Below are 922746 nucleotides of genomic sequence, written 5' to 3'. Positions count from 1 at the left end.
GCATGGTATTCAATTGCTATAATCTGCATACCATACTTTACTGTTTGTTATTAAAAACCTGCTGTGTCAGACAAGCATGACACAGCAGGTTTTTTATTTCTTATTTTTAATTTTTCCATATGCATCACAAACATCAGCATAAATGCATGTATTGCTGCTATTATCTACACAAACATCCTCCATGCAGCCCTGATCTGCGAACCCAGCCTCTCAAACTGCCAGTGGGTATTGCTCTTTATGATACTGTTTGGATCATTTATAGTAAAGCCCTCATCATCATAGCCTGTGATCACCATAAAATGTCCCTTTTCTGTGAAATCTCCCGGACCGACATTTACGACTATCAGATTGCCCTCATCAAGCCTTTCTTTAAATGTATCCTCATCCACCTTTATAGTCTTTGCATTTACCCCGTAGTGCCTGCAGCCCTTGCTTATAAGATTCCATGCACTTCCGGAGCCATCCACACTGTAGCCGGCCTCCTTTGCATACTCTGCCACCGCAAGAGGGGATGCCTGTGCATCATGTGTCAGATATAATACAACCATCGAAAGTGCAGTCGGACCGCAGCCACTCGCCGCAAAATAATTGCCACTGTACTTTTCATAGCCCCATCTCTTATCCCACTGCTGCAAAAGAGGTACTGTATCCTGCGAAGCCTCTGCAGTCAGATCAATATCATGCTCTATCGAATGCTCCTTAGGATACTCATATATGAAGTCAATTGCCTCATCATTTTTCTTGGCAAGCTCCTTTAGCTGTCCCGGATACTTTGCACTGTGAAGTATCTCATCAAGCTTCGTTTCCTTGTCAGGCTCACTGTCTTGCTCCGCAGAGTTTACATCAGCCTCTGAGCTGTTTTGCTTTTTTTCTGAATCCATTTTAGATGCGGTAAGTGAATTATTATTCTTCTGCACATCAACATCTCTTGATTGCGTCTTATTATCAGCACCTACCACCGCGTCAGCTACGGGAACTAAAAGCTGCATGCCACACGCCAGAAATGTTGTTATGATTATCGCTGCACAAAGAACTATTGCGCCTATTTTCATGCGCCTGTCGCGGTGCCTTGCACGTTTTATGCTTCCCTGCCTTCTATGAGTTTTCTTATGTGTCTTTCCCATTGTTCTCCTCTTACTATTACAGCTTATCAACCTCATCCATCCAGATACGTCCACACGCATCAGAAGGCATCCTTAGGTCTCCTCTCGGTGAGACCGCCACTGTTCCTACCTTTGGTCCATCCGGCAGACATGAGCGCTTGAACTGCTGTGCGAAAAATCTGCGATAGAAGTTCTTAAGCCATTTGAGAATAAACTCATCATCATATTTTCCTTCAAATGCTATCCTTGCAAGGCGGTAAACCTTGGCAGGAGCATAGCCGCAGCGCAGCATATTGTAAAGGAAGAAGTCATGCAGCTCATAAGGGCCCACAAGATCCTCTGTCTTCTGTGAAATCTTACCGTTTTCAGGTGGTAAAAGCTCAGGAGAAACAGGTGTATCAAGCACATCAAGAAGTGTACTTTCCAGCAAATCGCTGCCGCAGGTATCTGCATAGTATTTTACCAGATGGCGCACCAGAGTCTTTGGAACCGATGCATTTACAGCATACATGGACATATGGTCTCCGTTGTAGGTAGCCCAGCCGAGTGCCAGCTCTGACAAATCTCCTGTACCTATGACCATTCCGTTTTCCTTGTTTGCGATATCCATAAGTATCTGTGTGCGCTCGCGTGCCTGTCCATTCTCGTAGGTGACATCATGCACAGACGGATCCTGTCCGATATCCCTGAAATGTATATTTACAGCATCCTTTATATCCACCTCGATAAATGTAGCACCAAGGCATTTTATTAGGTTTACCGCATTGTCATATGTGCGGTCTGTTGTTCCAAAGCCCGGCATAGTAACTGCCGCTATATCCTTGTGATCCTTTCCCAAAAGATCAAATGCCCTTACCGTGACAAGCAGTGCCAATGTGGAGTCAAGTCCTCCTGAAATACCGATAACTGCTGTCTTACAGTTGGTATGCTCTAATCGCTTTTTAAGTCCCATAGCCTGAATCATGAGAATCTCATCACAGCGTCTGTCCCTGTCTGTCTTGTCCGCCGGAACAAACGGAGCCGGATTCACATAGCGGCTAAGAGTGGTATCCTTTACCTCAAGGTCAAACTCAGCCCATCTGTGGTCATCCTCGACAACAAAGGTTGTCATCCTGCGCCTCTCAGTCTCTATTCTTTCCACATCAAACTCGCTGTATATAGTCTCATTTGTAAAGCGCCCTGACTCGGCAAGCACATTTCCGTTTTCACAGATGAGATTGTGTCCTGAGTAGACCACATCCTGTGTGGACTCACCGTCTCCCGCTGACGCATAAATATATCCACAGATTAATCTGGCAGACTGTCCGCTCACAAGCTCTCTCCTGTATATTGCCTTGCCTGTCACCTCATCTGATGCAGACAGATTTACAATCACAGTGGCACCAGACATCGCGTGTCTGATGCTCGGCGGGTTCGGAGTCCAAAGATCCTCACAAAGCTCCACCGCTATCTTAAGCTTTGGCAGCTGCTTGCAGCTAAAAATAAAATCAGTATCTACAGACACCTGCTGTCCATTTTTCAGTGTGACATATGTGCTTAAGTTTTCTCCCGATGCAAAATGCCTTGCCTCATAAAACTCATTATAGTTTGGCAGAAATGTCTTTGGCACCATGGCAAGCACCTCTCCGCGCGATACAACTGCCGCCATATTATAGAGCATGCCGTTTATCTCATATGGAAGCCCTATGAAAAATATGCCGTCAAGGCTCCTGCTGTAATCTGCTATCCCTATAAGCTCATCCTCTGCTGCAGCTATGAGCTTATCCTGCCAGAAAAGATCCTGACAGGTGTATCCGGTAATGCAAAGCTCCGGGAAAACAACCACCTTTGCCCCGTTGTCAGTGCACTCCTTCATAAGAGCTTTAATAAGCTGTCCGTTGTATACAGTATCAGCTACCTTTACCTTTGGTGTCGCTGCAGCGACCTTTATATATCCGTCCTTCAATTAGCGCATCTCCTTCAACTCATCCACCGTAAACTCATATGCCTTATTACAGAACTGGCACTTTACCTCAATGCTCTCGCCATCTGCGATAATGGAATCAAGATCCTTTTTGCTAAGTGTGGAAAGTGCTCTGCTCACACGCTCCTTTGAACAGTCACAGTGGAAGCGTGTCTCTGTCGTATCTGTGATTTCAAGCCCGAAATCCCCTAAAATTTCCTCAAGTATCTGCTCCGGAGTCAGCCCCCTGTCAAGCATCTGTGTCACAGAATCAATCTCTGTGATTTTCTTTTCAAGCCTGTCCACAACATCCTCCGGTGTAAACGGCATAAGCTGGATGATAAATCCACCGGACTGCTTCACGCTCTGGTCCTTATCCACCAGCACGCCAAGACCAACCGCCGACGGAATCTGCTCAGATGTGGCAAAATAATAAGTCAGATCCTCAGCTATCTCACCTGTTTTAAGCTCACACTGACCTGAATACGGCTCCTTTAAGCCCATATCCTTTATGACTGTAAGTATACCAAGATCAAGCGCTCCTCCCACATCGAGCTTGCCTGCCGCATTGAGTGGCAGCTCAACCTGTGGATTCATGGCAAAGCCCTTTACATTGCCGTGCGAATCTGCTGTGACGGTAAGTCCCTTTGCAGGTCCGCTGCACTGTATCTGAAGAGTTATGATATCCTTATCGCCCTTCATCATAGCTCCCATCATGGCTCCCGCAGAAAGGAGTCTGCCAAGTGCCGCCGTCATGACAGGTGTTGTCATGTGATCCTCTCTGGCGTTCTCCACCATCTCCTTTGATGTTACAGCAAATGCTCTGATATTGGCATCCGCCGCTGTTGCTCTTACTATATAATCTGACATAATTTACCTCTCATTATCTAATTCTATGCTTTATGTGCAATTAAAGTGACCTTCTCACTGTCACATTTCACCTGATTGTCTGTGTACGCATCATACACCGCATCAAACACAAGTCCCGACTGCTCAAGAAGCTCCTTAAGCTCTGAAATCTCATAGCATCTCTGGAAATGAGTTTCCTCAAACTTCTTGTAGATGTCATCCTCATCCTCTGACTGCTCCTTTATAAAAAGTGTCAGGTCATACTCGTTTATTTTCTCATCGGCATCATAATAATTGTCCCATATAAAGCTGCCCTCATCACGGTTTTCAGCTATGGTATTATCAGCCATGAGCACCTCATATTTGTATGGAGTATTGATATCAAATATAAAAATGCCACCCTCTTTGAGACTTTCGCTCACGCAGAAAAAAACTGCCTGCAGATCCTCAGGCTCAAGAATGTAATTGATGCTGTCACATGCGCTTACGACGGCACTCACCTTTTCTCCCGGTTCAAACTCTCTCATATCCTGCATCAGATAAAGGATTCTGTCATCCTCTCTCTCAAGCGCCATATCAAGCATGTCAAAAGAATTGTCAATGCCTATCATATCATAGCCTGCATCTGCAAGAAGCGTGGTAAGCTTTCCCGTACCACAGCCTAAGTCCACGACATATCCACTGTCTATGCCATTTGCACGCAGTTTTTCGACAATATATCTGCTCCACTTCTCATATGGCACATTGTCCATGAACATGTCATACACCCGGGCAAAACTCGTGTATGCTTCCATAATTACCTCATTTCGTGTTTCTATTTACAGTAACTATATAATAACAATTAAATGTCTCAAAATCAAGGTTGATATAAGGCACAAAAACCATTATACTAAGCATATGATTGATAATTACGAACACTACATAACAAAAAACATCAAAGCATTTTACAAAAGGCGTCTTTTCTCTCCGATTGTATACATCATTCTGCTTACCGTGCTATGGTTTGCATTTTCACTCGGAGATATTTTATCGCCCATACACATTGACGATTCTGTCAGCTTTGAAGCTGCATACAAGGATTCGGACAGATATGTAAAAACCACCCTTAAAAAGCTTTACTTTACCGGCTACACCATGAAGGACGGCAACGATATCAAGGGCTATTACTACTACTGCATGCGTGATAAGCACTGCTCTATTGTACTGCTTGCACCATCCACCTGTGAGGAGGGTCTGCCCTCTATCGACAAACTCACGGTGGTCGGTAAAATCGTAAAGGGAAAGGGCACCTACACACAGTTTGTAAATAAACTGTCTAAGGATCTGAGTTGGGATTCCAAGGGACTCTCCGATACCATAACAGGCTACTATCTTAATGAGCCTGAGTACCATTTGAAAACTACTATTTTTATGTTTGTTTTTTATTTTGGCACTCTCATCTATGCTGTTATCAGCCTGATATTCTACATCCTATGCATCAGGTTTCCTGTTTTGGCACCGGCATGTCAGAATCTTGTTGTATTTGGCAATCCGCACAAACTGCTTGCCGAGGCTGAGGAGGAGCTTGCGACACTGCCACAGCTTGCCACCGAGGACATGTTTATCACAGAGCACTATTTTATCATGACCTCGCCTTATGGCAATGCCATCGTGCCTATCAAAGAGATTTTATGGATTTACAAATACTCTACCCTGCACAAGATTCTGTGGTATCATTTCAGCATCTCATATACACTGCATATTTCCGCAAATAAGCATCTGTATATTCATTGTCCGAAGAACACGAAGTCTGATATCGATGGTATCATCGATTATCTGGCTGAGGCTAATCATGATATTCTGGTTGGTTTCAGTGAGGAAAACAGATTGAAGGTGCAGGCTGTTCAGGGGAAACCGCTGCATATTGAGAGGCTTCTTGCGTGGAAGAAGAAATAAAGCGTTTTAAGTTTATTGGATTAAATGACAAAGCCTCGCAGGAGCACTTGCTGCAAAATACGCTCATACTAAGCGGATTTTACAGCAGTGTTCCTGCGAGGCTCCTGTTTGTTGCAGTGTCCAGAGATTTTTGCTATTTTTTAAAATCCCAAATAGATGCCTGTCCGCACCGCATATCTGCCACTAAACGAATACTGAATATTTACCAATTTCATTACCTGCTGCATTAACATTCATGGATTGAACCATAACAAGACCTAATGATAAAATTACTGAAAATATCCTCTTGCACATTTTTTTACTCATATAACTGCCTCCTTTGGTCTATTTTTTGCCTATCCCACACAAAACAAAACTCCTTAATTAAAAAACCTTTTTTTACTTCTACATATCCCATCACCTCATCATTCAAATAAAGTATCCATCTTTCATCCTGTTTCTTAATTATCAACTCCTGTAATTGACACATCTCATATGCATATTCATGTTTTTGGACAACCTCAAATAAAAAGCTCTCATTGATTTCCTTTCGTGTATAATATGTAGAAATATATGCCTCATCATTCTCTTCACTTCCCAATTCAACACAATCCCTATTATCACTTCCTAAAATGAAATAATACACTAATTTATCCATTGTAGAATTTACTTTCATCGCTGAACCCATCATCAGACAACCAATCAAAAAAATAATTGTCCAAAACAAATATATTCCCCAATAAGCAGCTTTGCTTTTGACAATATTCTTATCACGATGTCTCCCAAAGCACATAAGATGTGTTAATTGTCTTGGATAGAAAATAATCAAAAAAGCTGAAACAACTATATAACATATTTTCATTTTATTATCTCTCTCTTAATCAAAATTCCTAAATTGGATGTTTCCTGAAAAACACTTTATTCAGAACGATTTATTGTATCATTTGTAAACTCAACAATAATGTTCTTATTGGTGCTCAGTGTGATTCGGTGGTTGTTATTCATGGTAAAAGACTCCAATCTATAGGTTTTGTTACGTCTATTTTACCATATATTTTCTTCACCTGGTGGGTGAATAATGATATGAACAACAAAGTATCGCAAAAGCTTGAAATTATAGGATTTAAGGAGTCTGTGAAGAAATATACTACCATTTATTTCTTTATTTATTTTCTCTATTACATTTATGTTCTACCGGTCTTTTCGGTTGATGAAATATCCCCAAACAAAACGGAGGATCACCACTGGCTCTCTTAATCTCATTTCTTATCACCCTCTCCACAACCTTCAATACCTTTTTGTTAATTTTCTTCATTTCTCTTTACCTCCTGTTTTAATATTTTAGCTATCAGCAACAGAACCGCACATAATATAACAGCAACTGCCATATGGCAAACATACATCATATCGGCTCCGAGCAAAGTAAAAGTGTAAATAACACACACTTCAACTGCACACAAAATTCTTGCCGCCCTCTTTGATTCTGACAGTTCTACCGCATCCATATGTATGTTGGGATGATTAACAGTCCCTATAACTTCAACTATGCAAATTGCAACTAATAATAATCCAAAAACCAGCTGCGGATAGTCAACCAGAACCATACATAAACCTAAGACAAGCATATAAGTAACCACTGTACCCAAATAACATTGAAAAAAGGTATTCATATGATATCCGCCTGTTCTTTTTCTTAATGACAAAAAGAATAACAAAAAGAATGCTGTTGGAACTAATTTCTCAATCAGTACACTTATTAGCAAAATAGTTCCAATGGTTATAAATTTTTCCATTAACGAAACAAGCGTATAGACATAATATTCTTCCGCTTCCTTGTCAATCATTTTTTCCTCAGCCATTTGGTCAACCAACCCCATTGCCATCTTCTCAATCATATCAACGCCTCCTTCTACTGTAAGTATAACAATACACAATTTCTTAACAAGGTCTATTGCAGAAAGTGTACTTATTTTGCAGAAAACGACAAAAAAGTGATTTGTTCTCAGAAATCACTTTTCACTAGAGGAATCATAATGGAAAAATAAAACTCTCGTTCATCGTTTTGAATCACATAAGAGCCCCCGTACTTCCTTATTGTTTCAGCTATATTTTTTATTCCTATTCCATGTTCATCTGTATCCAGAATCTTTGTAGTCTGTATCTCTCCATTTTCATAAATAACAGCATTCTCATAAGTATTTTTCACCGATATAATCGCATTATTGTCCTCTATAACAATTTTCAATTTTATTATTTTATCCCCTCTGCACTTTTCACATGCTTCAATCGCATTGTTTAATAAATTGGACATAATAACCACAACATCCTCATCGCTAATATTCAAAGATGATAAATCATTAATTTTAAATACAAAAACAATACCTTTATCCCTTATTTCCTGATATTTAGTATTCAATACCGCATCCACAATCACATTATTTGTACAAATAAAATCCAATTCTTTACTAATTTGACCACTGATTTTATTTACAAAGCTTTCCAATGAATCATATTTCTTCTTTTTTATCAAAGAATCAATGCACATAATCTGATTTTTATATTCATGTGTCATTTTCTTTTGTTTATCAAAATTTTCAGAAATAGAACGATACATACCTATTTGGTTTTTAACCTGTATCCTATAAATACGTTCCTCCTGCAATTTATTTTCTCGTTTTAAAATATCATATATTAAATAAAATACAACTATGTTCATTCCCGCCAATCCACACGCTATAACAAAAAATAAATTCTCCTGGGCTTTATTTTTTATATCTTCAGACATTTTTATCATAGCTGTAATAACACATATTGTGAAAATAGGGAAAAAAATAAACCGAAGCCATTCTGTATCTGCCAGCATAGCCAAAGATTTTTTCTCCATATGATTTCTAATAATTAATACAGCAAAAAGTAACAATGCCTTTCCTAAAACAACGACCAATGAACCCTGTATAACATGTGATTCCCATACTTCTTCCATGTTATGAAAAATATAAATATTCATAAGTAACGCGAAATAATCCATCACGAGCAAAAGACTCTCAAATAATGCTGATAAAATCATCGCCTTACCAAAACTCAGTTTAAGATAAAGCAACATAAAGAATGTTATGAGAATAATTGAAAATACCTGCTTTACAATAAAATAGTCTCGAAAAATCATTGCAATAAAATAGCAAAGCACTGTCAATCCGATAACTATACTATAATTTTTCCAACAATTATTTTCCTCTCTTTTTATTCCAAATGCTTCAAAAAAAATTTTGCAGCATAATATTTCCAACATCATAATCAAAAGACTCTGAATGTAAACAAACATTTATACTTCACCTCTATAAGCGATAAACTTTTCTTCTACATATTTATATCTCGCTCTAGCTATATCTAATAGAATTCCATTATTCAGCAATACTCTGTATCTGCTTATATTTTTAATGAATTTCATATTAACCAGAAAGCTCTGATGTATCCGCAGAAAATCATTTCCGGCAAACTTATCATCTATTTCATTTAGCGTCCCTTGTAATGTATATTTTTGCAGACAATCCTCCATTACATGAAACTCCAATTTATGTAATTTACTCTCAATATACAATATGCGATTCAATGAAACTTTCCTTGTACCTTCGCAGAAATCAAATTCAGCCCAAGTAATCTTATAATCCATTTTTTCATGAATTGCATCCATGCACTCATAAACACTGGCAACCAGATTTTTATTGTCCTTTAAAATATATCTTACTGCATCTACCTTATATCCTTCTATCGTATAGTTTACAAAGGCTGTAACAAAAACAATAAACATATCCTTGCTGTTTTCCCGGATCTTTTTTGCTGTCATAATTCCATCCAGTTCATCCATGTTGATATCCAGAAAAACAATCTTATATTTTACCATTTCAATTCCCAGTTCAACAAATTCTTTTCCTGAACTAAAAGTATCAATTTCAAGCATTATTCCTCTGTCAGTCATATAACGTATAAGTATTTCCTTTAGGTCATCTCTAAAAATCTTTTCATCATCGCATATAGCAATTCTAAACATACGTTTTTCCCCCCTCTCTAAATTTTGCATATTTCCTCGTTTGGTTGGTTGTGTTTTTTTAATTTTGTACATATTTTTATATTTTGGCACCTTCCAACAAAAACTTTATTTACTTCCATATAAACATAGCTTATTTTCCCTCGTTCAATTAGAATAATATAAAACCATTTTACAGTCATATATTACTATTTCTCACCCGAACAATCAAATAAAAGGCAGAAATCGACCTATATTTGTAGAAAATGACCAAAATCAACATTTTGAACAGCTTAATCTTTCTTCTATTACCAAATTTGCATTAACATATGCCGGCATTACTACTGTCTCCGAACTTAAAGAATATAATTATATCTCTTTAGCAAATGTTCTTCCTCTTTCTTTCCTTATACGCCGGATATTCTTACCAATAAATATCTCATCTTGCTTTATTTTCTGTTCCATCCCTTTTCACCATGCCTATGAACCCATTTTGGTTCTTTTTGCATTATTTTATGCAATATGCATGATGAAAAGGGACTTGTTCTAGTCCATCTTGTTTCTTCCCTATAATATTTTAAAAAAGAGATTCGAAAAAGGGGCTGTCATGCTAAATCGTTAAAGCGACAGTCCCTTTAAATAACAAATGTTATAACAGTAAACACCTATTATCATTAACACTTTCTGTTTTGGTCTTTTGACATATTCCTGTGCCTATTAAATTACATCACTGTTGCAAGAATACCCCATAGAAAAAATGCATAATTTTCTTTGATAGTCTGTTATATCAAACATTTACTTTTTTCCAATATTTTCAATATAGACATTTTACTGCTGTGAAAGTTTATCTTCAAGCATTGATTTAGACACCGAAAACTCGAATGTATCCATATTACTATATGTTGTTATTTTCTCTGGATTATCATTCTCAACAATAAATTCAGGTCTAATATAGCTATCTTTATTCAAAGTGTACCGTCCAAAGACTGAACAGTTAATTCGATAACTGTCACCCAGAATACTGCCTTCATTTGTTTTCAGAAATAGAATAACAGTATCTCCAACATTTGAATGTTCCGCACCCATAAAAGTATGGTTAATTAGCAAATTTTCCATTTCTTCTTCTGTGTATTGTGACAAATCGGCATGTGCTTCAATTTGTTCCTTTTCATCGCTCAGCCGAGTATATCCTCCATCCTCATACACAGTGATGGTTTCCTGCACCTCGCCTTTATATGCTCTCTCCACATCAACGGTAAGCACAGAATAAGAACATCCATCAATATACACATATTCTATTTCTATAATATTTCCTTTTACAATGACATCTGATGAGTCACTATCAATAAATTCATCAATATTATAGTAAAGATTTTTTAACGCAGCTTCACTATTTACATCTGTAAAAATTTCATAACTAGAAATATCACTATAAAATAGGGAATTTTTATTTGAATATTCATTATTATTTTCTGCCAAAGTGGTTTCACTTTCAACAATTGCATCTTTAGTATTGCTTAAATCCTGAACACTTGCACCTTCTATCCTTCCACAACCAACCATTGACAATAATGCCATACACCCTAATATTCTAATACCAATTTTTTTCATTTTACTTCCTCCTACTTATATAAATAATTTATTCCACCTAAATCATTAGTTTGTGCTCTCGAGGTACTACTTGAATTATAAGCAATATCTGCCCTCATCAAAACATTACTAAAGTCTGAATGTGCCAACCCCATAACATGCCCCATTTCATGAGCTATAACAGCCAATCTTTTATTTTCACTTAAATCCGAAAAATCCGCATCTAATTGTATTTTTCCCCAAGCCCAATTGCTACTGAATGGATCAACCTCTGTACTTCCATTATACATAGTTGTTAACCCCCACCATTCATTAACAGTACTTACTTGATATATATCCATTCTACTACTTGATTGTGTTGTGGTTTTTGTATAAGAAATAGGGGTTGTTACTCCCATGCTACTAGTTGTATTTACCCATTCGCTCATTGCCGTATTAATATAAGATGCATAGCCGCTTGCACTTGATGTAATAAAGTAATGTTGTGTATCTTTTCCATAATTTCCCACACCATATGTCAATTTGTGCTGATTATATGTATTATACGCATACACAGTTGACACACTACACATGAACATAAAAAAGCTAAAACATAATGCAACTATAAATTTTTTTGTTCTCATAAAACTTTCTCCGCTTAATTTTCTTAATACATACAATTATAAAGCAACAAAATACTACTAAAATTTTTTATCTCACCTCCGTATTTTTTGACAACTATAATTGACAACAATTCAAGGGTCAATTGGCTTTGTAAATGGTGCCTTTTTTTGTAAAACCCAAAACCTTTATCCTCTAAAAAAGTATCGTGTTTAACATGTTGCAAATGAACAAATCATTATTTACTTGCGAGAATGTCATCCTATTGATATTAAATCAGTAACTGTATGTGACTGTTATTGTTGCCGTTACCGTTGATGCAGGATATAGTTTATTGGGATCATAGGTTTTGCCTAAATTTTCAATTTGAAGATACCAATCTCCTTTGGGATTTTCACACACAAAATCGGTTACATAATATGTCCTTGACTTTGTAGAAGGTGTCAACCTTGCTACTGTTCCTTCTGGACTCTCAATATAAAGGTCAAACGGATCTGTACCACTTGCTACATTTAAGTATACTTTCACCTGAGTGATTTTAGGATTGGTTCCTAAAACACTTCCTGAAGAAACTTTTGCTATTTGAGATACCCCACCATCTATCGCATTTAACTTTACAGTGGTCTTCGAAAATGAATTTGAAGCTGCTAATACCGGCATTGAAAACATTAAACATGCCATAAAACATACTGCAATTGATGTTAAAGCTCTCTTCTTAATAGTATTCATAAAAAATCCTCCTTAAGTCAAAACATAAATATTATCAAACAGAATGCTCTCCCGCAAAATGGATACTTTTTATATCATTCGTTCAAATGACTTTCTAATCAGTTGACTACCAGATTTTACTAATAAAGCATCAATGGATTTACTTGTAATTCTATCTAAAACTCCCGGCATGATAGGTTTTCCAGCCTCCCATTTAGGGTCTGCTACTTTTACGGCATCTGTGAATGCCTGCCAATACTGTCGCTCATACTCCTCTAATGTATACCCTGCTGCTAATCTGTCGTTTTTCTCAGTTTGCTGATACAACTTTTGATATATCTCTGATCTGTTTGTTGTATCGCCGTTATGCACCCCATTTTCCATAAAAAATTCTTTTTTAGTGCTTTCAAACATCTCATCCATAATGCTTTCTGAAATTGAAACAATTCTATTTTTGCTAGCACAATTTTTATCTGTAACGAGTAACCCCGCCAATCCTGTGCGTGGATTAATCCAGTCTCCATCTTTATCATATCGGCTCATTCGTTTCTTAATGGCTGAGATTGTAGTATATCCACCGCCACCATCTCTGGACATCTCACTCATAACAGCTCGATATTGTTTACTATTTATATCTATTCCAGCCGCTTTAAGTCTTTCCTTTGTTTCGTTACTATTGATAGGCATTCCAGACATTTGCTGAAATCTATTGCTAAACTCTCTTACTATAAGCATAATTTTCTCTCCTTGATAAATTACTCTGAAATCCATTTTCTTCTTTAACAAACGATTATACTCTTGTCAAATTAAATATCACTTTCTTCTTTAAATATATCAAATAAATTGTATTGTTCAATTGTTCTTGCAGAAAGTGACTCCTAATTGCAGAAAATGACACTCCAAATATAAAATTCCCTTGAATCAAACCAAAGTTCAATTCAAGGAATATCTTCTTATCGTTTCTTTCCAACCATAACAGGCATAGATTTTGCTGTCATACTCTCATTCATTGCTTTTATAGTGTTATAGGTATCATCTCATATATTATAATGATTCAGCTATAATTTAATGGGGCTGTAAAATAAGTCCCTAATTAAGAAACGCCAACTCCGGCAAATGTCGGTTTTGTTGTTTCTTTGTATGAATTTTTCTATTTTTGAACAGGTCTGCATCTTTGGGTATAAAAAATGGTGAATTTAATAAAGCTCAGCTAATCACGCTTGAGTTTTATTCAGCTTTCGTCTGTCGTTGCTTTTTTGTACATGGGAAATTTCATGTGTTTTTCCATGCCGTGTTCTTCGCAATAAAGATAATTATTGTAAGAACCGTATCCGGCATCAGCAACCTGATATTTCGGATAATGACCATATGTGCGATTGAATTTTTCCATCAATGGTACAAAGCATTGGATCTATGTCAATACATTGGACACAAAAAGTATATACCGGATCAGAAATATCGATCAATTTTGCGATTTCTAATGGTAATTTCAGCTGACGCATAGTATAATTACCATTAGTATAGTCTGTTAGTAGCATAATTAATTATACCAAAAAATCGCTCAGACCTCACGGCCTGGGCGATTTTTTTCTAGGGGAGTTTTTTTACAGCCCCATTGCTGTATCTTGACATAATTCCAACAGCTGCTAAGCCGCTTCGTACAGCGAATTTTGTAGCAAGTTCTCCTGCGAGGCTCCTGTTTTATGCAGTGTCCAGAGATTTTTGCTATTTATCTCCTGTTGTTGACTTCCCTATCAAAACATGTTTCCCGCAAAACGCAAACGCATATTTATGAATCTTTTCCTCCGGAATTCCTCTTGCCTCCAACGTTGCAGCATACTTCTTATATTCAATCTGCTCCAGCCCGGCTTTCACTGTATCTTCCAGATCTTTCTCTGTTTCCGAATCCTGAACCTTGAACTCAATAATAAATGCATCATCGCACTTATCTCTTGGCTCCAACATCACATCGTATCTTCCGAATCCACTCTCCCGGTTCGAAGTCACAATATAACAATCCTCCAGTTCTACAATCAGCCCCAGAACAAATGGTACAGACGTCAGATTTACTACTATTTTCAATTTTTCTATCCTGCATCTCGTTTCAGAACTTTTTAGAACCAATCCAGAACCACGATACTATTATAGAACCAGAGTATATTTAGTCTTTCAATCTGCTTAACAGCATCTGATAATGCCGCTGTCCGATATGTCGTCCGGCACGTTGCAGACCATTCACGCATTCTCTGACTTCATCCGATGTCAGTTCGTGTTCCTCATAGGCTGCCATAAGAATCCCTATCGTCCCCATGATTCTAAGTCCCATCTGAGCTGATACATTTCTTCCCTTTGCTTCATCCATCAATAACAGATCTGCTTTTAATTCATCTGACAGGACAATCGCTTCACTCTCGCCCTGGTCAAGACCTGCCGCTCTTTTTAATATATATACTTGCTGATTCCGGATTATTGACAGGCTTCACTACGATAAATTTCTTCTGCCTGATCTCATCGGCTTCCAGCCGAAGCGGTGTTGTATCTGATACAACAATCATACCGCAGCCTCCTTCTTTTTGAGTTCTCTGAAAGTATTCAGTTCATCATCCAGATCATCCATCGTCATATCAAAATAGGAATATCCCAGCTTATCATACAGATCAATCAACTCGGATTTTCTGATTCCCAGAATTTCAGCCGCACGACCATGGGATATCGTCTGATTCAGTATATATGGATACAGCAACAGTGCATTTCGAGTAAGCTCTGTTTCCGGATTCATAGTTACCAGATATTTTGACATTCCTACCGGAACTTTAATAGTTACAGATTCTGTTGTTACCATAATATCACGTCCTTTCTGTTAGAAATCTATGTTCGTCTCTTTTCCTATATTATTATTATATCCATTATTTGGATTTTCTACAACTGATTTTTATCTGCTTTTATTCAAGTAATCTTCCTCGTCAAAATTGTGCGTATTGGAACTATTCTGGACGTGCTATGTTTTACAATGCACTACAAAAGAATGGGTTAATTTAGAACTGTACATATCCCATTTGTTGCAGTGTCCAGAGATTTTTGCTATTTTTATCTTGTTTTAATTATCAATTGCTTCGACAACCTCCTGTATATCATCAGCAGTGAGTTTTGTCAGCTTATCATATAAGTCAGCTTCAAGCTCATCATCCATATCACCATTTTGAACTTTAATAATATACTTTCTGACTTCAATTCCAACCTTTACAAATTCATAATCACCACAATTGTAAATAGAATCTAACCCATATATGATCCCACAATAATAAAACATCTGCGCAAAATTATCACTTTCCCTGCTTATTCCTTTAATATTATCCTGTAAAAATTTCTTTGCCTCCTGCAATTGTAAATTAATAGCTTCTTTGTCCAAAGAATTATTCTGCAGATTTTCTGCGTATTTTGATGCAAGACTATAGCCTTCTGTTTCGGACTTAAAAGTCTGATATTCTATTCTCTGTTGTTCAGTACTAACTTTCATATTATTATCTTCTCTTGTATTTCCCAGGAAAAGAACTCCAGCCATAAAGTACATAATTATTATGATTATAAGAATAATTCCAAGAAAATACTTATTTATTTTCATTTTCCTCAACAATTTTTCCCTCCGCAATTTTTAATATCACATCACACACTTCCTTTAAATCTTCTTTATGATGAGTGGCTACAATAATCGTTGCGCCTCTTGACTTCTCCTCTCTTATTATTTTATATATAAGCTGCACTGCATCTTCATCCAATGCATTTGTCGGTTCATCAAGCAATATAATTTTCTGATTTTCAAAAATTGCCTGTGCAATATTTAATCGTTGTTTCATTCCCAATGAAAATTTTTTCACTTTTTTATCAGAGTCGGGGTCCAGACCCACCCTTTCCAGAGAAAAGCTTATATCTTTTTCATCAGCTATATTTTTTATCTTTGCAAGCATCTGAAGATTTCTCTTTGCGGAACATTCCGGCAGCAATTCCATATTTTCTATAACAATACCGGTCTCAGGTGGAAACTCAATTTTATCATGCAGTTTTTCCCCATCAATGAAAATACTTCCACTATCCAGATTTATCAAACCACTTATAGCTCTTAGCAGCATAGTCTTTCCTGAACCATTTTGCCCATATAAACCATAAACAAAACCACTTTTAAACGTATACGATACATTATCCAATACCGTATTTTCCTTTATCCTCTTTGTTACATTTTGTAATTGTATCATACTATATCATCTCCTCAGTAAATGTCTGTTTTCTTATATTTTATTATTGAAATAATATTTAAAACTACTAATAATATAATCACATATATAATTGAAGTTTCATATCTCACATATATGTTTTTTTGATAAATTATCCCACTACGCGTTCCAAATAGCATATTGGGGAAAAGCATAACTCCAATCCGGCTTAAATCACGATTTATCAGTACGTTATTTCCAATTATCAGTGATACCACCAAAAAAATATTTACAAATATATTTGAAATACTGGCATCCATAAATAATTCAAGTAAAAATTGTAATTGTACCAATGCCCATACTCCAACAAAATATGTAACTATTACCTGTATTAATTTTATACTTGATAAATTATTCCATGTCCCATCACATAATAAAAAAATAATCGTCTGACCTATTACTATACAGGCTAATTTCGCTGCTGATAATATAGCATTTTTTAAGTATAACCTCTCTCTGCTATAAGATCTGATCAGCCAAAGCTTACCATATCCGGTTGTAATTTCTCTTGCATTACCCGAAAAGTAAAAAAGTACAAATGGTAATGGTATATATGCATATAAAATTTGCACTAAATTACTTGTTGGGTTGTCAAAAATAAAAAGTGTACTGGCAAATGGTAATTGATATACCTCATAGCCACTCATTTGTATTACAACTCTTTGCATAATAATCATGCATATGATCAATATTATGTTTAACCACTTATTTTTCATTTCTTAAAATATCCCTTTTTGCAAACGTTACTATTCCTGCTATGTACAGAACTATTGCCATTACTATATTTTTTGCAAGAATACCCAAACAGCTTACAAACGATTTATTTCCTTCCAAAAAATTATATGCTGCAGCAACATCTAAACCCGGTATCCAAAACTTAACGAGCCAAAATCTTATCAAAATGAATTGCACAAAATTAACTCCAAACGCTCCTATAAGAGCAATAAGTTCATTTTGTAAACAATCTCTAAGTATTTTGTAAAAAAGACCTGTTGCGACAAAGAAAATCCAAATAACAACAAATTCCATAAGAGAATACAGTACAAATGGATATTTCTTAATTGTTGCACCATTAAAACTATATACCGTAAAAATATAATCAACTATCTGACGAACTGCCGAAAATATTGCCGCCATTACAATAATTATCCTGACCTGGCTATTATTATATTTTTCCCGCGTTTTATATCTAAGTAATATATATGTTTTTTCTTTATCTAATGCATAGTATATTCCCAATAAGACAGGAATTGTATCTACAACCAATATTTCTTTAATTCCACAGAAATTACTGCCTGAATTGTGGATATTCAGGAAAATTACATCTTCCGTTATCCCCATCTGCCCTATTGAATTAAGCATAGGTACATTTGAAAAATAACAATCTATACCACACAATCCCACATATATTAAAGCACATACTAAATATTTATACTTCAACAATTTTTTTCTCCCATATAATAGCTGTTATAATCACTAAAATGTAAAGCACTATACACCATATCGCCATTGGAACAACAACATTAAAATCATATTCCATAAACGGTTGAAAAATATGCATTGATGAATTTTTAAACAAAATTGGTATGAACCAGATTGCAAAGGTCAACGCATATACCATCTTTCTTTCGTGTATAGATATTGCCAACGCAGCTCCCATCATTCCCAAAACACCGGCAAATATTGCCGTTATAAGAATGTAGACTATATTCGCTGTCAATGGATGTGTATAGCTTATTTCAAAAAGAAATGTTTCTGCCATGACAAAACTGTCATATTTCAATGGTTCTGCATCAAACGGTGTATTTGTTCCCCCATTAAATACTATTTGTGAAAGTATAAGATTTAATCCCAGTCCTACAAATACAATTGTAAATGAGACAATAAAGGCTGATTTCATTTTTTGTAAAATATATTTATTTTTTCCCATTTTACATATCAATATATTCTTATATCCTGTAATATAATCAACAATACTCTCTTCTCCCACTATTACCAGCAAATATAATGGTAAAAACCACAGATAAATCATTTGAAATATGTGCCCTTGTGAATAGCATGATAAAAATGTGACATATAACGGATAGGGTTTCCCTATTTCTCCATTACATATAATAATATCCTGATAATAAATCTGTACAATATCCAAAATTGGAATTACGAGCATAAAAATTATCATTCCTATACTTTTTTTATCACTTATAATTCTGTTTAATTGCTGTCTCATTTTTTCCTTTCCTTGTGTTTTTTACTACCGCATTGTTACCATAGACGTCTATGCTTATATAGTATCTCATATTTCTGAAAATTCGACTTAATTTATTATGAAAATTTCTGAATTTTTCATTGTCATGTACATCCAAGCTTCAGATTTCTTCAGAATTTTTCAGATTTTATTAAGCGCATATTGTGTTTTTATGTGCTATTATATTTATATCACTTTTGTTTTTACAATAAATCTTATTCATTTATATAAGGAGCAGCTTGTATGGATAAACTACTCATTATCGAGGATGACGAAACAATCAGAAATGCACTTAGAATTTTGCTTGAAAATCAAGGTTACTTCATCGAAGAAGCGCATGACGGTGAAGAAGGGCTCCAAAAATTTGACTCAACCTTTGATCTGCTGATTATTGACATAATGATGCCAAATATTTCCGGCATTGAGGTATGCCGCAGAATCAGGGAAAAATCATATGTTCCGATTCTCTTTTTGACAGCCAAATCTCTTGAAACCGATAAAATGGAAGCCCTTTCCGCCGGAGGGGACGATTATCTTGTAAAACCATTCTCCTACGTGGAGCTGATAGCGCGTATTCAGGCTCTTATCAGAAGATGTCGCGTCTACGACAATGCAGATGCATCAGACACCACCGCTTCATCCACTATTGAACGATGTGGCTTAACCTTATACACAAAATGCAACAATGTCAGTTACGATGGCAGACAGCTTGCTCTCACGGATAAAGAATATCAGATTCTTCTGCTGTTAATTTCTCATCCGACAAAGACATTTTCAACACAGAATATATTTGAAAGCGTCTGGAATGAACCGTATACACAGTTTTCCAATAACACCATTATGGTTCATATTAAAAATCTGCGCAATAAGCTTGAAGCCGGCTGTGGCTGTGCCCACCTGATTAAAACAGTGTGGGGAAAGGGATATAAATTTGAAGAATAAATTTAACGGATATAAGGAATACATAAGCAGCTTATTGATTTCATTTTTAATAGCTTTGTTGATTTCAATTGCTGTATTTACAGCTATATACCTTTGCGTGGAAAAAATAATAAATGAATATGTAAGCTCCGACAGCTATATTTACAATACACAGGCTCCATATATTACCAGCTTTCAAAAATATGTGTCTGACAATAAGGTTTCGTCAAACGATTTTAAAAGCATTGAAACATGGATTCAAAGAGAAAAGCCCGAATTTTTTCTCATATCCATTGATAATGAAACACATTACGTTTCAACAGAATTTTTATGTCTCAAAAAGCCCCAAAATCTATCATTATATAATCAGAAAATATCTGTTTACCTTAAAGCGTTAAACTTTAGTGACAGAACAGCTAAAATTTTTATATACAATAACTATCAGGAAAAATATCTCAAAGCTTTGCTTATTTGTGATGCTCTCTTCACTTTAATTACAGCAATAATGATTTTGTTTTTCATTTCCAGACATATTCTCATGCAAATACATGGCACTTTAAACGTTGTCGAGCAGTCTGAAACCGAATTGATCAATGAAAAAAATATGCTGATACGAAGCATGGCACACGATATCCGCACTCCTCTCGCAGGGCTGCAGTCATACGCTGAAATTATCAAAATGGAAAATAAAAAGGGTGCGATTCCCACTGAACACATAGATGTGATTTTCAATAAAATATGCGAAATAAAAGGCCTTACCGACCAGCTTTTTGACTATTCACTTGCCTGCAATGAAGAAGCTCTTGAGCTTGACGCTCCATGCAATATGGAAAGTGCAATAGGTGACTATCTTTCTGAGATGGCTTTTATCCTCCGTGAAAACAGCTTTTCACTTGATATAGAAAAGCTCATATGGAAGGATTTTAAAATCACTGTGAACTCAAACTTTCTCGGACGGATTTTTAACAATATTACAAACAATATATGCAAATATGCAGATAAGAAAGCTCCTGTCTGCATAAGCTGTATCTACCGGAATAAAGATGCAGGTATCGAGATAACAAACCATATCTCAGATAAAAGCTCTCTGTTTAATACCACCGGCATGGGTATCAGAAATATTACGATTATGATGAAGCAGATGAATGGACGGGCTATTGTTTCACATAATAATACCGAGTTTCGCATTACTCTTTGGTTTTCACGCGCATAAACAAATCATATTTTTGCAATATAAAAGGTCAAACCCGATAGTTAAAAATGACGGAGACTCGCAGGAGCGCATGCTGCAAAATACGCTCATACTACGCGGCCAAGAGGCTGTAAGAATTATGCTTAAAGGTTTTCTATGCTTGACGCAACCGGCTTTTACGCGCCGTCCATGGCGCGGTAACGCCTTGCCCCGACGTCGTGTCGGAGCATTGCTGTGTTTTGACATAATTCTAACAGACTCTAGGCCGCTTCGTACAGCGGATTTTGCAGCATGCGCTCCTGCGAGTCTCCTGTTTGTTGCATTATCCTTGACTAAATCCTCGACTAAACTCTTGACTATCCTCGACTAAAAAATATATTGTTTTAGTCCTTAGTCAAGAGATACCATTCTGAATTTATTGCAATACCACGCACATCAATAATTCCATTTTTCTTCATTTTTTGCAGAAGATTTGATAATTTTCTTGATTTTTGCTGATCAGTCAATACATCCGGTAAAACATCTTTAAGTACCGCCAATAGGTCTGATTTCTTGGCTGGTCCGAGTTTTAGTGTAGACAATATAAAATGCATACACACTTCCTCATCTAATCCTTTTTGTCTGACATAATTTGCCTTGTCTCCAACAACCTTTGCTACTTTATATGAAACAAAAATATTTGGATACCTTCCCTCGACTAAATTCCTTGACTTAAGTTGACTAAAATCTTCTTTAGAAATAGTCTTCTTTTTCTGTACCTGATCTAAAAGAAATACAGTTCTCAAATCCAAATCGTCGTTTGCATGCAACAATCTTGTATAATTAGGATCTAATACTTTTCCATACACCGTTACAACAACTCTGTTAGGAGTATCTAAATCAAATGTTGGCAATGGAAAGCATTTACCTTTCTGTATCTCATATATCATCGGAATTCCCATTGAATTTGTGTCTATCATATACATATTCACCATAGCATTACACAAAAATGCATTTCTATAATATGGAGGTTTATATCCCGGCTCCAATGCCTGTTCTACTGTCTCAGGAATAAATGCCCCTTCATTAATGAAAACAAGATGATCCTCATACTCTTCAAGATTTATTTTCCCACGCAATCTGTAATCAGAATGAGCTATACAATTGTTGATAATTTCCTTTACTAAATTAGGATTATATTGATCCACTTCTTCTGGAAACAATGTTGTCTGGTCTGCAATATATCTATATTTTTCATTTCTGATCTTGCCATATACTTTATCAACCGCCAGCAGTAAAGGCATATCAAAATGTTCATATGCTTTTACTGATTTATCAGCATTATATAATGTCCATGTAATTCTCGGAACAAAACCATCAAAGTAAAAGCTTGATTCTTTTTTACCAAGTAACATTAACGCTGTTCTTGTAATCTGTCCTTTAAATGTAAGTCCAGCTTTATTGAGTACTTCTATATCAGATAACCTCTCAATTATATCTGATGCGCCTGTTCTGTTTTCTTCTCGTCTTATGAACATCTTCCTAGCATATGCAATTGCCTCAGAATCCAAATCATCAATAGTTGCTTCTGGCACTATTTCCTTAGACCAGTCCCTTCCAACCTGACTTCGTATCAAATCAATCTTATTCATAGGTAGTGGAACTAAAGACTCATCTTCTCTTGCATAAGATGCTCCATGCCATGTAGTAACTATACCTGGAATTGCCGGTGGAATCTGAAATGCAATAACTCTCTTCCCTTCCATTTCAATGCAATATATATCATAAAAAGTGAGTTGAGTTTTTCATTCGTTCCGTTGGTTATTTCTTTTTTCAGGGATTGAAGATTTCCATCTTTTCTATAATTAGTCCCCTTAATCTGTTTATCATTTGTTATTCCAAAAATCAACCAAGCTTCGTTAAGACCCCTTATATTTGCCTCATTCCCCAAAGCAGAAAAATATCTTCCAATATCATTAAATGAATAATTGCTCGTTGCCTCCTTAAACTCTACAACTTCACTTTCAAACTCTTCAATCATTTTATATATTTTCTTTTTCAATTCACTTTCTGTATATATCAATACCCATACCTCCTATTTTAACCCTAAGTTTTAATTTAATCATCCAATCCGTCATATAAAGATTTAACTTTTAACACATAATCATTATTATTTTCTGCTATTACGGGCTCAATTTCTTTTAATTCAATATATCTACTTTTCTCTTCATCAAACCAGACTATATAGCTTCTATCTGTATCATGAGTAATATCATTTCCATAAAGCTCATAAGCCTTACTAGATGGACTACGATATACCCTAAACACCCAAAACATCCTGTAATCATTTTCTTTTAAAGAAGATTCCAGTATATGCGAATTGATTTGCAGACATTCCTGTTGATTATTCTCTCCTTTACTAACATCTGAATATTTGCATACCACTTCATTATTATCATTTATATACTCATATCCATCACCATATGTTATACCCGTTAATATTCTGGCAATTCTGCTTGGTAAATAAAATGTTTTTTCTATATTTTCAATATGTTCAGATAAACATGTAGCAACCAACTTATAAACTTGTATTACATTTTTTTCATTTCCTATATTGATACTCTCATTTGCTTCTTTAACAGATTGAACTGCACAAACTTCCTGCGGTGTATAAAAGCCACAAGTTTCAACATATGAATGAAATTCTGCCACATTCAATAACTCTGAACGTTCTTCTGAATATACATTCACTTCTGCAATCAATTTTTCAAAATCATTATTTTTTACAATCCCTGAAGAAATCCATATAGCCTCTTCTATGCCCAATACCTCATTAACAATATTCGTATATGCATACAATATTCTGGCATCTGTTTTTTCACCCAACCATACTGTAAAATCAGGAGTATCTTTCTTTTTCATCCATTTTTCAATATTCTCAGCAGAAAACTCTTTATACGGAGTTTTAACCATTTGATCTGTATGAATCCATTTATCCTCTATCTTAGTATATCTACTATTAACATAATCTTGATATGTGTTGGTAAAGTCATCAATTTCATAATAATCACTTATATACCTGACACCTTGTCCATAATAGTTATACTGCAGTTGACTTGCAAATACAGCTTCCATACGATGCTTCACACACCAAACATATTTTTCGGCTACAGTCATTACTTTAGACTTTGCACCATGAGTAGATCGCATATAAGTATTCCGTATACATATATCAATACCTAAATTATTTTTATCTTCACATTCCCAAAATATCTTTTCATCCCAACCTTGGTTTAGTAAATATTGAAATGCAATAGAGATAATCAATCCTTCCGGTTCAAGCATATCTACATCGTATTTCTTCTTATATTTTTCAATAAATTCTTCTGCTTCTCTTAGATACTCTCTAGTTTTATAGTTAATACAAAAGAATCTATCCAAATGATCACATAATACATATCGAGCTAAATCATAATATATTGGACCATATCCAGAAAGTCTTTTTGAATCAAAAGAGTCTTTATAAGCAGGCATAAATGAACTTTTTCTGATATATTTCTCTGATATTCTCTTTTCACATTCTGCGTCACATAGTCCTTTTGATATTGCAATCTTAACAATGCCTTTGCAATAATACCTAATTGCAGAATTTTCATACTTAAAAAGACCTTCTTCTGAATAAACATTCTCAACTATCCAAGATGATAATTTTTCAAGATATTCTTTCTGAACAAACTTCCCAAGCGCAATTCCATATGCTATTGCAAATATATCTTCTACAATCTGTTCATCATTGATATCTGCACAATATAACAATAAGTCCAAATACTCATATGGATTGTTGATTCCCCACTCTGTTAACTTAAGTCTGCAATCACGCCTAACATCATTATCTACCGACGACAACCTCCATACCAAAATTAATGGCTTGCCCATATAATTGTCTTTATCTGATAGTGCAATCATCGACAAATCCAGCTCTGAAAATGTTCGCCAACTAGCATTATAATTATTTCGTAAGTATGTTGGAATTGACCACCATATATCTCTTTGAGCTGGTTTATCAAAGCCTCTTAAAAATTCATCAAGCAGCTTTCCTCCCAAAGGATGGTTATTAATTTCACTTACAGGAATAATAACTCTATTAACTATTTCTCTAAACTCAGCCTCTGAATAATGCATTAATTTTTTTACATAATCACGATATTTAGACGCAATTTCAACAGATGTATTCGCTAATGTATAGCATATCAAATCAAATAAAACAGATTCTTCTAATTTAATATTTGAATATTCTGAAATTAGTTTTCCATCTTCCTCTATAACTATAAGTGAAAGCATCTGATAAATACCATTAGTATACTCAATTTGAATATTTTTTCCGTTCCTAATGGCATCATATAATTTTCTTCCTATCAGGTAATCGAATGCGGGCTGCATTCCCCATGAATATACAATCACTGGCTCGCTAAACTCATCTTCACAAATCTGATGCGAATATATGAACCCCTCTTTTTCAATAAAAAATAATAAATCCTCTAAATGACTTTTTATAGGTTCCCTACTCTCATTAAAGATATCCTCAAATGTCAATTCATTCTTATTAGTTAACAATGTAGCTATATTAACCAATATTGTTTTTATCATACTTTGTTGGTTTGTTTCTTTTTCTTGTTTTCTGTATGACTCTTCAACAGAATTAATTTTCTTCTGAAACAACTTAGTAATTACAAGCGAATTTTTATCTAAATTTCCTACACTACTATTGCCATATAAATCACAAAATAATTTGAGTGCCATAGGTGTACTCAATTTTTCTTTTATCCAATAATTACCACATAAATCAATCTTATAAAATGCTATATAATCATCAAATAATTCATTTACAGACACATCTCCACTACTTGGTAATGTATAAAAACATTCTCGGTAATCCAAATCATAATATCTAGGAAATACATATGGTCTTGATAAAAAAACAAATTTTACATTTGGAAAAATACCTTCATAGACTTGCGTTTCCTCTATTCGTTCCTTCCAAAAGCTCCATGAAGAAGCTTCATCTATTCCGTCTACACATATTAAGCATTTAGGTTGAACTACAATATCACAACTTTCATTCAAATATCTATTTCTCAACAAGGCTGCATTCTCTAAAGCTTGAAACAACTCTAATTCACTCCATGTCGTTGATAGCCCTATAGTTCTTGTCAAAATGGATAACCAACTATCACCTTTCCTATAATCCTTTGCTTGCACTAATACTGGAAGAAATGATTTATCCTGGAGCATAAGATCAATTTCACTAACAATTCCTGCCGTCTTTCCAGTTCCCTGATTACCGAGAAAAATAATCTTATTATGACTATCAGAAATCATACAACGCTTAAACTGCTCAAAATCATCTTCAATATTATCCAAAATACTTTCTACTTCATGAAAATGATTATAATAGCTAAAATGCAACGAACTATCTTTTAACTCCGAAGAATCACAATTAAGTTCAAATTTTTTTTCAAAATTGTCCCTTTCTATGTCAGAACCACTAGCAACTAATGAACCTATTTCTCTAATAATACATAACCACTCTCCGAGAACGGAAATATCTGATTTTACCTTTTCAAAAAGTGCCTTTTCGTTTTCTGGAAATTGCAATCTCAATATATCTTCATATGCTCTTTTCAGCTTCTGAACTATAGCATATATATTTTGAGTCATATCATATTTTTTCTTTGTAGCTTCAAAACTACCGGTAAAAGATGAAAGTTTGTCATGAATATAACCTGTCGAATACAAATCAGGTATGTACTTTGTTTTTGCCCAACTATTTATTGCCCTTTGATATGATATCAAAATCTCTGTTTCAAACACATCTGAGCATTCAAACCAATACCTATAACATCCCTGTGTTTCTGGCAGACATAATTTTTCTTGTATACTTGTCTCATCCCATAATTCAATTACGACATCCGGATATTCTTTATTAATGTTCTCACATAGATTTATCCACTTTGATTCTTCTGTATCCCTAGCGACTTGATTATTTTTCACCATTTTCTTTGATGTAAAATCTCTAGGGATACAAACAATATATCTTTTTAATTCAGGACGAACTTTAATTGCCGTATAAAATGAATTTTCAATTTGTTTAAATTGGGATGCTTCCATTTTCTGCGGAAACCACTTTGATTGAACACCAATAATATCACCTGATTTTAAAAGTCCATATGCTTCTACACCACCATCTCCACCACTTCCATTTACAAACGCAAAGTGAGAAATATTATCTTTATATTCCTTTTTCAACCAACATTTAAACAGAATATTGCACATTACTTCAAATGCATGATTAGGGGATTCTCCATGATTATTAAATTTTGTCCAATCCATATTTCATCCTCCTACCCTTTATTTTGATTATAATATTCTGCCATAAATTGCATCCCATTTCCTTCATTATTCTGAATATACTGTAATAGTTTCTTATCAAACCTGTCATTCATATATTCAACAATTATTGGACATACCCAATATTGACTTCCCTCCTGGGGCTTCATTTCCATTTCTAAAGCATCAAGATAATCTGATGAATGAAATTTAATACTATCTATAACTGACAACAAACTTAAAAATATATCCGTAATATTTTGAAGTGTCTCTATAAGTTCTTTATGTTTATCTTCCTTTTTGTTCTGATATACATAATTATCCATTACAAATCTAATGCCATTCGCATGGACATAATTATTTAACTTTCTGTCCTCTCTCAACCACTTATCTACAAGAAAATTTTCAAAAATATATTTGACTTTTTCATTATTACTTACCAAATATGATTTGTATTTTGATGTATCAAAAAATTTTTTTCTATCTTCTTTGTTTTCTGAGCTTTCCAATACATTATAAATCCATTTTTCCATAGCTAGTTCTGCGTCTGTTTTTCTTTCACCTGAAACCAATATAGACACATCTAACTCTATCATTTTCATCATAGATTCCGAGTTTATGGTGAATTTTTCTGCTTCTTCATCCGTTAAACCATGTTTGTTCTGTATAACATTCAATACAAATAAATACTGCATTAAATCATCCCTACACTTCCGTAATAAATTATACGCATCCGAGTAGGCATCTCTATAACAACAAAAATCAATAGTCTCTAGGGTTTTACATATTGACATCATTGTCTCTCCTGATAACATATATGGTCCTTTTTTTCCATAAGATACATATACAGACGAAAATGTTGAATCTGCTAAACAAAAGAATATATACCATATATTTTCAATATCTTGAGAATTAAACTTATAATTAGTGTCTTCTATATCATCCATATGTTCTCCTTTAATCAAGCTACTCTGTTAACCCCAGTTTTTTCTCTATTAGATTCACTTTTTGAATATTAGTATATCTCTTAGATTTAATTCTATCTGTACGTTTATTGACAAGTTCATCTATCCAATCGTGCATAATATACATATATTCCTGTATCATACCCTCATTTAGTTCTAAATTCAGCATCTCTTCCAAAACAAACAATCTTTCCGCAAAAAAAATTAAATCAATATAATATACCATATCTTTTCCTGATATCAATCTATTTTTCTTTTTACCAAGTAAATGAGAAAAATCATTTCTAGTATCTGAAATAGTTTTATAAAATTCCTTTTTAGTAGTTCCTAATTCTTCAAGTATCTGACAGTTATATTTTCGATGATAATAAAAAAATAATCTAAACACACGTTCAACATTTTCATAATATGTCGTATCACTACTTTTAGAATTTTGTAGTCTTTTCATATCAAGTAACTCTTTATAATAAATAGAATGCATAAATATACCGTCTATCGTGTGTGTAATCAATTCAATTCTATGATTGGTAACAACATGTTCATAATATTCTGATACAATATATGAAATTGAGGCAATTGATTGTTTATGTATATTGTCAATATTCATCAAACTTTTAGAATTGATATTTTCCACTGTAATGTCACAAAAAGCTGCTTCCTGTTCAATAAAGTGATTTGCTGTTGTATATCGTATTACCCACTTACTAGTATCTATCTCTTTTTCATTATAACTTAAACTGAGTCTAATTGGATATGCTCCTAGCATCAAAAAAAGTAAATCATACAATTTTAAAAACACTTTCAACAATCCATTTTCCTTTTTTCTCCCTATCAACTCAATCATCAAACATTCTTCTTTTTTATATACTCTTATAGTCGTGTTATTGTATTCAAAAGAAAATGGTTGTATAGATTGTATAATAAATGCGTTATGACTCAACTTTGCTTTTATAACATTCATACTTTTTTACCTATTTTGCTATAACTCCTTAACAATCCTCATAAACTCTTCATATGAATAAGCACCATTATATCCAGGATTCTTTGTTTCAAACACCATATAATACTTGTACATTCTTCCAGCCATTTCAGCCCATTTTGCCCCAGTTTCTGCTTTTTCTTTGGACTCTAAATTTTCAAGTTGGTCTCCTTTTGTTTCTATCAGAAGCAGTTTGCCACTTTCTGTTTTTACCATTAAATCTGGATATGCGTTTATTGCACCATTGATTGAAAATCCTTTTCTTGCTATATTTCTATGCCACCATCTTACATTGTTCAAAGAAGATAATTCCATAACAACTTTTCGTTCATATTCTGTATCAAAGTTTTCTTCTTCGCTATACAAAGATTTTGGAATCGATGCAATAGTATTTGTCGGTGATATCTCTCTAGGTAATTTATATGATGGCATACAAGAAATTTTGTCTTGTTCAACCCACTCATAAAACATTTTCTTTGCATATTCATTCAAAAGAGAATTAACTTTTTTATTAATTTTCAAAGCATAGATGCCCGGGGTCTGTTCCATATCTGTTAATTGATCCTCAGTCAGGTTCTGAATAATTCTGTCTACATATATATCCAAATCTCTATCATTTACCGCATTATTCTTTGATAATTTCTTTATTATCATATCCTTGCACAAACGTATTTTTCTATCTGATGGCTGTTCATCAAACCACTTTTTCACATTTTGATTGTCGAACCCCTGCAATTTCCATGCTTTAGGCATTGCATCAGAATCATCAATATCTATACGGGCTATTTCAGAATCCACACTATCAAAATCTATAACTGTATCTTTATCCAATAAAGAAAATCCTGCATATAAATTTTCCTTGGATAGAGGCTGTTGCACATGTTCAGAAAACAGAGAACGTCCTGTCTCAATCATAAATTGTGGTATTTCCATACTGCTAGCTTCATCTGCAAATAATTGATTCAATTTATAATGTTTCATTTTATCCCCTACTTCCGGTGGTACAGGTACATAATTTTCTTCTGTCTCCTGAAATTCTTGCCAATACAATTCATTCTGTGATTTTGCATGTTCAAGCATATCGTTAATCGCATTAGATGATACTGAACTATCTTCTTTTCCTGTTTCAGCAGATTCATTCTCCAATTTTTCCAACTGCATCTTCATTAATTCTACATTTAATCCATCAAGTTCGTCTATATCCTTATCATTATTACCAACTTGAATATTGTCAAGTAGCAGTTCTGTTTGACTATTAACTTCTTGTGTTGTCTGCCGTTCATCAACTACATCTTCACAGTCATCTACTCTATAATCTTTACTGGTAAATCCTGCTGCATTAAGTCCAACTACTACCTTATCAAGAGTTGCATAAAATGCATTTGATGATGTAATTACATATGAAAGATTTAAGACTTCGCTTTCATTCTTTTTTGTATTAGGTAATCTTAAAATTCTACCTAATATCTGCTCCACATCTATACTCGATGTTCTATTTGCAACTGTAGCTAGTATATATGCAAAAGGACAATCCCACCCTTCTTTCAATGCATTAATTGTTATAATATATCTAATATTGCAATCCAAACTACTCAAATCTATATTCTTTAGTTCATCCTTATTCGCTGTTTTTATTGCAATTTCAGACTCTGGTATTCCCATCTCCATTAAAGTATGCTTAATCTTCTCATATGTTGTACTGTCAGCATTGTTTTTAGGCTGTGCCTGAAACAATACAATAGGACGAATATATTTACCGCCGTTTTTTTGTCCCTGAACCGCCTCCAATTCCAGCTTTCTTCTTAATGATACAGCAGATATAAAAACATCTTCCTGTGATTTTCTGTTGTATACAATTACAGGTAACTTTACCATGTTTTCCGCTTTTAACTGTCTGGCATCTACAAATGAAATTATATTACTCCCCTTCTTCGGTGTTGCCGTTAGATCAAGTACAAATGACGGATTAAAATTCTGTAACATTTCCTTACTAAGTTTGCTCGTTGCATGGTGGCTCTCGTCAACAATAACAACAGGATTCAGTTTGCGAATAACCTGAATTAAAGCAGTTTCATCTGTATCTTCTAATAAATTACTGCTATCCTGTTTAAATCTTACAAATGGTAATAAACTACCATTTTCCTGATATGCTTTTCTTCCGTCTTTTTTACTTGTCCTAAATGAATCGTAACTTAATACAAAAATAGACAAATTGTCACTTACTGATGTTGGATTAAAATTCTGTCCATTCAGGAGCTGTTGCTTTGAGTAAACTTCTACTTTATTTCCAAAATCAACATCTATCTTCTTTCTATATGCATGATTCTTATCTGTTAATGTCTTATATGTCTGTGACAAGATAGCATCTGAAGGTACAAGCCATACTACTGCCTTAGGATGTATATGTGGCATAGAAGCAAATATCGGTTTGAGTGAATTTGCTGCCAGAAAAGTCTTTCCTCCTCCCGTTGGAACTTTAAAGCAAACCTGAGGAACACCTGCCAGTTCAGGATTATATGGTGGCATGCCGTCTATTCCAACATTAATTCCTTTTTCATTCCACAAAGCATTATAGGCTTTACTTATATTCTGCTTTTCTATCAGCAATTCTAAAAATCTGTCTAAATCCTTTATTACCTGTAACTGATATTTTTTTAATTCCATATCTCATTCCTTTCTAGATATGTTCAATATCTCTTGGTATTTTCTTAAATGTGATATTCCATTTTTGTAAATCACTATCTGACAATGCACAGGAATCCGCATATATAACATATGCCTGTTCTTTCTTATGTACACTTGTCAAAAATTCATAATCAAGTATTGTTACCCTATCTTTTTCATAATAAAAATAATAGGCTGTATCATTATATGAACCAAGAAAATACTTTTCCTGTATATCTTCTTTATACTCAATGCCATTTGTCTCTGTATACCAGACATACTTTCTGACTTCAGTTATATCTACCTCATCATTTATCGTTCCATCTTGCATAAATAATGGATTTCCTAATTCATAGTATGAAAAGTTTCCACCTGTTCCTTCTACTGCGTTCTTTCCTTCTCCATAACCATTTATTACTCGTTTCACACGCTCCGCAGTAATTGTATCTGCATAATCCCCCATTTCTACAAGAATAAATTTTCTATTGCCTCCGTCTGACTTGTTCATATTCAAAACAGCATGAGCTGTTGTACCAGAACCGGCAAAAGAATCTAAAACAATATCCTCTTTACCTACCGATGCTATTTTTAATATTCTATCTATCATTTCAATTGGTTTAGGATAATCAAATTTGCAATCAACCCCTAGAATACTCTTTACGTCTCTAGATGCTTTTTTATTACCTTCTATTTCAGTCCATAACGGAGATGGTCGTTTAGTCCTCCCCTCCGCATAATACTTAACATATGGCCACCAAACTTCCTCATTATTTCTTTTTGTTTTTTTCCAAAAAATCAAATCATCTTCTACTAATTTATTATAAGTTTTCTTCTCTACTCTCCATCGTGAGTCATACCCCGCCGTAGCAGTAGGATATAATTCTTCTCCATCTGGATTTATTATTGCATAATACATATTGGGACGATCTTCACGACGATCATTACTGCCTGTTTTCCTTAATTGATCATAAGCATAATTTCCCCTATCATCTTCATTTTTGAATCGTTTCAGATCGTGTTCTGTTAATGGTAAACCACCAAATATATAATCACACGACTTTGAATACACCAAAACATAGTCAAAAGAACTTCCCAATCCTGAGCTATCTTGACCTGTAGTTTGTCCCGTAGCCCTAACAATAGTACCCATATAATAATTTGCTCCAAAAATTTCGTTACATATAAGTTTTAAGTAATCTTTTTCATTATCATCAATACTGATGAAAATAGCCCCATCATCTGCCAATAATTTTTGTAGCAGCACAAGTCTTGGATACATCATACATAGCCATTTATCATGCCTTGATAAATCCTCCCCCTCTTTACCAACGACTTCTCCAAGCCACTTCTTTATCTTTGGATCATTTACATTATCATTATATATCCATCCTTCATTTCCGGTATTGTAAGGTGGATCTATGTATATACATTTGATTTTTCCTTCATACTGTGGAAGAAGCGACTTCAAGGCTTCAAGATTGTCACCATGAATTATCATGTTATTACTGTGAATATCCTCTTTGTGCATACCACTCTCATCAAAACTATACTTTCTTTCAAGTACTTTATACGGAACATCTTTATGATGATTAATTACTTTGTCTTTTCCTATCCAGTCTAATGTAGGCATATATTGCTCCTTCTCTGTAACTACTGTAATGTTTCTATTGTTTCAATTATGTTTTCTGCCTTATCCGTCAAAACATATTTGCCTCTTGTTTTTTGCTCTATATAATCTTGCTTTTGCAAAATACTAAACATACTGTTAATCTTCATCTTGCTACATTTTAAAGTTGTCGCTATCTCCTGCTGTGTTAATGGAATGACTTTTTCATCCAGAATCACTACTTCATTATCATGCATAAACTTTAAAAGATCATAATAATCATTCAGAAATAATTTGATACCCATGTTTTCTCCCTACATTTCAAATCATAATCTACTTGTAAATTATATCACATTTTTGTGATGTTATAAATATCATTTTTTTGTTATCTATTTATCTTTAACAGCTAAAAGCAGAGGATTTATCTCTCATCTTTATGATTTATCACCAACAAAAAATTACTATAACATATAAAAAACAATCCGCTACACCAAAATCTGGCATAGCGGATTGATTTATATACATCTATCTATTTTTATTTATCAAGCAAATCTGTGTAGAAATCAGCGTAATGTGTCTCGCCTGACTTGATGTAGTCAATGGCTGCTGATGGATGCTGATTTAAGCGTCCTGTGAGCAGGTATGGAATATCGTAGCCCCATACAGCACCGCTCTCCTTAAGCGGAAGCATATGCTCTTCAATAAATTTAAGTACAGGGAATACATTGTATTTTGGATTTTTTAGGAAGCTGAGTAAAAGCTCCATCGCACAGTTTCCTGCGCCTCGTCCCATGCCCATCATTGTTGCATCCAACAGGCTGACTCCCTGGGCTGCTGCCTCTATGGTGTTTGCAAATGCAAGCTGCTGATTATTGTGCGCATGCATTCCTACGAACTTTCCGTTTGCCTCAGCAATTTCTGTGTATTTCTCGGCAATGCGGCGAATCTGCTCAGGGTAGAGAGCTCCGTAGCTGTCTACGATGTATATGCCGTCTGCAGAGCTCTTGGCAACCATGTCAAGTGCCTGATCAAGGTCTGATTCCTGTGTATTTGAGATGGCCATGATGTTGCAGGTTACCTCGTAGCCCTTGGACTTGGCATCCTCAATCATCTCGATTGCTGCTGGCATCTGATGTACATATGTAGCCACACGCACCATGTCAATCACACTGTCCTCGCGAGGGAGAATATCCTTCTTGTAGTCACATCTGCCGACATCCGCCATGACAGAAATCTTCATATCAGAGTTGTTGTCTCCGACTATCTCACGGATAGCTGCCTCATCACAGAACTTCCATTTGCCGAATTTATTTACATCAAAAAGCTCCTTAGATGCTTTATAACCAAACTCCATATAGTCGATGCCTGCCTTTACGTTTGCACGATAAAGAGCATTGATAAAATCATCTGTAAACATAAAGTTGTTTACCAGTCCTCCATCCCTAATGGTAGCGTCAAGCACGCGGATATCAGGGCGTGCTGTCATTAAATCACCTTTCTGAGCCATTTTTGTTTCCTCCAAGTATAAATATTATTGTAACAAATATAAATATTACTGTAGCTTGATGTTACAATTTAAAGTTTTAATGCTTCATCGCTTTAAAGCATATAAGTATAATAACACAATTATTTAAAATTGCAAGTAAAACTTTACTTTTTTTTATCAGACTAATATAATGAATGAGGTTGTAATACAATATCAAAGGAGGACTATATGATTTCTTATTTGACTTCGGCAGATATGTCGATAATAGCTTTCATCGGAGTGATTTTTGCATTCGCACTCACATGTATTGCTATTGCAAAATTAAATAAATTTTTACCAAAGGACCTCGGCAGACAGTTTGCTGTGGACGGAAAGCTTTCAGCCGGGAAGCCGAGAGGCGCTGGTATTATCTTTATATTCACATTTGTGATATCGGCAGTGCTTTTCTCACAAATCAATGCGGAGATTGCCATTTATCTTGTGCTTATAGTTATTGAGATGCTCACAGGCTACTTTGACGATGCGGCAGAAAAGCCATGGGGCGAGTATTTAAAGGGCGCACTTGATTTTGCAGTTGCAATTGTTGTGGCAGTTGTGTATCTGCATTTCAACTCAAGCACAATCACCTTTGCCATATTTGGCGGCTCTGTAAATATTCCACCTGTTGTGTTTGGAATACTCACAGTCATCTTAGTCTGGGTATCAATCAATGTCACAAACTGTTCAGACGGTGTTGATGGTCTTTCGGGAACACTTACCATCATTACCATAATGACCTTCTTCGTGCTTGATTCAGTGCTCAAAATAGCTGACAGCTTCAACTATTGTATTTTATTATTTGCGGTATGTCTGCTCGGATATCTGTGGTACAATGCCACACCTAGCAAGCTTTTGATGGGTGATGCGGGCTCAAGAGCCATGGGTATATTCATAGCTATTTGTGCTCTTAAATCACAAAGCCCATTCATCTACATACTGGCAGGTCTCGTGCTTATCATCGATGGTGGACTTGGACTCGTAAAGGTTTCTCTTCTTAGATTTTTGAAGATACATATTTTAAAGAATACCACAACTCCTATCCATGACCACGTCAGAAAGAAGCTCGGCTGGTCAAATGCACAGGTCGTTTTCAGATTTGCAATTATCCAGATTGTTGTGTCACTCGCGACGGTTTATCTGGCGATGATTTAACAGTTTTAAAACTATATAAAGCAAAAGCCAGAGTCTGACAATTTGTCGGCTCCGGCTTTTACTTCTTTCGGCTCGTAACTGTGAATCTACCAAACAGTTACATACTTATATAATTTACTGTGTGGACTCCTTTAACACTACCTCATACGGCAGAAGTGTCCTGTTCTCAGTCTCTTCACCCTCTATCTGTCTGAGCAGATTCTTGCAGGCTCTTGCTCCAAGCTCCTTTGAATCAAATGAAAGTGATGTAATGGACGGCACATTATTTTCCAGCACTGAGCTGTTGTAAAATGAAGCCACCTTCACCTGCTGCGGCACCTTTATATGCCTTTCGCGGAGCCGTCTCATGGCCTGCGCACAGACTGCATCATCCATACACAGCAGACAGTCACAGCCTCTGTCAATTGCATCATCTACAGCCTTTTCGACATATGCTTTGCCTTCAAGGTTTAAAAATACAAGATTGTCATTTATTTTCTTTCCAAACTGCTCATGGGCATCCACTACGCCTGCGTATCTGGTCTGATTTACAACAATATCCTCGCTTCCTCCGAGAAGCGCCATATTTTTCATGCCACGCATGAGCATAATTGATGTCAGCTCCCTGCAGGCACTTCTATGGTCATGGTCAATCTGCTTTACATCCTTATATTTGCATGAGCCAGCTGTAACAAACGGTATCCTGCGCTCCTGCAGGAATGTCACCTGTGGATCATCTACCATCGTGCGAAGCAGCACCACTCCATCCACCTTATGATTCTGTATGATACGCCTAAGCCCCGCCATATCATTGCCTGAGCCTATACAAAGCAAAAGGTCGTATTCCATCATACCTGCTATCTCCTGAATTCCCATTATAGCTTCCTGGAAAAATGGCAGATCGACAAGTGCATAATCCCCCGGCATCACCACACATATATTAAATGTCTTTGACTGTGCAAGCCCTCTGGCTATTACATTAGGTTTATAATCATGCTCCTGTATATATTCAAGCACTCTTTTTCTTGTTGCAGCGCCTATCCTGCCCTTTCCCGATATAGCCCTGCTTACTGTTGTCTTTGAAACGCCAAGTGCCTCTGCTACATCTGATATAGTGATATTGTTACTCATTCTGCCGCCTCTTTCATCTAAATGTGATTAATCACTGAGCAACTTTTATTTGTTGCGCAACTCTATTGCTTTTCATTATAACCTATCTTCATACACTTGTCATCCTAGACATGCAATTTTTGCGCAACTGACTCATTCTTCCACGCATATTCGCTCAACATTTTGTTTTCTGATGATTTAATGTTTACACCATTCATTTACTAACGTATATTTATAGTGTAACTATTGGAGGTACATATAAATGAATTTTAACGAAATATTATATGGTGTGGCATATTACGACGAATATATGCCTTACGACCGCATAGAAACAGATTTTAAGATGATACGCGATGCCGGCATGAATGTTATCAGGATTGCCGAATCCACCTGGAGCACATGGGAGCCTAAGGAGGGAGTATTTGATTTTACACACCTGCACCGCATGCTTGACTGCGCAGCAAAATATGAGCTGAAGGTCATTGTCGGAACCCCTACATATGCTATTCCATCATGGCTTGCAAAAAAATATCCCGATATTCTCGCTGTAACACATAACGGCAAAGAGCTCTACGGCCACCGCCAGAACATGGATATCACAAACCCTGACTATCTGCACCATGCACAGATTATCATTGAAAAGCTCATGGAGCAGGTAAAGGACTACGACTGCGTGATCGGCTTCCAGCTCGACAATGAGACAAAGCCCTATGACACCTGTTCCAAATACGCACAGGCTAAATTTGTAGAATATCTGAAAAATGAATTTCCTGACATTGACGAGTTTAACAGGGAGTTTGGACTTGATTACTGGAGCAACCGTGTGGATGACTGGGATGCCTTTCCTGATATCCGCGGCACCATAAATATGAGTCTTGATGCGGAATACAAAAAATTCCAGAGAAAGCTCGTGACAGACTTTTTTGCATGGCAGGCCGATATCGTCAAAAAATACAAGAGAGATGACCAGTTCATCACTCACAATTTCGACTTTGAATGGCACGATTACTCTTACGGCATGCAGCCGGAGGTCAATCAGTACGAGGCTGCCAAGTGTATGGATATCGCAGGCTGCGATATATATCACCCTTCCCAGAGCAGTCTGAGCGGCCGCGAGATTACCGCCTGCGGCAATATTGCAAGGGGCATAAAAGGTGATAATTATCTGGTGCTTGAGACCGAGGCAGCCGGAAATCACCCATGGCTTCCTTATCCGGGACAGCTGAGGCTTCAGGCCATAAGCCACATCGCAAACGGTGCATGCATGGTTGAATACTGGCACTGGCATTCTATCCACAATGCCATAGAAAGCTACTGGAAGGGCGTGCTCTCCCACGACCTTAGACCGAACAGGCTTTATAAGGAATGCAGTGTCATCGGAAACGAACTAAAAAAATACGGACACAGGCTGGTAAATTTGAAAAAGACAAACAAGTTTGCGATTATTGCTGACAACTCTTCTCTTACAGGACTCAATGAATTTAAGCTGAACAACGAAAGTGACTCCAATTACAATACCGTTTTCAGATGGCTTTGCGATGCCCTGTATCTGATGAACATTGAGTACGACGTGATTCCTGCCGACCCGGCACTTTTTGCTTCATATGAGAATATACTTGTGCCTGCACTCTATAGCGCAACAGATGATGTGCTCAATGCCTTAAATGAATTTGTTGCAAACGGCGGCAATATGGTGGTGACCTTTAAATCTGCTTTTTCGGATGAACACCTTAAAATACGCCATGACGTACAGCCTTATATTATAAACAAGGCTCTCGGCATACAGTACGATGAGTTCACCCTGCCTGACAATGTCACCGTAAGTTGTGGCGGCAAATCATCAAAAGCGCGTGACTGGATGGAGATGGTTGACTGTACCACTGCCACACCTGTTGCTATGTATGAGCACAAGCACTGGGGAGTACACGCAGCTATCACAGAAAACTCTTATGGCAAAGGACGTGCCATGTATCTTGCCACACTTTTTGGTGAGGACACGCTGATAGAAGCCCTAAAGCTTTTCTTCGGCGAGCAAAAAAATGAATTTGATGCTTCTTATCCCGTTGTCATAAAGCGCGGCACCAATATGCAGGGAGAAAAAATCATTTATCTGCTTAACTACTCGGATGATGAGCAGACTGTTACCTGCCATGCAGACGGTCTCAAGAAGCTTTGCGATGACAGTACAGTATCAGCAGGCGATTGTATAGCTCTTGCACCATGGGATTTTAGCATTCTTTATGCAGATTAGCCCACAGGTTATATCCTATGCTTTTTGCTGCAGATAAATATTTCACAAAAAGCTCATTATATAAGGTCTTAATTATTAATTTTTTCATAAAATTTATTAAGTCTTTTGTTTTGGTGTTGTTTGAATTATTTTTCAGTGTTATAATTTCAAGCGGATTAAAAAGGTGGTTTTATGAAGAAAATACAGAATAAGCTTATAGAGCTTTTCAACCGCTACAAGCATGTGTGGATTTTATCATACTTTATCATATATCTGACCTGGTTTGGATATTTAGAGCGCACTGTTACCACACATTATCACTTGATTCATCTTCCAATAGATGATTATATACCATTTTGTGAATACTTTGTTATTCCTTATATCATGTGGTTTGGCTATGTGGCCTTTGGAATTGCTTTCACGGCATTACATGACAAAAAAGAATTTTACAGACTGTGTGCGTTTTTATACACCGGTATGACCGTATTTTTGGTTATATCAACTCTCTACCCGAATGGTCACAATTTAAGGCCTTATTATTTCACGCACCACAATATGTTTACAGCGCTTTGCGAGTGGCTTTACTCCACTGACACACCGACGAACCTGTTTCCGAGCATTCACGTATACAATTCGCTCGGCATTCATTTTGCGGTGATGCACAGCAGCTATTTCAAGGATAAAAAGCACGTTCAGCATGCATCATTAGTGCTTTGTGTTCTGATTATACTGTCTACCATGTTTATCAAACAGCACTCAGTATTTGACGTTTCTACAGCCTTTATGCTTGCTTTTGTAATGTACAATGTGGTCTACATCAAAAACTGGATGCATCTGCCGCAGAAGAGCGGAAGCTTCCAGGATACAGCAAACAGCAAGGTTCGTGTTTGATTTAATAATTGCAGCTTTCAACTCAAAAAGACATCATCCGGAATTTACACCGGTTGATGTCTTTTTATATTTCACTCATAAAAATGCATGACACTCACAGTCTGCATATCTGTCCTGTTATCTTACTCTCTCCCTGCTGTAGTCAAGCACCTTGTCCACAGTTGATTTTATTTCTACTGAATTTTTCCTCTGAGTCGAAATTTCTGCGTATGCATCCTCTATCTGCAGCTTATTGCGCTCCTCAAACTTGATAATCTCCTCCTGTGTATTGCGGATTGACACAATCTGCTGTCTGCACGCTTCTATCATGTCAACTGAAATCTCATCACACTGTGAAAACACATGATTGAGCTCCACTCCCTGCTTCATGAGCCTTGTCGTGGCAACATTGTTGTCCTTTAGAAGCCCTACAAGGTGGCTCACCTGCTCTTTAAGTGCACTAATCTCAGCTTTTGCCTCTGAAAGCTCCTGTTTCACAGCATCAATTGCACTGTCATATGAAACAGATGCCTCCCTTATACTCTCAGCAGCCTCCACGAACAGCTTTCCCTGCTCTCCAAGCATGCCCGCCTCTATAGCAGCATTGAGTGAGAGAACACTCATCTGCTTATTCTGCTCCTTCATCTGCGCAGCTATATCCGCACAGCTATCCACATGCTCCTCAAGCCTGTCCGATGTCTCCGGCAAACTCTTAGCCGGAGCGGTAAAATGCTTATTGTTTTCGACAAGCGCACATGTATCCTCATGCTGTGTGGCAATTGCCTTTGCCGCACTCTCAAGGCTTGTAAGATTGTCCGCAGCCGCCTTTACACACTCTGTAAAGCTGTCGTTTAAGGCCGATATGGCATCCATGCTGTCCTTTGAAAATTCCACCACATTATTTGCATTATCATTCAGCTGCTTAAGGGATGACTCCTCAAGCTGTCTTGATTTCTCCAGCTCATCAAAATCAGCCTCTATAAGCTTTGACTTTGCATTTACATTCTCGAAAAATCCCCTGTCATTATCCAATTGTTCCTTCATATACGCTAATTCCTCAGCGGATATTTTTGCTCTGTTCCCAAACACTGATCTATTCTCCTTTACCGGTTACCTTTTTAGAATATAATATCACTTATAATACTGTATTTCAAACTGCAGTGACTCATTTTCCCTGAATACATTTATCTTTGGTGAATATACTACGGACAGCACTATATTATTGAACCTTCCTCTTTGTGCAGCTTCAAGCGCGTCAGAACCAAACCTTTGCCTGATATAATCAAAAAAGCTTTCTATATCACCAAAATAAATTGCATTGATTGGCGTGCCATATGAGGATATCAAAGAAAGTCTAAGCACATTGTTGTTTTTACCCACTACCCACATGCGGCTCACACGTAGATTTTTATCCGCAAAAACAGGCTTTGGATTGTCCTTTCCAAACGGTGCCAGTACTGAAAACTCAGACACCAGTCTCATTGATACATAATCCACCGGCATCGGCACATCTATATGTATTTTAGGCACGAGGTCATCGTCAGTAAGCGATGCATACTCATTTATTTTCTGACGGAATGGCTCAACGTTTTCTTGTGGCAGTGAAAGTCCTGCAGCCATCGGATGGCCACCAAACTTCGTGAACAGCTCACTGCATTTGCACATTTCCTCATACATGGAGTACTCCTCTATCGAGCGGCCTGAGCCCTTTACTCCGTCCTCACTCTTTGTGAGTATAAAGGTTGGCTTATTGTATTTCTCCCTGATACGGCCTGCTATGATTCCTGCTATGCTCTCATGCACATCCGGCAGATATATGACAAGCACCCTGTCTTTTTCGTAATTGTCCCTCTCATATATCTCAACTGCGGTTTCCACACCCTTTGCAGTCATTTCCTTCCTGTCATCATTGAGCGCTACAAGCTCTGATGCGATGCGCATGGCCTCCTCCTGCCTGTCACATAAAAACAGCTCAAGTGCTCTTTTGGCTGTATCCAGACGGCCTGTCGCATTGACACAGGGTCCAAGAACAAATCCAAAATGATATGCATCTACATTTTCAGCCTCTATATTACAACATTCAAGCAGGGCTTTCATGCCGATATTTGTCGTATGATGAATACTCTTTAAACCGGCCTTTACAAGTATACGGTTTTCACCCGTCAGCGGCATGACATCACCGACTGTTGCAAATGCCACATTCTCTATAAAATCCATGGTCTCTTTCTCATCTATGCCGATTTTTCTATATAGTAATATGACAATTTTCCAGGCAACAGCTGCTCCGCAAAGCTCCTTGTACGGATAGCTGCACTCTATCTGATGCGGATTTACAACGGCATCTGCTTTGCTCTCCTTGTAAATCTTTATACCCTTTATATCTTCAAACGGCACTGCATGGTGGTCTGTTACGAGAACCGTCATTCCAAGCTCCTTTGCATGTGCGATTTCCTCAATCGCTGCAATTCCGTTGTCACAGGTGACCACAGTGTCTATCCCATCCTCATATGCCTTGTCAATCAGATGCACATTCAAACCATAGCCATCCTTCACTCTGTCGGGAATCATATAATCCACACATGCACCGGCTCTTTTAAGTGCCTTCACAAGAATATATGTAGACATCACTCCGTCTATGTCATAGTCGCCGATTATCCTGATTTTGACCTTGTCAGCTATCTTTTGGGCAAGAATGTCAACCAGCCTCTGACCATCCTTTAAAAGAGCCGGGTCTGCAATGTCTGAGAGTTTGCCGTTTAAAAATTCATTTACCGCGTCATCTCCTATAACACCTCTGTTTCTGATTATCCGCGCCGTCACCTGATCTATTCCAAACTTCGCTCCGATTGCCGCAAAATCAGCCCTCTTCGCACTAACATACCACTTTGCCATAATCTACCCTTTCCAGTCTCAGCCCACACGCCGGTGCTGTGTAGCCTGCCTGTGCCCTATCCTTTGAAGCTAAAATTTCCATCACAGCATCCGGATTTTTCCTTCCATCGCCCACCTCGATAAGCGTTCCTGTGATGATTCTTATCATATTCTGTAAAAATCCATCTCCGGTGTAGCTGATAACAATATCAGCGCCTGTTTTTTCTATATCAATAGAAAAAATCGTCCTGACCGTTGACTTTTTCATATGTCTATTGCCACAAAAGGCTTTAAAATCATGCTCTCCGAGAAGATACGCTGCTGCTTTTTTCATCCGGTCTGTGTCAAGCGGCTTATCATAGTCGTATACATATTTTCTCCTGAACACATCTGACACAATACCGGTGTGTATTGTATACACATATGTCTTTGAGACGGCATTGTACCTGGCATGAAATCTGTCAGGCACATTTGAAATATCTGTCACCGCAATATCTGCCGGCAGATGCTCATTCAGCCATATAAATATCTCATCCTTTGAAAAATGCTTCGGCATGTGAAAGCTTGCCACCTGCCCCACCGCATGCACTCCCGCATCCGTGCGCCCTGAGCCTATGACCTCAACCGGCTTTCCTGCCAGTGTGGAAAGCACATGCTGAAGCTTTCCCTGTATTGTATCATCTGTGGATTTCTGCACCTGCCAGCCTTTGTAGCGTGTGCCGTCGTATGCCACAATTATCTTGTAATTTTGGGTTTCTGTATTCATAAAATTGTCTTTCTTTATCTGAAAAATAGGGTTGTGAATAGTTACTTTTATTTTATATAATATCACATCATTTTTTCTCTTGCCAGCACTGTTTTGCTCCTTTAATCCAATTAAGCAAGCTCCGCAATACGTGTCACAGCGACATATATATTTGATATCTCATACCATGTATTGTAGTCCACCACACCTGAAACCGGAAGTCCGAATACAGCCTGAAATTTTTCCACGGCAGCCTTTGTCTTTGGTCCGTATATTCCATCCGGCACAATAGACGGAATGGCCGGATATGCCTTTGCGATGCGGGCGAGCTGTTTTTGTATCTGGTATACATTCTGCCCTGACGAGCCTATGCCTATATTGTAGCCGGGCCATGACGCCGGGATTCCTGATACAGCCTCCGCTGTATTGATATACATGTTGCTGCCGTAAAAGTATCTGAGTATCTCAATTGCACTGTATCCCTGATCACCGAGACTTTTAGAGCCCCACTGTGTCATCCAAATTGTATTTGCGTATATAGTAATAATTTCATATAATTCCGAGATAATAACTATTTAATTCGTTGAATCCGTTGGAAGCTCATTGGTATACTTTGATAGTGCCTTTTTGACCGTGTGCCATACCTTTTTGACCGGCAGGCCACATAATGACATATTCTTTAATATACTGACTACCTCATATGCAATATATAACAATGCGAAAAACTCCATCGTTCCGACTGTCTGTCCCGGAAGATATGTTCTTGCCCCTTCCGGGATAAATCCGATGAGGTTCAATCTTATGATTGAGTCGACCAGAGCCAGGAGCACAAGAGAAATCAACATACCGACCTTTCTGATTGCTCCATTGATTCCAAAATTTGAATTGAACTTTTTTTCCTTGATTGCTCGTAATACTCCGAAGATAGTGTCCATCACTATGCAAATAACTACTATCTCCATAATTTTGTTGCTTGCTGTTGTCATAAAAAATCTTGTAATATCATTCATCATTTTTTCCTTATCCTTTCAAAAGCCTGTATGTTGTGAGAAGTCCGACACGTGCATCCTGTGTCAGTCCTCTATTTTTTTGGAATACCATCACACATTTTGAGAGGTAGTCGCTCCATTCTTTATAGTCTGTATCTAGCTTAGTAAAGCTATATACATCATGTAGTGTTCTTCTCAGCCACTTGATTGCTGTCGGACAGTAATGTTTCTGGCCGTTCCACAGGTTGTGGCTCTTTGCGAACGCCTGCGAGTCTGCTCCAAATTTACCATCCTCTTTCAGCGCATCAGCTCCTTTGAGGTCGAAGCCTACATTCATAGCGTGCTGCCATTTTCTGACCTCTTCACTTTCCAGATAGTAATCAATGTCACCCTTCCAGCTCTCATTGTTTGGCTTGACTGGCGCAGATACGGGCTGACTTGCTGCTGTTGTGTCTTTTGTTCCAAGTTCCACATACAGGAGGTTGGCATCCGTGCTATTGTTGAGTCCGGAGCAGGTGAATGCACTGGTGTACTGCCATCCGTACAGGCTGTGTGCAATAGCAGGCTTCTTGGCATCGTTCGGATCGTCCCCGATAGTCATTCCCTTAGTTGATGGATACCGCGCGATCCAGAACGGACAGTTGATCTGATTAGCATACGGCAGGATGTAGGTATTATAGAAGCTGAGTCCGGTATACACTCCAAACTCAAGTCCTGCAGTCTTGATTTCTGACTGATATGTGTTGATGATGTCAATTAAGGTCTGTCCAAGTCCTTGCTGACATCTGTCCTCTACGTCAAGCCATACGAATGTCTTTCTTCCGGCAAGCACCTCAATCACTCTCTTTGCATCTGTTTTTGCCTTTTCTGTTGTAGTGGCATATGAATAGTTATACACTCCCTGAATCGGCATTCCGGCTTCTGTGCAGCCCTGCCAGTTCTGCTCGAAGGTCTTGTCCGGGTTTAGATCCTTTCTGATAATTTTCAAAATAGCAAACTGTACCCCGGCCCATTTAACTTTGCCCCAGGCTATTGTGCCCTGGTATGATGATACGTCAATTCCTTTCATGATGTCTCTCCTTTCGTTCTGTGCATTTAATTTTTCTCATTTTTGCTCCTTCCTATAATTTTATTCAAAAAGAACCGACACCATTTCTGGTATCGGCTCTCAGGCTCTAATGTATCTTTCTTCATCTGTTTTGTTATTTTTAATTATAACACAAATTTAATATAATTTCTCTACTATGTTATCATTTTTCTACATTAAACAATACATTTTCTGTGATTGTTTTTCACGTTTGCTCTTGATACCTCTGCATATATCATAGTTGTTGCAATGTTTACATGTCCTAAAATCTGTTGTACCTCTTCAACAGGCATTCCTCTATCTAGTCCATCAGTTGCCGTTGTGTGCCTGATCAGATGCGGATATAGGCGCCTTCCTATTCCAGATTTTTCACCTAGCACTCTGATACGCTTCTCTATAGCCGGTTTTTTCAACCTGCCATATGGTTTCCTGTCCGATACAAATAATGCCTCTTCGTTATCATTTCTCGAATCAAGATAGTTTCTGATGGCAATTTCAGCCTTAGCATTCAGGTATGATATTCTGTGCTTGTCTCCTTTTCCAAACAGTAAAACCTCTTTTGTCTGAAAATCTATATCAGATATATCAAGTCTCTCCATCTCTGTGACTCTGCATCCTGTGCTGTAGAATAGCTCCAAAAGTGCCTTGTCTTTCAAATTGTCACATGCATTTCTCACCTTTTCAAGTTCTATTCCTGTAAGTGGCTTTCTTTTAGGACGTTCATACTTTATTGGTTTGATGTTCCTGCACGGATTACTACCTATGTATCCCTCATTCGCAGCCCATTCAAAAAATGCATGTATGATAGTTCTTTTCGTGTCTAATGTGGAATTTGACAGATTTCTCTCCTGCTGGTTTTTATACAAGTAAACGCGAATATCATTTGTGGAAATTTTGCATATCTCTTTATTGAGCTTAAAGAAAAAATCTTTCAGGACCAAATTATATAGCTCTAATGACTTCATGCTCATTCCCTCAATTTTTCTTGTGACAAAATATGTCTCGTAGCATTCAGGTAGATATCCTGTATATGGTACCACCTCTGTATTACGCTCGCTTATCTCATAATTACTTACAAACAGAGTCAGACTTTGATACACGATGCTCAACGCATCTTCCGTTAATTTGTTTGATAATACGGCCATGAATTCATTTACAAAATGTTCACGCATAAAAAATCCTCCTTTTGTGGTACACAAAGGGAGGGAACTATGCTATAATATGCCCGAACCCTTTGTGGTGCAGGAGTCGAGCTTTTTGTTTGGTAGACGGGAGCTCGGCTCCGTTTTTTTCAATTGTCATGACATTATTATATCAAACATTCGTTCTTATGTCTCTATTTTATTTAATTTTCTGCGAAGTCAGATAATTTCAACATCCTTGTTATGTCTGTATCTCATTTTCTATTTCTTCCATCATTGCATCAAACATTTCTTCCGGAGTGTTGTAATCTAATATTGAAAACTGACTCCCATCTTCTGCTAAATGTCTGCTTTTTTCGTCTATATTTTCAGCATATTCAATCACAAGCGAATTATAGCCGCTCAAAAGTTCAACTATGTGAATGGCTTGATTGCCTCTTATACCTCATTCTTTCTTGATTTTTTGCATAAAATAAGACCTTACGTTCTTGCTCTAATTTCCATATATACCTCCATACAAATAAGAGCTGTAAATTCGCTCCTATTTGTTCTGATTTTCAAAATATTGTTTCATTTTTTCAATTCCATCCTTCAATGCTGTACTACCTTCGATAATTGCAATTCCAAGAGTTAACCCCGTAACAGATCGTTCTGTATTTCCCTTAGTGCACACGTTTACAAATACTGCAATCGCCAAGAAAAAATACAGTACTCCCTTTGCGACAAGCATATTCGCATTAGTTTTTTTGTTTTTACTAAAATTAATTCCATATGCAATTATTATAAAACATATTACGTAGGCTAATATATATCCTATATCCAATATCAGTCACTCTCCTTCCACCTCCATTATACGTCAAAAAGAGAACTACTACAAAAAATTATTTGCCGTCGACAATTGAAAACAATTCCAATATCTTTAAGAGTATAATAAACACCATGTAGTTCATACATGTCACATTATTCTGCTGAAATCCAATCATCTGCAAAAAGCTCTAGTACTACTCAAATAATTTTTCAATAATTCTATTTGCAATTTCTGTCATTCCTTTATTAGATGGATGAGATGCAACACCCTCGTTATCAATAAGTAATAGCTTAGTTAACTATAATAATGGGTAAACCATATTATTAATGATAAAATTTCTGATAATTGGCTCAATTATATATTCAACATACTCTTGTTTCCAATGAACACCATCATATGTGTACCCAACAGTATTTTGTGATAATCTTGATTTACTATATAAATCTAAAACGGGAATACCATAAAAAGTCCCCACATCAATAACGGCATCTCTATAATCCTTTAGTGTTAAGCCTAAGTTATTGGGTTTATCAGATATACTTGAATGTGTTGGAGTAATTAAAAATATGAATACCTTATAAGTTGTATAGTTACTTCCGTATTTACTAATTAACTGTGTAACAATAGATTTTAATGCACCATAAAAATTTGTATTATCAGTTGATGATATATCTCCTAATGGTACATTATTAGTTTTATCATTTGTACCACCTAATATAGAAATGATTTTTGCTCCGTTTTCCATATCTGTAATTCTATTACACATAGAATTTGCATTTGTATTTGCTATTGTAGTACCAGTAATACCATAATTATTACATTTTTTTAGGTTAAGATTTTTCTCTAAAAGGCTAGGATAAGGTTTTTCTAATCTACTGCTGCTATTTATATATCCATAAGTTAGACTATCTCCCATGCAATTCATAACCATATCCGAAAAATCTATTTTATTATTAAATAATAACATTAGCTCACTTTTAGTAATAAAATCTTCACCATATCTATTATAAAACATAAATGGTTCAAATTCTGTTTTATCTCCTTTTTCTAATTGTATATAACAGTCTGCTCCATAATTTTCATTTGCTTTGAAATATAGTTCAATAGAAACTTCTTTATTTTCAGTAATATTAAATGTAGTTTCTTTACCCCAGGTACTTAAATAAGATATTACTGTTCCACCACTTCCGAATATTCCTTGTTTAATTGAATTTTCAATAATATAAATTACCGGCTTATAAGTTCCGCTTAGTTGAGCTTCGCACGAAAGAGCATATTTTCCGTGTGTTAATGTTATTTTAGGGGTTAAAATAATTCTTCCAGTTGCATTTGCAGTTCCATAAATCTTTGTTGCTCCTGTTTTCTTATTGTAACTTATATCAATATTATAACCATTGACTGTTCTTCCTAAAATTAAATTTTTGCCATTTATTATTAAATCGTTGATAGCCCTCTTTAGTTAATCGTAATAGTTCCCGCTTTCGAAATATGTATCATTTTCTACCATTGCAATTCCAATACATTTTTCTAGTTCTGTCGCAAGCATAGCATAACCTACAGCTGTTGGATGTCCGTGTATCATGTTATCAGAATATGAAGCACTGTTGAAATATGAATATTTGTCTTGTCTTATTATCGGAATAGAATAATGATTTGCAATATTTATAATAGCATCATTAAATTTTTTAATTTGTGTTTTAGTAGCACTAGATTCAATATTTCTGATTGCTATTGTCGAAATCATTATTTTTGCATTTTGTGCTTTTTCTTTTACAGCGTTAATGATTTTTGCATAGTTGCCATAAAAAGTATCATTACCACTGTCAATATCTTCTTGTGTACCTAAATAAGATTCACCTAGACCATAATAGTCATTTATCCCAAGAGCTAAAATATATAAGTTGCATGCTTCGGAATTATTAAGTTTTTTTAAGCCATACTCTGATGTCAGCCATGTCCTTGTTGATAAACCTCCTTCAGAAAAATTATATCCTGTAAATCCATTTTTTCTTGCTAATTGCTGAATCCAAGATATTTTATATTTATCGCCAATTAGAGAGCCGTCTGTGGCATAAATTTCTCCCGATGCGTAACTATCACCAATTACACCGACATCTGTAAATAATGATAAGTTACATGATTCTTTATAATTATACTTTGTAAGTTTTTCCCAATTTTTCCAACCGGCACCATATACATTATATCTCATATAAATATCATTATCTATATCAAAAAATAATTGAACTATTGTGTTATCGGCATTTTTATTTTTTGCGAATGAAATTATTGTCCCTATCCCTGGTGCATTTATGCACTGTGTAGAAATTATGTAAATACGATTAGGAATACAATTATTAACATCGAATGAACTATCCATTATATTAATATTACTTGATTGAACCCCAAGCGTTTCAAAATCATTTAACGAATTAATTGTTTTTCTGTAGAATGTATCTAGATTTTCTACTTTTACATAACCAGTACCTTGACTCCATAATCTTATTTTGTCTGATGTTGATTTTGCTGTATAAGTAATGCTTTTATCTTTTGATAGATAATCTGTTACTGTGTCAATTACATTATTTTTATATAATAATTTAATAGCAATACCACCATTTGTTTTGTTTGTAATTTCAATCATATCACCACTAAACAAAGAATAATTGTAATCAGTATTTTGTTGTGCTGTTTTAACATTGAAATTTTTAATTTTAACTAACAGTTCTAAATCTTCCTTTAGTGAACTAACCTGTCCCCGGACTGCTGCCCCTGCTGAATTGTATATAGTGCCGTCAGCTCCCGCTCTTATATCTGTTAGTTCGGCATCACCTGTGGTTGAACCAGATGGAAGCTTTGCAAGATTGTCAATTCTCTTACGCTCAACATCCAGCTCTGTTTTAGATGCTTTTGTTAAGAGATCCTGCCTTGCCTGCAAATCCGTAGTGCCCGCCCTTCCCTCTTTATAGCAAGTTTCAATTCCAGCTGCTATGGATTCCCGCACATCTTTTCCATATCGTGCCTCTCTGATAGTGTTTAATTCATTCATAATATCTGACATACTCTAATCCTCCTTGCTTTCTTTCTGCCCTGTGATGCTGTCTTGTGTGTCAACAACCGATGTTGACTCTAACTCACTTTCTTTTGGTCTGCTGCAATATTCCATTCCCATCCCTGCCTTTTGGTATTTTTTTGTTTCGATTGACCAACTTTCAATAAGACCATTCTTTATATTTACAGTTGTTCTATCCACACTTGTAATGTTTCCGTCCTCCCAGGATAGGCCCGATATAAAAGATGTACTGCCATTTGCTGAGCATATACTCCAATTTTTAATCAGACCATTTTCAATGGTAATACCACCATTCGTGTTATCCGGAAATAATGTACCGTTTGCGCCATTGCGAATATATGGTGTTTCTTCTTTGCAAGTAGTCTCATCAATTCTTATAACCGGAATAATTTGTTTCGGATTATCCCGGTCCCGACATCCGAGTGTTACTTGGTCGCCCTGATCACACCATACTTCCAATCCTACACGTTCTGAAGATGTGTCTTTTACTGCTCCAATGCTGCCTACGTAGTTGCCGTTATCATTCCAGGCATAAAATTTCACCTGATTATTTTCTATATCCAAGGACTTGACACCGGAAGCTGTTGTTTGTGAAAATGTTCCGGTTATATGCATCTCACCTGTTTTCATGTTCCAAAAGGATTTATTCAATGCATCTTTTAATATACCTGCTGTTATCAAATCAGCAACAATAGCACCATCCATTGTCATTGCAAGTCCATATGGACCATTTAAACCTGTTGAAGAATATCCAAGACCATTGATATTCCACCGCCAAACCTTCTGTGCTGTTGCCGGATCATCAGTGTCCATGATATAAAGCTCTCTTTTAGTCTTATACACATATCCTCCCATAGCGCTTTTTATAAGAGCTGTTGTTTTATCCCTTGCTGCCTGGAGCATAGATTTTTCCTGTGGCAAGCTCTGTTCTAATGTCTTTACAGAGCTTGTAACCTGTTGTGTATATGTCTTCTTTAATGTATTACTCAAAACCACAGTATTTTTTTCCGGACTTTGCAAATATGTGGTTTTCTTCTGCAATGGAAATCTTGTATCCATTCCAAACGGATTTGCAAGAGTACGTACCACATCTCCAACCTCATATGTATCGATATCTGCATTTAGCATCGACATATCAACTGCGGTTATTTCAAGCGTCATGGTTTCATACTGATTACTCTTCAACCACTCCTCTGCTTTTTTCTTCAAATTATCCGGGTCAGTCACATCATCCCAGTGGATCACTTTCCGAATCCATCCAAAGTGATCCACTGCATTTTGGATAAATACATAATCTTTACCATCGTTTACAGATTCTATTGTGGTATATGCATCCAATCCATCTATTACACTTTGGTCTAGTCTTGCGCCTAATGGAATAACTGCAGTTGCTATATCTGTCCCAGATGTACCACATGTAAAATCTAATAAGTTGTAACCGAACTGAATAGGCTGTGCACATACTTTTCCATAATTCTCAAGTGTAACCAAATCCAAATATCTTATACCGTCTTTCTTGCGAATACGCAAATAGCCACTTAATTGATCGCATAATTTTTCCCGTAAATCTGTAAGTGTATCCTCTCTGTTAGTAAATCTGTATATACTGTCATTTGAATCTTTTACAGTCACTATTCCAACTTCAAATTGTTTTTCTTTCTCAACCTGGTTGTTGTGGATTGTAAGCAGATTAGTAAAAAACTGCAATGGGGACTGGTTCTGGTACTTCGCCTGCGGCTGGATTGAATCATATAAAAAGGCAAGCTCTCCTACACACTTCACTTCCTTTTCACCTTTTAATACTTCACTGCATTCCCTTACCTGTCCGTTAAAAATTTCATTACCGTCTTTTAAAACCTGTACCATACTTACACGATTTTCAATCTTACTGTACAGTGGGTTCGTACAAGGAACAGTAAACTCGAATGTGCCTGCATCATTTAATGCCTGTGTCAGCGTTGCATCACAAATAACAGCCTCTTTATCATTCGGAAAATATAGTGTTTTTCCATCAAGTAAAACTTCATATATCATAGGTATGCTCCTCTGTAATTTATGGTTACAATTCCAGTTCCTGTAAAACTAAGAGTTATATCATTTTCTGCTACAACTATGGCCGGGAAACGATATGTACCATCCTCCGGCATATCATAAGTTCTTCCTGCATATGTCAGTTTTAATTCATTTACATTTTTTACGGTAAAAACTGGCACCTGCGGCATAATTCCGCCTATTAATACAAGTTCTTTATTGTATTCATTTACAGTGATTTCATTATATTCACGCAGTACTCCCTCTTCAAAGTCAAACGTATCCCAAAGCCATTCTTCAGCCGTATTATAAATATCATATTTAAATGATTCGGCTGTTCCACTTAAGGTTATAGTTCCAACACTTCTTTTTGATTTGCTACGGTCAACAGACAGCCTACATACATAATAGTGACTAAGGTCATTGTCTACAATCACCTTGCATTTTTTCCCATGTATCATAGTGGCAATCCTAAACGTAACAACCTCCCATAAATCAAAATTTCCACGAAGAACAAACTCAAATGTTACATTGCTTCTATCCTCATATAATACCCTGCCAAACACCTCCGACAAATCAATATTGCCAGAGGCGCCTGGTACCGAAATATAATTGGTTTTTGGGTTCGGGAATGGAATCTTAAGTGCTGTCATTTTAAGTCCTAATTCACTTGTATGAAATGAATCAGTTTCTGTCATTATTTTAATTCCAAAGTTTCCCATATACTCTCCTTATGTTCTCACTGTTGCAAAATCGCCCAATGCAGCATCTACGTGAGGTGCTATAATCTTTCCTGCTCTCTTGCCATCAATATTTACACTCATGCCTTTTAGTGCCCTTGCTGTAGCCTGTGCCTGCGCATCATAGTCATATACCGCATTGTATGTGGCCGCGTATGAACCGCTTCCCACAAAGTTTGCTTTCATGGTAGATTCATTTGCCTTAATAGACTTATTAAGCGTATCGTAAGGATTGTAGTCTGCTATAGGTTCATCCATGCCGGCTACGCACATTTCTCCAACCCACTTAAATTTACGTGACGGAGAGTGGATGCCAAGCGCATCCTTGAATCCTTGTAACAGTTTTCCTGCGAGGTTGCTGACTTTCTTTGTCAGTCCACTCCATGCTCCTTTGATGCCTTTCCAAAGACCTGATACTATATTTTTTCCTGTACTCATAATTTTGTTCGGGAGATTTGCAAGTCCGTTGACTACCGAATCGAACAGTCCTTTTGCGGCTGCTTTTCCTTTTTCTCTCATGTTAGAGCCCCATTCTACAACCTTGCCAAGCGCAAAGCCTATCCAGTAAGCTATTTTATCCGGAAGTTCCGATATGAACCCAACTGCTGCAGTTATCATGTCTGATATAGCCGTTGTAACTGTTGTGTATACGTTCTGTCCCCACTCTAGGAGTTTTCCGGGAAGTTCATTAAACCAGTCAAATATCGACTGGATAAAGTTTGGTATGGTTTCTGTGAAGAAAGCAACTATGTTGTCCCAGCTTTCTCCCATTCCATCCTTCACAAAATTTATAACCTCGGCTCCCAGTCCAAGCCAATCGTAATTAACAAAAGCTTCAACTATCGCGGCTATTATCTGCGGTATTGCTGCCAGTATATCCGGTATGCATGATAAAATTCCCTCAATAAGTTGCAACAGAAGTTTAAGACCACACTCAATGAGTACTGGGCCATTATTTAACAGCCCCGCTACCATGGACTGGATAATTCCCGGCAGATTCTGCAGTAATACCGGCACGGCCTGTATGATTCCGTCTATCAAGTTGCTGAGTAGGTCGGTTCCCCATTTGATAAACTCCGGACCGTTCTCCGCCCAGAAAGAATTAATATTTGAAATCAGGTCTGTAATTGTCTGGACTATGTTTGGCAGATTTTCAGCAATTCCGTTTACAAGAAACTCTATGAGTTCTTTGCCGGCCTCTATAAGATCCGGTGCTGCATTTATCAGTGATGTAACTATTGTCTCGATAAGCTGTGAAGCAAACTCAACAATCTTTGGCAGTGCTGACACCAGCCCCTGTACAAGCTGTACCACAAGCTGTGTAGCATACGAAATCAGCTCCGGAAGATACTGCATCAGTCCCTGTCCCAGTGCCGATACCATCTGTATTCCCGCGTTTATCAGTCCCGGAAGAGTCTGCATTATAATCTCCGGTACCTTCTGTACTATGACTGGAAGCAGTTTCTCTATCAGTTGTCCCAGTCCTGTTAGTGCTATCTCTATACGAGGAAGCATGTTCTCAACAGCTGTGGATGCAGTATCAACGAAATTCTGTACAAGTGTATCAAAATCTGCATTATCGTCTGCCATTCCAACAACAAGGTTCTCCCACGCTGCTTTTGCACTGTTCAACGAACCCTCAATAGTGGTTGCAGCTTCTTTTGATGTGGTACCGGCAATACCTAAGCTCTCCTGCATTACAGAAATGGCATTTACGATATTTCCAAACGACAGACTGCTTTCATCTACAGTCACACCAAGTTTCTGCTGTACATCAGTCATCTGTGAAGCATCCTTGATGAGTCGCTTCATTTCTTCCTGTGTACCGCCATATCCAAGCTTTAAGTTGTCAAGCATGGTATAGTTCTGCTTTGCAAAGCCCTGGTATGCATTCTGGATATCATGCATGTTAGTACCCAGCTTGTTAGAGTTATCTGACATATCCGTGATAGCTCTGTCTGCATAATTTGCGGCTTTTTCAGTATCTCCTCCAAGTGACTGTATAAGGCTTGCACTGAAGCTTGTTACAGTCTCCATGTAATTATTGGCTGAAAGGCCTGCAGTCTTGTATGCGTTGTTGGCATTGTTGAGCATAGTGGTCTGTGCTGTCATCAGGGAGTTATACTTACTCTCTATCTCTCCCACTGTCTTGCCTGTGGACTGTGCATATTCTTCCATGCTCTGTCCGCCTGCTCCAAACAGTGTCTCAACTCCTCCGACCATCTGCTCAAAGGTTGCATATCCTTCCACTGACTTCTTTACCAGTGCAGCCGCCGCCGTGGTACCTGCTGTGACTGCAGTTCCGACTGCTGCCGCCCCTACCTTTGCAAAGGTTCCAACCTTGGCCGATGCACCGGATACCATGCTGTTCATGTCCGATAATCCGGACTTAAGCTGGCTGTTGTCCAGCAGTGTTTTAATTATTAATTTTGGGTCGCTCATTGCCAGCTCCTTTCTTAAGGCTCTGGCTCTAAGGCTCCGGCTCTATCTATCCTTCGAAGTATTTCTCAAACTCTTCATCTGCAGCTTTCTCTTCCTCTGTCTCCTCATATGGAGGCATCCAGGCATCTTTGAGTGCACGATACATCTGCGCCTCGTCTTTTATTTTCTCGCCTGTATATGCACGGTACCCCATGATAGCCGACAGCCTTGTGCTGTCAGGAAGTCCATTCATGAGTGCAATAAACTTGTGCCAGTGCATATCCGTAGAAATAAGGTCTATGTGATATGCCTGCATGAATGCAGCATAGATGTAATCTCCGTCTATGTCGTAAAACAATACATCTTCACCATTATCACGTTCGTAATGCGGCACTACATTCTGCGGAAAAGCAAATTCAAGGATTCCTGAATAATCATCAGTCTCTGAAAATGCCGGGATATCGTCTTCAAACAGATATTTAATATTCATGGCTCCCTTGTATCCCATTTTCTTCCACGCTTTAAAATCCTGTGTGAATCTGATCCATACCCTGTAATCTGTCTTTATTAAAAAAGCTCTGCCACCAACCACGATGGCATCCGGCAGAGCTTTACTTGTTATATTAATCATTTTCTTTGAGGGCTCCCTGAAGCTTGTCCATGCCCTCTGCGATGTTTAACATCTGCTGAATCATAGGGTTTCCGAGCACCTTAAGGTTTTCTTTCGCGACTGCTTCCCTGTCGGGCCTTGCAAATCCGTCAAGAACACCTCTGTATGCGGCATCTATCTCGCCCAAGTCCATCTCCGCGATATTTGAGATGTCGTTAGACTCGAAGATTTCCTTTGCGTTGTCTTCCCCCACCATTTCAGTAATGAAATTAAGCTTATTTTCATACTGTGTTCTGGTGGTGATTTTTGAATCCCTGCAGAGCTTCTTGATTTTTTCAATCTTCTCCTCTACTGCAAGAGTCTTTTTCGGAAGCTCGTACTCCCTGTTATGAATCTGTAATGTGTATTCCATGTTTTTTCACCCTTTCTTTATTTATCTGCTGTGAATGTCGGTGTGCCGTCCGTCATGGTGGCTGTTCCGTTTGTGATTCCACCGCCGAAGATGATCTTAAAATCAAGCTTCTTGTCAACTGCTGCCAAATCCTGCATTGAGATAGTGCTGTCTGTCTCCCAGGCTTTGTATCCTCCATCTGTTCCCGGTTCCTGCATGAAAACAATCATACACTTTGTGTGTGCAGCATCTCCGGTTCTGCGCTCGTAATAATACGGCCACATCATCTCATAGTCTTCAGAGCCTTTGTACATAACCAGGTTCTGGTCAATAGATGGCTTATAATCCTCCACCTCTGTAGTCGGTGACTCGTCAGCAATATAGTCATATTCTGTTTCAACCGGGTTCATCGACAGCGTGAGAGCGTCAGATTTCTTGATTCTGACGTACTTTGTGCCGTTATAAAGAAATAATGCAATTTTATGTTTTTTTACCAGCTCCAAGGCTGTCTTTGCTGCTTCTGGCATCGCTTTACCTCTCTTTCAAATATGTTAATTTTATTGTTACCTGATAAATAGCACTCGTATCCTCCTGTGATGTGATGGATGCCGAGTCTGATATGCCTATCTCGAGTGCCGTCATGCCCTCAGGCAGTTCGGGATAGTCCTCTTCAAGCTCTTTTTCCTCAATCCACTCTGAAAACTCATCCAGTGACGCGTTATTCTCTATTCTCACATCGTCTTCCTGTGTAGGTCTCCTTGCAAAGAGGTTATAGTACTCTGTTATCTGTCTGCTTCCGTCCTGGAACTCAGTCTCGCTTCGTTCCGGTGTCTTGTACAGGCTGTATGCGCTTATATCACCCTCAGGTGACTTTATGAAGTCCGTGAGGATATCTGAAAAATCCATGCCCTCATACCTTTTCAGGTACTCTGTGAGGCATTGACCTATCGTTTTAGTGGTCTCCCATCTGTTCGGCAATCTTCTGTGCTCCTTTCAGTATCTTCTCGCGTCCACCACCATTCATCATATGCTCAAACCAGTATGCTGTACGGCCTCCCTGATGGTGCATCGGTATATAGTACTGCTTTCTCGCATACGGCATATTGTAGACAATTTCACCGCTTCCAATAGTTGTATTAAGAACTCCGTTGTCTCTGAGTGCACCTGTATCAAACGGTACGAACGGATCCATTCTTCTCAAACACTCTGAATCAATATACTGCTGCACCGGTCCGTTTGTATCTATGCCATATTTTTCCACGGTCTTTAAGTGTGACGGCCAGTCTTTCATTGATAAAGCAAATTTAAATGTTCCACCCACTATCTGCACACCACCTTGTAATGCTTGAGCAAATCACCCTCTGTATTGTCTGAGAGTGATATTATCGTGCCTGATTTCTGATAATCTGCCTGAAGCTGTGATATCTTGTACTCCTGTGATATTTCTTTGAAGCACTCTCCGGCAACTATGATATCTTTGTTCCCTCTTGGGTTAAATGTGAAATAGCCCTCTATTTCGTCTACAGAGAGCTTTGAGTATTCCACTGCATCAATATATGCCTTTGTTCCAAAATCGGCTGTATCCGGCACAATAACCGTCAGAATCGGTGTGTAAATGACTGCCCCGCTCTGGCTTACCGTCCTGTCAGAAGAGTAATGGTACTCTACTCCATATATCACTGTTCTCTTCCAGATATCTTTTCCGTCACTGCCCTTATGTGCGTTGTAAACTGTTATGGTCTTGTCATTCACTAAAATGCACCTGCCAATCTGGTTCCTATGCCCTTGTAGATGATTTCATCTATGGACTGCTGCACCTGTTCGGGGTTTGTGATGGCATATGATTCAGAATATCCGTTATTATTCACGGATGTTACTGCTCTGCCTGCGACTGCAGGCTGATTTGTCCAAAGGAAATTGCACAGCTTAAATACTGTGTCCTGTGCCCGCTCCTTTGGAATCTGCATATACGGCTTTGCAATCCTGTTGTATTCTGCTTCTGCCTGTGCCTCGACAGCTTCAAACTGTCTCTGCGGTACCACTGTAGGAAAATGGGAGCTGTAATACTCCCAATTGATAATTGACATATTATAGCTCCCTTCTTTTTACGCTGCTTTCTTGTCGAGAATCTTGATACCTGATAACTTACCGGCCATCTTGCTGTTTTTGAGGACAGCTCCGGCAATAAGCTCTACCTCACCCTTCTTTACTGCTCCAGGAGCTGAAAGATCAGGAAGATATGTCTTAAGCATCTTTGAGCCATCCACTGAAATACCATGGAAAGCGTCAAGACCAAGCTTTGCGGCATAGATGCTTGTTGTTCCATATGCTGACTCTGTTGGAGCAGTTGTGTCTACAACATCCACTGTCTTTGCGCCGTCATAGTACTGTCCGGCATCTAAAAGAGCGATTCCGTTATATGTCTCTACATAGTTACCGAAATCATTCTTTGTTCTGTCGTAGTATCCGGCTCTTCGTGCTGCTGCCCTGATCTTTGTGAGCATCTTTGTGTTCATCATAAGGATATCAGGCTTTGCAGCGAGTAATGCGATAAAAGCATCAAGCTCATCAAGCAATGCGTTATAATTGCTGTTCATTGCTGCTGTTGTTGAAATATCTACATCTGTCGAAGCCTCTGTCGACTTTCCTGCAAGGATTTTCTTTAATCCGTCGAAAGTATTTGGAATATATCCTGTTCCTGACGCTGCAGATGTTCCGTTAATTACAAGATTGTGGAAATAGTTCGCTCCTGCGAGCGTTTTCTGCTTGATCTGGAAATCAAGCTCGTTAATCGCTCCTGATGTCTGAGCGATTACACGGTCGATTTCAAATGAACCGCCGAGAATAACAGGGCTTGCTGTCTGTTTGGTTCTCTTTGCCTCATTCGGTGTGTATTCCTGGTTGATCTGACGGATACCGGCTGTTGATGGTGTCTCAAGTCTCTGGTATCCATATACCAGATTACTTCCACCTGTCGGTGAAATGGTATCGTCAAATGTAAGCTTATCAAGTAATACCGAGTCTCTTCTAAACTCGTCAATTACCTGCTGGTCGATTTTATCGGCATAACCGACTTTTGCCTCTGCAAGTGTAAGTGCCATAGTCTTTCTCCTTTACTTTTTGTAATATTCTTTGAGGGCACTTGAGATACTATCTGTGGTATTCGGGTGACTGCCATCTCCAATATTTCCAATTGGATTTCCTCCTCCCTTAACCTGTGGTTCAGGCTCTCCAAACAGCATCTTACTGTCCTCTGCCTCTGTGAGCTTCTTAATAGCTGCGGCAATGTCCTCTTTCTGGTTCTTTGACTGCATAAGCGTATCAACATCCAGTAATGCGGTAATTGCCTTTGCATTCTTACCATGTGCGCCTGTGATGGCATCTTTTATCAGATCATCAAAGTCTCTCTGAGCTTCCTTGTCTTTATATTCCTTCTCAATGCGTACGTTTTCTGCTTTCAGGCCGTCAATCGTCTTATTGAGTTCTGTCACATCCACGTCTTTGAACGCATCCAGCTTGGTCTGCAGGTCTTTCATGGCATTATCATTGGCCTTGATGGTCTCATTGGCCTGGTTCAGGCTTTCAACCTGCCTATTGTAGTCATTAACTGTCTTGTAATTCTCAAGAACAGACTTCTCAAAGTCCTTTTTCTTGTCCTCCGGCATCTCTATGCCAAAGTCTTTCATGATCTTAAAAATGTTCTCCATGGTATCCTCCTAAAATAATTTATTAACCGCATTTTCTGCGGTAGGGAATCGGAAAGAGCAGGATTGCACTGCTGCCGGCTGAAAAAACGGATTGAAAAAAGTACCGACATGCCCTCAGGATGCACCTTTCCGCTAAAATATAAAAAGAGCCAAATAACTAAATCACTTGGATCTAATTATTTGGCTCTTGGCTCTATTGTGATAATTGATTCTTTTTTACATCTCTTGCAGTATCCCGGGAAATTCCTCAGCCTTGTATCATTTCGATACTTTATCATCTTCGGATATCCACATTTAGGACACCTGTACCAATATTCTTCTGTGGACATTTACTCACCCCTTAGTCTGAGTATATCACATTGTCCTGAATATTCAAACAACTTTATATGCCCGGAGTATTTTATTTTACTCCTTTGGCAGCTTTGTTAATCAAAATTTATCATCATTCCGCACTTATCGCACTTGAAATTATGTGTTGTTTTTGGATCATGTTCAGTTCTAAATATTCCGGTTTTGCACTTTGGACATATAACCTCTTTACCAGCTCTTAACTTCTCAAAATCTATCTCGGGTTTTTTCATTTCGGCTTCCTCCATTTATATTCCGGATATCTCTGTCTTACCGACTTAATAATATCTATTACAGAATTACATTTTCCAAATCAATATCAAGACCAAACTCTTTTAAGTCAGCATCTCTTGCTTTAAGCTCATTCTTAATGGTGTCTAATACCTCATAATAAGCCATTTTCCTGCCTTTGTAAAAATCATCTTCGGGATTTTCTTTTGCCTCTGATATTGCATCGTTTGCATTATCCAGCACTCTTGAAACTATGTATTTAAATTCATCACTCATCATAATCCCCCCTGTCTTTCAATTCTTTAATTCTATCATTTATAGATTGATTAAAATTTCTGATTTCTTTATTCCAGTGTTTAATCAGCCCTTTTTGTTCTCTCTCGTCTTTATTATCCCAGTCCGAAACATATGCTTGTGGATTTGATATTTTATCTTCATGTTCAGCTATACCGGTCTGATACTTTCTAATCACTCTTTTAAGAGAATTTGAGCTTTGATTTACTATATCTTTCTCTGCAAAATACTGCAGGTTCAATTTCATTGTACCATCATTTGCAGTATTTTCAAGCTTATTTTTAATAGCTGTTGTTTCTGTTTTTGTAGCATTATGTGCTTTTATTGTCTCCGTCCTGTTAAGGTCACTGCTGCCCTTTACCACCCTTAACCTGTTATCTTTCGGGCTTATTCCCATCTTGTGGGAAAACTTGTGGTATTCCTTCACCTGTTTCTTTATCTGTGACTGCAGGTCTCCTGTCTCTCCGCCTATGGACCTCATGGCTTCAACTTCTCTCTTGGTGGCTCTTATCCCTCTCTCCATAGCCCTCTGTTTCTGTGTGGCTGAGTAATAATCGTACATTTTGCCGTTATATTCTTTCGGTTCCGGTTCATCCGGCCATGTGTTTGGTTCGTTGATACCCTCGAAAAACGGATAGAATATATGACGGCAGTTTACTCCGCACAATCCGTCTGCTTCTCCGTAGTGGCACTCTGAGAATGGTGGATATTTCTTATTCTTTCCGGAGCGTGAGTATATCTTACCCTGCCAGACGGCATGTGACGGACGTGCCCCCCAGTGTTTTGACACTTCCACGAGGTCCGTGTTCATAATATCACAGTTTCTGTTGCTTATCCTGGCCGAAAGCTGGTGAGCTGATGTTCTTACACACATTCTTACTGCAGTATCAAGCTGGTAAGTGCGTCCGCTGGCATAGTCTACACTTCTCAAACCACTCTTTGCCATCTCCCGAACTGCCTGTTCTACTGCTGCATCATAGCTCATTCCACCTGATACCATATTCATCAGAGCTTTATCCAGTGTACGTATATATGCATTCTCAAGACTGGTAAAGTCATGAGGTCCTTTGAATCCCATTGTCCTTGTGAGGTTCTTTAGCGTGCCCTGTGTGGCTATGCTCATCTCCTCTATGAGCTTTACTATGCTTGAATCCTTTGTGAGTGTCTGTCCGGCCTGATGCCACGCATACAGGTCACGGTTAAAAGACATGTCTCCGGCTTCGGCTATTATCCGGTCTCCTGCCTCTTCCGCTTCCCTCTCCATCTGCCTGATGGCTATCATGACATTCCTTTTATACTGTTTGGTCTCATTCGCCACCATCTTTTTGTATTCCGGGTCTGCATTAAGTATTCTCATGACTTCAACACGGATTTTCTGTGTATCGTATCCGGCCCGCCTTAAAGCCATGACCTGAAGCTCTGCTGTCTCTGTGAATCGCCCTGTCTTCTTGATTCGCCTGGCAATATCCGCTATTATATCCTGCTCAGATGCCTGTATGAGTGCAGCACCTTTGTCTCCAAGCATTTCCAACTGGTTCTCTGTCAGCATTTAGTACCTCCTAGTCCTCCTCTTCCGGATCCGGCTCCTCCTGTGCGCTGTCCAATATCTTCTCTGCCTCGTCTCTTTCAATATTCAGGCTCATCATAAGGTATCTGATCATAAACTCAGGTATCTCAGAGAACGACATTGCATCAGCTCTCATGTTGCTCATCTGTGTGGTCTTATCCTCGACATATGAATCATCAAAATCTATGCAGACCTCTTTATCTATGTCGTATGATGTCTCAAGAAACGTATTGGAAAACCACAATACAGCCCTTATTATGCCGGTGATATAGTCTACTGCCTCTTTGCGCTGTTTATTCAGCTCCTGCATTGCATCCTGACGCTCTCCGATATACTCCGTTGCTGTCTTAATCTGTCCGTTCTCGAAGGTGTACTTTTTGGAGCCAAAACCAAATGTCATGGAAAAGAGGCTCAGGCACAGTTCAAATGACTTTGTAATCTCATCAACTCTTATCTGCGGATTATACTCCTGTATTATGCTATTTGCATTCGGGAGCTTTTCGCCCAGGAATACAAATAATTTCTTCAAAAGAGAGCTCTTTGGTCTCATTTTGCCTGTCTCAGGATCTATTCCTACAATTGCCTCATTCGTGAGCACAAGTTTTTCGCCCTTTTCAAGGTCTGTGGACAGTATCATGTTGCAGAGATCTATTTTCTTTAGTGTCGGTATTGCTCCGTACACCTTTGGATAGCCAAATCCATCCATGTACCGGATATTATTGACCTCTGCCACCCTCATTACTGCAAACGGCTTTACATCTCCCAGTATGATCCAGTAAGACGACAGTTCTTCTCCATTCTCATCGAACACAAATGTATCTGCACGGTAATTTCCGTCCTCTCCTCTGGTGAACATGACCATTGTTGTCCTCTTTTTATCTCCCTGATAGTCATTCGCTGAGAAACATGCCTCTATTACATCATCATTTTCCACCAACAAAGGTGTATAGCTCTCAGCGTAGCAGTATGTTATGCGGATTTTTCCGCCTGTTGCCTTGCCGTTATCAAGATATATGGCATCTTCCAAGCGTATGTATGCTGCCACTGTGCCTGTCGCACTCATATGCTCAAGCTGTTTACGGTACATCACGTTAAATCTGTTATCATCCAGCATCTTGTTGACTGCTGCCGTCTGCTCTTTCGTACCCATGTTTATATTTATGATTTCACACAGGTTTGCATCATCCGCACATCCTCTCTTGGCAAAGCCCATACGCTCTATCTCATACTGTTCTCCCTGTATAGTGGTCCTTTTATGGAAATCGTCTATTATCTCATTCCCGTACCACATATTCGCCACATTGATATAGCCGTACGGCTTTGTATTTATCCTGTATCCCATTTTCTTTATCTTTGCCTCAACACAGCTTTCCATCTATTTCCTCCTTATCTGTCTAAGTCTATATACTCTATAAAATCAAGCATCGTGTAACACAGTGCATCCCACCAGTCATTACAGTTTCCTATGTTCTTATCCTCCGGGATGTTGGGGTGCTTCTCATCCCACTTGAGTGTGCCTATTGCCTTTCTTAGGTTCACACACCTCTTATGCACTTTCATTCTGCCAGTATTGAGCAGGAGGTCTACAGTTCTCGGTCTCTCTGATATCTCATTCTTCCGGCATCCTGCTATATGATCATACCGAAGCCCATCTTTTTTTGCTGCGCTTCGCAGCGAATTTATCATTGTTGTGCTGGCAGAGTCCGGAAATGTCCAGTCTATACGCTCATACTTTGCTGCACATCTGCGATAAAACTCTATATACTTGTCACAGATGTTATTGGCATCTATATCCGGGGACAGCTCCAGATAGTCCTCTTCCACAGGATAAATAAAGTGATACCCTCTAAAATACAGTGAACACACCATTGTGGTCATGGATCCATTACCTCCGAAGTCCATGCCTATTATGACCTTACTCGGCCTTGGGAACAGCTCTCCGTCCTTGTTATATTTCAGTATTGAGTCATCACATAGATATGGGATATTGTTCTCTTTAAATTTACGGAATATAATGCCCTCTGCTACAGCTCTCTCGCCTTTTATATCCCGTTTGTACCACACAGTGCCTTTTTGGTATGTTTTAAGGACCGTCCTGATTTTCTCATCAGACATGCTCATGTTATCTACCAGGGTGAAATGTCCATAGTTATATCCGTAATTTTCATCATTCGCCTGCTGCTCCTCGTGGAATTTCAGTATTTCGGTATAATACCAGTGTTCCTCTTCCTTTGGGTTCAGATCATGGAATATCTTACGGTCTGTGCTGGAGAGTGTTCGGTCAAATACCTCTTTCAGAAATTTCTGATGACACTCGTTTGCCTCTGTGACATATGCCATTCCATATGTATTACCCTTTATAAGCTTCTCATCTCCGTCTTTTCCTCCTCCGGACACGAGCACTATCTTCTCTCCGGTCTTTGTCTGGACATATACGCAGTCCCTGTCCTTGTATTTGCCCTCTCTGCATCTGCCTTCGAAGTAATTGAGCAGTCCATAGCCATCACAGTCCAGTATATTCAGCTTGGCCGTGGCACTTGATACTCCTGCCACTAAATGAATTTTATTCTTGTGGGTTTCCAGCAGACTGCAGAATATCAGGGTCTGTAATACGTTTTTTCCGCCTCTTTTTCCACCTTCTGCTACGTTAAACCAGCTATTTATGCACCTCTGCATATATTCATATTGTCTTTCACTCAGTGGTGCCGGTCTGTTCACTCTCCTCATCCCCCTCCAAGTCCTCTATCTTCCTGTTTGGTACCGGATTTTTCAATACATCCGTTATTATCTGCATATTGGCCAGTATCTGCTCGGCAGAATCATCCTTTACCTCTGCCCGCTTCTTGTCAAACTCAGCTTTGTATTTATCATCCGGATGCATGAGAAAGTACTTCGTCAGCCAGTCTATTGCTTTCTGCTTATCATACAGGCTCAGGCTGATATCTCCTTTTACTGTTTTTGCCTCTCTCACGAGCTGGGTATCTGTCTGATCTGAGTCTTTCCAGACGATTTTATCCCCCTTTATTGCGTAATAATCTCCTGCATCCGCGAACGCTATCCTCATCTGCAGCTCCACAAAATCTGACTCTTTTGCAAGCAACTGCTGCCTCTTTAACTCTGTCAGATACTCTATTTCACTTTTTACCTCCACATTTTTCAACAGTTCATATCCATGTGCTCTTGCTGTATTCATGGAACATCCATATGCCTTCTGATAGCTCTGTGTGGCATTGAATGTCTGGCTGTATAAAAGACAAAATAATTTTTTTCTTTCATCTAATGCCGGATTTTCGGCATCATTGAACACCTGTTCTTTTTCTGTTTCATCAGAGACTGCTGCACCTTTGATTTTTTGTATGCACACTTTTTTATTTTTGTGTGCACACTCTTTTTTTGCATCTCTACTATTGCGCTTTTCTCTTACCCAGTTATATCTCTGCTTCCAGCTTTTCACGGTGTTGACGCTTGTCTCGTACTTTTCCGCTATCTCTTTGTACTTCATTCCGGCTATGTAATCCAGCTCTGCCTGCTCATATTTTTCCACGTCTTCACCTCGCTTTCTGTATGTCTATATCACTTTGGTTTTCCACTGCTTCCAAAATACCATGATGCAAAATTATCACGATTTTTCTTGTACCACCTGTCGTATGTTGATGTCCTTGACGATGTGTATTCATCATCTGCTTTCCTGACAGTTTTCTCCGCCTTTACTGGTGCCACCTCTTTGCGACGCTCGTTAAGTGCATTTCTTGCTTCCCTGGTTGCCTTGGCTTCGTTGTATAGCTTCGGATTCTTTCTCAGCTCATCTGCGTTTTTCAGTGAACGTATTTTATAATTAAGGGCGATGCTCTTATCCATGAGATAGTTGCCTGCCTTTTCAAGTTCTTCTCTCGTGGTGAATTGCTTGGCAAATTGTTCACCGGTTAGCTTTCCGGAGTCAATGTCATGCAACTTGCTTTCCATCTTTGAGTTTTTGATATATCCATCTTCTCCCCCGGTCTTTCGTTTGGCGCCATTGTACATAAAACGGGCTTGTTTTTCGCCAGGTGCTGTATTTGACCATCCTCCACCAATGCCACTGCTGCCGCCTCTGCCGCCAAAATATTGTAGGTTTATATCCATATGCTCTCCTTCCTAGAGATTTATGTACTTATACCCGTTTTTCTTGGCATATTTGACCGCTTCATCTCTTGTCTTAAAGCTCAATCTCACATCGTCTTGTGTTTTTATAGGTTTTTTATGATAATTTCCATCTTCATCCCAGTTCATCAGTACATTTCTTTTACCTGTCATGTAAAAACTCTCTCTGGTCGCCCTGCCGTGTTCGTCCGGTTCTTTCATCCTCGTTATCGCAACTGTCCCACCTAAACCGCCACTGCTGCCACGTCCTCCAAAATACTGCAAATTCATTACCATTGTGCTACCTCCGCTTTATGGAACTTCTCACTGAAGCTCTCTATGTGTACTATATTGCCTTTACATTCCTCCGGTACCCGGCCATAGAATATGATCTGCGCCGGATCCAGTCTTTTTATCATTTCCTCGTATCCCTCTAAGAATATTTTCTTTCTCTCTTTGCTGTTTTGTGTTCCCAGTGAGCTTATCGCTACAACGCTCTGTGTAGGCTCTCCATCAAAGCACCACTCAAATGACTCACTGCTGCTCCAGCATATTGTCGGAATTACCTTTATTCCGCTCTCCTGCCAGTAACGTGCAATCCAATGCTTACGATAATGGTTATATATCTGCATTGCCATTGGGAAATCTGTGTACAGGCTGAAATCAGGTGACAGCACGTACCTGAACCGTCTAAGCATTTCTATGTATCTGTCCGGATATGTCCACACCCGGTTAAATTGATAATCGTCCAGGAAGAAGTGTACTGCTTTATTCTCCGGATGCTTCTCGCTTTTGGCATAATTAAATCCTATAAAGTCAGCTTGTTCGAATTGTGTTTGGTTTATTGCCGGGATATCATATTTCCCCTCTCCCGGAAATCGCATTATCTGGATATTCTCGTAGTTTCTCGTCTCTCTATACATCTTTTCCCTCCGTAAAGAAAAAGAGCCATACACCAGCCGATTTCTCGGTTAGTATATGGCTCTTGGCTCTATCTATCGTCATTATATCATTTTGTCCTGCTTTTTGCTACTTCTTATGTACGCTGTGTATACATGTCTTGTAGTATTTACATGCCGGTGTGCAGGCCTTATCAGGTTCATATGCACATCTTATAGGTTCTATGGGTTTTACTCCGCTGTAAGTCCTGCTGTTCAACTGCTGCCTCCTAAGTTAATCTTCGAACCGGGCATTTATCGCAATGCTCTTCTCCCATTCTGTTATATGCCTCGTCATCCGTTGCCAGCGGATACTGCGATGGCCATTTGCAATATTCATCGCATATCCTGTCGTGGATATCTTCAAGAATCTGCGGAAGAGACATGTCTTCTGGTTTCTCGTAGTGTTTCATCCCTGTTATCTCCTTTCTCGTAGCCCATACACTTTACCGGTCTGCTTGGTCTACCGCATTTTTCGTAATATTTACAGTTTAAGCATTCATTTCTGTTCATTGTGTTTCGTCCTCTTTGGGTTTGTACTGCTGCATCGATATATATCTAATTTTATCCATTTTGGGGGATTCAGTTTTTCTGAATACCAATCAATCATATTGGGGTATTTTCTTCTGCTCCAGTTCTTGTACCATCTGTAAAGCGCGTACCATGCCATGCTACTTATCCTTTTCTTCCTGAAGCTTATCGTATTCCCTAATCAATAGCAGCCCTATTACAAACTCTGTTGTTCCGATCAGGGTGAACGTTAAGAGCATCCCATATACTATTAAATCTATTCCTGACATATTATTCTCCTATTCACTTATCTCATCCTCCTGAGGTAAAGGGAGCCCTTACCCAGCTCCCTTACGTGTTAAATGGCTTACAAATCAGTTTCCGTGATATAAATTAATTCGCATGCCCGGTTTCTTTTGCATTTCTGCAGGTGTTTCAACCCAATCTGTAGGCTTCTGACTCTTGCCAGAAAAAATCTACTCCGGAGAGAAGTCTTAGAACTTCAAGCTCCGGTTTATAGTCCGGATCTGTGAAGCATATTCCTATGGCCATATCGTCATTGTATGTTATCAGCCATGCATCATGCACCACAGGCGCGCATGGTGGTATCTCGTCCTCTGTGCACTTGCATGGAGCTATCATTGCAAGGCGCTTATCATTTATCAGCCGGGCGCCTTTTGGTGTCTTTGTGACCGAATACACATTATCATTCTGTATAATCTTGATAAGTGATATATAAGCCGGATCTGACTCTTCCACCATATCCCAGAGCATTGGTTCAAGCTCCATCTCATGCTGTGGACTGCTGCCCTTTTGATATTTGATAAACTCGCCCGGTTTCGGTGCCGGTCCTAATACCTTTATGGCAGTTCCAAGGAACTCCTTGTTGACGTATGAAGCATTCGCCTCTATTATCCAGCCTGTGCCATGGAGAATATACATCCCCTTTTTCGTGAGACCAAACTTGACGCCCCACGATTTATAATCTGCTTTCAAAACCTTTTCAAACTTACTGCAATCTATGAACATTCTGATTCTCCTATTCCCGCGATTAAAAACATGTCCTGATGCATGATACATGTATTAAGTCCGTGTCTTTTAACTACCGTGAAGTTTTTCATTACCTCAACTATTTCAAGCGTCTCTTGGCCTGTGGGCTCATCATCCTCGCGCCCACGCTGATCCACTCGCATTTTGCGATAATCTACACAGACGGTTCTCTTGCCCTGCAGATAATCTATAACCTGCTGCCTTATCTGTTTAAGCGACAAGCCTCCTATTGGCTCTCTGCTCATCCGGTTAAGCTCCTGTGAAAATATATTTACTTTACTCATCTTTTAGGAACCTCCATTTGTCATATTTTCTGTCCCGATCTGTGAAATCAGGATAAAACTCATCCAGATAGCTCTTAAACATCTCAAGCATCTCTTTGCGGTCTCCACTGCTGCCGTTGTCCATCATATGATGGTGGTACCTGCATCCGACTGCTCCATTCTGCCTGATGCCGAGTCCCATGGATGAGCGTGGTATGTAGTGCATGATATCTGTTATGTCCATCTCAAGGACTGCTGCCGGTGGCATCTTATAGCCTATCTGGCAGAATATGCATCTGTAATTGTCTCTTTCCTTGATTGCCACACGTTCTTTTGTGGAAAATTCAAGGTATTTTGTGTACTTTGCCATTTATCCCACCCTTTCTGTCTTCTGTTCTATCGGGAAGCGCCTTATAAGCTCCTTTGTGGCATTGTGATAGCACTGGGTTCTGTCCTCTTCGGTCACTTTTATTACTTCCTTGTCTCTTTTTCGGATTCTGATGGTGTGTTCTCTTCCGGTCTCTTTCAGTGACATTGTGAGACCATAAAACTTTTGACGTGGTGAGTATGTTTCATAAAACAAATCCATGATTGTCTTCATTGTGCCTCCTACAGTGCTTTACGCTGTTCTTCCAGTTCTTTTATCTTATCAAACAGTGGATGCGTGCCCTTGATCAGCTTAAATTCATCATCATCCGGCACAAATCCCATTTTCCTTACTTCTGTAATCAGCTTGATATACAACATGGCCTTTTCTTCGTCAAGTTCATGTTTCCACACAGAGTAAAATTGTTCCCATTCTAAGGCCTCATTTATGAGACATAACAGATATACTGTTGTCGGCAGTTCCTTAGCTGTCTTTTTGATGATTTTAATTCGTTCCTCCTCTTCTGCAACATCCTCAACATAGTCATCGTAATTTTCATCTATGATTCCATACAGATTCTCAATTTGAAAATCTTCAAATCCCAACTGTAATCCGATGAACATGAGGGTATGTATTGTCTCGATATTATCTTTGACCTCTATATCTCCATGCACCACCATATCTATAAACTCTTCAAAGTGTTCATAGAAATTTTCCTGATACTCGCCTAGCTTTTCAGAATAACCTTTAATCTGTTTTACTATTTTTTTAAGTTCGGTCTCGTCCTCTTCCTCGCTTTCCTCAACTGCTGCCGTATTCACTTTACGTTTTATATAAATAGCTTTTTTGTACGTGTAATATACATCCGTGGTATCTTTTATCTCTGGCGCCTTCACATCATCTTCATCTAGATTCCATGGATTTACGGTAGTAATGGTTTTATAATCAGAGTTATAATATGACAGATCATCTTCGCACTGCTGCACTCCCATCTCCTCGAGCTGGGCTATTATCTTACGTGCCTTTTTGTCCCGTTCTTCATCTCGAACACTTTGTTCGATACGGTACTTAAGGTTTTCACTGCTCGATGCCTGTGAAAGAATCTTGTTTCTTTCATCCACATCCTCCACTCTCTCCAACTCATACATATCCTTAAGCGTGAGCTGAAATGATTCATCGTTCTCTTTCTCCTTAAGCACTTTCTGATCAAGCTTTGCGATATTCAGACGGCGGTATATGGTGCTCTTTGAGAATCCTGTCTTGTCAGAAAGTGTTTCAACAGTCTCGCCCAGGTCAAGCATGAGCTGGAAGCTCTCGGCCTGTTCATATATCGTGAGGTCATTTCTCTGCATGTTTTCCTCAAGCATCATGGATATCTGTTCATTCTTGGTGAGTCCGTATACTATACGGCACGGTGCTTCACTGATACCGGCAAGCTTTGCCGCTGCTGTTCTGCGATGTCCTATCAGTGTGGTGTAGCCTTCTTCGCTCCACTTCGTCTCGATCAGCTCCTTGAGCTCATCGGTCGGGTCTTCGGTGTACGCTTCCACGACTGCTGCCATTTCATCCATTGTGAGCCAGTGTCCCGGCATTACTGTAAGGTTCTGCAGTATGCCTCTCTTTTTGATGGAGGCAGCCAGTTCAGTTACATCTCCCACGTCCTTTCGCGGATTGTCCGGGTGTGGGTATATTGCCGACACCGGTAACATAATCAGTTCTTCATTTTCCATTTTCTTCCGGTCCTTTCTTCTCGCACTGGTCTTTAAGCCAGTTGCTGTATTCATGGTGTTGATTCGTGTATATATAAAATCGTGTCCCATTGAGTAAAATCAACGTTTTCTGCCATTTGTCGGCATGCTTTACCGGCTCGCCCTTGGAATTTTTCCAGCCTGACTGCTGCCACTTGTGTATCCAGTCAAGATCCAGCGCTGATGTAAGGTAACTTGAGTCGGTGTATATGTCTATCTCAATGTCTTTTGTGTTGAGCCTTGAAAGTGCCTGGTTGAGGACTTCAAGCTCTGCCTCGTGACGCGTCACATCCTCAAGATAGACTATGTTGCTCAATGTTGCTTCGATGTCTTTTTTGGTCATGTATGACAGAACATAGCCTGCTGCTCCGTCTGTTTTTTTAATTGTTCTGATACCTGAATAGATGTATACGTTAACTTTTTTCATAATGTGTATAATCTGCCTCCCATTGGGGCTTTATGCGGTTTCCGGGGGATTTGCCGTCTGAGATAGTCCGCTGCATGTAGTAGAGGTATGAATAGCCTGTGCACTTGTTGACGCCCACCTTCACGGTGTTCGGCATCACGTAGTAGCCCTTATCCGGCTTGATGCCATCCTTGAAGAATCTTGCCATGGTCCAGTGTGCGTACTTTTTGCGCTTAGGCTCCGGTCTCACTAGGTTCCTTGAACTGCTCACCTTGCAGAACACCTTTTGCTCTTCCTCTCCGAAGAGATTGAGCTGTCCATCTATACCCTTCTTGTCAGGCTTGGCGGTCAGATATTCTGCCACTTCCTTTGCTCCGTCTGAATCATATGGAGCAATGTTTACGTAGTTCTTGCCCGGGACAATCAGATCAGCAATGGTCTTGTGCCATGTGTCCTTTATGAGTGTGTCGATGTTGTCCACGCGATTGCAGAGGAAATGTATATGTGGGCCTCCGAACCTGCCTATCTCCATGCGGTTCACCCACTTAAACGGAATGCCCAGCTTCTTGTATAGCTTTCTCATTTCCGTTGTGAATACTTTCCAGTCCCTTTTGATTCTCTCTGCATCCGGTCTTGTCCCTCTTGGATACTTGAGAGTCACCCATACATCACCTGTACGGAAGTTAGCAAGTATCAAGTATTTCTCTTTCTTTTCCCTCGTCCACTGATTCTGCCTTGCCATCTGCTCGGGAGTAGCTTTTATCTTCTTGGCTCTCCTCTCACCCTTGGCTCCATTCCTTCCTATAAACTTTATCTCAGTCGCTATATAATCTCCCAGGTAATAAGTATCCTGGATGTATGCCATAGTTTTTCCTAACTTTAATACTTTAGAATGTTTTAAATCAGCCTCTGTTCGAGGCCTTGAGCTTTGCTATTTCTGCCTGCAAAACGGCATCAAATGACTCTTCTCTCCTGCGCTTTTTCTTTGTCGCTGTCTCTGTTATGTATGCGGCCGCGCTCTGTCTTTCTAACTGGGAGCGTACTTTTTGTATCCTCTGCAGCAATCTTGCCCGCCCTCCTTATTTCCATTGTCCTTTGGATGCTCTCGCGCTGTCCTTTTTCGATCCATTCAAACCAGAATCCCAAAAGCGCCACGCACACTGATATGAGCATCCCTCCGATAACAAGCATCTGTCCCTGTGGCACCGGGCTGTCTATGCCCATGCTACACAGGAGAAAGAAGCTTATGCCTGTCGTTATTAAAATTTCACCTTTTTTCATGTCCTGTCCTTTCTGTTCGTTTCCAGGCTTGACGGAGCACCGATTTTATGTACAAAATAGGTTTACGTATGTATAGATGGAAGTTTTAGTTTAATTTACAGGAGTTAAATAGCATTTTCGGTGCTCCATCAAGCCCAGAAGTATATTATTTAATTTGTCATTTTTAAGCTTGTCCACTGAGACTGCAGATGCAGTCTATGCCTCCTCCGCAAGTCTCAATGGCACATTTTCTACTTGTTCTATTAGTTTTTGTTCTAATTTTTTCTTCTGTTCCTGTGTCAGATCGTCAAAACGATATATCTGATCATCTTCCAGAGTGTGAACGAATATCCTATATTTGAGTGCTATGGTTATCACCTCCGGTAAATACTATGCTTATACTGCATGTTCGCTTGCCTTTTTCTGTTTTCATCCCCGGGCTTGCCGGTTGTATTTTCTATTGAGCCAGCATGTTCTTCACTTCTGCCTTGAGCTCGACAAGACTCGCAAGGTACGCTGCTTCTGTGAGGGTTTTCTCTCTCTTAAGTATCTGATACTGTTCCTCGTTCCAGTCTTCCCTTGTGTTCATGCAGAATCTGTTATATTCTTCCTTCTTCCTGTAGTCTGCCTCTCCTGCTTTATCTATCTTGGTGAGGATCTTCTCAAGCGTGAGTGTTTCTTCCTTTGTCATGATCTTTCCTCCCTCTGTATTCTGTGTATTAAATCTTGCTTTTCTCTGCCTTTCAGTCGTATACTCTCCTTACAGGACGTTGCAGCGTCCGAGTAAATATATAAGTGAGGTATTTTTATGTCTTTAACACCTTCTGATGTCATTCAATTAATTGGTATACTGGCATCTCTCATTACAAGCATTATTGCTATAATCATTTCTGTATTAACACTCAAACAAAACTCTAAAATGATTGATGAAACATCACGTCCCTATGTAGCCATATACGCTAAAACCACAAATTTCCAATCGCCACAATATTACTTAGTCATAAAGAATTTTGGTCAAACCGGAGCAACTATATCTTCAATAAAATGTTCTCCTGATATCACTTCATTCTCTTTTCGAAGTGATCACATTCCATTTTCCAATTTTGCAGAAACATATATTGCTCCCGGCCAATCATTTATATGCAATGTTAAGGCAAGGGAATTCTGTTCACAGAAAGAAATATTTTATTTCGATATAACTTATATTGGAAATGGAAAGGAATACCATGATACATATCCTATAAATCCAAAAGCAGATGCTGATTTAATACTTGTAAGAGCAGCTACTGATGGCAAGGAACTTCGCAGCATCTCATACTCTCTGCAGGATTTAGTTGAAAAGCAGTTATAACTCGATCCGTTTTTCTTTCACTCTCTCTTTAATCCGATCTGTTATAAATTCAAGTGCTTCTACTGTTTGGGCTTCCTCTGGGAGTCCTTTTTTTATGGTTTCAATTACACTTTCTACAACTAGATTGACTTTATCCTCATCCAAACATGTTGTTTCTGAGATTTTAAAATCATTTTGAATTATGTTTAGCATTTCTCTCTCCTTTCCTCTGCATTCTGTGTATTAAATCTTGCCTTTTTCTGCTTTCCAGTCGTATACTCTCCTTACAGGACGTTGCAGCGTCCGAGTATGCAATAGGAGGTAATATATATGTCCACATATGAAGAGCTTGCTTTACTTTATGTAAAACAGAACTCAAAGCCTGGGGACTCGCCAGAGAAACTACTTTCCATGTATCGCAATGCGTATGAGAAAATAGCCAAATGCGATAAACAGCATGGCGGTAGAGCATTCTCTTTTGAATAGCTCCCTGCTGATCTGTGCCATAGCTTTTGAATTTTTACTCCGAGTATTCATTGCTGGGTACACATCTTTTGATTCCTCTGCTAATAGTTCTAGCTGTTGGCGGAGGATTTTACTTATAAGCATCACTCGTTTCTCACTCTCCTTTCTCCTGCATCCTGTCCAGCAACGTTTCTGCCTGCAGCACTGCAGTCTTCATTTCTGTTGCATCTACACCAAGCTCTCGCATCTTCTCTTCCAGTGGGACCGGCTCATGGTCTTTCTTGGGGTACTGCTGATATATGCTCTCTGCAGCATAGAGTCCGTACCGGTAATAGTATTTCACTGCCAGCTCCGGTGTGATGATTCCTTTTCCTTTTACAGTGCATTTACTCTTGTCTCTGTAAGTAAAAAATATTTTCCACATGATCTTTTCCTTTTTATTTCGTTATATCAAATTTAATTTGATTTAATCAGCAAAAAAAATATAATCTAATGGTATTTTATATATCGCCGCCAATTCTTTCGCTTGTGTAATAGAGGGTTTTGATGTTCCCTTTTCCCAATTAACCAAAGTATTTTTTGATACACTCATTGCCTTTGCTGCCTCTGTTTGCGTCATTTCAGCATTTACTCTAGCGGCGGCTAAACTTATCTGTAACTTACTCACTTACTTATTGCTCCTTTCCTTTTGTTGTCCTTATAGTATATCAAATTAAATTTGATGTCAATACCAAAATCCAATTTATTTTGTTTTTTTGTTGACTGTGATAAAATTTAATTGTATTATCAATATATAAGGAGGAAATAAAAATGGTTAAAGATAAGCAAAAAGCTATTTTTTCAGAAAACCTTAATTCTTATATCGCAAAAAGTGAAAAGACACAGCTTGAAATTGCCAAATCAATTGGCGTATCTCCTCAAACCTTTAATACATGGTGCAAAGGAATAGCCATTCCTCGAATGGGAAAAGTACAAGCTTTGGCTGATTACTTTAATATAAATAAGTCTGATTTAATAGAAGATAAGAAATTAAATATAGATACTGTGCCAATAGAATCCGGCTACACTATCCCAGTACTCGGTCGTGTGGCTGCCGGATATGGCAAAGAAGCTGTAGAGGAAGTGATTGGACAAATAGAGATTTCCCCCTCTATGGCTGCAAAAGGTGACTACTTCGGTCTGCTGATCAAAGGTGACAGCATGATACCTACACTATACGATGGTGATACAGTTATCGTAGAGCGGACAGATGATGCCGAATCAGGTGATCTTGTCATAGCTTTGGTTAATGGATCTGATGCAACTTGCAAACGATTGCAGAAATATGCAGAAGGGATTGCTCTCATACCACAGAATCCTGTATATGAGCCTATGCGATTTACTGAATCTGAAATAGACACTACACCTGTAAAGATACTTGGTAAAGTCGTTGAAATGAGAAGAAAATTTTAAGGAGGTTTTATATGTCTTTTTTATCTAAATTATTTTCACCAAAAAATAAGGTTAATTGGAATAATTATTCAGGCTACTTAGAACGCCCATTTGTTTCATTTGATATTTGTAATACACCTAAACCTAATCCATATATAAACAGTGAAATTCCAATTGTAAAAGATTCAATAAATATATTACATAGAACAGAATACACAAATACTCTAAATCCAGATAAGACCATACATCGCTATCGCAAAGATATACTTTATTATCCTATTTTGTTTGAAACACAAACCGAATATTTGCGTATACTAGAAAAATTGAACACTATCATTAAGCAACTAGAATTAGATTGTAAATATATAATTCCAATTAATAAAATATGTTTTACCCTTGATCAGCCAAAATCACTGCCTCCCTCACTCATTATTTTTGATGACGAAAAGAAGATATTTGATTTCTTTTATAGGGATAAATCAAATTTTTTATGTGTTGATATATATTTTGATTTACTCGGAAATATGACAAAGGCATGTGTGAAAAACTATTTAAATGAACATATAAAAGAAAATTTCAGACTGTATAAAACAGGTTTTGATCTATTTAAAATTACAGACAACGATAATGTTATATATCAAAGAGGAAAAATAGGCAGCCATAATATACATGATTATAATTAAATTCATTAGAATTGAATGAATCGTTGACGTGAGGCATATAATATCATATAATAACTAAGTAATAAATATCTTGCCTATAGGGCATTATAAAATATCTAAGTTATTATTGAAGACCTCACAGAAATGTGAGGTCTTTTACGTTATACAAAGCTTTATAATAAAAAATCGCCCTGGCGCTACCAACACCAAGGCGATGTAACCTGTATTCCGAAGAGTATAATATCCAGACAATTTTAAGTTGAAAGTTTGTTTTATTTTTAACATGAATACTTGACAAGACTAATTCATATGCTATAATGTAGCTAATTAGCGAATGACTGCTGTGCGGTCGCAAAATTGGTCTTGGTTTATTCCAAGGCTTTTTTTGCGTTTATGAGGATTATACAATGAATAAACAAATAACTTATACTGACGTATATAGTCAGCTTGAAAAATTAAAATCTCAAAATCTTATAATATCAGATGAGGCTTTTGCTGTTAGTGCTCTTTCGAGATATGGTTATTCTAACTTGATCAAAAGCTATAGAGAACCATACATAATCAGGTACAATGATTCTATATATTATAAGGATGGCGTTACTTTTGAGCAAATTTTATCTTTATTTATTTTAGATAAGAATCTGAGAAACTCTGTCATGGCTGCTATGCTGGATCTGGAAGAGTTCATTAAAGAAGCTGCTGCCGATGTAATTTCAAAATCATTCAGTACTGCCTCTGCAAAATATCTTAATTATAGGAATTATGCTAATAAGAAACGTAGAAAAAAGAGATTTACACTTTCTGAAACTTTAGAAAAGATAAAAAAGGCATTGTATTCAGATAAAGATCCAATACACCACTATATGTCAAAGTATGGTGATGTTCCACCTTGGATACTCTTTAAGGGGGTATATTTTACTACAATTGTTAATTTTGTCGGATTCTTTAAAACTCCTGAGCAAAATGAAATGATATCCCATTTATACCATGACCACTACGATTTTATTTACGATGATTCCATGAAAAAACTTATGATGGATACTCTTTTCATTTGTATTGATTACAGAAATATGTCCGCGCATGGCGGTCGTATTTATAACTATCACAGTCGCAATACCCTGCGAAAAGACGAGATTTTTCATGCGGATTATGGTTTAATGGCCTCTGGTTTTAGTGAATTGCTTTTTATATTAAGTTTGTTATCATACACAACACCTTTTGACCGACTTAATAACGCTCTTCAATATGAACTCAATCGTCACTGCTCCCTTTTTCCTGATGACAGTGAATATCTTTCTAAAGTATTAAATATTGATATTGTTAAAAAGGATTTTGTATATTATAAAGCATCTGGTTCAAAGTATCACACTATTCCATCATGTAGTGGTATGCAGGATGCTATTCAAATTGATATTGAAGAGGCAAAATCTCTTGGTTTGACACCATGTAAAAGATGCTGTAACTAAAAATTGCCCTGGCGCTACCAACACCAAGGCGATGTAACCTGTACTCCGAAGAGTATAATAGGTCCAGACAACCATATTATACCTTTCGGAACACCATCTGTCAAAGGATAGGTGTTATTTTTGTACCTTTTTGCATATATTTTTAGAAAGGATAGGTGTAATATGGAAAAACTACGCACTGGTGCTCTGTATATCAGAGTCTCAACAGACAAACAGGAAGAGCTATCTCCTGATGCTCAGCGCAGACTTCTTTTGGAATATGCTGCCAAAAATAATATCATACTGTCAAACGAATACATATTTGAGGAAGATGGCATAAGCGGACGTAAAGCAGATAAACGGCCAAACTTTCAACGTATGATAGGACTTGCCAAATCCAAGGAACATCCTTTTGATGCTATACTCGTGTGGAAGTTCTCTCGTTTTGCACGAAATCAGGAGGAATCAATTGTATATAAATCATTGCTTCGTAAAAATAATGTAGAGGTTATTAGTGTATCTGAGCCTCTTGTTGACGGTCCTTTTGGTACACTTATTGAAAGGATCATAGAATGGATGGATGAATATTACTCTATCCGTCTTTCCGGGGAAGTTACAAGAGGCATGACAGAAAATGCCATGCGTGGAAATTTTCAGGCAAGTCCACCACTCGGATATTCTATTACGGCACACAAAGCAACTCCTGTTATTGTGGAATCAGAGGCTAAAATAGTCCGTATGATTTTCAATCTATACACTGAGCAGGGTTATTCTATCATTGAGATCACACGTCAGCTCAATGCTCTTGGATATAAAACGCGGGCCGGTAAGTCTTTTGAAAACCGCGGAATCAAATACATATTGACCAATGAAGTATATACCGGTAAATCCGTTTGGAATAAAAGAGATTCTGCATCACGTCCAAAAGACAAGACCGAATGGATTATTGCCGACGGAGCACATGAACCAATTATATCTCCTGAACAGTTTCAAAGGGCAAAAGTCCGGCTTGAGTCAAATTATCGCCCGCGATATGCGAAACCAAGTGGCGTATGCTCTCACTGGTTGTCCGGTATTGTCAAATGTTCTGCCTGTGGCCGGTCGCTATCTATTTCTCTTGCAGGTGCCAATAAACAAGGCAAACGGTACATTTACCTGCAGTGCTATGGATATTTAAAAGGAAAATGTAATGTTTCACATGCTATATCAGAAAAGAAAATAGTTCCTATGGTTCTAGCAGCATTGAAAGATGCTATTAGCTCTGAAAATCTATCGTTCAAGGTTATTAATACAGATTCTCAAAGCAACTATCCTGCAGCTATTGATATTTATCAGAATCAATTGGATGAACTCACAAAGAAAGAAAAACGTATTAAAATGGCTTATATGGATGGAATCGATACTATCGAAGAGTATCGTAAGAATAAAGAACTGCTTCTGGAAGAGAGAAAAAGTATTGAAAGTCGCATAAATGCACTCCCAAAGCCTGCTGCAAAATCAGACACCACTGCTGCACTCCGCAGCAAAATCAAAACAGTATACGATAGTCTGCTCAATGAAGATCTCTCTATGCAGACACGCAATGATTTATTGAAATCCGTAGTGGAAAAAATCGTGTTTAATAAAAAAGAGGCCACTATTGATGTTTACTTTTATACCTCCAACCCCTTGTAAATACTGGGGTTGGAGAGAGTTTATACGCAAACGCAATCTGGTCATCCAGCTCGGACAGGAGACCTTCTGTCCGTCACAGTACTGCGTCAGAATCGGCTGCTTCACATTAGGTCTCGACAGATAGTTTTCAAACATTTCATTTACTATCAGCGAGATATTGTCATATATATTTCTGCCATAGATGAATTTGTGGTCATATGCCGTGGACGAAGTAATATTAAAATTATAGCCCTTTCCCCGATAGAACTCCGTGTATATCCTGTTTAACGTGAATGACATAATCGCAAGCACATTTGCCCTTATAGTGGCATCAGGCCAGGTCGCATATATCTCACTGGAAGCTACATTTTTGATGTAATCCTTATATCTGACATAATAATTTGCCGCTGTGGAATCCGATGGTGCCCCATCATGCACAATAACATATTCCGGAATCACAACACGATTAAGTACAATCTCACCGGTCTCAGCAACCGGCATAATCTCCGGCTCAGGTATCTTGGCAGGATAATCACCGTAGAGTGTATGTGCCGGAATAACAATATTGTCCACATCATTTCCCGGTGCATCAAGTACTTCCAGCTCAATATCCTGTATTGAAAGTCTGTCGGGCATCACCTCAACGCCCGAAACCGTGATATTTCTGTATCCGTTAGCTGAAACAGTTACCGTCACCTCCGAATACGGCTGTGACTCACTGGGCGACATAGAATACTCAAGTGGCGGAGTGGCAATCTCAACTGCCTCTATGCTTCCCGATTCGTTGGTATCAGTCTCCTCTATCTTTCCCTGCGGATCCCCGGAATAGCTGACTGACACCCTTGCATCCGCAACCGGCGTCCCCATGTTTTTCTGTCGTACTCTCACCTGAAGCCGCCCCTCATCAATTGACTCCTGTTGTAAAATGTGCAGATTTTTCATGAATATTATTACCTTAATATCTTTTTACAATAATATGCACAAAGTGTAGCGCATATGATATAATGAGCGTAGGCAACAGGCAGTCAGGAAAATCTCAGATTTTTCTGACTTGCACTGCATACAATACACTTACTAAGGTGGTTGGGGGACGTGCTCTCATCTGATCCGAGTCTTACGGAAAGGATGATTATTATGGTTTCTTGGAACGACTTATTTACTTTCGTTATCATGCTGGTAGCGATTCTGACATACATAGATACTCACAGAAAACATAAGAAATAGCCGTCCTGCCTCTGGTAAAGTCTGGGAACGGCTATCTCTTACGATAACTTATTAACTTAATTTGCCGGATCAGGTGAAGTGCACTCACCTACCGACTGCCTTACTAAGTGTATTATATGTCACTTAGCAGCATTTGTCAATTTTATTAATATTCAGGAGGAAAATTATGCATACATTTCAACCATATCCAATCGACATGCTCGATATCAATCCATTCACCAAGCTCAGTAAGGAGTGGGCTCTCGTGACAGCCGGCGACAAGGAAAAATCAAACACCATGACCGTTTCATGGGGTGGAACCGGTGTCCTCTGGGGCAAAAATGTCGTATTTATTTTTATCAGGGAATCAAGATATACTAAGGATTTCATAGACAATGGTGAGTTTTTCTCACTTTCTTTCCTTAGCGAGAAATACCGCGATGCCTTAAAATACTGTGGTGCTCACTCAGGACGCGGAGAAGACAAATGGTCAAAGGCCGGTCTGTCTCCTGCTACACGCCATGGCATACCATATCCGGATGAGGCAAATCTCGTATTCCTCTGTCGCAAGATGGCTGCTGTGCCTATTGAAGAGGCTTCATTTACAGACAAAGCCATTATGCGTCAATGGTACGGCGATCACGATATGCACACTATGTATGTTGGTGAAATTATTGAGGTTGCGGCTCGCTAATTTATTGCAATACTACGGGACGAGAAGAACCCTAATATGTATTTATGCGCTTAAAACTACGTGGCTAAGATAATTGTAAGAATTATGCTTTAAGATTTTCTATGCTTGACGAAACCGGCTTTTATGCGCCGTCCGTGGCGCATAACGCCTTGCCCTGCCGTCCATGGCAGGGCATTTCTGTGTTTCATGGCATAATTCTAACAATATCTAAGTCACTTCGTAATCGCTTATAAATACATATTAGGGTTCTTCTCGTCCCTTACTCTATGTTAATATTACACTAATTTTACCATTGTGCAACAACACATACAAATTGTCCCCTCATTACTGTCACAAGATTCTATATATAATCTAGCGGCAGCCGGTACTCATAGCTTCAATGGCCACGGCACCACCGCGCACAACCGAGATATGCTTGTACTGTGACTTGAGCAGGGCTATAAGATCATCATTGCGGTGCTCTGTGAGCTTGCTCTCTAAGATCACGCTGTCGGCATTCTTGTCCACCACATCAATATTAAAAACCTGCGCTGTCTGGAAGATATCAGTAATTTCCTCGCGGGTGAGCTTTGATACCCTGACATAGAGTATTTCCTTCATATGCAGAGGCACATCAGTCAGGTCAATAACCTTGATGACCTCGACCATTCTGTTGAGCTGCTTTTTTATCTGCTCAAAGGTAATATCATCGCTTGTAACGCAAATAGTCATTCTGGAAATAGTCTCATCCTCTGTTGTTCCAACCGTAAGAGACTGTAAATTGTAGGATTTTGCAGAGAAAAGTCCTGAAACCTTTGCTAAAACACCGACCTCATTCTCAACATAAAGTGCAATCCATCTGTTTTTCATTTCAATATTATTCATCTTCTGCACCTCCTACTTTAAAATCATTTCGCTCATAGGATTTCCGCTCTTGACCATTGGAAGAACAATCTCATCCGTAGCTATCATAAACTCAATAATTACAGGTACATCCTTATATTTCTTTGCCTCTGCAAAGGCTGCATCGATATCCTCTTCCTTTTCCACGCGGATTCCGTGTCCACCATAGCTTTCAACAAGCTTGAGAAAATCCGGTGTGTATGGCGGACATGCCTCGTTTGGTCCCTTGCACTCATCCGGGCAGCCCTTTCTTCTTCGAAGGCAAGTTGCAGAATAACGCTTGCCATAAAAAAGCTGCTGCATCTGGCGCACCATGCCCAGATAGTAGTTATTGAGCACGCATATGGTCACTCCTGCTCCCTGTACAACTGAGGTGGCAAGCTCCTGTATATTCATCTGAAGTCCACCGTCACCGCTTATGCATACAACATCCTTGTCAGGATTTGCAATCTTTGCACCTATTGCTGCCGGAAGACCAAAGCCCATGGTTCCAAGACCTCCCGATGTAAGAAGCTGGCTGTTGCTGTCAAGCTCTAAGTACTGTGTAGCCCACATCTGATGCTGACCTACATCTGTAACGTAGATTGCATCCTTATAGTTCTTATTGATATGCTCCATAATCATCTGAGGTGTCATACCCTTGTCTCTTCTCATGCCAAGAGGATTTTCCTCATCCCATGCCTTAATCTGCTTCTGCCACTCAGCAGTCTTTATCGGCTCAGCCCACTCGTTTAACTTGTCGAGCGCCACATTGGCATCTGCAACGATAGGCACATCAACCACTACATTTCGTGAAATAGATGCAGTATCCACATCAATATGTACAATCTTTGCCTTTGGAGCGAACTCATTTAAGTCACCGGTTATTCTGTCATTAAATCGTGTACCTATTGAAAAAAGTAAATCACACTCACTGACTGCCTTGTTTGCCGCATATTTGCCGTGCATACCACAGTTTCCCACATAAAGCGGATGGGTGGTAGGTATAGCTCCCTTACCCATTATTGTAGTGACAACAGGCACATTCTCTGCCTCCGCAAAACGGCGCAGGTTTTCATTTGCCCTGGCAACATTTATACCGCCTCCTGCAAGGATAAGCGGTTTTTTTGCACTCTTTAACATCTTGTAGGCGCGCTTAAGCTGTCCGACATGTACTGTATCATTTACACGATAGCCTCTGATTTCCACCTTGTCCGGATACTCTGCCGGACCGGATGCAGTCTGTATATCCTTTGGCAAATCAATCAGTACAGGGCCCGGCTTTCCGGTCCTTGCAATATGAAATGCCATCTTTATGATTTTTCCAAGGTCCTTTCTGTCACGGACTGTAACAGAATACTTTGTGATATTTCTGGTGATTCCGACTATATCCACTTCCTGAAAGGCATCATTTCCGATAAGTGGAAGCGGTACCTGCCCTGTAAAGCACACAAGTGGCACATTGTCATAATGCGCATCTGCAAGACCTGTAACTGTGTTGGTAGCACCGGGACCGCTTGTCACAAGGCAGACACCCACCTTGCCTGTAGACTTTGCATAGCCCTCAGCCTCATGAATCAGGCCCTGCTCATGTCTCGGCAGAACCAGATTGATTGAATTAGTCTTGTATAACTCATCGAATAAATCTGTAACTGTTCCTCCCGGATAGGCAAAAATAGTATCTACGCCTTCCTCCTCCAATGCTTTTACAAATAATTTTCTTCCTGTGATGTCCATACTGCTGTCATCCTCGTTTCTATTTAATAGTTTATTTTACTTTCTCATATCGAAGGAAATAAAACTCCAAATCAAAGTATGTCTGCTCTTCGCTGTCTCCCGTAATCTGCCACTCAGGCTTCTCGTCAAGATTTGGAAAATATGCATCCGCATCATACTCGAAGTCCACCTTTGTGATGTGGGCTACATCGCATTCATCCACGAGCTGCTCATAAATTTTCTGTCCACCAATGATATAAATATCCTCAGAATTGTATTTTTCAAGCTCCTTGTGAAGCTCATCAAGTGAGTGAACCACGACAGCACCCTCCACCTCATAGGATGGGTTATGTGTGAGCACTATGTTGGTTCTGTTCTTAAGAGGTCTGCTGTTTGGAAAGCTCTCAAGTGTCTTTCTGCCCATGACTACAACCTTTCCTGTAGTCATCTCGCGGAAAAACTTCTGGTCCATAGGTATCCGAACGAGCAACTGGTTATTTTTTCCAATTGCCCAGTTATTGTCAACTGCTGCTATTAAATTCATGATTTTCTCCCTGTTGTAATCGTTGCTGTTCACACAAAGTAGTGAACAATAACCTTCTTATAACTGCTTCATATCCACATTCTTTAAACCGCAATAGGTATATCCTTAATCTGCTCACCTGTCACATAGTCTGTTATCTTGATATCATCGGTCGTAAACTGATAGAAATCCTTTATGTCAGGATTGAGCCAGAACTTTGGAGCATCGTACTGTGGTCTCTCAATCAGCTCCTTCACAATTGGCACATGCCTGTCGTAAATGTGTGCATCTGCAATCACGTGCACCAGCTCTCCGACTCTCATATCACACACCTGCGCCAGCATATGCATAAGCACCGCATACTGGCATACATTCCAGTTGTTCGCCGCAAGCACATCCTGTGAGCGCTGGTTTAAGATACCATTTAATGTGAGCCTGTCATCACCCTTTTTCTGTGTCACGTTGAATGTCATGCTGTATGCGCACGGATACAGATTCATCTCATGCAGATCCTGATGCACATATATATTGGTAAGTATTCTTCTTGAAAAAGGTGTATGCTTCAAATCATAAATGACTCTGTCCACCTGATCCATCATGCCTTCCTTATATTGATGCTTTACACCAAGCTGATATCCGTAGGCCTTGCCGATTGAACCATCCTCATCTGCCCACTCATCCCACACATGGCTTTTTAAATCATGGATATTGTTGGATTTCTTCTGCCATATCCAAAGAAGCTCATCCGTTGCACTCTTGATATATGTCTTTCTTAAAGTGATAGCCGGAAATTCCTTTGACAAATCATATCTGTTGACGACACCAAACTTCTTTATTGTATAGGCGCTTGTGCCATCCTCCCAGTGGGGACGCACCAGCTCTCCCTCAGTGCTTGTGCCATTTTCCAGAATGTCCTGACACATCGCTACAAAAACTTTATCTGCATAACTCATATTATCTGCTCCCTAATCATAAGTATTCAACCGATACAATTACCCGTTTACTGTCTATTGTATCTAATTATCAATTTTTTTTCAATATATTCAATGTGCAAATTCAAATGATTTTTTTAGCTTTTTTCTTCATAAATTATTTAAGTTTTTTATTATTCTTTTCGATTAAGGACACAATTTGGACAAATTTATTTAGTATAGTAATACCTGTAAAGGAGATACACCTTTACAAATTCCCTTTTTTAAACATTTTTTCATAAACTAAACTCCTCGAAAAGAAGCCGCTTCCCTCGGCTTCTTTTCACGTTATGGGGGTTTACATTTCAGGCTTTTTCCCATATTATGATTAAAGGATCAAAAAGTAGAGTCAGATTACGCGAATGCGTAGCATGTAGTAATCTGATTAATCATAAATGAGGAGATTCACAATCACATGAAATTTTTTCTCGCACCGATGCAGGGGCTGACCGGATATACAGTAAGAAACGCATTCCACCACCATTTTGACTACATAGACAAATACTACACACCGTTCATCCCTGCCGCAAAGCGCATGAATGCCAAGATAAAAAGAGACATAGACCCGGTAAACAACGACGGAATCACTCTCATACCGCAGGCCATGTCTATAGTGGCAGACGAGGTCATAGACCTGCACAGGCAGCTTGTTCCTTACGGATATGATGAGATAAATGTAAATCTCGGCTGTCCGTCAGGCACCGTCGTATCCAAGAAACGAGGCTCCGGCATACTCGCATATCCTGATATGCTGGATAGCTTCCTCGATGAACTGTATACAAAAGCTGATTTTCCTGTTTCAATAAAAACACGCGTTGGCTTTAACGATGATGAGCTATGGCACAGGCTTATCGAAATATACAGTAAATATCCGATAAGTGAGCTTACCGTGCATCCGAGAGTCCAAAAGGATTTTTATAAAAATACGCCGCGCATGGATGACTTCGCCCTCGCCATGCAGAAAATAAATCCTGATAAAACAACACTCTGCTACAACGGAGATATCACTGATACTAATAGTTTTAATGCCCTAACCGACTGTTTCCCTGATATTGATGAAATCATGATAGGCCGCGGACTGTTTGCAAATCCTGCTCTTATCGCAGAGCTTAAGGGTATAAGCATGGATAAAGCCGAGCTTCGCGAGCGCTTAAAGAACTGGCATGATGAGATTTTATCCGGTTATCTGTCCATCTTTTCCGGTGAAAAGGATGCCATTTTCCGCATGAAGGAAATCTGGGCATATATGCATGGGCTGTTTTCTGACTCTGAAAAGCTCTGGAAGAAAATTAAAAAATGCCAGACGCTTAATGACTATAAGTCAATCGTTCGAATGGCATTTGATGCTTTTTAAAATATAAACACTTTACTTTCTTGCAATTCTGTGAAGCTGTGGCCTTATGGTGATATCTGTCATCACAAGGCCTTCTCTTTGCCCTAAAACATAAAGCACTGCGTCTGCAACCTCATTTGGCTGTATTCTTGCAGCTTCATTTTCATCCACTGTAAAATCAGCATTCCTGTACAGATTGGTATCGGTCATATCAGGCTCTAAATTTACCACACGCACACCGTACTTTCTCGCCTCCTCAAACAGGCTGTGGGAAAAGCTCGTAAGCCCTGCCTTTGTGGCACCATAGGCACAGCCGTGCGGATTCGTCTTTTCAGCAGTGATTGATGAGATATTTATTATTGTTCCTTTGTTTTTCTTTAAATCGCGAAGCAGCAAATTTGTGATAATCATCGGTGCCTCAAGATTTGTCCTCACCATCTGTGATATTTTTACAGGATTAAGTTCCTCATGAAGCGCGTAAAAGCCGACTCCTGCATTGTTTATGAGAAGTGATATATCATGATTTTTATTAATTTCTTTTATTGTCTTGATGAGCTTTGCGGTATCGGTAATATCGCATACTATACGCTCTATCCCTGCGATATCATCACTTTGATTGAAGCTTCTTCCTATTCCGTAAACCAGCCAGCCATTCGCTGCAAGCTGCCTGCATATAGCTTTTCCGATTCCGGAAGACGCCCCGGTTACAATTGCTTTGTTCATCTGATTGCTCCTTTATACTTTGACCCTTTAATCATACCATGTGATATATATATTGAAAATGTATTGCAATAATATCACTTCCACATAAATATCCTGTCCTTATCCACATATTCGGATACAGCCTGTACCATAAACTCTTCCATATCACTTCGTATATTTTCCGGATACTGGTAATACCCATTCACATTGTCGTATGGAAAATTCACCACAGCACTACGAGGCATGTCCTTTCGCATTTTCTTCAGATAATCCTGCGATATGCGGAAGCTTCCGATACTCACATCCCACAGCGTAAAACCGTCTATCTGTGAAAATACGTCATCAACCAGCCTGCTGTATTCACCTCTCCAGTCCTTGCAGTATATCATCGGATCAAAGCACAGTCGCACTGGAAATCCACCATCCATAGCACATTTTGCTGCCTGAATCCGCTCCATAGGTGCGGACGCAAAATGCTCATACTCTGCTGCAATCCTTTGAGGCGAAACTGTATAGGCAATAATTACCCTGTCACAGGCTTCGTAATTGCTCCACAAATCACACCTGCCACTCTTGGTGCGGATTTCAATTGTAAGATTCTCATGCTTTTTTGTAAAAGCAATCCATTCCCTCACAAAGCCGGTAAGCGACTCTATGGCCACGAGGTCTGCATCATATGACACGCAAAGATATATGCTTTTTTGCGCCAGAAGTGCTTCAAGCTCCGCAAAAATATCCTCCAAATTTACAAACACCACAAGATTACCAGACGGATACATGCCCTTTAAATAGCAGTATTCGCAGTCAAATATACAGTTCATCATGCATGAGCAATAGTAGAAATTCTCATTTCCAAAGCTCTGACACACCGGTGCACCTTCATATATGCAGCCGCTTGTATTCTCTGCCAGAATGAGCGCCTTGGCATTGCTTTGAGCAGAAATACTCTGCTTTTTGCGGCAGAAAACATCCTTGTAGTGGTCAATTTCTATGACTGTTGTATTATTCAGCTTTTCTAAAATCTGCTTTGTACGTGGATGCTCGGCCACGCCTTTTTCCACATATACATGTGAAAACATTTTATTGTATTGGCACATTTGACATTTCCTTCTTACAACAATCTCTGTTTCAATTCAAACAGACATTTCTTTCCTTCACGCTTGCTCTCACACGGCAGCAAGCCATTTGTATAGTACTCATCCAGAACAGCTTTATAATCTATACCACTTAATCTGCAATACTTTATAAGCTGTGCCAGCTGATCTCCCATTACCTTGGAACAGCGCATATCGCTGGTCAGCCTGTCAATATTCCAAGCGGATTTAGTATCATCTGTCGCATTGCAGTCTGCCATATTTTCGCCTCTAGTCTTATCATCTATTGAAGTTTTATTACCACCTACACTTAAAAGCCTATCAATATAGCCGCATATTTTGTCTTCCTGCAAAGCAAAAAGCTCTGTGATTTTCGACTGGTCAATTCTCTCACCGGCATCTGAAACAAGCTTTATAAAATGCATACGATGCGGTCCCACGAAAAACGCTGCTGCCTGATAAACGGCGGCTGCCTCCATATCATATACAACCGAATCGCTCCCTTCATTAAGCACCCTTGCGACCGTTACTATCTCACACTCCCTGAAATTTGCTTTCATCAGCATATCGGGGTAAAATGTACGCCCTGTCATCTGCTCAGTGAGCTTGTTTCCCAGAAATATACTGCCCAAACAGATATCACTGCTAAAACCAGCGCCACACCCCACATTCAAAATCTCATCATCCGGTGAAATCCCATACGCACCACCGATATTTGAAACCGCTGCCGCCGCATTGATTTCTCCTACGCCTGTTATCACAAGCCTGATACTCTCATTTGCAAACACATCAAATCTCACCATTTCAGGGCTTTTTTCCTTTTTTAAGCCATAGTGGTCTATTATATTTTTTGCCTCAGCATAAAAAGCGCTAAATATATAAATCATAGATAATTCCTTCAAATCTTCCCTGCATACATCAACAGGATTTATCTCTCAAGCTCCTTTAAAAGCCTTGTCCTGTTGCTTCCAACCATGAGCTTTTCATTGTAGATATCAAATTTTTCACATTCGTTCTCAGCTAAAAAGCTGCTGATTTCCGGTGTGATGGTCAGCTCTGTCACAAAGACAAGCATCTCCTGGTCGTCCGAGAATACATCCTCCACAAAATCAAATGCGTGGTTTAGCTTCTCTCCTGCAGCATCCTCCATCGTTGAAAGCTTCTCTGATTCTTCGGTAAAATCATCCATCACCGTATCAAAATCACCCTTGATATGCTTTAAGACATCCTGTCTGATGTAATATTCCTTTGGCAAAATAAGAGAGCTCTCCTTCAATATCTCCATATTCTTTGAAAACTGCTCCACAGCACTGTTGTACAGCGCATGCTGCTCTTCAGTGCTTCTTTGTGACTTTCTGTATTCCTTCAGAAACTCATACCATAGCTGCACCATTTTCCGCTCTCTGGCCACATCCGAAAAAACAACTGTCAGTCCGCTTAAAAGCAGATTCACCACAGTGATTCTCTCATCGAAATCAGCATCAAACACACGTTTATATACTGACTTTTTCACATTTCCGGACAATATATCGCTTATACCGTAATCCTCATTGTATTTTCTGTAGATTTCCAAATATGCGTACACATCCTCTGCTATATCAGGATGATGGATAAACTCACCTATTACCTCCTCCGTGACTGCAAGTTCTCCCGCCTCGTACACCTTAAGCAGACTGCTTAAATCCTCCCAGCCTCTTGCCGTGACGAAATTCATACCGTCCACGTCAGTTTCCACCCTGTAAAAATTGTTTGGGTGAAGCTCAAGATAGCTTAAAAGTGCATCATGGATATGCACATCTCTGGCATATTCCTTCCACACCTGATAGTCCGCTTCTATCGATATATATCTGACACGGTCGAGCGTAACCATATCAAAATCGCGCACTGATTTATTATACTCAGGCGGATTTCCTGCCGCAACAATCACCCAGCCCTTTGGAACAGCCTGATTACCAAATGTCTTGCACTGCAAAAACTGAAGCATCGTAGGCGCAAGTGTCTCGGACACGCAGTTTATCTCATCAATAAAAAGTATGCCCTCCTTAAGCCCTGTTGCTTCCATCTTTTCATAGACGCTGGCTATAATCTCGCTCATCGTGTATTCCGTGACTGAATAGCTCTTTCCGTCATACTCACGCTCCTTTATAAACGGCAGTCCTACCGCTGACTGGCGCGTGTGATGCGTGATGGTATATGCCACAAGACCTATTTTGCACTCTCTTGCAATCTGCTCCATAATCTGTGTCTTGCCTACGCCGGGCGGTCCGATTAAGAGCATCGGTCTCTGCCTGATCTGCGGTATCACGTACTCTCCATGTGCATCCTTTGACAGGTATGCTTTCACTGTATTTTTCACTTCGTTTTTTGCCTGTTTTATATTCATATTGTTTCCTCCAGCTCCACCTGCATCGCCCATGGCGGCACCTCATTACCCTCATATGCACCAACCGACACAAATGCGCACTTGTACGATGGACACTTTGCCGGGAAAATTCCCTTGCCATCAGTAAAATATATAAGTCCGCACATGTTCTTAAGCTCTCCCTTATCCAGAAGGTCTCTCACATACGAAAATGCCGGTCTGAAATCTGTGCCTCCGCCTCCTACGAGCGTAAACTTGTTTAAAAGCGGCTTAATCTGCTTTTCATCTGTAATTTCCTCGTCCGTCTTTACGCTGTCATCACACTGTATGATGCGTATTTTATTCCTGACAAAAAAGCTGTCCGACTCCGTGAGAATTGTAAAGGTCTCCTGTAAAAAGTGCTCCACCAGCTCCCCACTCACAGAATAGCTCGTATCAAGTACTATGACAAAATCCCTTATCTTGTATGTCTCCCTCGTTTCAAGAGGCTCAATGAGCGGCATATTGCCGTAAAGCGAAAGTCCATACGCGTAATACCCCATATCAAAGGAATCATAATCTGCGTGTACCTCCTCACGAAGCACTGCAAACCTGCGCAGAAACTCCTTGTAGCTTCGTCTGCTTCTTTTCGCGGACAGCTCCCTCATCATTACCTGCTCACCCTCGGATTCGCTGTCCTTTGAATGGCTTTTCTCCATACGTGTCTGTCTGGATATTTTCTGCCACTGCTTTTGGGCCTCGGATGAGCTTAGTGGCATAGCATTGTCGTTTTTCTCCTCCGGCCACAAAGAGTGGTCATCTGTGTAAAATTCCCGTGCCAAAAGTGCAAGCTCATTTTTATCCGTTGTGTTTGCAATATCATCTATATCCGTGATTTCTTCAGCCTTTATTTCTGCATACTGCTTGTATAGCCACGCGTATAAGGCTCCGGGAGCAATCACGATATGCTCTTTTTTAAGCCTCTCATACGTGGTTTTTCTTATATAGCTTAGGATACGCTTTGTGCTTTTCTTTTCCATTGTATCAATCGTGTACTCAACCATTATATCACATGCCATATTCCACAGAAATTCATCCCTCTCACCTTTAGTCCACAGGTGAAAAAACAGACAATGCAGCACACTGTGCAGATAAGCCCGGTTCAGATACATGCCATTTTTCTTAAATATATCAATCAGCCTGATTGGATTGTAATAAATATATGTGCCGTCAGTTGCCATGGAGTAAAGCTGCTCGTTCACCTTTGGGGAAAGAGCCGAGAGCGCCAGTTTCATAAAAGGCATGTCGAGATACAACTCGCACTGTATTTCATCTATTATTTTCTGTGACATTTCCTCCTGCCACTCTGAATCTGTCTGGACATGTTTTTTCATGAAGCTGCCTCCTTTCCCATATACTTCACAAACCCTATTATTCTGCTGCAATATTTTCAGAGTTTATTATACTATAGTAACCTTATTTTCTCAATAAAATGTGACTCACAAACAACATCTTAAAAAGTATATTTAAAAAGTAATCCCGGATAGTTCATGATACAATCATAAGCTATACGGGATTATAAGTTTATTACACTATACACATTCAATAATTATACTCTCACATTTGTCATACCCGAGCTTTGAGCTGTTCAGGCACAATGTATAATTAGCAGCTTTTCCCCATTTCTGATCCGTGTAAAAATTATAATTTGTCATACGCCTTTTATCTATGTCATTTATCATTTTTACTGCATCAGCTTCTGAAGTATTATGCAGCTTACAGATACGCTGTATTTTTTCCGGCATATCCCCATGGATATACACATTCAATACATCATCCCTGTCTTTCAAAATATAATCAGCATTTCTTCCAATAATCACACATGGCTCTTTTTCTGCCAAATCCAAAATCACTTTTCTCTGTGCCTCATATACCATATCTTCTACTGATTTTCCTGTAATATCACGACCGGTAAATGCATATGCAAAAATCCCTTTCTTTGGGGACAGCTCAGCATTTTCCTTAATATACTCCGGTGCCAGTCCTGACTCTTTTGCAATCTGTCCAATTATTTCCTTGTCATAATATTTAATTCCAAGTTTATTTGCGACTTCTTCTCCGATAAAACGTCCGCCACTTCCAAACTCTCGGCTTATCGTAATGATTCTTTTTGTCATGGCTTATGCCTCCTTAATTTAAGTTTTCCACTTTATTTTTATTGATTCTCTTTAAAAATAAATATCCTACAATACAAGCAGTCACCTCCGTGATTGGAAATGCCCACCAGATCAGCGAAACTCCAATATGTCCGCCTCTTACAAAAAATGAGAAGATGCATGCCAAAGGTAATATAATTATAAGCTGTCTGAGCAGTGAAATCACAAGCGATTCCATACCACCATCAAGCGCCTGGTAAATACCCTGATATGCCACATTTATTCCGGCAAAAATAAAGCTGATGGAAATAATTCTCATTGCCCCGATAAAATATTCTCTTGATGCTCCTGCATTGAACAAAGCAGCAAATTCTCCCGGGAAAATTTCTGTAATCGCTACTCCTATGACCATAAGCACAATCGTATAAAGCAATCCATACCTGATGCCATCCTTAATTCTCTTTTTGCTATGCATTCCATATGAAAAAGCTATAATTGGTGTAATTGCATCCCTTAGTCCGAATGCAAGGAACAATACAAACTGCTGCACCTTATAAAACAAACCATATGCAGTCTGCGCCGAAGGACTAAATTTCAAAATAAGATTCATCACATAAACCATAATTGACATCAGAGCCTGTGCAATAATAGCCGGAAGTCCAATTGCATAAATTTCCCTGATTATTCCTCCATCAGGCTTCATATACTTTGTATCATGCTCAAATTCCCTGTTCAGCTTCATATGAAACACAAACAGCAGTATTGCAGACACAACCTGACCGATAACAGTTGCATATGCGGCGCCCTTAACTCCCATTTCCGGAACCGGTCCAATACCATAAATCATAATAGGATCAAGAATAATATTTACCACTGCTCCAACTACCTGACCAATTGTAGAATAAAGAGAACGTCCTGTTGCCTGCAGCAGTTTTTCAAATAGTGAAAAGAAAATAATTCCAAATGAAATCACACAACATATTCTCAAGTAATTTGTTCCCATTGAAATAACTTGAGGATCAACGGTCTGTGATGAAATATAAGCTTTAACTCCAAAAATTCCAAACAACAGGCATACTATATAAATTATTGCACCAAGAAATAAACTGTTTCCTGCAACCTTTGCAGCTTTTTTACTATTTCCCTGACCAAGTGTTCTTGCAAGAAGTGCATTGGTTCCCACTCCTGTTCCAATTCCAACTGCTACCATAAGCATCTGAACCGGAAATACCAGTGTCAGTGCATTAAGTGCTGCCTCACTTCCTGACCTCATATTTCCCACAAAGGCGCTGTCTACAATATTGTAAACTGCCTGCAATGCCATAGATAAAATCATCGGTATTCCCATCTGTACCATGAGCTTATTTACCGGCATGTCCTTCATCTTGTTACTTTCTGCCATCTTAACTTATTCCTCCTTTTCTGCATAAAAAAAGTGCGCTCTTATCTCATAAGCTGGACTTACGCTGATAAGCTACACACTTTATAATGCACTATATATTTTAATGATGTGCGACAGCAGGTGCACAAAAAAAAGAGCAGCTAAACTGGATTTACGCTAGTCTGCTACTCGTTCATAGGCTATTATATTTTTATTTTTGAAAAAAGTCAAATATTTTTTAGTAATAACATAACCTTTGCATTTACACTTAAATTTAAAATTCAAACCGCCTCTTCCTGGATACCGACAGATTTTCCTTCTTAAATCTATGCAAAATCACACTGCCCTCACTCCATTCATCCTGTGCTGCAAGTGCAAGCATATCAGTAACAGCCAGGACATCTGCGATAAAATTCTCCTCACCATCTTTAAGCTCCAGAAAACTCTGCAGCAAACCCGAATCCCTTTTTCTTATGATAAGCTCAGACAGCCTTTTTTTATGATTGACAATATACTCCAAAAACTGCTGCCTAGCTTCTTTTGAAAGCTCATACGCATAAATAAGCCTATAAAAAGCCATATCTAAAAGGTCATCCTCACTCTCCTGCGCAATCGCCTCTGAAAATATTTCATCATACTGCTTCCACACAAACACGCGGTCCATAAAAGCCTGTCTGGCGCGAAAGCCTTCTCCGTTCATGTTCAGCTTAAAAATATGAGCAGGACCAATCTCATCATATGTCTGGTCGTACTCGAAAAAACATGCCTGCGCAATCGCATTTCCATCGCTGTCAGCCCATCTAACCCTCACAAGAGTGCTTATCTGTGAAAGAATCTGCTTAAGACACGACTTATCCTTCGGTGAGCCTCTCATCACAAGCATATAAAGTTTTGTGCAGTTCATGAAAGCGTCACCATCCACATCACATATGTCGGATGGCAGCTCAAGCATAGTCAGCCTTGAACAATTATAAAAGCACAGCCTGCCAATCTTTTTCATTCCGTCCGGCAATATGACCCTCTCAATATAATCATCACACAGCTCCGTCATATCAGGACGCAGAATATCATCAATCCCAAGCTCTGTTTTCAATTTTTCAGGCATACTCTTGAAAGAAAAGCAATACTCCGCAAGCTCCGTCACTCTCATGCCGTCAAGCATATCCGGCACCACACACACCGGATTTTTCCCATACATATGAAGAAGCCTAATGCAATCATCATTAAGCCTCTCATATACACATATATAATTATCGTTTATTTCAACCTCTATATTTGTCATCGCTATCTTTAATTCTATGTTTTTATTACTATATTGTGTTAATTTTGTGCATTAGATATATCTACGTAAAATTTATCCAACCTTCAATAATTCATCTATCGTATTCTTAAAATCATAAAACAAATCAATATATTTTTCAACAATTGTATTACAATGTGTCCTTACAACCTCACAATCATAGTCATGTGCAAGTTCATTTCTGACCTTAAGCATATCCATCCACGCATCATCAGAAATCAGCTTTGCCTTGAAGGATTCACGTAACACCTCTCGCGGTGAACCTGTAACAAACCCGGTTATCGAATAATATTGTACCAGAATATCTTTCATTACCTTCCACGATAAATCAAAAGTAATGCTAAATTTAGCACTTGTCCCACTCAAAACAAACGAATCGGAAAGGTCTCTCTGCCTTGCCTCAGCTAACGCATCTAGTGAATTACAAAAAGATTTAAAACGTCTCTCAAATTTTGCGTCCATACTGTCTGATATCCTCCAATAATAAATCATTCCTGCATGTATCCAAATTCAGTAAATCAACACTGTACAAGGTAGGTAAGTCCTCCACTTCATCAGAAAGCGTATCAAAATCCTTCACTCCCGATACCGCTATATCAATATCACTACGTTCCAATGCAGTACCTTTAGCTCTTGAACCATATAAAATTACCTTTTGGGCATCATGCTGTCTGCAAAGCTCTGCAACCCTGCTTATAACCTCTTCAACCTTCACTAATCTAACCTCATATAAAAATAATCTGCACTACATATGAGTTAGTTTATCACAATTCCTACATTATTTCCACCACAACGTAAGGGGCGCTGCCGCGGGCACCGCGGTGGCACACGTACTATCACGTGTGCGAATAGCGCAGTGAGTTAGATACTGTAGAAATTATGCCATGAAGCGCAGAAACGCCCCTGCAAGGACGCAGGGGCGAGGAGAACCGCGCCATGGACGGCGCGTTTCGACGGTTTCGTCAAGCATAGAAACCCTTCAAGCATAATTTCGTATAGTATCTTACCCACGAAGCGTAGCACGCGGGATAGTACGTGTGCCACCACGGTACCCGCGGCAGCGCCCCGTACTACATCAATAAACATTGACATCCAAAATCTACTCAAGCAGATTCTTCATACTGTTCACACTGATAAGAATTGTCGATCCATTGTGCAAAAGTGCTGTCGTAGTCGGCGGAAGCACACCTGCCACACCAAGAGCAATGAGCCCTGAGTTAAAACCAACAATCTTTCGATAGTTGCTCTTTATACGTTTCATAAGAGCATTACTTATATATTTAAGAGTTACAATCTGGTAGAGATCATCCGAGCCCACCGTAATATCAGCAATCTCGCGGGCAATTTCAGCGCCGTCACTGATTGCAATACCGACATTTGCCGCAGAAAGAGCCGGTGAATCATTTATGCCGTCACCAATCATAATGACCTTTCTGCCCTTATCCTTTTCTCTCTCCACAAAGGCAGCCTTGTCCTCAGGTAAAACCTCGGCGTAGTATTCATCTACACCTACTTTTTTCGCAATGACAGAAGCTGTACGCTCACTGTCTCCTGTCATCATGACAACCTTTGATATGCCTGCCTTCTTTAATGAAGTAACAACTGCTGCTGCCTCATCACGCAGAGGATCCTCTATACAGATAACTGCCGAAAGCTTACCCTCAATAGCCAGATACAGGTGAGAATAATACAGCGGAAGCGACTCAAACAGTGGCTCCTTTCCTGCAGGAACAACACATTTTTCATCCTCAAAGACAAAATGATAGCTTCCGATAACAGTACGCTTGCCATTGATGGAGGTTGCAATTCCATGAGCCACAATATACTCCACCTTTGTATGCATTTCCTCGTGGGAAAGCCCCTTCTTAGACGCAGCGTCTACCACTGCCTTTGCCATTGAATGAGGGAAATGCTCCTCCAGACAGGCTGCAACACGAAGCATGTCATCAGATGAATACTCATCATTGAAGTTCACCACATCAACCACAGTCGGATGTGCCTTTGTGAGTGTACCGGTCTTGTCAAAGACGATGGTATCAGCCTCCGCAACAGCCTCAAGGAACTTTCCTCCCTTTACTGTTACATTATAAAGGCTTGCCTCTCTGATAGCAGAAAGCACAGAGATTGGCATAGCAAGCTTGAGTGCACAGCAGAAATCCACCATGAGAATTGACATAGCCTTTGTCACATTTCTTGTCAGAAGATATGTAAGCCCTGTAGCTCCAAGCGTCCACGGCACAAGCTTGTCAGCATAGTGCTCAGCCTTTCCCTCCAGCTCAGATTTAAGCTTTTCGGACTCCTCTATCATAGTAACAATCTGGTCAAAACGGTTGTTTCCTTCAACCTCCTTGACCCTGATAGTAATCTCGCCCTCCTCGACAACAGTGCCTGCAAACACAGTATTGCCGACAGTTCTTTGAACCGGAACCGACTCACCTGTCAGGGAAGCCTGATTGACCATCGCATCGCCATCTAATACCTCTCCGTCGAACGGTATGACATTTCCCATGTGGACAACAACCTTGTCGCCCTTTTCAATCTTTGAGGACTCAACGAGTATCTCCTGATTCTCAGGTGTCCTAAGCCATACCTTGCTCACATTAAGCGACATGCTTCTGGCCAGGTCATCAACAGACTTCTTGTGTGTCCATTCCTCCAAAAGCTCACCTATTCCAAGCAGAAACATAATAGAGCTTGCGGTAGAAAAATCCTTTGTGACAAGCGAAACCGTGATGGCAGTAGCATCAAGCACCGGCACTTCAATTTTTCTCTGCAGCAGACACTTAAGCCCAATTCCAATATACTTTACAGATCGTCCAATAGTAAGCGCTATCCTGATTGGCAAAGGCAGCAGGAGCTTTTTACTGTAATGCCAGACAACACTTCCGATAAGTTTTTCCTGATATGAATTATTAAGCTCTCTTCCTGATGTCTTAATAACAGTCTGTGGCACATTGGCGCTCTCATAATGAAAGTGGCGAAGCAGCTCTATAATCTGCTCTCTGTCTCCTACATACTCAATCACAGCATCAGCCGTCCTGTCATAAACCTTTACAAAGGTAACATTCCTGTGATTGTGAATCACATAAAGCAGAGTGTCCGCCTGCTCATATGTCATGCGGTACTGCTCCATATGAACACGCATACGGCCTCTTGACTCATGCTTAATCGTAAATTTCATATGACCGCCTCTTATCTTCTATGCCTCAGCAGTCTCTGCTGTAACCTCAGCCTGCTCTGCTTCCTGCTCATCAGCCTTAGCACACTCGCATACATCCTCAGATGCATCCGAAACCTTAGCAGCCTCAGCCTTAGCCTCGCGCTCCTCGTTGATGCTCTTAGCCTCAGCAAGAATATCCTCTGCATTCTCCTGAACAGTATTAACAGTCTTCATAACACAATCCTTAGCACGAAGCGCTGCTGCTGTACACTGAGTATAAGCATGCTTAGCATCCTTGCTTGATAAAATCTTGATACCAGCTGTACCAAAAGCAACACCTGCTGCGAATAAACCTGAAGCCTTCCAATTAAATGACATAATGTTTTCCTCCTGTATATTTACAAAAAATATAGTTAAAGTTTACTTACAAGAAACATTATATTTCCCGGAAATACTGTTATTCAAGCCTAATCTCATACAGTTCTTGCTAATTCATGCCCTCAAACGCCCTTATTATGCGTCCTCCCGGACTTATTGATAAAGTTTATCACTTCAATTGATACATACACAAAAGCATAACAACATCGACTGCGATATTCTTGATTTCAAGTATTTCGTTACCTTCATCGGTGACAACACATTCAGCTTTTACATTACCATATTCAAGTACATACATATTACCTTTTTCAAGATAGTGATCAACCATGCTCTCCTGTTCATCAGCTAATAGCAATAATGATATAAACTACTTTTTATTTTCATTCACTTCTCTGATTTTCATATCCATTACTCCGTCAAACAAACAGGTGGATTTGATGGTCAAAAGGTATTCTCTCCAACTGAAGATATATTATGACCATCAAATATAATATTTATTAGTAATTCAAAAGATTACATTTTTGATACAAATTCTGCAATTTGACCATCAACATATAGGATGTGATTAACTAACCACTCTGTGAGATACTTTAAAATACCCATAATCTGTTCATCCTGATCTTTTATTTCATCATTGTGATGTTCAATAAATTCATCAAGTTTGTGTATAAATTCCTGATGCTGAATTTTTTGAGTAAATAATTTTTTATAATTAATAGACTCCATATACTGCTCTTCATCATTAAAATGTTTCGCTGTATAATCACGAAGGTCTTCAAGTATCATGTCAATTCTATCATATTTATCCGGTGTATTCTCGTCATGAAGCAGTTCATATGCATCATCTGCATATTTAAACAACTGCTTATGCTCTTCGTCTATCATATCTATGCCGATATAATATTCTGGTTTCATTTCATACATAAATTAATCCTACTTTCATTCTTATTCTTCTTTTGAAATCCACGTAATACAAGTATACAATGGAAAACACTATTATCTTATATATCATCGGTTTCTTCCAAAACATTCTCTAATTATCTTTGAAATATCCGAATCAATAAAATCTTTCTGTGCCATGTCATCAAGGATATCACATGTTTTTTCATGAGATAATCCTTTTTTATAAGGTCTATCTTCCGTAAGAGCCTGATAAATATCAACACATGCCATCATACGTTCCGGTTCATTTAATTCAGCAGCAGTTTTTCCAAAAGGATACCCCTTTCCATTTAATTTTTCATGATGGAAAGCTGCCCAGTCTCGTATTTCTTCAAAATCATTAACCTCTGATAATATTAGGTATGTATAACCAGCATGATTTTTCATTTTAGAAAATTCATCATCCGTAAGCTTATCCGGTTTTTCCAGAATTTCATTGCCTACCGCCATTTTTCCTATATCATGCAGAGCACCAGCTAAATACATTTTCTGTACAGTGATTGAATCATATCCCATATATTGGGCAAGCATGGATGCTTTTTCAGCTACTCCTATAGAATGTCTGCTTGTAAAAGAAGATTTATAATCTACAATCTTTGCAAAGAAATCTGCAACATCTTTACACATTTCCCAATCAAAAACCAGCTTTTCTCTTGGGATAGCTTCCCATAGCTTAGTTTCAAAAGAATCATCACTTAAACACATAAACGATTCTTTTGTGAATACATGAAGAAAAGCATTAACACATTCCGAATCAAATAGACTATCCTTATTTTGGGAAAGATATTGACACATAAAATCCCAGCTATTATCATCAGAATCAATACTATTTCTTATAATATCAATGATATCTGCAAGATGAATAATCCTTGCGAACAATGGAATTTCATTCCACTTTTTTTGAAAAGGGCCAGTTCCATCGGCATGTTCATGATGATACAAAATCACATTTGAAACATCTGTTTTAAAAGGAAGTTTAGTAATATTTTTTTCACCATATATACAATGGAGATTCGTTTTTTCCTCAGATAAATCTTTTTTTAGGTCAATAACAGAATCCTTTTTAAGCTCCTCAGAAATATATTGTGTCAGAGCATTGTCATGCAGTAAAGCACACATGGCTAAATCTTGTAACGCCTCACCTTGAATTGCCCAATATTCAGCCATGCATACGCTTATATAAGCCACTCTTTTTCCATGTTTGTTTGTGATATTTACCAACTCTGCTTCTATGCAGTCCAAAGCATAGGAACAGGCGCCTGTAAGTCCAACAATATCTATACTTAGCATTTCCATAATCCATGCAGATTGCAATATGCATATACTTCTTCTACCTGCTCACCATCGAAAAGACAAAAATCTGCTACCGGCACGCCCTTATCCTTTACCATTTCAATAATGCTTCCACAGTGATTGCATACATAATATTTTACTTCCATCTTTTTTCTCCTTCCATGTGTAAAAAATAAAATCTAAAATCTTCTCCATGTATTTTAAATGGTATTCTCTAAATAGCCATTTATTCTTATTAATTAGGATTAATTGACCATAATTATTATATAGTATTATAGTACTTCAGTCAATACAAAACAGTAATCATTCCTATTTTAAAATTTAAAATATTATCCTTTATTTTCAAAGAAACGCAAAAAATCAGGTTTAAAATTCATTAATTATCTAGTATTTATGTATCATAAAAAGTACAGCCTATTTATTGAGACTGCTTATTTTATCTGATACAATAAGGAAAATTGAAATTTTATTTTATAAGGAGGAATCAATAATGAGAGGTGTCGAAACCCGAATTCAGGAAATCAGACATAAAATCTTTACAGAGGTTGCGCGTATGGCATATCATACCGAATGGCCTGTAAAAGATCGTATGGAAGCTCTTCCATACAAGATTATTCCTGGCGAAAAAGGAAATTTCAGGAACGATGTATTTTTGGAGCGTGCTATAGTCGGAGAGAGACTTCGTCTGGCAATGGGTCTGCCTTACCGTAGTGCTGCAGAGCATTCACCTATATCAGATGGAATCGAGGCTGCCGACAAAGATGAAACCTACTATACACCGCCTCTTATCAATGTTATAAAATTTGCATGTAATGCATGCCCTGAAAAAAGAGTACATGTTACAGACGGCTGTCAGGGATGTCTGGCTCATCCATGCATGGAGGTATGTCCAAAAGATGCTGTATCGCTGGATCGCACAACCGGAAAATCTGTAATTGACCAGGAAAAATGCATAAAGTGTGGACGCTGTGCAAGCGTATGTTCATATAATGCAATTATTGTTCAGGAACGTCCATGTGCAAAGGCCTGTGGCATGGATGCCATTTCTTCTGACGAAAACGGCAAAGCAAATATCGATTATGACAAGTGTGTTTCGTGCGGACAATGCCTTGTAAACTGTCCTTTTGGTGCGATTGCTGATAAATCCCAGATTTTCCAGACTATCAGAGCTATACAGTCCGGTGAAAAGGTCTATGCTGCAGTTGCTCCTGCATTTGTTGGACAGTTTGGTCCAAAAGTTACTCCCGGAAAGCTACGTGCAGCCATGAAGGCTCTTGGTTTTGCAGATGTATTTGAAGTAGCTATAGGTGCAGACCTCTGTGCCAAGCAGGAGGCCGAGGACTTCCTAAAAGAGGTACCGGATGAACTTCCTTTCATGGCAACCTCATGTTGTCCGGCATGGTCAGTCATGGCTAAAAAACTCTTCCCTGAGCATGCAAAATGTATCTCAATGGCACTTACACCTATGACGCTCACTGCACGTCTTATAAAGCAGCATAATCCAGATGCGCGCGTGGTATTTATCGGACCATGTGCTGCCAAAAAACTTGAAGCTATGCGACGCAGTGTACGAAGTGAAGTGGACTTTGTACTCACCTTCGAAGAGATGACCGGTATTTTTTCCGCAAAGCATGTGGACCTTGAAAATATCGAGGAAGACCCTGCAGGTGTCAGCGATGCTTCAACAGACGGAAGAAACTTTGCAGTCGCAGGAGGTGTGGCACAGGCTGTTGTTAATGTTATAAAACGTGATCATCCGGATCAGGAGATAAAGGTAGCAAATGCAGAAGGTTTAAAGGAATGCCGTCAGCTCCTTAAACTTGCAACTCTAGGCAAGTATCCCGGATATCTACTTGAAGGTATGGCATGTCCCGGAGGTTGTGTTGCCGGTGCTGGAACCATGCAGGCAATTAAGAAATCACAGACTTCTGTCGGATTATATGCAAAACAGTCTACTCATAAAACCTCAAGCGAAACTGAGTATATCAAGGAGCTTGACAAGCTTGTAGATTAATATCAATAAAAAGAGGATATATGGATATGTATAAATCCATATGTCCTCTTTTTTATTACAGGTTATCTTATAATATAAAATTAGTAATAGTTATTATTTTCAAATCATATTCTCTTGATAACTTAAAATAATTATGCTATTTTGCGTTCAAAAACATATTTACTATCTGATGATAAATCAGACCTGAATATATAACCAAGCCTGTCAAACTTTTTTATATCATCAGGATTTTCAATATCATTTTCCGCCATGAATCGAACCATCTCACCACGAGCCATCTTAGCATAAGTACCTTTTGTTACCAGTTTATTTCCAGCTTGTTCGCAGAATGAAATTGTAATATATTTATCCTTCGGTGTAAGATACTTTTCTATACATTTAGAATATTCCTTTGATGCAAGATTAATTATAATTCTGCTTTCATCAATTACTGAACGATACAGCATATCATTCCAGTACTCATACAGATTTTTTGCATCTCCTATTTCGACCTTTGCCTGCATTTCCAAGCGATATGGCGTTACTCCGTCCATAGGTTTTAAAACACCGTAAAAAGCTGATAATATTCTCAAATGATTTTGTACATACTCAAACTGACTATTTTCAAACACGGATGGTGCCATATATTGAAAAGCAATTCCTTCATATGCTAAAACAGCCGGAGTAAGCCTGTTATAAAGATCCATATTTTCCAATCTGTTAAAGTTCTGCTCTGCAATCTTGTCATTACATTTCCAGATAGCTTTCAGTTCTTCTTTTGATTTGCTTTTTATCCAGTTTAATACTTCTGCTGTCTTATCAATATAGACAGGCAGTTCAACCGGTACTAAGTTATCGGTATCTACAATCATCTTTTTTGCAGGTGATAAAATAATCTTCATTATGCCAATTCCTTAAGCATATTTTCAGGATCATCTGCCGCCTTGACTTTATCATTTGCCTTTATAATGATTCCCTGCTCATCAATAAGATAAGTAGTTCTTACTACACCCATAGATACTTTTCCATAATTTTTCTTTTCTTTCCAGACATCATATGCTTCAATGACTTTACGCTCCGGATCTGCTAATAGCGTAAATGCCAGGCCGTATTTTTCTTCAAATCTCTTATGAGACGCTACAGAGTCCTTGCTTACTCCGAGAATAACAGCGCCCTTCTCAGTAAACTGTGGATAACGCTCAGAAAAGCCACATGCCTGCTTAGTGCATCCGGCTGTATTATCTTTTGGATAAAAATATAAAATTACTTTTTTACCTGCATAATCACTTAATTTATGCATTTCTCCGTTCTGATCCGGCAATTCAAAATCCGGTGCTTTTATTCCTAACTCTAACATTTACTATTCCTCCGCTTTTGTATTTTCCACCTGTTTTCTTGTTCTTTTATTACCTGAAATCATTTTATGACCAGAATAGACTGCCATAATCATGCATATCAGAGAGCCAAATGCAAAGTATTTGTGTGCTGCTTTTAACCCTTTATATCCTGTATAAAAAGTTCCAACCATTGTAACTATTGCTCCGATTGACCAATATTTATGTGCTTTCATTATTATACCTCCAAATTGATTAAGCTGTTTCCAAAATAAATATCTCTGAATCATTAACAATATTATACATTCCATCCATTACTTTCGACAAGTAGATTCTTCTTAATGACAGCTATGGCTTCCGCATCCATGCTCACCACACGTATGTCCTTCCCCATGGTTGTGCTCATGGTGAGAACACTTCACATCCGGATTATAATCAAGCGTATCATTGATAAAAGCTTCTACTGCTTTATCCGCATCTCCTGAAACTCCGCCAAAAAGCTTAATGCCCGCTGCCGCTAACGCAGTCTGAGCACCTCCTCCGATTCCGCCGCAGATCAAAACATCGGCATTTAATGCATTAAGAACTCCTGCCAATGCACCATGTCCGCTTCCATTCGTATCTACTACTTCTGAATGTAGCACTTTTCCTTCCTCTACATCGTAAATCTTAAATGTCTCTGTGTGTCCAAAGTGTTGGAAAATCTGTCCATTTTCATATGTTACTGCTATTCTCATGATACCTTCTCCTTTTTCTGCTGCATATTTTTGATAAATCTCACGTTTGTAACATCCTCCAAAGCTGCAGTCGCTGCTCTGACCGTCACAGATTATGAAATCCCCACCATCAATTTTAAGCGGATGTCCATCAATGAGAGCATCTGCTATTTTCTTTCTGGCAATCTCGTAAATCCGTTGGACCGTCGTTCTTGCGATCTGCATAGATTCTGCACACTGCTCCTGACTGTAACCTTTCTTGTCCAAAAGACGGATTGTCTCGTACTCATCTACCGTCAAAACAATGGGCATTTTTTTCTCAGTATCATCTGCCGGAAGAAATTCTAAAACATTTGGGAAATGGCAGACTTTTCTGCATTTTACTGGTCTCGGCATGAAATTGCTCCTTTCTCGCTTTCTTATATAATAGTCCTATAAAGGGCATATGTCAATTATTCGATTGACGCATATTAAAAAAGCAAGTATACTATGTTCATAAAGGAGATAACTATTATGAGCTTCGAAAATTATTTTCCACTATGGAATGACTTAAATACAGCACAGAAAAAACTAATTTCAGACAATTTGATCACACAGCATGTGAAAAAAGGAACAATCATTCACAACGGGAACATGGATTGTACTGGATTATTACTGGTTAAATCCGGGCAGCTTCGAACTTACATACTTTCAGATGAAGGACGAGAGATTACACTCTACCGTCTGTTCGATATGGATATGTGTCTCTTATCTGCCTCATGTATCATGCGATCCATTCAATTTGAAGTAACCATTGAAGCAGAAAAAGATACTGATCTTTGGATCATCCCTGCTGAAATCTATAAAGGCATCATGAAGGATTCTGCTCCTGTCGCAAACTATACCAATGAGTTAATGGCTACCCGTTTTTCTGATGTCATGTGGCTGATTGAACAGATTATGTGGAAGAGTTTGGATAAGCGTGTTGCTTCATTTCTTTTAGAAGAAACATCCATTGAAGGAACAAATGAACTGAAAATCACTCACGAAACTATCGCAAACCATCTTGGTTCCCACAGGGAAGTTATCACTCGAATGCTTCGATACTTTCAAGTCGAAGGACTCGTCAAACTCTCTCGCGGCAAAATCACAATCCTTGATTCAAAAAGACTGGAAACACTCCAAAGGTCATAAAACTGTTTTTCTGTAACATATAAAGAAGAATCCTCCATTTATCAGAATTATGAAAGTCATTCTAATAAATAGGGGATCTTTTTATGCTATAAGAAAATTATAAAAATATCGTGATTATTTTTTAATAATCCATACCACATGCATATGTCCTTTCAATCAGCGCACGGTCATTGACCACTGCATCATAGAAGCGAAATCCGCCAGAGAAATTATACGTTTCATAGCCGTTTCCTTCCAGAATACGGCTCGCAATATAACTGCGCAAACCACTCTGGCATATCAGATACACAGGCTTTCCTTTCTCAATTTCACTAATTCGTTCTCTCAGTTCATCTACAGGTATGTTTTTGAATCCATCAATATGCCCCCTGCTGAATTCACCTACAGTTCTCACATCTAGCAACACCACATCTTTATCTTTAGAAATCTTGTCCATATCTTCCAAATGCCATTGCTTTAATGTCCCTTTTGCAATATTGTCTATCATAAATCCAGCCATGTTTACCGGATCCTTGGCAGAAGAATAAGGTGGTGCATATGCCAGATCCAGATCTTTCAACTGGGTTGCATTCAGCCCCGCATGAATTGCTGTTGCCAGCACATCAATACGTTTATCAACTCCTTCATATCCAATAATCTGAGCGCCAAGCAAACGATAGCTCTCTTTTTCAAAAATCACCTTCATGGTCATCACTTTTCCACCAGGATAGTAACCGGCATGACTCATAGGAGAAAGAATTACTGTATCTACCTCTAATCCTGACTTTTGGGCATTGGTTTCATTGATACCTGTAGTGGCTGCTGTCATATCAAACACTTTTATAACGGAGCTTCCCTGACTACCCAAGTAACGACTATCACCGCCACAAATATTATCAGCGATGATTCTGCCCTGTTTATTGGCTGGTCCTGCCAAAGAAATCAGCGCATCATTACCCGTAACATAATGTTTTACCTGAACTGCATCACCTGCAGCATAAATATCCGGTACAGAGGTTTCCATTCTGTCATTCACTACAATACTTTCCTTGATGCCAAGTTCCAGACCTGCTTCTTTTGCTAATACTGTGTCTGGTGTGACTCCGATTGCCAGAACTACCATATCAGCCTGAAGGGATGGATTATCTTTCAACAGAACCTCTACTCCGTTGTCTTTTTCTTTAAATCCTTCTACTGTATAGCCCAGTACCAGTTTTATCCCATGCTTTCTCATTTCATTATGGATCATGGATGCCATATCCGGGTCAAAAGGGTTCATCAGCTGCTTAGGCCGCTGGACAATCGTAACATCCATGCCAAGCTCCCTCAAATTTTCTGCCAGTTCCAGACCAATAAAACCGCCACCTGCCAATACAGCCGATTTTGGATGATTCTTATTTATATATTCCTTTATCCGAAAAGTGTCTTCTACAGTACGAAGTGTAAAAAGTTTATCAATACCTACTCCGGGAAGTCTCGGCTGTGTAGGCTTTGCACCTGGAGAGAGGATTAGCTTATCATAGTTTTCTTCAAATATTTCACCGTTTTCTAAATTCTTAACTGAAACAGTTTTATATTCGGGATGTATTGAGATAACTTCATGATGAATTTTCATGTTAATACGGAAGCGTTTAAAAAAACTCTCTGGTGTCTGTAGTGTAAGTTCTTCCAGGTCTGTGATCACGTCTCCAATATAATATGGAAGTCCACAATTTGCATAGGATATGTATCCGGATCTTTCAAACACAGTAATTTCAGCATGCTCATTCAGTCTGCGTATTCTTGCTGCGGCTGTAGCTCCTCCGGCTACACCTCCTACAATTATTACCTTCATCTTATTTTTCCACCTTTCCTGAGTAAGCTGCAATGCCACCGATATTATTTACTTTAGAATATCCCATTCGTTGCAACATCCCAGTTGCCTGACGGCTCCGGGAACCGGAATAACAGTATACAAACAGAGGGATATCCTTATTCTTCGCTACAGAAACAATATTGTCTAGTTGCTGCAACGGCACATTTTTACTTTCTGGTATATGTCCTTCCTGATATTCCTGCGGAGTACGGACATCCAGCAGAACTGCACCAGCAGTCATTTTATATTCTTCTATGCCTTGATTAATATTCGACTGTTTAAAGAAATCAAAAAATCCCATTAGCACACCTCCCTAAAGCATTTCTAAAATCGCATTCTTAGGTCTCGCCCCTGAAACCTGCTGTACAATCTTCCCATTCTTCATAACCACTAAAGTCGGAATGCTCATAATACTGAACTTATTTGCCAGTTCAGGCTCTTCATCTACATTAATCTTTCCAACTTTAATATCCATACGCTCATCTGCAATCTCCTCTACAATAGGTACTACCCTACGGCAAGGCGCACACCAAGATGCCCAAAAATCTAAAAGAACGGTTTTATCGGAATTCAGTACTTCGTTCTCAAAATTATTTTTATTGATATTAATAGCTGACATTTTACAGTCCTCCTTATCTTTTTCTTTTTGTAGCTTTGTTATAGTCTTAAATTCATTTGTTTTCCGTGATTACATCACCATACCACATTAAATTAACTTCTTGCCATACCATCTACACTTAATATAACACCTGTAATGTAACTCGCCTCATCTGATGCAAGAAACACAAACGCATTGGCAATATCTTCTGGCTGTCCAAGACGACGCAATGGAATTCTTTCAATCATAGGTTCGATAACTTCCTTTGGCACAGCTTTCATCATATCAGTTTCTGTAATCCCAGGTGCAACAGCATTAACACGAATACCTTTAGGTCCTAGTTCTCTTGCTACCTCCTTACTTAATTTGTAGCTACATTATAAGCAAAAGGTAAATTATTTTCTGTGATATAATCACAAAATAATTGATTCATTCACTGCAAAATATAAGAACCACCTTTCTGCCTTGGTGGTTCTTTGTGTCATATATGAAATTTCTGAGAGTCTTAATAAAGAGAAACACAAGATTGATACTATTACGTACTAAAAAAGGACGCAGGATCTCTCCCACGTCCTCACATTTATCTGGCTTTATCTTCCCTTACCTTCGATACGTCCTTGTTTTATTTTAGTATCGGTCTGGATTCTCCCTCATAAAGATAAATTCTGCTACAGAGCGGTCATATGTTTTAATGTGTCCAAATAGCCAATCGATTACATTTTTCTGTACAAGTTCACTAAACTGTTCTGTTGGTCCTTCATAATCCTGAAGGTATTCTTGCAGTTCCTGAATTGTCTTTTTAAACTCTTCATGTTTTTCGTGATGTTTTTCATACTCTGGATAACCAGCATTTTCCTGAAGCTTTTCCTCTTCTTTGAAATGAAAGTTAGTATACTCATCCAGATAATCCAGCATTTTGATTGCTTTTAGCTTGCTGTCGCCATTTTGACATGCAGTTACAAAGTTCTGGATACGTTCAATCAATTCTTTATGCTGTGTATCAATTGTTTTATTTCCTGTTATTAAATTGTCATCAAAAGTAATATTTAAATCATAAGTCATAATCTGGTCTCCATTTCTTTTTTATTTTCTCTTGGATTCTTTTTGTGTCTGTCAGTTTCACATCTAAATTTTCTGCTTACTCTTCTAAAGGAACAAAAACATCTTTTCCAAATCCATAGATTGGGCATACCCAGTGCTCTGGAATATCCTCAAATGTAATTTTGGGAGCGATATCTATTTTTAGATTGCCTACTGCTGGTTCATAAATATAGCCACATTGTTCACATTCATATTTTTTCTTTTCAATGTTTTTTTCTTAGTTTTCTATGCTTGTATTATACATGATAATTTTTTTTTTTTCAATAACATTAATAGTCGTTATTTTTGGTCATTATAATTAACGCAAATATGCGGCAATTATAATGATACAGTTATGATATAATTATTTCATAATAAAAATGTAAAGGAGAGGGTCAACATGATTACAACAAGAGAATTTTTTGAACATGATGCTGAAGACATTATTAATAACATTGAAAGCATTTATTCAGTGCAAAGAAAAAAGCAAATAAATATCTTTTTGAGCCATTTCCAAGTAAAGATGAGCTTTTAGATAAATACGAAGCTGGTCTTGATTCTCCATACGAGGATTTATCTGATATCGACAATTTATCTGACGAGGAACAATCTACAATAATTACTGAGCAGAAAGCACGCATCTCAAACGTATATAATAAGATTCAGAAAGAGAGGGAAGCATTTATGAAAACAGTCGGCTAATGTAGTCTTGCACATTTTCTTTACTAATGTTATTATAAAAATGTGAGTGGGAACGAAATAGCACTCACTATCCCTTTTTTTTAAATATTTTATCAAAAACTAAACTTCCCAAAAGCCAGCCGTTTGCAAACGGCTGGCTTTTTACTGTATTCATTTAATAATCTGTACTACAGTTTACGTCCGCACATAGGACAATATTCAATCTCTATTCCGTTAATGAACACTGGCAAACTATTAATGCCTATGTTAATCTCCAGTGTATTATTATCTCTTCAGTTGGAGAGAATCTGTTTGGGGAAAAATTATGAAATTTTTTAAATTGTTGCAGATATACCATAAAACCCCGTACAGATTTTCTATTATAGACAATCTATACGGGGTTTATTCGTGAAACAATATTCTATTTCCAAACTTCTTCTGCAATTTCTTTTACAAGTGCAAGTTTTGCCCACTGCTGTTCCTCTGTGATCTTATTTCCAATCTCACAGGATGCAAATCCACACTGTGGACTTAAGCATAGACGCTCAAGCGGAATATACTTTTCTGCTTCGTGAATTCTTGCGATCACCTTATCCTTATCTTCCAGTTCCGGTTTCTTTGTTGTAATAAGTCCAAGTACAACTTTCTTGTCCGGAGACACTTTTGCAAGCGGTGCAAAACCACCGGATCTCGCATCATCATACTCCAAAAGTAATGCGTCCACATGCTCCTGGGCAAATACATAGTCAGCTACAGAATCATATGGTCCACTTGTAAAAAATGTAGAGTGATAATTTCCGCGACAAATGTGGGAAGTAATCACCATATCCTCCGGTCTTCCTTCCAGTGCCAGATTATTTACTTTCAAAAGCCGTGCCTTTACCTCTTCAATATCAACACCAAGTGACTGGTATCTCTGCTTTGCAGCATCTCCGACAATTGCACCCCAGGTACAGTCATCAAGCTGCAGATTACGGCATCCTGCTGAATAGAACTGTTTGATCACATCCTGATATGCCTTACCGATATCCTCGATCAATTCATCATCTGTCGCATAAAATTTTCTTGTCTGCTCAATGTTCTGCGGAACGATCATCTGCTGATACATCTGCGCCGGTGCCGGAATGGTATACTTTGCAACGGTCTGTTCATCTTCAAACTGCTTTAAGAATTTGAAATACTCTACAAACGGATGCACCTTTGCTTTTACCTTTCCCACCAGATAAGTAGCCTCAAGGTCTGCCATCTCTCCGTTAAACTGTACGCCGCCACCATCTTTTTCATGGGTAACTCCTTCAAATCCCCACATAAAATCCAGATGCCAGAATTTTCTTCTGAATTCCCCATCTGTAATCGCATGGTATCCTGCTACTTTCTGCTTTGCAACGATCTCTGTCACGCACTCATCCGTCACGCGGTCGAGTTCTTCCTGTGTGATTGTTCCTTCTTCAAACGCTTTTTTTGCTGCTTTAAGCTTTTCTGGTCTTAAAAAGCTTCCTACAAAATCATAGCGAAATGGTGTCTTTAATGTACTCATATATTGATAACCTCCTGTGTTTTTTTGTTCGTTTTCTAGGGTTATCCTACCATGTCACTATGACTTTGTATAATACATTTCTTTTGCGGTTAGTCATAGTTTGAAGCTATATCCAGTTATGACAAACATATTTAAATGTAGTACTCTTGTAATTTTGGAAATTTCCGAATTCAGGTACATCGCTACCTCATTTTCCAGGCGTGCCCCGGATGAGGCGATAAGCTCTATGATATTCTCCCGCACACTTTTTTGGGCATCAATCAGCCGGTTATAATACGAAATTCCGCCAAACACACTAAACAATCTTACCTTATCTTCTTCTGAAAATTCAGGATAAAACAATGCAGAGTCATAGTAGTCCATCGGTTTCAGGTTCAGCGTAAGGTCGATTCTGCCATACAACGGATTCTGTCTTTCCATTAGTGCTTTCATCGTATCGAGAGAATACCTTTTGACCATCAAATCAGATATCAGAATTATATTTCTATAAAAGTTTTATATTATATTATGGTTTTGAATTTTATAAACATACTTCTTCAATGTATTTCTGCTTATATTATACTTCCTCATTAAATCCACTTGTTTGATAGACCTATCAGACAAATATTTCAAAATATCCTCTCTGAGAGCATCAGACATCTTATCAAGCTGGCCTGGTTTTCTTCCACTCTTCTTATTGCTTGCAGCAATTCCATCTTTAATAGACTGGGATATATAAAGGCGCTGCTTCTCTCCCCGGTCCAGCTCCACTATGATCAGAAGCTTAATAATGCTTTCCATAGCAGTTTTGGTTACAATGTCCTGTTGCTCTGCCGTTGTCATCATTTGTCGAATGTAGTCGCTACTTACCGTTGGATTATCAAGAAATACCATGTTAATACCTCTGTCGAGCCATTCCATGTATTTCTTATAGCCATTTTCTGCTTCCCTGGTAAAACGATACAAATCCTTGAACACAACTGTGTCTCCGCCCTGCAGTAATACCAAAGGCATTGTCCAACTATGACAAACATCGTAGATTTTCCCTAACGCAATAGGCCCAATCGCAGCAAGCAAATACCCAACAAATTCTTTTGAAACGATTACAAGCAAAGAAAGATACCTCTTACACCCCATAACAACAGCTTGCGCGAGAAATAAAATCCAAATGGTAATGGCAGCACAGAAATCAAAAATATTATAATATAGGTTAAATATACATTACAGGTTCTTTATCACTTCAACTCTGGTTACCATGCCTTCGCGCATACTATCCACTCTAAGTGCACAATCCTTATAATACACGCAGGCACCTATTGCAACCGTCTTTCCCTCTTCACTCAGCTTGTCGCTTATGATATTGCGAAGAATTCTTGTCTTTTCCTCCGGAATTTTGGCTCCGGTTATGAGATTCGCGTGTGCTACTGTCTGGCTGCCCCGGCATATCATGTGATCAGCCTCATCAAAACTGCAGAACAGGAATTTTCTGATTGCAAACAATGCTGCTATCGCGCCAATTCCAACAAGAGTCTCATATACATTGAGGTGTTCGACTATCATCTGTCTGGCTGTTGCAAAAAGCAGAACCTCTATTATCGTGCCTGGCTGATGCGTACAGAGCATCTTTACAAACTCCACGCCTATAGCAATCGACATGGCATATTCCATGTAATACTCCAGCTCAAGCTTGTCATGCCATATATCAAAAAAACATTGACCTACAAGCTTTATAATAAGTATCGCTATCACAAATACGAGAAATGCAGACAATACCAGTTCCACGTAGGTCGCTATGTTTTTCATGGTTTTCCTAAAAAATTGTTTCATCATTCGGTCTTCCTCTCAGTTATTGTATTATTGAATGAATTGCTCCCGGGATGCTCATATCCACAAACAGAGCTATCATAAATGATAGCTCTGTTTGTTTTGTTAGTATCTGTTTTATTATGTACACAAACTTTCCATACTGATTTATTATTCGGTGTACTGGCAAATATTTGCGCTTCAGGACACTCAATTCTTAGAACAGGAATGCCACACTGCATATAGAAACAACTGCAATAAGTATTATAAGTAACGGTCCACCGATTTTTACGAAATCCGAAAACTTGTATCCTGCCGGAAGTATCTGCATATTTACAGCTGTTCCGAAAGATGTTGCTATTGCAAGGTTTGAGCAGGCACCGATTACGATTACCCATGGAATAGGACTGATTCCAAGCGATAATGCAATTGCTATACAGATTGGTGTAAGCATTGCTGCTGTTGCGTTGTTTGACATGATATTCGTGAGCACACTTGTAAGCACTGCGATAACTACTGTAAGAAGCACAACCGATGCGTTCTTTCCTCCGAAGAGGTTGAGTACAGCGTTTGCGATTAATGCTCCACCACCTGATACATCAAGTCCTGTTCCGATTCCTGATATTGTTCCGATACATACGAAAACATCCCAAGGAAGATCCGAATATGCTTTTTTAATCGAGATACAGCCTGTTCCAAGTACCATTGCAGCACCTATAAGACCGATTGTACCAATGTTAAAATAGCTCTTGAAAGGCTGGAAACCACTTAATACAAACAATACTATGCATAAAATCATGGTTCCGAGTGCCACATAGCCCTTCCATGCCGGAGCAGCTGACTCCTGTTCTTTCTCGAGCTTATGTATCTCTGCAACTGAATACATATTTCCCTTGTCGAAGTCAGGACTATCCGGTTTTAATACCTTGTCGAGGAGCTTGTAGCCGATTGTTCCCCAGAAAATAATCTGTACAACTGCTGCCGGAAACATGATCTTTGTCATGTCAAACATTCCCATACCTTCCTCATAACCGGCATATCCCTGTAATACTGAGTTTGCTGCAAGCTGTGAGGTTGAGCCGATTAGTGAACACGCACCTCCGATAATGGCTGCTGTTCCGGCTGGGAAAATAACCATTTTTGAACGGATTTTTCCACATGAGTTTGCTGCTACGATTGCGATGATAGGCATCCAGATAGCAACTGTTCCGTTGTTACTCATAAATGCTGACATCAATGAACACACAGCACTTACCGTTACTATAAACCGCCTCTCCGTCTTGGCAAGAAAAGAATTTCCGATTTTTTCTCCTATCTTTCTTGCTATTCCGGTTTCAAAAAGTGCGGCACTTACAACACACATTCCGACTACCATCGGCCAGCCTGTTGCGCTGAATCCGCTGTATACTGCGGATAAATCCATTTCTGGAATAAACATTGCCATTGCTACCGACCCAAGGATAGCAACCACGCTTATCGGCAGTCTATTCCAGACAAACAAGCCCATTGTAATTAATACAATTATAATTGAAATAATACTAGAATCCATATTATATCCCCCGATATATTTTTATTTTAAATCTCTGCCCAGTCAGCACCCTTCCATTTCTCGTGCTCATATACTGACTTGTCGGCTACATATGGCCACTTTTTACCCTCTACGACTGCCAGACAGCCCTTGATACACATCTGTGCCATCTTGATAACTGCCTCTCTTGTCTGGGCTGCTGAGTGCGGACTTACGATAAGATTTCTGCAGTTCAATAACGGATCATCTGTTTTTGGTGGCTCGCTGCAGAATACGTCTGTTCCCGCACCGGCGATAACTCCGTTATTTAATGCTTCTACGAGATCTGCTTCGTTGATGATTCCTCCACGGCTGCAGTTTATTATAAGTGCCGTCGGCTTCATAACAGAAAGCTCCTTCTTTGAGATCATGTTCCTGGTCTGATCTGTGAGCGGTACATGGATTGATACCACATCGCTGTCCTTTAACAGCTCCACATAATCTTCATAATATTTAGCACCATAGCCTTCTACCTGCTCTTTTGTCATAAAAGGATCATACGCTGCAATTCTCATTCCGCAGCCTTTGCAGATTTTGGCTGTTTCTCTTCCGATTGCTCCAAGCCCAAGGATTCCGACTGTCTTTCTCTCAAGCTCGAAAGCCTTCTTTGCTCCACGGATTTCCCAGTTTCCTTTGCACATCTCGTTCTGTGCCTCGATAAGATTCTTTGACAATGCAAAAATCATTGCTACCGCATGCTCAGCAACACTTCTGTTGTTGGCTCCCGGTGTGATGACCACCGGGATACCAAGCTCTGTTGCTTTTTTTACATCAACCGAATCATATCCTACGCCTGTACGTCCAATTACCTTGAGCTTCGGGCTGTTTTCTATAGCATTTGCATCACATTTTGCAATTCTTACAATAAGAGCAGCTGCATCCCTCATCTCGTCAAGATAATTGTTCGGATCCTGATTGTCAGCTACATATACATCAGCTATTCCATCTAAAAGCTGCATTCCTTCAGGGCATACAGCCTGTGTCATTACAAACTTCATATTAATTCATCCTCCCCAGAGTTAGTTCATTCCTTTGTCAGCATTCTCTTTTAATACCTTTGCAAGCGCTTCCACACCCTCATCGCACAGATAGTTGAATGGACGTCTGCAATCGCCAACAGGATATCCGAGCATAGCAACCGCTTTTTTAACAACTGTGTTAGGATTGCCGTATTTGAATACAGCTCTGAAGCTTGCAATAGAATCCTGTGCTGCCTCTGCCTCCTCAAGCTTGCCCTCTTTGAAAAGGTTGTAGATGGATGAAAGCACATGTGGATAAACATTTGAGCATCCTGCTATTCCTCCGACTCCGCCTTCTTTTAACGCAGGAAGAATGAGTGAATCATTTCCTGATAATACATAGAACTTCTTGTCAAGTTCACGTGTCTCTGTGATATATGCCTTTAAGTTATCCCAGTCACCGCTTGAATCCTTAGCACCGATGATAAGGTCAACATCCTTTGCAAGCTTCTTTACTGTCTCAGGAAGCAGCTTGTTTCCTGTACGGGCAGGAATATTGTAAAGAACAATTGGAGTATCTACATGTTTGGCAACCTCTACATAGTGATCGTATAACTCCTTCTGTGACGCAACCGCAAAGCTTGGAGTGATTATTGAAAGGACGTCAGCTCCGAGCTTTTCTGCCTCCTTGCTCATCCTGATAGTATCCTGTGTTGAAATGCAACCTGATCCAGCATATACAGGTACTCTTCCTTTTACCTGATCAATTGCAGCTTCAAGGACTTCGCATTTTTCTTTTTCATTTAAGATATATCCTTCACCGTTTGTTCCAAATGGGAAAATTCCGTGCACACCGCCATCGATAAGTCTGTCAATCTGTGTTCTGAGCTCGTCAGTGTTGATGCTCTCATCTGCGTTCATTGGTGTTAAAATTGGTGTAATAATTCCTTTTAATTCTGTCTGTTTCATGTTTTTCTTCTCCTTTTAAACTTGTTTAATTTTGTTTATTTTTGATTTAATATTTTGTCTGCAATCTTTACCAGTACATCTTTGGTTCCGAACCCACCTGATTTGGATATTATCTGCTGCACAAATCCGTGATTTTTCAGATTGGAAACAACCACACCCTGTTCTATCTCACATACCGGTGTAATCTGGGTACAGCCTATCAGCTTCATATACCCCATCAAAGTATCGCCGCCTGTCATAAGTATTGTCGTATCCTGCTTATTTGCTGCCAAATGGTCAGCTACGTGTCCATGTGCCGTTGGAATCAAGGTTCTTACATCATTCATAGTCAGCTTATTTGCTTCCATAAAGCCCTTTTTGTCTTCTTCCCGGTCTATGGAATCAATGATGAGACATCTGTCTTTTTCACATTCTTCCTGCATTTTGCGCAAAAACTCCAAGCCCGCCTGCGTGCTGTAATAATCCTTCTGCAATTTTTGTTCTACGGTCATATGGATTCTTGAAAATCCGTGTTTTTCGGCATAGTCAAGCTGATTTTGCGTAATCATATTCAAGCTGCCACATTCCACAAGAAAATTTTCACTCTTCCTATAGCTTTGCGGCTTCACTGCATCAAATCTGAGCTTGTCGGCAAGCGCTTCCGCAAGTGCGGCACATCCGGCAATAATACAAAGCTCATCTTTTTCCTGCAATTCATCAAGCCTTTCTTCTATGTCTTTGTGTTTTTCCACATCGCAGATTACGATACGTTCATCGCTTTTTATATCATTCAAAGCTTCATTCCGCTTAACACAGGCACATTTCAAAGATGTCTGCTGTGCGATAATATCAGGTATGTACGACATCTTTACCGGTTCAAACGGATCCTGCCCGAATACACTTTTTTCAAGAAGCTGTCCCTGTATGTAGTGAGTTCCGTTTACCGTACAGCGGTCTATCTTCGGATACCCCGGCAGAAAATAAACTTTGTCGTGTCTGCTTCCGTCCAAAACTGCCTGAAGCTCACTTCCGATATTCCCGCGGAGCGCAGAGTCCGTCTTTTTGAAAATAATAGGAATCTTAATTGCTTTTGCCCATCCTGTAATATTTTTCACAGCATCATATGCCTTAGCTGCAGGCATTGGTCTGGTCTCAGAATCTATAACCAGAACCTCTGTTGTCTCATCTATATCCCCGATAGCTTCCGGCATTTTTGTAAATACCTGGGTGGCAATTCCCTTATTCACAAACTGGATTCCGGTATCCAATGCACCGGTAAAGTCATCTGCTATGATCAACAGCTTTACCATCGCATTTCCTCCCGCTATTTTTTGTTTACTGCAAGCTTTGTCGCATAGTCAATTGAATTTACAAGGCTTAACTCATTCGATTCGCCTTTTCCTGCAAGGTCAAAGCCTGTACCATGGTCTACCGATACCCTTATTACAGGAATTCCGAGTGTTACATTTACACCTGCTACCGCATCCCATTTCTTTAATTCTTTGTTGTATACAAAACCTTTAACCTTCAGAGGAATATGTCCCTGATCATGGTACATTGCTACAACTATATCATACCAGCCTCCGATTGCCTTAGAGAATATGCTGTCAGGCGGTGTCGGTTTTTTCTCAGGAATATTGATTCCTTCTGCCATTGCCTCATCTATTGCCGGCTGGATTTCCTCAATTTCCTCTGTTCCAAACAGTCCGTTTTCTCCGCAGTGTGGGTTAAGACCTGCCACACCAATCTTTGGATTCTCAATGCCTATCGCCTTGCAGGCATCATTTGCAATTCTTATAACTTCAAGGACTCTGTCCTTCTTTACCTTGTCACATGCCTGCCTGAGAGAAACATGCGTCGATACGTGTACAACCCTCAAATCCTCGTGCGCAAGCATCATTGTGTACTTGTCTGTATGGGTGTACTCTGCATAAATCTCTGTATGTCCCGAATAATGATGTCCTGCCATATTTATTGCCTCTTTATTTAAGGCATTTGTGACAGTTGCGTCAATCTCGCCGCTCTGCGCAAGCTCTATTACCTTTACGACATACTGAAAAGCAGCCTCTCCACACATCTTTGATACTTTTCCGAATATGTGTCTGTCCATGTTCACAAGATTCATGTCGTACACATCAATCGTTCCGTACTCAAACTTTGCAGCTTTAATATCGTTAATCGCATGAATCTTTATTTGTCCTTCTTTTCCTGCGATTTTTACTGCCTCTTCCATGCATGCAGCATCACCGATAATCACCGGACGACACTGCTCATATATTTCCGATCTTGATAACGCTTTTACTGAAATCTCAGAACCGTTTCCTGCAGGATCTCCCATTGTAATTCCGATAATTGGCTTTTTCATAGGTCCTCCTTTATTTTAACACCTTAAGATATATGTTTCTGATATCGTCAAGACTTAATTCTTTCATATTGTTTACAAGAAGTCTCTGCTGTTTGCTTCCGGCATCAACAAGGAAATCCAGGTCCTCCGGCTTAACACCGAATTCCTTTAAATCTGTTGGAATGTTTGTAACCTTTACAATGTCAGCAATCTGATCGATCATGTACTGTGCTTTCTCATCCTCAGATTTTCCTGCAAGCTCAGGGTAAACAGCATCGCAAAGTATTGCAAGTCTCTTGCTGCATGCGTCCTTGTTAAATTCCATAACATGTGCAAAAAGTATGGCATTTGATACACCGTGAGCAATGTGATATTTGCCTCCCAGTGGATATGAAAGCGCATGAACTGCTGTTGTTCCGCTTCCTGTAATTGCGACTCCGCCATAGAAGGCTCCGGTCATCATATTGCTTTTTGCTTCCATATTGTCCGGATTGTTATAAGCTTCCCTGATATTATGGAAAATAAGCTTGGCTCCGGCTGCTGCATAGGTATCGGAAAACGGTGTTGCTTTCTTTGAGGTGAAGCACTCAACCACATGGGCCAATGCATCTACACCTGTTGCTGCCACAATTGATTTTGGAAGCTTTCTGATCATATTCGAATCCAATACCACATAGTCCGGAATCATACTGTCATTTACAATTCCTTTCTTTGACTGTTCCTCCGGAACCGCAACGATTGCATTGCAGGTTGCCTCAGATCCTGTTCCGCATGTTGTCGGAATCATAACCGTCTTAATCTGTTTCTTTGCAAGCATCGGATCATTGAGCAAATCTTTTATAGTATAGTCTGCATCTTTTAATACGCAGCAAAGCTTTGCTGCATCCATAACGCTTCCCCCACCGATTGCTATGATAAGATCACCTGATGTGTTCTCCACTTCCTTCATAACCTTTTCAACATCCTGATATGATGGTTCACAAGCAAGATCATCAAATACCTGATACTCTGTCTTGTTTTCCTCAAGAATGTCTGTCAGCAGATCTAAAAGTCCTGTTGAGCGAATGCCTTTATCAGTAAAAATTATTACTTTTTTTGCATTCTCTTTTTCTATTACCGCTTTCACATTCTCAATGCTTCCTGCTCCGCCAAAGATACATGACGGAATTTTAATCTGATAACTCATATATTACCTCTCCTTTGTTATATTGTTATTCTTGTGTTTTATTTTTGAACATCTCTTTGAACTAATCATATAATATCTGTTTTTTGAGCCACGTTCAACGCGTTGTTTTGTTATTTTTGTTCTATTTCGAAACATAAGCCGCATTTATTTGTTGCATTTTGAAACATTCTGTAATACAATATGGTTGAATAGTAACAAAGCATCACTATCGCTATCTTTACGTTTCATTTTTAAACATTAAAATAACCACTTAACATTTACAAATCCCATAAGGAGAAATATATGCAGAAAACCAAGATTCTTGCAGTCGCCCCTTACGAGGGCATGGCTGACATACTTACCGATATAGCACAGTCGCGCGATGACATTGCTCTTACGGTCCAGACCGGCGATCTGTTCACCGGCCGTGATATAGCAATGCAGCTTGCACATAAAAATTACGATGTTATCATTTCGCGAGGTGGCACTGCAGAGCTTATACAATCTGCTGTTGAGCTTCCCGTCATAGATATATCCATCTCTGTTTACGATATACTTCTGAGCATCAAGCTTGCCGAGAGCTACAACGGAAAATTTGTAATTGCCGGTTTTCCCGGAATCACTGCAAATGCACATCTGCTGTGCGACCTGCTTCAATATGATATTGACATAATCACTTTCAAGGACTCGGCAGATGCAGTCAATCACCTTAAAAAAGCAAAAGAAAACGGCTGCACACTTGTCCTATGTGACGTGACCGGTGCCAGAGCCGCAAAGGATATCGGATTAAATTATAATCTTGTAACCTCTGGCAGGGAAAGCATAGAAAACGCCGTTGCCGAGGCTGTAAAGCTTGTGCACTCTTCCAATTATGTCCACAAGCAGAAGGATCTGTTCCAGTCGCTTCTGACCGAGGATGACCGCGAATTCTTAATTTACTCGCCTGCAGGTACTCTGTGGTTTTCAAGCATCGCAATAGATGAAATGAATACATCGTTGATGAATTTTGTACAGACATACATTAAGTCATTTTTGAAAGTTCCGAACCAGACCGTTTCGCATCAGATACGCGATAACGTCTATACTCTGTACAACCGCCACCTGATTTACGAGGACCAGAAGTACACTGCAATTACTATATGTAAGAGTCCTGCATTAACCGCCGAGGACGACCCTGGATTTCAGATTTACAATATTGACAACACCTCCTCCAACGACTTTGCTGACGCTTACAACGGAACCGGTAAAGCAGGCAAAATAGCGCAGATAGTAGAAGAATACGCTAAAAGCCATCTGCCTGTGCTTATTCTCGGAGAAAACGGAACCGGCAAAGGCAAGGCTGCATCACTTATTTACAAGCAAAGCAACTATAAGCACGCTCCATTTTACAGTATCGACTGTTCTCTGATAAAAGAGCGTAAGTGGCACAGCCTGCTAAACAATGAGAATTCTCCTCTCAACGAAGTGGACAGCACAGTATTTTTTGAAAAAGCCGATGCTCTTAGTCTGGAACAGATTGGTGATTTGTTTCAATATATAGACCAGACGAAGCTTTGCACGAGAATGAGACTCATAGTCTCGCTTTCCACCAACAACTCCAATCAGCCTGCATTTGCCACAATACGCACCTTCATGGAGAACCATCTTTCCTGCCTTACCCTGAATCTCCCACCGCTTCGAGAGCGCATTGACGATTTCTCCGGTATAACCGCGCTCTATCTGCACCGGTTCAATGTCTCCCTCGGGAAACAGATAATAGGCTTTGATGTTGAAGCAATGGAAAAAATGCTCTCGTACAACTGGCCTAACAATCTCGACCAGCTGCAGCATGTCCTTAAAGAGCTTGTCACAATAACAAAGACACCGTATATCTCCTGTGACACTGTAGAAGCCATCCTGAAACAGGAGCCCGACTACGGACGCGTCTTTGATGATTCAGTAAAATTTGATGGAACTCTAGATGAGATAAATTATCAAATCATTCTTCAGGTGTTACACGAAGAACATGACAATAAAGAAAAAACCGCCAGGCGGCTCGGCATAAGCCGAAGCACACTCTGGCGGATCTTGAAGAACAATAATTAATGTTTAATCAATTTCTCCCTGTGGGATAAAAACCTGAACATCAGCATTCTCGTCAAGCTCTATAAATACTCTTGTATCTTTGCCGACCAGTCCCTTAAAATGTCCGGTGAATTTCTCTCCGGACTGGGTTGTTCCGGTAACATCCATTTTGTATACGCTTCCGGCATCTGATGAGAAATCAATTGAATCATGGCTGCCAAGTGTGTTGACAGTCTGCTCTTTGCCATCGTTCCAGGTTACCTTGATATTCTTAACATTAAAATAAGTCTGGTTTATAAGCCGGATAGTTGTTGTCTCTTTTCCGTCCTGCGCTGCATAAATACAATTAGTACCTATTAACACTCCTGCCATGATAGTAACTAATGCAAACGTAGCAAGAACTTGTTTTTTTATTATTTTATTCATTTCTGAATACCTACTTATAATGGCACTCCATTATCTTCGCGGATATTTTATCACAAGATATATTAATTAAACAATTGTCAATTAGTTCAAAACTTTTTTATTATTTTATGTTTTTTTGACACTTTTTTCAAAGTATTGGACATTTTGTTTAATCCTACAAGATCTCTAATGCTTTAAAACACTAAGTTTATCGCAGGTGAGCTTTTCCTCAGTCTTTCCCTTGTATTATAATTTCCCATAGTGTTTTATGAACTCTGTTAAGGAAAAAATGAGGGTAATTAAGAGCAATACCAATGTGCAAAATACACAAAAAAGTTCTTTTATATGAGCGTATTTAGATAAAAATGGACGAAGCATGGTATAAATGATATAATTAAAATGAATGATGGAATAATAAGAAATGGGAGAAACTGTTATGGGATTGTTATATGCAATATTTTCAATTTTTATCACGCTATTTTTCCCAAAGCAAATTACGGATGTGATTTGTTATGGAAGACATCGTGATAGAGAAAATATAAAGAGTAAAAAAATATATTGTCTTATATATGTTTTTTGGACATTCTTTTTTGGTTTGTTTTGTCTTATGATGGGTTCGGCATCAGGTGTAAATAATACATTTGATAGAGTTTTGGATTATTATGGATTGAATTTTGGCGAATATGATTATTTTGAGGCGGCGTCCATATATGACGAGCATGATTATAAACATGAAGGTGATTTCACTCTTGTATACTATATCAGAAAAAATGAAGATAATTTAGATGATTTAATTAAACAAATTGTTCAAGAAAATAATTCTATATACAAAAGATATCAGCTCAATGAAATTGACGTGGTATATGAAACGAACGGTATTTATTACATATGTGAAAAGGGGAGGTGATTGCAAAGGTAGTAGTAGAAAACGATGGATTGTTAAAAAAAATAAGTTATTAATGGAGTAGAGAAAAATTAGAACAAAATTCAATGGACATCTTGCGACTCCTTTACTCCAGCCATCGGAATTATTACGGTCAAAATATGCTTCCGCTCTCTTCAGATCAAATAGGATCTCTGTCTTCTTTCCCTGTGACATTCTTAAGTTCAGCTTAATCTTGTCTGCAGTTGATTTTTTCAGATTTATCCGCATTTCCGTTTCATAAACACAGCCACTCCGAAGTTCTTTTTTCTCGTCTTCTTTTATCAGAATATCCGCTTCTTCCTGCTAATTCTTCCGGAGATTCTGTAATTCTTTTACAGGAATAAACTTTAATGTATTATCTTCTGCTAATACTGCCTCTCTCGGAATGTTATAGAATCCGCACCAGCCTTCTTGATATGTCGGACCCCAGTCTTTCCAAAATGGCATCCAATCCCATGCATTCTCCCATCCTACCAGATAAACACTGGTACGCTCTTTTCCTCCCATCGGAGAGAACATCAACACATTATTATAACAGAACATTTACACAAGCTCTAGTTTCATTTTTCGCTTTGTTATATCTTTATGTATCTTTAAACGCCCAAATTAGAAATATTACTCTTCTTCACTCTTCTTCAACTTCGAATAATAACTATCCGCAGTATAAAGCGCCGCCACAGGATTATGCCCCAATACACGGTCTTTCGTCACTGCTGTCGTAGTCAGTGCCTCGGAATATTTGTAAAACAGACTGTCATGCCCCACACAAAGTCCGACCACAACATTCAGGTCCGTCTTCGCCTTGTTCAGAAGCTTTGCCTGCAGGATCGGATTACACATATTCACACCGACACCTTCGCAGCATTCCGGGATGCCGACCGATGTCTTCTTCTGTGTTCCGGCTTTACAGCCGACACCATACACCTCAAAGCCATGTCTGCGCAGGATATCTGCCAGGATACGGCTTTCTTTCAACAATCCGACACAGGTTGCGATCCCGATCTTTTTCGCATTAATCTTCTTTGCAAAATCCATGATTTCTTCGACACGGGTATGTTTGCAGTAATTCTCATACTCTACTTCAGCTGCAGCGATTGTTACTTTGCGGTTCTCGTCTTCATTGTAGCATTCCATAGCTTCATTTAGAACTTCTTCATCCATGTGTGTTGTCAGACAGAAATCCGGATAGGTTTTATCCATTTTGTTGCAGTTTTTTACTGCGCAGTCGATACAGGACATGTCTTCTTTTTTCGTTTTTTCATTCTCCTTTTGTATACCTTGGTATCTACAGAGGCCCGCCACTGGCAGATTCTATAGATTAAGCTTTACTTTGTAAAATATCCTCTATTTACTTCATAATAACAAATACTTATACTACAGACAATGGTTTTCCGTTTTTATTTTCTTATTTTTTGTAGTTCTTTTCTATGAGAAACGTTCCCCGATTCAGGGTTGATTTGTCATGAATTGTCGATTCTGATTTTTGAAAAATTATTGAAATTTATCTTTTTAAACTTGAAGATATATAACAGTCTCTCTGATAGACCATCATCTTTGGATTTATACTATCATGTATAGGTTATTTCGTCAATCAAAACATTTATCCACTTCCCTCATTTCAATCCCAGCTCTTTCAATACCTCAGCCGAATACCAGCTTTTTCACACCAAAAAGTTCGTATACAAAAAAGAATGCCGTAAATACACAAAAACCAGTTCGTAAAATCATACTTTTACGAACTGATTGTATTTTTGGTCAGTTTTGCAAACTGGAATTTATTACTCCAAAATAACCGGAAGCATAATCATAATAATTCCAAATAGGGCAAATAGAATACCACCTATTTTTGTTGTTTTCAAGTAAAACTCAGATGGTTCATCTGCACGATAAGATTTCCATTCTTCTGTTAATTTCCATATTAAGCCCGGCTTTAAGAAGATAAACATACCTAACGCAAAGATTATGATTCCACCACCAATAGACCACCACATATTTACCATCTCCTTTAGCAAATTCCGATTGAACAAAATCGCTGCGCGATGGCCTGCCAAGGCTGTGGCGCAGTTTTATTTTTATTAAAAAGCAGTGGAATTACTTTTCATAATCCGTTATTGTTAAGTTACCACACGAAACAACTGAACTAAGAAAGCTCCACTGCCTATGATAAGAATAACATTTTCCAGTCTCTTCCGCAATCGGAATTATGACGCTAATGCACCTCCGAATAGGTAGATGTAATTATTAACACTACTTATTCTGGAGGTTTTATTATGTATAAAGATATTTTTGAATCTATCCGCAATGAAGCGGAAAAACGTAACCTGCGTGAAAGAACTATTCAACTGTATTGCTCTGATGTCAGTTACTTCCTTCGTTGGATTGGAAAAAACGTTTCTGATCTTACGCTTGAAGATGCGGAAAGTTTTCTTACAGCCAAACGTCTGGAAGGAAGGTCTCCTGAAACTCACAATCACTATCGGTCTGCAATAAAGTTCTTATATAAAAAGGTGCTGAAGACTGTCTGGGATGATGACACTGTTCCAGCTATGAAAAGAGAGCGCAATCTTCCTGCTGTTCTGTCCCGCGATGAAATAAATGCAATCATTGATGCCACTCCGAATCTGAAACATAAAGCGATTATTGCAACTATGTATTCTTCTGGATTACGTGTATCGGAGGTCGTTCATCTCCATTATGATGACATTTCCCGTACCAACATGACAATTCATGTTCGTGAAACCAAAGGCAGAATTGACAGGTATACGATTCTGTCTCAAAAAAATTTAGACCTTCTCACTGAGTATTGGTACAAATGTGGTCGCCCTAAAGATATCCTTTTTCCAAGTTCCTGGACCGGTGGATATCTTGATATAACCGGTGTTAACCAGTTCTTTAAGAAAAGTGCTAAACTCGCCGGCATTACCCGTCATGTTTCCTCTCATGCGTGCCGTCATAGTTTTGCCAGCCACTTATTCGAAAGTGGCACAGATATAAAATATATCCAGTCACTTCTGGGACATGTTGATCCTCGCTCTACAGATGTTTACCTTCATGTGAGCAACAAGACACTTCTTGGTATCCGCAGCCCGTTCGACAACCCGGAAGGTGGTGAATCATGAGTAAGGATTGTACGATTCAGGATGTTTTTCATCGTTTTTATTCATCTTTTGAATCCACACATAGTATTTCTCCCGCTCAGCGAAAGGCCGCTTATCACATCATGAATTGCAAAACCGGCGCCTTTGGTGTGAATGTAAGCGTATGCGAGGACTGCGGCTGCATATCAGTCCACTATAACTCCTGCCGTGACAGATGCTGTCCTATGTGTCAGGAGTTTCCAAAAGAAAAATGGGTAGATGCACGGCGGGAGGATATCTTAGATGCTCCTTATTTCCATGTGGTTTTTACAGTTCCGGAAGAACTCAATCCCATTATCTACAGCAACCAGAAATTCTTATACGCTGCTCTTTATCATGCGGCTTCAGATACTCTCAGTGAACTTGCTGCTGACAGTAAATATCTTGGGACTGATATCGGCTATATTTGTATCCTCCATACATGGGGAAGTACCATGAACTTTCATCCTCATATCCATGCGATTGTTCTTGGTGGAGGGCTGGATGTGAAAAATCATTGGAAAGACAATGGGAAAGATTTTTTCCTTCCGATTAAGGTAATCTCAAAAACATTTCGTGGAAAATACATGGCTGAACTTAAGCAGCTCTGGGAAAATGACAGGCTTGAATTTCATGGATCGGCTGCACCTTACAAAAATCACTATACTTTCAAGGAATTGTTAAATACCTGCTATGCAAAGGAATGGATTCCTTATTGCAAGAAACCATTTGACGGTGCCGAATCTGTCATCAGATACCTTGGAAAATACACCCACCGGATTGCTATCAGCAACTACCGTATCAAAGACATGACAGAATCTACAGTTACATTTTCTGCTAAAGATTACAAAAACCAAGGGCTTTGGAAAGAGATCACCATATCCGGCGAGGAATTTATCCGTCGATTTTTAATGCATGTTCCTCCAAAACGTTTTGTACGTATCAGGCACTATGGTCTTCTTTCATCCAGAAATAAGAAGAAAAAGATTACCCTATGCAGAAACATCCTTGGTTGCAAAAAATATATTTCCAAGCTGAAAGATATGGATGCACCTGCCATTATCCGTCTTCTTTATAATAAAGATATATGCAAGTGCTCTTCCTGTGGTGGTAAGATTATTCCTCTGCCTACAGAACAACATTTTATAAAACCAAAACCACATATGCTCTGTTAACGTATCATAACTGTATATTTTTTTAGCTTCCTTAGGGAGGCTTATTTCTGGTGTCATAATACAGGACTGAATTATAAATTCTATGTGTTTCTATGTGTACATGCTATCCTATTATAAATAGAGTGTCAGAATTAAAAGTCCATATAGAGTTGACGCGCTTTGTTCAACCAGAAAAAATCGAAATTGATGCAAACGAAAGGGCAGTTAATGAAAAGTCTCAATACTGCTTTTTCGTTTGCACCACCTTCGATTCTTTTCTTAACGATTTGTTAGATTCATAAAACACTATTTTCCATAATTGTATCATAATCACATAATCCGGAAAAGTAATTATTTTTTCTTTGCCAATCCTTTTACTATCTTATCAAAATCAGATTCTATCGGCTGTGTCTTGTTAAAAATTCCACAAATCTAACAGTCTTTCATTATTAGGACCGTGACAGTCATATGCATTACCATAGGTACGAATATACTTATTCTTCATTCCCGGAAAGTATTTGTCCAAGGCATGATAAAAAAAACTCTCTATCGCCCTCACGCATGGTATCCCCATGCTAAAGCAGATGATGCCTTTTATGCCTGCATGGACACAATAATCGAGAATTCCCTTGATATTCTCCTCAGTATTTTGGTGCTTTCTTTATAGATTCCGTCCCTGATACTGTATTGTTACTACATAAACGATTTTACTTGGTTCATCAATGCGAAAAATAGCCATGTAGTTATCAATTATTAACTGTCGGTAGCCTTTTCAGGCATATCTGCCTTCGTTTCGCTCTTGGTGGAATTGAGGAAAGGTATCTAAGCTTAAAATGGCTTTTTTAATTCGGGCATCTTGTCCTTTGGCATTTTCAGGAGACAATTTATCCAAAATGTTTTTTCTCCAATTCTGCAAAAACTATTTCTGCATCAACGGCTTCTGCTCCGTTAGCGATTTCCTGCTCGGATTCGAAGATTGCTTGGTCGATGCGATTCATTCTTGCAAATTTATCATACAGTTCACTGCTCATTACAACCAAGTCGCTATATCCGTTTTTGGTGATAAAAATAGGCTCCTGTTCCTTATGTGCAATATTGGAAATCTCGGTTGTATTGCGTAAATCCTTAATAGGCATAATAAGTGGCATGATATTTCACTCCTTTCATTGACATAATTATAGCATAATTATGTCAATAAAAAGCAACCGCGAAATGCATATCTTCACAAAATAATATATGGCCAAAATTGAAAAACTTATTACAAAAAATTAAAAATAATGGTTGACAGATACACCACTATCGTGTATTATATAACACGTGCCAAGCATAAGAGGGCACACAACTTAATACATGCGATAGTGGCGTAGTTGGTAACGCGCGACCTTGCCAAGGTCGAGACCGCGGGTTCGAGCCCCGTCTATCGCTCTTATAACGAAAGAGATATCCTTCATGGATATCTTTTTTTCATTATAAGAGTGTAGCGGAGCCTCTCACCCACGGCGCAGAACAATTTATCAATACAACCGTTTTATCTGGTATCGTCAAACTTTTTTAAAAAAATTTAAAATTACTGTTGACAGATGCTCCACTATCGTGTATTATATAACACGTGCTCGACACAAGAGAGCTCACAAACATAACAAATGCGATAGTGGCGTAGTTGGTAACGCGCGACCTTGCCAAGGTCGAGACCGCGGGTTCGAGCCCCGTCTATCGCTCTTATAACGAAAGAGATATCCTTCATGGATATCTCTTTTTCGTTATAGGAGTGTAGCGGAGCCACTCACCCGCGGTGCGGCTTCTTGTCTCCGTTCCACTCCGGTCGGCGCAGAACAGACGTCCCCCGGACGTCTTGCGCCCGTCTATCGCTCTTGTAACGAAAAGGGGCTGTAAAATAAGCCCCTAATATAAGAAACGCCAATTCCGGCAAATGTCGGTTTTGGCGTTTCTTTGTATTAACTTTTCTATTTCTAAGCAAGTCTGCATCTTTGGGTATAAAAAAGTCCCCCTTCCTATGTCTCTTTATCTTTTCCAAAAAATAGCACAAGTATGTAAAGATGTCACTTATCTTTTTAAGGAACGGTACTATTTATAGAAATATCTTTTGTTTTACAAAACAACCAAAAGCTTTCCCTCACAAGAAGAAAGAATTATCTTTTTTTCCTGCAGCTGCGGAACCTCCACTGATGTCAGTGTCACACTGCCGGTGCCGGTATTTAAAAATACCAGGACTTTGTCGTCCCCAAAACTACGTAAAAATACATATACTCCCATCATATCATTGCAGTAAATTGTCCGGTAATTGCCCTTGCGTAATGCCACATGCTCTTTTCGGAGTGCAATCCAGCAGCTGAACTTCTCTGCCAGATTTCCCTGTAATCTGTTGTTTTCTGCCTGCTGCTCCATTACTGCCTGCCAGTCCATGGCTGCCCGATACTCCAGTTCTTTCATTCCATCGATATACACTTCATCCCCGTAGAATACCGATGGCACGCCCACTCCCATAAAGAGATAGAAAAATGCCAGCTCCATTCTCTTTCTATTTCCATTGCAATAGCTTAAAAATCTCGGAATATCATGGGAATCCAGAAAATTCATCTGTGCTAGGCTCACCTGCCATGGGTAGCGGTAAATCATCCGCTGCATCTGGGCATCAAATTCACTGACCGAAAGTTCTCCCTTTCCAAAAAAATCCCGGCACAGATAAGAAAAAGTATAATTCATCGTAGAATCAAACTGGTCTCCCTGAAGCCAGATGCCTGCTTCTTCCCAGATTTCGCCTATTAGAAATATATCCTCTTTTACCGCTCTCACCGCATGACGGAAGGCTCTCCAGAATTCATGATTGATTTCATTTGCCACATCCAAGCGCCAGCCGTCAATATCTGCTTCCCGAATCCAGTAAGTTCCAACATTGCAAAGGTACTCCACCACTTCAGGATTTCCGGTATTAAGCTTTGGCATTTCCTTTACATAGGCAAACGCCTCATAATCTGGCGGATCAGCGTACTGTATCGTTTCCGGCAGGTGATAAAACCAGTTATAATATCTTGATGCTTTTCCCTTCTGCCGCACATCCCGGAATGCAAAAAAATCTGCTCCACAATGATTAAATACTCCATCTAAAATAACCCGGATTCCTCTCTTGTGGCACTGCTGCACCAGTTCTTTTAAATCCGCTTTATTTCCAAGACAGGGGTCGATTTCAAAATAGTCAATGGTATCATATTTATGATAAGACGCTGCTTCAAAAATCGGATTCAGATAAATGCAGTTAATTCCAAGCTTTTCGATATAGTCAAGGTTTTCACAAATTCCTTTCAGTGTACCACCCAGATGATTCTTGCAAATCCGATCCGGTAAAATTTTTCCATTGCTGTCGCTTTTTCCATCCGGCAAAAGCATATGCCTTGTTGCTTTTTCCGTCAGTTTCCGTCTGTCATTTGCAAAACTGTCCGGGAAAATATGATACATAACAATGTCTTCTGCCCACTCCGGGATATCTAAAATATCCTCTCTTCTAATATATGGAAACTGGAAATATTCTGCCCTGCCACAGGACAGTTTCTCTGCAAATCCTCTTCCATAATAATAAAGGCTTTCTGTATCGTCCTCTAACCGGAAATAATAGCATACCCTGGTATACGGAGACGTAATCTTAACTTCATAATAATCATAAAGCATATCGGATGCCACATGTTCCATTTCACTTTGTTTCACCGGAAGTGGCTCTTCCATTGCCACCCGGTCTCCCCAAAGCAGCACGCACCGTTTTAAATCGCCCTTTTTACAACGGATTCTTATTACCAGCCGGTCTTCTTTTTCTGCAAAAGCAAATTGTGACAGTGGAATATGCAAAATTGCTTCTTTTTCCATTTTATTTCTATCCTTTCACACCACCTGCAGTAAGACCGGATACCATATACTTTTGTATACAGAAGAAAATAATCAGCACCGGAACAGATACCAGGATAGCGGCTGCGGAGAACATTCCCCAGCTTCTGGTGTAATCGTTGGACTGTAACTGATATAATCCACCTGCCAGTGTATAACTGTTTTCATTCAGTAGAAATGTTGTGGAAAACAGATATTCATTCCATACAAAAATAAGTACCATCACAGAAGTTACAATGATTGCCGGACGAGCCAGCGGCATTACTACCTTCCACAGCAGCTGGAAATCCGATGCACCGTCAATTTTCGATGCTTCTTCGATTTCTATCGGAATGGTATCAAAATACCCCTTCATATTCCAGATAGAGAAAATGCACATGCTTCCCGCATAAATAATCACCAGTCCCAGTTTCGTATCCAGCATATTCATCTGTTTTAAAAGACGGAATAATGCAAACATGGACAGAATCTGCGGGAATGCATTTAAGAGAAGCAGTAATTTTAAAATGCCATTTCTTCCCTTAAAACGGTATCTTGAAAATGCATAAGATGACACCATGGCAAATCCGATAGCAATGACCATTGTAAAGAAGCTTAATACGGCAGAGTTATAAAACCACCGCAAAAACGGCTTCTGCGTCAGTATATTTTTATAATTATCCAGTGTAAATTCCTTTGGAAACAAAGATAATCCGGAGGACAATGCTCCACCTCCCCTTTCAAAGGAAAGATTCAACGCATATAAAATCGGTACCAGTGCCAGCAGACACAGTATAATATAAAAAATATGTAATCCGCTAAGCTGTAAAATCTGTTTTCTCTTTTTCTTAGTCATAATTTTCCTCCTTTACCCCTCGATTGGTAAACAGCGAAAATACCATGATGAGGAAAAAGATAATAATGGATACCGCAGAGGACAGCCCATAGTTATTTGAAACAAACGCATTCTGCTGTGCATAAGTAATTATGGTCTGTAAGGTTGCCCCTGAATATGCTCCCTTCTGCATCGTAAGAAGATATACGATATCAAACTGCTTAAATGTGGTAAATGTCGTCATAATAACCGCCGGTGCAATAATTCCTTTCATTGCCGGAACGGTAATATGGATGTTCTTCGACCAGAAACCTGCTCCATCCAGTTCTGCGCTTTCATAATAGCTGCGGTCAATGCTGGACAGTGCACCGTCTATCATCATAATCATAAACGGCAATGCCATCCACAGGTTTAGAGTCATGCAGGAGAGAAATGCCGGCACATTGGTGGAAAGGAAATTTACCTTTCCAAAGCCAAGTGCCACCAGAATCTTATTCAGAAGACCAAACTCTGTGTTATAAATGCCTACCCTCCACAAAAGAATGGACACATATGCAGGCATTGCCCACGGGAACATCAAAAGAGTCTTGTATACACGTTTTCCCTTTAAATCTTCTCTTTGAAATCCCAATGCAATAAAATATGCCACAACTACCTGTATCACCATATTTAATGTGGTCCAAAGTAATGTTGTAAACAGTGCTCCAAGGAAACCGGAGTCTGCCTTTAATAATGCCCTGCTATAGTTGGATAGTCCGATAAATTCATAATTTGACCAGTGAAAAAGATTCATATTGGTCAGTGATATATAGCCCGTATAAATAATTGGGAATACGATAACCATTCCAATCAATATCAGTGCCGGCATACTGTAAAGCCATGGCGTTAATTTCCGTTTGTTCTTCATATACACACTTCTCTTCCTAATTTTCCTCTTTATATTGCTTCTAAATAAACTCCTTCTTACTGCATATCTGCAATAGCATCCAATGCCTCCTGCTGATAAGTTTCTGCTGCAGTATCAATATCCTCCCCGGATTTGTTGACTGCCGCCAAAAATGCTTCTGCCGGACCCCACATAACGCTCATCTGCGGAATGTTTGGCATAGGCTGTGCAGTTTCTGCAGTTGCTTTCATTGCCATAATCATCTCATTTGCAGCAACATCTGCGTCATCATATGCTTTGCTGTTTGCCGGTGCACAGTTTGATTTATTCGCCAGTGCAATACCTACTTCCGGACTTGCAATTGTCTCTAATACTTTTGCAATTGCTTCTTTCTTATTTTCTGCTGCATATTTTAAGACACCAATGCTCTGTACACCTGAATATGGTGCCAGTCCGTTTCCATTCGGAAGTTTAAAATCCGCTAAAGATTTAATACCAAGATCAATGCCCGCTGCCTTGATTCCGGATACCAGCCATGGTCCACCGATGATTGCTGCTGCCTGGCCTTCATTGAATAATGCAGTTACTGTGTTGTAATCTCCGTCTGCCTCCAATGCTGCAAATTTCTTATTGTATGCGATAGCATCCTTGGTTTCCTGTGTATTTAATCCAGGATTTGCATCTTTATCAATAATATATCCACCAAAACCATTGATCACCGGTGCCACATTGTATGCGGTAGAATGCTGATTTACCAGCGCATAAGTTCCTGCATTCACATCGGTATGCGCTACCATATAATCATACAGTTCATCTGTTGTTTCCGGCACATCACCTTCCCATTTTGCCTTATTATACATAAAGAGCAATGTCTCATAATAAACCGGCATCAGGTACTGGGTATCCTTATAATTACCTGCTTCTACGGTCATCGGTAATAAATCCGCCATTACATCCTCACTGATAACATCCGTAATCGGAGCTAAAATCCCCATTTCTGCAAATGTTCCCAATGAATCATGTGCATAAAGATACATATCCGGTCCGTTGGATTCATCATTTCCATATAACTGAAGCTGGTCGGTCAGACCGCTCTTCTTTTCAAAGGTAACCTTGATATTATCCTCTGCCAGTTTCTCATTCGCACAATCCGCAATGGTCTGCATGATATTCTCATCCCCATCATGCCAGATTTTTACCTCTGTCATTTCATCCTCTGCATCATTTCCAAGTGCTTCTGTAGCCTTTCCTTCGTCATTTCCTGCTTCTTTTCCACAACCGGATAATGTGCCGATTGTCATTGCGGTACAGAGCAACAAACTCAACACCCTTTTCTTCATAAAAATACCTCCGTTTTCCGGTTGGTAGTGTCAAAAACTACCCATTTTATTGTTCTAAAATTCTTTTAAAACCTTGATTTATTGAAGGTTTGCAAATAAAAAGAGCATTGACCTCCCAAAAGAAGTATAATGAGTTCACCACAAACACCATTATCAACAAGGAGACAATGCTCATGGACATTATACTTTATTTACTTCTATTTATTCAATACCAACATAAACAAATCTGCTGGCTTTTTAATTTTATCTGCAGATATATTCCCCTTAAGCAGTGGGTCTTCGATGACTCCCATTCTCCCAAATATCAAAAATTCAAGATTGATAAGCTCCCAAAAATAATCTATTACGAAAAATGGGATTACAAAGACTACATTCCTTACCTCGAATGGAAGTATGGCAAGAAAATCAAACCTGTCAGCCGCCGTTCTGAATGTGATATTGATGACAACTGTACCTGTCCACGTTGCAATGCTCCAAAGCCTTATCTCTACAAGAATAATGGTTCAAAAGGACAGATTCTGTGCAAAGTATGCTCCACCGCATTCTCTCCGGAAGAAAACCGTTTTTCAAAGTCCTACTCCCTCAAATGCCCGCACTGCAATCACTCGCTGGCTCATAAGAAAGACCGCAAACACTTTGTTGTCCACAAATGCGTAAATCCAAAATGTCCTTACTACCTCCACAATCTAAACAAGGTTGATAAAAAAGACCTTAAGGAGGACTATGGCAAGAACAAATATAAACTCCATTACATCTACCGGGAATTCCAGATAGATTTCTTTCGCATGGATTTAAACACTCTTCCCAAGAATGCTTCTTCCCTAAAATTCAGTAAACATGACCAGCATGTCATGTCTCTTTGTCTTACCTACAAAGTGAATCTTGGGTTATCGCTTCGTAAAACCGCTCAGGCATTGAAGGACATACACGGCATCAGCATCTCACACCAGCAAGTTGCCAACTATTGTAAAACCGCCTCTGCCTGCATAAAACCTTTCGTAGACAACTACGATTACAAAACTGGCAATGTATTTACTGCCGATGAAACATACATCAAAATCCGTGGTATCAAAACCTATATCTGGTTTATCATGGATTCTGCCAAACGCTCTGTTATCGGCTATCAGGTATCTGATAATCGTGGTGTTGGTCCATGCATTCTGGCAATGCGGATGGCCTTCCGGCATCTAAAAGAACTGCCTAAGAACTTTAAGTTCATTGCAGATGGCTACAGTGCATATCCCCTTGCCGCCCAGCAGTTCTTCCATGAATTCGGTGATAAGTTTAAGTTTGAAATCACACAAGTAATCGGACTCACCAATGACGATGAGGTTTCTAAAGAATTCAGACCTTACAAGCAGATGATTGAACGCTTAAACCGTACATACAAAGCTTCCTATCGTAAAACCAACGGCTTTGATAACATCGATGGAGCCAACTATGATCTCGCCCTCTGGGTTGCTTATTACAACTTCCTAAGACCACATAAACACAACAACTATAAAGTCTTAAATGAAGTCGAAATGCTGTCTCAGGCTGACACGATGCTGGGCAAATGGCAGCTTCTCATCTTCCTTGGTCAACAGACGATTCTGAACCTGCAACACGGCGAAGCCGCTAACTGTTCTTAGATTCAGAGCCAGAGGTAATTATCCCAGCCACCGCAAAGCGGCGTGCCCTTGATGGCACGAAAAAGAACTGCTACACTGCTGTAATCGACGGAAAAACTCTAACTGTTCTTGAGTTCTTCGCCGTCGGTGATTAACCTACAGCAGTTCTTTTTCGTACCGTCAAGAGTGGCGGTGGGCTACCACAACCTAAAAAATCTACAGTTTTCAAGGTTCATCTGAGCCTTTTTCTTTTGCTCAGTTTTTTCATAGGTCATTTGACACTATCTTCCGGTTTCTTTAGGAAACCGTTTTCTTTATTTTATTTTTTTCATGCAATTGGTTCCTCTTGCTAAGTCTATATTTATCACTTTTTTCCCTTATTTACAATGTTTATTTGTCAAAAATGATTGACTTTGTTAGGAAACCGCTATACTATATTTTTAAATTTATACATTTTTTCAGGAGGTATTTTATGTCTGTTACCATCAATGATGTTGCCAATGAAGCCGGTGTTTCCAAATCCACTGTTTCTAAAGTTTTAAATCACTGGACCACCATATCCCCAGCCACTGTGGAAAAGGTTCATGCAGCAATTGAAAAGCTTCACTATACCCCTAACTCCCGGGCTGTAAGCTTTGCAAAAGGTGCTACTTCCAATATTGTCTATCTTACCAATCTGGAGAAAGATACTGCTTATCGGAATCCGCATATGTTTGACATTATGTGCGGCGTACACCATACCTTGTCCGAAAACAACTATTCCCTGACGCTTGTCAACACTTCTGAAGAACACTATCCCGGAGAAAAAGTCAGTGAAGTTATCACAAGCGGTTCCTCCGATGGTCTTATCATCCACGGTTCTGCCATTAATAAAGAAATTGCAAATCTTATTCTGGATGCAGGCTTTCCACACATTATCATTGGGCATCCGAGTTTTGAAAGTCGCTTATGCTGGGTAGATACCAACCACGCCCTTGCCGGTGAATATGCCGCTGCCCACATGATAGCCTGTGGTTATACAGATGTCGCCTTTATCGGAGAGCGCAAAACCGATTATATTTCTGCCCAGCGTCAAAAAGGATTTATGGCAGGCATGTTAGACAGAGGCTTTCACATTCCGGCTGCCCGTATCGGAAATACCGATTCCAGCTACCAACATGCTTATTCTGTTACTTCTGATATGCTGACACAGCCTGTACCGCCTCGCGCTATTGTATGTGAAAATAACACCCTCGCATTAGGTGTCATCCAGGCCGTCAAAGACCGGCAGCTTTCCATCCCGGATGATATTGCCATACTTACCTTTGACGTCTACCCATATTCCAGCATCATCGACCCACAGCTTACCATTGTAGACATCAATGTCTATGATACCGGTGTGCAGGCAGGCTCCATGATGATCCGTAAGCTTCAGAACCCGGAACTTCTCATCCAAAGCTATACAACGCTTCCTGTTATCATCCAGGGAGAAAGCACCAGACCACTGACATAAAAAAGGGACTTATTTTACAGCCCCTTTTTCGTTATAGGCAGGAATATCTGTCATATTTTTGCGTCCCCACACATATTATATATAAAACAACCACAGGAGGCGCATATGAGTGCAAAAACAAAAATCGTCGTTGTAAAAATGAAGCATGTCATTCTCACCGGAGTGCTCCTTGGCATACTGCTTCTTCTGATAATTTTCGCTGCTACATATTTCTTTTCAGGTGATGAGCCAAAGCCTGCAGTCGAAGAAACCGGCATGTATACACCGGGTGTGTACAATACATCTGTAGCGCTGGGTGGGGCAGCTATCGATGTGTCTGTGGCGGTGGACAGTAATAACATTAACTCCATAAGCCTTGAAAACATGACTGATTCGGTGGAAACCATGTATCCGCTTGTTGAGCCTGCGATGAACGAGCTCGTATCGCAGATTGTGCAAAATCAGTCCACCGATAATATTTCCTACGCAAACACAAGTCAGTACACCTCCAAAGTGCTGCTCGACGCAATTGATAACACACTCTCCAAAGCAAAAAACTCTGACAGCTCAAATACCGAAGAAAATGCAAAGACTGTATCTGAATCACAAAAAGAGCCCGGGGATTCTTCAAAAACTGAAAATACCTCGCAGTAACCTGCGAGGTATTTTAACTTAATCATATAAATCGTAAAATATATGTTATGTATCAAAAATATAATCTACTGCTCACTGTCTGTAGATAATCCCTGTAGATAATCACTGACTGCACTGATATCTGCGTAATAGCAGTTCACCGGACGACTCTTCTCATAGTACTGATATCCGGAGTAACCGCCCCAGCCTACCAATGCGATTACAGCCGCAGCTGCAACAATTCGTGCTATAACACGCTTTACTTTATTTCTGGCATTTGTCTTTTTACGATTTGCCTTTTCATTCTTATATTTATCAACCTTTGCCTGACTCATTGCTTTTCTCCTTTAACTCAATGCAATAATTCTACTACATTTTGCGGGAGATATCAAGGCATTTCATCATAGCTTCAAAAACACTGCTTCTCATGCCCTTTTCCTCAAGCACACGCACAGCCTGGATAGTGGTTCCGGCAGGTGAGCACACCATATCCTTGAGCTCGCCCGGATGCTTTCCTGTCTCGAGAACCATTTTTGCGCTTCCAAGCACTGCCTGGGCTGCAAATGTATATGCCTGGCTCCTTGGCATGCCGCCTGCTACAGCTGCATCTGCCATAGCCTCGATAAACATAAACACATATGCCGGTGAGCTTCCGCTGACCGCTGTCACTACATCCATGAGCTTCTCGTCTATCATCTCAGCCTTTGAAAAGCCCGAGCACAAATCAAGCACTGTATCAAGCTCCTCCTGCGATACTCTTTCATTTGCACAGACTCCCATCATGCCCTCACCAACCATGGCAGGTGTATTTGGCATGGTACGTATAACCTTTAAGCTCCTTCCAAACATCTCGTCAAACCACGAAAGTGACTTGCCCGGTGCAATCGAAACAATAATTTCATCGTCACTAACAGTGTCCTTTATCTCTGCTATAACCTCCTCATAGTACTGTGGCTTTACTGCTAAAAACAGAATATCTGCAAACTCTGCTACGCTCTTATTGTCCGCTGTCAGCCTGATTCCAAGCTCTGCTGCATTCTTTTCTCTGGAGCTTTCGGTCTTTGCAGATGCAAGAATATCGCTTGCCTGTGCCTTGCCTGATGCAAGCACTCCGTGTATCATTGCCTTTCCCATGTTTCCACAACCTATGAAGCCTAATTTCTTACTCATATTATCCTCCTGCCGTAATCAATATATCTGACTATTCAAAGCATCCACAATCATGTTTAACAGTCAGTATTTTTGCAAACTATTTTAGCACACTTCATTCAATCATGCAAAATATCTTTTGACTCTCATATCATCTTATGCATCAAAACCTGAATGTACAGGCAGGCCTCTGTGCTCAACAGGAGTGGAAAAAACTATCTGTGTACTTGTCTTGCCGAATTTCTGCAGAGTGTTGATAAAGTCATCAAGCTCCTCCGTATTCAAAAACTCCACCTCTATGAGCATAGAATACTCTCCTGTCACACAATTGCACTCTATGACATTCTCCACACTCTCAATAAACGGATAAAACTCTTCCTTTTGTACAGGCTCCAGGTCCAGATTGACAAAAGCCTTTATCTTATAGCCCAGATTAACCGAATCAACAGCGGCATGATAGCCCTTTATGATTCCCTTGCTCTCCAATCTCTCTATTCTGGCTGTTACAGCCGGTGATGACAAAAACACCTGTGCCGCTATCTCCTTTATCGCTATACGTGCATTTTCCTGTAGCAGCTCTACTATTTTCTCATCAATCATATCCAATGCATTCTTAGTCAATGTACCGCCTCCTAACCTCTCTTTTGTAAATGTGATTTTTCCAACAAAAAAGAGGGCGCAGATAACCTAATATCTGAACGCCCTCGTTCGCTTTACTTTTTTAATTAATTACTCTAAAAAAATAATATCATTAATCAATATTACTTGTCAAGATTAAGATCTGTAATCTCCGTTAATTTTTACATAATCATATGTAAGATCACAGCCCCATGCCTTGGCTGACACATCTCCCTGGTGTAAATCTATGTCGATGTAAATCTCATCCTCATGCAGTATTTTTGCTGCCTCCTCCTCTGAGAAGTCAACTCCGGCACCGTTCTCGCACACCTTGATGCTTCCTGCTGTTGAGCGCAGGTGAAGCTCCACCTTGTCTATATCAAAATCAGCCTCCGCATAGCCTATAGCACAAAGTATTCGTCCCCAGTTGGCATCCTCGCCAAACATAGCACACTTTAAAAGTGGTGAACGGATAACGCTCTTTGCCACAATAATTGCTGTATCAAGATCAGGCGCACCTGCGCATGTGCACTCTAACAGCTTTGAAGCGCCCTCTCCATCCTTTGCAAGCATTCTTGTAAGATTTGAAAGCACCTCGTACAGTGCATCCTTAAAGATCTGATAATCATCATTCTCTGTAGTAATAGGTGTGTTTCCTGCAAGGCCGTTTGCCATGATGCTTACCATATCATTGGTAGAAGTATCGCCGTCAATGCTTAAGCAGTTGTAGGTAACCTTTACAATCTCGCTCAGGGCCTTCTGGATGAGCTCCGATGAGATGGCAACATCTGATGTGATAAAGTTTAAGGTAGTAGCCATGTTCGGATGAATCATGCCGCTTCCCTTTGCCATACCGCCTACTGTACACTCACTGTCTCCAAGCATGAACTTTACCGCATACTGCTTTGGAACGGTATCTGTAGTCATGATAGCGTTTACAGCCTTGTCATTGCCGTCTGCCGAAAGTCCCTTTGCAAGCTCCTTTATATGGCTCTCGATAGGCTCAATAGGAAGCACCTGGCCAATAACTCCTGTAGATGCCACGATAACCTCGTTTGGATCAATCGAAAGCTCTGCTGCTGCAAGCTCGCACATTCTCTGGGCCTTCTCTACTCCGTCAGCATTGCAGGTGTTGGCGTTTTTGCTGTTGGCAATAACAGCCTTTGCCGTATGTCCTGATGCCTCAAGGTGTGCCTTTGTCACCTGAATAGGCGCGCCCTTCACCTTGTTTGTTGTGTAAACAGCCGCTGCCTGACACTGTGTTTCTGAATAAACTAAAGCCAGGTCATTTTTATTTTTGTCACTGTTTAATCCACAATTTAATCCGTTTGCAACAAAGCCCTTTGCTGCACAGACGCCCTTTTTTACCTTTGTAAAACTCATTTGTATAATACCTCGATTCTTTTAATATGTCCAATCCCCAACATATCGTATTATTGATATATGAACGATAGACTGTAACATCCTCTCGTTACTCTATCTCTTTCATGACGCTCTTGTAAGCCGGACGGATAATCTTGTTCATGCCGACAATCTCCTCAAGCCTGTGGGCACTCCAGCCAACGATTCGCGCAATGGCAAAAAGAGGTGTGTAAAGCTCCATAGGAATACCAAGCATCTCATAAACAAAGCCGCTGTAGAAATCGACATTCGGAGAAACACCCTTAAAGATATGGCGCTTTTCAGCGATAATCTCAGGAGCCACCTTCTCTATTGTATTATAGAGGTTCATCTCATTATCTCTCTTCTTTGCAACTGAAAGCTTCTCCACATAGCCTCTGAATATACGCTCCCTCGGGTCAGAAAGTGAATACACCGCATGTCCCATTCCATAGATGAGTCCCTTGTGGTCAAACACCTCACCATCCATCATTTTTCTGAGGTATGCTCTCACCTCATCCTCATCATCCCAGTGCTTCACATGCGAACGGATGTCCCGCATCATCTCCATCACCTTGATATTGGCACCGCCGTGCTTTGGTCCCTTAAGGGATGACATGGCTGCCGCGATAGCAGAGTATGTATCTGTACCTGCCGATGTAACCACACGGGTGGTAAATGTAGAGTTGTTTCCACCGCCGTGCTCCATATGAAGAATAAGTGCCATATCAAGCACCCTTGCTTCAAGCTCTGTATATTGATTGTCAGCTCTGAGCATCCTAAGGAAGTTTTCAGCTGTCGAAAGCTTTGGATCCGGCCTGTGAATATACATGCTCTGATCATTTTCATAATGATTATACGCATGATAACCGTAAACTGCAAGCATCGGGAATATTGCAACAAGTGATAAGCACTGTCTGATATTGTTGTCGATGCCCGCCTTTGCTACAAGAGGATCATATGAAGCCAGTGTCAGTATACTTCTCGTCATGGAATTCATGATATCCTTTGACGGAGCCTTCATGATGACATCCCTCGTAAAATTGGTAGGAAGGGTTCTGCTTCTTCCTAAAACCTCTGTAAACTCAGCCAATTCACTCTCAGATGGCAGCTGCCCGAAAAGCAGCAGATAAGCAATTTTTTCAAAACCAAACTCACCGGGCCTTAAGTTGTTCGTAAGTGTCTTTACATTGTAGCCCCTGTACCACAATTGTCCGTCACATGGCACGCTGCTGCCATCCTCGCCCGTCTTAAATGAAACAATCTCCGAAATATTCGTAAGACCTGTCAGAACTCCCTTTCCGTTTACATCCCTAAGTCCTCTGTTGACACCATATTCCCTGAAAAGACTATCTGAAATTGTGTCATTTTTAATACAGATATCCTGTTTTTTTGCAGCGTAATCCGCTAATAAATTATTGCTTTTTGTCATCCATTCACCCTTCCTTTTTATCTTTTAGAATATATTATATCCGTTTTCTTAGAAATTGGCAAACCCATTCATGAATCCGTAGCCAAAAATTTTATTTGGGTAGTCAGTTTTTTCTTTTCTGCGGCAGTTTCTTACCATGACATTTTTTATATCCACTCCGTTTGCGAGCAAAACATTGCCTCTCACTATCATCCACTCCATGATGAGAGCCGCCACCGCTGCAGTGATTGCAGCAGCCGCCGATGTGCCACTTAGTGCTATATACATTCCTCTTAGATTTGCCCCTGTGATATCCACAGCCGGTGCTACGAGATCCGGCTTTATTCCACCGTCTGCGTCAAAGCCCCTTCCCGACTCTAAAAGTATTGCATCATTTAGGGAATTATAGCCTCCCGCCGTTATCACAAGCTTAGCATCCGAAGGCATGGTCAGCGTGGTATCAGGCTCCGAGACAATAAAGCTCACATCAGCATCAAGAAGTCCTGTCATCGGGAGCCACATATTAAAAACACCTCCAATAGTACTAAGTGGAAATACCCTGATGGTCCACACTCCCTTCACCACCTTTTCAAAGCGGATAAATATAAGCAAATCCCTCGTCTGTCTGCCGGTCTGCCTGTAGTCAATAGTCACCTGTGTTCCTTCAAGCAGAAATGAGTATTCACCGCTGTCTATTCGCATTGGTACCCCTGCCGGATTCGACTGACCACTCGGTGATATGACAGAAAGCGTAAATAGCTCAGGTGAAAGTGCCCAGCATTCCAGATAAAAGCCATCCATATCCTGCTCAACATTTATCTCAATATCATCGACTGTATCTGTTATGCGCCCTTTATAATGATGCCTGCTGTTCGCCTCATTGCCCGCTGCCGCAACCACAGCCCTGCCTCTTTTTGCCGTGATATAGTCCAGATACTCTGAAAGATCCTCAGCTCCCGTGTGGCTTCCGTTATTGCAGCCAAGCGCCATGCAAAAGACAGCCGGTGCTCCCTTTTGACCTGCAAACTCATCTGCAAAATGCACTGCTCTCATCACATCAACCTCCGAGTACACCATTTTACGATCCGGAATAAAGTAGAAATCATACAGCTTTTGAGGTGCCCTTTTCAGCTTCACGACAATAAGCTTAGCCTGTGGTGCCACCCCTGCAAAATCATCCTGCGGTCTGTCATTGCCACATATCACGCTCGCCACAAACGTACCATGCCCATCCTCATCACCCGGTATGCTCTCATATGGATTTTCCGATAAAATAGCAGCATTTATCTCATCCTCAGAATAAACCGTATCCGTATTCTGATCCCAGAGCACTGCAATCTTCGTCTTACCCTCAGGTGTCATAAAAGCCTCCTGCGCATAATTCACACCTGTGTCAATAACCACCACATACACACCATTTCCGTATAATCCCGGAACAAACTCCCTTTGAAGCCTGAACACACCGCTCTTTACAAGTCCCTGCGTGGATAAAGGAGCAAGACACTTTGGAATAGCCGAATACGAATAAACTCCCACCAGAAGTGGTGGGAGTCTTTCGTAATCCTCATATGTCCATATCTCGTAATCATCGCCCAATGTCTCTATGATATCAGGAGCTATTACCGGTGGAATGAACTCCTTTTTTGATACTATGAACTGCATATTTTACCTCATATGATATAATATTTAGATATGAGGGTCAAAAGATATTTTGACCCTCATATAATTATATTCTATAAATAAAAATATGCTACCATAATATAAAACAAAGCTTCGACCAAAATTTACTCGCGGCTTCCATGACATGTAAAATAAATCACCTGGTAATCCTGCGAAAGCACCGCAAGCAGCCTTCTGCCTCGAGCAAGCTTCTCATCATCCAGATTCACAAACGGATCGTCAAGTATGAGGAACGGCTTCTCGCCCGGATACATCGCATCCACAAGCGCAAAACGCATACATATGCCTATCAGGTCCTTGTAACCTGCCGACATGGTTCTCACATCGCGAAGCTGCCCCTGCTCCTTCATCCTTATTGAAATATTGGCATCCACCTGCCAGTCTCTGTCTGTATTTTCTGTCAGGATACCGAAGTACTTCTGGAATCCATTGGAAATAGGTGCCATGTATCTGGCAGTAAACTGCTCCCTTGCCCTGGTCAGATAGTCTGATGTAAGTCCAAGTATCTCATACTTATGCTTTTCCTCAGCCTGTATCTGCTTGCAGTTGCGATACTCCTGCTCCTTTTCATCCCTCATATCAAGCTGCTCCTGCAGATCATCCATCTGTCTGCCGTACTGCACTAAGGATGCCCTGATTTCATCGAGGCTGCCTTCCACCTTTGAAATCATCTCATTGAGCTCATCAAGTGTATACGGACACTCATTTGGTGCAAGAAGCTTGTCCATATCGTTGTCATTCTCAAACTGCGTTTTCTTCTGAAGAGCACTGTCCATATTTTCCTTTGCAAAGCCGGCCTCTGCGAGCTGCTTTTTCATCTGTGAAAGTGTCTGTGTATATTCTGCAGCACTGTCATATCCATAGAGACTTAAATACTCATCAAGCGAAGCCTTTGCCTTCTCATAGTCAGCCTTTGTCTTGGCGCGCTTTCCTATCTGCTCGTTGAAACGGCTGTAGTCATGAGCCTTTGTGCGAAGCTCATAAAGCTTCTCCTGATACTGCGATTCATCTGCTTCAATCGAAAAGCTGTCAAAAAACTGCGATACCTCATGCTCCATTGATGTAATGCCGCTTTGAATCTGCTCAAGCTGCTCCTTTAATTCCTGAATCGGTATCTCCTTTTGCTTTATATTTTCCTCACGCTCAGCCATAAGCCTGATGTATGCTCTCTGCTTTTTGTTGTTCAGACGGATTCCATAGACCATCATGACAACACCGCAAAGCGCCATAGCGACTCCAGCTATGCCTACCACAAGAAACATGATTTCCTTCACATTGTACTTCTCATTCAGACTGAATACCGTGGCAACAGCCGCTGCCAAAAGACCGATAACCATAAGCACAATACCCGCAGGTACAAGCTTAGTCTTCTCAGGTGTCTCCGGTTCCTCCTCATCATCTGCCATCTTTGCAAGTGAGGTCATCTGCGAGAGCTTGAGCTCCATGTGGCTGTACTCATTCTTGACGCTCTGGATGTTTGCAATCTTCTTTTGCATCTCATCAAGACCATCATCAGATGGCACACCATCCTTAAACATACCTGAAAGTGTATCTAAATACTGCTCCTCCTCAGGCGTAAAGCTCAGATTATCTTCTACAGCCTTTAAGCTTTCAAGCTCTCCGGCCTGCTTTGTCTTTTCCAAAAGCTCTGCCTCATCCGGTGCTTTGTCTCCAAAGACTGCCATTGCAGCATTGTAAATGCTCTCTTTCTCCTTTGCAACAGCACAAAGCTGCTCGTAGTTTTCACGAAGTGCCTGCTTTCTGCTGTCCTCAGATGCCACCTGAAGCGCCCTGCCGTACTCGGCTCTTATACCGGTAAGCTCCTTCTTCTGGGCAGTTTTCTCATCTATTTTCTGTGAAAGCTGTGCTGCCGCCTCATCCGCTGCCTGATACTTCTTAAGCTCCTGTTCCAAGGCTGTGAGTGTATTTACACGCTTTTTGATAGAACCTGTGATACGGTTTGGGGACATCTTGTTCATCATGTCCTTAATGTCCGCTGTCGCCGACTCGAAGTTGTTGATGTCATTTGTATTTTCCGCCATATTGCCAAGCTTTGCGCTGATGCTGTCTGATGACGAAAACATGCAGTCTGCCTGTGCTATGTATATCGTTCTCTTGAACGAGCTGCGGTCGAGGTCAAAAAGCTCCTCTCCAAGCAGTGGTGAAAAATCATCACACTCAACCATGGTTGCAAGCCTGTATAAGTGAAAATCATCCTGCTTTTCTGTGAGGCCAAAGGTCCTTACAAGTCTGTACTCCACTCCATCGGCCTCAAAATCAAGCTCTCCACCATAAGTGCCGCCCTGCCATGGCTTATAGAGCTTTCTTTCCCTCTCAAAGGCGCCCGGCTCCTTTTTCGTATCAAAGCCGTACAGCATAGCCTTCAAAAAAGCCGCAAGTGTACTCTTTCCCCAGCCGTTTGGCTGGTTTATGACATTGACTCCATCATTGAAATTGATATTAAGATCGGACAGCTTTCCGAAGTTGTTTATGTGACAAGCTATTAACTTCAATTTCTAAATCTCCTCCCCGCTAAGCGCCGATATACCACACCTGATGACCTCAGACTTCTGCTCCTCGGTCATATCTGAGCCAAGCACCATCCGTATGAACTCACCCTTAAGTGATGCATCCTTTTCGTATTCACTGTAATTGATGAGAAGTCTTGTCTCATCATACACCTTTTCATAGTAGAAATATTCCTCGAACATATCCTTGAGGAAATCTGTGTTTATCTCACAATCCACGTCCACCTCACCTACAAGCACGAACTTTACCATGCTTCTCGATGAATATTCACTGTCCGAAATGGCCTTTTCCATCTTCACAGCCACATCCTGTGTGGTCATAGCTCCTGTCACATCCACATACAGCGTGTAGAGGCTCCTGTACGCAAACGGTACAAAGCTAAAGCCTGCCGTGAGCTTCTCATCATCTATATCAAGCACCACAAAGCCTTTTTGTCCGCACTCATCAAAGCCTCTTCCCTCTAAGCAGCCGCTATAGCAGTACATGCCACGGTTGTCAAGCTGTCCGCTCTGATACTCATGCACATGACCGAGTGCGAGATAATCAATGCCCTTATTCTTAAGGTCGCCTGTGGAAATCTCATCACCGAGCTGTCCGTGGAGAGTGACAACGTTGTAATTGTCATTGTCGAGCACAAGAGAATTGTACATAACAGCCTGGTTAGACTTGTCTATCTCAAGACCTGTTATTGTGATATTCCCATAGCTGTATGAGGTCCACTGATTAGAAAAAAGCTTAAGATTTTCAGGGATTTCATCGAGCTTCGATATGAAATTGTCCGAGTCGTGATTACCCTTAAGATAATAGAAATCAATATCCGGATTTGACGTAATCGAATCCTTTACCAGATTTCTGGCAGTCGCTGACACATTTCTCGTATCAAATAAATCGCCTGCTATGATAATCGCCTTTACATCGTTATTTCTGGCGTACTCTATCATCCTTGAATATGTACGCAGTATTTCCATTTTTCTCTCTTTTGCCTGCTCCTTTGACAGATTCGAGGTCATCTTCGAATCCAGATGCAGGTCTGCACAGTGGATAATTTTCATTTTTCCAATTCCTCTTGATATATGAACGTTTATAAATCATTACAGACTACACATAGATTCATTACGCATAGCCTTGTTGCATCATTTACAGCCAATTCACAATTTCATAATCATTTAACTATTAAACGTGCTGACTGTCTGCAAGCTCAGGTGTACCTCTCATCTGAATGAGCGGGCCACCCTTCTTCTCCACATAGTCCTTAGTGATTGTAACCGTGCCGATATTGTCATCCTTTGGTATCTCATACATGATATCGAGCATGAAATCCTCTATAATCGCACGAAGAGCTCTGGCTCCGACCTTCTTTTCCTTTGCCATCTTGGCAATGGCATAAAGCGCATCATCGTCGAACTCAAGCCTTACCTCATCCATCTCAAGGAGCTTCTGATACTGCTTGATAATGGCATTCTTTGGCTCCTTCAATATCTTTACAAGCATATCCTCGGTGAGCGCCTCAAGTGAGAACATGATAGGAAGTCGTCCGATAAACTCAGGAATCATTCCGAATTTGCGGATATCATCAACAGTTGCCTGCATGAGCAGGTTTTCATCCCCATCATACTTGTCCTTCAAATCAGCCTTGAAGCCTATAGAAGCCTCCTTGTTCAGGCGCTCCTTTATGATATCCTCAAGTCCCGGGAAAGCACCTCCGCATATAAAGAGAATATTTCTCGTGTCAACTGTGGTCATCGGAACCATGGCATTCTTGCTGCTGGCACCAACCGGCACCTCAACCTCTGATCCCTCTAAAAGCTTAAGCATACCCTGCTGCACTGACTCTCCGCTCACATCACGCTGGTTGGCATTTCTCTTCTTTGCAAGCTTGTCTATCTCATCTATAAAAATGATACCGTGCTCAGCTCTCTCCACGTCATTATCTGCAGCCGCAAGAAGCTTACTTACCACACTTTCGATATCGTCACCGATATATCCGGCCTCAGTAAGTGATGTGGCATCTGTTATGGCAAGTGGCACATCTAAAAGCTTTGCAAGAGTCTTTACGAGATATGTCTTTCCTGAACCTGTAGGTCCGATCATGAGCATATTTGATTTCTCAATCTCCACACCATCATATTTATTTGAAGCCTGCTTTGCAGTGGTGTTCTCTTCCTGCGCCTTATGCTTATTGTCAGCCATGACACGCTTGTAGTGGTTATATACTGCAACCGACATGACCTTCTTTGCATGCTCCTGACCTACCACATAGTCATCAAGACTTGCCTTGATCCTATGCGGTGCAGGAATTGAGTGAATGTCAAGAATCGGCTCGACCTTTTTCTCTTCCTTTGGTTTTTTCTTCTTAAGCTTCTGGCTGTTTGGTATGCCTCCTGTCAGATCTGACAAATTTATCATGCTGATATTGGGCATATTGCCAAAATCCATATTGCTTATATTTCCCAGATTTCCGAGGTTGCCAAAATTACCGTTGCTCATGGAGTCAAAGGTCTTTTGCATACAATCGTTGCAGATGCACAGGTTCGGCTGGATATGTATCATCTTTCCTGCCACGCTCTCCGGTCTGCGGCAGATATAGCAGACATCCTCGTAGTCGTTTGACTTGTTATCGTTTGTATTATCTATGTTATTTGTAGTTTCTCCATTATTATCCTGAATATTGTCAGGTACTTCCTTGAAATCATCATTATTCATAGGTGAATTACCGCCTTTGTATCATTTAGCTGCTTTATCAGCCATTTAACTATTATACACTACTGAATAAATGCGTGCAAGCAAGCTGAGGCGCTTTTGAAAAAAAAGAACCGACAGATCAAAAGACCTGCCGGATCCATTTTCTTAATATCTATCCAATTATAACAACTCCATAAGAAGCTTATTGACAACAGCAGGATTTGCCTTGCCCTTTGTGGCCTTCATGGTCTGACCTACAAGTGCTCCGATGGCTTTCTTCTTGCCATTGTGATAATCCTCAACTGCCTGTGGATTTGCATCGATGACAGCCTGGATTGTAACTTTAAGCTCACCCTCATCATTCATGCTCTTAAGACCGTTCTCCTCGACATACTGCTCAGGATCAATATCCTCCCGGAATATTTTCTCAAATACTTCCTTGGCAACAGATGAGTTGATCGTGCCTGCATCCACCAGATCTACAAGCTTTGCAAGGTTTACAGGTGAGAATTTTATCGCATCTGCATCCATATCATTATCCTTTAACAATCGCATTGTCTCAACCATCAGCCAGTTTGAAACCTTCTTCGGCTTGCCGCAGAGCTTTGTGGCAGCCTCAAATATGTCTGCCATATGCTTTGACTCTGTGAGAATCTTTGCATCATACTCAGGGATGTCGTATTCCTTCTTGTAGCGTGCAAGCTTCTGTGGACGAAGCTCAGGTTGCTTTGCCTTTATCTGTGCAATCCATTCATCAGATACGACGATTGGCACGAGGTCAGGCTCAGGGAAATATCTGTAGTCCTGCGCATCCTCTTTTGAACGCATGGCATGTGATGATTCCTTGTTGTCATCCCATCTACGTGTCTCCTGTACTACCTTTCTGCCCATCTCAAGAAGCTCTATCTGACGCTCACGCTCACCCTCGATGGCATGTGCGATAGCCTTGAAGGAGTTAAGGTTTTTCATCTCCGTACGTGTACCAAACTTCTTTGCGCCCACCTCTCTGACTGAGATGTTGACATCGGCACGCATTGAGCCCTCATTCAATTTACAGTCAGATGCTCCGAGATACTGGATGGTCTGACGCAGAGTCTCAAGGTATGCGATAACCTCCTCAGCGGAGCGCATATCAGGCTCTGATACTATCTCTATAAGAGGTACTCCGGAACGGTTGTAATCTACGATAGATACGTCCTCCCACTCGTCATGTACGAGCTTTCCGGCATCCTCCTCCATGTGGATTTCATGGATTCTGACGTTTTTCTTTCCGTTTGCTGTCTCAATCTCCACTGAACCGTTGCGGCAGATTGGCAGATAAAGCTGTGATATCTGATAGTTCTGCGGGTTATCCGGATAAAAATAGTTCTTTCTGTCAAATTTGCTGTACTGTGTGATGGTACAGTTGGTGGCAAGTCCTACTGCCACTGCGTACTCTACAACCTGCTTGTTTAAAACAGGAAGTGAGCCCGGCTGTCCTGTGCAGACAGGACATGTATGTGTATTTGGTGCGCCTCCGAATGCTGTGGAGCAGGCGCAAAAGATCTTTGTTTTTGTAGCTAACTCTACATGGACCTCAAGTCCGATGACTGTCTCATAGTTTTTCATATCCTTTTTGCCTCCTTCCTACTGTGCACCGGCAGATTTATTGGTATCTGCTGTATTTTTGTTACTGTATTCCTCCGCAATAGTGCTGCGCTTAAGCTCTCTTGTTTTTTCAAAGCTGTAGGCTGCGCGGATGATATTCTTCTCCTTAAAGCAGTCTCCGATGAGCTGTAATCCGATTGGAAGTCCGTTTTTGTCCATGCCGCACGGAAGCGATATTCCCGGAAGACCTGCAAGGTTTACAGATATGGTGTAGATATCACCAAGGTACATCTGGATTGGATCACTTAAGCTCTCTCCAAGCTTTGGAGCTGTGGTTGGTGCTGCCGGTCCGAGTATCACATCATATTTGGCAAAGGCATCATCAAAGGCTTTTTTGATAAGTGCTTTTACCCTTAATGCCTTTAAGTAATATGCATCATAATATCCTGATGAGAGTACGAAGGAGCCGAGCATGATTCTTCTCTTTACCTCAGGTCCAAAGCCCTCAGAACGCGATTTCTTGTACATGTTGTGAAGGTCTGTGTACTCCTTTGTACGGTATCCGTATTTGACACCGTCGAATCTGGCAAGGTTTGAGCTTGCCTCAGCACAGGCGATTACATAGTACGCAGGAATGGCATACTCTACAAGTCCGAGGTCAAATTCCTCCACAACAGCACCTTTTTTCTTTAATTCATCTGCCGCTGCAAGGATTGCCGATTTTACCTCCGGGTCAAGTCCATCTCCGAGATAATCCTTTGGAATACCAATCTTCATACCCTTTACGTCATCGACAAGCGCCTCTGTAAACTTCAAATCGTCTCTGTTTACTGATGTCGAATCCTTCGTATCATATGAAGCGATTGCCTCAAGTATAATAGCACAGTCTGTGACATCCTTTGCGATAGGTCCAATCTGGTCAAGCGATGAGCCATAGGCAATGAGTCCATATCGTGAAACTGTGCCGTAGGTTGGCTTGATTCCTGTCACACCACAAAAGGAGCTTGGCTGTCTGATTGATCCGCCTGTATCTGAACCGAGTGCAAACGGTACCTCCTCTGCTGCAACTGCTGCACAGCTTCCACCTGATGAACCTCCCGGTACGTGCTCTGTATTCCATGGGTTTTTGGTTGCTCCAAATGCAGATGTCTCTGTGGTGCTTCCCATGGCAAACTCATCCATGTTGGTTTTTCCAACGATGACACAGCCTGCATCCTCAAGGCGCTTAACAGCCTCCGCTGTGTAGGTCGGGATGAAATTGTAGAGTATCTTTGATGAACATGTGGTGAGAAGCCCTTCTGTACACATGTTATCCTTTATGGCTACAGGCACACCCGCAAGCGCTCCTTTTAGCTCTCCCGCATCAATTTTTGCCTGAACCTCTGCTGCTTTTTTAAGTGCACCCTCTTCGTCTATTGTGACAAAGCTGTTTATCTTTTCTTCTTTTGCTTTTATAGAAGCAATGGCAGCCTTTACAGCCTCTTCCACTGTAACTTCCTTTGCCTGTATTTTCTTGCCGAGTTCCACGGCAGTTAAAGACATTAAATCCATTTTTCTCCTCCTTGCCGTTATTCGCCGATTGTCTTTGGTACCTTGAATCCGCCGTCCTTCTTGACCGGTGCATTGGCAAGTGTTGCTTCACTTCCGTCACCGTTTGTGACAACATCATCTCTGAATACATTGTTTACAGGGAATACGTGGCTCATAGGCTCAATTCCCGAAGTATCAAGCTCCTCAAGCTTGTCGATATAATCAAGCATATCTGCCATATCCTTCTTGGCAGCCTCTGCCTCCTCCGGTGAAAGCTCAAGCTTTGCAAGGATTCCAACATACTCCATAGTCTCATCAGAGATTACGTTTCTCATGACTCCGTCCTCGCCCATCACCTTTGTGGTAACAGCCTGCTGCTCAGGAGTCTCCTCCTCAGGTTCCTCGTCAAGTGCTGCACTTCTGACCTTTGCATATACCGCTTCATCGCATATACCCTGATTGTTGAAGCCTGCATGGCGTAAAGTACCCTCATAATCCATGCCTGCCGCAACCATCACCTTGCCGGAATTTGGATTTTCAGTATCATGTCTGGCCCATATGCGTCCTGCACCGACCTCATTGATAAAAAATCTGATGATAGCTGTGAGTGCCTCTGTCATATAACCGTTATTCCAGAAACGCTTTCCGATACAATAACCGATTTCAACCGACTCAACTCTCTCATCAGTTTTAATTGCACTTATAGTTCCGATAGGCTGCTCGAGATCATTAAGCTCAATAGCCCACTGATAAAAATCTTTTTCGTCATACTTAGATATCCATTCTTTTAAAATAGTCTCTGTAGTATCAACACTTTCATGCGCCGGCCATGTAAGATATTTTGTCACTTCCGGGTCATTCGCCCAGTTGTAAAACATGTTCTCGGCATCTTCTATTTCAAATCTTCGAAGAGTAAGCCGCTCTGTGGCGATTTCTCTTGTTCCTATATGATTCATACGATATCCTTTCTCTCTTTCCTGATATTTTATTTTTTGGGAAATGTACCAATATCTGCCCAGGGTGCGCTAAACACTCTGCAACGCATGGGTGTATATATATTGCGAAGACAAATTTTTAACAGTTCCGACGCTCACAGCCTGTAATACCACACAGCCTGCATGCGCACCCGCCACAACCCCAGAAGCTGTGACCTATGGCTCCAATCTGCTGAGATCACGAGGAAACAGTGTTGCCTCACGCACATTGTCCTCTCCGATAAGCTGCATAGTAAGTCTCTCAAGTCCTATTCCAAGACCTCCATGTGGCGGCATGCCGTACTTAAAGGCTGAAAGATAGCTCTCCATACCCTCTGTCTCCATGCCACGCTTTGCGATTTTTTCCATAAGCTTGTTGTAGTCGTGGATTCGCTGGCCGCCTGTTGTGATCTCAAGACCTCTGAAAAGCAGGTCAAAGCTTAAGGTGTATGTCTCGTCTGCCGGATCATCCATGGCATAGAACGGTCTCTTCTTTGAAGGATAATGTGTGACAAATACAAAATCACTGCCATACTCTTCCTTGAAGTACTGTCCGATAAGTACCTCCTCCTCCGGCTCTAAGTCGAATGGGTTTCTGAACTGTCTGTTATATTTTTCTGCAACACGCTGCTTTGCCTCGTCAAATCTGACTCTTGGTATGCTTGTCACGTCAGGCAGCTTAATCTTTAAAAGCTCAAGCTCCTTGGCGTATGAGGTCTTTAAAAGCTCCATGGTGTACTGCAAAAAACCGGTCTCCATCTCCATGATATCCTCGAAGCCGTCAATGTAGCCCATCTCGAAATCGAGTGATGTATACTCATTCAGATGTCTCTTTGTATTGTGCTTTTCTGCTCTGAAAACAGGTGCAGTCTCAAAGACCCTGTCAAAGACACCTACCATCATCTGCTTGTAAAACTGCGGGCTCTGCTGTAATATAGCCGGTCTGTGGAAATATTCAAGCTTGAAGAGGTTGGCGCCTCCCTCGGCTGACTTTGCACCAAGCTTTGGCGTATGAATCTCTGTAAATCCATTATTATAAAGGAAATCCCTAAAGCCCCTTGTGATGCCCTCCTGTATACGGAACGTAGCACGCTCTCTTGGATTTCTGAGTGCCACTGCCCTGTTATTGAGCTTTGCCTCAAGCGAAGTATTCAGTTTCCATTTGTTGATCTGAAGCGGCATAGGCTCCGCCGGCTCAGATAAAATTATGATAGTGTCAAGACGAAGCTCGAAGCCGTTTGGAGAACGGTCATCACTCTTGTATGTGCCGCATACCTCCACGGTATCTGCTTCCTTTAGATCATCGACGCTAAACTGGGATTTGCCCGGCTCGTATACACACTGTACGAGTCCGTCCCTGCGTCTTAAGACGATGAATGCAACCTCACCCATATCTCTTATGGTGTGAATCGCACCCTTTACTTTGATGTTTTTGCCCTCGTAGTCGCCTGCAAGAATTTCTGCGATACCGAGGTCTTCCTTTTGAACTGCTCCTGTTAAGAATTCCATATTTTTGTGCTCCTTTGATTTTTTAAGCGGGACGGAAAAAAAGCCCCGGAGCATATCAAATTAATGAAATGCTCCGGGGCGAAAATTCTAAAAATATTCCGCGGTACCACCCGCTTTGAGAAAAAGGACTGTTCCTGTTTCTCCACTCTTATCCGTAACGTGGATGAATCGTATCTGCCTACTTTTGATATATAAAAAGCTTAATTCACATACGATAAACCTATCTATGCAATAAACCATATCAATCGTTCAACAGATCTGCTCCGGTAGTGTTCCTGCAATCAGCTCTTCCAAACAGCGCTCTCAGTCGGTGACGCTGTATTCCTGTCGGTGTCTGGTGATCCAAGTCTCCTTCAACGCATTTATTGTTTTTTTGTTGTTTAACGTTATAACACAATAAACTTATTATTTCAACCCATCATAGTCAAAACTTAAGAAAATAAAGTATAGGAATATATTATAGTTTTTCTTAATTGTGGTTATAACAGAGCCTTCTTTTGCAACAATTATTAAATAAATTTAGGTCATTCCCTATTGCCTTTATTGAATTCGTATTGTAGAGTATATCTGGTATATGTAATTAATAATAATGAGGCAGGTAACACTTAATGAAAAAACTATTATTTTTTGATATAGACGGCACTCTCGTTGATTTCGGCAATAGCACCATGAGCCCATCAACCGCTGATGCTCTAATAAACGCAAAACAAAACGGTCACATGATTTTTCTTTGCACAGGACGTAGTTACAATCAGATTTATCCATCATTAAAAGCCTTTGATTTTGACGGCGTGGTGGCTGCTGCCGGCGGCTATGTCACTGTGGGTGATAAGGTAATTGCACATCATGTCTATGGGCAGAATCTGTTACAGAAGGTTCTTGACACTGTTGGTGACAACGACACAGGACTTATCTTCCAGACAAAGGATAAAAGCATCACCAACCACAAGTGGACCGACAAATTCATATCAGCATTCTCAAAGCAGTTTGACATGCATGTGATACAGGACAACCCGACATTTAAGGATATCGTGATTGATGATGAATTATCAAGCTTTTCTAATCGATACGCCGATGTTGAAAGCACCATCTACTGCAATTGCAACTACCACATTGATGATTTAAGAAAGCTCCTCGGCGATGAATTTGTAGTAACCCTGAGCAGCTTTAAAGAGCCTGAACCTTACAGCGGTGAGATTACATTGCGCGGTGTCAACAAGGCAACCGGCATACGTGATGTGGTAGAGTTTCTTCACATGAGTCAGGCTGATACAATAGGCTTTGGCGATGGCCAGAATGATTTTGATATGCTGCGCTACTGTGATATCGGTGTTGCCATGGGCAATTCCAGCGATGAAGTCAAGGCTGTAGCCGATATAGTGACAGACGATATCAAAGAGGATGGGCTTAAAAATGCCATGGTGCATCTTGGACTTGTCTAAAAATGCACCATGGCATACCCTATGCCTCAATATTCATAAATCTGTCCCACTCGCACTCGTCCTTTGATGCCGATACAATCAAGGTGTACGAGCGCTCATCTGTTCCGTCGAATACGAAGGTATAATTTTCATTCTCCTTCTCGATTAAATATGCGTATCCGTCAAGAAAATTGTTGAAGGTGTCGATATAATCTGTCTCCTCTATCTCCTCGTCAGCCGTGGTGTTCTTTAGGTTGCCATCGGCATCATATGTCTTAAAGCCCTCGCGTATGAATGAAATAATATTTGCATCTGAAAGCTTTAATATAAGGCCGTTTGTCCTCATATCACGGATATCTCTGTTTTTAGAATTATCTGCCTTTATAATTACGTTGTCAAGGCATATTTTGAAGGTGCCAAAGCTCATCATGATATCGCTCACATGCACATCCGAAAATTTGAAATGTGTAAACTCGTTTTCTGTCCTGAATTTCATCTGTTATCCTCCGTATATACTCATGCCGATATTTTATCAGATAATTTTGCTTTGGGCAACTTGCATTTTATAATGTGCCGTACAGCTCAAGTGTATGGCCTACACTGCCTGCACCTATAAAATAATAGTCGCTTTGAGTGTCACCGTCTGCAAAGATATACTGTCCGTACATCTTTATATTGCAAAAGAGTGCTGTGCGGCTTGATGCAGTAGCAATTCCATATCCCTTGTTTGACACGACAAGCGGCAGCCTCTGCTGTCTGCCTCCGAACGAAATATATCTGGCTTTGTTTGTCAAATCAGTAAGGTCTGTCGCAAGTATTCCCTTGGATTTGAGCTTTTCCGATTTATCCCAGTCAAAAAATGTGTAGCACTCTCCATTATTTAAAAGCCTTGGCTCTGTGGCATTTTCACTTACAAGGAGATTTCTGCCTGTATCAAAATACTGTATGGCTCCGTTTTTCTTTTCTATCCTTAGTATCAGCTTCTCCGTTTGAATCTCAATCAGTGATTTGGATTCCTTTGCCCCCCATTTGAAGTCTGTGTCGGCCTTTTGCTTCCAATAGGTTTTATGCGGCTTCACTCCGATTCCTTTTACAAAGATTACACGTACTATCTCCGGTGTGATTGGTATCACATAAAGTATGCCGTCCGCTGTGGCAATTTCAACATGTGATTTACCTTTTTTGAGCCATTTTACCGCAAACTTGCCCTTTGAATGTCCCTTTACATGAAGTATATCGTTGTCCGGGATTGAGCCGTATGCGTATGGGGAGGGATTGAGAGGGAGGCTGCTCTTTTTTGCAGCCTTACTTACTTCCCTAATCTTAATTTTATTTGCCATATCTGTAGCAGTACATTGTGTTTGATTTTCCCTGTCTTTTTTTACAAATGCAGATAAATCAAGCTTCTCATTTTCAGCCTTATTTGTCACCTGCTCAGGCTTTAATACAATGCGCGACGGACCAAAATACTCTCTTTCATCCATATCGCGTCTGCCATCAACACGCTTTTGCTCTTCTATCTCTTTTTCTGTCAGTTGCTGCTTTTCATATTCCTTTGCCTTGGTAAGCGGCTCTGCAGAAAACTCCTTCTGATGCCTGTTGGAAGGAGCAGGGTCTGCAATAAGCGTTGTCAGCCTGCCCCGGTGGAATACAGCAAGCTCATGAAGTGCACGGGTAGCCGCAACGTACAAAAGCTTCACATGACTATCATCAGCCGGATATTTTCTCTCTGATGGGTCAAACAGCAATACAGCATCAAACTCAAGTCCCTTTGTATACGCGACCGGAAGTACCATGACTCCTGCACCAAACTGTGCAGTTTCAATATCATCCTCTGCTATTTCTATATGTTTTTTAAGCTCAGCAGACACCTTGAGAGCCTCTGCCTCATCACGGCACACGACAGCTATCGTCTCATAGCCTTCACTCTGCCAGCCTTTTATCGTGTCAACCGATGCCGAAATCAGTGAGCGCACATTGGCATACTCCTCTATGCGCACTGCGTTTCCATGCCTGATAATAGGCTCCACCGGATAGATTGCAAAATCTCCATGGCGCAGTATCTCTGTTGCAAATTCTGAAATCTCAACAGTGTTTCTGTAGCTCTTTCGAAGCAGACCGAATGCGTCATATGTGCCTGTGAGTATCAGCTTTTTCAAGTCCTCCCAGTCATTTAAGCCATACTCAAAATGTATATTCTGCGAGGTATCGCCCATGATAGTGTATGTGCAGTTTCTGAGGCAGTAATGCAGACAGCAGTATGCCATCATGCCAAAATCCTGTGCCTCATCAATAACCACATGACTCGCCTCACGAACCGGATCTGTCTCCTTAATGCGCTTATAAATATACGCAAGTGCTGCCAGATCATACACATCAAATGAGTCCTTTGGAATATCTATATCATATTCCTTCTCCTTCTGACTAAGCAGAAAATCCCTGTAAAAATCATACACAGAGCCTTTCCAGTCATCCTTACCGAAATATGTTTTGTATTTTTTATCAAGCACCCTGCGCTCCTTTGCAGGGAACTTCACTTCCTTACCGAGAACCTCATTTTCATACTTCGAGTAAATTATCTCATTTAACATGAGGATTTTACTCTGCATGGAAAGAAGCGGATTATCATGCAGATAAGTGTCTATCAGCACCTTTCCCACAAGCAGATTGCCTGTTTTTTCCATGTAGACCTCATCTCTTGGAATACACTTTTCCTCGTAATCTAAACAGAATTTTTCAAGAGCTTCAAACCATTCTTTACTGCCCTTTATGCTGTTTCTACTGTCATTTTTGCTGACTTCATGTATGCTGTACTTTTTGTCATCCCAATCCTCGTACAAAAGCCTTGTAAAAAGCTGCTCCATAGTCATCTGTTTTATGCCGTACACATCAAGCTCCGGAAGCACGCTTGTAATATAGTTCAACAAAATGCGGTTACTGCCTATAATGTAGAAATCCTCCGGTCTGAAATCATCAGCATAATTATATAAAATGTACGATATCCTGTGCATTGCAACCGTTGTCTTTCCTGAGCCTGCAACTCCCTGCACAATGATATTCGTCTTTGGCGAACGGCGGATAATAAGGTTTTGCTCCTTTTGGATTGTCGCGATAATCTCTCCGAGCACTGCCTTTTTATTCTTAGCCAGATACTTTGTCAGAAGCTCATCATTTGCTACAACATCTGAATCAAAAAAGTCGATGAGCTTATCCTCCGCAATCTCATAGGTGCGCTTTCTGTTTAAATCAATCTCAAAAGTACCCTCTGAGCTCACCGTGTACTTACATGGTCCAAGACTGCTCTCATAATATACGGATGCAATCGGTGCTCTCCAGTCAATGACCACAGGCTCTGATGCATTCTTTGCAATACCGACTCTGCCTATATAGTAGGACTCCTGTGACTTCTGACGCGGATCCTTAAAATCTATTCTGCCAAAATACGGCTTTTTCCGCGCCTTTTCACATCTTACGATATTTCTCTCGTTCTCATGAAGCTGCGCTGTCGCATTGTTCCACAGGACAAGTCCCTCCTTGTCCTGCGCCTCGTAGACATCTCTTAAATCCTCTAAATCATCTGTCAGCTTTTTTACCGATTCCTTTGCACGGTCCAGATTATCCTGTGCAATCCCTATGATATTCTGAAGCTGTCTCTGCTCGTCTTTTAATGAAATTCCCGGTAAATCATTTTCTGTGCCCATCATGCCTCCACGACTTATATATGCTGTGATTATACTATACTTTTAATCTCATCTATCCTGTCAACACAGGCAAAAAGCATCTTTTTCAGCTCCTCATCAGGCTGTGTCAAATCCGGCACCATGACAACCTTACAGCCTGCAGAATATGCACTTTTGACACCATTTGGCGAATCCTCTACCGCCATACACTCCTCAGGTGCCAGCTTAAGCTCGCTGCATGCAAACTCATACACATCAGGTGCCGGCTTTCCATGCTCCACCATAGGTGCACAGATGATCTTGTCAAAATATCCGTAGAGCCCTATCTTTTTAAGATATTTCTCAGCTCTTTCTATATCATTCGCTGTGGAAATCGCTCTGTGAATGCCCTTTTCCTTCAAATATGTAAGTATCTCAATTGCACCGGGCTTAAGCTCAATACCCACCTTTTCCAGATGCTCCTCCATGATTTTTCTCCGATATGCCCTGATTTTATTATAATCCATATCCGGATCATGAAACATATCCTTAAGATGCTGCGGTGCATACGGCTGCCCGAGGCTTCGCATTGAAAGCGCCTGCTCATCTGTCATCTCGTAGCCGAATTGCTTAAGTGCCATCGGCCAGAAAATACGATAATATTTCTCCGTATCTATGAGTGTTCCGTCCATATCAAATAATACTGCTTTTACCATTGGTTCTCCTTACGTTCTGCCAGGCTTTACTATGCTTCACCTGTTAATTTTACCACTGTCATATCATGATGCATGGCCTTTATCACCGGGCCAAACATGTCCTTTGTCTTTATCCTGAGGCTGGAGGTATTTATGCATGGATGACATCCAACCCACTCACCTTTTAGCACATCCTCATCCACCAGAAGTCTGACCGCATTGTCATGGTCGTTCATCAGTCCCATCACACTGACTGAGCCCGGTGTGATATCCAGATATTTTTCCATATCCTGCGGACTTGCAAACGAAAGTCTCGCACTGCCTATCTGATGCGAGAGCTCTTTTGTCTTAAAGGTCTTGTCTCCCGGTATCATGAGCAGGTAAAAATCGGTTTTCTGGCGGTTGCACAGAAAAAGATTCTTGCAGATTGTTGCGCCGAGTGTCTTGTCAATCTCCTCACAAACCTCCATCGTAAATGCCGCCTCGTGGTCTATTCTCTGATATTCGATTCCCAGTTTGTCCAAAAAATCGTATGTACGAATTTCTTTATCCAGTCTGCCTGTGGTATCTGTCGGTCTTCCATTCTGTAATTGCATTTGTGCCTCCTGAAATTAATTATCGCAGCTGTGTTCAGCACCGTAACCGCTGCTATTATTCTCTTTTAATTGCTATAGCTATAGATTATACACCTCTTTTATGTATTCTAACAAGCCCCGGCATCCACTGATTACATCATCAAAGGTCGCATCAAAATCACCTGTATACCATGGATCTGCAACATCGCGCGCTGCTGTAAGCTTATGATTTGTCCCGTAATCAGCAAATGACAGCATCTTAAATATCTTCTGCTGACTGTCACTGCCACCTGCAATCCTTGTCATATTCCTGATATTTGCAGTGTCCATTCCAATCAGAAGGTCGTAGTACAAATAATCATCGCGTGTCATCTGTCTCGCGCGGTGTGGAATAAGAGGAATATGCTCCTCGTATAGTTTGTTTTTGGTGCCGTAGTGCGGCGGATTGCCTATTTCCTCACGGCTGGTCGCAGCTGAATCTATCTCGAAAACAGCATCGAGGTGCTGTCTGTGGACCAGATGGGTGAAGATGCTTTGGGCCATGGTGCTGCGGCAGATGTTGCCTAAGCAGATGAAAAGTACTTTTATCATAAAATTCTCCTGTTCTGAAATGCCCTATAATGCCGAGTTTTGCAAGGTTTTATCGACTTTTTCGAGCATCGTGTTTTTCTTATCTAAAACTACACTTTTTGCAAAATAACGCAAAACGGAGCAAATCAAGGCCTTGTGTAGTAGTCAAATCGTAGTCAGTTAAGGGGGTTCAGACTACGGATAGGGGTGTGCATTATTCAACAAAAGGGTGTGCAGAATAAGCCATTACTAATGTGCTACGTTTATTTCTTTGTTAGTATCCAAGTCAAACCCAATTTGCCAGAATCCCATATCAATCATTTTCATCTGTGGGTATGGTAAATCATACACTCTCATATTCTCTCTGACAGGTTCTAAACGAGATTCATTTCTTTCATAAAAATCTGCAAGCTGTAAAATAGACTTAATATTGTAACTTCCTGTAGCAACCTTTTGATTCTTGATGCCAGCAATAAAATACCTGTCATATGCCGGAACACATCCCATAGTTCCCATTAAAATTTTCGTAATCAGAGTATATGATAAGTTATTCTTCAAATCCTTCTCTTTTACATTCTTGCGAATAACATCATAATACTCACTCATAAATGCGTTCAATTCTATGAGTTTTTTCTGATTCACTTTGTTCTTCAGTTCTGAACAATTTATCCCCATCAATAAATCATATTTTTTATCCAATAGTTCTTCAATAACAGGTATATGTATCCTATAGTCTTTCTGCAAAAGAAACGAAGAACCTCTATACATTCCCCAACTCGCCAAGTAAAAAGCTAATTGTAAACTTAAGTAATCTACATCTGCATTATCTTTTTCTCTAGCATGATAAAAATTTGAATAGCAATGCTCCCATGAGCGATAACGTCCATTAGGATCCTTCTTCAAATTATTATAATAACTCATGGATGAAGATATCATCATATCTACTGTATCCATTGACATCACCTTCTTATAAGTACTTCTTAAATGCCTTCTTCATCTTCATGCAGACATCCATGATATAATCAAACTGCTGTGACCATGTGGCACGATTATCAAACGTCACTTCTTTTTCAATAATAATACGACTTGCCTTTCTTTCCGGCAGTTCTCTCCAATCAAGTACCAATCCCATCACTGATTCAATCTCATCTTTATGTAAAAGCAAATTTCTGAAAAGTTCCTTATCATCATTTATGTACAATTCAACATCAATCGCATTTCTTTTTTGGATTTGAGATACTGCGATATGACAAGCTGATGATCCAATACTAAAATCCATCCAATGATCTGTCGTTGGTTTTCTCTTATTAAATGCTTTGTTAAATTCTGCATTCTGAAAGGCATAATCATTGAACGCCTGCCAATATTCCAGTCTCTGCTGCTGTGTTGGATTTGTAGCAGTTGTCTTCTTAATCTCCTTCGTCCAATCATTTGGTCTTTCCACTACAGTAAATGATGGAGCAATATCAGAATCTCCTATCTGGAACAGCTTTATTTCACACAAGAAGAAACCTATCTTATCATCCGTATGGTTATTAAGCCACTCAACTGCTGCCTTGTGTTCCTCTCGTGCGTGTTTTACTACCCAGATAACCACATCTGCGTCTTTCCCGGATGCATAAGTAATCAGTTTGCCAAGATGGTCATGATCCGTGTCTTCTAATTGATTTTCAATGATAATCTTTCTATCGGTTCCTGTTTCAGATGCATAGATATCAACATTAAAGTCTCCAACAGATGATTCTGTCTCATCCACTGTAATATCAAGACCAACAGCATCTGCAAGCAGGTCAACATTCTCTGCTACCCAAGGGGTAAAGTTCAAAGCCTCATGTGGCCACACACTTCTTAAATCAGTTATTTCCTTTAATGTACCCAAGTTTATCATTATGCCTTATCCTCCAATCATAAAAGCATCCTACGATATCTCAGATGCCATTAACAGCCAACTATGTATAACAAAATATTTTTACTTTATTTTCAATTTACATTATATCAGCCAAGGCATATTTTTACCAGTCAAAAAGGCACACGAAATATACCCCGAAATATACCGCACAGTTTTTAATAAAAAAAGATGCCTTCCACTAGGAAAAACACCTCTCTTTATCCGACATAGATATTTACATCTATTTTAATAATTTCTGTTCTATACTAAGGACATCCGGAAAAATCAACTTAGCTCCCTTTCTCTGCAATGCTAAAACTTTTCCTGCTTTATCCTTTAACTCCTTTTCTAATCTACCATCAACACGAACTGGTATATTGGCAACAGAGTCCAGATATTCATTTTTCATATATTTTTCTGTAATCGGGCACATATTTTGAATCAAAAATGCCTTCTCATGACCAAGCACTTCTCCAAAAACAATTGTATCGCACCTATGATACTTTTGCATTTTCTTATTATAGATTCCTTTAAATTTAGAAACCTGTGATGAAAATGGTATCATCCAAAACAGCTGCGTATTACTATCCTGGAATGCATAAAAACATGGTCTATCATGTAACTGTCCATTTACCTTTTCCTTATTCTGCATCAAATAAGAATCTGGAAAATCCTTAAAGTATTGATCATCAATATAATAAAAATGTCCTATTTCCATTTCTTCTCCTATCGTCAAAAAGAGGCTCCGTCCTCTCGAACGGAACCTCAAAACATTTGAACTCGACCTTTTCTAAGACGCATATCGAGTAGCGACAAACATTTGAACTCGACCTTATTTGAGTTGCATATCGAGTAGCAACAAACATTTGCAGTAATCTCTTACTTTACTTAAAGTATACATTCAAATATGCCGCCTGTCAAGGTCAAATATAAGTTCAAATCACAGCTTGCGGCTGCATTAATATTATATTCCGTATCCAATAAGATATTCATTTTACACGATACTGCTAGACTATTCACCGATTGCTACTACCGTTAAAATGTGCACTTCTACATCGGCTCATTTGCATTCCCTCATTCGTAGTATTACTGTAGTCTGCCACTACTACACTTGCCATGATATGCCCACGTAATGCCCCCTAAAGCCTTGATTTTACTGACTACCCACAGTCCTGCCGTGGCAGATGAAAAGTATTTTAATCATGTAAAGTTCTCCTTCATAATTTAATAAATACCGCGTAGTTTTGCTAGGTTTTGCAAGGTCTACGGGGCACAATTTCCAAGTACATCCTCAAATACTCCCGTAATTTCAACCTTGCTCATACCTTATTCTCCTTACTTTACTTACCACACCTTTACTCTTTTATTATATCATTTTATACAGTCGATCAACCTCAGCTTCATATACCGCCTCAGTATGTGAATCAAACAGCCCCCATTCCACCAAATCAAAGTTGTCCGAATTATCCTGCAGAAATCTATTAACTGTATGAACTGCAACTTTCGCTGCCAGCTCTACAGGAAATGCATACACACCTGTCGATATAATGCGATTGTTCTGATTCCATTCTCTAATGCAAGCTTCATAGAATTGAAATAACAACTTGCCAAAAGTTCCTCTTCCTTATCCCTGCCTCCATACCATATCGGTCCAACTGTATGTATTACATAATCACAAGGCAGATTATATGCTTTTGTAATCTTTGCTTCACCAGTTTCACATCCATGAAGCGTCCTGCACTCCGCTAATAGCTCCGGTCCTGCAGCACGATGAATAGCTTCATCTACACCTCCACCAGAAGTGGATCCTGCAATATAGAAAAATGCGTCGTCATGACTTGTATTATTTTCTACTAATAGACAGCATTTTATATCACAATACCATTACAATGATCAATCTCATGCTGAATTATCTGTGCTGTCCAGCCTGAATATTTCCCATGCTGCTTTTTAAAGCTCTGATCAAGGTAATCCACCTCAATCTCCTGGTATCTGGTGCATGGTCGAACCCCCTCCAGCGACAGACATCCTTCTTCTGTCTGATATGCTCCGGACTTCTTTGTAATCACCGGATTAATCATTGCAAACTGAAATGGTCCTGCTGCCACAACAATAATATTCTTCTTAACACCTATCATGTTTGCAGCCATTCCAACACAATGATCAAGATTGGCTCGTAGTGTATCAAGCAGATCTGTTACCACCTGCTTATCTGGTTCTGTCGCATCCACAGATTTCTGTGCAAGAAACAGTGGATCTTTTACTATTTTCTTTACCATATCAGTATTCCTTCGCTATCTCTTCATTTATTCCATACATAGCCTTAAAACTTTCAAGATCTGCCGGACTTTTTATCAGCATAACCTCTTCTATCTTACCTGTATGTATATCCTTAAAGCCTGCTACCTGCTCGCCATTACAAATGCTTGCTTTGATTACAGACTTTTTATTTTCCTTGTCATAAGACAGTACAACACTTTTCTTCTTAAACAGTCCCATCTTGCTCACCTTCTCTCGCCTGTGCCATCAGCACAAGCTTCTCAAATGACTGTGCAAATGCTTATCAGCTTATAATCTACCGCATCTGCCCCTGAACCTACCACAATCACCTCGCTGTAATCGGAATACAATACATGGTTTGTATCACCCAGCAGAGTGACTGGGATATTATGTTTTTCAGCTATATCTTCTACGATGTCCACTACCGGACATGCATCCGCATCAACAAATATCTGCATATTATCAAATCCTAATCCAATTTGTGCAAACGGTCTGCACAATTTACCTTATTCTATCTATATAACCAAAAATCAAATATGTTCTTGTTGTTAATCAGTTTCCCTACGATAGTAATTATTTATCGGAGTCCGCACTTCTATCAGGTTTCCGCTTGGATCATAAAATCTCACAAGCTTCTGTCCACCATTAAGTTCGGTCAGCTCCGTAACATAATTCAAACAGAAATCATATGATTCAAGTTTACGAATGAACCCTTTCATATCAGTTTCTTCAAAGTATAACTCGGTCATATTGTTATGAGGTGTCGTGTGGATTTTTGTACTGTTATACCATACATTCGCATCCTGCAATACAAGTCCCTCAGACATTATAACATTACCTTCCTGTTGCAAAATGACCTGTAATCCGAATAAATCCTTATAGAATCTGACAGATTCTTCTATATCATCTACGATAATCAAAATGTTCTTTAATCTCATGCTTATCCATTTCTTTCTGTATCCATGTCATAATTTCGTCTACGAGATAATCCTGCTGCACCTGACTTAGTTCCCTTCCAGGATGCATCTTATGCCACTTTATGATACACTCCCGACAACAGGTTGCGGTTGCATGTTGTGCTATAAATACAGGATGGTCTACGCTCCGCTTCGGTCGGTGCAAAGCCGATGTCCACTGGACATCGTGCACCCTTTGGTTGGTGTCTGCTTTCCATCATTCAGGATAAACGCTGGTGCTTCGCGCTTTGCAATAAAATCATGTACGTGCTGCCTTATCACATCCAATCCCTTTTCATTGATGTAATCAATATCCTTTTGCTTCAAGCCATAGAAACACATATGTTTCTATGGCTATCGCGGCAGTCGCCAAATATCCATGCAAATAATATGTTTCTGCTTCTTTTAAAAACTTTTCTACTTGTTCCATGTTCTTGTCCTCCTGTCATATAAATCATAAGGTTTCTTTATCTATATTCATACCACAATAGCACAAGTTGCATATCATAATTGATATTTATTGTTTTATATTCTCTTCTTCTATGTTATTTCATCTCTTATATATGATATTAACCAATGTAAATGATTATTTAGAAGAGATGGCTAAGACCATCTACGACTATTGGTTTGTGCAGTTTGATTTTCCGAATGAAAATGGGGAACCATATAAATCTTCGGGTGGAGAAATGATGTATTCTCCTAAATTAGATATGGAAATTCCTGCATTCTAGGAAATTACAACCTTAAGAGGTCATCATAATATCGAACGTGGTATTTCATATACTTCCAAAGATATAAGCAGTGGAAAAGGTACACCAATGATTAATCTTGCCTGCATAGATATCAATCGTAACTATCGAGATGGCCAATTAAAATATTATGCCAATGATGTATCAGCTGATAAGCAACTCACGGGTAATGAATTATTAATTGCATGTACTGATCTTACAAGAAATGCTGATATTGTTGGTTCCCCGATATTAGTACCTAAAATTGCTCAACAGATGACATTTTCAATGGATATGGCAAAACTTGAAGTAGATAATTGTATATTTGATAAATACTACCTATATATGACATTGCGTACAAAGTACTATCATAATTTTATAAAAAAATATGCATCTGGTACAAATGTTTTGCATCTTAATTTGGATGGCTTAAATTGGTATACAATGTGGGTTCCGCCACTTCCATTGCAATCTCAGTTTGGTCATATAATTCACAAATTGCAAGTGCACATGAATGATATCCTGCATGAAAATCGACAACTTTATGATCTACGAGATTGGCTTCTTCCAATGCTCATGAATGGTCAAGCAACCATCGAGGATTGATACGCTAAATAATCATTTATCTTTTCGTTGTTCAAAATTTTATCATTTATATCACGCAATACTTTCGCAATCTTATTCTGATATTCTATGTCAGGCAGGTCTATTAGCATTTCTTCTGCTGATTTAACATTGAAATGTTTCTGAATAGCTCCTACTTTGTTATTTTCAACCTGTTTTTTTCCCCACATATTTATATATGCTGCTAAATAATGCGGATTCACTATATCAACATTAGGTTTTACCAGTACCACATCAGCACAGTTACAACCATCGTATTCTTTTGGCACCACACAACATGTCCCTGGTAATCCAGTTCTTACTATAATCAAATCATTCTCATGAAGAATTGATTTTCTTAATGATGCACAGAATTCTTTTGAGATGTACTTCATATCATCTTCAACAATGTGAAATGGCTTTATATTGAGTGAACGAAGGAATTTAACACCTTTATCTGTATACTGCTTCGCCATATATCGGGCTTATCCCGATGCCTTGTGCTTCAACCACCTCCTTTTACGGCACGAAAAAAGCACTCTAGTAGTATTTTAGCCAATGCTTAGTACGAATAAAAGACACCTGCCACGCCATCACGCTCACAGATGCCTTTCCAATATCTACTTATTTGTAGCTGCTTACATTATTACTATCCACTTTCTCAAATGGAACCCACACATACAGTCCATCATCAGCTGCACCCTCTATATCCTGTACAGACTGGCCACTTATAAGCTTACGTGCTGCATCAATCGCAGCCTTGCCCTGACCACTGCCTGACTGATATACGGTGAATGCCATATCGCCATTTTCAATTGCAGTACATCCGTCTGCTGTAGCATCTACACCCAATATAGGCAGACTGTTCAGGTCAATACCGGCATTCTTACACGCTTCTATTACTCCAAGTGCCATTCCGTCATTGTTACAAATCACGCAATCTGCTTTTGAGCCTGTTTTCAGGAAAAGTTCAAACATTTCTCCTGCTGTATCACCATCCCAGTTTGCATAATCTTCAAATACATAGTTGATTTTCTTGCCGCTTGCCTCCAAGGTTTTCTTCACACCTTTGGTTCTTCCTATTGTAGCAGAATGTCCCTTTGGTCCTTTGAAAATCACTACATTTATCTCATCCCTGTCAGCAAACTTATCCAACACATATTCAGCCTGATACTGACCTGCCACGCTCTCATCTGAACCAACATATATGTACTGTCCCTCAGATAACTGTTTTTCATTCGGACAGCTATTGAAAAATACAATTGGTATATCTCCCGCATTTGCCTTTAGTTCTACCGCAGTATCAGTCGATACCGGGCCACAGAGGATAGCGTCATAGCCCTCTGCTGCTGCTTTTTTAATATGCTCCACCTGATTTTCAATATTATCTTCCGCATCAAAAACATCAAGCTGTACTCCTCTTGCATCAGCCTCCTGCTGGGCTGTGTCTACCAGCGTCTGCCTGAAATCATCTATTGCATTTACGCTGAGGAGGATTTTTACATTACTGCTGCCTGCACCTGTGGTCTGACTGCCACAGCCTGTAGCCAGGAATACTCCACATAGCAATATACTTAACATGTATGCCAGCTTCCTTTTCATTCTAGTATCCCTCCTTTTCAACCTTAAATGCATCCACCTGATTTGCCAGCTCCTTAGCCGAAGTGGTAAGTTCCCTGGCATCGCTTGCTACTGTCTCACTGTTTCCTGTGATACTATTAGCATGCTCTACCATGTTATCAGACGTAGCCAGTATTTCCTCTGAGCTGGCTGCCTGTTCCTCTGAAATGGCGGCTACATTGTTTGCCACTTCATCTACCTTTTCTACTTTCTCAATCATCTGACGAACCAGGGTGCTTACCTCATCAATATTACCAAATATGACATCAAAAGTCTTTAAAGCGTCACCGACTAATTCGCCGCTGCTGTTGATATTTTCAACGCTGTCATCCGCCTGCAATACAGCATCCTTTACCAGTACATTTATCTCTGATATAAGTTTTTCGATATTTTGTACTGACTCTGCGCTGTTCTTTGCAAGCTGGCCTATCTCAGTAGCTACAACAGCAAAGCCCTTGCCGGCTTCCCCTGCTCTTGCTGCCTCTATAGAAGCATTTAATGAAAGTAAGTTAGTCTCCTCAGCAATTCCACTGATTACACCTGTGATATTTGTAATCTCCTCAGAAGCTTTTCCTACCTTGTCTATTGCCTGCTGCAGTTTAAGCACAGATTGATTGATATTCTGCATTGCATCGCCCACATTCTGCATGTCGGCCTTGCCCTTTCTTGACACTTCCACAGTGTCCTTCATCTTCAAATCAACCTGACTGCCCTCTTCTCTGGTGTCTGAAACTACCATTGCCAGAGTTGTGGCATTTTCTGCAATCTCATTAACTGAAAGTGAGAGCTGCTCTACTGTATTATTTAATTCCTGCATAGACTGGCTCTGGGTTCTGGATGCATCATACATCTGACCCGATATCAGGCTGCTGTTATCCGCCTGCTCATGCAGCTTGTCCGATACTCCATGGATAGACAAAATCATGCCCCTCATAGACTGGATAAAGTGCTGTACACACTGGCTCATCACACCGATTTCATCATCACTTTTTACATCCACGCTCACTGTGAAATCACCATCTGTCATGGCTGTAATTACGCTGGTCAGCTCTTTTACAGGCTTTATTACCACATGGACTGTACGCTCGATGATAACAGCTAATATTAGAAGAGAAATTATTCCGATAAGTGCCATTACCATTCTGACAGTGTTAATCCCCGAATAAACTGTGGCTGTTGGAACATAGGATACCAAAAGCCAGTCAGTTCCAGATACCTCTGCACAGGCAACCATCCTGTTATCAATCTCTTCCATAACATAATCACCGGATACTCTTTTTTCTTCAATTCTCTTGTAAAAGCTGTCATCAGACCCGCTTAACTTTGAGAAAATCAAACTGCTGTCACGGGCTGCAAGTATTGTGCCATCCTTGGTATCTACCAGAATCGCCTGCGCATCATCCATCTGTACAAAGCTGTTTACAATAATACTGATACGCTGTAATGACAAGTCTACTGATATAACCTTCATAGCCGCTGAGCCATCATTCAAAATACCAGACGCACTGATAACAGCCTCTTCATCCGCATTTGTATAAGCATCAGTAAAGGCCATGTTTAATCTGGTAAGACCATCCTTATACCACACGGAATCTGTCGGATTGCTCTCTGTCTTATCTGATCCGCCTGCTTTCATCAGTTTTCCATCAGCGTCTGCGATGTAAAGTCCATTTGGATAGTCGTCATCATAGCCATAATATCTATCCAATATATCCTGAAGCTGTGCATCATCTGCATCCAGCCCCTCAATCGTCTCCTTTGCCATCTGGAATGCTGCCAGATTTTCCCCCAGCCAGGATTCAATCTCATTTGCCTGATTTTCAATGGATGAATTCAGCAAATCTGTGGCATATTCTGTGATTATCTGCTTTGATACAAAATATGACACACCTACCAGTACAAGCCCAATCACAATGACAACTGGAAGAATCGTCCCCAGAAGCTTTGTCTTAATGGAAGTTGTTTTCTTTTGTCCTTTTTGTTTCATTACCTTCTCCCTTTCTCTCATGTTTTGTATAGTTTACATTATAAGCCCTTTGTCTATTTTTCACAAGCATTCATGATAAAAATACTATATTTTATAAATTTTTACTACTTCCCATGTATCTCTTTCCCACTAATATGCTCTGTCTGGATTTCATAAAGCCCCAACAGCCTCATCATACACATAATCTACTGACCAGCATAGTTCCAATAAAAGAAGCTCCCTTGCCGCATATATCATATAAGCCGAAATACTCTCCGGACTTTTCTGTCGGTATGATTTTGGCAAAATGTGAGCTAGACAAGGCCCTGCTCTTTTTTCACATAATTTACCTGCTTATAGTTCTTTAAAAGCGGAATAGTCAGCACTCCCCACCATACTGCCTATAAAATCTTTAATTTGAAAATATATATCTGCCCTTTCCGGCTTCCTTCGCCCTGTACAAAGCCCTGTCAGCCTTCTTGTACATCTCATAGTAACCCTCCTCACAGGCACTAGCAAGAAAGATTCCCATGCTTATGCTAATCTGACACCCGTCATATTGAGTAGAAATAGCTTTAAATATTCTGTCTACGATATCATAGATGTCATCCTCCTGCTTGTAGGTAATAAATATCACAAATTCGTCACCGCCATATCTTGAAGCCACATCCTGGTTCTCTCTGATACAGCCCTTTAGAATTTCTGCGACCTTTTGCAGGACGCAGTCTCCAAAATAATGACCTCTGGTATCATTAATCTTTTTAAAGAAATCGATATCAAAAATAATAAATGCCGCATCCATGTATTTTTCGTTATCAATCTTGCTCTTTATAAGCACTTCTCCGGTCACATGATTGTATAAGCCTGTGAGCAAATCAGTTGATGCCTGTTTTTCCAAGGCTTCTCTCATGAACTCCTGACGATAGCGGTCTGTGACATCACGAAGGCTTACTATGCCTATGACATCACCAGTCATCTTGTCCTGAGCCAGATAGATTGTCTTGTTAATCCACATCTCAACACCAAAGGAATCCAGTGTCCGGTAATCCTGACTTAAAAGAGTCCTGCCTGCTCTGTATTCCTCCACCAGACTGTCAGATGTTGCATATCTTCTGTATTCATCTATGGTATCTTTTGACACGCGGCTCTGCCAGCGGGTGCAGTATTCGTTGTAAGAATCCGACTTGTACATGTCCACGGTATTTAAGACTTTTATGACTCCATTACCATCCTTGTTCTTCTGAAATAAATCACTATCTAAGCTGTCCCTGCTAAAATTAACCTGATACAGAACAACCGACTCTGATAGAAGTGCATCCCTGTACTGCTCTGCTGTCTGCAAAAGTTTTCTAAGCTCAGAATTTTTCTTTTGTATGATTTCATCATACTCATAGCGGTGAGACACATCACGAAATGTCACTGTAATCTCATTACATACAATCTCCGGCATAAGTGTAACGCATATCCACTTAACCCCATCACGCTTCATAAATCGGTAATCTCTGCGCAGATTGTACGGCTTATCGCTTTCTTCCTGAGCTTTTATACACTGAAAAAGAGAATCTACCGCTAAAAATCTGCCCAGATTCTCTTTATCTTCGCAATAACAAAACTTATTCAACATATCCAACCAGCCATCAAGAGACAATACTTTTTCCTCACCAGCCTCATCCTTGACATCATAAACACAAGTAACAGCCATTTCATCAAGATTAATCTGATAAATACACTCAAACTGTCTGGATACCATTGTAAGTACTCTTTTTTCAAGCTCGTAATTCTTGTCCATTTCTTATCCCCATTCATCTGCATCTTGTATATACAATCTGCCATATCAAGGATATTATACCACTCTTTGCGAAGATGACAAAGTCTTTGTCGAAATTAATTAGTGTCTGCTGATTAAGCAGCTATCTGCAACTTCCAGCTCTTAGCAAATGCAAGATGCTCTTTTCTGGCACATTTACGGTATCTTCTTTTGCAGTATCATCATCACTGGTTTTTCCTCCGGATGGCGGAGTATGATCATCTTTGTCATTACATTTTTAGTGCCTGACACCCTTAAATTTTTATATCACTAAACGGGTATTTTGACACCCACAATCGTTAAGTGGCGCTAACACAAAAAATAAAGTTCCAGACTTATCATCTGAAACTTTATAATGAATCATCATCATTGCATTACTTCACGCAATAGAAATATACCATGGAACCATCAACATGGACATCGGTTTCTTTATATAGTTTTTGATGTTTTACTTTTTTTGCCATAATTAACCAACTCCGTTTTCTTCAAAAAATTTCTGGATTTTATCAAATGGGATTACATCCAGATTATCGTAAAGATCTGTATGAACAGCTCCCGGAATTGTCAGCAGCTCTTTATTGGATGTGTACTTGCTATCCTTAATCATATTTTCATAAGCATCTTTTCCAAAATAATAGCTGTGTGCTTTTTCTCCGTGAACAATGAGGACTGCACTTCTGATTTCATTACTGTACTTTAATATTGGCTGATTCATAAATGACATACATCCAATACTGTTCCAGCCATCATTGGAATTCAGGCTCCTTTTATGATAACATCTGCCTTTATAATACTCGCTGTAATCTTTTACGAAGAAAGGTGCATCTTCCGGAACCGGAAGTGGAACACAACCACCTCCTCTGGAATATTCGCCTTTGCGGTATTCTTCTGTCCTGAGGGTATTCAGCGACTGTTTCTTCGCATAACGTGCTTCTTCACTGTCCTCAGAATCAAAGTACCCATTCGCATTTACCCTTGTCATATCATACATGGTAGATGCAACGGTTGCTTTTATTCTTGTATCCAGTGCAGCTGCGTTAAGAGCCATTCCACCCCAGCCAATGATTCCTATTTTAGTTTTCTATATTCTTCATCACTTACCGGTTCAAGCCATTCATTGGAACTATTTTCACCTGGCACTTCTATTGCCAGATGTGAAAACCATTCATCCGGTGCGGCTCCATGCCAGTGCTTAACACCTGTAGGAATATTGATGCAGTCACCTGGCTTCATTTCTACAGCTTCTTTACCTTCTTCCTGATAATATCCTCTTCCGGCAACACATACCAGGATCTGCCCGCCTCCACTTTTTGCATGATGGATGTGCCAGTTATTTCTGCATCCAGGTTCAAATGTCACATTAAAAATTCCAACCTGAGAAGTAGAGATCGGTGCAAGAAAACTTCTGCCGGAAAAATACTGTGCAAAGCCATCGTTTGGTGCACCGATTGGAAATACCATCTCTTTTGCATGTGCACGCATTGCTTCCTCTTCGTATGGCAAATCTCCTTCACCTGCCTCCCACACTTCCTTTGCAAGATTGAAAACAGCCCATGCTTTTGGCCAACCTGCATAGAATGCGGCATGTGTGATTACTGCAGCAATCTCTTTTTGTGTCACACCATGATTTTTTGCATTTTGAAGATGATATTTTAAAGAAGAATCCGTAATTCCGGAAGCCATCAGCGCAACCACTGTGATAGTACTTCTTGTTTTTACATCGATATCCCGGTTATTCCAGTTTTCGCCAAAAAGTACATCATCGTTAAAATGTGCAAATTCCGGTGCGAATTCACCAAGTGTATTTCTTCCTGCTGTCTGTACTATTTTTTTCATATTCTGTATACCTCCATAACGCTGTTATTTATAAAGAGTTTACCCATTCACTGATTTCCTGTTTCGTTCCACAATTTAGCAATCTGCCTTGCCTAAATTGTATAGTTCTTCTTTTTGATTATACTCAATTGCAATTCAAAATGATTTCGATTTGTTTTTATAAAGCCCTCTTTTTGTAACTTTGATATCTCTGTAGACATTGCTGCACGATCAATACAAAGATAATCTGCCAGCTGCTGCCTATCAAAAGGAATATCAAAAGATAACGATGAATGTCTGATAGATTCTGCCGACAGATATGATAATAGTTTATCTCTCGTCGTTCGCTTCCCAACATGTGTGATCTTATCGTTCAGAATCAGTATCTTATTTGCCAGGACACTGACCAGATTACGGATCAGCTTCTGATGATGCTCACATGCAGTTGGACAGGTAATCAGAAGTCTTTTGACATTTAAGAGAATAATCTCACAATCCTCATCTGCTACCACACTGATATTTAAGACAGCTCTCTGGCTTGCTGCATACGGCTCACCAAAAAAATCTCCTGCGTGACATTTTGACAAAATATTCCGATGTCCCCAGATGTCTTCTTGAATAATAAGGACGCATCCGGACACCACAATCCCCATTACTTCGGTAATATCACCTGCTCTGAAAATATAAGAATCTCGCTTTTTAGAAATTGTTGTTGCGTTTACACAATGCAATATGGATAATATCTCGTTATCAGCTAGACCTTTAAAAAATGGACTGTTTCTTAGGATTGATAAATATTTTTGCAAAATAGTTCCTCCCTGTTGGAAATCAAACATACTAGTTGTATTTATAATACTATAATTCTAGCATAAACAAACGCTAAATACTATTGATGGAGGTTAAAAATGATAAGAAAGATTATAAAGATTGATAAAGAAAAATGTAATGGCTGTGGTGCCTGTGCATCTGCCTGCCACGAAGGCGCCATTGATATCATTGACGGAAAAGCAGAATTGGTGAGAGAACATTTCTGCGACGGACTGGGAGATTGTCTCCCTGAATGCCCTACCGGAGCCATCTCATTTGAGGAGAGAGACGCACCTGCATATGATGAAGAAGCCGTAAAAGAAGCACAGAAAAAAATAGCTGCCAAAAACCGGGCAATATCCTCTCACTCCGGCTGTCCTGGATCTAAAATCATGCAGATCAGACGAACTGAAACATCTGAGCCTGTAAAAGCAACTTCAACCGCAGATTCAGGATCAAAGCTTCAAAACTGGCCGGTACAGATTAAACTGGCTCCTGTTAACGCACCATATTTTAACGGCTCAAAGCTTTTAATCGCAGCTGATTGTACTGCTTACGCTTATGCCGCCTTTCATCAGGATTTTATTCGAAACAAGGTAACTTTAATTGGTTGTCCTAAATTAGATCAGGTGGATTATAGTGAAAAACTGACTGCTATTATTCAAAATAACAGCATTCAAAGTGTAACTATTGTCCGAATGGAAGTTCCTTGCTGTGGCGGCCTGGAGATTGCGGCCAAAAAAGCTCTTCAAGCTAGTGGAAAATTCATACCATGGCAAGTTGTAACAATAAGTATTGATGGGAAAATCATGGAGTAAAGTCAGCAACCACCAGTTCAACTGGTGGTTTGCTATAGCTCCTCTATTAAGCCTCCCTGCACTTCTCATATGCAAAAAGTGCTGCACCAAGCGCTCCGCAAAGCTGTGCCTCATCGCAAATATACAGCTTTGCGCCGAGCTTTTCTTCAAGTGCATTTGTGATGCCTTTGTTCTTTGCCACTCCGCCTGTCATCATATACTCACCCGGATTATCCTGCCCAAGCCTTGCTGCAAGTGCGCCTACCTTTGAAGCTACAGACATGTTTAGTCCGTGGATAATATCAGAAACAGCCTTGTTCTGTGCCACCAGCGATACTACCTCAGACTCTGCAAAAACTGTACACATGCTTGAAATCACAATGTTTTCCTTCCACTCAAGTCCCATGGTGCTCATCTCCTCGAGTGAAAGTCCGAGTGTCCTTGCCATCATCTCCAGAAAACGTCCGGTTCCTGCCGCACATTTATCGTTCATCAGGAAATTCTTCACAGCACCATTTTCATCTATACTGATTGCCTTTATATCCTGTCCACCTATGTCAATAACTGTGCGCACGTTGGAGTTCAGATAATGCGCGCCTTTTGCATGGCATGTAATCTCTGTGATGCTGTCATCGCCGCTGTTGATGTATGCACGTCCATATCCTGTTGTTACAATCCTTACAATATCATCCTTTGATATACCGGCCTTTTCGACAGCCTTCTCCAGACTCTTTTCGGCACTCATCATAGCTCCGCCACCTGTCGGAATAATCATTGTCGATTTAATTTTTCCATCCTGATCCAGTATCACCACATCTGTGCTTGTTGAGCCGCTGTCAATTCCTGCTACATAGTAGACTCCTGATTCCATCCTTCTTCTTGCCTCCTCGCTTATGCCTTTTGTAGGGTCCATGTCATCTGAGCCCTCTATTGTCTCTGCAAATGCCTGTATTCTTGTCAGAAGCTGCCCGGCACTCTGGCTTGTAAAATCCGTCTCAAGCTTTAAAAGAGGCACCTTAATATTATTCTTTATGCTTGCATACTCAAAGCCATAGTAATCGCAGAACTTTATCGTGTGATATATGATGCCCTTAAGGCTTGGGTCTAAAAAGAGCTGGTTTCTTCTTGTATTATTGTTCATTCTGGCACATGGCATCTGTCCGAGCAGACTCTCTGCATATGCTACAAAGAGAGTCTCATCATCCATATTTCTAAGATCCTTCTGTAAAATAATGAGATTTCTGCCGGATGTGCATGTCATATTTTCCACATCCATCTGCATATTTTCACGTATTGTCTTCTCAAGAATACTGCTCACATGCACACCCATAAGACCTATGTATGGCTTGCGCTCAGATTCAGGTTTTGCAAATGACTTTATAAAAAGCTCCCTGTCGAATGTCCTGTGCGAATATCTCTCATATGCTTTCTTCAAACGCAGAATTGACTGTGCAAATTTTATGTTCTCACACTCGTTATCCTCATGAGGCAGATCAAGCATATACAGGAATTTGCATTTCTTTGTATTCTCTATGATATCATAGACTCTGCGCATTGAATCACAGCAGTTCACGAGCACAAGCTCCTCTACCTTGCCTTCGAGCACAGCCTGTATGACTGATTTGCCGAATCCGCAGAGATTCGCATGAGCTATCTTATCTGATTTATCGAAATTCTCCGGCATCTCCTCAAGCACAGCACAGTCCTGTCCAAAGCCCTTAAACAGCTCTACCGGAGCATATTTACAAACATAATTTATCATCTGTTTTCCACTTTCTGAAATTGTTTTATAGTAAATATCCACACACCGCACACAATAACCGGTGTATTATTTCTAATTACGTTCCTGCTCTGTAAGCATCTCCACAAATGCCTGAAGCCTTGTGGAAATCTGTCCGTCACTGGCATTTGCCGGGTTGCAGCCGTCTCCGTCTAAAACCATAGTTGGAAGCCCTTCCCTCTCGAGTGAGCGCTTTATAAGGCTTGATGCACCGATTGTATTCTTACAGCCCCAGTGCGCAAAAAGTACAGCACCGTCTGCTCCAACTGTGTCGGCAAGCTCCTTTGCCTCATCTATTCTCTGGTTCACGCTGCCATTATAAATGCAGTAAACCATTTTTTCGGCAAGTGCCTCGTAAGGATCATCCGACTCCATGCTTCTGAAACCATCCGCTATAAAATCGCTTGCACTGATATGGATTGTATCACTGTAATTGAACACATCCTTCACTGCATCCTGCAAAAACGGCATGGTGTGCATCCAAAGTACATGAAATCCATCGCCTGCAGGTGCACGTCTCACATCATCTCTCAGAAGCTGTGTATATCTGACTGATTCATCAGTTCCTGCAAGCAGATGACACATGAAAAGCGCATACAGCTCATTTGTGAGAGTTGACGCAATATCATGTCCTTTTCTCAGGTGAAGCTGCCTGTAATAATTATTTGATGCAATTTTGCTCTTATCTACAGCCTTTTTCACAGACTCCTCTGTGATTTCTCTGCCGGTGACATCCTGTAAAAAACTCTTAAGCTCTCTAAGCTGCTTTGCTACATACATAACAGAGTCATAATTCTTCTCATATGGAACATCTATATAAAAGCTTGGTATTTCATATCTCTCCTTGAGATACGGAAATGTCATCATATTGCCATCGCATGCCAGGTTTGTATACACCATGCACTTTGGCTTTGGCACTATACCATTTAAGGCTGCGCCCAGAAAAACTCTGTGATAAGAGCACATAGTTTCCGGAAAGCCTTCCTTCTCAGTCTGCCTTAGAAAGGCCTGCTCACATTTAGTTCCTGCAATAAAGCACGATAATGCCTCAACCGAATATGGTGTGAGACCTGCCGCCGTCAAAAGCTCACCCGGTACAAAAATACTGACCATGGCGGCATTTTCAGGCTTTGCAAGTGCCTGTATGATATTATTCATGACAATCTTTGCCACATACTGCCCTGACATTGGAAGCTTTCTGTCCGGAAATAATGCTAATCTCTTTTCCTGTAATCTATATCCTGCAAGCAAAAGCTTCCTCGCCTTGACAGGATCGTTTTCTGCTATCTCGCCTACTTTTTCTCCAAATTTATCCACTATACTCATGTGATATTTCAGCTCTTTTCTATATTCAGATATATAAATATTCGGTTCACCATACTATTATAGCAATTGTGCACAAAAAGTAAACTCCCATTTTAGCTATATTTCACTATAACTATTGTCAGATATCCTTTTGCTTCAGTAAGCTCATCCAGCCCCCTGTACACACGCTCAGACTCCATGCCACAGTTTGTCACACCATACACTGTCATTTTCTTTTTTCTGATAGCATCTCCTGTGCGAAGCACCTCTATAAGCTCTGCAAGCTTCTTTCCGGATTTCATGTATACACAGGTTCCACCGTAGCCCACAGTATCCCTCACATCATACGAAGCCGGTATGATATGTATCTCATCCATCATCTCTCCAAGCGAAATGCCAAGCCGCGCTGCAGCTGCACAAAACGATGGCACACCGCTTATCATCACTGCCGTAAAACCTGCCTGCATGACACGCTTATGGATATACATATATGTCGAATACACGCTTGGATCGCCGATTGTAAGCATTGCCACATTTTTCCCATCTTCAAGCTCACTTACTATGTCACAGTATATCTTATTGTGTGATATAGTAAGCTTTTCCTTGTCCTTTATCATTGGAAACGGAGTGCACATAATCTGTTTTTTCTCTATCTCCGGTAAAACAGCCTGCACTATGCTGTACGCATAGCATTCCTCTTTTGAAACTGCAGGGATTGCAATTATATCACATGCTTTTATTGTATTAATAGCCTTTAAAGTCATAAGCTCGGGATCTCCCGGACCTACACCGATGCCATATAACACACCAATATTATTTTTATTGTCATCACCTGCTCTTTCTATCTGCTTGTCCATCTTTATAATTTCCTGCTTTCTATACCACATTTACAAGTAATGCATTCCTAACAAAATCATCACAAATCGATATCATATATTCTTCTTGTATCAATTATCGTCTCTGCACCATTATCATCCACAACTATCATCAGGTGCCCTATGCTATCAAGCTTTTTAAGATACCCTGTCACATGCTCATAGCTGCCACCCTCCTTGTGCTCATCCGGCATAAAATATGTCACCTCAAAATAATTCTCTGCCATGGTGTTTATGACATTTTCGTCATATAAACTGTCTGAATTGAAATTACGCTTTCTATAAAGCATCATGAGCTCATTCATTTTCTCATCAAGCTCTCTTTTTTTGTCCTCATCAGGCTCATGCCACTCGTTTGTTAGCCTCGCTGTCTCTGCAATAGCCTCCTCATGACCTGTAAGTGCCGCAAAAGGTGCAAACTGTGCTGAGCGGTCCCATATAGACATCTGCGGATGTACCTTTGACACATGATGTGGTAAATCTATAATATCATCATATTTTCCCATGCCATGCTCCTTATATACTTTTTCGTAACTATTTTAAACCACTAAAAAAAATCCGATTAAGAACCACAGCGGTTGCTGCTATGCCTTGTGTCCGCCAATCTGATTGTTCCTTGAAATAGTTGTGGCCCCCTCCTCAAGATTCATGCCCTTTAGCATGGCATTCTTTCCATATTTCTTCTTGACGGAAATCATAGCCTCCTGAAGCTTTCTCTCCTTGGAAAGTGCCTCATCCTCTTTCTTCTTTTCCTTAGCCCTCGCCTGATAATCCGTAAATAAATCAAGCTGCTCGAACTGCTCACTTTCCTGCACCTTGCTCTCATCACAGACCCTGTTTGCCACCACAGTAATCCTGCGTGTCAGAAGAGAAGGATCTATGATACGGTCATAAAGCTCCATCACCGCATCCATGATGATGCGCGTGGATGACGTATAACGCCCTAAATTTGCTGTACCATGTGCATGCTTTGGAACCTTTCTGCCGTATCGGTCTATGGTAATCTCACCTGTATAATCTCTGTGTGTACCTTTCTTACCGCCAATACTGTCTCTGCCTTTATTATTTACTGCATGGTCATAATTATTGCCCAAACAGCTATCAGCCTTATTAGACAGATTAGCGATATCATATCCAATAGTGAGTACTATCTGGTCTGTAACCAGCCTCTTATCTACCAGATCAAGCACAAGAAGGTCCGTCATCTCACGCACAATAAGCTTTGTCTTCTCATAATCATACGGCTCCTGAAGCACCTGCCCTGAGCTGATGCTGTTGGTCTGCGGTCTGTATGCCTTGATATCAGCTATTGTAACAGGCTCATACCCCCATGCATGGTCTATAAGAAGCTCTGCATTGATGCCAAACATCTTATACAGCTTTTCCTCATTGTAAAAATCATTTGAACCGCCTGTTGAGCACCTAGCCACATCTCCCATTGTATACATGCCGGCTGCCTCGAGCTTTTTGGCATAACCTGCTCCCACTCTCCAGAAATCGGTAATCGGCCTGTGGTCCCATAGCTTTCGCCTATAGCTATTCTCATTAAGCTCTGCTATACGCACTCCTCGTTCATCAGGCATGGCATGCTTTGCCATAATATCCATGGCTATCTTGCACAGATACAGATTGGTACCAATGCCGCAGGTTGCCGTGATACCGGTATCCTTAAGGACATCGTCTATCATCTTAGACGCAAGCTCCCTTGCCGTCATGTGATAAGTGCGAAGATAGTGTGTCACATCCATAAAAACCTCATCTATCGAGTAAACACTGATATCCTCAGGTGCGATATACTTAAGATAAATATTGTATATGCGTGTACTGTAATCCATATACAAAGCCATACGCGGCGGTGCAACAATGTATGTCAGCTCATACTCAGGATGTGCGTCAAGCAGATTCGCATTATATGATGCATAATCAAAGCCTGCCATTGTGCTTTCTGTTATATCATTTTCTGCTATATCAATTTCTGTTACATATTTTTTTCTTCTCTCCACTGTCCCGGCAGCATGTCCACTCGCCATAAGCTTCGACAGACGCAGCTTGTTTACCTCCTTCACACGCTGTACCACCTCAAAAAGGCGCGCCCTGCCCGGTATGCCATATGCCTTAAGAGCCGGCGATACTGCAAGACAGATAGTCTTCTCCGTGCGGGTTGGATCTGCCACGACCAGATTAGTGGTCAGAGCATCCTTTCCCCTCTCTCTGCACTCTACTGATGCGTAAAATGATTTTAAATCTATTGCCACATAAATGTGCTCTTCATTATGCTTGTCCATACTGCAATTCTACATTGATTACGCTCAATTGTCAAGAACATATGTTTGTGTATGTGGATTATTGTCACCACATAAGAAAATGCCGCTACAGCACAGTTTAATGTATCTGCAAGCCTTACGCAGTCACTTAGTGGCTGTTAGAATTATATCCGCACACAACAATGCCCCGCCAAGGATGGCGGGGCAAGGCGTTATATGTCACTAAGCTTTAAAACACTACACTACAAGGAAGAACTTCACAAGGAAAAGAAGCGAAATAGCATAAGTAAGGATAGAAACCTCCTTTGCTTTTCCTGTAAAGACCTTGAGTACAGTATATGTGATAAGTCCAAGACCTATACCATGTCCGATAGATCCGGAGATAGGCATTGCAATAAGCATGAGTGCTACCGGAGCAACCTGTGAGAGATCCTCGAAATCCACCTTCTTAAGACCGCCAAGCATCAGGATACCAACATAGATAAGTGCTGATGATGTTGCTGCGGCAGGAATGATTGCTGCAAGCGGTGCTATAAAGATGCATGCAAGGAACAGGATACCTGTTGTGAAAGCTGTAAGACCTGTTCGTCCACCGGCCTCTACACCTGATGCAGACTCAACAAAAGTTGTTACTGTAGATGTACCTGTTACGGCACCAACCACTGTGGCAACTGAATCGGAAACCAAAGCCTCCTTCATGTTTGGCATATTTCCCTCTTTATCAACCATTCCTGCTCGTGATGCAGTACCAACAAGTGTTCCGATGGTATCAAACATATCTATGATACAGAATGTGATGATGAGTGAAATTGCTGTAAACCATCCAATACTGATGAAATCCTTGAAATCGAACTTGAACAGTGTTGTATCTGCCATATCCTTAAACTGTGGCACAAATGAAGCTGTTGCAAGTGATGCAAAAGGATTTGTTCCAAAGAATATAGCCTCTCCTACCCAGTAAACTACGCAGGCTGCAAGCATACCAAAAAGTACTGCTCCGTTGACGCCCTTATGAGCTAAAATAATGATAACAAAAAGTCCGATGAACATAGTCACAACAGTGAGCACCATTGAAGAATATCCATCTGTCATATTTGTTTTGGCAAGTCCCGGTGTGAGTGCACCGAAGAAATCCTTCATCACATAAAATGGTCCGCCATCCTTTGAGTAAACACCGGCATTTGAGCCAAAGCCGATATTTAAAAGCATAAGACCGATAGCTGGTGAAATACCCATGCGGACACCATAAGGAATGGCATCTACTATCTTGTCACGGATATTAAATATTGAAAGTATAAAGAATAAAATACCCTCAATAAGGATGATACACAGTGCAGCCTGGAATGAATCAACATATGACAGGCCTGTGATGCTTACGATATTGGCAACTACTACAGCAAAGAAGCTGTTAAGTCCCATACCCGGAGCCAGTGCAAATGGCTTGTTGGCAAGAAATGCCATGACAAACATACCGACTGCCGAAGCAATACATGTTGCCAGGAACACTCCGTTCCATAGTGCTTTTGTTCCCTCAGCACCAAATCCGGTGAGGAGGTTTGGGTTAAGAGCAATGATGTATGCCATGGTCATGAATGTTGTCAGACCGGCAAGAATCTCTGTCTTGACCGTTGTGTTGTTTTGTTTGAGTTTGAAGATTTTTTCTAACATTTTTCTTCCTTTCCTTTTATTTTTTTTGCAGCTGTTATCCGCTTTCCTGCTACAGGCGCCTGTTAATAGCTGCATTGTATATAAAATTGTGAATCACAATTGATTCCTTGTTTTTTCCACGAACTCACTCGTGAAAACATCAAGTGTAACCGGCTTTGAATAGAAATAGCCCTGAATAATATTACAGCCAAACTGCTGTAATAGCCTTACCTGCTCCTCATTCTCTGCCCCCTCGGCAACACACTCTATGCCAAGCTCCATAATCATGGATATGAGGTGCTTTAACATGATCCTGCTCTTCTCATTGCTCTCGAGATTCTTGACCAGGGAACGGTCAATTTTAGCAATGCTGAACGGAAACTTAAAGAGCATCTCAAGATTTGAGTACTTCGTGCCAAAGTCATCCATCGAAAGACGAAAGCCCATTGAAATCAGTGACTGCGCGATATTATTTATCAATACAATATCCATATCACCAACCGACTCTGTTATCTCTATCTGAACAAGCCCCTCCGGGAGATCATACCTGTTCATTATCTCCTTCACATGATCCAGGAGGTCTGCATATTCCAGTGTATTTTTTGAAAAATTCACAGATACCGGAACCACTCTCCTGTCACTTATACAGCGAAGCTTCTGCGCCTTGCATACCTCATCAAGTACAAATAAATCAATAAGATGCGAGCATCTGTTTTCTTCTAAAATCTCGATAAAATGAATTGGCCCTACAACGCCATAAGCCTCATCAAAAAATCTGATAAGGGCCTCCGCCCCGACTGTGATGCCTGTTCTTGAATCAACCTTCGGCTGATAATACACCATGAAGCTTCCCTTTTCAATCTCAGAAACCACATCCTTAAATACCTTATTTCTCATTATACTGTCAAGACTCTTAAGCTTTGCGTCCTTTTCAATATCATACATTAAGCGAACCTCTGAGAGCTGCCTTGCTATGTCGGGCTTGTCCGTCCAACTAAAGCCTATCGATACTGAGACATCCAGATCATCAAGGCTTTCCCTTACTATCCTGACAAGTCCCATAAATGATTTTTTATCAATATCCTTGCAAAAAACAACTATCTCATCCTGCTCGTACCTGTATATATCATAGCCTGTAAAAACGCCCCTGATCACATCTGCAACCATCCTAAGACGCGCATTTCCTGCCATATACCCAAATTTTTCATTTATATCTGAAAGCCTTATGATATCTGATGCAAATACTCCCATAAAGCTGCAGTCATACTCCACATAGCTCTCTCCCAAATTATTAAAGGTCTCTCTCTTTCTTAAGCCTGTGACCTGGTCAAAATTGAGCCTGTACTCATACTCTGCCCTCGCCTTCTCATAAAACAGACTATTCGATATTGAAATACCAATCATTTCAATCAAATCCAGACTTCCTGAATTGGCTCTTGGATTCATAACCACGATGACACCAAAGCATTGTTCCCCCTTGTTTAGAAGAACAGCAGATGTAGACCATATTCTGACATCAGCCATACGCTTGAATAAATCCCTGTATTCACCCTCAATTGACTGAATATCACTTATAAACACACGGCCGGTGTCATTAAACAGAGCGAGAAAATCTGTAATTGCACCTCTTGAAACAGATTCATTAACCACCTTTGCCATAATCTTAGCACTTGGTATATGTATCTCCTCAATTGTGTCCCACGCACTCTCTCCATTATAAATGACAGCCACACAATCTGCATTATAAAACTCTCTAAGCAGCCGTAAATAGTTCCTATACCCCAAGCCTTCGGTGGTATCATTAACAGCATCAATGAAATTCTGCATAAACGCCCTGTAGCTGATTATCCGTCTCATAACAGCATTCAGCTTTGACTCATCACTCAAATCTATCATCTTAAGCAGTCTATAGCCATTATAATCCTTATGATTCAGCTTGATTATGAGCTTCTTTTCGCCTAAAAGCTTTGCAACTATATTGTCGGGATGATCCTTTCCTGAAAAAACCGATACTCTGTTTCCCTGCTCTTTTTTCCGTAAAAACAAATCAATAAACCCATCCTCAAACGGCTTTGAAATAAATTCATCAATCTGAGATGCTGTCATAACGCTTGAATTTCTGATAGCCTTATTGACAAATACTATTCTACGGCTCTCCTCATCTACTGCAAGTATATAGTCCGGCATTTCATCATACGAGAATATCTCCCTATCTGACATCCTGCAGGATACATCTGTAATGGAAGGAGCGCAGGAATTATGCGGAACGGTTATATCATTTTTCCTGATAGAATTGAAAAACGATATGCGATTCTTTCCCTGCCTCTTTGAGTAATACATAGCCTGATCCGCCTCATAGTACAGATCCTTAAAGGTCAGCTCTCTGTCATCGCCGGTAGTCATGCCGATTGATGCAGAATACTCCATATCAAAGATAATATTCTTCAGTCTTCCTGACAGCTTTACGCAGAACTCGTCCACAGCATCACTGTCCTCTAATCCAAATACGATCGCTGCAAACTCATCACCGCCAAGCCTGCCAACTATACCATTGGCTCCAACTGCTTCCTTAAGCACCTGTCCTGTCTGGCTTAATACCCTATCCCCTACATTGTGTCCCAAGGTGTCATTTACTATCTTGAAATCATCCACATCAAGCATCACAAATAAAAGCTTTGTTCCCTTTTGCCTGATAAGTGATGTACATTTATTCTCAAATGCAAGGTGATTGTATGTGCCTGTCAGCGAGTCCAAAAGTCCCTTTTCATCTCTGATATCAAACATTACTCCAACTACCATACATACCTTTTTATCCAAATCAGGTATGCTGACCATGTACATCTCAACCGGCCTGCTCTTGCCATCCTCTGATATAAAACTAAGCTGGAATGCAGTACGCATAGGCCGAAGCAGACATTTATCAAGCTGCTTTTTGAAGCATTCGATGCTGTCTGCCGGACACTCTGACATGTATGTGTCAATATTTTGTTTAAAAAACGGATATACTGTCTCCTGAGCCGGAGAAGAGTTGACTATTTTGAAAATATATGCCTCATCATCTTCCACATAGTACTCAAACATGCGCTCATGATTGTTTTCTGCAACAATCTTCATCAGCTCATAGTAAGCCTCTGTTATTCTATCTGTAATTCTTCTCCCTCTGTTACGCTTATCTTCCATGCGGAAACCCCATTATCTACAACATATTCATAAACTTTGCTTCAAACTAAATTCTTATCAGTGCTTTTCAATTTCCTCAAATACTCTGTCAGCCACCCGCGGCAGCTCAGAGAATTTGCGAATAGCAGGCACATCGTCATCTATTGTGCCGAACCCGTATGCTGCATGGATGAACTTAACTCCTGCCTTTTTGCTGGAATCGTAGTCTCCCTGTATGTCACCTACATACACTGCCTCATCTATATTATTGCGCTCTACAATAAGCTTTATATTTTCTGACTTCTCAAGCTCATTGTTGCCGTAGCACTCAGTATCCTTAAAATACCTGCCAAGTCCGTGGTACGCAAAAAAAGACTCTATATAACCACGCTGGCAATTGCTGACTATATAAAGGTCATATCTTTCTGACAGCTCATCAAGTGTCTTTTCAACATCAGGATAAAGCTCTCCCCCATGAACGGTCAGGTAATCGTTTTCTTCTCTATAGCATACATTAATTAACTCATCTCTGCAAGTACAATTAGGAAAGATAATGGATGCCAGTACATCCATTGTCTTTCCCATTACTGAATACATATCTTCTTTTGTGATAGGTGCCCTCTCATAGCCATAATCTGCTATGGCCTTATTCCATGATTTTGCCACATTCTCTGCTGAATCCCAGAGAGTGCCATCCATATCAAAAATAATACCCTTATGCTTCATCTATAGCCTTTCCGATATCATGTCTCATGTATTTATTATCAAACTGTACCCACTCTGTTGCCTCGTAAGCCTTGGCTCTGGCCTCCTTGAGTGTGGCGCCTGTTGCAGTGATACCAAGCACTCGTCCTCCGTTTGTGACGATATTGCCGTCAGCATCAAATTTGGTGCCGGCATGATAGCAGTAATAATCCTCTTTGCCGTCAAACTTCTCAAAGCCAGTTATCTTAAAGCCCTTCTCATACTTGACAGGATATCCGTCTGATGCCAGAACCACGCATACGCATGCATTGTCCTCAAACTGAAGATCTATTGTGTCAAGAGTTCCGTCTACACAGGCCTCCATTACATCAATGATATCATTCTTCATACGAGGAAGCACAACCTGTGCCTCAGGATCTCCGAATCTTGCATTGTACTCAAGCACCTTTGGTCCATCCTCTGTGAGCATGAGTCCGAAGAAGATAACTCCTGTAAAAGGTCTGCCCTCTTTAGCCATAGCATCTACAGTTGCCTGATAAATATACTTCTTGCAGAAATCATCGACCTCATTGGTATAGAACGGGCTAGGTGAGAAATTACCCATGCCGCCTGTATTAAGGCCTGTATCTCCATCGCCTGCACGCTTGTGGTCCTGCGCAGATGACATAATCTTGATAGTCTTTCCGTCTACAAATGAAAGCACTGAAACCTCACGGCCCGTCATGAACTCCTCAACTACCATGGTGTTTCCGGCTGTTCCGAACTTCTTGTCCTCCATGATGGTTCTGACACCCTCTTTTGCCTCCTCAAGAGTATTGCAGATAAGCACACCCTTTCCGAGAGCAAGTCCGTCTGCCTTTAACACGATAGGGAACTTTGCTGTCTCTAAATATTTAAGTGCCTCTTTGGCATCAGTAAAATTCTCATATGCCGCAGTAGGGATATTATACTTTTTCATGAGATCCTTTGAAAATGCCTTTGAGCCCTCAAGAATAGCTGCATTCTTCTTTGGTCCGAAACACTTGAGCCCTGCCTTTTCGAACTCGTCAACGATACCACCTACAAGCGGATCATCCATGCCGATGATTGTAAAATCAATGGCATTATCCTTTGCAAATGATACGAGCTTATCAAACTCCATCGCACCGATTGGCACACACTCTGCAAGTGCAGCGATACCTGCATTGCCCGGTGCACAGTATATCTTGTCAACGCGTGAGCTCTTTGCAACAGCCCTGCATATTGCATGTTCTCTTCCGCCGCTTCCTACTACTAATACCTTCATTTTTGCCTCCTATACCTAAGCTATACATAAGCTTTTCATTGTCCGGTAATCATAATCTACCTGTGTTTACATACTAATTACTTACAGCACTGTCATTACTTCTCATCTATAATAACATGTCCGTCTTCTACTGACACCCTGCCATTTGCTATCAGGTCGATAGCGTGTGGCATGATTTTCCACTCAGCCTGCTCCATAACCCTGCGCTGGAGCACCTCAGGTGTGTCGCCCTGCTTTACCTCGACTGCCTTCTGTAAAATAATAGGGCCTGTGTCTGTGCCTTCATCCACAAAGTGGCAGGTTGCACCTGTCACCTTCACACCGCGTGCAAGCACTCCCTCATGCACCTTAAGACCATAGTAGCCTGTGCCGCAGAAAGATGGTATGAGCGATGGATGGATATTTATGATTCTGTTTCTGTACTGCTTTATCATCTCAGGTGGAATCACTACCAGAAAACCTGCCAGTACGACTAAATCCACATGATATGAGTTAAGCTGCTTTAAGAAATCTTCATTGAAGGCAGCTCTGCTTTCATAGCTCTTTGGCGAGATGCATACTGCCTTTATTCCAGCCTTTTTAGCTCTCTCAAGCGCATATGCATCTGCGTTGTTGCTGATAACAACCTCTATCTGTGTGTTTGTAATTGTTCCGTTATCTATTGCATCTATGATGGCCTGAAGATTGGTGCCGCCACCCGATACACATACTGCAATTTTCATTCTTTTTCCTCGCAACGATGTATACGTTATTAACAATATATTGAATGTTATTATACGAGATCTACACCCTTCTCGCCGTCAATAATCTTTCCGACTACGTATGGTGTATCTCCGGCAGACTTCATAGCCTCCATAGTCTTGTCCACGTCTGCAGGGTCAACTGCGACAATCATTCCAAGTCCCATGTTGTAGGTATTGTACATCATCTGCTCCTCAACATTTCCCTCTCTAGCCATCATTTTAAAGATTGGTGGAACAGGGTAGCTGTTTTTCTCAACTACGGCACGTTTGCCATCGATGAGCATACGTGGGATATTCTCATAGAAGCCGCCACCTGTAATATGACTGCAGGCCTTTACTGTGACTCCTGCGTCCTTTACAGCCTTAAGAGCCTTTACATAGATTCTTGTAGGGGCAAGAAGTGCCTCTCCAAGTGTAGTGCCAAGCTCCTCATGATATGTATTTAATGTCTCCTTGTCCATCTTGAAAATCTTTCTGACAAGTGAAAATCCATTTGAGTGTACGCCTGTTGATGCCATTCCGATAAGTACATCACCATCCTTTAATCCCTCGCCTGTAATGATGTCCTTTCTGTCAACCACACCAACTGCAAAGCCTGCAAGGTCATACTCGTCCTCAGGCATAAGACCCGGATGCTCTGCTGTCTCACCACCAACGAGTGCACAGCCTGACTGCTTACAGCCCTCTGCCACACCGCTTACGATTGTAGCAATCTTCTCCGGATAGTTCTTTCCACATGCTATATAATCAAGGAAAAATAATGGCTCACCGCCTGCACATGCCACATCATTTACACACATGGCAACTGCATCGATTCCGATTGTATCATGCTTGTCCATGATGAAAGCAAGCTTTACCTTAGTTCCGCAGCCATCTGTTCCCGATAAAAGCACCGGATCCTCCATATCCTTGATGGAAGCAAGTGAGAACGCTCCTGAGAAGCCTCCGAGACCACCTAACACCTCCGGTCTCATAGTCTCCTTTACATGCTTTTTCATAAGCTCTACTGACTTGTAACCTGCCTCGATATCAACACCTGAATTCTTGTAATCCATTATTGTTCCTCCTAATAATCTGCAATTCGTTCAATACCTATAGTATACCTTCATAGTGCTAAATTTTCCAATTATATATTGTAATTATTCTTATTAGTTTTACTAATATAATACATCTTTTATAGAAATAATACTTATAATTTATTTCACGGATTATATTGACATCAGACATCCATCGTCCTACACTATCCATGCAAATAAATATTTAGATTTGAACGATTAATAATACAAAAGAAAGCTATGATACACAGCACTGCAATAAATACCTGACAAGCTGTCAAATCATAAAGGAGAACAACAAATGCTTAAACAGATAAAAAATTTTCTGATAATGACGCTCAGTATCACCATCATGGCAATCGGTGTATACTATTTCAAGTTCCCAAACAACTTCACCTTCGGTGGCGTAACCGGTGCCGCAGTTGTTTTTGCAAAGATAACACCTCTCTCAGCGAGTATGTTTTCTACTATTGTGAACATGCTTCTGCTTGTAGTGGGCTTTTTCTTCCTTGGCAAAGACTTTGCTATTAAGACCACCTATGCCACAATACTTTTGTCTGTTGAGCTCCTGGTACTTGAAAAGCTTGACCCGCTCACTCATCCTCTCTCAAACGAGCCAATGCTTGAGCTGATTTTTGCCATCGCTCTTCCTGCAATCGCATCTGCACTGCTTTTCTATGTAGGTGCTTCAAGTGGCGGAACCGATGTCATCGCCATGATTGTAAAAAAATATGCACATGTAGAAAATATTGGCATGGCTTTATTTCTCACCGACCTCGTCATGATTATCATCGCCTGCTTTGTATTTGACATAAAGACTGCTCTGTATTCATTTGTCGGACTTGTTGTGAAATCATTTATGATTGATGCAATCATCGAAAATATCATGCTCAGAAAATCCATAATGCTTATCTGCGATGACAAGGATGTGATATGCGATTATATTACTAACACGCTGGAGAAAAGTGCCACCTATGTGGAGGCACGAGGTGCTTACACCGGTGAGAGAAACTATATCGTTTTCAGCACTCTTACAAAGAAGCAGGCCATAGAGCTTAGAAGCTTCATACATCAGAATAAGCTGCACGCTTTTATGTCTGTGATGAGCACCAGTGAAGTATTTGGTAAGGGATTTTCTTCTCTGTAAATTCATTAGAAATCTTCCCTTACCTGTACTTCAGGCTGTATCCGTCCTTCTTCCATAAAATCATCAGAAAACATATCCAGACTACTAAGCAATCCAGCCCATTCATTATCCTTCGCTATAAGAAAAAACATAACAGAACACCTCCTATTTCATTTAGTCTATAATTTTGAATAAACTGCATCGTTTCTGGAAAGAAGATATACACAATACTGATTCATGCTGATGCCTTCCCTCTTAGAATGTTCTGCAAGGGAACGATGAAGACTTCGTGGAATTCTAAGTTTAAACTGTCCAGAATAATCCTCTAAGCTGTCCGGTTCATGGATTTCAATACCATCTTCCATAGCAGCTTCTAACCATGCTTTCTTGGCATCTAAAGCGTTTTCGACAGCGGATTCTACTGTTTCTCCGCAGGTAATACATCCCGGGAGCTCCGGAAATGAAACCACAAAACCACCCTCATCCTTATCCTCTACAATTTCCATACGATAATTCATTGTAAAATAATCATTCAGCGTTTTCATCATTCACCGCCTCACTTTCCACAATCTGCTTTACCATCTCTACATACACTTTTTTGATAGGTTCATGCTTCGGTATCGTAATCGGTTGACATCCGGCTTTTCTGAACGTGTAATGACTGCTTCCGCCCTTTGGGGCATTCATTACATATCCATAGCTTTCCAATACCTTACGCAATTCATCAAACCGGAGGTCTTTTGATAAAGCACATATTCTCGTTAATAGTTTATCCCATTTTGACATTCTGAATACCTCCTATCTATATTATACGTGGTATCACATTTGGTGTCAATGCCGTTTATCAAAAGAAATTTGCATGACCTTTTTTGTCAAAAGCCTTCTGTATTTGCTTATCATCTCTGACATAAATATTGATAAGGTCATTAACTACAAAACAGCCGTAACCACGATTTTCTTTTTCAATCGCAGCTACGGCTGTTATATTTACATGTATTAATTATTTACATGAACTAATTTATTTCAAAAACTAGTGCTTCGGAATAAGCTTCTCTGTACCACCCATGTATGGCTGAAGTGCCTTAGGGATATTTACAGAGCCATCTGCATTCAGGTTGTTCTCAAGGAATGCGATAAGCATACGTGGTGGAGCAACAACTGTGTTGTTAAGAGTATGTGCAAAGTATTTCTTGCCATCCTCGCCCTTTACACGAATCTTAAGACGTCTTGCCTGTGCATCGCCTAAGTTAGAGCAGCTTCCAACCTCGAAGTACTTCTTCTGTCTTGGTGACCATGCCTCTACGTCGCATGATTTAACCTTGAGATCTGCGAGGTCTCCTGAACAGCACTCAAGAGTACGGACAGGCACATCGAGACTTCTGAAAAGCTCTACTGTGTACTTCCACATCTTCTCATACCATTCCTTTGAATCCTGTGGCTTGCAGACAACAATCATCTCCTGCTTCTCAAACTGATGGATACGGTAAACACCTCTCTCCTCAATGCCGTGTGCACCCTTTTCCTTACGGAAGCAAGGTGAGTAGCTTGTGAGTGTGTATGGAAGCTTTGACTCATCGTTTATTGTATCGATGAACTTACCGATCATTGAGTGCTCAGATGTGCCGATAAGGTAGAGATCCTCTCCCTCAATCTTGTACATCATGGCATCCATCTCCTCAAAGCTCATAACGCCTGTTACGACATTTGAACGGATCATAAATGGTGGGATACAGTATGTAAAGCCCTTTCCAATCATGAAGTCACGCGCATATGCTGTCATGGCTGAGTGAAGACGTGCGATATCTCCCATCAGATAATAGAAACCGTTTCCTGCAACCTTTCCTGCTGCATCGAGGTCTATTCCGTCAAATCTCTCCATGATATCTGTATGATAAGGAATCTCGAAATCAGGAACAACAGGCTCACCAAACTTCTCGTTCTCCACGTTGAAGGTATCATCCTTTCCGATTGGAACTGATGGATCGATGATGTTTGGAATCTTCATCATATCCTCAAGCACCTTGTCCTGATACTCTTTCTCGAGCGGCTCAAGCTCTGTGAGGCGCTTTGAAATCTGTGCTACCTCAGCCTTTACAGCCTCAGCCTCTTCCTTCTTGCCCTGTGCCATAAGAGCACCAATCTGCTTAGAAACCTGATTCTTCTTTGCACGAAGATCATCAGCCTCCTGCTGTGCCTCTCTGGCCTTCTTGTCATACTCGATTACTTCATCAACGAGCGGAAGCTTGTGGTCCTGGAATTTCTTTTTAATATTTTCTTTTACGAGATCCGGATTCTCTCTTAAAAACTTTAAGTCTATCATAATTCCTCCAAAGTATTATGTTTTTATAACTTATAACATTTTACTCTGAAAACCCTTAAAATGCAAGAGGATACTTGTCAGTAAGTGTCTTGATGATAGCCTTTGCAGGCTCAACTGCGCTCTCGCCCTCTTTGATGATCATGGCGATTGCCTCTGCAACCTTGTCGAAATCATCCTCCTTTAAGCCTCTTGATGTAGCAGCAGGTGTTCCGAGACGGATACCGCTTGTGACAAATGGCTTCTGTGGGTCGTTAGGAATAGTATTCTTGTTGGCTGTGATATGAGCCGCATCGAGAAGCTTCTCGATAGATTTTCCTGTGAGACCAAACGGAGTTAAATCTACGAGCATGAGGTGGTTGTCTGTGCCGTCTGATACAATCTTGATGCCACGGCTCTGAAGACCCTTGCAAAGTGCCTGTGCGTTCTTTACAATCTGCTTCTGATACTCCTTGAACTCAGGCTGTAATGCCTCCTTGAAGCAGACTGCCTTTGCAGCGATAACGTGCATGAGAGGTCCACCCTGGATTCCCGGGAAAATAGCCTTGTTGAAATTGTACTTATCCTGCATCTCCTGGCTGCAGAGGATCATTCCTCCACGAGGTCCACGGAGAGTCTTGTGTGTAGTGGTTGTGGTGACATGTGCATATGGGATTGGGCTTGGATGAAGTCCTGCGGCTACAAGTCCTGCGATATGAGCCATATCAACCATGAGCACTGCGTCTACCTTGTCTGCAATCTCTCTGAAACGCTTGAAATCTATAGTTCTCGCATATGCAGATGCACCTGCGATAATCATCTTTGGCTTGCACTCAAGGGCGATCTCCTCTACCTTGTCGTAATCGATGAAGCCCTCGTCATTTACTCCATAAGGCACTACATGGAAATATGAGCCTGAGAAGTTGACCGGTGAACCATGTGTGAGGTGTCCGCCGTGGTCAAGATTCATTCCCATGATGGTATCGCCCGGCTTTAAGATGGCGAACTGTACTGCCATGTTGGCCTGAGCACCTGAGTGTGGCTGTACATTTACATACTCTGCGCCGAAAAGCTCCTTGGCTCTTTCTCTTGCAAGCTCCTCTACCTCGTCCACGCACTCACAGCCGCCATAGTATCTTCTTCCTGGATATCCCTCAGCGTACTTATTGGTGAGGATGCTTCCCATAGCTGACATAACAGCAGGGCTTACCCAGTTCTCAGAAGCAATAAGCTCGATGTGGCTGTTCTGGCGCTCAAACTCATCTGTGATGGCGCTCGCAATCTCAGGATCTTCTTTTTTGATGTCGTCAAGTGTATACATATATGTGTCTCCTTTTCTTTATTGCAAAATACTTGCATTATTTATCGCAATTATATGCTTTGCTGTGATTTATTACTTTGATGCGCTACCGCGCAAAAATAATCCTTGCTACAATTCTACTATTTAAAGCAGAAAGTAGCAAGGATTATTTGATATATCCTTCATATTTAATTCTAATAAGTAACTATACCCAAATCAAATAACTAAAATCACATATATGAATACATTTAAAAAATACGGTCATCCTATAAAAAAGGAGGTCTGAAAACATGACTACTGACCAAAAAGAAAAACGAAACGATGAATATAACAAATATGTAAAGCGCGTCACACCTACTCACTGCCTTTCTGCAAACATGCTAAAGGCATTTATACTCGGCGGCATCATATGCACTATCGGACAGCTCATAGTAAATACCTGCACACAATACTTTGGGTTAAGCAGCGACGAGGCTTCGGCCTGGTGCAGCATGATTTTGATTCTCATAAGCTGCGTACTGACAGCGCTAAACCTGTATGCACCACTCGCAAACTGGGGAGGCGCAGGCGCTCTCGTTCCTATAACAGGCTTTGCAAACGGAGTATGCTCGTCCTCATGTGAATTTCAGGTCGAAGGGCAGGTATTTGGCATAGGCTGTCAGATATTTAGGATTGCAGGTCCTGTGATACTGTACGGCATATTTTCAAGCTGGGTGCTTGGTGTGATATATCTTGTTGTAACGGGCTTGTGATTGATTAGTATTATGCATATACGTGTTACTTTGTCCATCCCTCAAATTATTTAGTAAGAGCCGATCTTGTGACCGGCTCCTATTCAAATCATTAATTTACTGTTCTGATGCTTCTTTTTTAGTTTTTCTTTTCTTTTTATAGATTACAAAACCTGTTGGTACGATTATTGCTGCTGCAACTACACCCAGCACACCATAAAACAGCGGCTTATTCTCAAAGAAAAGAATGAAAGCGTTTGATGAAACTGTTATACCCTTGTAAATAAAATCAGTTGTATTGGTTCCACCATCTGTTCCGATGGAGCAGTCTGCACAAAGTATTGCAACCTGCTGATTTACGCCCTCCGGTACCTTAAATTTAATCTTTCCATCATTTCCATTCAGGTACTTTGTAAGTTCATCGCCTGACATATCAGAAATGACTTTCTGTTCTTTTCCATCCTTGTCAAGTATTGTAACTTTGACATGTCCAAGCTTTCCTCCATCATCTGTAGGAACAAGAGTTACGTTCTGTGATGTTCCTCTGTAATTACCGTCTTCCTCAATTCCACTGATTGTGAAAGTTGGAGCTGTCTTATCAATTACAAAATCAGCTGAAACGTTTTTCAAATCACTATATGCCATTGATGTGGCTTTGTCCTCTGACTCAACGACGAGATTGTATTCACCTTCATCATCAAAAAGTGATTTATTTACAGCATACTCGTATCTGTACCAGCTTCCGTCTCCTCCTGACTCTGTTACCTTGTAGTCGTTACCTTCCTTAAGGGCATTGCCATTAAGCTTGATATTGTAGTTTAAGAGTTCATCAGCATTAGTCTCGTAGAATACGATATCCTCTGCAGTTTCCTGTACATAATAGTCATTAACTACATCCATTGAGTAATCATTTAATGCAAATGTTGAGCCATTTCTGTTGACAGAGAAATCAATGAGATTATCTCCATCCTGCAGGTTTACAGTTGAAGTTACTCCATCTTCATCAACAATATTTACAGTATCATAGGCATTTCCGGCCTTGTCTACAGCTGCACATCTGAGTGAGTACATTCCATCCTCCTCGAGGTTTCCATACTCAATCCTCTCTCCATTTCCAACGGATGAAGCGCTTCCTTCTATTTCTTTTGTTGCAAAAGAACCATTCTCATATACTACAGCTGTCAGTACCGGAGTAAATGTGCCAAAGTTGGTATCTGTGCATTCAATAGCAAAACCAATATTTCCATCAGTATTGTTTGCTGAATTAGGATTTATTCCACTTATTGTTATGGCAGGCTTTGTAAGATCAACGCAGAAGCTCTGATTCTCAAGGTCATTTGCCTTGTTTCCTGCCTTGTCTGTGTATGCAAGTGTCCATGTGTAAACAGCGTCTGATGCAAAACTAATTGTTGCCGTATGTGTATCACCGCTTCCTGACCAGCCACTTATTGTAGGCGCTGAAGCAGGATTTCCATTGTCTGTCGCATTCATTGTGAGGACAACTCTGCTTGTCTCAAAATTGTGCTCCTGAATTGTCACAGTAGCAGTTCTCTGCTCCTTATAAAAGCCAGCCTCTGCTGCATTATTATTATCATATGCTACTGAAATCACCGGAACAGTCTTATCTACAGTAAATTTTGTAGGTGCAAGTGAGTTACCATAATTGACATCACCGCTCTTGTTTCCTACGATATCCTCTGCTGAAATATTGAAGGTATAATCAGCATCGTTTCCATAGTATATTGTAGCAATATTAACTGTGTCATCTCCGTTTCCAGAGCCACCAACTGTAGTCCATCCTGATATAGAAGGAACACCTCCGGCACTGGCCTCTATTACAGGGATTACCTTTGCAGGGTCAAAGTTACGCTCAGTAACCTTAACTGTTGCTGTTCTTGACTCCTTAAAGTAAGTATCATCTCCAAATGTTGTATCTCCACTGTTATTATCATAGCTTACTTCAATCGTAGGCGCCGTGATATCAATCTTGATTACATTTGTTGTCTTATAAGTGTTTCCTGCATTATCAACAGCTGTCACTTCGATCTGTACATCATTACTGTTGTTTAATCCCGCATCAACTGTGAAATTTCTTGATACTGACTTAGTCAGATCATTCAGGCTTCCTGCTGTTGCAGTGTATGTATACAAATCTCCTGTCTGTGTCTGCTGACCCAGGCTTGTTACCTTGTATGATACACTTCTGATACCTGAAACAACACCTGTTGCTGCATTGTCCGATACTGACACGCCAACATTTACATTTGAAGCGTAGATGCCATTGATATCAGTCGGAAGTGTTACATTAATCTTCGGTGCCTGTGTATCAAGCACTGCTCCATTTGTGCTGACATATGATACATTTCCTGAATAATCTACAATCTTCAGATAGACAACATAGTTCATGTCATTTTCCGGTAAACTGATAGCATATGAGCCATCCTTACCAGTTGATTTCATCGGTGTCCATGATGTAACTCCTGACACATCCGCAAATACACCATCCTTGTTTGAAACGTTGTAGCTTACTTCTTTTACTCCGCTGAATTCATCTCTTACACTACCTGAAACATACATCTTTCCCTTAGAGAAACGCGAAATCTCGTATTTGCCACCATTTAAGATATTCTTCCAATCTGCAAATGACGTCCATGTAGTGTCAGTTCCCTGTGACAGATAATTATACTTCATGTTACCTGTTGGATTTTTCTTATCAATAATAAATGTATTAGATTTATTGATTTTGTATCCATCTGCTTTATTCTCAGCCAAATCCTGTGCTTCTACACGGACGGTATACTTATGATTATTGGTAAACGTAACAGTAAGTGTACTTACAGCATCTTTTCCGGCTCCAAGAGTCCAGTCACTATCCTTTACGATACCATTAGGAAGCTTATCACTATTATTGATATCAACTTCTTTTCCGCCATCCTCTGATACCCAGATATTTACAAGCTTCGGATTAAAGAATACACTGTTTTCCTTAACCGATACTTTAGCTGTACGCTCTGTATTGTAATACTCAGCACCATCAACTACACTGTATGCAGCCTTCTCAGTGGCATACTCTACATTAATCTCCGGCTTTGTTGTATCAATCCTGAATGTCTCATCTTTCTCATCATCCTTCAGGCTGACAACTGTCTCATTGTCTGCTGTGTCTATAACCTGAACATAGACATTGATTGCACCGAGATTATCTGCTGAATTAGCAAACTTATCCGATATTGTTATCGGAATATTCAGCTTGTCATTTGTTCCTGCCTGTTTTTCTGGGAGAATACTATTAACATTTTTATTTGTTGTATCAGCCCAGGTTTCCTCTGTCGGTACATCTCCGGCAGCAGTTACATAGTACTTGATTGATTTGATTCCTGATGTAGCATCATTTGCTGTTACATAAAGCTTCACATCTCTATTGTAGAAATGCTTTGCACCCTCAAAGCCACCCTTGTCACTAAGGCTGTTTTTCATTTCCTTGTCAAAGCTTATACCTGCTGTAGGATGTGTTGTATCAAACTTGATTGTCTGACTACATTCTGTCTTATTTCCTGCTTTGTCATACGTTTTAGTTTCAACATAAAGGTTCTTTGAATCATAATACGCATCTTTCGGAATTGTTATTGTTCCTGTCAGATCACCATTATCTGATTTCTGCAATGTATCAGAAGTTAATGTACCACTTGTCAGATTTTCATTTGAATCCTTGCTGGCTTTTACAATATATTCTACTTTATCAACACCTGATGTCGCATCTGATGCTTTTACACTAAATGTTGCACCGGAATTAAACCAGCCATCCTGGTTAGCACCAGCATTTACTGTCAAATCAGCAGTAGGGTTTGTTGTATCAAACTTAATTGTCTGACTACATTCTGTCTTATTTCCGGCAAAGTCATATGTATATGTTGTGATTGTCAAATTATCAGTATCATAATTAGCCGCATCAGGTATACTAATACTATCTGTATACTTTTTTACATCACTTTCAACACCGGTTATTAATTCTACCGGAGCATCAGCACTTTCTCCAACATAAGTTCCATCTGCTTTTTTGATTGTATAGCATACTTTTTCAATTCCTGAAGTATTGTCCTGCGCAGTAACAGTGAATGTAGCACCATTGGTAAACCACTTATCACCATCAACTCCATCTTGTAACTCCAATTTTGCAGTCGGAGCTGTAAAATCATACTTTGCTGTATCCGTTGTATCAGCTGATGACACAGACTTATTTCCAGCTACATCTATGGTATCTACATCAATCGTTAAATTATTAGAATCATAAGCTTTATCTTTTGAAATAGTTATATTTCCTACAACCTCTGTATAAGCTCCGGAAGCATCCAATTTCTTGTCTATAACATTTACCTTTCCGGTTTTCATTTTCTTGCCACCCAGGTAAATATAATAATTAATAACCGGATTTTCATTTTCTGCCTTAATACCACTTGTTACATCCTTTGCCACAACAGTATAAGTCAAGGTATCTTTATTCCAGCCTTTGCTATTATCTAACTTCAAGTTCTCATCATCTCGGGTGATGGTAACTGTTGGAGCCTGTTTATCAATATTGATTATTTTTTCAACTGTTGAAGAGTTATTAGCCCTGTCATAAACTGTTATTGTAGCCTTAAGAGCCTTTGTATCGGCTGCATAATAATCACTCTTTTTAAGATCAAATACTGTTGAATCATCATTCAAGGTTCCAAGCTTTGTGTCTTTCAACTTGACAGTACCAGTAGCTGTTCCATTGTCTTTCAGCCCTTCAAGCTTATACTCATATCTGTCAATACCGGAAAGATTATCAGTAGCCTTTACTTGTAAACAAACCTTTGATTGTTTCCACAAATCTGCATTTTCGTCTTCAAGCTTATTTTTATCACTATCTACTATATTGACTTCTGTGATTTCAGGTGCTTCGTTATCGATTATAGCACCTTCTGTACTTATATATTTTACATTTCCACTGTTATCTACAATCTTTATATATACTATATATTTATTATAGGACTTGTCTAACGACTCACAAAAGCTGTATCCATCATCTGATTTATTTATTTTAATTTTTTCCCAATTACCAGCAGATAAACCGTTTAACTGCTGCTCTGATAAAACTGTATCCGTATCCAGTTTATTTACATAATAGCTGACTGTCCATATGCCGGAATTTCCGTCAGTCACACTACCTACGATATCCAACTGATTTTGTTTAAAAATAGATATTGCAGGGAATGAGTTTAATAGAATTTTCCACCAGTTACCAATTGCATTTGTTTTATCTGTTGAGAACTGGACTTTTCCAGCTGGAGCATCCTCATCAATATAGAATTCCTTTGATTTGCTATCAGCTACAGTAGCTTCCTCCGTTTTATTTCCTGCTAAATCCTTTGACGAAGCTTCAATTTTGTAAAGATGATTACCTGTAAATTTAAGCTTTGCAGTATATGAACCATCTTTATTGTCAGTCCAGATTTCATTATCTGTTTTTACAATAGCAGCACCTTGTACTTCTGCCTTGTTATCTAATATATTTACTGCCTTTTTATTATCAACCGCTACTTTAATTTGAGTAGCATTTTTGTTAAAAGAGGCATCTGTTACAGTAATCTGTGCATATCTGTCATGGTTGTAGTATTCTACCCCATCCTTTAACTGTGAATAATTATCATTAGTTGTATTTTCATCAGCTGAAGAATATGCAATACCTACAGTTGGTGCAGTCTTATCAAAGTGGAATTTTTTATCATCAGAAAGTGATGTGATGTTTTCATTTCCTGCTTTATCCGTCACCTTGACATACACATTTCCTGCATTTGTGGTATCTGCAAATGGTATTGTTACACTCTTAGCATCAGCTCCAAGATTTTGAACATTTTCAGCATCCCAATTGAAATTCTTAATGTCCCATCCAGAAGCACTTGTCACATCATCTGTGAGATAAACTGCTTTTATATCAGCGATGCCTGAAAAATTATCAGTAGCACTGATATCTACAGATATTTTATCAGTAAAATAATATTCACCTTCATTACTATTCAATGACAGATCCGCCTTAGGCAGTTCTGTATCAAATTTGATTATCTTAGTCTGTGTATCAGATCTAAGACCTGCATTATCGTATGCTGTAACATTAACCTTGATTTCTTTATTGGCAAATTTACTTGCCTGTAATGTAATCAGATAGCTTCCATCAGCATTAGGATTAACTGTTGTTTCTTCAAGAAGCGGCTTATCTTTTTCATCTGTCACTGTATACTTAACAGCCGCAATCTGCGAACCAGCATCAGACGGTGAAGCTTTAATTTCCACATCTTTTTTGTTTATCCAGTCTGCATCATTATCCTTTGCTATGGAAAGTGTAGGTTTTACACTATCATAGTTGTATGCTCCACTTACTGTTCCCTCATTGATATAAGATACAGTTTCATTTTCTGAATTTTTCTTTTCCTGTCCAATAACAAGAGTAAATTGATTTTCGCCCTGTGTGATACCATTGGCATCTATAGCAATTTCTTCTACAAAGCTGCCATCAGAATCTTTGATTTTATAACCATCTTTTGCCTTGATTTTAGTCACTTCTGAATACCAGATTTTTCCATCTGAAGCAGTATTTGATGTTCCAACTACCTCACAATATTTTCTAAAATCATCGTAAGCATATGGCTTTATTGTTGTAGTATATGTATTCTCTGTGCTGTTATATTTATCATCCTCTGCAATAGCGGCCTTGATTGTAACTTTTACTCCATCGGCACTGTTATTATAGCTCTTTGCAGTCCATTTACCATTGTTTGCAAAATCAGCATCCTGTGTGATGTAATCTTCTCCTTTAACCACACTATAAGTGATTTTTCCTTTCGCATCATTAGCACTTGATTTTGCTATTGTTGAAATCTCATCGCCTACATAAACCTCTGCATTTTCATCAGTAAATGAAAGTGTCTGGTCTAATTTTGCAATTGTTACATCAGACTGTGTGATTGTCTTATAACTATCACCAACAGATAGTGTAGCCGTAAAAGAAACTTTTCCGGCTTTCTTTATAGTTACTTCACCAGTAGTTTCATCAACAGCTGCAGTTTCCTGATCTGAAGATGCATATTTAACAATATTATTACCCGCGCCATTCACAGCAAGTGTTTGAGTAGTACCTGGTTTCCAGTCATTAAAATTTGTGGAGAAAGCAAACTCTTTATATGTGTCCTTAACCATTGCAACCTCTGTATAAACTGGACTGTAAGAAGCCTCCACAGCAGTGCATTCCTTCTTCCAGAAAAGATATCCATCAGAAGATATATCCACAGAGTAATTACTGTCCTTGACAAGATCTGTCACATCAATTTTTATGCTATTGAGTGCTACAGGCTTAGCATCCTGCTGTTCATCTGCCTGTCCGACAGGCTCATTTGAATTGTCAGAGCCACTTTCTGAGCCTATATTTTCAGTATCCTTGCCAGCAGCATCATCCTTACCGGTATCAGTATTACCCGGATTGTTATTACCTAAATCGGTATTACCTGAATCGGTATTATCTGGATTTTTATTATCTGGATTTGTATTTCCAGAATCAGTTTGTGCCTCAACCACTTCGGTCTTCACAAACTTTTGGTCAACTTCCTTTCCGGTACTGTCAGTAACAGTTACCTTGATATCATCTTTCTTGGTCCATTCCGAAGCACCTGTCACCTTAAGGTAGATAGCACCATTTGTATCATTCGCTTCAACTATCGTGAAGTTTGCCGGCAAAATGGTGACAACCATAAGTAGGGCCATTAAAAAGGCCATCATGCGTTTTCTCATGCTACTCACTCCTTTGCTTTAAATTATTTCATCTGTATGTATAAAGGTAATATCCTCTAATACCATAAACTGATTGAGAACCGTAGTATCGCTTGGATTCTGTGGCATATTTGAGGAAAGTACCGTTGTTTCCCCAACATTCTGCTGACTGAGAACTGTTGTCTCATTTGAGTAATTCTGTTCAAGAACCATCGTCTCATTACTTTCATTATCTGTATCCATTCCAACAGATGCCTGCTGTTCTAGCTTCATAGTGCTGATTTTTTCTGTATGAACCCCAAAACCGCTTGTGATTCCACGTCTTTGCAAATTTCCTGACGGAGTCATTTTATCTGTCAGTCTGCCTCTTTCCAGATTAACTGCACTTGCCTTATAAGCTTTTCCACCGGAGGCTTCATTCTGCTTTCTAATATTTTCAATTGCCTTTTTTGCATTTCTGCCTGTTAAATCACCAATTACATTTGGAATTTTAAGTGTAATAAATAGTATCACTGAAACCACAAACATTACAGCACACGATATGGCACCCACGATAAAAATCAGCCTGTAAATATCATATGTCATTCTTTCTCAGCCTCCTTTACCGTGTTTATCTTCTGCTTTGTCGACTCGATGTTGTCCTGAAGCTTCTTCATATCATCTGCAATAACCGATTTGTCAACCTTAGTCGAACTGTCTGAAATATCATCCAAAAGTGCAATCACATCATCCTTGGATGTCACCTCCAAAAGCGGAGAAATATTGTTGTTTATAATATCATCTACTTCATTCCACACCTGAAGCTTTGAATCCACACTGTCAAACTGTTCCGATTCCTTTTCCAGCTCTGTAACCTTTTTCCAAAGATTTGCATACTCATCATACATCTTCTCTGTCTGCTTAACCTTTGCTCCACCATACTGACTTATGAGATCCAGACAATCGGAAATATCACAATATATCTGTGCAACAGGATATTTCTGCACAGCATCCTTGTACCACTTGGCGGCATTGGCATATCTGTCCTTTTCCACATTTATATCATAGTAGAAAAGAAAGCTCTCACCATACTGATAGCAGACCTCCTGATACCCGTCAGGATTTTTCTTTTTCAAATCCGAAAGCACATCATACGTCTGCGAATATCCGTCACTGTTTTTTCTATCCAGTCCGACCTGTATCTTTGCAAGTATGTTTGCCTCATCCTTGTCCAATACAAAATCACTTGTAAGCATATCATTCAGCTTCAGATATGCATCTGTCCTGGTAGGGTCTGTAATTATCGCATTGTAATAGTCCTCATAAGTACCTGCCGTTTTCAGAATGTTATCATAGTTTTCACTTTTTTTATTCTCGGCTGAAACATATCCCCATATAGAGGTTGCTCCCAAAATCACTGTAATTACCGATGTAGTGATAAAAGCTGCAAGCTTTCTTTTTTGTTTTTTTCTATATATATCATCTATCTCATCATAGTGCTCAAGAGCATACATCAGCTCTGCCGCATTCTGATATCTGTTAGCCGGATTAGGCTGTGTACACTTTAAAATGATTCTTTCAAGTCCACCTGACAAGCTTGGGTTTATCTCTCTGATTGGCCTGATTTCATAAGGTGGCTCACATGGGTTTTTCCCTGTAACCAGATGATATAGTGTAGCACCAAGACAATAAATATCTGTTCTGCCATCCGTCTGTCCCATTCCTCCAAACTGCTCCGGAGCTGCATATCCCATAGTTCCGAGACATGTCGTATCAGCCAGATTTTTTTCTTTAAACTCTCTTGCTGTTCCAAAATCAATAAGAGTGATATTGCCATCAGGTTTAAGCATAATATTGGCAGGCTTCATGTCACGATATATGATAGGTGGATTCTGTGAATGCAGATATCCAAGTACATCGCACAGCTGCTTAGCCCAATGAATCACATCATCCTGAGGCAATGCGCCATACTCTTCAATAGCCTTGCTAAGTGAATTTCCCTGTATGTAATCCATGACAATCAGGAATCTGTCGTCATCCTCTATGACGTCCACAATATCCGGCAGATAAGGATGATTAAGTTTTTTTAGCATGTCTGTCTCAGCCACAAGACTCTGCTTCACAACCTCAAAATCCTTTACACCGTCTTTTCGTACCTCTTTAATAGCCCACTGCTTATTTGCTTTTTCGTTCATAGCCAGGTAAACGATACTCATCCCACCATGGCCCACTTCATTCAGTATCTTGTATTTTCCATCAACAAGAGAACCAATCTCAAGCATAAACTTTCCTCCTACTGTACCTTAATCAGCGCTGCTGTGATATTGTCTCTCTCCCTACGCTGCATGTTGAGTTCTATCAAAGAACGAAGCTGCCTATTCATCACATCCCTGTTTGTCATAAATGATGGTCTGATTGCCTGATAAATCTCATCAGATGTAATCTCATGTCTGAAACCATCCGAACAAAGCAGAAACTCCGTACCACTTTGCACATCTCCAAAAAACATGTCAGGATTAACAATCTCAGAAGCACCCACACACTGTAAAAGCACATTTCTGCGCGGGTCTGTTTTAGCCTGCTCTATTGTCATATGACCCAGCTCTATCTCTCTACCTACAAATGTCTGATCCTTAGTAAGCTGTATGAGCTTATCATTTACAAGATATGCTCTTGAATCACCGACATTCATCAGATAGTATCTCCTGTCAGTAACAAGAAGCGCTACTACAGTGGTTCCAAGATTAACGCCCTGACCTGCTCCATACTGTTTGATTTTTTGATTCTGATTTGCTACTATACTCTCCCACTGTGCCCTGATTACAGAATCCTCAATATATCCGGGTCCATTCTGACAAATCATCTGCAGATCATCGTTGACCCACTTATCAAATGCTCTTATGACCGTAGCACTGGCAAGCTCACCCTTCGCAAGACCTCCCATACCATCACACAATACTGCAAAAACCATATTCCCAAGATTGGTAAAAATACGTTTCATCATTATGCTGTCCTGATTTGTTTTCTTGACTGTTCCCACATCTGTCTGGGCTGCAATTTCGTAATCCATGCCATTTCCTCAATATATGTAATATTTATCCTGTGATTTTTTTTATTAGTACATGAAAAATTCAAAATCCTCATTCGCCAGTCTGATTTTCGTTCCATGCTCGATTTTAGTCTCCACATTGCTCTGAATCATTGAACCATTCACATATGTATGGTTTGTTGAATTGGTATCAACAATATAAAACTCATTGTCCTTGTTAATGATATTTGCGTGGCTTCTGCTGACCGCTGTATTGTCACTCACAAAATAATCCACATAGCTTCTTTCTTTTCCTATTCTAAATACCGGCTTGTTGAGTTCTATTCTCTCATTATTCTTTATTCGAAGCAGATAAGGCTTAATAATCTGAGCCTGTGATGTTCCCAAAACAGTGGTCTCTCCAGCCTCTGAACCGACTCCAAGCACTGTAGTCTCTCCAAAATTACCGGCCTTTGTCATGTTCTCCAAAATCTGTGGTGGAACTGATGGATTTCCGGTCATGCCTGTATTTGCATTTTGATTCTGCACCGGCTGTGGCTGAACCTGTTGCGCCGGCTTTTGCTGTGCCTGTGGCATCGGTTGCGGCTGTGCAAACTGATGCTGTGGCTGATTTGACTGTGTGAACTGTCGCTGTGGCTGTACAAATTGTTGTTGAGGCTGCTGTGGCATTACATTTTGTGGCTGTGCCTGTGCAGGCTGTGGACGCTGCTGTGGTGGCTGGCCTGGGATGGCGAATGAAGTATTTGATGCCTTCACATTTTGACCAGGCATTGCTGCTCCGTTTTTTTCTGCTTCCTTTTGAGCCTTTCTTTGGGCTTTTTGTCTTTCGTAAATCTGCTTATTTTCTTTACTGTAATGTGTCAAAAGTCCAAACATGGACATCTGCTTCTCACTGGTTGTTTCCACATATGTACCTGAAATATTCGTCCCCATCTGCACATTATTATTAATTCTATTCTGGTTTTGTGGATTCATATTAGGTACTGCAAAATTCACCTGATTAGGCTGTACCACATTATTTGCAGATTGTGTTTCACGCTGTGATTGCATTTTCCCCTGAGATGGCATATTTGTCTGTACCTGTGTATTCTTTAGCTGATTCATAGCAGGCTGCATAGGTTTAGGCTGCTGACTCTGTGACTGGCTCTGTGGTTGAACCGGTTTTTGCTGACCAGCAACAGCCTTTGAAGCTGCAATATTTAAATTATCAGCATCTATGTCCATCAGGAGCTTTTCAAAAGCATCCACAGAAAATACAGGTGTACTATTCAGATAATTAATAATCTGTGCAACATAATCGCAATTCTCATTTTGGTCAAACTGTGTACTAAACATTATCTGCTTAAAAAACATAGGAATATTAACAGACTCATTCTGTCTGACCAAAGGAAGACATACCAGCATTGCATCACACTTTGACACATCAACATAGATATGTTCCAAATCAATCAACAGGCTTCTCGCATCAATCATATATTCCTCTGTTGATTTAATTGCCTTTAATACGCTGATAAACACACCTAGTAATCTCTTCTTATTTACAACTCCTGATAAAAACTCTTTTGCTGACACTTTTGCAGAAATATTATATTTAATAAATCTATCAGTATCTGACTGGGTGAACAGAGTCGGAACAATTCCATCTATCTTATTATTAGTAATCATTCCAAGGCTCATTGTATCCACATTATCCGAAGCTCCTATTTTATATACCAGATAAGTATTGTTTCCTTGATTTTCATATGTAAAACTCATGCCTTTGTCTCCTTTGTTCTATGATTCATGATTGTATAAATATAGTGTCAAAACCTGCCATTTATCATCCGTCTTAACAAATGTCTTGCCCTGTTCATTGAAATCGCACGCATCATCAAATCCTGTCTCAATGACCTTATTCCCCTTTTCATCCACATAGCCCCAGCCATTTGAAAATCTGACGGCCGCCAATCCGTTTGAAAAGCTATGAGCCTCATTAAATTGAGGCTTAATCACCTGTTTACCATCCTTATCAACAAATCCCCATTTGCCGTCCACACATACTGCGGCATATCCATCATCTGCAAATAGCCGTGCATCATCAAATTTAGTTTTTACAACCTTATTGCCTTTAGAATCAAATAAATAATAATATCCATTCTGCTTTGCAAATACCCTATCGTTTCTACATACTATTCCTTTACTGTCCATAACAACCGAATCATATTTATCTTTTGTCACTTTCTTTCCTTTGGTATCAATAAGGCTCCATTTATCATCAGACTTGACAGCTGCTACTCCATTTCCCATGGCTGAAACCTCATCATAGTCACCAGCTATCTTTTTCTTGCTGTCCAGACTGTACAGGCTCCATTTTTTGCCATCATTTACAGGAAAAATATTATCCATTGACATATATCCCAGCTTCTCAATATTGTCGACAAAATCAATGACTATCTTTCTGTTGCCCTCGTTGTCTATATAAAATGCCCTGCCTTTGTCATCTATAACAGGTGCAACCTCTTTAGCAAACGCTCCCGCCTCTTCAAATTCGGATTCTATTACACGATGCCCTTTGCTGTTCAGATAGCCCCACTTTTTTTCTTTCTTTACTGCTGCATAGCCATTACTGAACTCCTCTACCTGTGCATATTCACCTTCGAGATAATACTCATATTTGATATCTGAAATAATCTCTTCAATCTTCTTTGATGAAATTTTCAGTCCATCCGCTTCATCCTTTATCCTGAAACAAGAGGCATAGTCTTTCTGCTCCAAATACACCTGAATCAAAAACTCATATCCCACCTGTTCCTTGGGATATTCACTTATGAGAGACTCTCCCCATTTGGCAGCTGTTCTTAAATCCTCCGCTTCTATATACATCTCTCCCAGCTCTGCCCGAAGCTTCGCTGAATCTTTAAGCTTTAAGGCATCAAGATAGTCCTCCTCTGCATTCACATAAACCTCAAGCTTCCTATTCTGTCTGGCCTGAGTTATATCATTATCATATTGTTTATTAATTTTTTCTCTGTCACTGTATGTTTTATATACAGAGCCTCCTAACAATGCTACAAGCAATATAGGTACTAAAAATTTATAATTCTTCATTGTATATCCTCTACATTCCAGTCAAAAATATTGATAACCACGTTCCTATAGCAAGAGCCGGACCAAATGCCATTGCATCCTTTTTGCCTTTTCTTTTTGTAATAAGAAAATAAATTGCTGTGATAAATGATAAAACAAGAGAAAGAAATATAGCGCTCCATATTCCATCAAGCCCAAGCAATAGCCCCATAACCACAAACAGCTTTATATCCCCGGCACCAATCGACCCCCTGATACATATCTTGCAAAGCAAAGAAGCTATAAACAGGGCTGCCGCTGCAATAAGCGAAGAAATGATATTGGCAACAATAAACTGACTGCTACATATCAGCTCAACAAATATACTTAACACCCAGTATACAAGTCCTGTAATAATATATTCATTTGGAATCCTTAGCTCCGTGAAATCAACATATGCAACAGATGCCATAATTGAAAGAAGTGCTATCATCCTAAAATTCTTATAAATTGCATTATCGTGATAAAAGAACTGAAGCATACATGCATCTATCATGACAAGAAACATACCTATAATACAATAGACAATAAGCTTTTTACTCTTTTTTTCTTTATTTCTGATCAGTATATAGATACTCACTCCACATAGAATAATTGAAATGAGTATCATTAAAATATCATTTGTTTTCATAATTCCTAATCCACCTATTTTTTCGCACTAACTCCCTTGCCCCACACATCGGTTGATGCACTCTGACAAAATCTGATGGTGATATCTGTATTAAGCAGATTGACAACCTTCACATCATATGAGCAAGTCAACCTTAGGGCATTACTTGATTTGCCATCCGTTGATACCAAGAACTCCGTGCCAGCAAACGAAAGCCCATCCAGACCATCCTTTACATGATACTGTTTCAAAAAAGCGTTGACATCCCCACCATTTGAATCCTTAAGATTCTTCTTCATAAAAGCTCTTCCCATAGACTGTGCCAGATATGACTTGCCTGCAGACGAACCCTCATTCAATGCAAGCATACCCATACCCTTTACAAAACCCATAGGATCTTCTGCCAAAGCATCTCCATAGTCATTAATATTGGCAGCCAAATCTGATGCTCCACCCTTTGTCTCATCATAAGCGGTCATTAGACTTTCAAAATCAGAAGAGCCATTCTCTATATCCGACAAGCTGCTATCTATATCCGATATTCCTGTCATAATCTTATCCATACCATTTAATGTATGCTTTGCCAATGCCCTACTGCTTGAAGCCGCATTGCTTGCCGCATTGTCCACCGAATCAATACCAAACTTATAATACAGATAGGAGTACTGCGAGATATCTGTCGCCGCACTGTTTAACGCTATGCTCATCTTTGCCTGTATGTAGCATATATCAACTATCGAATAGATGATGTACAACAGGAAAATAAAGGCAGTAAACGAAATCGTTGCCTCAACAACAATAGCTCCTCTTTCATCCTTTATACGTTTTCTCATGATATTCTCCCTTTAAATATAGATTTTCATATATACTATTTTCCTACTTCAATTACTGTTTGTCAATAATTACTTTACTATTTGTTAATGTAATAATAATATTTACTAATTACAATTTAATAATTTTCAATTTTAACAAAAAAAAGCCACCACACTACTAATATAGCATGGCGACTTCCTATGATTCATAGTATTAATATTTAATTAATTAACATATTGTAAATTATTCTACTGTATATGTAAGATTATTACTTTCCGCATATTCTTTTGCATACTGTTCAGCATATGAACCTGCTTTTACAATAAGGTGAAAATCTCTTAAATGCATTTCAGTAACACTTTCTGGTATTTTTAAATCCATACCAATATTTTTAGATGGTGCATCAACCGTATTATTTATGTCATCTTCGCCAATCTTTTGAAGTCCATCATTAAGAGTAACTTCCTGTATATTCGTATTAAGAAACGGATTACATCCAATCGTTTTAACAGAATCACCTAAAACAACATATCTTAAATTTTCACAATTTCCAAATACTCCCTCACCTAAATCCTTTATATTATTTCCAATTTTGATAGCAACTATATTCTTATCGTTAGCCAAAGCATACGTTCCTAAACTAACAACTTTTTTTCCATTTATTTCATCTGGAATAACCATTATCGGATCTTTTCCAATATACTTCTGTATTACTATTTCATCTGAGTTGTCAATTAACTCAAAATCCTCTGCCGGAGTCTCATCATGGCTCATCAAATCGTCCATTGTGATTTCATCTGCTGATTTATACTTCGTATCTTTCTTATCATTATCGGACTTACTGTCACTTGATGTATCCTTCTGACTGTCATGAACTGTTGCTGTTTGTTTGTCTGTCCTACCTGCATTGTCTGATGACGACGAACTGCCACAACCTGCTGATGACACAGCCATTGTAAAAATCATTCCTAAAATCAATAGTCTCTTTTTCATTTCTTTCTCCTTTAATAACCTCTGATTGTTTTTATATTATATGTGCACCAGTCAGTACTGCTGCTATCATACAAATCTGTATAATCACTATATAGTGGCAGTGTAATTAGTAACGGATCTACTTTCAGTTTTGAATCAAGTTCAAAATAAGTTTTTGAGTTTTCCAGTTTGTAGCCACTATCCTTCGTTATTTTTCTCATGTTTGCTTGAATTACATCTGCACATCTAAGTGTCATTGATTCCCCAATGTCGGATTGCATACCACACACTATAAAAATACACAAATAATCGCTGTAACGCAATCCGTTATCACATGAATTAGCAAAATTACCAAATTTAGTTTCTACAATACTCAATATATCTGATATGCTTGTATTTCCAGATTGTGCATTTGTTCCATAATCTAAAGATATCTGCCACATTTCTGCTTTTGTTTTATAAAGTTCAACCGAAAAACCTGCTTCAAGTCTATTTAAATCATTTGAAGTCTCAAAAACCGTTAACAAAGCTATAAGAACAGCCTTAACTGCCATCTTGGGTATAACTCCCTGTGTAGCATACATTATAGCCTCGCCAACAGCATTAATTGCTTTTCCTGTTTCACTTCCTTTATTCCAGAAATGTTCAAAGGCTGATATAAGATTCAACACATATCTAATCTCATATATCTGTCCATATGCAGCATTTATATTCTCATTATTATTTTCGTGACCATACAAAATGTACTCTAATTCACAACCATATGCAGCATTATTTTCCTTACAAAGCCTCTTATTGGTAAGTGATTTATTAAAGTAATCCTTATATTCATCACTATTCCACTTATCATTTACAGAATTATATTTATCATCCATATTTTCTTTTGTCAATGTGGACACATCAAAACCCTGGTCTTTTAAAATGTCATACCTTCCCTCATTATCTATAGTAGAGTAAGACAACATTTCCATTATATAAGTAGACAAATATAAGTTATCTCGAATATTTTCAAAATTTCCACCTGTCAGATTTTTTAATAGACTCACAAAGCTATTGAAAAATGTTGTATTTCCAAATGTTTTATTTATTGTGTCAATCTCTCGCGCTATATTCTCTGCATCTTCATGTGGATTTTTTCTATTCTTAGCATTTTCTTTTGTTTTTTCCTGACTGCCTGTCGCTTTTCCTTTTTCATCATCATATTTCTTTATTTCATCTTCACTAGCTGAACCGAACTGTTCTTGCCAAAACTGATACACACCAGGTATTGCAACTGTCTTTGAGTTAGCGACATCAAGCAGTAAATTATGGTCATCATTGCTATTTATGCTCGCAAGACCCTCGGTTCCTGTTCCCTGTGGCGAGAACAATGATGAAAATGTAGAATCCGCATAGCTTGAAAGCTCTGAATTCGTAGTCCTTTTATTTATCTCGCTTTCAGTAATAACCATAGAGCCTGCATTTTTGAACTGATCATATGTAGATATATCCTTGACCTTCTGATTACCATATTTGAAGCTATCTATGGCTGCTATCATCGAATCAATCTGTGACTTTATATTCTTAAGTCTGTTTTCTAAATCTATAATTGACTGTTCAGTTATATTTCCGGCTGCTTCGCTAGCCTTAATACCTGCGATTTCATCTCTGTCACCTTCTGCAAGGTCTGAATCAGTGCCATCTGCCTGATTACTCCAATCATTGAGTTTTTGGGCATAATCAGCTGCATCATGCTTCAGTGTCTCAAGTGACTCTATATCCTTACTCGAATCTCCGTTTATCGCTATGTTTAATACATCTGAATAGTGCTGCAGAGTGTTTCTCTTTTCAATTAGATTCGTTGATATATCAGCAATTCTATTTACAATTATAGTACTTCTATCGCTTAATGTCAATGACGTTGCTTCTATATTATATATATTATTGCTTGATATACTCTCAAGCCTGTTTACTAATACGAGATAGCTGTCACTGCCATTTGTCCCCCCTGCTGTCAGATATTTTGTCTGTCTGTTCTCCACCTGTTTCTTATATGATTTGTATGTAGTATCATAGTCATCTGGTAAGTCATTTCCCGGAGTACACTGCATCATGGCATTGAGTGCACAGTAGCTCTTTATCATTTCATCTGCTTTCTTATTCAGATTAGTTCGATAATCATCACTGCCACTTACCGTGACACTGTAGGCATCTGCAGCATGCTTCCAATACTGTATGTCATTTGTAACACCGGATGAATACGATATGCTATTGTTCACAGCATTGGTGAAATCATTCTTTGCTTTGTCAAATGCCTTTATTTTCTTAGAGATATCGTCAAACTGTTTTGTCAGTTCGGTGCCATCTATGTAATATGTATCATCGTCTTTTCTTGAATGGCAGTTTACATAATATGTCTTGCCATCATACTTAGCTTTATAGCATTTTGTAGAGCTTTTTGTGTAATTATACTGATTCAGTGGCACCTGTGCCCTGTTAAAAACCACAAGACCCGATGTGTTATACAGATTGGTAATCATCAGCTTATTCAGCTCACGATACTGTTCTCTGGCTGTCTGCATGGCATCACGTGTACCTGTGAGCAATGAATTGCTTGGCTGTGGATTTCCATAAGAATAATTGTCAAACAGATACTTATATGTATTGTAGCTGTCACGCATCAGCTTCTCGTCAGCTTTACAATAATCCTGTTTTTTCTCCACCAGCGGTTTATTCTCATCACTTTTTAAGACATCATCTATACCGGGAATACTCTTATTCTTTATTTTATCGATGGCAGTCTGTGTGATAGCTATAGGTGCTCTGTATTTCATGAAGTCCACTATCTGCGATTTAAGCATAGTGGCATTAGCCAGATTGGCTCCATCTACGGCTTTTATAGTAGTTGAGTCATCGCCGTCATCCGTTACCCTGAGATAGTCACTGGCTTTTGAATCAGCACCTATCATAGCGCTGAACTCTCCTACCAATGTGTTCATCTCATCCTTAGACAAATTCTGTGATTTGAGTGCATTCTTGTAGCACTTTATTGAAGCATCATAGAATTCATCTATATTCTGGCAGGATGCTACCATACCATACCAGTCATTCAAATCAGCGTCATAATGTGTCATAAGTGAATTAAGTGCCATATCAGCTGCCGATTCAGCCATAGACTTGGACAGGTACACTCTGCCCACATCCACAAATATACTGGCCACCAGCATACACGGCACCAGAATGATTACGAGAAATACTGACACAGCACCTCGCTCTCTTTTACTAAATCCATACATATTCATAACTCCTATTTACTCGTCCACTCAGTTATCTTCTCTGCCAGTTTGCCTGCCGGCTCAGAGATATCATGATTTTTATATCTCTGCACAAGATCCTCTGCAAAATCTACAGTCCGGATAAACTCCGGCACATCAGATACCGGCACATCAGTATGTGTGGCATACGATATATTGGTAAACTCATCCTGTCCCAATAACCTGATTGGCATTTTTATCTTATAGGATACATCCACATTTACCTTTGAATATATCACTTTACTTTCAAATTTAAGTCTGTCAATGGAAATACTCGGCTTCATCCCTGTAAAGAATCCGGTGCCTATCTTTCCCACATTTTTATTTATTTCACTCTCTATGTCACCCTCAGTATCTCTGAGACTGCCTGTAAGGTATCTATATGGCTTCAGACTAACTGAATTAAAATCCGGTATGCTGCCAGACTCAATATCATCAAGCATAGGATCGGCACACTTTGCAGCACCTTCAAGCACTGCTGATACCACTATATCCTCCACCTTACATTTCTGCGTATATGCATTTCCTACAAACAGCATAAAAAATATAGCCAGAAACATTGTTGGAAACACAATAGAAGCCTCCACTATCAATGCTCCGCTTTCATCTAAAAGTCTTTTCATAATTTTCACTCACATTCGAATTATTTTGGGTATATATCAAAAGATATATACCCAAAAAGCTTTCTAATTGTCTGTTATTCTCCCTTTTCAACTGCTTTAGTAGCATTACCGCTTATTGTTTTGAACAACGAATCTAAAAGATCATGGATCTGATCCTTAAAGAATAGGGCAAGTAATACAGCTATTCCGATAAGGACAACTATAGAGACGATATTTACATCTCCCTCTTCATCGCACATGAACTTACTAAATGCAAGCCTTGCCTTAAGTCCTAAATCATTCATTAATAACCACATAAACGTTTCCTCCTTTCGTGAAATCTATAAACAATCAGATTACTCTGATTCTCTACCTAAGCTCCAATGTTTGTAAATATCGGGACAATAACCATAATCAGGATTCCCATAAACATAAGAAACATTGGGATGAGAAGCTTGCTTGATGCTTTCTCTCCCTCTCTTTTTACCAACTGTCTTTTTAGGTTCCAGGTCTCTGCACTCTGCTCCTGTAAAAGGGCCGTCAGCTCACTGTTTCCCTTTTCGATGCCCTGTATGATAGTAGATGCGAATTTTTTTATCTCAGGTATGATACATCTGTTTCCAAAATGATATATAGCTTCAGTCTCAGAGACTCCATTTTTCATCTCGTCAACTGATATCTGCATTTCTTTATATAATGTAGTATTGCCATTATAAGCTACATCTGCCCATGCATCCCTCATGATAAGACCTGCATTAGTCAGAAGGGCAAGCTTTGACACAACATTTGAGAAGTCGGACAGCAGTTCCTCTGAACGTTTCTTAATCTTGTCACTGGCTGATGTTCCATAATAGTAAAATGCCACAAAGGCGAACATTATAAATATCGCAACAGCTGCCATACTTCCTGCCAGCCCATACATGGCAAATGACATGGTAAATAATGTATACCCTAAAGTAACCTGCTGTGCTCTGGTGACTCTGATATAGTAATCAGCATACTTGTCATCCTTGAGCACCGATATCTCTTTCCTTAGCCTTCTGTCGTATTTGGTTCGATAATTGTACTTAATGAGTTCAAGCAGTTCATATCCCACAAAATAAATATCCTTTAAAGGATATTCTTTCTCATCCAACCCTTGAAAAAGTGTGGCATTTTTCTTTCCTTTAAAAAACAGGAATATCCAAAAAATTGTAAATATCAAGCCTAATATCCAGCATATATAATCTAATATTCCAAACATAACTAAATCTTTATCTCCAATACTTTTCTTCCTATAAAATATGCTGCCACAAATATGATTACCGCTACTGTTGTCGCCATGATACCTGATGGAGACACAAAATTCTCAGCAAAATCCGGACTCATCAGCTTCATCATTCCAATAAGACCTATCGGCATGATAAGCATCACATTCTGCTCTGTTTTGTTTGCTGTAACAACGGTTTCTATATCCTCTGCTATCTCCATTTTGTCATTCAAAATTTCATATGTAGACCTGACTGTATCCTTGATATTTCCGCCCTTCCTATAACATATCTGAAAAACCTTGGCGAAACTCTCTATATCCTCATTGCCGCTTCTTTCCCCAAAATCAAGAAGTAGGTCTTCAATATCAATATTATTATCCATACCTGACAATAAAAGCTCCAGTTCGCTAATAATATAAGCCCCATCCTCATACTGCATCTTCATATCGTCATACACACTTCTGAATGAATCTATAACATTTTTACCGGCTCCCAGAGATGTACTAAGTGCCTCTAACATATCTCTAAACTGTTTATTAAGCTGATTTTTCTGTTTCTTAATAATAGACTGTATCCTGACCGGAATATACAATTTAACAGCTATAACGCCAACTATTACCGGAATAATTACATTTAAACAATATGTAACTGTAGTTGCCTGCCCATATTCATCTTTTCCTATACCTCCATAGAATAAATATCCGATGCACGCTCCTATCACAAATGCAATAAGTACATTGATAATTTTCTCTGGAACAGACATATAATAGACCTTGTAATTATATGTACTTGTATTTATCCGTGATGTATAGTATTGTGGTTCCAGAACTTTTTTCTCTTTGTTTTTTTTCTTCATAAATTCACCTATATGGCTGTTTTTATACCTGACAGCTTAAGCTTGTAGTCGTTCTTCAATGGATTGCCGGTTCTGACCAGTCTTCCTGATACCTTATCCATTGTGCTGTTTTCATCCTCTTTAAACTCATACAGTGGGTTTAACTCTATCTCTCCATTTTTGATGCCAACTACTTCTGTTATAGCCATGGTCTTTCTGCTTTTATCCCTAAGTCTTGATAAATGAATTATAATATCAACTGCCGATGCAATCTGCTGCTTTATTGCCTCAATTGGAAGCCCGTCAGCCCCCTGCAGCACCATTGTCTCGAGTCGGCTGAGCATATCCTCAGTAGAGTTAGCATGTCCTGTAGACAACGAACCATCATGTCCTGTATTCATAGCCTGAAGCATATCAAGAGCTTCTCCTCCTCGACACTCACCTACTATTATCCTTTCAGGACGCATTCGAAGAGATGATTTAATTAAGTCTCTTATTGTAATCTGCCCGGCACCTGAAGCATTTGCATTTCTAGTCTCCAGACTAACCAGATTATCAATTCCTGCAATCTGAAGCTCTGCTGAATCCTCAATTGTAATAATTCTTTCATCCTTAGGAATAAAATTGGAAAGAGCATTAAGAAATGTTGTTTTTCCGGAGCCTGTACCACCACTAATAAAAATATTGTATTTGGCTTTCACCAAAAGCTCCAGCTTATCTGCTATTTCCTGTGTTATAGAGCCATATTCAATAAGCTTATTTATAGTCATCGGTTCTTTTGAAAACTTACGAATAGTAATCGTTGGACCACATAAAGCAATCGGAGGCAATACCACATTCACACGCGAGCCATCCGGAAGCCTGGTATCACATATGGGATTAGCCTGATTCACTTCTCGTCCTGCCAATCCTACAATTCTTTGTATGACATCCTCCAGCTTTCTCTGACTCTCAAACTTCTTATCAAGGCGTGTAAGTCGTCCTTTTTTCTCAATAAAAATCTTTTCAGGTCCATTAATCATAACCTCTGTAATTGAATCATCACTGATAATCGAATCTAATAAGCCAAATCCTCTTATAGAGCTATATACCTGCTGTGATATTGATACCTTTGTCTCAATAGGACAGTAAATATCCTTAAGCCTGTCTGTAACTATCTGATCTATTCTTTCCGCAAGTTCTTCATCTGATATTTTGCTCAAGGATACATTTTCACTTACAAAACGTTTTATGTCATCAACAAGCTCTTCTTCATTAATCTGCATATACATTCCCTCTATTGCAAGATTTCTTCAAAAAATTCCATCTTGGTCAATGCTTCTATTATCTGTCGGACTGTAGCATGTTCATATCGTGGTGCTCCGCCAATAGTCTTAATAGAAATATTTGATAGCATCTCTGAGTTCTTATTACTAAACTTGTTGTATATCATATTCATGTTTCGGATAATATTTATATCATCATTTTGTTCTAATAAAACAACCGACTCATATGCTCTCATAAATTTATAATTTGACAGCTGACTGCCATCATTTACAACTATAATTCTCCAAGCCTTTGAGAGGAGCTTTAATTTTTCTATTTCCAAAGAAAATGGTAAATCTACAATAATCTCATCATAATTGTCCATTCCCTGTATATTGCCTATCAAAGTATCAATATCTGCATATGAAATTTCCAATATATCGAGTGCAACCTTTGTAGACGAAAAGTACGACACCCCTTCCTGGCTTTGCTTTATACAGCTTTCAAGCTTCAATAACAGATTTGCCTTTCTGCTCTTAAGCGAATATATAACATCACTCATAGTGGCATTTCCTTCTGCCTGAAAGAAAACATCTGTTGTGCCACACTGTTCTATATTTAAATAAAATACCTTTTTCCCCATATTCGCATGTGCTATCGCACATGCTGCTGCAACAGTCGATGTTCCAACCCCACCACATGGTGATGTAAAAATAACCACACTGCTCTTATCATTTTCTCCGCTGATAGTAGCCACATTTGCAGCCATATCAGAATATACCCCAAGTATCTGCTTAAATATAACGTCAACACGCTGATACTTGCATATGGCAATTTCATCCTTTATTAACTCTATACCGGGTGTCCCTGTAAAATAGGCAAGTCCACAATTTCTCTTGAATTCAGATTTATCAATATTAAAATCTTCTTCAGCTATTAATACATCTATTCTGTACTCTTTTACCGATTCTATTGCGTTTTTTTCATCTGTAAATGAATAAACCTCTAATTTATCAGCATACTTTGTATTAAATACTCCTGTAAGCCTATCCAAGTACTCTTTATCTTTATCAAGCAATGCAACCTTAATCTTCATAGCACAACCACCTTCATCTTAAGTCCTCTTTTGCCTATATTTTGCCACTTTCATTACTATGTGTCAATACATCTTTTACCTATAGTTAATATTTTTATAATATTTTGACACAGATATTTTATATACTATCAATGTTCTTTTTATTCAATATTCACAATTTTCCATATGTTAATTTCTGATTTTCAGTGCGTAATTTAATTTTTCATAATTCAGCTACAATTAGTCATAATAATTTTTACTAATTGAAATTATAATATGGGAGGTTTATATGAACAATATTATTCTAAATCCAAAAGAACTTGGTGAGCGCATACGTAAACTACGTTTTAAAAGAAATAAAACACAATCTTATTTTGCTGATATGTTATACATCTCACCTTCATATCTGGCCCTTATAGAGTCCGGAAAGCGAGTTCCTAATCTTGACTTACTTATCCATATAGCAAAATTCACAGATGTCACTCTCGATTATCTTGTTTTCGGGGATGATCCTAATTGCGACCCTTTGCAAATGACATTTAACAGACTCTATGATAGCTATGATAAAAAACAGATGGAAAATGCTATGAAACTAGCTGAGTTTTACCTTGAAATGACAAAAGATGATGATAAAATCAAAGACAATATAAATAAAAAATAATTTTCCATTGCCAATCTCCTTCCTTATTTCTATAATATTCCCATACCATATTTTCAAATGCAGCATATAAAGAAAGGGGATTTTCAATGGACACTTTTTCAGAAGTTTTTAAGGCTATCGCAAGCTACCCGTGGCAGGTAAATGTGGGTGTGCTTTCACTAATACCACTGTACATCATAGATTTTAAGTTTTTCTGCAAATTAAATATTGGTTTACAGCGCAAGATAGCACTTGCAAAGGAGCGCGGACATGTGGCGAGAGGCATGATTGTGAAGGAGGATGCAAAGAGGCTCGTTGTCAATAATTCACAATCCGCTTACAGCTACTGGGCTGCCAGGTACACATATACTGTAGACGGAAAGGAGTACCGCAAGCGTTTTTCATGCGATAACAGACGGATGTGATACTTTTTGGCACAAAAAATCCGCTATACCAAATACAATGGTTAGCGGATTTTACTATTTACATTTTGATAAATTATTCCTGCCTGATGCTACACAGTCTCCGGCACCTTATAGCCTGCTTCTCTCATTAATTTTTCAAACTCACTGACACTGACACCGGCTTCCTCTGCTGCAGTATCAATATCGAGCTTGCCCTTTGTTACCAGAGTAAACAGCATCTTATTTGCACCTTTTTCTATACCTATTTCCATCCCTTCCTCGATAGCATCAGCTCTTTCAAGCTCAAGCTGCCTGTCAAATTCATAATTTAACTGCATACTCTTCGTCACCTCACTTCTGTAAGTCTTTAGAAACTCCTTCAGAATATCATTGTCAATACAATAGTCTATAGCCTTCTCAATATCTATAGCCAGATCATCAAATGCCCCGTCTGCATGATACTCTCTGACCTTATTTACAAATGTCATATAATCATTCAGCCAGCCACAGGACTCCATAATAGCCTTGTTCTTTCCGTCGTTTATATTGTACACCTTACATTTAAGCTCAAGATTCGGCTCGTCGGTCGGCTTCTCAAACGCATCGGACAGCTTAAGCTCCTGAACCTCCGGCTGTTCCTCCTCACCATTGTAAAATACCACAAAATGTGGTGTCGGTATCTTTACCAGTCTTCTGCCATAGATGTTCTTGCCACTTTTTGTTCCTTTTTTCTTGTCGCTGAGCATATCTGACAATATCACACTGAAATAAATAAGACTTCTCACCGGCATATTCGGACAAACTGTGGACTGATGCTCATATATGCTCAATCTCGCATCCACAATAAACGATGCATCATTTCTGACCGAAAGTGAAATGCCGCCATCGTGAATCACCATCTCAACATCCTCCGGATTGTCATAGCTAGACCCATTCATTGCGTTATACAGCTGTAAGGCTCTTTCCTTATCCTGCATCAGCATACTGAAAACATCACTTTTGTACTCTCTGTTACCACTCATATAAAATCCTCCTTCATTTGAAAACACTAAAGCAGGAAATATCTGTGTGGTAAAAGCCCTCTTATCCTGCTTTAAATAAAATAATGAAACATTTAAAAGCAAGAATTTCAGGGAATATGAAAAATAATTAAGGTATTGAAGACCCTGCACGCCCTTATCGCCGGACGACATCTTATTATGCCTCACATATTTACAGAGCATATAGTCATATCTGTAATTAATGTGCCAACGACCGCACAGGTTGCTATAGAAAAACTGCTTTGACTATATTTTAACATATGTGAAAGAAATAGCAAGCGGTTTGTATTTTATTATATTGTTTTTGTTGTATATGCAACATATTTTTGGACAAAATTATAGTAATATTGTATTATAAATAATGAAATCAACATTCAAGAAAGAAGGACAAGAAATCCTATGGACAAGGTTTTCAAAATAGAAGATTTACGCCCTATCCGCGACGAGATGACCGTCTCACGAAATTCAAGGCTTAGTGACAAAACACCCATAACCTATTTTTCTCTCGGAAAGGGCACGTCAATCTCTCAGGAATCCTACGATAATACCACTGTATACATCGGTGCAAAAGGATGCGCTGATTTTCTTATCGGAGCTTATGCTGCAAAGCATACCATATCAGAAGGTGATATGCTGGTAGTCCCTTCGAAAATACTCTGCGGAGTAACAACAGAAACCGGCTGTATTTACACCGAAATCATCATAAAAAAGGAGAACAACAATATGAACAAAATTATCAAATCAGGCGAGGTCATGAAGCTTAAGGATCTTATCTCATATGAGGATGGCAGTATCACGAACATTGATGTGGTAAGCAACGACACAATGAAATTCGTGCTTATGGCATTCGATGAGGGCACCGGTCTCACACCGCATCGCGCGCCTGGAAATGCAATAATTTTCGCACTCGAGGGCAAGGCTGTAATAGACTACGAGGGCAAAGATTACACAATCTCAGCAGGCGAAAATTTCCGTTTTGACAAAAACGGACTGCACAGCGTAACCGCTGACGGAAGGTTCAAGATGGGACTGCTTCTGGTGTTGGAGTAAAGCCTGCTTCACTCTTTTTTCAAATCCCATGCCCCTGCTTCCTAAGCACCGGCATTGTGTATATCTTCACCAAAAGCGGTATCACCATGATAAACCATACTATCGGCTCTGCCACTATCACTCCTGTATAGCCAAGCAGTGGCACAAGTGTGAATGCAATGACAATCTTTCCTACCATCTCAAGTGAGCTTGATACAAGCGGTGTTATCTGCTCTCCAAGCCCCTGCATTGCATTTCGCACTATACATATGACAGCGGTCACATAATAAAACAGAGTATCAAATTTGAGATAATTTGTGGCATTTTTTATGACAATAGGATTATTAGTGCCTGTTACAAGCTTCACCAGCCACGGGCCTATAGTGTAGCTTGCGATAATTGCCATCGTACACCATATGCAGGTATAGAATATTGCCAGTTTTATGCCCTTTTTCACTCTGGCTACTTCTCCCGCTCCTATATTCTGCCCACAGAAGGTCGCCATTGTCTGTCCGAACACGGTAAACATGACCATGAATATCTCCGATATCTTTCTGGCAGCCGTGTGAGCTACTATAATATCCTGTCCCAGTCGGTTTATGGCGGTCTGCAGAGTCAGCGAGCCTATATTTACAAGCGAGCTCATAAATGCCATGGAAAGACCGGCCTTAAGCATTGTCATTTTCATCATGGCTATTACTTCAGGAGTCATATTATTCTCGCTGTCTTTACATTCTGCGCCTTCGATATCACAATTTTCGTCGCTAGATTTCAGGTGTCTTCGCAGTAAATGACTGTCAAATAAATCACTGCGGGACAATCTCAAAAGCTCATATCTTTTTACCATATATACATAGCACACAATAAACGCAATAACCTGTGCAAGTACAGTGGCAATCGCAGCACCCGCCACTCCTGCCTTCAGTACGACCACAAAGAAAATATCACCTGCCATATTCAGACAGACCGAGACGGCTAATATGACAAGCGGCGTAACTGTATCGCCCAATGCTCTAAGTGCCGCCGCACATGCATCATACAAAAATGTCGCTATAAGCCCTGCTATTATAATAAAAATATATGACACAGCCATTCCCATCAAATCATTTGATACATTTAAAAATCCAAGAATCTGACGCAAAAATAACAGGCACAATACCGTTATAGCAAGCGCTATTATGCATCCCATTTTAATTGACAGAGCAAACGATTTCTTTACACCGGCGTAGTCCCTTGCTCCAAATTTCTGGGCTGTTATTATGGCAAATCCATTAGCTAAGCCCATCAAAAAGCCTATCATCAGATTGCTGAGTGTCGTGGTGGCTCCGACTGCTGCCAGTGAGTTTTCTCCCAGATATGATCCGACTATTCTCGTGTCAACTATACTGTATGTGAGCTGGAGTATATTTGCCATAAATATTGGAATGGCAAATGCCAGTATGAGTCTTGATGGTTTTCCTTTTGTAAGGTCTTTCATGTATGTATATCCTCGTATATTTCAAAATATTTTCATCAATATATTAGCAGATAAATTTTAAAATTCAATCTTTTTAATCGGTAATATAATCATTTCTGATCATACTAAAATATAAACAACAATATATAGTTTATATACGCAATAATTATACATATTAAATTTATATATATTATATTTACACGCATTGAATTTATACGTATCATATGTTATATTATATATATACTAAAGAAAGGTGGATAAAAATATGCCGATCAAACCAACTGAAATGGAACGTATAATACTTGCCGATGGGTGGATTTTCAAAAACCAAACCGGATCACATCGGCATTATATTCATCCTTCAAAGCCCGGAAAAGTAACTATTCCTTTTCATAAAGGCAAAGAACTGAACAAAATCACTGAAAATTCTATCCGTAAGCAAGCGGGAATCAAATAATCATAAGGAGGTATACTCATCATGTTATCAATATATCCGGCATGTTTTTTTAAGGAAGATAATGGATACTCTGTAATCTTTCCTGATTTAAATTATCTTGCAACACAAGGAGATACCCTTGAAGATGCTGTGGCCATGGCTGTTGATTGTCTTGCAGGATATCTGTATACGGCTAAGATGGATAATGAAAAATTTCCTAAAGCATCCAAATTATCTGATATCAATATTGACAGACTATCTGACGAATTAGACATAACAGGAACATATACCGATGCATTTACCAATATGGTTTCAGTAGATGTTAAGGCATATGCCAAAGAGCATTTCGATAAATCGGTCCGAAAAACCCTTACCATTCCGGCTTGGCTAAATACTGCTGCGCAGGAAGAGGGAATTAATTTTTCAAAAACACTGCAGGAAGCACTTATGTCAAAGCTTAAGGCTCATTAGATATCTGCATTATAATTTGGAGAAAAGATGAACAACGATATAAAATACAAGCTGGCCAATGCCATGAAGGAATGCATGTTTTCCTCTCCTGTCGAGAAAATTACGGTTAAGGAAATCTGCGACACATGTGGTGTGACCAGACAAACCTTTTACAGAAATTTTCAGGACAAATATGACCTGATAAACTGGTATTTTGATAAGATACTGATTGAATCCTTCCACCAGATGGGTGAGGGCAGTACCGTGTACGAAAGCCTTGTTAAAAAATTTGAATATATCCGGATGGAGCACCTTTTCTTTAAGGCTGCTTTTAAAAATGATGAGCAGAACAATCTAAAGGAGCATGATTTTGAGCTGATTCGTCAGTTTTATATTGACCAGATCGAAGGAAAAAGCCACCGGAAAATATCCGACAAGCTATTGTTCCAGCTTGAGATGTACTGTCAGGGCTCTGTCTTTATGACAACACAGTGGGTGCTTGGCAATAAAAACTTCACCCCTCAGGAGCTTGCCGGACTGCTCGCTGATGCTATGCCAAAGGAGCTTGCCGACGTGTTTCGCGAGGTAAACCTGATATAATTCAAGGTAATATTCAGAACCATTTAGAACAAGTATCGTGCGTTTTTACAAATTTGCACGTTGGTCAGAATAGTTATATCAGCGTTAAAAATCCGGGAATGCTGTCAATTGACAGTTCCCGGATTTTTACATCCCTGTAAGCTGTTGCAGAATTACATAATCTTACGGAAAAGAGCCTTCAAATCCTCAACACTTGCATCCTTTGGATTTCCAGGTGCACATGCATCCGCGTGAGCAGACTCTGCGAGGAAGTCTAAGTCATCCTCCTTAATAGCTTCAAGCTTTGTTGGGATTCCTACATCTACAGAGAGCTGCGCTACAGCATCGATTGCAGCCTTTCTGTACTCCTCTACAGACATATCATCTACGCCCTTTACTCCCATTGCGCGGGCGATTTCACGATATTTTTCGCCTGTGCAGTCTGCATTGTACTCCATTACAATTGGAAGCATCATAGCACATGCTACTCCGTGTGGTGTATCATAAACAGCTCCGAGTGTATGAGCCATTGAATGAGCGATTCCAAGTCCTACATTTGAGAATCCCATTCCGGCAATGTACTCTCCAAGTGCCATGCCCTCACGTCCCTCTTTTTCATTGGCAACTGCACTTCTTAAGGATCTTGCAATAATCTCTATTGCTTTGAGATGGAACATGTCTGTCATCTCCCAGGCAGCCTTTGTTGTATAGCCCTCGATAGCATGTGTGAGTGCGTCCATACCTGTTGATGCTGTAAGTCCCTTTGGCATTGATGACATCATGTCTGGGTCTACGATTGCGATGATTGGCATGTCATGTGGGTCCACACATACAAACTTTCTCTTTCTCTCTACATCTGTGATAACATAGTTGATTGTAACCTCTGCTGCTGTTCCTGCTGTTGTAGGTACTGCGATGATAGGAACACAAGGCTTCTTTGTAGATGCAACACCCTCTAAGCTTCTTACATCCTCAAACTCCGGGTTTGCGATGATGATACCGATTGCCTTTGATGTATCCATAGAAGAGCCGCCTCCGATTGCAATGAGGTAATCAGCTCCTGATTTCTTAAATGTCTCTACGCCATGCTTTACGTTGTCGATTGTTGGATTTGGCTTAATCTCCGAATAAATCTCATATTCCAATCCGTTCTTATCAAGGATATCTGTTACCTTTGCTGTAACTCCAAATTTGATTAAGTCAGGGTCAGAGCATACCAGTGCTTTTTTAAAGCCATGCGCTTTTGCCTCTGTTGCAATCTCCTGGATTGCACCTGATCCGTGATAAGATGTCTCGTTTAACATGATTCTGTTAGCCATAGTGTAAAATCTCCTTCCAATTTTAAAAAAATACTCCTAAAAAACTCTGCCGATAAATTCTTATAACTTATCTGCCTGACTATATTTTAACAAAGTATTAAACGAGATGTAAGTTACAAACCTGCCAATGTGTAACATACCTGTTGCAATATGTAACCTGCCGGTTACCTATGTATATCCCACCTACTGCCAATCACACCTTATGGCTGTCTGATATAACTTTCTTTAACTCTCTTGCCGCCGCACTAATCGGTTGATGTATATCATATACCATACATATATTTCTCTGCGGTATCTCCTCCTCCAGAGCTATCTCTACAATCTCGCGATTTGCTATCGCAGCCTCTGCCATAGGCTTTGGCATAAAGGCAAGACCAAGCTCACTTTTCACAAGTGGCAGTATCTGATCTGTCGTTGCGGTCTCTGTATCAGGCGCAAATTCAAGTCCGTGTGACATAAAAAGCCTGTTAAAAAACTGAAATGTCATGGTCTCCCGCCCCAGTCCGATAAGCGGATAATTATGCAGCTCCTTTAATGACAGAGTCTGGCTTCCGAGTGCAGTAAAGGTGGTTCCACCCACAAGAATCTCCTGAAACGAACCAAGCTTTATCATCTTAAGAGGGGCCTCCACCTCAGCCGGTGTCGATACCACTGCAAAATCAATCATGCCGTTTTTTACGGCATTTATAGCCTGTGGGGTGGAGTGATTATATATCTTAAGCCTGATACCCGGATATGCCATGTGAAAAGGTTTTAGCCTGTCAAGCAGATATATGTTTAGAGCTGTCTCACTGGCTCCTATTGATACGCTTCCGTGTGACAGTCCTATGCTGTCTGACAGCTCCTCCTCCGCAGCAAGTATCTGTGACATCGCTGCAGATACATGCGCGTACAGACGCTCTCCCTCCGGTGTGAGCTGCACACCTCTGTTATTTCTGATAAAAAGTATGCTGTTTATCTGCTGTTCTAAATTGTTCATGGCGCGGGTTACATTTGGCTGGCTGTTTCCGAGCGCCCTCGCAGCCTTTGTGAAATTGCAGTATTTTGCAACATAATAAAATATCTTGTAGTACTCAAAATTTATATCCATATTCAAAGCCTCCTTTTTATTATCGTTTTACCGGTCATTTTTCCGGTAATACACAGATACTAATGATATAATAATATGATATTTCAATTATATCAATTATACTTTTTACTTATTATAATCATAATTGTATAATCATAAATGCTCAAAAGAGAAATATTGATTATATATATAAGAAAAGGACGTGTTTCAAATGAGTGAAAAGACAATGTTTCCAAGAGAAGACCATACAGAAATGCTGTTTCAGAAGATACTAAACGATCCATGGGCGTGTGACAGGCTTATGGAAACCTTCAATGAAAATCTGGTTTACAATGATGAATTTGATGTATCACTTCCGGCAGAAAAATTTGCTAAAGCTCTCTTCAATGCATATACCAACCGCGATCTTTCCGCACTGCTTATGTGTCTGTGCAACAACACCGTATTTGATTTGCTGCGCAATTCATATATCATACCATACAGGTTCAATGCCGACGGACATCAAAATCCGATAATCATGACCGATGAACACGGAAATCCGCTGCCCGAGTATAAACACATATCTCACGACAAGAACTATATACATTTTCATGAGATATACAATGATATGCCAGATAAAAAGGATATCTACTACGCACAGGCTTACCGCTACAGCCACACATATGATTCCGAGCATATGACTCCCACGCAGCAGGTCATTGTAAAGCATGATGGAATACTCCTGATACGAGAGCTTCCTGATACCGTAAAACTCAAGGAGACTGAGGCTGAGGCTTACTCTGCCGTATGGGATCTGATGATACAGATTGAAAAGGAGCTTCCTATGGCATATGTTTTTTACGGTCAGGACTCTCTTGTGGAAAATGACAAGCGGTATGATGAAATTGGTATTTTCCTGCGAAGCTCTCATTTCCTAAAAAATCTTGAAAAACATGTACAAAAGGCCGAGGCGATAATTTATGGCAAATAACAGCTACACAGATATCATGGAAAAAAATCATATGGAAATCCCCTGGCATGATTATGCCAGACAGGATGGAAATATACTCATAGATAAGGCAGGACTGATTGAAAAAGCCTCTGTAATCGGACGTGTCGGACTCATCATGCTCTCCTGCGGCACCGGAGCCTGGCGTGTGAGAACCTCCATGAACCGGCTCTCAAAGGAGCTTGGTGTCACATGTACAGTGGATGTCGGACTTATGTCAATCGAGTTTAACTGCTTTGACGGAAATGACTGTATATCACAGTCACTCAGCATAGCAAACACAGGTGTAAACACATCAAAGCTCTATCGCATGGAGCAGTTTGTCGACAATTTTCCTAACGAGGAAGCTCATCTGACCGGCGAAGAAATTCACCGGCGACTTGATGAGATTGAACAGATTCATGCCATTTACTCCCCTGCAAGGCTTGGACTTGCAGCAGCTATAGCATGCTGTGCCTTCACATTTTTGCTCGGAGGGGGTCCTATTGAAATGATACTGGCATTTGTAGCAGCCGGCATCGGAAATCTCATACGTACAAAGCTTATAAAACATCATTTTACTTTGTTCCTAAATATAGCGGTATCAATTTCTGCCTCATGCTTCATATATGCGGCATTTTTAAAAATTGCAGAGATGGCTTTCAATGTATCAACCATTCATGAAGCCGGATACATCTGTTCCATGCTCTTTATCATTCCGGGATTTCCGTTTATTACAAGCGGAATCGACCTGGCAAAGCTGGATCTGCGCTCCGGTCTTGAACGCCTTGCCTATGCAATAATAATAGTCATGGTAGCCACGATGTTTGCATGGATTATGGCGCTGCTTCTGCAGCTTAAGCCTATGGACTTTGAAGATTTGGATCTGGGCCCCGTACTACATCTAATCCTGAGGCTTATAATGAGCTTCTTCGGTGTGTTTGGATTCTCAATCATGTTCAACAGCCCTGCTTCCATGGCTGCAACAGCTGCGCTTATCGGTGCCATAGCAAATTCACTGCGGCTTGAGCTGGTAGACCTGACAGGTATGCCGGCTCCTGCTGCCGCATTTGCCGGAGCTCTCACAGCAGGGCTTCTCGCATCATTTATCAAGGAAAACAACGGATATCCGAGAATATCCCTTACTGTTCCATCCATAGTCATAATGGTTCCGGGACTTTATCTGTATCGGGCTATATACAATTTCGGCATAATGGCACTTTCGGATGCTGTTTCATGGTTTGCATCAGCAATCATGATTATCATTGCACTGCCGCTCGGACTCATCTTTGCAAGAATACTAACTGATAAGACGTTTAGGTATTGCACGTAACAGAATCATACACATTATAAGCAGACTTGTTTTATACCATTCAAAATCCGGACAGTACAAGCTCTGCACCAACATACAAATATTAAACTCAAAAAACAAGGAGGCATTCATCATGCTTACAGCAGTTACAGGAATAAACTGGGGAGACGAGGGAAAGGGTCGTGTCATCGACCTTCTCGCAGAACATGCGGATATCGTAGTCCGCTATCAGGGTGGTAACAATGCCGGACACACAGTAGTTAATAAACAGGGAAAATTTGTCTTAAATCTGCTTCCATCCGGAATACTTCACCCAGATGTAGTATGTGTGCTCGGTGACGGAATGGTTATTGACCTAAACCATCTGTCCAATGAAATTGCACAGATCAGAACACAAGATGTATCTGTTTCACCAAAAAACCTGAAATTATCAACAAGAGCCACAATTTCAATGCCGTGGCATAAAATACAGGATGAGCTTGAGGAAGAGCGCCTTTCAAAGTCCGGAGCAGCCTTCGGCTCTACCAAACGCGGTATTGCCTATGCATACAGCGATAAATACCGTAAAAAAACAATCCGTCTCGGTGATTTACTCCACTTAGACGAAGAGAATGTACAGGCCAGACTTAAGACCATGCTTGAAGCTAAAAACCTTGAGCTTGCAGGCTGCTATCATCAGGAGCCTATGTCTCTGTCAGCTCTTTTGTCATGGTGCAGGCAGAAGGCTGCAAAATATGCACCTTATATCACAGATACCGGTGCATTCCTTGAGGATGCACTATCAAAGGGAAAGCGTGTTGTACTTGAAGCACAGCTTGGTGCAATGAGGGATATAGACTATGGTATTTTCCCATATACTTCAAGCTCCTCCACCATCTCAGCTTACGGTCCTATAGGTGCCGGTATCCCCGGTGCCTCATTAGATCATGTGGTCGGTGTACTAAAGGCATACTCTACCTGTGTTGGAGCCGGACCATTTGTCGCAGAAAAAGCTATGAACGGTGAATGGACTGAAATGGTCCGCAAGTATGGGGGCGAATATGGTGCTGCCACTGGAAGACCACGTCGTGTGGGTCCATTTGATGCCGTTGCAAGCCGCTATGGTCTAAAATGCCAGCATGCCGACAAAATCGCACTGACCAAGCTAGATGTCCTAAGCATCATGGATCAGATTCCTGTTATCACAGGATATCAGTATAAAAATGCCGTAACAAACGTCTTTGACCCTACCGAAAATCTCGAAAAATATACCCCGGTAGTCAAAATGCTGCCGGGGTGGAAAACCGATATATCAAATTGCAGGTCATATGATGAGCTGCCTGTAAATGCTAAGCGCTACATAAACTTCCTTGAGGACATGCTAAGACACGAAATACAATTTGTCTCAGTCGGAGCTGAGAGAAATCAATATCTTCTCAATGGTAAGTGGCTGTAGTTGCCTTTAACATGCTTTAACCGACCTCTATGCCATTGCCATATTATTTTTCTGATTTACTAAGATATTGTATACACGAATGTGCTGCCACATTTCCTTCTCCGACAGCCTTCGTATACTGGTATGGCCTGCCTGTGCAGTCTCCTGCCGCAAAACAGCCTGCCACATTTGTCTGTTGGGCTCTATCCACCAATATATGTCCGTTTTCTATTTCAAGCTGCGGCATAAGCTTTGATGGTGCGATGGCGTTCCTGAGGCAGAATACTCCGTCTACGCTCTCAGTCTTTCCGCTTCGAAGCGTAATTCCTTCCACAAATGAGTCTCCGATTAATGCTATAGGTACATCCTTTGATATCTTTACATTTGTAAGCTCTATTTCGCTGTCATTATAGGCTGGGAAATACAATACCTCTGCTGCAAGATCCGCAAGATATTTAACCTCATGCTCATACTTTTTGTCATTGCATATGACAGCTATCCTCTTATCCTTGTAAAACATGCCATCACAGGTGGCACAATAGCTGAGCCTTTTTCCAAGCAGCTCATCCTCCCTGTCCAGCTGCTTTGCAGACATCACACCCATGCAAAGTATGAGAGTCCTTGCCTCATACATCTCATTGTCTGCAAGCACCATAAAGCCGTTTCCTGCAGGCATGATATTGGTCACAGTCTTTTCTGTTATATCAATTCCCGCAGCTCTCCTATGAGCGTCAAAGCGTTCAAACAGCTCCTGTCCGCTTATCTGTGGAAATCCGGGATAGTTTGTGATTTTCTCTGCCTTTTGCACCTTTTCGCTTAGGTTCTTCGAACCAAACCAGATAAAATCCTTTTTATATGTTTTTAAATTCAGGGCTGCCGACAGTCCGGCAGGACCTGTTCCTATTATTATACTATCGTACATGCTATGCTCCTTGTACCAAATGTTTGTATATATTTAGACCTTATATATAGTGTGGGCACTAAGGTATACATCGAATTGCATGCAAGTATGCATCGATGATACGACCCTTTAATCATATTATATTATTGTAACGTCACATACAGTGAGCCTTCAATGCTTCGATATACTCCCTTGCATATCGCGAGAGTACCACACCCTTTCTGCTGATAATGCCTATCCTCATATACTCCTCCACATCAAGTGGCTTTGATATAATATTCCTTCCATTCAGCTCAGCGGAAATCACTCCTGAGCACACTGTGTAGCCATTTAAGCCAATTATCAGATTAAAAAGTGTAGCTCTGTCTCTTACTCTGATATTCTTTCTGCTGTCAAGAGTGCTGACAAACTCCTCCGAAAAGTACTGTGAATTGTACTCTCCCTGCTCATACGTCAGGTACGGATAGTCCTGCAGATCATCCATCGTGATGCTCTTTTTTGAAGCAAGCGGGTGACTGTCACATATGAATACATGCGGTGTGGCTGTAAAAAGCTCTGTGAACTCGAGTTCATTACGCTTTAGCATCTTTGAAAGCACCTCCGTATTCTTGGAGCTTAGATATATGACTCCCAGCTCACTCTTTAAATTCGTGACATCCTCAATAATTTCGTGAGTCTGCTCCTCCCTGATGGTAAAATCATACTGACATGCATCAAACTCTCTGATTACATCCACAAATGCATTCACCGCAAAGGAATAGTGCTGACACGATACTGCAAAGTGCGGCTTACTCACCACATCATCCTTGTAGATTCCCTCTATGAGATCCACCTGCTCGAGCACCTGTCTGGCATGACCGAGAAATCTCTCACCATCTTCTGATAGTATCACTCCCTTGTTTGTCCTGATGAAAATAACTATCTGCATCTCTTTTTCCAGGTCATGTATAGCGCTGGTCACAGTGGGCTGTGAGACAAAAAGCTGCTTTGCAGCCTCTGTTATATTGCCGCATTCTGCCACTGTCACCACGTATTTTAATTGTTGCAGAGTCATATTCGTTCTCCTTTTGTTACATATCAAAATATTATTTTACTGTATGCCGATAATCTTTCTCAGTATCTCACCAAGCAGCTTTCCGAGCATAAGCGGAATGACAACAAGCACCACATACCACAGCAGCTTGTCATACCACACCCTGCCATCATTTATCACACAGATAAAGTGCATGGCAACAACTGCCACTGAAAATACAGATGCAAGAAGCTGCAAAAAGCTCGCCACATGAAGCTTATTTGTTACCTTGCCAAGCGTAAATAAAAGCATCGCACCAAAGAACATCGCTATATCTGCCTCCCACGGTATCATTTTACTATACGAAAACAGCTTAAACATATCACGATACTCCATATGCAGCTCAAGAAACAAATCCACTGATGCTATCATGAGCAATACTGCTCCTATTGTCGAAAATACCGCTGCCAGATATACATAATTGTTTCCAATCCTGTGCTGTCTGAGCTTATATTTAAGCATACCCTTTTTCTGCACATACTGTGTACGCAGATAAGAATCTGTCGCAGAGGCAATAGCCCTGTCGCAGTACTCGGCTGCTGTCCTGTATACTTTGACTCCGGCATCGTTATTTTTAAGAGCAAACTCCACTAGGCTCTCTCCTGCTCTGTTGTTGCCACGCTCCGTCGCAGTAACCAGATACCCTGCACCAAGCTTCTGCTCCTTGCCATCAAAAAAGGTAGTGACCAGATACTGTCCGTAATCGGCAAGTGCATCCACATTTCCAAGCTCCACCGCTTTCTTCCACCAAAACACTGCTCGCCCGGGATCTCTGTGTGTGCCCTGACCTCTTTCAAACATATTTGCAGCCATATTCATGGCATCTGCATCGCCAGTCTCTGCCAGTGGCAGAAATTGACGGAATGCTCCCTCCATATCATTTTGTCTGTATGCCATCATAGCCATATCAAACGCTGTACTTTTCATATTGTTCTGCCACTCAAAATGTGTTTAAATATTCTCAAACACATCGAGAAATTAAAGTCCTTGCGGATACTTCTTACTGCTTCATTGTGTATGCTTTGGCGATTGTAAACAATACGCTACTCACAAGTTCTTGTACACTCCACAGTCGTAAATTCCTGCGATAGCCCGCAGTACATACTTACGTTTGCGTTGATTATGCAACCTCGTAAGTTAAAGCATCTTTTAGATTAAGAGCAGCGTTAAAATCCCTATCCTCGACATAGCCACAATCACAATGGTATATTCTGTCTGAAAGTTTCAAATCTTTCTTGATAGCACCACAGCAGTGACATATTTTAGATGACGGATACCATCTGTCTACGACTCTTAATTCAATACCATTTTCATCACATTTTGCTTTAAGCTTGGTTCTAAATTCATAGAACTTCTGTGACGCAACAGCTTTTGAAAGATGTCTGTTCTTCATCATTCCTGATACATTCAAATTTTCAATAGTTATATAAGATGGCTTGGTTTTCACTATCTCAGCTATTGATTTATTGATATAATCAGTACGGATATTATCTATTTTATGATGAAGTCTTTGTACTTTGAGCTTTTGCTTTTGTATATTCTTTTGAGTGGACTCTCCTTTCTTTAAATTCTCATATTTTCGTGAGAGACATCTTTGTTCTCTACGCAGTTTCTTTTCCAATTTTTTAATTCTTGTTGACTTATTGATATTTTTATAAGTTTTACCATTGGAAACAATCGCCAAGTCTTTTAAACCCAAGTCAATTCCTATACCACCATTGCTATTATTAGCAATCTTAACGTCGGGAATTTCTACAAGAACTGACACATAGTATCTGTCTGCTTTGACGGATACTGTACCGCTTTTGATTTTCCATCCGTCTTTAGTTGTTGGTATATAACCTTTTTCTTTAATGCGTACCCAACCTAAAGTGGGTATGTTCAACCTATGTCTCTCACATCTACAGTCTTTAGTATTGTTCTTTACGAAATACATTTTTACATCAGATTTACCTTTCTTTTTGAAATTAGGAAAAGCGCTTTGATGTTTAAAAAATCTTGTAAATGCAGTACATCCATCCTCAATAGACTTTTTTACAGCTTTTGAATATGCTTCTTTAATCCATATTTTATCAGGATTATTAGGAATATACTCATTATTAAGCCATACGCTGAAACTCTTGCCAGTCATAAACTTTTCACCGTTATCATATAAAGTTTTGTTATGATCGAGATAGAAGTTATAGACATACCTACAAGTGCCAATAGTCTTGTTAATCTTGATTTTTTGCTCAATCGTCGGACTTATTTCCGTCTTGAAGCTCTTTAGCAATTTCCTCATCCCTTTCTATTTGTTTTTTATACTTACGAAGTCCATACAACCTGCAAGAGAACACATGAAGTATAGAAACAATATCCTGTACGAGTTCTTCCTGTGGTGATAGTTCTTCGTTGTTCACTACCACAATGCTTGTATTAAACTTCATACAGAATTTTTCAAACCAATCGTAACCAAATCTGATAAATCTATCTTTATGAGTTACTATTATGGTTTTTATTTTCTGTTCCATTACTTCATTTAATAATTCATTCCACTTTTTACGATTATAATTAAGACCACTTCCATAATCCTCAATACACTGGTCTATAATAATACCTTTAGCATTACAAAACTGTCGCAAAAATGCAACTTGATTCTGTAAATCATCTTTTTGATTTCTTGTAGACACTCTGGCATAAATAACTACCTGACGTTTATCATTTTCAATATTTATGCCTTTGAATTGAAGGTACTGGTCATAGGTATAATAGCGCCTATCAGTTGGAGTTCGATTTGCCTTTAAAGTTCCTTCTCTGTCCCAGCGTTGCAATGTCTTAACAGACACACCTAACAGTTCAGCAAAATCTTTTGGCTTATAATTTGTGATATTTGATGTATTCATAATAATTTACTCCTTTGAGTATATTTAAACACATTTAATCACATTTGACAATATATTCAATTACTTATTTTTTCCTCCTTGACAGCCTTAGCTGTTTTCTTCTTATTATAATGTATTTAACATGATGATAGCAATACGACTTCTTTCCCAATTTATAGCAAAATGCCGCACCCGAAGGTGCGGCATCTAAGAGGTTTATAAAATGTTTAGTTTAAAAGCTGTTTTATTTGCAAGCTTTTTTCTTGCGATATGTAGCTGCTGTGATTGCAACCATTGCGAGTCCAAGTAAGCATACATATGTAGCTGCTTCATTGTCATCGCCACTCTTTGGAGCTGCTTTTTTGGTTTCAATAGCTGCCTTATCTGTTACGGAAATAACTCCATCTTTCTTTGCTGGTGCTGGTGTTGGATCTTTCTTTGCTGGTGCTGGTGTTGGATCTTTCTTGCCCGGGTCTGCCGGTGTTGGATCTACTGTTTTCTTCACCTCAGTAAGAATAACTGTTCCACCATCCTTTGCTGCTGGAATGCTTACTGTTACAGTCTTGTCTGCTGATACAGTATACTCGTTTCCATCATAAAGATTCTCCATCTTGCTTCCTGCCTCTGCGCTTACTGGAATAGTAACCTCAGTGGCTTTTTCATTGATATTCATTCCTACATATAATGTAGTATCACCATAGCTTCTTGCGATTACATCATAGCCACCTTCATCTGATGAAAGGACTGATGTCCTGCTTCCTCTTGCGAATACATCTGTATATGCGTTACGGATTGAAAGCATGGTCTTGTAATGATTGTAAATACTATTGCTGTCTGCCTTCTGTGCTTCTAACTCTTTCCAATCAAAGTCACGACGATTTGTCTGGTATGGCCAGTCATTAGCTCCTGCCTGACCAAGCTCATCTCCATAGTAAATAATCGGCTGTCCCTTGGCTGTAATCTGAAGAGTAGCTGCTACCTTCATCAGGTTATAAGCCTCTTCCTCTGAGAATCCACTCTTTTTTACAAGCAGCTCCTGAAGCGTATCATCATCATGGTTGTTTAAGAAATTACCCATTGTTGCTGTATTGTTTAATGCCGCATTACGCTTTAACAATGAATTTTCAACTGTAGAAATCTTTCCGCCTACAAAATCCTTTGCAAAATCGTTGAAATCGAAGTCAAGGAGTGCATCCATACTTCCTGTTCCAAGCTCTCCAGCTGTATTAGCATATCCGGCTCCAGAGTACTCTCCGATCATCTTGAAGTCTGGATTTACTATTGTAAGAGAGTTCTTAAAAGCTGACCATGTAGTAGAATCAACATGCTTTACAGTATCTACACGATAATAGTCAATTTTATATTTTTCCATCCAGTCTGTCTGCCACTTAATCAACTGATTTCTTACTTCTGCATCCTCAGTTACGAAGTCCGGAAGGTCTGAAAGTGCATCTTGCTTGTCATCTCCTGAAACAGTATTGCTGCTGTCACGAAGCATCTTGATTGTGTTTCCATCTTCATCTTTAAGAATGTTATTGAAGTAGTTCTCTGTGCCATAGCCTGCATGGTTTAATACCACATCAACCATAAGCTTCATTCCACGGCTGTGGGCAGCTTCAATAAGTGCTGCAAACTCTTCCTCTGTTCCAAGATGTTTATTGAGCTTTGTGAAATCACTAGCCCAGTAACCATGATATCCATACGTATGCATACCTGTCTCTGCGTCAGGCTGGTCATCTGTGATATTCTCTACTATTGGTGTAATCCAGATGGTATTTACACCTAAATCCTTCAGGTAATCCAGTTTCTCATTTAATCCGGCAAAGTCTCCACCATGATAGCTTGAACCACCCTTATCGCTTGTATCGTAGTCTCCTACTCCATAAGCATCATTGTTGCTTTTATCTCCATCGAAGAAACGGTCAGTTACGGCAAAGTAAATTACTGCCTCATCCCAGTCGAAATCTCCATCCTTCTTGTCTCTCTCTGTTACTGTAACATTTGTGCTTGTTCTATATACATTTCCGTATATATCCTTTACAGTTACTGGAAGGGTCTTATCTCCAGTAGTTGTAGTATCAAGACATGAAATTGTTGCTTCCATTAATTCTGGGTCAATTGCATAAGTACTACTTAAGCCAAGTGCGCTTAAATCTACCGTTGCTGTAGCTACTTCAAATCCAGACATATCTGCACCTTCAGCAGGATTTGTCTTTATTGTCAATACGTTATTGTCATTGTAATCCATAGAGGACTTAGATAATTCTGCTGTAATAGCTGCATCAAACTTCTTATAGAAACGATAGCTGCATGTCTTTCCATCATAATCTTTTGTCTCCGCATTATATGCGTCAAGCTTCTCTACTCCATCTACTGTATAATAGTAACAGTAGTCTCCTGTTGTGATGTTAGTTAAGTCATAGCTAAATCTCTCATTTGCAGCATCATAAGTCATTGCATGCTTTACGCCATTTATTGTAACGCTTACCTTATCTGCAATAGATTTCTGTGTATTATCAGCAGCAATCATCTCATCATCTCTATAATAGAAATGAATCTTTCCATTCTCACCATCCAACACACATCCAATATTTGATGGAAGAACCTCTGTGATTCCCTCACCCTGTACGAATTTTGCTTTTACAACATTCTGATTTGCCGGTACACTTACATAATGGTCTCCACCATCTTTATCAGCCCATTCATCATCTGCTGTGCTTCTTCTCATACAGAAAGATAACATCATATCTGCTGTAGTATCTTTTACTGGAATCTTGGCTACCATCTTACCATTCATTTTCTGGAAGTTAACAGTAACCTTTTCTCCAAATCCACTGTTCCATGTAAAGATATTCCAGCCTTCATAGTCACCAGCTGGTCTGTCATATTCTACCATTACATAACGCTCTCTTGGTTTTACAAGCTCTGGAATGGTTGTGTATGCTTCTTTGCTGTTTGATGTAATGTAAAAAGTTACATTTTCATCTTTTGCTGTGTTGTCATATGAAATTTCTTCACTCTTCCATGACCATGTATCACCATAGTTCTTTGGAATAATACGAATATTTTTATAATATGGAAGCTTTACTGTAGCTTTAAGCCATGTATTTTCATCGGATAACTGCTCTGTTCCAGAAAAATTATAAAGAACTCCATCAGCTCCGCCATCCTGCCAAATCCACAGGGAACTTGCATCTGCTGCCATATGACTTGCATTGAAATCATGATAGTAAATAGTATAAGTATAAACTTTATCTACTACCGGAATGGTAATATCTTTTTTCACTCCGTTATAAGCTGCACGGATAGTTACATCTGTTCCTTTATATGAGGTTGGAACCTTAAGAGTTGTGCCACTTACTGTAATACCTTCTGAAACAGCAGTATAAGTTACACCTACACCTTCAGTCTTGCTTCCCTTGGTATCACCCGCATAATAGGTTCCTTTTGCCGGAAGTGAAATGTCTACTCCTTTTTCTACCTGTGCCGGTGTTTTCACATCCAATGTTTTAATATAACTAATTGTTATATCTGTCTTTTTATCATTATCTGTCTTGTCCAACTTCATGGTAATATCTGCCGGTGCTTTCACTTCCAGCTGGACATTACTTTCGCCTGTCCATGCTTTACCCCAGCCATTTAATGCCGGATCTTCCAGAATCTTATATTCATAAGTTTGTGCCGGAACATTTTTAATAGAAATGCTGTATTCATTTTCATTTGTTTCAGACTTTGCAAAGTTTGGAGTTGCATTTTGATCCCAGCCTGTTCCAGGAAGTGTTCCTACCAAGAGGAAGGTTGTCTCTGTCTCTGGTAAATCAGGAACCGGTGTATTTCCTTCCGGATCAAGATAATATGCAAAATTGCTTCCGTCTTTTGCTACATAATATACATCAGTTGGTGTATCTTCTGTATACTGTGTTAACTTTGCATCATTAGCAGGATTTTTATAATTACTTGTGTTTTTATAATCTAAAAACTGAAATCCTGTAGTATCTGATTTCACTGTAAGATAATAATCCTTATCTCCATTTGTATTTGTTTCAGTTCCTTCCCTGAAAAAATAAGCAGACACTCCCCAGCCTGGAATCTCTTTTGATTCTCCACCATTCGCATCATTACTTACTTCAATAGAATTGTATCCCCAGAACTGTACCGCCGGTTCTGTCCAATTCCAATTACTTGGCTTCATAAAATGAATAGTTACATTCATCGGAGTTGAAGCTGCTTTTACCAAGTTTCCTCCGATTGACGGAATCATAGTCATAATCATCGCCAATACCAGTATCAAACTGAATACCTGACGGAATATGCCATGTTTCCTGTGAAAGCGTTCTTTTAACTTTCTCATATTTCTTCTCCTTTTCTTATTTTGTTTGTACGAAAATCCCCTTTCGCACGTTTTCGTACTTATATTATAATATTTTCGTTGGTTTTCGACTATTGGGATAAACAGAGAATTACTTTACAAAATTTTGGTAAATTTTACTATTTATTCATTTTTATGTAACATATGCGAATTTTTTTTAGTACTAAAGGTCCTAGATATAATAGATAATTTTTCATTTGAAATTTTGTGAATTATTTTTTTAGTCTATATGACATGATTTAAGGGTCAAAACCACCTTATAAAAAATGGTTGGTACCTTGAAAGTGTGAAGTTTTCAAGGTACCAATTTATGGTTTACAAGGGATTGATAGCATAGTAGGCAGACCTTGGGGAGCTGTAATCACTAAATCTTTTAAAACAGCTCCCAAAATTCAGCCCATAAGCCGGAAAATATGAGGCTTATGGCATAATGGTGGAAGCCTCTAGTTATTTCACAAAAAAGAGCCTGCACATTTCTGTGCAAGCTTCTTTTGAAAACTAAAATCTAAAAACCAAAAACTAAAAATCTAAAATCAAAAACTAAAAAATTATATTGTTATTTTATTATATATTTAATCTCTAAATCAACTATCCCCAGATAATTTCTTCCTTGGCGGCCTCCACATTTTCCTCGGAATGCTCCACTTCCTTGGAGAAGATCCTTGCCACCTCCATCTGGTCCTCTATGGTGAAGCTGCCACCGTTTTTGTAGAAGCGAGTGGCATTCATATCCCTGACTATCATGGTAAACATGACGCTTAAATATGCATAAACCATGATATTTGAGTCATAGATGGCATTCATGATATATCTGAAGGTAAAGTATACAAGAAGCTGCTCGATATCGTTTTCACGGTAATCGCCGCTAGCCATGTACTCCTTCATGCGTTTTTCATAATCATCCTCTGTGAGGACTGTCTGCATATCATCCTTGAAATCCTGCCATACCTGGCGCAAAAGCTCCATCTCATTGATGATACCGAAGCGGATATCAAAGTGCTCAAATGAAAAATCATTAAACGAAAGCCAGTCTATATGCTTTTCAACATCGTTTTGGCTCAGCTTATTCTGGTACTCGTTTGCCCTGTCAAGGTACTCATCCACGCGTACTCCGATTGGCTTTGTCCTGTCCTGGAGTATGGCAATCAGCTCGCGCTGCACCTCCTCAAAAAATGCTGCCTCTTCCTCTGTGACTCCCTGGTCATCATCGCTGTCGCCAAAAAGCTCCTGCTCTACAAACTTAACAGGCTTTGTTTTGCTGAAAAATATACGGCAGACCTCCTCGCACGCAAGGCTCAGGCACTTCTGCTCCACGTTTCTGTACTCTATGCCAAACCTTGGGAAATCGGTGCACACCTCACTAAGCGATGCCTCGCCAGCTGCTATGTATAAATCACACAGATTCTTGTCATTTAGCATAATGCAGCGCCCGCAATTATTTGTACGGATGCCGTGCCCGCCATCCTCCGTTTCATACATGCCCTTTCTCAGACGCTCTCCGACCTCTCCGGGCAATGTCTGATAATACTCATATGAATCCTCATCAATATCAATTTCCCAGCCCAGACAGCAGCTATCCTTGCAGTCTCCGGCTATGCAGCTAAACTCTGAAAAATAATCAGGTACACGGACTATCATACTTCTCTCTCCTTCAGTAAATCTTCGTTTGTTGTATCACTGTGCTTATTTCTGAAGCGCGCTTCTATAGCCGCCCAGTCAGGGTCCTCATTTCCCTTAAAAAAGTTGTAGCCTATGTATCCGATGCACCACACAAGCCCTGCAAATGTCGTAGAAAATGCTATCTTTATGATACTCTTAAGCAAGAGTGGAAGTGTCAGCATATCATTGCCAAATGCAATGATAATCACATGAATAGGCTTAATCAGCATAAGATAACCTCCCACATAAAGCGCCGCTAAAATTCCAAGCGCATAGCACAGTATTCCTAATAATCTGTCGCATTTTTTCTTCATTTCAAATCCTCTAATCATATTTTCGTAAATTCCAGTATAGACACTTCTCCTGTTGCTCTTGTCTTCTCCATGTCTATCACACGCTGGTTTGCAGAGCCTTTGAATTTGAGCGTGATATCCTTCTGTTCCTCTATAAACGGACCATCTACCAGAACATCTATCATAGATAAAAGCTCATCCGTATACTCTGTGTGCTTGCGTCCGTTTTCTAACAGTTCTTCGTACAGATAGCCTGTGTAAGCCCACACATCCTTATTGGAATAGCGCTCCTTAACTCTTCTCATAAACGGCACAAGTGCCTCCTGATTCTCCTCCTCAAAAGGATCACCGCCTAAAAGGGTAATTCCCTGCACATAGGCAGGCTTAAGCGAGTCGAGTATCTCGTTTTGTATCTGTTCATCAAACGGCTCTCCATAGTCAAATTCCCATGTCTGCGGCTGAAAACAGCCCTTACAGTGATTTCTGCAGCCTGATACAAAAAGCACCGTGCGGCAGCCCAGTCCGTTTGCTATGTCACAATATTTTATTCCTGCGTAGTTCATACTTTTTCCTCGTATCTGAGATTATAGTTCCATTTAAAAATTGCACTGCCAATTATTATAACATATCCTATCACACTTAGATAGTCCGGTATCTGTTGCAAAAAGACAAATCCCAGCAAGGCAGCAAAGATAACCTGCGAATAGTCGAACACCGATATCTCCTTTGCAGGTGCCTTGGTGTATGCCTTTGTGATTGAAAGCTGTCCCCCTGTAGCTGCAGCTCCTGCCAAAAGCAGCATGACAATCTGATATACACTCATAGGCTTTGCTCCGACAAGCAGAAACGGAGCCGTCACTATACATGAAAATACCGAAAAGCACATGACTATCACAGGTCCTCTCTCTCCCTGCTTACCGAGCTTTCGCACAAATGTATACGCTACACCTGCGCCAAAACCTCCTATTACACCAATCATGGCATTAAAAAACTGCACATTCATAGATGGTTTCACCACAAAAACAGCACCTATAAACGCCGTTACCACGCACAGCCACTCTGTCTTGTTTGCTTTCTCCTTAAGCACAAAATATGACATGATTATGGCAAAAAACGGTGACAATTTGTTTAGAATATTGGCATCTGCGATGGCCAGATGGTCAACTGCATAGAAATTGCATATAAGCCCTGTTGTTCCAAAGAAGCTTCGCAGAAAAAGGCCCTTCCAGCTATCCTTTTTTATTTTGAAGCCTTCATCACTTTTTGCCAGTAAGATAACAGCCGCTACTGCTGCTACCGCATTCCTGAAAAAAGCCTTCTGCATGGTCGGCAAATCTCCCGACATCCTCACAAAAAATGTCATCAGGGCAAAAAAGAATCCTGCCATTATGATATATATTATTCCTTGTTTCTTATCGTTCATACTTATAGTATAACGTATTCTGTCAAGAGGGCGGGAGAAAAAGCCTGCCATTTTGCTCGTAAAAAAGGACCGCCCGGGTGAGCGGTCCTTTTTAGATGAAGGGAAAAAATATAAAGAGAAAATTGTTTTAATCAATGGTCTGTATCAGCCCTTCACACTTCCCATGGCAACACCACCTACGATGTGCTTTGAAAGAATAAGGTAAACCACTATTACAGGAAGGATAGAGAATGTAATCATCATGTATACCTTTCCCATATCAAACTTCAAGAAGTCTGCACTTCTAAGCTGTGCTAACAGGATTGGAAGTGTCTTCTTATTGTTTTCGTGTAATATAAGTGCCGGAGTGAAGTAATTGTTCCAGCTGCTTACAAAGGAGAAAATTGCCTGTACTGCTATTGCCGGCTTCATCAGCGGAAGCACGATATGATTAAACGTCCTAAACTCTCCGGAGCCGTCAATTCTCGCTGCCTCAATCAGAGACAATGGAAGTGAGCTCTCCATATACTGCTTCATGTAAAAATATGTGACAGGTGAAGCAATTGTCGGAACTATAAGTGGAATAAACGAATCCATCAGTCCCATGCCTGTTACCAATTTAACAAATCCAAGAGCTGTAACCTGTGTAGGAATCATCATAACCATAAGTATAAAGGTGGAAATGAATTTCTTTGCCTTGAACTCATATGCATGTATGGCATATGCTGTCATTGTCGAAAAATATACACACAGTACTGCACTGCAGGCTGCTACAAAAAGGCTGTTAAACATACCTCTTATGACCGGAAGTGTGTCATGTAAGAGTGAATTCCAGTTGTCAAGCAGGTGCGTACTCGGAATTGCCGTAAATCCTGACTGAAGCTCTCCGTTTGATCTGGTTGCATTTATTATCATTACGTAGAACCAGAACAGACAGAAGAAAGAGATTATCACAAGCACGATATATGCTAATGCACGTCTGGCATGGATTCCCATACCTTTCTTTTTTTTGTTTACATTTGCTGCCATATCGACCTACTCCTTTCTCTTATCATCGTTGCCGCTTAGCTTGAATACCGCCACACTAAGTATTGCTGTGATGATAAACAGTATAACTGACAGTGCACCGGACATTCCATAATCCTTACTGTACAGACGTTTGTTTAAGTACATGATAAGTGTCATGCTCGATCTGACCGGATTACCGGTTCCGTTTGTCAAAATCTGTGGTACATCAAAGAGCTGTAAGCCACCGATAAGTGATGTAATGATTACATATATCAGTATCGGTCTAAGGAGCGGAAGTGTTATCTTAAAGAACACCTGTGTGGATGTTGCTCCGTCCACCTCTGCTGCCTCAAAAAGTGATGTATCGATTCCAAGCATACCTGCCATAAGCAGGATGGTTGTATTACCAAACCACATCAGACAGTTCATCAAAGCGATGAGTCCTCTTGTACTGCCAACATGCGACAGGAACTTGTACGGCTCTGAGATGAAGCCTATCTGTATAAGCAGATTGTTTATCGGTCCCCCATCAGCAAACAATGTAAAGAATAACAGTGAAAATGCTGAAGCCATAATCAGATTTGGCAGATATATAACTGTTTTAAAAAATCTTGTTCCCTTGAGCTTTAGGCTGACATCCGAAAACCATGCTCCAAGGAGCAGTGATAAGAATATCTGCGGTATGAAGCACATGATCCAAAGAACCATTGTGTTCTTAAAATACTGCCAGATATCACCGGATGTGAACAATTTTTCATAGTTTTCAAATCCAACAAAGTTTGGGCCTACCTGTGTAAGACCCGACATATAATTTTCAAAAAAACTGTTGTAAATGGTAGTGATTAACGGTACCAGCTGAAATACTACGTATACAACGATAAACGGAATCAGAAAGATATAGCCCCATTTGTTATATCTGACCGCTTTACCTCCACTCTTTCTCATAATACCTACCTCCCAACTGGTATTGTAGTCAATGGTTATGTAATGCTGTTAACTGATTTTATTGATTTTAAAAATATTACCCCGCCTGCCTGCTTACGCAAGGCAGACAGGGTATTTATTATTTTATATTGTTAGCCCTATAGTCAATTCAAAAACTATCTTATTCTGAGATGTCAGGATATTTCTCAATAACTGCCTTCTTGAAGGTCTCAATAGCTGTATCCTTATCGCAGTTTCCTTCGAAGTAATCCTTCATAGCCTTCTGGAACTCCTCGTTGCAGCCCTGGTCATAAGCTGAAAGGTTGCTTAAATCGAGAGTCTTAACACCGGCTATATACATTGGTAATGGATTCTGTCCACCAAGTATTGTACTTGTGTAAGGCTTGTCGTCCTTGCCCATGATTGTTCCGTCTGCAAGACCATCCATAACTGTGCTGTTGTTTACGAAATCGTCATCCTTTACAACGATATCCTTCATGATATCATCGTCTGTTGTCATCTTGAGCATGATGTCCTTTACAAGGTCAGCATTGTCTGTTCCCGCTGCTGCACAGATCCATGTGCCGCCCCAGAAGAAGCCCTGTGGTCCCTGAGCTGCACCCCAGCCGCCCTGGTTTCCGATAGAACCGGACTCATCTGCTGCCATTGAGAAGTTTACTAACCATGCAGGTCCAAAGTATGAGAATACTTTTCCTTCAGGATAGAAGCCCTTCTTCCAGTCATCTGACCATAGATCTGCTGTTCCCGTCTCGCCTGCGTCTACAAGCTTCTTAGAATCATCAACCCACTTCATGATGTTGTCATCAATCTGGATTTTCTTGTCATCGCTGACCCATTTCTTAGAAACGTTGTTAGAGTATACACGGTATGTATCGTTTGCTGTAGATGTCATCTTGTAGCCTGCTGCTTTCATCTTCTCAGCTGTAGCATTGAAGGCATCCCAGTCAGATACTGACTTCTGAACCTCATCCGGATCATCTGTTCCAAGTACCTCTTTTGCTGCTGCTCTGTTGTAGAAGAGAACACCCGGGCATCCCTGCCATGAAAGACCCTTCAGGTTGCCCTCAGAATCAGTAACGACATCCTGTGTGTACTTATACTGCTTAGAGATATCGCTGTCTGTGATTCCCAGATCCTTGATTGGCATTGTGTAATCAGAATCTACATACTTAGGTGCGTAATCAGCCTCTACCAGGAAGAGGTCAATCTTGTCATCTGCCGATGCATCAGCCTGCTTCAAAAGTGTCTCATCAAGGTTGTTCTGGTACGCATTGTTCTCACTAGGTGTGATATTCCAGACTACATCAATATCTCCGATTTTGCCATGTGTTGCATCCACCTTCTTGTAATCAGGATAGTGGTCTGTGATACGGCTCTGGAATTCATCATTCCAGCAATAGATATTGAGAATCTTGCCATCGTTTGTCACTTCAGTTTTTGCATCGCCTTTCTTGCCAGAGCTTCCTGTGTCGGATGTATCTCCGCTGCCACAGCCTGCCAGTAATGATGCTGCCATTGTTGCGCAAAGTAATGCGCTTACGAGTTTCTTTTTCATAGAAAAATCCTCCTTCTCGCTTCAGGTTTAAACCTGTTAGTAAATGTTAGTAAAAAAGTAGTAAAATATATTAAATTCTGCCTACGGATTCCCCCTCCAGCAAAATTCCTTCAACAACAGCTCTCTCCACAAGTGCTGTTTTAGGCTTTTTAATGATGCTTATCAACCTGTCCGCTGCCTCCCTGCCTATCTTGTCAGTGTCCTGTCTGATAGTGGTGAGCTTCGGGCTTAGCATCTGTGAAACTCTTGTACCATCGTATCCTGCTATTGATATATCCTCCGGAATCCTAAGCCCTCTGCTTCTTATAACATTGATGCCTCCGATTGCCGCCGTGTCATCCGGATAGATGATACATGTAGGTTTGTCAGGTAAATCGAGTAAATATTCTGTCTGATTTGCAACATCCTCTGTTTCCAGATACCTTGCTTCCCTGACATACTCCTCAGGAATATCTATTCCATGCTTCTCAAGTGCCCTGTAATATGCTGCCAGCCTGTCACGTGTAACACTCGAAAAATCCTGTCCATGTATGTAAGCGATTTTCTTATGTCCCATGCTTATTATGTAATCAAGCAGCTCGCCCATACACTTTACATTGTTGGAACTTACTGCCGAACAGCTATAGTGTACGTAGTCAATTGTGACCACCGGTATGTCGCTGCTCATCAGTTCCTGCACCTCATTGTCCTGAAACCTTGCACATACGATTACGACTCCATCGAAATTTCTGTACTTACAGTGCTCCAGGTATGATAATTTTTTTCCGACCGGACTTGTATTGATAAATGTAATATCATATCCAAGCATCTCAGCCTGTGCCTTGATTCCGTTTAGCACTCCGGCAAAATACTCATGCGTAAGCCCCATCGCCGCCTCATCGAAATACAGTACTCCGATGTTGTTCGACTCGTTTGTCTTAAGAACTCTGGCCGCAGCATTAGGAAGATATCCCATTTCCTTAGCTATCTTCTTTATTCTGTTTTTGGTCTCAGCGCCAATATCCTTCTGGTCATGTAATGCCTTGCTTACTGTCGCTGTCGAAACACCACATCTTTGTGCTATGTCTTTCAGTGATACCATATCGTTTCCTCATTTCGAATTGGTTTCTTAATCGTTTTCGTATCTTCACTATACCACAATTCATTATTATTGCAACCCCTAATTTACATTTTCAACATTTTTAACACTTTTTATTATCTTTTATTATGCATTTTGTATAGTGTTATGTTATGTATTTAAAACTATTACGCCTTTGATCTTAATTATTATACAATTATAATTACTTAAGCGATATTATCTCATCAGCATTTTTAACTATAATATGCAGTTTTCTTTGTATATATGTCATAAAAGCATTATTTTTTATTGTTTTATGCTTGATTTTTAGATATTCGCATTATATACTTCTATATATAAACAGCTTAAACGTTTGCGTATATTTAATAAAAAAGGAGATTTTATATATGAAATTTGGACACTTCGATGATCAAAACAAAGAGTACGTCATCACCTCTCCAAGGACTCCGTTACCATGGATCAACTACCTCGGATGTGAGAATTTCTTTTCTCTGGTATCAAATACCTGCGGTGGCTACAGCTTCTATAAGGATGCAAAGCTTCTGCGTCTCACCAGATACCGCTACAACAACGTGCCATACGACAGCAACGGACACTACTACTATATAAAGGATGGCGACACAATCTGGAATCCGGGCTGGATGCCTTCTAAGACCGAGCTTGACTCATACGAATGCCGTCATGGCATGGGCTATTCTGTTTTCACAGGAGTAAAAAACGGCTTAATGGCTCAGCTTACCGACTTTGTTCCTATGGGCTCTACCTGCGAGATCAATAAGCTCACATTAAAAAACACATCTGATAAGAAAAAAGACTTTTCGGTTTTCTCATATGTAGAGTTCTGTCTGTGGAATGCCATGGATGACATGACCAACTTCCAGCGTAACTTCTCTACCGGAGAGGTTGAGATTCACGTCGGTGGCTCTCAGCTCTTCCACAAGACAGAATACAGAGAACGCCGCAATCACTATGCTGTATATGCTGTAAATGCCTCTGTTGACGGATTTGACACAGACAGGGATTCATTCTTAGGTGCCTACGGCGAAAACAGCGCGCCTTCCGTTGTAGTAAATGATCAGTCTAAGAACTCTGTTGCAAGCGGCTGGGCTCCTGTCGGCTCTCATCACCTGAAGGTAGCTCTTGAGCCGGGCGAAGAAAAAACATATATATTTGTACTTGGATATGTAGAAAACCCTGTGAACGAAAAATGGGTTGGACGCGCTGAGGATGGAATCATAAACCGAGCTCCTGCCGATGCACTCCTTGCAAGATTTGACACCACCGAAAAAGCCGACGCTGCTTTAGCAGAGCTTAAGGCTTACTGGGATAAGCTGCTTGGTCACTTTAGTATCTCTTCATCGGAGGAAAAGCTTGACCGCATGGTAAATGTATGGCATCAGTATCAGTGCATGGTTACCTTTAACATGAGCCGCTCTGCTTCTTATTTTGAATCAGGCATCGGACGAGGCATGGGCTTTAGGGATTCCTGTCAGGATCTGCTTGGCTTCGTGCATCTGATTCCTGACAGAGCCAGGGAGAGAATACTCGACATTGCAGCCACACAGTTTGAGGATGGCTCTGCTTACCACCAGTACCAGCCTCTCACCAAAAAGGGCAATGCCGACATAGGCTCAGGCTTCAACGATGACCCTCTGTGGCTTATCGCTGCTGCCGCTGCTTACATCAAGGAGACAGGCGACTACTCTATTCTTGACGAGTCAACACCATATGACAGCGATCCTTCAAAGGCAACTGACTTTATGGAGCATCTGCGCCGCTCCTTCAACTATACAATCAATCATCTCGGACCTCATGGTCTGCCACAGATTGGACGTGCTGACTGGAACGATTGTCTGAACTTAAACTGCTTCTCCGAGGAGCCTGGTGAGTCCTTCCAGACCTTTGGACCATCTGAAGGACCTAATGCCGAATCTGTTTTTATCGCAGGCATGTTTGTAAAATATGGAAAAGACTATGTAAAAATCTGCAGACACAAGGGACTTTGCGACGAGGCTGATACAGCCCAAAAGGCTATTGAACAGATGGAAAAGACCGTCATGGATGCCGGCTGGGATGGCGAGTGGTATCTTCGTGCTTACGACCACTATAAGCACAAGATTGGTTCCAAGGAATGTGAGGATGGAAAAATCTTTATTGAGCCACAGGGCTTTTGTGTTATCGCTGAAATCGGAAAGGATGAAGGACTCTGCCTTAAGGCAATGCAGTCTGTTGAGAAATATCTTGATACTAAATATGGCATCGTGCTCTTGCAGCCGCCTTACCACAGATATCATGTGGAGCTTGGTGAAATCTCTTCTTATCCACCGGGATACAAGGAGAATGCCGGCATCTTCTGCCACAACAATCCTTGGATTTCTATAGCTGAGACTGTTATCGGCCGTGGAAACAGAGCATGGCAGGTATACACCCGAACCTGTCCTGCATACATTGAGGATATCAGCGAGATTCATCGCACCGAGCCTTATGTATACAGCCAGATGATTGCCGGAAAAGACGCGCCTAACTTTGGTGAAGCAAAGAACAGCTGGCTGACAGGGACTGCTGCATGGACCTTCCTTGATGTCTCACAGTACATCCTCGGTATACGTCCTGACTATGATGGTCTCATCATAGATCCTTGTATTCCTGACACTATGGACGGCTTTACAGCTAAGCGTAAGTTCCGTGGCAATACTTACCACATTACGGTCAGAAATCCTGCCCACGTACAAAAGGGTGTGACAAAGCTCATCGTGGATGGCGCTACTATTGATGGCAATATGATTCCGGCTATTAACGGAACCGGACACGATGTTACAGTCGAGGTTACAATGGGTTAGAGATACCAGACAGGCCTCTATACTGCTTCAAATATGACCCGGAATACGAAAATGCCGCCGCAGAGCAAGCTCTACGGCGGCATTTAGACTGCTGGTGATGTTCTTCCCATGTCTTTATTTCTTCTCTAAAGGATGCTGTTATGTAATTGAGACCTGCCATATATGCTCCTCGGTCTCTCCCATGTGAAACAGCTCCACAGTCTGTTCATCATGAGTATCATCAGGCTCATAGTTGCCAAGAAGATGTATGAGATACTTCTCCTGCTCATCTGCCGGCGAGACCTTATCAATGTGTTTTTGCAATTCCTCAAGAAGCTGCTTTGGCTCCATGTCGGCATCGACTGCGATTCCAAAGCACTTCTTCGCAAGACCTGCGGTATAATACAGCTCGTAGTTACTTACAAGCACTGATTTTTGGCGTAAGCATTTGAGTATGATGCTTTGTCTGGCTATTGATGTAATCATATTATTTCCTTTCCGAGTTAGCTGGAATACCTCTAAGTCCAAGTTATTTCCATTATACCCTATTTGCTTTTTGTTTCAAGAGTATAACATGATATAGCTAAAGATAACTTAAGAGAGTCCTATGAAGTGGCAACAAATCCCGTCAGGAAATAATAAAGTGCTCCCAGTGCCTTTCCAATAGCCATAGAAATCACTATAATCCCAAGACCGGCGCGAAGCTTCATGCGCTTATATATAATAGGGAATGTGTGCAGTATTTCTGCGAGTGCAACTGCAATACAGCCGACAAATATGCCGACACACAATCCATATATTGCAATAATTATATTCCCACAGATATTGCTTACAGGTACTTTGGGCATATTTGCAAAGCCCAGATTATATGCCGTATCAAGCACTGATGATATATTACCTGCCACCACACCACATATCATGACATTTTCTATAAGTATTATATTTTCTATCCTGCTGCACCGAAGTATGCGCGGCACCACTCCTATCACGAGCACGAATGCAAATACACCGGCTGACACTCCTGCCCCTGCTAAAAACGCTATCACTGACAAAAATATTTCACGCAATATATATTCAAACATCCTGCTTTTCCTTTACCTTGTCTATTATTGTGTTCCACGTATCTTTATTATGCTTATCCATCTCCACCTGAATCGGTGTGACATCGTCGGATAGCTTACGCTTTCCGATATGATTAAAAAACAGTATGATTCCGACCGCCAGACCAATGCAGTAAAACACCTCAAGCACCGATACCTGTGGCTTTTCCACTCCCATTATCTGCTTGTAGAAATGTTCAAACACACCTGATATCGAAATATCATTATTGAAAGCCATGATTGTAAAAGCTGAACCAAAAAATATAAGTATACACACCGCTGCAACCTTTAGTGCTTCAAGAATCTTATTTTTGCTGTTGTCGTCATACTCTACAAGTACCTCCGGCTCACCAATGCTTATAACCTGTGCATCATCATAGATTTCCGTGATTTGCTCTATTATTTTCATTACAGATATCACGCTCTTTTTACCGCGTATCTTATCCACGATTATTCCCTTTATCTGTCCCTCATAGCGTGAATATTTACAATACACACTTGCTATGTCATTGATGCAGACCTGCCTGCGGTGAAGTGTTTTCTGCTTTTCTGCGCGTATATACACGAGAATTTTTTCTTTTGGGGTATCAGTATGCTCCGGCATCTTCATGCTCCCTTCGATTAATATTCATATGTATATAATTTCCATTTATTTTGATTTTATACACAAAATACACGCATGTAATTAAATTAATATTTTTCGTGCGATATATTGTTTTTTTCGTGCAAACATCATATAATAAATATAAATAATCTAAGGGAGGAACTTTATCATGGCTAAAACAACAACAAGTAATATCAGCATTCGCATGGATAGCAATTTAAAAGCTGCTGCTGAAGCCTTATATGAAGAATTAGGTATGAATATCAGCACTGCATTCAACATTTTTGTTCGTCAATCTTTACGAGAACGAGGTATCCCATTTAAAATAACAGAAGGTTCTCCAAACAAAGAGACAGTTTCAGCTATGCTTGAGGCAGAAAGGATTGCAAAAGACTCAACTATTGATGGTTATAAAAATGTGGATGAGCTTTTTGCAGACCTTGATGTATGAGTAAATATGAAATTAAATACACAACACAATTTAAAAAAGATTATAAACTAGCAAAACGTCGTGGTCTTGATATCACTCTTTTAAAAGATATTGTTTCAAAAATTGCAAATGGAGAAATCCTTGATACTAAATATAAGGACCATCCTCTCTCCGGCAACTGGAGTGGTCACAGAGAATGCCATATACAACCTGATTGGCTACTTGTGTACTATTTTGACAACGAAGTTTTAGTACTAACACTTGCACGCACAGGTACACATAGTGACTTATTTGGTCTGTAAAATATCGTAATAATTCATATTTATTGTATACTATTATCAATTTATAAAGTGAGGTAACAAATGGCATACACTAAGGAAATACTGACTCTCGCCGTGGAAATTGGCGACTGTATGCTCAGAAACGGTGCAGAAATCTACAGAGTGGAAGACACTGTGGTTCATATACTAAGTTCATATGAGGTGGAAGAATTTGACGTATATGTGCTGTCAAACGGAATATTTGCAAGTGCAAATGAGAACAAGGAGGATGCCTGCAGCATCGTGCGCCACGTACCGCTTGGTGCTGTCAATCTGGCAAAGATCAGTGCGTTAAACCAGCTCGCAAGGGACATATGTGACCAGAAAATCTCCCTGATTGACTCATGGGACAGGCTTGAGCAGTGCAAAAATATCTCTAATTACAAAAAAAGCGCACAGATTTTCTTCTGTGGACTCGGAAGTGCCTGCTTTTGCTATCTTTTTGGCGGAAACTGGCTTGACTTTGTTTTTGCATTTGTTATAGGCTCACTGGAGCAGGTGCTTTTGTTTGGTCTTAAAAAATATAAGTTCACAAGGATTATAACCAATATTCTTGCCAGTCTTTTTGTGACACTGCTTGCCACCGCAAGTACACTTACAGGGCTTTCTCTTTTATCTGATAAAATCATTATAGGAGCTATCATGCCGCTTGTTCCGGGAATAGCATTTACAACATCTATCAGGGATATCTATAACGGGGATTATCTGTCCGGTACGATACATCTGCTCGATGCACTGATCACAGCCGTGTGTGTTGCTGTGGGAGCATGTCTGCCATTTGTTGTGATGAAATATATTGGAGGGATTTAAGCTATGGAGTTTATAATACAATTTATTGTGGCTCTCTTTGCCACATTATCATTTGCAGTTATTTTTTCCGCTCCAAAAAAGGAGCTGTTTTACTGCGGTTTTACAGGAGCGCTTGGATGGATCATCTACTATATAATGGTTCAATTTGATATGGGTGTTGTGTTTCCATCGCTTATCGCGACACTGTGCCTTACGATAATGGCGCGCATTTTTGCTGCGGCACGCTCTATGCCTGTGACAGTTTATCTGCTTTCCGGTATCTTTCCTCTTGTGCCCGGAGCAGGAATTTTTTACACGGCATATTATCTTTTTACGAATGACAGGGCACTTTCCTCCTCAAAGGGTATTGAAACCTTTGAGGTGGCGGGTGCCATCGTGCTCGGTATCATATTCGGGTTTGGCATACCGCAGAGTTTGTTTAATCTGTTGAAGCCTAAGAAAAAATGAATTACTTGAACTATGTCAAATTTGCAATTTTCTGCGCCAGATCCTCAAGATACTCCCAACGCTCCATTTTCTCCATCAGCTGCCCCTCGAGGTCTTCCTTTTCCTTTGTAAGTTCGTTTAACTTACCAAAGTTAGTGGCATTCTTTACCATCTCATCATCTATCTCAGAAAGCCTGTTTTCCAGCTTTTCTATGTCAGCCTCTATCGTCTCGTACTCTTTTTGCTCTTTGTAGGTAAATTTGAGCTTTTTCTCATGCCCCCAGGTTTCCATGGATTTCTTCTTCCGGGCTTCTTTTGAGTCTGTACCATCTGATGCAGTATTTCCCTGTGCTCCTGAAGCGGATGCTCCTGTGGATGATGCATTTTCCGATACGGTTTTTCCTGATGCAGGCTGTGGACGTTTATTCATATAGTCGGTGTATCCGCCCTCATACTGTACGATTTTTCCGACTCCCTCAAATGCAAAAATACGCTTTGCAATCCTGTCAAGGAAATACCTGTCATGGGATACCGTGATGACTATTCCGTCATAGCCATCCAGATAATCCTCTAAAATAGCCAGTGTCTCGACATCCAGGTCATTGGTCGGCTCGTCAAGTATCAGTACATTCGGTGCACTCATCAGCACACGAAGCAGATAGAGTCTTCTCTTTTCTCCACCCGAGAGCTTGCCTACCGGGCTGTACTGCTGCTCCGGTGGGAATAAAAACCGCTCGAGCATGGCAGATGCTGACACAAGTCCGTCTGCCGTGCGCACAAACTCTGCAGCTTCTTTCACATAGTCTATCACTCGAAGCTCAGGCTCTATATCCACTTCCTGACCGAAATATCCTATCTTTATCGTCTGTCCTATCTCTACCTCACCTGAATCAGGCTCGATAAAACCGGCGATTATCTTCATGAGTGTGGACTTTCCACAGCCGTTTTTGCCTACAAAACCGATACGATCATTTTTCAGGAAAATATACGTAAAATTCTTTACACAGACGATATCTCCGTACGCCTTTGAAATATCATGAAGCTCTATTGTTGTCCTTCCCATACGCGATGAAACCGATGAAAGCTCAACCCTTGCGTCTGTCTGTGGACCTTTCTGATCGCGTAAAGCCTCATATCTTTGGATGTGTGCCTTCTGCTTTGTGGAACGAGCTCTTGCGCCGCGCTGCATCCACTCTATTTCTTTTCTAAGGATGGACTGGCGCTTGCGCTCACTTGCCCTCTCACTCTCCTCTCTGGCTGCCTTAAGCTCAAGAAAGCCCGAGTAGTTTGTATCATAGCTGTAGGTCTGTCCCTTGTCCACCTCCACGATTCTGTTGCAGACACTGTCTAGAAAATAGCGGTCATGCGTAATCATGATGATTGCACCCCTGAAACGGCGCAGATAATCCTCAAGCCACTCCACCATCTCGTAGTCTAAGTGGTTGGTCGGCTCGTCCAATATAAGCACATCACACGGCTTAAGTACGACTGTTGCAAGCGCAAGCCTCTTTCTCTGCCCTCCTGAGAGCTCACCGGTCTTTTGCGCCATATCTGTGATATCAAGCTTCATAAGAAGTGACTTTGCATCACTTTCTATACTCCAGCGCATGTCCTCATCCAGCTGCGAGGTAACCACACGGCTCATCACATGCTCAAGAGCTGTCTCGTCCGGGTCAAACTCCGGATTCTGCGGCAGATAGTTTATCACTATATGATTCGCTGTAGTGACAGTTCCCTCATCCGGCTCTTCATCACCAGCCACAATCTTTAAAAGTGTAGACTTTCCTGTACCATTTATACCGATGATACCGATTTTTTCGTTTTCCTGCACATAAAAGGAAGCTTTAGAAAAAAGCTTCCTTCCAGTATATGACTTTGTTATATTTTCGACATTAATGATGTTCATCTTCTCGTATTTTCTCCTCCCTCTCATGCTCCTGCTTCTCCTTGGCCTCAAGGATTGCCTCATTGAGCGAAAGCATCTTTGCATCAAGCTGTCCTACGATACCTGCACACTCACGCAGATCGCGGCTGATATACTCAGGTGCATTGCCCTCGAACTTGTAATATATCTTGTGCTCAAGGCTTGCCCAGAAATCCATAGCTATTGTACGAATCTGTATCTCAACCTTTGTGTCAACCACCTTGTTTGAAAGAAAAATAGGCACCGAAACAATCATGTGGTAGCTCTTGTAGCCGCTCGCCTTCGGATGCTTCATATAGTCCTTTACCGATATGACGGTCAAATCATTCTGCCTGCCAATCATCTCAGCAAGCCGGTATATATCAGATGTGAACGAGCACACGATTCTGATGCCCGCTATGTCCTTTACATATGTGACCATATTCTCTATGGTGCTCTCGTAGCCACCCTTTTTGAGCTTCTTAACTATGCTTTCAGGAGTCTTGATACGCGACTTTATGTACTCTATCGGATTATAATTATGTATGTGAACAAACTCGTCATTTAGTATCTCGAGCTTAGTATTGACCTCTTTCAGTGCAGAATTGTATAGAAACATCATAGTCTCCCAGCTATCAATGCCCTCCGCAAACTCTTGTTCCATTAAAAACCTCCCTGTGATCTATTCGCCTGTATATTTATCAGACTCTTTTAATCAATTATAGCATATTTATTCGCGTAATTGGCAAATTATACCTATTATTTATATATTTTTTATTCTTGTTATTTTATATGTGCACAGATCCGCACACTGCAGGCACGGCGGCACACACGTACTCTCTCGTAAGCGCATAGCGAAGCTATTTAGAATCTGTTGAATTATGCTTCACAACCAGAAATGCACCGGCATGGACGCCGGGGCAAGGCGTTATGCGCCATGGACGGCGCATAAAAGCCGGTTTCGTCAAGCATCGAAAACCAAAAGGCATAATTCCTACAGATTCTTAATGGCGTAGCGTAGCTTACGAGAGAGTACGTGTGTGCCGCTGTGCCTGCAGTGTGCGGACCGTCCTTATATCAATAATAACTCATCATATCCATAATGAGGCATCAATCCTCCTCGATGATGTGCATCTCGAGAAAATCAAAGTCGATATCCTCCACAAAATTATCCTTCGTAAAGCGTGTCTTTCCATGCCTCTTGAAATCACTTACGTTGCTGTCAAGCCAGATGGGCTTTCCCAGGTCAAAAGCAAGGCAGGCATCCTCAAGTGCCTTAAAAATCTTGTGTGTACGTGTGTCGTCACTGTCATTTTCTATTGTAATATCACGCATCAGGTGCGTGTCAGTATAAATCTTAAACCAAATACGCATATTATTCTCCCAAAAGCCTTCTCTGACGATTGCACTCATACATGAGCAAAGTGGCTGATATTGCGGCATTAAGCGACTCCACAGCTCCCTCCATAGGGATGCGGATATATGTGTCCGCCATGTCAGCTATCTCATCTGATAATCCATTGCCCTCATTTCCTATCATAAAGCCACAGGCTCCGGTGTAGTCCGGTCTGTCATAAGAGCACTTACCCTTTAAATGAGCTGCGTAGAGAGAAACTCCCTTTGACTTTGCATACTCTATAGTCTCCGGAAGGTCATCTGTGATGTAAAACGGCACACGGTAGAGTGAGCCCATGGTTGAGCGCACAGTCTTTGGATTAAAAATGTCAACCGTAGTACGGTTCATTATGATACCGCTTACACCTGCGCCCTCACCGGTACGGACCATAGTGCCTAAGTTTCCCGGATCCTGTATACTCTCAAGCACAAGAAGCTCTGTCTTGTCGCCCTTAAAAAGTTCATCTATCTCATAGTGCGGCATCTTTACTATAGCGAGCACACCCTGCGGAGTCTGCGTGTCAGACATGCTCTTAAACACCGAGTCACTCACTATTTCTGTTTTGTCAAGGAAACGCTTCTTCTCTTCCTTAAACCTGTCATCATTAAAAAATGACTCAGACATATATACGGCACTTACCCAGTCATATGGCGCCTCAAAGCTCATCTTTGGACCCTCAACCACGAATACGCCCTGCTTTTTCCGCTCCTTTGCCTTGCTTAAAAGAGCCTGCACATTTTTTATGCTTTTGTTTGATGCACTTGTAATCATTTTCTTCTCTTTCTATATTGATGATATGAGGGTCAAAAAGTATTTTGCCCCTCATTTATGATTAACATTCGTCTTTCTCCGAATGCATAAATGCCCCTGCACCGGCACATGCACGCAATTACCTGCATTTGATGTGCCGGATACAAGGGCATTCATATTTATCGTAAATATATTAGATACTAAACCAGAGATTTAGAGATATCGTACATGTACTCGTCTACACTCTTCTTCATAGCAAGTGCCTCGTCGATATCGAAATCTACAAAATTGCCATCCTTGTGGGCAATAACTCTGTTTGACTTGCCCTCGCAGAGTAAATCAACTGCCATAGCGCCCATGATTGTAGCGTATACACGGTCCTTACATGAAGGGCTTCCACCTCTTTGCATATGTCCAAGGATAGTTGCTCGAGTCTCGATGCCTGTAGCAGCCTCGATTTCCTTAGCCATCTCCTGTGAATGTCCTACGCCCTCAGCATTGATGATGATGTAATGCTGCTTGCCGAGCTCCCTTGCATGAGCTACTCTCTCGATGAGTGCCTCAAGGTTGTTGTCATACTTCTCAGGAAGTAATACTTCCTCAGCGCCGTTTGCAAGACCACACCATAATGCAATGTATCCTGCTCCACGTCCCATAACCTCAATGATTGAGCATCTCTCGTGTGATGTAGATGTATCACGTACCTTGTCAATAGCCTCCATAGCTGTGTTGCAGGCTGTATCAAAACCGATTGTGTAATCTGTACATGCGATATCAAGGTCGATTGTGCCCGGAAGACCGATTGTATTGATGCCAAGTGCAGCAAGCTTCTGCGCACCCTGGAAAGATCCGTCACCACCGATAACTACGATAGCATCGATACCATGCTTCTTACAGATTTCAGCACCCTTCTGCTGTCCCTCTGCTGTAACGAACTCCTTACATCTGGCTGTCTGTAAGATTGTACCACCGCGTGAGATTGTGTCTGAAACGCTCTTTGAATCCATATCCACGATTTCTTCATTTAACAGACCTGCGTATCCTCTCTTGATTCCTTTAACCTTCTTGCCCTTTGAGAGAGCCTGACGAACAACGGCACGAATCGCTGCGTTCATTCCCGGTGCGTCACCACCACTTGTAAGTACACCTATTGTGTTAATCTCTTTTGCCATTGGTATAACCTCCATATGTTAAAAAATTATCATTTATTCTAATCCCAATCTATTGTACTTGTTTTAGCACATTTTTTCAATATTCTTTTCAACAATTTTCGCATTTTCTTTGTCTAAAAATTCCAAAAGCTGCTCCATGAGCTCATTATTTGCATTTACGGAATAATTTCTGCCAAGTTTTTTCATCTGCTTTGTATCCGCGATGTAAATTATGACCTCATCTCCTCCGTCAGATTCACGGATTGTCTCAAGAAGCCTGCTCTCATTTTTCTTATAGTCCTCCATCGTATCAAACCTGAGCCATAGCTGCTTCGGAAGCTCATCAAACGGTATGATTTTCTCGCAGATTATCTTGCCGTTCTGCTCATCCTCGACTGTCGCATGTCCGATAACAAATATTTTAGCATCGTCCTGTAAATATCTCTGGTAGCGCTCGTAATCTCTCGGAAAAATAATTACCTCAACAGTTCCTGTCAGGTCCTCTATCGTGATAAAAGCCATGGCCTGATTGTACTTGGTAAACTTAATCGTCTTTGTAGCTATCATGCCTCCGATTACCACGTGCGCATTGTCCTCTATCTTTACGGCACCGCTCTCCTCTTCAAGCACAAAATCTATCGCATTTGCTGTGATGTTTTTCTTTAGGGTAGCTGCATATTTTTCCAGAGGGTGTCCGCTTAAATAGATGCCAAGCACCTCTTTTTCATAGGCCAGGGCTTCCTCAGCGTCATATTCACCAACATTTGGATACTTAAGCTCAAATGACTGCCTATCCTCATCTGAGACCAGGTCAAACAGGCTCATCTGCCCAGCCATTGTTGACTTTTTGTCATGCTGCACCCTGTCCACAATCGATGCATACACCATTGCCATCTGCTTTCTCGTGCCGTCAAGCGAATCGCAGGCTCCCGCCTTTATCAGATTCTCAATCGCACGCTTGTTGATAAGCTCCTTCTGGCAGGTTCTCTCGATAAAATCTGAGAGTGTGCGGTATCTGCCGCCACTTTCCCGCTCCTCGATTATCTGGTCTATTACCGGCCTGCCTAGAGATTTGATGGCGTACATGCCATATCTGACATGGTCACCCTCTGCGGTAAACTCGCCCTGTCCACAGTTGATATCCGGCGGAAGCACCTTAATACCCATATCACGACAGCTGTAAAGATACTGCGCCGCCTTGGCTGAATTGTCTATAACAGAAGTCATGAGCGCTGCCATAAATTCGACCGGATAGTAATTTTTAAGCCATGCAGTCTGAACACTGATTTTCGCATACGCGGCTGCATGTGATTTGTTGAACGCATACTTAGCAAAATCAACCATCGAATCGTATATGCTGTTGGCAGCCTTTTCATCTATGCCGTTTGCCACACAGCCCTTTATACCGCGCTCCTCGTCTCCGTACACAAAGCTCTGGCGCTCTGCGTCAATGACATACTGCTTCTTCTTACTCATGGCACGGCGGATGTTGTCCGCCTGACCCATTGTATAGCCTGCGAGCTTCTGCACTATCTGCATAACCTGTTCCTGGTATACTATACAGCCGTAGGTCGGCTCTAAAATACTCTCAAGCTCAGGTGTCACATAGCTTATCTCCTTTGGATTGTTCTTGCCCTTTATATAGTTGGGAATGAAATCCATAGGACCCGGACGGTAGAGCGAAATACCGGCTACGATGTCCTCAAAGCTCTGTGGACTGAGTTCCTTCATGAAGCTTTGCATACCGGCAGACTCTAGCTGGAATACCCCTTCCGTCTTTCCTGTTCCGATAAAGTCAAGTGTGCCCTTATCGTTGAAATCAATATGGTCGATATCCACATCAATGCCCCTTGATGCCTTGATATTCTTCACAGAATCCTTTAGCACCGTGAGTGTACGAAGCCCCAGAAAATCCATCTTTAAAAGGCCAAGCTCCTCGAGCTGTACCATGTTGTACTCTGCGGTAGGGCTTCCGTCGTTTGCCCTTCCAAGAGGCACATAATCGCTCGCCACACCCGGATAGATTACCACACCTGCTGCATGCACGGACGTGTGGTTTGGCAGTCCCTCAAGCCTTTTTGCCATATCTATCATTTCATGCACTCTCGCATCACTGTCGTAAATGCCCTTAAACTCCGGGTTCATCTGAAGAGCCTTGTCAATCGTGATATTAAGCTCCTGAGGCACCATCTTTGCAAGCCTGTCAGTCTCTGCATATGGGAAATCCAGCGCCTTTCCGACTGATTTTATGACTCCTCTTGCTGCCATCGTACCAAAGGTGACTATCTGTGTTACAGAATCGTGTCCGTACTTCTGCTGAACATACTCTATGGCGCGATATCTCTCCGCATACTCGAAATCCACATCAATATCAGGCATGGAAACTCGCTCAGGGTTAAGAAATCTTTCAAAAAGCAGATTGTATTTAACCGGATCAATATCCGTGATTCCGGTACAATAGCACACCCTGCTTCCCGCCGCTGAGCCTCGTCCCGGGCCTACCCAGCAGTCGTGCGTGCGGCACCAGTTGATATAATCCCACACGATAAGGATATACTCTATAAAGCCCATGGTCTTTATGATACCAAGCTCATAGTCCATATCTGCATGTATCTTTTTAAGCTCATCAGCACTGTACTCGCCACAGCCTATGTATTTTTCCCTAAAGCCCTTCTCGCAAAGCTCTGTAAGGAAGGCTTCGGCACTATCATAGCCCTCTGGCACCTCATACTTTGGAATCTTGTAATTGCCAAACTCAAGCGTCACATTGCATCTGTCGGCAATTTTCTGTGTATTCTCAATAGCCTCTGTAGCATATGGGAAAAGCGCTCTCATCTGCTCTTCGCTCTTTACGAAAAACTGTCCGCCATCATAGCGCATCCTGTCCTCGTCAGACACCTTTTTCCCGGTCTGGATGCACAAAAGCACATCATGTGCCTCCGCATCGGACTCGTAGGTGTAGTGCACATCATTAGTACACACTAACCCTATTTCAAGCTCCTTGCTCATCCTAAGAAGCTGCTGATTCACAAGCTTCTGGTCATCAATGCCATGGTCCTGCAGCTCAAGGAAGAAGTTGTCTTTTCCAAAGCAGTCCTGATACTTCCTTGCAATCTCCTTCGCCTCGTCATAAAAGCCTCTTACGATGTATCTGGGGATTTCTCCTGCCAGACAGGCAGACAGGCATATAAGCCCCTCGTGATATCTCTCAAGCGTCTCAAAATCCACTCTCGGCCTGTAATAATAGCCCTCTGTGAACCCTATTGACACTATCTTCATGAGATTAGCATAGCCTGTATTATTTTCAGCTAGCAGAATCAGATGATAATACCTGTCATCACCGTGGCTTGTCTCCCTGTCAAAGCGCGAATTTGGTGCCACATATACCTCGCAGCCTATGACCGGATTGATATCATTTGCCTTTGCCGTCTTGTAAAACTCCACCACACCGTACATATTGCCATGGTCTGTGATTGCGGCAGAGTTCATGCCAAGCTCCTTGACGCGCTTTACATATTCTTTTATCTTGTTTGACCCATCGAGCAGACTGTACTCGGTATGGGTGTGAAGATGACAAAATGACATTTGGATTCCTCTTTCTTTATTTTTGTATCGCCGCCCGCCCTTCATGGGTTGTGCCACCCGGCGGGTACTGTGGCAGAACTCGTTTCAAATTGCTAATTTGTCGGTGTCGTTTTCGGCTCCCGCGATTGTTTATGTTCATTCGACAGCTGGACACTTGCGTCGTGGTGTTCGCCTGTGTCATACGCTTGATTTATGACGTGCCGTGTGGGAGTTACATGCCGCCTCAAACAGAGTTTATCAGCTTCCCAACTCTATGTGTATAAACACTGCAAGCGAATTAGGCTCCTGCATATATGTGATAGTGCCGCCTCTTGCTGTCGGAATCAGATATTTGTAGTCACCCTTATCGAAAAGACTGTGACATGCAGTATCATAGGTTTCTCTGTCCGAAAACTTGAACGTGATATAGTTAGATGACGTTGTCATGCCCTGTAAGACTTTAAGGTCGTAGGATGTAAAATACAGCCCATTCCTGTAATAATAGTCATCCTCCACTGACGCTTCCTGCGGCAGCATATCCTCATTGTCCAATGTACGTGTAAGCTTTACCACATCAAGCGGCACTCCGAACCAGCTGTATGATATGCCCTTTCCCAGATAATCACCATCACCGTAGGTACAGTCCACTGCACACCACGCACCGTCCAGATATACCATATTCCAGGCGTGGTTTGCATCAGATGTGGTGCCTGTCACAATAAGTGAGCTGATACCGGCCCGGTCACACAGATACTTAAACATCATCGCATAGCCCTGACAGACCGTCCTTCCAAGCACTGCTGAGTACATATCCTGGTTGTGAGGAGAATTTTCCTCATACTCGGCATGCTCTATCACATATTCATAGAAATGCACAGCCTTGTCATAATCCGATGCACCTTCATCGATACCTGCCATACAGGCTGACACATAGCCTGAAATCGTACTTATTGCGTTGTCGATATCAGACTCAGACATATTGTATACAGGCGAAAAAATGATGCTGTTTCTCACAGTATACTGACTCTTTTCTATGTAGAAAAACTGTGGATTGTCCAGCAGCACAAACTGCTGTATACGGCTTACGTTGTCAGTGTCTGTAGTATTTAACGAAATTCCATCCATGCGCTTTTGCATCATCGCATAAATCTGCCTGTAAATAAGCTTGTCATCATCTGACAGCTTCTCGTAGTAGTAGTGATATTCCCCTGTAAATACTGACTCATCGTACTCTGTCTGTTCGCCGTTTAAATAGTCTGTTGTGGTCTGCATTTGCCCCTTTACTGCCCTGTGTATAGCTGTAGGAAAATCAGCTATAGCACCTGTAAACCCTCCTGCCTTTAAGCATTCTGCAGCGAACATAAAGCAACAGGCAGCAAACACAAGTGCCGGTATGATTTTTAAAAGCTTTTTCATCTATTCCCCCATTTTAATCGTTGTCTGTCACTCTGTTAGGTGTGAACAGCAGCCATAGCAAGCCTGCATATCAGATACAGTACAAAAAGATGCACCGGGTAAAAGGCGTAAAAGACATATTTTAGTGAAATGCCTCTTTTTCCATTGTAATAGCGAAGCGGTATAAGCATAAACAGTGCAAAAAACTCTATGGTACCTGAGAAAAGTCCAAGCAGTATGACTGCCACGGCAAATGCAACATCCCGGTTTGAAGAAAGCAGGTACATCATGACAATGCACCCTACACCCGCCGCACCATAATCACAGCAAAGCACAAACTCTGCAATAATCATCATAACAAGCACCACTGATACCATTACTATACACCTGATCAGTGTGACAAAAAACCACTTGACTGCAGAGGATGCCTTTTCTATTTTATCGACCGACTTAAGCCAATCAAGCACTGTGATGGCAAGCAGGCCTAAAAGCAGTGTAAAAAACACATTGTTGCTCTTAAATTCGAGCACTGTATTGTTTATTGCAAGGTCAAACGGTATCTCAGAGATAAGCGCGAATATAAACATCCTCGCAGCATATTTTTCCCTGCTGTGTGTATATTTGAAGCCCTCCACAAGCAGGAAGCAGAAAACAGGAAAGGCCATGCGCCCTATAGAACGCATGACCCAGTAGATATCAATAAGCGTTTGTCCACCTATCCCGTTATTTATCATCTGAAGAATAACCGTTGCCGCAATATGGTCTATGAGCATGGTAAAAATGGCTATAAGCTTAAGCGTGCTTCCACTGATACCAGACTTTGCGATAACTTTTTCCAAAATCCTATACTCCTGCCATATTTACGGTAATTCTGTCAAGATGCCAGATATCGTCCACATATTCCTGGATTGTTCTGTCTGAAGAGAACTTTCCTACATGTGCGATATTGAGCAGTGCACTCTTTCTCCATGCGCTCTTGTTCTTGTAATAATCATTAATCTTCTGCTGTGCATTTGCATATGAGCGGAAGTCTGCGAGGATAAAGTAGCGGTCAGCCACCTGTCCCTGCTGCGGATTGAGCAGTGAGTTGTAAAGCTCCCTGAAAAGCTCATGGTCATTTGGTGAATATGTGCCGTCTACGAGCTGGTTTACTACCTTTCTTAGCTCGGCATCGTTATTATATACATCAACTGGATTGTAGTCATGTCTGTTCTCGTGTGAGATGACCTCATCAGAGCTCATTCCAAAGATAAACATATTGTCAGCCCCTACCTCATCGAACATCTCGACATTGGCACCATCCATAGTTCCGATAGTGAGCGCTCCATTGAGCATAAACTTCATGTTTCCTGTTCCGGATGCCTCCTTGCTTGCTGTGGAAATCTGCTCGCTGACATCTGCTGCCGCAAAAATAATCTCGGCATTGGATACCTTGTAATCCTCGATAAATACTACCTTGAGCTTGCCGTCAATAGAAGCATCGTTATTTATCACATCAGCCACGCTGTTGATGAGCTTTATTGTTTTCTTTGCATTTCTGTAGCCTGCTGCTGCCTTTGCTCCAAAAATGAATGTTCTAGGATAGAAATCCATAGACGGATTTTCCTTAATCTTGTTGTACAGATACATCACATGAAGGATGTTCATGAGCTGTCTCTTGTACTCGTGAAGTCTCTTAACCTGCACATCAAAGATAGAATCCGGATTTACATCAATACCATTGTGCTCCTTGATATACTTTGCTAAACGCACCTTGTTTGCTCTCTTAATCTCAGCAAACTCCTGCTGTGCAACAGGGCTGTCCGCATAAGCCTTGAGCTTTGAAAGCATTGTAAGATCTGTAATCCAGCCGGCTCCTACCTTTTTTGTTGCCCAGTCTGCAAGGAGTGGATTTGCATGTGCTAAGAATCTACGCTGTGTGATTCCGTTTGTCTTGTTATTGAACTTCTCAGGGAACATCTCATAGAAATCATGAAGCTCCTGATTCTTAAGTATCTCTGTGTGAAGCTTTGCAACACCGTTTACAGAATAGCCTGCAACGATAGCCATATTTGCCATCTTGACCTGTCCGTCATAGAGGATAGCCATCTTTCTTACCTTGTCCTCATTGCCAGGATATCTCTCATTAATCTGCATCACAAATCTTCTGTTTATCTCGTCAACAATCTGGTATACACGAGGAAGCAGTCTCTGGAATATCTCAATTGGCCACTTCTCAAGCGCCTCAGCCATGATTGTATGGTTAGTGTAGGCTACACATCTTGTAGTGATATCCCATGCATCATCCCATGACAGATGCTCCTCGTCCACAAGGATTCTCATAAGCTCTGCGACTGCAACTGTAGGGTGAGTATCGTTCATCTGGAAAACAGCTTTATTTGGGAGATCTTTTAAATCGCTGTGATGCTTTTTAAACCTTGCAAGTGCACGCTGGATGCTTGCTGATACAAAGAAATACTGCTGCTTTAAGCGAAGCTCCTTGCCCTTTACATGGTTATCGTTTGGATAGAGCACCTCAACAAGGTTTCTTGCAAGATTTTCCTGCTCCACTGCCTTGTCGTAGTCACCCTGGTCAAAGGACTCGAGCGAGAAGCCGTTTTTGGGCTCTGCATCCCATATCATGAGAGAATTGACCACATTGTTGTCATAACCGACTATAGGCATATCATAAGGCACTGCAAGCACCGACTGATAGTCCTTCTGCTCGAAATGAAGCTCTCCGTTTTCATCTGTGCTCTCCTGCACATATCCTCCAAACTTGACCTCATAGCAGTACTCCGGACGACGAAGCTCGAATGGATATCCGTCCTTGAGCCAGTTGTCAGGCACCTCAATCTGGAAGCCGTCTGAAATCTGCTGCTTGAACATACCATATCTATATCTGATTCCACAGCCGTATGCAGGATATCCGAGTGTGGCAAGTGAATCCATGAAACACGCTGCCAGTCTTCCGAGTCCACCGTTTCCAAGTGCCGGATCAGGCTCCTGGTCCTCAATAGCATTGATATCCACACCAATCTCATTGAGAGCCTCCTTGACCTCCTTGTATGCTGAGAGGTTTATAAGGTTGTTGCCGAGAGCTCTTCCCATCAAAAACTCCATGGACATATAATAAACAACCTTTGGATCGTCCTTGTCCATCACTCTCTGTGTGGCAATCCACTCATCCATGATGACATCCTTTACGGCCTCTGATACAGCCTGATAAAGTTCCTGCTGTGTGGCATCATCTATAGTCTTACGATATTTATTTTTTAAATTGTCTGATACAGTCTTAATAAACACCTTTTTGCTAAACGTATTATCTCTCATCATATTCCTCCTTATGGCACTAAAAGGGAGCAAATTAATGCTCCCTCTCGTGCAGAGATTATTGTTTTTCAACTGCAAGCTTAACAGCCTCACCATTAATCTTCCAATCCTTTTCATAGCCCTTAAGTTCGCCTGATTTAATTGATACGGCAAGAACCTCGGTCTTGATTTCATCACCAAACTTTTCAAATACATTTGAAAGCTTCTCATCTGCCTCGTATGTCACAGCGATGTGGTCCATAACCTCAAAGCCTGCGTCCTTACGCATTGTCTGGATCTTACTGATGATTTCTCTTACGAAACCTTCCTCGATAAGCTCAGGAGTGAGGTTGGTGTCAAGAACAACGGTTATATTGTTGTCAGACTGTGTCACATAGCCCTCCATCTGAGTCATCTCGATAAGTAAATCCTCTTTAGATAATACAACTTCATCGCTAATGCTGTCAAGCTTGAGAGAGCCGGTGCTGTTAAGCTCCTCCATGGCCTTATGACCATCAAGCTCAGCTAAAACTGCCTTAATCTGGCCAAGGTATTTACCATACTTAGGACCCACTGTTCTAAGCTGTGGCTTGAATTTGTAGGTGGTGTAGTGTGATACATCATCAGTGAACTCAACCTCTTTTACGTTGAGCTCGTCTGCGATGATATCCACATAAAATTCATCCAGTTTTTCCGGAGCCTTTACAAACATTTTTCCGATTGGCTGACGGTTTTTGATATTTGCCTCGTTACGGCATGCACGTCCGAGTACTACAACCTTTAGTACCTCATCCATATCAGCTTCGAGCTTTTTGTCAATCAGCTTCTCATCAACTACAGGATAGTCGCACAGATGAATTGACTCCGGTGCGCTCTTGTCGATAGAGCAGACAAGATTTCTGTAGATATCCTCTGTCATGAAAGGAATCATAGGTGCTGCCGCCTTTGATATGGTGACAAGTGCTGTATAAAGTGTCATGTATGCGTTTATCTTGTCCTGCTCCATGCCCTTTGCCCAGAAACGCTCACGGCTGCGGCGTACATACCAGTTACTCAAGTCGTCTACGAACTCCTGAAGGTACTTTGCCGCCTCCGGAATCTTGTAGTTTGACAGGCACTCATCCACGCCTGCCACTGCTGAGTTGAGCTTTGAAAGAATCCACTTGTCCATTACTGCAAGCTTATCATACTCAAGGCTGTATTTTGTAGCATCAAAATTGTCGATATTTGCATAAAGAACGAAGAATGCGTATGTGTTCCAGAGTGTTCCCATAAACTTACGCTGTCCCTCAAGCACGAGCTTTCCTGAAAACTTCTTTGGAATCCATGGAGCTGATGCTGTGTAGAAATACCATCTGATGGCATCTGCACCGTATGTCTCAAGTGCATCAAACGGATCTACCGCGTTGCCCTTTGACTTGGACATCTTCTGTCCGTTCTCATCCTGTACGTGTCCAAGCACGATGACATTCTCATAAGGGGCCTTGTTGAAAAGGAGTGTAGACTCAGCCATGAGTGAATGGAACCATCCACGTGTCTGGTCAACTGCCTCTGAGATAAACTTGGCCGGGAACTGCTTCTCAAATACTTCCTTGTTCTCGAATGGATAGTGGTGCTGTGCAAATGGCATGGCTCCTGAATCAAACCAGCAGTCAAGTACCTCTGGTACACGGTGCATATCCTTGCCACATTCAGGACACTTGATTGTCACAGCGTCGATGTATGGTCTGTGAAGCTCTACCTCTGCTGCCTTTGGATCTCCTGCTTTTTCGGCGAGCTCTGCACGGCTTCCGATACACTCTCTGTGTCCGCATTCACACTCCCAGATATTGAGTGGTGTGCCCCAGTAACGGTTACGTGAGATAGCCCAATCCTGTATATTCTCAAGCCAGTTTCCGAAACGTCCTGAACCGATAGACTCAGGAATCCAGTTTACTGTATTGTTGTTTCTGATAAGATCATCCTTTACTGCTGTCTCCTTGATGTACCATGACTCTCTTGCATAGTAGATAAGAGGCTTGTCACATCTCCAACAGTGTGGATACTCATGCTCAAATTTCGGAGCATCGAAAAGCTGCTTTCTGCCGCTTAAGTCCTTTAATACCTCAGGATCTGCATCCTTTACCCACATACCGGCAAACGGAGTCTCGGCTGTAAGCTCTCCCTTGTCGTTTACAAACTGTACAAATGGAAGGTCATAATTTCTTCCGACATTGGCATCATCCTCACCAAATGCAGGAGCGATATGAACGATTCCTGTACCGTCTGACATAGTAACATATGTGTCACATGTCACGAAAAAGCCCTTCTTGCCCTGCTTATCGGCAACCTGCTTAGCGCAGTCATAAAGCGGCTCATACTCCTTGTACTCAAGATCCTTTCCTTTGTATGTCTCAAGCACCTCATATGCCTTCTTGCCTGCTTCTGCGTCCTCTTTTGAAAGAAGCTGTGAGAGCACCTTGTCTGCAAGTGCCTCTGCCATATAATATGTGTAGCCATCAACAGCCTTTACCTTTACATATGTGTCATTAGGGTTCACACAGAGTGCCACGTTGCTTGGAAGTGTCCATGGAGTTGTGGTCCATGCGAGGAAATATGCATCCTCTCCTACTACCTTAAAACGTACTACTGCTGATTTTTCTTTAACTGTCTTGTAGCCCTGTGCCACCTCCTGTGCAGAAAGCGGTGTTCCACAACGAGGACAGTAAGGAACAATCTTGAAGCCCTTGTAAAGAAGTCCCTTATTCCAGATTTCCTTGAGAGCCCACCACTCTGACTCAATGAAATTGTCGTCATATGTGACGTATGGATTGTCCATATCAGCCCAGAAACCTACTGTGTTGGAGAAATCCTCCCACATACCCTTGTATTTCCATACAGACTCTTTACATTTCTTGATGAATGGCTCAAGTCCGTAGTTCTCAATCTGATCCTTGCCGTCAAGGCCGAGAAGCTTCTCCACCTCGATCTCAACAGGAAGTCCGTGTGTATCCCAGCCTGCTTTACGTGGCACATATTTGCCCTTCATGGTCTGGAATCTTGGAATCATATCCTTTATGGTACGTGTCTCAACATGTCCGATGTGAGGCTTTCCGTTTGCTGTAGGAGGTCCATCATAGAATGTGTATGTCTCTCCTTCTTTTCTGTTTTCCATAGATTTTCTGAAGATATTGTTCTCTCTCCAGAACTGCTCTGTCTTCTTCTCGCGTTCAACGAAGTTCATATTGGTGTCAACTTTGTTGTACATGACTATCTCTCCTTATTCTATATTGTTCGTGAACATCCCAACATGCACCTCAAATTCGACTCTTACGAGGCTTCCTTGTGGCTTACTCCACTAGAATTTTCGGTTTATGGAATATTCACAAAAAAAGGCACACATTCCTGTAATTAGGAACGCGTGCCTGATACGTCTATACCACCTATTACAATGTACTTAAGGGAAATACCCTTGCATACCCGCCCCTGTAACGTAGGGAATACGTCAGAACCTACTCTCGCAACACTGTATGGCGATTTTAGCCTGCGGCTCAGAAGTGATTTTCAAAACGGCTCTACTCATACCGGCTCTCACCTGCCCCGGCTCTCTTTGACTTTCCTGCCATCTCTACTGTCTTCGTCACTGCCTTTTACTAACTGTGTTTAAGTATATAACTGAAAAGCCACTGTTGTCAAGATGTAATTGATTCTGTAATAATTTGATAATAATTAACTCTAATAAATGCCATCATACTCAAAATTCTGATAATCAAAATCATCATAATCATAAGAATCATAATCATAATCGTAATCCTCATAGGAATCGTCATCATTATAATACTCATAGCCCTCATCAAAGCCCTTCATGAACTCCTTTTCAAAATCTGTGCTTACGTTTGAGCCTGCTATAACCCAGAATATGATGCTGACTATAACTGAGATAGCTGCTGTTGCTATACCAACTATACCAAACACCTTGTTGTTGCCCTTTATGATATGTATAATACCAAAAATGATAGCAAGCAGAGCTGTCACATAATTGATGCATGTACAAAACAGTACAATAGATGCGATTCCAAGTACCAGAGAAGCTATACCAAAGCCATTGCTGTTCTTTGGCGGCTGGTTGTATGGATTAGCTCCATACTGTGGCTGATTGTAGGCTGTCTGTCCGTATGCAGTCTGATTGTAGCCACCCTGTCCGTTTGGCTGCTGGCCATACTGCGTCTGTCCGTAAGCTGACTGATTAAATGAGCCCTGATCATATGTGTTCTGGTTGTATGTACCCTGGGCATTTGGATTCTGATTGTATGCACCCTGGGCATTTGGATTCTGATTGTATGTACCCTGATTTGCATAACCATATGCACTGCCCGGATTATTGACATATCCGTCTGTGCTGCCTGTCTGGTCTGATGACTGTCCATATGCATTCCCACTTTCCTGCTGGGATACAGACTGATTATATGTGTCTGTCGGCTGACTGTATGTGTCTGTCGGCTGACTGTATGTGTCCTGCGGCTGGCTGTATGCGTCTGAGCCATTTGCTGTTCCTGAAGACTGACCGAATACACCTGTATTGTCCGGTGTGCCTGACGACCGGTTGTCATTGTTCATATAATTGTTATCGTCCATAACTTCCTCCATATATCCTATTGTTTATGTAGCCATTGTGTTATTGTGTTAGAAATATTTTATCATATATTACAATAATGTAAATATTTTTATCATAAAAAATATATAAAAATGGCAGGAGCAAATGCGCTCCTGCCGTAAAAAACATATTACTGCTCTTAGAAATCAAATTTCTGACTAAGCTCTTCCTCATTCTCCTCAACAGAGTTTTTGAGGTCATCCGCAAGCATATAGATATTTTCCAGTACCTTCTTGCACTTTGCCATGCTCTCGACTGTGGTATCAGCCATGCGAAGTCCCTCCGTTGAAGAAGCTGCAACCTCTTCTCCTGTAGCTGAAAGGTGTGTGATATTGTCTGATATGACTGTTGTTGAATCAAGAATCTTTTTGATACTCTCCTCAGCCACATTGATATCCTTCATCAACAGCTCAACGGCCTCTCCCATGGCATTAAACTTGTCTCTTGTATCGTCGATAAGCTCATTCTGCTTCTCTACCGATGATACTGAGTTCTCGATACTCTCGTTGGCACGCCTTGTGTCCTCATTGAGCTTGTTTATAATCTCTGTAATATTGGCTGATGCATCCTTTGTCTGCTCTGAGAGCTGTCTGATTTCATCTGCTACTACCGCAAAGCCCTTTCCTGCTTCACCTGCCCTGGCCGCCTCAATTGAAGCATTGAGAGCAAGCAGATTTGTCTGGTTAGAAATATTGATAATCGACTCAACAAAGCTCTTTACTTCCTCTACCTTAGCTGTAAGACTCTGGATAACTGACACTGTAACATTGCTTGCCTCTGCCACGTTGTGTGCCTGCTCCTTGAGTTCTTCCACAACATCAGCTCCCTGCTTTACGGTCTCATCAGTCTGGCGTGAGGCATCTATCATAGCCTTGATTCCACTTTCTGCATTGTCTGTATTTCCCTGAATATCAACACACATAGCTGCCTGCTTCTGGATAGCCTCCGCAGTGCTCTCTGTGCTGTCTGCTATCTCCTGGATTGAACTATGGCTCACCGCAACAGACTCATCGAGATCATTTAACATGGTCATAGCCTCGTCAAAGTGCTTTGAAATATTCTCCGCAACCATTACCATCTTCTTATTGCTGTCCACCTGTGCCATAGCAGATTCTTTGATTTCTTCCATATTTTCATCGAAGAAATGGGTAAGAAGAATCGTGATGCTGTCTGACGCATATCCCACAAGTACAAGTACAAAAACTGCTATCACATCATTCTGAAGAACTGTACCCCCTATTCCAAGCTGCATTACAAGCCTGATGACGCTGGATATGATTATTACTGCGTTCATCACCATCATCATCTTTATATCCAGATATATCATCGCTGCAATAACAAGCGGCAGGGCATATGTCCATGTACCGATTGTTGAATTGATCAGTGCGATAATAAAATATCCTGCTGTCATGGCGCTTACAAGTATAAGCGCACCTGTTCTGCTGTCTCTTTTTGTAATAAATGCAATTACAGCTATTACTATTACTGCTATTGCCGCAACAAGCTGTATACTTATCCTGGTAATATCAGCATCTTTTGTCCCAACTGCTGCAAATAACGTAAATGCTATATATGCAAATACTATGATTACCGCCAGGAATACACGTTTGTTGGCTCTGTTATACTGTTGACTATTCATAAAATCCCCCTTCTTTTGTTTGAGTTTTTAGAGTAGCTTTATTATACAACATTTTTTTATAATAATCCACTACTATTTAGTGCCAACGTACCATTTTTCTCATTTTGCTCCTGATTTGAAGAAAATTCTCCTTTCAAATAAACATTTACACAAAAACACCCGGCAGTTATCCTGCCGGGCATCCTGTAAAAAAATATTTATTCTTTAACTCCACCAAGTGTAAGTCCTGTAACAAAGTATTTCTGTAAAAACGGGTAAATACATATGATCGGAAGCATTGTTATAATTGTTGCTGCGGCACGAACTGAGGTAGGTGTAACTGCACCTACAGCATTTTTCAATGTTTCTGCTGATCCTCCCTGATTTGTTACAGCTGAAAGAAGCTTCATAAGCTCATACTGTAATGTAGTAAGCTTTGTATTCATACGGTTATAAAGCATTGCATCAAACCATGAGTTCCACTGTCCTACTGCTACGAATAAAGCTACTGTCGCATATACCGGTTTGCAGAGAGGTGAATAAATCTTCAGAAAAATGGTGGTATATCCTGCACCGTCAAGCTGCGCTGATTCCTCTAAGCTGTCAGGAATTCCATTCATATAGGTCCTGATAACAAGCATGTTAAACGCACTGACCATTCCAGGGACTACATAAACCCAAAAACTATTGGTAAGCCCAAGTCCCTTGTACAGGAGGAAGGTAGGGATTAATCCACCATTGACATACATTGTGATAACCCAAAACAGGGATAAACCTCTTTTGAACAAAAATCTTTTTCTGCTGACTATAAAAGCAAGGATTGCATTTGCCACCAGTGCTAAGACTGTTCCAATTATTGTTCTGGCAACAGTAATGTATGCTCCTGTTATAAGATTATCTTTTTGTAAAACCGTTATATAATTCTTCCAGGTAAACTTTCTTGGTAAGAGGTAAATTCCACCTCTTAATGCATCTGTACCATCATTAAGCGATATCGCAAGTGTATTAAGCACCGGATAAAGCGTTATGATCAAAAACAATACCATAATGATGCAATTTACAATTGGAAATATACTTATCTTCTTTTTCTTTTTGCTCTTTACAGAGCCTGCTGTTATATCTGCCATCGTACAAGACCTCCTTAAAACAACTGCTCTTCACCATTATGTTTGGCAATTTTATTTGCAATAAATATAAGAATTATACTTACCACGCTCTTGAATATACCTGCTGCAGTACCTATTGCATAATCTCCCTGGCTTATGCCCCATTTAAGTACATAAATATCAATAGTCTGTGATACTTTCTGTATCAGACCGTTTCCTAAGAGATACTGTATCTCAAATCCTGCATTTAAAACATTACCTACATTCATAAGAAGAAGGATTATGATAGTTGGTTTGATTCCCGGCAGTGTTACGTACTTGATCTTTGCCCAGCGTCCCGCTCCATCAATAGATGCTGCTTCGTAAAGTGAAGGATCTATTGATGTAATGGCTGCAAGATATATGATTGCATTCCATCCTGTTTCTTTCCATACATTGGCAAATGCCACTATCGGCCAGAAATATCCCGTATGTGCGAAAAAGTTTATCGGTTGGTCTATAATATGCATATTTACAAGGAACTCATTTACAATACCTGTTCCTGAAAGCATATCGTGTAAAATACCTGTTACAATGATCCATGAAAGGAAATGTGGAAGATATGATATAGTCTGTACTACTTTCTTTCCACCCTTTGATGCAATCTCATTAAGTAAGATTGCAAATGCTATGGCTGTGACAAAAGTTACAACCAGATTGATAACGCCCATTGCGAGTGTATTTCTTATAACACGGATAAATGTCATATCCGAGAACAGCATCTTGAATTTGTCCAATCCAACAAATGCAGAATGAAATATACCAAGTCTTGGTTTGTAATCCTGAAATGCCATTGCCCAGCCAGCGAGCGGCAGATAATAGAATACGACTCCATATGCCACCATTATTGCTGCCCAGAACAGCAGCACTTTCTGGCGTTTGACTTCTTTCCATGTAATTTTTGTTCTAGGTTTTCTGACCTTTTCTTTTTTATTTTCTCTCGTTAATGACATGACACCACTCCTTAAAAGGCAGCAGGCAGATAAAACGCTATTACATCTGCCTGCCTTAAATTTCATTTAAGCTTTATTTGAACTTAGCAGCCTGCTCTAATCTTTTATCAAGCTCAGTCTGTAATTCATCCAGGAAATCCTGTGGATTGCATGCATTGTATGCATCCATGTATGTATCCCATGCTTTGTCAAAGTTTTTTGCCATAACAACCTGTGGAAGCTGCTCATGCTTAACTTCGCCAATCTTTGTCCAGGCTACTCCACCAGGAGTGCTTGTGTTAAAGTTGTTAGAGTATGACCACATCGGATACCAATCTCCAGGTGCATCGTTTGTTCCAAGCATTTCAACATATGTCTTAACACCATAGGCATCGAAAGCTTCTTGTACATCACTGTTAAGACCATCATAGAACTCTCTTGCCTGTCCATCAGGTTTGTTGGCATTGATTCCATCATCACTTGTTCCATTGTACTGTGGGAAGTATGAGTATGAGCATAAATGAGAAGCCTTGTATGCTGTATCAGAAGCCTGCTTTCTCTCATCTGCTGTTCTGTAGAACTCACCATTCTCATCTACTTCATAGTCAGTACCCTTGACACCCCAGAATCTGAGATTGTGGATATCCTGATCAAGAAGATCATTTACAAACTTCATGGCCGCATCTACATCATCACAGGCTGTTGTAACAGCAAGACCTGTTGCCTCGTTGAAAGCACCGCCTGCATTGTGCCACTGATTGTCACGGCCGTCGATTGTTACAGGTACCGGAATGTAATCGCATCCCTGCTCAGCAAGACCTGCCTGTTTAATTGCATCACCTGCTGTGAATGCAAAATCCCACCACTGGTCAATCATTCCAAGTACACGTCCTGTAGAAAGCTTAGAGATATATTCATCATATGTCTGTGTGAATGACTCAGGATCTACAATTCCCTTATTATACTCTTCATTGAGCTTCTTGAAATATTTAACTGCTGTATCAGATGTATTATAGTCAAGTATTTTCTTTGTATCAGGATCTACCATACATGATCCATCGTTTGGATATCCGTCAAGGAACTGTGGTGCATTCTCAAGACAGAAATATCTCCAATCCTCACAAAGGATTGTATATGGAATATTTTCTGTTCCATCAGCCATTGTTGGATTTGCTTCATTATATTTCTCGATGAGGTCAAAATACTGATCCAGTGTCTTGATCTGCGGATAGTTAGCCCATTTAAGTACTCTTGCCTGGATCCAGAATGCCTCGTCATTGTGTGTGCAGACTTTCTCGTCTCCCTTTATGCAGCTAAACTGTGGTATCCAGTAGATATGTCCGTCATCCTGACGAAGTTTTTCCCACTCAAGTTCTGTGAAAAGATTTTTGATGTTTGGATATTTCTCGATGTAGTCATCCAGTGGAACAAGTGCACCTGCTTCATATAACTGCTTCTGTCCACTTGCACCTTCAATGAAATCAGGATACTCGCCACCTGCGATCATTGTTCCGACTGCCTCATCTGCTGTCTGTCCGGTAAGCCAGGTTTCCTTTACCCTTACACCTGTCTTTTCCTCGATGATCTTCTGGATTTCATTATCATCATTGATTTCAGATCCCGGTACAGCAAAGAATGCATCAAACTCTTTCACACCTCCGGAGCTACCTTTTTTGCCACTATCATTACCACATCCGGCAAACATTGTTGCTGCCATAGTAGCCACAAGCAGCATGCTTACAATTTTTTTTCTTCTCATATTGTAATGTCCTCCCTTTTGATAACTTAATTTTATACTTTTTAAGTTTTCAAACAATCGGAGTAACTATAGTCAAAAACAGGGTAAACTATAGTTTCTCGAAAAAACTATAATTTACCCTGTTTTGCAGTAATATATATTATTCTCCACTTTGCATCTGCCGTCTGAAACGCGCCGGTGTGCAGCCTTTTACCTGTATAAACCTGTTCACAAAATAATCCATATCATGATATCCGACTTCCTCTGCTATCTGTATTATCTTCTTATCAGTCCTAAGCAGAAGCTCTGCCGCACGTTCCATCCTGTAATTGTTCAGATAATCCTTAAAGGACTGTCCGTATTTTTTTCTGAAAAGCTGCCCTAAGTATGCACTGTTTACATAATACTTCTCACTCAGGCTCTTAAGCGTGATGTTCGTGGCATAATTGTCTCTTACTTCCTTTTCTACCATGCCGATCACACCTCTTGACACATTTTTTCTAAGCTGCGACAGATAATCACCATACTCACAGCAAAATCTGGTCATATGTGCACGGCTTCCCCTCTCAATACCGGTCTTAAAGCTGCTCTCACTTATGAGTCGCAAAATCTCCTGCTGATTTACATTATCATCCTGCTCACTTGCCAGGTGTATGAACTGAAACAACAGATAATTGATATTTAAGTTCATGCTTTCCCCATTCATACCCATGCTGGACATCTCATCATAAAATGTGGCAACTGCATTTCTTATCTCAACATGGTTGTTCTGTTCCACTGTCCTAAGCAGCTCATCCAGACTATCTTTACAAAGCACTATTCCATCTGCCGATATCTTTACTTCATCCTCATAGTAATATATGCTCTTTACTATGCGAAATCCCTGAAACGACCTGAGCATACATGCATTGCCGTATGATCTGGCTATCTTTGATATATCTGATACTTTTCTTCCGACCAGCATAACTATATTCTTTTGTGTATTATCACATATATACCTTCTCAGATCCTCCAGATATTTTCTCTCGTTTTTTGCGGCTTCCTCTGCCATATAATCTGAGCATATAAAGCCTATGTCATACACTTTTTCATTTACCGATACATCAAATACACAATGTGCCGAATCAGCCCCCAGAAAAGCAACACAGCTTTCGTACATCTTGCGCTGTAAGCTTCTCATATCACTATCGAGTATCTCATCACCTGCCGGAAACTGCTCCACCTGTATCTCAACATACCTTGCTCCACCCTCACACCTCATATTTTCTTTTACATAGTTCAGGTTTACTTCATCATATTTGCCCCGTATCAGAGATATCAGGTGTCCTGCAAGGTATGCCTGTTTCATCTTTTTGTTATCCTCGTCGATCTTGTTTTTCTCGTTTTTGAGCACAAGAACCTTGTTTAGTACCTTAAGCAGCATCTCCTTGTCCACCGGCTTTAGTATGTAATCCGTACAGTCATTCTGCATAGCCTGCTGCGCATAGCTAAAATCTGCATAACCGCTTAATATCACAAAATACACATCTGATTTTTTATCTTTTCTCAAAGTCTCAAGCAGCTCAAGTCCTGTCATCTCCGGCATCCTTATATCGGCTATGACCAGATCCACATTCTCATTTTCAAGAAACTGCAGGGCTTCCTTTCCATTTGAGACCATTCCTGCTATCTCAAATCCTTCATTTTCCCAATCAATGATCACCTTAAGCCCCTGTATTATAAAAGGCTCATCATCCACCAATAATACTTTAAGCATTTTAAATCTCCTATAAATATGTTTCCGGTATTTTTATCATCACAGTCGTACCGCAGCCTTCCTCACTGTCCACATCAAATACTGCTTTAGATTCCGTTACCATTTTGATACGCAGGCAGGCATTTATCACGCCCACTCTGCCACCGGTCTTTAACATATCGATATCTGCATTTTTCATGTTACTTTTCATTTTTTCAAGAGCATCCGGATCAATTCCGCTGCCTGTATCCTCAACCTCTATATGCATGAACCCGGCTTTTTTGAATATACGCACAAATATCCAGCCCGGAGCAGCTTTACTTTCTATGCCATGCACACAGGCATTTTCAACAAAGGTTACAAGCGTAAGTTTTGGCACCTGACATTCCATGCAGTCTGCTTCTATATCTATGTTATAGTTCAGCCGCTCGCCAAACCGGTATTTCTGCAATGCCAGATAGGCTTTTACAAATTCACATTCCTTTGCAACGGTTACAGCATCATTTCCCCACTCCACATACTGTCTTTGCATGATTGCGAGTTTTTCAACCATATCAGCCGTCTCATTTTCCCTTTTAAGCAGACTGTGCATTCGTATGCTCTCAAGCGCATTAAACAGAAAGTGCGGATTTATCTGGCTGTGCAGTGCAAGAAGCTCTGCATTTTTCTGACTTACAAGCATCTCCTGCTCTTTTAGCTTATTCTTATATACAGTCTGGATCAGGTCATTTGTGCGGCTTACCATCCTGTTGTAATTTTTTATCATGCTGCCGATCTCATCTTTGCTCTCCCTGTCAGTCATAGATACAAGCTTTTCGCTGTCAACCGACTTAAACACCTTTGAAAGCTGTAATATCCTGCTCGTAAAGGAATGGTTAAAGATACTGACCAGACAAAGTGGAAAGAATACATTTATAAGCATCAGAAAAACAATGATCGGTGCATTGTGCATAAGCATGCTCCATATATTACTGCGTGTCTTAAACACATATATATCAAGATCACAGCCATACAAAGAGAGCTGCTGCCTGTATACGGAGTCGCTTATTTTCCCAATCGCCTCCAATGTCTTAAATGGTTTGTTGATTCCACTGTAGGCCCCATTTGACAGCACTATGTCATCTCCATGGCAGATAAGCACTTCATTATCATAATTCATATTCTTAAAAGTACGCATCATGCTGCCATAATTAAACTCTATCTTGAGTACCTTTTCGATATCAGATGAGTAAAAATCCAGCTTTTGCATATAAATCATACGTCTTTCATCTGACAATCCGGCTCCGCCTTTTTCATATACAAAAAAAAGTCCTCCGCTTCCCTTCTGCTCCAGTAGTCTGTAAGAATCCGTATTTCTTACAGCAGACATATCATTTACTTTTCCGCCATTTACTATTGTAGGATTGTCAGCATACAGGAAAAACACTATATTGCTCATTCCAAGTGTGTTTTCAAAAAGTGTATCCTGAAAGAAGCTCTGATACTCTGATACATACTCAGCAGAGCTTGTGTATTCCTTTGATATAAAATCATCTATGCGCTTGCTGGTATAGATACTCTTAGCTGCCTCTCCTGCGTTATTGACCATGCTGCTCAGATTATATCCCACAGCACTTGCTATGCTCGACATTTCATGTCTGCTGCTTTCTTTTTCAGCATTATTTACGATGGAAAGCACCACTGCATCAGTCACTATGAGCGGCAGCATGACACACAGTACATAAAATATGTAAAATTTTTTTCTGAGTGAATAATCATCAAGCTTTCTCTCAATGGCATTCCATATTGATTTTCTCATAAACAGTTCCTCTGAAATCACTTAAAGGAGCCGACATATGCCCGCTCCTAAAGTCTGTTTTAACTTATCATTAATTATAAAATAACATATTTATTATTAATAATCTACCCCTGTTTTCTCTCCACATCTTGCGATCTCAATGCGCTCTGTCCTCTTGCCTGTGAGCTTTGTGCTTCTGTCATCAGGCTGCTGTCCTCCTGCGGATATCTCATAAATTCCCGGCACAGCTACACAGCTTCCATCCTCTTCTATCACAGCAAAGTCCCTTGGCGAAAGAGTCAGCTTTACTTTCTTAGTCTCATGTGGCTCAAGCTTTACAACCTCAATCCCCTTTAGCTGATATCCCGGCTCATACTCTGCAGCATCAACGTGCCTGATATAGAGCTGAACTATCTCATTTACAGTATATCTGCTGTCATTTGTCACATTTACAAACACCTCGACAGGTTCGTTTACATCACTTTCTGCTTTATCCACTGACAGTCCATCATAGTTTGTCTCACCATAATGCAGTCCATATCCAAATGGATATAACACATTCTCATTTGTATAGCGATATGTCCTGTGAGCCATTGAATAATCCGTAAACTCCGGGAGATTTTCGGTGCCCTGATAAAATGTAACCGGCAGTTTTCCATTCGGACTATACTCTCCGAATATAGCTTCTGCAACAGCCTTTCCGCCTCTGGCTCCCGGATACCAGCTGTCTATAATGGCATCCACATGCTCTTCTGCCCAGGAAAGATCTATCGCACTTCCTGCTGACAGCACAAGTATTACCGGCTTTCCTACTGCTGCAACAGCCTCTAAAAGTTCCTCCTGAAGTCCCGGAAGCATAAGCCCCAGCTTGTCACCGCTTGCATATTCATTTCCGGCATCCCCCTCTTCACCTTCTATAGTTGCATCAAGTCCAAGACACATTACGACCACATCTGACTGTTCTGCCATGATGAGGGCTTCCTTAAATCTGTCCTTTTCCTCTGCAAGTCCCTGTACTTTGTCCTTGTAAAGATGGCAGCCCTCTGCATAAAGCACTCTTGTATCCTCTCCAAGATATTGCTGTAATCCCTCAAGTGGAGTGATATATCTTGATGAGGTACCATAATAATTTCCTATAAGCGCATCCCTGGAGTTGGCATTTGGTCCGATAACCGCAATAGTTTTAACATTTTTTCTGTCAAGAGGCAGGAAATTGTCCTTATTCTTTAAAAGTACAAGACTTCTTCTGGCAGCCTCCACAGAAAGCTCCACATGCTCCTTACATTCTACAACCTCATACGATATGTCCTCATATGGCGATGGATAATCCTTCATCATGCCCAGACGGATACGCACCTCCATCAGCCTTTCTACTGCTGCCGTGATCGCCTCGTCTGAAACCATTCCCTTGTCATAAGCATCCTTAAGATGTAAAAATGCACTTCCACAGTTTAAGTCACAGCCGTTGTTTACAGCCATAGCAGCCGATTCCTCAACTGTATCCGTCACATGATGGTGTTCGTGGAAATCAAGTATTGCCCAGCAGTCTGACACCACATGACCTTCAAATCCAAACTCGTCACGCAGTATATCCTTAAGCAGTGTCCTGCTTCCGCAGGCAGGTTCTCCATTTACCCTGTTGTAAGCCCCCATGACAGCCTCAACCTTTGCATCCTTTACACATCGCTTGAAGGCATACAAATATGTATCATACATATCATGCTTTGATGCTTTCGCATCAAACTCATGTCTTATGGCTTCCGGACCGCTGTGTACCGCAAAATGCTTTGCACAGGCTGCCGATTTTAAGTGATCCGGATCATCTCCCTGTAATCCCCTTATATATGCGCAGCCAAGCTTACCTGTCAGGTACGGATCTTCCCCGTATGTCTCATGTCCCCTGCCCCATCTTGGATCTCTGAATATATTTACATTAGGTGCCCAGAAGGTAAGTCCCTTGTATATTCCGTGATCACCCTTTTTTGAAAATTCATTGAACTTTCCACGACCCTCCGTTGATACAACATCTCCGATCTTTTCTATCAGGTCAGTATCAAAAGTTGCCGCAAGACCTATCGCCTGAGGAAATACTGTAGCAACACCGGCTCTTGCTACTCCATGAAGAGCCTCATTCCACCAGTTGTATTCCGGTATCCCCAGTCTTTCTATAGCCGGTGACTCATACAGCATCTGACTTATCTTCTCATCTATTGTCATCTGCGATACTAGTTTTTTTGCATATTCTATAGTTTTTTTACTCATAGTGACTTCTCCTTTAATTTATATAATGATTTTACCAGATTCATGCAGTATTTTCTTTCTAATTGTTGCCCCACAATGTTCAAAAATTGCTATTTGTGCTATAATAACTATATTCACGCAAATGCGCATAAATATCAGCCGTATGGAGACAAGTATATATGATCGAAAATCTGAATGGAATACATGAGACAGTAAAATATAAAGAATACAGCAATGTAAAGCTTTTTATAAATGCGGAAGCAGAAGATTATCCCATTCACTGGCATACTCCCATGGAGATTATCATGCCACTTGAAGGCGGCTATACAGTGCAGATTGGGGATGATTTGGTACATCTTAATGAGAATGATATTATCTTTATAGCTTCCGGTGTAAAACACAGGCTTATCGCACCTGACACCGGAAAAAGGCTTATCCTGCAGATTGAGTGGTCTGCTGTCTCAAAAATAAAGGAATTAAATTCCATACTTACCCTTATAGCACCTGCTATAACGCTAACCCCGGAAACTTCCGGTGATATCCACAGCAATATCCGTAAACTGCTGCTTGATATATCAAATGAATACCAGACCGACTCATTTCTATCAGAAGCCGTGATCTACTCCAAAATACTTGAAGTACTTGTCCTTATTGGAAGACATCATACTGCCAGCAGTTGTCATTTTAATGTAGGCAGACACAAGCAGCAGGAATATCTGGAGCGTTTTCTGTCTATCTGTGAGTATATCGATACACATTGCACTGAGGACATAACACTTGATGAAATCGCAAAAATAGCCGGATTCAGTAAATATCACTTTACCCGGCTATTTAAGCAGTTTACCAATAATACCTTTTACAAATACTTAAATCAGAAAAGAATAGAGCTTGCCCTGACCCTTCTGGCTGATCCCAATATATCTGTCACCGAGACTGCAATGCAGTCAGGCTTTGCAAATCCATCCACTTTCATAAGGGTGTTCAAAACTGAAAAGGGCTGCACCCCGACTGAATTTCGCAAAATGTTTATTGGGTGAGCATTATGTATGAAAATTCTGCATAGTTATCACTATTGCTGCCATTTGAGGATGCATACATACCGACCGTACAGCCCACAAAGCCACCTGCTTCTTCTGTGGTATATGGCAGCAGACTTATTTTTTCTGCGACTTTTACGCTCTTTTCGGCCGTACCTATCCATATAGATGCTTCCTGTTCCTTACAGATCATACATATATTCCACAGTGGATTTTTTTCTGTAACGCTGTACTCCATAATATCTGCCACTGCTATCTTTTTGTCAGTTCCCTTAATATGTGTAGTCACCACAAATACCAGCCTTTGGGCTTCCATTGTTATCTCAGCGCGAAGATGATTCTCATTGTTCTGGAAAAGTACAAGTCCTGCCGTCTCATTATCCGACTGTGGGATAAAACGCACTGCTGTCTTTACCGTAAACTCATAGCCCTTCTGTCTTAGTCCAAGAAATGCACTTGTGCCAAGATCAGTGATCTGCTCTTTGTTTGTGTACAGTCTCAGTACTCCCGGATTTTCCTTAAGGGAGTAAAAAGACTCGTTGCGTTTTCCTATTCCAACCAGCCTCTTATCAGGCTTGGCTTCGCAGAAAGTTATAAAATCATTTTCTGATATCTCATCTATAAATCTGCACTCTTCAAGCGGTATATCTACCGTATCCTCAAGGTGTCCTATCCCGGGTGCTATTACCGGCCATTCGTTTTCCCATATTGTTTTTGCAATAAAGGTTTCCCTGCCCATACTGCTGTGCTTTTTGCATGGTCTTGACGCAAGCATGACCACATACCAGTTTCCGTTTATATCATCCACCAGATCACCATGTCCTGCATAGATGACCGGATAATCCATCCCCAGATTTCTGTGTGTAAATATCGGATTTCTCGGACATCCTTCAAACCATTTAAAAAGCTCCGTGCTTCTTGCTATCGTTATACTGTGCTCCGGTCCGGTGCCGCCCTCTGCATGCATCAGATAATAATATCCGTTTATCTTGTAGATATGTGGTCCTTCCGGCCATATGCAGCCCTTTACAGCACCTTTCCATATGGCCATGCTCCTGCCCTTAAGCTTCATGGTTCCAAGATCAAGCTCCTGTATCCATATCTCCCAGTCTCCATTGTAGCGTACTCCTTCAGGGTTTGGGCGTGTGCCACAGTAATAACATCTGCCGTCATCATCAAAGAAAAGGCTTGGGTCTATTCCTACTGCTTCTTCTCCCAAATAATACGGATCAGACCACGGTCCTGCCGGATCCTGCGCTGTCACTATAAAATTGCCGCCATGCGATACATTGGTCGTTATCATAAAAAAAGTTCCTTCATGATATCTTATGGTCGGTGCAAAAATACCTCTCGATATTTCTTCATTTTCCACGCATAGCTGCGATGGTCTGTCAAGTATATTGCCAATCTGCTCCCAATGAGCCAGATCCCGGCTATGAAATATGGGAACACCCGGTGCATACACAAAGCTTGATGTCACCAGATAATAGTCTTCCCCGACTCTACATATTGATGGATCAGGATAAAAACCTGAAAGTATTGGATTTTTTGCTGTTACCATGTCTCTTACCTCTCATTCTCTATAATACATATCCAAAGCCCAGTATCGTAAACTGCTTGTCTCTGTCTTCCTCTTCAATTTCAATTCTTACAACATGATTTTCACTGGTCTTATTGTTAAATATTATTACCGCATTGCAGTGCTGCCAGTTATTGATATGTGGATCAGCCGTAAAATGATATTCTCCGTCCACATATACCTTCGCCTTTCCCACGTTTACCTCTCCCGAATCCTTAAATACAAGGAGAAGTGCCCTGCACTCCATCTCAAGCTCGAAATACGCTTTTACCCTGTTTAATGTATTTTTTGTGCCATCATACATCCAGTTATACGGGAATTCCGGAGTCAGCGAAAGCTGATCATCCATCTCAACGCTTTGCAGCTGTGTATCTGTCGAATCAAAGCCACCCTCGTCAATATATGCCTTTGCATATATATCCTTTTTGTCGAGCAGTCTTATATTTTCAAAGCTGTTTCCTATTACCGGTGCAAGATTTAGTTTTTCCTGCAATATTTTTTCCTCTGTCAGTCCCAGTTCAAATGCATTCAAACTTGCATGCCCTGCCTGATCTATTTTTTCAAAAAGATACTCTATGCAGTCTGCCATGACGGAATGGCCTGCATTGCCCGGATGAAACATATCATAGAAAAACTGATTTTTGGTTATTACCCTTCCCTCGTCATTTTTTAATGCAAACTGAGGGGAAACCGCATCCAGCACGCTTACCATAGGCAGATCATAGAGCTTTCCAACCGGGCTTAGGCGGTCTTGAAGGTTCCAGTCATTTGCAAATACGGAAAAAAGCAATATGACTGCCGGTTTCCATGGCAGATTAAGTACTTTACGTACAAGGCTTTCATAGCAGTCGCCCTTTGTCTCATCCCCCTCATCATTTACAGCAAATTCAATAACTACTATATCAGGCTGCTGTCCGTCTCTTAGTACATCCCTGTCAAATCTGATCATTCCCAGCTCCGATGGTGTGCCGCCCACACCGGCTTTTATGAATTTCACATTATTCTTTGCGGAAAACCGCTTCTGGAAAAGCTGATAGGATTTGTATGCGTAGCACTCTGTATTTATAGGTGCCGCACCTGCTCCCTGTGTGATAGATCCACCGATGTATGCAAGTGTTACCTCTTTTCCGGCTCTTGTCTTTTCGATGGCTTTTCTTATGCGGTATGCATTTCCCATATTCATAAGCGAATGACTTATCATCCTGCAGTATTCATCAGAGTTCATATCCACCTCTGTTTCCTCAATATCTGCCGGAGCCTCATAGCCGTCATTCAGATACAGTCTGACACTCGCTTTTCCCATGATATCCGGTGTATTAAATATGAACTTTATCTGTCCCGGTATATCATCATCCGGTGTCCACTTATAATCTGACAGGTATATCTTTCTCTCCATTCCATCGCCCGTCAGCTTTACCTTAAGATTAGTACCGCCTCCGTACAGGTCCTGCTTTCCGTACATCTGAAACACAAATTCGATCTGTTCGTTTTGATTATCTGTTTCCACAGATACACCTATGCTGTGTACAAGCCTGCCAAAACCTTCCACTGTCTCTAACAGCCCCAGTTCCTCTTTATTTTCTATATTTCCGGCTATCTGTGCACTGTTTATCAGTCTTCCATCGCTTTCATATATAAAATGTATAATGCTTCCATCTTCCTGTACTGAGCCGTATATATCCTTATCCTTCATGATGTAGAAATACGCTCTTTTTCTTTCCGGATCCTTTGGTGCTTTTGGACCTGCCATCTTGCTGCCTCCTTGTTGTGTCAATTTTATCAGCTATAATGATTATATGATACAAAAACTCCCGGTGCTTTGCACCGGGAGAAATTATAGATATTTGTCCTGTCTTTTATAGTTTATGACTGTTTCATCATTCCAGCTTAAGGTTCTTGTATATTAAAATCAATAAATCCTGTAATTTCCTGAAAGTGCTAACATTGCAAACATGTAAAGGAAATTGTCATAGTATCTCCTGTCACCTGTCCTAAGCGGAGTGTTCCAGAACTTTTCAACACATTGCTTTGCATATTTTCCATCTGCTGCGAGTGAAGCTTCTGCATTAACAGCAATGATTGCTACCGGATGAAGTGCCTTCTCATCAAGCGGTGTACCATCTATAAGAAATACCCCATCCCAATTGTCCTTCTGATCCTCACAATAAAACTTCTGAAGCCTTTCTGCCGTTTTAATCTGCCACGGATCTGCATCAAACCACAGATGATCCATCGCTATATTGGCGATCGTGCGGTATGCATCACTGTAATACCAGTCATGTCTTCCAAATATTTCCTGATGCCCCGTATGAGGCTTTCCGTCATAATCTGCATATTCTGCGCTAAGTCCTGTCTTTTCATGGCATGCACTGTGCAGATATGCTCTGCTGGCAGCTGCTGCTTCTTTCCAGAAGTCTCGGTCCTCCTCATAAGCCCTTTGGGCAAAAAGTTCATAAAAATGCGGCAGATGGTATGAAGGATCACTGAAATCCATATTTGTGACAAACTTTATCAGCTTGTTGGAAGGCTCCCACATTGGCTCTCCGCTGTGTCCCGGCTCACCCTTGTGTACACACTCCCTTAAGATATTTTGTGCCTCTTTGCTGTAGCAGAATATACCATCGCCATCTCCCCATCTTTTAGAGGCGAAAAATAATGCCATTGCAAAATACTCTTCACCATCAGGTGCCGGTCCATCGGCATTTCGCTTTCCGTTTGTCTGACATGACCACGCAAAATAATTTTTTGCCGGACCATCTTCTATATACATATATGTGCGCACCCATTTCCACAGTCTGTCAAACTCTGCTTTTTTGTCCAGCTGTACACATACCATCATGCCATATGACATTCCCTCGGTTCTCACATCATGATTGCCGGTATCCTCCATATATCCCATATCATCACCGGCTTCATGATAAAAACGTTCATCATCATTCCCATAGAATATCGTGTTAAAAGTATCCTCTACTCTTTTTTGAATTTCTTCTTCCGGATACCCATACTCTTTGAATATATTTCTGTATTTGCCTGTCTTATATGCTCCTGCCATTTTTCTCTCCTTTTTGTCGCTGTTTTACTGTATCCCGCACATGAAATTTAAAAATCTGTGTCTGCATGATGTCCAGGATTCATTATCTCCTTTTTTGAACCATTCTTTCCGTGCACTGTCCCTAATTCCGTATATGGCTGTTATGTTCCCGATGATATCATCAGATATCGTGCTGTCTGCCATTATTATCATAATTCCTTTTATCCTGCCTTCACCCGACAGATTATCCATGATATTTGCTATCTTTCCCTGATGTATCCAGCAAAAATTTCTTTCGTCCGCAGCACACTCAAGCACACATACTCTGCCGGTATCACAATTATCCTCTCCATAACCGGCTGGTGTATAAACATAATTCATACTGACCTGTCCGTCTCCATCACACGAATAATGGATATGTATCTGACCATGCTCTGTTTTCTTAAGCTCATGCCAGCTAAAGTTCCTCTCAGGTACCTCAGCAAAGTTTACAGCCCTGTTATATCCGAACCCTACAGGTGCCGCAGGGTTTACTACAGGTGTTCCATTTACCATAAATGTCACATAGTTAAATCCCTCTGCCGGATTACCTATTGTTTTTTCCCAATAACCATCATTTTTCTTTGATCTGTAAAGAAGCTCCTCCGTGCCATTTTCAAGAACTACGCTCACGCTTTTTGCATCAGGTGCAAAAAGATTTACTTCAATGCTGTTATCCTCCGTCACACGGATACCATGTATGACATCCGGATATTTGCCAGCCGGTTTTCCATCCTCGTCATTTTCGAACTGTATCTGCCTGTACACCGGATCAAAAAATACCATGCTCTCATCCGCCTGTACCGGTGTGGTAAAATCAATATTCTTTGATCTGACCGGGACAGCTTTATTAATATCATCAAGTTCTGCGTCATCCCATGTAAAAAGCATCTGTGCGAAATCCTTAAAGCTCTTTCTCCATACATGCCATTCATGATAGCCCTCATATACTTTTGGTGTACTGTTTTTCCCCTGTCGTGAAAATTCTTTTACCATCTCATTGATTCCAAGCAGTATCTCTTTTTCTTTATCTCCTGCCGACATAAAGACAGCTTCAAACCGATATGGGCTGTCGATGATTTTTTTCATGAGATGTATTGCAACACCTGAAAATACTCCAACTGCTGAAAAAAGCTCCGGGTGTCTTGCCGCTATATCCGTAGCCTGTCCTGAACCAAGTGAAAGTCCTGCCACAGCACGGTTGTTTCTTCCTTTTTTGACCTTAAAATTTTCCTCTATATAAGGGATTATGCTATTTACAAGCTCACTGTCAAAATCTCCCGGAAAAAATACAGGGTATTCGTTATCCTTAAATGCGTAGCCACTGCTTGCAACTATGATCATCGGCACACATTTTTTGTCTGCTATCAGATTGTCCATGATGAAATTCATCTTACCCTGCCATACCCATCCGGTCTCATTCTCCCCGACACCATGCTGTAAATACAATACAGGATACCTTACATCTCCACTCTCATATCCGGGTGGAGTATACACATAGCTCTCCTTTATGTGACCGTTTACCTGTGAGGTATATTTGCACAGACTTACCGTTCCATGCGGCACATCCCTGACAAAATAGAAATCCTCGCCCTCTTTTGGCACTTCAAATGTGTTTATTGCAGCAAAACAGCCATATGATATAGCCGCATGAGGATTTGTTATACAGACATCATCTACATACCAGAAATAATAATGCATTGCCCAGTGGAAATCTTTAATGTTTGCCGAAAATCCACCCTGCATATCAGGCTTTAACTGTATGCGTTCTGAGCTGAAATAGCCTCCCATTCCGGCTACTTCTACTTTATTGGCATTTGGCGCATAGATATAAAAGGTAACACTTCCATCATCCTCAAGTGTGACTGAGCATCTGTTATTGTCCATTGATGATGGTATCGTGCCTATATACAAAGCACCATTTTTTAAATCATCCAAAATAAAATCCCCCCATTCGTTTATTGATATATATAAGTGTAAACGAACAGGGGCTTGTTATTCTATTAATAAATTGCCAAACAGTATTCAAATATTGCTAATTTTCATTTACCTTTTGCTGTAAATAATCAAAATATATCTGTGGATTACAGGCATTGTACTTCTCCATATACTGATCCCAGGCAGCACCAAAATCATCTGCCATGATAACCTGCGGCAGCCATATTTTCTTTACTGCCACAATATTATTCTTTGCTTTCCCACATTCAGAGGTCGAAGGAATTGAATCTGAATATGAATACATCGGATACCACGAGCCGGGAGCCTCATTTTTTCCAAGCATATCTACATAGTTTTCCACTCCATAGGCTTTAAAACATTCCTGAATATCCACAGGCTGATTTCTGAAAAACTCGTTCTGCTGAAACTCCATTGAAAACGCATTTATACCATCATCAAGCATTCCCTCCACTCTTGGAAAGTATGAGTACGAACACATATGCGCTGTATGATATGAGCTGTCACTTTTTTTCTCTGCCTGCTCATTGGTAAGGTAAAACAAACCGTTTTCATCGACTGAATAGTCCTTGCCCTCCTCCCCCCAGAACCTTTCTCTTATGATATCAGATTCCAGAAGATCACTGACAAACTTCATCGCACCTTCGATATCTTTACAGGAGGTGGTAATGGACACTCCTGAAGAATAATCTATTTCTGCCATCCTGTTTGTATGCCATCTGTTGTGAATACCATCATCAATCGTGACAGGAAGAGGAACATAATCACACCCAAGCTGTGCCAGATTCTGTTTTTTGAATACAGGATCTATTGTATAATAAAACTGCCACCACTGGTCGACCATCCCAAGCACAGCTCCTGTTGACAGCTTATCCAGATATTGATCATAGGTGGCATTAAACGCCCCGGGATCCATTATTCCTTTATGGAACTCTTCGTTAAGCTTTCCGAAATATCTTTTGGCTGTGTCGCTCACATTGTAATCCATCACTTTTTTGGTTTCCGTGTCCACCATACAGCTTCCATCGTTTGGAAATCCGTCCAGAAACTGCGGTACATTTTCAAGACAAAAATACCGCCAGTCATCACAAAGCATCGTAAATGGTATATTTTCTGTTCCATCCGGCATTGTTGGATTTGCCTGTACATAGCTTTCTATCAGGTCAAAGTACTGCTCTATCGTTGTAATCTTTGGATATCCAGCCCATTTTAATACTCTTGTCTGAATCCAGAAGGCTTCACCATTATGCAGCATCTCCACATCATCCCCATGTGATACTCCAAACTGTGGAATCCAATATATGTGTCCATCCGGCTGTCTTAACTTTTCCCATTGTTCATCACTGAGATATTCTTTTATGTTCGGATAATCGTCCCAGTATTCATCTATTGGAATGAGTGCATCTGCCTCATACAGCGCAGTCTCACCCAATACAAAATCCGGATATTTCCCGGTTGCTATTAGAGAATTTATTGCATCGTCCTTATCCTGTCCAACAAGCCAGGTTTCCTCACATTCAGCACCGATCTGCTCTGCTATGAGCTGCTTTATATCATTATCCGGATCTATATTATCTCCTTCTACAGAAAAAAAAGCCGTAAAATGCTTTATTTCTTTTTTATCTGACGATTGAAAAGTAACACCGGCTATAAGTCCGATAAACAATGCCACTGTAACCGCTGAGGAAACCAATCTTTTTTTCATACCATGTTTTCTCCCTATTTTCTTTTGTTCAGTCTCTGCTATAAAATTGCATAATAGTCATTATATTCCATAAAAAATATTTTTACAAATCCTAAAATAAATATATCTAATAACTAGGGTATAAAACAATAATTTATCCTGCTGACATTTTCTCTGTCATACATTATAATTTTTACAATTTTAAAAATCAGGAGGACCATATAATGATCATACATGAAATAACAGAAGAATGTTTTAAGAAATATGGAAAGGTGATCGACTCTATAGATCTTACAGAGCTGGTCAGCACAATGCAGACAGTAGAAATTCCTGCTGATGTGGTTTATGAGCCATCCATTTCTGCACTTGAAAAGCTAAAATGCGCTACAGAATTACAACAGAAAACATACGGGGAGCTTCCTATACAGATAGGCTGGTGCATAGGCAACAATCATAAGCTCAATGCTGTTGAATATCACAGATGCTCTGAGGTCAATATTGCCGCAACTGATGCCATACTGATACTCGGCCGACAGCAGGATATCTCCGTGGAAAATACATATGATACCTCTTTGATGGAAGCTTTCAGGATTCCTTCCGGAACAGCAGTCGAGCTTTATGCCACAACACTGCACTACGCACCATGTAATGCATCTGCTGGCGGATTTCTGGTAGCCGTTGTACTTCCAAAAGGCACAAATGAAGCCCTGGAACATCCACACACCGGCGGAGAAGATGCTCTTCTTGCAGCTAAAAACAAATGGCTCATCGGACATCCTGAAGGTGGACTTCCTGATGGATCATACATAGGGCTTACAGGTGAAAATCTGGAAATTAAATAAAAAGCAAAAAACAGCCCGGGCTTTCACCCGGGCAATTATTATATTACGCTTTAACTTTACGATAAAATTAAGCCTTTGCCTCGTCCTCGTTGTCTCCCCAGAAATCCACCGGCTCATAGTCCTGCAGCTTTGCAAGGAAGCCCTTCTGCTTAAGCTCCTCCTGTATGGCATCAAGCACCTCTTCACTCTCCGCACATATTGTGTGATAGTGATAACCTGAAGTTACATTTTTAAGAAGGCTGGACTTTCCTGTGCGGATTTCCTCCAGGTAATTTCTGACATCACGTCTGGACTTGATGTCCATATTAGCGCGGATCACTCCGTAGACCTTGTGGTATACAAATACGTCCTTCACATGGCCTCCGGCATCAACTATTGTTGAAAGCTCCTCCTCTACTTCATCATCCTCGTGAACCACCTTTAATACTCTCGAATACTGCTTATCCGCCTGTATCAGATATCCTCTGTTTGTCGAAAAAATCGCGGCTCCGTTTGCTCGAAGCAGTGCTATGTCCTGCACAATCACCTGACGACTCACATCAAGCTCCTTTGCAAGCGCAACTCCCGCCACAGGCGACTTTGACGAGGATAGAATATTTATTATTTTTTTTCTTCTCTCATCACCGTTCATTTTCGTTCCTTTCTGTAAAACATTACTGTCACAGCATAGTGCGACCGGCAATCTAAAATCTATACTGCGTGTAGATTTTTAAGTGATAAATCCATAATAGGCGCTGAATGTGTGAGCGCACCACTTGATACATAGTCTACACCAAGACCCTTTATTCTTGCAATATTTTCTTTGGTAACATTTCCCGAAACCTCAATTTCGGCTCTGCCGTCAATGTAGTCGATGCACTGCTTTAAAAGCTCTGTGGACATGTTGTCGAGCATGATAATGTCGGCACCGGCTTCAACCGCATCCTTCACCATATCAAAGCTCTCTACCTCAACCTCAATCTTTCTGACAAACGGAGCATAGGCCTTTGCCATGGCGATTGCCTCTTTTACGCCGCCAGCTGCTCCGATGTGGTTATCCTTAAGAAGCACTCCATCCGAGAGATTGTATCTGTGGTTGTTTCCACCACCGACTCTGACCGAGTATTTTTCAAAAATTCTATTGTTTGGGGTTGTCTTTCTGGTATCCAAAAGCTTGATACCGGTGCCCTCTAAGAGCGCTGCAACCTGACTGGTATATGTGGCAATTCCACTCATGCGCTGTAAATAATTGAGCGCAGTTCTCTCACCGCACAAGAGTACTCTGATATCTCCGTAAACCTTGCCGATAAGCTGCTTATTTTCTACCCTATCGCCATCCTTTACGTAAAACTCTACCTTTGTATCTGCATCAAGCAGTGTGAAAACTCTCTCAAAAACCTGCAGTCCACAGATGATTCCGTCCTGTTTGCAGATTAAATCCACCTCTCCTGCCTGTGGATGTGGCATCACGCTGTTTGTGGACACGTCCTCGCTTGTGATGTCCTCCTTTAATGCGCTTAATATGAATGGGTCTACGTTGAGGCCCAGTGTTACCTGATCGTACATATATTTAAATTCCTTTCGTTCAAATTATTATTTATTACGGTTTCGCACTTTTTATGCTGTGTGGTGCCGGGGTGATACTTGCTTTTATGCCTGAATGTAGGTGACACCTGATTCGGCATTCATGTCTTGTGCGCCGGTGCGGCCCTCTATTGCCTCCATGGCGAGCTTCCTGTATTCTCTCTCTACAGCTTTTTCATCGCTGTAGTCTGCGAGGTCGATGCTATCTGCGGCCTTTTTGGCTGCTATCTCATCATTTACAAAGCCAAGCTCCGCCATCTGTCCTGCTGCACGCTTTGCGAATACCAGGCTCTCAAGCAGTGAATTGCTTGCAAGACGGTTTCTTCCGTGCACTCCGTTACAAGCGGTCTCTCCAACTGCATAGAGACTTTCCATGGATGTGCGGCTGTGGTGATTCACCTTGACACCGCCCATGAAATAGTGCTGTGCCGGAACAACAGGAATAGGCTCCTTGAAGACATCATATCCCATCTCCTTGCAATGTTCAATGATATTTGGGAAATGTGATACAAGCTCATCCCTTGGAATGGTGCGCAAATCCTCCCAGACAAAGTCTGTGCCGTCCTTTTTCATCTGCTCACGGATTTTGCCGGTCAGCACGTCTCTTGGTAAGAGCTCATCGACAAACCTGTTCATATTCTTGTCTAAAAGCTTAGCACCCTCACCTCTTACGGACTCTGAAATGAGAAAGCTTCTGTCCTCATGCTTTTTCGTGTAAAAGGTCGTTGGGTGAATCTGCACATAGTCTGGGTTTTTAAGCTCTATGTCATGCTTTTTTGCAATGGCAAGTGAGTCACCTGTCAGATGTCTGAAATTTGTTGAAAATCTGTACAGTCCTCCAACTCCGCCACAGGCCATGACAGTGTATGCCGCTGTCACCTTTTCCAGCGTGCCATCCTGTTTTCTGATGATGGCGCCGTAGCATTTGTTATCCCTTTCGATGATGTCAACCATCGTTGTATACTCCATGAGTGTCACATTTGAAAGCTTCTTAACCTGTGCAAGCAATGTGCTTGTTATCTCTTTTCCGGTCACGTCTTCATGGAAAATAATTCTGTTGTGTGAATGAGCTCCCTCTCTCGTATAGGCAAGTGAGCCGTCATCATTTCTCGCAAAATCTGCTCCGTATGAAACAAGATCCTTAACCACCTCAGGGGATGAGTTTATCATTATCCCAACCGACTCCTTGTCATTCTCGTAGTGGCCGGCCTTTAAGGTATCCTCAAAAAAGCTGTCGAAATCAGACTGCTCTTTAAGCATGCACATGCCGCCCTGCGCCAGAAATGAATCATTGCTCTCCAGATCTGACTTTGTTATCAGTGTAATTCTTATGTCTCTTGGAAGCTTAAGCGCACAATAAAGACCTGAGCAGCCGCTTCCCACAATAAGTACATCTGTATTCATAGTATGTTACCTCTTTTATTTACCTGCATCCACCGATGTAGCCGCTTCTTTAGCAACATCCCCCTGGATGCGATTTACTGTAATGGGCGTATTATAACACTAAAATTTACAACTGACAAGACACCTGTAAAACTTTTGTGTTGACAGCTGGTTTACAGCTAAGTATAATGACAAGTAACTTATTTATTTTGGCCGGTTCTTTATGTAAAATCCAAAATGGGCTTACATTGATACAACTGTGCTTCAATCACACTAGGAATTTCAAGAGGTATATCATATTATGATGACAACAAGAGAATTACAGGATGAGATTATCCGATTAAAGAAGGAAAATGATATCTGTATATTAGCTCACGCTTATCAGAGTCACGAGATACTTGAGGTTGCCGATTTCACAGGCGACTCATATGGACTCAGCAAGCAGGCTGCCACAGCACCACAGAAGAATGTGCTCATGTGCGGTGTCCGCTTCATGGCAGAGACCTGCAAGATTTTATCTCCTGACAAGCATGTATTTTTGTCAAACAGCTCAGCCGGCTGTCCTATGGCGGAGCAGCTCGATGTAGAGCTCTTACAATCGTTAAAGGCCGAGAACCCTGACTATACAGTGGTTGCCTACATAAACACCACATCAGAGCTTAAAACCATATGCGATGTGTGCGTCACATCTTCATCCGCTGTAAAAATTGTTAAAAATATTGACAATAACAAGATTCTTTTCATCCCTGACTGCAATCTGGGCGCATGGGTTGAGGAACAGGTTCCGGAAAAGACCTTCAAATTTGTACATGGTGGCTGTCCTACTCACCTGCGCATGTCAATAGCAGATGTTGAGAGAGCAAAAGCGGCTCATCCTGCTGCAAAGCTTCTCGTACATCCGGAGTGCCTTGCTGAAGTTTCAAAGGCTGCAGACTATATCGGAAGCACCACCGGCATCATTGACTATGCTAAAAACAGCACAGACAGGGAATTTATCATCGGAACTGAAAACAGCATACTGCAGCACTTACAGTATGAGTGCCCTGAAAAGAGCTTCTATCCGCTCTCAAAAGACTGCGTATGCCACAATATGAAGCTCACTACCCTGATGGATGTATACAATTGTGTTAAGGGAGCAGGCGGAGAAGAAATCATACTGCCTGACGATATAAGAACAAAGGCCAAGGCCTGCATAGATACCATGCTCACACTTGGAGAGTAATTTAATTGCAATATTAAAAGACCACAGAGTCTCTGTTTTGCTCTGTGGTCTTTACTTTAATTAATTGATGATAATACCTCATCTGAATATCTTTCTTTAATTTTCATTTCCAGCACCTGAAATTCATGAATATAACTGTCAAGCACCTTATTCACAAGCTGACGTGCAGCTTCCTCATTGTATATATGAGTTGTATCATTCCTGTCTCTTAACATTCCAAGCCAGACACTCTCATCAATAAAATCATAATACGCATATGCAGTTTTTATAATTTCTCTTGGAGAACCTGTTGCAGCCTGATTAGCGCCCTCATATCGTAACAGCTCCTTTAAGACCTTCCAGCCCAGCTCAAATTGTATATAATATTTATCAATTATACCGCTCACAATAAAATCATTTGTCAAGTCTTCATCAAATGCCCTTGACAATATCCTCAAGTGGCTGACATACTGGTCAAACTTTTTCATACAATACCCTCCCATCCCTTTCTATTTCTGTCACCAGTACCGGTGAAATATGCTTATCATCCATATTTATTATGTCCAGCTTTAGTAAAGACCACAACTCCTCATTAAGACAATCCGATAAATCACCAAAATCCTCACATCCATAAATAGCCAGATCAATATCACTTTTAGGATGATTCGTGCCTCTGGCGCGTGAACCAAACAGCACTACTTTTTTTGTATTATATTTTTTTGCTATATTAACAATTTGCTTATATACTTCATCCATATAATACTCCTTATTTCACATCCGTCTAATTAAATCCGACAACCTTCTGTGACAGCTTATACGCACCGATAGCTACCTTTCTGCCTCCCTTGCCCGGCAGGTTCATTAACTGTCCCATGACGCCATGGCGCAGCTTCTTGTAGGTTTCTTCATCGTGCTCCTTCATGTATGCCCACAGTTCATCCTTCTTAGCCATGTTCTCATCGGTGCCTGAGATAATTGCCAGAATAGTAGAAATAGTCGTAATAATCTCCAGATAGCTGTACATATACTTCCTGCACATCTCATTTGTTATCTCATTCAATTTGACATCATCAAACATAATCTTATTTACACGAATCTGCTGGTCAATACGGCGTATCATCACCTGCTCATTGACCGACTGGTCATCGCGACCGATAAAATATCTGTAGAAGTCCACATCCAGATAGTACATCGTGCGCACATACGGAAGCGGCTTATATACATAGATATTATCCACATAAAAGGTATGCTTTGGCAGCTTGAGTCCACAGCTTCTCAAAAGCTCTGTCCTGTATATTACCGAATGCATCAGTATGTAATGTCCCTTGTGAATATGCTTTATATCACTCCAGGTAAATATCTCATTGCGTGGAAAGCCGGTCTGACGCATAACCTTTTTACGCTTTGCTCCTTCTTTCTCGTAGACATAGTTGGCAAGAAGCATATCAATCTGTGTATTCTCCTGCTCAAACTCCCTTAGCTTGTCCAGTATCTTCTTGTATGATTCCAAATCCACCCAGTCATCGCTGTCAACGACCTTGAAATATTTGCCTGTGGCATTTTTGAGACCTGTGTTTACAGCCTCTCCATGTCCACCGTTCTCCTGGTGTACAGCCTTTACTATGTCAGGATATTCGGCTGCATATCTGTCAGCTATCGCTGCCGTCTCATCCTTTGAACCGTCATCAACAATAATTATCTCCACATCATCTCCACCCGGCAGGATAGACTCTATACAATGCTCCATGTAATCCTTTGAATTGTAACATGGGATTGCAAAACTTAATAATTTCATCTTTTTCCCCTTGTAAAAAATAATATCGCTGTTTGATTATGCATAAAATCTTATCCTATATGCAATAACAAATACCGATACTATAATTATACACAAAATCATGATATTGTCTAAGGATTTTTTATGGTACCTTAGGACTGCACAGTTTGTTCATATTTTGTTTACAGAAAAGTGAAATTCAAAACACACGGTTTTCACAATTGATTTGTATACTAACATCATAAACGAAAGATACAAAACAAAAGCAACAAAACATATTAATTACGCAATACTCATACTAATCTTTTTCATATATAGCCGATGCAAGCCACATGCATCGGCTTCCTCTTTTTAGTATTATAGTAACTATGTGATTATTTCTATCAGCTTCTCTTTATCTTACGTGAAGCCGTCTTTTCAAACTCACTCTCCCTTACTTTAAGGCTATAGATACGCTTGTAGGCAGGTGCATTCACATTGTACTCATCGATAAGCGCCTGCAGTGCTGCCCTTATATCGACGATACCTGCATTTTGAGCATACTCTCTGTCCGGGAAAATCTCAGCTTCAATCACTCCTTCAGACTCACGCACTATGATTTCCTTTATGAGATGATTTACGCTCAGAGCGTTTTCAAGCTCCTCCGGTGACACATTCTCACCGTTTTTGGTGATAATCAGATTTTTTCTTCTGCCGGTCAGATAAATATATCCATCCTCGTCCACATAGCCTAAGTCACCCGTGTGAAGCCAGCCGTCCGACAGTGTCTCCTCAGTCTCCTTTGGCATCTTATAATAGCCCTGCATCACACTTGTACCGCGGACAAAAAGCTCACCGTCAACTGTTTTTGCCTCACAGTTTGGCATCAGCTTGCCTACCGAGTTTTTGCGGATATCCCAGCTTAGATTTGTGCTTATGACCGGAGAACACTCCGTCATGCCATAGCCCTGCAATATGGTGATACCAAACTCTGCAAATAAATCAACATAATCAGGATTTAGGTACGCACCGCCACTGCAGATTGTATGAAGCCTCTCTCCAAACATTTTCTTACGGACCGGCTCTGCAGGAAGTCCTGCTGCCCTTACCTCCTCGAGCTTTCTGGCAAATGTCTCAATCATAAGAGGCACCATAAGAATCATGTCGGGAGTAAAAAGCTGTATATTTTTTGCCATGCGCATGATGGAATCATTGATGCAGATTACCGAACCCAGTGAAATTCCTTTCAGAATATCCATGCTCAGACAGTATGCATGGTGTATCGGAAGCACAGACAAGATTACCGTGTGAGGTCCAATTTTCATGTCAAGGCATGTGGCATTTTCAGCCAGGTTGTTCTGCGTCAGCATGACTCCCTTGCTCTTTCCTGTGGTTCCGGACGTAAACATGATAGTGCAAAGCGCATCCTCTGCCACTGCCGGCTCGTAGCTTCCCCTGTTGTCATCTATAAGCCCTTTAAACGAAAGCACCTGTGGACAATGCTCTGTACTGTTCATAGACACATACACATTTATATCATGACAGCTTTTAGCTGCGGCCTCAGCCACATCCGAACGTGCCTCATCAAATATAAGCATCCTCACATCGGCTCTGTCCAAAAGCTCACATATATCCGCTGCCGGAAGCGATGCATCGATTGGAACCGCAACACTTCCGCTTTCTGTGATTGCCAGATATGATACTATCCACTCATATGATGAAGGGCCTATTACAGCGATATGCTGCCCTTTTTTGCCAAGCTTTTCGATGGCATTGGCAAAGCTGTCTGTATCATTCTTAAGCTCACTGTAGGTTCTTGACTCTATCTCATTTTTGGATTTCTTCCATCTTATCGCATCATCTGCGCCGTAAGCTTCATTTGCATATGAAAGAATTTCAGGAATTGTGTGAAATAACATATTTTCTCCTATCTGCGCCCATTATGCGTCTTTTAATGTCTCAAGATAATCGACTGCTTCCTGTACTGTGCGGATTTCTGCAGCCTTTGTCTGCTCAACCTCCACATCAAAGGTATCCTCTATCTCCCCGAGCATGCTCATGAAATCAAATGACGTAAAGCCCAGGTCCTCCATAAAACGTGACTCTTCGTGCACATCTGCCGGCTGAACATCAACATAATTACAGATAATTTCCACTAATTCATCAAACATAATAATCTCCTTTTACCTAATACGTTTCCTAATCCACTACACTAATTTAATGATTTCGCCTATTGTAAGCTCAGGGTTTTCTGCTCCCTTGAACATGATTTTGCACAGGTAATAGTACATATACTCAAGCTGCTTTCTTGAGACTGCCTTGACCTGATGCTCGAAGCTGAAATCCAGTCCGTTGTCCTCCGGGCGGTGCATTACCGTTAGATACATAGCCTGTGTAGTCATGCCGTTCGGGTACCACTTAGTCTTGTATTTTATATCTCCCAGGTCGTTTAAGCCCTTTTCCTTTAAGGTCATAGGCTGATATGTAAGCGACATCGGCTCATATGTAAGCCCCGCCTTTGGCTGCGGATAGGTCTTTGAGCGCAGTGCAAAGTACTCTGTCGGGTTGTAGTTTGCATGGCGGAACAGCTCGTTTTGCTTATCCCTAATGGTATACACAGCATCGATAAAGCGTACATCCTTTGAAAAGCACGTCCTAAACGGAAACGAATGAATACGTGTGCCGCCTGACTTCTTCTCCTTAAGTGTCGCACGTCTGGCGATGGCATTGTTTACGGAGACATCATCGAAGCCGTTTTCCTTCTGGAAAAACGTCCTGATTCCCATGAGAAGCAGACAAGCAAGCGAAATATGATATTTCTCGCAAAAATCCATAAGACGCTTTGTCGGCTCAGCCTCCAGATGAAAGATATCAAGCGCTGAGGTGACATCATCCGATGCATTGAATGCACTCCTTAGCTTGTTATCATGCATCAGTTCTCTTGCCGCATCAAGCTTTGCTGTGCCGTCGATTCCGTTGTAGATTGGCTCCGACTGTCTGATAAGCTTCTCAAAGAACTCTCTGTCCCTAAGCTGTGCCTTACTTCCGGCTTCATATGCCAGATCCTTTTTAAGCTGCTCGATATATGAGCACATATCCTTTGGAAAAGGTACTCCCTCATACATGGCATTACAGTATATCTCAATAATATCCTTTAAAAATGCAATAAGTGACTGCGCATCAACCACCATGTGATGACCTAAGAAGTACACTCCATTGAATCCATCCGGCATCTTTATCATCACGATTTTGGTCATAGGAGAGTCCTCAAACTCAAACGGCACCTGTGTCCAGCCTTGCATCTCATTCTCTGCCTCCTCCATGGTTACATCCGTAAAATCCTTGAAATCGACAGTTCTCTCTTTAAAATCCTCATCCACATCCGCAATATACTGATAGCACTCTCCATCCTTATCCCTTGTAAAGCGGATACGCATGGCCTCGTTTCTGGCATACGCGTAGTTGATTGAATCCCTTAGCACGTTCCAGTCAAGCTCCGTGCCGATTGTCAGGCTTGTACCTATATTGAGTACTGCCATATTCGGACAGTACTTTGCATAGTACAAATGAAATTTTTGTGCAACCGTAATCGGATATACGTTGTGTCCCTTTCTCGTCTTCATCATCTCATAACTCCTTCCAAAAATTTATCAAGTGCGTCCTCGAAAGCTTTCGTATTCTTGTAATAGCTCTCGCAGTGTCCTGCACCCTTTACTATCAGCTTTGTCTTTTGTGACGCGCAGCTTGCATAAAGCTCATCACACATGCTACATGGCACAAATGTATCCTTATCACCATGGATAAACAAAATAGGCAGCTTCGCCTTTTGCACCTCTTTTGCAGCATTGCATTCATCAAGCCCATACCCTGCCATTTTTCTGTTCACAAAATCTGCAATCTGAATCATCGGAAAAGCCGGCAGATGGTACATGCTGTGAAGCACATGTGTAAATACCGCCTTAGGCGAGGTAAATGCACAGTCTGACACAATTCCCTTCACCTGCTCCGGCAGATTAAGTCCACTTGCCATAAGCACAGTGGCACCTCCCATGGAATTTCCCATCAAAACAATCCTTATGCCATTGCCTGCCTTCTTAATCATCCAGTCAATCCACTTAAGCGCATCATAGCGGTCCTTGCAGCCGAAGCCTATGAATTTACCCTCGCTTTGTCCATGTGCCCTCGCATCTACAAGCAGCATGCTATAGCCCTTCTTTAAATAGTAATTGGATATGCTGCTGTAATCAGACATAGCTTCACTTGTGTAGCCGTGAAAGCATATGACGGCTTTATCCGGATTACCTCCATCTATCCCAGGAAAATATGTGGCATGCAGTCTTAATCCATCATCGGACCTAATCCACACATCCTCATGAGCCTGTGCTCTCATCCACTCTCCGCGTGGCTTCATAAAGCTGTAATAGCTCTCCCAGTCAACCCCGGACATCTTCATCGTGCGCTCCTTCTTGGCATTGTAGCGCATCATGGTCCTCCTGTAGAAATAAGCACTGCCGCCTGCCTCTGCTGCAGCAATACCACCTAAAACACCTGCAATTATTCCCCACTTCATCTTCATCACCTACGCCTTCTTACTGTCTATAATCTGCTTCAGGCGAAGTGCCTTATCAATATTTCCCTCCACCTTGAGCTTGCCTGTTGTAAATGCAAGACTCGGATCAAGCCTTCCTTCTGCCAGCTTAAAAAGAGTCTCAGCGCTGCATATAAAAATCGCATCCCTGTCAAAATACTCATACGGCTCCACTGCCAGCACACCATCCTTTACCTCGGCATAGAAAATTCCCTCTGCCTCTCCTGTTATATTGAACTGAAAAGCAAGGTGCTCGCTTATATCGCTCACATCAGACTCCATAAACAGTCCCTTTACCTTTGAAAACATATCTGCATAAGTCATATCAATTCTCCTTTTCGACCACCGGTCAACTTGTTACTTCATTACAGTATCACTTTTTCGACCGTCGGTCAATATAAATATTTTCATTTTCAAACTATTCTGTTATTTTTTCATAAACTATCCAAACGTATCATATCATTTTTACCAAAACCTATTCCCCCGGTAAAATCTCATGGAAGAATCATATGGATTGTGATAATATATATTAAAATAAACGTAACTAATATAAGAGGATCCACTATGCCACATTCCACAAGACCAAATTCGGAAAAATACGAGAAGATACTTGAAGCGCTAAGAACCCTTTTAGAAACAAAAAAAATATCCCAGATATCTGTCAGCGAAATCGCCCAGACAGCCGGGATAGGCAAGGGTAGCATATATTATTATTTTTCATCAAAGGAGGCTATCTTTGATGCACTTATGGCAAAAAGCTACGAAGAGCCGCTTGCCACCGCAAAGGAGCTTGCAAAGCGCACCGATATATCTCCGTTTGTGCGCATGGCGATGATATTTCAGGCATGCCGCAACTCCTCTGCCGCCTTTTTTAAAAATCCAGTCCGATGCCGGAAATGGTGTACAGGAGAATGCATTTTTGCACAACAAATACATCAATTACCTGATTACCGAGCTAAAGCCGGTGACCGGTGAAATCATAAGGCAGGGAGCAGCTGAGGGACTTATCGTGTGCCAACAGCCTGATGCGCTTGCAGAGATTGTGCTTCTCGTGCTCGTCGTGAAGCTTGACAATACACTGATTCCGTCCACAAAAGAAAAGACCGAACAGACTATCTCAGAGCTCATCTCGCTGCTTGAGAAGGGCACTGACAATCCTGAAGGGTCTCTAAATTTCCTGCGTGTCTAAGGACACTATTTATGCTTTTTTCTAAAAAAATATTGGACTATTGCTGCCGGAATGATTCCTCCCGCTAAAATCATTCCTTTTGAAAGCGCCGGTGTTTTACGTACAACGTGAGGTGACCTTTCCTTACTGTATCCTACATATATAGGCTTTTCCTCTTTGTCTGTGTAGTCTGCCTTTATATATCCGATAGCATTATCCCTATCCGGTACATATACCCTGATTATATTATCACGCATATCACCATTAAAAGCTTTATATGCTGCCACTATCTCATAATCTGAGTGATGCGGCAGATACTCAAAAAAATACTGTCTATTATCAACACACCATAACAAAAGCCATATTACAAATACCATAATAAGTGCTCTCATGTCTTCTTTTTCGTTTGAATTTTCCATAATTAAACATGCCTCGATTTTAATTGTATATATACGTGTTACACTAACTCCGGCACTCTGTAGCCTGCCTCACTCATTGATTTCTCAAACTCATCCACTGACATTCCAAGCTTCTCAGCTCCCCTGTTCACCGAATAGTCCCCATCCTGAACCGATAAGAATATTTCTGTACGACGTCCGGTCTGAATGCCAGTCTCAATTCCAGTCTCAATGCCAGTCTTAATTCCAGCCTTAATTCCAGCCTTCATACCTTCTCTTCTTTGTTCCTCACCATACTCTTTTGCATATTCCATTGCGTACTTTCTTACAGCTTCACTCATAGCACCACGTCCTTCCTTTTCTTTGTAATAAGCCACCGCTTTTGACAATGTCTCACTTTTTATCAGCTCCGGCCTGCACTGATGAAAATCTCTCATCATCCGACCTATATCATCATTACCTTCATACCTTCCATTTACATAGATAATATGCGAACCATCTCCAAAGGCTTCACCCGTTTCATCAACACGCCTTTGAATGTGATAAAATGGCAGTCCTTTTCTGAACTTATCGTGATCATAAATAAAAATCACGTATGAATCCTTAATCTCCTTAAACTCCTGTCCTTCCTCCAGCATCCTCGCATCCATCATACTGCTGTGATATCTGGCTCTTTTGACATGCGATCCCTCAGCATTAATCTGCACCTCGATATCAATATGTCTGCCATCGACATCTATTGCATGCACATCCAAGGTAATACATCTCCCACCAATCACTGGATTTTTTAATTCATCCTGCCCCCAGACGTCTATAACCTTAATATCACGCTCCATTATTACGCGAAGCAGTAACTCCGTTGTCTCGATATTCTGCCCGAATACAAGACTCATCAGATTGTCATCAAACAGCGTCATTTTTTCAATCAATCCGTTGATGATTACATCGTTCTGGCCATAATTACTGCCAAAAACCTCTTTTGTCTCTCCCGACATTATTCTCCTCCTGTTTAGTTGTGTAAGCAAGAAGAATAGAATATCGCATGATACAAAATTTCTTGTCAATATAAAGCATCAACAACCCCAGTCAGCTTCATTCACATAATGTTTCTCAATCGACATATCCATTTTCCCTGCTATTGATAGGTAACTTAAAGCATTGAAAATTTCCATGTCTTTGTCGAAAAATACTAAGTGGTTCTACCCTCTTCAAAGTGATACGCACCGATAAAAATGTGTACTGTGGTGTCGCTCAACAGAAATATAATGCTTTGGCTTGATTGTAGCATTAAAACCGCAAAAGGGCAATAAAAATATCAGGCAAATTCCTATTATCCTATTATAAAAGAGAGACAGCCGCGAAACCGCAAAAACAGCCGGGCACATCTCTCACATATGTCTGACTGTTCTTATCGCTTACTATTCAGTTTTATTATAGCTGTCCGCTAAATTCTCCTATAGTGGTACGCAAAGTATATATTGCCGGCGATTGCGGTGAGCGTCCACGAAATGACGTATATGAGATATAAGGACTGCAGTGTCTTAAAATACGCAAACACCGTGAGCAGCCATATAATCCTGAATACGACAGAGCCCATAACCACTATGATGGTAGGTGCTACACTTTTTCCGATGCCCCTGGCGGCGGCTGTGGCATTGTCCATGAAGGCTGATACACAGTAGACGAATGCCATCACACCAATTCTGATCTGTCCATAGTGTATCACGGCATCATCACTCGTAAAGAGCAAAAGGAACGGTCTTTGGAATATAAACAATGCCACTCCAAGCACCAGTCCCATCAGAAACGAGTATGCAAGTGTGATGAAAAATGTTCTCAGCACTCTTTCTTTTTTTCTTGCGCCCAGATTCTGAGCTATGAAGCTGGTGCAAGCGGTGTAAAATGCCGCCATCATGTCATAGATGAGCGAATCCGCATTGGTGGCGGCTGAATTGCCCTCCACGACCACATGGCTGAAGGAGTTGATGGATGTCTGGATACATATGTTGGCTATGGCAAAGAGCGAGTACTGTATCGCAGCCGGCACTCCAATCCGAAGCACTGCTGCAGCTGCATCCCTGTCAATCGCTATATCCTTCATGCGCAGGCCGTAGCTGCCGTATGTCTTCATGAGAAACCTGATAATGAGTGCCGCTGAGATATACTGTGCTATGATGCTTGCGATGGCAACTCCTATCACTCCGAGTCTGCACACTATTACAAAAAACAGGTTGAGCACTATATTGATAATTCCTGAGATACTCAGGTATATGAGAGGTCTCTTTGTATCTCCCACTGCGCTCAGCACACCGTTGCCGAAATTATAAAGCGCAAGCGCCGGCGAACCGCACAGATATATCATCAGATATGCTGTAGCACCGTCTATAAGCTCAGGCTTTGTATTCATCACTTCAAGCAGTGGCTTTGAAAAAGCCATGCCTGCCACTAACAGTAAAAGTCCCGCTATAAAGCACAGGATGACCGATGTGTGGACGGTCTTATGCACCCTCTGATAGTCCTCTGCTCCCATGTGCAGTGCCGTGACAGCATTGACACCGCCTCCCATGCCAAGCAGTATGCCTGTTGTGAGTGTGATGATGATTGTCGTGGAACCGACCGAGCCGAGTGCTCTTGCACCTGCAAATTTTCCCACCACTGCCACATCCGTCATATTGAAAAATACCTGAAGCAGGTTTGAGAACATGAGCGGTATGGAGTAAATCAGTATCTTCCTTGCGAGTGGTCCGTTCACCATATCCAGTTCTTTGGTCTGTGTTGCTCTTGACTTCATTTTTCCCTCTTGTAAATCTATAATTATATATTAACACTGCCATGTGAACAGTACTCTAATTATAGATACGTTTCATTCTTTTTTCAAGACTGTTGTTTACGCTTTACAAAAAAGATTATATAATAAAGTCAAAAAGACTTAAGGGGTAAAAATGTTTCTCTGCTGCGCCACGATATGAGACACTTTCTGAATAATATAGCTGCCTTCATCGAAAACAATGAAAACGACAATGCCTTAGCTCATAAACGATATGCCCGTTGCAACAGAAAGAGGGCATGGGCTTGGTACAAAAAGCATCAGACAGTCTGCTGAGAGACTTGGCGGCAAATGCCAGTACAGTGTATCTGATACTATGTTTATCGTGAGAGTAATAATCTAATCTGATTCATACAAAATAGCCGGTGCTTAACACACCGGCTATTTTAATTCATATACAATAAATAATTCAAATCATTATTTAGAAATCTGTGAGGTTTGCAGCTCTCTTCTCAAGGAATGCTCCCATTCCCTCTTTCTTGTCGTTTGTATCATTTACAACACCAAAGAGGTTTGCTTCCATCTCAACAGCGTTCTTGATATCCATATCATATCCGTTGTTGATAGCAGCCTTTGCAACTGAGATTGCGTAGCTTCCCTTAGAAATGATCTTTGCAGCCATAGCCTTAGCTGTTGGCATAAGCTCCTCTTTTGCTACTACTTTATTTACGAGACCTATGCGGTATGCTTCTGCAGCGTCTACATTGTCGCATGTGAAGATCATTTCCTTAGCACGTCCCATTCCTACTAAACGAGCAAGTCTCTGTGTACCGCCAAAGCCAGGGATGATTCCAAGTCCTGTCTCAGGCTGTCCGAAAATTGCGTTCTCAGAAGCGATTCTGATATCACATGCCATAGAAATCTCGCATCCTCCACCGAGTGCAAATCCATTGACAGCTGCGATTGTTACCTGACGCATATTCATGAGCTTGAAGAATGGCTCTGAAGCCTTGATTCCGAATGCTCTTGCCTGTGGTGCTGTGAAATTAACCATCTCTGAGATGTCTGCTCCTGCTACGAATGACTTGAACTCGTTGCCCTTCTTGTCAGGACCACCTGTAAGGATAAGCACCTTAACATCGTCTCTTGCCTCTATCTCTGTTAATGCTACATTTAACTCATCAAGAGTCTCACTGTTTAATGCATTAAGAGCAGCCGGTCTTGAAATTGCAAGTACTGCAATCTGATCTGCTACGTCAAGTGTTAAATTTTTGAACTCGCTCATTGTATAAATCCTCCTTAAAAAACCTATGTATAACTGACATTTCTGTCGTAATTTATAAAAAAATAGTAACACTTTGACAAATTTTTGTCAATGTCTGAATGACCTTTTTCAATAATATTTACCGTTTAATTTAATATACAATATTTAAGGAGACAGTCTGCTTAATGCAAACTGCCTCCCGCCTTAGAAATAATATAATCAAATTATTTAATTAAATTAAATCAAAACTCAAATTACATAAGTCCATGTGTCCTGTTGTAAGCATTGCAGATCATATTTGAGTTCTTGATAAGGATATACATAGCGATGAATGGTCCGATTCCACAGATAAGTGTACCAAATATACACCACATCAAAACAGTGGTTCCATTCTCCTGAATGCCAAGTCCGTATCTGCCTGCATTATTTGCCAGTCTGTTGCCCAGCTTATAGTACCAGTACCATGCATAGATACCGCATGTAATCATTGAAAGCAGGATAAATGCTACGAGACCTGATGTATTCTCGCCATCTCCATCACATGCTATATTGACATCATGAGCCATCTTGTAGATGAAATAATATCCATAAATACCACATGTAATAATAGACAGGATGATGTATGAGGCAAGACCTCTGTCGTCCTTTAACTTCTCTCCCCTGTATGGTGGAGGAGTCTGACCACCATTGTTCTGGTAGCCTGTATTGTACTGTCCGGCTCCGTTGTTCTGGTAGCCTGCGTTGTACTGTCCGGCTCCGTTATTCTGGTAGCCTGCGTTGTACTGTCCGGCTCCGTTGTTCTGGTAGCCTCCATTGTACTGTCCACCTGCATTCTGCTGGTTTGCACTATTTCCTGTGAAGGACTGCTTTACCTCATCAAATGCACTTCCAAGCTCCTGCTCTGCTGCATTGAAGGCCTCTCCTGCTTTGTTGACAAAATCCTGTGCCTTGGAAACAGGTGCTCCACAGTATGGACAGAATTTTGTTGAATCAGGAATTTCTTTTCCACATTTCTCGCAAAACATCTTCTTTCTCCTTTTTTATTTGCTTTTTATTACACGGATGATACGAAACAGGATGTTGTTTTGCGGCTCAAAAACCACTACATCATCGCCTGACCATATCAATCTGCACATATAAACTATAGCAAACATAATGATGATTGTAAATATAATTATTTTATAAATTTTAATATTTATTTTAGATTTACACAAAAGCACTATTACCGCAATAGGCACAAGCCAAAAAAGCGGATGGTATGTAAATGCCTTTGCTATATCAAGGTGTAAAAATGCCATCCATGCCCTCGACATGCCACAGCCTGCACATGATATTCCGGTGATGAACTTAATGGGGCATGTGATGCCTATCGACTCCATAGCTGTGTAAAGTACCACTACGGCTGTGACAGCACATATGAGCTCTTTTCTTTCATTTTTTCTTTTATTAATTCTTTTATTGTCCATACAAATGTTATCTCAAAAAGTATGCACTGTAAGGTGGCAGCTCAAGGCCACCGTTTAATGTAACCTGCTCACCTGTAATCAGGTCTGTGGCATCACCCTTTCCCATATCAAAGCCCGCGAAAAACGGCTGGTCTGCGGCATTGATGCACACGAATACCTTTTCACCATCACATTCACGACCGAAAACGCACTGGCCGTTTGTGAGCACAACCGAATAGAAATTACCGTAGCAGAGTGCCTTTGACTGCTTCTTTGCCTCTGCGAGCTTTGAAATCCATTCAGTCAGCTCATTGCACTGTGGCGCTTCAAAGCATGCCCTCAGAGCCGGGTCACCGTCTTCTTTTTTTGCCTTCTCTCCCCACTCACTGCCATAGTACACACAAGGGATGCCCGGCATACCAAATGCAAGTGCATAGATTAGTGGCAGATGCTTTTCATTGGTCAGTATGCTTGCCACTCTTGTCACATCATGATTGTCCACAAATGACAGCAGGTGCTTACCCTTGTAGAGAGTCCACTGCTCCGGTCCAAACTGTCTGAGAAGCGAATGATTTATCTCAAACATATTCATGGAATTAAAGCTCGAGTACAGACCCTTATAGCACTCATAGTTCGTTACCGAGTGAAGCATCGCATCATTCATAATCTGGTTGTAGTCACCATGCAGTGTCTCTCCCACCAGGAAGAAATCCGGCTTTAGTGAGTCGCAGAACTCCCTTAGTCTTCTGAGGAAATCATGGTCGAGGCAGTATGCCACATCAAGTCTCAGCCCGTCTATATCAAACTCGTCTACCCAGCCCTTTATCGCTGAAAAGATATGCTGGATTACATCCTCATTTCTCAGATTAAGCTTGACCAGATCATAGTTTCCTTCCCAGCCCTCGTACCACAATCCATCATTATAGTTTGAATTGCCATCGAACGCTATACGGCCAAACCAGTTCACATATGGTGAGCTTTCTCTGTTTTTAAGCACATCCTGGAACGCCCAAAAGCCTCTTCCCACATGATTGAACACACCATCCAGCACTACCTTTATGCCGTCCTTGTGCAGATTGTCACAAACCTGTGCGAAGTCCTCGTTTGTGCCAAGCCTTGTGTCTATTTTTGTATAATCCCTTGTATTATATCCATGTGTATCAGATTCAAACACCGGTGAAAAATAGATTGCATCTGCCCCAAGCTTTTTGATATGAGGTATCCAGTCATTCACTTTTAAAATTCTGTGTTCCAAAACACCATCATTCTCAAATGGTGCCCCACAGAAGCCTAACGGATAAATCTGATAAAATACACTTTCATATGCCCACATTATTTTGCCCTCCTTGATAGTTGTGTAGTGGTTTTGTACCTGTTATCTATTATACACAATTATGTACTTATATGCTACATTTTTTTGTTACTTTTTACCTACATTAAGTATTTTGTTACCTTGTATAATTAAATTTCTAATAGAAATTCCTGTAGATAACACATGCAATAACCACATGGATAAAGAAAATAAGCGGCATCCCCTTTACAAAATACCAATGCTTTGTCTTGTGCCTGAAGGCATACATCCCAGCCCAGGTACCGGCGCTTCCGCCCAGCAGGCTGAGCCCAAATAATGTCTTCTCCGGGATGCGCCATGCGTGTGCCATGGCCTTACACTTGTCAATTCCCATAGCAGCAAAGCCTGCTATATTCATAAGAAGCAGATAAATCAGAAAAATTTTCATATAAATAATGCTCCATTCTATTACTCCGCACATAAATTTATAAATATATAAACATATCTGCATATATTAATAAGTCCACAAAAAACAATAGCCCAGCCTTTAAAGGCCGGGCCATAAATTAATTATTAATTCTTAGCTTTTTTAGAAACCTTAGCCGGTGCAGCCGCCTGCTTTTTGATGGCGCTCTTGCCCAGATAAAGCTTCATCACATACCACAGCTCTGTAGCGATGCAGATTGAAGAATATGTTCCGCAAAGCACACCTACCATGAGTGGTAATGAGAACTCTCTGATTGATGTATGACCAAAGATAAAGAGTAACAATACCATAACAAATGTAGTAAGCGAAGTATTGATGCTTCGTGAAAGTGTCTGTGTAAGGGACTCGTTTGCTATATCAGCAAGCTCATCTGCTGAGTACTTCTTGATACCGTGAAGGTTCTCACGGATACGGTCAAAGATAACGATTGTATCGTTGACTGAGTAACCTACGATTGTAAGTATACATGCGATAAACGTACTGCCGACTGAGATTCTGATAAGTGCATATGCTGTGACTACAACAAGCACATCATGTACCAGCGCAAGGATAGCACTTGAAGCAAATCTGATGTCCTTGAATCTGAACCAGATATATAACAGCATGAAAATACATGAAATAATAACTGCCTTTACAGCGTTTGTTCTCATCTCTCCACTGATTGTTGAGCTGATACTCTGAGTCTCTATAGTTGATGCATCAACATTGAAATCCTTCTCAAGAAGAGCTGCGAGATCCTGTCTCTCATCGAGTGAAAGTGTACGTGTCTTTAATGTGACATCATGGCTGCCCTGGACTGTAGTAACCTGCACTGCACTATTGCCAAGGAGCTTTGATACTGAAGGCACGATGTCCTTCTCAACCTCTGCGGCTGTATAATCCTTGCCAAAGTCTGCAGTGGTTGATGTACCACCTACAAACTCAAGACTGTAGTTTAATGCATTGCCGCTTGTAGCACCGAAATAAATCATGCCGCCGATACCTGCAAGTATAACTACACCTGAGATAACAAAGTATTTAACTCTGTTCTGTACAAATCTGATAACCTTTCTCTTCTTTGCCTTGCCGTAGAACTTCTCAGCTCTGACACCGACACCGTAAAATGCTCTTGTAAGGTATTTTGCAATAAAAAGAGCTGTAAACAGTGACAGAATAATTGAAATCATAAGTGTGTATGCAAAGCCCTTTACTGTACCTGAACCGAGCACCATAAGCACAAGTGCTGCGATAAATGTAGTAACCTGTCCATCGAGGATGGCTGAAAGAGCCTTCTTGTAGCCCTCATTTACTGCAGCAAGCACTGATTTGCCACCTGCGATTTCCTCACGGATACGGGCAAATACGATAACGTTTGCATCTACTGCCATACCGATACCAAGGATGATACCCGCGATACCCGGCAGTGTAAGTGTAATCTCAAACCAGTAAATAAACAGTACTGTAAGCATTGAGTAGAGTGCAAGTCCGATAGATGCAACCACACCGAGTATACCATAGAGCACAATCATGAATATCATGATTAAGATAATTCCGATAATTGCAGCCTTTACTGCATTTGTGAGCGCTGTTCCACCGAGCTGTGCGCCAACAACATTTGACTCTAACTCCTCGAGCTGAAGGTTGATGGCTCCGACACGGATAAATGTTGCAAGGCTTGTTGCCTCGTCGTAATCCTTCATTCCGTTGATTACACAGTTACCATCTGAGATAACGGCGCTTACTGTAGGAACGCTGATGAAATGATCATCATAGTATATACCGATTGACTGTCCTGCATCCTTTGCCTTCTTTGTGGCATCTGCCCATGTGTCAATAGCCTTATCCTTGAGCTTTAATGAAACAACAGGCTCCTTGGTTGATGTAGATGATGACTGGTCATACTGGGCGCTTGCATCCTTTACATCGTTACCATCGAGGATGACTGAACCATTGGCCTTTAAGGTGTCAATATCATAGTTGAGCTTGTAGCCGCCCTGGGCCGATGTGTCCTGTGTATAGTTGGCATTTCCGTCACTGTCATACTGGGCGATGAAGTACAGTGATCCCGGACTTCCAAGATCCTCGAGTACCTTGTTAGGGTCGTCAACACCCGGAATCTCTACAGTGATACGGTCATCCCCGCTCTTGTATACAGAGTACTCTGTTGTGTAGCTCTCTGCACGCTCCTCGAGCTTTGCGATAGTATCATTTACATCCTTGTCTGAAGGATTCTTGTCCTTGATATGGTAGGTGATTGAAACACCACCTGAGAGGTCGAGACCAAGCTTGATATTCTGATAATCCTTATCCTTGGTGCTCTCACCATTAGCAGTTGCCTCCTGCTTTTGCTTTGTGTCGGTGATTACTGCAGTGGAATACCAGCCCAGCAAGCCGATACAAATGACTGCCACAAGGATAATCACCCAACTCTTTCCTTTTTTCATTTTCTTATACCTTCCTGTCATTTTGCTACCATCCATATAGGTATACAGATGGCAAATATATTCGCACACGGGTCACAAATACCGCTATCCGTTTCCCGTGACAAATTCAAATTATTGTGCATCATCTGCCATATCAGCCTCTGCTGCCTTAATCATGATAGCGCACTCTATACGCTTCTTCTGCAGCTCGCAGCCTAAATCATAGGCATCAGTGATTGTGCCGTGGAAGTTGTATGAGTTGGCGGCACAGCCACCGCTGCAATAGAATCTGGCAAAACAGTTGCGACATTTTTCCTTGGCATAAACATTACAGCACTTAAACTCATCCTGGATGTCAGTGGCCTTGATGCCATCCCAGACATTACCCATAAGGAAGTCCTCATTGCCCACAAACTGGTGGCATGGATATAAATCTCCCCATGGAGTCACTGCCAGGTACTCAGTTCCTGAGCCACAACCGGAAAGACGCTTATATACACAAGGTCCTCCCTCTAAATCTATCATAAAATGGAAGAAATTGAAGCCGTTTCCTGCCTTGTTTCTCTTTACCATCTCTGCTGCAAGTCTGTCGTACTCATCAAAGAGCACAGGTAAATCAGATTCCTTAAGTGCATACTCATCTGTAGGCTGTGCCACCACAGGCTCAACCGAAATCTGTTTGAAGCCTAAATCAGCCAGATGAAGCACATCCTTTGAAAAATCAGTATTGAAATGTGTGTATGTACCTCTCACATAGTACTTGTCCTGATGTCTGCTCTCTGCAAACTTCTGGAATTTCGGAACAATAAGGTCATAACTGCCGGCACCCTTTCTGAAAGGTCTCATACGGTCATGAACCTCCTTGCGTCCGTCTATACTAAGAACTACATTATCCATCTCTTTGTTGGCGAACTCCATAATCTCGTCATTTAAGAGCACACCGTTTGTGGTGAGTGTGAACCTGAAATGCTTGTCATGAAGCTTCTCCTGCTCTCTTCCATATGCCACAAGCTGCTTCACCACATCCCAGTTCATGAGAGGCTCTCCTCCAAAGAAGTCTACCTCTAAGTTTCTTCTGCTGCCTGAATTGGCAATCAGGAAATCAAGTGCCTGTTTTCCTGTCTCGTAGCTCATGAGAGCTCGTCTGCCGTGATACTCGCCCTCCTCTGCAAAACAATATCTGCAGGCAAGGTTGCAGTCGTGCGCGATGTGAAGGCAAAGTGCCTTTACAACTGTCTGGCGCTTCTTGAAATCTATGATACGCTCTTTGTATGTATCTTCTGTGAAGAGCTCTTCATTATCCTTAAGCTCATTTACTTCCTGTATTGCTTCTTCTATCTCCGTCTGTGGATACCTGTCCACAAGCTTTTCAATAATCTCCTTAGCTGAGTTGTCCTCAAACAGCTCAATAACGTCATATGTGACATCATCCACCACATGGATTGCGCCACTGTTGACATCTAAGACAATATTATAGCCGTTGTTCCTGTACTGATGAACCACTACAATATTCCTCTCTTTCTATACACATTTTAAAATTACACTGCGAAAAGAGTGTGCACCTATCAGCGCACACTCTTTAAATCCGCTTCACCTATGACTATTTGTACTGCTCACAAGTCTGGTTTCCAACTGTACAAGATGTCTTGCAAGCTGACTGGCATGATGTCTGGCACTCGCCACATCCGCCCTTTTTAACTGTGTTCTGTAATTTTCTTGTATTTAATGTCTTTACGTGTTTCATTTTTATCTCCTTTTCATTTAACGATGTCTGATTGACACATCATATTTGCTCTCAACATTATATCACAGCATTATCAATATGAAAAGTCCTTTTTTTAGCGAAAAACAAGCGCTGAAAACATTACCAGAAGGAGTATTATCAAAAGCTCGAATATATTTTTTGATTCACCTATATCTATGACCACTGTTGCTATCACATACGTTATCCAGTATGCTACGACCGTCACCCTGATAAAACGTCTGCGGTGAAAGCAGCATTTGAGCAAAAATCCGCACACAAGCCCCACCACTATATTGACCGCCATGGCAAGTGCAAAGCTTATCCACTCCGCCATGTCGACAAAGCACTGTACTATAGAAAGTATGATAAGGCACAAAAGCGCCGTAAGATGCATGATACATATTGTTATCACAGGACCTTTGATTTTTCTCCACATAAAAACGCCCTCCACACATCATATATATGTGCAAAGGGCGGTAATTATTCATGTATGAAATTCATTCGTGATTACAGCTCACAGTTATTAACTGTTCTAGGGAATGGGATAACGTCACGGATATTGCCCATGCCGGTAAGATACATTACGCATCTCTCAAAGCCCAATCCAAAGCCCGCGTGTCTTGCAGAGCCGTATTTTCTTAAGTCAAGGTAGAACTTGTAGTCATCCTCTGAAAGTCCAAGCTCATTTATTCTGGCAAGGAGCTTGTCGTAGTCATCCTCTCTCTGGCTTCCACCGATGATTTCTCCGATTCCCGGTACAAGACAGTCAACTGCTGCAACGGTCTTTCCGTCGTCATTCAGCTTCATGTAGAAGGCCTTTATCTCCTTCGGATAATCTGTGACAAATACAGGGCGCTTATAAATCTGCTCTGTAAGGTATCTCTCATGCTCTGTCTGTAAATCACAGCCCCATGATACCTTGTAATCAAACTTGTCATTGTGCTTTGAAAGGATGTCGATAGCCTCTGTGTATGTCACACGGGCAAAATCATTTTCAACAACATTTCTTAATCTGTCAAGGAGTCCCTTGTCCACGAAATTGTTGAAAAATGCCATCTCCTCAGGTGCATTTTCAAGCACATAGCTGATAACATACTTGAGCATGCTCTCTGCAAGCATCATATCATCCTCAAGGTCTGCAAAAGCAATCTCAGGCTCAATCATCCAGAACTCTGCCGCATGACGTGTGGTGTTTGAATTCTCCGCACGGAAGGTAGGTCCGAAGGTGTAGATATTCTTGAATGCCATAGCATATGTCTCGCCGTTTAACTGTCCTGAAACAGTAAGGTTGGTAGGCTTATTAAAGAAATCCTTTGAGAAATCCACCTTTCCTTCCTCTGTCATAGGGAGATTGTTCAAATCAAGTGTGGTCACCTGGAACATCTCTCCTGCACCCTCACAGTCACTTCCTGTGATAAGCGGTGTGTGCACGTACACAAAATCCCTCTCCTGGAAGAATTTGTGAATAGCATATGCGCAGAGTGAGCGCACCCTGAAAACTGCCTCAAAAGTATTTGTACGAGGTCTTAAGTGTGAGATTGTACGAAGATACTCAAATGTATGTCTCTTCTTCTGCAGAGGATAATCCGGTGTGGATGCCCCCTCAACAGTCACCTCTGCGGCTTGAATCTCAAATGGCTGCTTTGCATCCGGAGTAAGCACAAGTGTACCTCTTACGATAATTGCAGCTCCGACATTGATCTTGCCAACCTCATCATAGTTGTCTAAGCCATTTCCGTATACAACCTGGATTGGCTCAAAAAATGTACCATCGTTTACCACGATAAATCCAAAATTCTTTGAATTACGATTGCTTCTGACCCATCCTCCGATAGTCACCTCTTTGTCAGCGAATTTGTCCTTGTTGCGGAAAATCTCGCGTATGTTTGTAAGTTCCATTATCTAATCCTCCATTTAAGCTACCTGCGCATCACCACAGACAGCATATTTATCGTTATTATTCGGCATCCGCGCTGCCACTTGAAGTATCCGGCGCTGCACTGCCATCCTCAAATGTCACATTTGCTTTCTCTGTGACTGTATCAATAGCCTTGTTTACAAGGTACTGGTTCTTAAGGTATGTCTTTCCCTCATCCTTGTGTCCGCTTCCAAAATACTTGTATACCTCAGAAGCCTTGCTGAACTGGCCATTGCTGGCTGATACGATGTAATCCACATAGCTGTTGAAGGCATCATCATCCATCTTGATATTTTCCTTCTCAGCGATAAGCCCAAAGATGAACTCTGTCTTTATCTGGTCTGTCAGATTCTCCTTCCACTTCTCTGTGGCCTGATCCACTGTCATGTTGTAGTTGGACTTTAAATATTTCTTAAGTGTCTGTCCATCCTTGACATTTTCCTTGGTAAATGAAGCAATATACTCATTGAGTCTGGCCTGTAGATACTCATCAGGAATCTCAACTGTGCTGTTGTCAATCATGTAGCTCTTTATCTTGTCCACCTCAGCGCTGTAGAGCTGCTGCTTCAAATCTTTCTCAATCTGTGTGGTAAGCTGGGCATTTGTTGTCACTCCGGCCTTTCCAAACACTGTGTTGACCTGCTCGTCTGTCATATCAGCAAGTGCAACAGGATCTGCTGAGTAAATGCCCTTTACTGTATACTCAAATGTAACTGTATGTCCGTTTAGGTCATCGTTGCCATAATCCTCAGGGAATGTCACGTCACCCTTAACCTTGTCACCCACCTTGGCTCCGATTAAAGGCTTTGTAAATCCATCGATAAATGATGAACCGCCGACCTGGCTGTTATTTGTCACATCAAGCATCACATCTGTAGCTGAGCCACCATCAAATGCTTTGCCATCCTTATATCCTGTGTAATCAACCTTGACATAATCGCCATCTGCAACTGTATCACGATCTGTAACCTGCTTGTACGCATCTGCACCATATGACTGAAGCACATTGGTCAGATATGTCTGCTTTGCTGTATCGTTTATCTCATAATCGTTTGAGACAGTAATTGCAACACCTGAATAGTCTGCAAGCTTTGTAACCTGCTTTGCGTAGTCTATGTCAAACTGTCCGCTTCGCATCGTCTCGCTGCCGGCCTCGGTGCCAGACTCTGTTGCGCTCTTTGAGCCACCCTTTTTGCTCTTGCCGCTTATCACAGCAACAAGCGCAATAATTACCACGATAAGTGCAATCACAATCACTGCTATGACTGCCTTCTTACCTGTATTCTTCTTCTCACTCATTGGAATCCTCCTGAAATCTGTAAGTCATGTTATTTATAAGTACAATGCCCTGCCACGGCAAAAACGCATCCGCAAAACACTATACCTGTCTACAATATCACATATCAGGTTAAATTACAACGAGTGAAATTTTCTTTATCTTTGCAAACACCGGAGGAGTATGCATTCTAAGCCCTACTGTCACCCTGGCATTCTTTTGCAGCCTTACCGGCTTAAGCAGATGTGTCACAAACCTGATATCATCGGGGAAAATGTCGCTTGTATATGTATGAACGCCGCTTTCATCCTCCACATCCATAAACAGCTCGACCTCGACACCTGTTGTATTGGTTCCTCTATAGTCAACCGCTGCTATATACTCACCGGTATATTCAATATCCACCGTCTGGCTTATCGAATAGTCAAAATTGGCATCTGAAGAGATAAACACTCCATCCTTACCCAGTGTATACTGTCCTTCTTCGAGGCTTGTCTCAATCTGCCAATTATTAAATCCATCCTTGAATTCAGGATTTGAGATTAGATTTCCATGAATCATAAGAAGCTTCATGAAATCCTCCACCTCCGGTGTTTCTTCATACTCATAAAGTGATTCAATATACTTGTCAAGCTCTTTAATCGGCGGATTTTTCGGATCAAAGTCCCTGATTGCATCCCAGCCCGGCAAAGCCCTGCCATGCTCGTCAAACATACCCATATTCTCAAACCAGGTTCCCATGCCTTTACCAGGCACACCGACAGGCTCCCAGTAGTATACACCTGTCTTTCCGGTATCCTTTGACACCTCTGCTGCTATCTGCATGATTATTTCAAGAGACTTCTTCTGCTCTGCGCTGCCTGCATCAAGGCCTGCAGTCTCCATAAGTTCCTTCGAGATATGATCTCCCTTGCAATGCCTCCACGGATGAGCTGTCTCCACAATATAAACCGGCAGATTATATAATTTTATGAGCCTGCTCATAGTATCCTTCAAATCCATGAAGGTACCATGCCAGAACGAATAAAAGGAAAGGCCAATCGCGTCAATCGGCAGCATGCCCGCATTAAACATAGAATCAAACCAAGGCATAATACAGTTATATCTGCCTCCCTGATCCAGATGAATCATGACCTTTGTCTCCGGGAGCAGCTCCCTGACAGCTCTGATTCCCTCATTTACAAGCGCAGCCAGCTGCCTGTACTGTGGCACTGCACCATCCGGAAACAGCATACCACTCCTTATTTCATTGCCAATCTGAACCATATCCGGCGCACAATCCATGATTTTTAATCTGTATAGCACATCATATGTGTACTTGTGCACTGCCTCCTTCAGCTCATCAAAGCTTAAATTCTTCCACGCATCAGGCTTATTCTGCTGTCCCGGATCTGCCCAGTAATCTGAATAATGAAAATCAAGCAGAAAATGCATTTTGTATTTTTTAATGACATGAGCCATCTCGAGAACATATGTAAGACTGCAATACCCCTTAGACTCCGGCACCTTATCAGGCTCATTCCATATGCGCAGACGGACTGAATTTACATTATTCAGCTTTAAAAAATCAAATACCCTGCACACATGACCTTCCCTGTCCATTATTTGTATATTATTGTCAACCATCATAGGAACGGATGAAATATCCACTCCCTTTAAGAAATTGCTATCCTTTTTCTGCTTGCGCTGCTGCTTAAGCTGATACATCTTTGTGTCAGCACTTACTAGATAATCGTCAAAGCTCTTACCACTGCCCGGCTTCGTATATATGATGCCGTGACTGATAAACAGGCTGTGCTGCTCCATGATATCATACACGCGCTTTATATACTTCTCAGCAGTGTCATGTCTGTCCCCAGGGATAAACACGATAAATTCATCTCCACCGAATCTATATACCATACTTCCCTCAGGCTTTTGCTCATCAAGCACCCTCGCCACAGTCTTTAAAAGCTCGTCACCGTACTGGTGTCCGTAGGTATCATTTATATCCTTGAAATCATCCACATCGAGAAATACTATGGTGCAGCCGACATTTTGAGCTTCAAGCTCAGCAAACATAGGAATGACCATCTCATTGCATGCCACACGATTGTATAGGCCTGTGAGCGCATCATGGTTGTAGAGATTCTTAAGCTCATTATTTGTATTCTCAAGTACCTTTTGCTTAAAAAGATTCTCAAGCCTCTTGAGCAGGGCAGACTGTATATCAAACTGCTCAGGATGGTCGTACAAAAACTCAGGATTCCTGAGTATTACATAGCCCACTATCTCGTCCCTGAAATGCAGCGAGCAATACATATAGCAGGTGTTTTTATCTACACTCTGCATGTACTGCATAAGGTCATTTACACTCTTAAACTCAAGCTTTCCATTGTCCTTGTCATCCGCATAGAGTACAACCTCGTCGTCAATATCATAGCCATGCTTCCTAAAGTGTGCATTGTTCCTTGCAGCTGCCAGATCAGAAACACCGACCACATACACTCCGTCACACTTCATGCTCTGTATATAGTCAGAGTATCTCTCAAACAAATCATAGTATTCATTGCACTCCTCGAGCTCTTTCTGGAGGATCATTACTGCATCCTCCTCCTGCTCTCTTGCAACGGAGCCTTTGATAATATTCTTTATGTAATTACGATAATCCACTCTGCCGGTATTAGGGCATCCGCAGCTCTCAGCCGGGATAAACTCAGAATCAAGGTATTTATCAGAAGCATCGCCCGTGCCATTCCAAAGCGCCTTAAATATCTCAAGAGCATTTCTGCCTATATTGCCCCTGTTGTTATCCACTGTTGTAATCTGTGGGTTAAAATACGCAGCCTTATCCAGATTGTCAAAGCCTGTGACCTTAAAATCCTGTGGTACCTTGTATCCAAGAACCTCTGCTGTCGCACACAGTCCTGCTGCTATATTGTCATTTGCACATAAAAAAACATCCGGTAACGGCTTTTTGCTCTCGTGCCAATCACTCATATACCTGACACCTGTCTGATAATCAAAATCACCAAACATGTACATATCAGCTGTAAGTGGTATGCCATAATCACTTAAAGCCTCCTTGAAGGCCTCAAAACGCATTCTGTTCTCATAATGATACGGCGGACCACCTGCAAACACAAAGCTTTTGCAGCCATGCGCATAGTACATATGATCCATTACCTTGCGAAACAGCCTCTTATTATCGTTGCCTACATAGTAAAACCCATCAACCTTATACCCGATACTCACTACCGGCACATTTACCGACTGAAGCTTTCTGACCATATACTGTATCTCATCCAGGTTGGTCGTATTGGTGCAGTCAAATACCACTCCGTCGAAACTGTTTAAATCAGGCAAATCGTTCAGCGCATACTCGCCTTTGTTAAACTTTGAATCCTGACTCCAGGTTCCGTTGGTGTTGTAAAAATACAGGCACACATCCAGTCCCAGCTCTTTAGAGCCTCCCATGATACCCTCAACCCACGAATATATTACATATCTTCTCCAGCCATCAGCCAAAAGAGCAATTTTCTTCATTAATAAATACCCCTTTGCGTCTTCTAAAGACTTTTCCAAAATATAGTTCTATTATACTACGGTTTTACCTATTCTTGCAATAAAGATTGATTTTTTTTAGCATATTTGATAGAATTAATTTAAATAAGCAAATTTTTAGGAGGGATACGTTTTGAATCCAGCATTAATCGTACTTATTGTTATCGCAGTAGTGCTTGTGGTAGCATTTATAGTATTAACAATCCTCGGTAAAAAAGCACAAAAAAGAAAGGAAGAGCAGGACGAACAGATAGCTGCTGCATCACAGACAGTCAATATGCTAATCATTGACAAAAAGCGTATGAAGCTAAAGGATGCCGGTCTCCCACAGCAGATTATTGAGCAGACACCAAAGCTTATGCGCCGCTCAAAGCTTCCTGTAGTCAAGGCCAAGGTCGGACCAAGAGTCATGTCTCTTATCGCAGACGAGCAGATCTTTGATGAGATTCCTTTAAAGAAAGAGGTTAAGGCTTCTGTCAGCGGTATCTACATCACAGCTGTCCGCGGTATCAGAGGACCTCTTGAGAAGCCTAAGAAGAAGAAAGGCTTCCGTGCAAGAATGGCAGAAAACTACAGCAAGGCCAACGAACAGCTCAAGGCTGAGGAGGCTGCAAAGGCTGAAAGAAAAGCTGCTAAAGAGGCTGCCAAAAAGGCTAAGCAGAAATAATATCATGATTTAATTTTCATGTACATAAACAGAGCATGTGGGATGGCTTTCATCCTCACATGCTCTGTTTTTTATATGCTTTATATATTTTTTACCCCATAGACTTGGCAGACTTTTATGCAATTTTGACTGCTGCGCCTTTTTTCTTCACAGCTATATTGATGTGACAGTCGCCTACAAATTCATAGTTGACATCAAGTGCATACTTTACCTCTGCCCTTATCTCGTCCTCAGTCTCCTTTACCTCTATGCTTGTGGCATCAATACCTATCTGGATACTTCCAAACGGTGTATAATAATATGTCAGGTTTTTCTTTCCCTTCTCAAATATCATATGTACACTCATAGGTCCCTTGCGGGTGAACTCAAGATAATTGTCATTGAATTTAAGCATATTTTTGAGTGTCTGGGTCTCACCCTCCATTATCTCCTCAAAAAGCACATAGTGTTTGTTATTTCTTATATAATACTCTCCCGGGGCAATCACCTCTACAGCATCCGACTGCTGATCCGGTGCGAGCTGCAGGCCCTTTAATGATACTACTACATCCTTTGTCATTTCTTTCTCCTTATCCTCTTGCATATCTAAATTAATTCACGCTTTAATAATTTCTCATCACATATTTTCTTTTAATATATTTTTTCAGCATGAATATACTAACTGTTTTATCTGAAAATATCAAGGATTTTTAGTTTTATTTCATATTTTCCACTGTCAAATATGCTCTCATACTCGTCCGGAGTGAGTACCTCCTTAAGATTTTCCTTTGCTTCGTCCTCCACCACCTCGTACACACTGCCCCTAAAGCACATGTTTGGATACAGCACGCACCACCAGTTATGACCGGCTCCATCGCCCAGTGTTATTTCAAGCGCCTCGTAATTTCCCTCAGGAAATGTATAGTCCCCATACGTCTTTTCCGGGAAATCGGTGTGTGTAAGCTCTGCCGATGCGCCATATGTAAAACCGTTTGCTGCAAGCGTCTCCTTTGATACCGCTATTATTTCGTCCATATGGTCATTTACGGTGGCTCTGGTTTCTTCGATATTCTCGCACTCCAGCAGATATGGCTCTATGTAAGCCCCTACTGCATCGCGCACCTGCTTTTTCACATTCTGGTCTGCTTCGCTGTCGCTGTTTGCCAGCACGTGGAAACGCAGGATTTTGCCGGCGATGGATTTTTGCATGTCGGCTGTACACGCTATACTATTGGTGTTTGCGGCAGGTGTATGATTTTTTGCAGCTATCGCTGCCGTAAGGGATATTATTGCTATGGTTGTTATTATTATTTTCTTTCTCATGTAAACAAGTATTGCCTTATTTGAAAAGATTATTCATCCTTTTTGAAATTTTTACCATGCTCCATGAATTTCATTCGTATAGTCATCCAGCAATGTGCCAAGTGTAATTATCGGTTCACCATCCTCATGATTCTCCTTATTTATTTTCTGCTCATAATAATCACCCATGTTATCAAAGATATCATTTATATCATCTGCTATGCACACATATGTGTTTCTCGGAAATTTTTTTGATGTCTTGCAATATTCCATGAAGTCTGAATAAGCTGCTTTATCTTTTCTAAGTGTTTTTCCTATTAATATCACCTTCAGATGATTGGTATCGGCTTTTTGTGACAGCCGCTCCTCGAAGCTGTCCACGGCTGTTTTGATATCATCTGCATATTCGGGCTCATAGGATTTGTCCATGTTATAATAAAACTCTATATATCCGCTACTTTCATTTGCCAAATCATCTCTGTGGCTAACATATTCTTTGTAATCAGTTACATCTTTACCTGTTACTTCTTTATCGGTTATTTCGTCAGTATCTACAGCTACAACATCCACCGCAGCAAGTGTCGGAAAGCAACGCTCCTCAAGCTCCACTGCACTACAGCCGGTAAGCATGAGACCTATCGTCAGCACTACTATGACCGGTATCGCTATGCACATTAAAAATCCAAGATATTTTTTCACGATTTCATCTCCACTTTCAAGAATATATGCTAAGGTCACTGTGACTGCTATGACAAAAATGATGCACCAGCTTCTCATAGTGCTCTTTTCCTTGTCATGACTTTTCTGTCTGTCAGAGCCAAATTGCTTATTGCTACAGGAATGCCGGTTTTTATTAAATGTAAATATAATTTCTCTCGTATTTTCAGCAAAATTCTCACATCTTAAAACCGCATAATAAAGGCTCATATTGAGTACTGAAAACAACGTGAAAAACCACACCGACAGCATCAGTGCATCTGCCCTCTTGAAGAAGCTGCCTTTTATCTGCACATCACTCATCAGTACGACAGCCGGAAACTCTATTTCCGACAGTGAATATTTTCCGAAGTTTCCAAGCAATACTGCATACAATAAAAAAAGAATGCCTGCATATGTGAATATTGCTTTACTCACACTCCCTCGTATCTGTGAGGCAGTGCGTTCCCTTACAAACAGTATATTGAACACGGAAATGGATGCTGCAAACACATAGTATGCGCCCGCAAATATATCCGCTATGCCAAAGTCCACACCGACTCTGTCCTTAATCATCAGATAGTCTAATCTCATATCCGATAGCGCAAACAAAAGCATAGCGGCAAGCGGTATCAGCACAAAGAAAAATACTACCTCGTATACCCTGGCACGGCACTCCACTCCGCCACTTAGCGCATAAGCGCATACCGCCATTATCACAAGGAGTACAACTGTAAATGATTCATCCGGTATAAGGCTGTCACGTATCAGCTTTACAAATATCCATGCAAGAAATGCGGCCTGTGACAGCTCGTATATTGCAATAATTAAATCATAAATTAACATTTTCGCATATTTTGTTTTATCAATGCTTCTGTCATATATTGTTTTCCTACGTTCACGTACCTCGCTTACTATCCACATAAATAGCCATGCCATGAATACTCCGAGTGCGATTGAGATAAAAGCATACTTTCCAAGCTTCGCCAGATTGTTTGGAAGCACCAGTGTGCCGACTCCAAGCAGATTAAAGACGTATAGCCTGTATAGCTGGCGGGGCGATATGCTTTCGTTTTGTGCAAATGTGTAGCTTGTGCTCATATTTTTAGTCATCCTTATTTCCTTTCAGCTTTCTGCACTCATTTTCCCTTGCAAATACAGGCCGCCTCCATAGTCTGCGAAGCGGAAATCGTATGATACTGTCCTTTTCATCCTCGCCGCCTGTCAGCTCGCTGCCCACGAATGGCATCATGTATGGGTAACCACAGCTTTTGAGCTTTGCGAGATGCAAAAGTATCACCATCAGACTTATTAAAAATCCAAAATATCCAAGCCATGCCGACATCATTATTACAGCGAATTTGAGTATCCTAAATGAAAATGCAAACTCCTCGCTCGGTATGGCAAACGAACAGAGTGCGGTGAATGCAACAAGAATGACCACTATAGGGCTTACTAAATTTGCATCCACTGCTGCCTGTCCGATTATGAGGCCTCCGACTATGCCTATCGTGTTTCCCATTGCTCCGGGAAGTCTTATGCCGGCTTCGCGAAGCAGCTCAAAGGACAGCTCCATCATGAGCACCTCTATGAGCTGCGGAAACGGGCAGCCGAGTCTGGCTTCATAAAATGCCAGTATGAGTGGTGTCGGCAGTATCTGTGTATGAAAATTTGTGACCGCCAGATAAAGCCCCGGCAATGTAAATGACATAAAGGCAGCCACGTACCTTATCAGCCTGGCAAAGCTTGCCGCTATCGTTCTGTTATAGTAATCATCTGCGGTTTTTAAAAAATTGTTCATGGTGGTTGGCAGTATTATCGCTATCGGTGAATTATCGCACAGCACCACCACCCGCCCTTCTAGGAGCGCATTTACCGCCACATCCGGCCGCTTTGTGGTCTGAAGCTGTGGAAACGGTGAATACCATTTCACCTCGGCAAATTGTTCAATGACTCCCGAATCTCCCACATGGTCTATCACATAGCTGTCCAGATTCCTTTCCACATCCTCTACAAGTCCCGGTTTTACGAGGTCTCTCACATACAATATGTCCACATTGCTGTGTCCGCGAAGCCCCTTTTTCACCTCTTTACACTTTAAGCGAGTGCTCCTTAACCTGCGCCTGATAAGTGCAGTATTTATCTTTATGGAATCAGCAAAGCCCTCATTTGAGCCTCTTATGACCTTTTCCGAATCAATCTCCTGAATTGACATGGCGGGATATCCCTTGTCGGGAAGCTTGAAGGCATCCGGATAGCCATCCACAAAAAATATCACGTCTCCTGTCAGCATCATCTGGGCTGCCTCTCTAACCGTATGAAGATGCGCAAATTCGGATAGAGCTGCCTGATTTTTGTCAAGTACTTCCTTAACCTGATCCCGGTCTATCCCTTCAAGGTATGATGTAAATCGTCCAAACGCACTGTTATTGATACCGGAGCCTGCACATGTCACCTCAATATATGCAACAAAACACTTTATGGAAGCATCACGCCCCAGATACATCTCCTGTATCTTGATATCTGAGCAGTCAGAATATATCTGCCTGAAGCTTTTTATGTTCTCATCTATGTTTGTGGTCATCTTTAACTCTCCTATATACCCAATAAATCCCGTAAGATTTAAAATCCCTGATATAGTATGACCATACAAGCCCGCAAATATCCCTGATTACTTATTTTTTTCTATTATCTAAGCCACTAACTAAGCCACTAAAAAAAGGCCGCCGTTCACACGTCAGTGCAACCGGCAGCCCCTGGTTTTGTTATATTATTTTGTATTTTATTATCTTTGTCTGCTATAATCTTGTTATATTTCTGTTTTATTTCTTCTCTTCATCCTGCTTTTGTATCACAGCCTTCACAGCAACCGCCTGATTGGCCACATGCGTATGCATTTCTGTAGTCACAAGCTCCATATTTCTTGCCTCAAGCGCCCTGTAGATGGCGTCATGCTCCTTCACAAGCATCGGATAATTCTTTGGGTCCTTCAAATACTCCACTCTGTAGCGGTACATCTGCTCGCGGATATTGTTCATCATAGATACAAGCTTCGCATTGCTGGTTGCCTCATAGATAGCATCGTGAAACTTCACATCCTCCTCAGCTATCTTTTTCACATCTCCTGAATCCATGCTCCTCTTGAACTCGTCCTTTATGGTTTTTAGATTCGCAAGCTGCTCATCACTGATTTTCTTACAGGCTATTTTGGCTGCAAGCTCATCGAGAGCCTCTCTCACCTCAAGCACATCCTCCATATCCTTAAGAGTCATCTTGGCAACCTCTGCGCCCTTTCTCGGCATTGTGACTGCAAGCCCCTCCTGCTCAAGCATTCTGATTGCTTCACGTATAGGTGTACGGCTGACTCCAAGCTTTGACGCAAGCTGCAGCTCCATAAGTCTCTCTCCCGGCTTGAGCTCACCCTTTAAAATTGCCTCACGAAGTGTGTTAAAAACCACATCACGCAGTGGCAGATATGCATCCATATTTAAAGTTAAATTATCAGTCATCAAACTTCTCCTATCTCTTGTATTATCATTCTCACATATAAGAAAAAAGTAACTATAAAGCACCCGCTGTGCTATCCGGATATCACGTTATTTGCGATTATTGTATACAGATGTCAGATACACCTGTCTGGCAAGATGTGAGCTTCTCATGGCTTTGTACGCTTTCTTTGCAGTATCTTCATCGTCAAACAGACCAAAAACCGTCGGACCACTACCGCTCATCATGGCTCCTACCGCGCCATTTGAAAGCATATGCTTCTTTATCTCATCTATCACCGGATAATTTGGTATGGTCACAGTCTCTAAGACATTTCCCATATGCGCTGCGATATCATGCAGATTCTTAGCCTTTATATCATCTATCAGGTGGTCTATATCCGGATGAATAGTCGTATCATCAAGCTTCAGATTCTGATACACAAATTTTGTGGATACCGAGATGGACGGCTTTGCAATAAGCACCGGACACTTTACCATTGGAGGAAGAGGACTAAGCGCCTCTCCTATGCCCTCGGCCAGCGCCGTGCCTCTCATAATACAGTATGGTACATCCGCACCTATCTGCACACCTCTTTCCATAAGCTGTCTCTTTGTCAGTCCCAGTGAAAAAAGCCTGTTTACACCTATAAGCATAGCTGCCGCATCAGTACTGCCCCCCGCCATCCCTGCTGCAACAGGAATACGCTTGTCCAGCTTCACTGATACACCGTCAGTTATAGAAAACTCATCCATCAGAAGCTTTGCAGCCTTGTATATGAGATTGTTCTCGTTTACAGGGAGAAAAGACAGATTGGTCTGTATCTGTATGCCCGGCTCCTTTGTCCTTTTGATATCAAGCCTGTCATACAGATGAATGGTCTGCATAATCATACGGACCTCATGATATCCGTCCTCTCTGCGCCTCACAACATCGAGCCCCAGATTAATCTTGGCTAATGCTTTTAATGAAATATCGTTATTACTACCCATATTGTATTACCTCTGTTTTTTGTATACAAGGATTATAACACACCCTGCCAAAAAGAGCAAATTTAAATATTCTCATTTAATTGTTCATTTTCATTACTTTTCAGATTTTCCACGTATCGCACAAAAAACTATGTTCACATAGTACATGTTTACTAGATTTAAAAAGTAACCCTCTAACGCACCACAACAAAAAGCCTCACAGCACATATCAATAATGCTTGTGGGGCTTTTTTTAAAAAGTTTTTCTAAACTCGTATGTACAATTTTTCTATTTCTTTTCCAATATAAATTTGCTAATCAGCTCGTTCATTGTCTCCGCCTGTGCTGAAAGCTCCTCACTTGTTGCTGATGTTTCCTCTGCATTTGCTGAGTTGGACTGTACAACATCTGATATCTGATTAATACCGGCCTCTGCCTGCTCCATAGCCTTTGCCTGCTCCTCTGCAATCTCGCTGAGTTTTTGAGAAGAATCTGCAACTTCCTTCATACCATTAATAACCTTTTCAATAGAAGTACTTACGCGCTCTGCAGCTTCATTACCCTCGTTAGATACCGCAATGGCACTCTCTATAAGCTGACGTGTGTCAACTGCAGCCTTGGCACTCTGCTCTGAAAGACTTCTGATTTGTCCCGCAACAACTGCGAATCCTTTACCTGCCTCACCTGCACGCGCTGCCTCGATAGCTGCATTGAGTGAAAGAAGGTTTGTCTGACTGGCAATATCCTCAATCTCAGAAATGATATTCTCAATCTGCTTAGATGTATCATTGATGCGTCCGATAACATCAACCATGCCCTGCATCTCTGTATGGCTGTGATCTGCTTCCTCAGCATACTCCTGTGCAATCCTGTATGTATCATTGAGCTTCTCAGATGTTTTCTCAACACCGCCTGTGATATCTGCAAATGTAGCCTGAAGCTCCTCAATGGCTGCTGACTGATCCATAGCACCTTCTGCGATTTCCTGTGCTGCCTGAGCAAGGTTGTTAGAACCTGCTGTAACAAGTGATGATATCTCATTGATATGTGACATAACATCATTCATCTGTGTCTTCATCTGACGCATTGCCATGAGAAGTCCAATAAAATCTCCGGTATATTTATCTTCCATGTCTGATGAAACTGTATAATCTCCTTCTGCCATCTTTCCAAGAAGCTTGTCAGAGTCAGATATGATAGTCTTAAGGTCTGCTGCCATGTTTTTCGCAACCCCTACCATATCAGCAATTTCATCTTGTGAATCAACTGCCGGGAATGGAGCCTCAAGATCACCCTGTGCAAATGTACGTAATCTCTGTTTTAACTCATCGAGTGGTTTAGAAATACCAACTGCAACTTCGTCCCCGATTTTCATCGAGATAAAATATGAACTGACAATGATAACAATAACAATACCAAATGCGGCATATGATACTAATGATAATCTCTTGCTTAAATTATCTCCCTCTGTTACCTTTGTATCCATAAGGGCAACAAGCTGCTGATATATCTCATCATATGCAGGTGCAAGCTCTGCTACTGCTCTCTCCTCGGCTTCCTTCTGTGTCTCAGGATCTGTAGCATTCCTACCTAACTGTCCGATTTCATCATCGAGACTCCAGTATGAATCGAGCTTACTGTTTATATCATCATACATATCCTGCTCCTCACCTGTCTTTATAGAGCTTTGCAGCTCTTTCCAGTATTTTTGAAATGATTCCTTTTTAGAATCATGTGTATCAGACATCTTACTTAATGTGTCAGAAGCTGTATAACCGATAAGAGCTCGTGTAGCGCTTCGTGTCTCTGAGAAGGTTACCATAACCTTTCCTATATCTCCCTGTGAAAATCCGTAAAAGGTTAGTGCGCTGGAATATCTCATTGATACAAGAATCATAAGAATACCCGCGATAACCCCCGATGCCGATGCTACAAATGTAGTCAGTCTGAAGCCTTTCTTTAAACGATTTTTGATGCTAAGTGCTTTCCACTTTGACATGTCTAATTTCATGATATTTCCTCCACATGAATAATGATACTTATATACTATTCTTCTATTATACACCTCTCAAAAAATTATACAAGCACTAAAAAGGTGACTGCACGCTGCGTGCAGCCCCCTTTTCATAATTCATAAATCAGATTTCTTATATAATATTCGTTCCATCACGACACTTTTACATACACATCCGGCTTCTAGCCCTGTACCTGTGTGTCCTCTGTGCCATTCTTCCAGTCATCAAACTTCTTGACTACGGCATCATAAGTATCCTGGCAAATTGATGGCAGCTTGTCTCCCCAGGCTCCTGTTGCCTGTGAAAAGCCCTTCTTGAATGCATTCAAAAGCTCATCAGCCTTGTCCTTGTCGCCTCCCGACAGTGCCTTTGCAAAGTCAAGAATACGGTCTGAGGTCTTCTCAACTCCCCAGTATCCATCCTCTGCGATGTCCTTTTTGGCCTGCGCTATCGTATCTGCATCTACAGTCAGATTCTCAAACAGACTCTTTAAGCCCTGTGACTTGTCCCAGGTTGAAGCCTGTCCTGTCATGGACTTTCTGACGATCTCGATAAGCTGCTGCTGTCTGGCGTTGGCATCATCCTTAAGCGCCTGTACCAGTGCATCTCTGTCTGCCTTGCTCATCTTCTGGTTTACTGTGCTCTTTGCAGTATCCTTTGAATCATCCTTGCTGTCTGATTTCTCATATACAGCTGCCTCGTCGCTGAAGCCTGCAGTCTTTGCATCCGACTTATCCGTCTTTGCATCCTGCTTCTTTGAAGCGGTATTAGTATTCTTTGTCTGCGCCTCGTCCTTTGCTGTGACACTCTGCGCCGCTACTGCTGAAACTACACTTGAAATAGCATCTAACATCTCTCATCCCTCCCTGGTAATGTGCGTGCGGGAATCCTTTCCCGCTATACTATTATCAACCTGTATAGCGTCTGATATAGCTAAACAGTCTTTCTCTTATATTGTGTATCGGCTGTTTTGCGTCTGTTGCTTATAGCTTTAGCCGTTATTTTTTCAGCTTTCTGCCAAATATAAATGTCGAAAAATATATTACCGATGCAATAATCACTATCATCGGACCTGTTGCCACATTGGTGTAGTATGACACTGCGAGGCCGACTATACCGGAAAATACTGAAAATATCACTGAAAAGAAATGATACTCACGCATATTTTCCGAAATATTCCTTGATGAAGCCGCCGGTAATATAAGCAGAGCATTTATGATAAGTATGCCTATCCACTTGATGGATAGCATAACTATGAGTGCTACAAGCACCGCAAACAGATTATCCAGAAGACGCACATGGATACCCTTGCTTTTTGCCACGCTCCTGTGTATACATATGGCGTTGAGCTTATTGAAGCAAAGCACCCAGAACACTATAGTGACCACAAAAATCACAATTAGATAAACTATCTCAGTCTTTGTGATGCTTAGCACATCGCCCACCAGTATACTTGAGTATTTGCTGAAATTGCCGCCCTTTGACAGTATCGCAAGACCTATCGCCACAGAGCACGATGAAAATACCGATATAATGGTATCTGTCGATGCAGTGTTCAGACTGCCTATCTTATTTAAAAGAAGTGCAAACACTATCGCAAATATCACCATGGCAAGCGAGGTGTCTGCCATGCCGCATACCACTCCGACAGCGATTCCTGTAAGTGCTGAATGTCCGAGTGCATCTGAAAAGTATGCCATCTTTTTGTTTACAATCATGGTTCCCATTATGCCAAAAAGCGGTGTGATGATGAGCACAGCGATAAGGGCATTTCTCATAAAATCATATTGAAGCCAGGAGGTTATATTCATTTGTGTTCCTCCTCTCTCACCCAGGATTCCTCTCCTGTGTAAAAAATTCTCTCAAATTCCCTGCTCTCGAATACTTCCTTCACAGTTCCCTGCTTTGCAACGGTCTTATCAAGCAGCACAACATGGTCTGCGTACTTTGCCACATAGTCCAAATCGTGCGATATCAGTATGATTGCAAGGTCATAGTGAGTCTTTAAATAATCCATGGTCTTATAGAAAAGCTCCATGCCGTTTTGGTCTATTCCGGACACCGGCTCATCCAACAGCAGCAGATTCGGCTCGTCCATGATTGCCATGGAAAGAAGCACTCTCTGCAGCTGTCCTCCCGAGAGGTTGCACACCTGCTTGTCGATGAGCTCCTCAGCCTCAAATACCTCGAGTGTCTCCCTTATCTTTGCCTCTATCTTTTTGCTCTTTGGCAGAAAAACAGGATAATTGTACTGATAGCTTGCTATTAGGTCATACACGCTGACCGGTGTATTTTTCTCGATATTAACAGACTGCGGCACATAGCCGATTTTAAGCTTAGCCATATGTCCGTCCTTAGTATCCTTGAACTCAATCGTACCGGTGTGAGGTATCTCGCCGAGTATCGCCTTTATGAGTGTAGATTTTCCGGCACCGTTTTGGCCTATTATGACATTGAAGGAGCCACAGTGTATGTGCATATTTACATCCTCAAGCACTGTCTGCTCTCCAAAGCTCACTCCAAGGTTATTTATTTTTATGCAATGAAAGCCACATGGCTGTATTATTTTCCGCATATTTTCTCCAATTTTATTTAGTAATTGCCTCTTTGATAAGCTCTATATTGTGCTCCATACCATCAAGATAGCTGTCCTTGTCGTACTCTCCCCTGTTGAGAGGGTCGATATAAATCACATGCACATCTGTCTCACGCGATACGGTATCTCCCATGCTCTTTCCGTAGAGCTCCTCAGCGAGTATTACCGACACTCCGTCATCCTTTATGGCACCTATTACCTGCTTTATCTCACCTGCGCTGACTGAGCGCTCCTCGTCAAGGTCTAACAGATAGCATGCATTCATGGAAAAATCATCAGCTACATACGCATAGGCCTCATGGAATATGATGATATTCTGTCCATTGGTAAGACTCTTTATGCTATTTATCTTTTCTTCAAGCACTGCAAGCTTTGCATCATATGCTTTTGCATTTGCATAATATTCATCAGCATGCTTTGCATCCTTTTCGGCAAGCTGGGATGCGATTGTCTGAACCATGGTGCGGTAACGCGGCACGCTCATCCATGCATGGGCATTCTCATCACCATGGTCATGATCGTGCGCGCTATCTGATTCTGCGTCTGCTTCGTGGTCATGGTCGTGGTCACTGTCTGCATCATCCTCAGAAAGAAGTGCCACATCCTCACAGGCCTCAACCACATCAAGCTTCGGATACGCCTTTGCCACATCAGACATAAACGACTCTATACCGCCTCCGTTTATTACAAAAACATCGGCTGTGGATAAAAGCTTCATATCCTCCGGTGTTAGCTGAAAATCGTGCAGACAACCGGTCTGTGGCTCGCTCAGATTTTCGAGTCTCACTCCTTTCACACCATCCACTATGTTTAAAGTGGCAATGTACATAGGATAGAAGGATGTCACGACTGTAAGCATATCATCAGCTTCGTCTGTATTTTTTGTATTGCCCGAAGCATTTGATGCTCCACCGGCAGCGCCTTTCATACCTGCTGTGTGCTCATATGCCATTACCGCAAGCGTACACACTATCAATATACACAAAAACATAATGCCTACAAATTTGCATTTATTCTTCATATATTAAATATTCGCCTTTCTTTCTATAGCTTTATTTCTTTTTATGATTATTAACGCTTTTTTTGCTCTTGGCCTTATCTCTGCGTTCTTTAGTCTTTTTGGCAACCGGCTTTCCGGTCTTCTTCCAGCGCTCCTTTTTGTGTGGCTGGGATGCAGCGGCTCTTTTTGCAGCTGATTTTGCCTCGCGCTTTGCTTCTTCCTCCTGTTTCATGGCAAGAAGCGTCTCCTCGTCAAACACGAGTGAATCTATGAGATTCCAGATTTCGTCCCTGCCTTCCTTTGACATGGACGAAAACGGTATAACTACCGTGCCCGGCTTCACATGAAGCACATCCTTGATAGTCTTTATGTGTGCGGCAATCTGGCTTTTTTTCAATTTATCAGATTTGGTTGCAATGATAATCGGTGCAAAGCCCTGGTTTACCATCCAGTCATACATCATGATATCATTGTCCGATGGCTCATGCCTTATATCTATTAAAAGAAACACTGCCTGAAGCTTTTTGGAGGTGTGAAGATAGTTTTCTATCATCTGTCCCCATTTAGCTTTTATCTCGATATTGGCATTGGCATAGCCATAGCCCGGCAGATCGACCAGATACATGGCGTCATTGACGTTATAAAAATTGATGGTCTGTGTCTTGCCGGGCTGTGAAGAGATCCTGGCAAGTGACTTTCTGTTCATGAGTGCGTTGATCAGTGACGACTTGCCTACATTTGACTTGCCGGCGAATGCCACTTCATTATACTCATTGTCAGGGATTGTGCTTGTAATTCCGCAAACTGTCTCTAAATTAACACTTTTAATTACCATAATCTCTTCCTCATTCTTATTTTACAAATGCTATCTTCTCCACCTGTGAAAATCTCTCCACCGGCACGATTTCCATGCCGTCTGTTATTTCTTTTGAAATCTCCTCCAGGTCCTTTTCATTATCCTTTGGAATACATACTGTTTTTATTCCGATTACTTTGGCTGCAAGCAGCTTTTCCTTGAGTCCTCCTATCGGAAGCACCCTGCCGCGCAGTGTTATCTCGCCTGTCATGGCTACATCTGCCCTGACAGCTCTGTCTGTAATGGCTGAGAGCATGGCTGTCGCCATAGTGATGCCTGCAGATGGTCCGTCCTTTGGCACTGCGCCCTCCGGGATATGTATATGGATATCATGCTTCGTGTAAAACTCTGCATCAATGCCATATCCTTCGCTTATTGAGCGCACATAGCTAAGTGCCGCCTGTGCCGACTCCTTCATCACGTCGCCAAGCTTACCGGTGAGCACGAGCTCACCCTTGCCCGGCAGCACATTCACCTCAACCTCGAGTGTAACTCCGCCCACGCTGGTCCATGCCAGGCCTCTAACGATTCCAACCTCTGCGTGATCATTTTTCTTCTCCGGACTGTACTTCGGATTGCCCAGATACGTCTTAAGATTGGTCTTTGTAACCTTTACAGCAGCTTCGCTGTCCTTGAAGATTTCCCTGGCAGCCTTGCGGCACAGCTTGCCGATAGTCCTCTCAAGGCTTCTGACTCCGGCCTCTCTGGTGTACAGCCTGATGATATCCTTTAAAGCACCATCTGTTATCGTAAGCTGTTCCTTTTTAATTCCGTTTTTGCTCTTTTGCTTCTCAACCAGGTGTTCCTTTGCTATGTGAAATTTCTCATTTTCAGTGTAGCTTGACACCTCGATAAGCTCCATCCTGTCAAGAAGTGGCTTTGGAATACCTGAAACCTCATTTGCCGTTGCAATAAAAAGCACCTCCGACAAATCCACAGGCATCTCGATGTAATGATCCCTGAATCTGCAGTTCTGCTCACTGTCAAGCACCTCGAGAAGAGCGGCTGATGTGTCACCCTTGTAGTCACTTGACACCTTATCTATCTCATCCAACAGCATGAGAGGATTTGAAACGCCTGCCTGTCTTAAGCCATTTACTATACGGCCCGGCATAGCGCCGATATATGTCTTTCTGTGTCCACGGATTTCTGCCTCATCGCGCACACCACCAAGAGAAATACGCACATATTTCTTCTCCAGTGCAGACGCAATTGAACGGGCTATGCTTGTCTTTCCTGTTCCCGGAGGACCTACAAGACAAATTATAGGACTCTCTCCCTTGCTTGTCAGATTTCTGACTGCCAGAAACTCAAGTATTCTCTCCTTAACATCCTTTAATCCGTAGTGATCATCATCCAGCACCTGTGCTGCATGGTCAAGATCCTTGTTGTCCACAGACATCTTGTTCCACGGAAGCTCAAGTACTGTCTCTATATAGCCTCTCTCAACTGTGCTCTCTGATGAGCTGCTGCTCATATTTCTAAAGCGCTTTATCTCTTTTTTCGTCTTTTCCTTTACGTAGTCAGGCGCATCTAACTCAGATAGCTTTTTCTCATATTCATCAGCCTCCGAGTCAGCATTCTCGCCCAGCTCCTCACGTATCACACCAAGCTGTTCACGAAGCACATACTCCTTCTGATGCTTGTCCACACGAACCTTTACTTTTTTCTGAAGCTCATTCTTTATGGAAATAACCTCCACCTGGGAGAGAAGTAATGATACTATAACCTGATATCTGTCATTGATATCCTCTGCCTCAAGCACCTGCTGCTTAAGCTCATATGACACCGGCAGATTGTTGGTTACATAATCAATGAGCTTTTCAAGATCCTCATACTGATCTATCTGTCTGATAAGCTCCTTGCTGATTTTGCCGACGACTGCCGCATATCTGTGAAAAGCCTCTCTGACTCCGAGAAGCATGGCTTCCCTGAGATCCTCCGGCAGGCTGTCTGCATTACTATCACAATAACAGATTTCTGCCTCAAGGTACTTCTCATTACCGGTAAAGCCAAGCAATGCTGCCCGGCTTATTCCATCTACGAGTATTCTCACAACATCATTCTGTAATCTGACAACCTGCTTTATATCAGCAACAATACCCATCTGATAGAGGTCTTCCTGAGTCGGGTCCTCACTGTCCACATTCCTTTGTGTGACAAGATAAATCTTTTGATCCTGCTCCATAGCCTCCTCAACAGCACGAAGGGAGCGCTCTCTGCTGATGTCGAAATGGGCAATCATCCCCGGCAGAATAGTAAGCCCTCTCAGCGCTACTGCAGGCATATTCATAATCTGTTCTTCCACTTATATCTCCTGTATTATTGCACAGCCATGCATAACAAACCGCTGTGCAATTTATATTATCCGATGCTGTATCTTTTGTAAAATACCGCCATGTACTTACGATGCCGCTTTTTCCTCGATATATGCCTCAGGCACGCAATCACCATCAAGCTTTAAGTTTTCCTCAACTGTATCCTTGTCGATTACGCACTTGCTGATGCTCTTGTCTGATGGTATACGATACATAAGGTCAAGCATAACAGCCTCCATGATGGCACGAAGTCCTCTGGCTCCTGTCTTTCTCTCAAGTGCCTTGTCAGCGATGGCATTTACTGCATCGTCTGTGAACTCAAGACCTACTCCGTCAAGTTCAAAAAGCTTGGTGTACTGCTTGATAAGCGAGTTCTTAGGCTCCTTAAGTATACGGATAAGTGCATCCCTGTCGAGTGCCTCGAGAGAAACGGTAATAGGTACACGTCCGATAAACTCAGGAATCAATCCAAACTTTACAAAATCCTGTGGAAGTGCATGCTTAAACGCCTCTCCTACATTGAGCTCTGTCTTTGACTTTACATCTGAATTGAAGCCTATAGATGATGTATCCATACGACTGTCGATAATTTTTTCCAGACCATCAAATGCTCCACCGCAGATAAAAAGTATATTAGTAGTATCAATAGGAATAAGCTCCTGCTGCGGATGCTTTCTTCCGCCCTGTGGCGGTACAGATGCTTCTGTGCCCTCAAGAATCTTTAAAAGAGCCTGCTGTACACCCTCGCCTGACACATCTCTGGTGATTGAGACATTCTCTGATTTCTTTGTAATTTTATCTATCTCATCTATATAAATGATACCATGCTCTGCACGCTCGATATCATAATCTGCCGCCTGAATAAGCTTTAATAGGATATTCTCCACATCCTCACCTACGTATCCTGCCTCTGTAAGTGTTGTAGCATCAGCGATAGCAAATGGAACATTTATCACTCTGGCAAGTGTCTGCGCAAGAAGTGTCTTTCCTGAGCCTGTAGGTCCAAGCATGAGAATATTACTCTTCTGAAGCTCTACATCTGATGTATCACCTGCCAGAACTCTCTTATAGTGATTGTAAACAGCAACCGAAAGCACCTTCTTTGCCTGGTCCTGTCCTATTACATAATCGTCCAGAAACGCCTTAAGCTCCTCCGGAGTAACAAGATTTATATCATCCTTAGCGCTGCTTTTGTCCTCATGGCCATCTACGCCTTCTTCCTCAAGAATCTCGGCACATATATCTATACACTCATCGCAGATAAAAGCTCCATTAGGTCCGGAAATCAAACGATTTACCTGGTCCTGTGTCTTACCGCAAAATGAGCAGCGAATCTTTCCGTCGTTTTTTCCTGCCATTATTAACTCCTTTTATTGCATGAGGGCATCCCATATGGGGTACCCTCTTAAATTCATCTAACTTCTGATTATCTGTTTGTTATTACACTGTCTATGAGACCATACTCTGCGGCTTCCTGTGCTGACATATAGTTGTCTCGCTCTGTATCAGCTGCAATTGTCTCGTATGGCTTGCCTGTATTGGCTGCTAAAATTTCGTTTAATCTCTTCTTTGTCTTTAAAATATTTTCTGCAGCAATCTGAATCTCAGTAGCCTGACCCTTTGCACCGCCAGATGGCTGATGAATCATAATCTCTGCATTTGGAAGAGCATATCTCTTGCCCTTTGCACCGCCTGCAAGAAGGAAAGCTCCCATGCTTGCTGCAAGACCGATACAGATTGTTGAAACATCACACTTGATGTACTGCATAGTATCGTAAATAGCAAGTCCTGCTGTAACCATTCCACCCGGTGAATTGATGTAAAGGTGGATATCCTTATTCGGATCCTCGGACTCAAGGAATAAAAGCTGGGCAACAACAAGGCTGGCTGTTGTCTCATTTACTTCCTCTCCAAGGAAAATGATACGATCTTTTAATAATCTGGAGTAAATGTCGTAGTTGCGCTCTCCTCTGCTGGTCTGTTCAATGACATATGGTACTAAACTCATATAAAATACCTCCTTTATAAAAGCTCAAAAGACCGGCTCAGAAAATAGGCTTCTGAGCCAGTCAATCAAATCTTGATTCAAAAATCTTATTCTTCTGTAGACTCTTCTGCATCAGCCTTTTTCTTTGCCTTTGCACGCTCTTTAACGTTGTCCATGATAAGATCTACGGCCTTTGTGATAGCAATGTCTTTCTTCATAGACTCCTTCTCAGCATCTCCCATGTACTCTTTAAGCTTATCAGCCTCCATGCCGTATGCCTTAGCCATCTTCTCTACCTCAGCATCGATATCTGCATCAGTAACCTCGATGTTTTCCTCCTTGGCAATCTGCTCAAGTACAAGGCTGCTCTGGATACGTGTTGTAGCCTCAGGACGAACCTGATCCTTAAGCTGGTCAACTGTCATGCCTGAGAACTGTAAGTACTGCTCCATTGTAAGACCGCTCTGTGCGATTCTCTGAGCGAACTCCTCAACCATTGTCTCACACTGTGTCTCAATCATTGCCTCAGGAAGATCCATCTTTGACTTGTCGATAATCTTCTGGATAGCCTCATCCTCTTTAGTCTTCTTAGCTTCTGTCTCTTTCTTCTCTGTGAGGTTCTTTTTGATTTCCTCTTTGTACTCAGCTAATGTATCAACACCTGCTGCATCCTGTGCAAACTCATCATCAAGCTCTGGAAGCTCCTTAGCCTTGATCTCGTTGATCTTAACCTTGAATGTAGCCGGCTTTCCTGCAAGGTCTTCTGCCTGATACTTCTCAGGGAATGTTACATTGACCTCAACCTCATCGCCTGTGTTCTTTCCTACTAACTGATCCTCGAATGTATCGATGAATGTGTGTGAACCAATCTCTAATGGATGATTCTCACCCTTTCCACCCTCGAAAGCTACTCCGTCAACAAATCCCTCAAAGTCGATAACTGCTGTATCTCCCTCTGCTACAGGACGATCTGTAACTGTAACTGTTCTTGCATTTTTGTTTCTCTGGTTCTCAAGCTCAGCGTCAACCTCTTCATCAGAAACTGATGTGTCGATCTTTGTAACTGTAACGCCCATGTACTTACCAAGAGTAACCTCAGGTCTTACAGCAACCTCTGCTGTGTAGATGAAAGGCTGTCCCTTCTCAATCTGAGTAACCTCAACTGTTGGGCGTGAAACAATGTCAACACCGCTCTCGTCAACTGCACCTGCGTATGTCTGCTGCATAAGAATGTTTGCTGCATCCTCGTAGAACACACCTGCTCCATACATTTTCTCAATCATAGCTCTTGGCACTTTTCCTTTACGGAATCCAGGTACACTAATCTGTTTCTTCTGCTTCTGATATGCAGAATCCAATGCTTTCTCTAATTCCTCAGCTGCTACCTCAATAGTAAGCTTCGCCATATTATGCTCTAAATTCTCAACCTGTACACTCATGTCAATCGTTATCCTCCTTAAAAATATATATGAATGGTATGTACATCAAATGTAATGTGGGCATGCTTTTTAAACTGCTAAGCCCAGTCATTGGATGATTATAACACAACAAATCCACTATTTCCAGTGTTTTTTACATTAAATTTGCTTTTGTGTATAATTCCATAAATTGTCAGCAATACCAAAACATATTTTTGTCATTTTACGGCATAATATTTCCATACACATACAGCTTGTGTATAACGTTTTAAAAGGAGGTATTGCATTATGGCAGCATCAAGTAGTAAAAAGGCTTCTGTACCGGAGGCAAAAGAGGCTATGAGCCGTTTCAAGGAAGAGGTTGCTTCAGAGCTTGGAGTTCCTTTAAAAGAGGGCTACAACGGTGACCTTACTTCTAAGCAGGCCGGTTCAATCGGTGGCGAGATGGTCAAGCAGATGATCATGAAGCAGGAGCAGCAGATGAAATAAGCTCTGCAATAGCAGGCTTCAAATGTACGCTTCAAATGCAAGCATAAAAAGAGGCCGCGCACCATGGGGTTTGGTGTGTGACCTCTTTTGTTATAATACAGGGCTTGCCGGTCTAGTATACCAGTCCCTGTCGAATATGCTCTACTGTGGCATCGTCTGTGAAGTATCTGACAAGCTCGAGTGCAAACGCAATAGCTGTTCCCATTCCACGACTTGTAATCACATTGCCGTCCACAACTACAGGCTGCTCAAGCCACTGTGCACCGAGCAGCTTTTCCTCAAAACCCGGATGACAGGTAGCTTTTTTGCCCTCAAGTATATGATTCTCACCGAGCACGCTAGGCGCTGCACATATCGCTGCAACAAGCTTTCCCTCAGCGGCGAATCTCTTAATTGTCTTTACTACGGTCTCATCAGCACCGAGGTTTAATGTACCCGGCATGCCTCCCGGCAGTACGATTGCATCGTAGCTGTCAAAATCAGCCTGTGCCTTTGTGGTATCTGTCTTAAATGTCACCTGATGAGAGCTTGTCACCTCGGCTTTTTCCGTGATTGATATGGTTTCAATCTCAAGCTTTGCTCTTCTAACTATATCGACTACTGTAAGTCCTTCAATCTCCTCACAGCCGTCTGCCATAAAAATTCCTACTTTAATCATATTTTTCTCCTTTATTTTTCTTTGATAATACTATGATACCTTTTGACCCTTTAATCATACTATAAAAAGCTGCGGTTCGTCCTTGAATTTTTAAATACCGGTCATTATAATCATATATAAATGATATGAGGGTAAAACAAAAGTATAAACCGTAACTATAAATCTACCAGTAACCTGAAAGGATATACCATGGAAATCGAAAGAAAATACTTACTTAAACAGCTTCCTTCCAATTTAGACAGCTACGCGAGCAAAAAAATCGCCCAGGGCTATCTGTGCACCTCGCCTGTTGTCAGAGTCAGACGCTCAAATGACAGCTATTATATGACCTACAAGGGAGCCGGTCTTATGGTGCGCGAGGAGTACAATCTTCCTCTCACAAAAGAAGCCTACGACCATCTTGTCCAAAAGATTGACGGTCGTCTCATCGAAAAGACACGCTATCTCATACCTCTTGACGGTGGTCTGACCGCAGAGCTTGATGTATTTGAGGGTGATCTGGCTCCTCTTACACTCGTGGAGGTTGAATTCGACTCTGTCGACGCAGCAAATGAATTCACAGCGCCTGACTGGTTTGGCGAGGATGTCACTGAATCCGGCAAATATCACAACAGCTATCTGAGCCGATTGGAAAATTCATAGTACTGCCTGGTCTTTATCGTATTCTTTAAATCATCATACCGCTTTTGCAATGGGCCCTCAGGAACTACAACATCCATAACCACCGCTATGTCATCTATAAGGCGGTCGGTTATGATATCCCTCATTGAAATAAGTATATTGTACTTCTCTTCAAAGGTATCCGCATCAAGGAACTCCAGCAAACGCGGATCCGGTGCCTGGCCTTCATCTGCATCCGGTGCCGGCTCATAACATGCCTGTGTCTGAACACTCACAGCTTCAGGTGCATTAGCTGCAATCGCATTAGTGCTCAAAGAGATACTCTTTCCCGACATATCCTCCGGCTTATCCTTAAGTGTGATCTTCTCAAATCTGTATTTCTGCTTCACATCAGGATATTTCTCATGGTCCACCTCGCTTACAAACATGTCGAGTGGTCTGGCGTATATCCCAAAATCATCATATAAAGCCTGATAAATCACAAGCTTTTCCCCTGTCTCTGAATGTGTCGCCACTGTAACTATCTGATACAGCTTATTCTTAAAGTGCCTGTAAAGCTCTCCGGGCTTTGGTGTTCTGTCCATCATTTCTGCCTCTTTTCATATTATTTAAAAGTTGTTAATCATGTCTAAGCCTTCCCCAAGGAAATCTCTCTCAAACTCCAGATTGCCACTGTATCCCATGGCAATCAGATCCTCAACACTGCCAAACATGCTCTGTGTCTCAGCCTCTATAATCTTTGCACCGTCTGCCGCTTTGGTATGCAGTGTCTGGCAGTTTCTTGAGTGCTCCTGAGCCATCCTCTGCTGTGCCTCGCTATGTCCGTGCATAGCCTCAAGCTCTTTTTGTGTCGTATCATCCGCAAAGCGTGCGTTATTTTTCACGGCCCTCTGCACTATATCCGGATTGCTCTGCTGTACTCTCTGCTGTGGCTGTACTCTCTGCTGTGGCTGTACTCTCTGCTGCATCCGTGGTCTCTGAGGCTGCTGTACTCTCTGCTGCATCTGTGGCTGTGATTTCTGCTGACATGTCTGGTTCAATGCATTCATACCCGACTGAACTGTATTCTGCATGCTGTTCCATATCTGCTGTATCTGCTTCTGCTGCGGTCTCGGTTTGTTTGGCTGCGTGTTTTTACTGCCTGCGCTCTTTGATTTTTTGTTAATGTAAAAAACAGCTCCTAAGATAATTGCCCAAATTATAACATCCATATTCTGCTCCTTTATCAATCTGCATTTTCTATGTCAATCCCTGAATATCCTGCACATATCGCGCAGTATGTATTCTGCTGTCTGTTCCGGCTCCCATTGCTTTGTAACACCCACAAGCAGCGGATTAAGCTCCGACAGTATCCTTGCCGTGCGCCGGTCTGTCGTGCCCTCATACTTATCGTTTATGGCCTCAGCCTGCTTCACACATGCCTCAAGCTGCTTTAATATATCCTTCCAGAACTCCTCGTAATATATCTCATGCACTCTCTTAGTCTTTTGTGTGAAATTTAGCTCTGCAAGCTCTTTGTTGCTGTGCCCCAGATAGAAATATGACAGAGCAAACAAATCAGGCTTTTTCCTTTCAAGCCCCTCATTTGTCAGGTGTATCAGATTCTCTATCTCACTCTGTAAAATGATACCGTTGTCAAAGGATGACAGATATCTCTCCCCCTGCTTTACAACAGAGTCCAGAGTCGTGTGAAAATCCGTGTCCACCTTGCTGATTAAAAATTCATCGTCAAACATGCCGCTTTTCGCTTTGCAAGCCTTTATCAGCTCTCCAAAGTGCTTCCGGTCTGTTCCTGTGAGCTCACAATACCCGATAACTTGTTGCTCAAGCTCCTTTAAATCTGAAAGCAGACTGCTTAAGCCTGTCTTCACGCCATAATAGCGCTTTGCAACACCGGAGGAATTCTTTTTGGTTTTGACATACAACTTAAGCCAGCTGTTGACCACTGTCATGTCGGCACCCGCCGTATCCATCGCTGACTTAAATTTCTTTTCCGTATCACTTAGTCCTAAAATCATCACACACCCTCAAACATCATTCTAAAACTATATAATAACAATTCTACACCATTATCATATTTTTTTAAAGAGCCTTTTTTCGCTCTGAAAAGCCCACTTTAAACGCAAAAAAAGGAAGCCATACAATAGCTGTATGACTTCCTATATACTCTGCATGTTATTCGCATCGTCGTGCGAATGGCACGAGCGGCTTTGTTATGATAGCAAAATCAGATTAACGACCGAACTGCATATCGTTGTTACCTGATTTTGTTGTGAACATCTCAAGCATGTTGATTGGATCGTTGTAATCCATAAGCCATCCCTCACGGGCGAAATCAAACTGTCCGTCCTTACGGCTGTTAAGGAATACGTTCCACTCCTGCTGCTCAACCTTTAAGTTGATACCTACCTTTGAAAGATCTGCCTGAATAGCCTCACCAATCTTTACATTTGACTCTGAGTTGTTTACAAGGTATGAGAACTCGACAGTCTGGTTTACCTGACCTGTGCTCTCATCTAATAATCCGATAGAAGCAAGAAGCTCTTTAGCCTCCTCAAAGTTCTTATCGTAATCTGTGCCGTAGTAATCTTTGTTCTTGAACTCGCCACCGTTACCATCTGTAACGCCCTCTGGGATAAATGTTGTGGCAATCTTCTGTCCGCCCTGGGCGATTGTATCGATAATGTACTGACGATCGATAAGAAGACAGATTGCTTTTCTGAATACCTTAGCCTGGTCAGCATCTAATCCAAGTTCTGAGTAGAGCTTAGAGTTAATGTTGAAGCCTACGTAGTATGTTCCAAGGTTGTCAACTGTGTAGAACTCGCTTGTCTTCTTAGCTGCCTCAATCTCGGCTGTAGGAACTGTATCGATGAAATCAAGGTCACCGTTCTGGTAAGCTGTGTAAGCTGAAACATCATCAGATGTAAGCATTACGTTCATCTCATCAACTGTTACATTGTCAGCATCCCAATAGTTAGGATTCTTAACATATGTCATGCTTGAATCATGCTTCCACTCCTTGAGTGTGAATGCACCGTTTGTAACGAACTTGTCGCTTGCATCGTTTGCCCAGTCATCATTTCCCTCTACTGACTTCTGGTTTACAGGGAAGAAGAATGGGAATGCACATAAGTCAAGGAAGTATGGTGTAACTGCTTTAAGCTTGACAGTAAGAGTCTTTCCATCATCAGAAGCTACTACATCATCAGCAGCAAGACCCTTTGTATCATCATATCCTGCGAATACTGCGCAAAGGTAGCTGTAATCTGCAGCTGTCTTAGGATCTGCAGCTCTCCTCCAAGACCACTCGAAATCCTTTGCAGTAAGCTCATCACCGTTTGACCACTTAAGACCGTCACGCATTGTGAATGTGTATGTGAGGCCATCCTCAGAAACCTCATAGCTCTCTGCACATGCAGGCTCAAGCTTGCCCTCAGCGTTGTAACGCATAAGACCCTCAAAGCTGTTTACTGCAAGACATCCGCCGTCAACAGTACTGTTTAATGCAGGATCGATATGATCAGGCTCTGATGCCATGAAGATGTTTAACTTTCCGGCATTCTTTGTGTTCTTTGCATTGTAGAAGTATTTCATACCCTCTACTGTTGAGTATACGTCTGTGACATAATCCTTGAGCATATACTGGTCATTGTAGTAGTAAAGTGGAATAACACACCATGTATCCATAAGCATATCCTCTGCCTGGTGCATCATCTCTGCACGCTTTGCAAGATCTGCTTCTGTACGGATAGATTCTACTAACTCATCATAGCCTGTCCAGTCTACGCCTGCTGATACAGCAGTATGAGAAGTGCCGTTAGCAGATGTGTCGTTAGTAGATATTTTGCCCTCGCTCTTGCTTCCACAAGCAGTCATGCCAAGTGCCATAGCTGCAACAAGAGTAAGTGCTACTAATCTCTTTTTCATCTTTCTTCCTCCTAATTAATTAATATGAAAAATAAATTTATGTTAGAACCGGCACATGTGGCTTAAGCTATATGCCGGTAAAAACCTTATATTAGCGGTTGAAGCATGCAACCATATGTCCGTTTCCTCTGTCTGTAAGCTCCGGACGTGCTGCTGCACACTGTTCTGTCGCATATTTACAACGCGAACGGAATGGACAGCCGCTAGGCATGCGAAGAGGCGAAGGAACATCTCCCTCAAGCACGATTCGCTTGCTGTGTCTGGCAGTCTCAGGATCCGGGATCGGAACCGCTGAAAGCAACGACTGTGTGTACGGATGGATTGGATTGTCCATCAGCTCATCCGCATCTGCAAGCTCCATCATATGACCTAAGTACATAACAGCTATTCTATCAGAGATATGCTGCACTACAAGCAGATCGTGCGCTATAAACAGGTATGATAACCCTCTCTCCTTCTGCAGATCCTCAAACATGTTGACTACCTGAGCCTGAATTGAAACATCAAGTGCCGATACCGGCTCATCACATACGATAAACTTCGGATCTACTGCAAGCGCTCTTGCTATTCCGATACGCTGTCTCTGTCCACCCGAAAACTCATGTGCATAACGTGTGGCATGGTCTGCGTTTAGTCCAACTGTCTCCATGAGATCCATAATCATCTCATGGCGCTCTTTCTTGCTATTATAGAGCTTGTGCACATCGAGAGGCTCTCCGATGATATCCTCAACCGTCATACGAGGGTTGAGTGATGAATACGGATCCTGGAATACCATCTGCATCTGCTTACGGTAAGGATGCATATTCACATCTATCTTCTTCTCACTGTCAAACAAAACATTGCCGTCGAACTCAATGCGTCCAGCTGTCGGCTGGTACAGACGTAAAAGAGTACGTCCTACGGTTGTCTTTCCACAGCCTGACTCGCCAACAAGTCCAAGCGTCTCACCCGGCTTTATGGCAAATGACACATCATCGACTGCCTTTAATTCCATCTTTTTAAATCCGTCATGAACAGGGAAATACTGCTTCAAATGGTCTACCTTGAGCAGGTACTCGTTGTTATTTGTCTCATTACTCATTTGATTTTCCCTCCTCCATCATATTCTTAATATTCATCCAGCATGATGCGAGATGATCCTCTCCAACCCAGATTTCCTCCGGCTTTTCGGTGAGACATATCTTCATAGCGGCATCACAGCGAGGGCAGAATGCACAACCATCTGGCATGTTGAGCATATTGATTGGTGTGCCTCCGATAGGAACAAGCCTGGTTTTTGAATTGGTCTTTGTAGGGATTGAACGAAGCAGTCCCTTTGTGTACTCATGCGCCGGGCTGTAGAATATGGCATCTGCTGTTCCTCTCTCACACACACGGCCGCCGTACATAACTATGATCTCATCACACATTGAAGCAATGACACCCAGATCATGTGTAACCATGATGATGGCCATGCCGAGCTTTTCCTGCAATGACTGCATAAGCTCAAGAATCTGTGCCTGGATAGTCACATCAAGAGCTGTTGTCGGCTCATCTGCGATAAGGATATCCGGCTCACAGGCTAATGCCATAGCTATCATGACACGCTGTCTCATACCACCGGAAAGCTCATGAGGGTACTGATTTACACGCTTCTCAGGCTCATTAACGCCTACAAGTGTGAGCATCTCTATAGCACGCTCTTTTGCTTCCTTCTTTGTACGGTCTGTGTGAAGAAGCACTGCCTCCTCAAGCTGGTAGCCTACCGTAAATACCGGATTAAGCGATGTCATAGGATCCTGGAAAATGATTGAACAGCATTTTCCTCTGAAATCTGCCATTTTCTTTTTGTTCCATTTGGTGATATCCTCACCCTTATATTTTACTGAGCCGCCTGTGATGGCACCATTCTCAGCAAGAATCTGCATGATTGAATATGCTGTAACTGACTTTCCTGATCCTGACTCTCCTACGATTCCAAGAGTCTTTCCCGGCTCAAGCTTAAAGCTGACACCGTTTACAGCTGATACGTCTCCGTTATCGGTCTTGAAGGTAGTGTGCAGATCAGATACTTCAAGAACAAACTTATTATCTTCCATCTTACTCACTCCTTACTATTTCGATAATTTAGGGTCAAATGCATCTCTTAAGCCGTCACCGATAAGATTCAATGTAAGAACAATGATACAAATCGTAAGCGCCGGAAAAATAAGACGCAATGGGTAGCTCTGGAGTCCGCCACGCGCTGTATTTGCCAACGAACCAAGTGAAGGCATAGGAGCCGAAACACCAAGTCCGATAAATGACAGATAACTCTCAGTAAAGATGGCTGATGGTATCTGAAGCGCTGTAGTAATGATGATTACTGACAGACAGTTCGGTAAAATGTGTTTTCTGATAGTGCGGGCTGATGATGTTCCGATACACTTTGCTGCGAGAATGTACTCATTCTGCTTAATGGTAAGAATCTGACCTCTTATAAGTCTTGCCATTCCTACCCAGTAAAGCAATCCAAACACTATGAAAAGTGCAATCATGTTGACACCGAGCTTTGAAAGCACTGTACCCTTTATTACAGGTGTCAGCACCTCATTTAATACAACTGCGAGTAAAATGATGAGCAGCATATCCGGCAATGAATAAATGATATCTACTATTCTCATCATAACCATATCTACCTTGCCACCGCAGAAGCCTGATACGGAACCGTAAATGATACCGATTATAAGCACAAGCAGTGATGCAAACACACCGACTCCCAGCGAAACACGAGCTCCGTAAACAACACGGATAAAATAGTCTCTTCCGAGCTCATCTGTGCCAAAAATGTGCGGGAACAGCTTCTCACCTGCATCAATCTGTGCCTGCTCAGCATCGCTGTACTGGAAAGGTCCTAAGTTCTGTGCACCCTTAACGATATCTGCATAGCCGTAAGGCACAATCTTTGGTGCCAGAAGAATAACCAAAATAAGTAAAACCAAAACTATAATAGAACCCATAGCCAGTGGATTTTTACGGAGTCTCTTAAGACCATCCTTAAAGAAGGTAGTTGACTCACCCATAACCTCCTGCTGGCGTTTCTCTTCATCTGATGCCTTGGCAAAATCCTTCATATTGAACTTGCTAAGGTCAATCTGTGTGGAGAAAGGAGCTCTCTTCATATTATCTTTCATCTTTATCTCTCCTTAATCAAGCTTAATACGTGGATCAATCACTTTGTATACAATATCTGTAATGAGGTTCGCGCCTACCATGATGACAGCAAGGAAAAGTGTTGTGGCCATAATCATTGTGTAATCACGGTTTGTGATACAGCTTACGAACTTGGAACCGAGTCCTCCGATATTGAAAATACTCTCAATAACCATTGAACCTGTGAGGATACCACCAATCATAGGTCCCACATATGTGATGACCGGAATGAGCGCATTACGAAGCGCATGTACAAATATAATCTTGTACTGATGTACACCCTTGGCCTTTGCCGTACGGATGTAATCCTGTCCGAGTGCATCAAGCATTGAAGTCTTTGTAAGTCTTGTAATATATGCCATCGGTGAAAGTGACAGTGACAGCACCGGAAGTAATATCATGTTGCTTCCTGAGCTGAAAGCCTGCACCACGCCAAGCTTTATACAGAAGAAATAAAGTAATAACGTAGCGATGACAAATGACGGCATCGACGTAATCAGTGTGACGAAGAATACTATAACTCGATCCGGCCACCTGTTTCGCATCAGCGCTGCTATCGAACCGAGCACCACTCCGAATACTATCGCAGTGAGCGCCGCTAAGAGTCCAAGCTTCGCTGAAATCGGGAAGCTCTCCCCGATGATATCTGAGATCGGACGGTCTGTCTTAAGACTAACACCGAAATCTCCGTGCAGCACGCCTGCCATGTAATTCTTGTACTGGACTATAAGTGGCTGATCCAGTCCGTAGCGTGCCTCAAGCTCTTTCATTACCGCCGGACTCTTTGCCTTCTCCGAATTGAATGGACCACCCGGAATTGCATTCATGGCAAAGAATGTAATAAGACTGATAATGAAGATTGTAAAAATAGCGAGAATAACTCTCTTTACAATGTACTTACCCATATTTTTCTCTCCCTCTTGGATTTGTATCGATAATGCATTATTTTGATTTTTTAAAGCATTATCACTGCACCACGTCAAAGTATTTTGTCTAATACGCAAAAAAGTGCGAATGACGTCATTGTCATTACACACTCCCTAATCTTGCTGTCTGATACAACTGTCGTTCTGACGCGAACAATTCTTTTTTATTATACACATAAATCATGCTTTGTCAATTGGATATATTTTCCTATATTGTTTTCATTTCTGCATAAAAATTAGTCATTTTTTTATAATACTCATTAATAAGGGTAATTTATGTAGCTCATAAGCATTATTTATACATTTTTATTCATTTTTATTTTTGCATTAATATATTAATTTTCAGTGCATGATTACTTTGAATTGTTAAGTACTGGCGTTATTCTGGCATTAAACGGATATTTGGTGTATAATTACATATCATATATATCAAGGAGCCACCTATGCTTACATACGACGATGCACTCAATCTCAACTACTATAAAAAAACAACCTTTACCGGCTGGATGAACGGCATGCGCTTTCTCATAAAGCGTGAGGAGCCTGTCATCAAGGAAGCCACAGAGGATACACCCGAAGAAAAGGGTGAGCCAATATTTCATGCATGGATATGGCCGGGGCCGTATATTTTTGACCTGACCGACGACAGCAAAAAAACTGACAATACCTTTCCATTTACAGATGACGGTAAAAAACAGTGTGTAGACTGGATTAATGAAGTTATCAGTGCGCACTCAAACGAATATCCGAAAAATAAAACAGATGGAGAAAACCTCTAAAAAACTCTTGACTTCTCACCAAAAATATTGTAGTATACGTTTTGTGCAAAACACAAGGGCTTGTAGCTCAGCCGGTTAGAGCGCACGCCTGATAAGCGTGAGGTCGGAAGTTCGAGTCTTCTCAAGCCCATCCTTGTAATAAGCGTATTATGAAAGCCACGGATTGCTCCGTGGCTTTTGTTTTATGTGTATCTACACCTGCACAATGCGTCCGTGTCTGCCTATTCCTTTAAAAAATCCCGCATTTATTCCATCATACTTTTTGGCACTGCACTCAGAAACCATGAGCTGCTGCTTATATTTGTAATCATCCCACTCGAGAATTGCTGTGACGTAGGGCTGTTCCTCCATTACACGCACAGTCGTATTTTTCTTTGAAAACACAGGGTATTTTCCGGTGTATCCCTTTTGAAGCAGCTCCTTTTCAAGCGCTTTACGCTTTTCTTTTATGCGTTCATTTATCTGATTTCCGTAATTTCTCTCAGGATAATCCTTTGATGCCTTTATCACAAGCTTATAAATATACTGATAAAGCGGTACTCTTTTTGCATCGGCTAAATGTCTGCTCAAAAGCTTTTCCGTTTTCTCACATGGATTTGCCCTGTAGCGTGCAATGAGCTTAAGATAATCAATGTCCGAAACCTCCCTGCAAAGCTCCTCCATAATGTCTATTCCCTCTACACGGGCCGGAAAATGATACTCCATCAAATCGCCAGGTACCGGTGTCCATCTGCGAAACGGTGCAAAGTAAATAAGGCTCTGTATAAAGCATTCTGTCTCGTTGCAGTATTCCTTTCCCATGTACATATACTTATCAGCGATTGTTCCTACCATATATACAAGCATGCGCCACTGCTCCTGTCCCTTTACCCAGAAATGTCCTATTTCATGGTATTTAAAGCATGCCTCATGCACATGCAAATTATCAAACCAGAGTGTGATCACATTGTCCTGTTGGTGCAGAATGAGTCCATAACCTTTTTCACTTCCTAAAACCAACGATGCCGAAATGATTTCTTCCTCACTCTGATAATCGCCCTTTAACACTGCATTTTCCACAGTCAGATAGCATTCCACCGCGTCATTCATGATATATGGGATTATATATTTGTCATCACTTCTGCATATATCAAATGAACCGTAATCAAAGAGTTCTGCGAGCATGTAAAATGCGCGTGGCATATTCTCTTTTAAGCCGGGAAGTGCTTTTACTAAATCCTTGTAAGCCTGCATTGTGGTATCCTTTCGTATAGGAAAAATGATAAAAAAATAAGAATTTCAGAAGTAATAAAAACCTCTGAAACCCTTGTAAATAGTACGGGCAACAGGACTTGAACCTGCACGGTCTCCCACTAGAACCTAAATCTAGCGCGTCTGCCAATTCCGCCATGCCCGCAAACACTTTGACAGTATATCATTTTGTTTCATGTGTGTCAATATTATTTATCACATTACAAAAGTGAACTATTCACATTCAAACAGTATTTCCACAACAAACCTCTTCCCCTCAAGCCTTGCTTCAATACTCCCGCCCATTCTCTCCACAAGTTCCTTTGCAATCGAAAGCCCAAGCCCGCTCGATGATATGCTCCTAGCCTCATCGGCTTTGTAAAAACGCTCAAACACCTTGTCCACGTCTATATCATCAGGATTTTTTACATCATTTGAAATCAAAATATGGACAATCCTATTTTTTGAAGTACGCTCGTCATCTGAAGCCCTGCAATTGCACGAATCCTGTTGCTTCATCTGTATGCAGATGCTCTTCTGCCCATGCACCAGTGCATTTTTTATCACATTCTGAAACACCCGCCTGAGCGCCTGCACATTTGCAGTGATAAATATCGTGTCCTCACATATATCAAGTGACGGCTCAATGCCCTGCTTTTTCCACTCCTCATAATACGAAAACACTGTCTGCTTTAAAAGTCTGCTGACACAGCAATTAGACAGCTCTAGCTTGAAGCTGTCATTTTTAAGCTTTGTGAACATGAAAAGCTCCTCGAGCATATCCTTAAGGCTTGTGATGCGCTCCTGTATGATATCTATATAATGCTCCTGCGCGCTCTTGTCAGTCTCATCCCTAAGCAGCTGAAAATAGCCGTCCAGCGAGGTAAGCGGAGTGCGGATATCGTGCGACAGGTTTGTGTACGTGTCAGATATCATCTGCTCCTTTTTCGCTGCTGCCTCACGTTGCCTGTGCCATTGCTCTAAAAATCTGTTTATGCGCTCCTTAAGCCTTCCGATATCAGCCATGTTGGTATCGGTTAAAAGGAGCATATTTGTATCCTTTTCGCATAAAAAATCAAGCTGTTCGTTAATGTCACGAAGCTGTGCCCTTATTTTTACGAGCACAGCTATTAAGACAGCTACCGAAACTGCAAGTATTACAGTCAGTATTTTCCAAATCATGTTTTATTCCTCATTCAAAACACATTATATATCCCTGCGTTTAAATACACCGTACACTGCAATCAGTGACACCACTGCCCACACAGCGGCTACCGCAAATGCACCGCCTACTGTCTTTGCAGACGCACTCAGATCAAGCTCAGAAATCTGATTAACAATAAGGTAATCATTTATATCAAAGTTCTTTACTCCGATTTTTTCAATAAGTATATTGATTCCACTGAAAATGAGTGTAAAGATACCTGTACACATGCACACAGCGATAATCATGCTGATTACATTGTTTTTTATAATGATTGCCATTGCCATGACAAAATATACAAATAAAAGTGTGACCACATACTGGCTGCCAAGCATCTTAAATAAGTCTGCTGCATCTCCGAATTCTGCTCCATGTAAAAACAGCGGTGTCGCAATACACTGGACAATCACATCAAGTGCCATGGCCACAAAGGTAAATACCGAAAGCGCTATCATCTTTGAAAACAGCAACACTCCACGGCACTTCACCTGTCCGCCTACGCTCTTTATATAGCCGCTGTTTAGGTCTGCTGTTGAGAAGAGCACCGTAAATATTGCAAGTAAAAGTGCCAGGTCAAGACCCGCTATATCGCTTTCAACCATATCGGCTATGGTCGGTACCTCATCTGACATGTCGGATTCATCCATTTCAAGCCCGACTGTTGCCGTTGGTCCATTTGACGATTCCGCTGATGCTGTATCGTATTCATCTGCTATCTCACTGTCTGACTCACTTACCATAGTGACATCATCAGTTGTTTCCACGATGCTCTCTGTCGCCATGCTTCTGACAAGAGCTGTCATACCGCTCATAGCTATTGCGAGTGCCATAGCTATTACAAGTATAACATAAGCTGACTTTGTATGTATCAGTCTGTAAATATCCATTCTTACCGCATTAAACATTTGTCGCACCTCCTGTGATACTAAGGAAATATGTCTCAAGCTCCATTCCTGTGACCGCTAGCTGTGCCACCGAAACTCCTGCTGTGACCAGCGCTGTATTTAAGGCGGCGCTATCATTCAGGCGCTCATAGACATCTATATGATTTTTGTCCACTATCATGTAGTGCACAAAGCCCATCTTATCGAGCACAGGCACTGCTTTATTTGGATTGTCCACTGTCAGTGTAATCTTCTCACTGCACTTGGAAAGCAGCTCCTCTCTGGTAATTTCCTGAAGCAGGGCTCCATTATTTATAATGCCGTAATCTGTGGCAAGCTTTGAAAGCTCCTCCAATATATGGCTAGAAATAAACACAGTCATATCCTGCTGTGCACACAGATTCTGAATCGTATCACGCACCTCTGCAATTCCCTGTGGATCAAGTCCGTTGATAGGCTCATCAAGCACTAAAAGGTCAGGCTCTCCAACCAGCGCCATGCCGATTCCAAGCCTCTGCTTCATACCAAGTGAAAAATTCTTTGTCTTTTTCTTTCCCACATTTAACAGACCTACCTTATCAAGTATGCCCTCTGCATAGCCCTTTTTACTGATGCCGAAGAGACGGCACTTCATCTCGATATTTTCCTTCGCCGTCATGTTTGGATATACACCCGGTGCCTCAATCAGGCAGCCCACTCTTGAGCGTACCTTTGACAAATCCTTTCCAGCGTATCCAAACATGGATATCTCTCCGCTTGTCGGCTTTGCCAGACCACCGATCATTCTCATACAGGTAGTCTTGCCGGCACCGTTTCTGCCGATAAATCCATAGATTGCACCCTTTTTGATGTGGATATCCACATTGTCAACTGCCTTCTGGTGACCATACTGCTTGGTCAGTGCCTTTGTCTGCAATAATATTTCACTCACAATCAAATCTCCTTTTCTTTTTTCCTTAGCAACCCTTTAATCATAATATAAATGTAAAATCCTAATACATCGCTAACAAAAAGTAAAAAAAGAGTAAAGCTTGTTTACCTTTACTCTTTCATTTTGTAGCCTATGCCCCACACTGTCTCTATGTACTCGTCATCGGTCAGCTTTTTTATCTTCTTTCTGATATTGCTGATGTGCACATCAAGAGTCTTTGTCTCGCCCATGTACGGCTCATCCCAGGCATATTCAAATATGTCCTCCTTGGCAAACACCTGTCTGGGATGCGCCATGAGAAGCTCAAGTATGGCAAACTCCTGCTTTGTGATGCCGTCAACAGCATTATCAGCTACATAAAGCTGTCTTGAAATCCGATCGAGCACAAGCTGTCTGTGCTCTATTTTAACGGGTCCCGCTATGTATGTATTTGCAGTATCTCCCTGTCCGGTATCATTTTCTGCTTTTGTCTGATTTTCTCCTGCCTTGCCCGACTTTGAAGGCACATCTGCCACCGCATGACGCAGCTGCACAGTCACTCTGGCAACGACCTCCTTTATCTCAAACGGCTTTGTGATGTAATCATCAGCGCCTGCCACGAGCAGATTGATTTTCTCATCCAGCTCATCCTTTGCCGTAAGGATTATCACCGGAAGTGACGCATCCATCTGCCGTATCCGCGCCAGAAGCTCCTCCCCTGAAAGCCCCGGAAGCATCAGATCCAATAGCACAAGCGCATAAGCTTCCCTGTCCAGCTTAAGCAAAAGCTCTCCCTCTGTGCCTGACCATGCCTGTCTTGTTCTATATCCGGCTTTTGAAAGCGCTGTCGCAAGCAGATCATTAATGTCCTTGTCATCCTCTATTATGAGTATCTCCCCGGATTTGTTGTCTGTCATAATATTCCCTTTCTCTATCTGTTGTACCACTTCTATAATAACACCTCTATACTGACAAAATCATGCCGGACGCATTTATCTCACTATGCGTCCTATTCATTTGAATCCGCTATTCAGTTGTTTTTGCAAACTTTAGTTTAGTGCAAATCCAAAACCAAAACAAAAAATCAACTGCAACTCTTTATATTCTAGAAATATCCCTCGACTCCCTGCACCAGTCCGTCTGCCAGATTTTCAAGTGTGGCATCGCTGTGGTCAGAGCATGCGTTGCCAAGCTCTACATCCACTGATGGTACCGTGCTGTATGAGGTCTGTGTCAAGTCTATCGCCATTGAGCCATTACCGTTTATCTTTGCTCCGTGGGCGCGCAGTCCTTCTATCAGGCTTGCCCCAAGTGCATCATGCTGCTGCCAGTGTGATGCAACCGGCTCCATACCCTTTATGCCGCCCGGCACTGATATGTAAAAGCAGCCCTTATCATAGCTTAGTCCGTCACCATCCCAGTGCAGCGCAATATGACAGTCTGCCGCATTATTACAGATGACAGTACGTGCTACGTTATCAAGCTGTACATCGCTTCCGTCTCTTACCATAAGCACATCATAGCCTGCCGCAAGCAGCTTGTCCTTTAATATCTGCGCCATACGGAGTGTGACAGAACTCTCCGGTGTACCGTCATTAAAGGACATACCACCTGAAACTGCTACTGCTTTTGTTGCGCCTGCGCCTGTTGTACCACCTGTGGTCTTTGCCGAGCCGTCCGGATGACAAAGTGTCTTCACCGAAGTTCCTCCGCTTGTACCGTGTCCGGCATTGACACCTACAACTATATTTTTGCGGTTTGCTGTAGCCTTGTACATGACCGCACAGCCTGAATTTATCGCTGAATGGTCTGCATACTGCCATGAAGGATTTAGTGATACTGATTCTCCATTCTCATAGGATGCTCTTTCTACATACTGATAAGAGGAATTATTATCACCTGAATTGTTCTGCTCCTCGTCCGGCTGTTCGGCAGTCTGTTCTTCCTGCTGTGCTTCTGTCTGCTGCGTGTCTTTTACAGCCTCTGTTACCACCTCTGTCACGGCTTCCGTTTCCGTAGGCATCTCAACCTTCTCTGCAGCCTGTGTCTCTGTTGCAGGCTCTGTCGGTGTATCCTGTGCTTTTTTGCCGCATGATGCGAGGGTAAATATCATCATGCCTGTAAGTAATATTGCTGTAAATCTTTTCATTTAATAAAGCTCCATTTTCTTTTTCTTACATTATAGACAAACCCATGATATTGTTCAAGTATTAGGCAACATTACTTTCATTTCAAAAATTTCTGCTGTTGATTCCCAATTAAAAAGGCGCAGGAATTTAATCCTACGCCTGTTCCTATGGTTTTGAGTTACTAGCTGTGGTGTTATGCCGAAAACAGACCTATCACCAACCTGTCAACCATCACCCCTGCAATTATCCCTATCACAAATACAGTACATACTCTTGCAAAATACACCCTCTTTGGCTTAGGCGATTCGCGATAGCTTACCAGTCTGGCGGAAAGCAATATCATGCACACGGCTGCTGCTATTGCAATGCAGCCCATTATGATGTGGCTTGTTATACCGGCGCTTTTTAGCTTCCACTCCGTCAGACTTTTCTCATCAATGGTGGTGGATACGCCGTTCTCGCCCAGCTTATCCTGTATTTTTGTGATGCTTTTTAAGTCTGAAACCTTTACACAGTACGATGATGCTTTTGGTGTCTCTCCTTGATTTTTTATGAAATTTTCCGCAGCTGGAATACTTATAAACGCTGCTTGTGAATCAGAATTATCACCCACTACACCTGATATCCTTGCTGCACTTTTTCCTATGATAATGCTGTGTCCTATCCATTTTGCTGCCTCCTGTTTCACCTCCGGCTGCTGCTCTTTCAATTCAATGTCTGACAGTGTTGCAAGCATAGGGATATTTATCACAACAGAAAGCCTGCTGCTCTCATCTGAATAATATTCTCCGCATATCACTGTCCCCTCTATCATCGCAGCCTGTATGCCTCTTACACCTATCTCCTTATCCACCGACTGTGTCTGCACGTTGGTGTCTATATCATACACATACGATCCGTTTTCTGCGCCCATTTCACCAAGCTCAGAAGTTGCCTGTGTAAATGCATCCTGCGCACCATCCTCGGCAGGCATCACATATATTCTGGCACTTTCCTTAATACTGCTGCTTAGATCAAGCTTTTGCTGCACGGCATCCGCAAACAAAAAAGCTGCCAGACTTATAAACAGTATTCCCGGAAATGCGATGCTTTTCCACGTTTTAATTCCGTAGCCTGTCATCATTTCTTCCTTCCCATGTAATACGCCCCTGAAACTGCCCCTGCAAGGATTATAAGTCCACCTATTACTGCAAGTGATATCCACCACTGCGAAGCACTTTTCTCTTTCTTCTCATCGCCTGTCGAGGCTTCATCCGGCATCTTATTTATCGTTGTATTGAAGCTAAACTCCTGTGTCTGCTCATTTCCAAATCCATCCTCATACGTAAGCGTAACTGTTCCTGTCGTATCGCCATACTGACTTTTTCCCTCAAGAGTGGTTATAAACAGATTAGTCTCCCCTTCTCCTGCCGTACCGCTTTCCATATTTCCGATAAAGGCTGTCTTGGTCTGCGAAAGTCCGTCCCCTGTCACATCACATCTGACATTGTACACAGTACTTCTTCCAAGATTCATCACCTGAAATGTCAGTGGAATAGTGTCTCCTGCGGTCACATTTTTATCTATATTTGGCATGGTAAGCTTCACATCAAGCGGCTGTTCCACCGTGACCACAAAATTGCCTGTCGAGCTGAGTGTCGAAGCCTTTGGATCATCATAGCTCATGGCTATCTCTATCGGATAATTGCCGTCTGCCGTGCTTTTTGAAGCATGGAATTTAAGTGTCAGCTCTGTGGTCTTTTGTGTGCCGATTTTTCCTATAAAAATAGTATTTGAATCATTTTTAAGCTCTATATCAGCAGATGGCACATTCACGGTTGCTACCAGATTCTGCACCGATTTCTGCCTGCTCGCATTTTTTAATGTAACCGTTACCTCGAAATCCTCACCGGCCTTTACAGTATCGGTATTTATGACACTCTTATCCACCAAAACTACCGGAGCCGATGTGGGTGTCTCCTCCGCCTGTGTTGTATCTGCCGCCCCAGAAGCTGCTGCATTTGGATCAATACCGTCTGCTACCGACACAAAATTCGTAAATGACTTTTGTACTTCTATGCCGTTTTCATCCTTTCCAGTCACATTTATGATAACCGGATAGATGCCATTCACACGTTTTTCTGAAAGAGTAAGCTCAAAGGAAACGAGAAATATATCTTTAGTTTCTCCTGTACCGTTTATGTATTCAGGCTTGCAGTTAAACTCCTTTTCATAGCTTCGAAATACAAACGGAGAGTTGTCCGTAGCCCCAAGATCTACCGATGCCGTTATTTTATCCTGCTGTAATTTTCCATCGCTTATAAGAGGAAGCACCAGTGTTACATTTCCGTTTGCACAGACCGGCTGATAGCCGTTTGCGTATGCCTGCTGCATGCCCTCATATACATTTTTGTTGTCTATGCAAAGTGATACCTCAGACATTGATGCGCCCGAAGCTGCATCATCCTTTGAAGCTGCATCGTCCTTCGCGCCTGCTCCCGCCTTATTATCCGGCTTGTCTGCCTGCGCCTGAGTACTCTTCCCCTCCTGCATGACAGCACTATCCGACTTGGCATCAAGCGTGCTTGCATGCACTACGAGTATAAAATGATAGCTTAAGCACATTATGATCACCAACAAAATACTCACAAATTTTTTCACTTTATTTCCTCCATGTATCCATCATCCATCTCGCAGACCGTGTCACACAGCTCATCTATATCAGCCTGATTGTGGCTTGCGAGAATTATTGTCTTTCCCTCCGCGCGCAGCTCCTTTATCAGATTTCTGATCTGCGCTACACCATGCTTATCAAGTCCGTTAAACGGCTCATCCAGTATCAGAAATGATGGATTCTCCATTATTGCCTGTGCTATTCCGAGTCGCTGTCTCATTCCCAGACTGTACTTGCTGACATTTTTCTTTAGCCCCGGATCAAGCCCGACTCTCTCTATCGTCTCTACTATGCGCTTTTCATCGGCAATCCCCTTAAGAGATGCCAGAAGCTTAAGATTCTTAAGTCCGGTCGCTCCCGGTAGAAAGCCCGGTGTCTCTATGATAATTCCCATATCATCCGGGAAATCCATATCCTTTCCAACCTCTTTTCCATTTATGAGCACACATCCCTCATCAGGTCTTAAAAAGCCGCATATGCATTTCATCATGACTGTTTTGCCACTGCCGTTATTGCCGACAATGCCATGTATCCTTCCTGCCTCAAACTCCCTGTTGATACCATGAAGTATTTCTTCTTTTCCAAAGGATTTGTGCAGATTTTCTATTTTTATTGCAGCTTCCATGCTACTTTCCTCCTGTTCCGGTAAATTTGAAATTGTAGCCTCGCACTACCCAAAGTGCTGCGATAAAGCAGACGAGCACGAGAACTATGCAGATCAGGTAGCTCTGCCACAGCCTTGGCAGCATATCAAGCCCGAAATTGTGCATATAAAATGTGGCATGGTTTAAAGGAGATACCCAGCCCACCCATACATTTACCTTATAGGCTTCGTAATCCGGTATATTAAATATTCCTATGATTGTCTGCGGATTCAGTAAGAACCCATATATGCTGAAGCCAAATGCTGCAAGTACTCCGCCTATCTGCCCGAATTTCAGGTTAAATAAGAGCATGAGAAATACCAGAATGAGCGAATAGCACAGCATGAGCAAAAATACTATAGCCGCACAGCCGTATGGAGTAGACATCCCCATCGCTTTTACCGATGCCGGCACTGCCAGCGCCTCACCGGCCTTTGAGTATCCCAGTGCAACCGCAGTATTGCTCCATACATTTCCCACGAAAGCCTTTCTCATGCTGATAAATGCTGTCGCAGACATCACAAATACCATATAGACGGATGTGGCAAGAAGTATGTAAATTGCCTGTCCGAGCAGCCATTTTTTCCTTGTCGTTCTCATAAGAAAAAACGGTGTGGCATTTGTGACAAACGGCATATCCGCAAAGAGAAATATCAGAATCATCGATGATAACAGTATTGAGTTGCTATCACCGAAGGTCCATATGAAGGGCTCCAGTATCTGCATGGAAGTATCATATTTTTCCGCGAATGCAACTATCTTATCCGATAGCAGAAAACAGAATATAAATGCAATCGAAAAGCTTAAAAATATACGTGGATTTTTCTTCCATGTCCTGAAATTGTACAAAGCCACCATAAATACCTGTTTCATATTCCATCAAGCCTCCTCTCCATAGCCGGTATCAGAAGCACCGTGATAAGCATACTGACAAAAATCAGAAATATCACTGCGCCCGCCTCACCAAATTCCCAGTTCCCTGCCGACGGACAAAGCCACTCCTTCGGATTTATGATATACAGCTTTTTTAAGTATCTCTCATGCAATATTATCAATGTATACTCGAGCACAAACGGTGACGCATAAGCCATATATCTGCTTGCGGTGAGTACCGAAAATAGCATTCCGATCAGTGAAAACACCATTCCAATGCAAAAAAATAAGACATACGTTGCGTCTGTCTTTTCAGCCGTTCCCTGCTTCTCCATCGGCAGCAATATAAGGCGCAGCAGATTGTAGTACACTCCGGTTCCCAGTGTACATGCCGCTCCTCCGCTTATAGCTGCCGCAAGTATTTTTGCACTGATGTAATGCCACCTCCCGGCTCTCGGAAGATAGCTCTTTATAAATCCGGAGTCTATCTCCTCGAGAAAAGCCGAGGTATACGGCAGGGCTGCAAATACCGGAAGAAGCAGGCACAGGGCATCAGACTTTATGGCATTCTGCAGCACCGTAAGATGAGTGCCATAGGCAATAAGCCCCTCCCTATAATCGCCTGCCGCTTTCCAGAAATCCGCAAAGCCACCTATCCCAAGAGCAAACACGATTCCTGCGACCGCAAGGAAAAACAAACGACCTGTCAGTGCCTGCTTTATGCATGATGAAATTGTATTATTTATCCGTAGCTGTTTACTGCTTTCCTGCGCTCTATCCATATCAATAACCAGCCGTCACATCAATGACGCTTCCATCCACCGCGTTTACTGCAAGAAGAATCCATGGCTGCTGTTCTGAATGATTTTCTCCTCCAAAATCGATATTATAATCGCCGTAAAACAGCCATGCCGGTGTAAGAAGTCCGTTTCTGTCACTGCCGCTGCTCCTTACACGCATCAGTCCCAGCCTTACCTCATATACTGTTGCAGTTGCCTTTATCTCAACATCTCCATCTTCATGTTCTTCCAAATCACCTCTTGTGGTTAGAGGCATCATCTGTTCAAAGATATCCTTTGCCTGATCAAAGGATATGATACCGACATTGTCTGATACCTCCTCCTCTACCATTTGAGGAAATTCCCAGCTAAATGCAACAATACCATTTTTATCCACAATAATACGGATTTTCTCATACAGCCATGTAAGAGTAGTATCATCCTTGTCAGGTACATAATCTGAGCTTGTCGTTGCGCTTTGAATACCATTTATATTCTGCACAAGATTAAACACATATGCTGTATAGTTGTCTGCTGAAATCATTTCTGCATCCTGATTGTATTTATCCGTATCATCAAAATCTTCCTTATATTTGTTTCCTGCTGCACAACCAACATCATAAATTTCCCAGTCCATACCTATTTTCTGTACAAAGTCATCAACATATTTTTTGGCATCCTCCTCGCTTATTCCAATCTTCTTTTTTTCATCATCTGTACATGAAGCTGCCTGTGTCGTCAATATACCATCGTAATGATAGTCTTTAACATTCTCATATCTGGCAGATGAACTAAAACTATCCTCGTCAGATGATGAGCAGATATTAAGTTTTTCTTTTTGATCCTTTGAGCTTACATTTAATTCTTTGGTTTTTGTTGTACCACTTACAGTCTCCTGCTCCACATCCACATACGAGGAATCCTTTTGCACATATTTCAATGTGCTCTCATCAGGTGCTGTTTTCCTTTCCTCTTCATATTCCTTGATAATCCCCTCATGTGTTTGTATAATACTCTCTTTATCAGACTCTGAAGTATCCGGATCATCTTTAACATTTGCAATATACTTTTTTTCTTCCAATATCAGATTATCTATTATCTGCTTTGTCCAGTCTGAGCCTGTTGTAGTATAAGCTCCATCCGGGAAAAAATAGTCATACAGCTTATCAGCTATCTCCTGCGATAATTCACCACTTTTTACTCGATACATAGGTATGGTATCCTTTGTAGGGAGAGTAACAGGCACATTGTCAGCTACTATCTTTACCTTTCCGTCATCGCTTTCATAATTAAAATCGTAAGTATCGGTGGTAGTCTCTATTATGTCCTTTAATGTGCTTCCGTCCTTTGGAGTTTCCTTTGCGGCTTTCTCAAGCCTGTCTATGTTTTTCTGTGTGACAAGTGATTTGTCAGGTGTTTTCTCACAGGCTGTCATTGAAAAACACATTATTGCAGCCATCAGACAAACTATTTTTCGTTTCATAAGTTCCTCCTCGTTTTCTTTGATGATATGATTTTATCCCCTTTTATGTTTTCAAGTCATCAAAGAGTTGTAAGAGAATTGTAAAGAAAAAATACTGCCCTCCTGCAAGCTGCTTTCCACAGAAAGCTTTGAGTGGTGAAGTTCCGCAATCCTCTGGCACAATGCCAGTCCCAGTCCAAAGCCCTCCTGATTTCTCGAAGCATCTCCCTGATAAAATATCTCAAATATATGCTTCATATCCTCCTTTGAAATTCCTCTTCCGTTGTCCTTTACCGATATTCCACTGCCTGTTATATTTACTTCAATCCTTGTCGCACCTGCCTTTTTTGCATTGTCACAAAGATTGGTTATGAGCATGACAAGCATATCTTTGTCGCCCCTTATGCTGCCATTTTCAACTGTCAGAAATATATCGTCCCGGCCTTGCCATATCATCTCAAGATGTTTTTTCAGCTCCTCAAGCTCTATGTCCTTAAGCTCTATCTTATCCGCTGTAAGTCCGACCAGAGCAGTCAGCTTGCCCGACAGGCTGCCGAGTCTTTTTGCCTCAATGTCCATAAATTCGAGCGCTTCTTGCTTTTGTGCATCAGTCAGCTTCATATTACGAAGCGAATAGGCATAGCCGCAAATCGCCGTTACCGGAGTCCTCATCTCATGGGAGAGCGCATGTATGAGCCTGTTTCTCGCCTCAGAGGTCTCCTCAACCTCTGCGATATGTGACTCTACAGCCTTTGCCATCGTATTAAAGCTGTGCGAGAGTGATGCCAGCTCATCCTTTCCTTTTACGTCTATCTGACGCTGATACTGCCCCTGTGATATGGCATCAGCCTCATCCTTAAGCTGCTCTAACGGTCTTAGTAATTTTTTCAGGAAAACAATCATACTTACTGCCGCAGCTAATGAGATAACAATTCCAATCCCCACACAAAGCGCAATCATCTGGTATATCTGTCTGTAAAGCTCTGTTATATCGCGCACTATACATACCTGATAGATTCTGTCATTGATATTGATATCCACTCCGCAGATGTAATAGTCTGCCCCTTCTGTATGCACGATGTCGCTTTTCGTCTCCCCCTGCATCTCAATATCACTCTTATCCTCATTCAGCCCAAGTATCGTTGGCACATCAAGTCCGGAATCGTTATATATTATCTCATCACCACACTGCAGCACATACTCCGTGTCAGAATCCGAATACTGCGTCTGCTTAAAAAAGTAGTATTTCAGCTTTGTCTCCGCTGTAAGCTCTTCAACTGTGCTTTCTATGTCACTTTTGTTTGTATAAAAATTAGCCACAAGCTTTTCCAATTCTGTCTTTGTATAGCTTGTGGTACTGTTTAACATATTTTTTTTGCTGACATATATCATAAGTGTGCAGCACAGTGTAAGAGAAATCAGCAAAAATCCAAGTGTTCCAATCGTTATCCTGCTACGAAGCTTCATTCTCCTACCTCCAGACGATATCCAATCTTTGGCACAGCTACTATACGAAGTCCTGTCTTCTTGCGTAATGCCGCCACATGCACATCGACAGTTCTCGTCTCTCCCTCGAAATCTATTCCCCATATCGCATTCAGCAGCTTTTCCCTCTCCAAAGCGATATTTCTGTTTTTCGCAAGGGTACAAAGCAAATCATACTCCATAGGTGTCAGGGATATCTGCTCCTTTTTCTTAAAAACTATGTGCTTTTTCATATCAATGGTAATGTCATCAAGCTCAATGATATCATCGCTTTTTCCTGTACGCTTTAATATTTTTTCTATGCGCAGCAAAAGCTCAAGCATCTCAAACGGCTTTACCATATAGTCCTCAGCCCCGCCCGAAAGGCCTTTTACCTTTGACTCAAGATCGCCTCTCGCGGTCAGATATATCACCGGAATATCTGCTTTGTTGAGTGGCTCGAGCAGACCAAAACCATCAACCCTTGGCATCATGATATCCACTATCGCAAGATCTGCCGATGCTCCTGTTGCGAGATAATCGAGCACTTCCTGTCCGTCCTGCATGGACACCGTCTCGTAGCCTGTAATATTTAAGTTCATGCATATCATTTTATTGATTGCAGTTTCGTCCTCTGCGACAAGTATTTTACTCACTGTTTAACTCCCTCTGCTCCCTGCAGCAGCCCATCTGTCACAAGAAGCTTATCCTTTATATCTGTGCCATCATTAAAAGGCATAATGCCTGTGGCCTTGTACATATTATAATAAAGTTCAGGAATTTTTTCATCTTTTTTTCACATATATCGATTTGTGATTAAGTATTTGAAATCCATCACATTATATTGTAATATATGTATATAATAACATCAAAATATTACTAGGAGGATATGCTATGTCTTCAACAATTATAAAACCGTCTGCCGCTATAAGGCAGAACTATAACGATATATCTAATCTGGCAAAAGAAACCCATTCACCGATTTTTCTCACCAAAAACGGAGAAGGAGATCTGGTTGTAATGGATATCGAAACGTATGACCAAAGGGAAAAACAATTAGAATTACGCGAAAAACTTGTTGAAATTGAAGAAAGACGCCAGGCTGGAATAAAAGATACTCCCGCCCGCGATTTTTTATCTGAATTAAGGGAGATTTACAACAAATGAAATATAACGTAGATATATCACCGGATGCCAAAAAGGAACTCAATAATTATATTTCAGGTGCAATGGAATTCGGCTCCGAATCTGTGAGCAAAATATTAGATGCTTTTGATGAATGTATCTGTATTTTGGAAACTACTCCAAATGCCGGTTTTGATAAATTAAAATATATCCCCGCAAAATACAAGGTTATACATCTCTGGAAACACTACTGGATGATTTTTCAAATATATGAGGATGAACATTGTGTCAAAATTGATTATGTGATAGATGATCGTCAAAATTATGGACGATTTGTTCATTGAAAATATCATAATATCGGATGTTACTGTTCACACCTAACAGTGTGGCCAGCAACGATTACAGCCCATTTAAAATGCCTCTACGAGGCAGGGGCTGTAATCACTCAATAATTAACACAATGGCGCATAGCTTGACACAAACATATAGTCACTGGAAATTGTAATTCCTCTAAAAATCAGTTATACTATATGTGAATGCATCGAACATTTTTTAACTGGGGAGGCTCGCATGGAAATATTAAAACTGCCTGTTGGAATCGAAAATTTTGAAGATATACGAAGGTCTGGATTTTATTATATAGACAAAACTATGCTTATCGAGCAGGCTTTAAACAATTGGAGTAAAGTAACGCTGTTCACCCGTCCTAGGCGCTTTGGAAAGACTCTTGGTATGAGCATGTTGCGCTCATTTTTCGAGATTGGCACTGACAAATCACTGTTTGACGGATTATATATTTCACAAAATATAGCTCTTTGTGATGAGCATATGGGCAAATATCCTGTGATATTTATTTCACTTAAGGATGTCGAGGGTTTATCATATGATGAGGCATTTCAGGTATTCTCCAGAATTATAGGAAATGAAATCAGCAAATTCTCCTTTTTGGCAGAAAGTGATAAATTGACAGTATTGGAAAAAGAACAGTTCAAAGGATTACTTCATATAGAAAAAGGAAAGTTTATTTTTGACAAGGATACATTTACCGCTTCTTTTAAGCTTCTTTCCCAGCTTTTATATAAGCATTACGGCAAAAAGGTCGTCATCCTGATAGATGAGTACGATGTGCCACTCGACAAGGCATACCAGAACGGCTACTACCATGAGATGGTCTCTCTCATACGAGGCTTGTTCGGACAGGCACTAAAGACCAACGATTACTTACAGTTTGCTATTTTGACAGGCTGTCTTCGCATATCAAAGGAAAGCATCTTTACAGGATTAAATAACTTTAAGGTGCTCTCCATCATGGATACACGATTTGATGAGCAGTTTGGATTCACGGACAGCGAGGTTGAGGAGCTTCTAGCCGCCTACAATCTGGATTCGCATTTCACAGAAATCAAGGAATGGTACGATGGATACCACTTTGGAAATGCCGATGTATACTGTCCGTGGGACGTGATAAATTACGTGGATCTGCTCAGATTTGAGCCTACTGCAAAGCCGCAGGATTTCTGGTCAAATTCAAGCGGAAATGCTCTGGTAAGAAGCTTCATTGACAAAGCCGATGTCCAGACCAAGGATGAGATTGAGCGCCTGATAGCAGGCGAATACATTGAGAAAGAAATATCCCAGGAGCTAACCTACGATGAAATCGACAAAAGCATCTCAAACCTGTGGAGTGTGCTCTTCACGACCGGTTACCTGACAAAGCAGGGCGTGACCGACGATGGCAGGGTGCGTTTATCAATACCAAACCGTGAGATTAAAAACCTTTTCATCAAAAAAATCCGCGAATGGTTCAGCGATACAACCGCAAATGACGGAAAGACACTTGAACAATTCTGCAATGCATTTGTGGATAAGGATACCGAAAAAATAGAAGAGCTTTTTGGCGATTATCTCTGGAATACAATAAGCATAAGGGATACCGCAGTTGCCAAAGATAAAAAAGAAAATTTCTACCACGGTATACTGCTCGGTCTGCTGGGCTACAAAGCAAGCTGGCTCATCAAATCAAACACCGAATCGGGCACCGGCTACAGTGATATCCTCGTTGAAGTTCCAAAGAACCGAACCGGCATCGTGATAGAGCTTAAATATGCCGAAAACGGCGATATGGATGCAGCCTGCGATGAAGCTCTGAAGCAGATTGAAGAAAAATCATATGTGGATAAGCTGAAGCAGGATGGCATGCGCAATTTCATCAAGTATGGAATTGCTTGCTTTAAGAAGGATTGTAAGGTTGTGGTAAGTGAATAAGGCACGCATTTAAACAGGCGTAGAGAGACTAGCTCCACGCCTGTTTACTATTCTTTTAATACACATTTTGTAAGTCAATATATTAATTATTTCTTTCTATTATCATAAACACCAAGTACTTGTACTATTAATGCAAGCAACATAATAATAAATAAACCTATACTATTTCCATATAAAAATATAGTAAATGCCTGTATTGCAACAACTACCCAGTTAAATATTAATAAAATAAGTTCAAGATTTTTTTTCATTTTCATTTCCTTCCTAATTCATTATTTTCTAATATATCAGCATTTTTTGAAGAAATTCACAAATCACTCCAAAAAGTGATATCAATGCACTTATCAGAATGTTGAAAGCAAAACTTTCTAAAAATACTCTATAATAAACTCAATTACTTTCTTAAACTTTCCTTGAATAATCATTCCAATAATTCCCACTATAACAATAATTATTCCTATATAAAACATAACATATGAATCAATAAACCATGTTGTTATTTCCATTATTGCACATCCTATGACAAAAATCACTACTGACAAATTAGAAACTATTTTTTTCATTTATCCTCCTTATTTTGTCCTATAATTTTCATTAGAAAATAATCTCTATTTTTCTTTCTTAATCATAATTATCTTCATATCTCTTATAGTTATTTGTGGCAAATCTGGCCAACCATGTATCAGGCGGAAGTGTCCATAAAATCACCAAAATCCACACTATGATACCGATAGCCCTATAAACACCACAAAGCTCCGTGCATGGTGCAATATCCAGACACGCAAATACAGAAAAAACACCACAAATAATAAATGCAATACCAAAATACACCAACCAAAAATTATTCTCCCAGCGATTCTCAAAGAAAAACCCTTTTATTTTTCTCCGCTGTAATATAAGCAATACCACACCGGCTATAGTCATCGCTATATTAGCCGCTTGATAAACATATATTCCCAATATAAATGCAAGTAGTATCGGAGAAATAAAGACTCCGCATATTCTTGCTCCGGCTATGCCATCACTTGACACTTCATCTTTGATATTACTCATAGCACCTTTAATCTGTATTATAAAAAATACCAAATAAAACATAAGACCTGCTGTCACAAGTCCAAGCCATTTGGGCAAGCCGAAAACTGCTTCTCCAATAAAGCAGCCTATTGCCAAAACACATAATTGTATGAATAAAATTTTTAAATTCTTCTTCATATTCCCCCTTATTTTGTCACTCCTGTTTGCAACCGTTCCTGACTCTTCAACTGTTATTAATTTCTTTATATCATATAATCCATATATCTTCAACCATAAATACATGAATGACACGAACGGTACTCAACAAATTTAGCAGGCTTATTTCTAAGATAAAAATAACATGACAAAAACCATATTTCAATAATAACCCCGTGAACGATGCACTTCCCCCCGCGAACGTCGTACTTAACTCCTCAACACCTATTTTTATCATATTGTATTATACATCTTGAAAATATCTATAGCTCAATTATAGACAAACTCACAGTATTTTTCAAACAAAATAATTATAACCATAAATGCCCTAAATTTTAGATAATCAATAGAAATTGTAATTCCTCTAAAAATCAGTTATACTATATGTGAATGCATCGAACATATTTTAACCGGGGAGGCTCGCATGGAAATATTAAAACTGCCTGTTGGAATCGAAAATTTTGAAGATATACGAAGGTCTGGGTTTTATTATATTGATAAAACTATGTTTATTGAGCAGTTTTTAAATACTTGGAGTGAAGTAACGCTGTTCACCCGTCCAAGACGCTTTGGAAAAACTCTAGGCATGAGCATGTTGCGCTCATTTTTTGAGATTGGCACTGACAAATCACTGTTTGACGGATTATATATTTCACAAAATAAATCTCTTTGTGATGAGTATATGGGCAAATATCCTGTGATATTTATTTCACTTAAGGATGTCGAGGGTTTATCATATGATGAGGCATTTCAGGTATTCTCCAGCATCATAGGAAATGAAATCAGCAAATTCTCCTTTTTGGCAGAAAGTGATAAATTGACAGTTTGGGAAAAAGAACAATTCAAAGGATTACTTTATATAGAAAAAGGAAAGTTCATTTTTGACAATGCTACATTTACCACTTCATTAAAGCTTCTCTCAAAGCTTTTATATAAACATTACGGCAAAAAGGCAGTCATCCTGATAGATGAGTACGATGTGCCACTCGACAAGGCTTATCAGAACGGCTACTACCATGAGATGGTTTCACTCATCAGGGGCTTGTTCGGACAGGCGCTAAAGACCAACGATTACTTACAGTTTGCTATTTTGACAGGCTGTCTTCGCATATCAAAAGAAAGCAGCTTTACAGGCCTTAACAATTTTGAAATTGTTTCAATCATGGATTCAATGTATGACGAGTGCTTTGGCTTTACAGATAAAGATGTTCAGGAAATACTTACGTATTTTAATCTTTCAGAGCATTATGCAGATGTAAAAGAATGGTATGACGGATATCACTTTGGAAATGCCAATGTATACTGTCCGTGGGACGTGATAAATTACGTGGATCTGCTCAGATTGGAGCCTACTGCAAAGCCGCAGGATTTCTGGTCAAATTCAAGTGAAAATGCTTTAGTCAGAAACTTCATTGACAAGGCCAATGTCCAAACCAAGTATGAGATAGAGTGCCTGATAGCAGGCGAATACATTGAAAAAGAAATATCCCAGGAGCTGACCTACGATGAAATCGACAAAAGCATTGCAAACCTGTGGAGTGTGCTCTTCACCACCGGTTACCTGACCAAGCAGGGCGTGACCGATGATGGCAAGGTGCGTTTATCAATACCAAACCGTGAGATAAAAAATCTTTTCATAAAAAAAATCCGCGAATGGTTCAGCGATACAACTGCAAATGACGGAAAGACACTTGAACAATTCTGCAATGCATTTGTTGATAAGGATACTGAAAAAATAGAAGAGCTTTTTGGCGATTATCTCTGGAATACAATAAGCATAAGGGATACCGCAGTTGCCAAAGATAAAAAAGAAAATTTCTACCACGGTATACTGCTTGGTCTGCTGGGCTACAAAGCAAACTGGCTCATCAAATCAAACACCGAATCGGGCACCGGCTACAGTGATATCCTCGTTGAAGTTCCAAACAACCGAACCGGCATCGTGATAGAGCTTAAATATGCCGAAAACGGCGATATGGATGCAGCCTGCGATGAGGCACTGAAGCAGGATGGCATGCGCAATTTCATCAAGTATGGAATTGCTTGCTTTAAGAAGGATTGTAAGGTTGTGGTAAGTGAATAAGGCACGCATTTAAACAGGCGTAGAGAGACTAGCTCCACGCCTGTTTACTATTCTTTTAATACACATTTTGTAAGTCAATATATTAATTATTTCTTTCTATTATCATAAACACCAAGTACTTGTACTATTAATGCAAGCAACATAATAATAAATAAACCTATACTATTTCCATATAAAAATATAGTAAATGCCTGTATTGCAACAACTACCCAGTTACCTACTAATAAAATAAGTTCAAGGTTATTTTTCATATCCATTTCTCCTAGTATTTTACTACATCATATCATATAACTGATTTTCCAAACCAAGCATAAAGACGGTACCTGCAATGGTACCAGCCAGTCCCATACGGCTAGCAGTCCCAATTACAATTGCTCTAGTCTGCCATTTCCACTTAGACCATTTTTTAGCAGTATTTATGCCAGCATGATATAATCTTTTACCACATACCGTTCCTCCAGCATATGTGGCACCATATATGGTTATTACCGTACCAACTATAGTTGCTACTGTTGTTACAGCTATTCCTCCTTCCGTATAGCACATCTCCTCTTCATCCATTACAGCATAACTGCTTGGGAGCACCAGTGCTCCATCGTAACACATATCCATATATGTGTACCTCCTTTTCTCTTTGTTTTATTTTGCCATTCCCGTCTGCAGACAGGCCTGACTCTATGTAAAGCTTTTACATACAAAAATTAATCATCTATGTGTAGCTCATTACACCTTTATCGTTCGATTCCACTGAATCTTCACACTGTTTTTCTTTTATTTCACCTTCTATGATAACAAAATTTCCCTGCTGCATCCCTGATCTCATCAAGAGTCGCACTCTGTCTTGTAACACTTATATTGTCATAAATACTTTTTTTAATTATCTTCACAACTATAATTTTTTCACTTTCTTTTGTTTTCTAAAAAATAAACTAAAACTGCATATATAATCATACAAAATAAAAATATATATTCACATACCGAATACTCACTCAATGTAATGAAATGTGAATTAACAGCCGACAATAAAAAAAACTGTAAAAACAAAACAGAACCAGCAAAATGTAAAATTTTTGTATTTTTCTTTATTGTTATAAATAAATTAATAATCATATAAATCAGTATTGCAATTGACACATAAATTATTTTGCTCATAATCACCTCAAGAAACAGAAAACAACCCAAACGGATTGGATGTTGTTTTTAATGTAAATTTTCCTTTTTTTGCCATACAGTATAATGCCTGAAACCCTGCACTATACATTTGACCTCCCAATGCCCCACTTCCATACATTATTGCTACAGTTGCTGCAATTCCACATATCCAAGCAATTGGACCTCCGCCTATACATCCTCTAATAATTGTAACTCCTACAGCTTTACCCATTCCAGATAAAAACAAACCAGCCGATGTAAGTGCAACAGCTGCTGCCCATCCTTGATTTCCTCTATAAGTTCTACTTCCACCCCCTTCTGTATAAGTCATTTCCTCTTCATCCATTACAGCATAACTGCTTGGGAGCACCAGTGCTCCATCATAACATAATTCCATTTTGTTTTCCTCCTGTTCTCTTCTAAACATTATTTTTCTGCCATGTCTGTTTGCAACCGGACACGACTTTATGTAAATCATGATTACATACACCTTTACCAGAACCAGTATCTTCTCTTTACCGCCACATACACAGCTATTCCTGCAATTATGCCGATTCCACCTGCAATCAGTATATATCTGACCGCTGTACCGCCCTCTCTGATTGGCTTTGCCGTGATCATATACTTTCCAGGTGTGCTTAAATTAAGCCCGCTCATGTCTTTTGTACTCACAAGTTCGTATTTATGCTTTACGTTATTATATAGATACAGATATTTTCCTTTTACATCATCTATGTGCAGTGTCACTTCTCCGCACAGATACTCTCCATCGTTGAGATTGAATTTTATGCAGTCTCCTGTCCTTTCGAGTTCTATATCCGTATTAAGTTCATTTTTATAATTTACTATCTTCTTTCCGTCTATTATGATGCTGTAGCCGTCTCCGGTCACTTTCATTGATCTGCCTGCTGTGTACAGTTCATATAGCATCTGCTCACTTATTACAGGCGTTTCGGATACATCCATATTTTCATCAAATGTCTGTTCACTTGTATTTTCTGCGTCTGTACTATCTGCTGCCGGTTCAGCCACAGAACTTTCCGTATCTCTGTTTACGATTACCGACACTGCGCCCGACAAATCCCCATTTGAAACTATTATTGTAGCTGAACCTGTCTGTTTTGCCGTTACCACACCACTGCCTGATACTGCTGCAACTGATGTGTTGGTTGATTTGTATGAAACCGCCTGCTCTGCCTCTGCCGGAAACACAGATACGCTCAGTTTAAATGCCGTTCCCGGCTTCATTACGAGATATTCTTTGTTTATATTTATTCCGGTTGTTTTTACTTTTACTGTCAGATTTACCTCTTTTATTATACTTCCGGCAGATACATATATGGTAACATATCCTTTTGAGATACCCTTTACTTCACCTGCTGAAGTCACAGTTGCTATATTTATATCAGATGAACGGAATGTTATCGTGCTTTCCGTGGCATTCGCCGGAAGTGCTGTGGCTGTAAGGTTTATTGTCTTTCCTACTTCCACTTCCTCCTCATGATCTGATATCTCGATATCCGTTACCGGTATATTCTGTCCCGTATCCTGTACGTATGTTTTGTCTTCCTTGTCCGTTTCCGATGCATTGTCCGGTTCCGGTGTTTCATCCATATCCGGTTCTGCATCATTTGCCATATCGCTTTCTTCCGCTGTCACTTCTGCAGCATATACCGCCATCGGTAAGTACTCCATTCCCAAAGCCAGTATAAATATAACTGCAAATATTCTTATTCTGTTTCTTAACTTCATAACCTTATCCCATGTCATTTTCCGGTTTTTATTCCGAGTTTCTCAAGCACATAGTTAAAATATGTGACTTTATCATACTGTATTCTTGCAGCCGCCGTCATGCCGTTAGTCACGTCTACCTTGTCTCCCTCACGGCTCAGCACATAATCCTGGTCTAGCACTATCATCACTTTAAATGCCCGGCTTGTTGCTCCATCCTGCCCTTCCTGTGTAGTGACATTGCTGTCTATCCGTGATACGCTTCCGCTTATCGTCCCATAGACATTCTGTGACAGACCGTCCATAACCACCTGCACTCTGTCTCCCTCACGCATTCTGGCCATATCAGATGTGGAAACATATGCTTCGAGATATCTCTGCGAATTTTCCGGTGTGATTGTTGCCACAGTTGTCGTTGTCTGTACAACCATTCCACTCTTATAATTTCCCAGCATATGCAGAACTCCTGATGTGGTAGCTTTTACCTCATAAGCATCCTGCCCACTTGTCACCGCTGCAAGCTGTGCATCTATTGATGCAATTTGCAGATTCGCCTCTTCAATCTTTGTCTCGGCAGATTGTATGGCAGAATAATATACTTCATCAATCTTACCCTGATTAGTTTCAAGCTGTGCCTGTATCTGCTCATCAGTATATCCATATGCCTGATACGTTGACACATCGGCCTTATTCTGTTCCACCTGTGATTTGTAGGTTTCAAAAAGGCTCCAGTACAGACCGTCATCCGCTTTTGTCTCGTCAAAATAATTGGTATCGTCTTTTATTGATTTTATAAGAAGACTATACTGTGATATCTGTTCTTCATATGATTTTCTGTTGTCTTCAAGCTGTGTCTGCTGCAGATCATAATCAGTGCTTTTAATTGTAAAAAGCACATCCCCGGCTTCCACAAGTGCGCCCTCTTCCATGTTGCTGTCAAGAATCTCACCCGTATAGCTGCACATGACGTAATTTGACTCATCATTCGTCACAGTTCCCTGCGCCTGTATGGTATACACCTTTGGTGTTTTTATACTCCATACTACTGCCACAATAAGGAAAACGGCTACAACTGTTATAAGTATATAGCCGAATGCCGGTGGATTCTTATCAAACAGTATTCTCGATTCCCTTATTTCATCTAAACTCTTTACTCTTTTGCTCATATTTCTTTTATTCCTTTACAGGCATGAATACATCCGCAACCATGGTTTCATCCTCTTCATTCCTGTCCACATAGATAGTATAATTGCAGCCATCCAGCTCAATATCATTCTCAAATGCATAAACTCCAAGCTTGTCATAGGCAAATTTCAGCTTATCCTCCGGTCCGATATAACGTGCATAGAGACAGTTCTTTACACGTAAAATGGAATCCATCTTGTAAGGTGGTTCTACGTTGTGGATGAAGTTGTCTGTCTGAAGCATAAACTGCATTTTAATATCTACAGCTCCGTCATCTTTAATTTCAAAACTCGTAGCCTGAATTAATGGCCCAATCTGTTTTGCTCCATGAGTTTGTATATAAGTATTCAATTTATTGATTTCAATGTCAAAAAGTTCATCCGATTCAGATTCTAAATCCACCTGCACAGATAATACATTTTGAAGTTTTAAAATTTTGTGTTCTGAAAGAGTTATTGTGTTCATATATTTTTATCCTAACTTTTAATAATTGTTTTTTTTATTTGCTTTTAATAAAAAAATTAAATTTAAAACATTTCCAACAATTACAATCAGCACTGTGAATATACTCAATACACCCTCAGCATTTGGAATAACAAATATTGAACATAAAATTAGTAAAAATTGTACTATCACATATATTATTATTTTATTCTTCATCTGATAATTTCTCCCTTTATAATAAAATATTCTATAACTTACCTACTATAATAGTAGGTAAGTTTTTGTTCCTAGCAATATATATATATTACTTTCTTCCCATTATATAATTTTCCAGATTTTAATATCGGAATATATGTGTTTAATCCACCTTTCGATGCCGCATAGCTCCAAACGGCTGCTGCAATTCCACAAGCTCCTGCTGTAACTCCTCCAGCTATTGCTCCTATTGGACCTGTCAAAGCTCCTATAATTGACGCTACACCAGATATAACTCCATAAGCAAGTGCTATTTTAGAACATTCTGCTGCTGTAAAGTGTACCCTATATGTATCAAACAATTTTCCCGAAGAGTATTTAGATACTCTAATTCCCCCTTCCATATAAGTCATCTCCTCTTCATTCATAACAGCATAACTGCTAGGGAGCACCAGTGCTCCATCGTAACACATATCCATGTATGTGTACCTCCTTTTTTCTTTGTTTTATTTTTGCCATTCCCGTCTGCAGACAGTCCTGACTCTATGTAAAGCTTTTACATACAAAAATTAATCATCTAGGTGTAGCTCATTACACCCTCATCATCATTCTCAAAATTCTCAGCAAACTGTTCATCCTTATCTGAATCTTCTTTGATAACAAAATTTCCCTGCTGCATTTCCCACAGTCTGTAATACTGTTCTTTCCTCTCAAGCAACTGCTGATGTGTTCCCTGTTCTACAATTTTCCCTTTATCCATGACTATTATCTTGTCACAGTTTTTTACTGTTGCAAGCCTGTGCGCAATAATAAGCATAGTCTTTTTTCTGAATTTATTGTATATCATATCGAAGATTATATTTTCCGTTGCAAAATCCAGATTACTTGTGGATTCATCCATGATATAAAACTGATTTTCCTTTAGAAATGCTCTTGCAAGTGCAATTCGCTGTTTCTCGCCTCCACTCAGACCATTTCCTGCTTCCTCAAGATAGGTATAATACTGCATCGGCAGTCTCTTTATGAATTCATGGGCATCAGCGGCTTTGGCAGCCTCTTTTACCTCGTCAAGCGTTGCACTCTGTCTCGTAACTCTTATATTGTCATAAATACTTTTTGAAAAAAGCTCTATATTCTGTGGCACATATGATATCGCATGACGTATATCGTCATTCTTATATTCTGATATATCCATCCCATCTATAGTTATATCCCCCGCCTCCGGCTCATAATATTTGAGCAGTAGCTTGGCTATTGTAGATTTTCCGCTTCCGCTTGCCCCCACAAGTGCCACTTTCTGTCCTTTTTCTATTATAAAGCTCACATCATCCAAAGCCGGTTTTCTGTTTCCGTATCTGAAAGTGACATGCTCAAGCTTAATATCTCCATCAATGCTTGATATCTCCTGATACTGTCTCTCGCTTTTCTGTTCTCTCTCATAATCCATGATTTCAGAAAGCCTCTTCATTGAAATATTTGCTTCCTGAATGGATAACTGAAGGCTTACCAGATTGCCTATAGGATCCATAAAGTATCCTGCAAGTGTGTTAAATGCCATGAAGCTTCCAAGCGTCATGTTGTTATTTATAACCTGCATTATTCCTACATACAGAAGCACCAGATTACCAACTCCCGATATAACACTCGATATTGTTGACTGCACATTTGAAAGCATGCCCTCTTTATAACTTATCCTAAGAGATTTTATGTATTCCCGCTCTATGCTTTCGAGCTCTATATCCTCATTGGCATTTCCCTTTATTGTCTCAACTGCGCGAAGCCCTTCTATTATTTCTGAGTTGAGTATGGATGACTGCTGCATCTGTTCTTCGTTTATCTTCTTATATGGCTGCTTGAATATAAATACGAGTACAATACTTATGAGAGTCATCATTATGATCACTGCAAAAAGCTTCGGGTTCATCTGAAAAAGTATTACTCCGGTTATCAAAGCCATTGATATGTCCATGATCAGTGATAATGCTATACTGGTAAATATGTCTTTTATGGTAAATGCATCCGAAAACCTGGTTGTAATATCCCCTGTCTTACGGCTCGCAAAAAATTTCATCGGCAATTTGTATATATGCTCAAAATACCCCAGCATAAGTGGTATATCAATTTTGATGGACAGATGCATAAGAATCCACTGTCTCACAAAACTTACAAATGTAGATGTCAGTGATATTCCAAGAAATACCGCAAGCATCATCTTTAATACATCTTTTTGCTGATACGGAAGTATTTCATCATATATTATATTGTTAAAAAGTGATGATAAAATTCCCAGAAGTGTAACCAGAAGTGAAGCTACAAGAGCATATATAAACAGCTTCTTCTGTGGAAGCAGCAGCTTTATATATCTGTCAAATAACTTCGTTCCCTTTATCTTTTCACGCTCAAACTCACTATTTGGTTTCAGCAGGAGCATGGCTCCTGTAAATTTCTTATAAAACTCGTCTATAGTCAGTCGCTCTAGATCCTTAGCCGGATCACCTATTATCACATACTTTTTTGTGATTCTGAATATCACTACAAAATGCGATAAGCCTTCCTTTGTCACGATATTTGCTATAGCCGGTAATGTATATCTGCTAACAAAACCCTCTTTATCTACTTTTACAGCCTGACAGTTAAATCCAAGTTCTTCTGCACACTTTGACAATCCTATAAGGTTTGTTCCTTTCAGGTCTGTTCCCATCATATCACGTAATTTTGTAATTGTTGTCTCTTTTTTATAGTGCAGACAGACCATGCCCATGCAAGCTGCTGCACAGTCTGTTGCATCATGTTGTTTTATGAAAGTGTATCTCATTCTTTATTCCCTTATCTATCACTTTTTCATTTGATTGGTCTTGATTTTCATAAAAATCTCAGCATTATAATTTCGCTGTTGTTAATTTATTTATATCCGATAATCCAGATATCTTCAACCATATATACATGAATGACACGAATTCGTACACGTTTGACATTTAATCAATAATTTTTGCAAGAATCAACGAAATCGCTACCGAAATATTAGCAGCCATAACACAAAGCACTATTTTATTTTTCAGTACTCCAAAAATTGCTGCTATAACAATTACAATTAAAATGATAGTCTGAAATCCCCATGTATTTAATTGTTGCTTATGCTTTTCTTCTCCTGTTAATGGTTTATTTTCTGCTTCAACCGGAGCCAATCTCAGTACAGTTAACACTGCCACCATATATAGCACTATCAAACACCATATATTTTTTTTTGCCAATGCCAATGCAGACATCACAAATACAATAAAGGTAATCTGCGTATACAAGATACATTTAAGATGACTACGTGCATGATATCCTCCAGCTGTCAACCTCAACGGAGTATACACTGCTATGTACGGAATAAATGCTATAGGATATCCTATAACGTAATATGATAATATAACCATAAAAGCAACATTTATTAATGTAGACAAAATCAATTCCATACCATAGCAGTATGATTCCTTATCATCAGTCTTGATTATTGCATTTTTAATCCAAAACTCAACAATTAGTGTACTTGCTTTCTTAATCATTTCTTTTTTTCAATGAGTCTGGGATATCTGGCTGATGTGAAAAAAAGAAACATGTTGCATTCACAGAGACAACAGCAAGTACCATTGTAAATGTTGCAACGATTTTTGAAAATTTTACTATACCTTTTTTAACCATAATTCTTTGCTCCTTTGTTTTTATTCTTTACACTCTCAATACTACTCAACATCACTGTATATACAATAGCTCATGCACTAACGACATAAATATACACACCTTTTGCATATATAGTAGTATCACTATCGTAAAATGATAGTAATACTATATTCAAAATATTAATTTTTTTACCTACAATATCTATAGTTTAAATATGAAGGCAGGTAAATCATGCAGGATACAGAATTCATAAAGCATATAGGAAAAATCATACGTTTCTACCGTTTGAAAAATAATCTAACACAAGAACAATTAAGTGAATATGCAGACTGCTCCTGCGGATTTATTGGTCAAATTGAACGTGGTGAAAGCAAAATTTCACTTTCTGTTTTATCAAAAATAATCAATACTCTCAAAATAGACGCAAATGAATTGTTTTGGGACACCGATACACATACTTCTGAAAGTCAGCAATTGGATAATCAGATAGCTCTCTATGCCAAACAATTATCAATCGACAAAAAACATATTGTTCTCAATCTGATGGATGATTTGAAAAACCTAAATTAATCTTGTAAATTCAAAATTTATAATTTATAATCTTCATAGCTTAATTGTTTTGATAAGGGGATTATTTTTATGAATATTGCTATTTGTGATGATGAACAACAAGATATTGATATACTTTACAATTACTGCAAATCATGCAAATTACCATACAATATTTCTACTTTCTTGTCTGCCTCTGACCTGCTTGAGGCTTTTAAATCCCAATTTTATGATTTAATTTTTCTTGATATAGAAATGGATAAGCCAAATGGTTTTGAAATTGGCTCTATTTTAGCAGGATATTCTCCTCGTCCCGTAATAGTTTTTACGACAAACGCACTGCAGTATGCAGTCCGAGGATATGGAATTGCTTTTCGATTTTTATGCAAACCGATAACGATTACAATGTTTCAAAGTGTTGTCAGGGAGGCTCTTGACGAGATTCTTCCGCAAAAGGCAGCGGTAACGTGTGGTTCAACTCAGAAAATGATTTCTATAAACGATGTCATATATTTTGAGAGTCTGAACCGGCACATTATTTTTCATTTTGCAAATACATCCACATTGGAGATAAAGGATTCAATGGAAAATATGATTTCATTTTTTTCATATCCTTCATTTGTACAGATTCACAGAAGTTATTGCATCAATTTGAATTATGTGGACAGCTTTACACCACTTGCTGTCACTATGACTGACGGCTGCAAAATTCCACTTTCGCGGAAAAAACAGACCATTTTCCAAGAGCGCTTTAACAATTTGATACGAGGTACCATCAAATGAATTTTCCAATTGAAGTATATACCATTATTATAGAATGCCTGCTTATTTTCTACTTCTTTCATAAAGAGGTTAGACCTGTATACCCTTCCCGCAGATATATTATCCTATTTTGCATATCACTCTTTGCGGTCATAATGCTCTCAACCCTATATACACCTATGTTTATACGGCTTGTCATTATCAGCTTATTTTTGTTTTTATGCTATACTTTCTGCTTCAAATGCAAAATATTCCAAATCACCTATACTATTATATTATTTTTTGTCACGTCGATGTTTTCCGATGTTATTGGTGCGTTTGTACTTTCCAGACTTGGAATTTCAATAAATGAACTTTTAGGAATAAGTGAAGGACGGCTTATCTACAATACCACAAGCAAGATTATTCATCTGTTTTTGCTGGTCATAATTATTTTATTTACCAATGCCCGATTTGATTCAAAGGCTCTACTGCATGCCATACCACTCATGCTCTGCAATCTGTCAAGCATATTTATTCTGTTTGCCCAGTACACTACCTTTATTGACAATGGTAAATACTCCACCTTTGTGATGACCACCATATGTATGCTTGTTATCAATATAGTGGTTTGTGGATATACGGAAATAGTAAAGAAATCTTATGAATTACAGAAAAATCAGCTCTGTATGCAGGAGCAGCTTGCCAAACAGGAGCTTTACTATCAGGATATCATTGCTCGTCAGGACGAATCCCGCGCACTTTGGCATGATATAAAAAAATACATGCTGGCAATGGAAAATCTGGTTTCTACGAAAACACGACCTGAAGCCGAAAGCCAGCTCTCTGCCCTAAAGAAAAAGTTTTCAAGCCTTGACCAAATGATTGATACCGGTAATTCCATTGTTGACGGCATCCTAAACTATGGCTCTAATAAAGCAGGCAGTCTGGGAATCTCCATAAACTTTAATCTATGGCTGGACACTGACCTTAACATTTCGCCTGTTGACCTATACATAATCATTGGAAACACTATGGATAACGCAATAGAAGCCTGCGATGCTTTTCAGGCAGGTCACAAACCATCCATCTCATGTACGCTGCGCCAGAAAAATCATGTGCTGCTTTATGAAATATCCAATCCTATTCCACCGGTTTCGGTAAAAAAAGCCGGAGATATCCACGGATATGGGCTTGAAAATGTCAAAGAATGTGTAAATAGAAATAGTGGTTTTATCTCTGTTAAAACCGAAAATGATATATTTTGTGTCTCTATAACACTAAACGTTTAATATGTCTTTAAATCCGCGATATCACAAGCCTTCCATCCTGCACATCAACCCTAACCTTATTAGACTCTATCCCTGCTGCCTCAAGCATCTCATCAGTGAGTTTTATCCTGTGCGCCTTGTCCAAAACCGTATATTCCATTGCAGGGTGTTTCTTCAATTTCTCCGTACTTACCTTTCCGTCAGATATAAGCACTGTGCGGTCTACACGGCCTGCAAGTGCCATATCGTGTGTGACTATGATGATGGTTATACCAAGCTCTTTGTTCAGCTTATGAAACAGCTCATAGATTGTATCAGCAGTCCTTGTATCCACAGCTCCGGTCGGTTCATCCGCAAGCAGTATGTCCGGCTTATTTGCCAGTGCCACCGCTATCGCTGCGCGCTGCTGCTCTCCTCCCGATAGCTGAGCCGGAAGCTTATCCTTATGCTCCTGTAATCCCACTGCATTTAACAGTTTAAGGGCATAGCTTTTATTATTATCCTTGCGTTTTTTTATAATTTCTCTGTGTTTTAAATTATCGGTATTACCTGAATTTTCAAACATCATCACGGCTTCGACATTCTGCAGCACAGTCAGATATGGGAACAGATTTTTGGCACTTTTCTGCCACACAAAGCCCACCTTGTCCCTGCGGTATCTCACCATTTCAGCTTCTGAATATGTGGAAATATCTTTTCCGTCAATAGTGAGCACTCCAGCCGTTGGTGTTTCCAGTCCTCCTATCATATTTAAAAGGGTGGATTTTCCGCTGCCGGATTTTCCTATTACCGCAAGCATCTCCCCTGTTTCCACCGTCAGGTCAAGCCCCTCCAGTGCCATCACCTTTTTATCGTCTGTCTCATATATTTTTACCAGTCCATCGCAGTTTATCATCTACTTTTCCCCTTTTAATTTAAATTACTATGCCGTCACTAAGCTCAAACACTTCATCCCCCAGCTCCATCAGGTTCGGATCATGCGTGGTCATAACTATTGTGATGTCCTCATCGTCTATCAACTCACGGAACAATCGCATGACTTCAAATCCAGAAGCGGTATCGAGTGCTCCTGTCGGCTCATCCGCAAAGACCACCTTCGGGCGATGAACCACAGCGCGCGCTATCGCAACTCTCTGCTGCTCACCTCCCGATAACTGATCCGGCATATGATCCATGCGCTTTGAGAGTCCGACACGCTCCAGCAGCTCTGATACTCTGTCATGCGTATTCTCATTTATCACATCGTTTTTTGCATCTCCAATGTCATTATCCATATCAGTCAAATTCTTTTGTATCTGACGTTTATTTTTTGCAAGTCTAAGGGCAAATTCCACATTCTCATATGCCGTCATCGTGGGAATTAGTGCTATAGACTGGAATACAAATCCCATCTCATACCGCCTTAGCATTTCCCGGTCTTTCTCGGTCATCTGCTCGAGATTTTTATCCAGAAACTGCACACTTCCCTCTGTCGGCATATCAAGCGCACTAAGGATATTAAGAAGTGTGGTCTTTCCGGAGCCGGAACGCCCTTTTAAGATGGCAAGTGTTCCTTTTTTTATCTCCATGGATACTCCGTCAAGTGCGTGGACTGTTGTACCCTCTCCCGCCTTGAAATATCTTTTTATATTTTGAGCAATTATCGCATTTTCCATATGTCACGACCTCATTTACCACGCTATAAAAACCTTCTACCGACTACCACAAAATCATTTTTATCTGCTAACTATCTTCTCCAAGCCTTAGTGCCTGTGCTATCTTCATACTCTTAAGCAGTCTGCTGATAACCACATAGCATACGGCTACAGCCACGAAAAGTACTCCTGTAAGCTCCAGCATATCAGATGGATAAATATATACATTTACTCCGATATTGTGTTTCTGCGGCAGATATATGATCGATATGAGCCTTACAAACATCGCTGTTGCAGTTATACCTATGCCTGCTCCCGCAAGAAGCGGCAGAAATGATAAAAATATCTGCTCGTTTAAAAGCATTGCTTTTACCTCTCTCATTCTCATTCCCATTGCGCGGTATATACCAAACTGCAGCTCCCTCTGTTTTAGTGTCATAACCCAATACAGCAAAAATCCTACTGAGCACACTATCAGTGAAAGTATAAAACTTAATGTAAACATACCGTTTGTGATCTGCACTGTGGCTGAGTTTTTATTCTCGTCTATAAGCTGCTGCGCGGATGTTAAATTTTTGTATATATCATCCACCGTTTTTCCCTTTGACAGGTTCATCCACACACTGTACGGTGTCATGCCGAACTTTTCCACAACCGTAGCATAATTTGCAACGATCAGGTATTTCTCCTGCTCGGTCACATTTTTGTCTGCATCTGTCTCATAGGTGTAACGCTCGTAGCCCGGAAAACCTTTTACTATGGCACATACCTTTACATTCTCGGATGCGTAGATCTGATCTTCATCGACAGCCTCCGGTACATACCTTGAGTAATTTAAGCTGTCACCAACTTTAAGTCCCAGATCTTTTGCCAGATTTGACGAAATGATGACTCCGTCCGGCTCTTTTGCCAGCTCATTCAGGTAATTGAACCAGTGAGAGTCATTAATATCATCATTTTGGTCACTCTGCAATTTCGCAGTCTCACCGAATTCTTTTGTGTTTATCGCCATAAGATATGCATCCGAAACCGAACCACTGCCTGCGGAAATGTCTACCCGCTCGTCCTCAAGCACACGCGTGACCCCGTCACAGATGCCCTCATTTTTGAGCGACTCGTATTTACCGAAATCAGGCTCGTCATACATCCAGCTTACAGAGCCATCTTTATTCTTCTGTATCCTGAGTCTGAAATCTTCGTTGTATATCGCATCACAACCCACATTGTAGACGATCCGTTTTTCCATATTGCTGTTCATGGTGCGCGCCATATTCGCGTCAAAAATACCGCCAGCCACTGTCATGATAAGAAATACTGCCAGAAATCCCTGATTGTATCTGGTTCGTTTTAGCTGTAAAAATGATGCATACATTGCCGGAGAAAAATGCTTTTTAAAGAGCCTGTCCACAAGCAGAATAATAAGTCCGGTAAGTCTTACGCACAAAAGTGCCGCTGCAAATATAAAAAGCGAATTGTCCAGTATCATGACAGGATCTATGCTCCTGTTCTCAAGAACAGATATCGCAAGCGTACTCTTCTGCTTGTTGTAATTGTAAAGCAGATATGCTGACAGAGCCAAAAGTATAACATCTATAAAGCATTTCTCCCAAAGAGGCTTTTTCTTTGATATTCGTCCCCTACTGCTGCGCTCTGATATGGCATCCTTTGATTTTTTCCACACCGGAACTGTGATAAACAGCACCATGATAACTGCCGCTGCCACCGCATAGACAAGCATCTGCCATACAAATTTGTAAGTGCTTATATCCTTTGCCGTAAATCTTAAAAATCCGTCTGTAGATGCGGCAGCCCGGCACATTATATATCCGAGTACTATTCCAAGTACACAGCCCGCAAACGCTATTATTCCCGACTGCTGTAGGTACAAAATAAATACCTGTAATTTTGTCGCACCGCGGCTTCTTAAAACAAGTATGTCATTTTCCTCGAGCGAAAGTATCTGTGCAGATATCATTCTTATAAATAAAATCAAAAGCACAAGACACGGCAGCTCCAACGCCCAAAGCATCAGCTTTATCGTCTTCTGCTGTGTAAAAAAGCGCTCCAGCGTATCACGGATGTTGTCATTGTAGAGCTTGTCAGCATCCTTAAACTGCTCCATATAACCGTCATAAAGTGAGGCATTTTCCGTGTTGATCTGCCTGTAATCCAGCATGAGAAAATCACTGTAGCTGATATTGTCCTCGCTGTAATACTGCATCATTTCGTCAAAAACATCCTGCGAAACAAATATCACATCGCCCATATCCGAAAGCGTCTTGGCCCAATATGGATCGTTTATATCTTTTTCACGGCAGATCTGTGATATGACGAAAGAAATTTCCTTTTTCCCACTGCCATCAGGTACATGTAAATAGATTTTTTCACCTGCTACAAGTCCGTAGTGATCCATTGTCTTTTCGCTTATACTGCATTCGAATGTGGCTGTGTCAGTCTGAGATTTTACAACATCCGCGTACTCCGAAAGTCCCGGCAGATATCCTATTGTAAAATAATTGTTAGGTCCTCCAAACTCTGTATCTGCGCGTCCTCCTGAGAGTGTGATAAGCTGCTGTGAGGAAACCTTGTTTATATCCACATATTCAGTCCACTTCTTTTCGTATCCTGACAGCTTATCAAGCACTGACTGCGAATCAGGATAATCTGCCACCGCATATGTTCCCTCGCGGCTCATCCGTGCTGGAAACTCATTCTGCTGTGTGGCATGATCCGTAAAAAGTCTGTCGAGTATCTGATTTCCCGCACCCTTTTCAAACATAGGGTGGCACACAAAAAGTGCTATAAACAAAGCCACTCCCATAAGCAGACACAGATTTAACCATTTTCTGTTTTTTAATTTATTAATTACGAAGCCAAACATATTTCATCGCCCTCATCAATACCGTAAAGCACAAGTGTATTGCTGCCTGATGTATAATCGCCCAATATTACCGGCTGCTTTACCACGCTGTCCCCATCAATTTTCCACACATAGTATGATATATCATCTTTGTCCATAGGATTGACCTGCTTGTGTATGATCGAAGTCGGCACCACTACCACCTTTTTAAAAGAAACATAAGAAAACTTTACAGCAGATGCCCTGGTCAGATCATCCGGTATTCCATTGTCAAGTTTTATATAAAATGCTGCATTTCCATATCCCGAATCTGTGTTTCCGGTAATATGCACACCTTTATCATCCTGATTTATATATCCCTTTTGAGCTTCCCTGCCGTAACCGGCAAAACCGATACAGCTTCCGTAGATCGTTGTACCGTCCAGCTCAAGTGATACGCGCTCTCCCACATCTGCTATATTGTCCTTATATACTTTATAGCTATTGCTATCCTTTACCTGAACCAGCAGTACGTCCGTGGAATTTCCGGTTATCTGCAGGATATCTGAGCCTTCCTCCACATTATCTCCTGCCTTGACACTCACCTTTGAAACTTTTCCGTCATTTTTGGCATATACTGAAATATTTCCTTTGCCGTCATTTCCTGCGCTTATGCTGTCATATGCTGACTGTAGCCTGGAAAGCTGATAGATGTGGTCTGCACAGGCAAGTTTTTTCTGCAGATTCAATAATTGTAAATTCAGTTTCAACTGCTGCTCATCATATGCTGTATCCGGCTTTTCATCCTGCCGGTTATTTTCTTCTGCGCTGCTACCACCTTCAGATAAATCTTTTATCTGTTTATCGTAATCAGCAATCTTCTGCGCATAGGATTCATTCTCCGAGTCGATCGCATTTTTCCCCTCTGTTATAGCAGCTTTGCCCTCTCCGGTATCCACCACGTAAAGCAGCATGCCCTTTTCTACCGTATCGTCCTGCTTCACATTGACCGATACGATCTGCCCTTCATAATCACAGGTTTCGGTTATCGTCCCTGCGTCAGATCTGCTGTAGCGCACACCGTAGTTTGCTATATCAAAGTCAGACCTTGTTACCGTATATTTGCTATACTTTGTCGGAACCTGATCTGTAGAATTATAGTAAACCAGCTCCCCCTCTTTTAAGCCCTCTGTGACCTGTGTATAGTTTTCATCAGACTCACCTGTTGTTATGATGCGTTTCTCGCGGCCGCCCTCATCATTTTTCACATAGACATATCTGGTATCGCCATCCTTATAGATGGAATCTTTTCCCACGACAAGTGCCTGATTTGCTTTTGTCTTTTCAAAATATACCGGATACATCTGTCCTGCCGTAAGAAACGGCTTTTCCCTGCTTTCCACGCACACATCCGGATATCGGTTGTTTATCTTTGAAAGTACCAAAACCTCTGATGTATATTGAGACTCAGTGACATCATATTTTTCGCCATCGACTATCACATATTTCTTGTCATAATCGCTGTATTTGTACTCATTTATGGCTGTGCCCTTTATATCCAGCACAAGGTCATCCGTATCCGAGACAATGACTATATTCTCGTATGCCGCAGCAGACCTTCCATCTGTCAGCTTCTTAGTGTAAGTGACAAGACCGCTGTGGACTGCCTTAAGCGTTCCATCATCAACGATCTGCTGATATAAAGCCATCTGCTCATTGATCTTTTGCACGCGGTATTCGTGAAGCTGCTTATCGTACCGTTCATTTTCCTGTTCTGTGGCAATCTGCGTATTGTAATCATCTTCTGTGCTCTCTTTTTTCTCAATCTGTTCTGTTGAAAATTCGTCCGTATCCGCAGCCTGACTCTCCCATAATTTGATCTGCGTATCCGAGATCTGAGCGGATATCTCATATGTCTCATTCTCATGCACCAGCGCATCCTTACATTCCTGCAACTGTTTTTTTGCCTCATCCACATCACAGACAGCAAGCACATCCCCTGCATTTACTGTATCTCCCGGCTCCACATATATCTGTGAAATATTTACATTGGCACTGTAGTAATTGCAGTAATCCCTAGGAACTGCGGTAGCCATCAGCACCTGTATGGAGCCGATCGTACCGTATTCCACAGGTCTATAGGCTTCATTTAACGCTACAGGTTCTTCAAGCTTTGGTATGCTGCTTTCTGTCATTTTTCCACAGCCGCCTGCCACAAACGATACACATATCCCCAGTACTGCCAGTTTTTTTATTGATAAAAGGTTTCTGTTCTTCACTGCAAAACCACCTCATCCCCGCTTTTAAGTCCTTCTGTGATGATCCGGTAGTCTCCCACCTGATCTGCGACACTTATCCATACCGCCTGTCTGTATCCATTCTCATCCAGTGTGTATACAAAATACCTGCCATCCTTCTCATGTACTGCGTCCTTTTGCACATACACAGCATTTTCTATAGCGGGGCACGTCACTTCCATTGAAAAAATCTGTGCATCCGATACTGCCGACATGTCCGATACCGGTTCAAAAACAAGTTTTTTATCGTCCACCTCTTTTACCTTAAGTTCAAACTCTATATCAGATGCTGTTGCCGTGTATACATCACCTACATTAAAGTCATAACCTTCCGGTCTGTCAGCTTCGTAATTGCCGTTTCCGCTGATTTCTGTTATAAGATTGCTGCCCGGTTCAAAAACTCCCGCCAAAAGTGAATTGTCCATTGCTGTGATCGTACCATCCTCTGATGCCGTGATCTGATATCTCGACAGTTTTTCCTTAGCCTCATCAAGATAAAGCTGCGCAACCTCTGTATCCTTATCAAGCTGGGCTATATCGCTTGAATAATCCTGAGTATCATCGATTTTCATAATAGCCCTGTAGTGCTCTGCCAGAAGCTTATTCTGACTGATCTGCCCGCTGTAGTCCTCAATCTTTTTCTGTATCTCCCCGGATTTAAAAGCCACCAGTATATCGCCCTTTTTCACATGATCACCCACTGCCACATTTACCTTTTCAAGCGTAAGCTCCGTGTTTGTCGCACCATAGGAAAACCTGGTATAGCCCTGCGCGCTCAGACTGATGGTAGTCTGCGGTGTGAGTGAACCGCTCTGTACCGTAACTGTCTGGTATGATATTTTCTCGTAGAAAGCTCTGTCCGTCTGTGCAAGCTCCTTTTGTGCCGCCCCACATCCTGAAAACAAAATAGAGGTAATTGCAGTGGCAAGTGTCAAACGCCCTATATATTTTTTCTTTTTATTAATCATATATTTTCCACATCTTTTCCAAATAAATATGAACCTGATCTATTATCTAAAAATGTAACTCCATGTATAAACTTTTTGTATCATGTATTGCATTTTTTATTATATAATTTCCCTTAGTCTCCATGCACACTTCTCTCTGATTCAGAATATCTGCTCCGGCTCAATCACTGTTCCGTCTATTGCATTTACAAATACCGGACACGATTCGACCTCTCCTCTTTGCAGCAGCTCAAGGCTCCATGCCGGGATATAGCTGAATCTCTGTGAATCTGAGCTGTCCTTTACCCTGATATAGCCAAGTGTCAGATAACGATATTGTGTATCCGCTTCCACAATATATTTATCCGAGTGGCTTTCAAGCTCATTTCTTGCAATCTTATAAATATTTGACACCGGTAAGAGCTCCACCTTCTGCTGTTTTTTCACAATGCTTACCGGCTCTGCTATATCAAATCTATAGACACCATATTCATTTACATTGAAACTGCCTGTCTCATAACCAGGACAGTCCATAGGACAAAATTTGTTATAAGCTGAATAATCAAATACATTCAGTGATTTTGAATACACTACATCATCTGCGCCAAGCGAATATTCAAGCGCATAGCCCCATATGGCTCTATGCACATCCCCCTCCTTATATACATTATCCTCAGTCTTGTTATATCCCTCCCATTCACAGTCGCTTTCTCCTGTTTTAATCATTGACTCAATTCCTATTGCCTGCATGAAGTCACCTGCTTTCTTCTTTGCCTCATCAAACGAAATATTTGCCTCATTGACATCGCTTACCGGCAGGTCTCCATCAATAAAGTCACCGTTTAAATACCTCACCGTGTCATACTCTTTCAGTGATTTTGGTCCATAGTACTGCTTCACATAGCCATCATCAAATTTAGTACTCATCTCATCCGGATCCCCATCTGAAACGCTTTTCACACATCTGTCAAGCGGATAGCTCTGGATGCCTGATAGCACACTGTTGTCATCATCTGGCCTTGAAAACTGAAGGTGAAACCAGGTATCACCTATTTTTCCGACAAAATCATCACAGGAATCATATTCTGTGGCCTCTGTCCACACATCAGCTGCCGTTTCAAGTGCTTTTGTGCACTCAGTTTTCATATCATCATGCCATTTCAAAATCTCCTCAGAGGCATCATCCGACAGACTGTTGTTGTCCCTGTCAAGAGTCTCAATAATCTCCTCAAGCTCCTTTTTTGTCATGTGCGCATAGTCGTAATAATAGACCTGTGAATCACCAAAATATGCCTTTATCACCTTTTCCTTGAACTCCTTGGTACAAGGTATGCGCTCTACCTCTGTGACTGACATGGTATCACATTCCGGCACTCTGATATCTGCCGTGATTTTCACCTTTTCATCAGTACCACCCATATTTACTGTAAGTTCATCATTAAAACTTGTATTGGTGTCAATATCCTTTACACTGCTTACCACATTTTGGGATTTTACCTCCGTGTCCACGCCATAATCTACCTTTTTGCCGGCACAGCCTGCGAGTGATATGAGGACAAGTGCCTCGATGAGTGTCATAATTGCTTTTTTCTTCTTTCCCATAATAGTTCTCCATAAATTTTAAAATACATCCTCGGAATTGATTATTGTGCCATCTATTGCATTTACAAGTATCACATTTTTCTTTTGTGAATCAACCAGCCGCGAAAATGACCATACAGGCACATAACTGTATTTTGCAGTTTCATTCTTATCTTTCAGCCTGAAATATGTAAGCTGCATATTGTTAAAGCTTTTGTTTATCTCAAGCTCATATTTGTCGGCATTGTTTTTTAGCTGCTCCTTAATTATCTGCTCTATATTCTTTAAAGAAAGCATCTCCACACTGCCGGATATGCTTGTCACACTCACCGGATATTCTATAACCACATCAATTATTCCATTGTCTGTAACAGTTAGCTGAATACTGTCACCCAATGTAATGTCTTTCGTATCCTCGCGAAGCATAGAGTCACATTCTGATGAATCAAAACTATCCTTAAAAACCTGTCCATCAATGCCTGTTCCATACGAATACACATATCCCCACAATGTGTTACTGCGGCTCTCCCAGTTTTCATCCCCATTATTAAATCCCAGCCAGTTACAATCGCACTCTCCACGCTCAACCTGATTTGACAGTCCAAGCTTTCCCATAAAGTCCTGCACAAGTTTTTTTGACTCTGCTGCACTTCTTGTACATTCATTTCCATCAGCTCCGGCACTGTCTGTCAGATTATCCTCCTGAAATGTCTGCGAGACATTATCATAATTTTCCTCCTTAAATGAAGGTGGTCCGTAATATTTTCCATCGAGCTTAAAGACATAAGCATTTACCCAATGCTCTTTAAATGTTACCTCACAAAATGTATCTCCTTTATAGCCGGCATACTCATCACAGCTTTGTAAATCAGAAGCAATTGTATACGAGATTTTCGCATCAGTCAGTAAATCCCGATAACCTGATAAATCCTGCTCCATTTGCTGTACCAGCTCCTGTTTTGTACTATCATCCACATCATCCCTGCTATTCATTTCATTCAGCTCCCTGGATTTTAAATCTATATAAGAATTCAATTCATCAACTGTATAATGCTCTAAATCATGATAATAATACTCTCCACCACCAAAGTACGCATCTAAAAACCTTTTCTTGTACTCTGTATCGAGCTTCACATCCTCCACTCCAACAACATGCATGGTTTCACAATCCGGCACCAGTATTTTGGCATCGATTCCCAGGGTTACATCTCCTTTTTTTGTCTGGACAGTTATATTTTCGACCCATGGCTTGTCAGTCCTTAAATCAGATACCTTAGAAGCGTTCTTTTGCTCCTTTACCTCCGTGTCCACACCATAATCCACCTTTTTACCGGCACAGCCTGTGAATGATGTGAGGACAAGTGCCTCGATGAGTGTCATAATTGCTGCAAATAATCTCATATTTCGTGAAAATATGTTACCCCTTTTATCCATATGTGGTTCTCCTTTTTTGTGTTCCATATTGTTATAATGAGTATATATGTCAGTTGTAAACTTTTTGTATCATACATTGCATTTTTATTATAAAAACCCGGTCTGCACATACTTATGCAAACCGGGTCTATATTTAACGTATCTTGTAACTATTAAACTATACCAATTCAGGAATTTTATATCCTGCTTCCTCCATCGATTTTTCAAATTCTCCAAGGCTGACATTTGCCTCTTCGGCTGCTACATCTATTTTTAACCTTCCCTTTGAAACCAATGAATACAACATATTATTTTTTCCCTGAAGAATCCCCTCTTCCTTCTGTTCCTCACCATACTCCCTGGCATATTCCTTTGCATACTCTTTTGCATATTCCATTGCATACTGTCTTACTGCTTCGCTCATAGCACCACGTCCTTCCTTTTCTTTGTAATAAGCCACTGCTTTTGACAATGTCTCACTTTCTATCTGCTCCGGCCTGCACTGGTGAAAATCTTTCATCATCCGACCTATATCATCATTACCTTCATACCTTCCATTTACATAGATGATATGTGAACCATCTCCAAAAACTTCGCCTGTTTCATCAACACGTCTTTGAATGTGATAAAATGGCAGTCCTTTTCTGAACTTATCGTGATCATAAATAAAAATCACATAGGAATCCTTAATCTCCTTAAACTCCTGTCCTTCCCCCAGCATCCTCGCATCCATCATACTGCTGTGATATCTGGCTCTTCTAACATGCGATCCTTCCGCATTAATCTGCACCTCGATATCAATATGCCTGCCATCGACATCTATTGCATGCACGTCCAAGGTAATACATCTCCCGCCAATCACCGAATTTTTTAATTCATCCTGCCCCCTGACGTCTATAACCTTAATATCACGCTCCATTATTACGCGAAGCAGCAGCTCCGTCGTCTCAATATTCTGCCCGAATACAAGACTCATCAGATTGTCATCAAACAGTGTCATTTTGTCAATCAATCTGTTGATGATTACATCATTCTGGCCATAATTACTGTCCAAAATTTCTTTTGTCTCTCCCGACATTATTCTCCTCCTGTTTAGTTGTGTGAGCAGGGAGAATATAATATCGCATGATACGAAATCTCTTATCAATATAAAGCATCCGCAACCCTAGTCCGCTTCATTCACATAAGATTTTCTCAATCGACATATCCATTTTCCCCACTATTGATAGGTAACTTAAAGCATTGAAAATTTCCATGTCTTTGTCGAAAAATAATAAGTGGTTCTGCCCTCTTCAAAGTGATACGCACCGATAAAAATGTGTACTGTGGTGTCGCTCAACAGAAATATAATGCTCTGAAATAATAGTAACATAGTGAACCGCATTTGTCATTACAATTTTTCACTTCTCATGAATCGCATATACATATTCATTTTCCTGTAAAAACTGCAGCACCTCATAGCTTTCATTATTTTTTTGCTCCACTGCTGTTGTCTCGGATATCAGGTTAAGCTTTGAAAAATCTATCCCGCTGTAGTCAAAATATCCTTTGTAAGCAGACAAATCATTTTCTGCCTGTGATTCATCATCTGCCTGCAAAACCTCTTTATATTCACTCATATCACTAATATCCTTCATATGTGCTTTTGCCATAATGATTGTCCCATCCTCAAGCATCCAGATTGTATGATTTTGTGTACCATCATACTTCTCAAACCTGATTATCCAGTAATATGCCGTATATGTGTTAAAGGTATTATCCGATGCCTTTTTCGCTGCTGCCTCCCACGTATACCAGTTAGAGTAGTCAGGTGAAAGATTTACAGGATAGAGCTTTTCGTCATAAAGCTTTTCTATGCTTTTTCTGCATGTGGCAACTGCCTGATAATCCTGCTCATCCATCTCATAAGAGGCAGCATCATCTGTCGTGCTGTCCCACTGCCCATCTATGAGCGAGAGCTTCTCCGACAATTTCAGATTGGCAGATGCTTCCTTTGCCATTACAGAGCCTGAAGGCAGATAGCTTTTAGGAACCTTCGCCACATGATCATGTTCACTTTTCTGGTTTGCCTCAAGCACTATGCCAGGCACCATGATGCCTGCTATTACTATACAGATTACTGCAACAGACATTATTATTAATTTGAAGCTGTCTTTTTTCATATCTTCCTTTAAATCTTACGAATTTACCATTTTTTATATCTATACTGCGTTCAGATTACCACGGAAGCAAAATCCTCATCGTTGTTCCGCATCCGGGTTCACTTTCCACTGAAAGTACTGCATTATGGTGCTCTAAAATGATTGCCACAAGCGACATTCCGATTCCGGCACCGCCCTCTTTTCTGGCTCTGGATTTGTCTGCCATATAAAACTCATCACAAATTCTTTCTGCCTGTTCCTTAGTCATTCCGATTCCGTGATCGATTATGCATATTTCATATGCCCTCGTGCATTTCCTGTCATCTGCTGATTCGGCTTCGCCTATATCCGTTTTATCTTTAGGTATATTACAAGCCATATTGTCCACAAATTTTCCTGTAACCTCAACCTGCTGACCTTCTTCTGACGCTTTCCTTGCATTATCCATCAGATTGACAAGTGCTGTAACCAAAAGCTCTCTATTCACGGTCAGCACAGTATCCTCTATCTCTGTTTCTATAGTAAGATGCCTGTTTTCGTATGCAGGCTCAACAACCTTTACCACCTCTGCACAAAGATCTGCCATATGAACCCGCGCTTTTTCAATATCATGCCGGCGCAGATATATCAGCTCAAAAAGCTTCTGCGACATGCTCTCCAGACGTTTTCCCTCCGAAAAGATATATCCAAGCGCCATCATCTGCTCCTCTCTCGGAAGCTCCAGTGAACGCATCGTGTCTGCATATCCAATGATCGACGTCATAGGGGTTTTTATCTCGTGTGTAAAATCCGCTACAAACTGCTCACGCCTGTGCACCATATCGTTAAGCTCGTCTACATGATCCGATACTGCCTGCGCCATGATATTAAATTTCTGCGCAAGAAGCCCTATCTCATCATGACTTTTTACGTTTACCCTTGTGGCATAATCCCCCTGCGCTATTTCCTCGCTGACATGGTTAAGCTTCTCGAGCGGCTTTGTCATGTACCTGCTGATAAAATACATTGCTGCCGACTCTGCAATCAATATGACTATTATTATCAGCCTGAAATAGTTTATCTGCTCATCAAGCAGTGTATACGCCTCTGATGCATCGCATTTACTTACTATCCAGAGATTTTTTTCATTTATCACACTCTGCGATGTAACATAGATATAGTGCTTTTGGGATTCTTCTTTTATCACATAGTTTTTGTTTCCTGTTGTGAGATTTTTAAAAAGTGTATCACTTATCCTTGCATCACTTTTGTCATCTGTATATACTTTTTCACCATCAAAATATATGTAGAAAAATGAATCCCTTGAGCGCACACTGCTGCTTACACGGCTTCCGATCTGCGGAAGTTGCGCGGCTATTGATGATGCGGAAATGCTGCTCTTTTCTGCATTATTGTTATCTGTATTATTGTTCGAAGTTTCAGAATTATCGGAAACTGAATTTAAAAGCTGCAAAAGCTCATACTCCACAGAGGACTGTACCAGATTATTCTGCACAATAGCGTTTTTAAGCTGTGTCTGCTTCGCCAGCTCAAAATTCTTGTGTATCATGAGGTATCCCACCAGCCCCAGTCCAAGTGAAAGCAGTATTAAGTTTGTGAACAATACCTTGTACCTGAATTTCATTTATCCCTCTTTTTGTATATTACGCTTACCCATATTTAATGGTCTTTAGTTTTCTATTCTTCCAGCCTGTATCCTGCCTTAAATACGGTTTTAAGGCTGTCTCCTATATCAAGCTTTTTGCGCAGTCTCTGTATGTGAAGATCGAGAGTCCTCGACTCGACAGAGTACTCACTTCCCCATATTTCTTCATATATTTTTTCTCTGAAAAGTGTGATATTTTTATTGCGCATCAAAAGCTCAAGCAGCTCAAATTCCTTTGGTGTAAGCTCTATATGCTTCCCTGCCTTTGATACATTCTGGTTTTTCGTATCGATAGCTATATCCTTAAAGGTGAGCTGCTGCTCCATCTTATTATAACGTCTTAGCACTATATTTACCCGGGCTAAAAGCTCAACAATCTCAAATGGCTTTACCATATAGTCCTCGGCACCGGACGTGAGACCTCTTAGCCTGTCATCTAAAGTGGCTTTTGCTGTGAGAAATATAACAGGTATGCCAAGCGGCTTTATGTATTCCATAAGCTCAAAGCCGTTTAACTTCGGCAGCATTACATCAAGTATTATCAGGTCAAAATTTCTCTCCTCCAGAATATCTGCTGCCTCCATACCATCAAAGGCACAGGTGCAGCTATAGCCTGCTTTCATGAGATTTAATCTGATGAGGTCTGATATCGGTTTTTCGTCTTCTACTATTAGTATTTCTATCATCATATTCCTTCTAAAACTTTATTATCCGTAACTATTATCCTTTATAAATCTTTGCATATTCTTCTTTTGCTGTCAATCCTAAGGATTATATATTCAGCCTGTATTATGCATGGCTGTTTATATATTAGCAGATACTTGTATCTAAAATGTATCAGTCGCAAGCAATTACATACGAAAAATCCGCCATGCATACACTGCATGACGGATTACTCTTTAATCATATGCTGCTCCTTTAACCTATCTTCCCCCTTAAAAATCACAATTATCTACACAACCCTGGTAAGCAGGGTTTTCATCCTCAAATGTATCAATTATTTCATAAGACTGAACATTACGGTTAATTAAACTGACCGGTTCCTTGCCAAATGATAATGAAAAGGGATTATTTTTCATCTCTGCGCTCCTGTTTTATAACTCTTTATAACTTTTAATAATTTTTATAACTCTTTATAACTTTGTATTCTTTTTATAACTCTTTATAACTTATTTGTCAAGGTCAGGTTCCATACGTACCCTACAGTCTAATATGTTCCCTACAGCCTCCTGTAGTTCTCAAGAAGCTTGTGCAGATCATCAATCTCTCCAATAAGCCTCTTCCCTATATCGGTATCCTTCACAAGCATACGTCTCTTATCATTTTCCTCGACCTCTGATGATGTCTCTATGTCAGTATTATTTATCAGGGCATCCTCCACCGATGTAAAAGGCGTGTGTGCCTTGAGCCTTAGACCATGTGAATTGTAAATCAGTGTATAGCCGGCGATACCGGTTTTCTTGTTCATCGCACGGCAGAAGCCTCCATCTATCACAAACAGCTTGCCATTGGCCCTGACAGGGTTCTCTCCCTCTATTGCGTGAACCGGTGTATGTCCATTTATGATATGCGCATCATCATCATACAGCCCGAACTCGTGCAGTATCTGACAGCAGAAGCTCTTATCGTAATACCTGCTGTAATATGGGTTAGAAGGCTCTTCCCACATGCTCTTGTCTGTAACATATTCCATCTCAAAGGTCTTAAGCCTTCTGCCGCACAGCGGTGATTTTTCTCCTCCCCACAAAAACCACATAAAGTCCACATCATCCTTATAAGGATTGTCCACATACGCAGCCCTTGCCTTCTCATCACATTTGTCAAGCAACGCCCTTCCGTGATAAAATTCACCATCAATATACAGCTTATCAAAGGCTCCGTTGCTATCAACCGGAACACAGCCATGATAGAGCAGGTTGCCATTGTATACATTGTACATGCCGCCCTTATCATACAAAAATCTGACATGCTTGTGCAGGCGCTGTCCTGTCACAAACTGTCTGTGCAGCTTTCTCATGATGACAGTCTCCTCGTCACTTAGTGCGTAGGGTCTCTCATCATCAACGGTTGGAAAGCGCTTTCTGTCCACTCCTACATCCTGCAGCTCGTCCAGCCTGTCAAGCATCAGCCTGTTTCCCATCTCATACTCGGGATGTGCAAGTATAAGCTGCCCCTCAAGCTTAAAAAGCATTACTGTGATGGCCGCCCTTGCAGCCTCAATTCCATCCTCTATACCATATGTTTTCATGCCAAACAGCATTAGCTGTCGTAAGCTTATTCCGTAGGCATTCTCAAGAATTTCCACATTGTTGTATTTAAGATTGTTGCGGATGACATTACATATACATGCATCATTTCCACATGCCGCACCCATCCAGAGAATGTCGTGATTGCCCCACTCAATATCAAGCGAGTGATAATCATAAAGCAGATCGAGAATCTTATCCGCGCTTCCTCCTCTGTCAAATACATCTCCCACAATGTGCAGATGGTCAACAGCAAGCCTCTTAATCAGTGCAGACAAAGCGATTATAAACTCATCCGCATCCTCCAAATCAATTATAGTCTTTAATATCTGCTTGTGATATCTGACCTGGTTTGCATCCTCATCCTCCTGCGCATGCAAAAGCTCATCGATAATGTACGCATATTCCTCAGGCAGAGCCTTTCTGACCTTCGACCTGGTGTACTTTGATGAGAGCAGCTTTGCGACAAGTATAAGCTGATTTAACGTCATAGCATACCAGTCACTGTCTATCTTGCCCTGTTCATCAAGCAGGGCCATTTTCTCTCTTGGATAGTATATGAGCGTGCAAAGCTCCTGTCTGTCATAATCAGAAATCGTATCCTTGAAAATCAAATCCACCTTTTCCTTTATCACACCTGAGCAGTTGTTCATGATATGTAAAAAAGCCTCATACTCGCCATGTATATCACTCAGGAAAAACTCCGTGCCCTTTGGCAGGTTTATAATCGCAGAAAGATTGACTATCTCCCTGATTACATCCTGACTTGATGAATAATTTTGTTTTAAAAGCTTCAGATATTTTGTATTACCTTTATCGTTGTACATATTTCCCCCGTAACCTCTTATTTTTCAATGAAATATATTAATTCGCTCCTATTCATGTTCCATGCTATACCGGATAAATCCCTTAAATTACATTTTTTTCATTATATAATAATATTTTTCACCCCGCAACCAATCCTGTCATTTGTACTAAAAAAGATGCGCAAAACTAATACTATTTTACGCATCTTTGACATATTTTATATTCTGAATAATTACCTTTATTTCATGTACTCAGGTGTCACATTCCTGCCCATGCCCTCAAGCATTTCCTTGTCACTTCTGATTGTGGCACACGCTACTGTCGTAAGCATGTTTCCTGTAATTGTGGCTGATGCTCCCGACTTGAATGCAAGCTCTCCGTCATTTGTAAGCAGCGCTCTTCCGGCTCCGAGACGTATGTCAGCCTTTGGATTTATATATCTGAAAAATGACACTGTACGCAGTATATCAGGCTCACTGATATGCTCAAGTCCCTCAAGCGGAGTGCCTGCAATCGGCATAAGCGCATTAAGCGGAATGGAATCCACTCCTACCTCTGCAAGGCTTACTGCCATATCAAGCCTGTCCTCCCAGGTCTCACCCATTCCGATGATGCCGCCTGAGCACGCATACATGCCCTCTGCCTTCACCTTTTTAAGCGTCTCAATCTTCATATCATAGGTATGTGTGGTGCATATATTGGGGAAATTACGCTTTGAGGTCTCTATATTGTGGTGATAGCTGCTGACACCTGCCTCGTGCAGTCTGTGAAGCTGCTCTGCTGAAAGAAAGCCCATTGATGCACATAAATCAATCTTACACTCTCTTTTCATAGTCTCATATGCATGTATTGCCTTGTCAAATTCCTCACCTGTCAGCGCTTTTCCCGCTGTAACTATCGAGAAACGGTCTACACCCTCTCTCTCATTCATCCTGCAAGCCTCAAGTATCTTTTCCTCAGGTAAAAAATCATAAACCTCACAATTTGTATGATTATGTGCTGACTGCGCACAGTATTTGCAGTCCTCAGGGCATTTTCCGCTTCTTCCGTTTATTATCGAGCACAAATCTACCTTGTCACCGATAAACTTCTCCCTGATCATATCTGCGCCCTTACACAGCTCGTCTAAATCACATGTAAGGAAAAATGATAGGTCATCATCCCTTGTGATTCTTCTTCCGTCTATTATCTCCTGTGCCAGTGTTATTGGATCCATTTTAATCTCCTTCGTGTCCTGTATTTCTTCTCTCATTTAATAAGTATCATTATAATACATATCATCCGTTATAATTGTCAACTATAAATATTTCCTCGGTTAACAATGATAATAGAAAAACAGAAAAACGTCAAGATGTTTTTATATATTTAAACCAGCATAATCAATGTTCCTGCTATGATGAGCACCAGTCCTGTAAAGGATTTAATCGTCAGCTTTTCCTTAAATACGAAATATGAAAACACAATTGACACAACTATGCTCAGCTTATCTATAGGCACTACGACACTCGCAAGTCCGTCCTGCAGTGCCTTGTAATAGCAAAGCCATGAGCCGCCTGTTGCAAGTCCCGAAAGGCAGATAAAGCCAAGCTCTTTTTTCTCTATATGCTTTATGGTGTGCTGTTTTCCTGTGGCAAATACCACTATCCAAGCCATAATAAGCACCACTATCGTCCTTATTGCAGTTCCCAGATTAGAATTGATTCCCTCTATGCCGACCTTTCCCAGTATTGAGGTGAAGCTGGCAAAAACAGCAGACAGCACTGCATAAAACAGCCATCCATGGGAACCCCTGGCCTTATTCTGCTCTTCCTGTGATATCTCCTTTTTGGTGATCATCATATACGTTCCAATTGCTATAAGCACCACACATACCAGCCTGAGTACGTTTATCTCCTCTTTAAAAAAGATAAATGCAAGTATAATGGTCAGTATTGTGCTTGATTTATCAATCGGCACCACTCTGTTTACATCGCCAAGCTGGAGTGCTTTAAAATAACAGAGCCATGAGGCTCCGGTAGCGACTCCTGAAAGCATCAGAAATATCCATGTCTTTGCTGACACAGCTGTAATCTGCCCCTGCGCTTTAACCACAAATACCATAATCCATGAAAAAATCAAAACTACAATTGTCCTGATTGCAGTTGCTACGTTTGAATCAGTTTTTTTGATACCACACTTTGCCAGTATTGATGTTATACCCGCAAAAAATGCGGATCCAAATGCATATAATACCCACATATTTTTCTCTGTCTACGCTTCGGTCAACTACGTTGTCCGGAGTTCGAAACCTCCATTCTTCTAAATACAAAAAAACCGTTCAAGGAACGGCTTCTTTTACGCTAATGAGACATCGGGGATTCGGTCTACGCTCCGCTTCGGTCCGCGCTTAACAGACGTCCCCCGGACGTCTAGCGCCCCGGTCAACTACGTTGTCCGGAGTTCGATTCCTACGATGTCTGACATTAAAAAACGCCTCTTTAAGAGAGGCATTTTTAATGAGACATCGGGGATTCGAACCCCGGACAACTTGATTAAAAGTCAAGTGCTCTACCACCTGAGCTAATATCCCATATATTCAGATTGTAACAGGGCTAGTTGGATTCGAACCAACGAATGCAGGAATCAAAATCCTGTGCCTTACCGCTTGGCGATAGCCCTTGAGTAATACTCGTGCGCCGCACGGATACGCATATAATGCGCACGACACTATTTGCATTAATGCAAAGGGTGGATACAGGGATTCGAACCCTGGGCCTCCAGAGCCACAATCTGGCGCGCTAACCAACTGCGCTATACCCACCATATTTACTTCATATGGTCCATATGGAATTGATATGAAATAAAAAATGTGCCTGAAGGGATTCGAACCCCCGACACCCGGCTTAGAAGGCCGGTGCTCTATCCAACTGAGCTACAGACACATATGGGATACTGCGAATACTGCAATATCTAAGCGGGTGATGGGAATCGAACCCACGTATCCAGCTTGGAAGGCTGGTGTTCTACCATTGAACTACACCCGCATGTAGTCGGGGTGACAGGATTCGAACCTGCGACCTCCTGGTCCCAAACCAGGCGCTCTAGCCAAGCTGAGCCACACCCCGAAGGATTTGTTTGCGTTCTTTCCGTGACGCAAGAATTAGTATATAGCAAAGGGAAGAATATGTCAACAACTTTTTTTATTTTTTTTATATTTTTTTAAAAGTGGCTGCCGGACAGCTTAAAAGAGCTTACCGGCAGGCATTTTATCCGTATACGTTGCAATTGAACGCCTATACTCTAGATCACCTTCACAAGCATTTCTCTCATGGCGCGAAGAGCCTTGCCTCGATGGCTTATGGCATTCTTCTGCTGGGGAGTAAGCTCTGCAGAAGAGCAGCCGTACTCATCTAAATAGAAGATAGGATCATAACCAAAGCCGTTGGCTCCCGCTATCTCCCATCCTATGTAGCCCTCCATAGTCTGTCTGGTCACAAGTTCCTTTCCATCCGGCAGCACTGCGGCGATAGCGCACACAAAGCGGGCTGTACGCTTCTCCTTTGGCACACCGTCAAGGCGTTCTATAAGGTTATTATTCTTTATATCATAGGAAGTATCCTCGCCCATATAGCGCGCTGAATATACTCCCGGTTCCTTATTCAGATAGTCAATCTCAAGTCCTGAGTCGTCTGCGAGAACAATTGCATCTGTGTGTGCCGCAATTGCGCGGGCCTTAATCAGCGCATTGTCTTCAAAGGTCTTCCCATCCTCCACTATATCCACATTGATACCTGCTTCCTTCATTGAACGGATATCCACGTCACAGTCTGAAAGTATCTCTTTGATTTCTCTGAGCTTATCCTTGTTTCCTGTTGCAAATATGATTTTTGTCATAATATATTTCCTTCCTTCTTTTTCTATTCGGACAATTTCCAGATACAGCTAGTAGCCCTCATCAAAGGCCTGCATGATTGCATTGTATATACCCTGAGCTGCCTGTTTCTGATAGTCTGCATTGGCCAGATTGTCAAGCTCCTGTCTGTTGGTCATGAAGCCCACCTCCACAAGCGCAACCGGAGCCTCACTTGTTCTTATTATATATATGTCATCTGCAGGAAGCAGCCCAAATGCCCTGTTTCCTGTCGCAGCTGTCACGTTATCCATGCAAATCTGTGCAAGATGTTTACTTCCGAGCTCTCTGTTATCTGACTGGCTGTAGAGCACCTGCGTACCCGAAACTGCGGTGAAATTGCCCTTTTCATATGAGTTGCAATGCACGCTTATAAATAAATCCGCATCCGCCTTATTGGCAAGTGCCGCTCTCTGCTGCAGTGTAGGATTGGTATCTGTTGTCCTGGTGTAGAATATCCCAAGCCTTTTGTCACCTGAATAGCTGTCAAGCTGTTCCTTAAGTGCCAGCACTATGTCCAGATTGATGCTTTTTTCCTCTATTCCGTTTCGCACGGCACCGGTCATACGACCGCCGTGACCTGCATCTATTATGATGACCTTATCGTATATATCATGCAGATTGACAAAGCTCAGATAAAGATATCCATTCTCTATGCGCTGCTTCACCTGATAGAGCTTGTCTGTAGTGATAGCTATCACACCATCTGCCCCTTTGCGGTAATACTGCATGGAGTCTATATGATTTGACCTGCCTGTCATGGAATACTTCGTAAAGTAATTGTCCACATCAGCCTTAAGCTTTACATAGACCGTCTGCGTCAGGGCATCGGTTTCCACCGATATACTCTGGCGCTCCCCTTCTGAGTCGTCCGGCAGCTCTATCCTTAAATCATCCTCAAAGCCGGCTCCCTTCTGCAATATCTCATCAGGGTTCTTCTCCTGCTTTGCATCTGTGGAAGCCTTGACATAGTTTTGCAGCACATTATCCTCCAGTGCTTTTGCCATATCATACTTCTCATTTATAGCCGGAAGCTTTTCAAGCGTGACCGGCACGATAAGTGCAAGCATAACGAAAAATACTGTTATTATCTTTAGAATATTTCTGTACATATCATCTGTTATCAGAAAAGGCCTTTATACAGAGGTTACAATCCTGTTTTTCCTTTACATTGATATATGCCACACCATCATAGCTGATGTAGCCCTCGCCATCATCCAGATTGACCGTAGACATGTATGCTTCTCCCGAGTTGTACTCTATAGCCATCGGATGAGTCGAGCCCGGTGTATTTATATAAAGTACAATGGCATAACGCTCACCTGACTCCAAATCAACAGGCTCATCAAAATCAACAGTGTAATAGCCTGCATTTTTTAGTGACCCCTCAGCCACCAGCGTCTTATTTTTAAAAGAATACTCATTCTCAAAATTCTTAACTACATACAGCTTGTATGAGGTATCCGCTGCTGTAGCATAAAAGCCGGAAGCCCTTAGCGATTCAGCCGACTGTGCGGTAAATATGTTGGCTCCGTACATATCCTCCTTATCGTAGCCCATCTTTCCTACCCAGCCACACAGGTCACTCTGGTATATATTATCATAATTGTCAGCACTCTCTATATCTGTATAAACAACATTGTGCGTGCCCACATTTGTATCGTAGTATGACACATAGAACACCCCATTGTCTCCAAAACTGCTGCCCCAGCTGTTCTGGCATATAAAGGCTCCATCTCCTTCCAGATCCACATTGAAGTTTTCCTTAGGGTAATTGTCATCCCAGCCAATTATAACCACATCATGATTTGGCTTATCTTGACCCATATAACAGTAAGAATTAGTCTGCTTATTGTAATAAGGCGTCTTTGTCTTTGAGCTTGCTATTGTACTGTAAAGCGATGTCTGCACACCACCATATTTGAAAACAGCCTCCTTTATGCCCTGATAGTCCTTTCCATCTATGATAAGCATCTGCTGCACATGCTTTACTGCTGCAAGATCATCGCGTGTCACTCCATCTCCGTAAGGATCATCCGCGTCATAAACCGGTCCCTGCCATGCTGCCAGATATGCCATTCCCATGGTATACTCTCCACCGTCATACTGATTGACGTTGAATGAGTTGCTCATACTCATATGATCCACGGAAAACAAAAGCTGCTCCTCCGGCATAAGGGCTGACTCAAGTGCACTTGTGGCCGCAAAAGCCCAACAGGTGCCGTAGCTGCCCTGATCCCTGATTAGTGACACACGCTGTCTTTCCCTCAGATCATACTTTGTTGGCACCGTTGATACACCCTCGGATTTGTCTGTCATAGTAAGCGTATTTGTCGCCGTATCAAAGCTGCAGGTCATATCCAAAAGTTTAGACAGCTTGTCTAAGCTTGCATAAAACTGTCCCTTATACTGTACAAAGCCATTGTCATCTGCCAGCTTGAAATCAGCTGTCAGACTGTGCTTTTCCACCAGAAGCTCATTTTTATTGTATACATGTGCACTGCTGTTTAGTGCATCGCGAAGCATAGACACGGGAACCATTATATTCCTGTTCTCATCCATATACACATGCTCATCCTCGCTCGTATACTCCTTATTTTCTATCCTAAGCCTGATGGTGGTTCCATTTACATCAGCAGCCACAAGCGGACTCCATATAGTATTATCTATCTGTGCTCCTCTGAACGCGCCAAGTGTAGAGCTGTCCTTTGCATATATGTAAAAATTAGACACAAAGATAAGTGCCAAGATTAATGTAAATGCAATATATCTCTTTGAATATTTCATATACCCTGCTAATCCTTTTTCCTTCTCGGAGGCTTAGGCCCCATAAACTGATAAAAATATGTCTTTATCATACCATTGTAGATTTTCCTGTTTTTGTCAGCTTTTCTGCCGATATAGCGCTCTGTATCCTCATAGCTCGTAATCAGATACATCGACCATGCATCAAGCCTCTTATAAGCTTCTCCAATCTGTGAATACAGTGCCGGGAGCGCTGATTTCTCCTCGAGTCGCTCACCGTATGGAGGATTTGAGATAATAAATCCGTACTTCTTCGGGTGATGCAGGTCAGCCACAGCCCTCTGCTGGAAATGAATCATGTGCTCCACTCCGGCTCTCTTGGCATTTTCCCTGGCTGCAGCCACCACATCAGGGTCAATGTCATAGCCCTGGATGTCCACCTGCACATCCTTATCTATCATATCCTCTGCCTCCTGCACAGCCTCATACCACAGCTTTCTTGGTATGATATTGGTCCAGCTCTCAGCTGTAAACTCCCTGTTCATACCGGGTGCTATATTTGCTGCCATCATGGCTGCCTCTATCGGAAATGTACCACTGCCACAAAACGGATCCACAAGTATTCTGTCTGCATGCCATGGTGTAAGCATGATGAGCGATGCTGCAAGTGTCTCAGTCAGCGGCGCCTTGCTCGTTGCCAGACGGTATCCTCTCTTGTGAAGGGAATCCCCCGATGTATCAAGTGTCACCATCACCTCATCCTTGTACAGAAAAACCCTTACCGGATACTGTGCTCCGTCCTCCGGGAACCAGTCAATGTGATAAGACCTCTTCATTCTCTCAACCATAGCCTTTTTCACGATAGACTGTATATCAGATGGTGAAAAAAGCTTACTCTTTATGGAAGAAGCCTTTTTCACCCAGAATCTGCCGTCCTTGGGAATATAATTTTCCCATGGGAGAGCCTTTACATTTTCAAAAAGCTCATCAAATGTGGCAGCCTTAAAGCGTCCTACCTGAAGTAATACTCTCTCTGCGCCTCTTAAGAATATATTCGCTCTGCATATAGCCTCAGCATCGCCCTCAAACGATACCCTGCCGTCCTCCACACGTGTTATCTCATATCCCAGATCATATATCTCCCTCTTGACTACTGCCTCAAGGCCAAAATGACATGGCACAACAAGCTCAAATCTATTCATATATTGTGTAACTGCCTTTCTATAATTGTACTTTACATTGTTATCTAATATTGTTGCATAAATTTCAATTTTTTTAAATAGTTTCAGCCATATTTCTGCAACTTTTTTTGATATCCGCACATAGCATTGTATCCACCTATGACTGTCGCTGTATCAAAACCGCGATTTCCCAGATATCTGGCCAGCTTCATGCTGCTTCCACCATGCGTGCAGTAAAAAATCACACTCTGTGACGCATCGAGTTCACTCTCATATGAATCCGTGATATCCATAGGCATACTGAGTGCGCCTTTCCAGTGCGACCTGTCATATTCCTCTCTTGTTCTTATATCTATAAGCAGTGCATTCATTTCTTTTTGCACCTTATAAAGCTCATCCGCATAAACTATTTTAAATTTCATACATCCATACGCCAAAATACGAATTTACATTATGATATTCATTTTATTATGAGATGTGAACTGCGATAAATCACCAAAATCATTACAGCCGGTGCTTTAGTACTTTAGCTCTTTAATAAATTAACTCGTTTTGTTAAAATTATATTATTTTGTGTTTCAAAGTATTGCTTTTTAATTACTGTTATTTTATAATGTTTCCGAAGAGAGAAATCTTTTCAATGTTATACCTCTTATTAATTATTTATACTCCCCTCAAAAGAGCCGGTCACATGACCGGCTCTTTTATACTGCTTATATTTTTTATATTTATCAATCCAAAAGCATCTCATACTCTGTTAACGGCAGTGGCTTTGAATAATAAAAGCCCTGTATACTGTCGCAGTCTATATTCTTCAAAAACTCTACCTGCTCCTGACTCTCAACACCCTCGGCGGTCACGCAGATTCCCAGCTCCTTGGCCAGTGCTATCGTGTGCACAAGCAGCCTCTCACCATTTGAATCTCCTATATAGTCAATCAGGCTCTTGTCGATTTTGAGTGTATCAAAGCACTTCATATTGAGGGTAACAAGTGATGAATAGCCTGAGCCAAAATCATCCACCAAAAGTGGAAATCCATTGCCATGGAATTTATCCGCAATACTCTTGATTTCATCATTATCGACCGCTGCACTCTCTGTAATCTCTATAGGCACAAGATGTGTGTATATGCCGATTCTTCTTGCTATATCATGATATCTTTTAACCACAGACTCAAAGTACAGGCTCGCTCTGGACAGGTTGATTGAGATAGGAACTATTTTTTTCCCTTCATCAAGCCATCTTCTCTGATGTGTACACACCTCGCGGAATACATACTCATCAAGCGCCTTAATCATGCCGTTTCTTTCAAAAAGCGGTATAAATTTGGATGGCGGAATAATCTCATTATTTTCTCTTCTCCACCTGACAAGTCCCTCTGCACCGACCAGCTTGTTGGTCTTTGGAGCATACTTGGGCTGATACCATATCTCAAAATGATTGTCATTTAAATCCCGGTAGAAGTTATCCTCCATCTGCTTTTCTTCGACAATCCTTTCTGTATCGGCCTGACTGTATATCTGATAGAGCACGTCCTTCCGCTCCTTGATCCGATTCTTGGCAAAGTTGGCCTCGCCGTATGCTTCCTCAACCTTTTTTCCCGGCTCCCATTTTGTCACACCAAAGTATGGCTGAATCTTTGGAATCTTTAAGGATTCTGAAACCTTAATAAGCTGTAAATTGATGGTCTCTATCTTTCTGATAACCTTATTTATCTTGTCATCCGCAAAGAAAATAACAAATCTGTCTGCATTTATATGACCTGATATGTCATTATATCCTACAACACCGCGTATATTTTCAGAAATCCATCTAAGCGCCTCATCGCCCTTTGCCACACCACAGATGGAGTTCACTATCTTGAAGGAGTGAATATCCATGGAAATCAGATATCCTGATACGTTTCTGTCACGCAGCTTCTTTTTAAAACTCTCGTAATTGTTGCCTCCGGTCACTGCATCCACATACGCTATACGCTCAAGCTCTCTTTGCTTCTCCGGGCTTATATCCGAAAAGCCCGCTATCATCTTGTGCAGCTCTCCCACGCCAGACACATTGACAAACTTTGCTCTGCAATACTGTACCTGTCCATCCCTCACGATGCGGTAATCATGCTGATAGGTATCCTTTATCAAAAACTGCCTGCGCAGATTATTAATTGATGTCTCTAAAAGCATGTGAAGCTTATCCTCTTCTAAGACGATAGCATTTACATACTGTTCCATCATCTCATTATAGCCCGGTTTTGACTCAAGCACTTCTCCAAACATAGCACGGACAGAAGGATTCATCCTGTACGGATACATCTTATTGTTGTCTACATCTACATAGTAGATACTGTTGAAGTTGCTTCCTAAAGCATTCACCATCTCACTCTCGTTAAGACGCTCATCAAGCTGCTCAGCAAGCCCTATTGCCTCAACTGTTCTGCCATCATCATCAAAGCAAATCGACTTGAATGATATCCTGTAGGTATCTGTTCCTTCCTTGGCATGCAGTACTACAGTAGCAAATTTTTCTCCCTCTGCAATCTGTTTAACAGCCTTCAGCAGATTATTCCTGTCAACCATGCTGTCTATAAACGGATTGTTTATAATATCCACATTTTTCTCTTCTGAGTCATCTAATGAATCCTCTGATAAAAAAGACCTCAAACGGCATTCCTGCGGAAAGCACTTAAAAACATACTTTCCCCAGGATGCGAATGCGGTCTTTATATCCATCTCTATATTGTTTTCATCATCAAATCTATTACTCATAATAATTCCCACAAAAATAAAATAATTATTAAAACTCTTTCATACCTATCACTACTATATCATTAGTAAGTCATTTCGTAAAGTTTTGTTTTTACTAATTTTGTTCTTTTTGTGTATTTTATGAATATATATTTTATTTTATAGCGTCGAGTGCGTTTGAGATATCTGCAATCAAATCCACCTTGTCCTCAAGACCTAAGCTTATTCTGATAAGCTCTGCCGGCACTCCTGCTTCCTTAAGCTGCTCATCATTCATCTGACGATGCGTGCTTGTTGCCGGATTTAAGCAGCAGGTTCTCGCATCTGCCACATGTGTCTCGATTGCACCAAGCCTTAATGCCTTCATAAATGCAGACGCTGCCTCTCTGCCGCCCTTTAAGCCAAATGATACGACTCCGCAGCCTCCGTTTGGAAGATACTTCTGTGCTCTCTCATAGTATTTGTTTGAAGGAAGCCCTGAGTAGTTTACATAGGCAACCTTTGGATGATTTTCCAAAAATTCAGCCACTGCCTGTCCATTTTCCACATGCTTTGGCATACGCACATGAAGTGACTCAAGGCCAAGATTCAGCATAAATGCATTCTGTGGTGACTGCATAGAACCAAAATCGCGCATAAGCTGTGCTGTACATTTGGTGATGAACGCACCTTCCTTGCCGAATTTCTCTGCATATGTGATGCCATGATAGCTGTCATCAGGTGTGCACAGTCCCGGATATTTATCTGCATGTGCCATCCAGTCGAATTTGCCGCTGTCTACGATTGCTCCGCCGAGTGTGGCTCCGTGTCCGTCCATGTACTTTGTGGTAGAGTGTGTGACAATATCTGCGCCCCACTCAATTGGTCTGCAGTTTACAGGTGTCGGGAAGGTATTGTCCACTATAAGCGGTACTCCGTGCTCGTGTGCCACCTTTGCAAAAAGCTCTATATCAAGCACCGTAAGCGCAGGATTGGCAATAGTCTCACCAAACATAAGCTTTGTGTTTGGTCTGAATGCTGCATTCAGCTCCTCCTCTGTAGCATCAGGAGATACGAATGTAGCTGTAATACCCATCTTCGCCATAGTTACCGCGATGAGGTTGAAGGTGCCTCCATAGATGGATGATGATGCCACGATATGGTCTCCGCACTCACATATGTTGAACATGGCATAGAAATTGGCTGCCTGTCCTGATGATGTGAGCATGGCAGCAGTGCCACCCTCCATAGCTGCGATTTTTCTTGCTACCGTATCACAGGTTGGATTCTGCAGTCTGCTGTAGAAATAGCCCTCTGCCTCAAGGTCAAAAAGCTTTCCCATGTCCTCGCTTGTGTCATATTTGAATGTAGTTGACTGAATAATCGGAATCTGTCTCGGCTCTCCGTTTCCGGCTGCATAGCCTGCCTGTACACACTTTGTACCTATACTGTATTCTTTCATTGTGCTTCTCCTTTATTATGTTAATGTTTCAGTTGGATATAGTATATTACATTTGTCGCGTTTTGACAAATTCTTCAAATCGTGGAAGTGTGAGAGTAATTTTACCGTACTCAGAGGTATCTATAACCCCCTTTCTTTTGAGCCGGTCTCTATATACCGAGAATAATCCTGAATTCATATCCAGCTTTTCTCTGATTTCTTTTACCTTTTCTTCACCACTTACTGATATTTCCAACAATATTTTTTTATCAAGCTCTGACAGCTCCGACCAGATTTTACTGTACACATACTCATCAAGGCACTGATCATATTCCGGTAAAATATCTTCTATCGTGTGATCATCCCTGTTTTCCCAGTAAAGATATCCCAATACCTGGAATGCAAAAGGATATCCCTTTGTAAGAGCTGCCATTTTGTCTGCCTCTCTTTGATCCAGTTCAAAAATATCCATATAGTGTTTCCTGACTGCTGTAAAGCTAAGTGGCTCAAGCATTATCTTAGGCGCCCTGTACAAAAATGTAAGTGCCTTGTCGTTCTGCAGATCATATATATTTTCAAACAGCCCCGTCATAAGCAGAAAAATAGGATAATCCTGTCTCAGAAATATCTGAAATGAACTGACAAATACTTTTACAAATTCACAGTTCATAACCTCATCAACTGAAATGAGTAACCGCTTATTATGTTTCTTTATATTTTCAAGCATCAATTCCAGCACATTTTCTATATCCGTAACCGGTGCTGCATTTTCTATGGAAACGCCCAGTCCAAACGCTGAAAAATCCAGTTTTGCATTGACAAATATTTTATTCATCTGAGGCATACTGTAAATCTTAGCTGCAAGGCTCTGAAGCATATCTCTCGTAGGGTTAAGCTCAACTGTCAGCCATTCCTCATCCTTCTTTATCTCTGATACTATATTGGTCATCATAACCGTTTTGCCCGATCCCCTTACCCCGGTTATCATAAAAAGCTGGTTTGCAGGATTTTCTGACCTAAATGTCTCTACTATCTGATTGGTCTGTGAGATTCTTGATATATATTGCAGTGGTTTTTTCCCGAATGATAATGTAAATGGATTTTGCATTTTGTTTTCCCCTTATATAACTTTATATAACTTTTTGTTTCGTATATAAGTTTATATAACCTTATATAACTTTGCATTTATTATATAACTTTATATAACTTTTGTCACCATAAATTCTTAATCTTTAAAAGCATCTTTATAAGATATTTTATCTACCAGCGCTTCATAACTGCTATCATCAGCTTGTACTATCTCTCTGACATTGTGCTGCTCTAATGCTGCTGTTGTTTTTTCACCTATTGAGTATGCTGTTTCCACGTATGCATTCTCCGGCAGCATATGAAAAAATCTTTCCACATTTGATGCGCTTGTAAAAACAGCTTCACTTACCATGTTTCCAATGCTTTCAGGAATACCCTCATATGCCTGCTCATTTACATATGCATCAATTTTTTCTAATTCACATATTTCTTTAAGCCCTGCCTCAAGGTCAGGTGAAGCCTCCTTTGCCGAGAAAATGCAGACTTTACACATTTTATCAGATATATTATCATTGCTTAAATCCAATGTACTATTTTTCCCTAAATCAAATGTATCCTCATCACTTACTCCATAGGCATACGGCATACATAATTTCATTGCATCTGCAAGTCCTTTTCCGGTCTGTTCTGCCGGAATAATATCTGCATTTATGTGATGCTTTACAAGCTCTTTTTCTGTAGCTTTTCCCACCACCGCAAACCTTGCATTTGCTATAAGCCTGATGTCAGCCCCTGCCAGATCCAGATTATAGAAAAATGATCTTACACCATTTTTGCTTGTAAAAACTATCCAGTCTGCCGATCTTACTTTATCAACAAATTTAGGAATTATAACTGGTTTAATTATGCCTGTTTTAACCGGTGTGATGTCTGCTCCAAGCTGCTGTAATTTTGCTATCAATTCGTTTGTTTTGATATATGGTACTGTGATTTTTCTTCCAAACAGCGGTCTTTTTTCAAAGAAATCAAGCCTGTCATTCAGTGAAACCACATCTCCCACAACGATTATAGCCGGTGATGTCAGCTTTGCTTCCTCGATTTTTTCTCCGATATCCGCAAGCGTTCCTATACATTTGCGCTGCGCGGCAAGTGTGCCGTTCGATATCACTGCTGCCGGAGTATCCGCTCTTCGTCCTGCTTTCATAAGCCCTGCTGCAATGCTTTTTACATGCGCAAGTCCCATCAAAAATACGCAGGTGATTGTCTCATCTGTAAGAAGGGAATAGTCTATATCTGCCTCCTCATCCTTTCTGCTGTGCGCAGTGATGACCTGAAAGCCTTTTGCTATGCCTCTGTGTGTGATAGGTATTCCTGCAGCCGCAAGCGCTGCAACCGATGAACTGACACCCGGTACCACTTCTACCTCCACATTTCTATCTACCAGGTAGAGAGCTTCCTCTCCGCCTCTTCCAAAGACATACGGATCTCCGCCCTTTAAACGGACTACAAGCTCATGATATTTTGATTTCTCGTATAAAAGCTCGTTTATGGCATCCTGCTTCATGACATGCTTGTGATTTTCCTTGCCCACATAAATAAGCTCACAGCCTGCCTTTGCCATTGAAAGAAACTCTGGTGATGATAGTCTGTCATACACCAGACAATCCGCCTGTTTTATATATTTTTCTCCTTTTAAAGTGAGCAGGCCCGTATCTCCCGGTCCTGCTCCAACTAATACTACTTTTCCTGTGTTTTCTCTCATGATTTTCCTAATTATTTTTCTACTGAATTATTATGATTAAAAATTATGACTTGATATTTTTTTAGTCGATTTCTAATTTATACCGAATATCGTGCACGGCACGCTCCACAATATTGTTTCTGTCTGATGTCATATCCCATACCTGCTCTGTCCTTGCAAGCTGTTTTCCATCCTCTGAGCCAAACATCGCAAGAAGCTTTAGCCTGTTATTTTTGTTGCTGTCATTACCGCGGTCTTTTTCACTTACAATATCACAGTATGCAGCCACAGGCAGATGACAGTTACCACCGATTTGCTTTAAAAATTCTCTCTCAATGCCTGCGCACAGATTGGTTTTCTCATCTGACAAAGCATCTAGCTTTGCCATCAGCTTAGCATTGTCAGCACGTAGCTCAAGCGCCAGTGTGCCCTGTGCCGGAGCCGGAATCATATCATCCTCTGAAAAGTACTGTGTGATCTCAGAATCTCTTCCGATACGCTTTATTCCCGCCGCTGCAAGTACGATTCCATCCAGCCTGTATTCGCTATACTTATTCTTTTTTTCGTTAGCTATCTCATTGTTATTTACAGTATTATCGGCAACCTCTTCATATATAATTTCACCATCATATAGCTTACGAAGCCTCGTATCGATATTTCCGCGTATGCCAACCACCTTAAGGTCAGGGCGCAGCTTTAAAAGCTGATACTTTCTGCGCTTGCTTCCGGTTCCTATCACGGCACCATGAGGAAGCTCATCCAGTGAAGCGGCATTTTTTAGCACCAAAACATCCCTTGGATCTTCACGCTTCCATGCCTTTGCAAATGTAAGCCCTGCTGCCGGTTCATCAGGCATGTCTTTCATGGAATGGACTGCCATATGAATCTTTCCCGATAAAAGCTCGTCCTCTATCTCCTTTACGAAGATACCCTTTGAGCCAATCTTATCGAGTGCCTTTTTCTGCTCTAAATCGCCTGTTGTCTTTATGATAACAGCCTTAAAATCATCATCCGGATATGCTCTTTTTAACTTATCTATCACGTAATCAGTCTGAACAAGAGCAAGCTTTGAGCCTCTCGTTCCTATTAAATACTTCATTTTACTCTCCTACGGATCATGCCATTTTCCATTTATCATTTATAAATGAACAACAACTTAAAATCTGTAATACCATACTTTAAACTATATTTCCGGAATCCTTCCATTATCAATAGCTGCACACAATATTTCTTTAAATACACGCTTTCTCTCGGCTTGAGTGTCATATTGCGCTATTACTTTTTCGCGGATCTGTCCCATGTATTCGTTCAGTTCACCAAGAAACGGAGTAAGAATCTCCTGCTCTTTGCCTTTCAGATACTGAGTCAGCACAGGGCTGTTTCCTCCGCTCGAAAATGCCGCAACAAGATTCTTTTCCTTTATGTATGACGGAAAAATAAAGCTGCAATCAGCCTTCTGATCGACCGCATTTACCATGATGCCATTAGCTTTGCAATACTCTGCAATCTCATGATTTAAAGCATTGTCATCAGTGGCAGCGATAACCATTTCCATGCCGTCACAGTCTTTTCGGTCAAACCTTCTTTTTATAATCGTAATTCTATCGGCTGCATCCGAGTCCGGCTGATTGTTTTCTTTGTTTGCTGCATCCGGGTCCGTCTGATTGTTTTCTTTATTTGCCGTATATGAGCCCTTTTTATCCTCGCTTGCTATATCATCAATTGTAAGCTTTCTCAGCTCATCACATATATCCTCTGCCACAACCGTGACCTTCGCGCCAAAATCCAGCATTACGATCACCTTGCGGTATGCCACATTTCCACCGCCGACGATCAGACACTCTCTTTCCGTCATATCCACAAACATCGGAAAATACGCCATTTTTATCTCCCTGTAATACCATATCCATACTTTATTTCATATATTATTTCATGCCTTATTTTATACGCTTTATGCTTTATTTTTTGCCTTATGCTTCACACTGTATCCATTGAGCATTCCTTCAAAAACAGGACGAAGCTTGGCAGAAAACACTGCTGCCGATACGCATAATATAAAGTCCGGTGCAACAGTTATCAGACAGTAATCTACTATTACGATGCCCCAGCTGACAGGTGTTGCCGCATAGAAATTCTTCATGCAGTAAAAGTATATTGCTCCAACTGTATAATATGCCACCAGTCCGACCGTTGCCGGAAGAATGAGTGTAAACGCATTGGTCTTTTTAAGCTTTTCTGTGATAGCTCCGATTAAAAATGCGGCAAGCACAAAGCCTAAGAGGAACCCAAAGCCCGGTCTTAAAATGTATGTAGGACCACCTCCTGCCGCAAATACAGGCACTCCCACCAGTCCGATGCACAAATATACTATTACGCTAAGCGATGCCAGCTTTGCCCCGAGCAGAAATCCCGCCATCAGCACAAAGAACCACTGTAATGTAAAATGCATGGTGTACATAGGAAGTGGAATATCAATCTTGATAAATGCTCCAACTGCTATAAGTGCCGCAAAAAGTGCACATGTTGTAAGTTCCTTCGTTTTTAATTTCATTTTCGAACGCTCTTTCGTTTTATTAAATATACATGCTATAATAACATCTTTCTCTAAAAAAGAAAAGCCATCTTCGATGAAGCTGACTTTTCTTTGCAGCTTTCGCTGCGACTCAAAACATTAACATATGATTTAGAAGTAATATTCATCAGAATATATTCGTAAATCCTCTTTCGTGACCTGTCCACCCTCGATATGAAACGAGTTGATTACAGGATTTTCTGCCATAAGCGACATTATCATGTAGCTCGCATTTGGATCGTATGCAAGCTTTATATCCTCATCCGATGGCCTTGAAGGGCTAGACGGATGTGAATGCCAGTTGCCAAGCGGCTTAAGGCCGTTTGCTCTCATGTCCTTTATGGCTGCCAGCTGCTCCTTTGGATCCATTGTGAAATGGTCCTCGGCATGGTCTGTATTCGTCAGGTAATATACCTTTATGATGAGACGACCGTTTTCGTCCTCACTGCCTGCTATCAGACCGCACGCCTCCTCCGGAAGATGCTCTTTAGCATATTTTGCTATTTCATCCAGAAACGGATATTTCATTCTTATGATACTCATATCGTTCCTTTCCTTACTGTCTTTTTATTCCTGTGTACGAGGTGCATCAAATCTGCCCGCTGTCTCCTCGCAGACCTCCTGCTCGTAGTCGATTGGCTCGAGAATGGTCGGATGGTCGCCACAGACTGCACAGTTGTGTGTATCCTTTGGAAGCTTAATCTTGTGGAACTCCATGGTGAGTGCATCATATGTAAGCAGATATCCTGTGAGCAGCTCTCCAACACCGATTAAATACTTGATAGCCTCCATAGCCTGAAGCGAACCGATTACTCCGCCCATAGCTCCGATAACGCCTGCCTGCTTACATGTAGGCACTGCATCCTTTGGTGGCGGATTCTTGAATACACATCTGTAGCAAGGTCCCTCTCCCGGCACATATGTCATGAGCTGACCCTTAAAACGGATGATTCCTGCATGTGAAAACGGCTTTTTCTCAAGCACACATGCATCATTGATTAAGAACTTTGCCGGGAAATTGTCAGTTCCATCGATGATGAAATCATAATCCCTGATAAGCTCTCTGATGTTTGACGCATCTACAAACATACGGTATGTATTGACCTGAACGTCCGGGTTCATGGCGTTCATTGTCTCTTTTGCTGACTTTACCTTGGCTTTTCCCACATCGGCTGTTCCGTGGATAATCTGTCTCTGCAGGTTGGATAAATCTACCTCATCCGCATCCACAATACCGATTGTGCCAACTCCTGCTGCTGCAAGATACATGGCTGCCGGAGCTCCAAGTCCGCCGGCACCGATAATAAGCACCTTGCCCTTTAATAATTTCTTCTGACCTTTAACGCCCACCTCATTAAGGATAATGTGGCGTGAATAGCGCTCGATCTGCTCATCAGTCATTGCCATTAGCATCCACCTCCCATGAAGTAAAGGAACTCTACATTGTCGCCATCCTTAAGCACTGTCTTTGGCTTATCCTCTGTGGCAACAAATTCCTCATTTATTGAAACTGTTACATACTCAGGCATATCTACATTCTCAAGCTCGATAAGCTCCGGTAATGTAAGTCCATCCTTATATTCTTTCTTCTCTCCTGCTACTGTGATAGTCATTTTATTTCCTCCTGTGTCACAGATTGTGGTATCTGTATGTGTTATTATCCTGTATCAGACTGCTTTATATAATAATCTAAAGACTATAATAATTCTTCAACCCATGCCTTCAAATCGGCAGGCTTTTGTGCGCCGACCTTTCTATCTAAGACCTCTGCGTCTTTTACGAAAAGCAGTGTCGGATTCGCAGTCACCTCATACTCATCAGCGAGCTCTCCGTCAAAGTTTGTGTTGACCTTGTATACGTGAAGCTTATCCTCATAATCATCCTCGATATCTCCGAGAACCGGTGCCAGCTTCTTGCAGGCCACACATGAATCCGAGTAAAAATCAACAATTACCGGAAGCTTGCTTTTTAATACTTTTTCATCGAAATCAGCCTTTGAAATTCTTGCTGCCATGATTAGTCCTCAACCTTTCTGACGTAAAGAGTGTATGTTCCATCCTCGTTGTCCTCGAGCTTAAGTATCTTGTGTCCCTCTTCCTTCATGCTTCTTGGAACATTCTGTACCGGCTCTCCATCATTCATACGGATTGCAAGCACCTCACCGTCATCTAATTCCTCTATTGCTACCTTTGCCTTTACAAATGTAAGAGGGCAAACCTTGTCAGTTATATCTACCTGATCATCGAATGCTATATCTGCCATTTTGCATCTCCCTTCCTATACTCATATTTATTATATTTTTGCCGTAACCGTTGTTGTTTATGCATGCCGGATATTTCATGCTATACATGGGGATTATTTACCCTCGTATGCTGCCTGAATCTCTTTTTTGAACTCTTCCTCGCCCACTCTCTGAAGAGTAAGTCTGAAACGCTCACCACCGTTTGCATGCTTCTCGAAGAAACTAATTGCTGCATCTGTCACTCTGAAAAGAGTTTCCTTGTCGCGGATAATCGGAACTAGCTGCTCTCCTTTATAGATGTGGTTTCCGAAAAGTCCTCCAAACGATACGATATATCCCGGAGTTCCCTTCCATGCATCTGTCGGACAGCTCTTTACGCAGCGCGCACAGTTGTTACATTTGTCTCTGTCGATGACAATCCTGCCATCCTCCATCGAAAGTGCACCCTCGCGGCATGCCTTCACACATACACCACACTGGATACAATCGTCATGGCTGCACTCTACTGTCATGCCGCCTTTGATTCCGACATCGTTTTCCTCAGCCTTTAAGCAGTTGTTCTGACAGCCTGTGACACCAAACTTGAACTTGTGAGGAAGCTCTCTTCCGAAGTATCTTTCATCAAGTTCCTTAGCCAGAGTGTATGTATCGATACATCCGCTAGGACAGATTTCTGAGCCCTGACACGCTGTGACAGTACGTACTCTCGGTCCGCAGACACCTGTTCCTACACCGCCCTTTGCCAGTTCCTCTTTTACCACATTGATATCCTCAACCTTGATAAAAGGAATCTCAATACCCTGACGCGATGTCATATGAACATATCCGTGTCCGTATTTCTCAGCAACCTCTGCTACTGTTTTGATATTTTCTGCTGTAAGATTTCCTCCTACAACCGCAATTCTAAGCGAGAAACAGCCCTTTTGCTTCTGTCTCATGAAACCGCCCTTTTTTAGGGCCGCGTAATCAACTTTCTCCGCCATTTTTAATCTCCTTACTGTGTAAATATGTTAATGTTTTGTTTTATATGTAAATGCATATGCACGCTCTCATTTGCATACACATTGATACCTTATTACGATGGCTTAATCAGCTATATTTAAAAAAGCCTGTGCAAAATCCTCCTTGAGGTCATCTATATCCTCGATACCCACACTGACTCTTATAAGATCCTCAAATACTCCTGCATCCTCCTTCTGCTTATCTGTGCTGTGAAGACTGATTGTGGAGCCCGGATGAATGACAAGTGTCTTTGTATCTCCGATATTGCTGAGTGTGTATGGAATCGTCAGGCTGTCTATAAATTTAAATGCCTTTTCCTTGCTGCCAACCCTGATTGTAAGGATTGCTCCATAGCCGTTTGTGAGCTGTTTTTTTGCTATTTCATGCCATTTGCTGCTACAAAGCCCCGGATAATTAACCTTTATGTCAGGATAATTGTTTTCTATCCACGACGCAAGCCCGAGTGCATTAGAGCATTCTCTTTCCATTCTAAGACCGAGTGTCTCAAGTCCTATAATATTTAAGTATGCATTCACCGGAGCTAAACAGGCACCCATATTTCTGAAAAGACTGTTTCTCAGCTTTGCGACAAATGCCATAGGTCCATACTTCACATAATCTGCAAACCCCGGATATCTGTTCTTGTCCCATTTGAACTTACCTGAGTCTGTCAGAATACCACTGATTGCATTGCTGCTTCCATTGATATATTTGGAAGATGAATTGACCACGATATCAGCTCCATGCTTTAAAACCTGTATCAGGTAAGCTGTCGATGTGGTATTGTCAACTACAAGCGGTATATCATGTGCGTGTGCTATCTCTGCAAGCTTCTCAATATCTGTGACATCCAGACAGGGATTACCGATAGTCTCTGCAAAAATCAGTCTGGTATGCTCATTGATGCTGTCCTCTATCTGCTGCCAGTTGTTGTTCTCGACATATCTGGTTGTGATGCCGAAGGCCTCAAGATCATGGAACAAATCTATTGTGCCACCGTAGAGGCTGGCGCTTGAGATGAGCTCATCTCCACTGCTTAGTATATTTAAGAAGGTATTCATCAGTGCTGCCATGCCTGATGCGCATGCCACCGATGCTATTCCTCCCTCGAGCTTTGTTATTCTGTTCTCAAAAGCTGTAATCGTAGGATTGGCAACTCTTGTGTAACAGTAGCCCGGAGCTTTGTTTTCAAATATTTTTTCCAGATCTGCCGCGCGCTCCTGCTCGAAGGCGCTTGTCTGATATACCGGTGGCAGTGTAGAGCCATTTGCCTCTTTTGTCACGCCGGCATGAAGTAAGCTTGTATTAAATCTCATTGTTTTCTTCTTCTCGTTAATTCTTACATAGTCTATTGTGTTACTAGGAATTGATGAGATTATTATACAAACGTGTGTGTTGAAAGTCAATGCTATCAGTTATACAAATTATTTGTGCGTGGTTATATATTTTGTTTATAGCCATTAATGTCCCTTAAATACTCTGCGGCTGTCGTTGCGGCATTTGCTCCGTCAGATACTGCGGTTACCACCTGACGCAGTGTCTTGGTACGGACATCTCCCGCCACATACAGTCCCGGCTGGACGCTTCTATCATGGTCACCATTTTTTGTTGCAGCATATGTGATGCCGTCCTCACCTGCCACTACATATCCTCTCTCATCGAGCTGCACCAGATTCTTTATAAGCTCTGACTGCGGTACTGAGCCGTATGCCACGAATACTCCGTCTACAGCCAGTGTCCTGCCACTTTTAAGCTTTATGCCTGTCGGCTTTTTTTCTCCATATATTTCTGTCACTGTTTCGTTTAGGACAAGCTCTACATTTTCTTTCTGCTTTAAGAGCTCAACTGTGCTCTGTGCACCGCGGAAGCTGTCTCTTCTGTGAACCAGATAGACCTTCTCACATATATCGGACAGATATAATGCATCATCCAAAGCGGTATCTCCGCCGCCCAGCACTGCGGCTGTCTTTCCTTTATAGAATGCTCCGTCACAGATTGCGCAGTAAGATACTCCCTTACCGGTATACTCATCCTCTCCCGGCACTCCTGCCTTTCTCGGATATGCTCCTGCGGTATAGATGAGCGCTCTTGCCTCTGCTATCGTGTCATCATCGAATTTCACTCTGTATATCGCTGATTCTTCTTTCTCACCATTTTGCACTGCTTCTATCTGCACTGCTTCTTTTTCGATAAATTCTACATCAAGAGACACTGCATGCTCCCTGAATTTTTCTCCCAGGTCATATCCGTTTATGTTTGGAAGCCCCAGATAGTTGTTCACATTTCCGCTCTCGGCTATCTGGCCTGTCCCCTCGTATTCTTTTTCTGCTATTGCCACATTCAGATTGGCTCTCTTTGCATATATTGCTGCAGACAGTCCTGCCGGACCACTGCCTATTATTATTATATCAAACATGGAATTGGTTCCTTTCATCGTCCATTGAATTTTTTCGGTAACTTATTATATACATTATCCTTAAAAAATACAATAATACCGCCTGCTTTTATAAAACACCTTTATAAAAACAAGCGGTATCAAATTTATCTATCGTATATACATCCTGGCCTCATAAGGTCTGAGCACTGACATATCAGAGGTATCCTTATAATTTGAAATCAGCACCTCCATGCCCTCACACTCCTTTGCAAGCGGCATTGGTATCTCCTTGTCAAAGAAATTGCACACAACAATCATGGTTTTTTCTTCATTCTTTCTGCTGTATGCAAAAATATTCTCATCATCCTCAAGTAAAAGTGTAAATTTACCATCAACAAATACCGGATAATCCTTTCTCAGCTGAACAAGCTTCTTGTAGCAGCTAAAGATTGAATCAGGGTCATTCACCTGTGATTTGGCATTTATTTTGTCGTAATTGTCATTTACCTTTATCCAAGGTGTTCCTGTGGTGAAGCCGGCATTTGCCGAGTCATCCCACTGCATAGGTGTCCTTGCATTGTCACGGCCCTTTGCGTAAATGGACTTCATGATTTCATCCTTTGAGTATCCTTTTTCAAGGCGCTCATGGTACATGTTTATGATTTCACAGTCCTTATAATCCTCGATATCATACTGTACATTTGTCATGCCCAGCTCCTCGCCCTGATAGATGTATGGTGTACCCTGCATGCCGTGCAGCAATATAGCAAGCATCTTTGCAGATTCCACTCTGTACTCCCTGTCATTGCCCCATCTTGACACGATACGCGGCAGGTCATGATTGTCCCAGAACAGACTGTTCCAGCCACAGTTGTAGAGCTCATTCTGCCAGTGAGCCATTATCTTTTTGAGCTTTTTAAACGGAAGCGGTGCAAGGTCCCATTTCTCGCCGCCCTCCTTCTGGTCAAGCCCTATGTGCTCAAACTGGAACACCATAGAAAACTCGCTGCCATCCGGATTGCTGTAAAGCTTTGCGCGCTCTGTGTCTGCGCCCCATGCCTCACCTACAGTAATCAGGTCGCCCTTCTGGAAGGTCTCCCTGCTAAGTTCCTTAAAATATTCCTGAAGCCTTGGTCCGTTTATGGTGATTCTCTTGTCCGGCTCTTTTGCTATCTGGTCGATTACATCAAGTCTGAAGCCGCCGACTCCCTTATCCATCCACCAGAGAATCATATCGTAGATTGCTCTTCTGACCTTTGGATTCTCCCAGTTTAAATCCGGCTGCTCCGGTAAAAACTGATGGAAATAATACTGTCCGATTTCCGGCACATATTCCCATGCGCTTCCACCGAAACAAGCCTTCATATCACTTGGCGGCACGCCTTCATCTCCGTCTCTCCAAATATAGTAGTCATGGTATGGATTGTCCTTGCTCTTTTTAGCCTCCTTGAACCACCTGTGTTCGTTTGAAGAATGATTTAAGACAAGATCCATCATAATCCTTATATTGTGCTTCTTTGCCTCGTTTATGAGCTCTTCCATATCATCGAGACTGCCAAACGTCGGATCAATATCCCTGTAATCCGAAATGTCATAACCGTTGTCCGCCTGCGGTGATTTGAATACCGGCGAAAGCCAGATTGCATTGATTCCAAGCGTCTCAAGATAATCAAGTCTTTTGATGATACCCTGTAAATCACCAAAGCCGTCTCCGTTAGAATCCTGGAAGCTCTTTGGATAAATCTGGTAAACTACCGCCTTTTTCCACCATTTTTCGTTATTGTTTTTGCTCATTATGCCCTCCTTGTCTCTTCATTGTCTCTTCATTATCTCTTTTTGTTATCTCTTATAGCTGTTTCTTTTTGTAAAAATTCAGCCTGGTTTCTTTAATGCTGTATCAAATTATGCTATTTTACAAGCACCACCAAAACCTCACAGCTTTCAAGCTTAAGCTCGGATGCTCCAACTGAAACAGTGCTCTTTTCAGCATCATTTGTGTTGGACAAAAGCACCTTTTTCACACTGCCATCCAGCCTGATTTGTGCCTCTTTACTACCAAAATTTGCCACAACCAGCACTCGCTTATTTTCATCCTCTCTGTAATAAGCCATGATACCATCTGTATCCTCATATGCCGGAACACATCTGCCGTAGGTGAACAGCTCCTTATATTCATCTGACTTTCTGAGTGCCACAAGCCTTCTGTAATAGTTCAAAACAGATGAAGGATCCTTTTCCTGCGCCGCAACATTGATAGCCTTATAGTTTTCATTGACCTTAAGCCATGGCTTTGCTGTGGTAAAACCGGCATTTGCCTCATCACTCCACTGCATAGGTGTCCTTGCATTATCCCTGCTCATCCTTCCACAGGCCGCAAGTGCCTGCTCCTTTGATAAGCCTGCTGCAAGTGCTGCCTTGTACTGATCCTTTGTGCTGATATCGTCATACTCATCTATACTGTTCCATTTTGCATTTTGCATACCGATTTCCTGTCCCTGGTATATAAACGGAATGCCTCGAAGCAGTACGCTGACAGTTCCTAACATCTTTATTCCGGCAGGATTTTGAGCATGCTTTGGTAAAAATCTTGAGGCACCTCTCGGCTCATCATGATTTTCTATGATATTGGCCTTAAAGCCGTACTTTTCTGTCTCAAGCTGTGAACCAAGAATGGCCTTTCTCCATGTGTCAAAATCTATTTCCGGTGCATCATACCAGCCATGCTCTCCATCACTTAAGCACTGTGCACAAAAATCAAATATTGTTGAAAAATGCCCATTCTCACCGATAAACTCCGGCAGTTCCTCAGGCTTCATATTGAATACCTCGCCAACCGTAAATGCATCATACTTCTTAAATGTATTGTTCTTTAATTCCTCTAAGAGCTCTCCGACACCTTCTGCACTTTCAACCATCTTGTAGCAGGCAGCCAGTCCGTCCTCTGCATCCGGCTCAAAATCAGGGAAATCAAGATTTTTCTTTATATTGATTATCGCATCTATTCTAAATCCTGACAAGCCCTTATCAAGCCACCAGTTAATCATCTCATAAAGCTTTTGTCTTAGCTTTTCATTCTCCCAGTTTAAATCCGGCTGCTCCTTCGCAAACATGTGCAGATAATACTTGTCCGTGCCCGGCACCTTCTCCCAGCAGCTTCCGCCAAAATAAGAGCGGTAATTGCTCGGCGGATTGCCGTTTTTACCTTTTCTGAAATAAAAGTAATCAGCATACTCTCCATCCGGATCCTTAAGTGCCTTTTGAAACCATTCGTGCTTATCCGAGCAGTGATTTATTACCAGATCCATGATGATGTGCATATCACGCTTCTTTGCCTCGGCAAGGAGCTCATCAAACTCCTCCATAGTACCGAACTCTTCAGCTATCGCATAGTAATCAGATATGTCATAGCCCTGATCCACAAATGGCGATTTATATATCGGAGACAGCCATATGATGTCAATTCCAAGCGATTTTAAATAATCCAGCTTTGAAATGATACCTCTTAAATCTCCTATTCCGTCACCGTTTGTATCCAGAAAGCTCTTTGGATAAATCTGATATGCCACCTTGTCATGCCACCATTTTCTCTCCATAATGTGTACCTCTTATCTAATCATAAATTTTGCACTCATTTACATCTTGAGCACTTCGCCTTGATGTATTATACTGCTATTATAAAAAGGGCTTAGTATAAATTCTTGCAATATTTTTTCATTTTATAACACAATACTGCTCTTATAATTTTAAAGGGTATAGTTTTAAAAGCTATGGAGAAACAACAATATGAAAAACAATAATCCGCCTGCCCTCGGGCAGAAAGAAAACGCAAAGCACGGAGAAGTATTTTTTCCCGTTCAGAAATATATAACAAGACTTGCAGCAGATTACCCTGTCATCACTACACACTGGCACGATGAGGCAGAGCTCACACTGATTACAAAGGGCTCATGCACCTATCAGATTGATTTGCTCGAATATGAAGCAAAGGAAGGCGATATCATCTTTATCCCGCCACTGCTGCTGCATTCCATTTCAATAAGGGACTGCGACGAATTTTACTCGGAAACGTATGTATTCCATATCAATTTTTTAGGTGGAAACAATACCGATATATGCTCTTCAAGATATCTGACTCCGCTAATCAACCATGAGTTTGCCATGCCTTACCTGATTGCACCGAAGCATCCGGCATATTCATCCCTTTGCAAATGCTTCATGCGCATAACAAATCTATACTCCCGTCAGGAATTCGCCTATGAGCTGGCTCTAAAGGCATTTCTGCTTCAGGCAATATTTCTATTGCTGCAATACAGTGAAAAAAATGCTGATTTTGGTGTCAACACATCCTCCGATAAGCTCAAAAATGTGCTCGATTACATCGATGTGCACTATGCCGAAAGCATCCAGGTTGCAGAGCTTGCCGGGCTTTGCTATTTCAGTGAATACCACTTCATGCGTTTCTTCAAAAAACACATGAACATGACCTGCGTGCAGTATATCAACAATGTGCGTCTTGAAAAATCCGTGGAACAGTTCGAGCGCGGCAACACCTCAATTTTAGATGTCTCACTGTCTGTCGGATTTCACAATCTGAGCTATTTTCACAGGGCATTTAAAAAGAGGTATCATATGACACCTCTTTCCTTTATCAAAAGCCTTGAATAAATATTTATTTGCACGCAATCACTCTGAGTATATACTCATATGACCTCTTTGCAGAGGATATGGAAAGCCTCTCCTCAGTCGTATGGATATCATACATGTCCGGTCCCATTGATATGCAGTCGAGTCCTTCAATCTTGCCGCTTAAAAGTCCGCACTCGACACCGGCATGAATAGCCTCAACTGTAGGCTTTTTGCCATACATCTCCTCAAAAATCCGTACCATATCCTCGCGGAGCTTTGAATCCTTCTTGTACTCCCATGCAGGATAATCGCCCTCAAATGTAACCTCTGCCGCAAAAGCGCCTGCTATGCAGACAAGCTGGTTCTTAAGGCTTTTTTTAGCCACACCGACCGAGCTTCTGACTGCGTATCTTAAAGTGACAGCAGCATCGTCTGATTTTAAAACTCCCAGATTAAGTGAGGTCTCAACAAGCTTATCGATTTCCCGGCTCATTCTGATGATGCCGTTTGGCAGTGCCTCGATAAGTGCGATAACCCTTGCGCTGTCCTTTGCACTTATAGCTGACTCACTACAGTCAGTCTCCTCTGACACAGTAAGCTTAAGGTCAGGATCAGATGCCTTAAACTCCTGTGCAATCTCAGCTGCTGCCTGTTCTATCGAAGCCTTCACTGCCGCAGCCTCATCAGGTGCTACAATAATCTGTGCAGTACACTCTCTTGGAATGGCATTATCCTTTCTGCCGCCATCTATAGAAGCTATAGCTACAGGTGCCGATGCGTCGCGAAGCAGTCTGGACATAAGAGTATTGGCATTGCCCCTTCCCTTATCAATCTCTGAGCCTGAGTGTCCGCCGGTGAGACCTGATAAGCTCACAGTAAGCTTTGTTCCGCTCACTGTCTCTCTCTCTACAGGCAGCTTCACATCGGCTCTGCATCCGCCGGCGCAGCTTGCGAGCATCACTCCCTCCTCCTCGCTGTCCATATTAAGAAGCTTCTTTCCCTTAAGCATAGACACATCGATGCCTGTAGCACCCTCCATGCCGACCTCCTCGCATACAGTGCATACAAACTCAAGGCGTGGATGTGACAGGCTGTCATCGTCCAAAATAGCAAGCGCATATGCCACCGCGATACCGTCATCTCCACCGAGTGTAGTGCCCTTTGCCGAGATAAAATCACCATCTATCAAAAGGTCCAGGCCTTCCTCATCCATATCCTTATCACAGTCAGGTGCCTTCTCGCAAACCATATCCATGTGCCCCTGCAGTATGATTGGCTCCACATCCTCATATCCTTCTGATGCTTCCTTTATGATTATCACATTGTGAAGCTCATCCTGGTAATGCTCAAGGCCTCTTGCCTTTGCAAACTCCACCAGATAATTACTGATTTTCTCTTCCTTGTATGATGGATGAGGAATACTGCATATATCCTCGAAAAACGAAAAAACGTTCTTTGGCTCTAAATCTGTTAATACTCTCATTTTACTCTCCTTAAAAAAAGTCTGCCGACGAATCCGCCGACAGACATATTATAACACAATCCGGTATTTAATTGTATATGTATTATAAGTGTTGTGAAATACATTTCTTTACACTAAAGGCTTAATCTCGTCATCCAGCGTACTCCTAAGCTCTGCAAAAAACTTAGCATAGTACTTGAATTTAGGTAAAGCATGTTCCACTGTATTTTTGTACTCAGGATAATTAATAGATGCCTTTATGGCGCTCTCATTAGGGATAACCCCATTGCGGTAATGTGTTGCCGCATACATTACATCATCCTTGTCTGCATGCCATAACAGGCAGAAATTACTCACAACCTGTTCTATACATTCATGTTTCATATTTTCAACAATGTTTAGAATTGATTTGCCCTTAAATCTGCTCTCATCAAGCTCTATCTCATTAATCAGATGTGACATGATATCTGCAACCTTTGGATTATCCTTACGCAGATCCTCTACATACTGCTTTGCCTCATCAATCTTCTTTTGCTTTTCCTCAGGAGTGATATCACCATCCTCCTCAGGATTGACGATATTCTGAATGAGATTGATGATATATTCATAATCAATCCTTGTATTACTGTATGCCATAAGCTCATAATCTGAGTCTATTTCCAGTTCTACTGGCGGATTAACCGGGTCCGATCCCGGTTCTGGCCCAATCTCACTTTTTATGTTCAGGTAATGACCTGCATAGTCTATATATTCCTGTTCAGTAATTCCATAATCATCAAGCATACTTTCATCATATCTGCTGAAGGATTTAAGCTGTGCAAAAAGTCTGTCAAAGCTCTGAAACATCTTCATGAAATGAAGCTTCTCCTCATCTGACATTGACGGAATGTCGTCCGGTATCTGAGCTGCAATTCTAAGTGCCGCAAGCGCCTTTTTAAAAGCAGGCTCCACATCATCCCACTCTGCAATAAGCGGTGTATCCTCTGTACTTCCTGCAGAGTAAAGCTTGACAGCATCATCCACACATTTCTTGAAAAGTACCGGTGCCTGAAACGTTACAATCTGTCCATACGGCTTTGATTTTTTGTCAAAAATACGATTAGTTCTGGAAAAGGCCTGTATTAAATCGTGAGGTCCCATCGGCTGCCTGTCAATAAAAATTGTCGACATGCATGGCGCATCAAAGCCTGTGAGCAGACGATCCACAACAATAACCAGATCAAGCTGTTCGTTTCTGCTCTTATACTTAGGATCTTTTCTAGAAAGTCGTTTATTTAGATTACTATTGTATGAAGTAATCTGTGAAATATCAAACTTTGTATCAAACATAGCGTTGTAGTCATCAAGAGACTGCTTCATCTTCTCCTGATTGACCTGCGAGCCGTCCTCATTTTCAGTCACAGAGTATGTAATGGCAAACTTAGGGAAGTCCGGTAAAACCTGCTTTATGCGTTCATCTATCTTTAATGGCGTTTCTCCGTTTTTCACCCTTGTGAGCAACTCATAATATTTTTGTGCAATCGAAATAGAACTTGTGGTCAAAAGTCCTTCAAAGGTCTTGCCCTTTCCATTTTGAAACCCCAGCTTATGATATGACTTATTTAAAATAACCTCAAGCACCTTGAGCATATGCGTCTCATTTTCATATCGGCTGCTGTCAGTCTCATCCGTCACACCCTTTGGACCATCGTGCTCCACTTGAAATCCCAAAACAGCATTATCATGAATAGCATTCTGGATAGTATATTTGTGCAGACATGCTCCGTATAATTCCTCTGTTGTACGTGGCAAATCCCCCATCAACGGATAAGGATTCTCCGGAAAACGTGGTGTTCCTGTAAAGCCAAACCAGAGTGACTTTCCAAAAAAGCGTTCGATTATTCTCTTGGTAGCCGGAGATACAGCTCTGTGACACTCATCCACCACAAAAGCTATTTTTAATCCTCTTAACCTGTTATACTCTGCTGTGCCCTCCTTCAGACGCTTTGAAATGAGAATCTGCATCTTTTGAATTGTAGTAACAATCATCTGTCTGTCAGACGATTTAAGTTTATTTTTCAAATCAGTCACATTATCAGTATTATCCACATCAATTGAATCATTCTGAGAATATGAACTAAATGACGTATTTGTCTGCTCATCAAGATCTTTCCTGTCTATAAGGAAAATAGCCTTATCCAACGCCGGAATATCCATAAGGAGATTTCTTGTTGCCTTATATGATGTAAGCGTCTTTCCCGAGCCTGTAGTATGCCATACAAATCCCGACTTTCCTGTTCGTGATGCTTCACGAATTGCCTCAATAGCATGTATCTGATATGGTCTAAGCAGAATAAGCCGCTTAGCCTCATTATCTAAAACCGTATATCTTGCAATCATCTCATGTGCCTGTGGAATCTTAAGGACATTTTTTGCAAAATCAATATAATCAGAAACCGGCTGATTGTTCCTGTCAACCCATCCGCTGATAAATTCTTTCTTTAGCTCCGTATCACTTGCTGCAGAAAAATACTTCGTGTCAACACCGTTGCTTATAACAAACATCTGAACAGCCGAAAAAATCCCCCTGAACTGCCCTTCACCAATGTATTTCTTTATCTGATTGAATGCTTCCATATATGAATGCTGTCTGTTTTTCAGCTCAATATGTATCATTGGAAGACCGTTTATCATCAAGGTCACATCAAATCTACGGTCTCTTGATGCGGCATCCTCATCATCCTTCAATGCACTGTACTGATTTATAACCTCATACACACTGCTGCCACCTGCAATATGCTCATGATTCATCACAACCAGATGAAGCTTCTTAGTATCACGCTGTACATGCACCATGACCTTGCCGTTTTCGCCTACCAGCCACTCTCCAGCCTTATAAAATGTTGAGAACTGCAACTGATTCTTTACCTGCTCAAACTCTGAATCAGAAAGTGGCTCACCATCCAGCCTGTCCTTATTGTTCTGCTCTAAAATATATTTAAAATTGTTCCATAAATCCGCTTCTGTCTTTAAATCTGGCCTGTACGTCCACTGCGAATCCCCATATATCAACTGCTCAATCAATTTCTGCTCTATTATCGATTCCAACTCCGGCATGATAATTTCTCCTTCTTCAAAACCTAAACACTAACTATATTTATTATAGCAAATATAGGCATAAAATACCACAAAATTACTTATATCAAAATCAGCGTAAGCATATTGTTTAAAAAGCTACATTACAGTCCTGACAAAGTCCTCATTACCAGATCCACATCCTTGTTTTCCAGTTCCTGAATGATATGCAGATATGTTTTCTGCGTTGTTGTCATACTCGCATGCCCCAATCTGCGCGCCACACTGGCTATAGAAACACCGGCAAACAAAAGCAACGACGCATGCGTATGTCTAAGTCCGTGAATGGAAATCTCCGATATCCCACAGGCCTTACAGTGTCTGGTGAGAGCATCATTGACGGTTGAATTATAAATCTTTTCCTCTCCTACAAATATAGGCTCGTCCTCCGGCAACCCTTTTATCAGCTCAGAAAACTTTACTACTATCTGCCAGTCAATCTGAATCTTTCTCACAGATGACTTATTCTTCGTCGGTAGAAAACCTCCCTTACCCTTATAATCCCACGTCTTACTTATAGAAAGAGTTTGCCTTCCAAAATCAAAATCCTTCGGTGTGATAGCAAGCGCCTCTGAAAAACGCATCCCTGTCTTTGCTACAAGCAAAATAAACCAGTCCCAGTTCGGCTCTTCCTTTATATCCAGATCAGCTATCAAAGTATGCAACTCAAACTGATTGAGATATTTAATCTTTTTCTCACGTGGTGTCTTACCCTTGATGATAGCCTTTCTGGTCGGATCACGCTCTATCAGCCCCTCATCCACCGCGTCCATTACCGCACCCTTTAGCTGATGATGGAAGTCAAGTGTTGTCTGTCTCTCATGCTCCTTTGCGTAATCATTTAGTATCTTCTGATACGCGGTCCTTGTCAGCTCACAAACCTTAAGCTCCGGAGCCAGCTTCTCCACCCACTTCTGAGTCATCCTGTACTTTGCCATAGTGGCTTCACGAATTGCATCTTTCTTATACACTTCTATCCACTGTGCGTAATAGTTGTAAAATAATGCATCCTTGCTCATATCCTCTAGCATACGCTACCTCCTTTATTAGTACTGCTTACGCTGATGTAACCATAATTAGGCTTGCTTTGTTTGAGGTTGGTTTATGTTTGATTCGTTGTCAAATTTATGGTAACCATTGTATAGATACGATGTTACTTACGATAAAAAACAGTTTATAAAAGCATGTTCAGATGTAATTTGTGCTGGCGCTGGTGAAGAGTGATGAGGTGGTCGAGGGTAGTAAAATAATCTCCAATCTTTATCTGCTCTTCCACCATTGGAAATGCAACTGTAGTGCCACCCACCAATTCTTTGTTAAGATTATTAACGGTACTTCCTGCCGCCATAGCCTTATATTGATTGAGCATGCCATCTGTTCCAAGTAAAGTACAAAGAAACTTTAAATCAAAGTTCTTTTTGGTATCTCGAATAGCAAGCCAACCATCATGAATACAGCCATCTATCGCCATTATATATGGTCTTCCAAAGCTCATCGAATTTGATAAGATCAAATCTCCTGGATGAACTTCTCTAGTTTTAGAGAGTCCTTCAGGTCTAATTTTCTCTGCTGTTTGAGTAATATAATTTCCCTGTTCTGGAGCATCACCAATCTTAACCCAATTCAATCCATTTTCATCATTCGTGATAAATTTATCTATCGGTCTAGGTGATCCACCACGCTCAATTGTTACCAATTCAGAAAACTTACGCTGTTCCCAATCGTTTTCAACATTTATAATTTTTTATTGGCTTACGATGAGATAAAGTAGAAATTGGGTTTTTTATAAAAATCTGTCTGGCGCTGGTGAAGAGTGATGAGGTGGTCGAGGTTGGAGAAATGCTCTCCTATTTTTGCTTGTTCATCAAATGATGGTACTTCAAAAGTAAGATTTTCAAGTACACCTTGACTAATGTTTTTATTCGCACTGTTGGTTGCTTGAGCCATTATTTGATTTCGTACTTTTTGAGTTCCAAATATATATTTTTTAAAATCATTATTTAGTCCATATTCATCCCTAAAACGAATAATAAATCCTGAATAAGTTGTATTTTCAAGGGTTTCTGGCACCAATGCTGCCTCACCAACTCCTTCCAGTTTTACTGAGGAACGAACAAATAATACATCTCCTTTTAGCAATGAATATTCTAACAATTGTTTTTCTGTAGCATCAGCTAATTCCAATTTGTTAACATCAATTACATTGTTTCCAAAGATATTTTGTAAGTTAATAAAGGGAAAACCATGTCCCATAGCCTCTTTAGAAAAGTTCATTCCGTTCTTCAATGAACCAAGTTCCCCCAACTTACGCTGTTCCCAAACTTTTGGTTTTATTCACCATATCACAATGGACTTACGCTAATAACGAGTGATGCCACTTTTCATCACTTATAATATAAAAGACGTGAGTCAAATTGTCCCACGCCTAAAATTAATTAAAAGCACGGATGAATGCTCTTAAAAGTAATCAAATTTTTTTCAGATTTTATATTCCATCTCTCACCATCATAAGTGCAAATCCAAGCAGATTCTGTCCTCTCCACTTTTCCATTTCCAGTCTTTTAGGATCTGTCATTGACAATCCAATTCCCCAAATGCAGTCCCTCACAGCACCTTCCGCTAAAACCGCATCTCCTGTAGCTTTTAGTTTGGATTTCAATTCAGAGTTTTGAAATTTTGCACAAAGGCCCTTGTAAACAACAATCTGTCGCTTTCCATTCCAGATTGTTTCATTATAATTTGAAACCTTTCTTCCCAAAGCCTTAATTTGTGCAACATCTGTAGTTTCAAGAATCTTCTCCACTATTTTTGTATCACCAAAACAATTTGCTTTTTGATACATCATGTACTGTTCCATTGATGAAAATCTTATTCCATCACATTCAAACTCACTTAAATACCAGTTACTAAGATATCCATTTTCCTCATTTGGATTATGAAAACAAACTATATTCATTTATACTTTACCTACCTTTTTTACCGCCAAATCAAGCTCTAAATCATGAAGTCCACAATAAGCCTTCCTCAGAAAATCGACCGGTACTTTATTTATTACCTCTGCGCTTGGAATATCATAATACCACTGATAATAAGCATAAAATTCTCCAATCCAATCAGGCATAAATCCTTCGATTGCTTTCCCCTTCTTTAACTTATATTTTTCTGTGTCTGAAAAGTATTTCCACAGTTCTTTTGCATCCATAGTATTAACATAAGCCATCGCATCATCAATGTTTTTTCTGGTTTTACTTTTCATATACGTATTTATAAAATCTTCTGTATCACTATCAGGATAAGACTGTGCCACAAAATCAAATAATTTTCCCTGATTTTCCACCACGTCACCCAGATACGCTTCTGAATATGCGCCCATTTTCTCACCTCTAAAACAATGTACTAAAAACATTCGTAACCTTATTTGCATCTGAATCTACTAAATTACGCATTTTTTTTCTTGCTTCAATATCTCTTTGATTATACTTATTGTTAAATTCATTGTATTCAACTTGAAGTAAATCACTTTCTATCTCACGTAAATTTGCATATGCTTTTTCTGTCTTAATACAATACTGAATCCCCAATCCGCCTAAAGAAAGCAATTCCTCAAGAATATCTATATCAATATTATCTCTGACAAATTCTTTTGCAATATAGAAATATGATGCATTTGCGCGCCATCCCTTTATCACATCATATGCATCGGTATCAATACCATATTTATCAATAAACTTTGCTGAAAGCATCCTATAACGCTTGGAATCCGCCGCATCGCGATGCTTCATAAGCTCTGCAAGCCACGATAAAACATCTTTCTCCTGAAAATCAAAAATTTTTAGATTCCTTGTATTTAACTCATACTTATGAACCCATCCATTCTGTTCATTAGGTCTGCAAACCGCCCATTCTTTTGCTAAATCTATGTTTTCTGTCAGATAAAATCCACGACCATAATCATGTTTATCATCTCCACCACCAAATACCGGTGTTACTATTTTGTTAGGAGAACCATGATATAAAATTATTGTATCCATTTTAATTCCCTGTGACATTCTTACCCCTCCCTTCCTTCAAGATATCTCATAACTCTAATATCAAATGATTATATAAACATATTTTGTAACATATATTTTTTCATTTTCTTAAGTTCATCGCACTTACGTTGGTGAAGAGTGATGAGGTGGTCGAGTTTGCAAAAATAGCTCGCAATCACTTTCTGTTCTTCATATTTTGGAATATCAACTACAAATTCCTGCATATCAGATGCAAGGATATGTTTTATGGTATTACCAGTAGTAATGTTCTCAATTTGCTTTTTGGCTTTATCAGTCTGATATTCATAATTCAAAAAGTAAGGTTCAATTTCTTCTTTGGGATTTCTGAACATGATTAAGGCATGAGCCGCTGTATTGTCCAATTCTTCAGGGATTACAGCTGCATGTCCAACATGCCCTGACTGAACCATAACCATATCTCCGGTATGTAGCCATTTATCTTTTTGCTTTTCATAAAATTCATCATTTATGAAAATTTCAGCGTTATGGTTTATCTGTCCGTCTTTTACATTGTTAGATTCCAAATAAAAATGTCCATGTTCTGCATAGTACGGAGTAGCTGTTCCTACGAATGCATTTCCAATCGAACCATATATCTCCCCCAGCTTACGCTGTTCCCAATCGTAAGTAAATCCATCAAATCTAATTTCTGGAACTTTTGCTCCATTTCGAGGAAACATTTTTTGAAGCATATATTTTTTCAATTTTTTTGTCTGTTCACACTTTCGCTGGTGAAGAGTGATGAGGTTGTCGAGGGTGGAAAAATATCTTGCAATTCTATTCTGTTCATCAATATTTGCAGGTATTACAACTCCCAATTTTTCGATTTCACTTGTATTGATGACTGCCTGTGTACTACCAGCCGAAAGCGATTTGATATGTTTCTGGCACTCTGGACTATTGATACAATTTGTCAGAAACTTATAATTACATTTCTTGAAATCTGGTCTGATTATAACAATGTTTAAACAGTTTGCTTCTTCAGAATTCTCGTAATTTACAGCTTTTCCGCTATCTCCGTGTCTAGCAATAAGGATGTCACCTGCTTTTAATTGTGATTTTTGGTTGTGTTGATGAAATTCGTTTGTTACATATTTCAAATCATCTCTATTTAAAGATAATCCGTTAAGATTCCCTGTTCTATACATAGGAATTCCTGATTCATCTGTATAGAATTTCTCACATGTTCCGACAAATCCTACGCATATTTTTTCCGCCACTTCGTTCAACTTACGCTGTTCCCAATCCTTAGTAAACCCTTTAAATCTAATCTTTGGATTTTCCATACAAATCACCCCTCAATCATATCAATATAACGATTCAACGATGCCATTATATTTTCATCGGACGATGTCAGGTCTTTTAACAAATTCACAAACTCACCTTCGACCTTTCCTATCTCGTCATCTGTTTTTTGCATATCCTCGAGCAGACCATTTATATCGACTTCCTCTTCCTTTTCAAAATTGTCTACATATCGCGGTATGTTTAGGTTGAAATCATTCTTTTCAATATCATCAAAGCTTGCCAGATAGGATTCTTTGTCTACAGTTTCTCTTCTGTTATACAAATCCATAACTTCATCAATATGTTCGTCTGACATTTCGTTTTGTTTTTTGCCCTTAATGAACTTCTTTGACGCATCAATAAACAGTACATCTCTGCCATCTCTATGCTTTTTAAGGACAACAATGCATGTAGGAATAGACGTATTATAAAATAAATTAGCCGGCAATCCTATAACCGCATATATGTTTCCTGAACGAAGGAGCTTTTCTCTTATTTTTCCCTCTGCTGCACCTCTGAAAAGCACTCCATGTGGCAAAACGATGGCCATTGTTCCATTGCTTTTCAGATGATAAAGTCCATGAAGTAAAAATGCATAATCAGCCTTTGATTTTGGCGCCAAAACACCATATTCTGAAAATCTTTCGTCCTGTAAAAATCCTGATGCAGCACTCCATTTTGCAGAATACGGTGGATTCATAAGTACCATGTGAAAGTCAGTTTCCTCACCAGTTGGCCAGTCTGCATCAAGAGTATCTCCATGATGCAGATTCTGATTCTCCGCAGCTACATCATGCAGGAACATATTCATCCTCGCCAGATTATATGTAGACATGTTCAGTTCCTGTCCATAATACTTTATATAGTTTGTATCACCTTTATAGTATCTCTTTGCGTTAAGAAGCAGCGAACCTGAGCCCATACATGGATCATAGATTGACAAACCTTTCACATTCTCCTGTCCTGTTATTGCTATTCTAGTAAGAATTTTTGATACTGCCTGTGGTGTATAGAATTCTCCCGCCTTCTTACCGGTCTCTGACGCAAACTGTCCTATCAGATATTCATATGCATCTCCAAGTATTTCACCATCGGAATTGAGCAAATCCGCCTGGTCTATTACCTTTATCAGTTCTGCAATTGTATCACTTTGTTTCTGGTCTCCCGCTCCAAGCCTGCTTGAATACAAATCAATGTCAGAAAACAAATCCACAAACAACTCTCCGCTCTGCTCAATATTATTGAACGCTTTCTGTAATTGCTCACGATTAAAGCAATTATTCCTTGCATCCTCTGCAAAACATGTATATGTAAGCTCAGGCTCAATTACATATTTACGATCCTGCTTTAATTCATCAAGCAAATCATTAGCATATTCACCCTTCAACTCATTTTTATATGCCTCGAGTGCCACCTTGAGCGATTCCGGTTTCTCATCATTTATCAAATCATATACTCTTATCAAAAATGAATCTGATAGGTATTTATAGAATACAATTCCCAAAAGATAATTCTTATATTCATTCGCGTCCATTTTAGAACGAAGTACATCAGCGCCACTCCAAAGTACACTGATTAAATCCTTACTATTTTCCTGTTCCGCCATTAATTGCTTCCTCCGAAATTCTATAATCTTTTGCTTTAATATTACACTCCACTTACCTCTTCCGCAAGCTTCCTAACCTTACCTGCATCCGCACACTGATAGCAGTTCTTCATCGCTTCATCATACGAGAAATCCACTGCATTGCCCGCTGCTGTCACATCACACTTCCATGAGCCACACGAGCTGTGTACCTGCGTAATACCCGTGTATTCAATAAGTGCTCTCACATTGGTATCATTCACGCCGCTTCCTGCCAGAATCGTAATATCTTTTCCATATTGATTTTGAAGATGCTTAAGCTGTTTTCTGCCATCCCATACATTTGCTGCGCCACCGCTTGTGAGAATACGATCTGCGCCAAGCCTAATAAGCCTCTCCGCTGCACTGTCCTGATTATCTATGCAATCAAAGGCGCGGTGAAACACAGCTTCCCTGCCATACTCATGAATGAGCTCTATCATTTCCTTCGTGCGCTTTTTGTCAAGCATTTTTTCCTCTGTCAGAAATCCAAACGCAATACCGTCTGCTCCATGCTCTAAAAGAATTTTTGCATCCATAAGCATAATGTCGTATTCTTCATCCGAATAGCAAAATCCGCCGCCCCTTGGACGAACCATTGTCACTACCGGCATATTGCATTTTTCCTTTGCATATATTAAATTGGCGAGTGTAGGTGTCAGCCCTCCCATATATAGGGCACTGTTCAGTTCAACCCTGTCCGCACCATTTTCATATGCTGTTTTCACATCCGAAAAGCTGCCACAGCAGATTTCAAGCATCGGTTTCATCATACTTTCCCACTCTTTCCGCTAAAATAAGGCTTAACCTTCACACAATACATGTGTGACCGACAATAATTACATAAAACAGTTTTACGATAATCAATATTCATTGACCACAATCTCGAATACTCCGTCCTCATTAATTTTTAACCTCAATGACTTAACATATTTATTGTAAAAATCCTTCATTTCTCGCTCTGTCGATGTAATTTTAGTCCTCTCGTATATCTGTCTTGTCATCTCCCAGCCATTCTTTCCGACAATATCATTTGTCAGATTTTTCAATTCATTTATCATGACTTTTTTCTTTAAATCACTTGCATTTCCTGTATAGAAATCGTCTATTGAACAGTGAAAAATACATCGTTTTGTAAGTGCATCCTTGATTGACTGTCCGCACTTGCTATATTCGTACATCACGAGGAAATGAGCATCCTTTACAGATGAAATAAGTCCCCAGTAATCCGAATCACTTGAGCACAAAATAAACGAGTCTATGTTGTCCTTATAATACGCCTCACACACTCCCGCAGTCATCTTTATATCAACAAGCGACTTTCGGTCTGTCACGCGCTCCACCTCCTCATGGAATACAGGGATATGTATGAATTTTTCCAGCCAGTCCCATCCACAGGATGTATGATAATCATCATAAAGTATAATTTTTTCTATTTTGGACATTTGCTCAGAATTTAAGTTTTTTAATACTCCATACAGCTTGTATACATCAGAATTTTCACAATCCACAACTATCACAACACGCATACTTTCACGGATAAACTCATATATATTTTCCTTTGTATCTTCCACTGCATCCCTGTATTTTGAACCGTCATTGAAATAATCACCATGCTGTCTGTATATTGTCTTTAATATACGTCCATCGGAATTGAGCAGATTTCCCCTGCCATCCGGGCGCCAGTGAATGTACATCCCGTATGGATACTCTTTTCTGTGCTCTTTATAGACAGTAAACTCTGCCTTTAGCTTCTTTGGCTTTTCATAATCCGCTATGACAAACAAATCCCTGATATACTCCCATTTTACCCAGTCTGGGAAAAGCTTTTTGCATGCATCCACGTGCTCATTTATCAGCTTGTTAATATGTACGCAATACTTGTCAGCCGATGAATTATACAATATAATATGCACTTCCCAGCTCTCAAGCTTATTTATATTCTCTGCATCAAACCACTCCATCCTGTTTATATTACCCAGATTATATTTTATTTCATTGTCTGTTTTTTTATAGTTGCGCAGCAGACTTGTACGTGCCTTACACAGATATCTGAGTATCCTCGCATTTGTACTTTCTCTTAAGCTGTTTAAAAGCTCCACATACTCATCACTGCACATATCATCAAGTATCTCATTTCTTACACCTATAAGATACGACAGAATCGTCACAAGCTCATATTTCTGTACTGTTTTATATTCCTTTTCCTCTGTAAATTCAGAATCCAACGCATATGCTTCTTCATCTGTTTCTTGTATCACATCATTAACTTCATCAATATCTGATTTATTTATTTCAATATCTGCCAACTCTATTCCCCCTTCATTTTCAAGATATATTAAAATTATATCATATGTTGCACTCTTTGTATTGTTAACATTTACTTAAATCTATATTATTTGCCATTTTCTCCTACACATGCTACAATACCTTTGTCCGGATTAATGGTGATTATTATCAGACACTTTTTAGTAGACAGCGAAAATGTCAACGACAACTGGCTGATGCTGTTTGATATGGCAGATGAGGACGACGAAATCGTAGTTTTTTACACAAAAAAATCACCTCACATGTCATACATGTCAGTCATCAGGCTTATGGAAAATAACAAAATAAATATCCGATTTGAGAAATCCTATGAGGGCACGAATGCCCTTGATTTTCAGCTCGTATCATATATGGGATATCTGATGGGATGCGCTGATTCATTCAGTGAAAACAAATGTGATGCTGCATCAGCCGAGTCATGTGCTGATGAGTACATCATAATGAGCAATGACACAGGCTATGACCCTGCTGTAAGGTTCTGGAAAGATAAGGGATTCGCTGTACGCAGATTCAATGTAAATTTCTGCAAACAGGCTGTCCAGCGAAGAAAAAACATCAAGTATCAGGTAGTAGCAGATATTCCATCCAGGGAAGATAACGCCAATACCAATACCAATACCAATATCAATACCGATACTGATACCGATGCTATCACCGCAAAGTCTTACAATCTGAATGAACTTATCGATGGCAATCATAGCAGCTATACAGACAGTGAACCGTTAGGTGATGAGCTTGCAACTAACGATGACTTACCGTCAAGTGATAAGCTTATGGCTAATGACGACTTACCATTCACTGACGAACAGACACCTCATAACGGTTCTGGTAACAGCTCAAATAAAAACGAAGCAGATGAGGCTAAATTCTCAACGGACAGCATTGATATATCAGATATTTCTGAAGTCTCGGCAGTATCCGAAGACTTCGACCATTTTGAGGTAGATTCTTTCCTAAACTGCATGGGAAAAGACAATCTGCTCAAGCTTCATGAGACGCTGGTTCATGTTTATGGTATGAAACAGGGTCAGACAATTTATAAAACCATAAAAGACAAATCCTACTCTTTTACGCCTGAAAAGCTCACGCGTAAAAAGAAGGTAGAGCGTTTTACAGGTATAATTTTCGCACACAGTGATATTAATGATCCCGGAAATTTTGTTGATTTTCTTGAAAAAAACAAGAATAAAACAAAGAATCTCAATGGCATAAGATCTGCCATCACAAAGAGCTACGGTGAAACAGATGGTCTGAAATATTACAGCCTTTTCAAGCCATATTTCAAAATTATATCTGCACTGAAATAACGCCCTTTATTTTACAACAGAAAGGTAATCCGGATAAAACAATTGAGGCACGGAGTATTAATTCCGTGCCTCAATTATGTTATTTATTTGATATCTTAAACCATGTCAATAATCTCTTTTAGTTAATTTTTTTCAGCCACTCATCAGGTTCTATAGCTGATACCACAGAAGCTTCAAAATCTGCTATATTTCGAGTAATTATATAATTTGCTGAAACTTCCTCGGCACATCTGTCCTGCAAGCAGTCCTCAAAATCTTTAAAGTTATCCATTTTAATAGCAGTCATGACCGCTTCCTGTGATGCACATGCTACTTTTAAAACCTTGCAAACATTTTCCAACCATAATCTTCTTGTTTCTACCGGTACCTTTCTAAGAATATACCACAGATTAGGCAAAGAGTGAAATGTGACAATAGCAAATTTTGGAGCTTCCATATAAAACAATGCTGGAAGAAGGATGGTGTTTACGAATAAAGCTCCTGCAAAGAATTGATGCGGTTTAGGCTTTTGTGCCACATTTGCTCTTTTATGCAATAATATCTTTAAACGACTGTTTTTCGGTCATATTCATAAATTTATCCAGATTTACAACATTTTCGTTGAATAACATCAGCATCTGTCTGCCATCAGCCCATGGATACAGCCGGTCGGCATGAAAATGTCCAAAGGCCCATCTCTTATAATCCAAATTAAATTCTATCTCGCCGAGATATCTTTCCATGGTTGAATCAACCGTGCTCTGATCAAGTCCTGCAAGAAACAAATCGGTTGGTTCATATAGATATGGGCATGTATGCGAAAGTACTAAATCAAACGGTGCCTCATTTCTGCACAATTTTCTTCCGAGCTCCATTTCTTTTTCGTTTAATTGCTCATCCTTATACCACGTCAAATGTCTGGCTTGACGATAGTACTTGTCCACGCTGTAAGCACCGGGCAGAGATAAAGTTTTATAAGACTTAAAATTATATACTGCCGGTCCGTCTGCTAAATACTCAATGTAAGGGAATTCTTTCTCAACAAATATGGAACCATCATATTTTGATATTGTTTCCCATCCATCAGGATTTTTGTCCATAACCGTTTTTACTCTGGCTTCATGATTTCCTCTTAGACATATAAAAGTAAATGGCAATTTTGAAAGCTCTGATTTGAATTTATGATCTCTCTGACCAGTGAGAGCAAAATTTGCACCAACATCACCAAGCAGAATCATAAAGTTTTCTGATGAATCCAAACTCAATCTTTCCTTATTTTTTTGATAAAAATAGTGAACCGGCTGTGCACTGCCATGTATATCACCCAATAAAAACCATTGTTCATTCATCACATTATCTCCATTTTACTAATTATAATGCCATATTTAGGCTTTGGTCTTCCATATAAAACAATGATGGAAGAGTAGTGTATTTTAATATATCCGTAAACTATCATTTTATATTATGATACTTTTCGATAATTTCTTTCAAACTTCTTGGCTCATAGTCAATCCATGGCTTCATGCAGCCTACATTGTATGCCTGTATTGGCTTATCACCTACATGCCTGCAATTATTCGCTTCCATACCAGTCAGACACTTTTGAAAATATACATCCTCTGCACTGTTGTGGGTGTGACCGTATAACAGGATCGTACCTTTATTCATGCCTTTCCATGAAAATATAGGATAGTGACACAGCACAAGGTCATAATTCTTACCACCGTATGAGTCATGTATCTCTCTGTAATCGCATATATCATAAAAAAGCTGCTTATATCTGTAATCAGACACATCATCATGGTTGCCTTTAACAAGGATTTTTTTACCTTTTAATGTAGCAACAAGTGCTATGAAAACAATGCGTTCTAAATCTTTAACGAAACAATATTCAGTTTTTTCGGATATCCTTACGTAGAGATGTAATTAGATATACTTATTAAAGCATCAATATCCAATCAAAAAAAGCTTTCCCTCCATTCTCATAATTCCCTCTATTACCATTATTGATTGATTCTTGTGCTATTTTTTTAGCCTCCTCAATGTTATTCATATTAATGTAGGCTAAACACTTTAGTACTTCCTCATCCATACCATCTTCATAATCAATAATATACTCATCAATATCATACTTTTCCATAAAATTATGACTACACTCATCTACTAATCCCAAAAGGTATTCCGCTTGCTCATCATATTTATCTGTAAGGTCTACTTCCCCCTTTTTTAATAAAATCGAAGGAGCCTTAAAAGCACCACTTGCCCTTAATGAATTACTCTTTTTGCTATTAGTTGGCATTTGCATAACCTTCCAAAAAATGTCATCATAATTATAATTTTTAATATAGATTCTATAAACTAATTTCTGCGAATTTACAACAAGAAAATCACAATGAATAAATGCATTATCCTTTACACTATAAATGATATTTGTTTTTGTTTTATATCCTCTTCTATCTGAAGATATATATTGCATTAATTAATTGCTTTTGTTGGTTTTTATCTAGCTTCATCTGCTCCCTCCTGCGAAACACAATATTGTATCTTTACACCAAGTTCAGCAACTTGATTTTGAACTGACTGTAAAAACTTTTCTGCATTAGCGGTTAAATTATATAAGAAATGAATTTCTATAATTCCATATGTTATATTTTCTCCTTTGTAGATATCTTCATACTGCTTCTGTTCAAGAAAGGTGATATATACATTAATCTTTTCTTGCAACATTACTAAATGCTGATATTCATCTCTCCAGTCCATATGGTCAGCTATCAGTAAAATTATTCCATTATTATCATCCGTTAACGCTATGCCATCTACTGTTTTATTATCAACTATCGACATAATACCTCCTACTCTGGTCGAATTATTGTTACTTTTGTACCTGGCGGAATCTGGTATCCTCCAGAGAATATACCTTTTCCTTTTCCAACAACAGTTGCTCCACTTTCAAAAATCTCAGGAAATGCAATTTTTTGATTACTTGTTAGCGGTGCTGTCAATGATGATTTATATTCATTTATTACAACATTTCCATTTGCCCTATTCTGAGCTAATACATCAGCCTTACTACCACTCTGGTCTCTATATTCCCTGTTACACTCTCAACAACATTACCTTTCACACCTTTGTTTGACCAGCCCAATTTTGCATCTGCCATATTCAGTCCTTTTGCTGATCCCGTCGATGCCAGTATTCCGGCTATCATTCCAAGTGTTTGGTTGTTTGTTTTATCATATACCAGGTTAGATGCTCCATATCCTGCCAGAGTTGATACACCTTCTTTTCCAAGCATAACAGTCCCTGATCTGTATTCATAAGGATTATTATACTCATTTTTGTCTCTTACTCACAAAAATCCGACAAACGACACGATTTTCGTGACGGATGATATATAATTCCACTTAACAGGTACAATAAACGCACCCTTAGCAACATTATGTGCTTGGAGTGCGTTATGTCAGCATATTTATTTTGCAATCTTCGTTCGTATACACAACTTGGCAAAATTTCGCTAGTGTCTATTAATTAACATCATGAATTCTTAATTACTTCGAAACCGCCATGATGATTAATTAATAGACGTGCAGGAGTTGTAGGCTGTTTGGAGTCCGAAAGTATAACCATAATTGAATTAATCTCTTTCATAAAATGATTTGTGTTCTTTAATTACATTCTTTCCAAAATCAGAATTCGCTGAAACTATATCTAACATCTTATCTTTTAGAAATCTACTGCAGAAATTTCCAATTCTTGGATATAGAATATTAGGATCTTCTTTTGAATCCAATATTAGTAAATAGCTTCCCTCTTCGCCTCTTACCATCCATAATAAGAATGCCTTATCAACGCTTTTTTCCTTATCAAAATATATACATAGATTATTAATCAATTCAGTTGGATATTCAGCTGGAATACCTATAAGCACCTGTTCTTCTTTTTTAATTATGCAATCATTTTCCAAACCATCAAGCATTGGAAGCGTAATCACAATATTTGCACCAAAAGGATTTATTACAATTCCTGAATATACATCTCTCGCTTCCTTCATGATGCTCTGAAAATCCTTATAACCAAAAATAACCGTTTGCTGTTCTTTGGATGAATTCCATTTATATAATTCTTTCCAGTCAGTAAATGCCATTAAAAACTTATTACCTTCTGTGTCTTCGATATGCTTTACAGATATTGAAGACCCTTCTCCCACAACTATTTCTTTACCATCTCTGGTACTATTCTGTAATTGAATATCTGCAGGACACAATAATTTAGCTTGTGCTAATTCTTCAAAAAACTTCTGTTGTGTTGCATTATTGTTACTTAATCCTTCAATTGCACTGACTAATTTAGGATTACTAATTGGTTCATTAATATTCATGTTTCCCTATCTCCTTCTGGTGATATATTCCATCAGCAAACTTACGGACAAAACCTTTTGCTGGGAAATCAGGATATTTAAATTCCCAAAGACATCCACAGCAAATACACTTGTACCATTTGTCAGCTTTCCACTCAAACCCATTACAATACGGTTTTTCTACCGGTACTTCTGAAAACCTGCCTTCTTTAACTTGTTCTTCAAAAAACATTTTAATTTCTTCATATAATTGGTACGAATTAATCACACTTCCTATTCGTTCGCTACATTCACATTTTATCATTTAAACCACCCCGCTTCCACTTTTGGAATATATACTTGATTCCCACCTCCCGGTAATACACCTATTGTATTTCCAAGACTGTCATAAATGTTCTGTGGTGCAGCGACACCTTCATAAATCGTGGTTTCTTTTGGAACAACAACTTTTGTAATATTTTCAGTTGTATTTCCCCAAGAAGGATTTAATGCCAAATCCAACTGTGATTGCAATCCTCCACCTTGAGATGTTCTTGATACATATGACCCAACTTTTCCTGCATTACCACCACTTACTCTATACATAACTGTATCCTCTGTCAATGTTGTTTTTGTAAATGTTGCACCATTAAAAGATTCTGCTACTTCTTGGCTGATTTCATTACATGGATTGATTGGTGAATACCTTACAGATTCACTACCACTCTGGTATGCTAAACACATAGGAATCAAAGCAGTCTTTTTCTATCTATTGCTTTTCTTTTATTCCTATTTCACAATTATCCTGTAATAGATAGAGGTGTGCGTCACCACTCTTGAAGCACTTGTGACTTCGTTCATTGAGACTGCTCCCTCTGCTTTGCAGGATTTTGCGTATTAGCTGGATGTTGGCCGCATATGTGCTGTACTTCGTATATCTAACCAGATTGTAACCCGCATTGAAGCGAGGATTCTACCTGTTACATACCATTTACACAAAAGGAGTTTTCTTATGTACATTATCGGAATTGATATTGGTAAAAATCATCACGAAGCTTCCATTGTTTCTCCTGAAGGGAAACAAATCGGACATTCGCTTCGGTCAGTTTACCACCATAATCTACGCCGTATTTCGGGATGGTAAGACTTATGAACCTAAGAAATTCTGTTAATATATGGTAGTGAGACTACGAATTAAGCCTGCCGGTGGGAGGCTTAGTTGTGATGCTCATTTTAAATTTTTGAACTTTATCACACCACTCATCAATTAATTGACGAAGTTCTTTTGTATCAACTTCACACCAATTCCCCATAGCATCCTCTGCCAGATTATCATATACTTTAGTCGTTTTAGGACTTATTTCCGCACAACATACATTTCCATTTACTTCTTCATATTCACTTTTCCCTGACAGTACTCTATCAAAACCTGATTTAATCCATTTTTCAAAGGGCAATACATCGCATGACATAAAAGTTGTCAACAACTGATATTTCTCATCAAATATGATACTTATATCCTCAATACCATTTTTTAATTTATATTCTTCTATTCTGTATTTCATTTCTATTCCTCCGGAAATGCTGAAATAATTTTACCACTTTGATCTAAAAACATATCTATTTTCATACCATTATTAGCTACTCCCGAATTTATAAAAAAGCCCTTATCGTTTATAGTAAAACTTTCACAGAAACACGCACCCTTTTGCAACATTCTGTTGCTAAAAGTGCGTTACATCAACATATTCATTTTGCAATATTCATTCGTATGCCTAACTCAACAAAGTTTTAGTGTCATTTATAACACCATGGATACTTAATTGCTTTTGGGCAACCATGATGGTTAATTAATAGATATGCATGGGTTGTAGTGATGCTATTAGATGTCTGAAAGTATAACCATAATTAAAATTATTCCATATTATATTTTTCTAAATCCTGTGCAAATGTATTGTTTTCGATAAGAGCATTAACAACTTCACTCTTTTTCGATATTACTAATATTAATGAACCATCCCAAACCACAATTTCTGAAACTGCTAATGGATGTTGCAATGCTATTGGATTTTCCCAAAATCCTTTATATCCATCAGCATACGGATAATCATATTTTAATACTTCTTCAAGTCTTATTTCTTTAGGGAAAGCAGAGAAGACCCCCCATATCCATTGGAACTCCTCTTTAGCTAGTAAATCTAACAAGCTTCTTCCTTCAATCCAACAGTATTCATTATCCAAAATTTTTACTATCTCTTCGTCACTTGGATAACATTCAATATTTGTAATAAGCCAATTATAGTTGTCCACATCTCCAATAATATTGCAAATATCTTTTATAGAAATCTCATCATTTTTTATTATACAACCTTTCATCTCTTCTCCTTAATTTCTTTTTGGTTTTCCATTGTTATATTCCCATGTATGTTCATGTGGGACTTCTGGATGTTCTTTGGGATTTCCATGGTCACTCATATCAACATCTCTATATGCTTTACCCTCAGAATCATACCATCGTCTAGTTTTTATATTTCCCTCTGCGTCTAATATGTCCACCGATGTATTCACTTCACCATATGGTCCTGGATTTTTATTGACTGAAGTATGCTTTAAGGACGGTGTAATATCTATTTCATTTCCTAAAGTAGATATAATAGTCTTTTTACCACTCTCAACAACCTTCCCAGCATCTTCCGCTGCACTCTCGGCTCCCTTGGCTGCTCCCTCGAGCCCTTTTCCGGCTTTCCCCACATCTTCCGCTAAATTTCCAGCTCCCTCGGTTACTCCATCAATCCCTTTTGGGGCTTTCGCCAGCTTGTTCGCCTCTGCTTCAATTCCATTCAGCCCCTTTGCTGTCACTCCACTTGCAACCATACCGGCAACCATTCCTGCTGTATCATTTCCTGTCACATCTGTGGTTATCTTCTGCGCACCGGCTCCGGCTCCCATTGAGATGCCTTCTTTGGCGACTATTGTTGCTGTGCTTTTGAATGTCAGATTTCCCGCTGTGGATGCCTGTCCGATTGGAATCATCGCGGATGCCGCAAATGCAAAGGCATTTTCTGTCAGATAATATGCGTCCTCGTTTCCCTGAAACAGGTCATCCTTTATGCCGTTTACTGCCGTGCTGTCAATGTCACCTGTGCTTCCATAATAAATATCCTGAGTGCCCTCTATGGCATCTGCAGCTCCGAATACTGCTGTTCCGCTTCCTACTGCTACTGCAACGTCAGCTACTATTGGTATTGCGGCACCTCCTGTCAGCACTATGCATGCTGCACCCGTCGCAATTAGTACTGCTCCTCCAACCGTCCTCCAGATTCCCTGTGTCTTTCTCTTTTCGGCTTCATCCTTTATCTTCTGTTCTGTCTCATAGATTTCATCGTATGCTTCTTTATTCTTCTCATGCAGGTCTCCAAATATTTTAATGCCCGTGTTCAGGGCACCTGCGTCTTTATCTGTGATAAAACTGCCTGTTTCATAGCTCTCAATCGCACCCTGGCTAAGGCCTATTTTTGAAAGACATGACTGCAGATTTTCCAGAAGCAGCTCTACTGAATTTTCAAGCCGTACCACATTTTCCCTCTCGTAGCTGTTTACATTTGAGACAAGCTTTATAAGGTCGCTGTCCATCTGCTCATGGATATCAAATACTCCGTTACTGTCCGGCATGCCCACATCAGATATGTCCGATACTTCTGAAAGTGCACTTCTTATTTTGCCCGTATACTCATCAGTATCCTCATAGTTTGATGCCAGTTTTTTCCTGAATTCCTGTATTGCTTCTTCATCCAGTTTGAAGTTCGTCGAGCTATCAATGGCACGGTATCCATCCTTGTATGCTGCCATATTGTCAAGCAGTGTCTGTGCAGTTACTTTAATGCCTGACAGGATTGTTATATGTGCTTCACCAAGATAACTCTTTACTGCGTCTCCGGTTTTTCCTGTAAATACTGCATTTTCCGTAAACATACTGATTCTTTCTATGCAGTTATCAATATTTTCAATTAGATTTTCAATTTTTCGCTTATATTCCCAGAACAGATCGCTGAGATCCGTATAATTTATCTGAAACCCTTCCATTTTCATCTCCTAGTTTTATGGTATCACAGCTGTATCTGATAGTCCAATACCATTTTTAATATAATCTCCCTGTTTTCTGTCATTTTCATTTATTGCATTTATTATCAGGTCTATTTTTGCCAGATCATTATTTAAAGTATCTCTGTAATCTTTCACAAAGGCTTTCAGCTGCCTGTATTCTTCCTGAAATTTGTCCATTGCTTCAGATCTGCTTTTGATTTCTGTCTCTGCCGCTGTGAGACTTACGGAATCAGAAGCTGTTTTTATACCGGCAGTCATAAAAGATACCTGCATATTATCAAGGCTGATTTCCATCTTTGTATTTCTCCTCTCACTTTTATTAATTGAAAAAATTCTGTATTTTCGTGCACAGATCATCCCATGCGTTAACAAGTCCTGAAAGCACACCATATTTTTCATTCACTTTTTCTTTTAGTGTATTTATTTCCCAATTGATGGCATCCTCCGCTGCATCTATATTTGACACATATCCGTCATAAGCTGTATATAAATTTCCGCTCTCACATGATTCATAACATTCCTGTGCATTGCTGCCTGTCCACATGCACTGATAAAGATCTGAATTTATCATATTCCTCTGGTTATGCTTGATATCATCAATAGCCTCCTTGGCATCATCCAGCTTCCTGTATGCCGCTTTCAGCCTCTCTATTTTTTCATCAAGCACATCTATCTCTGACTGGCACTGTTCCTGCTGTTTTTTATTGTCAGCTTTCTTTTTCTTCAGTTTATTGTATTCTTTTCTGTCATTCTTTTTTGCCATATCAGTTCACCATGCTTCTTTTGAGTTTTCTTACATCTGCGCGCTCTATTTCTGTTTTCTCCATGGCATTAAAGATGTTGTCACACATCATTATCTCATCATCATCTACATACCCTTCAAACACAACCCTGCTGATATCTGTATGCTGAAAATACATAAGCCTGTCACCATTCATTCCCTCAGGATATGGGCAGGCAGCATAATCAAAGAACTGTTTACAGCCATTTATATTTACCTGCAGTGCTCTTGCAACAATCACAAATTTTTTTATACCACCGCTTACTACTACAATGCTCCCAAGTGGCAGAAAATCAAATTTTTCATTCATATCTTTTCACCTCATACTTCAATAAACTTTTCATACATACAAAAAGGCTGCAGCAACCGGTATTCACCGGTTGTTGCAGCCGAACTGTCATTACTACATGTAACTGTTTTAGACTCTGGCTTTGCGACCTTACGTTTCCATAAGTGTGCCCTTATGGTTAATAATTTTATTGAATTTGCACATTTTTGTCAATATATTTTCTTTATTCATACAGATGTAATATAGCAATAAAATTGTTAGTAGCCTGTCTGTGAATGTCATAATCCATCTTGAAGTAAAACTTAATTGCAAGAAAATCTTGAAAAACGAGGGACGGGGGCTTTCATATCCGCCCTGTCTGCTGATGAAACCAGTCCTGCGCTTGCGGCTCCACGCCACGCAATCACAACCCTGTTTTGTATACAAACTTTTTGGTGTGAAAATACGAACTTATGGCAAGTATAACCCTAATTAAATAACACCTTTCTCTTGAGCATAACTATTAATTGCATCCAACAAGCTATTTTTATAAATTGATAGTGAAAAGGGTATCTGTATACCACCTTCCCCATCATCATACTCAGAGAATATTATAAAGTTATCCCTATCCATCTTCATAATAACATACTCATTTCCTTCAAATTCACCTTTTCTTATCTCATATAAATTAATAAAATTTATAATGCTCTCATAATACTCTTTCGAATTTATTTCTGCTTGTAAAAATTTATTTAATACGTCCATATATTTTCCCTTTCTATATACTATTTTATTGGATATGCACTTAACATACCTCCATCACTTGAAATTACAATTTTTATGTTGAGAAATAAATAAAATTATTGCAAAGCATCCCCAAATAACTTATCTACCAATAAATCAATATTATCAAATTCGTCCACTATTATTTTATATTTTGATAGTTTTCTGCAATTTCTTTCAGACTCCTTGGCTCATAGTTAATCCATGAAATCATCTGTCAATTTCATAATAACTTCGTTAACATAGTCATCCGTCAGTCCATCCATGTAACATGTCTTAACTAACTTTTCCACGATTTGCAACTGCTCATAATCCGGAAAAATCTCATCATCAAGCACGCACCAAGACTCAGCTTCATGAGCATTCAGCCAGTTTATGATGCCTTCTTTCTATATATACGAAAGTATTTTATACATAGCCAATATGAAAAAAGCTGCCAGTCAATCATATCTTCTGGCAGCTTCATGATTATTTATTACTTGTTAATTCACAACACTCATACTCTCATCAATCCATTTCTGTATCATTTGAGCACTTACATTAAGATAGTGGCGCAACGGAGTGTAGAGCGAACCCTGGGGTTCAAATCGTCCGCGGACGATTTGTAGTATAGAAAGAGCAGGTATTACAACCTGCTCTTTCTATACTATATAACGTGCGTGAGAGGATTCGAACCCCCGACACCTTGGTCCGTAGCCAAGTGCTCTATCCAGCTGAGCTACACACACATATTTTATTTACTCATTCATTATAACACTCTTGTCAAGTGTTTTGAATGAATGCCGCAGACCGGAATCGAACCGGTACTGTATCACTACAACAGGATTTTAAGTCCTGCGCGTCTGCCAGTTCCGCCACTGCGGCATGAATGGGACCTACAGGGCTCGAACCTGTGACCCTCTGCTTGTAAGGCAGATGCTCTCCCAGCTGAGCTAAGATCCCATATAAAATTGTAGTAGATACTCACTACAAACGACCCAGACGGGACTCGAACCCGTGACCTCCGCCGTGACAGGGCGGCGCTCTAACCAACTGAGCCACTAGGCCAAATGCTTAATGCGTGATATATAATATCACAGTTTGCACAAAAATGCAAGAAAAAAATTTAATGGACCATCGGGGACTCGAACCCAGGACCGACCGGTTATGAGCCGGTTGCTCTAACCAACTGAGCTAATGGTCCAAATATATAAGCCGATGATCGGACTCGAACCGATAACCTGCTGATTACAAATCAGCTGCTCTGCCAATTGAGCCACATCGGCATACGACTTATGACTTTTAACTCAGCGCATTGCTGTGCTAAAAATGACTCCAACGGGATTTGAACCCGTGTTACCGCCGTGAAAGGGCGATGTCTTAACCGCTTGACCATGGAGCCTAAGAAAAAGAAAACTCCCCGAGTAGGGCTCGAACCTACAACAACTCGGTTAACAGCCGAGTGCTCTACCATTGAGCTATCGAGGATTATTAAGGTTTGTACCTTCAAAACTTCATACAAATCCGATTTGTTTTTCTTTGTTATTAACCAGATTAAGCCCTCGACCTATTAGTAACAGTCAGCTCCACATGTTGCCATGCTTCCACCTCTGCCCTATCTACCTTGTAGTCTTCAAGGGGTCTTACTCCCGAAGGAGGGATATCTCATCTTGAGGGGGGCTTCACGCTTAGATGCCTTCAGCGTTTATCCCTTCCAGACTTGGCTACTCTGCCATGCCGTTGGTCGACAACAGATACACCAGTGGTCCGTCCATCCCGGTCCTCTCGTACTAAGGACAGCTCCTCTCAAATATCCTCCGCCCGCGCCGGATAGGGACCGAACTGTCTCACGACGTTCTGAACCCAGCTCGCGTACCGCTTTAATGGGCGAACAGCCCAACCCTTGGGACCTGCTACAGCCCCAGGATGCGATGAGCCGACATCGAGGTGCCAAACCACTCCGTCGATGTGAACTCTTGGGAGTGATAAGCCTGTTATCCCCAGGGTAGCTTTTATCCGTTGAGCGATGGCAATCCCACTTTATACCACCGGATCACTAAGTCCTACTTTCGTACCTGCTCCACCCGTCGGTGTCGCAGTCAAGCTCCCTTCTGCCTTTGCACTCTTCAAATGGTTTCCAACCATTCTGAGGGAACCTTTGAGCGCCTCCGATACCCTTTCGGAGGCGACCGCCCCAGTCAAACTCCCCGCCTGACATTGTCCCATTGCCAGTTTATGGCAACTGGTTAGAAACCCAGTACTACAGGGGTGGTATCCCAACAGCGACTCCGGACAGACTGGCGTCCATCCTTCTTCGTCTCCCACCTATCCTGTACATGCAGTACCGAATCCCAGTATCAAACTGGAGTAAAGCTCCATGGGGTCTTTCCGTCCTGGCGCGGGTAACCAGCATCTTCACTGGTACTTCAATTTCACCGGATGCATTGTCGAGACAGTGCTCAAATCATTACGCCTTTCGTGCGGGTCGGAACTTACCCGACAAGGAATTTCGCTACCTTAGGACCGTTATAGTTACGGCCGCCGTTTACTGGGGCTTAAATTCAAAGCTTCGCCGAAGCTAACCTCTCCTCTTAACCTTCCAGCACCGGGCAGGCGTCAGCCCATATACTTCACCTTTCGGTTTCGCATAGACCTGTGTTTTTGCTAAACAGTTGCTTGAGCCTATTCTCTGCGGCCTGCTCTCGCAGGCACCCCTTCTCCCGAAGTTACGGGGTCATTTTGCCGAATTCCTTAACAATGCTTCTTCCGCCGGCCTTAGGATTCTCTCCTCATCCACCTGTGTCGGTTTACGGTACGGGCACGCATTACACAATAGCAGCTTTTCTCGGCACATGGCTCACACGCTTTGCTACTTTATTTCGCTCCACATCACGTCTTCGGATTATACAACGGATTTGCCTATTGTACACCTACCTCGCTTGTACCGGTTTTTCCATTCCCGGCTCGTGCTTTCCACATGCGTCCCTACAGTTCTGATAATGCGTGGTACAGGAATCTAAACCTGTTATCCATCGCTTACGTCTTGCGACCTGTGCTTAGGCCCCGACTTACCCAGAGCAGATCAGCTTTACTCTGGAAACCTTAGATATTCGGCCGAAAGGATTCCCACCTTTCTCTCGCTACTCATTCCGGCATTCTCTCTTCTTATCCCTCCACTGCTCCTTCCGGTACAGCTTCGTCGGTTTTAAGAATGCTCCTCTACCACTCGCATTGCGAGTCCACGGCTTCGGTGTCGTGTTTCAGCCCCGGACATTTTCGGCGCAGGAACTCTCGACTAGTGAGCTGTTACGCACTCTTTGAATGTATGGCTGCTTCTGAGCCAACATCCTAGTTGTCTTCGAATTCCCACATCCTTTTCCACTTAACACGCACTTTGGGACCTTAGCCGGTGGTCTGGGCTCTTTCCCTTTTGACTGCCCAACTTATCTCGTGCAGTCTGACTCCCGATCATCATCTACATGGCATTCGGAGTTTGATATTCTTTGGTAAGCTTTGACGCCCCCGCGGAAATTCAGTGCTCTACCTCCATAAGACTAAATCGAGGCTAGCCCTAAAGCTATTTCGAGGAGAACCAGCTATCTCCGGGTTCGATTGGAATTTCTCCCCTATCCACACCTCATGCCCACCCTTTTCAACGGATGTGGCTTCGGTCCTCCATTGTCTTTTACGACAACTTCAACCTGGACATGGATAGATCACCCGGTTTCGGGTCTGCGTACACTGACTTAACGCCCTGTTAAGACTTGGTATCCCTTCGGCTCCGCACCTTAAGTGCTTAACCTTGCCAGTATCCGCAACTCGCCGGACCGTTCTACAAAAAGTACGCGGTTGTTCATTTAAAGAACTTCCACAGCTTGTAAACACAGGGTTTCAGGTTCTCTTTCACTCCCCTCCCGGGGTCCTTTTCACCTTTCCTTCACAGTACTATGCGCTATCGGTCACTAAGTAGTATTTAGGCTTACGGGGTGGTCCCCGCTCTTTCCATCAAGGTTTCTCGTGTCTCGATGTACTCTGGATTCCGCTCAGTCAGCTCTCCTTTCGCTTACGGGGCTTTCACCCTCTCCGGCAGGCTTTCCCAAACCTTTCTGCTAGAATCACTGAATCTTAAATGCGGTCCGAACCCCGGAGTGCACGCACTCCGGTTTGGCCTCTTTCGCTTTCGCTCGCCGCTACTAACAAAATCGATGTTTCTTTCTCTTCCTCCGGCTACTTAGATGTTTCAGTTCACCGGGTTCCCCTCCATACGTTATGGATTGGCGTATGGATGATACGAGTTCTTCGTACCGGGTTTCCCCATTCAGACATCTGCGGATCAAGGATTATTTGCATCTCCCCGCAGCTTTTCGCAGCTTATCACGTCTTTCTTCGGCTCTTAGTGCCAAGGCATCCACCCTGCGCTCTTCTTTGCTTAATCTCTTCGATGCATAGCGTTGCATCATTAATAACTTAAAGAACTTTGTTGTTGTTCACAACTTGGTTTTGTTTCTCGGATGTCTTGATTGTTAGATATTCTTAAGAATAGAATATTTATTCATCAAATCATTTGTATGAAGTTTTCAAGGTACAATGTCGATTGCAACAGTTTTATTACATCGACGATGGAGACGGAGAGATTCGAACTCTTGACCCCCTGCTTGCAAGGCAGGTGCTCTCCCAACTGAGCTACGCCCCCGTTGTAATTTGGCAGCCACCTACTTTCCCATACCGTTACCAGTATAGTATCATCGGCCGTTTAAGTCTTAACCATCGTGTTCGGGATGAGAACGGGTGTTTCCCAAAAACGCATCGCCACCAAAAATATGCTGTTATCTATTGATAACTCAACAGTGAAAAACTCTCTACTCGATTTCCTTAGAAAGGAGGTGATCCAGCCGCACCTTCCGATACGGCTACCTTGTTACGACTTCACCCCAGTTATCGAGCCTGCCTTCGACAGCTCCTTCCTTTCGGTTAGGTCACTGGCTTCGGGCATTCCCAACTCCCATGGTGTGACGGGCGGTGTGTACAAGACCCGGGAACGTATTCACCGCAGCATTCTGATCTGCGATTACTAGCGATTCCAGCTTCGTGTAGTCGGGTTGCAGACTACAGTCCGAACTGAGACGTTATTTTTGAGATTTGCTCGGCTTCACAGCTTTGCTTCCCTTTGTTTACGCCATTGTAGCACGTGTGTAGCCCAAGTCATAAGGGGCATGATGATTTGACGTCATCCCCGCCTTCCTCCAGGTTATCCCTGGCAGTCTCTCTAGAGTGCCCGGCCAAACCGCTGGCTACTAAAGATAAGGGTTGCGCTCGTTGCGGGACTTAACCCAACATCTCACGACACGAGCTGACGACAACCATGCACCACCTGTCACTCCTGCTCCGAAGAGAAGGTACGGTTAAGTACCGGTCAGAAGGATGTCAAGACTTGGTAAGGTTCTTCGCGTTGCTTCGAATTAAACCACATGCTCCACCGCTTGTGCGGGTCCCCGTCAATTCCTTTGAGTTTCATTCTTGCGAACGTACTCCCCAGGTGGAATACTTACTGCGTTTGCGACGGCACCGAGAAGCAATGCTTCCCAACACCTAGTATTCATCGTTTACGGCGCGGACTACCAGGGTATCTAATCCTGTTTGCTCCCCACGCTTTCGAGCCTCAGCGTCAGTTATCGTCCAGTAAGCCGCCTTCGCCACTGGTGTTCCTCCTAATATCTACGCATTTCACCGCTACACTAGGAATTCCGCTTACCCCTCCGACACTCTAGTACGACAGTTTCCAATGCAGTACCGGGGTTGAGCCCCGGGCTTTCACATCAGACTTGCCGCACCGCCTGCGCTCCCTTTACACCCAGTAAATCCGGATAACGCTTGCACCATACGTATTACCGCGGCTGCTGGCACGTATTTAGCCGGTGCTTCTTAGTCAGGTACCGTCATTATCTTCCCTGCTGATAGAGCTTTACATACCGAAATACTTCTTCGCTCACGCGGCGTCGCTGCATCAGGCTTTCGCCCATTGTGCAATATTCCCCACTGCTGCCTCCCGTAGGAGTTTGGGCCGTGTCTCAGTCCCAATGTGGCCGGTCACCCTCTCAGGTCGGCTATGGATCGTCGCCTTGGTGGGCCGTTACCTCACCAACTAGCTAATCCAACGCGGGTCCATCTTATACCACCGGAGTTTTTCACACTGCATCATGCGATGCCGTGCGCTTATGCGGTATTAGCAGCCGTTTCCAACTGTTATCCCCCTGTACAAGGCAGGTTACCCACGCGTTACTCACCCGTCCGCCACTCAGTCACAAAATAATCAGTCCCGAAGGAAATCAAATAAAGTGCTTCGTTCGACTTGCATGTGTTAAGCACGCCGCCAGCGTTCATCCTGAGCCAGGATCAAACTCTCATGTTAAAAAGTTGATCTCAGTCAAGTTAAACTTGGCTAATTCGTTCATTCAGATAAATCTGAATTTACTGTTTTAAAGGTCTTCAATTTTCATTGAAGCGTTCTGATTGATTCTCAAAATCTTTCAAGGTTTCTCACTGTTCAGTTATCAATGTTCTTTGTTTTGCTCTCTTGCGACAGCTTGATTATTTTATCAAATCACTGTTCGTTTGTCAAGCACTTTTTTATTTTTTGAACTTTGTTTTAAGTTCTCTGTCTTGCGACAGCTTGTTTATTCTATCAAAATGTTTTTCATTTGTCAAGAACTTTTTTGTTCTCTTTTGCATATCTGTTTTAAGGCAAAAGAAAGCGCAGGGGGTGGGATTCGAACCCACGCGCCCTTGCGGACAAACGGTTTTCAAGACCGCCTCGTTATGACCACTTCGATACCCCTGCGTGTCACAATTAATACTTAATTGTTTAGTTGTCTGCACTTGTTCAGCGCAGGATTTATATTATCATCAATGTTACAATATGTCAACACTAATTTCTAATTTTTTTACATTTTTCTGCGTTTCTTTAAAAAAAGTTCTGCAATCCCCATATCTTCAGGAGTTGTGACCTTTATATTTTCATACGAGCCCTCTATGAGCCTTACTTTTGTGTCACTCCCATACTCTACTATCATTGCATCATCCGTAATTGCCGGCACACTTTTCCCACATGACATGTCACTAAACAGCTTATCATAGGACTGAGCCAGCAAATCATATTCAAAGCATTGCGGTGTCTGAATCTGCCACAGGCTTTTCCTGTCAGGAGTATTTGCTGAATATCCCAATTCATCTGACACCTTTATTGTGTCCTTTACAGGCATTCCTGCTACGCATGCTTTTTCTTTTTCAACCGTATGCATAGAACGGACTATTATTTCATTATCCACCAGAGGACGTGCGCCGTCATGGATCAGCACATAGTCCGTGCCGTTTGCTGCTTTAAGCCCCTCATATACAGAGTTGTAGCGTTCTTTGCCCCCCTGCACTATTGCTTTCACCTTCTTAAAGCCATATTTTTCAATTATCGAATGTCTGAAATACTCAATATAATCCGCACTGCAGACTATAACTATTTCATCCACCGGACTATCCTCAAATGCTTTTATACTATAATAAATCACAGGCTGCCCCAAAAGCTCCATATACTGCTTTGGCATATTACTTTTCATCCGGCTTCCTGTACCGGCTGACAGTATGATTGCTGTGTATTTCTTCTTATCCATATTCCTTTATTTTCCTATCCATGATAAATCTGCACATTATGTTTGCACACCGGTGTAACCGGAAGCAATTACAGAATCATTCACCAAGTTTTAAATTCGGAACCGCATTCAGATCAAGTCCAGACCTCTTACCTGCTATAAAATCATAGTATGCTGCCGCACCTATCATAGCAGCATTGTCTGTACACAGTATCGGTGACGGACGATAGAATTTAACACCCTTGCGCGCGCACATTTCCTCCATCGCATGACGGATAATACCATTAGAAGCAACGCCTCCCGCAATGGCAAATTTGTCCATTTTAAACTCATCTATGGCATTCTCAGCGTGTCCGACAAGCACATCTGTAACCGCCTGTTGGAACGATGCTGCCACGTCTGCCTGGTTTATTTCCAGTCCCTTCATCCTGCAGCCGTTTAAATAATTGAGTACTGCTGATTTAAGCCCGCTAAAGCTGAAATCATAAACTCCGCCCACAATCTTTGCTCTCGGGAACTCTATGCTGTGCGGGTCACCCTCATGTGAAACCTTTTCTATCTTAGGACCGCCCGGATAGCCAAGTCCTATTGCTCTCGCTACCTTGTCAAATGCCTCTCCTGCCGCATCATCCCTCGTGCGTCCGAGGATCTCATATTTACCGTAATCTACCACTCTCACCAGATGCGTGTGTCCTCCTGATACGACGAGTGCCAGAAATGGCGGCTCTAAGTCTTTATTTTCTATATAATTTGCGCTGATATGTCCCTCTATATGGTGCACTCCGACAAGAGGAATGTTTCTTGCGTATGCTATAGCCTTTGCTTCTGCCACGCCTACAAGCAGTGCTCCTACGAGCCCCGGACCATATGTTACGCCTATTGCGTCTATATCATCGAGTGTCATATGTGCATCTGAAAGTGCCTGCTCTATAACCTGATTAATTTTCTCAATATGCTTTCTGGAAGCTATCTCCGGTACTACCCCTCCATATAAAGTATGAAGAGCTATCTGCGATGAAATCACATTACTTCGCAGATCACGTCCATTTACTACAACTGCTGCCGCAGTCTCGTCGCATGAGCTTTCGATTGCAAGTATTTTAATTTCTTTTTTTGTTTCTGTATTTTCTGTCATTTTATTACACCACTCTTAATTATATTACTCTATTCTGTTTCCGTATCAGAATCTGCCGCAATCTTATAAAATGTAAGAATCCTCCAACAGCCTTCCTTATCCTGCCTGAGTACATATTCCTGATATGTCTTAGAATACGAGCTGCCCTCCTTCATGAAGTAAGATGCCTTGACATATGCAATTTTACTACCATTATCGGTGACATATTTCACATCATTGCTGTCACACACTCCGGTCTGAGCAAGTGTAATGCCCTGGTCCTTGTAGCTTTGCGCATCTGCCGTGACAGACTGTTTGTAGGTATCCTTTGGATTGTTTGCTGCAAGCTCGTCATCAAAAAGCTTAAGCGCCTGGTCGGTGAGTGCATCAAGCTCTTCATCGCTATACTGCATACCATAGTAGCACTTCACAATCCTGTTATAAAGCTTCACCACCTCACGAGGTGTCTGCGGATAGTTCTTGTCGAGATCCTTAGTTGTTATTCTTTGTACCTCGGTCAGTACCTTTTCCTTTTGATTAGCCCTTTTAGACTTGTCGTTTACGACATAAAACGAACCACATATCGCGGCAATCAGCGCTATTGTTAAAATAACTATACCTGTTTTCTTCATATCGCCCCTCCTTAGTCCTCGTCAAACATAAGCTCCACGCTCTTTGCGTCTTTTCCAAGATATGCGTTTGCAAAAATATCCCTCACCTGTGGCATATAGTCATCTGCCCTGACAAGTGACGGCGAAAAATGTGTAAGCCACAGCTCCTTCACGCCGGCTCTCTTTGCCATGTCTGCTGCCTCATAAAAGGTCATATGCTTATACTGCTTTGCTTTTACTATCTTTTCCTTTTCAGCATACATGCCCTCGCAGATAAAAAGGTCTGATCCCTCTGCAGCCTCCACTATGTGCTCAAGTGGCCTTGAGTCCGTACAATATGTGACCTTTATGCCCTTTCTTGCCGGTCCTAGCACCATATCCGGAGTATACACCCTGCCCTCAAATTCAACGGTATTGCCTTTCTGAAGAGGATTCCACAGGCGCATCGGAATTTCTTTTTCATTTGCTCTTTCCACGGAAAATCTGCCACTACGTTTTATCTCAACCGAATAGCCATAGCACAGCACCGCATGCTTTACGCGGAATGCATGGATATGATATCCGTTCATCTCAAAATATTCATCCTGCTCATTGAGCTCTATGCATTTTATCTCAAAAGGCAGCTCCGGCGCAATCGTCCGAAGTGCAGTGACAACCCTTGTAAGCCCCTTAGGTCCAATAATGGTAAGCGGCTCGGTGCGCTCGGCATTTCCCATTGTAAGAAGAAGCCCCGGCAATCCGCTGATATGGTCTGCATGAAAGTGGGTGATGCATAAAATATCTATCGGCTTGAAATTGATTCCGGCTTCCTTCATCGCAATCTGCGTTCCCTCACCGCAGTCAATAAGTATATTGCTGCCGTTATATTTTAGTGAAAGTGCCGTAAGCCATCTGTTTGGCAAAGGCATCATGCCTGCTGTTCCAAGTAAACACACGTCTAACATAAATTTTCCTCCGCAGTATAGGACATGATGACACCGTCCTCTACCGGATGCTCATATAGATTTTTTCTGATTCCAAGGTTTACAAACCCCATCTTCTGATACAGTGATATCGCAGCCTCATTAGTCACCCTGGCTTCGAGCACAATGCGCTCAACACCTGACTCTTTTGCCTTTTCCTGCAAGCATCTGATAAGATGTGCACCCACACCTTTTCCTCGTGCTGATTTTTTGACTGCTATATTGGTCAGCTCTCCCTCATCAAATGACACATACGTGCACTGATACCCCAGTATCTCGCCATCCTCCTGTGCCACAAGCATGATATTCTCCGGAAGCCTCATGGCATCCAAAAATCCCTGTCTGCTCCAGGGCTGTGTGAAGCTGTCTTTTTCTATCTGCGCCACCGAGTCTGCATCCTCCGGCTCCATGGGTCTTATTATCATATTCTAAAATCTCTCTCCTTTTCCTGTCTCTCTCTCTCCGCCTGTGATAATCTGAGATACTCAGGCTTATGGTCTGCTGCATTTTCTGCCCTGCCCTGCTCATAGAGCACCTGTCCAAGACATGCTACAGCCGATGCTCTTTGCTTATTGCACATGGCAGGTGCAAAGTCATAGTCCACCTTTACGTGCTCATTAATATAATCCCTGAACACATCCACTCCGTCTCCAAGGAAAATCACCCTGCGGCCGAGCTCATTGATTTTGTCAACTATCTCTTCTATCATCACTACGCACTGCGGTAAAATGGTATTCATCCTGCCATCAGTAAAATCATACAGCCCTGTATAGGTCTGCTGTCTTCTTGCATCCATAAGCGGACACACAACATCTGCACTGCCCCACAGATTGTATGCTAGTGCATCTACGGTAGGTACAGAAACTATCTGCTTATCCAGTGCCATTGCAAGCCCCTTCGCCGTCGCAGAGCCTATGCGAAGCCCTGTGAACGATCCCGGTCCTGCTGAGACTGCAATAAAATCTATAGTCTTAAGGTCAAGCTCTGTCATCTTAGCCACCTCATCAAGCATCGGAAGAAGCGTCTGTGAATGTGTCTTTTTATAATTTATCGTGTATTCTCCTATCAGATTATCGTCCGATACGACAGCCACACTGGCCACAAGCCCTGAGCTGTCAAGCGCAAGTATCTTCATTATAAAACCTCTTTTATTGTTATTTTTCTATAGTCAAAGCCTTTTTCCAGGTCTTTTTCAATAGTAATCTCTTTTCTCTTATTTGGGAGTATCTCCTCAATGAGATTTGCCCACTCTATCATCGTAAGCCCATCTCCGTAGAAATAATCCTCATAGCCTATTTCATCCATCTCCTCAATGTCACCAATCCTGTATACATCGAAATGATAAAACGGCAGCCTGCCATCCTCGTACACCTGCACTATTGTAAATGTAGGGCTGTTTATAGGCTCTGTGATGCCAAGCCCCTCTGCTATGCCCTGCGTGAGCACTGTTTTACCCACTCCTAAATCACCCACAAGTGTACACACATCCCCCGGCTTTGCCTGCTGTCCAAGCGTAACCCCAAGTGCATGCGTATCATCTGCCGAAAAGCTTTCTATTACTGTTATATTTCCTTCACTACTCATATTACCAGCTTATACCCTTATCTATTTATTTTATCTTTTATCTTATATCTATTTTGTTTATTTGATTTTCAGTCTGTATTTCTCCAGTGTACTGCCTGCCAGCTCCTTTAACGGCTCATAGCTGTCGCCCAGCTGCTCCTTTGAGAGAATGTATGCATTCTTCCTGTTGCTGAATATAAGTATCCTCTTATCATTTGCCACGAATCTGTACACCTGCTCCCACGGAAGCTGCGCCATCTCATCTCCCTGGCTTACATTTATGTGCTTTTCGTCTACCGCAAAATGCAGTGGCTTTGAGAAAACTTCATTTGTCTTCATAATCATCTTTACCCTGCCCTTGAGTGAAAACGGCACATATAGCAGCACCAGAATACCAACTATAATATAAAGCACCACATACTCCGTATTGCCTTTTTGTGCGCTTAACACTGCTGCCGCAGCCAAGAGCACAGCAAACAGCAATGATATGACACCCTGACTGCCCTTGTACGCCTGCTCTATATTAAATGAATATAAATCCTTTTCTGTTACTTTTACATCAAATTCAAGCTTCATGTCCTGCTCCCAACTAAATATTTGGATTTATTATAACATTCCTTTTAAAAAAAGAAAAGAGCGCAATTGACTGCGCTCTTTATGTTTGTGACTAATATATATTGTGTCAGGTATTTTCTCTATCCTCTTCCCTTTAAAACCGGTGACAGTCTCTTGTATATAAGCACTGTGATAAGTGTTGATATAAGTCCCTTTACGATGGTAAACGGAACATTGAATATTAAAAGTGCCTGCCACAGCTTGCCTACTGATGGGAGAAGTTTGCTGTATGCATCCATGATTTCATTTATTGGTGTAAACTTCTCATATGCTGGATATACAATAAACAGGTTTGACGGGAAGCTGATGATTCCCATTATAACCGAGCCAACTATCGCACCAATGATGGCACCCTTTTTAGTCTTGTTCTTCTTGTATATAAGCCCTGCCGTTCCTGTAAATACTGCTCCGAGAATAAAGTTTGAAAGCTCTCCTACCGTAAAGCTCTGTGTTACTGTACAGTGAAGCAGGTTCTTGATAAACTCTACAATCACTCCTGCTAACGGTCCGTATGCAAATGCTCCGATAAGTGCAGGCAGGTCTGAAAAATCAAACCTAATAAAAAACGGCATGATTGGAATTGGAAACTCGAGGTACTGAAGTACAAATGCAAGTCCGCTTAACATTCCTGTGCCGACTAAAAGTCTGATGTTTACTTTTGATTTTGTGTTGTTTGTTGTTACGTCCATTTTACACTCCTTTGATGCTTAAGGAATCCTGAGGATATTGTGAGTGCAGCTATCTAAAATCTGAATAGCTGCTTTAAAAAATCCCGGAAGAAAATCTTCCGGGACTTAATATCACAGTGTAATGACACCTAATAATCTTCTCTCATCCAGACTATACTGTCGGCTTCGGAATCACACCGAATCATGCCTTGCGGCTCGTGGGCTGTACCACCGGTAGGGAATCTCACCCTGCCCTGAAGAATTCCTATTTATTTACAAACCTATGATATGCACTTTGAAGTGTTTTGTCAAGGTGTTTTTAATTATCAAGAATAATATTGTCAAAGAAATTATTTTTCTTGCCCTTTATGTAGTGTGGCTTTTTGTTTCTGTTGTTATTATTCTTGCTGCCTGTACCATTTCTATCGTTTCTGCTATTCCTGCCACCGTTATTTCTATTACTTCTGTCAGCCTTGTTGGCAGCACTGTCTTTGCTGCTGCCGCTGTTTTCTGACTTACCGGCCTTGTCTGTGCCCTGTCCGATTTTCATGGTAAGCTGGATGCGCTGCTTTTTGAGGTCAACGCTCATAACCTGCACATCTACTATGTCTCCTACACTGACAGCCTCAAGCGGGTGCTTGATATAGCGGTCACATATCTCTGAGATATGCACAAGTCCGTCCTGGTGTACTCCTATATCCACAAAGCATCCGAAATCTATTACATTTCTGACTGTGCCCTTTAATACCATACCCGGTGTGAGGTCCTTCATCTCAAGGACATCGCTTCTTAGAATTGGCTTTGGCATATCCTCACGTGGGTCTCTTGCCGGCTTTTCAAGCTCTTTTACGATGTCACGCAGTGTGATTTCACCAACTCCTGCCTCGTCTGCGAGCGCCTTGTAATCAGATACTTTCTTTGAGATTCCAACTACATTTCTGTTCTTTACATCCTCCATTGTGTAGCCAAGCTTTTCAAGCACTGCCTTTGTGGCATCATATGACTCAGGATGCACGCCTGTGGCATCAAGTGGGTTCTTTCCGTCTGAGATACGCATGAAACCTGCACACTGTTCAAATGCCTTCGGTCCAAGCTTTGCTACCTTAAGAAGCTGTGAACGTGATGTGAATTTACCGTTTTCCTCTCTGTAATCCACGATGTTTTTGGCAATGGTCTTTGAGATGCCTGATATGTACTCAAGCAGTGAAACGGATGCTGTATTTAAATCTACACCAACCTTATTTACGCAGTCCTCTACAACTCCTCCGAGTGCCTCTGAGAGCTTTTTCTGGTTCATATCGTGCTGATACTGTCCGACTCCGATTGACTTTGGATCAATCTTTACAAGCTCAGCGAGCGGATCCTGAAGTCTACGCGCCATGGATGTGGCACTTCTTTGTCCCACATCAAAATTCGGAAACTCCTCCGTAGCAAGCTTGCTGGCTGAATATACTGACGCACCTGCTTCATTTACTATGATGTACTGCACCTTTACCGGAATTTCCTTTAACAGCTCAACAATCACCTGCTCTGACTCACGCGATGCTGTTCCGTTTCCGAGTGAGATAAGAGTGACATGATGCTTGTCTATGAGCTTTTTGATTATGGCCTTTGCCTCATCGACCTTGTTCTGTGGTGCTGTTGGGTAGATTACTGTGGTATCGAGCACCTTTCCTGTAGGGTCTACGACAGAAATCTTGCAGCCTGTACGGAATGCCGGATCCCATCCAAGCACAACCTGTCCTGCAATTGGAGGCTGCATGAGAAGCTGCTCCAGGTTCTTTCCGAATACCTTTATGGCACCATCCTCTGCTTCCTCTGTCAGATTGTTTCTGATTTCACGCTCTATGGCAGGGGCAATAAGCCTGTTGTACGCATCCTCCACTACCTCTGTGAGTACGGCTGCTGTAGGCGCTCCATCATTTGTGATAACCTGCTTTTTAAGATATTTTATGATATCCTCTGTCGGTGCCTCTATCTTTACTGTGAGGATTTTTTCCTTCTCACCACGGTTAATTGCGAGTGTTCTGTGACCTGCCACCTTGGAAAGAGCCTCGTCAAATTCATAGTACATCTCATAGACAGACTCCGCCTTTGGATCCTTGGCTGTCGATATAAGACGTCCCTTTTGCATGGTAAGCTCTCTGATTTTTGTTCTGTAATCGGCATTGTCGGATACGTTCTCTGCAATGATATCCTTTGCTCCGGCAAGTGCAGCCGCTTCATCTGCCACGTCCTTTTCTGCATCCACATATTTAGCTGCTTCTGCCATGATATCAACAGACGATTCCTGCGCTAAAATGGTCTGTGCCAGTGGCTCTAAGCCCTTTTCCTTTGCGATTGTGGCACGGGTTCTTCTCTTCGGACGGTAAGGTCTGTACAAATCGTCAACCGCCACCTGTGTCTGTGCCTCAAGGATTGCCTTCTTAAGCTCATCCGTAAGCTTGCCCTGCTCCTCAATGCTTGCAAGCACTGTCTGCTTCTTGTCCTCAAGATTACGTAGATATGTCAGTCTGTCGAAGAGATTTCTGAGCACCTCATCATTTAATGAGCCGGTTGCCTCCTTTCGGTATCTGGCGATAAAAGGGATGGTATTTCCCTCATCTATCAGCTTGACAGCGGCCTCGGCCTGTCCTTTTTTTATCTGCAGTTCTTCTGCAATTGCAGCAATAATATCCATTTTTTTACCTCTTTAAAAAACTTATTCTTTTCGTATTATAAATGAAGTGATACAATAAAATCAACTTTATAGAAAGGAATTTGATTATGGATCCACAAAAATTTGATTATAATCAGGATTATAACTATAATTTCGGCAACAATTATGGGCCGGGCTTTAATCCCAACAACAATTTCTACAATAAACGCTCACGCAATATGGAGGTTGCAGCACTTGTGCTTTCAATAATTGCCATCGCGTCGTGCAGCTGTATTTATGTGTCTATCATATGTGGCTCGCTTGCCATGATTTTTGCGTTACTGTCAAAAGGCGGTGCCACCTCAATGAGCAGCATGGCTATGACCTCATTCTGGATTGCGTTTGCCGCTGTTGTTATCACTCTTATTATCTATATCGGTTCGTTTGCCGCCATGCTTCACGAATACGGAAGCATAGAGGGTATATTAAAGGAATACCAGAACCTGACCGGTATCGACTACAATGAGCTACTTAAGCAGATGAATACCGCAAAATAATATAAGCATATTTTTGACTATACAGTTTACCACAATAATGGCAAGTGCAAGCCACATATATAATGGTCTGAAGTGCATTCCGATGTGCAGCCTGCCGCGGCTTATCCGCTGCAGTGTCTGTGACAGCATAAACCAGCCGCCCAAAATGGCTGTATATGGCACAAACGGATGGAGTACAAACGACCTTATCAAATGTCCGTGTAGCAGCGCAAATGTGGCTCTCGTGCCACCGCACCCCGGACAATAGTAGCCTGTATATGCGTGCAGCGGACATGGAGGCACCTTTGTGAGTATCTGCGTACCGCATACTCCAATCACTGCCGCAAGAGCCGCAAATATAGCTATGCATATCCAGCCCGTTATATAGAAATACCTGTCGATTGTTTCATCTGTCTGCATGATATATGTGATCCTTCCTGTGATTTTGTGTAACCATATGAATACAAGTATATGCTATATATCTGACAATTGTCAAAGCATTAATTTAAACATTAATTTAAGCCTAACTTAATCATTAATTCAAAACTATTATTTCAGGAGAAATATAATGAACCCAAAAAAGAAATCCAAAGAATTAAAAAGAATATCAAGAGAGAACCTGAACGGAAGATACAGACTTAGCATGAGCGTTTTTCTCACTGTCACACTCATAAATCTGTTTAGTGACCTGCCGTTTACCTACCTGCTCGGAAATGTATATGCCACAAAGGTTCAGACCGTTATCTACTACATTGCCGAGGTGCTTTTATCTATCGTGGTCGGCGTGCTGCAGATGGGACTCATACGTTTCCACCTTAATATGGCAAGAAAGAAAGAGTGCCGTATCAGCGATGTATTCTACTGCTTTATGAATCACTCCAACAGATATTTTGGAGCATACATCATATATTATGCCATCTCTATGATTGCAAAGGCGCCTTTCCTTGTAGCCAGAAACTTTTTCAAGCTAAGCGGCGACACTATGGGAATTGCTATCGCTTTATATGCTGCAAGTGCCGTGCTCAGCTTTATTGTACTGGTTCTGTTTCCGTTTTACCTGTATCTGGTACTCTCTCGCGATGATTTATCAGTATTTGCATGTCTGACTCATGCCATAAAGCTGATTCGCGGCAACATACTCAGAGTCATCTACATTAACGTAAGCTTCATCGGTATGCTTGTGCTTTGCGTGTTGTCGCTCGGCATCGGCCTGCTCTGGGTGGAGCCTTACTATGAGCAGACCTTTACAAATCTCTTCCTCGATGTGACCGGGGAGCTGCCGGCTGTGGACTGCATGGTGTAGTAATTCTACATCTGCAGCAACCGGTCCATAATCCTAGCTGCAACGCAGCTCTTGTCCATGATTTCAAGCTCTGTGCAGTCGTCAGCCGTGATGAGTGTGACCACATTGGTATCTGTTCCAAAGCCTGCACCTGCTACCTTGAGGTTGTTTGCCACTATCATATCTGCATTTTTCTTTGCAAGCTTTGCTTTCGAGTTTTCAAGCATATTCTGGGTTTCCATAGAAAAACCGCATATGAGCTGTCCCTTAGCCTTGTGTGCTCCGAGGTATGAAAGTATGTCCTCTGTGCGCTCAAGCTCAATTACAGACTCATATGAGCTGTCATTTTTCTTTATTTTCTCATCAGCCGGATGTGATGGGCAAAAATCCGCTACTGCTGCGGTCATGATGATAATATCCTGTTCAGCAGCCTTTGATTTCACCACGTCTGCCATGTCTGCGGCCGATGTCACATTTACCACATCTACAAACATAGGTGGCTCAACAGATACCGAAGCGTTGACCAGTGTAACATGCGCACCGCGGAGCATACAGTTTTCTGCTATGGCACGCCCCATCTTGCCTGTTGAGTGATTGGTGATAAAACGTACTGGGTCTATTTTTTCCTGCGTCGCTCCGGCTGTGATGAGTACATTCTTGCCTGCCAGGTCCTTTTCACAGGCTATTGTCCTCATTATGTAGTTGAAAAGTGTCTGTGGCTCCGGCATTTTTCCTGCACCTGTGTCTCCGCATGCAAGATATCCTTCAGCCGGCTTTATCATCTCAAAGCCGTAGTGTTCGAGCTTTTTGATATTGTCCTGCACAATCCTGTTCTCGTACATATTGGTGTTCATGGCAGGAGAAACAAGCTTAGGACATTTGGCTGCAAGTATTGTGGTGGTAAGCATATCGTCTGCGATTCCGTTTGCCATCTTGCCTATCACATTGGCTGATGCAGGTGCCACCATAAAGATGTCTGCTCTCTTTGCGAGCGCCACATGCTCTACATTGAATTCAAAGTTTCTGTCAAATGTGTCCACGAGGCACTTGTTGCCTGTGAGAGTTTCAAATGTGATTGGATTTATAAAATTTGTTGCATTGTGTGTCATTATGACGTTGACATCGGCGTGCTGTTTTACAAGCATACTCGCAAGGTTTGCTATCTTGTATGCCGCTATACTTCCTGTCACTCCCAAAACTACTGTTTTTCCTTTTAACATGATTTTCACCTCTGTATAAAACTATTATTATTCTGCAGTCATTTTTTGTTTACATCGCAAAATGCTTTGTAGCCATCCACAGACTTTGCACTTCTAGCTGCATTGGCAATGGCCTTTGCCATGACATAGGCACTCATTGGCCCCACCAGATTGATATCTGCAGGCACACTGCCCACTGATACAGCATAGATTGAATCTCCGTCTGCCATCGTGTGCACGGGTCTGATTGCTCTGCCATAGCCATTGTGAGCCATGGATGCCACCTTGTTGAGTGCGGTCTTGTCAAGCTTTGCATTTGTTATTATTGTACCAATTGTGGTGTTTCCTGTAAACATATTCTGAATCTTCGCCGCTGCCTCAAAATACGCTGTCTCGTCATCAAAAAGCAGCCCATTTTCATCCAGTGCTCCGGCAATTTTCTTATCTGTATCTATATCATATATGTCACCAAGTGCGTTCAGTGTCACCACTGCTCCAACCTTTAGTTCTCCAAGCTGTACTGCATAGGCTCCTATTCCGCTCTTCATGCTACGCTCACGCCCCATATATTTGCCGACTGTTGCGCCCATTCCGGCTCCATAATTTCCCTGTAAAAAGGTATCATAAGAAGCGTTCTCACAAGCCTTGTATGCCATTTTGCCATCAGGCCTTGCATTTTTATCACCTATTACCAGGTCAAAAATACACGACTGCACCACAAGAGGCACCTTTGTGACTCCCACATCAAAGCCTATATCACGCTCCTCGAGATACTTCATCACGCCTCCCGCTGCATCCAGACCAAAGGCAGAGCCGCCTGACAGTACAAGAGCATGGATACCCTTTGCATCTGCCACAGGATTTAAAAGTGGTGTCTCCCGCGAAGCCGGTCCGCCTCCCCTTATGTCAACTCCCGCCGGTGACTGTTTATCAAAAAGAAATACCGTACAGCCGGTCAAGCCCTTAGTGTCCTCGGCTTGGCCTATTTTGAAGCCGCCGATATCCATTATGTCTATTTCATGCATATGTTTCACCTTGTATCATGCCTTTCTTTTAACTCAAATGCTTTTTACCGTTCCTAGTCCAACTGCTTATAAAACAGGCGGACCTTATCAGTCCGCCGTACATACAATTTCACATTTATTTTAAATCTATCTGAATTTATTTTGCTGCAATGGGTTTGATTGTGTTCAAAACCAATCCAACAAGGTATACGATGATTGCGGCAACTATTGCCTCAATGACTCCGTTAAAACTGATGACTCCGGTGATAACGCCCAGCACCGCGTTTCCTGCCACACCGATTGCATCTGCATAAGCATCCTTGTAAAGCACGAAGATTGAGCCCATTACAAGCAGTGTATTTGTCATGGCACCGGCTACACCTGCATATACAAACGGAATAACCTGTGTGCTCTTTCTGATAAATACAGCCTCAACTACTATAAATACTACAGCTCCGACTGCTATACCGATTCCTAATGCGGCTGCCTGTGAAAGTGACTCTGACATCTTGCCGAGGAATGCATATACTCCGAATGCAAGGAATACTGACATGAGCACATTTAAAACTGTGCCCCAGAGATTTTTCTTCTCTGACGCAAGCACCTTTTTGATGCCTATATATACAAAATAAGGTATAACACCTACTAAAATTCTTGGAACAAATGCTATGAATAAGCTCTTAAATATACCTGAGGTTCCGACCAGGGATGCGGCAAGCACCGGCGAAAATACAAAGGATGAAAGAGTTCCTCCGACTATAGTTGCCTTTAGACAACTGGTAAATCCGAATACAAATCCAAGGAATGCTCCCTTTTTAGGTCCGCAGAAAAGTGAACCAAGGATTACCGGAATGTGAATAATCGTAGCGTTGATAACTACGAGCGGAATATATCCGAGTGGTGTGAATGCCATGATAATGATAATGGCTGTGAATAAACCTGTCAGTACAAGTTCGTTTGTTTTTGAATTGCGCATTGTTTTTCCTCCTTTTGGTAAAAGCCCGTATGGGTCTCGTCCTAATTCTGTTATGCTGTGATTCTGTCACACGGCATAAGAGCGCACATGAAAATTGTATGGCTGCTGGATTCTCGTATGAGTAACCCGCATTTATGTATCATACCACCGTGCAAGAAGTGTGTAAAGCAGTTTTTGTTATTTTTTTAACAATTTTTTAACAAAATGTGTTATTGCCGTGCAAATCACCGACATATACATCGATGTCTTACATATGCTGCATTGTATCGCACAAGCATGAAAAAATCCCCGGACATCGTATAAATGTCCGGGGAAATTATTTATTCTACTGTAACTGATTTTGCAAGGTTACGTGGCTGGTCAGGGTTTAAGCCCTTTCCTGTTGATGTGTAGTAAGCGATAAGCTGACAGATTATAACTGACTCGAAAATCACAAACTCATCCGGTGCCTGTGGGAGTGAGATATGCACATCACAGATTGACTTATCTGTAATATCCTTGTCCTTGCTAAGAAGGATAACGTATGCGCCTCTCGCCTTTACCTCGCGGATATTTGAGATGACCTTGCTGTATACATGGCTCTGTGTAGCAACTGCGATAACCGGAACACCCTCGCTGATGAGCGCGATTGTACCGTGCTTTAACTCTCCTGCTGCATAAGCCTCAGCATGAATATATGAAATCTCTTTGAGCTTGAGTGCGCCCTCCATGCTTAATGCATAATCAAGTCCTCGGCCTATGTAAAACGCATTTGTAGCATTTGTCATTCTCTTCGTAAGCTGTTCAATCTCAGGTGCCTGTGTGATAACTGACTCAATGAGATTTGGAACCTCCTGCAGATTCTCAATAAATGTCTTTGCCTCTTCCTTGGTCATACGGCCGGATACAAGACCAATCTTGCATCCAATCAGGTAAAAGCTTGCCACCTGAACTGTGTATGCCTTGGTACTTGCCACGGCAATCTCAGGACCTGCGTGTGTATAAAGTACATAGTTGCTCTCACGGGCTATTGTTGAACCCTTTACATTTACGATAGAAAGCGTCTTTTTAGTATATTTATTAGCCAGACGAAGTGCCTCTAAGGTATCAATTGTCTCACCTGACTGTGACACAAAAATAACCATTGACCTGTCTGTGAGAACAGGCTGCTCATATCTGAACTCTGATGCAATCTCAACAGAAACAGGAATACCAAACTTGTTCTTTAAAAGAGCTTTTCCGACCATTCCTGCATACATAGCTGTACCACAGGCTACAACTGTTATGTCGCTTATATCCTCGAAGAACGAATCAGGAATATTATCATCCTCAAAGCAAGGAAGTGAATCCTTGATTCTTGGAGTGATAGTCCTTGTGATAGCTGTCGGCTGCTCATGAATTTCCTTGATCATGAAATGCGGATATCCATCCTTCTGAGCTGCCGTTACATCCCAGTTTACCTCAAGATAATCCGGCTCAACTTTCTTACCCTCTAAATCCTCCATTTCGATTCCATCAGCAGTCATTGTCATGATAGTGTACTCCGGAAGTATAAAATAGCGCTTCGAATATTTAATAAACGCTGTAAGATCTGATGCAATAAATGCCCCGTCATCGCAATATGTTGCAACCATCGGGCTTACATTTCTGACAGCAAAAATCTTTCCCGGCTGATCCTTGAACATGATACAGAACGCAAATGAACCCTGAAGCTCTGCTACTACCTTCTTAATAGTAGCCTTTGGATCTCCGTCATAGAGCTTGTTGATAAGAGCCGCTGCTACCTCTGTATCTGTCTCAGATATAAGAGAGTCTGCAAGATCATACTTGTTTACAATCTCGTGGTAGTTCTCAATGATACCATTGTGGATGAGTGCGACATTTCCAACCTTGTGAGGATGAGCATTGGCATTGGTAACTCCGCCGTGTGTTGCCCATCTTGTATGTCCGATTCCACAGGTTGAATTGTTCTCATCATCGCAGATAGCGAGAAGATCCTTAACCTTTCCGACGGTTTTGCGAATAGAAATCTTGCCAGTATCCTTGAAATAGGCAATACCTGCACTGTCGTATCCACGATACTCTAACGCTGCGAGTCCTTCAGTCAAAATCTTCTGTGCCTCTAAACGGCCTGTAAATCCTATAATTCCACACATAGTGTTAGATCTCCTTTTCGATATATAATTTTAAATGTACAAATATGTAACTGTTCTGTACTGAACAGCTACTTGATTTTTATGGTTCTCTCGCTTTGTTTTGATGTCTCCATCATATTTGGCTTGAGATGCGCATCCATATATGCGTCCAGGCATCCGCCGAATTTTCGATAACCTGAAACCTCGTTAACCGACACAATTTCCCGTTCCTGCCGGTGCATGGCGCTAAAGTTTTTAACTTTTCAAAATCCAATTGCTCCTTTTCTTGGACTTTGTTATTCTATCATAAACCAAAAGTACCTACAACAGTAAAAAGTGCTGAAATTTTCGTAAATGTTGGGGTAAATATATAATATGCGACTATATATCGGATTATAATCAAAATCTATTCTCCGGATCAATTATTGATATTATCGATACTCAATGTAACAAAATGGTCCGGCATAATTGCCGGACCGTGTTTTATTGCGGTATTGAAAATCCCGCTGCCATCATCTGTTTCTTAAATTCATCAATAGACAGATTTAATTTCTGTGCACCTCTTGCAGTACTATAGTCTCCACACTGCACCGAGTCAAAAACTTCGGTTTTTCTTCCCTGTTCAATGCCCTGCTCAATACCTTCTTCTCTCTGTTCTTCCCATGCTTTACACATATCAATCACCTCTTCCTTGCCATCGGTTTGTATATTCATACCTGCAAATAAATTTATTGCCTCTACAGTTTCTCTGTCCATATTCTTAAATTGTTCATCTTCCTATAAAACAGCCTGTAACTTATTCTTATCCGAGGCATTCTGCAATACCTCAAATAGCTGTTTAAGCTGTGTCCTGAATTTTGTGAAATCCATTATGCTCTTAGGCTCCAGTAAATTAATCTTGTAATCCGAAATGAATAGTAATAATTCTTCATCAATGTCTTCAAGCATATCAGTCAATTTTCTAGGTCCATTCCATTCTTTTACACATAACTAAACAGTAATGGTAATTACCGGTATCAACCTGTCATTTGCGGTAAATCCGGAAAGAAATTCATCTGGTGTTTCGGTATCATGCTCACGACGATGTTTCTTCGCTACTTCTCTTACTTGTTTGCCATACGCAAGTGCATCATAGATCATGTTTTTGACAGGCATAGCATAATGAATATCTGATTGATTTTCCATCCCCACAAGAAAGATATATGTCTTTCCCATATATTTAACATGGATATTTTTAAAAATATCTCTCCACTTTTGCACTGATATCATATTAAGACTGAGTCCTAATGCTGTCAGTACCTCCGTAGTATCTCTCTCCTCGAGATTTTCAGCTTTGATAACACACCTGCCACCATACAATACATAGTTGCAAAGATCTGCAAACCGCTCATTGTCTGCAAAATACTCTTTTGCTTTTGAGTCTTTTGTACCCAATTTTCTCCTCCTATTCAGTTATGTGAGCAGATAATTGGATTATATCAATCACAAAGGCAGCTATATCATTATCTAAAGGCTTCTTCCCCACAAATACATTTACTCCTACAGCGTCATTTGCATCTGACATATCCATTTTCCTGCTATTAATTGGTAACATAAAGCATTGAAAATTTCCATGTCTTTGTAGAATGAATGCGAAGTGGTCTGCCCTCTTCAAAGTGATATGCACCTATGTAAATCTGTAATGTGGTGCCATATAAATAGAAATATAATGCTTTGAAATGATTGTAACATCTGGCAATCGTTTTGTCATCTTTAGTTTTTCTTATTTTACATTTAAATATATCATTTCTGCACTTTTACTAAAGAGTTTCATTGTTACTCACATATTGATGAATACTCATCTACAGCTTCACGAAATTGTTCTGAAAGTTCCTTTACATTTTTACCCTCATACGATATCAATGAACGTATATTCATTATTTTTCCGAAGAAAACAGCTTCCTCTTCTGAAAATTCAACACTTCCTAAATATCCTTTATATTCCATATTGTTATTCATGTTCGATTCCCCATTTCCTATGACATTCTTATCAAAGGCTTATATGTATTCTTTTCGTACATCAAAAATGTTAGTAGTGTATAGAAAAAATATCCTCTACTTTTGCCATCATAATATATGAGATCAATTGTAGGGGATATTTTCTTTAATACTTATCTATTGTATAATACTTCGCTATCAAAACTTGAAAATATTTACTCTTTGGTATAAGTATGCAAATCATTAATAGTAACTATGTTCTATACTTTTATGGTAAATCCATCCAAGATATTTCCGAGCACTCTGCTAAATATTCATTATATTCTGATTCTGTTAAGTTCTCTGTGCCACAATAATACTCCTTTTCACTTGTGTCAGAATTAATTCCAAAACCTATTATAAAATCATTATCTAAAATACCATTCTTAATAACATCATATGAAATTGAATCGCAAGCAATACCATTACTATAGTTTTGATATTGGCTATATACAATTGCATGATATTTTTCAGAGTATTTAATTTTTCCATAGGCAGATAGCACACTAATTTGTTGTGGTTCATCTGAATCATAATTCATTGCCGGTATTAATGAAATTTGTTGTGTATTAGAATTGAAGGAAAAAATAGCTAAATCCTCCCATAAATCTTCACTTCCGTATATTAATAATTCATCTGTTCCATCTCCATCTATATCCATAACTGAATATTGTTTTGGAATGCCAAATGTCCAAGAATCCGCTATATAATTTTTGTATTCTCTATTTTTAAGAAACTCGTCATATACTCCAGCATTAGATGAAATATTATCATTATCTGATTGCGGAATATAATCTGAAAAGAGGGTAATTGAATAGCCAATAATATTATTTTCGAATTCTTTTCTTTTATTCATAGCCTCTTCTTCTGATATGTTTTTCATTTTGTCTAAATCATAATCATATGAATCTGTATAATAATTACCTGTAGCATAATACCATGGCGAATTTGGATTATAATATCCATCAAAAACAATCGACTCAATTGGTACTAGTACTTTATTTTTCTCGTCTATTTTACACTCTTCTTCAAAATTATTATACGCCCCACCAGAACCATATCTGTATATCTTTCCGTTTTTAGATAAGTTAATTCCAAATCTTTCATATGTTGTATCAAGATAGACAACTTTATCATCTACGTATGTATACAAATCAATGATTACTCCATCTGATTGTGAGTCATTGTCTCCAATAAGTAATTCCGGTATTCCATTCCCATCGATATCCAAAAGTGCATACCCTACGCTACTTAAAGATTTATAGTCCGAATAATTCCCACTCAACAAAATACTGACGTTATCATTTTCCGTCCAATTCTGATTTTTAATCTTATAATAATACATATCTAGAACATCTTTATATAATTCTTCTCCATCCACAGAAGAAACCACACACTTTAACAACTCGCCATCATCATATTCACTAAGATACTGCTTATTATTTTCCGGTAAGAAACCATAGCAACCATACTTATTAGTCTTATCCGCATCCTTTAGCTTAACAAGACACTTTGCAATTTCCTGATTGACCATTTTCTGTGTGCTCTCATAAGTCGGATTATCTTCTTTTGTCTTTTCAGTTAACGCTCCAACCGCTGCATCTCTTGTGATATAACAGCTCTTTAAATAGGCATAGCAATACTGTGTCACCTCGTACAGATTCTTCGATGTTATATTATTTGCATCCTTGAACACAGCATCCCTTTTATCAATATAAGACTTAAAAGTATCAGACTGTACAATTCCGGCATACATACTCTGCAAAAAACAGTCCGTATTGCTTAATCCATTTTTCACCCAAGGAACACTTTCCTTAGAAATGTCCCATATTAACAAATATATCTTTGATTCTGTATCAAGTAATGTCGTAGAAACATCCAGCCCTTCTTTAAGTAAATCCCCCATATTATTCATCAGATAATTATATGCCGAATATGAGACTATATCTGTTTCCAACGTATTTTTATAATCTCTCAAACCATCTTTCATAGCCTTAGACATAACACAGCCGTAATTTGAATTCTTAATAAATGTATCCAACGATTTCACTGCAAACTTATCCTGATTCTGAAACTCACTTGCATACCCTGTAATTTCCATTACTGAATAGAATGCCTCCATAAAACCTGTTGCCTCTTTAAAACTTTTTGACACCTGTACAAAAGGATCTGTTGTCTCAGAAAAGAAATCAGCTCTTGAACACAATTTATCTAATTCCTGATACGATTTATTGTAAGCATCCACAGATGCTTTATTTTCAACAACCATTTTTTTCTTCAAATCTGCTGTCTTCTTAGATAGATTTTCTATCTTATAATCATATGCATCATCTATCTGTTTCATGGATTTTACAACCCAATTATCTCCATCAAAAGGCTTCAGCTTTTCCTTCATTGCATCTACATCCTGACTCAATTCTTCATCTGAATAAGTACAGAACATCTTTGCAAATGATTCCGAATACTTTGCATCATAGCTAGACGAATCCATGCTAAATGAATTAATCAACTGGCACCATGATGCTCCATCCCAGTCAAGAACACCATTAAATATCTGAACCATATTGGATGCAGTACCCATTGCAAACATTGAACCAGGTGTCGCTCCGGCATCAGCTTCCCAATCGAACAAATAACGGTCATTATTTTTCAACACATCCATGTAGATATCAACTATATTCTTCTCCGGCATATCAACATGAATCTTTTTATCCAGTACAACATCTGAACTATTTAGCAATAACAGACTGAATTCAAAAGGAATCCACTCTCCATCAGCATTCTTTACTGTCTTAAACGGAGCCTCATAATCTACCATCTTGTTAAATAACATATGTCCAACCTTTGTACTGTCATAGTAAAATGTTGTAATACCATACGGTACAGTATTACTATATTCTTTGTTGAAAATAGCCACATACTTATCGCCTGCTTTAACCTGATACCCAAGCCTTTCTCCAAGCTGTTTTGCATTTACATACAAATGTCCGTCATCTACCATCGCCTCCAGATTTTCTGTTGTTCCTAAATTATCGGAGAACTCAACCGGAAGTGTATTGTACGAAATATCAGCACTTTTTGTTTCTGTCGCATACGCTGTGCCAGTTGTCAATAATATTATTGCGCTTAATAAAATACTAATTATTTTTTTCATCACCAGTCTCCTCACTAAGTTCCTTTTGTACATCCTGCATCAGTTCCTGATAAGCAGTAACCAAATTGCCGGTCAATGCATTGACAAATTCCTCAGTATCGTATTCTGCTGAATAAATTCCATACTTATATGTATATGGAATTTCCACTTCATTAGTCACTTTTTCAGCATTTGAAATATAATCATCTGTAAATGATTCTATATTTTCCTCTGTCACTTCACTCTTTTTCATCTCGGTAAAATACTTGGAAAAATCAGGTGCTGTTATTTTATATGTAACTGTATCTTTTCCGACCTTTTTCACCTTGATTGTGTCATGCTTTATAATTTTAGACATCAATCCATTTTTCTGATTTGCTTCGGTGTCTGTCTCGAAGAAATCTTTTAATTCCTCGTCTGCTTTTATTTCATCGGTTCCGTTAATGATAGCATCCAATTTTGTTATATCTTTGGATTCTACAGCGTCAACCACCTTGTTTGCCTGCTTTTCTACTTTCTTGTCAGTATTAACGTCACAGGCTGTAAAAATGATTGAACATCCTAGAATCGCAATTGCTATTTCTGATTTTATAAATTTGCATTTTTTCATATTGCTGCTCCTTCCTAAGAGAAATGATTTACTATGTATTTTAATAAACAAAACTTTCGCAGATGCAATGCATTTAATAAGATTATTCGCATTAGTTTATTCTGCATGATTGTATCCACAATAACTATCCGCAGAATGTAAAGATAATGATTTTACACTTCCATTTTCTAGATAAATGTCAAAATAGTAAGTATTTGTTTTATCTTTACAAAATATAGTATCTGTTTGATCTTTTTGTATTGTCCAGATATCGCTTTTACTCAATATAGTTCTTACGCTATCCACATCCATATTATATTTAATCCCATATAACATATAACCGCCATCGCCAGTTATATCAATCTCTCTAATGCTATCGTCCTTATGACAAGCAAAACAAACATTATCATTTTGTTTAAATTTTCCTGCATCTACTTCATTTTCAATTGTGAATTTTATGTTTTGATCTATTTGAGATATGTTCTCTCCAATATATCCAGAAAGTTCTATTTCATCTTTTCCAACATTTTCTTCTTCAACCTCACTATAAACACTTTGAAATCCTTTTCTTATCCAATAAAGATTATATGAATTATCATTTATATCTTTCATTACCAAATATTTTTTATCTTTTCCAATAAGCATTGTATCTTGAATATTCTGATTTTCTTCATACATATTAATGTTATAGTTCAAATGATCATCTTCAATGCTACATACTCCCTTTCCACCAAGTCCTATTCCAATATAGAACGAAAAATCGCCGTTTTCATCAATTTCTAAATCAGCACCATACTGTGTTAATCCACTTCCATACATAAAACTAAGAGATCGATCATTATTCTTATTTGTTGCAACACTATCCAATACCCATATTCCCACAAAATCTTTCAAATCACTTTTATTTTGCACAGCATCTATAATTGAACTATCATCATACTCACCCAAATACTGTTCATTGTTTTCTGGCAAGAATCCATAGCACCCATACTTATTTTTTTTATCAGCATTTTTTAGCTTAATCAAATATTCCGCAATTTCCTGATTTACCATCTTCTGTGTGCTTTCATATGTAGGGTTATTTTTCTTTGTTTTTTCAGTTAATGAACCTACTGCTGCATCTCTTGTTATATAACAGCTTTTAAGATATGCATAACAATACTGGGAGAGTTCATACAGATTTTCCGGTGTTATATTCTTAACATCTCCAAACACAACATTGCAACGGTGTACAAAGGGAACATAATAAAAAACTTAATAATGGACTGCCAATCTTACACAAAGTACCGCCCAAACGAGACTACGGGCGGTATTTTTGTATCATGGCGGAGAAAGGAGGAACTTCCCACGGGGGCTTGACTGAAAAGTTGAGCCTCTTTTTTCATGCCAAAAAACAGGAGGTAAATGCTTATGGCAGATGATAAAACCACAAAAACGCCGGAACAGCCGGTAACGGATAGCGGGCCGGGCAAGGAAACGCCTCCCGCTCCCCCAAAAGAGCCGGAGAAGGTTTCCGTTTCTCCGGAGCCGGAAAAAAAGACGGAACCGGAGGTAAAGAACCCGCAGGTTTCCGTCTATAACTTCGCTGAAATTATGAAGGAAAAGAAAGTCGAGGAACGGGCGGCAGCTCCCAGCGGGGAAAAGCCTGTCCCGGCAAAAACGGAAAAACCGGAAAAGCAGCCGGAGGCTCCGAAGAAAGCGGAGGAAAAACCCAAAGAGCCGGAACAGCCGAAGCGCCGGGGCCGTCCCCCGAAGGCAGATAAGGACAAGGACGCAGCCCCGAAGCCCAAAGCTCCCGCACAGAAACCGGAAAAGGCGGTCAAAAAGGAACCGGAGAAAAAAACGGCTCCAACGGTGCAGACTGCTCCCACTCCGAAGGAACCCGAAAAGCCGAAGGATGCACCACGCCGGGGCAAGGAGCAGATCGTCTATATCAAGCTGAACGAGCTCTACGCCTTCAAGAACCATCCCTTTGAAGTCCGGGATGATGAAGAAATGCGGGCTATGGTGTCCAGCGTTAAGGACAAGGGCGTGACCCAGCCCGCTATTGTTCGTCCCCGTGAGGATGGCGGCTATGAGATCGTGTCCGGCCACCGCCGCCAGAAAGCCAGCGAGCTTGCCGGGTATGCGGATATGCCCTGTATCGTCCGAAACCTGACAGACGATGAAGCCATCACGCAGATGGTCGAGGACAATCTCAACCAGCGTGAAGAAATCCTCCCCAGTGAGCGGGCCAAAGCCTTGAAAATGCAGCTTGAGGCCATCAAGCACCAGGGCTCCCGCACTTCGGGCCAGATTGACCCGAAGGACGCAGGCAAACGCTCCAACGAGATTGTGGCCGAGCGCAATAAGATGGCGGTCAAGCAGGTGCAGCGGTATATCCGGCTCAATGAACTGGTTCCCGACCTGATGAAGCTGATGGATGAAAAAAAGCTGGGCTTTACTACGGCGGTGGAGCTTTCCTATATCGGCAAGAAGAACCAGAACTATATCGCCGTCGCCATTGACAGCCAGCAGTCCTCTCCTTCGCAGGCGCAGGCAAAGCGTATGCGTGAGCTGGACGAAAAGAAGCTGCTCAACGGGGATGTGATCGACGGCATTATGATGGAGGACAAAAAGGAGGTAGACAAAGTGATTTTGACAGGTGCGGAACTGAGCAAATATTTCGGCAAGGAAACTACGCCGAGGGAAATGAAGGACCAGATCATCAAGTTGCTGGACGACTGGAAGGGACAGCAGAAGGAACACGAAAAGCCGGAGAAGAAAAACGAACAGGAAAAGTAAGCCCAAACTTCGGGTCAGCATGGCCCGAGGATTGCGGGGTTCTGCCCCGCGCCCCGAAGCTCTGGAGATATAAATGATTCCCCGTCGCCAGTTATTCCGTAGCATAGCCGGGAAAATCAGTCAAGGGCAGCGCCGCCGCAGGCGGTGCCGGAGGCACCCTTGACGGATTTCTCCCGGTTATGCTTTTTCCCGGTCAAGCGACGGGGATATAAATTCTCCAGAGCCGTTCCCCTTCCCGGGGGAAGGGGCGGAGGGGTTGGGCGAACTCTTGCTTTTCCCTAAACCTAAACAGAAATGGAGGCTCAACCAATGAAACGACCTTTAGCGTACCTGACCGCCGCATGGAGCGGCGAGCCGGATGTTGATATGGAGCTGGCGGCCCACTACTGCCGTCTTGCTTATGAGGCGGGCTTTTCCCCGATCTGCCCGCTCTTGTATCTGCCGCTGTTTTTGAATGACAGCGTTCCCGAGGAACACAAGGCCGGGATTGATATGCGCCGGGATATGCTGCGGCGCTCCCACACCCTGATCGTCTGCGGCAGCGCTGTGGATGAGGATGTAAAAAACGATATTGCGGTTGCCGGGCGGCTGGGCATTGCGGCGACCACACTGGAAGGGGTGCTTGCCGTGAAGGGACACGGCACCCCGGGCCATGCCGGACATTAAGCTGGGAAGCCTTTTCGACGGGATCGGCGTGTTCCCTCTGGCTGCTTCCCGGTGCGGTATCCGTCCGGTATGGGCCAGTGAGATTGAAAAAGCGCCCATCTCCATAACCAAAAGGCACTTTCCCGACATGGTGCATTTGGGGGATATTACGAAGGTGGACGGCGGGAAAATCCCACCTGTCCATATAATTACCTTCGGTTCCCCCTGTCAGAACCTTTCTCTGATCGGCAACCGCTCCGGCCTTGCCGGGGCAAAATCAAGCCTGTTCTATCAGGCGTTTCGTATCATACAGGAAATGAGGGATGCTACTGATAACCTATATCCAGCTATCGCTGTTTGGGAAAACGTCATGGGAGCGTTTTCTACAAATGACCGGATGGACTTTAGAGCCGTCCTATCCGCCTTCTCGGACACCGAAGTTCCAATGCCTCCTTCGGGAAGATGGGGAAACGCCGGAATGGTGCGAGGGGGAACGCCTGATGTGTGCTGGCGGCTCATGGACGCCCAGTATTGGGCAGGCTCCCGAAGGCTGGCACGAAGGCAGCGGATTTTCGTCGTGGCGGATTTTGGAGGCAGACGTGCCGCAGACATACTATTTAAGCCCCGTCCAATGCTCCCACTTCCTCCGCCTTGCGGAGAGGGCGGGCGGGCCGCCGCCGAAGGAGATCGAACAGCTTCTTTTGAAACAGGGCGGCAGATACCAGTCATCCACCCCTTTCAGTGCTTCCGTATGCGGGGAGCGGCAAAAAGGCAGGAAGAAACGGCCTTCCGAAACAGCTTCGGATTACCAACTGACCCTTTTCCCACTCTTTTAGCCAGTGATGTAACGCCCTTTGCCTTCTGGTATGAGGGCGACCCGGAGGGCGGCTGTATCCGTTTTCTGACGGAAACGGAAAGCGAACGGCTGATGGGGCTGCCGGAGGGCTGGACAAAGTACGGGGCGGACGGCGTGGAGATCCGGCCTCTGCAACGCTACAAGGCGCTGGGAAACGCGATTGCCCTCCCTTGCGCCGATTACATTATGGCCGGGATTTATGAGGTGCTGGCTGACCGGGCCGGAAAGGAGGAATGAGCCCATGTTTGAAGCCTATATAACCAATACAGCCCTGTACCCCTTGATGGGGATCGAGGTAGGGACAACGGTACATTTCCCCATGACGACACAGGAGTTGCAGGCCGCCCTTGCCAAAATCGGGATAGACGGGAAACGGTACAGCGAAGTGTTCTTTACCAGCTTTGACAGTGATGTGCTGGGGCTCTACGATCATCTCTACGAATGTGAGAACATCGACGAGCTGAACGAGCTGGGCCACGCCCTGCTGGAAGTACGGGATAAGGGCGGACTGGAAACCTTTGAAGCCGCTCTTGTCTTGGGAAACCACACACGGAGCGTGAAGGATTTGATAAACCTGACCCAGAACCTTGACCTGTACCGCTTTTACCCGGATATTTCTGATGATGAAGGGCTGGGCCGTCTTTACGCCGACGAGCTTGGGACCATCGACATACCGGAGCACATTCAGAACTACTTCGATTATGAGGCATACGGGCGGGATGTGCGTATCAACGAGGGCGGCGTATTCGCTCCCGGTGGGTACGTGTCGGCAGTCCCGGAGGGCTTCAAGGAGTATTACCACGGGCCGCAGGACATTCCGCCGGAACACCGGATATTTGCCTATCCTGAAAAGGCCGAGCCTGTCCACTCCATTCTCGCTGCACTCAAACGGTTTCAAGAAGCCCCGCCCGCTCCGAAAAAGGACAAGGCGGGGCCTTCCCATGAAGAACGGTAAGACTTCGGGCCAGCATGGCCCGAAGCATGAAGGAGGTGCATACCATCAACTATTACCCTATCAATGAAGGAGCCGCCCGCCGGGCAAAGGAAATGAACAGCTTTTCCGACTACAAGGAAGGGAGCGCAACGGCGGAATACCGGGCAATGGTGGACAAGGCCGCCGCCATAGCGGAACGGCAGAAATCCCGGGTGGCCCCCATGTACCATGAGAAGATTGACCATCTGTTAGACACCTACGCCCGCAAGCTGGCCGAAAACATGAACCAGGGCTTTGCCATTGACGCAAGGGTTCCCTCTGTGATGATCGCCGGACCTGCCAATTTCCCGGTGGGAAAGAAGGAAAAACAGAACCGGGCCCGGGACAGCAACATGGAGGAATGGCGGTATATTCAAGGGCTGCTGGATAAGATACGCAGTACCGGCATGGGCGGGATCAGCGCCGATGACCCGGCAGCGATTGAAAAGCTCCAGAAGAAGCTGGACGGGCTGGAACGCTCCCAGCTCATTATGAAGGAGGTCAACGCCTATTACCGCAAGCATGGCAAGCTGGACGGCTGTGCGCTGCTGTCACCGGATCAGATCGAAAAGCTGAAAGCAAGCATGGCGTCAAGCTGGCGGAGCGATCCGAGGCCCTTTGAAAGCTACCAGCTTACCAACAACAATGCGGAAATCCGCCGGGTAAAGGCCCGTATCGAACAGCTTTCCAAACAGGCACAGCAGGAATTTTCCGGCTGGGAGTTCGATGGGGGCCGTGTGGAAATGAACCGGGAGGACAACCGCTTGCAGGTGTTCTTTGACGGAAAGCCTGACGCGGACACCCGGGCCGAGCTGAAAAGCAACGGTTTCCGCTGGGCTCCCAGCGTGGGCGCATGGCAGAGGCAGCTCACGGACAACGCCATCCGGGCGGCTGACCGCTTGGAATGTATCAAGCCGCTGTCCGGCGAAAAGCCCTCCCAGCTTCAAAAGAAGCCCTCTATCTTGCAAACCATGCGGGAACAGGGCGAAAAAGTCCAGACGGAGCCGGAAAAGAAAGCTCCGTCCGGCAGGGATGCCGAGCGGTAAGCCTCGGGCCACATTGGCCCGAGGTTTTCTGTTCCCCGAGACTGTACGGGGGCCTCCCGGATAGCGGGAACCCCGACGGAAAGGAGGTTTTATGCAGGAAGAAGTAAACCAAAAAACGGTTGCCCTTTCGATCAGGACAACGAAGCTCACAGGAAAAGTGCTGGCTGCCGCTCTTGGCAAGGTGGTTCGGGCGCTGCAAAAGCACCACCGGAAGGCGCTGACCCCGCAGGGACGCCAGAGCGTGAAAAAGCTGATGAACCACTATGGCGGCAAAAGTGCCATGCCCTATGTGGGAGCTCCAAAGGATTTTGACCGGATCGCGAAGGAGTTCCATGTGGACTACGCTTTCCATAAAGTGAGCCCCGGTCATTACCTGCTGTTTTTCAAAGCCAATCAGGCGGACGCTATCACGGCGGCCTTCCAGAAGTACAGCGCAAAGGTGCTGAATAAAGAGCAGGACAAGGCTTCCATCCTCGGCCAGCTTCGGAAATTCACGGAGCAGATCAGGACACAGGCAAAGGAAAAGCAGCGAACCAGAGAGGCGGTGAAGGACGGACGTTGAGTGACAAAATCAGAAAATATGTACTCCCAAACCTGCCGTACCTCTTTGTGTTCTGGTTCTTCTCCAAAATCGGGACGGCCTACCGGATCGCCCCCGGCACAGACTTCGGGACAAAGCTCATGGGGATGCTCGATACCTTCCCCAAAGCCTTTGAAACCTACTGGCCGGGGCTGGGAGGTATTGACCTGCTGGTGGGCCTTGCCGGTGCGGCTGGGGTGTATCTGCTGATACAGTCAAAGATCAGGCAGGCGAAAAAATTCCGGCGGGATGCGGAATACGGCACCGCCCGCTTTGGAACAAAGGAGGATATAAAGCCGTTTGTTGACCCAAAATTTCAGAACAATGTCATTCTGACCGGGACGGAGTTCCTTACCATGAACACCCGTCCGAAGATACCCGCCAATGCCCGGAACCTAAACGCCTGTGTCATCGGCTCGTCCGGCTCGGGAAAGACAAGGTTCTGGCTGACCCCGCAGCTCCTTCAAGCCCATTCCTCGTATGTGGTGGTAGACCCGAAGGGCGGCACCCTCGACCAGTGCGGGCGGTTTCTGCAACGGGAGAAATACAGGGTGCGGGTGTTCAACAGTATCGACTTTTCAAAATCCATGCACTACAATCCGCTGGCCTATGCGCGACACGAGGTCGCGTAATTAAACTGTTCGGCGCCGACCGAACCTGTTATTCCATTAGCAGTAGCCTATCGTCACCGAAGCGGCTGGCAACGGCCGTGAGGCAGCATGACGAGAAAAGGTAGCCCTCCCGAAAGGGTCAAGCCGAAACCGCGAGGCAGAGGCGAAAAGCTGGAAGCAACGTCCGGCTGGGGAGCTTGGCTTGTGTAGTATGGTGAATGTAAGTAAATCGCTGTTAAACGTCGTTAGCGGGAACCAGGCTAAAGTTGCTGATAAGCCTGAACCAAAAAGGTGTGCAGTCGGATGTTCTCCTGTAAGCTGGGAACACATGGACAAACAAGACTGCCGGCGGATAGGCGGCACCTAACCTACACGGTTGATTACGTGAAACGTGGTAAGCCCACGCTCTCTCCGTATATTCGGAAAGCTGACCGCAAGGAAAGCCGATAGAAACGCGGGTAAGGAACGCTGGAAAAAGCGAATGCCGACCTTGTAATGAGAACGGATAGGGATTGAAACAGTATTCCACGCGAAAGCGGGCTGACTTCCAGCAGGTCTATCTTTACGAGAGAATTTACAGAACTTTTGAGAGGAGGAATTGCAAATGAACAGGAAACTGTGTGCGCCTGCTGACAGGGCACAAAGCTGGGAATCCATTGATTGGAAGAAGGCGGAGGCCTATGTTAAAAAGCTGCAAATGCGTATCGTAAAGGCTCAAAAAGACGGTCATTACAACAAGGTGAAAACCCTGCAATGGCTGTTGACGCACTCTTTCTATGCCAAGGCATTGGCGGTAAAGCGTGTGACAAGTAATAAAGGCAAAAACACTGCTGGTGTAGACCATGAATTATGGAAAACGCCAAAGGGCAAATTCGAGGCGATTGAAAAACTCAAACGCCGGGGCTATAAGCCCCAACCTCTCAGACGGGTGTACATCCCGAAGAAAAACGGAAAATTACGCCCGCTGAGTATTCCGACGATGACAGACCGCGCCATGCAGACATTATATAAGTTTGCATTGGAACCATTGGCAGAAACTCTAGCAGACCCGAACTCCTACGGTTTTAGAATTGGAAGAAGCACACACGACGCTATCGGGCAATGCTTCAACGATTTATGCAGAGCCGGTTCTCCACAATGGATTTTGGAAGGAGATATTAAAGGGTGCTTCGACCACATCAGCCATAACTGGCTGTTGGCAAACATTCCAATGGATAAGAAAATGCTCGGGAAATGGCTGAAATGCGGTTTTGTGGAAACCAAAAAGCTCTTTCCAACAGAGGAAGGAACCCCACAGGGCGGCACAATATCGCCAGTCTTGATGAACATGACCTTAGACGGTCTGGAGCGGATTCTAAAAGAAAGATTCCCTATGAGACGGACGGTGGCAGGTAAAACTGTTTACGACCAGATTAACTTCGTGCGATATGCCGACGACTTTATCGTTACCGGAAAAAGCCCGGAAACTCTACGTAACGAGGTTATGCCGCTCATCAAGGACTTTCTGGCGGAACGCGGCCTGCAACTCTCCGAGGAAAAAACGGTAATCACACATATCAGCGACGGTTTTGATTTTCTTGGGCAGAACGTTCGGAAATACAACGGAAAATTGCTCATTAAGCCGTCAAAGAATGCGATAAAATCCTTCCTCAAAAAAGTGCGGACTATCGTTAGGGAGAACAAAACAGCCACACAGGACTTGCTCATTCGCAAGTTAAATCCTGTCATTCGTGGTTGGGTCAACTACCATCGCTATGTAGTTTCTGCGGATATTTTTGGATTGGTTGACCACAGGATTTTCGAGTGCCTATGGAGGTGGGCTTGCCGCAGACACAAGCGAAAAGGTAGGAAATGGATTGCCAACAAATACTGGCACCATATTGATAACCGAACGTGGACGTTTGCAACAGAGCCTGCTTTCCGCAGTAAAGATTTCGATGAAAAATACCTCAAGCTGGAATACGCGGCAAATACTAAAATCATCCGATTCAGGAAAATCGCCGCCGAAGCTAACCCATTCGATGAAAAATGGACGGGATATTATGAGGAACGTGACGGAGAAAGAATGCTGAACAGTACCAAAGGACGGGAAAAACTCGTTAAAATCTGGAACAACCAGAAACGGTGCTGCCCTGTATGCGGAGAAAGAATTACATCCGAAACAGGATTCAAGACGCATTTTAACACCGAAAACAACAGGAAATGGCCCGCTATTATGGTACATCCCTGGTGTCATCGAAATCTGCATGAGCCAAACTACTTGATTTGAGCCGGGTTTCGTTTTACACGAGGCCTTACGATAGGCTTGAGCCGTATGACGGGAAACTGTCACGTACGGTTCTTAGGGGAGGGGCTGGCAGCAATACCAGTCTCTTACCCGACATCAAGACGGAAAGCGATGTTTTGAAATTCGTTACCGCCTTGATTGCCAACACCAAAGGCGACGGCAAGGAGGGCGACGAGTTCTGGACCAAAGCCGAAACCCTCTTGTACTGCGCCCTTGTGGCCTACATCGTCTTTGAGGGGCCGGAAGAAGAACGCAACATGAATACGCTGGTGGAAATGATAAACAGCATGGAAGTCCGGGAGGATGACGAAACCTTCAAAAATGCGGTGGACTATATGTTTGACGGGCTGGAACGCCGCAGCCCCCAGCACTTCGCCGTGAGGCAGTATAAGAAATACAAGCTCGCCAGCGGCAAGACAGCCAAAAGCATTTTGATTTCCTGCGGTGCAAGACTGGCTCCCTTTGATATTCCCCAGCTTCGGGAGATCATGTCTTATGACGAGCTGGAGCTTGATAAGCTGGGGGACGAAAAATCGGCGCTGTTCTTCCTTATCAGCGACACGGACACCACCTACAACTTTTTGGTTGCCCTTGCTTTCTCGCAGATGTTCAACCTTCTGTGTGAACGGGCTGATAACACCTATGGCGGGCGTCTGCCCTACCATGTGCGGGTGCTATGGGACGAGGCTGCCAACACCGGGCAGGTGCCGGGGCTGGAAAAGATTGTGGCCGTCATTCGTTCCCGGGAGATCAGCCTGACGCTCTTTTATCAGGCTATGAGCCAGTGCAAGGCATTGTACAAAGACCATTCCGAAACCATCATGGGAAACATGGACAGTATCGTGTTCCTCGGAGGCCGGGAGGCTTCCACCCTAAAGGATATTTCGGAAAACTGGCTGGGCAAGGCCACCATCTCTATGCAGACCGAGGGCCGAAGCCGGGGACAGTCTGAAAGTTACAGCCAAAATATGCAGCGGCTTGGCCGGGAACTGATGACCACCAGCGAGATCACCACCATGCCCGGGGATAAATGTATCTTGCAGCTTCGGGGGCTCCCGCCCTTCCTGTCCCCGAAGTATGACTTGAAAAAGCACCCGAATTACAAGTACACAGCCGAATTTGATAAAAAGAAAAACGCCTTCCGCTTGGAAAGCCTGTTCCGCCACCGGCCATTGAGACTAAAGCCGGAGGACGAATACACGGTGTACAAAGTGGACGGCTCCGACACGGACGAAGAAGCTGACCTGTTGAATTTCGATGATCTGGACAGCGACGAGTTTGTGTAACTTCGGGCCATGATGACCCGAAGCGCCGCCGATGTGGGCGGCTTTTTTTGTACCCAAAACCATCAAACAAACAAAATGGAGGAACGTATATGGAATTTTTCAATCAGGCAATCGACATTCTCAAAATTCTGGTCATGGCTCTTGGCGCCGGTCTGGCGGTGTGGGGCGTCATCAACCTTCTGGAAGGTTACGGGTCGGACAACCCTGCGGCAAAAAGCCAGGGCATTAAGCAGTTCATGGCTAATTAAAGGGAACAAAAAGAAAGGAAAAACCAATCCAGACGGTATCAGCGACAGGCTACAAGATTAAATTGTGATTTCACAAGATTGGTGCTATAATAAGAGAAAAGTTCCTGCCGGGGCAGCCACCCCGGTGGTATGGATAGAAAGGCAGGAAAACAATATGCACATCAGCTATAAACCACTCTGGCATACACTGTTAGAGCGTGATATGAGAAAAGAAGATTTAAGGCTTGCCGCCGGTATGACAACGAATATGATTGCCAACATGAGCAAAGAAGGAAAGCACATCAGTATGGACACATTAGCCCGTATCTGCGAAACGCTGAATTGTGAGATTACCGATGTGATTGAGTTAGTACCAGACGAGCCTGCTTCCACAGGAGGTAAGGAACATGAGCGAATTGAAACCAAGAATAACAGAAAACGGAATTGATTATATCCTTGTTGGGGATTACTACATCCCGGATTTGAAGCTACCGGAAGAACACCGCCCCATTGGAAAGTATGGACGGCTACACCGGGAATATTTAAGAGAAGTCCACCCAGCCAGATTGAACACATTGATATTGACCGGAGAGCTATGGACATATCTTGCAGGCCTGAACGAACAGGCACAGGAACGGTTAGACACCATCATGGAGCAGATGAAGGCTGCCGATGGTGTGACCGAGGAATTGAAGCGTACCCATCAAATGGAATGGGTGCAGCGTTGCAATAACATTCACAACCGGGCAGAAGAAATTATTTTGCAAGAGATGATTTATTCATAACGGTATGGTAGAATGATTATGACAAATCGAAAGTTGACAAGGAGTTTTGATAGCGTGAAAAAAATATTTCTTAAAATTGTGATAGGGGTTGTTCTTGCTTGTATTTTATTTGTTTGTTTTCTTTATACGAACAATGAGATCGGCGTGACTTCATCTAAGCTGGAGGCAGATATTCGTTCGTCGCAGAAGATTAAGGATGATTGGACGGTCGATGGAAGCGTTTCCAGCACGATGGCTGCATATATTTCTTACCCTCAGGATTTGAGTGACCATTCTTTTTCCGTCTATGTCAATCGTCCAGGACTTTCCTTCGGATATTTTTTCCGTGGAGGTGGAACTCTTTCGGGGATTCAAAGAGGAATTGTGGAGTTTACTGTAGAGGGATATAATGAACGAGCATTTATTTCTATGAATCAACAGCAGGTGCAACAACTTGAAATAGATGATGGCAACACAATTCAAGTGGTTGATATTGACCGCAATAAACCTTTTGCGATTGTCTTGCCTATAAATGCGGGTAATATTACTTTTTATGATGTAAATAGAAATACTGTGGAATATTGGAATAATCCTCTTTGACAAATTCCAGTTTGTCGTGCTAAAAATTCAACTGAATAATCCCAGCAAAAACCGCTGCTACATGGAAGCCAACAAACCATGCAACAGCGGTTTTTCTTTATCGTTTTTTCCTCTGGCTGATAGGCGTTCCCATTTTCTTTGATTTTTTGAGAATCCGAATCAGCCAGCGAAATTCTTCATCTGACAGATTTTTATAGTTGATACCAAGCTGCTTACAGTAAAGGACAACCAGCTTTTCATCACGGCTGCCCTTGAAATTTTCAACCGCTTCCAGATTTTCTTTCAGTTCATCGGCAACGGTGGTCTGAGGTGCACTCTCGCTGTCCTTTTTATGGGCTTCCCGAATATCCCGGATAATCAGGTTGAGGTCATCCCGTACCATGTGACTGAAATATTCATCATCACTGATATGGGCGGCTTGCAACACTTTCAAATGGGGGTCATCTTCGCCGGGGCGATACCGTTCAATGATTTCATGCCGGACGGTATCGACAAGGGCGTTGAGGTTTTGAATCTGCATGGTGGCAATCCCATCCACATAAATCTCAATGTCCGCAAGAAACTTGATAAAGTCCTTATGGGTGGCAAGTTCGCACAGCAGACGGTTGTTAATCCAACCGCTTTTCAGAAGTGCTACCATCTCATCACTCAAATGCAGCTCCCTTAATGGCGTGTTGATCTCCGCCCGGTTCTCTGTCCGGCAAAAGAGATAATCGAGGGACACCCCATAAAAATCTGCCAGCAGGATAAGGTTGCCATGATTGATTTCCTTATAGTCGTCTTTTTCATAACTGCCAAGAGCCGATTTTGAAATACCCGTTTGCTCAGCCAGTTCTTCCAGTTTTAATCCTTTGTTTAATCGTAAATCTTTTAGCCGTTCCTGTATTGTAGTAGCTCCGTTCATTGAAGCAGTTCCCCCTTCTGACAACATTTATAACCGTTGAATTGATTATACCATATCATTCCGCAATCGTGGAAATTTCTGATTTTTACCCCGAATTCCTGCTTTGTGGACATACGGCACAGGGCACAAAAATGTTCTATGATACAGGTAGTTCATCGATGGATTATTCCAATCGAATGACCAGCCTGTGTGGGATATGCTTCCCCGGCGATGTAGTGCCATGACTTTTGGCAGGGATGTGGAGGAACCCTGACCGAAACGAGCATACCAAAGGGAGCGATACGCCGCTGTGAGATTCAGGGGAGGAACGACACCGGGGAGAACTGGCGAACTGACACCGAAATGATACCGAAACACGACAATCTGATAGGGGGACAGTCTACCCTATCGCTGATACTTCGGGAGATTTTAAGCGGCTCTATGACCGTAATTTTTCCAAAAATCGCCCCGAAACCATACACTAAAACGGGAGGAAGCGCAATATGCCGAGAATGAGCAAAAAGAGGAAGCATGAGCTTTCTTTTTACCTCAACGACCGGGGGCGTGTCACTTACAACGAATTATGCCGGAAATGCCAGCATGGGTGCAGGCAGAGCTTCCGGGCGGTTGTGGTTGACTGCCCCCGTTATTTATCCAAACGAGCAAAGAAAAAGGAGGAACACACCGAATGAATTTTGAATTTATGACGATAGACACACCCTTGCCGCCCTGTGTGCCATTTCCCAGAGCGTTGACAGGATTTCCAGTCAGCAGCACCGCAAAGGTCATGTACTGCCGGATGTTGGACGCTATGCTCTCCAATGGGCAGGAGGACGAAAACGGAATCCTCTTTGTCTGCTTCCCTGTCACAGCCATTGCCGCAGTCCTGTCCCGCAGCTCCATGACGGTCAAGCGTTCTTTGAATGAACTGGAAACCGCCGGGCTTATCATGCGGGTGCGTCAGGGCGTTGGAGAACCAAACAGGATTTATGTGCTGATACCGGGAGAGGAGGACGCTGCCCTTGCCTGATACCTCAAAGCTGGAAAGGCTCAACCGGGAGCTGGAAAAAAGTGAAAAGAAACTGCGGAAAGCCATCAATGATGAAAAGGCGTTGCAGCACCAGCTAAAGCAGCTTACCCGAAAGGAACGGACGCACCGGCTCTGCACTCGTGGCGGTATGCTGGAAAGTTTTTTGCAAGAGCCGGAACGCCTGACCGATGATGATGTTATGCTGTTGTTGAAGCTCATTTTTCACAGACAGGACACACAGGAACTATTGAAAAAACTGCTGGAACGAGAGAAGCCGGAAACCCCTTAGTTTACTAAGGGCGCAATTATACACCACCCAAAGGTTGGTGCATTGCGTTCTCCGAAGGCTCCTCGCCGGAGGGCTGTGATTTTCCGCAGTCATGGTCTGCTCCAAATCATACAGGGGACGCTACGCTTCCCCTGCGCTGGCTGTCGCCAGCTACCCTTTTGTGGACTTGCCGCCCGGAAACACCTTGCGCTGCAAGCTGTTCCCGTCCAGCAAGTTTTATCAGTCGAGCTATCCTTATCTACGGTAATTTAGTATAATAAGGTCAAAAAACAGAACGCTATCATTGTGCAACCGATATGCAACTGATAATTGCTTGATAGTTGGTGGTAGCAACACGGTAATTCAGATAGAATAAAGCCAACAAAGAAAGGAGGTCATCCAAATGAATGTTAGTAAACATCATTATGATTGTAGTCGGAATAGTTTTCTCATGTATCTTTGTCGGCTTGCTTATCCTTGTTATTCGTGCATTGCTTAAATATATCCGTACAGAGAAATGAAGCCAACAGCAACATTAGGAGGTGGTCAAATGAAAGTAACCGTATTTATGATAATCGTTGGAATAATTTTCTTATGTATCTTTGTTGGTTTGCTTACCCTTATTGTTCGTGCATTACTCAAATATATCCATTCAAAAGATGTACGGCAGGAAAAATCCGTAGTGAGGAAATCGTTGGGTGAAGCACTCAAAGTACACAGAACACAGTGCAAAATGACGCAGGAATTTGTTGCTGAAACGATTGGTGTTAGCAGGCAGGCTGTTTCAAAATGGGAAAATGGAACATCCGACCCTTCCACATCAAATCTTTTTGCACTTGCAAAACTTTACGGTATTTCTGTTGAAGAATTACTAAAAGAAGTTGAATAATCTTCATGCAGATATTTTATTTCATCATCGGGCCACCCTGACCCGAACTTTCAAAACTGAATACCAGCCGCCCACCGGCGGCACCACCGAGCAGGAAATCTGAAAAGGTCTCCTGCTTTTTTTCTGCCCCAAATGAGGTGGTAAAACGCCACCCCATCCACCAATTACCGAAAGGAGGGACACGAAATGCCCTGTCCACACAACGAAATCTCGATTGTGCAGCGAAGCCAACAGCAGTCTGCGGTTGCCGCCGCTGCCTACCAGAGCGGCGAAAAGCTGTTCTGTGGATACGATCAGGAAGTGAAGCACTACCCGGAAAAGCGTGGTATCGTCCACAATGAAATCTTGCTTCCGGCAAATGCCCCACGGTCGTATGCAGACCGCAATACTTTATGGAACGCCGCCGAAGCGGTGGAGAAGCAATGGAATTCCCAGCTTGCAAGGCGGTGGGTGCTTACCATCCCCAGAGAGATACCGCCCGACCAGTACGCTGTCCTTGTCCGGGAGTTTTGTGAGCAGCAGTTTGTTTCCAAAGGGATGATTGTTGACTTTGCCATCCATGACCCCCACCCGCCGGGACACAATCCCCACGCCCATGTCCTGCTGACTATGAGGGCAATGGACGAGCATGGGAAATGGCTTCCAAAGAGCCGCAAGGTTTATGACCTTGACGAGAATGGGGAACGGATAAAGCTGCCATCCGGCAGGTGGAAAAGCCACAAGGAGGATACAGTTGACTGGAACGACCAGAAGTATTGTGAAATCTGGCGGCATGAATGGGAGGTCATCCAGAACCGCTATCTGGAAGCCAATGACCGTCCGGAGCGTGTGGACTTGCGTTCCTATGCCAGACAGGGGCTTGATATTGTCCCCACTGTCCATGAGGGGGCTGCTGTCCGGCAGATGGAAAAGCGTGGTATCCAGACGAATATCGGCAACCTGAACCGGGAAATCAGAGCCGCCAACAGCTTAATGCAGTCCATCCGGCAGCTTATCCAAAACCTCAAAGGCTGGATTACCGAGCTGGGCGAAAAGCGGAAGGAACTGCTTGCACAAAAAGCGGCGGAAGAAGCGACGCTTCTTCCCAATCTTCTGATGAAATATATGGAGATACGAAAGGTAGAACGGAAGGACTGGACGAGGGCTGGGCAGAACCGGGGGACTTCCAAAGACTTAAAGGCAGTCAGCGAAGCTCTGTCCTATCTCCGGCAAAAGGGGCTTTCCACTGTGGAGGACTTGGAAGCCTTTCTGGAATCTTCCGGGAAATCAGCCGCAGATTACCGCAATCAGATGAAGCCAAAGGAAGCCCGCAGCAAAGTGATTGACGGGATTCTTGCCAGCCGGACAGACTGCAAAGAATGTAAGCCTGTCTATGAGAAGTACCAGAAGATATTTTTTAAGAAAACAAAGGAGAAATTCAAACAGGAACACCCGGAGGTTGCCCGGTATGAGAAAGCCGCCGCCTACCTTGCCAAGCACCCGGACGATAAGGACAGCACCCAAAAGGAGCTACAAGAGGAGCAGGAAACGCTTCTCAGCGACATCGCAGAGCTGAAAGTACCACTGACCGAGGTGCAGGAGGATTTGAAGAAGCTGCGGGACATCCGCTACTGGGTACGGAAAGCCACACCCGGCACAGAGGAAAGTAAAGAGCCGCCCAAGAAACAGCCTATCAAAGAAGTCTTGCAGGATAAGGCGGACGAGAAAAAAGCACAAAGAACCGCCCCGGCGCAGACGAAACACAGACAACAGGATATGGAACTTTAACAGACACTTGCCATTTTCAATCAGAGAATGTCAGGTGCTTTTTCTTTTTAAGGAGGGATAGATTTGAATGTATTTGAAGCTGTGAAGCAGTCCGTCACAACAAGACAGGCTGCGGAGCATTATGGAATCCATGCAGGGCGGAACGGGATGGCTTGCTGCCCGTTCCATCACGATAAAACCCCAAGCATGAAGCTGGATCAGCGTTACCACTGCTTCGGCTGCGGTGCGGATGGGGATGTGATTGATTTTGCCGCCGCCCTGTATGGGCTGGGAAAGAAAGAAGCCGCCGTACAACTGGCACAGGACTTCGGGCTTTCCTATGAGGACTGGAAGCCGCCGGGAAAGGCAAAAAAGCCCAAGCCCCGGCAGAAATCCCCGGAGGAACAGTTTCAGGAAGCAAAGAGCCGCTGCTTCCGTATCCTTGCCGATTATCTCCATCTGCTTCGGGCATGGAGAAAGGAATATGCCCCGCACTCCCCGGAGGAAGCCTTTCATCCCCGGTTTGTGGAAGCCTTACAGAAGCAAGACCATGTGGAATATCTGCTGGATGTGCTGCTCTTTGGGGAGACAGAGGAAAAAGCAGCTTTGATTACGGACTACGGAAAGGATGTGATACAGCTTGAAAAGCGAATGGCAGAGCTTGCCGCCGCAAACGCAGCAAGAACTAAAAAACACCATGAACGCCATGCAGCCGCCCCAGAGCATTGAGGAAATCAAGGCGGGGCTGGAAACTACCGAGAAAGGCGGTGTCCGTCAGAGCATACGGAACTGCCTGACCGTATTCCAGCGTGACCCGCTGCTTTCCGGGGCTATCGCATACAACATCCTGACCGACCGCAAGGACATCATAAAGCCCATCGGCTTCCACAGGGAAAGCACCGCCCTGAACGATACGGACATGAAGTATCTGCTTCTCTATCTGGAAGAAACCTACGGGCTTACCAATGAGAAGAAGATTGATAACGCCATCGGGATTGTGGCGAATGAAAACAAGTACCATCCCATCCGGGACTATCTCAATACCCTTGTGTGGGACGGGACAGAGCGAATCCGTTTCTGCCTGCGGCACTTTCTGGGGGCTGACGCAGACGATTACACCTATGAAGCGTTGAAGCTGTTCCTGCTGGGTGCAATTTCACGAGCCTTTCAGCCGGGATGCAAATTTGAAATCATGCTCTGTCTGGTAGGCGGTCAGGGGGCTGGCAAGTCCACCTTCTTCCGTCTGCTGGCAGTCCGGGACGAGTGGTTCTCCGATGATTTGCGGAAGTTGGACGATGACAATGTGTACCGCAAGCTGCAAGGTCACTGGATTATCGAAATGTCGGAAATGATGGCAACCGCCAACGCCAAGAGCATTGAGGAAATCAAGTCATTTTTAAGCCGGCAGAAAGAGGTCTACAAGATACCCTATGAAACCCACCCGGCAGACCGCCCCCGTCAGTGCGTGTTTGGCGGCACTTCCAATGCCCTTGATTTTCTTCCCCTTGACCGTTCCGGCAACCGCCGCTTTATCCCCGTCATGGTGTACCCGGAGCAAGCCGAGGTTCACATTTTGGAGGACGAAGCTGCTTCCAGAGCCTATATCGAGCAGATGTGGGCGGAAGCGATGGAGATTTACCGAAGCGGCAGGTTCAAGCTGGCTTTCAGCCCCGCCATGCAGCGGTATCTCAAAGAACACCAGCGGGATTTTATGCCGGAGGACACCAAAGCCGGAATGATACAGGCGTATCTTGATAGGTACACCGGGAGCATGGTCTGCTCCAAGCAGCTCTACAAGGAAGCTTTGAACCATGCCTTTGACGAGCCGAAGCAATGGGAAATACGGGAAATCAACGAGATTATGAACCAATGCATTGACCGCTGGCGGTACTTCCCGAATCCAAGAATGTTTTCCGAATACGGCAGACAAAAGGGCTGGGAGCGTGAAAACCCGGCAACGGACTTATGCAACCCGTCTGAAAAAGCAATGGATGGCTTTGTGGAGGTCACAGAACAGATGGAGCTTCCATTCTGAAAATGACAGCCCGTTGCACCCCCTGTTGCTATCCCGTTGCCGAGCCGGTTGCCGGGGAAAACCCCTTATTTCCGGGCTTTTCTCCCTTATAACAACCAAAACAACAGAAAAATAAAAGAAAAGTATAAATAGTAATCATCGCCAGATTGAGATTGTTTGCAAGGTCTTTTGAAGCCCGTTGCCGGACTTCGTTGCCGACACCCTCTGTCTGGCTATTTTCATGTATGGAGGATAACTGCCTATGGCAAAAAACAAAACAGAGATTCATGTGACCACTGTATTTGACGGGGAGCTTGACGCAACCGATGTGTTCGTCAGCCTGATTTCCCAGAAATATGGAAAGACAAATTCAAAAGAATATCTTGCTAAAAAGAAAGATTTGAAGTATAATGAAGATGAGGTTCAAAAGAGCCAGATACCGTCTGGATTGTGTGGGTAAATGGCTATGATGAACGAAATGGAATACAGAACAATCGGTTCGGCACTTGCCGGGGGCTATCGTGCAGCGGTCTATTGCAGACTGTCAAAGGACGATGACCTGCAAGGCGAAAGTGCCAGTATCGCAAACCAGCGTGATATGCTGGAAAAATACTGCGAAAAGCAGGGATGGGAGGTTGTGGCAGTCTATCAGGACGATGGCTTCACAGGTCTTAATATGGAGCGTCCTGATTTACAGAGAATGTTGAGAGCCATTGAGCGCAGGCAAATCAACCTTGTCATCACGAAAGACCTCAGCCGACTGGGGCGGAACTATCTGCAAACCGGGCATTTGATTGAGGACTTTTTCCCAAGAAACGGTGTCCGCTATATCGCCATGAATGACGGTATCGACACCCTGCGGGATAACAACGATATTGCCCCGTTCAAGAATATCCTGAACGAGATGTACAGCAAGGATATTTCCAAGAAAGTCCATTCCTCTTATCTTCTGAAAGCGCAGAAAGGACAGTTTACCGGGTGTCTTGCCCCGTTTGGGTATCGGAAAGACCCGGAGGACAAAAACCATCTGCTCATTGACGAGGAAACCGCCCCGATTGTGCGACTGATTTTCGGATATGCCCTGAACGGTCATGGTCCGAACTATATCCGCAGACGGCTGGAGGAAGAAAAAATCCCCTGCCCCACATGGTGGAACCGGGAACGGGGGCTTCGCAATACCCGCACCAAATGGGAAAAGAAAGACCCAGAAAAAGGACGGTATATGTGGGACTTCTCCGTTATCAAAGACCTTTTGATGAATCCCGTCTACACCGGGGCGATTGCTTCCCAGAAAAAAGACTACCGTTTCAAAATCGGCACGATTGGGGAAAAGAAGCCGGAGGACTGGATTGTGGTGGAGGGACAGCATGAACCGCTGATTGACCGCATGAGCTTTGACATTGTGCAGAACAAGCTGAAATCTCGCCAGCGTCCGGGGCAGACCAATGAAATCAGCCTGTTTGCCGGACTGATAAAATGCGGCGAGTGTGGGAAGTCGCTGACGATACGCTACACAAACGCAAAACATCCCCAGCAAATTTATTCCTGCAAGACCTACAATGCCTTTGGAAAGAACCACTGCACCCAGCACCGGATTGACTATGACACCCTTTGCAGCCATGTGCTGCGGAAAATCAGGGAATGTGCCAGAGCTGCCCTGATGGACGGGGAAGCGGTTGCCGACCGCCTGACCAATACCTGTGAAGCAGAGCAGCGGGAACAGCGGGAAGCAATGGAACGCTCCCTCACAAGGGACGAGGAACGGATTGAGGTTCTGGACAAAATGGTCATGCGGCTTTATGAGGATATGATTGCAGGGCGTATCAGTGAGCAGAATTTCAACACCATGCTGGAAAAGACACAGACCGAGCAGACGGAGCTTAAAGCAAAGGTGTCCGAGGGCAGAAAGCGGCTGTCTGATGAAGTCCAGCTTGCCAATGACGCAAAACAATGGGTGGAAGCCATTCAGGAATATGCCAACATCACAGAGCTGGACGCAGCCACCCTTAACCGCTTAATCAAAGAAATCGTCGTGCATGAGCGCATTGACGAAGATAAAACAAGACACATTTCTATCGAAATTCATTTTAATCTCAAACCCATCCCGGAGGTGGAACAGGTCAGTGCCTGACCTGTCCCGCCGGGACGGTTCTCTTAAAAACACCATATAGATTTTTTGTACGCCGCCGCTCGCCATCGAGCAGAGTTTTACACCTAATTGGGGATAAAACAGCTCATGGCTGGCGGCGGTGTCGTTCTGATCGGCCTTCAGCTTATCCCTCTGCTGTCCGGCCTGTTCAGCTAAGTGTCACCCGTTGTCCCTTTTCCAGAAAAGGAGCTGATGTATGGACTTTATCATCGACGCAATCGTTGAATGGCTGAAAGGTCTGCTCGTCGATGGTATCATGGGAAATCTGGACGGCCTTTTCGATAACGTCAATCAGAGCGTTGGCGAGATCGCCACACAGGTAGGCACGACCCCGGCGGACTGGAACGCCGGGGTCTTTTCCATGATACGACAGATCTCCGAAACTGCCATTCTGCCAATCGCCGGGGTCATCCTCACTTTTGTTATGACCTATGAACTGATACAGATGCTCATAGAACGCAACAACCTCCATGAAGTTGACACATGGATGTTTTTTAAGTGGGTGTTCAAAACCTTTGTGGCTGTGATGATCCTGACGAATACCTTCAATATCGTGCTGGCGGTCTTTGATGTGAGCCAGCATGTGATACAGCAGTCAGCGGGCATTATCCAGAACGGGACAGAGATCACGCCGGATGTGCTGGACAGTCTGCGGACAGAGCTTGAAGCGATGGAGTTAGGTCCTCTGTTCGGACTCTGGCTCCAGTCCTTCCTGATCCAGCTTACCATGATTGCCTTAAACATCGTGATCTTCGTTATCGTATATGGCCGTATGATTGAAATTTATTTACTCACAAGTTTAGCGCCTATCCCGTTTGCCACCGTCCCCAACAGGGAAACCGGACACATGGGGCAGAACTATTTCCGCTCCCTCTTTGCGGTGGGCTTTCAAGGTCTATTGATCTTAGTCTGTGTCGCCATCTATGCGGTGCTGATCCAGAGTATCGCCACCGACGGCGACCCCATCGGGGCGATCTGGGGCTGCGTGGGATATACGGTGCTGCTGTGTTTTACCTTATTCAAAACAGGCAGTCTTGCAAAATCCATCTTCGGCTGCCATTAAGAGACTTCGGGCCATGCTGACCCGAAGCGGAAAGGAGGCGGTATGCCTCGGCGTTACAAACAGGGTGCGGACGGACAGCCGAACCCGGCTTTCTATGGAAAGCTCCCCGAAGAATTTTCTAAAGCAGACACCATGCGCTTTATGGTGGAAACCGATCTGAAACTGTCCGGGTGCGTATCGGCGGACACGCTGGCGGCACTCCGGGCGGAAGGCTATGACTACAAGGACGGGAACCTTGTTCCCGCCGGAAAGGAGGAAACCATGCAGGAAAAGGTTGCAAACACCACCCCGGCCGCACCGTTGAAGCTGGATGTAAGCGTGCGGGTCATCGAACCTGTGAAAAATCTGATGGGCTTTGCCAGCGTGAAATTCAATGACTGCTTTGTGGTGGAAAATCTGAAAATCGTACAGGGCAGCAAGGGCCTCTTTCTTGGGATGCCCAGCCAGCCGGACGGCAAAGGCGGCTACCGGGATATGGCCTACCCTGTCACAAAGGAGTTCCGGGAACAGCTCAACACCGCTGTTCTGCAAGCCTATGAGGCAAAGCTGGAACAGATGGCGGAGCGCGGCTCTGTGGGGCGTGCGTCCATCAGCGACCAGCTCAAAGCCGGAAAAGCGGCTGCCGAACAGGCAAAGGCAGAACGGCCTCCGAAGGAAAAGCCCAGCCGCAGCGCAGAGCGTTGACCTCGGGCCATGCTGGCCCGAAGCAGAAAGGAGGCGGAAACCATGCCACGCAAACGGACGGGCTATGACGCAGCCTGCTATTACGACGGAAAACTGCTGGGCCGCTGTACCAAAGCGGACAGCGATGCCTATACCCTGTTGATGAACGCCTGCGGCGGGGACGCCGCCCGTGTCCTGCGGGAATACGCCTACTTTTCCCCGGAGCTGAAGGCCATCTTGGAAAAGGCGGCTCTCATGCAGGCGGACCGGAACCGGACGGGCGGAATGTTCCATGCGCCGAAAAGCTCCCCGTGGGGCGAGGTGCAGAGCTGTGAAGTTCTCTGTCCGGGGGTGTTTCTGGTATCTACCGCCAGCCACGGCGGAACGATGGTGGCAAACGAGGTAGCCGCCGTCCTCTCCCCGGCGGCCAAAAAATGCGGCTTCAAGGACAAGGGCTATATCTGCTATGAGGAGGACGCGCAGGAAAGCGTAGTGCTTCGGGAGCTGCTGGACAAAAAGCTGTGGAACATCCCCGACCGCATTAAGGACAAAGCGCAGTTTGAAGAAAACCTCAATCAGTCCATCCGGCAGTATAATCCCGAATACTGGCGGGCAAGGCAGAGCGGACGCAAGGCCGCCGAAGCCGCCCGCAGTACAACCCCGGCCAAAGAGGCCGCAAGATAACCTCGGGCCATACTGGCCCGAAGCAATAAAGGAGGTGTAACAAAATGGCCTATGTGCCAGTACCAAAAGACCTTTCCAAAATCAAGACAAAGCTGGCCTTCAACCTAACGAAGCGCCAGCTTGTTTGTTTTTCCAGCGCGGCGGCGGTGGGCCTCCCGGCTTACCTGTTTTCCCGTGGCAGTATCGGGAACAGTGCCGCCATGTTCCTGATGATCGGCCTCATGCTCCCGTTCTTCTTTCTGGCTATGTATGAACGAGACGGTCTGCCGCTGGAAAAAGTGCTGAAAAACATCATCCGCACCCGGTTCCTCTATCCCCGTGTGCGGCCTTACAAAACCGAAAACTTCTATGCGCTGCTTAGCGCCAGAAAGGAGGCGCAGCCGATTGCGAAACAGCAGAAGGGCCGGAAAGCCCGCAGGCAGAAAGCCTGAAAAGCAGGGCCTTACCGGCCTGTTCACGAAAGGAAAGAACATTCCCACCACCGCCCAGCAGACCCTCCCTTACCGGGAAATGTACCGGGACGGGGTGTGCCGGGTAGCGGACCGCTATTACACCAAAACCATTGAATACGAGGACATCAACTACCAGCTCGCACAGTCCGAAGATCAGGCGGCCATCTTTGACGGGTGGAGCGCCTGCCTTAACTACTTTGACAGCAGCCTTCCGTTCCAGCTTTCCTTCCTCAACCACCGGAGCCGCCCGGGCAGCCGGTACAGCGTGAACATCCCCATGCAGGACGATGATTACAACAGCGTCCGGTGTGAGTATGTGGAAATGCTGGAAAACCAGATCGCCAAAAGCAACAACGGCATTGTCCGCACAAAGCTCCTGACCTTCGGCGTGAACGTGGACGACCTTCCCACCGCCAGGGCAAGGCTGGAACGTGTAGAGGCGGACATTTGCGGGAACTTCAAAAAGCTGGGCGTCAAGTGCCGCTCCCTTTCGGGGCTGGAACGGCTGGAGCTTCTTCACGGGCAGCTCCACCCCGGCAGCGGATCCCCCTTCCGGTTTTCATGGGATATGATCCCCAAAACCGGGCTTTCCACCAAAGACTTTATCGCCCCGGACAGCTTCGACTTCCGTTTCAGCCGTCTGTTCCGGGTGGGGACGACTTGGGGCGCCGCCTCCTACTTGCAGATTTTGGCCTCGGAGCTCTCGGACAAGCTGCTGGCGGAGCTTTTGGAAATGGATGCGGAAATGACCATCACCCTCCATATCCAAACCGTCGATCAGGCCGCCGCCGTAAAATCCATCAAGGCCAAAGTCTCCGACATTGACAAGATGAAGGTGGAGGAACAAAAGAAGGCAGCCCGGTCAGGGTACGACATGGACATACTTCCGCCCGACCTCGTAACATACAGCAACGACGCAAAGACCCTTCTGGAAGATTTACAGAGCCGGAATGAAAGAATGTTCCTGCTGACCTTCCTTGTGGTAAACATGGCCCCGACCCGCCGGGAGCTGGACAATGACCTGTTCACGGTGTCCGGTATCGTCCAGAAATACAACTGCACCTTGAAGCGGCTGGACTTCCAGCAGGAGGATGGTTTTCTTTCCAGCCTTCCGCTGGGCCATAACGGCATTGAGATCAAGCGCGGCATGACGACAAGCTCCACGGCCATTTTCGTTCCCTTTATGACGCAGGAGCTCCGCATGGATGGCGAAGCCGTCTATTACGGGCTCAACGCACTTTCCCATAACGTCATCATGGCAAACCGGAAGAAGCTCAAAAATCCCAACGGCCTGTTCCTCGGCGTGCCGGGCTCCGGCAAATCCTTTGCCGCAAAGCGGGAGCTTGTGAACGTGTTCCTTGCCACCCGTGACCGGATCATTGTGGTTGATCCGATGGGCGAATATTCGCCCCTTATCAAGCGGCTGGGCGGACAGGTCATCGAGATCGCCCCGGACAGCCCCCACCACATCAACCCGATGGACATTGATTTGAGCTTCGACGAGGAAAACCCGATGGCGCTGAAAGCCGACTTTATTCTGTCGCTGATGGAGCTGATCGTTGGCGGCAAGGACGGCTTGCAGCCGGTGGAGCGTACCGTCATTGACCGCTGTGTACGCCAGATGTACCGGGAACACTTGCAGGACCCGGAAACAAGCAAAATGCCGACCCTCCAAACCCTGTATGACCTGCTCTGTTCCCAGCCGGAGGGCGAGGCGGTACGGCTGGCAACTGCCCTTGAAATTTATGTGTCGGGTTCTCTTAACGTGTTCAACCATGAAACCAATGTGGACTTGAACCGCCGTTTGGTATGCCTTGACTTAAAAAAGCTGGGGGCCGGGCTTCGGACGATTGCCATGCTCATTATGCAGGACTTGGTAAACTCGCAGGTGTCCATGAATTTCCTGCGTGGTATCGCTACATGGTGCTACTTCGACGAGTTCCATGTGCTGCTCCGCGACCGGCTGACGGCAAGCTATTGTGTGGCGATCTGGAAAATGCTGCGAAAAAAAGGGTGCGTTCCGAGTGCTTTAACGCAGAACGTAAAGGATTTTCTGGCAAGCCCAGAGATTGAGAACATCTTTGAAAACTCGGACTTCCTTGTGTTGCTCTCGCAGGCACAGGGGGACCGGCAGATTTTAGCCAAACAGCTTGGGATCAGCCCCCACCAGCTTTCCTATGTGACCCATACCAATTCCGGCGAAGGGTTGCTGTTCTTCGGGAATACCACCATCCCGTTTGTTGACCGCTTCCCGCAGAATACCGAGCTGTACGCCATTATGACCACCCGCCCGGAGGACAAAAAACAGGAAATGAACCGGGCATAACACACTTCGGGCCATGTTGGCCCGAGGTTTGGAAAGGAGGGATACGTCATCGGAAAGAAACCGGACAAACGGAATTTTCAGAGGCCGGGGCCGACGGAGGATACCGGGGGCAATCGCCCCGGACCGGCTGAACGGGAAGGACCTTCCCACGCACCATCCCGGCGTCTGCGGTTTGAGGACGAGGATACCGGACAGGACAGCCCTTCGGGCCATGATGGTCTGAAGTCCAAAAGCGGTAAGTTTCAAGAGGACAGCCGGAAAAGCCGTCCCTCTGACCGCATGAGGCAGGAGGATGAAGCGGACGGGCCGCAGGATACCGGCAAGGCACAGGAGCCGGAGGGCTCCGCCGAGAAGGTCGGGAGCAAAAAGGGCAAGTACCAGAAAGCACAGGCAAAAGCGGAACACACCGGGGAAAAGCTGGGAAAGGCCCGGGAGAAACTGGACAAGACCGAGGCAAAACGGGCAGCGAAGAAGCCGCCGGGGCTTGCAAAAAAGGCAGTCCGGGGAGCCCGTACAGAAGCGTGGTTCTATGTCCACAACAAGATACACGAGGTTGAGCATGAAAATGTGGGTGTGGAAGGAGCCCATAAATCCGAGCTGGCCGCAGAGGCCGGAGCCCGGAAACTGACCCGCTATGCCAAACGCCGCTGGCGGGAACACCCAGCCCGGAAGGTGGCAAAGTGGGAACGGAAGGACATAAAAGCCCGGGCCAATGTGGATTTTCAGAAGATGGCCTCCGAGCACCCGGAACTTGCCAGCAATCCGCTTTCCCGTGTGCAGCAGAAATGGAAACTGAAACGCCGGTATTCCAAAGAGGCAAAAGCGGCTGCAAAACAGGGCGCAAAGGCCGCAAAGAAAACCGCTGCCGCTTCGGGAACTGCGACCCGGCGGGCAGCGCAGTTTGTGACCCGTCATCCCGTGGCGGTGCTGGTCCTGCTCCTGCTGTTGCTGCTCTGTTTTCTTGTGTCGGCGGTAAGTTCCATTTTCCCCACGCTTGGCAGCGGCCTTGCCAATGCGTTATCCGGCACCTCCTACGCCTCGGAGGATACGGACCTGCTGGGGGTGGACGAGGACTATACAGCGTTGGAAAACGAGCTGGCGCAGACGGTGGCGAACATTGAAAGCACCCATCCCGGCTATGACGAGTACCGCTATTCCGTGGACGAGATCGGCCATAACCCCTATGAGCTGGCATCCTATTTCTCTGCAAAGTACCATGTCTATTTCCGGGAACAGGTGCAGGACGAACTGCGGGAGATTTTCGAGGCACAGTATGAGCTGACCTTGACGGAGGAAGTCGAGATACGCTACCGCACCGAAACCAGCACCGACCCGGAGACCGGGGAAACCACCACCGAGGAAGTCCCCTATGAGTATTACATTCTCAATGTGACCCTCACAAACAAGACGCTGCCCGCCGTGATCCTGCCGAGGCTTAACGAACAGCAGCGGGAAATCTACACCGTTATGCAGCAGCTCAAAGGCAACAAACCCTATCTGTGGGAAGGGATTTACAACGGCGGCGAAGATACCGGCCCCAGCTATGAGATACCCGGCGAGGCGCTGGATGACCCGGCTTTTGCGGCGCTCATGGAAGAAGCCACAAAGTACATCGGCTGGCCCTATGTGTGGGGCGGCTCCAGCCCGTCCACCTCCTTTGACTGTTCGGGCTTTGTCTGCTGGGTGTACACGGCCAGCGGCGTCCACAACCTGCCCCGTACCACGGCGCAGGGCATTTATAACCAGTGCGCTATCATTTTCCCCTCCGAGGCAAAGCCCGGCGACATTATCTTTTTCACGGGAACCTATGACAGCCCCGGCCCTGTGTCCCATGTGGGGATTTATGTGGGCGACGGGATGATGCTCCATTGTGGTTCGCCCATCCAATACGCAAACATCAATTCAAGCTACTGGCAGACACATTTCTATGCCTTCGGGCGTTTGTGAGCCAAAGGAAAGGAGTCCTTGCATGAACAAGATCGACAAGCTCGATAAGGAACTGGAAAAAGCCCGGGAGAAGGCTGCCGAGTGGCAGGCCAAAATCCGGGAGCTGGAAAAGCAGAAACAGGAGGAAGAAAACAGCCAGATCGTGCAGGCGGTGCGCTCCCTTAAACTGACGCCCGCCCAGCTGATGGCATTTCTGAATGACCCCAAAAACAGCCTTACCGCTTCGGGCCATACTGACCCGAAGCCGGAGGCACCCGAAAAGGAGGACACAGCCCATGAAGAAAACTAAATACCGCAGGCTGGCGGCGATGGCTGCCAGCCTTTTGTGTTGCCTGATCTTTACGGTCCCGGCCTACGCCCAGAGCAGCGAGCCACAGCCGGAGACAGCTCCCGCCCCGGCGGAAACCGAAGCGGAGCCGGAAACACAGAACCCCTTTACCCCGGACGGGACGGGAACCGTGGTGGACAACGCCACCGACGAGGACGGTAAAGAGTTTTACACCATTACCACAGCAGACGAGAGCGTGTTTTATCTGGTGATCGACAAACAGAAAACCAGCGAGAACGTCTATTTCCTCAATACCGTTACCACAGACGACCTTCTGCCTCTTGCCGAACAGGGTAAGGAACCGCCCAAAGAAGTGACCCCGGAGCCAGAGCCAAAGCCCACCGAACCGGTGGAGGAAGTACCGGAATCCGAGCCGGAGAAAAAGGACAGCCCCCTTCTCTCTCTGCTCCTGATCGGTGCGGTGGTGCTGGCCGGCGGTGGGATTGGTTACTATTTCAAGATTTACAAGCCGAAGCATGAAGCCCCGGATTTGGAAGATGATTACTGCGAATATGAGGACGGGGAGCTGGAGGAGATCTCAGAGGAACCCGATGACGAAGATACCCCGCCATGGGAGGAAGATACGGAGGAATGAGAATGAATTTTACAAGCAGCCCTTTTGAACGAATGATGAAGGAAGTACCGCACCCCGGCTGGAACAATGACGACCCTTGTAAGGGATGCCGTTATCACAAGGAGTGCAAAGGAAAGAAAAAACAGTGCCGGAAGAAGTTCCGGGCGCTGATCGTGGAGTCCCGCCCTTCGGGCCATCGTGGCCCGAAGTCTTAAATGGACGCCCGGGAGCTGACCCGTGACGAGAAGAAGAAAATCCGTTCTCTTGTCACGGGGATGTGCGCCAACTATGACCGGGAAAGCGGCCTGTGCCTTCCTCTTGACTGTGCCTGCTATATGCTGCACAAGTGCTGGACAGGGGCGTACTGCCGTTATTTCCGTGAGGCTGTCCTGCCTCTTAACCCGGAGCTTCAAGCGTCGTTGACAACGGAAGGCATCTCCCCGGAGCTGCGAGCCTGTGCGGTCTGCGGAAAGGCGTTTTTGCCCGAGGGGCGTCAAGCCTACTGCTCCGACGCCTGCAAGGCCGAAGGGAACCGCCGAAAAAGCCGGGAACGCATGAGGAAAATGCGGGAGAAAAGGCCGGGCGGCTGTTACGATTTGCCGCCTCCAAAGGCTTGACATTCCGGGCTTTTTTGAGGGTGTTTCCGGGGTGGGAATATCTTATTACATTCCTCCCCGGTCTGCCCTCTTATTTCGTAACATCCAGCACTTCGGGTCATGTTGGCCCGAGGCACAGAAAGGAGGGATCTCTTGGAGACAGTACAAGGATATGTGATTTTGAAAGCTGCCACCTTTGAAACCGGACACGGCTTTGCGCTGGGGCATAATCCGGGAGCGCCGAGCCCCTTTGTGACCTGGCAGTTTACCGAGGGGGAAAACGGCCATCGGGATTACTACTGGGGCCGCTATGGAACCAGTCAGGCGTGGGCGCAGAGGGACTTTGACCGCCGGGTGGACGACTATCAGCAGCTTTACCATGCGGCGGTCAAGCATACCGAGCTGGGACCGGAGGGCGTTTACCGCTATTATTCCACCCAGCGGCCCGTGGACATAGGAACTTACCCGAAGCTGCCGGATAACCAGCCTCTTTCCATCGTCAACTACGATGACGACAGGAGGCGTCCTGTGGCTGATGGCAGGCTGATGGCATGGGGCGAACTGACCTACGCAAAGCCGCTGACCGAAAAGCAGATGGAGGATTATGAACTGAAACCAGCACCGGGCAATCCTGACCGGGTGCGCCCATCCATTACTGCCCGGCTCAAAGAAGGAACCAGAGGGCAGGAACCCCCGAAGGAACCCGGCCAGAAGCGAAACCATAAAAACCATGAGGAACGATAAAGGAGGATCGCCATGCACGAAAAAGACAACTATCTGAAAACCGCCGAGCTCTCCACAGAGCAGAACTGCAACATGATCGACGGCGTACCCAACAACACGCCCATCCCACCCACGCCCCCGGAGCTGGACGCAAAACCGCTTGATAAGGTAAAGGAACCCAAAGAGCGCCGGAAAGGCCGGGAGCTGGAACGCTGATGGAGAACCGCAAGCGGAATGTCCATCTGCACGTCATGGTAACGCCGGACGAGCTGGCAGCCATCCATGAACGGATGGCTGAGGCGGGCATTTCCAACGCCGGGGCTTATGTACGGAAAATGGCTCTGAATGGGTATATCCTGCACATCGACCTTGCGCCCGTAAAAGAGCTGATCTCTCTGCAACGGCGCTGTTCTAACAATCTCAATCAGGTTGCCATACACGCACATACCTATGGCGTGTACCCGGAGGAAATCGACGGATTGAAGCGGGACTATGAAAAGCTGTGGGGCGAGGTGTCAAAGGTGTTGCGGGAGCTCTCCGAGCTGGTGGCAAAGTAAGACGAGGGCGGCAGGCTTCCGTTGCGGGGCTTGCCGCCCTGCTCTTTTTTTACCACTTCGGGCCAGTATGACCCGAAGGTTTGGGACAGGATTCACTAATCTTTCGCAACATTTATGTCCCCGGGCAGGCATGATAAAATAGAGGTAGGAAGGATAGATAAAGGAGGTTTTGAAGATGAAGATACTGCTGAAAATATTGGTTGCTCCCTTTGCTTTGGCGTTGTCCCTTCTGGCGGCTCTGCTGGTGTTCCTGTTTGATATTTGTGCCGTCCTGCTGACGATTGCCTCTGTGATCCTGGCGGTGCTGGGTGTCGCTCTCTTTTTCACGCCGACGCCCATAGGTGGGATTGTATTTCTGTTTCTTGCCTTCCTTCTTTCGCCGTATGGACTGCAAGCGGCGGCGGGCTCCCTTCTTTGGGTGCTGGACGGAGGCAAATCCGCTCTGTACCGGTTTCTGGCAAGTTAAGCAGCCTCGGGCCATACTGGCCCGAAGTCGGGGCGGTCTGAATGGGCCGCCCCTTTCTCATGGAAAGGAGGAATGATTTTTGGCTACCACAACTTTGTTACAACGCCATGCGGGCGAAGGCGAAACGATTGCTGAGGCTATCCGGGATTGTCTGGACTATGGCAAGGACCCGGAGAAAACAGAAAGCGGAAAGTATATCTCCGCTTATGAATGTGATCCGGCCACCGTGGCGGACGAGTTCCTTTTGGCAAAGGCCAGCTATGCCGCTATGACGGGCCGGGAACAGAAGAAAGAAAATAATGTGCTGTGCTATCAGATACGACAATCCTTCTATCCGGGCGAGATCACCCCGAAGGAGGCGAACCGTATCGGCTATGAGCTGGCTATGCGCTGGACAAAGGGGCGGCACGCTTTTATCGTTACCACGCACACCGATAAGCAGCACATCCATTGTCACATTTATTACAACTCCACCACCCTTGACTGCACCCGGAAATTCCGAAATTTTTGGGGCTCCAGCTTCGCCCTTCGGCGGCTCTCTGACAGGCTGTGCCTTGAAAACGGGCTGTCCATCGTGGAGAACCCGAAGCCCCGGAGCAAGAGCAAGTATCGGAACTATGGGGAGTGGCAGAAAGACCGGAAAGGGCCGATTTCCTATCAGGACCGACTGCGCCTTGCTATTGATACTGCGCTGGCGGAACGCCCCGCTGATCTGGACGAATTTCTCAATTTGATGAAGCGGGCCGGGTATGAGGTCAAGACGGTTCGAGGCGGCGGTATCAGCTTCCGGCTGACCGGGCAGGGACAGGAACGCTTCACCCGTCTGCGTGCCTCCACGCTGGGGGACGGCTACGACTTGCAAGATGTTCTGTCCGCCATTGAGGGCAAAGAAAAACGCCCCGGGCGCTCGGAGCGGAAAATCAGTCTGGCGGTGGATATTCAAGCAAAGCTGGCTGCCGGTAAGGGGCCGGGATATGAACGCTGGGCGAAGGTATTTAACATTAAGCAGATGGCCGCCGCTCTTGCCTATATACAGGACAATAACCTGACCGATTATGAGCAGTTGGCGAAGAAAGCCACCGAGGCGGCAGACCGTTTCCATGTTATTTCCGAACAGGTCAAGCAGACGGAACAGGCCATGAAAACCAATGCCGGGCTAAAGGCCGCAACGGTTCAGTATGCCAAAACCCGCCCAGTCTTTGAGCAGTATAAGGTGACGAAGTACAGCCGGAAATTCCTTGCGGAGCATGAGGCCGACCTTGAACTGTACCGGGCTGCACAAGCGGAAATGCGCTCTCTGCTGGGCGGGGCGAAGCTCCCTAAAATGGATGTGCTGAAGGAGGAAGGCCGCAAGCTCACAGCAAAGAAAAAACAGCTCTATGGAGAATACCAGAAGGCACGACGGGATATGCAGGAGCTCGTCACGATCAAGGCGAACATTGACACTCTGATGGGCTACACCGAGCCGGGAAGAAAGCAGGAAAAGGAGCGTTAAGGTTATGAAAATAAGGAGCAAAGCGACGCTGACACTTCGGGCCATGTTGGCCCGAAGATACGGGTTTGGGGCGAGCCCCAACAAGCCGCCTTTGTGCCACTTGTGGCCACAGAGGCATTGCTTGCCACTTAGCGACAGCCCCTAAAATAGCGCAAAAAAACAGAGGCCCTTATTCTGGAACCTCCGTTTCTCTGGCTTTCTTAATGCCCTCGGCTGTGGCTTCTATTACGACAAGCTCTTTTTCATTCATGGAGTTTAGAAGTACATCAATGTGCTTTCTACAAGAGCTTGACCTTGCCCCTCCGTCCGCATGAATAAACTGGTCAACTGAAACGTCAAACATAGTAATGAGTTTAACAAAAAGGTCGAAGCTGGGATATTGACCTTTGTTCTCAATATTCATAATGGTACGGGAGTCACGGTCTACTAATTCCGCAACATAGGCTTGTGTCCAGCCCTTTTCTTCTCTGGCTCGTTTGAGAGCCGCCCCGAGGCCGTGGAAGTCAAACCTTCTTTCATCTTGGTTCATTTTCATATCACCCTATATCATTCTACATTTCGGGTTGGATTATGAGAATGTAATGAAATTTTACATTAAGTAGTATTTTATTTCGTATCCGTGTAGGCTCTAACTTGTATTATTCGAGGCAGAGAACTATAATATATAGGGTTGAGCAAAACTCCGATTTGCTCATAAGGCTATACATTAAATAGTACTATCCAGCTCATTTGAGCTCTATATATTGTGACTCAGCTTTGCAAAACGCGCGTTTTGCTCAACCCTAATAATATATCCTGTGGAGGTGCGAAATGGACTATATGACATTGAAAGAGGCTGCCGAAAAGTGGGGCGTGACCCCTCGACGGATAAACTATTATTGCGCCGGTGGCCGTATTCCCGGCGCTGTGAAGATGGCTACAATCTGGTTGATCCCGAAAGACGCGGAGAAACCTGTGGATATGAGGACAAAACAAGGAAAGGAATTAAAACATGAATAGAATATTGCTATTGGAGGATGATGTCAGTCTAATAGATGGCTTGGTCTACTCTTTGAAAAAGAATGAATTTGATGTTGAAGTTGCCCGTACAGTATGTGAAGCAAAACAATACTTATCCGAACTCGACCGATACGATTTATTGATTTTGGATGTTACTCTGCCAGATGGAACAGGATTTGACGTATGCGAAAGAGTAAGAAAAGAAAATCAGCAGATACCGATTATATTCCTGACTGCATCGGATGAAGAAGTCAGCATAATTCGTGGATTAGATAGCGGTGGGGACGATTATATCACCAAGCCTTTCAAACTGGGGGAATTGTGTTCCCGCATCCGGGCGCTGTTGCGTCGGGCCGGAGTTTCCAAAAGCGAAAAAAACACTTCTATGGAATGTGGCGACATTACCATTGATCTGTTGGGTAGCCGTGCAACCTTAAAGGGAAAAGCATTGGATTTGACAAGCGCCGAATATCGTTTGCTTTGTCTGCTGGTAAGAAACGCAAATCGCGTTGTGACAAGGGACATCATTCTAAATGAGCTGTGGGATGATACAGGAAATTTTGTTGATGATAATACCCTGTCCGTCTATGTACGGCGGCTTCGTGAAAAAGTGGAAACCAATCCGTCCCATCCAGAACACCTTATAACCATTCGTGGGTTCGGCTACCAATGGAAAGAGGTGTCTATATGAGTTTGTACCAAGATAGACAGATTAAAGGGTTCCTGCTATTTTTGACTTTGTTTGCTCTGCTGTTTGTAGGTACAGCAACCGTTTTGACTATTTATCAGGTGAACGATGCGGAAGTCCTATGGCTCAAACATGATGAAGCGGTTTCATCCTCACTTTTGGAACAGGGTGTTCCGAAAGAAGTGGTTGCAGTTGCCTTTACGAACACAGACATCAGTGACGATGGTAGGTCATTATTAGCGGCTGCGGGTTTGGGAAAACAGTCAGAAAGCAGTATGCGGCCTTATTTCAATCAATTTCAGCGTTCCGCTTTCTGCGCCATGCTATGCACTGTGCTATTTTTTCTCTTTGTGCTTGCCATAGGAATATTTATTTTTTTCTGGAAAAGGAAGCGATTGTATCAACAGGTCGACAGAATATTGCTAAATTACATCAACGGGGATTACTCTTGTCATTTACCGCAGAATTATGAGGGGGCTATCTACCAAGTGTTTTCTTCGATAGAACAGCTTGCAACTATGCTCCAATCCAAAAATGAAACAGAACGTAAAGCAAAAGAGTTTTTGAAAGACACCATATCCGATATATCTCACCAGCTCAAAACGCCTCTGGCAGCCCTCACTATGTATCAGGAGATCATTGAAAGTGAGCCAGAAAATGCAGAAACGGTCAAACAGTTTGCGGCGAAGATGGGTATTTCTCTAAAGCGTATGGAGCAGTTAATCTTATCCATGTTGAAGATAACCCGACTGGATACGGGAAACATCATTTTTGAGAAAAAAAGTTGCCGTGTGTCCGAGCTGATAGCTCATTCAGTCAATGACCTAACCACCAGGGCTAAAAGCGAAAGCAAGCAGATTCAGATAGATGGCGATGGTGAACAGCAGCTTATTTGTGACATGGAATGGACAGGTGAAGCGATTGGAAACATTGTAAAAAATGCACTGGATCACACGCAAGCTGGCGGTATTGTCCGTATTACATGGGAGCGCACTCCTGCTATGTTTCGGATTTTTATTTCTGATAATGGTAACGGCATAGTCCCGGAAGATATTTACCATATCTTTAAACGCTTTTATCGCAGCAAACATTCCCTTGATACACAAGGAATCGGGCTGGGGCTTCCCCTTGCCAAGTCCATTATTGAGGGTCAAAACGGTGTTATCTCCGTACAAAGTGAAGTCGGAAAAGGTACGCTGTTTACACTATCTTTCCTTACGGATCTGTAAGGTCAAATTCACCTGCTTGTAAGCTGTTTTTGCTATCCTTTTGAGAAAGGAGGTACTGATGACTATGGAAATATTGAAAGTACAAGATTTATGTAAAACTTATGGCAAGGGTGAGGCGAAAGTCGAAGCGTTGAAGAAGGTTTCCTTCTCCCTGGATAAAGGCGAATTTGCTGCCGTTGTGGGTGAATCCGGTTCTGGCAAAAGCACATTACTGAACTGTATTGGAGCTTTGGATACCCCTACTTCCGGCCACATTTGGATTGATGAACAAGACCTGTTTTCCATGAAAGAGGAACAGCGCACGATTTTCCGCCGTCGTAATATCGGCTTTATCTTCCAATCCTTTCAGTTGGTTTCCGAGCTGAATGTGGAGCAGAATATCATGTTTCCGCTTCTTTTGGACTATCGCAAACCAGACCCGGCAGCAGTAGAAGAAATTTTGGAACTCTTGGGACTTACCGAGCGTCGACATCACCTGCCGAGCCAACTATCCGGCGGACAGCAGCAGCGTGTTGCCATTGGCCGGGCGTTAATCACAAAGCCCAAACTGATTCTGGCAGATGAACCTACTGGCAATCTGGACAGCAAGAATAGTCAGGATGTTATCGCCCTGCTTACGCAGGCGTCCCGTCGCTATCAGCAAACAATCCTGATGATTACCCACAATAAGGATTTGACTGCATCCGTTGATCGGGTGTTCCGGGTATCAGATGGCGTTTTGACGGATTTGGGAGGAAAAACAAATGAAGCATTATCTTGACCTTGTTCCCATATCCGCAAAAATCCACAAGAAGCAAAGCAGAATGTCTATTTTCTGCATTGTGCTGGCGGTATTTCTGGTTACAACTATTTTTGGAATGGCAGATATGTTCATCCGCAGCCAGATTTTGCAGGCACAGCAGGAGTCTGGGAATTGGCATATTGCCATTAAGAATATCAGCAATGAAGAAGCAGCAATTATTGCTTCACGCCCTGATATTGAAGTATTTTCACCGTATGGCGTACTCAATTATCGTGGAGATTTAGGCTACACTTTGGGTGGAAAAGATGTAGCGATATGCGGTTGTGATGAAAGCTATATAACTGAAATCTGGACTGACCAACTTGAAGAAGGTGTTTTTCCACAGACAAGTAATGAAGCGTTGGTGACTGAAAATGCAAAGCAGATAATGGGTGTTGCGATTGGTGATCCCATTGCCGTAGAAACTCCTGATGGCGATAAACTGAATTTTACCATATCAGGATTTATGAATAATACCGCCTCGATCATGAGTGGCGACTCCTACGGCATCATTTTGAACACAGAGGATTACTGCGCGATTTATCCGAATGTATCAGACGGGGAGCCGAATGATTACGGCATTATGTTTTTTACTCAATTTGCAAACACAAGAAATATACAAGGGAAAATTGCAGATTTGAAAGAACAATGCAATTTATCGAATGAACAAATATCTTCCAACAACAATCTGCTTGGATTGCTTGGACAAAGCCGCGTTCCCTTTTTGTTACAGGTTTACTTGGCTGCGGCTGTATTGTTTGTACTGGTAATGTTAGCTGGTATTATGATGATTGCAAGCAGCCTGAACAGCAATGTAGCCCAGCGTACCGAATTTTTCGGCCTTATGCGCTGTATCGGTGCAACACCAAAACAGATTATGCGCTTAATACGGAAAGAGGCGCTTAGTTGGTGCCGTTTGGCAATCCCTGTGGGTATTTCCATCGGTATAGTTGTCATTTGGGTCTTATGTGCGATTTTGCGTTTCCTAAGTCCGGAATTTTTCAAAGCGATGTCTACATTCGGATTTAGCGTACCAAGTATTCTTGCAGGAATCGTTGTGGGCTTGGTAACGGTTTTGTTCGCTGCCTATTCTCCGGCAAAGAAAGCAGCAAAAGTATCTCCGTTGGCAGCGGTTTCCGGTAATGCAAACGACTTGGAGCCTGCAAGAAATGCTGCTAATACACAACTGCTTAAGATTGATACAGCACTTGGAATTTATCATGCAAAAGCAAATCGGAAAAATCTGTTTTTGATGACAAGCTCATTTGCTCTCAGTATTATCCTTTTCCTTTCATTCTCTGTAACAGTTGAGTTCATGCAGCATACCTTAACACCGCTCCAACCTTGGACAGCAGATTTATCTATCATAAGCCCTGATAACGCCTGTGCTATTGACAAAGCATTACTTGATGATCTAAAGGAAAATCCTGTTGTGGATTTAGCGTATGGAAGAAAATTTGCATACGAGGTTCCGTCTGTCACAAACGGTATTGAAAAAAAGATGGATTTAATCTCTTATGAGCAGTATCAATTTGATTGGGCAAAGGACTATTTATTAGAGGGTTCTCTGGAATCTGTGCAAACTGATTTAGGGACGGGCTTAATTGTTTATAATTCGCAGAACACAATACAAATAGGCGATACTGTATCGTTGAATACAAACGGACAAAGTAAAGAAATCCAAATCGTGGGAATGTTGTCCGACTGTCCGTTTTACAGTGCCGCCGGTGTTGGAACAATTATTTGTTCAGAGGATACATTTGAACAAATTACTGGCGAGTCGAAATATACGGTTATTGATGTGCAGTTAGTGAAAGGCACAACAGACGAAGATGTTTATGTGATCCGCCAAATGGTAGATTCCTCATTTACTTTCGCTGATGAACGCATGGGTAACAGCAGTACCATGGGAACTTACTATTGTTTTTGGCTGTTCATCTATGGATTCCTCGTCCTAATTGCAATGATTACAATTTTTAACATAATCAATAGTATTTCCATGAGTGTGTCTGCACGGTTGAAACAGTATGGCGCTTTCCGTGCTATCGGCGTTAGCATGGGACAGCTAAGTAAAATGATTGTTGCAGAAGCCTTCACCTATACCATAATCGGCGGTGTAGTTGGTACGGTGTTGGGACTGTTTTGTAACAAGCTATTGTTTGGAATGTTGATAAGTTATAGATGGGGGGATGCTTGGACTCCTCCATTACCAGAGGTAGCTGTTATTCTGTTGATTGTCGTAAGCTCTGTAATTCTGGCTGTGCATGGGCCAATCAAGAGAATACGCAATATGTCCATTGTTGATACAATCAGCGCACAGTAATTCTACTTTTGAAGCGGGTGGCTTTAGAAGCCGCCCACTTTTGTCTTACAAATTCGTAAGTTGAAATTCACCTGTTTGTAAGCTGATTTTTTTATAATTAAGTTGATGAAAGAGAGGAAAAAATGAAAAAAATCCTTTCCACCAGAGTATTGGTGAAGATTTGTGTATTAACAACTATACTGCTGGTTTTGATAATCTATACTATATGGGGCAATTCAGCATTGATGGTAAGTATGGTTAATATCTCCAGCGATCGCATAGCATCTGCCTTTTCTAATTTTCGGATTGCACAAGTGTCCGACTTGCATAATGCTGAATTTGGAGAAAGCAATACAGAATTGATAGAATTGCTGTCTGAACACGAACCGGATATTATTGTGATAACTGGAGATTTAATCGATGCTGGACATACAGACATTGAGATTGCGTTTGATTTTATAAAACAAGCTGTTCAAATAGCCCCTGTCTACTTTGTAACTGGAAACCACGAAGCTAACTTCTCACATTATGATCAATTCAAAACAGGGCTTGAAGCGTCTGGCGTAACTGTCCTTGAAGATGAAGCAATACAGTTAGTGCATAACAACGAAATGATTACCCTTATCGGGCTTTCTGATTCTGACTTTACGATTAAGGGCGATATGTTTAATGAAGCGCCAGCCATGGTCAACACAAAATTGAATAGCCTTATTGATGACGAAAACAGTTACACTATACTGCTATCACATCGGCCAGAGTTATTTGAAACCTATGTATGCTGTGGTGTTGATTTGGTTTTATGTGGTCATGCACACGGAGGGCAGTTTCGATTACCTTTTATTGGGGGGCTCGTTGCCCCCAATCAAGGACTGTTTCCTAAATATGATTCCGGCCTTTATACAGACGAAAAGACAAATATGGTTGTTAGCCGCGGCCTTGGAAATAGTATTATTCCATTCCGATTTAATAATCGTCCAGAGGTTGTATTAGTAGAACTTAACACCGAATAACGATACTTCAACCGAATATTGAAATGATCTGCCGCACGACGGCAAAAGAAAAAAGCCGTCGTAGAGCAGACAATTTGACACGCCCATTTGAAACGGCGGCTTTGATTTTCAGAGCCGCCGTTTCTTTTCGTCTACCTTAAACCAACGACGACCTAATACCGTGTAAATCCACGGCGGCATATAGGAGGATTGCCGCCGTGTCTATTTTTGCCTTTTTTCACAGTACACATGATCTACACCAGCTAAAAAAAGCGTAGCTCCCCCTCCGGGACAGTCTGGTTATAAATGTGAAATCAGGCAGTACATAAATGAATATGTAACTTCATGCGTTCGTGTGGCTTCATGCCGCCCGGGCGCTTTTGTGTTCTTATGGGGCTGCTTCGGGTCATGTTGGCCCGAAGCCATTCCCCGGTGCCGCTCCCCGCCGCCTTCGTTTCGGTCACTCGTCAACCAACAACCGAAACGGAGGTCAATATGGCTATTATCAATTTGCGGGACTATTACCCATTCTATACATCGGATTGCTTCATGGAAGTATCGGAAGAAGTTGCAGAAATGTTCAAAGAGTTTGATCGTAAAGAGGCTGCCTACCGGCTGCGTACATACCGCCACAAAGCCTACTATTCCCTTGATCGGGATGACGGGCTGGAGCATGAAGCTGTCTTTGTTGCCTTATCTCCCCATGAACTGTATGAGCGGAAAGTGACCATGCAGGAACTTCACGCAGCGATTGCCAATCTGCCGAACAAACAGGCAAAACGGATTTATGCTCATTTCATTCTCGGCATGACCAAACAGGACATTGCCCGGGCAGAGGGCGTCCATGAAAAAGTGGTTCGTGTCGCAATCGAGCGAGGTCTGCGGCGCTTAGAAAAAATTTTGAAAAATTCTTTGTAAGGCGTACCGATTTAGACCGGAAAATGAAATGGTTTATGAGAGGCAAAACACTTCGGGTCACAATGACCCGAGGTTCAGACAAGCCTCATGCAGATTGAAAATTGAATAAAAAGACACCCGGATACGAAGGGGAACGCGCTGTGTGACAGACCCGCCATGACCTCGGATTTCAGAGAGTACAGTCTTTGTAAAACTGAGCGAGCGAACAGGTCCATGCCATAGGTGGGGCAAGGCTGGCTCCACCGGAACAGGCGCAGGCCCCGGATACTTGCGTTTAGTCACAGTCCGAGCGTTGAAGCGGCCTTGCAAGCCGTGAGCCGTCGCAGGCAATGAGAACGCCTTGCCATCAGAATGGGGAGAGTTGAAATACTATGGGGCATGAAGCCTATGTCCGTCCGATGTGTCTGAAATGAAGTGAAAACCTATGGGGAGCCCCCGGTAATGCTGTCTGATGATAGGCCAACCGATCCGGCGTGGCTCCCCATCTTTTCAAACAAGGAGCATTTTATGGGAAATGCGTTTGGAATGATCCCCGGCTTGGAAACGGACGAATGGAGCAATGACGCCTGCCGCGGTTATGTCATTATGGCAATGGAGGACTGCGGATTTTCAAAGAAGGATATACGGCGTGTTGTCGGGCAGCTTTATGAAGTATTTGACCTCAACAGCGTGGAGGACGCCAAAGAAAAGTACCATTCCAGTCCTTACTGAGCTCGGGCCATATCGACCCGAAGTGGAGAAAGCTCAAAGGGCGGCACCTGCTGGGTGCCGTCTTTTGACATTTCCCCACGGGACAAGTGGGAAAGGCAGGCATATACACGCACTTTCGCAAAGGAGGTTTTCAATGACGCAAGCTGTCACTTATGAACGAGAAACAAAGTCTGTCGCATTTCAAGGGAAGATCATTGTGCTGGAAAGCCTCACGCCGGTACTTCCCCCGAAGGAGAAAGCACAGCGCAAAAAAGAAATTGAGCGTTGTCTTTATGAGGTGTTCCGCAAATATGGGGACAGATTTCCCTAATTATTCGCAACATTGTTGTCCGGGGCTGCTGATGGTATAATATAGTTGTAAGGTTGGTAGCTCCATTCCAACAAGGAAAGGAGCCCAATATGGAATTTATCAGAGAAGATTGTATTTACGCAAGACAGTCAGTAGACCGCAAGGACAGTATCAGCATTGAAAGTCAGATCGACTTTTGCAAGTATGAATTGAAAGGTGGTAGCTGCCGGGTATTCAAGGACAAAGGCTATTCCGGTAAAAATACGGACAGGCCGGAGTTTCAAAAGCTGCTGGGCGAGATCCGCAAGGGAAAGGTCAGGCGGGTCATCGTGTATAAACTGGACCGTATAAGCCGCTCTATTCTGGACTTTGCAACGATGATGGAGCTGTTTCAAGAGTATGATGTGGAGTTTGTATCATCCACAGAAAAGTTTGATACTTCGACCCCGATGGGCCGGGCCATGCTGAATATCTGCATTGTATTCGCCCAGCTTGAACGTGAGACAATTCAGAAGCGTGTCACAGACGCCTACTATTCACGGTGCCTGAAAGGCTTTCACATGAGCGGACAGGCACCATACGGTTATCAGTTAGAGCCTACTGTGGTAGAGGGTATCCGCACAAAGAAAATGGTTGCCGACCCCGTAGCCGCCGACCATGTTCGGCTGATGTTTGAAATGTACGCTGAACCGGAAACCTCCTTCGGAGATATTACCCGATACTTCGAGGAACATGACATAAAAATTTATGGCAAATCCATGTTCCGTACATTTCTTTCCCAGCTTTTAAGAAACCCCGTTTACGCACAGGCCGATTTGGAGCTGTACGAATTTTTCAAAAGCCAGGGCGCAGCGATTATCAATGACGCTTCTGACTTTGCCGGAACAAACGGCTGCTATCTTTATCAGGGACGGGATGTGAAGGAGGACAAGGACAGGTGCTTAAAAGACCAGATACTTGTTATCGCTCCCCACGAAGCACTCATTTCCTCTGACACATGGCTGAAATGCCGGAAAAAGCTCATGGCAAATACCACCTTCCAGCAGGGGCGGAAACCGAAAAATACTTGGCTGGCCGGAAAAATCAAATGCGGGCATTGTGGGTATGCGCTGAAAGCCACCCATGTACCAAACAGTACAGGCTATTTCCGCTGCACCAAACGGACGGAAAACAAAGGCTGTCCGGGCTGCGGGAAAATCCGCAAAGAAGAATTTGAGCAATTCATTTTCTCGGCCATGCAGGAGAAGTTCAAAGACTTTCAGATACTCCACGGCAGGGAGGAAAAAGTCAATCCGAAGCTGACCACCTATCAAGTGGAGCTGGCACAGGTGGAGGCAGAAATTGAAAAGCTGCTGGATACGCTGACCGGAGCCAATGCGACCTTGCTTGCCTATGCCAACAAAAAAATTGAAGAACTGGACACCCGACGCCAGACCATTTCAAAGGCAATCGCCGAATTGAGCGTTGAAACCATATCGCCCCAGCAGATAAAGAAGTTGTCCTATTATCTCGACAACTGGGAGAGCATAGATTTTGACGACAAAAGAAAAGCCGCCGATGGTTTGATCTCTACGATCAAGGCCACCAGCGACCGTGTTCAGATAGAGTGGAAAATCTGATATTTCCGCTCTATCGCCCCTCATTTCTATTTTATCTCGTTTGTACCCCTTGTACACCGATGCTTTCGTTTGTTTATATATGTGCTAAAGGTGTCAGATTGTATAATTCCCGCATACATACTCTGTAAAAAACAGTCAGTATTGCTTAGACTATTTTTGACAAGCGGAATCGCCCCTTTAGCAATATCCCACGCTAACAAGTATAGCTTAGAATCCATATCCAGTATTGTAGTTGATATATCTATAGTATCTGTAAATAAATCTGTCATATTATTCATCAGATAATTATACGCAGAATATGCTACAATATCGGTTTCCAGTGTCTTTTTATAATCTCCCATGCTATCTTTCATAGCCTTAGACATTACACAGCTCGAATCAGATTTTTTTATTAATGTATCTAATGATTTTACTGCAAATTCGTCCTGATTTTTAAACTCGCTGGCATAACCAATAACTTCCGATATCTTATAAAATACATCCAAAAAGCTGGTAACATTCTTAAATTCTTTTGAAACGGTTAAAAATGGATCTGTCATATCTGAAAAATAATCTGCTGTATTACACATTTTATCAAGTTCTTGATATGATTTGTTAAACTTCGCTACAGATGTGCCATTTTCTACATCAATTTTTTTCTTTAAATCAGCTGTTTTTTCAGATAAATCTCCAATATTATCATCTATAATATCGTCAACTTTTTTTATTGATTTTGCAACCCAATTATCCCCATTAAAAGGTTTCATTTTCTCTTTCATTGCTTTTGCATTAAGAGTTAATTCTTCATCTGAGTATGTACAAAACATTCTAGCAAAGCTCTCTGCATATTTTCGATCATAGCTATCCATTTTCAGGTAAAAACTATCTATTAATTGAGACCACGACGCTCCATCTTTATCCAAAATACCACTAAATACCTGAACAAAATATGCTCCTGTCCCCATGGCAAATATTGAACCTTCTGAAGCACCGGCATCGCTTTTCCAATCAAATAAATATCTATCATTATTTTTTAATATATCCATATAAATATCTACGATATTTTTTTGTGGCATTTCAATGTGCACCTGATTATCAAGCACAACATCAGAACTATTTAATAATAAAAGACTAAATTCAAATGGAATCCACACACCATCAGAATTCTTAACAATCTTAAATGGAGCTTCATAATCAACCATTTTATTAAATAACATATGTCTTACTTTTGTACTATCATAATAAAAAGTAGTAAGACCATAAGGAACTGTATTACTAAAATTTTTATTGTAAATTGCTACATATTCATTTCCAACTTCAACCTGATAACCAAGTCTATCTCCTAACTGTTCTGCGTCTACATAAAGGTGATTTTCTGTCACCATTACATTAAGATCTTCTGCTGTTCCAAGGTTATCCGAGAACTCAACAGAAAGCGTATTATAAGATATATCAGTTGTTTCTGTAGCTAATGCCGTATATGTAGATGACATTATCGTAATTGCGCAAAGTATAAAACAAATTGCTCTCTTCATTATTGATATCTCCTCTTTTATCTATACTCATCATTGTCAAAGAACATATCTATATTTCCAGCTTGTCTGCAAAACACAATATAAGCAAGTTCAAAAGCAGATTTGAACCACGCTGTAAAATCCTCAGGATTACTCTCCATCCAACTTTTCAGTTCTTCAATGCTTATCCATTTGATTTCTTCTATTTCTTGTTTATTAAAAGATATAGCTGTCAAATCAATTTTACTTTTAATTGGACTGTATAAAAAAACATGGTCTATTTCATTTTCAACAACTTCACCAAAGGAAGCAAAATATGAAAATTTACCGCAACTATAGATTACATCCTCACCATGAATTAGTAAACCACAATCCGATGGAGCTTTAATATTAAAGTCTGTACACAATCCTAGCTCCTCTGCTAGTCTTGTATTTAAACATCTCACCATGGTTTCATCTTTAAGTGGATGTGAACAACAAGCATTAGTCCAAAGCCCTCCTGAATGATACTTTTCAAATGCTCTTTTCTGTATGAGCATCTTTTTAGTATTCCAATCAAATATGAAGATTGAGAACGCTCGATGTAACTTTCCATTTTTGTGAGCATCCATTTTCTCTGAATATCCAATCGTTTCATCCTGTTCATTTACAAGAATAATATAATCATTCATACTTATACCTCGATTTGTCATTTACTAATACAACAATCTATTACCAATCAATCCCCTCGAATATTTTTAACTAATTAGTCCACTCAACATTATCACATATCAAATGCATTGGATTACCAGCAGCCAAAGCTCTTGCTGGTACATCTTTATTCACAATAGTTCCTGCTGCAATAACTGCACCATCTCCTATACGCACACCTTTTAATATAGTAACTCTAGCACCAATCCATACGTTATTTCCAATAATCACTTCATCTGTATTACGTTTACCAAATATTTGATGCCCATCGGAATCAAGAATGATAGTATACGGTCCTACTGCACAGTTTTTTCCTATTTTTATATGTTTATGACACTCAATTTTACCGTATGAATTAATAAACCCACTCCCTAATTCCAATTTTCCACCGCTGAATATGTGTACATCGTTACCATAGAAAACATCAAAATTTCCACCAACTCTCAACTGAGAATGGTTGTCCATTCTAAAAAAAGTAGCTTGCCCCGTCCGAATTGACTTACTAATTGGATTCCAATTCAACTTTAATTTTCCATGAATTTTCAGACCATCAATATCATCAATACACAAATATGTATCTTTATAACAACATACCCGCTGTCTGAATATAATATTATTAATTTTTCTACTCATGCCACTCTACCTTTGACAACACACATGCAAGACTTATCAATATTTTCGAAAAATCAATTCGAAAATATTCGGGGTTCAGAGAATTAGGGCGCAATCTAAAACGATCTAAAGCATCCGCATCTTTGATAATTGACAATATTTTTGAATATCTAGCATATTGCGATTTTTCAATATTGTATTGTCTAAAAATCTGATATGCTTCCTCATCTAATAAAGAATGAGCATGAATAACCGCTGGTATAATCATATCCATTTTATTATCCGAAATATGCATCAATATCTTTTTTGCTCCTCTATGCCCATGATCACTATCTTCCATATCGTCATCTCTTCCAATATCATGATAAAGTGCTGTCTCTAAAAGAATTCCCATATCATTTGCACTCATGTTTTCATTACACGCTATTAAAAATGAAAAAAATGTTACATTTAGTATATGTTTAACTCCATGCACTTGGCTGTGATACAAAATCTTATCATTTAAATTATTAACATAATTCAAAAAAATTGGAAAACTTGAATTTTTTATTGCATCTGTGAAAAATGTGTGTGATATAAATTTTTTATTATAACTACTATAATATAGTTGCATTATCTTTATCATATAAATATTTTCTACTATCCACACTTTTTTTTGAAAAACATAATTGAGATATTCCGACATAAAAAGTTTTTTCATTGTGTTTCCTCATAACTACTCTATTTTTCGAACCATATTGTTTTTTCTGAAATATCGTAATTCTTCTAATGAATTTGGATATACTACATTAGATTTATTATTCAAATAGTAAACATCATAATACTTCGTAAATTCTTTTGGAATTCGATCAATTGTATATTGATATAAAGGATTAATATTATGATTAGCAATCCATTCATTATCAAAACAATTTTTATTCTCAATAAAATGAGATTTTAGCTTTAATACTGGAAAAAAATCTTCCGCATTTAAAACATATACTGCCACACTTCTTTTCAAATAATAATATCCTGTTTCAAAAAAAAGAAACGGATTATCTGGATAAATACACACTCTGTTTTTCTCATGCATTTCTCCCAACACAGCTCGACAAGCATATAACCATATTTCATATGGATTAGAAGTTGCGAACACTTTTTCACTAAATTTTTTTTGATACATATCAAAATTACCTTTAGGAACAATAACACTTAAATCAAGTATTTCCGATACATGAAATAGTATTTTATTATTTTCTATATAATACGTTCTAATATATGACGCTAGATTACCATTGTCATAAATGTTATCTTTTAACAATTGCTTATAGTATATTTGAAATGTATTAAACTTTTCAAAAAAGTCAATTTTTTCCATTCTTATATACTCCAATCAAATATATTATTAACTGAATTTTTATCGCACATTTCCCATTTTGATGTAATACCTCTAGGAGCACAATATTTGCACATATCAAATGGAGTATTAAATAGTTTTCGAATTTTATCTTTATTCATATTGTCAGCATTTAATATCATAGTTCCTGATGGCGAAATATTTAAATCAAAGTTTTCTGCTAAATATTTAATAACAAATGGTACAAAGCATGGCGCAATTTGATTCTCATATAAAGTAGCACATGCGCCTTTCCAATGGCATGCATTAAATGATAGTTTTTCATCCTGCTGTCCTGTATAATCATATATTTTTTGAAAATCAGTGATAGTATCAGAGATTTCATAATTTATCTCTTTATTCTTTAGAAAATTATTAATTTTATCAATTTTTTTCATTAACGGCAAATAACTTGTAACCACAAGTTTTGACGATGTTTCTTTAAACGCCGTTATCAAATTCTCTTTCATTCCAGTAACAAGAATTCCATTTGTAATAACTCTAATATCAGAATACGGATAAATATCTCTAATCATATATAGATACTTGTCTAACTCTTTGTTGAGTAAAGGCTCCCCTCCAATTACCCGAATACGTTTTATATGTTTAAATATTCCTTTGAGAATATATAAACTATTCTGTGTTTGCATAAAATCTGAATATTTAGGCTCTTTGACAAGTCCACAAAACATGGAACAATTTTTGCAATTCATATTACAATGATCAGCAACATGGATTTCCATCGTATCAAGTTCATCTCTACTTATATACTGAGTAATCAAACCTTCTTGCTTTAATTCTACTTTATGAAATAGTGACTCTTGACCATATAAGATATCACATTCGGACACATCATTCACTACTAAAAATCTATACATTCTGTTATTAACATCTTCTTCTAACGATGGCATAATAAACGCATCAATTGACAAATCCTGATACATTTCTATTGCCTTCATCGGAGAAACAATTTCAATCATTTTTCCTTCAATATTTTCACTCTTTTCCCAATTGATATTTTGATAATCTACCACACCTTCCAATGTATATTCTTTCCAAGCAGAAATAATATGTGCAAGCTGTAGCGATTTTCTTCCATTACCTAACACCAATACTCTCATTTTTTTCATCCATTCTTACATTAACTGCTTCTACCCAATCGTATAACTCATATAGAAAAAATATATAAACATCATATGATAGATTATTTTTTAATAATTCTAAATTTTCTTCTATCACTTCAAAAAAGGTATCCATGTTTTCGAAAACAAAATCAATTGAATTTTCTAACGAACTCACTTCTTCATTTTGTAAAAACAATATAGAATTTTTAATCTGATTTTCAATATCATCATATAAGTCACAGAGATCATCGACAAGCCAAAATAATTTTGCTGTAGCAACCGCACATTTCTTCATTCTAATAAAATCATGCGTATCAACTGCAGATAAATATAGACAACTATACACAAATTCTATCGATTTACTTGTTATTAAATCAATATTTATTTTTTCAGGAAATACTAGTTTATTTGTAGATATATATATTTCTGACTCAAATGCATTAAGAATATCCTTCTGTAACTCTAGAAAAATTTTAAAATTGTATTTTTTCAAGCTTTTCATGTGATTAATAAACATCGAATATAATATGTCTATTGGATTTTCTGTAATTATCCTCATATCCATAGATATACTTTTTTGAAAATAATCTCTAGTTAATATGTTTGCTACATGTTGCTTTTCCTTTTCTCCCAATCTTTTTGAATCAAATATTAAATCAGACAAGCAACTTAAACAGACAAATGAAAGTGCCGCCTCTTTCCACTCTTTGTCATCATTTTTACAAAATTCTTTTCTCCACAAATAATATTTCACATAATTAAATGTATAGACTTTAGTCAAATCAAACCCATATATATCTTTAGATTTTTGAATACTTATGCCTAATAACGTATTCTTTTTTGGGGAAATTTCTTTAATTTTCTCTTCATAGCTATTTTTATATTTTATAGCATTAATAATTTCTGTTTTTGAAAATTTTTCTTTCAATAATTGCATATATTCCTTTTGTCTATACATCAAATTCTCCTCCGTATAATAACAAAACCTGTAATCTAGGATAAACCTAGATTACAGGTCAGCCTAAACAGAAACAAACTATTGCTTATGTGATTTTACCATCCACTACCGCTATCGTTGTTCCATCCTCCACGACACCATCCCATCATTGAAACAGTGCTATTGCTTGTTCCTTCCATTGCTGGTTTAAAAGTCTTCTGTCCTTCAACAGATTCAGCAATAATTGTGATAGTTTTTCCAAGCTTCTCTGAAAACATTTCTAATTTGTTCATTATCAGATACCTCCTTTCTTTAGTATTCCAGACACATTTGCATCTGAAAACTGCACTCGAAGTTGTACCACAAAACAAATGTACTTTTCAAACGCAAATACAATTTAGTTAGCCAATGTTCCCATTGGATTCCATGGCATTAAATATAAACTTTCTCCATCCAATATTTTTTCTTCATCCATCGATAAATATCGTTTATCAATCACTACTTGATAAACATACTTTTCAAACCAATCTATCGACATATAAAAGTACCCATCCTTACCAACTTGATTTCCATGGGAATCTTCTACTTTAAATCCAACTACCTTCTGGTCCTTTAATATAATCCCGATAATCAACATAGCATGATTCATTTCAGACTGATGGTATTCTAATTGTTCTCCCTTTGAAAATAAATACGAAGTATTTAGTATATGTGATACATTAAAAGTATTATCATCCATAATTCCTGTTTTTTTATCTATCATTTTTCCTGCATCACAGCCAAACCACACTGGCGTTCCATCGGCTATCTGCTCAATGACTTTTTCTTTTAAAGTTTCTATGGGTAGATTGATATACTCTATCTTCTTTCCTTCGGACATATTATTAAGATTTTGAATACAATACTTTTTATACATTGGTACTTTTAACATAGGAGCATTAATCAAGCACAAATATTTATCTAAATCTACTCCTATCTCTGATTTATAATACGAAATGGGTGAGTATTTTTTTTCCATCTTTCCATACTGAAATTCAGTTGGTGGTTCTCCAAGGCACAAGCTTAATATTCTTCTAATTTCATCCATTTTCGTTTCAACTTCACTATTGATTTGTTCTAAACTTGCACCTTTCATATTCAACTTTCTTATATTACACCCAGAATCTCGCAAAATAGTCGATAAACAAATATTCATTTGATTTGTATCTAATGCCGAATATGTATCTGGCATTGATTCTTGTGGAACAATACCATATTTCTTTATAATGTTGTTAAACATTGCCCATTGTCCTGCATCTGGACATGGATTTTTAAATAAATGTTCAACTAATCTATTATCACTTGGCAACTTCATTGTCTCTATTACTTTTTCAAAAAAATATTTTGATTTTTCGTATTTGTCATAATAAGCTATATAGTTAGCAGAAAGAATAATGCTAGTCCTACTGTTTTTTCTATTTGCCAATATTCTTAATAAATTAAGTCCTGCGTATATCCAGCATTTCCCAGTAAATTTCTGATTTTGTACCTTGCCGATTTCTAAAGACTGTTCAGAATCGAAATCTATCGTCCACATGGTTTGTGCAGCACTCATTATTCCTTTGTTTCTAATCAAATCATTATCTGCCATTTTATCCACCAATTATTTTCATATTTAGAAAGTCATTTATCAATTTTTGTTCACTTAAAATTGATTCAATCATTTCTGGATATAAAGTACTATTTATCGTACATTCCAAATCATCTTTTTTCGTTCTTGATAATTTTGCTTTTATGCTACAACCACCTTTGCAAAAATATCTCCATGAGCATGACAAACAACTAACATCGTCTTTTTCTTTAAAATATGCTTTTGTCTCTTTTGCCTCTTTTACTATCTTAATCAAATCTACTGCTTCTTTAACATTTCCAATTCTTTCTTCTATATAATCCGTTAGTTCACAAGGATAAATGTAGCCCTCCATGTCAAACACAATCATACTTGTTCCACCTGTACAGCCTTGTGATACGCAAATATCTGAATTATCACGTATTAATAAGTTCAATAATTTATGCCGAATATTCATATCTATAATATTATATCCTTCATTATTTAAAGACATAATTTTCTTATAGACTCTTTTTGTTCCATCTATTACCTGTTCTTTATTCAAACATAGGTTAGCTGCAAATTCACTCTCGTGTACAAAATTAAATTTAACATGTTTTATATTAATATCTTTTGCATAAAAATCCAATATATCCTCTATATGCTCAATACTGTTCCGAGTTATTGTGTTAATAATTCCAAAATTATCTCCATAATATTTCTTTACATTTTTTATTCCTTGAAGTACATATTCAAACGACCCTTTCGTATTTGCAAACACTCTTTGCCGATCATGAATTTCTTTATTACCATCAATACTTATTCCTATTGACACATTATGTTCAAATAACCATTTTACATTTTCTTCTGTGAGTAGTACTCCGTTGGTTTCAATCGTAAAATGCACAGATATAGGTGTATTTTCAAAAAAATCATACATCCATTTAATTTTTTCCATTTCAAGTAAAGGTTCTCCACCCCATGGTTGAATAGATATTTTCTTAACCTCATGTTTCGTACAATAATCAAAAATATATTTACAAATTTCATTAAGCATTTCTTTAGAAATAGATTTATAATTCTCAGGATTGTTTACATCTCGAAAACAATATTTACAATTCAAATTACAGCGAGTTGTCAAATCAATCATAAAAAATTCTGGACGAATCTTATAATTTGTACATAAATCACAATGATTTAAATTATCAAATTCAGCCAGTCGATGCTGTAATAACTTACTCGCAAAATCTGTAGATACTTTTTTTTGCTGCAACATATTAAACAATTCATGATCAATCAATATTGAATACCCTAATTCGTTTAATAAAAAATATTTTTTACCATTAGTAAAGGCTTTGCATTTTTTATACACTATATGATTTTCTTCATCTGTATACTTTTCAACTAACATTTCATCCATTACTCAATAATGCCTTTCTGGTATAAAGCCCGAATCCAAGTAAGGGCATCTTCCTCATTAAGTTCAATTTCAACTTTCTTTTTTAATTCATCAAAAGTGACTCCTTCCCGTAAGTCCCTTAAAATGCGCAACATACTACTCGTGTCATGGTTCCCTAACATAATAAATTTTCCGTCATCAGATCGCTCAACAATTATTCCATCATCTCCTATTTCTATATCAATATAAGGTGACAAAAAAAACTTATTGACATTATTATTACTATAAATAATTTGTCTGGCAAATTTATCCATCTTTTATCTTCCTTTATACATACGGTTTTACAATACTATCACCAAACAGCTCAAATGCTGTCCTATACGTTCCCGCACACAATTGGTTGGCTTTACATTTTTTACATGCATTTGTATACAATCCAACATTTGAATCAACATTATATGCTCTTTGCGATTTTCCATCTCTATTTGGCGAAACATAACCTTCATAGCCATAAGATTTTGGTGTAAAAAATCTCCAATAAAATGGATCCGCAGAACATAATGGCATATTAAAGCAATACACCAACCGTCCTGGTTCTCCTTTTTCAAGATATTTATCAAACATTTTTTCCAAATAAGGACGCATTCTAGGGAATTCTAGTTTATAGTTATTTTTTATTTCTTCTTCCAAACCGCAATAATCTATGCTACACAATTGCATATCCACGGATTGTGGAAATGTATTATCAACAAACTGAAAAAATTCTTTCAATTCCGTATAATTTTCTTTTGTAACACAATGTTTTACTATTGTATGAAAACCTGCTTGATTAACATTTACTAATCCTCTTATAGTTTTTCTAAAACTGCCTTTAGAACCATTTACGCGTTCGTGTAATTCCTCTGTTTGACTATGTATCGTGGTAATCACAGAAATATTATTACTATTTATACGGTTTGATATTTCTCTTACAAAGTTTATATCATCTAATTTTTCCGCGTTACTTAATAACGTAATCTTAATATTCATGCTATCAAGATATGATATAATATCAAAAAAATTCGGATGTAATGTTGGCTCTCCTCCTGAAAGAACAACTTCCATTATTCCTAGTTCTTCTTTTAATCTAAATACAGAATCTTTTACCTCCTGAAAATCCATATATTTAAATTTTTTTTCCTCTTTTGTACATGGACAAAAACTACACTTTTGATTGCATATATAACTAATTGCCAAATACGCTGAATTCATTCATTACCTCCTACTTTTCCATACCAGTCTTCCAATTTAGGTTTGCTTTGTCTCTCCCATATAAATGTTCTTGCACTTGTACAATACTTGCACACATCATGTGATTGTTCTAGAAAATAAAGTATTTTTTCAGCATCTATACTTTCGTCATATATATTCAATCGACTGGTTGAAAAATCCAATTGTTTATCAAATGACTGGTTTATAATATGTTCTACAGCCGGTGCAGGACATACACTAATATAACCTTTTCTTAAAACATGACACTTTCTTCCACTGCAGCGTTTCCATTGATAATATGAATTTGAATTTCCTAAGGGATTAAATATTCCATAAAACATCTGAACATCATTTTTATAATAAACGACCTTTTCTGAAATTAGCGTATCTTCTATTTTCATGTTAATTTTTTTTCCTACTGGATAAGCTGACCATCCAATACAAACATCGTATTTTTTAATTGATTGATAAAAATTTTCATCTAAAGTTGGTAATAGCAATCCATTCGTCAGAATTTCTATCTTTGTTTTTTTTAGATACACTCTCACAATCTCAAGCAATCTTATTATTTTAGGATGTAAAAGAGGTTCGCCTCCATATAATATTAATACTTCGATATTATCAAAAAGCTCAGAAAGCCGCATTACATCACGTTCAAACTCTTCACAATCATAATAGAATTCTTCTTGATTTGAATTACAAAAATGTAAACAACCTTTACATTTCAAGTTACAATGTTCAACTATTGGTATTCCAATTCTTTTTAATACACTCATTTTATTCTCCGGCAAATTCATAAATTTCTATTTTAGAATTATATTAAAATAATCACTAATAATAATAACTTATTTCATATCCCGAACCATGAAAAACTTCTTCCGAAAAATTATTACAATACATTGCAACTATCCACCCATGTTTTGAGCTATTCCACCGTATTCCATCACTATCGTTATAATCAGGCTCTCCCATTTTCGATAGAAACTTATCAAATTCCTTATCAGTTAAACCATAATGAACTGAACTAGCACATCCTGTTTCTAAATCAAATTTAATTACCATTCCTTTGAAGCTTTAACGCCCTTTATCTTGGCATTTTTATAATATAAGGAATAAACTTTATCTGTCTTTTCTCCAGTTGATCTATACTCATATATCTGCTTATCTTCGTTGAACACTTCCGTTTGAGCATTCATATAATTTACCTTTGGTTTGAAAGAACTATCCAATTTTAACATCTCTGCTCTTTTAACATCAGATACTGTTGATTCTCGTGTATACCCTCTGTCAATATCTTGAGACGATATTTTTGAATAGCCAAATATCCCTCCCACAAGTAGACAAACAATAATAACTAATACACCGATAATTACATATGGTTTTTTATTTTTAGATTGGATTATTTCATTTGGTTCAAATGTATGAACTTTATTTTATACCGCTTCATTAACTATTGGCTTTCCACATTTTCGTACAAAACTTTGTATTCTCTGCGACTTCATTTCCACAATATTTGCAAAACATAGATTTTCCTCCTTATACACAAATCATATTTGTTAATCATCATGCATTTTCTTGTAAGTTTCTTCACATACAAAAACTTCCTTATGCATCATATTCTCATAATGTCGTGTAGCTTTTTTTCCACACCATGCACATTTTTTTCTACACTCCTTGCAAACATAAGAGTAAGAACCATCGCTTTCTTTATATGCTACAGTCGGACTATGTCCACACCAGTCACACGGTTTATCCGATACAGACATCAATTGCATAAATCCCCATATTACAATTACTCCAACAATAAGACTAGGGATTATAATTTTCCATACTCTAGCGCTATTGTTCTTTGGTGCTATAACATCATAAACATGTTCTGATTGTTCTTTCTCAACAACCGCACCACATTTACCGCAAAAATTAGCTCCTTTTTCTATTTTTTCACCACAATTACCGCAATAGCCCATTTTTAATTTTCTCCAATTCTGTTATAGTCATATTATTACTCATTTACAGCTTTACCATATGAATTTGCCAAAATATCTTTTTGCGAGTCTTCGGAAGCTTCAACATCAAAACTTTCTCCCGATAAAAGTTCCACAGCTAAAACTCGTTTATTTAGTACATCATTTTCGTTTAGCGTGTCATATGAATGTCCACTTACAGTTCCAGAATTCTCATCTATTTCATATACTGAATAAGAGCCTCCACCATTTCCACCCCCATAATCATGAAAAGCCGCAAATATCAATTTCGAATCCTCATAAAAAAACTTTATCTTACTCGCCGGAATAGCACTTGGCTCATACGTATATCCCCAATCACCTAATTCAGCATACACATTATCTATGATTTCTTTTTGATTCTCGTCTAAATCATTATAGGTATAATTTTTATCACTCCCATTTGATTCATTGTTTGTAAAAGAACATCCGACTAGAAAAAGCATAGTACTTAGAGTAAATATTATAGTTATTATCTTCTTATTCATCTTACGTCTCTCAAAGATATTATTTCTTATTATTTTTTCTTATTAATCTTCCATAGACTGAGCCAATAATAAATAAAACAGCTGCCAAAATAATCAACACTACAAATGCATCCGTACTAACTGTATAGTAAGCTACAAATGCAAATATAGCACATATTATTCCTAAAACTGTAAAACCTATATCCACGAGTAAAGAAGTTTTCATAATTTCATTTTGATTTCCCAACTCTGTCTTACAGCCACAATTTGGACACACTTGTGCCGAATCACTTATTTCTTTTCCACATTCTGGACATCTTATTAAAGCCATGTTAATACCTTCCTTTCTTTATCATCCTGTGACATCTTTCCTACATAAATTATAGTACAAATATTTACTAAATTCAATAGTAAACATCTTTATTATGTTAAGTTATATGTACATGTACGGAGGGGGGAATATGGATTACATTCAACGAATGCGCAATCTACGGGAAGATAACGATAAAACCCAACAGCAAATAGCCGATTATCTTGGTACATCCCAGACCATGTATGCCAGATATGAGCGCGGAGCAAATGAACTACCGATTCACCATCTGCTCGCTTTATGTAAATACTATAATGTGTCCGCTGACTATATATTAGGTCTTTCTAATATCAAACAAACTTCCAAATAAAACATCTGAGTCAAATCCTTTGCGATTTACACACGGATGTTTTTTTATTAAGAAAATTACTTATTTCCCCAAAAAACTCTTTATATTTATAAGATTACGCTATATTTATGGTCAAAAAAACACAGCACTGCGATAAACAGTACTGTGTTTAAATGTATTAGTAATGTAATTTTATTGCATTATTATGCGATTATGCGTCAGCATTTGCCTCTTTAAGAGCTGCTGTAAGCTGAGGAACGATCTTCTTTAAATCTCCTACTAAGCCGTAATCAGCTACGTCGAAGATTGGAGCATCCTCGTCCTTGTTGATGGCGATGATGAGATCAGACTCCTCCATACCTGCTACGTGCTGGATGGCTCCTGAGATACCGATTGCGAAGTAAATCTGTGGACGTACAGTCTTTCCTGTCTGTCCTACCTGATAATCCTGTGCTAACCAGCCGTTCTCTACTGCTGCACGAGAGCATGATACCATACCACCCTTGAAGCATGAAGCAAGGTCACGAAGCATCTCGAAGTTCTCAGCGCTTCCAACTCCACGTCCGCCTGATACAAGTACCTTAGCGTCCATGATGTTCTCTACGTTGCCAACTGCCTTAACGATATCCATGATCTCAACATAACGGTTGTTCTCCTCGAGTGCAGGATTGAACTCGATAACCTCTGCTGCTCTGCCAGCCTCTTTAGGAAGCTTCTGCATAACACCAGGACGAACTGTTGCCATCTGTGGACGGTTGTCAGGACAAGCGATTGTTGCGATTGTGTTTCCACCGAATGCAGGACGTGTCATGAGAAGCTGGTTGTGCTTCTGCTCCTGTCCAGGCATAGCATTGATTGGGAAATCACCAATCTCAAGCTTTGTACAGTCAGCTGTAAGACCAGTCTTAACTCTTGCTGAAACTGTTGGTCCGAGGTCACGTCCGATAGCTGTTGCACCAACTAACATGATCTCCGGCTTGTACTCGTTGATTACTGATACAAGAGCCTGTGCGTATGGCTCTGTTCTGTATGTCTCAAGTGCAGGATTGTCTACAACGATTACCTTATCTGCGCCGTACTCACCGAGCTCTGTTGCAAGAGCCTTTACGTTAGATCCAAGAAGTACTGCAGTAACCTCTGTATTTAAATCTGCTGCTAACTCTTTAGCTTTACCGACTAACTCAAAGGCGATGTCGCTAAGCTTATTGTCTACCTGCTGTGCGTAGATATATACGCCCTTATATTCTTCTAAACCCATTTTTGGTTCCTCCATACTAGATGATATGTTTCTCTTTGAATTTCTCCATGAGATAGTTTACTGACTCTGTTGGATCAAGGTTAACCTTTTCTCCAGCTCCCTTAGGTACCTTGTCAGATGCCTTAGCAATCTTTGTAGGTGATCCCTTAAGTCCAAGATCTGAATCGTCAACATCCTTAAGGTCAGCTCTGCCCCAGACAGTTACCTCTTTGTCAAATGCATCGAAGATTCCGCCCGGTGTCATATATCTAGGCTCATTTAACTCTGAAAGAGCTGTGATAAGACAAGGCATCTTAGCCTTAACTACGTGATATCTGTCCTCGTACTGACGCTTAACGACTACAGAATCTCCATCAACCTTGATATCCTCTGCGTATGAGATTACAGGAAGTCCAAGATGAACTGCAATCTGTGGTCCAACCTGTGCTGTATCTCCATCGATAGCCTGACGGCCTGTGATGATTAAATCATAATCGAGATTTCTTAATGCACCTGCAATTGTAGTAGATGTAGCCCATGTATCAGCTCCACCAAGTACTCTGTCTGTTACTAAAACTGCATCATCAGCGCCCATAGCCATTGCCTCACGAAGGATTGCGTCAGCCTTTGGAAGTCCCATTGTAAGGACTGTAACCTTTGCGCCTGTCTCGTCTTTGATTCTAAGTGCTGCCTCAAGACCAGCCTTGTCATCTGGATTCATGATTGCAAGCATTGAAGCTCTATCAAGTGTTCCGTCAGGATTGAATTTTACTCCACCCTTTGTATCAGGAACCTGTTTAATACATACTACGATATTCATGTATTTGTTCTCCTTTATTTATTCTAAGTAGCTCTACAGTTATGATAGCTCTCTTAACTATCTGAGTAATGAGCCTGAAATAACCATACGCTGAACCTCTGAAGTTCCCTCGTAGATCTCTGTAATCTTAGCATCACGCATCATACGCTCTACATCATACTCACGGATATATCCGTATCCACCGAATAACTGAACGCACTCTGTTGTAACAGCCATAGCTGTCTCTGCTGCGAATAATTTAGCCTTTGCTGCATCTACTGAGTAAGAAACCTTAGGGTTCTTAGCAAACTCTGCCTTCTTCATAGCTGCTGCGTATACAAGATACTTAGCTGCATCGATACGTGTAGCCATATCTGCAAGCTTGAACTGTGTATTCTGCTGCTGTGCGATTGAACGGCCGAACTGCTTTCTTTCCTTTGTGTACTCGATAGTTCTCTCTAATGCGCCCTCTGCAATACCAAGTGCCTGAGCAGCGATTCCGATACGTCCACCATCAAGTGTATGCATAGCGATTGGGAAACCTCTTCCCTCTTTTCCAAGTAATGCATTCTTTGGAATACGTGCATCCTCGAAGATAAGCTCGTATGTAGATGATCCGCGGATACCCATCTTCTTCTCTTTTGTTCCGAATGAGAATCCAGGTGTTCCCTTGTCTACGATGAATGCAGAGAAGTTCTTCTTCTTGCGTCCACGCTTGTCCTCTGTGATGCTTGTAATAGCGATGATGATGTAAACATCAGCAACCTTACCGTTTGTGATGAAGCACTTAGATCCGTTAAGAACCCACTCGTCTCCGTCTAAAACGGCCTTTGTCTGACATCCCTGTGCATCTGTACCAGCGCCCGGCTCAGTAAGACCGAAAGCACCGATCTTCTTGCCTGAAGCAAGGTCAGGAACATATTTTTTCTTCTGCTCCTCTGTACCGAATGTCATAATAGGATCGATACAAAGTGATGTATGAGCAGATACAATAACGCCTGTTGTACCACAAACCTTTGATAATTCTTCTACACACATAACGTATGTAAGTGGATCACAGCCCTGTCCGCCGTACTCCTTTGGTACAGGAATGCCCATGAATCCATATTTTCCCATCTTAGCAACTGTCTCTGCTGGGAATACCTCTGTCTCGTCAGTCTCCTGTGCAAGAGGTTTAACTTCTGTCTCTGCGAACTGTTTGAAAAGGTCGCGAGCCATCTCATGTTTCTGATCTAAAGTGAAATCCATGATTTATTCTCCTTGATTTTTGTTTTGTTATTGAATTCTTATATAACTTTATAGTTTATATATAAGCTACATAAGACCTATATTTTATAACGTATATATGTTATATAAAGCCTACGGATTGCTACGCTTTCGCTCCCGCAATCCTATGTACATTCGCAATCCGCACTACCGTGCTTCTTGCTCATGTCCATTAGCGTCTCTAAAGCGTACAAATTTTTGCAAGCAAGCTTGCATCATTTATACGCTTTGAGACCAGGCTTTATTGCTCCTACTGTGCGTCTACAGGTGTCTTTGTGCGGTCTGCGTTGTAAACGTAGAATCCCTTGCCGCTCTTGCATCCAAGGTTTCCGCCTCTTACCATCTTGCGAATGAGTGGGCATGCACGATACTTGCTGTCACCTGTCTCATTGTAAAGAACGTCCATGATTGCAAGGCAGATATCAAGTCCGATGAAATCTCCAAGCTCTAATGGTCCCATTGGATGGTTAGCACCAAGCTTCATAGCTGCATCGATTCCGGCGATATCTGAAACGCCCTCCATCTTGATGAAAGCAGCCTCGTTGATCATTGGGATAAGGATACGGTTTACTACGAAACCGGCAGCCTCGTTAACCTGTACAGGTGTCTTGCCGATCTCCTCTGCAATCTTCTTAATTGCATCAACTGTCTCAACAGGTGTGTTAACACCTGCGATAACCTCTACTAACTTCATACGGTCAGCAGGGTTGAAGAAGTGCATACCGATTAATGGACGTGTAAGTCCGTTTCCAATCTCTGTGATTGAAAGTGATGATGTATTTGAAGCGAAAATACACTCTGGCTTAGCAATCTTGTCTAACTCAGCGAATGTAGTTTTCTTAACCTGCATATCCTCGAAAGCAGCCTCAACGATGAGGTCACAATCCTTGCAGAGATCTTCTTTTAAACCAGGAGTGATGCTTGCAAGAATGCCGTCAACCTTCTCCTGTGTCATTTTCTCTTTTGCTACAAGTCTTGCATATCCTTTTGCAATCTTGTCTTTTCCGCCTTCAGCCCACTCCTGCTTGATATCGCAGAGTGCTACCTCGTATCCATCTACCTGTGCGAATGCTTTTGCGATTCCCTGGCCCATTGTACCAGCACCGATAATTCCAACCTTCATTTTAATTCCTCCTAAAATATATTATGGTGCAAAAGCTTTAAGTGCTAAGCCTCTGCAGCATAACTTAATCATATATATAAACTGATGTGAATAAACTAATTCACACTACAAGGGGATGCACCTGCATCCCCTCATATATCTATTGGCAAAGAAAATTAGTACTTCTCAACGATAGTAGAACATCCCATTCCACCACCGATACAAAGTGTTGCAAGACCTCTGTTAGATCCTCTCTTCTGCATCTCATGTAATAATGTAACAAGGATACGACAGCCTGAAGCTCCTACAGGATGTCCGAGTGCGATAGCACCACCGTTTACATTTACCTTGCTCATATCGAAACCAAGATCTCTTGCTACAGCGATTGACTGTGCAGCAAATGCCTCGTTTGCCTCGATAAGATCGAAATCATCAATTGTAAGACCTGTCTTTGCAAGAACCTTCTTTGTAGAAGCTACCGGTCCAACACCCATGATCTCAGGCTCAACTCCGCCAAGTGCTCCTGCTACCCATGTAGCTAATGGCTTAACACCGAGCTCCTTAGCTTTCTCTTCGCTCATTACAACTACTGCTGCAGCACCATCATTGATTCCTGATGCGTTACCGGCTGTAACAAGTCCGCCCTCTTTACCTGAGCAGCAACGAAGCTTAGAAAGAGTCTCTACTGTTGTTCCGGCACGAGGTCCCTCGTCCTTTTTGAACTCAACGATTTCTTTCTTAACCTTAACAGGTACAGGAACGATCTCATCATCGAACTTGCCTGCTGCGATAGCTGCCTCACACTTCTGCTGTGAGTTTGCTGAGAACTCATCAAGCTCTTCACGAGTGATGCCGTATTTATCACATACATTCTCAGCTGTGATCATCATATGATAGTGGTTGAATGCATCTGTAAGAGCATCGTTAACCATTGTATCGATGATTGTTGCATTGTTCATTCTGTATCCGAAACGTGCCTTTGTCATAGCGTAAGGAGCCATTGACATGTTCTCCATACCACCGGCAACAACGATATCAGCCTCACCGGCCTTGATCATTGTAGCAGCGTCGTTTACACACTTAAGACCTGATCCACAAACGACATTGATTGTGATAGCCGGAACCTCGATTGGAAGTCCTGCCTTGATAGAAGCCTGACGAGCTACGTTCTGTCCCTGAGCTGCCTGGATAACACAACCCATCTTAACCTCGTCAACCATCTCAGGAGCAACACCTGCACGGTTTAAAGCCTCCTTAATTACGATTGCACCTAAATCTGCGGCTGGAGTATTGCTTAATGCTCCGCCCATTTTGCCGATTGCTGTACGGCAAGCACTTGCGATTACAACTTTCTTTGCCATTATATTATCTCCTTTAAATTGTATTGCACATCCGTGCTGTTAATTTTTTAACAAAGTTATTATACTACAAATTTATGTAAAAATCAATTGCTTTTGTTAATAATTTGTCAAATTTCTATTAAACTTTGCATATTTTTCACACGTATTACTTATACTATTCCGTCAGATTAACAAAAACCGGTGCTATTATAACCTGCGGCATGCATACAGGCATAACACATCATATTTTTCATTTTATAAAAAATCCCCGGGCAGCATATCCGATATACTGTCCGGGGATAAAATATATTCTATATACTTTTAAAGATTCTTAACTGTTGCAATATCAACCGGTGTCTTCTTGTCAGAAGCAGTCTCTAATGCATGCGCAAGTGCATTGGCTGTATCCATGGCCGTGATACAGTAAACACCTGTCTCGATTGCATTTCTTCTGATAAGGAAACCGTCTCTTGTCTTGTCTCCGTTACCCTGTGTAGGTGTATCGATTACAAGGTCTATCTTGTGTCCGAGGATAAGATCCATGACGTTTGGAGACTCCTGTGATATCTTGTTTACGCGAAGAGCATTTACTCCGTGCTCCTGTAAGTACTTTGCAGTACTTCTTGTGGCATAAATCTTGTATCCAAGCTTCTCAAAACGCTTTGCAACGCCTACCGCCTCAGGCTTATCGGCATCCTTTACAGTCATAATCATCTGCTTGTACTTAGGAAGCTCGACTCCCGCACCCTCAAATGCCTTGTAAAGCGCACCATTGAAGGTCTTGTCAATTCCAAGACACTCTCCTGTTGACTTCATCTCAGGTCCGAGTGAAATCTCAGCGCCACGCAGCTTCTCGAATGAGAATACCGGCATCTTGATTGCAATGTAATCGGCTGTCGGAGCAAGTCCAGGTGTGTAGCCCATGCCCTTTATTGTCTCACCCATGATGATTCTTGCTGCGAGGTCTACGATTGGAATACCTGTAACCTTGCTGATGTATGGTACTGTTCTTGAAGAACGTGGGTTTACCTCGATAACATAGATGTTGTCGTCCATATCGATAAACTGGATATTAATCATACCAACAACATGGAGTGCCTGTGCAAGTCTCTTTGTATACTCAACCAGAGTCTCTTTTGCTTTTTCTGAGATAGTATGTGCAGGGTAAACTGAGATAGAGTCTCCTGAGTGTACTCCTGTACGCTCGATGTGCTCCATGATACCCGGAATCAGGATATCTGTACCATCACAGATTGCATCAACCTCAATTTCCTTACCCATAAGGTACTTATCTACAAGGATTGGATGATCCTGTGTGATTGTGTTGATGATGCCGATAAACTCTTCGATTTCATCATCATTCCATGCAATCTTCATACCCTGTCCGCCAAGCACGTATGAAGGACGGACAAGTACAGGGTAACCGATCTCGTTTGCTACCTTCTTTGCCTCCTCAGCTGTAAATACTGTACCACCTGCTGCTCTTGGGATACCTGTCTTCTGAAGAATCTCATCGAAGAGCTCTCTGTCCTCTGCTGCGTCTACATCCTCAGCCTTTGTTCCAAGTATCTTGACACCCATCTTCATAAGTGCCTCTGTAAGCTTGATGGCGGTCTGTCCACCGAACTGTACAACAGCTCCGTCAGGCTTTTCAATATTAACGATGCTCTCAACATCCTCAGCTGTGAGTGGCTCAAAATAGAGCTTGTCAGCAATATCAAAGTCAGTTGAAACGGTCTCAGGGTTGTTGTTTACGATGATTGTCTCCCAGCCTTCCTTGGCAAACGACCATGTACAGTGGACTGAACAGTAATCAAACTCAACACCCTGTCCGATACGGATAGGTCCTGAACCAAGTACAAGCACCTTTTTCTGTGGATTTGTCTCTGCCGCCTCATTCTCGCTGCCGAATACTGAGTAGTAGTATGGTGTCTCTGCTTCAAACTCTGCGGCACAGGTATCAACCATCTTGTAGGCTGCCACAATGCCATTGTCGTAACGCATCTTCTTGATATCAGCCTCATCAATATCTGTAAGCTGTGAGATAACATTGTCAGGGAACTCGATACGCTTTGCCTCTTTTAACAGGTCAACTGTAAGCTCCTCTGTCTTTAAACGGTTCTCCATCTCAACAAGTATTGCGATTTTATCGATAAACCAAAGATCTATCTTAGTAATCTCGTGAATATGCTCGTATTTAACTCCACGGCGGAGCGCCTCTGCGATAACCCAGATACGTCTGTCGTCAACAACTGCAAGCTGTTTCTCAAGCTCATCATCTGTAAGACCAGTAAAGTCATAAGACATAAGTGAATCAACATGCTGCTCGAGAGATCTGATAGCCTTCATAAGGGCACCCTCGAAGTTGTTGCAGATACTCATTACCTCTCCGGTAGCCTTCATCTGAGTGGTAAGTGTACGCTTTGCTGTGAGGAACTTGTCGAACGGAAGTCTTGGAATCTTGACTACACAGTAATCAAGCATTGGCTCAAAGCTTGCGTATGTCTTCTGTGTGATAGCGTTCTTGATCTCATCGAGGTGATAGCCGAGTGCAATCTTGGCTGTAACCTTGGCGATAGGATATCCTGTAGCCTTTGATGCGAGTGCTGATGAACGTGAAACTCGTGGGTTTACTTCGATAACACAGTACTCGAATGAGTCAGGATTGAGGGCATACTGTACGTTACAGCCTCCTGTAATCTGAAGCTCGTTGATGATATTGAGTGCTGATGTACGAAGCATCTGATACTCTTTATCTCCAAGTGTCTGCGAAGGTGCTACTACGATTGAATCTCCTGTATGCACACCGACCGGGTCGATATTTTCCATGTTACATACTGTGATGCAGTTGCCGTTGGCATCACGCATTACCTCGTACTCGATTTCCTTCCAGCCTGCGATACATCTCTCTACAAGAACCTCTCCGACACGTGACAGGCGAAGTCCATTTGAAAGTATGTCGATAAGCTCCTGCTCATCGTGAGCAATTCCACCGCCGGAACCGCCGAGTGTAAATGCAGGACGAAGAACTACAGGGTAACCAATCTTGTTGGTAAATGCGATACCATCCTCGATATTCTTTACAACCTGTGAAGCCGCGATTGGTTCACCGATTTTCTCCATGGTATCCTTGAAGGCCTGACGATCCTCAGCCTTAAAGATGGTCTCTGCTGTTGTTCCGATAAGCTTTACTCCCTGCTCATCAAGGAAGCCGCACTCAGCGAGCTCCATGCCGAGATTGAGTCCTGCCTGTCCACCGAGTGTAGGAAGGATGCTGTCAGGCTTTTCTTTTATGATAATCTCTTTTAATGACTCAAGAGTAAGTGGCTCTATATATACCTGATCCGCAATCTGCTTATCAGTCATGATAGTTGCCGGGTTTGAGTTTACCAGACATACCTCAATGCCCTCCTCTTTTAAGGAACGGCAGGCCTGTGTTCCTGCATAGTCAAACTCTGCGGCCTGTCCGATTACGATTGGACCGGAACCGATAACTAATACTTTTTTAATATCATTATTTCTTGGCATTACTGGTTACCTCCCATCATGTTAATAAAGCGGTCAAAAAGATATGCTGAATCCTGTGGTCCAGGGCATGCCTCCGGATGGAACTGAACTGTGAAGATATTCTTGTTCACATACTTAAGTCCCTCATTAGTGCCGTCGTTGACATTTATAAATGCAGGCTCAGCCACATTAGGGTCAAGCTTATCTGTGTCAACCACATATCCATGGTTCTGGGAAGAAATATAAACACGGCCTGTCGCAAGATCCTTAACCGGATGGTTTCCACCTCTGTGTCCGTACTTCATCTTGTGTGTATCTGCGCCTGTTGCAAGTGCCATGAGCTGATGTCCGAGGCAGATTGCAAAAATCGGCACATTGCTGTCATAAAGCTTCTTTATTTCCTTTATAATATCTACACACTCCTTTGGATCTCCAGGTCCGTTTGAGAGCATGATTCCGTCAGGATTGTCACCAAGTATCTCTTCAGCGGTTGTGTGTGCAGGGTAAATTGTAACTTCACAGCCTCTTTCATTGAGTGATTTGGCGATGTTGTTTTTGGCACCGAAATCCATGAGGGCAACCCTCTTTCCTTGGCCCTTTAAAACCTTTTTCTCAGTGCATGTGACCTTGTCAACCACATTGCCTGTAGTATATGCCTTGAGCTTTGGAATAATCTCATCGAGATTGTAATTCTCATTTGTGGTAATCATTCCGTTCATAGTACCCTTTTCCCTGAGAATCTTTGTAAGCGCACGTGTATCAATGCCGGCCACTCCCGGAATATCGTTTTTCTCAAGGAAATCCTGTATAGTACCCTCGCAGCGGAAATTACTTGGCATACGTGACAGCTCTCTTACTATATATCCATCCGGCCATGGTCTTTCCGACTCCATATCCGGTGTGATTCCATAATTTCCGATAAGTGGATAAGTCATTACAACAGCCTGTCCTGCATAGGAAGGATCTGTAAGTACCTCCAGATATCCTGTCATTGATGTGTTAAATACTATCTCACTAATGACTTCCCTTGTTGAACCAATGCTGGTTCCGGTAAATACATTACCATCTTCAAGAATTAAAAATGCTTTCATCTTTACCCTGCCCTTTCGTGTTATACTTTGTAACCATAAGCTTCTTAGCTGCAACTAACCTTACGTCTGCGCAAAAAAAAAGAGGGCGTCTCTTTTTTCTTATAAAGTGTAGTTGCATAGTATATCTGCTTAAATTGTAAAAAGTGTATCATAATACAGCCGATTTTTCAACTGTTTTTTGTTACATAAATATGCATATTTATGTATACAATATTAGTTACTGTTCACACCAAAGTATGACCGGCAACTATTGCAGCCCATTAAAACTGCATCTGAGCGTTACGGAGTAAGCCCAGCGCATACCGCATATATCACGCCTGAGACAAATACAAGACATGTGAAGCCAACTGAAATTGCAATAAAAGTCTTATCAGCTATATGTCGCGGTGTATACTCCACCTGATATATGCTTTTTGCTGTCATAGGAACGTACATATCGCCTTGTCCATTGCAAAAGCCTCCCTGATATGCACTCTTAAAGCCCACATGCATGAAGTATTCTGCCGTGTATGCCGGCATTGCATTTACAGACACCTGCATGAGCTTAAGCTGCATGCGTGCATATATCCTGACTCGCTCCAGAAGCTTTTTGCCAATTCCACGTCTTAAATACTGCGGATGTACATACAGCATGGTGATATGCCCCTCGTTTGTCATGCCGCACACTCCGCACAGCACATTGCTATCAAACGCACCAAATACTACAAGAGCACCGGTCCTTTCCTCGTCCGTCAGCCTGTCTGCATCCATATATTCATCAAAATATCGATGACAGTCCAGTGTCCGAAAGCAGCCTCTGATTGCGATATTGTATATATTTACCGCAAAGGCACATGCCCCTTTTATCTCTTCATTTGTAAGTTTTCTTATTTTCATCAGATAGTCTCCTCCACTATTCTGTCTCTAAGCCCGCTATAGCGTCTCTGCTGTGAGTTGTTTTGTATCATCTCATAAAATGTCTGTTCATCACCCACTATGGTAACACATTTCTTTGCTCTTGTAACCGCCGTATAGAGCAAATTTCTGTTCATAAGCATTCTCGGACCGCTCAAAAGAGGTATAACGACCGCCGGATACTCACTTCCCTGCGACTTGTGTATAGTGACCGCGTATGCAAGTTCAAGCTCCTCCAAAAGCTTAAACGGATACTCCACCTTTCTGCCCTCGTCAAAGGATATGGTCATGGTCTCGGCAAAATCATTGATTTCCTCAATGATACCTGTATCTCCATTGAAGATTCCCATGCCCTTATCCACACAAAGTCCGAATTTTGTCCTGATTTCCCACTCTATCTGATAGTTGTTCTTTATCTGCATCACCTTGTCGCCCTCGCGGAAAATCGTGCCCCTGTATTCTTTTTCGCGCTTGCTCTTGTCTGCCGGATTCATATACGCCTGCAATATACCGTTTAGACGTTCCACTCCGAGAAGCCCCTTTCTCATAGGCGTAAGCACCTGTATATCATACTCTGTAGCATTTATAAACTTAGGAAGCTTCTGCTTTATTAGCTGTAATGTAACATTTATTATCTTGTCGGCATCATATCTCTTTAGAAAAAAGAAATCCATGCTCTTATTATCTAACGATACCTCTTCTCCATTATTTATCTTGTGGGCGTTTACTATAATATCGCTCGTGCTCGCCTGACGAAAAATCTTTGTAAGCTTTACCGTGTGGAATGCACCTGAATCAATAATATCCTTTAGCACGCTGCCCGGTCCCACGCTCGGAAGCTGGTTCACATCTCCTACAAGTATGAGTCTCGTACCTGCCACAACCGCCTTTAGCAATGAGTACATGAGTGATATATCAACCATCGACATCTCATCTATGATGATTACATCCGTCTCGAGCGGATTCCTTTCATTTCTCTCAAAGCCAGCTGCGCTTCCTGTGTCCATGCCGCCGTTTAACTCAAGCATACGGTGGATTGTGCGTGCCTCGTAGCCTGTTGTCTCACTCATGCGTTTTGCCGCACGGCCTGTCGGTGCAGCCAGAAAAATATCCATGCCCTCCAGCTCAAAATACTTGATAATAGTATTGATGGTGGTGGTTTTTCCTGTTCCGGGTCCTCCGGTAATGACTAAAAGGCCATTTCTGACTGCTTCCTTCACCGCCTCTACCTGGTGCTCATCGAGCTCCATCTCTGTCTTTTTCTCTATATTTCTGATTGCAGCCTCTATCTCGATATCCGGCACATCATACGTCACATCAAGCTGCTTTAGCATGGCTGCCGTGTTTGCCTCCATATAATAAAAGGTGTTAGCATAAATCTGGGTTATATCATCCTTTAGCTGCATGACAATCTTCCTGTCCATGGCCAGATTCATGTAATGTGCCTCAACCTGCGAGCTTTCCACTCCGAGCAGATATACAGCACGCCTCGTAAGTTCCTCCATCGGCAGATATGTGTGTCCGTCCATGGCAGCCTGCTGCAAAACATACTGTATACCGCTTTTTATTCTAAAATCAGAATCAGTCTTGATGCCAACCCGCGCCGCTATCTCATCTGCAGTTTTAAAACCAACTCCGTCGATATCATCCGCCATGCGGTACGGATTTTCCTTGAGCACGCTGTATATCTCTCCGCCATACTTATTATATATCTTCACAGCCAGATTCATATTGATGCCGTACTGCTGCAAAAAAATCATGGCTTCCCTTAAGTCTCTTTTTGCATTGACCTGGTCCGCAATCTCCATAGCCTTTCTCTGGCTGATGCCCTTTACCTCAGCAAGCCTCTCCGGCTCTTCCTCTATGATGCGGAAGGTATCCTTCTTGAATCGCCTGACAATACGTGCTGCGAGTGCAAGTCCTATACCATGTATGGCTCCTGAGCCCAGATACCTCTCAATAGCCATCTCATCCTCTGGCTCCTTCTCTTCAAAGCTTACTACCTTAAACTGTCTGCCATATGTGGCATGCTCTGTATACTCACCGTGAGCCTCTATATTTTCCCCCTCAGCAATGTCCGAAAAAGTGCCCACACATGTGAGCTCCTCCTCGTTCACTACAAGAACAAGTACTGTATACCCGTTTTCTGCATTTCTGTATATTATATGATCAACGTATCCTGTGACTGTTTCGGTTTCCAATTGAATTTCTCCGTATCTGTGTGTTTTTATTGTGACTCTGAATAGTTTTATTTTTTAAATATTATACCCTAGAGCATGCGTATCTGCAATTACTAAGTTTGCACTAAAAAAGCCGGTAACCACATGCAAGCATGCCGAACCGGCTTTTTATTATCAATTATTATTATATATTGTAATTGCGCTTCATCTGCTCATAAAGCTGCTGTGTGATGTTTTCTCCGGACTTCTCCACTATCGTATCACTCATCTGCTCTATGACAGTGTCCATGAACATATCCTTGTACTGCGACATAGAGGAATCCTCATCATCACTCTTTAGTGTCATGGAATCCTTCATTTCCTTTATGACCTGCTCCACAAAATAAGACTCAAAATCTTTAAGTGTGCTCTTGAGCTCGTCCTCTGTAGAGTCTGATGACAGATTTTTTACGTTATTCTTAAGCTTGTCTGCCACCGCAGATGTATTATTTGAGTTTGCAAGTGTTGATACTGCGCTTATATCCATATGCTACTATCTCCTCAAATTATTTGCTGTCTCAAGCATCGAATCAGCTGTTGTGATGGCCTTTGAATTGAGCTCGTAGGCACGCTGTGCCACAATGAGATTAACCATCTCGTCAGCTACCTGTACATTTGAGCCCTCAAGATATCCTGTCACAACCTTGCTGCTTTTCAGAGCAGGGTTTGCAATTTCAAGCATCGGATTGCCCGAATTGGCTGTTGCTGCAAGCAGGCTCCCTGACTGTTTTTCAAGACCTGACGGATTATTGAACTGATACACAGCAATTCGCTGATTCAGATTAATATAATTGCCCTGTGCAGTCATATAACCTACCGCACCATCCTCTCCAAAGCTCATCTTCTCAGCAGACACACCTGCCGGCACAGCTATAATATTACCGTTTGTATCCATGACAGGATTGCCCTGTGAATCAGTAAGTATAGTCTGTCCGTTTCCATACTGGCTCCATGTGAAGGCACCGTTTCTCGTGTAATAGGTCTGATTGTCAGTACCTCTCACTGCAAAAAAGCCATCGCCCTCCAAAGCAAAATCAGTAGGCCTCTCCGTAGAATTGAGCGGACCCTGAGTATAAGTGGATGTGGTTGCAGCCACACGGGTACCAAGCCCCACCTGCGCTCCTACCGGCTTTGCATCACCATTTCCGGATGTAGAACGGGTCTGTATCGTCTGATATAAAAGAGACTTAAACTCTGTCCTCTGACCCTTAAAGCCTGTCGTATTGACATTGGAAAGATTGTTTGCAATTGTATCTACATTTGTCTGCTCAGCACGCATACCTGTTGCGGCTGTGTAAAGTGCCCTCATCATATGGCATATCTCCTTATACTCTTCCTACATTGTTGACAGCCTTGTCTAATGTCTCATCAATAGATGTAATAACCTTCTGTCCGGCTTCATATGCACGCTGTATCGTAATCATATTGACCATCTCATTGACCACATTGACATTTGAAGTTTCTAAGGCTCCCTGTTCTATTTCGGCATCGGAAGCTATAATATTACCCCCGGCCGTCAGATTGTAGAGATTTTCACCATATTTTTCAATATAGTCATAATTATCCACATCGACAACGCCTATTGTGCCAACTAACTGATTGTTCTGTGTGATATATCCAAGTGAGTTTACCGAAAACTTCTCATTCGGGTCTACCTTTACCCAGTTTGCCTCACCGCCATCTCCACTCAATGCACCTGTCGCATTGAGCACATGGTCTCCGTCTGCTGTGACCAGATAACCGTCAGCATTGACCTTGAAAGCACCGTCTCTGGTATACTTTACACTTGTTTGGCCTGATTTGTCAGTAAATGCAACGGCAAAAAAGCCTTTTCCACCGATAGCCAAGTCTGTAGGATTGTCAGTCACCTTAAAGCTGCCCTCATCCCAGTCGGTATATGTCTCACCGAGATGCACTCCGTATGTCATGCTGCCCAGATTTTTGTGCAGTCCGTAGTTTGATGTATCCTTTATCTTTATAGCAAGTTCATTTTTAAATGAATGCGAGGTGGTTCCCTCTTTTTTAAATCCATAGGTATCGGAATTGGCCAGGTTGTTCGCAAGAACATCCATGCGCTTCATCTCATTAACCATACCGGTGTGAGCGGTGTATAAGCCTTTTACCATATTTTTGTCCTTTATAATCTGATTCTGTTGATAACGTTTATCTTTGATGCCTTGTCGGCAAAATCCTTCTCTGTCATGTCGCCTGTTGTGAATGCATACTCGCCGTCAACCACATCCTCAATGTAGTCTACATGTCCGAATACAGCCTCAACCTCGCTCTTTGGTGAGTCAGTTCTCACAAAGAAGCTGTTTACACTGTCATCATAGCTTACAAGTGTGAGCTTCTCAGGCTTCCAGTCGATATAAATATTTGTGTTCTGATGCTTTGTCATATCAACAACATCTGCCACTACAGCACTTGCTGTTGGAAGCTTTCCTGCTCCACTGCCGTAGAACATAGCATCTCCGAGCACATTTCCGCGTAAAAATACGCCGTTGAACACTCCATTTACTCCTGAGAGCGGATGTGTGTCATCTATCATATATGGTGCAACGAGACAGGTATAGCTGTCACCCACCTTGCGGCTTGAAGCAAGAAGCTTGATTGCACGGTGCATTGCCTTTGCATACTTAATATCCTCAGGTGTAATCTTTGTGATACCCTCACAGTGGATATCCTCGAAATCCACCTGCTGTCCTGCAACAAGCGATGTGAGAATGGCTATCTTTCTGCATGGATCATATCCCTCTATGTCGGCTGTAGGATCCTTCTCTGCATAGCCCTTATCCTGAGCATCCTTTAATACCTCATCAAAGTCTGCACCTTCCTCTGTCATCTTTGTAAGCATGTAGTTGGTTGTTCCGTTTAAGATACCTGTGATTTCCTCAATCTCGTCTGCTGTGAGACACTTGTTGAGAGGTCTGATAATAGGGATTCCACCACCGACACTGGCCTCAAACTGGAAGTTCACTCCATGATCCCTGGCAACCTTGATGAGCTCAGCACCCTTTGCAGCAACAAGGTTCTTGTTTGATGTTGCTACCTGTTTTCCTGCCTCAAGCATTGCCTTTACGAATGTAAATGCAGGCTCAACGCCTCCCATTGTCTCTACAACTATACCGATTTCAGGGTCCTCTGCAATAACCTTATAATCATGAACTATTTTGTTCTCAATAGGTGTACCCGGGAACTCTCTTAAATCAAGCACATACTTGACCTCGATTGGCTCTCCTGCTCTCTTTGCGATTTTTTCTTTGTTGATTTCTAATACTTCTACGACACCTGATCCAATTGTGCCGTAACCCATAACTGCAATCTTCATCTTTTTGTTACTCCCTGGCTAAAATTTTTACGTAATGTATGCCCTTTAAGGACTCAATCTGCTTTGCCATATCATCCACATCATCCGACTCGGGAAATACATCCACAGATAACGTGAGTGACGCAATGCCATTTACCGGTACACTTTGGTGTATGGTAAGAATATTTGCTTTCGCATCGGCTACCGACTTAAGCACAACGGAAAGTATGCCCTGCTCGTCATCCATCTGAATTACAAGATTCACTGTCTTTCCTTTACGTCCCTCATAAAAAGGAAAAATATCATCCTTATATTTGTAAAATGAGCTTCTACTTATGCCAACAGCATCTGTTGCCTCCTGCACAGATTCAAGCTTGCCCGAATCCAGCAGTCTCTTTGCCTCAACTACTTTAAGCAGCACCTCCGGTACAGCCTTTGCCCGTAAAACGAAGTAGTTTGATTTCTCCGCCATTTAGTTACCTCCAAAATGGCCGGTGTGTGTTTGTCACACACCGACATTTGTCCTTGACTCAAAGATTTTAACACAAAGATTACAGCTTTGCAACATCTTATGCTCTTGGTTTTCCACAATTACTGCAGAATTTACCTGTATTTTTTTGTCCACACTCACATGTCCACTCTGTGTTTACAGGTAATGGCTTGCCACAGTTTGTGCAGAATTTACCTGTATTTTTCTGTCCACACTCACATGTCCACTCTGTAATCTCCTGTGGCATAGGCTTGCCGCAATTACTGCAGAATTTACCTGTGTTTTTCTGTCCGCACTCACATGTCCAGCCTGACGCATCCTCCTGCTGTGTGGCACCTGAAGCCACTCCTGCTGCCATACCTGCTGCACCATTTCCCGGCGCATTCATTCCGGCTGACCTGTTATTTTGTGCCATCTGTGTAAAACCATTCATCATATTACCCATGGTGCTCATTCCCATGCCGACACCCATGAAGCCCTGCATAGCTCCACCACTGTTGCTGCCTGCATTCTTGACACCCTCTGACATATTTTTGACCATATACCCCTGTGCAATAGATGGATCTGAGAGCATTGCGCCCTCGTTTCTTGTGTTAATGAGCTCCTGAGACTTCTCATCATATGAAAGGCTGGCGATACCAACACTTTGTACCTCCATACCACGCATCTGATTCCAGCTTTCATCAAGACACTTGGCCATATATCTTCCAAGCTCAGATGCCTTGCTTGTGACGAATGAAATTCTTGTACCATCCGCTGACATCTGGTTGATGGCAGACTGTAATGCCTCTAAAAACTCTGACAGATACTGCTCATTGATATCAGTAATCTCCACATGATCCATATTCTTTGGAATAGCCTCTGCATAAAACTGAAGCGGATTCACAATTTTGATGGAATATGTACCATGGGCACGAAGGAAAAGCTCCGCATTATAAAATGTATCATAGTAGTTTATAGGATTTCTCGTACCAAACTTGATTCCCTTGATTTCCTGAAGGTTGATATAATAAACCTTCTGTGACTGTGGTGTCTGTCCACCAAATCTCACACGGTCAAAGGTTTCCTTTAAAGAATCCCCAAACTGTCCGTTGAAAAGTGACGGCATAGATGAATTGCTCACCTTGTAGTAGCCCGGTTCAGCTGTGTAATCCACAATCTTGCCACCATCAACAAGTATCATAAACTGATTGTCATATACATGAATGATAGAGCCGTTTGAAACAATATCGTCAGAGCCTTTTTTATTCTGCCCCCTGTTTACCAGCACACCCCTGGCATAGACTGTCTGGTCGCCTATATTATCCGGCTCAATAACCTCCTGCCATGTATCTGCAAAGCCGCCTCCAATTGCCTGTTTTACTGCCTTAATAATTCCCATTTTCTTCCTCCTTAGATATGGTTGTAATCAACTTCATGAAAGCTCTGTAGCTTCCATACTTTTATATTGACAGGCTCAACATATGAGCCACAATATTCACATTTCTTTGCTCCAAGACTTCTGACCGGAGCACCGCAATTCGGACATGTAGTGCCAACTGCACTGCCTATCCCTGCATTATCCAGCATATCTATATCCTGTATGTATACAAGCTCCATATTGTATCTGGTCTGCTTTTTATACTCTTTATCACCACTGATAAGCTTTCCTGAGGCACTCTTGTAGTAAAAATACTCAACCGCACTCTGTATACTGATGACGCACCTTCCATCTCTTTTCACATAGTTTGAGATTTCAGTCTGATGCACCCTGATCTCGTCAAAATGCTCTGTAAAGCCAGCTGCTTCATTGCTGTCTATACGCACCTGCACCTGCTGTCTTACCTCATCAGAAGCCTCACGGTCCAGCTTGTAAATATCCTCAGTCGTGATTGCACAAAGTGCTGACACAAGCACTCTTTCTGACATTCTCTTAAACTGTTCCCAGACAAACTCCGGAAAATCCCTTTTTATCTGTGGCTCCATAAGGCGCGTCATGCCTGAAACCGACTTGGGAGTCGTAGAGACATTCTCCCTGATACGATTGATGCCCTCTGTGACATCAGGTGTACCAAGAAGACTTTCAGACAACCGTCTGACTTTAATATAAACGGTCACTCCGGCAGCTGTCAGAACTGCTAATATCGCCACAGCTATAACTAAACCCACATTTGCCTCCTTATTCTGAACGTGTTGCAAGCCACTTCAGATAACCATTGATAAATATATCTATATTGCCATCGAGTACCGCATCCGCATTACCGGTCTCCACATCTGTCCTGTGATCCTTGACCATGGTGTAAGGCTGAAGCACATACGAACGTATCTGGCTTCCCCAGCCAATTTCCTTGACCTCGCCTCTGATGCCAGCCTCCTTTGCAGCATTTTCTTCCTGCTTTAAAAGATACAGCTTTGCCTTTAACATCTGCATGGCTTTGTCCTTGTTCATATGCTGTGAACGCTCATTCTGACACTGTACCACGATCCCTGATGGAAAATGTGTGATACGAATAGCTGACGAAGTTTTATTGATATGCTGTCCTCCTGCTCCACTTGAGCGGTAGGTATCAATTCTGATATCCTCGTCCTTCACCTCAATATCGAGATCCTCCTCAATATCCGGCATGACATCACATGATACGAATGAGGTCTGCCTTTTTCCCGCCGCATTAAACGGCGAAATACGAACAAGCCTGTGCACACCCTTTTCAGACTTTAGATACCCATATGCATTCTCTCCGTTTACCTGGAAGGTAATGGACTTGATACCGGCTTCATCGCCATCAAGCGAATCGAGTACCTCAAGGGTAAAGCCCTTTTTATCAGCCCACTTCGAGTACATACGAAACAGCATGGACGCCCAGTCACACGACTCGGTACCACCTGCACCTGCATTGAGCCTCAGAATCGCATTGCATTTATCATATTCTCCCGACAAAAGAGTCTTCATTCTGATACCGTCATATGTGCTTTCAAAATCATCAAGCATCTGCTGTATCTCGGGTATGAGTGACTCATCGTTCTCCTCATAGCCCATCTCAATCATCGTCTCTATATCTTCGTACTGTTCCTTGAGCTTTGCGTATGTAGCTACATCATCCTTCATACTCTTAAGCTCTTTCATCTTGCTCTGTGACTTCTCCGGGTCATCCCAGAAGTCAGGAGCTTCCATTTCTCGCTCTAATTCCTGGATTTTTTCTTCTTTATTAGCCAGGTCAAAGTGAATCCCTCACTTCCTGTAGTGGGGCTTTGTAGCCTTGGAGCGTGGACTTGAAATTATCCAACTCTACCACAGAATCACCTCTTTCTTTACATTTTAGACGCTTTGTGGCTTTAATTACGCTTCCCGCATTCAGGTTGTGGGGTGCGGCCGGCACACAGTATATTCCTCTGAAAAATATGAAGTCAGCCACGGGATTTTTTTCGGATAGTGATTTTTTATTTTCACTTTGTTTCATTCATATTTTTGATGGAACCCCGTGGCAGTTCATATTTTTCTTCGGAACATGCTGTGTGCCGGCCGTAAACCTGGGTTTACCAGGCGGGAAGCTGGTTGTGGCACATATTAAAAACGTATGTTATATGCCATGTTTTTTCGGCCAGCGTCAATACCCTTATTATACCGATTATATTAGAAAACTGCAACTAAATTTGGCACTTATAATCATGCTTATCATCACGCTTGTTATCATGACTGTTACTGTTCACACCTAACAGTGTGACCGACAACGATTACAGCCCACTTCTCTTCGTGTCTTCATGTTTTCATATTTTCGGTTTTGCAGTGCCTGCTGTATGCTTCTTACGTGCTACGCGTGTAACAAGCGCAATAAATAGCAGCATAATGATACCGCCTGTGGTATCAATCAGTACGTCCGTGAATCTGCCGGCCCGGCCGGGCACGAACAGCTGGTGAAATTCATCTGTGCAGGCATATAGGAAGGTCACGCCTATCGGAACCAAAAATCTTCCTCTGCCATGCAAGAACGAAAATGTCAAAAAGCCAAGCAATGTTAGAATGGCATACTCACTCATGTGGGCACATTTTCTCACCGGATAGTCTATAAGCTCTGCCTTATCGAGCAGCTCCTTCTCATCCCAGTGGCTTGCGGTAATGGTATTGACCACAGAAACTATGCGATAGCTGACGCTGCCGCTGAGCTCAGACGACTCGGTGTCAGGCTCCGCCGAAAACATAAAGATGACTACCATCCAGCACAGCATGAGAAAGCATGCAATCTTATTTAAGCTTTTCATTCATCACCTCAATCGCTTTCTGAAGCTGCACATCATACTGCATGTCATAGTCTGCATTTGTATCTCCTGTATATTCATAATCGACCTCTACATCAGGCTCGATACCCTTTTTGTGGATATTGTGACCGTTTGGTGTGTAGTACTTCGATGTGGTAATCTTTACAGCGTCGCCATCGGAAAGATTGTAAATAGTCTGTACAATTCCTTTTCCAAAGGTCTTTTTGCCTACAAGTGTTGCATCAATATAACCATCCTCATTGTAATCCTTCATGGCTCCCGCAAAAATTTCAGACGCACTTGCGCTGTTTTCATCGACAAGCACTACGATAGGACAGTCAATCTGTTTTCCATCGTCATCACCAAAGGTCTGGATATTTCCGTTTTTATCCTTTGTATACACGACAGTTCCTGCAGGAAGCTTGCCAACTGTTTCTGCCGGAAGCAGTCTGTCAACCATTTCTGTCACTGCGGTAAGTAGTCCTCCCGGATTAGCACGCAAATCCACTATAAGACCCTTCATACCCTGATTTGTAAGTCCGTCAAGTGCATCCTCAAACTGACTTGCCGTGTTTGTCTGAAACTCACTGACCTGGATATATCCTACTCCATTGTCAAGCAGCTTGCTGTCCACTGATGGCAGCTCAACATTTTTACGCTCCACCTCAACGGTAAATGGGTCAGCCTCCTCGCCACGTCTGATTTCAAGCGTAACCTTAGTGCCCTCCTTACCTCTGATTTTGGCAACAAGCTTTGTGAGATCCTCGGATGTTGCCTCAACACCATCAACAGAAACTATTTCGTCATCCTTTTTAAGTCCCGCTTCCTCAGAAGGTGTACCACTGTATACCTTCGAAACTGTCACCTGCTTTGTGTTCGGGTCCTGCTTTAACGCAGCCCCGATACCATAATAAGTGCCTGTCGTGCTAATTTGCAGTTCCTTATACTCATCCGCTGTATAATAAACCGAATAAGGATCATTTAGTCCCTCCATCACACCATGCAGCAGACCGTTTTCCAAATCATCCTTATCGTAATCCTCATAGTAATACTCGTCTATGTAGTTCGCAAGCTCATCGATTTTCTGCACGGTCTTGTCGTCAAGCACATCTGCGCTTTTTGCAACGGTATGCACGCTCCTGCCTGTAATCATTGTGTATGCAAAGAGCACAATCAATCCAAGCACAATGGTGGTCACTATACCTGTAGCAATCCCGACACCGAACCCATTTCTAAATCCCTTTCTATGAGGCTTTTTATCGCTAATATCTGAATTATCATCGTATTCTAAGCCGTTGTTGTTTGAATTATCCATTTCAGTCCTGTCCTCTCTATATTATGATATGAACTTAAAACAGCCTGTCTCCGATCGGAGCCAGGCCGTCATAATTATTATTATACTCTTAAATGTTTCCGAATTGTGAATCGGCTTCCCAAAAAGCCAATTCCAACGCCCAGTATAAGCGCTACCGGTACAAGTGTAGAGAAAATCTCCTTTGTCGGGATAAATGTCATCATATTTCCTATAAAGCTAAACTTATTAGCAATATATGCACAAATCTTTCCATACATGACACTGAGCAATCCCAGAGGAATCGCTGATCCTATCAGTCCAATGAGAATACCTTCTACCACAAACGGAGACCTGACCAGAAAATCAGTTGCTCCAATAAGCTTCATGATAGCTATTTCCTCTCGTCTGACCGCAATACCCGTAGTAACTGTGTTGCTTATAAGGAAAATCGCAACACACAGAAGAATCAGAATGATACCTCCCGATACATAGCTGATAAGCTTATTTAAATCGGTCAGTGTATTGGCCACATCCTGCGACTGGTTTACCTTTCTGACGCCCTCCAGCCCCTTTATATAGTTTACAAGAGTCTGCTGCATAGAGACATCATTCAAATAAACCTGCAGATTTGCTGAATTACTGAGAGGGTTATCATCACCAAAGGAAGCTGCAGCTTCATCGTAGCCCTCAAAATACTCCTTCTGGTAATCACTCCATGCATCGGCCGCTGACTGATAATCCACCTTGCCAACCTCAGCCCTCTTTTCTATCTGAGCCTTGTCCGCTTTTATTACATCCTCTGTAGTGCCCTCATTAAAGAACACTGTGACAGCAACACCCTCCTCAGCTGTCTTAACCATGCTTGAGAAGTTAGTCACAACTATATAAAACAGACCAAACATAAAAATACAGGCTGCCATTGTCGCTATGGATGCCAGTGAAAACATCTTGTTTCTGAATATATTCTTAAATCCCTGCTTGATTGAATAAAAAAACGTATTAATCCTCATCACTATCACCATCCTTGCTGTCAGATACAATAAGACCTTTCTTTATAGTGATAACACGTTTTTTCATAACCTTAACAATCTCAAGATTGTGAGTTACAACGATAACAGTTGTGCCTTTCTCGTTGATTTCCTCAAGCAGTTTCATAATCTCCCACGCATTGTTATTGTCCAGATTACCCGTCGGCTCGTCAGCAAGCAGCATGCTCGGCTCATTGACAAGAGCTCTTGCAATAGCTACTCTCTGCTGCTCTCCTCCCGAAAGCTCTCTCGGCTTTGACTTGTACTTTGCAGCAAGCCCTACCATAGAAAGCATCTGTGGCACCTTTTTCTTAATAACAGCTGTGGATGCACCGATAACCTTGAGTGCAAAAGCTACATTTTCATAAACATTTCTATCCTTTAATAATCTGAAGTCCTGGAAAACGACTCCAACATTTCTTCTGTATTTAGGAATCTGCTTGTGGCGAATGCGCGTCAGATTCCTTCCGTCAACAGTAATCGTTCCGTCTGTAGGATCAAGCTCCTTTAAAAGAAGCTTAATCAAAGTGGATTTGCCGGATCCGCTATCTCCGCATACGAAAACAAACTCTCCATCATCAATCTCGAGATTGACATCATTGAGAGCAGGTATACCTGCAGAATATGCCTTACTGACATGTTCAAGTTTAATCATTACTTTCTCCTTAATAGTCCATTGATTCCATATATTTCATATATTTGACTACCATAAGGGCAATCTTAAATGTGATGGCATCCTCGAACACTCTAAGGTCGAGCCCTGTACTTTTCTGAAGCTTGTCCAATCTATATACAAGAGTATTTCTGTGAATGTAGAGCTGTCTTGAAGTCTCAGATACATTCAGGCTATTCTCAAAGAACTTATTTATAGTAGATAATATTTCTTCATCAAAATCGTCAGGGGATTTGCCATCAAATATCTCTTTGATAAACATCTTGCATAGAGGAATCGGGAGCTGATATATCAGACGACCTATTCCAAGCTGGGAATATGCTATAATATTCCTCTCCTCGAAAAAGATTTTTCCGACATCGAGAGCCATCCTGGCCTCCTTATATGAGCGCGACACCTCTTTCAACTCATTGATAACAGTACCATATGCAATATGTACCCCATCCGCTTCGGATCTGAACAGATTCAAAATCACCTCGGCTGTCTTTCTGAGATCATCATAGGTCTCGTTTTCTGCCAGTTCCTTCACTACTATTATATTCTTCTCGTCAACAGCTGTAACAAAATCCTTTGATTTGCCGCCGAAAAGACTTCTGATCTTCTCAAGCTCGTTGCCGTCCTTCTCCCTGTTTGTCTCAACAATAAATACTACCCGTCGCACTTCAATATCAATATGAAGCTTCTTCGCGCGATTGTATATATCAACCAGAAGGAGATTATCCAAAAGCAGATTCTTTATAAAATTATCCTTGTCAAATCGCTCCTTGTACGCAACCAGAAGATTCTGAATCTGGAAGCTTGCAATCTTGCCTATCATGTAGACATCCTCGCTGTCACCATAAGCTAAAAGCACATATTCCAGCTGGTGATCATCAAAGACTTTGAAAAACTGGCATCCATTAATCACCTGACTGTCTGCCGGTGATGCAACAAAGGCCTGTGCCGGCTCTATAAACGCCTCTGCGTTCGGAAACGTAGCTGCAAGAATCTTGCCCTCAACATCTATCACACAAAGATCGGTTCTCGTAATTCCTTTAAGGCCATCAATTGTATTTTGAAGTATCTGATTGGAAATCATAAATCGTTCTCCTTCTCCCCTTTTTTGTAACTGTACATTGCCCTCACAGTCACTTTATAACTAATTGCATAAATACTTGCTATTATTTTAATACATTCGCACAAAAAAATAAAGAGGTAAATGTACAATTTTTACACATTTCCTCTTATTTTTTCTTTTATTGTTATAAGAATTAACTATATTGAACTGTTTTGTCTATGTTCATAGGTGTTGATAAGATGCGTAAGGCGCTTCACATCAAGCATTTTTCTTATTTTTCCAATAAATCCATGCTTTTTCCCCATGAACTTATTATTTCCGATTCCGTACCAGAGGTTCATCAACAGCTTTTCCCTGTTGTGTAAAAGGAACTTCTCCTGTGACGGAGACGGAAGAAATGATGCAATCGCATCAGGTGAAACGATGTTAATTTCATTGACAAGATTTTCGCTGCATCCCGGTGAGTCATCAAGAACACCCTTGCCAGATATTCGCGCTCTGTCAAATAATCCAAGCAGAAATTCCTCAGCCTCATCAACAGCTTTCTGCGACTCTGCAATCACAAAGATTTTTTTATCATTTCTCTCAAGCCTCTTAAAAAGCTCATAAAAGAAGTCATGATCTTCTATCTCATGCCGACGTTGCAAAGTATCTGCCGATACCGCCCTTAGTATGCCTTCATCCGCAATGACAGTATAATCGCACGCCTCCAGTGACTGCTTCACTTCTTCATCAGACTCCGCCAATGCCAGCGTATCCATATTCACTTCCTCTATTGTAGTGAGTATCTTCTCTGAAATACGCCTGTCGACTCTCATGATCATCTCGCGTACTGTATAGTTATCAAGTTGTAGCCCTGCAATATCTATCTTTTTAATCATAATTTGAAGTATAACAAAATTAACTTACATAATCAACACTTTTCAAGTTGTCCGACAATTATAAAGCATTTTAATCATATTATTTACAATTAAAATGTCAATATTATTTCCGAAATATTACTAATTTAGTGCAACTTTATCAGAACTTTACAAAACAGTTGTTCTTTTGCTCACATTCAAAAATGTGGATAATGTGCATAACTCCGTGCATAACTCATTTTTAGGGCACTTTGAGGTTTACTTTTGTTGATAGTTATCCACATTTATCCCCAATCCGAATTTACCGGGTTTAGCATATCCACTTTTTTGTGCATGTTGCTATTTTGATATATGTGATAAAAATTACGCTTGACAGCCCAGTTTTCCATTCTGTTTAAATTAGTCCCGTTTTTAAACATATATGTATATCATACAAGCCACTTATTTCAAATATCATAAACAAAAATAAAATTTCTCTATGTAAAAAAGACCTCCATCTCGATGAGATGAAGGTCTTTATAGATTCATATTTACCTATCCGGCATGAATTTATTAGAAAATTCTTCTAACTGCAATGATTGATTTGTAGTTAGCCGGTGATGTATATTTGATACCGTCTGATGGGTTGCTTGCATGTACAATAGTGTTTCCACCACAGTAGATAGCAACATGTCCGCTATAGCAGATGATATCTCCAGGCTGCATATCGCTTGTGCTCACACCGTATCCAACGCTTCTCATTGCTGATGAGCTGTGTGGTAAGCTGATGCCAAACTGTGCATAAACTGACATTACAAATCCTGAACAATCTGTTCCGTTTGTAAGACTTGAGCCACCGTAAACATAAGGATTGCCAACGAACTGTGATGCATAATTAACAACAGCCTGTCCGTTTGAACCACTTGGTGCGCTATAGCTCTTCTCTGATGAAGAACTGCTTGATGATTTGCTTGAAGACTTAGATGACTTCTTTGCTGCTGCCTTGGCTGCTTTTGCTTCCTCAGCCTTTCTAGCTTTCTCTTCAGCCTTTCTGGCTGCTTCCTCAGCCGCCTTACGCTCTGCCTCTTCCTTGGCAAGTCTTGCTGCTTCCTCTTCCTTAGACTCAGCATAAGTGAACTCTGTATCGAGTGTCACATAATCTGTAGATACATATCCGGTACCGTCTGCTGTAGATACACCTACCCATCCGTCTGTTGACTCATCCACAACTGTGAGATCATCCTCTCCGGACACGAGACCAAGTACTTCTGCATCAGTAGATGCTGTTGTTCTGACCTTGAGTGTCTCAGTATTGACTGTTGCCACGCGACGGCCTGCGCTCTGTACGAGTGCATCGTCACCAACTACAACATAATCACCTTTTACATATCCTGTTACTGAACCGGACTGGATTTTGTACCATCCGTTATCGGTTGTCTCAAGTACTGTTCCAATTCCATTGTTATAGAGCTTTCCAAGAGACTCGCTGTTTTCATCTGCACTCGCACGTATATTAACGCTGTCGCTAACCTGTGCAACTGCTGTATCAGCATATGCTGATTTAACCGGCTCAGCATCTGTTGTCGCAACATCTGTTGCAGTCTCTGATGTCTCATCACCTTTTAACATTACATCTGTCAACATAGATGTAACACCGGCTGTAAGAGTGTTTGATGTACTAACAATATCTGATGTATAACTAGCTACTCCTGCAGTAGGTCCAGCCGCATATACTGCATATGGCACTGAGGACAGAGCCATAAAACCTGTAAGTACCCCGGCTGTGAGTTTCACATAATTTACTTTCATTTTACCCTCCGTTGTATGAATTTGTAACAGTTATTACGAATTTGTTACAAATATTACTTTGTCATTATAACAAAGCAACATATATATGTCAACGTTTTCTTAGTGAATTCTTAAGAAAATCTTGATTTTTTCCAACGAATAGGACTTATGTCGCATGAAATACTTATGTAATAATTTTATTTTACAGCAATAGCCTCAACCTCAAGCATTACATCCTTTGGAAGCCTTGCAACCTCAACACAGCTTCTTGCAGGGTATGCTCCGTTAAAAAATGTGGCATATACCTCATTTATTGCACCGAAGTCATTCATCTCCTTGATGAAAACTGTAGTCTTTACCACATTATCCATGCTTGTTCCTGCTGCCTCAAGCAGATGTGACAGATTTGTAAATGCCTGCTTTGCCTGTGCCTGTGAGCCCTCAGGAATCTCACCGGTCTCCGGAACTACCGGTATCACTCCGGAAGTATATACCATACCATTTACCTCGATAGCCTGTGAATATGGTCCTATTGCTGCCGGTGCCTTGTCTGTATTGATAACGTTTTTCATGTTATTGTCCTTCTTTCCTGTTAAAATTTATTAAAAAGACTGTTATTTCTTAAGACGGATTTTGCCATCTGTGAGATCAATCTTTCTTTCCTTATATAAATGACCAACTGCACGCTTGAATGCATTTTTGCTAAGTCCTGTTTCTCTCTTGATTACCTCCGGGCTTGCCTTTTCCGAAAACGGAAGCACACCTGCGTATGAATCAAGCAGCTCAAGGATCTTTTCAGAGTCGGAATCCATCTGAATATATGCCTTTTCCCTCATTGTCAGGTCCAGCTTGCCATCCGCCTTGACATCAGTGACCTTTGCCTCTATCACATCTCCAAGCTTCAGATAAGCGGCATTCTCAAAAACCGGTATCTTGGCTGAATATTTGTCATCCACAGCGATAAATGTACCGAAATTGTCGCTAAAATCATACACTCGGCCTGAAACCATATCGTCCTTTTTGTATGGCGAATCGGTGCTCAGCATATGGTAAATACCCTTTGTGGTAGCGCAAAGCCTCTGGCTTTTATCTATGTATAATGTAACAAGTATCTCATCTCCGGCGCTGACCTTTCTGACCATCTCCTTGTAAGGAAGAAACAGGTCCTTTTCAAGCCCCCAGTCAAGGAACGCCCCTATTTTAGTCACCTCCTTGACAGTAAGCACTGATAAACCTCCAAGTGTCAGCTTTGGCTCGTTTGTCGTAGCAATAAGTCTGTCGTTAGAGTCCTTGTATACAAAGACCTTAAGCTTATCCCCCTGCTTTACTCCATCCGGAATCTGCTTTGCCGGAAGCAGTACCCTTTCCTCCGAAGCCGAAGATGTTGACAGATATATGCCAAAATCAACCTTCTTTACACATACAAGCTCCTGATATTCTCCTAATCTCATGTTTTTCCGTCCTTTCTGTATCAAAACTGTATCGTTGTTAAATAATGGAATTATAATTATTTTCCCGGTACCGGCTTACTCAAAAACTCCACCACCGAATACGGTTTTTTATCCGTATCCGCAAGCACCACTGTCACACTCTTTGATGTGTACTTCACGTATGATATAACTGTATCACCAAGCTTTGCTTCTTTTCTGTACTCCACACGAAGCTCAGATATTTCAAAATCATTCGGCAGAAGCTGCTGCGCCAGCATAACATACTTCTCATTGTTCATATGATGGTTGCTGTCTATAAAAAACTGAGGAACCACAATCTCACCCTTTTTCTCCATATCATCAGGAATATGAAGCTTGCGCTTTGCACACTCCATCTCAAGCTGCGGCTCAAGACCGTATGTATCCGCAAACTCCTGAGGCACCTTCACCGGTCTGCCGGTTCGTGTATCAACAAGCACCCAGACAGAATTGGCATATGCCAGTGTGCTGCCGCCTGCATCTTCAAGTGTGAAATTTCTGTAACCGTAAAACGCCTTCATACCATATGCCCATGTGGATATCTTTACCTGTTCATTAAGCAGTGGAAGCCTGTTTATGCATATCTGCCATGATGAAAGCACCCATGCTATATGATTGTCCGCAAGAAATCTGATTCCCACATCATGTGACTGTGAGTGAAACACACTACAGTCCTGAAAATAATTGGTAAGCCCCGTAAGGCTCAGTCTGCATGACGAATCCACCTCGCTGTAACGTATTCTGCTGTCAAATGAAAAAGCCATATCTAATTCCTCTAGTCTATAAAATTGAAGTAACTTCTGATAAATCTAAACGCTTCATCCACACCATTGGACATCCAAAGATTTGAGCTTTTATTAATGATATCCTGGTATTGCTGTATAGTAATTGGTGTCTTTTTTTCAGAGCCGAGTTCTTCTATAAGATTAATAATTCTCAAAAAATTCTTGTTCATATTACACCATCCTTCTATAACTATTTAAGTCATATACGTTTTTATTTTATAACAAATCGCATTATTACACAAGAAAAAAAGGGAACTTCTATCGAAGTTCCCTTTAGCTGGCCCACAAGGATTCGAACCTTGAAATGACGGAGTCAGAGTCCGTTGCCTTACCATTTGGCGATGGGCCAATGTGTTGTCTCAACAAATGATATTATACACATGTGGTCATATAGTGTCAAGTATTTTTTTATTTTAATTGAATGTAATTGAATATAAATTCTGCTTGTCCTGCTAAAATGTGAGCACCGGCTAATTTTTAAACAGCAACACCTCGCCATCATATTCAGCAAATGTCACCTCATCACCCCACTCAAGCTTTGCCGTGCCGTTTGTCTGCTCTATGATTGTTTTCTCTATGCGTTTTTTATCATTTTCCGGGATAACGGCTTTTACGAGCACATCCGCCTCATACGCTGTGTCCATCACCGTAATCTTCTCCTGTGCAAACAGATACTGAAGTCTTCCGATTCCGGTATAGTCCGTCCTGATAAACAGTACTGCACCCTCCTTCTTCTCTATTATCTCACTTGCCGAAAGCCCCGCCTTTGTGGCTTGCTGATACGCACGCACCAGTCCGCCTGTGCCAAGCAGCACCCCACCGAAGTACCTCGTTACTACAACAGCGGCATTGTGGATATTTTCCTTAAGGAGCACATCAAGCATAGGACGGCCTGCGGTGCCTGCAGGCTCCCCGTCATCCGAGCATCTGGTCAGCTCCTGTCTCTTTCCTATAACAAAGGCACTGCAGTTGTGCCTTGCATCCCAGTATTTCTTTTTCGTCTCATTGATGAAGCTTACAGCCTCATCCTCAGACTCTACCGGCCTTACGGTTGCTATAAACCTCGATTTCTTCTCTGTTATCTCACCCTGTCCGCCCTTGTACACGTACAGGCTTATAGTATTCTCTGACATATGATATTCTTTCCATCCTGATATTGCCTGATTACACTCATGCATCTTAAAGACACTTTATAATTGTTACCTGTATTATATAATATGAAAACCAATCTGTAAATTGCATTTAAATGCTATATTTGATATAATAATGTATACTGTTTATTTTCTAATCACAGTATATACAAACAAGATTACAAATCTTTATAATGACAAGGAGGCCTATATATGAATTACGGCAAAAAAGCTACAATGCAGCTGCTCCGGAAATATGACAATAAGAGCTCTAAGGTCAAAAACAAGTTCAAGCTCATTGTTCTAAAGATTCTTCTGGTTGTAGTAATTGTAGCAGGCGCAGCCGGCATCAGTTCAGGAATCGGTGTCATGAAGGGAATCATTGATTCCGCACCTGACATATCAAAGATCGATGTCACTCCTACCGGCTACTCAACTACCGTTCTGGCGGCAAACGGAGAAGAAACCGCCACACTCGTAGGTCAGGGGGCAAACAGGCAGTATGTCACCATCGATGAGATTCCGCTGGATTTGCAGCATGCTTTTGTTGCAATCGAGGATGAACGCTTTTACGACCACAACGGCATCGACCTGCATGGTATCGGAAGAGCCTTTATCTCCGGTCTGTCAAAGGGCAGATTCAGTGAGGGAGCCAGCACAATAACACAGCAGCTCATCAAGAACAACGTACTGACCAGCTGGACAAGCGAAACTTCCTTTGTAGAAAAGCTTCAGAGAAAGATTCAGGAGCAGTACCTTGCCCTTGAGCTCGAAAAGCAGGTAAACGACAAGGACTGGATTCTTGAAAACTACATGAATTCGGTCAATCTGGGAGCAAATACCCTCGGTGTGCAGGCCGCATCCAAGAAGTACTTTAACAAGGATGTCTCAGAGCTCACGCTTTCCGAAGCATCTGTCATCGCAGGTATCACTCAGAATCCATCCGGCTACAACCCTATCACACACCCTGACAAAAATGCCAAGAGACGTGAAAAGGTGTTAAATAACATGAAGGATCAGGGCTATATCTCCAAGGCGCAATATGATGAGGCCATGGCCGATGATGTCTACTCAAGAATTGCTGAGTACAACACCACAGGCTCAGGCTCTGTGAACACATACTTTATTGATGCTCTCATCGACAACGTGTTCGACGATCTCACAGCCGCCGGTTACTCTGAGACAGAAGCCTACAAGCTGATTTACAAGGGCGGACTGACTATCAAATCGACCCAGGACCTTACAATGCAGACTATATGTGACGAGGAGGCAAACAATCCATCCAACTATCCGTCCGATGCAAAGTATTCGTTCCAGCTTTCCTTCGAAGTAAAAAAGGCAGACGGTTCGTACAAGACCTACACAAACCAGACCATGCTCTCTTTTTATAAGAAGAAAACCAACAATGATGATTTCAGCATCAACTACTCAAGCCCTGATGAATGCAATGCAGCTATTGCACAGTACGAGCAGGATGTACTTGAGGAGGGCGATTCAATTGTGGAGGGTTCTGAAGCTGTCAATATCACGCTGGAGCCGCAGGTTGCCATGACAGTCATCGACCAGAGCACCGGTGAAGTAAAGGCACTGGTAGGCGGTCGCGGTGACAAATCCGGCAACAGAACATGGAACAGAGCCACAGATACATGCAGACAGCCCGGCTCTACCTTCAAGATAATCGGCTGCTATGCTGCTGCTCTTGATGCAGGCGGCAAAACACTTGCATCCGTGCAGGATGATGCACCGTTTACAGTAGGTTCAAAAACCTTTAACAACTATGACAAATCTTTCGGAGGCTTTACCTCCATCCGATGGGCAATAACAAAGTCCATCAATATTGTAACAGTCAAAACCTTACAGGATATCGGGGTTGATCTCGGTTACAAATATGCGGAGGATTTCGGTATTTCAACTCTCACCGATTCCGACAAAAACCTGTCACTGGCACTCGGCGGACTGACAAAGGGTGTCACAAACCTTGAGCTCACAGGTGCATATGCTACTATAGCCAACGGCGGAGTATACTTAGAGCCAAAGTTCTACACTCAGGTTCTTGACCACGATGGCAATGTATTACTTGACAAGACCACTACACAGGACACACGTACTGTAATCAAGGATACTACGGCATGGCTTCTTACAGATGCCATGAAGGATGTTCTGACACAGGGAACCGGAAAGCTGGCGCGCTTTGACAGCCAGATAGCCCAGGCGGGTAAATCCGGTACCACAACCAGCAACCGCGACTGCCTGTGGGCAGGCTACACACCATACTACACATGTGTCGTATGGGGCGGCTATGATGACAACTCAAAACAGTCCGGCAAGCTCACATCCTACCCTAAGAATATATGGAGGAATGCCATGAGCAGAATCCATGAAGGACTAGAAACCAAAGACTTTGTACAGCCGGATGGTATAACAAATACCACGGTATGCAGCAAATCAGGGCTTGTTCCTTTAGAGGGAACATGTGACAATGATCCTCGAGGATCAATGCTGACAACTGAATATTTTGATACGGACACTGTGCCGACAGACAGCTGCGACCATCATGTTGCACTTGAGATTTGTGCCGATTCGGGAGCCATTGCCGGTCCATATTGTCCGAATAAAACATCAAAGGTATTTATAACAGGCGCTGTATCAGGCAGCCCTGAATATGAATTCATGGCAGATGATACGTTCATGAATACCGTATGTACATTACATGATGCAACATCGCTGATTAACAGCTCACCAACCACCACGGATCCTACCAATTCCGGTACTACACCGGGCAGTACTGATGGCACTGCGGCTGGAGCACAGACAGGTGGGGCTGAAACTGGTACCGGTGCTAGCTCAGGTGCTGGTACTGGTAGCTCCGGTACTGGCACTGGCGGTTCCGGTTCAAGCGGCTCTGGAGCCGGTGCTTCCGGTACCGGTGGCTCAGGTTCAGGTGGTACTGATACCGGCAGCTCCGGTTCATCCGGTAACACTCATCGTTAACCATTACGATTCACAACTTAATTATCTAAAGCAAAACCCCCAAGGATCATATCCTCGGGGGTTTTTGTTGATGTATATATGCTAAGGGGATTAGATAATAATTTGCATTACTCTACATCCTGTAATGCCTCAATTCCTTCCTCGCCTGTACGAACCTTGACAACCTGTGCCACGTCGTAAACGAAGATCTTACCATCTCCGATATGTCCGGTGTAGAGAGTCTTCTTAGCAGTCTCAATAACCTTTTCTACCGGAATCTTGCCAACGATTACCTCAACCTTAACCTTTGGAAGTAATGTCGCATCAAGCTCAGCTCCACGGTATTTCTCGCCGGCACCCTTCTGGATACCACAGCCCATAACCTGTGTCACTGTCATTCCTGTTACACCTAAGTCATTCATAGCCTTACGAAGCTTGTCGTACTTTGTAAGCTTTGAAATAATAACAACCTTGTGGATACCGCTTGCTGAAGCCGGTGTTGTTGCATTTACAACAGGCACTGCTGCATCCTTCTTTGCCTGAGAAGCTGTTGCATACTCAGAAGAACCAAGGTCTGTATTTTCATTGACATCCATAACATCACCTGATACATCCATGATAGCAAATCCTGCGTATGCTGATGGAAGACCATGCTCTGTTGGGTCAAGTCCGATGATTTCCTCTTCCTCTGAAACTCTAAGTCCCAGTGTAGCCTTGATAACAAGGAATACGATTGTAATAGTAACTACTGTCCATGCTGCAACAGAAACAAATCCTGTGAGCTGGAGTCCTAAAAGCTTAAATCCACCGCCGTAGAAAAGTCCTACGAGCTCGTTACCCTTTGAATCAGCAATTGAATATCCCGGAGCACTGTTTGTGGCAAAAAGACCAACAGCGATTGTTCCCCAGATACCATTCATCATATGTACTGCGACAGCACCTACAGGGTCATCAACACGAAGTACATTGTCAAGGAACCATACACCGAAGCAGACGAGAAGTCCTGCTACGGAACCGATAATGATAGCACCAAGTGCATCTGTTACATCACAGCCTGCTGTGATAGCTACAAGTCCTGCAAGTGAAGCATTCAGACACATTGACACATCAGGCTTGCCATATTTGAGCCATGTGAAAATCATACATACTACTGTTGCAAGTGCAGGTGCGATTGTTGTTGTTACAAAGATAGAACCAAGCTGCTCTACTGATTTTGCTGCTGCACCGTTGAATCCATACCAGCCAAGCCAGAGAATGAATACACCGAGTGCACCGATTGTGATGTTATGTCCCGGAATAGCGTTTACTTTTGTAATCTTTCCGTTTTTATCCTTTGTAAACTTTCCGATACGAGGTCCAAGAATTGCAGCTCCTACAAGAGCACTGATACCACCAACCATGTGGATGGCACATGAACCTGCGAAATCATGGAAGCCAATCTGTGAAAGCCAGCCACCACCCCAGATCCAGTGAGCCTCGATTGGATAAATAAGTGCTGAAATAACTCCTGAATAAACACAGTAGGAAATAAATTTTGTTCTCTCAGCCATAGCTCCTGATACGATAGTTGCTGTTGTCGCACAGAAAACCAGGTTGAATACAAAGTTTGACCAGTCAAAATCTTTGTAAGATGTAAAGATGTCAAATCCCGGTTTACCGATGAAACCAAGAACATCTTCACCTAATAAAAGTGAAAAACCAATCAGTATGAATACAACTGTACCAATACAGAAATCCATGAGGTTTTTCATAAGGATGTTACCGGTATTCTTTGCTCTGGTAAAACCTGCTTCTACCATAGCAAAACCTGCCTGCATCCAGAAAACCAATGCTGCTCCAATAAGGAACCAGACTCCGAAAATTACTCCACTAATCTCTTCTGTCATAGTAATGTCCTCTCTTTCCTGTTTCTTCTTTCATTTTTTCATTTTATCGAAAATAAAATTTATAAAAAAATAGAGACACTTCACCAATTTCCACAGCTTCGTGGTTCAGCAAAATGTCTCCATTTTATTATTATGTTAAATTAAATCATATATGCCGCTCTAAACAGCTTTCCGTAAGCTTTGGGCCTTAAACTACAAGGATTAAACCTCGAAAATTAAATCGCCGTATGATGGCATTGGCCACATCTCTTTGTCGACAATCATCTCAAGCTCATCAACCGGAGTACGAAGAGCATCCATAGCAGTCTTTACAACATCTCTGTAGTAAACAGCCTGCTCTCTGCCCTCTTCCATAGCACCGGCCTTTGCTGTCTCATCCTTAAGCTTTGCAAGTGCAACCTGTGCATCTGAGAGAAGAGCTGAGCTCTCTGTAAGAAGCTCTGACTGAACAGATACATCTGCATCAGCAACTGCACTCTTAACTGAGTTAACTGACTGTGCAAGTGATGTAATATATTTGATAACTGCAGGAATAATCTGCTTTCCGGCAATATCAATCATAGCCTTTGCTTCTATATTAATAGTCTTTGCATATGTCTCATACTCGATCTCGGCACGGCTCTCAAGCTCTGTCTTTGTAAATACACCGAACTTCTCGAATGCTGCAACTGACTCAGGAGCAACGTATGCAGGAATTGCATCTACCATAGACTTGATGTTTGGAAGTCCACGTCTCTCTGCCTCAGCTACCCACTCATCTGAGTATCCGTTTCCGTTGAATACGATTCTCTGGTGCTCTACTGCGTAATCCTTGATGAGATCATGTACAGCGAGGTCAAAGTTGTCTGCCTTCTCAAGTATATCACAAGCGTCTGAGAATGCCTCAGCAACGATTGTGTTAAGCACGATGTTGGCCTGTGCAACAGAATCCTGTGAACCAACCATACGGAACTCGAACTTGTTTCCTGTGAATGCGAATGGTGATGTACGGTTACGGTCTGTAGCATCCTTCATGAAATCAGGAATTGTCTTAACACCTGTCTCAAGCTTCTCACCCTTTAAGCTGTGTGTAGCTGTACCTGTTGCGATAAGCTGGTTCAATACGTCTCCGAGCTGGTCTCCAAGATAAATAGAAAGGATTGCAGGTGGTGCCTCGTTGGCTCCAAGTCTGTGATCGTTTCCTACATCTGCTGCTGCCGCACGAAGAAGTGCTGCATGCTCGTCGATTGCCTTTAACATACATGTGAGTACAAGTAAGAACTGTACATTGTCATGTGGTGTCTTGCCAGGCTCAAGCATGTTGATACCATCATCTGTTGTGATTGACCAGTTGTCATGCTTTCCTGAACCGTTAACTCCTGCGAATGGCTTCTCATGAAGTAAGCACTGGAGTCCGTGACGGCCTGCCACCTTCTTGAGTGTCTCCATGATAAGCTGGTTGTGGTCAACAGCTACGTTGCACTCAGCATAGATAGGTGCAAGCTCGTGCTGTGCAGGTGCTACCTCGTTGTGCTGTGTCTTGGCTGAAACACCAAGCTTCCAGAGCTCCTTGTTTACATCTCTCATGTAAGCTGCGATTCTCTCACGGATAGCTCCGAAATAATGATCATCCATCTCCTGTCCCTTTGGAGGCATAGCTCCGAAAAGTGTACGTCCTGTGAAGATGAGATCCTTTCTCTGTAAATACTTCTCACGGTCTACGATGAAGTATTCCTGCTCAGGTCCGACAGAAGGTGTAACCTTCTTTGATGTTGTATTTCCGAATAATCTAAGAAGTCTCAGTGCCTGATCATTGATTGCTTCCATTGATCTAAGAAGAGGTGTCTTCTGATCAAGAGCCTCGCCTGTGTATGAACAGAAGGCTGTTGGAATGCAAAGTGTTGCGCCTGCTGCATCCTGTCTGACAAATGCAGGTGATGTACAATCCCAGGCTGTATATCCTCTTGCCTCAAATGTAGCACGAAGACCACCTGATGGGAAAGATGAAGCATCCGGCTCACCCTTTATTAACTCTTTTCCTGAAAAGCTCATAAGTACTTTTCCGTTTGGCATTGGAGAAGTGATAAATGAATCATGCTTCTCAGCAGTAACGCCTGTAAGTGGCTGGAACCAATGTGTATAGTGTGTTGCACCCTTCTCAATGGCCCATTCCTTCATCTCGTGTGCGATAACATCAGCAGTCTCGAGATCAAGCTCCTTTCCTTCGTCCATAACCTCATGGAGCTTCTTGTAAACCTTCTTTGGAAGACGCTCCTGCATAACTGCATCGTTAAATACGTTCTCTCCAAAGATGTCTGCTACGTTGAAATATTCCTGTTCGCTCATATCTTACATCCTTTCTGTTCATCAATCCCCTTGAGTGAATTGTTATTTTCAAATAATGTTTAAACAGCTGCACAACATATAAACTCGAATATTCTTGTTTTATGCCGGACTTCTTAGTTTATTAAAAAAGAGGGCACTCCATCTATGGTGGAACGCCCTCGTTCATTTCGCTTAACATTATTTCTGAAATTAAGATACTCCTTTGAGTATCAAAAATCAAGTGTTTATGTTAAAAAAGTTAAGTTTTATAAAATTTTACTACAAGATATAAATATTTTGTAAAGTAGTATGTGCAAAAATACTAAATTGCAATAATATTATTCAGCCTTTCCAACTGATCCGAAAAGCTCCATCTTCTCCTTAACTGTTGCCTTGATTGCCTCAGCACCTGGAGCAAGAAGCTTACGAGGGTCAAATCCCTTGCCCTCAAGATCCTTTCCGGCCTCGATGTATTTACGTGTTGCATCTGCGAATGAAAGCTGGCACTCTGTGTTAACGTTGATCTTAGATACTCCAAGGTCGATTGCTTTCTTGATCATGTCAGCTGGGATTCCTGTACCACCGTGAAGTACTAATGGCATAACACCAGTCTTCTGCTGGATAGCATCAAGAGTCTCAAAGCTGAGTCCCTGCCAGTTTGCAGGATATTTTCCGTGGATGTTTCCGATTCCTGCTGCAAGCATATCTACACCAAGATCAGCAACTCTCTTGCACTCGTCAGGATCAGCGCACTCGCCCATTCCAACAACTCCGTCTTCCTCGCCACCGATTGAACCAACTTCAGCCTCGATAGACATGCCCATTGCATGAGCAACTGCTACTAACTCTTTTGTCTTTGCAACGTTCTCATCGATTGGATAATGAGATCCGTCGAACATGATTGATGTGAAGCCGGCCTTGATGCACTTGTAGCATCCTTCGTATGTGCCGTGATCAAGGTGAAGTGCTACAGGTACTGTGATACCGAGCTCGTCATGCATAGCCTTAACCATTGCTGCTACTGTACCGAAGCCTGTCATGTACTTTCCGGCACCCTCAGATACACCAAGGATTACAGGGCTCTTAAGCTCCTCTGCTGTTAAAAGTACTGATTTTGTCCACTCAAGGTTGTTGATGTTGAACTGACCTACTGCGTAATGTCCTTCTTTTGCTTTCTTAAGCATTTCTGTTGCAGATACTAACATATTTTTTCCTCCTGTTAATTAAAAGCTAATGTTATTATATTACATAACCTTATAAAAATAAAGTTAAATTTTTAACACAATCAGACAAAAAATTGTGTACTATTACTATTTTATGCCCGATTTTGTATTTATCAGCACATAATGGTAATCTGTTTGTTCAGATTAGTGATGGTCAGATCCGTGTGGCTGCCGCCAAACTCTCCGTCGAGTGTCCACGGTACCTCCTCCTCACTCTCCACATGCAGCTCTCTGGTCTTGAAGGAGTAGATGAGCTCATTGTCATTTTCACGGTTTGCCAGTCCCGCAAGTATCTTGTTGAGCTCGATTGGGTTTTTTGGATTCTTGATGAGTGTCACCTCAAAAAGGCCGTCATCAAGCAGTACGTCAGGACCTGATATGCCCTTGAAGCCTCCTACCGAAAGGGAGTTGGTCACCATTCCATATATAAACTCATCCTCTATTATCTCACCGTCATGGCTCACCTTCATCCTGTACGAGGTGATATCCATCAGGTGCTTTGCACCCTCTAAAATATATGCGGCATGTCCCAGTATATTTTTCATCTGCTGCGAGGTCTGGTAGGATACCTCTGTAAAAAGGCCAAAGGCTGCGACATATACAAAGGTATCTCCGTTGAAGCCTCCCACATCACACGGGAATGGAGTACCGTTTACGGCAACTCTTGCGGCCTCCTCCATATTTTTGGGTATGCCGAGAGAGTTTGCAAAGTCATTGGTGCTGCCCGCAGGGATGTATCCTATCGGTACATTTACCTCGCTTTGCTCCATGCCGGTCACTACCTCGTCGAGTGTGCCGTCTCCGCCGCTGCACACTACAAGGTCATACTTCTCAGCATTTTTCCTAACCTTTTTTATGGCATCCCCCTGACACTGTGTAGGATAAATGGTGATTTTGTATCCGGCCTTTGTCATGATGTCCACGATATTTACCAGGTGCTCCTTTATGAGTCCCTTGCCTGATTTGGGATTAAATACAAATAAAAGCTTTTTCTTCATCTATCTCAGTTCCTCCGCAATCGCCGATAATTTTCTAAGCCTGTGGTTGACTCCCGATTTACCCATTGGCGGATCCAGATATCCTCCGAGCTCCTTTAGCGGTGCATCCGGATATTCAAGCCGAAGCAGCGCCATCTCCCGAAGCTGCGCCGGTAAATCATCGAGTCCTCTCATTTTCTGTATCAGTCTGATATCCTCTATCTGCTTTACTGCCGCATTCACAGTCTTGCTGATGTTTGCGGTTTCGCAGTTTACTTTACGGTTTACACTGTTGCGCATTTCCTTTAATATGCGCACATTTTCCAGCTTCATAAGTGACACATATGCCTCCATGATGTTGAGACTGTCCACGATGTGGGCGCCCTCCTTTATGTACACTACATAGTGCCCCTTGCGCTCTACTATCTTGGCATCCGTATCAAAGCCGCACAAGAGCTCCTGAAGCTGCTTTGCCTGCTCTTTCGTATGACACACTATCTCAAAATGGTACGCTTTGTTGGGGTCGCTTATCGAGCCTGCTGCCATGAAAGCTCCCCTGATAAAGGCTCTCTTGCAGCATGTCTGCATAAGAAGCAGTCCGTCTGCGGTCTGTCTGTTGACAGGCTGTGCCGTGATTTTAAGCGCTGCAAGTATTTTTCCGGTATCCTGCTCATCCAGCGCCTTTGTGGTATCTGTGCCAAAGGCACGCTTCATAAGTGTGGCATATTTATTTAAAAGCAGCAGGTTTTCGGTGTCGAGCTCAAGTCCCTTTGTTTTTTCATTGATACGGCCCGAAAGCTCTATGATGCCTGCAAGCTCAGCAAGCTGACAGTGCCTGCTCTTTGATACCTGCTTTGCCAGCTCTTCCTTTACATCACTGGAAAACGACATGTTATTTACCTCTCAATGCATCCTTTCCTATGTCGCGATGCTCTATCTTAAGTCCATAGTCATTACAGCCGCTAAGCCTCTTGTACAGCTCGTTTGCAAGCGTTACCGAGCGGTGCTTGCCTCCGGTGCAGCCTATAGATATAACAAGCTGGTTCTTGCCCTCAGAGATATAGTTTGGAATGAGAAACTTTATCATATCATCAAGCTTGTCGATAAACTCATTTGCCTCCGGAAACTGCATGACATAGTCCTGTATCTCCTTATCATTGCCGGTTTTCGCGCGTAGTCCGTCCACATAGTAGGGATTTGGCAGAAACCTCACATCCATGACTATATCAGAGTCTGACGGTATACCATACTTGAAGCCGAAGGACAGTATCGTGATAAACAGATTTTTGTAATCCTCATTCTGCACAAATATCTTTTCCAGCTCAATTTTAAGCTCCCTTGTGAGAAGCTGGCTTGTGTCTATGATATAGTCAGCATTGTCCTTTAAATACTGCAGCTTTTCCCTCTCAAGCACGATTCCCTTATTGATGCGCTCACTGCCTGCGAGAGGATGGTTTCGCCTCGTCTCCTTGTATCGCTTTACAAGCACCTCATCCTCAGCATCGAGGAAAAGTATCTCATACGGAAAATTTTTCTGCCTTAGCTGCTCGAGTGTCTGTGGAATCGCATCAATTCCTGAGCCGTTTCGCACATCTATGCCGACTGCCACCTTGGACACATCACTGTGGAAGGTGTTTGAAAGGTCTATGAGCTTATCTAATAGCTGTATAGGCAGATTGTCTATACAGAAATATCCCATATCCTCCATCATTTTCATTGCTGTGCTTTTTCCGGCACCTGACATGCCCGTCACTATTACAAATTTCACTAGAATTCTCCAATCATCTTAACTTCCGGTTCGAGCTTTACTCCAAACTGCTTTAAAACTGTTTCCTGCACGTCTTTTATGAGTGTCAGGACATCCGCTGCAGCGGCTTCGCCCTTATTGACTACAAAGCCGCAGTGCTTCTCCGACACCTGTGCATCTCCCACGCTGTAGCCTCGAAGACCTGCATCCATGATAAGCTTCCCTGCAAAATAGCCCTCCGGTCTCTTAAAGGTGCTGCCTGCACTTGGGTACTCAAGCGGCTGCTTCTCCACTCTCTTTGCGCGAAGCTCTGCCATATATGACTTTATCTCATCCTTTGGCTTTGGTGTGAGCCTGAATCTGGCTGACAGCACTATATAGCCCTTTTCCGGGACTATACTGTGCCTGTAGGATAAGTCAAGCTCATCCCTTGTGACAGTCTTTAGCTCGCCATCTGCTGTAAGCACTGTGGCATCGATTAGGACATCCTTTATCTCTCCGCCGTAGGCTCCTGCGTTCATGACTACCGCTCCGCCAACACTTCCCGGGATGCCCGATGCAAACTCAAGACCTGAAAGCGATGCCTCCGCTGCCTTTGCCGCCACTGCCGCAAGGATAGCCCCGGCGCCCGCTGTGATGATATGACAGTTGTCTTGTGCTGTGAAATCCTGCGCCACAGCTTCTGTCACCTCGATTTCGGACAGGCCTTTTCCAATACCAATTACAAGGCCTCTAATGCCCTTATCTCCTACCAGCAGATTGCTTCCGTTTCCTATCACTGTAACCGGCATATCACATGCCTTAGCCATCTCTATAAGCTTTGAAATCCGGCTCATATCAGGCTCTGCATAGTAATCTGCCGGGCCTCCTATGCGGAAGGTCGTGTGTTTTTTCATCGGCTCATCCTGCAGGAGACCAAGCTGCGGCAATTGTTCTGTTACACTTTTTACAAATGTCTGATTCATCTTATATTCCTTTAGCCTATGCTTCCTTCAAAAATGCAATGTAGCCTCTGAATGCCTCATATAAATCGACCTTGCTGATGATTTCCCATGGCGCATGCATGTTGAGCACCGGCACACCGCTGTCAATAACATTCATGTCATAGTTTGCGAGGATATATGCGATTGTTCCGCCGCCTCCCTCGTCTACCTTTCCAAGCTCTGCTGTCTGGAATGAAACATCTGCTGTATCCATGATATTTCTAAGCCTTGCAACATACTCTGCGTTGGCATCGTTTGAGCCTGATTTGCCTCTGGCGCCTGTATATTTGTTGAATACAAGGCCCTTTCCAAAGTATGCCGAGTTCTTCTTTTCCATAACCGATGGATAATTCGGGTCAAAGGCTGCTGATACGTCTGATGAGAGTACCTTTGAGTTTTTCAGTGCACGTCTGACTGCAAGCTCGCTGTAGTCTCCTGCCAGGTTCATCACCTCTGCCACACAGTTTTCAAAAAAGCGTGACTGCATGCCGCTGGCTCCCACTGAGCCGATTTCCTCTTTGTCCACGAGCAGGCATACACTTGTATATTCCGGTGCGCCATCTATTTCAAGCATAGCTCTGTATGAAGGATATGCGCACACTCTGTCGTCATGGCCGTAACCCATGATCATACTTCTGTCAAGTCCGTAGTCTCTTGCCTCTCCGGCAGGTACCACCTCTATCTCTGCTGAAAGGAAATCATCCTCGTCCACACCGTACTCCTGTGAAAGTATTGTGAGGATATTGGCCTTTACTCTCTCCTTGATATCCTTGTCGTCCTCGTCCTTTTCTGGTCCCGGTATGCTTCCGATCAGCACATCAAGGCTCTCGCCCTTTATGACCTCTGAGGCCTTCTTGCCCATCTGCTCGCCTGACAGGTGAATAAGCAGATCGCTCACACCCACTACAGGATCATTTGGCTTGTCTCCGATATTGACTGTCACTGTGCTGCCATCCTTTTTACAGATGACTCCGTGAAGTGCAAGCGGCAGTGTGACCCACTGGTATTTCTTGATACCGCCATAATAATGTGTGTCTAAAAGTGCCATGTCTGTGTCCTCGTATAAAGGCACCTGCTTTAAGTCCATTCTAGGTGAATCAATATGAGCTCCGAGGATATTCATACCCTTCTCAAGAGGCTTACTGCCCACGATAAACAGCGCCAGTCCCTTTCCCATATTGTTTGCTATGATTTTATCTCCTGCCTTTACGCTCTTTCCTGTCTCGATGAGCTCATCAAGGTCTACAAAGCCGTGTCCTGTGGCGTCAGCATAAACTGATGCCGTGCACTCGCGCTCTGTCTTGCAGCCGGATATAAACCTTCTGTAATCCTCTGCAAATGCAAATAATTTTTCTCTTTCAGGTCCCTGGGGATATTTCTCCCAGGCGTTTTTCTTTTCTATTGCCATGATTTATTATACCTCCGAATTTTTTGTAAGATTTGCCTGGACGCGGCGATACAGCTCCTGAGCTGCATTGTAGCCCATCTTTTTTTGTCTGTGATTGACTGCTGCTGTCTCTACGATGACTGCCAGATTACGTCCCGGTCTGATTGGCAGTGAATGACACACTACTTTGTTGCCGAGATACTCGGCATATTCTTCCTCGAGGCCGAGTCTGTCGTAATCTGCCTCCTTCTTCCAGTCCTCGAGCTTGATTACGAGGTCTATCTGCTGTTTTTCCTTTACACACTCTACTCCGTAAAGTGTCTTGACATCGATGATTCCGATGCCACGAAGCTCTATAAAGTGTCTGGTAATCTCAGGCGAAGTACCCATGAGCGTATGCTCGTTGATCTTTCTGATTTCCACCACATCATCCGTCACAAGACGATGTCCTCGTCTGATGAGCTCGAGTGCAGCCTCACTCTTTCCGATACCGCTCTCGCCTGTGATCATTACTCCCTCGCCGTATACATCTACCAGCACGCCGTGCACTGTGATGCATGGTGCGAGCTGCTCACCAAGACAATAGATGAGCTCAGCCATAAAGCTTGATGTGGAACGACCTGTTGACAGCACCGGAATACCGTGCTCTCTGGCCTCTTCCATAAATATCTCATCCGGCTGTAAATCTCTGCAGAAGATGATACATGGTATATCAAACTCCATGAAGCGGCTATAGCGCTCTTTTTTCTCGCTGTCGCTCATCTTCTCTATATAGGTATACTCTACATTTCCGATAATCTGTATTCGTCTCTCCTCAAAATGATCAAAATATCCTGAGAGCTGAAGCGCCGGTCTGTTGACGTCCGAGCACTCTATCGCCCTCTCCTTTAGGTTCATCTCTTTTGTGAGATTGTTGAGATCGAGCAATTCTGCTACCTTTGCAACTGATACTGAGTGTAATGCATCCATTCGCGGTCCCCCTTGATGTATATTTGTTTTTTAGTATACCACAGATTAGCTTCAAAATCTACGTGGCAGAGTGGAAAAATGCATACACTGCCTGTGCTGCTTTTTCGTTCATGGTCTCTGTCTGCATAAGGTCTTCGACATCTGCTTCCTTTATCTTCTCTAGCGACTGGTAGCGGCGCATGAGCGCCTTTCTGCGTGCCGGCCCTATGCCTTCAATATCATCAAGCACCGAATGTACCTGACTTTTTGAGCGCAGTGACCTATGAAACTCTATTGCAAAGCGGTGTGCCTCATCCTGTATTCTCGTGATGAGCTTGAAGCCTTCGCCGTGGCGGTCGATAGGTATCTCCACATTGTTGTAATAAAGACCTCTTGTGCGGTGAAAATCATCCTTCACCATACCACACACAGGTATGTCGAGTCCCAGCTCGGAAAGCACCTGAAGGCATATATTTACCTGACCTCTTCCACCATCCATCATTATAATATCCGGAAAACGGTTGAAGCTGCCTATTTCCTGTGGAGAGCCATCTTTTTCAAGCTGCTTCTGTTCTTCCATGCCATGTGTAAAGCGGCGTGTGAGCACCTCGTGCATTGACGCATAATCATCAGGTCCTGTAACTGTGCGAAGCTTAAACTTTCTGTAATCGCTCTTTTTAGGCTTGCCCTTCTCATACACTATCATGGAGCCGACAGTCTCAAAGCCGTTGATATTGGAAATATCATAGGCCTCCATACGGTTTAATCCATGTAAGCCCAAAAGTCCCTCGATTTCCTTTACAGCTCCTATTGTGCGCCCCTCTTCTCTCTTTATCCGCTCCTTATCCTGGCTGAGCACTAAGAGTGCGTTCTTGTAGGCAAGCTCAACAAGCTTTTCCTTCATGCCCTTCTGCGGCACCTTTATATTTACACGCCTGCCTCGCTTTTCACTGAGCCACTGCTCCAAAACAGCCATATCCTCTATCTCACTCTGCAGCATGACCTCGCGCGGTATAAAAGGTGTTCCTGAATAAAACTGCTTCACAAAGTTATTTAACACATCATCCGCAGCCTCCTCGCTTCCGACCCTCACATGGAAATGATCTCTGCCTATCAGCTTTCCGTTTCTTATGAAAAATACCTGCACCACTGCATCAGTATCGTCATTTGCCAGTGCTATGATATCCTTATCCTCGCCGTCGGCATTTGTTATCTTCTGCTTCTGTGCTACCTGTTTCACACTGTTTATCAGATCCCTGTATTCAGCCGCTTTTTCAAACTCCATGCTCTCTGAAGCCTTTAGCATTTTATCGCTAAGAGCCTTTATTGTCTGCTCATAGTCGCCGTTTAAGAAATCTATCGCGCCCTTTACAGATATGGCATACTCTTCCTTCGTTACATACCCCTGGCATGGTGCATTGCACTGGTGTATATGATAGTTGAGGCACGGCCGGTCTGCTCCTATATCACGCGGCAGCCTGCGGTTGCAGGTGCGAAGCTTATAGATTTTGTTTATCAAATCTATCGAGCTTTTCACCGCAGAGGCACTCGTATACGGACCAAAGTAACGGGATTTGTCCTTTTTCATCTGGCGCGAAAACAGCACCCTCGGATAGTCCTCTCCCAGTGTCACCTTGATGTACGGATATGTCTTGTCATCACGAAGCATAGTATTATACTTTGGTGTGTGCTCCTTTATCAGATTGCACTCCAAAACAAGGGCCTCAAGTTCAGAGTCGGTGACTATATACTCAAAATGATCTATATGCTCTACCATCTGTTTTTTCTTGATGCCCTCATTGTGGCTCGCCTGAAAGTACTGATGTACTCGCTTCGTCAGGCTTTTGGCTTTGCCGATATATATGATTACATCATCCTTGTCATGCATAATATAAACTCCCGGGGCATCCGGGAGTTTTTTTAATTCTTCTTTGATATCAAATGTTTTTTCCATATTCGCTCTTTGGGTTGGTTGTGGTGGAGTTTCGCACTTTTAGGTTGTGTGGTTGCCGGCATGGCACACAGTGTATTCCTCAGGAAAATATGAAGTCAGCCGCGGGATTTCTCTCCGTTTGGTTTTCTTTGTTTGCAAGGCTTTTTCGTCCCTTTTCTTGCCCGGAAGCCCGCGGCAGTTCATATTTTCCTTCTGAACACACTGTGTACCCTCCGGCTTTTTTCAGTTTATGTGTGCGAAACTCTTTTCTACTGCGCTTTTTTTATGCGAAATTCTTTTTTCGCTCTTTCGCTACGCGAAAATTGCTTGGTTGCTCATTGTGTTCGAAAATTGACCTATAAGGTACTAGTTATTCAATGTATTATCATCCGGCGCTGTATATCCGGAAGATTCATTTGTATCTGCAGGCTGGTCTGTGGCATTACGAAGGAGCGGATCTGCTGCTGATGTCGTATCTTTCTGTGCATCATTCTGTGCGGCTTCCTGCTCTTTGCTCTCTTCACCATCTTTTTCCTCGTCCGGGTCAGGGAGTCCCTTCATATCGCGGAACATCTTCATGAATTCCTTACCTGTGATTGTTTCCTTCTCGTAGAGATAATCTGATATACTGTCGAGGATTTCTCTGTTTTCATCGAGGAGCTTCATGGCCTCTGCGTAGCTGCTGTTGATGATTGAGAGTACCTCATCATCTATCTGCGATGCTGTATTCTCTCCGCAGATTAATCCTGCTCCGCCCTCTAAGTACTGGTTTTGTACTGTTGCAAGGCACATCATGCCGAATTTATCTGACATTCCGTACATAGTTACCATGGCACGGGCTATCTTTGTGGCATTTTCTATATCATTTGCGGCTCCGCTTGTGACTGAGTTAAATACCAGCACCTCTGCTGCACGACCTGCCATATATGTTGTGATTTTGGCGAGAAGTTCATCCTTTGTCTCAAGGTATTTCTCCTCTTCAGGTGTCTGGAGTGTATATCCGAGTGCGCCCATGGTACGTGGTACGATTGTGATTTTCTGTACAGGCTCTGTATTTTTCTGCAGGGCTGATACAAGTGCATGTCCAACCTCATGGTATGAGACGATTTTTCTCTCTTTATCGCTCATGACACGATCCTTCTTTTCCTTGCCACCGACTGCTACAAGCTCGAAGGCCTCAAAGAGATCTGACTGGTTTACAAGCTGTCTGCCGTTTTTGACTGCATTGATGGCAGCCTCATTAATCATGTTGGCAAGATCTGAGCCAACAAGTCCTGCTGTGGCAAGTGCAAGTGCATCGAGGTCTACCGACTCATCCATCTTGACATCCTTTGAGTGTACCTTTAAGGTTTCCAGACGCCCCTTTAAGTCAGGCTTGTCAACAATGATTCTTCTGTCAAAACGTCCCGGACGAAGAAGCGCCTTATCGAGCACCTCAGGGCGGTTAGTTGCTGCTAATATAAGTAATCCCTTTGATGTATCAAAGCCATCCATCTCTGCAAGGAGCTGGTTTAGTGTCTGCTCACGCTCGTCATTGCCACCGCCATATCTGCTGTCACGGCTCTTTCCTATTGCATCTATCTCATCGATAAAGATAATACATGGTGCCATCTTTTGTGCTTCCTTGAACAAATCACGCACTCTCGAAGCTCCGACTCCGACAAACATCTCCACAAAGTCTGAACCTGCAAGTGAGAAAAACGGTACTCCTGCCTCTCCTGCTACTGCCTTGGCAAGGAGTGTCTTACCTGTTCCCGGAGGTCCCACAAGAAGCGCTCCCTTAGGAAGCTTTGCTCCGATATCTGTATATCTCTTAGGATTATGAAGGAAATCAACAACCTCCTGGAGAGATTCCTTGGCTTCATCCTGTCCCGCAACATCCTTGAAGTTGACGCCTGTGGATTTCTCCACATATACCTTGGCAGTCGATTTGCCGACTCCCATTCCCATGCTGCCGCCCATCTTCTTTGAAACAAATGCCAAAAGCACCCACAGCAGTATAAGTGGAACTATAAAGCTTAATATATTAAAAATCCATGTAGATGTATTATCAGGTATCGCTGCCTTTATTTCAATAGACTTGCCCTCTGAGGTCTTTGCTTTTTTGAGTGTCGGTACAAGCTCATCATCAGCCACACGGCCTGTGTAATATGTGATGTCATAATCCTTGTGCCCGTCATCCACAAGCTTGTAGTCTATCTCGTAGGAATCAAACTCCACGCTCTTGACATTACCATTGTCGAGCTGTTTTATGAAATCACTGTATGACTTTTCCTGTGTGCTGGCATGCGATATGCTGTTTGATATAAGTGCATACACAAACAATGCCACGAGTGTCAGCAGGATAAATGCCATGATACCCTGTCCGCCACGGTTGTTTCTGCCACCGTTTCCACCAGGTCTGTTACCACCGTTATTCCCGTTTCCACCGGACCCATTATTGCCCGGGCCATTGTTGTAATTATAGTTATTAGGTCCCTGATTATCCATATTTTCTCCGTTCTTTTCTTATTTATTACAAGCTTCAAGGCAATTTTGACCTGTAATTTTTATAGTCATTCCCATGAAACCCTATCCCCCGAAAAATATCATTACAGACTTCTTATTTTTCAAGGAATATATTGTATATGAAACCGTCTCCTCACAATATATAAAGTGTGAAGCTTCACTTTATTATAAGAAAAAGTGCGGTCAAAATCAACCGCACTTTCTAAATATTGTATTAAATATAACGAAAAATTATCTGTTCACCTTGTTTGCCGCCTCTATGAAGCCATGGAAAAGCGGATGTGGACGGTTCGGACGTGACTTAAGCTCAGGATGTGCCTGTGTGGCAATAAACCACGGATGCTCCGGAATCTCAATCATCTCCACGATTCTGCCATCCGGTGATGTACCGCAAAGCTTCATGCCATGCTCTGTGAGAGCTGTTCTGTAGTCATTGTTGACCTCATAACGGTGACGATGACGCTCGCTTATATTCTCTGTGCCATATACCTGATATGCCTTTGATGTCTTGTCGAGTACACATGGATAAGAGCCAAGTCTAAGTGTACCTCCGATATCCTCTATTCCGTTCTGGTCAGGCATAAGTGCGATAACCGGATGAGTAGTGTTTGGATCAAGCTCTATACTGTGTGCATCATGGAACATACATACGTGGCGCGCATACTCGATGATTGCCACCTGCATTCCAAGGCAGAGTCCCAGATATGGGATATCGTTTTCCCTGGCATACTTAGCTGCTGCAATCATGCCCTCAACACCACGATCTCCAAAGCCTCCCGGAACGATAATTCCCTGAATGCCCTTGAATACCTCTGCTGCATTGTCATCATTAAGCTCCTCTGAGTCAACCCACTTTATATCAACTGTGGTATGCTCAGGAATACCGCCATGCTTCAGTGCCTCAACAACTGAAATGTATGCATCGTGAAGTGCTGTATATTTTCCGACAAGTGCGATCTTGACCTCTTTATCAGGATGACGGAGATCCTCAACCATCTGCTTCCAGTCTGCAAGATCCGGCTCAGGACAGTCGAGATTCAAGCACTCGCATGCAACCTTTGCAAGATTCTCCTGCTCCATGGCAAGTGGTGCCTCATAGAGATACTCCACATCAAGGTTCTGTAATACGTGTGAATTCGGTACATTACAAAACAGCGCAATCTTGTCCTTAAGCTTCTGATCAAGCTCATGCTCTGAACGGCATACAATGATATCCGGCTGGATTCCCATGCCCTGAAGCTCCTTTACACTTGCCTGTGTAGGCTTTGTCTTGAGCTCTCCTGACGCCTTGATGTATGGAATCAGTGTCACATGGCACAGGATGGCATTGTCATGTCCCACCTCATGCTGGAACTGTCTGATTGCCTCGAGGAACGGCTGACTCTCGATATCGCCGACTGTACCGCCCACCTCGATGATTGCGATTGTGGTATCCTCAGATGTGAAATCCCTGTAGAATCTGCTCTTTATCTCATTGGTGATATGAGGGATAACCTGTACTGTTCCTCCGCCGTAGTCACCACGACGTTCCTTCTGTAATACTGACCAGTATACCTTTCCTGTGGTGACGTTTGAGTTCTTTGTCAGGCTCTCATCAATAAAACGCTCATAGTGTCCCAGGTCAAGATCTGTCTCAGCTCCATCGTCTGTTACAAACACCTCTCCGTGCTGAATAGGGTTCATGGTACCCGGATCAATATTAATGTATGGATCGAACTTCTGCATTGTCACCTTGTATCCACGAGCTTTTAAAAGACGTCCAAGAGACGCTGCGGTAATTCCTTTTCCAAGACCGGAAACAACTCCACCGGTGACGAACACGTATTTTACAGGCATAATTTTCCTCCTTATCAATATGCTTTGTATATTTGTAAATTCTTAATTTTTAAAATAACCAACTTATTATACAGCCTTAAATTGATTAATGCAATTTATTTTTTAATTATATTTATTATATTTTGTTATAATGCTTCACATCTGGTGACGGACAACCCTGTATTCATCGCCTGAGCGGTAAAACGGACAGCGCTTATAGCTGCTCTGGACAAATCTCGCCATATCATCCTCGTCCATATTTACCGAGCAATAATACTCCTCATCATCCTCATCATATTCATTGTATGCACAAAAATCGCAGCATGTCTCCATTATCTTATCCTTCCATCACTTTTAATATGTATGCTGAAAATCTACTTAAACTGATTGACAGTCTCGTCATATTTGTAATCAATCTGTGCAAGCTTGTCGCAAAGCTCTTTCTCATCAATATCATATGCTGCCGCAAGCTCCTTCAATCCTGAATAATTGTCCCGAAGCTGTGTGTTTACAAAGCTAAGCAGCATAACCGGATCCTTTGGTAATGCCATAATCTGCTCCTTATAATTCTATGTAATCTTATAATTCTATGTTATCTTATTATCATAATCATAGCAATTAACTTTCAAATACCTGCTTTATGCTGTCATAGTGCAGGAACACTCCCTGCGCAGCAAGCTCTTTTATTTCATCGAGTGTGGCAATTTTAAACCCAAGTGCCTCCTCTGTCTGAATCTGTACGTCAGACTCCTTGAAATCAAGCTCAAAGCGGTAAACATCCACGAAATAGTTGTCACCCTCGCCCGGATTCTCCCTGTGATAGGTATAGGCAAGCCCTCCCGGACACTGTGATACATCAAGGCCCACCTCTTCTTTCACCTCTCTGCAGACTGCGGTAAATGAGCTCTCACCTGCCTGTGCGGCTCCTCCTGAAACCTCCCACCAGCCCGGTGCCCATGCCTTTGTCATGACACGCTGTGTGATAAGGAACCTGCCATCAGGTCTGTGAATCACGCCAAGCACTGAAAGATGATACTCTCCATCCTTAAGTATCCAGTCGTTTTTTTTCATTGTACGGCCTGTCGGTTTTTTATCCTTATCGTATATATCCCAAAATTCCATTTGAAGCTTCCTTTCTCTAAGTGAGTCTTTAACAATATCATATCATATCCTGCGCAGAAAAGCCAGCTAGTTGTTTACGCAGCTTTTTGCTTTCCGGCAGATAATATTCCATCAGCGACCAGAACCTGGCATTATGGCTTGGCTCAAGCAGATGTGTAAGCTCGTGAACCACCACATACTCTGCGCACTCCGACGGCACCTTAGCCAGCAGAAGGTTGAAATTCAGATGATGTGACTTAACGTTGCATGATCCCCACCTTGTCTTCATCTTCTTTATCGTAAAGCCGGCTGACTTAACTCCCATAACAGGCTCCCATTTGTCGATAAGCCTCTGCAGCTGCATTTTAAGCTCCCTGCGCAGCTCTCTCTCCATGAATGGCGCCAAAACCGGTTCCTGTTCCTTAAGCTGTCTTGCGACAAGCATTTCCTGCATGATCCGCTCAATCCAGTCTGATTTGCTTTCCACGAATTTCCTGATTTCCGCATCACTCATGCCATAAGGAGCACTCACTGATAGTGTGCCATCCGTGTCCTTCACACGAAGATACATGTTTTTTATTCTTTTCCTAGTCACTTCTATTGCATATCTGTTGTTTATATATATGTTATTTGTACATTTTTTATTTGCATATGCGTTATTCATATTTTCCAGTTTCATACTGCTCCTATCACGTAATCCGCTCCACGTAAATCCATTTTACAATCTCCACGCATTTTTGTATACTATAAAATAAAGTAACTATTCAGAACCACTGAGAACAAGAAAAGCTGATGCGTCATGCTTGCATGTAAGCAGCAGGTTTTATTGTTCTCTAGGTGGCTCGAATAGAGCCACCCCACACATATGAGCAAAATTAGCTGCACAGCAGCGGCGCTAAACGTCCGGTGGACGTTTGTTCAGCGCGGACCGAAACGGAGTGTAGACAAAGCACGAGTATCGTGCGGTTTTGCGAATATGCGTGGGTGGTTCTGAATAGTTATGAAATAAAGAATAAGGAGGCTCATATGACAAAAGAAAAATTAGCCATTGAAGTAATAAAAAGACTAAAAACCGCATATCCCCGCACCGATTGCACTCTTGAGTACGACGATGCCTGGAAGCTGCTCGTATCAGTCAGGCTCGCAGCCCAGTGCACTGATGCCCGCGTAAATGTAGTCGTGGTGGATTTGTTCAAAAAATATCCTTCCATCGAGGCTCTCGCCGATGCTGATGTTTCCGACATAGAAGAAATTGTACGTCCATGCGGCCTGGGAAAGAGTAAGGCACGTGATATAAGTGCCTGCATGAGAATGCTTCGCGATGATTTTGGCGGTCTTGTGCCTGACAATATGACCGATCTACTGAAGCTGCCGGGAGTCGGCAGAAAGAGTGCCAACCTGATTATGGGTGATGTGTACGGCAAGCCTGCCATCGTCACCGACACACACTGCATACGCCTTTGCAACCGTATAGGACTTGTAGATGGAATAAAGGACCCGAAAAAAGTGGAGATGGAGCTTTGGAAAATCATCCCACCCGAGGAGAGCAATGACTTCTGCCACAGGCTGGTTGATCATGGACGCGCCGTATGCACTGCACGAACCACACCGCACTGTGACATGTGTGTGCTGAACGATATATGTGGAAGCGTTGTGCATAGCTAAAACAGCAAGGCTGCGTCTCCGCAGCCTGCATGCAAAACGTGAGAAAGGACCGCGATGTTACACGCGGTAACAACGCGATCCTTTCTCGAGGAGTTTAGTTATGAAAATGTTTATTAATAAAAAGGGAATAATGTAAAAGGTTTTGTTCCTCTTACATTAACAAGTATATGCGGTAATTATGTCCTAACAATGTACATTTTAGAAATATTTTATTAAAAAAGTCGTGATTATTTTATACTTTTTTTAGATTTGTAATATTCTGTAAATAACAACTAAATTTTTTTGTTAAAAAGTGCCTTACAGAGCTGTATTTTATCCTCATGGCTCTGTCCGGTCAGGCTGTTTTGAAAATCCACAATACCTGCAGCGGTGCTGTCTGTCAGCAGACCTTTTTCTGCGAGACGTCTTTTCATCTCACGCGCTGTACCGTTTCCTCCATCGAACACACGCACCCTATCTCCAAGCACCTCCTGTATCATTTTTCTGACAAACGGATAATGTGTGCATCCCAGCACAACCGCATCTATCTCACCATGCGAATATGAATACAAAAGTTCCTCGAGATACTGTCTCACATCATCACCGTACAAGTCACCTCTCTCAACGAAATTCATAAGCCCAGGACAAGGCAATGGAATAATCTCACCCAAATGTCTGTATCTGTCCATAAGCTTTTTAAGTTTTTCCTCCCTGATAGTCATAGGTGTAGCCATCACAAGCACTCTCGGATTTTCCATAAAAAGCATCGCAGGCTTGACTGCAGGCTCTATCCCTACGATAGGAACATCGGGATATTGCTCTCTTAATATACGCACTGCCGCGCTGGTGGCTGTATTGCACGCGACAACAAGCCCCTTTGCATGCTGATTTAAAATCAGCTCCTTTGCATGCTCACAGGTCAAAGCTCGCACCCGCTCAAGTGTTTTGGTACCATAAGGCGCATTTGCTGAATCACCGTAATATATAAAATCTTCGTTAGGCATCACTTCAACCAGGCTCTTTAAGACGCTTATTCCGCCGACTCCTGAATCGAAAACTGCAATTGACATTATAAAAGTCCCTACTTTCTTTATAAAATCTGTTATGATATAATGAATAAAACAAGCTTAAGGAGGCACCTATGGATAATCCTAAAAGTCTTTTTAACAACAACACAAAAGTATGTGAAAACTGTAAAAGGCCTCTGCCACATGACTATAAAGAGAATCTCTGCCCACGATGCCTTGATCTGGCATTATTCCGCGAGGTAAAGGAATTTATCCGTACCCACGACGTAAATGAATACGAGGTTGCAGAACATTTTAAGATACCGCTTAGACAGGTAAAGAGCTGGATAAAGGACGGACGCATCGAGTACAAGCAGTCTGAATCAGCCTCCACTATAGCCGGTCTTCACTGCCAGCGGTGCGGTGCACCTGTTACCTTCGGCACTCTTTGTCCCAAATGTCTGAGACTGTTAAACGGCAACAAAGGATACTCAACCGGATACGATGCCGGCAAAACAAAATCCAAAATGTACCATTTGGAAGGAGAGGAGTAATTACTCCTCTCTTCTTTTAACCTTTGATCTGTATTTTTTCTCAACCTCTGTGAGGAACTTGTCATCAAGCTCCGCCTTTATAAGTACGTTCTCATCAGGCGATTTGATGACGATATCATAATAAGGTACATCCTTCTGACCTGAGGTATAGTCTATTTTCTTGAACTCATTTCCATTCTCGTAATTGTATACGCTTCTGTCACCTGCCGGTGCAATTGCTGCTACAGACTCCATGCTGTATATTCCAAGGCGCTTTCTGCGGCTCTTGTTTTTAATTTTGGCAAAGCGCAGCTCTCCGTCAAAATATGAATATTCAAACTCGGTGTTCTGTGCCATTATCATAAGATATGCAATAAGTCCAAATACTACTGCAAATAAAATACCCGGTGCAAATCCGATGCAGATAGTCAGAAGACTTATCGCAGCAAGAGCTACAAGCAGGTACGAAACAAATACCAGCGCCACATTTTTTTTACGCGCAATCAATGTAAATACTTCCATTATAATTCTCCTTTGCATATTGAAAATATATATCTTTATAATGATAACAGATTTTTACCGTTTCGTATAGATTTTTTCATGTTTATAGGTTAAAATATTATAAAAATTTAGTGAAATTTCGGAGGGTTAAGATGCAATTTAACTTAAAACTGCAAAATGATTTCAAAAACAACATAAGAAGGGAGTGGGCTTTAACCAACGGCCTTGGCGGATATGCCGGTGGTTCAGTCACCGGTGCGATAAACCGTACGCATCAGGGCTATCTGATTGCAAGCCTTCATGCTCCTGTGCAAAGATACGTCTGCTTCTCAAAGACAAACGAAAAAATAGTCACAGACAGCCACACCTACGACCTCTCAAGTGACCAGTTCAAGGGCGGATGCCACACAGACGGCATCCAATATATAAGAGAGTTCACATACGATGGAACCATATGCTTTACATATGAGGCCGGTGATATCACCATAAAAAAACACATCGCACTGGCACAGGGAAAAAATCTCGCTGCCGTGGCATATGAGGTTCAAAACAAAGGCGAAGCGGCTAAGCTTTTGATCACGCCTCTTATGAACTTCCGTGAGCACTCTGAAAGTTCCACCGTCGATTCATTAAAATTCGAGGTCAAAAAGCAGGAGCATGGCTTTACCCTCATTCCAAAAGCTCAGGATGACCACTGTATCCGCATTGCTTTTTCAGGCGGAGAGCTTATTGAAAGAGACTACAAGTATATCTGTGACCTTGAGGCTCAGACCGAGGTGGACAATGAAGTGCCCGGCCTCGACTGTGCATTTTGCCCATATGACGTGAGCGTGGATATTCCTGCCTCTGCTTCAATGCATTTTTCTGTAATGTGCGATATCGTACCGCTTGAAGCCTGTAATGACAACTCAGGCACAGCCTTCGCCAAACACCTTGTTTCTGATAACGAAAGTGCTTTTGAAATACTACGTGCGCAGCTTGACTACACCGATGAGCTGATTAAAAGAAGCGGCTTCACTGATGACTTTGCCGTGAAGCTTACTGTGGCTGCAAACCAGTTCATCGCACACAGACAGTCAACAGGCTATGACACTGTGCTCGCCGGACTTCCTTGGTTTACAGACTGGGGCCGTGACACTATGATTTCATACACCGGCCTGACACTTTGCACCGGCCGTTTTGAAAAAGCCCACGATATACTACTGACCTTTGCCAAGTACTGTAAGGACGGGCTCATCCCGAATATGTTCCCGGACAGCGGACTTGAACCTCTCTACAATACTGTAGACGCATCACTGTGGTATTTTTATGCTGTCTACAAATATCTTGAATATGTGGCCACTCCCGATGCCTATGAATTTATAAAGAAGGATATTTATCCATGCTTAAAGAATATCATATCTACTTATAAAAAAGGCACTGATTTTTCCATATATATGGACACGGACGGGCTCATTCATGCCGGAAGCGGACTCGACCAGGTAACATGGATGGATGTGCGTGTCGGTGACTGGGTTGCTACGCCTCGTCACGGCAAACCTGTCGAGATAAATGCACTTTGGTACAACGCACTGTGCACCATGGATATGCTTCAGGCTAAGTTTGGCGATAACGATGACAGCTACAGACAGCTTGCTTCTCTCGTAAAGACTTCCTTCAACAAGCGCTTCTGGAATGAAAACACAGGCTGCCTGTATGATGTGGTTGACGATGATGACGACACAATCCGTCCAAACCAGATTTATGCCGTAAGCCTGCCATTTACCATGCTCGACAAGGAGCGTGAAAAAGCAATTGTGGATACGGTAATGGATAAGCTGTACGTAGGCTGCGGACTGCGTTCGCTCGATCCTGACCACAAGGATTACCATCCGATTTACATCGGCTCTCTCTCAAAGCGCGACCACGCCTATCATCAGGGAACAGCCTGGGGCTTTCTGCTCGGTGGTTTTATCAGTGCCTATGTAAAGGTAAACGGCCGCATGAAGGCGACCGCTTTATGCGCTGACAAGCTGCTTGACCCTGTAAGGGAGCATCTGCTCAACAACTGTATCGGCTCAATATGCGAGATATTTGACGGCGATGCCCCTCACACCGGCCGTGGCTGCTATGCGCAGGCATGGAGTGTAGGTGAAGTGCTTCGCTGCTACTGTGAGGATGTACTGCCTATGCTCCCACAAGCTCACTCATAAGCTCGTGGACCGTAGTCATTCGGTTTATGCGGCCCACATTGGCACCGCAGAATACCAGACCGTTTTGCATATCTCCTTTAACCGCTGCAATCAGTGCCTTCGTAATACAGTATGGCACTGTTGCAGGGTTACATTTCTCAAGACAATTGTAGCACTTTGTGATAGGCTGCTTTTCCTTTTCCAATCCCCTGATAAACTCATTTCTGACAGCTCGCCCCGGCATTCCGACCGGGCTTTGTATAATCTGCACATCAGACTCATTCGCGTTCAGATAAGCATGCTTATAGGCATCAGATGCGTCACACTCCTCTGTCGCCACAAAACGGCTCGCCACCTGCACTCCGTCGGCTCCAAGCTCCATGCAGTGCATGACATCCTCATGTGTAAACACTCCGCCTGCTACAATTACCGGAATGTGCTTTTTAAACTTCTCCTCATATGTCTTTGCACAGCTGATAATCTCCTTAATCTCGCTGTCATAATCCATATGCTCCATATCTGCAAGCTGCTCATTGGAAAATCCCAGATGTCCTCCGGCCTTTGGTCCCTCGATAACAATAAAGTCCGCTGTGCGGTTGTATCTGTGTGCCCACATTTTAAGAATCAGATTTGCTGCTCTCTTTGAAGAAACAATCGGAGCAATCCTTGTATGTGACTTTTCATCGACCAGCTCAGGCAGTTCCATTGGAAGTCCTGCCCCGCTTATAATAACATCAGCACCTGCTTCAACCGCAGCCAGAACATGCTCCTTGTAATGCTTTAAAGCCACCATGATATTGACACCTACCATTCCATGTCCACAGGCAAGCTCCTTTGCTTTCTTAATATGCTTCTTGATAGCAATCAAATTAGCCTTTGCCTGGTCCTTTTCAAACTCCGGCTCCTCAAAGCCAATCTGCGCGGTGGAAATCACTCCTACACCACCCTCCTTAGCAACAGCTCCGGCCAGTCTGCTAAGACTCACTCCAACTCCCATGCCTCCCTGAATGATAGGAAGCTTTGCAACCATATCTCCGATTCTCAGTTCTCTCAACATAATATGTACCTCCGAACATGTATAAATTCCACTTTTCTGTTTGATATTCAAATTATTTGATAATCAAACATATACACATAGTAACCCTTTATGGTATTTATGTCAAGGTAAAATTATATCATTTTCTATTTTATATAGTTTTTAATACTACATTTCTTGTTTATTGTAACTATCCAAATTTTCTCGATTTTAATATTGACATCAACAGACAAATCGTGTAGAATAACTTTTGTTGTGAGACAAGCCCAGTTAGCTCAGTTGGTAGAGCAACGGACTGAAAATCCGTGTGTCTCTGGTTCGATTCCGGAACTGGGCATTATACAACAAATTAAATATTCCTATGCGGGTGTAGTTCAATGGTAGAACACCAGCCTTCCAAGCTGGATACGTGGGTTCGATTCCCATCACCCGCTTTTTTGTTACCCTTTTTTGTTTGTCCACTAAGTATTTCATAATGCATTTAAACTGTCATACAGCTGCTTTTACACATACTTATACACAAAACAAAAGCCGATACACCGTGTCTCCACGAAATGTATCGGCTTTTATTATGCGCTAGATAAAATATGTATTCCCTAATAATGTCTGACTAGAATAAATCTACACGACCTGAAAACTTATCATTTATAACATAGTATGCAGAATACTCTTCCGGCTTGATGTAGATGTTAAGCTTTCTGATGAAGCCTGCCTTGTGTCCCTCAGCAACGAACTGAGCCTTAACACGCTCCTCGACAGCTGCTGTATCAACCTCGCTGTTCTGGTACTGAACAATAATCTCCGGCTTTACCGGCTCCTTCTTTGCAGGTTTTGCCTCTTTAGCTGTCTTTGCAGCTTTTGCTGCCTTTGCTGTTGTCTTCTTAACAGTGTCCTTTACATCAGCCTTAACCTCAGCGGCCTTCTCAGCAACCTTCTCAGTTGTCTTTTCAACAGCCTTCTCAACCTTCTCGGTTGTCTTCTCTACGGCTTTTTCTACCTCAGCCTTTACATCGGCTTTTGCATCAGCCTTAGGCTCTGAAACCGGCTGTGCCACTGTTTCCTCTTTTTTAACTTCAACCGGCTTTACTGCCTGCTTAACTGTCTTTGAGTTATTCTTTTTACGCATACTATTTTCCTCCTCATGCTCATTATTCACATACTAAAAAATTTTCAATTGCAACTAAAGCTTCCTGCTCATCATCACCCTTTGTAACAATATCAACAGACATTCCATCTGAAGGATTAAATGCCATAATACCCATGATGCTTTTTGCATTGATTTTGCGATTGTCACTCTCCAATGTAATCTCACTATCGAACTTGCATGCCACTTGAACAAGCTCTGCGATTGGATTATCATGACCTTCACATACTTTTGTAACGACAATACTCTTCTTACTCATACGTTCTCCTTAAACAAAAAGTATTAAACCTGTTTCATACTTATTTAATATATCCCAATTGTAACCGCTTTTCAATCCTTATGAAAATTTCTGTTAAACTTTACCTAAGGAGCTTACATTTAATGTCACAAAATCGGCATTATTACAACATTATTCTGTTTATTTTGTCATGTACGTGATAAAATGCAAGCCACCATTATAAAACATTCTGTCAGCATCCTCATAGCTCATCGATGTTGTTGCGCCATTATCCGGATTATAAATATATAAAGCTCCATTTGAAGAGTATCCTGTCACAAGCACTGCCGACGTATTTCCCGTCATCGCAAATACCGGATTGCCCTGGCTGATATAAAAGATAATATCCTCAGAAGACACTCCCTGTAAATCCAGGATTTCCTTGTCCGGCAGGTTGTTTTTGAGCACATCAACAGCACTGCTGCCTGCTCCAATCAGCTCAGACACACTTACCGTAACATCATTGTAGGTAAGCATTGCACTTACTGACTTCACGACACTGTCAGCATCCTTATCGATTTCATTACATGCAATATTCGCAAATGCATTTACTGCATTTTTTCTTGCCCTCATCCATACATACTGCTGGTTTGAGTCAATTACCACTCCCATGCTGTCATTTGCCTGTTTTATGGCATCCGAGATGTTATCAGATGCAAAAATCACATCCCCCTTTGCATAAACATAGAAATGGACTGTATTGTCATCAAACTTTAAATCAACAGCAGTATCATGCGAATTTATAGTCATCTGTGCTGTCAGCTGCTTCAGCTTATCCGGCTTTTTACCACCTGCTATACTAATAGCGCTGACCGTCAGCTTTGTATCGGACTGGCTCGTATCAAGAGCTATCTTCTGCTTCGAATCAGCCTCCCGGTTCATAATGGTATCCTGACCGATTTCTGCATACACACCATTGTTTTGTGCAATCAGATCTATCGTTACCGTATATCCATCCACAGAAATTTTCTCGACATAGCCGCCCGAAGGGGTATATGTCTTAAGCTCCGACTGGTCAGATGTATCAAGAATAATAAGGCCATTCATCGGAAATGTCGTGTTTCCGGCTGCATCAGAGACCACATCAGCAGCATTCGCCTGTCCATATATGAAATCCTCACCTATGAAGCCAAGCGGACGCAGATACTGGTCGTCGCCCTTTTTGACCTCAAAGGTCTTACCACTCTTTAAATCCATCACTTTTATGGTATTTGATGAGTACTGATTTGCAGAATCCACCCATGCAAAGTATCTGTTACTCTCCGATGCGCAGTAAGAGCCTGTAGACAAGCCCTCAACCACCTTCTTTACTGACATCGAGCCTAAATTAATCCTATAGAGACTGTCATCCATCATGAGATAGAATTCATTCTTCTCATTGAGATAAAGCATCTTGCCCATCTCAGCCTTTAGCACCTCATATGATGTCTTAGAAGGAATAAACGCTTCCTCATCTATAGTATGTGCCAGACCGTCATAATGGTACACACCGGTTCCCACCTCTCCCTCGTGGGTGCCTCTGTTCATATATCCGTATACCACAAAATCAATACTGCCCGCTTCGTCTACACTGACAATTTTTATATCGTGATGATTCCAGTTCTCACGCTCATCAATGCCCTCAGCGTCCCTGAAGCTGAATACCTTGATTATCATTCCATTGTTGATATCATAGGAGTATAAATCTCCCTCCTGGACAAAGCATATCACACTGCCTGCTTCATTGGCCCTGTACTCTGCCTCACTGCTTCTGATGCCAAGCATTACGCTGCCTGAATCCGATATAAAGCTGTTTTCACTGTTAAAAATCTGATTTGCCGTTCTCTCATAGTTGAGCACGTACATACGGCTTTCCGTCTGGCGCAGCCTGAAATATTCTCTCACATTGTAATACTCAGTCTCACCCTTACCGTCCACACAGCTCATCACATAGTCTATTGTAACCACATCATAAGAATCGTTTATTTCCTTTAGGGCTATGACAGGATTCGTATACTGTGCAGCGGCCATTGAGCCCCAGGTAATCTGACTCACCGTAGATGTCAGATCCACATGTGCAAGCGTATTTCTGTCACCGGTTGTTGTCTCCATATATGTTGTAAAGAATGATTTGTCATCCTTTATAAACGTCTCATCATGAAACTTCTTTGCAAACTCAACAACCTTTGCAGCTGCCTTTCCATCGGTCTGCATAATCCTGCTGTAATAATATACATTATCCTGACCGCTTGTGATGGTAAACACCAAAAGATACTCAGTATTTTCATCCATAACATTCGGCATGTTTACGTCCGCCTGAATAGTATTATCCTTATTAGAAAAAGAAGATATCTCGTCATCGGCCACCAGCCTCTTGCCATCCATGCTTCTGATCTTATATGATATTCTGTCAACAGCCATGCCATATGTTGAAATGGATAATGAGAGCTTCCTGTCATCCGAAATCGGAATAACGCAATCGCGCATCTTTGTCGGATCCATCTCAGTAGTATATCCATGGAGGGTGTTTATCTTTATTTTATCCAGATTAAATGACATAACCGGCAGCGTTGCATCCGCCTGCTTCGTGGTCATATCCTTATTTCCCTTGTTTGTAGTTATGCAAAATGTAATTAATGCTGCAATAAATACTACTATAAGTACTATCGGCTTTATCACTTTCTTACTCATAAAATCATATCCTTATATCTACCAGAATCTTTGGTACCTTCTGTATCTGCATCTGCGTCTGCAGAGTTCACAGTTAAAAAGTATGCCCGCTATTGTACAGATAAAGCACCTGCTGCTTTGCTCTGAGATAAATCTGCCGGCAATCCTGTCTGCCTCATCGAAAAGACGCTGTCTGTCAGGCACCTCATCATAGATAAAGCTGCCCTCATACTCCAGCTCATCCATTCGCTGCTCTACTGCAGACTGTATCATCGCCGTATCATGCGGATACATATCCTTTATCATCCCCAGGTCCTTTGCAAATGCATCCTCATTTTTATAGTAATCCATAAACGGAAATGTTTTATAAAAAGGTAACATCAAAAAACCTCTTTTTAATCATTATATGCTATATTCAGCTATTAGTTGCATGCTATAACAAACAATGCTGCAATAAAAATGCATGCGCCCAGGAATTTCTTTCCCGATACCTTCTCCTTCAGTATCACGCTGGAGCATATCATCATCACAATAATCGTCAAATTAAAAATATACCCTGCATAGCTGCCGGACATTGAAACTGCCCTGCCATAAAAATCATATGCTAACGGGTATGCAATGCCTGCAAGAATCAGGCATATACCATCAACAAATGACATGGATCTGATTTTCTTCATGCCTCCTGTTGCAATAGTAAATATAATAAGCACCAGCGTTCCTATAAACACACACCAGAACGCAATAAAGCCCTTATCCAGCTGTATCTCGCCAAGTGACACCAGAATATGTGCTGCCGATGCACAAACTGCAGCAAGAAGCGCAAACAAAATACCTGTTCCATCCAGATTTAAAATAACCGTTCCAACAATCATGAGTGCAATCGCTATATAATCAAAAGTGTCAGGGGTGTTATGAAACAGAAAAAATCCCGCTGCAAGCGTGATTATATAGCTGCATTTAACTATAGCTGTAACCTGAAATGTGTAGCCCTCATGTATGGATTTAAAAAAACAGATGCCAAAAAGCCCTGTTGCAAGCCCTGCCAGAAGTATAAATATAACGCTCCTTTGGCCGAGTGCAGTCAGGCTGCTTCCCATTATATTATCTTTCCTGTAAAAAAATATAGACGCACATAAAACAATCCCGGCAATGCTTCCCGCCAGCGCCGGGTCTGTCTTTTTAGTTCCAACCTTGGCCAAAATAGGCACACATGCTGCAATAAAGGTTGCAGCACATGCCCATATAATTCCTGTCATATACATTACCTCACCATGTATCTATTACTGTGACTGTGCAGCACTATCTGCAGCTCCTGTTGTACTGCCATCTGCTGTACCCTGACTGGCAGCCCCGCTATCTGCCGCACCTGATGTGCCGCTGTCTGTAGTGCTGTCAGCCATATCTGACTTGACGTAGTCAGAGCTGACATAGCCTGTCTGTCCCTGGAAGATAACCTGTGTCCAGCCATTGTCCTCTGATACAAACTCAAGCTTCACATCCTGTCCTATAACAGTAATTATATTTGCGTTTTTATCAGGCTTCTCTCTCATGTTTACACTGCTTGTAGTGGTGACATAAGTTTTTTCGGTCCCCTCTGTAGTCTGCTGTGGCAGATATATGGCGCCTATCTCTGTACCACTATCGCCGGCACTGTCAGTTTCACTTTCGCTAACTGCATTCTGTTGTACCTTGTCCTGTTCCTTTTTTTTGCCGCCCTTTGAGGTAATGGTAATCACTATTGTAGCAATCAGGGCAATAAGAAAAAGACATATTGCTGCAAAAATCAGTCTGGCGATTATAACATCTTTTCTGTGGCTCGCTTTCATATTATTCTCCTTTTGTATTATCTGTGTTTTGGCTCATTATAGCATAATAATCTAAAAAGAAAAAGGCAGTTAATAGAATGTTTATTGGTAAATTTCTATAAATTACCTTATAATATTTTTAAATTGCAGCACATCATATCAGAGGGAGATAAAATCATGGAACAAAAGACACCTTTTAAGGAGCTGACATTCAGTCAGAAAATACAATATATATGGGACTATTACAAAATACCGATATTTCTTGTCATTATCGGAATCATAGCAGTCACAGCCTTTATTCATGGTCGGCTTGCGCAGAAAAATACTATTTTGAGCGTATTATGCGTAAATGCAGAAAACAGCACCACAGAGGACAGCGGCGCCGATATTTTCAATGACTTTCTCACAGATAACGGCTATGATTTGTCAAAGGATGAAATTGCCTTAAACAAAAATATCTGTGTCGATGTAGACAAAAGCGGCCTAGACTATCAGAACATGGCAGTCCTCACAGCATACTTTGCTTCTAGCGAATACGATATATGCTTTATGGATGATAAGACATTTGATTATTACGCCAAAAATGTCTGCTTTGAAGATATAAGCAAATATCTGGATAAAGCCGTCCTTGAAAAATATAAGGACAGGCTTGCATATGTGACAATAGATGGTAAGGAATATCCTTGTGGTATCAGGCTTTCAGCAGATGACAATAAATTTGTCAAAGCCTCCGGCTTATACTCTTCATGTACTGTCGGAGTGTGCTGTGACTCCTCCCACGATGCTATGGTCAAAAAATTATGCGGCTACATATTACAGTAGCCGCATTTCTATTTCTTCTGCTTTTATCTTATGAATTTCTCCTGTTTTTAAGCTTCAGGATTCCACCTATTGCAAGAAGTACTACACTCAGGCATGAAACAATAAACAAATCAGGAACATAATCCTTTATTACCCAGTATGGTATGCCTCCGACAATAGGCGCAATAACTATGCCCACCGGCAAAAACAGATGCAGGAAAATATTTGCTATCAGGTTTCCGCTATTGTCTGTTCTCCATTTGTGCGACTTGATAATCTCCATCAGCGCAACCAATATAAATGCTGCAAAAACAAGGTCATAGAACAGGTGCGCATCGACATAATCCTTTGGGTCAAGCTCGTCTGTTGCATATCCCATAAGCGTCATCACAACCTTTGAGGTTACCTTGTTCATCAGATTGTTTGTGACCATATAGTCATTGGTATTTGCAAGAAATACAACACCTACACCGCTCTCCGGAAGCAGATACATGTCTGCAATATAGTTCTCAGTGAGACCTGTGTGATTGTACACTGTCTCGACATATTTATCCGAACGTACCCAGCCCATACCATAGCCTGTCTCACCTGACTCATCCATAGGAACTGTTACCCGAAACATTGTGCTAAGGCTCTTGTCAGAGAGTATTCCATAGCCGCCACGCAGATACATCTGCAGATATTTTCCCATATCATTTGCGCTGGATGCAATATAGCCCGCCGGTACAGTGGACCACGAATCGCTGAGCGGATACTTCACATCGCTTTCCACCGAAAAACCGAAATAATTGTTGTGACCTGTAATCAGACCATCCTTCTTCGCTTTTGCATAGGATGCACTGCTGTGAGTCATGCCAAGTGGTGTAAAAAATGTCTCTGTCAGATAATCGCTGTAGCTAACACCTGATACTTTTTCCACTATAAGCCCAAGTATGTCATAATTGACATTCGCATAGGTATATTCTCCATTTTTGCCAACAATCTTTGCATTTCCCACATGCTGGTACACGCCAAGTCCGCTGGTGTGATTGAGCAGCTGTCTTATTGTAATCCTTGTCGCATCCTTTGGATTTTTGAATACCTCAGCTGCATCCAGATAAGGATTTACCGGGCTGTCAATATTCAGATGTCCTTCCTCATACAGCTTCATGATGCATGCCGCAGTAAATGACTTGCTGAGTGAACCGGTGATAAACGGTGTGTCAAGGCTCTTGCAATCCCCATATGTACCTGAGAAAAGCACGCCCTCTGCATCTACCACCTCAACAGCCATGCCCGGAATCCTGTAATTGTCACAGGCTGCCTTTAAGGTATCCTCTATCTCTGTATATTTCGGCGAATAATTGTTGTTGTCAAGCCTTGGAATCATATCTATCACAAGACCCACTATAATAGCAACCACTATTCCCATCAGAGCTCTCTGTGGTATCAGCCCGATATAATGTGCATAATTGGTATATGTCTTTTTCGCCATATCCTCGGTGCCCTTTATCCACACCTTCGGTGTATGTGCATACCAGCCACAGTATACTACCAGTTCAAGAAACAATAGGACTGCCATCCATATCAAAAGCGCAAACACAAAGCCCGTTGAAAAACTTTTTGCCCCTGCTATTGATGTCAGTATGACAAGCGCTATCGTCCAGAATATAAGTGTCGGAAGCTTCTTTACAAACTTCTCCCAGTCTGTCATGATACGGATATTCCGATTTCTGTAGCCGCGCATATGCATGACCTTTTTCTGCAGCTTCTCGGGCATATTGCTTATCTTATATGCCGGATCCCGCTTTATCCGTATTACTCTGTATATGCCAAATATTAAGCAGCAGACTATTATCTCAACTGCCAGTACCATTCTATCAACCACCTTATGTCTTATTTACAGTCATTTGAGACTGTACTTTACATAAAAATTTAGCACATTTTTTGTGCTATGTAAACACAAAATAATATTAATACTACGGGCCGTAAGCCCCACAAAGCAGTGACGCACACGGACTCCCATTCGAGCTACGCTTTGCTGTTAAGTGGCTGTACGAATTATGCTTTTTACGTTTTCTATGCTCGACGAAACCGTCGAAACTCGCCCTCCATGGCTCGATTTCTCCTTGCCCTGCCCTCCATGGCCGGGCATTTCTGTGTTTCTATGCATAATTCTACAGCCACTAAACAGCTCCGCTATGCGCTCTCACGGGAGTCCGTGTGCGCCACCGCTTCGCGGGGCTTATGGCCCTTAGGTTGTGGATTTATTTACTTCTTAATGGGCATAAGTGCCGGTTTACGGGGTGCACATGCTCTTGTGAGAGCGCATAGCGGAGTCACTTAGATACTGTAGAATTATGCTTCACACGCAAAAATGCCCCGCCATGGACGGCGGGGCAAGGCGTTATGCGCCACGGATGGCGCATAAAAGCCGGTTTTGTCAAGCATAGAAAACATAAAAAGCATAATTCGTACAGTATCTTAGTGATGCAGCGTAGCGAACACGAGAGCATGTGCACCCCGGAAACCGGCACTTAGGCCACATATAACAGTTACAAATCAGTTCTGGCCATAGTATGCGTTAGCACCATGCTTACGGTAGAAATGCTTCTCCTTTATGTTGTCCGGGGCTGGCTTCACGTCAGGATTTACTGACTCTGTGAGTCTGGCCATCTTTGCCACTTCCTCAAGGACAACGGCGTTGTGCACAGCCTCAGCCGCATCCTTTCCCCAGGCAAACGGTCCGTGATTCTGACAGAGCACAGCCGGTGTGTATACAGGATTGATTTTTCTGTTCTCAAATGTCTCTATGATGACAAGGCCTGTGTTTTTCTCATAGGCTTCGTTGATTTCCTCTGTGGTGAGATTTCTCGCACATGGAATTGAGCCCAGGAAATAGTCTGCGTGAGTGGTGCCGTAGAGCGGAATATCCCTGCCGGCCTGTGCCCAGGCAACCGCCTCAGGTGAGTGCGTATGTACAATTCCTCCAATATCCGGATACTTTTTGTAGAGCTCTAAGTGTGTTGCTGTGTCTGACGAAGGCTTGTATTTTCCCTCTATCTTATTTCCTTCAAGATCCATGACTACCATATCATCAGGGGTGAGCACATCATAATCCACTCCACTTGGCTTGATGACAAAATAGCCTGTTTCCCTGTCAATTCCACTGACATTGCCCCATGTATATGTGATAAGCCCTCTTCTTGGGAGCTCCATGTTTGCTTCGTAAACCTGTTTCTTTAATTCTTCAAGCATTTTTTGTTCCTCTCTTATTATTTTTTACTGCTATTACAGCGGGAGCGCCTTTACCATGGCACGCTCTGCCTCAATTGCCGCCTTATATGTATTTATGTACTCATCAAAGCCCTTTACATCATCAGGGTCCGGCTGCATTACTATGCCCTTTTCGCCATTAAATACCCTGTCTGAAAGATATTTTTCCAAAGGCTCTCCATCTGCTTTATTCACCATATAAGCTGCGAGCACTGCCATGCCCCACGGGCCGCCCTCTCCGGCAGTCTCCATTACCGCAACCGGTGCATCCATGGCTGCTGCAAGTATGCTCTGGCCCACACCCTTTGTCTTGAACAGACCACCATGACCGTAAAGTGTGTCTACCTTTACTTTTTCCTCTTTAAATAGAATATCACAGCCGATTTTTAGTGTTGCAAGACTTGCATAGAGATGTGTGCGCATAAAGTTTGCAAGATTCATCCTTGCATCCGGCTTTCTGGCAAACATAGGTCTGCCCTCATTGAGTCCGATGACAGGCTCTCCCGAGAAAAGGTTAAAGGCCACAAGGCCGCCACAGTCCTTATCGGCTGTAAGTGCATTGTTGTAGAGCTTTCCATATATGTCATTCATATCTATATCCATGCCAAACAGCTCTGAAAATTCCTTGAATAATCCCACCCATGCATTTAAGTCTGACGTACAGTTGTTGCAGTGCACCATAGCTACCGCATCTCCCGATGGTGTGGTGACCATATCAAGCTCCTCATGAACTGCCTTAAGTGCCTTTTCAAGCACCACCATAGCAAATACAGATGTGCCCGCTGATACATTTCCGGTACGCACTGCAACAGAATTGGTTGCGACCATTCCCGTGCCTGCGTCTCCCTCAGGCGGTGCAAGCAATATACCGCTCTCCAGATTGCCGCTTACATCAAGCCTTTTAGCTCCTTCCTCTGTCAGCGTACCTGCCTTTTCTCCAGCCGTAAGCACCTTTGGCAGAATGTCTCTTATATCCCACGGATATTCTTTTACCTTATCTAATGCTGCAAATTTATCAAGCATTGCCGCATCATAATCCCTGGTCTTCGAATCGATAGGAAACATGCCTGATGCCTCACCTACACCCATGACCTTTTCACCTGTGAGCTGCCAGTGAATATAGCCTGCCAATGTTGTGAAATATGATATCTTTGATACATGCTCTTCTTTATTTAATATAGCCTGATACAGATGCGCTATGCTCCACCTCTGCGGAATATTAAAGCCAAGCACCTCCGTAAGCTCTGCTGCAGCCTCACCTGTGATGGTATTTCTCCATGTCCGAAATGGCACAAGCAGATTATCCTCCTCGTCAAAAGGCAGATAGCCGTGCATCATGCCGGAAATACCGATTGCCGCAAGCTTTTTTATGGTAACACCATACTTTTCCTTTGCATCCTGCGCCATTTTGCTGTAGCAGTCTGAAATGCCCTCCCAAATCATATCCAGGCTGTATGTCCAGATGCCGTCCACAAGCATGTTTTCCCAATCATGGGCACCTGTGGCTATAGGAGCATGATCCTCCCCGATAAGCACCGCCTTTATTCTGGTAGAACCGAACTCTATTCCGAGCACAGCCCTGCCGCTTTCAATAACACTTTTTACGTCTGACATAATATACCTCCACCTTGTAATGTAAATTTCTGAATAATTACCTTAAATTATTATACTGTAATTGTACAACGTTTTCCTTCAAAAGTAAACACAAGAAAACATAAATATACATAAATTTTAAAACGTTTTCAAAAGTGTTCAAAAGTGAATATCACTTTTTTTATTAAAATTTCAGATTATATTGATAGAATGTAAAAATTATGTTATGTTATATGTGTTTTGTGTAAACTAAATATGTATAACTGGAGCAAATAGTAAAACAAATTATTTTTACAAACGGAGGTAAACATGAACATTTACTCTATATTGCAGTTATGCGGTGGACTTGCCTTTTTCCTTTTCGGAATGCATGTTATGTCAGGCAGTCTTGAGAAGCTCGCAGGAGGCAATCTCCAAAAGATACTTAAGGAGGTAACCTCAAACCCTATCAAGAGCTTATTTTTTGGAGCAATAGTCACTATTGCAATCCAATCCTCATCCGCACTTACTGTTATGCTTGTCGGACTCGTAAACTCCGGCATCATGGAGCTTGCCCAGACTGTTGGTGTCATCATGGGTTCCAACATCGGAACCACTCTCACCGCATGGATTCTTAGTCTTTCAGGTATCGAAAGTGACAATCTGTTCATCTCGATGTTAAAGCCTGAGAACTTCTCCCCTGTCATCGCGCTTATCGGTGTGATTATGATTATGGGAAGCAAGAAGGAAAAGCGCAAGGACGTTGGAATCATCATGGCAGGTTTTGCCGTACTTATGTATGGTATGCAGCTCATGAGCGGCGCTGTATCACCACTCGCAGATATGCCTGAATTTACCGGACTGCTCACCACCTTTAACAATCCATTCCTCGGAGTGCTTGTAGGTGCTGTATTTACCGGAGTCATCCAGTCATCTGCCGCATCAGTTGGTGTGCTGCAGGCTTTAGCCATGACAGGCGCTATCTCATATAGCATGGCTATCCCGATCATCATGGGTCAGAACATCGGTACATGCGTGACTGCACTGCTTTCGTCAATCGGCGTAAACAAAAACGCCAAGAGAGTATCCATCATCCACATCAGCTTCAATCTGTTCGGTACAGCAATAGGACTTGTAGTATACTGTATCGCACGTTATGCTGTTGATCTGGCATTATTTAATGACAGCATCTCTCCTGTAATGATTGCGGTATTCCACTCAATCTTCAATATTGCTACCACTATTATCCTTCTGCCATTTAGCAATACTCTTGTAAAGATTGCTAAGAAGCTTGTCACAACTGACAACGCAGACGGACAGGTTGTACTCGACGAGAGACTTTTACTCTCACCTGGACTTGCTGTCAAAGAATGTCTTGAGAAGACAAACGAGATGGCTGAGCTTGCAAGAGACAGCTTCAAGAATGCTTTAGATCTCTTTGACAATTACTCAGATTCAAAGTTTGATGATATTGAAGTCATGGAGGAGCGCCTTGATTACTTAGAGGATCAGCTTGACACCTTCCTCATTCACTTATCCGGAAAGGATGTTTCTGAGGGCGGCAACAACGAGATTTCAAAGATGCTTCATGCAATCAATGACTTCGAGAGAATCGGAGATCATGCGATAAATATGGCAAAGCTTGCCAAGCAGATTGATGACAACAAGCTTGAATTTTCAAAGAACGCAAGAAAAGAGCTCACGGTGCTCAACAATGCTCTGCGCGAGATTCTCACTCTCACTGTAGAGGCATTTAGCAAAAACGATTTGACAGAGGCAGTCAAGGTTGAGCCGCTTGAGCAGGTTATTGACGATCTCACCAAGGAGATTAGAAATTATCATATCGAGCGTCTTCAGAAGGGCAAATGTGACAGCAGACTCGGCGTATTCCTCACAGATTACATCACAAACTGTGAGAGAGCTTCGGATCACTGCTCAAACATTGCTGTATGCCTGATTCAGACACACAACTCATCATTCGAGACACATGATTATCTCAATGAGCTTAAGGCCGGACAGGAGCCTGCATTTGTAGGTCAGTTCACCATGTATCAGGACAAATATCATCTTGATGAGGATTCTAAAAAAGCAAAGAGTAAAAAATCATCGAAATAATATAACGTAATTAAAAAGCAGGATTTCTGATTAATTTCAGAATCCTGCTTTTTTATCATCGTCTGGATATGAAATGCTTCACAATCGTATAAAGCACTATGATGCATGCAAACACATATCCCATAACACCAAGCGCCGGTATGCCAAGTATCTTAGGTGTCATATCTGTGGTACACACTATGCTTGAGCTGATTAGAAGTGCCATAACCCATAAGCCCATGACGATATTTCTCACCAGCCTGTGTAAAAGCCTCGCAAGCTCATCAGAAGCATGCATGTCAAAATTTATGCTTGTCTGCCCTCTTTGATATTCCTCGAGTATCTGCGCCAGCCTATCCGGCAGTTCTGCCATGCGGTGAGCTGATTTGTAGGCTGTCTTCCCGGCTTTTTTAAGCTCGCCCTTCAAATCAAAATTCTTAAGCATCTCCTGTTTAATCCTTGCAGAAGCAATCCCAACCATGTTGATGCCAGGTGCAATATCCGCAAGCACGCCCTCTATCTGAGTGATGCCCCTCGCAAGCATTGTAAAACCATGCGGCATAACAATGCGGTTGTTCTTCATTACCTCCAAAAGCTCCTGAATAAACTCTGCGACATCGACCTGTCCCATATCCAGACTGCCGTATTTATTCATGATTATTTTGATATCCTTGTACAGCTTTGCCCTGTCAGGCTCACCCTTAAAGTCACCAATTGCAAGCACCGCATCCTCTATCATGCCGATATCGTTCATGGCGATGCCGTAAACAGCATTGCTCAGTTCCTTTTTGTCATGCTCAGAAAGCCTTCCCATCATGCCCATATCAATCCAGACAATTTTGCCATCCCTTATCTTTACATTGCCCGGATGCGGGTCCGCATGGAAGAAGCCATCCTCTATCACCTGCCTGATATAGTTGTCAATCAGCTTGCTGCCTATCTCCTCAAGATCATAGCCATCCTTTAAAAGCCCCTCCTTATCATCGATATTAAAGCCCTTTATATACTCCATGACAAGCACATGTGATGTGGTATACTTGCGGTAAAGCTTTGGTGTGGCTACAAATGCAACATCCCTGTTATTGCCGGCAAACTCCTCAATATTGGATGCCTCAAGCAGAAAATTCATCTCCTCCTGTGCCACAGCCCACATTTCATCAAGCACCATGTCAAAATCCACAATGCCCTTTATAGAGATGGGTGGCACAAGCTTAACCGCCTTGTGAAGCAGCGCCATATCCTTTGACATCACCTCGTGAATGCCCTTCCTTTGCACCTTCACAACCACCTGCTCACCGGTTTTAAGTGTGGCCCTGTGCACCTGCGCTATAGAAGCTGCCCCAAGAGGCTTTTTATCTATTGAAGCAAAAACATCCTTCCATGAATAGCCAAATGAAGCATCTATGACAGCCTCCACCTGCTCAAACGGCATCGGCTCCACATCTGAGCATAGCTTCATAAGCTCCTCACAATATTCCTTTGGCAGAATATCCGAGTGAAGCGACATTATCTGTCCAAGCTTAATATAGGTAGGTCCCAGCTCCTGCAATATAAGTCTGAATTTTTCGGGTGTAAGTCCATGCGTGAGCTTGTACTTCTTCAGTACCGCTGTCATCTCCTTCAGGCGGCCATCCATACTAGTTCACGCTTTCCTCTTTATCGTCCTCAGCTTCTATTTTTATATCCACTGTCTGTGATTCTCCACCGGAAGCACTTTTTCCATCGGCTGAAGTATCTGTTACAATGTCCTCATCCTCGAAAACGCTTTCATCAGCTTCTTGATCCACGTCAGCCTCATCCATCTGTGCAAGCTTGCTCTTTAAAGCCTGTATCTGTTCAGGTGTCATCTTGTCCAAAAGCTCCTCGAGCTCCTCCGGTGACTGTGGCTTAACAGATACATTTACATTTTTCTTTACTGTGTCCTTGATATTGTGCTTAAGCTCCTGATTGAGCACCTTGCCCTGCTCGACAGTCAGCTCACCTCTCTTGACCATCTCATCAAGCACTTCCTTTGATTTCTCAGCGGTCACTGCCACTGTTCCTATTCCTGCAAGTATAATCTTCTTTAATCCGTCTGTAAGTCTTTCCATGGTAAAATCCTCCGTTTCCTGTTATTATAGTGAAACAATCCTTGGCACAAAAATGATAAGTCCAACTATCGCAGCCATTATTGCTGCAACAAGCACTGCTCCTGCTGCCGTATCCTTAGCTGTCTTGGCAAGCGGCTTTCGCTCTGTCGTTACCAAATCTACAACTGACTCAATCGCAGTGTTGACCAGCTCCAGGGCTATCACCAATCCAAACAGCGTCAGGCAGATGCACCACTCAGTCGGTGTTATCCCAAGTACCGCTCCTGCTATCACTACAAGTATCGCGACAGTGCAGTGTATCTTGATATTGCGCTCATTTCTGATGCATGTAAATATGCCCTCGAAGGCATATCCGAAGCTTTTGTACAGAGGTGGTTTCTTTGCTTTTTTCATGTTGATACCTCTCGTGATTTAATTTTGGAATTAGTTTTGATACCTTTTACTATGGTACTATTGTATAACTTTTTGGTTCAAAATAAAAGAGGATTGTGCAATATTGTTCAAAAAATAGAAGTTACTGACATTTTAAATAATTTTATTACTAACACTTTGCCAGCACTTTAAATATTCCTTATTGACATTACGAATTTATCGTACTAACCTAAACACGTAAAATATATAATGATATGAGGGTCCAAAGGTATTTTGACCCTTTAATCATATAGCAATAAAGGTAATCAGATATGACAAATTTACATTCAGATAAAATAAAAACAGCAAACCTGCATACTACAACCAATCATATTTATACAAATACTCAGCTTCGAAAGCTTTTGGTTCCGATAATAATAGAACAGCTATTGGCCTCTCTTATGGGAACTGTGGATACAATGATGGTCAGCAATGTAGGTTCTGCCGCTATCTCAGCGGTCTCGCTTGTAGACTCAATCAATATCCTTGTCATACAGGCACTTTCAGCGCTTGCCGCCGGTGGTGCGATTCTCTGTTCACAGTATCTGGGAAGTCACAATACAAAAGGTGCCCGCCATGCTGCAAGACAGGTATTTTTTGTCATGGCATTTCTATCTATACTTTTATCTGCTTTTTGTCTGATAACAAGAAAGTCGCTGCTTCGTGCCATATTTGGCGCTGTTGAAGCTGATGTAATGAGGAACTCACAGGTTTATTTCTTTTTTACATTGCTGTCATTTCCTTTTATAGGTCTCTATGATGCCGGCGCATCCATTATGCGCGCACAGAATAACAGTCGCAATCCTATGGTCATATCTGTTATTTCAAACTTTATGAATATCGGCGGCAACGCTATTCTGATTTTCGGCTTCGGCATGGGTGTTGAGGGAGCTGCTATTTCCACTCTCGTATCCCGAATATTCTGCGCGATTGTCGTTATCATACAGCTTCGAAGGGAAAATGAACCGATTTTCATAAAGAACTATATGTCTATACGCCCTGAATGGGGCCTGATTAAAAAAATCCTGCTCATCGGTATCCCATCAGGAATCGAAAACAGCATGTTCCAGTTTGGAAAGCTGGCTATCCAGTCTACTGTATCCACTCTTGGAACCGTGGCCATCGCTGCCCAGGCCATGACCAATATCCTCGAAAACTTAAATGGTATTGCCGCTATCGGAATAGGAATAGGTCTTATGACTGTTGTAGGACAGTGTCTGGGTGCCGGCAGAAAGGATGAAGCCATCTACTATATCAAAAAACTGTCACTGGTGTCTGAGGTTGTAATCATTGCCAGCTGTCTGATTATTTTCATACTCACAAAGCCCATTACAATGCTCGCCGGAATGGAACCTGCCAGTGCACGGCTCTGCTTTGAGATGATTATCTTTATCACAATTGTCAAGCCAATCTGCTGGGTACCATCCTTCATCCCGCCATATGGACTGCGTGCCGCAGGCGATGTGAAATTCTCCATGATTGTATCCTGCTGCACAATGTGGCTTTGCCGTGTAAGCCTGTGCATATACCTCTGCCGTGTATGGGGCTTTGGTCCGATTGCAGTGTGGATTGGCATGGGTTGTGACTGGATGCTTCGTTCTATTATATTTACTGCCAGATTCCACTCAAGAAAATGGCTGAATCATCATGTGATTGATTGATAATAACAAGCTATACTATGCTCTATTCACAAATCTGTATAATATAAGTAAAGGAAAAACATGAAAAACTATCAACCGGACTATTACAACAATTTCAAATGTATTGCTGACAAATGCAGTATCACATGCTGTCAGGAGTGGAAAATTGCAGTAGATGACGCTACAAACCGCAAATGGAAGAAGCTTTCTCCTCCGGATACTTTATCTACAGCCCCTTTTTCTGCTGATAAAGTGTCTGGAATAAGTGACAATCTAAGCTCTTACACATGCCATAAGGATGGCAGTCTGGTTATTAAACTAGACGAAAAACATCGGTGTCCGTTTCTTTCAAAGGATAAGCTATGTCATCTTGTAATGACATACTCAGATGAAGTGCTTTCAGAGACATGTGCACTGTTTCCCAGAGAAATCCACCTGTTTTCAACACATGAAGAACGAACACTCATGCCGTGCTGTCCGGCAGTTATCGACCTGTGGTGCGAAAAACCTGTCACATTTCCTGTAATATCCGAGACCCGGAATAATTTATCTACGGCATTTTTAATCCGTGATAATCTGATTAAACTGATATCTGACCAAGGGCTTTCAGTGGAGCAGGCTTTGCTTGACGGGCTTTACATTTTATTGGAATTATATAAAAACCAGCCAATCACCAATGCACATATACAGGAATATTTTTCCGACCAGACGCTTAATGAACTGAATACCGCCATGGAAGATATCCATATCCCGGACGAAGATACATTTATCGAATGCAATGAGCTGCTTCAGGATTTATCAGTAAATTATCGTAAAGAGGGTTTATATACAGCCTTTCTTCAGCCTGTACTGACCGAGGCTTGTAAATACTCCAATATTTATTCACAGTCAGACAATAATTCCATGAGCCGCACCTTGCAAACATCACGGAAACAATTTTGCTCAATGCTCACAGATTATGACATTGTTTTTCGCAATTATCTGGCAAACGAGCTGTTTTCCGACCTGATATCGCCTGAAGCAGCATCCACTAAAAAGATTATTGAACACATGATTATCAAAATGCAGTGGATTATGATTGAATACACTGCTATACGTCAAAGTCTTTTCTTGTGGTACAGTCACAATGCCAATAGTCCGTTGACATATGAAACCATCAGAGAGCATATTGTCATCATCTCACGCATGACAGGATATGATGACGATGACATACGCGAATATCTGGAAAACAGCTTTGCAAAGCTCATATGGGATTGGGGCTACGCCGCACTCATTATGGGAATTAGAAAATAATTACAAAGGAGATTTTTACTATGAGAGAAACAATTTTAGGCAATCACATACGAAAGGTTCCTTCAGTTGCAGTTGGATGCATGCGCTTTTCTGAAAAATCAAAGGATGAGATGAATCATTTTATTCATGCAGCTCTGGAACAGGGCGCATATTTCTTTGATCACGCGGATATCTACGGTGGCGGTATGAGCGAGAGCGTATTCGGCGAAGCAATTGCAGACGATCCATCTATAAAGCGTGAAGATATTTACCTGCAGTCAAAATGTGGCATCCGCCAAGGCTTCTATGATCTCTCAAAGGAGCATATTCTGAAATCTGTCGATGGTATTTTAAAAAGGCTTCATACAGATTATCTCGATTTTCTGCTGCTTCATCGTCCGGATGCACTCGTAGAACCGGAAGAGGTTGCCGCTGCATTTGATGTTCTTTTTGAAAGCGGAAAGGTTCGCCATTTTGGTGTTTCAAATCATAAGCCGATGCAGATTGAACTGCTACAGAAATATGTCCGCCAACCACTCGTTGTCAATCAGGTTCAGTTCAGCATTCCTGTTTCCAATCTCGTTGCAAATGGTATGGAAGTCAATATGGAAACACCCGGTTCAATTGATCACGACGGAAGTCTGCTCGACTACTGCCGCCTCCACAACATTACTCTTCAGGCATGGTCTCCGTTTCAGATGCCGGCATGGAAAGGCTGTTTTCTCGGAAGCGACGAATACCCGGAACTGAATAAAAAACTTCATGTGATAGCCGAAAAATATAATGTCAGCGATACTACTATTGCGGCCGCATGGATTTTACGCCATCCGGCAAATATGCAGATTGTTACCGGAACTTCAAGTGAAAGCCGCCTGAAGGAAATTATCGCGGCATGCGATATTACTCTGACTCGCGAGGAATGGTATGAGCTGTACCTGGCTGCAGGTCACCTGCTTCCGTAGAAATTATCAGCATTATTTTTCAAAATGCTGATAATCCTTGGAATGCGTCCAATCGCCTCCCCACTCAAAACCATGCTCCGTAAACAGCTTATAGCATAAATCATCATGGTCAATCTTGTGCGAAAAATCCTTGCTCCGGTCAACATAATCTGCGCCATTTGCAGGCTCAATCGAAAGCTCCCCATCAACTGTTTTGACATAAGGATTGTAAAGAGTGTTGATATCCACCGCCATTCCCATTCCATGCTTCGATATCTTTGTAGTGTGGGAGATAAATCTGAAATTGAAGGCCGATGAATTATTGTCGCTCATAGATGCCTCATCATCTGCATCATATTCATCAACGAGTCTGACTTTTTCTATTTGATATCCGGACTCATAGAGCTCCTTAAATATTTCAAGTACATCATCTGCGATATCTTTATTGACAACCAGCTCACCTTCATGCACCTGATTGTCAAAGCCTACGTGTAGTACATGTATATATCGCAGATTTTCTCTGGGGAGTGTACAATCTGCCTTGTAGGATTTGCCCTGCATTTTTTCAAAAATGTCATCCGGAATTTCGGATATATAAAATTGCTCTTTATTATTTTCATAAGTCTGTTTCAGGATCTCTGTTTCAGATGTACTCGTGTCAGATGTATTCATATCAGCTACACACGTATCAGATATACTTGTGTCAGATATACTTGTGTCAGGTATATCTTCACATGTATTTTCTGATACATTCGTAGACGATTTATCATTAGACTCTTTCTTATGATTTTTAATGAATTCTCTGCCCGCAAGTGTGACGATAAGCAGCGATGCCACGGCTGTGATTATTATGTTTATGTGTCTTTTCATATTGGTTTTATGCCTTTCATATTGTTCGAAGCATTTCTAATCTCTATTGTAATAATGATATTTTTTATTTACAATATGCATTGTTAACAAACGTTATTAAACCATTTTGGGGATTATAGGTGGAAACAGTGAAAATACCCCCGGATTATTATAAAATTACAAATGTGTTGCTGGTAAATCCTGTTGCAGCCTCTCATATATTTTCTGTATATCTGGTTGGGTTGGAGTAAATTTTATTCCTCTTTTCAGCATTCCCAAAACTTTTCTTGCTTTTTGTTCAATTTCTTTTGCAGCATGTTCACTGGTTAAACGAAGATGATTACCTGCTATAGTGTATTCCCGTTCTATATATTTTTCTGAAATTGGAAACATATCCTGTATCAAAAAAGCGCTTTCATGACTATCATCAAGTTTCACAATGTGAATTATATCACAGGTTCTTCCTTTACCGGTTCTTTTACTTACTATTTTCTTATACTTATCAATCCGACTTGAAAGAGGAATCATCCAATATATTCCATTATAATTGCTATCTTCAAAACAATAGTAGTGTGGTCTATTTTGTTTTTTATTTCCTTTCAAATATGGATCCGACATATCCGAAAAAAAGCTATCTTTGATAATATAAAAACCATTCCTTATCATTTGTTAATCTCCACAAAAAAAGTCTCTTGCACTACTGCAAAAGACTTTTTCAACCCGACCATTTATATACCACATATCGGTCAGTGGTAAACTTTCAACCCGACCATTTATATACCACATATCGGTCAGTGGTAAACTTTCATTTATATCCTAACAATTCCAGCCAAAAAAGTCAACCAATCTTCAATTTATCTTTAATAATTTCCATTGTCACCTTACTGCAAAGTCTGCCTCCAAACTCACCGGCTTTCTTTAAAATCTCCAATTCCTCCTTCACGCAATCCTCATACACAGCCTTCGGTAGATTTTGTGCAACATGCTTCATATGTTTCAATTCAAATTTCTCCGGCAAAATTCCATCATCAACAAGCTTATGATAGCACTTCATAACCCTTGCATCTGTTACAATCATGCGTATATACTCTTCTGCCTCTGCTTTTTCGTTCAATTTATTCGGATCTTCAAGTTTCTTTTTATGATTCTTCTTCTGCGTTTCCTTGAACTCCGGATTTACATATTTTAATATATGCGGACCTCTCTCCTGCTCCAGTGCAGTCTGATTCTTTATGACGATTCCCTCTTGCTGTGTGCCATATGCCGGGGCATTGGCAAAGCTGAGACAATGGCTCCAACTAATAAATGGTCCATAGTATAATTCATGCGGATAACAAAAATCATTTTTTTCTGCAAATTTTTTGACAAAATCCTGTGACAGCCATCTGCCCGAAACTGTATCATACACACTAAATAAATACCATTTGTTATAATTGGAATCATCATAAATGACCGTATGGCTCACAAGCCACTCTCCAAAAAATATATAATTCGGATATTTAATAAACGGCTCCTTATCCAGACTCTCAACATAAGTCAAAAAACCTCTCAACTGGTTGCTGAAATCAAGTTCATTTTTACTGCTAAAACATCTCAGTCTATCCAGCTTTTTATCATAATATATACTTGAATTGGCACCATCTATTTTCTCAGTGATACTGATTATATCTCCCTGTATAAATGCATCCGTGTTTTTTTCAAGTGTCAACGTATCATCAACGACCACGTCTTGTGTCCTTAGTCTTTGAATCTCAATATAATGTTCCATTTTATTCCCCTCTATTCATCCATATGTGTAACCATTGGTTATTGAAATAATATCATATCCAATGGTTATTGTCAACGTAAACATTGAAAAAAACAAAATTATAATTTATAATCTTTTATGATTACATTCAAGCACTTGAATATCGATTTTTAAGAAGGAGCTTACCTATGAAATTTCAACCTGAAAGATTAATCCAACTCAGAAATACTCTAAATATAAATAAAGCAGAGGCCGCACGTCGCCTTAATATCTCGCCAATGGTATATGGCCGCTATGAAAATGGACAACGTGAACCCTCTTATCCTACAGTCGGTTTCATTGCGCAGACATTTAATTGCAACGTAGATTTTCTTTACGGAACATCTGATAAGACAGATCCTGATTACATTATTGTTTCTTCATCCAATGACCCTGAGCTTTATTCACTCATCAAAATGATCAAGCAGGACAGCAATGTAGAAGGCAGAATACTTACATATGCACGCAAACTGCTAGAAAAATAAAATACCATGCCAATCAAAAAGAGCGGTGTATATAAACTACATCGCTCTTTTTATCTGATAAATCATAATTTTTTCATCTCAGACATAAAATAATCTGTTGAATTACTTGCTGAATTTCACCAACTGCCACATTGCTTACCGTTTCAAAATCAATCTCTTCCCACACTCCTGTTAGCCATACCATGTTACGGAAAATACTAATATAGCTCACAAATATTCTTTCAGACTAAATTCTTTCTGCTCCCCCATTTTCTCACTCACGAGCTCAAATAAATTATCACTTGTTGTAAATAAATTCTTTGGATTTCTTCCTATGATCAAATACTGATTCTTATCATCCAGCGAAATATACTTTCTTGTATCTTAATGGACACTGTTTTGTAACGTGATAAATATCAGCTATCATTCTTTTCCATATCATTCATCAATTTATCAAAGTCACTTTCATATAGTGAATCCTGTATAATTCTGTATTTCTCAAACTCACTTTCTGCAAATTCCTTTGCAATAGCTGCTGTTACTTTTCCTTTATCCTGAAGTACATCAGCATCATTAAATCTAAGAAATGCGTCAAGCTTTGTTTTCCAATCTTCCATAGTCATAGGAATATGTCTTCGTGCCTGTCTTGTTGCATAATCAAGATACATTGTCACAATCTCATTTAATTCTGCAAGTTCTTCTTTTTCCAAGTAGTTTTTTGCAATTGACACATCTGTTTTTACTATTTTACCATCAGGCGCATTTTTCCATGATTTAAGTCCCATATGTTCCTTATTATGATCAGCTCTTGCCACTATCACTTCTGCCGCTGTATTACCATGAACTGCATAATGCATCTTATTCTGAACTGTTGCATAAAATTCTCTTGTCACCTGTGAATTCTTATCATAATCAACTGCTGTTGCATATATGTCTGTAATTTTCTGGTAAAATCTTCTCTCACTTGCTCTGATTTCCTGAATCTCAGCAATAAGATGCTCAAAATAATCTTCGTCGAAAATCTGTCCATTAATCAATCTGCTTTTATCAAGAACATAACCCTGCTTTGTAAATGTATCCAATACCTTTGTTGCCCATGTTCTAAACTGCATTGCCCGCTCTGAATTAATGCGATAGCCCACAGCAATAATTGCAGCTAATGAATAAAACTTATAATTGTATGTTTTCCCATCATCCGCAGTTTGTGCAAATTTTGCACAAACTGAATTTTCATCTAATTCTCCCTCTTTAAAAATATTGCTCAGATGTTTTGTAATCACACTTCTATCTACATCAAAAAGCCGTGAAATTGCCTTCTGCGTAAGCCATACATCGCCATTCTGAACCCTGACTTCTATTCCGTCTTCTCCTGCATCTCGTGTGAAAACCAAGAAATCAACAGTGCTATTTCTTATCTGTAATCCTTTGCTCATAAACGCATTCCTTTCTCTATTCTCATGAAACGTCTTCTTTACATCTTATGGAATCCATATGTTTTAGTCCTATTCAGCTCAACCATTATCTCCAAATGTAATTTCCATCAATTCACTAGCTATCTCTTTACTCAAAACCCTCATAATACTGTCATCAACCTTATCCTTCGCCAAAAGATTAATATTTCCATACCAGACAACTTCCTGATCTATAACAGCAAATCGTTCACATGACTCTTCTACTGTTTTAATGTAGAAACCAGCTTTGCGCATTTCTTCATGTAGCTGCATCCAGTATGATGCATCTCCAAATCCATAGGAATCCGGTGCCCATGTTACTATCGTAATCTGAACACCTGATAACTGCTTTTCTTTTAGCAGGTTAATAAGTTCATAAACTTTTGTCCCACTAATTGCAGGGCTTGAAATAATTATATTTTTATTTGCATCCAGTAAATCTTTATGATAATTTTCAGCATAATTATCACCGTCATATATTGCATTAGCTGTCTGTTTATCATTATGCAAACCACCTGCAATCTCATATCCAATCTGTTTATATGCTTTAAGTCTCTTCATATACATGTTATTAAACATTGTAATATGGTTGTCTACATAATCATATATTATTACATTTTCTTTACCAGCATAATCACGATTCAATCGACCAGCATACTGTTCAACAACTCCTCGAAATGATACAGGTGTTGCCATAAAAAGTGTATCCAGTCTTGGAAAATCAAACCCCTCTCCTACAAGTGAACCTGTAGCTATTAATATCAGAGACTCCGCCTTATAAACCTGATGCATCTGTTCCAAAATCTTCTTATGTTCTTTCTTTGAGTTGTTGCCTGTCATTAAAAATACATGGTCTGCATAATCTTTCAATCGCTCGTACAGTTTCTCTGAATGATCCTTGTATCGTGATAAAACAACTGGGGTGCGACCTGCTGATACGCAATTCTTCACATCTTCAACAATCTGTTCGTCTCTGATATCATTATTATGAATAATCTCATAAGCTTCATTTGGATGCATCTTACCGATAAGTACACCTCTTGGTGGAACAGTTCTGGTAAAACGCGGATATACAAGATGTTGTATCCCCTGCTCCATAGCCTTTTCCTTTGCTGTGTAACTATATCTTATAGGTCCTATCAGCATATAATTGATTTTTTCCAGTCCATCTCCTCTTTTCGGAGTTGCTGTCACACCATATACATACCTTGCTTTTACTTCTTTTAGCACATTTGCTATTGTTTCAGAGGCAGAATGATGACACTCATCAATTATCACAAGTCCATAATCATTCAGCAAATTATGAAACTCTCCCTTTTTGCAAAGTGAGCCGACCATTGCAATATCAACAATCCCTGTCATCGAATCATGTACTCCCTGCAATGTTCCAATCAGACTTTTTCTAGTTCTTAATCTTCCAGTTTTCGTTTTGTACTGGGGTAGTTCTTCATCTATAATTAAAAATTTGTTTAGAGCATCTTTCCACTGTTCTATAAGTGCAGATGATTCAAGCAGGATCAGAGTATTCACTTTCTTTTCTGCAATTACTGCACTGCATACAACTGTTTTCCCAAATGCTGTTGCAGCATGAAGTATTCCATTATCATGCTTAGTCAGTTCCTTTAACGCCTTGTTCTGTTCAGGTCGTAGTTCTCCATTGAATTCTACATTAATATTTCTTCCCTGCTGCCTCTCATCATCAATAGTATATTCAATTCCTGCCTTATCAATATTTGCTATTAATTCATCCTGTAATCCTCTTGGAATCTGTATGTATCCACCAAGATGGTCTTTTCCAAGATAAATCCACCTCGAAGTATCATAATTAGATGTTCCAATCGCACGATTTTTATAAAATACTGGGTTACTAAAGGCTGCCATTCTGCGAATCTTATTTTGCATCGCAGGCTTAAGATTCGTGCTGTCGACATATATACCATTTGATAATGTGATGTCCATTTTCCCATCAACATCTGATTTTGCAAAATTTTTCATTCTATCCCATGGCTTTTCCCTATTTTCTTCATCACTGGATGCTTCAAGGTCATCTGCTGTAAATGTCCATTCCCTTATCTTATTCTCCAGAAATTCCTCTGAAAGCTTAGGTTTACTTAATAAAGCATTCCATTGGTCAGGATAAGCATTCCAGTTACCATCCACAAATGCACTATTGCCATCTTTCAACGCCCTTCCCTGTAATGGCAATGCAATCAGATTTCCTATTGCCACATTTTCTAAGGAATCCTGTGCTGGTAACATTCTGTCATAATAATTGAATGACTTTAAATTCACCTGCTCTGCACCTTTATCTAAAAGTGCTAAGCCAAATTTACGAACCACTGCCGCCGATATTGGCTTGTCAAAGAATATCCATATATGTGCACCTTTTCCTGAACGAGAACGTTCTACCAAAGGTTCTATCCCATTTAATGTGCAGATATCTCTCATAGCTTCGACTTCTTCAATCCATGTATCATCTGTATTTGCAAAGTCCCTTTTTTCTGCATTCTTCTCATGATTATCAAAGTCAAACACCAGAAACCTACATGTTCCATCACTAAATAATGGATATACACCAATTACATCTTTTGCAACATAAGAGTTTCCCCTCAAATGCGTCAATATAGTTGATAAATCTAATCTTGTATACGAACAATATTTGCAATCCTTACAGTCTATATGTGTATTTAATTTCCTATGGCAATTATCTGACCAGAAATTATCACACTGCGGATAATATGCCGCCTCTCCGTTTTTATTTACATTTCTTTTCGCATATACATCTGTTCTTCCCCAAAAGAATGAGAAAAAGAGCTTTGCCATCCTGTCTGTAATCTCTTTGGGGTACACAATCCTTTTACCTTGTTCTGGATCAAAATCCTCTTTCTTTTCCGTTTCCCTTATACTTGCCAGTTCATTTTGATATGACACTCCTGCTTTATCCAATATATTCTTTAATACCTGATTCTCCAATTGCAGATTGTTCAACTGCTTCTGCAATCTAGTCACATTCTCTATTGGATCACGCATTTGTCATACCTCCCTTTCCGTCATTATCTATACATCTCAAGTATTCTTTTTACTTCATTCTGTAATTCATCACTAAAGTCTGATAAATCATTATATGTAATTACTTTCAGTCTAATAAGACGAACAATATCCCATATTACCTCTGATTTTTTCAGTTCCATGATAACACCCGGATGACGCTTATCTTCTTTTATCCGTTTTTCAAGTTCCCAGAATCTCTCTGATGCAGGCTTTATATCATCATTCAGAAAATTTGCATACTCTTTAACAAGACCTTCTATATAATTTTCCTGCCAGCCTGATAATTTTTCTCGAAATAGCTTCCAATCCTTTTTGCTTATGTCCATGATTTTGAACCTCCTCAGTCTCAAGTTAGTCTCAACAAACAACTTCAAAAATGAGACTGACTTGAGACTACAACTTTATAATTCACCTGCAAATACTGATTTTATCGCATTTTGCTATATCATAGAGTCTCACTCAGTCCCAAATCTCGTGAGACTTCGTTGAGACAAACTTTGAAATATTCGTTTTTCAGAAAACTCTTTAAGCGTCTCTCACGCTTTAGAAAGCTTCTTCTTAGAATATTCTGATTTTAGTCACTTGATTTTTCTCAAAATTTCTATGACCTTTCTACGACATTTTCTATGACATTCCCCATCTTCATTATAAGAGTTACTTAAACCAAATTTGTGCCTTTAACCAATTCAGTTTTTATCTTCTCCTGACTTCCACACATAGAGCTTTTACATTCAGGAATACTCTATATCTCATTTTTATTCTATGAATACATACTTTCCCTTTCCTTTACCATTCACCGCTTTAACAACTTTCATGTCTCTAAGTTTTGTCATGACTGCTCTTGCTGTGGATGGTGAGCAATCAAGAATTTCTTTTATTTCTTTTGTTCCAAAAATCTGATTTTTCTCTATTTCATCATACACCTTAAGAATATTTGCTTTCGAAGGTTCATTATATTTTTGTTGCTCAATCGCCGACTTTATCCTATCAACCGCCGATTTTTTATCGTCAATCGCCGACTTTTCTTCTCCAATCGCCGGCCTTTGGTAATCAATCAACGACTTATTGACTGCAACAGCCAATTTTTTAAATGAATCAGCGGTTTTCTCAACAATAGTCTTTCCAACTTTTGAATTATAAATAACCGCCTGCAACATAAAAGCATTTGTATGATAAACAGGATCTTTTAGTCCCGCCTGCTCCAACTCATTACACATACGATTAACGCCTTCGCCAAATTCTTTTACAAATTTATAGTTTTTTAAAAACTCTGCAATCTTAGGGTTTCTGGAAAAATGTGTGAAACGTATATTGTCTATTCGTATATGTCACAGAATCCCGGAAGTTTTCTTGGACTTTCAACTACTATATGATCATCAAACATTTTTATCTGAATATCCGTACTGGTAATACTGTAAGCACGATGGGTAACCGCATTTACGATCAATTCCTATCTGACAAACTTAGGATATTCCTCATCTGTAACAAATGTTCCATCTGGTCCAAGATATGTTTTTTCTTTTACCTACGTGTCCAAATATGCAATTGCCTCATTTATCATGTTAAGCAGTGTTCCTTCAAAGATGACATCCTTAATTACATTCATCTCTGTTCCAAATTTTTCTTCTGTTCCCTCATAACGTATAAAACGAATCCTTTTCTAAATATATTGTTTTACATTACATGTTCTCAACTTGGTCATTGTGACCAAGTTGATGAATATGTTTACGAATAATACTTTTGATTCTTACTTTTCGGTTTATCAGGCTCAGTTCTTTGTAACTTACCAGTTTTGAGCATCTTATTTAGATAATGCCTTCGAAAATATGAACGCTCCAAATTGAATTTTTGCATTATTTCACTTGCAGTTTTGGGTTCCATGCAAAATGCGATTATCTGCCTCATTATATCTTGTTCTTCATCATGGTCACCTTCTTGGTCGCATTGACCATGATGCTGACCATCATTCCTCAACAACCCCAGATACTTATCACAAGCCTTGCAAAGAACCATAATTCCAGCCTCATTAATCTCGTATTCCGGCAATGGTCCATCATACAACGCACAGGCTTCCCTAATCTTCTCAAATCCTCTTCCCCAAGCTTCAATCATACCGCTTTTGAAAAAGACGTTAGCCAATTTCGGATTATAAGGCTTTGATGAATGTTTCATAAACAACTTGTCAGTAGAATCCAGATTTGGAGGCATCTCACCATCATTCCAAATATATATCTTGTCCTCGTAAACGCTAATCTGAATTGGATTGCAACTGCTGTAATCCTTATGAACAACGGCATTTAACAAAATCTCACGAAATGCGTCCTTGTGGAACATAAACTGCTCAATTCTCTGGACTCCCTCATAATCAATCAATGCCTTCATATATTTTGTATAAACTAAATCAACGGTCTTATCTACCTGCTCTATCAAAGGACCGTGCACCTCATCCTGGTACACCAAATCCGAATCTGATTTTCCAAAATATCCGATTTTGATATAAGAACCTGTTACCCACTTCTCTGGATCTTTATAAAACGCAAGCATTGCTGCTCTTATCAAATATCCATCTTCATCAATCAGGTGCAGGTTATCCATCAATATAGTATCTTCCACACTGACTTCTTCCTTTGTAAGCCTTCCTCTTTTCACTGCCTTATCTTTGAATAACTGTATTGCATCCTGCTTTAAATCAGCTACCGTCAGTTTGGGTAGAGGCACACCATCCCATGTTCTTCCCTGCGTTTTTAACAAAGCTCTTTCTAATTCCTTTCCGGTAATTTCACGCATGGTACTTCCTGAACGATAATAATATTTCCCACGAAAACTTATTAAAGATGGATATTTATCAACAATTATCTGCAGATACTCAAGTTCGCCTTTATATAACAAATTTACATCTACAATGATTCCCATTGTGTCCGTAATTTTATTGGGGATTCGCTCTAATAAATCTCTTGCATTATCAATACCTACAACATTACCATCGTCATCCGTACCTATGTATATTGTTCCACCATAGGCATTGGCATATCCACAAATCCATTTCAAATACTCATCCTGCCATGATTCCTTCCACTCTATGGATTGATGTTCTTTTTCCTTCATATATCCACCAACTTTCCAAATTACTACTTATCCACTTCCGTAAAAAAATACTCCAATGTATCCACAAACATATTTGCATCAAATAATTCTTTTATTTGTTCCCCATTCATCCATGCAACCTGTGCCACTTCATCCGTTGTGGCATTGCCTAAATCAACCTCTCCATCGTAATCAAACAGCCAAACATCCATAATATCATTATAAATTTTTCCATCAATGATTTTTCGTGTCTTTGTAAAAAGCACTTGTCCATTTTCCGGCATCAAATCAATGCCAACCTCTTCCTTTGCCTCTCGAATTACTCCTGATAAACTATCCTCACCTTTTACAACCGAACCGCCTACACATTCCCACATCAAAGGATGTGTTGGTCTGTTTGCAGAACGCTGCGAGATAAGGTACTGTCCATTAGAATTACGGATCCAGACATGCACCACCAGATGGTATCCGTCTATCGGTAACTGTTCTCCTCTGATATGGTCTTTTCCCAGAAGCTCTCGGTTCTCATTATACAAATCCCATATTTCTGCATCCGGCACATACTCCACAATATCCCCAAAATCTGCATGTAAGGTTTTACAGATTTTGCTAAGAATTGTAAGGCTCACCTCTTCATCACGGCGAAGCTTTGTCATTGTGTTAGGAGCAATTTCTGCCTTTTTACGCAAATCCGATTTGCTCATTTCTTTATCCACTAATAATTTCCATAATCGTTTATAAGATACAGCCATGGTAATTTCTCCTTTTTCTTTTCACGCTATCAAACCAACTTATCCAGCATCTCTACAATCTTTTCTCTTTCACCGCTACCATTTGTTTTAAATCTCAGTAATGGAATTTCGTACAGCTCCATTATATGATTTTTCAATAAATCTCTTGAAGCCTGAATGGTATCCTCTTTATGGTATTCATATCCGTCAACCTCAATCGCCAACACAGGCTTTTTACCAATTCTGTTATAAATCAGAAAATCTAAATGTGTTGCTGGATTCATTGCATACTGACATTCCTGCTCATTTAATAATTCTGGATTCTTAATCAACATATTCAACGGAAAATGACAAACAACTTCCAAGCTTGAATACTTGTTAGCTGAGATAATGTCCTCTATCAATGAATACATCAGATTTTCCGAATCATATTCTGATACTTTTTTGTGCTTCTGCAAGTATACTCTTCTTTCCTCAGTATACTGCTTGTAAAGGTAATCAAAAATCGAATAAATCTTGCTTTCAGTAACCTCAAAATTATTATACTGAATGTAATCAATCAAATCTGTTATATTGTGCTCTTTTGATTGCACATTTCCAGTTACAACCAACATCAATTTCTTTTTGGCTCTTGATACAGCAACATTGATTAAATATGGATCATCTGCAAAATCAGATATTTCATCATCCACAGTAGATATGATAATATTCTCTTTCTCCTTGCCCTGGAACTTATGCACTGTAGCAGCATCAATATCTGTTATCTCCTTGCTTAATGCTTCTACCTGATTTTTGTACGGTGCAATAATTCCGGTTTCTTCCGGATTTGAAACATATTTTGGTATAATCTCATTTTTAATAACATCTATCTGGCGCTGACTATAATGGTTACGTTCATGATTTCCCGCTACCGTTTTTACTACCGATAAAACATCCTCTTCACCCTTATCCGTTGTCATAATAATCAATTCACCACGATAGAATTTCTGGTTACAGAAATTTATTATTTTTGGGTGACACCTATAATGTTCCCGTAACAATGTTTGTGTTACATTAGGCATAACATCCAAAATGGATTGCAGAAAACTGTTTGTATACTGATATCCTTCACTCACATTAAATCTGTCAAATATAGCTTTTGCTTTGGCCTTTATATCATCTGTAACAACATTAGGAAGTTGCTTGGTATCACCCACAATAACAACATTCCTTGCACAGGACAATGCCAACGCACCGGTTGCAATATCTACCTGTGATGCCTCATCCATGATAAGATAATCATACACCACATCTGAATTCAGGCTGTTTCTTGATGAAAATGTTGTACTTAATATAACCGGATACTCAGCCAGTACATTGTATGGTTCCTTCCACAAATTATCTTCACTAAAAGTTTTTCTACTACTGTTACCTTCATATTTCCTTGCCAGTTTGTCTTTTAGGACAACCATTGACTGTTTGCATAAATCCTCAAGCAAATTCTTATTAACACTATTTGAATACTTTTCAATATCTGCAATTTCCGCAGACAACTCCGCCTGCTTTGCACGATAATACATTGCCTGAAAGGTTGTAATTATCTTTGAAATATCCTGCTTATAAATACTCCAATCGGTTACTCCATATTTAAATAAAGCTTTTATCTTAAACCAAAATCCTATTGCCGTTTTCTCTTCTGAAATCAACTGGCACTCCTGCCACAATACCATCCATTGCTTTGAAGATAGTTTTTTCTTGAACTTAATACTATCTGTATGAACATCTGATTCTTTAACATATTGATTGAAATATTCCTGTTCAGTAACCAACTGTGAAAGTTCCTGCCTTAAACACGCTAATTTTTCCTGCTTAGCAAAAACACTTTTTAACTGACTGGATTGCTCTGCTATTTTCTTCTGCAAAACACTTGGATCTTCTCCCGTTTTCCACGACGAAAAGTCGGGATAAGCAGCGTCCTGATGCTCAACAAATAATTTCTTATTTTTAGAACTTCCTAATGTCGCAGCAATAAAACCTAAATTGTATTTTGGAGAAGATAATTTTTCATATACGTTTTCCGTTGCCGAATTATTATTGGATACTATCTGTACCGTTTTCCCTTGCATTAATATATTGGCAATAATATTCAATATCGTCTGTGTCTTTCCCGTTCCTGGAGGTCCCTGTATAACACTGATCTGATTCTCCATGGCATTTTTTACAGCCTTATACTGACTGTTATTGCATCCAAATGGGAAAATCGGAATGTATTCGCGTTCTGTTCTTTTCCCTTGCAATGACGATGGATTCAAATACTTTGCTAAGGCCACATCACTACCCACAAAAGAAATCTTGTCAAACTTCTTAGACAATAATTTTTCACCAGTCTCTTCATTCTTAAGATTACTCAAACCTGCAATTTGCTTTATATATTCAAATACATTTGATGACTGACTCTGGGCAAGACATGACTCTATAATATGCAAGTCGCTCCGACGATAATCTCTTTCACTACCATCGCCAAAACAAATGTGCCAATAAGACTCCCTTCCGCTTCTAAATACATATATTGCATTAACATCAAAGAACTCTCGTCCTTCTCTGCTAATCCGATACATGTTAGGATTCAAAACCTCCGGATCAGTCAACTTTTCCACATTCAAATATGCATACGAGTATGTTTTTCCATTATTGAATTTTACATCCCATTTTTGGGTATTTCTATTGTAACCACATGACATTATTTCGGATGTCTTTATTTCACCCTTGATAATGACCATATAATATTGTGTATTCATCTATTCCTCACTACTTTTTATCCGCACGCTACTTACCTTTAAATTCCTTCTCTATATAACAATGTTCCTGTTTGCCAATCAGCTTAAAACTGTAACTCGGACATTCAAATTCCAGTTCGTTACAGCTGCTTTCAAAGTCCAGTTCGATAATATATGGCATCCAGTCAATAATTCTTAAAAAATCTTCACATCCAAAATTATTGTCATAAAAATTCAATATCGTACTAAGGGCAGTACCATGGGTTCCTATAACAATATCTTTATCCGTATTATCTGATAAAATCTCATTCAGTGCCTCTATGTTACGTTTTTGCACCATAGCAATGGACTCTCCACCTTCTTCATGATAATTGTGATCAGCCCACCGTTTTCGGAACATTCCGTGGTTGTTTCCATCAAGTCCCTTTTCACGCTCCCTCAATCTCTCATCTGTTATAATCTCTTTTGTGAAAAAATCTGCTGCCTCTGCAATTGTATCCATGCTACGTTTATACGGACTACAATAAAACGCATCTATTTTCTTATCCTTCAAAAATTCCAAAACAATTGCAGAATCTTTCTTGCCTTCTTCCGTCAAAGGTCTTGTTCTGTCTTCTTCCCAATCGTGTTCCGGCTGTGCGTGACGCACGAAATAAACTCTTGTCATTTTATCAGCTCCATTTCATCTTCCATTTTTACAAATCCATACTTTTCATACAATGGCCGTCCCATCTCTGTCGCCTCTAAAGCAATCTGTGATACGCCCTGTTTCCTTACATCCTTTACCAGTAAATCTAATGTATGAAATGCAATCCCCTGTCTCCGATATTCCGATGCTGTATACATATTCATAATATAAGCCTTTTTACCTGTTGGATTATGGTAGGTCGGCATAACCTGATAAAAGCTGACACCACCTGCACCGACAAATGCCCCATTATCATACACCAAATATGCAATATGCTCACCGGTTTCTAATGCACGCTTATAATACTCATAGGATTCTTTTTCCACCAATGACATATCCACATCATTCGATAGTTTGTTAGCTGCTCGAAGGACGATAATTCTAGTTTTTACAAGTTCATCTATGTCTGCTATGGTTGCTTTTTTATATTTATAGTTTTTTGCCATCACATACTACTCCTCTAAATCTGTTAAACTTTTCGTAAAACAAATAATTCTATTTGCTTCCGCAAACCCCATTTTCAAATGAAACTTAAGACTATCTTCATTATCCAACTCACAGTCACTCGCAAACTCAAGGCACCCCTGATCCTTTGCCCAATTCTGACATTCTCCTAACAATTCTTTCGCATAACCTCTTTTTTTATATTCTTCTAAAACAAAAATGCCTTCCAAATATCCTACCGGACTAGAATCAGTTCCCTCTACATAGTCAAACCTTAATCCGCATTGTGCAAATCCAACTATATGTTCCTCTGATATAGCAAGAAAAATAATATTTTTACCTTTTCTTATATGTTCGCAAAAAATCTTTGTTAAATCTTCAACTGTGTGTGATTTCCACATTTGAATTGCCAAGCTCACAAGTTGGGGAACATCCTCTAAAGTAGCTTTTCGAATCAATTTTACCACCTATCCTTAACTCTTTCTGAAATATTTGTAAGATACAATAAACCACTTACTCTATCTGGTTACAAAATTCTATAATTTCTTCTTTCCTACAGTCCAAATCTTCCTTATATTCCACCGAACACAAACCAAGACTATCACAACATTCAATTTCCATATGTCCATAAAAATGTTCTATGGTTGCAATAATCCTCTCACATTCCCTCATTCCCGGTCCAGTTCTTAATGCGATAACATATCCCTTCTTACCACTACTTATCTTGGCATGCGGTTCATGTGTGTTACACCACGGAGTGCATCTATCAATAAAAGATTTAAATTGTCCTGGTACATCTGCCCAATACGACGGAGAGACAGATATAACAATATCAGCCCATTCATATTGCTCAATTATCCTATCAACATCGTCATTCTGAACACATTTTGCTGTATTATGACAAGTTCTACATCCTTTGCAAAATTTTATATCATAATCATCAATACATATATTTTTAACATCATGTTTCTTTTCCAGACGAGCAGTAACTATATTAACAATTTCTGCTGTTGCTCCATTTCTTACAGGACTACAATTCATTACCAATACTTTCATTTTGACCTCCGCTTTCATGTACCATATTTTTATATGATATCACAGAATCACTACATCATCAATAACAATCGCAATATCTTGCGATTATTTCCCTGTTTGCAATATATAATTCAGGTACGTAAAGTGAATCGTGGATATGCAGAGGAATCATTATTTCATAGTGCGTAAATGCATGGTTTGGAATCCTTCTTAAGAAGTTATATGAACTGCACAGTTATTCGCCAGTCTGCTAAAAAAGTGCAAAAAATTAGAGCCAGCCTTTCAACTGACTCTGCTCTACCCCAAAGCATATTATAATTTACTCTCGCATTAGCTTTTTATTTCTACTCATCAAATAAAAATTAGTCCCCATAAGATATACACCAATCCTCTTCTTTTGATTATATGATATCTTATAGGAACTATAATTGCATTGGACTGTTAGTCCAAAATTTTATCCCACTCTGCTTCTTTAAAACCTATACTCTGTATTCACTCTTTAATCTCCCAATGACCACTGTAGCCGTTTCCTTTCATATAAACTATAACCAGTTATACTATAAGCAAGGTTGACCGGCTACCGCAAAATAAAACCGAACCTGAAAAATTGGCTCTATTCGAAACTATATCCCCACTCTCAAATCCGTATGTTTCAAAGGTTTCTTGACACTATGAGTCAAAATTTAGAGTCAAATTTTACTAAATCGGAGTGAAACATCCCCATTTCATCCCCAATCCAAAATAAAAAGCCCCACAAAGCCCATAAATACAAGCTTTGTGAGGATATGTTCTCTATTCAAACTCAATTTTGGCAACTATATATTGTATCTAATTAAATCACAAACATCTATATTTGGTATGATTATTCTTAAAATTCTACATATTCTTTGCCGTTTCGGAACTTTTTGCAAGCATTTTGCAATCACTACAAGTTTCGTTATTTTCAAAATGTCATTGTTTATGGTTTATAATAATATTTTTCAGCATCTGCCATTGTATTTACCATAAAATCTTCATTATTCAATGCTGATATAATAACGCTCTTAGTACATGGAATATGCAATGTAGCTACCGAAGACATATTATCACGAAAAGCCGGCAACTTATCCCACAAATCTTTAATCTGCTTCTTGAAATTTCCATTACTATCAACTATATCTGACTTCTTGTCGTAATCTGGATAAATTACAATTACCGGTAAACCTTTTGTACCTATTCCGTAATTCATTTCCTCCCTCAATGCACGACTATTGGCAGTAATGGAACTTAAAAATAAAATAATGTTCTTAGAATTGTCAAGTCTTGTATGAAGTCTAGGCTTAAGAGTCTTTTCCCAATCACTACCATCTCGCACATTATATGTCTTATCATGTGCATCATTAAAGGGAAAACTATTATCCTCTCCTTTCCACATTCTTAACATATTGTAGTAAACAAAATCATGTGTTGAATTTGCCCCTAAATTACTTTCGCTAAATGGTTCCGAAACATAAAACGCACTATAATTTGCATTTTGATATGACATATTAAATTTCTCCTTTACTATATGTCTAATGTTACTTTATCTTTATCTCCTTTATATATAACAACATCAACTTCTCCATGTATTTTATCTCCATACAATTGAAATAACGATGTTATTACTCTCAGTGAATCATTATGTGACAATCCTGCTCTCGAAAGGTTTGTTCCCATCAATGGAATTACCAATCTATGCCCTTGGTCATGTTGATCGTAAAAATTAAGAAGTGACTTTATGCACATTTCTAAATCATCGACAGAAGTATGAGCGATATTATCTTTATCGTATTCCGAAATTGCAAGTAACAAAAAGGTACTATTGTTATTTCCCCTAATCATCGCCACTGTACCTAACTCATATACTTCTCTTTTCCCACGTTCCTTATCTTCGTCAGCAATAATACTTTTGGGCAGTAAATTTTGCATTTCCAAGCAATTATGTATCTTGTTGTCTATTTCTTCTATAGTAAATCCCTTATTAACCATTGTTTTTATCCATCTTCCATGTAACAAATTAGGTGATACCAATGGCTTTGAACATGTTGATATATCTTCATCTACAATAGTGTCAAAACATGAATTAACCGGAATTACAAATAACTTTTCTTCCTTGTTCCTTTTGTCAAACCCATCTTTCATAATATCAGAATAACATACTTTTATTTTCCCAGATGGACTTTCCCAAATTGTCTTTGTTCTCTTAAAAATACACGTCCATAGGATTGCAAGTATGAGTGCAAGCACACATAATAATATTATTATCACACATTTATATTGCGTTGACGTAATGCGTATATCATCCCAAGTCCAAAACAAAAAGAAAAGCGATAATATACTTGCAAATGTGCCAATACACTTCATCCACGTTTTACCTATGAACTCCAAATTTTGTTTTATCACATTCACTTTGTTCATAATATAACTTTTGTACTCTCCTTATACTACTCTATTTGTTCATTAATCTCCTCAATCCACCCACTGTCATCACTCTCAAACAGCTTTATGAACTTTCCAAAATTACTGCTGCCAGTAACAGAATCATCCGAATCCAAATCTTTCACTCGTCGGCTCATATCTTTGTAATTCTTCACAGTAACATGTTCCATAACTTTCTGAATCTGGTCTGCTCTTCCTTTGTAATTCTCCACCCCTGTATATTCCTTTATCAAGGGAGCATTCACTGGTTTTGCCGGAGATTTCAGATTTTCATCGGTCCAATGTTTAGATATAATCTGCATCGTACATGGATTACCAAATATAATCACTTCATTCGCTGCACTATCCACACCATGAAACTCATTAATTTTGCGTTTAATGTCCTCATACTGCTCGTGAGGCTTCTTCTCTGTATCACAAAATACAAGTACAAGTTCATCTGCTCCATTTTGATATCGGTCCTGATACCTCGCTGGGATATTACCATTTCCACCGGCATTGACCAATGAAATATCATATTGCTCATTCCATATTTTTAAATTTTTTAATCGATTTAGATACTCATATTCCTCATTACCTTCACAGATAATACAGATTTTATGGTTATCCAAAAACTTAGGGAGCTTATTTGGCATCGGCATCATCCCCCTTTACACCACTTTTAATACTAAGCAATGAGTTAATCAATTCAGGATCAGGTAAAGCGCCAAGCGCACCTTTCCTATATTTTTCCATAACATCTGTCGTATCTCGTACTCCCTGCTGAGCTGTAAAATCTGCAAGTGAATATACATACACCCCTTCTTCATCCTTATGAACAAACCAAATCTGCTCCTTTCGAAACATTCTCTTGCAATCCATAAGATTTATATCATGTACTGTAAATATCATCTGTGCACTTGTATTTAATTCATTATTAAACATCGCAACAATCGCCCTGGTGAGCTTAAAATGAATACTGCTATCCAACTCATCCACGACTAAAATCCTGCCTTGTTCAAGTGCTTCAATTACATAGCTGGCAATAGCTGCAATCTTCTTTGTTCCTGTGGAGTCAAACATCATACTTGGCACATGGACTCCCTTATAAGTAGAAACCAATCTGATTTGATCCATAATGTTCTCTGGAATATCAAGCACTTTCTCATCTGGCTTTTCGTCACCTTCACCAGTTTTCAACTGTATCTTATCCATATCCACATATTCAAAATTATCCATATATAAGTCAGCATTTTTTATGAACTCAACAACCTTTTGCTGTAACTGATTCTTATTCTTCATAAGTTCAATCGTGTGCTGCATAGGTATGTTATTCATATTGATGATATCAATTTTTTCTGCAAATCCGACAAGAATCTGCTTCATCTCATTGATATGTTCGAATTTACTTGTATCTACCACATAGCATAGCAAATTATTCTTCGATACAACTGAAATCATATTCTGAACAGATTCATCAATACACTCATATATTTCACTAACAGTATCTTTTTTTAACCAACAAACTTCCTTTTCGTTGTTGTACTGATCTTTAAATATCTCCGAAAATGACTCATATATATATTCTTCTTTTTCTGCATCATACTTAAAATCATAAGAAAACTTTCTTCCAGATGCCATAAATGTAACACCTAACTTGCATACATCACTATCAGTAAATATATTTGGCATCAGTCCATTCTTCTTATTTAAAAGTACATTTCTTATTGCCCTAATGCACTTGATTAGACATGTTTTACCGGCATTGTTTGGTCCATATATTCCTACCGTTTTAAGGACATTAAAATTATTCTCTTTGTGAACATTTGCTCCAAATTTTTTATTTCGCATATCTGCTTTCATTGAAAATGTAATATCATCCTCAAATGCATAACAGTTTTTTGCTCTTACCTCTATAATCATGGCTCATTCCTCCAAGTCACTTTTCCTATTTACTTATCATTATTATATCATTAAATATTTTTTATGCAACTTTTTTTCATAAAAAATATTTAATTCTATAGATTTAACAATATATCATATAGCAAAAAGGCAGCTATCAAATCTTCGCACATTAATACAATTTTTTACATAACCAACCAATGTCATCTTTTCATTTACCACTATATCCTCGCCAACTCTAACAAAGCCGCATTTTTCGTATAAATGACAATTGCCTGTTTCCTGCTTAATCGTATCTAAACGCCATTCTATTGTATTCGGATAAAAGCCAAATAATTGTTCTATTACCGTGCTCGCAATCCCTTTATTTTGAAATTTGGGAATTATGAAAATAGGAGATATCCAATTAACATTTTCATGCACCTTTTTGCCTTGATGCCATCTGACTCTCACACCTCCAACTTTTTCTCCATGAAACACAATGAAGTAAAAATCTGAATTTTCCTCAATAATCTTCTCTGTTACTCTTTTCAGGCTTTCTTTTGCCGGACTTGTATCATCATCTTGATATTTTTCATATAATGGCATAAACGCTTCTACCTGTAGTCTATGCAAACACTCTGCTTCATCTTCTGTTACCAATTTCAATTTAATTAAATCATTCATTCCATGCACCTCTTTCACGCAGAGACGAGATAGGCTCTGCGAATCTCGCTCTGATTAGCGGTCGTCAAATGTTCACTCGTGCAAGCACGATGACCATTTTCCTCGTCGCTATAACAAAAAAATCGCACCAAACATTCATTGTCCAGTGCGATAATTCCAATTTACGATGTAATATATATTAACACATCACTTACATTCTGGTTTTATGCACTAGACTAATAGACCTACCGGCTATGGTACAATGATTGATTTTCATTGGACAGCCATTACATACATAAGGCGCCTTATCAAGTCTGCAGCACCGTTCCTTTTCGAAATCCTTACAGGTTTGGTTGCAGGTTGGACAGGATGTACATTTAATACCGCAGAGCATGATTTTTCCACAGGCATTTGTTTTTTTACAGTGATAGCGGTGTATACAAAAGTTTTTGGCATTGTAGAAAGTTCCTTTGTGGTACCAGTCAGAAAGGCATCGTGATTTAACCTCTTTTGAGATAGTTGTAGGATCTTTACAAAGGAATGCCGCAATGTCTTTAAAAGTCGCACCTTTGGATAATTCGTTTTCGATGTAGATACGGTCATTAAGTGTTAGATGTTTCTGGTTTCCAGGGATATATTTACTCATGATAATTCTCCTTCTACTGCTGTCAGAAGGAACTTTTACAATAACACTGATGTATGAAAGAGTAAATATCTACTGTGCAGGACTAAATTCTACCGCCCTGTAGGGCAGTGGAATTTAAAATTTCATTTTAGGCACCTCTTCGGAGGTGTTTTTTGTTTAGAAAGGACTTGATATATATGATAGAATTAAAAATAGATAGTACAAAAAATGAGTTATCATTAACACATGATGTGTGTTGTAATGAACATCTGGCTGATGAGTTGGCCATTATTATCGATATCATGATAGCAGATTATTTTATAAAAAATGGCCATAAATATGATAATTTTTCTTTGGAAGAAAAAGAAAAAATCATTATAGAAAAAAGAAAAGAAATTCTGCAGCTAATTAGTGATAAGCCGTGCACTTGTAAAGATTATTTGAAAAATTCCGATATACATATTAGAAAAATCGACTTATAATATAATAAAAAAGAGAGAAGGGATTTTTATGAATTGTCACGGACACGATACAAGGGTTAGAATTGTAGAAAACTACAATATCAAATGTACAGCACACATTCGGTTACTAAACGAACAAATAATAAGAAGTGATGCTGAAAGAGATATTACCGACACCTATTACATCTTTGAGTGCGTAAACAAAAATGATGATAATGATGTTGATAGAATTGTTTGCGGAACTGGAGCAGCAAGAGACTTATTGCAGTTGGCCAATATAACAGCACCTCCAATTTTTAATATGCTTCATGAAGTCGGTGGTGAAGGTGGAGCAGGTGGGGCAGGCGGAGGAAATCAACATCAAGACGAAGAATGGGATGCTGCTGCAAAGCAATTATACAATGCAATAATGATACTTATTACAGCATGGAATTTAAGACCAGGACCTATATATAATTATTTAGAAGAAGCAAGAAGGTATAGGCGTTGTGTGCCCTATTCATACAGAGTTGATAGGATAAATCAAATAGTACATCGACATGGAACATCATTAAGAGATGTTTTAAATCAGCTGGCACAAAATAATAATATAAGAAATTATGAATTTAATTTGCTGGAAGATATTCTTCATAATGATGGAATTGTATCGTATTTTGAGGATGCAAATGGAAGAGAATAAACTAAAAGCCCCAATACAGGGGTTTTGTAGTTATAGAATGGCCGTCATCGGCGCCACGTCTACACTCCGTTTCGGTCGGTGCCAAACAGGTGCCACTGGCACCTAACACCCCTTCCTACGTATTCCGGTTGCCCGGTATCATAAAACTCGGAAGACTACCTCTCGCTAAGCAAGCGTCCCCCGGACGCTTAACGCCCTGTCATGGGTACTTTCCTTAGATAGTATCCTAACATATATATCTATATCATGTGCACTGCAAGAACAATTACAAATTAAATCTTACTTACTTTATAGGTTTATTTCCAGTTCAAGGCAATTCCATTCTTCTCCCATTACAGTATACTTTTCTATTTCATCTTGAGATACATCCTCAAAACCTATTGCCTTATAGCAATAATAAGCTGATTCATTATTCTCAAAAACACCTAATGAAACTTTATTAGCACCAAATATTTCTTTAGCATATTTTAAGCCTAATTTCAGCATATTTTTTCCATATCCCTGCCCACGTTTTTTCGAATCAACAATTACAAAGCCAAACCGTAATTCCTCATAAAATTCATTCGGTCTTCTCATGGTAAAAAATCCCACTATCTCATTATCATCAATAGCAGTAAATGCCATAAGATTACTTACCGTATTGAACTGCTCGGCAGAAATTGGATATTCACCTAAAACTCCTGCTGTCCATTTATAAAAAGCATTCTCTCCCTTTATCCACGACATAATTATTTCTGCATCATTTTTATTGTATGGCCTTAATCTTAACATACTTGCCTCCTTTTTCATTTGCCTAAAATTTTGTTTATCATATTCTGTTTGCCATTCGTGTATGCAACCCTGTCATCTGCATACTTACTTTCAAGTTCTTCCTTTAATTTTTCATACTGCAATGCCACATTCTCATTGGCATTAAGATAATCCCTGAAATGAATATAATTCTTTCACTCAGTTCCGTTCCATTTTACAATATGAATATGATGTGTTCTGATATCCGCCTCCATATCACCCATTACATAGAGCAATTGACATTCTACATCTGAACCTCGATAAAATATTCCTCTTGTTACTTCTGATTTATCTATTCTGGCCATCCCTTATAAATGGTTCCTTGATTTCTTTACTTAACAACCGACTATATGATTCTACCTTACGAAATGTGTTTCCTAACATTTCCCGATTCCTGTATTCTCTAATAGCTTCCATATCAAACTCCGCATAAAAAATCCCCTCAGTTTTATCATCAGCCAGCAAAACTGTGTTATCAACACATTTTCCATTTCTATCCCAGCAAATTGGACTATATGCGCAGGAACATCCAGCATTATCTCCATTCGGATTTGCCATAGCGACTGCAACCATATTTTCATAAGCTCTTGTCGAAAGTGCCCTGATTCTTGCTTGCATGGAACCACAATCATTTGGTACAAGAATAACTTCTGCACCTTTTAACATAAGTATTCTTGCACTTTCCGGGTATTCTCTGTCATAACAAATCATAATACCTAATTGTATTCCTTCAAAATCACACACCTTAAATTCTTTCCCTGATTCAACATCTCTTTCATCTGCGAAATCACAGGTATGCACCTTAGAGTATTTCATCAATATATTTCCCGACTTATTGATAACAAAGGCTGAGTTCTGTGGTTGCTTACTACCTTTTGTAAATGCAGTAAGTACTACGCCTATTTTATATTTTTTAGCATTCTCACATATTTGGGCAATTCTTATATCATTATCTGCAATGCTTTTTTCATATGACATAGGCAAATCATATCCTGTAATAAAACATTCTGGCAACAATAGAATATCTGCATGTTTTTCCGAAGCCTCTTCCATTGCCATAATGATAGTTTCAATATTCTTATCTATTTGTTCATTAATAGAACGTTTTTGTAGTATAGCAACCTTGAACATTCACTTTCCCTCCTATAGATAATTCAAAATGTCAGATAAGTTATTAACTTCAATATCGGCTTTTTCACTCTCGTCCATTACAGTCCACAAACTTCCAAATCCCTGTTTTATCCATATCGTTTTCATTCCTAACTGTTTTGCAGGTACAATATCATTATCAATACGGTCACCAATCATAACTGCATTCTCTGGTCTGCAACGGCTTCTTTCCAATGCAATTTCAAATATTCGCCTATCTGGTTTTGAAACACCTTCTTCTGCTGATGCGATAATCAAATCAATATATTTTCGTACTCCAAGATTTTCTAATCTCTCAGAAGTTCCTAATGGTTGGTTTGCGATTATACCAATTTCATAATTTCTGCTTAACCCTTTCAAGCAATCTTCAGAATCTGTATACAGCTTTTCATATTGTGATTCCCATTTAGGTAGTTCTATCCCCAATTGTTTTGCTATCTCTAAATCACCTTTTTTATTTCTCCTGTATAATGATATCGCATTTTCATAAATTTGTTGCGGAGTTATACCAGATAATTCAGCTATTTTTTTCATCCTATCTTCATAAACTCTACTTTCATCAACCAGCGTCGAACCAACATCAAAAAACAACCATTTTATTTCATCCTTCTTAGGCAAAAATCCTCTTTGTCTCGCTTCTTCTAGCAGTCTTGGTTGAATTTCCGGATATGTCCAATTAAGCGGTAGTTCATTCATAATTGCTATTTTCTCTATCTCACTATGTAAATCTTTTTCAAACGTATGTATCTCCGCGAAAAATAACTTTCCAAAGGTTTCTTTCCCATCAAAGTTGTCTGGCGCCGTCACAGAATAAATACATATCGGATTTATCTCAAAATTAATGGCTCCTGTTTCCTCATACAATTCTCTCTTTGCTGTTTCAAGAATATCCTCACCTTGTTCTCTATGTCCTCCCGGCACTTCCCATGTACTTCTTTCTCTATGCTTGCAGAATACCCATTTTCCATTATGTTTTGCAATAATAACTGCAAACTTTAGCTTTGAATCATCAATGCTATCATAGAAATTCACTTTCGTCATATAATGCTCCTTATTAAATTTCTTCTATTTATCATTTATTGTTCCCACAAATAGAGCCAAACTAGAGCCATTTGATAAAACAAATGCCGGAAACCCGCATAAATACAGGCTTTCGGCATTTTAATCCGTTATTCAAACTCCCCGCAGAGAAACTTATTATCCCTGTGAAAGCTTGATTTCTAGAGCTTTTAATGGCGATTATTCCGCCTTTTATCACAATTATTTTATATTTTCAAAAATTTAGGTATCATATGGGTATCACATTCTAATTTTCTGATTTATCTTTTCTAGATTGTCTCATTGATTCATATATCAAACTCTGTATTAAGTTAGTGCAGAAGTCTGTATTAATAATCGTCTCAAACATTGTTTTTAATTCTTCCATAGAATCAACATCATAAATATACTGTTTCTTTCCATTGTATGCTTCAGCTATATCCTCGTTTAGTACAACTTCAACTGGATAAGCAATAGCACCATATCTTAAAAACATAATTCTATACTTATAATACTCTAACCCCTTAACTGATAAAAATACTTCAAATTTATTGTCAATTCCACTTTGTTCTCCCAATACATCTTGAATATCTACAGTTTCTTCGACTTTATTAAAAGCTTCTGTCGCAGCCCAAAGGTTATTTTTTTTAACATATGATTTTGTTTGCCCTTCATACACATCAACATTACAAATCACCATATCATTTGTGCATTCTGCTATTTTTTTTCCACTTTCAATAATCACTTCTTCAGGTGACATTGTATCCTTTAATTCAAAATTAAATGTTTTTTTGTTCATAGTTAATCTCCTTCTATCAAATATTAAATTCACACATAATAGGAAAATGATCACTTATATTACTATTAGGGTACCTATTATCAGTATATAGTACACCTTTTCCACATTTTGTTATTATTTTTAATTGTTCCTTAACCATTAATGGAATCATAGACTGACTAATAATCACTTGATCAAGCATAAACCAGCATGGATTATATAATTTAGATTCTACTCTATAGTATGTTCCAGGTGGGTATTTAAAATCTCCAAATAAATTCCACATAGGATTATACATTTTTTCATACTCTTTCCCATAAACTGTTCTCGAACCTTTATCTAAAATTTGTAATGCTGGTAAAGCATGAAATCCCTTTGCACTTAAACATGCCTTTTCATAAGGTGATTCATTTATATCTCCTATAACAATAACATGCTCTGTTTGTAATCTCTGCTTTATGTGTTTAATTGAATACATAATTTCTTCAGCTAATGCTACTCTCTCATCATAATGTTCTCCATTAAGATTTGAATACATATGCACTCCACACATGATGTACTGTTTATTTACAATTTGAACAGAAAAATATTTATTCTGTTCTCCAGGCGTAACATCAATATAATTTCCCCATATATGTATTCTCTCACATCCTTTAGTGTTCCAATTAAATAATCTTTTTTTACATTGTTTTAAATTATCATTTAATTCATTAATCTCTGCCATATACTCTGCTAATACTAATACATCAATTTCATTTTGATTAACTATATCCAAAATATATGAATTTATATCAACATTTCTATGTGTATTCCAAAACAAAATTCTCATACATACTCACCAATTTATCTAGACATATAAAATATCCCGTCATTTTAAATTGTATTTTATCCATTTTTCCGTCAAATAATTTACAAAAGCTGAACATGACACTAACATATACTTCGCATCTTCACTTGCCACATTAACAAATTCAATACTTCCGTGCCTTATTCCACCTGAATCTGAAGTATATCCATACAACTGCTTAAATGCATTTTCCAATGCCGGATGTATATTCACTCCATTCTCTTTTAACTTTTTCAATGTGTTCCCTAATGTCGCTGCACCTCCTGATAGTCCTGTTATAATACTACACATAGACTCTACACTGCTTATTGATTCCTTTACTGAATTTTCATAATCTGGTTTTTTTCTATCAGAATATAACTCTAATGCCTTTGTCATATGTTTACTAACAGATTCATATTCCAAGTCAATTGTTTCACCTATTGAGTTCAATTCACTTTTACCAATAATCGGTACAACTAATCCATTTAAAATTCTGTATGGAGCAACTTCCTCTTCTAGTATTCGATTGAATTCTATCGTCAACCTTTGTGTTTTTTCACTATCAGTCACTCTAAGATATTTTTCAATAAAATCATATATTCTATACCACATACCTTCACATTGAACCACATGCTTATGCAACTTTTCTGCATTCTGATTTTTGTATATTTTATTTGCTGGAAATTCATATTTAATTCCCATTTCCAACATCATATCTTCTATTCCCGTTGTATAAGACGTATACTCCAATGTATCATAATAATCATACTCTTCTTTATAAAATACATTCCATATGCGTTCTCGCAACTGAATACTTGTACTTCTCAATCCATTAGGATTTATACTTAAAATTTTATTTCTTGTTGAAAAAAATTCCATAAAACGTTAATTCACACCTCTCTAACAATGCCTAACTAATGCACACAAACCTGACAAGCCTCTATTCTTTCAAATGAATGTTCTACCTGCAAATCTATCATTTTTAAGTTACTCTCTATATACTCCAACAATTCTGTACCATCCAAATATATATACATCTGTGGTGCTACAAATCCCGGAACATTCTTTCTCAAGTCATCTAATGATATCTTAGATGTTTCCTGAAACTTAGCTATTTCCATCGCATATCTGTAATGGTAGGTTTTCATATATTCTTTTATTCTGGCAATGGCATTGCTATCTTCCTTATATTCTTCCAACCAATCAGATAGGCAATGCCTTTTATCCAAATAAACAATACCCGTAATCGCTTTTACTGGTGAACTAACATACATATATGCCATTATCGGTTCATCTGGAAAATTTCTTCTGTGTTCGAATATCTTCAGACCAGATTTTATTTTTTCATACACATCTGGTCTGAAGCTTAACAACATTTTTCTCAATACTTGCACCACCTTATTTCCATACACATTTGATAGTGCATACTGACACAGGCATACTTATAAACTGCACATCGAATTTTAAACTTGGTTCTACCTTTGTACTTGCACTATGAATTCTAAAACTCAACTGCCATCCATTGTCCAAAATCATTTCTACAGTATTATTACTTTTCGGCTTAAATCCAATGTCAATCAGTCTTGTCGGTAATTCAACCACAGGAACTTCAATTTCCGAAACCTTATCCTTACTCGACTTATTTAAAGTATCATGCATATTAAAAGTATGAATCAATGTAAGTCGTTTACTGTCATGACTAACTATCTTGTAATAATCTTCTTTTCCTATAAGGTATTCTATCATCTTTTCAGGCATATTCTTATCTTCTTTATATGCCCTATTAACTTCATCCATAAAAGCCTGCAATAATGGTACATATACATTTTCATCTTTCTGCACTATTTCTGACCATCGTGAGCCATTTTCTTTTTCACTTTTCAGCATATCAAATATTGGATTAACCGCACCCCAATATTCGTTACTACAAGGTATATCAAACCATTCTTTGCCAAAATCCAGTTTATGACTTAATCTGCTGTGTTTAACTGCATCGTGATTGTGCTTGATACTTAATCCTATTTCCCATTCAATATCGTCTCTGCGAATAACAATATCTCTTACATCGCCTTTAACGCCAGCTCCATCTTTTTGAAACTCTAATGTCAGTTCGTCATTATCGTTTTCTGATAATCTTGGCTCCATTTCAAGTACTTCATTAATTGCAGCTTCAGCAGAAATCATAAATGTCTGCTGCATTTCCTCATCCATAAGCATCCATGCTTTTTCATTCGCATGTAAGCTGGAATTATCAACTATTTTTGTTTTACGCATTTCACACAATGCCTTATAAAGTGTTTTAATCCACGCATATTCATATGCTCTTCCCTGATCATTACTCTTTGTACTCACTTTTTTCTCATTGACCTCCTTTGCATCTATAACATCATCATCTACTACCACATCTGCACTATTACCCTCTAAGTATTTCTTTATTGCTACTGCTATTTCATATGCAAGATTAACTGGAACTGCATTTCCAATCATTTTATAAGCTGTGTTTGTATCTTCATATATAAATTTAAAATTATCTGGAAACCCTTGAACTCTGGCTACTTCTCTTATTGTCATTCGGCGATAAAGATGTTCTTTGCCCTCTACAAATCTGCAATCATTCTGCCCCACCTTAACCATCTTAGGTGCCTGTGGATGTAACTGACATTGTCTTCCTGATGCCTGTACTGTAAAAGCTTGCTCATCCCAGGATTTCACTCTGTTTCGGCTCATAAAAATTGGAGAATATGCTCCTGTGTAATACTCATTATTATTGATTGCTTCTGGATTATGATGATTTTTTTCTCCTGAAGGCACTGCTGTATCCTGTAAATCCCATATTATATCTCTAAGAGTAATCTTCTTATCATCTTCTTTGGTTGACCCCTTAGGAAATCCAAAATCAATATTCAAGTCTTTTCTAAACCCTATATAAAATACCCTTTTTCTTTCTTCAGCCACACCATAATCCTTTGCATTAACAAGTGTAAAAGATACATCATATCCTGCTCCATCGAAAAGATTGAGTATGTTCTGTACTGCCTCTGAATGTCTATTAGCTAACATTCCGCTAACATTTTCCGCCAGAAAGAATTTAGGCTGAAATTCCTTAAGAATTCTTATATAATCAAAAAATAACTGTCCCCTTGCATCCTTAATACCTTTCAATGATCCAGCTTCAGACCATGACTGACAAGGTGGTCCACCTATAATTCCATCAATTTCACCATCTATATACTGTTCAATATCTTCTTTTGTTACTTGTCTTATATCTCCTTCAATCAGATGTGTATTAGGGTGATTAGCTTTGAATGTAGCCCATATTGTCTTATCAAATTCATTAGCAACAGGAATATTAAACCCAGCGCTTTCAAATCCTAAATCTAATCCCCCACATCCACTAAACAAACTAATTATGTTCATAGGTATTTTCTCCTTCATTGTTTTCCTTGATTATTCTTGTAGCTTCTATTAATGCCGTTCTTCTAACAAACTCACTATATGAAGCATATGCCTCCAGTCTTGCAGCCTCTTTGAATTTTTCCAACTCATCTTCACTTACTCTTATGCTGATTGAAATTGATTTTCTCATTATGTCCGTTCCTCCGTTTCTATTATCAATCATAAATCCGTAGTATAACAATGTCAATACTTTGTTGCACGAACAGATGTTTTTATTTTGTTTTTGGGGAAAGTCTTTCCATCACTTTCCTCACACTCTCCATAAACTTCTCCAGCAGATTAACCCCATCAATCACAAACTGCTTCATAAAATCATAAGCCTTCTCCAACAACTCCTTTAACGACTTATTCTCCTTCTGAAGTCTCTGGTTCTCATACATAACATCAATAAGTTTCTCCCTTACATCGTCATCACCACCATGTCGGAACATATCATATACATTCTCAGCAATTTTTGTACGCTCTACCAGTTCATTTTCTTTAGAAGTAAGCATTTCCAGCTTATTCTTTTTATCCGTAATCATATCCGCATATTTAACATACTCATTCTCTGCTGCATCAATGTTATCTCTGACTCTCTCAAGTCTATCCTCATCCGCAGCTATCATATCAATAATCCTAACATCAATGGATTTCCTACTGCTGTGACCTTTTGATGTAAAACGCTTTCAATGATATATTCTTGTCTCGTCTGATATCCACAAAGTTTCACTCTTAAATCTAATTCTGCATCTTCTTCCGGAGACATTCGAAATGCTATGGTTACATTACGCCACCGATTCTTGCTATCCCTATTTTTTTCACTCATCCAGATATTCCTCTCTTTCCTGATTTAGATTTTCCGCCATTTCTGTTTGGATTGTCGGGAACAAATGTGCATATCGATATGTGATCTCCACACTTTCATGTCCTACCCTTTCTCCAATTGCCACCGCAGAATATCCCATATTGATCAATAACGACACATGAGAATGTCGTAAATCATGGATTCGTATCCTCTTCACTCCTGACAGCTTCACACCACGATCCATTTCATGGTGAAGATAACTTTTTGAAATTTGAAATATCCTGTCATTTTCATTCAGACCATACAGCATTCCTATATACGATTCTAATTCTTCGCTTAAAAATTCCGGCATGGTGATCATGCGATTACGCTTCGTAGTCTTAGGATCCGTAATAATATCCTTCCCCTCTAATCTTTGATAAGATTTATTGATTCGGATAGTACAAGCCTGAAAATCGAAATCTGCCGGTGTCAGCGCTAACAACTCTCCCATACGCACTCCACACCAATATAAGATTTCAAATGCATAAAAGGAAATTGGCTTATCCGCCACCGCTTCAATAAACTTCATATACTCTTCTTTTGTCCAGAAAAGCATCTCTTTTGTTCTTTCTTTTCCCATAGATCCAGCCTTGCGTGCAGCATTGCTTTTCAAATCATAGAAATTAACTGCATGATTCAAAATTGCACTCAGCTGATTATGGATGGTCTTTAGATAGACCTGCGAATAGCCTTCTCCTTGTTTATTCCGATAGTTCATCATGGTGTTCTGCCACTGTCGAATATCGGAAGGTTTTATTTCCTGCAACTTCTTTTTCGAAAAATATGGGAGAATCTTTTTTTCTACAATATGCTTTTTCGTCAGCCAGGTATTATATTTGATTCTGGATTTGATATCATTCAGATAAAGATCTACGAAATCTTCAAAATACATATCCAGACTCAAATTCTCCTTTAACTTAAACGCTCTTTCCCATTCCTGGGCATCACATTTACGTTTAAATCCCCTTTTCGTCTTCTGCTTTCTTACGCCGGTCCAATCCTTATAATAGGTTCTTACCTCGTAAGTATTTGACTTTTGGTTTTTGATTACTGTCAAAACATCACCTCCTACTATTTCATTTCGTTCATACCGTAAACTCGTTCTTCAAAATATTTACGGCTGATTTTTCCTTTGACAACAACGAAACCTTTTTGCTCCAATTCAGCATTTAACTGACGGATCAAACGATACGCATAGGAATCAGATACTTCTAATTCTTTCGCTACTTCTTTTGCTGATATAAATAATTTACTAGCCATCTATATCCCTCCTTTCCTTTTTCAGTTCATTATCGAACTGTATATATGCATCATAACATTTCATTTTCGTACTGTCAATAGAATAATTTCAAAAATGAACGGTTTATTTTTGTATTTCATTTTTGAACTGTTTATGTTATACTTTTAAGTAACAATCAGCAAAGGAGTGTTTTCCTATGACAGTAGGTGAGAAAATAAGAAAATTCCGGATTGATCAAGGATATACACAGAAAGAATTGGCAATCATGTCCGGATTAAGCGAATCGGCAATTAGAAATTATGAACTTGGGAATCGTTTTCCATCATCAGAACAATTAGAAAAAATAGCAAACTCATTAAAGATCAGTCCATACGCCATGTCTGATCCAAACTTTGATACTTATGTTAGTGTCATGCACGCATTATTTGCTTTAGAGGATCAATATGGTCTGCACGCCTACCGGGATGAATCCGGCGTACCACAGCTCATGTTTAAAGACAAAGGACATGATTCTTCAAATATGCTGGACAACATTGGAACATGGGCTGATATGTACCAGAAATTCAGAAATGAAGAGATTACAGAAAAAGAATATTTAGACTGGAAAGCAAAATATCCTCAAAATCAAAATGATATATAAGGCGGTATGTAATATGAGCACTCAAGATTCAAATACCAAAAAAATAGCATATGGTGAATTACACTTTTATTATCCTTTTAAATTTGATAATAAATATTCCTATACTCAGATTCACAAAAAAATAGAAAAAAGTCCACTATTGTTTACAGATGAATATCAGCAAAAGGTCATAGACTCTTTAGGCTATTCTCTAGTTGAAACCTTTAACGATATAAAAAAAGAATTTGAAGCTTCAAGCTCACTGAACAATCCTTGCATATTAAAAATGAGCGATTATCAAAAATATAAATCCATGAAATGTGCCCCCATGTCCATAAATCCCGATGATATATTGTTAGAAATCGAAAGTGGTGAATCTTCAATAAAGTTCTATATCAAAGATGCTGATCTAGAACTACTAAATCAAAGAATCATACGTTTACAAGAAGAATATGATATTTCTTTAAAATTTTATGGCCACAATTTCACCAACCGGCAAGATCGCTTTCTTCTTCTTCCTCTCAAAATAGAACTAGAAAACGGAAAATTCACTTGGCTATACCCATTAATATATCTTTTTGAAAATAATATGGGAATATTAAAACTGGAACTACCTATATTTGATTCCTGCATTGAACCTTTATTAGAAAATGATTATGATAGGTTCCTCACAAAAATTATAAATAAATGGAACATAAAAAATTACAACTCCGAAACGACTCTATCTTCCATCCAGAACTTTTATTTAAGTAATCTTCTTGATGATATTAAAATAGACATGGTTTCATATTCCAATGAGCTAAAAAATATAATATTAATAGATTTTGACGGAAGACCACAACACATAAATTCTATTCCAAACGATGTGAAGGAAGATTTGTTTAGAATAATTTGTGCACCAGTTCCTTCCAGAAACAATACCACCTATAGCAAAGATGCTGATGAATATCTAAAGAATCACAGTTGGGGAGGACATGGTGTAAAATATATTGCTAAATCTACTGGTGGTTGTCTTTCTTTTATAGATAAAACAATATCAGATTACGTCTCTGATGATTATAAGACAGAAACAAAAACCTCTGTACTTACCCCATTTAATGACTACTATAATTTATGCAATAAGCTAGCACGAGATTTGTGTGTAAATGTTGAATTTGCTTTAATAATAATTCTCTTAAAAAAGACCAATGAATCAAATGACTACTTCAATAAAATTGCATCTATGAAAAAATTATCTGATACACGAATCGAGTATAATAAAAATATATTGTTTATCTCCGAACTCCAAGAAAATTGCTATGGTTCAGTTAGCGAACAAACAGCCCTTTTAGAAAAAATGATGCCGCATTATTTCAAACACGAAATCACATCTGCAAAAAAAATAGCTATAGATAACATACTACAGCAAAATGAACAAGAAAAAAATGAACGCTTTCAAAATTACATTTCAACTGGTGGTTTGATTCTAACATTGATATTTGGCTTACCATCATTGTATGAAACATTAACTATATTTAGAAAGTTATTTTCGTTTTACCCTTATAACATTCCTTATCTCACATTAGAAAATACTAGTATAATATTGTGGCTTACATTAAATGGAATAATTATTTTAAAACTTTATTTAAGAAAATACTATCCAAAAATAAAAAAGTATTGTCATTTGATTGTCACCAGACATAGAAAGAGCCAAGAAAGCCCGTAAAATAGGCATTTCTTGGCTCTTATATTTTATTCAAACTCAATAGTTCCCGGTGGCTTACTGGTCAAATCATAGAATACTCTATTGACTCCCTTTACCTCATTTATAATTCTGCTCATCACTGTCTGAAGTACCTCAAACGGTATCTCGGCGGCTTCGGCTGTCATGAAGTCCACAGTGCGGACTGCACGGACTGCAACGGCATAATCATATGTTCTCTCATCACCCATGACACCTACTGAACGCATGTTGGTAAGGGCTGCAAAGTACTGGTTTGGCATCCATGATGGTTCCTCGCCGTGGGCCTCTTTGTACTCTTTTGCTGCCTTTTCCACTTCGCTTCTGTAAATCCAGTCTGCATCCTGGACAATGCGTACCTTTTCGGCTGTGACTTCGCCGATGATACGGATTCCAAGGCCCGGGCCTGGGAATGGCTGACGGAATACGAGATAATCAGGTAATCCAAGCTCCAGTCCGACCTTGCGTACCTCGTCCTTGAAGAGGTTTCTAAGTGGCTCCACGATGTCCTTGAAATCGACATGCTCCGGGAGACCTCCTACGTTGTGGTGTGATTTGATGACTGCAGATTCTCCGCCGAGTCCACTCTCCACTACGTCCGGATAGATGGTTCCCTGCGCAAGAAAGTCAACCTTTCCGATTTTCTTAGCTTCTTCCTCGAATACACGGATGAATTCCTCACCGATGATTTTACGCTTGCGCTCAGGCTCTGTGACGCCTGCAAGCTTGCTGTAGTAGCGCTCCTGTGCGTTGACGCGGACAAAGTTGATGTCGAACGAACCGTCTTTGCCGAATACGCCCTCTACCTCATCGCCCTCGTTCTTACGGAGAAGTCCGTGGTCTACGAATACGCAGGTGAGCTGCTTGCCGATTGCCTTGGCAAGGAGTGCTGCGAGTACTGATGAGTCTACTCCACCCGAAAGTGCAAGGAGCACTTTGCCGTCACCGACCTGCTCTCTGATTTCGTCGATTGTGTTTTTGACGAATGAATCCATCTTCCATGTGCCTGCACATCCACATACACCACGGACGAAATTGTAAATCATCTGTGTTCCGTTCTTGGTGTGAAGTACCTCCGGATGGAACTGTACTGCATATAATTTCTTCTCAACATTCTGTGTTGCGGCTATTGGACAGTCTGCAGTGTGCGCAACTACCTCAAAGCCCGGTGCTGCTTCTGCAATTCTGTCGAAATGACTCATCCAGCATACTGATTCTGATGGCAAATCCTTGAACATCACGCCGTTTGCAGAATATGTGATTTCTGTCTTTCCATACTCTCCAACCTCCGGTGTGATTACCTTTCCGCCTAATTTATGCATCATAAGCTGTGCACCGTAGCAGATGCCAAGCACCGGTATTCCCAGCTCAAACAGCTCTTTCCGGTATGATGGAGAATTCTCTTCATAACAGCTGTTTGGACCTCCTGTAAGGATGATGCCCTTTGGATTCATTTCTTTGATTTTCTCAATGTCTATTTTGTATGAGTAAATCTCACAGTACACGTTGCACTCGCGGACACGGCGCGCAACAAGCTGATTGTACTGACCACCAAAGTCTATGACTATGACCTTTTCCTGATCCATGTTTTCCTCCTAATTGTTTATTCGCTATGCTGCTGTTTTATAATCTTTGAAACATCACGTAATTGCTGTTTGCCACACTGTGGTGTAAACAATAACAAAAACATAACATATGTTATCTGCTGCCATCTCATTGATTACATAAAAGCAACATGTATTCTTATGTCATTATAGATTACGGAGTGCTTATCTGCAAGCGATTTTGTTAAATTTCTGTTTTGATTTTATGTGCAATTACGTTATAATGAGTAATAAACACTTTTATAGGCTGGGAGGTTTCATCATGAGTTTTAAAATAATCACTATAAGCCGAGAGTTTGGCAGTGGCGGTCGCTTTATCGGCGAGCAGATTGCTCAAAAATGCGGCATTGAGTTTTACGATAAAAAAATAATTGAGCATGTGGCAAAGGAGCTCGGTATCTCTGAGCAGATTGTCGCAAACCAGGGCGAATATGCACCTGCCGGAAATATTTTTTCATATGCATTTGTGGGGCGCGACATCACAGGAGTTTCTCTTTCCGACCAGATTTTCAATATCCAGCAGAAGCTCATCAAGGATATTGCGCAAAAAGAGCCCTGCGTTATTGTGGGACGTTGCGCAGACTACATTCTTTCTGACAGGGATGATGTGCTGAATGTTTTTATAGAGGGAAATAAGCCTGAGAAGGCTGCAAGAATAAAAAAGCTCTACCAAAAAAGCGATGACGAGGTCAAAAAGCTGCTAAAGGATGTCGATAAGAAGCGCTCGGTAAATTACCGATACTTCACCGATAAGGAGTGGGGCAACAGGAAAAATTATGACCTGGTGCTCAACAGCTCTGTGCTTGGGTATGACAAATGCATTGAGCTCATAACTGCTGCATACGCTTAACATACTTAATACACTTAATATATTTAATGAGCTTAATATGATCAGGCAACGCAACTTTTGCACCAATGCAATACGGAAAATTGATATTATTATTACTATTAAGAAACCGTTTTCTTATTTTATTACGAAAAACGTAAATAGAATTACAACCTGTGTGTAATATTAAAAATACTCCCGCATAAACTGTAACAACAGAATATGCAGGAGTATTTTTTGAAATCATATATTGAGACAAGGGCGGTGGAAATCGCCAACTACATAGTTGAAAACAATGCCACGGTGCGTCAGGCTGCAAAGCAGTTTGGCATCAGCAAATCCACTGTGCACAAGGATATCACGGATGCTGACAGGCTGCTTCGCATAGACCCGGAGCTTGCCGCAAAAGCGCGTCACATTCTCGATATCAACAAGTCCGAGCGTCATATCCGCGGCGGACTTGCCACCAGAGAGAAGTATCTGCATCTGCCTCATGTGCATGCCGGCTGAGTGCATGGAGGCTTCTATCCCGGCATTAGCAGGTGCGCAGCTTTTCGCGCAGCTGAGGCTTTTCACCAATTCAAGACCTATATCACATAATTCGGCAGCTCGTCATACAGCCGATTCCCTCCGGATATTTTCATGTTCCGGATGTTTCCTGTGTCACATGACTTGTGAGCACACCGTACAGCCACTTGCCCTCATCGCTTAAATCCTCATAGATAAAGCCGCTTGTCTTATCGCAGGCAGGTGTTAGAAGCGCTGATTTTTCGTCCTTATTGGACAGATTCCAGCACACATAGCTGATGCCATAGCTGTCAAGCAGGCTGATCCAGCTGTTTGCGGAATCTATGTCCACCTGACCGTTTCCGTCGGCGCTGCAGATGCCAAACTCTGATACAAATATCGGCAGTCCTGCGTCTGCCGCCGATTTTAGCTTGTTTTGCAAGTCCTCCTTGTGGGTTGCGGCATAGAAATGCAGTGTATACATGATATTATCATAGCCTGTGACAGGGTCCTTGACTGCCTCATCCACATCCTGGCTCCAGTTAGGTGTGCCTATCAGTATGACTGCATCCTTGTCGTAGCTTCTGATTGACGGAATGACCTCGCTGGCATAAAACTTCACATCTCCCCAGGTCGCACCTTTGCACGGCTCATTGCAAATCTCGTAAATCACGTTGTTGTATGAGGCATACTGCTGTGCCATTTTGGCAAAAAATGTCTTTGCCACATCACTGTAGCGGTTTGGATTTCCCTCGTTTAGCACATGCCAGTCGATGATGACATACATGTCATTGTTTAGTGCGTACTGCACGCCGTTTTGCACAAGTGTCTCAAGCTGCTGCCTGTCACCATCTGTGCAGTAGCCACCGCTTTCGTAGGTATACATGGCGAGCCTCACCACGTTTGCTCCAAAGCTTTTCAGCGTGGCAAAGCAATCATTGGTCACATACTGTGGATACCACGCAAGACCATGTGTGCTGACTCCGCGAAGCTGCACCTCGTTGTTATTTTGATCAACGAGCTTGCTGCCCTCCACATGCAGCTTACCGTTTACTGACGGACAGGCAAGAACTGAGCTCTCCTGTCCGTTTTCTGTGGTGAGCTGCTCTGTGTCAGCCACATTCTGATTTTCTGTACTGTTTTGCGTACTGTCCTCAGTATTATTTTCTGCAGAATTCACCGACTCAGTGACTTTCTCATCCGTCTGTGATTCTGTCTCCTTGTTGCCCTTGTTACCACATCCTGTAAAAATCCCAAGCACCAGCACTGCAGCCAATACCAATGCTATATATTTCTTCATATTGTTATACTGTCTGACTGATTACTGAATTGATGTAACCTTGTAGTCCTCAGCCTCTACAGTCTCCTTTAATTTCTCATCGGAAATGTCAGAGCTTAATGTCACTACTGCAGTTCCGCTCTCATGGCTTACTGCTGCCTCACTAACTGCATCAAGCGCCTCGAGTGCCTTCTTTACTCTTGCCTCGCAGTGGCCGCACATCATTCCTTCGATATTCATTGTCTTTGTCATTGATTTTTCCTCACTTTCATTTGGTTTATTTGTTTTGTTTTTTCTATCTGATGTTGCTTTTCTGTCATGCTTAGGATCATACACCCTGCACAGATTCAGCCGCAGGGCATTGGTAACAACGCAGAAGCTCGACAGACTCATCGCCGCCGCTCCAAACATCGGATTGAGCTTCCATCCTAATAAAGGATACCACAAACCGGCCGCAAGTGGAATACCTATTACATTATAGAAAAATGCCCAGAACAGATTTTCGTGTATATTTGTCAATGTAGCACGGCTTAACCGCACTGCTGCCGGTACATCTATCAGGCGGCTCTTCATCAGGACAACATCCGCTGCATCTATTGCCACATCACTTCCCGCGCCGATTGCAATTCCCATATCCGCACGTGTGAGCGCCGGTGCATCATTGATTCCGTCACCAACCATGGCTACCCTGCCCTGTTTTTTTAGCTTCCTTATGACAGCCTCCTTACCATCCGGAAGCACACCTGCGATGACTTCGTCCACTCCCGCCTGCTTTCCAATGGCATTGGCAGTCTGCTCGTTGTCACCGGTGAGCATAACAACTCTGATACCCATATTTTTAAGCTGTCTGACAGCTTCCGGACTGTCCTCCTTTATTGTATCTGCAACGGCTATGATACCGCAAAGCCTGTCATCTGCGGCAAAGAACAGAGGAGTTTTTCCTTCCTTTGAAAATTCGACAGCTTTCGCGCGCATATCATCTGACACTTTTACAAATTTGCTGACAAAAGCAAGATTTCCTGCTTTTATCATTTTGCCTGCAAGTATTGCAGTCAGACCATTTCCTACAACAGCGCTAAAATCCGTCACCTCTGCGACAGCGATTTCATCCGTTTTAGCGCGCTCCATAATGGCTTTTGCAAGCGGATGCTCGCTCTTGGCCTCGACTGATGCGGCTATTGCAAGAAGCTTTCCGGCATTATTGCCGGTTTCCTCAAAAAATGTCTCATCCGGCACGATATCCGTCACCTTCGGCTCACCGCTTGTTATGGTGCCTGTCTTATCAAGAGCCACAATCTGTGTGCGGCCTGTTGCCTCAAGGCTTGCCGCTGTCTTGAAGAGTATACCGCTCTTTGCGCCCTTGCCATTTCCTACCATTATCGCAACAGGAGTTGCCAGTCCAAGTGCACACGGACAGCTTATCACGAGCACCGAAATGCCTCTGGCAAGCGCAAAGCCCACGGTCTCACCGGCTATAAGCCATGCTATTATTGTAATGATTGCAATTGTAATAACCGCCGGCACAAATACTCCCGATACCCTGTCAGCGATTTTTGCAATAGGTGCCTTTGTCGCTGCGGCATCAGAAACCATCTGTATAATCTGTGAGAGCGTGGTGTCTTCGCCAACTCTCGTTGCACGGCATTTTATAAAGCCTGACTGGTTCACTGTGGCAGCGCTTACTGCATCTTTCGGCTGCTTATCCACAGGGATGCTCTCTCCTGTGAGTGCCGATTCGTTGACAGCGGTTGTTCCATCTATTATTTCACCGTCCACAGGGATATTTTCCCCCGGTCTGACCACGAAAATATCGCCCTTTTTCACTGCATCCACAGAAATTTCCTGCTCCACGCCATCCCTTACAACGGTTGCTGTCTTTGGGGCTAGCTGCATCAGGCTCTTTAAAGCGTCTGTTGTTTTGCCCTTTGAGTGCGCTTCAAGCATTTTCCCGACAGTAATCAGTGCCAAAATCATGGCTGCGGATTCAAAATAAAACTCATGCATATATGACATGACCGCATCCATATCGCCATTCACCTGCGCAGCTGTCATGGCAAAAAGTGCATACACGCTGTATCCAAACGATGCCGCAGATCCAAGCGCAACAAGCGTATCCATGTTGGGAGCGCCGTGAATCAAGCCCTTAAAGCCACTGATAAAAAACTTCTGGTTTATGACCATTACCGCCACTGTAAGCAGAAGTTGCAAAAGCCCCATAGCCACATGGTTTCCATTGAAAAACTCAGGCAACGGCCAGCCCCACATCATATGTCCCATGGAAAAATACATGAGAACAACTAAGAATATGAGCGATGCTATAAGCCTGTTGCGCAGCTTCGGTGTCTCCCTGTCTACAAGCGCATCCTGCGCTGCCTTTAGCTGCTCTAAGCTGTTATTCGCTTTGTCATTTTCTGATTCTGTTGCTGTGCCTTTGGGACTCGCTCCATAGCCCGCCTGCTCTACCGCCTCCACTATCTGCGCATCTGTCGCGCTTCCCTCGACTCCCATCGAGTTGGTCAAAAGGCTGACAGAGCAGCTCGTCACACCATCAACCTTAGAGACAGCCTTTTCCACTCTGGCAGAGCATGCCGCACAGCTCATTCCTGTAACTGTATATTGCTTCATACTGTCTGTATTTCCTTCTTTCTACTATTCGAATCTAGCTATTCAGAAGCCTTTTCTAAAATCTCTCAATTCCTGTCACCTTGAAATCCAATCTTTCGATGGCAAATGTGATTTCCTCATCGCTTAGCTCTCTGGTTGCCTCAACATGTGCCACGCCATGCTTTAAATCCACAGCTGCCGATACTCCGCTCATCTTCTGAAGTGAGCGTGTGACTGAGTTCTTGCAGTTCATGCAGTGCATTCCGTCTATGTGCACATCTGCTCTCGTGACTATCTCGCCTGTAAGCTGTACTGTGGCTTCCTCGTCCTCCTTCATGGCTCCACCGCCACAGCAGGCGCCCTCGCCCTTTGAATGCTTTATAGTCTCCTTTAAGCCCACAATTACCAGAGCGGCAATTATTGCTATTATTAATATTGTGATTATTGTACTCATTTTTATACCTGCCTTCTTATAATACTACTTCATAAGCTTCTGCAGTGTGTTCAAAAGCTCATCTATTGTCTCATCCTTGCCGGCTCTTATGTCATCTGCCACACACGTCTTTATATGATTGGTCAAAAGGACTTTATTGAAGCTGTTGAGCGCAGCATTTGCGGCCGCCACCTGTGTGATGATGTCAGGGCAGTAGCAATCCTCATCCAGCATACGCTTGATTCCACGGATCTGTCCCTCTATACGGCTGAGTCTGTTGATGAGATCCTTATATTCCTTCTCTGACCGCTCTTTTTTGCGGTTGCAGCAACAGCATTGGGTTTCTTTTTCTGTCATGGCTACCTCCATTTGTTCTTTGTTCCGCATTATGCATTTGTTTTACATGTCTAACTATACCCCTTATGGGTATCTGTCTTCAAGAGTATTATATACCCCAGTGGGGTATATTGCAAGGGCAGATTTCCTTATTGAGATATTTTCATGTTATACCATACTTTTATAGTAAAAGCATGCAAGCTGTGTCCTGTCCCTCAGCTGCAGCTGCTCATAAATAGCTCTGCCTCATATATGAATATATACAACGAAAAAGCCGGTACATTCATGCTTCCATGAATGTACCGGCTTTAAATACTTAGCAGTCCGTACGGGAATCGAACCCGTGTTTCCGCCGTGAGAGGGCGGCGTCTTAACCGCTTGACCAACGAACCGTGTATTATAATATCATGGTCAAACGAATAATGCAAGTACTTTTTTAAATTTTTTTTTAAATTTTTTCCGTTCTCTTTACCTTGAACATTATCCCTTTAAATGCTTCTGGCTTTAATTCCATTTTCGTCCCTATGTATGCTCTGTGATAATCTATTATATTCCGACTCCTTATCTCAAAGCACGCGTTCTTATCCTCATATTTTATTTATACGTTTTCCTCTTGAATAAGATTATACACCTCTTTGGTCACACAACGGTCACACGGAGCCCTTTTCCACGGATTTTGTAAAAAGTATACATTGAAAATGCCGAAAACTGTATAATTTTAGACAATTTTCGGCATTTGCGTATTTTTTGTTCGTTATAATCAACTATTATTTATTATATTTTTTGTATATCTTTTCAAAAGCAGGCATAGAGCGTTTTATCATTTCCCACAAAATCTATCAGGGCTGTTTTGGAAATTTTCCATCATAATAATATTCTTCATTTTTTCTACATTAGCTTTAATGTTTTTTATAATTCCATACGTTCTACACCTATATAACTCTCACCGTAATTTCTATTGCAACTCTAACATTATCGTTATCATTACTGCCCCTTCACTATGAGGTGCTAATATACCGTATTTAATCTGAGACCAGTGGTATCCTTACCTTACTGACCTCATCCTCGAATATATAATATGCATCACCCGGTTCGATTTTCTTTTGATTCTTTCTCTTTATAGCCAGCGGTATATCCACTATCTTGCAATTATCCAGGTTATCAAAAAACAGTATGCTTTTAGTCTCCTTCATCATTTTATATATATCAGGCGAACCATATGCTATCTGTGCATTTGGTACTGCCCCAAACAGGAGATACACATTTAATACCTTATATTTGCCCATAATATTTTTAAGAGCATTAAGAGCATCCTTGCTATCTGATATCGCTGTATATACCTCCTGACTGTTTATTATGATCAGGGTGTTTTCTTTTTCCGGATTTTCCTGATGGATGAGTCTCTTATATTTTTCCTCTAAGAGAACCTCTATCATTATTATTTTCTGTATAAATTCATCCGGATCCAGATCATAGCTTACATTTTCCTGACCGATATCAGACAGCTTGCGCCTGAAATCATCAGCTATATATATATGAGTATCTATTTCGCTGTTTAACATCTGCAACGCAAAATATTTTATAAAATTTGTTCTGCCCATATTATCAGCTCCGGAGATAGTTATGATATTGCATTTATTATGATCTGTGTAAACCGGGGCGACTGTGTCGTATGCAATTCCTATAATATTCTCATCATTTTTTCTTCTGAATGTGTGATCCACATAGTCCGGTGTGAGCAATTCAGGAATTTCCGGTATCTTGTCAGCAGTGATATCCCCATATACAGCATTTATCTGATCTACAAATGCATGCATATTATTAACACGTTCAATTTCCTTAGTTCCCTCAAACGCTAAAAATGTCTGGCACTCGTATATTTCCCCATCAATTTCTGTCAGGCACCTGCCAGCAGTCTCATCCGGTCTGAGTTTACAGCTTCCATAAAGAGTCATATACTCACTTGATTCATTACAAAACATAGCTATTCTGCCGGAAAAGTTTGCCAGATACTTATATCCCAGTCCTGTTGTCTGTAAATTTGAAATAATGAAACTTATTCCTACAGAGCCACCTTCTCTGCACAGATTGAGCAGTATGTCACTATCCTGCAGATACAGTTCTTTTAATGCAGTATAATTGTCTATGAGTACCACTATCTGAGGTATATCTGTAAATCCCGCCTCGCGATATGATGTGTATGAGCTTACTCCCGCTTCAAGCAGTCTTTCACGCCTTTCTTCTATCTGTTCACTCAGATATTTAAACAGATTCTTCAACCTTTCATCGTCAGATGGGCATACTACACCTCCTACATGAGCCAGCTTCTCAAAATTTTTAAGTACCATTGATGCAAAATCAATAATATATATGCTAAGCTCTTCCGGTGAATAGTTTTCTGCCAGATTCCTCACTATCAATTCGAGAAGATTGGTCTTGCCAAACTGCGATGCTCCTATGATAATAGTATTTTTGTTACCTATCTCTATTACTGTCCGCCCCTGTCTCTGCCTGTCCGGATCGTCGTATATTCCTATTACAGCAGTCATGGAAAGAGGGGTATCATTATGTGCCAGTTCGGCATCATATACTATCACTTCTTCCAGCGCAGGCAGACATATATCCGGCAGTTTTTTTACTCCATCGGCTTTACAGTATTTATCTACATATTCGACGACCGCCTCCAATTGTGACCTTGACTGCTCTGAATTCTCGAGCTTATGCTTATATACCAAATTCTTTTTTCCCGAAAAATCAAGTTCATATATATCAAACGGTGTATCATCTTCACCATTTATGCTCTCGGGGCTGCCGGAATATCCCGACTGGAACAATTCAAATATCTCATTATTTCCGACCTGCAAATAAGCCCGGCCCGGTTCTTTTATTTCTGCGGCTAAAGGAGATTTCAAGACTTCATTACTATCCTCCTGCGTCTGTACTTTAAGACACAATTTGAACTTTGAATTACTCCAAATCTGGTCATTAACCTGTCCTGCCGGTTTTTGTGTTGCCAGTATCAGGTGAACTCCCAGACTTCGTCCTATTCTGGCTGCACTAATCAGCTCCTTCATAAATTCCGGCTGCTCTGCCTTTAACTCAGCAAACTCATCTACAATAATGACAAGGTGTGGTAATGCCACTTTTGCTTGTCCCTCTTTATATGCCTTTATATATTTATCTATATGATTAACATTGAGCTGTGCAAACAGATTCTGTCTTTTCAGCAGTTCAGCCTTTATTGACCTGAGTGATCTGTCTATTGCCTTTCCATCAATGTTTGTTATGGCACCAATCAAATGAGGCAGCTTTCTAAACTGATTAACCATTCCTCCACCCTTAAAATCAATTATCACAAAACCTATTTCATACGGATGAAATAACGTTGCTGCCCCAAGTATAAACGTCTGCAAAATCTCACTTTTTCCTGAGCCTGTTGTTCCTGCCACAAGTCCATGCGGGCCGTGAAATTTCTCATGCAGATTTAGATAAACAATCTCATCCTTCACATTTACTCCCAACGGAACTGCCATTGTTTCATATATTTTTGATGAATTCCATCTCTCCTTCAAATTCAATGCCTGCACCGAGTTGATTCCAAGCAGCTCAAACAAAGATATGTTCTTACGCAAAGAGCCTGCCAGGCTTATTTCTTCACACTCCACAGGTTCCAAAATGCTGACCGCCTTCTGTACACGCCAATCAGGTATATTCTCATACTCAAAATATTTCTTTTGCGTCTTATTGACCGAATCATATATCATGGCACTCTCATTGTCGAATATATCAATTATTCGGCTGCAATATAATGGCAGCAAAGACAGCTTTGATTCAAAAAATATAAAAACAGTATCGAGCTCTGATGCATGCTCTATAAATTTTGAAATAGGATGACTCTTTATGCCATAGTCCTGCATTACAATTATTATATTAAATCTGCCATGTACTTTTTCATCTTTTCGTATAGAAAGCTCTTTATACAAATTTTCAAATACTCTGTTTTTGCTTTCCTGATCGCAAACTATATTTCTATTGCCATTCGAGCTATTCAAAGCTTTTATTCCCCTAAGCCAATTATACTTTCCGATATTATCATCAAGTAATGCATATATACAGATATCACCATAATACTGTCTGCTGATAATATCCATAATCATATTCTTCATCATCGAATACAACGAATCCGCATCTCCGACAACCCCCACCGCATTAGCATCCTTCAGACTCATCACAACCGGCGCCTTTTCAATATCCATATATTCTCCTGCCACATGCTCAGGCAGACTGCTAAGATCATCTCCAACCTCAAGTTTCTCTTGTTTTTTATAGTCTACCTGCCGCAATGACTCAACGTTTCCCCTCCCCAGATACACCTCAAGGAAATCTTCATCTGTAGATATACGATCAAATAATACCGGGTCAAAATTCTCTATATGTTCAATATCCTGCTCTATGCTATAATACTGAGCGTTTAGACAATCTAACTCCTCTCTTCTTGCAGCTTCTATCTCATTACGTTTTTTTGCTATGTATTCAAGATATGTGTCTCTTCGTTTTACAAGGTCTTTCTTATACTTCTTTTGTTTATTTATAATACCAAATATGGATGTAAAGACTCCAACACCCATGGAACATATACTAAATGCAACAAAAGCTCCATTTGACTTGCTCATCACTCCTCTAAGCAGCACTACCAGAGCAAACATAATAATCGAAGGCATCAATGAAGTAACCAGATTGAGTTCCGGTTTTGTGGGAATAGTACCCGGATCCAATATTTCTATTGGAGTTTTATCTCTTTTTGCCTGTATTCGCGTATTACGAATAAAGACAGGATATGTTGTATGTATATCCAAGCTCTCCGGTCTGACCTCAACTCCATTTGTTCTGATAGCTCCATAATCAAAGAAAATTTTTCCATTATTGTAATATGCAGTAAAATCTCCTATTGATATGAAATCATGATTTTTTACTGTTGCAATCCTTTGAATACTTTTTCCATTTACTAATGTGTTGTATGACGAACTATATTCCGATAACATAGCACATGATATATCATCTTTCACCTGCAATCCTACTCTCACAGCTCTACCATATGCACTGTCAAGCTGTATATGTGCATCAGGTGCATTCCCTATTATCAGGACATATCCCGGATTTAATTCTATTGACCATCCATAATTTTCCATTTTCATTTTCTCCCAAATATAATTGTCGAACCATTCCTAACACCAAAATCCTCAAGCATCCTGTTTCCTTTCAAAAATGCAATTGGCTGCTCACAGGCCATATAACATTCATTCTCATTGGCTTCATCAATTTGCAGATTATATGCTTTGTTTAATGCAGTCACCAGAGCTTTTGCTGTTATATTCAAGGGGATTTCCAATTCATGTCTTTTTCCATTATTTTCATTCACAAAATTTACAATAACCTTTTCACTATCTTCCATTACGATGCTCCTCTTTACATTATTACGTCAATTTTTAGGTTGGTAATGTTAAAAGCACATTGCGTGTAACAACATTTTTCAATTATGTAAATACTATTTCTTTTACAACTCGCATAGTACTTTATCTGCCCGCAACCTTTCTATAAAATCCTCTATTGCTTCCGTTTCCGTATTATACTTATCAACTGAGTTAGTAATTTTACTAGCACGTTCATCCGTCACATATACTATCCATTTTTCATTTTCTTTCTTAAGCACTACTTCATTTTCTCTATTTTCTCGTTCTTCGCATAAATTGTAACCTTGAAGACTTTCCTCTTGTATTATTTTTCTTGCATCCTCTATTTTCATCTTCTGACCTCCATACTAGTTTATTTCTCTTAATAATCCTAATCTTTCTAATTCTACCGTTGACGAAAGTTCATACTGTATTGCTCCTCCTTTCCCCCATCCTTCAACTGCTGCTTTTCCTTTATATGAAGCCAATCTACTATAATCTCCTTTTAGTAAAATTTTATATACAAAAAGGCTGCAGCGTCCGATATTACCGGATGTTGCAGCCGATCTGTCATTACATAAATGTTACTCCGTGTTAGACTCTAGCTTTGCGACCTTACGTTTCCATAAGTGTGCCCTTTTATACGCAAAATTTTATCGTATTTGCATTTTTATGTCAATTTATAGGTTGGTAATGTTAAAAGCTCATTGCGTGTATAAAGCGTAATTTTACTTCCGTAGATAACTGAACCATTAAACGTATTACTTCCGTAAATTACCTCAGTTTTTTAATACATTTAATGCCCTTAATCTTGTAATAAAATTATCTAATGCCTCTTCCTCTGTTTTAAACTTTTTTTCTGAACCTGTTATTTTACTTGCTCTCTCATCAGTTGCATATACCAACCATTGCTCTGCAACATTCATAATTACCATTTCATTCTCTTTATTTTTCCTTTTTTCAAACAGATTTCCTCCTTTTAAACTCTCTTCATCAATAATCTTTTTCACTTCTTCTACTGTCATTATACTTTCCTCCACTATTTCCTATTTCTGTATTTTTTAAGTTTTTTCTGAGCCTCCTATGTCACTTGTTCTCATCAATTACGACACACTTTACTTAATAATATCATATATCTCTTTTTCACTTAATGTTTCTTCAAATATTGCTTCATACCCTCTAACTCGTTCTAATATCACTTTTAAATACAACGCTTCATTATAAAACCTCTCAAACCCAAACGGAGCTTCTTCATTTTCTTCGATATACTCACATTCACCATTTGGTCCAAGCAAATAAATATTATATTTATTTGCCCCTTTTTCCTCTAAATTAATTTTTAATTTTTGTGGATTCATAATTGAGTAATAACTTTCACCAATATGTACCTTCATTATTTCATTAACATCTGAAAGTTTTACCACACCTTCTATTTTCTCTAAACCACTGTAATCTATTCCTTCACTAAAAAAACCTTTTATTGCAATTGCAAAATTTGTTTCCATTTCTTTTTCTGAATAATATTCAGCTATTTTTATGCGCTCATTCCTTTGTATGCAATAAAAATAAAATATTTCTTTTTCTTCTTGCAAGACATAAGATGTCTCAACATCATATATAATTGTTATTTCATTTTCATTTGAAACAATATTTAATTTTTTTCCAACATATTCTTCCAACTTTTTAAAATATGCTTTTTCTAAATTGATACTCATTTTCCCTCTTTCATTTAGTAGCCTAACAACTGTATTTTCACATCATCTTCTAACTTATCTTCAAAAACTTCCTCATACTCTCTAATTTGTCTCATCGTTTCACCATAATAAGTTACTTCGTTATAAAATCTTTTGAACACAAATGGATTTTCTGTCTCTTGTTCTAATATGTATTTCTTACCGTTTTTATCCAAAAAGAAAATACTATACTGACCATCTTCACTTTTCAATATATTAATTTTCTCTTCTTTTGGGTCATTTATGGAATACATCTTTTCGTCTGCATATTGCTGCATCAATATTCTTAGTTCTTCTACACTGGTAACTTCTCTAAATTTTCCTGAAAATGGATATTTAATATTTTCACTAAAATTACTCTTTACCCATAATGCAAAATTTCTTTTCATATCCACTTCTGATGTATATCTTTTTTCTTCCGTTTCCTTTCCTCTTTCACTAACATACAATATATACTTTTGTTCCTTTTTTCTTAAAAAATATTGAATTTCAGAATCCAAATAGATATGGACTTCATTGTCACTCTCTACCAACTGAATATCTTTACCTACATACTGCTTTAATTTTTCTAAATAATCACGATTAAACATTTATTCTTTTCTCCTATACTTTTTCATATTCATTCACACCCTCCTGTTAATGTATAAAATTATGGTCTTATTTTAAAAGCAGCTCTGCTGCTCTTGAAATAAAGCCACAATACAAATACAATACAATTCCACACCACAGCCTGTGGTGTGGAATCCGGCATTGAATGAATTTTACATGCTGAACTGATTTGCTATCTGTGTATCGGTTGACTCTACTGCCTCTGCAGTCTTGTCAAGTGCCATTGCGATATCATCGATCAGCTCTTTTCCTTTTACAAATGAAGGTCTGAGCTCTGCAAACTTGTTGGCATATGCCTCTGATGCTGCACCTTCCCACTCTGTGAGCAGTGTGTCCAGTAATCTGTCCATCTTGTCGATTACATTCTGTACATTCTCTGCTTCTGTCCTGTACTCTCCAGCCCTTCCTCTCATTGTGTCAGGTGTCATTCTGATCTGTCCTGATGCCATTTTCATGTTCCTCCTTTAGGTAAAATTTTATATACAAAAAGGCTGCAGCGTCCGATATTACCGGATGTTGCAGCCGATCTGTCATTACATAAATGTTACTCCGTGTTAGACTCTAGCTTTGCGACCTTACGTTTCCATAAGTGTGCCCTTTTATACACAATATTTTATCGTATTTGCATTTTTATGTCAATTTTTAGGTTAGTAATGTTTTATCATATATTTTCCTTATATGGTGTCCACTTCTGAACAATACAATCTACATCTTTTAATTCTACATACTTATATTGCTATTTTTCCTAATGTTTTCATTTTATTACCTTCTATTCATCATTTTTCAAGTTTTCCCGTGCAGTATGCATTATTTTGATTCAATCATACTTCTATTTTCTTTTTTTCTTGAACTACTTCTATTTTATCCTTGGCAATTTCTTTCTCATACAAGTACTTATCTGTTCTATTCAATCCAAGTATATCAGCAATTTTTCTATCACCTGTACCTACAAAAAAAGTATCTTTCAACTCTTTCCTAATACTAACCTTATAACCATTAATCAAACCATAAGTTCTACACTCATATGCTTCTTGAATTTCATTTGGCGAAATTATTTTACTATATACTCCGCTATTATATTCATCAACAAACGTTGCATCTATTATTTCGCGATTTGTTGTAATTATTATTAAGTTTCCATCATTATCCTCATTTAATTCGTACTCATTTCCATTATATACACAAAATTCACCATTTTTTATCATTTTCTATTTTCCTTTCACTTCTACAAAATGTTTACCATCAAATATTGCAACAACAGTATCTTTTCCATTAACAACTTTATGTAATTCCGCACCTTTCTTAGGTTTTACATATTCACCACTTAAAGACCACTCGGGTATAATTTGCCCATTCCTTGCACCTGTAAATCCATTTAATGTACAAGGAGGACCATCTGTATTTGTTCCACCGAATATTTCCCCATATGGTGTCTTTATTTTTTCTGCATCTGTTGTCTTGAATTTAATATATGCATAAGTATCTCCACCTTCCGGATACGGTCTTACTCCATCACCTGTTACATAATCAAGTCGCGACGACTCCACAACATTATCATATCCTTTTATGTGTGATACATCATCATATCTTGCCACATAACCGCCAATTGTAGACCAGCCATCTTCTCCTATATACTTGTCTATATCCGAAGCCGGTATTGTCTTTTGAATATAAGTGTTAGCATCTATCTTTGGAACTGCCTCGCGTATTGCCTTCATCTGTGCGATTTGCTCCTTTGTTAAATCCTTTACATCCGTCAATCTTAACTTATTAATTTCCCGTGAATGGTGGTGTCATCTTTGTAACCCCAAGGCTCCTGCTACTTTACAATCTGCTGTTCCCACAAAATAATATTCTTGATTTTCTTTTTCTACATTAACTTTATAATTGTTTATTACTGCATATGTTGCATATCTGTACAACTCTTCTATTTCTTCTAATGAAACTTTTTTACTATAAACACCACTTCCGTATTTATCTATAAATGTTGAGTCGATTATTTTATCATTTTTAGTAAGGATAATTGTATTTCCATCACTATCCTTATTTACCTTAAATTCATTTCCATTATATATACAAAATCTACCGTTTTTTATCGTTCTTCCCATAATTACAATACACTTATTATATTTTTTCTTTTAATACTTCAATTTCCGCCTCATTTTTATTAATCCATTTTTGATACATCCCCTTATCTATGCACTCCATCCCTAAACGAATCCACTCTTGGTAATCACCCTTCATTGTTAATATTAAAATTTGTTTTTCCGTTTCATCAACTACTATAAACTTATATCCTTCATAAACAGCATATGTTTTTTTATCATATATTTCCTCAATTTCATCTTTTTGAACATACTTTATATATATTCTATTATTTCCAATCTCTTTTTCTACAAACCCCTCTTTTTTACTAGCATCATCCTCTGACCGCAAAACAATTCTACCATCTTTTTTAATTCCAGCAGAGTATTCGATTCCTTTGTAAATTGCAAAAGTAATATTTCTCATTTTTCCTCCCTTTAGGTAAAATTTTATATACAAAAAGGCTGCAGCGTCCGATATTACCGGATGTTGCAGCCGATCTGTCATTACATAAATGTTACTCCGTGTTAGACTCTAGCTTTGCGACCTTACGTTTCCATAAGTGTGCCCTTTTATATGCAAAATTTTATCGTATTTGCATTTTTATGTCAATTTTTAGGTTGGTAATGTTTTATTACAATTTAATTGTTCACGTTATAATTCTATCTTCTCTTTTTTCTCTATAATCTCCACATCTTGTTTTGGAAATTTTCCCTCATAATAATATTTGTCACATCTTTGTAACCCTAGAGCTTCTGCTACTTTACAATCTGCTGTTCCAACAAAATAATATTCTTCATTTTCTTTTTCTACATTAACTCTACTCCCCTTTATAACTCCATAAGTTTGACAATCATATGCCTTTCCAATTTCATTTGGCAAAATCACCTTACTATACACTCCACTATTATATTTATCAACAAATGTTTCATCAATTATTGCTCGATTTGTTGTAATTATAATTAAGTTTCCATCGCTATCCTCATTTAATTCGTACTCATTATCATTATATATACAAAATTCACCATTTTTTATCATTTTCTATTTTCCTTTCACTTCTTTAAAATGTTTACCATCGAATATTGCAACAACAGAATGTTAATCCCTGTTGTTTTAACACTTCTCCCAAATTTTTATTTGCAAAGCTAGAATTTGTTGTTTCATCCAACACATCCCCGATTTTTTTAACCTCAGCATCACTCAGCGTCTTTGCCCCAATCTCTATCCCATCTGCATTTTTAAATAACAACTTATTTCCCGAAATACTTACCGTGATTCCTGCTGCAAGACTCAGCATCATTGTTATAGGCACCGGCCAGTCAAAGGTTTCTCCCAGTGCTCCCACACCACAGGCTGCTGTATTTCCCGCAAAGTCTATCAGAGCTGTTTTTCCAAATGCCTTAAGTCCTTCTTTTAACCCCATTTCCGAGAACTTTGTTGCTGCAATGGCGCCTCCAAGCGTAACCAAATCCACCATTGCAAAATTCTCTACACTTCCATTGGTATATGCCATATGAAGCCCATTTCCGTCCGCCTTTCCGTCAGAAGTTCCAATAAGATCTGCAAAAGTCAGCTTTGCTTTTCCCTAGATGTATAGTCAATTCCCAGGTCAATTTCATCTAAAATAGTATCACAGGTCTGCAGTGCCTCGTCCACATCCATCATTATATCATACACATACATACAATTTAAATAGCTTACACCTTTTTCACTCCAATCCATGTATGCTTTTTTATTTCTTCTTCCATACTCATAAATCTGATACTTTAGATAAACACTGGGGTTGTAGAGGGTTTTACCCCACCATTACCCTTGAAGAGCCATTATAATCTACTTTTTACTTGCGTTAGTACGCTCCAATACACTTCCATATCACTATCCTCAAGATTATTTACGCTATCTTCTCCTCCTAGAAACAACGGAACTTTATAACCAGCACATGCAAAAGTTTTAGCTTATCGTGATTCCAAAAGAATAATCTTAATTAAAAATACATAATATCAATACTGCTTACATTGCTTCTAGCATCATAATCTGATGATATTTTTCCCCAGCTATATTCCATCTGCTGATTAATACCTAATTCATTTAATATATCATCGTGTAATATTTTTCTTTTATCCTCATCTTTTTCCGAAAACTCTTTATCACAACATATCAAAGACATCATATATATCTTCCCATTCCTAAAGAATAAACTTACAATATATTTCCTATTATCAATGATTTGTTGTTCATCTAAATAAAAAATTCTCAACCCATCTTGATTCTTATAGAATCTTGTGTTTTTAAACTGTTCAAATGAAAAGCCAGGAAAAATTATTAGCTTATCTGATATTTTAAAAAATCCATTGCTGATATCTAGCATTATTAGCTTCCTCCCTTACTTATTTAATTTAATATTACCAACAGGAGGTAATATCCCTTTATCAATCAAATCTTGAACATCAGGAACATAATATTGTGGCAATCCTCCTTTTCCAAATTGCGGATTTGCGTTTGTTATTCCATATGCACTCGCAACATCCTCATTAAATATATAGCCTTGCATTTCTCCTCTATAGCCATGTATAGGATTTTTCTCCACCTGCAACCCTTCAAATAATTTCGTTGCATCTCTGCCAGACTGTTCAATTGCATCTAAAGTTGTAAAATACTCCGTTCCATTCGGTTCTCCTCGATATAAAACAGTACCCTTTTCAACGGTAATATCAACATAGTCATCTATACCTGGATATTTTCCTGTTCCTTGCCAACTCCTTGCAATTTCAGAAGGTGTCTTACTACCAATCTGGTATGCTAAACACATAGGAATCAAAGCAGTCTTTTTCTATCTATTGCTTTTCTTTTATTCCTATTTCACAATTATCCTGTAATAGATAGAGGTGTGCGTCACCACTCTTGAAGCACTTGTGACTTCGTTCATTGAGACTGCTCCCTCTGCTTTGCAGGATTTTGCGTATTAGCTGGATGTTGGCAGCATATGTGCTGTACTTCGTATATCTAACCAGATTGTAACCCGCATTGAAGTGAGGATTACGGGATAGTAAACCTTATGAACCTAAGAAGTTCTGTTAAATGTCTGGTAGTGAGACTAGGATTTAAGCCTGCCCGTGGGGAGGCTTAGTTGTGATGCAATCTTTTACAAAATCTTCATAAGATGAATATAATTGAAAGATTGCCATATTCTTTGATTCTAGTGCTCTTTCTGAACTCCAATAAATAATTGAAATTCCATTATTCTGATAATATAGACATAAATAATCATCATCTAAAATAGCAAACGGAATGACATCATAATCAAATAAATTTTCCTGTTCTTTATATACTTCTAACATTTCGTCCATTGGAATAACTACAAAGTTTTCCGTTACACCATCAATTAATATATCCAGTATCCTTTGGGTTGCAATGATTGATTTTATTTCTTTAGGAATAATTCTATTCAGAGCTATTTCAATTGCATATTTCATTTCAATTACCTCCAACCAACGGAAATTGGCTCATTCTAATGGTCTTCTTACCTTGCGTATTTAATGGAATAAACACTCTGTGTGTACCAGTTGGTGTATCACTCGTACTAATATTAAAAAGGTACTCTTTCTTGTATATCATTACATTTTGATCTTTATTATAAATTACTTCATCCAGCTTCATAATAGTATCTTCACACAATTTTCCAACATTAACAGCCTTTCCATATTGAGTTTTTTTAGGTGTAGATACAGTATCAGGATCATACATGTGTTTTCGTGAATGAATTGAAATGTAATCCGAAGCATCCAATCCCCCATTTTCTTTAAAAAACTCTGTATTTTCTATTGACTTCCCATAGCTGGTCTTGACATAAACTCTTTACCCTTATAATTATCCAAGCCGATGCCTCTCTTTTGAAAAATAAATACACTTCCCAAAGCCGACTGTTTCATCTGCTTAAAATTCTACCACATATTTGAAATTTGCTCTACATATTTTCCATTACTGGCATTCTGTACTCTGTACCGTTTTTTAGCATTCCATGGTTTGAGATTGCAGGAGATTATCCATCATTGTCTAAGTTGTCTGTATTTATGAGACCCAGCGAATTGTTAGTAACCTGTCTCTGAATGTCATAATTCATCTTGAAGTGAAACTGAATTGCCATCAAATCTTGAAAAACACTTATCTTCCTTAGGTTTTAGTGTACATTCTAACAGTTCTGTGCTATAAAAATGAGCAAACAGATATTCTTCTCATACCACCACAATATGAAGAAAACTAATATAAAATCTCGTATCGAAATAATAATGCAGGGTTCTATGCTTCTTACATAAATTCAGATAAAATAAGGTTTTCTAGCACCTATAAAAACATCAGTTCCGTGGAGCAACTATATTTCTCCATTAGCAGAAATGCAGATACTGTATAGTTTTCCAGAAAAGGCTAAAAACTTTGTCCGACACTTTGGTCTGAGTACAACGATTTCATCATTATACAGAAATGCATCTCTTAAAATTATCAGTATAACGAAGAAAATCTGTAAATGGATTACCGCTTTTTAGAGACCATTTTTTATGTCTGAAATACCGCTTGTAATACTGACTTTTATAAAATATCCTTACCATTTATAAAAATACCTTCACAGAAAAACGCACCCTTTCGCAACATTTTGTTACTAAGAGTGCGTTCCATCAGCATGTCATTTTTCAATGTTCGTTCGTATACCCAACTCGGCAAAATTTCGCTAGCGTCTATTAATTAACATCATGGATTCTTAATTGCTTCTGGGCAGCCATGATGGTTAATTATTAGACGTGCAGGAGTTATAGGTTGTTGGGAGTCCGAAAGAATAAACATATAAATAACCAAGCATCCTCTTTCAACACTACTTTTTTAAATTAGAAAGCATTTTCTCTGCTTTATCCATTTCGCCTAATAAAGGATTCATATAATCACTAAACGCATCTAAATAAGCTCTACACCCACCACTAATCATAATTTTACTAATATCTTCATTACTTGATATAATTTCTTCAGCTTTCATATATCTATCATATAATGTTTTTAGAATAGGTCTGTTAGGCTCAAGTATTATACGTTGTTCCAACAATTCAATTACTTTTCTAACCTGTTTTTTTATTTCAATTACATTTTCATCCATAGCTGGTCTCCCCACATCTTCTACACTGTCTTCTGTTGTTTTTCTTACTACTTCAACATCAGACTTTACCGTCTTATTTCGTATCCTTAATATCCCATTATAATCTATCTTATTCGACTGAATAAGTTCTTCTATCTTCCGCACTGCTCTAAGTTCTGCCTCTATCATTCCCGCAGTACTTCCACTTTCCAGAAAATGCAGATACACCTCTGCTTCTTTTGCCGATACCAAATCTGTTAAATTTGAATAATTCCCTTCCTCTATCGTCTGACCAATCCTCTTAAGCTCATCATTATTCAGTGTCCTAGTCCCTATCTCTATCCCCTCTGCATTTTTAAGTAACAGCTTATTCCCGGAAATACTTACCGTACATGATTCATTAGCATTAATAGAAATCTATCTTCTTTGCCATCTCCTATTCAATAATATTAAAGTCGTACTTCTTGCAATAGTAATTATTAAAATTTTCAATATTTTTCCATGGATTCTTTTTTGTCATTCCATTCTTATATGTAACACTTTCCTGCAATTGTTCCTTTTTTTCATTTAGTGCTGTTCTTATCTTCTCTGCAATTATTTTTCTGTCTAATGTAAAAGTCGCTTTATTTCTTTCTTCCTGAAAAATACAAGCATCAAAGTATAACACTGCTATATAAACATCACCGGCATCTCCTAATAATAATTTTTCAAGTCCTGTTGTAAAAATCTTTTCAATATTTTCAATCTTTTTAATCTGCTTATAAAAACACTCTACTAACACAGATGTGATATCTGTTGGAAAAATATCTGGTGAAAATTCTGACACTATAACTTCATATTCTTTTTCTCCACGTAATAACTGTAAAACCTCATTTTTTTCAATTGCAGTATTAATTAAAACATCATAGTTCATAATTTTCCTTTTTTTATTTGTGAAATCGCTCCTAATACATGATTCATTAGCATTAATAGAAATCTATCTTCTTTACTATCCCCTTCTAATTCCTTAAAATAAATACCCTTTTTGGTTTTTAGATACACCCTTACATTTTTGCTTTCGTAATACTCTATGTTCTCGGTTTTTTCCATACTGCCCAGTACCTGATGGCTACTTATAAGTACAGATTGCATGGCTTTCATTACTTCTGCATTTTTCTCTAAATCTACCATAACATTTCCGCTCCCATGGTAAATATGCGTATTAAGTCCAAAAACCAGTGCTAACGTTTGTGTTTGAAAACCAATAATATTACTTTTTAATGGTATATCAAACACTGCTATATACACCTGCTCATCGTTGTCCAAACTTAAATTCATATCCCGATATGAATATCTTAAAACCCGTTCTCTTAATGTTAAGTATCTTTCTGAGACCTTGTTTTCCATTTATATACCTCCATAGTCAGTCTTTTATTGACTTCTTTTTACTCTTTTTATTCTTTTTACTCCTTGCTTATTCTTAATATAAACTTTATCATCCTTGTATATATACAAATCAAAGTCATTTTCTCTTAATACTTCTTTTAATAAACAAATAACCTCATGTATATTATCTTGACTTAAACCACTTTCGTATTTTTTTATTCTACTTAAAGGAGTCGAAGCCTTTTCTTTATCCTCTATGGTAACATTAAATGTTCGCATCTCATTTTCTATAGTAATAATATAATTTAATGGAACATACTCATAAGATAAAATAAAACTTCCCATATGTTGAAATGCACAAGTTTTTACTCGCTGTTTCATATCTGTTCCAAACATATCTTTTATACTTTTTTCAAATGTATTAACATATAACTCGTAAAATTCGCTATTGAACAGCACGCCATATATCTCCTTCCTTCACAAAATGATATCCATGCTTTTCTAAATACTGAAGCTCTTTAGAATAAAATGAGGTACCATCAATAAATTCTTCTGGATTTGCAGACAAGTATATTTCTCTACCAGATGCAATTTGAATATCTAAAAATTTTTCATTTATTTTCCAAATTTCATTATCATCATATTTAGCAGCAAGTTCATCCCAATTATCCAACTGAAAATACTGTGCTCCCATTTGTTCTGCAACTTTATTATAAGATTTATCTGTTGGTATAAGATTTCCATTTGCATCATAAACAAAATTTTCATTTGCATCTTTTAAAGCGTCGAATTTACCCAATACAACTGTATCAGCTTTATCTGCCCCCTGAATTGCATTAAAGGCTATTTCTTCTGCCTCTTCACTTGAAAGAATTTCCGTTCTGGTATTTTTTTCTATCTCCTTTTCAACAATCTTAATTTCATCATCGCTCAGCGTCTTCGACCCAATCTCTATCCCATCTGCATTTTTAAACAGCAATTTATTTCCCGAAATACTTACCGTGATTCCTGCTGCAAGACTCAGCATCATTGTTATAGGCACCGGCCAGTCAAAGGTTTCTCCCAGTGCTCCCACATCACAGGTTGCATTTCCTAATATCCATAAAACTATATCCTGTCTATAGTTCTATCTTCTCTTTTTCCTCTATAATCTCCACGTCTTGCTTAAGGAGTTTTTCACAAAATAATATTCTTCATTTTTTCTACATTAGCTTTAATGTTTTTTATAATTCCATACGTTCTACACCTATATAACTCTCACCGTAATTTCTATTGCAACTCCAACATTATCGTTATCATTACTGCCCAGTTAGAGGCAAACATATTAACAACATCGTTTTCTTGTATTCATAACATTACTAAAACATATATGCATTTACAATATCATTTTCATCAATACTTAATAGTTTTAACACTTCCTTATACTTATTACAAAAGTCTATAATTTTTTGATAATTTTTACAATAGTTAAAAGCTGCTACAAAGGCTCTACTTAATGACGCTTTTTCAACTATTTTGTTGTCATTAAAAATAACATTGGCTTTTTCATCCTCTTTTATAATACATATCTTGTTTATTTGAAAGAAGCCTTCACTAAATATGTTTGTAAATTCATCAAAACATTGGTTTACAAATTTTATATCATTTTCATTAACTGCTTTACGCAATTCTCTTACTTTTTCTCGATCTATAATTTTATCATTTAACTTCTTGTAACTTACTATTCCAAATATAACTGCCTTTTCATAATTATCCGTTGTATACTTTACTTTTTTGCTACCGCGATGATTTTCATTAACAACATATACATCGTTTTCATTGACTATAGAAATATAGTTTTCTAGGTCTACTTTTCCTTTCATCTCTGTAATTATCTTGTTTTCTATTTTTAAATTTTCTTTATTCAATACGTGTTGTGCATTACTCAATTACAATCTCTCCTTTATTTACCAACTCTGTGACATCTTCTATTATACCTGTTTCTTCCAACTCTTTTATAGTATACTTTGATCCATCTGGCTTATAAACAACATACTGTTGTGCTCCTCCCTCACTTCCAAACCAAGGTGCAGCTTTTCCAGTTGTAAATTCATAATCTTCTACTAATTGATAATAATGAATTTCTGCCCCTTCACTATGAGGTGCTAATGCCCTTGATTCAAACGAATCTACTGAGTTTCCTAAAAATTCTCCGTTATTAGCTCCATATCTCTTAAATAGTGTATCAGCGGGTATAACCTTTTTACACTTACTTCCTTCCTTAAAACCATCATTTGGTGGCCAATGAATTTCACCTGTTTTCTGATTATAATACTTAGGATTATCATAAATTTCTTTATATTTTATATACAATTCATCACTCGGTGTAAATTTCCATCCTTGAATCTTTTTCCTATCCTCACTACTAATCGAATTAACAATTTTATCCCATGTACTTTTTCCAATAAGTTTTAGTCTCTCATCCTCTGTTAGCTGTTCCCCTATTTTCCTAAGCATTACTCTTTCTTCTTCAGACAATGTTGAAACATCCCGTAATCGTAATGCATTAAATTCTTCCAACGTTACTCCCTTGTTTTTTAATATATTATTAAGGTCTTCGCTAACAAAATTTATATCTAGTCCTTCATCCAACACATCCCCGATTTTTTTAACCTCAGCATCACTCAGCGTCTTCGACCCAATCTCTATCCCATCTGCATTTTTAAATAACAACTTATTTCCCGAAATACTTACCGTGATTCCTGCTGCAAGACTCAGCATCATTGTTATAGGCACCGGCCAGTCAAAGGTTTCTCCCAGTGCTCCCACACCACAGGCTGCTGTATTTCCCGCAAAGTCTATCAGGGCTGTTTTTCCAAATGCCTTAAGTCCTTCTTTTAATCCCATTTCCGAGAACTTTGTTGCTGCAATGGCGCCTCCAAGCGTAACCAAATCCACCATTGCAAAGACCACCTTAAGTCCACGTTCCATGTCTGTCAGGTCTTCTCCGGTTATCAAATCTTCTCCGGTACATGCCTCTATGACAGGTTTGATAATTGTGATATCCAATACGGACGAAACAAAGTTTAAAAATGGGTTACTGCTGTCATGGGTAAATTCTCCCTGCCTATAAAACTGCTCCAAAAATTCCTGTTGGGTAAGATTATTGTCTTCTCCCAAAGCTCCGGATGCTTTCATTGCCTCATACTGTGCTGCAAAAATACTTGCAAAATCTTCTACACTTCCATTGGTATACGATATATGAAGCCCATTTCCATCCGCCTTTCCGTCAGAAGTTCCAATAAAATCTGCAAAAGTCAGCTTTGCTTTTTCCTGTTCTACCATGGTTCCGGCATATCCCATTCCGCCGGTTATGTAATTGTTTTCTGTCAGTCCCAGTGTATTATCTACCTCAAAGTCTTCCAGATGGATTCGGCTGATTGTTTCTGTAGCATTTTTCTTGAAATCTTTCTTTAAAGGCTGATCCAGCTTATCATCCACGTAACAATTTAAGACATCAATATAACGGTGAAGGGTTCCATGCCCCTCTAAAAGCCTGTCAATATCCTTTTCCCTAGATGTATAGTCAATTCCCAGGTCAATTTCATCTAAAATTGTATCACAGGTCTGCAGTGCCTCGTCCACATCCATCATTGTATCATACACATACATACAATTTAAATAGCTTACACCTTTTTCACTCCAATCCATGTATGCTTTTTTTATTTCTTCTTCCATAACTTTTATTCATTTCCTCCAATTTGTCCAATGACCCATTCCACAACCTGCTGTTCATTATAATACATAGTATTATAAGCATTTTGAATGTACGTTCCTGCCGCCTGATACAAAAATGTCATTTTCTGCATATTACTGGCTAGGGATTTAAAAAATGCAAGCATCTCCTCTCTGGCCTCCCCCTGATATGTATCCTCTGATTCTATATTTTGTACACACTGTTCACTATAGGTATATGCCTCCAAAATCTTTGCCTGGATATTTCCCAATTCACTTATATAATCCAAAACACCGGCACCTATTTTTATTTCTTCTGAGGATCCGCTGCAGGCCGTATCTACGCTACTACGCATAATTTTTTACCTCCTCATCAATTGCCAGAAGTCTCAGTAATTCTCTTCTTACCTGTACTGCATCCACTTCTCTTTTTATCTGCCGATTCAGGTCATACTCAAATATCCGATTATTCTTCCAATAATAAAGCCATTCTTTTGTTAATGCATTATCCTGAAATTCTCCTATCATGATATTCTCTTTGCAGTCTTTTACTTCTCTTAAAAAAGAATCAATGTCTTGCAGCTGTAAAAGCTCCTTTTCTGATACTGTTCCAGTCTGTAATACCGGATATATTTTCAATAATAAATATAAGACAGCGACTCTCGGCAGCCGTAACATCTCATATTCTCTATTTTTCAAGGGAATGATCACTATCGCCTCTCTTTGTTCCAAAAGTGCAATATGTAAATAATTTATAATAATATGATTCCGACTTTCCTTATAACATTCCAACGCTCTTGCCGGAAAAAATCCCATTTTCGTCAATTCCGTTTCAGATGCAAGCACACCCTTTTCTATCAGTCCATTTATAGTTTTTTTAACTTCCTCTTCATGACCTTTCTGTGGTCGGAACTTTAACGGAATTCCAAATACATCATTTCCTTTTGTAATACTATTAAAAAACACCATTTCATGCTCCGTAAATCTCATTACATGTCCTCCATATCCTTATACTCCTGAAATTCATCATAAAAATCATCTACTCTGTCACCATGAGATTTTAATGCATCGATTGCCTGCTGCACCGGATTGTCACCGTTAGCCTTTGAAAAACTTTTATGATATTGTTGCATCAGCCCCATATATGCCATAAAAGTAGTTTCTTCTTTCCCCTTCCACAATTTATCACTCTCAATACGCGACATAAGCCGGGTCAATTCATCGTAGGAATCATCTATTCTTTCCTTTATTGCTTTCATGTTAGTCAGCAGTTCATTCATATTGCTTCCTGACATTTTAAAATCCTGCATACATTCTCCTTTCCCATAACTAACTAATCAACCTATGACGCTTCTCTTTTTCGCCTTGCCTCTTCCTCCGCAGCTTCTCTTCTTAATCTCTCTTCCTCCTCATAATATTGCTGCTGATATATCTTCATTTCATCATCTTCACGTTTTGCTTCGTCACACCAGTAATTATATTCATCTCTTGCAAATTCCAATTTTGATTTTACTTCTGCAATTATTTCTTTAAAATCAGCCCCCAGTTTTTCTACTGCCTCGCGATTTTCACTTTCCTTTGTTACAAAAGTGTCGCTGAGTTTTCCCTGAGCAGAATCCGGATTCATCTCCATTGTATTGTAATCTGTTGCTAATTGATCCATAACATCACTTAAATTGTCTGTTTTCTTTAACTCTTTTTCCAAATTCCTTACTACTTTTTTATATTTATCTCTCTGAGATTCTGCATAGGTTTTCTTTCCAAAAATATCTTCTATTATATATTTTAATCGTTCTAACAGACTTGCCATATTGCTTCTCCTCTTGTTCTGATAAACTTTTACAAATAAAGGTCTGAGCTCTGCAAACTTGTTGGCATATGCAATCATACCGTATTTAATCTGCAGCCTGTGAGCTTTCCGCTTTTTTACTGCCCGGGAAAACTATCATCTGCTCCAGTTCTTCTTTGGGAACCGCCTGGTATTCTTTGAGGTAATCCACTGTATTGACTGTGGTTTTCTCTGTTCCCGGAGTGTCATATACAACTGTCTTGTTCTCTGTGAATTTATTGTCCGGAATAATATCATACTCTATCAGATTCAAATTATCTCTTACGCAGAATGTCATGTATGTTTTTCCATCCAGCTTTATCCTCTCAAATGTTCCAAATGATACTATATCTAGACTGTCCTCTTTCTCTGTCTGGTTCCATTCTTTACTTCCAGCATCCCTGCTATAAAGAGTTCCCTTTGAATACGAATACAGTGTCTCCAGCTGGGCATTATTTCCCGAATCATCTGTAGTGATTTCGCGCTGTACATAGCCTTCTTCTTCCACATATTTTTCATCTCCAAACTCATTATCATATCTTTTCCAGTTTCCACCATATGCGCCTATATTATATGTTGAATAATCCACTTTATTATGTATTATGTCACCAAGTCTGGTCTCCCCTCTGCGATTAGAGCTATTTCTATAACCGATAAGTTCTTTCCCATCATACGATATAATATTTACGTTTAAATCCTCTGTTATTTCCAAAGGAGTCTTTGACGGGCCAAAACGCATCCTATATATCATTATCTTTCCTTCCTCTTTAATCCTTTGATCTATCATCTCTGATATCGTGATTTCACCTTCCGGCTCTGTGGTTACAAGCTCTGCTGCCGTGCAATCTGTTTCTGTTGCCTGAACTGCTGATGTGTCATTTTCCTTTTTATCCTTTTTTTCACATGCTGTCACCATACATAACATACATGCCGCTACCATAAGAACTGATATTGCTTTCTTCATAATAAATTTTCCTTTCCGTCTGCGTTGCATTCATGCCTATTTATTGTTATCTCAATTTTCTATAACGTAATCAATATATTTTGACACTCTTCGACATAAATCCTTATAACTTTCGTCATCCTCTCTCTGATTTTTATTGCCTGCTCCCCTGGCATATTTTTCTAGGTCCTTAATACTTACCTGCTTTTTCGGCTCTGCCTGTGCATTATATGCATCCACCATCTTCGTCACTTTCTCCACATCCGTCGTGAAAGTGCCATTGCGATATCATCGATCAGCTCTTTTCCTTTTACAAATGAAAGTCTGAGCTCTGCAAACTTGTTGGCATATGCAATCATACCGTATTTAATCTGCAGCCTGTGAGCTTTCCGCTTTTTTGCTGCCCGGGAAAACTATCATCTGCTCCAGTTCTTCTTTGGGAACCGCCTGGTATTCTTTGAGGTAATCCACTGTATTGACTGTGGTTTTCTCTGTTCCCGGAGTGTCATATACAACTGTCTTGTTCTCTGTGAATTTATTGTCCGGAATAATATCATACTCTATCAGATTCAAATTATCTCTTACGCAGAATGTCATGTATGTTTTTCCATCCAGCTTTATCCTCTCAAATGTTCCAAATGATACTATATCTAGACTGTCCTCTTTCTCTGTCTGGTTCCATTCTTTACTTCCAGCATCCCTGCTATAAAGAGTTCCCTTTGAATACGAATACAGTGTCTCCAGCTGGGCATTATTTCCCGAATCATCTGTAGTGATTTCGCGCTGTACATAGCCTTCTTCTTCCACATACTTTTCGTCTCCACCAGACACATAACGATGTCGCTTCCAGTTCCCACCATATGTGCCTATATTATATGTTGAATAATCCACTTTATTATGTATTATGTCACCAAGTCTGGTCTCCATAAGGAAATCATCAGGATTCTTATAGCCTTTTAGTTTATCTCCATCATATGAGATAATCTTAACTTTTAAATCCTCTGTTATTTCTACAGGTGTATTTGATTCGGCAATACACATCCTATATATCATTATCTTTCCTTCCTCTTTAATCCTCTGATCTATCATCTCTGATATCGTGATTTCACCTTCCGGCTCTGTGGTCACAAGCTCTGCTGCCGTGCAATCTGTTTCTGTTGCCTGAACTGCTGATGTGTCATTTTCCTTCTTATCCTTTTTTTCACATGCTGTCACCATACATAACATACATGCCGCTACCATAAGAACTGATATTGCTTTCTTCATAATAAATTTTCCTTTCTGTATGCGTTGCATTCATTCCTATTTATTGTTATCTCAATTTTCCAATCACTTCATCAGAGGCTATATACTGCTCTAACGAATTATTCAATACCTCATATGTATTATTAAATAAATCCTCCACGGCAAATGAAATCGTTGTCAGAAAAGTATTTATGCTCTCTATTTCCGGTACGCTGTCTCCGCTTTTTATCATGACTTTTCTGTCCTCCTGTTAATGTATAAAATTATGGTCTTATTTTAAAAGCAGCTCTGCTGCTCTTGAAATAAAGCCACAATATAACTACAATATGACCACAATACAAATACAATACAATTCCACACCACAGCCTGTGGTGTGGAATCCGGCATTGAATGAATTTTACATGCTGAACTGATTTGCTATCTGTGTATCGGTTGACTCTACTGCCTCTGCAGTCTTGTCAAGTGCCGCTGCGATATCATCGATCAGCTCTTTTCCTTTTACAAATGAAGGTCTGAGCTCTGCAAACTTGTTAGCATAAGCAATCATACCGTATTTAATCTGCAGCCTGTGAGCTTTCCGCTTTTTTGCTGCCCGGGAAAACTATCATCTGCTCCAGTTCCTCTTTGGGAACCGCCTGGTATTCTTTGAGGTAATCCACTGTATTGACTGTGGTCCCCTCCGTTCCCGGAGTATCATATACAACTGTCTTGTTCTCTGTGAATTTATTGTCCGGAATTATTATATACTTTATCAGATTCAAATCATCTCTTACACAGAATGTCATATATGTTTTTCCATCCAGCTTTATTCTCTCAAATGTTCCAAATGCTACTACCGGAAGGTTATCGTTTTTCTCTGTCTGGTTCCATACCTCACTTCCCTCCTCTCTTGTATAAAGAGTTCCCTTTGAATACAAATACAGTGTCTCCATCTGGGTATTATTGCCCGAATCATCTGTAGTGATTTCGCGCTGTACATAGCCTTCTTCTTCCACATACTTTTCGTCTCCACCAGACACACGACGATGTCGCTTCCAGCTTCCGCCATATGCACCTATATCATATGTTGAATAATCCACTTTATTATGTATTATGTCACCAAGTCTGGTCTCCCCTCTGCGATTAGAGCTATTTCCATAATCAATAAGTTCTTTCCCGTCATACGATATAATATTTACGTTTAAATCCTCTGTTATTTCCAAAGGAGTCTTTGACGGACCAAAATGCATCCTATACATCATTATCTTTCCTTCCTCTTTAATCCTCTGATCTATCATCTCTGATATCGTGATTTCAGCTTCCGGCTCTGTGGTCACAAGCTCTGCTGCCGTGCAATCTGTTTCTGTTGCCTGAGCTGCTGATGTGTCATTTTCCTTTTTATCCTTTTTTTCACATGCTGTCACCATACATAACATACATGCCGCTACCATAAGAACTGATATTGCTTTCTTCATAATAAATTTTCCTTCCTGTATGCGTTGCATTCATGCCTATTTATTGTTATCTCAGTTTTCCAAAATGTACTTCATATATTCCTTTACTCTGTTGCACAAAGCCCTAAACAATCTCATCTTGATGTAATTTCTCCGGATTATTTTTTCAATTTAACGTCACCTAATATCTCATTTAATCTATAATCATGTCCTGACTGAAAATTAATAACTACATCCTTGAATGGGTCCGAACTGTCCTTTTCGTCATTATCGTTCTGTATTTGTTCCCATAATTTTCCAATCGCTTCATCAGAGGCTATATACTGCTCTAGCGAATTATTCAATACCTCATATGTATTATTAAATAAATCCTCCACGGCAAATGAAATCGTTGTCAGAAAAGTATTTATGCTCTCTATTTCCGGCACGCTGTCTCCTTTGCTGTGTATCTGGGTTCCCTGTATTTCAACTATCTTATTAGTCAGCTCATTTCCTGATTTTAAACTCTCCATTCTCTCCAGCGCATAGCTAAATTCCTTAAGTCTTATTTCTTTACTGTCTCCGCTTTTTATCATGACTTTTCTGTCCTCCTGTTAATGTATAAAATTATGGTCTTATTTTAAAAGCAGCTCTGCTGCTCTTGAAATAAAGCCACAATACAAATACAATACAATTCCACACCACAGCCTGTGGTGTGGAATCCGGCATTGAATGAATTTTACATGCTGAACTGATTTGCTATCTGTGTATCGGTTGACTCTACTGCCTCTGCAGTCTTGTCAAGTGCCGCTGCGATATCATCGATCAGCTCTTTTCCTTTTACAAATGAAGGTCTGAGCTCTGCAAACTTGTTGGCATATGCCTCTGATGCTGAGCCCTCCCACTCTGTGAGCAGGGTTTCAAGTAATCTGTCCATCTTGTCGATTACGCTCTGTACATTATCTGCTTCTGTCCTGTACTCTCCTGCCCTTTCTCTCATTGTGTCAGGTGTCATTCTGATCTGTCCTGCTGCCATTTTCATGTCCTCCTTAAAATAATTTTTATATATAATTGCATAAGCAATCATACCGTATTTAATCTGCAGCCTGTGAGCTTTCCGCTTTTTTACTGCCTGGGAAAATTATCATCTGCTCCAGCTCTTCTTTGGGAACCGCCTGGTATTTTTTGAGGTAATCCACTGTATTGACTGTGGTTCCCTCTGATCCCGGAGTGTCATATACAACTGTCTTGTTCTCTGTGAATTTATTGTCCGGAATTATATAATACTTTATCAGATTCAAATTATCTCTTACGCAGAATGTCATGTATGTTTTTCCATCCAGCTTTATCCTCTCAAATGTTCCAAATGATACTATATCTAGACTGTCCTCTTTCTCTGTCTGATTCCATACCTCACTTCCCTCCTCTCTTGTATAAAGAGTTCCCTTTGAATACGAATACAGTGTCTCCATCTGGGTATTATTTCCCGAATCATCTGTAGTGATTTCGCGCTGTACATAGCCTTCTTCTTCCACATACTTTTCGTCTCCACCAGACACATAACGATGTCGCTTCCAGTTTCCACCATATGCGCCTATATTATATGTTGAATAATCCACTTTATTATGTATTATGTCACCAAGTCTGGTCTCCCCTCTGCGATTAGAGCTATTTCCATAATCGATAAGTTCTTTCCCATCATACGATATAATATTTACGTTTAAATCCTCTGTTATTTCCAAAGGAGTCTTTGACGGACCAAAATGCATCCTATATATCATTATCTTCCCTTCCTCTTTAATCCTCTGATCTATCATCTCTGATATCGTGATTTCACCTTCCGGCTCTGTGGTCACACGCTCTGCTGCCGTGCAATCTGTTTCTGTTGCCTGTGCTGCTGATGTGTCATTTTCCTTCTTATCCTTTTTTTCACATGCTGTCACCATACATAACATACATGCTGCTATCATAAGAACTGATATTGCTTTCTTCATAATAAATTTTCCTTTCTGTATGCGTTGCATTCATGCCTATTTATTGTTATCTCAATTTTCTATAACGTAATCAATATAGTTTGACACTCTGTTGCACAAAGCCTTATAGTCTTCGTCATCCTCTCTCTGATTTTTATCACCTGCTCCCCTGGCATAGTCCTCCAAGTCATCAATACTTACCTGCTGTTTCGGCTCTGCCTGTGCATTATATGCATCCACCATCTTCGTCACTTTCTCCACATCCATCGTGATATTATCACAGATATAGGTGTCACCTACCCTGGTTATCTCCATATCCATGCCGAAATAATTGGCATCTTCTATCATGTCCTGACATGTAAAGTCTGTTTCTGTCAGTCTGTCTTTTGCTTCATCAATTTCTGCATTATTTTGTACATTTTCATTATTTTCATCATATGCTGCATTTAAGTCATTCAAATAATTTATTGCTGCGTTAGCCTTGTTAATCTTATCTCCTACGGTTTCATTTATTATTACCGCTGAAAGGCCTATAGCTTCATCAATAATCTTACCTTTTAAAGTATTACTTGTTACATCAAAAAATACTCTGCATTCAGTCTTTTCCTCTTCCTTTTGATTTTCAAGATTCTGCTTTGTATTCTCAATCATGCCGTGTGGAAGTACATGGCTTACAATCTGATTATCTACCATTCCATACGCATCTATCTGATTGACCTTCTCATTTTCTTTTCCTACTTTTTCATTAATAGTTCCATTTGTTACCTTGACGTTATAATATTTGTCCAATATCTCCCTGTCATTGCTGTCTGTAATATTGCATATGCTTACATCAAACGGCAGCTCTTTCAGGCATACGGATACGGTCACATTTTTCTCTTTATCGGAATGTATTGTAAATCCATCGTTTTTTCCATTATATGCAACTCCTATTGTCGGGTAGCTATCAACCATTGCTTTAAACAGGGATGACACTCTGTACTGCTCTTTCATCTCTTCAAGCGCTTCATCACTAATCTCGTCGTTTCTGTATGCACATTTTTCGCTGTAATAGTCAATTATATCCATACTTGTCTTATATATATCCACCGCCCTCTTAAATGTATTCGTGACACTCACACTGTAATACTTAGGGTCTTCCAGATCTGCATTATCTATCCACTCATCATCCTTGGCGTTTCCATAACCTGCGCGCAGCATGTTCTCTATATTTGCTATGGTTTCTTCCTCATCATCTGTGGACAGCTTTGGAAATACTGATACAAGTGCCTGCAGCTCTGCATCTGGTACAAATTCCTTCCGCATCTCATAGTTTATTTCGTCCCAGTTCATAACTGTCTTTCCATTAGAATCCACTGAATAGAATCGCTCTTTATAATACTCTGTTATCTTCGAGTCCACTTTTGCCTGTATATTACCAGCTTTTGTTTTCAATGTCTGGCAATCCATCGTATATATATTCTCAACGGATCTTACATTAATCAGAGCTGCCAGTTCTTTAATTGCAGTGCTGAATCTTTCCAAGTCCATATATTCGTCCCGAAACCTGGCTGCATATAGATCATCCACTCCATTTACATTATCAAACATCCTTCTTACACTATTGCTTGCCTCTTCATTTTGTCTCTGATATTCTGTTGCCGCGTTTCTTAGCTGTGATTCATAATCATATTGAAATATACCTTTGGTTTCCACTACACCGTAGGTTTTGTTTATTTCCTCCCACTGTTCTTCTCCTCCCATATAGCTTTGTATGTCATCGTATGCTTCCTGCGTAAAATCCTTAAATTTCATTATGCGTCACCCCTCCTTCTAATACGCTTCATATGTTCCTATACCATATATATCTCCATCTGCCTCATCTACATCTCTCACAAATTCATTAAGTTTTTTCGACATTTCCCTGAAGGATTCTCCCAGTATACTCTGATATGTATGAACAGCATCCTCGTACACTTCCAGCTTATCGTGCAATTCACCGCTTATAACTGCATTTGTGTTTATAATATCAAGTATCATCTGATATTCGTTCATCTGTCTATCTGCAATCTTTGCAAGTTCTGAGTATAAACGCACAAGTTCTGTAAATTCCTCCTGCTCAAACCTTAAATTGTACTGTCCCATTACTTACTCTCCATTCTTCTTTTTTTTATTCTCAGCTGCTCTATATTGTCCTCATATGTACACAGCTGCTGATTTATTTCATATATCCTGTCATTTCTGCTCCTGATTGCATTCTCTACATCTCTCAGCATTGAATCTATAGCATTCATCGCATTGGCTACATACGATTTTCCGTCGTTTAATGAATTAATACTCTTAAGTCTGCCCTTCAGATTTGTTATATTACGACTGCTATATCTGTCCATGCCGGCTATATTATCAACTCTGCATTTAAACCGGTTTTGCGCCTGCCATTTATATTCCTTTATTTTCAATGCTTCCTGATCCAAAGCATCTATTTCATTAAGCAGCCTGTTTTTCTCAAGCTGCAGATTTTCTACATTTGCCCGGTACCTTGATATTCTGCGACTTAATTCTTTTAGTTCCATAATAGTATTATTCTCCTCACCTTTTATATTTAAAGCTATTCATTAAATATAAATTCCTCATTAGCTAACATCAGACAGTCTCCCGGTAATATCTCTGTTTCCTGCCCCGCCTTTATTATCCTTCCATTGATAAATGTGCCATTGGTAGAATTTTGGTCCATTACATAATAACGTCCGTTTCGCATGGTTATCACTGCATGCACCCTGCTGATATTCGTATTGTCTGCTACCGCATAATCTGACTTTTCCGGATTCTTTCCCAGCACAAACGATGGTTTGCCAAGCTCTATCTTTTCACCTGTTACCTGCCTTGTAAGACTTGCAAAATGATAGTTCACCGGTTGCATCTGCTGTATCTGCTGTACGGATATGCCATCATCTGACAACACTGTAGTTCCATCCATGCTGCCCTGCATTACCTGCTGCATTATCTGTTGCTGCATTGTCTGTTGCTGCATTATCTGTTGCTGCATTGTCACTGCTTTGTTTTTCAGCACGTTCACAACTGCACGCTCTTCGCGTGAGATATATTTTTCTATTGCATTGCCGTTGAAGCCATGGAAGCTTCTGACATAATACATAAATCTGGATATATAATTCGTATCCTCATTGATAACAGGTGTCATTGTATAAATTATGTTTTCTATAAACCCGACAATATCTGCACTTTCCTGTCCTCCTACTATCGGAAAATATATAAAGTACATCTCTTTTGTCATCTCGTTTATGTATACGTCATCCATATTAAAACGAACACTGTTTACGTTCAGTCCGTTATTGTATACATCCTCAACCATTATTACTATCTGCTCAATCATGAAAAAGAAATCATATTTGCTTATGGCTTTTTTCAATCTATCGGTAAGATTTATATTTGCAGGGCACGTATATATGACACTGTCTTTTTTTGTTTTTGTCACATGCATGATTCCACATGGTTTTATTCTGGCTAGCTGGCTTAGTTCGGTTTCATTTATTCTTTCCTTTCGTCCTGCCTTCATCATGGCAGTAACGGTCGATTTTTTTATGCTTACTTTTAATTTAGACATTCGCTATTTTCCATTCCTTATGAGATACATTCTGTCGTATGTAAAAATTCTATTTTCTTTGTCACTTCAAACCTGATATTGGTTTTCTGCAGCTTTTCGGTTATATCTTCCAATACTGTGGTTTCATCCTGCAATACTTCTGTCGGTGCATCCAGCACAGTAGTTTCATCTATATTTTGTGTATATCCCGGCTTTTTCTTATTCTCCCCTGCCAGGTTATATGACGGTGCTATCGGACCGGACGATGTTATGTCAATATGTCCCGCTGTCTGCTTTTGTACAATTGCTGCAATTCCTTTCCGGGCAGATTTTCCGGTAAGTGCACCTATGACCTTAGGTATTTCAAGCACTATAAGTATGACTATTGAAGCTATAAGCATTATGGCAAATGCCGTGAAGGATACGTAAAATATCATCCTGTACTGATTATAAGTCATCTTTGTTTTCCTCCTTCACGCTCTGTGCCTTCTCAATTGTTTTGTCTATATTATCCTGCAATCCTGTTATCTGCTCGCGCATTATGGATTTATCCAGCTTTTCTGTTTTGTCCTTTATTGTCTGTAATAAATCCATAACTTTATCCTTATCTGTCACTGCTATAAATGATGTGATATTTGTGTCAACTATATCATCTATCTCATTCCATACCTGAATCTTTGCGTCTAAGCTGTCAAAATTCTCTGATTTTGCATATAGCTCATTTATTTGCTTCCATAGCTTTTTGTATTCTTCATATGTTTTTTCTGTCTGTTGTATCTTTGCTCCATCATACTGGCTAATCAATGTCAGACAATCTGATATCTCACAGTATATTCCTGCCTCCGGATGATTCTCCTTCGCTTCCTTGAACCACTGCGCCGCACTGGAGTATCTGTCTTTTTCCACATTGATTTCGTAGTAGAATAAAAAGCTTTCACCAATCTTATAGCATACATCCTCATATCCCTTTGGATTTTTTTCTTTCAGCTTTGCCATGACATCATATGTATGCACCCGGCCATTGTTGTCCTTGCAATCTATACCTACCATCAGCCTGTTCAATATCTGCGCCTCATCCCTGTCCAGCACAAAATCGTCTGTCAGTTTGTCATTCAGCTTAAGATATGCCTCCGTCCTTGTCGGGTCGGTGACTATAGCCGTGTAATATCCATTGTCATAATTGTCATAGGTATCCGCTTCTTTTAATATGCTGTTATAGTTTTCATTTTTTTTGTGTTCTGCCGCACAATAGCTTAATACTGTGCTTGTTCCAAGCAGCATCGTCAAAACTGATGTGGTGATAAATACCGCAAGCTTTCTCTTTAGATTCTTCCTATACATGTCATCAATCTCTGTATAGTGCTCAAGGTCATACATCAGCTCAGCTGCGCTCTGATATCTGTTGTTTGGATCCGGCTGTGTACACTTTGTAATAATACGTTCAAGACCACCTGACAATGTTGGGTCAATTTCTCTGATCGGCCTTATTTCGTAAGGTGGCTCACAGGGATTCATTCCCGTAACAAGATGATACATTGTGGCTCCCAGACAATATATATCTGTTCTCGCGTCTGTCTGCCCCATTCCACCAAACTGTTCCGGTGCAGCATATCCCATCGTGCCAAGACATGTCGTATCCTCTATGTTATTTTCCTTATATTCCCTTGCTGTTCCAAAATCTATAAGCACCACATTTCCATCAGGCTTTAGCATTATGTTTGCCGGCTTCATATCACGATATATGATTGGCGGGTTCTGTGAGTGCAGATACCCAAGAACGTCGCATAGCTGTTTGGCCCACTTTATCACATTTTTCTGCGACTGGGCTCCGTACTCCTGCAATGCTGTCTTGAGAGAATTTCCCTCTATATAATCCATTACGATAAGGAATCTGTCATCCTCATCTATGACATCGACAATATCAGGAAGACTGGGATGGCTCAGTTTTTTGAGCATATTGGTCTCCGCAACAAGACTTTGCTTTACCACCTCAAAATCCTTTACTCCATCCTTTCTGACCTCTTTTATTGCCCACTGTTTGTTTGCCCTTTCATTCATAGCCAGGTACACAACGCTCATTCCGCCGTGTCCAACTTCGTTTAGTATCTTGTATTTTCCGTCAATTAAAGAGCCTATTTCAAGCATCTGTTCCTCCTACTGTGCCTTTATGAGCGCTGCTGTTATATTATCGCGCTCTCCTCTTTGCATGCTTAGTCTGATGAGCTGCTCCAGTCTGTCGTGCATATTCTGCCCATCTACAGTTGCTGCCGTTTTCAGCATCTCATAGATTTCCTGTTCTGATACCTCATGCCTGAAGCCATCTGAACAAAGCAGAAGTGACATTCCATTTTTCATTGCCCCGGTCCTGTACTCCGGCTTTACTTCTGCTGATGCCCCGACACACTGCAGCAGTACATTCCTTCGCGGATCTCTCATAGCCTGCTCCTGTGTCATATTTCCATTCATAATTTCCCGCTGTACATATGTCTGGTCTGTCGTAAGCCTTTCTATATGGTCTGAAAGGCTATATATTCTGGAATCGCCCACGTTTATAATGTAGTAGGCTTTTTGCGTGACAAGCAGCGCTACCACTGTTGTTCCCATGTTTACTGCATGTGCTTTGCCATATGCTTTTATTTTTTCGTTCTGCTGCTGTATTACTTCATCCCACTGTCTTTCCAGAATCAGACTGTCAATATCCGGGTTCGACGATTTGCAAAGCTCAGGCAGCTGCTCGTCACTCCATCTGTCAAATGCTCTGACTACAGTGGCACTGGCCAGCTCACCCTTCGATAAGCCGCCCATGCCGTCACATAATACTGCAAATGCCATGTCTCCTTTGCATGTTGAGAAGCACTTTACCAGCAGACTATCCTGATTAGTTTCTTTTACGATTCCTCTGTCCGTGTCAGCTGCTATTTCAAATCTCATACTCACTCCTCCCAGAATTCAAAATCTTCGTTGCCAAGTCTGCCTTGAAGGGCATGCGCTTTCGCGCATGCCACAGACATTGTTGTTTTTCCCACACCACCACATGGTAATGTAAATACATAGGTAATTATCTTATTGCTCATCATTGTCTTTCTTTTCTTTCATCTTTTTTCTCATATAATAAACGATTATCAATATCGCAATTATAAGTACAAATAATAATATTGCTCCAATTATATATACTGCCTTATCATTGTTTGTTTCTACTGATTTGACATCTGACGAATTTGATTCCATAGGTACATCATCTTCGGCAATCTCTGTATCTGCTTCTGTATCCTTACCATATATTTTTTTCACTTTATTGGTCTTTCCACCTTCGTCAACAGAACAGTCTGCACACTCTACCATAAGCCTTGAATCACCGTCTTTTGCAGAGAGCACCTCCTTAGGTACTTCAAACTCTATCTTTCCGTCATGCTTGTCCAGATAGTCAAGCATATCGTCTCCCGACATTTCCTTGATAACCTTTTTTTCTTTGTCATCCTTGCCCACTACAGTAATCTTTACACGTCCAAGCTTTCCGCCATCATCCTTCGGCATCAATACTGCATTCTTTGAGCCAATATAGTTTTCATTGTTTTTATCTACACCTGTCAATGTATATGTAGGTGCTGTCTTGTCCACAATAAATTCAATATTTACACTCTTCACATCACTATAGGCAACTGAATCTGCTTTGTCCTTTGTCTCCACAACGATATTGTACTGACCCTCTTTTTCAAATACCGCATTTGATATCACATATTCGTACTTATGCCAGCCATCGCTTTCACTTACATTATTCACACTGAAGTCTGTTCCCTGCTTAAGTGCTTTTCCATTTACTTTGACAGTACAGCTGGTAACTTCATCCGGATTTATCTCTCTGACTACCACATCATGGTATACCTTCTGCACATAGTAATCCTTTACAAGCTTCATCGTATTGTCATCCAGCGAGAAGATTGAACCGCCTTTGTTTATGGAGAAATCCATCAATTTTTCTCCCTGCCCTGCAGTCTCTGTCACCTGCTTTCCGCCTGCATCTATAATATTGACTGTTTCATAAGAATTTCCGGCCTTATCCTGTGCATGGCATGTCAGTGAATACACTCCATCCTCATTGAGATTTCTAAACTCTACACGTTGTCCGTTTGAAATTGATATCACATTTCCGGTAATCGTTTTTCTTACGAATCTGCTATTTTCATATACCTCAACTGTAAGCACCGGTGAAAAGTATTCAAGATTAGTATCTGTGCACTCTATTACAAATGACATATTTCCTGAATTATTGTTTACTGAGCCCGGGGTTACACCTTTGATTGTTACAACAGGCTTTGTCGTATCTATGCAGAACTCCTGCTTTGCAAGGTCTTTTGCCTTATTGCCGGCTTTGTCTGTATATGCAAGTGACCATGTATATGTGGCATCCGCATCAAAGCTTAATGTTGCCGTATGTATATCACCATTATCTGACCAGCTTCCAAATGCCGGTGCTGCTACTGATTTTCCTGCATCCTGCGCAGTCATGCTCAGTGCTATTCTGCTTGTATCAAAATTGTGCTCTGTGATTGTCACAGTTGCTGTTCTCTTGTTATTATAATAGTTTCCGTTTGATGCACTGTTGTTATCATATACTACCGAAATAACAGGTGCTGTCGTATCAATTGTAAATTTTGTCGGTGCAAGCGAATTTGCATAATCCACTCCTGCTGCGGCATTTCCCGCAATGTCTTTTACTCCGATTCCAAATGTGTAATCGTCATCATGTCCGTAATATATTGTGGCAACATGTACTGTATCATCACCGTTACCGCTTCCACCTTCTGTGCTCCAGTTTGAAAGAGCAGGTGCCTTACCTGCTGCGGCTTTTATTTCCGCTGCTACCTTTGATGCATCAAAGTTACGCTCTGTTACTTTTACGGTTGCTGTTCGCGGTGCTTTGAAGTATGCTGTGTCTCCAAATGATGTATCTGCACTGTTATTGTCATAGCTTACCTGCACTGTTGGTGCTGTTGTATCTATTTTTATGTATTTTGTTACTGTGTATGCCGTTCCTGCATTGTCTGTTGCGGTAACATCTATACGCACTTCATTACTGTTGTTTGAAGCCGCGCTTATGTCAAATTGCTCTGTTACATGATTTTCCAGATCTTTTAAGCCCGCTGCTGTCTTATCATAGCTATATAATGTTCCATCCTGTGTCGTCTGTCCCATATTTGTTACCGTATAGTTTACGCTCTTTATTCCTGATGCAACTCCTGTGGCATTCTCATCTGATACCTCTATACTTACCGGCACATCTGCACTGTACACTCCTGATGCTGTCTCAGGTGTGATGACTGATATTGCCGGTGCGCATGTATCAACTACCAATCCATTTGTGCTGATATATGAAACATTACCGCTTAAATCTGTAACCCTGACATATACCACGCAGTTTTTGTTCTCGCATTCTATCGGTTCACTGAAGGTGCCATCCTCATTAAGGCTGTCAAGTGTCTTCCAGTCAGCCTCCTGAATACTGTCTACGTCAATTATTGCATCCTCTGCTGAAACGAAATACTCTGCTGACTTGATGCCGCCATGCTCATCTCCAAGCTGTCCGGCAATATTGACCTTCTTGGCAGCAAATCTTGAAATCTCATATTTGTCTTTTGGCAGCAATAAATCCCACACGGTATCCATGCCTGTTGAAAGTCCGTCAAACCTGATATTTCCTGTCGGCGACTGTACGTCAATTACAAACTCTGCTGATTTGTCTCCTTCTATCTCAAATCCATTATCTGAATTACCACACAAATCTTTTGCACTGACACTCAGCTCATACTTGTGTCCTGCATTGAATACGAGCTGCTTACTGTAAACAGCTTCTGCTCCCTCGCCTGTCTTTACCCAGTACGACTTTTCAGACCATGCATCTGACTGTGTCTGTTCATTTCCATCAACCTTTACATTGATTTTTGTTTCATCTGGGTCAAAGAAAAGCTCATTCTCTTTTACCGAAATGGTTGCAATCCTGTTTTCCCTGTAATACTCAGTGCCTTTTACACTGCTGATGCACTGTGGATCCGGCTGCTCAGGTGTACCATATGTCACTGTTATTGCAGGCGCTGCCTTGTGAATATAAAATGGCTGGCTGCCGCTTGCTGTCAAATCCGCTACAGTCACGTTTCCTGCCTCATCAACAGCTTTAACATATACATCTGTCTTTTTATCCAGATAAGCCTCAGCCGATACATTTATGATTCCTGATTCATCAAGCTCATTCCATGCACCTTCATCATCCGATACTGACTGATCATCTGTCACTATCTGGTATTTTGCTGATACAACACCTGAAATGCTGTCAGCTACACTTGTTTTTATACGGACATCGTCATTGAAATATTTTCTGTTTTTGCCCGCTTCAGGCTCTATACTGACATCAGGTGACTGACTGTCCATGCTGAACTTGAAGCTGTCACCTTTAACCTCTGTCTTAAGACCGGCATAATCAGTTGCCTTTACTGAAAGCATCAGATCAATTCCGTTAAACTGCTCTGCTGCCGGAATGGTTATCCTTCCTTCCCCGCTTGCGTCAAGCTCAACAGTCTGTCCTGATACAATTTTCCTTTTCCCATCAAATACAGTGTATTCAACACTCTTAATTCCTGATAAGCTGTCATCAGCCTTAACGATATAGCTTATATCATCCTTATGCCAGCCTTTTTCATCGGCTGCTGTCATGGTATCCTGGGACACTGTAAGCTCCGGTGGCAGGGTATCAACAACCAGCTTCGATGTGGAGAAAAATGCTGTCTCGCCATTACAATTGTCCTGAGCCTTTACATATACGTTATATGAAGTATCCTTCAGATCAGATGTATTAATCTTGTACTTATATCGGGCATCATATGTATCCTCAATAAGCTCTAACGGCTTCCATGCTGAATCATCAAGCGCTTTTACCTGCTCATCATTTAAAATACTGCCACTTTCATCTGATTTATTCACATAGTAGAATGCCTGCTTTATTCCGCTGATATCCTCCAGCTGTCCATATACATTTGATGCCTGCTGACTGACCATATTCTGCTCGTCTATTAAATCAGCATCATATCCAATAGTACCTGAAGGCGCTTTTCTATCCACATAAAACGGCTGCTCTATTGAGCTTGTATCATTACACTCATGCTCCGCCTGATCCTTCGCATACATTCCGATTATCTGATATTTGTGTTCCTCATCCGCTTTTGTACCAAATGTGATGCAGCTGCTATAATCAACCCCTGTCACGATCCACTCACTATACTCTATTCCTGCATCAATCAGCTTCTGGGCATTATCGACATCAAATACATCGAATTCTTCCCGGTCATCAACCTTTACCCAAAGCTGTGTGGAACCATCATCCAAAGAGACATCGTGGATATTCATGTCTACTTTTCTGACATTTCCATAATAATCCACAGCATCCTTTGTGAAAGCAGGTTTATCATCCTCCTTTGGATTCAATGTTATCTTTGGAGGCTGTGTATCATATTTGTAGTCGAGCTGCAGACTTCCAATATCTGTGATAGCTCCGCTTTCCTTGTCCTTACGTGCTATTACAAGAGTCTGTCTGTTATCACCCTGCTGTGGCATAAGCTGATATTTATCAGCTTCAATCCATTCATCACCTTTTCTAACCACATATACCGCCTGATTGTCACTTGCCAGCGATAATGTAGGTGCTTCTACATAAAATTTTGTACCCTGCAGCATTGTCCCTGTCAGGCTGTTATTCATACTGCTGTAATCATATTCTTTGATGGTAACAGTATATTCTGCCTCTGCTGACTTATATTTGTCATCTTCTGCTTTTGTCACCTTTATCCTTACAGTTCCGGTATCCTTTGCTGTCCATATACCGTTTGATGCAAAGTCTGTATCCTTTTCAATCAGATTTTTGCCTTCTACAACAGTGTATTTTAAATTGTCAACGGCTGCATCCGCCCTGTCGGATTTTACCACCGGAACAACTTTGTTCCCCACATAAATATCATCCGCCGGTGTATACTCTACCGTCAGCTGCTGTGGCTGTTTTTCCTCGGTGGCATTATTATCCGAATCCTGTTCATCTGGAATTTTACTGTCAGATATATCATCCGAAGCTGCGTCGTTAGATATATCATACTCTGAAGAGGGTGTATCAGCACTTACCTGTGTTGCCGGAAGCGATGTCGCACCCATTACAGAAGCTAGCATGATTGCTAGTAACCTGTTAAGTTTTTTATTAAACACTCTCATATCTCCTTTTCTATAGTATTTTTTGTAACTATTCCGTTACGATTTTATTTATATTCCCACTCTTCATTCCATTATACAAAACAATGGTCACACAACGGTCACACGGAGACAACTTTGTGAAAACTGCATAATAAAAGCGCCGAAAATTACATATTTTTTAGACAATTTTCGACGCTTTTTCGGATTATTTTTTTATAACTATTATTTATTATATTTCTTGTATATCTTTTCAAACGCAGGCATAGAGTGCTTTATCATTTCCCTGTCCACACAGTATGATATTCTCACCCAGCCCGGACAGCCGAAGCCGTCTGCTGCTACTATGAGCACATCCTCCTCCTTTGCCTTCTCACAGAATGCATTGCTGTCATCCTCGAGTGCCTTTACAAACATATAAAAGGCTCCGTCCGGCTTGAAGCAGTGATAGCCTATCCTTGTGAGTCCCTCATACAGAAGGTCTCTGTTTTCTTTGTAGGCATTGATATCACCGGTTGCCCCCTGGCATTTTACTATCATCTTCTGGAACAGGCTTGGTGCACACACGTAACCGAGTGCTCTTCCCGCACCACAGACTGCTGCATACAGCTCTGCCTTATCGTACACCTCATCAGGCACGAGGACGTATCCTATTCTCTCTCCCGGCAGTGAAAGTGACTTGCTGTATGAGTAGCATACCAGTGTGTTGTCGTAATATTTGGTCACAAACGGTACCTTGATTCCGTCGTAAACTATCTCCCTGTACGGCTCATCTGCGATAATGAATATCGGTCTTCCTATCTCCTTAGACTTTTTCTCAAGGAGGTCTGAGAGCTTTTTGATGGTCTCCTCAGAATAGACTGTGCCGGATGGGTTGTTTGGTGAATTAATTATGACACCTCTGGTGTGCGCATTGATTCTCTCCTCAAGCGCATCGAAATCTATCTGAAAATGCTCTGTGTCTGCAGGCACCTCTACAAGCCTTGCTCCTGCTGCATTCACAAATACCTTGTACTCCGGGAAATATGGCGCTATGGTAATAAACTCATCATATGCGTCACTTGTCAACGCACGAAAGCAGATTGACAGCGATGCCGCTGCTCCCATTGTCATGTAAAGGTTGTCTGCATTAAAATGTGTGCCATGTGTGTTGTTCAAAAATTCAGCTATTGCCGCTCTCGTTTCCACGTCTCCCTGTGCTGAGGTGTAGCCGTGCAGCGCAACAGAATCATAATCTGTCACAAGCTCCTTTATTGTGTCGTTTACTATCTGCGGAGCCGGTATGCTCGGGTTTCCTATTGAGAAATCATATACATTTTCCTTACCTACAATTGCTGCTCTTTTTTTACCATACTCAAAAAGCTCCCTGATTGCTGAGCGCACGCTTCCGAGCTGGTACATGCTTTCGTTTACTACCATTTTCTTGTCTCCTTATCTCTGATGTTCTTGCATGTTTACTATTATAATATCTCTGCTTATGACATACAAATATCTTTATAAACATCTCTTTATACACATATTGTTACCATTCATGACCGTTTATCCTGATATGAATGCCTCCATCCCGGCACGCTTCGTCATATCAATATGCTCCTTAAGCTCGCGGGCTGACATTCGCAGTGCCCCCAGGCTCATGACCGTCTGCTGCTCCAGTCCGTCCGAGGTTGCCACTGTTACCTTGTACCTGTCACGTATGCCAAACACAGTCTTTTCGATAAATGCATCTGCTGTCTCGTCCTGCTTTGTATACACAACCTCTATGTTGTGGAAGGTCTCTCTCTTTCCGGCATTGCCCTTCACCTTGTACGCATCAAACACCAGCAGCAGATGACAGCCCTTATAGCCCTGGTAATCCGATAAAACATCCTTCAGCGCATCTCTCGCCGAATCAATGTTTATGCGTGAAAGCTCCTTTAAATCCTCCCATGCAAATATTATATTATATCCATCAACTATCAGGTACTCTTCCCCCGGGGATTTCTTCGGATAAATCGGATTGCCGTGCTTATCATGCTTTACGGTGCGCGGTTTACCACTTAGACCTCCATACTCATTTTTCTTTTTGCCTGACCATTTGCGCCTCTGATCCTCTGCGATATCGTTTTTGCCCATGCCAAACTCCCTGGCATAAACATCTGCAAGCTGCGCATCAAGCTCCACCGATGACATACCTGAAACAGCTTTCTCAAAGCTCGTCCTGCGGCGGTTTCCGGCAAGCGCCTGCGCATCTTCCGCTGAAAATGCATTCTGCGTGCGGGCACTCGCTGCAAGTGCCTCCTCAGACTCATCTCCGTGGTAGACATACGGCAGGTGCATATGCTCCGGGACCTCATCCCACGGCACCACGTAGCCTGAGCCGTGCGCACAAAATACCGAGCCTGTCGGATTGCGGAAATCCTCCTCGCTGTCATAGTGCATCTGCGCAATCACCTCCGCAGGATTGTGACACTCATCATAACCCCACAGCTCCAGTGTCAGGTGCCCGAGCCCCTTTGTATACGCATGCACCAGACTCACATAATCCTGCATTGTCGCAACCGGTGCCTTTCCTGTAATTGTTGCCATCTCCCTCGCAGCGGTTGTGGCAAACTGCGGGCTCCCGGCTCTTGCAAATCTCTGCTCCAGATCTGTCATTGCACGGCCGACATACTCCATCGGCACCTGTAGGATAAAGCTGTAGTATGGCTCAAGCAGCACGCTCTCTGTGGATTTAAGCCCCTGGCGGATTGCTCTGTATGTAGCCTGGCGGAAATCGCCTCCCTCCGTGTGCTTTACATGTGCTCTTCCTGTAAGAATAGTGACCTTCACATCGGTAAGCGCTGAGCCTGTGAGCACACCCCTGTGCTCCTTTTCCTCAACGTGTGTGGCTATGAGGCGCTGCCAGTTTTTGTCGAGCACATCCTCACTGCAGGTGGATGTAACCGTGATTCCGCTGCCACGCTCCGCCGGCGACAAAAGCAGATGCACCTCTGCATAGTGGCGCAACGGCTCAAAGTGTCCAACTCCCTCGACAGCCCTTGCTATCGTTTCCTTATATACAATGCTGCCCGGTCCAAACGTGACAACAACACCAAACCTGTCCTTTATGAGACGCACAAGCACCTCCATCTGCACCTGTCCCATGAGCTGCACATGGATTTCCTTAAACTCCTCCACCCACACTATGTAAAGCTGTGGGTCTTCCTCCTCAAGCTGCTTTAGCTTTTCCATAAATGCCGCCGGATTTACATCATCCGGCAGAATCATCCTATAGTTTAGTACCGGTTCAAGGATTGGCATATTGGACTGCTGCTCAAACCCGAGCCCCTGCCCCGGAAATGTCGAGCTAAGACCTGTGACAGCAACTATCTCACCCGCCTCTGCCACATCAGCTATCTCATATTTTTCACCGGAATACTTTCTTATCTGATCGATTTTCTCAATCAGAAGGCCTTTCGCCTCGTCACCGCCATGCGCTTTGTACTCTATTTTGTCCCTGACTCTAAGACAGCCTCCGGTAACCTTTAAAAATGTCAGCCTGCTGCCTCTGTCATCCCTGCCTATCTTGTATACGCGGGCAGAAAATTCGTCAGGGTAATTTCTTTCACACATAAACCTCGAAAGTCCCTGAATCAGCGTATCCACTCTGTCAAGCTTAAGTGCCGAACCGTAAAAGCATGGGAACACCTCCCTTTGAGCCACCGCCTGCGCAATATGCGCATCTGTAAGCTCTCCCGATTCCATAAATTCATCTAAAAGAGGCTCGCTGCACATGGCAAGCTCCTCAAATAAATCCTGTGAAGAAAAATCCACGCAGCCATCACTCAGCTCGCTCTTTAGCTCTGCCTGCACTTTCTCCTCATCCGTGCCCTGCATATCCATCTTGTTTACAAAAATAAATGTCGGCACGTTATAGTGCTTTAAAAGTCTCCACAGTGTGCGCGTGTGCCCCTGCACTCCATCAGTTGCGCTGATTACAAGTATTGCATAGTCGAGCACCTGAAGGGTGCGTTCCATCTCTGCCGAAAAATCCACATGCCCCGGTGTATCAAGCATGACTACATGCCATGTACGAGCTGTATCTGCCGTACGTGCTACATCTGCTGTATGTGCTGTATCTGCCGCATTTGTGCCACGCGAAATATCAAGCCTTGCCTGCTTTGAAAAAATGGTTATTCCACGCTCTCGCTCCTGCGCATCGTTATCCAAATATGCGTCCTGATGGTCCACGCGCCCGAGTGAGCGAATCTGCCCGGTGCTGTAAAGCATGGCCTCAGACAGGGTTGTCTTTCCCGCATCTACATGTGCGAGAATGCCTATTGTAATGTGATTGTTTGTCATTTTCTGCTCCATTTATGCCTCAATCCAAGAACAGAGACACCTGTGGATGTCTCTGTGTCAGCCTTTATATCATAATCCGTTGATTTCCTAAATTATAGCATTTTGTGGTTGCTCTGTCATCTTTTTTCTTGATTGACAGCGGGACATAAAAGGCGCCGCTCAATTGACAAATATTTATTCCATACATATAATGTGATTACGGAAATTTTTGAATGGTATGAAAATAATGCGAGGATAATATGAACAAAAAAGAAGTATTGGAACTAAAACGAAGATTAAAAAAAGACCAGGCAACCTTCAGTCGTCTGGTCGGCTGCTACGTGGACTGCAACCATGAAAAGGTCTGCAAATTCGGTGGCAAATTTCTCACTCTGGAGGAGGATGAATACTACAAATATCTGGAGATTTCAAACAAGGTGCTTTCCGGCACTCTCGGAAACAACCTGCTCAATCTGCAGTTTCCTCTTGAGGAGGAAGAGGTCGGAGGCCGCCAGCAGATTCTCATGGCGCTTCGCGACAGCGAGCTTAATGATGAGACTCTGCTCGATACATACTATGATCTGGTCATCGACACCTACGATGAGGCCGGGAACTATCTGATTCTTTTGTATCTCGACAGCTACGATGTCATGACACGCACAAAGGACAACATCAACGTGGATGAGTCCGAGGAGGTGTACAAATACATGCTCTGCGCCATCTGCCCTGTCACACTTTCAAAGCCGGGCCTTGGCTATCTGGAAAAGGAGCAGCGTATCGGAGCCCGCATAAGGGACTGGGTGGTCGGCGCTCCTGAGACAGGCTTTTTATTCCCTGCCTTCAACGATAGAAGCACTGACATACACTCCACTCTTTTCTATACGAAAAATACCAAGGAGCCTCACTCTGAGTTTATGACAAACGGCCTCGGCTGCGGTGTGGAGCGCACAGCTACTGAGCAGAAGATGGCTTTTCATTCAATCGTCAGAAACGTGCTAGGTGCTGAGGACGAGAGCACTGATGACAAGCTGCTTGATATCCAGCAGAATCTGTCCGAGATGGCCGATGACTACGCTGAGACTCACGATGATGACGATGATCCGTTCATTCTCGACAACGAGGCTATGAACAAGGTGCTTAGTGACTGCCATGTCTCTGAGGAAAAGATTTCACGCATTGAAAAATCCGTCAATGAGGCCTTCGGTGACAAGCCGCCTATCGCAGCCAATGTCATTGATTCAAAGGCTCTTGCAGCTAATGAAATCCGCGTGGAAAAGCTTGCTCTTGAGAGCCAGGTCGGCGATTTAACTCTCGAGCTCAATGAGAAAAATGCGCAGCTTGAGGAGAAGGATTCTGTTATCCAGGAGAAAAATAATCAGATTGAGGAGCGCACCTCACAGCTTCTTGAGAAGCAGGAGGAGATTGATAATTACACTGCCCAAATTAAGACCTATGATGTGGTGCTTCATGTAAAGCCGGAGAAGGCTTCACAGATTCATGCGCAGGTCATCAATGGGGAGAAGTGTCTCGTCATTCCTATGAGGGAGAATGAGAATGCGACCATAAATGGGGTGAATACAAATCTGTAGGGACGCCATCGCTTATGTGGCTTCGCATATTTAGGCTGTGAAGACCGGCCTAGCATGCAGTATATTCCTCAGAAAAATATAAAATCAGCCACGGCATCATTTGCGGATAGTTTATTGATAGTTTGCTATGAATTGTCGCATCCACATTTTATGGAACGCCGTGGCAGTTTATATTTTTCTTCGGAACACACTGCATACTCTCCGGTAAATTTAGGGTATTTAACAGTTTACCAGCTCAGTACCTCATGGCCATCCTCTGTGACGAGTACCATGATTTCCCACTGGGCTGATGGAAGTCCGTCATCGGTGTATACTTCCCAGTTGTTCTTGTCATCTACGTAGATATCGGCCTTGCCCATGTTGACCATTGGCTCGATGGTAAATATCATGCCGGGTGCCATGACCATGTCGGTGCCGCGCTTGGTGTTGTAGCCTACCCATGGATCCTCGTGAAATTCAAGTCCCACTCCGTGTCCACCGATTTCACGCACTACTGTGTAACCGTTTGCAAATGCATGGTCGTGCACCGCCTGTCCCATATCTCCGAGGAAGCCCCACGGCTTTACCTCTTTGAGTCCAAGCTCCACACACTCCTTTGTGACTTCAACGAGCTTTTTCTTCTCCGGGCTTACATTTCCGATACAGTACATTCTTGATGAATCCGAAAAATATCCGTTTAAAATTGTAGAACAGTCTACATTTATGATGTCACCATCCTTTAAGATGACGTCCTTTGAAGGAAATCCGTGACAAACCTGCTCATTTACTGATGTACATACGCTGTAAGGATAACCCTCATAGTTGAGCGGTGCAGGGATGCCGCCCATGCTGGTGGTCATATCATAGACTATTTTATCAATCTCTGCTGTGTTCATACCCTCATGGATATGCTCTCCTATGTAGTCGAGCACTGCGACATTTATCTTGGCGCTCTCCTTGATTCCCGCTATCTGGTCAGGTGTCTTAATGATTGAATGGCTCGGTATCTTATGATGTGCCTCAGCAAGCTTTTCAAGCTTCATATCAAATGCCGCATGACAGGTCTTATATTTCTTTCCGCTGCCACACCAGCAAGGGTCATTTCTTCCAATTTTTGTTGACATAAAATCTTCTTTCTAGTGATCAAGAGTAACGTTTCCCATATCGACTCTTTTCCACACTTTTTCTTTTATTTTATAGTTATTTTTCTCCAGCAGCTTCTCATATCTGCCTCCCGAGAAATCATAATCCGTTATATCGGCATTGTCAAGCCCTGCATATATTTCCTGATATTTCCGGGCTATTGCAGACTTTTCCATGGACGAATAAATATCCTTTTTTTCGACTCCAAGCTTCTTGGCACCATCTATATCAGACAAATCATACCAGAAGTCCTTCTCGGAATTTTTCAAAGCTGCTTTCTCGTCGTCAGTAAGTGTAATGCTCTCTTTTTTGGCCATCTCATAAAAAATCTCATCGTGAATGGCCATGGACATAGCTGCTTTGCGCGCTGCAACACGGACAAATTCACCGTTTGTGTGGATATTCCAATACTTGTTTGGATTATCGGAATCATACACAAGAGCCTGCTTCTCGACATTCATCTCCTCATATGCCACATAAAATGCCATATCGCGCAATGTCAGCTCTTTCCCATTCACGTTAACAGCCACGTCTTCCAGATGCTCATTGTATACAATATTCTGCTTCATATCATGATAATTATATGCATACACGCCGGCTATGACAGCCAGCACTGCAAGTATAATTGTTGTGATGTGTTTTCTTATTTTGCGCAAAGCTTTGCAACCACCTGATTTATGACCTTTCCGTCAGCCTTGCCCTTGAAATGCGGCATGACTGCCTTCATTATCTGTCCTTTGTTTCCTGTTGCGATTACATCCGAAAACTGCTCTGTGAGCTCCTTTTCTACCTCTTCTGCCGACATCATTGCAGGAGCGTACTCCTCAAAGATTGCATATCTGGTATTGTACTCATCAAGCAGATCTGTTCTTGTGGCAGGGCATGTGTCAATCTGCTCCTTCACGGATTTCATTTCCTTAAGGATGACCTTGTTGACAAGCTCCTCCGGTATATTGTCTCTGCAGCCCTCATCTATTGCCGCCTTTTTGGCTGCCGATACAAGTGAGGATATAGCATCCTTTCTTACCTTGTCTCTTGCTTTCATTGCTGCAATCATGTCTTTTTGTAATTGTTCCATCTGCATGGCTTGTTCCTCCTGCTTTTCTTACTTTATTTACAGGCTTGCTAGTTCGTTTTGTGCGAATTGGTGCCGTCTATCTCTATAATACACCTTATGGATTGAAATTGCTATTATTTATTACAATGAGTTTGTTGCCGGTTACTAACATTGGTTCGTGGCGTAAGACACGGACATGCCACCAACCGCAAGGGGCTCTCAATACGCTAACGCTATGCTGTCAAGAGGCTGTACGAATTATGCCTATATGGTTTTCTATGCTCGACGAAACCGGCTTTTATGCGCCGTCCATGGCGCATAACACCTTGCCCTGCCGTCCATGGCAGGACATTTCTGGGTTCCATGTGCATAATTCTACAGACTCTAAACAGCTCCGCTAGTCGCTTATTGAGAGCCCCTTGCGGTTGGTGGCATGTCCGCATCTTACGCCCCTTACTTTATTGGTAACAATTCAGTACTTTGTGGTAAAAATAAAAAGAGCCGGTAAGTATAATAAATATACTTATCGGCTCCTAACCATCCTATACAAGACGTCGTATAGCAAGTATTGTATGACACTGTACGCTTCTGTTTGCTGTGATTCCTGCCTTTGTGGACTGTGCCTCCACTATAACACCACCACCTGCATATATAGCTACATGTCCCGGATATACCACTACGTCTCCCGGCTGTATATTATCGAAGGATACGGCCTGTCCCACAGACTTAAATGCCTGTGAATATCTCGGTGTGCTGATACCAAAATGTGCATATACCTCATGTACAAAGCCTGAACAGTCTACACCGTTTGTAAGACTGTTTCCACCCCATACATATGGATTGCCCACAAACTGCATAGCGTATGATACCACAGAGCTTCCTGAAACTCCTGTTGAAGCACTCGGGTTCTTTCCACCGCCTGATGCATAGTCACTGGCAATACTTCCGCCCTTGCCGGCTCCACCACCATCATAGCTTGAATTGCTTGACGAGCTGTTCGCTCTGGCAGCGGCAGCGGCTGCAGCTGCGGCCGCTGCTTCCTGCTCCTGAATGATTTTGCCCTGTGCCGTAATGATATTCTGATAATTATCTGCCTGCTGCTGTGCCTGAGCTATCTGGCTTGCATACTGCTCCTTCTGGTTTTCAAGAGCTACTATAGCCGCCTCGACATCTGCCTGCTGCTTCTCATAGTCATCCTGCATGGCTGTGAGCTCATTCATGTCGTTGTCAAGCTTAGTACCAATCTCCTTCACCTGCTCAACTGCTGCCTGATAAGAATCCATAAGAGCACGATCCGAATCATATACATCTGACACGTACTCTATACGATTGAGCATATCTGTGATACCATTTGACTCAATAATTGCTGTCCAGATATTGTCTTCAGCGCTGTTTTCATACATGAACTGTATACGCTTCTTCATGGCGTCATACTGCTCCTGCTGCTTTTCCTGGGCTGCTGCAAGATCCTTCTGATTCTGCTCTATCTCTGCCTGTTTATTTGTGATATCTTTCTGAAGCTTCTTTTGTGCTGCAAGAATCTCATCAAGCTTTGCGGATTTATTCTTTATATCATCAGCAGTAGTCTGCTGCTGATCCTTTAAACCATTAATCTCATTCTTCTTATCCTTGAGATCCTGCTCAGCCTGTGACTTCTTCTTTTCTGCATCCTTCTGCTTCTGTGTCTTGGCATATACCTTCTCAAGTCCACTGTTTATGTATCCGCTAAATGTAGTGCCCTCTACTGCCGGTCCTGTAAAAACGAGTGCCGATGTTAACACAGTACATATAGCACGTGTCCATTTCTGATTCATTTTATTCCTCCTGTAATACGACGGTCAGATTGACCTTTCCTTCCACAATTTACGTTCAATATACATTCGGATATATTATTGCACAAAATGAATCTTTTTTCCACATCTTTTTGTAAATTTACAGGATTTTCCACATTTTATATAAGGATATGAGGATCAAAAGGTATTTTGCCCCTAATTTATGATTCACATGCGCGCTATTATAAGTCTATCATCAGGTTTGATGCTATCTGAGGTCAGAGCATTTATTTCCATTATGTTTTCAACAGTGGTGCGGTATCTTTTTGCAATGTCCCACATTTTATCATCCTTCTGCACTATATAGCCAACCAGAGCTGCTTCCTCTTCAGTATCAGACGCTATTTTTTCCTGCTCCACCGATGTTATGACTGACACTTCATCCTGCTGCAGGGCAATAGCGTTTATGCTGACAACACCCTTAATTTCATATTCGCTGTTGTCTAGTAGATTGACCTGCACCTGGTCTACCTGCACATTTACCTCGCAGCAGGTGTTGGCATCCATGCCGGGTATCTCAACAAACTGTTCAAACGGCACAGAGTCTGTATGCATCTCTATCGGACAGCCATCGTCCTCCACAATATTCACACAGTTCACCTGCAATACACCTGACACAATAATTCCTGTGTCTGCATTTTTTATCTGTGCAATAGCGGCCTGCGTCTTTGTACCGCATATTCTTAAAATTCTCTTTTTGCTGTTTTCTCTGTACAACTGCTCCAAAATACGGCATTTTGTGTCATTTTTCATAAGAAGGCTGCATACCTTCATCTTTTCAAACACAGGTTTTACCGGACATGATACGCTGTACATGTCATTGAGCACCTCTACTGTTTCCTCACTCCAGACCTTTCCATCCACCGCAAGCGCTGCCTCAATCGAAAGCTGCCTGAGCTCTCCGTCGTAATCATTTTCCGCCTCAACCTGATGCATGGCAGGCTGTGTACGAAGCCAGGCAATATTTCCGGCATTATCCCCCTCGCAGCGTATTTCATTTGAAAACCCCTCCTGCACCTCAAAGCAGCAAATTTCCTGTTCTTCGCTCAGATACACTATACACGCATGGCACTCGCCTGTCAGTGTGATATGGTCACGCTCGTATGTATACTCCAGATTTCTCATATCAACAAGACTTGATATGAGCTTGCATATATTCGGCTTGGTCTTTGGCAAAGTGACGACATTTTTAATTCTGACAATATCCCTTACAACACTGTCAAGCTTAAGCACCTTCATCTGCCCCATAAGCTGCTCCACGTCCTTGTCATCAATCCTTTGTGCAACTTCAAGATTTTCTTCCCTCTCTCCATAAAGCTCCACGCTTATAATGCCTCTGACCGAGAGCTTTCGCGAATTGATAACCCCAACCGTAAGCTCATCAAGCCCGGTATACACACGAACCGTATCCTTCTCGCATACTCCTTGAAGCACAAGCTTCTCCTGAAACGGTATTGCATCCTTTATATGCTCCACTCTGTTTCCGCCGATATTTTCCTCCGGCTCATCGCCTTCAAAAACTTCTTCTCTCGTATACAGCACTTCAAATTCAATGCTTCCACTTAACCAAATATTCTCGCCTGACGCTTTTATCTCGTCAATCTTTACCTGCCCGTTCTGGCAAACCACTTTGGAAACATCAGGCTTGTTGTCCTTTATGACATAATCCCTGTCGAAGCCAACCTGCGACATATCCTTTACCTTTTCTATGCATTGTCTGATTTTTTGTGTAATTAATTCCATAAAAAATACCCCACTTCAAATATGTATATAAAATACATATTCAAGATGGAGTAACTTTATGCAGATGCAAATATTTAAATTCATGATCATTATAATAAAGATGTAACATCTTTACTTCATGATACTAGCAAAGCTGCATCCTTATATCTTTTGTAATCACATCAGTGTAGGTGAAAGATAAGAGCTGTGGCGGATTCTGCTCAAACTCATCATCTATCAGAACCGTAAACACACTTGGGTATGCCTGCTGAATAACACCCTCCTGGATGTCAACCTTGTTGCGGCCAAGATCCTGCTGGATTTTTACCCTGTTGCCACACTGCTGGTGAATCGATGCTCTGACTTTTCTAATTTCTGTCTGTTCCATTTTAAGCCTCCTTATTGTGGGTATGCCCACTGGCACATAACTATAGTCCTCATGGTAACCAGTATTGTAACGACGGTGTCATATATATGAAATCAATCTCTGTATAAATATAAAACAGGGCAAATTAATCAACAATTATATCAATCAATATATTTGAATATATAAATATGTCACCACAATATCTAGTAACTTTACTATAGCAAAGTATCGCAGTGATAGCAATAGGGCATTAGTACCGATTGTCAGTTTTTTCGCAACTTTTAACACAATTTACGAAATTTTCACTCAAACACAACAGGCATTTCACTCAATTCCGTCTTTATTACTATATACGGATAACTCGCCTGATTGCTGACCTTCTCGCCCTTATCCGGGGCTATCAGACGCGTATCAAAATACATTGCCTTATCCTTAACATAAAACTGGTTAACCGTAATACTGTAGCCACCTGTCTCCTTTGTGCCAAAGCCTTCCGCTATGTATAAATATTCATCATCCTTGTACGTCAGCTTCATCGCCTTTGCCTTGTTTTCATTTATCTGCTTTTTAAACTCCTCCGGGATTTCATCCCCGCAGATCACCGTGTACTCAACCATCCTGTCACTCTCCGTGCCTGAAATATTTGCGCGGCAGCCCGATATCACTGTCGCTGCCGATATCACAAGCACACCTGCAGCCATCACCAGAATTTTTCTCAATTTTTCTGACATTTTTTCCTCTCTTTCTTATCATATCGCTTATGATATGATATAATATCAAATATTGAACTACAATTTATATAGAGTATGAAAAAGAGAGGTCAAATATGCGTTCAGTTTTAATCGTAATATTCGTATTTTTCTATCTGCTGCTCGGTCTTCCGGTGCTCGGAGCCATGTGGATAATACACAAATTTGCACCGACATGGGCCGATATGGCACAGCTTCGCCTGGTACAGTGGGCTTTCCGTGTCATCATATTCCTAAGCGGAGCGGACATTGAATTTATAGGGGAGGAAAATGTGCCAAAGGACGAGGCTGTACTATATATAGGAAATCACCGTAGTTTCTTTGACATCATAATCACCTACTCCAGATGTCCACGCCTGACCGGCTACATCTCAAAGCAGAGTATCGCAAAAATACCGGTGCTGGGGCTCTGGATGAAGCGCCTGCACTGCCTGTTTTTGGACCGCGATGACATCAAGCAGGGACTAAAGGTTGTGCTTGCAGCCATAGATCAGGTCAAATCCGGCATCAGCATATGTGTATTTCCTGAGGGCACACGCTGCAAAAACAAAGATGACCTGACAGAGGTACAATCTTTCAAAGAAGGTACTTTCAAGATTGCCACAAAGAGCAAATGTAAGATAGTGCCAATGGCAATCATGGGAACAAATGAAATATTCGAGGATCACCTTCCATGGGTCAAAAAGAATCATGTGGTTATCCGATATGGCACTCCTATTGATCCGGCAGCACTCAGTAAAGAGGAACAAAAGCATCTCGGAGCTCATTGCAGAGAAGTGATTGTAGATATGCTTCATGAAATGATATAGCTGAAAAAACCGCCCAGTCGGGCGGTTTTTCATATTTCTTCTTCAAATTTCTTTAAACTTTTAAATTTTTATTCTCATCAAATATTTTTTACTTCAAAACAAGCACCGAATACGCCGGCAGCTTTGCCGTTCCATCCTTATATGAAGGTGCTTTCTTTGTAGTCTGAAGCATTGCAACAGCATCATTTACTCCAAGCGATGACACATCCACACTTGCTTCATCCTTTGATGGATTAAATATAAGCACTGCTTTCTCACCATTGTACTCTCTTGTGAATATACACACATTATCATTTGACAGATCCTTTTCAAAGGTATTTGTACCTCGTGCTATCTCCGGGAAAGCATTTCTTATTGATATTGTCTGCTTCACAAAGTTGTAAATAGAGTATGGATCCTCCATCTGCTTATCAAGGGTATCATATGTCTGCTCGGTTTCTTCTGCATTCTGAGGTCCCACACACATTCCCTTAGCTTTTGAATCCCCGCTCCATCTCATGGCAAGACGCTTCGTCTCATCATTGGCTGTGCCTCTCATGCCGATTTCCTCTCCATAATACAGAAAAGCATTTCCGGGCATAAGAAGATTCATGGCCTGCGCCATCTTGGTTTTCTCCTCGGCATTATCTCCGTTGTAGTACCCTGCGCTGCGTCCCATATCATGATTTGTATAGAACGGTGCATCAATGTATGAGTCTGTATACTTCTTTATCTCATTTTCCACATCAACCAGAGCATTGCCGTATGTGCTGGCACCATGATTTGCTGTACCGTTTAACACCTTTCCAATATATCCATCCTGCTGTGAAAAATCAAAGTTGAACATACTGTCAATTCCACTCTTATAATACTTCGCATACTCTCTGTATGTAGTCCAGCCCTCACCAACCATATAAGCATCGGCCTTTTTGCTCTTCACATTGTTTACAAGCCATGTGAGGTCATCTATAGTCTCAGTCTGGTTATTATTATTGTAATAAATCACAGCATCCAGTCTGAAGCCATCTACGCCGCGGTCAAGCCAGAAGGATGTAACCTTGTCAATCTCCCCTCTTACAGCTTCACTCTGCAGGTTAAGGTCAGGCATGCTGTCTACAAACTGTGACTCGTAATACCAATTCGTGCCCGGCAGCTGGTTGTAGCCTCCGGTATTGGTTTTGCTAAAATTATAGTAATCAACATAAGGACATTCCGAAGAATCCGGCTCTGCCCCATCAGGAAGCGACTTGATATAATCAGCAGCCGCCTTAAACCACGGATGCTCGTTAGATGTGTGATTTATTACAAAGTCAATAATCACATTGATGTTTCTCTTGTGACACTCCGTAATAAGCGCATCAAAATCATCCAGAGTACCATACTGCTTGTCAATATTCATATAATCCGTAATATCATACTTGTGGTATGAAGGAGAAGGCATAATAGGCATCATCCAGATTTCATTGCAGCCAAGTCCCTCGATATAGTCAAGCTTCTCTGTAAGTCCCTTTAAATCCCCAATGCCGTCACCGTCACTGTCAAAAAAGCTGTATACGAACACCTCATAGCAGGTCCTGTAATTGTCCTGAATCACATTAGGATCATTTTTCGCATTCATCTGCTCCATAGCGGAAGGCTTGTACTCCTTCTTTGCTGCCGTCTCGGTATTCTTTCCACCCGCAGCACATCCCGCAAGCATTGACACCGCCATAGCTGCCGTCAATGCCACAGCAGTCAACCTGCCCGCCAATCTATTCACAGCCCTGCCGACCATGTTGTGGCCGCCTATTTTATTATTAATCATACGCACTCCTTTTCTTAACTAAATTCTGAACAAATTTGTATCTACAAAATCACTACACATATTCTCACATCTTTCACAAAGTAGCAACAAACTTAGCACTGTGTGCCACACCGGCACCACACAACCTGAAAGTGCTAAGTTTGCCACACACCCCCAAAGTTTGCCACAACCCAATATAAACCAAAAGCCGCCGCACAAAAGTGCAGCGGCCTAAATAAAACCAAATTAGCCTTTGACAGCTCCTGTAAGTCCATCCACGTAGAATCTCTGCATGATAACGAAAAGTATTGAGATAGGTATTGATACAATAACTGCAGCAGCAGCCCATCTTGTGAACCATCCGTTTATAAACTCTTTCTCAAGCATGTTGTAAAGGAGAAGAGATACTGTCCAATACTTGTCGTTTGGACCAACGATAACCCTTACAAATACGAAATCAAGCCATGGAGCAAGGAATGCTGTAAGTACTGTATATACTACGATTGGCTTACTGAGTGGCAGGATAACCTTGTAAAATACCTGGAACTGTGTACATCCGTCAAGGATAGCCGCCTCAGTAAGAGACTTAGGCACAGTATCAAAGAATCCCTTTGCGATATAGAAGCCTGTTCCTGCTCCTGCTGAGTATATGAGAATCAATGAAAGGCGAAGCATACTTCCCTCTGTAAGTCCGATAGCCTTTAAGATAAAGTATACGGCAACCATTGACATGAAGGCTGGGAACAATCCAAGAATCATAGCCAGATTCATGAAAGGCTTACGCATCTTAAATCTCAGTCGTGACATACTATACGCAACAGAAAGTACAAATACTGTTGAAATGATACATGAGATCACTGAAATAAACAGTGTATTAAAAAATGCTCTCGGGAAGTTCAACAGTGTAGTCTCTGTAAACAGCCTTGTATAGTTGCTAAATGTAAGGCCATGTGGGAAGAAGTACTTTGTATAAGCACCACTCTCAGCTCTAAAGCTTGTCATAATAATCCAGAAAATTGGGAACAACCATACTACAGCAAGTATTCCAAGAATGATATGAACAAGGGAATTCTTTGCTACTTTCTTAGCACGTCCGGCAGACATAGGTTTTTTTGCTTTTGCTACACTACTCATTACATGAATCCCTCCTCATCCTTGTATGATTTTGTATTTCTGTATGTAACAAGCGCTACGATAGAAAGTACAATGAATGTGAGGATACCGATAACGGCACCGATATTGTACTCCTGATTATCAATAGTCAGCTTGTACAACCACGTAACCAGAAGGTCCGTCTTTCCTGCACTGTCTCCGACAGGTGTAGGCTTTCCTGCTGATAACAGGTAGATAACGTTGAAGTTGTTGATATTTCCGGTAAACTGTGTGATGATATATGGTCCCATGATAAACATGATATATGGGAGTGTGATCTTAAAGAAGATCTGTGCTGCGTTTGCACCATCAATCTTTGCAGCCTCATAAAGCTCTGAAGGCACATTCTGTAATACACCTGTAACCTGAAGCATGGTATACGGAATACCTACCCAGCAGTTGATGAGAATAACAGAAACTCTCGCCCACATAGTGTTGGTCCAGAATGGAAGCGGGTTATCAATCCAGCCCCACTCCAAAAGCAGGTTATTAACAGCACCCTGTTGCTGGAACATCTGTCTCATTACAAGGAGTGATACGAACTGCGGTACCGCAATTGAGATAACAAAGCATGTACGCCAAAAGGCCTTGCAATGTGTCTCTTTACGATTGATAACGATAGCAAGAATGAGTCCAAGGAAGTTACAAAGGAAGGTTGCAAATACAGCCCAGCAGATTGTCCATCCGAGTACTCTCCAGAATATCTTACCAAGCTTACCACCAAGTCCAAGCACCTGTCCGAATGAGGCAAAGCCTGTCCAGTCGAACAATACCAGATGATCACCCTTTACTGAATAGTTTGTAAAGGCCATTGGAATCATGAACAGCAATGGTAAAACTGTAAAAATAAATATTCCCATAAGTGGGAGAAACATAAGTGTCTTATGTAGGTTTTTATCAAATAAATCCTTGACATCTTTGCCAAAAGAATTGATTTCTTTTCCAGCTTTTGAAAGGCATTCTGCCTTATATCCGCTCTTTAAATTCTCGCACCACATGTAAATAAATAATACTGTGATGGCAATTGTTATGACGCCATATAACAGTAATAATACTGACTGGTCGCCTGCAACATATTCATAAATCTGCTTCTGCTCATTAAATACCTCTTCCTGTTTTCTCCAGCCAAGTGAAGGCAGCATGGAAATGTAATAAGCACCAGCGCTAACCATATATGCTATATATGCAATCTCTATAGCAAGAAAAATCAGACCCTTTATAATCTGCTTATGAGCCATATTGGCAAGACCCATTACGAGTGCCGATAGCTTAACTGTAGCTCCGCCTTTTGTGAGGGCATTGCCAACAGTATACGGAGTAGCAAATTCCGAAACTTTTTTCTTTTTTGTTTGCTCCTATCATACTTTTCCTCCTGGCATGCATTATATATGCCAATCCTTTAAACTAATTTATTCCAAGATTCCGGCTACCCGGAACCTTGGAATCATAATCTGATCTACTTAATTATTTAAGAGAATCATTAAGCTGAGTATTGAAGTCCTCTGTCTTCTGAGCTGCATTGTCCTTTGTAATCTGGCCTTCTGCACCGTTCTGGAAAGCATCACCGAATGGTGTAGCTGCATCCCAGTAACCTGCCATATCAATGATAGGCTGTGCTACTGAACAATCAGATGAAACCTTAGCCATAGCTGCTGCTACAGGATCTGCTGCGATTTCCTCGTTTGTTACAAGATCTTTGTTTACAGGAGCCTGTGCTCTTAACTTGAAGTGAGCAAGCTGTGCATCCTCACTTCCAAGGAATGCTGCAAGCTTAACTGCTACTTCCTGGTTCTTGCAGTTAGGGTTAACACCGATAGCCTTAGATCCTAAGAATGCCTTTAACTGGCAGTCTTTTCCACCAATATTGATTGTAGGAAGAGCTGCAACACCAACGTTCTCCTCACCAAGTGCCTCTTTAACTGCGTCATAGTTCCAGTTACCATTGAAGTAAGCGTTTACTGAACCATCCTTAAGTCCAGCAAGACCAAGTGATCCCTCATTGTTATCCATTACGAAGTTTGGATTTGCAAATAAATCTACGATGTAGTTTGTAACTGCTACTGCCTTATCTCCGCTGAAATCATATCCGGCAGCCTTGTCTGTTCCGTCTCCGAAGATTGTACATCCGTTTGCTGCATAGAATGCATTGAGATACCAGCCGTTATCAAATGGGAATGAAACCTTACCCTTTGTAAGCATTGTATCAAGGCTCTTTACATCATCCTCAGAGAAAACTCTCTTGTCATAGTACATGAACCATGTGTTTGATGTATAAGGAACTGCGTAGATGTCTCCATCATATGTAACAGTTGCTGCCATAGCCTCTGAGTTAGATGTCTTAACATAATCTGCTGCCTCTCCACCTAACTTAGCAATAGCATTAGCCTTAATTAATGGCTCAAGCTGATCGTTTGCAAACATGTAAACATCAGCTGCTGCCTTAGGATCCTTTGTAACAACGTCCTTTGCATCACTCTCAGATGATGTAACATACTTGAACTCGATGTTGAAATCAGGATTTGCTTTAGCAAATGCCTCGCACTCTGTCTTGAGCCAAGCACCCTTTGCATCATCTAAGTCCTCTGAAGGTCCCATTACTGTAATGGTCTCCTTACCGCCGGCCTTCTTGTCGGCTTTCTCTGTTCCATTTCCATTGCTGCTTCCGCATCCTGCAAACATTGTTGCTACCATAGATGCGCAAAGTAAAGATGCTAATACTTTCTTCTTCATATCTTCCTCTCCTTTTTGAATATAAAATGTAAAAAAGTATATATATAAATTGCCGTGCAACTTATATCAAATTAATTATCTGCGGTAAACCACCGCAATGTTTCTAATCCAGGCTATCTTTTCGTTGTCCAATCTGTGTGGCTTACTTGTCATGCGCCATCTCCAGTTATGTCCGACTGTCGAAGGATAATTCATCCTTGCCTCATTTCCAAGCTCTAATATATCCTGCATCTGGACTATCGCCAGCTCTGCGGTGCTGTGATACAGCTCCCTGATAAGAGCATTTGGAACCTGTGATTTATTTTCAATATTCAGATACTCATACATATAAGCAAGCTCATAATCTGTCTTGTCACTGAATGAACCAACTATCGTCTCATTGTCATGTGTGCCAATATATGCAACTACATGTGAATCGGTATAATTGTGTGGCAGATATTCGTTTGTCGGATCACCATCAAAAGCGAACATCATGACCTTAGTTCCCATCCAGCCCGATTTTGCAAGGAGCTTTTTCACTCCCGGTAAAAGGCTTGCTGATGTATAATCATCAGCCACTACATTAACCCCTTCGAGCTCTTCGTTAATTGCATTGACAAGCCTGCGTCCCGGTCCCTTGAACCATTTCCCGGATAGGCTCTTATCCTGTCCGTACGGTACCGCATATGCTTTCACAATTCCTGCGAAATGATCAATCCTGACAATATCAAAAAGCTCTCTGCATACACGCATTCGCTTTCTCCACCATGAGAAATTGTCCTCCTTCATGGCATCCCAGTCATACATCGGATTGCCCCACACCTGTCCGCTCTCTGAATACTTATCAGGGCCGGCAGCTGCAACATACTCTGGTGTATCGTTTGCGCTCATCATAAAGAGTTGTCTCTCTGCCCACACATCTACGCTGTCATATCCTACATAGAATGAGATATCGCCTATTATGTAGACGCCTTTTGAGTTAGCATAATTTTTTTAATCCTCCCATTGCTCGAAGAATTTATATTGGCAGAACTTCCAAAAAGTAATTGTATTATAATTCTTTTTTTGGTACTTTTCAAGCGCAACCGTTTGCGGATTTCTATACTCGCTTGGCCACTCGCTCCAATTTTTGTATAAATTGTCGGTTTTCAGTGTCATAAATAATGCATATTGCTCAAGCCACTCCGACTGTTTTTTTACAAAATCCTGAAACTCTTGTGCATTTGTATCAAATCTTTCAAACGCTTTTTGTAAAATCCTGCATCTGTTCTGATGTAATGCTGCATAATCAATTTCTGATTCGTCTGTGCCCCAGTTATACCCCAGGATCTCTTCCTTCTCTAACAGCCCCTCATCTACCAGCTTATCTAAATCTATGAAATAGATATTGCCCGCACAGCCTGATGATGGTTGATATGGACTATCGCCAAATATGGTGGGGCCAACCGGAAGAACCTGCCAGTACTTCTGTTTCAAATCACCAAGGAGATCAACAAAATTGTAAGCCTCTCTCCCAAGAGTACCTATACCATATGGTGACGGCAGACTCGAGATTGAAAGAAGTATTCCGGAGCCTCTGAGATTTTCTCTGGCCTCCAAATTACCATTCCTCTTTCCTAAAATTTTCTATTTTTTTCGTATCTGAGATTATTTTATTTCCTATTGTCAGATTTGTCAATCTTTTTAGTGGTTTTAAACTCATTTTTGCCATTTTTCACGTAATTTACATTCATTTTTTGGTAGTTATTACCACAGTTTCGAAGATTTTTTTCGAAAAATTTATTACAGAAAATATTGCCTATTTCTGATAGTAAATGTATAATTTAATTATCACATAAGAAAGGACAAATACTATGGCTACTATTAAGGATATTGCCGCCCGGCTGGGCGTGTCAATCAGCACTGTTTCAAAGGGATTAAATGGTGCCAGCGATATAAGTGAGGAGCTTCGTCAGACAGTTTTAGACACTGCTGTCGAAATGGGCTACAGCACAAAGCGCTCCAGAAAGGTAGAAAACCGCAAGCTGGCTCTGTTTATTGAAAATATGAACTACGAGTCTATCGATGAGTTCGGATATGATGTAGTGCTTGGTTTCAAACAGAATGCTTTTAAGCACAAATGGGACGTGGACATCATCCCTGTCACACCTCAGCTTCAGGCAGAAGAAAAATATGATACATATATATTAAAGAATGGCTATTGTGGCGCATTTCTGGTAGGTTTTGCTCTTCACGATGAATGGATGCAGCAGCTCAAAAATACTACAATGCCTACCGTTTTGTTTGATAACTATATAGAAAACAATCCCAATGTAGCCTATGTAGGCACCGACAGCTACGAGGGCATTGACATGGCTGTAAAGCATCTGCACAATCTGGGTCATAAAAAGATTGCCTTTATCAATGGTTCTCTTTTTTCCCTGGTTTCAGATCAGCGTCAGGAAGCCTTTGAAAACTCTATGCGCGATGCCGGTCTTGAAATCTACCCGGAGCTCATGGGACACGGCTACTATATTCCTGAAACCGCACAGTATTACGTTTCAAATTTTATTGCAGCAGGTGCCACCGCTATCCTCTGCGGAAGCGACACTATTGCAAAGGGTGTTATCTCCGAGTGCCAGCTGCACGGCTTCAATGTGCCAAATGATATAAGTGTGGTAGGCTTTGACGATGTCAAGTTTGCCGCAGCCCTTACCCCTCCTCTTACCACTATCAGACAGGAGCGTAATGATCTGGGCCGCTGTGCATATATTATATTGAATTCGCTCATTCACCATATTCCAATCAGCCGCACACAGCTACGTCCGATGCTGATTGAAAGAGAATCTACTGCACGAGTTTCCACCGCACATGCTGCTGAGGAATAGCCTGCATATACACCACCTTCCAAAGGAGTCAAAATTGTTCAAACGCAAACATGTAACCACTTTAATTACATATTCGCTGGTATTTTTCAGTGCAATCTCCATGACAGCCTGCTCTTTTTCGGATGTCTCTTATCTATTTAAGAGTCCCGCACAAAAGCAGGCTATTCTGCACAAATCACCTGCGTTTTGGGAGGATACCACAAGTGTTAAAGGAAGCAGCAATCTGTCTATCCTGCACAATGTCGCCTTTGAGGGGCAGCCGTACAATGATACAAGACAGTTTGGTGATAACATCCTTATGGTAGGACAGGGCAGCTACAATAATTCCATCATAGAGACCGATGATCAATCTGTTCAGTATTCATTTGATGTATATAATCCCTGGTCCAATGAAATCACGGCAAGCCTCACTCACGACAAAACCGACTGTGATGACTACATGATAAAAGGTGACCGACTCTGGCTCATCAATTCCGATGCCGGCAGGGCAACAATCTATGATAAGGATTTAAAGGAGATAAAAACCTGCAAATATAATCCTGAGGACTATGATGGCAATTGCGATACATCAGATTCTGATGATGGCGATGTGCCGAATCCCGGCAATTATTATGATGTCTCACAGATTGCCACCTCCGCTGACGGAAAATACGCTCTCGTGTCAGGTGTCACACCCGATACCTACAAATATGCAGTCTCTGATATAAGGATTGACGATAACACAGTGCTTTCAACCTACGAAGGACAAAGTTTTTCCATGTCATGTGTCGACTCAAAGGGCTTTGTAATCGAGGCAGATACGGCCAACAATATCTGGAACTATCATTCATCCGATGGAGAAAACAGCTTTTTTTCACTGCCGGATGTGGTGGATGTGACTTTGGCAGAGGATGGTGACATGCTCATACGATGCCAGGATTTATCCTCGGACAACATCATCAGTTACTATAAATATTCACCCGCCACCGGTGTCAGTTCATCCTTTTCATACAATCTGGCGACTCGAAACACAGGCAAAATGTCCGACAGCTCATCCGACTCTGCGGCAGCCGATACCAAGACCTACTGTTCTGCCAACTCGGTATATCTGCCTGATGCAAACTGTGTGATGATGCTTTTGTACACAGCGCAGTGCAACCCGGAAATTCTCATCTGGTCACTCGACAAGGGCAAGAATGACAGCAAAGCCGAAATCACGTCATACAATGACTGTGATACACTGCTACAGGCCTTACGCGATGATGGCTCATATGTATCCCCATATTCTGCCATAGACCCCGCTGACAGTACCGATGAAAATCAGGAAGCTACGGAAGAGGCCGGGAAGGATTCCGAGTACAATACATACGGCGACGAGGTCACCCTGATACCTGACACCGCTTCATATGACTGGGGTGATTTATCCGACATAAATGCACGTATCACAGCGCTTGAACAGAAATACGGCTTTTCCATATATTTCGGGCCTGAGGTGCCAAAGAGAATTGATTACTACGATATCCATCAATTTAAGAACAAGGATAAGCTGTCGGTCGCTCTGGATTCGCTTGAGGAAATACTTGGCTGTTTCCCTGATGACTTTTTCACACAGCTGTGTTATGGCGATATAAGAGGCATGCGAATCTATCTGTGCGGTGATATTTCATCAGGCCACTCAGATATGATAAATGAGCCAAGCGGCTTCGTAAATATAATAAACAACCACAATGTGATGGTTCTAAACTGCAACTACAGCTGGGATTTCAGCTACACTGTAGGCCATGAGATTTCCCATCTGATTGACCAGAGACTTACATTCATACACACCTACGATGAAAAGAGCGAGTTTTCTGAGGGGAAATGGAACAGCTTTAACCCTGACAGCTTCTCTTATGATGATAGCTACGCAAACTACAATCCGGATGATCCATCGAACCACATATCCGGGTATTTCATTGATTCCTACGGCATGACCTTTGCAACAGAGGACCGCTCTGAAATATTCGGAACCGCGATAGATGATTATATTAACGGCATCTATGATGATGCAAGATTCACAGATGATTCGCCGATACGAAACAAGCTGGACTACTACAGCAGATGTATCCGTGATGGCTTTGATACAAAGGACTGGCCTGATACGATGGCATGGGAGTCTGTGCTTACCGCCACCGGGGCACAGGCCGATTAAATGATAATTTCAGAATAACACAAAAACCTCAAGTCATACGACTTGAGGTTTTTTAATGGGCAGAGATGGATTCGAACCATCGAAGCAAGTTGCAGCAGATTTACAGTCTGTCCCCTTTGGCCACTCGGGAATCTGCCCATGTATTTAATTACGATACTTGCATAGTTTATCACAACAGATGTGATTATGCAAGCATATTTTATCGTAACCAAATTATTTTCTTTAATACGTGGATTGCGCGCCTGGGACGATACTTTGGTGGGGGATTGATGCCCTCGCTTTCGCTACGCTACGCTGCTAAGAGTCTGTAGGAATTATGCTTTTAATCTTTCTATGACAGACGAAACCGGCTTTTATGCGCCGTCCATGGCGCATAACGCCTTGCCCAGCCGTCCATGGCCGGGCATTTCTGCTCCTCTAAGCATAATTCTGACAGACTCTAAGCAACTTCTCTATGCGCTCCAGTAAGGGCATCAATCCCCCACCAAAGCACCGTCCCGGGCACACAATCCCCTTACTTTATAGCTATAATATAGATATTAAAAAAGACAGCCTACGATCGGCTGCCTTTTAGGAGAAGGTATTTTTACTATGGGGTATAGCAAAAACTATATAATGTATTGGGGGGTTTTTACGGTTATTATAATATCACGGTTATAACGATAAGTGTTCACAAATTGCATAAAAATCGTAGTTTGTTTTTATGCAATTTGTATAGTACTTTAGTTATATTTAATATTTTTCATATAGTGATTCTGCACAAAAGTATAGTTATTTTTTAAATATTATGTCCAACTGTTGTTTTGCTGTCCTCGTCAAACAGTGCTTCAAACTCATCTCTTGTGATTTTCTCCTTCTCAAGAAGAAGTGCTGCACATCTGTCAAGCACTTCGCGGTACTCTGCTATCATGCTCTTTGCCTTGTCGTACGACTCGTCGATGATGCGCTTTACCTCGACATCGATTGCCGATGCTATGCCCTCGCTGTAGTTCTTTGCATGGGCGAGGTCTCGTCCGATGAAGACCTCCTCCTCATCATCGGCATAGCAGATAAGACCGATATTGTCTGACATACCGTATTTGGTAACCATCTCGCGCGCAAGCTTTGTAGCCTGCTTGATGTCCTGTGATGCACCTGTGGTGATATCGTCAAACACAAGTTCCTCTGCGACACGACCTCCTAAGTCTACTACGATTTCCTGAAGCATACGTCCCTTTGTGTTGAACATCTCATCCTTCTCAGGCAGAGGCATGGTGTAGCCTGCTGCGCCTGCTCCTGTAGGGATGATTGAAACCGTGTATACAGGTCCCACATCCGGAAGCAGATGGAAAAGGATTGCATGTCCTGCCTCGTGGTAGGCTGTGATGCGCTTTTCCTTGTCAGAGATGATACGGCTCTTCTTCTCAGCTCCGATACCAACCTTGACGAAGGATTTTCTGATATCATCCTGTGTGATATATTCTCTGTTTTCGCCCGCTGCACGGATTGCTGCCTCATTCATCAGATTCTCAAGGTCTGCACCTGTGAAGCCTGCTGTAGTCTGTGCAATCTGCTTTAAGTCTACATCCTCTGCAAGAGGTTTTTTCTTGGCATGGACACCTAAAATTTCTTCTCTGCCACCCACATCCGGTCTGCCTACTACAACCTTTCTGTCGAAACGTCCCGGACGCATGATAGCAGGGTCAAGTATATCCACACGGTTTGTGGCTGCCATGACGATAATGCCCTCATTGACACCAAAGCCATCCATCTCGACAAGCATCTGGTTCAATGTCTGCTCACGCTCGTCGTGTCCGCCGCCCATTCCTGTGCCACGGCGTCTGGCTACTGCATCAATCTCATCGATAAATACGATACAAGGCGCATTTTTCTTGGCATCCTCAAACAAATCTCTCACTCGTGAGGCTCCGACTCCGACGAACATCTCCACGAAATCAGATCCTGAAATGGTGAAAAACGGTACCCCTGCCTCTCCGGCTACTGCCTTGGCAAGGAGAGTCTTACCTGTTCCCGGAGGTCCTACAAGAAGGACACCCTTTGGGATTCTTGCTCCAAGTCTGGTGTATTTTCCCGGATCACGAAGGAAATCAACTATCTCTGCAATCTCCTCCTTTTCCTCCTTTAGGCCTGCTACATCGGAAAACTTGATATGGTTCTCCTCCTGTGTAGTGAGCTTCGCACGGTTCTTGCCGAAGTTCATCATCTTGCCACCGCCGCCCTGTGCTGCTGCGTTGTTGTTCATCACTGCAAAGAGTATGAACATGGCTCCGAATACCAAAAGATACGGAAGCAGTGTCATAATCCAGCTCTCAGCCGGAACATCCGCAACTGTATAGTCGGTGTACCCTGCTTTTGTCATGGTCTTTTCGATATTGTTTACATCTGATACATAAAGCACCTTTGATGTGCCATCCTTGAACTTCACCTCCAGACTTCCTGTCGGTATCTCCCTGTTTTGCACTACCTTTACGCTCTTCACCTGATTCTTGTCAAGATCCTTCTCGAACTGACTCTGTGTGTAAGAGTTTGATGTAGCCCCGGCGCTCAGCCAGTACCAGATGCAGATTACTGCAAATACAATGATAATGTATACGCCTATTCCGCGCATACCGCTTTTTTGTTTATTCAATTTACTTCTCCTTTTTATTTTATTTCGCCCTCGACGAAGCCGATGTAAGGCAGATTTCTGAACCTCTGATCATAGTCAAGGCCATAGCCTACCACAAACTTATCAGGAATCACAAAGCCCACGTAGTCTACATTTACATCATCAACCACACGGCGCTCAGGCTTGTCCAAAAGTGTACAGATTGTGAGACTCTTCGGGTTTCTTTTGGCAAGGAGCTTTGAAAGCCTGCTAAGAGTATTTCCCGAATCAATGATATCTTCTATGATGATGACATTCTCTCCCTCGATAGAATGCTCAAGGTCCTTTTTAATCTTGACATCGCCTGATGACTCTGTGCCTGAGCCATAGCTGGATACCGACATGAAATCCATAGTCATAGGCAAATCAATTCTCTTTGCAAGCTCAGTGGTAAAGAATATTGAGCCCTTGAGTATGCAAATGAGATATACTGACTGTCCCCTGTATTTTTCTGTGATTTGCGCTCCAATCTCTGCAATACGCTTATTGAGCTGCTCCTCTGTCAGGTAAACCGAAATATCATATTTTTTTGAAAAATCCATTTTGTTTTCCTCCGTAAAATGTGATCTTAAGTACTTTTCCTGTCTGTGGTGTGACAAGTGCGCTGCAGCCGGATCTGTATCCGATAATGGCATGCACCAGTGATTCATGGGCTATGAGCCACAGCCCCGCTCTCTGCTGTGCAGGAATTTTATCACCTGTAAATACCTGCTTCAGCTTCTTATGATGGCCCTCGTCATCCACAATTATATAGTCACCGGCTTTTCTTGTTCTTATTTCAAAGCCTTTCTTCATCTTATCATAATCAAACCATTTCGTATATGGTTTTTTGGGAATTTCGTCCATTTTACCATTAAAATCTTGTATACAAAGTGTGACATATGAGCCATCTGCCGAAAGCTTTATGTTTTTTTGCTCTCCCGTGTCACTCAGTACCTCAAGCTCTTTTTGCGTAATGTGAATTTCTTCTTTTTCATCGTCACACCTTTCGGCGAAGAGTATCACCTCGCCAAATGATTTTTCCGCAATAATACCATACGGCAGATTGATTTTTCTGCCCGACTGCTGCCCTGCAAGCTTCACAAGGGCACCGATATGCGTGCTCGTGATGTCCTTGAGCCGCCCTGACGCCAGATGTATACACTCGCGCGCCACTCCGCTTTTTAATGCCGGATGCAGACACTCAAAACGGCTGATTTCAAGTATCACCCTGCCTTCTTTTTTTGAAACCATGCTGTCGCACGCCTCTTTTAGCTGCTGCTCGTAAAAATCATTCATCACCGCAAGCTGTCCTGCGCTCTCATTGATATGCTCTATCGCCCTGTCATTGATCTGCAAAAGCAAAGGAAACACATCATGGCGCAGCTTGTTTCTGGAGTAGGCTGTGTCAGTGTTTGTGGCATCGGTGACAAAAGCCTGTCCGTTTTCCTTCAGATATTCCTCTATCTGTGCGCGTGTTGCTGATAAAAGCGGCCTGATATAGGTGACACCGTTCTTCACTGAAACCGGATGCATGCCAGATAGCCCCTTCGCTCCGCTTCCGCGAAGCATCTGAAAAAGAACTGTCTCTGCGTTGTCCTCCATATGGTGCGCAACTGCAACGACTACCTGCCTGCTGTTACCCTGTTTTTGGTCTGATGCATTGGCCGGTTCACAGGGATATCTGCCTGCCCCCTCTTCAAACGCCTCATAGCGCAATATCCTGGCGACTTCCTTTTCAAACGCTTCATAGCGCAATATCCTGGCGGCCTCCTCCAGTCCGAGTCCATGACTTGCTGCATATTGCGGTACATCCACAGAATGCACATGGCACGGTATGTTAAGCCTCTCGCAGATATCTGACGCAAACCTCGCATCCTCCCTGCTCTCGGCTCCTCTGATGCCATGCTCCACATGTACTGCCTCCAGCGCAAAATCAAGCTCATCTGCGCACTGTCTTTTTATCTCATTTAACACCAGCAGAAGGCAGACCGAATCCGCACCGCCCGACAGCGCAACAAGCACCGTGCTGTGATTGTTTATCATCTTGTTTTCCAGAATATAATCTTTTGTCCGTCTAATCATTATTTTTCCCAGATTCCTATTGCAACTACAGTCATATCATCCATGGCGTATCCACCTGTGTCAAGCAGCACCCTGTCCAGAATTTCCTGCGCCATCACGCCTGCATTGTCGCTTTTGACGCCTGCGATGATATCCATAAGTTTCCCCTGTCTGTCCTTTACATGCAGATATTCTAGCACACCATCCGTCACCATGACAAGGAAATCGCCACTTTGAAGTGTATTTTTTGAATGTTTGCTCTCCTGCCAGACATCGACCCCCGCCGGGAGTGATTCATTTTCTATAACACTTACTTGTTTCCCTGATTTGATAAATGACGGTGCGGCGCCTGTTTTGGCCAGCTCAAGCTCACCTGTGTACATGTCTATTGTGGCAAAATCAACCGTGGAATAGGACTCCTCGCCCGCCGATATGACCATGGCAGAGTTCATCAGCTTTAGGGCACTTTCCCTGCTAAAGCCGGCCTCCAAAAGCTTTTCAAGCAAATCCACCACCAGTGTGCTCTCGGCCTGCGCCTGCTTGCCCGAGCCCATGCCATCGGATACACATACATGATACATGCCATCATCCAGCTGAAACATGCTGCAGCTGTCGCCATTTGCCTGAGAGCCGGTCTTCTTTTTGGTCGCCACCCCCGAAAGTGCATAGAACTGATTCTCCTCGTAAAGCACAATAGATGTCCTCTCATCGGATATTATTGAAACTGTCCCATGTGCCTGCCTGAGCTTCACTCCCATGGCGCGTGAAACCGCCTGCACATACTTTGAAATTTCAATCCCGCCATCTATCTTGGTGCAGACATCTGCCTTTATACATACCTGCTGCCTTGCGTTCTCATAAATATGGGCATTTTCCACCTGTATACCAGCCTCTTTTGTATATACATAAACTCTTGTAAGACGCAGCCTTCTTTTTTTATCAATACATTTTTCAGCCCTGCACCAGCTATCCATGAGCTCTGCCATAGCGTCAAGCTGTGTGGCTATGACGCGTCTGTTTTCCGTGAGACGCCTGTACCAGGCTTCATTTAGCTCAATACGGGCAAATGCCTCTGTGGCGGCTTCCACCATGCGCGTATAGTGCGGGCAGCCATCCACATATCTGTTTTGCACAATTTCCTCTGTTTTCATACGTTTGCGCACTGCATCAGCAAGCATTTTTATACTGTCGGAAATCGAAGTCCCGCTTGTCCAGCACACACTGCAGCCCTCACAACATGCACAAAGTCTCCCTGTCACCTCAAGCTGTATTTTCTCACTCTCATCAGGGATTTTATCTGCCGTACATTTTACAGCCATGACGTTTGCAGTCGAAATAATGCCTGAAAGTCCTGAAACTGCTGTGGCAAATGCCTCCTCCCTGTCGGGCAGGAGTCCTGCTATGACCGGGTTTTCATTGTGCTCAAGAGCCCTTAAATATTCGCATGCTCTGCAAAGCACAAAGGCCATCGAAAACACAACAAGGCTCTCTGCTACCGACAACACTATCTCATCCGTATACGGCTTTCCCAGAAATGTTACCGACAGATTCATCACCGCCGTGGCACAAGCTGCTACAACGGCTGTTGTCAGACATCCGTTTTTACTGCTTTTTCTCACAAATAGCCTTTCCCCAAAGTAAATCACCGCAATAATAAAGAGATACTTACATATCGACGGTATCGATATAAAGTATCCCATTCCAATAATTAATCCTATGTAAAAAATAATCGTATGCCCACTGCTCAGACAATAAACTCCATACACTGCAGGTATCAGCGGATAACAATCCATCACACACACCAGTGTGGATGCAAATGCCATAAGCCCCCACACAGCCTTTTTTAAATTTGCAATCCTCATCTTTTTGCCTCCATCTTTTTTCAACGATTATATGTGGTCAAAAATGAAGGTTTTGACGAAAAAGCGCAACTATATCTTCAAAAATTATTTGTCCTTTTCCTTGAAGATTATTTCATTGTCATACGCAAGCCCCAGCTTGCTCTTTGCTATATCCTCTATGTACTGGTCACTCTGCATATACTGCTGCATGCTTTCTATCTCATCAGCACGCTCCGATTCTTTAGTATACTGCTTCTCAAGCTCCGCTTTTTGTGCGGCATATGTAGATTCCTTCTGCTTTAGCTGCACAACCTGGACTACCATAACCACAAGAAATGCTATAACTATGATGGAAACACTTAAAGTTCCGCCCCTTCTCTTTGCACGACGTTTACTCATTATTCCTCCTTAGGTGCTTATCTGAATATCCTGCCAAACATTTTATCTTTCTTTCCGGTCACCTCCGGTACCTTCGAATACGTAATCATGTCTATCTCACCTTCTATATCGGCTTCTCCCTTCTCAAGGTTTAGCCTGTTTACGTGAAGATCCTTGCCCTTTAGGTCAAGCATGCCCAGCTCCGTCTCCAAAAGTATCTCTCCCACATCAAAGGAGAGCACATCCAAAATGCCTGTAAAGCTGCCTGTTCTGCGATTATTCAAGATAAGCTTATGACTCTTTGTGCCTGATATTTCTTCCATTTCCTGTCCCTCACATAATTTTTAATATGCTCCATAGACAGCCGCACATATACATGCCATCTGTGGAATCGCATATGTAAATATATGCCGGGATTCATGAAAATATAACCTATATATACTCAAAAAGATCTTTTGCTTCTTCCTTCTTTGTTGTGTCAAGGAGATTTAACACCTTAACCTTGACTGTCTTTTGTCCAAATGCTATCTCTATTATGTCTCCGACCTTGACATTTACAGATGCCTTTGCCGGTCTGCCGTTTACTGTGACACGGCCTGCGTCACATGCCTCATTTGCCACTGTACGTCTCTTTATCAGACGCGATACCTTCAAAAATTTGTCTAATCTCATTGTTACCTCTGTGTCTTACCTATAATAAATCAATTCATAACCATTACCCTGATTTCAGTGGATATAGCCAAAAATGGGCGGAGCCTTAAAGGCTTCACCCATTCTTCTACTCCGTGATAGTCTAACTTATTAGTTAAGAGAATCTTTTAAAGCCTTTCCAGCCTTGAACTTAGGAGCCTTAGATGCTGCAATTGTCATCTCAGCGCCAGTCTGTGGATTTCTTCCTGTTCTTGCTGCTCTCTCAGATACCTCGAAAGTACCGAATCCAACTAACTGGATCTTCTCACCTTTCTTTAACTCCTCTGCAACAACATCTGTGAATGCCTTTAAAGATGCCTCTGCATCCTTCTTTGATACTCCGGCCTTCTCTGCCATAGCTGCAACTAAATCTGCTTTGTTCATGATAAAATTCCTCCTCTGGATTTTCATAATTTATATAATTCGAGCTGTATTCCCAAATTACCTACAAGAATATATATACTTGTTTTTATGGGGTTTGTCAAGGAAAATGCGCTATTTCCTAGGCTTTTATGTACTTTTACCATTCTTAAAACCTTACTTTGAACTTAATAAAGAGGTTAATGTTGAAAGATAATCGGATATGTCCTTATTTGTCAGACTATTTTTGGAACTGTCAGAGGATTTATTGTATGTCTGCCGTGATGAATTTGTGCTCTTCGAGCTGCCGGTGGTGCTTTTAGATGTACTTTGATTGTCCTTCTCATCTGCCCTCTGTGAGGCAGTCTCTGAAGGAGTCTGTGCGGTGGCCTGCGAGCTGTCCGTGCTGCCGGTTCCGGTGCCTGATGAATCACTGCCGAGGCTGTCCTTATTGTCGTTTATCGTAATCTGTATGGTGGCTTCCTTCGAGTTCACGTAAAGCGTCCTCGTCCAGGTGTCATAGCCATCGGCTGTTACCTTAAGCGTGTGTTTTCCGTATGTTATCTCAACCGGGCTCGTATAGTCGATTTCACTGCCATCGACATATATTTTTGCTCCCTGCACGTCAACCTCGAAAAGGATGCTGCTCTTTTTAGGACCCTCACCCTTTAAATCATTTAAATTTACCTTTGTAGTCTCGCCTCTTTTTATCTCAATATCCGTGCTGCCTCCCCAGCCGTTGTTGGCCACAGCGAGCGTATAGCTGCCCTCCGGCACATCAAGCGACATATCCTTAGTGATTTCTGCAAATATCCTGTCTCCGAGCTGCAAAAAGCTGCCCTCAAACAGCGATGTATTGCTAAGCTGCAGTGTGCCGTGCCCTGTTGTGACAGAAATTGACACTATATCCTTGTCAATCCCGACAACAGCCAGCTTATCCTGCGCCGTTAGGCTGTCAGTATCTATGACATCCGAGCCTGAAAATATCATGGTGCGCTCATCCAGCCTGTAGCTGCTATTTCCGATTTCAAGCACGCTATTATTCTTATCCACAGAAAAATTGGTCACTGCGTCGTTTGTCCACACCTTATCGGATTTTTGTATCCGCTTTGCCTTGCCGTCTGAATCTGCCCCTGATATGTCAACCACATCACCCTGATGTATGTCTGAAACTGACATGTGATTGCCATATTTGTCAAAAAAGCCGGTGGTCAGCCCATAGTAATACTGATACTGCACTCCCGTCGAGTAATTGTATACCCTGATTGTCTCATTGGCACTGTTTATGTCCGATACTATGAGAATATCTGAACTTTTCTTAACGGACTTTCCGTTTTCCTCCGCAGCAGCTTTCAAACCGGACTGCGTGCTTTCTCCCACGGCCTCCGTCGTATCATTCATGCTGTTATAGAATTTTTTTACACCATCATCCGTGTCCTGTTTTCCACATGCTGCAAGTAACAGCACAAGCATGCATACTATGCAAAATAATCTTTTAAATTTCTTCATCTGTATTTCCTTTAATAGCTGGCTTTAAACGTTTTTCTACAATAATAATATATCGTATAGTCATTTACTTTTCAATTAAATTCACTATATATATGCATTACTGCTTACACTATGGCTTGCAGGGCATGCAGATACTCCTCGCGCTCCCCACTTAGCTGTATGAGCTGTGCAAGCTTATCCACATCGCGGTCGCATACCCATGACTTGCGCGAGTTGCTATAGTGATTGCAGAGCTTACAAAATTTTTCAGGAAACAAAAGCAGTGCTTGAAGCAGTCTCATTGATGTATCATCAAGACTTCTTACGCTGCAATAGCTGTCAAGAATTGCATCTGCAACCGCTGTATCCCAGTGATTTTTTTCGAGCATCTTGCGCATGTACTCCGCAAGATCAGTTTCCGGATATCCCGGATGCATGGTCTCGAAATTGACAGGGAGCCATCTTCCGGACTGTGTATACACGACATTGTGCTGGTTGAAGGCTCCGTGACAGTATATCGGAACCGACGTTTTACTATTTTCCAGCTCACACAATATTTCCGCCGATTTCTGTCCCTGCTCTAAGAATCTCTCATAGCATTCATAAAACAGATGCTCAAAAGCATTTGTCTTGCTGCGACGCAGTATGTAGTTTTTAAGCTTTACTATCTGCGCACATTTGCGCTGAGCTTTTTCGTACAGGCTTTCTACCTCGATATCCGAAGGCAGCGGATACTTTTCCAATATATTGTGCAGCTGCGCTAATGCCCTGCTGCCGCCACGCATATCATCTATGCTGTCCGTGCTGCACTCTCTGCCTGCTCTGTAATCCTTCAATATGTATGCGTCCTCACAGTTATCTCGCGATATGATACACTGCTCCTTTGTCTGTGATATCTGCTCCACATCCATACCGTTTCTCTGGATAAATGCCAGCGTATCCCGCAGGGTGCATGCCCTTTGCTCATGCCCTCTGTACGGCACGAGCAGCTTCTGCCCGATGCCTGTGTCACATATATATGCTCCTCTGCCCTTTATTATCCTGCTTACTGTAAGCTCATATTTTTCCAAAGCCACTTCCGGCTGATTATACAAAAAAATCCCCCCTCATATAATTAATGCATCATAACTATTAAGATGCTTTTTAATCATATGAGAGAGGTTATTATTTTATTCGCAAGCTCTTTAAGTTTTTGTGCTTCATTGAGCGATGGGTCATCAAGCACCTGCTCATAAAGCCTGTCCAGGATATCGCCAAGCTTCGGTCCCGGCTCTACTCCCATTTTAATCAGGTCGCTGCCATTTATTTTCATTTCCTTTTTTGATACACACTGGTGGTCTGCGAGGATTTTCCTGTATACACTCTCATATTCTGCGATGTATTCAAGCTTTTCTGCGCGCTTATACATGCTCTGTCCGAGTGTATCGGCTCTTTTCACCTCAAACAACAGCGGAAAAAGCTCTGTTCCTATGCGGCTTATGGCACGCCTTACATTGCGCTCTGTGATGGCCGGACGGTCATCATGCTCTTTTACGAGCTTACAGCAACAGTCTGTAGTCCTGTTATCAAACTTAAGGCGCCTGAGTATCTTTCTTGTCATATCAGCTCCCACAACAGGATGCTTCTTGAAATGATTCTGGCCTTCCTCATCTGTCGTAATGCACACAGGCTTTGCCACATCATGAAGCAGCATAGTAAGCCTTAGGATTTTGTCCGCTCGCACATGCTCCAAGGTATGAAGCGTATGCTCGCCGACACTGTACATATGGTGCTTATTGTGCTGAGGTGTCTGCATCATCACATCAAACTCCGGCATGAATACCGCTGTGAGTCCAAGCTCATACAGATCTCTCATCATCTGCGGATGGTCTGATGTCAGAAGCTTCACAAGCTCCACCTGGATTCGCTCTGCGCTGACCTTTGACAAGGCAGGGGCAAGCTCTTTTATGGCTGCTTTAGTCTGTGCCTCTATATCAAAGCCAAGCTGGGCTGCAAATCGCACCGCACGAAACATCCTGAGTGCATCCTCACTGAACCTGTCGTGTGCACAGCCCACACATCTGATCACATGTGCTTTTAAATCTGCTATGCCGTCAAATTCATCGACAAGCCCTGCCCTATGATTATATGCCATGGCATTGATTGTGAAGTCGCGCCTCTCCAGATCAAGCTTCAGATTGGAGGTAAAGGTAACCTCCTTTGGATGGCGTGCATCCTCGTACTCTCCGTCTATCCTGTAGGTGGTGACCTCATAGCCCACATGCTCCAGCATGACCGTGACTGTGCCATGCTGGATACCTGTGTCTATCGTATGGTCAAATATCGCTTTGACCTGCGCAGGCTTTGCAGATGTGGTGATATCCCAGTCCTGTGGCACCCGGCCCAGGAGACTGTCACGCACGCATCCACCTACCGCATATGCCTCAAAGCCATGCTCGTAGAGCGTGTCTATTATGAAGTTGACATTCTGCGGTAAATCTATGCGCATCGTTGGATTCTCCTTTTTTATTCTAAATGACGCTCGCCGGAGGGGCACATTGCCACAGCATACAACTGTGACACATGCTCTCATAACTCCTTAGTCTGGTGAGAGTAAATACCTCCTGCGGCAGAGCTTATTAGGCGCTAAAAAATCAAACGCGCTTACGCTTGAACGAGTATTTTTTGCGCCAGCTTCAGCCGCAGGTGGCATTAACTCTCACACACGACACGTCGTAAATCGAGCATGCGCCACAGCCGTATGCTGCGTCAATGCGCCCCTCCGGCGAGCTGTTTATCATAATAATATACAAAAGTAATGATTAATTCGCGAAATAAATTCTCGTAGGCGCGAATTTAATATGCCTTGCCCCAGTATACGAGCTTATGCGCCGGCTTTCCACAGCATACGCATACGTCGGAAATCTGCTCCTGGTCACCAAATGGCATACAACGGCTTGTAACTGTTGTGTCCTCTTTGATTTTATTCTCGCAGGCCTCGTCTCCACACCACATAGCACGGATAAAGCCAGGCTTTGTCTCTGCGATTGCCTTGAACTCATTGTAGTCGTGTGCATCGTTTATATGGCTTGCAAGGAATGCCTTTGCCTTCTCGAGCATGTCATTCTGCATTGTCTCAAGTACCTCTGCGAGCTTCTCATTGACCTCATCAAGTGAGACAACGATTTTCTCTCTTGTGTCTCGGCGGACGATAACGCACTGGTTTTTCTCGATATCCTTTGGTCCAATCTCGATACGTGTTGAGATTCCCTGAACCTCCTGTGCTGCGAACTTCCAGCCAGGTGTCTTGTCGGTTGCATCGATTTTCACACGGAAATCCTTTGAGAGCTTGTCCTTGAGGTCGTATGCCTTGTCAAGGACGCCGTCCTTCTGCTGCTGGATTGGAATGACCATAACCTGTGTTGGTGCAATCTTTGGTGGAAGCACGAGTCCTGAGTCATCTCCGTGAACCATGATGATAGCTCCGATAAGACGTGTTGAAACGCCCCATGATGTCTCATGACAGTACTGTAATTTATTGTCCTTGTCTGTGTACTGGATGCCGAATGCCTTAGGGAAGCCGTCACCAAAGTTGTGTGAGGTTCCTGACTGGAGTGCTTTTCCGTCATGCATGAGTGCCTCTATTGTGTATGTAGCCTCTGCTCCGGCGAACTTCTCCTTGTCTGTCTTTCTTCCCTTTACCATAGGGATTGCAAGATATTTCTCACAGAAATCCGCATAGATGTTTAACATCTGTACTGTACGTGCCTCTGCCTCCTCGGCTGTTGCATGAACAGTATGTCCCTCCTGCCATAAGAACTCTGATGAGCGGAGGAATGGACGTGTTGTCTTCTCCCAGCGCACTACTGAGCACCACTGGTTATATACCTTTGGAAGGTCTCTGTGTGACTGTACTGTTTTGCTGAAAAGCTCGCAGAAAAGTGTCTCTGATGTAGGTCTTACTGCAAGTCTCTCCTGAAGTGTCTCAAGTCCGCCCTGTGTGACCCATGCGACCTCAGGTGCAAAGCCCTCTACGTGATCCTTTTCCTTCTGGAGCAGGCTCTCCGGAATGAACATTGGCATGTATACATTCTCTACACCTGTCTCTTTGAACATTGCATCGAGATTTTTCTGTATATTCTCCCAGATGGCATAACCATTGGGCTTAAAGATCATACATCCCTTTACAGATGAATAATCCATCAACTCTGCTTTCTTCACAACGTCTGTATACCATTGTGTGAAATCTTCCTCCATGGAAGTGATGGCCTCTACTAATTTTTTCTCCTTAGCCATTGCTTTTCTCCTTTTTTATTGAAATATTCTATGATATACAGGGCTTTTATGTCTCATCACGCCCCTGCACCACGCATAATTTTACTAACATATATTATTCCATAAGCGAGCTGATGTCAATAAGCCTGAAAACCTGTTCTGCAGTGTTTTTCATATTTTTTTGAGCATTTTTGATATCCATAGCCTCATTAAGCGTTGTTGCCCCTCTTATAATAGGGAAAAACGCATCTATGCCTTCTTTATTACATGCCACTGCATCGTCAGTGACACTCCCTGCAAGTGCGATTACTTTACAGCCGTTTTTTCTGCCTGCTTTTGCCACTCCGACAGGCACCTTTCCCATGGCGCTCTGTCCATCAAGCCTGCCCTCTCCGGTCACTACGATATCGGCATTTTTCAGTTCCTTGTCAAGCTGTATTGCGTTTAGCACTATATCTATGCCGGATTTAAGCTCCACGTTCTCAAGTCCAAATAGAAAAGCAAACCCAAGACCTCCCGCAGCGCCTGCTCCCGGTGTCTCGCTAAAACGTTTTCCCGCATACTCCTCAACACAGTCTGCATACTGTCTCATCATTTTATCCATCTGTGCCTTTTCATGCTCCTGTACGCCCTTTTGCTTTCCAAAAATGTATACGCAGCCCTGCTCTGTGCACAGTGGATTAGTAACATCACATGCTATTTTGAAATGACACTGCTTCAATTCTGAAGGGACCTTATCAGCCTTGATCTTTCTTACCCTTGCAAGCGAGCCAAATACCGGTGGAAGAATATTGTCATCCTCATCATAAAACTCATAGCCGAGCGCCATCAGCATTCCTATGCCGCCCTCAGTGGTTGCGCTTCCGCCTATTCCGATTATGAAATTCCGACAGCCCTTGTGCACGGCATCCAATATCATCTCTCCCACACCCAATGAGGTCGCTTTCCATGGATCAGGTTTACCTTCAACAAGTGTGATTCCTGATGCTTCTGCCATTTCCATAACAGCCGTATCATCCTCAAGTACTCCATATGTCGCGTGCACCTTTTGTCCCATCGGTCCTGTTACATCAACATGTTCATATGTGCCATTCATGCCCTCTACCAAAGCGGTTACAGTTCCCTCGCCACCATCTGCAAGTGATCTGACCACCACATCTGCTTTCGGTATTGCCGCCAATATGCCTTCTTTGCATGCCATCCCTGCCTGCATGCTTGTCATGCTTCCTTTAAATGAATCAATTGCTACTACAACCTTCATTTAACCATTCCTCTATTTTTTCTTAATATTTATTCATCTTTCTTATTCAGATCAATTATGTTCATTTTTCTTAAAATCGACTCTTTAATTGCTCCACTTAAATATGCCGGATTTAATTTACGTTTTGCATATGCCAAATAGGTGTCTTTTGTTTGTTCAATCAGAATAGCTGTAAAAAACCTTTCCCAACTGAAATAAAGCTTGCTCTCTACATACTCTGATGGATTACTCAATATGCTTCTTACTGTATTATTCTTTAAAATATCGGCATCCATAATCATCCATTCAAATGATTCAGGCAAATATAAGGCCACATTTTTTCTGCCATGGATAACCTGCAACACCCTGTCAATCTCGGAACCAAATGCCGCCCCATCTGCAATGACAAGTATTTTTTCACCTTTATGTTTGTTCAGATAATGAAAGACATTTGATTTTCCATTCATAGATTCACATTTCAAACCATTTTCTATACATACATGTTCAAAAAATTGATATCCTGAATTGCTGTCTTCCGTAATAATAATCTCCGGACTCACTTTATCTTCATATGTATCTGTTCCATATATCCGATAGAATTCATGATAACTTTGTTTCAATGTCCCATATCTTCCAGATGTACGAATTCCATAGATTTCTTCTACGCTATATGGCAATGCTGGTAAAGCTTCCCTAGTAACAATTACATAATAATTATCTGTTTTTTGAATTTTATCTGCAAAATCTACTGTCGTTATGAATTCATTTCCCTCATCAATAAATACAATACAGTCTGATATGCCTGACAACTGCTCTTTCCATAAACTTCCTTCAACCACATGACATTTTTTATCACATATCACCTCTACAGGTGTGCCGGTTGGATTATTCACGAAATCACGAATCATATCTACAAGTGTAGTTTTTCCAGTTGCACTGTCTCCCTGGATAATCGTCAGATTTCTCCGAAGTTCAAATTCATACTTTAAACGTTTTGTTGATACAATAACTTTATGTTTTCCTTTCATCGTATCCTCCTGCCATCAAACAAATTCACCTGCAATTGATACCAGTTCTTCCATGGTATGTACAATTTCATTCGTGTTAAGGATTCGGATGTCAAACGGTTCAACTTCAAATTTCATCAAATGACGTAAGTTTATTGTTCTGTCTTCTGTTTCTGCAATTTTTAATAACCATTTTGCACAATTATCTCCACAGGTCGATGCATTGAAAATTTTATTTTTTTCAAACTTCACCAAAATCAATGTTTTAACACCACCTGATAACCCCGTAGGCGGTATTTTTCCTAACACTGGGCTGTCGATTACTCCACTGTCCAAAACAATCGACTGATCCACATCCTTTATCATTTTCTTCACAAATGGATCTGTAATCCAGTTATCTTCATAATCATATTTAAAATACGCTGCCGTATTATATACTGCTTCTTTCATATCTCCATAAAATATATTCAGCATACAAAATCTACTCCTCCTGTTAGATTAGCCTTGAATGAATTTCACCTCACTACAATACAAATGTATTTTCCAAAACCTAGGTAAGTGCTTACCATATGAACCTCCACGAAATCCATCAATCCGCTGTACTTAGCTACAGTATAGCGGATTGATGGGCAAATTACAATTATTATTACCGGTCTTTATGCAGTTACATGATGCGCAACTGCAAGATTGTAAAGTGGTACATACAATTTGAAAGTGCATTTTCATGAAATTTGTGCTAGAATAACATGTTGTTGTATTATGCTAAGGAGAATTTAGAATGGAAAACTATAAACGAGGACTGACAGCAGGAATCCCGATTGCGCTGGGATATCTGTCAGTTTCATTTACTTTTGGAATTATGGCGGTGTCATATGGACTATCCTGGTGGCAGGCTGTGCTCATTTCGATGACCACTGTCACATCTGCCGGACAGTTTGCAGGCATTGGAATAATGATGCATCCGGGACAGTATTTCCAGATGCTTATTTCGCAGATTACTATTAATATAAGATATTCCTTTATGTCGATTTCGGTTGGTCAGAAGGCTGATTCCAGATTTAGCGGAATTTCAAGATGGATACTCGGCTTTATGATGACTGATGAAATTTTTGCCGTGGCAAGCCAGGAGGATTCTGTGAGCAGAAGCTTTTTTGCAGGACTTTCAACTCTTCCATACATCGGCTGGGCTGTCGGTACGCTGATAGGTGCTATACTGGGAAGCATCCTGCCGGATAGGCTTATGAGTGCGCTGAGTCTTGCTATTTATGGCATGTTCGTGGCTATCGTGGTTCCTGAGATGAAGAAATCGCGTGCGGTCGTGTTTGTTGTGCTGCTTGCACTCGTGCTTAGCTGCATGTTTTACTACATACCGTTTTTGTCAAGGATTTCAAGCGGTATCACCATCACTGTTGTAGCCATTGTGGCTGCAGTTATCGGTTCGCTGCTGTTTCCGGTTGCAGATGATACTGATAAGGAATGATTTATTAAATATTTGATAATAAGCGTATAAGGAGATTTTACATAATGAAAAACAGTGTATTTTTTATATATTTACTCATACTCGCGGGCTCCACATATCTGATCCGCGTTATTCCTTTTATCGCAATAAAAGAAAAGATCAACAACAGCTTCGTGCGATCTTTTCTATACTATATTCCGTATGCAGTTTTAACCGCCATGACTATTCCGGCAGTGTTTTATGCTACTAACTGGTGGGTTGGTGCAGCAGCAGGACTTATCGCGGCAGTGATATTTGCATTAAAGGGCAAGGGGCTTACAACCGTCGCCGTGGCTTCCTGTGTGGCGGTATTTATTGTAGAGCTGTTCCACTAATTATTTATTTTCCCACTTAAAAGATTCCATCAATACCATATCCGTATTGGTGGAATCTTTATTTTAATTTACTTTCTCCTGTCTATGTCACTGTCACTGTAATAGCGCGCCTTGCTTGCATACATTCTCCTGTCTGCTTCCTTCGCAATATCGTATACAAACTCCCAGTCTTCCTCCAGACTTCTTACACATCCGTATGAGATGGTCATGGAATCGACGATTTTTCCTCTCCATTCGGCTACACTGCTGTCGAAATGCTTTGTCATAGCATCAAGCTCATCCGGCTTTTGTGTAATTATCACAGCAAACTCATCTCCGCCTATTCTGTACACCCTGCCAAACTCACCAAAGCTTGCCATCATGCATGTTGCGGCTGCGCAAATCATCTCATCACCCGCAGCATGTCCATATGTATCGTTTACATGCTTTAAGCTGTTTAAATCAAGTGATATATATATCCACTCTTTTTTCAAATCAAGCTTATTGATATCTGTCTCATAGGCATGTCTGTTCAGGCACCCTGTAAGTGCATCAGTATTCGATATATACAACAGCTTTTCTTTCTCATATTTTTCCTTCATAATCTTCGAAAACATATACATAATACAGCACGATGCGAGTATAAGATATATGCCAACTACAAGCAGTGCTACTACGCTGTTCGTCATATAAAAGGATTTGTCAATGGTGACAGCCACTATATATTTGTCACCTCTCCTGATTACACATCTGCAGCCTGAATCATTTACGCTAATCTGCCTTACTGTTGGCTTATCGCTTTCCTTAATATCTGTTGGAAGGCCTAAATCGTGGAAGGTTTTTCCTATTTTGTCACAATCTGTGGCCCCCTTAACCAGTTCTGTATCTGCATCTGCCACATAAAGTTCCATGCCCTTGTACACAGGCATGTCAGAAACCACTGTAGATATTTCATTCTGCTTCAATTCATCTAAGAGCCTTTGCGGCTTCAAACCCACCTGTACCATCATTGTGCCAGCCTCATTCCAGGTAATGGCATACATCATTGCCTTTCCCTCTGATGTATTCGGTGTGACATCCTGACACATCGTAAGGCTCTTATCGGTGAGCATTGGTTTAAAATATGACATCTGAGTCCCCGAATCAAAGCTGTAGCCAAAGTATTTTGGCACGCTGCCGCTGGTTATACAACCTGTTTCATCAAACAGATGTATCTCATCTACCGACATCAGCTTTGCTATCTTTTGCAATTCCTCCACATCATTTTCTACCTGTGGCTTTGCATCTACGATATATGACACTGCTTTTGCCCTGACTATATAATCGTCCTTTAACGATTCTATAAGCTCCTCCTCACTCTGGTCATTTTTATCGAGCACAGTGAAAACACGATCCAGAAGCACCTTTGATAGCTTATATGCATTTGCATCATTTACATATTTCAAAATTCCCGCCTCGAGAATCAATGCTACTACGATTACTGAAACTGAGACCATTGCAAATCTTCGCTTATTTTTCATATCCAAATTATACCAAATATATGCTGATTACGCTATATTTTTCTATAAAATTACGGACCGCATGCCACCGCCTGCCGTGGCAGCGCACATACTCCCCGTAAGCTACGCTGCGCGGCTAAGATTCTGTACGAAATTATGCTTACAGTCTTTCTATGCTTGACGAAACCGGCTTTTATGCGCCGTCCATGGCGCATAACGCCTTGCCCAGCCGTCCATGGCTGGGCATTTCTGTGTTTCACGGCATAATTTCTACAGTATCTAAGCCGCTTCGCTATTCGCTTACGGGGAGTATGTGCGCTACCACGGCAGACGGCGACCTGCGGTACTTACTCTTTGCTAAAACTCAGGTACTTTATTGTGGCTTCGGTATCTGACAGTCAACATACAGGATATGGTTTATCAGCCAGTCTGTGAGATACTTGAGGATTCCCATGATCTGCTCATCCTGATCTATCTCCTCATCACTATGATGCTCAATGAACTCATCCAGCTTTTGTACAAATTCCATATGCTGAACCTTCTGTGTAAACATCTTCTTGTAATGTATTGATTCCATGTACTGCTCCTCGTCAGCAAAGTGCTTTACTGTGTAGTCGCGGAGCTTCTCCAAGATGATATCCATCTTATCATATTTATCCGGTGTAAACTCATCATGCAGCAGTTCATATGCTTCATCTGCATATTTAAATAACTGCTTGTGCTCTTCATCAATCATATCTATTCCGATATAATATTCTGGTTTCATTTCATACATAATTTCATCCTTCTTTCTTATGTAGTAATATATCAACTTTTTGTTTTATCATTAGCAATACTTTGACATTCCAACCAAAATGACTTATGATGTATAATGTAAACAGGTTGCTGGGCGACTATTTCAAGCGCCAGAACCATAAAATATGGTACTGCCGGTCACATCGCAGTGTGGCCGGTGATAACCGGACAGTCATTAATTTATGGATTTTATATGCTTCCGGTTGTAGATCAGATGCAGATACATCGCATCGTGGGCACGGACGGCATCGTGGGCTGCAATTGCATCTGCAATTTCACGATGAATTTCGATGGTTTCATCACGCATGGTGAATTTTGCAGACTCACGGATCAGAGGAATTGAACTGTTGATGATAGGAACCAGCTTTGGAACAACTATATTTTTGCTGCTTAAGGCAATAGCAGTATGAAATGCTATATCCTTTTCAGCGTGATTTTTATTTGCAAGAAGGAGCTTTTCGGTATTTTCACATGCAGTAAGTATGTTTTTGATATCTGTCTCATCTGCACGGATAGCGGCCATGGCAGCTATGGATGGTTCGATTAGAAATCTGATTTCCATCAGATCTTTAATCATCTTTTGTTTATCTTCAACAAAGGTCAGGCCGAATGGATCATCAATCATCCCGGGAGTGGCGGAAACATATGAACCGGAGCCTTGGCGTATGGTGATCACATTACGTGATGCGAGTGCTCGCATAGCTTCACGCAGAGAGCTTCTTCCAACATTCAGCCGTTCACACATTACGGTTTCGTTCGGAAGCTTGTCACCCGGCTGCAGATTTTCCTCCAGTATGTATTTGATAATTCTCTCTGCAATCCTTTGGGAAAGAGTTTTTTCTTTGGAATTTTGCATGTGATTTGCCTCCTGTTGCCCAATACCTTGATGTTTAGTTTTTCTGTACGTTTAAATATTCTTTCAAATATTTCATTGGCATTCTTTTTGTCTGTAACTCCCGGAAAATATTCCTTATATCCCATAGTTGTTTAAAAAAACGCCTTTTTCGCATGGTCTGCCATACAGATATCCCTGCATATAATCTACATGGATTTCTTTCATTGCGCAAGCCCACTCTTCCTTCTCAATTCCCTCAATGCAGATTTTTATATTTATACTGTGAACCATCTCTATAATCTTTCTGAACAGCTCATAGTCCTTCTCACTGCTCATCGCCCTTGCCGTAAAATCCTTATCTATCTTTACATAGTCCGGGTTCATCTCACTGATATAGCGAAGATTTGAATAGCCTGTTCCAAAATCATCTATTATGAACTGGATATTATTCTCATCAAGCTTTTTCCTGAAGCTGCAAAAACATGGCGTCATATCCATGAATCCACTCTCTGTCATTTCGATACAGATGGATTCAGGTCTCAGATTGTTTGCCCGGATAGCAGTAAGGATTTTATTTGCCATACTTCCACGCATAATCTGTATATATGATACATTGATATTTACCCTGAAATCCGCAATATACTGCTGCATTTCACGGCACATTTTTGCTGCTTCGTTCAATACAAACTCTCCAACCGGAATGATGAGCCTGCTCTTCTCCAGTAAAGGAATAAACTCAACCGGGGAAATCATTTCATCGCCCTCATCCGAATGCATGAAAAACCGTAAAAGTGCCTCTGCACCGATTATTCGATCAGCACTATCTAAGATAGGCTGATAATATACCTCAAAGCCTTCAAAATCATTTACAGTTGCGCTACGAAGCGCACTCAGGATGGTATTTTTGCGCAATGACACTTTATAATCCTCTTCCTCGAAGAAATAAAGGCTTCCTCCGCCTCTTTTTTTTGCGCATTTTAAAGAAAAATCCGACTTTTTCCTGCACTCTATTGCGTCCTCTGCCAGTGTTGATATATCTGTCACTCCGGCAGAAATCGAAAAGATTGATTTATAGTTTTCATCAACTATAAACTCATCAATTTTTTCACCTATCCTTTTGAACAACTGCACCACATCATCCTGCGATTTGCTAAGCATATCCACAAGCATATACTTATCTGTAACAAGATGATATATTCTCTGACCGCTTGAGAGACATTCTGCTATGCATTCGGCCACTCTTTTAAGTATGTAGTTGCCATATATCTGACCCTGAACATTATTGATTATCCCAAAATCGTCAATTCCAATCTGTATGAAATAACCTGACAGCTTCTCTTTAGGCTGTGAATAGAGATATGATGCCATCTCCTTTTCACCTAACAGCCCACTGATATTGTCAGCTCGCTGCCTTGTTCCTGTCTCGTTCATGCAGCCTATAATATATCGTGGTTTCCCCGCCTCGTCATTGATGACCTCCCCACGGCAGTTAATCCATACCGGGAGATTTTTGCTGTTCATCAAACGACATAGCACGTTGTACCTTTTTTCTTTTCCATCATATATTTTACGCTTGTGATTTTCGAGCAGCTTACGGTCTTTCTCATAAACCAATGTACGAAGATGCTTTGTTGCATCATTCATAAATTTATCAGGAAGCATAAAACGCTCTACCGCTGACTGTGATATCCTCAGTGTATCATTCTTTAAATCTATAATATACAGATAATCATCCATACAAGGTGCAATTAAGTCTATCAGACTTCCTGCCTCCTGCTCGTCAAGTATTTTATATGCATCAAAAGCCCTCATTAAATTTCACCTTCTATTATATTACTCTTCAATGTCTGAGATTTTGAATTTTGCTATCATTTCACTCAGATTTTCTGATTCACTGCTCATCTGCTGGCTCGCAGCCGCACACTCCTGTGATGTTGCTGAATTGGTCTGTACAACATCATTGATCTGCTCAATTCCTTCGTTAATCTGCTTGATCTCACTGGTCTGGGTCTCCAGTGTATCAGCTATATTAGTCACCTCTTTTGTAATCACCTTAGAGTTCTCTGCTACTTCTTCAAGCTGTGAAGCTGTCTGCTCTGCAATATTCATGCCTTTTTCAACAGCCTGCACAGATGTCTCTATAAGCGCAGCTGATTCCTTTGCAGCCTGTGCACTTTGATCGGCAAGCATATTTACCTGATTTGCCACAACCGCAAAGCCTTTTCCTGCCTCCCCTGCTCTTGCTGCCTCAATAGAAGCGTTTAATGCAAGCAGGTTGGTCTGTGATGCAATCTCATTAATGGTTGATATAATCTGATCTATCTGTTTAGAGGCTTCGTTTATTTCATGCATAGATGTAACCATCTCCTGCATCTTTCCATTGCTTTCCCAAATTGCACCTCCAAGCTCATCCACTCTTCCACTGATTTCCTTTGCACTCTTTGAATTCTGCTCCACCTGCTCTGAAACTCCCTCAACCGTCGCTGTCAGTTCCTCTACAACCGCAGCCTGATTGGTTGCACCGTCTGCAAGGTCATTTGAGCTTGCAGCTACCTGCTCTGCCGCACTTGAAACCTCGCTTGATACATTCTGGATTCCCTTTATGGTGACTGCCATACTTTTTTCAAATTCCATAAATGAATGTAAAATACCTACAAAATCGCCTCTCCACTCTACTTCCGGCTGTGCATCAAAATGTCCGTCCGCAAAGAGCTTCATCGACCTGTCTATATCATCCACATATGAGCCGAGAATACGGATAGACTTTCTCATGCTGTGTGCCAATCTACCGATTTCATCCTCTGAACGGTAATCAAGTGTGCTGTGAAGATTTCCTTCTGTCAGCTCCTTTGCCACTTCCTCGATTGCATGTAATGGCTCAAGGATTGTATCAAGCACGATCTTTCCTGTTCTCTTTGTCAACTGCCATGCACATATCAGACAGATAATGATGACTATGAGTCCGACTGCAGCACATACATATGTCCTTACAACTGCCTGATGGCTTCTTTCGTCAGTCAGCTTGTTGATTTCCTTTGCAAGCTCAACTGTTTTATTTAACTTTGGTGTACACTCATTGATAATCTGATCAACAGCCTCATCCTTCTGTCCGGCTTTAATCTTATCCATGATTGAGTATCCGATATTCGCCCAGTCAGAAAGAGCCTTTGAATATTCATTATACTGATTCTCAGGAACGATACCTGATTTTTTTATTGTTTTTAACTGCACATCAACATCTTCAAGCTTTTCTTTTGCGCCCTGCTCATAGTCGTCATATGTTGATTTGTCAGGATTAAGTGCCATCTCTCTTACATTTCTAGCCGCTGCATTTACATTTATTCTACATGTCTTAACCGCCTGATCGGCAGCATTTACCTTGTTTACATAGTTTAACATATTGAAAAACAACACACCAATGACCGCAATCGAAAGCAGTCCCGAAATAAGCATCATGGTAATAACCATTCTATAGCCATAGTTAATCCTTTCACCCAAATGCATGTTTTCCAATTTCTTTTTCATCGCATCTTTTTTTGAAGACATAGTTTGTTATTTCCTCCTATCTTATGATACCTTTTGACCATTTAATTATATTATTATTTATACTCAAGGGCATTTATACTCAAGTCTAAATTCATCAGACAAATTCAGTATAGTACTATTTTTCTAAGGGAGCAATACTATATTCTCAATAATCTTTATGTGAATCTTTCTATTAAATATGTGGTTTTGCACAAAATGGTAGATTTTTTTCGCAATCCCCTTAAAATACATATGATGATTTTTTCTTGTTTTATGTAATGATGTAAGTCCCGGCTGCCCGACCGGCACACACAGCTTCCCCCGCGTGCTACGCTGCGCTGCTAAGATACTGTACGAAATTATGCTTGAAGAGCTTCTATGCCTGACGAAACCGTCGAAACGCGCCGTCCGTGGCGCGGTTCTCCTCGCCCCTGCGTCCATGCAGGAGCGTTTCTGTGTTTCATGGCATAATTTCTACAGTATCTAAGCAGCTTCGCTATTCGCACGCGGGGAAGCTGTGTGTGCCGGTCGGGCAGCCGGGGCTTGCAGTTATATATTCAGGAAAAATCAGCTCAGAAGTGAAAATGCAAATACCACGATGCCAAGTATTACAAGTACAATACCTGTGGCACGATTTAAGGTTTTTGCGGATGCCTTGTTTGCAAAGACCGCTGCAATTCTCGCCCAAAGGAGTGTAAATGCAATACATAAAAGCAGCACAAACCAGTCCGGTTTTCCACCGATGGCAAAGTGCGAGGCAGCTCCTGTAAAGGCTGTAAATGCCATGATAAATACGCTCGTTCCGACTGCAGTCTTAAGCTCATAGCCAAGCACCGATGTGAGGATGAGGAGCATCATCATACCGCCTCCCGCACCTATGAAGCCACAGATAAATCCGATAATCACACCGCAGATGATTGACTGGACAGCTCTCTTTTTAGCTGAAACTCCCTGCATGGCCTCCTTTGTTGTCATGACAGGACGGACTATAAACTTGATTCCGAGTAAAAATGTCATAAATACCGAAAAGTTGCCCATTGTTGCTGACGGCACAAGGCTTGATACATAGCTTCCAACAACCGTGAAGCATAAAACCGTGACCATCATTATGAGCCCGTTTTTTACATCAAGGTTCTTGTTCTTTCCATATGTATAGGCTGACACTGCGCTGGCAAGTACATCAGACGACAGGGCTATTCCCACTGCCATATAAGGGTCCATTCCCAAAAATGTAATGAGCATAGGGCTTATTACTGCTGCTGCGCTTAGTCCCGCAAAGCCGGTTCCAAGGCCTGCGCCCATACCGGCAAAAAATGTTACTATTATAGTTATTAATGTGCTCATTTGTGTGATTTCCTCCTGATTATTTCATCCATATTATTCTCAAGCTGTTCCATAACAATCGTCAGCTGCTTTTTCTGCTCCTCATCTATCCCTGCAAACAGATTTGCTGTAAACTGCTGCTGTATACGCCTTCCTCTTTCAATGACAGTCCCGGCCTTTTTTGTACAGACAAGCTCCGTCTTCCTCCTATCATTTTCCACAGGTTTTCTCTCCAGATAGCCTTCATTCACAAGCTTATCAACATTTACAGACACAAGATTTGCCTTGATTTTTCTTATTTCAACTATATCCCTTGCCGTCTTATATTCCGGATTGTTCGCCAGAAACATGAGTATATCAAAGGCTGTCTGCGGAAGCTTCAGCTCATGGCACAGTGGTCTGCACTCATCGCTGTAGGTTCGCGAAATCTTCTCTGCAAACTCAAAGTTAAATTTCATATGTGATATTCCTTCTTTTCTTTTCCTATTTTGCTGCTTCGTTATACATTTTTGAATTATTCATTTTTGAACTAATTATATATCTCTCTGTCATTTTGTCAAGCGGTTATCGTAATTTATACCCTGCAATGCTATACTTTTTGAGGCATTTTTTCATTAACTATTATGATATGATTTAACAGTTATATAATACCTTGAAAGTATCCTGCAGTCATGGTATTATATGTAATTGGCGCTTTGTTGCACATTTTAAACACCGGCTAATCTACCGGTGATTTTAATTTTAATAACTAAAGCTTCGTACATATATAATGTAGGAGTTTTAAATTAACAATCATTTACAATAGGAGGAATTATGAGTCAGGAAACAAATTCAGCCCCTGTAACAGAGAACAAGATGGGAACCATGCCTATCGGCAGACTTGTATTTAACATGTCTTTGCCTATGATGATTTCCATGCTCGTACAGGCTTTATACAACATCGTGGACAGTATTTTCGTTGCAAAGCTGTCCGAAAACGCACTCACAGCAGTTTCACTTGCCTTCCCTTTGCAGACACTCATCATCGCTGTCGCAACCGGTACCGGTGTAGGTGTAAACGCGCTGCTGTCAAAGTCACTCGGCGCCCATAAATACGACGAGGCCAACAAAATCGGCATCAACGGTGCCGTACTATATGCATTCAGCTATGTAATATTTCTGATTCTCGGACTTACAATCGTAAAGCCTTTTTACATGAGTCAGATTGGAAATGCTGATATCGAAATCATGGATATGGGTGTGAGCTACCTGAGTACTGTTATGATTTTTTCATTTGGTATTTTTGCGGAAATCTTTTTTGAGAGGGTGCTTACCTCGACAGGAAGAACTATTTTCAGCATGACCTCACAGCTTTGCGGTGCCATCACAAATATCATTCTGGATCCTATCATGATCTTTGGACTGCTTGGCTTCCCTAAGCTCGGTGCTACCGGTGCAGCCGTGGCAACCGTTGTGGGACAGTGCGTAGCCGCCGTTGTTGCCTTTGTCTGCAACCACAAATTCAATCATGAAATCAGCCTGAGCTTCAAGGGCTACAGCCCGGATTTCAAAATCATGGGAACCATTTATGCTATCGGTATTCCGTCAATCATCATGCAGTCTATAGGCTCTATAATGACATATGCCATGAACAGAATACTTATCGGCTTTTCATCGACTGCCGCTGCTGTTTTCGGTGTTTATTTCAAGCTGCAGAGCTTCTTCTTTATGCCTGTATTCGGACTGAACAACGGAATCACACCTATCATCGCATTCAACTACGGTGCTCAGAACAGAAAGCGTATGGTTAAAACAATAAAGGTCAGCCTGATAACAGCATTCTGTCTGCTCTTCGTTGGCTTTGCCTGCTTTGAGTTCATACCACATGTGCTTCTTGGAATGTTCAGCGCCTCTGACGATATGCTCAAAATCGGTGTTCCGGCGCTCAGAATAATCGGAGTGCATTTCCTCATCGCATGGTTTTGTATTATCGTCGGCACCGTATTCCAGGCTTTGGGAAAGGCGGTCTTTTCCATGATCGTATCAATCATGCGTCAGCTTGTGGTTTTAATTCCGGCAGCATACATCCTTTCAAAGCTTGGTGGACTTCACGCTGTATGGTGGGCTTTCCCTATAGCAGAGGTGATATCCTTTACTGTTTCGACATTATTCTTAATCAGGATTAACAGAACTATTATCTCAAAGATTCCTGATGGAAGCGATGTGCTATAAAAAATTTTACTTGAGCTTTAAAATAATCAACAATAAAATCCGCTGCATTATATCATGTGCGTAATCATATGATATAGTGTAGCGGATTTATTATATTTATGTCATATTTTCACATATTTCTGATTTCTGCACCAGCTTGGTGCAGCTTATGAACCGACTTTATCTTGCATATTTTCTTACGTATTATCTTGCGTATTTTCTTCCTCTATTATACGTATTTTATGTTGCTGGTCACACTGTTCGGTGTGAACAGTAACGATTTTATATAAAAAGTGTAATCTGCAGATTCAAACCTCTTTTAAAAAATGCGATTTTGTGGTAAAATAGCAAAAAAGAAAATGCGATTTTGTGGTAAATCGTCGAAATAAAAAATGCGATTTTGTAGTAAAACATCAAAATAAAAAATGCGATTTTGTAATTTTATTAGGAGAATGTCATGTTTAAGCGAAAAATATATGATAAATTATTGCAATGGAAAAAGGATTCCGATGGTAAAACAGCACTCTTAATCGAAGGAGCCCGTCGTATAGGCAAGTCAACCATCGTAGAGTCATTTGGACGAAATGAATACAAAAGTTATATAATCATTGATTTCTCAATCGTCTCAAAAAATATACGTGAACTGTTTGAGGATATTTCAGATCTGAATTATCTGTTTTTGCAGTTGCAGCTCCAATACAAAGTCGATCTCTATGAGAGAGAGTCTTTGATTATTTTTGACGAAGTACAATTATGCCCCCGCGCAAGACAGGCTATCAAATCACTTGTAAAAGATCACCGATATGATTATATAGAAACCGGTTCTCTGATTTCTATCAAAAAAAACGTACAGGATATACTTATTCCAAGCGAAGAGAGAAAGCTAAACATGTATCCTATGGATTATGAAGAATTTTTATGGGCTTTGAATGATGAAACAACTATCCCCCTAATCCATAAGCTATTCGATTCTCAAAAACCCTTCGGAGAAGAGATTAATCGTAAATTGATGCGTGATTTCCGTCTTTATATGCTTGTCGGGGGAATGCCGCAGGCAGTTGATGAATATATCAAAACCAATAACTTCCGTAAGGTTGATGACGTGAAGCGTGATATTCTGAATCTTTATGAAGATGATTTCAAAAAAATAGATGCTACTGGAAAAATATCTATGCTTTTTGATGCAATTCCTGCGCAGCTAAACAAAAATGCTTCACGATATCAGGTATCAAGCGTACTGACAAACAATCGCGCCGATAATACACTGGAACTGATTGCAGAGTTAAAAGACTCAAAAACTGTTTTGGTATCATACCATGCAAATGACCCAAGTGCCGGTATGTCAACCAACAAAGACTTAACCCGGTTTAAACTATTTTTATGCGATACCGGGCTGTTTACTACATTGATGTTTAAAGACAAAGATTTCACAGAAAACATAATTTATGAAAAATTGTTAAATGACAAGCTAGGAACTAATCTAGGCTATCTTTACGAAAATGTAGTTGCACAGCTTTTAACGTGTAATGGCAACGAATTATTTTACTATACTTTTTTTAATGAAAGTTCACGCCATAATTACGAAATAGATTTTCTTATTGCCAAAAAAAATAAGGTTTGCCCTATTGAAGTAAAATCCAGTGGCTATAAAACCCATAAGTCACTGGATGAATTTTCAATAAAATTTTCAAACCGTATTCTTCAAAAATATCTCGTATATACAAAGGATTTCTCAAAAGACAAAGACATACTCTGTCTGCCTGCTTATATGATTTCGTTTTTGTAAGAAGAATACTTTTTAAATATGATTTTAATACACACACTTATATGGAGGACTAAGACATGAAATTTATATCGTGGAATGTAAATGGACTGCGCGCATGCGTCCAGAAAGGTTTCCTTGATTTTTTTAACAGTATAGATGCGGATTTCTTTTGTATACAGGAGTCCAAGCTACAGGCGGGACAGATTGACCTTGACCTGCCGGGCTATCACCAGTACTGGAATTATGCCGAGAAAAAAGGCTATTCCGGCACAGCCATTTTCGCAAAAAATGAGCCATTATCTGTGTCTTACGGCATAGGCATTGAGGAGCATGATAAGGAAGGACGTGTCATCACACTCGAATATGACAATTTCTATCTCGTAACCTGCTATACACCAAACTCACAGAATGAGCTGAAAAGGCTGCCGTACCGTATGCAGTGGGAGGATGATTTCAGAGAATATCTTAAAACACTCGATGCCAAAAAGCCTGTCGTACTGTGTGGTGATCTGAACGTCGCACACAATGAAATCGACCTGAAAAATCCAAAAACAAACCGCAAGAATGCAGGTTTTTCAGATGAGGAACGTGCTAAAATGACGGAGCTTTTAGGTTCCGGCTTTACCGATACCTTCAGATATTTTTATCCAGATGCCGAGGGTATATATTCCTGGTGGTCATACCGTTTTAAGGCTCGCGAGAAGAACGCAGGCTGGCGTATCGACTACTTTATCACATCAAAGCGCATCAATGATAAGCTTAAAAAGGCAGCAATCCATACCGATGTGCTCGGTTCAGACCACTGCCCTGTTGAGGTTGATATTGAATTTTAAATTTAAGGTTATGTATTTTTACAATCCCTTATGCAACACTTTCTTCTCGAGCTTATCCCCATCCAGTGTATACTCAACAGCATTGTACGCACCGTTTCTGTATGCAAACGTCTCATTGTCATCCTGATAATGCACGAAGCTGCCCTTGCCCGGATATGTCAGTATGCTGATCTTATCCTCTGTAATGTCCTCTGTAGAGCGAATTTCTCCGTCTGCAACAGGGATAATGGCTCCTGCTTTTATGAAGACAGGTACTTTATCAAGTGGTGCATCTGCTAAAATATATCTGCCGCCACTGTATTTTTCGCCTGTGTAGTAATCATACCAGTCGCCGTCAGGCAGATAAACCTCTCTTGCCTCCTTGCCCGGTGCGATCACAGGTGCAACCAGTACAAAGCTTCCGAGCATATATTCATCGGAAATATTTCTCACATGCTTATCTGCATGATACTCGTATACGAGCGGGCGCACGATAGGTGCTCCTGTCTTCTCACACTCATGTGCCAGATCATAGATATATGGGATAAATCTGTATCTGAGCTTTACTGTCTTTCTGACTGCATCTATCGTAGTCTCGTCAAACTGCCAAGGCTCCTGTCTGCGTGTTCCCATCGCTGAATGATTTCTGAAAAACGGCACAAATACTGCTGCCTCATAAAATCTGACAAGAAGCTCCGGTGTAGTATCACTTCCGAAACCGCCTATATCGCTGCCACACATGGCAAGTCCGCTGACTGACAGATTGCAGACCTGCTCGAGCGAAAGTGCTATATGCGCCCAGATGCTGTGATTGTCTCCGGTCCAGCCACCGCAGTATTTCTGGCTTCCGGCATATGCAGCCCTTGTAAGTACAAACGGACGTTTTCCACCATCATTTTTCGCAAGTCCCTCATATGTAGCTTTTGCCATAAAATGTCCGTAAATATTGTGAACCTTTTCATGTGCTCCATACTCAAACTGCACATCATCCGGCAGTGGTCCGTTGAAGCTTGCAGGCTCATTCATATCATTCCATATGCCACTGATACCGTGCTCGAGAAGTATCTTGGTCTTGTCTCCCCACCAGCTTCTGACGCTTTGCTTTGTGAAGTCCGGAAATACCGATGTTCCCGGCCAGACAGCATTTTCATATACACTGCCATCTGTATCATGTGCAAATGCATCCATCTCCATGCCCTCTTTGTACATGAAATAATCCTCATCCTTTTTCACACCCGGGTCAATGATGGATATGAGCTTTACACCCCTGTCAGCAAGCTTCTCTGAAAGGCCCTTTACATCCGGGAATTTCTTGTCATCAAAGGTGAATACCCTGTAGCCGTTCATGTAATCGATATCCATATGTATCACATCGCATGGGATATCAAGTTCGCGGAATTTGTCAGCTATATCAAGTACCTCATCCTGTGTGTAATAGCCCCAGCGGCTTTGATGGCTGCCGTATATCCATCTCTGATAAAGCGGTGTGGTGCCTGTCAGTGATGTATAAAGTCCTACCACCTCTGCCATATCATTTCCCGGCATAAAATAGTAGTCCAGCTCGCCCTTCTCATGCTCGACGAAATAGTAATCTGTGTTTTCATAACCGAAATCAAAGGTTGTCTTGTAGGTATTATCCGCAAAAATTCCATAGCAATATTCATCGCCCAACACGATAAAAAACGGTATGGATTTGTACAGCGATTTGAAGCTGTCCACATGTGGCGCAGGATCATCCGTGTTCCAGTTTACATATGAATATCCACGCTTGTTGAGGCATCCCGGCTTATCTCCCAGACCGTAAATAGCATCATCCTTTCCAAGCTTTTTGATGATGGTAACAGCGTCAGTTTTTTCTTCATCTTTTCCGACAGTATGTCCCTCAAGCTCTGCGATGGCAAGATCCTCGTACGGATTCTTCTCACTCTTTTTGCGTGCTGTTTCATAATCCGAAAGCACAAGCTTCCCTTTGTAATAAATATCAAGCTTCTCGTTATCCTTTACATTTACAGTAATATCCCTTGCACTTATGACTGCTTTAACTGCTGCATCGCTTACACCGGCTTCTGCTGCGGTCCCCTTGGCATCAGACGTATCCTTGCAGGTCACGTCCGGTGTGGCAGCCTTCGGAATAAAGTCCTCTTCTATTGCAACACTTTCGATGCCGTGTTTTTGTGCAACATGCACTATGTTGTTTTCAAATATGGTAACAAACAGACTGCCGTTCTCGTAGATCAGCTCTGCTGTGTTGTCCTGTATTTTACAGTTCTTATATAAATTTCCCATTGCATAATCCTCCCTTGAATTATATAGTTTCTCCTGATGTTTCTTATAAAAATACTTCCGTTTACTATAATAGTATCATCCATTTTTAATTTTTACAACAAAGAAAGTCACCGGTCACACCTAGTATAACCGGTGACTGCCTCAGGCTGTAAGTATCTCTGTCAATACACCATACAGCTCTGTATCAAGCTCCTTTGCCTTGAGCTCTGATAAAATCACTGTTGTTTTCTTTCCCGATGTAATAAGACCGTAGATTTCATCCTTTAGCACAAAGCCTATCTCTGCCTGATTCAGGAAATCAAAGCATCTTTTTTCGATTTGATTATCAAGCGCTACTGTGTCTTTCGATATTGCAACGCTTATTTTGCTCGCTGTCGATGCATTTACAGTAACGATGAGCTTTCTGTTTTCTTTATCATATTTATTCTTTGCCAATACCTCTTTACCATCCACAGATACCTTTACCTTATCGGCTGCTGTCTCGGTTCTTCTTTCAAAGACAAGCTTATAGGTTCTGTTGTCAGGTATTAATGATGTATCTCCATCTGCCGGAGAAATGACAAACATATCTTTATCCGCAGAATATTTCATAGCTGTGGTCACACATCTGCCATCCACATATCCGCAGGATTCATTGTCATCCTCGTATAGCTCAAACTCACCATCAGCCTCCGGGAATACCCTGACACATAATACATCAGGATTTTTGATAACAGATCTTGCATCAAGCTCATCAGCATCTGCACACACAAGTATGCCTCCCGCCTTCGCAAACACAGGTATGCTGCTCAAATCCCTGTAAACCTCCAGCATTCTTCCACCATCATAGCGCATGCCTGTATAGATATCATACCAGATGCCCTCCGGGAACCATACTTTGGTTTTTGCCACATTAAGTCCCTTAATACGTGGAGTTGTAACAGGTGCTACCATAAGCTGGCTGCCAAAGAAATACTGATTCTTTACCTCATAAGCCTCTGCATTTTCAGGATACTCATAATACATAGGCTCAATCAGCGGCATATTCTCGGCATAGCTGCGATAGTTCATGGTATACAGATACGGAATCATACAATGCCTCTGTCTGAGCGCCGCCTCCATCGCTTCCTCAGTCTCTTTTTTAAATCGCCACGGCTCCTTGCCGTTAAATTCGCTGCATGAGCTGTGCAGACGCATTATCGGAGAGAATATACCATATTGTGTCCATCTGGCTGTCAGCTCATCATCCTTGTAGCCAAGCATATGTCCGCCAATATCATGGCTCCACCATCCATATCCGATGTTTGTCGCTGTCGTTGTAAAATACGGTTGAAAATTAAGCGACTCCCATGTAATATGTGTATCTCCCGAAAATCCAATCGGATATCTATGGCTTCCCGGACCTGCATAGCGCGAAAATGTCATTGGACGCCTGCCGTCTCTTTTATTATCGAGATAATGAAAATGATTAAAAATCCATAGCGGATCCAATCCTTCAACCTTGCAGTTGCTGCCCTGCTGCCAGTCAATCCACCAGAAATCCACACCTTCAGCCTCTCTCGGATGATGAAGATACTTAAAATATGCATCCATAAACTTTGGGCTTGCCGGATCACATACAACCGGGTCCTCCTTTTCATAGTCCACGCCCATTTCCTTTGCCATATCAACATACATTTCTTCACAGCCCTGCACACCATCCGCAGGGTGTACGTTCAGGGTAGTATGCATTCCTCTGTCATGGAGCTTTCCAAGAAAGCGCTTCGGATCCGGGAAAAGCTTTTTGTTCCAGGTATATCCTGTCCAGCCGCTTCCGTATTTAGGGTCCACATCAACCTGATGCCAGTCCATATCTATTACCGCTACCGTGAATGGGATGTTCTTTTCATCGAATTTGTCCATCAGCTCCATATAGCTTTCTTCTGAGTATTTATAATATCTGCTCCACCAGTTTCCCAGTGCATATCGCGGAAGCATCGGGGTCTTGCCGCAAAGCCTGTAAAAATCATTGAGCGCCTGTTTATAATCATGTCCGTATCCAAAGAAATACAAATCAGACACACCTTTTTTTCTTGGCTCAATCCATCCATCGTCAAGTAAAATCTGTGATTTACTGTCATCAAGAATTGAATATCCAAAGCGTGAAACGACACCGTGTCCAAGCTCAACCTCTCCGTTTACGTCATCAAGTGTACGCGCTGTACCCTGCAAATCATGCACCTTCTCGCCATAATGCCAGATGCTGTGATATGCGCTCAGGTTTCCCTTAATCTGTATACTCAGTCCGTGTGATGAGAACTCCTTCTCATTATATATCAGGTGCAGCATTGATGTATGAACCTCAATTCCATCAGCGTTACGCACCACATGATAGCCGGTCTTTGGAAAATCCCTGAACAATACTGTCTGTGTTGCCCTATCCTCGAATACGCCATCTTCACTGTATTCCAGACGGACAAGGGCTTCTGTCAGAACTGTAATCCTGTATTTTTCACCTATTATCATATTGTCCGATAATGCCACCGGACTTGTCTTTACTCTGTATATTTCCTGCATGAAATACTCCCTCTCATATAAATTACGCTATCCCTTGACAGCCGATGCCGCAATTCCTGCGATAAACTGCTTCTGGAAGAACAGATATATCAGTAAAACCGGTATGATAGATATTGCCGTTGCCGCAAAAAGTGCGCCATAATCTGTTGAATACTGTCCGTTAAACATCTTAAGACCAACTGCCAATAGCTGCTTTTCCTTGGTATTGATTACAAGATAAGGCCACAGATAGTCTTCCCATGTCCACAGGAACTGAAAAATGGCTATACTTGAAATTCCGTTTTTTGCCATCGGAAATATAATCCTGTGAAAGATATAAAACTCATTAGCGCCATCCATTCTGGCAGCTTCAATAATCTCATCAGGAATGGTCTCAATGTGCTGCTTCATCATAAATATTCCAAATCCGCTGAACATAGCCGGAATAATAAGTGCCTTATAGCTGTCCATCCATCCGAATTTCTGAATCATAGTGTATTTTGGAATAATTGTTACACACCATGGAATCATCATAGTAGCCAATACAAAGCCAAATAGGATATTTCTGCCCTTAAACTTATATTTGCTTAATACAAAACCACAGATTGTACTGGTGTATACCACAAGCAGGGTTACAACAATCGTGATAAACAAACTGTTTCCAAAAAACCTCATGAAATTGAAATGCGAATTCATGCTGATGTAATTGTCTATTGTAAACTCTTGTGGAAGCAGATGTTGCTGCAACGCCATTATTTCCTTATTCTGCTTAAATGATGAGCATAGCATCCATATAAACGGATAAACTGTAACAATGCCCAATAATAGAAGGAATACATTTAAAACTATACTGCTTACTTTTTTTCTCATGATATTCTCCTCCTACTCTTCCTTGCCCGATACTTTGAAAGAAAGCACGGTAAGCACTGCGGTAATCACAAAAAGCACAAATGAAAGTGCTGATGCATATCCAAAGTTGTATTTGACAAAGGCCTCATCGTAAATAATGTAAGAAGCCAGATATGTTGATGTTCCCGGTCCACCCTCTGTCATGATGAGTATCTGAACATATGCCTGGATATACGAAATAATTGATGTAATGACTACAAAAAGTGTCATAGGCTTAAGCAACGGCAATGTAATGTATCTGAATTTCTGCCAGCCACTCGCTCCGTCAACCTGTGCTGCCTCCATGACATCTGCCGGAAGTGAGTACAGGCCTGCCATATACATGACAACCGCATATCCAAAATCCTTCCAGATGGTCATTATCATTACTGCAATCAGAGCAGTTTTGGGATTCATCAGCCAGTTGATATCGAGCCCGAATATTTTGTTGATGGTTCCGATCTGTGGATTGTACATGAACTTCCATACAAATGCCACTGCAACCATAGGCGTTACTACAGGCATATAGTAAACTGCCCTGAAAAAACTCTTATGCTTTATAAGCGTTGAATAAATAGCATACGCGATTCCCAGTCCCAGACCAACTCTGAAAACAATTACAACTACCGAAAAAATTACGGTATTGAACATTGATTTACCGAACAATTTGCTCGTGAACACCTGCTTATAATTTTCCAGACCTAAAAACTTGTATGTTCCGCTTAACGGGTTCCACTCATGAAAGCTTCCTGCAAATGCTATACCGATTGGTATTATCAAAAATATTGTAAAGAAAGCTACCATAGCTACAACAACTATGTTTCTTAAAATTATTTCACTCTTACTTTGTAATGGATGTGATTTTTTAAACATTAATAATCCTCCGTAGTGAATCTCTACATGTTATTTTGCAAACTCATATAGATTCTCGACTGATTGGAATGAACTGCTCTTCATATCCTTTATAATATCAGCCTGTGCCTTGTCTAAAGCCGTATCAATATCTACTCCATTGTAGAATATATCCTCTCCGGCCTTTTTCATATCCTCCTCAACACATGAAGGCATCGGACCCGGCCAGATGTAGTGGTCAATGTGCTCTGCAAGTACCTTAAGCGATGGGTTTTTAAGTATTTCCTCATTGTCTGCAAGGGATTTCTTTGCAGGGAAGGTACTCATAGCAAGATTGAAATCTACCTGAGACTCATCATCGCAGAGGAAAAACTTTACAAAATCCTGTGCAACTGCCTGCTGATCCTTTGGTGCTTTTTTGTTTACACCGAATGTTGACTCACCGTTATATCTATTGTATGCATATGGATTTCCGTCAAATGTAGGAATTTCAAATACGCCAAAATCTATATCGCTCCATGTGGTCTTAAGTGTATTGTAATAATGTCCCCACTGAATAACCATTGCCGACTGTCCCTGTCCAAAGCTGTCTGCGCAGTTCTCGCCAAAATCCTTTGAACCAATCTGATCCTTGTCGTACATATCAACAAGCATCTGCATTACCTTCTTCATGGCATCTGAATTGACATTAGGTGTCTTTCCATCCTCCTTAAAGAGGTTCTCACCAAGCTGATAATTAAGACCAAGCAGGTAATTCTGGTGGAAATCATTATTGAAATTGAGTCCGGCCTGGACTATCTTGTCTCCGTCCTTGATGGTAAGCTTCTTTGCCACCTCAATCATTTCATCCCAGGTCTTTGGAATATCATCATCTGTTAGTCCGGCTTCCTTCCACATCTCCTTGTTGTAATAAACAGAGCCTGTCATCATTCCGTAATCAATGTAATAAACCTTACCATCAATCACATGAGCGCTCACTCCATTGAAGTCCTGCTCCAAATCCTCAACAGGAATATCAAGCGGAGCCATATAGTTGATAAGATTCTCATGATAGCTGTTATGTACATCGAAGAGTGCCGGTCCGTCCTCACCATCGAGTGCCAGAGGAAGCTTTGTCCAGTAATCTTCCCATGGATTATCCACCAGGTTTATAGTTACATTAGGATGAATAGCTGTGTATCTGTCAATAACCTTCTGAAATAATTCATCGCTTCCCCACTCCCACAGGTCAATTGAGATATCCTTTCCATCATTAATCTCAACCGAAGGGTCATACTTCACCGTATCGCCAAATGGCTTTGTTGGTACCTTTATGTCCTTTTTAGCTGATGAAGCCGATGAGCTGCCACAGCCTGTAAGCGCTGTCACTGCCATTGTAGCTGCCATAACTGTTGCAATAAGTTTCTTCTTCATAGAAATCCTCACTTTCTTAATTCAATATCCTCTTTTTCGTTCAAATTAGTTTAGCGCTAAATCTAACTATAATCTACCACCACCTTATACATTCGTCAATAGTTTTTTGTTTTTTTATCACTTTTCATATTATTTTCATATGTTTTTTGTGCATTTTTACATGTAAATTAGGGTTTTGTCTAAATATTTGCAAAAACCGATTGCTATTTGCAAAATAAAAATGTATACTTAAGATAATTTATAAACCCATATTTTGAATCATATTCGGTTTATGTATAAACTCATCATTGTTTATGTTCAAACTTATTGTGGTTTATGTATAAACTATATAGTAAAAAAATTATAATACTGAATAGAATGGAGTTTAATATGACGCTTAAGGATATTGCCGAAATGGCAGGTGTGAGCACAATGACCGTCTCAAACGTAATCAACGGAAAGACAAGCCGTGTTTCACAGAAAACAAGGGATAAAATCAATTCAATTATAGAGGAATATAATTATGTTCCGAATATGAACGCAAGAAGTCTTTCAAACAATTCCTCACACATTATCGGAGTTGTTACATTCTTAGAGGAGAAAGAATATGCTTCAGGATACAATTATTTTGAGAACCCATATGTCAGTACAATGATTGGTACAATAGAAACAGAGCTTCACAAAAACGGATACTTCACCATGCTTCAATCAGTATCCAGAAGCTCAGACATATTATCTTTGGTTAAGAACTGGAATGTCGATGGGATGATTCTGGTTTTCCCCACCTCTGCCCAAAATCTTGAAAAGCTGATGGATGCAGCCAACTGCCCTATTGCTACCTTTGACAGCAATTACTCTCACCCTAATCTCATAAATGTAATATCTGATGATGAAAAGGGCTTATATTTGTCGACCAAATATATGATAAATCACGGGCACACCGAGATTGCATTTGTAGCTGATTATGAGGGAAATATCGTCCTCACCAAACGTTTTAACGGATACAAAAAAGCTTTGGAGGACAGTCATATTCCTTTCCGTCCTGAATATATTTTCAGCTATCCACCTTCATATGAGGGCGGTATCGAAGCCGGCCGTGCCATTGCAGGCAGCAAGTCACCAATCACAGCAGTGGTAACAACTGCCGATATATGTGCTATCGGCATCATGGAGGGTGCGCGTCTCGGCGGTTACCGTGTCCCGATTGATTTATCTGTCATAGGCTATGATAATTTGAATCTATGCCAGTACACCGTGCCGAAGCTTACATCGGTATCACAAAATGTACCAAAAAAAGCCCGGCTTGCAACCGAGCTTCTCCTAAAGAAAATACATGACAATGAATCAGACAGTAATTTAGGTGAGATTATAGATGTTGAGATTGTTGACAGGCAATCCGTCATCTCGCTTTATTAAGCCGATAACCGACCTACTCCCTGTGCACACGCTTGTTTTCATACATTTTCCATTATCTTGTCAAATCCTTTACCCACTTGTATTTTTTAAAATGTATGAGTGTCCACGGTATCTTTCCAACCTCATCCACACAGGTGCACGCATATACCACAACCACCGGCCAGTTCAAAAAATATGTGCCTGCAACTGCAAGCGGTATTGCTATGCCCCACATCGTAACAGCAAGAGAGTACATATCAAACATCGTATCTCCTCCCGAACCAAAGACACCGTTTATGATGATTTCATTTACCGATCGTCCAATCATGTAGAAGGCAAGTACACCGAATAACTGCTTCAGATACTCTGCAGCCTGCGGTGTGAGCTTTACAAAATGTAAAATCACCGGTGCTGAAACCGCCATAAGCACTGTCATAACAGCTCCACACAAAAATGACAGCTTTGCCATTCTGATGCCATATGCTTTTCCACGCTTTAAATTCCCTGCGCCAAGCTCATTTCCTATCATAATGCCTGCTGCACTTGATATACCTGCACTGAGACAGCAAATGATATCACGCACAACCGCTGCGACGGAGTTGGCCGCTGCCGCATCTGTTCCCATGTGTCCCATAAATGTAGAGTACGATGTAAAGCCTATTCCCCATACAAGGCTTGCTCCGAGAATCGGTCCGGAGCACTTCATAAAATCTGCTGACAGCTCCTTGTTCCTTGCAAAAAGCTCTCTAATTTTAAGCCTGATATATCCCGGTCTGTACGAAAATGTGATTGAAAGCATAAGCTCCACTACTCTTGATATGAGTGTGGCAAGTGCCGCTCCCCTCACATTCATGCTCTCGATGCCAAATGCACCATAGATAAATATGGCATTGAGTATTATGTTTATAAGCACTGTAATTGAGCTGACTGCCGCCGCAGTACCCGCGTGCTCTGATATCTTCATCATGACTATATAACACTGCGAAAAACCTGTTAATAAATATGAAAAAGAAGCTATTTTAAGGTAGCTTACACCATAATCTATAAGCACCGGCTCGTTTGTGAAAATAAGCATCAGATATCGTGGGAAAAATGCACATGCCACGAAAAACAGCACCGATACTATGCCACATATCCTGATTGCAAGAGCGAATATATCATCGAGCGCCTTTATGTCCTGCTTGCCCCAATACTGTGCTCCGAGTATTGCAAGCCCTGCTGTAGCTGCTGATAGAAACATGTTCTGGATGAACTGTATCTGTGTGGCAAGCGAAACCGCTGACATATAGTTCTGGTCCAGTCCTCCGAGCATGAAAGCATCTGCCACCGCCACCAGCGCCAACATCAGATTCTGCACCATTATCGGAACCATGAGTGTCCACAGCTTTTTGTAAAAATGTGTATCAAATTCTATTGTTTTCATAAGTAAATTTTACCTCTATATATAAATCTCTAAAGGTTTGCAAGTATCCGTGTCCATGCTTCGCATAACCTTTCAAATGACCATGCCGCATTTGCAGGGCTTGTGGACGGCAGTGTGACTGCCTCCATACCTGTCAGAGGAAGCTGATATTTCTTATAAAGCGCCCCTGCTTTATTTCCGTTTGCATATACCTGTTTTATATCGGCTGTTTCAAGGATTTTCCTTATATCTGTCGGTTCGACGTTTTTGATGCTGCTGTCGCTCGACCCCTTGATGTCACAGCTTTGTATCACATCCCATATAGCTATATGATTTTTAAACAGCATATATTTTTTCTCATCTATCGTCTCCGGCACCGGTTCATCCAATAGATACGCAAGCAGCTTCCAAAAACGGTTCTGCTTGTGTCCGTAATAGAAATTGTTTTCCCTTGATGCAACGGACGGCAGAGTGCCGAGGATCAGTATGCGGCTGTTTTCATCATAGACAGGCTCGAAGGAGTGGGTTATGTGTTCGTATTCCATATTGTTACCTCTTATATCTGCAGCAGCTCTTCCGGCTTATCAATACATTTTAACTATACTACAATGCCGTTGTTTTTTACAACAATACGCATAGTTCCCAGAAAAATAACTTATGATTATTATACTTTATCCATCTTGATTTCACAATCTTTTGTTCACGACAAAAAAGTAGTCGTTTCACTTCCACATTTTTTGACGTTATAACCCATTATAACCCATTGATGTTTCACTCAAAATGGGTTATAATAGATTGTAAGAAACGGGGTGATATTATGGATATCTACAAACGAATTTATGAATTAGAAAACGAGATAGCAGCCTTACCACAAGGTTCTATCAACATGAAGAAAATTTACGGCAAAGAGCAGCCTTATCTGCAATGGACAGAGAATGGAAAAAGCAAAAGCAAGTACATTAAAAAGAACGAACGCGAAGAAATTTTTGCAGGTGTTGAAAGGCGCAAACAGCTTCAAGAAGAATTGAAAGAACTGAAACAACACAGTTCTATTGATCCATCTAAATCTACAGATTTTGAAACTTCTGTCATTATCGGAGAACGTCTTCTGGCACTGACAAAAGGTGTAAAAAACTGGGGAAAACGTGATTGTTTCAGACAGTTACAGGCATATTTAAACAGTGAGGAAACAGATCGTGTATGCTTGGTATTTGGTCTGCGACGAACAGGAAAGACAACAATGCTGCGTCAGGCTGTTTTAGGAATGACTCCATCACAGTCCGCAAAATCAGCATACATCAAAGCAAAAGGGAGCGATACCATGGCAGCGATGAATCGTGATTTGGGCAAACTCCTTGATCTGGGATATGAATATGTTTTTATTGACGAAGTAACCCTAATGCCCGACTTTATTGATTCAGCAGCACTATTCTCTGATATCTACGCTGCACAAGGTATGAAAATTGTTTTATCCGGAACAGATTCTCTTGGCTTTTGGTTTGCGCTTCATCAGGAACTTTATGATCGAGCTGTTACGATTCACACTACCTTTATTCCATTCCGTGAACATAGTCGTTTACTCGGTATCGACAGTATTGACGAGTATATTCGCTATGGCGGCACACTTCGTGCAGGAGAACTGGATTTTGATGATAAAGACGTTATTTCAGAGGATGCTTCGTTCCGTGATGACGAATCCACACGGCGTTATATCGATACCGCAATCTGTAAAAATATCCAGCACTCCCTGAGTTGTTGTCAAGACGGAGGATATTTCCGTCATCTCCAATCACTCTATGAGGCAGGTGAACTAACAGGTGCTATCAATCGAATCATTGAGGATATGAATCATCGTTTCCTTATTCGTATTCTGACCGACAAATTCAAATCTCATGATTTGGGTTCAGCTGCTGATGTTTTGCGAAGAGATCGTAATCCCAAACAGCGTACAGATATTTTGGATAAAATCGATACAGAAGCAGTAACCAAACGATTAATGGATATGTTGGAGATTCACAATAAAGAAGAACAATCTATTGGTATTACAAATGCTCACATAGAGGAAATCAAAGAATATTTGAAAGCACTTGACCTGATTGTTGACGTTCCACGAGAAACGGTAATTCCAAGTGCCGAACCACTAGAGAATATTTTATTCACGCAACCAGGCATGCGTTATTGCCAGGCACAGGCATTGGTTCATTCTTTGACAAAAGATGAATTATTCTCTACATTGAGCGAGCACGAAAAAATGTTAGTTTCTGAACGTATTTTGGAAGAAGTGCGTGGTCGTATGATGGAAGACATCGTACTTTTAGAAACATTCAAATCGGCTAAAAGGCATCAACGTGTTTTCAAATTGCAATTTGCTGTCGGCGAATACGATATGGTAATTTACGATGCTAAACTCAATACATGTGAATGCTACGAAATAAAACACAGCTCGAAAATTGTTCCAATGCAAGCCCGCTTCTTAGTTGACGAAGAGAAACTGAATCAAACAAGTCAGAGATTTGGCCAGATTACCAAGCGATGTGTGCTCTATCGTGGTGAAGATTCCGTCATGGAAAATGGCGTTGAGTATCAGAATGTAGAAAATTATTTGAAACATTTATAATTTTCCCCTAAAGAAAGAGAGGTCCATGACATTTAACATCATGAACCTCTCTTTCTTTATTATCCTCTATGAGCCATCCACTTCTTTTGCTTCTTCCAGCAACGGCTGTAGCTCGTTTGCTTGAGTGCAATATAAACACCAGAAGTACAGGTTTTCAAAGCTAATTCATGAAATCGTTTACACATACTTAACAGCTGATAAATACTGGAATGTTAATAATTCTACGCAGCAAAAAAGGAACCGGAAAATCCGGTTCCTTTTTGATATCGCATCTTTTATGATAAATATATTCTAACTGCTTCATATAAGTAATACACAAATCAGCTCAGCTCTATCTCATACGCTCCGGCTTCAAAATCCACCGTTAGAAGCGCATATGCTTCACCGTTATCATAGCGGATTGAAAGCTTTGGCCCTTCTCCTGCTACTGTGATGACAGCTCCCTTCTCAAACGCCTTATGGGTGTTTCTCATGCGAAGCAGCTCAAGCTGCTTTGCAACAACATCCTTTTTTAGCGCCTCCTCAATATCGGAGGCACTGAGGTTTGTCCTGTTGATTTCCTTGTGTCCTGATTCTCCTGCGCGTCTTACTGCCTCATGGTCATTTTTGCCTGCAAAGAGATCCAGATACCATACCTGCGGCTTGCCCGGCATGAACATCTGAATAGCACGGGCCAGAAGCATTTTGCTGTCAGACTCACCAAGCGCACTGTAATATGTGGCATTGACCTGATAATATATATTCTTCTGTCCATGAAGATTTTTGACCATGCCGCCACGAGATACAATCAAATCTATAAGCGAGCGAATATCGTCCTCCGGAAGCAGACCCTTTAAATCCAGAAGAGGTATGCCGTCATGGCAGCCAAGCATATTGACTGTTGAGATTTTATCTTCCACAACCTCACGCGCCCATTTTGCAAGGTAATCTGCTCTCCTGTTCTCAATCGCATCAATTACCAGTCCCGGTAAAAAGAAATCATATGTGGCATAGCCCTTATCTGCAAGGGTTTTGTATATTTTCTCCTCATATGCCGCATGTATTTCAGGCAGCAGAGTCAGCCCAAGCGGAGCTGCAAGCTCATGGATCTGCTGTAGAAATTCCCAGGTCTCAGGGTCATTCAGGAAATTCTTTTTCCCCGGTGCTTTAGGCGCATAGGCAAATGCATCAAGCCGCACAATAGCCGCACCGTAAGATGCTATTTTTTTAAGTGTTTCTCGATAGAAATCCCACACCTTTTCGGACTTTATATTTAAATCCATCTGCCCCAGATAATCTCTGCCATGCACCTCCTGGTAAAATGTGTTCCAGTATGGCACCCTTCGTCCATCCGGAAACTCCACCATGAGAATCGGAAGCCCCGGCTTTCTGAAAAACATCTGCTTTAAGCATGACTCATCAGGCTGTATGTAGCCCTCGTCCGTCATGACTCCATGACCTTCCCAGAATTTGTTCCAGTCTATGAAAAAGTCGCGGTACTCCGACTCATCGCCCTTTTCCACAAGATCCTTGAACTGTGGTGACTGTGCCGAAGCATGATTTAAAATAAAGTCAAGCTTTAAGTCAATCCCCAGCTCCTTCAATTGCGATAAATCCTCTATTGTCGCAAGCTCCTCATTCAGATTGTAGTCCACGACCGAAAATCCGCGGTCCAAATCCGAATGATACAGGCTTGGCAGAATATAAAATGATGAAAATGTGTCCTGCATTTCCTTCTTTTTGAGCAGCGCTGCGATATCGGAAAGCTTACCGCCCAGACTGTCAGGATATGCATTAAGCATAGGTTTATTGTTCATAGACTTTGCCATCCTTTCCAACTACGATACGCGCATTTTTTCCCTGCAAATCAAGCTTTTCCTGCTCCAATTCTACCACGCGGCATATGAAAGGGCTTGCGGCGTTTTCGTCACGTCCTCTCTTAATGCGGCGTGCCTTTGTCTCCTCAGGCGAGCTCTCCAAAAATACAGGTATATCAACACCCTTAAGGTATTCGCTTCCTCCATGGGTCCACTCCAGGATGAGCACTTTAATTCCTGTGAAATCAGTCTCGTCATATGAGATATCACCGTCCTCGCGGCCCATATGCTTTATCTCAATTATATCTTTTCCTGCCTTAAACTCTGAAAGCTCCTTGTTAATCCTGTCAAAGTCAATCTCCTTAGGTGTTCCAAGATATCCACGTAAGCCATCCTCGCCGGACTCGTTATACACATTAAGGCGTTCCTCGTCGTTTCTCATCGGGATACGGTGTGGATAATTGTCCCCGGTCAGCACATAGCAGGCTGTATTATCGTTAAGAAAATACTGCTGCAGGGCTGCTGCAATCGTTGTCTTTCCTGAGCCTGAGCCGCCGTAGATGCTTATTACAATACGGTTATCAGAAGCACTATCTGCAGTGTCAGCCTCATTTAATTTTAGATTGCCGCACACCTTCTTTATCTCATCATACAGCTTCTTTGCCTCATCAAGCCTGATAAATGAAAACTGATATGCCTCATACTCCTTTACGGCAAACGGAAGCGGTATTCCTGCATTCATCAGTGCTGCACCTGTGTACTGCCTGCCGGTATTTTCCTCAATATATACTGCATCAGACTCCAAGCCTTTAAGCTTCACATAGCATGCTGCCGCATTTGCCTCTGCATACAGACGAACCACGCTCACAAGCGCCCTGTCCTTTGTCCTTGAGACAGACATCCAAGCAGCCACCTCATCCTCAAATGGGCTTGTAAGACGCCAGTAGGTGCCCTCATTTATAAGCATCTCATACTTCTTAAAGGTCTTTATCTGCTCTCTGATTTCTTCCTTTTCCTCATCCGACAGAAGGGCCGGATTCAGCTCATAGCCAAAGGTTCCTGCCATGGCTGTGATGCCTCTTGTTTTAAGGCTTGTCACTCTGCCTGTCTGATGATTTGGCACTGCCGATACATGCGCTCCCATGGATGATACCGGATAGAAGAACGATGTGCCATACTGTATTCTTGTACGGTTTATGGCATCTGTATTGTCACTGCACCATATCTGTGGACTGTAGTAGAGCATGCCTGCATCAAATCGTCCACCTCCACCGCTGCAGCCCTCAAGAAGTATATCCGGATATCTTGTCACCAGACGCTCCATAAAATCATACACTCCAAGCACATAGTCGTATGCAAGATTTCCTGCATACACATCAGCCATGCTTCTGTTCATATCCCACTTCACGTAGTCGATTTTTCCCTGGTCAAACACTGCGCAGATCTGATTGAAAATATTGTCCCTGACTTCTTTTCTCGAAAAGTCTAAAATAAGCTGGTTTCTTGAGCGTACAGGAAGCTTTCCCGGAATCTGGATAGCCCAGTCAGGATGCTCTCTGTACAGATTACTGTCCTCATTCACCATCTCAGGCTCAATCCATATTCCAAATTTCACTCCCTGTGCATGCACTCTGTCGATGAGCTCAGAAAGTGTTCCGCCAAGCTTTTTCTCATTCACAAACCAGTCTCCGAGTGATGAATTATCATCATCTCTCTTTCCAAACCAGCCGTCATCCATGACCACCATATCTATGCCCAGTGATGCGGCCTCCTTTGCAAGATCTACTATCGTATCACCGGTAAAGTCAAAGTAAGCAGCCTCCCAGCTATTGATGAGCACCGGTCTTACCTCATGTGCAAATCTGCTCCTGCACACATGCTCACTGATGCAGGTGTGGTACTGATGGGAAAGCTGTGAGAAACCGTCTGCCGAGTATGACATAATCACCTCAGGCACTGTAAAGGTCTCTCCTGCCGCAAGCGGATATGAAAACAGCTCATCGGAAAGCCCCATTAAAAGGCGTGTCTGGTTAATCTGGTCCTTCTCTGCCTCACATGAGAAGTTGCCACTGTATACAAAAAGCATACCATAGCAGTCTCCTGCATTTTCTGTAGTATCGCGCTGTGCGAGAATAACCGCCGGATTGTACTGGTGGCTTGAGGTTCCTCTGCGGCTTCCGAATGAAAGTGTGCCGTGTCCTAAGTGTGTGCGCTCAAGATTGCGCTCCATGGCATGCTTACCGTAGAATCTGATCACATCATAATCTCCGTAAACCATATCCAGGCAGGCAGCATGAGCCTTTTCAATTGTAATATTCCCACTGCCTGTATTTTTAATGAGCACACTTCTTGTGATGACATCACAAGCCTCGAGCACGCCATAAAGCAGATGCACCTCAACGCCTGCGATATCATCGCCAAGAACTATTTCAAGAGTCTGCGCTTCATCATCAGATGCCCACACTGCCGGAAGTCCCTTTAGAGCGTATTTTCCGTCTCTGATTTCATAACTCTTATAAAGAAGCTCAACACTCTCAGTGCCCTGTTCGTTTTTGATATCAAGCGCAATATTTCTGAAATCGCCTGTGCCAAGTGTCGGATACTCCTGTGGCAGCGTATCAAGCGAATATGTACGGTTCATGCCTGCTGCGTAAGGATTGCCTGAAAAGCCTCTGTCAGCATATGTCAGCACATAGTCCATATCACATGTGCTTTTTGCTCCGTAGTACAGATGCAGCAGATAGCCCAGTCTGTCCACCTGCATCTGATATGTGGTGTGAGCTGTCTGTAAAGTAAAAATTTTCTTGTTTGGATTAAATATAATTGCCATAAAATCACTCCATATCATTGTTAAAATAGTGTTTAAAAATTATCCCTTGATTGCACCGTTTGCAACACCGTTTAATATCTGCTTTTGGCAGATTATATAGAATATAAGTATCGGTATCAAAGCCAGAATATATGATGCAAATGCCAGATTGTAGTTGGTTCCAAACTGTGTCTGGAAATTCAGCTGTGCCAGCGGCAGTGTATTCTGTCCTGTTCCTGACATGATGACAAGCGGTGTCATGACATCATTCCAGGTACCGAGTGCTGTCAGGATGGCTACTGTCGCATGCATAGGCTTCATCATAGGAAATACAACTCTCCAGTATGTTGTCCATGTGCTTGCGCCATCGATGTCTGCAGCCTCCTCAAGTGCCATAGGGATATTTTTCAAGTATCCACTATATAATAATACATTCATTGGCATGTAAAATACAAGATATAAAATAATAACTCCTGCCCTGTTTCCAAGTCCCATCTGCGCAGTCTGCTTTACAAGAGGCATCATGAGAATTGAGAATGGCACAAACATACCGCTTACAATGTAAAGATATATGAAACGGAAGCTCTTTTTCCTTGCCATGCCTCGTCCGATAACATATCCTGCAATCGAATGGATAAGGATTGCGAGAACAATGGTCACAATAGTGATAAGTAAGCTGTTTCCGAGAGAATGCCAGAAATCAGTCACCTTCATAGCCTCTGTGAAGTTTGAAAAGCTCCACTTTGAAGGGAATGAAAGAGCTCCTGCGACATCATTTGTCATCTCACTCGGTTTCTTGAAGGCAATGATAACAGCCATATACAGTGGGAAAAATACGGTTAAGGTTCCCAATATTAAAACGATGGTAAGTACCCAGTTTGATTTTTGTTTTTTCATTATAACTGCTCCTCCTTCTTATTCATAACGCCCATCTGGAATAGTGAAATAGCCACAATTACAACAAAGAAAATTACTGCGTTTGCACTCTGGAATCCAAACTGTCCTCCATCCATACCATTTCTGTAAATCAGGTATGAGATTGACTCAGTGCTCTGTGCCGGGCCGCCCTTTGTCAATGACATAATCTGGTCAAATACCATGAGGAAGTTCTTTGTGCTGAGCACCAGATTGATTGTAACAAACGGCATAACGAGTGGAAACGTAACCTTCCAGAACTGTTTCCATTTGCCTGCTCCGTCGAGCATGCTGGCTTCGTAAACATCCTCAGGCACTGTCTGCAGTCCGGATATATAAATGATTGTATTCATGGCAACCGCCTGCCATACCCCGACAATCAGCACGCCAATCCATGCATATTTTTCACTCGCCAGAATACTGTTTTGTAAGAAACCGATGTTGAAGGTATTTCCTACTACCGGCAGAATATATGTAAAAATAAAGCTGAAAATGTAACCAATAACCAGTCCGCCAAGGATATTCGGTACGAAATAAACACCTCTTAATGCACTCTTGCCGCGGATATTGCTGTTTAACGCAACTGCCATTACAAGGCTTAATACATTTACAAGTACGGTTCCTGCAATCGCATATTTAAAAGTAAACAGATAGCTCTTTCCGACTCTGGCGTCGGTAAACAGGTCTGTATAGTTTCTAAGTCCGACATAATCATATGAGCCATAGCCCTTGTAGTTTGTAAAGCTGTAAATCACACCCTTTATCATCGGCAGCGTGTTAAATGCGAAAAATAAAACCACAACAGGTATCACAACTGCCCAGAATGTCTTGTCCCTATTTGACATTTTCTTTTTCATTTTGCATCCTCCTGTTCCTTCTGGTAATCCTGTACTTCACGAATCAGATCTCTGTTGTAACGCTCCCAGTCTGAATCAAATTTCTTTAAGAACTTCTCTTTTGCATTGTCACCTGTGTCAAGCAGATATGTCTGAATCATGGCGTCCACGCTCATCTCACTTGGATAATGGTGATCCTGATAATCCGACATACGGTTGTCCTTTATATACTCCTGCATATCCTCCAGTGTATCAGGTATTGCGAAATCTCCCTCCTTGCAGGCAATTCCGCCCTGGTCATCCAGATATGTCTGAATTGTCTCATCGCTGTACAGATATTCAAGCACCTCGTATGCTGCTTCCTTATTTTTGCAGGCCTTCATAACTGAAAGCTGTAAATCTATTCCTGAATTTAACACATTGTCAGCCTCATTATCATTTGCCGGGAAAGTAAATGAACCGATATTCATATCAGGATTAACTGACTTAATCTGAGGAATAGCATAGCTTCCTATCGTGTACATGGCAGATTCACCTCTGGCAAAGGCTGTACATGCGTCATTGTAACTGTAAGCATATGGATTGTCCTCTGCATAATCAAGCAATGTACGTATCTTGTCGGCAACCGGAGAATATGCCTCCTCAAATGTCGTATTTCCCATATTTACCTGATTACAGGTGTCTGAATCACAAAGACCTACTGCAAGAGCATTCCACGGTGCCAGACAGGTCCATGTATCCTTAAAGCCCAGATACAAAGGAAGTGTTCCGCTTTCCTTTATCTCATCGCACAGTGCTGTAAACTCACTCCAGGTTGTAGGCACCTTCCAGCCATTCTCCGCAAACATATCCTTGTTGTAAAGTACTCCTGCTGCATTTGCGGCGTAAGGAAGTGCATAGGTGCCATCCTTTGGAATGAACTCAAGCTCCTTGTCCATATCCAGATATGCCTCTTTTACATTGTCCACTGCATCCAGATCTGAGATATCCTCAAACAAATCTGCATCCAGGAAATTTGAATAATTGATATCTCCACCTATTGCAATGATATCCGGATAATCCTCACGGATGAAGCGTGTCTTTAAAATAGTCATAGCCTCATTCGGAGATGAGATAGTCAGATGAATATCATCGTGAGTCTCATTAAATTGCTTCTCAATCTTCTCGAAAGCCTTAACAGCCTCCGGCTTATAAGAAACCACCTCAATCTCAGTTTTTCCGTCCGCCCGCTTTTCATTTCCACATCCGGTCAGTCCTGTCGTGCACATTCCGAGTGCCAGCACAACCGCCATAGCCTGACAAATCTTTCTTTTTGCCATATTTTTTCACTCCTTTTCTGTTTTATTTGCTCTTTTTCCTGATTAACTGATTATAACATACCATTATGCATACAATAAATACCCTTATTTTTGCTTTTTTATATCAATATGCTATAAAATATGTTATAATTGCATATAATGTCGCATAAGGATATATTTATAGTATTAATCAATAAGGAGTGACTAACATGGACAAGCTTTCCTTCAATATTTTTCCAAATGTAAATTTCATAGATTTGTGTATGTACCAGTTCGGCCACGAGCAGTGCGAACCGGGACACTCATTTGGTCCTGCCACAAGAAACCACTATCTATTCCACTATGTACTGTCCGGCACCGGCACTCTGATGGCCGATAATGCAAAGGGCATTACACAAACCTACAACATAAAAAGCGGGCAGGGCTTTCTGATTTTTCCCGGCCAGATAAATACCTATATCGCAGATGACAAGCTTCCCTGGGAATACATATGGATTGAGTTTGACGGTCTGCGCGTCAAGGAGGCTCTCACCACAACAGAGCTTACCAAAAATAATCCTGTATATCACACACACTCAAAGGATATCCGCGAAAAACTTGTTGAGGAAATGCTCTACATCACAAGGCACCCCTCAGAATCACCGTATCACCTGATTGGGCATATGTACCTTTTTCTGGATTATCTGATGCAGTCAGCCAAATCATCAAAACTCGTTCCGGGTGGGAAAATGAGTGATTTTTATATAAAAGAAGCAATGAATTATATCGAGCAGAATTTTCAGAATGATATCTCAATCGAAGATATTGCCGGAGTCTGCGGCATAAACCGAAGCTATCTGGGCAAAATTTTCAAAAATTCCGTTGGACATTCACCTCAGGAATTTCTCATGAATTATCGTATGATAAAGGCCACAGAGCTTTTAAAGCTGACCTCCTTATCCATCGCAGATGTTGGTTCTGCCGTTGGATACGAAAATCAGCTTCATTTCTCACGCGCCTTTAAAAATATCTACGGAGTGGCTCCGAGGGAGTGGAGGAACGAGCATAAATAAGCTCACTGTTCATCCTTCACAAATTCATTTACATTGTCAGGGGTCACCTTCTCATACGGCAGATAAACATACTTTTTATCCTCAAACTTTATGTTTTTCATGCTGCCCCCGGTGGCTGCCAGATAAGCAAGCTGAGCCATAGCCATTGCCTGTCCCTCCTTGTCATTGTAGACTGTTGCCGCAAGCTTCGACTGCTGCACTGCTTCAAGCCCATCGTCTGTGCCGTCCACTCCAAAAAATGCAGGTACATTCGACTCCGTCACACCAAGCTTTTCGTATGCGTCTATCGCTCCGAGTGCCATTGCATCGTTGTTTGCAATAACCAGCTCTATGCTGTTTTTATACTGACCTATAAGCTGTGTCATACGGTTCTGCGCCTGAGCACGATTCCAGTTTGCTATCTGACAGCTCAGCTTTTCTATCTGAAGACCGTTATTCTTCATGCTCTCTGTCACACTCTCTGTCCTGACGATGGCATCCTGATGTCCCATCTCTCCCTCCAGGATGACGTACTGTATCCTGCCATCACCGTTTTTATCCACACCCGGATTATTCTTTATATAATCGGCGATGAGTTCCCCCTGCATCTGACCTGACTGCTTTGCCTTGGCCCCGACATAGTACAGCTTATCCCAGCGATTTAAATCCTCATCAACCGGCTCCCTGTTAAAGAAAATAATCGGGATGTCCTTCTCCATTGCAGCATTTATAATATGCGACAAATCTGTTCTGTCTGCCAGATTAATACACAGCACATTGCAGCCGTCCTCTATCATCTCCTGCACCTGATCATCCTGTGCACGCTGTGAGCCTGCAGCATCCATGATTGTCATGCTGATATCGTATTTGTCTGTATCAAGACTTGCGCACTCCTTTTTGAAAGTTTCTATCAGCTCCCCGATAAATGTATCCTTCTGGTCATAACAGGTCACACCTATATATATCTGTTTTTTCTCGTCAACTCTTGTGTTGCTGCACGAGACAAATGACAATATCAGTGCAAAACACAGTATCATCATGGTATTTCTTATTCTGCTTCTCATTTATTGTTCCCCCACTACTGGCTGATTGCATACAAAAGCTTCTTGTTTTCTTCATCAAACAGATTTTTTCTGGTAAGAAGCTGGTAAGATACCGGCTTTTCCTCTACTGAATATTTTCTACTGCCACGCAGCATATCGACCAGTCCTACAACACTTTTGTATCCGGCAGCAAATTCATCAGGTGTGATAAGAGCCTCTGTCCAGCCCGAATCGAGATAATATATGGCTTCTGTTGAGTTTCCTATCCCATATACCAGTGCACCCTGCAGATTATTATCAGAGGCTTCCTTTGCCGCCTCAACCACACTTGCATCATCTATTGCAAGAACTATGTCAACCTTTCTCTGTGACTGCAGATTTATTTTCTCCCCGGTATCCGAAACACCTGATACAATCCACATCACAACACAGCCGCTCTCCGCAAGAGTATCCTTTATGCCATCAATGCGTTTTTTACAGGCATCGGATTCAGTGTTTTCACAATAGATTCCTATTTTTTTACCTGAAAGTGTTCCGTTGTTGTCAGCAAGAAGCTTTTGTGCCAGTTCCGTACCCATGCTGTACTGGTCAAACTCCACTGTATTTAACGACTTAAAGCTCTCGCTTCCCGCCTGGTCTCCGACAACCATTATCGGTGTCTTTTTATTTATCCGGATAAGTGTATTAAGGCTTTTTTCTTCTGTCATTTTTTCTGCTGTCGGCTTGAAAACGACCGCATCAGCTTTTTTGTTTATCTCCTGCTTTATGACATCAATTTCATCTGACATATTGTTCAGATTTTCCTTACTTATCATAACTACATCCACACCATACTCAGAGGCCGCCATTTTCATGCCATATTTAAACGCAGCACTGTGGCTTTCATCCACATCAGCCATCACAACTGCAATACGCTCCGGTTTCTCATTGAGCTTATTGTATGCGATAAAACCTATTCCTATCACAAGTAGTACTCCAAGTAGCAGCTCTGTTATGATGAAGTTTCTCTTATTCTTGCTCATATTTGTCCATTTATTTTTCACTGTCACTCTCACACCTCCCATGCAGCAAGGGAATTGTACTTGCTTCATACTATATGATGCTCCTCAAATTGAAGTCTGTTTTCCTCTGAATAGACAATTGCCGGGATTTTGATTGTCACAACTGTTCCCTCATCAAGCTCACTTTCTATATGCAGGCCATAGCGCTCTCCAAACAGTATCTTTATCCTGTTATTTACATTGACAAGCCCTACTCCCGAGCCCTTCTTGTGAACCCTGTCCGTATTTGTCAGCAAAAACGGAATTTCATTCTCCGGAATGCCCATTCCGTTGTCTGATACCGTTATGATGATATCCTCTCCCACTTTTTGGCCTCCGACTACTATCTCTCCGAAATCGTCCAGCTCTCTGATTCCGTAATTTAGTGCGTTTTCCAAAATCGGCTGAAGCACCAGCTTCACCGCACAGTAGTCCATTATTTCCTCGTCTACCTCAAAGCTCACCTCAAATTTGTTCTTATAGCGCACCTTCTGAATATTCATGTAGCTTTTTGCGTGCAAAAGCTCATCTCGTACAGGTATTATGGTATGTCCCTTCGACAGACTGATACGGAAAAGTTTTGCAAGCTGCGTAATCATAAACGAGGCCTCCTCGTTTTTGCCTCCTTCAATCATCCATGTGATGGAGTCAAGAGTATTATACAAAAAGTGCGGATTAATCTGGCTTTGAAGCACATCAAGCTCGCTCTTTCGTCTCTCGTTCTGCTCCCATACGATCTTTTTCATGAGCTCATTGTTCTGCTTATATGAATTACGTATAGAGTATCCCAGATGCCGTATCTCTGAGGAACCACCTACATAAATATCTGCTTCATTGCCATTCTCATACCTTTTCACAGAATCATCCAGCTTCATTATCGGCTTTGAAATACGTATAGCTATCACTCTGTTTATCCACACAAACATCATAGCCATAATAATCATTATAACAAAAACAAACTGCTTCACATCCGCCATCTTATTGGTAAAGATGGAGTATGGCATCACACATACAAGCTTCCAGCCTGTGTAGCTGATTGTATCTACCATAATCTTACGATGCACTCCATTCAGATAATCATCATATATACTGTTTTGCGACTTTGCCGCAACATCGCTGTTTTCCGGAACATCTCCATCAAACTGTATCTGATGCGGATGGTAAATAATATTGCCCTTTGCATCACACAGATAATAATACTGTCCTTTTCCCGATGTATTTATCCTCTCAAGCATCCTTGATACACTCGAATAATCCATGTCCACAAGCATCACACCCATCTGTGATTCTGAACCTGAGGTCAGCTCCACGGCACGGCTTGATGATATGACCAGATGATATCTCATGGAACCATCGTCAAACAGATTCTGTACATGAGGTGTTGAAAAATGTATATTTTCCATGCGCTCCATAGCTTCTATGAACCAGTCCTGTTTTGTCACATCCGGGTCCTCCTTCTGGGACACAACAGGCTCTGCAGCTATAAGGCTTCCATACTGATTATACAAGGCAATACTGCGCAGATATTCCTTGTTTGACTCATAGAGCAGGCTCATGCCATCGTGTATGCTGTCAGACTGCTTTAAAATATCATTCTCCTTTATTACATTATAATACGCCGCATCCGAAACCTGCCTCATATTGACCAGATAGCTTTCCACACTGTCTATTGTCTGGTCCATCACCTTATGATTGCTCTCTATGATACTGTCCTGCGATGCATCGGCAAATTTTATATACATCACCACAACTGTGACAAGCATTATTGCAAACGACAGCAGTGAGAATGAGAGCATTATTATGGATTGTATATTGCCTGATTTATACCTTATTCTTCTCATACTCTGTCCTGTACCTGGATGGGGAAACCCCATACTTTCTCTTAAAAACATAACTGAAATAGTTCGGATCCGCATAGCCTACATTCTGGGCTATGACATAGCTCTTGTCGTCTGTCTCCACAAGCATTCTGGCAGCCTTGTCCATTCTGTAATCAGTCAGATACTCCACAAACGAGCTGCCGGTTTCCTTCTTGAACAGACTTGAAAAATACGAGTTAGATACTCCTAATTCCTTACATGTATCGTCAAGTCCAAGGTCCACACTTCTGTAATTCCTGTGCACATAATCCTTTGCACTGTCTATGAGTGACTTCTTGGAGTTGTATCTGGCATCAGCCATATCGTCGTGCAGCCTGCTTGAAAAATCCAAAAGCCACTGCTTGAGCACCACCGGCTCAAAATTGGAGAGCTCATTATAAAGCCTGCCTACACTTCCCGATATTTCCTGCGCATTTAGCTCATTATTGCTCATGAAATGATATAACTCACTGATCAGCTCCATTACTGCCACATGGTAGTTCTCAAGTGACTGCTGCGACATAAAATTGTGCTGCATATACGCCTCAACAGCCTGTCCCACATCCTCTATCTTGCCGATACAAATCATTTTAAATAAATTTGACAGCTCATTTCCCTCATCGCCATCCTTTGATATACGTCGCTGTGGCTCAACCTCTGTCATGTTTATTGCCCTGTTGCTGCCATAAAGCACCCTGTAGGATACTGCCTCCCTCGCACTCTGATAAGAGCTCACCAGCTCCTGTACATTTTCGCACACCTGTCCGATTCCGACAGTTACCTTTGCTCCCATTACATGATTTACATATTTGCAGAATCTGTCGCACTCATCTGTCAGCTCAGAGATATCCTCCTGCTGCACAAGCTGGGCTATCATGACCGTATCACCGAGATAGTTAAAAATCCTGCCATTCCAGCGCTCCTTTAAATCAGCCTGTGCCTGTCGCTCTACTGACACTGCAAGCAGTCTGATATCCATGCCCTGCGGCATCTGACTTGCGGAGGTATGTATGATAATACAGCAGTAATATGGTCCCTCAAGCACAATCTTATAGTCACGCATGTACCTGCCCAGCTCATTTTCCGGTATGCGTCCCTCGATAAGTGTCGTATAAAAGTTTGACTGCAAAACAGGCAGTGATGCTGCATAATACTGCTTCAATATGTCTGTGTTTTTCTTCTCGTTCAGCTCATCATCCAGCTTTGTCTTAAGCTTTTTGAATACCTCTGTGATTTCAGCCAGATTGAGTGGCTTTAAAATATACTCCTCTATCTCGAGATGTACTGCCTCCTTTGCATACTCAAAATCGTCAAAGCCTGTGAAAAGCAAGAGCTTCGTCGCAGGAAACCTCTGCCTGATGTTACTGCACAGCTCAAGTCCGTCCATGTAAGGCATACGTATGTCAGTCATCACAACATCCGGCTGCATGTCCTCCATCATCTCAAGCGCCTTGAAGCCATTTCCCGCATGTCCTACAACATGAAAACCAATCTGCTCCCAGGATACCTTTCTCTCGATTACCTCTATTACATCCTCTTCGTCATCAACCAGTAATAATGTATACATTTTATGTCTTCTCCCTGCTTGTAATTATTGAACTGCATACACCATAAAATCCGTGTGTAGCATAAATTTATCCCCCGGATAATAAAATCTGTCTGTATAGTATTATATCATATATGATATCTTCTTTTGTAGCTTTAAATAAACAAAAGTGTAATTCCAAAAGTATAACTGTCCACACAACAAAATTAAAGCAGAGATGCCACCCTGACATCTCTGCTGATCATTTTGGAAGTATGAAAAAGAAATTTTCTTGCGATATTATTTCTTCTGAACGTATTTCAGACAGTCAAGTGTAACTGCTACAAGAATGATAATTCCTGAGAATACGAACTGAAGGTTTGTATCAATACCAAGGATTGTAAGAGAGTATGTGAGTGCTGTGAAGATACATACACCGGTTACAACACCTGATATCTTACCGATACCACCTGTGAATGATACACCACCAACTACACAGGCTGCGATTGCGTCCATATCCCAGCCCTGTCCATAAGCTGCTGAACCTGAACCAACCATTCTTGCACACTCAAGCCATGAGCCAAATCCATAAAGGATACCGGCCATCACGAATGCGCCGAGAGTTACTGCAAATACTGAGATACCTGAAACTGCTGCTGCCTCCGGGTTTCCTCCTACTGCGTAGAGGTTTTTACCAAATGTTGTCTTGTTCCAGATAAACCATACAATTGCGATTGCTGCTACTGCCCAGAGGATGATGGTTGGGAAACCATTTAACTTTGGAATAATCATGTTAGGAATAACCGGCTCAATAGCACCGAATGAAACTCCCTTTGTAGCATATGTTACGATACCGAAGATAACAAGCATGTTGGCCATGGTTGAAATAAACGGATGCATCTTAAACTTCGCTGTAAAAAATCCTGCAATACTTGTGAAGAATGTACAAAGCACGATACATGCAAGTAATGCGATAACCACTCTTGCACCTGTTGGTACTCCTGTAAAGTCAAATATATGACCGAATACAGAACCTGTATTAATACCCTGATGCATGATGATTGTGGCTGTTGTCATACCCATACCAACCATTCGTCCAACAGAAAGGTCCGTTCCTGTTAAGAGGATAAGTCCTGCAACACCAAGTGCTAAGAACATTCTCGGTGAAGCCTGCTGAAGAATATTCAGTATGTTGTTGTATGTCAGAAGAGGTGTGCCCTTCTTTATCGGTGTTATGACACAAAGCGCTATGAATATAAGTATAATTGCAATATAAAGACCATTCTGTAACAGGAAGTTTCTCCTATTGAACGTATACTTGTAATTCTCCCATTTCTGAGCTCTTTTCTCCATAAATGTGAACTTTGAAAGACGAAGCATATCAATCAGGTGATACTTGTAGCTGTATGCCTCATGCTTTTTGTCCTTGATCGTCTGATACTCTTTCTCGAGCTCAAGCTTCTCATTGGAAATACGATTCTTGTGTACGTAGTTTTCTTCCTTTATCTCAGTACTGTCTGATGTCTTTGCAAGAGCAGCCTTGTGCTTTTTATCAAGCTCTGCCATTCTCTCATTATGAGCAGCAAGCGCCTCTGCCTTTTCCGCCTCACAGCTTGCCTTAACGGCATTGTAATACTTTGAATCAAAATTTTCCTTTAAATAGCTTTCAGCCTTGGCAATGAGCTTTGAAATCTCATCCTTGTTCTTTGCCTCAACAGCCTTTGCCTTTGCAAGCTCTTTCTCGCAGGCTGCTATTTCTGACTCTTTCTCGCCCTTTGAAAGAGTTTTATCTCTCTTGATGCCTGCTATCGCTGACTGACACTCTACAACCTTTGTAGTTCCGTCTTTTCTGAGTGCATCAATTTCTTTTTGTATTCCACCAACATATTCGTCGATAGGCTGGCGCAGAGCACGCTCCTGCTCAGCCGTTAAAATCTTACTATTAGCCATATCCGTCTTCTCCCTTTATTATAGGTACTTTGCACTGAGTCTCAGCAGTTCTTCCTGATTGGTTTCCTTTGTATTGACAATTCCTGAGAGTCGTCCGTTTGACATGACTCCGATACGATTTGTTATACCAAGGATCTCAGGCATCTCAGATGAAACTACAATGACTGTCTTACCCTGCTTTGCCATATTGATTATCAGCTCGTAAATCTCATATTTGGCACCTACATCGATACCTCTTGTAGGCTCATCCATCATGAATATCTGCGGTCCTCTTTCAAGCCATTTACCAAAGATAACCTTCTGCTGGTTTCCTCCTGACAGAGCCGAAATCATATCCTCCGGTCCCATACACTTTGTGTGCATAATCTTTATCTCATCAGAGGTGGCCTTTGTCATCTTGCTGTCTGAAAGTGCCGGTCCATTCTTATAAGCACCGAGATTTGCGATTGTTGTGTTAAAGGTGAGGTTTCCCTTAAGGAAAAGTCCATTTGCTTTTCTTTCCTCTGTGATAAGTGCGAAGCCATAGTCCATAGCCTCCTTTGCACAGGTGAAATTCATAAGCTGGTTCTTAAAATATACTCGTCCCGCAGCTCTTGTCCTGATTCCGAAAATCGTCTCAAGAAGCTCTGTACGACCTGCTCCGACAAGTCCGTATAGTCCAAATATCTCCCCCTCATGCACATCAAATGTGATGTCCTGCAGATGTGGCTCGTACTTTGTCGAAAGATGCTGTATTGACAAGATTACATCCTTTGGTTTGTTGTCTACCGGAGGGAATCTGTTCTCCAGTACTCGTCCAACCATCGCTGCAATCAGTTCATTCATATTTGTTTCTTTTGTGCTCTTTGTCATGACCAGATTTCCATCTCTAAGAACTGAAATCTCATCACATATCTCAAAAATCTCATCCATCTTGTGAGAAATATAGATAAGTGAAATACCCTGGTCACGAAGCATCCTCATCATCTGGAACAGCTTTTCAACCTCCTGTACCGTAAGTGATGATGTAGGCTCATCCAATACTATAACCTTTGAGTTGTATGATATTGCCTTTGCAATCTCACACATCTGTCGCTGTGATACTGACATATTTTTCATCGGCTGCTCGAGATTAACTGTCATTCCCAGCTTTCTGAATAATTCAGACGCTTCTTTTTTCATGCGTCCCTCATCAATCATACCAAATGAATTGACCGGATATCTTCCGAGAAACAGATTGTCTACGACATTTCTCTCAAGACACTGGTTCAACTCCTGATGCACCATCGCTATTCCATTTTCCAGTGCATCCTTAGGACCCGAAAAGCTTACCTCTTTTCCGTCCAGATATATAGTTCCCTCGTCCTTCTGGTATGTACCAAAAAGACATTTCATCATTGTCGACTTACCGGCTCCGTTCTCCCCCATGAGACCCATTACAGTACCTTTTTTCACATCTAAATTGATGTGGTCAAGAACCCTGTTTCGTCCAAATGACTTGCTCATGCCACGAATCGATAAGATGTTTTCATTATTCTTATCGCCCATACTTCCTGCTCCTAACTCTATATTTGCTGTCGTCTGTATACACTTTATTTTGGGGAGAGATTTTTCCCTCCCCAACTAAGTGCTTTAAATACTTTTACTGGTTCAAAAGAGCTGTATAAGAAGCTGCATTATCTGTCTTAACCATGTTGATTGCGAATGCATCGTACTGGCTTGGATTTCCAAGTCTGTTTGTGATATTAGACTCTGTCTGTCCATCACCACCGATGTACTCAACATCAAGATTTAAGAGATCATCATACTTCTGTAAGAGTGGCTGATATGTAGAGCTTAAGAAGTTATCTGAAGCATTGTAGATATTCAGCCATACCTTCTTTGTAGGGTGCTTTGCTGAATCAAGCTGTGTTGAAACAGGTGCCCATACAACTGTTGAATCTGTGAAATCCTTGTAGTTATCTGCTGTAACTGCTACGTTTAATGCGTAGTAAGATCTCTCATCATCCTTGTAAACATATACATCATCGCTTAATACGTTTCCTGCATCATCCTCTGTGCCGATACCTGTATCAATATCTACACCATCGAGTGCGTTTCTAAGTACACGAAGTGTGAGGTAAGCCTGAACGTCAGCATGCTGGCTGATTGTTCCGCCATAGCCCTCTGCGATAGCTGCTACTGCATCACTGTTGGCATCGTATCCGAATGTTGGAACCTTGTTGTCCTTTGACCATGCATTGAACATTGACATTCCCATTCCATCGTTGTTAGAAACAACTACGTCGATTGACTCGCCAAATGATGATGACCATGTTCCGATTGCATTTCCTGCTGTAGCTGCATCCCATGTAGCTCCTGCTGAGTTCTTCATCTCCTGTGAAGCAAGCTCTCTTACTACATAGTCTTTGCCGTTTACAGTAATCTTGCCGTCCTGAACCTCAGCTGCTTTTCCGTCTGAGTTTGTTCCTGCCGGAGCACTGTCAATCTCGCCGCTCTTGTCTACGCCTGTTCCAAGAGCTTTACGAACACCTCTTGTTCTTGCAATTGAATCGTTGTGTCCGATATCACCGATTGCAAGTACATATCCGATAACGCCATCCCCATTTCTGTCGATCGTATCAATGTTCTTCTCGATATACTCTTTTACCATTTCTCCCTGAAGTTCAGCTCCCTGATTAGCATCGAAACCTACATAATAGGTATCCTTGTTGTAGTTGAGTGCTGTTGTGTCAAGCTCTCCTGTTGAGCTGTTTGATGGCTGACGGTTGAACCACACAAGTGGCTTGTCCTTGTTTGCAACATCAGATGTCGATGTGCTGCTTCCCCCTTTCTGTGTACCAGAAGAACCCCCATCTGATCCACAAGCGGCCATTGACGCTGCCATAGCAGCTACCATCATGATTGCAACAAATTTTTTCTTCATATATTTTTGTCCCCCTTTGTTTTGTTGGTAAGGCTAGTATACAAAAATATTTCGGGAATCACTATAGAATATTTTTCGATAAACATTAAAAATTTTACTGTTTTTCGTCATGTAGACGAAAATTTTCTAGTTTTTATTTTTTCGCTACGTCATATTGTTCAGCTTCAACAAAAACGGGCTTTCCGCTTTGTCCTTATTACTTCCTTTGCTCCGTCACTCACAAACATTCCAATCCCTCTTTTCTTATACAAAATTCCTGCATCCACAAGTATATTTATGCCCTTTGCCGCTGTAGACGGATTTATCGCATACAGCTTTGCAAGCTCGTTTGTGCTCGGCACGCGCTCATCCTCCAAAAGCACATCCCGCAGTATGTCGTTTTCTATCATTTCGCTTATCTGAATATAGATTGATTTCTCCTGATTCAGAATTTCATTCACATGCTCCGCCTCTTTTCTATACAAATAGAAAACGTTATACGTATGGCTGTATGTACAGTTTACGTTTGGTATATGGTTAAGTATGCTGTACGTATAAAATACTTAGAACAAGTTGTCAGTGATTGAATGAATTACGGGTACAAAAAAGCACCATTTATAGGTGCTGAAAATAAAGAAAACTATAAGCAATACTTATTGTAGCATGTGTAAATTTACACTTCAATCACAGAGATGTGCCAATATTATGTCATAGCATAATAAAAGGGATTAGATGAACACTATCTAATCCCTAAAGGTTATGGTGTAACGATATTTAGTTTCTCTATTGCAACTTCAGTGTCAAGTACATTATTCTCAAAGAAATAGAAAGTAATTTCTTGACCAGCCTCTAAATGTGTAATGTCGAGAGATGATTTGTTGCAATTTAATGTAATATTGGTACCATCAAAAAAATTATTTTTTTGACTGATATCAACACAGATTTTTTTTTGAGAGTTATCTATGGATGTGATGATACCGTTTGAATGGAACCAATGAGTATTATCATCTCCGGAAATAGCATTTTCTTCCATAATAGAATCTCCTTTCATGGAACCATTTTTATGTATGAATATCACAACAATTCCGCTTAATATTAATACAAATATTAGAATAAGTAGTCGCTTTTTTTTATCCATTAAAAGTTGTACCTCGCAAATCAGTCCAGTTTCCAAAATCTAAATTTAAATATCGTACATATTCATTCCAACCATCAAATACCATTAAAGTATGGAGTTGATTTCCAGAGCTTTTGCTTTGTATAGTGGCATATCCCTGAACAGCCATGGAATGACCGGAACGTATGTTATCATCTTCATTAATTATTCCGTTGCAGAATTCTTACCGCTTTTTAATCAGGAGTGCGCACTTGTTCCGCAATTACCTACTTGTTGTACTTTTTATTATCGTAACTATCCAGAACCACCACACACATTCACAAAACCGCACGATATTTGTACTTTATCTGCACTCTGTTTAGCATCGCTGCTACACAGCTAATTTCGCTCATATTTGCGGTATGGTTGCATGGTTAACCACTCAAGTAACTAACCTATGAACTTATAATAGATAATATAAATAATATTGTCAACTGTATTTTTCTCCATATAAAAAAGACCATACACTCAGTTGTTTTCTGAATGTATGGTCTTTTAATTCATATTATTCCCAACAGCACTATGGTAGTTCAAATGTCATTCTCTCACCTGTAGCAGGATGGTCAAAAACAATTTTATATGAGCAAAGTGCAAGCTGTTCCCTTACACCGCCACAGGTGCGTCCTGATTTGCTTCCCGTTCCTGAATTATTTGAGGCAGGCTTCCCATACTTGGTATCCCCAATCAGAGGATAGCCGATATGTGCAAGCTGCAAACGTATCTGATGATGCCTTCCTGTGAGCAGCTTTATGTCAAATTCTGTTCTAATGCATTCATTTTGTGAGCTGTCCCTATCCGGCGTCACTGATATCACCCTATACTGAAGCACTGCTTTTTTTGCCAGCCTGTCTTTTTCGCTTGTAATTTTTGATGTATTGGTACGCTTGTCAAATGAGATATAATCTGTAAGAGTATGCCATGCCGAGTCATGATTATCTTCTTCCTTATCTGCTCCCGACACTCCCTGCCCTCTGCTTGCCGCACGATAATATTTCTCGGTTGTATGCTCCTTTATTTGTCTGCTTAAAGAAGCCGCTGCTTTCTGATTCTTGGCAAATACCATCACTCCCTCTACCGGCTGGTCGAGCCTGTGCACTATGCCGACATAAGGCGGCTCATTTTTAGCCGCCCTGTAATTTCTTATGAAACTCTCCATATCCTGCTGCCCTATACGCCTGGTCTGTGTAGCAATTCCCGCCGGCTTGTAGCAGATGATAATGTCGTTGTCTTCGTAAATGATATCTGGTTTTCCCATGTTGTAACTCCCGCAAATTGTTATTGTAAATTTTAAATGTTCAGTACATTTACAGTTGCGATACGCAAGCATATAGCCAAGTGTCACCTCACATACAAACGAAGGCAGCATCGGTGTAAAATAATAGTTACTTATTATATTTTATCAACTTAATGAGTTGTTAGCAATGATATTTAAAAACTAATTCTGACAATTTAATATTCTTTTTGCACATTCTATCTGTTCCTTTGTCGGAGGTTCCACCCCCTCAAGCTGGTATGGTATACCAAGCTCCTTCCACTTGAACACCCCAAGTGTGTGGTACGGCAGCACCTCAACCCTGTCCACGGTTTTAAGTGTGTCGATAAACTCTCTAAGCTGATTTAAATATCTCTCATCCGTGGTGATTCCAGGCACAAGCACATGACGTATCCACATTTTTTTACCGTTTTTTGAGAGATATTGTGCCATATCAAGGATATTCTTATTTGTCTGTCCCGTAAGCTTTTTGTGCTCCTCGTCATCTATATGCTTGATGTCCAGCATGAAAAGATCTGTATATTTCATCAGCTCATTAAATTTGCCGAAGAACGGTTCTTCCACGGTAAACGGATTTCCTGATGTGTCAAGGCATGTGTTTACACCTTTTTCCTTTGCAAGCTTAAATAGCTCTGTGACAAAGTCTATCTGCAAAAGTGCTTCACCTCCGCTTACTGTAATGCCGCCTGTTTGCTTCCAGTACGCTTTATAGCGCATGGCGGTCTTTAGCACCTCCTGCGGTGTCATCAGCTTTGCACCGTCATTTTCGCCGCATTTGGCCCATGTATCCGGATTGTGGCAGTATTTACAGCGCATATTGCAGCCCTTCAAAAATACTATATATCTCACTCCCGGGCCGTCGGCTGAACCGAAGCTTTCTACCGAGTGTACTCTTCCTAGTGTTTCTCCCATGTTTTTCCTCCTTTAGGTTGTTGTTGCTGCTACTTTTATTTTTATGGTACGGAATTTTCGGCAACCCGCCGACCGGGACTTTGCAATGCTCAGGTTCTTCGGGCTAAGAGGCTGTATGAATTATGATTTTGGTTTTCTATGCTTGACGCGACCGGCTTTTACGCGCCTTCCGAAAATTCCTTACGCTGTGGTGTTATTTAGAAAATCAGAATATGCAGGCACTTGGCCTGCACATTCTGGAATATCTATAATTGTATATTAACTCTGTAAATTTATATCACATACATAATATATGGCATATCCTAATATGATCTACGAATTGCTCCGTTGCCCTGCAACTTACGCAATTCTACAACCATTCGCAATCCGCTTCTTTTCTTACGAAAATCGCTTCTTGCTCATGTTTGTTCGGGTCACAAGAGCATACTACTCTTTCTGCAAGCAGAATCGTAGTACACTCTGTGACACCTTAGATCATATTACATTCTCTCGTGGCATGTACGTGAGATTACATCGAGCTGCTGCTCTCTTGTGAGGTCGATGAACTTAACTGCGTATCCTGATACTCGGATTGTGAAGTTTGCGTACTCCTCCTTCTCAGGATGCTCCATTGCATCGATGAGCTTCTCTTTACCGAATACGTTTACATTGAGGTGATGTGCACCCTGATCGAAGTATCCGTCCATTACGTTTACAAGGTTGTCAATTCTCTCACCCTCGTTGTTTCCGAGTGCTCCCGGGTTGATGGTCTGTGTATTTGAGATTCCATCAAGTGCCCACTCATATGGAAGCTTTGTGAGTGAGTTTAAGGATGCGAGAAGTCCGTTCTGCTCTGCGCCGTATGATGGGTTTGCTCCAGGTGAGAGTGGCTCTCCGGCTTTACGTCCGTCAGGCATTGCTCCTGTAGCTTTTCCGTATACTACGTTTGATGTAATTGTAAGGATTGATGTTGTAGGCTCTGAATCACGGTATGTGTGATGCTTCTTTAACTTGTCCATGAATGTCTTAAGAAGCCATACACCGATTTCGTCCGCGCGGTCATCATCGTTTCCGTATTTAGGGAACTCTCCCTCAATTTCGAAATCCTTTGCCAGTCCGCTCTCGTCACGTACTACTTTAACCTTTGCATATTTGATTGCTGAAAGAGAATCGATTACGTGTGAGAATCCTGCGATTCCTGTTGCGAATGTTCTCTTTAAGTCTGTATCCATGAGTGCAAGCTCTGCTGCCTCATAGTAGTATTTGTCATGCATGTACTGGATAAGGTTTAATGTATTTACATAAATGTCTACTAACCAGTCCATCATCTTGTCGTATTTCGCCATTACCTCGTCATAGTCAAGGTACTCTGCTGTGATAGGTGCGTAGTTTGGTCCTACCTGCTCACCTGATTTCTCATCAACACCACCGTTGATAGCGTAGAGGAGACATTTTGCAAGGTTCGCACGTGCTCCGAAGAACTGCATTTCTTTACCTGTCTGTGTTGCAGATACACAGCAGCAGATTGCATAATCATCGCCCCATACAGGCTTCATTGCATCATCGTTCTCATACTGGATTGAGCTTGTCTCAATTGAGATGCGGGCTGCATAATCCTTGAAGGTCTGAGGAAGCTTTGATGAGTAGAATACTGTGAGGTTTGGCTCCGGTGCAGGTCCCATGTTCTCTAATGTATGGAGGAAACGGAAGTCTGTCTTTGTAACCATTGAACGTCCGTCCACACCTGTTCCTGCCACGTCAAGTGTTGCCCATACAGGATCACCTGAGAATAACTGGTTGTATGAAGGGATACGTGCAAATTTAACCATACGAAGCTTCATTGTAAAATGGTCAATGAGCTCCTGTGCTTCCTGCTCTGTGAGGATGCCCTTGTCCATATCTCTCTTGATGTAAATGTCAAGGAATGTAGATACACGTCCTACTGACATTGCTGCACCATTCTGTGTCTTGATTGCTGCAAGGTATCCGAAGTATAACCACTGAACTGCCTCTTTTGCGTTTGTTGCAGGTCTTGAGATATCATATCCGTAAATCTCTGCAAGCTTCTTCATATCCTCAAGACATTTAATCTGCTCTGCGATTTCCTCTCTTAAACGGATAACATCATCTGTCATCTGTCCACAGCCACAGTTTGCCTTATCCTTCTTTTTCTCCTCGATGAGATAATCAAGTCCGTATAACGCTACTCGACGGTAATCGCCCACGATACGTCCACGGCCGTATGTGTCAGGAAGACCTGTAAGGATCTTTGCATGACGGACCTTCATCATCTCAGGTGTGTATGCATCGAATACTGCTGTGTTGTGTGTCTTATGATATTTTGTGAAAATCTCCTTGAGCTTGTCGCTTACATTGTAACCATATGTCTCAGCAGCCTGCACCGCCATCTTGATTCCACCGTAAGGCATGAATGCTCTCTTTAACGGCTTATCTGTCTGAAGACCTACAATCTGCTCGAGGTCCTTTAATGACTCATCTATATATCCAGGGCCGTAAGCTGTGATTCCTGTTACAACCTCTGTCTCCATGTCAAGAACTCCGCCCTTGGCACGCTCCTCTTTCTGTAATTTCTGGAGTGCATCCCACAGCTTGTTTGTAGCATCTGTCGGATCAGCTAAAAAGCTCTCGTCTCCGTCGTATGGAGTGTAGTTGTCCTGAATAAACTGACGGACGTTGATTTCCTCTTTCCAAAGACGTCCTTCAAATCCATCCCACTCTTTCATTTCTATCATTGTAATATCCTCCTTAAAATGTGTGAATGTTACTTCGTTTGATTAGTTTTGTTTAACTGTGGTTAGTATATACTTACTACAGTATTTTTGTCAATATCCATGTTGTTTCTTTTGAGATACATTCCCTAGTTATTTACACGACTATGGCTGATTTTATAATCAAAAAGAGCCGGCTGTCCGGGTTTATCGCCCAGACGGTCGGCTCTTATTTGTTATATTTCATGTGGTTATTCCACTTATCCGTCAGTCATATAACACGTTCATAGTAGACTATTTTTCTCAATAAAGCAATAGGTTTTTAGAACTATTTTTATTCTTTTCTATTCCGCACGGACCGCCCAGCGCATCTTCGTGGACCTGGCACGTCCGTTCTGAGCACATTCCTGTGCTGATGGACGAATCACATCCTTGGAATAGTCGCTGTATATTCCTGCTTTATATCCTGCCTTGAGTGCCTTTTTGACCAGCTTGTCCTCTCCTGAATGGAAGGTAAGGATGGCAGCTCTTCCTCCGGGCTTTAATGCTCCCGGAAGCTTTTCCATAAACTCATATAGCACCTCAAACTCATGGTTTACGTCTATGCGGAGCGCCTGGAATGTGCGCTGACAGGTCTTTTTGATTATGTCCTTCTTATCCTTTTCAGGCAGAAAATCGAGTGTCTGCTCTATAATGTGACGAAGCTTTGTGGTCGTACCTATGCGGTTCCCCTTCCTGATCTCGTCTGTGATAGCCTTTGCAAGCTCCTCGCAATACGGCTCATCTGAGTTCTCATAGAGCATACCTGAAAGTTCCTCACGGGATATATTATCAAGCCGCTCTGCCGCACTGATACCGGCATTTGGATTAAGACGCAGATCCAGCGGTCCATCCACCTTAAACGAAAAACCACGCTCAGGATTATCTATCTGCATTGATGAAACTCCCAGATCGGCAAGTATGAAATCAAAGCCTCCTACTTCCTTTGCAATCTCATCTATTGTGCAGAAGTTTTGAAGCTTTATGGTGAGAATATCCTCTCCAAAGCCTGCTTCAGCGAGACGCTTTTTTGTCTTTTCAGACTCGATTGGGTCAACATCTGTAGCAAACATATGTCCCTGTCCTTCAAGCTTTTCAAGCATTGCCCTTGTGTGGCCACCGTATCCGAGTGTGGCATCAAAGCCTGTCTGTCCCGGCTTTATGTCCAGAAAATCTATGATTTCTTTTACCATTATGGATATGTGCATGCCCGCAGGGGTATTTCCCTTGCTGATGACATGCTCAATTGTATCCTTGTATTTCTCCGGATTTAATTCCTTGTATTTTTCCTCAAATTTTTTGGGATATTTTCCGCTATAATGCACGCGGCGCTTGTGCTGTTTTTCTTCGCTCATTTTATGCTCCGTTTCATTCTGGGTTAGAACTGTTACGCTGACTTTTGCTACAGTATAACTTTTATTTTACTTTTCCGCAAGATAATGACTTACATTCCTATACCATCTGCACGAGCCACACGTCGCTTTTCACCATGAAGTATCCGATGACTACCTTTATCAGCTCTGTGGCCTGCACAAGGAAGTACACTGCTACTATGCCAATTGCTGTGTATTTGGCGAGCACAAATGCCACCGGCACCACTATCACCCACGTAAATACGGAGTCAAACAGAAATGTGACCAGTGTCTTGCCGCCTGAGCGGAGTGTGAAATACGACGAATGTGTAAATGCACAAAACGGCATAATTATCGCTGATACCGCTATGAAGCTTGTTGCGAGTGACTTGATTTCATCTGTTGTGTTATATATCTGAGGGAAAAATCCGCCTACCAGAAGCATGACCGCCGCCATTACAGAACAGCAGAACACACTGAACACTATCATCTTGTTATCCGCATCCTTTGCCTTTTCAAGCTCACCGGCTCCAAGATACTGCCCTACAACTATGCTGATGCATGCGCCAAGCTGTATAAACACGATATTGAAAAGGTTTGTTATCGTTGTCGCAATGTTTAAACCTGCGATTACCGAGAGTCCTCGTACTGAATAGCACTGTGTAACCGTTGTCATGCCTGCTGCCCATAAAAGCTCATTGAGCATGAGTGGCAGTCCCTTGATGAATATAGTCTTAAACTCACCAAACGGCATTCCTATTCCTCTGTAAGCGCCCTCGAGATATCTATTCTTATCCCTGTTTTTATGCGCCCACAGCACAACTATTATTGTCTCAATATATCGCGACATCACAGTGGCAATAGCGGCTCCCGCCACACCCAGCTTTGGTATCGGTCCTATTCCGAAGATGAGCAGAAAATCAAGCACCGCATTGCTTCCAACTGCTGCAAAGCTTGCAACCATCGGTACAAAAGTCTGTCCTGTTTCCTTTATGTTTGTCGCATAGGCCTGCGTCACCGCAAACGGTATGAGACCTATCATAACAATTTCCAGATATTCCTTTCCATATGCCAGTGCTACCTCCGTGGCACCGTTTCCTGCCGTATCTGTCAGATAAAGTGATATGAAACCTGTTCCGTTCGTGATAAACAGTGTCATCGCTATTGCTGTAACAAGCAGCGCTGCATACAGCTTGAATCTGAAGGAATACATATGCCCCTTATGATTTCCCTTGCCAAAATACTGTGCTCCGAATATACTTGCCGCTGACACCGCCCCAAACACTGCCAGATTGTACACAAATATGAGCTGGTTTACGATTGCTACTCCCGACATCTGCTCTGTACCAAGCTGTCCTACCATAATGTTGTCCAGAAAGCTTACCAGATTTGTGATTGCATTCTGGATTATCATTGGTATGGCCAGCATGAGATAGCGCTTATAAAATGCTTTGTCTCCTATATATTTTTGTCTGAATTTATGCATATTTGTCCCCCTTTCGATTTCTCCATGGTCCTTTCGTGCAATGTTACTATTCTACTACGTCAGACTTTATTTTTCAAATATTTTATGTGTTTTTCCTTAACTTATTTTAGGATTCAGAATTTTGTATCATAATGGCCATGGGGCGGGGCGTAAGTCACAGAGTCCGGGTGGGCACGCCACGCTCTCGCTTCCGCTACGCTTCGCAGCTAAGATTCTGTACGAATTATGCCTTGGGGTTTTTCTATGCTTGACGAAACCGGCTTTTATGCGCCGTCCATGGCGCATAACGCCTTGCCCAGCCGTCCATGGCTGGACATTTCTAGGTTTCATGGGCATAATTCTACAGCTTCTAAGCTGCTCCGCTATTCGCGTCCGCGAGAGCGTGGCATGCCCACCCGGACTCTGTGACTTACGCCCCTTACGTTGTGGTTGGTTTTAATTTTTATTATATCTGCGTCCTATTATAAACGGCACCGAAAACTATTATATCGAAGCTATTGTATAATAACAGTACTATTTTCCAATAATTAAAGCTCCCGACTGACAACACTATTTGCGTTGTCAATCGGGAGCTCTTAATTTTAAATTCTAATATCTAACTGTTATAATTATAGCTTTACTTTTTATGTCAATATCCTGTTTATTTGTTTACTGTCGGTTCATATCCTGTGTTTCCTGATACTTTCTGATTACGAAAAACATGGTAGTTCCATCACCCTCTTTGCTGGTAGCCCATATCTTGCCGCCGTGATCCTCTATAATCTTCTTTACGATGGAAAGTCCTATGCCGCTGCCTCCGGTAGCCGAATTTCTCGACGCATCCGCTCTGTAAAATCTGTCAAAAATATATGGCATATCTCTCTGGTTGATTCCTCGTCCATTGTCCTCGATTTCAACCTGTATGAAGTCACCAACATCATTTATCCTGATATCTATATAGCTTTGTGTCTTGTTCATATACTTCACCGAATTGCCGACTATATTATTAATCACACGGCGAATCTGCTCCGGATCAGCAATGATAAGCACGTTGCTATCCACATGATTCTCATATGAAAGCCTGATATTTTTTGCCTCAAGATCGAGTCCTATTTCCTCAACACAGTCGTTAAAATAATCTGTGACATTTATCTTCGCAAAATTATATGGAATCCTGTTCGTATCAATCTTCGAGTAAAGTGTCAGCTCATTAATGAGCTTATCCATATCGTTTGCCTTATTGTAAATGGTCCTGACGTATTTATCTACCTTTTCAGGGGTGTTTGCCACTCCGTCAAGTATGCCCTCGGCGTAGCCCTTTACCGCTGTAATAGGAGTCTTTAAATCATGTGCGATATTACTGATTAACACTCTGTTTTCAGACTCATTCGTCACCTTTTCCTCGGCATTTTTCTTGAGGCGGGCACGCATCTGCTCAAACGCAGTACACAGCTCGCCAATCTCTCCGTCGCTCGGGCTCGTCTCAAGCTCAAAGTCCAGATTACCATCCTTGATATTTTCAGCGGCAATACGCAGCCTCTCTATCGGTGTGATGATACTCCTGTATATCCACACTATAAGCATGGCAGCCGTAGTAAGAAGTATCAATACTAGTGCAAATGCTCCCTCCATCAAAACAGTCCTGACCTCAGGGATCACGCACGCAGTTGATGTCACTATGTAAAGACTCGCCTCGTCACCATCACTGTCACGAAAATTAAGCTGCTTTATGAGCACCTTGTCATCACTGTCCATATAGCTGCTCACATCAGAGCTGCTCTGCTTATTGGATATTCGCGGAAGCTTTCTCAAAATATCATCATTGTCAATTCCACCATTGAAAATGAGCTCTCCTTCACTTTTCACTATGAGATATGAATACTTCTTCTCCAGCTTCTTATTTATCTTAGTCAGATAATCACTATCAAGAAGCCTGGATGGTTCTATGAGCGATGTCTTCTCGAGCTCATCATATGTGCGCCCTGTCACCTTGTTCAGAAACTGTACTGTGTCAGTGAGCGCGAGCATGCCCGCATCCTCCATGCCATATGTCTTGTTTATGGCCTTTAGCTGAATCTTATTGAAACCCACAAGCACTATACTGGTGAGCACAACAGGCACAAAAATAATTATGCAGAATGATATAGCAAGTTTTGTTTTTATCTTCATAGTATTCTCCATTTGAATAAATTAATAAGCCACTTTATATATACAACAAGGACATATCCTTTCGCATTTGAATTTGATATGTCCTATTAATACTACAATATCTACTATATTTTTTTAAAATCACTACAGCTTAAATCTGTATCCCACGCCCCAAATAGTCTCAATATACTGTGGCTTTGCAGTGTTCATCTCGATTTTTTCACGAATCTTCTTGATATGTACAGTGACTGTCGCGATATCTCCGACCGAATCCATATTCCAGATTTCCTTGAAGAGCTCCTCCTTGGTAAATACATGGTTTGGATTTTCCGCAAGGAATGTGAGCAGGTCAAATTCCTTTGTGGTAAACTGCTTTTCCTCTCCGTTTACCCAAACACGGCGGGCTGTTTTGTCAATCTTGATGCCACGAATTTCAACGATGTCATTTTCAGGTGTGGCGCTTCCGATCAGGCGCTCATATCTGGCCAGATGAGCCTTTACCCTGGCAACAAGCTCTGATGGTGAAAACGGCTTTGTGACATAATCATCTGCGCCGAGTCCGAGTCCTCTTATCTTGTCGATATCATCCTTCTTTGCTGAAACCATGAGTATCGGTGTGTTCTTTTTCTCACGAATCCGCTTACAAATCTCAAATCCATCAATGCCCGGCAGCATAAGATCCAAAATAAACAGATCAAAATCCTCCGCCAAAGCCCTTGCGAGACCGCTTGTGCCATCATTCTCCACCTCTACCTCAAAGCCGCTCAGCTCCAGGTAATCCTTCTCAAGATCAGCAATTGCAACCTCGTCCTCTACTATCAAAATTCTGCTCATATCCGTTCCTCCTGAAAATAAAAAGCCATGGAAACCGACTCAATGTCAGTCCCATGACTTAATTATATCATATATCCGGTAACTTCTGTCTAAATTTTCTCTAAATTCTTTCTAACTTTTTCTAAGAAATATAATGTATACTATCCGGCGCTCACAACCTAAAAAGCGCGAAGCCACACATATTGTTTAGAGATACTTCTTGAGGTCCTCAACCTTATCAAGTGCCTCCCAAGGCAGCTTGATATCTGTACGTCCAAAGTGTCCGTATGCCGCTGTCTGGCGGTAGATAGGTCTTCTGAGGTCAAGCATCTTGATGATTCCGGCCGGACGAAGGTCGAAATTCTCCCTTACAATTTCAACGATTCTGTCATCTGCAAGCTTTCCTGTGCCGAATGTATCAACCATAATAGATGTTGGCTGTGCAACACCGATAGCATATGAAAGCTGAATCTCACACCTGTCAGCAAATCCTGCTGCTACAAGGTTCTTTGCTACGTAACGTGCTGCGTATGCTGCTGAACGGTCTACCTTTGTACAGTCCTTTCCTGAGAAAGCTCCGCCGCCGTGACGTGCATATCCACCGTAGGTGTCTACGATAATCTTACGACCGGTGAGACCTGCATCTCCGTGTGGTCCACCTATTACGAAACGTCCTGTAGGATTGATAAAGAACTTTGTCTCATCGTCAATCATATCCTTTGGAAGAATTGGATCAAATACATATTTCTTGATGTCCTCATGGATCTGCTCCTGGGTAACATCCTCGTCGTGCTGTGTTGAAAGTACAACTGCCTCAAGTCTTACCGGCTTTCCTGCCTCATCATACTCTACTGAAACCTGTGTCTTTCCGTCCGGACGAAGGTATGTAAGTGTGCCGTCTTTTCTAACCTTTGTGAGCTGGAATGCAAGCTTGTGAGCGAGTGCGATTGGGTATGGCATATACTCCTCAGTCTCATTTGTAGCATATCCAAACATCATTCCCTGATCTCCGGCTCCGGTGTCGAGGTTGTCTGTAAGGTCGCCCTCTTTTGCCTCGAGTGCCTTGTCAACTCCCATGGCGATATCAGCAGACTGCTTGTCGATTGAAACCATTACTGCACATGAGTTTCCGTCGAGTCCCTTCTTTCCGTCATCATATCCGATCTCAAGTGCTGTTTTTCTGACGATTGCAGGAATATCAAGCTGTGCCTTTGTGGTAATCTCTCCTGTTACAAGGATGAAGCCTGTACAGCTTGCTGTCTCACATGCGACACGGCTCATCGGGTCCTGCTGTATGCATGCATCAAGGATGGCATCTGATACTGCATCGCAGAGCTTATCCGGATGTCCCTCAGTTACTGATTCTGATGTAAATAATAATTTCTCCATTAATTATCTGTTGCTCCTTTCATACTGTGTGACCAATATTTTTCCAATAAAAAACCACTTACTGCAAATAAGTGGATTAAAATTAAGATAATAAAAATCCTCTTATTGTTCGATTACTCGCTCAGGTTGGCACCTTCCTGTTTTCTAACGGGGTTGCCGTGACTTCATAGATCCTTTGTATCTCCATCACTCTGAATAAGAGAAGTTACAATATAGAATTTTTCAAATCTCTGTCAGCTATATTACTACCACATGATATATATGTCAAGTATCATTTTCTATACAGATTTATCAATAATCCATTTTCGATACCCTATTCATTATTTATAAGCTATTTTATGCAATTATTCTTTCTTCCTTTATTGACTTTCATAATTTTTGTAATTATACTTAAATTTGTATTTATAGTACTAAACACACAATATCAAAATAAATTTTTGGAGTAACTCATGATTAAAATCAGCATAAAAGATGCGCAGATTGGTATGGTGGCAGCAGAACCGATAAAGACCCCTCTGGGGCAGATACTTGCACTGCCCGGCACACCACTCACCCGTCAGCTCATCAACAAAATGAAGCTATATAAGGTAGGCAGCATCTCAATTCAAAACCCATCCTATGCAGTAGCACCGCAAGCCGGCGAAAATACAGCAAAGCGAGACAAGGTAAAACCTGTACCAAAAACCCGCGCACATGAGATGGTGACCAACATCCAGCGTGTTCAGGCCTCAGAAGAGTTCCTAGGCTTCCAGCTCAAATACCTCACATGCATAAATCAAATCAAGGATACCTTTGGCAAAATCTGTGCCGGTGAAAAATCCTTTGATGAGGCTGCGCTTCTTACTGCTGTCATTGACCTTTCCTCATCGTGCGGCACTACAATCGAGACCTTTGACATGCTCTACAACATGCGCACCATTGCAGACCCGTTGTACTCACACTGTCTGAATGTAGGGCTTATTACAAGGATGATCGGACGATGGCTTCATATGGAAAAGACAGATGTGAATACGCTTACTATCGCAGGAGTACTTCACGATATCGGTAAATGCAAGATTCCCGATGATGTGCTAAACAAGCCTGACAAGCTCACTGATGAAGAATTTGCGCTCATAAAAAAGCACCCACAGTTTGGTTTTGATTTGATTAGGGATCTGCAGATTGACTCCAGAATAAAGCGCACAGCCCTCATGCATCATGAGCGCTGTGATGGTTCAGGCTATCCTTCACAGCTTGACAGCTCACTGATTGACGACTTTGCCATGATAACAGCCATTGCCGACGTATATGATGCCATGACTGCTGCCAGACGCTATCGTGCACCACTTTGTCCGTTCGCTGTCATATCAAGCTTTGAGAGTGAAGGTTTTACAAAGTACAATACAAAGTTCCTGCTTTTGTTTTTGAAAAAGCTTGCTACCACATACCAGAGCAACCGTGTAATGCTCAACGATAGCCGGTTCTGTAATATTGTGATGCTCAACCCACATGAACTGTCACGCCCTATTGTACGTTTTGATGACGGCAGTATACTTGATTTGTCCACAAACCGCGAGTTTTTCATCAAATCTGTGATGTAAGCCGATTTATAATCAAAAGGGGGACGGAGTAGTTACTCAAAAAAATTATAAAATAACAAAAAATAAGAACCGTGCATCTACAGTAAGATGCTGCCGGTTCTTATTTTATATATTGCATTTATATTGTGTTTACATTTCATGCTTTACGTATATATCTATTACGATACCTTGAGTATGAACTTCTGAAGCTCCTTCTCATCCTCTACCCTGGCAATCTTTGCACCAATCTTTGTAAGCTTCTCCTCGAGTGCCTCATAGCCTCTCTGGATATAGTAGATATCATCAACCACTGTGATGCCCTCTGCTGCAAGACCTGCTATAACCAGTGCAGCTCCTGCTCTTAGGTCAGGTGCATTCACTCTGGCACCTGTGTATCTTTTCACGCCGCTGATGATTGCTATATTGCTCTCTACCTTTATATCAGCTCCCATTCTGGTGAGCTCGTCAACATACTTGAAACGATTCTCAAATATGCTCTCTGTCACTGTACTGGTGCCCTCAGCGATACCCAAAAGCACCGCCATCTGTGGCTGCATATCTGTCGGGAAGCCCGGATATGGAAGTGTGGTGACCTGTGTATGCTTTAAATGTCCATCTGATATTACTCTGACTGAGTCATCAAACTCCTCTACCTGGCAGCCTACCTCCAACAGCTTTGCTGTGGTGGCCTCAAGATGCTTTGGAATGACATTCTTTACCAGCACGTTGCCTCCCGCTGCCGCAACTGCAAACATGAATGTACCGGCCTCAATCTGATCCGGAATGACAGAATACTCTGTAGCATGTAATTTCTCCACACCTACAATTCTGATGACATCGGTTCCTGCGCCCCTGATATTTGCTCCCATGCTGTTTAAGAAGTTTGCCACATCAACGACATGAGGCTCCTTAGCCGCATTCTCGATAACAGTCTTGCCATCTGCCATGGCTGCAGCCATCATAATATTGATTGTGGCACCTACAGAAACCTTATCCATATATATATGTGTGCCCTTAAGCTCCTTTGCCCTGGCGATGACAAGGCCATGAGCTATGTCTATGTCTGCTCCCATGGAGCGGAAGCCCTTCATATGAAGGTCAATCGGCCTGCTTCCGATATCACAGCCTCCCGGAAGCGCAACCTCTGCATGCTTGTATTTTCCAAGTAATGCACCAATTAAATAATATGATGCCCTGATTCGTCTGATGAATTCATTATCGACATTTACGCCCCTGATAAATGAACCGTTTATCTTTACCTTGTGTATATCCACGCGCTCCACATGTGCGCCGATTTCTTCGATTGCCTGAAGTAAGACATTGATATCCCTTACATTTGGCAAATTATCTATTGTTACAGTCTCGTCTGTCATTATGGCAGCGGCCAAAATAGCAAGTGCAGCATTTTTGGCTCCACCAATTTCAACTTCACCGTATAAAGGATTTCCACCTTTGATTACGTACTGTTCCATATTCCACCTCTATGAATTCAGGAGTATACTTCCTCCTAATATACTATTCTCAATTTACACTATTGTTATACATCCAACTACAAATTTCATTTATGACGACGTATTTAAGCCGCCATTTGTGCCGGTGCTGCTTTTAATAAATGACGCAGCAGCTACTATTATCTAATCATATCACGATAAATAAGCACTATAATTCAAGTGCCTCCACCAGCTTCTCTACTGTCTGCTCCACATCAAGCCCCTCCTCGGAAACCTCGATGTCTGCATACTGCTCATACAATTTTGAGCGCTCTTCAAAAAGGGTTTCTAAAGTCTGCCCTTTCTTTAATACTACACCTCTACCCTTTATGTCTGCAAGTCGTTTTTCCAAAATGGCATAAGAAACCTTGAGATACACAACTCTGCCTATCTCCTTAAGATGCTCCATGGCCTCTTTTCCGTATACCACCGAACCGCCTGTAGCTATAATGGCCCTATCAGCCCTGATAGAAGCATTGACACGGTTCTCTACCTCTATAAAACCGTCCGTGCCCTTTTCCTCAATTATCTCACGCAGAAGCTTTCCCTCCTGCTCCTGTATCAGTAAATCCGCATCCAGGAAGCTGTATCCCAGCACCTTTGCAAGTATTACGCCTATGGTACTCTTTCCAACTCCCGGCATGCCTATAAGTACGATATTAGTTCTCTGTTCCATCTACTGCCTCAGTATTCTCTGTATCTGTACTATTGGTGCTTTCTGACTGCTGTGTGCTCTCTGTAGCGCTTGTGTCTGCTGCCTTTTTGTCCTTCTTGGTAGTAGTAAAATAATTGTGAATCTTGATCTTGTCAAGTTGCTTCTGCTTTACAGACCATTTTTCATCGTCCTGCCATCCTGAAAGGATGCCATTGTAATATTTGTCCTCTTTATTGCCCTTTACAGTCTTCCTGTTTGACTCTGTTGCTTTCTCATCGGTCTTTTTTGTCGAGCCTTACGATATAGTAAGTGCTGTCTGTGGTGATGAGGTCTGAGGTCTGTCCCTCCTCAAGGGAATTGAGTGCATCTACAACGCTCTGATCAAGATTGTTTGTAGTGTATACACTGTCCTTTGTCTTGCTGTCCGATGACTCTGAGCTCTCTGTAGACTCTGTGTCATCTGATTTCTTATCTGAATCATCTGTCTTCTCCGCATCCGGATCAACGTATGTGGCGTATGTGCCTGTTGTGGCTGTAGTGCCTGCTGCCTTGGCTGCATCCTCTAAGGATGATCCTCCTGCAAGCGCCTCTACCACTGCATCTGCCTGTGCCTTTATCTGTGCTGACTGCTCATCTGTATATGTCTGATACTGGTAATTAGAGTCATATGCACCCTTGTAATCAAGCTTCACAATGGTGTATGCAGCCATATTGGCTTCCTCATCCGTCACGCTTGAATCAGCATTTTTGATGATTGCAGCATACATCTTACTCTTTATGAGGCGAAGCTCTAAATATTCCTCGACAATCTCCTCTGTAGCACTCATCTCGTCTATCACATCATCGGAATTTGCCTTCATAAACTTCTCTGCGGCCTTTTTGATTTCCTTTTTCTCATCATCAGAAACCTCTATATCGTAATCTGACTGATGCGCCTTTAATGTGTAAAGCTCATGAGCCTCCTCGATAGCATTTTTCTTCCATGTTTCAAGCACAGTATTATTGCCTGATACTGTCTTGTCCCAGTAGCCCTCGCCCATGTACTGTATATACATATCATCATAACCGGCCTCCTGGTACCTTATCATAAAATTAACAAGCCCAAGCTTGATATCCTCTTTATCTAATGTCGCAACTGTTGCGGTTTTATTTATTGCACATCCTGTAAAAGCTGTAACTGAGAGTGTTGCAGCTAATAACATAGCTATTACTTTTTTCGCTTTCATTGTATCTATCCTCTTTAAAATTGGTATAGTATCGCTCGTATATTATAGAGCTTTTCGGGCCTGCTGGCAAGCATTTTCTAAACTTTGTAAATTATCGTCAATTTCGCGTAAAGCATGTGGTGTTTCCTATGCTATATGCTACATGATTCCAAAATTCGGGTAACTATTCAGCCGTAATCAGTTCCTTACGCATTTGCGAAATCAGTTCCTCCACCACATCAAGCACATCCCGCTTCTTTGCCACGCTGCCATTTTTTAAATCAAATGTGAAATATGGGTTTTCTGCCATATTGAATTTGAGGGAGGATTTATACCGGGCAATAAGCTCCGGTATCTTCTCCGGATTTATCCTTGCCCGTTCAAACATGGTAAGCTTTATCAGTGAGCCGGTCTGCTTTATCTCAGTGATATATACGGCATGTGCCAGCGCCTTAAGCCTTGCCACGCGAAGCAGGCTGAGCACTGATTTTGGTGGTTCACCAAACCTGTCTATGAGCTCCTCGAGCATCTCATCCTTCTCTTCCTCTGTCTCTATTCCTGCAATACGCTTGTATATATCCAGCTTCTGGAATTCGTTTGCAATATAACCTGCCGGAATATAAGCATCGGTCACAATATCCACGGTCGTGTCAAATTTGTCACTGATATCCTCGATGCCCTTTGCCTCTTTTACAGCCTCGCTCAACATCTTGCAGTACAAATCGTAGCCCACTGCCTCCATATGTCCGCTCTGCTCCGCGCCGAGCAGATTGCCCGCACCGCGGATTTCAAGGTCTCTCATGGCAATCTTAAAGCCACTGCCAAGGTCTGAGTACTCCTTTATCGCTGCAAGACGCTTTTCTGCCACCTCTTTTAACATCTTGTTGCGCCTGTACATGAGGAAAGCATACGCAGTACGATTAGACCTGCCGACTCGTCCGCGGAGCTGATAAAGCTGTGAAAGTCCCATGTTGTCCGCATCGTGTATAATCATTGTATTGACGTTTGAGATGTCAAGTCCGGTCTCTATAATGGTCGTGGATACAAGCACATCTATTTCACCATTGATGAAACGGTACATGATGCGCTCAAGCTCCGTCTCCTTCATCTGTCCGTGCGCAAATGCAACAGTCGCATCCGGCACCAGCTCCTGCAGCTTTGCCGTTATGTCTGCTATGTCGCGCACCTTATTGTACACATAGTATACCTGTCCGTTTCTAGCAAGCTCCCTGTTAATTGCCTCTCTGACAAGCTCATCATTGTACTCCATGACATATGTCTGAATCGGTACACGGTCCATCGGCGGCTCCTCAAGCACGCTCATATCCCTTATGCCGATTAAACTCATGTGGAGTGTCCTCGGAATCGGTGTAGCGGTCAGTGTGAGCACATCGACATTGACCTTCATCTGCTTAATCTTCTCCTTGTGAGTCACTCCGAAGCGCTGCTCCTCATCGATTACCAAAAGCCCCAGATCCTTAAACTGTACATCCTTTGAGAGTATGCGGTGTGTTCCGATAATGATATCGACCTCACCCTTTTTAAGCTTCTCTATCGTCTTTTTCTGCTCCGCTGCGCTTCTAAAACGGCACATCAAATCCACATTCACCGGAAAATCCTTCATCCTCTGCGAAAACGTATCATAAATCTGCTGCGCAAGAATAGTTGTCGGAGCAAGATATGCCACCTGCTTGCTGTCCTGCACCGCCTTGAAGGCCGCACGGATTGCAACCTCAGTCTTGCCGTAGCCCACGTCACCGCAAATCAGTCTGTCCATTATTTTATGGCTCTGCATATCAGTCTTTGTGGCTTCAATTGCAAGAATCTGATCCTCAGTCTCATCAAAAGGAAAAAGCTCCTCAAACTCTCTCTGCCATACCGTATCCTCACCGAAGGCATATCCGTTTTGCTGCTCACGCTGTGCGTACAGCTTCACCAGGTCTCCCGCAATCTGCTTTACCGCACCTCTGACTCTATTCTTTGTTCTGGTCCATTCCTGACCTCCAAGCTTGTTGAGCTTTGGTTTTCTGGCATCCTTTCCGGCATATTTTTGTATCATGTCAAGCTGGGTGGCAAGAATATAGAGATTGGAGCCACCCTGATACTCTATCTTGATGTAGTCCTTTACCTTTTTGTCCACCTCAAGCTTTTCAATGCCGCGGTAAATACCTAGTCCGTGGTTTTCATGCACTACATAGTCCCCAACCGACAAATCGGTAAAGCTCTGTATTTTTTCACCCTCATAGGTGCGGTGACGCTTCTTTTTCTTCTGCTGCGCCCCAAAAATATCTGACTCCGTAATCACGGCAAACTTTAGGATAGGATACTCAAAGCCTCTTCTCACCTTGCCGTAGCAGACCATAATCTGCCCCTCAAAAAGCTCATGGTCGTAGTTTTCAGTGTAAAAGCATGTGATTCCCTGGTCTGTGATATCCTCTGAAAGCCTCTTTGCCCTTGTCCTTGAACCGGATAAAAGAATGACTCTGTAGCCGTTTTTCTTATAGCGCTTTAAGTCCTTTATCAAAAGCTCAAAGCTGTTATTGTATGGGCTGACACTCTGACAGTGAATACCATAGCTTCCCAGCTGGTGCAGTCCGTTTGCTTTATTATCAAGCGCAGCGAGTGCGATGCACGAATACTTCCCAAGCTTTGCCACTATCTCCTTCTCTGTAAAAAGACCGTTCATCTGCCCCGGAAGTATATATCCCATCGCAAGTCTCTGCTTCATGCTCTCTGAAAACTCGGTCTCTGTAAGCTTTCCCTGCTCTGTACATCTGGTCAACTCATCAAAAAATATAAGGCTGTCCGATGGATTAAAATAATCCAAAATCCCGACTCTCTCGTCAAAAAAGTACGACAAAAAAGCATCCATGCCTGCATACATGGACAGTTCTCCCCACTCCTCGGTAAGCTCGTCTGCCATCACAGTCACTCTGTGTGCTTCCTCTGTCTTCATCTGCTTTCTAAGCTTGTCAGACACACGCTTTGCCTCTGCCTTAAGCTTGTCAATTCCCCCGGCCTTTTCCTCATCGCTAAGTACAAGCTCTGCCGCCGGATATATGCTCACCCGATCAATATTTTCAATGGATTTCTGGCTCTCGCAGTCAAAATATCTGATGGTGTCTATCTCGTCTCCCCACAGCTCAATTCGGATAGGATTCTCCTCCGTCAGTGGAAAAACATCAAGAATACCGCCCCTGACAGAAAACTGTCCCATAGTCTGGACCTGATACTCTTTTTCATAGCCCATTCTGATAAGAGCAGCCTGAATTTCCTTCAAATCCAAAAGCTGTCCCTGCTCAAGTGTAAGCACGTTTTCCCACATCTTTTCTATAGGCGCCATCGTATTCATCAGCGCATCAAAGGTGGTCACAAGCGTCACTCTCTCCTGCTCACGGATAGCCTTCAAAGCCCTGATACGCTCTGCTGTCAGGAGATTGCCCCTGATATCCGACTGGTAAAAAAGCACATCCTTTGATGGATAATACACCACCTCTTTGTCAAAAAAACTGTACTCATCGTACAGTTCCTTCGCCTTCTGCTCTCCAAAGGTCACAATAAGCTTGTTTTTCCTGTGGCCTCCAAAGGCATATATCATCTGTGATTTTTGCGCATCTATACATCCCGTGACAGATATAAGTCCGGACGATTTTTCTGCCGTTTTTGTCATCTCCTCAAAGCCCGCAAGGGAAAGGAGTGGCTCTGTAAATGCTTTCACTTTCAATTCTCCATTTCTGTCTGTTCAAAATCACCTTGTCGATTTCCAGCTAGTTATATATGTTCATAGCCTTATCCGTCTCGCCCTGCATCATAAGAACTGCTGCATCCATCGCATGACCGATAGCTTCCTCCACCTTTGCCCTGTCCTCAGAACTGAAACGCCCGAGCACATGGTCAGCAAGATCCCAGCCCTGCGGCTTCTCTCCAACACCGACCTTGATACGGCTGAAGCCCTGTGTGCCGGTCATTGCAATGATGCTCTTAATCCCGTTGTGACCGCCGGCGCTGCCCTTTTTGCGGATACGGATACGCCCCGGCTCAAGCGAAATATCATCAAAAATAACAATCATTTCCTCATCCGGATCAAGCTTATAAAAATTCATCACCTCAGCAACAGACTCGCCGCTTAAGTTCATGTATGTCTGCGGCTTCACAAGCAGCACCTTCATGCCCTCAATCACTCCGCTTCCACAGAGCGCCTTGTGCTTTTTGTCTGTCACACTTATATTATATTTATCCGCAAGCGCATCTATCACATCAAATCCGATATTGTGTCTTGTGTGCTCATATTTTTTATCAGGATTTCCAAGTCCTACTATAACGTACATCGTTTATCCTTTCTCTTTCTCATATCATTTACAATTCAAAATAAAACAAATACTGCTGGATAATTCCCGCCACACCCTTGTAGCGTTCAAAATCAAAGCCGTCACTATAATATTTGTCCAAAAGCTGCTTTACATGCGTATCTATCGGAAACGCATCCACATGATGTAAACCAAAAAGACATATGCAGTTCGCCACCTTTTTGCCAATTCCTTTGCGAGTAAGCAGGCTTTCCATCGCCTCATCATAGCTCATTTTGCGCAGATTATCAAGCCAGTCAGGATTATTAGCGCCATACCCATATATTTCCTTCAGATACGGTGCCCTATAGCCAAAGCCCATGCTCCTGTCATCAAATACCTCATCCGGTACCTCAAGAGGCTTGGGAAATGTATACAGTTCTCCCCCCTCTGCACTGCCGTCTATTTTATGTCCGCACCGCCTGCAAAGTAAATCCACACTGTTTGTGATTCGCTTAATGTTATTATTCTGGGAAATCATAAAAGTAACAATCATCTCCCACAAATCCTGCCTTAAAATGCGCACACCACTGCCATATGCATATGCCTCCTTCAGATGCGCGTCATCTCCGTCTGCTATCAGCTTTGCAATCCCCGCATAATCCGTATCCATATCCAGATAGCTTTTCCATATATTGTTCCAGTCTGCCTCATCACAGTCCAACTCAAACTCATTCCCATCCTGCTTAATCCGAAGCGCCCTGTCAAATGCCACTACCGTGTATTCATTTTCTCCTGTATTCTTCCATCTAAAGCACTGACCACTGTCAGCAATCTGTTTTAAATCCAGATTATCTATTTTCGTCTTGTACATATCTGTTTGTCTATCCTCTTTTATTGTAGCTATACTCTAAAAAGCCGGTCTTTCTGTGGCTTATTGTACCACGGATAGACCGGTTTGTGTGAAATATATTTAGATTATTATACCAGCTCAGGAATTTTATATCCTGCTTTGCTCATCGCTTTTTCAAATTCATCGAGCGACATCTCTGCCTTCTCGGCACCTCTTTTTGCAGAATAGTCTCCCTCCTGTACTGAAAGATAAATTTCAAAAAGACGGCCCTGCTGCATTCCTCTCTGCATTCCCTCCTGAATGCCACTTTTTTTATGATCATCCCATGCCTTACACATATTTACCACCTCTTCCTTTTCATCATACTTAATGTCAGTTCCTACAAATAGATTGATAGCTGCTACTGTCTCAATATCAACCCTTGTAAAGGTTTCGTCGTTTGTAATTAAATCATTCAGCTTTTCCTCATCTGACGCATTTTTCAATAACTCAAACAATGGCCTGAGCCCTGTCTCGAACTTGGAAAAGTCTGTAATTTCCAGTGGATTCAATAAATTAATCCTGTAATCATTGATGAATGGGAGTATTCTTTCATCCATCTGTGGCATCATCTCTGCAAGGCTTCTTGGCCCATCCCACTGTGTAGTTCCAAGATACAGTGTGATTGTAATCACCGGTGTCAGCTTATCATCAAGTGTAAAGCCCGACAGAAACTCGTCCGAAGACCTGTAATCCTTATTTTTCCGGTGACGTTTCTTTGCCTCGTTGACCTGTTCTCCGTAATTCAATGCATCATAAATCATAGTTTTAACAGGCATCGCATAATGAATGTCTGTCTGCGCTTCTGCTCCAATTAAGATAACATACATTTCCCCTGTATGCTTCACGGAAACACTTTTTAGCAAATCTCTCCATTTCTGCTTAACAATCTGCTTCTTATCAATACCGAAAACTGATAACACCTCTGTGGTGTCACATTCCTTTAAATCCTCCGGTTTGATAACCTTCTCTCCGTCAAACAATACATAATTACAGATTTCACTAAACCTCGTATTGTCCGACAAATACTCCTTTGCCTTCGAGTCCTTTGTACCCAAATTAACCTCCTCTTCTTGTGTGAGCAGGAAAATCTGAAGTCGAATAAAAATACTGTATACTTATGCTTTCCACGTATATGATGTGTACAATAATCACTTATATAAAAGCCGGCAAAATCCCTACCCCCTCTTTTCTCGCAATGTTTTCACATCTGACATTTCAATTTTCCTGCTATTAACTGGTAACATAAAGCATTGAAAATTTCCATGTCTTTGTCGAAAAATGCGAAGTGGTCTGCCCTCTTCAAAGTGATACTCACCGGTAAAAATATGCTGTGGTGTCGTATTTACAGAAATATAATGCTTTGAGTTGATTGTAGCACAGAGAGGACAGTTTGTCATCAAATTTCTCTCTAAAAGACGAGGGTCTAAAATGAATATATGCTTACTTTTTATTCTCTAATCAAACCCTTATTACACAAAAACCGCGCAAGCCAATCTCCTCCGATGCACTTGCGCGATTTCGTCTGATATACACATACCAAAATTATTATTTACATTTGCTACAGCATTTGACTGTTTTATACATTCTCAATCTCTGTCTTATACTTTTCAAGAATCATATTCTGGATATTCTCGCGTGTGGCAGAGTTAATCGGATGGGCTATATCCCTGTACTCGCCATCGTTTGCCTTGCGGCTTGGCATGGCGATAAAAAGTCCCTTTTCTCCTTCGATTACCTTGATGTCATGTACCACGAATTCATCATCGATTGTGATTGACACAACCGCCTTCATCTTGCCCTCTTTTTCTACCTTACGAATTCTGATGTCTGTAATCTGCATATTTTTGTCCCCCTGGTCTGTTTTTAAATTACATATCTTACATTTTTTTCTTTTACTATCATGACTCCATCCTCACCACAATAGCAGGTGTTTGGATTGATGGTTCCACGGCTCTCTACGATGCAATTTTCGAGGTGCACATTGTCGCCTATGTAGACGTCATTGAGCAGCACGCAGTTCTTCACGGTAGTGTTTTTGCCCACAAATACCTGCTTGAAAAGCACCGAATCCTCCACGCTGCCGTTTATGATACAGCCACTTGATACGAGGCTGTTTGAAATGTCTGAGCCCGGATTAAACTTGGCCGGTGGCAGGTCGTCCACCTTTGAGCAGATGGTCGGCTCCTCCCTGAAGAAATAGCTTCTGATGTCAGGTCTTAAGAAATCCATATTGGTCTTGAAGTATGCATCAATATCAGCGATATTGTTCCAGTATGAATTTATCTTGTAGCCATATATTTTCTTTACATTTTTGTAGCGCACGAGGATATCATTTACGAAATCGAATCTGTTTTCCTCAGCTGCCGCCTCCAAAAGCTCTATGAGCTGTCGTCTCCTGATGACATAGATACCTGTGGAAATGGTGTTGGATGAGGCCTCGATTGGCTTTTCATCAAACTCTGTGATTCTTGACTCATCATCCATGCGTACCACACCAAAACGGCTGACATCGTCGTTGTACATCATGTCCTTGCATACCACTGTAATGTCTGATTTTTTCTCGATGTGAAAATCAAGCACTCTGTTGAAATCCAGCTTGTATACACAGTCACCGCTGCTGATGATGACATATGGCTCATGGCGTCTCTTGAGAAAATCAATGTTCTGATACATCGCATCTGCCGTGCCCCTATACCAGTCACTGTTGTCCGCTGTGACTGTAGGTGTAAAGAGGAATAAGCCCCCCTGCTTTCTGCCAAAATTCCACCATTTTGATGAGCTTAAATGCTCATTCAGTGAGCGTGCATTGTACTGGGTCAGTACTGCGACAGTCTGTATATGTGAGTTTGACATGCTGCTGAGCGCAAAATCTATGCTTCTGAAGCTGCCTGCTACCGGCAGGGCCGGTACTGCTCGTTTTGCTGTCAGTTCCTTCATCCTATTATTGTTGCCGCCGGCCAAAATTATTCCTATTGCCTTCATTTTCCGTCACCTGCCTTGATAATAACTTCTCCGCCCTCAAGCACACCGTCTTTGTAATCCTCTTCGTATGTAACACCGGAGATTGCTGTATTTTTGCCTATCTTTACCCCGTCCGGTATCACAGAATCTTCTCCTATAGTGACCAGCCCAAATGAGTATATGCTCTCATTTAATACGTTCGGCTTCTCCTGTCCGAAGCCAAGTGTCACATTGTCGCCCACCTTGCAATTTTCGGCAATGATGGACTTGTCTATCGTGACATTGGAGCCTATCTCCGTGTCACACATGATGATGGAATCACGTATTACTGCGCCTCTTCCAATCTTGACGTTGGCACCTATAACAGAATGCTCCACATGACCATAGCATTCACAGCCCTCACCCATGATGCTTCGCTCCACATGACCTCCTTTGGCTATATAAAGTGGCTCGATTGCATCATTCTTTGTGTAAATCTTCCAATACTCCTCGTACAGATTAAACTCCGGAATGAGGTCCACAAGCTCCATATTGGCCTCCCAGTATGAGCCCAGTGTACCTACGTCCTTCCAGTATCCGTTGAACTCGTATGCAAACATACGTCTGTCGTTTTCAAAGCAGTATGGTATGACATGCTTGCCAAAATCACAGTTTTCCTGATCCTTTAGTGCAAGTAATGCTTCCTTTAGCACCGGCCATGAGAATATGTAAATGCCCATTGATGCGAGATTACTGCGCGGATGAACCGGCTTTTCCTCAAATGCATTGATGCGCTTATCATCATCGGCTATGACGATACCAAATCGGCTGGCCTCCTCGATAGGCACCGGCATGGTTGCTATGGTCACATCGGCATTGTTTTCCTTGTGGAAATCAAGCATCACCTCATAGTCCATCTTGTAAATATGGTCTCCTGACAGTATCAACACATAGTCCGGGTTGTAACTGTCTATATACCTCATATTCTGGTAGATTGCATTGGCTGTACCTGTGTACCACTCGCTGTTGCCGCTCTTCTCATAAGGAGGCAGTATTGCCACTCCTCCATTATTCCTGTCGAGATCCCACGGAATACCTATTCCGATGTGGCTGTTAAGTCTGAGTGGCTGATACTGTGTAAGTACACCCACTGTATCAATGCCTGAATTGATGCAGTTGCTAAGCGGAAAATCTATGATTCTGTACTTTCCACCAAACGAAACTGCCGGTTTTGCTACGTTCGCTGTCAGAACACCAAGTCTGCTGCCTTGACCGCCTGCTAAAAGCATGGCTATCATTTCTTTCTTAATCACGTTATCACTCCTCGTCTGTCCTAATTTTTGTTGTGCCATCCGGTTCCCACCACTTGTTTCTGTAATAACCGTATCTGTAATGCTTCCATAATAAATCACAATTGTTTCCATATAAATTATAGTTGCTGCTGCATAAATTGCAGTTACAGCTATATACTTTAAAACCATCAAATTCATATGGTCCGGATGAATTATTTTTATATAAAAAAAATTATACCACAGCCGCATTACCACTTCAACATTTTTCACAAAACCAAATAATATTTTTCTTTTTTTTCGACATTTTGCACAAGTGCCATTTATCGTATATCTGTTTAACCTGCTATGGTTCTTATCATTTGAAAGTCATGCCTGCTTTCACCTTATTTTTCCTTTGCAAATACTATATTTAGTTGTATAATTAACATAAAGTAACTATTCAGAACAAGAAAATCTGTTGCTTACATGCAATCATGACGCATCGGCTTTTTGTTCTCAGTGTTTCTTAATAGTTAAAATATAAATTATAATAAATCAGGCAGGTAAAATTAATGTATAAAATAGATTTCAGCAAACCAATACACATCCATTTCATAGGCATCGGCGGTATCAGCATGAGCGGTCTCGCAGAGATTCTGCATGAGGAGGGCTTTACAATTTCCGGCTCCGATTCAAAGGAATCAGACCTCACAAAAACTCTTGCGGCCAAGGGCATAAAAGTCATATATGGCCAGAGCGCAGACAATATCACCACCGGTATCGACCTGGTAGTTTACACTGCTGCTATCCACGAAAGCAATCCTGAGTTTGCCGCAGCAAAAGCAGCCGGTATTCCAATGCTTACCCGAGCCGAGCTTCTCGGACAGATTATGGACAATTACGATTATTCTATCGCTGTAGCCGGCACACACGGCAAGACTACCACCACATCCATGATCAGCGAGATTCTTCTCGCCGCCCAGACAGATCCTACCATTTCCGTAGGAGGTATTTTGTCATCTATCCACGGCAATCTGCGTGTGGGCGATTCAGAGTACTTCATCTCTGAGGCGTGTGAGTACACAAACAGCTTTTTGAATTTCAGACCACGCTACAGTATTATTTTAAATATTGAGGCTGAGCATCTGGATTTCTTCAAGGATATCAACGACATCAGGCATTCCTTCCGCGAGTATGCATCAAACACTCTCGCAGGCGGTGCTACCATCATCAACGGTGAGATTGACCGCTATGAGGAGATTGTCGCAGGGCTTCCTCAGAAGATTATCACCTATGGCTTTGATTCAAAATATGATTTCTATCCGGAAAATATAACCTATGACGATAAAGCTTGTGCATCTTTTACAGCTATGAGACAGGGTAGTCCACTTTTCGACGTAAAACTCTCTGTTCCGGGCGCTCACAATGTAAGCAATGCGCTCGCAGCCATAGCTTTATCCACCACACTCGGTCTTGATGAGGAGTCTATCCTCACAGGCCTTGACAAATTTGGCGGTGCTGACAGACGTTTCCAGTACAAGGGCAAGGTAAACGGCGTCACAATCATTGATGACTACGCCCACCATCCAACCGAGATCCGTGCAACACTGACAGCTGCACAAAAATATCCACATGACAGGCTTGTCCTTTGCTTCCAGCCACACACCTATTCCAGAACCAAGGCATTCTTAAATGATTTTGCCGATGTTCTTTCAATGGCAGATGTTGTGGTGCTTGCTGATATCTATGCTGCGCGTGAGCAGAACACATATGGTATCTCATCTAAGGATATCCTGGATTTATTGCTCGAAAAAGGTGTGAATGCGCACTATTTCCCATCATTTGAGGAAATCGAGAAATTTTTATCAGAAAATTGTGTAAACGGTGACCTGTTGATAACAATGGGTGCCGGAAATGTAGTAGAAATCGGCGAAGACCTGCTTAAGAAATAAGTTATCCACGTTATCCACATACAAAATGTTAACAACTCTCATTTTGTGTGTGGATTTTTTAAATAATTTTCAACAGCTTATATACCCTGTGATACATTGATTTTTCAATTATTTTACACAGTTATCCACGTTATCCACATTTTTTTGTGGACTCGGAAAGCCCGAGTTTACAAGGCTTGTAGCACTTTTACCATCTTCACACGGTTAAAATATTGTGCTATAATTGCTCACAGGTTAAGCGAAAGAGAGTTTTTTATATGACAGCGATAAACATTAGCAGTGACATAGCAACATCATTCACTACTTTGTCAGATATTTTTATAGATCAATACATGCCAAAGGCAAACGGTGAGTTTGTCAAGGTATACCTTTATCTGCTCCGTGCGACAGGCTCCGGGGCAGGCATAGCAACTATTTCAGAGATTGCCGATCATTTCAGCAATACTGAAGCCGACATCATACGTGCCCTCAATTACTGGGCCTCTGAGGGCATTTTGCAGGTGCAAACCGGCGCTGATGGCCAGATTATGGGAATCAACCTCTGCAGTCTTTCTGTATCCGGTATGCAGGCTGCTCAGAGTAATATACAAAGCGCTGTGGCTGATAATGCCGCGCAGAATAATTTGCAAAACGGTGTTGTTAATAATGCTACACAGAATAATTTGCAAAACGGTGTTGTTAATAATGCTGCACAGAATATTTCTACCGCAAATATTCGTATGCAGGATTCTGTTGTGGAAAAGCTTAAAAACCAGGCTACTGACAAGCCTGCTCCTTCACAGAAGGAATACACACTTGATGAGATTAAGGAGTTTAGAAAGAATCCTGACATTTCAGAGCTTTTCTTTATTATAGAGACATATTTGAAGCATACGCTTTCATCCACAGACACCAATATGGTGCTCTACTGGCTGGACGAGCTTCATTTTTCTACCGACCTGGTGGAGTATCTCGTGGAGTACTGCATTACCAAGGGACATTCAAGTCTTCGTTACATGAACAAGGTTGCTCTCGGCTGGGCCGATGCCGGCATAAAGACCGTAGACCAGGCAAAGGACGATGCAGCCGCTCACTCACAGATTTACTATTCTGTAATGAAGGCTCTAGGCATCACAGGCCGCAATCTGGTTGACTCTGAGGTGTCACTCATCAACAAATGGGTCGGCGAATACGGTTTCGATATAGAGCTTGTAAAAGCCGCCTGCAGTAAAACTATTTCAGCTATCCAGAAGCCAAGCTTCGAGTACACAGACTCGATACTCGCGAACTGGAGGAAAAAGGATGTACATACATTAAAGGATGTTGAAGTGCTTGATGCCAACTTTGCCAAGGCCAATAAAGCCTCTGCTACCGGCTCATCACAGAGTACAAATGCTGCAAACGGTTCCTCAAAACCCAAAAGCAATAATTCAAGTTCCAAGAATAAATTTAACAACTTCAATCAGCGAAACAATGATTACGACAAGCTGGAGAAGCTGTTTCTGAATTCTACGGTATGATTTTTCAAGTTAGATTTACACATCCCAAGGAGGATATATGGCACTTACCAATGCTCAATATGATGAGATAATGCGAGGCTACGACAAACGCCAGCTTCAGAACAAATACATACATGACAAGCGTATTGAGGAAGCCTATCGCAAGGCGCCCCGCCTCAGGGAGATTGACTCTGAGATTGCATCAGCCTCTGTCAGGCAGGCGTACAGGCTTATGGATGGTGATGAGAATGCTCTTGCCGCTTTACGCCTTGCAATCGAGGACTATAAGGAGGAGCGTGCTGCACTGCTATCCACACTCGGATATCCGCTTGATTATTTTGAGCCTATTTACACCTGTCCAGATTGCCACGATACAGGATACATAGACGGTCAGAAATGTCATTGTTTCAAGCAGGCTATTATCAATACCGTTTATTCGCAGTCCAATATCAGGGAGATTTTGTCTCGTGAGAATTTTTCCACGCTCTCATTTGATTATTACTCAGATGAGCAGAAAAATCCTGCGACAGGACTGTCTGCTCTTGCCACAGCAAAGCTTGCAGTGACGAACTGTCATGAATTTATAGACAATTTTGAAAACAAACCTAAAAATATATTTTTCTACGGTAATACCGGTGTCGGAAAGACTTTTTTATCTAATTGCATTGCAAAAGAGCTTTTAGATGCAGGCTACTCCGTAATTTACTTTACAGCATTCCAATTATTTGATATATTAAGCAAAGGTGTGTTTGAAAAGGATGCAGATGCCATCGCAGCGCACCAGAATATATTCGACTGTGATTTACTTATCATAGACGATCTCGGAACCGAGCTTTCCAACTCATTTACCACATCACAGCTTTTCCTTTGTGTAAATGAGCGTATACTGCGACAGAAATCTACTATTATTTCCACTAATCTGAATCTGGAGCAGATAGCAGATATTTACTCCGAGAGAACACTTTCAAGAATTTCAAGCAATTATAGTTTTATCAAGCTCTTTGGAGATGACATACGAATTAAAAAGCGTCTTTCCAAATAACGCTTTTTATATTATATATTTAGTTTATTTATTATATGGTTATATGGAGGAATAACAATGCCAAACGATGAGAGAATTTTGGAGACTATGCCAACCGGTACACTTGGACTTGTTGCAACTGACAGTTGTATAGGTCTTGCCCAGAAGGTAGATGCATACTTACAGGGCTGGAGAGAGCACAGAGAGCACCAGCATGCTAACGAGAGTGCTTTCAAGGACTACTACAAAAACAGCTACATTATCAAACCTTCTACACCTAGATTCGGTTCCGGCGAAGCTAAATGTGTTATCAACCAGTCAGTTCGTGGTTATGATCTGTACATCATGGTAGATGTAACAAACTACAGTCTTACCTACACAGTATGCGGTCAGACAAACCACATGTCACCTGATGACCACTACGCAGACTTAAAGCGTGTTATCGCTGCAGCCGGCGGAAAAGCAAGAAGAATCACAGTTATCATGCCTTTCCTTTATGAGAGCCGTCAGCACAGACGTACAGGCCGTGAGTCTCTTGACTGTCCATTAGCTCTTCAGGAGCTTATCAACATGGGTGTAGACAATATCATCACCTTCGATGCTCATGACCCTCGTGTGGTAAATGCTATTCCTCTGAACGGCTTTGAGAATGTAATGCCTTCTTACCAGTTCATTAAGGGCATTTTAAAGAACGTAAAGGATATCACTATTGATGCTGACCATCTTATGATTATCTCTCCTGATGAGGGCGCTACAAACCGTGCTATCTACCTTGCAAACGTACTCGGAGTAGACATGGGTATGTTCTACAAACGTCGTGATTACAGCCGTATCGTTGACGGACGTAACCCTATCGTAGCTCATGAGTTCCTCGGAACAAATGTGGAGGGTAAGGATGTTCTTATCATCGATGATATGATTTCTTCCGGCGAGAGTATGATAGATACAGCAAGAGAGCTCAAGAAGCGTAAAGCTAACAGAATCTTTGTTGTTTCTACATTCGGTCTCTTTACAAACGGCTTTGCTTCATTTGACAAGGCTTACGAGGAGGGTCTCATCTACAGAGTAGTTACAACAAACCTTATCTACCAGTCACCGGAGCTTCTCTCTAAGGAGTACTATATCAGCTGTGACATGAGCAAATACATCGCATACCTCATTGATACATTAAACCACGACTGTTCTATCAGTGATCTTCTCTCACCATATGACAGAATCAAGAAGTGTGTTCAGAAGTACAATGACGAGCAGGCTGCAGCAAAAAATAAATAATTAAGCGCATTTATAAAAAGCCGTGTGAAATTAATATGTACCCCTTTTACTGGATATCCAGTGAAAGGGGTATTTTTATGCGTTACAGTTACGAATTCAAACCAAAGGCAGTCGAACTATACATGCAAGTAAAACGCATCAGTTTTTCTCAAAGTTTAGAATAATTATCTTAGTAATATAAAAAACCAGAGAAGTGAGTGTCATCCACTCAAATCTCTGGTTTAATTTAGTCTAAGATTTATACCGATTAAATATTAAACTAACTCAAGGAGAACCTCTAAAGCTCCGTCACCTTTACGCTGTCCAATCTTAACGATTCTTGTGTAACCACCGTTACGATCAGCATACTTAGGAGCGATCTCATCGAATAACTTGTTTGTTACATCGATAGTCTTTGTTCCCTTCTTTGTGCCGTCAGACTCTTTAGCTGTGTAAAGAACCTTAAGCATCTGTCTTCTGGCATGAAGACGTGAAGCAGAATCCTTCTTGATTTTCTTCTCTACTTCGTCATAAACAGTAACTTTCTTTCCGTCTACAACCTCTTTTACTCTCTTGCCATCTTTGTCCTTGCGGGCAACCTTAGCTGTTACAGTAACCTCTTCGAAGTTGTCTTTCTCTTTTACTGCTAATGCGATAAGACCCTCAGCGATCTTACGAACCTCTTTAGCCTTAGCCTCTGTAGTAACGATCTTTCCGTTAACAAGAAGCTGTGTAACCTGACCTCTGAGTAAAGCCTTTCTCTGGCTTGATGTTCTGCTTAACTTACGATATTTTGCCATTTTAATTTCCTCCATTTGTGGGACATCCGGTCACGCTCTTCGGTCTTACTGCCAGACATCGTATCTTGTTGTGATAAAGCTTTGCCTTATTTCAAAAAGCAAATGCTCAAATCAGTTGCCACTCATGTATCAGACACGGTCACGCTCTTTGGTCTTACTGGCCCTGCCGCTATGAGTTTTGTCACACATAAACATAAATATGATATTTAAAATTTATATACGACCAATTTATTTAGAAGAATCAGTGCAAGGATTATTCGAATGAATTATTCCTCAGTCTGATTTAACTCTAAACCTAATTCTTTTAATTTTGCTAAAACTTCCTCTAAAGACTTGCGACCAAGGTTACGAACCTTCATCATGTCCTCAGGTGTTCTATTGATAAGCTCTGCAACAGTGTTGATTCCTGCACGCTTTAAGCAGTTGTATGAACGAACTGAAAGCTCAAGCTCATCGATGTTCATCTCAAGAACCTTCTCCTGAGCATCGTTTTCCTTCTCGACCATAACGTCAACCTGCTGTGCTGCCTCTGAAAGATCGATGAACAGATTTAAGTGCTCACTTAACACCTTAGCTGCAAGGCTGACTGCCTCGTCCGGCTCCAATGTACCATTTGTAAATACATCTAATGTAAGCTTATCGTAATCTGTAACCTGACCTACACGGGTATTCTCTACAGTAAGATTAACACGCTCAACAGGAGTGTAGATTGAATCTACAGCAAGAACTCCGATTGGTGTATCCTCGTTCTTGTTCTTCTCTGCTCCGACATAACCTCTGCCGTTAGTGATTGTAAGCTCCATGTAAAGCTTAGAATCTGCTCCACCATTCAAGTGTGCAATCTCTAACTCAGGATTCAAAATCTCGATATCTGAATCAACCTGAATATCGGCTGCTGTAACAACGCCTTCACCTTCGAATTCGATATATGCAACCTTTGGTTCATTTGTAGAACTATTATTGCGAATTGCAAGGTTCTTGATATTCATGATGATTTCTGTAACATCTTCCTTAACACCAGGAATAGAGCTGAATTCATGTAAAACACCATCAATCTTGACCTGGCTTACTGCAGCGCCCGGTAAAGAAGAAAGCATGATACGTCTTAAAGAGTTTCCAAGTGTTGTACCGTAACCTCTCTCTAATGGCTCTACAACAAATCTGCCATATGTCTTGTCTTCTGAAATTTCTGCGATTTCAATTTTTGGTTTTTCAAAATCGAACACTTCAAATTCCCTCCTTCTCGGGTATCGTTGTTATATGTTATCAAAGAGTGGATAAGCCGGGAAATAAATCCCCGGCAAATCAACCTAATTTTACTTAGAATATAACTCGACAATGAGCATCTCATCTACAGGAACATCAATCTGCTCACGTGTAGGTAAGTCTTTTACAGTTCCCTGTAATTTCTCAGCATCTACGTCTAACCACTCCGGAACGATTCTTCCGCCAGCTACCTCGACGATATCTTTCATTCTCTGAGTATTCTTTTTGCTCTCTTTAATTTCGATAACATCGCCAGCCTTTACAAGGTATGAAGGGATGTTAACAACTTTTCCGTTTACTGTAACGAACTTGTGATCAACGATCTGTCTAGCTTCTTTTCTTGTTCTTGCGAAACCAAGACGGAAAATTACGTTGTCAATTCTTGACTCAAGGATTGTCATAAGGTTAAGACCTGTTAATCCTTTCATCTGATCTGCTTTCTTGTAGTAGTTACGGAAAGGCTTCTCTAAAACACCATAGATGAATTTAGCTTTCTGCTTTTCTCTTAACTGAAGTCCGTACTCAGACACCTTTCTGTTTGCTCTTGTAAGGTTTCTTCTAGACTTCTTATCATATCCTAAATAACTTGGCTCTAAACCAAGTGATCTGCATCTCTTAAGTACAGGTACTTTATTAACTGCCATTTTAATCTATACCTCCTGATTAGACTCTTCTACGTTTTGGTGGACGACATCCATTGTGAGGTACCGGAGTAACGTCTCTGATTGATGTAACCTCAAGACCACATGCTGAAAGGGCACGAATAGCTGCCTCTCTTCCTGAACCTGGTCCCTTAACGAATACGTCAACTGTCTTTAATCCATGGATTAAAGCTGCCTTTGTAGCTGTTTCTGCTGCCATCTGTGCAGCATATGGAGTAGATTTCTTTGAACCTCTAAATCCAAGACCACCGGCACTTGCCCATGATAAAGCATTTCCTTCAGCATCTGTTAAAGTAACGATTGTGTTATTGAAAGATGCCTGAATATGTGCCTGTCCGCGTTCAACGTTTTTCTTTACACGCTTTTTAGTTGTTTTCTTTGCAACATTCTTAGCCATATTTAAACTAACCTACTTTCTACTTTCTAAACTTTATTTAAGTTATAATGAAGCTCTGCTTCTTCGTCCGCAGAACTAAACGCGCACTACGTTCAAGTGGCGTTTTCACTTATTTTCCAAGTGATTATTTCTTCTTGTTTGCTACTGTTCTCTTAGGACCCTTGCGAGTTCTTGCATTAGTCTTTGTCTTCTGACCACGAACCGGAAGTCCCTTTCTATGACGGATACCACGATAGCATCCAATTTCCTGAAGTCTCTTGATATTTAAAGCGATTTCTCTTCTTAAATCACCTTCAACTGTCATTGTCTCGTCGATAACAGCGCTGATTCTCTTAACCTCGTCATCTGTAAGATCTCTAACACGAGTGCTTGGATCAACATTAGCTGCTTCAAGGATACGGTCTGCACTTACTCTTCCGATTCCGTAGATGTAAGTTAAGCCGATTTCTACACGTTTTTCTCTTGGTAAATCTACACCTGCAATACGAGCCATGTGTGTTTACACCTCCATAATTTTTAGTTATTTACTATAGTAACGATACATCTGCAACTTGACGTATACTCTCCGAAACACATATGTATCTACAGCTACGGTTGCACGTCCTGAAATGTGTGTAGCCATATGCGCTCCCATATTTGCATTTTGTCTCATATCACTCGGTATTATAATATGAAACCAGAATGCCTCTGTTTATTATGAACAGCGATGATAAATATCTCGCTGCAGCCGCACATAATGATGTGAAAAAAGGTTTAATAAACCAAACGCACAAATAACAGGGTCAAATATTTGTACTAATTAACCCTGTCTCTGCTTATGCTTTGGATTCTCACAGATAATTCTGATGCTTCCTTTTCTCTTGATAACTTTGCACTTTTCGCAAATAGGTTTAACTGATGATCTTACCTTCACAGCAAATCCTCCTTTCTCTATAAAAGTCCTTTTCAGGTACTTTTCCAAAAGTGTCCAGATAGCATTATACACGGACACTTAAGGGAAGTCAATATATTTTTTTAAAAAATTATCTGTAAAAATTACTTATCTCTCCAGATAATTCTGCCCTTTGTCAGATCGTATGGTGACATCTCAATTGTTACCTTATCTCCCGGTAAAATTCTGATGAAATTCATACGAAGCTTTCCACTGATTGTAGCTAAAATCTGGTGTCCGTTCTCAAGCTCTACCTTAAAAAACGCATTTGGTAACTTCTCAACTACAACACCTTCAACTTCGATAACGTCTGCTTTTGACATTTTGATTCCTCCTGTAAATAAATCCTTGGGTTTCGTTATGATTATTATTAGATTAGCTCCAGAAATCCGGCTGCTTTTTCATCCTCTGTCAGAGAAAGTATCTCCGGCTTTCCTTTTGTAATAAGTATGGTATTTTCATAGTGTGCCGACAACGATAAATCCTCAGTAACCACTGTCCATTCGTCATCCATCCACACCACATGCGGTGAACCTGCATTAATCATTGGCTCAACCGCCAGTGTCATGCCCGGCTTAAGTCTGAGCCCTTTTCTAAAGCCCTGTGGTCTGAAGTTCGGCACCTCAGGATCCTCATGTAAATGGCTTCCTATGCCATGACCAACAAGGTCATATACAACTCCGTATCCAAAAGACTCGGCAAGCTGCTGTATGGCTCCTGAAATATCATACAGTCTGTTTCCCGCAACTGCATTCTTTATTCCTGCAAAAAAACTGAGACGTGTTCTTTCTATAAGAAGTCTTGCTTCCTCTGAAATCTCTCCTACGCCTACTGTTCTGGCTGCGTCTGAGTGGTATCCTTTGTAGATAACACCAGCATCAAGGCTCACGATATCGCCCTCCTGTAAGATACGCTCATCAGTCGGGATACCATGTACAACCTCCTCATTTACTGAAACACATATGGAGGCCGGATATCCGCAATATCCTAAGAAAGACGGCTCGCATCCATAACTACGAATCATTTCTTCGCCCAGCCGGTCCACATCCTTAGTGGACATTCCCGGTTTGATTTCTTTACCGAGCTGCTGATGAACGGCCGCCAGAATCCTGCCGGCCTCCCTCATCAGCTCTATCTCATGCTCTGATTTTATAGTTACAGACATTATTATTCACCTAAAATACCTACAATGGCTGAAAAAACTTCATCCATAGGCTTTGTTCCGTCTACAGACTTTAAAATGCCCTGCTTGTCATAATACTCGATAAGTGGCTGTGTCTGCTCATGATATACAGCTAAGCGCTTCTGAACTGTCTCCGGCTTATCGTCATCTCTAAGTACTGTGTCAGCGCCACATGCATCACATTTGCCCTCAACCTTTGTTGGATTGAAAACGATATGATATGTTGCACCACAATTGAGGCAGGCTCTTCTTCCACCCATACGGTTAACAATGTTCTCATCAGGAACATCTACATCGATGGCATAATCCATCTTCTCCCCAATCTTTGTGAGAGCATCATCAAGCGCCTTTGCCTGTGGAATTGTTCTTGGGAAACCGTCTAATACAAATCCGTTTTTGCAATCATCCTGCTGTATTCTATCCATAACAAGGTCACAGGTAAGCTCATCCGGAACAAGTGCTCCCTGATCCATGTAAGTCTTTGCCTTCTTACCAAGCTCTGTTCCGTTCTTGATGTTTGCACGGAATATATCTCCTGTAGAGATATGTGGTATAGAATATTTTGCAGCTATCTGTTTTGCCTGTGTACCTTTGCCGGCACCAGGTGCCCCTAACATGATGATCTTCATAAAAATTTTCTCCTTTTATACAAAACTTGTTGATAGCACGAATGGAGATACTGAATTCAGTATCTCCAATGTACAATTAATCATCTAAAAATCCTTTATAGTATCGAACTCTCATCTGTGATTCAATTTGCTTCAATGTCTCAATAACAACTCCGACAATGATGATGATTGAAGTTCCACCAAAGGATACATCTGCGTTGAATACTCCATTGAAGAATATCGGAACAAATGCGATAAACGCAAGTCCAATAGCTCCAATAAATACAATGTAGTTTAATATCTGATTTAAGTAATCGCTGGTTGGCTTTCCAGGTCTGATACCGGGTATAAAGCCACCTGAACGCTTCATATTGTTTGCAATCTCAAGCGGATTGAATGTAATGTTTGTGTAGAAATAAGCAAATGCTATAATCAACACAATGTAAACAATAAGTCCGATTGAATATACCGGCTCCTTTGGATCACACCAGTTAGACTGTGATAATCCTTTTAATATCTTAGAGCCTATTCCATTTCCATTGCCTTTTCCAAGGAAGCTGGCAATGATAACAGGTGTCTGCATAAGAGACTGTGCAAAGATCACCGGGATAACTCCACTGGTATTTACCTTTAGTGGAATGCATGTCTGCTGACCGCCCATCTGCTTGTTGCCTCTTATTTTGCTTGAGTACTGTACAGGAATCTTGCGCTGTGCATCCTGAAGCAATACTACAAATACTACCATTGCAGCAATTATTGCTACTATGATAAGACCTGCAACAATCGCCTTTGGTATGTTCGCTGCTGAAGCAATGAACTGTGACCAAAGTGTACTTAAATCCTCTGGAATACGTGAAATAATATTGATTGTCAATACTATTGATATTCCGTTTCCAACACCCTTTTCTGTAATACGCTCTCCAATCCACATAAGTACAGCTGAACCAGCTGTAAGTGAAGTAACGACCATAATAACAGTCAATGGTGTCTTTTCTGTAAGGTAATTTTGTCTGTAAAAACCAATTACCATCATGACTGACTCAAGAAGGCCTAATGCTATTGTAAGATAACGTGTTATCTCAACAATTTTCTTTCTGCCATCCTCGCCATCGCGTTGCATCTCTTCAAGCTTAGGTATAGCAATTGTAAGCAACTGCATAATGATTGAAGATGTAATGTATGGTGTAATATTCAGCGCAAATACTGACATCTGTGAGAATGATCCACCTGTTATAGCATCAACAAAGCCTAAACCATCTGCTGATTTACTGTTTAACCAACTCTGAAATACGGAGCCCTTGACACCAGGAATCGGAAGCTCGCTTCCGATTCTGATGACAATAAGCATCATGAATGTAAAAAGGATTCTATTACGGACATCCTTTATTTTAAACGCATTACGGAGTGTTTTAAGCATTAGATCACCTCTGCTTTTCCACCAAGAGCTTCGATTTTCTCTTTTGCACTAGCACTGAAAGCGTTAGCCTGAACTGTAAGCTTCTTAGTAAGTTCTCCATTTCCAAGAATCTTTACGCCATCTCTAGGATTCTTAACGATTCCAGCCTCGATTAATGTCTCAACTGAAACTACTGCATCGTTATCGAATCTCTCAAGAGCTGAAAGATTTATAGGTACGATTGTAAGAGTGTTTCTATTCTTGAAACCTCTCTTAGGCAATCTTCTATATAATGGCATCTGTCCACCTTCGAAACCAGGTCTTGGAGCTCCTGAACGAGCCTTCTGTCCCTTGTGTCCCTTACCAGCAGTCTTACCGTTTCCTGAGCCGTGTCCACGACCTCTTCTGAAATTATCACTATGAACTGAACCCTCAGCCGCTTTTAAATTAGATAAATCCATCACGGTACCTCCTTATTTTATTCTTAAACTTCTTCTACTTTTACGTATGGTGCTACTTTGCGAACAGCTCCCTGTGTAGCTGCATTGTTTGGTAACTCTACAGTTTTGCCTAACTTAGTAAGACCAAGAGCCTCAATAGTCTTCTTGTTCTTAGGAACAGCACCGATTGTAGATTTGATTAATGTAACTTTAACTCTATCTGCCATTTTAGCGTTCCTCCTAACCTAAGATTTCTTCTACAGATTTACCACGAAGCTTTGCAACATCCTCAGGGCTTCTTAACTGCTTAAGAGCCTCGATAGTAGCAAGTACTACGTTCTGCTTGTTGTTTGATCCTAAAGACTTTGTACGGATATTCTGGATACCAGCGATCTCGCATACTGAACGTGCAGGACCACCAGCGATGATACCAGTACCTTCAGGAGACTTCTTTAATAATACGGAAGCACCTGTATATTTTCCTGTTACATCATGTGTAATAGAATTGTTCTCGTCTAACTTAACATTTACCATGCTCTTGATGGCGTCCTCTTTACCCTTACGGATAGCTTCAGGAATTTCTGCTGCTTTTCCAAGACCTGCACCTACATGGCCGTTCTTGTCACCAACAACAACGAGAGCTGTGAATCGCATGTTACGTCCACCCTTAACAACCTTTGTTACACGCTTGATGTCAACTACCTGGTCAACTAATTCTAATTGACTAGCGTCAATGATTTCACGTTTCATGTTTGTCTCCTCCTAAAAATCTAAGCCAGCTTCTCTTGCTGCTTCAGCTAATGCTTTAACTTTTCCTGCGTAAATAAAACCGCCTCTATCGAAGACAACAGTTGAAATACCTTTATCTAATGCTTTCTTTGCGATTACAGTACCAAGCTTTGCTGCTGCATCTACGTTATTAGTCTTCTCGAGCTCTGCCTTGATATCCTTGTCAAGTGTTGATGCAGAAACGAGTGTATTTCCAACTGTATCATCAATAATCTGAGCATACATATGGTTATTACTTCTGAATACAGCTAAACGAGGACGCTGTGCTGTACCAGCAAGATGATTACGCATTCTGTTATGTTTCTTTACACGAACTTCTGTTCTTGATTTCTTACTAACCATTACTTGTCCACTCCTTTAATTATTTTTTACCAGTCTTACCAACTTTACGTCTAATAACCTCATCAGCATATTTGATTCCCTTGCCCTTATATGGCTCAGGTCTTCTCTTATCTCTGATCTCAGCTGCGTACTGGCCAACTTTTTCTTTATCGATACCCTTAATGATGATCTTGTTATCCTGAACCTCTGACTCAAGTCCTTCCGGATCCTCCATCTCAACCGGATGAGAATATCCTAAGTTAAGAGTAAGTTTCTTTCCAGCCTTAGAAGCTCTGTAACCAACACCGTTAACCTCAAGAGTCTTTGTATAACCCTCAGTTACACCAACAACCATGTTGTGGATAAGTGTTCTTGTTAATCCATGTAAGGATTTCATTTTCTTCAAATCATTAGGTCTTGTAACTACTACTTCTTCACCCTCTAATTTGATATCCATCTCTGATGGAAGAGTTCTCTCAAGAGTACCCTTTGGACCTTTTACAGTCACATGATTATTTTCTGCAATTTCAACTGTTACTCCAGCAGGAACTGCGATTGGCATTCTTCCTATACGTGACATGCCCGTACCTCCTATATTTTGATATTAGGTTAATAGTTATTTAGTATTTCTGACCTTGTGGTCAGGTTATACTTTAAGATGTTACTTGCTGTATCCCTACTATACATCATGGATGCATCGAATATGGATACGTGATGAAATATACTTAATATAAATTAAGATCTTTAGGGGCTACCAAACGAATGCTAAAACTTCGCCACCAACCTGAAGCTTTCTAGCCTCTTTATCAGTTACGATACCCTGGTTAGTTGAAAGAATAGCGATTCCAAGTCCACCAAGTACTGAAGGAATCTCATCCTTGCCTGCGTATACACGAAGACCTGGCTTAGAAATTCTCTTGATGCCTGTAATAACCTTCTCGTTCTTATCAGCACCATATTTTAATGTAACATGGATTGTCTTGATTTTTCCATCCTCAACGATGTCGTATTTCTCGATGAATCCCTCATCTACAAGGATTCCAGCGATTGCTACTTTAATCTTAGAAGCTGGGATGTCTACTGTATCATGTTTTGCAGTATTTGCGTTACGAATTCTTGTAAGCATATCTGCGATTGGATCACTTGTCATCATCATAATGAACGATATCCTCCTTAAATATGTTTGTTAATATAGTTATTTATAAAAACAGCTGTTGCTGAAAGGAAGTTCTCTTCGCACTAAGCTCACACAGCGCATATGCGCTTGTGTTCACTAAGTTGCTTTCAGGCTTACCAGCTAGCTTTTTTAACGCCTGGGATCTGTCCCTTGTATGCTAACTCACGGAAGCATACTCTGCAGATTCCGTATTTCTTTAAAACTGAATGTGGACGTCCACAAATTCTACAACGTGTATAAGCTCTTGTAGAGAACTTTGGTGCACGCTGCTGTTTGATTTTCATACTTGTCTTAGCCATTAGAATTCCTCCGATTATTTAGCGAATGGCATATTGAACTGTGCCAGTAACTCACGTGCCTCTTCGTCTGTCTTAGCAGTAGTAACGAAGATAATGTCCATACCACGAACCTTATCTACCTTATCATACTCGATCTCAGGGAAGATGATCTGCTCTTTAATTCCAAGGGCATAGTTTCCACGGCCATCAAATGCGTTAGGGTTAACACCTCTGAAGTCACGTACACGAGGTAATGCTAAGTTGATGAGACGATCTGCAAACTCGTACATCTTCTCACCACGTAATGTAACCTTACATCCGATTGGCATTCCTTCTCTGATTTTAAAGTTAGCTATAGCATTCTTTGCTTTAGTTGTAACTGCTTTCTGTCCTGTGATGGCTTCCATATCCTTAACGGCTGCCTCAAGAACCTTAGCGTTTTCCTTAGCTTCACCAACACCCATGTTAACTACGATCTTGTCAAGCTTTGGAATTTCCATTGCGTTTTTGTATCCGAACTTTTTGATCATTGCGTCCTTGATCTCATTTTCGTACTGTTCTCTAAGTCTACTCAATGTCTTAATCCTCCTCTCTCCAATTAGTCGATAACCTTGCCTGTTGATTTAGCAAAGCGAACTTTCTTATCTCCATCCATCTTGAATCCTACACGAGTAGGCTTTCCATCATGGATGAGCATTACGTTGGAAGCATCAATTGGAGCCTCCTGATGAACGATACCGCCCTGCTGATTTGACATACTTGGTTTTGTATGCTTAGTAACCATGTTGATTCCCTCAACAAGAAGTGTATTGTTCTTTGCGTTTACGGCAATTACCTTGCCCTCATTGTTGATATCTTTTCCAGCGATAACCTTAACAAGGTCGCCTTTTTTGATTTTCATAGTTGCCATTGACGTTCCTCCTATAATACTTCCGGAGCCAGAGAAACAATCTTCATGAACTGTTTCTCACGAAGCTCACGAGCTACTGGTCCAAATATACGTGTTCCTTTTGGAGTTTTGTCATCTTTGATGATTACTGCTGCGTTCTCATCAAACTTTATATAAGATCCGTCTTTACGACGAGCACCTTTTACTGAACGAACTACTACGGCTTTAACTACATCGCCTTTTTTAACAACACCGCCTGGTGTTGCATCTTTAACAGTAGCAACGATTACATCACCGATGTTCGCATATCTTCTGGTAGATCCACCCATAACGCGGATAACAAGTAACTCTTTAGCGCCAGTGTTATCAGCAACCTTGAGTCTGCTTTCCTGCTGTACCATGCTTGTAGCCTCCTTTTATTATTTTGCTCTTTCCATGATTTCTACAAGTCTCCATCTCTTATCTTTAGATAAAGGTCTTGTTTCCATAACTCTGACTGTATCACCGATCTTTGCATCGTTTTTCTCGTCATGAGCTTTTAATTTATAAGTCTTCTTAACGATCTTGTTGTAAAGAGGATGTCTTACGTTATCTCTTACAGCTACAACGATTGTCTTATCCATCTTATCGCTTACAACAACACCAACACGTGTTTTTCTAAGATTTCTTTCTTCCACGGTCTAAAATCTCCTTTCTGATAGGATAAACTATTCTGCAGCCTTTGCAGTGATAACAGTCTGAATTCTAGCGATGTTCTTACGAACCTCTTTGATTCTTGCTGTGTTATCTAACTGGTTAGTTGCATTCTGGAATCTTAAATTGAAAAGTTCTTTTTTAGCATCAACGAGCTGTGCCTGTAACTGCTCTACGCTCTGTGCCTGTAACTCTTTAACGTATGCACTAGTTTTCATTTGACTCACCGCCTTCTAAATCTGCACGAGAAACTACTTTACACTTGCAAGGTAATTTGTGTGTAGCAAGACGTAAAGCTTCTTTAGCTACGTCTTCCGGTACTCCGGAGATTTCAAATAATACTCTACCTGGTTTTACTACAGCTACCCAATACTCAAGGGCACCCTTTCCTTTACCCATTCGAACACCCATAGGCTTATGTGTTACAGGTTTCTCTGGGAAAATCTTTATCCAAACTTTACCACCACGCTTGATGTAACGAGTCATAGCTACACGGGCAGCCTCAATCTGATTTGCTTTGATCCAGCATGGCTCAAGTGCTACAATACCGTACTCACCATTTGTGATCTTGTTTCCTCTTGTAGCTTTTCCTGCCATGGAACCACGGAACTGTTTACGATGTTTTACTCTCTTAGGCATTAACATAATTACTTAGCTCCTCCTTCCTTGTTTGCTTTTGTAGGAAGTACCTCGCCTTTGTAGATCCAAACCTTAACGCCAACCTTGCCGTAAGTTGTATCTGCCTCAGCGAATCCATAATCGATATCTGCTCTGATTGTCTGGAGTGGAGTAGTTCCATCATTGTATGTCTCTGTACGAGCCATATCTGCTCCGCCAAGACGACCTGAACATGTTGTCTTAATTCCTTTAACGCCGGCCTTCATAGCTCTTCCCATGCAAGACTTCATTGCTCTACGGAATGAAACACGGTTCTCAAGCTGTAAAGCGATGTTCTCAGCAACAAGCTGTGCATCCTTGTCCGGTCTCTTTACTTCTTTGATATCAACAACTAATTTCTTGTCTGTAAGCTTCTGAACCTCAGCCTTGATCTTCTCGATCTCAGCTCCGCCCTTACCGATTACAACACCCGGCTTAGCTGTATAAATGATAACCTTAACGCGATCTGAAGCTCTCTCGATCTCAATCTTTGAAACACCAGCTGCGTATAATTTTTTCTTTAAAAATGTTCTGATATTATAATCTTCTACTAAGTAATCAGCGAAATCACCCTCTGCATACCATTTGGAATCCCAGTCCTTGATAACGCCAACTCTTAAGCCATGAGGATTAACCTTCTGTCCCATGATTGCCTCCTATCTTTCATCAAGCACGATTGTAATGTGGCTCATTCTCTTCTCGATTCTGTAAGCTCTACCCTGTGCTCTAGGATGAATTCTCTTCATTGTTGGTCCTTTATTTGCAAAACACTCTGCAACGTAAAGGTTCTCTGCCTTATAGTTCTTTTCCGGATAATTATTTTCTGCGTTAGCGATTGCTGACTCTAATAATTTCTTTACTAAGCTTGAAGCATATCTAGGATTGTATGTTACGATTGCAAGTGCTTCGTTAACACTCTTTCCACGAATAGCATCTAAAACGAAACAAGCTTTCTGTACAGACACTCTAGCATAAGATAACTTTGCTGAAGGTCTTGTATCTCTAACTTCATTTCTCTCTCTCTTGATTTTGGATCTATGTCCCTTTGCCATGGATGAAACCTCCTTTCAATAAATCTTATCTTACGCCTGATTTCTTCTCGTCTTTTCCATGTCCTCTGTAAGTTCTTGTTGCAACGAACTCACCAAGTTTATGTCCAACCATATCCTCTGTAACATATACAGGAACATGCTTTCTTCCATCATGAACAGCGATTGTGTGTCCAACGAATGAAGGGAAGATTGTTGAACGACGTGACCATGTCTTGATTACAGACTTGTCACCAGAAGCGTTCATAGCATCTACTTTTTTAAGTAAGCTTTCATCAGCAAATGGTCCTTTTTTTAATGAACGTGCCATTTATTCAACCTCCTAATTATTTGATTGCACGACCGTCTCTTCTACGAACGATCATCTTGTTAGACTGTTTGTTCTTCTTTCTGGTCTTTAAGCCAAGTGCAGGTTTGCCCCATGGAGTACATGGTCCTGGACGTCCTACAGGTGCCTTACCTTCTCCACCACCGTGTGGATGGTCGTTAGGGTTCATAACAGATCCACGAACTGTTGGACGAACACCCATGTGACGCTTACGTCCGGCTTTACCAATATTTACGAGGTTGTGATCTCCGTTTCCAATTACACCGATTGTAGCACGGCACTGAATTGGAACCATTCTCATCTCTCCTGAAGGAAGACGAAGTGTTGCATATTTGCCTTCTTTAGCCATAAGCTGTGCGCTAAGTCCTGCTGAACGAACAAGCTGTCCGCCCTTTCCAGGAAGAAGCTCGATGTTGTGAATCTGTGTACCAACTGGGATATTCTCAAGTGGTAAGCAGTTTCCAACTCTAACCTCAGCCTGAGCACCGCTCATAACCTTCATTCCGTCTGTAAGTCCTGCTGGAGCAAGAATATATGATTTCTCACCATCTGCATAGCAGATAAGTGCGATGTTTGCTGTTCTGTTTGGATCATACTCGATACCAATTACAGTTGCTGGAATACCGTCTTTCTTATTTCTCTTGAAATCGATAAGTCTGTATTTTCTTCTATTTCCACCACCCTGGTGTCTAACTGTGATTTTACCCTGATTGTTACGACCAGCGTTCTTCTTTAAAGAAGTAACAAGTGACTTCTCAGGAGTTGTCTTTGTAATCTCTGAGAAATCTGAACCAGTCATATTTCTTCTGGAAGGTGTATATGGGTTATATGTCTTAATTCCCATTTTGTTTCTCCTTTCGATATGTTTTCATTATCGCGTCTTTTCTGACGCATATCATTTTGAAGTTGCTTTCGACCTCGGTCTACAGTCCTGCGAAGATCTCGATATCTTTGCTGTCTGCTGTAAGCTGTACGATAGCCTTCTTTGTCTTAGCAGTCTTTCCTGTTACCATTCCACGACGCTTGTTCTTGCCTTCGCAGTTCATTGTGTTAACTTTGGCAACCTTTGTTCCTTCGAACATTCTCTCTACTGCTTCTTTGATCATAGTCTTGTTTGCATCCGGGTGAACAAGGAATGTGTATTTCTTCTCAGCCATTGCATTCATACTCTTCTCAGTTACTACTGGTTTGAGGATTACATCATAGTACTGTACGTTTGCCATTATGCATATACCTCCTCGATTGTTGCTACAGCAGCCTTTGTAACTACTACTGTGTCATATTTTAATACATCGAATACGTTAAGCTCATTTGTCTGAGTTGTCTTAACTGTTGGGATGTTTGCTGCAGAAGCGATAACCTTCTCGTCCATATCATTTAATACAACGAGTGCCTTCTCAACATTGAGGTTCTTTAATACTTCTACGAATTTCTTTGTCTTAATCTCATCAAGCTTAAGCTCATCTACTACAACGAACTTGTTCTCAACAACTCTTGATGTAAGTGCAGACTTAAGAGCTGCTCTCTTCTCTTTCTTGTTGAGCTTGAATGAGTAATCTCTAGGAGTAGGAGCGAATACAACTCCACCACCTGTCCACTGTGGAGATCTTGTAGAACCCTGACGTGCATGTCCTGTTCCCTTCTGTCTCCATGGTTTTCTTCCGCCACCGCGAACTTCAGAACGTGTCTTAGCTTTCTGAGTTCCCTGACGTTTATTTGCAAGCTGCTGAAGAACAGCCATATGAACTAAATGCTCATTAATTTCTACGCCGAAAATGGAATCATTTAACTCGATCTTGTCGACTTCTTTGCCTTCCATGTTATATACAGCTACGTTAGCCATCGTAAAGTTCCTCCTTTCTTACTTTGCACTATTTACCAGATTTTGTAGTCTCTTTTACTGTAATGAGAGCTTTCTTAGCTCCTGGAACTGCGCCCTTGATTAACAGTAAGTTCTTGTCTGCGTCAACTCTTACAACCTCAAGATTCTGAGTTGTAACCTTTACGCTACCCATGTGTCCAGGCATTCCTTTTCCCTTGAATACCTTACTTGGTGAAGAACAAGCACCGTTAGAACCCTGATGACGATGGAATTTAGAACCATGAGCCATTGGTCCTCTGTGCTGACCTAATCTCTTGATAGCACCCTGGAAACCTTTACCTTTTGAAATAGCAGTTACGTCAACCTTGTCACCCTCTGCGAAGATGTCAGCCTTGATCTCATCTGCTAAATTGTACTCATCTGCGTTTTCGAATTTGAACTCGCGAACGAATCTCTTTCCTGAAACACCTGCTTTTTTGAAGTGTCCCATCTGAGCCTTATTAACACCATGTCTGTGTGCTACGCTCTTTTTACCGTTGGCATCCTTCTCAACGACTTTCTCTTTCTTGTCGCCGAAACCAACCTGAACTGCGCTGTAACCGTCATTCTCAACAGTTTTGATCTGTGTTACAACACATGGACCAGCCTCTAATACAGTTACAGGTACTAATACACCATCTGCATTGAAGATCTGTGTCATACCGATTTTTGTTGCTAAAATCGCTTTCTTCATTTCTTTACCTCCTGTTTTCTACAGCGGAACGCCTCTTGCCTGTCAACCCAGCCCGCGAAGAATTAGCCGGAACAAGTAGCGGAACCGTTCATCCTAGAGCAGCCTACTAGATCGTTATGCTTTCGCACTGTATCTTCTATATAAACCATTCGGGGATATACTAATTAATTGTTGAAGCTTATTTCTGCTTCATTTTGATATCAATGTAAACACCAGCTGGCATTTCAATCCTTGATAAAGACTCTGTTGTCTTCTGTGTTGGATTGATGATATCGATAAGTCTCTTATGAGTTCTCTGCTCGAACTGTTCACGAGAATCCTTGTACTTGTGAGTAGCTCTAAGAATTGTAACTACTTCCTTCTTTGTTGGAAGAGGTACCGGTCCGCTCACCTGTGATCCATTCTTCTTTACAGTCTCGATGATTTTCTTTGCGCTTGAATCTACTAACTCGTGATCATACGCCTTGAGAGTAATTCTCATTACTTGACTTGCCATAAAAAAAGTCGCCTCCTTTTCGCACTTTTAACTTCAGTACGACAAGCGGTGACTGTACACATCTCCGTGTGTGTCCTGTGGACTTTCACACGTTGTTTCTACATTTTGTAGACCATATCTGTTCTGTACAGTGACTTGCCGTCAGTTTCCTAACTTGACATTCGCTCCGCCGAATTCTCTGTCTCATGGACAGTAACTTCAAACTTCATAGCTATCATGCCACAGCAAGTGATATTATACATGACGTTTACAATAATTGCAATACTTTTTTCAAAAAAAATTTATTTTTTTATTTCGGATAATATTCCATTGAAAAATTACACTTTTGCACGTATATTATTATAGAAGAAACCCGATTAAATGCAAGCAACGTGTAGTTTATTTTTACACGCAGATAAGAAAGGAATATAAACATATGTGGTTAGCAGATAGATGGAAAGATTACGAGGTTATTGACTGCTCATGCGGTGAAAAGCTTGAGCGTTGGTCTAAATATATTTTGCTGCGTCCCGATCCTCAGGTAATTTGGGACACTCCAAAGACTAATAAGAACTGGAAAAAGCTTAACGGTCACTATCACAGAAGCAAGAAAGGCGGCGGTGAGTGGGAATTTTTTGATTTGCCGCAGGAGTGGACCATAAACTACTCTCTTCCTATTAATAAAGAGCTCACATTTCACTTAAAACCATTCAGCTTCAAGCACACCGGTCTGTTTCCTGAGCAGGCTGCCAACTGGGACTGGTTTTCAAAGAAGATTTACGATGCAAAAAAAAGCGGTCGTGATGTAAAGGTATTAAATCTCTTTGCATACACCGGAGGTGCCACTCTTGCTGCCGCTGCCGCAGGCGCCGCTGTCACACATGTGGATGCTTCAAAGGGCATGGTCACATGGGCTAAGGAAAACGCTGTAAGCAGCGGTCTTGGTGACGCACCTATCAGATGGCTTGTGGATGACTGTGTGAAGTTTGTTGAGCGTGAAATCCGCCGTGGCAATCATTACGATGCCATCATAATGGATCCGCCGTCATACGGCAGAGGTCCTAAGGGTGAAATTTGGAAAATTGAGGAAAGCGTGTATCCGCTTGTGCAGCTTTGTGCAAAGCTCCTTACCGACAAGCCGCTTTTCTTCCTTATTAATTCCTATACGACAGGCTTGCAGCCTGCAGTGCTCACCTATATGATAAGCACTGCGCTTAAAAAGTTTGATGGTAAAGTAACCGCAAGCGAAATCGGTCTCCCGGTTTCTTCAAACGGACTCGTGCTGCCTTGTGGTGCAAGCGGACGCTTTGAAAGTATCTTCTAATCAGTTCTAAAATAAAATCAGCCGCAGTATTTCATTATTTTCTATGAAACACTGCGGCATTTTAATGAATATGCAATATATTACAATATTCTCTTTTTCTTCAATAAAATCAGTATCAGCACACATATGACAACCATAACACCTATTATAATCATAAATCCATGTGCTGTCGTCGCAAGCGGTACCCACTTTGAGCTGACATTCATGCCATAGATTCCTGAGATAACTGTCGGAATAGCCATGATAAGTGTGATGATTGTGAGCGACTTCATGACATTGTTAAGTCTGTTGTCAATGACCGTGCTCATAAGCTCTCTGGTACCATTTATGATGTCCCTGTAAATTCCCGTCATCTCAATAGCCTGTTTATTTTCGACAATCACGTCTCCGAGAAGCTCCTTATCCTCCGGATACTGCTCAAGGCGCTTGTATCTGGTCAGTCTCTCTAACACAACTCCATTGGCACGAAGCGATGTGGCAAAGTATACGAGTGTGGATTCCAGCTCGTGAAGCGCGATCAAATCGTCCTCCTCTGTATCCTCTCCGACTCTCTCCTCAATCTCAGTACGCATCTTGTCGATGATGCGCAGATCATTTTGATACAGTACAGATATCCTGTAAAGAATCTGGTATACAAAGCGCATCTTTTTCTTGGTGGAAAATTCCTTTACACGGTTATTTAAAAATACCTGAAGCACCGGTGTATCCTCTGTACAGACTGTCACTATCTCATCATCTGTAAGTATGATGCCAAGTGGGATTGTGGTATATGACTCCTTGTCATGCCTAGTCTCTATCGAAGGTATATCCACAAGAATCAACGTATACCCATCCTGCAGCTCTATACGTGAGCTCTCCTCCTCATCGAGTGCTGCAAGTACGTCTTCAATATCGACATTCAGATCATCCGCTACCATCTGTCCCTCTGCTACAGAAGGGTTGACCATCTGTATCCAGGTACCTCCCTGCAGCGTATCCAGCTCATGTATTAATTTGTCATCTGTCCTGTAAAACTTGACCATGGTGCCTCCCCGTGGCTTTTATGACACACATAATGCCACAAAATATTTTGACATCACTAACGTATTGTCTTTGAAATAAAAGATATTACTTCTCAGCATATTTCTGACTCTGGCTCTTTATAAGCTCTGCATCCTCAAAGTAATTTATCCTCATGGCGCGCTTGACCTCTGCCATTGTCTGTGCTGCAGCCTCTCTTGCTGTCTCGCTGCCCTTCCTTAGTATCTCATATACAGCCGGAATATCCTTCTCATACTCTGCTCTTCTTGCGCGGATAGGTGAAAGTTCCTCCTGCATGATGTTGTTGAGGAATTTCTTAATCTTCACATCACCAAGACCGCCTCTTGTATAGTGGTCCTTAAGCTCCTGAAGGTTAGCATACTCCGGCAGATACTCCTCAAAATGTCCCGGCTTAGAGAAAGCATCAAGATATGTGAATACTGTATTGCCCTCCACATGTCCCGGATCTGAAATCTGGATATGTGTCGGATCTGTATACATGCTCATGATTTTCTTCTTTACATCTGCCTCTGTATCTGCCAGATAGATACAGTTGCCTAATGATTTGCTCATCTTCTGTCCACCGTCTGTACCCGGAAGTCTGCAGCATGCCTCATTCTCAGGTAAAAGCACATCCGGCTCAACGAGCACCTCATCATAGATAGAATTAAACTTTCTGACAATCTCCCTGGTCTGCTCTATCATTGGGAGCTGGTCCTCTCCAACCGGAACAGTTGTAGCCTTGAAGGCAGTGATATCTGCTGCCTGACTGATTGGATAATTGAAAAAGCCAACCGGTATACTTGCCTCGAAATTTCTTAGCTTAATCTCGTTCTTTACTGTAGGGTTTCTCTGAAGTCTCGATACTGTAACGAGATTTGAGTAGAAAAATGTAAGCTCAGTAAGCTCCGGTATCTGTGACTGCACAAACAGTGTAGACTTGGCCGGGTCGAGTCCTGCTGAGAGGTAATCAAGTGCTACCTCTATGATATTCTGTCTGATTTTCTCAGGGTTGTCAAAATTGTCTGTGAGTGCCTGTGCATCGGCAATCATGATAAATATTTTGTCATACTCTCCTGAATTCTGAAGCTCAACTCTTCTGCGAAGGGAGCCCACGTAATGTCCTATATGGAGTCTTCCTGTTGGTCTGTCTCCTGTTAAAATAATTTTTTCCATCTCTATTATTCCTCTGCTTTAGTTCTATTACTACGATTGCAATGTAGGTTTATTCGCCAAACCGTCTGTCTTAGCAATCGCCAGCTTTCTTTATTATAACACACTGACGTGTAAAAGCCTAGGAAAAAGAACTCTCATTTTAATTATTTTATGATATCTACATACTCTGCCTTTGCCGCCCTGCACAAATCATCCGGTGACAGCGTAATCTGAAGCCCAAGCCTGCCTCCGCTGACCGTGATTTTGTCCTGCTCCTTAGCTGCCTCATGGATAAATGTAGGATACTGTTTTTTCATTCCGATTGATGTACAGCCGCCTCTTATATAGCCTGTAACCTTTGTCAAATCCTTGAGATGCAGCATCTCTATGGACTTCTCACCTGCTGCCTTTGCGGCTTTTTTGAAATCAATTTCGTCATCTATCGGTACCACAAACACATAGTATCCGCCGCTTTTGCCGACTGTCGTGATAGTCTTGTACATGCCTGCGTGGTCAAGCCCCAGCTTGTCTGCTATCTGAGCTGCATCCACAAAGTCATCGCACTCGTATGTGCGTGCCTCATATGGAATCTTCATTGTTTCCAGTATTCTTATTGCATTTGTCTTTGCTTCTTTTTTTCCCATTATACTATCTTTCCTCCAATAAGCTTAAGATATATTCCATATCTTTATGCAATTACCTCATTTTACTGATTGTCCGCACTCTTATCGGCATTTTTGTATGCTTCCTCAAAGAACTGCTCCTGCGAATCTATCGGTGTGCTGTTTATCTTTCTGTCCACATACTCACCATCAGCACAAAGCTCCTTGCCCTTCTCGTCATCTGTCATGATTGTGTCGAAGATATGGCGGATCTTGTCCTTAGCATGTGCATCGTATACCGGTGTTGCAACCTCCACACGTCTTACTGTATTTCTGGTCATAAAATCTGCTGACGCAATGTAAATCTTCTCATCATCGCCCACACCAAATCTGTATATACGTGAATGCTCAAGATATCTTCCTACAACACTTATTACAGTGATGTTTTCTGTGACATCCTCAACCTGCGGCTTCACACAGCAGATTCCTCTGACAATAAGCTCTACCTTCACACCTGCCTGTGATGCATCGATAAGCTTGTCTATAAGCACCTTATCAGTGAGAGAGTTAATCTTAACTCCGATGTATGCCGGTTTTCCTGCATTCTTATTGGCAATCTGCTCATCAATCATGTCAACAATCTTATTCTGCAGGCATTTTGGGGCAACAAGCAGATGTTTTACATCTCCGTCCGAAACAGTCTCACCTCTCTGAAGCGCCATAAACACCCTTGATGCATCTGCTCCAATCTCCTGATTTGCAGTGATGAGGGATAAATCTGTATAAAGACGCGAGGTCTTCTCGTTGTAGTTTCCTGTACCAATCTGAGTGATGTACTCAAAGCCATCGCCCTTTTTCTTTGTGATGAGACAGAGCTTTGAGTGGACCTTGTAATCACCGAGTCCGTAAAGTATCTGACAGCCTGCATCCTCAAGGCGGTGTGACATCTCTATGTTGTTAGCCTCATCAAACCTCGCACGCAGCTCGACAAGCACGATAACCTCCTTGCCGTTTTCTGCAGCCTCTATAAGTGCATCGATAATCTGGCTCTTGTCTGCCACTCTGTATAGTGTCATCTTGATGGAAACTACATCAGGATCCTCTGCTGCATCGTTAAGCATCTTGATAAACGGCTTCATGCTCTCAAACGGATATGAAAGAAGCACATCCTTTTTCTCAACCTGACCGAGTATACTCTCCTTAAGCGAAAGCTCAGGTGTGTCACGCGGTGTACGCTTCTCAAAGAAAAGCTCCTGCTTGTCTCGCAGATAGTGCTGAAGCTGGAATACAAATGACATATCAAGCGGTGTTTTTACACTGATAAAATGCTTTTTGCCAATCTCAAGGAAGCTCGAGAGTTCGTCAATCGCCTTGCGGTTGATTTTTCTCGAAAGCTCAACTCTTACAGGATCAAGACGCACTCTCCTCTTGATGAGCTCCTCCATCATGTTACGGTAATCCATATCCTCATCATACATGCTCTGCGCATCAATATCCGCATTACGTGTCACACGCATGATTGATTTCTCACGGATTACATACTTTGGATAGAGCTTTGATACAAAGTGTAAAATAAGTTCCTCTGACAGCATAAATGTGCCCGGTCTTGTAGGTATCTCAATCAGACGCTTGAATACGCTGTTTGAGCATGGCACGATACCTGTCTTTTTCTTTCCCTTCTGCGTGGTTAAAAGCACTACCGCATAGAGCTGTTTATTTGCAAGGAATGGAAACGGCTGCTGCTTTCCTATAATCATTGGTGAGAGGAAAGGTGCAATGTGTGCATCAAAATATGCCTCCAGTAAATCACCCTCATCCTTTGACAGCTTGTTGAAATTGATTATGCGCACGCCCTTTGGCTCAAGCTCACCCATGAGCTGCTCGTAAATCCTTGCTTTTTTCTTCTCAAGCTCGCATACTCTGTCAAGGATTGCCGATACCTGTTCCTCACTCGACATCTTTGTCTTGTTCTCGAAAATCTTTTCCTTTGAATTCATCTGCATCATGAGTGATCCTACTCTTACCATGAAAAACTCATCCAGATTTGTCTGGTAGATTGATGCAAAAGTCAGTCTCTCTGCAAGCGGTACTCTTGGATTTCCCGCCTCATTTAATACTCGCTCATTGAACTGTAACCATGACAGCTCCCTGTTTGTGTAAACTTCTTCCAGTTTTTTCATCTGCATATATGCTCCTATTCTATATGATATTTTTCCATTCGCGTCTGCGTCTTTTAAGTTCGTTTTATTTTGTGCCCGCTGTATTTCAAGCAGCCTTGCCCGCTCTATCAGTTTATCCTCACGGCGTCTCCTTCTGTCTGCCAGATGAAGCTTATTTTCCACCCCGACAAGCAGCTGTGCAAGTGCCTTCAAAACTCTTTCCCTATGCAATATTTACCTCTCCGTTGATATCATCTGATAATATTCCAATTCTCGCTATACCGCACAGCACATAATGCTTCTGCAATGTCCGTGCACTCTTAAGTTCATTTTCGATATTTTTGTCTTTTTTGTCAATACATTCATGCAAATTTACAAACATTTCTTCAACAATATCAGCACATCTGAGAGTTTCCTTTGCAGCAAGCTGCATTACCACCTCTTTGACGCATTTTTATATGAATTAAGGCCGTCCACATTGGTAGTTTGTACCTCTTGTGAACAGCCTGTTATCATCGTTGCCATCATTCCTATGACGACCGCTTTCTTTAGTAATTTCTTTTTCAACATAATTAATCTCTCCATTAGCATGATAAATTATTAAAATTAATCAATAACTATTCAACAAGTTAATAGTATCAAGCTAATGTAAAGTCCAAAACGCAGTTATGTAAAATCATGGTAAAAACTTTACATTTCTTTACTCAGCTTTACATAAATTAATTTTGTGTGCATTTTATATATCTTTTAGGCATTTTTAACTATTTCAACAGCAATATCCGGATAATTTGTTATAATTGCATCTGCTTCTGCCTTGACAAGTGCCTTCATCTCATGCTTTTCGTTTACAGTCCATACATGAGCTCTAAGTCCTCTTCCGTGCGCCTTGTCAATGTAGTTTTCATCCTGCATATGGTAGGTTGCCGGATGAAGCGCATCCACATGAAGCTCGCTTGCATACTCTGCCGGATTTACTATAATGTCAGAAAAAAGCAGACCGCACCTCATATCAGGGCAAAGCTTTTTCATGCGCACAATCGACTCGTGATTGAATGATGAGCACCAGATTCGGTCAAGCATATCATACTCTTCCACGAGCGCCAGTACCTTTTTCTCCAGATTTTTGTACTGTACGATACCGTTTTTGAGCTCGATATTTATGGTCATCTCTGTGTTTTTGAGCAGGTCAAACACCTCATCGAGTGTTGGAATACGAGTCTTCTTGTCATAGGACGGCATGTGCTTTGACACATTGAGGCGCTTCAGCTCCTTGAGTGTATAGTCCTTTACAAAGCCTTTCTCACCACTCACTCTGTCCACGGTCTCATCGTGTATGACCACAAGCTCTCCATCCTTTGTGAGCTGCACATCAAGCTCCACGCCGTCAGCCTTCATCTTTTCTGCCTTCTTGAATGCCTCAAGTGTGTTCTCCGGTGCATATCCGGATGCTCCTCTGTGTGCCCAGACCTTTGTTCCCTCTGTGTTTATCATGCTTTAAGCCTTCTTTCGTTACTTTTTATTTTAGTTATTTTCATGCCTCGGTGCATCATATCTGTCTGCAAGCCTTAAAAATACAAATCCCACTGCAAAGAATATTGCCATAGTTGCAACCGCCACATTTATCGTGCCGCCCGCAAGCTTTACTGCCGCTATGACAAGCGAGCCTAAAAACGAAGCTCCTTTTGCAAAAATATCATAGATTCCGAAATACTCTCCCGAGTTCTCAGGAGGAATAATCTTTGAAAAATATGAGCGTGACAGCGCCTGCAATGAGCCCTGGAAGCATCCCACACCAAACGCCATGATTCCAAAGCCAATCATATCATGCAGTGTAAGTGCATATAGACAAACTGCAAAATATCCCGCAATGCAGACATACAAAAGTGTTGTAGTTTTGTATGTCTGTGACAGTCTTCCAAAAACAAGTGAACCGATGCATGCCACTATCTGTGTAAAAAGTAAAAACACTACCTGTCCCACTGAATCGAGCTTTAAATCAGTTCCTATGTTTATACAGTTATCTATTATAGTACCTACACCATCTATGTAAAGGAAAAAAGCAACCAAAAACAGTCCTACTTTTTTATCTTTTGTAGCTATTTTTTTGATTGTTCCAAAAATCTGTGCAAATGCGTCAGCTATAAGTCTTAGGACTCCCGGATTTTTGTTTGTTTTGTTTTTCTCTTTGATATTGTCTCTTATAAATGCATCATTTTCAAAATTCTTATGAATATCTTTATCTGCTGCATCCGATACATAATTCACCTGTTTATAGCTCTTAAACAATGGAATTGTAACAACAAACCACCAAATTCCTGTAACCGCAAAGCCTATTATCATCGATAGGCGGTTTGATATGTATCCAAGCATATCCGGTCCACAGATGTACGCTGCAAGTGAAACAAGAAACGGCACACACGAGCCCAGATATCCCCAGGCATAGCCGTAGGAAGACACCTCGTCCATTCTATCCTTTGTCGTCACATCGACAAGCATCGAGTCATAAAACACCAGCGATGCATTGTAAAATATCTTTGTAAGCACATAGATAACAAGAAACAGCACCCATGTAGGTGTAAAACCGTTAAGTATACATGCCGACACTCCTACAACTACGGTCGTTGAAAAAATAGCCTTTTTGATGCGCATATGGTCTGCTATCGCACCACAGACAGGCCCGATAAGTGCTGATACAACTGTCATCACAGCTATTGCCACCGCATAATACGCGGTTGCCCTGTCAGATGAAATCTGCCCTGCACCATCTCCAACGGCAAGGCTTTTGTACCATATCGGTATGAGCGCACACGCAAGCAGTGTGTATGCGGAATTTCCCACATCATATAATACCCATGAGAGCTCCTTTGATGAGAGCTTTTTGGTTTTCTTTTGTGTATTGTCTTCTTTTGATTTCATAAATTATACCTTCCCTGTTTTGTATTCCTCAGACTACGATTTTATTTTTTTTATGTAAAAACCGCTACCACCCATTTGCAAAGTTTATGTAAATAATCCGTCCAATATTAAATCAGCGACTCCCTCGCAATCTCCACATAATGCATGGCATTGCGATGATTCTCCTCTATCTCATCAGCGGTCAGTGCCCTGATCACCTTTGCCGGAGAACCAAATGCGAGGCTTCCGTCAGGAATATCGGTGCCCTGGGTGACAAGAGCGCCCGCACCTATTATGCAGTTTTTACCAATCCTTGCTCCATTTAGCACGATGGCACCCATGCCGATGAGTGTATTATCACCTATAGTACACCCGTGAACAATTGCGCTGTGTCCTATTGTCACATTGTCACCAATTCTGACACTGTGGCTTAAGTCCACATGTACCACTGCATTGTCCTGTATATTCGAATTTCTGCCTATTTCTATCGGTTCTGAATCGCCTCTTACAGTTGCATTATACCATACGCTTGCTCCGTCAGCCATTGTCACCTGACCCTTAACAACGGCACCTTCTGCTATATAATATGCCATATCTATCCCTCCATCAATTTCAGATAATCGCCCTTGTCTATATGCATCATAGAAATCTGATTATTATGCCGCCTGAAGCCATAGACACAGTCCACATTTCGGATAAGCGACTGCAGACGTTCATCCGGTACACAGACAATCAGCTGCAAGTCCATCTTCCTTGCATACTTGAGACACACCGCACTTCGCTCCTGATCCATCTTGGAAAATGCCTCATCCAAAAGCACCAGCTTAATCTTTGAATCACGATTGCTCTGCTGCATATAAAGCATCGCAAAGCCCGCAAGAAGCGCAACATACTTAGGGTTCTGTCCCTCGCCGCCCGAATCACGTCCTGCCATGTCATCTACAAAGTTTTCCCTGATGACACGGCCGTTTTCGTCCGTAACCTGCTCATACATGCTGAATGACAGATAATTGCGGTAATCCGCATACTGCCCCATTTCCTTGCGCTTCTGCATTCGCAGATGCTCATCCTCATCCCTTGGCGGCATGAACTTGTCTGTCAAAAGTTTAATTTTCTGCTCATATTTCTTATAAAAATCATCCTCACCAAAGCTTATCTGTCCAGCTATTCCGCCATTATCCGGATTTTTACTGTCCAGTTCTTCCGCCATAAGCATATCATAGAACTGACCGTTTTCGTTCTTTGCCGGCTCTATCTTAATCTGATAGGTACTGTCTGAGAAATTAGTCTCCCTAAGAAGCCTGTTTATCTCATAGGCATGGCGCTTTGCAGCCTTAATATCACCGTGGATTGTACCGATGACATTCTCTCTGAGACTTTTGTAGATCACCTTGCACTGCTCCTCAAACTCACTCTCATATTCCGGCTCATAATCCTTCTCGTACTTCTCCAGCAGCTCCTCATATGCCTTATTTGACTTCTCGGCTCCGCTGAACTGACCTGACGGAAACTCCTTTATATACCTGTAGCGGGCAGTCTGCAACGTCTCAACACACGACTGCTGCCTGCCACCATTTCCGTCTGCGCCTTGCAGCTCAATAAGCTTCTCACGCTGTTTGCTCTTGACCGATGCTCCTGAACTATGCTGCAGCATATCCTGCACCTGCTTCTCAAGCTCCTCTCTGGCAACATAGCCCTGTAACATATCTTCCAGCTGTGCTCTTCGCTGTTCGTTTGCACCTATGATTTTCTCATGCTGGCTTATCTTTTCATTTATCTGCTGCTGATTCAGTGAAAAAGCACTCTTAAGTGCATCGATGTTTTTCTCAAGAAGCCTCTTTTTCTCCTTTAGCTCCTTGTACTGCCCATTCTCCATTGTCCTAATAATCTCTTCGAGCTCATTTTTCTGCGAATTAACTGCTTTAAGCTCATCTGACGCCTCAGAAAGGCCCACAAAATACTCCGGCTCCCCCTTTAAGCACTCAAAATCTCTCTGTGCCTTAAGACTTGAAATAATACCCATAAGCTGTATCTGGTCCTTCTCAAGCCTCTCCACATCTGCCTCATACTCGGCAAGTCTTGCCTTGGATACCCTGCCTCCGATGCAGGCATTTGTAGTATAATCGCGCTTCTTCAGATGTCTGAAAATAAAGTTGCTGTATGAGTAGCAGTCCGGTGTAACTCCATCTCGTACCTGCTCAAGCTCGTCAACACTACGGCACTTTATAATATGTCCCAGATATCTTTTCAGGCAGACATCTACATACTTTTCCTTTGTATCCACTGCCTCATAAAGCGAACCATCCATGGCCTTTGGTTCACTGTCCATGATAGCCTTGGAATTGATGAGGTCGACATCCTCAAACTGCTTCATGTCTCTGAAAATAACAGCAGCAGTATGCGCATAACGCGGCTCTGTGATAAGTGAGAACTTGAGCCTGCCCATACGTCCTTCTATGGCATTCTTCCATTCCTCGTCCTGTACATCAAACATATCCGCAAATACCTGTACCTTCACAGGCTCGCCAAATCTATCACTTAAGTCCCTCTGCAGCGCAGCTCTTGCCGAACGCAGGCTCTCACTGTACGACTTGCGGTTGTTCTTCATATCATCGACCAGACGTTTTTTCTCTTTAAGCTCTTTTGTTATCTCATTTTTCTGCGAAGTATTGTCCTCGAGCTCATCCTCGATATCCTTCTTTATAGACTCAAGCTTTAGATGAAGCTCCTGACATTTTGCCTCCGTGACATCGCCATCCACAATCTCTTCAATGAGGTTTAAAACTGCATTGCTCACATAATCTGTGATGACCTCATCCTCATCCCAGGCCTTTAGTCCGTTTGTGATTTTAATCCACTGACGGCTGTTGTCGGTAAGCATGAGACTTCTCTTCTCAAGCTCCCTAAGCTGATCCTTTTTGCTTCCTAAGTCGCTCGATTTCAAATCTGCACATACCTGGATATACTCTTGCTGCAGATCTGCCTGCTGCCCGGCTATATCATCTGCCTTTTCTGAAAGTCTGTCCTGTTCTTCTTCGATACGCTTTTTATCATCCTCAGCTGCCTGAATCCTTGCACGCATATCCTCGATATCTATGCACCTGATCATTGTCTCTGCCATGACAATATCGCTTTGGATATTTACCAGTTCCTGCCCTGACTCCTTTATTTCCTTGAGAAGCTCAATACGCTTGCGCATATCCTCTATTTTTTCCCTGATTTGTCTGTATGCATCAAGCTGCTCACTGATAGTCTCTATCGTGCCCGAGTCACTCTTTGGAAACATATAATCACGTATAAACTGGCCTGTTCCATTTGTCATTCTGAGTGCAATAGCACTTTTTTCCATTGTGATAAAACGATTCGGATCAATATATCCTAAAATCACATCATATAATGTGCCAAGGTATGCCTCCTTCGATGCGTAAATACGGTTTACATCCCCTCTGGCGCGTCTGTCAGCTGACTGTGAGCGAGTATTTACAAGCTTTTTAATATCATTATTTGAATAGCAAAAGCCGTCCGCTGTCACATATGAAGGCTCCGGCATCCTGCCCGAATGACTGAAGTACACAAATCTCTTAATCTCAGAATCGTTTTTTCGTACCTCAAAGGCTATTCCTATACATGTAAACGTATGACTGCCTGTATCCTCTATCTCAAGCGCTATGACCGAACAAAAATCACAGTCGCCACGATTTGCGGAGCCATCCTTCTGCTCACCCCTCAAATAGCTCAGAACACTTCTCCTGTTTTTTGCATCATCTGCAGCCTTGTTCAAGAAGGTGGGGCTGAAGCTGCCGTAGAGGATTACCTGAATCGCATCCATGACGGTTGATTTTCCCGAGCCACTCTTACCACTGAACAAATTGACATACTCATTAAATTGCAAAACCTTGTGATTTATTCCGCCCCAGTTGTTTAGACACATTCTGGTAAATATCTTCTTAGACTGACTCAATTGGTAACTCCTCCATTTCACTGTTCTTGGCAAATTCATGGGTATGGTTTACAGAACTGCCTTCTGTATTCAATCCGGCAGCTTCAAGTGTTGCAGCCGACTCGTTATCATACTTAATCAGCTCCACCTCATCACTGTACATGCGCACAAGCTCATTTATATCCATGGCTGAGCAGAATATATTTACTGTGCCATAAATATAGATTGGTGTGTTGTCCTCCAGGTTTGCAATAGCCCCCGGCAGTTCAATCATCTGATGTGTTTTCATAAGCAAAAGAGCGTCTGACCATTCCTGATTAGTGAGCTTTCTGGTAATCAGATTGGTATTTCTGCCATACTCACGAATCTCCGCCAGATTCGTTGTTGTCGCATTAAGCCCCTCGCCCATGATTTTATCCCTGTATATAATCTTCATTATAATGACAATCCTTGCAGTCAGAAGAGTCATCTTCTCGAGCATGACACCATCACCCGTTATCCTGAAAAGATGCTCCTGCTGGTCATGAACCAGCTCACAGTCAAGCACAGCCAGATAATCAGAGATAAACTCTCTGTTTCTAAGACACACCTGATACCTTGGATTGTCTCTTTGAATCAATGTAACGGGGTCACACTTCATTTGCAAAATACAGGTCTGCCTCAACAGATCCTGAATAGTTTTTCTAATATTTTCTGCCTCATTTGGCGAAACATTCTCCATATATTCAAACATACATTGCTCTCTTTTCTATGCTTCTCGTTTAGAGTCCGATTTGGATATTACAAGCCTTGAGTAGCTTACACCATCACTCTTTGTTATCTCTCCATCCAGACTCACCGTATCCTCACCCATGCGCTCATTGGTCTCCTCCTGCCATAAAAACAGAAGCTTTTCCAGATCCTCCATGGATTCTACAGTTTGTTCATCTGTCACAAACATGCCATCACGCATATTTTTATCTCTGAAGCTTTGAAGCTCCTTTTTGGTATACAATGGCTTTGGCACAAAATCTGCCATATCATCTTCGCCTGCCGAAGCATCGTCAATAACAAACGGAACAAACTCACTTCTTCCTCTCTCTCTTCTTCCCGGAAAACTGTCGTCCGTTACATTGTAAAACTGTCTGGTGAACTTCATTCTGTTTCGAAGAGCCCCAAGTATCTCATCTGTTTTATCACTCTTATCTATCAGGTTAATGAGCTTTACTATATTATCCTCGTCATCTGCGCCTTCCTGCAGGATATAGTGTATCCTTGCAAGCGCCCTCTTTGCAAAAATCGTCTTCTGCTCAATAAGCTTGTTGTACTTTCTCTCAATCAGGTCAAACTCATGCTCCACCTTATAGACAAGCTCACTTGCCTTATCACAGTACTCCACGCTGTACTCATAGCGTTTTCTCTCAAACGTACCGGGTGTAGTCTGCGAAAGAATTCCCTCAAGCTCAGCCCTCCTATCATCGTTCTGATTAAGGATTTTACTTATAAGCTCCTTTACAGCCTCCTTGTAACGATAAAAGCTATCCGTGGTTGTAAGGATGGCATAACGTCTGCTATCACTGTTATTAATTTCCTTAATCAGCACCTTCTGTATACCTATAAAATCCTTCATACGTGACAGCTCATCAAAATATGCCCTCATACCATCCTGCATATTTGATAAAAGCTGACCAAGATTTTTTGACGTATACAACGCATTTTTCAGAATATCATTATTTTTTTCCGGATCTGAAAAATATGTAAAAAGCGCACTGTAAACAGCCAAAATGCTCTCGCGCTCCCTGCTGTCATCATCCACAAGCAGCTTTTTAAATAGCTCAGCATACATCTGGCTGTACTGAGGAAATGCAATCACATATGTGTTGAGCTTTTCATCAAAATCACTCCTGATCCAGCCCCAGTTTATAAGCCTGCCCAATATAGCTGATGGTGTCAGGGTGTATGCGAAAGTGGCCTGGTCATATATAACATCAATTTCGGAATCAGGATTATAATCATCATGATTATCCATGCTGCCACTATCTTTATCACTCTCATCTTCATTATAATCAGTCTGCCATACAATGCCTGTTTTTGATATGGTATCCGCTATGATTATCTGACACTCCTCACGTGTCAGTCCCAGTGATGCATAGACCTCGTTATTCTCCTCATATAACGCAACAACTATCTGCATGTATGCATCCATATTTTTCGTGCGGAATAAGCTATAAAATTCTTTTGGTATTCTATCTTTTAATGTCATACTCATATAATAACATATCCCCACGTTTTTCGCCATATACATGGAAATAAACGTGGGGATATTAATATTGCTGCTTCACACCTCAGTCTTAACAGTAACATCCGGTTACCATCAAATCACTCCTGATTGTGACCATCAATAATTCTATTCAATATAATATACTTACTGCTCAGCAACTCTCAGATGACGGATAAGCTCATTTAAGCTCTCTGCCTCACTGCTCATCTCCTGACTTGCAGCTGCGCACTCCTGTGAAGAAGCTGAGTTAGTCTGAACTACATCATTAATCTGCTCTACACCATTATTAATCTGCTTGATAGCATCTGTCTGTGTCTCAAGTGTCTCTGCGATTCCATTAACCTCATCTGTGATAGTCTTGGAATTGCCTGCAACCTCCTCAAGCTGCGATGCTGTCTTGCCTGCAATAACCATTCCTTTTTCAACAGCCTTGACTGAAGACTCAATAAGAGCTGCTGACTCCTTAGCAGCATTTGCACTCTGCTCAGCAAGTACAGTAACCTGGTCTGCAACAACTGCAAAGCCTTTTCCTGCCTCTCCTGCTCTGGCTGCCTCGATAGAAGCATTGAGTGCAAGAAGGTTTGTCTGGGATGCAATCTCATTGATTGTTGCGATGATTTTACCGATTTCCTGAGATGCCTCATTGATTTCATTCATGGATGTAACCATCTCGTGCATCTGTCCGTTGCTATCCATAATCTCAGTTCCGAGTCCGTCAACCTTCTGGCTGATTTCCTTTGCATGCTCAGCATTCTCAGCTACCTGATCCGCTACAGAAGCAAGTGTTGCTGTAAGCTCCTCAACAACAGCGGCCTGGTCTGTTGCGCCCTGCGCAAGGTCACTAGAGCTGGCAGCTACCTGCCCAGCACCGTTTGAAACCTCATTGGCAGCTCTCTGAATACCACTGACTGTATCTGACATGCTCTCCTCGAAAGCAACAATTGATTCTTTAATTCCTACAAAATCGCCTTTCCACTCCACCTGTGGCTTAAAGTTGAAATTGCCATCTGCAAACTGTCTCATAGTCTGATCGATATCATCAATATATGTGCCAAGTGTCCTGATAGACTTTCTAAGGTCATGTGCAAGTTTGCCAACCTCATCATCTGAATGATACTCCAGATTGCTGTGAAGATTTCCATTAACAAGCTCTCCTGCCACTACCTCAATCTGCTGTAATGGCTCAAGCACAGAATCAATAACCTGATCACTGATTTTTTTCGCAATCATTGTAGCTACAATTCCAACTATTATTACATTGGCCAGTCCTATAACCAGGAAAAATGTAGCAACTGTTCCCGACTCGGCACCAAAGATATTAGCCTTTGCACCAAAATAAACCAATAAAACTGCAACAATTGATATGCCTCCCGATACAAGCAGCATATCCAATACTTTCTTATAGCCATATTTCAATCTCTGCTGAAGTGGCATTTCCATTATTTTGCTTTTAGCTTCCTCACCCATATGTAATTCTCCCTTTCTCATTTAGGTTTCGTTCTATACAGTAAGATTATTATATCATTACCATAGTACTATTTCAATGATAATTTGACAATATTCGTCATTTTTGACATATCGCCTAATTTCGGAAATGATTTATAGTCAAATACACTAATTTCCCGCTTATTACACCTCGAAATCCATACATGCCCTATTTGCAGTAAATGGTCTCACCCTGGTATCCGCCACTGCAACATGCTTAGGATTCTTTGCATACGCTGCAAGTGCATCAGCATCCTCAAATGTAGTATCAAGCATCACATCTACTGTAGATGTCGGAAGATAATCTGTGCGTACTGAAATGTCGATCATTCCCGGAATCTGCCCTTTAAGTCCCTCTAAGCCTTCCTTTATGCCGGCACGTATTTCCTTCTTCTGTGCCTCTGTGTACTCATCCTTGAGTGTCCATAAAATAATGTGTTTAACCATTGTGTTCCTCCTGAGTTTTTCAGGTCTTTCGACCAGTCCAAACTATAACATAATAATTTCTTTAATGTTCATCTCTTCTATAGTTCAAAACCATAAGGTGAATGGAGACCTTTGTATGAATAATATGCCATTCAGACCGCTATGTCAATTACATATTCTACCCCATCACTTCATTTCCTACCCCATTTTGCACCTTTTGTGGCAGAAAACATATTAGGTACAGTTTAGAATACATTTATTATTCAAATCATTTAATTTACATTTCTCTTTTAGCTTCTACCTTTGTTGCATATTTCCACGTCTTTCCGCAATCTTTTGAATAGATACTTTCCCAACTAAATGTATCCTTCTCAATATTTTTGAAATTCCATTGCCATATAGTTGTATCATTCGCATCTTTATTAATCCCTGTTTGTATAATATCATTCTCCAATTCTTCGGCGATTAACCTATCAACACTCCATTTGGAAACGTACACTATATTCCACTTTTTTGAATTATCTATCATTGGAACTCGTATTGTTGTTCCATAATCTCCGTATAAAGTATCTTCCTCTGTCCATTCTCCTCTTTTGGGACAAATGAAGACATCTTGAATTCCATACCCATCCATGACATATGAAAAAAGCCACTCACCTTCTTTTGTATCTTCAATCTTCCCCTCTTCATCATATGTAGTCATTGTAAACGACCAATTTCCAACAAATCTACTATACAATGATAAATCTGTGTTATTATTCGCATTATTGCTTCCTAATGCTTCTAAAAATTCATTTTTCATTAGCGTACACTCTCCTCCCGATAAACATGTTGCTTATTTATCATTTGTAGTAATTGAATAAACAACCAAATCCCTATATTCCCCTGTGTTTTTATCAATTCTTCTTTTTCTTAAAACCCCATCCTTAATAAAACCTACCTTTTCAAGCAGATTAAGCGAAGGTTTATTATCTATATTACATTTTGCCTCAATGAGATACAGTCTATCTTTTGACAAGTATTCTGAAATCATCTTTTTTACAGCTTCAGTGCCATAACCTTTACCATGCCACTTTTCACCAATAACATAACCAATTTCACCAATCCTTAATTCTTGATATGGTATATCAAAAGATATATATCCTATACATGCACCACTTTCTTTTTCAACAATTACCCATGCATTCGTATTTTTCACCATAGCATTTACAAAAGAATTCATCTGATCCATATTCATTGGATATCCCATTATAAAATCACCCAAATGCTCATCTGTCCCCCATCCCTCGAAGCATATTGAAGCATCTTCATTCACAAAATGGCGGATGTATAATCGCTCTGTTTCTATTTTCATCATAAAAATCCTTTTCCATCTACATTATGACTTGGCACCACTACATCAATTAATCCTACTATAACATACTTTTAAACTGTAAAAAAGGGTTTCCGAGAAATCTCGGAAACCCTTGAATTTACTAGATATTTACACTACTAACAAGTAATTACTCGATAACTGTAGCAACACGTCCAGATCCTACTGTACATCCACCCTCACGATACTTTAATATCATTTTACCTCATATTTTTTATGGTTTTCTCTCCAAAATACAGTGAAAAACGACTGATTTGTACTATTTATTTTTATTTGCCTGATTTCTTGGCACCGTTTTGGCACCGGAAGCCTCAGTCAAAAAGCTTCTCTTCTGTTGTTTATGCTCTTCTCTATCAGCTTTAATTTATAGCCAAAAAGCAGCCAGTTTTTCATATAAATAATTTCTAATAACTTTTATCGCCTTTCTTCAAAGGAGAAAACGTAATCTTATTTGCCAAAAGAAAAAGAATTATTATTACAATACCAAATCCCACAAAAAGTGAACTTGTATCAACAACAGTAACTTTGTATATAATACTAATCACAAAAGATACCACTGGCGCGCATGCGTATGTAAGTGAAAATCGAATTGCAGAAACACGTCCTATATATTCTTTAGTAACTTCTTTTACAAATTTCACTTGTACATAAGTAATCATTAATCCCAATGCTGCACCAATTATTATCGAACCGATTAGCAACAGTAATTTTTGAGTTATAGGATTTGCAATATATTTTGAAACAAATGCAATAAAAACATAGTATACACCTAAAACAATTCCACAAAATGTAACAAGTGTATTATTTTTTTTCTCCTCTTTCATTTTTGCAAAAGTCAATGATCCCAAAATAGTACCAATAGTTACGCTTACACTTAGTAATGAAACAATTTTGGCATCTCCACTAAACATTTCTCTTGCAATCGGGGCGAGCAGTGCATCAAATGGAACCACTGCTGAATTAATTAGAATACATAAAAAACATAGTTTTAATAGCTTCTTATGGTCAAATACATAACTAAATCCATCTCTAAGCGAAATTAAATATTCTCTGCCAATTATTCGGTTTGTCTTCTTTTCTTCTTGAACAGAAAATTCTATTTTTACTATAAGCAACGCTGATATTAAAAATATCAAAGCATCTATCGCTAAAGAAATACCTATTCCAAATGAACTAATCACTATGCCTGACAAGCCAGTTCCAACTAATACTGCTATTTTGGTACAAGACACATTGACACTTACACCTTTATCATAATGTTCATTAGGAAGTACATGCTGAATAACTGCTACCCCTGCTGGCATATGAAATGCTTCTATTAATGAAATGGATATTGTCATAAAAACCAATATTAATGGTGAAAGCATGTTTTGTGTATATACATATAATATATACAAAACTAACAGAACTCGAGCTATATCTGAAAGTACTAACACTTTCTTTTTATTCATATTCTCGACTAATGGACCTATAAATGGTTGAATAATTACAGAAGTAGCTTGATTAATACCAAAAATAATCGCAGACCACCCTGCACTATTTGTAAGTAAATATACCAACCATGTAAAAAGTATTGTATCTAATGAATCACCACAGCGGTTAATAATATTAGAAGTCAGCAGATAAACATAATTGTGGTTATGATATAACTCATGTTTATTCATATTTGTTACCTCTCTAATCATAATTTAGATTGTTTAATTTCGCAAGCTATCTTATAAAGATCCTGATGTTTTAAAGCCGCTGCTTTTTCTATAACATTATCAATTTCTGATATATCATTAAGTGATTCCAAATATTTTTTCCATTTTTTCATTTCAACATTATATGCACAGTATCTATTTTCACTTTCAAATGAGCCGTTAATGCAATAACGACTATTACTACATCCTCCTAAGCATCGTTCTGTATAACGACATTCTCTGCAAAATCCTTTTAACTTACTACTATCAAAATTTCTATTCCACTTAAAAGAGTCCGGACTTTCCCAAATCGACTTTAAAGATTTTTCACGAATATTTCCCGCTACTAATGTTTTATCTCTAATAGAAGTACAAGCAACAATATCTCCATTATGCAGAATACCAATTACATGCTTTCCTGCTCCACAACCTGTCCAAGACCAATTATCATTAAGAAAATTCTCATTTACTTTTATATCTTTATTGCTATAATAACCTATGCAATCTGCCAAAACAATTAATAATTGATATAGTTCTTCCAATTCACATATATTTTCTTTATTTATTGAAGTTATTACTGATGTCGAAATATTATTTTTTCTTAATTCTTTCAATGCTTTAATACTTTTATTGAATGATCCCGATCTCCGTATAAAATCGTGAGTTTTTTCAAGACCATCAATACTTAAACAGACACTTCTAATTCCTGATGTTATCGCATTATGAATAAAGTTTTCATCAATCAACCAACCATTTGTAATAATACTTGTTATTATGCCATTATCTACTAATCTTTTCGCAATAATATGCCAGTCACTACGTGTCGTAGGTTCCCCTCCAGATAATGTAATAACTTTTAATCCCAAATCTTTTAATTGGTCACACACCTCAAGAGCTTCTGATGTATTCAACTCATCGGGTAGCGCTTCTGCACAACTTGAACCGCAATGTTTACAACGCATATTACAACCCATTGTTATTTCCCATACAGCTGTAGTTAATTTATTCATATATTCTCTCCTATAATCCTTTTTAAATAAAAAAGACCTACTCTATATTTCTTTTTACATAGAGCAAGTCTTTTCTACAAACTACATTCTCACACCTGTTCCGTACATAACTGGTCCAAATAAGTTCTTAGAGGTTTTTAATTCAGAAATCTCTACAAACTCCAAGCTCAATTCTTCAAGATTAAACATTTTTATCCACCTCCCGTTTATTGAATTTATCTTAAGAATACATCTCTTATTTTCAAATGTCAAGTTATTTTCATTATTTTTCCCAAATTTCGAGTTCAAATTCTCGTTTTATTTGTAACATATTTTCCATTTTCTACGCATACATCAGATCTCTTAACCACTTATAAATGTCCGTAAAATTGCAAAAGCAACTGGAATCAGTGCTACAACCTTATATTCAATCATTCAAAAAGATTCCAATATTCGATTTGATTTTGCTTTAAGACTTGCAAACGAATTGCAAATTGATGTGAATGAGATATGTTCTGCCAGTCCATTTTCTGACACAATTAAGGAAGAAGAGATTTATCCTACACTTCCAGACGGTTTGAACGGAGCCTTAGACGCAAGTCGTGTAAAGACTTACTTAAAAAATTCTATGTATCCGTTGATGTATCTTTTTGGCAAAAATAGTATGCCTGATGTAGATAATCTACTTACATCATTCTATCAGCTTGATGATGAAGCCAGACAGGAAGTTGTAGAAACAATCCGTCTGAAACTGCAATATCATCGAGATCCGAAACGTGCTGAACAGATCAAGCAGATTAAAGGTTGGTAAAAAATCACTCCTGTGAATGGCAAACATTCGCAGGAGTTTCTTTTTGGGCACCGTTTTGGCACCACTGGTCTTATTTTTCAATTTTAAATTTATCTGTATTTTATCTTGCTGATAAATATTTCGCTATTTCTCTACTTATAATTTTTCAAATCATTCTCTCTTTAAGATACAGAAAAACCCGTAGAACCGAAGTTCTACGGGTATCTTACGTTTAGACACAACGTTATCTTACGATAACAAATCCATATTAAGATTGTATTACTCGATAACTGTAGCAACACGTCCAGATCCTACTGTACGTCCACCCTCACGAGCTTTAGGAAATTAAATCGGAATGTTTTTCGTTGATTTTACTGCATATTTTTATTCACATTCTCCATTTTTTCTCTTTATTTTTGTGATTACAAAAAATTTTAGAGCCAAAATAGAGCCACTCCAAAAATACCGATTTTCTCCTTAATTACCTTTATTACATGGTGCTAGCACCATGTTTAGATATGATCAATAAGGAAGTCTGCAATTTCAATTTGTCTATATAATTATAGGTTTTAGTCCATTTTTTCTTATGTTTTCTAATTCTTCTGCTGTTAAGCACTGAAACTCATAAAGCCGTAGATATTCTTTGGATACATCTGAATCAAATATTAATACATCATCGGAATTTATAGTAACATCAACACCACTACGATACAGTTTTCCAATCGGATGCATAGACATATCTGCTACCCTTCCAAGTAAAATATTACTTGTTGGTGTAATATTTAATCTAATTTTATTATCTGCCAAAAAACGGATTACTGATTCATCACTGACTGCCGCTATCCCATGCTGAACCTCATCAAGTTCTAATTCTTCTACGGCTGTTCTTACGTCTTTAGCAGTCCCCCATTCTCCGACGTGTGCTTTTAGCCTTAATCCTTCTTTTTTTGCACGCCGATAAATTCCTTTAAAATTTTCGATAGGTTGTGCTAATTCATCACCGTACAAATCAATAGAATAAAAATTCTTATTTCCCCAAAAATATGATAAACAATCTTCTAAATAACTGATCGAACAATGTCTTGATAATCCAATTTGAAGCCTTAATTCTATATCGGGAGCGATTTCTTTTTGAGCACTTGTAAAAGCATTAACCAACTCATCAATATCATTATTAAAAAATTCGTTTAAGCCCCACACATCTTCACCAATTTCAAGCACAGTTACTCCATCCTCTCTGGCTTGTTGAAATGTTGCTCTGATCAAAAATTTTCTCATCGCAGTGCTATTAAAGTCTTGACTAATATATTTTTGACTCCATTGATTCATCTCATCCATTGATGACAAAGGATTAGCTAATGGCTCAATTTTTTTTCGAGTTTCCTGATATATGAACCGTCTATTTCCGCCAAGCACAAAATGATTGTGCAAATCTGCCTTAGGATACTTTCTTAACTCTTCCAGATTTCTTTGTTCCAATGCATCTGTAAAACCATTCACAAATACGTTTCCTCCTATGTTTTTAATTTTCTCTACAATTTTTTCCTTTTAATTGTAGCACTTTTCCCTCATCCCGACTACCATAAAAAACAGGGCATGACAACCACCATGCCCCTCTTTCCTATCGTTCCAACGCCTTCTCCAGTTTCCATTTCTGTCCTTTCAAATCATTCTGTTTTTCATACAGGCTGTTACGCTCTTTGCAAAGCTCTTTCATACGCTCCAGCTTCTCCTTTACTCTCGCCCGGCAATCCGGCTCTATCTGCTTATATTCTCCGGTCAGATTACGGATTACATTATTGTTCTCTTTCATCTGCTCCGACACCAGCACCCAGTCTATCAGATTTTGTACCTCTTTATCGGTATCGTAAAGATCTGTTTCCGTCAGAATTTTGGCACATAACCGCACCATAACTTTCTTCTCCATATCTGTCATTCCAGCAATCCCATCCTTTCCTATCTGCCCATATCATAGGCTCGTTTCGGGCGTTTCTCTGCTCTTTCAGCCTGCTCGATTGTCTTTGACTGTTCCACTATCGCCTGTACCCGTTCCTTGCCGAAATAACGCTCCAAATGCCCCAAATCCGATACTTTTTCCTGCAATCTTTCAATCATATCATTCTGCTCCATAGCTTTGTCTGTCAGCCTGCTAATCTGATTCTGCTGTCTGTCCACCTTAACAGTCAGCTTCTTGACCTGCTCTGTAAGCTGTATACACTTGAGTGTCAGATTTTTTACCAGTTCTTTCAGCTTTTGCACAAGCGGCAGAGCCTTTTTATCCCGGTATGCCTTTGCGCTCATCAACGTACCCGGTTCCGGTAACTGCCACTTCTCATCTTCATCATAAGTGTGAATATTCCGCTCCATAGTTTCCTTAGACTGCACCATCTTATTGATTTCCCGCTGTAATTTCTTCTGCTGGCTCTCCAAATTTTCATTTTCCGATAGCAGTTTTTCCTTATCCTCCGACAATATTTCTGTCTGCTCTTTCAGCCAGTCACTTTCTGCTGAAAGCTCTGACACCTCCTGCCGTATTACTTCGCCCTCTTTGCGTATCTGCTCTGTTTTCTCCTCTGCCATAATCTGCTGATATAAGATATTGTTTAATTCCACTTTATTATCTGAAAGTGTCTGTTCCAGCTGTGCAACCTCTTTCTGTCGCTCCTGCTTCTCAAAATCAAGTACCGACAAATGCTTGTTGTGTGTTCCCAAATGTTTCCATTGCACATCATACCGCTCCATGACCTTTGAAAGCTCCTGCTTTTCCGATTCCATCCACTGATTCCATTCCGTTGCCCCTCTTGTACCGCCCTTAAAGCCCTGCTCTGCCAATGCTCCCTTTAGGGAAACTCTGGTATCAAGTCCACGCTTACTGTTACGGATAAAAGGAACAAAATCAATGTGAATATGCGGTGTTTCCTCATCCATGTGCAGATGAGCCGAAAACACATAGAGATTCGGATTTCGTTTCTGAAAATCCTGCATATAATCAATCAGAATTTCCTTTGCAAGCTCTCCCTCTTTGCTTTTTGAGTTCATATCGTCTTTATTGCCAATTTGCAAAATAACCTCATGGAACAGCTTCTCCTGCTTACTCTGTCTGATTTTTTCATAATAATTATCAATCTTCCGGTTACTTCGTTTCTGCTTTGCATTATACCGCTCCAATGCTTCATCAAATAATTCGTGATATACCTTTTTGATACTGGTATTGCAAAACTGCACATTGTAAATGCTCCGTTCCGGGTCAACATTTTTTGCATTAAAAGCTCTCGTATTATGATTGATAGCCCCCTTTCCCATCATGCCGCTAATCGTTCTCTCCAATAAACACTCCTCCTCTTTTATCTATCATAATAATGCCGAACAGGCACATAAGTTTTGTTACTTTTGTCAAAAGTAACGCAAAAGCACTTTTGTCAGCTACGCCAACAAAAATGCAGACCTGCAAGCAGGTTTTGCGCCCTGCCGGGAGCTATTGCGGCTGTTCCAGCCGTTTTTTATCCCCCACGCAATCTTTTCAAGGTGACAAGATTACCCTATCTTTAGAAAAGGGAATCTTGCTATCTTCCTCTGCTATAAAGTCCAGTACCATTGACTTCCTACTTTTACGCTGTCAATACTCATTTCCTTTTTCGCATTCCAAAGCGTTTTCTTTTTAATACCTCGTTCCCTTGCCGCTTCTGTAATCTCGTTACAGGACATCTGCCCCTCTGCCAAGATTTCCGCAAGAAACGATTTAGCATCCTTCGTTTTCTGTCCTCTGCTCTCCCCGGAAAGAAGTTCCTCTACTGTAATGTCATATACTCCCTCCCAAGTAAAGCCTTTTTCTTTATCCATACGAAATGCTATGGAAGTCCCCTCCGGTGCAAGACTACTCTTATCATGAGCTATCACTCGCAAAGTGGTATCATCTTTTATCCTGCCGACCACCAGCACACTTCGTGCCGTAGCCTGAAAATCTATTGAACCAAGTCCCCGATAAGTGGACTTACTGCTGCTTGCTTTGTTCATGTGACCAATAAGGATAATCGCACAGCCATATTCCTCTGCGATATTTCCCAACTGCTTTAAAACCGGTCTAATTTCATTTGCCCGGTGCATATCCACATCTGCTCCCAAATAGGCTTGTATCGGGTCTAAAACCACCATTTTTGCCCCAGTTTCCCTAATTGCCCGGACAAGTCTTTCATCTGTCATGCTAAGACAGTCAACGCTTTCATCAATAACAAGTACCCGGTTACAGTCTGCTCCTGCTTCTAACAATCGTGGTTTTATGGTATCTTCCAAGCTGTCCTCTGCATTTTGATAAATTACATTGACCGGCTCTCGCTGTACGTCCACTTCTTCATTTGGAAGTGGTTCTCCTTTTGTGAGAAGTGCTGCAAGGTGCAGAATGAATGTGGTTTTCCCCTCCCCCGGATCACCCTGCACTATCGTCAGCTTTCCATACGGAATATAGGGATACCACAGCCAGCTTACTTCTCTTGCCTGCACATCTTCCATATTAATCAATCGGTAATTTTTCTCTCTTTTTTCTTCCATTTGTGTCCTCCGCTAAAAGTTTTAATTGAGTTTCAGCAGAGCCTTTGCTATACTATATTTGCGAGATATAGTTACATAGGCTCTGCCTTGTACTGAAATGTCCTTGTCAATCGGCAGGGGCATTTTCATTTCTTGTAGCATTCAGCATATCTGCCACTTTCTTTTGCTGATTCGGATATAAATGTCCGTAAGTATTCAGCGTGATTTTTATATCCCTATGCCCTAACCTTTCTTTGATTATCAATGGCTGTACGCCTTGATTGATGAGATAAGCCACATGACTATGGCGTAAATCATGCACTCTAATCTGCTTTACTCCCGATTTTGCACATTCACGCTTCAGCTTGTGCTGTACCGCTTCTGCTACAATCGGAAACAGTCTTTCATTATCCGGCAAGCCATAACAACGGTTCACATACGCTTCTATCTCTTTTTTCAGAAATTCTGGAATATCAATCACTCGAATCGATTGCTCTGTTTTTGGTGTTGTAATAATATCCCTACGTTCCGTTCTGTAATAAGTTTTCGTAATACTAATTTGATTATTTTCAAAGTCAATATCGCTTTTTGTGAGGGCAAGCATTTCTCCCTCTCTACAGCCAGTCCAAAAGAGTATTTCAAAAATCACAAAATATCGGCTCTCCTTGTCTATACCTCTTATAAAACTGTCATACTCCGCTTTCGTCCAAAAATTCAGCTTATCCGCATCTGCCTTACCCATTTTCTTAACCTTTTTGCAGGGATTGTTACCAAGATTGTAAATATTACACGCGTGAGTAAACAATGCGGTTATCTGATTTTGCACCATTCGTAAATAGGTCTGTGAATACCCTTTTGCCCTCATTTCATTTTGCCATTGGATAATATCAGAGGGTGTAATCTCATTCATACGCTTATTAGCGAAATATGGTAAAACATGAGCTTCTATCATATACTGCTTATTTTTAATCGTGCGTTCCTTTAATTCCCCTGCCTTATCCTGAAAATACACATCAACAAATGCTCCTAACATCATTTCCATGTTTGCCGAGGTACTTTTTAGAAACTCTCTTTCCCATTCCAATGCTTCTTTTTTTGTTGCAAACCCTCGTTTCTTCTTGTGCTTTTTCTCCCCTTTCCAATTTTCGTAATAGCACTGTACTGTCCATTTTCCAGTCTTTTCATCTCTCGAAGCCGACATTACATATCCCCCTTTCACGCAGTCTGATTTGTCTGATTGTAACCATAAAATTTTGTTTCCCAAAATGCCTTTGGTACTTTTCCGGCAACCACCAAATAACCTTTGCTCTGCAATTCTTCATTCAATTCTCTGATGAGCTTATAAGCATGACCTTTGGAAATGCCTAATGTTTCTGCTACCTCTGCGGCTGTTAATAAATAGTTCTCTTTTTTCATTCAATCTTCCTTTCTTTTTTCGTGTATTTTTACAAGTTTTCTTGTAACCATAATATATTACATTGTTTTTGGTTTGTCAATGTGTTTTATTAGTTTTCTTGTAATATTTACATTGATTTTTGTATCTTGATGTGTTACATTATCATAGAAAGGAGATTGTAACATGAGATTAGGTGAATATTTTGAAATAGGTAAACGAATGAAACAAGCTCGCACAAATGCAGGCATTAACCAGCGTGAAATGTCCGCAAAACTTTCTCTGAGTAATTCCTCATATTCAAATTATGAAAATGGCTATAGCGAACCACCTGTAGAAACAATTTTGAAATTCTGTGATATATTAGGAATTACTTTAAATGATTTATTAGATTTAAAAATCGTTTCCAATAGATCATTTTCAGTAAAAACTTTTGCTGATTTTCTAGCAATCCTCATAGACTTAGACCGTAGAGGGTTACAAATAAAAGGCAATACGACCTATTCACAACAAGACAATCAGCTAACAGCCCATTTGACCTTGGATATACCAAATGCACAAATTGCGACTTTTATTCCAGACTGGAACAAAACAAATCAAGAATTAGCTTCTGGTAAAATAGACAAAGAAGAATACGATATATGGTTGGAAGATACATTAAAACTATTTAATGTACCGATTGATGAATATCTATGATTATCATACACTTGTTTAAAAATCATTATATATTCACAACATCATAAAGGAGATTTGAATGAATATTGATCTTACAAAAACACAACAATATCTTGAATGGTTTAAGAACAAATTATATTTAAATGCAATCGCACCAGCAGCCAAAAATCGAATTATATATAGAGGTCAGGTATATCGTTGTAACTTAGGAATTGGTGTTGGAAGTGAAGAATGTAAAGAACGTCCTTGTGTTATTCTCCAGTACAACTCCGCTAATAGAACATCGCCAAATACAGTAGTTGCTCCTATAACACACACAACCTCTGCACTTCCAATTGTTGTTCCTATTGCAGAGAAAAAAGATTCTTCCGGTAAATTGATACTCGATGGAAATGTACTGCTCGGAAATATAACCTGTGTAAGCAAAGCAAGGCTTGGCGATTACATTACAGACCTGACCGCTGATGAAATGCGTGCCGTAGATAAAGCTATTTTCATTTCATTAGATACAAACCACTATTATCAAACTTTACAAAATATGTATAATGATAAATTACAGTATATCGAAAAATTGAAAAGTAATCGTTCTTCTCTACAAGCCGATTTAGCTACAAAGCAACAGTACATTGATGATTTTGAAAAAATGTTGAATACTTATGATTTTTCAGATATACAAAGTTTAGAAAAATTTTTAGAAGAAAATCGAAAGGAAAAGTAGACAATTTCGGATTTTCGTGCTAATATGAAGATACAAGAGAGGTGTTCACGAGTGGGACACTAATATAGTATTTCAAATGGAGAACTACGAGTGAGTTCTCCTTTATTCTATCTATACATAATATTTTTTCTTTCACATAAAATATTATTACAATTTTCTCTGGACGTGTGCCAAGAAATTATTGTAATCAAGTAAAGGGAGTCACGAGTGGACTCCCTATTTTTTCCCTATAATTTATCTATAATCATATCAATTGCTTTTAAGCATTCTTGAATCTTTTCCATATTAACTTTTACATTTACACCATATACTGGGTAATATCCTTGTTTCATAGATGACATCAAGCGACCCAAATGTGCACACACCACTCCAACTGTATTAAAATCTCTCAACGGAACAGAATAATAATTTTTAAACTGTTCTTTTGTTGATATAGGTTCTGCAGCACTAACAAAATAACTCGGATTTTTTTGATAAATATCATATAATGCAGTTGTTGTAGCATCAGACAAAGCAGCAAACGCAGCTGCTGGTCCTTCAAACTGTGTTAATCTATTCCCTATTAATAAATGAATTTGCGGAATCTTTACATTTCGCTGCTTTGCAACCTCAGCAAATGTCCATGAACCATATATCGGATGTGGTGGATTTGTACCATGTAAAAGGGCTATCATAGCTGATGCTGCTGTCTTTGATGAATCATCCGCATTAATTGGTGTCAATAATCTCTCTACCGCAGCAATTGCCATCTGTGTATATATGCTAAAACTTGGATTCGTATCAACAAAAAACATCCAATCATCTTGTGAATCTGCAATATTTAAAATAAAATTCTTAAATATTTCTATTATCCACTTCCAAGGCTGTGCATTCGGAGTTAATGCTTTTGCCGATGCTGCTTCATTAATTGCAGGTGCCATCGGTTCCATATTTCCATCACCACATAATAAATATAAGTTATCAGGTGCCCCTTTGTTATAATCACTTACATGAATTAAAAAATCATACGGATTTGGCAAATTTGCACCACGTCCATTTGTAATTACAGTACTTACATATCCAACAACAGACTTTGGAATCTCCCTACTACACAGTTCAACTACCCTCTCATCTCCTAAAGCTCCTCCTCCCAAAAGCATCATACTGGAATTTGCTTGTGGACACAAATCAATAACAAGAACCTTAGCGTCCGGATGTGTCTCTGCATATCTCATAGACAAATGAAAAGAAATTGTACTTTTACCTACTCCACCTTTATTATTCCATAAAGCATAACTATTGATTAATGACATATATCTCCTCCATATAATTTTTAGAGCCAAATTAGAGCCATTTAAATTATATCACATTTTTGAGTTTATAAAAAGGCTCCCAAGGAAAACCTTGGAAGCCTTGAATTTACTGTAATTCTATTAATTACTCGATAACTGTAGCAACACGTCCAGATCCTACTGTACGTCCACCCTCACGGATAGCGAATGTAAGACCCTGCTCCATAGCTACTGGATGGATGAGCTCGATTGTCATCTCTACGTTATCACCAGGCATGCACATCTCTGTTCCTGCTGGAAGCTCGCAAACACCTGTTACGTCTGTTGTTCTGAAGTAGAACTGTGGACGATAGTTGTTGAAGAATGGAGTATGACGTCCACCCTCGTCCTTTGTAAGAACGTAAACCTGAGCTGTGAACTTATGGTGACATGTTACTGTACCAGGCTTAGCAAGAACCTGTCCACGAACGATCTGGTCACGGTTAATACCACGGAGAAGTGCTCCGATGTTATCACCAGCCTGAGCCTCGTCTAACTGCTTACGGAACATCTCGATTCCAGTAACAACAGTCTTCTGAACGTCCTCTTTAACACCAAGGATCTCTAACTCGTCGTTGAGGTGAAGTGTACCACGCTCTACTCTACCAGTTGCAACAGTACCACGACCTGTGATTGTGAATACGTCCTCTACTGGCATAAGGAATGGCTTATCTGTATCACGCTGTGGATCTGGGATGTAAGAATCAACAGTATCCATAAGCTCCATGATCTTGTCTCCCCAAGGTCCGTTTGGATCCTCAAGAGCCTTAAGAGCTGATCCCTGAATGATTGGGCAATCATTGAATCCGTACTCCTCAAGCTGCTCTGTAACTTCCATCTCTACGAGCTCGATAAGCTCTGGGTCGTCAACCATATCACACTTGTTAAGGAATACGATGATGTAAGGAACACCTACCTGACGAGAAAGGAGGATGTGCTCCTTTGTCTGAGCCATAACACCATCAGTAGCAGCAACAACGAGGATAGCACCATCCATCTGAGCTGCACCAGTGATCATGTTCTTTACGTAGTCAGCATGTCCAGGACAGTCAACGTGTGCGTAATGTCTCTTTTCTGTCTCATACTCAACGTGAGCTGTAGAAATTGTGATTCCACGCTCTCTCTCCTCTGGAGCCTTATCAATGTTAGCGAAATCTGTAGCTGTGTTACCAGCGACACGAGCTGCTAATACTGCTGTAATAGCTGCTGTTAAAGTTGTTTTACCATGATCTACGTGACCGATGGTACCAATATTACAATGTGGTTTTGTTCTTTCAAATTTAGCCTTTGCCATTTTGAAACGTCCTCCTTAAACTTTTATGCCCCATGGGCTATTTTTATAATCTACCGACTGCTTTGATTATACGAAATAATCAAAGTTTTTTCAAGTAAATTTTATGGCAAATCCCCCTTTTTCAAGGGGAAATGCCTTTATTTTTGATTTTTATACCATATATAGTATATATTTCATCATTTGTACTATAAATTGTTTGCTAATTTGCAATTATTTTGCGTGGTTAGCAAGAACCTTGTCCTGTACATTCTTTGGAACCGGCTCATATCTGTCGAAGAACATTGAGTAGTTTCCACGTCCCTGTGTCTTAGAACGAAGGTCTGTAGAGTAACCGAACATCTCTGCAAGTGGTACATATGCATGTACAATCTTTCCACCGCCGAGATCGTCCATACCCTCGATACGTCCACGACGAGAGTTAACATCACCGATAACGTCTCCCATGTACTCCTCAGGCATTGTAACCTCTACCTTCATGATAGGCTCAAGTAATACAGGTGCAGCCTTTGCCATAGCCTCTTTGAAACACATAGATCCGGCAATGTGGAATGCCATCTCTGATGAATCGACCTCATGGTAAGATCCATCGTATACTGTTGCATGGATACCAACTACTGGGAATCCACCAAGAGAGCCGGCCTTTGTAGCCTCCTCGATACCTTCGCCAATTGATGGAATGTATTCCTTAGGAATAGCACCACCGACAACCTCTGAATCGAACTTGAAAAGTTCTTCTCCATTGGCATCCATTGGCTCGAAACGTACCTTACAGTGTCCGTACTGTCCACGTCCACCTGACTGCTTAGCATATTTGTATTCCTGATCAACAGCCTTTGTAAATGTCTCCTTGTAAGCAACCTGAGGTGCACCAACGTTTGCCTCAACCTTGAACTCACGGAGAAGACGGTCAACGATGATCTCAAGGTGAAGCTCACCCATACCAGCGATGATTGTCTGACCTGTTTCCTGATCAGTATGAGCACGGAATGTAGGATCCTCCTCTGCAAGCTTTGCAAGAGCCTCACCTAACTTACCCTGTCCAGCTTTTGTCTTTGGCTCGATAGCGAGCTCGATAACTGGCTCTGGGAACTCCATAGACTCAAGGATAACCGGATGCTGCTCATCACAGATTGTATCACCTGTTGTTGTGAATTTAAATCCAACAGCAGCAGCGATATCACCTGAGTAAACCTCATCCAATTCCTGTCTCTTATTTGCATGCATCTGAAGAATACGTCCGATACGCTCTTTCTTATCCTTTGTTGCATTTAATACATAAGAACCTGCCTTACATTTTCCTGAGTAAACACGGAAGAATGCAAGCTTTCCTACGAATGGATCTGCCATGATCTTGAATGCAAGTGCTGAGAATGGCTCATCATCTGATGAATGTCTCTCAATCTCATTTCCCTCAAGATCTGTTCCCTTGATTGAAGGGATATCTGTAGGAGCTGGCATGTACTCAACAATAGCGTCAAGTAACTTCTGTACACCCTTGTTACGGTATGCAGAACCACAACATACAGGTACTGCTGTACACTCACATGTTGCTTTACGAAGAACCTTCTTCATATCCTCTACAGATGGCTCCTCACCCTCAAGATACTGCATCATGAGATCGTCATCTAACTCACAGATTTTCTCAATGAGCTCTGTACGGTACTCTGCAGCCTGATCAGCCATATCTCCAAGATCATCAGTAACTGTGATATCGTCACCCTTCTCATCATTGTAGATATAAGCCTTCATCTCGAAAAGGTCGATAATTCCTTTGAAATCGTCCTCTTTACCGATTGGTAACTGAAGTACGATAGCATTTTTTCCTAATCTTGTACGGATCTGGTCAACAGCTCCGTAGAAGTTTGCACCTAAGATATCCATCTTATTGATGAATGCCATACGAGGTACATTGTATGTGTCAGCCTGACGCCAAACGTTCTCTGACTGAGGCTCAACACCACCCTTTGCACAGAACACACCAACTGCGCCATCAAGTACACGGAGTGAACGCTCAACTTCTACTGTGAAGTCAACGTGGCCCGGTGTATCGATGATGTTGATACGATGCTCAAGTGCTCCTGGCTTTGGTTTAGTGAACTCTTCAAGTGTCCAGTGACATGTTGTAGCGGCAGAAGTAATTGTAATACCTCTTTCCTGCTCCTGCTCCATCCAGTCCATGGTAGCAGTACCTTCATGAGTATCACCGATTTTATAGTTAATACCAGTATAATAAAGAATACGCTCTGTCAGTGTTGTTTTACCAGCATCGATATGAGCCATGATTCCAATATTTCTGGTTCTCTCAAGTGGATATTCTCTTCCAGCCAAGGTTTTTTCCTCCTATATTTAGTGTCCTATGCACAACCGGACTCTGTTACAAATCCGGTTTGCTGCATGAATCAAAAGCAAAGCTGTAAGCTTCTTACAGAAACTAGAATCTGTAATGTGCGAATGCCTTGTTTGCCTCTGCCATCTTGTGCATATCTTCTTTTCTCTTAACAGATGCGCCTGTGTTGTTAGCTGCATCCATGATCTCGTTAGCTAATCTCTCAGCCTGAGTTTTCTCTCCTCTGGCACGTGAGAATGCTGTTAACCAACGAAGGCCTAAAGCCTGACGACGATCAGGGCGAACCTCGATTGGTACCTGATATGTGGCACCACCGATACGTCTTGCTTTTACTTCGAGAGCTGGCATTACATTGTTCATAGCCTCTTCGAATACTTCAAGAGCTGGTCTTCCTGTCTTCTCTTCTACTGTAGCAAATGCTCCGTATACAATCTTCTGAGCTACGCCTTTCTTACCGTCTAACATAATGCTGTTAACAAGCTTTGTAACTACTTTGCTGTTGTACATTGGATCTGCTAATACGTCTCTTTTCTGAGTATGTCCTTTACGTGGCACGTTACTTCCCTCCTTAATCATGATATTTGTGGATTAATTCATCGGTACTCACATGTGTCTCTCTAATGTGTTCGTGCGGAATTGTATTCATAAAGTGAAATCCTGCATCTGCAGGTCTAATCCCAACACTAACCTACTTTAGTTCTGTTTGTGATACACAATGTTGCTAAATTATTTAGCAGCTTTTGGTCTCTTTGCGCCGTACTTAGAGCGGGCCTGTTTTCTGTTTGCAACACCTGCAGTATCTAATGTACCACGGATGATATGGTAACGTGTACCTGGTAAATCCTTAACACGGCCACCACGAATCAGAACAACGCTATGCTCCTGTAAGTTGTGTCCCTCACCAGGAATGTATGAAGTTACTTCGATTCCGTTTGAAAGACGAACTCTGGCAATCTTTCTAAGAGCTGAGTTAGGCTTCTTAGGAGTAGCTGTCTTAACAGCTGTACATACACCACGCTTCTGTGGAGAAGAAGTGTTGATTGGCTTCTTCTGGAGAGAGTTAAAGCTTCTCTGAAGAGCTGGTGCTGTAGACTTCTTTACAGATGTCTGACGTCCTTTTCTTACTAACTGGTTAAATGTTGGCATTATTTTCACCTCCTGTTTTATTTTAAGCAGTGCAATCTTATGCACGCTAAAATATTATACAAATCCTCGTCTGTTTTGTCAAGACCAATTTTGTTTTCAATATAATACAAGAAAGAAGTCCAGTTTCCCGGACTTCTTTGTTTTTGGTTTGTAACAGCTTCTGTAGCTTAAGTACAAACATCAGTAATTATTCTTCATCAACTGATTCAGCATCTGTATCAATGACTCCGACTGCCTCTTCCTCTGCGAAATCCGCAAAATCATCATCATCAAAATCAAGTGTATCGTCATCGTTTACATCGCTGTCAAGCTTGATATTACGATAAATCTTCATACCTGTTCCTGCCGGGATGAGCTTACCGATGATTACGTTCTCCTTCATACCGATAAGCGGATCAACCTTGCCCTTGATTGCTGCCTCAGTAAGAACCTTTGTGGTCTCCTGGAATGAGGCTGCTGACAGGAATGAGTTGGTTGCAAGAGATGCCTTTGTGATTCCAAGTAATACCTGTGAGCCAACTGCAAGCTCCTTACCCTCTTCCTCAAGCTTCTCGTTGAGCTCTAAGAAGTCAAGGGCATCAACCATGCTGCCCGGAAGTAAATCTGAATCTCCCGGCTCCTCTACGCGGATCTTCTGTAAGCACTGACGAACTATAACCTCGACATGCTTATCGTTAATCTCAACACCCTGTAAACGGTAAACACGCTGTACCTCGCGGAGCATGTAATCCTGAACCGCACGAACGCCCTTAATCTTGAGGATATCGTGTGGATTTACAGAACCCTCTGTAAGCTCGTCGCCGGCCTCAAGCTCCTGTCCGTCTACAACCTTGATACGTGAGCCGTAAGGAATGAGGTAAGCCTTTGTCTCGCCTGTCTCGTTGTTTGTAACGATAACCTCACGCTTCTTCTTTGTATCCTTGATTGTGGCAGTTCCGCCGAACTCTGTGATAATAGCGAGTCCCTTAGGCTTACGTGCCTCGAAAATCTCCTCTACTCGAGGAAGACCCTGTGTGATATCTCCACCGGCAACACCACCTGTATGGAAGGTTCTCATGGTAAGCTGTGTACCAGGCTCACCGATTGACTGTGCTGCGATGATACCGATTGCTTCACCAACCTGTACTGCCTGACCTGTTGCAAGGTTTGAACCGTAACACTTAGCACATACTCCCATGTGTGAACGGCAGGTAAGCACTGTACGGATCTTAACCTGTGTGATTGGATTACCATTCTCGTCAACACCCTCTGCCATAACCTTTGCTGCACGCTTTGGTGTAATCATATGGTTGGCCTTAACGATTACATTGCCATCCTTATCGCAGATTGTATTGCAAGAGAAACGACCTGTAATTCTCTCCTGAAGGCTCTCGATTTCCTCTCGACCCTCCATGAATGCCTTTACAACCATTCCCGGAATCTCACGTCCTGTGCCTGCACAGCAGTCTGTCTCACGAACGATCATATGCTGTGAAACATCTACGAGACGTCTTGTAAGGTATCCTGAATCGGCTGTACGAAGCGCTGTATCTGAAAGTCCCTTACGAGCTCCATGTGCTGACATGAAGTACTCGAGTACGTCAAGACCCTCACGGAAACATGACTTGATAGGAAGCTCGATTGTACGACCTGTTGTATCAGCCATGAGTCCTCGCATACCTGCAAGCTGTTTGATCTGCTTATCAGATCCACGGGCTCCGGAATCTGCCATCATGAAGATGTTGTTGTACTTATCAAGACCTGTAAGAAGTGCCTTTGTAAGGGCATCATCTGTATCCTTCCATGTCTCGATAACCTCTTTGTAACGCTCCTCATCAGTGATAAGTCCACGCTTGTACTGTCTTGTAATCTTATCTACAGTGTCCTGTGCATCAGCGATCATCTGTGGCTTCTGTGGTGGCACTGTCATATCTGAAATTGAAACTGTCATGGCAGCCTGGGTTGAATACTTGTATCCCATAGCCTTGACATTGTCAAGAACCTCTGCTGTTGTTGTAGCTCCGTGTGTGTTGATAACCTTCTCAAGGATCTGCTTGATCTGTTTCTTACCAACGTGGAACTCAACCTCAAACTTGAGTGCATTCTCAGCCTTTGATCTGTCTATAAAACCAAGATCCTGTGGAATGTTCTCATTGAATATCAAAAGTCCTACTGTTGTCTCTGTAAAACCTGAAACCTCTGTGCCGTCAGCAAGCTTTACTGTACGATGTACAAAGATATTCTGGTGAAGAGTAATCTCCTTGTTCTCGTAAGCGAGCATTGCAAGATTAACACTTCCATAGTAACGGCCGAGAAGATCTATCGGTCTGCAAAGCACACGACGATTTCCGTCTGTAACATCCTCAAACCAGATGAGGTCATATAAGCCAAGCTCAGCCTTTCCTGTATTTTCATCAGGAGTTGTGAGCTTTCTAAGCTCATCAACATCATTGTATACAGTGTCTGATGACACCTGTGCAACCATCTTTGGATCATCCTTGTAATCAGCGAGCTTTCTCATTGTGAGGTAGTAAACTCCAAGGATCATATCCTGTGAAGGAACGGCTACAAGTCCACCATCAGAAGGCTTAAGCAGGTTGTTAGGTGACAGAAGCATGAATCTGCACTCAGCCTGTGCCTCAGCAGTCAGTGGAAGATGTACAGCCATCTGGTCTCCATCGAAGTCGGCGTTGAACGCTGTACATACGAGTGGATGAAGTTTGATTGCCTTACCCTCTACAAGGATTGGCTCGAAGGCCTGGATTCCAAGTCTGTGGAGTGTAGGAGCTCGGTTAAGCATAACCGGATGCTCTTTGATGACGTCCTCAAGGACATCCCATACCTCCGGCTGAAGTCTCTCAACCATCTTCTTTGCACTCTTTATGTTGTGTGCGGTTCCGTTAGCGGCAAGCTCCTTCATAACGAATGGCTTGAAAAGCTCGATAGCCATCTCCTTTGGAAGACCACACTGATAAATCTTAAGCTTTGGCTCTACACAGATAACTGAACGTCCCGAGTAGTCAACTCGCTTTCCGAGAAGGTTCTGACGGAAACGTCCTCCCTTTCCCTTGAGCATGTCTGAAAGAGACTTAAGAGCTCTGTTTCCGGGACCGGTAACAGGACGGCCACGACGGCCATTGTCGATAAGTGCATCGACAGCCTCCTGAAGCATACGTTTCTCGTTACGAACGATAATATCCGGAGCTCCAAGATCAAGAAGTCTTCTAAGACGGTTGTTACGGTTGATAATTCGTCTGTAAAGGTCGTTAAGATCACTTGTTGCAAAACGTCCTCCATCGAGCTGAACCATTGGACGAAGATCCGGCGGGATAACAGGAATAACTGTCATAATCATCCACTCAGGCTTGTTTCCTGACTCACGGAAAGCCTCTACAACCTCAAGTCTCTTGATGATACGTGCACGCTTCTGGCCTGTAGCATTCTCAAGCTCTGCCTTAAGCTCTGCCGAATCCTTCTCGAGATCGATTGCTGCTAAAAGCTCACGGATAGACTCAGCACCCATTCCTACACGGAATGCTGAGCGGCCATAAGTATCGCATGCCTCCTGGTACTCTGACTCATTGAGAATCTGCTTGTATGCAAGCTTTGTCTCGCCCGGGTCAAGCACAATATATGAAGCAAAGTACAGTACTCTCTCAAGTACACGTGGAGATAAGTCAAGGATGAGTCCCATACGTGATGGGATACCCTTGAAATACCAGATATGAGATACAGGAGCAGCAAGCTCGATGTGTCCCATACGCTCTCTACGAACGCTTGACTTTGTGATTTCTACGCCACATCGGTCGCAGACAACACCCTTATAACGTATCTTCTTGTATTTACCACAATGACACTCCCAGTCCTTCGTTGGTCCGAAAATCTTCTCGCAGAAAAGACCGTCTTTTTCAGGCTTTAATGTTCTATAGTTAATAGTCTCAGGCTTTTTAACCTCGCCATGTGACCACTCTCTGATCTTTTCAGGAGATGCTAATCCAATCTGAATCGCATCAAACTGCATTGCCTGATTATTTTCTATATTATTTGTTTCTGGCATTTTGGCACTCCCTTCTAATTATTCTTCGTCATCAAGAACTTCATCAGCAAAAATATCGTCATCCGCTGTCTCAGGAGACTCTTCCTCTTCTATGTCAACAAGCTCTTCGTTGTCATCAAATTCTTTCTTTGAGAAACCATGCTCTGCGAATGACTCACTGTCCTCGAATGCATAGTCCTTATCGTTTCCGATAATTGAGTTGATATCTGTATTACCGTACTCACTTGTCTCGATAAGCTCAACCTCTTCTCTGTTCTCATCAAGTACCTTGACATCCAGACCAAGTGCCTGAAGCTCTTTGAGAAGTACCTTGAATGACTCTGGAATACCAGGCTCAGGGATATTCTCACCCTTGATGATAGCCTCGTAGGTCTTGACACGGCCAACAACATCATCGGACTTCATTGTAAGGATCTCCTGGAGTGTATATGCAGCACCATATGCCTCAAGAGCCCAAACCTCCATCTCTCCGAAACGCTGTCCACCGAACTGTGCCTTACCACCGAGTGGCTGCTGTGTAACTAATGAGTAAGGACCTGTTGAACGTGCATGGATCTTATCGTCAACAAGATGATGCAGCTTAAGGTAATGCATGTGTCCGATAGTTGTCTTTCCATCGAAGCACTCACCTGTTCTACCATCACGAAGCTGTACCTTTCCATCCTTTGAAATCGGAACGCCCTTCCATAAGCTTCTGTGAGCTCTGTTTGTTGAAAGGTATTCCATAACGTCCTCACGGAGTGTATCAACATATTTATCATAGAAGATTTCAGCATCTGCGCTCCAGTATGGATGCTCCGCCTGTAAATCCTTTTCAAGCTCTTCCTTATCGAACGGAAGATTTACGTAATCATTTGCAAGCTCAAGTGTATCCTCGATATCTACCTCGTTAGCTCCGTCAAATACAGGAGTTGAGATATTGAAGCCAAGTGCCTTTGCAGCGAGACTCAGGTGAATCTCAAGGACCTGACCGATGTTCATTCGTGAAGGAACACCGAGTGGGTTAAGTACGATATCCAGTGGACGTCCGTTTGGAAGGAATGGCATATCCTCAACAGGAAGCACACGGGAAACGACACCCTTGTTACCATGACGTCCGGCCATCTTATCACCGACAGAAATCTTTCTCTTCTGTGCAATGTAGATACGTACTGACTGGTTTACTCCCGGAGAAAGCTCATCGCCGTTCTCTCTTGTAAATACCTTGGCATCAACAATGATACCGTAAGCACCATGAGGTACCTTAAGTGATGTATCACGAACCTCTCTTGCCTTCTCACCAAAGATGGCACGAAGAAGTCTTTCCTCTGCTGTAAGCTCTGTCTCACCCTTTGGTGTAACCTTTCCTACAAGGATATCACCGGCACGAACCTCTGCACCTACACGGATGATACCTCTCTCATCAAGGTCCTTGAGTGCGTCGTCGCCGACACCAGGGACATCACGTGTAATCTCCTCAGGTCCGAGCTTTGTATCACGTGACTCTACTTCATATTCCTCGATATGAACTGATGTATACACATCATACTCTACGAGACGCTCTGAAAGAAGAACGGCATCCTCGTAGTTGTATCCTTCCCATGTCATGAATCCGATAAGCGGGTTCTTTCCAAGAGCAAGCTCTCCCTGACTTGTTGAAGGACCGTCTGCGATAACATCGCCTGCCTTAACCTTGTCACCCTTAAATACGATAGGTCTCTGGTTGTAGCAGTTTGACTGGTTAGAACGAGAGAACTTTGTAAGGATATACTCTCTCTTGTTTCCGTCAGTCTCTTTTATGATAATGCGGTTTGACTCTGAAGATAATACCTCTCCGTCAGCCTTTGCAACTACGCAGACGCCTGAGTCAACTGCGGCCTTTGTCTCAATACCTGTACCAACTACAGGAGCCTCTGTGGTCAGAAGCGGAACGGCCTGACGCTGCATGTTTGATCCCATGAGGGCACGTGTAGGGTCATCGTTCTGCAAGAATGGAATCAGCGCTGTAGCTACTGAGAATACCATCTTTGGAGACACATCCATATAATCAAATGCTGACTTATCGTACTCCTGAGTTTCCTCTCTGTAACGACCTGAAACTGAGTTACGTACGAAATGTCCTTCGGCATCAAGCTTCTCATTAGCCTGTGCTACGTGGTAGTTGTCCTCCTCGTCGGCTGTCATGTATACAACCTCTTCTGTGACTACCGGGTTCTTAGGATCAGTCTTGTCAATCTTACGGTATGGGGCCTCTACGAAGCCATACTCATTGATTCTCGCATAGCATGCAAGTGAGTTGATAAGACCGATGTTTGGTCCCTCAGGAGTCTCTACAGGACACATACGGCCGTAGTGAGTGTAATGTACATCTCGAACCTCGAATCCGGCACGGTCTCTTGAAAGACCACCAGGTCCAAGTGCTGATAAACGTCTCTTGTGAGTAAGCTCTCCAAGAGGGTTGTTCTGATCCATGAACTGTGAAAGCTGTGAAGAACCGAAGAATTCTTTAACAGCGGCAGTTACAGGCTTTATATTGATAAGTGACTGAGGTGAAATTCCCTCTAAGTCCTGTGTAGTCATTCTTTCACGAACAACACGCTCCAGTCTTGAGAGACCGATACGGTACTGGTTCTGTAACAGCTCTCCAACCGCACGGATACGTCTGTTTCCAAGATGATCGATATCGTCATCTGTTCCTGCGCCCCACTCTAAGTGCATATTGTAGTTGATAGTTGCGAAGATATCCTCTTTAGTAATATGCTTTGGAATAAGGTCAGATATATCTCTCTTTATAGCCTCGATTCTGTCCTCAAGAGAATCATACTCCTCGAGAATCTGAGCGAGTACCGGATAGTAAACAAGCTCAGTAACACCGATAGACTTAGGATCCTCAAGCTCAGGAATCCAGCTTCTGATGTCAACCATCATAGAAGAAAGAATCTTGACATTTCTTGTCTCTGTCTGAATCCATAAAGCAGGAACGGCAGCGTTCTGGATCTGTGTAGCAAGCGCACGGTCAACAACAGTACCTGCCTCAGCGATAACCTCACCTGTAGAAGGATCCACTACGTCCTCAGCTAAAACCTGTCCACTGATACGATTCTTTAAAGCAAGCTTCTTATTAAACTTATAACGTCCTACCTTGGCAAGGTCATATCTTCTAGGATCGAAGAACATTGCTGTGATAAGGCTCTCTGCACTCTCAACTGAAAGTGGCTCGCCCGGACGAATCTTCTTATATAACTCTAATAAACCAGCCTCATAGCTTCCCTGTGGCTCACGCTCTGTGATTGCAGGGTCCTTGCTGAATGATGCCTGGATCTTTGGCTCATCTCCGAACATATCGAGAATAGCCTGATTTGTACCTACTCCAAGTGCACGTAAAAGCACTGTGATAGGTACCTTACGTGTTCTGTCTACTCTTACATAAAAAACGTCGTTAGAGTCTGTCTCATACTCAAGCCATGCACCACGGTTTGGAATAACAGTACAAGAATACAGGGTCTTTCCGAGCTTATCATGAGCAATTCCGTAATAAATACCAGGAGAACGAACTAACTGACTGACAATAACTCGCTCTGCACCGTTGATTACGAATGTACCGGTCTCTGTCATTAAAGGCAGATCACCCATGAAAATTTCATGCTCATTAATCTCATCTGTCTCTTTGTTGTGAAGTCTGACTTTAACCTTTAAAGGAGCTGCGTATGTTGCATCTCTTTCCTTGCACTCAGGAATTGTATACTTTACATCATCTTCGCATAATGTAAAATCTACAAAATCAAGACTAAGCTTTCCGCTGTAATCTGTGATTGGAGAGATATCCGCAAAAGCTTCCTTAAGACCTTCGTCTAAGAACCACTGATAAGAATCCTTCTGGACCTCAATCAGATTTGGCATCTGCAGAACCTCTTTTTGTCTTGAGTAACTCATACGCATGCTTTTTCCGGATGTGACCGGACGTATTCTGTTTTTCTCCATTGACGTTTCACCTCTCGTTTTTATTTTAATCTAGCAAGTATCTAGATAATGATTCAAAAACCACCCCAGTTACTATATCTTGTGGTTTTTCTCTTGTGCACATATTTGCGAATGCATTTTAGTGTAATTTACCTATTGACAAATTTGCATCATTTAAAAAATTGCATAAAAATGCCACTGCACCACAATAGTGCAACGTATACTATACAACAAATTACTGACAATTGCAAGTACTTTTTTTATTTTTTCATTCGCCGTCGGATAGGCTACGGGCAGAGGTCCCAAAAATGCTCAGGCATTTTCGGGACGCGCTCCGACTGTCGCGCAATAAAAACATAAAAAAGAGCCAAGGCGCAAATAGAATTTGCCCTTGGCTCTTTTTTATGTTTTTACTCCGCTCGTAGCCTATCCGACTATTTAAGAGTAACCTTAGCACCCTCTGCCTCAAGTTTAGCCTTAGCATCCTCTGCTGAAGCCTTGTCAAGCTGCTCTTTGATAACCTTTGGTGCGCCATCAACAGCGTCCTTAGCCTCTTTAAGTCCAAGACCTGTGATCTCACGAACAACCTTGATAACCTTAACCTTGTTTGGTCCAACCTCTGTAAGCTCTACGTCGAACTCAGTCTTCTCCTCAGCTGCTGCTCCGTCAGCTCCTGCTGCTGCAACTACAACACCTGCTGCTGCAGAAACACCGAACTCTTCTTCACAAGCTTTTACTAAATCATTTAACTCTAATACGCTTAACTCTTTGATAGCATCAATAAACTCTGCTGTTGTTAACTTTGCCATTATAATTTCCTCCATTTAAAAATTTAATTATGATAATAAGGTTCAAATATAATATTTGAATTATTCTGCTGCTGGAGCTTCCTCTGCAGCATCCTCTGCTGGTGCTGCCTCTACGGCTGCATCTGCAGCGCCACCCTGCTCTGCAATCTGATTGAGTACACGAGCAAGATTTGTGATAGGTGACTGAATGCTTCCAAGTAATTTTCCAAGAAGCTCATCTCTGCTAGGTACAGCGGCGATTGCCTTCATACCCTCAGCATCATAAAATGTTCCCTCAACTACACCTGCTTTAATCTCTAAAGCCGGAGCTGTTTTAGCGAACTTAGCTAAGATTCTAGCTGGTGCTGTTGCATCCTCTGTTGATACAGCGAATGCGCTTGGTCCCTCAAGGACATCCTTTAATCCCTCGAACTCTGTTCCCTGGATTGCACGGTTTACTAAAGTATTCTTGTATACCTTGTAAGTTACACCGGCTTCTCTTAACTGTTTACGTAACTGAGTATCCTCTGCTACTGTGAGTCCTAAGTAATCAACAACTACTACTGACTGTGCACCATTGATAACACCGGAAATCTCATCTACGATTGGCTGTTTAAGTTCTACCTTTGCCACGATTCATTTACCTCCTTTTAGATTTTCGCATAAAAGACATGAGGTATTTGATTTATTAATCAAAGAAACCCTCCTGCCTGTCGACAGAAGGGTACAAGTCAAAATTCAAGATAAATCTCGAAAATTCCCTCGGTAGGTTCTACGTTTACGCCTTGCGGCACCTACTGTCTTCGGCAATATGCATTGCAATTATATCAAACTATATTACGGATGTCAATTACTTTCCGCAAAACTTTTGCTTGGCGTTTGATAGGTCTTGTAAATTGTTTTACTGTAACTGTTTAACTATCTTACTGTGTAATCTTAACCACGTTTAACTTAACGCCAGGTCCCATTGTAGATGTAAGAGTTGCGCTCTTAATGTACTGACCCTTTAAGCTAGCAGGTTTTGCTTTATTAATTGCACCCATAAGAGACTGGAAGTTGTCGTTTAACTGCTCGTCTGTGAAAGATGCTTTTCCAACTGGCACATGGATAATGTTTGTCTTGTCCAATCTGTACTCAATCTTACCGGCTTTGATATCGTTAACAGCTTTTGTTACATCCATAGTAACTGTTCCTGCCTTTGGGTTTGGCATTAAGCCCTTTGGTCCAAGGACACGTCCTAAACGACCAACAACACCCATCATATCAGGTGTAGCAACTACAACGTCGAAGTCTAACCATCCCTCGTTCTGGATCTTTGGAATTAACTCCTCGCCTCCAACGAAGTCAGCTCCTGCTGCCTGTGCCTCGTCAACCTTAGTTCCCTTAGCGAAAACTAAAACCTTAACTGTTTTTCCTGTTCCGTGTGGTAATACAACCGCACCACGGATCTGCTGCTCTGCGTGACGTCCGTCGCAGCCTGTTCTAAGATGAAGCTCGATTGTCTCGTCAAATTTAGCTGTAGCATTTTTCTTTACGATAGAGATAGCGTCAGCAACATCGTACTGCTCTTTCTTATCAAATGCCTTAACAGCGTCTTGATACTTCTTTCCTCTTTTCATGAAAAAATAACCTCCTGGTGGTAATATCGGGAGAGGACCCTCCCACATTTACGTTTCTTTGTTATTCTAATTTAATTTAAGTTACATAATATTGTAACTATTTTAGGGGTATGTTCTCTTCGCTAAGTTCAAGCTTCGCCCAAAAGGCGGGCTTGCTTTCGCTAATCTCAGAGAACGACCTCACACTAACCTCAGCCTGCGCGTTATACGCTTGGCTTCGCTAAGTGTTATTCGGTCACTTCAACACCCATTGATCTTGCTGTACCAGCGATCATGCTCATTGCAGACTCAAGTGAAGCTGCGTTTAAGTCAGGCATCTTAAGCTCAGCGATTTCCTGAACCTGTGCCTTTGTGATCTTAGCAACTTTCTTCTTGTTTGGCTCGCCTGAACCAGACTGAATCTTGCAAGCTTTCTTGATTAATACCGGAGCAGGTGGAGTCTTAGTAATGAAACTGAAACTTCTGTCTGCATATACAGTAATAACTACAGGGATAATTAAGTCGCCCTGATCGGCTGTCTTTGCATTAAACTGCTTTGTGAACTCTACGATGTTTACACCGTGCTGTCCAAGTGCAGGTCCAACTGGAGGAGCTGGAGTTGCCTTTCCAGCAGGGATCTGCAATTTAATGTATCCTTCTACTTTCTTTGCCATTTGGAATTGCCTCCTTAATTTGTTTTCTTAACATCTGCGAAACTTACTTCTACCGGTGTCTCGCGACCGAACAGCTCTACATTAATTGTAACTGTCTGCTTGTGATAATTCATAGCTGTGATAACACCGACTGTATCCTTCCAGACACCGCCGATAACGACTATCATGTCACCCTCAGCAAAATCAACTACCACGTTTTCCGTCTTAATACCCAAAGGTCTCATCTCGGCTTCTGTGAGAGGAACCGGTTTGCTTCCCGGACCTACAAATCCAGTTACGCCTCTGGTATTTCGTACAACGTACCATGTATCATCATTCATAATCATATGAATAAGAACATAGCCTGGAAACATCTTCTTGGAAACCTGTTTACGAACACCGTTCTTCACCTCTGTAACGTCCTCCAATGGAACACGCACTTCAAGGATTTGGTCCTCAAGATGTCTGTTTTCGATTGTTTTGTCAATATTAGCTTTGACTTTGTTTTCATAACCTGAATAGGTATGAACTACATACCAGTTCGCTTCTGTCATAATCACTTTGCCTCCGTTTTAAAAATGTAAACCAATAAGGAAATCTACGCCCTGCTGGATACCCCAGTCAAGAAGCGCAATAATAAGACCGGTAACTACTGAAACCGCCAGCACTGCAATGGTCTGTCTGATGACCGATTGCTTCTCAGGCCAGATAATCTTCTGAAATTCAGCTTTCAGACCTGAAAACCAGCTTGTTTTTGGAGCCTTTTCGACTTTTTCATTCTGTCCCATAATGTACTCCTTCACTCAGTTCCTAGACTATTTTGTTTCCTTGTGCATTGTATGAGTTCTGCAGAATCTACAATACTTCTTGGTTTCCATTCTGTCCGGATGAGTTTTTTTGTCCTTTGTCATGTTGTAATTACGACGCTGACATTCTGTGCACGCTAATGTAATCTTTGTACGCACGACTTCCACCTCCGTTTAAATTCTTTGTTGTTTGTACCCTTAAAAAAAGGCATAAAAAAAAGACCTATTTCCAAGCCTGTATACTATATCACAGTTGAGCCGTAACCGTCAATAGCTATTTTAAAATTTATTGCAAATTCTTTTGAACAGTGCCGCTGTCTGTACCTTTTTGTATGTCCGGCAGCAATTAATTTTTATAAATCTTACAGATACATAACTAAATATAGTACATTTATCTGAATTTTTCAAGTATTTTGTTGTTGTAAATCCTCAATTATGACGATATAATATATGTGTATAAGTAGGATTTGATAATTAAAAATTTTACATAGCTTATTATAGCTGCAGTTAAGCATTAGTAATCGCAGCTATACAATATAATATTTAAAGGATTACCATTTAACGGATTAAACGATTTTCACGGATGAAAGGAGGGGTCTTTATGGCAAAGATAGACAGTGCCTACGCTTACTATGCCAGCACTTATGCCAATAAAGAGGTATCGCGCTATGATTCGCACAAGAAAAGCGACCTGCGCAAGATATACAACAGAATAATAAAGACAAATAAAGAGTCCCCTCTGTACAAGATTTCCAATATGTCCGAGGCCAAGAAATATGCTATCGATATAAAGGAAAGCTCTAAGGCCATCTTAAATGCCGTGGATTCGCTTTCTGATAAATACGCAGGCTCATCTGACTCCTTCCAGAAGAAGGTTGCGGAGTCATCTAATGAGGATGCTGTAGGTGTGCGCTACGTGGGTGACGGCTCAGAGAATAAAGGAGCAGACGGCTTTGATATAGAGGTCAGGCAGCTCGCCGCACCACAGGTCAATACCGGCAGCTACTTAGACAGCAAGGCTCTGTCCTTTATACCGGGCAGCTATTCTTTTGACATAAATACCAATGCATCATCCTATGAGTTCCAGTTCGGAGTGAGCACCGGTGAAACAAACGGCGAGGTGCAGGACAAGCTCAAGAGGCTCATAAACGCATCCGGTCTTGGCATCGAGGCAGACATAGTCCATGATGACTCAGGCAAGGCAGCGCTTCAGCTTACATCAATGCAGACAGGTCTCAGCGAGACTGAGGATTCTCTCTTTAGTGTGGCTCCGTCAGCTAACGCAGAGTCCATAAGCATGATGAAGCAGCTGGGTATTGATAAGGTATCATCCCCTGCCCACAATTCTGACTTTTCGCTGAATGGCACCGCGCACTCATCCTTGTCCAACACCTTTACCATCAATAATACCTTTGAGCTCACGCTCAAAAAGCCGACCACAGATACAGGTGCCGCAGCCATCGGTTTTAAGGCCAATTCCGATGCAGTTGCCGACAATGTGCAGACTCTGGTTGACGCATACAATAAGATGATAGACGTGGCAGATGATTATTCAGTGAACGACTCTGCAGATGCCACAAGGCTGCTTCGTGATATAAGCTCCATCACAAAGGGCTCACAGTCAAAGCTTTCCTACATCGGTCTCATGACAGACGATGACGGCAAACTCACCATTGACCGCGATATCCTCGCCGGTGCGCTTAGTCCGGACAGAGCTGATGACACCTTCAACACTCTTACAGCACTAAAGGATGCAATAGGTGACAAAGCAAACTCTGTGACAGTCAACCCTATGAACTATGTGCAGAAGGTTGTTGTGGCATATAAGAATCCCGGGCACAATTTCAACACACCATATATTTCGTCAATTTATTCAGGCATGATGCTTGACAGCTACGCATAAACGGCTGTTGTACCAAATCAGTACAACAGCCGTTATTTTATATTTTTTATAATAGTGGCTGCAGATCTCCCACCATTTTTTCCTCAAGCGTCCTGAGCCTCTCTGCAATTGCCACACTCTTTGAATCAGCATCGCGATATTCATTGAGACTGCCGCTGATTGTCTCTATGCCCATATTACAGCCCTCCGTCAGTAACTTTGCTGCCTGGGACTGATCATCATTCACTGCCATCTTCATTGCAGTCTGCAGCTTCGCAGCCATCTTTGCAAACACACCCGGTTCCTTAATATCTGCACCTGCTTTGTCAAGCATATCCCTGCAATCCACTGACAGCCCGGTGTGCTCATCATAGTACTTGTCTATCAGCTCACGAAGCTGCTTGTCATCTGTGTGTTCTCTTATATCGTCCATGCTCTCAAGTGCCATCTTACAGCCCGCTATGCAATCCTGAAGCAAGAGCACCGAATCATGATTTTCAATATTTCTGCTCATAAAAACCTCCATACTTCTTTTCTATTTAGTATGGAGGTTTTCATGAAAAAATATTCACTACACAATCGGAAACTCCAGTTTAACCCAAAACTTCCCATGTTCCCTTTTAAAGCTCATGCTTCCATTCATGCGCTGCATCATCGCATCCACGCTCTTAAGCCCTATCCCGGCACTTTTAAGAAGCGTTTTATTGTCACATACGCCATTGCCAATTTCAACGCTAAATGTTTTTTTCGTAAAAGCTGTTTTCATAACAACAGGCTTCTTATTGTCCGCATATTTATATATATTATCCGTCAGATTGGAAAATATTCTTGTCAAAAATGCCATATTAACAGCAACCTTTACCTGCTTAAAGCTTATTCCTTCTGCATCAACCTCATAATTGCTTTTCATAAGCTGAGCACACACATCTGAGAGGTAATCTCCAAATATATACTCAACATCCATTGATGCATCCAATTCAACAGGTCTTTGTGAACCGGCAATTGAAAAATCCAGCAGATTGTCTACCTGAGTCCTGATATCCAATACCTTTTCACTTATAAAATTAAGATTTTTCATATTCTCGGCATATGCTTCGTTCTCCAGTTTCATTACATCAACATATGTCATAACACCAGTCAACGGCGTACGCAGGTCATGAGCCATATTACGCATCAGTTCATCCTTTTCCTGTCGCGCTTTTTTCTCCTGTTCCTGTGATGCTTCAAGCTCTGTTTGATAGCCCGCTATAATTTTTCTGATGCGTAGATACACAAATACAATTCCCAGCATAAGAGAAAATCCCACATCAAAAATCATAAAAGCAATATAATATTTTTCCGTAAATCCTGTATATATAAATACTTCCGCCTCAATATCGGAGAACTGGACAGGCAGCTCATAGCTTCCTGTAAATCGGTAATCATACATATTTTTAGCCGGAGATATAAGCTTATCTACATTTGATTTATTGTATATTACCTTCCCCATTTCCTGAACACTATAAAACGCAACATCATGCTCCGACATCCATTCATCATATTGCTCGACATCTGTAGTACTTATATCATTATCAGATACATATTGTTGAAACTCGTCTATATATGGCTTTTCATTATAGTATATCATACAAGATCCAGCTTCAATATAATAGCTCAACAAATCAATTCCCAGATAGTATAATAGTCCAAAAACAACGCATGTGCCTATAATCGCAATTGCAAATGTCAAAGACAGCTTTTGTTTTACTCTCTTTAAATCATCTCTCAAAACGGTATCCTCTTCCCCATTCTGTGTGTATACATGCATCGCCACATGCTTTTATAAGCTTATTCCTAAGATTTTTAATGTGTACCATAACAGTATTCTTTGCATTATATGTAAAAGCCTCATCCCATACCATCTCGTATATCATCTCAATCGTATATATCCGGTCAGGATTTTTCATCAGCAATTTTAATATCTCATATTCTTTTCCTGTTAATTTTATCTCATTATCATTAAACTCAACCTTGTTTCGATTCGTAAACAGTTTAAGTCCATCTGTCTCTATAGTTTCATCCTTGTTTGTGCGATTTGCACTTCCACTGTCATATACCAGATATCGTCTGATAAGAGCTTTAACCTTTGAAATAAGCTCCATGTTCGAAAATGGCTTAGTCATGTAATCGTCACCACCTACTTCAAGCCCTTCCAGCTTATCCAGCTCTTCCGATTTTGCTGACAAAAACAATATCGGAACACTGTGTCTTTCACGCATTCTCCTGCATGTTTCAATGCCATCTAACTGAGGCATCATTATATCCATTATTACAAGGCTGAACGATTCATCTATTTTTTCTAAGGCTTCCATACCGTTTTGCGCAATTACCACACTATAATGCTGCAATTCGAGAAGCTTTTTTATTCCACTGTATACTGTTTTATCATCCTCAACAACAAGAATTTTGTCCATTATATGCTCCTATCATATTATACATGTTTATTACATCAAAAAGATTATACCACATAACCGCTCCTAATTATTCCTTAATGTGCGCAAACCCTTATTAGCATAAATACAGCTTCCAATCATAGTTATTAAAATAACGCTAATTTCCAAAAGCCCGATTCTATACACAAATTGCCAGATATTCATTTCAAAGTTCCATATATCAAGTGAAAAGCTTTTTTGAAAATTCGAAATCTCACAAAATTCAACAAAGTATTTGAAAATATTGACAGAAAATCTATTAAGCAGCCCCAATGTCAATATTCCTGCACCCACAAGTGCCGGAACAGTTATCATCAAAATCTCATATAACAGAATTTGAATTGTCTTAAATTTCCTCTGTCCAAGTGTATTGTATATTGCAATCATTTTTGAGTGTCCTTTAAGCCATAAAACGGTCAGTAACGACATAACCACAACACATACAATATACATAACACTCAATGTCACACTTGTCATACTTTTTAACATTGATATTACATCTGTCATTTGCAGTTCCTCATTCAAAACCTGATTGACAACTGCCGAATTCGGAACATTTTGAAACATTTTACTCATATCATCATATAAAAGTGATGTGCTTTTATAGTCTGAGCTGAAAAAATTTATCCCATAACAGCTTGCTTCATTGTTTAATTCTACATATGAATTATAATCAGTGAATACTATACTGTTAGCTACTTCTTTATAGTAGCCATCGCTCACCTGTGTCTTTGGAGTATTTATTGCAGTATAAATCCCAATTACCTTAATACTGATTGTATTATTTTCATACTGTATAGATACATTACTGCCAATTGACAGGTTATTTTCAGAGGCAAGCTTATCTGATATCATTGCCCCTTTATCACCTGACATCGGATATTTTCCTTTTGAAATCTTAAAGATACCACTACTGAAATATTCATTGTAAGAAGTATTTATGTTTCCACTGACATATATTTTATTTTTCTCAAAATCACTTTGTTTTTCTGTATATGGTACATTTTCAAAATCTGCCGCTTCACATATAATATCACTTGTAAATGCATTATTATATCCTACAACATTTTTATTATTATCTGCATATTCTAAAATATCTTTCCAATCATCTAAAGTAGAAAAATCGTCTGATTCAACAAGAACACAACACCCTGCCATATCTGCAAAAGATTTGTAAAAGCTCTCTATTGCCGAATCTAAAAATGTTGCAATTCCGCAAAACAGTGTCAGTACAAATATGCAAATAGCAATTAGTATATTCCGCCCCGGTCTCCCTAATAATTCTTTGCATGCCTGCCACCATTTATTCCTCATCGTCATCTCCCATATCATAGCAAATATCACATTTTTTCTTTACATAATCCGAGTGGGTTACTACTATAACACATCTGTCCTGTTCATGAGCTATCTGCTGTAACAATTCGACAATTTTTCTTCGATTTTCTTTATCCAGATTTCCTGTAGGCTCATCTGCCAGAATATATTTTGCATCTGTTATCAACGCCCTCGCTATTGCAACTCTTTGCTGCTGTCCACCTGACAATTCCGTAACCTTTCGGGTTATCTGACTATCATCAAGTCCAACCATTACAAGGCTGTCTCTACACATTTTTATCAATTCTTTTTTTGGTACATCAGGTAAGCTTATCTGGGCTGCAACCATTACATTTTCAAGGGAAGTCATATAATCAAATAACTGATAATCCTGAAAAACCAATGATATACTGTTTTGGCGCAGTTTTCTTCCACCAATATTTTGTATATTTTCTCCATCCAGCAAAATTTCCCCCTCATCCGGTTTTTCTAAACCGGCAAGTAACGATAAGCACGTTGTCTTTCCTGAACCTGACGGACCAAATATTCCATACATTTCTCCTATTTCAAATCTGTATGTAACTTTATCCAGTACATGCACAATTTCCTTCTTTGATTTATATGCATACGATACATTAATCATTTCCAACATATTTACCACTATCCCTTCGAATTTAACAGTTTCTTTGCATTTTCTTCAACAGTTGTTACAACAGGCAGTACCATAAATGCAATCCAATTAACCAACGAAATTATTAATAGAATTATAATGTTTTTCAGAGTAAAAAAAGCACTCATTTCTATACGTACCTCAAAGCCTTGAAATATTCCTGGTATATCATATCCACCTATAGCTCTGTCTGTACTATTAATTATGACATTCTTACCTATACCACTTATAATGCTACATATTAAATCGCCAAGCACACAGTATAATAGCGCACCCAAAAGTAATCCACTAATTGCATATATCATTCCTATAAATGCAAATCTACCTATACACCATTTTCTTGACCTTCCGAGTACCATAAAAAGTCCTGTATCTTTTTGGTATTGGATAGTATAAAACGAGAAAACGATTAACAAAATAATTTCACCCATTATAATTATCATCCAGCAAATTATTTTTGATGTTTTTCCCATCAATCCTACGACTTTACATTCTGAATCGAGATAATTAGAAGTATTATCATATATCTCCACATTATCTCCATACATTTTCTTTAATTGTTTTTTTACTGCATCTATATGCTCTATCTTATCAATATACACTTCGCTTCCCGTTGACGCTGTGTACTCTAACCCTAGTAACTCTACAATATAATCATAATCTACATATATAGAATTATATGGACTATGTATGTATACCGAGGTTCCCTCTTCATTTGAATCATATATTTCGAAATCACTGTCCACTTTATAAATTCCGCATATTTGTAAAGACGTTGCCTCCGATTGGTCTCCTATAGTATATTTAACTTCATCCCCTACCTTAAGGTTATTTTTTTTCGCATATCGCTGTTCTACAATAATTCCTTTATTTTCATATGTTGGAAATTCCCCTTCAATAAGAGATACATTTTTTTCCCATGAAAACAGGCTATATTGCTGCACATCCATATTTGCAACAATCACCATTTTGTCAGCCCGATTGCGCACATCTTTATTCTCCGGATCTATTCCTTTATGTTCCTTTACATTCTCTGTATCCACCGGATCTGCAATCAGCTCTCTCCACGCCCCCAGTCCTGTTACATATTTCACTTTTCTGATTTCATCATAATCACTCTTGGTAAATCCTCCATTATCATCCTCAATTACTAATGCAGCCCCATTATATAAATATGCATCTCTCTCAGATTTTTCTGAGGCATTGTTTAATAGCAGACCAATAATTTCACCCAGGATTATTGTCGCGATGATTAGTATAATAATCAAAGATTTTATTTTATTTCTTTTTATATATATAAGAGCTGTTTCTATCATATCCCATCTCCTCAATACTACCAATCGAAGGAAATGATATGTAATAAAATATCATTTCCTTCGTTTTTTATTTTCCTCTATTATTGCATTTTGGCATATCCAGAATTAATCCTTAATTGTACAGTATCATTATAGTTTTCAACATACGGCTGATAACTTGCAGTAGCTCCACTTAGAGCTTTTTTCTTTGTAACGGAAGTTCCACTAAGCACTCCTGAATAATATGAATAATTTGTTTTTGTCGAATATTTCATAAAACCAATTCCAATATTATTTCCTCTTGTTGATACTGTAACAGAAATGGTTTGATTCTGTCCATTTGTTAATGTATATCCTGTTTGACCTTTCGGAAACCATCTTCGTGCACATCCAGCATCTACAGTCCTTGATCCAAAATTAATATCTGTTGCTGCATTTACAACTCTTGATGTAGAAATAACTCCGCCACTAATTACTACAGCCATTGCTAGTACTAAAATAAATCTGAATTTTTTCATAGGCTTCTCCTTTGCTCTTAAAACTATGAATATTAGTTACTAAAGTCATAGACGTCTATAGTTTTACAATACTATATACACATAAAGAATTATCTTAAAAATTATTTAAAAATTATAAATAATTCTAAAGAAATCTAAAGAAACCTATGCTCTCAATTATTTTACTATTGCCGTTTCAGATATCCTTTTAAGTTTTTGAATTTCAATATCGGCATCAGAGAAAAGATATTTACCATCCACATATACAAGATTCGCAATAGCATCATTATCCTGATATAAAGTAATGTAACCATCATCGTTCCAACTCCATGTTCCGGTTTCCACCTTATCAGTATGTTCTATTTCCATCTCATACTCGCCTTGTTTTTCATCGTTATCATGTATGATAGCTAATTTTTTTGTACTATCTACATTTTGATACTTTGAAAAATCAAAAGTTCCATAATAAAGTCCCACCGTCACATTATTTTTTTGCTGCATTATGCTATATGTAATCAGCACACTCATTGCGCAAATGCAAACAGCAAATACTACATAAGTAATAACTCGTTTTCTCATTATCTACCTTCTCCCTATTGTTTAATCAATGTTGGCTTTATCCTTACGGTTTCATAACTCTTACTATATACTGATGCTTTCCCCCAACTTGACCATTTTCCATTTTGCTTTGTTCTATACTGTATCAACATCACAGTTGGTTTGACTTGCTTATTTAGTGCCAATTTATAATAACCTTTTCCTGTAGCCTTAACAGCAGCTCCGAATGTTCCCGTTGTAATTTTTCCCAATGGTATTCCTAATGAAACAGAACCTATTCCATATGCAACTCCTACAGATAATGAATATGTAGATCCACCTGACTCACTATAGTATAACATATCTCCATTTTTTAGATAAGTACTTTTTGTTGATTGTCCTGAAACATAATGATTTCCAGTCCATTGTGTTGACTTAACTATTGTGATAAATCTATATTATTTAAATACCTATATATCTGATCATATGTCACCAGCGACACATTTCCCATTTTTCCGGCTTCCTCAATACACCCTTGGGTAAATCCTTTTTTTGCGAATAAAAATAAATGGACATTCTCATATCTAAATAATCTGCTTCTCTTTTTCAGCTTTTCGAGCACTTTTACATCCACATTTTCATTTATCCACTTACATTCTCCAAACAATACAGTGCTTTTATCCTGATCACCCATTATATCAATTTCTGTCTGTATTCTCTCTTGTGGATCTGTTCCCCACCATCGTCCAAGATTGCTAAATTCCACAGGTGATTCCCCATCAAGCAGCAATTTCCACATATACTGCATACATATTTCTTCAAATATCCTGCCCATATAATCTGACAGATTTGGAGCAATTCTTTTATACGCAAGTTCTGTTGCACCTCTGCTAATGATAGAATTATTATCAGGTATAAACCGATACCAGAATCTAAACATATTATCAGCTATTGCATATATTGATTTTCTGGACTCCTTTTCGCCATATGGAGTTTCTTTCCGTATTAAGCCAAGATTAATCAGATTTTTCATATACTGTGAGCATACACTTGTCGTTTCGCCTATCTTGGTTGCGATTTCCGACATACGGGAGCTGCCTGTTGCTACTGCTGTTATTATTGCATTATATACAGCAGGTTCACGGACTTCCTGCTTTAACAGATTTTCAGGTTCCTCAAATATTGCCGATGCTGGGTTGAGGAACACATTTTTTATATTATCCTCTACACTCATGCTGTCATTCATCTGTAAAAGATATTGCGGAGTACCACCAACAATACCATATATCAGAGCCATATCCTCTGCTGAAAATCCGTTGAAATATTTGCAGCTATCCTCAAAATCAAACGGAAGTATTTTCATCTGGGCAGTTCTTCTGCCATACAAAGGTGCCTTATACGCCAGCACATTATCTTCCATGTAAGACATAGATGAGCCACATAAAATAAGCATCATTTTAGAATTATCTTTATTTTTATCAATAAGCATCTGCAAGGTTGAAGCCATGCTTTTCGAAGCTTTTGCCACATATGGATACTCATCTATGACAAGCACCAGTCTTTCATTTTCACATAATTTAAATACATATTCTATTGCAGCCTGAAATGACACAAATGAAGTCCCCGGCATTATTCCTGAAGCATATTCCATGATTGCCTGACTAAAGTTCTCCAGATTCTGCTTTTCGTTGCTCTCTACTCCCATAAAATATATTGCTTTTTTATCCTGTATAAAATGGCTTATGAGAGCTGTCTTCCCCACTCTTCGTCTGCCGTAGATTACTGCGAATTCAAATTTATCCGAATTATATAATCCGTTTAAAGTTGCAAGCTCTTTTTCTCTTCCTATAAACATAGCTCTTCTCCCTCCATTTCTATACACAATATTTTATTACTTATATATGGTTTAGTCAATCGTAATTTAGTTAATCATAAATAACTAAATCGTAAATAACTAAATATTTATCTTTCATTTCGTATACACAAAAAAGACGGCCGTCCCGGTCCCCACCGGTTCAGCCGTCTTTATAATAAATTTCAATGTTATACTTTTATATTTTACTCTTATTTATACTTTTTTACTAACTTTTATACTTGTTTAAATTTAGCATCTACTGCTGTGCAAGCACTGCCTGTACCTCTGCCTCTGTAGCGCATGCCATTACCTTGTCTGCCAATGCCTTGCATTCTGCCATGCTGCTGTCTGCGATGGTCTTTCTGGTCTTGAGCACACTTGTGGCACTCACTGAGAACTCATCAAGTCCGAATGCGAGTAACAGCGGAATGAGCTTTGGATCTGCTGCTGCCTCTCCACACATGCCTACCATGATTCCCTCTTTCTTACCGCACTCGATGATACGCTTGATTGCGCGAAGCACTGCCGGATTGAAGGCTGAATAAAGGTATGCTACCTTTGAGTTTCCACGGTCTACTGCCATTGTGTAGCCTGTCAGGTCGTTTGTTCCGATACTGAAGAAGGCTGCCTCTTTTGCAAGCACATCTGCCATCATGCAGGCTGCCGGTGTCTCCATCATGATACCAATTTCGAGGTTCTTGTTGTATGCAATGCCCTCTGCATCAAGCTCTTTCATGATGTCAGCTACCATTGCTTTTACACTGCGAAGCTCATCTACGCATGTCACAAGCGGAACCATTATCTTTATCCTGCCGAATGCACTGGCTCTAACAAGTGCACGAAGCTGTGTATTGTAGATGTCTGTTCTCTGGAGACAGAATCTGATAGCTCTGTAGCCTAGGAATGGGTTGTCCTCTTTCTCAAGACCCAGATATGGGATTTCCTTGTCACCTCCGATATCGAGTGTACGGATAATGACAGGCTTGCCCTTCATTGTCTCTGCTACTGATTTGTATGCCTCAAACTGCTCTTCCTCTGTAGGAATTGTGTCTCTGTCCATGAAAAGGAACTCTGTACGGAAAAGTCCTATTCCCTCTCCGTCACACTCTACAGCTTTCTTTGCGTCCTCAGGCTTTCCGATATTGCATACAAGCTCTACCTTTGTGCCGTCTGCTGATACTGTCGGCACACCCGCAAATTTCTTTAAGAGCTCTTTCTCTTTTTTGTATTCCTCAAGCAACCCAGCGAATTTCTGCTCTGTCTCAGCGTCAGGGTTTACGATTGCCTCTCCGCTTGTTCCGTTGAGTACCACTCTGTCACCATTTTTGACAGCTGTGCAGATTCCATCAATACTGAGAACTGCCGGGATTTCCATTGCTCTTGCAAGTATTGCTGAGTGGGAGGTTCTGCCGCCCACCTCTGTGAGTATTCCTGCGATATTCTCTGCCACGATACCTGCTGTCATGGATGGTGTCAGGTCATGTGCCACGAGCACTGTGCCTGCCGGAGCTGCTGAGATATCATAGTCCTCGATTCCAAGCAGAATCTTAAGGATTCTGGCTTTGATATCCCTGAAATCTGTTGCTCTCTGCTGCAAAAGCTCATCAGGTATCTGTGCAAATATCTCTGCTGTCTGCTCAAGCACCTGGTCGAGCGCCTTCTCTGCCGTGATTTTCTCACTTACTATGAGCGCTGTAATCTGCTCCTCTATGGTCGGATCCTGAAGCATCTGGATATGTCCGCGAAGGATATCCGCATCCTTTGCTCCGACTGTCTTTTCCATTCTGTCTGCCATGGCGTTTGTATCATTTACAAATTTCTCAATGGCTCCCTGGAGACGTGCGATTTCAGCGTCTGTATCTGTAATTTTCTTATTCTCAATCACTATCTCATGCTCTTCGATAATGACCACATTTCCGATTCCGATTCCTTCTGAGCCGGCGATTCCTTTGTACATATCACACCTCCGATTGACTTTGCTGGTTGATTAATCTCCGAAGTTGTCTGCCTCGAGCTCTTCCATCTTTGCAAGTGCTGCTTCCTCGTCAGCTCCCTCACACTCGAATGTAATCTCTGCATCCTTCTTGATGCATGCTGCGATGATGTTTACAAGGCTCTTTGCGTTGATTCTCTTGTCGCCGAATACGATTGTTACGTCTGAATCAAACTTGCCTGCCTCTCTTGCGATAACTCCTGCAGGTCTCATGTGAAGTCCCTCTGCTGCTTTTACTACCATTGTCTTGCTTACCATAGTTTTGTCCTCCTGAATTTAAAATTATTGGTTTGTTTGTTTATTTCGCTCACACATATGATTAACTGTATCGCCCTCTGCTATTCATCAGCCTGTCATATGTCCGTTGCTTTCTATGGTTTTATTGTACTGTGCGGTATGAGTTTTTTCAATATTCCCCAAAATGCAAAATTGCACCATCTCTGGTGCAATTTTGTATTAATGTGATATTCAGTTCCACCCCAGCTCTTTCCGGATAGCTGCACAAAGCTCATGAGGTGAAGCAGCCTCCCTGAGCCTGTCAGTCGCTCCATTTTCATTCAGAAGCTTTGTGAAATCATGGAAAAATGCCTTTGTCGTGTTGACACTGTCAAAGTTTATCGCAAGCAGAAATATCATGTCTGCCATCCTCTCGCCCCACTCTATCGGCTTGTCGAGACGTATAACAAGTATCTGGCAGCGGTTTACATGCTCAGGCTTTCCGTGCGGTATGGCTATATTGCAGCCCACAGCGGTTGCCTCCACCTTCTCACGCTCCAGTACATCCCTCGCAAACTCGCTCTGCACTATTCCTTTGTTTATGAGAAGCTGGCACGCGCGCTTTAAAACATCCTTGCGGTTTTTCGCCTTTTTCTCAAATATGATAAATTCCTCCGACAGCATCTGTGAAAACTCGCTGACCTCCGCGCTCTGGCCGGTCATGAGCTCAAAGCACTTGTTTCTGATATTTTTCTCATCCTGCGCACTGATTAGTGGAGAAACATACAGAAATCTCATATCCTTGTGGATATCTGCCCGTGTGTCTATGGTCGAGAGTATGAGGTCGCAGTCATACTCGTCAATATGCTCTATGCGGTCTGACGACAAAATGCTTACTATCCTTACATCCGGCACTCTGTTTTCTATTTTGCCCGCTATTATGCTGCCGGTCGCATAGCCTGCTGCACCGATTAACACTGCGCGCACTGTCATAGGATTTCTGTGCAGGGCTCCGCCCACCTGCAAGGCAATAAAAGCTATCTCATTCTCGCTCGGCATGGCGCCTGTGTACTTTTCGTAGTATCTCGATACTGTAAAACATACCGTAAAGAGACTGGCATACGATTGTGTGATATCGGAAAGAAACGGATTGTCTATCTCTATGCCAAAATGAGTCCTCGCAATGGAGCCCGGTAAAAAGCTACGCATGCTCTCACGTAGAAGCTCATTTTCAATCAGATTGGCAGCGAGAAGATTTGACAGATACACTATCATCTCATCCTCTATGCTAAGCGCCTCCTCACAGGACATGACAACGCGGTTTTGTCCCTCGGCACAGGAAAAAAGCATTGCCAGATACATGATTTCAGGCTGTGAGAGGCTGATGCCGTGATGTCTTTCCAGAAAGCCTGCTGCCTCCTTTGCCATGTTCTCATGCTCTATCATTACGAATCCATTTTTCTGTACCTGCTGCTCTGTTTCGGTGCCCGCATCCCCATCACTTGCAGCATCACATATTCGGTTCGACAGATCTAACTCATCCGTTTTCAGTTCCTTCTCCACATCCACCCTGAAAAGTGCAATGGCTATATACTCTGCCAGCATCTGAAATGTGTAATCCGTAAAGATGATATCAAAGCGTCTCTCCACATGATGTATCATGTCAACTGCCATCGACAGATTTACGCTTCTGAAATTATTGGCTATCACCTCGGCCGCGCGTCTTGAAAGCCTGTGGTCATCGGTCTTGATAACCTGCTTATCACTGATTGGATACCTGCAGAAATGCCTCATGGCTTTTCTGATATCAAGCTCACTGCCTGTCGCATATATTCCGTAACCCGCCGTTCTGTGCACCTTAATGCCAAAGAGCAGAAGCTCTGCGTCAAGCTCATTTATATCATCCATGATGACATTTTTGCTGACGTTTAACTCCTCCGAAAAAAGCGCATACGTGTATGTATCCCAGCCACTTAGCAGAATATACGATATGTAGTTCTGTCTCTTCTTCTGCGATACTGCTGCCGATTTCCGCCCTGCCACATCCAGAATCTTTCCTATCTGCGCATCGCTAAAGCACGGCTTCATGCCTTTGCCCGGCTTTCTGTCGAGCGTCATAGAGTTTTGCTCACAAAAATCAGCCACCTCCTTCAGATATGTCTTCACACTTCGCTCCGACATACCTGTGGACGCAGCAAGAGCCTTTGATGTGACAAGCTCATTGTTGTGCTCTGCCAGCTTTTCAATTATCAATAATCCCTTTTCTGAAAGCATAAATCAAAGTTCTCCTGATTATACGTAATTTAACAATTCGACCGGTTCATCTATCAGATTTGTTGCACCATGCTCCTTCAAAAACTCTACGTCCCTGAAGCCCCATGTGACAGATACGCACTCCAGACCTGAGTTTTTCGCTGTGGCGATATCCACATCGGAGTCCCCCACATAGATTGCTTCATCTGCACTCACCTGAAGCTCTTTAAGTGCCTTCTGCACCATATCAGGTGCCGGCTTTTTGCGTATACCCTCTTCCTCCATCTCGCCGACTGCCGATGTCATATACTCCTTGAAATAAAGCTGATTGAGCTCCTTTACCGCCGGGTCAAGCTTGTTTGAAACAATAGCAAGCTTTATGCCGTTTAATTTAAGCTCCTTTAAAAGCTCCATGATTCCATCATAAGGTGCTGTATTGTCATTGCAATGAGCCTCATAATATTCCTTGAAATCCGAAAATGTCTTTTCAAACTTTGGATTGTCTGCCCCCTGTGGCACTGCGCGCTCCATCAGAAGCTTTACACCGTTTCCCACAAATCTGCGCACCTCGTCGAGTGTACGCTCCGGCATGCCATTTTGTTTTAATGCATAGTTTGTTGCATTTTTTAAATCCTCAAGTGTATAGAGAAGTGTTCCATCAAGGTCGAAAACGACCGCTTTTTTACGGTTTTCCTCCTCACCCTTTGCTATATGTGTCTTTTCAAATTCTGTCTTGCTTATCATATATGCCTCATTCCTGTCATCATTTGGCAGAACCATAATATCTCCAGGTCTGCCTGATATATAACTGCTGTCATCCTTATTCTTAAATAGCTTTACCTTGTGCTTTAGCACAAATGCTCTTGAAAAATCCTCCTCAACAGGTATGCACACTCTGGCATGTGCCATTCCATCCACTATAGTCTCCGTATCCTTATTCTTGAACTTCGGGACATAATCTGTCTGTTTCACAGTAAACCGCCAGTCCTTGTATATCCTGAAGCTTTTGTTCAGCCTGTCCAGATTTAAAATCCGTACACTGCCGTCTTCTCCTATTATGACTACCGTATCTTCACTAACCGGTGTGGAGATATCCCCCTTAGCTGTCCGCACTCCCATGCAGCAGCCCACAGGCAGTATATCCTTTGCAATGATACATCCCATCGGTATCGGGCGTTTTTTATAATCCACTTTTTTGAAGCCACTCGTATCAAAATCTTCTCCGTAAATTATCTTTGTATCGTTTAAATAATCAAAAATCCTCTCTTCCAATAATGATTTGATTGCAGAATCCGAAGGACGTTTGTGTGTACCATCGCTGCTGTACTGAAATCTTGGTGTCACGTCTTTTTCTTTGCAGTAGACATTATAGCTGTCTATCAGCAGATCCATCGGAATAAATCCACCGGCCTTGTAATAATGCCCTCCGCCTGAGCCTATGTCCCTGCACACTTCCTGCGCCATTTCGCTTGCGCTCACCTCTTTTATACAGCTTCTAAACGAAAGCTTCACTCCATTCTTAATCACTGAAAATACCATACATATGTCAATAGCATCCACCTCCAGCACAAAATCGCTTATGATGCCGAGTACATTCGGGTCACATGCCCCTGCCTTTACGATCGCCAGACGATATTCCTCTATATAATCGCGCCCCAGCAATGCTGTTGCGGCTATGTCCAGCTCCTCAAGTGACATGTTGGCATTTCGGAATTTGGCCACTATAGTGTTGTCAAAATCCGCCTCATCGCGCAGGTCCCTATCAAGCGAATGTGTTATCTCGGTAAATTCTCCGGTGTCGGTGTAAAGTCCATAATACAGTGCTGTTGCCAGGTTTCGATTTATCTCTACGCCCTCCTCACGCAGCATATCCCACACAATTGTCGCACATGAGCCCATATAGCTCATGACACGGTTCATAGCAGGAAGCTCTCCCGATACTCTGTGGTGATCTATGACAGCTACATTTTCTGCCTTGAAAAATGTGACATTCCCACCACCGTACTGACAATCGACAGTCACAAGCAGCTGCGGATTGTCTAAAAAATCCACATGCTCTATCGGTATGCCAAGACTGTCTACCATAAGCACCAGATTGCTCTTGTGTATGATATTCCTGCCTCCGTATACAAGTCTGGGACTTTTTCCATTCATCCTCAGATATTCATAGACTCCAAAGCCGCTTGCCAGTGCATCTGCGTCCGGATTATCATGACATTGCACAATTATGTTATCAAATTGTAATAAATCACTTAGCTTCATTATTAGCTCCCTGAATAGTTATATTAATTCATTTTCTCATATGTGTATTTATGGCTGCTTCAAATCATAACATTATTTCAGGTACGGAAACAGCAGCGAGCTTCTGTCCTTCTCGTCAAACATCGAATTGTACTGCAGGATATTGTATGCCTTTATCCATTTTGCCTCGTCTCCTGTTGCGTCTTCCACATGCATAAAACACTCATTCTTTTTCGAATAATAGCCCCTTGAATTTATGGCCGGAATCTTCTCCATCAGCTCTGCGAGGAACCGGTTGTATGCCGGCAGATCTATGTTGGCTCTCTCAAGCGTCAGTGTGGACAGGTAGTTGAGGCTCGTCACATCAACTTTCTGTGCATCCGTCTCGTAATTGGTCCATATCAAAAACGGCACCTTGTACAGATTCTCAAGCTCCTGCTCCGTAAGTCCGGAATTGCCCTTGCCATTTAAGAGCTTGATAAAATCATTGCATAATCCAGGCTGGTGGTCTCCAAAAAACACAATCTCTACCGGATCATCCACACCCTTAAAGTATGTGATGAGATTTTCGAGCGCCTTGTCACTTTCATTCAAAAGTGACAGATACTGGTTCGCATCGGTGTATGACGCTCCAACCTTGTAAACCTCCTGGTTGAAGTTGTCATATCTCTCACCGTAGCCACCGTGGTTTTGCATCGTGACTCCCATGATGTAAAGTTTCTCGTCATCGCTCTTTTTCTCGTAGCGGTCAATAATCTTATCATAGAGCTCCTGGTCAGTGATATATTCCCTGAGTATCTTTGTCTGGTCAAAATCATCTATAAAGTAAGTCTCATCATAGCCCAGATGCGGATAAATCTTGTTCCTGCTCCAGCCTGTCGCATAGTACGGATGCATCGCAACCGTCGTATAGCCGATATTCTTCAGGTTTGAGACTATGGAGGTCGGGTCATCATTTATATACTGCTGATAAACCACCGAGCCGTCCGGCAGAAATGCCATCGAGTTTCCTGTCTCAAATTCCCACTCAGAGTTTGGCGTCTTCGCACCGTACACGGACGAAAGAGCATAGCCTTTAAGCGTATTTTCACTCAAAGAATCCATAAACGGCGTAACCTGCGTGTTGGTCTCAAAATCTCCCACCACCGACAAATCCGCAAACGACTCATTCATGATAACAATGATTGTCGGATTTTTCGCATCAGACTGCGAATATGAGCTGTCCGTTTCCTTGAAATTGCCTGCTATCTTGTCAACTGCCGCCTTGCTGTAGCCATCAGGAGCCTTCACAAAGCTGTCCCTTATGCCGAGCACAAAGTTCAGCAGATAGCCGTTTCTGTACGTGCCCTTTTTCTCCCAGGTCTCGGTGTTCAGTGACATGGAATTCATGATGACATACAGCACGCATATTATTGTGAGAAGAATCGAAATAATCCTCATATGGATAGCTGACTCGAACTGCACTTCTATGCGCCTTACCAGCATGAGATACAAAACAGCCGCCAGAATCACATACAAAAACTTGTAGTCTATGACGAATTTGTATTTTGTCACGACAGAAAGTCCTGTTCCCGCTGACTTCAAATCCGCATACGTAAACTCATTACCACGGAATTCATAGACAAAGTAATCTATAAATCCAAACGCGAGTATGGCAATTGATGCTATGGTACATGTCAGCCTCGTGTTGTTTGTGATAAAAAGTATCACCAGATATATGGCGAGCGCCAGAACCACATTCACCACGCATACCATATCGGTGGTTTTCACAAAGTCCTCATCAGTCAGCAGCACATACTGCACCGAAAAAACAGATAGTATCGCTCCGATGACAAGCAGTATCGCAGCCCAAAGCCACGACAGCTTCACCGGAAGCTCAAGCTTCACATTTACAAGTCCAAAATATACTGCCGCAAACAAAAGAATCACCCACCAGCTTGCCGATGTAAAGTAACCTACCAGCGCGGCCGCCACTGCTGCAATTCCAAAATGTATGTTGTTTTGTTTTGTTATCTCAAATTTGATGCTCATTTCTGCCTCTTCATATTGCCTGTTAATATTGCCTCTTAATGCTTTCTCTTAGTGCTTTCTCTTAATGTTGCGATTTGATTTTAAATTATATTTCCTAATTAGCAAAGAAGTCCTCAATTTGACTGTATATAATGTGCATCAGATTTGTTCTTGCCTCAACGCTTGCCCACGCAATATGCGGTGTGATAATCAGCTTGTTTGAATCCTTTATCGCACGGAGCGGATTGTCCTCACTCATAGGCTCCTGCGCCAGCACATCAAGACCTGCCGCCGCCAGCTCTCCATCCATAAGCGCCTGTGCCAGATCCGCTTCATTCACTATAGGACCTCTGCCAAGATTTAAAAATATCGCAGATTTTTTCATCTTTTCAAACGCAGCCTTGTCCATCAGACCAAGTGTATCATCTGTGAGCGGTGCATGCACCGACACGATATCAGACGTGGCAAGCAGAGTATCAAAATCCACCCTCTCATAGCCCGGCTGCGAGTTTCTTCCTGAGGTAGAATAATAAACCACATGGCAGCCAAAAGCCTTTGCGATATCAGCCACGCGTCTTCCGATATTTCCAAGCCCCACGATGCCCCAGGTCATACCGCTAATCTGGTGAAACACATTGGAAAAATGCGTAAACGACGTATCACCCACATATTTCTCGCTCTTCACATAATCATCATAATATCTCAGCTTCTCAAGCAGGTAAAATAGCAGTGCAAACGTATGCTGCGCCACGGTCTCTGTAGAATACCCTGCGACATTTCTCCATTCAATGCCTCTTTTTACCAGATATTCTTTATCCAGATTGTTTGTGCCTGTTGCAGTCACACATACAAGCTTTAAATTTTTTGCCTGTCCTATTGATTTCTCATTTACCTCGACCTTATTTAAAACAATCACATCAGCATCCCTTGTGCGCTCCGCTGCTTCCTCTGTTGTTGAAAAATCATATTTGACAACCTCTCCGAGCTTGTCATATTCGGAAAGGTCGATGTCGTCACCAATTGTTTTGGAATCTAAAAATACTATTTTCATGGTTTGTTTCCTCTGTGCTATATATTTATTTGTTTTAATTTATATTTTTAGGGGACTTCGCACTTGCAGGCTGTGATGGTGCGCCGGCATATGGTATATTCCTCAGAAATATATGAAGTCAGCCACAAAAAATGCATCCGGATAGTCTGTTTTATCAGTCTGCTTTTTATCGTCACCGAAGGTTAATGGAACTTTGTGGCAGTTCATATATTTCTTCGGAACACACCATATGCCAGCGGTAATGCAGGTTTGCGTGTGCGAAGTCATCTCAATAATTATCTATATTTATCACTATTTATTGTTATTTGACAATTTTAATCTTTATTTGCCAATGTTTATGATTAATAGAATTACAGCTAGCTTTAAATACTAACAAATTACCTAGCATAATAGCATTAACATAATAGTATTAGCGCAATTTATAAATGTAATCATATGTTCATTTCATACATATAAATATATTTATACCACATTTCCGGAAATAAAACCACTGTATCAGTATTTGATTAAACAAAGCTTAAGAAAGCCCACCATATTAATGATAAATTTCATCAATATGGTGGGCTTTAACTATTCTGTATCTCTCTTATGTTGGCATTTTATTTCACAGAGAATTTGTAATCGGTCTCTGTGTGGTATGTATCACCTGCCTTTGTAACAGGTGTACTGAAGTTGGTCTCATTTATTGAGTTTGGATAGAACTGTGTCTCGAGGCAGAATGCATCGCGGTTATTGTATTTGACTCCGCCCTTGCCTTCCTGTCCCACGATAAAGTTGGCAGTATAAAGCTGGATTCCGACACAGTCGGTGTATACCTCCATCTGTATGCCACTCTCAGGAGAGTATGCTGTTGCGACCTTTTCTACTCCCGGAGCGGTCTTGTCTATTGCAAAATTGTGATCATATCCGCTTCCATAATGAAGCTGTGTATCATTTGCCTCGATATCTCTTCCGATTGGCTTAGCCTCTGTAAAATCAAATGGTGTACCCTCAACCGGTGCAATCTCACCTGTAGGAATAGCCTTGGAATCCTTTACAGGTGTGTAATGCTCAGCATTTATCTGCAATGTGTGAGTGTATACGCTTCCTGATGCATGACCGTTCAGATTGAAATAGCTGTGGTTTGTCATATTGAAGGTAGTTGTCTTATCTGCCTTTGCATTGTATATAATAGCGAGAGCATTTTCTTCTGTTACCTTAAATGTCACATCAACGACTGCATTTCCAGGGAAGCCCTGCTCCAGATCTGCATCCTCTATCTCAAAGGTAATCTCATCTGCCTTCTGCTCCTTAACAGTCCAAAAGCGCTTAGAAAAACCATTTGATCCACTGTGAAGACTGTTCTCATTGTCATTAGCCTCAAGCTTATATTCCACTCCATCAATATTAATCTTTGCATCGGATATCCTGTTTGCATATCTGCCGACAGTAGCACCAAAATAGCTGTACTCCTTCTCATATGACTTTACATTGTCATATCCTAAAATGACATCTCTCTCATTGCCATCCTTGTCCTTTACAAAAATAGATACAACTGAAGCGCCATAGTCTGTCAAAAGTACTCTCAATCCACCGCCATTGCTGATTTCGTAAAGCGATGCCTCCACTCCTTTTGATGTTGTACCGAAAGCTTTTTTACTCATGCCCCATATCCTCCTTTGGTTACATTATGTTTGTTGCATTTTTTGTAACTTTATGTTTGTTACATTTTGTTTTAATACATTATGCTTTTTACATTATGTTCTGTTACTCTTTGCTTGGTAGCATTTCGATTGCATAATCGCGTTTATCTTATTCTACGCATTCCTTTGTATTTTACTTCTTTTGATCGCATAAGTAAACTTTTTCGTGCAAATATCCGATAAAATATTTATAACAAATATTTAAGTGCAATTATACGTTCAAAATAAAACCTAAAATAATAGTAACCGCATAGTTATAATTAAAAATAATAAGAGGATTAACATGAGTACACGAGTAAGTTCAGCAACAAATCTTTCAGCAACATATTTTATGAGAAATTTTTATTCAAACAACCGCGATGCCATGAAATCATCCAAACGCAAAGAATATAGTATTACAGAGCTCGCTTACGATGATTCAACCGCCCTGCACCGCGCAGCTAAAAAATTAAAGAACTACAAGTATTCGGACGACGAAAATACCGATAACATCCGCGGAACAGTCATGGCTCTTGTTGACACATACAACAATTCCATTGATTCCGCCTCAAACAGCAGTTCAAGCTCCATGAAGCGTTACGCCAAGCAGCTCAAAAAGCTGGCAGGCAAATACACCGACGAGCTTGAGGACATTGGCATCACAATAAACAAGGACGGTACTCTGAAAGCTAATGAGGAGCTCGTCAAAAAAGCCGACGCAGACACTCTTAATTCTCTGTTCGGAAATGACAATGACTTCACAAGCAGTCTGTATCGTGTCTCACGCCAGATGAGCAGCTCGTCACATGATGATTACTACACATCACTGCGGACAGGAAGCAATATAAATCTAACGGTGTAAATCTAATGATGTTTTTTTATAATGTAATTTTGGCATTTCAACTGTAGAATTTCGACTTTGCAAAAGAATAATAGATAATAAATATTTGGCTGTCTTTTTTTTAATTAGAGCAAAAAAAAGACAGCCATCGTTCTGCTGTCTTTTAGGAGAAGGTATTTTACTATGGGGATAGTAAAAAATATATAATGTATTGGGGGGTTTTTACAGTTATTATAGTATCACCTTGGCCTCTGAAAGTGTTAACAAACATGCACAAATTTTCGATTATTTTTTGTGCAGTTTTACTAATTAAAATACGTTGTCCGGAGTTCGAACCCTCCGATGTCTTGCATTAAAAAACGCCTCTCTAAGAGAGACGTTTTTCAATGAGACATCGGGGATTCGAACCCCGGACAACTTGATTAAAAGTCAAGTGCTCTACCACCTGAGCTAATATCCCATAATAAATTAAAATGCCCAGTTCCGGAATCGAACCAGAGACACACGGATTTTCAGTCCGTTGCTCTACCAACTGAGCTAACTGGGCACAATGCTTACGCATCGAGTTGCGGGAATAGGATTTGAACCTATGACCTCCGGGTTATGAGCCCGGCGAGCTTCCAGACTGCTCCATCCCGCGATAGTATTTAGTTACTCTATAAAGAGTAATGGGCAGAGATGGATTCGAACCATCGAAGCAAGTTGCAGCAGATTTACAGTCTGTCCCCTTTGGCCACTCGGGAATCTGCCCATAATACAATTCAATATTAAATTGTATAAAGCCGATGATCGGACTCGAACCGATAACCTGCTGATTACAAATCAGCTGCTCTGCCAATTGAGCCACATCGGCATAACTAATAAAGGAATTAGTTAAATGGGACCTACAGGGCTCGAACCTGTGACCCTCTGCTTGTAAGGCAGATGCTCTCCCAGCTGAGCTAAGATCCCACGCGTTACTTGTAGTGAGTATTAAAAAATTCATCTGATTTAATCGTCATATAATCATGAATAAAGACTCACTATAAACGACCCAGACGGGACTCGAACCCGTGACCTCCGCCGTGACAGGGCGGCGCTCTAACCAACTGAGCCACTAGGCCATATAAAGGTTTATACCTTCAAAACTTCATACAATTCCGATTTGTTTTCTTCGTTATTAACCAGATTAAGCCCTCGACCTATTAGTAACAGTCAGCTCCACATGTTGCCATGCTTCCACCTCTGCCCTATCTACCTTGTAGTCTTCAAGGGGTCTTACTCCCGAAGGAGGGATATCTCATCTTGAGGGGGGCTTCACGCTTAGATGCCTTCAGCGTTTATCCCTTCCAGACTTGGCTACTCTGCCATGCCGTTGGTCGACAACAGATACACCAGTGGTCCGTCCATCCCGGTCCTCTCGTACTAAGGACAGCTCCTCTCAAATATCCTCCGCCCGCGCCGGATAGGGACCGAACTGTCTCACGACGTTCTGAACCCAGCTCGCGTACCGCTTTAATGGGCGAACAGCCCAACCCTTGGGACCTGCTACAGCCCCAGGATGCGATGAGCCGACATCGAGGTGCCAAACCACTCCGTCGATGTGAACTCTTGGGAGTGATAAGCCTGTTATCCCCAGGGTAGCTTTTATCCGTTGAGCGATGGCAATCCCACTTTATACCACCGGATCACTAAGTCCTACTTTCGTACCTGCTCCACCCGTCGGTGTCGCAGTCAAGCTCCCTTCTGCCTTTGCACTCTTCAAATGGTTTCCAACCATTCTGAGGGAACCTTTGAGCGCCTCCGATACCCTTTCGGAGGCGACCGCCCCAGTCAAACTCCCCGCCTGACATTGTCCCATTGCCAGTTCATGGCAACTGGTTAGAAACCCAGTACTACAGGGGTGGTATCCCAACAGCGACTCCGGACAGACTGGCGTCCATCCTTCTTCGTCTCCCACCTATCCTGTACATGCAGTACCGAATCCCAGTATCAAACTGGAGTAAAGCTCCATGGGGTCTTTCCGTCCTGGCGCGGGTAACCAGCATCTTCACTGGTACTTCAATTTCACCGGATGCATTGTCGAGACAGTGCTCAAATCATTACGCCTTTCGTGCGGGTCGGAACTTACCCGACAAGGAATTTCGCTACCTTAGGACCGTTATAGTTACGGCCGCCGTTTACTGGGGCTTAAATTCAAAGCTTCGCCGAAGCTAACCTCTCCTCTTAACCTTCCAGCACCGGGCAGGCGTCAGCCCATATACTTCACCTTTCGGTTTCGCATAGACCTGTGTTTTTGCTAAACAGTTGCTTGAGCCTATTCTCTGCGGCCTGCTCTCGCAGGCACCCCTTCTCCCGAAGTTACGGGGTCATTTTGCCGAATTCCTTAACAATGCTTCTTCCGTCGGCCTTAGGATTCTCTCCTCATCCACCTGTGTCGGTTTACGGTACGGGCACGCATTACACAATAGCAGCTTTTCTCGGCACATGGCTCACACGCTTCACTACTTTATTTCGCTCCACATCACGTCTTCGGATTATACGACGGATTTGCCTATCGTACACCTACCCCGCTTGTACCGGTATTTCCATTCCCGGCTCGTGCTTTCCACATGCGTCCCTACAGTTCTGATAATGCGTGGTACAGGAATCTAAACCTGTTATCCATCGCTTACGTCTTGCGACCTGTGCTTAGGCCCCGACTTACCCAGAGCAGATCAGCTTTACTCTGGAAACCTTAGATATTCGGCCGAAAGGATTCCCACCTTTCTCTCGCTACTCATTCCGGCATTCTCTCTTCTTATCCCTCCACTGCTCCTTCCGGTACAGCTTCGTCGGTTTTAAGAATGCTCCTCTACCACTCGCATTGCGAGTCCACGGCTTCGGTGTCGTGTTTCAGCCCCGGACATTTTCGGCGCAGGAACTCTCGACTAGTGAGCTGTTACGCACTCTTTGAATGTATGGCTGCTTCTGAGCCAACATCCTAGTTGTCTTCGAATTCCCACATCCTTTTCCACTTAACACGCACTTTGGGACCTTAGCCGGTGGTCTGGGCTCTTTCCCTTTTGACTGCCCAACTTATCTCGTGCAGTCTGACTCCCGATCATCATCTACATGGCATTCGGAGTTTGATATTCTTTGGTAAGCTTTGACGCCCCCGCGGAAATTCAGTGCTCTACCTCCATAAGACTAAATCGAGGCTAGCCCTAAAGCTATTTCGAGGAGAACCAGCTATCTCCGGGTTCGATTG

874 protein-coding genes, 32 tRNA genes, 4 rRNA genes, 17 pseudogenes, 7 riboswitches and 1 other annotated feature (2 of these 935 only partly in view) are annotated in these 922746 nt (G+C 41.3%); of the genes and pseudogenes, 157 read left to right on the top strand and 770 right to left on the bottom strand.

All coding sequences use genetic code 11. The features are described from left to right. On the top strand, window positions 1-22 hold the 3' portion of the coding sequence (asnA, locus tag EUBREC_RS06015; RefSeq protein WP_012742219.1) for an aspartate--ammonia ligase. It extends 989 nt beyond the left edge of the window; the window shows 22 of its 1011 coding nt (coding positions 990-1011); its start codon lies off the left edge, out of view; the stop codon is at window positions 20-22. A 142-nt stretch (window positions 23-164) separates the two neighbouring features. Here asnA and EUBREC_RS06010 read toward each other — a convergent pair whose 3' ends face one another. The 4 genes from EUBREC_RS06010 to EUBREC_RS05995 are packed head-to-tail and all read right to left on the bottom strand — an operon-like array spanning window position 165 to window position 4688. Next, window positions 165-1124: a C39 family peptidase gene (locus EUBREC_RS06010; protein WP_012742218.1), complete on the bottom strand. Its 960-nt coding sequence runs from the start codon at window positions 1122-1124 to the stop codon at window positions 165-167. 16 nt (window positions 1125-1140) lie between these two features. Further along, window positions 1141-3048, bottom strand: a complete 1908-nt coding sequence (locus tag EUBREC_RS06005) for an NAD(+) synthase (protein ID WP_012742217.1) — start codon at window positions 3046-3048, stop codon at window positions 1141-1143. Next, the gene (gene hslO / locus EUBREC_RS06000; RefSeq protein ID WP_012742216.1) at window positions 3049-3915 is read right to left on the bottom strand and encodes an Hsp33 family molecular chaperone HslO; all 867 of its coding nucleotides are present in this window, start codon (window positions 3913-3915) and stop codon (window positions 3049-3051) included. Between the two features lie 23 nt (window positions 3916-3938). Next, the gene (locus tag EUBREC_RS05995; RefSeq protein WP_041253975.1) at window positions 3939-4688 is read right to left on the bottom strand and encodes a class I SAM-dependent DNA methyltransferase; all 750 of its coding nucleotides are present in this window, start codon (window positions 4686-4688) and stop codon (window positions 3939-3941) included. A 103-nt stretch (window positions 4689-4791) separates the two neighbouring features. On the opposite strand from EUBREC_RS05995, the gene EUBREC_RS05990 reads away from it, so the two are divergent. Continuing rightward, window positions 4792-5829, top strand: a complete 1038-nt coding sequence (locus EUBREC_RS05990) for a DUF6709 family protein (protein ID WP_015568795.1) — start codon at window positions 4792-4794, stop codon at window positions 5827-5829. Between the two features lie 183 nt (window positions 5830-6012). Here EUBREC_RS05990 and EUBREC_RS17950 read toward each other — a convergent pair whose 3' ends face one another. The 20 genes and pseudogenes from EUBREC_RS17950 to EUBREC_RS05900 all read right to left on the bottom strand — a co-directional run bounded on the left by EUBREC_RS17950 (window position 6013) and on the right by EUBREC_RS05900 (window position 19225). Continuing rightward, window positions 6013-6135, bottom strand: a complete 123-nt coding sequence (locus tag EUBREC_RS17950) for a hypothetical protein (protein WP_012742213.1) — start codon at window positions 6133-6135, stop codon at window positions 6013-6015. Further along, entirely contained in the window at window positions 6128-6670 is a 543-nt protein-coding gene (locus EUBREC_RS05985; RefSeq protein WP_012742212.1) for a hypothetical protein, read from the bottom strand. Before EUBREC_RS05985 ends, EUBREC_RS17950 begins: the two co-directional genes overlap by 8 nt. A gap of 300 nt (window positions 6671-6970) precedes the next feature. Continuing rightward, window positions 6971-7123, bottom strand: a complete 153-nt coding sequence (locus EUBREC_RS05980) for an AgrD family cyclic lactone autoinducer peptide (protein WP_012742210.1) — start codon at window positions 7121-7123, stop codon at window positions 6971-6973. Further along, complete coding sequence (locus EUBREC_RS05975) at window positions 7110-7703, bottom strand: accessory gene regulator B family protein (protein ID WP_012742209.1); 594 nt, start codon at window positions 7701-7703, stop codon at window positions 7110-7112. Before EUBREC_RS05975 ends, EUBREC_RS05980 begins: the two co-directional genes overlap by 14 nt. A 107-nt stretch (window positions 7704-7810) precedes the next feature. Beyond that, a complete protein-coding gene (locus tag EUBREC_RS05970; protein WP_012742208.1) occupies window positions 7811-9130 on the bottom strand; it encodes a sensor histidine kinase in 1320 nt (439 codons plus the stop codon). Continuing rightward, a complete protein-coding gene (locus EUBREC_RS05965; RefSeq protein WP_012742207.1) occupies window positions 9131-9928 on the bottom strand; it encodes a LytR/AlgR family response regulator transcription factor in 798 nt (265 codons plus the stop codon). It lies immediately after the preceding gene. Between the two features lie 732 nt (window positions 9929-10660). Further along, window positions 10661-11443, bottom strand: coding sequence for a hypothetical protein (locus EUBREC_RS05960; RefSeq protein ID WP_012742205.1), 783 nt, complete (start codon window positions 11441-11443; stop codon window positions 10661-10663). 11 nt (window positions 11444-11454) lie between these two features. Then, a complete protein-coding gene (locus EUBREC_RS05955) occupies window positions 11455-12045 on the bottom strand; it encodes a M57 family metalloprotease (protein WP_012742204.1) in 591 nt (196 codons plus the stop codon). Between the two features lie 253 nt (window positions 12046-12298). Further along, a complete protein-coding gene (locus EUBREC_RS05950; RefSeq protein ID WP_012742203.1) occupies window positions 12299-12751 on the bottom strand; it encodes a hypothetical protein in 453 nt (150 codons plus the stop codon). A gap of 69 nt (window positions 12752-12820) precedes the next feature. Further along, a complete protein-coding gene (locus EUBREC_RS05945; RefSeq protein WP_306719077.1) occupies window positions 12821-13516 on the bottom strand; it encodes a DUF3879 family protein in 696 nt (231 codons plus the stop codon). Window positions 13517-13967: 451 nt separating this feature from the next. After that, window positions 13968-14141 (bottom strand): annotated as a pseudogene (locus EUBREC_RS18460) (IS1182 family transposase); the annotation flags it as partial. 314 nt (window positions 14142-14455) lie between these two features. Then, on the bottom strand, window positions 14456-14812 hold the full coding sequence (locus EUBREC_RS05935; RefSeq protein WP_022293875.1) for a PD-(D/E)XK nuclease domain-containing protein: 357 nt from the start codon (window positions 14810-14812) through the stop codon (window positions 14456-14458). A gap of 79 nt (window positions 14813-14891) precedes the next feature. Continuing rightward, window positions 14892-15125: a PIN domain-containing protein gene (locus tag EUBREC_RS18165; protein WP_465220260.1), complete on the bottom strand. Its 234-nt coding sequence runs from the start codon at window positions 15123-15125 to the stop codon at window positions 14892-14894. A gap of 25 nt (window positions 15126-15150) precedes the next feature. After that, a complete protein-coding gene (locus tag EUBREC_RS18160; protein WP_012742197.1) occupies window positions 15151-15285 on the bottom strand; it encodes a hypothetical protein in 135 nt (44 codons plus the stop codon). Then, window positions 15282-15572, bottom strand: a complete 291-nt coding sequence (locus EUBREC_RS05925) for a hypothetical protein (RefSeq protein ID WP_012742196.1) — start codon at window positions 15570-15572, stop codon at window positions 15282-15284. Before EUBREC_RS05925 ends, EUBREC_RS18160 begins: the two co-directional genes overlap by 4 nt. A gap of 255 nt (window positions 15573-15827) precedes the next feature. Then, window positions 15828-16352, bottom strand: coding sequence for a hypothetical protein (locus EUBREC_RS05920; RefSeq protein WP_012742195.1), 525 nt, complete (start codon window positions 16350-16352; stop codon window positions 15828-15830). After that, window positions 16339-16932, bottom strand: a complete 594-nt coding sequence (locus EUBREC_RS05915) for an ATP-binding cassette domain-containing protein (RefSeq protein ID WP_306719073.1) — start codon at window positions 16930-16932, stop codon at window positions 16339-16341. The genes EUBREC_RS05920 and EUBREC_RS05915 overlap by 14 nt, the downstream gene beginning before the upstream one ends. 62 nt (window positions 16933-16994) lie before the next feature. Next, window positions 16995-17645 (bottom strand): DUF2705 family protein, encoded by a 651-nt coding sequence (locus EUBREC_RS05910; protein ID WP_408629357.1) that lies wholly within the window; start codon window positions 17643-17645, stop codon window positions 16995-16997. 58 nt (window positions 17646-17703) lie between these two features. Beyond that, window positions 17704-18438, bottom strand: a complete 735-nt coding sequence (locus EUBREC_RS05905) for a WxPxxD family membrane protein (protein WP_041253971.1) — start codon at window positions 18436-18438, stop codon at window positions 17704-17706. Further along, a complete protein-coding gene (locus tag EUBREC_RS05900; protein ID WP_012742191.1) occupies window positions 18428-19225 on the bottom strand; it encodes a hypothetical protein in 798 nt (265 codons plus the stop codon). Before EUBREC_RS05900 ends, EUBREC_RS05905 begins: the two co-directional genes overlap by 11 nt. A 261-nt stretch (window positions 19226-19486) precedes the next feature. On the opposite strand from EUBREC_RS05900, the gene EUBREC_RS05895 reads away from it, so the two are divergent. Both EUBREC_RS05895 and EUBREC_RS05890 read left to right on the top strand, forming a co-directional pair. Next, complete coding sequence (locus EUBREC_RS05895) at window positions 19487-20185, top strand: response regulator transcription factor (RefSeq protein ID WP_012742189.1); 699 nt, start codon at window positions 19487-19489, stop codon at window positions 20183-20185. Beyond that, window positions 20175-21377, top strand: coding sequence for a sensor histidine kinase (locus tag EUBREC_RS05890; protein WP_012742188.1), 1203 nt, complete (start codon window positions 20175-20177; stop codon window positions 21375-21377). The genes EUBREC_RS05895 and EUBREC_RS05890 overlap by 11 nt, the downstream gene beginning before the upstream one ends. A gap of 362 nt (window positions 21378-21739) precedes the next feature. Here EUBREC_RS05890 and EUBREC_RS05885 read toward each other — a convergent pair whose 3' ends face one another. The 9 genes from EUBREC_RS05885 to EUBREC_RS05850 all read right to left on the bottom strand — a co-directional run bounded on the left by EUBREC_RS05885 (window position 21740) and on the right by EUBREC_RS05850 (window position 35443). Next, window positions 21740-23101 (bottom strand): ATP-binding protein, encoded by a 1362-nt coding sequence (locus EUBREC_RS05885; RefSeq protein WP_306719070.1) that lies wholly within the window; start codon window positions 23099-23101, stop codon window positions 21740-21742. Further along, a complete protein-coding gene (locus EUBREC_RS17945) occupies window positions 23047-23418 on the bottom strand; it encodes an RNA-binding domain-containing protein (RefSeq protein ID WP_012742186.1) in 372 nt (123 codons plus the stop codon). The genes EUBREC_RS05885 and EUBREC_RS17945 overlap by 55 nt, the downstream gene beginning before the upstream one ends. A gap of 35 nt (window positions 23419-23453) precedes the next feature. After that, window positions 23454-27725, bottom strand: coding sequence for an NACHT domain-containing protein (locus EUBREC_RS05880; RefSeq protein WP_012742185.1), 4272 nt, complete (start codon window positions 27723-27725; stop codon window positions 23454-23456). A gap of 11 nt (window positions 27726-27736) precedes the next feature. Beyond that, entirely contained in the window at window positions 27737-28669 is a 933-nt protein-coding gene (locus EUBREC_RS05875) for a hypothetical protein (protein WP_012742184.1), read from the bottom strand. Window positions 28670-28688: 19 nt separating this feature from the next. Next, window positions 28689-29648 carry a HEPN domain-containing protein gene (locus tag EUBREC_RS05870; protein WP_012742183.1) on the bottom strand — a complete coding sequence of 320 codons (960 nt, stop codon included), beginning with the start codon at window positions 29646-29648 and terminating at the stop codon, window positions 28689-28691. 18 nt (window positions 29649-29666) lie between these two features. Next, complete coding sequence (locus EUBREC_RS05865; RefSeq protein WP_012742182.1) at window positions 29667-32330, bottom strand: DEAD/DEAH box helicase; 2664 nt, start codon at window positions 32328-32330, stop codon at window positions 29667-29669. A gap of 13 nt (window positions 32331-32343) precedes the next feature. After that, a complete protein-coding gene (locus tag EUBREC_RS05860; RefSeq protein ID WP_012742181.1) occupies window positions 32344-33960 on the bottom strand; it encodes a site-specific DNA-methyltransferase in 1617 nt (538 codons plus the stop codon). 20 nt (window positions 33961-33980) lie between these two features. Continuing rightward, window positions 33981-34241 carry a helix-turn-helix domain-containing protein gene (locus tag EUBREC_RS05855; RefSeq protein ID WP_012742180.1) on the bottom strand — a complete coding sequence of 87 codons (261 nt, stop codon included), beginning with the start codon at window positions 34239-34241 and terminating at the stop codon, window positions 33981-33983. Window positions 34242-34471: 230 nt separating this feature from the next. Then, complete coding sequence (locus EUBREC_RS05850) at window positions 34472-35443, bottom strand: aldolase catalytic domain-containing protein (protein WP_012742179.1); 972 nt, start codon at window positions 35441-35443, stop codon at window positions 34472-34474. A 207-nt stretch (window positions 35444-35650) separates the two neighbouring features. Here EUBREC_RS05850 and EUBREC_RS05845 point away from each other — a divergent pair, with 207 nt between their 5' ends. After that, a complete protein-coding gene (locus EUBREC_RS05845; RefSeq protein WP_012742178.1) occupies window positions 35651-36613 on the top strand; it encodes an MraY family glycosyltransferase in 963 nt (320 codons plus the stop codon). Window positions 36614-36727: 114 nt separating this feature from the next. Here EUBREC_RS05845 and EUBREC_RS05840 read toward each other — a convergent pair whose 3' ends face one another. Next, on the bottom strand, window positions 36728-37723 hold the full coding sequence (locus tag EUBREC_RS05840) for a LacI family DNA-binding transcriptional regulator (RefSeq protein ID WP_012742177.1): 996 nt from the start codon (window positions 37721-37723) through the stop codon (window positions 36728-36730). Window positions 37724-37964: 241 nt separating this feature from the next. Here EUBREC_RS05840 and EUBREC_RS05835 point away from each other — a divergent pair, with 241 nt between their 5' ends. Together EUBREC_RS05835 and EUBREC_RS05830 are read left to right on the top strand one after the other, a co-directional pair. Continuing rightward, the gene (locus EUBREC_RS05835) at window positions 37965-39953 is read left to right on the top strand and encodes a beta-galactosidase (RefSeq protein WP_012742176.1); all 1989 of its coding nucleotides are present in this window, start codon (window positions 37965-37967) and stop codon (window positions 39951-39953) included. 171 nt (window positions 39954-40124) lie between these two features. After that, window positions 40125-40823, top strand: coding sequence for a phosphatase PAP2 family protein (locus EUBREC_RS05830; RefSeq protein WP_012742173.1), 699 nt, complete (start codon window positions 40125-40127; stop codon window positions 40821-40823). Window positions 40824-40940: 117 nt separating this feature from the next. On the opposite strand, the gene EUBREC_RS05825 is transcribed toward EUBREC_RS05830, so the two are convergent. The 44 genes and pseudogenes from EUBREC_RS05825 to EUBREC_RS05630 form a co-directional block, all read right to left on the bottom strand. Then, window positions 40941-41891, bottom strand: a complete 951-nt coding sequence (locus EUBREC_RS05825) for a hypothetical protein (RefSeq protein WP_012742172.1) — start codon at window positions 41889-41891, stop codon at window positions 40941-40943. Between the two features lie 42 nt (window positions 41892-41933). Beyond that, the gene (recJ, locus tag EUBREC_RS05820; RefSeq protein ID WP_012742171.1) at window positions 41934-43694 is read right to left on the bottom strand and encodes a single-stranded-DNA-specific exonuclease RecJ; all 1761 of its coding nucleotides are present in this window, start codon (window positions 43692-43694) and stop codon (window positions 41934-41936) included. Beyond that, entirely contained in the window at window positions 43675-44439 is a 765-nt protein-coding gene (truA, locus tag EUBREC_RS05815; protein WP_041254534.1) for a tRNA pseudouridine(38-40) synthase TruA, read from the bottom strand. Before truA ends, recJ begins: the two co-directional genes overlap by 20 nt. 110 nt (window positions 44440-44549) lie before the next feature. Further along, window positions 44550-44939 (bottom strand): annotated as a pseudogene (locus tag EUBREC_RS05810) (peptidoglycan-binding domain-containing protein); the annotation flags it as partial. A 54-nt stretch (window positions 44940-44993) separates the two neighbouring features. After that, window positions 44994-45431 carry a phage holin family protein gene (locus tag EUBREC_RS05805; RefSeq protein ID WP_012742168.1) on the bottom strand — a complete coding sequence of 146 codons (438 nt, stop codon included), beginning with the start codon at window positions 45429-45431 and terminating at the stop codon, window positions 44994-44996. Between the two features lie 7 nt (window positions 45432-45438). Then, a complete protein-coding gene (locus EUBREC_RS05800; RefSeq protein WP_012742167.1) occupies window positions 45439-46476 on the bottom strand; it encodes a GH25 family lysozyme in 1038 nt (345 codons plus the stop codon). Between the two features lie 194 nt (window positions 46477-46670). After that, window positions 46671-47666 carry a site-specific tyrosine recombinase/integron integrase gene (gene xerA, locus EUBREC_RS05795; protein ID WP_012742165.1) on the bottom strand — a complete coding sequence of 332 codons (996 nt, stop codon included), beginning with the start codon at window positions 47664-47666 and terminating at the stop codon, window positions 46671-46673. Window positions 47667-47877: 211 nt separating this feature from the next. Continuing rightward, on the bottom strand, window positions 47878-48021 hold the full coding sequence (locus tag EUBREC_RS17710) for a hypothetical protein (RefSeq protein WP_012742164.1): 144 nt from the start codon (window positions 48019-48021) through the stop codon (window positions 47878-47880). A 156-nt stretch (window positions 48022-48177) separates the two neighbouring features. Further along, window positions 48178-48459, bottom strand: coding sequence for a hypothetical protein (locus EUBREC_RS05790; protein ID WP_012742163.1), 282 nt, complete (start codon window positions 48457-48459; stop codon window positions 48178-48180). 283 nt (window positions 48460-48742) lie between these two features. Continuing rightward, complete coding sequence (locus tag EUBREC_RS05785; RefSeq protein ID WP_012742162.1) at window positions 48743-49459, bottom strand: SGNH/GDSL hydrolase family protein; 717 nt, start codon at window positions 49457-49459, stop codon at window positions 48743-48745. Window positions 49460-49903: 444 nt separating this feature from the next. Next, window positions 49904-51502, bottom strand: coding sequence for an SGNH/GDSL hydrolase family protein (locus EUBREC_RS05780; RefSeq protein WP_012742161.1), 1599 nt, complete (start codon window positions 51500-51502; stop codon window positions 49904-49906). Window positions 51503-51505: 3 nt separating this feature from the next. After that, complete coding sequence (locus EUBREC_RS05775) at window positions 51506-53548, bottom strand: phage tail protein (RefSeq protein ID WP_012742160.1); 2043 nt, start codon at window positions 53546-53548, stop codon at window positions 51506-51508. Next, window positions 53545-54267: a hypothetical protein gene (locus EUBREC_RS05770; RefSeq protein ID WP_012742159.1), complete on the bottom strand. Its 723-nt coding sequence runs from the start codon at window positions 54265-54267 to the stop codon at window positions 53545-53547. The genes EUBREC_RS05775 and EUBREC_RS05770 overlap by 4 nt, the downstream gene beginning before the upstream one ends. Before the next feature lie 9 nt (window positions 54268-54276). Next, window positions 54277-56727, bottom strand: a complete 2451-nt coding sequence (locus EUBREC_RS17270; RefSeq protein WP_012742158.1) for a phage tail protein — start codon at window positions 56725-56727, stop codon at window positions 54277-54279. 46 nt (window positions 56728-56773) lie between these two features. After that, on the bottom strand, window positions 56774-57337 hold the full coding sequence (locus EUBREC_RS05760; RefSeq protein ID WP_012742157.1) for a Gp15 family bacteriophage protein: 564 nt from the start codon (window positions 57335-57337) through the stop codon (window positions 56774-56776). Next, the gene (locus tag EUBREC_RS05755; protein WP_012742156.1) at window positions 57330-57728 is read right to left on the bottom strand and encodes a hypothetical protein; all 399 of its coding nucleotides are present in this window, start codon (window positions 57726-57728) and stop codon (window positions 57330-57332) included. The genes EUBREC_RS05760 and EUBREC_RS05755 overlap by 8 nt, the downstream gene beginning before the upstream one ends. A 17-nt stretch (window positions 57729-57745) precedes the next feature. Next, window positions 57746-58234, bottom strand: coding sequence for a hypothetical protein (locus EUBREC_RS05750; protein ID WP_012742155.1), 489 nt, complete (start codon window positions 58232-58234; stop codon window positions 57746-57748). A 4-nt stretch (window positions 58235-58238) separates the two neighbouring features. Next, the gene (locus tag EUBREC_RS05745) at window positions 58239-58685 is read right to left on the bottom strand and encodes a hypothetical protein (protein ID WP_041253968.1); all 447 of its coding nucleotides are present in this window, start codon (window positions 58683-58685) and stop codon (window positions 58239-58241) included. Next, entirely contained in the window at window positions 58660-59028 is a 369-nt protein-coding gene (locus EUBREC_RS05740; protein WP_049757226.1) for a minor capsid protein, read from the bottom strand. Before EUBREC_RS05740 ends, EUBREC_RS05745 begins: the two co-directional genes overlap by 26 nt. Continuing rightward, window positions 59028-59459 (bottom strand): hypothetical protein, encoded by a 432-nt coding sequence (locus tag EUBREC_RS05735; RefSeq protein WP_012742152.1) that lies wholly within the window; start codon window positions 59457-59459, stop codon window positions 59028-59030. The genes EUBREC_RS05740 and EUBREC_RS05735 overlap by 1 nt, the downstream gene beginning before the upstream one ends. Beyond that, window positions 59459-59794, bottom strand: coding sequence for a hypothetical protein (locus tag EUBREC_RS05730; RefSeq protein WP_012742151.1), 336 nt, complete (start codon window positions 59792-59794; stop codon window positions 59459-59461). Before EUBREC_RS05730 ends, EUBREC_RS05735 begins: the two co-directional genes overlap by 1 nt. Before the next feature lie 18 nt (window positions 59795-59812). Then, on the bottom strand, window positions 59813-60808 hold the full coding sequence (locus EUBREC_RS05725) for a major capsid protein (RefSeq protein ID WP_012742150.1): 996 nt from the start codon (window positions 60806-60808) through the stop codon (window positions 59813-59815). A gap of 12 nt (window positions 60809-60820) precedes the next feature. Continuing rightward, window positions 60821-61414: a phage scaffolding protein gene (locus tag EUBREC_RS05720; RefSeq protein WP_012742149.1), complete on the bottom strand. Its 594-nt coding sequence runs from the start codon at window positions 61412-61414 to the stop codon at window positions 60821-60823. A gap of 176 nt (window positions 61415-61590) precedes the next feature. Further along, window positions 61591-61692: a cysteine-rich KTR domain-containing protein gene (locus EUBREC_RS18155; RefSeq protein WP_408629360.1), complete on the bottom strand. Its 102-nt coding sequence runs from the start codon at window positions 61690-61692 to the stop codon at window positions 61591-61593. Window positions 61693-61839: 147 nt separating this feature from the next. Next, a complete protein-coding gene (locus EUBREC_RS17705) occupies window positions 61840-61995 on the bottom strand; it encodes a hypothetical protein (RefSeq protein WP_167527326.1) in 156 nt (51 codons plus the stop codon). 58 nt (window positions 61996-62053) lie between these two features. After that, on the bottom strand, window positions 62054-62272 hold the full coding sequence (locus tag EUBREC_RS05715; RefSeq protein WP_012742146.1) for a hypothetical protein: 219 nt from the start codon (window positions 62270-62272) through the stop codon (window positions 62054-62056). After that, window positions 62262-63836: a phage minor capsid protein gene (locus tag EUBREC_RS05710; protein WP_012742145.1), complete on the bottom strand. Its 1575-nt coding sequence runs from the start codon at window positions 63834-63836 to the stop codon at window positions 62262-62264. Before EUBREC_RS05710 ends, EUBREC_RS05715 begins: the two co-directional genes overlap by 11 nt. 10 nt (window positions 63837-63846) lie before the next feature. Then, window positions 63847-65229: a phage portal protein gene (locus EUBREC_RS05705; protein WP_012742144.1), complete on the bottom strand. Its 1383-nt coding sequence runs from the start codon at window positions 65227-65229 to the stop codon at window positions 63847-63849. Between the two features lie 11 nt (window positions 65230-65240). Further along, on the bottom strand, window positions 65241-66572 hold the full coding sequence (locus EUBREC_RS05700) for a phage terminase large subunit (protein WP_167527325.1): 1332 nt from the start codon (window positions 66570-66572) through the stop codon (window positions 65241-65243). Further along, window positions 66547-67398 carry a terminase small subunit gene (locus EUBREC_RS16605; protein WP_012742142.1) on the bottom strand — a complete coding sequence of 284 codons (852 nt, stop codon included), beginning with the start codon at window positions 67396-67398 and terminating at the stop codon, window positions 66547-66549. The genes EUBREC_RS05700 and EUBREC_RS16605 overlap by 26 nt, the downstream gene beginning before the upstream one ends. A 29-nt stretch (window positions 67399-67427) precedes the next feature. Next, on the bottom strand, window positions 67428-67976 hold the full coding sequence (locus tag EUBREC_RS05690; RefSeq protein ID WP_012742141.1) for a hypothetical protein: 549 nt from the start codon (window positions 67974-67976) through the stop codon (window positions 67428-67430). Window positions 67977-67988: 12 nt separating this feature from the next. Next, window positions 67989-68270: a keratin type I cytoskeletal 10 gene (locus tag EUBREC_RS05685; RefSeq protein WP_012742140.1), complete on the bottom strand. Its 282-nt coding sequence runs from the start codon at window positions 68268-68270 to the stop codon at window positions 67989-67991. After that, on the bottom strand, window positions 68264-68896 hold the full coding sequence (locus tag EUBREC_RS05680) for a DUF4417 domain-containing protein (protein WP_012742139.1): 633 nt from the start codon (window positions 68894-68896) through the stop codon (window positions 68264-68266). The genes EUBREC_RS05685 and EUBREC_RS05680 overlap by 7 nt, the downstream gene beginning before the upstream one ends. A gap of 245 nt (window positions 68897-69141) precedes the next feature. Beyond that, a complete protein-coding gene (locus EUBREC_RS05675) occupies window positions 69142-69324 on the bottom strand; it encodes a hypothetical protein (RefSeq protein ID WP_012742137.1) in 183 nt (60 codons plus the stop codon). A 258-nt stretch (window positions 69325-69582) separates the two neighbouring features. Further along, complete coding sequence (locus EUBREC_RS17940) at window positions 69583-69711, bottom strand: hypothetical protein (RefSeq protein WP_012742134.1); 129 nt, start codon at window positions 69709-69711, stop codon at window positions 69583-69585. Between the two features lie 145 nt (window positions 69712-69856). Next, window positions 69857-70450: a hypothetical protein gene (locus EUBREC_RS05670; RefSeq protein WP_012742133.1), complete on the bottom strand. Its 594-nt coding sequence runs from the start codon at window positions 70448-70450 to the stop codon at window positions 69857-69859. Further along, entirely contained in the window at window positions 70441-70755 is a 315-nt protein-coding gene (locus tag EUBREC_RS05665; RefSeq protein WP_012742132.1) for a hypothetical protein, read from the bottom strand. Before EUBREC_RS05665 ends, EUBREC_RS05670 begins: the two co-directional genes overlap by 10 nt. Beyond that, window positions 70748-71104: a hypothetical protein gene (locus EUBREC_RS05660; RefSeq protein WP_012742131.1), complete on the bottom strand. Its 357-nt coding sequence runs from the start codon at window positions 71102-71104 to the stop codon at window positions 70748-70750. Before EUBREC_RS05660 ends, EUBREC_RS05665 begins: the two co-directional genes overlap by 8 nt. Then, window positions 71105-71335, bottom strand: a complete 231-nt coding sequence (locus tag EUBREC_RS05655) for a hypothetical protein (protein ID WP_012742130.1) — start codon at window positions 71333-71335, stop codon at window positions 71105-71107. Window positions 71336-71343: 8 nt separating this feature from the next. After that, a complete protein-coding gene (locus EUBREC_RS16600; RefSeq protein ID WP_167527324.1) occupies window positions 71344-72885 on the bottom strand; it encodes a ParB/RepB/Spo0J family partition protein in 1542 nt (513 codons plus the stop codon). Continuing rightward, window positions 72821-73276: a ribonuclease HI gene (locus EUBREC_RS16595; protein WP_012742128.1), complete on the bottom strand. Its 456-nt coding sequence runs from the start codon at window positions 73274-73276 to the stop codon at window positions 72821-72823. Before EUBREC_RS16595 ends, EUBREC_RS16600 begins: the two co-directional genes overlap by 65 nt. Next, a complete protein-coding gene (locus EUBREC_RS05640; protein WP_012742127.1) occupies window positions 73263-74120 on the bottom strand; it encodes a rolling circle replication-associated protein in 858 nt (285 codons plus the stop codon). Before EUBREC_RS05640 ends, EUBREC_RS16595 begins: the two co-directional genes overlap by 14 nt. An 89-nt stretch (window positions 74121-74209) precedes the next feature. Next, window positions 74210-74536 carry a hypothetical protein gene (locus tag EUBREC_RS05635; RefSeq protein ID WP_012742126.1) on the bottom strand — a complete coding sequence of 109 codons (327 nt, stop codon included), beginning with the start codon at window positions 74534-74536 and terminating at the stop codon, window positions 74210-74212. 436 nt (window positions 74537-74972) lie between these two features. Then, entirely contained in the window at window positions 74973-75206 is a 234-nt protein-coding gene (locus EUBREC_RS05630; RefSeq protein ID WP_012742124.1) for a hypothetical protein, read from the bottom strand. A gap of 117 nt (window positions 75207-75323) precedes the next feature. Between EUBREC_RS05630 and EUBREC_RS16590 the strand changes: the two genes are divergently transcribed. Then, complete coding sequence (locus EUBREC_RS16590) at window positions 75324-75866, top strand: hypothetical protein (RefSeq protein ID WP_012742123.1); 543 nt, start codon at window positions 75324-75326, stop codon at window positions 75864-75866. Here the strand turns inward: EUBREC_RS16590 and EUBREC_RS05620 are convergent. Beyond that, the gene (locus EUBREC_RS05620) at window positions 75861-76058 is read right to left on the bottom strand and encodes a hypothetical protein (RefSeq protein ID WP_012742122.1); all 198 of its coding nucleotides are present in this window, start codon (window positions 76056-76058) and stop codon (window positions 75861-75863) included. The two genes, EUBREC_RS16590 and EUBREC_RS05620, sit on opposite strands and share 6 nt — an antisense overlap. Window positions 76059-76175: 117 nt before the next feature. Here EUBREC_RS05620 and EUBREC_RS17700 point away from each other — a divergent pair, with 117 nt between their 5' ends. Next, entirely contained in the window at window positions 76176-76331 is a 156-nt protein-coding gene (locus tag EUBREC_RS17700; protein WP_167527323.1) for a hypothetical protein, read from the top strand. A gap of 133 nt (window positions 76332-76464) precedes the next feature. Here the strand turns inward: EUBREC_RS17700 and EUBREC_RS05615 are convergent, their stop codons facing one another. Then, window positions 76465-76734 (bottom strand): hypothetical protein, encoded by a 270-nt coding sequence (locus EUBREC_RS05615; protein WP_012742119.1) that lies wholly within the window; start codon window positions 76732-76734, stop codon window positions 76465-76467. A 42-nt stretch (window positions 76735-76776) separates the two neighbouring features. Next, window positions 76777-76977: a helix-turn-helix transcriptional regulator gene (locus EUBREC_RS05610; protein ID WP_012742118.1), complete on the bottom strand. Its 201-nt coding sequence runs from the start codon at window positions 76975-76977 to the stop codon at window positions 76777-76779. A 143-nt stretch (window positions 76978-77120) separates the two neighbouring features. On the opposite strand from EUBREC_RS05610, the gene EUBREC_RS05605 reads away from it, so the two are divergent. From EUBREC_RS05605 to EUBREC_RS16940, 4 genes are all read left to right on the top strand, one after another. After that, window positions 77121-77762, top strand: a complete 642-nt coding sequence (locus EUBREC_RS05605; RefSeq protein ID WP_012742117.1) for a LexA family protein — start codon at window positions 77121-77123, stop codon at window positions 77760-77762. A gap of 11 nt (window positions 77763-77773) precedes the next feature. Continuing rightward, the gene (locus EUBREC_RS05600) at window positions 77774-78424 is read left to right on the top strand and encodes a hypothetical protein (RefSeq protein ID WP_012742116.1); all 651 of its coding nucleotides are present in this window, start codon (window positions 77774-77776) and stop codon (window positions 78422-78424) included. A 386-nt stretch (window positions 78425-78810) separates the two neighbouring features. Further along, window positions 78811-79869 (top strand): Abi family protein, encoded by a 1059-nt coding sequence (locus tag EUBREC_RS05595; RefSeq protein ID WP_012742115.1) that lies wholly within the window; start codon window positions 78811-78813, stop codon window positions 79867-79869. A gap of 162 nt (window positions 79870-80031) precedes the next feature. Next, on the top strand, window positions 80032-81522 hold the full coding sequence (locus tag EUBREC_RS16940; protein WP_012742114.1) for a recombinase family protein: 1491 nt from the start codon (window positions 80032-80034) through the stop codon (window positions 81520-81522). On the opposite strand, the gene EUBREC_RS05585 is transcribed toward EUBREC_RS16940, so the two are convergent. After that, window positions 81436-82443: a carboxypeptidase-like regulatory domain-containing protein gene (locus EUBREC_RS05585; RefSeq protein ID WP_012742113.1), complete on the bottom strand. Its 1008-nt coding sequence runs from the start codon at window positions 82441-82443 to the stop codon at window positions 81436-81438. The two genes, EUBREC_RS16940 and EUBREC_RS05585, sit on opposite strands and share 87 nt — an antisense overlap. 448 nt (window positions 82444-82891) lie before the next feature. On the opposite strand from EUBREC_RS05585, the gene EUBREC_RS05580 reads away from it, so the two are divergent. Next, a complete protein-coding gene (locus EUBREC_RS05580; RefSeq protein WP_012742112.1) occupies window positions 82892-83398 on the top strand; it encodes a flavin reductase family protein in 507 nt (168 codons plus the stop codon). Between the two features lie 351 nt (window positions 83399-83749). Here the strand turns inward: EUBREC_RS05580 and ilvN are convergent, their stop codons facing one another. From ilvN to thyA, 4 genes are all read right to left on the bottom strand, one after another. Further along, window positions 83750-84247 (bottom strand): acetolactate synthase small subunit, encoded by a 498-nt coding sequence (gene ilvN / locus EUBREC_RS05575; RefSeq protein ID WP_041254511.1) that lies wholly within the window; start codon window positions 84245-84247, stop codon window positions 83750-83752. A gap of 27 nt (window positions 84248-84274) precedes the next feature. Then, window positions 84275-85996, bottom strand: coding sequence for a biosynthetic-type acetolactate synthase large subunit (gene ilvB, locus EUBREC_RS05570; RefSeq protein ID WP_012742109.1), 1722 nt, complete (start codon window positions 85994-85996; stop codon window positions 84275-84277). Between the two features lie 31 nt (window positions 85997-86027). Beyond that, window positions 86028-86519, bottom strand: coding sequence for a dihydrofolate reductase (locus EUBREC_RS05565; protein ID WP_012742108.1), 492 nt, complete (start codon window positions 86517-86519; stop codon window positions 86028-86030). An 83-nt stretch (window positions 86520-86602) separates the two neighbouring features. Further along, complete coding sequence (thyA, locus tag EUBREC_RS05560) at window positions 86603-87451, bottom strand: thymidylate synthase (RefSeq protein ID WP_012742107.1); 849 nt, start codon at window positions 87449-87451, stop codon at window positions 86603-86605. 433 nt (window positions 87452-87884) lie between these two features. On the opposite strand from thyA, the gene EUBREC_RS05555 reads away from it, so the two are divergent. Beyond that, window positions 87885-88823 carry a tRNA dihydrouridine synthase gene (locus tag EUBREC_RS05555; protein WP_012742105.1) on the top strand — a complete coding sequence of 313 codons (939 nt, stop codon included), beginning with the start codon at window positions 87885-87887 and terminating at the stop codon, window positions 88821-88823. 12 nt (window positions 88824-88835) lie between these two features. Here EUBREC_RS05555 and EUBREC_RS05550 read toward each other — a convergent pair whose 3' ends face one another. The 16 genes from EUBREC_RS05550 to EUBREC_RS05475 form a co-directional block, all read right to left on the bottom strand. After that, a complete protein-coding gene (locus EUBREC_RS05550; protein WP_012742104.1) occupies window positions 88836-89525 on the bottom strand; it encodes an SDR family oxidoreductase in 690 nt (229 codons plus the stop codon). Between the two features lie 74 nt (window positions 89526-89599). After that, complete coding sequence (locus EUBREC_RS05545; protein WP_012742103.1) at window positions 89600-90601, bottom strand: SPL family radical SAM protein; 1002 nt, start codon at window positions 90599-90601, stop codon at window positions 89600-89602. A 14-nt stretch (window positions 90602-90615) separates the two neighbouring features. Next, complete coding sequence (locus EUBREC_RS05540; protein ID WP_012742102.1) at window positions 90616-91485, bottom strand: nucleoside phosphorylase-I family protein; 870 nt, start codon at window positions 91483-91485, stop codon at window positions 90616-90618. A 41-nt stretch (window positions 91486-91526) separates the two neighbouring features. After that, window positions 91527-93014 carry an ATP-binding protein gene (locus EUBREC_RS05535; protein ID WP_012742101.1) on the bottom strand — a complete coding sequence of 496 codons (1488 nt, stop codon included), beginning with the start codon at window positions 93012-93014 and terminating at the stop codon, window positions 91527-91529. Beyond that, entirely contained in the window at window positions 92978-94333 is a 1356-nt protein-coding gene (locus EUBREC_RS05530; RefSeq protein ID WP_012742100.1) for a vWA domain-containing protein, read from the bottom strand. The genes EUBREC_RS05535 and EUBREC_RS05530 overlap by 37 nt, the downstream gene beginning before the upstream one ends. A 198-nt stretch (window positions 94334-94531) precedes the next feature. Beyond that, complete coding sequence (locus EUBREC_RS05525) at window positions 94532-95116, bottom strand: cytidylate kinase-like family protein (protein WP_012742098.1); 585 nt, start codon at window positions 95114-95116, stop codon at window positions 94532-94534. Between the two features lie 13 nt (window positions 95117-95129). Next, window positions 95130-96497, bottom strand: coding sequence for an MATE family efflux transporter (locus EUBREC_RS05520; RefSeq protein ID WP_012742097.1), 1368 nt, complete (start codon window positions 96495-96497; stop codon window positions 95130-95132). 253 nt (window positions 96498-96750) lie between these two features. Next, window positions 96751-97758 (bottom strand): leucine-rich repeat protein, encoded by a 1008-nt coding sequence (locus tag EUBREC_RS05515; RefSeq protein WP_012742096.1) that lies wholly within the window; start codon window positions 97756-97758, stop codon window positions 96751-96753. Between the two features lie 72 nt (window positions 97759-97830). After that, entirely contained in the window at window positions 97831-98238 is a 408-nt protein-coding gene (locus EUBREC_RS05510; protein WP_012742095.1) for an HI0074 family nucleotidyltransferase substrate-binding subunit, read from the bottom strand. Next, window positions 98222-98491, bottom strand: a complete 270-nt coding sequence (locus EUBREC_RS05505; RefSeq protein WP_012742094.1) for a nucleotidyltransferase family protein — start codon at window positions 98489-98491, stop codon at window positions 98222-98224. The genes EUBREC_RS05510 and EUBREC_RS05505 overlap by 17 nt, the downstream gene beginning before the upstream one ends. 384 nt (window positions 98492-98875) lie before the next feature. Beyond that, on the bottom strand, window positions 98876-100957 hold the full coding sequence (locus EUBREC_RS05500; RefSeq protein WP_012742093.1) for a heavy metal translocating P-type ATPase: 2082 nt from the start codon (window positions 100955-100957) through the stop codon (window positions 98876-98878). 18 nt (window positions 100958-100975) lie between these two features. Further along, window positions 100976-101314, bottom strand: a complete 339-nt coding sequence (locus EUBREC_RS05495) for a DUF6110 family protein (RefSeq protein ID WP_012742092.1) — start codon at window positions 101312-101314, stop codon at window positions 100976-100978. A 169-nt stretch (window positions 101315-101483) separates the two neighbouring features. Beyond that, window positions 101484-101642, bottom strand: a complete 159-nt coding sequence (locus EUBREC_RS05490) for a hypothetical protein (RefSeq protein ID WP_041253961.1) — start codon at window positions 101640-101642, stop codon at window positions 101484-101486. 185 nt (window positions 101643-101827) lie between these two features. Next, window positions 101828-102238, bottom strand: a complete 411-nt coding sequence (locus EUBREC_RS05485; protein WP_012742089.1) for a bacteriohemerythrin — start codon at window positions 102236-102238, stop codon at window positions 101828-101830. An 84-nt stretch (window positions 102239-102322) separates the two neighbouring features. After that, window positions 102323-103546: an HD-GYP domain-containing protein gene (locus EUBREC_RS05480; protein WP_041254508.1), complete on the bottom strand. Its 1224-nt coding sequence runs from the start codon at window positions 103544-103546 to the stop codon at window positions 102323-102325. Continuing rightward, window positions 103540-103695: a hypothetical protein gene (locus tag EUBREC_RS05475; protein WP_012742087.1), complete on the bottom strand. Its 156-nt coding sequence runs from the start codon at window positions 103693-103695 to the stop codon at window positions 103540-103542. The genes EUBREC_RS05480 and EUBREC_RS05475 overlap by 7 nt, the downstream gene beginning before the upstream one ends. A gap of 344 nt (window positions 103696-104039) precedes the next feature. Between EUBREC_RS05475 and EUBREC_RS05470 the strand changes: the two genes are divergently transcribed. After that, window positions 104040-105563 (top strand): 4Fe-4S dicluster domain-containing protein, encoded by a 1524-nt coding sequence (locus EUBREC_RS05470; RefSeq protein ID WP_015568820.1) that lies wholly within the window; start codon window positions 104040-104042, stop codon window positions 105561-105563. Window positions 105564-105694: 131 nt separating this feature from the next. Here EUBREC_RS05470 and yaaA read toward each other — a convergent pair whose 3' ends face one another. The 4 genes from yaaA to EUBREC_RS05450 all read right to left on the bottom strand — a co-directional run bounded on the left by yaaA (window position 105695) and on the right by EUBREC_RS05450 (window position 107988). Then, entirely contained in the window at window positions 105695-106444 is a 750-nt protein-coding gene (gene yaaA, locus EUBREC_RS05465) for a peroxide stress protein YaaA (protein ID WP_012742085.1), read from the bottom strand. After that, window positions 106444-106899 carry a thioredoxin-dependent thiol peroxidase gene (bcp, locus tag EUBREC_RS05460; RefSeq protein ID WP_012742084.1) on the bottom strand — a complete coding sequence of 152 codons (456 nt, stop codon included), beginning with the start codon at window positions 106897-106899 and terminating at the stop codon, window positions 106444-106446. The genes yaaA and bcp overlap by 1 nt, the downstream gene beginning before the upstream one ends. 3 nt (window positions 106900-106902) lie before the next feature. Further along, the gene (locus tag EUBREC_RS05455; protein WP_015516636.1) at window positions 106903-107112 is read right to left on the bottom strand and encodes a DUF6219 family protein; all 210 of its coding nucleotides are present in this window, start codon (window positions 107110-107112) and stop codon (window positions 106903-106905) included. A gap of 102 nt (window positions 107113-107214) precedes the next feature. Then, entirely contained in the window at window positions 107215-107988 is a 774-nt protein-coding gene (locus EUBREC_RS05450; RefSeq protein ID WP_012742082.1) for a DUF134 domain-containing protein, read from the bottom strand. A gap of 117 nt (window positions 107989-108105) precedes the next feature. Here EUBREC_RS05450 and EUBREC_RS05445 point away from each other — a divergent pair, with 117 nt between their 5' ends. Then, complete coding sequence (locus EUBREC_RS05445; protein WP_015568821.1) at window positions 108106-108765, top strand: Crp/Fnr family transcriptional regulator; 660 nt, start codon at window positions 108106-108108, stop codon at window positions 108763-108765. A 121-nt stretch (window positions 108766-108886) separates the two neighbouring features. On the opposite strand, the gene EUBREC_RS05440 is transcribed toward EUBREC_RS05445, so the two are convergent. The 6 genes and pseudogenes from EUBREC_RS05440 to EUBREC_RS18375 form a co-directional block, all read right to left on the bottom strand. Continuing rightward, window positions 108887-110578, bottom strand: a complete 1692-nt coding sequence (locus EUBREC_RS05440; RefSeq protein WP_012742080.1) for an FAD-dependent oxidoreductase — start codon at window positions 110576-110578, stop codon at window positions 108887-108889. 1 nt (window position 110579) lies between these two features. Further along, window positions 110580-110900 carry a rhodanese-like domain-containing protein gene (locus EUBREC_RS05435; protein ID WP_012742079.1) on the bottom strand — a complete coding sequence of 107 codons (321 nt, stop codon included), beginning with the start codon at window positions 110898-110900 and terminating at the stop codon, window positions 110580-110582. A 12-nt stretch (window positions 110901-110912) separates the two neighbouring features. After that, the gene (gene trxA / locus EUBREC_RS05430) at window positions 110913-111218 is read right to left on the bottom strand and encodes a thioredoxin (protein ID WP_012742078.1); all 306 of its coding nucleotides are present in this window, start codon (window positions 111216-111218) and stop codon (window positions 110913-110915) included. 92 nt (window positions 111219-111310) lie between these two features. Next, a pseudogene (locus EUBREC_RS05425) lies at window positions 111311-111562 on the bottom strand (SDR family oxidoreductase); the annotation flags it as partial. Between the two features lie 262 nt (window positions 111563-111824). Then, window positions 111825-112259: a bacteriohemerythrin gene (locus EUBREC_RS05420; protein WP_012742076.1), complete on the bottom strand. Its 435-nt coding sequence runs from the start codon at window positions 112257-112259 to the stop codon at window positions 111825-111827. A gap of 76 nt (window positions 112260-112335) precedes the next feature. After that, on the bottom strand, window positions 112336-112437 hold the full coding sequence (locus EUBREC_RS18375) for a rubredoxin (protein WP_408629359.1): 102 nt from the start codon (window positions 112435-112437) through the stop codon (window positions 112336-112338). A 240-nt stretch (window positions 112438-112677) separates the two neighbouring features. On the opposite strand from EUBREC_RS18375, the gene EUBREC_RS17935 reads away from it, so the two are divergent. Then, window positions 112678-112812 (top strand): hypothetical protein, encoded by a 135-nt coding sequence (locus EUBREC_RS17935; RefSeq protein ID WP_012742074.1) that lies wholly within the window; start codon window positions 112678-112680, stop codon window positions 112810-112812. Between the two features lie 567 nt (window positions 112813-113379). Here EUBREC_RS17935 and EUBREC_RS05415 read toward each other — a convergent pair. The 10 genes from EUBREC_RS05415 to EUBREC_RS05370 all read right to left on the bottom strand — a co-directional run bounded on the left by EUBREC_RS05415 (window position 113380) and on the right by EUBREC_RS05370 (window position 123281). Continuing rightward, window positions 113380-114495, bottom strand: coding sequence for a 5-methyltetrahydropteroyltriglutamate--homocysteine S-methyltransferase (locus EUBREC_RS05415; protein ID WP_012742073.1), 1116 nt, complete (start codon window positions 114493-114495; stop codon window positions 113380-113382). 93 nt (window positions 114496-114588) lie between these two features. After that, window positions 114589-114915: an ATP-binding protein gene (locus EUBREC_RS05410; protein WP_041253958.1), complete on the bottom strand. Its 327-nt coding sequence runs from the start codon at window positions 114913-114915 to the stop codon at window positions 114589-114591. A gap of 75 nt (window positions 114916-114990) precedes the next feature. After that, window positions 114991-115587, bottom strand: a complete 597-nt coding sequence (locus tag EUBREC_RS05405) for a serine integrase family protein (protein ID WP_138305399.1) — start codon at window positions 115585-115587, stop codon at window positions 114991-114993. 108 nt (window positions 115588-115695) lie between these two features. Further along, entirely contained in the window at window positions 115696-116304 is a 609-nt protein-coding gene (locus tag EUBREC_RS05400; protein WP_012742070.1) for a hypothetical protein, read from the bottom strand. A gap of 190 nt (window positions 116305-116494) precedes the next feature. Then, window positions 116495-117826: an SLC13 family permease gene (locus tag EUBREC_RS05395; RefSeq protein ID WP_012742068.1), complete on the bottom strand. Its 1332-nt coding sequence runs from the start codon at window positions 117824-117826 to the stop codon at window positions 116495-116497. Between the two features lie 26 nt (window positions 117827-117852). Further along, window positions 117853-118842, bottom strand: a complete 990-nt coding sequence (locus EUBREC_RS05390) for a hydroxyacid dehydrogenase (protein ID WP_012742067.1) — start codon at window positions 118840-118842, stop codon at window positions 117853-117855. Between the two features lie 21 nt (window positions 118843-118863). Further along, window positions 118864-119772, bottom strand: a complete 909-nt coding sequence (dapA, locus tag EUBREC_RS05385) for a 4-hydroxy-tetrahydrodipicolinate synthase (RefSeq protein ID WP_012742066.1) — start codon at window positions 119770-119772, stop codon at window positions 118864-118866. Window positions 119773-119807: 35 nt separating this feature from the next. Further along, window positions 119808-121061 carry a four-carbon acid sugar kinase family protein gene (locus EUBREC_RS05380; RefSeq protein WP_012742065.1) on the bottom strand — a complete coding sequence of 418 codons (1254 nt, stop codon included), beginning with the start codon at window positions 121059-121061 and terminating at the stop codon, window positions 119808-119810. Between the two features lie 14 nt (window positions 121062-121075). Beyond that, a complete protein-coding gene (gene pdxA, locus EUBREC_RS05375) occupies window positions 121076-122116 on the bottom strand; it encodes a 4-hydroxythreonine-4-phosphate dehydrogenase PdxA (protein ID WP_012742064.1) in 1041 nt (346 codons plus the stop codon). A 10-nt stretch (window positions 122117-122126) separates the two neighbouring features. Then, window positions 122127-123281 carry an iron-containing alcohol dehydrogenase gene (locus tag EUBREC_RS05370; protein ID WP_012742063.1) on the bottom strand — a complete coding sequence of 385 codons (1155 nt, stop codon included), beginning with the start codon at window positions 123279-123281 and terminating at the stop codon, window positions 122127-122129. A gap of 282 nt (window positions 123282-123563) precedes the next feature. Here EUBREC_RS05370 and EUBREC_RS05365 point away from each other — a divergent pair, with 282 nt between their 5' ends. Next, the gene (locus EUBREC_RS05365) at window positions 123564-125345 is read left to right on the top strand and encodes a sigma-54-dependent Fis family transcriptional regulator (protein WP_012742061.1); all 1782 of its coding nucleotides are present in this window, start codon (window positions 123564-123566) and stop codon (window positions 125343-125345) included. A 3-nt stretch (window positions 125346-125348) separates the two neighbouring features. Here EUBREC_RS05365 and EUBREC_RS05360 read toward each other — a convergent pair whose 3' ends face one another. Next, a complete protein-coding gene (locus tag EUBREC_RS05360) occupies window positions 125349-125750 on the bottom strand; it encodes a DUF5300 domain-containing protein (protein WP_012742060.1) in 402 nt (133 codons plus the stop codon). A gap of 415 nt (window positions 125751-126165) precedes the next feature. Between EUBREC_RS05360 and EUBREC_RS17695 the strand changes: the two genes are divergently transcribed. Then, a complete protein-coding gene (locus tag EUBREC_RS17695; protein ID WP_148885706.1) occupies window positions 126166-126636 on the top strand; it encodes a hypothetical protein in 471 nt (156 codons plus the stop codon). Here EUBREC_RS17695 and EUBREC_RS18370 read toward each other — a convergent pair. From EUBREC_RS18370 to EUBREC_RS05340, 4 genes are all read right to left on the bottom strand, one after another. Then, the gene (locus EUBREC_RS18370) at window positions 126520-126882 is read right to left on the bottom strand and encodes a GH32 C-terminal domain-containing protein (protein WP_173844960.1); all 363 of its coding nucleotides are present in this window, start codon (window positions 126880-126882) and stop codon (window positions 126520-126522) included. The genes EUBREC_RS17695 and EUBREC_RS18370 overlap by 117 nt on opposite strands. Window positions 126883-126957: 75 nt before the next feature. After that, complete coding sequence (locus EUBREC_RS17925) at window positions 126958-127197, bottom strand: hypothetical protein (protein WP_015568832.1); 240 nt, start codon at window positions 127195-127197, stop codon at window positions 126958-126960. A gap of 72 nt (window positions 127198-127269) precedes the next feature. After that, window positions 127270-127893, bottom strand: a complete 624-nt coding sequence (locus EUBREC_RS05345) for a DUF1847 domain-containing protein (RefSeq protein WP_172622358.1) — start codon at window positions 127891-127893, stop codon at window positions 127270-127272. A 539-nt stretch (window positions 127894-128432) separates the two neighbouring features. Further along, window positions 128433-128645, bottom strand: a complete 213-nt coding sequence (locus tag EUBREC_RS05340) for a DUF6199 family natural product biosynthesis protein (RefSeq protein ID WP_015517695.1) — start codon at window positions 128643-128645, stop codon at window positions 128433-128435. 279 nt (window positions 128646-128924) lie between these two features. Here EUBREC_RS05340 and EUBREC_RS05335 point away from each other — a divergent pair, with 279 nt between their 5' ends. Both EUBREC_RS05335 and EUBREC_RS05330 read left to right on the top strand, forming a co-directional pair. Further along, complete coding sequence (locus tag EUBREC_RS05335) at window positions 128925-129773, top strand: tyrosine-type recombinase/integrase (protein ID WP_012742056.1); 849 nt, start codon at window positions 128925-128927, stop codon at window positions 129771-129773. After that, a complete protein-coding gene (locus EUBREC_RS05330; RefSeq protein ID WP_041253954.1) occupies window positions 129770-130945 on the top strand; it encodes an IS91 family transposase in 1176 nt (391 codons plus the stop codon). Before EUBREC_RS05335 ends, EUBREC_RS05330 begins: the two co-directional genes overlap by 4 nt. An 863-nt stretch (window positions 130946-131808) precedes the next feature. Here EUBREC_RS05330 and EUBREC_RS05320 read toward each other — a convergent pair. Then, window positions 131809-132072, bottom strand: coding sequence for a type II toxin-antitoxin system prevent-host-death family antitoxin (locus EUBREC_RS05320; RefSeq protein ID WP_012742051.1), 264 nt, complete (start codon window positions 132070-132072; stop codon window positions 131809-131811). 204 nt (window positions 132073-132276) lie between these two features. On the opposite strand from EUBREC_RS05320, the gene EUBREC_RS05315 reads away from it, so the two are divergent. Together EUBREC_RS05315 and EUBREC_RS05310 are read left to right on the top strand one after the other, a co-directional pair. After that, window positions 132277-132349: transfer RNA gene (locus EUBREC_RS05315), tRNA-Gly, on the top strand. A gap of 220 nt (window positions 132350-132569) precedes the next feature. Next, window positions 132570-132642: transfer RNA gene (locus EUBREC_RS05310), tRNA-Gly, on the top strand. Between the two features lie 391 nt (window positions 132643-133033). Here the strand turns inward: EUBREC_RS05310 and EUBREC_RS05305 are convergent. From EUBREC_RS05305 to EUBREC_RS05290, 4 genes are read right to left on the bottom strand one after another with little or no spacing between them, the layout of a single operon-like run. After that, window positions 133034-134800, bottom strand: coding sequence for a glycoside hydrolase family 13 protein (locus EUBREC_RS05305; protein WP_012742049.1), 1767 nt, complete (start codon window positions 134798-134800; stop codon window positions 133034-133036). Between the two features lie 7 nt (window positions 134801-134807). After that, window positions 134808-135653, bottom strand: a complete 846-nt coding sequence (locus EUBREC_RS05300) for a sugar ABC transporter permease (RefSeq protein ID WP_012742048.1) — start codon at window positions 135651-135653, stop codon at window positions 134808-134810. After that, window positions 135646-136539: a carbohydrate ABC transporter permease gene (locus EUBREC_RS05295; RefSeq protein ID WP_012742047.1), complete on the bottom strand. Its 894-nt coding sequence runs from the start codon at window positions 136537-136539 to the stop codon at window positions 135646-135648. The genes EUBREC_RS05300 and EUBREC_RS05295 overlap by 8 nt, the downstream gene beginning before the upstream one ends. 56 nt (window positions 136540-136595) lie before the next feature. Then, a complete protein-coding gene (locus EUBREC_RS05290) occupies window positions 136596-137858 on the bottom strand; it encodes an extracellular solute-binding protein (protein ID WP_012742046.1) in 1263 nt (420 codons plus the stop codon). Between the two features lie 173 nt (window positions 137859-138031). Here EUBREC_RS05290 and EUBREC_RS05285 point away from each other — a divergent pair, with 173 nt between their 5' ends. From EUBREC_RS05285 to EUBREC_RS05275, 3 genes are all read left to right on the top strand, one after another. After that, entirely contained in the window at window positions 138032-139489 is a 1458-nt protein-coding gene (locus EUBREC_RS05285) for a DDE-type integrase/transposase/recombinase (RefSeq protein ID WP_041253952.1), read from the top strand. Between the two features lie 451 nt (window positions 139490-139940). Further along, window positions 139941-140960 carry a LacI family DNA-binding transcriptional regulator gene (locus EUBREC_RS05280; RefSeq protein WP_041253950.1) on the top strand — a complete coding sequence of 340 codons (1020 nt, stop codon included), beginning with the start codon at window positions 139941-139943 and terminating at the stop codon, window positions 140958-140960. Between the two features lie 105 nt (window positions 140961-141065). Beyond that, window positions 141066-141593 (top strand): FMN-binding protein, encoded by a 528-nt coding sequence (locus EUBREC_RS05275; RefSeq protein WP_012742043.1) that lies wholly within the window; start codon window positions 141066-141068, stop codon window positions 141591-141593. Window positions 141594-141658: 65 nt separating this feature from the next. Here the strand turns inward: EUBREC_RS05275 and EUBREC_RS05270 are convergent, their stop codons facing one another. The 14 genes and pseudogenes from EUBREC_RS05270 to aspS form a co-directional block, all read right to left on the bottom strand. Continuing rightward, window positions 141659-141907 (bottom strand): hypothetical protein, encoded by a 249-nt coding sequence (locus EUBREC_RS05270; RefSeq protein ID WP_012742042.1) that lies wholly within the window; start codon window positions 141905-141907, stop codon window positions 141659-141661. Between the two features lie 34 nt (window positions 141908-141941). Then, entirely contained in the window at window positions 141942-142742 is an 801-nt protein-coding gene (gene proC, locus EUBREC_RS05265; protein WP_012742041.1) for a pyrroline-5-carboxylate reductase, read from the bottom strand. A 135-nt stretch (window positions 142743-142877) separates the two neighbouring features. Next, complete coding sequence (locus EUBREC_RS05260; protein ID WP_041254504.1) at window positions 142878-143327, bottom strand: Lrp/AsnC family transcriptional regulator; 450 nt, start codon at window positions 143325-143327, stop codon at window positions 142878-142880. 168 nt (window positions 143328-143495) lie between these two features. Next, window positions 143496-144722, bottom strand: a complete 1227-nt coding sequence (gene argJ / locus EUBREC_RS05255; protein ID WP_012742039.1) for a bifunctional glutamate N-acetyltransferase/amino-acid acetyltransferase ArgJ — start codon at window positions 144720-144722, stop codon at window positions 143496-143498. 88 nt (window positions 144723-144810) lie between these two features. After that, window positions 144811-146151 (bottom strand): citrate/2-methylcitrate synthase, encoded by a 1341-nt coding sequence (locus EUBREC_RS05250; protein ID WP_012742038.1) that lies wholly within the window; start codon window positions 146149-146151, stop codon window positions 144811-144813. A 48-nt stretch (window positions 146152-146199) separates the two neighbouring features. After that, a complete protein-coding gene (locus tag EUBREC_RS05245; protein WP_012742037.1) occupies window positions 146200-147792 on the bottom strand; it encodes a S8 family peptidase in 1593 nt (530 codons plus the stop codon). Between the two features lie 122 nt (window positions 147793-147914). Continuing rightward, window positions 147915-150323 (bottom strand): ATP-binding protein, encoded by a 2409-nt coding sequence (locus tag EUBREC_RS05240; RefSeq protein WP_012742036.1) that lies wholly within the window; start codon window positions 150321-150323, stop codon window positions 147915-147917. A 3-nt stretch (window positions 150324-150326) separates the two neighbouring features. Continuing rightward, the gene (locus tag EUBREC_RS05235; protein ID WP_012742035.1) at window positions 150327-151391 is read right to left on the bottom strand and encodes a metallophosphoesterase family protein; all 1065 of its coding nucleotides are present in this window, start codon (window positions 151389-151391) and stop codon (window positions 150327-150329) included. Window positions 151392-151512: 121 nt separating this feature from the next. Then, the gene (gene clpX / locus EUBREC_RS05230) at window positions 151513-153042 is read right to left on the bottom strand and encodes an ATP-dependent Clp protease ATP-binding subunit ClpX (RefSeq protein ID WP_012742034.1); all 1530 of its coding nucleotides are present in this window, start codon (window positions 153040-153042) and stop codon (window positions 151513-151515) included. 159 nt (window positions 153043-153201) lie between these two features. After that, a complete protein-coding gene (gene gatB, locus EUBREC_RS05225) occupies window positions 153202-154629 on the bottom strand; it encodes an Asp-tRNA(Asn)/Glu-tRNA(Gln) amidotransferase subunit GatB (protein WP_012742033.1) in 1428 nt (475 codons plus the stop codon). A gap of 18 nt (window positions 154630-154647) precedes the next feature. Further along, a complete protein-coding gene (gene gatA / locus EUBREC_RS05220; RefSeq protein WP_012742032.1) occupies window positions 154648-156159 on the bottom strand; it encodes an Asp-tRNA(Asn)/Glu-tRNA(Gln) amidotransferase subunit GatA in 1512 nt (503 codons plus the stop codon). A gap of 17 nt (window positions 156160-156176) precedes the next feature. After that, complete coding sequence (gene gatC, locus EUBREC_RS18280) at window positions 156177-156473, bottom strand: Asp-tRNA(Asn)/Glu-tRNA(Gln) amidotransferase subunit GatC (RefSeq protein ID WP_306748814.1); 297 nt, start codon at window positions 156471-156473, stop codon at window positions 156177-156179. 222 nt (window positions 156474-156695) lie between these two features. Next, window positions 156696-157016, bottom strand: a pseudogene (locus EUBREC_RS18275) (GNAT family N-acetyltransferase); the annotation flags it as partial. 273 nt (window positions 157017-157289) lie between these two features. Next, a complete protein-coding gene (gene aspS, locus EUBREC_RS05210; RefSeq protein WP_041253949.1) occupies window positions 157290-158621 on the bottom strand; it encodes an aspartate--tRNA(Asn) ligase in 1332 nt (443 codons plus the stop codon). Between the two features lie 608 nt (window positions 158622-159229). On the opposite strand from aspS, the gene EUBREC_RS05205 reads away from it, so the two are divergent. Then, complete coding sequence (locus EUBREC_RS05205) at window positions 159230-160063, top strand: Cof-type HAD-IIB family hydrolase (protein ID WP_012742028.1); 834 nt, start codon at window positions 159230-159232, stop codon at window positions 160061-160063. A 19-nt stretch (window positions 160064-160082) separates the two neighbouring features. Here EUBREC_RS05205 and EUBREC_RS05200 read toward each other — a convergent pair whose 3' ends face one another. The 16 genes and pseudogenes from EUBREC_RS05200 to EUBREC_RS17920 form a co-directional block, all read right to left on the bottom strand. Further along, the gene (locus tag EUBREC_RS05200; protein ID WP_012742027.1) at window positions 160083-160538 is read right to left on the bottom strand and encodes a hypothetical protein; all 456 of its coding nucleotides are present in this window, start codon (window positions 160536-160538) and stop codon (window positions 160083-160085) included. Between the two features lie 67 nt (window positions 160539-160605). After that, the gene (locus EUBREC_RS05195) at window positions 160606-163746 is read right to left on the bottom strand and encodes an ATP-binding domain-containing protein (RefSeq protein ID WP_012742026.1); all 3141 of its coding nucleotides are present in this window, start codon (window positions 163744-163746) and stop codon (window positions 160606-160608) included. Window positions 163747-163772: 26 nt separating this feature from the next. Further along, a complete protein-coding gene (locus EUBREC_RS05190) occupies window positions 163773-164417 on the bottom strand; it encodes an HAD family hydrolase (RefSeq protein ID WP_012742025.1) in 645 nt (214 codons plus the stop codon). Between the two features lie 29 nt (window positions 164418-164446). Beyond that, window positions 164447-164992 carry a prolyl-tRNA synthetase associated domain-containing protein gene (locus EUBREC_RS05185; protein ID WP_012742024.1) on the bottom strand — a complete coding sequence of 182 codons (546 nt, stop codon included), beginning with the start codon at window positions 164990-164992 and terminating at the stop codon, window positions 164447-164449. Window positions 164993-165070: 78 nt separating this feature from the next. After that, window positions 165071-165562 carry a low molecular weight protein-tyrosine-phosphatase gene (locus tag EUBREC_RS05180; protein ID WP_080515334.1) on the bottom strand — a complete coding sequence of 164 codons (492 nt, stop codon included), beginning with the start codon at window positions 165560-165562 and terminating at the stop codon, window positions 165071-165073. A 228-nt stretch (window positions 165563-165790) separates the two neighbouring features. Then, a complete protein-coding gene (locus EUBREC_RS05175) occupies window positions 165791-166495 on the bottom strand; it encodes a hypothetical protein (protein WP_012742022.1) in 705 nt (234 codons plus the stop codon). 13 nt (window positions 166496-166508) lie between these two features. After that, window positions 166509-167429, bottom strand: coding sequence for a DUF4268 domain-containing protein (locus tag EUBREC_RS05170; RefSeq protein ID WP_012742021.1), 921 nt, complete (start codon window positions 167427-167429; stop codon window positions 166509-166511). 241 nt (window positions 167430-167670) lie between these two features. Further along, window positions 167671-168147 (bottom strand): type III toxin-antitoxin system CptIN family toxin, encoded by a 477-nt coding sequence (cptIN, locus tag EUBREC_RS05165; protein WP_012742020.1) that lies wholly within the window; start codon window positions 168145-168147, stop codon window positions 167671-167673. A gap of 648 nt (window positions 168148-168795) precedes the next feature. Then, window positions 168796-169226: pseudogene (locus EUBREC_RS18270) on the bottom strand (macro domain-containing protein); the annotation flags it as partial. A gap of 71 nt (window positions 169227-169297) precedes the next feature. Next, the gene (locus tag EUBREC_RS05155) at window positions 169298-169708 is read right to left on the bottom strand and encodes a peptide deformylase (protein WP_012742017.1); all 411 of its coding nucleotides are present in this window, start codon (window positions 169706-169708) and stop codon (window positions 169298-169300) included. 1 nt (window position 169709) lies between these two features. Further along, entirely contained in the window at window positions 169710-169928 is a 219-nt protein-coding gene (locus EUBREC_RS05150) for a hypothetical protein (protein WP_012742016.1), read from the bottom strand. A 53-nt stretch (window positions 169929-169981) separates the two neighbouring features. Then, window positions 169982-170167 (bottom strand): annotated as a pseudogene (locus EUBREC_RS05145) (DUF188 domain-containing protein); the annotation flags it as partial. Window positions 170168-170257: 90 nt separating this feature from the next. Continuing rightward, complete coding sequence (locus tag EUBREC_RS05140) at window positions 170258-170647, bottom strand: VOC family protein (protein WP_012742014.1); 390 nt, start codon at window positions 170645-170647, stop codon at window positions 170258-170260. Next, complete coding sequence (locus tag EUBREC_RS18455) at window positions 170613-170858, bottom strand: DUF4186 family protein (protein WP_456298362.1); 246 nt, start codon at window positions 170856-170858, stop codon at window positions 170613-170615. Before EUBREC_RS18455 ends, EUBREC_RS05140 begins: the two co-directional genes overlap by 35 nt. After that, window positions 170807-170992, bottom strand: a complete 186-nt coding sequence (locus EUBREC_RS18450) for a DUF4186 family protein (RefSeq protein WP_330367776.1) — start codon at window positions 170990-170992, stop codon at window positions 170807-170809. The genes EUBREC_RS18455 and EUBREC_RS18450 overlap by 52 nt, the downstream gene beginning before the upstream one ends. After that, entirely contained in the window at window positions 170973-171095 is a 123-nt protein-coding gene (locus tag EUBREC_RS17920; RefSeq protein ID WP_012742011.1) for a hypothetical protein, read from the bottom strand. Before EUBREC_RS17920 ends, EUBREC_RS18450 begins: the two co-directional genes overlap by 20 nt. 388 nt (window positions 171096-171483) lie before the next feature. Here EUBREC_RS17920 and EUBREC_RS05130 point away from each other — a divergent pair, with 388 nt between their 5' ends. Continuing rightward, window positions 171484-171999: a restriction endonuclease subunit S gene (locus tag EUBREC_RS05130; RefSeq protein ID WP_012742009.1), complete on the top strand. Its 516-nt coding sequence runs from the start codon at window positions 171484-171486 to the stop codon at window positions 171997-171999. Here EUBREC_RS05130 and EUBREC_RS05125 read toward each other — a convergent pair. The 8 genes and pseudogenes from EUBREC_RS05125 to EUBREC_RS05095 all read right to left on the bottom strand — a co-directional run bounded on the left by EUBREC_RS05125 (window position 171978) and on the right by EUBREC_RS05095 (window position 180010). Next, window positions 171978-172472: a restriction endonuclease subunit S gene (locus EUBREC_RS05125; RefSeq protein WP_012742008.1), complete on the bottom strand. Its 495-nt coding sequence runs from the start codon at window positions 172470-172472 to the stop codon at window positions 171978-171980. The two genes, EUBREC_RS05130 and EUBREC_RS05125, sit on opposite strands and share 22 nt — an antisense overlap. A gap of 148 nt (window positions 172473-172620) precedes the next feature. Beyond that, window positions 172621-173598 carry a sugar ABC transporter substrate-binding protein gene (locus EUBREC_RS05120; RefSeq protein ID WP_012742007.1) on the bottom strand — a complete coding sequence of 326 codons (978 nt, stop codon included), beginning with the start codon at window positions 173596-173598 and terminating at the stop codon, window positions 172621-172623. 1 nt (window position 173599) lies between these two features. Next, entirely contained in the window at window positions 173600-175603 is a 2004-nt protein-coding gene (locus EUBREC_RS05115) for a methyl-accepting chemotaxis protein (RefSeq protein WP_041253948.1), read from the bottom strand. A gap of 190 nt (window positions 175604-175793) precedes the next feature. Next, a pseudogene (locus EUBREC_RS18260) lies at window positions 175794-175910 on the bottom strand (MFS transporter); the annotation flags it as partial. 84 nt (window positions 175911-175994) lie between these two features. Beyond that, window positions 175995-177371: a GGDEF domain-containing protein gene (locus EUBREC_RS05110; protein WP_012742004.1), complete on the bottom strand. Its 1377-nt coding sequence runs from the start codon at window positions 177369-177371 to the stop codon at window positions 175995-175997. A 484-nt stretch (window positions 177372-177855) separates the two neighbouring features. Continuing rightward, window positions 177856-178461: pseudogene (locus tag EUBREC_RS05105) on the bottom strand (alpha/beta hydrolase); the annotation flags it as partial. Then, window positions 178458-179225: a carboxymuconolactone decarboxylase family protein gene (locus EUBREC_RS05100; RefSeq protein ID WP_012742001.1), complete on the bottom strand. Its 768-nt coding sequence runs from the start codon at window positions 179223-179225 to the stop codon at window positions 178458-178460. The gene EUBREC_RS05100 and the pseudogene EUBREC_RS05105, both read right to left, overlap by 4 nt. Before the next feature lie 92 nt (window positions 179226-179317). After that, the gene (locus EUBREC_RS05095) at window positions 179318-180010 is read right to left on the bottom strand and encodes a Crp/Fnr family transcriptional regulator (RefSeq protein WP_080515333.1); all 693 of its coding nucleotides are present in this window, start codon (window positions 180008-180010) and stop codon (window positions 179318-179320) included. 99 nt (window positions 180011-180109) lie between these two features. Here EUBREC_RS05095 and EUBREC_RS05090 point away from each other — a divergent pair, with 99 nt between their 5' ends. Continuing rightward, on the top strand, window positions 180110-180829 hold the full coding sequence (locus EUBREC_RS05090) for a 4Fe-4S binding protein (protein ID WP_012741999.1): 720 nt from the start codon (window positions 180110-180112) through the stop codon (window positions 180827-180829). Between the two features lie 46 nt (window positions 180830-180875). Here the strand turns inward: EUBREC_RS05090 and EUBREC_RS05085 are convergent, their stop codons facing one another. The 11 genes from EUBREC_RS05085 to purM all read right to left on the bottom strand — a co-directional run bounded on the left by EUBREC_RS05085 (window position 180876) and on the right by purM (window position 195626). Next, entirely contained in the window at window positions 180876-182570 is a 1695-nt protein-coding gene (locus EUBREC_RS05085; RefSeq protein ID WP_041254497.1) for an acyl-CoA dehydratase activase, read from the bottom strand. Window positions 182571-182642: 72 nt separating this feature from the next. Beyond that, window positions 182643-183914, bottom strand: coding sequence for a 2-hydroxyacyl-CoA dehydratase subunit D (locus tag EUBREC_RS05080; RefSeq protein WP_012741997.1), 1272 nt, complete (start codon window positions 183912-183914; stop codon window positions 182643-182645). Between the two features lie 92 nt (window positions 183915-184006). Further along, on the bottom strand, window positions 184007-184750 hold the full coding sequence (cobI, locus tag EUBREC_RS05075) for a precorrin-2 C(20)-methyltransferase (RefSeq protein WP_306718984.1): 744 nt from the start codon (window positions 184748-184750) through the stop codon (window positions 184007-184009). A 59-nt stretch (window positions 184751-184809) separates the two neighbouring features. Beyond that, window positions 184810-185274: a hypothetical protein gene (locus EUBREC_RS05070; RefSeq protein WP_012741995.1), complete on the bottom strand. Its 465-nt coding sequence runs from the start codon at window positions 185272-185274 to the stop codon at window positions 184810-184812. A gap of 78 nt (window positions 185275-185352) precedes the next feature. Next, a complete protein-coding gene (locus EUBREC_RS05065) occupies window positions 185353-187053 on the bottom strand; it encodes a Y-family DNA polymerase (protein WP_012741994.1) in 1701 nt (566 codons plus the stop codon). A gap of 216 nt (window positions 187054-187269) precedes the next feature. After that, window positions 187270-188700, bottom strand: a complete 1431-nt coding sequence (locus EUBREC_RS05060) for an NCS2 family permease (protein ID WP_041253946.1) — start codon at window positions 188698-188700, stop codon at window positions 187270-187272. A gap of 93 nt (window positions 188701-188793) precedes the next feature. Further along, on the bottom strand, window positions 188794-191859 hold the full coding sequence (locus EUBREC_RS05055; RefSeq protein WP_012741992.1) for a bifunctional diguanylate cyclase/phosphodiesterase: 3066 nt from the start codon (window positions 191857-191859) through the stop codon (window positions 188794-188796). A gap of 57 nt (window positions 191860-191916) precedes the next feature. Next, entirely contained in the window at window positions 191917-192564 is a 648-nt protein-coding gene (locus EUBREC_RS05050; protein WP_012741991.1) for an HAD family hydrolase, read from the bottom strand. Further along, window positions 192554-193828: a phosphoribosylamine--glycine ligase gene (gene purD, locus EUBREC_RS05045; RefSeq protein WP_012741990.1), complete on the bottom strand. Its 1275-nt coding sequence runs from the start codon at window positions 193826-193828 to the stop codon at window positions 192554-192556. The genes EUBREC_RS05050 and purD overlap by 11 nt, the downstream gene beginning before the upstream one ends. A 95-nt stretch (window positions 193829-193923) precedes the next feature. Beyond that, on the bottom strand, window positions 193924-194550 hold the full coding sequence (purN, locus tag EUBREC_RS05040; RefSeq protein ID WP_012741989.1) for a phosphoribosylglycinamide formyltransferase: 627 nt from the start codon (window positions 194548-194550) through the stop codon (window positions 193924-193926). 50 nt (window positions 194551-194600) lie between these two features. Next, complete coding sequence (gene purM / locus EUBREC_RS05035) at window positions 194601-195626, bottom strand: phosphoribosylformylglycinamidine cyclo-ligase (protein ID WP_012741988.1); 1026 nt, start codon at window positions 195624-195626, stop codon at window positions 194601-194603. A gap of 301 nt (window positions 195627-195927) precedes the next feature. Here purM and EUBREC_RS05030 point away from each other — a divergent pair, with 301 nt between their 5' ends. Continuing rightward, a complete protein-coding gene (locus tag EUBREC_RS05030) occupies window positions 195928-196773 on the top strand; it encodes a YitT family protein (RefSeq protein WP_012741987.1) in 846 nt (281 codons plus the stop codon). Window positions 196774-196778: 5 nt separating this feature from the next. On the opposite strand, the gene EUBREC_RS17915 is transcribed toward EUBREC_RS05030, so the two are convergent. The 5 genes from EUBREC_RS17915 to glyA all read right to left on the bottom strand — a co-directional run bounded on the left by EUBREC_RS17915 (window position 196779) and on the right by glyA (window position 200369). Further along, complete coding sequence (locus tag EUBREC_RS17915) at window positions 196779-196904, bottom strand: AbrB/MazE/SpoVT family DNA-binding domain-containing protein (protein WP_012741986.1); 126 nt, start codon at window positions 196902-196904, stop codon at window positions 196779-196781. A gap of 27 nt (window positions 196905-196931) precedes the next feature. Then, window positions 196932-197297 carry a type II toxin-antitoxin system HicB family antitoxin gene (locus EUBREC_RS05025; RefSeq protein WP_041253944.1) on the bottom strand — a complete coding sequence of 122 codons (366 nt, stop codon included), beginning with the start codon at window positions 197295-197297 and terminating at the stop codon, window positions 196932-196934. Next, complete coding sequence (locus EUBREC_RS05020; RefSeq protein WP_012741984.1) at window positions 197281-197538, bottom strand: type II toxin-antitoxin system HicA family toxin; 258 nt, start codon at window positions 197536-197538, stop codon at window positions 197281-197283. Before EUBREC_RS05020 ends, EUBREC_RS05025 begins: the two co-directional genes overlap by 17 nt. 244 nt (window positions 197539-197782) lie before the next feature. Further along, window positions 197783-199072, bottom strand: a complete 1290-nt coding sequence (gene serS / locus EUBREC_RS05015) for a serine--tRNA ligase (protein WP_012741983.1) — start codon at window positions 199070-199072, stop codon at window positions 197783-197785. A 55-nt stretch (window positions 199073-199127) separates the two neighbouring features. Next, on the bottom strand, window positions 199128-200369 hold the full coding sequence (gene glyA, locus EUBREC_RS05010; RefSeq protein WP_012741982.1) for a serine hydroxymethyltransferase: 1242 nt from the start codon (window positions 200367-200369) through the stop codon (window positions 199128-199130). A 269-nt stretch (window positions 200370-200638) separates the two neighbouring features. Between glyA and EUBREC_RS05005 the strand changes: the two genes are divergently transcribed. Then, window positions 200639-201100, top strand: a complete 462-nt coding sequence (locus EUBREC_RS05005) for a SpoVA/SpoVAEb family sporulation membrane protein (RefSeq protein WP_012741980.1) — start codon at window positions 200639-200641, stop codon at window positions 201098-201100. 96 nt (window positions 201101-201196) lie between these two features. On the opposite strand, the gene EUBREC_RS16585 is transcribed toward EUBREC_RS05005, so the two are convergent. From EUBREC_RS16585 to EUBREC_RS04925, 16 genes are all read right to left on the bottom strand, one after another. Continuing rightward, entirely contained in the window at window positions 201197-208885 is a 7689-nt protein-coding gene (locus EUBREC_RS16585; protein WP_012741979.1) for a hypothetical protein, read from the bottom strand. A gap of 18 nt (window positions 208886-208903) precedes the next feature. Then, a complete protein-coding gene (locus EUBREC_RS16580; protein WP_012741978.1) occupies window positions 208904-209449 on the bottom strand; it encodes a hypothetical protein in 546 nt (181 codons plus the stop codon). Further along, window positions 209446-211125 carry a serine/threonine protein kinase gene (locus tag EUBREC_RS04990; RefSeq protein ID WP_012741977.1) on the bottom strand — a complete coding sequence of 560 codons (1680 nt, stop codon included), beginning with the start codon at window positions 211123-211125 and terminating at the stop codon, window positions 209446-209448. The genes EUBREC_RS16580 and EUBREC_RS04990 overlap by 4 nt, the downstream gene beginning before the upstream one ends. 11 nt (window positions 211126-211136) lie before the next feature. Beyond that, window positions 211137-211913 (bottom strand): PP2C family protein-serine/threonine phosphatase, encoded by a 777-nt coding sequence (locus EUBREC_RS04985; protein WP_012741976.1) that lies wholly within the window; start codon window positions 211911-211913, stop codon window positions 211137-211139. 45 nt (window positions 211914-211958) lie between these two features. Continuing rightward, entirely contained in the window at window positions 211959-213647 is a 1689-nt protein-coding gene (locus EUBREC_RS16575; RefSeq protein ID WP_012741975.1) for a DUF6382 domain-containing protein, read from the bottom strand. An 18-nt stretch (window positions 213648-213665) separates the two neighbouring features. Beyond that, window positions 213666-214979 (bottom strand): WG repeat-containing protein, encoded by a 1314-nt coding sequence (locus EUBREC_RS04975; RefSeq protein ID WP_012741974.1) that lies wholly within the window; start codon window positions 214977-214979, stop codon window positions 213666-213668. Window positions 214980-214989: 10 nt separating this feature from the next. Beyond that, a complete protein-coding gene (locus tag EUBREC_RS16570; RefSeq protein WP_012741973.1) occupies window positions 214990-215628 on the bottom strand; it encodes a prepilin peptidase in 639 nt (212 codons plus the stop codon). Window positions 215629-215642: 14 nt separating this feature from the next. Then, window positions 215643-216440 (bottom strand): TadE/TadG family type IV pilus assembly protein, encoded by a 798-nt coding sequence (locus tag EUBREC_RS04965; protein ID WP_012741972.1) that lies wholly within the window; start codon window positions 216438-216440, stop codon window positions 215643-215645. Window positions 216441-216663: 223 nt separating this feature from the next. Further along, the gene (locus EUBREC_RS04960) at window positions 216664-217413 is read right to left on the bottom strand and encodes a leucine-rich repeat domain-containing protein (protein ID WP_012741971.1); all 750 of its coding nucleotides are present in this window, start codon (window positions 217411-217413) and stop codon (window positions 216664-216666) included. Between the two features lie 11 nt (window positions 217414-217424). Beyond that, entirely contained in the window at window positions 217425-220667 is a 3243-nt protein-coding gene (locus EUBREC_RS04955) for a DUF5702 domain-containing protein (protein ID WP_041253942.1), read from the bottom strand. An 11-nt stretch (window positions 220668-220678) separates the two neighbouring features. Further along, entirely contained in the window at window positions 220679-221308 is a 630-nt protein-coding gene (locus EUBREC_RS04950) for a TadE/TadG family type IV pilus assembly protein (RefSeq protein WP_012741969.1), read from the bottom strand. Between the two features lie 74 nt (window positions 221309-221382). Then, entirely contained in the window at window positions 221383-221604 is a 222-nt protein-coding gene (locus tag EUBREC_RS04945) for a Flp1 family type IVb pilin (RefSeq protein ID WP_012741968.1), read from the bottom strand. Window positions 221605-221660: 56 nt separating this feature from the next. Beyond that, a complete protein-coding gene (locus tag EUBREC_RS04940) occupies window positions 221661-222530 on the bottom strand; it encodes a type II secretion system F family protein (RefSeq protein WP_012741967.1) in 870 nt (289 codons plus the stop codon). 2 nt (window positions 222531-222532) lie between these two features. Next, window positions 222533-223393, bottom strand: coding sequence for a type II secretion system F family protein (locus EUBREC_RS04935; RefSeq protein WP_012741966.1), 861 nt, complete (start codon window positions 223391-223393; stop codon window positions 222533-222535). A gap of 8 nt (window positions 223394-223401) precedes the next feature. Beyond that, window positions 223402-224643: a CpaF family protein gene (locus EUBREC_RS04930; RefSeq protein ID WP_012741965.1), complete on the bottom strand. Its 1242-nt coding sequence runs from the start codon at window positions 224641-224643 to the stop codon at window positions 223402-223404. 5 nt (window positions 224644-224648) lie between these two features. Then, window positions 224649-225713, bottom strand: a complete 1065-nt coding sequence (locus EUBREC_RS04925) for a P-loop NTPase family protein (RefSeq protein ID WP_012741964.1) — start codon at window positions 225711-225713, stop codon at window positions 224649-224651. Between the two features lie 268 nt (window positions 225714-225981). Between EUBREC_RS04925 and EUBREC_RS16565 the strand changes: the two genes are divergently transcribed. Both EUBREC_RS16565 and EUBREC_RS04915 read left to right on the top strand, forming a co-directional pair. After that, window positions 225982-226353 (top strand): helix-turn-helix domain-containing protein, encoded by a 372-nt coding sequence (locus EUBREC_RS16565; RefSeq protein WP_012741963.1) that lies wholly within the window; start codon window positions 225982-225984, stop codon window positions 226351-226353. Window positions 226354-226439: 86 nt separating this feature from the next. Further along, window positions 226440-226757: a hypothetical protein gene (locus EUBREC_RS04915; RefSeq protein WP_012741961.1), complete on the top strand. Its 318-nt coding sequence runs from the start codon at window positions 226440-226442 to the stop codon at window positions 226755-226757. An 89-nt stretch (window positions 226758-226846) separates the two neighbouring features. Here the strand turns inward: EUBREC_RS04915 and EUBREC_RS04910 are convergent, their stop codons facing one another. After that, the gene (locus EUBREC_RS04910) at window positions 226847-227758 is read right to left on the bottom strand and encodes a hypothetical protein (protein WP_306718967.1); all 912 of its coding nucleotides are present in this window, start codon (window positions 227756-227758) and stop codon (window positions 226847-226849) included. Between the two features lie 417 nt (window positions 227759-228175). Between EUBREC_RS04910 and EUBREC_RS04905 the strand changes: the two genes are divergently transcribed. Next, a complete protein-coding gene (locus EUBREC_RS04905; RefSeq protein ID WP_012741959.1) occupies window positions 228176-228826 on the top strand; it encodes a cupin domain-containing protein in 651 nt (216 codons plus the stop codon). Between the two features lie 19 nt (window positions 228827-228845). Here EUBREC_RS04905 and EUBREC_RS04900 read toward each other — a convergent pair whose 3' ends face one another. Then, complete coding sequence (locus tag EUBREC_RS04900) at window positions 228846-230282, bottom strand: MATE family efflux transporter (RefSeq protein ID WP_012741958.1); 1437 nt, start codon at window positions 230280-230282, stop codon at window positions 228846-228848. 244 nt (window positions 230283-230526) lie between these two features. On the opposite strand from EUBREC_RS04900, the gene EUBREC_RS04895 reads away from it, so the two are divergent. Genes EUBREC_RS04895 through EUBREC_RS04885 form a run of 3 tightly spaced genes read left to right on the top strand, consistent with a single transcriptional unit; the run spans window position 230527 to window position 231747 of the window. After that, window positions 230527-230718, top strand: a complete 192-nt coding sequence (locus tag EUBREC_RS04895) for a type II toxin-antitoxin system HicA family toxin (protein ID WP_012741957.1) — start codon at window positions 230527-230529, stop codon at window positions 230716-230718. 21 nt (window positions 230719-230739) lie between these two features. After that, window positions 230740-231168: a type II toxin-antitoxin system HicB family antitoxin gene (locus tag EUBREC_RS04890; protein ID WP_012741956.1), complete on the top strand. Its 429-nt coding sequence runs from the start codon at window positions 230740-230742 to the stop codon at window positions 231166-231168. A 27-nt stretch (window positions 231169-231195) separates the two neighbouring features. Continuing rightward, on the top strand, window positions 231196-231747 hold the full coding sequence (locus EUBREC_RS04885) for a TetR/AcrR family transcriptional regulator C-terminal domain-containing protein (RefSeq protein ID WP_012741955.1): 552 nt from the start codon (window positions 231196-231198) through the stop codon (window positions 231745-231747). 152 nt (window positions 231748-231899) lie between these two features. Here EUBREC_RS04885 and fucO read toward each other — a convergent pair whose 3' ends face one another. Both fucO and EUBREC_RS04875 read right to left on the bottom strand, forming a co-directional pair. Further along, window positions 231900-233045, bottom strand: coding sequence for a lactaldehyde reductase (gene fucO, locus EUBREC_RS04880; RefSeq protein WP_012741954.1), 1146 nt, complete (start codon window positions 233043-233045; stop codon window positions 231900-231902). A 193-nt stretch (window positions 233046-233238) separates the two neighbouring features. Further along, window positions 233239-234135 (bottom strand): LysR family transcriptional regulator, encoded by an 897-nt coding sequence (locus EUBREC_RS04875; RefSeq protein ID WP_012741953.1) that lies wholly within the window; start codon window positions 234133-234135, stop codon window positions 233239-233241. A gap of 190 nt (window positions 234136-234325) precedes the next feature. Here EUBREC_RS04875 and EUBREC_RS04870 point away from each other — a divergent pair, with 190 nt between their 5' ends. The 3 genes from EUBREC_RS04870 (at window position 234326) to EUBREC_RS04860 (ending at window position 237828) form a co-directional block, all read left to right on the top strand. Then, window positions 234326-235084 (top strand): DUF4866 domain-containing protein, encoded by a 759-nt coding sequence (locus tag EUBREC_RS04870; RefSeq protein ID WP_012741952.1) that lies wholly within the window; start codon window positions 234326-234328, stop codon window positions 235082-235084. Next, on the top strand, window positions 235074-236414 hold the full coding sequence (locus EUBREC_RS04865; protein WP_012741951.1) for a threonine/serine exporter family protein: 1341 nt from the start codon (window positions 235074-235076) through the stop codon (window positions 236412-236414). The genes EUBREC_RS04870 and EUBREC_RS04865 overlap by 11 nt, the downstream gene beginning before the upstream one ends. A 112-nt stretch (window positions 236415-236526) precedes the next feature. Continuing rightward, the gene (locus tag EUBREC_RS04860; RefSeq protein WP_012741950.1) at window positions 236527-237828 is read left to right on the top strand and encodes an adenylosuccinate synthase; all 1302 of its coding nucleotides are present in this window, start codon (window positions 236527-236529) and stop codon (window positions 237826-237828) included. 43 nt (window positions 237829-237871) lie between these two features. Here the strand turns inward: EUBREC_RS04860 and EUBREC_RS04855 are convergent, their stop codons facing one another. From EUBREC_RS04855 to EUBREC_RS04790, 14 genes are all read right to left on the bottom strand, one after another. Continuing rightward, complete coding sequence (locus tag EUBREC_RS04855) at window positions 237872-238729, bottom strand: NAD(P)/FAD-dependent oxidoreductase (protein ID WP_012741949.1); 858 nt, start codon at window positions 238727-238729, stop codon at window positions 237872-237874. 133 nt (window positions 238730-238862) lie between these two features. Then, window positions 238863-239762, bottom strand: a complete 900-nt coding sequence (locus EUBREC_RS04850) for a LysR family transcriptional regulator (RefSeq protein ID WP_012741948.1) — start codon at window positions 239760-239762, stop codon at window positions 238863-238865. Window positions 239763-239798: 36 nt separating this feature from the next. Next, window positions 239799-240707, bottom strand: coding sequence for a tetratricopeptide repeat protein (locus tag EUBREC_RS04845; protein WP_012741947.1), 909 nt, complete (start codon window positions 240705-240707; stop codon window positions 239799-239801). Window positions 240708-240900: 193 nt separating this feature from the next. Beyond that, window positions 240901-242061, bottom strand: coding sequence for an RNA-guided endonuclease InsQ/TnpB family protein (locus tag EUBREC_RS04840; RefSeq protein WP_012741946.1), 1161 nt, complete (start codon window positions 242059-242061; stop codon window positions 240901-240903). Further along, the gene (locus EUBREC_RS04835; protein WP_167527336.1) at window positions 242012-242647 is read right to left on the bottom strand and encodes an IS607 family transposase; all 636 of its coding nucleotides are present in this window, start codon (window positions 242645-242647) and stop codon (window positions 242012-242014) included. Before EUBREC_RS04835 ends, EUBREC_RS04840 begins: the two co-directional genes overlap by 50 nt. Before the next feature lie 238 nt (window positions 242648-242885). Continuing rightward, entirely contained in the window at window positions 242886-246992 is a 4107-nt protein-coding gene (locus EUBREC_RS04830; RefSeq protein ID WP_012741944.1) for an alpha-amylase family glycosyl hydrolase, read from the bottom strand. A gap of 606 nt (window positions 246993-247598) precedes the next feature. Continuing rightward, the gene (fliB, locus tag EUBREC_RS04825) at window positions 247599-248648 is read right to left on the bottom strand and encodes a flagellin lysine-N-methylase (RefSeq protein ID WP_012741943.1); all 1050 of its coding nucleotides are present in this window, start codon (window positions 248646-248648) and stop codon (window positions 247599-247601) included. Beyond that, a complete protein-coding gene (locus EUBREC_RS04820) occupies window positions 248645-248983 on the bottom strand; it encodes a hypothetical protein (RefSeq protein ID WP_041254483.1) in 339 nt (112 codons plus the stop codon). The genes fliB (EUBREC_RS04825) and EUBREC_RS04820 overlap by 4 nt, the downstream gene beginning before the upstream one ends. Window positions 248984-248997: 14 nt before the next feature. Next, a complete protein-coding gene (gene nrdG / locus EUBREC_RS04815; protein WP_012741941.1) occupies window positions 248998-249525 on the bottom strand; it encodes an anaerobic ribonucleoside-triphosphate reductase activating protein in 528 nt (175 codons plus the stop codon). Next, window positions 249522-250349 (bottom strand): DMT family transporter, encoded by an 828-nt coding sequence (locus tag EUBREC_RS04810; protein WP_416385909.1) that lies wholly within the window; start codon window positions 250347-250349, stop codon window positions 249522-249524. Before EUBREC_RS04810 ends, nrdG begins: the two co-directional genes overlap by 4 nt. A gap of 180 nt (window positions 250350-250529) precedes the next feature. Then, window positions 250530-251393, bottom strand: coding sequence for a carbohydrate ABC transporter permease (locus EUBREC_RS04805; RefSeq protein WP_012741939.1), 864 nt, complete (start codon window positions 251391-251393; stop codon window positions 250530-250532). A 6-nt stretch (window positions 251394-251399) separates the two neighbouring features. Then, a complete protein-coding gene (locus EUBREC_RS04800) occupies window positions 251400-252317 on the bottom strand; it encodes a carbohydrate ABC transporter permease (protein WP_012741938.1) in 918 nt (305 codons plus the stop codon). Between the two features lie 160 nt (window positions 252318-252477). Further along, complete coding sequence (locus tag EUBREC_RS04795; protein WP_012741937.1) at window positions 252478-253872, bottom strand: ABC transporter substrate-binding protein; 1395 nt, start codon at window positions 253870-253872, stop codon at window positions 252478-252480. A gap of 70 nt (window positions 253873-253942) precedes the next feature. After that, on the bottom strand, window positions 253943-254953 hold the full coding sequence (locus tag EUBREC_RS04790; RefSeq protein ID WP_012741936.1) for a LacI family DNA-binding transcriptional regulator: 1011 nt from the start codon (window positions 254951-254953) through the stop codon (window positions 253943-253945). A gap of 383 nt (window positions 254954-255336) precedes the next feature. Between EUBREC_RS04790 and EUBREC_RS04785 the strand changes: the two genes are divergently transcribed. Continuing rightward, window positions 255337-257790, top strand: a complete 2454-nt coding sequence (locus EUBREC_RS04785) for a glycoside hydrolase family 94 protein (protein ID WP_012741935.1) — start codon at window positions 255337-255339, stop codon at window positions 257788-257790. A 138-nt stretch (window positions 257791-257928) separates the two neighbouring features. Here the strand turns inward: EUBREC_RS04785 and EUBREC_RS04780 are convergent, their stop codons facing one another. From EUBREC_RS04780 to EUBREC_RS04770, 3 genes are all read right to left on the bottom strand, one after another. Continuing rightward, window positions 257929-258255 carry a DUF3837 domain-containing protein gene (locus EUBREC_RS04780; RefSeq protein WP_012741933.1) on the bottom strand — a complete coding sequence of 109 codons (327 nt, stop codon included), beginning with the start codon at window positions 258253-258255 and terminating at the stop codon, window positions 257929-257931. 119 nt (window positions 258256-258374) lie between these two features. Beyond that, complete coding sequence (locus EUBREC_RS04775) at window positions 258375-258851, bottom strand: stage V sporulation protein AB (protein WP_012741932.1); 477 nt, start codon at window positions 258849-258851, stop codon at window positions 258375-258377. After that, window positions 258844-259479 carry a stage V sporulation protein AA gene (locus EUBREC_RS04770; protein WP_012741931.1) on the bottom strand — a complete coding sequence of 212 codons (636 nt, stop codon included), beginning with the start codon at window positions 259477-259479 and terminating at the stop codon, window positions 258844-258846. Before EUBREC_RS04770 ends, EUBREC_RS04775 begins: the two co-directional genes overlap by 8 nt. Window positions 259480-259642: 163 nt before the next feature. On the opposite strand from EUBREC_RS04770, the gene EUBREC_RS04765 reads away from it, so the two are divergent. From EUBREC_RS04765 to EUBREC_RS04750, 4 genes are read left to right on the top strand one after another with little or no spacing between them, the layout of a single operon-like run. Next, window positions 259643-259924, top strand: coding sequence for a type II toxin-antitoxin system RelB/DinJ family antitoxin (locus EUBREC_RS04765; RefSeq protein ID WP_012741930.1), 282 nt, complete (start codon window positions 259643-259645; stop codon window positions 259922-259924). Then, window positions 259921-260205 carry a type II toxin-antitoxin system YafQ family toxin gene (locus tag EUBREC_RS04760; protein ID WP_012741929.1) on the top strand — a complete coding sequence of 95 codons (285 nt, stop codon included), beginning with the start codon at window positions 259921-259923 and terminating at the stop codon, window positions 260203-260205. The genes EUBREC_RS04765 and EUBREC_RS04760 overlap by 4 nt, the downstream gene beginning before the upstream one ends. A 60-nt stretch (window positions 260206-260265) precedes the next feature. Then, window positions 260266-261033, top strand: coding sequence for a threonine/serine exporter family protein (locus EUBREC_RS04755; RefSeq protein ID WP_012741928.1), 768 nt, complete (start codon window positions 260266-260268; stop codon window positions 261031-261033). Window positions 261034-261036: 3 nt separating this feature from the next. Continuing rightward, window positions 261037-261480 carry a threonine/serine exporter family protein gene (locus EUBREC_RS04750; protein ID WP_012741927.1) on the top strand — a complete coding sequence of 148 codons (444 nt, stop codon included), beginning with the start codon at window positions 261037-261039 and terminating at the stop codon, window positions 261478-261480. Between the two features lie 10 nt (window positions 261481-261490). Here the strand turns inward: EUBREC_RS04750 and EUBREC_RS04745 are convergent, their stop codons facing one another. The 18 genes from EUBREC_RS04745 to EUBREC_RS04660 form a co-directional block, all read right to left on the bottom strand. Further along, window positions 261491-263365 (bottom strand): ABC-F family ATP-binding cassette domain-containing protein, encoded by a 1875-nt coding sequence (locus tag EUBREC_RS04745; RefSeq protein WP_012741926.1) that lies wholly within the window; start codon window positions 263363-263365, stop codon window positions 261491-261493. After that, window positions 263352-264026 (bottom strand): GTP pyrophosphokinase, encoded by a 675-nt coding sequence (locus tag EUBREC_RS04740; protein WP_012741925.1) that lies wholly within the window; start codon window positions 264024-264026, stop codon window positions 263352-263354. The genes EUBREC_RS04745 and EUBREC_RS04740 overlap by 14 nt, the downstream gene beginning before the upstream one ends. Window positions 264027-264472: 446 nt before the next feature. Then, the gene (locus EUBREC_RS04735) at window positions 264473-264736 is read right to left on the bottom strand and encodes a hypothetical protein (RefSeq protein WP_012741923.1); all 264 of its coding nucleotides are present in this window, start codon (window positions 264734-264736) and stop codon (window positions 264473-264475) included. 1 nt (window position 264737) lies between these two features. Next, window positions 264738-265529, bottom strand: coding sequence for a TrmH family RNA methyltransferase (locus tag EUBREC_RS04730; RefSeq protein ID WP_012741922.1), 792 nt, complete (start codon window positions 265527-265529; stop codon window positions 264738-264740). Window positions 265530-265708: 179 nt separating this feature from the next. Continuing rightward, complete coding sequence (pfkA, locus tag EUBREC_RS04725) at window positions 265709-266680, bottom strand: 6-phosphofructokinase (protein WP_015516911.1); 972 nt, start codon at window positions 266678-266680, stop codon at window positions 265709-265711. Between the two features lie 63 nt (window positions 266681-266743). Continuing rightward, entirely contained in the window at window positions 266744-270244 is a 3501-nt protein-coding gene (locus EUBREC_RS04720; protein WP_041253937.1) for a DNA polymerase III subunit alpha, read from the bottom strand. Between the two features lie 237 nt (window positions 270245-270481). Continuing rightward, window positions 270482-271639: a transglutaminase domain-containing protein gene (locus EUBREC_RS04715; RefSeq protein ID WP_012741919.1), complete on the bottom strand. Its 1158-nt coding sequence runs from the start codon at window positions 271637-271639 to the stop codon at window positions 270482-270484. Window positions 271640-271674: 35 nt separating this feature from the next. Continuing rightward, on the bottom strand, window positions 271675-272457 hold the full coding sequence (locus EUBREC_RS04710) for a TraX family protein (RefSeq protein WP_012741918.1): 783 nt from the start codon (window positions 272455-272457) through the stop codon (window positions 271675-271677). Window positions 272458-272461: 4 nt separating this feature from the next. Further along, entirely contained in the window at window positions 272462-274930 is a 2469-nt protein-coding gene (locus EUBREC_RS04705; protein ID WP_041253935.1) for a glycogen/starch/alpha-glucan phosphorylase, read from the bottom strand. Between the two features lie 58 nt (window positions 274931-274988). Beyond that, window positions 274989-278156: an isoleucine--tRNA ligase gene (gene ileS, locus EUBREC_RS04700; protein ID WP_012741916.1), complete on the bottom strand. Its 3168-nt coding sequence runs from the start codon at window positions 278154-278156 to the stop codon at window positions 274989-274991. A 467-nt stretch (window positions 278157-278623) separates the two neighbouring features. Next, a complete protein-coding gene (locus EUBREC_RS04695) occupies window positions 278624-279523 on the bottom strand; it encodes a hypothetical protein (protein WP_041253933.1) in 900 nt (299 codons plus the stop codon). A 158-nt stretch (window positions 279524-279681) separates the two neighbouring features. Next, window positions 279682-281181 (bottom strand): methyl-accepting chemotaxis protein, encoded by a 1500-nt coding sequence (locus EUBREC_RS04690; RefSeq protein ID WP_012741914.1) that lies wholly within the window; start codon window positions 281179-281181, stop codon window positions 279682-279684. A gap of 197 nt (window positions 281182-281378) precedes the next feature. Further along, window positions 281379-282287, bottom strand: coding sequence for a carbohydrate ABC transporter permease (locus tag EUBREC_RS04685; RefSeq protein WP_012741912.1), 909 nt, complete (start codon window positions 282285-282287; stop codon window positions 281379-281381). Between the two features lie 14 nt (window positions 282288-282301). Continuing rightward, window positions 282302-283258, bottom strand: a complete 957-nt coding sequence (locus EUBREC_RS04680) for an ABC transporter permease (RefSeq protein WP_012741911.1) — start codon at window positions 283256-283258, stop codon at window positions 282302-282304. A 73-nt stretch (window positions 283259-283331) separates the two neighbouring features. Further along, a complete protein-coding gene (locus EUBREC_RS04675; protein WP_012741910.1) occupies window positions 283332-284996 on the bottom strand; it encodes a type 2 periplasmic-binding domain-containing protein in 1665 nt (554 codons plus the stop codon). A 139-nt stretch (window positions 284997-285135) separates the two neighbouring features. Then, on the bottom strand, window positions 285136-286731 hold the full coding sequence (locus EUBREC_RS04670; RefSeq protein WP_012741909.1) for a response regulator: 1596 nt from the start codon (window positions 286729-286731) through the stop codon (window positions 285136-285138). Between the two features lie 10 nt (window positions 286732-286741). Beyond that, window positions 286742-288508 (bottom strand): sensor histidine kinase, encoded by a 1767-nt coding sequence (locus tag EUBREC_RS04665; protein WP_012741908.1) that lies wholly within the window; start codon window positions 288506-288508, stop codon window positions 286742-286744. 96 nt (window positions 288509-288604) lie between these two features. Continuing rightward, entirely contained in the window at window positions 288605-290749 is a 2145-nt protein-coding gene (locus EUBREC_RS04660) for a glycoside hydrolase family 3 C-terminal domain-containing protein (RefSeq protein ID WP_012741907.1), read from the bottom strand. A gap of 158 nt (window positions 290750-290907) precedes the next feature. On the opposite strand from EUBREC_RS04660, the gene EUBREC_RS04655 reads away from it, so the two are divergent. Next, complete coding sequence (locus EUBREC_RS04655) at window positions 290908-291765, top strand: helix-turn-helix transcriptional regulator (RefSeq protein WP_012741906.1); 858 nt, start codon at window positions 290908-290910, stop codon at window positions 291763-291765. Here EUBREC_RS04655 and EUBREC_RS04650 read toward each other — a convergent pair. The 5 genes from EUBREC_RS04650 to EUBREC_RS04630 form a co-directional block, all read right to left on the bottom strand. Next, window positions 291755-293326 carry a glycoside hydrolase family 43 protein gene (locus EUBREC_RS04650; protein WP_012741905.1) on the bottom strand — a complete coding sequence of 524 codons (1572 nt, stop codon included), beginning with the start codon at window positions 293324-293326 and terminating at the stop codon, window positions 291755-291757. The genes EUBREC_RS04655 and EUBREC_RS04650 overlap by 11 nt on opposite strands. A gap of 19 nt (window positions 293327-293345) precedes the next feature. Continuing rightward, a complete protein-coding gene (locus tag EUBREC_RS04645) occupies window positions 293346-295094 on the bottom strand; it encodes an SGNH/GDSL hydrolase family protein (RefSeq protein WP_012741904.1) in 1749 nt (582 codons plus the stop codon). 159 nt (window positions 295095-295253) lie between these two features. Then, window positions 295254-296396 (bottom strand): glycosyl hydrolase family 8, encoded by a 1143-nt coding sequence (locus tag EUBREC_RS04640; protein WP_012741903.1) that lies wholly within the window; start codon window positions 296394-296396, stop codon window positions 295254-295256. 24 nt (window positions 296397-296420) lie between these two features. Continuing rightward, window positions 296421-298352, bottom strand: coding sequence for an alpha/beta hydrolase-fold protein (locus tag EUBREC_RS04635; RefSeq protein WP_049757223.1), 1932 nt, complete (start codon window positions 298350-298352; stop codon window positions 296421-296423). A 97-nt stretch (window positions 298353-298449) separates the two neighbouring features. Continuing rightward, on the bottom strand, window positions 298450-300075 hold the full coding sequence (locus tag EUBREC_RS04630; protein WP_012741901.1) for a type 2 periplasmic-binding domain-containing protein: 1626 nt from the start codon (window positions 300073-300075) through the stop codon (window positions 298450-298452). Window positions 300076-300278: 203 nt separating this feature from the next. On the opposite strand from EUBREC_RS04630, the gene EUBREC_RS04625 reads away from it, so the two are divergent. After that, window positions 300279-300896: a DUF4867 family protein gene (locus tag EUBREC_RS04625; protein ID WP_012741900.1), complete on the top strand. Its 618-nt coding sequence runs from the start codon at window positions 300279-300281 to the stop codon at window positions 300894-300896. Window positions 300897-300963: 67 nt separating this feature from the next. Here the strand turns inward: EUBREC_RS04625 and EUBREC_RS04620 are convergent, their stop codons facing one another. The 3 genes from EUBREC_RS04620 to EUBREC_RS04610 all read right to left on the bottom strand — a co-directional run bounded on the left by EUBREC_RS04620 (window position 300964) and on the right by EUBREC_RS04610 (window position 303863). After that, on the bottom strand, window positions 300964-301527 hold the full coding sequence (locus EUBREC_RS04620; RefSeq protein WP_012741899.1) for a transcription repressor NadR: 564 nt from the start codon (window positions 301525-301527) through the stop codon (window positions 300964-300966). 59 nt (window positions 301528-301586) lie between these two features. Next, complete coding sequence (gene nadC, locus EUBREC_RS04615; RefSeq protein WP_012741898.1) at window positions 301587-302441, bottom strand: carboxylating nicotinate-nucleotide diphosphorylase; 855 nt, start codon at window positions 302439-302441, stop codon at window positions 301587-301589. An 84-nt stretch (window positions 302442-302525) separates the two neighbouring features. Then, the gene (locus EUBREC_RS04610; RefSeq protein ID WP_012741897.1) at window positions 302526-303863 is read right to left on the bottom strand and encodes an L-aspartate oxidase; all 1338 of its coding nucleotides are present in this window, start codon (window positions 303861-303863) and stop codon (window positions 302526-302528) included. 280 nt (window positions 303864-304143) lie between these two features. Here EUBREC_RS04610 and nadA point away from each other — a divergent pair, with 280 nt between their 5' ends. Continuing rightward, window positions 304144-305064, top strand: a complete 921-nt coding sequence (gene nadA, locus EUBREC_RS04605) for a quinolinate synthase NadA (RefSeq protein WP_012741896.1) — start codon at window positions 304144-304146, stop codon at window positions 305062-305064. Between the two features lie 56 nt (window positions 305065-305120). On the opposite strand, the gene EUBREC_RS04600 is transcribed toward nadA, so the two are convergent. From EUBREC_RS04600 to EUBREC_RS04565, 8 genes are all read right to left on the bottom strand, one after another. After that, complete coding sequence (locus tag EUBREC_RS04600; protein WP_012741895.1) at window positions 305121-305531, bottom strand: HI0074 family nucleotidyltransferase substrate-binding subunit; 411 nt, start codon at window positions 305529-305531, stop codon at window positions 305121-305123. Further along, on the bottom strand, window positions 305518-305799 hold the full coding sequence (locus EUBREC_RS04595) for a nucleotidyltransferase family protein (protein WP_012741894.1): 282 nt from the start codon (window positions 305797-305799) through the stop codon (window positions 305518-305520). The genes EUBREC_RS04600 and EUBREC_RS04595 overlap by 14 nt, the downstream gene beginning before the upstream one ends. 25 nt (window positions 305800-305824) lie before the next feature. Continuing rightward, window positions 305825-306838 (bottom strand): glycosyltransferase, encoded by a 1014-nt coding sequence (locus EUBREC_RS04590; protein WP_012741893.1) that lies wholly within the window; start codon window positions 306836-306838, stop codon window positions 305825-305827. A 362-nt stretch (window positions 306839-307200) separates the two neighbouring features. After that, window positions 307201-308715: an AMP-binding protein gene (locus EUBREC_RS04585; protein WP_012741892.1), complete on the bottom strand. Its 1515-nt coding sequence runs from the start codon at window positions 308713-308715 to the stop codon at window positions 307201-307203. A gap of 21 nt (window positions 308716-308736) precedes the next feature. Then, window positions 308737-308967 carry an acyl carrier protein gene (locus EUBREC_RS04580; RefSeq protein WP_012741891.1) on the bottom strand — a complete coding sequence of 77 codons (231 nt, stop codon included), beginning with the start codon at window positions 308965-308967 and terminating at the stop codon, window positions 308737-308739. Between the two features lie 36 nt (window positions 308968-309003). Continuing rightward, complete coding sequence (locus EUBREC_RS04575; RefSeq protein WP_015516887.1) at window positions 309004-310419, bottom strand: condensation domain-containing protein; 1416 nt, start codon at window positions 310417-310419, stop codon at window positions 309004-309006. Further along, window positions 310419-311372 (bottom strand): alpha/beta hydrolase, encoded by a 954-nt coding sequence (locus tag EUBREC_RS04570; protein ID WP_015568932.1) that lies wholly within the window; start codon window positions 311370-311372, stop codon window positions 310419-310421. The genes EUBREC_RS04575 and EUBREC_RS04570 overlap by 1 nt, the downstream gene beginning before the upstream one ends. Window positions 311373-311375: 3 nt before the next feature. Continuing rightward, window positions 311376-311708 (bottom strand): SCP2 sterol-binding domain-containing protein, encoded by a 333-nt coding sequence (locus tag EUBREC_RS04565; protein ID WP_012741888.1) that lies wholly within the window; start codon window positions 311706-311708, stop codon window positions 311376-311378. A 240-nt stretch (window positions 311709-311948) separates the two neighbouring features. Between EUBREC_RS04565 and EUBREC_RS04560 the strand changes: the two genes are divergently transcribed. Together EUBREC_RS04560 and EUBREC_RS17910 are read left to right on the top strand one after the other, a co-directional pair. Further along, window positions 311949-312359: a TetR/AcrR family transcriptional regulator gene (locus tag EUBREC_RS04560; protein ID WP_012741887.1), complete on the top strand. Its 411-nt coding sequence runs from the start codon at window positions 311949-311951 to the stop codon at window positions 312357-312359. After that, window positions 312304-312573 (top strand): hypothetical protein, encoded by a 270-nt coding sequence (locus EUBREC_RS17910; protein ID WP_306718929.1) that lies wholly within the window; start codon window positions 312304-312306, stop codon window positions 312571-312573. Before EUBREC_RS04560 ends, EUBREC_RS17910 begins: the two co-directional genes overlap by 56 nt. A gap of 5 nt (window positions 312574-312578) precedes the next feature. Here EUBREC_RS17910 and EUBREC_RS04555 read toward each other — a convergent pair whose 3' ends face one another. From EUBREC_RS04555 to EUBREC_RS04485, 15 genes are all read right to left on the bottom strand, one after another. Further along, window positions 312579-312971 (bottom strand): hypothetical protein, encoded by a 393-nt coding sequence (locus EUBREC_RS04555; protein WP_012741885.1) that lies wholly within the window; start codon window positions 312969-312971, stop codon window positions 312579-312581. A gap of 38 nt (window positions 312972-313009) precedes the next feature. After that, window positions 313010-313945, bottom strand: a complete 936-nt coding sequence (locus tag EUBREC_RS04550) for a PD-(D/E)XK nuclease family transposase (protein ID WP_012741884.1) — start codon at window positions 313943-313945, stop codon at window positions 313010-313012. A 449-nt stretch (window positions 313946-314394) separates the two neighbouring features. Continuing rightward, the gene (locus EUBREC_RS04545) at window positions 314395-315741 is read right to left on the bottom strand and encodes an MATE family efflux transporter (RefSeq protein WP_012741882.1); all 1347 of its coding nucleotides are present in this window, start codon (window positions 315739-315741) and stop codon (window positions 314395-314397) included. Between the two features lie 457 nt (window positions 315742-316198). After that, the gene (locus EUBREC_RS04540) at window positions 316199-317002 is read right to left on the bottom strand and encodes an enoyl-CoA hydratase-related protein (protein WP_012741880.1); all 804 of its coding nucleotides are present in this window, start codon (window positions 317000-317002) and stop codon (window positions 316199-316201) included. A gap of 233 nt (window positions 317003-317235) precedes the next feature. Beyond that, entirely contained in the window at window positions 317236-318006 is a 771-nt protein-coding gene (locus tag EUBREC_RS04535) for a DUF4234 domain-containing protein (RefSeq protein ID WP_012741879.1), read from the bottom strand. 15 nt (window positions 318007-318021) lie between these two features. Then, the gene (locus EUBREC_RS04530; RefSeq protein ID WP_012741878.1) at window positions 318022-318447 is read right to left on the bottom strand and encodes a DUF2752 domain-containing protein; all 426 of its coding nucleotides are present in this window, start codon (window positions 318445-318447) and stop codon (window positions 318022-318024) included. 7 nt (window positions 318448-318454) lie between these two features. Further along, the gene (locus EUBREC_RS04525; RefSeq protein WP_012741877.1) at window positions 318455-319759 is read right to left on the bottom strand and encodes an alpha-amylase family glycosyl hydrolase; all 1305 of its coding nucleotides are present in this window, start codon (window positions 319757-319759) and stop codon (window positions 318455-318457) included. 136 nt (window positions 319760-319895) lie between these two features. Beyond that, window positions 319896-320165: a DUF1294 domain-containing protein gene (locus tag EUBREC_RS04520; RefSeq protein ID WP_015516877.1), complete on the bottom strand. Its 270-nt coding sequence runs from the start codon at window positions 320163-320165 to the stop codon at window positions 319896-319898. Between the two features lie 125 nt (window positions 320166-320290). After that, window positions 320291-322627 carry a protein translocase subunit SecDF gene (locus EUBREC_RS04515; RefSeq protein WP_041253930.1) on the bottom strand — a complete coding sequence of 779 codons (2337 nt, stop codon included), beginning with the start codon at window positions 322625-322627 and terminating at the stop codon, window positions 320291-320293. A gap of 111 nt (window positions 322628-322738) precedes the next feature. After that, window positions 322739-324109, bottom strand: coding sequence for a thioether cross-link-forming SCIFF peptide maturase (gene scfB / locus EUBREC_RS04510; protein WP_012741874.1), 1371 nt, complete (start codon window positions 324107-324109; stop codon window positions 322739-322741). 97 nt (window positions 324110-324206) lie between these two features. Next, window positions 324207-324350, bottom strand: a complete 144-nt coding sequence (gene scfA / locus EUBREC_RS04505) for a six-cysteine ranthipeptide SCIFF (protein ID WP_012741873.1) — start codon at window positions 324348-324350, stop codon at window positions 324207-324209. Window positions 324351-324444: 94 nt separating this feature from the next. Next, the gene (locus EUBREC_RS04500; RefSeq protein WP_041253928.1) at window positions 324445-324786 is read right to left on the bottom strand and encodes a hypothetical protein; all 342 of its coding nucleotides are present in this window, start codon (window positions 324784-324786) and stop codon (window positions 324445-324447) included. A 71-nt stretch (window positions 324787-324857) separates the two neighbouring features. Beyond that, entirely contained in the window at window positions 324858-326249 is a 1392-nt protein-coding gene (gene asnS / locus EUBREC_RS04495) for an asparagine--tRNA ligase (protein ID WP_012741871.1), read from the bottom strand. 58 nt (window positions 326250-326307) lie between these two features. Further along, window positions 326308-327567, bottom strand: a complete 1260-nt coding sequence (locus EUBREC_RS04490; RefSeq protein ID WP_012741870.1) for a trigger factor — start codon at window positions 327565-327567, stop codon at window positions 326308-326310. A 109-nt stretch (window positions 327568-327676) separates the two neighbouring features. After that, a complete protein-coding gene (locus EUBREC_RS04485; RefSeq protein WP_012741869.1) occupies window positions 327677-331069 on the bottom strand; it encodes a glycosyl hydrolase 53 family protein in 3393 nt (1130 codons plus the stop codon). Window positions 331070-331220: 151 nt separating this feature from the next. Here EUBREC_RS04485 and EUBREC_RS04480 point away from each other — a divergent pair, with 151 nt between their 5' ends. Further along, window positions 331221-331754, top strand: a complete 534-nt coding sequence (locus EUBREC_RS04480; protein WP_012741868.1) for a hypothetical protein — start codon at window positions 331221-331223, stop codon at window positions 331752-331754. Window positions 331755-331869: 115 nt separating this feature from the next. On the opposite strand, the gene EUBREC_RS04475 is transcribed toward EUBREC_RS04480, so the two are convergent. The 16 genes and pseudogenes from EUBREC_RS04475 to tig form a co-directional block, all read right to left on the bottom strand. Next, entirely contained in the window at window positions 331870-332313 is a 444-nt protein-coding gene (locus EUBREC_RS04475) for a YwiB family protein (protein ID WP_015516871.1), read from the bottom strand. Between the two features lie 107 nt (window positions 332314-332420). Further along, entirely contained in the window at window positions 332421-333056 is a 636-nt protein-coding gene (gene spoIIR, locus EUBREC_RS04470; RefSeq protein WP_012741866.1) for a stage II sporulation protein R, read from the bottom strand. Window positions 333057-333107: 51 nt separating this feature from the next. After that, on the bottom strand, window positions 333108-334844 hold the full coding sequence (locus EUBREC_RS04465; protein WP_012741865.1) for a GerAB/ArcD/ProY family transporter: 1737 nt from the start codon (window positions 334842-334844) through the stop codon (window positions 333108-333110). After that, window positions 334837-336315, bottom strand: a complete 1479-nt coding sequence (locus EUBREC_RS04460) for a spore germination protein (RefSeq protein ID WP_041253926.1) — start codon at window positions 336313-336315, stop codon at window positions 334837-334839. Before EUBREC_RS04460 ends, EUBREC_RS04465 begins: the two co-directional genes overlap by 8 nt. 238 nt (window positions 336316-336553) lie before the next feature. Next, window positions 336554-337240 carry a GntR family transcriptional regulator gene (locus tag EUBREC_RS04455; RefSeq protein WP_012741863.1) on the bottom strand — a complete coding sequence of 229 codons (687 nt, stop codon included), beginning with the start codon at window positions 337238-337240 and terminating at the stop codon, window positions 336554-336556. A gap of 87 nt (window positions 337241-337327) precedes the next feature. After that, complete coding sequence (gene ispE / locus EUBREC_RS04450) at window positions 337328-338209, bottom strand: 4-(cytidine 5'-diphospho)-2-C-methyl-D-erythritol kinase (protein ID WP_012741862.1); 882 nt, start codon at window positions 338207-338209, stop codon at window positions 337328-337330. A 268-nt stretch (window positions 338210-338477) separates the two neighbouring features. Next, complete coding sequence (locus EUBREC_RS04445; RefSeq protein WP_012741860.1) at window positions 338478-340199, bottom strand: methyl-accepting chemotaxis protein; 1722 nt, start codon at window positions 340197-340199, stop codon at window positions 338478-338480. Window positions 340200-340384: 185 nt separating this feature from the next. After that, window positions 340385-341056: a hypothetical protein gene (locus tag EUBREC_RS04440; protein WP_012741859.1), complete on the bottom strand. Its 672-nt coding sequence runs from the start codon at window positions 341054-341056 to the stop codon at window positions 340385-340387. Between the two features lie 145 nt (window positions 341057-341201). Further along, complete coding sequence (locus EUBREC_RS04435; protein ID WP_012741858.1) at window positions 341202-342014, bottom strand: metal ABC transporter permease; 813 nt, start codon at window positions 342012-342014, stop codon at window positions 341202-341204. Further along, the gene (locus tag EUBREC_RS04430; RefSeq protein ID WP_012741857.1) at window positions 342011-342778 is read right to left on the bottom strand and encodes a metal ABC transporter ATP-binding protein; all 768 of its coding nucleotides are present in this window, start codon (window positions 342776-342778) and stop codon (window positions 342011-342013) included. Before EUBREC_RS04430 ends, EUBREC_RS04435 begins: the two co-directional genes overlap by 4 nt. Before the next feature lie 13 nt (window positions 342779-342791). After that, window positions 342792-343820 (bottom strand): metal ABC transporter substrate-binding protein, encoded by a 1029-nt coding sequence (locus EUBREC_RS04425; RefSeq protein ID WP_012741856.1) that lies wholly within the window; start codon window positions 343818-343820, stop codon window positions 342792-342794. Window positions 343821-344043: 223 nt separating this feature from the next. After that, window positions 344044-344634, bottom strand: a pseudogene (gene yihA, locus EUBREC_RS04420) (ribosome biogenesis GTP-binding protein YihA/YsxC); the annotation flags it as partial. 16 nt (window positions 344635-344650) lie between these two features. Then, window positions 344651-346963, bottom strand: coding sequence for an endopeptidase La (gene lon, locus EUBREC_RS04415; RefSeq protein ID WP_012741854.1), 2313 nt, complete (start codon window positions 346961-346963; stop codon window positions 344651-344653). A gap of 96 nt (window positions 346964-347059) precedes the next feature. Continuing rightward, the gene (gene clpX, locus EUBREC_RS04410) at window positions 347060-348331 is read right to left on the bottom strand and encodes an ATP-dependent Clp protease ATP-binding subunit ClpX (RefSeq protein WP_012741853.1); all 1272 of its coding nucleotides are present in this window, start codon (window positions 348329-348331) and stop codon (window positions 347060-347062) included. A 68-nt stretch (window positions 348332-348399) separates the two neighbouring features. Further along, window positions 348400-348981: an ATP-dependent Clp endopeptidase proteolytic subunit ClpP gene (gene clpP / locus EUBREC_RS04405; RefSeq protein ID WP_012741852.1), complete on the bottom strand. Its 582-nt coding sequence runs from the start codon at window positions 348979-348981 to the stop codon at window positions 348400-348402. A gap of 86 nt (window positions 348982-349067) precedes the next feature. Next, entirely contained in the window at window positions 349068-350399 is a 1332-nt protein-coding gene (gene tig, locus EUBREC_RS04400) for a trigger factor (protein WP_012741851.1), read from the bottom strand. A gap of 267 nt (window positions 350400-350666) precedes the next feature. Here tig and EUBREC_RS04395 point away from each other — a divergent pair, with 267 nt between their 5' ends. After that, on the top strand, window positions 350667-350867 hold the full coding sequence (locus tag EUBREC_RS04395; protein WP_012741850.1) for an alpha/beta-type small acid-soluble spore protein: 201 nt from the start codon (window positions 350667-350669) through the stop codon (window positions 350865-350867). A 112-nt stretch (window positions 350868-350979) separates the two neighbouring features. Here EUBREC_RS04395 and EUBREC_RS04390 read toward each other — a convergent pair whose 3' ends face one another. Further along, window positions 350980-351525, bottom strand: coding sequence for a DJ-1 family glyoxalase III (locus EUBREC_RS04390; protein ID WP_012741849.1), 546 nt, complete (start codon window positions 351523-351525; stop codon window positions 350980-350982). Window positions 351526-351714: 189 nt separating this feature from the next. Between EUBREC_RS04390 and EUBREC_RS04385 the strand changes: the two genes are divergently transcribed. Continuing rightward, window positions 351715-352167 (top strand): CYTH domain-containing protein, encoded by a 453-nt coding sequence (locus tag EUBREC_RS04385; RefSeq protein ID WP_012741848.1) that lies wholly within the window; start codon window positions 351715-351717, stop codon window positions 352165-352167. On the opposite strand, the gene EUBREC_RS04380 is transcribed toward EUBREC_RS04385, so the two are convergent. The 8 genes from EUBREC_RS04380 to EUBREC_RS04345 form a co-directional block, all read right to left on the bottom strand. After that, entirely contained in the window at window positions 352140-352730 is a 591-nt protein-coding gene (locus tag EUBREC_RS04380; RefSeq protein ID WP_041253923.1) for a DUF1653 domain-containing protein, read from the bottom strand. The genes EUBREC_RS04385 and EUBREC_RS04380 overlap by 28 nt on opposite strands. 24 nt (window positions 352731-352754) lie before the next feature. Continuing rightward, window positions 352755-353357 (bottom strand): hypothetical protein, encoded by a 603-nt coding sequence (locus EUBREC_RS04375; RefSeq protein WP_012741846.1) that lies wholly within the window; start codon window positions 353355-353357, stop codon window positions 352755-352757. Window positions 353358-353390: 33 nt separating this feature from the next. Beyond that, on the bottom strand, window positions 353391-354164 hold the full coding sequence (locus EUBREC_RS04370) for a hypothetical protein (RefSeq protein ID WP_012741845.1): 774 nt from the start codon (window positions 354162-354164) through the stop codon (window positions 353391-353393). 214 nt (window positions 354165-354378) lie between these two features. After that, a complete protein-coding gene (locus EUBREC_RS04365; protein ID WP_012741844.1) occupies window positions 354379-356076 on the bottom strand; it encodes a peptide ABC transporter substrate-binding protein in 1698 nt (565 codons plus the stop codon). 91 nt (window positions 356077-356167) lie between these two features. Beyond that, window positions 356168-357160, bottom strand: a complete 993-nt coding sequence (locus EUBREC_RS04360) for an ABC transporter ATP-binding protein (protein ID WP_012741843.1) — start codon at window positions 357158-357160, stop codon at window positions 356168-356170. After that, window positions 357153-358157 carry an ABC transporter ATP-binding protein gene (locus EUBREC_RS04355; protein ID WP_012741842.1) on the bottom strand — a complete coding sequence of 335 codons (1005 nt, stop codon included), beginning with the start codon at window positions 358155-358157 and terminating at the stop codon, window positions 357153-357155. The genes EUBREC_RS04360 and EUBREC_RS04355 overlap by 8 nt, the downstream gene beginning before the upstream one ends. A gap of 15 nt (window positions 358158-358172) precedes the next feature. Beyond that, window positions 358173-359231: an ABC transporter permease gene (locus EUBREC_RS04350; protein WP_012741841.1), complete on the bottom strand. Its 1059-nt coding sequence runs from the start codon at window positions 359229-359231 to the stop codon at window positions 358173-358175. A 12-nt stretch (window positions 359232-359243) separates the two neighbouring features. Continuing rightward, window positions 359244-360155 (bottom strand): ABC transporter permease, encoded by a 912-nt coding sequence (locus EUBREC_RS04345; RefSeq protein WP_015516849.1) that lies wholly within the window; start codon window positions 360153-360155, stop codon window positions 359244-359246. 464 nt (window positions 360156-360619) lie between these two features. Here EUBREC_RS04345 and EUBREC_RS04340 point away from each other — a divergent pair, with 464 nt between their 5' ends. Together EUBREC_RS04340 and EUBREC_RS04335 are read left to right on the top strand one after the other, a co-directional pair. Next, entirely contained in the window at window positions 360620-360955 is a 336-nt protein-coding gene (locus tag EUBREC_RS04340; protein ID WP_012741838.1) for a hypothetical protein, read from the top strand. 56 nt (window positions 360956-361011) lie between these two features. Continuing rightward, window positions 361012-361085, top strand: a tRNA-Ile gene (locus tag EUBREC_RS04335). Between the two features lie 62 nt (window positions 361086-361147). Here the strand turns inward: EUBREC_RS04335 and EUBREC_RS04330 are convergent. From EUBREC_RS04330 to EUBREC_RS04260, 15 genes are all read right to left on the bottom strand, one after another. Continuing rightward, window positions 361148-362188 carry a DUF3878 family protein gene (locus EUBREC_RS04330; protein ID WP_012741837.1) on the bottom strand — a complete coding sequence of 347 codons (1041 nt, stop codon included), beginning with the start codon at window positions 362186-362188 and terminating at the stop codon, window positions 361148-361150. An 83-nt stretch (window positions 362189-362271) separates the two neighbouring features. Further along, a tRNA-Leu gene (locus EUBREC_RS04325) sits at window positions 362272-362351 on the bottom strand. 68 nt (window positions 362352-362419) lie between these two features. Then, window positions 362420-363367: a sensor histidine kinase gene (locus EUBREC_RS04320; RefSeq protein ID WP_012741836.1), complete on the bottom strand. Its 948-nt coding sequence runs from the start codon at window positions 363365-363367 to the stop codon at window positions 362420-362422. Between the two features lie 24 nt (window positions 363368-363391). Further along, window positions 363392-364294 (bottom strand): ABC transporter permease, encoded by a 903-nt coding sequence (locus EUBREC_RS04315; protein WP_012741835.1) that lies wholly within the window; start codon window positions 364292-364294, stop codon window positions 363392-363394. Next, on the bottom strand, window positions 364287-365204 hold the full coding sequence (locus EUBREC_RS04310) for an ABC transporter ATP-binding protein (protein WP_012741834.1): 918 nt from the start codon (window positions 365202-365204) through the stop codon (window positions 364287-364289). The genes EUBREC_RS04315 and EUBREC_RS04310 overlap by 8 nt, the downstream gene beginning before the upstream one ends. Before the next feature lie 110 nt (window positions 365205-365314). Further along, on the bottom strand, window positions 365315-366100 hold the full coding sequence (locus EUBREC_RS04305; RefSeq protein ID WP_041253919.1) for a response regulator transcription factor: 786 nt from the start codon (window positions 366098-366100) through the stop codon (window positions 365315-365317). Window positions 366101-366288: 188 nt separating this feature from the next. Next, window positions 366289-367332, bottom strand: a complete 1044-nt coding sequence (locus EUBREC_RS04300; RefSeq protein ID WP_012741832.1) for an N-acetylmuramoyl-L-alanine amidase — start codon at window positions 367330-367332, stop codon at window positions 366289-366291. Between the two features lie 173 nt (window positions 367333-367505). Beyond that, the gene (locus EUBREC_RS04295) at window positions 367506-368435 is read right to left on the bottom strand and encodes a hypothetical protein (RefSeq protein ID WP_012741831.1); all 930 of its coding nucleotides are present in this window, start codon (window positions 368433-368435) and stop codon (window positions 367506-367508) included. Continuing rightward, window positions 368432-369952 carry a COG1361 S-layer family protein gene (locus EUBREC_RS04290; RefSeq protein ID WP_012741830.1) on the bottom strand — a complete coding sequence of 507 codons (1521 nt, stop codon included), beginning with the start codon at window positions 369950-369952 and terminating at the stop codon, window positions 368432-368434. Before EUBREC_RS04290 ends, EUBREC_RS04295 begins: the two co-directional genes overlap by 4 nt. Beyond that, window positions 369949-370590: an ABC transporter ATP-binding protein gene (locus EUBREC_RS04285; protein ID WP_012741829.1), complete on the bottom strand. Its 642-nt coding sequence runs from the start codon at window positions 370588-370590 to the stop codon at window positions 369949-369951. The genes EUBREC_RS04290 and EUBREC_RS04285 overlap by 4 nt, the downstream gene beginning before the upstream one ends. A 1-nt stretch (window position 370591) precedes the next feature. Further along, on the bottom strand, window positions 370592-371482 hold the full coding sequence (locus EUBREC_RS04280; RefSeq protein WP_012741828.1) for a hypothetical protein: 891 nt from the start codon (window positions 371480-371482) through the stop codon (window positions 370592-370594). After that, a complete protein-coding gene (locus EUBREC_RS04275; RefSeq protein WP_012741827.1) occupies window positions 371479-372264 on the bottom strand; it encodes an ABC transporter permease in 786 nt (261 codons plus the stop codon). The genes EUBREC_RS04280 and EUBREC_RS04275 overlap by 4 nt, the downstream gene beginning before the upstream one ends. Before the next feature lies 1 nt (window position 372265). Further along, window positions 372266-373744 (bottom strand): DUF6034 family protein, encoded by a 1479-nt coding sequence (locus tag EUBREC_RS04270; protein WP_012741826.1) that lies wholly within the window; start codon window positions 373742-373744, stop codon window positions 372266-372268. A gap of 51 nt (window positions 373745-373795) precedes the next feature. Then, window positions 373796-375190: a HAMP domain-containing sensor histidine kinase gene (locus EUBREC_RS04265; protein ID WP_012741825.1), complete on the bottom strand. Its 1395-nt coding sequence runs from the start codon at window positions 375188-375190 to the stop codon at window positions 373796-373798. Continuing rightward, window positions 375187-375843 carry a response regulator transcription factor gene (locus tag EUBREC_RS04260; RefSeq protein ID WP_012741824.1) on the bottom strand — a complete coding sequence of 219 codons (657 nt, stop codon included), beginning with the start codon at window positions 375841-375843 and terminating at the stop codon, window positions 375187-375189. The genes EUBREC_RS04265 and EUBREC_RS04260 overlap by 4 nt, the downstream gene beginning before the upstream one ends. 238 nt (window positions 375844-376081) lie before the next feature. On the opposite strand from EUBREC_RS04260, the gene EUBREC_RS04255 reads away from it, so the two are divergent. The 3 genes from EUBREC_RS04255 to EUBREC_RS04245 all read left to right on the top strand — a co-directional run bounded on the left by EUBREC_RS04255 (window position 376082) and on the right by EUBREC_RS04245 (window position 378577). Next, window positions 376082-376354 (top strand): type II toxin-antitoxin system prevent-host-death family antitoxin, encoded by a 273-nt coding sequence (locus EUBREC_RS04255; RefSeq protein ID WP_012741823.1) that lies wholly within the window; start codon window positions 376082-376084, stop codon window positions 376352-376354. Next, window positions 376351-376656, top strand: coding sequence for a type II toxin-antitoxin system RelE/ParE family toxin (locus EUBREC_RS04250; RefSeq protein ID WP_012741822.1), 306 nt, complete (start codon window positions 376351-376353; stop codon window positions 376654-376656). The genes EUBREC_RS04255 and EUBREC_RS04250 overlap by 4 nt, the downstream gene beginning before the upstream one ends. Before the next feature lie 226 nt (window positions 376657-376882). Beyond that, a complete protein-coding gene (locus EUBREC_RS04245) occupies window positions 376883-378577 on the top strand; it encodes an AAA family ATPase (protein ID WP_012741821.1) in 1695 nt (564 codons plus the stop codon). An 86-nt stretch (window positions 378578-378663) separates the two neighbouring features. Here the strand turns inward: EUBREC_RS04245 and EUBREC_RS17690 are convergent, their stop codons facing one another. The 3 genes from EUBREC_RS17690 to EUBREC_RS04235 all read right to left on the bottom strand — a co-directional run bounded on the left by EUBREC_RS17690 (window position 378664) and on the right by EUBREC_RS04235 (window position 379789). After that, complete coding sequence (locus EUBREC_RS17690; protein ID WP_167527320.1) at window positions 378664-378828, bottom strand: hypothetical protein; 165 nt, start codon at window positions 378826-378828, stop codon at window positions 378664-378666. Between the two features lie 117 nt (window positions 378829-378945). Next, entirely contained in the window at window positions 378946-379140 is a 195-nt protein-coding gene (locus EUBREC_RS04240; protein WP_012741819.1) for a hypothetical protein, read from the bottom strand. Between the two features lie 58 nt (window positions 379141-379198). After that, window positions 379199-379789 (bottom strand): hypothetical protein, encoded by a 591-nt coding sequence (locus EUBREC_RS04235; protein WP_148207797.1) that lies wholly within the window; start codon window positions 379787-379789, stop codon window positions 379199-379201. 442 nt (window positions 379790-380231) lie between these two features. On the opposite strand from EUBREC_RS04235, the gene EUBREC_RS04230 reads away from it, so the two are divergent. Next, window positions 380232-381890 (top strand): AAA family ATPase, encoded by a 1659-nt coding sequence (locus tag EUBREC_RS04230; RefSeq protein WP_012741817.1) that lies wholly within the window; start codon window positions 380232-380234, stop codon window positions 381888-381890. An 86-nt stretch (window positions 381891-381976) separates the two neighbouring features. Here EUBREC_RS04230 and EUBREC_RS17685 read toward each other — a convergent pair whose 3' ends face one another. The 11 genes from EUBREC_RS17685 to EUBREC_RS16915 all read right to left on the bottom strand — a co-directional run bounded on the left by EUBREC_RS17685 (window position 381977) and on the right by EUBREC_RS16915 (window position 390284). Beyond that, a complete protein-coding gene (locus tag EUBREC_RS17685) occupies window positions 381977-382141 on the bottom strand; it encodes a hypothetical protein (protein WP_015516843.1) in 165 nt (54 codons plus the stop codon). A gap of 22 nt (window positions 382142-382163) precedes the next feature. After that, window positions 382164-382502: a hypothetical protein gene (locus EUBREC_RS04225; RefSeq protein ID WP_012741815.1), complete on the bottom strand. Its 339-nt coding sequence runs from the start codon at window positions 382500-382502 to the stop codon at window positions 382164-382166. A 547-nt stretch (window positions 382503-383049) separates the two neighbouring features. After that, window positions 383050-383439 carry a hypothetical protein gene (locus tag EUBREC_RS04215; RefSeq protein WP_015516841.1) on the bottom strand — a complete coding sequence of 130 codons (390 nt, stop codon included), beginning with the start codon at window positions 383437-383439 and terminating at the stop codon, window positions 383050-383052. Window positions 383440-383534: 95 nt separating this feature from the next. Next, window positions 383535-384794, bottom strand: a complete 1260-nt coding sequence (locus EUBREC_RS04210; protein WP_306718872.1) for an Ig-like domain-containing protein — start codon at window positions 384792-384794, stop codon at window positions 383535-383537. Between the two features lie 14 nt (window positions 384795-384808). After that, window positions 384809-385939 (bottom strand): HlyD family secretion protein, encoded by a 1131-nt coding sequence (locus tag EUBREC_RS04205; protein ID WP_012741811.1) that lies wholly within the window; start codon window positions 385937-385939, stop codon window positions 384809-384811. Between the two features lie 7 nt (window positions 385940-385946). After that, window positions 385947-386423: a GyrI-like domain-containing protein gene (locus EUBREC_RS04200; RefSeq protein WP_012741810.1), complete on the bottom strand. Its 477-nt coding sequence runs from the start codon at window positions 386421-386423 to the stop codon at window positions 385947-385949. An 18-nt stretch (window positions 386424-386441) separates the two neighbouring features. Continuing rightward, the gene (locus EUBREC_RS17680; protein ID WP_012741809.1) at window positions 386442-386618 is read right to left on the bottom strand and encodes a hypothetical protein; all 177 of its coding nucleotides are present in this window, start codon (window positions 386616-386618) and stop codon (window positions 386442-386444) included. Window positions 386619-386689: 71 nt separating this feature from the next. After that, complete coding sequence (locus tag EUBREC_RS04195; protein ID WP_012741808.1) at window positions 386690-387076, bottom strand: Blp family class II bacteriocin; 387 nt, start codon at window positions 387074-387076, stop codon at window positions 386690-386692. Window positions 387077-387174: 98 nt separating this feature from the next. Beyond that, entirely contained in the window at window positions 387175-389412 is a 2238-nt protein-coding gene (locus EUBREC_RS04190; protein WP_012741807.1) for a peptidase domain-containing ABC transporter, read from the bottom strand. A gap of 160 nt (window positions 389413-389572) precedes the next feature. Continuing rightward, window positions 389573-390148 carry an accessory gene regulator B family protein gene (locus EUBREC_RS04185; protein WP_012741806.1) on the bottom strand — a complete coding sequence of 192 codons (576 nt, stop codon included), beginning with the start codon at window positions 390146-390148 and terminating at the stop codon, window positions 389573-389575. Then, window positions 390141-390284, bottom strand: coding sequence for a cyclic lactone autoinducer peptide (locus EUBREC_RS16915; protein WP_012741805.1), 144 nt, complete (start codon window positions 390282-390284; stop codon window positions 390141-390143). Before EUBREC_RS16915 ends, EUBREC_RS04185 begins: the two co-directional genes overlap by 8 nt. A gap of 210 nt (window positions 390285-390494) precedes the next feature. Here EUBREC_RS16915 and EUBREC_RS04180 point away from each other — a divergent pair, with 210 nt between their 5' ends. From EUBREC_RS04180 to EUBREC_RS04170, 3 genes are all read left to right on the top strand, one after another. After that, window positions 390495-390833: a helix-turn-helix domain-containing protein gene (locus EUBREC_RS04180; RefSeq protein WP_012741804.1), complete on the top strand. Its 339-nt coding sequence runs from the start codon at window positions 390495-390497 to the stop codon at window positions 390831-390833. Window positions 390834-390902: 69 nt separating this feature from the next. After that, entirely contained in the window at window positions 390903-391595 is a 693-nt protein-coding gene (locus tag EUBREC_RS04175) for a LytR/AlgR family response regulator transcription factor (protein WP_012741803.1), read from the top strand. Between the two features lie 272 nt (window positions 391596-391867). Then, window positions 391868-392845, top strand: a complete 978-nt coding sequence (locus tag EUBREC_RS04170) for an ATP-binding protein (RefSeq protein WP_012741802.1) — start codon at window positions 391868-391870, stop codon at window positions 392843-392845. A 7-nt stretch (window positions 392846-392852) separates the two neighbouring features. On the opposite strand, the gene EUBREC_RS04165 is transcribed toward EUBREC_RS04170, so the two are convergent. The 42 genes from EUBREC_RS04165 to EUBREC_RS03960 all read right to left on the bottom strand — a co-directional run bounded on the left by EUBREC_RS04165 (window position 392853) and on the right by EUBREC_RS03960 (window position 436903). Continuing rightward, complete coding sequence (locus tag EUBREC_RS04165) at window positions 392853-393719, bottom strand: ABC transporter ATP-binding protein (protein ID WP_012741801.1); 867 nt, start codon at window positions 393717-393719, stop codon at window positions 392853-392855. Window positions 393720-393738: 19 nt separating this feature from the next. Further along, window positions 393739-394479 carry an ABC transporter ATP-binding protein gene (locus EUBREC_RS04160; RefSeq protein WP_012741800.1) on the bottom strand — a complete coding sequence of 247 codons (741 nt, stop codon included), beginning with the start codon at window positions 394477-394479 and terminating at the stop codon, window positions 393739-393741. Between the two features lie 67 nt (window positions 394480-394546). Next, window positions 394547-397339: an ABC transporter permease gene (locus EUBREC_RS04155; protein ID WP_012741799.1), complete on the bottom strand. Its 2793-nt coding sequence runs from the start codon at window positions 397337-397339 to the stop codon at window positions 394547-394549. Beyond that, window positions 397324-399576 (bottom strand): efflux RND transporter periplasmic adaptor subunit, encoded by a 2253-nt coding sequence (locus tag EUBREC_RS04150; protein WP_012741798.1) that lies wholly within the window; start codon window positions 399574-399576, stop codon window positions 397324-397326. Before EUBREC_RS04150 ends, EUBREC_RS04155 begins: the two co-directional genes overlap by 16 nt. Then, complete coding sequence (locus tag EUBREC_RS04145) at window positions 399573-400562, bottom strand: efflux RND transporter periplasmic adaptor subunit (RefSeq protein WP_012741797.1); 990 nt, start codon at window positions 400560-400562, stop codon at window positions 399573-399575. The genes EUBREC_RS04150 and EUBREC_RS04145 overlap by 4 nt, the downstream gene beginning before the upstream one ends. A gap of 141 nt (window positions 400563-400703) precedes the next feature. Next, window positions 400704-402143: a DUF6034 family protein gene (locus EUBREC_RS04140; protein WP_012741796.1), complete on the bottom strand. Its 1440-nt coding sequence runs from the start codon at window positions 402141-402143 to the stop codon at window positions 400704-400706. An 18-nt stretch (window positions 402144-402161) separates the two neighbouring features. Further along, window positions 402162-403556: a DUF6034 family protein gene (locus EUBREC_RS04135; RefSeq protein ID WP_041253913.1), complete on the bottom strand. Its 1395-nt coding sequence runs from the start codon at window positions 403554-403556 to the stop codon at window positions 402162-402164. A gap of 157 nt (window positions 403557-403713) precedes the next feature. Beyond that, window positions 403714-404613: a PD-(D/E)XK nuclease family transposase gene (locus EUBREC_RS04130; RefSeq protein WP_012741794.1), complete on the bottom strand. Its 900-nt coding sequence runs from the start codon at window positions 404611-404613 to the stop codon at window positions 403714-403716. Window positions 404614-404935: 322 nt separating this feature from the next. Further along, window positions 404936-405697, bottom strand: a complete 762-nt coding sequence (locus EUBREC_RS04125; protein WP_012741792.1) for a hypothetical protein — start codon at window positions 405695-405697, stop codon at window positions 404936-404938. A gap of 55 nt (window positions 405698-405752) precedes the next feature. Beyond that, window positions 405753-407300: a sensor histidine kinase gene (locus EUBREC_RS04120; RefSeq protein WP_012741791.1), complete on the bottom strand. Its 1548-nt coding sequence runs from the start codon at window positions 407298-407300 to the stop codon at window positions 405753-405755. 53 nt (window positions 407301-407353) lie between these two features. Further along, window positions 407354-408007: a response regulator transcription factor gene (locus EUBREC_RS04115; RefSeq protein WP_015516825.1), complete on the bottom strand. Its 654-nt coding sequence runs from the start codon at window positions 408005-408007 to the stop codon at window positions 407354-407356. Window positions 408008-408540: 533 nt separating this feature from the next. Continuing rightward, window positions 408541-410394 (bottom strand): fructose-bisphosphatase class III, encoded by a 1854-nt coding sequence (locus EUBREC_RS04110; protein WP_012741787.1) that lies wholly within the window; start codon window positions 410392-410394, stop codon window positions 408541-408543. Window positions 410395-410612: 218 nt separating this feature from the next. Continuing rightward, on the bottom strand, window positions 410613-411590 hold the full coding sequence (bioB, locus tag EUBREC_RS04105) for a biotin synthase BioB (protein ID WP_041253911.1): 978 nt from the start codon (window positions 411588-411590) through the stop codon (window positions 410613-410615). Window positions 411591-411739: 149 nt separating this feature from the next. Further along, entirely contained in the window at window positions 411740-412612 is an 873-nt protein-coding gene (locus tag EUBREC_RS04100; RefSeq protein ID WP_012741785.1) for an EamA family transporter, read from the bottom strand. Between the two features lie 258 nt (window positions 412613-412870). Continuing rightward, window positions 412871-412943: transfer RNA gene (locus EUBREC_RS04095), tRNA-Lys, on the bottom strand. A 17-nt stretch (window positions 412944-412960) separates the two neighbouring features. Continuing rightward, a tRNA-Gln gene (locus tag EUBREC_RS04090) sits at window positions 412961-413032 on the bottom strand. A 68-nt stretch (window positions 413033-413100) separates the two neighbouring features. Beyond that, window positions 413101-413174 (bottom strand) — tRNA-His (locus EUBREC_RS04085). Window positions 413175-413221: 47 nt separating this feature from the next. After that, window positions 413222-413295 (bottom strand) — tRNA-Arg (locus EUBREC_RS04080). 31 nt (window positions 413296-413326) lie between these two features. Then, window positions 413327-413397: transfer RNA gene (locus tag EUBREC_RS04075), tRNA-Gly, on the bottom strand. A gap of 6 nt (window positions 413398-413403) precedes the next feature. Further along, window positions 413404-413478, bottom strand: a tRNA-Pro gene (locus EUBREC_RS04070). Window positions 413479-413653: 175 nt separating this feature from the next. Then, window positions 413654-414247, bottom strand: a complete 594-nt coding sequence (locus tag EUBREC_RS04065; protein ID WP_012741784.1) for an XTP/dITP diphosphatase — start codon at window positions 414245-414247, stop codon at window positions 413654-413656. Window positions 414248-414295: 48 nt separating this feature from the next. Further along, complete coding sequence (locus tag EUBREC_RS04060) at window positions 414296-415375, bottom strand: N-acetylmuramoyl-L-alanine amidase family protein (RefSeq protein WP_012741783.1); 1080 nt, start codon at window positions 415373-415375, stop codon at window positions 414296-414298. 1 nt (window position 415376) lies between these two features. Next, window positions 415377-417050 carry a lectin like domain-containing protein gene (locus tag EUBREC_RS04055; RefSeq protein WP_012741782.1) on the bottom strand — a complete coding sequence of 558 codons (1674 nt, stop codon included), beginning with the start codon at window positions 417048-417050 and terminating at the stop codon, window positions 415377-415379. Window positions 417051-417058: 8 nt separating this feature from the next. Further along, on the bottom strand, window positions 417059-418210 hold the full coding sequence (locus EUBREC_RS04050; RefSeq protein ID WP_041254478.1) for a THUMP domain-containing class I SAM-dependent RNA methyltransferase: 1152 nt from the start codon (window positions 418208-418210) through the stop codon (window positions 417059-417061). A gap of 83 nt (window positions 418211-418293) precedes the next feature. Continuing rightward, window positions 418294-418611 carry a rhodanese-like domain-containing protein gene (locus EUBREC_RS04045; RefSeq protein WP_012741780.1) on the bottom strand — a complete coding sequence of 106 codons (318 nt, stop codon included), beginning with the start codon at window positions 418609-418611 and terminating at the stop codon, window positions 418294-418296. A gap of 309 nt (window positions 418612-418920) precedes the next feature. Next, window positions 418921-420948, bottom strand: a complete 2028-nt coding sequence (locus tag EUBREC_RS04040) for a GGDEF domain-containing phosphodiesterase (protein WP_012741779.1) — start codon at window positions 420946-420948, stop codon at window positions 418921-418923. A 133-nt stretch (window positions 420949-421081) separates the two neighbouring features. Further along, a complete protein-coding gene (locus EUBREC_RS04035; RefSeq protein WP_012741778.1) occupies window positions 421082-422368 on the bottom strand; it encodes an O-acetylhomoserine aminocarboxypropyltransferase/cysteine synthase family protein in 1287 nt (428 codons plus the stop codon). Between the two features lie 46 nt (window positions 422369-422414). Continuing rightward, window positions 422415-423455: a P-loop NTPase fold protein gene (locus tag EUBREC_RS04030; RefSeq protein ID WP_012741777.1), complete on the bottom strand. Its 1041-nt coding sequence runs from the start codon at window positions 423453-423455 to the stop codon at window positions 422415-422417. A gap of 117 nt (window positions 423456-423572) precedes the next feature. Continuing rightward, window positions 423573-425138 (bottom strand): uroporphyrinogen-III C-methyltransferase, encoded by a 1566-nt coding sequence (gene cobA, locus EUBREC_RS04025; protein WP_012741776.1) that lies wholly within the window; start codon window positions 425136-425138, stop codon window positions 423573-423575. 61 nt (window positions 425139-425199) lie between these two features. Continuing rightward, window positions 425200-426216, bottom strand: coding sequence for a hydroxymethylbilane synthase (gene hemC / locus EUBREC_RS04020; RefSeq protein ID WP_012741775.1), 1017 nt, complete (start codon window positions 426214-426216; stop codon window positions 425200-425202). Window positions 426217-426300: 84 nt separating this feature from the next. Then, window positions 426301-426999, bottom strand: coding sequence for a precorrin-2 dehydrogenase/sirohydrochlorin ferrochelatase family protein (locus EUBREC_RS04015; RefSeq protein ID WP_012741774.1), 699 nt, complete (start codon window positions 426997-426999; stop codon window positions 426301-426303). Between the two features lie 69 nt (window positions 427000-427068). Next, window positions 427069-427668, bottom strand: coding sequence for a biotin transporter BioY (locus EUBREC_RS04010; protein ID WP_012741773.1), 600 nt, complete (start codon window positions 427666-427668; stop codon window positions 427069-427071). Window positions 427669-427800: 132 nt separating this feature from the next. Continuing rightward, window positions 427801-428232 carry a M67 family metallopeptidase gene (locus EUBREC_RS04005; RefSeq protein ID WP_012741772.1) on the bottom strand — a complete coding sequence of 144 codons (432 nt, stop codon included), beginning with the start codon at window positions 428230-428232 and terminating at the stop codon, window positions 427801-427803. A 24-nt stretch (window positions 428233-428256) separates the two neighbouring features. After that, window positions 428257-429096, bottom strand: coding sequence for a HesA/MoeB/ThiF family protein (locus EUBREC_RS04000; RefSeq protein ID WP_015516814.1), 840 nt, complete (start codon window positions 429094-429096; stop codon window positions 428257-428259). Continuing rightward, window positions 429096-429302, bottom strand: coding sequence for a sulfur carrier protein ThiS (thiS, locus tag EUBREC_RS03995; protein ID WP_012741770.1), 207 nt, complete (start codon window positions 429300-429302; stop codon window positions 429096-429098). Before thiS ends, EUBREC_RS04000 begins: the two co-directional genes overlap by 1 nt. A gap of 83 nt (window positions 429303-429385) precedes the next feature. Then, the gene (locus EUBREC_RS03990; RefSeq protein ID WP_012741769.1) at window positions 429386-429703 is read right to left on the bottom strand and encodes a thioredoxin family protein; all 318 of its coding nucleotides are present in this window, start codon (window positions 429701-429703) and stop codon (window positions 429386-429388) included. A 2-nt stretch (window positions 429704-429705) separates the two neighbouring features. Beyond that, the gene (locus EUBREC_RS03985; RefSeq protein ID WP_012741768.1) at window positions 429706-429951 is read right to left on the bottom strand and encodes a sulfurtransferase TusA family protein; all 246 of its coding nucleotides are present in this window, start codon (window positions 429949-429951) and stop codon (window positions 429706-429708) included. A gap of 93 nt (window positions 429952-430044) precedes the next feature. Then, window positions 430045-430914 carry a 4Fe-4S binding protein gene (locus tag EUBREC_RS03980; RefSeq protein ID WP_012741767.1) on the bottom strand — a complete coding sequence of 290 codons (870 nt, stop codon included), beginning with the start codon at window positions 430912-430914 and terminating at the stop codon, window positions 430045-430047. A gap of 102 nt (window positions 430915-431016) precedes the next feature. Next, window positions 431017-432249, bottom strand: a complete 1233-nt coding sequence (locus EUBREC_RS03975) for an O-acetylhomoserine aminocarboxypropyltransferase/cysteine synthase family protein (protein WP_012741766.1) — start codon at window positions 432247-432249, stop codon at window positions 431017-431019. Between the two features lie 122 nt (window positions 432250-432371). After that, complete coding sequence (locus tag EUBREC_RS03970; RefSeq protein WP_041253908.1) at window positions 432372-433349, bottom strand: NAD(P)/FAD-dependent oxidoreductase; 978 nt, start codon at window positions 433347-433349, stop codon at window positions 432372-432374. A 129-nt stretch (window positions 433350-433478) separates the two neighbouring features. Further along, on the bottom strand, window positions 433479-435104 hold the full coding sequence (locus tag EUBREC_RS03965) for a glycoside hydrolase family 13 protein (protein ID WP_012741764.1): 1626 nt from the start codon (window positions 435102-435104) through the stop codon (window positions 433479-433481). 113 nt (window positions 435105-435217) lie between these two features. Beyond that, a complete protein-coding gene (locus EUBREC_RS03960; protein ID WP_012741763.1) occupies window positions 435218-436903 on the bottom strand; it encodes a glycoside hydrolase family 13 protein in 1686 nt (561 codons plus the stop codon). A gap of 190 nt (window positions 436904-437093) precedes the next feature. On the opposite strand from EUBREC_RS03960, the gene EUBREC_RS03955 reads away from it, so the two are divergent. Then, on the top strand, window positions 437094-437975 hold the full coding sequence (locus EUBREC_RS03955; RefSeq protein WP_012741762.1) for an AraC family transcriptional regulator: 882 nt from the start codon (window positions 437094-437096) through the stop codon (window positions 437973-437975). 4 nt (window positions 437976-437979) lie between these two features. Here the strand turns inward: EUBREC_RS03955 and EUBREC_RS03950 are convergent, their stop codons facing one another. From EUBREC_RS03950 to EUBREC_RS03895, 12 genes are all read right to left on the bottom strand, one after another. Next, entirely contained in the window at window positions 437980-439419 is a 1440-nt protein-coding gene (locus tag EUBREC_RS03950) for an aminoacyl-histidine dipeptidase (RefSeq protein ID WP_012741761.1), read from the bottom strand. A 108-nt stretch (window positions 439420-439527) separates the two neighbouring features. Continuing rightward, window positions 439528-442494 (bottom strand): type I restriction endonuclease subunit R, encoded by a 2967-nt coding sequence (locus EUBREC_RS03945; RefSeq protein WP_012741760.1) that lies wholly within the window; start codon window positions 442492-442494, stop codon window positions 439528-439530. Window positions 442495-442616: 122 nt separating this feature from the next. Further along, window positions 442617-443543 carry a site-specific integrase gene (locus EUBREC_RS03940; protein ID WP_012741759.1) on the bottom strand — a complete coding sequence of 309 codons (927 nt, stop codon included), beginning with the start codon at window positions 443541-443543 and terminating at the stop codon, window positions 442617-442619. 143 nt (window positions 443544-443686) lie between these two features. Then, a complete protein-coding gene (locus EUBREC_RS03935) occupies window positions 443687-444250 on the bottom strand; it encodes a restriction endonuclease subunit S (protein WP_330367788.1) in 564 nt (187 codons plus the stop codon). Between the two features lie 14 nt (window positions 444251-444264). Then, window positions 444265-444798, bottom strand: coding sequence for a restriction endonuclease subunit S (locus EUBREC_RS03930; RefSeq protein ID WP_306718826.1), 534 nt, complete (start codon window positions 444796-444798; stop codon window positions 444265-444267). A gap of 199 nt (window positions 444799-444997) precedes the next feature. Further along, window positions 444998-445468 (bottom strand): NADAR family protein, encoded by a 471-nt coding sequence (locus EUBREC_RS03925; protein WP_012741756.1) that lies wholly within the window; start codon window positions 445466-445468, stop codon window positions 444998-445000. Continuing rightward, on the bottom strand, window positions 445469-445918 hold the full coding sequence (locus EUBREC_RS03920; RefSeq protein ID WP_012741755.1) for a hypothetical protein: 450 nt from the start codon (window positions 445916-445918) through the stop codon (window positions 445469-445471). Beyond that, window positions 445896-446561, bottom strand: coding sequence for a DUF3990 domain-containing protein (locus tag EUBREC_RS03915; protein ID WP_012741754.1), 666 nt, complete (start codon window positions 446559-446561; stop codon window positions 445896-445898). Before EUBREC_RS03915 ends, EUBREC_RS03920 begins: the two co-directional genes overlap by 23 nt. 50 nt (window positions 446562-446611) lie before the next feature. Continuing rightward, window positions 446612-447850, bottom strand: a complete 1239-nt coding sequence (locus EUBREC_RS03910; protein WP_012741753.1) for a restriction endonuclease subunit S — start codon at window positions 447848-447850, stop codon at window positions 446612-446614. A gap of 5 nt (window positions 447851-447855) precedes the next feature. Next, a complete protein-coding gene (locus tag EUBREC_RS03905) occupies window positions 447856-449457 on the bottom strand; it encodes a type I restriction-modification system subunit M (protein ID WP_012741752.1) in 1602 nt (533 codons plus the stop codon). A 41-nt stretch (window positions 449458-449498) separates the two neighbouring features. Further along, a complete protein-coding gene (locus tag EUBREC_RS03900) occupies window positions 449499-450248 on the bottom strand; it encodes a copper homeostasis protein CutC (protein ID WP_012741751.1) in 750 nt (249 codons plus the stop codon). Window positions 450249-450338: 90 nt separating this feature from the next. After that, complete coding sequence (locus EUBREC_RS03895) at window positions 450339-451784, bottom strand: NYN domain-containing protein (RefSeq protein ID WP_012741750.1); 1446 nt, start codon at window positions 451782-451784, stop codon at window positions 450339-450341. A gap of 135 nt (window positions 451785-451919) precedes the next feature. Between EUBREC_RS03895 and EUBREC_RS03890 the strand changes: the two genes are divergently transcribed. Beyond that, window positions 451920-453110, top strand: coding sequence for a PIN domain-containing protein (locus EUBREC_RS03890; protein WP_012741749.1), 1191 nt, complete (start codon window positions 451920-451922; stop codon window positions 453108-453110). Window positions 453111-453228: 118 nt separating this feature from the next. On the opposite strand, the gene EUBREC_RS03885 is transcribed toward EUBREC_RS03890, so the two are convergent. From EUBREC_RS03885 to EUBREC_RS03695, 39 genes are all read right to left on the bottom strand, one after another. Then, entirely contained in the window at window positions 453229-453627 is a 399-nt protein-coding gene (locus tag EUBREC_RS03885; protein ID WP_049757222.1) for a hypothetical protein, read from the bottom strand. Between the two features lie 10 nt (window positions 453628-453637). Beyond that, window positions 453638-454438, bottom strand: coding sequence for a metallophosphoesterase (locus EUBREC_RS03880; protein WP_012741747.1), 801 nt, complete (start codon window positions 454436-454438; stop codon window positions 453638-453640). Window positions 454439-454541: 103 nt separating this feature from the next. Continuing rightward, a complete protein-coding gene (locus tag EUBREC_RS03875) occupies window positions 454542-454883 on the bottom strand; it encodes a metallophosphoesterase family protein (RefSeq protein ID WP_012741746.1) in 342 nt (113 codons plus the stop codon). A 145-nt stretch (window positions 454884-455028) separates the two neighbouring features. Next, on the bottom strand, window positions 455029-455565 hold the full coding sequence (locus EUBREC_RS03870) for a hypothetical protein (protein ID WP_012741745.1): 537 nt from the start codon (window positions 455563-455565) through the stop codon (window positions 455029-455031). Window positions 455566-455588: 23 nt separating this feature from the next. Beyond that, window positions 455589-455933: a DUF6572 domain-containing protein gene (locus EUBREC_RS03865; protein ID WP_012741744.1), complete on the bottom strand. Its 345-nt coding sequence runs from the start codon at window positions 455931-455933 to the stop codon at window positions 455589-455591. 208 nt (window positions 455934-456141) lie between these two features. Then, on the bottom strand, window positions 456142-456384 hold the full coding sequence (locus EUBREC_RS03860) for a hypothetical protein (RefSeq protein ID WP_012741743.1): 243 nt from the start codon (window positions 456382-456384) through the stop codon (window positions 456142-456144). 339 nt (window positions 456385-456723) lie between these two features. Continuing rightward, window positions 456724-457467 (bottom strand): enhanced serine sensitivity protein SseB, encoded by a 744-nt coding sequence (locus EUBREC_RS03855; protein ID WP_012741741.1) that lies wholly within the window; start codon window positions 457465-457467, stop codon window positions 456724-456726. Then, on the bottom strand, window positions 457457-457750 hold the full coding sequence (locus EUBREC_RS03850; RefSeq protein ID WP_012741740.1) for a hypothetical protein: 294 nt from the start codon (window positions 457748-457750) through the stop codon (window positions 457457-457459). The genes EUBREC_RS03855 and EUBREC_RS03850 overlap by 11 nt, the downstream gene beginning before the upstream one ends. Continuing rightward, the gene (locus tag EUBREC_RS03845) at window positions 457747-458169 is read right to left on the bottom strand and encodes a hypothetical protein (RefSeq protein ID WP_012741739.1); all 423 of its coding nucleotides are present in this window, start codon (window positions 458167-458169) and stop codon (window positions 457747-457749) included. The genes EUBREC_RS03850 and EUBREC_RS03845 overlap by 4 nt, the downstream gene beginning before the upstream one ends. Window positions 458170-458612: 443 nt before the next feature. Further along, window positions 458613-458990 (bottom strand): hypothetical protein, encoded by a 378-nt coding sequence (locus EUBREC_RS03840; RefSeq protein ID WP_012741738.1) that lies wholly within the window; start codon window positions 458988-458990, stop codon window positions 458613-458615. A gap of 349 nt (window positions 458991-459339) precedes the next feature. Next, window positions 459340-459801, bottom strand: coding sequence for a hypothetical protein (locus tag EUBREC_RS03835; protein WP_012741736.1), 462 nt, complete (start codon window positions 459799-459801; stop codon window positions 459340-459342). Between the two features lie 9 nt (window positions 459802-459810). After that, the gene (locus EUBREC_RS16905) at window positions 459811-461508 is read right to left on the bottom strand and encodes a T7SS effector LXG polymorphic toxin (RefSeq protein ID WP_306718804.1); all 1698 of its coding nucleotides are present in this window, start codon (window positions 461506-461508) and stop codon (window positions 459811-459813) included. Between the two features lie 15 nt (window positions 461509-461523). Continuing rightward, entirely contained in the window at window positions 461524-461823 is a 300-nt protein-coding gene (locus EUBREC_RS03825; protein ID WP_012741734.1) for a hypothetical protein, read from the bottom strand. A gap of 25 nt (window positions 461824-461848) precedes the next feature. Then, window positions 461849-462292: a DUF5082 domain-containing protein gene (locus EUBREC_RS03820; protein WP_012741733.1), complete on the bottom strand. Its 444-nt coding sequence runs from the start codon at window positions 462290-462292 to the stop codon at window positions 461849-461851. 1 nt (window position 462293) lies between these two features. Next, window positions 462294-462620, bottom strand: coding sequence for a DUF4176 domain-containing protein (locus tag EUBREC_RS03815; RefSeq protein ID WP_012741732.1), 327 nt, complete (start codon window positions 462618-462620; stop codon window positions 462294-462296). 71 nt (window positions 462621-462691) lie between these two features. Next, a riboswitch (cyclic di-GMP riboswitch) is annotated at window positions 462692-462780 on the bottom strand. Between the two features lie 290 nt (window positions 462781-463070). Continuing rightward, window positions 463071-463343, bottom strand: coding sequence for a hypothetical protein (locus EUBREC_RS03810; protein WP_012741730.1), 273 nt, complete (start codon window positions 463341-463343; stop codon window positions 463071-463073). Between the two features lie 672 nt (window positions 463344-464015). After that, window positions 464016-464089: transfer RNA gene (locus EUBREC_RS03805), tRNA-Arg, on the bottom strand. Between the two features lie 52 nt (window positions 464090-464141). Continuing rightward, a tRNA-Leu gene (locus EUBREC_RS03800) sits at window positions 464142-464225 on the bottom strand. A 5-nt stretch (window positions 464226-464230) separates the two neighbouring features. Then, a tRNA-Val gene (locus tag EUBREC_RS03795) sits at window positions 464231-464303 on the bottom strand. A gap of 31 nt (window positions 464304-464334) precedes the next feature. Then, window positions 464335-464408, bottom strand: a tRNA-Asp gene (locus EUBREC_RS03790). Between the two features lie 62 nt (window positions 464409-464470). Then, window positions 464471-464544, bottom strand: a tRNA-Ile gene (locus EUBREC_RS03785). A gap of 9 nt (window positions 464545-464553) precedes the next feature. Beyond that, window positions 464554-464626: transfer RNA gene (locus EUBREC_RS03780), tRNA-Thr, on the bottom strand. A 44-nt stretch (window positions 464627-464670) separates the two neighbouring features. Continuing rightward, window positions 464671-464742, bottom strand: a tRNA-Glu gene (locus EUBREC_RS03775). A gap of 14 nt (window positions 464743-464756) precedes the next feature. Further along, window positions 464757-464828, bottom strand: a tRNA-Asn gene (locus tag EUBREC_RS03770). A gap of 62 nt (window positions 464829-464890) precedes the next feature. Further along, window positions 464891-467775 (bottom strand): 23S ribosomal RNA (locus EUBREC_RS03765). A gap of 185 nt (window positions 467776-467960) precedes the next feature. Beyond that, window positions 467961-468033, bottom strand: a tRNA-Ala gene (locus tag EUBREC_RS03760). A gap of 6 nt (window positions 468034-468039) precedes the next feature. Continuing rightward, a 5S ribosomal RNA gene (gene rrf / locus EUBREC_RS03755) occupies window positions 468040-468157 on the bottom strand. Between the two features lie 59 nt (window positions 468158-468216). Next, window positions 468217-469749, bottom strand: a 16S ribosomal RNA gene (locus tag EUBREC_RS03750). The 16S, 23S and 5S rRNA genes sit together here with 10 tRNA genes alongside, the layout of an rRNA operon. Before the next feature lie 343 nt (window positions 469750-470092). After that, window positions 470093-470178: transfer RNA gene (locus EUBREC_RS03745), tRNA-Ser, on the bottom strand. Between the two features lie 103 nt (window positions 470179-470281). Then, entirely contained in the window at window positions 470282-471001 is a 720-nt protein-coding gene (ispD, locus tag EUBREC_RS03740) for a 2-C-methyl-D-erythritol 4-phosphate cytidylyltransferase (protein ID WP_012741728.1), read from the bottom strand. 76 nt (window positions 471002-471077) lie between these two features. After that, window positions 471078-472115, bottom strand: a complete 1038-nt coding sequence (tsaD, locus tag EUBREC_RS03735; protein WP_012741727.1) for a tRNA (adenosine(37)-N6)-threonylcarbamoyltransferase complex transferase subunit TsaD — start codon at window positions 472113-472115, stop codon at window positions 471078-471080. A gap of 29 nt (window positions 472116-472144) precedes the next feature. Next, on the bottom strand, window positions 472145-472726 hold the full coding sequence (locus EUBREC_RS03730) for a DUF6715 family protein (protein WP_012741726.1): 582 nt from the start codon (window positions 472724-472726) through the stop codon (window positions 472145-472147). A gap of 11 nt (window positions 472727-472737) precedes the next feature. Continuing rightward, window positions 472738-473649 carry a ribonuclease Z gene (locus EUBREC_RS03725; RefSeq protein WP_012741725.1) on the bottom strand — a complete coding sequence of 304 codons (912 nt, stop codon included), beginning with the start codon at window positions 473647-473649 and terminating at the stop codon, window positions 472738-472740. Continuing rightward, on the bottom strand, window positions 473643-474092 hold the full coding sequence (gene rimI / locus EUBREC_RS03720; RefSeq protein WP_012741724.1) for a ribosomal protein S18-alanine N-acetyltransferase: 450 nt from the start codon (window positions 474090-474092) through the stop codon (window positions 473643-473645). The genes EUBREC_RS03725 and rimI overlap by 7 nt, the downstream gene beginning before the upstream one ends. Next, entirely contained in the window at window positions 474089-474802 is a 714-nt protein-coding gene (gene tsaB / locus EUBREC_RS03715) for a tRNA (adenosine(37)-N6)-threonylcarbamoyltransferase complex dimerization subunit type 1 TsaB (protein ID WP_012741723.1), read from the bottom strand. Before tsaB ends, rimI begins: the two co-directional genes overlap by 4 nt. Then, a complete protein-coding gene (gene tsaE / locus EUBREC_RS03710) occupies window positions 474802-475251 on the bottom strand; it encodes a tRNA (adenosine(37)-N6)-threonylcarbamoyltransferase complex ATPase subunit type 1 TsaE (RefSeq protein ID WP_012741722.1) in 450 nt (149 codons plus the stop codon). Before tsaE ends, tsaB begins: the two co-directional genes overlap by 1 nt. A 57-nt stretch (window positions 475252-475308) precedes the next feature. Continuing rightward, window positions 475309-475806, bottom strand: coding sequence for a YcxB family protein (locus tag EUBREC_RS03705; protein ID WP_012741721.1), 498 nt, complete (start codon window positions 475804-475806; stop codon window positions 475309-475311). A gap of 119 nt (window positions 475807-475925) precedes the next feature. After that, window positions 475926-476534 (bottom strand): ECF transporter S component, encoded by a 609-nt coding sequence (locus EUBREC_RS03700; protein ID WP_012741720.1) that lies wholly within the window; start codon window positions 476532-476534, stop codon window positions 475926-475928. Between the two features lie 130 nt (window positions 476535-476664). Continuing rightward, a riboswitch (FMN riboswitch) is annotated at window positions 476665-476779 on the bottom strand. Window positions 476780-476832: 53 nt separating this feature from the next. Continuing rightward, complete coding sequence (locus EUBREC_RS03695; protein WP_012741719.1) at window positions 476833-479193, bottom strand: Tex family protein; 2361 nt, start codon at window positions 479191-479193, stop codon at window positions 476833-476835. Between the two features lie 86 nt (window positions 479194-479279). Between EUBREC_RS03695 and EUBREC_RS03690 the strand changes: the two genes are divergently transcribed. After that, entirely contained in the window at window positions 479280-479708 is a 429-nt protein-coding gene (locus EUBREC_RS03690) for a hypothetical protein (RefSeq protein WP_012741718.1), read from the top strand. Here EUBREC_RS03690 and EUBREC_RS03685 read toward each other — a convergent pair. Next, a complete protein-coding gene (locus EUBREC_RS03685) occupies window positions 479679-480107 on the bottom strand; it encodes a DUF2752 domain-containing protein (RefSeq protein WP_012741717.1) in 429 nt (142 codons plus the stop codon). The two genes, EUBREC_RS03690 and EUBREC_RS03685, sit on opposite strands and share 30 nt — an antisense overlap. 148 nt (window positions 480108-480255) lie before the next feature. On the opposite strand from EUBREC_RS03685, the gene EUBREC_RS03680 reads away from it, so the two are divergent. Then, complete coding sequence (locus EUBREC_RS03680; RefSeq protein WP_012741716.1) at window positions 480256-480990, top strand: DUF975 family protein; 735 nt, start codon at window positions 480256-480258, stop codon at window positions 480988-480990. 5 nt (window positions 480991-480995) lie between these two features. On the opposite strand, the gene coaBC is transcribed toward EUBREC_RS03680, so the two are convergent. The 12 genes from coaBC to EUBREC_RS03635 form a co-directional block, all read right to left on the bottom strand. After that, window positions 480996-482189, bottom strand: coding sequence for a bifunctional phosphopantothenoylcysteine decarboxylase/phosphopantothenate--cysteine ligase CoaBC (gene coaBC / locus EUBREC_RS03675; protein ID WP_012741715.1), 1194 nt, complete (start codon window positions 482187-482189; stop codon window positions 480996-480998). A 38-nt stretch (window positions 482190-482227) separates the two neighbouring features. Further along, window positions 482228-483193, bottom strand: a complete 966-nt coding sequence (locus EUBREC_RS03670; RefSeq protein ID WP_012741714.1) for a P1 family peptidase — start codon at window positions 483191-483193, stop codon at window positions 482228-482230. Window positions 483194-483329: 136 nt separating this feature from the next. Next, window positions 483330-484148: an ECF transporter S component gene (locus tag EUBREC_RS03665; RefSeq protein WP_012741713.1), complete on the bottom strand. Its 819-nt coding sequence runs from the start codon at window positions 484146-484148 to the stop codon at window positions 483330-483332. A 320-nt stretch (window positions 484149-484468) separates the two neighbouring features. After that, window positions 484469-486283 carry a glutamine--fructose-6-phosphate transaminase (isomerizing) gene (gene glmS / locus EUBREC_RS03660; RefSeq protein WP_012741712.1) on the bottom strand — a complete coding sequence of 605 codons (1815 nt, stop codon included), beginning with the start codon at window positions 486281-486283 and terminating at the stop codon, window positions 484469-484471. Between the two features lie 68 nt (window positions 486284-486351). Beyond that, the gene (locus EUBREC_RS17905) at window positions 486352-486480 is read right to left on the bottom strand and encodes a hypothetical protein (protein ID WP_306718787.1); all 129 of its coding nucleotides are present in this window, start codon (window positions 486478-486480) and stop codon (window positions 486352-486354) included. Window positions 486481-486745: 265 nt separating this feature from the next. Next, a complete protein-coding gene (locus EUBREC_RS17900; protein ID WP_012741710.1) occupies window positions 486746-487018 on the bottom strand; it encodes a hypothetical protein in 273 nt (90 codons plus the stop codon). A gap of 21 nt (window positions 487019-487039) precedes the next feature. Then, window positions 487040-487210 carry a hypothetical protein gene (locus EUBREC_RS17895; RefSeq protein ID WP_012741709.1) on the bottom strand — a complete coding sequence of 57 codons (171 nt, stop codon included), beginning with the start codon at window positions 487208-487210 and terminating at the stop codon, window positions 487040-487042. 42 nt (window positions 487211-487252) lie between these two features. After that, the gene (locus tag EUBREC_RS17890) at window positions 487253-487696 is read right to left on the bottom strand and encodes a hypothetical protein (RefSeq protein WP_012741708.1); all 444 of its coding nucleotides are present in this window, start codon (window positions 487694-487696) and stop codon (window positions 487253-487255) included. 381 nt (window positions 487697-488077) lie between these two features. Next, window positions 488078-488260 (bottom strand): hypothetical protein, encoded by a 183-nt coding sequence (locus tag EUBREC_RS03650; protein WP_012741706.1) that lies wholly within the window; start codon window positions 488258-488260, stop codon window positions 488078-488080. A gap of 247 nt (window positions 488261-488507) precedes the next feature. After that, window positions 488508-491432 carry a hypothetical protein gene (locus tag EUBREC_RS03645; RefSeq protein WP_012741705.1) on the bottom strand — a complete coding sequence of 975 codons (2925 nt, stop codon included), beginning with the start codon at window positions 491430-491432 and terminating at the stop codon, window positions 488508-488510. Further along, the gene (locus tag EUBREC_RS03640; protein ID WP_012741704.1) at window positions 491416-492021 is read right to left on the bottom strand and encodes a hypothetical protein; all 606 of its coding nucleotides are present in this window, start codon (window positions 492019-492021) and stop codon (window positions 491416-491418) included. Before EUBREC_RS03640 ends, EUBREC_RS03645 begins: the two co-directional genes overlap by 17 nt. A gap of 96 nt (window positions 492022-492117) precedes the next feature. Continuing rightward, complete coding sequence (locus EUBREC_RS03635; RefSeq protein ID WP_012741703.1) at window positions 492118-493215, bottom strand: hypothetical protein; 1098 nt, start codon at window positions 493213-493215, stop codon at window positions 492118-492120. 195 nt (window positions 493216-493410) lie between these two features. Between EUBREC_RS03635 and EUBREC_RS03630 the strand changes: the two genes are divergently transcribed. The 13 genes and pseudogenes from EUBREC_RS03630 to EUBREC_RS03570 all read left to right on the top strand — a co-directional run bounded on the left by EUBREC_RS03630 (window position 493411) and on the right by EUBREC_RS03570 (window position 504659). After that, entirely contained in the window at window positions 493411-494784 is a 1374-nt protein-coding gene (locus EUBREC_RS03630) for a ParB/RepB/Spo0J family partition protein (RefSeq protein WP_306542055.1), read from the top strand. Between the two features lie 309 nt (window positions 494785-495093). Then, on the top strand, window positions 495094-495450 hold the full coding sequence (locus tag EUBREC_RS03625) for a DUF7768 domain-containing protein (RefSeq protein ID WP_003500157.1): 357 nt from the start codon (window positions 495094-495096) through the stop codon (window positions 495448-495450). Further along, window positions 495437-496522, top strand: coding sequence for a DNA cytosine methyltransferase (locus EUBREC_RS03620; RefSeq protein WP_012741700.1), 1086 nt, complete (start codon window positions 495437-495439; stop codon window positions 496520-496522). The genes EUBREC_RS03625 and EUBREC_RS03620 overlap by 14 nt, the downstream gene beginning before the upstream one ends. Window positions 496523-496526: 4 nt before the next feature. Then, entirely contained in the window at window positions 496527-497240 is a 714-nt protein-coding gene (locus EUBREC_RS03615; RefSeq protein WP_005927704.1) for an antirestriction protein ArdA, read from the top strand. A 14-nt stretch (window positions 497241-497254) separates the two neighbouring features. Next, on the top strand, window positions 497255-498304 hold the full coding sequence (locus EUBREC_RS03610) for a hypothetical protein (protein ID WP_012741699.1): 1050 nt from the start codon (window positions 497255-497257) through the stop codon (window positions 498302-498304). Window positions 498305-498395: 91 nt separating this feature from the next. Further along, window positions 498396-498866: a PcfB family protein gene (locus EUBREC_RS03605; protein ID WP_012741698.1), complete on the top strand. Its 471-nt coding sequence runs from the start codon at window positions 498396-498398 to the stop codon at window positions 498864-498866. Next, a pseudogene (locus tag EUBREC_RS03600) lies at window positions 498863-499507 on the top strand (type IV secretory system conjugative DNA transfer family protein); the annotation flags it as partial. The gene EUBREC_RS03605 and the pseudogene EUBREC_RS03600, both read left to right, overlap by 4 nt. Window positions 499508-500099: 592 nt before the next feature. Continuing rightward, complete coding sequence (gene ltrA, locus EUBREC_RS03595) at window positions 500100-501764, top strand: group II intron reverse transcriptase/maturase (protein ID WP_012741696.1); 1665 nt, start codon at window positions 500100-500102, stop codon at window positions 501762-501764. Window positions 501765-501877: 113 nt separating this feature from the next. Continuing rightward, window positions 501878-503068, top strand: a pseudogene (locus tag EUBREC_RS03590) (VirD4-like conjugal transfer protein, CD1115 family); the annotation flags it as partial. Between the two features lie 89 nt (window positions 503069-503157). Beyond that, entirely contained in the window at window positions 503158-503316 is a 159-nt protein-coding gene (locus EUBREC_RS16890) for a Maff2 family mobile element protein (protein WP_003500126.1), read from the top strand. A gap of 154 nt (window positions 503317-503470) precedes the next feature. Next, complete coding sequence (locus EUBREC_RS03580) at window positions 503471-503743, top strand: helix-turn-helix domain-containing protein (RefSeq protein WP_002592127.1); 273 nt, start codon at window positions 503471-503473, stop codon at window positions 503741-503743. Further along, the gene (locus EUBREC_RS03575) at window positions 503703-504080 is read left to right on the top strand and encodes a TnpV protein (RefSeq protein ID WP_012741693.1); all 378 of its coding nucleotides are present in this window, start codon (window positions 503703-503705) and stop codon (window positions 504078-504080) included. The genes EUBREC_RS03580 and EUBREC_RS03575 overlap by 41 nt, the downstream gene beginning before the upstream one ends. A gap of 54 nt (window positions 504081-504134) precedes the next feature. Continuing rightward, window positions 504135-504659, top strand: a complete 525-nt coding sequence (locus tag EUBREC_RS03570) for a hypothetical protein (protein ID WP_040647981.1) — start codon at window positions 504135-504137, stop codon at window positions 504657-504659. Window positions 504660-504756: 97 nt separating this feature from the next. Here the strand turns inward: EUBREC_RS03570 and EUBREC_RS03565 are convergent, their stop codons facing one another. Beyond that, the gene (locus tag EUBREC_RS03565) at window positions 504757-505563 is read right to left on the bottom strand and encodes a helix-turn-helix transcriptional regulator (protein WP_041253903.1); all 807 of its coding nucleotides are present in this window, start codon (window positions 505561-505563) and stop codon (window positions 504757-504759) included. 482 nt (window positions 505564-506045) lie between these two features. Here EUBREC_RS03565 and EUBREC_RS16885 point away from each other — a divergent pair, with 482 nt between their 5' ends. The 7 genes from EUBREC_RS16885 (at window position 506046) to EUBREC_RS03535 (ending at window position 511510) form a co-directional block, all read left to right on the top strand. Further along, window positions 506046-506234, top strand: a complete 189-nt coding sequence (locus tag EUBREC_RS16885; RefSeq protein ID WP_002592123.1) for a hypothetical protein — start codon at window positions 506046-506048, stop codon at window positions 506232-506234. Then, entirely contained in the window at window positions 506231-506572 is a 342-nt protein-coding gene (locus tag EUBREC_RS03560) for a DeoR family transcriptional regulator (protein WP_012741688.1), read from the top strand. The genes EUBREC_RS16885 and EUBREC_RS03560 overlap by 4 nt, the downstream gene beginning before the upstream one ends. After that, window positions 506565-506861 carry a DUF3847 domain-containing protein gene (locus tag EUBREC_RS03555; protein ID WP_012741687.1) on the top strand — a complete coding sequence of 99 codons (297 nt, stop codon included), beginning with the start codon at window positions 506565-506567 and terminating at the stop codon, window positions 506859-506861. The genes EUBREC_RS03560 and EUBREC_RS03555 overlap by 8 nt, the downstream gene beginning before the upstream one ends. Before the next feature lie 529 nt (window positions 506862-507390). Continuing rightward, the gene (locus EUBREC_RS03550; protein WP_003509323.1) at window positions 507391-507729 is read left to right on the top strand and encodes a helix-turn-helix domain-containing protein; all 339 of its coding nucleotides are present in this window, start codon (window positions 507391-507393) and stop codon (window positions 507727-507729) included. Between the two features lie 186 nt (window positions 507730-507915). Further along, window positions 507916-509496 carry a MobQ family relaxase gene (gene mobQ, locus EUBREC_RS03545; protein ID WP_012741684.1) on the top strand — a complete coding sequence of 527 codons (1581 nt, stop codon included), beginning with the start codon at window positions 507916-507918 and terminating at the stop codon, window positions 509494-509496. A gap of 63 nt (window positions 509497-509559) precedes the next feature. After that, window positions 509560-510204 carry a CHC2 zinc finger domain-containing protein gene (locus EUBREC_RS03540; protein ID WP_012741683.1) on the top strand — a complete coding sequence of 215 codons (645 nt, stop codon included), beginning with the start codon at window positions 509560-509562 and terminating at the stop codon, window positions 510202-510204. Beyond that, a complete protein-coding gene (locus tag EUBREC_RS03535; RefSeq protein ID WP_041253900.1) occupies window positions 510173-511510 on the top strand; it encodes a virulence-associated E family protein in 1338 nt (445 codons plus the stop codon). The genes EUBREC_RS03540 and EUBREC_RS03535 overlap by 32 nt, the downstream gene beginning before the upstream one ends. 28 nt (window positions 511511-511538) lie before the next feature. Here the strand turns inward: EUBREC_RS03535 and EUBREC_RS16880 are convergent, their stop codons facing one another. After that, on the bottom strand, window positions 511539-511778 hold the full coding sequence (locus tag EUBREC_RS16880; protein WP_004612762.1) for a hypothetical protein: 240 nt from the start codon (window positions 511776-511778) through the stop codon (window positions 511539-511541). Here EUBREC_RS16880 and EUBREC_RS03530 point away from each other — a divergent pair. The 18 genes and pseudogenes from EUBREC_RS03530 (at window position 511752) to EUBREC_RS03450 (ending at window position 525512) form a co-directional block, all read left to right on the top strand. Continuing rightward, complete coding sequence (locus EUBREC_RS03530) at window positions 511752-511949, top strand: hypothetical protein (RefSeq protein WP_006873181.1); 198 nt, start codon at window positions 511752-511754, stop codon at window positions 511947-511949. The two genes, EUBREC_RS16880 and EUBREC_RS03530, sit on opposite strands and share 27 nt — an antisense overlap. Then, window positions 511950-513620 (top strand): recombinase family protein, encoded by a 1671-nt coding sequence (locus EUBREC_RS03525; RefSeq protein ID WP_012741681.1) that lies wholly within the window; start codon window positions 511950-511952, stop codon window positions 513618-513620. A 90-nt stretch (window positions 513621-513710) separates the two neighbouring features. Then, window positions 513711-513794 (top strand): annotated as a pseudogene (locus tag EUBREC_RS16875) (Maff2 family mobile element protein); the annotation flags it as partial. Between the two features lie 40 nt (window positions 513795-513834). Next, window positions 513835-514701 carry a VirB6/TrbL-like conjugal transfer protein, CD1112 family gene (locus EUBREC_RS03520; protein WP_005927637.1) on the top strand — a complete coding sequence of 289 codons (867 nt, stop codon included), beginning with the start codon at window positions 513835-513837 and terminating at the stop codon, window positions 514699-514701. Between the two features lie 42 nt (window positions 514702-514743). After that, window positions 514744-515385: a septation protein SpoVG family protein gene (locus EUBREC_RS03515; RefSeq protein ID WP_012741680.1), complete on the top strand. Its 642-nt coding sequence runs from the start codon at window positions 514744-514746 to the stop codon at window positions 515383-515385. Window positions 515386-515394: 9 nt separating this feature from the next. Then, entirely contained in the window at window positions 515395-516048 is a 654-nt protein-coding gene (locus tag EUBREC_RS03510) for a DUF7007 domain-containing protein (RefSeq protein WP_012743496.1), read from the top strand. A gap of 44 nt (window positions 516049-516092) precedes the next feature. Further along, window positions 516093-516479: a PrgI family protein gene (locus EUBREC_RS03505; RefSeq protein WP_003500106.1), complete on the top strand. Its 387-nt coding sequence runs from the start codon at window positions 516093-516095 to the stop codon at window positions 516477-516479. Next, window positions 516397-518826, top strand: a complete 2430-nt coding sequence (locus EUBREC_RS03500; protein ID WP_370866625.1) for a VirB4-like conjugal transfer ATPase, CD1110 family — start codon at window positions 516397-516399, stop codon at window positions 518824-518826. Before EUBREC_RS03505 ends, EUBREC_RS03500 begins: the two co-directional genes overlap by 83 nt. A 279-nt stretch (window positions 518827-519105) precedes the next feature. Then, window positions 519106-520773, top strand: a complete 1668-nt coding sequence (locus EUBREC_RS03495) for a C40 family peptidase (RefSeq protein WP_012741677.1) — start codon at window positions 519106-519108, stop codon at window positions 520771-520773. 22 nt (window positions 520774-520795) lie between these two features. After that, window positions 520796-521062, top strand: a complete 267-nt coding sequence (locus EUBREC_RS03490) for a DUF4315 family protein (protein WP_005927622.1) — start codon at window positions 520796-520798, stop codon at window positions 521060-521062. After that, window positions 521049-521696, top strand: a complete 648-nt coding sequence (locus tag EUBREC_RS03485; RefSeq protein WP_012741676.1) for a DUF4366 domain-containing protein — start codon at window positions 521049-521051, stop codon at window positions 521694-521696. The genes EUBREC_RS03490 and EUBREC_RS03485 overlap by 14 nt, the downstream gene beginning before the upstream one ends. Continuing rightward, window positions 521672-521890 carry a hypothetical protein gene (locus EUBREC_RS03480; protein WP_330367705.1) on the top strand — a complete coding sequence of 73 codons (219 nt, stop codon included), beginning with the start codon at window positions 521672-521674 and terminating at the stop codon, window positions 521888-521890. Before EUBREC_RS03485 ends, EUBREC_RS03480 begins: the two co-directional genes overlap by 25 nt. Next, window positions 521891-522292 carry a cysteine-rich VLP protein gene (locus tag EUBREC_RS03475; RefSeq protein WP_012741674.1) on the top strand — a complete coding sequence of 134 codons (402 nt, stop codon included), beginning with the start codon at window positions 521891-521893 and terminating at the stop codon, window positions 522290-522292. Window positions 522293-522424: 132 nt separating this feature from the next. Beyond that, entirely contained in the window at window positions 522425-523015 is a 591-nt protein-coding gene (locus tag EUBREC_RS03470) for a defense against restriction DarA-related protein (protein WP_306718519.1), read from the top strand. A gap of 12 nt (window positions 523016-523027) precedes the next feature. Beyond that, complete coding sequence (locus EUBREC_RS03465; RefSeq protein ID WP_003500078.1) at window positions 523028-523210, top strand: DUF4316 domain-containing protein; 183 nt, start codon at window positions 523028-523030, stop codon at window positions 523208-523210. Further along, window positions 523210-523551: a plasmid mobilization protein gene (locus tag EUBREC_RS03460; RefSeq protein WP_012741672.1), complete on the top strand. Its 342-nt coding sequence runs from the start codon at window positions 523210-523212 to the stop codon at window positions 523549-523551. The genes EUBREC_RS03465 and EUBREC_RS03460 overlap by 1 nt, the downstream gene beginning before the upstream one ends. Before the next feature lie 175 nt (window positions 523552-523726). Continuing rightward, window positions 523727-524017, top strand: coding sequence for a CD1845 family protein (locus EUBREC_RS03455; protein ID WP_041253892.1), 291 nt, complete (start codon window positions 523727-523729; stop codon window positions 524015-524017). 79 nt (window positions 524018-524096) lie between these two features. Then, on the top strand, window positions 524097-525512 hold the full coding sequence (locus EUBREC_RS03450; RefSeq protein WP_012741670.1) for a relaxase/mobilization nuclease domain-containing protein: 1416 nt from the start codon (window positions 524097-524099) through the stop codon (window positions 525510-525512). 169 nt (window positions 525513-525681) lie between these two features. Here the strand turns inward: EUBREC_RS03450 and EUBREC_RS03445 are convergent, their stop codons facing one another. Then, entirely contained in the window at window positions 525682-526041 is a 360-nt protein-coding gene (locus EUBREC_RS03445) for a helix-turn-helix transcriptional regulator (RefSeq protein ID WP_036626676.1), read from the bottom strand. A 281-nt stretch (window positions 526042-526322) separates the two neighbouring features. Here EUBREC_RS03445 and EUBREC_RS03440 point away from each other — a divergent pair, with 281 nt between their 5' ends. From EUBREC_RS03440 to EUBREC_RS03400, 10 genes are all read left to right on the top strand, one after another. Then, window positions 526323-526511, top strand: a complete 189-nt coding sequence (locus EUBREC_RS03440) for a helix-turn-helix domain-containing protein (RefSeq protein WP_012741668.1) — start codon at window positions 526323-526325, stop codon at window positions 526509-526511. Continuing rightward, window positions 526504-527202, top strand: a complete 699-nt coding sequence (locus EUBREC_RS03435) for a response regulator transcription factor (RefSeq protein WP_012741667.1) — start codon at window positions 526504-526506, stop codon at window positions 527200-527202. The genes EUBREC_RS03440 and EUBREC_RS03435 overlap by 8 nt, the downstream gene beginning before the upstream one ends. Continuing rightward, the gene (locus EUBREC_RS03430) at window positions 527199-528428 is read left to right on the top strand and encodes a sensor histidine kinase (RefSeq protein ID WP_041253889.1); all 1230 of its coding nucleotides are present in this window, start codon (window positions 527199-527201) and stop codon (window positions 528426-528428) included. Before EUBREC_RS03435 ends, EUBREC_RS03430 begins: the two co-directional genes overlap by 4 nt. A gap of 64 nt (window positions 528429-528492) precedes the next feature. Further along, on the top strand, window positions 528493-529188 hold the full coding sequence (locus tag EUBREC_RS03425) for an ABC transporter ATP-binding protein (RefSeq protein WP_041254460.1): 696 nt from the start codon (window positions 528493-528495) through the stop codon (window positions 529186-529188). Then, a complete protein-coding gene (locus tag EUBREC_RS03420; RefSeq protein ID WP_012741664.1) occupies window positions 529172-531532 on the top strand; it encodes an ABC transporter permease in 2361 nt (786 codons plus the stop codon). Before EUBREC_RS03425 ends, EUBREC_RS03420 begins: the two co-directional genes overlap by 17 nt. Window positions 531533-531654: 122 nt before the next feature. Beyond that, a complete protein-coding gene (locus tag EUBREC_RS03415; RefSeq protein WP_012741662.1) occupies window positions 531655-532521 on the top strand; it encodes a metallophosphoesterase in 867 nt (288 codons plus the stop codon). Between the two features lie 474 nt (window positions 532522-532995). Then, on the top strand, window positions 532996-533418 hold the full coding sequence (locus EUBREC_RS03410) for an RNA polymerase sigma factor (protein ID WP_172622356.1): 423 nt from the start codon (window positions 532996-532998) through the stop codon (window positions 533416-533418). A gap of 507 nt (window positions 533419-533925) precedes the next feature. Then, window positions 533926-534129, top strand: coding sequence for a hypothetical protein (locus tag EUBREC_RS03405; RefSeq protein WP_118709570.1), 204 nt, complete (start codon window positions 533926-533928; stop codon window positions 534127-534129). 133 nt (window positions 534130-534262) lie between these two features. Next, the gene (locus EUBREC_RS17675; protein WP_165483719.1) at window positions 534263-534439 is read left to right on the top strand and encodes a hypothetical protein; all 177 of its coding nucleotides are present in this window, start codon (window positions 534263-534265) and stop codon (window positions 534437-534439) included. Between the two features lie 89 nt (window positions 534440-534528). Further along, window positions 534529-536037, top strand: a complete 1509-nt coding sequence (locus EUBREC_RS03400; RefSeq protein WP_041253887.1) for a recombinase family protein — start codon at window positions 534529-534531, stop codon at window positions 536035-536037. A gap of 26 nt (window positions 536038-536063) precedes the next feature. Here the strand turns inward: EUBREC_RS03400 and EUBREC_RS03395 are convergent, their stop codons facing one another. The 17 genes from EUBREC_RS03395 to EUBREC_RS03315 all read right to left on the bottom strand — a co-directional run bounded on the left by EUBREC_RS03395 (window position 536064) and on the right by EUBREC_RS03315 (window position 549307). Then, the gene (locus tag EUBREC_RS03395) at window positions 536064-537551 is read right to left on the bottom strand and encodes a hypothetical protein (RefSeq protein ID WP_012741658.1); all 1488 of its coding nucleotides are present in this window, start codon (window positions 537549-537551) and stop codon (window positions 536064-536066) included. Between the two features lie 17 nt (window positions 537552-537568). Further along, a complete protein-coding gene (locus EUBREC_RS03390; protein WP_049757219.1) occupies window positions 537569-538201 on the bottom strand; it encodes an isopentenyl-diphosphate Delta-isomerase in 633 nt (210 codons plus the stop codon). A 70-nt stretch (window positions 538202-538271) separates the two neighbouring features. After that, window positions 538272-538853: an acyltransferase gene (locus EUBREC_RS03385; RefSeq protein WP_012741656.1), complete on the bottom strand. Its 582-nt coding sequence runs from the start codon at window positions 538851-538853 to the stop codon at window positions 538272-538274. Next, window positions 538846-539532, bottom strand: coding sequence for an HD domain-containing protein (locus EUBREC_RS03380; protein ID WP_012741655.1), 687 nt, complete (start codon window positions 539530-539532; stop codon window positions 538846-538848). The genes EUBREC_RS03385 and EUBREC_RS03380 overlap by 8 nt, the downstream gene beginning before the upstream one ends. A 15-nt stretch (window positions 539533-539547) precedes the next feature. Beyond that, window positions 539548-540189, bottom strand: a complete 642-nt coding sequence (locus EUBREC_RS03375) for a hypothetical protein (RefSeq protein WP_012741654.1) — start codon at window positions 540187-540189, stop codon at window positions 539548-539550. A gap of 2 nt (window positions 540190-540191) precedes the next feature. Further along, window positions 540192-541328 (bottom strand): radical SAM protein, encoded by a 1137-nt coding sequence (locus EUBREC_RS03370; RefSeq protein WP_041253885.1) that lies wholly within the window; start codon window positions 541326-541328, stop codon window positions 540192-540194. Beyond that, complete coding sequence (locus EUBREC_RS03365) at window positions 541306-542289, bottom strand: hypothetical protein (protein WP_012741652.1); 984 nt, start codon at window positions 542287-542289, stop codon at window positions 541306-541308. Before EUBREC_RS03365 ends, EUBREC_RS03370 begins: the two co-directional genes overlap by 23 nt. A gap of 95 nt (window positions 542290-542384) precedes the next feature. Next, a complete protein-coding gene (locus tag EUBREC_RS17670) occupies window positions 542385-542561 on the bottom strand; it encodes a hypothetical protein (protein WP_012741651.1) in 177 nt (58 codons plus the stop codon). Between the two features lie 104 nt (window positions 542562-542665). Next, on the bottom strand, window positions 542666-543898 hold the full coding sequence (locus EUBREC_RS03360; protein ID WP_041253884.1) for a C1 family peptidase: 1233 nt from the start codon (window positions 543896-543898) through the stop codon (window positions 542666-542668). A 1-nt stretch (window position 543899) separates the two neighbouring features. Next, window positions 543900-545276: a radical SAM/SPASM domain-containing protein gene (locus tag EUBREC_RS03355; protein WP_012741649.1), complete on the bottom strand. Its 1377-nt coding sequence runs from the start codon at window positions 545274-545276 to the stop codon at window positions 543900-543902. Then, on the bottom strand, window positions 545276-545569 hold the full coding sequence (locus EUBREC_RS03350) for a hypothetical protein (protein ID WP_012741648.1): 294 nt from the start codon (window positions 545567-545569) through the stop codon (window positions 545276-545278). Before EUBREC_RS03350 ends, EUBREC_RS03355 begins: the two co-directional genes overlap by 1 nt. Window positions 545570-545582: 13 nt before the next feature. Beyond that, window positions 545583-546506 carry a radical SAM protein gene (locus EUBREC_RS03345; protein ID WP_012741647.1) on the bottom strand — a complete coding sequence of 308 codons (924 nt, stop codon included), beginning with the start codon at window positions 546504-546506 and terminating at the stop codon, window positions 545583-545585. After that, window positions 546503-547282 carry a radical SAM protein gene (locus EUBREC_RS03340; RefSeq protein WP_041253883.1) on the bottom strand — a complete coding sequence of 260 codons (780 nt, stop codon included), beginning with the start codon at window positions 547280-547282 and terminating at the stop codon, window positions 546503-546505. The genes EUBREC_RS03345 and EUBREC_RS03340 overlap by 4 nt, the downstream gene beginning before the upstream one ends. A 279-nt stretch (window positions 547283-547561) precedes the next feature. Beyond that, window positions 547562-547744, bottom strand: a complete 183-nt coding sequence (locus EUBREC_RS03330) for a hypothetical protein (RefSeq protein ID WP_041253881.1) — start codon at window positions 547742-547744, stop codon at window positions 547562-547564. Window positions 547745-548062: 318 nt separating this feature from the next. Further along, complete coding sequence (locus EUBREC_RS03325) at window positions 548063-548473, bottom strand: zinc-ribbon domain-containing protein (RefSeq protein WP_012741643.1); 411 nt, start codon at window positions 548471-548473, stop codon at window positions 548063-548065. Window positions 548474-548508: 35 nt separating this feature from the next. Then, window positions 548509-548997 carry a hypothetical protein gene (locus tag EUBREC_RS03320; RefSeq protein WP_012741642.1) on the bottom strand — a complete coding sequence of 163 codons (489 nt, stop codon included), beginning with the start codon at window positions 548995-548997 and terminating at the stop codon, window positions 548509-548511. Window positions 548998-549016: 19 nt separating this feature from the next. Beyond that, on the bottom strand, window positions 549017-549307 hold the full coding sequence (locus EUBREC_RS03315) for a zinc ribbon domain-containing protein (protein WP_012741641.1): 291 nt from the start codon (window positions 549305-549307) through the stop codon (window positions 549017-549019). A gap of 130 nt (window positions 549308-549437) precedes the next feature. Here EUBREC_RS03315 and EUBREC_RS03310 point away from each other — a divergent pair, with 130 nt between their 5' ends. Then, window positions 549438-549656, top strand: a complete 219-nt coding sequence (locus tag EUBREC_RS03310) for a helix-turn-helix domain-containing protein (protein WP_041253879.1) — start codon at window positions 549438-549440, stop codon at window positions 549654-549656. Window positions 549657-549846: 190 nt separating this feature from the next. Here the strand turns inward: EUBREC_RS03310 and EUBREC_RS03305 are convergent, their stop codons facing one another. The 29 genes from EUBREC_RS03305 to EUBREC_RS03155 form a co-directional block, all read right to left on the bottom strand. After that, complete coding sequence (locus EUBREC_RS03305; protein ID WP_015569027.1) at window positions 549847-550893, bottom strand: electron transfer flavoprotein subunit alpha/FixB family protein; 1047 nt, start codon at window positions 550891-550893, stop codon at window positions 549847-549849. 16 nt (window positions 550894-550909) lie between these two features. After that, window positions 550910-551692: an electron transfer flavoprotein subunit beta/FixA family protein gene (locus EUBREC_RS03300; protein WP_012741638.1), complete on the bottom strand. Its 783-nt coding sequence runs from the start codon at window positions 551690-551692 to the stop codon at window positions 550910-550912. Between the two features lie 57 nt (window positions 551693-551749). After that, complete coding sequence (locus tag EUBREC_RS03295) at window positions 551750-552919, bottom strand: acyl-CoA dehydrogenase (protein WP_012741637.1); 1170 nt, start codon at window positions 552917-552919, stop codon at window positions 551750-551752. A gap of 268 nt (window positions 552920-553187) precedes the next feature. Further along, entirely contained in the window at window positions 553188-554060 is an 873-nt protein-coding gene (locus tag EUBREC_RS03290; protein ID WP_012741636.1) for a 3-hydroxyacyl-CoA dehydrogenase family protein, read from the bottom strand. Between the two features lie 155 nt (window positions 554061-554215). Beyond that, entirely contained in the window at window positions 554216-555400 is a 1185-nt protein-coding gene (locus EUBREC_RS03285; RefSeq protein ID WP_012741635.1) for an acetyl-CoA C-acetyltransferase, read from the bottom strand. A 300-nt stretch (window positions 555401-555700) separates the two neighbouring features. Then, the gene (carB, locus tag EUBREC_RS03280; RefSeq protein WP_012741634.1) at window positions 555701-558907 is read right to left on the bottom strand and encodes a carbamoyl-phosphate synthase large subunit; all 3207 of its coding nucleotides are present in this window, start codon (window positions 558905-558907) and stop codon (window positions 555701-555703) included. Continuing rightward, window positions 558907-559977 (bottom strand): carbamoyl phosphate synthase small subunit, encoded by a 1071-nt coding sequence (locus EUBREC_RS03275; protein ID WP_012741633.1) that lies wholly within the window; start codon window positions 559975-559977, stop codon window positions 558907-558909. Before EUBREC_RS03275 ends, carB begins: the two co-directional genes overlap by 1 nt. A gap of 279 nt (window positions 559978-560256) precedes the next feature. After that, window positions 560257-560853 (bottom strand): GNAT family N-acetyltransferase, encoded by a 597-nt coding sequence (locus EUBREC_RS03270; protein WP_012741631.1) that lies wholly within the window; start codon window positions 560851-560853, stop codon window positions 560257-560259. After that, window positions 560853-563072: an SF1B family DNA helicase RecD2 gene (gene recD2 / locus EUBREC_RS03265; RefSeq protein ID WP_012741630.1), complete on the bottom strand. Its 2220-nt coding sequence runs from the start codon at window positions 563070-563072 to the stop codon at window positions 560853-560855. Before recD2 ends, EUBREC_RS03270 begins: the two co-directional genes overlap by 1 nt. 163 nt (window positions 563073-563235) lie before the next feature. Further along, window positions 563236-563577 (bottom strand): hypothetical protein, encoded by a 342-nt coding sequence (locus EUBREC_RS03260; RefSeq protein WP_012741629.1) that lies wholly within the window; start codon window positions 563575-563577, stop codon window positions 563236-563238. Between the two features lie 6 nt (window positions 563578-563583). Continuing rightward, a complete protein-coding gene (locus EUBREC_RS03255; RefSeq protein WP_012741628.1) occupies window positions 563584-564402 on the bottom strand; it encodes a flagellar hook-basal body protein in 819 nt (272 codons plus the stop codon). Window positions 564403-564415: 13 nt separating this feature from the next. After that, window positions 564416-565216, bottom strand: a complete 801-nt coding sequence (locus EUBREC_RS03250; RefSeq protein ID WP_012741627.1) for a flagellar hook-basal body protein — start codon at window positions 565214-565216, stop codon at window positions 564416-564418. 11 nt (window positions 565217-565227) lie between these two features. Further along, window positions 565228-566418 (bottom strand): homoserine dehydrogenase, encoded by a 1191-nt coding sequence (locus EUBREC_RS03245; protein ID WP_012741626.1) that lies wholly within the window; start codon window positions 566416-566418, stop codon window positions 565228-565230. A gap of 7 nt (window positions 566419-566425) precedes the next feature. Continuing rightward, entirely contained in the window at window positions 566426-566869 is a 444-nt protein-coding gene (locus tag EUBREC_RS03240; protein WP_012741625.1) for an ACT domain-containing protein, read from the bottom strand. Window positions 566870-566966: 97 nt separating this feature from the next. Continuing rightward, complete coding sequence (locus EUBREC_RS03235) at window positions 566967-568268, bottom strand: SPFH domain-containing protein (protein ID WP_012741624.1); 1302 nt, start codon at window positions 568266-568268, stop codon at window positions 566967-566969. A gap of 11 nt (window positions 568269-568279) precedes the next feature. After that, entirely contained in the window at window positions 568280-569035 is a 756-nt protein-coding gene (locus tag EUBREC_RS03230; RefSeq protein WP_022293918.1) for a TIM44-like domain-containing protein, read from the bottom strand. Window positions 569036-569045: 10 nt separating this feature from the next. Further along, a protein-coding gene (gene prfB, locus EUBREC_RS03225) for a peptide chain release factor 2 (RefSeq protein WP_118257778.1) occupies window positions 569046-570159 on the bottom strand; the annotation gives its coding sequence in 2 pieces (ribosomal slippage) (window positions 569046-570083 and window positions 570085-570159; 1113 coding nt in all). Between the two features lie 472 nt (window positions 570160-570631). Then, on the bottom strand, window positions 570632-571123 hold the full coding sequence (locus EUBREC_RS03215; RefSeq protein ID WP_012741619.1) for a VanZ family protein: 492 nt from the start codon (window positions 571121-571123) through the stop codon (window positions 570632-570634). After that, on the bottom strand, window positions 571107-572435 hold the full coding sequence (locus EUBREC_RS03210) for a S41 family peptidase (RefSeq protein ID WP_012741618.1): 1329 nt from the start codon (window positions 572433-572435) through the stop codon (window positions 571107-571109). Before EUBREC_RS03210 ends, EUBREC_RS03215 begins: the two co-directional genes overlap by 17 nt. An 80-nt stretch (window positions 572436-572515) precedes the next feature. Then, on the bottom strand, window positions 572516-573424 hold the full coding sequence (gene ftsX / locus EUBREC_RS03205) for a permease-like cell division protein FtsX (RefSeq protein ID WP_012741617.1): 909 nt from the start codon (window positions 573422-573424) through the stop codon (window positions 572516-572518). After that, the gene (ftsE, locus tag EUBREC_RS03200; protein WP_012741616.1) at window positions 573414-574097 is read right to left on the bottom strand and encodes a cell division ATP-binding protein FtsE; all 684 of its coding nucleotides are present in this window, start codon (window positions 574095-574097) and stop codon (window positions 573414-573416) included. The genes ftsX and ftsE overlap by 11 nt, the downstream gene beginning before the upstream one ends. Before the next feature lie 10 nt (window positions 574098-574107). Next, window positions 574108-575193 (bottom strand): PucR family transcriptional regulator, encoded by a 1086-nt coding sequence (locus EUBREC_RS03195; protein WP_012741615.1) that lies wholly within the window; start codon window positions 575191-575193, stop codon window positions 574108-574110. 176 nt (window positions 575194-575369) lie between these two features. Then, on the bottom strand, window positions 575370-575990 hold the full coding sequence (locus tag EUBREC_RS03190; protein WP_041254453.1) for a WecB/TagA/CpsF family glycosyltransferase: 621 nt from the start codon (window positions 575988-575990) through the stop codon (window positions 575370-575372). 594 nt (window positions 575991-576584) lie between these two features. Then, on the bottom strand, window positions 576585-577820 hold the full coding sequence (locus EUBREC_RS03185; RefSeq protein ID WP_012741612.1) for a C40 family peptidase: 1236 nt from the start codon (window positions 577818-577820) through the stop codon (window positions 576585-576587). A gap of 176 nt (window positions 577821-577996) precedes the next feature. Continuing rightward, a complete protein-coding gene (locus EUBREC_RS03180; protein WP_012741611.1) occupies window positions 577997-578371 on the bottom strand; it encodes a RidA family protein in 375 nt (124 codons plus the stop codon). Between the two features lie 42 nt (window positions 578372-578413). Beyond that, on the bottom strand, window positions 578414-579250 hold the full coding sequence (locus tag EUBREC_RS03175; protein WP_012741610.1) for a CvfB family protein: 837 nt from the start codon (window positions 579248-579250) through the stop codon (window positions 578414-578416). A gap of 56 nt (window positions 579251-579306) precedes the next feature. Further along, on the bottom strand, window positions 579307-580032 hold the full coding sequence (locus EUBREC_RS03170) for an acyl-[acyl-carrier-protein] thioesterase (RefSeq protein WP_041253874.1): 726 nt from the start codon (window positions 580030-580032) through the stop codon (window positions 579307-579309). 298 nt (window positions 580033-580330) lie between these two features. Continuing rightward, window positions 580331-580402, bottom strand: a tRNA-Gln gene (locus EUBREC_RS03160). Window positions 580403-580523: 121 nt separating this feature from the next. Next, complete coding sequence (locus EUBREC_RS03155) at window positions 580524-581186, bottom strand: YigZ family protein (RefSeq protein WP_022293923.1); 663 nt, start codon at window positions 581184-581186, stop codon at window positions 580524-580526. A gap of 210 nt (window positions 581187-581396) precedes the next feature. On the opposite strand from EUBREC_RS03155, the gene EUBREC_RS03150 reads away from it, so the two are divergent. Beyond that, a complete protein-coding gene (locus tag EUBREC_RS03150; RefSeq protein ID WP_012741606.1) occupies window positions 581397-584174 on the top strand; it encodes a transglycosylase domain-containing protein in 2778 nt (925 codons plus the stop codon). A 107-nt stretch (window positions 584175-584281) separates the two neighbouring features. Here the strand turns inward: EUBREC_RS03150 and EUBREC_RS03145 are convergent, their stop codons facing one another. The 16 genes from EUBREC_RS03145 to EUBREC_RS03075 form a co-directional block, all read right to left on the bottom strand. Further along, window positions 584282-586039, bottom strand: a complete 1758-nt coding sequence (locus EUBREC_RS03145; RefSeq protein ID WP_012741605.1) for an ammonium transporter — start codon at window positions 586037-586039, stop codon at window positions 584282-584284. Window positions 586040-586240: 201 nt separating this feature from the next. Beyond that, window positions 586241-588364, bottom strand: coding sequence for a glutamine synthetase III family protein (locus EUBREC_RS03140; protein ID WP_012741604.1), 2124 nt, complete (start codon window positions 588362-588364; stop codon window positions 586241-586243). 317 nt (window positions 588365-588681) lie between these two features. Further along, window positions 588682-589548 (bottom strand): class II fructose-1,6-bisphosphate aldolase, encoded by an 867-nt coding sequence (gene fba / locus EUBREC_RS03135; RefSeq protein ID WP_012741603.1) that lies wholly within the window; start codon window positions 589546-589548, stop codon window positions 588682-588684. Between the two features lie 131 nt (window positions 589549-589679). Further along, window positions 589680-590564, bottom strand: a complete 885-nt coding sequence (locus tag EUBREC_RS03130; protein WP_012741602.1) for a diacylglycerol/lipid kinase family protein — start codon at window positions 590562-590564, stop codon at window positions 589680-589682. Beyond that, window positions 590565-591434, bottom strand: coding sequence for a DNA-binding protein WhiA (gene whiA, locus EUBREC_RS03125; RefSeq protein ID WP_012741601.1), 870 nt, complete (start codon window positions 591432-591434; stop codon window positions 590565-590567). Window position 591435: 1 nt separating this feature from the next. Beyond that, entirely contained in the window at window positions 591436-592311 is an 876-nt protein-coding gene (gene rapZ, locus EUBREC_RS03120) for an RNase adapter RapZ (RefSeq protein ID WP_012741600.1), read from the bottom strand. Then, the gene (gene murB, locus EUBREC_RS03115) at window positions 592311-593255 is read right to left on the bottom strand and encodes a UDP-N-acetylmuramate dehydrogenase (RefSeq protein WP_012741599.1); all 945 of its coding nucleotides are present in this window, start codon (window positions 593253-593255) and stop codon (window positions 592311-592313) included. Before murB ends, rapZ begins: the two co-directional genes overlap by 1 nt. Before the next feature lie 16 nt (window positions 593256-593271). Next, on the bottom strand, window positions 593272-594681 hold the full coding sequence (locus tag EUBREC_RS03110; RefSeq protein WP_012741598.1) for an aminopeptidase: 1410 nt from the start codon (window positions 594679-594681) through the stop codon (window positions 593272-593274). 6 nt (window positions 594682-594687) lie between these two features. Then, window positions 594688-595629: an HPr(Ser) kinase/phosphatase gene (gene hprK, locus EUBREC_RS03105; protein ID WP_012741597.1), complete on the bottom strand. Its 942-nt coding sequence runs from the start codon at window positions 595627-595629 to the stop codon at window positions 594688-594690. A 58-nt stretch (window positions 595630-595687) separates the two neighbouring features. Beyond that, entirely contained in the window at window positions 595688-597562 is a 1875-nt protein-coding gene (gene uvrC, locus EUBREC_RS03100; RefSeq protein ID WP_012741596.1) for an excinuclease ABC subunit UvrC, read from the bottom strand. Window positions 597563-597907: 345 nt separating this feature from the next. Next, the gene (gene ftsH / locus EUBREC_RS03095) at window positions 597908-600031 is read right to left on the bottom strand and encodes an ATP-dependent zinc metalloprotease FtsH (protein ID WP_012741594.1); all 2124 of its coding nucleotides are present in this window, start codon (window positions 600029-600031) and stop codon (window positions 597908-597910) included. Window positions 600032-600280: 249 nt separating this feature from the next. Next, window positions 600281-601885, bottom strand: a complete 1605-nt coding sequence (locus EUBREC_RS03090; RefSeq protein ID WP_012741593.1) for a CTP synthase — start codon at window positions 601883-601885, stop codon at window positions 600281-600283. A gap of 135 nt (window positions 601886-602020) precedes the next feature. Further along, window positions 602021-602197, bottom strand: coding sequence for a DUF6472 family protein (locus tag EUBREC_RS17665; RefSeq protein WP_012741592.1), 177 nt, complete (start codon window positions 602195-602197; stop codon window positions 602021-602023). 41 nt (window positions 602198-602238) lie between these two features. Next, window positions 602239-602415 carry a DUF4250 domain-containing protein gene (locus EUBREC_RS03085; protein WP_012741591.1) on the bottom strand — a complete coding sequence of 59 codons (177 nt, stop codon included), beginning with the start codon at window positions 602413-602415 and terminating at the stop codon, window positions 602239-602241. 67 nt (window positions 602416-602482) lie between these two features. Beyond that, window positions 602483-602986, bottom strand: a complete 504-nt coding sequence (locus EUBREC_RS03080; RefSeq protein WP_012741590.1) for an NUDIX hydrolase — start codon at window positions 602984-602986, stop codon at window positions 602483-602485. Window positions 602987-603023: 37 nt separating this feature from the next. Then, entirely contained in the window at window positions 603024-603644 is a 621-nt protein-coding gene (locus EUBREC_RS03075; protein ID WP_012741589.1) for a M48 family metallopeptidase, read from the bottom strand. A 347-nt stretch (window positions 603645-603991) separates the two neighbouring features. On the opposite strand from EUBREC_RS03075, the gene EUBREC_RS03070 reads away from it, so the two are divergent. After that, window positions 603992-604630 (top strand): endonuclease III domain-containing protein, encoded by a 639-nt coding sequence (locus EUBREC_RS03070; protein WP_022293934.1) that lies wholly within the window; start codon window positions 603992-603994, stop codon window positions 604628-604630. Window positions 604631-604902: 272 nt separating this feature from the next. Here EUBREC_RS03070 and murI read toward each other — a convergent pair whose 3' ends face one another. Then, window positions 604903-605679, bottom strand: a complete 777-nt coding sequence (murI, locus tag EUBREC_RS03065) for a glutamate racemase (protein ID WP_012741587.1) — start codon at window positions 605677-605679, stop codon at window positions 604903-604905. 71 nt (window positions 605680-605750) lie between these two features. Between murI and EUBREC_RS03060 the strand changes: the two genes are divergently transcribed. Continuing rightward, window positions 605751-606170 carry a FeoC-like transcriptional regulator gene (locus tag EUBREC_RS03060; RefSeq protein WP_012741586.1) on the top strand — a complete coding sequence of 140 codons (420 nt, stop codon included), beginning with the start codon at window positions 605751-605753 and terminating at the stop codon, window positions 606168-606170. Here EUBREC_RS03060 and EUBREC_RS03055 read toward each other — a convergent pair whose 3' ends face one another. After that, window positions 606171-606671 carry a DUF6106 family protein gene (locus EUBREC_RS03055; RefSeq protein WP_015515693.1) on the bottom strand — a complete coding sequence of 167 codons (501 nt, stop codon included), beginning with the start codon at window positions 606669-606671 and terminating at the stop codon, window positions 606171-606173. 131 nt (window positions 606672-606802) lie between these two features. On the opposite strand from EUBREC_RS03055, the gene EUBREC_RS03050 reads away from it, so the two are divergent. Beyond that, the gene (locus tag EUBREC_RS03050; RefSeq protein ID WP_012741584.1) at window positions 606803-608842 is read left to right on the top strand and encodes an amylo-alpha-1,6-glucosidase; all 2040 of its coding nucleotides are present in this window, start codon (window positions 606803-606805) and stop codon (window positions 608840-608842) included. Here EUBREC_RS03050 and EUBREC_RS03045 read toward each other — a convergent pair. After that, entirely contained in the window at window positions 608817-609878 is a 1062-nt protein-coding gene (locus EUBREC_RS03045) for an NAD(P)H-dependent flavin oxidoreductase (protein ID WP_012741583.1), read from the bottom strand. The two genes, EUBREC_RS03050 and EUBREC_RS03045, sit on opposite strands and share 26 nt — an antisense overlap. Before the next feature lie 243 nt (window positions 609879-610121). Between EUBREC_RS03045 and EUBREC_RS03040 the strand changes: the two genes are divergently transcribed. Both EUBREC_RS03040 and EUBREC_RS03035 read left to right on the top strand, forming a co-directional pair. Then, window positions 610122-610194 (top strand) — tRNA-Phe (locus EUBREC_RS03040). Window positions 610195-610220: 26 nt separating this feature from the next. Then, window positions 610221-610291: transfer RNA gene (locus tag EUBREC_RS03035), tRNA-Gly, on the top strand. 176 nt (window positions 610292-610467) lie between these two features. Here EUBREC_RS03035 and EUBREC_RS03030 read toward each other — a convergent pair. The 6 genes from EUBREC_RS03030 to EUBREC_RS03005 form a co-directional block, all read right to left on the bottom strand. Further along, complete coding sequence (locus EUBREC_RS03030; protein WP_015569051.1) at window positions 610468-610983, bottom strand: DUF6465 family protein; 516 nt, start codon at window positions 610981-610983, stop codon at window positions 610468-610470. Window positions 610984-611005: 22 nt separating this feature from the next. Beyond that, a complete protein-coding gene (locus EUBREC_RS03025) occupies window positions 611006-611260 on the bottom strand; it encodes an HPr family phosphocarrier protein (RefSeq protein WP_012741581.1) in 255 nt (84 codons plus the stop codon). 159 nt (window positions 611261-611419) lie between these two features. Beyond that, window positions 611420-613948 carry a cysteine peptidase family C39 domain-containing protein gene (locus tag EUBREC_RS03020; RefSeq protein ID WP_012741580.1) on the bottom strand — a complete coding sequence of 843 codons (2529 nt, stop codon included), beginning with the start codon at window positions 613946-613948 and terminating at the stop codon, window positions 611420-611422. Between the two features lie 18 nt (window positions 613949-613966). Next, on the bottom strand, window positions 613967-614308 hold the full coding sequence (locus EUBREC_RS03015) for a hypothetical protein (RefSeq protein WP_012741579.1): 342 nt from the start codon (window positions 614306-614308) through the stop codon (window positions 613967-613969). Window positions 614309-614349: 41 nt separating this feature from the next. After that, the gene (locus tag EUBREC_RS03010) at window positions 614350-615183 is read right to left on the bottom strand and encodes a DMT family transporter (protein WP_015515688.1); all 834 of its coding nucleotides are present in this window, start codon (window positions 615181-615183) and stop codon (window positions 614350-614352) included. Between the two features lie 24 nt (window positions 615184-615207). Further along, complete coding sequence (locus tag EUBREC_RS03005) at window positions 615208-615753, bottom strand: SH3 domain-containing protein (RefSeq protein ID WP_012741577.1); 546 nt, start codon at window positions 615751-615753, stop codon at window positions 615208-615210. 156 nt (window positions 615754-615909) lie between these two features. Between EUBREC_RS03005 and EUBREC_RS03000 the strand changes: the two genes are divergently transcribed. Beyond that, window positions 615910-616554: a type 2 periplasmic-binding domain-containing protein gene (locus tag EUBREC_RS03000; protein ID WP_041253869.1), complete on the top strand. Its 645-nt coding sequence runs from the start codon at window positions 615910-615912 to the stop codon at window positions 616552-616554. Window positions 616555-616582: 28 nt separating this feature from the next. Here the strand turns inward: EUBREC_RS03000 and EUBREC_RS02995 are convergent, their stop codons facing one another. The 3 genes from EUBREC_RS02995 to EUBREC_RS02985 form a co-directional block, all read right to left on the bottom strand. After that, a complete protein-coding gene (locus EUBREC_RS02995; RefSeq protein WP_012741575.1) occupies window positions 616583-618388 on the bottom strand; it encodes a serine hydrolase domain-containing protein in 1806 nt (601 codons plus the stop codon). 686 nt (window positions 618389-619074) lie between these two features. Continuing rightward, the gene (locus EUBREC_RS02990) at window positions 619075-619770 is read right to left on the bottom strand and encodes an L-ribulose-5-phosphate 4-epimerase (RefSeq protein ID WP_012741574.1); all 696 of its coding nucleotides are present in this window, start codon (window positions 619768-619770) and stop codon (window positions 619075-619077) included. Window positions 619771-619803: 33 nt separating this feature from the next. Further along, entirely contained in the window at window positions 619804-621402 is a 1599-nt protein-coding gene (locus tag EUBREC_RS02985) for a xylulokinase (RefSeq protein WP_012741573.1), read from the bottom strand. 288 nt (window positions 621403-621690) lie between these two features. Between EUBREC_RS02985 and EUBREC_RS02980 the strand changes: the two genes are divergently transcribed. Further along, window positions 621691-623475 (top strand): Na/Pi cotransporter family protein, encoded by a 1785-nt coding sequence (locus EUBREC_RS02980; RefSeq protein WP_012741572.1) that lies wholly within the window; start codon window positions 621691-621693, stop codon window positions 623473-623475. A 55-nt stretch (window positions 623476-623530) separates the two neighbouring features. Here EUBREC_RS02980 and EUBREC_RS02975 read toward each other — a convergent pair whose 3' ends face one another. Genes EUBREC_RS02975 through EUBREC_RS02965 form a run of 3 tightly spaced genes read right to left on the bottom strand, consistent with a single transcriptional unit; the run spans window position 623531 to window position 625937 of the window. After that, window positions 623531-625090, bottom strand: coding sequence for an ABC1 kinase family protein (locus EUBREC_RS02975; RefSeq protein ID WP_012741571.1), 1560 nt, complete (start codon window positions 625088-625090; stop codon window positions 623531-623533). A gap of 1 nt (window position 625091) precedes the next feature. Continuing rightward, entirely contained in the window at window positions 625092-625544 is a 453-nt protein-coding gene (locus tag EUBREC_RS02970; protein WP_012741570.1) for a phasin family protein, read from the bottom strand. 24 nt (window positions 625545-625568) lie between these two features. Next, window positions 625569-625937, bottom strand: a complete 369-nt coding sequence (locus EUBREC_RS02965) for a diacylglycerol kinase family protein (protein ID WP_012741569.1) — start codon at window positions 625935-625937, stop codon at window positions 625569-625571. A gap of 290 nt (window positions 625938-626227) precedes the next feature. Here EUBREC_RS02965 and EUBREC_RS02960 point away from each other — a divergent pair, with 290 nt between their 5' ends. Genes EUBREC_RS02960 through EUBREC_RS02950 form a run of 3 tightly spaced genes read left to right on the top strand, consistent with a single transcriptional unit; the run spans window position 626228 to window position 629829 of the window. Then, window positions 626228-627616, top strand: a complete 1389-nt coding sequence (locus EUBREC_RS02960; protein WP_012741568.1) for an MATE family efflux transporter — start codon at window positions 626228-626230, stop codon at window positions 627614-627616. Between the two features lie 60 nt (window positions 627617-627676). After that, on the top strand, window positions 627677-628888 hold the full coding sequence (fliB, locus tag EUBREC_RS02955) for a flagellin lysine-N-methylase (protein ID WP_012741567.1): 1212 nt from the start codon (window positions 627677-627679) through the stop codon (window positions 628886-628888). 20 nt (window positions 628889-628908) lie between these two features. Then, complete coding sequence (locus EUBREC_RS02950; protein WP_012741566.1) at window positions 628909-629829, top strand: aldo/keto reductase; 921 nt, start codon at window positions 628909-628911, stop codon at window positions 629827-629829. Between the two features lie 12 nt (window positions 629830-629841). On the opposite strand, the gene EUBREC_RS02945 is transcribed toward EUBREC_RS02950, so the two are convergent. From EUBREC_RS02945 to EUBREC_RS02935, 3 genes are all read right to left on the bottom strand, one after another. After that, window positions 629842-630678 carry a M15 family metallopeptidase gene (locus EUBREC_RS02945; protein ID WP_012741565.1) on the bottom strand — a complete coding sequence of 279 codons (837 nt, stop codon included), beginning with the start codon at window positions 630676-630678 and terminating at the stop codon, window positions 629842-629844. 156 nt (window positions 630679-630834) lie between these two features. Beyond that, window positions 630835-631323 carry a type III toxin-antitoxin system CptIN family toxin gene (cptIN, locus tag EUBREC_RS02940; RefSeq protein ID WP_012741564.1) on the bottom strand — a complete coding sequence of 163 codons (489 nt, stop codon included), beginning with the start codon at window positions 631321-631323 and terminating at the stop codon, window positions 630835-630837. Between the two features lie 172 nt (window positions 631324-631495). Then, window positions 631496-632425, bottom strand: coding sequence for an RNA ligase family protein (locus EUBREC_RS02935; RefSeq protein WP_012741563.1), 930 nt, complete (start codon window positions 632423-632425; stop codon window positions 631496-631498). A 167-nt stretch (window positions 632426-632592) separates the two neighbouring features. Between EUBREC_RS02935 and EUBREC_RS02930 the strand changes: the two genes are divergently transcribed. Continuing rightward, window positions 632593-632928, top strand: coding sequence for a helix-turn-helix domain-containing protein (locus EUBREC_RS02930; protein ID WP_012741562.1), 336 nt, complete (start codon window positions 632593-632595; stop codon window positions 632926-632928). 395 nt (window positions 632929-633323) lie between these two features. On the opposite strand, the gene EUBREC_RS02925 is transcribed toward EUBREC_RS02930, so the two are convergent. The 18 genes and pseudogenes from EUBREC_RS02925 to EUBREC_RS17265 form a co-directional block, all read right to left on the bottom strand. Continuing rightward, on the bottom strand, window positions 633324-634340 hold the full coding sequence (locus EUBREC_RS02925) for a virulence RhuM family protein (protein WP_012741561.1): 1017 nt from the start codon (window positions 634338-634340) through the stop codon (window positions 633324-633326). Window positions 634341-634418: 78 nt separating this feature from the next. Next, entirely contained in the window at window positions 634419-637388 is a 2970-nt protein-coding gene (locus EUBREC_RS02920; protein ID WP_012741560.1) for a TOTE conflict system archaeo-eukaryotic primase domain-containing protein, read from the bottom strand. A gap of 23 nt (window positions 637389-637411) precedes the next feature. Further along, complete coding sequence (locus EUBREC_RS02915; protein ID WP_012741559.1) at window positions 637412-637735, bottom strand: hypothetical protein; 324 nt, start codon at window positions 637733-637735, stop codon at window positions 637412-637414. A 429-nt stretch (window positions 637736-638164) separates the two neighbouring features. After that, a complete protein-coding gene (locus EUBREC_RS16560; protein WP_012741558.1) occupies window positions 638165-638626 on the bottom strand; it encodes a hypothetical protein in 462 nt (153 codons plus the stop codon). Then, window positions 638627-638686 (bottom strand): annotated as a pseudogene (locus EUBREC_RS18360) (hypothetical protein); the annotation flags it as partial. 448 nt (window positions 638687-639134) lie between these two features. Beyond that, window positions 639135-640514: an ATP-binding protein gene (locus EUBREC_RS02905; RefSeq protein ID WP_012741557.1), complete on the bottom strand. Its 1380-nt coding sequence runs from the start codon at window positions 640512-640514 to the stop codon at window positions 639135-639137. Window positions 640515-640537: 23 nt separating this feature from the next. Further along, on the bottom strand, window positions 640538-641245 hold the full coding sequence (locus tag EUBREC_RS02900; RefSeq protein ID WP_012741556.1) for a helix-turn-helix domain-containing protein: 708 nt from the start codon (window positions 641243-641245) through the stop codon (window positions 640538-640540). Window positions 641246-641274: 29 nt separating this feature from the next. Then, the gene (locus EUBREC_RS02895; RefSeq protein ID WP_012741555.1) at window positions 641275-644001 is read right to left on the bottom strand and encodes an AAA domain-containing protein; all 2727 of its coding nucleotides are present in this window, start codon (window positions 643999-644001) and stop codon (window positions 641275-641277) included. Window positions 644002-644029: 28 nt separating this feature from the next. Continuing rightward, a complete protein-coding gene (locus tag EUBREC_RS02890; RefSeq protein WP_012741554.1) occupies window positions 644030-644647 on the bottom strand; it encodes a histidine phosphatase family protein in 618 nt (205 codons plus the stop codon). Further along, window positions 644644-645114, bottom strand: a complete 471-nt coding sequence (locus EUBREC_RS02885) for a GNAT family N-acetyltransferase (RefSeq protein ID WP_012741553.1) — start codon at window positions 645112-645114, stop codon at window positions 644644-644646. Before EUBREC_RS02885 ends, EUBREC_RS02890 begins: the two co-directional genes overlap by 4 nt. A gap of 6 nt (window positions 645115-645120) precedes the next feature. After that, a complete protein-coding gene (aac(6'), locus tag EUBREC_RS02880; RefSeq protein WP_012741552.1) occupies window positions 645121-645579 on the bottom strand; it encodes an aminoglycoside 6'-N-acetyltransferase in 459 nt (152 codons plus the stop codon). Window positions 645580-645625: 46 nt separating this feature from the next. Continuing rightward, window positions 645626-646186 carry a flavodoxin family protein gene (locus EUBREC_RS02875; protein WP_012741551.1) on the bottom strand — a complete coding sequence of 187 codons (561 nt, stop codon included), beginning with the start codon at window positions 646184-646186 and terminating at the stop codon, window positions 645626-645628. A 919-nt stretch (window positions 646187-647105) separates the two neighbouring features. Beyond that, the gene (locus tag EUBREC_RS02870) at window positions 647106-647672 is read right to left on the bottom strand and encodes a TIR domain-containing protein (protein ID WP_012741550.1); all 567 of its coding nucleotides are present in this window, start codon (window positions 647670-647672) and stop codon (window positions 647106-647108) included. Window positions 647673-647689: 17 nt separating this feature from the next. After that, window positions 647690-648583, bottom strand: coding sequence for a macro domain-containing protein (locus EUBREC_RS02865; protein ID WP_012741549.1), 894 nt, complete (start codon window positions 648581-648583; stop codon window positions 647690-647692). A gap of 26 nt (window positions 648584-648609) precedes the next feature. After that, a complete protein-coding gene (locus tag EUBREC_RS02860) occupies window positions 648610-649239 on the bottom strand; it encodes a hypothetical protein (RefSeq protein ID WP_012741548.1) in 630 nt (209 codons plus the stop codon). Further along, window positions 649229-650506 (bottom strand): AAA family ATPase, encoded by a 1278-nt coding sequence (locus EUBREC_RS02855; RefSeq protein WP_012741547.1) that lies wholly within the window; start codon window positions 650504-650506, stop codon window positions 649229-649231. Before EUBREC_RS02855 ends, EUBREC_RS02860 begins: the two co-directional genes overlap by 11 nt. Window positions 650507-650620: 114 nt before the next feature. Then, window positions 650621-651151, bottom strand: a complete 531-nt coding sequence (locus tag EUBREC_RS02850) for a GNAT family N-acetyltransferase (RefSeq protein ID WP_049757212.1) — start codon at window positions 651149-651151, stop codon at window positions 650621-650623. A gap of 229 nt (window positions 651152-651380) precedes the next feature. Further along, window positions 651381-651776, bottom strand: a pseudogene (locus tag EUBREC_RS17265) (helix-turn-helix domain-containing protein); the annotation flags it as partial. A 176-nt stretch (window positions 651777-651952) separates the two neighbouring features. On the opposite strand from EUBREC_RS17265, the gene EUBREC_RS02840 reads away from it, so the two are divergent. After that, window positions 651953-652237: a hypothetical protein gene (locus tag EUBREC_RS02840; RefSeq protein WP_012741543.1), complete on the top strand. Its 285-nt coding sequence runs from the start codon at window positions 651953-651955 to the stop codon at window positions 652235-652237. Window positions 652238-652265: 28 nt separating this feature from the next. Further along, a complete protein-coding gene (locus EUBREC_RS16555) occupies window positions 652266-652895 on the top strand; it encodes a hypothetical protein (RefSeq protein ID WP_012741542.1) in 630 nt (209 codons plus the stop codon). Window positions 652896-653183: 288 nt separating this feature from the next. On the opposite strand, the gene EUBREC_RS02825 is transcribed toward EUBREC_RS16555, so the two are convergent. The 14 genes and pseudogenes from EUBREC_RS02825 to EUBREC_RS02755 all read right to left on the bottom strand — a co-directional run bounded on the left by EUBREC_RS02825 (window position 653184) and on the right by EUBREC_RS02755 (window position 663023). Continuing rightward, window positions 653184-653666 (bottom strand): GNAT family N-acetyltransferase, encoded by a 483-nt coding sequence (locus EUBREC_RS02825; RefSeq protein WP_041253865.1) that lies wholly within the window; start codon window positions 653664-653666, stop codon window positions 653184-653186. A gap of 14 nt (window positions 653667-653680) precedes the next feature. Then, window positions 653681-653830: a GrpB family protein gene (locus EUBREC_RS18355; RefSeq protein ID WP_080515324.1), complete on the bottom strand. Its 150-nt coding sequence runs from the start codon at window positions 653828-653830 to the stop codon at window positions 653681-653683. A 142-nt stretch (window positions 653831-653972) separates the two neighbouring features. Next, complete coding sequence (locus EUBREC_RS02815; RefSeq protein ID WP_012741539.1) at window positions 653973-654815, bottom strand: carbon-nitrogen hydrolase family protein; 843 nt, start codon at window positions 654813-654815, stop codon at window positions 653973-653975. 12 nt (window positions 654816-654827) lie between these two features. Beyond that, a complete protein-coding gene (locus EUBREC_RS16550) occupies window positions 654828-655874 on the bottom strand; it encodes an HAD-IA family hydrolase (protein WP_012741538.1) in 1047 nt (348 codons plus the stop codon). Between the two features lie 265 nt (window positions 655875-656139). Continuing rightward, a complete protein-coding gene (locus EUBREC_RS16545; protein ID WP_049757210.1) occupies window positions 656140-656670 on the bottom strand; it encodes a hypothetical protein in 531 nt (176 codons plus the stop codon). A 16-nt stretch (window positions 656671-656686) separates the two neighbouring features. Beyond that, a complete protein-coding gene (locus tag EUBREC_RS02795) occupies window positions 656687-657478 on the bottom strand; it encodes a hypothetical protein (protein WP_012741536.1) in 792 nt (263 codons plus the stop codon). A 39-nt stretch (window positions 657479-657517) separates the two neighbouring features. After that, window positions 657518-658357, bottom strand: coding sequence for an AbiJ-NTD4 domain-containing protein (locus tag EUBREC_RS02790; RefSeq protein WP_012741535.1), 840 nt, complete (start codon window positions 658355-658357; stop codon window positions 657518-657520). Between the two features lie 35 nt (window positions 658358-658392). Next, window positions 658393-658863 (bottom strand): hypothetical protein, encoded by a 471-nt coding sequence (locus EUBREC_RS02785; protein WP_041253863.1) that lies wholly within the window; start codon window positions 658861-658863, stop codon window positions 658393-658395. 13 nt (window positions 658864-658876) lie between these two features. Then, window positions 658877-660895, bottom strand: coding sequence for a HaeIII family restriction endonuclease (locus EUBREC_RS02780; RefSeq protein ID WP_012741533.1), 2019 nt, complete (start codon window positions 660893-660895; stop codon window positions 658877-658879). Continuing rightward, entirely contained in the window at window positions 660882-661064 is a 183-nt protein-coding gene (locus tag EUBREC_RS02775; protein WP_041253861.1) for a type II toxin -antitoxin system TacA 1-like antitoxin, read from the bottom strand. The genes EUBREC_RS02780 and EUBREC_RS02775 overlap by 14 nt, the downstream gene beginning before the upstream one ends. Window positions 661065-661146: 82 nt before the next feature. Continuing rightward, window positions 661147-661542 carry a hypothetical protein gene (locus tag EUBREC_RS02770; protein WP_012741531.1) on the bottom strand — a complete coding sequence of 132 codons (396 nt, stop codon included), beginning with the start codon at window positions 661540-661542 and terminating at the stop codon, window positions 661147-661149. An 11-nt stretch (window positions 661543-661553) separates the two neighbouring features. Further along, window positions 661554-661742: pseudogene (locus EUBREC_RS02765) on the bottom strand (plasmid mobilization protein); the annotation flags it as partial. Then, window positions 661735-662820: a site-specific integrase gene (locus EUBREC_RS02760; protein WP_012741529.1), complete on the bottom strand. Its 1086-nt coding sequence runs from the start codon at window positions 662818-662820 to the stop codon at window positions 661735-661737. The gene EUBREC_RS02760 and the pseudogene EUBREC_RS02765, both read right to left, overlap by 8 nt. A 14-nt stretch (window positions 662821-662834) precedes the next feature. Next, window positions 662835-663023 (bottom strand): hypothetical protein, encoded by a 189-nt coding sequence (locus tag EUBREC_RS02755; RefSeq protein ID WP_003019365.1) that lies wholly within the window; start codon window positions 663021-663023, stop codon window positions 662835-662837. A gap of 176 nt (window positions 663024-663199) precedes the next feature. Here EUBREC_RS02755 and EUBREC_RS02750 point away from each other — a divergent pair, with 176 nt between their 5' ends. After that, window positions 663200-663643 (top strand): helix-turn-helix domain-containing protein, encoded by a 444-nt coding sequence (locus tag EUBREC_RS02750; protein WP_012741528.1) that lies wholly within the window; start codon window positions 663200-663202, stop codon window positions 663641-663643. A gap of 13 nt (window positions 663644-663656) precedes the next feature. Further along, the gene (locus EUBREC_RS02745; RefSeq protein ID WP_041253859.1) at window positions 663657-665327 is read left to right on the top strand and encodes a hypothetical protein; all 1671 of its coding nucleotides are present in this window, start codon (window positions 663657-663659) and stop codon (window positions 665325-665327) included. Window positions 665328-665353: 26 nt separating this feature from the next. Here EUBREC_RS02745 and guaA read toward each other — a convergent pair whose 3' ends face one another. Then, complete coding sequence (gene guaA / locus EUBREC_RS02740; RefSeq protein ID WP_012741526.1) at window positions 665354-666928, bottom strand: glutamine-hydrolyzing GMP synthase; 1575 nt, start codon at window positions 666926-666928, stop codon at window positions 665354-665356. Window positions 666929-667208: 280 nt separating this feature from the next. Here guaA and EUBREC_RS02735 point away from each other — a divergent pair, with 280 nt between their 5' ends. Continuing rightward, complete coding sequence (locus tag EUBREC_RS02735) at window positions 667209-667796, top strand: cytidylate kinase-like family protein (RefSeq protein WP_041253857.1); 588 nt, start codon at window positions 667209-667211, stop codon at window positions 667794-667796. 213 nt (window positions 667797-668009) lie between these two features. Next, on the top strand, window positions 668010-668282 hold the full coding sequence (gene spoIIID, locus EUBREC_RS02730; protein WP_022292793.1) for a sporulation transcriptional regulator SpoIIID: 273 nt from the start codon (window positions 668010-668012) through the stop codon (window positions 668280-668282). Window positions 668283-668412: 130 nt separating this feature from the next. Here the strand turns inward: spoIIID and EUBREC_RS02725 are convergent, their stop codons facing one another. The 54 genes and pseudogenes from EUBREC_RS02725 to EUBREC_RS02485 all read right to left on the bottom strand — a co-directional run bounded on the left by EUBREC_RS02725 (window position 668413) and on the right by EUBREC_RS02485 (window position 716542). Then, a complete protein-coding gene (locus EUBREC_RS02725) occupies window positions 668413-669579 on the bottom strand; it encodes a glycoside hydrolase family 5 protein (RefSeq protein WP_012741522.1) in 1167 nt (388 codons plus the stop codon). Window positions 669580-669600: 21 nt separating this feature from the next. Beyond that, a complete protein-coding gene (locus tag EUBREC_RS02720) occupies window positions 669601-672183 on the bottom strand; it encodes a heavy metal translocating P-type ATPase (RefSeq protein WP_012741521.1) in 2583 nt (860 codons plus the stop codon). Between the two features lie 55 nt (window positions 672184-672238). Further along, on the bottom strand, window positions 672239-672616 hold the full coding sequence (locus EUBREC_RS02715; protein WP_012741520.1) for a heavy-metal-associated domain-containing protein: 378 nt from the start codon (window positions 672614-672616) through the stop codon (window positions 672239-672241). A gap of 24 nt (window positions 672617-672640) precedes the next feature. Then, window positions 672641-672952 carry a metal-sensing transcriptional repressor gene (locus EUBREC_RS02710; RefSeq protein WP_041253856.1) on the bottom strand — a complete coding sequence of 104 codons (312 nt, stop codon included), beginning with the start codon at window positions 672950-672952 and terminating at the stop codon, window positions 672641-672643. A 299-nt stretch (window positions 672953-673251) separates the two neighbouring features. Further along, window positions 673252-673323, bottom strand: a tRNA-Glu gene (locus EUBREC_RS02705). A gap of 630 nt (window positions 673324-673953) precedes the next feature. Further along, entirely contained in the window at window positions 673954-678120 is a 4167-nt protein-coding gene (essC, locus tag EUBREC_RS02700; protein ID WP_109258214.1) for a type VII secretion protein EssC, read from the bottom strand. 2 nt (window positions 678121-678122) lie between these two features. Further along, window positions 678123-678383 (bottom strand): EsaB/YukD family protein, encoded by a 261-nt coding sequence (locus EUBREC_RS02695; protein WP_012741515.1) that lies wholly within the window; start codon window positions 678381-678383, stop codon window positions 678123-678125. A 102-nt stretch (window positions 678384-678485) separates the two neighbouring features. Continuing rightward, on the bottom strand, window positions 678486-678734 hold the full coding sequence (locus tag EUBREC_RS02690) for an Imm59 family immunity protein (RefSeq protein WP_012741514.1): 249 nt from the start codon (window positions 678732-678734) through the stop codon (window positions 678486-678488). A gap of 201 nt (window positions 678735-678935) precedes the next feature. Next, window positions 678936-679027, bottom strand: a riboswitch (cyclic di-GMP riboswitch). Between the two features lie 133 nt (window positions 679028-679160). Next, the gene (locus EUBREC_RS02685) at window positions 679161-679406 is read right to left on the bottom strand and encodes an Imm59 family immunity protein (RefSeq protein WP_012741512.1); all 246 of its coding nucleotides are present in this window, start codon (window positions 679404-679406) and stop codon (window positions 679161-679163) included. 90 nt (window positions 679407-679496) lie between these two features. Then, a complete protein-coding gene (locus tag EUBREC_RS02680) occupies window positions 679497-680096 on the bottom strand; it encodes a hypothetical protein (RefSeq protein WP_012741511.1) in 600 nt (199 codons plus the stop codon). Window positions 680097-680110: 14 nt separating this feature from the next. Beyond that, on the bottom strand, window positions 680111-680704 hold the full coding sequence (locus EUBREC_RS02675; protein WP_012741510.1) for a hypothetical protein: 594 nt from the start codon (window positions 680702-680704) through the stop codon (window positions 680111-680113). 171 nt (window positions 680705-680875) lie between these two features. Next, the gene (locus tag EUBREC_RS02670) at window positions 680876-681172 is read right to left on the bottom strand and encodes a WXG100 family type VII secretion target (protein ID WP_041253854.1); all 297 of its coding nucleotides are present in this window, start codon (window positions 681170-681172) and stop codon (window positions 680876-680878) included. 65 nt (window positions 681173-681237) lie between these two features. Next, a riboswitch (cyclic di-GMP riboswitch) is annotated at window positions 681238-681329 on the bottom strand. A 215-nt stretch (window positions 681330-681544) separates the two neighbouring features. After that, complete coding sequence (locus EUBREC_RS02665) at window positions 681545-681928, bottom strand: hypothetical protein (protein WP_012741508.1); 384 nt, start codon at window positions 681926-681928, stop codon at window positions 681545-681547. Between the two features lie 3 nt (window positions 681929-681931). Next, window positions 681932-682441, bottom strand: coding sequence for a hypothetical protein (locus EUBREC_RS16840; RefSeq protein ID WP_041253852.1), 510 nt, complete (start codon window positions 682439-682441; stop codon window positions 681932-681934). 75 nt (window positions 682442-682516) lie between these two features. Then, window positions 682517-682831, bottom strand: a complete 315-nt coding sequence (locus EUBREC_RS17660; protein WP_012741506.1) for a hypothetical protein — start codon at window positions 682829-682831, stop codon at window positions 682517-682519. Between the two features lie 16 nt (window positions 682832-682847). Further along, window positions 682848-683234: a hypothetical protein gene (locus EUBREC_RS02650; protein ID WP_080515323.1), complete on the bottom strand. Its 387-nt coding sequence runs from the start codon at window positions 683232-683234 to the stop codon at window positions 682848-682850. A 61-nt stretch (window positions 683235-683295) separates the two neighbouring features. Beyond that, window positions 683296-683387: riboswitch (cyclic di-GMP riboswitch) on the bottom strand. A 75-nt stretch (window positions 683388-683462) separates the two neighbouring features. Then, entirely contained in the window at window positions 683463-683846 is a 384-nt protein-coding gene (locus tag EUBREC_RS02645) for a hypothetical protein (protein WP_012741504.1), read from the bottom strand. Between the two features lie 31 nt (window positions 683847-683877). Continuing rightward, on the bottom strand, window positions 683878-684321 hold the full coding sequence (locus EUBREC_RS02640; protein WP_012741503.1) for a hypothetical protein: 444 nt from the start codon (window positions 684319-684321) through the stop codon (window positions 683878-683880). A 56-nt stretch (window positions 684322-684377) separates the two neighbouring features. After that, on the bottom strand, window positions 684378-684530 hold the full coding sequence (locus tag EUBREC_RS17885) for a hypothetical protein (protein ID WP_012741502.1): 153 nt from the start codon (window positions 684528-684530) through the stop codon (window positions 684378-684380). Between the two features lie 101 nt (window positions 684531-684631). Then, a pseudogene (locus tag EUBREC_RS18350) lies at window positions 684632-684730 on the bottom strand (hypothetical protein); the annotation flags it as partial. 62 nt (window positions 684731-684792) lie between these two features. Next, window positions 684793-685176, bottom strand: a complete 384-nt coding sequence (locus EUBREC_RS02635) for a hypothetical protein (protein WP_012741501.1) — start codon at window positions 685174-685176, stop codon at window positions 684793-684795. Between the two features lie 15 nt (window positions 685177-685191). Further along, a complete protein-coding gene (locus tag EUBREC_RS02630) occupies window positions 685192-685617 on the bottom strand; it encodes a hypothetical protein (protein WP_012741500.1) in 426 nt (141 codons plus the stop codon). A 292-nt stretch (window positions 685618-685909) separates the two neighbouring features. Then, window positions 685910-686281 carry a hypothetical protein gene (locus tag EUBREC_RS02625; RefSeq protein WP_012741499.1) on the bottom strand — a complete coding sequence of 124 codons (372 nt, stop codon included), beginning with the start codon at window positions 686279-686281 and terminating at the stop codon, window positions 685910-685912. A 1-nt stretch (window position 686282) separates the two neighbouring features. Further along, complete coding sequence (locus EUBREC_RS02620) at window positions 686283-686594, bottom strand: hypothetical protein (RefSeq protein ID WP_138305274.1); 312 nt, start codon at window positions 686592-686594, stop codon at window positions 686283-686285. A 1078-nt stretch (window positions 686595-687672) separates the two neighbouring features. Then, entirely contained in the window at window positions 687673-688116 is a 444-nt protein-coding gene (locus EUBREC_RS16540; RefSeq protein ID WP_148207796.1) for a hypothetical protein, read from the bottom strand. A gap of 247 nt (window positions 688117-688363) precedes the next feature. Continuing rightward, complete coding sequence (locus EUBREC_RS02610) at window positions 688364-688840, bottom strand: hypothetical protein (RefSeq protein ID WP_012741495.1); 477 nt, start codon at window positions 688838-688840, stop codon at window positions 688364-688366. After that, window positions 688837-689313, bottom strand: a complete 477-nt coding sequence (locus tag EUBREC_RS02605; protein WP_041253850.1) for a hypothetical protein — start codon at window positions 689311-689313, stop codon at window positions 688837-688839. The genes EUBREC_RS02610 and EUBREC_RS02605 overlap by 4 nt, the downstream gene beginning before the upstream one ends. 24 nt (window positions 689314-689337) lie before the next feature. Then, a complete protein-coding gene (locus EUBREC_RS02600) occupies window positions 689338-689751 on the bottom strand; it encodes a hypothetical protein (protein WP_012741493.1) in 414 nt (137 codons plus the stop codon). Continuing rightward, complete coding sequence (locus EUBREC_RS02595) at window positions 689738-690367, bottom strand: hypothetical protein (RefSeq protein ID WP_012741492.1); 630 nt, start codon at window positions 690365-690367, stop codon at window positions 689738-689740. The genes EUBREC_RS02600 and EUBREC_RS02595 overlap by 14 nt, the downstream gene beginning before the upstream one ends. Window positions 690368-690650: 283 nt before the next feature. After that, the gene (locus EUBREC_RS02590) at window positions 690651-691220 is read right to left on the bottom strand and encodes a hypothetical protein (RefSeq protein ID WP_012741491.1); all 570 of its coding nucleotides are present in this window, start codon (window positions 691218-691220) and stop codon (window positions 690651-690653) included. Next, on the bottom strand, window positions 691213-693009 hold the full coding sequence (locus EUBREC_RS02585) for a glycohydrolase toxin TNT-related protein (protein ID WP_012741490.1): 1797 nt from the start codon (window positions 693007-693009) through the stop codon (window positions 691213-691215). Before EUBREC_RS02585 ends, EUBREC_RS02590 begins: the two co-directional genes overlap by 8 nt. 5 nt (window positions 693010-693014) lie before the next feature. Further along, window positions 693015-693362, bottom strand: a complete 348-nt coding sequence (locus EUBREC_RS02580) for a hypothetical protein (protein WP_012741489.1) — start codon at window positions 693360-693362, stop codon at window positions 693015-693017. Continuing rightward, window positions 693355-693996, bottom strand: coding sequence for a DUF5081 family protein (locus tag EUBREC_RS02575; RefSeq protein ID WP_012741488.1), 642 nt, complete (start codon window positions 693994-693996; stop codon window positions 693355-693357). The genes EUBREC_RS02580 and EUBREC_RS02575 overlap by 8 nt, the downstream gene beginning before the upstream one ends. Further along, the gene (locus tag EUBREC_RS02570; RefSeq protein WP_012741487.1) at window positions 693996-694316 is read right to left on the bottom strand and encodes a hypothetical protein; all 321 of its coding nucleotides are present in this window, start codon (window positions 694314-694316) and stop codon (window positions 693996-693998) included. Before EUBREC_RS02570 ends, EUBREC_RS02575 begins: the two co-directional genes overlap by 1 nt. 32 nt (window positions 694317-694348) lie before the next feature. Further along, on the bottom strand, window positions 694349-694816 hold the full coding sequence (locus EUBREC_RS02565) for a hypothetical protein (protein WP_306718663.1): 468 nt from the start codon (window positions 694814-694816) through the stop codon (window positions 694349-694351). A gap of 85 nt (window positions 694817-694901) precedes the next feature. Continuing rightward, on the bottom strand, window positions 694902-695798 hold the full coding sequence (locus EUBREC_RS02560) for a hypothetical protein (protein ID WP_148207795.1): 897 nt from the start codon (window positions 695796-695798) through the stop codon (window positions 694902-694904). A gap of 51 nt (window positions 695799-695849) precedes the next feature. After that, on the bottom strand, window positions 695850-696020 hold the full coding sequence (locus tag EUBREC_RS17260; RefSeq protein ID WP_306718661.1) for a hypothetical protein: 171 nt from the start codon (window positions 696018-696020) through the stop codon (window positions 695850-695852). A gap of 123 nt (window positions 696021-696143) precedes the next feature. Next, complete coding sequence (locus EUBREC_RS02555) at window positions 696144-697043, bottom strand: hypothetical protein (RefSeq protein WP_148207794.1); 900 nt, start codon at window positions 697041-697043, stop codon at window positions 696144-696146. A 46-nt stretch (window positions 697044-697089) separates the two neighbouring features. Continuing rightward, window positions 697090-697254 carry a hypothetical protein gene (locus EUBREC_RS17655; protein ID WP_012741482.1) on the bottom strand — a complete coding sequence of 55 codons (165 nt, stop codon included), beginning with the start codon at window positions 697252-697254 and terminating at the stop codon, window positions 697090-697092. A 165-nt stretch (window positions 697255-697419) separates the two neighbouring features. After that, on the bottom strand, window positions 697420-697569 hold the full coding sequence (locus EUBREC_RS16535) for a WXG100 family type VII secretion target (RefSeq protein ID WP_012741481.1): 150 nt from the start codon (window positions 697567-697569) through the stop codon (window positions 697420-697422). 7 nt (window positions 697570-697576) lie between these two features. Then, the gene (locus EUBREC_RS02550; protein WP_306718655.1) at window positions 697577-698476 is read right to left on the bottom strand and encodes a hypothetical protein; all 900 of its coding nucleotides are present in this window, start codon (window positions 698474-698476) and stop codon (window positions 697577-697579) included. Window positions 698477-698613: 137 nt separating this feature from the next. After that, complete coding sequence (locus EUBREC_RS02545) at window positions 698614-699030, bottom strand: hypothetical protein (RefSeq protein WP_012741479.1); 417 nt, start codon at window positions 699028-699030, stop codon at window positions 698614-698616. A gap of 143 nt (window positions 699031-699173) precedes the next feature. Next, window positions 699174-699470: a WXG100 family type VII secretion target gene (locus tag EUBREC_RS02540; RefSeq protein WP_041254430.1), complete on the bottom strand. Its 297-nt coding sequence runs from the start codon at window positions 699468-699470 to the stop codon at window positions 699174-699176. Between the two features lie 58 nt (window positions 699471-699528). Then, window positions 699529-700428: a hypothetical protein gene (locus EUBREC_RS02535; protein ID WP_306718652.1), complete on the bottom strand. Its 900-nt coding sequence runs from the start codon at window positions 700426-700428 to the stop codon at window positions 699529-699531. Between the two features lie 51 nt (window positions 700429-700479). Continuing rightward, window positions 700480-702201 carry a hypothetical protein gene (locus EUBREC_RS02530; RefSeq protein WP_012741476.1) on the bottom strand — a complete coding sequence of 574 codons (1722 nt, stop codon included), beginning with the start codon at window positions 702199-702201 and terminating at the stop codon, window positions 700480-700482. Window positions 702202-702219: 18 nt separating this feature from the next. Continuing rightward, window positions 702220-702531: a hypothetical protein gene (locus tag EUBREC_RS02525; RefSeq protein ID WP_012741475.1), complete on the bottom strand. Its 312-nt coding sequence runs from the start codon at window positions 702529-702531 to the stop codon at window positions 702220-702222. After that, on the bottom strand, window positions 702531-702959 hold the full coding sequence (locus tag EUBREC_RS02520) for a hypothetical protein (RefSeq protein WP_012741474.1): 429 nt from the start codon (window positions 702957-702959) through the stop codon (window positions 702531-702533). The genes EUBREC_RS02525 and EUBREC_RS02520 overlap by 1 nt, the downstream gene beginning before the upstream one ends. A 35-nt stretch (window positions 702960-702994) precedes the next feature. Next, window positions 702995-704008: an FHA domain-containing protein gene (locus tag EUBREC_RS02515; protein ID WP_012741473.1), complete on the bottom strand. Its 1014-nt coding sequence runs from the start codon at window positions 704006-704008 to the stop codon at window positions 702995-702997. Window positions 704009-704025: 17 nt separating this feature from the next. Then, on the bottom strand, window positions 704026-704445 hold the full coding sequence (locus EUBREC_RS02510; protein ID WP_012741472.1) for a hypothetical protein: 420 nt from the start codon (window positions 704443-704445) through the stop codon (window positions 704026-704028). After that, window positions 704435-706132 (bottom strand): serine/threonine protein kinase, encoded by a 1698-nt coding sequence (locus EUBREC_RS02505; RefSeq protein WP_012741471.1) that lies wholly within the window; start codon window positions 706130-706132, stop codon window positions 704435-704437. Before EUBREC_RS02505 ends, EUBREC_RS02510 begins: the two co-directional genes overlap by 11 nt. A gap of 9 nt (window positions 706133-706141) precedes the next feature. Continuing rightward, entirely contained in the window at window positions 706142-706918 is a 777-nt protein-coding gene (locus tag EUBREC_RS02500; RefSeq protein WP_012741470.1) for a PP2C family protein-serine/threonine phosphatase, read from the bottom strand. Between the two features lie 132 nt (window positions 706919-707050). Further along, window positions 707051-712234: an Ig-like domain repeat protein gene (locus EUBREC_RS02495; protein WP_012741468.1), complete on the bottom strand. Its 5184-nt coding sequence runs from the start codon at window positions 712232-712234 to the stop codon at window positions 707051-707053. Window positions 712235-712435: 201 nt separating this feature from the next. Then, window positions 712436-713629 carry a pyridoxal phosphate-dependent aminotransferase gene (locus EUBREC_RS02490; protein ID WP_012741467.1) on the bottom strand — a complete coding sequence of 398 codons (1194 nt, stop codon included), beginning with the start codon at window positions 713627-713629 and terminating at the stop codon, window positions 712436-712438. A 120-nt stretch (window positions 713630-713749) separates the two neighbouring features. Next, a complete protein-coding gene (locus tag EUBREC_RS02485; protein WP_012741466.1) occupies window positions 713750-716542 on the bottom strand; it encodes a translation factor GTPase family protein in 2793 nt (930 codons plus the stop codon). A gap of 227 nt (window positions 716543-716769) precedes the next feature. Here EUBREC_RS02485 and EUBREC_RS02480 point away from each other — a divergent pair, with 227 nt between their 5' ends. After that, window positions 716770-718098 carry a DUF4317 domain-containing protein gene (locus EUBREC_RS02480; protein ID WP_012741464.1) on the top strand — a complete coding sequence of 443 codons (1329 nt, stop codon included), beginning with the start codon at window positions 716770-716772 and terminating at the stop codon, window positions 718096-718098. A gap of 227 nt (window positions 718099-718325) precedes the next feature. On the opposite strand, the gene EUBREC_RS02475 is transcribed toward EUBREC_RS02480, so the two are convergent. The 7 genes from EUBREC_RS02475 to EUBREC_RS02445 all read right to left on the bottom strand — a co-directional run bounded on the left by EUBREC_RS02475 (window position 718326) and on the right by EUBREC_RS02445 (window position 724929). After that, window positions 718326-719201, bottom strand: a complete 876-nt coding sequence (locus tag EUBREC_RS02475; RefSeq protein WP_012741463.1) for a methionyl aminopeptidase — start codon at window positions 719199-719201, stop codon at window positions 718326-718328. A 12-nt stretch (window positions 719202-719213) separates the two neighbouring features. After that, window positions 719214-719876 (bottom strand): hypothetical protein, encoded by a 663-nt coding sequence (locus EUBREC_RS02470; RefSeq protein ID WP_012741462.1) that lies wholly within the window; start codon window positions 719874-719876, stop codon window positions 719214-719216. Further along, a complete protein-coding gene (locus EUBREC_RS02465) occupies window positions 719864-720304 on the bottom strand; it encodes a GatB/YqeY domain-containing protein (protein ID WP_012741461.1) in 441 nt (146 codons plus the stop codon). The genes EUBREC_RS02470 and EUBREC_RS02465 overlap by 13 nt, the downstream gene beginning before the upstream one ends. A 515-nt stretch (window positions 720305-720819) precedes the next feature. Then, window positions 720820-722091: a C40 family peptidase gene (locus EUBREC_RS02460; protein ID WP_012741459.1), complete on the bottom strand. Its 1272-nt coding sequence runs from the start codon at window positions 722089-722091 to the stop codon at window positions 720820-720822. A 186-nt stretch (window positions 722092-722277) separates the two neighbouring features. Then, window positions 722278-723852, bottom strand: coding sequence for a DUF3794 and LysM peptidoglycan-binding domain-containing protein (locus EUBREC_RS02455; RefSeq protein ID WP_012741457.1), 1575 nt, complete (start codon window positions 723850-723852; stop codon window positions 722278-722280). A 124-nt stretch (window positions 723853-723976) separates the two neighbouring features. Further along, window positions 723977-724219 (bottom strand): Veg family protein, encoded by a 243-nt coding sequence (locus EUBREC_RS02450; protein ID WP_012741456.1) that lies wholly within the window; start codon window positions 724217-724219, stop codon window positions 723977-723979. A 281-nt stretch (window positions 724220-724500) separates the two neighbouring features. After that, window positions 724501-724929 (bottom strand): protease complex subunit PrcB family protein, encoded by a 429-nt coding sequence (locus tag EUBREC_RS02445; RefSeq protein ID WP_012741455.1) that lies wholly within the window; start codon window positions 724927-724929, stop codon window positions 724501-724503. A gap of 95 nt (window positions 724930-725024) precedes the next feature. Here EUBREC_RS02445 and EUBREC_RS02440 point away from each other — a divergent pair, with 95 nt between their 5' ends. After that, window positions 725025-725756, top strand: coding sequence for a lysophospholipid acyltransferase family protein (locus tag EUBREC_RS02440; RefSeq protein ID WP_012741454.1), 732 nt, complete (start codon window positions 725025-725027; stop codon window positions 725754-725756). A gap of 88 nt (window positions 725757-725844) precedes the next feature. Here EUBREC_RS02440 and EUBREC_RS02435 read toward each other — a convergent pair whose 3' ends face one another. From EUBREC_RS02435 to malQ, 5 genes and pseudogenes are all read right to left on the bottom strand, one after another. After that, complete coding sequence (locus EUBREC_RS02435) at window positions 725845-727539, bottom strand: alpha-amylase family glycosyl hydrolase (RefSeq protein ID WP_012741453.1); 1695 nt, start codon at window positions 727537-727539, stop codon at window positions 725845-725847. Window positions 727540-727764: 225 nt separating this feature from the next. Next, entirely contained in the window at window positions 727765-728652 is an 888-nt protein-coding gene (locus tag EUBREC_RS02430; RefSeq protein ID WP_012741451.1) for a sugar ABC transporter permease, read from the bottom strand. Continuing rightward, on the bottom strand, window positions 728652-729923 hold the full coding sequence (locus tag EUBREC_RS02425; RefSeq protein ID WP_012741450.1) for a carbohydrate ABC transporter permease: 1272 nt from the start codon (window positions 729921-729923) through the stop codon (window positions 728652-728654). The genes EUBREC_RS02430 and EUBREC_RS02425 overlap by 1 nt, the downstream gene beginning before the upstream one ends. A gap of 211 nt (window positions 729924-730134) precedes the next feature. Further along, window positions 730135-731400 (bottom strand): extracellular solute-binding protein, encoded by a 1266-nt coding sequence (locus tag EUBREC_RS02420; RefSeq protein ID WP_041253847.1) that lies wholly within the window; start codon window positions 731398-731400, stop codon window positions 730135-730137. A gap of 75 nt (window positions 731401-731475) precedes the next feature. Beyond that, window positions 731476-732978 (bottom strand): annotated as a pseudogene (gene malQ / locus EUBREC_RS02415) (4-alpha-glucanotransferase). Between the two features lie 254 nt (window positions 732979-733232). Between malQ and EUBREC_RS02410 the strand changes: the two are divergent. Together EUBREC_RS02410 and EUBREC_RS02405 are read left to right on the top strand one after the other, a co-directional pair. Then, on the top strand, window positions 733233-734246 hold the full coding sequence (locus tag EUBREC_RS02410; protein ID WP_012741446.1) for a LacI family DNA-binding transcriptional regulator: 1014 nt from the start codon (window positions 733233-733235) through the stop codon (window positions 734244-734246). Between the two features lie 34 nt (window positions 734247-734280). Further along, window positions 734281-736416 carry a hypothetical protein gene (locus tag EUBREC_RS02405; RefSeq protein WP_306718638.1) on the top strand — a complete coding sequence of 712 codons (2136 nt, stop codon included), beginning with the start codon at window positions 734281-734283 and terminating at the stop codon, window positions 736414-736416. A gap of 56 nt (window positions 736417-736472) precedes the next feature. On the opposite strand, the gene EUBREC_RS02400 is transcribed toward EUBREC_RS02405, so the two are convergent. From EUBREC_RS02400 to EUBREC_RS02325, 16 genes are all read right to left on the bottom strand, one after another. Then, window positions 736473-736554: transfer RNA gene (locus EUBREC_RS02400), tRNA-Tyr, on the bottom strand. A 640-nt stretch (window positions 736555-737194) separates the two neighbouring features. After that, window positions 737195-739024 carry an ATP-dependent zinc metalloprotease FtsH gene (gene ftsH, locus EUBREC_RS02395; RefSeq protein WP_012741443.1) on the bottom strand — a complete coding sequence of 610 codons (1830 nt, stop codon included), beginning with the start codon at window positions 739022-739024 and terminating at the stop codon, window positions 737195-737197. A gap of 35 nt (window positions 739025-739059) precedes the next feature. Beyond that, a complete protein-coding gene (gene hpt, locus EUBREC_RS02390) occupies window positions 739060-739605 on the bottom strand; it encodes a hypoxanthine phosphoribosyltransferase (RefSeq protein ID WP_012741442.1) in 546 nt (181 codons plus the stop codon). Next, window positions 739583-741127, bottom strand: coding sequence for a tRNA lysidine(34) synthetase TilS (tilS, locus tag EUBREC_RS02385; RefSeq protein WP_012741441.1), 1545 nt, complete (start codon window positions 741125-741127; stop codon window positions 739583-739585). The genes hpt and tilS overlap by 23 nt, the downstream gene beginning before the upstream one ends. Then, window positions 741127-742968, bottom strand: a complete 1842-nt coding sequence (locus EUBREC_RS02380) for a SpoIIE family protein phosphatase (RefSeq protein ID WP_041253843.1) — start codon at window positions 742966-742968, stop codon at window positions 741127-741129. Before EUBREC_RS02380 ends, tilS begins: the two co-directional genes overlap by 1 nt. 84 nt (window positions 742969-743052) lie before the next feature. Next, entirely contained in the window at window positions 743053-743346 is a 294-nt protein-coding gene (locus EUBREC_RS02375) for a septum formation initiator family protein (RefSeq protein WP_012741439.1), read from the bottom strand. Between the two features lie 17 nt (window positions 743347-743363). Then, the gene (yabP, locus tag EUBREC_RS02370) at window positions 743364-743648 is read right to left on the bottom strand and encodes a sporulation protein YabP (RefSeq protein ID WP_012741438.1); all 285 of its coding nucleotides are present in this window, start codon (window positions 743646-743648) and stop codon (window positions 743364-743366) included. A gap of 109 nt (window positions 743649-743757) precedes the next feature. Next, window positions 743758-743997 (bottom strand): RNA-binding S4 domain-containing protein, encoded by a 240-nt coding sequence (locus EUBREC_RS02365; protein ID WP_012741436.1) that lies wholly within the window; start codon window positions 743995-743997, stop codon window positions 743758-743760. A 129-nt stretch (window positions 743998-744126) separates the two neighbouring features. Further along, entirely contained in the window at window positions 744127-744399 is a 273-nt protein-coding gene (locus tag EUBREC_RS02360; protein ID WP_015515594.1) for an HU family DNA-binding protein, read from the bottom strand. A gap of 153 nt (window positions 744400-744552) precedes the next feature. Beyond that, on the bottom strand, window positions 744553-745884 hold the full coding sequence (locus EUBREC_RS02355; RefSeq protein ID WP_041253841.1) for a PEGA domain-containing protein: 1332 nt from the start codon (window positions 745882-745884) through the stop codon (window positions 744553-744555). Window positions 745885-745988: 104 nt separating this feature from the next. Further along, window positions 745989-746957 carry a protein kinase family protein gene (locus tag EUBREC_RS02350; protein ID WP_041253840.1) on the bottom strand — a complete coding sequence of 323 codons (969 nt, stop codon included), beginning with the start codon at window positions 746955-746957 and terminating at the stop codon, window positions 745989-745991. Between the two features lie 53 nt (window positions 746958-747010). Continuing rightward, window positions 747011-748351, bottom strand: a complete 1341-nt coding sequence (locus EUBREC_RS02345) for a CCA tRNA nucleotidyltransferase (protein WP_012741432.1) — start codon at window positions 748349-748351, stop codon at window positions 747011-747013. A gap of 347 nt (window positions 748352-748698) precedes the next feature. Then, window positions 748699-750138: a proline--tRNA ligase gene (gene proS / locus EUBREC_RS02340; RefSeq protein WP_012741431.1), complete on the bottom strand. Its 1440-nt coding sequence runs from the start codon at window positions 750136-750138 to the stop codon at window positions 748699-748701. Between the two features lie 94 nt (window positions 750139-750232). Continuing rightward, the gene (locus tag EUBREC_RS02335; RefSeq protein ID WP_012741430.1) at window positions 750233-751378 is read right to left on the bottom strand and encodes a glycerate kinase family protein; all 1146 of its coding nucleotides are present in this window, start codon (window positions 751376-751378) and stop codon (window positions 750233-750235) included. A 29-nt stretch (window positions 751379-751407) separates the two neighbouring features. Further along, window positions 751408-752385, bottom strand: coding sequence for a hypothetical protein (locus EUBREC_RS02330; RefSeq protein ID WP_012741429.1), 978 nt, complete (start codon window positions 752383-752385; stop codon window positions 751408-751410). A 15-nt stretch (window positions 752386-752400) separates the two neighbouring features. Continuing rightward, window positions 752401-752838 carry a DUF4869 domain-containing protein gene (locus EUBREC_RS02325; RefSeq protein WP_012741428.1) on the bottom strand — a complete coding sequence of 146 codons (438 nt, stop codon included), beginning with the start codon at window positions 752836-752838 and terminating at the stop codon, window positions 752401-752403. Between the two features lie 304 nt (window positions 752839-753142). On the opposite strand from EUBREC_RS02325, the gene EUBREC_RS02320 reads away from it, so the two are divergent. Together EUBREC_RS02320 and EUBREC_RS02315 are read left to right on the top strand one after the other, a co-directional pair. Then, entirely contained in the window at window positions 753143-753844 is a 702-nt protein-coding gene (locus tag EUBREC_RS02320) for an AzlC family ABC transporter permease (RefSeq protein WP_012741426.1), read from the top strand. Window positions 753845-753888: 44 nt separating this feature from the next. Further along, window positions 753889-754197, top strand: a complete 309-nt coding sequence (locus EUBREC_RS02315) for an AzlD domain-containing protein (protein WP_012741425.1) — start codon at window positions 753889-753891, stop codon at window positions 754195-754197. 68 nt (window positions 754198-754265) lie between these two features. Here EUBREC_RS02315 and EUBREC_RS02310 read toward each other — a convergent pair whose 3' ends face one another. The 7 genes from EUBREC_RS02310 to EUBREC_RS02280 all read right to left on the bottom strand — a co-directional run bounded on the left by EUBREC_RS02310 (window position 754266) and on the right by EUBREC_RS02280 (window position 762611). Further along, window positions 754266-755696 (bottom strand): GGDEF domain-containing protein, encoded by a 1431-nt coding sequence (locus EUBREC_RS02310; protein WP_012741424.1) that lies wholly within the window; start codon window positions 755694-755696, stop codon window positions 754266-754268. A 352-nt stretch (window positions 755697-756048) separates the two neighbouring features. Continuing rightward, entirely contained in the window at window positions 756049-756450 is a 402-nt protein-coding gene (locus tag EUBREC_RS02305) for a bacteriohemerythrin (protein ID WP_012741422.1), read from the bottom strand. A 195-nt stretch (window positions 756451-756645) separates the two neighbouring features. Continuing rightward, entirely contained in the window at window positions 756646-757326 is a 681-nt protein-coding gene (locus EUBREC_RS02300) for a FadR/GntR family transcriptional regulator (protein ID WP_012741421.1), read from the bottom strand. Between the two features lie 114 nt (window positions 757327-757440). Then, complete coding sequence (locus EUBREC_RS02295; protein WP_012741419.1) at window positions 757441-759117, bottom strand: EAL domain-containing protein; 1677 nt, start codon at window positions 759115-759117, stop codon at window positions 757441-757443. Window positions 759118-759138: 21 nt separating this feature from the next. Then, on the bottom strand, window positions 759139-760851 hold the full coding sequence (locus EUBREC_RS02290) for a methyl-accepting chemotaxis protein (protein WP_012741418.1): 1713 nt from the start codon (window positions 760849-760851) through the stop codon (window positions 759139-759141). A gap of 546 nt (window positions 760852-761397) precedes the next feature. Further along, window positions 761398-762174 (bottom strand): sulfite exporter TauE/SafE family protein, encoded by a 777-nt coding sequence (locus EUBREC_RS02285; RefSeq protein ID WP_012741415.1) that lies wholly within the window; start codon window positions 762172-762174, stop codon window positions 761398-761400. Further along, window positions 762171-762611: a MarR family winged helix-turn-helix transcriptional regulator gene (locus EUBREC_RS02280; protein ID WP_012741414.1), complete on the bottom strand. Its 441-nt coding sequence runs from the start codon at window positions 762609-762611 to the stop codon at window positions 762171-762173. The genes EUBREC_RS02285 and EUBREC_RS02280 overlap by 4 nt, the downstream gene beginning before the upstream one ends. A 355-nt stretch (window positions 762612-762966) precedes the next feature. Between EUBREC_RS02280 and EUBREC_RS02275 the strand changes: the two genes are divergently transcribed. The 3 genes from EUBREC_RS02275 to EUBREC_RS02265 all read left to right on the top strand — a co-directional run bounded on the left by EUBREC_RS02275 (window position 762967) and on the right by EUBREC_RS02265 (window position 766941). Next, entirely contained in the window at window positions 762967-764364 is a 1398-nt protein-coding gene (locus tag EUBREC_RS02275) for an MATE family efflux transporter (RefSeq protein WP_012741412.1), read from the top strand. Between the two features lie 436 nt (window positions 764365-764800). Continuing rightward, entirely contained in the window at window positions 764801-766129 is a 1329-nt protein-coding gene (locus EUBREC_RS02270) for an ATP-binding protein (protein ID WP_012741410.1), read from the top strand. Between the two features lie 56 nt (window positions 766130-766185). Continuing rightward, a complete protein-coding gene (locus tag EUBREC_RS02265; RefSeq protein WP_012741409.1) occupies window positions 766186-766941 on the top strand; it encodes an exodeoxyribonuclease III in 756 nt (251 codons plus the stop codon). Window positions 766942-766959: 18 nt separating this feature from the next. On the opposite strand, the gene EUBREC_RS02260 is transcribed toward EUBREC_RS02265, so the two are convergent. From EUBREC_RS02260 to EUBREC_RS02240, 5 genes are all read right to left on the bottom strand, one after another. Then, window positions 766960-769206 (bottom strand): glycoside hydrolase family 31 protein, encoded by a 2247-nt coding sequence (locus tag EUBREC_RS02260; protein ID WP_012741408.1) that lies wholly within the window; start codon window positions 769204-769206, stop codon window positions 766960-766962. Between the two features lie 141 nt (window positions 769207-769347). Then, the gene (locus tag EUBREC_RS02255) at window positions 769348-771741 is read right to left on the bottom strand and encodes a glycoside hydrolase family 31 protein (protein WP_012741407.1); all 2394 of its coding nucleotides are present in this window, start codon (window positions 771739-771741) and stop codon (window positions 769348-769350) included. A 27-nt stretch (window positions 771742-771768) separates the two neighbouring features. Then, the gene (locus EUBREC_RS02250) at window positions 771769-772590 is read right to left on the bottom strand and encodes a carbohydrate ABC transporter permease (protein ID WP_012741406.1); all 822 of its coding nucleotides are present in this window, start codon (window positions 772588-772590) and stop codon (window positions 771769-771771) included. A gap of 12 nt (window positions 772591-772602) precedes the next feature. After that, the gene (locus tag EUBREC_RS02245) at window positions 772603-773481 is read right to left on the bottom strand and encodes a carbohydrate ABC transporter permease (RefSeq protein WP_012741405.1); all 879 of its coding nucleotides are present in this window, start codon (window positions 773479-773481) and stop codon (window positions 772603-772605) included. A 30-nt stretch (window positions 773482-773511) separates the two neighbouring features. Continuing rightward, entirely contained in the window at window positions 773512-774873 is a 1362-nt protein-coding gene (locus EUBREC_RS02240; RefSeq protein WP_012741404.1) for an extracellular solute-binding protein, read from the bottom strand. Between the two features lie 369 nt (window positions 774874-775242). On the opposite strand from EUBREC_RS02240, the gene EUBREC_RS02235 reads away from it, so the two are divergent. Next, a complete protein-coding gene (locus tag EUBREC_RS02235) occupies window positions 775243-776268 on the top strand; it encodes a LacI family DNA-binding transcriptional regulator (RefSeq protein ID WP_041253836.1) in 1026 nt (341 codons plus the stop codon). Window positions 776269-776320: 52 nt separating this feature from the next. Here EUBREC_RS02235 and EUBREC_RS02230 read toward each other — a convergent pair whose 3' ends face one another. Next, complete coding sequence (locus tag EUBREC_RS02230) at window positions 776321-777670, bottom strand: MATE family efflux transporter (protein ID WP_012741402.1); 1350 nt, start codon at window positions 777668-777670, stop codon at window positions 776321-776323. 29 nt (window positions 777671-777699) lie between these two features. Then, window positions 777700-778194 (bottom strand): DNA-deoxyinosine glycosylase, encoded by a 495-nt coding sequence (locus EUBREC_RS02225; RefSeq protein WP_012741401.1) that lies wholly within the window; start codon window positions 778192-778194, stop codon window positions 777700-777702. Between the two features lie 272 nt (window positions 778195-778466). On the opposite strand from EUBREC_RS02225, the gene EUBREC_RS02220 reads away from it, so the two are divergent. After that, window positions 778467-780266, top strand: coding sequence for a DUF6788 family protein (locus EUBREC_RS02220; RefSeq protein ID WP_015515570.1), 1800 nt, complete (start codon window positions 778467-778469; stop codon window positions 780264-780266). Between the two features lie 320 nt (window positions 780267-780586). On the opposite strand, the gene gtfA is transcribed toward EUBREC_RS02220, so the two are convergent. The 5 genes from gtfA to EUBREC_RS02195 are packed head-to-tail and all read right to left on the bottom strand — an operon-like array spanning window position 780587 to window position 787941. Next, window positions 780587-782062 (bottom strand): sucrose phosphorylase, encoded by a 1476-nt coding sequence (gene gtfA, locus EUBREC_RS02215; RefSeq protein ID WP_041253835.1) that lies wholly within the window; start codon window positions 782060-782062, stop codon window positions 780587-780589. Continuing rightward, complete coding sequence (locus tag EUBREC_RS02210; protein ID WP_041253833.1) at window positions 782052-784892, bottom strand: alpha-galactosidase; 2841 nt, start codon at window positions 784890-784892, stop codon at window positions 782052-782054. The genes gtfA and EUBREC_RS02210 overlap by 11 nt, the downstream gene beginning before the upstream one ends. Before the next feature lie 39 nt (window positions 784893-784931). Beyond that, window positions 784932-785768 carry a carbohydrate ABC transporter permease gene (locus tag EUBREC_RS02205; protein ID WP_012741396.1) on the bottom strand — a complete coding sequence of 279 codons (837 nt, stop codon included), beginning with the start codon at window positions 785766-785768 and terminating at the stop codon, window positions 784932-784934. Then, window positions 785768-786643, bottom strand: coding sequence for a carbohydrate ABC transporter permease (locus EUBREC_RS02200; protein ID WP_012741395.1), 876 nt, complete (start codon window positions 786641-786643; stop codon window positions 785768-785770). The genes EUBREC_RS02205 and EUBREC_RS02200 overlap by 1 nt, the downstream gene beginning before the upstream one ends. Continuing rightward, window positions 786640-787941: an ABC transporter substrate-binding protein gene (locus EUBREC_RS02195; RefSeq protein WP_012741394.1), complete on the bottom strand. Its 1302-nt coding sequence runs from the start codon at window positions 787939-787941 to the stop codon at window positions 786640-786642. Before EUBREC_RS02195 ends, EUBREC_RS02200 begins: the two co-directional genes overlap by 4 nt. A gap of 188 nt (window positions 787942-788129) precedes the next feature. Between EUBREC_RS02195 and EUBREC_RS02190 the strand changes: the two genes are divergently transcribed. Continuing rightward, window positions 788130-788972 carry an AraC family transcriptional regulator gene (locus tag EUBREC_RS02190; protein WP_012741393.1) on the top strand — a complete coding sequence of 281 codons (843 nt, stop codon included), beginning with the start codon at window positions 788130-788132 and terminating at the stop codon, window positions 788970-788972. A 2-nt stretch (window positions 788973-788974) separates the two neighbouring features. On the opposite strand, the gene EUBREC_RS02185 is transcribed toward EUBREC_RS02190, so the two are convergent. The 17 genes from EUBREC_RS02185 to metK all read right to left on the bottom strand — a co-directional run bounded on the left by EUBREC_RS02185 (window position 788975) and on the right by metK (window position 812507). Continuing rightward, window positions 788975-790015 carry a galactose ABC transporter substrate-binding protein gene (locus EUBREC_RS02185; RefSeq protein WP_041253831.1) on the bottom strand — a complete coding sequence of 347 codons (1041 nt, stop codon included), beginning with the start codon at window positions 790013-790015 and terminating at the stop codon, window positions 788975-788977. Between the two features lie 14 nt (window positions 790016-790029). After that, window positions 790030-791085: a sugar ABC transporter substrate-binding protein gene (locus tag EUBREC_RS02180; RefSeq protein WP_012741391.1), complete on the bottom strand. Its 1056-nt coding sequence runs from the start codon at window positions 791083-791085 to the stop codon at window positions 790030-790032. After that, window positions 791082-792875, bottom strand: a complete 1794-nt coding sequence (locus EUBREC_RS02175) for a cache domain-containing sensor histidine kinase (protein ID WP_012741390.1) — start codon at window positions 792873-792875, stop codon at window positions 791082-791084. Before EUBREC_RS02175 ends, EUBREC_RS02180 begins: the two co-directional genes overlap by 4 nt. Next, window positions 792856-794460, bottom strand: a complete 1605-nt coding sequence (locus tag EUBREC_RS02170) for a response regulator (protein WP_012741389.1) — start codon at window positions 794458-794460, stop codon at window positions 792856-792858. Before EUBREC_RS02170 ends, EUBREC_RS02175 begins: the two co-directional genes overlap by 20 nt. 258 nt (window positions 794461-794718) lie before the next feature. After that, a complete protein-coding gene (locus EUBREC_RS02165) occupies window positions 794719-796368 on the bottom strand; it encodes a galactose/methyl galactoside ABC transporter permease MglC (protein WP_012741387.1) in 1650 nt (549 codons plus the stop codon). 18 nt (window positions 796369-796386) lie between these two features. Further along, window positions 796387-797895, bottom strand: a complete 1509-nt coding sequence (locus EUBREC_RS02160; protein WP_015515559.1) for a sugar ABC transporter ATP-binding protein — start codon at window positions 797893-797895, stop codon at window positions 796387-796389. Between the two features lie 94 nt (window positions 797896-797989). After that, window positions 797990-799273 (bottom strand): substrate-binding domain-containing protein, encoded by a 1284-nt coding sequence (locus EUBREC_RS02155; RefSeq protein ID WP_012741385.1) that lies wholly within the window; start codon window positions 799271-799273, stop codon window positions 797990-797992. A 164-nt stretch (window positions 799274-799437) separates the two neighbouring features. After that, window positions 799438-799713 (bottom strand): GntR family transcriptional regulator, encoded by a 276-nt coding sequence (locus EUBREC_RS02150; RefSeq protein WP_080515320.1) that lies wholly within the window; start codon window positions 799711-799713, stop codon window positions 799438-799440. Window positions 799714-800009: 296 nt separating this feature from the next. Continuing rightward, window positions 800010-800285, bottom strand: coding sequence for a hypothetical protein (locus EUBREC_RS02145; protein ID WP_022292540.1), 276 nt, complete (start codon window positions 800283-800285; stop codon window positions 800010-800012). A 643-nt stretch (window positions 800286-800928) separates the two neighbouring features. Then, window positions 800929-801663 carry an RluA family pseudouridine synthase gene (locus EUBREC_RS02140; protein ID WP_012741380.1) on the bottom strand — a complete coding sequence of 245 codons (735 nt, stop codon included), beginning with the start codon at window positions 801661-801663 and terminating at the stop codon, window positions 800929-800931. A 180-nt stretch (window positions 801664-801843) separates the two neighbouring features. Continuing rightward, window positions 801844-802593 carry a pyruvate formate-lyase-activating protein gene (gene pflA, locus EUBREC_RS02135; protein WP_012741379.1) on the bottom strand — a complete coding sequence of 250 codons (750 nt, stop codon included), beginning with the start codon at window positions 802591-802593 and terminating at the stop codon, window positions 801844-801846. A gap of 479 nt (window positions 802594-803072) precedes the next feature. Continuing rightward, complete coding sequence (gene pflB, locus EUBREC_RS02130; protein WP_012741377.1) at window positions 803073-805325, bottom strand: formate C-acetyltransferase; 2253 nt, start codon at window positions 805323-805325, stop codon at window positions 803073-803075. Between the two features lie 181 nt (window positions 805326-805506). Then, window positions 805507-805586, bottom strand: a riboswitch (ZMP/ZTP riboswitch). Window positions 805587-805645: 59 nt separating this feature from the next. Next, window positions 805646-806695, bottom strand: a complete 1050-nt coding sequence (gene rsmH, locus EUBREC_RS02125; RefSeq protein WP_012741375.1) for a 16S rRNA (cytosine(1402)-N(4))-methyltransferase RsmH — start codon at window positions 806693-806695, stop codon at window positions 805646-805648. Window positions 806696-806792: 97 nt separating this feature from the next. Further along, window positions 806793-808178 carry an MATE family efflux transporter gene (locus EUBREC_RS02120; RefSeq protein ID WP_012741374.1) on the bottom strand — a complete coding sequence of 462 codons (1386 nt, stop codon included), beginning with the start codon at window positions 808176-808178 and terminating at the stop codon, window positions 806793-806795. A 648-nt stretch (window positions 808179-808826) separates the two neighbouring features. Beyond that, entirely contained in the window at window positions 808827-810326 is a 1500-nt protein-coding gene (locus EUBREC_RS02115) for a sensor histidine kinase (protein WP_041253828.1), read from the bottom strand. Between the two features lie 123 nt (window positions 810327-810449). Then, on the bottom strand, window positions 810450-811139 hold the full coding sequence (locus EUBREC_RS02110) for a response regulator transcription factor (RefSeq protein ID WP_012741372.1): 690 nt from the start codon (window positions 811137-811139) through the stop codon (window positions 810450-810452). Between the two features lie 186 nt (window positions 811140-811325). Next, window positions 811326-812507, bottom strand: coding sequence for a methionine adenosyltransferase (gene metK, locus EUBREC_RS02105; RefSeq protein WP_012741371.1), 1182 nt, complete (start codon window positions 812505-812507; stop codon window positions 811326-811328). Between the two features lie 99 nt (window positions 812508-812606). Then, a riboswitch (SAM riboswitch) is annotated at window positions 812607-812709 on the bottom strand. A gap of 247 nt (window positions 812710-812956) precedes the next feature. Here metK and EUBREC_RS02100 point away from each other — a divergent pair. Then, window positions 812957-814087 carry an HD-GYP domain-containing protein gene (locus tag EUBREC_RS02100; protein ID WP_012741370.1) on the top strand — a complete coding sequence of 377 codons (1131 nt, stop codon included), beginning with the start codon at window positions 812957-812959 and terminating at the stop codon, window positions 814085-814087. A 158-nt stretch (window positions 814088-814245) separates the two neighbouring features. On the opposite strand, the gene EUBREC_RS02095 is transcribed toward EUBREC_RS02100, so the two are convergent. From EUBREC_RS02095 to EUBREC_RS02050, 10 genes are all read right to left on the bottom strand, one after another. Beyond that, window positions 814246-815538 carry a UDP-N-acetylglucosamine 1-carboxyvinyltransferase gene (locus EUBREC_RS02095; protein ID WP_012741369.1) on the bottom strand — a complete coding sequence of 431 codons (1293 nt, stop codon included), beginning with the start codon at window positions 815536-815538 and terminating at the stop codon, window positions 814246-814248. A gap of 187 nt (window positions 815539-815725) precedes the next feature. After that, window positions 815726-816232: a shikimate kinase gene (locus tag EUBREC_RS02090; RefSeq protein WP_012741368.1), complete on the bottom strand. Its 507-nt coding sequence runs from the start codon at window positions 816230-816232 to the stop codon at window positions 815726-815728. A gap of 251 nt (window positions 816233-816483) precedes the next feature. Next, on the bottom strand, window positions 816484-817437 hold the full coding sequence (locus EUBREC_RS02085; protein ID WP_012741367.1) for a peptidyl-prolyl cis-trans isomerase: 954 nt from the start codon (window positions 817435-817437) through the stop codon (window positions 816484-816486). 163 nt (window positions 817438-817600) lie between these two features. Further along, window positions 817601-821134: a transcription-repair coupling factor gene (mfd, locus tag EUBREC_RS02080; RefSeq protein ID WP_012741366.1), complete on the bottom strand. Its 3534-nt coding sequence runs from the start codon at window positions 821132-821134 to the stop codon at window positions 817601-817603. Window positions 821135-821183: 49 nt separating this feature from the next. Beyond that, the gene (pth, locus tag EUBREC_RS02075; RefSeq protein ID WP_012741365.1) at window positions 821184-821744 is read right to left on the bottom strand and encodes an aminoacyl-tRNA hydrolase; all 561 of its coding nucleotides are present in this window, start codon (window positions 821742-821744) and stop codon (window positions 821184-821186) included. 28 nt (window positions 821745-821772) lie between these two features. Further along, window positions 821773-822576 carry a DNA-3-methyladenine glycosylase family protein gene (locus EUBREC_RS02070; protein WP_012741364.1) on the bottom strand — a complete coding sequence of 268 codons (804 nt, stop codon included), beginning with the start codon at window positions 822574-822576 and terminating at the stop codon, window positions 821773-821775. A 107-nt stretch (window positions 822577-822683) separates the two neighbouring features. Beyond that, window positions 822684-823652, bottom strand: coding sequence for an RpnC/YadD family protein (locus tag EUBREC_RS17650; RefSeq protein WP_012741363.1), 969 nt, complete (start codon window positions 823650-823652; stop codon window positions 822684-822686). A 521-nt stretch (window positions 823653-824173) separates the two neighbouring features. Next, window positions 824174-824437, bottom strand: coding sequence for a septation regulator SpoVG (gene spoVG / locus EUBREC_RS02060; RefSeq protein ID WP_012741361.1), 264 nt, complete (start codon window positions 824435-824437; stop codon window positions 824174-824176). Window positions 824438-824460: 23 nt separating this feature from the next. Continuing rightward, a complete protein-coding gene (gene glgD, locus EUBREC_RS02055) occupies window positions 824461-825579 on the bottom strand; it encodes a glucose-1-phosphate adenylyltransferase subunit GlgD (RefSeq protein ID WP_012741360.1) in 1119 nt (372 codons plus the stop codon). Next, window positions 825576-826850 carry a glucose-1-phosphate adenylyltransferase gene (locus EUBREC_RS02050; RefSeq protein WP_330361584.1) on the bottom strand — a complete coding sequence of 425 codons (1275 nt, stop codon included), beginning with the start codon at window positions 826848-826850 and terminating at the stop codon, window positions 825576-825578. Before EUBREC_RS02050 ends, glgD begins: the two co-directional genes overlap by 4 nt. Window positions 826851-827380: 530 nt before the next feature. Between EUBREC_RS02050 and murC the strand changes: the two genes are divergently transcribed. The 4 genes from murC to EUBREC_RS02030 all read left to right on the top strand — a co-directional run bounded on the left by murC (window position 827381) and on the right by EUBREC_RS02030 (window position 832531). Continuing rightward, a complete protein-coding gene (gene murC / locus EUBREC_RS02045; RefSeq protein WP_012741358.1) occupies window positions 827381-828760 on the top strand; it encodes a UDP-N-acetylmuramate--L-alanine ligase in 1380 nt (459 codons plus the stop codon). 257 nt (window positions 828761-829017) lie between these two features. Beyond that, the gene (locus tag EUBREC_RS02040; RefSeq protein ID WP_012741357.1) at window positions 829018-830259 is read left to right on the top strand and encodes a DnaD domain protein; all 1242 of its coding nucleotides are present in this window, start codon (window positions 829018-829020) and stop codon (window positions 830257-830259) included. Window positions 830260-830296: 37 nt separating this feature from the next. Next, window positions 830297-831280 (top strand): ATP-binding protein, encoded by a 984-nt coding sequence (locus EUBREC_RS02035; RefSeq protein WP_012741356.1) that lies wholly within the window; start codon window positions 830297-830299, stop codon window positions 831278-831280. A gap of 57 nt (window positions 831281-831337) precedes the next feature. Then, a complete protein-coding gene (locus EUBREC_RS02030; RefSeq protein ID WP_012741355.1) occupies window positions 831338-832531 on the top strand; it encodes a ribose-phosphate pyrophosphokinase in 1194 nt (397 codons plus the stop codon). Window positions 832532-832785: 254 nt separating this feature from the next. Here the strand turns inward: EUBREC_RS02030 and EUBREC_RS02025 are convergent, their stop codons facing one another. The 31 genes from EUBREC_RS02025 to rpsJ all read right to left on the bottom strand — a co-directional run bounded on the left by EUBREC_RS02025 (window position 832786) and on the right by rpsJ (window position 849425). After that, the gene (locus EUBREC_RS02025) at window positions 832786-833310 is read right to left on the bottom strand and encodes a bL17 family ribosomal protein (protein ID WP_015515540.1); all 525 of its coding nucleotides are present in this window, start codon (window positions 833308-833310) and stop codon (window positions 832786-832788) included. Window positions 833311-833576: 266 nt separating this feature from the next. Further along, window positions 833577-834536, bottom strand: a complete 960-nt coding sequence (locus tag EUBREC_RS02020; RefSeq protein ID WP_012741353.1) for a DNA-directed RNA polymerase subunit alpha — start codon at window positions 834534-834536, stop codon at window positions 833577-833579. Between the two features lie 90 nt (window positions 834537-834626). Further along, window positions 834627-835220 (bottom strand): 30S ribosomal protein S4, encoded by a 594-nt coding sequence (gene rpsD / locus EUBREC_RS02015; protein WP_012741352.1) that lies wholly within the window; start codon window positions 835218-835220, stop codon window positions 834627-834629. 19 nt (window positions 835221-835239) lie between these two features. Further along, window positions 835240-835635, bottom strand: a complete 396-nt coding sequence (gene rpsK, locus EUBREC_RS02010) for a 30S ribosomal protein S11 (RefSeq protein WP_012741351.1) — start codon at window positions 835633-835635, stop codon at window positions 835240-835242. A 124-nt stretch (window positions 835636-835759) separates the two neighbouring features. Then, window positions 835760-836128, bottom strand: a complete 369-nt coding sequence (gene rpsM / locus EUBREC_RS02005; RefSeq protein WP_012741350.1) for a 30S ribosomal protein S13 — start codon at window positions 836126-836128, stop codon at window positions 835760-835762. Between the two features lie 306 nt (window positions 836129-836434). Beyond that, window positions 836435-836548: a 50S ribosomal protein L36 gene (rpmJ, locus tag EUBREC_RS02000; protein ID WP_003022746.1), complete on the bottom strand. Its 114-nt coding sequence runs from the start codon at window positions 836546-836548 to the stop codon at window positions 836435-836437. A 122-nt stretch (window positions 836549-836670) separates the two neighbouring features. Continuing rightward, window positions 836671-836889, bottom strand: coding sequence for a translation initiation factor IF-1 (gene infA / locus EUBREC_RS01995; protein WP_012741348.1), 219 nt, complete (start codon window positions 836887-836889; stop codon window positions 836671-836673). A 47-nt stretch (window positions 836890-836936) separates the two neighbouring features. After that, the gene (map, locus tag EUBREC_RS01990) at window positions 836937-837731 is read right to left on the bottom strand and encodes a type I methionyl aminopeptidase (protein WP_012741347.1); all 795 of its coding nucleotides are present in this window, start codon (window positions 837729-837731) and stop codon (window positions 836937-836939) included. 2 nt (window positions 837732-837733) lie between these two features. Further along, a complete protein-coding gene (locus tag EUBREC_RS01985; RefSeq protein WP_012741346.1) occupies window positions 837734-838378 on the bottom strand; it encodes an adenylate kinase in 645 nt (214 codons plus the stop codon). Between the two features lie 76 nt (window positions 838379-838454). After that, window positions 838455-839774 carry a preprotein translocase subunit SecY gene (gene secY / locus EUBREC_RS01980; protein WP_012741345.1) on the bottom strand — a complete coding sequence of 440 codons (1320 nt, stop codon included), beginning with the start codon at window positions 839772-839774 and terminating at the stop codon, window positions 838455-838457. Then, on the bottom strand, window positions 839774-840214 hold the full coding sequence (rplO, locus tag EUBREC_RS01975) for a 50S ribosomal protein L15 (RefSeq protein ID WP_012741344.1): 441 nt from the start codon (window positions 840212-840214) through the stop codon (window positions 839774-839776). The genes secY and rplO overlap by 1 nt, the downstream gene beginning before the upstream one ends. A 23-nt stretch (window positions 840215-840237) precedes the next feature. Continuing rightward, entirely contained in the window at window positions 840238-840420 is a 183-nt protein-coding gene (gene rpmD / locus EUBREC_RS01970) for a 50S ribosomal protein L30 (RefSeq protein ID WP_012741343.1), read from the bottom strand. A 13-nt stretch (window positions 840421-840433) separates the two neighbouring features. Continuing rightward, entirely contained in the window at window positions 840434-840943 is a 510-nt protein-coding gene (gene rpsE, locus EUBREC_RS01965; protein ID WP_012741342.1) for a 30S ribosomal protein S5, read from the bottom strand. Between the two features lie 12 nt (window positions 840944-840955). After that, window positions 840956-841324 carry a 50S ribosomal protein L18 gene (rplR, locus tag EUBREC_RS01960; RefSeq protein WP_012741341.1) on the bottom strand — a complete coding sequence of 123 codons (369 nt, stop codon included), beginning with the start codon at window positions 841322-841324 and terminating at the stop codon, window positions 840956-840958. A gap of 19 nt (window positions 841325-841343) precedes the next feature. After that, window positions 841344-841883 carry a 50S ribosomal protein L6 gene (gene rplF, locus EUBREC_RS01955; protein WP_015515537.1) on the bottom strand — a complete coding sequence of 180 codons (540 nt, stop codon included), beginning with the start codon at window positions 841881-841883 and terminating at the stop codon, window positions 841344-841346. 171 nt (window positions 841884-842054) lie between these two features. After that, a complete protein-coding gene (rpsH, locus tag EUBREC_RS01950; protein WP_041254423.1) occupies window positions 842055-842456 on the bottom strand; it encodes a 30S ribosomal protein S8 in 402 nt (133 codons plus the stop codon). Window positions 842457-842593: 137 nt separating this feature from the next. Beyond that, complete coding sequence (locus EUBREC_RS01945; RefSeq protein ID WP_015515536.1) at window positions 842594-842779, bottom strand: type Z 30S ribosomal protein S14; 186 nt, start codon at window positions 842777-842779, stop codon at window positions 842594-842596. Between the two features lie 14 nt (window positions 842780-842793). Next, window positions 842794-843333, bottom strand: a complete 540-nt coding sequence (gene rplE, locus EUBREC_RS01940; protein WP_012741338.1) for a 50S ribosomal protein L5 — start codon at window positions 843331-843333, stop codon at window positions 842794-842796. Between the two features lie 23 nt (window positions 843334-843356). Continuing rightward, the gene (gene rplX, locus EUBREC_RS01935) at window positions 843357-843668 is read right to left on the bottom strand and encodes a 50S ribosomal protein L24 (protein ID WP_012741337.1); all 312 of its coding nucleotides are present in this window, start codon (window positions 843666-843668) and stop codon (window positions 843357-843359) included. Window positions 843669-843679: 11 nt separating this feature from the next. Beyond that, window positions 843680-844048: a 50S ribosomal protein L14 gene (gene rplN / locus EUBREC_RS01930; RefSeq protein WP_007885948.1), complete on the bottom strand. Its 369-nt coding sequence runs from the start codon at window positions 844046-844048 to the stop codon at window positions 843680-843682. Between the two features lie 18 nt (window positions 844049-844066). Then, the gene (gene rpsQ, locus EUBREC_RS01925; RefSeq protein WP_012741336.1) at window positions 844067-844324 is read right to left on the bottom strand and encodes a 30S ribosomal protein S17; all 258 of its coding nucleotides are present in this window, start codon (window positions 844322-844324) and stop codon (window positions 844067-844069) included. A 30-nt stretch (window positions 844325-844354) separates the two neighbouring features. Next, window positions 844355-844558 (bottom strand): 50S ribosomal protein L29, encoded by a 204-nt coding sequence (rpmC, locus tag EUBREC_RS01920; protein WP_012741335.1) that lies wholly within the window; start codon window positions 844556-844558, stop codon window positions 844355-844357. Further along, window positions 844548-844985 (bottom strand): 50S ribosomal protein L16, encoded by a 438-nt coding sequence (rplP, locus tag EUBREC_RS01915; RefSeq protein WP_012741334.1) that lies wholly within the window; start codon window positions 844983-844985, stop codon window positions 844548-844550. The genes rpmC and rplP overlap by 11 nt, the downstream gene beginning before the upstream one ends. Before the next feature lie 2 nt (window positions 844986-844987). Beyond that, window positions 844988-845644 carry a 30S ribosomal protein S3 gene (gene rpsC, locus EUBREC_RS01910; RefSeq protein WP_012741333.1) on the bottom strand — a complete coding sequence of 219 codons (657 nt, stop codon included), beginning with the start codon at window positions 845642-845644 and terminating at the stop codon, window positions 844988-844990. 9 nt (window positions 845645-845653) lie between these two features. After that, window positions 845654-846049: a 50S ribosomal protein L22 gene (gene rplV, locus EUBREC_RS01905; protein ID WP_012741332.1), complete on the bottom strand. Its 396-nt coding sequence runs from the start codon at window positions 846047-846049 to the stop codon at window positions 845654-845656. A gap of 25 nt (window positions 846050-846074) precedes the next feature. Continuing rightward, on the bottom strand, window positions 846075-846356 hold the full coding sequence (gene rpsS / locus EUBREC_RS01900; protein ID WP_012741331.1) for a 30S ribosomal protein S19: 282 nt from the start codon (window positions 846354-846356) through the stop codon (window positions 846075-846077). Between the two features lie 16 nt (window positions 846357-846372). Beyond that, on the bottom strand, window positions 846373-847218 hold the full coding sequence (rplB, locus tag EUBREC_RS01895; protein ID WP_015515535.1) for a 50S ribosomal protein L2: 846 nt from the start codon (window positions 847216-847218) through the stop codon (window positions 846373-846375). A 79-nt stretch (window positions 847219-847297) separates the two neighbouring features. Continuing rightward, entirely contained in the window at window positions 847298-847597 is a 300-nt protein-coding gene (gene rplW, locus EUBREC_RS01890) for a 50S ribosomal protein L23 (RefSeq protein WP_012741329.1), read from the bottom strand. Continuing rightward, window positions 847597-848217 (bottom strand): 50S ribosomal protein L4, encoded by a 621-nt coding sequence (gene rplD / locus EUBREC_RS01885; protein ID WP_012741328.1) that lies wholly within the window; start codon window positions 848215-848217, stop codon window positions 847597-847599. Before rplD ends, rplW begins: the two co-directional genes overlap by 1 nt. A 28-nt stretch (window positions 848218-848245) precedes the next feature. Next, entirely contained in the window at window positions 848246-848929 is a 684-nt protein-coding gene (gene rplC, locus EUBREC_RS01880; protein ID WP_012741327.1) for a 50S ribosomal protein L3, read from the bottom strand. A gap of 178 nt (window positions 848930-849107) precedes the next feature. Continuing rightward, on the bottom strand, window positions 849108-849425 hold the full coding sequence (rpsJ, locus tag EUBREC_RS01875) for a 30S ribosomal protein S10 (protein ID WP_012741326.1): 318 nt from the start codon (window positions 849423-849425) through the stop codon (window positions 849108-849110). Between the two features lie 415 nt (window positions 849426-849840). On the opposite strand from rpsJ, the gene EUBREC_RS01870 reads away from it, so the two are divergent. Next, window positions 849841-850728 carry a class I SAM-dependent methyltransferase gene (locus EUBREC_RS01870; protein WP_012741325.1) on the top strand — a complete coding sequence of 296 codons (888 nt, stop codon included), beginning with the start codon at window positions 849841-849843 and terminating at the stop codon, window positions 850726-850728. Between the two features lie 80 nt (window positions 850729-850808). On the opposite strand, the gene EUBREC_RS01865 is transcribed toward EUBREC_RS01870, so the two are convergent. The 18 genes from EUBREC_RS01865 to EUBREC_RS01785 all read right to left on the bottom strand — a co-directional run bounded on the left by EUBREC_RS01865 (window position 850809) and on the right by EUBREC_RS01785 (window position 870734). Further along, window positions 850809-851750 (bottom strand): magnesium transporter CorA family protein, encoded by a 942-nt coding sequence (locus EUBREC_RS01865; RefSeq protein WP_012741324.1) that lies wholly within the window; start codon window positions 851748-851750, stop codon window positions 850809-850811. Window positions 851751-851835: 85 nt separating this feature from the next. Continuing rightward, window positions 851836-852924, bottom strand: a complete 1089-nt coding sequence (trpS, locus tag EUBREC_RS01860; protein ID WP_012741323.1) for a tryptophan--tRNA ligase — start codon at window positions 852922-852924, stop codon at window positions 851836-851838. A gap of 143 nt (window positions 852925-853067) precedes the next feature. Beyond that, a complete protein-coding gene (gene ybaK / locus EUBREC_RS01855; RefSeq protein WP_012741322.1) occupies window positions 853068-853547 on the bottom strand; it encodes a Cys-tRNA(Pro) deacylase in 480 nt (159 codons plus the stop codon). Between the two features lie 62 nt (window positions 853548-853609). Beyond that, entirely contained in the window at window positions 853610-855685 is a 2076-nt protein-coding gene (gene ppk1, locus EUBREC_RS01850; protein ID WP_041254421.1) for a polyphosphate kinase 1, read from the bottom strand. A 202-nt stretch (window positions 855686-855887) separates the two neighbouring features. Continuing rightward, complete coding sequence (locus EUBREC_RS01845) at window positions 855888-856097, bottom strand: hypothetical protein (RefSeq protein ID WP_012741320.1); 210 nt, start codon at window positions 856095-856097, stop codon at window positions 855888-855890. Next, window positions 856097-856234: a hypothetical protein gene (locus tag EUBREC_RS17645; protein ID WP_167527322.1), complete on the bottom strand. Its 138-nt coding sequence runs from the start codon at window positions 856232-856234 to the stop codon at window positions 856097-856099. Before EUBREC_RS17645 ends, EUBREC_RS01845 begins: the two co-directional genes overlap by 1 nt. 177 nt (window positions 856235-856411) lie before the next feature. Then, window positions 856412-857155 (bottom strand): glycerophosphodiester phosphodiesterase, encoded by a 744-nt coding sequence (locus EUBREC_RS01840; RefSeq protein ID WP_012741318.1) that lies wholly within the window; start codon window positions 857153-857155, stop codon window positions 856412-856414. A 30-nt stretch (window positions 857156-857185) separates the two neighbouring features. Beyond that, the gene (locus EUBREC_RS01835) at window positions 857186-858580 is read right to left on the bottom strand and encodes an MFS transporter (protein WP_012741317.1); all 1395 of its coding nucleotides are present in this window, start codon (window positions 858578-858580) and stop codon (window positions 857186-857188) included. A gap of 107 nt (window positions 858581-858687) precedes the next feature. Beyond that, window positions 858688-859152: a gamma carbonic anhydrase family protein gene (locus EUBREC_RS01830; protein WP_012741316.1), complete on the bottom strand. Its 465-nt coding sequence runs from the start codon at window positions 859150-859152 to the stop codon at window positions 858688-858690. A 2-nt stretch (window positions 859153-859154) separates the two neighbouring features. Continuing rightward, window positions 859155-862490: an SbcC/MukB-like Walker B domain-containing protein gene (locus EUBREC_RS01825; protein ID WP_012741315.1), complete on the bottom strand. Its 3336-nt coding sequence runs from the start codon at window positions 862488-862490 to the stop codon at window positions 859155-859157. A gap of 16 nt (window positions 862491-862506) precedes the next feature. Further along, a complete protein-coding gene (locus tag EUBREC_RS01820) occupies window positions 862507-863232 on the bottom strand; it encodes a DUF4194 domain-containing protein (protein ID WP_012741314.1) in 726 nt (241 codons plus the stop codon). A gap of 15 nt (window positions 863233-863247) precedes the next feature. Continuing rightward, the gene (locus EUBREC_RS01815) at window positions 863248-864747 is read right to left on the bottom strand and encodes a Wadjet anti-phage system protein JetA family protein (RefSeq protein WP_015515527.1); all 1500 of its coding nucleotides are present in this window, start codon (window positions 864745-864747) and stop codon (window positions 863248-863250) included. A gap of 156 nt (window positions 864748-864903) precedes the next feature. Then, window positions 864904-866226, bottom strand: coding sequence for a methyl-accepting chemotaxis protein (locus tag EUBREC_RS01810; RefSeq protein ID WP_041253819.1), 1323 nt, complete (start codon window positions 866224-866226; stop codon window positions 864904-864906). Window positions 866227-866388: 162 nt separating this feature from the next. After that, entirely contained in the window at window positions 866389-866691 is a 303-nt protein-coding gene (locus tag EUBREC_RS01805) for a Dabb family protein (protein WP_012741311.1), read from the bottom strand. 256 nt (window positions 866692-866947) lie between these two features. After that, window positions 866948-867472: a hypothetical protein gene (locus tag EUBREC_RS01800; RefSeq protein ID WP_012741310.1), complete on the bottom strand. Its 525-nt coding sequence runs from the start codon at window positions 867470-867472 to the stop codon at window positions 866948-866950. Between the two features lie 33 nt (window positions 867473-867505). Next, a complete protein-coding gene (locus EUBREC_RS16530) occupies window positions 867506-868027 on the bottom strand; it encodes a GNAT family N-acetyltransferase (RefSeq protein ID WP_012741309.1) in 522 nt (173 codons plus the stop codon). A 419-nt stretch (window positions 868028-868446) separates the two neighbouring features. Continuing rightward, window positions 868447-869706, bottom strand: a complete 1260-nt coding sequence (locus tag EUBREC_RS01790; RefSeq protein ID WP_015515523.1) for an MFS transporter — start codon at window positions 869704-869706, stop codon at window positions 868447-868449. Window positions 869707-869723: 17 nt separating this feature from the next. Further along, window positions 869724-870734 carry a radical SAM/SPASM domain-containing protein gene (locus EUBREC_RS01785; protein WP_012741307.1) on the bottom strand — a complete coding sequence of 337 codons (1011 nt, stop codon included), beginning with the start codon at window positions 870732-870734 and terminating at the stop codon, window positions 869724-869726. A 478-nt stretch (window positions 870735-871212) separates the two neighbouring features. Between EUBREC_RS01785 and EUBREC_RS01780 the strand changes: the two genes are divergently transcribed. Then, complete coding sequence (locus EUBREC_RS01780; protein ID WP_262585324.1) at window positions 871213-871524, top strand: hypothetical protein; 312 nt, start codon at window positions 871213-871215, stop codon at window positions 871522-871524. 531 nt (window positions 871525-872055) lie between these two features. On the opposite strand, the gene EUBREC_RS01775 is transcribed toward EUBREC_RS01780, so the two are convergent. The 6 genes from EUBREC_RS01775 to EUBREC_RS01750 form a co-directional block, all read right to left on the bottom strand. Then, window positions 872056-873003 (bottom strand): adenosine deaminase, encoded by a 948-nt coding sequence (locus tag EUBREC_RS01775; protein ID WP_006859040.1) that lies wholly within the window; start codon window positions 873001-873003, stop codon window positions 872056-872058. Between the two features lie 121 nt (window positions 873004-873124). Further along, window positions 873125-873439, bottom strand: a complete 315-nt coding sequence (locus tag EUBREC_RS01770) for a hypothetical protein (protein ID WP_006859041.1) — start codon at window positions 873437-873439, stop codon at window positions 873125-873127. A 20-nt stretch (window positions 873440-873459) separates the two neighbouring features. After that, window positions 873460-874809, bottom strand: a complete 1350-nt coding sequence (locus EUBREC_RS01765) for a plasmid recombination protein (RefSeq protein ID WP_012741304.1) — start codon at window positions 874807-874809, stop codon at window positions 873460-873462. Between the two features lie 270 nt (window positions 874810-875079). Beyond that, the gene (locus EUBREC_RS01760; protein ID WP_012741302.1) at window positions 875080-876048 is read right to left on the bottom strand and encodes an AAA family ATPase; all 969 of its coding nucleotides are present in this window, start codon (window positions 876046-876048) and stop codon (window positions 875080-875082) included. A 106-nt stretch (window positions 876049-876154) separates the two neighbouring features. Continuing rightward, on the bottom strand, window positions 876155-877228 hold the full coding sequence (locus EUBREC_RS01755; protein WP_041253816.1) for a site-specific integrase: 1074 nt from the start codon (window positions 877226-877228) through the stop codon (window positions 876155-876157). 14 nt (window positions 877229-877242) lie between these two features. Beyond that, on the bottom strand, window positions 877243-877443 hold the full coding sequence (locus tag EUBREC_RS01750) for a MerR family transcriptional regulator (RefSeq protein WP_012741300.1): 201 nt from the start codon (window positions 877441-877443) through the stop codon (window positions 877243-877245). Window positions 877444-877606: 163 nt separating this feature from the next. Here EUBREC_RS01750 and EUBREC_RS01745 point away from each other — a divergent pair, with 163 nt between their 5' ends. Together EUBREC_RS01745 and EUBREC_RS01740 are read left to right on the top strand one after the other, a co-directional pair. Then, complete coding sequence (locus EUBREC_RS01745) at window positions 877607-878116, top strand: helix-turn-helix domain-containing protein (protein WP_012741299.1); 510 nt, start codon at window positions 877607-877609, stop codon at window positions 878114-878116. 58 nt (window positions 878117-878174) lie between these two features. Continuing rightward, window positions 878175-878813: a type II toxin-antitoxin system PemK/MazF family toxin gene (locus tag EUBREC_RS01740; RefSeq protein WP_012741298.1), complete on the top strand. Its 639-nt coding sequence runs from the start codon at window positions 878175-878177 to the stop codon at window positions 878811-878813. Window positions 878814-879040: 227 nt separating this feature from the next. Here EUBREC_RS01740 and EUBREC_RS01735 read toward each other — a convergent pair whose 3' ends face one another. The 14 genes from EUBREC_RS01735 to rpmG all read right to left on the bottom strand — a co-directional run bounded on the left by EUBREC_RS01735 (window position 879041) and on the right by rpmG (window position 896889). Continuing rightward, complete coding sequence (locus tag EUBREC_RS01735) at window positions 879041-880105, bottom strand: ParA family protein (RefSeq protein ID WP_012741297.1); 1065 nt, start codon at window positions 880103-880105, stop codon at window positions 879041-879043. 124 nt (window positions 880106-880229) lie between these two features. Further along, complete coding sequence (tuf, locus tag EUBREC_RS01730) at window positions 880230-881417, bottom strand: elongation factor Tu (protein WP_012741295.1); 1188 nt, start codon at window positions 881415-881417, stop codon at window positions 880230-880232. A 210-nt stretch (window positions 881418-881627) separates the two neighbouring features. After that, entirely contained in the window at window positions 881628-883745 is a 2118-nt protein-coding gene (gene fusA, locus EUBREC_RS01725; protein WP_041253814.1) for an elongation factor G, read from the bottom strand. 103 nt (window positions 883746-883848) lie between these two features. Next, window positions 883849-884319, bottom strand: coding sequence for a 30S ribosomal protein S7 (gene rpsG / locus EUBREC_RS01720; RefSeq protein WP_022292741.1), 471 nt, complete (start codon window positions 884317-884319; stop codon window positions 883849-883851). 171 nt (window positions 884320-884490) lie between these two features. After that, complete coding sequence (rpsL, locus tag EUBREC_RS01715) at window positions 884491-884910, bottom strand: 30S ribosomal protein S12 (RefSeq protein WP_015515519.1); 420 nt, start codon at window positions 884908-884910, stop codon at window positions 884491-884493. 187 nt (window positions 884911-885097) lie between these two features. Then, window positions 885098-888946: a DNA-directed RNA polymerase subunit beta' gene (gene rpoC, locus EUBREC_RS01710; RefSeq protein WP_012741291.1), complete on the bottom strand. Its 3849-nt coding sequence runs from the start codon at window positions 888944-888946 to the stop codon at window positions 885098-885100. An 18-nt stretch (window positions 888947-888964) separates the two neighbouring features. Then, window positions 888965-892906, bottom strand: a complete 3942-nt coding sequence (gene rpoB, locus EUBREC_RS01705) for a DNA-directed RNA polymerase subunit beta (protein ID WP_012741290.1) — start codon at window positions 892904-892906, stop codon at window positions 888965-888967. Window positions 892907-893319: 413 nt separating this feature from the next. Beyond that, window positions 893320-893694 (bottom strand): 50S ribosomal protein L7/L12, encoded by a 375-nt coding sequence (gene rplL / locus EUBREC_RS01700; RefSeq protein ID WP_015515516.1) that lies wholly within the window; start codon window positions 893692-893694, stop codon window positions 893320-893322. Between the two features lie 60 nt (window positions 893695-893754). After that, the gene (gene rplJ, locus EUBREC_RS01695) at window positions 893755-894306 is read right to left on the bottom strand and encodes a 50S ribosomal protein L10 (protein WP_012741288.1); all 552 of its coding nucleotides are present in this window, start codon (window positions 894304-894306) and stop codon (window positions 893755-893757) included. Between the two features lie 52 nt (window positions 894307-894358). Continuing rightward, window positions 894359-894498: a sequence feature (ribosomal protein L10 leader region), on the bottom strand. Between the two features lie 98 nt (window positions 894499-894596). Continuing rightward, window positions 894597-895292 carry a 50S ribosomal protein L1 gene (gene rplA, locus EUBREC_RS01690; protein ID WP_015515515.1) on the bottom strand — a complete coding sequence of 232 codons (696 nt, stop codon included), beginning with the start codon at window positions 895290-895292 and terminating at the stop codon, window positions 894597-894599. A gap of 227 nt (window positions 895293-895519) precedes the next feature. Continuing rightward, the gene (gene rplK, locus EUBREC_RS01685; protein WP_012741286.1) at window positions 895520-895945 is read right to left on the bottom strand and encodes a 50S ribosomal protein L11; all 426 of its coding nucleotides are present in this window, start codon (window positions 895943-895945) and stop codon (window positions 895520-895522) included. A 14-nt stretch (window positions 895946-895959) separates the two neighbouring features. Further along, a complete protein-coding gene (nusG, locus tag EUBREC_RS01680; protein WP_012741285.1) occupies window positions 895960-896478 on the bottom strand; it encodes a transcription termination/antitermination protein NusG in 519 nt (172 codons plus the stop codon). Between the two features lie 18 nt (window positions 896479-896496). Next, window positions 896497-896712 (bottom strand): preprotein translocase subunit SecE, encoded by a 216-nt coding sequence (gene secE / locus EUBREC_RS01675; RefSeq protein ID WP_012741284.1) that lies wholly within the window; start codon window positions 896710-896712, stop codon window positions 896497-896499. Window positions 896713-896739: 27 nt separating this feature from the next. Next, window positions 896740-896889 (bottom strand): 50S ribosomal protein L33, encoded by a 150-nt coding sequence (gene rpmG / locus EUBREC_RS01670; protein ID WP_012741283.1) that lies wholly within the window; start codon window positions 896887-896889, stop codon window positions 896740-896742. 442 nt (window positions 896890-897331) lie between these two features. On the opposite strand from rpmG, the gene fliD reads away from it, so the two are divergent. After that, window positions 897332-898633 carry a flagellar filament capping protein FliD gene (gene fliD, locus EUBREC_RS01665; RefSeq protein WP_041253809.1) on the top strand — a complete coding sequence of 434 codons (1302 nt, stop codon included), beginning with the start codon at window positions 897332-897334 and terminating at the stop codon, window positions 898631-898633. Window positions 898634-898679: 46 nt separating this feature from the next. Here fliD and EUBREC_RS01660 read toward each other — a convergent pair whose 3' ends face one another. From EUBREC_RS01660 to EUBREC_RS01580, 17 genes are all read right to left on the bottom strand, one after another. Continuing rightward, window positions 898680-899126, bottom strand: coding sequence for a hypothetical protein (locus EUBREC_RS01660; protein ID WP_022292745.1), 447 nt, complete (start codon window positions 899124-899126; stop codon window positions 898680-898682). Between the two features lie 57 nt (window positions 899127-899183). Next, complete coding sequence (locus EUBREC_RS01655) at window positions 899184-900380, bottom strand: sensor histidine kinase (protein ID WP_041253807.1); 1197 nt, start codon at window positions 900378-900380, stop codon at window positions 899184-899186. Beyond that, window positions 900370-901065, bottom strand: coding sequence for a response regulator transcription factor (locus EUBREC_RS01650; protein WP_012741278.1), 696 nt, complete (start codon window positions 901063-901065; stop codon window positions 900370-900372). Before EUBREC_RS01650 ends, EUBREC_RS01655 begins: the two co-directional genes overlap by 11 nt. A 63-nt stretch (window positions 901066-901128) precedes the next feature. After that, a complete protein-coding gene (locus EUBREC_RS01645) occupies window positions 901129-902427 on the bottom strand; it encodes an FtsX-like permease family protein (RefSeq protein ID WP_306718549.1) in 1299 nt (432 codons plus the stop codon). Then, window positions 902387-903049 (bottom strand): ABC transporter ATP-binding protein, encoded by a 663-nt coding sequence (locus tag EUBREC_RS01640; RefSeq protein ID WP_022292753.1) that lies wholly within the window; start codon window positions 903047-903049, stop codon window positions 902387-902389. The genes EUBREC_RS01645 and EUBREC_RS01640 overlap by 41 nt, the downstream gene beginning before the upstream one ends. A gap of 8 nt (window positions 903050-903057) precedes the next feature. Next, on the bottom strand, window positions 903058-904383 hold the full coding sequence (locus EUBREC_RS01635; protein WP_012741275.1) for an ABC transporter permease: 1326 nt from the start codon (window positions 904381-904383) through the stop codon (window positions 903058-903060). 80 nt (window positions 904384-904463) lie between these two features. After that, a complete protein-coding gene (locus EUBREC_RS01630) occupies window positions 904464-904880 on the bottom strand; it encodes a hypothetical protein (protein WP_012741274.1) in 417 nt (138 codons plus the stop codon). Between the two features lie 156 nt (window positions 904881-905036). Beyond that, on the bottom strand, window positions 905037-905438 hold the full coding sequence (locus tag EUBREC_RS01625; RefSeq protein WP_012741273.1) for a hypothetical protein: 402 nt from the start codon (window positions 905436-905438) through the stop codon (window positions 905037-905039). Window positions 905439-905452: 14 nt separating this feature from the next. Beyond that, the gene (locus EUBREC_RS01620) at window positions 905453-905758 is read right to left on the bottom strand and encodes a hypothetical protein (RefSeq protein WP_012741272.1); all 306 of its coding nucleotides are present in this window, start codon (window positions 905756-905758) and stop codon (window positions 905453-905455) included. Window positions 905759-905835: 77 nt separating this feature from the next. After that, window positions 905836-907251, bottom strand: a complete 1416-nt coding sequence (locus EUBREC_RS01615; RefSeq protein ID WP_012741271.1) for an ATP-binding protein — start codon at window positions 907249-907251, stop codon at window positions 905836-905838. Between the two features lie 256 nt (window positions 907252-907507). Continuing rightward, the gene (gene ptsP, locus EUBREC_RS01610) at window positions 907508-909208 is read right to left on the bottom strand and encodes a phosphoenolpyruvate--protein phosphotransferase (RefSeq protein ID WP_012741270.1); all 1701 of its coding nucleotides are present in this window, start codon (window positions 909206-909208) and stop codon (window positions 907508-907510) included. Window positions 909209-909238: 30 nt separating this feature from the next. Beyond that, complete coding sequence (locus EUBREC_RS01605) at window positions 909239-909502, bottom strand: HPr family phosphocarrier protein (RefSeq protein WP_012741269.1); 264 nt, start codon at window positions 909500-909502, stop codon at window positions 909239-909241. Between the two features lie 210 nt (window positions 909503-909712). Next, entirely contained in the window at window positions 909713-911734 is a 2022-nt protein-coding gene (locus tag EUBREC_RS01600) for a BglG family transcription antiterminator (RefSeq protein WP_012741268.1), read from the bottom strand. An 18-nt stretch (window positions 911735-911752) separates the two neighbouring features. After that, the gene (locus tag EUBREC_RS01595; protein WP_012741267.1) at window positions 911753-913975 is read right to left on the bottom strand and encodes an HAD-IIIA family hydrolase; all 2223 of its coding nucleotides are present in this window, start codon (window positions 913973-913975) and stop codon (window positions 911753-911755) included. A gap of 72 nt (window positions 913976-914047) precedes the next feature. After that, the gene (locus EUBREC_RS01590; protein ID WP_012741266.1) at window positions 914048-915985 is read right to left on the bottom strand and encodes an LTA synthase family protein; all 1938 of its coding nucleotides are present in this window, start codon (window positions 915983-915985) and stop codon (window positions 914048-914050) included. Window positions 915986-916079: 94 nt separating this feature from the next. Further along, a complete protein-coding gene (locus tag EUBREC_RS01585) occupies window positions 916080-917015 on the bottom strand; it encodes a D-2-hydroxyacid dehydrogenase (RefSeq protein ID WP_012741265.1) in 936 nt (311 codons plus the stop codon). Between the two features lie 599 nt (window positions 917016-917614). Further along, entirely contained in the window at window positions 917615-918658 is a 1044-nt protein-coding gene (locus EUBREC_RS01580; RefSeq protein ID WP_012741263.1) for an aldose epimerase family protein, read from the bottom strand. 322 nt (window positions 918659-918980) lie between these two features. Here EUBREC_RS01580 and EUBREC_RS01575 point away from each other — a divergent pair, with 322 nt between their 5' ends. Next, complete coding sequence (locus tag EUBREC_RS01575) at window positions 918981-919538, top strand: hypothetical protein (RefSeq protein WP_041253802.1); 558 nt, start codon at window positions 918981-918983, stop codon at window positions 919536-919538. Between the two features lie 366 nt (window positions 919539-919904). Here the strand turns inward: EUBREC_RS01575 and EUBREC_RS01570 are convergent. The 8 genes from EUBREC_RS01570 to EUBREC_RS01535 form a co-directional block, all read right to left on the bottom strand. Next, window positions 919905-919977 (bottom strand) — tRNA-Lys (locus tag EUBREC_RS01570). Between the two features lie 14 nt (window positions 919978-919991). Beyond that, a tRNA-Phe gene (locus tag EUBREC_RS01565) sits at window positions 919992-920064 on the bottom strand. A 19-nt stretch (window positions 920065-920083) separates the two neighbouring features. Continuing rightward, a tRNA-Met gene (locus EUBREC_RS01560) sits at window positions 920084-920157 on the bottom strand. Window positions 920158-920186: 29 nt separating this feature from the next. Then, window positions 920187-920268, bottom strand: a tRNA-Tyr gene (locus tag EUBREC_RS01555). 29 nt (window positions 920269-920297) lie between these two features. Beyond that, window positions 920298-920370, bottom strand: a tRNA-Thr gene (locus tag EUBREC_RS01550). 25 nt (window positions 920371-920395) lie between these two features. Further along, a tRNA-Val gene (locus tag EUBREC_RS01545) sits at window positions 920396-920468 on the bottom strand. 78 nt (window positions 920469-920546) lie between these two features. Then, window positions 920547-920620, bottom strand: a tRNA-Asp gene (locus EUBREC_RS01540). Between the two features lie 61 nt (window positions 920621-920681). Next, a 23S ribosomal RNA gene (locus EUBREC_RS01535) occupies window positions 920682-922746 on the bottom strand (it continues 820 nt past the right edge of the window).

The organism is Agathobacter rectalis ATCC 33656 (genome assembly GCF_000020605.1).
Lineage (GTDB): Bacteria > Bacillota > Clostridia > Lachnospirales > Lachnospiraceae > Roseburia > Roseburia rectalis.
Note: the sequence above shows the minus strand (reverse complement) of the source record. Positions and strands in the feature narration are given on the sequence as shown.

Coding starts and splice junctions, on each gene's coding strand:
- EUBREC_RS06010 (WP_012742218.1), bottom strand. CDS start 1,124: ATGGGAAAGACACATAAGAAAACTCATAGAAGGCAGGGAAGCATAAAA.
- hslO (WP_012742216.1), bottom strand. CDS start 3,915: ATGTCAGATTATATAGTAAGAGCAACAGCGGCGGATGCCAATATCAGA.
- EUBREC_RS05995 (WP_041253975.1), bottom strand. CDS start 4,688: ATGGAAGCATACACGAGTTTTGCCCGGGTGTATGACATGTTCATGGAC.
- EUBREC_RS05990 (WP_015568795.1), top strand. CDS start 4,792: ATGATTGATAATTACGAACACTACATAACAAAAAACATCAAAGCATTT.
- EUBREC_RS17950 (WP_012742213.1), bottom strand. CDS start 6,135: ATGAGTAAAAAAATGTGCAAGAGGATATTTTCAGTAATTTTATCATTA.
- EUBREC_RS05985 (WP_012742212.1), bottom strand. CDS start 6,670: ATGAAAATATGTTATATAGTTGTTTCAGCTTTTTTGATTATTTTCTAT.
- EUBREC_RS05980 (WP_012742210.1), bottom strand. CDS start 7,123: ATGAAGAAAATTAACAAAAAGGTATTGAAGGTTGTGGAGAGGGTGATA.
- EUBREC_RS05975 (WP_012742209.1), bottom strand. CDS start 7,703: ATGATTGAGAAGATGGCAATGGGGTTGGTTGACCAAATGGCTGAGGAA.
- EUBREC_RS05970 (WP_012742208.1), bottom strand. CDS start 9,130: ATGTTTGTTTACATTCAGAGTCTTTTGATTATGATGTTGGAAATATTA.
- EUBREC_RS05965 (WP_012742207.1), bottom strand. CDS start 9,928: ATGTACAAAATTAAAAAAACACAACCAACCAAACGAGGAAATATGCAA.
- EUBREC_RS05960 (WP_012742205.1), bottom strand. CDS start 11,443: ATGAAAAAAATTGGTATTAGAATATTAGGGTGTATGGCATTATTGTCA.
- EUBREC_RS05955 (WP_012742204.1), bottom strand. CDS start 12,045: ATGAGAACAAAAAAATTTATAGTTGCATTATGTTTTAGCTTTTTTATG.
- EUBREC_RS05950 (WP_012742203.1), bottom strand. CDS start 12,751: ATGAATACTATTAAGAAGAGAGCTTTAACATCAATTGCAGTATGTTTT.
- EUBREC_RS18160 (WP_012742197.1), bottom strand. CDS start 15,285: ATGATTGTTGTATCAGATACAACACCGCTTCGGCTGGAAGCCGATGAG.
- EUBREC_RS05925 (WP_012742196.1), bottom strand. CDS start 15,572: ATGGTAACAACAGAATCTGTAACTATTAAAGTTCCGGTAGGAATGTCA.
- EUBREC_RS05920 (WP_012742195.1), bottom strand. CDS start 16,352: ATGAAAATAAATAAGTATTTTCTTGGAATTATTCTTATAATCATAATA.
- EUBREC_RS05910 (WP_408629357.1), bottom strand. CDS start 17,645: ATGAGTGGCTATGAGGTATATCAATTACCATTTGCCAGTACACTTTTT.
- EUBREC_RS05900 (WP_012742191.1), bottom strand. CDS start 19,225: ATGAGACAGCAATTAAACAGAATTATAAGTGATAAAAAAAGTATAGGA.
- EUBREC_RS05895 (WP_012742189.1), top strand. CDS start 19,487: ATGGATAAACTACTCATTATCGAGGATGACGAAACAATCAGAAATGCA.
- EUBREC_RS05885 (WP_306719070.1), bottom strand. CDS start 23,101: ATGGAAGGGAAGAGAGTTATTGCATTTCAGATTCCACCGGCAATTCCA.
- EUBREC_RS05880 (WP_012742185.1), bottom strand. CDS start 27,725: ATGGATTGGACAAAATTTAATAATCATGGAGAATCCCCTAATCATGCA.
- EUBREC_RS05875 (WP_012742184.1), bottom strand. CDS start 28,669: ATGGATGATATAGAAGACACTAATTATAAGTTTAATTCTCAAGATATT.
- EUBREC_RS05870 (WP_012742183.1), bottom strand. CDS start 29,648: ATGAATGTTATAAAAGCAAAGTTGAGTCATAACGCATTTATTATACAA.
- EUBREC_RS05865 (WP_012742182.1), bottom strand. CDS start 32,330: ATGGAATTAAAAAAATATCAGTTACAGGTAATAAAGGATTTAGACAGA.
- EUBREC_RS05860 (WP_012742181.1), bottom strand. CDS start 33,960: ATGCCTACATTAGACTGGATAGGAAAAGACAAAGTAATTAATCATCAT.
- EUBREC_RS05855 (WP_012742180.1), bottom strand. CDS start 34,241: ATGGGTATCAAATTATTTCTGAATGATTATTATGATCTTTTAAAGTTT.
- EUBREC_RS05850 (WP_012742179.1), bottom strand. CDS start 35,443: ATGGCTCAGAAAGGTGATTTAATGACAGCACGCCCTGATATCCGCGTG.
- EUBREC_RS05845 (WP_012742178.1), top strand. CDS start 35,651: ATGATTTCTTATTTGACTTCGGCAGATATGTCGATAATAGCTTTCATC.
- EUBREC_RS05840 (WP_012742177.1), bottom strand. CDS start 37,723: ATGAGTAACAATATCACTATATCAGATGTAGCAGAGGCACTTGGCGTT.
- EUBREC_RS05835 (WP_012742176.1), top strand. CDS start 37,965: ATGAATTTTAACGAAATATTATATGGTGTGGCATATTACGACGAATAT.
- EUBREC_RS05830 (WP_012742173.1), top strand. CDS start 40,125: ATGAAGAAAATACAGAATAAGCTTATAGAGCTTTTCAACCGCTACAAG.
- recJ (WP_012742171.1), bottom strand. CDS start 43,694: ATGGCAAAGTGGTATGTTAGTGCGAAGAGGGCTGATTTTGCGGCAATC.
- truA (WP_041254534.1), bottom strand. CDS start 44,439: ATGAATACAGAAACCCAAAATTACAAGATAATTGTGGCATACGACGGC.
- EUBREC_RS05805 (WP_012742168.1), bottom strand. CDS start 45,431: ATGATGAATGATATTACAAGATTTTTTATGACAACAGCAAGCAACAAA.
- EUBREC_RS05800 (WP_012742167.1), bottom strand. CDS start 46,476: ATGAAAGGAATTGACGTATCATCATACCAGGGCACAATAGCCTGGGGC.
- xerA (WP_012742165.1), bottom strand. CDS start 47,666: ATGCGTGAACATTTTGTAAATGAATTCATGGCCGTATTATCAAACAAA.
- EUBREC_RS05785 (WP_012742162.1), bottom strand. CDS start 49,459: ATGTTTTATAATAGATATGGTGAAGATTTTATTACTAAAAGTGAGCTA.
- EUBREC_RS05780 (WP_012742161.1), bottom strand. CDS start 51,502: ATGTCAGATATTATGAATGAATTAAACACTATCAGAGAGGCACGATAT.
- EUBREC_RS05775 (WP_012742160.1), bottom strand. CDS start 53,548: ATGATATATGAAGTTTTACTTGATGGAAAAACACTATATTTTCCGAAT.
- EUBREC_RS05770 (WP_012742159.1), bottom strand. CDS start 54,267: ATGGGAAACTTTGGAATTAAAATAATGACAGAAACTGATTCATTTCAT.
- EUBREC_RS17270 (WP_012742158.1), bottom strand. CDS start 56,727: ATGAGCGACCCAAAATTAATAATTAAAACACTGCTGGACAACAGCCAG.
- EUBREC_RS05760 (WP_012742157.1), bottom strand. CDS start 57,337: ATGATTAATATAACAAGTAAAGCTCTGCCGGATGCCATCGTGGTTGGT.
- EUBREC_RS05755 (WP_012742156.1), bottom strand. CDS start 57,728: ATGGAATACACATTACAGATTCATAACAGGGAGTACGAGCTTCCGAAA.
- EUBREC_RS05750 (WP_012742155.1), bottom strand. CDS start 58,234: ATGCCAGAAGCAGCAAAGACAGCCTTGGAGCTGGTAAAAAAACATAAA.
- EUBREC_RS05730 (WP_012742151.1), bottom strand. CDS start 59,794: ATGTCAATTATCAATTGGGAGTATTACAGCTCCCATTTTCCTACAGTG.
- EUBREC_RS05725 (WP_012742150.1), bottom strand. CDS start 60,808: ATGGCACTTACACTTGCAGAGGCAAAAGTCGGTTATGCCGATAAAATC.
- EUBREC_RS05720 (WP_012742149.1), bottom strand. CDS start 61,414: ATGGAGAACATTTTTAAGATCATGAAAGACTTTGGCATAGAGATGCCG.
- EUBREC_RS18155 (WP_408629360.1), bottom strand. CDS start 61,692: ATGATAAAGTATCGAAATGATACAAGGCTGAGGAATTTCCCGGGATAC.
- EUBREC_RS17705 (WP_167527326.1), bottom strand. CDS start 61,995: ATGAAAAAACCCGAGATAGATTTTGAGAAGTTAAGAGCTGGTAAAGAG.
- EUBREC_RS05715 (WP_012742146.1), bottom strand. CDS start 62,272: ATGATGAGTGATGAATTTAAATACATAGTTTCAAGAGTGCTGGATAAT.
- EUBREC_RS05710 (WP_012742145.1), bottom strand. CDS start 63,836: ATGCTGACAGAGAACCAGTTGGAAATGCTTGGAGACAAAGGTGCTGCA.
- EUBREC_RS05705 (WP_012742144.1), bottom strand. CDS start 65,229: ATGGAAAGCTGTGTTGAGGCAAAGATAAAGAAAATGGGATACAGGATA.
- EUBREC_RS05690 (WP_012742141.1), bottom strand. CDS start 67,976: ATGGATATAAACCTACAATATTTTGGCGGCAGAGGCGGCAGCAGTGGC.
- EUBREC_RS05685 (WP_012742140.1), bottom strand. CDS start 68,270: ATGGTAATGAATTTGCAGTATTTTGGAGGACGTGGCAGCAGTGGCGGT.
- EUBREC_RS05680 (WP_012742139.1), bottom strand. CDS start 68,896: ATGTATAGAGAGACGAGAAACTACGAGAATATCCAGATAATGCGATTT.
- EUBREC_RS05675 (WP_012742137.1), bottom strand. CDS start 69,324: ATGAAACACTACGAGAAACCAGAAGACATGTCTCTTCCGCAGATTCTT.
- EUBREC_RS17940 (WP_012742134.1), bottom strand. CDS start 69,711: ATGTCAGGAATAGATTTAATAGTATATGGGATGCTCTTAACGTTCACC.
- EUBREC_RS05670 (WP_012742133.1), bottom strand. CDS start 70,450: ATGTTCATAGATTGCAGTAAGTTTGAAAAGGTTTTGAAAGCAGATTAT.
- EUBREC_RS05665 (WP_012742132.1), bottom strand. CDS start 70,755: ATGAGTAAAGTAAATATATTTTCACAGGAGCTTAACCGGATGAGCAGA.
- EUBREC_RS05660 (WP_012742131.1), bottom strand. CDS start 71,104: ATGGCAAAGTACACAAAATACCTTGAATTTTCCACAAAAGAACGTGTG.
- EUBREC_RS05655 (WP_012742130.1), bottom strand. CDS start 71,335: ATGAAGACAATCATGGATTTGTTTTATGAAACATACTCACCACGTCAA.
- EUBREC_RS16600 (WP_167527324.1), bottom strand. CDS start 72,885: ATGAATACAGCAACTGGCTTAAAGACCAGTGCGAGAAGAAAGGACCGG.
- EUBREC_RS16595 (WP_012742128.1), bottom strand. CDS start 73,276: ATGAAAAAAGTTAACGTATACATCTATTCAGGTATCAGAACAATTAAA.
- EUBREC_RS05640 (WP_012742127.1), bottom strand. CDS start 74,120: ATGGCATACATCCAGGATACTTATTACCTGGGAGATTATATAGCGACT.
- EUBREC_RS05635 (WP_012742126.1), bottom strand. CDS start 74,536: ATGAAAAAAGGTGAAATTTTAATAACGACAGGCATAAGCTTCTTTCTC.
- EUBREC_RS05630 (WP_012742124.1), bottom strand. CDS start 75,206: ATGACAAAGGAAGAAACACTCACGCTTGAGAAGATCCTCACCAAGATA.
- EUBREC_RS16590 (WP_012742123.1), top strand. CDS start 75,324: ATGTCTTTAACACCTTCTGATGTCATTCAATTAATTGGTATACTGGCA.
- EUBREC_RS05620 (WP_012742122.1), bottom strand. CDS start 76,058: ATGCTAAACATAATTCAAAATGATTTTAAAATCTCAGAAACAACATGT.
- EUBREC_RS17700 (WP_167527323.1), top strand. CDS start 76,176: ATGTCCACATATGAAGAGCTTGCTTTACTTTATGTAAAACAGAACTCA.
- EUBREC_RS05615 (WP_012742119.1), bottom strand. CDS start 76,734: ATGTGGAAAATATTTTTTACTTACAGAGACAAGAGTAAATGCACTGTA.
- EUBREC_RS05605 (WP_012742117.1), top strand. CDS start 77,121: ATGGTTAAAGATAAGCAAAAAGCTATTTTTTCAGAAAACCTTAATTCT.
- EUBREC_RS05600 (WP_012742116.1), top strand. CDS start 77,774: ATGTCTTTTTTATCTAAATTATTTTCACCAAAAAATAAGGTTAATTGG.
- EUBREC_RS05595 (WP_012742115.1), top strand. CDS start 78,811: ATGAATAAACAAATAACTTATACTGACGTATATAGTCAGCTTGAAAAA.
- EUBREC_RS16940 (WP_012742114.1), top strand. CDS start 80,032: ATGGAAAAACTACGCACTGGTGCTCTGTATATCAGAGTCTCAACAGAC.
- EUBREC_RS05585 (WP_012742113.1), bottom strand. CDS start 82,443: ATGAAAAATCTGCACATTTTACAACAGGAGTCAATTGATGAGGGGCGG.
- EUBREC_RS05580 (WP_012742112.1), top strand. CDS start 82,892: ATGCATACATTTCAACCATATCCAATCGACATGCTCGATATCAATCCA.
- ilvN (WP_041254511.1), bottom strand. CDS start 84,247: ATGAAAAACAGATGGATTGCACTTTATGTTGAGAATGAGGTCGGTGTT.
- ilvB (WP_012742109.1), bottom strand. CDS start 85,996: ATGGACATCACAGGAAGAAAATTATTTGTAAAAGCATTGGAGGAGGAA.
- EUBREC_RS05565 (WP_012742108.1), bottom strand. CDS start 86,519: ATGAATTTAATAGCAGCAGTTGACAATAACTGGGCAATTGGAAAAAAT.
- thyA (WP_012742107.1), bottom strand. CDS start 87,451: ATGAGTTATGCAGATAAAGTTTTTGTAGCGATGTGTCAGGACATTCTG.
- EUBREC_RS05555 (WP_012742105.1), top strand. CDS start 87,885: ATGAAATTTTTTCTCGCACCGATGCAGGGGCTGACCGGATATACAGTA.
- EUBREC_RS05550 (WP_012742104.1), bottom strand. CDS start 89,525: ATGAACAAAGCAATTGTAACCGGGGCGTCTTCCGGAATCGGAAAAGCT.
- EUBREC_RS05545 (WP_012742103.1), bottom strand. CDS start 90,601: ATGTGCCAATACAATAAAATGTTTTCACATGTATATGTGGAAAAAGGC.
- EUBREC_RS05540 (WP_012742102.1), bottom strand. CDS start 91,485: ATGATTTATATATTTAGCGCTTTTTATGCTGAGGCAAAAAATATAATA.
- EUBREC_RS05535 (WP_012742101.1), bottom strand. CDS start 93,014: ATGGGCGATGCAGGTGGAGCTGGAGGAAACAATATGAATATAAAACAG.
- EUBREC_RS05530 (WP_012742100.1), bottom strand. CDS start 94,333: ATGAAAAAACATGTCCAGACAGATTCAGAGTGGCAGGAGGAAATGTCA.
- EUBREC_RS05525 (WP_012742098.1), bottom strand. CDS start 95,116: ATGACAAAAAGAATCATTACGATAAGCCGAGAGTTTGGAAGTGGCGGA.
- EUBREC_RS05520 (WP_012742097.1), bottom strand. CDS start 96,497: ATGGCAGAAAGTAACAAGATGAAGGACATGCCGGTAAATAAGCTCATG.
- EUBREC_RS05515 (WP_012742096.1), bottom strand. CDS start 97,758: ATGACAAATATAGAGGTTGAAATAAACGATAATTATATATGTGTATAT.
- EUBREC_RS05510 (WP_012742095.1), bottom strand. CDS start 98,238: ATGGACGCAAAATTTGAGAGACGTTTTAAATCTTTTTGTAATTCACTA.
- EUBREC_RS05500 (WP_012742093.1), bottom strand. CDS start 100,957: ATGAAATTTACGATTAAGCATGAGTCAAGAGGCCGTATGCGTGTTCAT.
- EUBREC_RS05495 (WP_012742092.1), bottom strand. CDS start 101,314: ATGTCATTTAATTGGAAGGCTTCAGGTTTATTCGCAGCAGGTGTTGCT.
- EUBREC_RS05490 (WP_041253961.1), bottom strand. CDS start 101,642: ATGGTTGATCACTATCTTGAAAAAGGTAATATGTATGTACTTGAATAT.
- EUBREC_RS05485 (WP_012742089.1), bottom strand. CDS start 102,238: ATGTATGAAATGAAACCAGAATATTATATCGGCATAGATATGATAGAC.
- EUBREC_RS05480 (WP_041254508.1), bottom strand. CDS start 103,546: ATGCTAAGTATAGATATTGTTGGACTTACAGGCGCCTGTTCCTATGCT.
- EUBREC_RS05475 (WP_012742087.1), bottom strand. CDS start 103,695: ATGGAAGTAAAATATTATGTATGCAATCACTGTGGAAGCATTATTGAA.
- EUBREC_RS05470 (WP_015568820.1), top strand. CDS start 104,040: ATGAGAGGTGTCGAAACCCGAATTCAGGAAATCAGACATAAAATCTTT.
- yaaA (WP_012742085.1), bottom strand. CDS start 106,444: ATGAAGATTATTTTATCACCTGCAAAAAAGATGATTGTAGATACCGAT.
- bcp (WP_012742084.1), bottom strand. CDS start 106,899: ATGTTAGAGTTAGGAATAAAAGCACCGGATTTTGAATTGCCGGATCAG.
- EUBREC_RS05455 (WP_015516636.1), bottom strand. CDS start 107,112: ATGAAAGCACATAAATATTGGTCAATCGGAGCAATAGTTACAATGGTT.
- EUBREC_RS05450 (WP_012742082.1), bottom strand. CDS start 107,988: ATGCCGAGACCAGTAAAATGCAGAAAAGTCTGCCATTTCCCAAATGTT.
- EUBREC_RS05445 (WP_015568821.1), top strand. CDS start 108,106: ATGAGCTTCGAAAATTATTTTCCACTATGGAATGACTTAAATACAGCA.
- EUBREC_RS05440 (WP_012742080.1), bottom strand. CDS start 110,578: ATGAAGGTAATAATTGTAGGAGGTGTAGCCGGAGGAGCTACAGCCGCA.
- EUBREC_RS05435 (WP_012742079.1), bottom strand. CDS start 110,900: ATGGGATTTTTTGATTTCTTTAAACAGTCGAATATTAATCAAGGCATA.
- trxA (WP_012742078.1), bottom strand. CDS start 111,218: ATGTCAGCTATTAATATCAATAAAAATAATTTTGAGAACGAAGTACTG.
- EUBREC_RS05420 (WP_012742076.1), bottom strand. CDS start 112,259: ATGACTTATGATTTAAATATTACTTTTGATGACAATTTAATAACAGGA.
- EUBREC_RS17935 (WP_012742074.1), top strand. CDS start 112,678: ATGATTACAACAAGAGAATTTTTTGAACATGATGCTGAAGACATTATT.
- EUBREC_RS05415 (WP_012742073.1), bottom strand. CDS start 114,495: ATGAGTACATTAAAGACACCATTTCGCTATGATTTTGTAGGAAGCTTT.
- EUBREC_RS05410 (WP_041253958.1), bottom strand. CDS start 114,915: ATGGAAAGACAGAATCCGTTGTATGGCAGAATCGACCTTACGCTGAAC.
- EUBREC_RS05400 (WP_012742070.1), bottom strand. CDS start 116,304: ATGATGAAACAATTTTTTAGGAAAACCATGAAAAACATAGCGACCTAC.
- EUBREC_RS05395 (WP_012742068.1), bottom strand. CDS start 117,826: ATGGATTCTAGTATTATTTCAATTATAATTGTATTAATTACAATGGGC.
- EUBREC_RS05390 (WP_012742067.1), bottom strand. CDS start 118,842: ATGAAGTTTGTAATGACACAGGCTGTATGCCCTGAAGGAATGCAGCTT.
- dapA (WP_012742066.1), bottom strand. CDS start 119,772: ATGAAACAGACAGAATTAAAAGGAATTATTACACCAATTTTAACACCA.
- EUBREC_RS05380 (WP_012742065.1), bottom strand. CDS start 121,061: ATGGTAAAGCTGTTGATCATAGCAGATGACTTTACCGGTGCATTGGAT.
- pdxA (WP_012742064.1), bottom strand. CDS start 122,116: ATGAAAAAGCCAATTATCGGAATTACAATGGGAGATCCTGCAGGAAAC.
- EUBREC_RS05370 (WP_012742063.1), bottom strand. CDS start 123,281: ATGAGTTATCAGATTAAAATTCCGTCATGTATCTTTGGCGGAGCAGGA.
- EUBREC_RS05365 (WP_012742061.1), top strand. CDS start 123,564: ATGCAGAAAACCAAGATTCTTGCAGTCGCCCCTTACGAGGGCATGGCT.
- EUBREC_RS05360 (WP_012742060.1), bottom strand. CDS start 125,750: ATGAATAAAATAATAAAAAAACAAGTTCTTGCTACGTTTGCATTAGTT.
- EUBREC_RS17695 (WP_148885706.1), top strand. CDS start 126,166: ATGGGATTGTTATATGCAATATTTTCAATTTTTATCACGCTATTTTTC.
- EUBREC_RS18370 (WP_173844960.1), bottom strand. CDS start 126,882: ATGCGGATAAATCTGAAAAAATCAACTGCAGACAAGATTAAGCTGAAC.
- EUBREC_RS17925 (WP_015568832.1), bottom strand. CDS start 127,197: ATGTTCTGTTATAATAATGTGTTGATGTTCTCTCCGATGGGAGGAAAA.
- EUBREC_RS05345 (WP_172622358.1), bottom strand. CDS start 127,893: ATGTCCTGTATCGACTGCGCAGTAAAAAACTGCAACAAAATGGATAAA.
- EUBREC_RS05340 (WP_015517695.1), bottom strand. CDS start 128,645: ATGTGGTGGTCTATTGGTGGTGGAATCATAATCTTTGCGTTAGGTATG.
- EUBREC_RS05335 (WP_012742056.1), top strand. CDS start 128,925: ATGTATAAAGATATTTTTGAATCTATCCGCAATGAAGCGGAAAAACGT.
- EUBREC_RS05330 (WP_041253954.1), top strand. CDS start 129,770: ATGAGTAAGGATTGTACGATTCAGGATGTTTTTCATCGTTTTTATTCA.
- EUBREC_RS05320 (WP_012742051.1), bottom strand. CDS start 132,072: ATGCCACTTATTATGCCTATTAAGGATTTACGCAATACAACCGAGATT.
- EUBREC_RS05305 (WP_012742049.1), bottom strand. CDS start 134,800: ATGGAAAAAGAAGCAATTTTGCATATTCCACTGTCACAATTTGCTTTT.
- EUBREC_RS05300 (WP_012742048.1), bottom strand. CDS start 135,653: ATGACTAAGAAAAAGAGAAAACAGATTTTACAGCTTAGCGGATTACAT.
- EUBREC_RS05295 (WP_012742047.1), bottom strand. CDS start 136,539: ATGAAGAACAAACGGAAATTAACGCCATGGCTTTACAGTATGCCGGCA.
- EUBREC_RS05290 (WP_012742046.1), bottom strand. CDS start 137,858: ATGAAGAAAAGGGTGTTGAGTTTGTTGCTCTGTACCGCAATGACAATC.
- EUBREC_RS05285 (WP_041253952.1), top strand. CDS start 138,032: ATGGACATTATACTTTATTTACTTCTATTTATTCAATACCAACATAAA.
- EUBREC_RS05280 (WP_041253950.1), top strand. CDS start 139,941: ATGTCTGTTACCATCAATGATGTTGCCAATGAAGCCGGTGTTTCCAAA.
- EUBREC_RS05275 (WP_012742043.1), top strand. CDS start 141,066: ATGAGTGCAAAAACAAAAATCGTCGTTGTAAAAATGAAGCATGTCATT.
- EUBREC_RS05270 (WP_012742042.1), bottom strand. CDS start 141,907: ATGAGTCAGGCAAAGGTTGATAAATATAAGAATGAAAAGGCAAATCGT.
- proC (WP_012742041.1), bottom strand. CDS start 142,742: ATGAGTAAGAAATTAGGCTTCATAGGTTGTGGAAACATGGGAAAGGCA.
- argJ (WP_012742039.1), bottom strand. CDS start 144,722: ATGAGTTTTACAAAGGTAAAAAAGGGCGTCTGTGCAGCAAAGGGCTTT.
- EUBREC_RS05250 (WP_012742038.1), bottom strand. CDS start 146,151: ATGACAAAAAGCAATAATTTATTAGCGGATTACGCTGCAAAAAAACAG.
- EUBREC_RS05245 (WP_012742037.1), bottom strand. CDS start 147,792: ATGCAGTTCATAGTATCAAAAAAGGAGTTCATTCCACCGGTAATAGCT.
- EUBREC_RS05235 (WP_012742035.1), bottom strand. CDS start 151,391: ATGAAAATTATCCACTGTGCAGACCTGCATCTGGATTCGAAGATGACC.
- clpX (WP_012742034.1), bottom strand. CDS start 153,042: ATGAATAATGATGATTTCAAGGAAGTACCTGACAATATTCAGGATAAT.
- gatB (WP_012742033.1), bottom strand. CDS start 154,629: ATGAAAAACTATGAGACAGTCATCGGACTTGAGGTCCATGTAGAGTTA.
- gatA (WP_012742032.1), bottom strand. CDS start 156,159: ATGGATTTAATGTCTTTAACTGCCGTGGAACTCGGCAAGAAAATACAG.
- gatC (WP_306748814.1), bottom strand. CDS start 156,473: ATGAGAAACGTAATCTCTGATGAGACTATGGAGTATGTTGGAATCCTT.
- aspS (WP_041253949.1), bottom strand. CDS start 158,621: ATGGAATTCTTAACAGGAGCAGTTCAAAAGGAAGACCTCGGTATCGCA.
- EUBREC_RS05205 (WP_012742028.1), top strand. CDS start 159,230: ATGAAAAAACTATTATTTTTTGATATAGACGGCACTCTCGTTGATTTC.
- EUBREC_RS05200 (WP_012742027.1), bottom strand. CDS start 160,538: ATGAAATTCAGGACAGAAAACGAGTTTACACATTTCAAATTTTCGGAT.
- EUBREC_RS05195 (WP_012742026.1), bottom strand. CDS start 163,746: ATGATGGGCACAGAAAATGATTTACCGGGAATTTCATTAAAAGACGAG.
- EUBREC_RS05190 (WP_012742025.1), bottom strand. CDS start 164,417: ATGGTAAAAGCAGTATTATTTGATATGGACGGAACACTCATAGATACG.
- EUBREC_RS05185 (WP_012742024.1), bottom strand. CDS start 164,992: ATGCAATTACAGAATGGAAGACCGACAGATACCACAGGCAGACTGGAT.
- EUBREC_RS05180 (WP_080515334.1), bottom strand. CDS start 165,562: ATGATAAAAGTACTTTTCATCTGCTTAGGCAACATCTGCCGCAGCACC.
- EUBREC_RS05175 (WP_012742022.1), bottom strand. CDS start 166,495: ATGGATACAGTAGATATGATGATATCTTCATCCATGAGTTATTATAAT.
- EUBREC_RS05170 (WP_012742021.1), bottom strand. CDS start 167,429: ATGATAAACTTGGGTACATTAAAGGAAATAACTGATTTAAGAAGTGTG.
- cptIN (WP_012742020.1), bottom strand. CDS start 168,147: ATGGAAATAGGACATTTTTATTATATTGATGATCAATACTTTAAGGAT.
- EUBREC_RS05155 (WP_012742017.1), bottom strand. CDS start 169,708: ATGGTAAAGAAAATAGTAAAAGATCCACTGTTTCTTGCACAGAAATCT.
- EUBREC_RS05150 (WP_012742016.1), bottom strand. CDS start 169,928: ATGGGACTGTTTAAGAAGAAAAGTGTTGTACTGTCTTATGACAAGGAA.
- EUBREC_RS05140 (WP_012742014.1), bottom strand. CDS start 170,647: ATGAGATTAAAGAACATTTTGATTATCGTAGATGATATAGAAGAATCT.
- EUBREC_RS17920 (WP_012742011.1), bottom strand. CDS start 171,095: ATGGAACAAGTAGAAAAGTTTTTAAAAGAAGCAGAAACATATTATTTG.
- EUBREC_RS05130 (WP_012742009.1), top strand. CDS start 171,484: ATGATTAATCTTGCCTGCATAGATATCAATCGTAACTATCGAGATGGC.
- EUBREC_RS05125 (WP_012742008.1), bottom strand. CDS start 172,472: ATGGCGAAGCAGTATACAGATAAAGGTGTTAAATTCCTTCGTTCACTC.
- EUBREC_RS05120 (WP_012742007.1), bottom strand. CDS start 173,598: ATGAAAAGGAAGCTGGCATACATGTTAAGTATATTGCTATGTGGAGTA.
- EUBREC_RS05115 (WP_041253948.1), bottom strand. CDS start 175,603: ATGAAACAAAAAGGACAAAAGAAAACAACTTCCATTAAGACAAAGCTT.
- EUBREC_RS05110 (WP_012742004.1), bottom strand. CDS start 177,371: ATGGACAAGAATTACGAGCTTGAAAAAAGAGTACTTACAATGGTATCC.
- EUBREC_RS05100 (WP_012742001.1), bottom strand. CDS start 179,225: ATGAAAAAAATAGTACAGACAGCAGGAAGAAATACACTTGGTGAATTC.
- EUBREC_RS05090 (WP_012741999.1), top strand. CDS start 180,110: ATGATAAGAAAGATTATAAAGATTGATAAAGAAAAATGTAATGGCTGT.
- EUBREC_RS05085 (WP_041254497.1), bottom strand. CDS start 182,570: ATGATAAATTATGTTTGTAAATATGCTCCGGTAGAGCTGTTTAAGGGC.
- EUBREC_RS05080 (WP_012741997.1), bottom strand. CDS start 183,914: ATGAGTATAGTGGATAAATTTGGAGAAAAAGTAGGCGAGATAGCAGAA.
- cobI (WP_306718984.1), bottom strand. CDS start 184,750: ATGGACAAGCAGATAGAAAGAGCAGGTGATGACAATAAAAATAATATT.
- EUBREC_RS05070 (WP_012741995.1), bottom strand. CDS start 185,274: ATGGGAAAATATGATGATATTATAGATTTACCACATCATGTGTCAAAG.
- EUBREC_RS05065 (WP_012741994.1), bottom strand. CDS start 187,053: ATGGACAAGCATAATGAAGAGCACATTTATGTGGCAATAGATTTAAAA.
- EUBREC_RS05060 (WP_041253946.1), bottom strand. CDS start 188,700: ATGTTAGAAAAAATCTTCAAACTCAAACAAAACAACACAACGGTCAAG.
- EUBREC_RS05055 (WP_012741992.1), bottom strand. CDS start 191,859: ATGGAAGATAAGCGTAACAGAGGGAGAAGAATTACAGATAGAATAACA.
- EUBREC_RS05050 (WP_012741991.1), bottom strand. CDS start 192,564: ATGAAGCATAAGGGTATTATTTTTGATATGGATGGCACTCTCTGGGAT.
- purD (WP_012741990.1), bottom strand. CDS start 193,828: ATGAAGGTATTAGTAGTAGGAAGCGGCGGAAGAGAACATGCAATATGC.
- purN (WP_012741989.1), bottom strand. CDS start 194,550: ATGAAAATTGCAGTATGTGTATCGGGTGGCGGCACCAATCTTCAGGCC.
- purM (WP_012741988.1), bottom strand. CDS start 195,626: ATGGATTACAAGAATTCAGGTGTTGATATCGAGGCAGGTTACAAGTCA.
- EUBREC_RS05030 (WP_012741987.1), top strand. CDS start 195,928: ATGCTTAAACAGATAAAAAATTTTCTGATAATGACGCTCAGTATCACC.
- EUBREC_RS17915 (WP_012741986.1), bottom strand. CDS start 196,904: ATGTTTTTTCTTATAGCGAAGGATAATGAATGGGCTGGATTGCTTAGT.
- EUBREC_RS05025 (WP_041253944.1), bottom strand. CDS start 197,297: ATGAAAACGCTGAATGATTATTTTACAATGAATTATCGTATGGAAATT.
- EUBREC_RS05020 (WP_012741984.1), bottom strand. CDS start 197,538: ATGTCAAAATGGGATAAACTATTAACGAGAATATGTGCTTTATCAAAA.
- serS (WP_012741983.1), bottom strand. CDS start 199,072: ATGATAGACTTAAAGTTTTTAAGAGAGAATCCGGATCTCGTAAAAGAA.
- glyA (WP_012741982.1), bottom strand. CDS start 200,369: ATGTATACACTTGACGACATCAAAAAAGAAGATCCTGAGATTGCGAGC.
- EUBREC_RS05005 (WP_012741980.1), top strand. CDS start 200,639: ATGACTACTGACCAAAAAGAAAAACGAAACGATGAATATAACAAATAT.
- EUBREC_RS16585 (WP_012741979.1), bottom strand. CDS start 208,885: ATGAGAAAACGCATGATGGCCTTTTTAATGGCCCTACTTATGGTTGTC.
- EUBREC_RS16580 (WP_012741978.1), bottom strand. CDS start 209,449: ATGACATATGATATTTACAGGCTGATTTTTATCGTGGGTGCCATATCG.
- EUBREC_RS04990 (WP_012741977.1), bottom strand. CDS start 211,125: ATGCTTGAGATTGGTTCTCTTGTTGATGGAAAATACAAGATACTGAAT.
- EUBREC_RS04985 (WP_012741976.1), bottom strand. CDS start 211,913: ATGGATTACGAAATTGCAGCCCAGACAGATGTGGGAACAGTCAAGAAA.
- EUBREC_RS16575 (WP_012741975.1), bottom strand. CDS start 213,647: ATGAGTTTTACATATGAAAATCAAGGAAACAATACTTATCTGGTATAT.
- EUBREC_RS04975 (WP_012741974.1), bottom strand. CDS start 214,979: ATGAAGAATTATAAATTTTTAGTACCTATATTGCTTGTAGCATTGTTA.
- EUBREC_RS16570 (WP_012741973.1), bottom strand. CDS start 215,628: ATGAAAACAAATGATATTTTAATGATACTCATTTCAATTATTCTATGT.
- EUBREC_RS04965 (WP_012741972.1), bottom strand. CDS start 216,440: ATGAGAAAACGTATAAAGGATGAAAGAGGAGCTATTGTTGTTGAGGCA.
- EUBREC_RS04960 (WP_012741971.1), bottom strand. CDS start 217,413: ATGAAAAAGAGACTATTGATTTTAGGAATGATTTTTACAATGGCTGTG.
- EUBREC_RS04955 (WP_041253942.1), bottom strand. CDS start 220,667: ATGTATGGATTTAGTAAAAGAGAGCGAGGTGCTGTGTCAGTATTTCTC.
- EUBREC_RS04950 (WP_012741969.1), bottom strand. CDS start 221,308: ATGAAAAGACTTTTAGATGAAAGCGGAGCATTGATAGTGGAGGCTTCT.
- EUBREC_RS04945 (WP_012741968.1), bottom strand. CDS start 221,604: ATGTGGTTATTAATGAATGATTTAGGACTTAAGGCAAGGCTTGCATTT.
- EUBREC_RS04940 (WP_012741967.1), bottom strand. CDS start 222,530: ATGTTTGGAATATTAGATTATATATGCTGGATATTAGGCTTGATATTT.
- EUBREC_RS04935 (WP_012741966.1), bottom strand. CDS start 223,393: ATGAAGAAAAAAAACAAAGAGAAAAAAGTTCTGGAACCACAATACTAT.
- EUBREC_RS04930 (WP_012741965.1), bottom strand. CDS start 224,643: ATGTATATGCAGATTAATGAAGAAGAGCTTGTTGATGACATAAAACGT.
- EUBREC_RS04925 (WP_012741964.1), bottom strand. CDS start 225,713: ATGAAGATTAAGGTTGCATTGCTTGATAAAGATAAAGAGTACTTGGAT.
- EUBREC_RS16565 (WP_012741963.1), top strand. CDS start 225,982: ATGAACAATATTATTCTAAATCCAAAAGAACTTGGTGAGCGCATACGT.
- EUBREC_RS04915 (WP_012741961.1), top strand. CDS start 226,440: ATGGACACTTTTTCAGAAGTTTTTAAGGCTATCGCAAGCTACCCGTGG.
- EUBREC_RS04910 (WP_306718967.1), bottom strand. CDS start 227,758: ATGAGTGGTAACAGAGAGTACAAAAGTGATGTTTTCAGTATGCTGATG.
- EUBREC_RS04905 (WP_012741959.1), top strand. CDS start 228,176: ATGGACAAGGTTTTCAAAATAGAAGATTTACGCCCTATCCGCGACGAG.
- EUBREC_RS04900 (WP_012741958.1), bottom strand. CDS start 230,282: ATGAAAGACCTTACAAAAGGAAAACCATCAAGACTCATACTGGCATTT.
- EUBREC_RS04895 (WP_012741957.1), top strand. CDS start 230,527: ATGCCGATCAAACCAACTGAAATGGAACGTATAATACTTGCCGATGGG.
- EUBREC_RS04890 (WP_012741956.1), top strand. CDS start 230,740: ATGTTATCAATATATCCGGCATGTTTTTTTAAGGAAGATAATGGATAC.
- EUBREC_RS04885 (WP_012741955.1), top strand. CDS start 231,196: ATGAACAACGATATAAAATACAAGCTGGCCAATGCCATGAAGGAATGC.
- fucO (WP_012741954.1), bottom strand. CDS start 233,045: ATGGCTAACAGAATCATGTTAAACGAGACATCTTATCACGGATCAGGT.
- EUBREC_RS04875 (WP_012741953.1), bottom strand. CDS start 234,135: ATGGATATAAATTTTGAGTACTACAAGATATTTTATTATGTTGCAAAA.
- EUBREC_RS04870 (WP_012741952.1), top strand. CDS start 234,326: ATGAGTGAAAAGACAATGTTTCCAAGAGAAGACCATACAGAAATGCTG.
- EUBREC_RS04865 (WP_012741951.1), top strand. CDS start 235,074: ATGGCAAATAACAGCTACACAGATATCATGGAAAAAAATCATATGGAA.
- EUBREC_RS04860 (WP_012741950.1), top strand. CDS start 236,527: ATGCTTACAGCAGTTACAGGAATAAACTGGGGAGACGAGGGAAAGGGT.
- EUBREC_RS04855 (WP_012741949.1), bottom strand. CDS start 238,729: ATGTACGATAGTATAATAATAGGAACAGGTCCTGCCGGACTGTCGGCA.
- EUBREC_RS04850 (WP_012741948.1), bottom strand. CDS start 239,762: ATGACTCTGCAACAATTAAAATACGTGGTGACAGTGGCAGAATGCGGC.
- EUBREC_RS04845 (WP_012741947.1), bottom strand. CDS start 240,707: ATGAAAAGTACAGCGTTTGATATGGCTATGATGGCATACAGACAAAAT.
- EUBREC_RS04840 (WP_012741946.1), bottom strand. CDS start 242,061: ATGAGGAAATTGCTAAAGAGCTTCAAGACGGAAATAAGTCCGACGATT.
- EUBREC_RS04830 (WP_012741944.1), bottom strand. CDS start 246,992: ATGAGAAAGTTAAAAGAACGCTTTCACAGGAAACATGGCATATTCCGT.
- fliB (WP_012741943.1), bottom strand. CDS start 248,648: ATGATAGTCCGTGTACCTGATTATTTTTCAGAGTTTAGCTGCATAGCC.
- EUBREC_RS04820 (WP_041254483.1), bottom strand. CDS start 248,983: ATGAAGAAAAAATGCGACAGATTATTAGGAATACTGTGCTATGCGCTT.
- nrdG (WP_012741941.1), bottom strand. CDS start 249,525: ATGAACTACGCAGGAATAAAATATTGTGACATAGCAAACGGACTGGGC.
- EUBREC_RS04810 (WP_416385909.1), bottom strand. CDS start 250,349: ATGGCAGGATTCTTTTTTGCCCTGATGACATTTTTTGTGAGGATGTCG.
- EUBREC_RS04805 (WP_012741939.1), bottom strand. CDS start 251,393: ATGGCAGCAAATGTAAACAAAAAAAAGAAAGGTATGGGAATCCATGCC.
- EUBREC_RS04800 (WP_012741938.1), bottom strand. CDS start 252,317: ATGAGAAAGAGTGGAGGTAAAGCGGTCAGATATAACAAATGGGGCTAT.
- EUBREC_RS04795 (WP_012741937.1), bottom strand. CDS start 253,872: ATGAAAAAGAAACTCGTAAGCGCATTACTTTGCGCAACAATGGCAGCA.
- EUBREC_RS04790 (WP_012741936.1), bottom strand. CDS start 254,953: ATGGTATCACTGAAAGACATAGCACAAAGATGTGGTGTTTCGACAGCG.
- EUBREC_RS04785 (WP_012741935.1), top strand. CDS start 255,337: ATGAAATTTGGACACTTCGATGATCAAAACAAAGAGTACGTCATCACC.
- EUBREC_RS04780 (WP_012741933.1), bottom strand. CDS start 258,255: ATGATTACATCAATAGCCAGACAAAGCATCATACTCAAATGCTTACGC.
- EUBREC_RS04775 (WP_012741932.1), bottom strand. CDS start 258,851: ATGTTTGAATATATATTGCGTGAAATATTTTTGTCAGTGATAGCGTTT.
- EUBREC_RS04770 (WP_012741931.1), bottom strand. CDS start 259,479: ATGAAGATGCCGGAGCATACTGATACCCCAAAAGAAAAAATTCTCGTG.
- EUBREC_RS04765 (WP_012741930.1), top strand. CDS start 259,643: ATGGCTAAAACAACAACAAGTAATATCAGCATTCGCATGGATAGCAAT.
- EUBREC_RS04760 (WP_012741929.1), top strand. CDS start 259,921: ATGAGTAAATATGAAATTAAATACACAACACAATTTAAAAAAGATTAT.
- EUBREC_RS04755 (WP_012741928.1), top strand. CDS start 260,266: ATGGCATACACTAAGGAAATACTGACTCTCGCCGTGGAAATTGGCGAC.
- EUBREC_RS04750 (WP_012741927.1), top strand. CDS start 261,037: ATGGAGTTTATAATACAATTTATTGTGGCTCTCTTTGCCACATTATCA.
- EUBREC_RS04745 (WP_012741926.1), bottom strand. CDS start 263,365: ATGAACATCATTAATGTCGAAAATATAACAAAGTCATATACTGGAAGG.
- EUBREC_RS04740 (WP_012741925.1), bottom strand. CDS start 264,026: ATGGAACAAGAGTTTGCGGAGGGCATTGATAGCTGGGAGACTATGATG.
- EUBREC_RS04735 (WP_012741923.1), bottom strand. CDS start 264,736: ATGCGTATTTGGTTTAAGATTTATACTGACACGCACCTGATGCGTGAT.
- EUBREC_RS04730 (WP_012741922.1), bottom strand. CDS start 265,529: ATGATTACAAGTGCATCAAACAAAAGCATAAAAAATGTGCAGGCTCTT.
- pfkA (WP_015516911.1), bottom strand. CDS start 266,680: ATGGCAAAAGAGATTAACACAATAGGTGTACTTACAAGTGGTGGTGAC.
- EUBREC_RS04720 (WP_041253937.1), bottom strand. CDS start 270,244: ATGTCATTTTGTCATCTTCACACCCATACCGAGTACAGTCTGCTCGAT.
- EUBREC_RS04715 (WP_012741919.1), bottom strand. CDS start 271,639: ATGAAAAAGCTTTTAAAAATCATACCGGCACTTGTGTTTGCTGCCTGT.
- EUBREC_RS04705 (WP_041253935.1), bottom strand. CDS start 274,930: ATGAGAGATAATACGTTTAGCAAAAAGGTGTTTATTAAGACTGTATCA.
- ileS (WP_012741916.1), bottom strand. CDS start 278,156: ATGTACAACAAAGTTGACACCAATATGAACTTCGTTGAACGCGAGAAG.
- EUBREC_RS04695 (WP_041253933.1), bottom strand. CDS start 279,523: ATGGACGATAACAATTATATGAACAATGACAACCGGTCGTCAGGCACA.
- EUBREC_RS04690 (WP_012741914.1), bottom strand. CDS start 281,181: ATGAATAGTCAACAGTATAACAGAGCCAACAAACGTGTATTCCTGGCG.
- EUBREC_RS04685 (WP_012741912.1), bottom strand. CDS start 282,287: ATGGCAGATATAACAGCAGGCTCTGTAAAGAGCAAAAAGAAAAAGAAG.
- EUBREC_RS04680 (WP_012741911.1), bottom strand. CDS start 283,258: ATGTCATTAACGAGAGAAAATAAAAAAGAAAAGGTCAGAAAACCTAGA.
- EUBREC_RS04675 (WP_012741910.1), bottom strand. CDS start 284,996: ATGAGAAGAAAAAAAATTGTAAGCATGCTGCTTGTGGCTACTATGGCA.
- EUBREC_RS04670 (WP_012741909.1), bottom strand. CDS start 286,731: ATGCTTAAAGTATTATTGGTGGATGATGAGCCTTTTATAATACAGGGG.
- EUBREC_RS04665 (WP_012741908.1), bottom strand. CDS start 288,508: ATGAGAAAATCAATATGGAATGCCATTGAGAGAAAGCTTGATGATTAT.
- EUBREC_RS04660 (WP_012741907.1), bottom strand. CDS start 290,749: ATGAGTAAAAAAACTATAGAATATGCAAAAAAACTAGTATCGCAGATG.
- EUBREC_RS04655 (WP_012741906.1), top strand. CDS start 290,908: ATGATCGAAAATCTGAATGGAATACATGAGACAGTAAAATATAAAGAA.
- EUBREC_RS04650 (WP_012741905.1), bottom strand. CDS start 293,326: ATGGTAACAGCAAAAAATCCAATACTTTCAGGTTTTTATCCTGATCCA.
- EUBREC_RS04645 (WP_012741904.1), bottom strand. CDS start 295,094: ATGGCAGGTCCAAAAGCACCAAAGGATCCGGAAAGAAAAAGAGCGTAT.
- EUBREC_RS04640 (WP_012741903.1), bottom strand. CDS start 296,396: ATGGCAGGAGCATATAAGACAGGCAAATACAGAAATATATTCAAAGAG.
- EUBREC_RS04630 (WP_012741901.1), bottom strand. CDS start 300,075: ATGAAAAAAAGATTGGTTTCCTCAGCGGTTACAGTGGCATTGTTTATC.
- EUBREC_RS04625 (WP_012741900.1), top strand. CDS start 300,279: ATGATCATACATGAAATAACAGAAGAATGTTTTAAGAAATATGGAAAG.
- EUBREC_RS04620 (WP_012741899.1), bottom strand. CDS start 301,527: ATGAACGGTGATGAGAGAAGAAAAAAAATAATAAATATTCTATCCTCG.
- nadC (WP_012741898.1), bottom strand. CDS start 302,441: ATGTACGATCAGGTAACACTGGGCCTCAACGTAGACCCATTCATATTA.
- EUBREC_RS04610 (WP_012741897.1), bottom strand. CDS start 303,863: ATGAATACAGATGTACTTATTGTGGGAAGCGGCTGCTCAGGTCTTTAT.
- nadA (WP_012741896.1), top strand. CDS start 304,144: ATGATGACAACAAGAGAATTACAGGATGAGATTATCCGATTAAAGAAG.
- EUBREC_RS04600 (WP_012741895.1), bottom strand. CDS start 305,531: ATGAAAAAGTTTGACCAGTATGTCAGCCACTTGAGGATATTGTCAAGG.
- EUBREC_RS04595 (WP_012741894.1), bottom strand. CDS start 305,799: ATGGATGAAGTATATAAGCAAATTGTTAATATAGCAAAAAAATATAAT.
- EUBREC_RS04590 (WP_012741893.1), bottom strand. CDS start 306,838: ATGAAATTATTAAGTTTTGCAATCCCATGTTACAATTCAAAGGATTAC.
- EUBREC_RS04585 (WP_012741892.1), bottom strand. CDS start 308,715: ATGTTATTTCACACAATTCCTGAAATTCTTTCATATGCAAATGAAGCT.
- EUBREC_RS04580 (WP_012741891.1), bottom strand. CDS start 308,967: ATGTTTGATGAATTAGTGGAAATTATCTGTAATTATGTTGATGTTCAG.
- EUBREC_RS04575 (WP_015516887.1), bottom strand. CDS start 310,419: ATGAAGACGAGAAAGGGACACAACGTATATCCGATTACGGTTGCACAA.
- EUBREC_RS04570 (WP_015568932.1), bottom strand. CDS start 311,372: ATGAAGATGAAGTGGGGAATAATTGCAGGTGTTTTAGGTGGTATTGCT.
- EUBREC_RS04565 (WP_012741888.1), bottom strand. CDS start 311,708: ATGACTTATGCAGATATGTTTTCAAAGGTAAAGGGACTGTTTATGGAG.
- EUBREC_RS04560 (WP_012741887.1), top strand. CDS start 311,949: ATGCCACATTCCACAAGACCAAATTCGGAAAAATACGAGAAGATACTT.
- EUBREC_RS04555 (WP_012741885.1), bottom strand. CDS start 312,971: ATGGAAAATTCAAACGAAAAAGAAGACATGAGAGCACTTATTATGGTA.
- EUBREC_RS04550 (WP_012741884.1), bottom strand. CDS start 313,945: ATGTCGGGAGAGACAAAAGAGGTTTTTGGCAGTAATTATGGCCAGAAC.
- EUBREC_RS04545 (WP_012741882.1), bottom strand. CDS start 315,741: ATGAAGTCAAGAGCAACACAGACCAAAGAACTGGATATGGTGAACGGA.
- EUBREC_RS04540 (WP_012741880.1), bottom strand. CDS start 317,002: ATGAGCGAGTTCAAAAATTTAACACTTGACGTAGCAGATCAGATTGCA.
- EUBREC_RS04535 (WP_012741879.1), bottom strand. CDS start 318,006: ATGTTTTGCGAGAAATGTGGAAAAGAAATTCCTGATTCAACAAAATTC.
- EUBREC_RS04530 (WP_012741878.1), bottom strand. CDS start 318,447: ATGGACAATAAAAGAATTAATAAAAGAAAAAATGAAAGAAAAGAGCTC.
- EUBREC_RS04525 (WP_012741877.1), bottom strand. CDS start 319,759: ATGTGGGCATATGAAAGTGTATTTTATCAGATTTATCCGTTAGGCTTC.
- EUBREC_RS04520 (WP_015516877.1), bottom strand. CDS start 320,165: ATGAAAATTTTTCTGATTTATCTGCTTCTTATGAATATAGCAGGCTTT.
- EUBREC_RS04515 (WP_041253930.1), bottom strand. CDS start 322,627: ATGAAAAAAGGAAAGAGTTGGGTGATTATCCTTGTGGCAGTCATTTGT.
- scfA (WP_012741873.1), bottom strand. CDS start 324,350: ATGAAACACGTAAAGACATTAAATACAAGAAAATTACAGAACACAGTT.
- EUBREC_RS04500 (WP_041253928.1), bottom strand. CDS start 324,786: ATGTGGAGAAAAATCAAAGGTCCTGTGATAACAATATGTATCATGCAT.
- asnS (WP_012741871.1), bottom strand. CDS start 326,249: ATGGAACTTACAAACATACGCGAGATTTTCCGCAACAAGGACAAATTC.
- EUBREC_RS04490 (WP_012741870.1), bottom strand. CDS start 327,567: ATGAGTGAGAAGAAGAATACAGGTAAGAAGGCAGTCATAGCAGTGATT.
- EUBREC_RS04485 (WP_012741869.1), bottom strand. CDS start 331,069: ATGAAGAAAATTGCTCTTTTGGCTGATGGCTGGAGAAGATATGTAATA.
- EUBREC_RS04475 (WP_015516871.1), bottom strand. CDS start 332,313: ATGACAAAGGATGTAGTAGTATCATTAAAGGGCCTGCAGCTCGCACCG.
- spoIIR (WP_012741866.1), bottom strand. CDS start 333,056: ATGAGAAAGAAAATAATAATAACAACCATAGCAATAATATCCCTTACG.
- EUBREC_RS04465 (WP_012741865.1), bottom strand. CDS start 334,844: ATGACTAAAAATATGAGCACAAGCTACACATTTGCACAAAACGAAAGC.
- EUBREC_RS04460 (WP_041253926.1), bottom strand. CDS start 336,315: ATGACCACAAACATAGATGAGAACATAAAAAGCTTCAGGCAGATATAT.
- EUBREC_RS04455 (WP_012741863.1), bottom strand. CDS start 337,240: ATGACTGATAATTTAACTTTAAATATGGATGCATATCTGCCACTGCGT.
- ispE (WP_012741862.1), bottom strand. CDS start 338,209: ATGGGTAGTAATAACGATATTTCATTAAAAGCATTAGCCAAGATTAAT.
- EUBREC_RS04445 (WP_012741860.1), bottom strand. CDS start 340,199: ATGAAATTAGACATGTCAAAGTGGAAAGCACTTAGCATCAAAAATCGT.
- EUBREC_RS04440 (WP_012741859.1), bottom strand. CDS start 341,056: ATGTTAGATGCTATTTCAAGTGTAGTTTCAGCAGTAGCGGCGCAGAGT.
- EUBREC_RS04435 (WP_012741858.1), bottom strand. CDS start 342,014: ATGAATATAACCTCCTGGCTTCAATATGATTTTATGAGAAATGCCCTT.
- EUBREC_RS04430 (WP_012741857.1), bottom strand. CDS start 342,778: ATGCGGAAAATAATACAGCCATGTGGCTTTCATTGCATAAAAATAAAT.
- EUBREC_RS04425 (WP_012741856.1), bottom strand. CDS start 343,820: ATGAAGAATAAATGCAAATTTGTAGGCATTATGTTTTTGTGTATATTG.
- clpX (WP_012741853.1), bottom strand. CDS start 348,331: ATGGCAGGAAAAAACGACGGAAAGATTCGCTGCTCATTTTGCGGTAAG.
- clpP (WP_012741852.1), bottom strand. CDS start 348,981: ATGAGTTTAGTACCATATGTCATTGAACAGACCAGCAGAGGAGAGCGC.
- tig (WP_012741851.1), bottom strand. CDS start 350,399: ATGAGTGTACAGGTTGAGAATTTAGAGCATAATATGGCGAAGCTTACT.
- EUBREC_RS04395 (WP_012741850.1), top strand. CDS start 350,667: ATGGCAGCATCAAGTAGTAAAAAGGCTTCTGTACCGGAGGCAAAAGAG.
- EUBREC_RS04390 (WP_012741849.1), bottom strand. CDS start 351,525: ATGATTAAAGTAGGAATTTTTATGGCAGACGGCTGTGAGGAGATTGAA.
- EUBREC_RS04385 (WP_012741848.1), top strand. CDS start 351,715: ATGGAAATCGAAAGAAAATACTTACTTAAACAGCTTCCTTCCAATTTA.
- EUBREC_RS04380 (WP_041253923.1), bottom strand. CDS start 352,730: ATGGACAGAACACCAAAGCCCGGAGAGCTTTACAGGCACTTTAAGAAT.
- EUBREC_RS04375 (WP_012741846.1), bottom strand. CDS start 353,357: ATGGATGTTATAATTTGGGCAATTATCTTAGGAGCTGTTTTTTACATT.
- EUBREC_RS04370 (WP_012741845.1), bottom strand. CDS start 354,164: ATGATTTTAGGACTAAGTGATACGGAAAAGAAATTTAAGTCAGCGATG.
- EUBREC_RS04365 (WP_012741844.1), bottom strand. CDS start 356,076: ATGAAAAAGAGATTAGTAGCACTTACTCTTGTTGCAGCTATGGCACTT.
- EUBREC_RS04360 (WP_012741843.1), bottom strand. CDS start 357,160: ATGAGTAATGAGACAAATAACAACGAGTACCTGCTCAAGGTAGACCAT.
- EUBREC_RS04355 (WP_012741842.1), bottom strand. CDS start 358,157: ATGGAAGATAATAAGTTTGTTCTTGAAGTATCTGATCTGCACACTACC.
- EUBREC_RS04350 (WP_012741841.1), bottom strand. CDS start 359,231: ATGAAAGATAATATGAAGAGAGCTCCTTTCTCCACACAGATTGACCTT.
- EUBREC_RS04345 (WP_015516849.1), bottom strand. CDS start 360,155: ATGGGTAAGTACATTGTAAAGAGAGTTATTCTCGCTATTTTTACAATC.
- EUBREC_RS04340 (WP_012741838.1), top strand. CDS start 360,620: ATGCTTACATACGACGATGCACTCAATCTCAACTACTATAAAAAAACA.
- EUBREC_RS04330 (WP_012741837.1), bottom strand. CDS start 362,188: ATGCAGGCTTACAAGGATTTAGTAAAAGCACTTCCCGGCTTAAAAGAG.
- EUBREC_RS04320 (WP_012741836.1), bottom strand. CDS start 363,367: ATGATTTGGAAAATACTGACTGTAATACTTGCAGTTTCGGTAGCTGTC.
- EUBREC_RS04315 (WP_012741835.1), bottom strand. CDS start 364,294: ATGTTTAATGCGGTAAGAATGGATATTTACAGACTGATACATACAAAG.
- EUBREC_RS04305 (WP_041253919.1), bottom strand. CDS start 366,100: ATGACAGACAACAAATCCGGGGAGATACTCATAATAGAGGATGACAAG.
- EUBREC_RS04300 (WP_012741832.1), bottom strand. CDS start 367,332: ATGAAAAGATTTACAGCAATATTACTTACAGGCATGATGATATTTACC.
- EUBREC_RS04295 (WP_012741831.1), bottom strand. CDS start 368,435: ATGATGACAGGCTACGGAATTAAAACGTGGAAAAGCATCGCATTTCCG.
- EUBREC_RS04285 (WP_012741829.1), bottom strand. CDS start 370,590: ATGGAAGCTGCAATAAAAATAGAAAATCTGCACAAATCCTTTGGAAAA.
- EUBREC_RS04280 (WP_012741828.1), bottom strand. CDS start 371,482: ATGAAACAGGTATTTATGGTGGCTTTGTACAATTTCAGGACATGGAAG.
- EUBREC_RS04275 (WP_012741827.1), bottom strand. CDS start 372,264: ATGGATAGAGCGCAGGAAAGCAGTAAACAGCTACGGATAAATAATACA.
- EUBREC_RS04270 (WP_012741826.1), bottom strand. CDS start 373,744: ATGAAACGAAAAATAGTTTGTCTGATGGCTGCAATAATGTGTTTTTCA.
- EUBREC_RS04265 (WP_012741825.1), bottom strand. CDS start 375,190: ATGAAGCTTCGTAGCAGGATAACGATTGGAACACTTGGATTTTTGCTG.
- EUBREC_RS04255 (WP_012741823.1), top strand. CDS start 376,082: ATGTCTTCAACAATTATAAAACCGTCTGCCGCTATAAGGCAGAACTAT.
- EUBREC_RS04250 (WP_012741822.1), top strand. CDS start 376,351: ATGAAATATAACGTAGATATATCACCGGATGCCAAAAAGGAACTCAAT.
- EUBREC_RS04245 (WP_012741821.1), top strand. CDS start 376,883: ATGGAAATATTAAAACTGCCTGTTGGAATCGAAAATTTTGAAGATATA.
- EUBREC_RS17690 (WP_167527320.1), bottom strand. CDS start 378,828: ATGAAAAAAAATCTTGAACTTATTTTATTAATATTTAACTGGGTAGTT.
- EUBREC_RS04240 (WP_012741819.1), bottom strand. CDS start 379,140: ATGAAAAAAATAGTTTCTAATTTGTCAGTAGTGATTTTTGTCATAGGA.
- EUBREC_RS04235 (WP_148207797.1), bottom strand. CDS start 379,789: ATGAAGAAGAATTTAAAAATTTTATTCATACAATTATGTGTTTTGGCA.
- EUBREC_RS04230 (WP_012741817.1), top strand. CDS start 380,232: ATGGAAATATTAAAACTGCCTGTTGGAATCGAAAATTTTGAAGATATA.
- EUBREC_RS17685 (WP_015516843.1), bottom strand. CDS start 382,141: ATGAAAAATAACCTTGAACTTATTTTATTAGTAGGTAACTGGGTAGTT.
- EUBREC_RS04225 (WP_012741815.1), bottom strand. CDS start 382,502: ATGGATATGTGTTACGATGGAGCACTGGTGCTCCCAAGCAGTTATGCT.
- EUBREC_RS04215 (WP_015516841.1), bottom strand. CDS start 383,439: ATGGAATTATGTTATGATGGAGCACTGGTGCTCCCAAGCAGTTATGCT.
- EUBREC_RS04210 (WP_306718872.1), bottom strand. CDS start 384,794: ATGAAGTTAAGAAACAGAATAAGAATATTTGCAGTTATATTTATACTG.
- EUBREC_RS04205 (WP_012741811.1), bottom strand. CDS start 385,939: ATGAGCAAAAGAGTAAAGAGTTTAGATGAAATAAGGGAATCGAGAATA.
- EUBREC_RS04200 (WP_012741810.1), bottom strand. CDS start 386,423: ATGAACACAATAACTCTTTCAGAACACAAAATTTTAAAACTTCAAAAT.
- EUBREC_RS17680 (WP_012741809.1), bottom strand. CDS start 386,618: ATGAAGAATAAAATAATAATATATGTGATAGTACAATTTTTACTAATT.
- EUBREC_RS04195 (WP_012741808.1), bottom strand. CDS start 387,076: ATGGATATGTGTTACGATGGAGCACTGGTGCTCCCTAGCAGTTATGCT.
- EUBREC_RS04190 (WP_012741807.1), bottom strand. CDS start 389,412: ATGAGATACACTTTCATAAAACAACATGATGCAACAGACTGTGCAGCA.
- EUBREC_RS04185 (WP_012741806.1), bottom strand. CDS start 390,148: ATGATTAAGAAAGCAAGTACACTAATTGTTGAGTTTTGGATTAAAAAT.
- EUBREC_RS16915 (WP_012741805.1), bottom strand. CDS start 390,284: ATGGTTAAAAAAGGTATAGTAAAATTTTCAAAAATCGTTGCAACATTT.
- EUBREC_RS04180 (WP_012741804.1), top strand. CDS start 390,495: ATGCAGGATACAGAATTCATAAAGCATATAGGAAAAATCATACGTTTC.
- EUBREC_RS04175 (WP_012741803.1), top strand. CDS start 390,903: ATGAATATTGCTATTTGTGATGATGAACAACAAGATATTGATATACTT.
- EUBREC_RS04170 (WP_012741802.1), top strand. CDS start 391,868: ATGTTTTCCGATGTTATTGGTGCGTTTGTACTTTCCAGACTTGGAATT.
- EUBREC_RS04165 (WP_012741801.1), bottom strand. CDS start 393,719: ATGATAAACTGCGATGGACTGGTAAAAATATATGAGACAGACGATAAA.
- EUBREC_RS04160 (WP_012741800.1), bottom strand. CDS start 394,479: ATGGAAAATGCGATAATTGCTCAAAATATAAAAAGATATTTCAAGGCG.
- EUBREC_RS04155 (WP_012741799.1), bottom strand. CDS start 397,339: ATGTTTGGCTTCGTAATTAATAAATTAAAAAACAGAAAATGGTTAAAT.
- EUBREC_RS04145 (WP_012741797.1), bottom strand. CDS start 400,562: ATGATTAATAAAAAGAAAAAATATATAGGGCGTTTGACACTTGCCACT.
- EUBREC_RS04140 (WP_012741796.1), bottom strand. CDS start 402,143: ATGGGAAAGAAGAAAAAAGCAATTATGACACTCATCGAGGCACTTGTC.
- EUBREC_RS04135 (WP_041253913.1), bottom strand. CDS start 403,556: ATGGATAAAAGGGGTAACATATTTTCACGAAATATGAGATTATTTGCA.
- EUBREC_RS04130 (WP_012741794.1), bottom strand. CDS start 404,613: ATGTCGGGAGAGACAAAAGAAATTTTGGACAGTAATTATGGCCAGAAT.
- EUBREC_RS04125 (WP_012741792.1), bottom strand. CDS start 405,697: ATGAAAAAAGACAGCTTCAAATTAATAATAATGTCTGTTGCAGTAATC.
- EUBREC_RS04120 (WP_012741791.1), bottom strand. CDS start 407,300: ATGAAATTCAGGTACAAGGTATTGTTCACAAACTTAATACTGCTTTCA.
- EUBREC_RS04115 (WP_015516825.1), bottom strand. CDS start 408,007: ATGATAGAAATACTAATAGTAGAAGACGAAAAACCGATATCAGACCTC.
- EUBREC_RS04110 (WP_012741787.1), bottom strand. CDS start 410,394: ATGTACAACGATAAAGGTAATACAAAATATCTGAAGCTTTTAAAACAA.
- bioB (WP_041253911.1), bottom strand. CDS start 411,590: ATGGATCCAATAACACTGGCACAGGAGATAATAGACGGAAGAAGAATC.
- EUBREC_RS04100 (WP_012741785.1), bottom strand. CDS start 412,612: ATGTGGGTATTATATGCATTTGGATCCGCATTTTTTGCGGGTATAACA.
- EUBREC_RS04065 (WP_012741784.1), bottom strand. CDS start 414,247: ATGACAAAAATCATATTTGCAACAGGAAACAAGGATAAGCTCAGAGAA.
- EUBREC_RS04060 (WP_012741783.1), bottom strand. CDS start 415,375: ATGTACAGAAATATTCTAAAGATAATAACAGTATTTTTCGTTATGCTT.
- EUBREC_RS04055 (WP_012741782.1), bottom strand. CDS start 417,050: ATGAAATATTCAAAGAGATATATTGCATTTACATTAATCTTGGCACTT.
- EUBREC_RS04050 (WP_041254478.1), bottom strand. CDS start 418,210: ATGAATAGATTTGAGCTTGTTGTGCCATGTCATTTTGGCCTTGAGGCA.
- EUBREC_RS04045 (WP_012741780.1), bottom strand. CDS start 418,611: ATGAAATTTAAAATAGTTTATGCGGATGAGCTTTATAAGGTGCAAAAA.
- EUBREC_RS04040 (WP_012741779.1), bottom strand. CDS start 420,948: ATGAGTAATAGATTTGATGATGAAAACAATATAGAGATGGATATAAAG.
- EUBREC_RS04035 (WP_012741778.1), bottom strand. CDS start 422,368: ATGAAAGAATACAGTATAGGTACAAAGTGTGTACAGGCAGGCTATGCA.
- EUBREC_RS04030 (WP_012741777.1), bottom strand. CDS start 423,455: ATGCAAAATCCATTTACATTATCATTCGGGAAAAAACCACTGCAATAT.
- cobA (WP_012741776.1), bottom strand. CDS start 425,138: ATGAGAGAAAACACAGGAAAAGTAGTATTAGTTGGAGCAGGACCGGGA.
- hemC (WP_012741775.1), bottom strand. CDS start 426,216: ATGAAGTATTTAATAGGAACGAGAGGCTCAAAGCTTGCTCTTGTTCAG.
- EUBREC_RS04015 (WP_012741774.1), bottom strand. CDS start 426,999: ATGGCGTATTTTCCGATGTTTGTGGATATGACGGAAAGAGAGTGTCTG.
- EUBREC_RS04010 (WP_012741773.1), bottom strand. CDS start 427,668: ATGAAATTAAAAACGAAGGAACTTACAACATGTGCACTTTTTGCGGCA.
- EUBREC_RS04005 (WP_012741772.1), bottom strand. CDS start 428,232: ATGAGTATCATAAGAATGAAATATCCGTTTCTGGATGAAATAGCAAAA.
- EUBREC_RS04000 (WP_015516814.1), bottom strand. CDS start 429,096: ATGGCAATGACTGATGAGCAGATCGAGCGCTATTCACGCCACATTATC.
- thiS (WP_012741770.1), bottom strand. CDS start 429,302: ATGACTATCACAGTAGCAGGAGAGAAGAAAGAATATAAGGATGGACTT.
- EUBREC_RS03990 (WP_012741769.1), bottom strand. CDS start 429,703: ATGGCAGCAAGAATTTCAAAGGCTGATTTCGATGAAAAAGTATTAAAA.
- EUBREC_RS03985 (WP_012741768.1), bottom strand. CDS start 429,951: ATGGCAGATATAGCATTCGATGATCAGGTAGATATAACTGACAAGGTT.
- EUBREC_RS03980 (WP_012741767.1), bottom strand. CDS start 430,914: ATGGCGGAGAAAGTTGATTACGCGGCCCTAAAAAAGGGCGGTTTCATG.
- EUBREC_RS03975 (WP_012741766.1), bottom strand. CDS start 432,249: ATGAGATTTAATACAAGCTTACTTCATGCCGGCGTGACAAAAGAGGCA.
- EUBREC_RS03970 (WP_041253908.1), bottom strand. CDS start 433,349: ATGTTTGATATAATAATAATAGGCAGTGGTCCGGCAGGACTGTCTGCA.
- EUBREC_RS03965 (WP_012741764.1), bottom strand. CDS start 435,104: ATGAGCAAAAACAATAACGAAAAATGGTGGAAAAAGGCGGTAGTTTAC.
- EUBREC_RS03960 (WP_012741763.1), bottom strand. CDS start 436,903: ATGGAGAGAAAATGGTGGCATGACAAGGTGGCATATCAGATTTATCCA.
- EUBREC_RS03955 (WP_012741762.1), top strand. CDS start 437,094: ATGAAAAACAATAATCCGCCTGCCCTCGGGCAGAAAGAAAACGCAAAG.
- EUBREC_RS03950 (WP_012741761.1), bottom strand. CDS start 439,419: ATGAGAGTATTAACAGATTTAGAGCCAAAGAACGTTTTTTCGTTTTTC.
- EUBREC_RS03945 (WP_012741760.1), bottom strand. CDS start 442,494: ATGCCGGAGTTGGAATCGATAATAGAGCAGAAATTGATTGAGCAGTTG.
- EUBREC_RS03940 (WP_012741759.1), bottom strand. CDS start 443,543: ATGCTAGAGGATATGAGCAAGGATGCATTATTTTACAACTATTACGCA.
- EUBREC_RS03925 (WP_012741756.1), bottom strand. CDS start 445,468: ATGAATATAGTTTGTTTTCATAATCCAAATGAGGAAAATGGATATCTT.
- EUBREC_RS03920 (WP_012741755.1), bottom strand. CDS start 445,918: ATGTTTTTAGTACATTGTTTTAGAGGTGAGAAAATGGGCGCATATTCA.
- EUBREC_RS03915 (WP_012741754.1), bottom strand. CDS start 446,561: ATGTCACAGGGAATTAAAATGGATACAATAATTTTATATCATGGTTCT.
- EUBREC_RS03910 (WP_012741753.1), bottom strand. CDS start 447,850: ATGGAAAATCCAAAGATTAGATTTAAAGGGTTTACTAAGGATTGGGAA.
- EUBREC_RS03905 (WP_012741752.1), bottom strand. CDS start 449,457: ATGGCGGAACAGGAAAATAGTAAGGATTTAATCAGTGTACTTTGGAGT.
- EUBREC_RS03900 (WP_012741751.1), bottom strand. CDS start 450,248: ATGATGAAACCGATGCTTGAAATCTGCTGTGGCAGCTTTTCGGATGTG.
- EUBREC_RS03890 (WP_012741749.1), top strand. CDS start 451,920: ATGGTGATTATTATCAGACACTTTTTAGTAGACAGCGAAAATGTCAAC.
- EUBREC_RS03880 (WP_012741747.1), bottom strand. CDS start 454,438: ATGAATGAACAATGGTTTTTATTGGGTGATATACATGGCAGTGCACAG.
- EUBREC_RS03870 (WP_012741745.1), bottom strand. CDS start 455,565: ATGCAATATATATCTTCAGATAGAAGAGGATATAAAACAAAAACAAAT.
- EUBREC_RS03865 (WP_012741744.1), bottom strand. CDS start 455,933: ATGTCGATAGTTGATAATAAAACAGTAGATGGCATAGCGTTAACGGAT.
- EUBREC_RS03860 (WP_012741743.1), bottom strand. CDS start 456,384: ATGCTTGGAAAAGAAGGTGTATCAACTCTGGCAGGATATGGAGCATCT.
- EUBREC_RS03855 (WP_012741741.1), bottom strand. CDS start 457,467: ATGAATATTAATGAACCAATTAGTAATCCTAAATTAGTCAGTGCAATT.
- EUBREC_RS03850 (WP_012741740.1), bottom strand. CDS start 457,750: ATGATAAAATGTGAATGTAGCGAACGAATAGGAAGTGTGATTAATTCG.
- EUBREC_RS03845 (WP_012741739.1), bottom strand. CDS start 458,169: ATGTGTTTAGCATACCAGAGTGGTAGTGAATCTGTAAGGTATTCACCA.
- EUBREC_RS03840 (WP_012741738.1), bottom strand. CDS start 458,990: ATGAAATACAGAATAGAAGAATATAAATTAAAAAATGGTATTGAGGAT.
- EUBREC_RS03835 (WP_012741736.1), bottom strand. CDS start 459,801: ATGAAAGGTTGTATAATAAAAAATGATGAGATTTCTATAAAAGATATT.
- EUBREC_RS16905 (WP_306718804.1), bottom strand. CDS start 461,508: ATGGAAGGGTTTCAGATAAATTATACGGATCTCAGCGATCTGTTCTGG.
- EUBREC_RS03825 (WP_012741734.1), bottom strand. CDS start 461,823: ATGGAAATCAGCCTTGATAATATGCAGGTATCTTTTATGACTGCCGGT.
- EUBREC_RS03820 (WP_012741733.1), bottom strand. CDS start 462,292: ATGGCAAAAAAGAATGACAGAAAAGAATACAATAAACTGAAGAAAAAG.
- EUBREC_RS03815 (WP_012741732.1), bottom strand. CDS start 462,620: ATGAATGAAAAATTTGATTTTCTGCCACTTGGGAGCATTGTAGTAGTA.
- EUBREC_RS03810 (WP_012741730.1), bottom strand. CDS start 463,343: ATGGACGTATTAAATAAATTTTTACAAGCAGAAATAAATTCGAAAGAG.
- ispD (WP_012741728.1), bottom strand. CDS start 471,001: ATGGATAAGAAGAAATACACAGCAATCATACTGTCAGCCGGTACAGGA.
- tsaD (WP_012741727.1), bottom strand. CDS start 472,115: ATGACAGAAAATACAGAAACAAAAAAAGAAATTAAAATACTTGCAATC.
- EUBREC_RS03730 (WP_012741726.1), bottom strand. CDS start 472,726: ATGAAGAAAACAGGTATAGTTATTTTAACAATAGCGCTGATTGCCGCG.
- EUBREC_RS03725 (WP_012741725.1), bottom strand. CDS start 473,649: ATGTTAGACGTGTGTTTACTTGGAACAGCAGGCATGATGCCTTTGCCA.
- rimI (WP_012741724.1), bottom strand. CDS start 474,092: ATGATAATAAGACCCATGGAGCCGGAGGATGCAGACTCGGTGGCGCAG.
- tsaB (WP_012741723.1), bottom strand. CDS start 474,802: ATGAAGATACTTGCGCTTGACAGCTCAGGGCTTGTGGCCAGTGTGGCT.
- tsaE (WP_012741722.1), bottom strand. CDS start 475,251: ATGAGTAGTGAAGGAAATATAACAGTAATAGAAAGCTTTTCGGCAGAT.
- EUBREC_RS03705 (WP_012741721.1), bottom strand. CDS start 475,806: ATGAAGCTTGAATTTGATGTAAAAGTAACAGAAAAGGATTTATATTCA.
- EUBREC_RS03700 (WP_012741720.1), bottom strand. CDS start 476,534: ATGGACGTAACAACAAACAACACAAAATCAAAAGTAAACATCAGACTT.
- EUBREC_RS03695 (WP_012741719.1), bottom strand. CDS start 479,193: ATGGATATTATTGCTGCAATTGCAGAAGAACTGCAGATAAAAAAAGGA.
- EUBREC_RS03690 (WP_012741718.1), top strand. CDS start 479,280: ATGGATCCACAAAAATTTGATTATAATCAGGATTATAACTATAATTTC.
- EUBREC_RS03685 (WP_012741717.1), bottom strand. CDS start 480,107: ATGCAGACAGATGAAACAATCGACAGGTATTTCTATATAACGGGCTGG.
- EUBREC_RS03680 (WP_012741716.1), top strand. CDS start 480,256: ATGAACCCAAAAAAGAAATCCAAAGAATTAAAAAGAATATCAAGAGAG.
- coaBC (WP_012741715.1), bottom strand. CDS start 482,189: ATGTTAAAAGGAAAAACAGTAGTTTTGGGAGTGACAGGAAGTATAGCG.
- EUBREC_RS03670 (WP_012741714.1), bottom strand. CDS start 483,193: ATGCATGAAATAGACATAATGGATATCGGCGGCTTCAAAATAGGCCAA.
- EUBREC_RS03665 (WP_012741713.1), bottom strand. CDS start 484,148: ATGCGCAATTCAAAAACAAACGAACTTGTACTGACAGGTTTATTCACA.
- glmS (WP_012741712.1), bottom strand. CDS start 486,283: ATGTGTGGAATTATAGGATTTACAGGCCGTTTAGAGGCACAGAAGATT.
- EUBREC_RS17900 (WP_012741710.1), bottom strand. CDS start 487,018: ATGGACAGAGAAACTGTAGAGGCAATAAATTTATTTGCAGGTATGAAT.
- EUBREC_RS17895 (WP_012741709.1), bottom strand. CDS start 487,210: ATGCTTGAAGACATTGATGAAGAATTATTACTATTCATTTCGGATTAC.
- EUBREC_RS03650 (WP_012741706.1), bottom strand. CDS start 488,260: ATGAATAACAATATGGAATATAAAGGATATTTAGGAAGTGTTGAATTT.
- EUBREC_RS03645 (WP_012741705.1), bottom strand. CDS start 491,432: ATGAAAAAAATAATTAGTATTTTATTAAGCGCAATAATATTATTGACA.
- EUBREC_RS03640 (WP_012741704.1), bottom strand. CDS start 492,021: ATGAAAAAATGCAAATTTATAAAATCAGAAATAGCAATTGCGATTCTA.
- EUBREC_RS03630 (WP_306542055.1), top strand. CDS start 493,411: ATGGCAGATGATAAAACCACAAAAACGCCGGAACAGCCGGTAACGGAT.
- EUBREC_RS03625 (WP_003500157.1), top strand. CDS start 495,094: ATGAAACGACCTTTAGCGTACCTGACCGCCGCATGGAGCGGCGAGCCG.
- EUBREC_RS03620 (WP_012741700.1), top strand. CDS start 495,437: ATGCCGGACATTAAGCTGGGAAGCCTTTTCGACGGGATCGGCGTGTTC.
- EUBREC_RS03615 (WP_005927704.1), top strand. CDS start 496,527: ATGTTTGAAGCCTATATAACCAATACAGCCCTGTACCCCTTGATGGGG.
- EUBREC_RS03610 (WP_012741699.1), top strand. CDS start 497,255: ATGGCCCGAAGCATGAAGGAGGTGCATACCATCAACTATTACCCTATC.
- EUBREC_RS03605 (WP_012741698.1), top strand. CDS start 498,396: ATGCAGGAAGAAGTAAACCAAAAAACGGTTGCCCTTTCGATCAGGACA.
- ltrA (WP_012741696.1), top strand. CDS start 500,100: ATGAACAGGAAACTGTGTGCGCCTGCTGACAGGGCACAAAGCTGGGAA.
- EUBREC_RS16890 (WP_003500126.1), top strand. CDS start 503,158: ATGGAATTTTTCAATCAGGCAATCGACATTCTCAAAATTCTGGTCATG.
- EUBREC_RS03580 (WP_002592127.1), top strand. CDS start 503,471: ATGCACATCAGCTATAAACCACTCTGGCATACACTGTTAGAGCGTGAT.
- EUBREC_RS03575 (WP_012741693.1), top strand. CDS start 503,703: ATGAGCGAATTGAAACCAAGAATAACAGAAAACGGAATTGATTATATC.
- EUBREC_RS03565 (WP_041253903.1), bottom strand. CDS start 505,563: ATGAACGGAGCTACTACAATACAGGAACGGCTAAAAGATTTACGATTA.
- EUBREC_RS16885 (WP_002592123.1), top strand. CDS start 506,046: ATGCCGAGAATGAGCAAAAAGAGGAAGCATGAGCTTTCTTTTTACCTC.
- EUBREC_RS03560 (WP_012741688.1), top strand. CDS start 506,231: ATGAATTTTGAATTTATGACGATAGACACACCCTTGCCGCCCTGTGTG.
- EUBREC_RS03550 (WP_003509323.1), top strand. CDS start 507,391: ATGAAAGTAACCGTATTTATGATAATCGTTGGAATAATTTTCTTATGT.
- mobQ (WP_012741684.1), top strand. CDS start 507,916: ATGCCCTGTCCACACAACGAAATCTCGATTGTGCAGCGAAGCCAACAG.
- EUBREC_RS03535 (WP_041253900.1), top strand. CDS start 510,173: ATGAACGCCATGCAGCCGCCCCAGAGCATTGAGGAAATCAAGGCGGGG.
- EUBREC_RS03530 (WP_006873181.1), top strand. CDS start 511,752: ATGGCAAAAAACAAAACAGAGATTCATGTGACCACTGTATTTGACGGG.
- EUBREC_RS16880 (WP_004612762.1), bottom strand. CDS start 511,778: ATGAATCTCTGTTTTGTTTTTTGCCATAGGCAGTTATCCTCCATACAT.
- EUBREC_RS03525 (WP_012741681.1), top strand. CDS start 511,950: ATGGCTATGATGAACGAAATGGAATACAGAACAATCGGTTCGGCACTT.
- EUBREC_RS03520 (WP_005927637.1), top strand. CDS start 513,835: ATGGACTTTATCATCGACGCAATCGTTGAATGGCTGAAAGGTCTGCTC.
- EUBREC_RS03515 (WP_012741680.1), top strand. CDS start 514,744: ATGCCTCGGCGTTACAAACAGGGTGCGGACGGACAGCCGAACCCGGCT.
- EUBREC_RS03510 (WP_012743496.1), top strand. CDS start 515,395: ATGCTGGCCCGAAGCAGAAAGGAGGCGGAAACCATGCCACGCAAACGG.
- EUBREC_RS03505 (WP_003500106.1), top strand. CDS start 516,093: ATGGCCTATGTGCCAGTACCAAAAGACCTTTCCAAAATCAAGACAAAG.
- EUBREC_RS03500 (WP_370866625.1), top strand. CDS start 516,397: ATGCGCTGCTTAGCGCCAGAAAGGAGGCGCAGCCGATTGCGAAACAGC.
- EUBREC_RS03495 (WP_012741677.1), top strand. CDS start 519,106: ATGAGGCAGGAGGATGAAGCGGACGGGCCGCAGGATACCGGCAAGGCA.
- EUBREC_RS03490 (WP_005927622.1), top strand. CDS start 520,796: ATGAACAAGATCGACAAGCTCGATAAGGAACTGGAAAAAGCCCGGGAG.
- EUBREC_RS03485 (WP_012741676.1), top strand. CDS start 521,049: ATGAAGAAAACTAAATACCGCAGGCTGGCGGCGATGGCTGCCAGCCTT.
- EUBREC_RS03480 (WP_330367705.1), top strand. CDS start 521,672: ATGGGAGGAAGATACGGAGGAATGAGAATGAATTTTACAAGCAGCCCT.
- EUBREC_RS03475 (WP_012741674.1), top strand. CDS start 521,891: ATGGACGCCCGGGAGCTGACCCGTGACGAGAAGAAGAAAATCCGTTCT.
- EUBREC_RS03465 (WP_003500078.1), top strand. CDS start 523,028: ATGCACGAAAAAGACAACTATCTGAAAACCGCCGAGCTCTCCACAGAG.
- EUBREC_RS03460 (WP_012741672.1), top strand. CDS start 523,210: ATGGAGAACCGCAAGCGGAATGTCCATCTGCACGTCATGGTAACGCCG.
- EUBREC_RS03455 (WP_041253892.1), top strand. CDS start 523,727: ATGAAGATACTGCTGAAAATATTGGTTGCTCCCTTTGCTTTGGCGTTG.
- EUBREC_RS03445 (WP_036626676.1), bottom strand. CDS start 526,041: ATGAACCAAGATGAAAGAAGGTTTGACTTCCACGGCCTCGGGGCGGCT.
- EUBREC_RS03440 (WP_012741668.1), top strand. CDS start 526,323: ATGGACTATATGACATTGAAAGAGGCTGCCGAAAAGTGGGGCGTGACC.
- EUBREC_RS03435 (WP_012741667.1), top strand. CDS start 526,504: ATGAATAGAATATTGCTATTGGAGGATGATGTCAGTCTAATAGATGGC.
- EUBREC_RS03430 (WP_041253889.1), top strand. CDS start 527,199: ATGAGTTTGTACCAAGATAGACAGATTAAAGGGTTCCTGCTATTTTTG.
- EUBREC_RS03425 (WP_041254460.1), top strand. CDS start 528,493: ATGGAAATATTGAAAGTACAAGATTTATGTAAAACTTATGGCAAGGGT.
- EUBREC_RS03420 (WP_012741664.1), top strand. CDS start 529,172: ATGAAGCATTATCTTGACCTTGTTCCCATATCCGCAAAAATCCACAAG.
- EUBREC_RS03415 (WP_012741662.1), top strand. CDS start 531,655: ATGAAAAAAATCCTTTCCACCAGAGTATTGGTGAAGATTTGTGTATTA.
- EUBREC_RS03410 (WP_172622356.1), top strand. CDS start 532,996: ATGGCTATTATCAATTTGCGGGACTATTACCCATTCTATACATCGGAT.
- EUBREC_RS03405 (WP_118709570.1), top strand. CDS start 533,926: ATGGGAAATGCGTTTGGAATGATCCCCGGCTTGGAAACGGACGAATGG.
- EUBREC_RS17675 (WP_165483719.1), top strand. CDS start 534,263: ATGACGCAAGCTGTCACTTATGAACGAGAAACAAAGTCTGTCGCATTT.
- EUBREC_RS03400 (WP_041253887.1), top strand. CDS start 534,529: ATGGAATTTATCAGAGAAGATTGTATTTACGCAAGACAGTCAGTAGAC.
- EUBREC_RS03395 (WP_012741658.1), bottom strand. CDS start 537,551: ATGAAGAGAGCAATTTGTTTTATACTTTGCGCAATTACGATAATGTCA.
- EUBREC_RS03390 (WP_049757219.1), bottom strand. CDS start 538,201: ATGAATGATTATATTATTCTTGTAAATGAACAGGATGAAACGATTGGA.
- EUBREC_RS03385 (WP_012741656.1), bottom strand. CDS start 538,853: ATGAGTAGAAAAATTAATAATATTATATTCAGACAGCGGGTATGTTGT.
- EUBREC_RS03380 (WP_012741655.1), bottom strand. CDS start 539,532: ATGAAAAAACTTTTTATGTCGGAATATCTCAATTATGTTTTTCAAAAA.
- EUBREC_RS03375 (WP_012741654.1), bottom strand. CDS start 540,189: ATGGAAAAAATTGACTTTTTTGAAAAGTTTAATACATTTCAAATATAC.
- EUBREC_RS03370 (WP_041253885.1), bottom strand. CDS start 541,328: ATGAGAGTATTGGTGTTAGGTAATGGAAGAAAATCGCTACAGCTTGCA.
- EUBREC_RS03365 (WP_012741652.1), bottom strand. CDS start 542,289: ATGTATAGACAAAAGGAATATATGCAATTATTGAAAGAAAAATTTTCA.
- EUBREC_RS17670 (WP_012741651.1), bottom strand. CDS start 542,561: ATGAACAAATTAGAAATGTTTTCAGAGAAGCTTGGAAAAACTATCACA.
- EUBREC_RS03360 (WP_041253884.1), bottom strand. CDS start 543,898: ATGGCAGATAATGATTTGATTAGAAACAAAGGAATAATGAGTGCTGCA.
- EUBREC_RS03355 (WP_012741649.1), bottom strand. CDS start 545,276: ATGGATGAAATGTTAGTTGAAAAGTATACAGATGAAGAAAATCATATA.
- EUBREC_RS03350 (WP_012741648.1), bottom strand. CDS start 545,569: ATGGATAAATTTGCCAGACAAATTATTTATAGTAATAATAATGTCAAT.
- EUBREC_RS03345 (WP_012741647.1), bottom strand. CDS start 546,506: ATGAATTCAGCGTATTTGGCAATTAGTTATATATGCAATCAAAAGTGT.
- EUBREC_RS03340 (WP_041253883.1), bottom strand. CDS start 547,282: ATGAGTGTATTAAAAAGAATTGGAATACCAATAGTTGAACATTGTAAC.
- EUBREC_RS03330 (WP_041253881.1), bottom strand. CDS start 547,744: ATGTTAAAATTGGATAGTTCTTTCAAACCAAAGGTAAATTATATGAAT.
- EUBREC_RS03325 (WP_012741643.1), bottom strand. CDS start 548,473: ATGGGCTATTGCGGTAATTGTGGTGAAAAAATAGAAAAAGGAGCTAAT.
- EUBREC_RS03320 (WP_012741642.1), bottom strand. CDS start 548,997: ATGAATAAGAAGATAATAACTATAATATTTACTCTAAGTACTATGCTT.
- EUBREC_RS03315 (WP_012741641.1), bottom strand. CDS start 549,307: ATGGCTTTAATAAGATGTCCAGAATGTGGAAAAGAAATAAGTGATTCG.
- EUBREC_RS03310 (WP_041253879.1), top strand. CDS start 549,438: ATGGATTACATTCAACGAATGCGCAATCTACGGGAAGATAACGATAAA.
- EUBREC_RS03305 (WP_015569027.1), bottom strand. CDS start 550,893: ATGGGTTTAGAAGAATATAAGGGCGTATATATCTACGCACAGCAGGTA.
- EUBREC_RS03300 (WP_012741638.1), bottom strand. CDS start 551,692: ATGAATATCGTAGTATGTATTAAACAGGTTCCTGATACAAAGGGTGGA.
- EUBREC_RS03295 (WP_012741637.1), bottom strand. CDS start 552,919: ATGGATTTCACTTTAGATCAGAAACATGAGATGGCTCGCGACCTTTTC.
- EUBREC_RS03290 (WP_012741636.1), bottom strand. CDS start 554,060: ATGAAGGTTGGAATTATCGGTGCTGGTACAATGGGCCAGGGAATCGCA.
- EUBREC_RS03285 (WP_012741635.1), bottom strand. CDS start 555,400: ATGGCAAAGAAAGTTGTAATCGCAAGTGCTTGCCGTACAGCAATCGGC.
- carB (WP_012741634.1), bottom strand. CDS start 558,907: ATGCCAAGAAATAATGATATTAAAAAAGTATTAGTTATCGGTTCCGGT.
- EUBREC_RS03275 (WP_012741633.1), bottom strand. CDS start 559,977: ATGAAAGCATTTTTAATTCTTGAAGATGGTAATGTATTTACCGGAACC.
- EUBREC_RS03270 (WP_012741631.1), bottom strand. CDS start 560,853: ATGAAAATAAGAAAACTTACAAATGAAGAGATAAAAGGGGCATGTGCC.
- EUBREC_RS03260 (WP_012741629.1), bottom strand. CDS start 563,577: ATGGATATAAGCGCAGTATCAACACTTGCAAACTCAAATAATACATCT.
- EUBREC_RS03255 (WP_012741628.1), bottom strand. CDS start 564,402: ATGATGAGGGCACTTTACACAGCCGCAACAGGTATGCGTGCTGAGCAG.
- EUBREC_RS03250 (WP_012741627.1), bottom strand. CDS start 565,216: ATGGTAAAAGGCTTATACACCGCTCACACCGGTATGGTTAATGAGATG.
- EUBREC_RS03245 (WP_012741626.1), bottom strand. CDS start 566,418: ATGAAGATTGCAGTTATGGGTTACGGCACAATTGGATCAGGTGTCGTA.
- EUBREC_RS03240 (WP_012741625.1), bottom strand. CDS start 566,869: ATGGCGGAGAAATCAAACTACTTCGTTTTACGGGCAAAGGCTGTACCG.
- EUBREC_RS03235 (WP_012741624.1), bottom strand. CDS start 568,268: ATGGGAATTATTAAGGCAGTAAAACAGGCAATTGGAGGCGGCTTTGCA.
- EUBREC_RS03215 (WP_012741619.1), bottom strand. CDS start 571,123: ATGAAAAGCTTAAATAAGATTGCATGCTTTCTCATGCTGTGCTGGATG.
- EUBREC_RS03210 (WP_012741618.1), bottom strand. CDS start 572,435: ATGGATAATTCAAACAACAACGGCTTAGAATACGATGATAATTCAGAT.
- ftsX (WP_012741617.1), bottom strand. CDS start 573,424: ATGAGGATTAATACGTTTTTTTATTCAATCAAGCAGGGATTTAAGAAT.
- ftsE (WP_012741616.1), bottom strand. CDS start 574,097: ATGATTAAACTTGAACATGTCAGTAAGGCATATTCTGCAGGTATACCT.
- EUBREC_RS03195 (WP_012741615.1), bottom strand. CDS start 575,193: ATGATTTCCAATCAGATACTTCAAAATACAATTGATGGCCTTAAAGGA.
- EUBREC_RS03190 (WP_041254453.1), bottom strand. CDS start 575,990: ATGAGAGTCGACAGGCGTATTTCAGAGAAGATACTCACTACAATAGAG.
- EUBREC_RS03185 (WP_012741612.1), bottom strand. CDS start 577,820: ATGAAAGTAAATTATGTGAAACTCACAGCCGGGGTACTTACAGGTTTT.
- EUBREC_RS03180 (WP_012741611.1), bottom strand. CDS start 578,371: ATGAAAAACGTTATCAATACAGACAAGGCACCGGCAGCAATAGGACCA.
- EUBREC_RS03175 (WP_012741610.1), bottom strand. CDS start 579,250: ATGAGATTAGGAGAATATCAGGAGCTTGTATGTGTAAAGAAGGTTGAT.
- EUBREC_RS03170 (WP_041253874.1), bottom strand. CDS start 580,032: ATGGCTTTTTCATTTGACAGCAGAATACGTTACAGCGAGGTGGATTCG.
- EUBREC_RS03155 (WP_022293923.1), bottom strand. CDS start 581,186: ATGTCAGAGAATACTATAAGCCTGTACGTGTACAAGGGCGGACAGGGT.
- EUBREC_RS03150 (WP_012741606.1), top strand. CDS start 581,397: ATGAATTACGGCAAAAAAGCTACAATGCAGCTGCTCCGGAAATATGAC.
- EUBREC_RS03145 (WP_012741605.1), bottom strand. CDS start 586,039: ATGACAGAAGAGATTAGTGGAGTAATTTTCGGAGTCTGGTTCCTTATT.
- EUBREC_RS03140 (WP_012741604.1), bottom strand. CDS start 588,364: ATGAGCGAACAGGAATATTTCAACGTAGCAGACATCTTTGGAGAGAAC.
- fba (WP_012741603.1), bottom strand. CDS start 589,548: ATGTTAGTATCTGCAACAGAAATGCTTAAGAAAGCAAAAGAAGGACAT.
- EUBREC_RS03130 (WP_012741602.1), bottom strand. CDS start 590,564: ATGAAGAAAAAGCTTTTATTTGTATTTAATCCCAAATCAGGCAAGGGA.
- whiA (WP_012741601.1), bottom strand. CDS start 591,434: ATGTCGTTTTCCAGTGATGTAAAGGAAGAGCTGGCAAAGCAGGTATCA.
- murB (WP_012741599.1), bottom strand. CDS start 593,255: ATGAATCAGACATTTGTAAAAAGTGTAACAGAACAATTGCCGCAGCTT.
- EUBREC_RS03110 (WP_012741598.1), bottom strand. CDS start 594,681: ATGGCAATAGAAAAGAAAAACGCCTGGGAGAAATATCCCCAGGGACCT.
- hprK (WP_012741597.1), bottom strand. CDS start 595,629: ATGGATGCATTACACTCAGTATCAGTTGCAAAGGTAGCAGAATTGCTC.
- uvrC (WP_012741596.1), bottom strand. CDS start 597,562: ATGGAAAAAACATTTGATATCAAAGAAGAATTAAAAAAACTCCCGGAT.
- ftsH (WP_012741594.1), bottom strand. CDS start 600,031: ATGGATAATCAGGGACCTAATAACTATAATTACAACAATGGCCCGGGC.
- EUBREC_RS03090 (WP_012741593.1), bottom strand. CDS start 601,885: ATGCCTGTAAAATACGTGTTCGTCACCGGTGGAGTTGTTTCCGGTCTT.
- EUBREC_RS17665 (WP_012741592.1), bottom strand. CDS start 602,197: ATGGAGACATGCTGCGATTTTTGTGCATACAATGAATATGATGAGGAT.
- EUBREC_RS03085 (WP_012741591.1), bottom strand. CDS start 602,415: ATGGCATTACCAAAGGATCCGGTTATGCTGCTTAGCTTTGTAAACACA.
- EUBREC_RS03080 (WP_012741590.1), bottom strand. CDS start 602,986: ATGGAATTTTGGGATATATACGATAAGGATAAAAAACCGACAGGCCGT.
- EUBREC_RS03075 (WP_012741589.1), bottom strand. CDS start 603,644: ATGAAACTGGAAAATATGAATAACGCATATGCAAATAAAAAATGTACA.
- EUBREC_RS03070 (WP_022293934.1), top strand. CDS start 603,992: ATGACAAAAGAAAAATTAGCCATTGAAGTAATAAAAAGACTAAAAACC.
- murI (WP_012741587.1), bottom strand. CDS start 605,679: ATGTCAATTGCAGTTTTCGATTCAGGAGTCGGCGGAATAAGCGTCTTA.
- EUBREC_RS03060 (WP_012741586.1), top strand. CDS start 605,751: ATGGATAATCCTAAAAGTCTTTTTAACAACAACACAAAAGTATGTGAA.
- EUBREC_RS03055 (WP_015515693.1), bottom strand. CDS start 606,671: ATGGAAGTATTTACATTGATTGCGCGTAAAAAAAATGTGGCGCTGGTA.
- EUBREC_RS03050 (WP_012741584.1), top strand. CDS start 606,803: ATGCAATTTAACTTAAAACTGCAAAATGATTTCAAAAACAACATAAGA.
- EUBREC_RS03045 (WP_012741583.1), bottom strand. CDS start 609,878: ATGTTGAGAGAACTGAGAATCGGAGATATGGTTGCAAAGCTTCCTATC.
- EUBREC_RS03030 (WP_015569051.1), bottom strand. CDS start 610,983: ATGCGTAAAAAGAATAACTCAAAGACAGTTAAGCAGGCAGTAAAGCCG.
- EUBREC_RS03025 (WP_012741581.1), bottom strand. CDS start 611,260: ATGAGTAAGAAGAGTATTGTCGTTACAAAAGTATGTGAAGGTCATGAT.
- EUBREC_RS03020 (WP_012741580.1), bottom strand. CDS start 613,948: ATGAGTAAGAAAGTGATAAAGCCGATAGTACTTATAGTAGTATTTATT.
- EUBREC_RS03015 (WP_012741579.1), bottom strand. CDS start 614,308: ATGTTACCTTTTTATAAAACATTTCCGTTTATGGATTACTATAAAAAT.
- EUBREC_RS03010 (WP_015515688.1), bottom strand. CDS start 615,183: ATGACAGGAATTATATGGGCATGTGCTGCAACCTTTATTGCAGCATGT.
- EUBREC_RS03005 (WP_012741577.1), bottom strand. CDS start 615,753: ATGAAAGCGAGCCACAGAAAAGATGTTATAATCGCCAGACTGATTTTT.
- EUBREC_RS03000 (WP_041253869.1), top strand. CDS start 615,910: ATGGAACAAAAGACACCTTTTAAGGAGCTGACATTCAGTCAGAAAATA.
- EUBREC_RS02995 (WP_012741575.1), bottom strand. CDS start 618,388: ATGGTACTGGCAGTTGAGATAATAGTCTGCTGCTTAATATTTGGCATA.
- EUBREC_RS02990 (WP_012741574.1), bottom strand. CDS start 619,770: ATGCTTGAAGAATTAAAGAAACAGGTTTACGAAGCAAACATGGAGCTC.
- EUBREC_RS02985 (WP_012741573.1), bottom strand. CDS start 621,402: ATGTCAGACGTAAAAAGTGTTATTGAAAGCGGCAGGGCTGTGCTCGGA.
- EUBREC_RS02980 (WP_012741572.1), top strand. CDS start 621,691: ATGAACATTTACTCTATATTGCAGTTATGCGGTGGACTTGCCTTTTTC.
- EUBREC_RS02975 (WP_012741571.1), bottom strand. CDS start 625,090: ATGGATGGCCGCCTGAAGGAGATGACAGCGGTACTGAAGAAGTACAAG.
- EUBREC_RS02970 (WP_012741570.1), bottom strand. CDS start 625,544: ATGGAAAGACTTACAGACGGATTAAAGAAGATTATACTTGCAGGAATA.
- EUBREC_RS02965 (WP_012741569.1), bottom strand. CDS start 625,937: ATGAAAAAAGCAAAGAAACCACCTCTGTACAAAAGCTTCGGATATGCC.
- EUBREC_RS02960 (WP_012741568.1), top strand. CDS start 626,228: ATGACAAATTTACATTCAGATAAAATAAAAACAGCAAACCTGCATACT.
- fliB (WP_012741567.1), top strand. CDS start 627,677: ATGAAAAACTATCAACCGGACTATTACAACAATTTCAAATGTATTGCT.
- EUBREC_RS02950 (WP_012741566.1), top strand. CDS start 628,909: ATGAGAGAAACAATTTTAGGCAATCACATACGAAAGGTTCCTTCAGTT.
- EUBREC_RS02945 (WP_012741565.1), bottom strand. CDS start 630,678: ATGAAAAGACACATAAACATAATAATCACAGCCGTGGCATCGCTGCTT.
- cptIN (WP_012741564.1), bottom strand. CDS start 631,323: ATGATAAGGAATGGTTTTTATATTATCAAAGATAGCTTTTTTTCGGAT.
- EUBREC_RS02935 (WP_012741563.1), bottom strand. CDS start 632,425: ATGGAACATTATATTGAGATTCAAAGACTAAGGACACAAGACGTGGTC.
- EUBREC_RS02930 (WP_012741562.1), top strand. CDS start 632,593: ATGAAATTTCAACCTGAAAGATTAATCCAACTCAGAAATACTCTAAAT.
- EUBREC_RS02925 (WP_012741561.1), bottom strand. CDS start 634,340: ATGAGCAAAGGATTACAGATAAGAAATAGCACTGTTGATTTCTTGGTT.
- EUBREC_RS02920 (WP_012741560.1), bottom strand. CDS start 637,388: ATGCGTGATCCAATAGAGAATGTGACTAGATTGCAGAAGCAGTTGAAC.
- EUBREC_RS02915 (WP_012741559.1), bottom strand. CDS start 637,735: ATGGACATAAGCAAAAAGGATTGGAAGCTATTTCGAGAAAAATTATCA.
- EUBREC_RS16560 (WP_012741558.1), bottom strand. CDS start 638,626: ATGTGTAATGAGTTGGAGCAGGCGGGACTAAAAGATCCTGTTTATCAT.
- EUBREC_RS02905 (WP_012741557.1), bottom strand. CDS start 640,514: ATGAAGGAAAAAGAACATCAATCCATAGAGTGGAAGGAATCATGGCAG.
- EUBREC_RS02900 (WP_012741556.1), bottom strand. CDS start 641,245: ATGGCTGTATCTTATAAACGATTATGGAAATTATTAGTGGATAAAGAA.
- EUBREC_RS02895 (WP_012741555.1), bottom strand. CDS start 644,001: ATGAATACACAATATTATATGGTCATTATCAAGGGTGAAATAAAGACA.
- EUBREC_RS02890 (WP_012741554.1), bottom strand. CDS start 644,647: ATGACAAGAGTTTATTTCGTGCGTCACGCACAGCCGGAACACGATTGG.
- EUBREC_RS02885 (WP_012741553.1), bottom strand. CDS start 645,114: ATGGCAAAAAACTATAAATATAAAAAAGCAACCATAGCAGACATAGAT.
- EUBREC_RS02875 (WP_012741551.1), bottom strand. CDS start 646,186: ATGAAAGCGGAGGTCAAAATGAAAGTATTGGTAATGAATTGTAGTCCT.
- EUBREC_RS02870 (WP_012741550.1), bottom strand. CDS start 647,672: ATGTCATATCAAAATGCAAATTATAGTGCGTTTTATGTTTCGGAACCA.
- EUBREC_RS02865 (WP_012741549.1), bottom strand. CDS start 648,583: ATGAACAAAGTGAATGTGATAAAACAAAATTTGGAGTTCATAGGTAAA.
- EUBREC_RS02860 (WP_012741548.1), bottom strand. CDS start 649,239: ATGCCAAATAAGCTCCCTAAGTTTTTGGATAACCATAAAATCTGTATT.
- EUBREC_RS02855 (WP_012741547.1), bottom strand. CDS start 650,506: ATGATTATAGAGGTAAGAGCAAAAAACTGTTATGCATTTGAGGATGAT.
- EUBREC_RS02850 (WP_049757212.1), bottom strand. CDS start 651,151: ATGAATGATTTAATTAAATTGAAATTGGTAACAGAAGATGAAGCAGAG.
- EUBREC_RS02840 (WP_012741543.1), top strand. CDS start 651,953: ATGATAGAATTAAAAATAGATAGTACAAAAAATGAGTTATCATTAACA.
- EUBREC_RS16555 (WP_012741542.1), top strand. CDS start 652,266: ATGAATTGTCACGGACACGATACAAGGGTTAGAATTGTAGAAAACTAC.
- EUBREC_RS02825 (WP_041253865.1), bottom strand. CDS start 653,666: ATGTTAAGATTAAGGCCATACAATAAAAATGATGCAGAAATAATTATG.
- EUBREC_RS02815 (WP_012741539.1), bottom strand. CDS start 654,815: ATGTTCAAGGTTGCTATACTACAAAAACGTTCTATTAATGAACAAATA.
- EUBREC_RS16550 (WP_012741538.1), bottom strand. CDS start 655,874: ATGACGAAAGTGAATTTCTATGATAGCATTGATGATTCAAAGCTAAAG.
- EUBREC_RS16545 (WP_049757210.1), bottom strand. CDS start 656,670: ATGAACAAAAAAACATTTAATTTTGAATTAAAGGATACAATGTCACCT.
- EUBREC_RS02795 (WP_012741536.1), bottom strand. CDS start 657,478: ATGAGAATTTTGTTTTGGAATACACATAGAAATGTTGATATAAATTCA.
- EUBREC_RS02790 (WP_012741535.1), bottom strand. CDS start 658,357: ATGGAATTTTTTTCAACAAGAAATAAAATTTTAAGTATAAATCCTAAT.
- EUBREC_RS02780 (WP_012741533.1), bottom strand. CDS start 660,895: ATGAACATAATTAGTTTGTTTAGTGGATGTGGGGGATTAGATTTAGGA.
- EUBREC_RS02775 (WP_041253861.1), bottom strand. CDS start 661,064: ATGAGAAAATCAATTTCAATCAGCATAAGAGTAAGTGAAGATGAGTTG.
- EUBREC_RS02770 (WP_012741531.1), bottom strand. CDS start 661,542: ATGATAGCTGCGGATGAGGATAGACTTGAGAGAGTCAGAGATAACATT.
- EUBREC_RS02755 (WP_003019365.1), bottom strand. CDS start 663,023: ATGGCTAGTAAATTATTTATATCAGCAAAAGAAGTAGCGAAAGAATTA.
- EUBREC_RS02750 (WP_012741528.1), top strand. CDS start 663,200: ATGACAGTAGGTGAGAAAATAAGAAAATTCCGGATTGATCAAGGATAT.
- EUBREC_RS02745 (WP_041253859.1), top strand. CDS start 663,657: ATGAGCACTCAAGATTCAAATACCAAAAAAATAGCATATGGTGAATTA.
- guaA (WP_012741526.1), bottom strand. CDS start 666,928: ATGGATCAGGAAAAGGTCATAGTCATAGACTTTGGTGGTCAGTACAAT.
- EUBREC_RS02735 (WP_041253857.1), top strand. CDS start 667,209: ATGAGTTTTAAAATAATCACTATAAGCCGAGAGTTTGGCAGTGGCGGT.
- EUBREC_RS02725 (WP_012741522.1), bottom strand. CDS start 669,579: ATGAAGAAATATATAGCATTGGTATTGGCTGCAGTGCTGGTGCTTGGG.
- EUBREC_RS02720 (WP_012741521.1), bottom strand. CDS start 672,183: ATGAAGCAATATACAGTTACAGGAATGAGCTGTGCGGCATGCTCTGCC.
- EUBREC_RS02715 (WP_012741520.1), bottom strand. CDS start 672,616: ATGAGTACAATAATCACAATATTAATAATAGCAATAATTGCCGCTCTG.
- EUBREC_RS02710 (WP_041253856.1), bottom strand. CDS start 672,952: ATGACAGAAAAAGAAACCCAATGCTGTTGCTGCAACCGCAAAAAAGAG.
- essC (WP_109258214.1), bottom strand. CDS start 678,120: ATGGAAAATTATGGATGGTCAATAGAATTAAATCCGGGATATGTCCTG.
- EUBREC_RS02695 (WP_012741515.1), bottom strand. CDS start 678,383: ATGGAAGATAGTGAAAAGGTTATTGTAAATTTTGTGAATGAAAATAAT.
- EUBREC_RS02690 (WP_012741514.1), bottom strand. CDS start 678,734: ATGAAAATAGAGGATGCAAGAAAAATAATACAAGAGGAAAGTCTTCAA.
- EUBREC_RS02685 (WP_012741512.1), bottom strand. CDS start 679,406: ATGACAGTAGAAGAAGTGAAAAAGATTATTGATGAAGAGAGTTTAAAA.
- EUBREC_RS02680 (WP_012741511.1), bottom strand. CDS start 680,096: ATGAGTATCAATTTAGAAAAAGCATATTTTAAAAAGTTGGAAGAATAT.
- EUBREC_RS02675 (WP_012741510.1), bottom strand. CDS start 680,704: ATGTTTAATCGTGATTATTTAGAAAAATTAAAGCAGTATGTAGGTAAA.
- EUBREC_RS02670 (WP_041253854.1), bottom strand. CDS start 681,172: ATGGCATCAGGACAGATCAGAATGACACCTGACACAATGAGAGGAAGG.
- EUBREC_RS02665 (WP_012741508.1), bottom strand. CDS start 681,928: ATGATAAAAAATGGTGAATTTTGTGTATATAATGGAAATGAGTACGAA.
- EUBREC_RS16840 (WP_041253852.1), bottom strand. CDS start 682,441: ATGAAGGCAATACGCGAGGCAGTTCCAAAGATAGATGCTAACACTTAT.
- EUBREC_RS17660 (WP_012741506.1), bottom strand. CDS start 682,831: ATGGGAAGAACGATAAAAAACGGTAGATTTTGTATATATAATGGAAAT.
- EUBREC_RS02650 (WP_080515323.1), bottom strand. CDS start 683,234: ATGAGAAATATTACTTTTGCAATTTACAAAGGAATCGAATACTCTGCT.
- EUBREC_RS02645 (WP_012741504.1), bottom strand. CDS start 683,846: ATGATAAAAAATGGTGAATTTTGTATATATAATGATAATGAGTACGAA.
- EUBREC_RS02640 (WP_012741503.1), bottom strand. CDS start 684,321: ATGGCATATACCAATGGAAGTGTAGAGAATTTTGCAATGGTGGATTTG.
- EUBREC_RS17885 (WP_012741502.1), bottom strand. CDS start 684,530: ATGGATTGGAGTGAAAAAGGTGTAAGCTATTTAAATTGTATGTATGTG.
- EUBREC_RS02635 (WP_012741501.1), bottom strand. CDS start 685,176: ATGCTAGATATCAGCAATGGATTTTTTAAAATATCAGATAAGCTAATA.
- EUBREC_RS02630 (WP_012741500.1), bottom strand. CDS start 685,617: ATGTGTTTAGCATACCAGATTGGTAGTAAGACACCTTCTGAAATTGCA.
- EUBREC_RS02625 (WP_012741499.1), bottom strand. CDS start 686,281: ATGAAATATGCAATTGAAATAGCTCTGAATAGAATTATTCCTAAAGAA.
- EUBREC_RS16540 (WP_148207796.1), bottom strand. CDS start 688,116: ATGATAGAGGCAGAACTTAGAGCAGTGCGGAAGATAGAAGAACTTATT.
- EUBREC_RS02610 (WP_012741495.1), bottom strand. CDS start 688,840: ATGAACTATGATGTTTTAATTAATACTGCAATTGAAAAAAATGAGGTT.
- EUBREC_RS02605 (WP_041253850.1), bottom strand. CDS start 689,313: ATGGAAAACAAGGTCTCAGAAAGATACTTAACATTAAGAGAACGGGTT.
- EUBREC_RS02585 (WP_012741490.1), bottom strand. CDS start 693,009: ATGGAAGAAGAAATAAAAAAAGCATACATGGATTGGAGTGAAAAAGGT.
- EUBREC_RS02580 (WP_012741489.1), bottom strand. CDS start 693,362: ATGCGTAGTAGCGTAGATACGGCCTGCAGCGGATCCTCAGAAGAAATA.
- EUBREC_RS02575 (WP_012741488.1), bottom strand. CDS start 693,996: ATGAGATTTACGGAGCATGAAATGGTGTTTTTTAATAGTATTACAAAA.
- EUBREC_RS02570 (WP_012741487.1), bottom strand. CDS start 694,316: ATGCAGGATTTTAAAATGTCAGGAAGCAATATGAATGAACTGCTGACT.
- EUBREC_RS02565 (WP_306718663.1), bottom strand. CDS start 694,816: ATGGCAAGTCTGTTAGAACGATTAAAATATATAATAGAAGATATTTTT.
- EUBREC_RS02560 (WP_148207795.1), bottom strand. CDS start 695,798: ATGAAGAAAGCAATATCAGTTCTTATGGTAGCGGCATGTATGTTATGT.
- EUBREC_RS17260 (WP_306718661.1), bottom strand. CDS start 696,020: ATGGTGGATGCATATAATGCACAGGCAGAGCCGAAAAAGCAGGTAAGT.
- EUBREC_RS02555 (WP_148207794.1), bottom strand. CDS start 697,043: ATGAAGAAAGCAATATCAGTTCTTATGGTAGCGGCATGTATGTTATGT.
- EUBREC_RS17655 (WP_012741482.1), bottom strand. CDS start 697,254: ATGATAAAAAGCGGAGACAGCGTACCGGAAATAGAGAGCATAAATACT.
- EUBREC_RS16535 (WP_012741481.1), bottom strand. CDS start 697,569: ATGATTGCTTATGCTAACAAGTTTGCAGAGCTCAGACCTTCATTTGTA.
- EUBREC_RS02550 (WP_306718655.1), bottom strand. CDS start 698,476: ATGAAGAAAGCAATATCAGTTCTTATGGTAGCGGCATGTATGTTATGT.
- EUBREC_RS02545 (WP_012741479.1), bottom strand. CDS start 699,030: ATGATAAAAAGCGGAGACAGTAAAGAAATAAGACTTAAGGAATTTAGC.
- EUBREC_RS02540 (WP_041254430.1), bottom strand. CDS start 699,470: ATGGCAGCAGGACAGATCAGAATGACACCTGACACAATGAGAGAAAGG.
- EUBREC_RS02535 (WP_306718652.1), bottom strand. CDS start 700,428: ATGAAGAAAGCAATATCAGTTCTTATGATAGCAGCATGTATGTTATGT.
- EUBREC_RS02530 (WP_012741476.1), bottom strand. CDS start 702,201: ATGAAATTTAAGGATTTTACGCAGGAAGCATACGATGACATACAAAGC.
- EUBREC_RS02525 (WP_012741475.1), bottom strand. CDS start 702,531: ATGGGACAGTACAATTTAAGGTTTGAGCAGGAGGAATTTACAGAACTT.
- EUBREC_RS02520 (WP_012741474.1), bottom strand. CDS start 702,959: ATGGAACTAAAAGAATTAAGTCGCAGAATATCAAGGTACCGGGCAAAT.
- EUBREC_RS02515 (WP_012741473.1), bottom strand. CDS start 704,008: ATGTCTAAATTAAAAGTAAGCATAAAAAAATCGACCGTTACTGCCATG.
- EUBREC_RS02510 (WP_012741472.1), bottom strand. CDS start 704,445: ATGACTTATAATCAGTACAGGATGATATTTTACGTATCCTTCACGGCA.
- EUBREC_RS02505 (WP_012741471.1), bottom strand. CDS start 706,132: ATGCTTGAAATAGGCTCTTTAATTGACGGAAAATACAAGATACTAAAC.
- EUBREC_RS02500 (WP_012741470.1), bottom strand. CDS start 706,918: ATGAGATTTGAAATAGCAGCTGACACGGACAGAGGAATCGTAAAAGAA.
- EUBREC_RS02495 (WP_012741468.1), bottom strand. CDS start 712,234: ATGAGAGTGTTTAATAAAAAACTTAACAGGTTACTAGCAATCATGCTA.
- EUBREC_RS02490 (WP_012741467.1), bottom strand. CDS start 713,629: ATGGTAGTAAACGAAAGCATGTACCAGCTCGGAAGCGTGCGCTCAGCA.
- EUBREC_RS02485 (WP_012741466.1), bottom strand. CDS start 716,542: ATGGAGCAGAAAATGACAAACAATCACATTACAATAGGCATTCTCGCA.
- EUBREC_RS02480 (WP_012741464.1), top strand. CDS start 716,770: ATGAACAAAAAAGAAGTATTGGAACTAAAACGAAGATTAAAAAAAGAC.
- EUBREC_RS02475 (WP_012741463.1), bottom strand. CDS start 719,201: ATGTCAACAAAAATTGGAAGAAATGACCCTTGCTGGTGTGGCAGCGGA.
- EUBREC_RS02465 (WP_012741461.1), bottom strand. CDS start 720,304: ATGCAGATGGAACAATTACAAAAAGACATGATTGCAGCAATGAAAGCA.
- EUBREC_RS02460 (WP_012741459.1), bottom strand. CDS start 722,091: ATGAATCAGAAATGGACACGTGCTATATGTACTGTGTTAACATCGGCA.
- EUBREC_RS02455 (WP_012741457.1), bottom strand. CDS start 723,852: ATGGAATTAATTACACAAAAAATCAGACAATGCATAGAAAAGGTAAAG.
- EUBREC_RS02450 (WP_012741456.1), bottom strand. CDS start 724,219: ATGGAACAGACAGAAATTAGAAAAGTCAGAGCATCGATTCACCAGCAG.
- EUBREC_RS02445 (WP_012741455.1), bottom strand. CDS start 724,929: ATGTCAGAAAAATTGAGAAAAATTCTGGTGATGGCTGCAGGTGTGCTT.
- EUBREC_RS02440 (WP_012741454.1), top strand. CDS start 725,025: ATGCGTTCAGTTTTAATCGTAATATTCGTATTTTTCTATCTGCTGCTC.
- EUBREC_RS02435 (WP_012741453.1), bottom strand. CDS start 727,539: ATGATTAATAATAAAATAGGCGGCCACAACATGGTCGGCAGGGCTGTG.
- EUBREC_RS02430 (WP_012741451.1), bottom strand. CDS start 728,652: ATGAGTAGTGTAGCAAAAGCAAAAAAACCTATGTCTGCCGGACGTGCT.
- EUBREC_RS02425 (WP_012741450.1), bottom strand. CDS start 729,923: ATGGGTCTTGCCAATATGGCTCATAAGCAGATTATAAAGGGTCTGATT.
- EUBREC_RS02420 (WP_041253847.1), bottom strand. CDS start 731,400: ATGAAGAAGAAAGTATTAGCATCTTTACTTTGCGCATCTATGGTAGCA.
- EUBREC_RS02410 (WP_012741446.1), top strand. CDS start 733,233: ATGGCTACTATTAAGGATATTGCCGCCCGGCTGGGCGTGTCAATCAGC.
- ftsH (WP_012741443.1), bottom strand. CDS start 739,024: ATGCGCGGAATAGGCGTATACATTATCATTGTATTTGCAGTAATCTGC.
- hpt (WP_012741442.1), bottom strand. CDS start 739,605: ATGGATTTTTCAAAAAAATATGATATTTCGGTTTACCTGACAGAGGAG.
- tilS (WP_012741441.1), bottom strand. CDS start 741,127: ATGATTAGACGGACAAAAGATTATATTCTGGAAAACAAGATGATAAAC.
- EUBREC_RS02380 (WP_041253843.1), bottom strand. CDS start 742,968: ATGAGGATTGCAAATTTAAAAAAGGCTGTGTGGGGGCTTATGGCATTT.
- EUBREC_RS02375 (WP_012741439.1), bottom strand. CDS start 743,346: ATGAGTAAACGTCGTGCAAAGAGAAGGGGCGGAACTTTAAGTGTTTCC.
- yabP (WP_012741438.1), bottom strand. CDS start 743,648: ATGGAAGAAATATCAGGCACAAAGAGTCATAAGCTTATCTTGAATAAT.
- EUBREC_RS02365 (WP_012741436.1), bottom strand. CDS start 743,997: ATGAGATTAGACAAATTTTTGAAGGTATCGCGTCTGATAAAGAGACGT.
- EUBREC_RS02360 (WP_015515594.1), bottom strand. CDS start 744,399: ATGAACAAAGCAGATTTAGTTGCAGCTATGGCAGAGAAGGCCGGAGTA.
- EUBREC_RS02355 (WP_041253841.1), bottom strand. CDS start 745,884: ATGAAGAAATTTAAAAGATTATTTTGCATAGTATGCATGCTTGTGCTG.
- EUBREC_RS02345 (WP_012741432.1), bottom strand. CDS start 748,351: ATGCGCATAGATTTACCGCAGAATGTCAACTTCATAATAGACACGCTC.
- proS (WP_012741431.1), bottom strand. CDS start 750,138: ATGGCTAAGGAGAAAAAATTAGTAGAGGCCATCACTTCCATGGAGGAA.
- EUBREC_RS02335 (WP_012741430.1), bottom strand. CDS start 751,378: ATGAAGGTTGTAGTAGCAATTGATTCATTTAAAGGAAGCATGACAAGC.
- EUBREC_RS02330 (WP_012741429.1), bottom strand. CDS start 752,385: ATGAAAGGAAAACATAAAGTTATTGTATCAACAAAACGTTTAAAGTAT.
- EUBREC_RS02325 (WP_012741428.1), bottom strand. CDS start 752,838: ATGCTGAATATATTTTATGGAGATATGAAAGAAGCAGTATATAATACG.
- EUBREC_RS02320 (WP_012741426.1), top strand. CDS start 753,143: ATGGAAAACTATAAACGAGGACTGACAGCAGGAATCCCGATTGCGCTG.
- EUBREC_RS02315 (WP_012741425.1), top strand. CDS start 753,889: ATGAAAAACAGTGTATTTTTTATATATTTACTCATACTCGCGGGCTCC.
- EUBREC_RS02310 (WP_012741424.1), bottom strand. CDS start 755,696: ATGAAAAATAAGCGAAGATTTGCAATGGTCTCAGTTTCAGTAATCGTA.
- EUBREC_RS02305 (WP_012741422.1), bottom strand. CDS start 756,450: ATGTATGAAATGAAACCAGAATATTATATCGGAATAGATATGATTGAT.
- EUBREC_RS02300 (WP_012741421.1), bottom strand. CDS start 757,326: ATGCAAAATTCCAAAGAAAAAACTCTTTCCCAAAGGATTGCAGAGAGA.
- EUBREC_RS02295 (WP_012741419.1), bottom strand. CDS start 759,117: ATGAGGGCTTTTGATGCATATAAAATACTTGACGAGCAGGAGGCAGGA.
- EUBREC_RS02290 (WP_012741418.1), bottom strand. CDS start 760,851: ATGTCTTCAAAAAAAGATGCGATGAAAAAGAAATTGGAAAACATGCAT.
- EUBREC_RS02285 (WP_012741415.1), bottom strand. CDS start 762,174: ATGAGCACATTAATAACTATAATAGTAACATTTTTTGCCGGTATGGGC.
- EUBREC_RS02280 (WP_012741414.1), bottom strand. CDS start 762,611: ATGAAATTTAACTTTGAGTTTGCAGAGAAGATTTCGCGAACCTACAGC.
- EUBREC_RS02275 (WP_012741412.1), top strand. CDS start 762,967: ATGAGTCAGGAAACAAATTCAGCCCCTGTAACAGAGAACAAGATGGGA.
- EUBREC_RS02270 (WP_012741410.1), top strand. CDS start 764,801: ATGTTTAAGCGAAAAATATATGATAAATTATTGCAATGGAAAAAGGAT.
- EUBREC_RS02265 (WP_012741409.1), top strand. CDS start 766,186: ATGAAATTTATATCGTGGAATGTAAATGGACTGCGCGCATGCGTCCAG.
- EUBREC_RS02260 (WP_012741408.1), bottom strand. CDS start 769,206: ATGGGAAATTTATATAAGAACTGTAAAATACAGGACAACACAGCAGAG.
- EUBREC_RS02255 (WP_012741407.1), bottom strand. CDS start 771,741: ATGCAGGAAATATACAGAGTAAAGACAAGTCCGGTGGCATTATCGGAC.
- EUBREC_RS02250 (WP_012741406.1), bottom strand. CDS start 772,590: ATGAGAAAAAAAGTAAGCAGTATAGTTTTAAATGTATTCCTTCTATTA.
- EUBREC_RS02245 (WP_012741405.1), bottom strand. CDS start 773,481: ATGTTTAAAAAATCACATCCATTACAAAGTAAGAGTGAAATAATTTTA.
- EUBREC_RS02240 (WP_012741404.1), bottom strand. CDS start 774,873: ATGAAGAAGAAACTTATTGCAACAGTTATGGCAGCTACAATGGCAGTG.
- EUBREC_RS02235 (WP_041253836.1), top strand. CDS start 775,243: ATGACGCTTAAGGATATTGCCGAAATGGCAGGTGTGAGCACAATGACC.
- EUBREC_RS02230 (WP_012741402.1), bottom strand. CDS start 777,670: ATGAAAACAATAGAATTTGATACACATTTTTACAAAAAGCTGTGGACA.
- EUBREC_RS02225 (WP_012741401.1), bottom strand. CDS start 778,194: ATGGAATACGAACACATAACCCACTCCTTCGAGCCTGTCTATGATGAA.
- EUBREC_RS02220 (WP_015515570.1), top strand. CDS start 778,467: ATGGATATCTACAAACGAATTTATGAATTAGAAAACGAGATAGCAGCC.
- gtfA (WP_041253835.1), bottom strand. CDS start 782,062: ATGAACAATAAACCTATGCTTAATGCATATCCTGACAGTCTGGGCGGT.
- EUBREC_RS02210 (WP_041253833.1), bottom strand. CDS start 784,892: ATGGCAATTATATTTAATCCAAACAAGAAAATTTTTACTTTACAGACA.
- EUBREC_RS02205 (WP_012741396.1), bottom strand. CDS start 785,768: ATGAAAAAACAAAAATCAAACTGGGTACTTACCATCGTTTTAATATTG.
- EUBREC_RS02200 (WP_012741395.1), bottom strand. CDS start 786,643: ATGAAAAAGAAAATGTCAAATAGGGACAAGACATTCTGGGCAGTTGTG.
- EUBREC_RS02195 (WP_012741394.1), bottom strand. CDS start 787,941: ATGGCAAAAAGAAAGATTTGTCAGGCTATGGCGGTTGTGCTGGCACTC.
- EUBREC_RS02190 (WP_012741393.1), top strand. CDS start 788,130: ATGGACAAGCTTTCCTTCAATATTTTTCCAAATGTAAATTTCATAGAT.
- EUBREC_RS02185 (WP_041253831.1), bottom strand. CDS start 790,015: ATGAGAAGCAGAATAAGAAATACCATGATGATACTGTGTTTTGCACTG.
- EUBREC_RS02180 (WP_012741391.1), bottom strand. CDS start 791,085: ATGAAGCAAGTACAATTCCCTTGCTGCATGGGAGGTGTGAGAGTGACA.
- EUBREC_RS02175 (WP_012741390.1), bottom strand. CDS start 792,875: ATGAGAAGAATAAGGTATAAATCAGGCAATATACAATCCATAATAATG.
- EUBREC_RS02170 (WP_012741389.1), bottom strand. CDS start 794,460: ATGTATACATTATTACTGGTTGATGACGAAGAGGATGTAATAGAGGTA.
- EUBREC_RS02165 (WP_012741387.1), bottom strand. CDS start 796,368: ATGGCTAATAGTAAGATTTTAACGGCTGAGCAGGAGCGTGCTCTGCGC.
- EUBREC_RS02160 (WP_015515559.1), bottom strand. CDS start 797,895: ATGGGCGATAAGAATAATGAAAACATCTTATCGATTCGTGGCATGAGC.
- EUBREC_RS02155 (WP_012741385.1), bottom strand. CDS start 799,273: ATGAAGAAAAAATTTGTTGCAATCATGATGGTAGCTGCTATGGCAGCG.
- EUBREC_RS02145 (WP_022292540.1), bottom strand. CDS start 800,285: ATGGAAGAAAATGCTATTTCCGGAGATGATAATACTCATTGGTTCCAT.
- EUBREC_RS02140 (WP_012741380.1), bottom strand. CDS start 801,663: ATGGGAAAACCAGATATCATTTACGAAGACAACGACATTATCATCTGC.
- pflA (WP_012741379.1), bottom strand. CDS start 802,593: ATGGGAGAAACACTAGGAAGAGTACACTCGGTAGAAAGCTTCGGTTCA.
- pflB (WP_012741377.1), bottom strand. CDS start 805,325: ATGATAGAAATGAAAGAGTGGGATGGATTTGAAGGACGTCTTTGGAAA.
- rsmH (WP_012741375.1), bottom strand. CDS start 806,695: ATGAGCGAAGAAAAACAGCACAAGCGCCGCGTGCATTATAGCGGAAAA.
- EUBREC_RS02120 (WP_012741374.1), bottom strand. CDS start 808,178: ATGCATAAATTCAGACAAAAATATATAGGAGACAAAGCATTTTATAAG.
- EUBREC_RS02115 (WP_041253828.1), bottom strand. CDS start 810,326: ATGAAGATAAAAACAAAACTTGCTATATCATTCTGCATAATTATTTTT.
- EUBREC_RS02110 (WP_012741372.1), bottom strand. CDS start 811,139: ATGAGCAGAATTTTGATAGTAGAGGACGAGGTTGCAATTGCTGATCTT.
- metK (WP_012741371.1), bottom strand. CDS start 812,507: ATGGAGAAATTATTATTTACATCAGAATCAGTAACTGAGGGACATCCG.
- EUBREC_RS02100 (WP_012741370.1), top strand. CDS start 812,957: ATGATTAAAATCAGCATAAAAGATGCGCAGATTGGTATGGTGGCAGCA.
- EUBREC_RS02095 (WP_012741369.1), bottom strand. CDS start 815,538: ATGGAACAGTACGTAATCAAAGGTGGAAATCCTTTATACGGTGAAGTT.
- EUBREC_RS02090 (WP_012741368.1), bottom strand. CDS start 816,232: ATGGAACAGAGAACTAATATCGTACTTATAGGCATGCCGGGAGTTGGA.
- EUBREC_RS02085 (WP_012741367.1), bottom strand. CDS start 817,437: ATGAAAGCGAAAAAAGTAATAGCTATGTTATTAGCTGCAACACTCTCA.
- pth (WP_012741365.1), bottom strand. CDS start 821,744: ATGTACGTTATAGTAGGACTTGGAAATCCTGATAAAAAATATGAGCAC.
- EUBREC_RS02070 (WP_012741364.1), bottom strand. CDS start 822,576: ATGTACAAGACGAAAATAGATAATCTGGATTTAAAACAGATTGCTGAC.
- spoVG (WP_012741361.1), bottom strand. CDS start 824,437: ATGCAGATTACAGACATCAGAATTCGTAAGGTAGAAAAAGAGGGCAAG.
- glgD (WP_012741360.1), bottom strand. CDS start 825,579: ATGAAGGCAATAGGAATAATTTTGGCCGGCGGCAACAATAATAGGATG.
- murC (WP_012741358.1), top strand. CDS start 827,381: ATGTATAAAATAGATTTCAGCAAACCAATACACATCCATTTCATAGGC.
- EUBREC_RS02040 (WP_012741357.1), top strand. CDS start 829,018: ATGACAGCGATAAACATTAGCAGTGACATAGCAACATCATTCACTACT.
- EUBREC_RS02035 (WP_012741356.1), top strand. CDS start 830,297: ATGGCACTTACCAATGCTCAATATGATGAGATAATGCGAGGCTACGAC.
- EUBREC_RS02030 (WP_012741355.1), top strand. CDS start 831,338: ATGCCAAACGATGAGAGAATTTTGGAGACTATGCCAACCGGTACACTT.
- EUBREC_RS02025 (WP_015515540.1), bottom strand. CDS start 833,310: ATGGCAAAATATCGTAAGTTAAGCAGAACATCAAGCCAGAGAAAGGCT.
- rpsD (WP_012741352.1), bottom strand. CDS start 835,220: ATGGCAGTTAATAAAGTACCTGTACTTAAGAGATGCAGATCACTTGGT.
- rpsK (WP_012741351.1), bottom strand. CDS start 835,635: ATGGCTAAGAATGTTGCAAAGAAAACAACTAAAAAGCGTGTAAAGAAA.
- rpsM (WP_012741350.1), bottom strand. CDS start 836,128: ATGGCTCGTATTGCAGGTGTAGATTTACCAAGAGAAAAACGTGTAGAA.
- infA (WP_012741348.1), bottom strand. CDS start 836,889: ATGTCAAAAGCAGACGTTATCGAAGTTGAAGGTGTTGTAGTTGAGAAG.
- map (WP_012741347.1), bottom strand. CDS start 837,731: ATGTCTGTAACTATAAAATCAGAGCATGAGATAGAGCTGATGAGGGAG.
- EUBREC_RS01985 (WP_012741346.1), bottom strand. CDS start 838,378: ATGAAGATCATCATGTTAGGGGCACCTGGTGCCGGCAAAGGTACACAG.
- secY (WP_012741345.1), bottom strand. CDS start 839,774: ATGCTTAAAACACTCCGTAATGCGTTTAAAATAAAGGATGTCCGTAAT.
- rplO (WP_012741344.1), bottom strand. CDS start 840,214: ATGGATTTATCTAATTTAAAAGCGGCTGAGGGTTCAGTTCATAGTGAT.
- rpmD (WP_012741343.1), bottom strand. CDS start 840,420: ATGGCAGATAGAGTTAAAGTTACATTAATCAAATCTACAATCGGTGCT.
- rpsE (WP_012741342.1), bottom strand. CDS start 840,943: ATGAAACGTGAAATCATTGACGCTAGTCAATTAGAATTAGTTGACCAG.
- rplR (WP_012741341.1), bottom strand. CDS start 841,324: ATGGTTAGTAAGAAATCAAGAACAGAAGTTCGTGTAAAGAAACATAAC.
- rplF (WP_015515537.1), bottom strand. CDS start 841,883: ATGTCACGTATAGGAAGAATGCCAATCGCAGTTCCTGCTGGAGTAACA.
- rpsH (WP_041254423.1), bottom strand. CDS start 842,456: ATGATGACAAGTGATCCAATCGCAGATATGCTTACAAGAATTCGTAAC.
- EUBREC_RS01945 (WP_015515536.1), bottom strand. CDS start 842,779: ATGGCTAAGACAAGTATGAAAATCAAACAGCAGCGTGCACCAAAGTTC.
- rplX (WP_012741337.1), bottom strand. CDS start 843,668: ATGGCAACTATGAAAATCAAAAAAGGCGACCTTGTTAAGGTTATCGCT.
- rplN (WP_007885948.1), bottom strand. CDS start 844,048: ATGGTACAGCAGGAAAGCAGACTCAAGGTTGCTGATAACACTGGCGCT.
- rpmC (WP_012741335.1), bottom strand. CDS start 844,558: ATGAAAACTAGTGCATACGTTAAAGAGTTACAGGCACAGAGCGTAGAG.
- rplP (WP_012741334.1), bottom strand. CDS start 844,985: ATGTTAATGCCTAAGAGAGTAAAACATCGTAAACAGTTCCGTGGTTCC.
- rpsC (WP_012741333.1), bottom strand. CDS start 845,644: ATGGGACAGAAGGTTAATCCTCATGGCTTAAGAGTTGGCGTTATCAAG.
- rplV (WP_012741332.1), bottom strand. CDS start 846,049: ATGGCAAAGGGACATAGATCCAAAATCAAGAGAGAGAGAAATGAAGTT.
- rpsS (WP_012741331.1), bottom strand. CDS start 846,356: ATGGCACGTTCATTAAAAAAAGGACCATTTGCTGATGAAAGCTTACTT.
- rplB (WP_015515535.1), bottom strand. CDS start 847,218: ATGGGAATTAAGACATATAACCCATATACACCTTCCAGAAGAAATATG.
- rplW (WP_012741329.1), bottom strand. CDS start 847,597: ATGGCAAACGTACAGTACTATGATGTAATCCTCAAACCAGTAGTAACT.
- rplD (WP_012741328.1), bottom strand. CDS start 848,217: ATGGCTAACGTAGCTGTATATAACATGGAAGGCAAAGAAGTCGACAAG.
- rplC (WP_012741327.1), bottom strand. CDS start 848,929: ATGAAGAAAGCGATTTTAGCAACAAAAATCGGTATGACACAGATCTTC.
- rpsJ (WP_012741326.1), bottom strand. CDS start 849,425: ATGGCAAGTCAAGTAATGAGAATTACTCTCAAGGCGTATGATCACGAG.
- EUBREC_RS01870 (WP_012741325.1), top strand. CDS start 849,841: ATGTGGTTAGCAGATAGATGGAAAGATTACGAGGTTATTGACTGCTCA.
- EUBREC_RS01865 (WP_012741324.1), bottom strand. CDS start 851,750: ATGGTCAAGTTTTACAGGACAGATGACAAATTAATACATGAGCTGGAT.
- trpS (WP_012741323.1), bottom strand. CDS start 852,924: ATGGAAAAAATTATTTTAACAGGAGACAGACCAACAGGAAGACTCCAT.
- ybaK (WP_012741322.1), bottom strand. CDS start 853,547: ATGGGAAAAAAAGAAGCAAAGACAAATGCAATAAGAATACTGGAAACA.
- ppk1 (WP_041254421.1), bottom strand. CDS start 855,685: ATGAAAAAACTGGAAGAAGTTTACACAAACAGGGAGCTGTCATGGTTA.
- EUBREC_RS01845 (WP_012741320.1), bottom strand. CDS start 856,097: ATGCAGCTTGCTGCAAAGGAAACTCTCAGATGTGCTGATATTGTTGAA.
- EUBREC_RS17645 (WP_167527322.1), bottom strand. CDS start 856,234: ATGTTGAAAAAGAAATTACTAAAGAAAGCGGTCGTCATAGGAATGATG.
- EUBREC_RS01840 (WP_012741318.1), bottom strand. CDS start 857,155: ATGATAAACACAGAGGGAACAAAGGTCTGGGCACACAGAGGAGCATCC.
- EUBREC_RS01835 (WP_012741317.1), bottom strand. CDS start 858,580: ATGAAATCAAAAGAAGACAATACACAAAAGAAAACCAAAAAGCTCTCA.
- EUBREC_RS01830 (WP_012741316.1), bottom strand. CDS start 859,152: ATGGCATATTATATAGCAGAAGGTGCCGTTGTTAAGGGTCAGGTGACA.
- EUBREC_RS01825 (WP_012741315.1), bottom strand. CDS start 862,490: ATGTGTCTAAACAACTGGGGCGGAATAAATCACAAGGTTTTGCAATTT.
- EUBREC_RS01820 (WP_012741314.1), bottom strand. CDS start 863,232: ATGTTTGAATATATGGAGAATGTTTCGCCAAATGAGGCAGAAAATATT.
- EUBREC_RS01815 (WP_015515527.1), bottom strand. CDS start 864,747: ATGAGTATGACATTAAAAGATAGAATACCAAAAGAATTTTATAGCTTA.
- EUBREC_RS01810 (WP_041253819.1), bottom strand. CDS start 866,226: ATGGGTGAGGAAGCTAAAAGCAAAATAATGGAAATGCCACTTCAGCAG.
- EUBREC_RS01805 (WP_012741311.1), bottom strand. CDS start 866,691: ATGGTTAAACACATTATTTTATGGACACTCAAGGATGAGTACACAGAG.
- EUBREC_RS01800 (WP_012741310.1), bottom strand. CDS start 867,472: ATGAAAAATGAATTTTTAGAAGCATTAGGAAGCAATAATGCGAATAAT.
- EUBREC_RS16530 (WP_012741309.1), bottom strand. CDS start 868,027: ATGATGAAAATAGAAACAGAGCGATTATACATCCGCCATTTTGTGAAT.
- EUBREC_RS01790 (WP_015515523.1), bottom strand. CDS start 869,706: ATGAATAAACATGAGTTATATCATAACCACAATTATGTTTATCTGCTG.
- EUBREC_RS01785 (WP_012741307.1), bottom strand. CDS start 870,734: ATGAATAAATTAACTACAGCTGTATGGGAAATAACAATGGGTTGTAAT.
- EUBREC_RS01770 (WP_006859041.1), bottom strand. CDS start 873,439: ATGACAGATATGGAGAAGAAAGTTATGGTGCGGTTATGTGCCAAAATT.
- EUBREC_RS01765 (WP_012741304.1), bottom strand. CDS start 874,809: ATGATGGGAAAGGGGGCTATCAATCATAATACGAGAGCTTTTAATGCA.
- EUBREC_RS01760 (WP_012741302.1), bottom strand. CDS start 876,048: ATGGAAGAAAAAAGAGAGAAAAATTACCGATTGATTAATATGGAAGAT.
- EUBREC_RS01755 (WP_041253816.1), bottom strand. CDS start 877,228: ATGTCGGCTTCGAGAGATGAAAAGACTGGAAAATGGACAGTACAGTGC.
- EUBREC_RS01750 (WP_012741300.1), bottom strand. CDS start 877,443: ATGAAAAAAGAGAACTATTTATTAACAGCCGCAGAGGTAGCAGAAACA.
- EUBREC_RS01745 (WP_012741299.1), top strand. CDS start 877,607: ATGAGATTAGGTGAATATTTTGAAATAGGTAAACGAATGAAACAAGCT.
- EUBREC_RS01740 (WP_012741298.1), top strand. CDS start 878,175: ATGAATATTGATCTTACAAAAACACAACAATATCTTGAATGGTTTAAG.
- EUBREC_RS01735 (WP_012741297.1), bottom strand. CDS start 880,105: ATGTCATTAATCAATAGTTATGCTTTATGGAATAATAAAGGTGGAGTA.
- tuf (WP_012741295.1), bottom strand. CDS start 881,417: ATGGCAAAGGCTAAATTTGAAAGAACAAAACCACATTGTAATATTGGT.
- rpsL (WP_015515519.1), bottom strand. CDS start 884,910: ATGCCAACATTTAACCAGTTAGTAAGAAAAGGACGTCAGACATCTGTA.
- rpoC (WP_012741291.1), bottom strand. CDS start 888,946: ATGCCAGAAACAAATAATATAGAAAATAATCAGGCAATGCAGTTTGAT.
- rpoB (WP_012741290.1), bottom strand. CDS start 892,906: ATGGAGAAAAACAGAATACGTCCGGTCACATCCGGAAAAAGCATGCGT.
- rplL (WP_015515516.1), bottom strand. CDS start 893,694: ATGGCAAAGTTAACAACAGCAGAGTTTATTGATGCTATCAAAGAGTTA.
- rplA (WP_015515515.1), bottom strand. CDS start 895,292: ATGAAAAGAGGAAAGAAGTATCAAGACGCTGTTAAGGCATTTGATAAG.
- rplK (WP_012741286.1), bottom strand. CDS start 895,945: ATGGCAAAGAAAGTAGAAGGATACATTAAATTGCAGATCCCTGCTGGA.
- nusG (WP_012741285.1), bottom strand. CDS start 896,478: ATGACAGAAGCGAACTGGTATGTAGTTCATACCTATTCAGGTTATGAA.
- secE (WP_012741284.1), bottom strand. CDS start 896,712: ATGGGACAGAATGAAAAAGTCGAAAAGGCTCCAAAAACAAGCTGGTTT.
- fliD (WP_041253809.1), top strand. CDS start 897,332: ATGGCAAAGATAGACAGTGCCTACGCTTACTATGCCAGCACTTATGCC.
- EUBREC_RS01660 (WP_022292745.1), bottom strand. CDS start 899,126: ATGAGCAGAAATATTGAAAATCATGATTCGGTGCTCTTGCTTCAGGAT.
- EUBREC_RS01650 (WP_012741278.1), bottom strand. CDS start 901,065: ATGGACAAAATTCTTGTTGTTGAGGATGATAAAACAGTATACAGTGGA.
- EUBREC_RS01640 (WP_022292753.1), bottom strand. CDS start 903,049: ATGTTGGAAATGATTAATGTATCGTATGCATATAAATCAAAGAAGGAA.
- EUBREC_RS01635 (WP_012741275.1), bottom strand. CDS start 904,383: ATGATAGAAACAGCTCTTATATATATAAAAAGAAATAAAATAAAATCT.
- EUBREC_RS01630 (WP_012741274.1), bottom strand. CDS start 904,880: ATGAAAAAATTCAGATTTATTTTAGTACTAGCAATGGCTGTAGTAATT.
- EUBREC_RS01625 (WP_012741273.1), bottom strand. CDS start 905,438: ATGAGAAAACGAGTTATTACTTATGTAGTATTTGCTGTTTGCATTTGC.
- EUBREC_RS01620 (WP_012741272.1), bottom strand. CDS start 905,758: ATGTTATACTATAGTGAGTCAGGTGGATCTACATATTCATTATCTGTA.
- EUBREC_RS01615 (WP_012741271.1), bottom strand. CDS start 907,251: ATGTTTATAGGAAGAGAAAAAGAGCTTGCAACTTTAAACGGATTATAT.
- ptsP (WP_012741270.1), bottom strand. CDS start 909,208: ATGTACAAAGGAATCGCCGGCTCAGAAGGAATCGGAATCGGAAATGTG.
- EUBREC_RS01605 (WP_012741269.1), bottom strand. CDS start 909,502: ATGGTAAGCAAGACAATGGTAGTAAAAGCAGCAGAGGGACTTCACATG.
- EUBREC_RS01600 (WP_012741268.1), bottom strand. CDS start 911,734: ATGCTTTCAGAAAAGGGATTATTGATAATTGAAAAGCTGGCAGAGCAC.
- EUBREC_RS01595 (WP_012741267.1), bottom strand. CDS start 913,975: ATGAAGCTAAGTGATTTATTACAATTTGATAACATAATTGTGCAATGT.
- EUBREC_RS01590 (WP_012741266.1), bottom strand. CDS start 915,985: ATGAGCATCAAATTTGAGATAACAAAACAAAACAACATACATTTTGGA.
- EUBREC_RS01585 (WP_012741265.1), bottom strand. CDS start 917,015: ATGAAAATAGTATTTTTAGATTCCAAAACAATTGGTGACGACATCGAC.
- EUBREC_RS01580 (WP_012741263.1), bottom strand. CDS start 918,658: ATGAGTAAAAAAGCTTTCGGTACAACATCAAAAGGAGTGGAGGCATCG.
- EUBREC_RS01575 (WP_041253802.1), top strand. CDS start 918,981: ATGAGTACACGAGTAAGTTCAGCAACAAATCTTTCAGCAACATATTTT.